The sequence below is a fragment of the Streptomyces sp. SAI-135 genome (assembly GCF_029893805.1).
GTDB lineage: Bacteria > Actinomycetota > Actinomycetes > Streptomycetales > Streptomycetaceae > Streptomyces.
The window spans coordinates 4,966,412-5,876,680 of sequence record NZ_JARXYP010000002.1 but is presented as its reverse complement, the minus strand read 5'-3'; the positions used below and the strand labels follow the sequence as shown (position 1 = coordinate 5,876,680).

The 910,269-nt window shown below is 70.9% G+C and carries 830 protein-coding genes, 6 tRNA genes, 3 rRNA genes, 14 pseudogenes and 3 riboswitches (2 of these 856 only partly in view); of the genes and pseudogenes, 304 read left to right on the top strand and 549 right to left on the bottom strand.

Features of this window, described 5'->3' with window-relative positions; genetic code table 11:
• Window positions 1-204, top strand: partial view of a SpoIIE family protein phosphatase gene (locus M2163_RS31270; RefSeq protein ID WP_280849551.1) — the 3' end only. The gene continues 1,923 nt to the left of window position 1, outside the view; 204 of the gene's 2,127 nt are visible here — the last part of the coding sequence; the start codon falls outside the window, past its left edge; the stop codon is at window positions 202-204.
• A gap of 53 nt (window positions 205-257) precedes the next feature.
• Here M2163_RS31270 and M2163_RS31265 read toward each other — a convergent pair whose 3' ends face one another.
• On the bottom strand, window positions 258-2,603 hold the full coding sequence (locus tag M2163_RS31265) for a transglycosylase domain-containing protein (protein WP_280849552.1): 2,346 nt from the start codon (window positions 2,601-2,603) through the stop codon (window positions 258-260).
• Between the two features lie 250 nt (window positions 2,604-2,853).
• Between M2163_RS31265 and M2163_RS31260 the strand changes: the two genes are divergently transcribed.
• From M2163_RS31260 to M2163_RS31240, 5 genes are all read left to right on the top strand, one after another.
• Window positions 2,854-3,756 (top strand): SPFH domain-containing protein, encoded by a 903-nt coding sequence (locus tag M2163_RS31260; RefSeq protein ID WP_280849553.1) that lies wholly within the window; start codon window positions 2,854-2,856, stop codon window positions 3,754-3,756.
• Window positions 3,753-4,025, top strand: a complete 273-nt coding sequence (locus M2163_RS31255; RefSeq protein ID WP_280895649.1) for a hypothetical protein — start codon at window positions 3,753-3,755, stop codon at window positions 4,023-4,025. The genes M2163_RS31260 and M2163_RS31255 overlap by 4 nt, the downstream gene beginning before the upstream one ends.
• 117 nt (window positions 4,026-4,142) lie before the next feature.
• Window positions 4,143-4,664 (top strand): PadR family transcriptional regulator, encoded by a 522-nt coding sequence (locus M2163_RS31250; protein ID WP_280849555.1) that lies wholly within the window; start codon window positions 4,143-4,145, stop codon window positions 4,662-4,664.
• Window positions 4,661-5,347 (top strand): ABC transporter ATP-binding protein, encoded by a 687-nt coding sequence (locus M2163_RS31245; protein WP_280895648.1) that lies wholly within the window; start codon window positions 4,661-4,663, stop codon window positions 5,345-5,347. The genes M2163_RS31250 and M2163_RS31245 overlap by 4 nt, the downstream gene beginning before the upstream one ends.
• Window positions 5,344-7,680 carry an FtsX-like permease family protein gene (locus M2163_RS31240; RefSeq protein WP_280895647.1) on the top strand — a complete coding sequence of 779 codons (2,337 nt, stop codon included), beginning with the start codon at window positions 5,344-5,346 and terminating at the stop codon, window positions 7,678-7,680. Before M2163_RS31245 ends, M2163_RS31240 begins: the two co-directional genes overlap by 4 nt.
• Window positions 7,681-7,701: 21 nt before the next feature.
• On the opposite strand, the gene M2163_RS31235 is transcribed toward M2163_RS31240, so the two are convergent.
• The 9 genes from M2163_RS31235 to M2163_RS31195 form a co-directional block, all read right to left on the bottom strand.
• Window positions 7,702-8,130, bottom strand: a complete 429-nt coding sequence (locus tag M2163_RS31235; protein ID WP_280849558.1) for a hypothetical protein — start codon at window positions 8,128-8,130, stop codon at window positions 7,702-7,704.
• A 4-nt stretch (window positions 8,131-8,134) separates the two neighbouring features.
• Window positions 8,135-8,533 (bottom strand): roadblock/LC7 domain-containing protein, encoded by a 399-nt coding sequence (locus M2163_RS31230; protein WP_280849559.1) that lies wholly within the window; start codon window positions 8,531-8,533, stop codon window positions 8,135-8,137.
• Between the two features lie 42 nt (window positions 8,534-8,575).
• On the bottom strand, window positions 8,576-9,418 hold the full coding sequence (locus M2163_RS31225; protein ID WP_280849560.1) for a MarR family transcriptional regulator: 843 nt from the start codon (window positions 9,416-9,418) through the stop codon (window positions 8,576-8,578).
• Between the two features lie 130 nt (window positions 9,419-9,548).
• Complete coding sequence (locus M2163_RS31220) at window positions 9,549-10,895, bottom strand: AI-2E family transporter (RefSeq protein WP_280895646.1); 1,347 nt, start codon at window positions 10,893-10,895, stop codon at window positions 9,549-9,551.
• Window positions 10,896-11,021: 126 nt separating this feature from the next.
• Window positions 11,022-11,723, bottom strand: a complete 702-nt coding sequence (locus M2163_RS31215; RefSeq protein WP_280849562.1) for a transglycosylase SLT domain-containing protein — start codon at window positions 11,721-11,723, stop codon at window positions 11,022-11,024.
• A gap of 383 nt (window positions 11,724-12,106) precedes the next feature.
• Window positions 12,107-13,432, bottom strand: a complete 1,326-nt coding sequence (locus tag M2163_RS31210; RefSeq protein ID WP_280849563.1) for a PhoH family protein — start codon at window positions 13,430-13,432, stop codon at window positions 12,107-12,109.
• Between the two features lie 325 nt (window positions 13,433-13,757).
• Window positions 13,758-14,531, bottom strand: coding sequence for an isoprenyl transferase (locus tag M2163_RS31205; protein ID WP_280849564.1), 774 nt, complete (start codon window positions 14,529-14,531; stop codon window positions 13,758-13,760).
• 736 nt (window positions 14,532-15,267) lie between these two features.
• Window positions 15,268-16,056, bottom strand: a complete 789-nt coding sequence (locus M2163_RS31200) for a methyltransferase domain-containing protein (RefSeq protein ID WP_280895645.1) — start codon at window positions 16,054-16,056, stop codon at window positions 15,268-15,270.
• Between the two features lie 93 nt (window positions 16,057-16,149).
• Window positions 16,150-16,716 carry a dihydrofolate reductase family protein gene (locus tag M2163_RS31195; protein ID WP_280895644.1) on the bottom strand — a complete coding sequence of 189 codons (567 nt, stop codon included), beginning with the start codon at window positions 16,714-16,716 and terminating at the stop codon, window positions 16,150-16,152.
• Between the two features lie 98 nt (window positions 16,717-16,814).
• Here M2163_RS31195 and M2163_RS31190 point away from each other — a divergent pair, with 98 nt between their 5' ends.
• Complete coding sequence (locus M2163_RS31190) at window positions 16,815-17,177, top strand: DUF192 domain-containing protein (protein ID WP_280895643.1); 363 nt, start codon at window positions 16,815-16,817, stop codon at window positions 17,175-17,177.
• Between the two features lie 100 nt (window positions 17,178-17,277).
• Here M2163_RS31190 and M2163_RS31185 read toward each other — a convergent pair whose 3' ends face one another.
• The 17 genes and pseudogenes from M2163_RS31185 to M2163_RS31105 all read right to left on the bottom strand — a co-directional run bounded on the left by M2163_RS31185 (window position 17,278) and on the right by M2163_RS31105 (window position 32,418).
• Complete coding sequence (locus M2163_RS31185; protein ID WP_280895642.1) at window positions 17,278-17,907, bottom strand: hypothetical protein; 630 nt, start codon at window positions 17,905-17,907, stop codon at window positions 17,278-17,280.
• On the bottom strand, window positions 17,907-20,144 hold the full coding sequence (locus tag M2163_RS31180; protein WP_280895641.1) for a hypothetical protein: 2,238 nt from the start codon (window positions 20,142-20,144) through the stop codon (window positions 17,907-17,909). Before M2163_RS31180 ends, M2163_RS31185 begins: the two co-directional genes overlap by 1 nt.
• A gap of 62 nt (window positions 20,145-20,206) precedes the next feature.
• Window positions 20,207-20,545, bottom strand: coding sequence for a hypothetical protein (locus M2163_RS31175; RefSeq protein WP_280895640.1), 339 nt, complete (start codon window positions 20,543-20,545; stop codon window positions 20,207-20,209).
• A gap of 90 nt (window positions 20,546-20,635) precedes the next feature.
• Window positions 20,636-21,267: pseudogene (locus tag M2163_RS31170) on the bottom strand (OmpA family protein).
• A gap of 8 nt (window positions 21,268-21,275) precedes the next feature.
• Entirely contained in the window at window positions 21,276-21,857 is a 582-nt protein-coding gene (locus tag M2163_RS31165; RefSeq protein WP_280895639.1) for a hypothetical protein, read from the bottom strand.
• 36 nt (window positions 21,858-21,893) lie between these two features.
• Window positions 21,894-22,499, bottom strand: coding sequence for a pilus assembly protein TadG-related protein (locus M2163_RS31160; RefSeq protein WP_280897347.1), 606 nt, complete (start codon window positions 22,497-22,499; stop codon window positions 21,894-21,896).
• Window positions 22,496-22,657, bottom strand: coding sequence for a hypothetical protein (locus tag M2163_RS31155; protein ID WP_280897346.1), 162 nt, complete (start codon window positions 22,655-22,657; stop codon window positions 22,496-22,498). Before M2163_RS31155 ends, M2163_RS31160 begins: the two co-directional genes overlap by 4 nt.
• Window positions 22,658-22,769: 112 nt before the next feature.
• Window positions 22,770-23,564 (bottom strand): response regulator transcription factor, encoded by a 795-nt coding sequence (locus M2163_RS31150; RefSeq protein WP_280895638.1) that lies wholly within the window; start codon window positions 23,562-23,564, stop codon window positions 22,770-22,772.
• A gap of 32 nt (window positions 23,565-23,596) precedes the next feature.
• Complete coding sequence (locus tag M2163_RS31145; RefSeq protein ID WP_280897345.1) at window positions 23,597-24,790, bottom strand: histidine kinase; 1,194 nt, start codon at window positions 24,788-24,790, stop codon at window positions 23,597-23,599.
• 212 nt (window positions 24,791-25,002) lie between these two features.
• Window positions 25,003-25,890: a DUF5936 domain-containing protein gene (locus M2163_RS31140; protein ID WP_280897344.1), complete on the bottom strand. Its 888-nt coding sequence runs from the start codon at window positions 25,888-25,890 to the stop codon at window positions 25,003-25,005.
• 16 nt (window positions 25,891-25,906) lie between these two features.
• Window positions 25,907-26,851 (bottom strand): type II secretion system F family protein, encoded by a 945-nt coding sequence (locus M2163_RS31135; protein ID WP_280849577.1) that lies wholly within the window; start codon window positions 26,849-26,851, stop codon window positions 25,907-25,909.
• 11 nt (window positions 26,852-26,862) lie between these two features.
• Window positions 26,863-28,200, bottom strand: a complete 1,338-nt coding sequence (locus M2163_RS31130) for a CpaF family protein (protein WP_280849578.1) — start codon at window positions 28,198-28,200, stop codon at window positions 26,863-26,865.
• Between the two features lie 12 nt (window positions 28,201-28,212).
• Window positions 28,213-28,566, bottom strand: coding sequence for a TadE/TadG family type IV pilus assembly protein (locus M2163_RS31125; protein ID WP_280895637.1), 354 nt, complete (start codon window positions 28,564-28,566; stop codon window positions 28,213-28,215).
• A 1-nt stretch (window position 28,567) separates the two neighbouring features.
• Window positions 28,568-28,966: a TadE/TadG family type IV pilus assembly protein gene (locus tag M2163_RS31120; RefSeq protein WP_348540981.1), complete on the bottom strand. Its 399-nt coding sequence runs from the start codon at window positions 28,964-28,966 to the stop codon at window positions 28,568-28,570.
• A gap of 506 nt (window positions 28,967-29,472) precedes the next feature.
• Window positions 29,473-30,723, bottom strand: coding sequence for a P-loop NTPase (locus tag M2163_RS31115; protein ID WP_280849581.1), 1,251 nt, complete (start codon window positions 30,721-30,723; stop codon window positions 29,473-29,475).
• Between the two features lie 9 nt (window positions 30,724-30,732).
• Entirely contained in the window at window positions 30,733-31,440 is a 708-nt protein-coding gene (cpaB, locus tag M2163_RS31110) for a Flp pilus assembly protein CpaB (protein ID WP_280849582.1), read from the bottom strand.
• Window positions 31,441-31,506: 66 nt separating this feature from the next.
• Window positions 31,507-32,418: a hypothetical protein gene (locus M2163_RS31105; RefSeq protein ID WP_280895636.1), complete on the bottom strand. Its 912-nt coding sequence runs from the start codon at window positions 32,416-32,418 to the stop codon at window positions 31,507-31,509.
• Between the two features lie 256 nt (window positions 32,419-32,674).
• Between M2163_RS31105 and M2163_RS31100 the strand changes: the two genes are divergently transcribed.
• Complete coding sequence (locus M2163_RS31100) at window positions 32,675-34,354, top strand: glycoside hydrolase family 18 protein (protein WP_280895635.1); 1,680 nt, start codon at window positions 32,675-32,677, stop codon at window positions 34,352-34,354.
• 19 nt (window positions 34,355-34,373) lie between these two features.
• On the opposite strand, the gene M2163_RS31095 is transcribed toward M2163_RS31100, so the two are convergent.
• Both M2163_RS31095 and M2163_RS31090 read right to left on the bottom strand, forming a co-directional pair.
• On the bottom strand, window positions 34,374-34,775 hold the full coding sequence (locus tag M2163_RS31095) for a hypothetical protein (RefSeq protein WP_280849585.1): 402 nt from the start codon (window positions 34,773-34,775) through the stop codon (window positions 34,374-34,376).
• 73 nt (window positions 34,776-34,848) lie between these two features.
• Window positions 34,849-36,165 carry an Nramp family divalent metal transporter gene (locus M2163_RS31090; protein ID WP_280849586.1) on the bottom strand — a complete coding sequence of 439 codons (1,317 nt, stop codon included), beginning with the start codon at window positions 36,163-36,165 and terminating at the stop codon, window positions 34,849-34,851.
• A gap of 220 nt (window positions 36,166-36,385) precedes the next feature.
• Here M2163_RS31090 and M2163_RS31085 point away from each other — a divergent pair, with 220 nt between their 5' ends.
• Window positions 36,386-37,720 (top strand): M14 family metallopeptidase, encoded by a 1,335-nt coding sequence (locus M2163_RS31085; protein WP_280849587.1) that lies wholly within the window; start codon window positions 36,386-36,388, stop codon window positions 37,718-37,720.
• Between the two features lie 22 nt (window positions 37,721-37,742).
• On the opposite strand, the gene M2163_RS31080 is transcribed toward M2163_RS31085, so the two are convergent.
• The 5 genes from M2163_RS31080 to M2163_RS31060 form a co-directional block, all read right to left on the bottom strand.
• Complete coding sequence (locus tag M2163_RS31080; RefSeq protein ID WP_280895634.1) at window positions 37,743-38,222, bottom strand: hypothetical protein; 480 nt, start codon at window positions 38,220-38,222, stop codon at window positions 37,743-37,745.
• 64 nt (window positions 38,223-38,286) lie between these two features.
• Complete coding sequence (locus M2163_RS31075) at window positions 38,287-39,759, bottom strand: gluconate:H+ symporter (RefSeq protein WP_280849590.1); 1,473 nt, start codon at window positions 39,757-39,759, stop codon at window positions 38,287-38,289.
• A 105-nt stretch (window positions 39,760-39,864) separates the two neighbouring features.
• Window positions 39,865-40,275 carry a RidA family protein gene (locus tag M2163_RS31070; RefSeq protein WP_280895633.1) on the bottom strand — a complete coding sequence of 137 codons (411 nt, stop codon included), beginning with the start codon at window positions 40,273-40,275 and terminating at the stop codon, window positions 39,865-39,867.
• Window positions 40,272-41,033, bottom strand: coding sequence for an IclR family transcriptional regulator (locus M2163_RS31065; RefSeq protein ID WP_280849591.1), 762 nt, complete (start codon window positions 41,031-41,033; stop codon window positions 40,272-40,274). The genes M2163_RS31070 and M2163_RS31065 overlap by 4 nt, the downstream gene beginning before the upstream one ends.
• Window positions 41,030-42,160, bottom strand: a complete 1,131-nt coding sequence (locus tag M2163_RS31060; RefSeq protein WP_280849592.1) for a sugar kinase — start codon at window positions 42,158-42,160, stop codon at window positions 41,030-41,032. The genes M2163_RS31065 and M2163_RS31060 overlap by 4 nt, the downstream gene beginning before the upstream one ends.
• 111 nt (window positions 42,161-42,271) lie before the next feature.
• Between M2163_RS31060 and M2163_RS31055 the strand changes: the two genes are divergently transcribed.
• A complete protein-coding gene (locus M2163_RS31055) occupies window positions 42,272-43,546 on the top strand; it encodes an amino acid deaminase (RefSeq protein ID WP_280895632.1) in 1,275 nt (424 codons plus the stop codon).
• A gap of 20 nt (window positions 43,547-43,566) precedes the next feature.
• The gene (locus tag M2163_RS31050; protein ID WP_280895631.1) at window positions 43,567-45,171 is read left to right on the top strand and encodes a D-aminoacylase; all 1,605 of its coding nucleotides are present in this window, start codon (window positions 43,567-43,569) and stop codon (window positions 45,169-45,171) included.
• Window positions 45,172-45,247: 76 nt separating this feature from the next.
• Here the strand turns inward: M2163_RS31050 and M2163_RS31045 are convergent, their stop codons facing one another.
• Together M2163_RS31045 and M2163_RS31040 are read right to left on the bottom strand one after the other, a co-directional pair.
• Window positions 45,248-46,180, bottom strand: coding sequence for a serine protease (locus M2163_RS31045; protein WP_280895630.1), 933 nt, complete (start codon window positions 46,178-46,180; stop codon window positions 45,248-45,250).
• A 202-nt stretch (window positions 46,181-46,382) separates the two neighbouring features.
• A complete protein-coding gene (locus tag M2163_RS31040) occupies window positions 46,383-47,054 on the bottom strand; it encodes a hypothetical protein (protein WP_280895629.1) in 672 nt (223 codons plus the stop codon).
• 126 nt (window positions 47,055-47,180) lie between these two features.
• Here M2163_RS31040 and M2163_RS31035 point away from each other — a divergent pair, with 126 nt between their 5' ends.
• The 6 genes from M2163_RS31035 (at window position 47,181) to M2163_RS31010 (ending at window position 53,690) form a co-directional block, all read left to right on the top strand.
• A complete protein-coding gene (locus M2163_RS31035; RefSeq protein ID WP_280895627.1) occupies window positions 47,181-48,392 on the top strand; it encodes a pyridoxal phosphate-dependent aminotransferase in 1,212 nt (403 codons plus the stop codon).
• Between the two features lie 89 nt (window positions 48,393-48,481).
• On the top strand, window positions 48,482-48,913 hold the full coding sequence (locus tag M2163_RS31030) for a hypothetical protein (RefSeq protein WP_280895626.1): 432 nt from the start codon (window positions 48,482-48,484) through the stop codon (window positions 48,911-48,913).
• A 385-nt stretch (window positions 48,914-49,298) separates the two neighbouring features.
• Window positions 49,299-50,363, top strand: coding sequence for a hypothetical protein (locus M2163_RS31025; protein ID WP_280895625.1), 1,065 nt, complete (start codon window positions 49,299-49,301; stop codon window positions 50,361-50,363).
• Between the two features lie 24 nt (window positions 50,364-50,387).
• Window positions 50,388-51,554: a toxic anion resistance protein gene (locus tag M2163_RS31020; RefSeq protein WP_280897343.1), complete on the top strand. Its 1,167-nt coding sequence runs from the start codon at window positions 50,388-50,390 to the stop codon at window positions 51,552-51,554.
• On the top strand, window positions 51,551-53,107 hold the full coding sequence (locus M2163_RS31015) for a VWA domain-containing protein (protein WP_280895624.1): 1,557 nt from the start codon (window positions 51,551-51,553) through the stop codon (window positions 53,105-53,107). Before M2163_RS31020 ends, M2163_RS31015 begins: the two co-directional genes overlap by 4 nt.
• The gene (locus M2163_RS31010) at window positions 53,094-53,690 is read left to right on the top strand and encodes a hypothetical protein (protein ID WP_280895623.1); all 597 of its coding nucleotides are present in this window, start codon (window positions 53,094-53,096) and stop codon (window positions 53,688-53,690) included. The genes M2163_RS31015 and M2163_RS31010 overlap by 14 nt, the downstream gene beginning before the upstream one ends.
• A gap of 380 nt (window positions 53,691-54,070) precedes the next feature.
• On the opposite strand, the gene M2163_RS31005 is transcribed toward M2163_RS31010, so the two are convergent.
• Window positions 54,071-55,894, bottom strand: coding sequence for a phosphoenolpyruvate carboxykinase (GTP) (locus tag M2163_RS31005; protein ID WP_280895622.1), 1,824 nt, complete (start codon window positions 55,892-55,894; stop codon window positions 54,071-54,073).
• A gap of 339 nt (window positions 55,895-56,233) precedes the next feature.
• On the opposite strand from M2163_RS31005, the gene M2163_RS31000 reads away from it, so the two are divergent.
• The 4 genes and pseudogenes from M2163_RS31000 (at window position 56,234) to M2163_RS30985 (ending at window position 60,038) form a co-directional block, all read left to right on the top strand.
• Window positions 56,234-56,947 carry a hemolysin III family protein gene (locus tag M2163_RS31000; protein ID WP_280849602.1) on the top strand — a complete coding sequence of 238 codons (714 nt, stop codon included), beginning with the start codon at window positions 56,234-56,236 and terminating at the stop codon, window positions 56,945-56,947.
• 103 nt (window positions 56,948-57,050) lie between these two features.
• On the top strand, window positions 57,051-58,589 hold the full coding sequence (locus M2163_RS30995) for an MFS transporter (protein WP_280895621.1): 1,539 nt from the start codon (window positions 57,051-57,053) through the stop codon (window positions 58,587-58,589).
• Window positions 58,590-58,600: 11 nt separating this feature from the next.
• Window positions 58,601-59,227, top strand: coding sequence for a TetR family transcriptional regulator (locus M2163_RS30990; protein ID WP_280849604.1), 627 nt, complete (start codon window positions 58,601-58,603; stop codon window positions 59,225-59,227).
• A gap of 33 nt (window positions 59,228-59,260) precedes the next feature.
• Window positions 59,261-60,038: pseudogene (locus M2163_RS30985) on the top strand (Mut7-C RNAse domain-containing protein).
• On the opposite strand, the gene M2163_RS30980 reads toward M2163_RS30985, so the two are convergent.
• Window positions 60,035-62,065: a thioredoxin domain-containing protein gene (locus M2163_RS30980; protein WP_280895620.1), complete on the bottom strand. Its 2,031-nt coding sequence runs from the start codon at window positions 62,063-62,065 to the stop codon at window positions 60,035-60,037. The pseudogene M2163_RS30985 and the gene M2163_RS30980 sit on opposite strands and share 4 nt — an antisense overlap.
• A 169-nt stretch (window positions 62,066-62,234) precedes the next feature.
• Here M2163_RS30980 and M2163_RS30975 point away from each other — a divergent pair, with 169 nt between their 5' ends.
• Window positions 62,235-65,438 carry a tetratricopeptide repeat protein gene (locus M2163_RS30975; protein WP_280849607.1) on the top strand — a complete coding sequence of 1,068 codons (3,204 nt, stop codon included), beginning with the start codon at window positions 62,235-62,237 and terminating at the stop codon, window positions 65,436-65,438.
• 1,025 nt (window positions 65,439-66,463) lie between these two features.
• On the opposite strand, the gene M2163_RS30970 is transcribed toward M2163_RS30975, so the two are convergent.
• The gene (locus tag M2163_RS30970; protein ID WP_280849608.1) at window positions 66,464-66,721 is read right to left on the bottom strand and encodes a hypothetical protein; all 258 of its coding nucleotides are present in this window, start codon (window positions 66,719-66,721) and stop codon (window positions 66,464-66,466) included.
• Window positions 66,714-67,574, bottom strand: a complete 861-nt coding sequence (gene mca / locus M2163_RS30965) for a mycothiol conjugate amidase Mca (RefSeq protein ID WP_280854103.1) — start codon at window positions 67,572-67,574, stop codon at window positions 66,714-66,716. The genes M2163_RS30970 and mca overlap by 8 nt, the downstream gene beginning before the upstream one ends.
• A gap of 135 nt (window positions 67,575-67,709) precedes the next feature.
• On the opposite strand from mca, the gene M2163_RS30960 reads away from it, so the two are divergent.
• Together M2163_RS30960 and greA are read left to right on the top strand one after the other, a co-directional pair.
• Window positions 67,710-68,108 (top strand): DUF4307 domain-containing protein, encoded by a 399-nt coding sequence (locus M2163_RS30960; RefSeq protein ID WP_280895619.1) that lies wholly within the window; start codon window positions 67,710-67,712, stop codon window positions 68,106-68,108.
• A 166-nt stretch (window positions 68,109-68,274) separates the two neighbouring features.
• Window positions 68,275-68,775, top strand: a complete 501-nt coding sequence (gene greA / locus M2163_RS30955) for a transcription elongation factor GreA (protein ID WP_125192933.1) — start codon at window positions 68,275-68,277, stop codon at window positions 68,773-68,775.
• Between the two features lie 60 nt (window positions 68,776-68,835).
• Here the strand turns inward: greA and M2163_RS30950 are convergent, their stop codons facing one another.
• The 3 genes from M2163_RS30950 to ilvA all read right to left on the bottom strand — a co-directional run bounded on the left by M2163_RS30950 (window position 68,836) and on the right by ilvA (window position 72,064).
• Complete coding sequence (locus tag M2163_RS30950; RefSeq protein WP_280849610.1) at window positions 68,836-69,681, bottom strand: ABC transporter permease; 846 nt, start codon at window positions 69,679-69,681, stop codon at window positions 68,836-68,838.
• Window positions 69,678-70,718 carry an ATP-binding cassette domain-containing protein gene (locus tag M2163_RS30945; RefSeq protein ID WP_280849611.1) on the bottom strand — a complete coding sequence of 347 codons (1,041 nt, stop codon included), beginning with the start codon at window positions 70,716-70,718 and terminating at the stop codon, window positions 69,678-69,680. The genes M2163_RS30950 and M2163_RS30945 overlap by 4 nt, the downstream gene beginning before the upstream one ends.
• 116 nt (window positions 70,719-70,834) lie before the next feature.
• The gene (gene ilvA / locus M2163_RS30940; RefSeq protein WP_280849612.1) at window positions 70,835-72,064 is read right to left on the bottom strand and encodes a threonine ammonia-lyase; all 1,230 of its coding nucleotides are present in this window, start codon (window positions 72,062-72,064) and stop codon (window positions 70,835-70,837) included.
• A 163-nt stretch (window positions 72,065-72,227) separates the two neighbouring features.
• Between ilvA and M2163_RS30935 the strand changes: the two genes are divergently transcribed.
• The 3 genes from M2163_RS30935 to M2163_RS30925 all read left to right on the top strand — a co-directional run bounded on the left by M2163_RS30935 (window position 72,228) and on the right by M2163_RS30925 (window position 73,644).
• Window positions 72,228-72,731 (top strand): MarR family transcriptional regulator, encoded by a 504-nt coding sequence (locus M2163_RS30935; protein WP_280854104.1) that lies wholly within the window; start codon window positions 72,228-72,230, stop codon window positions 72,729-72,731.
• A 132-nt stretch (window positions 72,732-72,863) separates the two neighbouring features.
• A complete protein-coding gene (locus tag M2163_RS30930; protein WP_280895618.1) occupies window positions 72,864-73,367 on the top strand; it encodes a sigma factor-like helix-turn-helix DNA-binding protein in 504 nt (167 codons plus the stop codon).
• Between the two features lie 28 nt (window positions 73,368-73,395).
• Window positions 73,396-73,644 (top strand): hypothetical protein, encoded by a 249-nt coding sequence (locus M2163_RS30925; protein ID WP_280849614.1) that lies wholly within the window; start codon window positions 73,396-73,398, stop codon window positions 73,642-73,644.
• A gap of 12 nt (window positions 73,645-73,656) precedes the next feature.
• Here the strand turns inward: M2163_RS30925 and M2163_RS30920 are convergent, their stop codons facing one another.
• Window positions 73,657-74,814 (bottom strand): cystathionine gamma-synthase, encoded by a 1,158-nt coding sequence (locus M2163_RS30920; RefSeq protein ID WP_280849615.1) that lies wholly within the window; start codon window positions 74,812-74,814, stop codon window positions 73,657-73,659.
• A gap of 161 nt (window positions 74,815-74,975) precedes the next feature.
• Here M2163_RS30920 and M2163_RS30915 point away from each other — a divergent pair, with 161 nt between their 5' ends.
• The 3 genes from M2163_RS30915 (at window position 74,976) to M2163_RS30905 (ending at window position 77,523) form a co-directional block, all read left to right on the top strand.
• A complete protein-coding gene (locus tag M2163_RS30915) occupies window positions 74,976-76,094 on the top strand; it encodes a hypothetical protein (RefSeq protein ID WP_280849616.1) in 1,119 nt (372 codons plus the stop codon).
• A 108-nt stretch (window positions 76,095-76,202) separates the two neighbouring features.
• On the top strand, window positions 76,203-76,868 hold the full coding sequence (msrA, locus tag M2163_RS30910; protein WP_280895617.1) for a peptide-methionine (S)-S-oxide reductase MsrA: 666 nt from the start codon (window positions 76,203-76,205) through the stop codon (window positions 76,866-76,868).
• 61 nt (window positions 76,869-76,929) lie between these two features.
• On the top strand, window positions 76,930-77,523 hold the full coding sequence (locus M2163_RS30905; RefSeq protein ID WP_280849618.1) for a hypothetical protein: 594 nt from the start codon (window positions 76,930-76,932) through the stop codon (window positions 77,521-77,523).
• 22 nt (window positions 77,524-77,545) lie between these two features.
• On the opposite strand, the gene msrA (M2163_RS30900) is transcribed toward M2163_RS30905, so the two are convergent.
• Window positions 77,546-78,058 (bottom strand): peptide-methionine (S)-S-oxide reductase MsrA, encoded by a 513-nt coding sequence (msrA, locus tag M2163_RS30900; protein ID WP_280849619.1) that lies wholly within the window; start codon window positions 78,056-78,058, stop codon window positions 77,546-77,548.
• 176 nt (window positions 78,059-78,234) lie between these two features.
• On the opposite strand from msrA (M2163_RS30900), the gene M2163_RS30895 reads away from it, so the two are divergent.
• Window positions 78,235-79,338 carry an AI-2E family transporter gene (locus M2163_RS30895; RefSeq protein WP_280897342.1) on the top strand — a complete coding sequence of 368 codons (1,104 nt, stop codon included), beginning with the start codon at window positions 78,235-78,237 and terminating at the stop codon, window positions 79,336-79,338.
• A 117-nt stretch (window positions 79,339-79,455) separates the two neighbouring features.
• Window positions 79,456-80,376, top strand: coding sequence for a DUF5829 family protein (locus M2163_RS30890; protein WP_280895616.1), 921 nt, complete (start codon window positions 79,456-79,458; stop codon window positions 80,374-80,376).
• 54 nt (window positions 80,377-80,430) lie between these two features.
• Here M2163_RS30890 and M2163_RS30885 read toward each other — a convergent pair whose 3' ends face one another.
• Together M2163_RS30885 and M2163_RS30880 are read right to left on the bottom strand one after the other, a co-directional pair.
• Window positions 80,431-80,814: a VOC family protein gene (locus M2163_RS30885; protein WP_280849621.1), complete on the bottom strand. Its 384-nt coding sequence runs from the start codon at window positions 80,812-80,814 to the stop codon at window positions 80,431-80,433.
• Window positions 80,815-80,909: 95 nt separating this feature from the next.
• On the bottom strand, window positions 80,910-81,950 hold the full coding sequence (locus tag M2163_RS30880; protein WP_280895614.1) for an NAD(P)-dependent alcohol dehydrogenase: 1,041 nt from the start codon (window positions 81,948-81,950) through the stop codon (window positions 80,910-80,912).
• Window positions 81,951-82,129: 179 nt separating this feature from the next.
• Here M2163_RS30880 and M2163_RS30875 point away from each other — a divergent pair, with 179 nt between their 5' ends.
• Window positions 82,130-83,032, top strand: coding sequence for a helix-turn-helix transcriptional regulator (locus tag M2163_RS30875; RefSeq protein WP_280849622.1), 903 nt, complete (start codon window positions 82,130-82,132; stop codon window positions 83,030-83,032).
• Window positions 83,033-83,044: 12 nt separating this feature from the next.
• Here M2163_RS30875 and M2163_RS30870 read toward each other — a convergent pair whose 3' ends face one another.
• From M2163_RS30870 to M2163_RS30845, 6 genes are all read right to left on the bottom strand, one after another.
• Entirely contained in the window at window positions 83,045-83,815 is a 771-nt protein-coding gene (locus M2163_RS30870) for an antibiotic biosynthesis monooxygenase (RefSeq protein WP_280849623.1), read from the bottom strand.
• 96 nt (window positions 83,816-83,911) lie between these two features.
• Complete coding sequence (locus tag M2163_RS30865; RefSeq protein ID WP_280854106.1) at window positions 83,912-87,235, bottom strand: S8 family peptidase; 3,324 nt, start codon at window positions 87,233-87,235, stop codon at window positions 83,912-83,914.
• Between the two features lie 205 nt (window positions 87,236-87,440).
• The gene (locus M2163_RS30860) at window positions 87,441-88,124 is read right to left on the bottom strand and encodes an ABC transporter ATP-binding protein (protein ID WP_280849624.1); all 684 of its coding nucleotides are present in this window, start codon (window positions 88,122-88,124) and stop codon (window positions 87,441-87,443) included.
• Window positions 88,125-88,344: 220 nt separating this feature from the next.
• Entirely contained in the window at window positions 88,345-89,808 is a 1,464-nt protein-coding gene (locus tag M2163_RS30855; protein ID WP_280895612.1) for an ABC transporter permease, read from the bottom strand.
• Window positions 89,809-89,951: 143 nt separating this feature from the next.
• On the bottom strand, window positions 89,952-91,217 hold the full coding sequence (locus M2163_RS30850; RefSeq protein WP_280849626.1) for an Ig-like domain-containing protein: 1,266 nt from the start codon (window positions 91,215-91,217) through the stop codon (window positions 89,952-89,954).
• Window positions 91,218-91,420: 203 nt separating this feature from the next.
• The gene (locus M2163_RS30845; RefSeq protein ID WP_280849628.1) at window positions 91,421-91,765 is read right to left on the bottom strand and encodes a hypothetical protein; all 345 of its coding nucleotides are present in this window, start codon (window positions 91,763-91,765) and stop codon (window positions 91,421-91,423) included.
• 109 nt (window positions 91,766-91,874) lie between these two features.
• On the opposite strand from M2163_RS30845, the gene M2163_RS30840 reads away from it, so the two are divergent.
• A complete protein-coding gene (locus M2163_RS30840) occupies window positions 91,875-92,177 on the top strand; it encodes a hypothetical protein (protein WP_280849629.1) in 303 nt (100 codons plus the stop codon).
• A 42-nt stretch (window positions 92,178-92,219) separates the two neighbouring features.
• Window positions 92,220-93,014, top strand: coding sequence for a hypothetical protein (locus M2163_RS30835; protein WP_280895611.1), 795 nt, complete (start codon window positions 92,220-92,222; stop codon window positions 93,012-93,014).
• Between the two features lie 48 nt (window positions 93,015-93,062).
• On the opposite strand, the gene hutH is transcribed toward M2163_RS30835, so the two are convergent.
• The 3 genes from hutH to M2163_RS30820 form a co-directional block, all read right to left on the bottom strand.
• On the bottom strand, window positions 93,063-94,601 hold the full coding sequence (gene hutH, locus M2163_RS30830; RefSeq protein WP_280854107.1) for a histidine ammonia-lyase: 1,539 nt from the start codon (window positions 94,599-94,601) through the stop codon (window positions 93,063-93,065).
• 91 nt (window positions 94,602-94,692) lie between these two features.
• Window positions 94,693-95,841: a GGDEF domain-containing protein gene (locus tag M2163_RS30825; RefSeq protein WP_280849631.1), complete on the bottom strand. Its 1,149-nt coding sequence runs from the start codon at window positions 95,839-95,841 to the stop codon at window positions 94,693-94,695.
• Between the two features lie 517 nt (window positions 95,842-96,358).
• Window positions 96,359-97,156: an enoyl-CoA hydratase-related protein gene (locus M2163_RS30820; protein ID WP_280895609.1), complete on the bottom strand. Its 798-nt coding sequence runs from the start codon at window positions 97,154-97,156 to the stop codon at window positions 96,359-96,361.
• Window positions 97,157-97,356: 200 nt separating this feature from the next.
• Here M2163_RS30820 and M2163_RS30815 point away from each other — a divergent pair, with 200 nt between their 5' ends.
• Window positions 97,357-98,010 (top strand): hypothetical protein, encoded by a 654-nt coding sequence (locus M2163_RS30815; protein WP_280895608.1) that lies wholly within the window; start codon window positions 97,357-97,359, stop codon window positions 98,008-98,010.
• Here the strand turns inward: M2163_RS30815 and M2163_RS30810 are convergent.
• Both M2163_RS30810 and M2163_RS30805 read right to left on the bottom strand, forming a co-directional pair.
• Complete coding sequence (locus M2163_RS30810) at window positions 98,007-99,101, bottom strand: adenylate/guanylate cyclase domain-containing protein (protein WP_280895607.1); 1,095 nt, start codon at window positions 99,099-99,101, stop codon at window positions 98,007-98,009. The two genes, M2163_RS30815 and M2163_RS30810, sit on opposite strands and share 4 nt — an antisense overlap.
• Before the next feature lie 189 nt (window positions 99,102-99,290).
• A complete protein-coding gene (locus M2163_RS30805) occupies window positions 99,291-100,154 on the bottom strand; it encodes a biotin--[acetyl-CoA-carboxylase] ligase (protein ID WP_280849635.1) in 864 nt (287 codons plus the stop codon).
• Between the two features lie 110 nt (window positions 100,155-100,264).
• Between M2163_RS30805 and M2163_RS30800 the strand changes: the two genes are divergently transcribed.
• The 4 genes from M2163_RS30800 to M2163_RS30785 are packed head-to-tail and all read left to right on the top strand — an operon-like array spanning window position 100,265 to window position 102,960.
• Window positions 100,265-101,860: an acyl-CoA carboxylase subunit beta gene (locus tag M2163_RS30800; protein ID WP_280895606.1), complete on the top strand. Its 1,596-nt coding sequence runs from the start codon at window positions 100,265-100,267 to the stop codon at window positions 101,858-101,860.
• A gap of 17 nt (window positions 101,861-101,877) precedes the next feature.
• Window positions 101,878-102,087, top strand: coding sequence for an acyl-CoA carboxylase epsilon subunit (locus tag M2163_RS30795; RefSeq protein ID WP_280849637.1), 210 nt, complete (start codon window positions 101,878-101,880; stop codon window positions 102,085-102,087).
• 54 nt (window positions 102,088-102,141) lie between these two features.
• A complete protein-coding gene (locus tag M2163_RS30790; RefSeq protein ID WP_280854326.1) occupies window positions 102,142-102,321 on the top strand; it encodes a hypothetical protein in 180 nt (59 codons plus the stop codon).
• Between the two features lie 18 nt (window positions 102,322-102,339).
• Window positions 102,340-102,960, top strand: coding sequence for a nucleoside triphosphate pyrophosphatase (locus M2163_RS30785; protein ID WP_280895605.1), 621 nt, complete (start codon window positions 102,340-102,342; stop codon window positions 102,958-102,960).
• A 120-nt stretch (window positions 102,961-103,080) separates the two neighbouring features.
• On the opposite strand, the gene M2163_RS30780 is transcribed toward M2163_RS30785, so the two are convergent.
• Window positions 103,081-103,587 (bottom strand): hypothetical protein, encoded by a 507-nt coding sequence (locus M2163_RS30780; RefSeq protein WP_280895604.1) that lies wholly within the window; start codon window positions 103,585-103,587, stop codon window positions 103,081-103,083.
• 378 nt (window positions 103,588-103,965) lie between these two features.
• Here M2163_RS30780 and M2163_RS30775 point away from each other — a divergent pair, with 378 nt between their 5' ends.
• Window positions 103,966-105,738 (top strand): biotin carboxylase N-terminal domain-containing protein, encoded by a 1,773-nt coding sequence (locus M2163_RS30775; protein WP_280895603.1) that lies wholly within the window; start codon window positions 103,966-103,968, stop codon window positions 105,736-105,738.
• A gap of 222 nt (window positions 105,739-105,960) precedes the next feature.
• On the opposite strand, the gene M2163_RS30770 is transcribed toward M2163_RS30775, so the two are convergent.
• From M2163_RS30770 to M2163_RS30760, 3 genes are all read right to left on the bottom strand, one after another.
• Complete coding sequence (locus M2163_RS30770; protein ID WP_280895602.1) at window positions 105,961-106,104, bottom strand: hypothetical protein; 144 nt, start codon at window positions 106,102-106,104, stop codon at window positions 105,961-105,963.
• A 254-nt stretch (window positions 106,105-106,358) separates the two neighbouring features.
• Window positions 106,359-107,327, bottom strand: a complete 969-nt coding sequence (locus M2163_RS30765; protein ID WP_280849641.1) for a DeoR/GlpR family DNA-binding transcription regulator — start codon at window positions 107,325-107,327, stop codon at window positions 106,359-106,361.
• A gap of 166 nt (window positions 107,328-107,493) precedes the next feature.
• Complete coding sequence (locus M2163_RS30760; RefSeq protein ID WP_031047688.1) at window positions 107,494-108,942, bottom strand: NAD(P)H-quinone dehydrogenase; 1,449 nt, start codon at window positions 108,940-108,942, stop codon at window positions 107,494-107,496.
• A 96-nt stretch (window positions 108,943-109,038) separates the two neighbouring features.
• Here M2163_RS30760 and M2163_RS30755 point away from each other — a divergent pair, with 96 nt between their 5' ends.
• The 3 genes from M2163_RS30755 (at window position 109,039) to M2163_RS30745 (ending at window position 112,363) form a co-directional block, all read left to right on the top strand.
• Window positions 109,039-109,476 (top strand): gamma-glutamylcyclotransferase, encoded by a 438-nt coding sequence (locus M2163_RS30755; protein WP_053850908.1) that lies wholly within the window; start codon window positions 109,039-109,041, stop codon window positions 109,474-109,476.
• 103 nt (window positions 109,477-109,579) lie between these two features.
• A complete protein-coding gene (locus M2163_RS30750; protein WP_280895599.1) occupies window positions 109,580-110,404 on the top strand; it encodes a purine-nucleoside phosphorylase in 825 nt (274 codons plus the stop codon).
• Between the two features lie 327 nt (window positions 110,405-110,731).
• On the top strand, window positions 110,732-112,363 hold the full coding sequence (locus tag M2163_RS30745) for a phospho-sugar mutase (RefSeq protein ID WP_280849645.1): 1,632 nt from the start codon (window positions 110,732-110,734) through the stop codon (window positions 112,361-112,363).
• Window positions 112,364-112,476: 113 nt separating this feature from the next.
• Here the strand turns inward: M2163_RS30745 and M2163_RS30740 are convergent, their stop codons facing one another.
• On the bottom strand, window positions 112,477-113,148 hold the full coding sequence (locus M2163_RS30740) for a PH domain-containing protein (RefSeq protein ID WP_280849647.1): 672 nt from the start codon (window positions 113,146-113,148) through the stop codon (window positions 112,477-112,479).
• Window positions 113,149-113,258: 110 nt separating this feature from the next.
• On the opposite strand from M2163_RS30740, the gene deoC reads away from it, so the two are divergent.
• The 3 genes from deoC to M2163_RS30725 are packed head-to-tail and all read left to right on the top strand — an operon-like array spanning window position 113,259 to window position 116,546.
• Complete coding sequence (gene deoC, locus M2163_RS30735; protein WP_280897341.1) at window positions 113,259-114,218, top strand: deoxyribose-phosphate aldolase; 960 nt, start codon at window positions 113,259-113,261, stop codon at window positions 114,216-114,218.
• A 5-nt stretch (window positions 114,219-114,223) separates the two neighbouring features.
• Window positions 114,224-115,666, top strand: a complete 1,443-nt coding sequence (locus M2163_RS30730; RefSeq protein WP_280895598.1) for an aldehyde dehydrogenase family protein — start codon at window positions 114,224-114,226, stop codon at window positions 115,664-115,666.
• Window positions 115,659-116,546 (top strand): aldehyde dehydrogenase family protein, encoded by an 888-nt coding sequence (locus M2163_RS30725; protein ID WP_280895597.1) that lies wholly within the window; start codon window positions 115,659-115,661, stop codon window positions 116,544-116,546. The genes M2163_RS30730 and M2163_RS30725 overlap by 8 nt, the downstream gene beginning before the upstream one ends.
• A gap of 84 nt (window positions 116,547-116,630) precedes the next feature.
• On the opposite strand, the gene M2163_RS30720 is transcribed toward M2163_RS30725, so the two are convergent.
• Window positions 116,631-117,026, bottom strand: coding sequence for a hypothetical protein (locus M2163_RS30720; protein ID WP_280849650.1), 396 nt, complete (start codon window positions 117,024-117,026; stop codon window positions 116,631-116,633).
• Between the two features lie 105 nt (window positions 117,027-117,131).
• On the opposite strand from M2163_RS30720, the gene M2163_RS30715 reads away from it, so the two are divergent.
• Window positions 117,132-117,791, top strand: a complete 660-nt coding sequence (locus M2163_RS30715; RefSeq protein ID WP_280849651.1) for a uridine kinase — start codon at window positions 117,132-117,134, stop codon at window positions 117,789-117,791.
• A 60-nt stretch (window positions 117,792-117,851) separates the two neighbouring features.
• Window positions 117,852-118,109: a hypothetical protein gene (locus tag M2163_RS30710; protein ID WP_280849652.1), complete on the top strand. Its 258-nt coding sequence runs from the start codon at window positions 117,852-117,854 to the stop codon at window positions 118,107-118,109.
• Between the two features lie 149 nt (window positions 118,110-118,258).
• Here the strand turns inward: M2163_RS30710 and M2163_RS30705 are convergent, their stop codons facing one another.
• Window positions 118,259-118,996, bottom strand: coding sequence for a SigE family RNA polymerase sigma factor (locus M2163_RS30705; RefSeq protein ID WP_280849653.1), 738 nt, complete (start codon window positions 118,994-118,996; stop codon window positions 118,259-118,261).
• 228 nt (window positions 118,997-119,224) lie between these two features.
• Here M2163_RS30705 and afsQ1 point away from each other — a divergent pair, with 228 nt between their 5' ends.
• The 5 genes from afsQ1 (at window position 119,225) to M2163_RS30680 (ending at window position 123,065) form a co-directional block, all read left to right on the top strand.
• Window positions 119,225-119,902, top strand: a complete 678-nt coding sequence (gene afsQ1, locus M2163_RS30700; RefSeq protein WP_053851936.1) for a two-component system response regulator AfsQ1 — start codon at window positions 119,225-119,227, stop codon at window positions 119,900-119,902.
• On the top strand, window positions 119,899-121,476 hold the full coding sequence (locus tag M2163_RS30695; RefSeq protein WP_280849654.1) for a HAMP domain-containing sensor histidine kinase: 1,578 nt from the start codon (window positions 119,899-119,901) through the stop codon (window positions 121,474-121,476). Before afsQ1 ends, M2163_RS30695 begins: the two co-directional genes overlap by 4 nt.
• Before the next feature lie 53 nt (window positions 121,477-121,529).
• Window positions 121,530-122,126 (top strand): hypothetical protein, encoded by a 597-nt coding sequence (locus tag M2163_RS30690; RefSeq protein WP_280895595.1) that lies wholly within the window; start codon window positions 121,530-121,532, stop codon window positions 122,124-122,126.
• Between the two features lie 93 nt (window positions 122,127-122,219).
• Window positions 122,220-122,771, top strand: a complete 552-nt coding sequence (locus tag M2163_RS30685) for a VanZ family protein (RefSeq protein WP_280895594.1) — start codon at window positions 122,220-122,222, stop codon at window positions 122,769-122,771.
• Between the two features lie 93 nt (window positions 122,772-122,864).
• Window positions 122,865-123,065, top strand: a complete 201-nt coding sequence (locus M2163_RS30680) for a PspC domain-containing protein (RefSeq protein ID WP_280895593.1) — start codon at window positions 122,865-122,867, stop codon at window positions 123,063-123,065.
• 78 nt (window positions 123,066-123,143) lie between these two features.
• Here M2163_RS30680 and M2163_RS30675 read toward each other — a convergent pair whose 3' ends face one another.
• Together M2163_RS30675 and M2163_RS30670 are read right to left on the bottom strand one after the other, a co-directional pair.
• Complete coding sequence (locus M2163_RS30675; RefSeq protein ID WP_280849658.1) at window positions 123,144-123,500, bottom strand: ATP-binding protein; 357 nt, start codon at window positions 123,498-123,500, stop codon at window positions 123,144-123,146.
• Between the two features lie 137 nt (window positions 123,501-123,637).
• Window positions 123,638-124,801: an adenosine deaminase gene (locus M2163_RS30670; protein WP_280895592.1), complete on the bottom strand. Its 1,164-nt coding sequence runs from the start codon at window positions 124,799-124,801 to the stop codon at window positions 123,638-123,640.
• A 113-nt stretch (window positions 124,802-124,914) separates the two neighbouring features.
• On the opposite strand from M2163_RS30670, the gene M2163_RS30665 reads away from it, so the two are divergent.
• A complete protein-coding gene (locus M2163_RS30665) occupies window positions 124,915-125,670 on the top strand; it encodes an alpha/beta hydrolase (RefSeq protein ID WP_280849660.1) in 756 nt (251 codons plus the stop codon).
• 1 nt (window position 125,671) lies between these two features.
• On the opposite strand, the gene M2163_RS30660 is transcribed toward M2163_RS30665, so the two are convergent.
• On the bottom strand, window positions 125,672-126,622 hold the full coding sequence (locus M2163_RS30660; RefSeq protein ID WP_280895591.1) for a LysR family transcriptional regulator: 951 nt from the start codon (window positions 126,620-126,622) through the stop codon (window positions 125,672-125,674).
• 63 nt (window positions 126,623-126,685) lie between these two features.
• Between M2163_RS30660 and M2163_RS30655 the strand changes: the two genes are divergently transcribed.
• Together M2163_RS30655 and M2163_RS30650 are read left to right on the top strand one after the other, a co-directional pair.
• Complete coding sequence (locus M2163_RS30655) at window positions 126,686-127,954, top strand: MFS transporter (protein WP_280895589.1); 1,269 nt, start codon at window positions 126,686-126,688, stop codon at window positions 127,952-127,954.
• A 306-nt stretch (window positions 127,955-128,260) separates the two neighbouring features.
• Window positions 128,261-129,274 (top strand): sigma-70 family RNA polymerase sigma factor, encoded by a 1,014-nt coding sequence (locus tag M2163_RS30650; RefSeq protein WP_280849663.1) that lies wholly within the window; start codon window positions 128,261-128,263, stop codon window positions 129,272-129,274.
• Here M2163_RS30650 and M2163_RS30645 read toward each other — a convergent pair.
• Window positions 129,158-129,544, bottom strand: coding sequence for an STAS domain-containing protein (locus tag M2163_RS30645; protein ID WP_280895588.1), 387 nt, complete (start codon window positions 129,542-129,544; stop codon window positions 129,158-129,160). The genes M2163_RS30650 and M2163_RS30645 overlap by 117 nt on opposite strands.
• A 144-nt stretch (window positions 129,545-129,688) precedes the next feature.
• On the opposite strand from M2163_RS30645, the gene M2163_RS30640 reads away from it, so the two are divergent.
• Window positions 129,689-130,612 (top strand): AEC family transporter, encoded by a 924-nt coding sequence (locus M2163_RS30640; protein ID WP_280895587.1) that lies wholly within the window; start codon window positions 129,689-129,691, stop codon window positions 130,610-130,612.
• Between the two features lies 1 nt (window position 130,613).
• On the opposite strand, the gene M2163_RS30635 is transcribed toward M2163_RS30640, so the two are convergent.
• The 9 genes from M2163_RS30635 to M2163_RS30595 form a co-directional block, all read right to left on the bottom strand.
• Window positions 130,614-131,204 carry a Uma2 family endonuclease gene (locus M2163_RS30635; protein WP_280895585.1) on the bottom strand — a complete coding sequence of 197 codons (591 nt, stop codon included), beginning with the start codon at window positions 131,202-131,204 and terminating at the stop codon, window positions 130,614-130,616.
• 72 nt (window positions 131,205-131,276) lie between these two features.
• The gene (locus M2163_RS30630) at window positions 131,277-132,560 is read right to left on the bottom strand and encodes a thymidine phosphorylase (RefSeq protein ID WP_280849667.1); all 1,284 of its coding nucleotides are present in this window, start codon (window positions 132,558-132,560) and stop codon (window positions 131,277-131,279) included.
• A 20-nt stretch (window positions 132,561-132,580) separates the two neighbouring features.
• Complete coding sequence (locus M2163_RS30625; RefSeq protein WP_280849668.1) at window positions 132,581-132,973, bottom strand: cytidine deaminase; 393 nt, start codon at window positions 132,971-132,973, stop codon at window positions 132,581-132,583.
• The gene (locus M2163_RS30620; protein ID WP_280849669.1) at window positions 132,970-134,253 is read right to left on the bottom strand and encodes an ABC transporter permease; all 1,284 of its coding nucleotides are present in this window, start codon (window positions 134,251-134,253) and stop codon (window positions 132,970-132,972) included. The genes M2163_RS30625 and M2163_RS30620 overlap by 4 nt, the downstream gene beginning before the upstream one ends.
• The gene (locus M2163_RS30615) at window positions 134,253-135,380 is read right to left on the bottom strand and encodes an ABC transporter permease (RefSeq protein ID WP_280849670.1); all 1,128 of its coding nucleotides are present in this window, start codon (window positions 135,378-135,380) and stop codon (window positions 134,253-134,255) included. Before M2163_RS30615 ends, M2163_RS30620 begins: the two co-directional genes overlap by 1 nt.
• Window positions 135,377-136,984 (bottom strand): ABC transporter ATP-binding protein, encoded by a 1,608-nt coding sequence (locus M2163_RS30610; RefSeq protein WP_280897340.1) that lies wholly within the window; start codon window positions 136,982-136,984, stop codon window positions 135,377-135,379. The genes M2163_RS30615 and M2163_RS30610 overlap by 4 nt, the downstream gene beginning before the upstream one ends.
• Window positions 136,985-137,185: 201 nt before the next feature.
• Window positions 137,186-138,241: a BMP family ABC transporter substrate-binding protein gene (locus M2163_RS30605; RefSeq protein ID WP_280895584.1), complete on the bottom strand. Its 1,056-nt coding sequence runs from the start codon at window positions 138,239-138,241 to the stop codon at window positions 137,186-137,188.
• A gap of 288 nt (window positions 138,242-138,529) precedes the next feature.
• Window positions 138,530-139,750: a M20 family metallopeptidase gene (locus tag M2163_RS30600; protein WP_280854110.1), complete on the bottom strand. Its 1,221-nt coding sequence runs from the start codon at window positions 139,748-139,750 to the stop codon at window positions 138,530-138,532.
• 420 nt (window positions 139,751-140,170) lie between these two features.
• Complete coding sequence (locus tag M2163_RS30595; protein ID WP_280895583.1) at window positions 140,171-140,572, bottom strand: ATP-binding protein; 402 nt, start codon at window positions 140,570-140,572, stop codon at window positions 140,171-140,173.
• 214 nt (window positions 140,573-140,786) lie between these two features.
• On the opposite strand from M2163_RS30595, the gene M2163_RS30590 reads away from it, so the two are divergent.
• The 4 genes from M2163_RS30590 to M2163_RS30575 all read left to right on the top strand — a co-directional run bounded on the left by M2163_RS30590 (window position 140,787) and on the right by M2163_RS30575 (window position 144,089).
• Window positions 140,787-141,638 carry a helix-turn-helix transcriptional regulator gene (locus M2163_RS30590; protein WP_280895581.1) on the top strand — a complete coding sequence of 284 codons (852 nt, stop codon included), beginning with the start codon at window positions 140,787-140,789 and terminating at the stop codon, window positions 141,636-141,638.
• Between the two features lie 6 nt (window positions 141,639-141,644).
• Window positions 141,645-141,845 carry a DUF397 domain-containing protein gene (locus M2163_RS30585; protein ID WP_280895580.1) on the top strand — a complete coding sequence of 67 codons (201 nt, stop codon included), beginning with the start codon at window positions 141,645-141,647 and terminating at the stop codon, window positions 141,843-141,845.
• A 53-nt stretch (window positions 141,846-141,898) separates the two neighbouring features.
• Window positions 141,899-142,558 carry a class I SAM-dependent methyltransferase gene (locus tag M2163_RS30580; protein ID WP_280895579.1) on the top strand — a complete coding sequence of 220 codons (660 nt, stop codon included), beginning with the start codon at window positions 141,899-141,901 and terminating at the stop codon, window positions 142,556-142,558.
• A 91-nt stretch (window positions 142,559-142,649) separates the two neighbouring features.
• Window positions 142,650-144,089 (top strand): DUF234 domain-containing protein, encoded by a 1,440-nt coding sequence (locus M2163_RS30575; RefSeq protein ID WP_280895578.1) that lies wholly within the window; start codon window positions 142,650-142,652, stop codon window positions 144,087-144,089.
• A gap of 78 nt (window positions 144,090-144,167) precedes the next feature.
• Here the strand turns inward: M2163_RS30575 and M2163_RS30570 are convergent, their stop codons facing one another.
• The 8 genes from M2163_RS30570 to M2163_RS30535 form a co-directional block, all read right to left on the bottom strand.
• Window positions 144,168-144,548 (bottom strand): hypothetical protein, encoded by a 381-nt coding sequence (locus M2163_RS30570; protein ID WP_280849677.1) that lies wholly within the window; start codon window positions 144,546-144,548, stop codon window positions 144,168-144,170.
• A gap of 43 nt (window positions 144,549-144,591) precedes the next feature.
• Window positions 144,592-149,331: a putative T7SS-secreted protein gene (locus M2163_RS30565; protein WP_280895577.1), complete on the bottom strand. Its 4,740-nt coding sequence runs from the start codon at window positions 149,329-149,331 to the stop codon at window positions 144,592-144,594.
• Complete coding sequence (locus M2163_RS30560; protein WP_280895576.1) at window positions 149,331-149,927, bottom strand: hypothetical protein; 597 nt, start codon at window positions 149,925-149,927, stop codon at window positions 149,331-149,333. The genes M2163_RS30565 and M2163_RS30560 overlap by 1 nt, the downstream gene beginning before the upstream one ends.
• Window positions 149,924-150,280, bottom strand: a complete 357-nt coding sequence (locus M2163_RS30555) for an SseB family protein (RefSeq protein WP_280849679.1) — start codon at window positions 150,278-150,280, stop codon at window positions 149,924-149,926. The genes M2163_RS30560 and M2163_RS30555 overlap by 4 nt, the downstream gene beginning before the upstream one ends.
• Window positions 150,281-150,369: 89 nt before the next feature.
• Window positions 150,370-151,443 (bottom strand): hypothetical protein, encoded by a 1,074-nt coding sequence (locus M2163_RS30550; protein ID WP_280849680.1) that lies wholly within the window; start codon window positions 151,441-151,443, stop codon window positions 150,370-150,372.
• Between the two features lie 104 nt (window positions 151,444-151,547).
• Complete coding sequence (locus tag M2163_RS30545; RefSeq protein ID WP_053851978.1) at window positions 151,548-152,486, bottom strand: N-acetylneuraminate synthase family protein; 939 nt, start codon at window positions 152,484-152,486, stop codon at window positions 151,548-151,550.
• A 15-nt stretch (window positions 152,487-152,501) separates the two neighbouring features.
• Window positions 152,502-153,752, bottom strand: a complete 1,251-nt coding sequence (locus tag M2163_RS30540) for an N-acylneuraminate cytidylyltransferase (protein ID WP_280849681.1) — start codon at window positions 153,750-153,752, stop codon at window positions 152,502-152,504.
• A 23-nt stretch (window positions 153,753-153,775) separates the two neighbouring features.
• Window positions 153,776-155,119, bottom strand: a complete 1,344-nt coding sequence (locus M2163_RS30535) for a DUF6716 putative glycosyltransferase (RefSeq protein WP_280895575.1) — start codon at window positions 155,117-155,119, stop codon at window positions 153,776-153,778.
• Window positions 155,120-155,317: 198 nt separating this feature from the next.
• On the opposite strand from M2163_RS30535, the gene M2163_RS30530 reads away from it, so the two are divergent.
• From M2163_RS30530 to M2163_RS30505, 6 genes are all read left to right on the top strand, one after another.
• The gene (locus M2163_RS30530) at window positions 155,318-156,304 is read left to right on the top strand and encodes a glycosyltransferase family 2 protein (RefSeq protein ID WP_280849683.1); all 987 of its coding nucleotides are present in this window, start codon (window positions 155,318-155,320) and stop codon (window positions 156,302-156,304) included.
• Window positions 156,304-157,659, top strand: a complete 1,356-nt coding sequence (locus M2163_RS30525) for an alpha-2,8-polysialyltransferase family protein (RefSeq protein WP_280895574.1) — start codon at window positions 156,304-156,306, stop codon at window positions 157,657-157,659. Before M2163_RS30530 ends, M2163_RS30525 begins: the two co-directional genes overlap by 1 nt.
• Before the next feature lie 133 nt (window positions 157,660-157,792).
• On the top strand, window positions 157,793-158,635 hold the full coding sequence (locus tag M2163_RS30520) for an FkbM family methyltransferase (protein WP_280849685.1): 843 nt from the start codon (window positions 157,793-157,795) through the stop codon (window positions 158,633-158,635).
• A gap of 102 nt (window positions 158,636-158,737) precedes the next feature.
• Entirely contained in the window at window positions 158,738-159,760 is a 1,023-nt protein-coding gene (locus M2163_RS30515; protein ID WP_280895573.1) for a glycosyltransferase family 2 protein, read from the top strand.
• Window positions 159,750-160,169, top strand: coding sequence for a GtrA family protein (locus M2163_RS30510; protein WP_280849687.1), 420 nt, complete (start codon window positions 159,750-159,752; stop codon window positions 160,167-160,169). The genes M2163_RS30515 and M2163_RS30510 overlap by 11 nt, the downstream gene beginning before the upstream one ends.
• Window positions 160,166-161,437 carry an NAD(P)/FAD-dependent oxidoreductase gene (locus tag M2163_RS30505; protein ID WP_280895572.1) on the top strand — a complete coding sequence of 424 codons (1,272 nt, stop codon included), beginning with the start codon at window positions 160,166-160,168 and terminating at the stop codon, window positions 161,435-161,437. The genes M2163_RS30510 and M2163_RS30505 overlap by 4 nt, the downstream gene beginning before the upstream one ends.
• Here M2163_RS30505 and M2163_RS30500 read toward each other — a convergent pair.
• The 3 genes from M2163_RS30500 to M2163_RS30490 are packed head-to-tail and all read right to left on the bottom strand — an operon-like array spanning window position 161,427 to window position 166,919.
• Window positions 161,427-163,118, bottom strand: a complete 1,692-nt coding sequence (locus M2163_RS30500) for a hypothetical protein (protein WP_280849689.1) — start codon at window positions 163,116-163,118, stop codon at window positions 161,427-161,429. The genes M2163_RS30505 and M2163_RS30500 overlap by 11 nt on opposite strands.
• A gap of 7 nt (window positions 163,119-163,125) precedes the next feature.
• The gene (locus M2163_RS30495; RefSeq protein WP_280849690.1) at window positions 163,126-165,459 is read right to left on the bottom strand and encodes a glycosyltransferase; all 2,334 of its coding nucleotides are present in this window, start codon (window positions 165,457-165,459) and stop codon (window positions 163,126-163,128) included.
• A complete protein-coding gene (locus M2163_RS30490; RefSeq protein WP_280849691.1) occupies window positions 165,456-166,919 on the bottom strand; it encodes a glycosyltransferase family 29 protein in 1,464 nt (487 codons plus the stop codon). Before M2163_RS30490 ends, M2163_RS30495 begins: the two co-directional genes overlap by 4 nt.
• Window positions 166,920-167,159: 240 nt before the next feature.
• On the opposite strand from M2163_RS30490, the gene M2163_RS30485 reads away from it, so the two are divergent.
• Entirely contained in the window at window positions 167,160-168,275 is a 1,116-nt protein-coding gene (locus tag M2163_RS30485; protein ID WP_280854112.1) for an acyltransferase, read from the top strand.
• Between the two features lie 12 nt (window positions 168,276-168,287).
• Here M2163_RS30485 and M2163_RS30480 read toward each other — a convergent pair whose 3' ends face one another.
• Window positions 168,288-168,935: a TetR/AcrR family transcriptional regulator gene (locus M2163_RS30480; protein WP_280895571.1), complete on the bottom strand. Its 648-nt coding sequence runs from the start codon at window positions 168,933-168,935 to the stop codon at window positions 168,288-168,290.
• Between the two features lie 69 nt (window positions 168,936-169,004).
• On the opposite strand from M2163_RS30480, the gene M2163_RS30475 reads away from it, so the two are divergent.
• Window positions 169,005-170,402, top strand: coding sequence for an FAD-dependent oxidoreductase (locus M2163_RS30475; protein ID WP_280895570.1), 1,398 nt, complete (start codon window positions 169,005-169,007; stop codon window positions 170,400-170,402).
• On the opposite strand, the pseudogene leuE reads toward M2163_RS30475, so the two are convergent.
• Window positions 170,392-171,046 (bottom strand): annotated as a pseudogene (gene leuE / locus M2163_RS30470) (leucine efflux protein LeuE). The gene M2163_RS30475 and the pseudogene leuE overlap by 11 nt on opposite strands.
• A gap of 17 nt (window positions 171,047-171,063) precedes the next feature.
• The gene (locus M2163_RS30465) at window positions 171,064-172,644 is read right to left on the bottom strand and encodes a methylmalonyl-CoA mutase family protein (protein WP_280895569.1); all 1,581 of its coding nucleotides are present in this window, start codon (window positions 172,642-172,644) and stop codon (window positions 171,064-171,066) included.
• A gap of 122 nt (window positions 172,645-172,766) precedes the next feature.
• Here M2163_RS30465 and M2163_RS30460 point away from each other — a divergent pair, with 122 nt between their 5' ends.
• Window positions 172,767-173,588, top strand: a complete 822-nt coding sequence (locus M2163_RS30460; RefSeq protein WP_280895568.1) for a L,D-transpeptidase family protein — start codon at window positions 172,767-172,769, stop codon at window positions 173,586-173,588.
• A gap of 256 nt (window positions 173,589-173,844) precedes the next feature.
• Here M2163_RS30460 and M2163_RS30455 read toward each other — a convergent pair whose 3' ends face one another.
• From M2163_RS30455 to M2163_RS30440, 4 genes are all read right to left on the bottom strand, one after another.
• The gene (locus M2163_RS30455; protein WP_280895567.1) at window positions 173,845-174,945 is read right to left on the bottom strand and encodes a hypothetical protein; all 1,101 of its coding nucleotides are present in this window, start codon (window positions 174,943-174,945) and stop codon (window positions 173,845-173,847) included.
• Complete coding sequence (locus tag M2163_RS30450) at window positions 174,945-175,607, bottom strand: RNA polymerase sigma factor (RefSeq protein ID WP_280849698.1); 663 nt, start codon at window positions 175,605-175,607, stop codon at window positions 174,945-174,947. The genes M2163_RS30455 and M2163_RS30450 overlap by 1 nt, the downstream gene beginning before the upstream one ends.
• A gap of 323 nt (window positions 175,608-175,930) precedes the next feature.
• Window positions 175,931-176,761, bottom strand: a complete 831-nt coding sequence (locus M2163_RS30445) for a hypothetical protein (protein WP_280895566.1) — start codon at window positions 176,759-176,761, stop codon at window positions 175,931-175,933.
• A 3-nt stretch (window positions 176,762-176,764) separates the two neighbouring features.
• Complete coding sequence (locus tag M2163_RS30440; RefSeq protein ID WP_280895565.1) at window positions 176,765-177,382, bottom strand: RNA polymerase sigma factor; 618 nt, start codon at window positions 177,380-177,382, stop codon at window positions 176,765-176,767.
• A 289-nt stretch (window positions 177,383-177,671) separates the two neighbouring features.
• Between M2163_RS30440 and M2163_RS30435 the strand changes: the two genes are divergently transcribed.
• A complete protein-coding gene (locus M2163_RS30435; protein ID WP_280895564.1) occupies window positions 177,672-179,789 on the top strand; it encodes a peptidoglycan recognition protein in 2,118 nt (705 codons plus the stop codon).
• A gap of 78 nt (window positions 179,790-179,867) precedes the next feature.
• Here M2163_RS30435 and M2163_RS30430 read toward each other — a convergent pair whose 3' ends face one another.
• Window positions 179,868-180,296 (bottom strand): hypothetical protein, encoded by a 429-nt coding sequence (locus M2163_RS30430; RefSeq protein WP_280897339.1) that lies wholly within the window; start codon window positions 180,294-180,296, stop codon window positions 179,868-179,870.
• 188 nt (window positions 180,297-180,484) lie between these two features.
• Here M2163_RS30430 and M2163_RS30425 point away from each other — a divergent pair, with 188 nt between their 5' ends.
• Window positions 180,485-180,946: a DUF1877 domain-containing protein gene (locus tag M2163_RS30425; protein ID WP_280849702.1), complete on the top strand. Its 462-nt coding sequence runs from the start codon at window positions 180,485-180,487 to the stop codon at window positions 180,944-180,946.
• Window positions 180,947-181,014: 68 nt separating this feature from the next.
• On the opposite strand, the gene M2163_RS30420 is transcribed toward M2163_RS30425, so the two are convergent.
• The 4 genes from M2163_RS30420 to M2163_RS30405 all read right to left on the bottom strand — a co-directional run bounded on the left by M2163_RS30420 (window position 181,015) and on the right by M2163_RS30405 (window position 184,847).
• Entirely contained in the window at window positions 181,015-181,620 is a 606-nt protein-coding gene (locus M2163_RS30420; protein ID WP_280895563.1) for a hypothetical protein, read from the bottom strand.
• A 76-nt stretch (window positions 181,621-181,696) separates the two neighbouring features.
• Window positions 181,697-182,200 (bottom strand): hypothetical protein, encoded by a 504-nt coding sequence (locus M2163_RS30415; RefSeq protein WP_280849704.1) that lies wholly within the window; start codon window positions 182,198-182,200, stop codon window positions 181,697-181,699.
• Window positions 182,201-182,285: 85 nt separating this feature from the next.
• On the bottom strand, window positions 182,286-183,050 hold the full coding sequence (locus M2163_RS30410; RefSeq protein WP_280849705.1) for a DUF4328 domain-containing protein: 765 nt from the start codon (window positions 183,048-183,050) through the stop codon (window positions 182,286-182,288).
• Between the two features lie 138 nt (window positions 183,051-183,188).
• The gene (locus M2163_RS30405) at window positions 183,189-184,847 is read right to left on the bottom strand and encodes a family 20 glycosylhydrolase (protein WP_280895562.1); all 1,659 of its coding nucleotides are present in this window, start codon (window positions 184,845-184,847) and stop codon (window positions 183,189-183,191) included.
• Between the two features lie 155 nt (window positions 184,848-185,002).
• On the opposite strand from M2163_RS30405, the gene M2163_RS30400 reads away from it, so the two are divergent.
• The 7 genes from M2163_RS30400 to M2163_RS30370 all read left to right on the top strand — a co-directional run bounded on the left by M2163_RS30400 (window position 185,003) and on the right by M2163_RS30370 (window position 190,259).
• Window positions 185,003-185,539 (top strand): 2-oxo-4-hydroxy-4-carboxy-5-ureidoimidazoline decarboxylase, encoded by a 537-nt coding sequence (locus tag M2163_RS30400; RefSeq protein WP_280849707.1) that lies wholly within the window; start codon window positions 185,003-185,005, stop codon window positions 185,537-185,539.
• Between the two features lie 189 nt (window positions 185,540-185,728).
• Window positions 185,729-186,109, top strand: a complete 381-nt coding sequence (gene sdhC, locus M2163_RS30395; protein ID WP_007384241.1) for a succinate dehydrogenase, cytochrome b556 subunit — start codon at window positions 185,729-185,731, stop codon at window positions 186,107-186,109.
• 5 nt (window positions 186,110-186,114) lie between these two features.
• Window positions 186,115-186,597, top strand: coding sequence for a succinate dehydrogenase hydrophobic membrane anchor subunit (locus M2163_RS30390; protein WP_037718879.1), 483 nt, complete (start codon window positions 186,115-186,117; stop codon window positions 186,595-186,597).
• A gap of 22 nt (window positions 186,598-186,619) precedes the next feature.
• Window positions 186,620-188,374 (top strand): succinate dehydrogenase flavoprotein subunit, encoded by a 1,755-nt coding sequence (gene sdhA, locus M2163_RS30385; protein ID WP_280849708.1) that lies wholly within the window; start codon window positions 186,620-186,622, stop codon window positions 188,372-188,374.
• A complete protein-coding gene (locus M2163_RS30380; RefSeq protein WP_280849709.1) occupies window positions 188,374-189,153 on the top strand; it encodes a succinate dehydrogenase iron-sulfur subunit in 780 nt (259 codons plus the stop codon). The genes sdhA and M2163_RS30380 overlap by 1 nt, the downstream gene beginning before the upstream one ends.
• Before the next feature lie 175 nt (window positions 189,154-189,328).
• Window positions 189,329-189,958 (top strand): hypothetical protein, encoded by a 630-nt coding sequence (locus tag M2163_RS30375; protein ID WP_280849710.1) that lies wholly within the window; start codon window positions 189,329-189,331, stop codon window positions 189,956-189,958.
• On the top strand, window positions 189,951-190,259 hold the full coding sequence (locus tag M2163_RS30370; RefSeq protein WP_280849711.1) for a hypothetical protein: 309 nt from the start codon (window positions 189,951-189,953) through the stop codon (window positions 190,257-190,259). Before M2163_RS30375 ends, M2163_RS30370 begins: the two co-directional genes overlap by 8 nt.
• A gap of 3 nt (window positions 190,260-190,262) precedes the next feature.
• Here M2163_RS30370 and M2163_RS30365 read toward each other — a convergent pair whose 3' ends face one another.
• The gene (locus M2163_RS30365) at window positions 190,263-191,195 is read right to left on the bottom strand and encodes a hypothetical protein (RefSeq protein WP_280849712.1); all 933 of its coding nucleotides are present in this window, start codon (window positions 191,193-191,195) and stop codon (window positions 190,263-190,265) included.
• Window positions 191,196-191,274: 79 nt separating this feature from the next.
• A complete protein-coding gene (locus tag M2163_RS30360; protein WP_280849713.1) occupies window positions 191,275-191,916 on the bottom strand; it encodes a Uma2 family endonuclease in 642 nt (213 codons plus the stop codon).
• 104 nt (window positions 191,917-192,020) lie between these two features.
• On the opposite strand from M2163_RS30360, the gene M2163_RS30355 reads away from it, so the two are divergent.
• Window positions 192,021-192,335 (top strand): hypothetical protein, encoded by a 315-nt coding sequence (locus tag M2163_RS30355; protein ID WP_280854327.1) that lies wholly within the window; start codon window positions 192,021-192,023, stop codon window positions 192,333-192,335.
• Window positions 192,336-192,356: 21 nt separating this feature from the next.
• Here the strand turns inward: M2163_RS30355 and M2163_RS30350 are convergent, their stop codons facing one another.
• The 4 genes from M2163_RS30350 to M2163_RS30335 all read right to left on the bottom strand — a co-directional run bounded on the left by M2163_RS30350 (window position 192,357) and on the right by M2163_RS30335 (window position 196,237).
• Complete coding sequence (locus tag M2163_RS30350) at window positions 192,357-194,819, bottom strand: DUF4132 domain-containing protein (protein WP_280895561.1); 2,463 nt, start codon at window positions 194,817-194,819, stop codon at window positions 192,357-192,359.
• A 2-nt stretch (window positions 194,820-194,821) separates the two neighbouring features.
• Window positions 194,822-195,214 (bottom strand): hypothetical protein, encoded by a 393-nt coding sequence (locus M2163_RS30345; RefSeq protein ID WP_280895560.1) that lies wholly within the window; start codon window positions 195,212-195,214, stop codon window positions 194,822-194,824.
• Between the two features lie 50 nt (window positions 195,215-195,264).
• On the bottom strand, window positions 195,265-195,645 hold the full coding sequence (locus M2163_RS30340; protein ID WP_280895559.1) for a DUF2752 domain-containing protein: 381 nt from the start codon (window positions 195,643-195,645) through the stop codon (window positions 195,265-195,267).
• Between the two features lie 136 nt (window positions 195,646-195,781).
• A complete protein-coding gene (locus M2163_RS30335) occupies window positions 195,782-196,237 on the bottom strand; it encodes a TM2 domain-containing protein (protein ID WP_280895558.1) in 456 nt (151 codons plus the stop codon).
• 128 nt (window positions 196,238-196,365) lie between these two features.
• Here M2163_RS30335 and M2163_RS30330 point away from each other — a divergent pair, with 128 nt between their 5' ends.
• The 4 genes from M2163_RS30330 to M2163_RS30315 all read left to right on the top strand — a co-directional run bounded on the left by M2163_RS30330 (window position 196,366) and on the right by M2163_RS30315 (window position 198,567).
• On the top strand, window positions 196,366-196,776 hold the full coding sequence (locus M2163_RS30330; RefSeq protein ID WP_280895557.1) for a VOC family protein: 411 nt from the start codon (window positions 196,366-196,368) through the stop codon (window positions 196,774-196,776).
• Between the two features lie 116 nt (window positions 196,777-196,892).
• Entirely contained in the window at window positions 196,893-197,288 is a 396-nt protein-coding gene (locus M2163_RS30325; RefSeq protein WP_053853181.1) for a hypothetical protein, read from the top strand.
• Window positions 197,285-197,818, top strand: a complete 534-nt coding sequence (locus tag M2163_RS30320; RefSeq protein WP_280895556.1) for a DCC1-like thiol-disulfide oxidoreductase family protein — start codon at window positions 197,285-197,287, stop codon at window positions 197,816-197,818. Before M2163_RS30325 ends, M2163_RS30320 begins: the two co-directional genes overlap by 4 nt.
• Window positions 197,819-197,829: 11 nt before the next feature.
• The gene (locus M2163_RS30315; RefSeq protein WP_280849720.1) at window positions 197,830-198,567 is read left to right on the top strand and encodes a TetR family transcriptional regulator; all 738 of its coding nucleotides are present in this window, start codon (window positions 197,830-197,832) and stop codon (window positions 198,565-198,567) included.
• A 5-nt stretch (window positions 198,568-198,572) separates the two neighbouring features.
• On the opposite strand, the gene M2163_RS30310 is transcribed toward M2163_RS30315, so the two are convergent.
• Window positions 198,573-200,993, bottom strand: coding sequence for an MMPL family transporter (locus tag M2163_RS30310; protein WP_280897338.1), 2,421 nt, complete (start codon window positions 200,991-200,993; stop codon window positions 198,573-198,575).
• Window positions 200,994-201,159: 166 nt separating this feature from the next.
• On the opposite strand from M2163_RS30310, the gene M2163_RS30305 reads away from it, so the two are divergent.
• Window positions 201,160-201,861, top strand: coding sequence for a response regulator transcription factor (locus M2163_RS30305; protein WP_280895555.1), 702 nt, complete (start codon window positions 201,160-201,162; stop codon window positions 201,859-201,861).
• Window positions 201,858-203,312: a HAMP domain-containing sensor histidine kinase gene (locus M2163_RS30300; RefSeq protein ID WP_280895554.1), complete on the top strand. Its 1,455-nt coding sequence runs from the start codon at window positions 201,858-201,860 to the stop codon at window positions 203,310-203,312. Before M2163_RS30305 ends, M2163_RS30300 begins: the two co-directional genes overlap by 4 nt.
• An 18-nt stretch (window positions 203,313-203,330) precedes the next feature.
• Here the strand turns inward: M2163_RS30300 and M2163_RS30295 are convergent, their stop codons facing one another.
• The 4 genes from M2163_RS30295 to M2163_RS30280 form a co-directional block, all read right to left on the bottom strand.
• Complete coding sequence (locus tag M2163_RS30295) at window positions 203,331-203,729, bottom strand: ATP-binding protein (protein ID WP_280849723.1); 399 nt, start codon at window positions 203,727-203,729, stop codon at window positions 203,331-203,333.
• 121 nt (window positions 203,730-203,850) lie between these two features.
• Window positions 203,851-205,407: an ABC transporter substrate-binding protein gene (locus M2163_RS30290; RefSeq protein ID WP_280895553.1), complete on the bottom strand. Its 1,557-nt coding sequence runs from the start codon at window positions 205,405-205,407 to the stop codon at window positions 203,851-203,853.
• Window positions 205,408-205,591: 184 nt separating this feature from the next.
• Window positions 205,592-207,007 carry a metallophosphoesterase gene (locus M2163_RS30285; protein WP_280895552.1) on the bottom strand — a complete coding sequence of 472 codons (1,416 nt, stop codon included), beginning with the start codon at window positions 207,005-207,007 and terminating at the stop codon, window positions 205,592-205,594.
• A gap of 6 nt (window positions 207,008-207,013) precedes the next feature.
• Complete coding sequence (locus M2163_RS30280; RefSeq protein ID WP_007384221.1) at window positions 207,014-207,274, bottom strand: hypothetical protein; 261 nt, start codon at window positions 207,272-207,274, stop codon at window positions 207,014-207,016.
• A 91-nt stretch (window positions 207,275-207,365) separates the two neighbouring features.
• On the opposite strand from M2163_RS30280, the gene M2163_RS30275 reads away from it, so the two are divergent.
• On the top strand, window positions 207,366-208,661 hold the full coding sequence (locus M2163_RS30275; RefSeq protein ID WP_348541274.1) for a D-alanyl-D-alanine carboxypeptidase: 1,296 nt from the start codon (window positions 207,366-207,368) through the stop codon (window positions 208,659-208,661).
• Here M2163_RS30275 and M2163_RS30270 read toward each other — a convergent pair.
• A complete protein-coding gene (locus M2163_RS30270; RefSeq protein ID WP_280895550.1) occupies window positions 208,606-209,517 on the bottom strand; it encodes a YihY/virulence factor BrkB family protein in 912 nt (303 codons plus the stop codon). The genes M2163_RS30275 and M2163_RS30270 overlap by 56 nt on opposite strands.
• 213 nt (window positions 209,518-209,730) lie before the next feature.
• Here M2163_RS30270 and M2163_RS30265 point away from each other — a divergent pair, with 213 nt between their 5' ends.
• Together M2163_RS30265 and M2163_RS30260 are read left to right on the top strand one after the other, a co-directional pair.
• Window positions 209,731-211,128: an FAD-binding oxidoreductase gene (locus M2163_RS30265; protein WP_280895549.1), complete on the top strand. Its 1,398-nt coding sequence runs from the start codon at window positions 209,731-209,733 to the stop codon at window positions 211,126-211,128.
• Window positions 211,129-211,227: 99 nt separating this feature from the next.
• Entirely contained in the window at window positions 211,228-211,983 is a 756-nt protein-coding gene (locus M2163_RS30260; RefSeq protein WP_280849728.1) for a decaprenylphospho-beta-D-erythro-pentofuranosid-2-ulose 2-reductase, read from the top strand.
• 112 nt (window positions 211,984-212,095) lie between these two features.
• On the opposite strand, the gene M2163_RS30255 is transcribed toward M2163_RS30260, so the two are convergent.
• Both M2163_RS30255 and trpS (M2163_RS30250) read right to left on the bottom strand, forming a co-directional pair.
• Window positions 212,096-212,680, bottom strand: a complete 585-nt coding sequence (locus tag M2163_RS30255) for a 2'-5' RNA ligase family protein (protein ID WP_280849730.1) — start codon at window positions 212,678-212,680, stop codon at window positions 212,096-212,098.
• A 186-nt stretch (window positions 212,681-212,866) separates the two neighbouring features.
• Window positions 212,867-213,880 carry a tryptophan--tRNA ligase gene (trpS, locus tag M2163_RS30250; protein ID WP_280895548.1) on the bottom strand — a complete coding sequence of 338 codons (1,014 nt, stop codon included), beginning with the start codon at window positions 213,878-213,880 and terminating at the stop codon, window positions 212,867-212,869.
• Window positions 213,881-214,022: 142 nt separating this feature from the next.
• On the opposite strand from trpS (M2163_RS30250), the gene M2163_RS30245 reads away from it, so the two are divergent.
• The 4 genes from M2163_RS30245 to M2163_RS30230 all read left to right on the top strand — a co-directional run bounded on the left by M2163_RS30245 (window position 214,023) and on the right by M2163_RS30230 (window position 217,116).
• Complete coding sequence (locus tag M2163_RS30245) at window positions 214,023-214,583, top strand: sigma-70 family RNA polymerase sigma factor (protein WP_280849731.1); 561 nt, start codon at window positions 214,023-214,025, stop codon at window positions 214,581-214,583.
• Window positions 214,576-215,475, top strand: a complete 900-nt coding sequence (locus tag M2163_RS30240) for a hypothetical protein (RefSeq protein ID WP_280895547.1) — start codon at window positions 214,576-214,578, stop codon at window positions 215,473-215,475. Before M2163_RS30245 ends, M2163_RS30240 begins: the two co-directional genes overlap by 8 nt.
• A 170-nt stretch (window positions 215,476-215,645) precedes the next feature.
• Window positions 215,646-216,317, top strand: coding sequence for a hypothetical protein (locus M2163_RS30235; protein ID WP_280895546.1), 672 nt, complete (start codon window positions 215,646-215,648; stop codon window positions 216,315-216,317).
• A 226-nt stretch (window positions 216,318-216,543) separates the two neighbouring features.
• The gene (locus M2163_RS30230) at window positions 216,544-217,116 is read left to right on the top strand and encodes a hypothetical protein (protein ID WP_280897337.1); all 573 of its coding nucleotides are present in this window, start codon (window positions 216,544-216,546) and stop codon (window positions 217,114-217,116) included.
• A 38-nt stretch (window positions 217,117-217,154) separates the two neighbouring features.
• Here the strand turns inward: M2163_RS30230 and M2163_RS30225 are convergent, their stop codons facing one another.
• The 4 genes from M2163_RS30225 to M2163_RS30210 form a co-directional block, all read right to left on the bottom strand.
• Complete coding sequence (locus M2163_RS30225) at window positions 217,155-218,606, bottom strand: glycine hydroxymethyltransferase (RefSeq protein ID WP_280849735.1); 1,452 nt, start codon at window positions 218,604-218,606, stop codon at window positions 217,155-217,157.
• 41 nt (window positions 218,607-218,647) lie between these two features.
• Window positions 218,648-218,737: riboswitch (ZMP/ZTP riboswitch) on the bottom strand.
• A 111-nt stretch (window positions 218,738-218,848) separates the two neighbouring features.
• Entirely contained in the window at window positions 218,849-219,700 is an 852-nt protein-coding gene (locus M2163_RS30220) for an LLM class flavin-dependent oxidoreductase (RefSeq protein WP_280895545.1), read from the bottom strand.
• Window positions 219,701-220,145: 445 nt separating this feature from the next.
• Entirely contained in the window at window positions 220,146-221,330 is a 1,185-nt protein-coding gene (locus M2163_RS30215; protein ID WP_280849737.1) for a glutathionylspermidine synthase family protein, read from the bottom strand.
• A gap of 17 nt (window positions 221,331-221,347) precedes the next feature.
• On the bottom strand, window positions 221,348-221,737 hold the full coding sequence (locus M2163_RS30210; RefSeq protein ID WP_280849738.1) for a hypothetical protein: 390 nt from the start codon (window positions 221,735-221,737) through the stop codon (window positions 221,348-221,350).
• Between the two features lie 137 nt (window positions 221,738-221,874).
• Here M2163_RS30210 and M2163_RS30205 point away from each other — a divergent pair, with 137 nt between their 5' ends.
• A complete protein-coding gene (locus tag M2163_RS30205) occupies window positions 221,875-222,732 on the top strand; it encodes a hypothetical protein (protein WP_280849739.1) in 858 nt (285 codons plus the stop codon).
• 79 nt (window positions 222,733-222,811) lie between these two features.
• Here M2163_RS30205 and M2163_RS30200 read toward each other — a convergent pair whose 3' ends face one another.
• A complete protein-coding gene (locus M2163_RS30200; RefSeq protein WP_280895544.1) occupies window positions 222,812-224,200 on the bottom strand; it encodes a PLP-dependent aminotransferase family protein in 1,389 nt (462 codons plus the stop codon).
• 46 nt (window positions 224,201-224,246) lie between these two features.
• Between M2163_RS30200 and M2163_RS30195 the strand changes: the two genes are divergently transcribed.
• The 3 genes from M2163_RS30195 to M2163_RS30185 are packed head-to-tail and all read left to right on the top strand — an operon-like array spanning window position 224,247 to window position 225,900.
• A complete protein-coding gene (locus M2163_RS30195; RefSeq protein WP_280849741.1) occupies window positions 224,247-224,738 on the top strand; it encodes a carboxymuconolactone decarboxylase family protein in 492 nt (163 codons plus the stop codon).
• Window positions 224,735-225,178, top strand: coding sequence for a carboxymuconolactone decarboxylase family protein (locus M2163_RS30190; protein WP_280895543.1), 444 nt, complete (start codon window positions 224,735-224,737; stop codon window positions 225,176-225,178). The genes M2163_RS30195 and M2163_RS30190 overlap by 4 nt, the downstream gene beginning before the upstream one ends.
• On the top strand, window positions 225,175-225,900 hold the full coding sequence (locus M2163_RS30185; protein ID WP_280849743.1) for an isocitrate lyase/phosphoenolpyruvate mutase family protein: 726 nt from the start codon (window positions 225,175-225,177) through the stop codon (window positions 225,898-225,900). The genes M2163_RS30190 and M2163_RS30185 overlap by 4 nt, the downstream gene beginning before the upstream one ends.
• Here M2163_RS30185 and M2163_RS30180 read toward each other — a convergent pair whose 3' ends face one another.
• The 8 genes from M2163_RS30180 to M2163_RS30145 form a co-directional block, all read right to left on the bottom strand.
• The gene (locus M2163_RS30180) at window positions 225,901-226,851 is read right to left on the bottom strand and encodes an ABC transporter substrate-binding protein (protein WP_280849744.1); all 951 of its coding nucleotides are present in this window, start codon (window positions 226,849-226,851) and stop codon (window positions 225,901-225,903) included.
• A gap of 1 nt (window position 226,852) precedes the next feature.
• The gene (locus M2163_RS30175) at window positions 226,853-228,790 is read right to left on the bottom strand and encodes an ABC transporter permease subunit (RefSeq protein ID WP_280895542.1); all 1,938 of its coding nucleotides are present in this window, start codon (window positions 228,788-228,790) and stop codon (window positions 226,853-226,855) included.
• Window positions 228,790-229,896, bottom strand: coding sequence for a glycine betaine/L-proline ABC transporter ATP-binding protein (locus M2163_RS30170; RefSeq protein WP_280895541.1), 1,107 nt, complete (start codon window positions 229,894-229,896; stop codon window positions 228,790-228,792). Before M2163_RS30170 ends, M2163_RS30175 begins: the two co-directional genes overlap by 1 nt.
• Window positions 229,896-231,425, bottom strand: coding sequence for a GMC oxidoreductase (locus M2163_RS30165; protein WP_280895540.1), 1,530 nt, complete (start codon window positions 231,423-231,425; stop codon window positions 229,896-229,898). The genes M2163_RS30170 and M2163_RS30165 overlap by 1 nt, the downstream gene beginning before the upstream one ends.
• A 49-nt stretch (window positions 231,426-231,474) precedes the next feature.
• Window positions 231,475-233,001: an aldehyde dehydrogenase family protein gene (locus M2163_RS30160; protein ID WP_280849749.1), complete on the bottom strand. Its 1,527-nt coding sequence runs from the start codon at window positions 232,999-233,001 to the stop codon at window positions 231,475-231,477.
• 187 nt (window positions 233,002-233,188) lie between these two features.
• Complete coding sequence (locus M2163_RS30155; protein ID WP_280849750.1) at window positions 233,189-234,400, bottom strand: hypothetical protein; 1,212 nt, start codon at window positions 234,398-234,400, stop codon at window positions 233,189-233,191.
• Between the two features lie 96 nt (window positions 234,401-234,496).
• Window positions 234,497-234,853, bottom strand: a complete 357-nt coding sequence (locus tag M2163_RS30150; RefSeq protein WP_280849751.1) for a hypothetical protein — start codon at window positions 234,851-234,853, stop codon at window positions 234,497-234,499.
• The gene (locus M2163_RS30145) at window positions 234,840-236,618 is read right to left on the bottom strand and encodes a hypothetical protein (RefSeq protein WP_280849752.1); all 1,779 of its coding nucleotides are present in this window, start codon (window positions 236,616-236,618) and stop codon (window positions 234,840-234,842) included. Before M2163_RS30145 ends, M2163_RS30150 begins: the two co-directional genes overlap by 14 nt.
• A gap of 158 nt (window positions 236,619-236,776) precedes the next feature.
• On the opposite strand from M2163_RS30145, the gene M2163_RS30140 reads away from it, so the two are divergent.
• Window positions 236,777-237,673: a bifunctional helix-turn-helix transcriptional regulator/GNAT family N-acetyltransferase gene (locus M2163_RS30140; RefSeq protein ID WP_280895539.1), complete on the top strand. Its 897-nt coding sequence runs from the start codon at window positions 236,777-236,779 to the stop codon at window positions 237,671-237,673.
• A gap of 370 nt (window positions 237,674-238,043) precedes the next feature.
• Here M2163_RS30140 and M2163_RS30135 read toward each other — a convergent pair whose 3' ends face one another.
• The 6 genes from M2163_RS30135 to M2163_RS30110 all read right to left on the bottom strand — a co-directional run bounded on the left by M2163_RS30135 (window position 238,044) and on the right by M2163_RS30110 (window position 244,131).
• Window positions 238,044-238,907: a hypothetical protein gene (locus tag M2163_RS30135; protein WP_280895538.1), complete on the bottom strand. Its 864-nt coding sequence runs from the start codon at window positions 238,905-238,907 to the stop codon at window positions 238,044-238,046.
• 127 nt (window positions 238,908-239,034) lie between these two features.
• Window positions 239,035-240,024 carry a malate dehydrogenase gene (locus M2163_RS30130; RefSeq protein WP_280895537.1) on the bottom strand — a complete coding sequence of 330 codons (990 nt, stop codon included), beginning with the start codon at window positions 240,022-240,024 and terminating at the stop codon, window positions 239,035-239,037.
• 321 nt (window positions 240,025-240,345) lie between these two features.
• A complete protein-coding gene (locus tag M2163_RS30125; protein ID WP_280849756.1) occupies window positions 240,346-241,545 on the bottom strand; it encodes an XRE family transcriptional regulator in 1,200 nt (399 codons plus the stop codon).
• Window positions 241,546-241,779: 234 nt separating this feature from the next.
• Window positions 241,780-242,253, bottom strand: a complete 474-nt coding sequence (locus tag M2163_RS30120; RefSeq protein ID WP_280895536.1) for a helix-turn-helix transcriptional regulator — start codon at window positions 242,251-242,253, stop codon at window positions 241,780-241,782.
• Window positions 242,254-242,489: 236 nt separating this feature from the next.
• The gene (locus tag M2163_RS30115) at window positions 242,490-242,993 is read right to left on the bottom strand and encodes a DUF3017 domain-containing protein (RefSeq protein ID WP_280897336.1); all 504 of its coding nucleotides are present in this window, start codon (window positions 242,991-242,993) and stop codon (window positions 242,490-242,492) included.
• Between the two features lie 283 nt (window positions 242,994-243,276).
• Entirely contained in the window at window positions 243,277-244,131 is an 855-nt protein-coding gene (locus M2163_RS30110; RefSeq protein ID WP_280849758.1) for a bifunctional methylenetetrahydrofolate dehydrogenase/methenyltetrahydrofolate cyclohydrolase, read from the bottom strand.
• A 239-nt stretch (window positions 244,132-244,370) separates the two neighbouring features.
• On the opposite strand from M2163_RS30110, the gene M2163_RS30105 reads away from it, so the two are divergent.
• Both M2163_RS30105 and M2163_RS30100 read left to right on the top strand, forming a co-directional pair.
• On the top strand, window positions 244,371-245,033 hold the full coding sequence (locus M2163_RS30105; protein ID WP_280849759.1) for an RDD family protein: 663 nt from the start codon (window positions 244,371-244,373) through the stop codon (window positions 245,031-245,033).
• A 217-nt stretch (window positions 245,034-245,250) separates the two neighbouring features.
• On the top strand, window positions 245,251-246,930 hold the full coding sequence (locus M2163_RS30100) for a protein kinase (RefSeq protein WP_280895535.1): 1,680 nt from the start codon (window positions 245,251-245,253) through the stop codon (window positions 246,928-246,930).
• Between the two features lie 22 nt (window positions 246,931-246,952).
• On the opposite strand, the gene purH is transcribed toward M2163_RS30100, so the two are convergent.
• Window positions 246,953-248,518: a bifunctional phosphoribosylaminoimidazolecarboxamide formyltransferase/IMP cyclohydrolase gene (gene purH / locus M2163_RS30095; RefSeq protein WP_280895534.1), complete on the bottom strand. Its 1,566-nt coding sequence runs from the start codon at window positions 248,516-248,518 to the stop codon at window positions 246,953-246,955.
• A complete protein-coding gene (gene purN, locus M2163_RS30090) occupies window positions 248,515-249,162 on the bottom strand; it encodes a phosphoribosylglycinamide formyltransferase (protein WP_280849762.1) in 648 nt (215 codons plus the stop codon). The genes purH and purN overlap by 4 nt, the downstream gene beginning before the upstream one ends.
• Before the next feature lie 254 nt (window positions 249,163-249,416).
• Between purN and M2163_RS30085 the strand changes: the two genes are divergently transcribed.
• Window positions 249,417-250,214 (top strand): hypothetical protein, encoded by a 798-nt coding sequence (locus tag M2163_RS30085; protein WP_280849763.1) that lies wholly within the window; start codon window positions 249,417-249,419, stop codon window positions 250,212-250,214.
• A 26-nt stretch (window positions 250,215-250,240) separates the two neighbouring features.
• Here the strand turns inward: M2163_RS30085 and M2163_RS30080 are convergent, their stop codons facing one another.
• Entirely contained in the window at window positions 250,241-251,905 is a 1,665-nt protein-coding gene (locus M2163_RS30080; RefSeq protein WP_280895533.1) for a DUF6350 family protein, read from the bottom strand.
• A 96-nt stretch (window positions 251,906-252,001) separates the two neighbouring features.
• On the opposite strand from M2163_RS30080, the gene M2163_RS30075 reads away from it, so the two are divergent.
• The gene (locus M2163_RS30075) at window positions 252,002-252,886 is read left to right on the top strand and encodes an RNA polymerase subunit sigma-70 (RefSeq protein WP_280849765.1); all 885 of its coding nucleotides are present in this window, start codon (window positions 252,002-252,004) and stop codon (window positions 252,884-252,886) included.
• A gap of 214 nt (window positions 252,887-253,100) precedes the next feature.
• On the opposite strand, the gene sucD is transcribed toward M2163_RS30075, so the two are convergent.
• From sucD to M2163_RS30040, 7 genes are all read right to left on the bottom strand, one after another.
• A complete protein-coding gene (gene sucD / locus M2163_RS30070; RefSeq protein ID WP_280849766.1) occupies window positions 253,101-253,985 on the bottom strand; it encodes a succinate--CoA ligase subunit alpha in 885 nt (294 codons plus the stop codon).
• A gap of 21 nt (window positions 253,986-254,006) precedes the next feature.
• Complete coding sequence (gene sucC / locus M2163_RS30065) at window positions 254,007-255,185, bottom strand: ADP-forming succinate--CoA ligase subunit beta (protein ID WP_280849767.1); 1,179 nt, start codon at window positions 255,183-255,185, stop codon at window positions 254,007-254,009.
• 539 nt (window positions 255,186-255,724) lie between these two features.
• Window positions 255,725-257,263: a hypothetical protein gene (locus tag M2163_RS30060; RefSeq protein WP_280895532.1), complete on the bottom strand. Its 1,539-nt coding sequence runs from the start codon at window positions 257,261-257,263 to the stop codon at window positions 255,725-255,727.
• 173 nt (window positions 257,264-257,436) lie between these two features.
• Window positions 257,437-258,426: a hypothetical protein gene (locus M2163_RS30055; protein ID WP_280895531.1), complete on the bottom strand. Its 990-nt coding sequence runs from the start codon at window positions 258,424-258,426 to the stop codon at window positions 257,437-257,439.
• Between the two features lie 229 nt (window positions 258,427-258,655).
• Complete coding sequence (locus M2163_RS30050) at window positions 258,656-259,786, bottom strand: VWA domain-containing protein (protein ID WP_280854117.1); 1,131 nt, start codon at window positions 259,784-259,786, stop codon at window positions 258,656-258,658.
• A gap of 331 nt (window positions 259,787-260,117) precedes the next feature.
• On the bottom strand, window positions 260,118-262,766 hold the full coding sequence (locus tag M2163_RS30045; RefSeq protein ID WP_280897335.1) for a DUF5682 family protein: 2,649 nt from the start codon (window positions 262,764-262,766) through the stop codon (window positions 260,118-260,120).
• 615 nt (window positions 262,767-263,381) lie between these two features.
• On the bottom strand, window positions 263,382-264,512 hold the full coding sequence (locus tag M2163_RS30040; protein WP_280849770.1) for an AAA family ATPase: 1,131 nt from the start codon (window positions 264,510-264,512) through the stop codon (window positions 263,382-263,384).
• Window positions 264,513-264,669: 157 nt separating this feature from the next.
• On the opposite strand from M2163_RS30040, the gene M2163_RS30035 reads away from it, so the two are divergent.
• Entirely contained in the window at window positions 264,670-266,025 is a 1,356-nt protein-coding gene (locus M2163_RS30035; protein WP_280849771.1) for an SWIM zinc finger family protein, read from the top strand.
• A 41-nt stretch (window positions 266,026-266,066) separates the two neighbouring features.
• A pseudogene (locus tag M2163_RS30030) lies at window positions 266,067-267,672 on the top strand (DUF5691 domain-containing protein).
• 250 nt (window positions 267,673-267,922) lie between these two features.
• Here M2163_RS30030 and M2163_RS30025 read toward each other — a convergent pair.
• Window positions 267,923-268,339, bottom strand: coding sequence for a cobalamin B12-binding domain-containing protein (locus M2163_RS30025; RefSeq protein WP_280849773.1), 417 nt, complete (start codon window positions 268,337-268,339; stop codon window positions 267,923-267,925).
• A gap of 561 nt (window positions 268,340-268,900) precedes the next feature.
• Between M2163_RS30025 and M2163_RS30020 the strand changes: the two genes are divergently transcribed.
• Both M2163_RS30020 and M2163_RS30015 read left to right on the top strand, forming a co-directional pair.
• Window positions 268,901-269,770 (top strand): alpha/beta fold hydrolase, encoded by an 870-nt coding sequence (locus M2163_RS30020; RefSeq protein WP_280849774.1) that lies wholly within the window; start codon window positions 268,901-268,903, stop codon window positions 269,768-269,770.
• A 303-nt stretch (window positions 269,771-270,073) separates the two neighbouring features.
• Entirely contained in the window at window positions 270,074-271,639 is a 1,566-nt protein-coding gene (locus M2163_RS30015; protein WP_280854119.1) for a M23 family metallopeptidase, read from the top strand.
• Window positions 271,640-271,703: 64 nt separating this feature from the next.
• Here the strand turns inward: M2163_RS30015 and pcrA are convergent, their stop codons facing one another.
• Window positions 271,704-274,187, bottom strand: a complete 2,484-nt coding sequence (pcrA, locus tag M2163_RS30010) for a DNA helicase PcrA (RefSeq protein ID WP_280895530.1) — start codon at window positions 274,185-274,187, stop codon at window positions 271,704-271,706.
• A 321-nt stretch (window positions 274,188-274,508) separates the two neighbouring features.
• Window positions 274,509-274,678: riboswitch (cyclic di-AMP (ydaO/yuaA leader) on the top strand.
• Between the two features lie 8 nt (window positions 274,679-274,686).
• Between pcrA and M2163_RS30005 the strand changes: the two genes are divergently transcribed.
• Both M2163_RS30005 and M2163_RS30000 read left to right on the top strand, forming a co-directional pair.
• Complete coding sequence (locus M2163_RS30005) at window positions 274,687-275,832, top strand: NlpC/P60 family protein (RefSeq protein ID WP_280895529.1); 1,146 nt, start codon at window positions 274,687-274,689, stop codon at window positions 275,830-275,832.
• A gap of 123 nt (window positions 275,833-275,955) precedes the next feature.
• The gene (locus M2163_RS30000) at window positions 275,956-276,939 is read left to right on the top strand and encodes a tellurite resistance/C4-dicarboxylate transporter family protein (RefSeq protein ID WP_280895528.1); all 984 of its coding nucleotides are present in this window, start codon (window positions 275,956-275,958) and stop codon (window positions 276,937-276,939) included.
• On the opposite strand, the gene M2163_RS29995 is transcribed toward M2163_RS30000, so the two are convergent.
• Window positions 276,917-277,270, bottom strand: a complete 354-nt coding sequence (locus M2163_RS29995) for a hypothetical protein (protein ID WP_280849777.1) — start codon at window positions 277,268-277,270, stop codon at window positions 276,917-276,919. The genes M2163_RS30000 and M2163_RS29995 overlap by 23 nt on opposite strands.
• Before the next feature lie 456 nt (window positions 277,271-277,726).
• Between M2163_RS29995 and M2163_RS29990 the strand changes: the two genes are divergently transcribed.
• Entirely contained in the window at window positions 277,727-278,788 is a 1,062-nt protein-coding gene (locus M2163_RS29990) for an NlpC/P60 family protein (protein ID WP_280895527.1), read from the top strand.
• 17 nt (window positions 278,789-278,805) lie between these two features.
• Here M2163_RS29990 and M2163_RS29985 read toward each other — a convergent pair whose 3' ends face one another.
• Together M2163_RS29985 and M2163_RS29980 are read right to left on the bottom strand one after the other, a co-directional pair.
• Window positions 278,806-279,540, bottom strand: coding sequence for a response regulator transcription factor (locus M2163_RS29985; RefSeq protein ID WP_280849779.1), 735 nt, complete (start codon window positions 279,538-279,540; stop codon window positions 278,806-278,808).
• Window positions 279,537-280,829 carry an ATP-binding protein gene (locus M2163_RS29980; protein WP_280849780.1) on the bottom strand — a complete coding sequence of 431 codons (1,293 nt, stop codon included), beginning with the start codon at window positions 280,827-280,829 and terminating at the stop codon, window positions 279,537-279,539. The genes M2163_RS29985 and M2163_RS29980 overlap by 4 nt, the downstream gene beginning before the upstream one ends.
• A 178-nt stretch (window positions 280,830-281,007) precedes the next feature.
• Here M2163_RS29980 and M2163_RS29975 point away from each other — a divergent pair, with 178 nt between their 5' ends.
• Window positions 281,008-282,528: a PspC domain-containing protein gene (locus M2163_RS29975; RefSeq protein ID WP_280895526.1), complete on the top strand. Its 1,521-nt coding sequence runs from the start codon at window positions 281,008-281,010 to the stop codon at window positions 282,526-282,528.
• A complete protein-coding gene (locus M2163_RS29970; RefSeq protein ID WP_280849782.1) occupies window positions 282,515-282,787 on the top strand; it encodes a hypothetical protein in 273 nt (90 codons plus the stop codon). The genes M2163_RS29975 and M2163_RS29970 overlap by 14 nt, the downstream gene beginning before the upstream one ends.
• 109 nt (window positions 282,788-282,896) lie before the next feature.
• Here M2163_RS29970 and M2163_RS29965 read toward each other — a convergent pair whose 3' ends face one another.
• On the bottom strand, window positions 282,897-283,427 hold the full coding sequence (locus tag M2163_RS29965; RefSeq protein WP_280849783.1) for a DoxX family protein: 531 nt from the start codon (window positions 283,425-283,427) through the stop codon (window positions 282,897-282,899).
• Between the two features lie 119 nt (window positions 283,428-283,546).
• A complete protein-coding gene (locus M2163_RS29960) occupies window positions 283,547-284,836 on the bottom strand; it encodes a hypothetical protein (protein ID WP_280849784.1) in 1,290 nt (429 codons plus the stop codon).
• 209 nt (window positions 284,837-285,045) lie between these two features.
• Here M2163_RS29960 and M2163_RS29955 point away from each other — a divergent pair, with 209 nt between their 5' ends.
• Entirely contained in the window at window positions 285,046-285,945 is a 900-nt protein-coding gene (locus tag M2163_RS29955) for a DUF4429 domain-containing protein (protein WP_280849785.1), read from the top strand.
• A gap of 18 nt (window positions 285,946-285,963) precedes the next feature.
• Here the strand turns inward: M2163_RS29955 and M2163_RS29950 are convergent, their stop codons facing one another.
• Window positions 285,964-286,770, bottom strand: coding sequence for a class II aldolase/adducin family protein (locus M2163_RS29950; protein WP_280849786.1), 807 nt, complete (start codon window positions 286,768-286,770; stop codon window positions 285,964-285,966).
• A gap of 139 nt (window positions 286,771-286,909) precedes the next feature.
• Between M2163_RS29950 and M2163_RS29945 the strand changes: the two genes are divergently transcribed.
• Window positions 286,910-287,377: a pyridoxamine 5'-phosphate oxidase family protein gene (locus M2163_RS29945; RefSeq protein WP_280849787.1), complete on the top strand. Its 468-nt coding sequence runs from the start codon at window positions 286,910-286,912 to the stop codon at window positions 287,375-287,377.
• An 18-nt stretch (window positions 287,378-287,395) separates the two neighbouring features.
• Here the strand turns inward: M2163_RS29945 and guaA are convergent, their stop codons facing one another.
• Entirely contained in the window at window positions 287,396-288,973 is a 1,578-nt protein-coding gene (gene guaA / locus M2163_RS29940; protein WP_007384156.1) for a glutamine-hydrolyzing GMP synthase, read from the bottom strand.
• 277 nt (window positions 288,974-289,250) lie between these two features.
• Here guaA and M2163_RS29935 point away from each other — a divergent pair, with 277 nt between their 5' ends.
• Complete coding sequence (locus M2163_RS29935; RefSeq protein ID WP_280895525.1) at window positions 289,251-289,574, top strand: chorismate mutase; 324 nt, start codon at window positions 289,251-289,253, stop codon at window positions 289,572-289,574.
• A gap of 543 nt (window positions 289,575-290,117) precedes the next feature.
• On the opposite strand, the gene M2163_RS29930 is transcribed toward M2163_RS29935, so the two are convergent.
• The gene (locus M2163_RS29930; RefSeq protein ID WP_280895524.1) at window positions 290,118-291,224 is read right to left on the bottom strand and encodes a hypothetical protein; all 1,107 of its coding nucleotides are present in this window, start codon (window positions 291,222-291,224) and stop codon (window positions 290,118-290,120) included.
• Window positions 291,225-291,437: 213 nt separating this feature from the next.
• Here M2163_RS29930 and M2163_RS29925 point away from each other — a divergent pair, with 213 nt between their 5' ends.
• Window positions 291,438-292,463 carry an LPXTG cell wall anchor domain-containing protein gene (locus M2163_RS29925; protein WP_280849791.1) on the top strand — a complete coding sequence of 342 codons (1,026 nt, stop codon included), beginning with the start codon at window positions 291,438-291,440 and terminating at the stop codon, window positions 292,461-292,463.
• A 95-nt stretch (window positions 292,464-292,558) separates the two neighbouring features.
• Here M2163_RS29925 and M2163_RS29920 read toward each other — a convergent pair whose 3' ends face one another.
• The 10 genes from M2163_RS29920 to M2163_RS29875 all read right to left on the bottom strand — a co-directional run bounded on the left by M2163_RS29920 (window position 292,559) and on the right by M2163_RS29875 (window position 309,161).
• Complete coding sequence (locus M2163_RS29920; RefSeq protein WP_280895523.1) at window positions 292,559-294,337, bottom strand: GMC family oxidoreductase; 1,779 nt, start codon at window positions 294,335-294,337, stop codon at window positions 292,559-292,561.
• Between the two features lie 30 nt (window positions 294,338-294,367).
• Window positions 294,368-295,981: a succinic semialdehyde dehydrogenase gene (locus M2163_RS29915; RefSeq protein WP_280849792.1), complete on the bottom strand. Its 1,614-nt coding sequence runs from the start codon at window positions 295,979-295,981 to the stop codon at window positions 294,368-294,370.
• 126 nt (window positions 295,982-296,107) lie between these two features.
• Complete coding sequence (locus tag M2163_RS29910) at window positions 296,108-297,034, bottom strand: serine/threonine-protein kinase (protein ID WP_280895522.1); 927 nt, start codon at window positions 297,032-297,034, stop codon at window positions 296,108-296,110.
• A 46-nt stretch (window positions 297,035-297,080) separates the two neighbouring features.
• A complete protein-coding gene (locus tag M2163_RS29905; protein ID WP_280895521.1) occupies window positions 297,081-298,034 on the bottom strand; it encodes a DUF3710 domain-containing protein in 954 nt (317 codons plus the stop codon).
• Window positions 298,027-298,653 carry a hypothetical protein gene (locus tag M2163_RS29900; RefSeq protein ID WP_280895520.1) on the bottom strand — a complete coding sequence of 209 codons (627 nt, stop codon included), beginning with the start codon at window positions 298,651-298,653 and terminating at the stop codon, window positions 298,027-298,029. Before M2163_RS29900 ends, M2163_RS29905 begins: the two co-directional genes overlap by 8 nt.
• Before the next feature lie 92 nt (window positions 298,654-298,745).
• Complete coding sequence (locus M2163_RS29895; protein ID WP_280895519.1) at window positions 298,746-300,317, bottom strand: serine/threonine-protein kinase; 1,572 nt, start codon at window positions 300,315-300,317, stop codon at window positions 298,746-298,748.
• A gap of 75 nt (window positions 300,318-300,392) precedes the next feature.
• Window positions 300,393-302,006: a serine/threonine-protein kinase gene (locus M2163_RS29890; protein ID WP_280895518.1), complete on the bottom strand. Its 1,614-nt coding sequence runs from the start codon at window positions 302,004-302,006 to the stop codon at window positions 300,393-300,395.
• A 58-nt stretch (window positions 302,007-302,064) separates the two neighbouring features.
• A complete protein-coding gene (locus M2163_RS29885) occupies window positions 302,065-303,837 on the bottom strand; it encodes a serine/threonine-protein kinase (RefSeq protein ID WP_280897334.1) in 1,773 nt (590 codons plus the stop codon).
• 152 nt (window positions 303,838-303,989) lie between these two features.
• Entirely contained in the window at window positions 303,990-306,800 is a 2,811-nt protein-coding gene (locus M2163_RS29880) for a protein kinase (protein WP_280849798.1), read from the bottom strand.
• A 174-nt stretch (window positions 306,801-306,974) separates the two neighbouring features.
• Window positions 306,975-309,161, bottom strand: a complete 2,187-nt coding sequence (locus M2163_RS29875) for a serine/threonine-protein kinase (RefSeq protein ID WP_280895517.1) — start codon at window positions 309,159-309,161, stop codon at window positions 306,975-306,977.
• A gap of 631 nt (window positions 309,162-309,792) precedes the next feature.
• Here M2163_RS29875 and M2163_RS29870 point away from each other — a divergent pair.
• Window positions 309,793-310,845 carry a serine hydrolase domain-containing protein gene (locus M2163_RS29870; protein ID WP_280895516.1) on the top strand — a complete coding sequence of 351 codons (1,053 nt, stop codon included), beginning with the start codon at window positions 309,793-309,795 and terminating at the stop codon, window positions 310,843-310,845.
• Between the two features lie 84 nt (window positions 310,846-310,929).
• Here the strand turns inward: M2163_RS29870 and M2163_RS29865 are convergent, their stop codons facing one another.
• Entirely contained in the window at window positions 310,930-312,636 is a 1,707-nt protein-coding gene (locus M2163_RS29865; RefSeq protein ID WP_280849801.1) for a glycerol-3-phosphate dehydrogenase/oxidase, read from the bottom strand.
• 312 nt (window positions 312,637-312,948) lie between these two features.
• Here M2163_RS29865 and M2163_RS29860 point away from each other — a divergent pair, with 312 nt between their 5' ends.
• Window positions 312,949-314,154 (top strand): nucleotide sugar dehydrogenase, encoded by a 1,206-nt coding sequence (locus tag M2163_RS29860; protein WP_280849802.1) that lies wholly within the window; start codon window positions 312,949-312,951, stop codon window positions 314,152-314,154.
• Between the two features lie 230 nt (window positions 314,155-314,384).
• Here the strand turns inward: M2163_RS29860 and M2163_RS29855 are convergent, their stop codons facing one another.
• The 4 genes from M2163_RS29855 to M2163_RS29840 form a co-directional block, all read right to left on the bottom strand.
• The gene (locus M2163_RS29855; RefSeq protein WP_280849803.1) at window positions 314,385-315,509 is read right to left on the bottom strand and encodes a GuaB3 family IMP dehydrogenase-related protein; all 1,125 of its coding nucleotides are present in this window, start codon (window positions 315,507-315,509) and stop codon (window positions 314,385-314,387) included.
• A 118-nt stretch (window positions 315,510-315,627) separates the two neighbouring features.
• Complete coding sequence (guaB, locus tag M2163_RS29850) at window positions 315,628-317,130, bottom strand: IMP dehydrogenase (protein WP_280849804.1); 1,503 nt, start codon at window positions 317,128-317,130, stop codon at window positions 315,628-315,630.
• Between the two features lie 175 nt (window positions 317,131-317,305).
• Window positions 317,306-317,893 (bottom strand): sigma-70 family RNA polymerase sigma factor, encoded by a 588-nt coding sequence (locus M2163_RS29845; RefSeq protein WP_007384137.1) that lies wholly within the window; start codon window positions 317,891-317,893, stop codon window positions 317,306-317,308.
• A gap of 284 nt (window positions 317,894-318,177) precedes the next feature.
• Window positions 318,178-318,789, bottom strand: a complete 612-nt coding sequence (locus M2163_RS29840) for a response regulator transcription factor (RefSeq protein ID WP_003948568.1) — start codon at window positions 318,787-318,789, stop codon at window positions 318,178-318,180.
• A gap of 381 nt (window positions 318,790-319,170) precedes the next feature.
• Between M2163_RS29840 and M2163_RS29835 the strand changes: the two genes are divergently transcribed.
• Window positions 319,171-319,497 (top strand): WhiB family transcriptional regulator, encoded by a 327-nt coding sequence (locus tag M2163_RS29835; protein ID WP_007384136.1) that lies wholly within the window; start codon window positions 319,171-319,173, stop codon window positions 319,495-319,497.
• A 59-nt stretch (window positions 319,498-319,556) separates the two neighbouring features.
• Here the strand turns inward: M2163_RS29835 and M2163_RS29830 are convergent, their stop codons facing one another.
• On the bottom strand, window positions 319,557-320,453 hold the full coding sequence (locus M2163_RS29830; RefSeq protein ID WP_280895515.1) for a LysR family transcriptional regulator: 897 nt from the start codon (window positions 320,451-320,453) through the stop codon (window positions 319,557-319,559).
• A gap of 80 nt (window positions 320,454-320,533) precedes the next feature.
• Here M2163_RS29830 and M2163_RS29825 point away from each other — a divergent pair, with 80 nt between their 5' ends.
• The 3 genes from M2163_RS29825 (at window position 320,534) to M2163_RS29815 (ending at window position 322,781) form a co-directional block, all read left to right on the top strand.
• The gene (locus M2163_RS29825) at window positions 320,534-321,202 is read left to right on the top strand and encodes an MOSC domain-containing protein (protein WP_280895514.1); all 669 of its coding nucleotides are present in this window, start codon (window positions 320,534-320,536) and stop codon (window positions 321,200-321,202) included.
• 50 nt (window positions 321,203-321,252) lie between these two features.
• Window positions 321,253-322,026, top strand: a complete 774-nt coding sequence (locus M2163_RS29820; protein WP_280849807.1) for an SDR family oxidoreductase — start codon at window positions 321,253-321,255, stop codon at window positions 322,024-322,026.
• Window positions 322,027-322,091: 65 nt separating this feature from the next.
• Window positions 322,092-322,781, top strand: a complete 690-nt coding sequence (locus M2163_RS29815; protein WP_280849808.1) for an ester cyclase — start codon at window positions 322,092-322,094, stop codon at window positions 322,779-322,781.
• A 91-nt stretch (window positions 322,782-322,872) separates the two neighbouring features.
• Here the strand turns inward: M2163_RS29815 and groL are convergent, their stop codons facing one another.
• The 4 genes from groL to M2163_RS29795 all read right to left on the bottom strand — a co-directional run bounded on the left by groL (window position 322,873) and on the right by M2163_RS29795 (window position 326,865).
• Window positions 322,873-324,498, bottom strand: a complete 1,626-nt coding sequence (groL, locus tag M2163_RS29810) for a chaperonin GroEL (protein ID WP_280849809.1) — start codon at window positions 324,496-324,498, stop codon at window positions 322,873-322,875.
• Between the two features lie 112 nt (window positions 324,499-324,610).
• Complete coding sequence (gene groES, locus M2163_RS29805) at window positions 324,611-324,919, bottom strand: co-chaperone GroES (protein WP_028807844.1); 309 nt, start codon at window positions 324,917-324,919, stop codon at window positions 324,611-324,613.
• Between the two features lie 228 nt (window positions 324,920-325,147).
• Entirely contained in the window at window positions 325,148-325,933 is a 786-nt protein-coding gene (locus tag M2163_RS29800; RefSeq protein ID WP_280849810.1) for a polysaccharide deacetylase family protein, read from the bottom strand.
• Entirely contained in the window at window positions 325,930-326,865 is a 936-nt protein-coding gene (locus M2163_RS29795) for a polysaccharide deacetylase family protein (protein ID WP_280895513.1), read from the bottom strand. Before M2163_RS29795 ends, M2163_RS29800 begins: the two co-directional genes overlap by 4 nt.
• Window positions 326,866-326,956: 91 nt before the next feature.
• Here M2163_RS29795 and M2163_RS29790 point away from each other — a divergent pair, with 91 nt between their 5' ends.
• Window positions 326,957-328,150, top strand: coding sequence for a methyltransferase domain-containing protein (locus M2163_RS29790; protein ID WP_280895512.1), 1,194 nt, complete (start codon window positions 326,957-326,959; stop codon window positions 328,148-328,150).
• On the opposite strand, the gene M2163_RS29785 is transcribed toward M2163_RS29790, so the two are convergent.
• From M2163_RS29785 to M2163_RS29760, 6 genes and pseudogenes are all read right to left on the bottom strand, one after another.
• Window positions 328,128-330,176 (bottom strand): cell wall-binding repeat-containing protein, encoded by a 2,049-nt coding sequence (locus M2163_RS29785; protein WP_280895511.1) that lies wholly within the window; start codon window positions 330,174-330,176, stop codon window positions 328,128-328,130. The two genes, M2163_RS29790 and M2163_RS29785, sit on opposite strands and share 23 nt — an antisense overlap.
• A gap of 114 nt (window positions 330,177-330,290) precedes the next feature.
• A pseudogene (locus M2163_RS29780) lies at window positions 330,291-331,501 on the bottom strand (RNA polymerase sigma factor).
• A gap of 119 nt (window positions 331,502-331,620) precedes the next feature.
• On the bottom strand, window positions 331,621-331,977 hold the full coding sequence (locus M2163_RS29775; protein ID WP_280849815.1) for a YciI family protein: 357 nt from the start codon (window positions 331,975-331,977) through the stop codon (window positions 331,621-331,623).
• A 137-nt stretch (window positions 331,978-332,114) separates the two neighbouring features.
• On the bottom strand, window positions 332,115-333,530 hold the full coding sequence (locus M2163_RS29770; protein ID WP_280895510.1) for an FG-GAP-like repeat-containing protein: 1,416 nt from the start codon (window positions 333,528-333,530) through the stop codon (window positions 332,115-332,117).
• 106 nt (window positions 333,531-333,636) lie between these two features.
• A pseudogene (locus M2163_RS29765) lies at window positions 333,637-334,627 on the bottom strand (LCP family protein).
• A gap of 232 nt (window positions 334,628-334,859) precedes the next feature.
• Window positions 334,860-335,936 carry a LacI family DNA-binding transcriptional regulator gene (locus M2163_RS29760; RefSeq protein WP_280895509.1) on the bottom strand — a complete coding sequence of 359 codons (1,077 nt, stop codon included), beginning with the start codon at window positions 335,934-335,936 and terminating at the stop codon, window positions 334,860-334,862.
• Window positions 335,937-336,067: 131 nt separating this feature from the next.
• On the opposite strand from M2163_RS29760, the gene M2163_RS29755 reads away from it, so the two are divergent.
• Window positions 336,068-338,371 carry a glycoside hydrolase family 3 N-terminal domain-containing protein gene (locus M2163_RS29755; RefSeq protein ID WP_280895508.1) on the top strand — a complete coding sequence of 768 codons (2,304 nt, stop codon included), beginning with the start codon at window positions 336,068-336,070 and terminating at the stop codon, window positions 338,369-338,371.
• Between the two features lie 409 nt (window positions 338,372-338,780).
• On the opposite strand, the gene M2163_RS29750 is transcribed toward M2163_RS29755, so the two are convergent.
• The 4 genes from M2163_RS29750 to tsaB are packed head-to-tail and all read right to left on the bottom strand — an operon-like array spanning window position 338,781 to window position 341,293.
• Entirely contained in the window at window positions 338,781-339,038 is a 258-nt protein-coding gene (locus M2163_RS29750) for a hypothetical protein (RefSeq protein WP_280895507.1), read from the bottom strand.
• Window positions 339,035-340,120: a tRNA (adenosine(37)-N6)-threonylcarbamoyltransferase complex transferase subunit TsaD gene (gene tsaD, locus M2163_RS29745; protein WP_280849820.1), complete on the bottom strand. Its 1,086-nt coding sequence runs from the start codon at window positions 340,118-340,120 to the stop codon at window positions 339,035-339,037. Before tsaD ends, M2163_RS29750 begins: the two co-directional genes overlap by 4 nt.
• Window positions 340,113-340,643 (bottom strand): ribosomal protein S18-alanine N-acetyltransferase, encoded by a 531-nt coding sequence (gene rimI / locus M2163_RS29740; protein WP_280849821.1) that lies wholly within the window; start codon window positions 340,641-340,643, stop codon window positions 340,113-340,115. The genes tsaD and rimI overlap by 8 nt, the downstream gene beginning before the upstream one ends.
• A complete protein-coding gene (gene tsaB, locus M2163_RS29735) occupies window positions 340,640-341,293 on the bottom strand; it encodes a tRNA (adenosine(37)-N6)-threonylcarbamoyltransferase complex dimerization subunit type 1 TsaB (protein WP_280895506.1) in 654 nt (217 codons plus the stop codon). Before tsaB ends, rimI begins: the two co-directional genes overlap by 4 nt.
• A gap of 181 nt (window positions 341,294-341,474) precedes the next feature.
• Here tsaB and M2163_RS29730 point away from each other — a divergent pair, with 181 nt between their 5' ends.
• Entirely contained in the window at window positions 341,475-342,020 is a 546-nt protein-coding gene (locus M2163_RS29730) for a hypothetical protein (protein WP_280849823.1), read from the top strand.
• A 6-nt stretch (window positions 342,021-342,026) separates the two neighbouring features.
• Here M2163_RS29730 and M2163_RS29725 read toward each other — a convergent pair whose 3' ends face one another.
• The 6 genes from M2163_RS29725 to M2163_RS29700 all read right to left on the bottom strand — a co-directional run bounded on the left by M2163_RS29725 (window position 342,027) and on the right by M2163_RS29700 (window position 347,574).
• Window positions 342,027-342,200: a hypothetical protein gene (locus M2163_RS29725; RefSeq protein ID WP_280849824.1), complete on the bottom strand. Its 174-nt coding sequence runs from the start codon at window positions 342,198-342,200 to the stop codon at window positions 342,027-342,029.
• Between the two features lie 148 nt (window positions 342,201-342,348).
• Entirely contained in the window at window positions 342,349-342,855 is a 507-nt protein-coding gene (tsaE, locus tag M2163_RS29720) for a tRNA (adenosine(37)-N6)-threonylcarbamoyltransferase complex ATPase subunit type 1 TsaE (protein WP_280849825.1), read from the bottom strand.
• Window positions 342,827-344,080, bottom strand: coding sequence for an alpha/beta hydrolase (locus M2163_RS29715; RefSeq protein ID WP_280849827.1), 1,254 nt, complete (start codon window positions 344,078-344,080; stop codon window positions 342,827-342,829). The genes tsaE and M2163_RS29715 overlap by 29 nt, the downstream gene beginning before the upstream one ends.
• Window positions 344,081-344,152: 72 nt before the next feature.
• On the bottom strand, window positions 344,153-345,322 hold the full coding sequence (gene alr / locus M2163_RS29710) for an alanine racemase (protein WP_280849828.1): 1,170 nt from the start codon (window positions 345,320-345,322) through the stop codon (window positions 344,153-344,155).
• Between the two features lie 86 nt (window positions 345,323-345,408).
• Complete coding sequence (locus M2163_RS29705) at window positions 345,409-346,032, bottom strand: M23 family metallopeptidase (protein WP_280895505.1); 624 nt, start codon at window positions 346,030-346,032, stop codon at window positions 345,409-345,411.
• 102 nt (window positions 346,033-346,134) lie between these two features.
• Window positions 346,135-347,574 (bottom strand): NAD(P)H-hydrate dehydratase, encoded by a 1,440-nt coding sequence (locus M2163_RS29700; RefSeq protein ID WP_280895504.1) that lies wholly within the window; start codon window positions 347,572-347,574, stop codon window positions 346,135-346,137.
• Window positions 347,575-347,956: 382 nt separating this feature from the next.
• On the opposite strand from M2163_RS29700, the gene M2163_RS29695 reads away from it, so the two are divergent.
• The gene (locus tag M2163_RS29695; protein ID WP_280895503.1) at window positions 347,957-348,241 is read left to right on the top strand and encodes a hypothetical protein; all 285 of its coding nucleotides are present in this window, start codon (window positions 347,957-347,959) and stop codon (window positions 348,239-348,241) included.
• A 43-nt stretch (window positions 348,242-348,284) separates the two neighbouring features.
• On the opposite strand, the gene M2163_RS29690 is transcribed toward M2163_RS29695, so the two are convergent.
• Window positions 348,285-348,656, bottom strand: coding sequence for a holo-ACP synthase (locus tag M2163_RS29690; protein WP_280849832.1), 372 nt, complete (start codon window positions 348,654-348,656; stop codon window positions 348,285-348,287).
• Between the two features lie 67 nt (window positions 348,657-348,723).
• The gene (locus tag M2163_RS29685) at window positions 348,724-349,131 is read right to left on the bottom strand and encodes an ATP-binding protein (RefSeq protein WP_280849833.1); all 408 of its coding nucleotides are present in this window, start codon (window positions 349,129-349,131) and stop codon (window positions 348,724-348,726) included.
• 203 nt (window positions 349,132-349,334) lie between these two features.
• On the opposite strand from M2163_RS29685, the gene M2163_RS29680 reads away from it, so the two are divergent.
• The 3 genes from M2163_RS29680 to M2163_RS29670 all read left to right on the top strand — a co-directional run bounded on the left by M2163_RS29680 (window position 349,335) and on the right by M2163_RS29670 (window position 350,702).
• Window positions 349,335-350,171 carry a helix-turn-helix transcriptional regulator gene (locus tag M2163_RS29680; protein WP_280849834.1) on the top strand — a complete coding sequence of 279 codons (837 nt, stop codon included), beginning with the start codon at window positions 349,335-349,337 and terminating at the stop codon, window positions 350,169-350,171.
• Window positions 350,168-350,389: a DUF397 domain-containing protein gene (locus M2163_RS29675; protein ID WP_280895502.1), complete on the top strand. Its 222-nt coding sequence runs from the start codon at window positions 350,168-350,170 to the stop codon at window positions 350,387-350,389. Before M2163_RS29680 ends, M2163_RS29675 begins: the two co-directional genes overlap by 4 nt.
• Before the next feature lie 97 nt (window positions 350,390-350,486).
• Window positions 350,487-350,702 carry a DUF397 domain-containing protein gene (locus M2163_RS29670; RefSeq protein WP_280895501.1) on the top strand — a complete coding sequence of 72 codons (216 nt, stop codon included), beginning with the start codon at window positions 350,487-350,489 and terminating at the stop codon, window positions 350,700-350,702.
• Here the strand turns inward: M2163_RS29670 and glmS are convergent.
• Window positions 350,663-352,510, bottom strand: coding sequence for a glutamine--fructose-6-phosphate transaminase (isomerizing) (gene glmS / locus M2163_RS29665; protein ID WP_280895500.1), 1,848 nt, complete (start codon window positions 352,508-352,510; stop codon window positions 350,663-350,665). The two genes, M2163_RS29670 and glmS, sit on opposite strands and share 40 nt — an antisense overlap.
• 128 nt (window positions 352,511-352,638) lie before the next feature.
• Here glmS and M2163_RS29660 point away from each other — a divergent pair, with 128 nt between their 5' ends.
• The 3 genes from M2163_RS29660 (at window position 352,639) to M2163_RS29650 (ending at window position 355,567) form a co-directional block, all read left to right on the top strand.
• Window positions 352,639-353,571 carry a CbrC family protein gene (locus M2163_RS29660; RefSeq protein WP_280895499.1) on the top strand — a complete coding sequence of 311 codons (933 nt, stop codon included), beginning with the start codon at window positions 352,639-352,641 and terminating at the stop codon, window positions 353,569-353,571.
• A gap of 80 nt (window positions 353,572-353,651) precedes the next feature.
• Window positions 353,652-354,620 (top strand): type I pantothenate kinase, encoded by a 969-nt coding sequence (gene coaA, locus M2163_RS29655; RefSeq protein WP_179200376.1) that lies wholly within the window; start codon window positions 353,652-353,654, stop codon window positions 354,618-354,620.
• A 26-nt stretch (window positions 354,621-354,646) separates the two neighbouring features.
• Window positions 354,647-355,567 (top strand): DUF389 domain-containing protein, encoded by a 921-nt coding sequence (locus M2163_RS29650; RefSeq protein WP_280895498.1) that lies wholly within the window; start codon window positions 354,647-354,649, stop codon window positions 355,565-355,567.
• Window positions 355,568-355,672: 105 nt separating this feature from the next.
• Here the strand turns inward: M2163_RS29650 and glmM are convergent, their stop codons facing one another.
• The 3 genes from glmM to rplM form a co-directional block, all read right to left on the bottom strand.
• Entirely contained in the window at window positions 355,673-357,031 is a 1,359-nt protein-coding gene (glmM, locus tag M2163_RS29645) for a phosphoglucosamine mutase (protein WP_280849840.1), read from the bottom strand.
• 154 nt (window positions 357,032-357,185) lie between these two features.
• A complete protein-coding gene (rpsI, locus tag M2163_RS29640; RefSeq protein WP_123762524.1) occupies window positions 357,186-357,707 on the bottom strand; it encodes a 30S ribosomal protein S9 in 522 nt (173 codons plus the stop codon).
• Window positions 357,708-357,749: 42 nt separating this feature from the next.
• A complete protein-coding gene (gene rplM, locus M2163_RS29635; RefSeq protein ID WP_280849841.1) occupies window positions 357,750-358,193 on the bottom strand; it encodes a 50S ribosomal protein L13 in 444 nt (147 codons plus the stop codon).
• Between the two features lie 325 nt (window positions 358,194-358,518).
• Here rplM and M2163_RS29630 point away from each other — a divergent pair, with 325 nt between their 5' ends.
• Window positions 358,519-359,409: a hypothetical protein gene (locus M2163_RS29630; RefSeq protein WP_280895497.1), complete on the top strand. Its 891-nt coding sequence runs from the start codon at window positions 358,519-358,521 to the stop codon at window positions 359,407-359,409.
• A gap of 51 nt (window positions 359,410-359,460) precedes the next feature.
• On the opposite strand, the gene M2163_RS29625 is transcribed toward M2163_RS29630, so the two are convergent.
• The 40 genes from M2163_RS29625 to M2163_RS29430 form a co-directional block, all read right to left on the bottom strand.
• The gene (locus M2163_RS29625) at window positions 359,461-359,988 is read right to left on the bottom strand and encodes a GtrA family protein (RefSeq protein WP_280895495.1); all 528 of its coding nucleotides are present in this window, start codon (window positions 359,986-359,988) and stop codon (window positions 359,461-359,463) included.
• A gap of 8 nt (window positions 359,989-359,996) precedes the next feature.
• Window positions 359,997-360,755: a polyprenol monophosphomannose synthase gene (locus tag M2163_RS29620; protein WP_280849844.1), complete on the bottom strand. Its 759-nt coding sequence runs from the start codon at window positions 360,753-360,755 to the stop codon at window positions 359,997-359,999.
• A 66-nt stretch (window positions 360,756-360,821) separates the two neighbouring features.
• Window positions 360,822-362,630, bottom strand: coding sequence for a glycosyltransferase family 39 protein (locus M2163_RS29615; RefSeq protein WP_280895494.1), 1,809 nt, complete (start codon window positions 362,628-362,630; stop codon window positions 360,822-360,824).
• Window positions 362,627-364,510, bottom strand: a complete 1,884-nt coding sequence (locus tag M2163_RS29610) for a glycosyltransferase family 39 protein (protein ID WP_280849846.1) — start codon at window positions 364,508-364,510, stop codon at window positions 362,627-362,629. The genes M2163_RS29615 and M2163_RS29610 overlap by 4 nt, the downstream gene beginning before the upstream one ends.
• Window positions 364,507-365,556, bottom strand: a complete 1,050-nt coding sequence (locus M2163_RS29605) for a glycosyl hydrolase (RefSeq protein WP_280849847.1) — start codon at window positions 365,554-365,556, stop codon at window positions 364,507-364,509. The genes M2163_RS29610 and M2163_RS29605 overlap by 4 nt, the downstream gene beginning before the upstream one ends.
• The gene (locus M2163_RS29600; protein ID WP_280895493.1) at window positions 365,553-367,145 is read right to left on the bottom strand and encodes a glycosyltransferase family 2 protein; all 1,593 of its coding nucleotides are present in this window, start codon (window positions 367,143-367,145) and stop codon (window positions 365,553-365,555) included. Before M2163_RS29600 ends, M2163_RS29605 begins: the two co-directional genes overlap by 4 nt.
• Window positions 367,146-367,326: 181 nt before the next feature.
• Window positions 367,327-368,181 carry a tRNA pseudouridine(38-40) synthase TruA gene (gene truA / locus M2163_RS29595; RefSeq protein ID WP_280849848.1) on the bottom strand — a complete coding sequence of 285 codons (855 nt, stop codon included), beginning with the start codon at window positions 368,179-368,181 and terminating at the stop codon, window positions 367,327-367,329.
• Window positions 368,182-368,245: 64 nt separating this feature from the next.
• Complete coding sequence (locus M2163_RS29590; RefSeq protein ID WP_280895492.1) at window positions 368,246-369,667, bottom strand: hypothetical protein; 1,422 nt, start codon at window positions 369,665-369,667, stop codon at window positions 368,246-368,248.
• A 153-nt stretch (window positions 369,668-369,820) separates the two neighbouring features.
• Window positions 369,821-370,330: a 50S ribosomal protein L17 gene (gene rplQ / locus M2163_RS29585; RefSeq protein ID WP_280849850.1), complete on the bottom strand. Its 510-nt coding sequence runs from the start codon at window positions 370,328-370,330 to the stop codon at window positions 369,821-369,823.
• Window positions 370,331-370,491: 161 nt separating this feature from the next.
• Window positions 370,492-371,514, bottom strand: a complete 1,023-nt coding sequence (locus M2163_RS29580) for a DNA-directed RNA polymerase subunit alpha (protein WP_003966937.1) — start codon at window positions 371,512-371,514, stop codon at window positions 370,492-370,494.
• 144 nt (window positions 371,515-371,658) lie between these two features.
• Window positions 371,659-372,063, bottom strand: a complete 405-nt coding sequence (gene rpsK, locus M2163_RS29575) for a 30S ribosomal protein S11 (RefSeq protein ID WP_003956432.1) — start codon at window positions 372,061-372,063, stop codon at window positions 371,659-371,661.
• A 70-nt stretch (window positions 372,064-372,133) separates the two neighbouring features.
• Complete coding sequence (gene rpsM / locus M2163_RS29570; protein ID WP_125188937.1) at window positions 372,134-372,514, bottom strand: 30S ribosomal protein S13; 381 nt, start codon at window positions 372,512-372,514, stop codon at window positions 372,134-372,136.
• A 187-nt stretch (window positions 372,515-372,701) separates the two neighbouring features.
• Window positions 372,702-372,815 (bottom strand): 50S ribosomal protein L36, encoded by a 114-nt coding sequence (gene rpmJ, locus M2163_RS29565; RefSeq protein WP_003998809.1) that lies wholly within the window; start codon window positions 372,813-372,815, stop codon window positions 372,702-372,704.
• Window positions 372,816-372,844: 29 nt separating this feature from the next.
• Window positions 372,845-373,066: a translation initiation factor IF-1 gene (gene infA, locus M2163_RS29560; RefSeq protein WP_003948620.1), complete on the bottom strand. Its 222-nt coding sequence runs from the start codon at window positions 373,064-373,066 to the stop codon at window positions 372,845-372,847.
• Between the two features lie 209 nt (window positions 373,067-373,275).
• Complete coding sequence (map, locus tag M2163_RS29555) at window positions 373,276-374,112, bottom strand: type I methionyl aminopeptidase (protein ID WP_280849851.1); 837 nt, start codon at window positions 374,110-374,112, stop codon at window positions 373,276-373,278.
• 114 nt (window positions 374,113-374,226) lie between these two features.
• Window positions 374,227-374,889, bottom strand: a complete 663-nt coding sequence (locus M2163_RS29550; protein WP_280849852.1) for an adenylate kinase — start codon at window positions 374,887-374,889, stop codon at window positions 374,227-374,229.
• Window positions 374,889-376,163 (bottom strand): preprotein translocase subunit SecY, encoded by a 1,275-nt coding sequence (gene secY, locus M2163_RS29545; RefSeq protein WP_280897333.1) that lies wholly within the window; start codon window positions 376,161-376,163, stop codon window positions 374,889-374,891. Before secY ends, M2163_RS29550 begins: the two co-directional genes overlap by 1 nt.
• 217 nt (window positions 376,164-376,380) lie before the next feature.
• Window positions 376,381-376,836: a 50S ribosomal protein L15 gene (gene rplO / locus M2163_RS29540; RefSeq protein ID WP_003974249.1), complete on the bottom strand. Its 456-nt coding sequence runs from the start codon at window positions 376,834-376,836 to the stop codon at window positions 376,381-376,383.
• A 2-nt stretch (window positions 376,837-376,838) separates the two neighbouring features.
• Window positions 376,839-377,021 carry a 50S ribosomal protein L30 gene (gene rpmD, locus M2163_RS29535; RefSeq protein ID WP_005481207.1) on the bottom strand — a complete coding sequence of 61 codons (183 nt, stop codon included), beginning with the start codon at window positions 377,019-377,021 and terminating at the stop codon, window positions 376,839-376,841.
• Window positions 377,021-377,629: a 30S ribosomal protein S5 gene (gene rpsE / locus M2163_RS29530; RefSeq protein WP_030671799.1), complete on the bottom strand. Its 609-nt coding sequence runs from the start codon at window positions 377,627-377,629 to the stop codon at window positions 377,021-377,023. The genes rpmD and rpsE overlap by 1 nt, the downstream gene beginning before the upstream one ends.
• Before the next feature lie 36 nt (window positions 377,630-377,665).
• The gene (gene rplR, locus M2163_RS29525) at window positions 377,666-378,049 is read right to left on the bottom strand and encodes a 50S ribosomal protein L18 (RefSeq protein ID WP_030317315.1); all 384 of its coding nucleotides are present in this window, start codon (window positions 378,047-378,049) and stop codon (window positions 377,666-377,668) included.
• 3 nt (window positions 378,050-378,052) lie between these two features.
• Window positions 378,053-378,592: a 50S ribosomal protein L6 gene (gene rplF, locus M2163_RS29520; protein ID WP_053846786.1), complete on the bottom strand. Its 540-nt coding sequence runs from the start codon at window positions 378,590-378,592 to the stop codon at window positions 378,053-378,055.
• Between the two features lie 24 nt (window positions 378,593-378,616).
• The gene (gene rpsH / locus M2163_RS29515; RefSeq protein ID WP_007384075.1) at window positions 378,617-379,015 is read right to left on the bottom strand and encodes a 30S ribosomal protein S8; all 399 of its coding nucleotides are present in this window, start codon (window positions 379,013-379,015) and stop codon (window positions 378,617-378,619) included.
• A 210-nt stretch (window positions 379,016-379,225) separates the two neighbouring features.
• Window positions 379,226-379,411 (bottom strand): type Z 30S ribosomal protein S14, encoded by a 186-nt coding sequence (locus tag M2163_RS29510; protein WP_003948630.1) that lies wholly within the window; start codon window positions 379,409-379,411, stop codon window positions 379,226-379,228.
• 5 nt (window positions 379,412-379,416) lie between these two features.
• Window positions 379,417-379,974: a 50S ribosomal protein L5 gene (rplE, locus tag M2163_RS29505; RefSeq protein WP_020135807.1), complete on the bottom strand. Its 558-nt coding sequence runs from the start codon at window positions 379,972-379,974 to the stop codon at window positions 379,417-379,419.
• Window positions 379,974-380,297: a 50S ribosomal protein L24 gene (gene rplX / locus M2163_RS29500; RefSeq protein WP_003992365.1), complete on the bottom strand. Its 324-nt coding sequence runs from the start codon at window positions 380,295-380,297 to the stop codon at window positions 379,974-379,976. Before rplX ends, rplE begins: the two co-directional genes overlap by 1 nt.
• Window positions 380,298-380,299: 2 nt before the next feature.
• Window positions 380,300-380,668, bottom strand: coding sequence for a 50S ribosomal protein L14 (rplN, locus tag M2163_RS29495; protein ID WP_003998823.1), 369 nt, complete (start codon window positions 380,666-380,668; stop codon window positions 380,300-380,302).
• Between the two features lie 96 nt (window positions 380,669-380,764).
• Complete coding sequence (gene rpsQ, locus M2163_RS29490; protein ID WP_007384073.1) at window positions 380,765-381,052, bottom strand: 30S ribosomal protein S17; 288 nt, start codon at window positions 381,050-381,052, stop codon at window positions 380,765-380,767.
• Window positions 381,052-381,276, bottom strand: a complete 225-nt coding sequence (rpmC, locus tag M2163_RS29485) for a 50S ribosomal protein L29 (RefSeq protein ID WP_010036720.1) — start codon at window positions 381,274-381,276, stop codon at window positions 381,052-381,054. The genes rpsQ and rpmC overlap by 1 nt, the downstream gene beginning before the upstream one ends.
• On the bottom strand, window positions 381,276-381,695 hold the full coding sequence (gene rplP / locus M2163_RS29480; RefSeq protein WP_004927269.1) for a 50S ribosomal protein L16: 420 nt from the start codon (window positions 381,693-381,695) through the stop codon (window positions 381,276-381,278). Before rplP ends, rpmC begins: the two co-directional genes overlap by 1 nt.
• A gap of 5 nt (window positions 381,696-381,700) precedes the next feature.
• Entirely contained in the window at window positions 381,701-382,522 is an 822-nt protein-coding gene (gene rpsC / locus M2163_RS29475; protein ID WP_280895491.1) for a 30S ribosomal protein S3, read from the bottom strand.
• The gene (gene rplV / locus M2163_RS29470) at window positions 382,522-382,869 is read right to left on the bottom strand and encodes a 50S ribosomal protein L22 (RefSeq protein ID WP_003974262.1); all 348 of its coding nucleotides are present in this window, start codon (window positions 382,867-382,869) and stop codon (window positions 382,522-382,524) included. The genes rpsC and rplV overlap by 1 nt, the downstream gene beginning before the upstream one ends.
• A gap of 44 nt (window positions 382,870-382,913) precedes the next feature.
• Window positions 382,914-383,195 carry a 30S ribosomal protein S19 gene (rpsS, locus tag M2163_RS29465; RefSeq protein WP_007384069.1) on the bottom strand — a complete coding sequence of 94 codons (282 nt, stop codon included), beginning with the start codon at window positions 383,193-383,195 and terminating at the stop codon, window positions 382,914-382,916.
• 12 nt (window positions 383,196-383,207) lie between these two features.
• Window positions 383,208-384,044, bottom strand: a complete 837-nt coding sequence (gene rplB / locus M2163_RS29460) for a 50S ribosomal protein L2 (protein ID WP_007384068.1) — start codon at window positions 384,042-384,044, stop codon at window positions 383,208-383,210.
• Window positions 384,045-384,082: 38 nt separating this feature from the next.
• Window positions 384,083-384,502 carry a 50S ribosomal protein L23 gene (gene rplW, locus M2163_RS29455; protein WP_053846787.1) on the bottom strand — a complete coding sequence of 140 codons (420 nt, stop codon included), beginning with the start codon at window positions 384,500-384,502 and terminating at the stop codon, window positions 384,083-384,085.
• Window positions 384,502-385,158, bottom strand: a complete 657-nt coding sequence (gene rplD / locus M2163_RS29450; RefSeq protein WP_053846788.1) for a 50S ribosomal protein L4 — start codon at window positions 385,156-385,158, stop codon at window positions 384,502-384,504. The genes rplW and rplD overlap by 1 nt, the downstream gene beginning before the upstream one ends.
• Window positions 385,159-385,162: 4 nt before the next feature.
• Window positions 385,163-385,807, bottom strand: a complete 645-nt coding sequence (gene rplC / locus M2163_RS29445; protein WP_020135811.1) for a 50S ribosomal protein L3 — start codon at window positions 385,805-385,807, stop codon at window positions 385,163-385,165.
• Window positions 385,808-385,824: 17 nt separating this feature from the next.
• Window positions 385,825-386,133: a 30S ribosomal protein S10 gene (rpsJ, locus tag M2163_RS29440; protein WP_003948644.1), complete on the bottom strand. Its 309-nt coding sequence runs from the start codon at window positions 386,131-386,133 to the stop codon at window positions 385,825-385,827.
• Between the two features lie 1,071 nt (window positions 386,134-387,204).
• Entirely contained in the window at window positions 387,205-387,690 is a 486-nt protein-coding gene (locus M2163_RS29435) for a hypothetical protein (protein WP_280849854.1), read from the bottom strand.
• A gap of 31 nt (window positions 387,691-387,721) precedes the next feature.
• Window positions 387,722-395,212: a ricin-type beta-trefoil lectin domain protein gene (locus M2163_RS29430; protein WP_280849855.1), complete on the bottom strand. Its 7,491-nt coding sequence runs from the start codon at window positions 395,210-395,212 to the stop codon at window positions 387,722-387,724.
• Window positions 395,213-395,655: 443 nt separating this feature from the next.
• Here M2163_RS29430 and M2163_RS29425 point away from each other — a divergent pair, with 443 nt between their 5' ends.
• The 3 genes from M2163_RS29425 (at window position 395,656) to M2163_RS29415 (ending at window position 400,795) form a co-directional block, all read left to right on the top strand.
• Window positions 395,656-399,189, top strand: a complete 3,534-nt coding sequence (locus M2163_RS29425) for a hypothetical protein (RefSeq protein WP_280895490.1) — start codon at window positions 395,656-395,658, stop codon at window positions 399,187-399,189.
• A 341-nt stretch (window positions 399,190-399,530) separates the two neighbouring features.
• Window positions 399,531-400,472 carry a helix-turn-helix domain-containing protein gene (locus tag M2163_RS29420; RefSeq protein ID WP_280895489.1) on the top strand — a complete coding sequence of 314 codons (942 nt, stop codon included), beginning with the start codon at window positions 399,531-399,533 and terminating at the stop codon, window positions 400,470-400,472.
• Window positions 400,469-400,795: a hypothetical protein gene (locus M2163_RS29415; protein ID WP_280895488.1), complete on the top strand. Its 327-nt coding sequence runs from the start codon at window positions 400,469-400,471 to the stop codon at window positions 400,793-400,795. Before M2163_RS29420 ends, M2163_RS29415 begins: the two co-directional genes overlap by 4 nt.
• 42 nt (window positions 400,796-400,837) lie before the next feature.
• On the opposite strand, the gene M2163_RS29410 is transcribed toward M2163_RS29415, so the two are convergent.
• From M2163_RS29410 to M2163_RS29400, 3 genes are all read right to left on the bottom strand, one after another.
• Window positions 400,838-401,665, bottom strand: a complete 828-nt coding sequence (locus M2163_RS29410) for a hypothetical protein (protein ID WP_280895487.1) — start codon at window positions 401,663-401,665, stop codon at window positions 400,838-400,840.
• 71 nt (window positions 401,666-401,736) lie between these two features.
• Complete coding sequence (locus M2163_RS29405; RefSeq protein ID WP_280895486.1) at window positions 401,737-402,042, bottom strand: hypothetical protein; 306 nt, start codon at window positions 402,040-402,042, stop codon at window positions 401,737-401,739.
• Window positions 402,043-402,123: 81 nt separating this feature from the next.
• Window positions 402,124-403,323 carry an acyltransferase gene (locus tag M2163_RS29400; RefSeq protein ID WP_280895485.1) on the bottom strand — a complete coding sequence of 400 codons (1,200 nt, stop codon included), beginning with the start codon at window positions 403,321-403,323 and terminating at the stop codon, window positions 402,124-402,126.
• A gap of 221 nt (window positions 403,324-403,544) precedes the next feature.
• Between M2163_RS29400 and M2163_RS29395 the strand changes: the two genes are divergently transcribed.
• Complete coding sequence (locus M2163_RS29395) at window positions 403,545-404,012, top strand: hypothetical protein (RefSeq protein WP_280849862.1); 468 nt, start codon at window positions 403,545-403,547, stop codon at window positions 404,010-404,012.
• Window positions 404,013-404,152: 140 nt separating this feature from the next.
• Here M2163_RS29395 and tuf read toward each other — a convergent pair whose 3' ends face one another.
• From tuf to M2163_RS29315, 16 genes are all read right to left on the bottom strand, one after another.
• Entirely contained in the window at window positions 404,153-405,346 is a 1,194-nt protein-coding gene (tuf, locus tag M2163_RS29390) for an elongation factor Tu (RefSeq protein WP_007384061.1), read from the bottom strand.
• A 154-nt stretch (window positions 405,347-405,500) separates the two neighbouring features.
• The gene (fusA, locus tag M2163_RS29385) at window positions 405,501-407,627 is read right to left on the bottom strand and encodes an elongation factor G (protein WP_280849863.1); all 2,127 of its coding nucleotides are present in this window, start codon (window positions 407,625-407,627) and stop codon (window positions 405,501-405,503) included.
• A 39-nt stretch (window positions 407,628-407,666) separates the two neighbouring features.
• Window positions 407,667-408,137, bottom strand: coding sequence for a 30S ribosomal protein S7 (rpsG, locus tag M2163_RS29380; protein ID WP_007384059.1), 471 nt, complete (start codon window positions 408,135-408,137; stop codon window positions 407,667-407,669).
• 2 nt (window positions 408,138-408,139) lie between these two features.
• A complete protein-coding gene (gene rpsL, locus M2163_RS29375) occupies window positions 408,140-408,511 on the bottom strand; it encodes a 30S ribosomal protein S12 (protein ID WP_003948652.1) in 372 nt (123 codons plus the stop codon).
• Between the two features lie 323 nt (window positions 408,512-408,834).
• Complete coding sequence (locus M2163_RS29370) at window positions 408,835-409,299, bottom strand: DUF1707 and DUF4190 domain-containing protein (protein ID WP_280895484.1); 465 nt, start codon at window positions 409,297-409,299, stop codon at window positions 408,835-408,837.
• A 333-nt stretch (window positions 409,300-409,632) separates the two neighbouring features.
• Window positions 409,633-413,532 (bottom strand): DNA-directed RNA polymerase subunit beta', encoded by a 3,900-nt coding sequence (locus tag M2163_RS29365; protein WP_280849869.1) that lies wholly within the window; start codon window positions 413,530-413,532, stop codon window positions 409,633-409,635.
• A gap of 100 nt (window positions 413,533-413,632) precedes the next feature.
• Window positions 413,633-417,118, bottom strand: coding sequence for a DNA-directed RNA polymerase subunit beta (gene rpoB, locus M2163_RS29360; protein ID WP_053846800.1), 3,486 nt, complete (start codon window positions 417,116-417,118; stop codon window positions 413,633-413,635).
• A gap of 559 nt (window positions 417,119-417,677) precedes the next feature.
• Window positions 417,678-418,061 carry a 50S ribosomal protein L7/L12 gene (rplL, locus tag M2163_RS29355; RefSeq protein WP_053846801.1) on the bottom strand — a complete coding sequence of 128 codons (384 nt, stop codon included), beginning with the start codon at window positions 418,059-418,061 and terminating at the stop codon, window positions 417,678-417,680.
• 115 nt (window positions 418,062-418,176) lie between these two features.
• Window positions 418,177-418,707 (bottom strand): 50S ribosomal protein L10, encoded by a 531-nt coding sequence (gene rplJ / locus M2163_RS29350; protein WP_007384048.1) that lies wholly within the window; start codon window positions 418,705-418,707, stop codon window positions 418,177-418,179.
• Between the two features lie 286 nt (window positions 418,708-418,993).
• The gene (locus tag M2163_RS29345) at window positions 418,994-419,848 is read right to left on the bottom strand and encodes an LppX_LprAFG lipoprotein (protein WP_280849870.1); all 855 of its coding nucleotides are present in this window, start codon (window positions 419,846-419,848) and stop codon (window positions 418,994-418,996) included.
• Window positions 419,849-419,938: 90 nt separating this feature from the next.
• Window positions 419,939-420,781, bottom strand: a complete 843-nt coding sequence (locus M2163_RS29340) for a hypothetical protein (RefSeq protein WP_280895483.1) — start codon at window positions 420,779-420,781, stop codon at window positions 419,939-419,941.
• A gap of 113 nt (window positions 420,782-420,894) precedes the next feature.
• A complete protein-coding gene (gene rplA / locus M2163_RS29335) occupies window positions 420,895-421,620 on the bottom strand; it encodes a 50S ribosomal protein L1 (RefSeq protein WP_053846804.1) in 726 nt (241 codons plus the stop codon).
• Between the two features lie 88 nt (window positions 421,621-421,708).
• Complete coding sequence (rplK, locus tag M2163_RS29330) at window positions 421,709-422,143, bottom strand: 50S ribosomal protein L11 (RefSeq protein WP_030317334.1); 435 nt, start codon at window positions 422,141-422,143, stop codon at window positions 421,709-421,711.
• A 166-nt stretch (window positions 422,144-422,309) separates the two neighbouring features.
• Window positions 422,310-423,158: a transcription termination/antitermination protein NusG gene (gene nusG / locus M2163_RS29325; RefSeq protein WP_280849872.1), complete on the bottom strand. Its 849-nt coding sequence runs from the start codon at window positions 423,156-423,158 to the stop codon at window positions 422,310-422,312.
• 80 nt (window positions 423,159-423,238) lie between these two features.
• The gene (gene secE, locus M2163_RS29320; protein ID WP_280849873.1) at window positions 423,239-423,526 is read right to left on the bottom strand and encodes a preprotein translocase subunit SecE; all 288 of its coding nucleotides are present in this window, start codon (window positions 423,524-423,526) and stop codon (window positions 423,239-423,241) included.
• Between the two features lie 108 nt (window positions 423,527-423,634).
• Window positions 423,635-423,707: transfer RNA gene (locus M2163_RS29315), tRNA-Trp, on the bottom strand.
• Window positions 423,708-423,955: 248 nt separating this feature from the next.
• Between M2163_RS29315 and M2163_RS29310 the strand changes: the two genes are divergently transcribed.
• Window positions 423,956-425,182 (top strand): pyridoxal phosphate-dependent aminotransferase, encoded by a 1,227-nt coding sequence (locus M2163_RS29310; RefSeq protein WP_280849874.1) that lies wholly within the window; start codon window positions 423,956-423,958, stop codon window positions 425,180-425,182.
• A gap of 113 nt (window positions 425,183-425,295) precedes the next feature.
• The gene (locus tag M2163_RS29305; protein WP_280849875.1) at window positions 425,296-426,336 is read left to right on the top strand and encodes an adenosine deaminase; all 1,041 of its coding nucleotides are present in this window, start codon (window positions 425,296-425,298) and stop codon (window positions 426,334-426,336) included.
• Between the two features lie 39 nt (window positions 426,337-426,375).
• Here M2163_RS29305 and M2163_RS29300 read toward each other — a convergent pair whose 3' ends face one another.
• From M2163_RS29300 to M2163_RS29265, 8 genes are all read right to left on the bottom strand, one after another.
• Entirely contained in the window at window positions 426,376-427,431 is a 1,056-nt protein-coding gene (locus tag M2163_RS29300) for a UDP-N-acetylmuramate dehydrogenase (RefSeq protein ID WP_280895482.1), read from the bottom strand.
• Window positions 427,432-427,976: 545 nt separating this feature from the next.
• On the bottom strand, window positions 427,977-429,431 hold the full coding sequence (locus M2163_RS29295) for a DHA2 family efflux MFS transporter permease subunit (RefSeq protein WP_280895481.1): 1,455 nt from the start codon (window positions 429,429-429,431) through the stop codon (window positions 427,977-427,979).
• Between the two features lie 93 nt (window positions 429,432-429,524).
• Window positions 429,525-430,094 (bottom strand): TetR/AcrR family transcriptional regulator, encoded by a 570-nt coding sequence (locus M2163_RS29290; RefSeq protein WP_280849878.1) that lies wholly within the window; start codon window positions 430,092-430,094, stop codon window positions 429,525-429,527.
• A 113-nt stretch (window positions 430,095-430,207) separates the two neighbouring features.
• A complete protein-coding gene (locus M2163_RS29285) occupies window positions 430,208-430,636 on the bottom strand; it encodes a MaoC family dehydratase (RefSeq protein ID WP_280849879.1) in 429 nt (142 codons plus the stop codon).
• Window positions 430,637-430,644: 8 nt separating this feature from the next.
• Window positions 430,645-431,097 (bottom strand): MaoC family dehydratase N-terminal domain-containing protein, encoded by a 453-nt coding sequence (locus M2163_RS29280; RefSeq protein WP_280849880.1) that lies wholly within the window; start codon window positions 431,095-431,097, stop codon window positions 430,645-430,647.
• A 113-nt stretch (window positions 431,098-431,210) separates the two neighbouring features.
• The gene (gene rpmG, locus M2163_RS29275; RefSeq protein WP_003948671.1) at window positions 431,211-431,375 is read right to left on the bottom strand and encodes a 50S ribosomal protein L33; all 165 of its coding nucleotides are present in this window, start codon (window positions 431,373-431,375) and stop codon (window positions 431,211-431,213) included.
• An 88-nt stretch (window positions 431,376-431,463) separates the two neighbouring features.
• Window positions 431,464-431,536: transfer RNA gene (locus M2163_RS29270), tRNA-Met, on the bottom strand.
• 46 nt (window positions 431,537-431,582) lie between these two features.
• Window positions 431,583-431,655, bottom strand: a tRNA-Thr gene (locus tag M2163_RS29265).
• A 255-nt stretch (window positions 431,656-431,910) separates the two neighbouring features.
• On the opposite strand from M2163_RS29265, the gene M2163_RS29260 reads away from it, so the two are divergent.
• Together M2163_RS29260 and M2163_RS29255 are read left to right on the top strand one after the other, a co-directional pair.
• A complete protein-coding gene (locus M2163_RS29260) occupies window positions 431,911-433,194 on the top strand; it encodes an amidohydrolase family protein (protein WP_280849881.1) in 1,284 nt (427 codons plus the stop codon).
• Between the two features lie 84 nt (window positions 433,195-433,278).
• Window positions 433,279-433,935, top strand: a complete 657-nt coding sequence (locus tag M2163_RS29255; RefSeq protein ID WP_280895480.1) for an NAD(P)H-binding protein — start codon at window positions 433,279-433,281, stop codon at window positions 433,933-433,935.
• Between the two features lie 191 nt (window positions 433,936-434,126).
• On the opposite strand, the gene M2163_RS29250 is transcribed toward M2163_RS29255, so the two are convergent.
• Both M2163_RS29250 and M2163_RS29245 read right to left on the bottom strand, forming a co-directional pair.
• Window positions 434,127-434,339 (bottom strand): hypothetical protein, encoded by a 213-nt coding sequence (locus M2163_RS29250; protein WP_280895479.1) that lies wholly within the window; start codon window positions 434,337-434,339, stop codon window positions 434,127-434,129.
• A gap of 255 nt (window positions 434,340-434,594) precedes the next feature.
• Window positions 434,595-434,676, bottom strand: a tRNA-Tyr gene (locus M2163_RS29245).
• 235 nt (window positions 434,677-434,911) lie between these two features.
• On the opposite strand from M2163_RS29245, the gene M2163_RS29240 reads away from it, so the two are divergent.
• Window positions 434,912-435,400, top strand: coding sequence for a YajQ family cyclic di-GMP-binding protein (locus M2163_RS29240; RefSeq protein ID WP_007384029.1), 489 nt, complete (start codon window positions 434,912-434,914; stop codon window positions 435,398-435,400).
• 93 nt (window positions 435,401-435,493) lie between these two features.
• Here the strand turns inward: M2163_RS29240 and M2163_RS29235 are convergent, their stop codons facing one another.
• Entirely contained in the window at window positions 435,494-435,760 is a 267-nt protein-coding gene (locus M2163_RS29235) for a GlsB/YeaQ/YmgE family stress response membrane protein (protein WP_037720616.1), read from the bottom strand.
• A 199-nt stretch (window positions 435,761-435,959) separates the two neighbouring features.
• On the opposite strand from M2163_RS29235, the gene M2163_RS29230 reads away from it, so the two are divergent.
• A complete protein-coding gene (locus M2163_RS29230; protein WP_280895478.1) occupies window positions 435,960-437,204 on the top strand; it encodes an APC family permease in 1,245 nt (414 codons plus the stop codon).
• Between the two features lie 27 nt (window positions 437,205-437,231).
• On the opposite strand, the gene M2163_RS29225 is transcribed toward M2163_RS29230, so the two are convergent.
• The 13 genes from M2163_RS29225 to M2163_RS29165 all read right to left on the bottom strand — a co-directional run bounded on the left by M2163_RS29225 (window position 437,232) and on the right by M2163_RS29165 (window position 450,210).
• Entirely contained in the window at window positions 437,232-437,801 is a 570-nt protein-coding gene (locus M2163_RS29225; RefSeq protein ID WP_280849886.1) for an SMI1/KNR4 family protein, read from the bottom strand.
• 109 nt (window positions 437,802-437,910) lie between these two features.
• Window positions 437,911-438,303 (bottom strand): YccF domain-containing protein, encoded by a 393-nt coding sequence (locus M2163_RS29220; protein ID WP_280849887.1) that lies wholly within the window; start codon window positions 438,301-438,303, stop codon window positions 437,911-437,913.
• Window positions 438,300-439,163 carry a zinc metalloprotease HtpX gene (gene htpX / locus M2163_RS29215; RefSeq protein ID WP_280849888.1) on the bottom strand — a complete coding sequence of 288 codons (864 nt, stop codon included), beginning with the start codon at window positions 439,161-439,163 and terminating at the stop codon, window positions 438,300-438,302. The genes M2163_RS29220 and htpX overlap by 4 nt, the downstream gene beginning before the upstream one ends.
• 213 nt (window positions 439,164-439,376) lie before the next feature.
• Window positions 439,377-440,939 (bottom strand): NADH-quinone oxidoreductase subunit N, encoded by a 1,563-nt coding sequence (locus tag M2163_RS29210; protein ID WP_280895477.1) that lies wholly within the window; start codon window positions 440,937-440,939, stop codon window positions 439,377-439,379.
• The gene (locus tag M2163_RS29205) at window positions 440,936-442,510 is read right to left on the bottom strand and encodes an NADH-quinone oxidoreductase subunit M (protein WP_280895476.1); all 1,575 of its coding nucleotides are present in this window, start codon (window positions 442,508-442,510) and stop codon (window positions 440,936-440,938) included. Before M2163_RS29205 ends, M2163_RS29210 begins: the two co-directional genes overlap by 4 nt.
• 6 nt (window positions 442,511-442,516) lie before the next feature.
• The gene (locus M2163_RS29200; protein ID WP_280895475.1) at window positions 442,517-444,511 is read right to left on the bottom strand and encodes an NADH-quinone oxidoreductase subunit L; all 1,995 of its coding nucleotides are present in this window, start codon (window positions 444,509-444,511) and stop codon (window positions 442,517-442,519) included.
• The gene (gene nuoK, locus M2163_RS29195) at window positions 444,508-444,924 is read right to left on the bottom strand and encodes an NADH-quinone oxidoreductase subunit NuoK (RefSeq protein WP_280895474.1); all 417 of its coding nucleotides are present in this window, start codon (window positions 444,922-444,924) and stop codon (window positions 444,508-444,510) included. The genes M2163_RS29200 and nuoK (M2163_RS29195) overlap by 4 nt, the downstream gene beginning before the upstream one ends.
• A complete protein-coding gene (locus M2163_RS29190) occupies window positions 444,924-445,688 on the bottom strand; it encodes an NADH-quinone oxidoreductase subunit J (RefSeq protein WP_280895473.1) in 765 nt (254 codons plus the stop codon). The genes nuoK (M2163_RS29195) and M2163_RS29190 overlap by 1 nt, the downstream gene beginning before the upstream one ends.
• Window positions 445,685-446,257, bottom strand: coding sequence for an NADH-quinone oxidoreductase subunit I (locus M2163_RS29185; RefSeq protein WP_280849894.1), 573 nt, complete (start codon window positions 446,255-446,257; stop codon window positions 445,685-445,687). Before M2163_RS29185 ends, M2163_RS29190 begins: the two co-directional genes overlap by 4 nt.
• Before the next feature lie 2 nt (window positions 446,258-446,259).
• A complete protein-coding gene (locus M2163_RS29180) occupies window positions 446,260-447,228 on the bottom strand; it encodes a complex I subunit 1 family protein (protein WP_280849895.1) in 969 nt (322 codons plus the stop codon).
• Window positions 447,225-449,153, bottom strand: coding sequence for an NADH-quinone oxidoreductase subunit C (locus M2163_RS29175; RefSeq protein ID WP_280895472.1), 1,929 nt, complete (start codon window positions 449,151-449,153; stop codon window positions 447,225-447,227). The genes M2163_RS29180 and M2163_RS29175 overlap by 4 nt, the downstream gene beginning before the upstream one ends.
• Complete coding sequence (locus M2163_RS29170) at window positions 449,150-449,788, bottom strand: NADH-quinone oxidoreductase subunit B (protein WP_280895471.1); 639 nt, start codon at window positions 449,786-449,788, stop codon at window positions 449,150-449,152. The genes M2163_RS29175 and M2163_RS29170 overlap by 4 nt, the downstream gene beginning before the upstream one ends.
• Window positions 449,779-450,210, bottom strand: a complete 432-nt coding sequence (locus M2163_RS29165; protein WP_280849898.1) for an NADH-quinone oxidoreductase subunit A — start codon at window positions 450,208-450,210, stop codon at window positions 449,779-449,781. Before M2163_RS29165 ends, M2163_RS29170 begins: the two co-directional genes overlap by 10 nt.
• A 230-nt stretch (window positions 450,211-450,440) precedes the next feature.
• Between M2163_RS29165 and M2163_RS29160 the strand changes: the two genes are divergently transcribed.
• The 5 genes from M2163_RS29160 (at window position 450,441) to M2163_RS29140 (ending at window position 457,386) form a co-directional block, all read left to right on the top strand.
• Window positions 450,441-451,664, top strand: coding sequence for a sensor histidine kinase (locus tag M2163_RS29160; protein ID WP_280895470.1), 1,224 nt, complete (start codon window positions 450,441-450,443; stop codon window positions 451,662-451,664).
• 125 nt (window positions 451,665-451,789) lie between these two features.
• The gene (locus M2163_RS29155; RefSeq protein WP_280895469.1) at window positions 451,790-453,133 is read left to right on the top strand and encodes a sensor histidine kinase; all 1,344 of its coding nucleotides are present in this window, start codon (window positions 451,790-451,792) and stop codon (window positions 453,131-453,133) included.
• A 314-nt stretch (window positions 453,134-453,447) separates the two neighbouring features.
• Window positions 453,448-454,152 (top strand): response regulator transcription factor, encoded by a 705-nt coding sequence (locus M2163_RS29150; protein WP_280849901.1) that lies wholly within the window; start codon window positions 453,448-453,450, stop codon window positions 454,150-454,152.
• A 233-nt stretch (window positions 454,153-454,385) separates the two neighbouring features.
• Window positions 454,386-456,314 (top strand): 2-oxoacid:acceptor oxidoreductase subunit alpha, encoded by a 1,929-nt coding sequence (locus M2163_RS29145; protein ID WP_280895468.1) that lies wholly within the window; start codon window positions 454,386-454,388, stop codon window positions 456,312-456,314.
• Window positions 456,307-457,386 carry a 2-oxoacid:ferredoxin oxidoreductase subunit beta gene (locus M2163_RS29140; protein ID WP_280849903.1) on the top strand — a complete coding sequence of 360 codons (1,080 nt, stop codon included), beginning with the start codon at window positions 456,307-456,309 and terminating at the stop codon, window positions 457,384-457,386. The genes M2163_RS29145 and M2163_RS29140 overlap by 8 nt, the downstream gene beginning before the upstream one ends.
• 55 nt (window positions 457,387-457,441) lie before the next feature.
• On the opposite strand, the gene M2163_RS29135 is transcribed toward M2163_RS29140, so the two are convergent.
• From M2163_RS29135 to M2163_RS29125, 3 genes are all read right to left on the bottom strand, one after another.
• Window positions 457,442-457,699, bottom strand: coding sequence for a hypothetical protein (locus tag M2163_RS29135; protein WP_280849904.1), 258 nt, complete (start codon window positions 457,697-457,699; stop codon window positions 457,442-457,444).
• A 25-nt stretch (window positions 457,700-457,724) separates the two neighbouring features.
• A complete protein-coding gene (locus M2163_RS29130) occupies window positions 457,725-458,222 on the bottom strand; it encodes a DUF6082 family protein (protein WP_280849905.1) in 498 nt (165 codons plus the stop codon).
• Between the two features lie 62 nt (window positions 458,223-458,284).
• On the bottom strand, window positions 458,285-458,680 hold the full coding sequence (locus tag M2163_RS29125; RefSeq protein ID WP_280849906.1) for a helix-turn-helix domain-containing protein: 396 nt from the start codon (window positions 458,678-458,680) through the stop codon (window positions 458,285-458,287).
• A gap of 91 nt (window positions 458,681-458,771) precedes the next feature.
• Between M2163_RS29125 and M2163_RS29120 the strand changes: the two genes are divergently transcribed.
• The 4 genes from M2163_RS29120 to M2163_RS29105 all read left to right on the top strand — a co-directional run bounded on the left by M2163_RS29120 (window position 458,772) and on the right by M2163_RS29105 (window position 462,397).
• Window positions 458,772-459,626 (top strand): SDR family oxidoreductase, encoded by an 855-nt coding sequence (locus M2163_RS29120; protein ID WP_280895467.1) that lies wholly within the window; start codon window positions 458,772-458,774, stop codon window positions 459,624-459,626.
• 184 nt (window positions 459,627-459,810) lie between these two features.
• Window positions 459,811-460,758 carry an EamA family transporter RarD gene (gene rarD, locus M2163_RS29115; protein ID WP_280854121.1) on the top strand — a complete coding sequence of 316 codons (948 nt, stop codon included), beginning with the start codon at window positions 459,811-459,813 and terminating at the stop codon, window positions 460,756-460,758.
• Between the two features lie 68 nt (window positions 460,759-460,826).
• Window positions 460,827-461,294 carry a VOC family protein gene (locus M2163_RS29110; RefSeq protein WP_280895466.1) on the top strand — a complete coding sequence of 156 codons (468 nt, stop codon included), beginning with the start codon at window positions 460,827-460,829 and terminating at the stop codon, window positions 461,292-461,294.
• Between the two features lie 152 nt (window positions 461,295-461,446).
• Window positions 461,447-462,397: a M28 family metallopeptidase gene (locus tag M2163_RS29105; RefSeq protein WP_280895465.1), complete on the top strand. Its 951-nt coding sequence runs from the start codon at window positions 461,447-461,449 to the stop codon at window positions 462,395-462,397.
• 23 nt (window positions 462,398-462,420) lie between these two features.
• On the opposite strand, the gene M2163_RS29100 is transcribed toward M2163_RS29105, so the two are convergent.
• Entirely contained in the window at window positions 462,421-463,770 is a 1,350-nt protein-coding gene (locus tag M2163_RS29100; protein WP_280895464.1) for a hypothetical protein, read from the bottom strand.
• Window positions 463,771-463,932: 162 nt separating this feature from the next.
• On the opposite strand from M2163_RS29100, the gene M2163_RS29095 reads away from it, so the two are divergent.
• From M2163_RS29095 to M2163_RS29085, 3 genes are all read left to right on the top strand, one after another.
• Complete coding sequence (locus tag M2163_RS29095) at window positions 463,933-464,391, top strand: DUF6668 family protein (RefSeq protein WP_280895463.1); 459 nt, start codon at window positions 463,933-463,935, stop codon at window positions 464,389-464,391.
• Complete coding sequence (locus M2163_RS29090) at window positions 464,388-465,674, top strand: amidase (protein ID WP_280895462.1); 1,287 nt, start codon at window positions 464,388-464,390, stop codon at window positions 465,672-465,674. The genes M2163_RS29095 and M2163_RS29090 overlap by 4 nt, the downstream gene beginning before the upstream one ends.
• Window positions 465,675-465,756: 82 nt before the next feature.
• A complete protein-coding gene (locus M2163_RS29085; protein WP_280849913.1) occupies window positions 465,757-466,347 on the top strand; it encodes an NAD(P)H-dependent oxidoreductase in 591 nt (196 codons plus the stop codon).
• On the opposite strand, the gene M2163_RS29080 is transcribed toward M2163_RS29085, so the two are convergent.
• The 4 genes from M2163_RS29080 to M2163_RS29065 all read right to left on the bottom strand — a co-directional run bounded on the left by M2163_RS29080 (window position 466,337) and on the right by M2163_RS29065 (window position 471,377).
• Window positions 466,337-467,251, bottom strand: coding sequence for an ABC transporter permease (locus tag M2163_RS29080; RefSeq protein ID WP_280895461.1), 915 nt, complete (start codon window positions 467,249-467,251; stop codon window positions 466,337-466,339). The two genes, M2163_RS29085 and M2163_RS29080, sit on opposite strands and share 11 nt — an antisense overlap.
• Window positions 467,238-468,242 (bottom strand): ABC transporter ATP-binding protein, encoded by a 1,005-nt coding sequence (locus M2163_RS29075; RefSeq protein ID WP_280849914.1) that lies wholly within the window; start codon window positions 468,240-468,242, stop codon window positions 467,238-467,240. Before M2163_RS29075 ends, M2163_RS29080 begins: the two co-directional genes overlap by 14 nt.
• Window positions 468,243-468,274: 32 nt before the next feature.
• Window positions 468,275-469,513 (bottom strand): sigma-E factor regulatory protein RseB domain-containing protein, encoded by a 1,239-nt coding sequence (locus tag M2163_RS29070; protein WP_280895460.1) that lies wholly within the window; start codon window positions 469,511-469,513, stop codon window positions 468,275-468,277.
• An 853-nt stretch (window positions 469,514-470,366) separates the two neighbouring features.
• A complete protein-coding gene (locus M2163_RS29065; protein ID WP_280849916.1) occupies window positions 470,367-471,377 on the bottom strand; it encodes a polyprenyl synthetase family protein in 1,011 nt (336 codons plus the stop codon).
• A gap of 299 nt (window positions 471,378-471,676) precedes the next feature.
• Between M2163_RS29065 and M2163_RS29060 the strand changes: the two are divergent.
• Together M2163_RS29060 and M2163_RS29055 are read left to right on the top strand one after the other, a co-directional pair.
• Window positions 471,677-472,215: pseudogene (locus tag M2163_RS29060) on the top strand (CocE/NonD family hydrolase); the annotation flags it as partial.
• 323 nt (window positions 472,216-472,538) lie between these two features.
• A riboswitch (cyclic di-AMP (ydaO/yuaA leader) is annotated at window positions 472,539-472,739 on the top strand.
• Window positions 472,740-472,744: 5 nt separating this feature from the next.
• Window positions 472,745-473,227, top strand: a complete 483-nt coding sequence (locus tag M2163_RS29055; RefSeq protein ID WP_280849917.1) for a transglycosylase SLT domain-containing protein — start codon at window positions 472,745-472,747, stop codon at window positions 473,225-473,227.
• Window positions 473,228-473,230: 3 nt separating this feature from the next.
• Here M2163_RS29055 and M2163_RS29050 read toward each other — a convergent pair whose 3' ends face one another.
• From M2163_RS29050 to M2163_RS29030, 5 genes are all read right to left on the bottom strand, one after another.
• Window positions 473,231-474,043: an HAD family hydrolase gene (locus M2163_RS29050; RefSeq protein ID WP_280849918.1), complete on the bottom strand. Its 813-nt coding sequence runs from the start codon at window positions 474,041-474,043 to the stop codon at window positions 473,231-473,233.
• A 163-nt stretch (window positions 474,044-474,206) separates the two neighbouring features.
• Window positions 474,207-475,235: a LacI family DNA-binding transcriptional regulator gene (locus M2163_RS29045; protein ID WP_280849920.1), complete on the bottom strand. Its 1,029-nt coding sequence runs from the start codon at window positions 475,233-475,235 to the stop codon at window positions 474,207-474,209.
• Window positions 475,236-475,276: 41 nt separating this feature from the next.
• On the bottom strand, window positions 475,277-476,143 hold the full coding sequence (locus M2163_RS29040) for a carbohydrate ABC transporter permease (protein ID WP_280895459.1): 867 nt from the start codon (window positions 476,141-476,143) through the stop codon (window positions 475,277-475,279).
• Entirely contained in the window at window positions 476,140-477,138 is a 999-nt protein-coding gene (locus M2163_RS29035; RefSeq protein WP_280849922.1) for a sugar ABC transporter permease, read from the bottom strand. The genes M2163_RS29040 and M2163_RS29035 overlap by 4 nt, the downstream gene beginning before the upstream one ends.
• On the bottom strand, window positions 477,135-478,472 hold the full coding sequence (locus M2163_RS29030) for a sugar ABC transporter substrate-binding protein (protein ID WP_280895458.1): 1,338 nt from the start codon (window positions 478,470-478,472) through the stop codon (window positions 477,135-477,137). The genes M2163_RS29035 and M2163_RS29030 overlap by 4 nt, the downstream gene beginning before the upstream one ends.
• 380 nt (window positions 478,473-478,852) lie before the next feature.
• On the opposite strand from M2163_RS29030, the gene M2163_RS29025 reads away from it, so the two are divergent.
• A complete protein-coding gene (locus M2163_RS29025) occupies window positions 478,853-479,992 on the top strand; it encodes an arabinogalactan endo-1,4-beta-galactosidase (RefSeq protein WP_280895457.1) in 1,140 nt (379 codons plus the stop codon).
• A gap of 329 nt (window positions 479,993-480,321) precedes the next feature.
• Here the strand turns inward: M2163_RS29025 and M2163_RS29020 are convergent, their stop codons facing one another.
• Both M2163_RS29020 and M2163_RS29015 read right to left on the bottom strand, forming a co-directional pair.
• Entirely contained in the window at window positions 480,322-481,524 is a 1,203-nt protein-coding gene (locus tag M2163_RS29020; protein ID WP_280895456.1) for an FAD-dependent oxidoreductase, read from the bottom strand.
• Between the two features lie 50 nt (window positions 481,525-481,574).
• Entirely contained in the window at window positions 481,575-482,834 is a 1,260-nt protein-coding gene (locus M2163_RS29015; protein ID WP_280895455.1) for an ATP-grasp domain-containing protein, read from the bottom strand.
• Window positions 482,835-483,186: 352 nt separating this feature from the next.
• Here M2163_RS29015 and fahA point away from each other — a divergent pair, with 352 nt between their 5' ends.
• The gene (fahA, locus tag M2163_RS29010) at window positions 483,187-484,422 is read left to right on the top strand and encodes a fumarylacetoacetase (protein ID WP_280895454.1); all 1,236 of its coding nucleotides are present in this window, start codon (window positions 483,187-483,189) and stop codon (window positions 484,420-484,422) included.
• A 153-nt stretch (window positions 484,423-484,575) separates the two neighbouring features.
• A complete protein-coding gene (locus M2163_RS29005; protein ID WP_280849928.1) occupies window positions 484,576-485,517 on the top strand; it encodes a M56 family metallopeptidase in 942 nt (313 codons plus the stop codon).
• Window positions 485,518-485,591: 74 nt separating this feature from the next.
• Here M2163_RS29005 and recQ read toward each other — a convergent pair whose 3' ends face one another.
• Window positions 485,592-487,595, bottom strand: a complete 2,004-nt coding sequence (gene recQ, locus M2163_RS29000; RefSeq protein WP_280897332.1) for a DNA helicase RecQ — start codon at window positions 487,593-487,595, stop codon at window positions 485,592-485,594.
• 256 nt (window positions 487,596-487,851) lie between these two features.
• Between recQ and M2163_RS28995 the strand changes: the two genes are divergently transcribed.
• Complete coding sequence (locus tag M2163_RS28995) at window positions 487,852-488,460, top strand: hypothetical protein (protein WP_280849929.1); 609 nt, start codon at window positions 487,852-487,854, stop codon at window positions 488,458-488,460.
• Window positions 488,461-488,534: 74 nt separating this feature from the next.
• Here the strand turns inward: M2163_RS28995 and nuoN are convergent.
• The 14 genes and pseudogenes from nuoN to M2163_RS28925 all read right to left on the bottom strand — a co-directional run bounded on the left by nuoN (window position 488,535) and on the right by M2163_RS28925 (window position 504,592).
• Window positions 488,535-490,185: pseudogene (gene nuoN, locus M2163_RS28990) on the bottom strand (NADH-quinone oxidoreductase subunit NuoN).
• Window positions 490,182-491,753, bottom strand: coding sequence for an NADH-quinone oxidoreductase subunit M (locus M2163_RS28985; RefSeq protein WP_280895453.1), 1,572 nt, complete (start codon window positions 491,751-491,753; stop codon window positions 490,182-490,184). The pseudogene nuoN and the gene M2163_RS28985 overlap by 4 nt, the downstream one beginning before the upstream one ends.
• Window positions 491,754-491,758: 5 nt before the next feature.
• The gene (gene nuoL / locus M2163_RS28980; protein WP_280895452.1) at window positions 491,759-493,723 is read right to left on the bottom strand and encodes an NADH-quinone oxidoreductase subunit L; all 1,965 of its coding nucleotides are present in this window, start codon (window positions 493,721-493,723) and stop codon (window positions 491,759-491,761) included.
• A 14-nt stretch (window positions 493,724-493,737) separates the two neighbouring features.
• Window positions 493,738-494,037 carry an NADH-quinone oxidoreductase subunit NuoK gene (nuoK, locus tag M2163_RS28975; protein ID WP_003974374.1) on the bottom strand — a complete coding sequence of 100 codons (300 nt, stop codon included), beginning with the start codon at window positions 494,035-494,037 and terminating at the stop codon, window positions 493,738-493,740.
• Window positions 494,034-494,876, bottom strand: coding sequence for an NADH-quinone oxidoreductase subunit J (locus M2163_RS28970; protein WP_280849933.1), 843 nt, complete (start codon window positions 494,874-494,876; stop codon window positions 494,034-494,036). The genes nuoK (M2163_RS28975) and M2163_RS28970 overlap by 4 nt, the downstream gene beginning before the upstream one ends.
• Complete coding sequence (gene nuoI / locus M2163_RS28965; protein WP_280849934.1) at window positions 494,873-495,523, bottom strand: NADH-quinone oxidoreductase subunit NuoI; 651 nt, start codon at window positions 495,521-495,523, stop codon at window positions 494,873-494,875. The genes M2163_RS28970 and nuoI overlap by 4 nt, the downstream gene beginning before the upstream one ends.
• On the bottom strand, window positions 495,516-496,892 hold the full coding sequence (nuoH, locus tag M2163_RS28960) for an NADH-quinone oxidoreductase subunit NuoH (RefSeq protein ID WP_280895451.1): 1,377 nt from the start codon (window positions 496,890-496,892) through the stop codon (window positions 495,516-495,518). Before nuoH ends, nuoI begins: the two co-directional genes overlap by 8 nt.
• Entirely contained in the window at window positions 496,889-499,393 is a 2,505-nt protein-coding gene (locus tag M2163_RS28955) for an NADH-quinone oxidoreductase subunit G (protein WP_280849936.1), read from the bottom strand. The genes nuoH and M2163_RS28955 overlap by 4 nt, the downstream gene beginning before the upstream one ends.
• Window positions 499,390-500,739, bottom strand: coding sequence for an NADH-quinone oxidoreductase subunit NuoF (gene nuoF / locus M2163_RS28950; RefSeq protein WP_280849937.1), 1,350 nt, complete (start codon window positions 500,737-500,739; stop codon window positions 499,390-499,392). The genes M2163_RS28955 and nuoF overlap by 4 nt, the downstream gene beginning before the upstream one ends.
• Window positions 500,736-501,596, bottom strand: a complete 861-nt coding sequence (gene nuoE, locus M2163_RS28945) for an NADH-quinone oxidoreductase subunit NuoE (RefSeq protein ID WP_280849938.1) — start codon at window positions 501,594-501,596, stop codon at window positions 500,736-500,738. The genes nuoF and nuoE overlap by 4 nt, the downstream gene beginning before the upstream one ends.
• A complete protein-coding gene (locus M2163_RS28940; protein ID WP_280849939.1) occupies window positions 501,593-502,915 on the bottom strand; it encodes an NADH-quinone oxidoreductase subunit D in 1,323 nt (440 codons plus the stop codon). Before M2163_RS28940 ends, nuoE begins: the two co-directional genes overlap by 4 nt.
• The gene (locus M2163_RS28935) at window positions 502,912-503,667 is read right to left on the bottom strand and encodes an NADH-quinone oxidoreductase subunit C (RefSeq protein ID WP_280849940.1); all 756 of its coding nucleotides are present in this window, start codon (window positions 503,665-503,667) and stop codon (window positions 502,912-502,914) included. The genes M2163_RS28940 and M2163_RS28935 overlap by 4 nt, the downstream gene beginning before the upstream one ends.
• Window positions 503,664-504,218 carry an NADH-quinone oxidoreductase subunit B gene (locus M2163_RS28930; RefSeq protein ID WP_007383964.1) on the bottom strand — a complete coding sequence of 185 codons (555 nt, stop codon included), beginning with the start codon at window positions 504,216-504,218 and terminating at the stop codon, window positions 503,664-503,666. Before M2163_RS28930 ends, M2163_RS28935 begins: the two co-directional genes overlap by 4 nt.
• 14 nt (window positions 504,219-504,232) lie before the next feature.
• The gene (locus M2163_RS28925) at window positions 504,233-504,592 is read right to left on the bottom strand and encodes an NADH-quinone oxidoreductase subunit A (RefSeq protein WP_007383963.1); all 360 of its coding nucleotides are present in this window, start codon (window positions 504,590-504,592) and stop codon (window positions 504,233-504,235) included.
• A 735-nt stretch (window positions 504,593-505,327) separates the two neighbouring features.
• Between M2163_RS28925 and M2163_RS28920 the strand changes: the two genes are divergently transcribed.
• Together M2163_RS28920 and def are read left to right on the top strand one after the other, a co-directional pair.
• Window positions 505,328-506,134 carry a C40 family peptidase gene (locus M2163_RS28920; RefSeq protein ID WP_280849941.1) on the top strand — a complete coding sequence of 269 codons (807 nt, stop codon included), beginning with the start codon at window positions 505,328-505,330 and terminating at the stop codon, window positions 506,132-506,134.
• A gap of 135 nt (window positions 506,135-506,269) precedes the next feature.
• The gene (gene def, locus M2163_RS28915; RefSeq protein ID WP_280895450.1) at window positions 506,270-506,917 is read left to right on the top strand and encodes a peptide deformylase; all 648 of its coding nucleotides are present in this window, start codon (window positions 506,270-506,272) and stop codon (window positions 506,915-506,917) included.
• A gap of 105 nt (window positions 506,918-507,022) precedes the next feature.
• Here the strand turns inward: def and M2163_RS28910 are convergent, their stop codons facing one another.
• The gene (locus M2163_RS28910) at window positions 507,023-508,309 is read right to left on the bottom strand and encodes a geranylgeranyl reductase family protein (protein ID WP_280849943.1); all 1,287 of its coding nucleotides are present in this window, start codon (window positions 508,307-508,309) and stop codon (window positions 507,023-507,025) included.
• A 121-nt stretch (window positions 508,310-508,430) separates the two neighbouring features.
• Here M2163_RS28910 and M2163_RS28905 point away from each other — a divergent pair, with 121 nt between their 5' ends.
• Both M2163_RS28905 and M2163_RS28900 read left to right on the top strand, forming a co-directional pair.
• Window positions 508,431-508,955, top strand: coding sequence for a GNAT family N-acetyltransferase (locus M2163_RS28905; protein WP_280895449.1), 525 nt, complete (start codon window positions 508,431-508,433; stop codon window positions 508,953-508,955).
• A gap of 110 nt (window positions 508,956-509,065) precedes the next feature.
• Window positions 509,066-509,383, top strand: coding sequence for a PASTA domain-containing protein (locus M2163_RS28900; RefSeq protein ID WP_280849945.1), 318 nt, complete (start codon window positions 509,066-509,068; stop codon window positions 509,381-509,383).
• A gap of 18 nt (window positions 509,384-509,401) precedes the next feature.
• Here M2163_RS28900 and M2163_RS28895 read toward each other — a convergent pair whose 3' ends face one another.
• The 4 genes from M2163_RS28895 to M2163_RS28880 are packed head-to-tail and all read right to left on the bottom strand — an operon-like array spanning window position 509,402 to window position 513,921.
• Window positions 509,402-510,097 (bottom strand): demethylmenaquinone methyltransferase, encoded by a 696-nt coding sequence (locus M2163_RS28895; protein ID WP_280895448.1) that lies wholly within the window; start codon window positions 510,095-510,097, stop codon window positions 509,402-509,404.
• Window positions 510,094-511,359 carry an acyltransferase family protein gene (locus tag M2163_RS28890; protein WP_280895447.1) on the bottom strand — a complete coding sequence of 422 codons (1,266 nt, stop codon included), beginning with the start codon at window positions 511,357-511,359 and terminating at the stop codon, window positions 510,094-510,096. Before M2163_RS28890 ends, M2163_RS28895 begins: the two co-directional genes overlap by 4 nt.
• Window positions 511,360-513,603 carry a bifunctional polysaccharide deacetylase/glycosyltransferase family 2 protein gene (locus tag M2163_RS28885; RefSeq protein ID WP_280849948.1) on the bottom strand — a complete coding sequence of 748 codons (2,244 nt, stop codon included), beginning with the start codon at window positions 513,601-513,603 and terminating at the stop codon, window positions 511,360-511,362.
• 18 nt (window positions 513,604-513,621) lie between these two features.
• Window positions 513,622-513,921, bottom strand: a complete 300-nt coding sequence (locus M2163_RS28880) for a hypothetical protein (RefSeq protein WP_348540941.1) — start codon at window positions 513,919-513,921, stop codon at window positions 513,622-513,624.
• A gap of 274 nt (window positions 513,922-514,195) precedes the next feature.
• On the opposite strand from M2163_RS28880, the gene M2163_RS28875 reads away from it, so the two are divergent.
• The gene (locus M2163_RS28875; RefSeq protein ID WP_280849950.1) at window positions 514,196-515,206 is read left to right on the top strand and encodes a chitinase; all 1,011 of its coding nucleotides are present in this window, start codon (window positions 514,196-514,198) and stop codon (window positions 515,204-515,206) included.
• Between the two features lie 84 nt (window positions 515,207-515,290).
• On the opposite strand, the gene M2163_RS28870 is transcribed toward M2163_RS28875, so the two are convergent.
• From M2163_RS28870 to M2163_RS28850, 5 genes are all read right to left on the bottom strand, one after another.
• Window positions 515,291-515,839 carry a hypothetical protein gene (locus M2163_RS28870; protein ID WP_280895446.1) on the bottom strand — a complete coding sequence of 183 codons (549 nt, stop codon included), beginning with the start codon at window positions 515,837-515,839 and terminating at the stop codon, window positions 515,291-515,293.
• Window positions 515,840-515,846: 7 nt separating this feature from the next.
• Window positions 515,847-517,046 carry a cyclic dehypoxanthinyl futalosine synthase gene (gene mqnC / locus M2163_RS28865; RefSeq protein WP_280849952.1) on the bottom strand — a complete coding sequence of 400 codons (1,200 nt, stop codon included), beginning with the start codon at window positions 517,044-517,046 and terminating at the stop codon, window positions 515,847-515,849.
• Between the two features lie 71 nt (window positions 517,047-517,117).
• A complete protein-coding gene (locus M2163_RS28860; protein ID WP_280895445.1) occupies window positions 517,118-517,846 on the bottom strand; it encodes an A24 family peptidase in 729 nt (242 codons plus the stop codon).
• Window positions 517,843-519,663, bottom strand: coding sequence for a serine/threonine-protein kinase (locus M2163_RS28855; RefSeq protein ID WP_280895444.1), 1,821 nt, complete (start codon window positions 519,661-519,663; stop codon window positions 517,843-517,845). The genes M2163_RS28860 and M2163_RS28855 overlap by 4 nt, the downstream gene beginning before the upstream one ends.
• Window positions 519,664-519,704: 41 nt before the next feature.
• Window positions 519,705-520,553, bottom strand: coding sequence for a menaquinone biosynthesis protein (locus M2163_RS28850; RefSeq protein WP_280849956.1), 849 nt, complete (start codon window positions 520,551-520,553; stop codon window positions 519,705-519,707).
• Window positions 520,554-520,838: 285 nt separating this feature from the next.
• Between M2163_RS28850 and M2163_RS28845 the strand changes: the two genes are divergently transcribed.
• Entirely contained in the window at window positions 520,839-521,042 is a 204-nt protein-coding gene (locus M2163_RS28845) for a cold-shock protein (protein ID WP_003992177.1), read from the top strand.
• A 108-nt stretch (window positions 521,043-521,150) separates the two neighbouring features.
• On the opposite strand, the gene M2163_RS28840 is transcribed toward M2163_RS28845, so the two are convergent.
• On the bottom strand, window positions 521,151-521,702 hold the full coding sequence (locus M2163_RS28840) for an XRE family transcriptional regulator (protein ID WP_280849957.1): 552 nt from the start codon (window positions 521,700-521,702) through the stop codon (window positions 521,151-521,153).
• A 68-nt stretch (window positions 521,703-521,770) separates the two neighbouring features.
• On the opposite strand from M2163_RS28840, the gene M2163_RS28835 reads away from it, so the two are divergent.
• From M2163_RS28835 to M2163_RS28825, 3 genes are read left to right on the top strand one after another with little or no spacing between them, the layout of a single operon-like run.
• Window positions 521,771-522,439, top strand: coding sequence for an AzlC family ABC transporter permease (locus M2163_RS28835; protein WP_280895443.1), 669 nt, complete (start codon window positions 521,771-521,773; stop codon window positions 522,437-522,439).
• Window positions 522,436-522,750: an AzlD domain-containing protein gene (locus M2163_RS28830; RefSeq protein ID WP_280895442.1), complete on the top strand. Its 315-nt coding sequence runs from the start codon at window positions 522,436-522,438 to the stop codon at window positions 522,748-522,750. The genes M2163_RS28835 and M2163_RS28830 overlap by 4 nt, the downstream gene beginning before the upstream one ends.
• Window positions 522,751-522,781: 31 nt before the next feature.
• The gene (locus tag M2163_RS28825; protein WP_280895441.1) at window positions 522,782-523,417 is read left to right on the top strand and encodes a class I SAM-dependent methyltransferase; all 636 of its coding nucleotides are present in this window, start codon (window positions 522,782-522,784) and stop codon (window positions 523,415-523,417) included.
• On the opposite strand, the gene kstD is transcribed toward M2163_RS28825, so the two are convergent.
• Both kstD and M2163_RS28815 read right to left on the bottom strand, forming a co-directional pair.
• Window positions 523,414-525,144: a 3-oxosteroid 1-dehydrogenase gene (kstD, locus tag M2163_RS28820; protein WP_280895440.1), complete on the bottom strand. Its 1,731-nt coding sequence runs from the start codon at window positions 525,142-525,144 to the stop codon at window positions 523,414-523,416. The two genes, M2163_RS28825 and kstD, sit on opposite strands and share 4 nt — an antisense overlap.
• Before the next feature lie 66 nt (window positions 525,145-525,210).
• Complete coding sequence (locus M2163_RS28815) at window positions 525,211-525,756, bottom strand: DUF6817 domain-containing protein (protein ID WP_280895439.1); 546 nt, start codon at window positions 525,754-525,756, stop codon at window positions 525,211-525,213.
• A 158-nt stretch (window positions 525,757-525,914) separates the two neighbouring features.
• On the opposite strand from M2163_RS28815, the gene M2163_RS28810 reads away from it, so the two are divergent.
• Window positions 525,915-526,805 (top strand): LysR family transcriptional regulator, encoded by an 891-nt coding sequence (locus M2163_RS28810; protein WP_280895438.1) that lies wholly within the window; start codon window positions 525,915-525,917, stop codon window positions 526,803-526,805.
• A gap of 20 nt (window positions 526,806-526,825) precedes the next feature.
• Here the strand turns inward: M2163_RS28810 and M2163_RS28805 are convergent, their stop codons facing one another.
• Window positions 526,826-527,242, bottom strand: a complete 417-nt coding sequence (locus M2163_RS28805) for an ATP-binding protein (protein WP_280895437.1) — start codon at window positions 527,240-527,242, stop codon at window positions 526,826-526,828.
• 69 nt (window positions 527,243-527,311) lie between these two features.
• Here M2163_RS28805 and M2163_RS28800 point away from each other — a divergent pair, with 69 nt between their 5' ends.
• Both M2163_RS28800 and M2163_RS28795 read left to right on the top strand, forming a co-directional pair.
• The gene (locus tag M2163_RS28800; RefSeq protein WP_280895436.1) at window positions 527,312-528,214 is read left to right on the top strand and encodes a helix-turn-helix transcriptional regulator; all 903 of its coding nucleotides are present in this window, start codon (window positions 527,312-527,314) and stop codon (window positions 528,212-528,214) included.
• Window positions 528,211-528,405 carry a DUF397 domain-containing protein gene (locus tag M2163_RS28795; protein ID WP_280895435.1) on the top strand — a complete coding sequence of 65 codons (195 nt, stop codon included), beginning with the start codon at window positions 528,211-528,213 and terminating at the stop codon, window positions 528,403-528,405. Before M2163_RS28800 ends, M2163_RS28795 begins: the two co-directional genes overlap by 4 nt.
• On the opposite strand, the gene M2163_RS28790 is transcribed toward M2163_RS28795, so the two are convergent.
• Complete coding sequence (locus tag M2163_RS28790) at window positions 528,393-530,309, bottom strand: AMP-dependent synthetase/ligase (protein ID WP_280849968.1); 1,917 nt, start codon at window positions 530,307-530,309, stop codon at window positions 528,393-528,395. The genes M2163_RS28795 and M2163_RS28790 overlap by 13 nt on opposite strands.
• 221 nt (window positions 530,310-530,530) lie before the next feature.
• The gene (locus M2163_RS28785) at window positions 530,531-531,817 is read right to left on the bottom strand and encodes an acetyl-CoA C-acetyltransferase (RefSeq protein ID WP_280895434.1); all 1,287 of its coding nucleotides are present in this window, start codon (window positions 531,815-531,817) and stop codon (window positions 530,531-530,533) included.
• Window positions 531,818-531,905: 88 nt separating this feature from the next.
• On the opposite strand from M2163_RS28785, the gene M2163_RS28780 reads away from it, so the two are divergent.
• Window positions 531,906-533,186, top strand: coding sequence for a 3-oxoacyl-ACP reductase (locus M2163_RS28780; RefSeq protein ID WP_280895433.1), 1,281 nt, complete (start codon window positions 531,906-531,908; stop codon window positions 533,184-533,186).
• Window positions 533,187-533,191: 5 nt separating this feature from the next.
• Window positions 533,192-534,352, top strand: a complete 1,161-nt coding sequence (locus M2163_RS28775; protein WP_280895432.1) for a MaoC/PaaZ C-terminal domain-containing protein — start codon at window positions 533,192-533,194, stop codon at window positions 534,350-534,352.
• On the opposite strand, the gene M2163_RS28770 is transcribed toward M2163_RS28775, so the two are convergent.
• From M2163_RS28770 to M2163_RS28740, 7 genes are all read right to left on the bottom strand, one after another.
• Window positions 534,345-535,019 (bottom strand): TetR/AcrR family transcriptional regulator, encoded by a 675-nt coding sequence (locus M2163_RS28770; RefSeq protein ID WP_280849970.1) that lies wholly within the window; start codon window positions 535,017-535,019, stop codon window positions 534,345-534,347. The genes M2163_RS28775 and M2163_RS28770 overlap by 8 nt on opposite strands.
• A gap of 46 nt (window positions 535,020-535,065) precedes the next feature.
• Window positions 535,066-535,377 (bottom strand): DUF4229 domain-containing protein, encoded by a 312-nt coding sequence (locus M2163_RS28765; protein ID WP_280849971.1) that lies wholly within the window; start codon window positions 535,375-535,377, stop codon window positions 535,066-535,068.
• 75 nt (window positions 535,378-535,452) lie between these two features.
• On the bottom strand, window positions 535,453-535,977 hold the full coding sequence (locus M2163_RS28760; RefSeq protein WP_280849972.1) for a GNAT family N-acetyltransferase: 525 nt from the start codon (window positions 535,975-535,977) through the stop codon (window positions 535,453-535,455).
• A 16-nt stretch (window positions 535,978-535,993) separates the two neighbouring features.
• Entirely contained in the window at window positions 535,994-536,641 is a 648-nt protein-coding gene (locus M2163_RS28755; protein WP_280849973.1) for a UdgX family uracil-DNA binding protein, read from the bottom strand.
• A 76-nt stretch (window positions 536,642-536,717) separates the two neighbouring features.
• Complete coding sequence (mqnE, locus tag M2163_RS28750; protein WP_280849974.1) at window positions 536,718-537,881, bottom strand: aminofutalosine synthase MqnE; 1,164 nt, start codon at window positions 537,879-537,881, stop codon at window positions 536,718-536,720.
• Window positions 537,882-537,930: 49 nt separating this feature from the next.
• Window positions 537,931-538,386, bottom strand: coding sequence for an Lrp/AsnC family transcriptional regulator (locus M2163_RS28745; protein ID WP_037720768.1), 456 nt, complete (start codon window positions 538,384-538,386; stop codon window positions 537,931-537,933).
• 67 nt (window positions 538,387-538,453) lie between these two features.
• Window positions 538,454-539,137, bottom strand: coding sequence for a UbiX family flavin prenyltransferase (locus M2163_RS28740; protein WP_280849975.1), 684 nt, complete (start codon window positions 539,135-539,137; stop codon window positions 538,454-538,456).
• A 79-nt stretch (window positions 539,138-539,216) separates the two neighbouring features.
• On the opposite strand from M2163_RS28740, the gene M2163_RS28735 reads away from it, so the two are divergent.
• The gene (locus tag M2163_RS28735) at window positions 539,217-539,819 is read left to right on the top strand and encodes a rhomboid family intramembrane serine protease (protein WP_280849976.1); all 603 of its coding nucleotides are present in this window, start codon (window positions 539,217-539,219) and stop codon (window positions 539,817-539,819) included.
• A 139-nt stretch (window positions 539,820-539,958) separates the two neighbouring features.
• Here the strand turns inward: M2163_RS28735 and mqnP are convergent, their stop codons facing one another.
• From mqnP to M2163_RS28720, 3 genes are read right to left on the bottom strand one after another with little or no spacing between them, the layout of a single operon-like run.
• Window positions 539,959-540,882: a menaquinone biosynthesis prenyltransferase MqnP gene (mqnP, locus tag M2163_RS28730; protein ID WP_280849977.1), complete on the bottom strand. Its 924-nt coding sequence runs from the start codon at window positions 540,880-540,882 to the stop codon at window positions 539,959-539,961.
• Window positions 540,879-541,349, bottom strand: a complete 471-nt coding sequence (locus tag M2163_RS28725) for a hypothetical protein (RefSeq protein WP_280895431.1) — start codon at window positions 541,347-541,349, stop codon at window positions 540,879-540,881. The genes mqnP and M2163_RS28725 overlap by 4 nt, the downstream gene beginning before the upstream one ends.
• Window positions 541,346-542,803, bottom strand: coding sequence for a menaquinone biosynthesis decarboxylase (locus M2163_RS28720; RefSeq protein ID WP_280895430.1), 1,458 nt, complete (start codon window positions 542,801-542,803; stop codon window positions 541,346-541,348). The genes M2163_RS28725 and M2163_RS28720 overlap by 4 nt, the downstream gene beginning before the upstream one ends.
• An 87-nt stretch (window positions 542,804-542,890) precedes the next feature.
• Between M2163_RS28720 and M2163_RS28715 the strand changes: the two genes are divergently transcribed.
• A complete protein-coding gene (locus tag M2163_RS28715; RefSeq protein ID WP_280849981.1) occupies window positions 542,891-543,280 on the top strand; it encodes a PLD nuclease N-terminal domain-containing protein in 390 nt (129 codons plus the stop codon).
• Between the two features lie 81 nt (window positions 543,281-543,361).
• The gene (locus tag M2163_RS28710) at window positions 543,362-544,753 is read left to right on the top strand and encodes a cytosine permease (protein ID WP_280895429.1); all 1,392 of its coding nucleotides are present in this window, start codon (window positions 543,362-543,364) and stop codon (window positions 544,751-544,753) included.
• Between the two features lie 6 nt (window positions 544,754-544,759).
• Here M2163_RS28710 and M2163_RS28705 read toward each other — a convergent pair whose 3' ends face one another.
• Together M2163_RS28705 and M2163_RS28700 are read right to left on the bottom strand one after the other, a co-directional pair.
• Window positions 544,760-545,734: a 2-oxoglutarate and iron-dependent oxygenase domain-containing protein gene (locus M2163_RS28705; RefSeq protein ID WP_280849983.1), complete on the bottom strand. Its 975-nt coding sequence runs from the start codon at window positions 545,732-545,734 to the stop codon at window positions 544,760-544,762.
• Window positions 545,727-546,176, bottom strand: a complete 450-nt coding sequence (locus M2163_RS28700) for a nucleoside deaminase (protein WP_280895428.1) — start codon at window positions 546,174-546,176, stop codon at window positions 545,727-545,729. The genes M2163_RS28705 and M2163_RS28700 overlap by 8 nt, the downstream gene beginning before the upstream one ends.
• A 93-nt stretch (window positions 546,177-546,269) precedes the next feature.
• On the opposite strand from M2163_RS28700, the gene M2163_RS28695 reads away from it, so the two are divergent.
• On the top strand, window positions 546,270-547,529 hold the full coding sequence (locus M2163_RS28695) for a PucR family transcriptional regulator (RefSeq protein WP_280849985.1): 1,260 nt from the start codon (window positions 546,270-546,272) through the stop codon (window positions 547,527-547,529).
• On the opposite strand, the gene M2163_RS28690 is transcribed toward M2163_RS28695, so the two are convergent.
• Window positions 547,526-548,449, bottom strand: coding sequence for a transglutaminase-like domain-containing protein (locus tag M2163_RS28690; protein ID WP_280895427.1), 924 nt, complete (start codon window positions 548,447-548,449; stop codon window positions 547,526-547,528). The two genes, M2163_RS28695 and M2163_RS28690, sit on opposite strands and share 4 nt — an antisense overlap.
• A gap of 202 nt (window positions 548,450-548,651) precedes the next feature.
• On the opposite strand from M2163_RS28690, the gene M2163_RS28685 reads away from it, so the two are divergent.
• Both M2163_RS28685 and M2163_RS28680 read left to right on the top strand, forming a co-directional pair.
• On the top strand, window positions 548,652-550,745 hold the full coding sequence (locus M2163_RS28685; protein WP_280897331.1) for a hypothetical protein: 2,094 nt from the start codon (window positions 548,652-548,654) through the stop codon (window positions 550,743-550,745).
• Window positions 550,745-552,308 (top strand): annotated as a pseudogene (locus tag M2163_RS28680) (hypothetical protein). The gene M2163_RS28685 and the pseudogene M2163_RS28680 overlap by 1 nt, the downstream one beginning before the upstream one ends.
• Before the next feature lie 22 nt (window positions 552,309-552,330).
• Here M2163_RS28680 and M2163_RS28675 read toward each other — a convergent pair.
• The 8 genes from M2163_RS28675 to hemL all read right to left on the bottom strand — a co-directional run bounded on the left by M2163_RS28675 (window position 552,331) and on the right by hemL (window position 560,484).
• Window positions 552,331-552,735, bottom strand: a complete 405-nt coding sequence (locus tag M2163_RS28675) for a hypothetical protein (protein WP_280849988.1) — start codon at window positions 552,733-552,735, stop codon at window positions 552,331-552,333.
• Between the two features lie 39 nt (window positions 552,736-552,774).
• Entirely contained in the window at window positions 552,775-553,875 is a 1,101-nt protein-coding gene (gene ccsB / locus M2163_RS28670) for a c-type cytochrome biogenesis protein CcsB (RefSeq protein WP_280849989.1), read from the bottom strand.
• The gene (locus M2163_RS28665) at window positions 553,872-555,566 is read right to left on the bottom strand and encodes a cytochrome c biogenesis protein ResB (RefSeq protein ID WP_280895426.1); all 1,695 of its coding nucleotides are present in this window, start codon (window positions 555,564-555,566) and stop codon (window positions 553,872-553,874) included. The genes ccsB and M2163_RS28665 overlap by 4 nt, the downstream gene beginning before the upstream one ends.
• A 3-nt stretch (window positions 555,567-555,569) precedes the next feature.
• On the bottom strand, window positions 555,570-556,343 hold the full coding sequence (locus tag M2163_RS28660) for a cytochrome c biogenesis protein CcdA (protein ID WP_280849991.1): 774 nt from the start codon (window positions 556,341-556,343) through the stop codon (window positions 555,570-555,572).
• A gap of 1 nt (window position 556,344) precedes the next feature.
• The gene (locus tag M2163_RS28655; RefSeq protein WP_280849992.1) at window positions 556,345-556,953 is read right to left on the bottom strand and encodes a TlpA disulfide reductase family protein; all 609 of its coding nucleotides are present in this window, start codon (window positions 556,951-556,953) and stop codon (window positions 556,345-556,347) included.
• A gap of 66 nt (window positions 556,954-557,019) precedes the next feature.
• Entirely contained in the window at window positions 557,020-558,291 is a 1,272-nt protein-coding gene (locus M2163_RS28650) for a hypothetical protein (protein WP_280895425.1), read from the bottom strand.
• A 187-nt stretch (window positions 558,292-558,478) separates the two neighbouring features.
• Entirely contained in the window at window positions 558,479-559,168 is a 690-nt protein-coding gene (locus M2163_RS28645; RefSeq protein ID WP_280895424.1) for a histidine phosphatase family protein, read from the bottom strand.
• Window positions 559,165-560,484: a glutamate-1-semialdehyde 2,1-aminomutase gene (gene hemL, locus M2163_RS28640; protein WP_280849995.1), complete on the bottom strand. Its 1,320-nt coding sequence runs from the start codon at window positions 560,482-560,484 to the stop codon at window positions 559,165-559,167. The genes M2163_RS28645 and hemL overlap by 4 nt, the downstream gene beginning before the upstream one ends.
• Window positions 560,485-560,787: 303 nt before the next feature.
• Here hemL and M2163_RS28635 point away from each other — a divergent pair, with 303 nt between their 5' ends.
• The 3 genes from M2163_RS28635 (at window position 560,788) to M2163_RS28625 (ending at window position 563,745) form a co-directional block, all read left to right on the top strand.
• Complete coding sequence (locus M2163_RS28635; protein ID WP_280849996.1) at window positions 560,788-561,435, top strand: hypothetical protein; 648 nt, start codon at window positions 560,788-560,790, stop codon at window positions 561,433-561,435.
• A gap of 169 nt (window positions 561,436-561,604) precedes the next feature.
• Entirely contained in the window at window positions 561,605-562,297 is a 693-nt protein-coding gene (locus tag M2163_RS28630; protein WP_280895423.1) for a response regulator transcription factor, read from the top strand.
• A complete protein-coding gene (locus M2163_RS28625; RefSeq protein ID WP_280895422.1) occupies window positions 562,294-563,745 on the top strand; it encodes an ATP-binding protein in 1,452 nt (483 codons plus the stop codon). Before M2163_RS28630 ends, M2163_RS28625 begins: the two co-directional genes overlap by 4 nt.
• 374 nt (window positions 563,746-564,119) lie before the next feature.
• On the opposite strand, the gene M2163_RS28620 is transcribed toward M2163_RS28625, so the two are convergent.
• The 5 genes from M2163_RS28620 to M2163_RS28600 all read right to left on the bottom strand — a co-directional run bounded on the left by M2163_RS28620 (window position 564,120) and on the right by M2163_RS28600 (window position 570,986).
• Window positions 564,120-566,279, bottom strand: coding sequence for an MMPL family transporter (locus M2163_RS28620; protein ID WP_280895421.1), 2,160 nt, complete (start codon window positions 566,277-566,279; stop codon window positions 564,120-564,122).
• A 160-nt stretch (window positions 566,280-566,439) separates the two neighbouring features.
• Window positions 566,440-567,798, bottom strand: a complete 1,359-nt coding sequence (locus M2163_RS28615; RefSeq protein WP_280850000.1) for a GH1 family beta-glucosidase — start codon at window positions 567,796-567,798, stop codon at window positions 566,440-566,442.
• Between the two features lie 20 nt (window positions 567,799-567,818).
• Window positions 567,819-568,658, bottom strand: coding sequence for a carbohydrate ABC transporter permease (locus tag M2163_RS28610; protein ID WP_280854124.1), 840 nt, complete (start codon window positions 568,656-568,658; stop codon window positions 567,819-567,821).
• Window positions 568,659-568,671: 13 nt separating this feature from the next.
• Window positions 568,672-569,664, bottom strand: a complete 993-nt coding sequence (locus M2163_RS28605) for a sugar ABC transporter permease (protein ID WP_280850002.1) — start codon at window positions 569,662-569,664, stop codon at window positions 568,672-568,674.
• A 5-nt stretch (window positions 569,665-569,669) separates the two neighbouring features.
• Window positions 569,670-570,986, bottom strand: coding sequence for a sugar ABC transporter substrate-binding protein (locus M2163_RS28600; RefSeq protein WP_280850003.1), 1,317 nt, complete (start codon window positions 570,984-570,986; stop codon window positions 569,670-569,672).
• 157 nt (window positions 570,987-571,143) lie between these two features.
• Between M2163_RS28600 and M2163_RS28595 the strand changes: the two genes are divergently transcribed.
• Window positions 571,144-572,403: an ROK family transcriptional regulator gene (locus M2163_RS28595; RefSeq protein ID WP_280895420.1), complete on the top strand. Its 1,260-nt coding sequence runs from the start codon at window positions 571,144-571,146 to the stop codon at window positions 572,401-572,403.
• 15 nt (window positions 572,404-572,418) lie between these two features.
• On the opposite strand, the gene M2163_RS28590 is transcribed toward M2163_RS28595, so the two are convergent.
• Window positions 572,419-572,712 (bottom strand): antibiotic biosynthesis monooxygenase family protein, encoded by a 294-nt coding sequence (locus tag M2163_RS28590; protein WP_280850005.1) that lies wholly within the window; start codon window positions 572,710-572,712, stop codon window positions 572,419-572,421.
• Window positions 572,713-572,726: 14 nt separating this feature from the next.
• On the bottom strand, window positions 572,727-575,288 hold the full coding sequence (locus M2163_RS28585; RefSeq protein WP_280895419.1) for a GH32 C-terminal domain-containing protein: 2,562 nt from the start codon (window positions 575,286-575,288) through the stop codon (window positions 572,727-572,729).
• A gap of 344 nt (window positions 575,289-575,632) precedes the next feature.
• Between M2163_RS28585 and M2163_RS28580 the strand changes: the two genes are divergently transcribed.
• From M2163_RS28580 to M2163_RS28550, 7 genes are all read left to right on the top strand, one after another.
• Complete coding sequence (locus M2163_RS28580) at window positions 575,633-576,649, top strand: sugar ABC transporter substrate-binding protein (RefSeq protein WP_280850007.1); 1,017 nt, start codon at window positions 575,633-575,635, stop codon at window positions 576,647-576,649.
• A 131-nt stretch (window positions 576,650-576,780) separates the two neighbouring features.
• Window positions 576,781-577,794, top strand: a complete 1,014-nt coding sequence (locus M2163_RS28575) for an ABC transporter permease (protein ID WP_280895418.1) — start codon at window positions 576,781-576,783, stop codon at window positions 577,792-577,794.
• Window positions 577,791-578,627, top strand: coding sequence for an ATP-binding cassette domain-containing protein (locus tag M2163_RS28570; protein ID WP_280895417.1), 837 nt, complete (start codon window positions 577,791-577,793; stop codon window positions 578,625-578,627). Before M2163_RS28575 ends, M2163_RS28570 begins: the two co-directional genes overlap by 4 nt.
• Before the next feature lie 76 nt (window positions 578,628-578,703).
• Window positions 578,704-579,735: a LacI family DNA-binding transcriptional regulator gene (locus M2163_RS28565; RefSeq protein ID WP_280895416.1), complete on the top strand. Its 1,032-nt coding sequence runs from the start codon at window positions 578,704-578,706 to the stop codon at window positions 579,733-579,735.
• A 325-nt stretch (window positions 579,736-580,060) separates the two neighbouring features.
• Complete coding sequence (locus tag M2163_RS28560; protein WP_280895415.1) at window positions 580,061-581,404, top strand: MFS transporter; 1,344 nt, start codon at window positions 580,061-580,063, stop codon at window positions 581,402-581,404.
• On the top strand, window positions 581,401-582,771 hold the full coding sequence (locus tag M2163_RS28555; protein ID WP_280895414.1) for a prolyl oligopeptidase family serine peptidase: 1,371 nt from the start codon (window positions 581,401-581,403) through the stop codon (window positions 582,769-582,771). The genes M2163_RS28560 and M2163_RS28555 overlap by 4 nt, the downstream gene beginning before the upstream one ends.
• A 52-nt stretch (window positions 582,772-582,823) precedes the next feature.
• A complete protein-coding gene (locus M2163_RS28550) occupies window positions 582,824-583,684 on the top strand; it encodes a PaaX family transcriptional regulator C-terminal domain-containing protein (protein WP_280850012.1) in 861 nt (286 codons plus the stop codon).
• 360 nt (window positions 583,685-584,044) lie between these two features.
• Here M2163_RS28550 and M2163_RS28545 read toward each other — a convergent pair whose 3' ends face one another.
• From M2163_RS28545 to M2163_RS28525, 5 genes are all read right to left on the bottom strand, one after another.
• Window positions 584,045-585,460 (bottom strand): HAMP domain-containing sensor histidine kinase, encoded by a 1,416-nt coding sequence (locus M2163_RS28545; protein WP_280850013.1) that lies wholly within the window; start codon window positions 585,458-585,460, stop codon window positions 584,045-584,047.
• Complete coding sequence (locus M2163_RS28540) at window positions 585,461-586,189, bottom strand: response regulator transcription factor (RefSeq protein WP_280895413.1); 729 nt, start codon at window positions 586,187-586,189, stop codon at window positions 585,461-585,463.
• 74 nt (window positions 586,190-586,263) lie between these two features.
• On the bottom strand, window positions 586,264-586,869 hold the full coding sequence (locus tag M2163_RS28535; protein ID WP_280850014.1) for an FMN reductase: 606 nt from the start codon (window positions 586,867-586,869) through the stop codon (window positions 586,264-586,266).
• Complete coding sequence (locus M2163_RS28530) at window positions 586,866-587,957, bottom strand: LLM class flavin-dependent oxidoreductase (protein ID WP_280850015.1); 1,092 nt, start codon at window positions 587,955-587,957, stop codon at window positions 586,866-586,868. Before M2163_RS28530 ends, M2163_RS28535 begins: the two co-directional genes overlap by 4 nt.
• Window positions 587,958-588,330: 373 nt before the next feature.
• Window positions 588,331-588,921: a TIGR03086 family metal-binding protein gene (locus M2163_RS28525; protein ID WP_280850016.1), complete on the bottom strand. Its 591-nt coding sequence runs from the start codon at window positions 588,919-588,921 to the stop codon at window positions 588,331-588,333.
• Between the two features lie 76 nt (window positions 588,922-588,997).
• On the opposite strand from M2163_RS28525, the gene M2163_RS28520 reads away from it, so the two are divergent.
• Entirely contained in the window at window positions 588,998-589,813 is an 816-nt protein-coding gene (locus M2163_RS28520) for a helix-turn-helix domain-containing protein (RefSeq protein WP_280895412.1), read from the top strand.
• 25 nt (window positions 589,814-589,838) lie between these two features.
• On the opposite strand, the gene M2163_RS28515 is transcribed toward M2163_RS28520, so the two are convergent.
• On the bottom strand, window positions 589,839-590,297 hold the full coding sequence (locus M2163_RS28515) for a hypothetical protein (RefSeq protein ID WP_280850018.1): 459 nt from the start codon (window positions 590,295-590,297) through the stop codon (window positions 589,839-589,841).
• Between the two features lie 121 nt (window positions 590,298-590,418).
• Between M2163_RS28515 and M2163_RS28510 the strand changes: the two genes are divergently transcribed.
• From M2163_RS28510 to M2163_RS28495, 4 genes are all read left to right on the top strand, one after another.
• Entirely contained in the window at window positions 590,419-590,751 is a 333-nt protein-coding gene (locus M2163_RS28510) for a YnfA family protein (protein WP_280895411.1), read from the top strand.
• A 153-nt stretch (window positions 590,752-590,904) separates the two neighbouring features.
• Window positions 590,905-591,681, top strand: coding sequence for an SDR family NAD(P)-dependent oxidoreductase (locus M2163_RS28505; protein ID WP_280850020.1), 777 nt, complete (start codon window positions 590,905-590,907; stop codon window positions 591,679-591,681).
• Window positions 591,678-591,803, top strand: a complete 126-nt coding sequence (locus M2163_RS28500) for a hypothetical protein (protein ID WP_280850021.1) — start codon at window positions 591,678-591,680, stop codon at window positions 591,801-591,803. The genes M2163_RS28505 and M2163_RS28500 overlap by 4 nt, the downstream gene beginning before the upstream one ends.
• 190 nt (window positions 591,804-591,993) lie before the next feature.
• Window positions 591,994-592,794 carry an LAGLIDADG family homing endonuclease gene (locus M2163_RS28495; RefSeq protein WP_280895410.1) on the top strand — a complete coding sequence of 267 codons (801 nt, stop codon included), beginning with the start codon at window positions 591,994-591,996 and terminating at the stop codon, window positions 592,792-592,794.
• Window positions 592,795-592,838: 44 nt separating this feature from the next.
• On the opposite strand, the gene M2163_RS28490 is transcribed toward M2163_RS28495, so the two are convergent.
• Window positions 592,839-594,032 (bottom strand): RtcB family protein, encoded by a 1,194-nt coding sequence (locus M2163_RS28490; RefSeq protein WP_280895409.1) that lies wholly within the window; start codon window positions 594,030-594,032, stop codon window positions 592,839-592,841.
• A 205-nt stretch (window positions 594,033-594,237) separates the two neighbouring features.
• Between M2163_RS28490 and M2163_RS28485 the strand changes: the two genes are divergently transcribed.
• The 3 genes from M2163_RS28485 to M2163_RS28475 all read left to right on the top strand — a co-directional run bounded on the left by M2163_RS28485 (window position 594,238) and on the right by M2163_RS28475 (window position 597,492).
• Window positions 594,238-595,050 (top strand): DUF3558 domain-containing protein, encoded by an 813-nt coding sequence (locus tag M2163_RS28485; protein ID WP_280850023.1) that lies wholly within the window; start codon window positions 594,238-594,240, stop codon window positions 595,048-595,050.
• Between the two features lie 253 nt (window positions 595,051-595,303).
• Entirely contained in the window at window positions 595,304-596,122 is an 819-nt protein-coding gene (locus tag M2163_RS28480) for a DUF3558 family protein (protein WP_280895408.1), read from the top strand.
• 104 nt (window positions 596,123-596,226) lie between these two features.
• Window positions 596,227-597,492, top strand: coding sequence for a DUF2637 domain-containing protein (locus M2163_RS28475; protein WP_280895407.1), 1,266 nt, complete (start codon window positions 596,227-596,229; stop codon window positions 597,490-597,492).
• A 51-nt stretch (window positions 597,493-597,543) separates the two neighbouring features.
• On the opposite strand, the gene lysS is transcribed toward M2163_RS28475, so the two are convergent.
• A complete protein-coding gene (gene lysS, locus M2163_RS28470; RefSeq protein WP_280850026.1) occupies window positions 597,544-599,289 on the bottom strand; it encodes a lysine--tRNA ligase in 1,746 nt (581 codons plus the stop codon).
• A 198-nt stretch (window positions 599,290-599,487) separates the two neighbouring features.
• On the opposite strand from lysS, the gene argS reads away from it, so the two are divergent.
• The gene (gene argS / locus M2163_RS28465; RefSeq protein WP_280895406.1) at window positions 599,488-601,242 is read left to right on the top strand and encodes an arginine--tRNA ligase; all 1,755 of its coding nucleotides are present in this window, start codon (window positions 599,488-599,490) and stop codon (window positions 601,240-601,242) included.
• A gap of 29 nt (window positions 601,243-601,271) precedes the next feature.
• Here the strand turns inward: argS and M2163_RS28460 are convergent, their stop codons facing one another.
• On the bottom strand, window positions 601,272-601,673 hold the full coding sequence (locus tag M2163_RS28460; RefSeq protein ID WP_280850028.1) for an ATP-binding protein: 402 nt from the start codon (window positions 601,671-601,673) through the stop codon (window positions 601,272-601,274).
• Between the two features lie 113 nt (window positions 601,674-601,786).
• On the opposite strand from M2163_RS28460, the gene M2163_RS28455 reads away from it, so the two are divergent.
• Genes M2163_RS28455 through M2163_RS28440 form a run of 4 tightly spaced genes read left to right on the top strand, consistent with a single transcriptional unit; the run spans window position 601,787 to window position 604,163 of the window.
• On the top strand, window positions 601,787-602,602 hold the full coding sequence (locus M2163_RS28455; protein WP_280895405.1) for a helix-turn-helix transcriptional regulator: 816 nt from the start codon (window positions 601,787-601,789) through the stop codon (window positions 602,600-602,602).
• Complete coding sequence (locus tag M2163_RS28450) at window positions 602,599-602,778, top strand: DUF397 domain-containing protein (RefSeq protein ID WP_280895404.1); 180 nt, start codon at window positions 602,599-602,601, stop codon at window positions 602,776-602,778. The genes M2163_RS28455 and M2163_RS28450 overlap by 4 nt, the downstream gene beginning before the upstream one ends.
• A 36-nt stretch (window positions 602,779-602,814) precedes the next feature.
• On the top strand, window positions 602,815-603,639 hold the full coding sequence (locus M2163_RS28445; protein WP_280895403.1) for a DUF4253 domain-containing protein: 825 nt from the start codon (window positions 602,815-602,817) through the stop codon (window positions 603,637-603,639).
• A 20-nt stretch (window positions 603,640-603,659) separates the two neighbouring features.
• Window positions 603,660-604,163, top strand: a complete 504-nt coding sequence (locus tag M2163_RS28440; protein ID WP_280895402.1) for a hypothetical protein — start codon at window positions 603,660-603,662, stop codon at window positions 604,161-604,163.
• Here the strand turns inward: M2163_RS28440 and M2163_RS28435 are convergent.
• Both M2163_RS28435 and M2163_RS28430 read right to left on the bottom strand, forming a co-directional pair.
• Window positions 604,160-605,356 (bottom strand): PLP-dependent aminotransferase family protein, encoded by a 1,197-nt coding sequence (locus tag M2163_RS28435; RefSeq protein ID WP_280895401.1) that lies wholly within the window; start codon window positions 605,354-605,356, stop codon window positions 604,160-604,162. The genes M2163_RS28440 and M2163_RS28435 overlap by 4 nt on opposite strands.
• A gap of 103 nt (window positions 605,357-605,459) precedes the next feature.
• Window positions 605,460-606,362, bottom strand: coding sequence for an SAM-dependent methyltransferase (locus M2163_RS28430; protein ID WP_280895400.1), 903 nt, complete (start codon window positions 606,360-606,362; stop codon window positions 605,460-605,462).
• Window positions 606,363-606,596: 234 nt separating this feature from the next.
• On the opposite strand from M2163_RS28430, the gene M2163_RS28425 reads away from it, so the two are divergent.
• Window positions 606,597-606,761, top strand: coding sequence for a hypothetical protein (locus M2163_RS28425; protein ID WP_280850035.1), 165 nt, complete (start codon window positions 606,597-606,599; stop codon window positions 606,759-606,761).
• A 29-nt stretch (window positions 606,762-606,790) separates the two neighbouring features.
• On the opposite strand, the gene M2163_RS28420 is transcribed toward M2163_RS28425, so the two are convergent.
• Window positions 606,791-607,150, bottom strand: coding sequence for a DUF805 domain-containing protein (locus M2163_RS28420; protein WP_280850036.1), 360 nt, complete (start codon window positions 607,148-607,150; stop codon window positions 606,791-606,793).
• Between the two features lie 292 nt (window positions 607,151-607,442).
• Window positions 607,443-608,435 carry a porphobilinogen synthase gene (gene hemB / locus M2163_RS28415; protein ID WP_280895399.1) on the bottom strand — a complete coding sequence of 331 codons (993 nt, stop codon included), beginning with the start codon at window positions 608,433-608,435 and terminating at the stop codon, window positions 607,443-607,445.
• A gap of 510 nt (window positions 608,436-608,945) precedes the next feature.
• Here hemB and M2163_RS28410 point away from each other — a divergent pair.
• On the top strand, window positions 608,946-610,325 hold the full coding sequence (locus M2163_RS28410) for an FAD-binding oxidoreductase (protein ID WP_280850038.1): 1,380 nt from the start codon (window positions 608,946-608,948) through the stop codon (window positions 610,323-610,325).
• A gap of 19 nt (window positions 610,326-610,344) precedes the next feature.
• On the opposite strand, the gene M2163_RS28405 is transcribed toward M2163_RS28410, so the two are convergent.
• The 5 genes from M2163_RS28405 to M2163_RS28385 all read right to left on the bottom strand — a co-directional run bounded on the left by M2163_RS28405 (window position 610,345) and on the right by M2163_RS28385 (window position 615,997).
• Window positions 610,345-612,051: a bifunctional uroporphyrinogen-III C-methyltransferase/uroporphyrinogen-III synthase gene (locus M2163_RS28405; protein ID WP_037720885.1), complete on the bottom strand. Its 1,707-nt coding sequence runs from the start codon at window positions 612,049-612,051 to the stop codon at window positions 610,345-610,347.
• The gene (hemC, locus tag M2163_RS28400; protein WP_280850040.1) at window positions 612,048-613,007 is read right to left on the bottom strand and encodes a hydroxymethylbilane synthase; all 960 of its coding nucleotides are present in this window, start codon (window positions 613,005-613,007) and stop codon (window positions 612,048-612,050) included. Before hemC ends, M2163_RS28405 begins: the two co-directional genes overlap by 4 nt.
• Entirely contained in the window at window positions 613,004-614,707 is a 1,704-nt protein-coding gene (locus tag M2163_RS28395; protein WP_280895398.1) for a glutamyl-tRNA reductase, read from the bottom strand. Before M2163_RS28395 ends, hemC begins: the two co-directional genes overlap by 4 nt.
• Entirely contained in the window at window positions 614,704-615,474 is a 771-nt protein-coding gene (locus M2163_RS28390) for a redox-sensing transcriptional repressor Rex (RefSeq protein ID WP_280850042.1), read from the bottom strand. Before M2163_RS28390 ends, M2163_RS28395 begins: the two co-directional genes overlap by 4 nt.
• A 235-nt stretch (window positions 615,475-615,709) precedes the next feature.
• Window positions 615,710-615,997: a glutaredoxin family protein gene (locus M2163_RS28385; protein ID WP_280850043.1), complete on the bottom strand. Its 288-nt coding sequence runs from the start codon at window positions 615,995-615,997 to the stop codon at window positions 615,710-615,712.
• A gap of 117 nt (window positions 615,998-616,114) precedes the next feature.
• Here M2163_RS28385 and M2163_RS28380 point away from each other — a divergent pair, with 117 nt between their 5' ends.
• The 3 genes from M2163_RS28380 (at window position 616,115) to M2163_RS28370 (ending at window position 619,580) form a co-directional block, all read left to right on the top strand.
• On the top strand, window positions 616,115-617,041 hold the full coding sequence (locus tag M2163_RS28380) for an HAD-IB family hydrolase (protein ID WP_280850044.1): 927 nt from the start codon (window positions 616,115-616,117) through the stop codon (window positions 617,039-617,041).
• Between the two features lie 314 nt (window positions 617,042-617,355).
• On the top strand, window positions 617,356-618,129 hold the full coding sequence (locus M2163_RS28375; RefSeq protein WP_020120729.1) for an ECF subfamily RNA polymerase sigma factor, BldN family: 774 nt from the start codon (window positions 617,356-617,358) through the stop codon (window positions 618,127-618,129).
• 233 nt (window positions 618,130-618,362) lie between these two features.
• The gene (locus tag M2163_RS28370; protein ID WP_280895397.1) at window positions 618,363-619,580 is read left to right on the top strand and encodes a DUF5667 domain-containing protein; all 1,218 of its coding nucleotides are present in this window, start codon (window positions 618,363-618,365) and stop codon (window positions 619,578-619,580) included.
• A gap of 69 nt (window positions 619,581-619,649) precedes the next feature.
• Here M2163_RS28370 and M2163_RS28365 read toward each other — a convergent pair whose 3' ends face one another.
• The 12 genes from M2163_RS28365 to M2163_RS28310 form a co-directional block, all read right to left on the bottom strand.
• Complete coding sequence (locus M2163_RS28365) at window positions 619,650-620,702, bottom strand: lysophospholipid acyltransferase family protein (RefSeq protein WP_280895396.1); 1,053 nt, start codon at window positions 620,700-620,702, stop codon at window positions 619,650-619,652.
• A 14-nt stretch (window positions 620,703-620,716) separates the two neighbouring features.
• A complete protein-coding gene (locus M2163_RS28360; protein ID WP_280850047.1) occupies window positions 620,717-621,778 on the bottom strand; it encodes an NAD-dependent epimerase/dehydratase family protein in 1,062 nt (353 codons plus the stop codon).
• A gap of 227 nt (window positions 621,779-622,005) precedes the next feature.
• The gene (locus M2163_RS28355; RefSeq protein ID WP_003948845.1) at window positions 622,006-622,104 is read right to left on the bottom strand and encodes an AURKAIP1/COX24 domain-containing protein; all 99 of its coding nucleotides are present in this window, start codon (window positions 622,102-622,104) and stop codon (window positions 622,006-622,008) included.
• A 177-nt stretch (window positions 622,105-622,281) separates the two neighbouring features.
• Window positions 622,282-622,491 (bottom strand): helix-turn-helix domain-containing protein, encoded by a 210-nt coding sequence (locus tag M2163_RS28350; protein ID WP_016437488.1) that lies wholly within the window; start codon window positions 622,489-622,491, stop codon window positions 622,282-622,284.
• A 129-nt stretch (window positions 622,492-622,620) separates the two neighbouring features.
• Window positions 622,621-623,436 (bottom strand): phosphatase, encoded by an 816-nt coding sequence (locus tag M2163_RS28345; protein WP_280895395.1) that lies wholly within the window; start codon window positions 623,434-623,436, stop codon window positions 622,621-622,623.
• Window positions 623,437-623,570: 134 nt separating this feature from the next.
• Window positions 623,571-624,743 carry an acetoin utilization protein AcuC gene (locus tag M2163_RS28340; protein WP_280895394.1) on the bottom strand — a complete coding sequence of 391 codons (1,173 nt, stop codon included), beginning with the start codon at window positions 624,741-624,743 and terminating at the stop codon, window positions 623,571-623,573.
• Window positions 624,694-625,914: an MFS transporter gene (locus tag M2163_RS28335; protein ID WP_280850050.1), complete on the bottom strand. Its 1,221-nt coding sequence runs from the start codon at window positions 625,912-625,914 to the stop codon at window positions 624,694-624,696. Before M2163_RS28335 ends, M2163_RS28340 begins: the two co-directional genes overlap by 50 nt.
• 66 nt (window positions 625,915-625,980) lie before the next feature.
• Window positions 625,981-626,664, bottom strand: coding sequence for a VC0807 family protein (locus M2163_RS28330; RefSeq protein WP_280895393.1), 684 nt, complete (start codon window positions 626,662-626,664; stop codon window positions 625,981-625,983).
• A 69-nt stretch (window positions 626,665-626,733) separates the two neighbouring features.
• Complete coding sequence (locus M2163_RS28325) at window positions 626,734-627,378, bottom strand: HAD family hydrolase (protein ID WP_280850052.1); 645 nt, start codon at window positions 627,376-627,378, stop codon at window positions 626,734-626,736.
• A gap of 61 nt (window positions 627,379-627,439) precedes the next feature.
• Window positions 627,440-627,556: ribosomal RNA gene (gene rrf, locus M2163_RS28320) — 5S ribosomal RNA — on the bottom strand.
• Window positions 627,557-627,625: 69 nt separating this feature from the next.
• A 23S ribosomal RNA gene (locus M2163_RS28315) occupies window positions 627,626-630,746 on the bottom strand.
• 281 nt (window positions 630,747-631,027) lie between these two features.
• A 16S ribosomal RNA gene (locus M2163_RS28310) occupies window positions 631,028-632,553 on the bottom strand.
• The 16S, 23S and 5S rRNA genes sit together here, the layout of an rRNA operon.
• Before the next feature lie 837 nt (window positions 632,554-633,390).
• Between M2163_RS28310 and trpS (M2163_RS28305) the strand changes: the two genes are divergently transcribed.
• On the top strand, window positions 633,391-634,500 hold the full coding sequence (gene trpS, locus M2163_RS28305; RefSeq protein ID WP_280895392.1) for a tryptophan--tRNA ligase: 1,110 nt from the start codon (window positions 633,391-633,393) through the stop codon (window positions 634,498-634,500).
• Window positions 634,501-634,565: 65 nt separating this feature from the next.
• On the opposite strand, the gene proC is transcribed toward trpS (M2163_RS28305), so the two are convergent.
• The 6 genes from proC to M2163_RS28275 all read right to left on the bottom strand — a co-directional run bounded on the left by proC (window position 634,566) and on the right by M2163_RS28275 (window position 638,894).
• Window positions 634,566-635,378 (bottom strand): pyrroline-5-carboxylate reductase, encoded by an 813-nt coding sequence (proC, locus tag M2163_RS28300; protein ID WP_280850054.1) that lies wholly within the window; start codon window positions 635,376-635,378, stop codon window positions 634,566-634,568.
• Window positions 635,379-635,463: 85 nt separating this feature from the next.
• A complete protein-coding gene (locus tag M2163_RS28295; protein WP_280850055.1) occupies window positions 635,464-636,255 on the bottom strand; it encodes an ABC transporter permease in 792 nt (263 codons plus the stop codon).
• Window positions 636,252-637,067, bottom strand: coding sequence for an ABC transporter ATP-binding protein (locus M2163_RS28290; RefSeq protein WP_280850056.1), 816 nt, complete (start codon window positions 637,065-637,067; stop codon window positions 636,252-636,254). The genes M2163_RS28295 and M2163_RS28290 overlap by 4 nt, the downstream gene beginning before the upstream one ends.
• 79 nt (window positions 637,068-637,146) lie before the next feature.
• Complete coding sequence (locus M2163_RS28285) at window positions 637,147-637,926, bottom strand: class I SAM-dependent methyltransferase (RefSeq protein WP_280850057.1); 780 nt, start codon at window positions 637,924-637,926, stop codon at window positions 637,147-637,149.
• Window positions 637,927-638,013: 87 nt separating this feature from the next.
• Window positions 638,014-638,523: an EamA/RhaT family transporter gene (locus tag M2163_RS28280; protein ID WP_280895391.1), complete on the bottom strand. Its 510-nt coding sequence runs from the start codon at window positions 638,521-638,523 to the stop codon at window positions 638,014-638,016.
• Window positions 638,524-638,573: 50 nt separating this feature from the next.
• Window positions 638,574-638,894 (bottom strand): SH3 domain-containing protein, encoded by a 321-nt coding sequence (locus M2163_RS28275; protein WP_280895390.1) that lies wholly within the window; start codon window positions 638,892-638,894, stop codon window positions 638,574-638,576.
• 182 nt (window positions 638,895-639,076) lie between these two features.
• On the opposite strand from M2163_RS28275, the gene M2163_RS28270 reads away from it, so the two are divergent.
• Entirely contained in the window at window positions 639,077-641,170 is a 2,094-nt protein-coding gene (locus tag M2163_RS28270) for a serine/threonine-protein kinase (RefSeq protein ID WP_280895389.1), read from the top strand.
• A gap of 54 nt (window positions 641,171-641,224) precedes the next feature.
• Here M2163_RS28270 and ilvD read toward each other — a convergent pair whose 3' ends face one another.
• The 4 genes from ilvD to M2163_RS28250 form a co-directional block, all read right to left on the bottom strand.
• A complete protein-coding gene (ilvD, locus tag M2163_RS28265) occupies window positions 641,225-643,078 on the bottom strand; it encodes a dihydroxy-acid dehydratase (protein ID WP_280895388.1) in 1,854 nt (617 codons plus the stop codon).
• A 136-nt stretch (window positions 643,079-643,214) separates the two neighbouring features.
• Window positions 643,215-643,826 carry a TetR family transcriptional regulator gene (locus tag M2163_RS28260; protein WP_280850062.1) on the bottom strand — a complete coding sequence of 204 codons (612 nt, stop codon included), beginning with the start codon at window positions 643,824-643,826 and terminating at the stop codon, window positions 643,215-643,217.
• Window positions 643,827-644,325: 499 nt separating this feature from the next.
• Window positions 644,326-645,150 (bottom strand): sugar phosphate isomerase/epimerase, encoded by an 825-nt coding sequence (locus M2163_RS28255; RefSeq protein ID WP_280850063.1) that lies wholly within the window; start codon window positions 645,148-645,150, stop codon window positions 644,326-644,328.
• Between the two features lie 116 nt (window positions 645,151-645,266).
• Complete coding sequence (locus M2163_RS28250; protein ID WP_280895387.1) at window positions 645,267-646,208, bottom strand: Ppx/GppA phosphatase family protein; 942 nt, start codon at window positions 646,206-646,208, stop codon at window positions 645,267-645,269.
• Window positions 646,209-646,372: 164 nt separating this feature from the next.
• Here M2163_RS28250 and M2163_RS28245 point away from each other — a divergent pair, with 164 nt between their 5' ends.
• Window positions 646,373-647,137 (top strand): hypothetical protein, encoded by a 765-nt coding sequence (locus M2163_RS28245; protein WP_280854126.1) that lies wholly within the window; start codon window positions 646,373-646,375, stop codon window positions 647,135-647,137.
• A 67-nt stretch (window positions 647,138-647,204) separates the two neighbouring features.
• Here M2163_RS28245 and M2163_RS28240 read toward each other — a convergent pair whose 3' ends face one another.
• The gene (locus M2163_RS28240; RefSeq protein WP_280895386.1) at window positions 647,205-648,878 is read right to left on the bottom strand and encodes a hypothetical protein; all 1,674 of its coding nucleotides are present in this window, start codon (window positions 648,876-648,878) and stop codon (window positions 647,205-647,207) included.
• A 231-nt stretch (window positions 648,879-649,109) separates the two neighbouring features.
• Here M2163_RS28240 and radA point away from each other — a divergent pair, with 231 nt between their 5' ends.
• Together radA and disA are read left to right on the top strand one after the other, a co-directional pair.
• Window positions 649,110-650,519 (top strand): DNA repair protein RadA, encoded by a 1,410-nt coding sequence (gene radA / locus M2163_RS28235; RefSeq protein WP_280850066.1) that lies wholly within the window; start codon window positions 649,110-649,112, stop codon window positions 650,517-650,519.
• Between the two features lie 81 nt (window positions 650,520-650,600).
• A complete protein-coding gene (gene disA / locus M2163_RS28230) occupies window positions 650,601-651,725 on the top strand; it encodes a DNA integrity scanning diadenylate cyclase DisA (protein WP_037717494.1) in 1,125 nt (374 codons plus the stop codon).
• Window positions 651,726-651,820: 95 nt separating this feature from the next.
• Here disA and M2163_RS28225 read toward each other — a convergent pair whose 3' ends face one another.
• Window positions 651,821-652,693 carry a hypothetical protein gene (locus M2163_RS28225; RefSeq protein ID WP_280895385.1) on the bottom strand — a complete coding sequence of 291 codons (873 nt, stop codon included), beginning with the start codon at window positions 652,691-652,693 and terminating at the stop codon, window positions 651,821-651,823.
• A 441-nt stretch (window positions 652,694-653,134) separates the two neighbouring features.
• On the opposite strand from M2163_RS28225, the gene M2163_RS28220 reads away from it, so the two are divergent.
• The 5 genes from M2163_RS28220 (at window position 653,135) to cseC (ending at window position 657,629) form a co-directional block, all read left to right on the top strand.
• A complete protein-coding gene (locus tag M2163_RS28220) occupies window positions 653,135-654,070 on the top strand; it encodes an A/G-specific adenine glycosylase (RefSeq protein WP_280895384.1) in 936 nt (311 codons plus the stop codon).
• A gap of 235 nt (window positions 654,071-654,305) precedes the next feature.
• Window positions 654,306-654,848, top strand: coding sequence for a SigE family RNA polymerase sigma factor (locus M2163_RS28215; RefSeq protein ID WP_020122536.1), 543 nt, complete (start codon window positions 654,306-654,308; stop codon window positions 654,846-654,848).
• Window positions 654,833-655,507, top strand: coding sequence for a hypothetical protein (locus tag M2163_RS28210; RefSeq protein WP_280850069.1), 675 nt, complete (start codon window positions 654,833-654,835; stop codon window positions 655,505-655,507). Before M2163_RS28215 ends, M2163_RS28210 begins: the two co-directional genes overlap by 16 nt.
• A gap of 66 nt (window positions 655,508-655,573) precedes the next feature.
• Complete coding sequence (gene cseB, locus M2163_RS28205) at window positions 655,574-656,278, top strand: two-component system response regulator CseB (RefSeq protein WP_280895383.1); 705 nt, start codon at window positions 655,574-655,576, stop codon at window positions 656,276-656,278.
• Window positions 656,279-656,294: 16 nt separating this feature from the next.
• On the top strand, window positions 656,295-657,629 hold the full coding sequence (gene cseC, locus M2163_RS28200; RefSeq protein ID WP_280850071.1) for a two-component system sensor histidine kinase CseC: 1,335 nt from the start codon (window positions 656,295-656,297) through the stop codon (window positions 657,627-657,629).
• Window positions 657,630-657,994: 365 nt separating this feature from the next.
• Here cseC and M2163_RS28195 read toward each other — a convergent pair whose 3' ends face one another.
• The 3 genes from M2163_RS28195 to M2163_RS28185 all read right to left on the bottom strand — a co-directional run bounded on the left by M2163_RS28195 (window position 657,995) and on the right by M2163_RS28185 (window position 660,594).
• Window positions 657,995-658,429, bottom strand: a complete 435-nt coding sequence (locus M2163_RS28195; protein WP_280895382.1) for a VOC family protein — start codon at window positions 658,427-658,429, stop codon at window positions 657,995-657,997.
• Window positions 658,426-658,920, bottom strand: coding sequence for a helix-turn-helix transcriptional regulator (locus tag M2163_RS28190; RefSeq protein WP_280895381.1), 495 nt, complete (start codon window positions 658,918-658,920; stop codon window positions 658,426-658,428). Before M2163_RS28190 ends, M2163_RS28195 begins: the two co-directional genes overlap by 4 nt.
• A gap of 108 nt (window positions 658,921-659,028) precedes the next feature.
• Window positions 659,029-660,594: an MDR family MFS transporter gene (locus tag M2163_RS28185; RefSeq protein ID WP_280895380.1), complete on the bottom strand. Its 1,566-nt coding sequence runs from the start codon at window positions 660,592-660,594 to the stop codon at window positions 659,029-659,031.
• 142 nt (window positions 660,595-660,736) lie between these two features.
• On the opposite strand from M2163_RS28185, the gene M2163_RS28180 reads away from it, so the two are divergent.
• Window positions 660,737-661,333, top strand: a complete 597-nt coding sequence (locus M2163_RS28180; protein ID WP_280850075.1) for a TetR/AcrR family transcriptional regulator — start codon at window positions 660,737-660,739, stop codon at window positions 661,331-661,333.
• A 6-nt stretch (window positions 661,334-661,339) separates the two neighbouring features.
• Here M2163_RS28180 and M2163_RS28175 read toward each other — a convergent pair whose 3' ends face one another.
• Complete coding sequence (locus tag M2163_RS28175; RefSeq protein ID WP_280850076.1) at window positions 661,340-661,888, bottom strand: M23 family metallopeptidase; 549 nt, start codon at window positions 661,886-661,888, stop codon at window positions 661,340-661,342.
• Between the two features lie 380 nt (window positions 661,889-662,268).
• On the opposite strand from M2163_RS28175, the gene M2163_RS28170 reads away from it, so the two are divergent.
• The gene (locus M2163_RS28170) at window positions 662,269-662,904 is read left to right on the top strand and encodes an HAD family acid phosphatase (RefSeq protein ID WP_280850077.1); all 636 of its coding nucleotides are present in this window, start codon (window positions 662,269-662,271) and stop codon (window positions 662,902-662,904) included.
• Between the two features lie 89 nt (window positions 662,905-662,993).
• Here the strand turns inward: M2163_RS28170 and M2163_RS28165 are convergent, their stop codons facing one another.
• On the bottom strand, window positions 662,994-665,519 hold the full coding sequence (locus M2163_RS28165) for an ATP-dependent Clp protease ATP-binding subunit (RefSeq protein ID WP_280850078.1): 2,526 nt from the start codon (window positions 665,517-665,519) through the stop codon (window positions 662,994-662,996).
• A 430-nt stretch (window positions 665,520-665,949) separates the two neighbouring features.
• Here M2163_RS28165 and M2163_RS28160 point away from each other — a divergent pair.
• A pseudogene (locus M2163_RS28160) lies at window positions 665,950-666,441 on the top strand (SCO3374 family protein); the annotation flags it as partial.
• Between the two features lie 778 nt (window positions 666,442-667,219).
• On the opposite strand, the gene M2163_RS28155 reads toward M2163_RS28160, so the two are convergent.
• The 10 genes from M2163_RS28155 to M2163_RS28110 all read right to left on the bottom strand — a co-directional run bounded on the left by M2163_RS28155 (window position 667,220) and on the right by M2163_RS28110 (window position 675,335).
• Entirely contained in the window at window positions 667,220-667,555 is a 336-nt protein-coding gene (locus M2163_RS28155) for an Lsr2 family protein (RefSeq protein WP_280850079.1), read from the bottom strand.
• A gap of 221 nt (window positions 667,556-667,776) precedes the next feature.
• Window positions 667,777-668,325, bottom strand: a complete 549-nt coding sequence (locus M2163_RS28150) for an amino-acid N-acetyltransferase (RefSeq protein WP_020122548.1) — start codon at window positions 668,323-668,325, stop codon at window positions 667,777-667,779.
• 9 nt (window positions 668,326-668,334) lie between these two features.
• A complete protein-coding gene (locus M2163_RS28145) occupies window positions 668,335-668,727 on the bottom strand; it encodes a BlaI/MecI/CopY family transcriptional regulator (RefSeq protein WP_348540943.1) in 393 nt (130 codons plus the stop codon).
• Between the two features lie 149 nt (window positions 668,728-668,876).
• Window positions 668,877-669,041: a hypothetical protein gene (locus tag M2163_RS28140; protein ID WP_037717523.1), complete on the bottom strand. Its 165-nt coding sequence runs from the start codon at window positions 669,039-669,041 to the stop codon at window positions 668,877-668,879.
• Between the two features lie 58 nt (window positions 669,042-669,099).
• On the bottom strand, window positions 669,100-669,780 hold the full coding sequence (locus M2163_RS28135; protein WP_280897330.1) for a hypothetical protein: 681 nt from the start codon (window positions 669,778-669,780) through the stop codon (window positions 669,100-669,102).
• A 129-nt stretch (window positions 669,781-669,909) separates the two neighbouring features.
• Complete coding sequence (locus M2163_RS28130) at window positions 669,910-670,707, bottom strand: type III pantothenate kinase (RefSeq protein WP_280850082.1); 798 nt, start codon at window positions 670,705-670,707, stop codon at window positions 669,910-669,912.
• A gap of 5 nt (window positions 670,708-670,712) precedes the next feature.
• Window positions 670,713-671,699: a carboxylating nicotinate-nucleotide diphosphorylase gene (nadC, locus tag M2163_RS28125; protein WP_280895379.1), complete on the bottom strand. Its 987-nt coding sequence runs from the start codon at window positions 671,697-671,699 to the stop codon at window positions 670,713-670,715.
• A gap of 5 nt (window positions 671,700-671,704) precedes the next feature.
• Entirely contained in the window at window positions 671,705-673,420 is a 1,716-nt protein-coding gene (locus tag M2163_RS28120; RefSeq protein ID WP_280895378.1) for an L-aspartate oxidase, read from the bottom strand.
• The gene (gene panC, locus M2163_RS28115; RefSeq protein WP_280895377.1) at window positions 673,417-674,409 is read right to left on the bottom strand and encodes a pantoate--beta-alanine ligase; all 993 of its coding nucleotides are present in this window, start codon (window positions 674,407-674,409) and stop codon (window positions 673,417-673,419) included. The genes M2163_RS28120 and panC overlap by 4 nt, the downstream gene beginning before the upstream one ends.
• Window positions 674,406-675,335, bottom strand: coding sequence for a DUF2520 domain-containing protein (locus M2163_RS28110; RefSeq protein WP_280850086.1), 930 nt, complete (start codon window positions 675,333-675,335; stop codon window positions 674,406-674,408). Before M2163_RS28110 ends, panC begins: the two co-directional genes overlap by 4 nt.
• A gap of 170 nt (window positions 675,336-675,505) precedes the next feature.
• On the opposite strand from M2163_RS28110, the gene M2163_RS28105 reads away from it, so the two are divergent.
• Window positions 675,506-676,744, top strand: a complete 1,239-nt coding sequence (locus tag M2163_RS28105; protein ID WP_280895376.1) for a beta-eliminating lyase-related protein — start codon at window positions 675,506-675,508, stop codon at window positions 676,742-676,744.
• A gap of 52 nt (window positions 676,745-676,796) precedes the next feature.
• Here M2163_RS28105 and M2163_RS28100 read toward each other — a convergent pair whose 3' ends face one another.
• Window positions 676,797-677,012 (bottom strand): hypothetical protein, encoded by a 216-nt coding sequence (locus M2163_RS28100; RefSeq protein WP_280895375.1) that lies wholly within the window; start codon window positions 677,010-677,012, stop codon window positions 676,797-676,799.
• Window positions 677,013-677,111: 99 nt separating this feature from the next.
• Here M2163_RS28100 and M2163_RS28095 point away from each other — a divergent pair, with 99 nt between their 5' ends.
• Window positions 677,112-678,218, top strand: a complete 1,107-nt coding sequence (locus tag M2163_RS28095; RefSeq protein ID WP_280895374.1) for a DUF5937 family protein — start codon at window positions 677,112-677,114, stop codon at window positions 678,216-678,218.
• A gap of 46 nt (window positions 678,219-678,264) precedes the next feature.
• On the opposite strand, the gene M2163_RS28090 is transcribed toward M2163_RS28095, so the two are convergent.
• Together M2163_RS28090 and M2163_RS28085 are read right to left on the bottom strand one after the other, a co-directional pair.
• Window positions 678,265-678,936 (bottom strand): response regulator transcription factor, encoded by a 672-nt coding sequence (locus M2163_RS28090; protein ID WP_280850090.1) that lies wholly within the window; start codon window positions 678,934-678,936, stop codon window positions 678,265-678,267.
• An 82-nt stretch (window positions 678,937-679,018) separates the two neighbouring features.
• The gene (locus tag M2163_RS28085) at window positions 679,019-680,221 is read right to left on the bottom strand and encodes a sensor histidine kinase (protein ID WP_280850091.1); all 1,203 of its coding nucleotides are present in this window, start codon (window positions 680,219-680,221) and stop codon (window positions 679,019-679,021) included.
• Window positions 680,222-680,339: 118 nt separating this feature from the next.
• Between M2163_RS28085 and M2163_RS28080 the strand changes: the two genes are divergently transcribed.
• Window positions 680,340-681,386 (top strand): SAM-dependent methyltransferase, encoded by a 1,047-nt coding sequence (locus M2163_RS28080; protein WP_280895373.1) that lies wholly within the window; start codon window positions 680,340-680,342, stop codon window positions 681,384-681,386.
• On the opposite strand, the gene M2163_RS28075 is transcribed toward M2163_RS28080, so the two are convergent.
• Window positions 681,351-682,502 (bottom strand): NADH-quinone oxidoreductase subunit D, encoded by a 1,152-nt coding sequence (locus tag M2163_RS28075; RefSeq protein WP_280850093.1) that lies wholly within the window; start codon window positions 682,500-682,502, stop codon window positions 681,351-681,353. The genes M2163_RS28080 and M2163_RS28075 overlap by 36 nt on opposite strands.
• Window positions 682,503-682,533: 31 nt before the next feature.
• On the opposite strand from M2163_RS28075, the gene M2163_RS28070 reads away from it, so the two are divergent.
• Window positions 682,534-683,037 (top strand): PH domain-containing protein, encoded by a 504-nt coding sequence (locus M2163_RS28070; protein WP_280895372.1) that lies wholly within the window; start codon window positions 682,534-682,536, stop codon window positions 683,035-683,037.
• Complete coding sequence (locus M2163_RS28065) at window positions 683,034-684,377, top strand: PH domain-containing protein (protein WP_280895371.1); 1,344 nt, start codon at window positions 683,034-683,036, stop codon at window positions 684,375-684,377. Before M2163_RS28070 ends, M2163_RS28065 begins: the two co-directional genes overlap by 4 nt.
• A 30-nt stretch (window positions 684,378-684,407) precedes the next feature.
• On the opposite strand, the gene M2163_RS28060 is transcribed toward M2163_RS28065, so the two are convergent.
• Both M2163_RS28060 and M2163_RS28055 read right to left on the bottom strand, forming a co-directional pair.
• Window positions 684,408-685,763: a hypothetical protein gene (locus M2163_RS28060; protein ID WP_280895370.1), complete on the bottom strand. Its 1,356-nt coding sequence runs from the start codon at window positions 685,761-685,763 to the stop codon at window positions 684,408-684,410.
• A 133-nt stretch (window positions 685,764-685,896) separates the two neighbouring features.
• Window positions 685,897-687,045, bottom strand: a complete 1,149-nt coding sequence (locus M2163_RS28055) for an alpha/beta hydrolase-fold protein (RefSeq protein WP_280850097.1) — start codon at window positions 687,043-687,045, stop codon at window positions 685,897-685,899.
• 174 nt (window positions 687,046-687,219) lie between these two features.
• Here M2163_RS28055 and M2163_RS28050 point away from each other — a divergent pair, with 174 nt between their 5' ends.
• The 6 genes from M2163_RS28050 (at window position 687,220) to M2163_RS28025 (ending at window position 692,317) form a co-directional block, all read left to right on the top strand.
• Window positions 687,220-689,031, top strand: a complete 1,812-nt coding sequence (locus tag M2163_RS28050) for a phosphatidylglycerol lysyltransferase domain-containing protein (protein ID WP_280850098.1) — start codon at window positions 687,220-687,222, stop codon at window positions 689,029-689,031.
• 110 nt (window positions 689,032-689,141) lie between these two features.
• Window positions 689,142-690,047 (top strand): dihydropteroate synthase, encoded by a 906-nt coding sequence (gene folP, locus M2163_RS28045; protein WP_280895369.1) that lies wholly within the window; start codon window positions 689,142-689,144, stop codon window positions 690,045-690,047.
• On the top strand, window positions 690,044-690,547 hold the full coding sequence (locus tag M2163_RS28040; RefSeq protein ID WP_280850100.1) for a nuclear transport factor 2 family protein: 504 nt from the start codon (window positions 690,044-690,046) through the stop codon (window positions 690,545-690,547). Before folP ends, M2163_RS28040 begins: the two co-directional genes overlap by 4 nt.
• 239 nt (window positions 690,548-690,786) lie before the next feature.
• Window positions 690,787-691,155, top strand: a complete 369-nt coding sequence (gene folB, locus M2163_RS28035; protein ID WP_078959732.1) for a dihydroneopterin aldolase — start codon at window positions 690,787-690,789, stop codon at window positions 691,153-691,155.
• Entirely contained in the window at window positions 691,152-691,763 is a 612-nt protein-coding gene (gene folK / locus M2163_RS28030; protein ID WP_280850101.1) for a 2-amino-4-hydroxy-6-hydroxymethyldihydropteridine diphosphokinase, read from the top strand. Before folB ends, folK begins: the two co-directional genes overlap by 4 nt.
• A 68-nt stretch (window positions 691,764-691,831) precedes the next feature.
• Window positions 691,832-692,317 (top strand): DUF3180 domain-containing protein, encoded by a 486-nt coding sequence (locus tag M2163_RS28025; protein ID WP_280850102.1) that lies wholly within the window; start codon window positions 691,832-691,834, stop codon window positions 692,315-692,317.
• Window positions 692,318-692,342: 25 nt separating this feature from the next.
• Here the strand turns inward: M2163_RS28025 and folE are convergent, their stop codons facing one another.
• The 6 genes from folE to dacB all read right to left on the bottom strand — a co-directional run bounded on the left by folE (window position 692,343) and on the right by dacB (window position 699,961).
• Complete coding sequence (folE, locus tag M2163_RS28020) at window positions 692,343-692,948, bottom strand: GTP cyclohydrolase I FolE (protein ID WP_280895368.1); 606 nt, start codon at window positions 692,946-692,948, stop codon at window positions 692,343-692,345.
• Window positions 692,949-693,069: 121 nt separating this feature from the next.
• The gene (gene ftsH, locus M2163_RS28015; RefSeq protein ID WP_280850105.1) at window positions 693,070-695,103 is read right to left on the bottom strand and encodes an ATP-dependent zinc metalloprotease FtsH; all 2,034 of its coding nucleotides are present in this window, start codon (window positions 695,101-695,103) and stop codon (window positions 693,070-693,072) included.
• 184 nt (window positions 695,104-695,287) lie between these two features.
• Window positions 695,288-695,848, bottom strand: coding sequence for a hypoxanthine phosphoribosyltransferase (gene hpt / locus M2163_RS28010; RefSeq protein ID WP_020122574.1), 561 nt, complete (start codon window positions 695,846-695,848; stop codon window positions 695,288-695,290).
• 52 nt (window positions 695,849-695,900) lie between these two features.
• Window positions 695,901-696,926 carry a tRNA lysidine(34) synthetase TilS gene (gene tilS, locus M2163_RS28005; protein WP_280895367.1) on the bottom strand — a complete coding sequence of 342 codons (1,026 nt, stop codon included), beginning with the start codon at window positions 696,924-696,926 and terminating at the stop codon, window positions 695,901-695,903.
• Window positions 696,927-697,120: 194 nt separating this feature from the next.
• Window positions 697,121-698,257 carry a zinc-dependent metalloprotease gene (locus M2163_RS28000; protein ID WP_280850107.1) on the bottom strand — a complete coding sequence of 379 codons (1,137 nt, stop codon included), beginning with the start codon at window positions 698,255-698,257 and terminating at the stop codon, window positions 697,121-697,123.
• 66 nt (window positions 698,258-698,323) lie between these two features.
• Window positions 698,324-699,961, bottom strand: coding sequence for a D-alanyl-D-alanine carboxypeptidase/D-alanyl-D-alanine-endopeptidase (gene dacB / locus M2163_RS27995; protein ID WP_280895366.1), 1,638 nt, complete (start codon window positions 699,959-699,961; stop codon window positions 698,324-698,326).
• Between the two features lie 79 nt (window positions 699,962-700,040).
• Here dacB and M2163_RS27990 point away from each other — a divergent pair, with 79 nt between their 5' ends.
• Window positions 700,041-700,532 (top strand): inorganic diphosphatase, encoded by a 492-nt coding sequence (locus M2163_RS27990; protein WP_007383738.1) that lies wholly within the window; start codon window positions 700,041-700,043, stop codon window positions 700,530-700,532.
• 101 nt (window positions 700,533-700,633) lie between these two features.
• On the top strand, window positions 700,634-702,301 hold the full coding sequence (locus M2163_RS27985) for a threonine/serine exporter family protein (protein WP_280895365.1): 1,668 nt from the start codon (window positions 700,634-700,636) through the stop codon (window positions 702,299-702,301).
• A gap of 18 nt (window positions 702,302-702,319) precedes the next feature.
• Here the strand turns inward: M2163_RS27985 and M2163_RS27980 are convergent, their stop codons facing one another.
• Window positions 702,320-703,213: a VTT domain-containing protein gene (locus M2163_RS27980; RefSeq protein ID WP_280895364.1), complete on the bottom strand. Its 894-nt coding sequence runs from the start codon at window positions 703,211-703,213 to the stop codon at window positions 702,320-702,322.
• Between the two features lie 133 nt (window positions 703,214-703,346).
• Here M2163_RS27980 and M2163_RS27975 point away from each other — a divergent pair, with 133 nt between their 5' ends.
• A complete protein-coding gene (locus M2163_RS27975) occupies window positions 703,347-703,712 on the top strand; it encodes a YbjQ family protein (protein ID WP_280850111.1) in 366 nt (121 codons plus the stop codon).
• 7 nt (window positions 703,713-703,719) lie between these two features.
• Here the strand turns inward: M2163_RS27975 and M2163_RS27970 are convergent, their stop codons facing one another.
• A complete protein-coding gene (locus M2163_RS27970; protein WP_280850112.1) occupies window positions 703,720-704,490 on the bottom strand; it encodes a MerR family transcriptional regulator in 771 nt (256 codons plus the stop codon).
• A 232-nt stretch (window positions 704,491-704,722) separates the two neighbouring features.
• On the opposite strand from M2163_RS27970, the pseudogene M2163_RS27965 reads away from it, so the two are divergent.
• A pseudogene (locus M2163_RS27965) lies at window positions 704,723-704,992 on the top strand (ion channel protein); the annotation flags it as partial.
• Between the two features lie 86 nt (window positions 704,993-705,078).
• The gene (locus tag M2163_RS27960) at window positions 705,079-706,485 is read left to right on the top strand and encodes a glutamate decarboxylase (RefSeq protein WP_280850113.1); all 1,407 of its coding nucleotides are present in this window, start codon (window positions 705,079-705,081) and stop codon (window positions 706,483-706,485) included.
• A 449-nt stretch (window positions 706,486-706,934) separates the two neighbouring features.
• Here the strand turns inward: M2163_RS27960 and M2163_RS27955 are convergent, their stop codons facing one another.
• The 6 genes from M2163_RS27955 to M2163_RS27930 all read right to left on the bottom strand — a co-directional run bounded on the left by M2163_RS27955 (window position 706,935) and on the right by M2163_RS27930 (window position 712,441).
• Window positions 706,935-707,696: an ABC transporter permease gene (locus tag M2163_RS27955; RefSeq protein ID WP_280895363.1), complete on the bottom strand. Its 762-nt coding sequence runs from the start codon at window positions 707,694-707,696 to the stop codon at window positions 706,935-706,937.
• Window positions 707,693-708,646, bottom strand: a complete 954-nt coding sequence (locus M2163_RS27950; RefSeq protein WP_280895362.1) for an ATP-binding cassette domain-containing protein — start codon at window positions 708,644-708,646, stop codon at window positions 707,693-707,695. The genes M2163_RS27955 and M2163_RS27950 overlap by 4 nt, the downstream gene beginning before the upstream one ends.
• A gap of 85 nt (window positions 708,647-708,731) precedes the next feature.
• The gene (locus M2163_RS27945) at window positions 708,732-709,373 is read right to left on the bottom strand and encodes a PadR family transcriptional regulator (RefSeq protein WP_280850116.1); all 642 of its coding nucleotides are present in this window, start codon (window positions 709,371-709,373) and stop codon (window positions 708,732-708,734) included.
• A gap of 21 nt (window positions 709,374-709,394) precedes the next feature.
• On the bottom strand, window positions 709,395-709,931 hold the full coding sequence (locus tag M2163_RS27940; protein ID WP_280895361.1) for a DinB family protein: 537 nt from the start codon (window positions 709,929-709,931) through the stop codon (window positions 709,395-709,397).
• A 112-nt stretch (window positions 709,932-710,043) separates the two neighbouring features.
• Window positions 710,044-711,504 (bottom strand): aldehyde dehydrogenase family protein, encoded by a 1,461-nt coding sequence (locus M2163_RS27935; RefSeq protein ID WP_280895360.1) that lies wholly within the window; start codon window positions 711,502-711,504, stop codon window positions 710,044-710,046.
• 112 nt (window positions 711,505-711,616) lie between these two features.
• Complete coding sequence (locus M2163_RS27930) at window positions 711,617-712,441, bottom strand: helix-turn-helix transcriptional regulator (RefSeq protein ID WP_280854128.1); 825 nt, start codon at window positions 712,439-712,441, stop codon at window positions 711,617-711,619.
• Between the two features lie 365 nt (window positions 712,442-712,806).
• Here M2163_RS27930 and M2163_RS27925 point away from each other — a divergent pair, with 365 nt between their 5' ends.
• Window positions 712,807-713,304 (top strand): ATP-binding protein, encoded by a 498-nt coding sequence (locus M2163_RS27925; protein ID WP_280850119.1) that lies wholly within the window; start codon window positions 712,807-712,809, stop codon window positions 713,302-713,304.
• Between the two features lie 89 nt (window positions 713,305-713,393).
• Here M2163_RS27925 and M2163_RS27920 read toward each other — a convergent pair whose 3' ends face one another.
• From M2163_RS27920 to rpmG (M2163_RS27885), 8 genes are all read right to left on the bottom strand, one after another.
• Window positions 713,394-713,636: a DUF397 domain-containing protein gene (locus tag M2163_RS27920; RefSeq protein ID WP_031042736.1), complete on the bottom strand. Its 243-nt coding sequence runs from the start codon at window positions 713,634-713,636 to the stop codon at window positions 713,394-713,396.
• Between the two features lie 148 nt (window positions 713,637-713,784).
• A complete protein-coding gene (locus tag M2163_RS27915) occupies window positions 713,785-714,246 on the bottom strand; it encodes an SRPBCC domain-containing protein (protein WP_280850120.1) in 462 nt (153 codons plus the stop codon).
• Window positions 714,243-714,611, bottom strand: a complete 369-nt coding sequence (locus tag M2163_RS27910; protein ID WP_280850121.1) for a metalloregulator ArsR/SmtB family transcription factor — start codon at window positions 714,609-714,611, stop codon at window positions 714,243-714,245. The genes M2163_RS27915 and M2163_RS27910 overlap by 4 nt, the downstream gene beginning before the upstream one ends.
• Before the next feature lie 10 nt (window positions 714,612-714,621).
• The gene (locus M2163_RS27905) at window positions 714,622-714,993 is read right to left on the bottom strand and encodes a VOC family protein (RefSeq protein WP_280895359.1); all 372 of its coding nucleotides are present in this window, start codon (window positions 714,991-714,993) and stop codon (window positions 714,622-714,624) included.
• A 64-nt stretch (window positions 714,994-715,057) separates the two neighbouring features.
• Window positions 715,058-715,303: a 30S ribosomal protein S18 gene (gene rpsR / locus M2163_RS27900; RefSeq protein WP_280850123.1), complete on the bottom strand. Its 246-nt coding sequence runs from the start codon at window positions 715,301-715,303 to the stop codon at window positions 715,058-715,060.
• The gene (locus M2163_RS27895) at window positions 715,303-716,481 is read right to left on the bottom strand and encodes a GTP-binding protein (RefSeq protein ID WP_280850124.1); all 1,179 of its coding nucleotides are present in this window, start codon (window positions 716,479-716,481) and stop codon (window positions 715,303-715,305) included. The genes rpsR and M2163_RS27895 overlap by 1 nt, the downstream gene beginning before the upstream one ends.
• Complete coding sequence (locus M2163_RS27890; protein ID WP_280850125.1) at window positions 716,481-716,729, bottom strand: type B 50S ribosomal protein L31; 249 nt, start codon at window positions 716,727-716,729, stop codon at window positions 716,481-716,483. The genes M2163_RS27895 and M2163_RS27890 overlap by 1 nt, the downstream gene beginning before the upstream one ends.
• Window positions 716,730-716,731: 2 nt before the next feature.
• Window positions 716,732-716,896, bottom strand: a complete 165-nt coding sequence (gene rpmG, locus M2163_RS27885) for a 50S ribosomal protein L33 (RefSeq protein ID WP_015658813.1) — start codon at window positions 716,894-716,896, stop codon at window positions 716,732-716,734.
• A gap of 62 nt (window positions 716,897-716,958) precedes the next feature.
• Here rpmG (M2163_RS27885) and rpmB point away from each other — a divergent pair, with 62 nt between their 5' ends.
• The 4 genes from rpmB (at window position 716,959) to M2163_RS27865 (ending at window position 718,970) form a co-directional block, all read left to right on the top strand.
• Window positions 716,959-717,195 (top strand): 50S ribosomal protein L28, encoded by a 237-nt coding sequence (gene rpmB, locus M2163_RS27880; protein ID WP_280895358.1) that lies wholly within the window; start codon window positions 716,959-716,961, stop codon window positions 717,193-717,195.
• The gene (gene rpsN, locus M2163_RS27875) at window positions 717,195-717,500 is read left to right on the top strand and encodes a 30S ribosomal protein S14 (RefSeq protein WP_280850128.1); all 306 of its coding nucleotides are present in this window, start codon (window positions 717,195-717,197) and stop codon (window positions 717,498-717,500) included. The genes rpmB and rpsN overlap by 1 nt, the downstream gene beginning before the upstream one ends.
• A gap of 67 nt (window positions 717,501-717,567) precedes the next feature.
• Window positions 717,568-718,077: a hypothetical protein gene (locus M2163_RS27870; RefSeq protein WP_280895357.1), complete on the top strand. Its 510-nt coding sequence runs from the start codon at window positions 717,568-717,570 to the stop codon at window positions 718,075-718,077.
• Window positions 718,078-718,430: 353 nt separating this feature from the next.
• Entirely contained in the window at window positions 718,431-718,970 is a 540-nt protein-coding gene (locus M2163_RS27865; RefSeq protein WP_280895356.1) for a DUF4232 domain-containing protein, read from the top strand.
• On the opposite strand, the gene M2163_RS27860 is transcribed toward M2163_RS27865, so the two are convergent.
• Window positions 718,951-720,006: a DUF2786 domain-containing protein gene (locus M2163_RS27860; protein ID WP_280897329.1), complete on the bottom strand. Its 1,056-nt coding sequence runs from the start codon at window positions 720,004-720,006 to the stop codon at window positions 718,951-718,953. The genes M2163_RS27865 and M2163_RS27860 overlap by 20 nt on opposite strands.
• A gap of 228 nt (window positions 720,007-720,234) precedes the next feature.
• Between M2163_RS27860 and M2163_RS27855 the strand changes: the two genes are divergently transcribed.
• The 3 genes from M2163_RS27855 to M2163_RS27845 all read left to right on the top strand — a co-directional run bounded on the left by M2163_RS27855 (window position 720,235) and on the right by M2163_RS27845 (window position 723,431).
• Complete coding sequence (locus tag M2163_RS27855) at window positions 720,235-720,867, top strand: LysE family translocator (protein ID WP_280895355.1); 633 nt, start codon at window positions 720,235-720,237, stop codon at window positions 720,865-720,867.
• A 49-nt stretch (window positions 720,868-720,916) separates the two neighbouring features.
• Complete coding sequence (locus M2163_RS27850; RefSeq protein ID WP_280850131.1) at window positions 720,917-721,666, top strand: Clp protease N-terminal domain-containing protein; 750 nt, start codon at window positions 720,917-720,919, stop codon at window positions 721,664-721,666.
• A 73-nt stretch (window positions 721,667-721,739) separates the two neighbouring features.
• Window positions 721,740-723,431: a bifunctional 3'-5' exonuclease/DNA polymerase gene (locus tag M2163_RS27845; protein ID WP_280895354.1), complete on the top strand. Its 1,692-nt coding sequence runs from the start codon at window positions 721,740-721,742 to the stop codon at window positions 723,429-723,431.
• Here M2163_RS27845 and M2163_RS27840 read toward each other — a convergent pair whose 3' ends face one another.
• The 7 genes from M2163_RS27840 to M2163_RS27810 form a co-directional block, all read right to left on the bottom strand.
• Window positions 723,432-726,680, bottom strand: a complete 3,249-nt coding sequence (locus M2163_RS27840) for a BTAD domain-containing putative transcriptional regulator (RefSeq protein ID WP_280895353.1) — start codon at window positions 726,678-726,680, stop codon at window positions 723,432-723,434.
• 371 nt (window positions 726,681-727,051) lie between these two features.
• The gene (locus tag M2163_RS27835) at window positions 727,052-727,945 is read right to left on the bottom strand and encodes a glycosyltransferase (protein WP_280895352.1); all 894 of its coding nucleotides are present in this window, start codon (window positions 727,943-727,945) and stop codon (window positions 727,052-727,054) included.
• Between the two features lie 424 nt (window positions 727,946-728,369).
• Entirely contained in the window at window positions 728,370-728,792 is a 423-nt protein-coding gene (locus M2163_RS27830) for a DUF3052 domain-containing protein (RefSeq protein ID WP_280850135.1), read from the bottom strand.
• A gap of 103 nt (window positions 728,793-728,895) precedes the next feature.
• Window positions 728,896-729,090, bottom strand: coding sequence for a hypothetical protein (locus M2163_RS27825; protein ID WP_280850136.1), 195 nt, complete (start codon window positions 729,088-729,090; stop codon window positions 728,896-728,898).
• Window positions 729,091-729,244: 154 nt separating this feature from the next.
• A complete protein-coding gene (locus M2163_RS27820) occupies window positions 729,245-729,547 on the bottom strand; it encodes a hypothetical protein (protein ID WP_280850137.1) in 303 nt (100 codons plus the stop codon).
• 322 nt (window positions 729,548-729,869) lie between these two features.
• Window positions 729,870-731,039 carry a glycosyltransferase family 4 protein gene (locus M2163_RS27815; RefSeq protein WP_280895351.1) on the bottom strand — a complete coding sequence of 390 codons (1,170 nt, stop codon included), beginning with the start codon at window positions 731,037-731,039 and terminating at the stop codon, window positions 729,870-729,872.
• 76 nt (window positions 731,040-731,115) lie between these two features.
• Window positions 731,116-733,326: a glycogen debranching N-terminal domain-containing protein gene (locus M2163_RS27810; protein WP_280895350.1), complete on the bottom strand. Its 2,211-nt coding sequence runs from the start codon at window positions 733,324-733,326 to the stop codon at window positions 731,116-731,118.
• Between the two features lie 958 nt (window positions 733,327-734,284).
• Between M2163_RS27810 and fxsT the strand changes: the two genes are divergently transcribed.
• The 5 genes from fxsT (at window position 734,285) to M2163_RS27785 (ending at window position 740,921) form a co-directional block, all read left to right on the top strand.
• The gene (gene fxsT / locus M2163_RS27805; RefSeq protein WP_280895349.1) at window positions 734,285-737,311 is read left to right on the top strand and encodes an FxSxx-COOH system tetratricopeptide repeat protein; all 3,027 of its coding nucleotides are present in this window, start codon (window positions 734,285-734,287) and stop codon (window positions 737,309-737,311) included.
• Window positions 737,312-737,397: 86 nt separating this feature from the next.
• On the top strand, window positions 737,398-737,826 hold the full coding sequence (locus M2163_RS27800) for an alpha-L-rhamnosidase C-terminal domain-containing protein (RefSeq protein ID WP_280895348.1): 429 nt from the start codon (window positions 737,398-737,400) through the stop codon (window positions 737,824-737,826).
• Between the two features lie 411 nt (window positions 737,827-738,237).
• Window positions 738,238-739,785, top strand: coding sequence for a hypothetical protein (locus tag M2163_RS27795; RefSeq protein ID WP_280895347.1), 1,548 nt, complete (start codon window positions 738,238-738,240; stop codon window positions 739,783-739,785).
• A gap of 106 nt (window positions 739,786-739,891) precedes the next feature.
• Window positions 739,892-740,353, top strand: coding sequence for a GntR family transcriptional regulator (locus M2163_RS27790; protein ID WP_280895346.1), 462 nt, complete (start codon window positions 739,892-739,894; stop codon window positions 740,351-740,353).
• 13 nt (window positions 740,354-740,366) lie between these two features.
• Entirely contained in the window at window positions 740,367-740,921 is a 555-nt protein-coding gene (locus M2163_RS27785; protein ID WP_280897328.1) for an HD domain-containing protein, read from the top strand.
• Here M2163_RS27785 and M2163_RS27780 read toward each other — a convergent pair.
• Both M2163_RS27780 and M2163_RS27775 read right to left on the bottom strand, forming a co-directional pair.
• The gene (locus M2163_RS27780; RefSeq protein ID WP_280895345.1) at window positions 740,909-741,382 is read right to left on the bottom strand and encodes an NUDIX domain-containing protein; all 474 of its coding nucleotides are present in this window, start codon (window positions 741,380-741,382) and stop codon (window positions 740,909-740,911) included. The two genes, M2163_RS27785 and M2163_RS27780, sit on opposite strands and share 13 nt — an antisense overlap.
• A gap of 3 nt (window positions 741,383-741,385) precedes the next feature.
• Window positions 741,386-742,141 (bottom strand): helix-turn-helix transcriptional regulator, encoded by a 756-nt coding sequence (locus M2163_RS27775; RefSeq protein WP_280895344.1) that lies wholly within the window; start codon window positions 742,139-742,141, stop codon window positions 741,386-741,388.
• Between the two features lie 513 nt (window positions 742,142-742,654).
• Here M2163_RS27775 and M2163_RS27770 point away from each other — a divergent pair.
• From M2163_RS27770 to M2163_RS27735, 8 genes are all read left to right on the top strand, one after another.
• Complete coding sequence (locus tag M2163_RS27770; RefSeq protein WP_280895343.1) at window positions 742,655-742,918, top strand: DUF6284 family protein; 264 nt, start codon at window positions 742,655-742,657, stop codon at window positions 742,916-742,918.
• Entirely contained in the window at window positions 742,915-743,928 is a 1,014-nt protein-coding gene (locus tag M2163_RS27765) for a DUF2637 domain-containing protein (RefSeq protein WP_280895342.1), read from the top strand. The genes M2163_RS27770 and M2163_RS27765 overlap by 4 nt, the downstream gene beginning before the upstream one ends.
• A complete protein-coding gene (locus M2163_RS27760) occupies window positions 743,925-745,007 on the top strand; it encodes a phosphoadenosine phosphosulfate reductase family protein (RefSeq protein WP_280895341.1) in 1,083 nt (360 codons plus the stop codon). The genes M2163_RS27765 and M2163_RS27760 overlap by 4 nt, the downstream gene beginning before the upstream one ends.
• A gap of 76 nt (window positions 745,008-745,083) precedes the next feature.
• Complete coding sequence (locus M2163_RS27755) at window positions 745,084-745,440, top strand: ParB/Srx family N-terminal domain-containing protein (RefSeq protein WP_280895340.1); 357 nt, start codon at window positions 745,084-745,086, stop codon at window positions 745,438-745,440.
• Window positions 745,441-745,500: 60 nt separating this feature from the next.
• A complete protein-coding gene (locus M2163_RS27750) occupies window positions 745,501-745,986 on the top strand; it encodes a hypothetical protein (protein ID WP_280895339.1) in 486 nt (161 codons plus the stop codon).
• A 16-nt stretch (window positions 745,987-746,002) separates the two neighbouring features.
• Entirely contained in the window at window positions 746,003-746,602 is a 600-nt protein-coding gene (gene traA / locus M2163_RS27745) for a plasmid transfer protein TraA (protein WP_280895338.1), read from the top strand.
• A gap of 13 nt (window positions 746,603-746,615) precedes the next feature.
• Window positions 746,616-748,667 (top strand): plasmid transfer protein TraB, encoded by a 2,052-nt coding sequence (gene traB, locus M2163_RS27740; RefSeq protein ID WP_280895337.1) that lies wholly within the window; start codon window positions 746,616-746,618, stop codon window positions 748,665-748,667.
• A 168-nt stretch (window positions 748,668-748,835) separates the two neighbouring features.
• Complete coding sequence (locus M2163_RS27735; protein WP_280895336.1) at window positions 748,836-749,288, top strand: hypothetical protein; 453 nt, start codon at window positions 748,836-748,838, stop codon at window positions 749,286-749,288.
• Between the two features lie 4 nt (window positions 749,289-749,292).
• Here M2163_RS27735 and M2163_RS27730 read toward each other — a convergent pair whose 3' ends face one another.
• Window positions 749,293-750,315, bottom strand: a complete 1,023-nt coding sequence (locus tag M2163_RS27730) for a hypothetical protein (protein WP_280895335.1) — start codon at window positions 750,313-750,315, stop codon at window positions 749,293-749,295.
• Between the two features lie 207 nt (window positions 750,316-750,522).
• Here M2163_RS27730 and M2163_RS27725 point away from each other — a divergent pair, with 207 nt between their 5' ends.
• From M2163_RS27725 to M2163_RS27705, 5 genes are all read left to right on the top strand, one after another.
• The gene (locus tag M2163_RS27725) at window positions 750,523-751,350 is read left to right on the top strand and encodes a bifunctional DNA primase/polymerase (RefSeq protein WP_280895334.1); all 828 of its coding nucleotides are present in this window, start codon (window positions 750,523-750,525) and stop codon (window positions 751,348-751,350) included.
• Between the two features lie 2 nt (window positions 751,351-751,352).
• The gene (locus tag M2163_RS27720; RefSeq protein ID WP_280895333.1) at window positions 751,353-752,834 is read left to right on the top strand and encodes an ATP-binding protein; all 1,482 of its coding nucleotides are present in this window, start codon (window positions 751,353-751,355) and stop codon (window positions 752,832-752,834) included.
• A 498-nt stretch (window positions 752,835-753,332) separates the two neighbouring features.
• Entirely contained in the window at window positions 753,333-753,533 is a 201-nt protein-coding gene (locus M2163_RS27715) for a helix-turn-helix domain-containing protein (protein ID WP_280895332.1), read from the top strand.
• A 65-nt stretch (window positions 753,534-753,598) separates the two neighbouring features.
• Entirely contained in the window at window positions 753,599-754,972 is a 1,374-nt protein-coding gene (locus tag M2163_RS27710) for a site-specific integrase (protein WP_280895331.1), read from the top strand.
• A 138-nt stretch (window positions 754,973-755,110) separates the two neighbouring features.
• A complete protein-coding gene (locus M2163_RS27705; protein ID WP_280895330.1) occupies window positions 755,111-756,289 on the top strand; it encodes a hypothetical protein in 1,179 nt (392 codons plus the stop codon).
• Between the two features lie 215 nt (window positions 756,290-756,504).
• Here M2163_RS27705 and M2163_RS27700 read toward each other — a convergent pair.
• From M2163_RS27700 to bldG, 12 genes and pseudogenes are all read right to left on the bottom strand, one after another.
• Window positions 756,505-756,578, bottom strand: a tRNA-Thr gene (locus M2163_RS27700).
• Window positions 756,579-756,685: 107 nt separating this feature from the next.
• Window positions 756,686-758,317: an alpha/beta hydrolase gene (locus M2163_RS27695; RefSeq protein WP_280895329.1), complete on the bottom strand. Its 1,632-nt coding sequence runs from the start codon at window positions 758,315-758,317 to the stop codon at window positions 756,686-756,688.
• 103 nt (window positions 758,318-758,420) lie between these two features.
• Complete coding sequence (locus M2163_RS27690) at window positions 758,421-759,626, bottom strand: DNA polymerase III subunit delta' (protein WP_280850142.1); 1,206 nt, start codon at window positions 759,624-759,626, stop codon at window positions 758,421-758,423.
• Window positions 759,627-759,824: 198 nt separating this feature from the next.
• Window positions 759,825-763,016: a dTMP kinase gene (gene tmk, locus M2163_RS27685; protein ID WP_280895328.1), complete on the bottom strand. Its 3,192-nt coding sequence runs from the start codon at window positions 763,014-763,016 to the stop codon at window positions 759,825-759,827.
• A 124-nt stretch (window positions 763,017-763,140) separates the two neighbouring features.
• Window positions 763,141-765,969: a type I DNA topoisomerase gene (gene topA, locus M2163_RS27680; RefSeq protein ID WP_280895327.1), complete on the bottom strand. Its 2,829-nt coding sequence runs from the start codon at window positions 765,967-765,969 to the stop codon at window positions 763,141-763,143.
• Between the two features lie 259 nt (window positions 765,970-766,228).
• Window positions 766,229-766,426 carry a hypothetical protein gene (locus tag M2163_RS27675; RefSeq protein WP_280895326.1) on the bottom strand — a complete coding sequence of 66 codons (198 nt, stop codon included), beginning with the start codon at window positions 766,424-766,426 and terminating at the stop codon, window positions 766,229-766,231.
• Between the two features lie 265 nt (window positions 766,427-766,691).
• Window positions 766,692-768,803, bottom strand: coding sequence for a serine/threonine-protein kinase (locus M2163_RS27670; protein WP_280895325.1), 2,112 nt, complete (start codon window positions 768,801-768,803; stop codon window positions 766,692-766,694).
• Window positions 768,804-768,981: 178 nt separating this feature from the next.
• Window positions 768,982-770,510: pseudogene (locus M2163_RS27665) on the bottom strand (class I SAM-dependent methyltransferase).
• Between the two features lie 70 nt (window positions 770,511-770,580).
• Complete coding sequence (locus tag M2163_RS27660; protein ID WP_280850150.1) at window positions 770,581-771,198, bottom strand: small secreted protein; 618 nt, start codon at window positions 771,196-771,198, stop codon at window positions 770,581-770,583.
• A 196-nt stretch (window positions 771,199-771,394) separates the two neighbouring features.
• Window positions 771,395-773,803: a sodium-translocating pyrophosphatase gene (locus M2163_RS27655; RefSeq protein WP_280895324.1), complete on the bottom strand. Its 2,409-nt coding sequence runs from the start codon at window positions 773,801-773,803 to the stop codon at window positions 771,395-771,397.
• A gap of 266 nt (window positions 773,804-774,069) precedes the next feature.
• Window positions 774,070-774,507 carry an ATP-binding protein gene (locus tag M2163_RS27650; protein WP_280895323.1) on the bottom strand — a complete coding sequence of 146 codons (438 nt, stop codon included), beginning with the start codon at window positions 774,505-774,507 and terminating at the stop codon, window positions 774,070-774,072.
• A gap of 118 nt (window positions 774,508-774,625) precedes the next feature.
• Window positions 774,626-774,967 (bottom strand): anti-sigma factor antagonist BldG, encoded by a 342-nt coding sequence (bldG, locus tag M2163_RS27645; protein ID WP_006132569.1) that lies wholly within the window; start codon window positions 774,965-774,967, stop codon window positions 774,626-774,628.
• A gap of 80 nt (window positions 774,968-775,047) precedes the next feature.
• Between bldG and M2163_RS27640 the strand changes: the two genes are divergently transcribed.
• A complete protein-coding gene (locus tag M2163_RS27640; protein ID WP_280895322.1) occupies window positions 775,048-777,657 on the top strand; it encodes a DEAD/DEAH box helicase in 2,610 nt (869 codons plus the stop codon).
• Here M2163_RS27640 and M2163_RS27635 read toward each other — a convergent pair.
• The 7 genes and pseudogenes from M2163_RS27635 to ssd form a co-directional block, all read right to left on the bottom strand.
• Window positions 777,623-778,003: pseudogene (locus tag M2163_RS27635) on the bottom strand (Rv3654c family TadE-like protein); the annotation flags it as partial. The gene M2163_RS27640 and the pseudogene M2163_RS27635 overlap by 35 nt on opposite strands.
• Before the next feature lie 116 nt (window positions 778,004-778,119).
• Window positions 778,120-778,491: a TadE family type IV pilus minor pilin gene (locus tag M2163_RS27630; protein WP_280895321.1), complete on the bottom strand. Its 372-nt coding sequence runs from the start codon at window positions 778,489-778,491 to the stop codon at window positions 778,120-778,122.
• Window positions 778,478-778,699 carry a DUF4244 domain-containing protein gene (locus M2163_RS27625; protein WP_280850155.1) on the bottom strand — a complete coding sequence of 74 codons (222 nt, stop codon included), beginning with the start codon at window positions 778,697-778,699 and terminating at the stop codon, window positions 778,478-778,480. The genes M2163_RS27630 and M2163_RS27625 overlap by 14 nt, the downstream gene beginning before the upstream one ends.
• A 122-nt stretch (window positions 778,700-778,821) precedes the next feature.
• Window positions 778,822-779,610 carry a type II secretion system F family protein gene (locus M2163_RS27620; RefSeq protein WP_280895320.1) on the bottom strand — a complete coding sequence of 263 codons (789 nt, stop codon included), beginning with the start codon at window positions 779,608-779,610 and terminating at the stop codon, window positions 778,822-778,824.
• Entirely contained in the window at window positions 779,607-780,536 is a 930-nt protein-coding gene (locus M2163_RS27615; protein ID WP_280895319.1) for a type II secretion system F family protein, read from the bottom strand. Before M2163_RS27615 ends, M2163_RS27620 begins: the two co-directional genes overlap by 4 nt.
• A gap of 155 nt (window positions 780,537-780,691) precedes the next feature.
• Entirely contained in the window at window positions 780,692-781,855 is a 1,164-nt protein-coding gene (locus tag M2163_RS27610; RefSeq protein WP_280897327.1) for a TadA family conjugal transfer-associated ATPase, read from the bottom strand.
• A gap of 188 nt (window positions 781,856-782,043) precedes the next feature.
• A complete protein-coding gene (ssd, locus tag M2163_RS27605; protein WP_280850158.1) occupies window positions 782,044-783,168 on the bottom strand; it encodes a septum site-determining protein Ssd in 1,125 nt (374 codons plus the stop codon).
• Between the two features lie 596 nt (window positions 783,169-783,764).
• Between ssd and M2163_RS27600 the strand changes: the two genes are divergently transcribed.
• Window positions 783,765-784,610: an HAD family hydrolase gene (locus M2163_RS27600; RefSeq protein WP_280850159.1), complete on the top strand. Its 846-nt coding sequence runs from the start codon at window positions 783,765-783,767 to the stop codon at window positions 784,608-784,610.
• A 336-nt stretch (window positions 784,611-784,946) separates the two neighbouring features.
• Here M2163_RS27600 and M2163_RS27595 read toward each other — a convergent pair whose 3' ends face one another.
• Entirely contained in the window at window positions 784,947-785,771 is an 825-nt protein-coding gene (locus tag M2163_RS27595; RefSeq protein ID WP_280895318.1) for an oxidoreductase, read from the bottom strand.
• 101 nt (window positions 785,772-785,872) lie between these two features.
• On the opposite strand from M2163_RS27595, the gene M2163_RS27590 reads away from it, so the two are divergent.
• Window positions 785,873-786,859, top strand: a complete 987-nt coding sequence (locus M2163_RS27590; RefSeq protein WP_280895317.1) for an ATP-binding protein — start codon at window positions 785,873-785,875, stop codon at window positions 786,857-786,859.
• Between the two features lie 34 nt (window positions 786,860-786,893).
• On the opposite strand, the gene M2163_RS27585 is transcribed toward M2163_RS27590, so the two are convergent.
• A complete protein-coding gene (locus M2163_RS27585; protein ID WP_280850162.1) occupies window positions 786,894-788,171 on the bottom strand; it encodes a hypothetical protein in 1,278 nt (425 codons plus the stop codon).
• A gap of 298 nt (window positions 788,172-788,469) precedes the next feature.
• Here M2163_RS27585 and M2163_RS27580 point away from each other — a divergent pair, with 298 nt between their 5' ends.
• The 6 genes from M2163_RS27580 (at window position 788,470) to M2163_RS27555 (ending at window position 796,676) form a co-directional block, all read left to right on the top strand.
• Window positions 788,470-790,878 (top strand): SulP family inorganic anion transporter, encoded by a 2,409-nt coding sequence (locus M2163_RS27580; protein WP_280895316.1) that lies wholly within the window; start codon window positions 788,470-788,472, stop codon window positions 790,876-790,878.
• A gap of 438 nt (window positions 790,879-791,316) precedes the next feature.
• A complete protein-coding gene (gene acs, locus M2163_RS27575; RefSeq protein WP_280850164.1) occupies window positions 791,317-793,275 on the top strand; it encodes an acetate--CoA ligase in 1,959 nt (652 codons plus the stop codon).
• Between the two features lie 148 nt (window positions 793,276-793,423).
• Window positions 793,424-794,842: a Na+/H+ antiporter NhaA gene (nhaA, locus tag M2163_RS27570; protein ID WP_280850165.1), complete on the top strand. Its 1,419-nt coding sequence runs from the start codon at window positions 793,424-793,426 to the stop codon at window positions 794,840-794,842.
• Between the two features lie 76 nt (window positions 794,843-794,918).
• A complete protein-coding gene (locus M2163_RS27565; RefSeq protein ID WP_280850166.1) occupies window positions 794,919-795,425 on the top strand; it encodes a phage holin family protein in 507 nt (168 codons plus the stop codon).
• Window positions 795,422-796,363: an alpha/beta hydrolase gene (locus M2163_RS27560; RefSeq protein WP_280895315.1), complete on the top strand. Its 942-nt coding sequence runs from the start codon at window positions 795,422-795,424 to the stop codon at window positions 796,361-796,363. The genes M2163_RS27565 and M2163_RS27560 overlap by 4 nt, the downstream gene beginning before the upstream one ends.
• Window positions 796,364-796,490: 127 nt before the next feature.
• A complete protein-coding gene (locus M2163_RS27555) occupies window positions 796,491-796,676 on the top strand; it encodes a hypothetical protein (RefSeq protein ID WP_280850168.1) in 186 nt (61 codons plus the stop codon).
• A gap of 22 nt (window positions 796,677-796,698) precedes the next feature.
• Here M2163_RS27555 and M2163_RS27550 read toward each other — a convergent pair whose 3' ends face one another.
• The 3 genes from M2163_RS27550 to nth form a co-directional block, all read right to left on the bottom strand.
• Window positions 796,699-797,898, bottom strand: coding sequence for a MarP family serine protease (locus M2163_RS27550; protein WP_280850169.1), 1,200 nt, complete (start codon window positions 797,896-797,898; stop codon window positions 796,699-796,701).
• 94 nt (window positions 797,899-797,992) lie between these two features.
• Entirely contained in the window at window positions 797,993-798,682 is a 690-nt protein-coding gene (locus tag M2163_RS27545; protein WP_280897326.1) for a CoA pyrophosphatase, read from the bottom strand.
• An 886-nt stretch (window positions 798,683-799,568) separates the two neighbouring features.
• On the bottom strand, window positions 799,569-800,519 hold the full coding sequence (nth, locus tag M2163_RS27540) for an endonuclease III (protein WP_280895314.1): 951 nt from the start codon (window positions 800,517-800,519) through the stop codon (window positions 799,569-799,571).
• A 336-nt stretch (window positions 800,520-800,855) separates the two neighbouring features.
• Here nth and M2163_RS27535 point away from each other — a divergent pair, with 336 nt between their 5' ends.
• Entirely contained in the window at window positions 800,856-801,530 is a 675-nt protein-coding gene (locus tag M2163_RS27535) for a Crp/Fnr family transcriptional regulator (RefSeq protein ID WP_007383667.1), read from the top strand.
• A gap of 254 nt (window positions 801,531-801,784) precedes the next feature.
• A complete protein-coding gene (locus tag M2163_RS27530) occupies window positions 801,785-802,609 on the top strand; it encodes a nucleotidyltransferase domain-containing protein (protein ID WP_280895313.1) in 825 nt (274 codons plus the stop codon).
• On the opposite strand, the gene M2163_RS27525 is transcribed toward M2163_RS27530, so the two are convergent.
• The 4 genes from M2163_RS27525 to M2163_RS27510 form a co-directional block, all read right to left on the bottom strand.
• Window positions 802,602-803,432: an MBL fold metallo-hydrolase gene (locus tag M2163_RS27525; RefSeq protein WP_280895312.1), complete on the bottom strand. Its 831-nt coding sequence runs from the start codon at window positions 803,430-803,432 to the stop codon at window positions 802,602-802,604. The two genes, M2163_RS27530 and M2163_RS27525, sit on opposite strands and share 8 nt — an antisense overlap.
• Window positions 803,429-804,298 (bottom strand): NUDIX hydrolase, encoded by an 870-nt coding sequence (locus tag M2163_RS27520; protein ID WP_280895311.1) that lies wholly within the window; start codon window positions 804,296-804,298, stop codon window positions 803,429-803,431. The genes M2163_RS27525 and M2163_RS27520 overlap by 4 nt, the downstream gene beginning before the upstream one ends.
• 375 nt (window positions 804,299-804,673) lie before the next feature.
• Window positions 804,674-805,144, bottom strand: coding sequence for a RidA family protein (locus tag M2163_RS27515; RefSeq protein WP_280850174.1), 471 nt, complete (start codon window positions 805,142-805,144; stop codon window positions 804,674-804,676).
• A complete protein-coding gene (locus M2163_RS27510; protein WP_007383662.1) occupies window positions 805,141-805,305 on the bottom strand; it encodes a DUF4177 domain-containing protein in 165 nt (54 codons plus the stop codon). Before M2163_RS27510 ends, M2163_RS27515 begins: the two co-directional genes overlap by 4 nt.
• A 95-nt stretch (window positions 805,306-805,400) precedes the next feature.
• Here M2163_RS27510 and M2163_RS27505 point away from each other — a divergent pair, with 95 nt between their 5' ends.
• The gene (locus tag M2163_RS27505; protein WP_280895310.1) at window positions 805,401-806,378 is read left to right on the top strand and encodes an ArsA-related P-loop ATPase; all 978 of its coding nucleotides are present in this window, start codon (window positions 805,401-805,403) and stop codon (window positions 806,376-806,378) included.
• Complete coding sequence (locus M2163_RS27500; RefSeq protein ID WP_280895309.1) at window positions 806,375-807,772, top strand: ArsA family ATPase; 1,398 nt, start codon at window positions 806,375-806,377, stop codon at window positions 807,770-807,772. Before M2163_RS27505 ends, M2163_RS27500 begins: the two co-directional genes overlap by 4 nt.
• A gap of 173 nt (window positions 807,773-807,945) precedes the next feature.
• Here the strand turns inward: M2163_RS27500 and wblA are convergent, their stop codons facing one another.
• Window positions 807,946-808,284: a transcriptional regulator WblA gene (wblA, locus tag M2163_RS27495; RefSeq protein WP_030324083.1), complete on the bottom strand. Its 339-nt coding sequence runs from the start codon at window positions 808,282-808,284 to the stop codon at window positions 807,946-807,948.
• 507 nt (window positions 808,285-808,791) lie between these two features.
• On the opposite strand from wblA, the gene M2163_RS27490 reads away from it, so the two are divergent.
• Window positions 808,792-811,059, top strand: a complete 2,268-nt coding sequence (locus M2163_RS27490) for a transglycosylase domain-containing protein (RefSeq protein ID WP_280895308.1) — start codon at window positions 808,792-808,794, stop codon at window positions 811,057-811,059.
• Window positions 811,060-811,143: 84 nt separating this feature from the next.
• Here the strand turns inward: M2163_RS27490 and M2163_RS27485 are convergent, their stop codons facing one another.
• On the bottom strand, window positions 811,144-811,608 hold the full coding sequence (locus M2163_RS27485; protein ID WP_280895307.1) for a GatB/YqeY domain-containing protein: 465 nt from the start codon (window positions 811,606-811,608) through the stop codon (window positions 811,144-811,146).
• 100 nt (window positions 811,609-811,708) lie between these two features.
• On the opposite strand from M2163_RS27485, the gene M2163_RS27480 reads away from it, so the two are divergent.
• The 4 genes from M2163_RS27480 (at window position 811,709) to M2163_RS27465 (ending at window position 814,443) form a co-directional block, all read left to right on the top strand.
• On the top strand, window positions 811,709-812,635 hold the full coding sequence (locus tag M2163_RS27480) for a metallophosphoesterase (protein ID WP_280895306.1): 927 nt from the start codon (window positions 811,709-811,711) through the stop codon (window positions 812,633-812,635).
• Window positions 812,636-812,715: 80 nt separating this feature from the next.
• The gene (locus tag M2163_RS27475; protein ID WP_280895305.1) at window positions 812,716-813,501 is read left to right on the top strand and encodes a Pr6Pr family membrane protein; all 786 of its coding nucleotides are present in this window, start codon (window positions 812,716-812,718) and stop codon (window positions 813,499-813,501) included.
• Window positions 813,502-813,535: 34 nt separating this feature from the next.
• Window positions 813,536-813,609 (top strand) — tRNA-Pro (locus M2163_RS27470).
• A 378-nt stretch (window positions 813,610-813,987) separates the two neighbouring features.
• Complete coding sequence (locus M2163_RS27465; RefSeq protein ID WP_280895304.1) at window positions 813,988-814,443, top strand: AQJ64_40280 family protein; 456 nt, start codon at window positions 813,988-813,990, stop codon at window positions 814,441-814,443.
• Between the two features lie 120 nt (window positions 814,444-814,563).
• Here the strand turns inward: M2163_RS27465 and M2163_RS27460 are convergent, their stop codons facing one another.
• The 27 genes from M2163_RS27460 to M2163_RS27330 form a co-directional block, all read right to left on the bottom strand.
• Window positions 814,564-815,097: a Pycsar system effector family protein gene (locus M2163_RS27460; RefSeq protein WP_280895303.1), complete on the bottom strand. Its 534-nt coding sequence runs from the start codon at window positions 815,095-815,097 to the stop codon at window positions 814,564-814,566.
• A gap of 71 nt (window positions 815,098-815,168) precedes the next feature.
• On the bottom strand, window positions 815,169-816,536 hold the full coding sequence (locus M2163_RS27455) for a DUF4407 domain-containing protein (RefSeq protein WP_280895302.1): 1,368 nt from the start codon (window positions 816,534-816,536) through the stop codon (window positions 815,169-815,171).
• Window positions 816,529-817,602 (bottom strand): hypothetical protein, encoded by a 1,074-nt coding sequence (locus tag M2163_RS27450; protein ID WP_280895301.1) that lies wholly within the window; start codon window positions 817,600-817,602, stop codon window positions 816,529-816,531. The genes M2163_RS27455 and M2163_RS27450 overlap by 8 nt, the downstream gene beginning before the upstream one ends.
• Entirely contained in the window at window positions 817,599-819,260 is a 1,662-nt protein-coding gene (locus M2163_RS27445) for a hypothetical protein (protein ID WP_280895300.1), read from the bottom strand. Before M2163_RS27445 ends, M2163_RS27450 begins: the two co-directional genes overlap by 4 nt.
• Window positions 819,261-819,874: 614 nt before the next feature.
• Window positions 819,875-820,645 carry a hypothetical protein gene (locus M2163_RS27440; RefSeq protein WP_280895299.1) on the bottom strand — a complete coding sequence of 257 codons (771 nt, stop codon included), beginning with the start codon at window positions 820,643-820,645 and terminating at the stop codon, window positions 819,875-819,877.
• A gap of 135 nt (window positions 820,646-820,780) precedes the next feature.
• The gene (locus tag M2163_RS27435; RefSeq protein ID WP_280850187.1) at window positions 820,781-821,488 is read right to left on the bottom strand and encodes a Crp/Fnr family transcriptional regulator; all 708 of its coding nucleotides are present in this window, start codon (window positions 821,486-821,488) and stop codon (window positions 820,781-820,783) included.
• A 204-nt stretch (window positions 821,489-821,692) separates the two neighbouring features.
• Window positions 821,693-822,679 carry a ScbA/BarX family gamma-butyrolactone biosynthesis protein gene (locus M2163_RS27430; RefSeq protein WP_280895298.1) on the bottom strand — a complete coding sequence of 329 codons (987 nt, stop codon included), beginning with the start codon at window positions 822,677-822,679 and terminating at the stop codon, window positions 821,693-821,695.
• A 320-nt stretch (window positions 822,680-822,999) separates the two neighbouring features.
• The gene (locus tag M2163_RS27425) at window positions 823,000-823,476 is read right to left on the bottom strand and encodes a flavin reductase family protein (RefSeq protein WP_280850189.1); all 477 of its coding nucleotides are present in this window, start codon (window positions 823,474-823,476) and stop codon (window positions 823,000-823,002) included.
• Window positions 823,477-824,119: 643 nt separating this feature from the next.
• On the bottom strand, window positions 824,120-825,229 hold the full coding sequence (locus tag M2163_RS27420) for an LLM class flavin-dependent oxidoreductase (RefSeq protein WP_280895297.1): 1,110 nt from the start codon (window positions 825,227-825,229) through the stop codon (window positions 824,120-824,122).
• Window positions 825,230-825,292: 63 nt separating this feature from the next.
• Window positions 825,293-826,567 carry an ATP-grasp domain-containing protein gene (locus M2163_RS27415; RefSeq protein WP_280850191.1) on the bottom strand — a complete coding sequence of 425 codons (1,275 nt, stop codon included), beginning with the start codon at window positions 826,565-826,567 and terminating at the stop codon, window positions 825,293-825,295.
• A complete protein-coding gene (locus tag M2163_RS27410) occupies window positions 826,564-827,952 on the bottom strand; it encodes a PLP-dependent aminotransferase family protein (RefSeq protein WP_280850192.1) in 1,389 nt (462 codons plus the stop codon). The genes M2163_RS27415 and M2163_RS27410 overlap by 4 nt, the downstream gene beginning before the upstream one ends.
• Window positions 827,953-828,007: 55 nt before the next feature.
• Window positions 828,008-828,310: a YciI family protein gene (locus M2163_RS27405; RefSeq protein WP_280895296.1), complete on the bottom strand. Its 303-nt coding sequence runs from the start codon at window positions 828,308-828,310 to the stop codon at window positions 828,008-828,010.
• 53 nt (window positions 828,311-828,363) lie between these two features.
• Window positions 828,364-829,119 (bottom strand): SDR family NAD(P)-dependent oxidoreductase, encoded by a 756-nt coding sequence (locus tag M2163_RS27400; RefSeq protein ID WP_280895295.1) that lies wholly within the window; start codon window positions 829,117-829,119, stop codon window positions 828,364-828,366.
• A gap of 23 nt (window positions 829,120-829,142) precedes the next feature.
• Window positions 829,143-830,396, bottom strand: a complete 1,254-nt coding sequence (locus M2163_RS27395; protein ID WP_280895294.1) for an MFS transporter — start codon at window positions 830,394-830,396, stop codon at window positions 829,143-829,145.
• The gene (locus M2163_RS27390) at window positions 830,396-831,871 is read right to left on the bottom strand and encodes a transposase (protein ID WP_280895293.1); all 1,476 of its coding nucleotides are present in this window, start codon (window positions 831,869-831,871) and stop codon (window positions 830,396-830,398) included. Before M2163_RS27390 ends, M2163_RS27395 begins: the two co-directional genes overlap by 1 nt.
• Window positions 831,872-832,026: 155 nt before the next feature.
• Entirely contained in the window at window positions 832,027-833,280 is a 1,254-nt protein-coding gene (locus M2163_RS27385) for a hypothetical protein (RefSeq protein WP_280895292.1), read from the bottom strand.
• A complete protein-coding gene (locus M2163_RS27380; protein ID WP_280850199.1) occupies window positions 833,277-834,113 on the bottom strand; it encodes an FAH family protein in 837 nt (278 codons plus the stop codon). The genes M2163_RS27385 and M2163_RS27380 overlap by 4 nt, the downstream gene beginning before the upstream one ends.
• 35 nt (window positions 834,114-834,148) lie before the next feature.
• Window positions 834,149-835,294 carry an enolase C-terminal domain-like protein gene (locus M2163_RS27375; protein WP_280895291.1) on the bottom strand — a complete coding sequence of 382 codons (1,146 nt, stop codon included), beginning with the start codon at window positions 835,292-835,294 and terminating at the stop codon, window positions 834,149-834,151.
• Window positions 835,284-836,165, bottom strand: a complete 882-nt coding sequence (locus M2163_RS27370) for an alpha/beta fold hydrolase (protein WP_280850201.1) — start codon at window positions 836,163-836,165, stop codon at window positions 835,284-835,286. The genes M2163_RS27375 and M2163_RS27370 overlap by 11 nt, the downstream gene beginning before the upstream one ends.
• A 36-nt stretch (window positions 836,166-836,201) precedes the next feature.
• Window positions 836,202-837,890 carry a GH3 auxin-responsive promoter family protein gene (locus M2163_RS27365; RefSeq protein ID WP_280895290.1) on the bottom strand — a complete coding sequence of 563 codons (1,689 nt, stop codon included), beginning with the start codon at window positions 837,888-837,890 and terminating at the stop codon, window positions 836,202-836,204.
• A 127-nt stretch (window positions 837,891-838,017) separates the two neighbouring features.
• Window positions 838,018-838,221: a hypothetical protein gene (locus tag M2163_RS27360; protein WP_280850202.1), complete on the bottom strand. Its 204-nt coding sequence runs from the start codon at window positions 838,219-838,221 to the stop codon at window positions 838,018-838,020.
• Window positions 838,218-838,901: a hypothetical protein gene (locus M2163_RS27355; RefSeq protein WP_280895289.1), complete on the bottom strand. Its 684-nt coding sequence runs from the start codon at window positions 838,899-838,901 to the stop codon at window positions 838,218-838,220. The genes M2163_RS27360 and M2163_RS27355 overlap by 4 nt, the downstream gene beginning before the upstream one ends.
• A gap of 272 nt (window positions 838,902-839,173) precedes the next feature.
• Window positions 839,174-839,980 carry a carbon-nitrogen family hydrolase gene (locus M2163_RS27350; RefSeq protein ID WP_280850204.1) on the bottom strand — a complete coding sequence of 269 codons (807 nt, stop codon included), beginning with the start codon at window positions 839,978-839,980 and terminating at the stop codon, window positions 839,174-839,176.
• Window positions 839,981-840,026: 46 nt separating this feature from the next.
• Entirely contained in the window at window positions 840,027-840,788 is a 762-nt protein-coding gene (locus M2163_RS27345; RefSeq protein WP_280850205.1) for an SDR family oxidoreductase, read from the bottom strand.
• A 46-nt stretch (window positions 840,789-840,834) separates the two neighbouring features.
• Complete coding sequence (locus M2163_RS27340; RefSeq protein WP_280895288.1) at window positions 840,835-841,515, bottom strand: TetR family transcriptional regulator; 681 nt, start codon at window positions 841,513-841,515, stop codon at window positions 840,835-840,837.
• A gap of 314 nt (window positions 841,516-841,829) precedes the next feature.
• On the bottom strand, window positions 841,830-842,780 hold the full coding sequence (locus M2163_RS27335; protein WP_280895287.1) for an NAD-dependent epimerase/dehydratase family protein: 951 nt from the start codon (window positions 842,778-842,780) through the stop codon (window positions 841,830-841,832).
• Complete coding sequence (locus tag M2163_RS27330; protein ID WP_280850208.1) at window positions 842,777-843,439, bottom strand: ScbR family autoregulator-binding transcription factor; 663 nt, start codon at window positions 843,437-843,439, stop codon at window positions 842,777-842,779. The genes M2163_RS27335 and M2163_RS27330 overlap by 4 nt, the downstream gene beginning before the upstream one ends.
• Window positions 843,440-843,578: 139 nt before the next feature.
• Between M2163_RS27330 and M2163_RS27325 the strand changes: the two genes are divergently transcribed.
• Window positions 843,579-844,484, top strand: a complete 906-nt coding sequence (locus M2163_RS27325) for an AfsA-related hotdog domain-containing protein (RefSeq protein ID WP_280895286.1) — start codon at window positions 843,579-843,581, stop codon at window positions 844,482-844,484.
• A gap of 691 nt (window positions 844,485-845,175) precedes the next feature.
• Here the strand turns inward: M2163_RS27325 and M2163_RS27320 are convergent.
• On the bottom strand, window positions 845,176-846,084 hold the full coding sequence (locus M2163_RS27320) for a LysR family transcriptional regulator (RefSeq protein ID WP_280850210.1): 909 nt from the start codon (window positions 846,082-846,084) through the stop codon (window positions 845,176-845,178).
• A gap of 132 nt (window positions 846,085-846,216) precedes the next feature.
• On the opposite strand from M2163_RS27320, the gene M2163_RS27315 reads away from it, so the two are divergent.
• Both M2163_RS27315 and M2163_RS27310 read left to right on the top strand, forming a co-directional pair.
• A complete protein-coding gene (locus tag M2163_RS27315; protein ID WP_280850211.1) occupies window positions 846,217-847,221 on the top strand; it encodes a DMT family transporter in 1,005 nt (334 codons plus the stop codon).
• An 88-nt stretch (window positions 847,222-847,309) separates the two neighbouring features.
• On the top strand, window positions 847,310-847,540 hold the full coding sequence (locus M2163_RS27310; RefSeq protein ID WP_280854132.1) for a hypothetical protein: 231 nt from the start codon (window positions 847,310-847,312) through the stop codon (window positions 847,538-847,540).
• Here M2163_RS27310 and mgtA read toward each other — a convergent pair.
• Together mgtA and M2163_RS27300 are read right to left on the bottom strand one after the other, a co-directional pair.
• Complete coding sequence (gene mgtA / locus M2163_RS27305) at window positions 847,486-850,047, bottom strand: magnesium-translocating P-type ATPase (RefSeq protein ID WP_280897325.1); 2,562 nt, start codon at window positions 850,045-850,047, stop codon at window positions 847,486-847,488. The genes M2163_RS27310 and mgtA overlap by 55 nt on opposite strands.
• A gap of 265 nt (window positions 850,048-850,312) precedes the next feature.
• Window positions 850,313-850,672, bottom strand: a complete 360-nt coding sequence (locus M2163_RS27300) for a metalloregulator ArsR/SmtB family transcription factor (protein WP_280850213.1) — start codon at window positions 850,670-850,672, stop codon at window positions 850,313-850,315.
• A gap of 356 nt (window positions 850,673-851,028) precedes the next feature.
• On the opposite strand from M2163_RS27300, the gene M2163_RS27295 reads away from it, so the two are divergent.
• Entirely contained in the window at window positions 851,029-854,979 is a 3,951-nt protein-coding gene (locus M2163_RS27295) for an AAA family ATPase (RefSeq protein ID WP_280895285.1), read from the top strand.
• A gap of 189 nt (window positions 854,980-855,168) precedes the next feature.
• On the opposite strand, the gene M2163_RS27290 is transcribed toward M2163_RS27295, so the two are convergent.
• From M2163_RS27290 to M2163_RS27280, 3 genes are all read right to left on the bottom strand, one after another.
• A complete protein-coding gene (locus tag M2163_RS27290) occupies window positions 855,169-856,410 on the bottom strand; it encodes an amidohydrolase family protein (protein ID WP_280850214.1) in 1,242 nt (413 codons plus the stop codon).
• 110 nt (window positions 856,411-856,520) lie between these two features.
• Complete coding sequence (locus M2163_RS27285; RefSeq protein WP_280895284.1) at window positions 856,521-857,231, bottom strand: TIGR03943 family protein; 711 nt, start codon at window positions 857,229-857,231, stop codon at window positions 856,521-856,523.
• A complete protein-coding gene (locus M2163_RS27280; protein ID WP_280895283.1) occupies window positions 857,228-858,253 on the bottom strand; it encodes a permease in 1,026 nt (341 codons plus the stop codon). The genes M2163_RS27285 and M2163_RS27280 overlap by 4 nt, the downstream gene beginning before the upstream one ends.
• Before the next feature lie 242 nt (window positions 858,254-858,495).
• Between M2163_RS27280 and M2163_RS27275 the strand changes: the two genes are divergently transcribed.
• Complete coding sequence (locus M2163_RS27275; protein WP_280897324.1) at window positions 858,496-860,352, top strand: NAD-binding protein; 1,857 nt, start codon at window positions 858,496-858,498, stop codon at window positions 860,350-860,352.
• A gap of 76 nt (window positions 860,353-860,428) precedes the next feature.
• Here M2163_RS27275 and M2163_RS27270 read toward each other — a convergent pair whose 3' ends face one another.
• Entirely contained in the window at window positions 860,429-862,243 is a 1,815-nt protein-coding gene (locus M2163_RS27270) for a prolyl oligopeptidase family serine peptidase (RefSeq protein ID WP_280850217.1), read from the bottom strand.
• Between the two features lie 149 nt (window positions 862,244-862,392).
• Here M2163_RS27270 and M2163_RS27265 point away from each other — a divergent pair, with 149 nt between their 5' ends.
• A complete protein-coding gene (locus tag M2163_RS27265; protein ID WP_280895282.1) occupies window positions 862,393-862,767 on the top strand; it encodes a nuclear transport factor 2 family protein in 375 nt (124 codons plus the stop codon).
• A 43-nt stretch (window positions 862,768-862,810) separates the two neighbouring features.
• Complete coding sequence (locus M2163_RS27260) at window positions 862,811-863,617, top strand: SURF1 family protein (RefSeq protein ID WP_280850219.1); 807 nt, start codon at window positions 862,811-862,813, stop codon at window positions 863,615-863,617.
• A gap of 30 nt (window positions 863,618-863,647) precedes the next feature.
• On the opposite strand, the gene M2163_RS27255 is transcribed toward M2163_RS27260, so the two are convergent.
• The 4 genes from M2163_RS27255 to M2163_RS27240 form a co-directional block, all read right to left on the bottom strand.
• On the bottom strand, window positions 863,648-864,676 hold the full coding sequence (locus tag M2163_RS27255; RefSeq protein WP_280850220.1) for a hypothetical protein: 1,029 nt from the start codon (window positions 864,674-864,676) through the stop codon (window positions 863,648-863,650).
• Window positions 864,677-864,807: 131 nt separating this feature from the next.
• Entirely contained in the window at window positions 864,808-865,473 is a 666-nt protein-coding gene (locus M2163_RS27250) for a SigE family RNA polymerase sigma factor (protein WP_280850222.1), read from the bottom strand.
• Window positions 865,474-865,847: 374 nt separating this feature from the next.
• Window positions 865,848-866,900 carry an aspartate-semialdehyde dehydrogenase gene (locus tag M2163_RS27245; RefSeq protein WP_280850223.1) on the bottom strand — a complete coding sequence of 351 codons (1,053 nt, stop codon included), beginning with the start codon at window positions 866,898-866,900 and terminating at the stop codon, window positions 865,848-865,850.
• The gene (locus M2163_RS27240; protein ID WP_125195096.1) at window positions 866,897-868,174 is read right to left on the bottom strand and encodes an aspartate kinase; all 1,278 of its coding nucleotides are present in this window, start codon (window positions 868,172-868,174) and stop codon (window positions 866,897-866,899) included. The genes M2163_RS27245 and M2163_RS27240 overlap by 4 nt, the downstream gene beginning before the upstream one ends.
• Window positions 868,175-868,516: 342 nt before the next feature.
• On the opposite strand from M2163_RS27240, the gene M2163_RS27235 reads away from it, so the two are divergent.
• The gene (locus tag M2163_RS27235) at window positions 868,517-869,242 is read left to right on the top strand and encodes a sulfite exporter TauE/SafE family protein (RefSeq protein WP_280895281.1); all 726 of its coding nucleotides are present in this window, start codon (window positions 868,517-868,519) and stop codon (window positions 869,240-869,242) included.
• A gap of 75 nt (window positions 869,243-869,317) precedes the next feature.
• Here the strand turns inward: M2163_RS27235 and M2163_RS27230 are convergent, their stop codons facing one another.
• The 4 genes from M2163_RS27230 to M2163_RS27215 all read right to left on the bottom strand — a co-directional run bounded on the left by M2163_RS27230 (window position 869,318) and on the right by M2163_RS27215 (window position 871,535).
• Window positions 869,318-869,734: an SsgA family sporulation/cell division regulator gene (locus M2163_RS27230; RefSeq protein WP_280895280.1), complete on the bottom strand. Its 417-nt coding sequence runs from the start codon at window positions 869,732-869,734 to the stop codon at window positions 869,318-869,320.
• A gap of 126 nt (window positions 869,735-869,860) precedes the next feature.
• Window positions 869,861-870,520: a DUF5063 domain-containing protein gene (locus M2163_RS27225; protein ID WP_280850226.1), complete on the bottom strand. Its 660-nt coding sequence runs from the start codon at window positions 870,518-870,520 to the stop codon at window positions 869,861-869,863.
• The gene (gene recR, locus M2163_RS27220; RefSeq protein WP_280895279.1) at window positions 870,513-871,112 is read right to left on the bottom strand and encodes a recombination mediator RecR; all 600 of its coding nucleotides are present in this window, start codon (window positions 871,110-871,112) and stop codon (window positions 870,513-870,515) included. The genes M2163_RS27225 and recR overlap by 8 nt, the downstream gene beginning before the upstream one ends.
• Window positions 871,113-871,190: 78 nt before the next feature.
• Window positions 871,191-871,535, bottom strand: coding sequence for a YbaB/EbfC family nucleoid-associated protein (locus tag M2163_RS27215; protein ID WP_059209072.1), 345 nt, complete (start codon window positions 871,533-871,535; stop codon window positions 871,191-871,193).
• A gap of 253 nt (window positions 871,536-871,788) precedes the next feature.
• On the opposite strand from M2163_RS27215, the gene M2163_RS27210 reads away from it, so the two are divergent.
• Window positions 871,789-872,514, top strand: a complete 726-nt coding sequence (locus M2163_RS27210) for an SLATT domain-containing protein (protein ID WP_280850227.1) — start codon at window positions 871,789-871,791, stop codon at window positions 872,512-872,514.
• A 31-nt stretch (window positions 872,515-872,545) separates the two neighbouring features.
• Here the strand turns inward: M2163_RS27210 and M2163_RS27205 are convergent, their stop codons facing one another.
• Both M2163_RS27205 and M2163_RS27200 read right to left on the bottom strand, forming a co-directional pair.
• Window positions 872,546-874,108 carry a substrate-binding domain-containing protein gene (locus tag M2163_RS27205; RefSeq protein WP_280897323.1) on the bottom strand — a complete coding sequence of 521 codons (1,563 nt, stop codon included), beginning with the start codon at window positions 874,106-874,108 and terminating at the stop codon, window positions 872,546-872,548.
• 132 nt (window positions 874,109-874,240) lie between these two features.
• Entirely contained in the window at window positions 874,241-874,495 is a 255-nt protein-coding gene (locus M2163_RS27200; protein ID WP_280895278.1) for a hypothetical protein, read from the bottom strand.
• Between the two features lie 718 nt (window positions 874,496-875,213).
• Between M2163_RS27200 and M2163_RS46650 the strand changes: the two genes are divergently transcribed.
• A complete protein-coding gene (locus tag M2163_RS46650; protein ID WP_348542160.1) occupies window positions 875,214-875,630 on the top strand; it encodes a DUF397 domain-containing protein in 417 nt (138 codons plus the stop codon).
• Here the strand turns inward: M2163_RS46650 and M2163_RS27190 are convergent.
• The gene (locus tag M2163_RS27190) at window positions 875,600-876,817 is read right to left on the bottom strand and encodes a helix-turn-helix transcriptional regulator (protein WP_280895276.1); all 1,218 of its coding nucleotides are present in this window, start codon (window positions 876,815-876,817) and stop codon (window positions 875,600-875,602) included. The genes M2163_RS46650 and M2163_RS27190 overlap by 31 nt on opposite strands.
• 14 nt (window positions 876,818-876,831) lie before the next feature.
• Here M2163_RS27190 and M2163_RS27185 point away from each other — a divergent pair, with 14 nt between their 5' ends.
• From M2163_RS27185 to M2163_RS27175, 3 genes are all read left to right on the top strand, one after another.
• Window positions 876,832-878,187, top strand: coding sequence for an aspartate aminotransferase family protein (locus M2163_RS27185; RefSeq protein ID WP_280895275.1), 1,356 nt, complete (start codon window positions 876,832-876,834; stop codon window positions 878,185-878,187).
• A gap of 92 nt (window positions 878,188-878,279) precedes the next feature.
• A complete protein-coding gene (locus M2163_RS27180) occupies window positions 878,280-878,981 on the top strand; it encodes a GntR family transcriptional regulator (RefSeq protein WP_280850232.1) in 702 nt (233 codons plus the stop codon).
• Window positions 878,982-879,101: 120 nt separating this feature from the next.
• Entirely contained in the window at window positions 879,102-879,752 is a 651-nt protein-coding gene (locus M2163_RS27175) for a hypothetical protein (protein ID WP_280850233.1), read from the top strand.
• A 43-nt stretch (window positions 879,753-879,795) separates the two neighbouring features.
• On the opposite strand, the gene M2163_RS27170 is transcribed toward M2163_RS27175, so the two are convergent.
• The gene (locus tag M2163_RS27170; protein ID WP_280854134.1) at window positions 879,796-880,089 is read right to left on the bottom strand and encodes a hypothetical protein; all 294 of its coding nucleotides are present in this window, start codon (window positions 880,087-880,089) and stop codon (window positions 879,796-879,798) included.
• A gap of 304 nt (window positions 880,090-880,393) precedes the next feature.
• On the opposite strand from M2163_RS27170, the gene M2163_RS27165 reads away from it, so the two are divergent.
• Genes M2163_RS27165 through M2163_RS27155 form a run of 3 tightly spaced genes read left to right on the top strand, consistent with a single transcriptional unit; the run spans window position 880,394 to window position 881,625 of the window.
• On the top strand, window positions 880,394-880,759 hold the full coding sequence (locus M2163_RS27165; protein WP_280850234.1) for a hypothetical protein: 366 nt from the start codon (window positions 880,394-880,396) through the stop codon (window positions 880,757-880,759).
• Window positions 880,760-880,765: 6 nt separating this feature from the next.
• Window positions 880,766-881,257: a hypothetical protein gene (locus tag M2163_RS27160; RefSeq protein WP_280895274.1), complete on the top strand. Its 492-nt coding sequence runs from the start codon at window positions 880,766-880,768 to the stop codon at window positions 881,255-881,257.
• The gene (locus M2163_RS27155) at window positions 881,254-881,625 is read left to right on the top strand and encodes a peptidase inhibitor family I36 protein (RefSeq protein WP_280850236.1); all 372 of its coding nucleotides are present in this window, start codon (window positions 881,254-881,256) and stop codon (window positions 881,623-881,625) included. Before M2163_RS27160 ends, M2163_RS27155 begins: the two co-directional genes overlap by 4 nt.
• 53 nt (window positions 881,626-881,678) lie before the next feature.
• Here M2163_RS27155 and M2163_RS27150 read toward each other — a convergent pair.
• The 3 genes and pseudogenes from M2163_RS27150 to M2163_RS27140 all read right to left on the bottom strand — a co-directional run.
• Window positions 881,679-882,092 (bottom strand): annotated as a pseudogene (locus M2163_RS27150) (HupE/UreJ family protein); the annotation flags it as partial.
• Window positions 882,093-882,310: 218 nt separating this feature from the next.
• On the bottom strand, window positions 882,311-882,406 hold the full coding sequence (locus M2163_RS27145) for a twin-arginine translocation signal domain-containing protein (protein WP_280895273.1): 96 nt from the start codon (window positions 882,404-882,406) through the stop codon (window positions 882,311-882,313).
• 135 nt (window positions 882,407-882,541) lie between these two features.
• Window positions 882,542-883,825, bottom strand: a complete 1,284-nt coding sequence (locus tag M2163_RS27140; protein WP_280850237.1) for an adenylosuccinate synthase — start codon at window positions 883,823-883,825, stop codon at window positions 882,542-882,544.
• Window positions 883,826-884,013: 188 nt separating this feature from the next.
• Here M2163_RS27140 and M2163_RS27135 point away from each other — a divergent pair, with 188 nt between their 5' ends.
• Together M2163_RS27135 and M2163_RS27130 are read left to right on the top strand one after the other, a co-directional pair.
• Window positions 884,014-884,865: a diacylglycerol kinase gene (locus M2163_RS27135; protein WP_280895272.1), complete on the top strand. Its 852-nt coding sequence runs from the start codon at window positions 884,014-884,016 to the stop codon at window positions 884,863-884,865.
• A gap of 108 nt (window positions 884,866-884,973) precedes the next feature.
• Complete coding sequence (locus M2163_RS27130) at window positions 884,974-886,482, top strand: APC family permease (protein WP_280895271.1); 1,509 nt, start codon at window positions 884,974-884,976, stop codon at window positions 886,480-886,482.
• A gap of 18 nt (window positions 886,483-886,500) precedes the next feature.
• On the opposite strand, the gene M2163_RS27125 is transcribed toward M2163_RS27130, so the two are convergent.
• A complete protein-coding gene (locus M2163_RS27125) occupies window positions 886,501-886,995 on the bottom strand; it encodes a MarR family transcriptional regulator (RefSeq protein WP_280895270.1) in 495 nt (164 codons plus the stop codon).
• A 73-nt stretch (window positions 886,996-887,068) separates the two neighbouring features.
• Between M2163_RS27125 and M2163_RS27120 the strand changes: the two genes are divergently transcribed.
• The 3 genes from M2163_RS27120 to M2163_RS27110 are packed head-to-tail and all read left to right on the top strand — an operon-like array spanning window position 887,069 to window position 889,838.
• Window positions 887,069-887,983, top strand: coding sequence for an ABC transporter ATP-binding protein (locus M2163_RS27120; protein ID WP_280850241.1), 915 nt, complete (start codon window positions 887,069-887,071; stop codon window positions 887,981-887,983).
• The gene (locus M2163_RS27115; protein WP_280895269.1) at window positions 887,980-889,548 is read left to right on the top strand and encodes an ABC transporter permease; all 1,569 of its coding nucleotides are present in this window, start codon (window positions 887,980-887,982) and stop codon (window positions 889,546-889,548) included. The genes M2163_RS27120 and M2163_RS27115 overlap by 4 nt, the downstream gene beginning before the upstream one ends.
• Window positions 889,549-889,580: 32 nt before the next feature.
• Window positions 889,581-889,838 (top strand): hypothetical protein, encoded by a 258-nt coding sequence (locus M2163_RS27110; protein WP_280850242.1) that lies wholly within the window; start codon window positions 889,581-889,583, stop codon window positions 889,836-889,838.
• 11 nt (window positions 889,839-889,849) lie between these two features.
• Here M2163_RS27110 and M2163_RS27105 read toward each other — a convergent pair whose 3' ends face one another.
• The 20 genes from M2163_RS27105 to M2163_RS27010 all read right to left on the bottom strand — a co-directional run.
• Entirely contained in the window at window positions 889,850-890,248 is a 399-nt protein-coding gene (locus tag M2163_RS27105; RefSeq protein ID WP_280895268.1) for a Uma2 family endonuclease, read from the bottom strand.
• Window positions 890,249-890,335: 87 nt separating this feature from the next.
• Window positions 890,336-891,541: a cytochrome P450 gene (locus M2163_RS27100; RefSeq protein ID WP_280895267.1), complete on the bottom strand. Its 1,206-nt coding sequence runs from the start codon at window positions 891,539-891,541 to the stop codon at window positions 890,336-890,338.
• 67 nt (window positions 891,542-891,608) lie between these two features.
• Window positions 891,609-892,274, bottom strand: coding sequence for a response regulator transcription factor (locus M2163_RS27095; protein WP_280850245.1), 666 nt, complete (start codon window positions 892,272-892,274; stop codon window positions 891,609-891,611).
• A complete protein-coding gene (locus tag M2163_RS27090) occupies window positions 892,271-893,647 on the bottom strand; it encodes a histidine kinase (protein WP_280895266.1) in 1,377 nt (458 codons plus the stop codon). The genes M2163_RS27095 and M2163_RS27090 overlap by 4 nt, the downstream gene beginning before the upstream one ends.
• Window positions 893,648-893,746: 99 nt before the next feature.
• Entirely contained in the window at window positions 893,747-894,430 is a 684-nt protein-coding gene (locus tag M2163_RS27085) for a response regulator transcription factor (protein WP_280850247.1), read from the bottom strand.
• Entirely contained in the window at window positions 894,427-895,779 is a 1,353-nt protein-coding gene (locus tag M2163_RS27080) for a histidine kinase (protein ID WP_280850248.1), read from the bottom strand. Before M2163_RS27080 ends, M2163_RS27085 begins: the two co-directional genes overlap by 4 nt.
• Before the next feature lie 10 nt (window positions 895,780-895,789).
• Entirely contained in the window at window positions 895,790-896,989 is a 1,200-nt protein-coding gene (locus tag M2163_RS27075; RefSeq protein WP_280897322.1) for an acyltransferase, read from the bottom strand.
• 34 nt (window positions 896,990-897,023) lie between these two features.
• The gene (locus tag M2163_RS27070; RefSeq protein WP_280897321.1) at window positions 897,024-898,028 is read right to left on the bottom strand and encodes an alpha/beta hydrolase; all 1,005 of its coding nucleotides are present in this window, start codon (window positions 898,026-898,028) and stop codon (window positions 897,024-897,026) included.
• A gap of 384 nt (window positions 898,029-898,412) precedes the next feature.
• Window positions 898,413-899,342 carry an alpha/beta hydrolase gene (locus M2163_RS27065; RefSeq protein ID WP_280895265.1) on the bottom strand — a complete coding sequence of 310 codons (930 nt, stop codon included), beginning with the start codon at window positions 899,340-899,342 and terminating at the stop codon, window positions 898,413-898,415.
• Between the two features lie 157 nt (window positions 899,343-899,499).
• Complete coding sequence (kynU, locus tag M2163_RS27060) at window positions 899,500-900,693, bottom strand: kynureninase (protein ID WP_280895264.1); 1,194 nt, start codon at window positions 900,691-900,693, stop codon at window positions 899,500-899,502.
• Window positions 900,686-901,528, bottom strand: a complete 843-nt coding sequence (locus M2163_RS27055) for a tryptophan 2,3-dioxygenase family protein (RefSeq protein ID WP_280850252.1) — start codon at window positions 901,526-901,528, stop codon at window positions 900,686-900,688. Before M2163_RS27055 ends, kynU begins: the two co-directional genes overlap by 8 nt.
• Window positions 901,529-901,676: 148 nt before the next feature.
• Window positions 901,677-902,090: a DUF3151 domain-containing protein gene (locus M2163_RS27050; protein ID WP_280850253.1), complete on the bottom strand. Its 414-nt coding sequence runs from the start codon at window positions 902,088-902,090 to the stop codon at window positions 901,677-901,679.
• Window positions 902,091-902,258: 168 nt separating this feature from the next.
• Window positions 902,259-903,764, bottom strand: coding sequence for an MFS transporter (locus M2163_RS27045; protein ID WP_280850254.1), 1,506 nt, complete (start codon window positions 903,762-903,764; stop codon window positions 902,259-902,261).
• A 59-nt stretch (window positions 903,765-903,823) separates the two neighbouring features.
• Window positions 903,824-904,855 carry a class II fructose-bisphosphate aldolase gene (gene fbaA / locus M2163_RS27040; protein WP_280850255.1) on the bottom strand — a complete coding sequence of 344 codons (1,032 nt, stop codon included), beginning with the start codon at window positions 904,853-904,855 and terminating at the stop codon, window positions 903,824-903,826.
• 128 nt (window positions 904,856-904,983) lie between these two features.
• Complete coding sequence (gene pyrE, locus M2163_RS27035) at window positions 904,984-905,532, bottom strand: orotate phosphoribosyltransferase (RefSeq protein WP_280850256.1); 549 nt, start codon at window positions 905,530-905,532, stop codon at window positions 904,984-904,986.
• 10 nt (window positions 905,533-905,542) lie between these two features.
• Entirely contained in the window at window positions 905,543-906,334 is a 792-nt protein-coding gene (locus M2163_RS27030) for an aldose 1-epimerase (RefSeq protein WP_280895263.1), read from the bottom strand.
• Window positions 906,335-906,358: 24 nt separating this feature from the next.
• On the bottom strand, window positions 906,359-907,288 hold the full coding sequence (locus M2163_RS27025; RefSeq protein WP_280895262.1) for an SRPBCC domain-containing protein: 930 nt from the start codon (window positions 907,286-907,288) through the stop codon (window positions 906,359-906,361).
• Between the two features lie 82 nt (window positions 907,289-907,370).
• A complete protein-coding gene (locus M2163_RS27020; RefSeq protein ID WP_280895261.1) occupies window positions 907,371-909,008 on the bottom strand; it encodes a polyamine aminopropyltransferase in 1,638 nt (545 codons plus the stop codon).
• Window positions 909,009-909,096: 88 nt separating this feature from the next.
• Window positions 909,097-909,621: a DUF2617 family protein gene (locus M2163_RS27015; protein ID WP_280850260.1), complete on the bottom strand. Its 525-nt coding sequence runs from the start codon at window positions 909,619-909,621 to the stop codon at window positions 909,097-909,099.
• A 402-nt stretch (window positions 909,622-910,023) separates the two neighbouring features.
• Window positions 910,024-910,269, bottom strand: partial view of a hypothetical protein gene (locus M2163_RS27010; RefSeq protein WP_280895260.1) — the 3' portion only. It continues 60 nt past the right edge of the window; the window shows 246 of its 306 coding nt (coding positions 61-306); the start codon falls outside the window, past its right edge — the gene reads right to left on this strand; the stop codon is at window positions 910,024-910,026.

Sequence of the window (910,269 nt, the reverse complement as noted above, 5' to 3'; positions counted from 1 at the left end):
CCGGTCACGCTCCGGCTGCTGCGCACCGACGTCCTGCGGTGCGAGGTCGGGGACGACGTGCCGCAGCTGCCGCGTCTGCGGCAGGCCCGGGCCACCGACGAGGGCGGCCGCGGGCTCTACCTCGTCAACCGGCTCGCCCGCCGGTGGGGCGCCACCCGGCTGAGCACCGGCAAGGTGGTCTGGTTCGAGCTCAACAGGGGCTAGGAGAACGAGAGAGGGGGCGCCCGGTGGTCACCGGGCGCCCCCTCTCTCGTTCGCTACTGCTCGGCGTTCGGATCGAACGGGTTCAGTGGTGAGGTCGAGGTCTCGACCGGAGTGCTCTGCTCACCGGTCGGCGCGCTCTGCGACGGCGACTGTGACGGAGTTTCCGACGGAGTCTCGGACGGCGTCTCGGAGGGAGTTTCCGACGGAGTCTGCGAAGGTGTCTCCGAGGGCGTCTCGGACGGCGTCGCCGAGGGCGTCGGCGTCCACGTCGGCTGGACCGCGGCGCCCTGGTCGGTGTCCAGGTCGAACTTGGTGTTCTCGGCCGCGACACCGAAGGTGTACGCCGCCCAGATCTGCGCCGGGAACCCACCACCGTTGACGCGGTCCAGGCCGGCGGTCTTGTACAGCTTGGTCTGGGCACCGGTCTTGGCGTCCTCGCCGAACAGGCCGACCGAGGTGACCAGGTCAGGGGTGTAGCCGGTGAACCAGGCCGAGAGGTTGTCGTCGGAGGTACCGGTCTTGCCGGCGACCTTGCGGCCGTCGCGGGCCGGGTTCTCCGCCACGGACACCTTCGCCGTACCGTCGGCGACCACGCCGGTCAGCACCGAGGTCACCGTGTCGGCGGCCTCACGGCTGATCACCTGCTCGCCGACCGGGTCGGGCAGCTGGACCTCGGTGCCGCCCTGCTCGGCCGACTTGATGATGCTCGGCGTGACCTGCTTGCCGTGGTTGTCGAGGGTGGCGTAGACGCCGGCCATCTGGAGCGGGCTCGCGCCCATGGTGCCCAGGGTGTAGGCGGGCAGCGCCCTCAGCTTGCCGGTGTCCATGCCGAGCTTGGTGGCGGTCTCCAGCACCTTGTCCATGCCGACGTCGACGCCCATCTGCGCGAAGACGGAGTTGATGGACTTGTTCATCGCCGTCTGGACGGTGACCTGCTTGCCGTAGTCCTGGTCGTCCTCGTTCTCGGGGGCGAAGCCGACCTTGTCGCCGTTGCTGTCCAGGACCTGGCGCTTGCTGGTGCCGTCGTAGACGGTGTTCGCGCCGATCGGCTTGCCGCTCGCGGTCTCGGAGTTGTTCTCCAGGGCGGCGGCGAGGATCACCGGCTTGAACGTCGACGCGGGCTGGTAGTCGGTGCGGTTGGCGTTGCTGATGTAGTGCTTGGTGTAGTCCTGGCCGCCGTACAGGGCGACGATCTTCCCGGTTTTCGGATCGACCGAGACGGCGCCGGCCTGGACGTTCTTGTCCACCGAGCGCTTCTTCGGGTCCAGCTTGCTGATCAGCTGGGTCTTGACGGACTTCTCCAGCGCGGACTGCTTCTTCTTGTCGATGTTCAGGGTGATGGTCCACCCCGAGTTCTCGACCCGGGCCTCCGCCTCGTCCTGGGTGATGCCCTGCGTCTTGACCAGCTGCTTCTCCAGCTGCTGGTTGGCGAGCTTGACCAGGTAGCCCTTCTGGCCCTCGAGACCCGGGGCGGCCTTGGGCTCCTTGGGGACCGGGAACGTCATGTCGTCGCGGTCGCTCTTGCTCAGCCAGCCCTGCTCGACCATGTTGTCCAGGACGTAGTTCCAGCGGGCCTGCACGAGCTTCTTGCCGGTGGGGCTGGCGACCGCCCAGTCGTACTGGCTCGGGGCCTGGAGGAGCGCGGCGAGGTACGCGCCCTGCTCGACGCTGAGCTTCTTGGCGTCGACGCGGTAGTAGTCCTGGGCGGCGGCCTGGATGCCGTAGGCGCCGCGGCCGTAGTAGCTGGTGTTGATGTAGCCCGCGAGGATCTTGTCCTTGGACGTCGTGCGGTCCACCTTCAACGAGATGACCAGTTCCCGCAGCTTGCGCGTGACGGTCTGGTCCTGGTCGAGGTAGTAGTTCTTGACGTACTGCTGGGTGATCGTGGAGCCACCCTGCTTGCCCTTGCCGGACAGGGTGTTGATGAGGCCGCGGGCGGTGCCCTTGAGGTCGACGCCGGAGTCCGTGTAGAAGGTCTTGTTCTCCGCCGCCACGAAGGTGCGCTGGACCTCCTTGGGCACCTCGGAGAGGTCCACGATCTCCCGGTTGGTGTCGCCGACGCGGGCCATGACCGAGCCGTCGCTGTACTCGTAGATGTTGCTCTGCTTCTGCGCGGCCGCGTTGCCCTTCGGCACGTCGATCATCATGTACATCACGATGAAGGCGCCGATGCCGAGCAGGCAGAAGCCGAAGAACGCGCCGAGGATCTTCTTCCAGGTGAAGAACCGGCGTATGCCGCTCTTACCCTTCTTCGCGCTCTTCTTGCCGCGCGCCGCCTGGCGCGCTGCGGCCCGGCCGCCCGGCGCGATGCCCTCGCTCGGCGTCCCGGACGAGCGCGTGGGCGGCGCCGCGCGGCGGCCACCGCGCTGACGTGCTCTTCTCTCTTCCGCTCGTCCCATGGGTCGACTCGCTCCGCTTCCTCATCGGCGGCCACAAGGGTTCGTGGCTCAGGTCAGCTCAGAAAGCTAACACCGGTCTATATGACACAGGGCCCTCGATCCGGCCTCGGGAGGGCGTGAGAATCAGCACCCGCCTCCTCGGAACCAGACCTCCGAGGGGGCGTCAAGGTTGCCGCGACCGGGTAAAGTGTTATCACTTAGATAGGTCAGCGCTAGCTGCCTACACGCTTTCGAGAGATGGGGGACCCCTATGGCCATGGACGAATCGGTGCCCGACATGCCCGCCCCGCGCGTGCGGGAGTTCGCCGCGCACAGCATCGGCGGCGCGCTGGCCCTGCTGCTGGGCCTGGCCGGGCTGCTGCTCGCCGTCTTCCTGTTCGCCGCGAGCGGCGAGAGCCCCGGGTTCACCGTCGGCGGGGTCCTCGTGCTGATCGCCGCGCTCATCTCGCTGCGCGGTTTGAACACGGTCGCGCCGGGCGAGGCCCGGGTCGTCCAGCTCTTCGGGCGCTACAAGGGCACCATCCGCCAGGACGGCCTGCGCTGGGTGAACCCCTTCACCTCCCGCACCAAGGTCTCCACCCGGGTCCGCAACCACGAGACCGCCGTCCTCAAGGTCAACGACGCCTACGGCAACCCGATCGAGCTCGCCGCGGTCGTGGTGTGGAAGGTCGAGGACACCGCGCAGGCCACCTTCGAGGTGGACAACTTCGTGAAGTTCGTCGCCACCCAGACCGAGACCGCGGTACGGCACATCGCCATCGAGTACCCGTACGACGCCCACGAGGAGGACGGGCTCTCCCTGCGCGGCAACGCCGACGAGATCACCCAGAAACTCGCCACCGAACTGCACGCGCGCGTGGAGTCGGCCGGCGTGCAGATCATCGAGTCCCGCTTCACGCACCTCGCCTACGCGCCCGAGATCGCCTCGGCGATGCTCCAGCGGCAGCAGGCCGGCGCGGTCGTGGCGGCCCGGCGGCAGATCGTGGAGGGCGCGGTCGGCATGGTCGAGGAGGCGCTCGCCCGGATCACCGAGCGGGACATCGTGGAGCTGGACGAGGAGCGCAAGGCGGCGATGGTGTCCAACCTGATGGTGGTGCTGTGCGGCGACCGCGCCCCGCAGCCGGTCCTCAACACCGGGACGCTCTACCAGTGACGGCACCTGCTGAGGGGGGCTCCCCCGAGCGGCGGCCTCAGCAGCGCAAGCAGGTGCTGCTGAGGCTCGATCCGCTGGTGTACGAGGCGCTGGCGCGGTGGGCCGGGGACGAGCTGCGGTCGGCGAACGCACAGATCGAGTTCCTGTTGCGCAGGGCCCTGAAGGAGGCCGGCCGGCTGCCCGGCGACACCGGACCGCTGCCGCGCCGGGGGCGGCCGCCCAAGGACGCGGGGGACAGGGAGGACACCAAGGGCACCGGGGACGCGTAGAGCGGGCGTAGCAGAACCGTGACAATCGGCCCCCACCTGCGGCTGCTCACGGCCTGACACCCAGCTACACACTCCGCGTATACATGCGGGGTATACACCGCATGTACAGTCCTCTCCATGTCCATCGGTCACACCCTTCTAGGGCTCCTGGAGTCCGGGCCCCGCCACGGCTACGACCTCAAGCGGGCCTTCGACGAGAAGTTCGGTCACGACCGGCCGCTGCACTACGGCCAGGTCTACTCGACGATGTCGCGGCTGCTGAAGAACGGGCTCGTCGAAGTCGACGGGATCGAGCCCGGCGGCGGCCCCGAGCGCAAGCGCTACGCCATCACGGACGCCGGGATCACCGACGTGCAGCGGTGGCTCGCGACGCCGGAGAAGCCGGAGCCGTACCTCCAGTCCACGCTGTACACCAAGGTCGTCCTCGCGCTGCTCACGCACCGGGACGCCGGCGACATCCTGGACAACCAGCGCTCCGAGCACCTGCGGATGATGCGCATCCTCACCGACCGAAAGCGCAGGGGCGACCTCGCCGACCAGCTGATCTGCGACCACGCCCTGTTCCATCTGGAAGCCGACCTGCGCTGGCTGGAGCTGACCGCCGCGCGTCTCGACAAGCTCGCGGAGGTGGTCAAGTGACCCCGGCCGGTTCCCTTCTCGTCGCCGACGAACTGCGCAAGACCTACGGTCCGACCGTCGCCCTCGACGGCGCCCACTTCTCCATCCACCCCGGCGAGGTCGTCGCCGTCATGGGCCCCTCCGGCTCCGGCAAGTCGACCCTGCTGCACTGTCTCGCGGGGATCGTCCCGCCCGACTCCGGCTCGATCACGTACAACGGCCGGGAGATGGCCACGATGAACGACGCCGAACGCAGCGCCCTGCGCCGCTCCGAGTTCGGGTTCGTCTTCCAGTTCGGGCAGCTCGTCCCCGAGCTGACCTGCGTGGAGAACGTGGCGCTGCCGCTGCGGCTGAACGGCACCTCCCGCAAGGAGGCCGAGAAGACGGCCCTGGGCTGGATGGAACGCCTGGAGGTCGAGGACCTGAGGAAGAAGCGGCCCGGTGAGGTCTCCGGCGGCCAGGGGCAGCGCGTGGCCGTGGCCCGATCCCTGGTGACCGGCCCGCGTGTGCTGTTCGCCGACGAGCCGACCGGCGCCCTCGACTCCCTCAACGGCGAGCGGGTCATGGAGCTGCTCACCGAGGCGGCCCGGTCCACCAACGCGGCCGTCGTCCTCGTCACGCACGAGGCACGGGTGGCCGCCTACTCCGACCGCGAGATCGTCGTACGGGACGGGAAGTCCCGGGACATGGAGCGGGTCGTATGAGCCTCAGGCAGTGGTCGCGGGACCTCGCCATGGGGGTCCGGTTCGCCTTCGCGGGCGGACGCGAGGGGTGGGTCCGGGCGCTGCTGACCGCGGTCGGGGTCGGCCTTGGGGTGGCGTTGCTGCTGCTGACCACCGCCCTGCCGAACGCGCTCGCGGTACGGCACGAGCGGGGCGACGCCCGCGCGGACATCACCTACGGCGAGCCGAAGGTGAAGAAGGGCGACAACAGCCTGCTGTCGGCGGGCGTGTCGACCACCTTCCGGGACAGGGACGTCCGCGGCCGGGAGGTGGAGCCCGAGGGCCCGCGCGCCCCGCTGCCGCCGGGGGTCGAGAAGTTCCCGGCGGCCGGCGAGATGGTCGTCTCCCCCGCGCTGAAGAGCCTGCTGGAGTCGGACGACGGCAAGCTCCTGCGGGAGCGGCTGCCGGACCGGATCGTCGGCACGATCGGCGAGAGCGGACTGATCGGCTCGCACGAACTCGCCTTCTACCGGGGCGCCGAAGGACTCGCCGCCCAGGGCGTCGACGGCGCCCGGGTCACCCGGATCGACCACTACGGGAACCCGCACCCGACCGAGTCGCAGTCCGACCCGGTGCTGGTGCTGCTGGTCCTGGTCGTCCTCGTGGTGCTGCTGATGCCGGTCGCCGTGTTCATCACCGCGGCCGTCCGCTTCGGCGGCGAGCGGCGCGACCGGCGGCTCGCGGCCCTCAGGCTGGTGGGCGCCGACGGCCGCTCGACCCGGCGGATCGCCGCCGGCGAGGCGTTGGCCGGCGCGGTCCTCGGACTCGTCCTCGGAGCCGGCTTCTTCCTGATCGGCCGTGAGGTCGCGGGCTCCGTCGAGGTGTTCGGGCAGAGCGTGTTCCCCAGCTATCTCAATCCCTCGCCGCTGCTGGCCCTGCTGGTCGCCGTCGCGGTACCCGCCGCGGCCGTGCTGGTGACGCTCCTCGCCCTGCGGGGCGTGGTGATCGAACCGCTCGGCGTGGTGCGTACGGCGAAGCCCGCGCGGCGCCGGCTGTGGTGGCGGCTGCTGCTGCCGCTGGCCGGACTCGGGATGCTCTACCCGATGGTCGGGCAGGGCCGCGACGGCGGCGACTTCAACCAGTACCTCGTCACCGGCGGTGTCATCCTGCTGCTGGTCGGCGTGACCGCGCTGCTGCCGTGGATCGTCGAGACCGTCGTGGCCCGGCTGGGCGCGGGCGCGGTGTCCTGGCAACTTGCCGTGCGCAGGCTCCAGTTGAGCAGCGGCACGGCGGCCAGGATGGTCAACGGCATCGCGGTCGCGGTGGCCGGGGCGATCGCCCTGCAGATGCTCTTCGCGGGCACCGACAGCGCCTACGCGCAGAGCACCGGCTACGACGTCTCGCGTGCGCAGATGCAGGTGCAGGTCCCGGAGGGGGGCGAGCTCGCCGACGCCGCGAAGGCACTCGCCGCGACCAAGGGCGTCGAGCAGGCGTACGCCTTCCAGGAGGGGTACGTGGCCGACGGGCGCGGCGACGAGGCACGCTGGACGAGGGCGACGGTCGCCGACTGCACGTCCCTGCGCGAGGTGGCCGCGCTGCCCTCCTGCCGTGACGGCGACACCTTCGCCGTACAGGGCGGCGACTCCGACGGCGAGGCAGGGTCCGCGCCCGTCGAGGCCGGGCGCACCTTCTACTTCGAGACCTCCGAGGACGCGGAGAAGAGCAAGCTGGTCGCCTGGACCGTACCGAAGGGCGTCAAGCAGGCCCGGTCCGTCGCGGACCCGACGGGCTACAAGCGCGGGGGCGTCCTGATCACCCCTAGCGCGCTGGGCTCGACCGCCGTACCGGGCGTGCTCGGACAGGTCTACCTCCGGCTCGACGAGTCGGTGCCGGACGCGCGGGAGTACGTGCGCAACACGGCGGCTCGCATCAACCCCCTCGAAGAGCCGACGACCTGGGTGTCCGTCGAGCGCAACGACCGCTACGAGTCCATCCGCACCGGCCTGTTCGTGGGCGCCGCCTGTGTCCTCGCGCTGATCGGGGCGAGCCTGCTGGTCTCCCAGCTGGAGCAGTTGCGTGAGCGCAGGAAGCTGCTGTCGGCGCTGGTCGCCTTCGGCACCCGGCGGCGCACCCTGAGCCTGTCGGTGCTGTGGCAGACGGCGATCCCGATCTCGCTCGGGCTGCTGCTGGCCTCGGTGGTGGGGCTGACGCTGGGCGCGGTCCTGCTGAGGATGACGGGCACCGCGGTCCGGGTGGACTGGCCGAGCGTGCTGTCGATGACCGGCGTGGGCGCGGGGGTCGTCCTCGTGGTGACGCTGCTGAGCCTGCCGCCGCTGCTGCGGCTGATGCGGCCGGACGGGCTGCGGACGGAGTAGCCGCCCGCAGCCGGGCGTCCCTCAGAGGCTGTACTCCTTCACCACCCGCCGGACCTGGGCGAACAGCATGCCGACGTTGACCGACTTGCGGCACACCACGACGGCCACGACGTCCTGCTGTTCGACCAGCCGTACGAACAGGTGCGTGAGGTTCTCGCTGTTGACCAGGATCTCCTGGAAGAAGTGGTTGTCACTGCTGATCCCGCGACGCTCCTTGAAGACGTCCTCGATCATCACGACGGTACGGCCCTGGAACAGGTCGAGGGTCGCACCCGCCAGGAGGTCCAGGACCTCCGGCGGGTGGTTCTCGACGGTCTCGTACGACAGCAGCATGCCGGTGGACATGTCGACCACGCCGGAGGCCACGCAGTCGGGGGCTTCGGTACGAAGGGACTTGACCAGGCCCATCACCTGGTCGGAGAAACCTGTGGCCATGCGCTTCGTCGCCATCCCTTCAGACTCCCTCTGATGCTTTCTCGGACGCCTTGTCGGTGAGGATCGAGCCGATCCGGTTCAGGGTCGGCTGGGTCGCCCGGTGCAGGTGGTCCACGTCCATGCCCTCGTCGCCGAGCACGACCATCAGGGCGGTCTCGCCGACGGCGTAGAAGGCGGCGCAGCCGTGGCTGCCGTACGTCACCGTCCGGCGCAGCGCGCCGCGGGCGGTCGCCCCGGCGGTGCGCCGGGCGAGGCCGAGGCCGGCCGCGGCGAGCGCGGCGAGGCCCTCCGGGTCGATCGAGTCGGCGGTGTCGGCCGCGATGAGCAGCCCGTCCGCGGCGGCCACCGCGGTGTCCGTGATTCCCGTGACCTGTTCGCGCAGTCCGCGCATTTCGAGCGCCAGGGCTTTGTGATCCATAAAAGCGACTCCCCTATTCCTGTTCACGTCTGATCGGCTTTTTCACTGGGGCGTTCCGTTTCTGAGCCGGAAGAAGTTGCCGGGTTTTCGGCGGGGCAGATCGGTTCTCACCGGGGACGAGGGCTGCTCCACGGGCGGTGGCCTGCGGGGCCGCAGCTCGTCGCCGTCGGGCAGCGAACGGACCGCCAGGGGCGCGGGCGGTCCCGCGCACACCAGGAGCCCTTCGTCGAGCATGCGGGCGACCTCGACGGTGACGGTGTAGACCCCGCGCCCGACGCGGAAGGCGAGGTCGCGTGAGGTGCTGCGGCCGTCGGCCTGCCTGAGCAGCTCGTGTCGCAGGGTCCCGGATCCGCCGTCCGTGCCGGAGCGCACCGGGCGTTCCCGGTCGGGATGCACGGGGTACGGCAGGGCGGCGAGGGCGGTGAGTCTGCGCAGCGCCTCCTGAAGCAGCCGCAGGGGCGGCTCACCCAGCGGGACCTGCGCGAACGGCTCGGCGGTGGCCCGGCGTTCGCACTCCTCCACCCGGCCGGCGGCCATCGCGAAGGCGGCGTCGTGCAGGGCCAGCGCGCACACCACCCTGAGCTGCGCGGCGCCCGCGTAGCCGTGGGCGATGAGCGCGGTGGCCGGCCAGCGCGAGCCGCCGGACTCCCGCACCAGTTCGGCCCACTGCTCGCCGCTGACCCGGCCCGAGCGCAGCAGCAGTGCCTCGGGGCCCGGGGCGCCGGGCGACTCCACCGCGACGACCCGGCCGTCCCCGAAGTGGAAGGTGCCGCCGGGTGTCCCGGTGATCCGCAGCTCCCCGGTGAAGCCGTCACGGCCGCACTCGGCCAGGGCCTGTGCCAGGAGTTCGTGGCCCGACATCACACCCCCCGCCGTCTCGCACATACGCCTGACGCGTAGCGCTGAGGAGGGAAGGTGTATCAGTCCGGACGCATATTCCGGGGGCGGCTTTCCTACCTGCCCCTAGTTGACGGAAGTTGAGTCTGCGGACTGCTCAAAACACTGTGTTCGGCGCTCATTTGACCGAATTCGAGGCAGGTTTTTCAGCGTCCGTGGGCGGTTCGGACCCGCCCTCTTCCTCCGTGGTCACGACCTCGTCCTCGGCCTCGGCCGGCGCCGACTGCTCCTCGGCGTACGCCTTGAGGTAGCTGACCACCGTGTTCGTCACCGCCACGAGCGGTACGGCCACCACGGCGCCGCCGATGCCGGCGACCATGCCGCCGGTCGCGACGGTGAGGACGACCGCGAGCGGGTGGACGCGCACCGCGCGGCCGAGGATGAACGGCTGGAGGATGTGGCCCTCGATCTGCTGGACGGCCAGGACCACCGCGAGGGTCATCACCGCCGTGAAGACGCCCTGCGTGACGAGCGCGACGAGGACCGCCAGCGCGCCGGAGGCGACCGCGCCGACGAGCGGGATGAACGAGAACAGGAAGATGAAGACGGCCAGCGGGACGGCCATGGGAACGTCGAGGAAGTAGATCCCGATGCCGATGAACACGGCGTCGATGAGGGCCACCAGGACCGTGCCGCGCACATAGGCGGTCAGGGTGCGCCAGGCGCGCGGTCCGGCGCCGGCCACGGCGGGGCGGGCGGCGGCGGGGACCAGCTTCAGCGTCCAGCCCCAGATGCGGCGGCCGTCGTAGAGCAGGAAGAGGGTGGAGAAGAAGGTCAGCAGGATGCCGGTGAGCGCCTCCACGACGACCTGGACGCCTTCCAGGCCCGCCGAGGTGATCTGGTCGGTGTTGGCGCCGACCGCCTCCCGCAGGTTCTTGGCGATCTGGTTGATCTGCTTGTCGGTGACGTGGAAGGGGCTCTTCAGCAGCCAGTTGCGCAGATCGTCGATGCCGCTCTGGATCTGGTCGGAGAGGTCGTCGATGTTCTCCATGACCTGCCAGGTCACGAACCAGCCCATCAGCCCGATGATGACGAAGCCGAGGATCGCGGTGAGGGCCGTGGCGGGACCGCGCGGGACGCCGTGCCGCATGAGGCGGGCCACCGTCGGCTGGAGCAGCGCGGTGATGAGCAGGGCGACGACGAAGGCGAAGACGACGAGCTGCACCGAGCTGATGATTCGCATCAGCACCCAGACGGTGCCCGCGAGGACCAGGAGCCGCCAGCCGGCCTCGGCGGCGACCCGTACGCCCCACGGCACGGCCTGGGCCGGGTCGGGGCGCGGGACCAGCACGACGGGTGGCCGGGAGACCGCCTTGGCCGCTTTCTCGGGCCTGCGGGCGGGCTGCTCGGCCGCGTCGGCCTCGGCCTCCTCGCGGGCCACCTCCGCGCGGCGCTCGTCCAACCGCTCACCCACATCGGTCAGCCGGGCACCGAGCCGACCGATCCACCCTGGCACTCGCGACATGATCCGTCCTCTTCCCCCGTCTCTCCTCACCACTCCCCCCTGGAGTCGTCCGGACCGACCGTACATGGCGAAAGCCCCTCCCCCTAGGACGGGGAGGGGCTTCGCGAGGTTGAGAGCCGGGCGCGCTCAGTACCAGTGGTTGGCCTGCCAGAACGACCAGGCCTCGCAGGGGCTGCCGTACCGGCTGTCCATGTAGTTGAGGCCCCACTTGATCTGGGTGGCCGGGTTGGTCTGCCAGTCGGCGCCGACCGACGACATCTTGGAGCCCGGCAGCGCCTGGAAGAGACCGTAGGCGCCGGAGGAGGCGTTGACGGCCCGGTAGTTCCAGCTGGACTCGTGGTCCACGATGTTGCTGAAGCACTGGAACTGCCCGCTCGGCACCATCGAGGCAGCCATCGCCTGGATCTGCGCGACGGTGTACGAGCTCTGCACCGGGAAGCTGGAGGCGCTCCTGCTGGCCTTCTCCTTGGCCTCGGCGCGTTCCTTGGCTTCCTTGGCCGCCTGCTCGGCGGCCTCCTTCTTCTCGATCGCGGACTTGGCGGCGGCCTTGCGGGCCGACTCCTCCGCGATCTTCTTGGCGCTCGCGTCCGCGGCGATGGCCTGGGTGTCGGCCTGCTGCGTGAGGGACGCGGTCTGCACCTGAGCCTGCTCACCCGCGGGGATGTCCGCCAGGAGCGTCGTGCCTGCTGCCGTCGCCTCGGCGTCGTTCGGCTGCGCGACACTGCCGGAGGCTACTCCGACAACGCTTCCGACAGCGGTGACCGCGGTGGCGGAGGCCACTGCGAATCCCCGGACCGAAATCGGGCTCACACGGTTTCCTTCCAGCATCGCCCGCTTCGGTGACCCTGGCGGACGCAATCGTGCCCCTAGACACTGGCCTCCCAACTAACGGGGTCACGGGAGGCGCGGGCCCGGTGGGCAACTCCCTTGCGAGGAGCGCCGCATGGTGCGCGGGCGGCATACGACGGACGTTATGGAGTTGATCGTGGTGCTGCTGTGGTGCCGTACCGCTGGGGGTACAGGTGTGCCGTATGCGGGGCCTGACAGAACCGAGACTCTGCCGTAACCGGACGCCGGGTGGCAATTCTGAGTTGCGTGTGAAAGCTCACATCCCGTTTGACCCCAGGGATTTCGAGAAACCTCGACACGCGAAGGCGCCGCCCGGCTAGGCTCTTGGCCTTTCCGGACGGCGCCAACGGGCGTGTACTACCTCAGATTTGGCCGTCCTCCAGCATTTCGGTCACAAGCGCCGCGATCTGGGACCTCTCGGACCTCGTCAGGGTCACATGCGCGAAGAGCGGGTGCCCCTTCAGCTTCTCCACCACGGCGACGACACCGTCGTAGCGACCGACGCGGAGATTGTCCCTCTGTGCCACGTCATGGGTGAGAACCACCCGTGAATTCGCGCCGATTCGGGACAGAACGGTGAGAAGCACATTCCGTTCCAGGGACTGCGCCTCGTCCACGATCACGAAGGCGTCGTGGAGCGAGCGGCCGCGGATGTGGGTGAGCGGCAGAACCTCCAGCATCCCGCGCGCGGTGACCTCCTCGATGACCTCGCGGCTGGTGACCGCGGACAGCGTGTCGAAGACCGCCTGCGCCCAGGGGCTCATCTTCTCGGCCTCGGAGCCCGGCAGATAGCCGAGTTCCTGCCCGCCCACCGCGTACAGCGGGCGGAAGACCATGACCTTCTGGTGCTGACGGCGCTCCAGGACCGCCTCCAGGCCCGCGCACAGCGCCAGCGCCGACTTGCCGGTGCCGGCCCGGCCGCCCATGGACACGATCCCGATGTCCGGGTCGAGGAGCATGTCCAGCGCGATGCGCTGCTCCGCGCTGCGGCCCTTGATGCCGAACGCCTCCCGGTCTCCGCGCACGAGACGGATGTTGCCGTCGGGCGCGACCCGGCCGAGCGCCTTGCCGCGCTCGGAGTGGAGGGTCAGCCCCGTGTGCACGGGCAGCTCGGAGGCCTCGGGGACGTAGACGTGCCCTTCCTCGAAGAGGATGTCCACCTGCTCGCCGGGCAGGGTCAGTTCGGACATTCCGGTCCAGCCGGAGGAGTCCGTGATGGCGAGCTCGGCGCGGTACTCCTCGGCGAGGAGACCGACCGAGGACGCCTTGATCCTGAGCGGGAGGTCCTTCGACACCACAGTGACGTCGAACCCCTCGGCCTGCAGATTGCGGGCGACCGCGAGGATGCGGGAGTCGTTGTCCCCCAGGCGGTAGCCGCTCGGCAGCACGCTGGGGTCCGAGTGATTGAGCTCGACACGGACGGTCCCGCCCAGCTCCCCGATCGGAATGGGGGCGTCGAGACGGCCGTACCGCACCCGGAACTCGTCGAGCAGGCGCAGGGCCTGCCGGGCGAAGTAGCCGAGTTCGGGATGGTGCCTTTTCGCCTCCAGCTCCGTGACCACGACGATGGGGAGCACGACCTCGTGCTCGTCGAAGCGGCTCAGGGCGTTCGGGTCGGCCAGCAGGACGCTGGTGTCGAGAACATAGGTGCGCCGGTCAGGCATACGGCGCTTTGTGCTGGTCACCACGGAAGGACGTACCCCCTCGGATGAGGTCGGGGAGCGACGGAGTGGAGCTGGACCGGTCGACGGCCCGTTTGCACGGGCCGGGGACCGGCCCTCCACTGCTTCTTCCGTGCCGCAACCGCACGGTAAGGCTGGTGCAAAGGGCCTCCCGGGCGGACGGCCCCGTGCCGCCCGCTGAGATCCGACACCCGTGGTTCGGGCATCGACCTGACTGGCTTATGCCCTCGAACACCCGCCGCCATGCCGACGCATATGACGGCGCGCTGGTGAACTCCAGGTTGCTTCCGCCCCAGAACGGGGTGGTCGAGCCCCTTCCGTGCGCCGCCCGTCAGCCGCCGTAGCGCCGGTGACGGGCCGCGTAGTCGCGCAGCGCACGCAGGAAGTCGACCTTCCGGAAGGCCGGCCAGAAGACCTCGCAGAAGTAGTACTCCGAGTGGGCGGTCTGCCAGAGCATGAATCCGGACAGCCGCTGCTCACCGCTGGTACGGATCACGAGGTCGGGGTCGGGCTGGTCGCCGGTGTAGAGGTGGCGGCCGATCATGTCGATGTCGACGGCCTCGGCGAGCTCCTCCATCGAGGTGCCCTTCTCGTGCGCGTCGAGCAGCATGGACCGTACGGCGTCGGCGATCTCCTGGCGGCCGCCGTAGCCGATGGCGACGTTGACGAGTATTCCGTCGACGTGGGCGGTGGACTCCTCCGCCTCCTTCAGCGCCGTCTGCATCGGGGAGGGCAGCAGGTCCGGGGTACCGACGTGGTGGACACGCCAGCGGCCGTCGGCGGCGAGGGTGCGCACGACGTCCTCGATGATGCCGAGGAGGGGGCCGAGCTCCTCCGGCGGGCGGTTGAAGTTGTCCGTCGACAGCAGCCAGAGGGTGACGACCTCGACGTCCGTCTCGGTGCACCAGCCGAGGAACTCCTCGATCTTCTCCGCGCCGGCGCGGTGGCCGTCGACAGGGCTGGAACCGGCGGCCTTCGCCCAGCGCCGGCTGCCGTCCACGATGACACCGATGTGCTTGGGCACCTGGGCGTGGTCCAGGTGGCCCTCCACCCGGCGTGCGTAGAGCCTGACGAGCAGGCCGCGCAGCTTGTCGCGCAGGTTCACGTGAAAGTCAGCCCCTTTGAGATGGCGGTCCCCGCGGCTAGAGCGTACCGGGGGCCGCCGGGCGCCAACTGCACGGGGCCTTCCGGCGCATGGGCGAGGACGGGTCGTGGGACCCCGCTCGCGCCGTGCGGCGGAGCGCCTGCCGCTGCGGGCCCCGCACCGTGGCGGGTACCCCGACCGCCCCGGTCATGCGCCTCCGGCGGGCACCGTGGGCGAGCACTCCCCCTGCGACTCCCCTGCGACTCCCCTGCGGCTCCCCCTGTGCACCTCTGGGCACAAAAAACGGGCCGGTCCGTGGGGGGGAGACGGACCGGCCCGAGGGGGGGTTTCCACCATAACCCTTCGTGAGGGATGGTGCGTGCATCGGCGTGCCACAACTACTCTCCGGAGTCGGGCGGCGACGGCGCGGTGGACGGCCGAAGCCCTGTTCATGGGGGTTTCATGGCCGAATCGCGGCGGAATCATGGGGGCGTGGGACATCGCCCGCGTGGGTGAATCCGGGTCGGAACGTTTCTTTGACGCCGGGAAGTGGGCGCGGCACCGCGCAGCCCCCTCCTCTGCGCGGTGCCACCGCGCAGCTTTGCTGGCGCGAATCGCCTCGCCTTGAATTTACGTCAGCCGGGGTCCGGATGCGAGCCGCCTGGGATAACGATGTGGAAACCCCGTGAAGACCATGGATATGCGGGGTGGATCGACCCTCCATGCCCCTATTGTCCGCTTTCAAGTCTTCTGCGCGTCAGGCGAGCGGCTTTCGGGCCTCGAAGAGATGGCGGGTGCTGTGGGCGACGAAGGGGCCCTCGGCCTCGATCCGCTCGTGCAGGGACCGCAGTCGGGGCTCGTACTCCGCCACGGTGAAGCCCGGGACCATCCACACCACCTTGCGCAGGAAGTGGACGACGGCGGCGATGTCGTGGAACTCGATCCGCAGCCGCTCGGCGCGCAGGTCGACGATCTCCAGTCCGGCGGCCTCCGCGGCGGCGCGTTCGCGGTCGGGATGGCGGTCCGAGCTCTGCTCGGCGGGCTGCGGGCCGAGGAAGTGCTCGACGAGTTCGTAGACGCTGCGCGGGCCGACGTGCTGGGCGAAGTACGTCCCGCCGGGTTGCAGCACCCGCACGACCTCCGCCCATGGGGGGCTGACCGGGTGCCGGCTGCTGACCAGGTCGAAGGTGGCGTCCGCGAACGGCAGCGGCGCGTCCTCCGGCGCGGCGACGACCACGACGCCGCGCGGGCGCAGCAGGGCGGTGGCCTTGGCGACGTTCGGCGGCCAGCCCTCGGTGGCCGCGGCGAGCACGGGCGTCTTGACCCCCTGCCCGAGGGCGAAGTCCATCACCTCGCCGCCGCCGGTCTGGATGTCGAGCGACGCGGCGGCCCCGGCCAGTCGTCCGGCCAGTGAGCGCGCGTAACCCCACGAGGGCCGCGCCTCGGTGGCCCGCCCCTCGAACCAGGAGAAGTCCCACCCCTCGGTGGGCACGGCGGCGCCCTCGGCCACGAGGTCCTCGAAGGTGCGGGTCTGTCGGGAGGTCATGGGGTTGATCGTGGCAGGGGGGCGGGGGCGGGCGCCGCTGATTTTCGGGGCCGTGCGCTTGCGGGCCGTACGTTTCCGGCCGGTTGCCGCCTTCTACGAGGCCGGCTCGTACCGCAGCAGTACGACGCCGTTGCCGAAGGTGTGCGACTCGACGAGCCGGAGGGAGGTCAGCGTGTCGGAGCGCGGGAAGAGGGGCTTGCCTCCGCCGACGAGGGCGGGGTGGACGTAGACCCGCAGCTCGTCGACGAGGCCGTACCGCAGGAAGGTCGCCCCCAAGTCGGCCCCGCCCAGGGCCAGATCACCGCCCGGCTGCTGCTTCAGCGCCCGCACCTCTTCCGGTACGACCTCGCGGACGAGGGTGGAGTTCCAGTCGACGTGTGTGAGGGTCCTGCTGTAGACGACCTTGGGGAGGTCCCGCCAGATCGGGGCGAACTCCTTGACGGAGGCGGGCGCCTCGGGGTCGGCGTCGGCGGTGGGCCAGTAGTCGGCCATCAGTTCGTAGACGCGGCGGCCGTGGAGCAGTCCGCCCATGCTGCCGACCGTGGCGTTCATGTGCGCGTGCAGTTCGTCGTCGACCCGGTGCCAGCTGATGTCGTCGGGGTCGGGGCCCTCGATGTAGCCGTCGAGGGACATGGACATCATCAGGACGATTTTCCGCATCGGACACCTGACCTGGGCGCGGGAGAGAGGATCGGCTTCCAAGGTACCGGGAGCGACGAGGACGGCGTGGGAACGCCAGGGCGGGAGATGGCTGCGGGATGGGGCGCTGGCTGGACGGGCGGGGCGAGTTGGTCGTGCACGGTGAGCGGGGCGGGGTCACCGTGCCCCTGGAGATAGCGAGCTCCTACCGGGCCCGGACGAGGGGACTGCTGGGACGGGACTCCGTGGACGGGGCCCTGCTCCTCTCCCCCGCGGGCAGTGTGCACACCTTCCGCATGCGCTTCCCCATCGACGTCGCCTACCTCGACCGCCACCTCCGCGTCATCGCGGTCCGCACGATGCGCCCGGGCCGCCTGGGCCTGCCCCGCCTGCGTTCCCGGCATGTGCTGGAGGCGGGGGCGGGGGTGATGGAGGGGTGGGGGGTGGGGGTGGGGGTTCGGGTGGAGATCGTGGTGGAGTGACGTCGTGTGAGACGTGCCGCCTCAGCCGAACGCGCTGACTGCGAGATCGGCCGACGGAGCCACCTCGGCGATCGGGCCGACGCGGTGCGGCCCTGCGCCGTCACTTCAGGGCAGGCAGCGCCCCTTCGGGTAGCGGATCCGTGGACTTGCACTGAGTCGGCAACGTGACCACCCGGGCCGCTTGTACGGCGATCTCGGCGAGGTCCGTACGATGAGCGCCCGTTTTCGAGACCGCCGGGCCCTGGGCCGAGACGTCGATGCTCAAGGCCATGCTCCGGCCTTGGGCGTCCCGGCGTGTGCAGGCGAGGTAGATCGCTGCGGCGTTGGGTGACGAAAGTGCTCGAGTCCCGGCCGTGAACGTCTTGAGTCCGGCCTTGGTGACGACCCCGTCCGCCAGAAGGCTCTTCTCCCATGTGTCGGCTGACATGGTGACGGTCTGGCTCTCGAGATGGAAGGCGTTCTCGCCGTCGACGGAGATACGGCAGGTCGAGTTCAGTTCGTCGGCGATGTCAGTGCTGCGTGAGGTGGCGGAGGAGGCGACGTTCCTTCCCTGCGGGAGGATGCGTTCGAACGCGGCCACCTGCATCTGGAAGTCGTCACCGGCACAGATGTCACGGCTGTCGAGGTGATCCCTTTCAGAGTCCGGGAACGCCCTCCCGACCAGGAAACCTCCGACGAGGCAACCAGCCACGACGACGGCGCTCGTTGCCACTACCACTACGGATTTCATCAGTCTCTGCTTTCCGCGCCCAGGTCACGACCGTATCCGGGCAGGTTGGCCTGGGCTTCGACGATTCCCGCCGTTGTCTCGGCGGCGATGATGCTGTTGAAGTTCTGGGTGTGCGAGGTCCCGTGGGCTTCGACCGCCGCCTGCACGGCGTCCTGGTTCACCTGCGCGGTGGAGTCCTTGACGTGCTGCCAGTCCTGACCGCTGCTGTAGACGACCTTGCCGGTGCTGTCCTGCTCCTTGCCGTCCACGATCTGGTTGATGATGTCGCCGCTGATGGTCGTGGCCGCACCACCCACAACGGCTCCCGTGGCAGGCGTGGCGATGAAGGACGTACCGACTCCGATACCGGTGCCCACCACGCCGGAGGCCCAGGCGCCGTTGCGTTCCAAGGCGTCGTTGTACTTCTTGTCGGCCTCGACGGCGTCCCCGATTTCCGTCTCCTGACGCCCGACGGCGATGGCTCCCTGGATCTCCCCCGACGAGTGCGCGATGTTCTTCAGGGCTTCGTCGGTGTCCGGCGCGTAGGCGTCCGGATGCTTGAGGTGGTAGTCGTACAGATTTGCCGCGTAGGCCGTCTGTCCGAGGTTGACCGCTGCGTATCCCTCGGGGTCCTTGCCGACCGTCATGAGGAACCGCGTCGCGTCCTGCTCGCCGAAGTTCGCCTGTGCCCCCTCCAGCGGGAAGAGAGCCAGTCCTTCTGCCGACTTGTCGCTGGCCATGGCCCTGCTGAAGTCCGGCATGTACTCGCCGCTCATCCGGCCGAGGCTGTCGTACATGCCGTCACGGGCCATCTCCGGGTCCTTGGAGACACCGTGGACGATCTTCTGCATGATCTCGGCCTGCTTGTCGGTGTGCGCAGGGAGGTCCTTCGGCGGCGCCTCGTCATAGGGATGGCCGGTCGTGGCCGCTTCCAGGGCATGGCCCAGCTGGTTGTAACCGCTGATGGGAGCCGGGATCCGTTCGCCGGTCTCCGGATCGAAGGCCGGCCACTCCTCGTCCTGGAACCACTTCCGATCGTCGGTGAGGTAGTCGAAGTACTCCTCGTTCCCGAAGATGTTCGTCGCGGCTTCAGGGCAGCGCCCGAGACCCTCCATGTAGCCGGTCATGGGGTCGGTGCTGCCTTCGTTGCTGCCGATGTAGTTCAGCTTGCCGACGCCGTTGTCACCGAACCAGTCGGACTCGACGTCCTTGCCGAACGACTTGTCGGTGGCGATGAGGGCCTTGCCGTAGTCCTCCATGAACCGGGGCTCGTACTTGCCGTTTCTCATCAGGCTGCTCATCACCTGGAAGCCGGCCGGATTGCTCGCGTCGTCGATGCCGAGCGGCTTCGGTCCGAGTCCGATGACCTCGTTCTTCCAGGCCTGCATTTCCTTGCTGTCGGACTGGGTGGCGGTCCCCAGGGTGCCGCCGAGGTCCTTCTGGAGTTCCTTCAGCAGCTCTTCCCGTTCCGGCCGTGCAGCGCCGTACTCTCCGGCCGGGTCGGCCATGTCTGCCCAGAACTCCAGGGTGCCTCGGCCGCCCAGGCCCGTGGCGAACTTCTCGGCGAACTCCTCGTCCCCCTGGTTGGCCCGCAGCAGTTCGTTGAGCTGCCTGAGCTCCTCGTCCGACATCTCCGAGCCCTTTTTCGCCAGTTCCAGGGCGCGAGAGGCGTCGGCTGCGTCAAGGGAGGTGACGACCTTGGAGTTGAAGTTGTCCGTATAACTCCCGAGATCACGGCGCAGGGCCCAACAGGCGGTCTCGTCGGCGTCGGCGGCCTGCCGGAGGACGGCTTCGATACGGCGTGCAAAGGAGTCGCAGGCCTGTTGCTGTTCGCGGATGAGCTCCTGACCGTCAGGGTCATGGCGGGCGCCGGCGTCCTGGGACAGGTCGTTGCGCGGGGTGACCACGCCGACGGCACTGACGTGCAGCTGCTGCTTCGGGGCCTCGACCGCTGCGAGGCGGTGGAGATCGTCCTTGGCCTTCTTCAGCTCGGCGTACAGGGTGGTGAGGACACCGGCGATGCCGTCCGCTTCCTTCTGCGCGTCCGCGAACTCCTGATGTGCGTCTCGTACGTCGTTGCCGGCCTTGGCCGCCGTCAGGGCGGGCTGGTGCCAGCCGGCCTGTTTGAAAGGCGCCGCGACCTCGTCGCCGTACGCGGTGTGCAGCCCCTTGAACTTGGTGGCCGTCTCCCGCCAACGGTCGGCGGCGGCCTTGAGGTTGCTCAGATTGAGATGGTACAGCTGCTCGTACGTCGGCATGGCTGCGGAGGGTCCCCGTGGTGTGGTGTGTGCGTCGGGCGATGGGCCGGTGTGTGCCAGGTTCAGCCGAAGGGCGACGGCTCACCCGAGAGGGCGCGCATCGTCTGCGTGTTCGCCGTCTCGGTGCTCTGGTAGAGCACGCCGGAACCGCCGCACTGGCGGGACAGGCCGTCACACTTGGACGCGAGTGCCGCGACCTGACTCGACCAGGTCTCCGCCAGACCGCTGAGCGCTCCCCCGAGACCTCCGTCCCAGTTGCCGCTGCCGAAGTCCTTGGACGCCGAACGCGTCTCGTCCACCGGGTGCGCGCCGGTCGTCCGTGTCCGGCCCGCCATGTCCTGCGCTCCGGCGCCCGCACGGTTCAGGGCCGCCGGATCCTCGATGTCCGTCCCGGTTGACACGCGTTACCCCCTGTTGGTGCCCGCACCTTGTCGGGCGGGAGAGAAAAATATCACCGGCACACTGAGCGGTCCTGTCCTGCACCACCCAGGTCAGCTCGCCCCCCGTGGGAACGACACCTCCACCCGGCGGTTCTTCTTGCGGCCCGCTTCTGTCGCGTTGGAGGCGATGGGGTAGTCCTCGGAGTAGCCGCGGACCTCGTAGGTGATGCCGGAGTCCTTCAACTCCTGGTCGAGGACGTCCTGTACGGCGTTGGCGCGCTGGCGGGAGAGGGTGCGGCCGTGGGCGTAGCTGCCGAGGTCGTCGGTGAAGCCGAAGACGCGGATCCGGGTGGCGTTCTGGTTCTTGATCTCCGCCGCGATCGCGGAGATGCGGGCCCTCGCCTCGCCGTTCAGCTTCGCGCTGTCCTTGCCGAACAGGACCTCTGCCTGGAGGGCGAACTTCACGTCCGCGTTGGTGTCCTCCCGGCGCTCGTCCCCGCTCTGGTCCTCCACGACCTGCTTGATGTCCAGGACCTTCGGTTCGGCGAGGGTGGCGCCTTCGGGGAGCTTGAGGTCCGGGTCGTTGGGGTCCACCTCGACGGGCGCGGTGGCGGAGGGTTCGGTGCCCGGGGGGACACTGGGCCCGTCGTCGGCCCGGGCCGGCGCGTGAGGGTCAGGGCCGCGGTGAGCGAGACGACCGTGAGGGCCAGGGCCAGGCGGGGTGGGGTTCGGGTGGCGGTCATGGGGGGCTTCATCCGGAGATCTGGATGGTGGCGGAGGCGAAGGTGGGGAGTTGGAAGGCCACCTCCGTCGTGCCTTGGGGTGGGGCCGGGAACTGCATGAACACGGCGATGTCCTCGCCCGCCTTGAGCGTCGAGAAGCCCGTGGTGGTCAGCGGGCGGCCGTCGGTGTCCCGGAGCACGTAGTACCGCTTCTTGCCCTTGGAGTCGACGAGGGTCGCCCCGCCCAACGATCGGCCGTTCCTGACGATCTCGGTCTCGTCACCCCGCACCGCCGCTGGAACGACGACGCTCTTGGCACTGTCGTTCTTCAGGTTTCCGTTCACGGTGACGAAGCCACCGGCGTCCCGCTCCGCGGAGGTGATCTGGAGCAGCAGTCCGTCCTGGCCCTTCAGTTCGGCCAGAGGCACGTCCGCCTGCCCCTCCTGGGTACTGGGCTTGGAGCCGTCTCCCTTGGAGGCGGAAGCCGAAGTCTCGGGCTTCTCGCCGTCGTTGCCGCCACCGCCGCAGCCGGCCACACCGACGGCCAGTCCGGCCGCGACCGTCAGCGTGACGATCCCCCTGCGGGCCCTCGCCGTGAACCGAATGCTCATCGCTCTGCTTCCTTCGTCAGTGGTGTCGTCAGCTTGTCAGTCCGCCAGGTGGACGTCGAAGAGGTCCTCGGGTTTCGGGAGATCCGTGAGGTCTTCCGGGTCCAGGGACCAGTCGACGCCGTCGTCGCATGTGAGCTTCGGCAGCACGGTCGGGCCGGCCCCCGCACCGGGCAGCTCGAACTCGCAGCGCGGCTCGATCACGGCGCGGGCGCGCTCGGTCGAATGCGCGCTTTCGGTGCCGGGGACGATGGAGTCACCGACGCTCTGATTGGTGGTGGCCTCGACTTCGTAGCCCGGATCTTCCCACTCCGGGTGTGCACCGCACTGCACGGTCGCGTCGTTCTGCGCGGCCAGCTGGGTCGCCCGGGCGCAGCCCTCGAAGAGAACGCCGTCACCGTTGAAGATGTCGCGCCACGTGGTGGGGTCGAGTATGTTCTCCACCCATTCGTCGGTGAGCTCGTCCCGGGTGTCCAGGGCTGCTGCCAGGGCTGCCGCGTCGGCCGCCGTCTGGGCACTGCTCCGGTTGGCCGCGGCCTGGCCGACCGCGAGGAAGGCGAACGCGAGAAGGAGCAGGCCCCCCACCACCGTGATGTAGATGGGGAATGCCTGCCCTGCGTCGCTGTGCGGGTAGAGGCGCGTCAGCCGCCGGTGACGTTGGCGATCTGCTCGGTGATCGCGTCGTAGATCGTGCTGCCGATGTCCGTCCCCGTAATGGCCAGCACGATCGCCACCACCACCGCGATGATGCCCAGGTACTCGACCGCGGTCTGACCCTTGTCGTCGTTGAACCGGTTGCTCATCGTGTGACCCTTCGGTGTCGCCGCCATCGACAACCGGAACGTAGACCCGCGGATCGTGTTCCGCGCAGGGCCCCTGGGCCCAAATCCGGGCCCAAGCTCGTGTCGGCACGGCTCACCCCACCCCTCGGCCCGGGCTCGGGGCCGTGCCCAGCCACTTCGCGGCGGCCTCGGAGCGGCTCGTGCTGTGGAGCTTGGCGAAGATGCGGTTGATGTGGTTCTTGACCGTCTTCTCGCTGATGAAGCAGGCGGCGGCGATCTGCTGGTTGGTCATGCCGGATGCGATGAGGTCCATGATCTCCGCCTCCCTCGCGCTGAGTTGGAAACGCGACCTGTCCAAGGACGACTGTCCCACAGATGGTTGCAGTTGCGAAAGTCCTTTGAGGGGGATTTGCTGCACGGAGGCGGGGAGATGGGGATTTACGTGTGCATTCGCATCGCGTAGTTGGGCAAGGAGGGCGCTCGCCGCCGTGGGTGTGAGGTGGGTGCGGCCCCGCGCGGTGTCCCGTACGGCCGCGGCGAGCTGGTCCGCCGTGAACTCGCCGTGGACGAGGTAGCCGTCGGCTCCCCGGCGCAGCGTCTCCTGGACCGTCTCCGGCTCTCCGCTGTACGTCAGCATCAGCACCGGGGCGATCGGGACGAGGTACGGGAGCGCGGAGATGCCGTCCACGCCCGGCATCCGGACGTCCAGCAGAACCACGTCCGGGCGGTGCCGGCGCGCGGCCTCGTACGCCTCGCGGCCGTCCGCCGCCTCCGCCACGACCGTGATGTCCGGGCGGCCCGAGAGAAGCGCGGTGAGGCCCGCTCGGACCACCGGGTTGTCGTCGGCGACGACGATCCGGACGGGGGTGGCCGGGGCCGTCGGGAACAGGGCGATCGGTGGGGTGGGGTGCTCGGGGTCGTCCGGCATGTCGCGGCCTCCTCTCGTGGGGTGGGGGGTGGTCATCGGTGCGGTTGCGGGGGTGACAGGGGGAGTTGGAGGAGTACCTCCGTGCCCTTGGCGTCCGGGCCCTCGCCGATGTGGAGTCGGGCGCCCACCGACTCGGCGCGTTCCACCATGCCGACCAGGCCGAAGTGGCCGGAGCGGCGCAGTTCGTCGAGGGTGGTGTCCGGCGGGAGTCCGCGGCCGTCGTCCTGGACGCTGATGCTGAGCAGTCGGTGGTCGGGGGTGATGTCCGCCGTGACGTCGACACGCGTGGCCCCGGCGTGCCGGTGGGCGTTCTCCATCGCCTCCTCGGTGATGGTGAGGAGTTGCCGCGCCACGGGAGGCGGGACGGGAAGGGCGGGGTGCGGGGGGTCGGGCGGCCGGTAGGTCGTGGGGAGCGTGGTGCGGGTGTTGAAGTTCCTTGTGCGGGACGCCAGTTCCTCGAGTACGTCCGTCACCGGGGACGGGTCCCCGCGCAGGTCCGTGAGGAGTTCACGGGACTCCGTCGCCGCCCTGCGGGCCGCCCGGGCCACGAGGTCGGCCTGCTGTCGGAGCAGCGCCGGGTCCGGGGCGGGGGCTGCCGCGGAAGCCGCCAGGCCCTCCGCCGCCAGCGCCACGCCGTGCAGGGTCTTCGCCACCGAGTCGTGCATCTCCCGTGCCAGGCGCGCCCGTTCCTCGCCGATCGCCTCCGTCACGGCCAGCCGGGCCTTCATCGCGGTGAGGGCCTGGGTCGCGGTGCCGAAGCGGAGCAGGAGGCCGCGCAGGGTGGAGCCGACCGCGCCCGTGATCACGCAGAAACCGGGGAGCAGAAGGAAGTCGGCGGGGGTCGTGTTCGGGTGCGGGAGGGCCGTCTGGGCCAGCAGGAGGATCAGGGACTGAAGGGACGCGAAGACCGCGGCGCCGCGCCAGCTGTAGGCGATGCCGGCGAGGAGGGGGGTGCAGACGCTGACGTAGGCGAGTGTGGTGTCGGGGCCCGCGGAGATCAGGAGGAGGCTGGCGAAGAGGGTGTCCGCGGCCAGCAGGGCGGGGTGGCGCAGCAGGAGGGGGCCGAAGCGTTCCCAGTCCCTGAAGAGGGCGTACGAGACCATGAAGGTGACGACCACCGCGGCGCCGACCAGGCGGGTCCCCAGGCCCGGGTTGGCGTTGAGGAGGGCGGCGGGGGCGGCCAGGGCGATCATCGCCAGGCGGAAGCCGAACACCTGGCGGCACATGGCCTGGAGGGCGTTGACCTGGAGGTCCAGCGCGGGTACGTCGGCGGGGCGCGCCGGGTCCCCGGCGGGGCGGGTGTCCGGTTCCGGCGCCGCCGGGTCCCCGGCAGGGCGGGTGTCCGGCTCCGGCGCCCCGCGTCCGTCCTCGGCCCTCGCCCGCGCCGGTGTCACCTGCCGGCGCCTTCCCGCATCCGTCATCGACATCGCCCGGCCCCCTACTTCCCCGTGATCGTGCCGAAGTCGGTGCCGGAGCCGAGGAGCAGGCCCGCGGCCAGGAGCAGCATGGTGGCCGGGACCATGAACGTGGTGATCATCATGGTGGCCTTGGGGACCGCGCGGGCGGCCTTGCGGCGGGCGTTCTGGGCGTCCGTGCGGCGCATGTCCTTGGCCAGGGAGACCAGGGTGTCCACGATGGGGGCGCCCAGTTCCTCGCCCTGCTGGAGCGCCGTCACGAACATCGCCACCTGTTCGGAGTCGTTGCGGCGGCGCAGTTCCGCGAAGGCCTGGCGGCGGCTCATGCCCAGGTCCATCTGGCGCAGGGTGATGCGCAGTTCGTCGGCCCAGGGGCCCTCGTACTTGGAGGCCACCCGGTCCAGGGCCTGGCGGAAGCCCAGGCCGGCGCTCACCACGACCGCCAGCACGTCCAGGAAGTCAGGGAGGGTGCGCTCGATGACGTCCTTCCTGACCCGGATCGCCGACCAGATGCCGACCTCCGTCCAGAACGCCCCGAAGGCCAGCAGGAGCAGGGCCACCAGGATCTGGCCGCGGAGGAGGAAGACCAGGAATCCCAGGGCGCCCAGGAAGCCGTAGACCGCCCGGCGGGCCGCGTAGCGGTTGATGGTCAGGCCGCCCGGGTTGCCCGCCAGGTCGATCTTGCGGCGGTACTTGGCGACCTGCTTGGGGCCCATCAGGCGCAGGACGGCGGGGGCGTAGCGCATGCCCATGCGGTCGATCAGGGAGTCGACGGCGCCGGTGCGGGTCGATCCGACCTCCAGCGCCAGCACCAGGTCGCTCGGCAGTTTCGCCTCGGCCCGGTACATGCGGATGCCGGCGAAGACGCCCCACACGCTCAGGGCCATCAGCAGGGCCAGTCCGATACCGATCACAGCCGCCCCCTCCTCAGACGTCAATCCGTGACATGCGGCGGATCAGTACGAAGCCCACCGCGTAGAGGGCGAAGGCGATGATCACCGCGCCCTGGCCGAGCGGTGAGCCCGTCATCCGCTCCAGCGCGCCGTCCTTGACGCCGTTCATCAGGAACAGCGAGCCGATGCCGAGGACCGGGACCGCGTACGACGTCATGCTCACCTGGGAGAGCTGGGTGCGGACCTCGCGCCGGGTCTCCTTGCGTTCCTCCAGCGTCTCGGTGAGGTTGCGCAGGGCGCTGACCACCTGGCCGCCCGCCCGGTTCGACAGCACCAGGGTCGTGACCAGGACCACCAGCTCCCGGGACGGCAGCCGCTTCGCCATCTCGTCGAGTGCGTCCTCCATGGCCACGCCGACCGCCAACTGGTTCGCCACGTTGGCCAGTTCCTCACCGGCCGGGGCCTCCAGCTCCTCCGCCGCCATGCCGATCGCGGTGCGCAGGGCGAGTCCGGCGTGGGTGGCGTTGGCCAGGATGCGGGCCAGTTCGGGGAGTTGGTTGATGAACTTCTCGATGCGCTTCTGGCGCTGCCAGTTGAGGAACTGCACCGCCGCCCAGACCCCCGCGAGGCCGGCCAGCGGCCCGAAGAAGGGGGCCAGGGTGGCCTGGCCGATCAGCCACAGGCCGCCGACGAGTCCGATCATCGCGGCGAAGAACTCGCCCGGGGTCACGTCGAGACCGGTCGCCGCCAGCCGCAGTTCCAGCTCCCGGCCGAGCCGGGTACGGCGCAGCCGGCGGTCCAGGTCGCGGAAGTGCCGGCGGCGGCCGGTGTACGGCACCTGGCCCGCGGCCGTCAGCCGGTCGACCAGGGCCGCCCGCTGTGCCCGTCCCCTGGCGTAGACGTGGACGCCCACGACGGCGAGGACGCACGTCAGCAGGGTGGCGCCGATGGTGAGGCCGACTAGGGTCTGGAGGTCCATGGGGGTGGGTCCTACCTGGCTTCTCGGAGGGCCAACTGGGCCGCGGACTGGGCCACCCCGAAGGCCTGGGGGGTGGGCTGGCTCGCCATGTAGAGGCGGTCGACGGTGCGGCGCGGGAGCGGGAAGTACGCGAACCGGCCGTAGATCCGGCCGTCCGCCGCCATGGGCTGGGCGTCGAAGCGGGCCACCGTCGCCAGGCGGTACGGCTCGCTGCCGTGGCTGTCGAGCAGGGCGATCTCGGTGATCCGGCGGGCGCCGTCGGCGAACCTGGTGAGCTGGATGATCACGTCGACCGCGCTGTTGATCTGGTCGTGCAGGGCCTCGAAGGGGATCTCCACCTCCGACATGGAGGCGAGGGTCTTCAACCGCATCAGCGCGTCCTCGGCGCTGTTGGCGTGGACCGTGGCGAGGGAGCCGTCGTGGCCCGTCGACATGGCCTGGAGCATGTCGAGGGACTCGCCGCCGCGGACCTCGCCGACCACGATCCGGTCGGGGCGCATGCGCAGTGAGTTGCGGACCAGGTCGCGGATGGTGACCCGGCCCTTGCCCTCCACGTTCGGCGGGCGGGACTCCAGGCGGACCACGTGCCGCTGCTGGAGCTGGAGTTCGGCGGAGTCCTCGATGGTGATGATCCGGTCGCCCTCCGGGATCAGTCCGGACAGGGCGTTGAGCAGGGTCGTCTTTCCGGTGCCCGTCGCGCCCGACACGATGATGTTGAAGCGTGCCTGCACCAGGCCCGCCAGCAGGTACAGCATGTTCTCGTCCAGCGAGCCGAAGCCGACCAGTTCCTGGAGCGTGTAGGAGCGGGGGAAACGGCGGATGGTGAGGATCGCGCCGGTCAGGGAGAGCGGCGGGATGATGACGTTGACGCGCTCGCCGGACGGCAGGCGCGCGTCGACCATCGGGTTGGTCTCGTCGACCCGCCGGTTGACCGTGGAGACGATGCGTTCGATGGTCTGCATCAGCTGGTCGTGGGAGGGGAAGCGCAGCGGCAACTGCTCGACGCGGCCGCCGCGTTCGACGAAGATCGAGTCCGGGCCGTTGACCATGATCTCGGTGATGGAGGCGTCCTCGAGCAGCGGTTCCAGGATGCCGAGACCGAGCGCCTCGTCGACCACCCGGCGGATGAGCTGCGAGCGTTCGACGGTCGACAGGACCGGGCCCTCGCGGCTGATGATGTGCCCGAGCACCCGCTCCAGGCGGGCCCGGCGCTCGGCCGCCGCCAGCGAGCTCATCTCGGCAAGGTCGATCTCCTCCAGGAGCTTGGCCCGGTAGGAGGAGACGAGGTGGCCGTCCTCGCCCCGGCTGCCGTTCTCCTCGGGGGTGTTGATGCGGGACCGCAGACTCATGGGGTACCTCGTTCAGTGGTCGAGCGGCATGGTGGCGGTCTTGACGGCGGGGTCGAAGTTCCAGCCGAAGACGATCGACGGGATCTGCACGGTGGCGGTGACGGTGACCGAGTCGCCGCCCCCGCCCTCGGTGCAGTCGACGGACAGCCAGTCGCTGATCGCGTTCACACAGCCGTCCTGCGCGCTCAGGCCCAGCGAGGCGGCCCGCGCCCCGGCCCTGGCCGCGGTGCCGGCCTGCTGGGCGGTGTAGGCGATGAGCCCGATCTGGACGCCGGCCATGGCGACGAGGATCAGGATGGGGATGAAGCCCAGGTATTCGAGGGCCACCTGGCCGCGGTCGCGAAGGCGCCTGTGGGAGTACGGCATCTCAGTCCTTGTCCTCCTCCACCGCGCCCGCGTGTCCGTCGACCTGGAAGGGGAAGGCGATCGCCCCCGGGAACAGGACGGGGACGTCGAGGTGGACGTCGGCCGTGACATAGCCGCCGCCGGTCGCGCAGTCCACCGTGCCGCTCCAGGCGCCGGGCAGCTTGTCCAGTCCCGCCTGTTCGCACGCGGCCTCCCGCTCCCCCGGCGCCGCCGCCGTCGCCGCCCGTACCGCCTCGTCCGCAGCATTCCCCGCGAGCGTGAAGGTGTACCCCAACAGCACGAACTGCCACAGCAACACCAGCGTGATCAGGATGAGCGGGGTCATCCCGAGGAACTCGACGGTGACCTGTCCGTCGTCCCCGCGGGACCGCCGAGACCCCGTCCGCCCGGCCCGCCCCACGGCGCCGCGGGACACGGCACGTGTGCCTGCGGGGAGCGTGCCCGCGGATAGCGCGCCAGCGGATAGTGCGCCTGCGGCGAGCACAGCCGCGGTGTTCATGCCCCCGGGAAGCGCGCCTGCGGTGCTCATCCGCCCGGGAAGCCGTCCCCTCGCACCCGGCCCTCCGGAGACCACGCCTCCGGCCTCGGTGGCGTCGGCCCGGGTGGTGCCAGCCCCGGTGGCGCCGACCGCGGTGGCGCCGACCGCCGAAACCCCGCCTCGCGGCTGTCCGCACCGGCCCACACCCGACCCGGCCGGCCGGCGCCCTTCGATCCGACGGCCCGGGTCGTCCGCAACCCGCCCCTCGATCCCACGGCCCGGGTCCGTAACGCACAACTCACGTCGACAACCCGGGGCGTCCGTGCAGCGCCCCTCGATCGGACGGCCCAGATCCGTAACGCACCCCTCGCACCGACAAGCCGCACGCCGACGCCCCCGATCCGCCGACCAGGCCCACGCCGCCGCGCTCACCTCCCCAGCTCCTTGCGTCGCCGGAAGGCCAACGCGCCGCGGTCCCGGCCGCCGTTGCGGTGGGAGTTGGACTCCGTGCCCTTGACCAGGCCGAGTTCGCCGGCGAGGGTCCACAGGGCCTGCTTGACCGTGCCCTTGGGGTCGAGTTCGTGGACCCGGCCCGCGTCCACCGCGCCCTGGAGCTCCTTGAAGTTCGCCGGGATCACGGTAGCCGCGACGCCCGTGCCGGTGATCTTCTGGATGAGCGCGGGCTGGATCTCCGTACCGCGGCTGTGGCGGTTGACGACGACGGTGGTCTCCTCGGCCTTGCGGACCTGGAGCCGGTCCCACATGCGCACGGCACGCTTGGCGCCGCGGACGGCGACCACGTCCGGGGTGGTGACGAGCAACGCCGTGTCGGCCATTTCCACGACCGCCGCGCCGGCCCCGCTGAGCTGGGCCCCGCAGTCCACGACGACGACCTCGTAGCGGGAGCGCAGGGCGCTGACGATCTGGCGGGCGGCGCGCTCGGTGACCTCCTCGCCGCGTTCGCCCTCGCCGGGGGCGAGCAGCAGCGCGAGGCCGGTGTCGTGGGAGAAGACGGCGTCGGCCAGGACGCGCGGGGAGATGTCGGTGATGGTGGCGAGGTCGACGACCGAGCGGCGGAACTGGACGTCCAGGTAGGAGGCGATGTCGCCGGTCTGCAGGTCCAGGTCGAGCAGGGCGGTGGTGCGCCCGGAGGCCTGGGCGGCGAGGGCGAGCTGGACGGCGGTGGTGGTGGCGCCGACCCCGCCCTTGGCCCCGCTGACGGTGACGACGGTGCCGCCGACGCCGGTGAACACGTCGGTGGCGGCGCCCAGGTGCCGTCGTACGCCCGTCGACCACTGGGCGACCGCGTGCACCCGGGTGGCGAGCTCCTCGTAGCCGAGCGGGAGGGAGATCAGGCCGCGGGCGCCGTAGTCCATGGCGGCCTGGAAGAGGCCGGGGCTGACGTCGGAGGTGACGAGGATGACGCCGACGGCCGGGAAGCGCAGGGCGACCTCGCGGATGAGTTCCAGGGCCGGGACGGGGCCGATGCGCTCATGGACGATCACGACTTCGGGCAGCTCGTCGATCGACTCCGACGCCAGTCGCGCGAGGGTGTCGATGAGCTGGGTGGAGTCGGTGACCGGGGCCACCGGCTCGGCGTCCGGGAGCTGGCTGAGCAGCGTGGTGAGGGAGCGGACCGCGTCCGCGTCGCCGACTGCCGGGAGGATCCTCGTGGGCATGGCGGCCTCTCACTTGTCCTTCGCGAGTTCGTACGTGCGCTCCTGCTCGGGCACGGTCCCGGTCTCGCCCGGGGCGACCAGCGCGAGCCGGACTCGCTTGGCGAACGACTCGGCGTAGGTGATGCGCTGGGCGTCGAGGGCGGAGAGCGCGAAGGTGATGGGGCGGGCCTCGGTGGCGGCGCGGGTGCGGTCGTCGGCGTCGGGCTGGAGCGGGGTGAGGTCGCCGACGTCCAGGACGCGCGCGTTCGTCACGATGATCTTGGACTGGTCGGGGTCACCCTCCTTCTGCCCCTCGAAGGTCGCGTAGACGTTGACCGCGGAGCCCGCCGTGATCTTGCCGGCGACACCGGTCGCCGCGTCGATCATGATGGCGATCTCCTGCTGTCCGGGCTGGAGCGCGGGCTGATCGACGATCATGTCGCTCTGGAGCAGCGAGCCCTTCTTCAGGGTCGTCACGGCGATCTTGTCGCGGATGGCGTCGAGGTCGGTGACCGCGTTCGCGGAGAGCCAGCGCTCGGGCATCTCGGTCTTCTCGAACTGCGCCGCGGTGAGCCGGGTGTAGGGCTCGATGTCCTTCTTGACCTCGTACGCCGTGACCTCGGGGCCGACCTTGGACTTCACGTCGTCGATGACGGAGAGCACGCCGGCGAAGGCCGCGAGGGCGCCCAGGACCGACAGGAGCAGGAGTATCACGCCGCGGCGCTGACGGGAGTTCATGAACCGTACAACCTCGTTGGGGGGCTCGGTCGAGCGGAATCGGGGACGGGGGCGATCCGGTACGGCTCACCCGGCGGGCAGTTGGTGCGGTCGCTGGTGCTGCGGTTGCTGATGCTGCGGCTGTTGCTGTGGGACGGGCGCCACGGGTGCGGTGGCCGAACAGAAGACGCACCGGTCTCCGATGACGTCGATACCGCACCAGTGACAGATGTTCTGCCGTACCGAGGTGACCAGTTGGTAAAGGACGGACAGGTCGGGCAGGAAGGTGCAGAACTCGATCAGCCTGCCGGTGCCCCACCACTCGGCGGACTCGGCGGGCAGCGGGGCCTCGCGCAGCCCCTGGATCCGCCAGGACTTGGCGAGCGTCCCGGAGACCCAGTCGGACTGGAGCTGGCCGCGGGCGACGAGCATCGAGGTGGCGAACTCCGGGCCCGCGAGGGCGGCGTCCGGGGCGATCCTGACGAGCTGGGGCTGGGGGTGGGCGAGCACGGCGAACTGACTGCCCGGAACCCAGGACTTGGCGTGCGACTTGAGCCCGACGGGGACCCGGTCGAGCTTGGCCACCGAGCCGAGGAGCGCGCCCGCGTGGAGGTAGTGGGTGAGCAGCCGGCCGGCCGAGGCGAGCACGCCGGGGCTGAGGTCGCAGGAGGCGAGCTGCCGCAACTGCCGGGCGAGGACGGCGAGTCCGAGCGGCGGCAGATCGGGCTGGAACAGGGCGATCCGGTCGCTCTCCAGGAGGGACCGCACGGTACGCAGCCGCTGGTCCACCGCCGGGGGCACGGCACGGGAGTACACGACGACCACATGGCCGTGCTGGTCGATCAACGCCTGGAGGAGGGCGAGCGAGTGGTCGAGCGGTTGCCGGTCGAGGCCGTCGAGCACGACGGCGGGCAGGGTCCGCTCGTCCTGCGCCGGCAGCGCCATGTCGGCGCCGGTCACTGCGATGGCAGTTGGCACGCGCAGCTCCCCGTATCCCATGCCCGAGGGTCCGACGGATCACTCCGGCGCACCCGGTCGACTTCACTGCGTGACTACCTGAGCACTGTAACCACGGCTCTGTGACCGGAGAACAGCGATTCTGTGACTTCCTGGCCGGTCTGACGGATCAAAAGGGGGCGATTACCGCCCAGATGGGGCGCACTTGCCACGTGCGCGAGCCGGAGAAAGGCAAGTTGCGCATCCATCCTCGACGCCCTTCTTGACAGCGGGATTGGTCTGGACCAACTCTCTTGTCATGCCCATACTCAGCAGAACACGGCTCTGGACGACGACCGCCGTCGCGGCCCTCGCCCTGGGGTTCGCGGGGCCGGCCGCCGCCGCGGACGTCAACAACGCGAAGAACGCCGGCTTCGAGTCCGGCCTGAGCAACTGGACCTGCTCGGCCAACAGCGGCACGACCGTCTCCTCCCCCGTGCACGGCGGCTCGGCCGCACTGAAGGCGACGCCGGCCGGACAGGACAACGCCAAGTGCGTCCAGACGGTGGCCGTGAAGCCGAACTCGACGTACACGCTGAGCGCCTGGGTGCAGGGCGGGTACGCCTACCTCGGCGCGACCGGCACCGGCACGACGGACGTGTCGACCTGGACCCCGGACTCCGCCTCCTGGAAGCAGCTGACGACCACCTTCACCGCGGGCTCCTCGACGACCTCGGTGACGGTGTACACGCACGGCTGGTACGGACAGGCGGCCTACTTCGCCGACGACGTGTCCGTCCACGGCCCGGACGGGGGCGGTGGCGGCGACCCGGCACCGACGGTCCCCGGGGCGCCGGGCGGCCTGACGGTGTCCGGTACGTCCTCCTCCTCGGTCTCCCTGGCCTGGAACGCGGTGTCGGGGGCCACGGGCTACAACGTCTACCGGGACGGCACGAAGGTCACCGCGGTGACCGGGGCCTCGGCGACGGTGACCGGGCTCGCCGCCTCGACGACGTACTCCTTCCAGGTCACGGCGACGAACTCGGCTGGCGAGTCGGGCAGGTCCGGGACCGTGACGGCGAAGACGGCCGCCTCGGGCGGCGGCGGGGGCACGGTGCCGCGGCACGCCGTCACCGGGTACTGGCAGAACTTCAACAACGGGGCGACGGTCCAGAAGCTGTCGGCCGTGCAGTCGCAGTACGACATCATCGCGGTGGCGTTCGCGGACGCGACGACGACTCCCGGTGCCGTGACCTTCAACCTCGACTCGGCCGGGCTCGGCGGGTACACGGTGGACCAGTTCAAGGCGGACATCAGGGCGAAGCAGGCCGCGGGCAAGAAGGTCATCGTCTCCGTGGGCGGCCAGAACGGCACGGTCGCGGTCAACGACACGGCCTCGGCGGCGAACTTCGCGAACTCGGTGTACGCGCTGATGCAGACGTACGGCTTCGACGGTGTCGACATCGACCTGGAGAACGGGCTCAACGCGACCTACATGTCGCAGGCGCTGCGCTCGCTCGCCGCGAAGGCCGGCAGTTCGCTGGTGCTCACGATGGCACCGCAGACGATCGACATGCAGTCGACGTCCAACGCGTACTTCCAGACCGCGCTGAACGTGAAGGACATCCTCACCGTCGTCAACATGCAGTACTACAACAGCGGTTCGATGCTGGGGTGCGACGGCAAGGTCTACTCCCAGGGTTCGGTGGACTTCCTGACCGCCCTGGCCTGCATCCAGCTGGAGGGCGGACTGTCACCGTCCCAGGTCGGACTGGGCCTGCCGGCGTCGACCAGCGGGGCGGGCAGCGGTTACGTCTCCCCGACCGTGGTGAACAACGCGCTCGACTGCCTCACCAGGGGCACGGGCTGCGGTTCCTTCAAGCCCTCCAGGACCTACCCCGACCTCCGCGGCGCCATGACCTGGTCGACGAACTGGGACGCGGCGGCGGGCAACGCGTGGTCCAACACGGTGGGACCGCACGTGCACGCCCTGCCGTAGCGAGACCGGCCGCCTGCTTCTAGACCAGCGGCCGGTAGTACCCGAGCACCGGGGCCAGTTGGGCGAACCACTCGCCCAGCCGGTCCCGGTTCTTCGCGTCGACCACGCACTCGTAGAAGCGGCCGTCGAGGTGGATGACGGCCATCATGAGGGTCTTGCCGTTGGGGCCGGCCTTGTAGTGGACGCTGCGGATCTCGTGCCAGGGGAACTCGGCGGAGTGGCCGTGGTCCTCGAAGGCGACGCCCGCGGAGTCGACGACGACGGAGTTGTGGCGGTCCACCGCCATGAACTCCGGTCCCTCGGCAACCGGTGGGGACGGTGGCCGCCCGGTGAACGCCGACGGCGGCGGGGGCGGGCCGAAGCCCGCGGGGGCCGTACCCGGTGGGGGCTGGTGGCCGTAGGGCGGTGGCTGGGTGGTCATCGTGGTGGGCCCCTGGGTGGTGGTGTCGTACGGAGCCGAGGATAACCACCGGGTCACCGGCCCGCCCGGGGCGTCAGAAGAACTCCGACCACGGCTGGTCCCAGATCTGCTTCACGCACAGGACCAGGAACAGCAGGCCCGCGATCGCCAGCATGGCGTTGCTGAGGGGGCCGTTGCGCCACTGCCGGGGCGTGCGGGAGGTGTTCAGCAGCCACATCAGCGTGCCGGCCAGGAAGGGGAGGAAGGCGGCGCCGAGGACGCCGTAGATGATCACCAGGCGGAAGGGCTGGCCCTGGAAGAGCAGGACCATCGGCGGGAAGGTCAGCCAGAGCAGGTACACGCGGAAGGGCCAGGAGCGCTCGCGCGAGCCGGAGGCGACCTCCTGGCCCGAGGCGGCCGCCTGTCCGCGGCCGCGGTAGCGCGCCACGAAGTCCGCGAACATCAGGCTCACGCCGTGCCAGACGCCGATCAGCGAGGTGAACGAGGTGGCGAAGAACCCGATCAGGAAGAACTTGGCGGTGGCCGAGCCGTACTCGTCCTCCAGGATGTCGCTGAGCTGGATGAGCCCCTTGTCGCCGCTCGCGATCGCGACGTTTGCACTGTGCAGCAGTTCCGCGCCGACGAAGAGCATGGCGACGACGAAGATGCCGGTGGTGATGTAGGCGACCCGGTTGTCGAGCCGCATCACCTTCATCCAGCCGGTGTCGGTCCAGCCCTTGGCGTTGACCCAGTAGCCGTACGCGGCGAGTGTGATGGTGCCGCCCACGCCGCCGATCAGGCCCAGGGTGTTGAGGATGGAGTCCTTCTCGTCGGGCAGCACGGGCAGCAGGCCCGCGAAGGCGTCGCCCAGGTTCGGGGTGACCCGGATCGCCAGGTACACCGTCACCACGAACATGACGCCCACCAGGAGCGTCATGACCTTCTCGAAGACCGCGTACTTGTTGAACCAGACGAAGACCAGGCCGACAAGACCGCAGGCGATGGCCCACCATTCGAGGTCCATCACGTCCGGGAACAGCGCCTGGAGCGGCAGCGCGCTCGACGACATCGCCGCCGCGCCGTACACGAAGCCCCAGATCACCACGTAGACGGCGAAGAACCAGGTGGTCCAGCGGCCCAGGCTCGCCCAGCCGTCGAACAGGGTGCTGCCGGTGGACAGGTGCCAGCGGCCCGCCGCCTCCGCCAGGGAGATCTTGACGAGGCAGCCGATCACCGCGGCCCACAGCAGGGTGTAGCCGAAGTTGCTGCCCGCGATGAGCGTGGCGACCAGGTCACCGGCGCCCACGCCGGTCGCGGCCACGACGATCCCCGGGCCGATGTAGCGCCAACTGGACCTGCGCGGTACGGAGTTCGCCTCACCGGTCACTGTGTTGTCCGTGGTGTCCGCCATGAAGGTCAAGAAACCCCAAAGATCGCCGCCCGGCAAGAGGGCGTGCGGTGAAGGAAGTCGGCACGGTTTCACGCCATCACACCCTGGTCCACTCTTGACCTGGTCATGCCATAAGTGGACGATGTGCCGCACACCCGCACCGGCAGCACGTCGCTGAGACACCCCGCTCCACTCCCCCACTTCCGGAGATCCCGGAACCCTGGAGAACACAGGAGACTTCATGCGACTTCGCACACGCGGTTCCGGCGTCCTCGGCGCCAGACGCTCCGCCGCCCTCGCCGCCGTTCTTGCCCTCGCCCTCGCCGCCCCGCTCTCCGCGAACGCAGACAGCGCCCCGAAGCGGGCACCGGGCAGCGAGGACGTACGCCAGTACGAGATCCACCAGCAGACAACCCCCGTGACCCGTACGGCGATCCAGCAGACCGGAGTGACGGTCGACGAGGCGGACGAGGAGACCGTCGTGGTCTCCGGCCGCGCGGACCAGATCAGGAAGCTGCGCGGTCTCGGCTACGAGGTGACAGCCCTCGGCGCCGCCCCGGACCGGGCCGCGGAGGACGAGGCCCGGCTCTTCGACTTCCCCTCGGCCGACTCTCGCTACCACAACTACGCCGAGATGAACGCCGAGATCGACCAGCGTCTCGCCGCCTACCCGAACATCATGAGCAAGCGGGTCATCGGCACGTCGTACCAGGGCCGGGACATCGTCGCCATCAAGATCAGCGACAACGTGGCGACCGACGAGGCCGAGCCCGAGGTGCTGTTCACCCACCACCAGCACGCCCGCGAGCACCTCACCGTCGAGATGGCCCTGTACCTGCTGCGCGAACTCGGCGCGGGCTACGGGAGCGACTCACGGGTGACGAACATGGTGAACAACCGCGAGATCTGGATCGTCCCCGACCTCAACCCGGACGGCGGCGAGTACGACATCGCCTCCGGCTCCTACCGCTCCTGGCGCAAGAACCGGCAGCCCAACTCCGGTTCGTCGGCGGTCGGTACGGACCTCAACCGCAACTGGGCCTACCGCTGGGGCTGCTGCGGCGGCTCGTCCGGGTCCACGTCCTCCGAGACCTACCGGGGTACGGCCGCCGAGTCGGCGCCCGAGGTCAAGGTGGTCGCCAACTTCGTGCGCAGCCGGGTCGTCGGCGGCGTGCAGCAGATCAAGACCAACATCGACTTCCACACGTACAGCGAACTGGTGCTGTGGCCCTACGGGTACACCTACTCCGACACGGCGACCGGGATGACCGCGGACGACAACGCCGTGTTCAAGGCGGTCGGGCAGAAGATGGCCGCGAGCAACGGCTACACGCCGGAGCAGGCGAGCGACCTGTACATCACCGACGGGTCGATCGACGACTACCTCTGGGGCACGCACAAGATCTTCTCGTACACCTTCGAGATGTACCCGTCGTCGAGTTCCGGCGGCGGCTTCTACCCGCCCGACGAGGTCATCGAGCGGGAGACGTCACGCAACCGGGACGCGGTGCTGCAACTGCTGGAGAACTCGGACTGCATGTACCGGTCCATCGGGAAGCAGGCGCAGTACTGCTAGGGGTCCGTGGGTACCCGCGCCCCTAGTCGGATTCCGCCGACTCCTCTTCGAAGTACTCGTCCATCACCGCGTCCAACTGCTCGTCCCACTTGGCGAAGTCGGATCGTGAGGCCGCCTCGATCTCGATCGGGTACCAGCGGCGGTCCGGGGTGTGGACCGTGACGGTGTACCGCTTGCCGAACCGGGGCGTCTCCGTCTCGACCGCGCCGATCTCGTCCCAGCGGAACTCGCAGGACTGGTCGTCGAGGGCGAGGCGGACGCCCCGGTGGTCGGCGACGATCCGCGCGCGGCGGTCGGAGGCCTCGAAGACGGGCCCGTCGAAGGTCTCCTCCTCGACGGGCTCTTCGGCAGACTCCTCGACGACCTCCTCCGAAGTCACCTCCGCGTCCTCCGGGACGGACTCCGCCTCGCCGGACACGGGTGAGGTGAGCCCGGGGATGTAGGCCGGGTCGAATCCGGCGCCTTCCAGGGGCTGGCTGCTCGAACCTATGCGCTGCTCCACAGCGGGCAGTATGGTCGACGATCCTGTGCCCGGCACAGTCGGCCCCTACATCGTTATCGGACGCCTACACGAAGACGCTCAGTACGGCCGCCACCGCGAACCCGGCCACCGACAGCACCGTCTCCAGCACGGTCCACGTCTTCAACGTGTCGCGTTCGCTGATGCCGAAGTACTTGGCGACCATCCAGAAGCCGCCGTCGTTGACGTGCGAGGCGAAGATGGAGCCGGCCGAGATGGCCATGATGACGAGGGCGACGAAGGCCTGGGAGTGGTGGCCCTCCGACAGGAGCGGCGCCACGATGCCCGCGGTGGTCACGATCGCGACGGTCGCCGAGCCCTGGGCGACCCGCAGGACCACCGAGATCAGGTACGACAGCACGAGCACCGGCAGGCCGACGTCGTTGAAGGTGTCCGAGAGCGCCTGGGCGACCCCGCTGGCCTTCAGGACCGCGCCGAAGACACCGCCCGCGCCGACGACGAGCAGGATGTTGCCGACCGGCTTGAGGGACGCCGTCGACACCGTCTCCAGCGACCTGCGGGACCAGCCGCGGCGGATGCCGAGCAGGTAGTAGGCGAGGACCAGGGCGATCGTCAGCGCCACGAAGGGGCTGCCGAAGAACTCGATGACCGAGCGGCCCGTGGAGGGGTCGAACGCGATCGAGGAGAACGTGGCGGCGAGGATCAGGACGAGGGGCGTACCGATGATGCCGAGGACCGTGCCGAGGGACACGGGGTCCTCCCGCGGTACGACTCCCTGCGCGCGCTGCTCCTCGATCACGGCCTGCCTGGCCTCCGCGGCCGCCTCCACCATGTCCTGCGGTACGGCGACGAAGATGCGCCGGCCGACCCACGCGGAGAACGCCCACGCGGCCAGCACCGCCGGGATGCCGCAGACGATGCCCATCAGGATGACCCAGCCGAGGTCCACGTGGAGCAGGCCGGCGGCCGCGACCGGGCCCGGGTGCGGCGGCAGGAAGGCGTGGGTCATCGACAGGCCCGCCAGCAGCGGCAGGCAGTAGAGCAGGATCGACTTGCCGCTGCGCTTGGCCGCCGCGTACACGATGGGCGCGAGCACGAAGATGCCGACGTCGAAGAAGACCGGGATGCCGAAGACGAGGCCGGTGAGGCCCATGGCGAGGGGCGCCCGCTTCTCCCCGAAGAGGTTCAGCAGCCGGGACGCCAACACCTCGGCGCCGCCGCTGACTTCGAGGATCGCCCCGAGCATGGTGCCCAGGCCGATGATGATCGCGACATGGCCGAGGATGCCTCCCATCCCGGACTCGATGGTGGACACGGCGTCCGACCGCTGGACGGTGCCGAAGAGTTCGGTGACCGAGAGGCCCGCGAGCAGGCCGACGGCTATGGAGACGCCGAGCAGGGCGACGAAGGGCTGGAGTCTGACCTTGATGATCAGGAAGAGCAGCAGGGCGATACCGAGGGCGGCGACCGTGAGGAGGCCCGCGGTGCCGTCGACGAGGAGGAGCAGGCCACCGGTGTGCGGAGGTGTCTCGGTGGTCGCGGCGAGCGGTAGGGACATGGGGGTCCTCTGCGTAAGTCCATGGAGCTTTCGGGCAGGGGGGATCGCGGCACGGCACCGCGAGAGGTGCCGTGCCGTGTGCGGCGTGCGGGAGTCGGGGGTGCGTCAGCCGAGGACGGCGAGCGCGTCGATCTCGATGAGCAGGCCCGCGGGCAGACCGACGTAGACCGTCGTGCGCGCGGCGGGAGGCTGGGTGAGGCCCTGCTCCTCGAAGTAGGTGTTGTAGATCGAGTTCATCTCGGCGAAGTGGTCGACGTCCGTCAGATAGACGCGGATCATCATCACGTCGTCCCAGGAGGCGCCGCCCTCCTCCAGGATCGCCTTGACGTTGGCGAGGGTCTGGAGGGTCTGCTCGCGCAGGGTGGGCCCGGCGGGCGTGGGCGGCTTGCCCTCCTCGGCCGGCAGGAAGCCGACCTGGCCGGCGACCTGGAGGATGTTGCCCTTGCGCACCCCGTGGGAGAACTTCGCGGGCGGAGTGGTGTGGGTGCTCGGGGTGAGCGCGGTCTTGTCCGTCATACGGGGTCCTTAGCTGTTGTTCTGCCGGAGTACTCGCCGCTGATGGCGTCGGCCGTACGGCGGACCTGCGGGAGGAGGGTGAGGAGTTCCTCGGCGGTGACGACGACGTTCGGCGCGGAGACCGACATCGCGGCGACGACCCTGCCGTCGGCGCCGCGGACGGGGGCCGCGACGCAGTTGATGGACTCCTCGTGGCCACCGAGGTCGGTGGCCCAGCCCTGTTCGCGCACGCGCTCCAGCTCCTTGAGGAAGGCAGGGGCGTTGGGTGTCGAACGGGCCGTGTACAGGGGGTAGTCGAGCTTGTCCGCGAGGGCGTGCCGCTCGGCCTCGGGCAGATCGGCGAGCAGCAGCTTGGCGACAGCGGCGACGGTGATGGCGACCGGTTTGCCGATCCGCGAGTACATCCGCACCGGGTAGCGGCTCTCGACCTTGTCGATGTAGAGCACTTCGTCCTCCTCGTACACGGCGAGGTGGACGGTGTGGCCGCACTGCTCGTTCAGCCGTACGAGGTGGGGGTGGGCGATCTCGCGGATGTCGAGGTTCTCCATGGCCTCCTGGGCGAGCGCGATGAGGCGGGCGCCCAGGCGGTAGCGCTGGTCGGACTGCCGGTAGACCATGCCGTGTTCGTGGAGCGTGCGGAGGAGTCGCAGCGCGGTGGACTTGTGGACGCCGAGGCGGTCGGCGACCTGTCCGAGGTCGGCGGGGCCCTCGGCGAGCAGCGGCAGGATGCTGAGTGCTCGGTCGACGGTCTGGCTCATGGGGTGCGTACCTCCTCCGGGGCCCTGTCGGCTTGCGTCCAGCCGGGGCCGAGTCGAAGTGTCCCCCACGTGTCGTCGTCGAGGGCGGCGAGGCGGTCGGCGTGTGCGCGGGCGGGGGGTACGGCGAGGTCGCCGGGGACGGTGAGCGCGGCGGCGGCCCAGAGGTGGCCGTGTCTCAGCCGGTCCTTCACAGGGAGGCCGCGAAGGGTCGCGGAGAGGAACCCGGCGGCGAAGGCGTCACCGGCACCGGTGGTGGCGACGACGTCGACGGAGAGGGCGGGAACGAAGGTGACGTGAGCTTCGGCTGGTCGGGAGTGGGTGTCGCCCGTCGCAGCCGAAGTGGCGTGCGTGGACCCACCTGGGGGCGCGGGGAACTGCGCGACCAGCCCACCACCACCCGCCGCCGAAACGAATGCCGTAGCCCCCCGTCCTCCTTGCTTCACCACCAGCACCCCGGGCTCGGGCAGCACCCGACGAACAGCCGCCGGACCCCCCGTGACCCCCCACGCCTCCTCCGCCTCGTCCTCCCCGACGAACACGATGTCGGCCCCCCGCGCCAGCTCCAGCAGCACCCGTGGACCCTCCGCGTCCCGCCACAGCCCGGCCCGGTGATTGACGTCGAAGGACACGAGCGGACGTCCCGGCGCGGGAGTCATCAGCTCACGCACCAGCTCCAGGCACCCGGAGGACAACGCGGCGGTGATCCCCGACAGGTGCAGCACCCGCCCCGCCCGTACCGCCGACAGGTCCACGTCGGCCACGGACATGGCGGAAGCGGCGGACCCCGCCCGGTAGTAGGCGACCTCGTGCCCGTCCGAGCCCCGGTCCCCCGCCGTACGGAAGTACACCCCCGTGGGCCGCGAAGCGTCACGGCCGACCGCCGAGACATCGACCCCGTACCCCGCGATCGTCTCGACCAGGTGATCCCCGAACCCGTCCGCCCCGACCCGGCTGACCCATCGGACAGCGAACCCGGCGGCCGCCAGCCCGCAGGCCACGTTCGACTCCGCCCCGCCGATCGCCCGGTCGAAGGACGGCACGTCGGCGAGCCGTCCCGGCCGGGTGGGCAGGAACGTGACCATGGACTCGCCGAGCGCGACGACGTCCACGGCGTCGGGGGCATTCACGATGGTCGTAGCTCCTTCATTGACCCGGCGTTGGCGTGGATGTTAGACAGCAGTCAGCGATATACGCAATGCACGTTGCACATACTGCAACGCACCCTTCAGGGAGGCCCCGTGTCCGGTTCCGAAGCGCTCGCCCGCCTCACGGAGGACCGCGTCGACCACCGCTTCAAGGGCCTCCCCCCGGACGCGGACGGCCTGACCGTCGCCGAGCTCACCGCCCAGCGCCGCAACCTCTTCACCGACGGCTTCACGACCCCCGTGCTCGCCCTGTCGGCCGAGCGCCTGGAGCACAACCTGGCGCTCATGGAGTCGTACGCCACCCGCCACGGCCTCGCCTTCGCCCCGCACGGCAAGACGACCATGGCCCCCCAGCTCTTCCAGCGGCAGCTCGAGCGCGGCGCCTGGGGCATCACCCTGGCCGTGCCCCACCAGGTGCGGGTCGCGCGGGCGTACGGCGTCCAGCGGGTCTTCCTCGCCAACGAACTGGTGGACCCGGCGGCCCTGAGGTGGATCGCCGGCGAGCTGGCGGACGACGAGGACTTCCGCTTCGTCTGCTACGTCGACTCCGTGCGCGGGGTCGAGCTGATGGACGCGGCCCTGCGGGGGAGCGCCCGCCCCGTGGACGTCGTCGTCGAACTCGCCGCCGGTGCGGGCGCCCGCACCGGTGTCCGCACGGAGGCGGAGTGCGCGGCCGTCGCCGACGCGGTCGCGGCCACCGGGACACTGCGGCTCGTCGGGGTCGCCGGGTACGAGGGCGAGGTCCCCGGCGCGGACCCGGAGCGCGTGCACGCCTGGCTGCGCCGGCTCGTCGCCCTGGCCGCCGACTTCGACAAGGCGGGACGGTTCGCGGCGGAGGGGCTCGACGAGATCGTGGTCAGCGCCGGCGGCAGCGCCTGGTTCGACGCGGTCGCCGACGTCTTCGCCGAGATCCCCGAACTCTCCCGCCCGGTCCTGAAGTTGCTCCGCTCGGGCGCCTACGTCTCGCACGACGACGGCCACTACCGCAAGGTGACCCCCTTCAACCGGATCCCCGAGGAGGGCGCCCTGGAGCCCGCGTTCCGGCTGTGGACGCAGATCGTCTCGCGCCCCTCCCCCGGCCAGGCCTTCGCCAACGCGGGCAAGCGGGACGCGGCCCACGACCTCGACCTCCCCTTCGCGCAGGTGGTGCGGCGGGGCGGCACCGAGCGCCCGGCCACCGGCATCGAGGTGACCGCGCTCTCCGACCAGCACGCCTGGCTGGCCACCGCCCCCGACGCCGACCTGGAGGTCGGCGACTGGCTGGGCCTCGGCCTCTCCCACCCGTGCACGTCCTTCGACAAGTGGCAGCTGATCCCGGTGACGCAGGCCGACGGCACGGTCGTCGAATACGTCCGCACGTTCTTCTGAGACGCGAAGGGAGCCCGGAGATGGAAGAGCTCGTCATCAGGGACGCGGACGTCGTCGACGGCAGCGGCGCCCCCTCCTACCGCGCCGACGTGGTCGTGGACGGCGGCCGGATCGTGTCGATCGTCAAGGAGGCGGCCGACGCGGGCTGCCAGCGCCCCAAGGCCCGCAGGGAGCTGGACGCCGAGGGTCTCGTCCTCTCCCCCGGCTTCATCGACATGCACGCCCACAGCGACCTGGCCCTGCTGCGCGACCCCGACCACAGCGCCAAGGCCGCGCAGGGGGTCACGCTCGAAGTCCTGGGCCAGGACGGGCTGTCGTACGCCCCGGTCGACGACCGCACCCTGGAGGAGGTCCGCCGGGCCATCTCCGGATGGAACGGCCACGGCGACGACATCGACTTCGACTGGCGCACGGTCGGCGAGTACCTGGACCGCCTGGACCGGGGCATCGCCGTCAACGCGGCCTATCTGATCCCCCAGGGCGCGGTCCGCGCGCTCGTCGTCGGCTGGGAGGACCGCGAGGCGACCCCCGAAGAGCTGGACCGTATGCGCCGGTTGATCGCGGAAGGCATGGAACAGGGCGCGGTGGGGATGTCGTCCGGACTGACCTACACCCCCGGCATGTACGCCGAGGACGCCGAACTCACCGAGCTGTGCCGGGTGGTGGCCCGGTACGGCGGCTACTACTGCCCCCACCACCGCTCGTACGGAGCGGGGGCCCTGGAGGCCTACGCGGAGATGGTCGCCCTGACCCGGGAGGCCGGCTGCTCACTCCATCTCGCCCACGCCACCATGAACTTCGGCGTGAACGAGGGCCGGGCGCCGGAACTGCTGGCCCTCCTGGACGAGGCCCTGGCGTCGGGCGCGGACATCAGCCTGGACACCTACCCCTACACCCCGGGGTGCACCACGCTCGTGTCGCTGCTGCCCAGCTGGGCGAGCGAGGGCGGTCCCGAGGAGATCCTCAAGCGGCTCGCGGACGACGAGACCTCGGAGCGCATCCGCCACCACCTCGAAGTAACCGGCTCGGACGGCTGCCACGGGGTGCCGATGGAGTGGGACACGATCGAGATCGCGGGGGTCACGGATCCCGCGCTGTCGCAGTACGTGGGCCGCCGTCTGGACGGCTGGGCGACCGCCCGTCACCTGCTCCTCACCGACCGGCTGGCTCCCTCGATCCTCCAGCACGTCGGCCATGAGGAGAACGTCCGCACGATCATGCGGCACCGGGTCCACACCGGCGGCTCCGACGGCATCCTTCAGGGCGCCAAGCCGCACCCCCGGGCCTACGGCACGTTCCCGCAGTATCTCGGCACGTACGTGAGGCAGTTGGGCGTGCTGTCCCTGGAGGAGTGCGTCGCCCACCTCACCTCCCGCCCGGCGTCCCGCCTCCGCCTGCCGGACCGCGGCCTGGTCAAGGAGGGCCACCGGGCCGACCTGGTCCTCTTCGACCCGGAGACAGTGGCCCCGGGCTCGACCTTCGAGAACCCCCGCCAACTGCCGACGGGTATCCCACATGTCCTGATCGACGGCAAGTTCGTGATCGAGGACGGCGAACGCACGGAGGTCCTGGCGGGCAGGGCGGTCCGTCGCAGTCCCATGCAACGGAACACCCGACTCCCTTAGGGGCGCGGGGAACTGCGCGACAAGCCACAACGGACCCGCACCCGCCGCACAACCCCTCGTGGCACCCCTGTAGGCGCTACGGCTTAGGCAACGTGCACGCGCTCGCGTTCAGGTTCAGCTGATTCCCCGTGGTGAAGCAGGCGGGGATGTTGTAGATCTCCTGGGCGTAGTTGATGCCCTCGCGGACGGTGACGTTGCCGTTGGCGTCGACCTCGCACGGGTTGTTCTCCGTGCACCGCTCACCGTCCTCGTTGCCGGTGTTGTTGACGGCGACGACCTTGCCGGTGGCCTGGTCGATCACCGGCGAGCCCGAGGTGCCGCCGATGGTCTGGCAGGCGGAGGTGTAACGGACCGAGTCCTTCCAGGTCCAGTCGCCCTCCTTCAGGCGGTACACGAACCCGTCGATGTTGCAGCTGTAGAGCCGCTTCCAGTACCCGGAGGCCACGGTGATGGCGGTCCCGGCGGTCGGGTGCGTGTCCTGCACCGTGAGCGCGGAGATCCCGTACGAGTTCTTGATCGACGCGTACGTGCTGGTGAGCTGGTAGATCGACACGTCCGTGTCGGTCATCGTGCCGTAGGCGAGCTTGCTGGCGCGCAGCGTGGCGACCCGGGTGCCGGAGGAGTTGAGCAGTCCGAAGCTGCGGCTGGACGCCTGGTTGGTGAGCACCTCGCCCGGCGCGGGGAAGCCGGTGGTGAGGCAGTGCCCGTTGCTGAGGACCAGCGCCGGGTCGGTGTCCAGGGAGTTCGGGAACCGGATGACCGAACCCGAGCAGTTGCTGAGCGAGACGGTCCCGGCGAGGGTCACGGCCTTGAGGCCGGGCGACTGTGACGTGACCTGGGACAGGGCGGCGGTGGCGGACGTGACCACGTCGTGGACCGTGGAGACGGGGGTGTCCGTGTCGATGCTCTTGCCGACGCCGGAGGCGGCGGGTTCGGCGGCGACCGCGGGTGCCGCGCCCATCCCGGCAAGTGCCAGGGCGCTGAGCGCTGCGACGAGAGGCTTTCTCATGTGGGGGTCCCCTCTTGCGACTTGGGCGACCGGAAATCTTCCGGCCGCCCGTGAGTTTGTCATGAACATTGTGAAGAAGGGTGGTCGCTGGGGCAAGAAGTTGTGCCGAGCCCGCGCCTCTCGACGGGCGACACCTCCACATCCGGGACGGCACGAACCCGCCCGCCTGCCGTCCGCGAGCTCAACTTACCCACCGGAGGGGCTACTTGGGCCTCTTCGTGCCGCCCTGTCCGCGCCCCTTGCCGTCGGAGTTGCCCGGAGCGCCGGCGGTGGTCGTGGCGTCGCCCGCCGAGGGATCGGCCGAGGTGTCCGAGGAGGCCGTGGCCGACGGGGTCCCGCTCGTCCCCGCCTGCCCGGACGCGTCCCCGGAGGCGCTCGCACCGGATGCGCCGGACGCGCCGGACGCGCCGGAGCCGGACGCCGGCTCACCGGAGGCCGTCGAACCCGGGGCCGCCGGACCGGTGGAGGAGTCCGGGTCCGTGGCGCCGCCCGTCCCCGCGGAGGCCGAGGGCGCACCGCTCCCCGGGGCGCGCTCGGAGTCGGAGGAGGAGCCGAACAGGGACACTCCCGCGATCAGAGCCGCCGCCCCGACCGCTCCGACGGCCACGACCACCCGGCGCGAGCGCCGGCCGTCCCGGTCGCGGGCGGCCCGCCGACGGGCCGCCCGGCCGACGGGATCCGGCCCGCTCGGTTCCGGGTCGGCGTATTCCGGCCGGGCGGGCTCGACCGCGGGGAGCTCGGCCGTCGTGTCGTACGCCGTCTGCCAGCCGTGCGCGGCCGCGGGGTCCGGGTACTCGTCGTACGCCGGGGTCGCCGCTGGCTGCGGCTGGTAGACCTTCGGTGCCCCGGACTCGTATTCGACTGGCCTCGACATGGCGATGGATTCTAGGGACGGATGAGGCGGCTGGGACAGCTACCGGCGATAACAGTCCAAACCGACGCGTCTCACGTGGCGGAAAACACGACCCGATGAGCGTTACCGGGCCGTAAGCTCCCAGACATGCAGGTGATCCAGTCGACCAAGCTCGCCAATGTCTGTTACGAGATCCGGGGCCCGGTTCTCGAGGAGGCGATGCGCCTGGAGGCGGCCGGGCACCGCATCCTCAAGCTGAACACGGGCAACCCCGCCGCCTTCGGGTTCGAGGCGCCGCCGGAGATCCTGGAGGACGTCCTCCGCAACGTCTCGACGGCCCACGGCTACGGCGACGCCAAGGGGCTGCTCGCCGCGCGCCGGGCCGTCGTCATGCACAACCAGACCATCGGCATCGAGACCGACGTCGAACACGTCTTCATCGGCAACGGCGTCTCCGAGCTGATCGTGATGGCCATGCAGGGCCTGCTCGACGACGGCGACGAGGTCCTCGTACCGGCCCCCGACTACCCGCTGTGGACGGCCGCGGTCTCGCTCTCCGGCGGCACCGCCGTCCACTACCGCTGCGACGAGCAGTCCGACTGGATGCCCGACCTCGCGGACGTGGAGCGCAAGGTCACCGACCGCACCAAGGCGCTCGTCATCATCAACCCCAACAACCCCACGGGCGCGGTCTACGACGAGACCATGATCAAGGGGCTGACCGACATCGCCCGCCGGCACAACCTGCTGGTCTGCTCGGACGAGATCTACGACAAGATCCTCTACGACGGCGCCACGCACACCCCGACGGCCTCGATCGCCCCGGACCTGCTCACCCTCACCTTCAACGGCATGTCGAAGGCGTACCGGGTGGCGGGCTACCGGGTGGGCTGGATGTCGATCTCCGGCCCGCGCGCGCACGCCGACTCCTACATCGAGGGCCTGACCGTCCTGGCCAACATGCGCCTGTGCGCGAACATGCCGGGACAGCACGGCGTGGTCGCCGCGCTCAGCGGACGGCAGTCGATCAACGACCTCGTGCTGCCGGGCGGGCGGCTCGTCGAGCAGCGGGACGTGGCGTACGAGCTGCTGACGCAGATCCCCGGGGTGAGCTGCGTGAAGCCGAAGGGGGCGCTGTACCTCTTCCCGCGTCTCGACCCCAAGGTCTTCAAGATCAAGGACGACCGGCGGATGGTCCTGGACCTGCTGCGCCAGGAGAAGATCATGGTCGTCCAGGGCTCCGGCTTCAACTGGCCCGAGCCGGATCACTTCCGGGTGGTGACCCTGCCGACGGTCGGTGATCTGCGGGACGCCGTGGGGAGGATCGGCAACTTCCTGGACGGGTACGGCCAGCCGTAAACCTCGTCGGCACCCGATCTTTTTGGTTCGCTCAACTTTAGACGGAATCTAAGCTAGGATGGTTTCCTGACTGCACAGGAGGCCATCCCATGTACGAACCGATCCGCACCAAGTCGGTCCACTCCACGATGGCCGACGCCCCCACCGACTTCCCCCACCGCTCCCGTGAGGAGGAGCTGGACATCCAGCTCGCGGGCCATCTCGCCGCACTGCTCGCCGTCACGGACGAGCTGCGTGCGCTGGCCCCGTCCGCCGATCTGGACACCGCGGCCGAGCGGCTCGCCGAACAGGTGGCCCGGCTGCGCGGCGGAGGCGTACCGGCCCGTGCGTCCCTGACCTCCCTCGACCCGAACCCCCGCGCCGGCGACCTGCACCGGCGCGCCCACGCGGTGGCGGGCCGCGCGCTGCTCGTGGCGGCGTCCCGGGCGGACACGGCGGCGGCGATCCTGGCGGCGGAGCGGATGGACGCGCACAGCGCGGCTCTGGCTCTGGCCGACCCCCGGGAACTCGCCGCCCACTGAGCCGTACGGCTCCTCTGATCGGCCCCGGTCCGCGCGCATCCGCAGCGACGTGCGGACCGGGTGCCATGCACTGCGTTGGCTTGGGCCGGGCGCCTGCTCGCCGTGGTGTTCGCGTTGTCCGGCGGGTGCGGGTTCGTTGTGGCTTGGCGCGCAGTTCCCCGCGCCCCTCAGGGCGTTGCCGTGCCGGGGCCGGTACACCCCCCGTTCATCCTCCGGGGCGCCTGAGCGTCGTGGGGATCTTGTTCGGTTGGCGGGTGCGGGTTCGTCGTGGCTTGTCGCGCAGTTCCCCGCGCCCCTGAGGGCGTTGCAGTGCCGGGGCCGGTACGTCACCCCCCGTTCATCCTCCCCGCCGGGGAATGTTGGGTTCCGGGAGCACCCTGCCCATGTGAGACGAATCGTAGGGATCGTCCTCGCGGTTCTGCTGGTCGGCGGTGTGGTGGCAGCCGTCGTGGCGGGTCGCAGCAGTGAGGACAAGGGCACGGCAACGAAGACCGTGCAGGGAGTGATCGGGTCGGAGAAGGCGGAGTTCTTCTCGGATCCCGACGTGGTGAAGGCCCTTGCCGCCAAGGGCTGGACCGTGAAGGCCGAGACCTCCGGGTCCTGGGCCATGGAGGGGCTGGACCTGGGCGGGTACGACTTCGCCTTCCCGTCCAGCCAGGCGCCGGCCGCCGAACTCGCCTCGAAGTACGAGGTGCGGGGGACCCTCCCGCGCCCCTTCTACTCGCCGCTGGTCGTCGTGGCGCACAAGAGCGCCGCCCAGGTCCTCGCGGGCAACGGCCTGGCCACCCTGGACGCCGAGCACCGCGGCACCCTCAAGATGGCCGCCTACCTGGACGCCGCCCGCGCGGACCGCACCTGGCAGCAGCTCAGGGGCGCGGGGAAGTACGGGGAGCTGACCGGCACCCTCTACCTCTCCAGCACCGACCCGGAGACCTCGAACTCCGGCGCCCTGTACCTCGCCGCCGCCTCGTATGTGGCGAACGGCGGCAAGGTCGTCGCGAGCGGCCGCGAGATCACCCGGACGACTCCCCTGCTGCACAAGCTCGTCAGTGTGCAGGGCGCCCAGCAGTCCAGCACGGACGCGGCCTTCCGGGACTTCGTCAGCGGCGCCGGCAATCCGCTGGTCCTGGTCTACGAGTCCCAGGTCGCCTCCCTCCTCGCGGACGGGCAGCACCCCGACGACCTGGTCGTCCTCTACCCGGACACCACCGTCAACAGCGACCACACGGTCGTACCGCTGACCGAGAACGGCCTGGCGCTCGCCGGACTGCTCGCCACCGACCCGCGGCTGCGGGCGCTGGAGGTCCGGCACGGGTTCCGGCCCCAGGGCGAGGCCACCGGGTTCGCCTCGGCGGCCACCTATCTCAAGCAGGAACTGACCGGCGTCCGCCAGGCGCCCGTGCCCACCTCCGCGGTGCTGCACGAGCTGGCGCGACGGGCGCGCGGATAACGGGGGACACCACTGATGACAGCCATGAACGACAACGACACCTTCACGCTCACTCCGCCCGAGCCGGTGGCCGCCGTGCCCCGTGAGAAGGCCGGCGGGCTCGTCCCCGTCGACGACGCGGTCCGTACCGACATGGCCCGCAAGGCCTCCGCGTACGTCGAGTCACTGGCCGTGCTCGACGCCCGCTCGCCCGAGTTCGCGGGCAAGGTCGGGGAGATCACCGCGCTCGGTGCCGGGGAGATGCGCAGCGCCGCCGCGCAGTCCAACCGGATGCTGGAGCGGACCGTGCGCAGCCTGCCGGACAGTGGCGGGGACGCCCCGTCGCAGGTGGCCGGATCACTCGTCGAACTGCGGCGCGTGGTCGAGGACCTGGACCCGAGGGACCTGCCCGCCGCCAGGGGCCGCAAGTTCCTGTCCCGGCTCCCCGGGGGCAACCGGCTGCGCGACCACGTCGCCAAGTACGCCACCGCACAGGGCACGTTGAACAGGATCGTCGGATCGCTTCGGGGCGGTCAGGACGAACTGAGGCGGGACAACGCGGCGTTGCAGACCGAGCGGGTCCGGCTGTGGGAGACCATGGGCAAGCTCCAGGAGTACGTCGTGCTGACCGAGGCCCTGGGTACGGCCGTCGAAGAGCACATCTCGGCCGTGGGGGACCCCGAGGCGGCCGACTCGCTCCGTGCCGACGTGCTCTTCCCGGTCCGGCAGAAGCACCAGGACCTGCTGACCCAGCTCGCCGTCTGCGCGCAGGGCTACCTCGCCATGGACGTCGTACGGCGCAACAACGAGGAGCTGATCAAGGGCGTCGACCGGGCGGCCACGACCACCGTGTCGGCCCTGCGGATCTCCGTGATGCTGGCCTCCGCGCTCGACCACCAGAAGAAGGTCGTCGAGCAGGTCAACGCCCTGCGCGGGACGACCGAGGACCTGATCCGGGGCAACGCCGAGATGCTCGCGACCCAGAGCGGGGAGATCCAGCGCATCGCGGCCGACCCCGCGGTCGGCGCCGAGACCCTGCGCTCCGCGTTCCAGCAGATCTACCGGACCCTCGACGCGATCGACACGTACAAGGTCCAGGCGACCGAGGCGATGGCCGCGACCGTCGAGTCCCTGACCGCCGAACTCCAGCACGCGAGCGGGTACCTGGAGCGGAGCCGGTCCCAGGGCGCCCTGGAAGGGGGCCTCGGATGAGACGACGCGCACTGGCCGGCTGCCTGGCGGCACTCGGTCTGCTCACCGCCTGTACCCCGCAGGACGACGGGATCGGCGGCGTCTCGACGCCCGGCGTCCCCGGCCCCGCCGAGCCCGGCACCCTGCGCGTCCTCTCCTCCAGCGAGCTCGGTGACATGGCCCCGGTCCTCGCCCAGGTCGAGAAGGACACCGGCGTCAAGGTGAAGCTGAACCCCATCGGCACGCTGGACGCCGTGGAGATGCTGGCCGAGGGCCGCACCGACGGCCGGTACGACGCCCTGTGGCTGTCCTCGAACGACTACCTCCGGCTGCGCCCCGACGCGGCGCGGAAGGTGGTCTCCGAGACCCCCGTGATGTCGAGCCCGGTGGCGATCGGCGTACGGTCCGCGACGGTGAAGGCCCTCGGCTGGAGGCCCGCCGACGTCACCTGGTCCCAGGTCGAACAGGCCGTCCAGGAGGGGAGGCTGACGTACGGCATGACCGATCCGGCCCGCTCCCACTCCGGCTTCGCCACCCTGGTCTCGGTCGCCTCGGCCCTCTCCGGCGCCCAGTCGGCGCTCACCGACGCGGACGTCACCGAGGCCACGCCCCGGCTGAAGGAGTTCTTCACGGGCCAGAAGCTGACCTCGGGGTCCTCGGGCTGGCTGGCCGCGGCCTACGACCGGCGCGGTGACGTCGACGCCCTGCTCAACTACGAGTCCGTCCTCAAGGGCGTCCCGGGCCTGACCGTGATCCGCCCCCGCGACGGTGTGATCACCGCCGACTACCCGCTCACCTCGCTCCGGTCCACGAACACGCGGACCCGCGAGGACGTCCGCCGGGTGACGGAGGACCTGCGCACCGAGAGGATCCAGCGGCTGATCACCGAGCGCACCCACCGCCGCCCGGTGGTGGCCTCGGTCCCGCCGGCGAGCGGTCTGGACACCACCCGCCGCCGCGAACTCCCCTTCCCCGGCAGCCGTTCCGTCGCCGACGGCCTGCTCGACTCCTACGAGAACGAACTGCGCCGCCCGTCGAGGACCGTGTACGTGCTGGACACCTCGGGCTCGATGGAGGGCGAGCGCCTGGACCGCCTCAAGACGGCCCTCACCGACCTCACCGGCGACTTCCGCGAACGCGAGGAGGTCACGCTGATGCCGTTCGGCTCGCGGGTGAAGAGCGTACGGACGCACGTGGTCGAGCCGGCGGACCCGCACACCGGCCTGGACGCCATCCGCGAGGACACCTCGGCGCTCTCCGCCGACGGCGACACCGCGATCTACACCTCGCTGGAGAAGGCGTACGACCATCTCGGCGCCGGGCGGGACACGTTCACGTCGATCGTGCTGATGACGGACGGCGAGAACACGGCCGGGGCGAAGGCGAAGGACTTCGACGCCTTCTACGCCCGGCTCGGCAGCCAGGCCCGGGAGATCCCCGTCTTCCCCATCCTCTTCGGCGACTCCGACCGCTCCGAGCTGGCCCACATCGCCGACCTGACCGGCGGCCGCCTCTTCGACGCCCGGCAGGGCTCGCTGGACGGTGCCTTCGAGGAGATCCGTGGCTATCAGTAGGTATCTGGAGTCCCGCAAGAACATCGCGGGCAGCGTCTGCGGGCTGGCCGGACTGGTGCTGACCTTCGCGGGGGTGGCGGGCCCGTACTGGCCCGTGGTCGTGGCCGGCCTCTACGGGGCGGGCGCGCTCGTCGCCCCGCCGGAGCGGGTCGCACTGCCGGACTTCCCGGCCCCGTCGGCCCAACTGGACGAGGTGCGGGCCGACTTCGAGAAGCTGCGGGCCTTTCTGACCGACATCGACCTGTCGGTCACGGCGGCGGCCCGGCTGCGTGAGCTGACGGATCTCCTGTCGGCGCTGCTGGACCGCACCTGGTCCGCACAGCTCCTGGCCCACGATCCGGAGGGCGTGCACGCGCTGTCCCGGATCGTGCGCCGGGACCTGCCGGAGGCGGTGGACAGCTTCGCCCGGACCCGCTGGTGGACGAGGATGACCCCGGGCGCCCAGTCCCCGGAACTCCATCTGGAGCAGCAGCTGGGCCTGATGAAGAAGGACGCGGAGCACCTGGCGGCGGCCCTGCGGGACACGGAGGCCAGAAGGCAGGAGACCCACACCCGCTACCTGGAGGAACGGTCGGAGCGCTAGGGAGCCGCGGGAACGGCAACGGCACGGCTGGCAGGATTCTGAAAACGGCCGGATCCGGAAAGCGGCGAAGTCCAGCAAACGGCCGCATCAGGAACAGGGCGGGCCCGAAGGCGGCGAGGCCCGCAGCCCAGCGCGACCACCGTCGATCCACCAAAACGGCGACCTCACGAACGCGGCCGGACCAGGAACACGGCGGAGCCGGGACGCGGCGAGGGCCCACCCGCACCGGCTTCCCGTCGGGGCGGACGGGAAAGGTGCGGGCGGGCCCACAGCCGCACACGCCGTTGTGTGCGGCCTCGCCGTACTGAAACCGCGGCCGGCCGTGACGATACTGCTGGTCAGGGCACGATCGGAGCCGGCCGCGGCGTCTTCGGGGGACGTCAGCCCAGGCGCTGCACCAGCGCCCGGTACTCGTCCCACAGCTCCTTCGGGGTGTGGTCGCCGAAGGTGTTGAGGTGCTCGGGGATCAGGGACGCCTCCTCCCGCCACACCTCCTTGTCGACGGTCAGCAGGAACTCCAGGTCGGAGTCGGCCAGTTCGAGGCCCTTGGTGTCGAGGGCGTCCTTGGTCGGCAGGATGCCGATCGGCGTCTCGACGCCCTCGGCCCTGCCTTCGAGTCGCTCCACGATCCACTTCAGGACACGGCTGTTCTCGCCGAACCCGGGCCAGACGAACTTGCCCTCGTCGTTCTTGCGGAACCAGTTGACGTAGTAGATCTTCGGCAGCTTCGACTGGTCCTTGTCCTTGGCCACGTCGACCCAGTGCCCCATGTAGTCGCCCATGTTGTAGCCGCAGAACGGCAGCATGGCGAAGGGGTCGCGGCGCAGCTCGCCGACCTTGCCCTCGGCGGCGGCGGTCTTCTCGGAGGCCACGTTGGCGCCGAGGAAGACGCCGTGGTTCCAGTCGAAGGACTCCGTCACCAGCGGGACCGCGGAGGCGCGCCGGCCGCCGAAGAGGATCGCCGAGATCGGCACGCCCTTGGGGTCCTCCCACTCGGGCGCGATGATCGGGCACTGCGCGGCGGGCACGGTGAAGCGGGCGTTGGGGTGGGCGGCCGGGACGTCGGACTCCGGCGTCCAGTCGTTGCCCTTCCAGTCGGTGAGGTGGGCCGGGGTCTCCTCCGTCATGCCCTCCCACCAGATGTCGTTGTCGTCGGTGAGGGCGACGTTGGTGAAGACGGAGTTGCCCCACAGCGTCTTCATCGCGTTGGCGTTGGTGTGCTCACCGGTGCCGGGCGCGACGCCGAAGAAGCCGGCCTCGGGGTTGATCGCGTAGAGGCGGCCGTCCTCGCCGAACCGCATCCAGGCGATGTCGTCGCCGATGGTCTCGACGGTCCAGCCGGAGATCGTGGGCTCCAGCATGGCGAGGTTGGTCTTGCCGCAGGCGGACGGGAAGGCGGCGGCGACGTACTTCGACTCGCCCTGCGGCGGGGTGAGCTTGAGGATGAGCATGTGCTCGGCGAGCCAGCCCTCGTCGCGGGCCATGACCGACGCGATGCGCAGGGCGTAGCACTTCTTGCCGAGCAGGGCGTTGCCGCCGTAGCCGGAGCCGTAGGACCAGATCTCGCGGGACTCCGGGAAGTGCGAGATGTACTTGGTGGAGTTGCACGGCCAGGGCACGTCCTCCTGGCCCTCCTCCAGCGGCGCCCCGAGGGTGTGGACGGCCTTGACGAAGAAGCCGTCGGAGCCGAGCTCGTCGAGGACGGGCTGTCCCATGCGGGTCATGGTGCGCATGGAAACCGCGACGTAGGCGGAGTCGGTGATCTCGACGCCGATCGCGGAGAGGTCGGAGCCGAGCGGGCCCATGCAGAAGGGGACGACGTACATCGTCCGGCCCTTCATCGAGCCGCGGAAGATGCCCTTCTCCCCGGCGAAGATGTCCCGCATCTCCCCCGGTGCCTTCCAGTGGTTGGTCGGCCCCGCGTCCTCCTCCTTCTCCGAGCAGATGAAGGTGCGGTCCTCGACGCGCGCGACGTCGGTCGGGTCGGAGGCCGCGTAGTAGGAGTTGGGCCGCTTGATGGGGTCGAGCTTCTTGAAGGTGCCCTTCGCGACGAGCTCCTCGCACAGGCGCTCGTACTCCGCTTCGGATCCGTCACACCAGACCACGCTGTCCGGCTGGGTCAGTTCGGCGATCTCGTTCACCCACGAGATCAGTTCCTTGTGCTGGGTGGGGATGACGGGGGGAGCCGCGATGTCGCGCGCCACGATTGCTCCTAGATGAGGGATTTTTTGTTTGGAGGCCCCGTGGGGGCTGCGACCCGGATGCATCTCGCGCTCTTTCGGTGGTGACCTTGGCGCTCATCCGGTGTCGACCGCACTCATTTGATCATCCGACTGAAGCGCCCATCTGTCCAGAGGGCATCACAGGTGAGCGGAGTGAGGATCGCCACGCTTTCTCTGTACACAGCGCGTTTATTTGCGTGCACGTAGCGTTCGGACAACCGTTTCTTTACTGGTCAACTCCCGTGAGAGGATGGCCACTCTCGGCCGGTGCGCCTGCTGTACTCATGCGTAACTTACGGCCCCGTAGGTACGATGCCGGGCATGACGCCGCCCGCCCACGACGCCGAAGCACCGTCTCTGCCGCACCAGATCAAGCAGCACGCCCAGCAGCTCGCCGAGCCGATCAAGCCGAAACTGCGCGGCTGGCTGCACCTCGGCATGTTCCCGGCCGCACTGGTCGCCGGACTGGTACTGACCGCCCTCGCCGACTCCACCAGAGGCCGGATCGCCTGCGGCATCTACGCCCTGACCGCCTGCCTGCTGTTCGGCGTCAGCGCGCTGTACCACCGGGGCACCTGGACCCCCCGCATGGACGGCGTCCTGCGCCGACTGGATCACGCCAACATCTTCCTGATCATCGCGGGCACCTACACCCCGCTGACCATGCTGCTCCTGCCGGGCAGCAAGGGGCGGTGGCTGCTGTGGGGGATCTGGGGCGCCGCACTGGCCGGCATCCTCTTCCGGGTCTTCTGGGTCGGCGCCCCGCGCTGGCTCTACACCCCCTGCTACATCGCGATGGGCTGGGCCGCGGTCTTCTTCCTGCCCGACTTCATGCGCGCCGGCGGGGTCGCGGTCCTGATCCTGGTCATCGTCGGCGGCCTGCTCTACAGCGCGGGCGGGGTGATCTACGGCCTCAAGCGGCCCAACCCGTCACCTCGGTACTTCGGCTTCCACGAGGTGTTCCACTCCCTCACCCTGGCCGCCTTCGTCGTCCACTACATCGGCATCTCCCTGGTGGCCTACCAGCACACGTAGACCATCTCCGCACCTTCCAGGGCCACGGCTTCCGAGCCGTGGCCCTTTTTTGCATGCCTCCACCGATTGACAGTCCATAGCTTTTGAGAGTTACTCTCATTTTATGGAAACCCTCACTCCGGACCCCCGTCGCTGGTGGGCCCTGGCCGCCCTCGTCGCGAGCATGCTGACGCTCGGCTTCGACCTGACGATCCTCAATGTGGCGCTGCCGACCATGGCCGCCGACCTCGACGCCGGGACCGGCGCGCAGCAGTGGATGGCGGACGCCTACGTCGTCGTCTTCGCGGCCCTGATGCTCCCCGCCGGACTGCTCGGCGACCGCTTCGGACGACGCCGGATGCTGATCACCGGGCTCACGGTCTTCCTCGCCGGGTCACTCCTCGGCGCACTGGCCGGCGATGTGAACGCGGTGATCGCCGCCCGCGCGGTGATGGGCGTCGGCGGCGCCCTCGTCACCCCGCTCGCGCTCTCCGTACTGCCCACGCTCTTCGCCCCCGACGAGCGCACCAAGGCCGTCGGCATCGTCTCCGCCGCCTCCGCGCTCGGCCTGCCGCTGGGCCCGATCATCGGCGGCTGGCTGCTCAACCACTTCTGGTGGGGCTCGGTCTTCCTGGTCAACGTCCCGATGGCCGCCATCGGCATCGCCGCCTGCGTCTTCCTGCTCCCCGAGACCCGCGACCCCTCCTCCCCCAGGGTCGAGGCCCTCTCCACCGCGCTCACCGTCACCGGCCTCGGCACCCTGGTCTACGCGATCATCGAGGCACCCACCCGCGGCTGGGGCGACCCCCTGGTGCTCGGCATGCTCGCCGGATCCGCCGTCCTGATCACCGCGCTGGTGCTGCGCGAACGCAGGGTCCGGCGCCCCATGCTCGACATGACCCTGCTCACCCACCGCAGCTTCCTCCTCAACACCGTCGCCGCGACCCTGGTGAACTTCATCCTGTCCGGCCTGCTGTTCGTGCTGCCGCCCTTCCTCCAGGCCGTCCTCGGCCACGACGCCCTCGGCACCGGCGTCCGGCTGCTGCCGATGATGGGCGGACTCCTCGTCGCCTCCCGCCTCGCCCCGAAGGTCGTCGCCCGCTTCGGCCCACGCGCCACGGTCAGCGCGGGCCTGGTGGTGCTGGCCTTCGCCGGGCTCCTCGGCAGCCGCACCACCGTCGACTCCGGCTACGGATTCGTCGCCCTGTGGCTCGCCCTCACCGGCTTCGGCTTCGGCCTCTCCCTCATCCCCGCCATGAACGGCGGCCTGAGCGCCCTGCCCCGCGACCGCGCCGGCAGCGGCTCCGGACTCCTGATGACCATGCGCCAGGTCGGCGGCGCAATCGGCATCGCCCTGCTCGGCAGCCTGCTCGCCGGCACCTTCCGCGACCGCCTCGACGTCACCGGACTGTCCGCACAGGCCGCCGACACCGCCGGGGAGTCCGTGGTCGCCGCACACCTGGTCGCCCGGCGCACCGGCTCCGCCGACCTGCTGGCCTCCGCGAACGCCTCGTACGTCCACGGCATGGGCGTCGTCCTGCTGGTCTGCGGCATCGCGGCCCTCGTCGCCGCACTCCTCGCGGCCGCGTTCCTGCCGGGCACACCCCGCCCGACCCAGACCCCCACGGACCCGGACATGGCTGCCGAGGAGGCCCATGCCTGAGAATGGCACCCATGACGCCCGTACACTCCTCACCCCCCGCTGACGTCTCCCAGCTGGGACTTCGCGAGCGGAAGAAGATCAAGACCCGGACGGCGATCCGCGACGCCACGTACGCCCTGATCGAGGAACAGGGCTACGAGGCCACCACGGTCGAGCAGATCGCCGAACGCGCCGAGGTGTCGCCGTCCACGGTCTTCCGCTACTTCCCCACGAAGGAGGACATCGTCCTCACCGACGAGTACGACCCCGTCATGCTGGAAGAGCTCCGCTCCCGGCCGCTGGACGAACCGTGGATGGAGTCCGTACGGCACATCCTGCACCGCGCCCTCGCCGTCTCCGCCGTGGACCACGAGGTCACCCGCCTGCGCGCCCACCTGATGATCCAGGTGCCCGCGGTACGCGCCCGCATGATGGAGAGCATGTCCGTCACCGGCCGGCTCCTCGCCAGTGCCATCGCGGAACGCACCGGCCGGGACACCGACGACCTGGAGGTACGGGTCCAGACGATGTCCCTCATCGGCGGCCTCACCGAGGTCTACCAGTACTGGGCGGAGAACGGCATGCAGGACGACCTGCACGGCCTCACCGACCGCGCCCTGCACGTCCTGGAACACGGGCTCCCCCCGAAAAAGCCCTGAGACCACCGCCCGCCCGCATGCCATCCTGACCTGGTGAGCGCACCAGAGTTCCACGTCGAATTCGCCCCGGAGCTGGCCCTGTTCGTCCCGCAGGGCCGCCGCCACGGAGCCACCGCCGTCACCACCGACGGCACCTCCTCCCTCGGCCATGTCGTGGAGTCCCTCGGCGTCCCGCTCACCGAGGTCGGCACCCTGCGCGTCGACGGCCGCGAGGTCCCGCGGTCGTACGTCCCCTCCACGGGCGACACCGTGGACGTCCTCCCGGTCGCCCGCCCCCAGCAGGTCCCCGGCGCCCCGCTGCGCTTCCTCCTCGACGTCCACCTCGGCACCCTCGCCCGCCGGCTGCGCCTGCTCGGCGTGGACACCGCCTACGAGTCGACGGACATCGGCGACCCGGCCCTCGCCACCCGCTCGGCCACCGAGAAACGGGTCATGCTCAGCCGCGACCGGGGCCTGCTGCACCCGCCGGGAACTGTGGGCGGGCGCGTTCGTGTACAGCACCGACCCGGAAGCCCAGCTCCGCGACACCCTGGACCGCTTCCGCCCCCGGTTGCAGCCCTGGTCCCGCTGCACAGCGTGCAACGGCCTGCTGAAGGAGGCCACCAAGGAGGAGGTGGCGGACCGGCTGGAGGGCGGCACGGAGCGGTCGTACGACGTCTTCGCGCAATGCCAGGAGTGCGGCCGGGCGTACTGGAAGGGCGCCCACCACGAGAAGCTGGAGGCGATCGTGGCGAACGCCTTGGCCCAGTTCGCGCCCTTCAGGGGCGCGGGGAACCACGCGACCGGCGACGACGGCGCGGCAGACGCCTAACCGCCCAGCGCCACCCGCAACGCATCCGCGTCAGTCGTCGGCGCGTCACACGTGAAGTGCCGGCAGACGTACGCGGTGGCTTCCCCATGGACGAGGACCCGGTCGGCGAGCAGCGGGAGTTCACCGCTGTCCGGGGTCCCCACGGCGACCACGGCACCCGGCGCGGTCCCCAGAAGTGCCGTACGGTGCAGGGCTTTTGTCGCCGGGTCGGTCAGGGAGGGACCCACCACCGCGACCTCCTTCGGCCCGTCGAGCCGCGCCTCCGCCACCGCGAGCCCCCACCCGACGAACCGCGGCACCCGCGGCCCGAGCGCCTTCACCACCCCGAGCGCCTTCTCCGCGGCCTCGCGGTGAGGCTCGGACCCGGTCTGCGCGGCGTAGGACAACAACGCCCCCGCCGCCGCCGTCCACCCCGACGGCACCGCGTTGTCGGTCGGGTCCTGCGGCCGCCGGATCAGCCGCTCGGCATCGGCAGCGGTGTCGAACAGCGCCCCTTCCGGCCCCGTGAACCGCGACAGCACCTGGTCGAGCAGGAACCCGGCGAAGTCGAGCCAGACCCCCTCCCCCGTCACGGACGCCAGCGCGAGGAACCCCTCGGCCACATCGGCGTAGTCCTCCAGCACACCGGCGTTGGCACCCACCTGACCGTCCTTGCTGGTACGGGACAGCCGGGCCTGCTCGTCCAGATGCAGCCGTACGAGAAGATCGGCGGCCCCCAGCGCGGCGTCCACCAGGTCGGGACGCTCGAAGTACGCCCCGGTCTCGGCGAGCGCGGCGATCGCGAGACCGTTCCACGCGGCGACGACCTTGTCGTCCCGGCCGGGAGCGGGCCGCTCCGCGCGAGCGTCGAACAGCCGCCGCCTGATCGACTCGACCTTCTCCGCGTCGAACACCGTCTCCTGCTGCGGCAGTTGCAGCACGGACTGCCCGTGCTCGAAGGTGCCCTCCTCGGTGACCCCGAAGTACCGCGCGGCGAGCTCGGCGTCCTGCTCCCCCAGCACCTCACGCAACTGCTCCGGCGTCCACACGTAGTACGCGCCCTCGACGTGCCTGCCGGTCCCGTCGTCGCTGTCGGCGTCCAGCGCGGAGGCGAACCCGCCCTCTGCGGTACGCAGTTCACGCACCATGAAGTCGGCGGTGTCGAGCGCGACCTGCCGAGCGAGCTCGGACCCGGTGGCACGCCAGAGGTGGGCGTAGACCCGGCACAACAGCGCGTTGTCGTAGAGCATCTTCTCGAAGTGCGGCACGATCCAGTCCCGGTCCACGGAGTAGCGGGCGAAACCGCCGCCGAGCTGGTCGTGGATGCCACCACGCGCCATCCGCTCGCAGGTGTCCTGCGCCATCTGGAGGGCACCCTCGGCACCGGTGCGGGCGTGGTGGCGCAGCAGGAACTCCACCACCATGGACGGCGGGAACTTCGGCGCCCCGCCGAACCCGCCGCGCTGCGCGTCGTACTCCCGCGTCAACCCGAGCAGGGCCGCGGCGAGCTGCTCCTCACCGGGCGCCTGCGAGTCCCCGTACGAGATCTCCCGCCCGGCGAGATCCCGCACGATCTTCCCGGCGACCTCGGCGACCTCGTCCCGCCGTTCGCTCCAGGCGGCCCGCACCCCTTCCAGTACCTGCCGGAAGGAGGGCATGCCCTGCCGGGGCGAGGGCGGGAAGTAGGTACCGAAGTAGAAGGGCTCGGCGTCCGGGGTGAGGAACACGGTCATGGGCCAGCCACCCTGCCCGGTGGCAGCCTGCACGGCCTCCATGTAGACGGCGTCGACATCGGGGCGTTCCTCGCGGTCGACCTTGACGCTCACGAAGTGCTCGTTGAGGAAGTCGGCGGTGGCCCGGTCCTCGAACGACTCGTGGGCCATCACATGACACCAGTGACAGCTCGAATACCCGACGCTCAGCAGGACGGGTTTGTTCGTCTTCCGCGCCTCCTCGAAGGCCTCGGCCGACCAGGGCCACCAGTCGACGGGGTTGTCCGCGTGCTGGAGGAGGTAGGGGGACGTCTCGTGGGCCAGTCGGTTCGGCATGGAGTCCATCCTGCCGCAGTACCCCTCGGGTGGGGCGTCAGACGTGTCCCGGACGCTGACGTCGGTGAACGCGCCCCGATCACGCCGGGAGCGTTCGCCCTCTCGCCCCGATGCCCCGTCCGCAGCACACTTGACCAAGAAAGCCGTTGCCGCCGGAGGGGGACGTGACATGCGGGACAGCCATCGGGCGGAAGCCGAACGGCTGTTGGGGCGGGCCGTGGAGGAGGAGGTGCGGCGGTCGGGCGGACGGGTCGACGGCGCCGTACTGCTCGCGCGGGCCCGTGGATCACTGGACGCGATGGCGCAGACGGCCGCCGAGGAGTACGAGGCCTACACGCGGGCGCTGGACGAGGCGCAGGCCGGGCAGCTCACCTTCCGGCAGCGGTACGCGAAGGAGGCGTCGGGCACTCCCCTGCTGGTGGCCGCGGTCGCCGCCCTTGCCGCCGCCGTCGCCGACCTGGCGCTCGGCACCGGCACGGGCACCGCGCTGGGCGCGGGCGTGGTCGTGGGGGTCGTGGGCGCGGCGGCGACCGTCGTGAAGGTGGCCGGCTCGCATCTGCCGGCCGCGCACCACCGGGCGGGCGCCATCGGTCAGCCCGGCGGCCCGGAGCAGCTGCGGCTCCAGTGGCTGACGGCTCTGGAAGTACGGGGGATCCGGCCCTTCCTCGACCAGCAGCGGGTGCTGAGCGCGTCGACCGGCCCGAAGAAGGCGGGCCCGCGACTGCGGGGCACGGACAAGAGCGCGGCGGCCCGCGGAAGGAGCGTGCTGGAGCAGTCGTTCGGCCAACTCCCCGAGCAGACGGGTGAGTTCGCGGGCCGGCGCACGGAGATGGGCCGTATCAGGCAGTGGGTGCAGGCCGCGCGGGCGACCACCGAGACCCGGCCCACCGTGGTCGTCCTGCACGGACCGCCCGGCAGCGGCCGTACGGCCCTGGCCGTGCGGGCGGCGCACGACCTCAGGGACTACTTCCGCGGGGCCTGCGTCGTGGACCTGCGCGGGGACAACCCGGAGGAGTCCCCGCTCTCCACCCGGGACGCGCTGCTGCATCTGCTGAACCGCCTCGGCGCGCCCCGCGAACAGCTCCTGTTCCGTGAGCGTTCCTCCCCCGACCAGCAGGTCAAACGGCTGAGCGAGCTGTACCACCAGCATCTGACCGGTCTGCCGGTGACGATCGTGCTGGACGACGCCTCGGATCCCGAGCAGGTCCGCACACTCGTGCCCGAGCGTTCCGACAGTCTGATCCTGGTCACCGCGCGCGAGCCGCTCGGCCTGCCCGCGGACCTCGCCGCCCATGTGCACGAACTCGCGGTCGACGCCCTGGACGCGGCGGGCGCCGAGGAGCTCCTGGACGCGGCCGCGCAGTCCGCCACCGGCCCCTACGACGCCCAGTCCGCCGACCGGATCAGGGAACTGTGCGGCGGGCTGCCCCTGGCCCTGCGCATCGCGGGTTCGTCCCTCGGCCCCCGCTCCCCGCGCCAACTCGCCTCGGATCTCGGCGCGTACGGCCCGGTCGCGCCCGTCGAGCGTGCCCTGTGGCTGCGCTACACCGACCAGTCCGAGCAGGCCCGCCGGCTGCTGCGCCGGCTCGCGCTGGCCGGCCGGGCCTCGCTCGGTGCCGCCGCGGCCGCCGCGCTGCTGGCCACCGACGAGACGGAGGCGATCCGGCATCTGACGGCACTGGCCCGGGCGGGCCTGATCGACCACGTCCGCGGCAGCCGCTACCGCGTCCATGACGTGGTCCGCGCCTTCGCCCAGGCCAGGCTGGCGGACGAGGAGGAGCCGGCCGAGCGCACGGCCGCGCAGGAGCGCCTCATCGTCAACTACGCCGACCTCGCCGACTCGGTGCTGCGCCTGGTCGACGGCAACATGTCGACCCGCTCGGACCGCTTCAGCCCGCACGGCTTCACCTCCCTCGACGAGGCGCTGCGCTGGCTGGACGACGAGTCGAGCTTCATCACGGCGGCGCTGCGGCACGCGGAGGGCGTCAACCAGGGGGCGGTCCTCAACCTCCTGGGCGCGCTGTGCGACTACTGCCTGCTGCGCGGCGATCTCTACCGCCTCGGGGAGATCAGCGAGCTGGCGCAGGCGGTGGACCAGGGGCTGCTGGTCCGCTCGGTGCAGTGGCGCACCGGTATCGCCGCCCGTCAGCTCGGTGAGCTGGACAAGGCGCGCACGACGCTGACCTCGGTGGTCGACCTGTACATGGAGGCGAACCACGATGCGGGTGCCGCGCGCGCCCTGTGCTCGCTGGGCATCACCCTGCACCACCAGGGCCAGCTGACGGAGGCGGCGGCGAAGCTCCAGGAGGCGCTGGCCCTCCAGTCGCCTCCCGAACTGGCCACGGACCGGGCCTGGACCATGCACGCGCTGGCGGCCGTCGAGCGTGACCGCGGGCGGGTGGCGGAGTCCCTGGACCTGCTCACCCGTTCCCTGGTCCTGCACCGGGCCGGCGAGTCCGTGCACGGCGAGGCCTGGGCGCACTTCCAGCTCGGCCAGCTCGCCCTGCGCATGGGTGAGGTGCCGCGTGCGGAGTCGGAGCTCAGGACGGCCCTCGACCTGTACGGCCGCACCCGTGACGCGCGCGGCGAGGCGTGGGCGATGACGCAGCTGGCGCGGGCGCGGCTGGTGGCCGGAGACCCGTCGGCGGCGGTGGACGGTCTGCGCCAGGCGGCCTCCCGGCACCGCGACAACGAGGACGCGCGCGGTGAGGCGTGGACGGTGTACTACCTGGGCCAGGCACTGGAGGAGACCGGCAACCTGGACCTCGCGGTCCGCGAGCTGGAGCGTTCCCGCACGATGTTCTCCCGGATGCGGGACGTCTACGGTCTGGCCTGCGCCCGGCACCACTCGGCCCGCGTCACCCGCGACCAACGGGCCGCGCAGACCGGCTCGTTGCGCAACTCGGGTTTCGCCCGGCAGCTCCTGGTCGACGCCCGTGCCGACTTCCAGCGCATCGGCGTCGCCCACGGCGAGGCGTGGACCTGCCTCGAACTGGCGGTGGTGGACGCGGGCAACGGCCGTACCCCGCAGGCCCTCGCGCTGTGCGACGAGGCGGCGGCCCTGTTCGCCTCCTACGGTGACCGGCGGGGCGAGGACTGGGCCCGCTTCCTGCGCTGCACCCTGCTGCCGTACGCGGCACCCGGCGGCGTGGAGATCGGCGCGGCGGTGGCCCAGGAGGAGCTGGCGGAACTGGCCCGCCGGGAGCACGGGGCCCGCGACGCGAAGCTGGACGATTACGTGGGCGCGTACGGGCTGCTGCTGGAACGCGGGGTGAACCTGGACGCGGGCTGGCAGGCCTGGCGCCTGGGCATGGTCCCCAACCGGCACGCCCGTGAGGTGATGGGCGTGGGGGTGGCTTCGGCGCGGGGGTGACGGGGACACGGGTTCACCTGCCCGGCACGGGGACAGGGACACGGGCCCACCTGCCGACACGGGGACAGGAACACGGGCCCACCTGCCCGGTGCGGGCACGGGAACTCAGGCCCACCCGCCCGGCACGGGCACGGGAACTCAGGCCCACCCGCCCGGCACGGGCACGGGAACTCAGGCCCACCCGCCCGGCACGGGCACGGGAACTCAGGCCCACCCGCCCGGCACGGGCACGGGAACTCAGGCCCACCCGCCCGGCACGGGCACGGGAACTCAGGCCCACCCGCCCGGCACGGGCACGGGAACTCAGGCCCACCCGCCCGGCACGGGCACGGGAACTCAGGCCCACCCGCCCGGCACGGGCACGGGAACTCAGGCCCACCCGCCCGGCACGGGAAGTGATCGGCGGCTGGCTGCGGCCAGGACACACTCCGCCCCCCGCTGAGTGCGCCGCGGTCACTGACCGGCGGCGGCCCGGCGCTTGCGGTGCTCGGGAGGTCGGCCGGGACCGGGCCACGGTCTCGTCCACTGTGCGCGGACCGTCCCGAGCGGCTGCCGTCACCGGCCGACGCCGTTGACACGGGCGGTGCCGACGATCGGGACACCGTCCTACCCCCGGCGTGCGGAGTCGTCGCGTGCGCTGCGGTCACCGCTGAAACGGCGGAGGCACAGGCGGTCCGGTCCCCGTGACCGGGACACCCACTCCGGCGACGGTCTCTCCCGCTGCGCGCGGAGTCAGTCTGCGGCTGCCGTCACCGGCCGACGGCGAGGGCTTCGCCATGGGCAGAGGCACGCCCACATACCCGGCGCCCGCGCGGCGGCGGAGTCATGCCGCGTGGTTGTCACACCGGCACGGCCCCGGCACGGGACGCGGCACGCCCCCGCATCACAGGGCCACGACGATTCCGGCGCTCCGGACACCGGCCCGGAGTGCGCACCGTGCTACCGCCTTCGGGGGTCACCCCGTGAACCGCCGACCGGCCGAGATCGGGAGGGAGACCTCCCTCCCGTCACGGCCGCCGCGTGGCTCAGCCCTTGGCCGGTGAGGCCTTGCCGGAGGAGTTTTCCGCGGTTCCCTTGCCGGAGGTCTCGTCCGGGGACTCCTTGAAGTCGACCTTGTTCATGTGCCTGCTCATGGACTTCATCAGGGCCCACACCGCCAGGGCCATCGCCGCGAAGACGATGAAGCCGAGGACGCCGGGGGTGACCTTGTCCTCGTCGACCTCCTTGGCGAAGGTCACGAGGTGCGTCATTGCCAGGCTTGCGCTTGCGCTCATGTCAGGCATTGTCGCGGATGCCCGCAAACAGGTCGTCCTCGGGGAGGGAGGTATCGACGAGGGACTTCGCGAGCTCGTACTCCTCCGTCGGCCAGACCTCCTTCTGGATCTCCAGCGGGACCTTGAACCAGCCGCCGTCGGGGTCGATCTGCGTGGCGTGCGCGATCAGGGCCTTGTCGCGGATCTCGAAGAAGTCGGCGCACGGGATGTGCGTGGTCAGGGTGCGGTCCCGCATCGGCGACTCGTCCCAGCGCTTGAGCCAGTCCCCGTACGGCGACTCCAGGCCGCGCTCGAGCAGCGCGTTGTGCAGCGCCTCGGTGCGGGGGCGGTTGAAGCCCTGGTTGTAGTACAGCTTCTGCGGCTGGTGGGCCGGGCCGTACTCGGGCTCCGGGAACTTCTCGGTGTCCGCCGCGCCCTCGAACGCCACCATCGAGATCTTGTGGGTCATGATGTGGTCGGGGTGCGGGTAGCCGCCGTTCTCGTCGTAGGTGGTGATCACCTGCGGACGGAAGGCGCGGATCTGCTTCACCAGCTCGCCGGCCGCCTTGTCGACGTCCTCCAGGGCGAAGCAGCCCTCGGGCAGCGGCGGCAGCGGGTCGCCCTCGGGCAGGCCGGAGTCGACGAACCCGAGCCACTCCTGCTTGACGCCGAGGATCTCCCGGGCCTCGTCCATCTCCTTCTTGCGCACCTCGTGGATGTGCTCCTCGATGTACGTGTCGCCCTGAAGCTTGGGATTGAGGATGGAGCCGCGCTCCCCTCCCGTGCAGGTCACGACCAGCACGTCCACCCCCTCGGACACGTACTTCGCCATGGTGGCCGCGCCCTTGCTCGACTCGTCGTCGGGGTGGGCGTGCACGGCCATCAGTCGCAGCTGGTCAGTCAAGACTCAATCCTCGTAGGTCGGCGCCCCCGGTGTCTTCGGGCGCGAACGGCGGCTTCTATAGTGACCGAATCGGGGGACGATTAATTCCGCGGCCTGGTTTCCAGGGAGACGATCATGAGCACGGCGAGCACACGGCTGCCCGAGGGCCGTTACGGCCGTTCCTCGGACGAGCGCGCCGATCACAAGCTCAAGATCGCCGGTGCCGTGCTCGGAGCCCTCCTGCTCGCACTGGTCGGTTACTTCGCCTATCACTACGTCGGCCAGAGCAAGATCAGCGGCGAGGTGATCGCCTTCGACGCGACGGACTCCGCGGTCAAGGTCCATCTGGAGGTCCGCAAGGACTCCGGCACCTCCGGTTACTGCACGGTCCGCTCCCAGGCGGCGGACGGCTCCGAGGTGGGCCGGGCCGACTTCCGCTTCGGCGGTGACGCCACCCGCATCGACAAGGTCGTCACGCTCCGTACGACGGCCCGGGGCACCACGGCCGAGCTGCTGGGCTGTCACGCCGACTGACGTCACTCGCGTTCTCCACGCTGACCTGCGTCGACGTATTTCTGATGGCTTATGTCCTCCCCCTTCGGTCCCTGAATTGTTAGGCTCGTGGTTTCGCCCATCCGTGAAGGAACATTCTTCTGGGTAGGGCGATGCTTTGTATTCCCAGTACCTACGAGGAGCACCTGTGACCCAGACCAGCGAAGACGTCACCTGGCTGACCCAGGAGGCGTACACCAAGCTCAAGGAAGAGCTGGCGTACCTGTCTGGTCCCGCGCGCGAGGAAGTCACCGCGAAGATCGCGGCAGCGCGCGAGGAGGGCGACCTGCGCGAGAACGGCGGGTACCACGCGGCCAAGGAAGAGCAGGGCAAGCAGGAGCTCCGCATCCGCCAGCTGACCCAGCTTCTGGAGAAGGCCAAGGTCGGCGAGGCTCCGGCGTCCGCGGACGGCGCGGTGGCGCCCGGCATGGTCGTGACGATCGCCTTCGACGGTGACGAGGACGACACGATGACCTTCCTGCTCGCCTCGCGCGAGTACGCGAGCGCGGACGTGGAGACCTACTCGCCGCAGTCCCCGCTCGGCTCCGGCGTGATCGGCCACAAGGTCGGCGAGGAGGCGGAGTACGAGCTTCCGAACGGCAAGAAGGCCTCCGTGACCATCCTCAAGGCCGAGCCCTACAACGGCTGACCCGGGCCGACCGTCCGTATGTGGCGGGCCCCCGGCGCCCTCGCGGTGCCGGGGGCTCCGTCATGCGGTGGCCGAGCGGTACTTGCGGACCGCCAGGGTTCTGAACACGACGACGATCAGGACCGAGTAGATCAGCGAGGCCCAGACCGGGTGCTGCATGGGCCATGCGTCCGAGGGGGACACCCCGGGGTTGCCGAACAGCTTGCGGCAGGCCTGGACCGTGGCGCTGAACGGGTTCCAGTCGGCGACGTGCTGAAGCCAGGGGGTCATACGGCTGGAGTCCACGAACGCGTTGGAGATGAAGGTCACCGGGAAGAGCCAGATCAGTCCTCCCGAGGTGGCCGCCTCCGGCGTCCGCACGGAGAGGCCGATCAGGGCACCGACCCAGGTGAACGCGTACCCGAGCAGGAGCAGCAGGCCGAAGGCGCCGAGGACCTCACCGATGCTGGTGTGGGTGCGCCAGCCGACCAGCAGGGCGACCATGGCCAGCACGAACAGGGTCAGGGCAGTCTGCACCAGGTCGGCGAGTGTCCGTCCGGTGAGCACCGCCCCGCGGGCCATGGGCAGTGAGCGGAAGCGGTCGATGAGCCCCTTGTGCATGTCGTCGGCGATCCCGGCACCGGCGCCCGCGGTGGCGAAGGTGACGGTCTGCGCGAAGATGCCGGCCATCAGGAACTCGCGGTAGACGGAGGAGTCCGTGGTGCCCCCGATGTTCATGGAGCCGCCGAAGACATAGCTGAACAGCACCACGAACATGATCGGCTGGATGAGCCCGAAGATCACCATCTCCGGGATCCTGGACATCCTGATCAGGTTGCGCTTGGCGACGACCAGCGAGTCCCGGACGGACTGGCCGAGGGGGTTGCCGGGAGCCGCGACGCGCGCGGTGTCGGTGACGGCGCTCACTTGGCGTCCTCCTTGTTGTCCGTCGTCCTGACGGTCTTCTTGTCCGTCCGCTTGTCCGCCTTGGTGCCGGTCTGCTGGTCCGTGTCCTCGGGCTTGACCTCGGCCACATGGCCGGTCAGGGACAGGAAGACGTCGTCGAGGGTGGGCCGGCGCAGTCCGATGTCGTCTATCTCGATGCCCCGGGTGTCGAGCTCGCGGATGACCTCGGCGAGCAGCTTGGCGCCGCCGGTGACGGGCACGGTGAGCTTGCGCATGTGGTCCTCGACCGTGGTGTCGCCCTTGCCGAAGCCGCGCAGGATCTCCGAGGCGGCCTGGATGTGCTCGCGCTCGTGCACGACGACCTCGACCCGCTCGCCGCCGGTGCGGGCCTTGAGCTGGTCGGAGGTGCCGGTGGCGATGACACGGCCGTGGTCGACGACGGCGATGTCGTGGGCGAGGTGGTCGGCCTCCTCCAGGTACTGGGTGGTCAGCAGCAGGGTCGTGCCCCCGGAGACCAGCTGCTTGATGACCTCCCACAGCAGTTGGCGATTGCGGGGGTCGAGGCCGGTCGTCGGCTCGTCCATGAACATCACGGGCGGTGAGACCACCAGGGCCGCCGCCAGGTCCAGGCGGCGGCGCATACCGCCGGAGTAGGTCTTGGTGGGGCGGTCGGCCGCGTCCGCGAGGTCGAACTGCTCCAGCAGTTCGGTCGCGCGGGCCTTCGCGTGCCTGGCCTTCATCTGGTAGAGCTGGCCGACCATCTGGAGGTTCTCGCGGCCGGTGAGGTATTCGTCGACCGCCGCGAACTGGCCGGAGAGTCCGATGGAGCGGCGCACGGCGTCGGGGTGCTTGAGGACGTCGATGCCGGCGACGACCGCCGAGCCGCGGTCCGGTTTGAGCAGGGTGGTCAGACAGCGGACGGTCGTCGTCTTGCCCGCGCCGTTCGGCCCGAGGAGGCCCAGGACGGTGCCTTCCGGGACATCGAGGTCGACGCCGTCCAGTGCTTTCACGTCTCCGAAGGTCTTGACCAGGCCTTCGGCATAGATGGCGCCTGGCATATGAGTCTCCACGTCGTCGGGGATTCTTTCGAAAGTGTGGCGCGACACACACCATAACGCGATGTATCGCGTCTCTCAATGGACTTTCCCGAACGAGTGAACCCAGCCCTGTTACCTCAGTCGATGACCGTGTATCCGGCCTCACGCAGGGCGCGGCCGACCTCGGCGCAGTGCTCGGGCCCCTTCGTCTCCAGGTGCAGCTCGACCTCCGCCTCCGCGAGCCCGAGCCGTGGATCGGTCCGGACGTGGCTCACGTCCAGGACATTAGCGTCGGCCACTGACAACACCCCGAGAAGTGTCGCGAGAGCGCCGGGCCGGTCCGTCAGCCGCAGCCGGACGGCGAGGTAGCGGCCCTGCGCGGACATGCCGTGCCGCAGGACGCGCTGGAGCAGCACCGGGTCGACGTTGCCGCCGGACAGCACCGCGACGACCGGCCCCTCGAAGGATCCGGGGTCGCTCAGCAGAGCGGCGACCGGGCTCGCCCCTGCGGGCTCGACGACCAGCTTGGCCCGCTCCAGACAGAGCAGCAGCGCTGCGGACAGCTCGTCCTCGGTCACCGTGCGGACCTCGTCCACGAGGGCGCCCACGATGCCGAACGGCACGTCCCCGGGCCGCCCCACCTTCATGCCGTCGGCCATCGTCGCCGGGTTCTCGATCGACACCGGGTGTCCCGCCGCCAGCGAGGGCGGATACGCGGCCGCGCCCGCCGCCTGCACGCCCACGATCCGCACGTCGGGCCTCAGCGCCTTCACGGCGATCGCGACCCCGGCCGCGAGGCCGCCGCCGCCGATCCCGAGGACGATCGTGCGCACCTCCGGGCACTGCTCCAGGATCTCCAGGCCGACCGTGCCCTGGCCCGCGATGACGTCGGGGTGGTCGAAGGGGTGGATGAACACCGCGCCCGTCTCGGCCGCGTACTCCTGCGCGGCGGCCAGGGTCTCGTCGACCACCTGGCCGTGCAGCCGCACCTCGGCGCCGTAGTGCCTGGTGGCGCTGATCTTCGGCAGCGGGGCGCCCTTGGGCATGAACACCGTGGAGCGCACGCCGAGCAGGGTGGACGCCAGCGCGACGCCCTGCGCGTGGTTCCCGGCACTCGCGGCCACGACACCCGCGGCCCGCTCCTCGGGCAGCAGCCCCGCGATCCGTACGTAGGCGCCCCGGAGCTTGAAGGAACCCGTGCGCTGGAGGTTCTCGCACTTGAAGTGCACCGGCGCGCCCACCAGCCGGCTCAGATGGCGGCTGCCCTCCATCGCGGTCGTCCGCGCCACGCCCGACAGCATCTTCTGCGCGCCGCGCACGTCGTCGAGCGTCACCGGCGGCACGGGGTGGGCCTTGCGGTAGTTCATGACTCAAGTCTCGCAGTTCACACGCGCGCGCTCGCGCTGTGACCAACGTCCGAGACGGGTTTGCGCAGCGCCGGTACGGCCTGCCTCCCGGCCGCGTACTCTGTCCCCCAATCCAGCTCCCCCTTCATGAAGTGAGCCTCCGGCCATGCCCACAACACCTGAAATGTCGATGGACATGACGACCGTCGGTGACACCGGTCTCCTCGACACCCTGCAGCACGAGGTGGCGGTCTTCGCCCGTCGTGCCGAACAGACCCGGCTCGGCGGGGTGGGGCAGGTGCGCAACTCCATGGACCGCGCCGCGTACCTGCTGCTCAACCGGCTCGACAAGGAAGGTCCGATGGGCGTCAAGGCGCTCGCGGCGAGCATGGGCATCGACTCGTCGACGGTCACCCGGCAGGTGGCACCGCTCGTCGACACCGGCCTGGTCAAGCGCACCTCGCACCCCGAGGACGGACGCGCGGTGGTCCTCCAGCTGTCCCCGCGCGGGCAGTCCCGGCTGGAGGAAGTGCGCTCCTCCCGGCGTCAGTTGATGGCCGAGCTGACACACGACTGGGCGCCTGAGGAGCGCGAGGCGTTCTGCACGCTCCTCACGCGCTTCAACACCGCGCTCTCCACCCGCATGGCCGCCCAGGGCGTTCCCGGCCCGGAGGCACAGTCCTCCTAGCCACGCGCACGCGCGGGTACCGCCCCGCCTCTTGACCGGACGGCCGCGCCGGGCCTCATATGAGACCGGGTCCTCTGGGTCCTCGTGGTCGTACGAAGCCGTCGTACGGCCGTCCGCAGGCGGGGAGGTGCGGTGCGGCAACGGCAGACGTCCCAGGGCACGCGCCGGTCCCGGGAGTTCGAGGCGTTCGTCGCGGGCGCGGCGGGGCGACTGCTGCACGCCGCGACGCTCCTGACGGCGGAGTCCCCGGAAGACAACCCGCGCGCGCGGCGCCTGCTGACGCTGGCGCTGGCCCACACGTACGCGTGCTGGGACCGGCTGCGCGGCGAGGACCCCTACGACCGGGCCCGCCAGTACCTCGCCCTGCGCTTCGCCCACGGGGCGTGGCGCCGTCACGGCGTGCTGCTCGGCGGCCGCACGCACCCCGACAGCCCGCTGTCCCGGCTCACCCCTCAGGAGCGCCTGATCGTGGTGCTGCGCCTGTACGAGGGCGTGGCCGAGCAGCAGACGGCGGCCCTGCTCGGCCTGCCTGCGGAACGCGTCCACACGATCTGCGACCGGGCGACGGCGACCCTGCTGCACCCGACGCGTGGGTCCGCACCGGCGGTGGTGGGGGCGAAGGCGGTGGCGTCATGAGGCGGACGGCCCGTCCCGGGAGGTGCGCGTGAACCGGACCCAGCGCGAGGCGGCCGTGCGGCAGCTCATGGAGCGGGCCACGCCGCAGGTGCCGGCCGATCTGTACGGCGACGTCGTGCGGCGGGGGTCACGCATGCTGCGGCGCAGGTCCGCGGCGCGCCGGTTCATGTGGCTGCTGCTGTTCGCCGCGAGTGTGGCGTTCGTGGTGTGGGCGCTGACCGCGCGCCCCTGGGTGGAGCCGCCGTCCACGACGACTCCACCGATGACGGGCTGGTGAGCCCGGCCGTACCTACTTGGCCAGCGCCTGCTGGAGGTCCTCCAGCAGGTCGTCGACGTTCTCGATGCCCACGGACAGGCGTACGAGGTCGGCGGGGACCTCCAGCGCCGAGCCCGCCACGGACGCGTGCGTCATCCGGCCGGGGTGCTCGATCAGCGACTCGACGCCGCCCAGGGACTCCCCGAGCGTGAAGATCCTGGCGCGGTTGCAGACCTCGACGGCCGCCTCCTCGCCGCCTTCCACCCGGAAGGAGACCATGCCGCCGAAGGCGCGCATCTGCTTGGCGGCGACCTCGTGGCCGGGGTGTTCCGTAAGGCCCGGGTAGAGCACCTGCGTCACGCGCGCGTGGCGGGTCAGCATGTCGGCGATCCTGGTGGCGTTCTCGCTGTGCCGGTCCATGCGCACCGACAGCGTCTTTGCGCCGCGCAGCACCAGCCAGGAGTCGAAGGGCCCCGCGACCGCGCCCATCGCGTTCTGGTGGTACGCCAGCTCCTCGCCGAGCGTCTCGTCGGCGGTGACCAGGGCGCCGCCCACGACGTCGGAGTGGCCGCCCATGTACTTGGTCAGGGAGTGCACGACGACATCGGCGCCGAGCGACAGGGGCTGCTGGAGGTAAGGCGTCGCGAAGGTGTTGTCGACGACGAGCCTTGCGCCCGCGTCCCGGGAGACCTGGGCGACGGCGGCGATGTCGGTGATGCCGAGCAGCGGGTTGGAGGGGGTCTCCACCCACACCGCCTTGGTCTTCGGGGTGATCGCGGCCCGGACGGCGGCCGGGTCGCTGGTGTCGGCGACCGACCACTCGACGCCCCAGCGGGCGACGACCTTCGCGAAGAGACGGAACGTGCCGCCGTACGCGTCGTTGGGGATCACCACGTGGTCGCCGGGGCTGAGGAGCGTGCGCAACAGGCAGTCCTCGGCCGCCAGTCCGGACGCGAACGCGAGGCCCCGGCGGCCGCCTTCGAGGGCGGCGAGGTTCTCCTCCAGGGCCGTGCGGGTCGGATTGGCGCTGCGGCTGTACTCGTAGCCGCCGCGCAGACCGCCCACGCCGTCCTGCTTGTAGGTCGAGACCTGGTAGATCGGCGGGACCACCGCGCCGGTGAGGGGGTCCGCGGTGTTGCCCGCGTGGATCGCGAGGGTCTCGAAGTGCTGACTGATGTGCCTGTCGCTCATGGGCTCCGAGGGTAGTCCGCCGCGGGGGCCGATGCCGGACGACGGGCTCCCGGCGCCCGTAGCGCAGGGTTTTCCCCAGGTGTGAGGGGCGGTCCGGGGAGTTTTCCACAGGGCGCGGACCGGGTTGGGCAATTGTCGGCGGCGTCTGGAACTCTTGAGGCATGGAGATTCTCTGGGTCCTGATGGCGGCGGTCCTGCTGGGCTTCGTCCTGCTTCCGTTCCTGCGGCGCGGGCGGGGCGGGATCGAGCAGGTCCCGGCCGGCCACCCGGACGCCGCGGACCCGGCGGACTACGGCTTCGTCCGGCAGGAGGAGCTGGACATCCGCATGCCCGGCCCCGACCAGGATCTGCTGGACGTCCTGGACCTGGTGCAGCGCACGCAGGACTACAGGGCCGCCGGCCAACTCCTGGCGGGCACCGAGCGGGAGGGCGAGCTGCGCTGGCAGCGCGTGCAGGCCTTCGCCGGGGCCGCCTCGCTGGAGTTGCAGCAGCGGCCGGGCGGGGTCAGCGACACGCCGGGCGGGCAGTGGCTGCGGGTGTGGCGGGCCGAGCAGCCCAAGGACGCAGGCGGCGCGGCCGTGCACGCGGAGTTCCTGGTCCAGCAGGCGTGGCGGACGTCGACCCCCGGCACCGACGAGTTCCGGATCATCATGGAGGAGGCGAGGGCGGCCTGCGGCGAGGCGGCACTGCTGGCTCCCGGCGATCCGGTCCCGTACATCGTCGAGCTCTCCGTGGCACGCGGACTGGCCTATGAGCAGGCGGAGTTCGAGCAGCTCTGGCTGAAGATCCTCGACCGTGCGCCGGACCACATGGGGGCGCATCTGGCCGCCCTGCACTACTGGTGCGAGAAGTGGCACGGCTCGCGGGAGCTGGCGTACGGCTTCGCGGAGGCCGCGGCCGCCCGGGCCCCACGGGGGTCGTTGCTCGCCGCGATGCCGTTGTTCGCGGTCTTCGAGCACCTGCCCGAGGTCAACCTGGTCAGCGGTTTCTACCGGAGCGAGGTCGTGACCAAGGCGATCCACGGCGCGCTGCACGCGGTCCACTCGGCCCGCGCCGACGACCCGATGCTGGCCCATGTCCGGCACCTGCTGGTCTTCTTCCTGGTGCGCGGCGAGCGCTGGGCGGAGGCCATGAACCAGCTCGTGCACATCGACGGTCATGTCGGCGCCCTGCCGTGGACACTGTCCGCCGACCCGGCCGCGGAGTTCGCGATCTACCGGGCGCTGGCGGTGGCGGGCTACGAGGCGAACGGCGGCAGCCCGGCGACGCTGACGCAGTGACGTGACCGCGCGGCTCGTACCGGTCGACGCCCGGGGGCTGCCGGAATGCGGGCCGGTGCGCAACCGTTGTCCTCGCTGCCGCCCCGCACGAACGAAGGAGCCCGCGTCATGCTGTTCGGCCGTACGCCCGTCCTGCCCACCCCCGAACAGGCGCTGAAGGGCCGCTCCGAGCCCGCGTTCACGGTTCCCGAGCGGCACACCGTCCTCGGCACCCCGCTGCTCGGTCCCTACCCCGAGGGGTACGGGATCGCGGACTTCGCCCTGGGCTGCTTCTGGGGCGCCGAACGCAAGTTCTGGCAGCTCCCGGCGGGCATCTGGACGACCCTGGTCGGCTACCAGGGCGGCCACACCGAGAACCCCATGTACGAGGAGGTCTGCTCGGGTCTCACCGGCCACACCGAGGTGGTCCGCGTGGTCTTCGACCCCGCCCTCATCTCGTACGAGCGCCTCCTGAAGACCTTCTGGGAGTCCCACGACCCCACCCAGGGCTTCCGCCAGGGCAACGACGTGGGCACCCAGTACCGCTCGGCGATCCACACCCACACCCCCGAGCAGGCAGCAGCGGCCGAGGCCTCCCGCGCCGCGTACCAACGCGTCCTGACAGCCTCGGGCCACCGCACGATCACCACCGAGATCCTGCCCGCGGAGGGCCGCCCCTTCTACCCGGCGGAGGGCTACCACCAGCAATACCTCGACAAGAACCCGGCGGGTTACTGCGGAATCGGCGGGACCGGGGTCTCCTGCCCGGTCGGCGTGGGCGAGGCCGGCGGCTGATGTCATCCGCTCAGGGCCGGCCGCCGCCCGCGGGGCGCCGTCGGGGAGGGATCATGGCGGGATGACGGAACTCTCCCCCTACCAGCGGGACCTGCGCGACCGGCTGGCGGCGGTCCCCGTGTTGCCCGCGCCCGCTCCCTGGCGACCGGTGTTCGAGTCCTGTGCCGCGGTCGGGGGGCTGCTGGGGATCGGGTTCGCGACGCATCCGGACAGTGGTCACGACCTGGTGATGGTCGTCTCGACCGCCGGTCACGGACTCTTCGACGCCGTCACCGGCGAGAGGATCGCGCGGGACCGCGAGCCCGATCCGGAGAGCAGCACGCCGGACGCGGCCGCGGATCTGACCTGCCCGGGCCTCGGGCCGGTCGCCGGCAGCAGGGTGCACATCGCCGGGCTGTTCGGCGGCGGACTGCACGCGACCACCGCCGACGGCTGGCACGTGCAGGTCGTCTCGCCGGTCTGGCCGAACGACCGTGTCCTGCTCTCCCGTGGCAGCGGCATGCCCCACCGCGATCCGCACGGTGAGCGGTGGTGGCACGTGTTCCACTCCCACTACTCCGAGCTCCGGGCCGTCGGCTTCTCCCCCTCCGGACGTACGCTCGCCGTGGCGACCAGCAGCGATGTGACCCTATGGGCGCGTCCGGAGGGTGCCTGACGGAACCGGGACGGGGCGGCCGTCAGCCGTCCGCGCGGGCCGGCAGCCGCCAGCCGGGGCGGGGGAAGTGGCAGGTGTAGCCGTCCGGGTAACGCTGGAGGTAGTCCTGGTGCTCGGGCTCGGCCTCCCAGAAGGGGCCGACCGGCTCCACCTCGGTGACGACCTTGCCCGGCCACAGTCCGGAGGCGTCCACGTCCGCGATGGTGTCCTCGGCGATCCGCTTCTGCTCGTCGTCGACGTAGTAGATCGCCGAACGGTAGCTGAGGCCGATGTCGTTGCCCTGGCGGTTCTTGGTGCTCGGGTCGTGGATCTGGAAGAAGAACTCCAGGAGCGTGCGGTAGTCGGTCTGCTCGGGGTCGAAGAGGATCTCGATGGCCTCCGCGTGCGTGCCGTGGTTGCGGTAGGTCGCGTTCGGCACGTCACCCCCGGTGTAGCCGACCCGGGTCGCCGTCACGCCCGGAAGCCGGCGGATCAGCTCCTCCATTCCCCAGAAGCATCCGCCCGCCAGCACAGCCCTCTGTGTCTGCGCAGCCATCGCTGTCCTCCCATATCTGCTCGCGCGGGTCGGCCGACCGGCACACCGCCGGTGTCCCCCGGCCCGCTCCCCCCTCAACGCGCGAGGGCGCCGGGCGATTCCACGGCCGACCGATGAGGCAGCCATGGTGCCTGTGTGACGTGGTTACCCATAAGGTGCCCCCCGTGACTGCCAAGCTGAGTTCCACGAGAGCCCGCGCAGCGCTGCGCACGTCGGCGCGGGTCTCCGCAGAGTTGCTGCTCATATTGCTGCTGCTCGCGGTGGCCCTGTGGCTGCTGGGCCGCACGTGGTCCGTGGTCTGGCCGCTGGTGATCGGTCTGCTGCTGACCACGCTGACCTGGCCGCCGACCCGCTTCCTGCTGCGCCGCGGGTGGAGTCCCGCTCTCGCCGCGTCGACGGTGACCGTGTTGTCCCTGCTGGTCGCCGCGGGTGTCGTGGCACTGATCGCGGTGCCGGTGGCGTCCCAGTCCGGCGACCTGACCGACGGGGTGGTCGACGGGGTCCAGAAGGTGCGCGAGTGGGCCGCCGGACCGCCGTTGAACATCGGTGACGCCCAGATCGACAAGGCCTTCGACACCGCGGTCTCCCGCGCACAGGACGGTCTCGGCAGCATGGTCGGCGCGGTCGTCACCGGAGTGAGCACCGTGGTGAACGGCCTGGTCACCGCCGTCCTGGCCGTGTTCCTGATGTTCTTCTTCCTCAAGGACGGCCCGCGTTTCCTGCCGTGGCTCGCCCGCCAGCTGCCCGGCCGGCTCGCCACCGACGTCCCGACCGTGGCCGCGCGCGGCTGGGACACCCTGGGCTCCTTCGTGCGGTCCCAGGCGGCCGTCGGCCTCATCGACGCCGTTCTCATCGGCCTCGGTCTGTGGATCCTGGGAGTACCGCTGGTGCTCCCACTGGCGGTGCTGACCTTCGTCTCCGCGTTCGTGCCGATCATCGGCGCCTTCTTCGCCGGCTTCGTCGCGGTGCTCATCGCCCTGGTCTCCAACGGCCTGATGGACGCGCTGATCGTGCTGGCCATCATCGTCGTGGTGCAGCAACTCGAGGGCAACGTGTTCCAGCCCATGATCCAGAGCCGGGGACTCGGCCTCCACGCGGCGGTGATCCTGCTGGCGGTGACGTTGGGCGGCAGTCTCGCCGGAATCGTGGGCAGTCTGCTCGCGGTACCGGTCGCCGCGCTGATCGCGGTGATCTGGGGGTACGTACGCGAGCAGCTCCAGGAGCCTCCCCAGGACCCTGGCGCCGACGAGCCGGAGAGCGGCGTCGCCGCCCCGTCCTGACGGGCGGCACCTCGTTGGACCCCGGGTGTCAATCATTTCGACCCCGTTGAAAAGGAACGGCGGCCGCGGCAGCCCCGCCCTACGATCGCCCGCATGATGATTCCGCGGAGATTACGGATGATCGTCGTGCTCGTCGTGGCCCTGGCCACGGCGCTCGGGGGTGCTGTGGGGACGGCGCAGGCCGAAGAGGGCCGGGCCCCGTCCGAGCGGCAGTTGTTGTTCTACAACCACTCCTACGGGGTTCTGGACCGGGAGACCGCCGACGCGATCGAGCATTCCGACTACTTGAGGGACTTCGCCAACTTCCTGGTCCGCACCACCACCGGTGCCGGCGGACAGACCTGGACCGGCCGCTACCTGATGGGCCGCGAGACCTATCTCGAACTGTTCGGGGTCGGTGACATCGCCGGCCCGGACGGCACCCTCGGCTCCGCCGGGCTGGGGCTGTCCACCGAACGCGACGGTGACCTGGCGACGGTCACCGAACGGCTGAGGAGCGAGGGGGTCGCCGACCCCGTCGAGTTCCTGCAGACCCGGGACTTCGGCGACGGGGTGCCCGTGCCGTGGTTCGACGCCATCCTCACCGCCACCGAGTACGACGCCTTCGGCGCCTGGGCGATGGAGTACCGGCCCGAGTACTTCGCCGATCCCCGCAGCAACACCGAGCCGGCCGGTTTCCCCGGTGACGTCGGCCGGGAGCGGGTGCTGTCCGACGACTACCGCACCCATCTGATGCGTGACGTGACCTCCGTCCGCATCGCGGTCACCGAGGGCGACCTGGCCGACACCGTGCCGCTGCTGCGGGCCAGCGGATTCGCCGTCAAGAGCGTGACGGGCGGGGGCGTGGTCGCACAGGGCGGGGGCACCACGATCCGGTTCGACGTCGTTGCGCGTGAGCAGGCGGGTCTGCGGCGGGTCGAGATGTCCCTCAACCGGCCCGTGCAGGACCGGCACGTGGAGCAGATCGGTCACTCGACCCTGACGGTCGGCCCCGGCAGCCGGGCCGTGTGGACGTTCGCGGCCAACGGCACCCGGTAGGCGTACACCGGCACACGCAGGCAGCGGGGGCCTCCGTCAAGGGACCAGGAGACCTCAGCCCCCGCTGCCGTACGGGCGCGTGAGGATCTCCAGGCGGTGGCCGTCCGGGTCGTCGAAGTACACGCCGCGGCCGCCGTCGTTGTGGTTGATCTCGCCGGGGCGGTGGTGGAAGGGGTCCGCCCAGTACGTCAGCCCCGCCTGCCGCACTCGGGCGAAGATCGTGTCGAAGTCGTCCTCGGAGACGAGGAACGCGTAGTGCTGCGGCGTGATCGCGTCGGTCGTGTCCATGTAGTCGAGGGTCACGCCGTTGGGGATCTCGACCGGGACGAAGGGGCCGTACTGCGGGCTCACCGTCAGTCCCAGGAGATCGGCCAGGAAACGGGCCGAGGCGTGCTTGTCGTGTGCGGTGACGATGGTGTGGTTGAGCCGAACTGTCATCGCTGCCTCCTCGTTTCGACCGTACTCCGTGGCGTACGGCGAAGGGCCCCGGCGGGAGACCGGGGCCCTTCGTCGGTGCCGGGGTGGGGCAGAGGTCAGATCGTGGCCGTGTCGATCACGAAGCGGTAGCGGACGTCGCTGTTGACGACCCGCTCGTACGCCTCGTTGATCTCCGACGCGGCGATCAGCTCGATCTCGGCGCCGATGCCGTGCTGGGCGCAGAAGTCCAGCATCTCCTGGGTCTCGGCGATGCCGCCGATCGCCGAACCGGCGAGCGTCTTGCTGCCGCCGATGAGAGAGAACAGGTTCAGGGAGATCGGCTCCTCGGGGGCGCCGACGTTCACCAGGGCGCCGCCGGCCTTGAGCAGACCGAGGTAGGCGCCGAAGTCCAGCGGGGCCGAGACGGTGGAGAGGATGAGGTCGAAGGAACCGGCCAGCTCCTTGAACGTGGTCTCGTCGCTGGTCGCGTAGTAGTGGTCGGCGCCCAGCTTGAGGCCGTCGTCCTTCTTGCGCAGGGACTGGGACAGGACGGTGACCTCGGCGCCCAGCGCGTGCGCGATCTTGACGCCCATGTGGCCGAGCCCGCCCAGGCCGATCACGGCGACCTTCTTGCCCGGGGCGGCGCCCCAGCGCTTGAGCGGGGAGTACGTGGTGATGCCGGCGCACAGCAGCGGCGCGGCCTCGTCGAGGGCCAGGCCCTCGGGGATGCGGACGACGAAGTTCTCGTCGACGACGACCTTCTCGGAGTAGCCGCCGTAGGTGGGCTCGCCGTCCTTGCCGACCGAGTTGTACGTGCCGACGTTGCCGCCGGTGCAGTGCTGCTCCAGGCCGGCCTTGCAGTTGTCGCACTCACGGCAGGAGTCGACGAGACAGCCGACGCCCACCCGGTCGCCGACCTTGTACTTGGTGACGCCGGGGCCGACCTCGGAGACGATGCCCGCGATCTCGTGGCCCGGGACCATCGGGAAGATGGCCTCGCCCCAGCCCTCACGGGCCTGGTGGATGTCGGAGTGGCAGATGCCGGCGAACTTGATGTCGATCAGGACGTCATGCTCGCGGACCGCCCGGCGCTCGATGGTGGTGCGCTCCAGGGGAGCCTTCGCGGCGGGGGCGGCGTATGCGGCGACAGTGGTCATGCCCGGGTTCTCCTAGCGAGGGGGTCCGTGCCCGGCTGCCTTCTGTCCATCCGTCCGGGCACGATCCCCAGAGTGCCCCGCGGATCGTGATCCACCCAGGCCACCGCTTTGCGTACGTCCACTGGTCCTACTACTGGCGGGGACAGGATCGTGGACGTACGACCGTGAATACTTGACGTATGGACGACATGGCCGAGGAACTGCCCGGAAGCGGCTCACTGGACCGGCGTGCCGAGCTCAGCGAGTTCCTGCGCACCCGGCGGGCCCGGCTGAAGCCGGAGGACGTGGGACTGCCGGACTTCGGGCGGCACCGCAGGGTACCGGGGCTGCGCCGCGAGGAGCTGGCCCAGCTCGCGGGCGTCTCCGTGGCCTACTACACGCGTCTGGAGCAGGGCAACGGGCGGAACGTCTCGACGGAGGTCCTGGGCTCCATCGCCCGCGCGCTGCGGCTGACCGACGCCGAGCACGCGCACCTCACGCACCTGGCGAAGCCCAAGCAGCACAAGAAGAAGCCGGCCGCGCGGACCGAGCAGGTGCGCAGATCGATCCGGCACCTGCTGGACTCGATGGACGTGCCGGCGTACGTGTCGGGGCGGCGCTCGGACATCCTCGCCTGGAACCGGATGGCGGCGGCGGTCTTCGGCGACTGGTCGGAGCTGCCGGTGCAGGACCGCAACTGGGCCCGGCTGGTGTTCCTGCGGCCGGAGTACCGCGAGCTGTTCGTGCCGTGGGAGCAGAAGGCGACGGACATGGTCAGCTATCTGCGCATGGACGCGGGCTGCCATCCGGACGACCCTCGGCTGTCCGCGCTGGTGGGTGAACTGTCCGTCAAGAGCGAGGAGTTCAGGCGGCTGTGGGCCACGCACGACGTCAAGGAGAAGAACTTCGGCGTCAAGCAGCTCCGCCACCCGCTGGTCGGTGATCTGACCCTGCACTTCGATTCGTTCCCCCTGTCCGACGGCACCGAGCAGGCCCTGATCACGTACCACGCGGAACCGGGCACCCCGTCCGCCGACGCGCTCAGGCTGCTGGCGAGCTGGGGCGCGGACGCGACCCGGGCGGGTGAGTCCGCGCGCCCCTGACCCGGCGCCCGCTCAGCCCTGGTACGGCGGTGCCGCCCCCCAGTTCCACTTCGGCACCGGCTGCTCGGCGGGCGGCTTGGCGTCCGGTCCCGAGAAGTGGACCGCGAGCCGGGTGCCCCACTCCACGTAGGCGAGGAACGCCGAGCGGAACTCCGCGTCGGTGGGCAGGCCGGCCTCGTCGGCGGCGTCCTGGATGAGGTTCACCCAGCGGCGGCGCTGCGGCTCGGTGATGCCGCGGCCGAGGTGCTTGGCGACCATGTGGCCGTGGCCGCCCTGGGTCTCCGAGTAGGCGGACGGCCCGCCGAAGACCTCCGCGAGCCACAGGGCGACGTGCTCGGCGTGGTCGGGGGCCAGGCCCGCGAACACCGGGGCGAGCAGGTCGTCGGCCAGGACCTTCTCGTAGAACACCGTGGTGAGCCGCCCGAAGGCCTCCGCGCCGCCCGCCCAGGCGAACAGGGTGGGTACGGCGGCGCCCCGCCCGCGGACCGCGGTGGGCTTGTAGTGCCGCATCTCCTCGATGTTCTCGACGTACGGCCGGATCTCGGCGAGGAAGTCCGGGAACAGCTCCGACTTGCGGAAGCCCTCCAGGTGGTCCTCGGTGGAGGTCCAGGTGATCCGCAGGACGTAGTGCTCGAAGTCCTCCTCGCACCGCGCCAGTTCGTAGTCGACGCACTGCGGGGCCGCGGCCAGCTGGGTCGAGGCGTGGGTGTAGGCGGACAGGAACTCCGCCGAGCGGTCTTCCGGGATGCGGTAGCGGATGTACTCGACGGTCTCTGTGGTCATACGGCCACTCAAACACGGGCGGCCGCCGTAGGCACAGCGCGAAGGCCCGCCGGAAGCAGTGCTTCCGACGGGCCCTCGGCTAACGCTTCCTGCGGATCACTTCGCGTAGTACGCGTTGTAGATCGAGATCGTCGACTTGTTGCCCTTCTTGTCGGCGATCTTGGCGTGGAAGGAGATGGCCTTCCCCTTCGCCGGGTTCTTCACGGTGATCTTGCCGCCCGAGACCGTGACCTTCTTCCAGGTCTGGCCGTAGTCGTACGACACGTACACCGCGAGGGACTTCAGGTTGGAGCCCTTGGCGGAGCCCTCGACGGTCACCGGGATCTTGACCGTCTTGCCGGCCTCGACCCTGCTGTCCAGGCCCGTGGCCGCGTGGAAGCGGGCCGTGGAGGCTGGCAGCTTGGTGAGGTCGCCCGTCTTCTTGGAGGCGAACGTCCAGCTGGCGTCGATCCGGGTGGAGGCCGCCGCGACCTTGACGCTGCGCTTGACCGAGGTCGTCAGCTTGTAGTTGGCCTGGCCGGCCGGGACCTTGAAGGTCTTCTCGCCAAACAGCGGGTCGTCGTTCGAGCCGACCTGGACGCCGTTCTTGTACAGCGTGGTCTTCACCGAGGTGAACGCCGAGGAACCGGCGTGGGCATTGCCGTCCGCGAACAGCGGCAGGGAGCCGAAGATCTCGTTGCCGTCACGGTAGAGACCGAAGTCGGCGTTGAGGTGCGGACCGAAGACCGCGGTGTTGAAGGTCTTCGCGTAGGACTTGCCGCCCTGGAAGGACTGCGCGGCACCGAGCGTGTAGTACGCCTCGCCGAGCGGGAAGCCGTCCTGGTCCACACCGGCGGACTGCTCGAAGTCCATCTCCCACTTGACCCCGCTGAGGGTGGACAGGTGCAGGGTGCGGGTGCTGGGCAGGGTCTGCTGGATGCCGATCGAGGAGGCGGAGAAGGAGCCGGGCAGCCAGCCCACGGCGTTGATCGAGCCCTTCTTGCCGCTCGCCGCCGCGCCCAGGCCGACCTTCACCTTGGCCAGCTCGCTCGCCTTGTAGTGCTTGGTGTAACCGGTGGCGAACTGCTTGACCTTGCCGCCTGCCACGGTGTCGTACTGCTCGGTGGCGCCCTTGCTCCAGTGGCCGTCGAACTGCTGGCTGAGCGAGCCGTCGGTCACCTGCGGACCGAAGTGCGCGGTGCGGAAGCCCGCGTACGAGTCCAGGAACCAGCCGTAGCCGTAGCCGCCGTTGGCCGTGTCGACCTGGAAGCCGGGCGAGGCGAACTCCGACTTGGCTGCCGTGTCCGGCACGGTGATGTCGACCGGCTTGGCCTTGCGCGCGTCCAGCGTGATCGTCGTGTTCTTGGTGACGTTCAGCTTCGGCTGGACCAGCCAGTCGGCGCCCTTGGTGGCGTCCTCCGGGTCCACGAAGTACGCGGAGTTGAGGATGTAGCCGCCCTTGGGCACGCGGACGGTGACCGAGCCGTCCTCCTCGTACGGGCTGAAGCCCTTGCCGTTGGCGAGGCCGGAGATGCCGGTCAGGTCCGCGCTGTAGTTCTTGGCGGGCTTGCCGTCACGGTCCAGGACGTTCAGCGTGACGTCGTACGACTCGACCTCCCGCTGCACGGCCGCCGCCGTGCGGACGGTCTGGCCGCCGCCCGTCGCGGTGACGTACGCCGAGTAGGCGCCGTCGAGCGTGCCGCCCAGCTTGGTGTTGACGGTGAGGTCGACGGAGGCCGTGCCGCCGTTCGCCGGGACCGTCACCGTGGTGGCGCCCAGCTTGAAGAAGCCGGCCGGAGCGGCCTGTCCCTTCGGGTCGGTGGCCGTCGACGACAGCTTCAGCGTGACGTCCTTCGTACCGAGGTTGCGGTACGTCACCTTCTTGGTGTCCGGCTTGTCGTCGGTGTGCGGCCACTGCTGCGTGCCGAAGCTCACCGAGACCGGGTCGGCGATCACGGTCTGCGCGATGGCCTTGTCGACCTGGATACGGCCCGAACCCTGCTGGAACGGGGTGTACTTGCCGCCCTTGGTGGAGCCCGTCAGGGCGCCCTTCAGTTCGGCGTAGCCCCAGTCCGGGTGCTCCTGCTTGAGGATCGCCGCCGCGCCCGCGACATGCGGGGTCGCCATCGACGTGCCGGAGATGGTGAGGTAGCCGGCCGGCTTCTCGCCGACCTCCTTGGCGATGAGGCTGCCGGGGGCGGCGGCCGCGGTGATGTCCACGCCGGGCGCGGTCACATCGGGCTTGATCTGCCCGTCGAGACCGGGGCCGGTGCTGGAGAAGGACGCCAGCTTGTCCTTGTCGTCGACCGCGCCGACGGTCAGGGCGGAGGCCGCGCTGCCCGGGGAGCCGATGGTCTGGTCGCCGAAGTCGCCCTCGTTGCCGGCGGCGATGGCGAACAGGATGCCCTTGGTCTGGGAGAGCTTGTTGACCTCGGCTTCCAGCGGGTCGATCTCCGGGGTGTCGCCACCGCCCAGGCTGAGGTTGACGACGTCGGCGCCCTGCTCGGCCGCCCACTCCATGCCGGCCAGGATCTCGGAGTCCTCGCCGTAGCCGTCGTCGCTGAGCACCTTGCCGTTGAGGAGCTTGGCTCCCGGGGCCACACCCTTGTACTTGCCGCCGGACTTCGCGCCGGTGCCGGCCGCGATGGAGGCGACGTGGGTGCCGTGGCCGAACTTGTCGGTCGCGTCGGCGGAGGTGGAGAAGTTCTTGGCCGCGATCACCTGGTCCTTGAGGTCCGGGTGGGTCGCGTCGATCCCGGTGTCCAGGACGGCGATCTTGACGCCCTTGCCGTCGTAGCCCTTGGCCCAGGCGGTCGGCGCGCCGATCTGCGGCACGGACTTGTCGAGGCTGGCCTTGCGGACGCCGTCGAGCCAGACGTGCGCGATGCCGGAGGCGGCCTTGTCGCCGTTGGTGACCGCGTCCCACAGCTCGGGCGCGTCCTCCTTCGGCGTCTGCACCGCGTCGGCGTTCAGGGAGGTGAGGGAGTGGCGGAGGGTGCCCGCGTCCCGGACGTCCTCCTTGGTGGCGCTCGCCGCGCCCTTGTAGCCGACGATCACCTTCAGTCCCTTGCTCTGGGACTTGCGGGTGGCGGCCCTGTTGAGCTCGGTGACGTCGAACAGCCGCTGGTCGAGCTTGCCGCTCGACACCAGACGGAGCACGTCGGACGGCAGCACGTAGGTGTGGCCGTCGGCCTTGCGGAGCTGAACGGGTATGTGTTCCCGGCCCTTGGCGGGCTCCAGGCCCACGACGCGGCCCTTCGCGTCCACGACGACGCGGTCACCGGTGATCAGGGTGATGCGGTGCTTGGGCGCGAGCTGCGCCTTGTTCGACTGCGAGACGTTCGCCGTCTGCTGCGCGTCCGCCGACGCCGGGCTGGTCATGCCCGCCGCGAGCGCTACCGCGGCCGCCGTGGCGATCGTGGCCGCGCATGCCTTCTTCACTTGTCTGCGCAAGTTTCCCCCTTGCAGAAGAACCGGGTGAATTCCCCGTTCACCCGGGCGGGGGGAGACTCGCACGCCTATGCGTGCACCCCCCGGTTCTCGAAGTATGCCGAGGGGTGATCACGACCTCAAGGGACAGCTGCCCGGCAGCAAAGTTCTGTTACAAGACCGCCGGGTTCAGCGGGAGTTGAGCCTGCTCGCCCGTTCAGGAGGCGGCGTTCTCCTTCACCGTGATCCGGCCCTTGCGGATCGTGGCGAGACGGGGGGCCTTCTTCGCGATGGCGGAGTCGTGGGTGACCATGATGAAGGTCAGCCCCAGCTCCTTCCACATGCGTTCGAGTACGTCCATGATCTCGTCGCGCATCGACTCGTCGAGGTTGCCGGTGGGTTCGTCGGCCAGGAGTACCTTCGGCTCCTTGACCAGGGCACGGGCGATGGCGACGCGCTGCTGCTGGCCGCCGGACAGCTCGGAGGGCAGATGCCGCAGGCGCTCCCCGAGCCCTACGGAGGTGAGTGCCTCGGCGGCCCGCTCCCGCCGCTCCTTCCCCTTCACACCGAGGGGTACGAGGGCGGTCTCGACGTTCTCCTGGGCGGTGAGGGTGGGGATGAGGTTGAAGGACTGGAAGACGAAGCCGATGTTCTCGCTGCGGACCCTGGTCAGCCTGGCCTCCGACAGTTTCGCCAGGTCGGTGCCGTCCAGGACGATCTCGCCCTCCGTGGGCTTGTCCAGTCCGCCGAGCATCTGGAGGAGGGTGGACTTGCCGCCGCCGGTGGGGCCCTGGATGACGAGGCGGTCCCCGTCGGCGATGGTGAGGTCCACACCGGCGAGCGCGTCGACGGTGTCCTTGCCTCGGGAGTAGCGCTTGGTGACGCTTCTGAGTTCGTACATGGTGACTCCTGGAGGGTGGGGTTCGGGGTGGTGCGGATCGTCGTCGGCCGCGGTGCGGTGGGGGCTGGTCGCGCAGTTCCCCGCGCCCCCAGGTGGGCACAGCCGGGCCTGCCGTGCCTGCACCCACTCAGGGGCGCGGGGAACTGCGCGACCAGCCACGGCGTCGCCGCACCCGCGGGACCACAAGGCGAGGCACGTCCGTGGGCGCGGCGGACGCCCGCTACTCGACGCGGCGCAACGCGTCCGCCGGCCGCAGGCGCGACGCCCGCCAGCCGCCGAAGGCGCCCGCGATGAGACCGCCGGCCACCGCCAGGCCGACCGCGACCGCCACCGTCGTGAGGCTGACCGGGGCGGTCAGGGCGACATCCAGCGTCTTGGCGGCGACCTGGCGACCGGGGCCGCCGAAGCCGCCCCCACCACCGGGACCACCCGCGCCGCCTCCCCCGCCGCCCAACTGCGCCTGCAACGTGGGGCTGACGGCCGTCACGACGTACGCGCCCGCGAGACCGATCGCGATGCCCAGGGCCCCGCCCAGCAGCCCGTTGACCATCGCCTCACCGACGACCTGCCGGGTCACCCGCCCCGACTTCCAGCCCAGCGCCTTGAGCGTGCCGAACTCCCTTACCCGGCGCGAGACCGCGGACGAGGTGAGCAGACCGGCGACGAGGAACGCGGCGACGAGCACGGCGATCGACAGCCACTTGCCGACGTTCGTGGCGAGCGAGGACGCCGTCGACAGCGACCCCGACACGGTGTCCGCGAGATCCGCCGAGGTCGTCACCGTCGTACCCGAGATGTTCTTCTGGATCGTCGACTTGACGGCGTCGATCTTCTGGGAGTCGGTCGCCTTCACGTAGATCGTGGTGACCTTGTTCTTCGAGTCGCTGAGGGTCTGCGCCTGGGTGAGCGGGACGTAGACGTTGGCGGCCGCGTCCCCGCTGTCCGCGGTGGCGACGCCGATCACCTCGTACTTGACGCTCTTGATGGTGACGGTGGAACCGACCTTGAGCTTCTTCTCCTTGGCGTACGCGGAGTCGACCACGGCGACCTTGGCGTTCGTCTCGGTGGACCGGAACGTACGGCCGCTGGTGATCTTGGAGGAGGTCAGCGGGCCGAGGGCGGCCTTGGTGACGTCGGTGCCGAAGACGGAGTAGTTGTCGACGTCGAAGTCGGCGCCCCCGCCCTGCACTTCCCCCTGCGGCTGGCCGGTGCCACCGCCGTCGCGGCCGAAGCCGCCCGCACCGCCGCCGTTGCCGTTCTGCTGGAACTCGCCGCGGGTGAACTGGCCGTCGATCTTGATGACCTGGAGGCTCAGCCCACCGACCGCGTCCGACACGCCGGTCTGCCGGCCGACCTTGTCGACCGTGGCGGAGGACAGGGTCTGGAAGCCCTGGACCATCACCCGGTCGCTGCTCTGCTCCGCGTCGGAGCCGCTGTCCTGCGCGTCGAACCGGAAGCGCGGCCGGTCCGAGGAACTGGCCTGCGGCTGGGCGGCCTTGGTGACCGTCATGTCGGTGCCGAGCCCGTACAGCGACTGGAGGACCTTGTCCTGGGCCTTCCCCATGCCGGACGACACGGAACTGACCACGATGACCAGCGCGATCCCGAGCGCGAGCCCGGAGGCGACGACGAGGGCCGCCTTTCTGCGGCGGCGCAGTTCGCGCCTCAGGTAGGTGAAGAACATGGCCGCAAGCTAGGTACGGCGCGTGATGACTCCATAAGGCGCATATAAGAGCTGCATGAGAAGGCTGTGATCAGCCCCGGAAACACCGATGCCGCCCCTGAGGGCGGCATCGGAAAGCTGTGAACGGGCCCTGGGGCCGGGGATCAGACCGCCGAGCCCGCCTTCCAGTCCGCCCAGCTCAGGTTCCAGCCGTTGAGGCCGTTGTCCGGGGCCACCGTCTTGTCGCCGGTGTTCTGCACGACCACCACGTCACCGACGATCGAGTTGGTGTACATCCAGTAACCCGCGGTGCCGGTGTCGTTGGCGCCCTTGGTGTCGGACAGGCCCACGCAGCCGTGGCTGGTGTTCACGGAGCCGAAGATGGACTTCGCGCCCCAGTAGTTGCCGTGCAGGAAGGTGCCGGAGTTGGTGAGCCGGATGGCGTGCGGCACGTCCTTGATGTCGTACTCGCCCTTGCCGTCGTCGTCGGTGAAGCCCACGGTCGCGCCGTTCATGCGCGTCTCCTTGAACTTCTCGGACATCACCATGATGCCTTCGTACGTCTTGTTCTCCGGCGAACCGGCCGAGATCGGGATGGTCTTGATCGTCGCGCCGTTGTGCGTGACCTTCATCTGCTTGGTCTTGGCGTCGACGTACGAGACCTGGTTGCGGCCGATCTTGAAGGTGACCGTCTTCTGCTGAACGCCGTAGACACCGGAGGCGCCCTCGACACCGTCGAGCGCGAGCTTCAGCGTGACGGTGGAGTTCTCCTTCCAGTAGTCCTCGGGGCGGAAGTCGATGCGGTTGGCGTTGAACCAGTGACCGACGACCTCCTGACCGCTGCTGGAGGAGACGGTGATGCCCTTCTGGACGGCCGCCTTGTTGGTGATCGCCTTGTCGAAGTTGATCGACACGGGCATGCCCACGCCGACGGTCGAGCCGTCCTCCGGCGTGAAGTTGCCTATGAAGCTGTTGGCCGGGGAGACCGTCGTGAACGAGGCGTTCTCGTGGGCGACGAGCCCGTCGGCGTCCTTGGCCTCCGCGGCGACCTTGTAGGTCGTGGAGCGCTCCAGCTGGCCGTCCGGCTTCCAGCTGGTCTTGTCCGCGGACAGTTCGCCGGCCACCTTCGTGCCGTCGGTGGTCGTCATCGTCACGTCGGTGAGCGTGCCCTTGCTCACGGTGACGGCGGCGGAGTTGTTGATGGAGGCGTTGTCCGTGCCGTCCTTGGGCGTGATCTTGATCTCGGCCTGGGAGCTCTTCTTGGCCGCCGCCTCGTCGGCCTTGGCCTGTGAGGTGTCGCCACCGCCGCTCTTCGAGGACGAGTCGTCGCCACCGGAACAGGCCGAGAGCACCAGCACCCCGCCGAGCAGAGCGGACGCGACCGTCAGGCCCCTGCGCCGCTTACTGACCGTCATCACACGCTTCTCCATCGTTGCCGAATCCCAGAAACCCCGAGAGTCCCCGTCAAAACCTAAACGCTACGACCGGTTCGTCCCGTTCCACCTTGCGAGGAGGTGTGGGGCACACCACGTCCGCTGTGGCGGCAGGTGTGTCTGTCGGTCCGTGCGACCCCTGAGACGACGAAACCCCGGACGGCGGTTGCCGCCCGAGGTCACGATTTTCCCGAGCGTGCTCAGCCGACGACCTCTTCTTCGTCGTCCTCCTCCACATCATCCTCGTCGAGGTCCCAGTCCGGCGAATCAGGGTCGTAGTCGATGCGCTCGCTGCTCCAGGAGGCCTGGGCCAGTTCGACCCCCGCCACCTCCCCCACCAGGTCGAACGGGTCCACGAGATACGCGAGGGCCTCCGCAGTGTCTTCCGTCACAGCGCTCTCGGCGTGCGCCCGCTCCTCGCCCGGCATGTCCGGATCCTCCGCGATCCGCGCCAGCGCGGCCCGGGTCACGGCGTCCTGGTCGTCGACCTCGACGACGAGTTCCACCCGAAGCCGTACAAAACGTGATGTCTCTTCAGTGCTCATGCCCGGAGCGTAAAGCCCGTGCCTCCCGTGACTTTCCCGTGACCCGCGCCTTTCACTAACATCGCCCCACACGGCCAATTCGCCAGCACCACAAGGGGATCGATATTCCGTGTCATCCGTTCGTCGTCCGTTGCTGACCGCCACCGCCGCGGGGACCCTGCTGGGTGCCCTGTGGTTCGTCCCGTCCGCCAACGCGACCCAGGACACCCCGGCGAGAACAGCGCCGTCCGCGCAGGTCACGACGCAGGCGCGGGTCACGACCGCGAGTGCCGGGACGTCCACGGACGGCGCCCGGCTCGCCGACACCGGCAGCTTCGACACCACGCCGTACGTCGTCGGCGGCACCCTCTTCCTCACGCTGGGTGCGGGCTTCGTCGTCTATTCGGTACGCCGGGAACGACTGGGCTTTTAAACGGGCTTGACGATTTCTTGGCGAGACCTTCATAGTCCGCCCATGAAGAGATCATCGAGGGCGCGCACAGGCGCCGCGGCGACCGTGAGCGTGCTGTCGCTCGCCCTCGTCACCGGGTGCGGCGGGGGTTCGGGGGCCGACTCCGGGAAGGCTGCCGCCTCGCCGAGCACGGGCACGGGCACGAGCGCCGCCACGGCCCCGGCCGCGAAGGCCCGCAGCGCGGCCGAACTGGAGAAGCTGCTCCTCGCCAAGGGAGATGTCGCCGGGTACGACGTCGACCCGGGCGACGACACCCTGCCGAAGGGCAAGAGCGCCGTGAAGGCCGACAGGTCCGCGTGCGCGCCGCTCGCCTACGCGATATCCGGCCTTCCGCCGGCCGACACCGAGGCGAGCGCGAACAACACCGTCACCTCGCAGACGTCCACGCCGTCCCCCGGGGCCCTCGACGAGGCCTCTGTCGAGGGCGCCTTCGACATCGACATGACCATCGTGGGCCTGTCCTCCTACGAGGGCGACGGCGCGGAGAAGGCGGTCGAGGCGGTCTCCGACGGGATAGCCGCCTGCTCCGGCGGGTTCGGCATCGCGGCCGAGGGCGAGAACCTCAAGATCACCAAGGTCGCCGCGGGCAAGGCCTCCGGCAAGGGCGACCAGTCGGTGGCCTTCGCCGTGAGCTCCGACATGGACGGCGAGGGCACGGCCGGCTTCACCGTCGACGTGGTCCGCGTCGGCAGCACCGTCTCCACGTACTACACGGTCGACTTCGCCTCGCTGGGCAGCGGCAAGGCGGCCACCGTACCGGCCGCCGTGCTCGACGCCCAGGTGGCCAAGCTCACGTGACGCCGAGGGCCCCCGCCGCGGTCGTACGGCGGCGGCCCTTCGCGCTGTCTACCGCAGGGGGCCGGTGACGGCCTCCACCGCCGACACCAGACGCCCCTCGCGCACGAACGCCTCGGCCGCGGCGAGGTCCGGCGCCAGGAACCGGTCGGGCCCGGGCCCCTCGACACCCGCCTTGCGTACGGCGGTGATGGCGGCCTGCGTCGCCGGCGCCGGGTTCAGGCCCTCGCGCAGTTCGACGGCGCGTGAGGCGGCGTAGAGCTCGACGGCGAGCACGCGGGCGAGGTTGCCGACGGCGGTGCGCAGCTTGCGCGCGGCCGACCACCCCATCGAGACGTGGTCCTCCTGCATCGCGGACGAGGGGATCGAGTCCGCGGAGGCGGGGACGGCCAGCCGCTTCAACTCGCTGACCAGTGCTGCCTGGGTGTACTGGGCGATCATCAGCCCGGAGTCGACGCCGGCGTCGTCGGCGAGGAACGGCGGCAGCCCGTGGGACCGGTTCTTGTCGAGCAGCCGGTCCGTGCGCCGCTCGGCGATCGACGCGAGGTCGGCGACGGCGATGGCGAGGAAGTCGAGGACGTAAGCGACCGGCGCGCCGTGGAAGTTGCCGTTGGACTCGACGCGCCCGTCCGGAAGCACCACGGGGTTGTCGACCGCGGAGGCCAACTCCCGCTCCGCCACCAGCCGGGCGTGGGCCAGCGTGTCCCGCCCGGCCCCGGCGACCTGCGGCGCGCAGCGCACGGAGTAGGCGTCCTGGACCCGGGGCGCGTCGTCCTGATGATGCCCCGTGAGCTCCGAACCCTCCAGCACGGCCAGCATGTTGGCGGCGGAGTCCCCCTGCCCCGGATGCGGCCGGATGGCGTGCAGCTCGGGAGCGAGCACCTTGTCGGTGCCGAGCAGCGCCTCCAGGCTCAACGCGGCGGTGATGTCGGCGGACTTGTAGAGCATGTCCAGGTCGGCGAGTGCCATGACCAGCATCCCGAGCATGCCATCGGTGCCGTTGAGAAGGGCGAGGCCCTCCTTCTCGCGCAGTGCGACGGGCGCGATCCCGTGCTCGGCGAGCAGCTCCCCGGCGGGCCGCACGACCCCGTCCGGGCCCTCGGCGTCCCCCTCCCCCATGAGCGTGAGGGCGCAGTGGGACAGCGGCGCGAGGTCTCCGGAGCAGCCGAGCGAACCGTACTCGTGGACGACCGGGGTGATCCCGGCGTTGAGCACGTCGGCCATGGTCTGCGCGACCTCCGGCCGCACTCCGGTGTGTCCCGAGCAGACGGTCTTGAGCCTCAGGAACATCAGAGCCCGTACGACCTCCCGTTCGACGCGCGGTCCCATTCCGGCGGCGTGCGAGCGGACGATGTTGCGCTGCAACTGGGCCCGGAGCTCCTGGCTGATGTGCCGGGTCGCGAGGGCGCCGAAGCCGGTGCTGACGCCGTAGACGGGTTCGGGCTTGGCCGCGAGGGCGTCCACGATCGCGCGGGCCGCGGCGAGGGCGGCGACCGCCTCCTCGGAGAGCTCGACACGGGCACCGTCCCGCGCCACGGCGAGGACGTCGGACGCGGTGACCCCGGACGTCCCCACCACCACAGTGTGCATATCCATATTCAGGAGCGTACGCACTGAATTCCAGGATGTCACTAGTGGGCAGGGGTTACGCCCCTTACAAGGGCCGACGGCGCCTGACCCCTCAGGGCCTGCGCCCCCGGAAGGTCCGCCGCTCGGGGGTCTGCCCGGAGGGCGCCGCGTCGGCCAGCCGTACGACGGGGTCGTCGGGGCCGCCGCGCCCCGCGACGACGGGCCGTTCGGCACGCTCGGCCTTGGCCCGGTACTGCGCGGCGTCGGCCAGCCGGAAGAGCCGCCGGGCCGAGCGGACGGGCCCGATGGGGTCCGCGGTGGAGGCGACCCCGCAGGCCACCCCTTCCCCCAGCTCCAACTCCGCGGCCCTCCTGCACAGTTCACCGGCGGCCCTGACCACGTCGTCGGCGGGGGGACCGACGGCCAGCAGACAGAACTCGTCCCCTCCGAGCCGCGCGGCCAGGGCCCCCGGCAGCATGGCCCCGCACAGCGACAGCACCGACCCGAAACGTTCCAGCAGCCGGTCGCCCACGGCGTGCCCACGGGTGTCGTTGACCCGCTTCAGCCCGTTGAGATCGCACACCACGAGGCTGACGACGACCCCGTCCCGCTTGTGCCGGTCGACGGCCTCGTCGAGCCGCGCGTCCACGGCACGGCGGTTGGCGAGCCCGGTCAGCGCGTCCGTGAACGCCAGCCGTCTCGCCTCCTCCAGCCGTTCCGCCTGGGCGATTCCGGCGGCGACGACGGCGGCCAGTACGGTGGCGAAGTCGGCGTCCTCCCGTCCGAAGACGGGGGCACCGGTGGGCCGGGCGACATACAGCTCGCCCCAGGCCCGCCCGTTCAGCACGATCGGGGCGACCACGCAGCTGCCCCGGCCCCTCCTGCGGAGCGCGGCGACTCGCTGGTGCACATAGCCGGGCCGTCCCCCGGCCGCCGGGCCCTCCGCCGTCTCCACCCACGCGTTGGGCTCACCGCCCCCGGCCCACCGCTCGTGCAGGAACTCGGTGATCTCCGGGAACTGGTGCACGGGGTAGGCCTCGTTCTCGGGGAACTCCTCCTCGCCCGCGGCCCGGTCCCCCACGTTCACCAGCACCCTGAGCCGTCCCAGCTCCCGCTCCCACACGGACAACGCGGCGAAGCTCCCGCCGAGGGCGCGGCAGGCCCCGGCGGCGGCGGCCCGCCACGCCTCCCGCGAGCCGTGGGCCGCCGCCATGCCCTGAGCCAACGCGACGACCGCGGCCAGCCGGATGTCCTCACCCATCAGTCCAGGTTAGGGAGGATTGGGGGGTATGCGGCGATGTGGTTGGTCCGTTCGAGAAACAGACACCGGGGCGGGTTCGGTTGCCGGGCGGCTGACGGTGCGTGCGGGCTGATCGCGCAGTTCCCCGCGCCCCCGCTGCGCTGGGCTTGGGCCGGGCGCCCACCAGAGTGCCGGGAACGGCCGCCGGGCGGCTGACAGTGCGTGCGGGCTGGTCGCGCAGTTCCCCGCGCCCCCGCTGCGCTGGGCTTGGGCCGGGCGCCTACCAGAGTGCCGGGAACGGCCGCCGGGCGGCTGACAGTGCGTGCGGGCTGATCGCGCAGTTCCCCGCGCCCCTGGGGTGGACGGGTGGACGCTCGTGCAGACGTGCAGGCCACCACCGGGCCGCAAGAGGCCGCCGCAGGCATTCAGGGGCGCGGGGAACTGCGCAAAACGCCCGCCCCCACTCACCCGCACCCGCCCGACGACCGCACCCGCACCCGCACCCGCACCCGCACCCGCACCCGAAGAACAATGGCGGCTACAGGCCAGGCCACCGAGGCGCTCGGTGTTCGTTGAAGGCCGCCACGCCCTCCGCGCGGTCCCCGGAGAACGCCACCGTCCGCCACGCCGCGTCCTCCACCTCCAGCCCGGACCGCAGGTCCAGCCCCTGCCCGAGCCGCAGCGCACGCTTGGCCGCCCGCAGCCCCACGGGCGAGTTCCCGGCCACCCGCCCGGCCAGGGCCAGCGCCTCCGCCCGGTCCTCCCCGGGCTCCACCAGCTGGTCCACGAGCCCCAGCCGATGCGCCTCCTCCGCCTCGACCCGCCGCGCCGTGAAGATCAGCTCGGCGGCCCGGGCCGCACCCACCCGCCGCGGCAGCAGCTGCGTCCCGCCGCCCCCGGGGATCACTCCCACCGACACCTCCGGCAACCCCACCACCGCCGTACGGTCGGCCACGATCAGGTCGCACGACAGGGCCAGCTCGAAGCCCCCGCCCAGCGCGAACCCGTGCACCGCGGCGATCGCCGGCACGGGCAGCTCCAGCACCCCCGTGTACGCCCCCCGGCTCACCGGCCGCTGCCGCAGCAGATCGGCGTCGCTGAGGGAGTTCCGCTCCTTCAGGTCGGCCCCCACGCAGAAGGCCCGCTCATGCGTGGAGGTCACCACGACAACCCGCACCGCCTGGTCACCCCCCAGTGCGGAACAGGCGGCGGCGATCGACCGGGCCATCTCCGAGGAGACCGCGTTCATCGCCTTGGGCCGGTCCAGAACCAACTCGGCAACCCCCTCCTCATGCCGCCTCACCAGCACGAACTCCCCGAACCGCTCCTCACCCATGACACCCTCCCGGTTAACGTGGGTTAACAAGACCGCTCCGATCATCGCAGCCCCGCCCCCACCGCGAAAGGTTCCCGCCGACCCACCCGACACCCCGTTCGAGTGACATCCCGCCCAACTCCCCTCCGACCGCCCACGACAGCGCATAACGTGCGCCCGGCCACGGCGCACAGGGGGCGCGGGCACCCAGGGGAGGAAGCATGACGGCGACGATGACGACGACAGGCATCGCGGAGGACAACGGCACCCGCCTGTTCGGACCGCGCGGCCGCCACCGCAAGCCCCGCCCCCGCAAGGTCCTGCTCGCGGCGGGCGGCCTCGCCCTGGCCGCCGGCGCCCTGAGTCTCGTCCGGCTGACCCCCGACGCGGGGGTGGGCGGCTTCGGCGCGACCGAGGCGGACCCCCAGGCCGCCCCGGGCACGGACACGGACGCGGACATCGACAGCGGCTCCACAACGGACCGGGCGACGAACGCGGCGGCGACCGTGGGCTCCGTCCCGCAGGCGAGCCCCACGTCGACCACGGCGATGGGCGGGATCTCCACGACCCCCACTCCAGGCACCTCGCCGGCCCCGGCAGGGTCCGCGACCGCCGTACCCCTGCCCCTGGCGGCGGCTCCCACCACGATCCCGGAGGCGCTGAACACCCACGCACCGGCACCGGCCCCCACGGCGAGCACCGCGCCCCGGCAGTCCCGGGCACCCCACTCACCGGCGACGACCGCCGCCCCGCAACCGGCCCGGACCACGCCCCCGCCGGCGACCGCCCCCACCCCCCGGCCCAGCCACTCGACCCGGCCCGCGCCGGGCCTGTGCGTGCCGGTCATCGGGCTGTGCGTGCAGCAGGGCGGCTAGGCGGGGGGCATGTCCCTGCGGGTCAGCAGCCAGGGCTCGACGACGCCGAGTCCGCGGACCGGCCGCTGCCACATCGGCTGGAGCGCGAAGCGGTACGTCGGCGGCTCCTCGCCCTCCTTCTCGGCGGTGGCCGCGGCCTCGGCCGCCTCGGCCTCCGAGGCGGGCGCCTCGCCGTGGCGGATCAGCTCCTCGGCGAACGCGCTGTCGACGAGGACGGCGTCGCGGGGAGCTATCGAGGTCAGCCGGGAGGCGAGGTTCACCGTCGTGCCGAAGACATCGCCCATACGGGTGGTCACCGTGCCGAAGGCGATGCCGACGCGCAGCTCGGGCATGGTCTCGTCGTTGGCCATGGTCTCGATGAGCCGCAGCGCGATCTCGGCGGCCACGGCGGCGTCGTCGGCCGCGTACAGCACCTCGTCGCCGAGGGTCTTGATGAGCCGACCGCCCCGCGCGGCCACCAGGTCCGCGGCTGTGGTCTCGAAGGCCTCGACGAGTTCGCCGAGCTCCTCCTCCTCCATCCGGCGGGTCAGCCGCGTGAACCCGACGAGGTCGGCGAAGCCCACGCACAGCCGCCGGTCGACCATCTCCTCGTCGTCGGCGGCCTGCACGACCCGGCCCGCCGAGGCGGCGAGCTGGCGGCGCCAGACGTAGACGAGGAACTCCTCCAGCTCGGGCAGGAGCAGTTCGATGATCGGGTACGTCACCTCGGTGCGGGTCATGCCCGGCTCCGGGGGCTCGGTCAGGCCCTCCAGGAAGGAGTCGATCTGCCACTCGGCGAGCCGGGCGGTGGTCTGCCCGGTGGACCGCGCCACCTGTACGGCCATGGCCTCGCTCAGCAGCCCCGCCTCGACGAGACCGGCGAGCCGGCGCAGCGCGAGGACGTCCGCCTCGGTGAACGCCTTGGCCTGGCCGACGTCGGCGAAGCCCATCGCCCGCCAGAAGCGGGTGGCCAGCTCCATGGAGACGCCGGCGGTGCGGGCCGCCTGAAAGGGGGTGTAGCGCCGCTCGGCGCCGAGGATGAGCTGTTCGAGACGCACGGCGAGCGGGTGCGGGATCGCGTCCGCGCCGGAGCCCGTGTCGTCTGCGGTCACGCCTGCTGCCCTTCCGATCTGTCACGGTCAGGTATCGACCGGCCTCAACTGTACGGCAGGTGTGCGGTAGCTCACTCCCGAGGAGGGGTGACTGATGCATGCCGGTCGCGTGCGGGCGGTACGCGACCGGTCGCGCCCCGCGACGGAGTCGCTGTTGTCACGGCCCCGCGCCCCGGACGGCAGATCCCCTCACGCCGGTCGCAGATGCACGATGTCTCCGGCGCCCACCGGCTCCTGTACCCCTTCCTCCGTCGCGATCACCAGGCGGCCGTCGCCGTCCACCGCCACCGCCTCACCGACCAGGGAGCGGTCCCCGGGCAGCTCGGCCCGTACCCGTCTCCCCAGCGTCGCGCACCCCGCCGCATACGTCTCCTGCAAACCGCTCACCGTCGGGTCCCCCGCCGCCGCCCGCCACCGCTCGTACCACTCCTCGAGGGAGCGCAGGACGGCCCGCAGCAGGGGGTCCCGGTCCGTGCTCACCGCTCCGGCCAGCGCCAGGGAACCCGCGGTGGGGACGGGCAGCTCGTCCTCCCTGAGGGTGACGTTGATGCCGACGCCCATGACGACGCCGTCCTCGCCCGCCCGTTCGGCGAGGATCCCGCCGGCCTTGCGTTCCTCGCCGCCCACGGTCACCAGGAGGTCGTTGGGCCACTTGAGGGCCGTGTCCACACCCGCGGAGCGCGACAGGCCGGTCGCCACCGCGACCCCGGTGAGCAGCGGGAGCCAGCCCCAGCGCGCCACCGGCACGTCGGCCGGGGTCAGCAGGACGGAGAAGAAGAGTCCCGAGCGGGGCGGCGCGGACCACTGGCGGTCCAGCCGGCCCCGGCCCGCCGTCTGTTCCTCGGCGACGAGGACCGCGCCCTCGGCCGCCTTGCCCGCGACGGTGCGGGCGACCAGGTCGGAGTTGGTGGAGCCGGTGCCGGCCACCACCTCGATCCCGGACCACAGCCCGCCCTCCCGCACCAGCCCGCGGCGCAGCGCGGCGGCGTTGAGGGGCGGCCGGTCGAGGTCCGACCAACGGCTGTCGTCTCCTGAAACATCTCGCGGCGTCATGCAAGCCACCCTAGGTGTGTGAAACGCCGCACTGCTGATTCGTAGGGGCGCCACTACTCTACGGATGAGTAACCGTCCCCCCTTTTGAGCAGGCAGGGAGCCAGATCCCGATGTCCGAGCCGGAAGAGATCGACATCCACACCACCGCGGGCAAGCTCGCGGATCTGCAGCGCCGCATCCAGGAGGCGACGCACGCCGGCTCCGAACGTGCCGTCGAGAAGCAGCACGCCAAGGGCAAGTTGACGGCCCGTGAGCGCATCGACCTGCTCCTCGACGAAGGCTCATTCGTGGAGTTGGACGAGTTCGCCCGTCACCGCTCCACCAACTTCGGGCTCGAGAAGAACCGCCCGTACGGCGACGGCGTCGTCACCGGGTACGGCACCGTCGACGGCCGCCCCGTCGCCGTGTTCTCCCAGGACTTCACCGTGTTCGGCGGCGCCCTGGGCGAGGTCTACGGGCAGAAGATCGTCAAGGTGATGGACTTCGCGCTGAAGACCGGCTGCCCGGTCATCGGCATCAACGACTCCGGCGGCGCCCGCATCCAGGAGGGCGTGGCCTCGCTGGGCGCGTACGGCGAGATCTTCCGCCGCAACACCCACGCGAGCGGTGTCATCCCGCAGATCAGCCTGGTCGTCGGCCCCTGTGCGGGCGGCGCGGTGTACTCCCCGGCGATCACCGACTTCACGGTCATGGTCGACCAGACCTCGCACATGTTCATCACCGGGCCCGACGTCATCAAAACGGTCACCGGCGAGGACGTCGGCTTCGAGGAGCTGGGCGGCGCCCGCACCCACAACTCGGTGTCCGGCGTGGCCCACCACATGGCCGGGGACGAGAAGGACGCCGTCGAGTACGTCAAGCAGCTGCTGTCGTACCTGCCGTCCAACAACCTGTCCGAGCCGCCGGTCTACCCGGAGGAGGCGGACCTCACGGTCACCGACGAGGACCGCGAGCTGGACACCCTCGTCCCGGACAGCGCGAACCAGCCGTACGACATGCACACGGTGATCGAACACATCTTGGACGACGCCGAGTTCTTCGAGACGCAGCCGCTGTTCGCGCCGAACATCCTCACCGGCTACGGCCGCGTGGAGGGCCACCCGGTCGGCATCGTCGCCAACCAGCCGATGCAGTTCGCGGGGTGCCTCGACATCACGGCGAGCGAGAAGGCGGCCCGCTTCGTCCGCACCTGCGACGCCTTCAACATCCCGGTGATCACCTTCGTGGACGTGCCGGGCTTCCTGCCGGGCGTCGACCAGGAGCACGACGGCATCATCCGCCGCGGCGCCAAGCTCATCTACGCCTACGCCGAGGCCACGGTCCCGCTCATCACCGTCATCACCCGCAAGGCCTTCGGCGGCGCCTACGACGTCATGGGCTCCAAGCACCTCGGCGCGGACATCAACCTCGCCTGGCCGACCGCCCAGATCGCCGTCATGGGCGCCCAGGGCGCGGTCAACATCCTGCACCGCCGCACGATCGCGGAGGCCGAGGCGAACGGGGAGGACCTGGACGCGGTGCGCGCCCGGCTGATCCAGGAGTACGAGGACGCCCTCCTCAACCCCTACATCGCGGCCGAGCGCGGTTACATCGACTCCGTGATCATGCCCTCGGACACCCGCCGCCATGTGGTCAGGGGTCTGCGCCAGCTGCGCACCAAGCGCGAGTCCCTGCCTCCGAAGAAGCACGGCAACATCCCCCTCTAGCCCTGCCGGGAGCCGTCATGAACATCAAGGTCGTACGGGGAAACCCGACCCCGGAGGAGCTCGCCGCCGCCCTGGCGGTGGTCCGGGCCCGCGCCGCGGCGGCGACGGACACGCCGTCCGGCGCGGAGGAGCGCAAGGCCGCGTGGTCCGACCCGTCGAGAATCGCGACCCACCGCCTGCCCCAGCCGGGTCCGACGTCCTGGGCCCGTTCCTACTGGCCTGGGTGAGGCTTCCCGGGAGCGCGGGGAACCGCGCACAGAGGGACAGAGAAGGGCGCCGACTTGAGTACCCGTACTCAGGCGCCCGCCTCCGTCAAGCCCCACGCTGGTGGCATGCTGTGGTCCGACCCCGAGAACGAACCGCCGAAGGAACTGCGCGACATGCAGGACATGCTTCGGCGACTCAGCATCTTCCTGGCCCTGGCCATGGTGCTCGCGATGATCGTGATCGGGCTGCGCTGATCGGACTACGCTGACCGCATGACCGATCAGCCGCGCCGCCGACTCGTGCTCGCCTCCCAGTCCCCCGCCCGGCTGGGCCTGCTGCGACAGGCCGGCCTCACTCCCGAGGTGCTCGTGAGCGGGGTCGACGAGGACGCCGTCACCGCCCCCACCCCCGCCGAACTGGCCCTCGCCCTCGCCGAGGCCAAGGCCTCCGTGGTGGCCGCGAAGCCCGAGGTCAAGGGTGCGCTGGTGATCGGCTGCGACTCGGTGCTCGACCTGGACGGCGAGGCCCTCGGCAAGCCGGCCGACGCCGAGGAGGCGACGGCCCGCTGGAAGTCCATGCGCGGCCGCGCGGGCACCCTGCAGACCGGCCACTGCGTCTACGACACGACGAGCGGCCGGTACGTCTCGGCGGTCGCCTCCACCGTCGTCCGCTTCGGCGAGCCGACCGACGAGGAGATCGCCGCGTACGTCGCCTCCGGCGAACCCCTCTACGTCGCCGGGGCGTTCACCCTGGACGGCCGCTCGGCCCCGTTCATCGAGGGCATCGACGGCGACCACGGCAACGTGATCGGCCTCAGCCTGCCCCTGCTGCGCCGCCTGCTGGCCGACCTGGGCGTAGGCATCACAGAGCTCTGGACCCCGACGAAGGCGTAACCGCCCCAGGCCCCCCTCGCCCACGCTCACGCTCACAGCACAGAGGCGACCGCCCCCGGCCACCGTGAGCACGACACACAGGCGATCGACCTCAGCTGTCGACCCGAACAGGCTCCGGTGTCACGGAGTTGTGGGGGCCGGTGGAGGGGTGAGGGGGGTGCTGTCGGAATCCTGGGGGGCCTCCGGGTGCTCGGCGCTCTCGGAGCCGCCCGGTCCCTCCCTGTCGTGCGGTTCCGCCGCGACCGGCCCGGGCCGTCGGTCGTAGGTGACCAGCAGCAGCACGATCAGCCCGAGCATCACGATCATGAAGAGGAACTGGGGCCGGCCGATCAGCGCCCAGGCGACCGCGCCCAGCAGGCCGTGCACCACGGCGGCGCTGATCAGCAGGACACGCCCGAGCCCGGCGGGCTGCCGGTCGCGCACCGCCACCAGCAGGGCGACCAGCGCGCACAGCGCGAAGTAGAGACCGAAGACGATCCCGCCGATCTTCGAGGACATCGACATCGCGTCCGGGTCCAGACCCGCCAGTGACATGTTCTGCGCGTCGACGAGATTGCCCATGATCCAGTTGAGCATCGCCACGCCGAGAGCCTCGACGAAGAGGACGACCGCAACGACCCACGCCACCGGCCTGCGTATCACCGGGCCCCACCCACTTTCGAGCCATGCTGTTGTCACCCGACGTACGTTCAATACAGCGCGAACGCTACTAACGGGTAAACCGCGGGACAAGGGTCCGGCCGCGGGCAAAGAATCATTGGGCCATTCGTAGGGACTCGACAAAGAATCGGAGTGGTCCGCAGCACGCTCTCACAGAGACCTTGACCACAGAGGACGGCTAGGGTTTCCGGGAGGAGTCCTGCGTACCGCGGTGCGACAAGGGATTTCGCGGGTCGTGGAAGCTCGCATCACGCTCCGTGTGGGGAAGCTCACCACAGGGGACGGGTCGAAGAGCCGTGTCGGCAGTCCCTAAACTCGGCTTGTTTCAAGGAGGGAGCCTCAATCGTGCGCAAGGTGCTCATCGCCAACCGTGGCGAAATCGCTGTCCGCGTTGCCCGGGCCTGCCGGGATGCCGGTATCGCGAGCGTGGCCGTGTACGCCGACCCGGACCGGGACGCTCTGCATGTCCGCGCCGCGGATGAGGCGTTCGCCCTGGGCGGTGACACCCCGGCCACCAGCTATCTGGACATCGAGAAGGTCCTGGGCGCCGCGCGCGAGTCGGGCGCGGACGCCATCCACCCCGGCTACGGCTTCCTGTCCGAGAACGCCGAGTTCGCGCAGGCGGTCCTGGACGCGGGCCTCATCTGGATCGGCCCGCCCCCGCAGGCCATCCGCGACCTGGGCGACAAGGTCGCCGCGCGGCACATCGCCCAGCGCGCCGGCGCCCCGCTGGTCGCCGGCACCGCCGACCCGGTCTCCGGCGCCGACGAGGTCGTGGCCTTCGCCGAGGAGCACGGCCTGCCCATCGCCATCAAGGCCGCCTTCGGCGGTGGCGGCCGCGGTCTGAAGGTCGCCCGCACCCTCGAAGAGGTCCCGGAGCTCTACGACTCCGCGGTCCGCGAGGCCGTGGCCGCGTTCGGGCGCGGCGAGTGCTTCGTCGAGCGCTACCTGGACCGCCCCCGGCACGTGGAGACCCAGTGCCTGGCCGACAAGCACGGCAACGTGGTCGTCGTCTCCACCCGTGACTGCTCCCTCCAGCGCCGCCACCAGAAGCTGGTCGAGGAGGCGCCCGCGCCGTTCCTGTCCGACGAGCAGGTCGCCGAGCTGTACCGCGCCTCCAAGGCCATCCTGAAGGAGGCCCACTACGAGGGTGCCGGCACCTGCGAGTTCCTGGTCGGCCAGGACGGCACGATCTCCTTCCTGGAGGTCAACACCCGCCTCCAGGTCGAGCACCCGGTCACCGAGGAGGTCGCCGGCATCGACCTGGTGCGCGAGATGTTCCGCATCGCCGACGGCGAGGAACTGGGCTACGGCGACCCCGAACTGCGCGGCCACTCCTTCGAGTTCCGCATCAACGGCGAGGACCCGGGCCGTAACTTCCTCCCGGCCCCCGGCACGGTCACCAAGTTCGAGGCCCCCTCCGGTCCGGGTGTGCGCCTGGACGCCGGCGTCGAGGCCGGCAGCGTCATCGGCCCCGCCTGGGACTCCCTCCTCGCGAAGCTGATCGTCACCGGCGCCACCCGTGAGCAGGCCCTCCAGCGCGCGGCCCGCGCCCTGGAGGAGTTCCAGGTCGAGGGCATGGCCACCGCCATCCCCTTCCACCGCGTGGTGGTCAAGGACCCGGCGTTCGCCCCTGAGCTGACCGGCTCCAGCGACCCGTTCACGGTCCACACCCGCTGGATCGAGACCGAGTTCGTCAACGACATCAAGCCCTTCGCGGCCCCGGCCGACACCGAGGCCGAGGACGACGCGGACCGCGAGACGATCGTCGTCGAGGTGGGTGGCAAGCGCCTGGAGGTCTCCCTGCCCTCCTCGCTGGGCATGTCGCTGGCCCGCACCGGCCTCGCCGCGGGCGCCAAGCCCAAGCGCCGTGCGGCCAAGAAGTCCGGCCCCGTCGCCTCCGGTGACACCCTCGCCTCCCCGATGCAGGGCACGATCGTCAAGATCGCCGTCGAGGAGGGCCAGGAGGTCAAGGAGGGCGACCTCGTCGTCGTACTCGAGGCGATGAAGATGGAGCAGCCGCTCAACGCGCACCGGTCCGGCACCATCAAGGGCCTGACGGCGGAGGTCGGCGCGTCGATCACCTCGGGCGCGGCGATCTGCGAGATCAAGGACTGAGCGCACCTCGTACGCCCTGTGCCGCCACGGCATCCCGAAGCGCCCCGCGGACCGGAGCAGTCGGTCCGCGGGGCGCCTCGTTCTCCCCGTCCCCCGAGACGGTGGTCCTACGGGGTCCGCGCCCAGCCGGTGCCTCGGCGGACGAGGGCGAGACCGGCCATGGCGAAGCCGACGGCCACCAGGACGGACGACAGCGCGGTCAGAGGCGCGAATGCCGATCACCTATCCGGCGACGTCGAGCGGAATGGACAGGATCAGCAGCCAGGCGGCCCGGGCGGGGACCACGCGGCCGCGCGGCAGGGCGACGCCGAGCAGGATCGCGCCGACGACGTGGGCGGCGACGAAGCAGAGAAGCGGGCCGTTCACCACGGCCCCGCCGGAACAGCCCCGCGCCCGCACAAGCCCCGCACCTTCGGCCGAACCCACGCCTGGGAATGGCACAGCAGTTCCGCCCTCACGTACCGGCCGGCCCGGCCCCGGCCCATGCACGCCCGCACCTCGCACAGGAGCCACCCGCAGCCCGGCCTCCCCCGCTCCACTCCCCGGAGCCCCCGGTAGCCCCCGAGGCGTCCGAGCCCCCTCAGCCCCCAGCCCCCGAAGACATCACCCCGTCGAAAGCCTCAGCGTCGGCGCAGGTCGGCCACTCGGGCTCGGTCCGTGCCCGGGGTCGGGGTCGGATCGCCCAGGGCTGTGGCCGTGCGGAGGGAAGGGCCCGTCGAGGGGAGCTGGCTGCGGCGGGGGCCCGGCACGGGCACGTCCCGGCGCTGTTGCTGTCGCGCCGGGACCTGATCACCCCCCGGCGCTCCCGACGCGCCGGCCACGGCGATCTGCACCCCCTGGTCGGCGAGCGCCTGGAGTTCCGTGCCGGCCCGGTCGTCGTGGGCCGGGGGCTCGTCGGTGACCAGGCGGGTGATGAGGTCCGTCGGCACGGTCTGGAACATGGTGTCGGTGCCGAGCTTGGTGTGGTCGGCGAGGACCACGACCTCCGCGGCGGCCTGCACCAGCGCACGGTCCACGGACGCGGACAGCATGTTGGACGTGGAGAGCCCGCGCTCCGCGGTGAGCCCGCTCCCGGAGAGGAAGGCCCGCGAGACCCGGAGTCCCTGGAGCGACTGCTCCGCCCCCGAGCCCACCAGGGCGTAGTTGGAACCGCGCAGGGTGCCGCCGGTCATCACGACCTCCACCCGGTTGGCATGGGCGAGCGCCTGGGCCACCAGGAGGGAATTGGTCACGACGGTCAGCCCGGGAACCCGGGCGAGCCGGCGTGCCAGCTCCTGTGTGGTGGTGCCCGCCCCCACCACAATGGCCTCGCCCTCTTCGACGAGACCAGCGGCGAGATCGGCGATGGCCGTCTTCTCGGCGGTCGCGAGATGCGATTTCTGCGGAAAGCCGGACTCCCGCGTGAACCCGCCCGGCAATACCGCACCGCCATGCCGGCGGTCGAGGAGTCCTTCTGCCTCCAGCGCGCGCACGTCCCGCCGTACGGTCACTTCGGAGGTCTGGACGACGCGGGCGAGCTCACGGAGCGACACGGCTCCATTGGCTCGCACCATTTCGAGGATCAATTGGCGACGTTCTGCAGCGAACACGAAACTGACAGTAACCCCAACGACCGTCTGGTTTCAGCAGTTTGCGCCGAATTGCAGAAGTTGTTCGCACAGTAGGACGGGAAGTGGTATAGGGCCTAATCCCCCCGCCTATGCCGCACGAATGGTCGACAACTCCCTGTGCCCAGGCAGGAATCGCTTTCGGCCGTCAGGCCCCGCCGGTCTCCTTGCGCGTGTGCAACTGGCGTGCCACCTCGGCGATCGACCCCGAAAGAGAGGGGTAAACGGTGAAGGCGTTCGCGATCTGTTCGACCGTCAGATTGTTGTCGACCGCGATCGAGATGGGGTGGATCAGTTCCGAGGCGCGCGGCGCCACGACGACACCGCCGACGACGATCCCGGTGCCCGGCCGACAGAAGATCTTGACGAAGCCGTCGCGGATGCCCTGCATCTTGGCGCGCGGGTTGCGCAGCAGCGGGAGCTTCACCACCCGGGCGTCGATCTTGCCGCCGTCCACGTCCGACTGCGAATAGCCGACGGTGGCGATCTCGGGGTCGGTGAAGACGTTGGACGAGACCGTCTTGAGGTTCAGCGGGGCCACCGCGTCGCCGAGGAAGTGGTACATCGCGATGCGCCCCTGCATGGCGGCCACGGAGGCCAGCGCGAAGACCCCGGTCACGTCACCGGCGGCGTACACGCCGGGAGCCGTCGTGCGGGACACCTTGTCGGTCCAGATGTGCCCGGACTCGCGCAGTTTGACGCCCGCTTCCTCCAGCCCCATCCCGGCGCTGTTCGGAATGGCGCCGACGGCCATCAGGCAGTGCGACCCGGTGATGACCCGCCCGTCCGCGAGCGTGACCTCGACCCGGTCCCCGACCCGCTTGGCGGACTGGGCCCGGGAACGCGCCATGACGTTCATGCCGCGCCGGCGGAAGACGTCCTCCAGTACGGCGGCCGCGTCCGGGTCCTCCCCGGGCAGCACCCGGTCCCGGGACGACACGAGCGTCACCTTGGAGCCGAGCGCCTGGTAGGCACCGGCGAACTCGGCACCGGTGACACCGGACCCGACCACGATGAGCTCTTCCGGCAGCTCGGTGAGGTCGTAGACCTGGGTCCAGTTGAGGATGCGCTCGCCGTCGGGCTGGGCGTCGGGAAGCTCACGGGGATGACCGCCGGTGGCGATCAGCACGGCGTCCGCGACGAGCGTCTCCTCGCTCCCGTCGGCGGCCCGTACGACGACCTTCCTCGATCCGTCGAGGGCCTGCATGCCCTCCAGACGGCCGCGCCCGCGCAGCACCCGGGCGCCGGCCCGCGTCACCGACGCGGTGATGTCGTGCGACTGGGCGAGGGCGAGCCGCTTCACACGGCGGTTGACCTTGCCCAGGTCGACGCCGACCACTCGCGCGGCCTGCTCCAGCGGCGGGGTGTCGTCGGCGACGATGATGCCGAGCTCTTCGTACGACGAATCGAAGGTCGTCATGACCTCTGCCGTAGCGATAAGGGTCTTCGACGGCACGCAGTCGGTCAGCACCGACGCCCCGCCCAGACCGTCGCAGTCGACGACGGTCACCTCCGCGCCGAGCTGGGCGGCCACCAGGGCCGCCTCGTATCCGCCGGGTCCGCCACCGATGATCACGATCCGAGTCACGTACTCCATTGTCCCGCACGAGCCGGGGTGCCACGGCCTGGGGGGCGCCCCGAGACGCCACTGTTACGGGAGAGACACCGGGGAAGGCTGCCGTACCCTCGACCCATGTCGCTCTACGCCGCCTACGCCGGCAACCTCGACGCGCGGCTGATGACCCGCCGTGCCCCGCACTCGCCGATGCGCGCCACGGGGTGGCTCAACGGGTGGCGGCTGACCTTCGGGGGCGAGCACATGGGCTGGGAGGGCGCCCTCGCGACGATCGTCGAGGACCCCCTGTCCCAGGTGTTCGTGGCGCTCTACGAGATCGCCCCCGCCGACGACGAGTCGATGGACCGCTGGGAGGGCGTGGGCCTGGACATCTACCGCCGCACACGCATGCGGGTCCACACCCTGGAGGGTGAGGAACAGGCCTGGACGTACGTCCTGAACGGCTACGAGGGCGGTCTGCCCTCCGCCCGCTACCTGGGCGAGATCGCGGACGCGGCGGAATCGGCGGGCGCGCCCCACGACTACGTCATGGAGCTCCGCAAGCGCCCCTGCTGAGCGAGGCCGGACCGCGATTGGTTGGAAACGACAAGACAACGATCGCCATCCCGTCAGCTCTGTCATCTACGCGCGTAGGCACGAACCGGCTACCCTCGTCCGCGTGAACGCATCTCTTCTTCCGGACGACATCCAGGGCGACCCGCACGCCGCCGCCGACGCCGCCGCCGCGCGCCTGCGCGAACTGACCGGCGCCGAGACCCACGACGTCGCCCTCGTGATGGGCTCCGGCTGGGCACCGGCCGTGGACGCCCTCGGCGCCCCCGACGCCGAGTTCGCCGTCACCGAGCTGCCCGGTTTCCCGCCGCCGGCGGTGGAGGGACACGGCGGCAAGATCCGCTCGTACCGGATCGGTGCCAAGCGGGCCCTGGTCTTCCTCGGCCGCACCCACTACTACGAGGGCCGGGGCGTGGCCGCCGTGGCCCACGGCGTGCGCACCGCGGTCGCGGCCGGCTGCAAGACGATCGTCCTCACCAACGGCTGCGGCGGCCTGCGCGAGGGCATGCGCCCCGGCCAGCCGGTCCTGATCAGCGACCACATCAACCTCACGGCGACCTCCCCGATCATCGGCGCGAACTTCGTCGACCTGACCGACCTGTACTCCCCCCGCCTGCGCGCCCTGTGCAAGGAGATCGACCCCACGCTGGAGGAGGGCGTCTACGCCCAGTTCCCCGGCCCGCACTACGAGACCCCGGCCGAGATCCGCATGGCCCGTGTCATCGGCGCGGACCTGGTGGGCATGTCGACGGTCCTCGAGGCGATCGCCGCGCGCGAGGCGGGTGCGGAGGTCCTGGGCATCTCCCTGGTGACGAACCTCGCCGCGGGGATGACGGGCGAGCCCCTGAACCACGAGGAGGTTCTCCAGGCGGGCCGTGACTCGGCGACGCGGATGGGCGCACTGCTGGCGCAGGTGCTCGGCCGCATCTGAAAGACCGCCCAGGGATGTGCCGGGTCGGGTCGTCGGGCGGGTACAGGTGCGTCGTGGCCGGTCGCGCAGTTCCCCGCGCCCCTGGGGAGGTGCAGTCACCCGAGCCACGAGGGACCGTCGGCCAGCTCACCCGCCGGTGGGGAGGCGGGTGCAGGCCGGCGGGGGCTGGTCGCGCCGTTCCCCGCGCCCCTGGGTGGGACATGTGGACGCTCGGCCCCACCGGACCGCGACGGGCCGCCGCAGGCATGCAGGGGCGCGGGGAACTGCGCAGAACGCCCGCCCCCACCGAACCCGCAGACCGACCGACAACGAGAGGCTGACCGAACCGTGCGAGACGACCTCACCGCCCGGGCCACGACCTGGCTCGCCGAGGACCCCGACCCGGACACCCGCGACGAGCTCGCGCGGCTCATCGAGGCCGGAGACGTCACCGAACTCACCGCCCGCTTCAGCGGCACGCTCCAGTTCGGCACCGCAGGTCTCCGCGGCGAACTCGGCGCGGGCCCCATGCGCATGAACCGCGCGGTCGTCATCCGGGCCGCCGCCGGCCTCGCCGCGTACCTCAAGAAGCACGGCAGCACCGACGGTCTCGTGGTCATCGGCTACGACGCCCGCCACAAGTCCGAGGACTTCGCGAAGGACACCGCGGCCGTGATGACCGGCGCCGGCCTGAAGGCGGCCGTCCTTCCCCGCCCCCTGCCCACCCCGGTCCTCGCGTACGCCATAAGGCACCTCGGCGCCGTGGCCGGGGTGGAGGTCACCGCCAGCCACAACCCGCCCCGCGACAACGGCTACAAGGTCTACCTCGGCGACGGCTCCCAGATCGTCCCGCCCGCCGACGCGGAGATCGCCGCGGAGATCGCCGCGATCGCCTCCCTGCACGACGTGCCGCGCCCCGACGCCGGCTGGCAGACCCTCGACGACAGCGTCCTGGACGCCTACCTCGCCCGCACGGACGCCGTACTCGCCGAGAACTCCGCCCGCACCGCCCGCACCGTCTACACGGCGATGCACGGAGTCGGCAAGGACACCCTCCTCGCCGCGTTCGCACGGGCCGGCTTCCCCGCCCCGGAGCTCGTCGCCGAGCAGGCCGAGCCCGACCCGGAGTTCCCCACCGTCGCCTTCCCCAACCCGGAGGAGCCCGGCGCCATGGACCTCGCCTTCGCGAAGGCGAGGGAGACGGACCCGGACCTGATCATCGCGAACGACCCGGACGCGGACCGCTGCGCGGTGGCCGTGAAGGACGACGGCTCCTGGCGCATGCTCAGGGGCGACGAGGTCGGTTCGCTGCTCGCCGCCCACCTGGTGGCCCGCGGAGCGCGCGGCACCTTCGCCGAGTCGATCGTCTCCTCCTCCCTCCTCGGCCGGATCGCCGAGAAGGCGGGCCTGCCCTACGAGGAGACCCTCACCGGCTTCAAGTGGATCGCCCGCGTGGAGGGGCTGCGCTACGGCTACGAGGAGGCCCTCGGCTACTGCGTGGACCCCGAGGGCGTACGGGACAAGGACGGCATCACCGCGGCCCTCCTCATCACGGAGCTCGCCTCCGAGCTGAAGGAGCAGAACCGCACGCTGCCCGACCTCCTCGACGACCTCGCCGTGACGCACGGCCTGCACGCCACGGACCAGCTCTCCGTCCGCGTGGAGGACCTGTCGGTCATCGCCCGGGCGATGAAGCAGCTCCGCGAACACCCGCCGACCGAGCTCGCGGGCCTCGCGATCACCAGGGCCGAGGACCTCACGCAGGGCACGGACAGGCTCCCGCCCACCGACGGCCTTCGCTACACGCTGGACGGCGCCCGGGTCGTCGTCCGCCCGAGCGGCACCGAGCCCAAGCTGAAGTGCTACCTGGAGGTGGTCGTCCCGGTGGCCACCCACGCCGGCCTCCCGGCGGCCCGCACCAAGGCGACCGAACTGCTGACCGCGATCAAGCGCGACCTGTCGGCGGCGGCGGGCATCTGATCCCGGGGCCGGTCCGCCGCTGAGCCCGCCCGGAACGGCCGTCGCTGAGCAGTCAGCGGCGGCCGCCGCCCGCCCGGCTCATCCCACGGCTCCGCACGGCACCCCGGAAGCCGTCACCCCACAGCCGCGAGGATCGCCAGCAGCACCGCCCCGGCCACCGCCGGCCCCACGATCTCGTAGGCCCACCGCACCGAGACCTCGCCCTGGGAGCCCTTCGCCTTCCCCCGGGCCTCCAGCAGCTCGCGCAGTTCGTCCATGATCTTGTCGGTCTCGGCCCGGGTCGGCCCCTCCGGGACGGGCGTACGACCGCCGAGGCCGTCCGCCTGCATCCCGCCGCCGAACAGGCCGAGGCCCCTGGTGGAGCCGCGGGCGTCGGAGGGCCGGGCCGCCTGCCGGGCCGTCTGGCGCGCCGCCTTCTTGCGGCCGCGCAGGGAGACCGGGATCGACCACAGCTGGTACTTGGTGCCGGACTTGACGAACACCTCGTTGGAGTAGCCGGAGCGGAACATCTCGACCTGGCCCCACGGCACGACGATCACGCGGAAGGGGTTGCGGATGCGCAGCCGGTCGTCGTTCGCGAAGACGGCGGGCCGCAGGGTGAAGGCGATCACCAGCGGCACGAGGAGGATCAGAACGGCGAGGGCCAGCCAGGGCGTGTCGCCGGATCCGGAGAAGACGGCGTCGATGCCGAGCCAGCCGATGATGACGAGGAGCAGGAACCCGCCGATCAGCGCCATGGGTGAGCGGTAGATGCGGTCCCTGGACTCGGGGGGTGCGGTCGTCATGAGGCCGATCCTAAGCGCCGTCCGGCTCCCTGCCCGTGTGCGGGTGCCCTCAGAACCCGGTCTCCGGGGTGTACAGCCGCTACGCGCGTAGATATGCTCGTCTGGTGACCATGCCCACCACTGCATCAGCCGCACACCCGCTCACGGACGTGACCGCGTCCGACAGCACGCTGCGCCGGTTCCTTCACGGGCTGCCCGGCGTGGACGCGGTCGGCCTGGAGGCGCGTGCCGCCTCCCTCGGTACGCGTTCCATCAAGACCACCGCGAAGGCGTACGCCATCGACCTCGCCATCTCGATGGTCGACCTGACGACGCTGGAAGGCGCGGACACCCCGGGCAAGGTCCGGGCGCTCGGCGCCAAGGCGGTCCGCCCCGACCCGACCGACCGGACGACCCCCGCCACGGCGGCGGTCTGCGTCTATCCCGACATGGTGGCCGTCGCCAAGGAGGCCGTCGCCGGTTCCGGCGTGAAGGTCGCCTCGGTCGCCACCGCGTTCCCGGCCGGCCGCGCCGCCCTGGACGTGAAGCTGGCCGACGTGCGCGACGCCGTGGCCGCCGGTGCCGACGAGGTCGACATGGTCATCGACCGCGGCGCGTTCCTCGCGGGCAAGTACCTGAAGGTGTACGACGAGATCGTGGCCGTGCGCGAGGTCTGCGGCACGGCCGCCCGGCTCAAGGTCATCTTCGAGACCGGCGAGCTGTCGACGTACGACAACATCCGCCGGGCGAGCTGGCTCGGCATGCTGGCCGGGGCGGACTTCATCAAGACGTCCACCGGCAAGGTCGCGGTCAACGCCACCCCGGCGAACACCCTGCTGATGCTGGAGGCGGTGCGCGACTTCCGTGCGCAGACCGGCGTCCAGGTGGGTGTGAAGCCGGCCGGCGGCATCCGTACGACCAAGGACGCGATCAAGTTTCTCGTCCTGGTCAACGAGACCGTCGGCGAGGACTGGCTGGACAACCACTGGTTCCGCTTCGGCGCCTCCTCGCTCCTGAACGACCTGCTGATGCAGCGTCAGAAGCTGGCCACCGGCCGCTACTCCGGCCCCGACTACGTGACGGTGGACTGATCACCATGGCATCTGCATCCGCATTCGAGTACGCACCGGCGCCGGAATCCCGTTCGGTCGTCGACATCGCCCCCTCCTACGGCCTGTTCATCGACGGCGAGTTCGTGGAGGCGGCGGACGGCAAGGTCTTCAAGACCGTCTCCCCGTCCACCGAGGAGGTCCTGTCCGAGGTCGCCCAGGCGGGCGGGGCGGACGTGGACCGCGCGGTCGCGGCCGCCCGCAGGGCCTTCGAGAAGTGGTCGGCGCTGCCCGGCTCCGAGCGCGCCAAGTACCTGTTCCGGATCGCCCGGATCATCCAGGAGCGCAGCCGCGAGCTCGCCGTCCTGGAGACCCTGGACAACGGCAAGCCGATCAAGGAGACCCGCGACGCCGACCTCCCGCTGGTCGCCGCGCACTTCTTCTACTACGCGGGCTGGGCGGACAAGCTGGAGCACGCGGGCTTCGGCAGCGCTCCCCGGCCCCTCGGCGTGGCCGGCCAGGTCATCCCGTGGAACTTCCCGCTGCTGATGCTGGCGTGGAAGATCGCGCCCGCGCTCGCCACCGGCAACACGGTCGTGCTCAAGCCCGCCGAGACGACCCCCCTGTCCGCGCTCTTCTTCGCGGACGTCTGCCGCCAGGCCGGCCTGCCCAGGGGTGTCGTCAACATCCTTCCGGGCTACGGCGACACGGGCGCCGCGCTCGTCGCGCACCCGGACGTGAACAAGGTGGCCTTCACCGGCTCCACCGCCGTCGGCAAGGAGATCGCGCGCACGGTCGCCGGCACCCGCAAGAAGCTCACCCTCGAACTGGGCGGCAAGGGCGCCAACATCGTCTTCGACGACGCCCCGATCGACCAGGCCGTCGAGGGGATCGTCAACGGCATCTTCTTCAACCAGGGCCAGGTCTGCTGCGCGGGCTCCCGGCTGCTGGTCCAGGAGTCGATCCAGGACGAGCTGCTGGACTCGCTCAAGCGCCGGCTGTCCACCCTGCGCCTCGGTGACCCGCTCGACAAGAACACCGACATCGGCGCGATCAACTCCGCCGAACAGCTCGCGCGGATCACCTCGCTCGTCGACAAGGGCACCGCCGAGGGTGCCGAGCCCTGGTCCCCGGAGTGCGAACTGCCCTCCTCCGGCTACTGGTTCGCCCCGACGCTCTTCACGAACGTCACCCAGGCGCACACCATCGCCCGCGACGAGATCTTCGGCCCGGTGCTGTCGGTCCTCACCTTCCGCACCCCGGACGAGGCGGTCGCCAAGGCGAACAACACGCAGTACGGCCTGTCGGCGGGCATCTGGACGGAGAAGGGCTCGCGGATCCTGGCCGTGGCCAACAAGCTCCGGGCCGGGGTCGTCTGGTCCAACACGTTCAACAAGTTCGACCCGACCTCGCCGTTCGGCGGGTACAAGGAGTCGGGCTTCGGCCGCGAGGGCGGCCGCCACGGCCTGGAGGCGTACCTCGATGTCTGACCGACTTTCCGTGCTCAAGACCTACAAGCTGTACGTCGGCGGGAAGTTCCCGCGTTCCGAGAGCGGCCGGGTGTACGAGGTGACGGACTCCAAGGGCAAGTGGCTGGCGAACGCACCGCAGTCGAGCCGCAAGGACGCCCGTGACGCGGTCGTGGCCGCGCGCAAGGCGTTCGGCGGCTGGGCCGGCGCGACGGCGTACAACCGCGGCCAGGTCCTCTACCGCGTGGCGGAGATGCTGGAGGGCCGCAGGGCGCAGTTCGTCCACGAGGTGGCCGACGCCGAGGGCCTGTCGAAGTCGAAGGCGGCCGAGCAGGTCGAGGCCACGATCGACCGCTGGGTCTGGTACGCGGGCTGGACCGACAAGATCGCCCAGGTGGTCGGCGGCGGCAACCCGGTCGCGGGCCCGTACTTCAACCTGTCGTCCCCCGAGCCGACGGGCGTGGTGGCCGTGCTGGCCCCCCAGGAGTCGTCGTTCCTGGGCCTGGTGAGCGTCGTCGCCCCGGTGATCGCCACGGGCAACACCGCGGTCGTGGTGGCGAGCGAGAGGTCCCCGCTCCCGGCGCTGTCCCTGGGCGAGGTCCTGGCCACCTCGGACGTCCCGGGCGGCGTGGTCAACGTCCTCTCGGGCCGTACGGCGGAGATCGCGACCCCGCTCGCCTCCCACCAGGACGTCAACGCGATCGATCTGGCGGGCGCGGACGAGGTCCTCGCGAAGGAGCTGGAGATCGCGGCGGCGGACAACCTGAAGCGGGTCCTGCGTCCACAGCCTGTGGACGACTGGACGGCGACGCCGGGCATCGACCGGTTGACGGCGTTCCTGGAGACGAAGACCGTGTGGCACCCGACGGGGTCGCTCGGCGCGTCCGGCTCGGCGTACTGACACCGGGCCGCGACACCACGGAGCCGCGCCTTCCCTCCGTCCGGGGAAGGCGCGGCTCCGTGCCGAAGGGGCCGCGGGTCCGGCTCAGTTGCCGGTCAGGCCCGTGACCAGACCCACCACCGGCATGCTCCCGATCGACTGGGCCTGCGCGACCGGCCCGGTCACCGCCTGGGAGGTCAGCGGCTGGAAATCCGCCAGTTGGGTCCCCAGCCCGTTGTCCAGCGGGTCCACGCCCGTGCCCGCCAGCGGGTTCGGCTTGAGGCCGGCGACCGGGCCGGTGACGTAGCCGACCGTGCCGGTGAGGGAGCGCAGGCCGGCCTGGGGGTCGATGTTGCCGAGCGAGGTGGGCCGGGTGTGCAGCACGTCGACGAGCGGCTCGGAGTCCGCGGCGGCCGCCCCGGCGCCTGCGCCGAGAGCGACACCCGCGGCGGCGAGAGCGGTGAGCGTGCGCTGGGCGGTCGGGTTCGCGTGTCGGGCCATCGTTTCTGCCACCTTTTCCGTGCACTGGGTAAGCGTGTCGACACGAAGGGTAGTTGACGTGTGACGCGCGCTTCAAAGCCAACCCGCGGGGTCGATGAACAGCAGGTGAATGCCCCACACTGGTGTCCCGTGAGTTCCCAACCGCCCATACCGACGCGAGTCGTGCTGCTCTGCGGCCCCTCCGGCTCCGGCAAGTCCCTTCTCTCGGCCCGTTCCGGTCTTCCGGTCCTCAGGCTCGACGACTTCTACAAGGAGGGCGACGACCCGACGCTGCCGCTGGTGGCGGGGAGCTCCGACATCGACTGGGACCACCCCGACTCGTGGGACGCGGACACCGCGGTGGCCGCGATCGTCGATCTGTGCCGCACCGGGCGCACGAAGATCCCGGTCTACGACCTCTCGCTGAGCGCCCGCACCGGCGAGGAGGCCGTCGAGATGGGCCGGACCCCGCTGTTCATCGCGGAGGGCATCTTCGCCGCCGAGATCGTCACCCGCTGCCGGGAACTCGGTGTGCTGGCGGACGCGCTGTGTCTGAGCCGGGGGCCGGTGCGCACGTTCCGGCGCCGGTTCCTGCGGGATCTGCGCGAGGGCCGCAAGTCCGTGCCGTTCCTGCTGCGGCGCGGCTGGCGGCTGATGCGCCGGGAACGCTCGATCGTCGCCCGCCAGACCGCGCTGGGCGCCCACCCGTGCGACAAGGACGAGGCGCTCGGCCGCCTCGCCGCCGCGGCGGCGGGCCGCAGACCGGCGGCGACACCGGCGGCCTGAACGCGAACGGCTCCTTCTCCGTCGTAGGACCGGAAAACGGTCACTGCGGGAAGGGAAACGATGCCGACGGCACGGCTGGTCATGACGGTGGCGACGCTGATGGTGGTTCTCGGCTGCTCGTCGGGCGGCGAGGCCGCGGGCTCCTGCGCGGGGGTGGTGACGTACGAGGACCGCGACTATCTGCCCACCCCGGGCGACGACGAGGTCGCCGTCGCCGAGGGCACGACCGGCGCGTACCTCGTCGAGGGCAGGGATCCCGCCGAGGCCATCGCCGTCGGTGACACGCCCTCCGGGGCGAGGCTGATGGAGATCCGCTGAGCACACACGAAAGCGGGACTGGACGGACCCCCCGGCCCTCCAGTCCCGCTTCTCGGTGCTCCCCCGTGATCCCCGTCGGTCCCCCCCCACGGGTACCGGCCCCCCAGCCGGTACCCCTGGTCCCCCGTTCCCTTGCTTTCCCCCCACCCTCAGGCGACGAGCTCCCCGAAGGCGTTCTCCTCGTCACGGCCGAAGCTGAGGACCTCGTCCTCGCGCAGGCGGCGCAGGGACCGCCAGATGCTGGACTTCACCGTGCCGACACTGATGTCGAGGATCTCCGCGATCTCCGGGTCGGTGCGGCCCTCGTAGTAACGCAGGACCAGCATCGTGCGCTGGAGTTCGGGGAGCCGGGCGAGCGCCTGCCACAGGACCGCGCGCAGTTCGGTGCCGCGCATCGCGTCCGTGTCGCCGGGCGTCTCCGGCAGTTCCTCGGTCGGGTATTCGTTCAGCTTGCGGCGGCGCCACGCGCTGATGTGCAGGTTCGTCATGGTGCGGCGGAGGTAGCCCCCGACCGCGGCCTTGTCACTGATCCGGTCCCACGCCTTGTACGTCGAGAACAGCGCGCTCTGCAGCAGGTCCTCGGCCTCGAAGCGGTCCCCGGTCAGGTGGTAGGCGGTGGCGTACAGGGAGGCGCGGCGCTCCTGGACGTAGGCGGTGAACTCCGCCTCCGACAGCGAACGACGCTCCCCCGAGCCCTCCCTGTACGACGATCCCCCGTGCGATTCCCCCGTGATGGTGTCAACCACCGACATGTACCCGGTGTGCTGACGCCCGGTGCCGCGAGCGCACCCCCGCCCGCTCACGGCACCGGACTTGTCGGAACCCCGGGTCACGTCGTGCAGCCGCGTGACCACTGCGCTGGTGCTGATGCCGTGCAGCGTGTTCATCTCGCGCCCCCCGTCGTGGACTTCCGGTGTTCGGTCTCTCGGGCGGTGCTGCCTTGCCCGTGCCGAAAAGATTGCCCTGTCACCTTCATGGCCGTGTCCGCCGACTGTCACAGACCTGTCACAGGGGCCCCTCCCAGGAATTGCACAGCGGACCCACGGACGAGTGCCGTACGGACTGCCGGGTCCCACAGGTCGTACCGCACCCCCTCCATGGGCCAGAATGAGCCCGTGCCTTCCCTGTTGCTGATCGAGGACGACGACGCCATCCGTACGGCCCTGGAGCTGAGCCTCACGCGCCAGGGCCACCGGGTCGCCACCGCTGCCACCGGTGAGGACGGCCTCAAACTGCTGCGTGAGCAGCGGCCGGACCTGATCGTGCTGGACGTGATGCTGCCCGGCATCGACGGGTTCGAGGTGTGCCGGCGCATCCGGCGCACCGACCAGCTGCCGATCATCCTGCTGACCGCGCGCAACGACGACATCGACGTGGTGGTCGGCCTGGAGTCCGGTGCCGACGACTACGTCGTCAAGCCGGTGCAGGGCCGCGTCCTGGACGCCCGGATCCGGGCCGTGCTGCGGCGCGGGGAGCGGGAGTCGAACGACTCGGCGTCCTTCGGCTCGCTCGTCATCGACCGCGCGGCCATGACCGTGACGAAGAACGGCGAGGACCTCCAGCTCACCCCGACCGAGCTCAGGCTGCTCCTGGAGCTGAGCCGGCGGCCGGGCCAGGCGCTGTCCCGCCAGCAGTTGCTGCGGCTGGTGTGGGAGCACGACTACCTCGGTGACTCGCGCCTGGTCGACGCCTGTGTGCAGCGGCTGCGCGCCAAGGTCGAGGACGTGCCCTCGTCCCCGACGCTCATCCGTACCGTGCGGGGTGTGGGCTACCGGCTGGACACGCCTCAGTGACCGAAGCGCAAGGGGGGCTCCGCGGCTGGTTCGCGGCGCGCAAGGGTGTGTGGTCACGGCTGCGCTTCACCAGTCTGCGGCTGCGTCTCGTCGTCGTCTTCGGCCTGGTGGCGCTGACCGCCGCCGTCTCGGCGTCCGGGATCGCCTACTGGCTCAATCGCGAGGCGGTGCTCACCCGCGCCCAGGACGCGGTGCTGCGGGACTTCCAGCAGGAGATGCAGAACCGCGCGGGCGCCCTGCCCGAGGACCCCACGCAGGACGAACTCCAGCAGGCCGCGGGGCAGATGGCGGGCAGCAGCCAGCGCTTCAGCGTGCTGCTGGTGGCCTCCGACGCCGACGGCAGGACGGTGTACGGCAACTCGGGCGCCCTGGACGGCTTCACGCTCCAGGACGTGCCCGTGTCGCTGCGCGAGGCGGTGAACGAGAAGCAGGAGGTCGACTCCGCCAACGAGTACGCCTACCACCTGTACTGGCAGCGGACCGTCGACCACGACACCCCGTATCTGGTCGCCGGCACGCGCGTGATCGGCGGCGGCCCGACCGGGTACATGCTCAAGTCCCTGGAGCCCGAGGCCAAGGACCTCAACTCCCTGGCCTGGTCGCTGGGGATCGCCACCGGGCTCGCCCTGATCGGCTCCGCGCTGCTCGCGCAGGCCGCCGCGACGACCGTACTGAAGCCGGTGCACCGGCTGGGGGTCGCCGCCCGGCGGCTCGGCGAGGGACGTCTTGACACCCGGCTCAGGGTGTCGGGCACCGACGAACTCGCGGATCTGTCACGGACGTTCAACTACGCGGCCGAGGCACTGGAGAAGCGGGTCGAGGACATGGCCGCACGTGACGACGCCTCCCGGCGGTTCGTGGCGGACATGAGCCATGAACTGCGCACTCCGCTCACCGCGATCACCGCGGTGACGGAGATCCTGGAGGAGGAGCTGGAGGCCGAGTCCGGCTCGATGGACCCGATGATCGAGCCGGCCGTGCGGCTGGTGGTCAGCGAGACCCGCCGGCTCAACGACCTGGTCGAGAACCTGATGGAGGTCACCCGCTTCGACGCGGGCACCGCCCGGCTGGTCCTCGACGACGTCGACGTGGCCGACCAGATCACCGCGTGCATCGACGCGCGGGCGTGGCTGGACGCGGTGGAGCTGGACGCCGAGCGCGGCATCCACGCCCGCCTCGACCCGCGGCGCCTGGACGTGATCCTGGCCAACCTGATCGGCAACGCCCTCAAGCACGGCGGCTCCCCGGTGCGGGTGGCCGTGCGCGCGGCGGACGACGAGGTGGTCATCGGGGTCCGCGACCACGGCCCCGGCATCCCCGAGGACGTCCTGCCCCATGTCTTCGACCGCTTCTACAAGGCCAGCGCCTCCCGCCCCCGCTCCGAGGGCAGCGGCCTCGGCCTGTCGATCGCCCTGGAGAACGCCCACATCCACGGCGGCGGGATCACCGCGGCGAACTCCCCCGACGGCGGTGCCGTCTTCACCCTGCGGCTGCCCCGGGACGCCTCGGCGCTCGCGGAGCAGCTCACGGAGGCCACGAAGGACGACGACGGGGCGAAGAAGGGGGAGGCGTGAGGCACCCGCGACGACGTACGGACGGGGCGGGGGCGCCGCGTTCCGGGCGGAGGATGCCGCGCCTGCTGGCGCTGCCCCTGCTGGGTCTGCTGGTCGCCGGCTGCGGGATCCGGCCCACCGAGGTGCCCACCGACTTCGGCCCCGCGCCCTCACGGGTGCGGTGTTCGCTGTCCGAGCCGGACGCCTCGGAGCAGGCTTCGCACGGGCTGGCCGTGCAGGTGTTCCTGTTGTGCGGGGCCTCGCTGGTGGCCGTCGACCGGAGCCTCAGGGTCCCGGGCGGGACCGCCGACTCCGAGCGGCGGGTGCTGGTCGCGCAGGGGCTTCTCGACCAGCTCGCCGAGACACCGTCGGCGGCCGAGCGGGAGGCCGGGTACCAGACGTACGTGCGCGGCGGCATGACGGTCGGGGGGCCGCGGCCCAGGGACCCCGAGGACACGCTCCGGCTGAGCACCGCGCCCACCGAGCTGTCCGCCTACGCCCTCGCCCAGGCGGTGTGCACCCTGTCCGACTCGGCCGCGGCCGAGGGCGACGGTTCCGTGATCCTCGGCGGCCCCACGGCCGCACCGCCGCGCCGCTACGACTGCACGGACGAGGTCCGTTCCCAGCCGGGCAGCCACCAGCCGCCGTCGACCGAGGTGACGGGCGGCTGACGCGGGGGCGGCCGGCACGTGTGGCGCAGGCCTCACCCAGGTACCTCGGGGGGTTCCGGAACCGATCGTGCCGAGCGGGGCGTCTAGGGGATCGTGCAGCGTCAAGGCTTCGACGGCGGCAATGCCGCCCTTCGCGTCCGTGTGGCAGGAGGTGCCCTCCTCGTCGCACACCTCGCGTTCGTCGCCTGGTTCACGCTGCGCCCGCTGGACGTGCCCTGGGTCGTCCCCGCCAACCTGCACCCGTTCGCCGGCATCCGCGCCGACCTCGCCCTCGGCGGGCAGGAGGCGGCGCGCCGGATCGGTGAGGGCCTCGCGCTCCTGGCCCCGCTCGGCTTACTGCTCCCGATGGTGCACGGCCGCCTGTGGGCCTCCCCGCTCGGCTCCCTGATCCGCACCTGTGCCGCGGGCGCGCTGATCTCCCTGGGCATAGAGCTGCTCCAGACCGGCGTGCCCGGCCAGGTCGTCGACATCGACTCGCTGTTCCTGAACACCGCGGGCGTCGCGCTCGTCCACCTCGCGATCGTGCCGGCGGTGCGCCACTCGCTGCGCCGCAGGAACAAGCGCGGCCGGCCCGCCGCCGTCCGCCAGGAGGAGCCGGCTCAGGGTCGGACCCCGACGATTCCCAGGGTCGGGATCGCACCGTAGAGCGACGCTTTGTGCTGTTCGTCTCCGTAGCGTTGAAGACAGCTGGAAAGGGTCACTCGGACCCGGACCGTCGACGCTCACGAAGGAGCCGCAATGTCCCGCCTCGCCCGCCCCACCAACGGCCGCATGATCGGCGGAGTGTGTGCCGCGCTGGCACGGCGCTTCGGCACCTCCGCGACCACGATGCGCGTGATCTTCCTGGTGTCCTGTCTGCTGCCGGGCCCGCAGTTCCTGCTCTACATCGCGCTGTGGATCCTGCTCCCCTCGGAGGAGAAGACGCAGACCGCCTGGTGACCTCCGCACGTACGCCGGTGGGGCGCACCCCGTGATCCCGGGGTGCGCCCCACCGGCGCGTGCGGGGAGCGGCGGGTCTCAGCCGAGCGGCAGGCCGTTGAGGCCGGTGCCGCTGCCCGGGATGACCTTGCCGATCGGCAGGCCGCCGAGGAGACCGGCGACGGGGCCGGTCGGGCCGTCCGCGAGGACCTTCTCGACGGCGGGCTGCGCGGCCGACAGGCCGGTGCCCACGGCCGGCTGGGCCTGCGCCAGCGCCTCACCGGCGCCGGGCAGCGCCTTGGTGACGTTCTCGGTGGGGAGCCCCTGGGAGACGGAGCCGAGCGCCTGAGTGGCGTCCGGGACCGCCGGAGCGGCGTTCGCGGCACCCGCGCCGGCGGCGGCGAAGGCGGCACCGAGGGCGGCGACACCGAGGGTCTTGGCAGCAGACTGCTTCATGAAATGCGTCCTCGAAATGGGGTTGCGGGATGTCAGCGGTCCATGACCGTAAACACGGGAGCCCACCCGCTGCAAACATCGAAATGCGGACGGATTGTGAACACCCGCCCGCATTCCGCACCCGAGGTTTTCCCCGGTCAGCCCTCTTCGTCCACAGAACCGCTGGTGGAGGCGGTCTGCTGGAACAGCCATTCGGACTTCAGCTCGGAATATCCGGGCTTGATGACGTCATTGATCATCGCGAGTCGTTCATCGAAAGGAATGAACGCTGATTTCATCGCATTGACGGAGAACCACTGCATGTCGTCGAGCGAATAACCGAACGCCTCGACAAGGTGCTCGAATTCCCGGCTCATGCTGGTGCCGGACATCAGCCGGTTGTCGGTGTTCACGGTGGCCCGGAAGTGCAGGCGCCGCAGCAGCCCGATCGGGTGCTCGGCGTACGAGGACGCGGCCCCGGTCTGGAGGTTGGAACTGGGGCACAGCTCCAGCGGGATCCGCTTGTCCCGGACGTAGGAGGCGAGCCGTCCGAGCTTGACGGTGCCGTCCTCGTGGACCTGGATGTCGTCGATGATGCGCACACCGTGCCCGAGCCGGTCGGCGCCGCACCACTGGAGGGCCTGCCAGATGGACGGCAGCCCGAAGGCCTCGCCGGCATGGATGGTGAAGTGGTTGTTCTCGCGCTTGAGGTACTCGAAGGCGTCGAGGTGCCGGGTGGGCGGGTAGCCGGCCTCCGCGCCCGCGATGTCGAACCCGACGACACCCAGGTCGCGGTAGCGGTTGGCGAGTTCGGCGATCTCCAGGGCACGGGCCGCGTGCCGCATGGCGGTGAGCAGGGCGCCGACGCGGATGCGGCGGCCGTCGGCCCTGGCCCTGCGCTCGCCCTCCCGGAAGCCCTCGTTGACGGCCTCGACGACCTCTTCGAGGGTCAGCCCCTTCTCCAGGTGCTGCTCGGGGGCGTAGCGCACCTCGGCGTAGACGACACCGTCCGCGGCGAGGTCCTCGGCGCACTCGGCGGCCACCCGCACCAGCGCCTCACGGGTCTGCATCACGCCCACGGTATGAGAGAAGGTCTCCAAGTACCGCTCCAGCGAACCGGAGTCGGCGGCCTCGCGGAACCAGTGGCCCAGCCGGTCCGCGTCATGCTCGGGGAGTGCGGAGTACCCGCTCTCCCGGGCGAGGTCGACGACCGTACCGGGGCGCAGCCCGCCGTCGAGGTGGTCGTGCAGCAGAACCTTGGGTGCCCGGCGGATCTGGTCCGGGCTCGGGGACTTCCCCATCCGGTCAATCTGGCTCGTCATCTTCGCACTGTAACTCCTACGCGCGTAGAGAGCCCGCTGTACGAATCCGCCGATACGTAACGGTGACCGCCCCGCCCCGTGTCGTACACCCGGGCTTCTGACACTGTTCTGTCATGGCACAGCAAGCGACGCCGGTGCGCAGCGCCCGACTGGGCAGGACCCTCGGCCCGGAGCCGGCGGCGGTGAGCGGGGTGGTGCTGCTCCTCCCGGGCGGCGACGAGACCTCTCTGCGCAGACCCGCCTCGATGCGACTCCCCTCCGCCGTAAGGGCGTTGGGACGACGACTCGCCCGCGCCGGGCACGCCGAGGGGCTCGCGGCCCATCTGGTGCACTACCGCTACCGCGGCTGGAACGGCAGCGAGGCGCATCCCGCGCACGACGCGACCTGGGCCGCCGACGAGGTCGTACGGCGCTACGGCGACGTCCCCGTGTCCCTGGTCGGCGTCGGCATGGGCGGGCGGGCCGCACTGCGCGCGGGCGGGCACGAGGCCGTCAACTCCGTGGTCGCGGTTGCCCCCTGGCTGCCGGAGGAGGATGTGGCGGCCGCCTCCGAACCGGTCAAGCAGCTCGTGGGGCGGCGGGTGCTGATCGTGCACGGGACCAACGACCAGCGGGTCGACCCCGAGTTGTCGTTCCGTCTCGCGTCCCGGGCGAAGAAGGCGAACCGGGAGGTGTGCCGGTTCGAGGTGCACTCCGACGGTCACGGACTGCACCAGTACCGGGCCGAAGTACAGGCCCTGGCCGAGGACTTCGTCCTGGGGGCGCTGTTCGGGCGGGTGCTGTCCCGGCCGGTCCAGGACGCGCTGGCCGCACCTCCGCCGCTGGGACTGCGGATGCCGCTCGCCTCGGGGTTCGGGCGCCGGCGTTAGGTCACGGCAGCAGGTTCCCCCTCCTCGACAGCAGGAACTTCTTGAAGGCGGCCACCGGCGGGGTGTCCGGGTGGCCGTCGAGCCAGGCGACACCGATCTCGCGGGCCGCCCGTGGTGCGGTGACCGTCAGTTCCGCCACTCCCGGGCGGGGGAAGGCGGGCGGAGGCAGCAGCGCCACGCCCAGGCCCGCCGCCACCAGGCCGCGCAGCGTCTCGGCCTCCTCCCCCTCGAAGGCGATCCTCGGCTTGAATCCGGCCTCCTGGCACAGGTCGTCGGTGATGCGGCGCAGGCCGTAGCCGGGTTCCAGGGTGACGAAGGACTCCTCGGCGGCCTCCGCGAGGCGCACCCGCCTGCGGGCCGCGAGGGGGTGGTCGGCGGGGACCACGAGCCGCAGCTTCTGTTCGTCCAGGCGGCGGGCGACGAGGTCGGGGGCGTCCGGGACCGGGGAGGTCAGGCACAGGTCCAGCTCGCCCGCGCGCAGCCGCTCGATCATCGCCTCGCCGTAGTTCTGGACCAGGCTGAACCGGACGCGGGGGTGGTCGGCGCGAAAGGCCCGGATGAGTCCGGGGACCGTCTCGGAGCCCATGGTGTGCAGGAAGCCGAACGCGACCTTGCCGGTGGCCGGGTCGGCGTCGGCACGGACCTCGTCGGCGGCCCGCCGGATCTCGGCGAGGGCACGTTCGACGGAGCCGAGGAAGGTGCGGCCCGCGGGGGTGAGGGAGACCGTGCGGCCGATGCGGGCGAACAGGTCGACGCCGAGGTCCTGTTCGAGGCGGACCATGGCCCGGGAGAGCGTCGACTGGGGTACGTCCATCTCCTGGGCGGCGCGGGTGACGTGCTCGGTGCGGGCCACGCCGGCGAAGTACGCCAGCCGCGGGGCCAGCACCATCACCATGTCTTCTGTGTCACTGGACGGTGACAGGCGCGGCTGTGACCTCTGCTGATGCTCCATGGGAACGATTATGGCGAATCCATGCATTGGACGGATGAGCGCGGGCGTACGTAGCTTCGAGGCATGCCTGCCAGTACCGGGGCGTCCACCCGTGTGGGCGCCGTCTCCCCCGCCCCAGCCGCCGTCGACTCCCGTCTGACCCCGGGCGGCCCCGGCTACCGCCGGATGAGCTTCGCCCTCTTCCTCGCCGGTGTCGCGACCTTCGCGCTGCTGTACTCCACCCAGGCCCTGCTCCCGCTGATCTCGGGCGAGTTCGGGGTCGCGGCGAGCGAGGCGAGCTGGACGGTGGCGGCGGCGACCGGCGGTCTGGCGCTGTTCGTGCTGCCGATGAGCGCCCTCTCCGAGCGCTTCGGCCGCCGTACGGTCATGACGGGCTCGCTGGCGGTCGCGGTGACGGTCGGTCTGCTGGTCCCCTTCGCGCCCTCGCTGACCGCGCTGGTCGCACTGCGGGCGGTGCAGGGTGCGGCCCTGGCGGGACTGCCGGCCTCCGCCACGGCGTATCTCGCCGAGGAGGTCCGTCCCAAGGCGCTGGTCACGGCGATCGGCCTGTTCGTCGCGGGCAACAGCGTCGGCGGGATGAGCGGCCGGGTCATCACGGGCTGGGTGGCCCAGGAGTGGGGCTGGCGGGTGGCCGTCGGGGTGATCGGCGCGATCGCGGTGGCCTGCGCGGTGGCGTTCCGGCTGCTGCTCCCGGCGCCGCGGCACTTCAAGGCGGGCTCGCTGAAGCCGGCCGTCCTGCTGGGCACGGTCCGCGCGCACCTCTCCGACCCCCTCCTGCGCCGCCTGTACGCCATCGGCGCGCTGTTCATGACGGTCTTCGGCGGCGTGTACACGGTGATCGGCTACCGGCTGACCGAGGCGCCCTTCTCGCTCCCCCAGGGCATCGTCGGCTCGATCTTCCTGGTCTACCTGGTGGGCACGGTGTCCGCGTCGACGGCGGGCCGGCTGGTCGGCCGCCTGGGCCGCCGGGGCGCGCTGTACGCGGCGGGCGGTACGACGGCGACCGGCCTGCTGCTCTCCCTCTCCGGCTCCCTGGGGCTGGTCCTCCTGGGCCTGGTCCTGATCACCGGCGGCTTCTTCGCGGGCCACGCGGTGGCGTCCTCGGCGGTCAGCAAGACGGCCACCCACGGCCGCGCCCAGGCGTCGGCCCTGTACCAGTCCGCCTACTACATCGGCTCCAGCGCGGGCAGCACGGTAGGCGCCCTCGCCTTCCACGCGGGCGGCTGGGCCGGAACGGTCGGGGTCGGACTGCTGGCGGTGCTCGGCGTGGTCACCCTCACCGTCCTCGGAACGCGTGCGGCCCGGGCCCAGCAGCGGCTCGCGACGGCCTGAGCCGCACGTTCAGCTTCCCCCTGACCGGGGTCGGCCGGTCAGGGGGATTGCTTCGCCCCTTCGACCCGTTCCTCAAAGGCCGGAGGGACTGATTTCAGCCCGTCCGGCGTTTGAGGACGAGGCCCTTGGGCCGATGGGGGGTCTGGGGGCGCGGCCTCCAGGGAGGGACGGGTAGGGGCGGCGGGGGCGAAAGACGCCTGACCTGCACGTTCATGCACTCGGGACGCCATTGTCAGACCCCTGCGGTAGTTTCCGAGTACTGGGCGCAAAGGCGCGACACAGCACGGCCACAGGGGTGGGTGGACGATGACGGACAGTACGGCGACGACAGACCTCGACATCAGGCTCGAGAAGCACCGCACGGAGCTGACGGGATACTGCTACCGCATGCTCGGTTCCTCCTTCGAGGCCGAGGACGCGGTGCAGGACACGATGGTGCGCGCCTGGCGCAGCTACGACAAGTTCGAGGGCCGCTCCAGCCTCCGCTCCTGGCTGTACCGCATCGCGACCAACGTCTGTCTGGACATGCTGACGGCGGGCAACAAGCGCGCCCGCCCCATGGACCTCACCGAGTCGACGCCCCTCGCCCAGGCCGCCCTCTCCCCCCGCCCCGACCACACCTGGCTGGAGCCGATGCCGGACAACCGCATCCTGCCGACCGTCGAGGACCCGGCCGAGGCGGCGGTCGCCAAGGAGACCGTGCGGCTCGCCTTCATGGCCGCCCTCCAGCAACTGCCCCCCAAGCAGCGCGCGGTGCTGATCCTGCGCGAGGTGCTGGCCTGGAAGGCGAGCGAGGTCGCCGAACTGCTCGACACCTCGGTCGCCTCGGTCAACAGCGCCCTCCAGCGGGCCCGCGCCACGCTCGCCGAGCGGGAGGAGCACGGCGCCGACGCGGCCGTGTCCGACCCGCTCGACGAGGAGCAGCAGAAGCTCCTGGACCGCTATGTGAAGGCGTTCGAGGGGTACGACATGACGGCCCTGACGGCCCTCCTCCACGAGGACGCCATCATGACGATGCCGCCGTTCGACCTGTGGCTGACCGGCCACGACGACATCACGGGCTTCATGACGACCCTGGGCTCGGCCTGCGAGGGCTCCCGCCTGATGCCGGTCCAGGTCAACGGCCTGCCGGGCTTCGCCCAGTACAAGCCGGACCCGGACAAGGGCGGCTACACCCCGTGGGCGGTCCAGGTGCTGGAGATCTCAGACGGCCGGCTCACCGGGTTCCACTTCTTCCTCGACACCCAGCGCTGGTTCCCCCTGTTCGGCCTGCCCCTCCACCTCGAAGCGGAGGCCGACGAGGTCAAGGAGGGCGTGTAGCCCGGGGTCGGGGTCGCGCAGCCTGATCCGGCCCCCGGCGCGCCGGGCCGCGAGCTGGAGCCGGGCGAGCAGGTCGACGGTGCCGAGCCCCGGCGGCCCGAGCCCGGCGACATCGCACACCACGACCCCGGCGCGGGTCGTCCGCAACAGGGCCCGGACCTCGTCGCTCAGCCCCGCCACCTCGTCCCGGGTGAGGGGGCCGGCCAGCACGAGTACAGCGGGTGTCATGGCGTCCACGATCGGTAGACCCGGCGGGCGGGCACAACTCATCGGCCTCGGCGTGAGGACGGCTGCCTCGGCGCGGGAAGGATCACGTTGACCCGGGTGCCTCCTCCCCCCGAGGGTTACCTGTATGCGCCACCCATCAGCACCTCCCTGGATACGCCACGCCCTCCTCGCCCTTGAGGAGCGCCCGTGCAGGGAGTGCTGACCGGCTTCGCGGTGATCGCGGTGGTCATCGGCGTCGGCTATCTCATCGGTCTGCGCGGATATTTGGGCGCCCAGGGCCGGGAGGTCCTGACGAAGCTCGCCTTCCATGTCGCCTCGCCCGCCCTGCTGTTCACCACGCTGGCGCGCGCCGACCTGTCGGTGGTCTTCTCCAGCCGCCTGCTGGTGACCGCGCTCAGCACGGCCGCGGCGGCGGGCGTCTTCGTGGCGGCGGGCGTCGTACGGGGCTGGGGGCTGGGCCGTACGACGATCGGCGCGCTGTGCTCGTCGTACGTCAATTCCGGCAACCTCGGCATCCCGATCGCGGTGTACGTCCTGGGCGATGCCTCGCTGGTGGCGCCGGTGCTGCTGTTCCAGCTGGTCGGGGTGACCCCGGTCGCGCTGACGGTGCTGGACCTGGCGTCGGGTGCGGGCGGGAAGAGCCCGCTGTGGCTACGGCTGCTCACGCCCCTGCGCAACCCGATCGCGGTCGGTTCACTGGCCGGGGTCGCGGTCTCGGCGTCCGGCCTGAAGGTCCCCGCCCCCGTCATGGACCCCCTGACCCTGATCGGCGGCATGTCGGTCCCCGCGGTCCTGCTCGCCTTCGGTATCTCCCTGTGCGGCAGTACGTTGCCGGGGCGGGGCCCGGACCGGCAGCTCGTCCTGCTCTCGGTCGTACTCAAGTCGGTGGGGCAGCCCGCGGCGGCCTGGGCACTGGCGGCCGGCGTCTTCGGCCTTCACGGCGCCCAACTCCTCGACGTGGTGGTCACCTCGTCCCTCCCGGCCGCGCAGAACCTGTACACCTACGCCTCCACCTACGGCGTGGGCGAGCGCCTGGCCCGCGACTCGATCCTGGTGTCGACGGTGGTGTCGGTGCCGGTGCTGGTCGTCGTGGCGACGCTGTTGGGGTGACTTACGTCTCGGGAAACTCACCGGTGTCGATGACGAGTTCGAAGGGCGCGGGGATGGTGAGGAGTTCACCGAACTTGGCGACGGCCAGCGGTCGGTAGACGTCTCCCTGGGGCTCTCCGTAGAGGGTCGCAGTGGGACCTTCTGGGGCCCAGCGGTCGACGAGGAGGTAGAGGGGGATGCCGGCGGAGGCGTACGCGGCCGGCTTGCTCACACGGTCGTGGCGGGCGGTGGCCCGGGAGGCGACCTCCACGACGAGCTCGGCCCGACCGGCGTCGACGAAGCCCTGGTCGGTCCCGGGCAACCGGCCCCGGGGCACCACGGCGACATCGGGGACGTAGAGACCGAGGCGGGGCGGCACCGCGAGGGCCAAGCGCTGGTAGACGCCCCAGTCCTCCGGGATCACCTCGCAGAGGCGCCGGTGCAGGGGTTCGACCGTGCCGTGATGCGCCTGGGCGGAGTAAGGCGTCACGGCGATCAGCCCGTCGATGATCTCCACGCGGCAGCCTCGGGGAACGTCCGACTGGCCCCAGACCCACACCAGTTCGTCCCACTCGCTGTCGGTCATGATGTAGTCGCCGTCGAGCACGTCCATGGAGTCAGCCAACATGCAGAACGGGACCGGCGCGCTGCCGCACCGATCCCGTTCACTCGAAAGAACTCCCGCTCAGGCGATGCGCTCCAGCACCACCGGCGACGCCGTGAAGTCCGTGCCCGGGGCCCCGATGTCGTAGGAACCCTCGACCGACTGCAACGCGTACTCGAAGCGGTCCGGGGTGTCCGTGTGGAGGGTCAGGAGGGGCTGGCCCTCGGTGACCGTGTCGCCGGGCTTGGCGTGCATCTCCACGCCCGCGCCCGCCTGCACCGGGTCCTCCTTGCGGGCCCGGCCCGCGCCGAGGCGCCAGGCGGCGACGCCGATGCCGTAGGCGTCGAGGCGGGTCAGGACGCCCGAGGACGGCGCCTTGACGACGTGCTGCTCGCGCGCCACCGGCAGTTCCGCGTCCGGGTCGCCGCCCTGGGCCGCGATCATCCGCCGCCACACGTCCATCGCGGAGCCGTCGGCCAGCGCCTTCGCCGGGTCGGCGTCGCGGATGCCCGCCGCCGCCAGCATCTCGTGGGCCAGCGCGACGGTGAGCTCCACGACGTCCGCGGGGCCGCCGCCCGCCAGGACCTCCACCGACTCGCGGACTTCGAGGGCGTTGCCCGCCGTGAGGCCCAGCGGGGTCGACATGTCCGTCAGGAGCGCGACCGTCTTCACTCCGTGGTCCGTGCCCAGGCCCACCATGGTGGACGCCAGCTCGCGCGCGTCCTCGATGGTCTTCATGAAGGCACCGGTGCCGACCTTGACGTCGAGCACGAGCGACCCCGTGCCCTCCGCGATCTTCTTCGACATGATCGAGGAGGCGATCAGCGGGATCGCCTCGACCGTGCCGGTGACGTCACGCAGGGCGTAGAGCTTCTTGTCGGCCGGGGCCAGGCCGTCGCCCGCCGCACAGATCACCGCGCCGGTGGTGTCGAGGACGTGCAGCATCTCCTCGTTCGACAGCAGCGCGCGCCAGCCCGGGATCGACTCCAGCTTGTCGAGCGTGCCGCCGGTGTGGCCGAGGCCGCGGCCCGAGAGCTGGGGCACGGCCGCGCCGCAGGCCGCCACCAGGGGCGCCAGCGGCAGCGTGATCTTGTCGCCGACACCGCCGGTGGAGTGCTTGTCGGCCGTCGGGCGGGACAGGGACGCGAAGTCCATGCGCTCGCCCGACGCGATCATCGCCGCCGTCCAGCGGGCGATCTCGCGCCGGTTCATGCCGTTGAGCAGGATGGCCATCGCGAGCGCGGACATCTGCTCGTCGGCGACCTCCCCGCGGGTGTACGCGTCGATGACCCAGTCGATCTGCTCGTCGCTGAGTTCGCCGCGGTCCCGCTTGGTGCGGATGACGGAGATGACGTCCATGGCCATGCAGGCTTTCCTTCCGGGAATTACTTGGTGAGGTGCTCAGGGCCGAAGGCCTGCGGGAGCATCTCGGACAGCGGCAGGATCCCCGCCGGGGTCTCCAGGAGGAGATCGGCGCCGCCGAACTCGTAGAGCAGCTGGCGGCAGCGGCCGCAGGGGACGAGGATCTCGCCCTCGCCGTCCACGCAGGTGAAGTGCGTGAGGCGGCCGCCCCCGGTGTTCTGCAGCTCCGAGACCAGACCGCACTCGGCGCACAGGCCGAGGCCGTAGGAGGCGTTCTCGACGTTGCAGCCGGTGATCGTGCGGCCGTCGTCGACCAGGGCGGCGACGCCGACCGGGTAGCCGGAGTACGGGGCGTACGCCCGGGACATGGCGTCCCGGGCCGCTTCCCTGAGCGCGCCCCAGTCGACGCCCGTCACTTGCCCTGGCCCTTCCGGTAGCGCATGCCGTCCGCCTTGGGCATCCGCAGCCGCTGCGCGGACAGCGACAGCACCAGCAGGGTGACGACGTACGGGGTGGCGCCCACGAAGTCGCTCGGGACCTCGTCGGTGACCAGGTACCAGACCAGCACGCCCGCGGCCACCAGGAGGCTGATGCCGCCCTGCCAGTGCGCCTTCTTGTACAGCTTCCAGCCGGCCATCGCCAGCAGCAGCACGAACAGCAGGAGCAGCAGCGCGTGGACGGTCTCGCCGCCGTTGCGCAGCTGGAGCGCGTCGGAGTATCCGAACAGGCCCGCGCCCATGGCGAGGCCGCCGGGACGCCAGTTGCCGAAGATCATCGCGGCGAGACCGATGTAACCGCGGCCGCCGGTCTGGCCTTCGAGGTAGCTGTGCGAGGTGACCAGCGCCAGGAAGGCGCCGCCGAGACCGGCGAGACCGCCGGAGACGGCCACGGCCATGTACTTGTACTTGTAGACGTTGACGCCGAGGGACTCGGCGGCGATCGGGTTCTCACCGCAGGAGCGCAGCCGCAGACCGAACGGGGTGCGCCACAGCAGCCACCAGCTGCCGACGAACAGCGCGATCGCGAGGACCGTCACCACGGACAGGTCGGTGACCAGGCCGCCGAGGATGCCGGCGATGTCGGAGATCAGGAACCAGTGGTGGTTCTCGATGGAGTGCAGCCCGCTGGAAAGGCCCGGGACGTCGAAGTTGGGCAGCGAGTCCACCGGCGGGGACTGCTTGGGGTTGCCGCCCTCGTCGGCCGCCTTGCCGTCGACGAAGAACAGCTTGGCGAGGTACTGGGTGGTGCCCAGCGCGAGGAGGTTGATCGCGACACCGGAGACGATGTGGTCGACGCCGAAGGTGACGGTCGCGACCGCGTGCAGCAGACCGCCGACGACGCCGAAGCCGACACCGCACAGCAGGCCGAGCCAGGGGCTGGACTGCCAGCCGATCCAGCCGGCGCCGAAGGTGCCGAGGATCATCATGCCCTCGAGGCCGATGTTGACCACGCCGGAGCGCTCGGACCACAGACCGGCGAGACCGGCGAGGCCGATCGGCACGGCGAGGCTGAGGGCCGCGGAGACCTGGCCTTCGGAGGTGAGCTGGTTGGAGCCGGAGATGACGCGGACCGCGGCGACGAGCAGCAGCGCGCCGGCGACGATCATGAGGATCTGGCCGAGCGAGCGGCCCGACCGGGTGGCGGTGTCCGCCTTGGGCGCCGCGGGGGGCGGCGTGTCGGTCATCGTGGCAGTCATCACGCCACCTCCTGCTTCTGGGTCGGGGCTGCGGCCTGGGCGGCGAGCTCGGCGCCGACCCGCTGCTGCTGGCGCTTGAGTCCGTAACGGCGTACGACCTCGTAGGCGATGACGACGCACAGGACGATGACGCCCTGGATCACGCCGAGGATCTCCTTGTCGTAGCCCTCGAACTCCAGGTGGTTGGTGGTGCGCTCCAGGAAGCCCCACAGCAGGGCGCCGAGCGCGATGCCGACCGGGTTGTTGCGGCCGAGCAGGGCGATGGCGATACCGGTGAAGCCGATGCCGACGGGGAAGTCGTTGCTGAACTGGTGGCTGTCGTTGAGCAGGGTCGGCATGCCGATCAGGCCGGCGATGGCGCCGGAGATGAGCATGCTGGTGGCGACCATCTTCTTCACCGAGACACCGCTCGCGGAGGCGGCGGACTCGGACTGGCCGACGGTGCGCAGGTCGAAGCCGAACCGGGTGCGGCCGAGCACGAACCAGTACGCGATGCCGACGATCACGGCGATGACGATGAAGCCCCACAGCTCGCCCGCGGCGCCGGTGTCGATCTGGAAGAAGTACGACGACTCCGGCAGCGGCTTGGTGGAGACGACCGTGCCGCCGGCCTGGAGCTCGGCGAGCTTCCCGGGCTGGAGCAGGTAGGCGATGATCGCGGTGGCGATCGAGTTCAGCATGATCGTGGAGATGACCTCGCTGACCCCGCGGGTCACCTTGAGGACGCCCGCGATGCCCGCCCACACGGCACCCGTGCCCATGGCGCACAGGATGATCAGCGGGATGGAGATCCAGCCCGGCGTGGTCAGCGCGCCACCGAGGACGGCCGCGAAGAACGCGGCGATGCGGTACTGGCCGTCGACGCCGATGTTGAACAGGTTCATCCGGAAGCCGATGGCCACCGAGACGCCCGCCAGGTAGTACGTCGTCGCCTTGTTGAGGATGTAGACCTGGCTGTCGCTGGCGGAGCCGTAGGTCAGCATGTCGCTGAAGGCGGCGCCCGGGTTCTTGCCGGTGGCGAGGATCACCAGGGTGGTGACGACGAGCGCGGCGACGACCGCGAGCAGCGGGGCCGCGATGCCGAGGAGCAGCCGCTCCTTGTCGATGCGTTGGGTCAGCTTGTTCATCGGGCGTCGTCCTCGTCGTCCTCGGCGGAGACCGCTGCGGTGTCCTCTGCGGAGTCCTCTGTGGAGCCGTCTGTAGAGCCGTCTGTGGAGCCCTCTGCGTGCTCCAGGTGGCCGGTGGCCGCACCGGTCATGGCGGAGCCCAGCTCCTCGGGGGTGATGGTGGCGGGGTCGGCGTCGGCGACCAGTCGGCCGCGGTACATCACCCGCAGGGTGTCGGACAGGCCGATGAGCTCGTCCAGGTCGGCGGAGATCAGCAGCACGGCCAGGCCCTCGCGGCGGGCCTCGCGGATGTGGTCCCAGATCGCGGCCTGCGCGCCGACGTCCACACCGCGGGTGGGGTGGGCGGCGATGAGCAGCTTGGGCGCGTGGCTCATCTCGCGGCCGACGATCAGCTTCTGCTGGTTGCCGCCGGACAGCGAGGCGGCGGTGACGTCGATACCGGGGGTGCGGACGTCGTACGCCTGGATGATGCGGTCGGTATCGCTGCGGGCCGCCTTGATGTCGAGGAGCTGGCCGCGGGAGTTGGGCTTCTCGGTGACATGGCCGAGGATGCGGTTCTCCCACAGCGGCGCTTCGAGGAGCAGGCCGTGGCGGTGGCGGTCCTCGGGGATGTAGCCGACGCCGGCCTCGCGGCGCTGGCGGGTGGGGACGTGGGAGATGTCGGTGCCGTCGAGGGCGATCGTGCCGGTGTTCAGGGCTCGGATGCCCATGATGGCCTCGACCAGCTCGGACTGGCCGTTGCCCTCCACGCCGGCGATGCCGAGGACCTCGCCCTTGTGGATGGTGAAGGAGATGTCGTCGAGGATGATCCGCTCGACGCCGTCGAGGTCGGTCTGGGCCAGGCGCAGGCCGTCCAGCTTCAGCAGCGGGACGTCCGTGACCGTGGACTCCTCGGTCTCCGGGGTGGGCAGTTCACTGCCGACCATCAGCTCGGCGAGCTGCTTGGTCGTGGTGCCGGCCGGCTTCACGGTGCCGACGGTGGTGCCGCGGCGGATGACGGTGATCTCGTCGGCCACCGACAGGACTTCGCCGAGCTTGTGGGAGATGAAGATGACGGTGAGGCCCTCGGCCTTGAGCTCGCGCAGGTTGGCGAAGAGGGCGTCGACCTCCTGCGGCACGAGGACGGCGGTGGGCTCGTCGAGGATCAGGGTCTTGGCGCCGCGGTAGAGGACCTTGAGGATCTCCACGCGCTGGCGGTCGGCGACGCCGAGCTCCTCGAGGAGGACGTCGGGGCGGATGTTCAGGCTGTACGCGTCGGAGATCTCCCGGATCTTCGCGCGGGCCTTGCCGCCGATGCCGTACAGCTTCTCCGCGCCCAGGACGACGTTCTCCAGGACGGTGAGGTTGTCGGCGAGCATGAAGTGCTGGTGGACCATGCCGATGCCGCGGGCGATGGCGTCGGCGGGGGTGTGGAAGGTGACCGTCTCGCCGTTCACCGTGATGGTGCCCTCGTCCGGCTGCTGCATGCCGTAGAGGATCTTCATCAGGGTGGACTTGCCGGCACCGTTCTCACCGCACAGGGCGTGCACGGTGCCCGTGCGGACGGTGATGTCGATGTCCTTGTTGGCGACGACGCCGGGGAATCGCTTGGTGATGCCGCGCAGTTCGACGGCAGCGGGAGGGCTGGACGCGTTGATGGCGCACTCTCCTCGGGGAAAAGGGGCTGCGTAGGGGAGGGCAGGCGTCGGCGACGCTAGCGCGGCAACTCCATGCTACACGCGTAGAGTTGACACATTGTTATGGCTCGACGAGGGGGTCTGTCGAGGCCCCCTCGTCGAGCCCGGGTCCCGGCGGGAACCGTCAGGTCAGCTGGTCTTGACCGTGATGGTGCCGTCGACGATCTTCTTCTTCGCCTCGTCCAGCTTGGGCTGGATGTCGTCGATGAAGCCACCGCTGGTGGACAGGGCGACACCGCCCTTGGCGAGCGAGTAGAGCTGGTTGCCGGTCAGCGGCTTGCCCTCGTGGACGGACTTGATGAAGTCGTAGACGCCGACGTCGACGTTCTTGACCATCGAGGTCAGGATCGAGTTCTTGAACTTGGACAGACCCGGGATGTTGTACTGGTCCGAGTCCACGCCGATGGCCCAGGCGCCCTTGACGCCGGAGATGGCCTCGATCGAGCCGTTGCCGGAGGAGCCGGCCGCGGCGTAGATCACGTCGGCGCCGTTGTCGAGCATGCCGGACGCGGCTTCCTTGCCCTTGGCGGGGTCGGCGAAACCGGAGAAGTCCGAGCCGTGGGTCAGGTACTGGACGTCGACCTTGACCTTGGGGTTGGTGTCCTTGACGCCCTGGGCGTAGCCCGCCTCGAACTTCTTGATCAGCGGGGTGTCCACGCCGCCGATGAAGCCGACGTGGTCCTTCTTGGTCTTCAGCGCCGCGGCGACACCGGCCAGGTAGGAACCCTGCTCCTCGGTGAACGTGATGCTGTCGACGTTCTTGGCCTTCGCGACCGCGTCGATGAGACCGAAGCTGACCTTCGGGTACTTGGCGGCGACCTTGTCGACCGAGGTGGCGTAGGAGAAGCCGACGGCCACGATCGGGTTGTAGCCGGCGTCCGCCAGGTCGGTCAGGCGCTGCTCACGGTCGGCCTCGGTGTCGGAGCTCTTGGCGGTCAGCTCCTTGAGGGAGCCGCCGAACTCGTTCTTGGCCTTGTCGGCACCGCGCGCGGCGGAGTCGTTGAAGGAGCGGTCACCACGGCCGCCGACGTCGTAGGCGAGACCGATCTTGATGCCCTTGCCGCCGTCCGCGGACGAGGAGGACGAGCTGTCGCTCTCGGAGGAGGTGCTGCCACACGCGGTGGCAGTCAGTGCGAGTGCTGCGGTCGCGATACACGCAGCGGAAAGCTTGGCTACCCGGCGCACGGGAGGCTCCTTCACCTGACCTGAGCGCCTCGTCGGCGCTTCATGTGAGCACCTTGCCAGTGCTCGGGCCTGTACGCCCCTGCGGCGTTGGCTTCGCGGCATCGTAACGCGCGTAGATGTCGGAAACAGACCTCTTCCGAAGCCGTTATCGATTCGAGGCAAACAGCGTCTGAACTGAGGGTCTGCGGGCCTGGCACACCAGGATTGCGAAGAGCGCACGATTGGCTTACGACCATGTTGCGCCGGTCGGCGGAACGGCCCTCACGGGGCCGTTCCGTCACGCTCGGATCACTGCGCGGCGTCGAGCAGGGCCGCCGCCGTGAACATCTCCACACCTACGGTGATGGCGGACTCGTCGGCGTCGAAGTCGCCCTGGTGGAGGTCGCGCACGGTCCGCTCCCCCGGCGTGCGCACCCCGAGGCGGGCCATGGCACCGGGCACCTGCTGGAGGTACCAGGAGAAGTCCTCGCCGCCGAGACTCTGCTCGGTGTCCTCGACGGAGTCGGCGCCGCGCCGGGCGGTCATCGCCTGGCGGAGCAGCTCGGTGACGTCGGCGTCGTTGACGACCGGCGGGACGCCCCGCACGTAGTTGATCTCGGACTTGGCCCCGTGCAGATTGGCGACCTCGTCGATCGCGGCCACGACCACGTCCGGAGCCTGCCGCCAGGTGTCCAGGTCCAGGCAGCGCACGGTCCCGGAGAGCTCGGCGTGCTGCGGGATGACATTCGGGGCGTGACCGGACTCGATCCGTCCCCACGTCACGGCGAGCCCGGCACGGGTGTCGACGCGCCGGCCGACGATCGCGGGCACGTCGGTGACCACGCGGGCGGCGGCGGTGACAAGGTCGGTGGTGAGGTGCGGCCGGGCGGTGTGTCCGCCGGGCCCGTCGAGCGCGATCTCCAGCCGGTCGCAGGCGGAGGTGATGGGGCCGGTCCGCAACCCGATCCTCCCGGCGTCGACCCGCGGGTCGCAGTGCACGGCGAGCATCTTGCCGACCCCCTCCAGCACCCCGCAGTCGATGGCGTCGGCGGCGCCGCCGGGCAGCACCTCCTCCGCGGGCTGGAACACCAGCCGCACGGGCCGCGGCAGCAGCCCGCGCTGGTGGAGGTCGGCGAGGACGAGCCCGGCTCCCAGCACCACGGCGGTGTGCACGTCGTGCCCGCAGGCGTGCGCCCGGTCCGGCACGGTCGAGCGGTACGAGCACTCGGTCTTCGTGTCCGGGATGGGCAGGCCGTCGATGTCGGCGCGCAGGGCGAGCATGGGCCGCTCGCCGTCCCACTCCCCGATGTCACACACGAGCCCGGTCCCGACGGCGAGCACCCGGGGCTTCAGCCCAGCCCGCTCCAGCCGCTCCTTGATCGCCGCGGTGGTCCGGAACTCCTGGTTGCCGAGCTCCGGGTGCATGTGCAGGTCGCGCCGGAAGTGGACGAGCTCGGCGTGCAGCGCGTCGCTCAGCACGCCGGGAAGCACGGCTTCCCCGGGCAGTTCGACCTCGGACTCCAGTGACATCAGTTGCTTCACCCTCTAAAGGGTAGGACGCCGGGGCGACCAACCGACCCGCGATCAACAAAACTTCAACCCGCCGCGGGAAGAAAATTTGGCCGCTCGACGCATGGATGTGATGTGAGGTGGGTAAGAACCCCCTTTCCCACACATACCACGCCGGGCTTGCACCCGGCGGTTCTGTTCATCTGTCGAAACGGCGGGGGACGGGGGCGGGAGCGGGGCCGGACGGGGCTGTGCCGCTGCTGAAGCGGCGGATTCGTGATGTCGGCCACGGGGGCCACGGGAGAGATCGACTCGGCCGGGCGTGACGCGGGCGTGACGCAGCGCGTGGCACGGGGCCGATCGAGGTCATCCCACCCGCCGTGCACGCGAGAAGCGACCGCCCCCCCCCCCCCCCCCCCCCCCCCCCCCCCACGGCCAGGCCTAGGCAGCGCCCAGCTCGCACCACACGAGCTTCCCCCGGTTGCCGTGCCTGGCCAACGGCTGCCACCCCCACAGATCAGCACAGGCCGCGACCAGGGTCATCCCCCTCCCCTCTTCCTCCATCAGCCCCACCTCACCGGGCGGCTCCGGGGGCCCGGGGTCGGCATCCCACGCCCCGATCCGCAACACCCCCGCCACCCACCGCACCCGCAGCGCGGCTGGCCCCTCGGTATGCCGTACGGCATTGGAGACCAACTCCGCCGCGAGGAGCTCCGCGGTGTCGACGAGGCGGATCAGGCCGTGCATGGTCAGGATGAGCCGGAGGGTGCGGCGGGCGACGGTGACGGCTCGGGGGTCGTTGGGGATGTAGAGGGTGTACTCCCAGGGTTCGTTTTCAGGCATGCGTCAGCTCCAGTTGCGTAGGAGGAGTCGGGCGGTGGCAGTGCCGCAGCCGTCGCAGCAGAACGGAGCGGTGCGCTTCCGGTATCCCGGCGTGCCGCAGAGTGTGCGTCGCGTCACCGACGGTAGACATTAGATTTAAGAAACGGCAAGCTGGTCGCGTAATCTGACCCCGAACGAGTCCTGCGCGCAGGCGGGTTGAACTGAAGGGCGGTCGATGGGGACCAAGCGCGAACCCACAGCGCGTCAGATGCGCCTGGCGATCGAGTTGCGCAGGCTCCGGGAGGGAGCAGGTCTCAGCGCCCGCGAGGCGGCGGCGCTGCTCGGGGTGAACTCCGTCCAGATCAGCCAGATCGAGTCGGGCGTCTCAGGAGTCAGCGAGAAGCGCCTGCGTCGCCTGGCCGCCCACTATTCCTGTTCGGACAGCGAGTTGATCGACGCCTTGGTGGTCATGGCGACCGACCGGACCCGCGGCTGGTGGGAGGAGTACCGGGGACAACTGCCCACGCCGTTCCTTGATCTGGCCGAGCTGGAGCATCACGCCATCTCCCTGCGGGAGGCCCAGTTCCTGTACGTCCCCGGTCCCCTCCAGACGGAGGAGTACGCCCGTGCCGTGTACGCCTACCGGGTTCCCGCACTCCCGCCCGAGGAGCTGGAGTTGCGAGTCCAGCACCGGATGCGGCGAAAAGTGACCCTCGAAGGCCCCGCCTCCAAGCCGTACGAAGCCGTCATCCACGAGGCGGCGCTGCGCATCATGGTCAGCGACCGTTCTGCCTCACGGGCCCAACTCGTCTCCGTCCTTCAGTTCTCCGAAGCGCCCCACATCACCGTGCGGGTCATCCCCTTCACCCTGGAGCACTTCGCCGGTGCCGCGAGTGCCATGACGTACGCGGAAGGACCCACACCCAGGCTGGACACCGTCGTACGGGACGGACCTCACGGCGCGTCCTTCATCGACGCCGAAGCCCAACTCGGATCGTTTCGAACGCTCTTCCGTAAAGTGGAGGCCGTGTCACTGGACCCCGAGCGGTCCCGTGACTTCATCCACCGGCTGGCGAAAGAGCTGTGAGGAACCATGGACACCCCCGGCAACTGGCGGAAGTCGTCCTACTCGGGCCCTGGCGACGGTGACTCCTGCGTCGAGATCGCGAACTCCCCCACCCGCATAGCCATACGCGACTCAAAGACCCTGGACGGCGCCACCCTCACCTTCCCCACCGAAGCTTTCGCACCGTTCCTCGCAGCGCTGAAGTCACCGCCCCTCACCCCTCGATGACCGTCAGGGAAACTCCACCCGCCGCCCCGTGACGCCCCACTAGGGTGCAGCCCGTGAACGCCGAGACCCCCGACTTCATACGGGCCACCCGCACCGCGTACGACACGATCGCCGAGCCCTACACCGAGCAGTTCTCCGACTGGGCCGGCATCCCGACGCTGGACAGAGCCCAGATCACCGGCTTCGCGGAGTTGGTGAAGGAGCAGAACGCCGGCCCGGTGGCGGACATCGGCAGCGGCCCGGGCCACGTGACCGCAGCGCTCCACGCCCTCGGCATCCGGGTCTTCGGCGTTGACGTCTCCCCCAGGATGGCCGAACTGGCCCGCAAGGCCCACCCGGGCCTCCGCTTCCACGTGGGCTCGATGACGTCGCTGGACCTGCCGTCGGAAACCCTGGGCGGCATCACGGCCCTCTACTCGATCATCCACGTCCCGGACGACCACCTCCCGCAGGCATTCGCCGAGTTCCACCGCGTCCTCGCCCCCGGCGCCCACGCCCTGATCGGTTTCCAGTACGAGCCCGGCGGCACCCACATGCACCTCGACGAACGCTTCGGCCACAAGATCTCCCTGGACTACTACCTCCGCACCCCGGAGACGGTGACCGAGCCCCTGACCAAGGCGGGACTCCAGGTGATCCTCCGAGTCCTCAGGGAGCCGCTCGGCGAGGAGAAGCTGTCCCGGGCCTATCTGCTGGCCAGGAAGCCTGCGTAGGACGCCACCGAGTGCAACGGAAAGGTCGCTCAAGGTAAAGTAAGATTCAATCTACGTAAGAACGGATCTACCTTGACGCGGAGGTCGCTTCGTGAAGTTCCGCGGTCGTGCCACAGACCTCGCACACCTGAACGAGCAGCTCACGTCGATGGTGGAAGGCAGTGGGGCCACCAGGGGCCGGGCCGTGATCATGACGGGTCGGCGCCGGGTGGGAAAGTCTCGGCTGGTTCAGGAGTTCTGCGACCGCTCGGGCCTGCCGTACGTGGTCTTCCAAGCCACCCGCGGTCGTAACCCGATGACGGAGCGTGCCGATTTTGCCGCTGCCCTGGCGCAGTCCCCACTGCCGGGGGCGGAGCTGGTAGCCGGTCTCCAGGCTCAGGACTGGAACCAGGCACTACGCTCCCTCGCGCTGGCGGTCGCCGATGACTCACCCAGCATCGCCGTCATCGACGAGGTGCCCTGGCTGGTCGAGCAGGATCAGGAATTCGAGGGCGCTCTCCAGACCGTCTGGGACCGTCATCTGTCGTCCAAGCCGGTGCTGCTCCTGCTCGTCGGCAGCGACGTGTCGGTGATGGAGTCGTTGCAGTCTTACGGACGCCCCTTCTTCGGCCGGGCGACGAAGATGACCGTCCAGCCACTGAACCTGGCCGACGTACAGGCCATGACAGAGCTGAACGCGGCAGACGCCGTGGATGCACAACTGATCACGGGGGGATTCCCGGAGATCGTGCAGTCGTGGCGTCCGGGCATGAGCCGTACCGAATTCCTCCGGGCCGCCGTCACCAACCCGCTCTCACCTCTGCTGGTGGCCGGTGAGCTGTCCCTCTTGGGCGAGTTCCCCGAGGCCTCGCACTCGCGGGCCGTACTGGAAGCGGTAGGCAGTGGTGAGCGGACCTTCGGCGCGATCGCCGCCCAGGCCGGTGGTGGCGGGGCGCTGCCGTCCGGGACGCTTTCCCCGCTGCTGACCACCCTGCAGGACAAGCGGGTTCTGACGGCCGACCTTCCACTGTCCGTCAAAGCGGACAGCAAGAACAAGCGCTATCGGATCGCTGACCCGTACCTGCGCTTCTGGCTGGCGTTCCTGCAGCGCGCGATCCCGCTGATCGAGCGCGGACGTGGCGATGTGGCGCTGGAACGCATCGAACGGTCCTGGTCCACCTGGCGTGGCCGGGCGGTCGAGCCACTGATCCGCGAGTCGTTGCTTCGCCTGCTTCCCGACGACGAATGGCCCGAGACCGAGGCCGTCGGCGGCTGGTGGAACCGACAGAACAACCCCGAGATCGACCTCATCGGGGCGGACCGCGAACCGGTGGCCCGACAGGTGCACTTCGTCGGATCGATCAAGTGGCTCGAGAACCAGCCTTTTGGCCACCACGATTACGACGCCCTCGTCCGGGACATGCTCGCCGTCCCCGGCACCGATCCCGACACCCCGCGCGTCGTGGTCTCACGCTGCGGAGTGATCGACGGTCTGCCTCTGACCGCGCATTGGGGACCGGAAGATCTCGTACGGGCCTGGCAACCCCGGTAGCCGGGCCGATGAGTTTCCGGCTAAAGGGGTAAACGCACCTTTGTATCGTGGGATGCGTCGACACGCTCCGAAGCTGAATTAGGTCAGACCCTCCGGGACTGAGACCTCTCGAAAACGCTGGACGATCAGCTCCAAGTCCGACTGCGATTCCAGACAGAACTCTCGATCCTGAACGTTGATCGAGTGAACGACGTTCTCAAACGCAGGATTTTCGAGCCCTCGAGCTTCAATCAGGATGCGAGACGGCAGGAGGACCCAGTTCCTTCTGGATGTGTCCAGCGTCCACTCGACCCGGGTGTGCACCTCGTGCATCACGCCGTCGAGAAACTCCGCGACCTTGTCACGGGGCGACTTGTATCGCCATCCCATGTACGGGACCTGGGGGTATCCGTACACGGGGTGAATCTCCGCAGGCAAGGAAAACCATGCAAGGTCTCCGAATCTACCGAGCGCCTGCATCGCCCCTACGCTTCGAGCCGACATGAGGACAGCCTTTCATGGGTCACCAGAGAGGGCCGGAGTATCCACCGTTTTGGACAAAAAGCTTCTTCCCTGGGTTCAACAGTCGGATCGCCCGCTCATAGTCCCCGTACGGAATTGGGTTTGAACTCATGGCCGGGTCATACACATATCGACCATCCGTGTAGACGTCATGATATCGATACTCCGTCACCAAGTTCCCCGAACTCTCGGGGATCTTGATTACCGGATCGTTCTTTATTGTGAAGTTGATTATCTTACCCTGCCCTCCGGTCTCCCGAAGGATGCGCTCAGCAATTTCCGAACAGTCGATGTTTCCACCGGTCGGCGCCGACCGCATGGCGTCGACAGCCGTGGCGTCGGGAGGGAAGTTCGGATTTGGCTCTCTGAAGTCGAAGATCCCTCGGCCTTCGCTGCGACCGCAATCCGGGGCAAGCCCCAGTGAATCCGATCGCGTATACGGGTTGGTGACGTAGGCGGCAGGATTCGGGGACGGGATGAGTCCGAGCGGGTCCGAGGCGGTGTAGCGGCCACTTTCAGGATCGTAGTGGCGGAAGAAGTTGTAATGCAGGCCCGTTTCCGGGTCGAAATACTGCCCCGGAAAGCGGAGTGGGGTGTACGCGGTGCTGTCCGAAGCCCAGGCTGTCGTGCCCCACAACGTGCTGCGCGTGCGCCACGCTATGTCTCCGGCCTCGTCGATGAGTTCTGTGGGGGTGCCGACCAGGTCCGTGACGGTGGCGAAGAAGCGGGAGTCGATCTCGTGTTGTGGGGCGTCGGCTGCGGTGATGCGTTCCGTCTGAGTGAGCGGGTGCAGGCCCTGGTGGTCCCAGGTCAGGGTTACCGGGTTGGGGGCGGACGCAGACCTCGTCGTCTGTTCGCAGAGCGTTGTGCCGTCCCAGGTGAAGTCCACCTGTTCCTGGACCGATTCGCCGTCCGGGGACAGGCGTTGCTTCGCGATGCGGCGGCCCAGCGGGTCGTAGCGGTAGCGCCAGCGGGTGCCGTCCGGCGTGGTCACCGACGTCAGGCGGTCCTCCGCGTCCCACTCGTAGCGCCACGTGTCCGGCTTGCGGGACAGGCGGGTTTTCCGGCGGAGGGTGATGCGGCCCGCTTCGTCGTGTTCGTAGCGGACGGAGCCGGCTCGGGTGATGCGGGTGCCCACGTACTCCCGCAGCCCGATCGATTCGCTGCCTGGGTGCTCCGTCGGCCAGGAGGCCGAAGTCTGGTTGCCCGCCTCGTCGTACGCGTACGTCTCCGTCCAGTTCGCCGCGTGGACCGCCGTCACTCGGCCCGCCGCGTCCAGGGAGAACTCGCGTGTGCCGTTCAGGTCGTCGTCGATGGATGTCAGGTTGCCGTCGGGGCGGTACGTGTACGCGCGGTGCTGGAGGCGGTTGCCGGTCGGGCCGGTCACGTCCTGTTCGGTCAGGCGGCCCACGAGGTCGAAGGACTGGGTCAGAGTCACCGAATCGGCTATGCGGCGCGCCAGTTCACGGCCCGCCTCGTCGTGCGTGAAGGTGAGGGTGCGGCCCGATGCCACCATGCCGGTGCGGTTGCCCGACGCGTCGTACGACCACGTCGTCGTCGCGGCGGTGGGCGTGGTGCGGCTGGTGCGGCGGCCCAGCACGTCGTAGGTGAAGGCGAGTGTGCGGCCGTTCACCGTCTCCGACAGCACGCGGCCGACTGCGTCCCGTTCCCACGCCACCGTCGCGTCCGGGCCCGTCGCCTCCGTGAGGGCGCCCGACGGGTCGTAGGCGTACGTCGTGACCGCCCCGGCCGCCTCCTTGCGGATCACCTGGCCCAGCAGGTCACGGGAGAAGGTGATCCGGTCGCCGGATGCCGACACGCTGGCGACCAGTTGGCCGGTCGGGTCGTGCTCGTACGTCAGCGTTCGGTCGTCGAAGTCCGTCTCCGCGACCAGGCGGCCTGCCGGGTCGTACTCGTAACTCCACGTCAGGCCCCGTGGGTTCACCACCCTCGTCAGGCGCAGCTCCGTGTCGTGCTCGAACTCGTAGCGCACTCCGTCCGGGCCCGTGCGGGCCGCCAGCAGGTCGAAGTGGGTGTACTCGTAGCGGGACACCGCGCCCGACGCGTCCGTGTGGGCTACGCAGTTGCCCTCTCCGTCGTACGTCCAGGACTCCGTCGTGCCGTCCGCGGCCGTACGGCGGGACAGGCGGCCCTCCACCGTCCATTCCAGGGCCGTCACCGCGCCCGTGGGGTCGGTGATCCGCACCGGGCGGCCGAAGGCGTCACGTGAGCAGCGGGTGACCGCGCCCAGCGGGTCGGTGATCTCCAGGGGGAGGCCCGCCGCATCGCAGCGCACCCGCGTCACGTTCCCGAGGGCGTCGGTGACGGACTCCAGGTGGCCCCGGTCGTCGTACGTGAAGCGGGTCGTCGCCCCCGACGCGTCGGTCACCGCCGTGCGGTTGCCGTACTCGTCGAACTGCTGCACCACACCCCTGCCACCAGGTCCGGTGACCGTGACCGGCAGGCCCTGCGCGTTGTACGCGATGCTCGTGTAGCGGCCGTCCGGGCGGACCGCGAGGACCGTGCGGCCCGCCGCGTCGTAGGCGTAGCTCACCGTGCGGCCCACGGGGTCGGTGACCGTGAGGGGGCGGTGGGCCCGGTCGTGGGTGGTGCGGGTCGTGGCGCCGTCGGGGGTGGTCACCGCCGTCACCTGTAGGTCGCCGTTGATCTCGTACAGCGTGCTGTGGCCCAGGGAGTCGACGGCTGTGACGGTCCGCCCGCCGGTCGTCGGGTCCGGGGTGCCGTAGGTGTAGGTGCAGGCGAGGTGGCCTTCCTCGCCGCCCTGGGAGACGCAGCGGTCCTCGGCGTCGTAGGCGTAGTGGTACGAGGAGTTGTTGGTGTCCGTCCAGGCGGTGACGCGGCCGAGGGTGTCGTTGGTGAAGCGGGTCGGCAGGCCGGAGGACTTCGTCACCGTCGACAGGTGGCCCTCGGCGTCGTAGCCGAAGCGGACCAGTTCGACGTCCTCGCCGGAGGCCAGGCGCAGGGCCGTGATGCGGTTCCCCGACCGCTCGATCCGCAGGTCGTAGCCGGCCGAGTGGACGATCCGCGTCGGGGCGCCCTCGTCGTCGTACTCGAAGGTCAGCCACTGGCTGCCCGAGCGGTCGATGACCTGGGAGAGCAGGGCGATGCCGTCGCCGTCGCCGCCCGGGCCCGCGAAGTCCCAGACGCGGCCTGTGACGGGGTCGGTGACCGTGTAGTCGCCGTACTCGTCGACCGTCAGCGGATGGTTCTCGCCCGCCAGCGGCAGGACCGGCACACCGGGAGCCGGGTGCGGATACGCCAGCAACGAACCGTCCTCGCGGACGAGGACGACCCCCTCGGCGTCGATCTCCAGGCGCTGGTCGGCCGTCGACGTCCAGCACGGGCCGAACCAGCGGCCCGCCCGGTACGAGGACTCGAACTGGCGGGTGAAGACCAGGGGCAGCCGCGCGGGGAGTGTCACGTCCGTCTGGGGGAGGGACATGCGGCCGGTGGCCATGTCGATCGGGTCGCCGCCGAAGAGCTTGCACTTCAGTTCCCTGGCGACGTCCATGAGGCCCCGCCGGGTGGCGCCGCGTGCTGCTCCCGTCGCCGCGTCCTTGGCCGCCCCCCGCAGCGCGTCCTTCAGCGCGGCCCGGCCCGCGCCCCCCGCGCCCTTCCCGCCGATCAGGTTCGACGCCAGATACCCCATCGCGTCCCCGGGGTCGCTCGACCACCCCGTTCCCAGCAGCGACATCGGCAGCCGTTCGGGGTGGGCCACCGTGCCCACCAGGCCCGCCAGCAGCAGCTGGGAGTTCTTCGACCACTCGCCGGGGTGGGTGAGGTTGTACGGGTCCAGGGGGTTGACCGTGCGGGCCAGTTTCAGGACGTCCGTGCCGCCGCGCAGGAGGCCGCCCAGCACGTGGACTGAGTTGAGCTGGGTGCCGACGAACAGGTCGGCCGCGCCGGCGCCCAGGCGGTCGGTGAACTCCGGTTTCGGCGGCGCCGACTCCAGTGCTGCGGCCACCCTGCGGCGAGCCTCGTCGGCGGCGTCCCCGCGCTGGCGGCGGGCCTCGGCCAGGATGTCGTACGCCTCCTCCCGTCCCGCCGTGCCCGGATCGACGTACTCTCCCGGGTCGGTCGGCTTCACCCCCGGGTCCTGGCCCGCCAGTGCCTTCGCGTTGTACTGCTCCGCCGCCTGCGTGTAGGCCTTCGCCTCGGCGTCGTACGCCTCTCGCGCCCGGTCGCTGCGCTCCTGCGCCGCCCGGTACGCCTCGATCGCCGCCCGCGCCCGCCCCTGCGCCCAGGCCACCGTGTCCGCGTACGCCTCCAGCGCCCCCGCCGCCGCCCTGCACGCGTCCGCCGCCGTCAGCCACTGCTTGGGCTGGACGTCGAACTTCGCGCGGAACTCGTCCGCGGCCCTGCCCCGCCACTCGCCCGGGTCCAGTGAGCGCATGCCCTGGCCGACGTTCTCGAAGGCCGACGCGAACTTCCGCAGGTGGCCCGCCCGTTCGCGGAGTGCTCCCGAGCTGCCGTGGATCAGTTCCTTCGGGTCCTCGGTCTCGCCCAGCGCGCGTTCCGCCACCGTGCCGCCGAGGCGGTTGTTGACGCCCTCGCCGAAGTCGCGGACCTTCTCGGCCGCCCCGTCCGCGCCCACGTCCGACAGCAGGCCGGCCGCCTTGCCGGTGCCCCAGTCGACCGCCTCGCCGACTCCCTTGTTCAGGCCGTCCGCCGCGCTCTCCAGCCCGTCGCCGAAGTCGTCGACCAGATCCCCGAAGCCCATCAGCCCTCACTCTCCGAGGAGTCCGCGGAAGGAGGCCCGCTCCACTGCCAGTCCGTGCGCGGATCGAGGAACGCGTCCGGGGTCACCGTCGAGGTGGAGACGTCCTCCGCCGCCTGCGACCAGGCCGCCTCCACCTCGTCCTGACCGGACGTGAAGGACTCCGCGCTGTAGTCCGCGTGCGCCACCTGTGCGACCGGGTTGTCCTTCAGCGTCTCCGACCAGGAACGTTCCTTCACCTCGTCGGGAGTCAGATACGGATTGCCCGTGCCAGCCGTCCACACCGACTTCAAGGTGTCCGACACGTACTGTTCCTGCTCGTGGTAGAGACCCGCCGACAGTCCCAGGCGGCCCGCGAACTCGTTCGCGTCCTGCATCAGGGAGCGGACTCCCCAGCCCCAGCGGTCGCAGAAGTCGGCGAACACCTGCTGGAGGCCGTCGTCGCCCGCTTCCAGGCCGGTCATGGACAGGTCGTCGAAGCCGCGGCCCAGGTTCGCCTCGATGTCGAAGCCGAACTCCTTCAGCTCCGCCATCGCCTGGTCGATACCGCGAGTGATCCGTTCCATCGCCGCCGGATCGACCTGGTAGCCGTCGCTCACGTCACCGGCTCCCCCGCGTCCACGGCCACGGCGTCCGGCACGATCCCCGTCACCGGCGGGAGCACGAAGCCCGTCGGGCTGCCCGCGTCCACCGCGATCCCCGCCGGGCCGTCCACGGACGGCACCACCCGGTCCAGCAGCCGCGCCCCGTACACCGGCACCCAGTCGGGCACGGCCTCACCGCGCGACTCGGCGAATCGTTCCAGTGCCGCGCGTTCCGTGAACGCAAACAGCCAGCGAATACCGCCCGCCTCCGCCGACAGCAGCGAGCCGTCGACCACCGGCACCAGGACCTCCCTGCGCCGGAACTCGCCGATCTCCGCCCGTCGTTGCCGCAACGCCTCGGCACGCACGCCGGCCGCCCCCCGTCGTAGACCTCATCGAACGTCGCACAAGTGAACGTTGATGCTAGACGATTGAGCTGGGAGCCGCCCTCGGAGTTTCAGACAGCCGGTATCGCCGACACCGCGGACAGCCGATGCACGTCCCGTGCCGTCCCCGTGACCCCCGACAGGAAGCCCTGGGCCCGGGGGGACGCGGTCTCCGTGAGCCAGTCCGGGTCGATGTCGCACACGGCCACGCGGACCTCCGTGCCGGCCAGGGCCAGGGGCAGGGTGTGGACGACCGTCGAGGGGAAGCTGAGGATCGTACGGCCGATCGGGCCGCGGCGGGCGATGAGTTCCAGCGGGAGGTCGGGGCGGACGATCTCCAGTCCCGTCTCCACGGCCAGCCGGTGGAGCTTCTCCGTCGACTCGCGGCGGTGGGCGAAGTAGCGCGTGGCGCCATGGGACTTGGCCAGGCGGGTCACGGCCTCCAGGTAGCGGTCGGCGTCCACCACGCCCGTCTCGACGAGGGACGTGCCGACCATGTCGGCGCCCTTCGTGATGCGCGGCGGGCCGAAGCGGGCCCGGGTCCAGGCGAAGGAGTTCACCGAGACCGTCACTCCCGCCGGTGTCTCCTCCATCGGCATCGACGAGAAGATCTCGACGCCGCGGCCCTCCCCCGGCGTCAGGCGTTTGCGGGCCGCCGCCGAGACCGGGGCGAAGGCGAGGTCGCGGGGGCTGGGGCGGCCGCCCTTGCGGTGCCAGCGCACCAGGCGTTCGCCGCGGGCCAGTTGGGACACGAACTCCATCGTCGCCGTGCCGTCGTCGACGACGACCAGGTCGGGGGCTTTGGTGATGGTCAGCAGCAGCTGTACGTACCGGGAGAACGGGTCGCCCAGGACGATCCGGTCCGCTCTGCGGAGCATGCCCGCCAGGCCGCCGATGGTCTGGAAGGGGGCCGCGGCGCCGCCCCTCGCCTCCTCCCAGCGGACCTCGTGGCCCTCCTCGCGGGCGAGTTCCGCCATCCGGCGCAGTTGGCCGCGGGTCATGGGGTCGGTCGGGGACAGCACGACGAGGGTGAGTTCCGCGCCGGGTGCGTGCGCGTGCGCCCACTCCAGCACGTTCAGGAGCTGGACCGGGCTCTCGACGAACGCGAGAGTGTGGGGGCCGGTGTTCCCGGCGCGGGGGCTCATCGACGTACGACCGTCCCGTCGTAGGGCGCTCCTGAGGGGCGCGTAAGCGGAAGACGCGCCGGGTCCTCGGACGGACGACGTCCGAGGACCCGGTACCTGGTGACTCAGACCGAGACCGGCTCGCCCGCGGCCGCGGCGATCTCCGCCTCGGCGACGACGCCCGTGACGCGGCGCAGCTTCTTCATGGGGCCGAGCTCGGAGTCGTAGACCTTCTTGACGCCGTCGCCGAGGGAGGCCTCGATGGTGCGGATGTCGCGGACCAGGCGCTGAAGGCCCTGCGGCTCCACCGACGCGGCCTGGTCGGAGCCCCACATGGCGCGGTCCAGGGTGATGTGGCGCTCGACGAACACCGCGCCCAGCGCCACGGCGGCCAGCGTGGTCTGCAGGCCCGTCTCGTGGCCGGAGTAGCCGATCGGGACGTTCGGGTACTCCTCCTGGAGCGTGTTGATCACGCGCAGGTTGAGCTCCTCGGCCTTCGCGGGGTACGTCGAAGTGGCGTGGCAGAGAAGGATGTTGTCCGAGCCGAGGACCTCGACCGCGTGGCGGATCTGCTTCGGCGTCGACATGCCGGAGGAGAGGATGACCGTACGGCCCGTGGCGCGCAGGGCGCGCAGGAGCTCGTCGTCGGTGAGGGAGGCGGAGGCCACCTTGTGGGCGGGGACGTCGAACTTCTCCAGGAAGGCGACGGCCTCGGTGTCCCACGGGGAGGCGAACCAGGCGATCCCCTTCTCCTTGCAGTACTCGTCGATCTGGCGGTACTCGTCCTCGCCGAACTCCACGCGGTGGCGGTAGTCGATGTAGGTCATCCGGCCCCAGGGGGTGTCGCGCTCGATGTCCCACTGGTCGCGCGGGGTGCAGATCTCGGGGGTGCGCTTTTGGAACTTCACGGCGTCGCAGCCGGCCTCGGCGGCCACGTCGATGAGCTTGAAGGCGTTCTCCAGCTCGCCGTTGTGGTTGATGCCGATCTCGCCGCAGATGTAGACGGGCTGGCCGGGTCCTGCGACGCGCTCGGTGCCGAAGGTGCGCAGACGGGAGTTGCTCATGGCGGGGAGGTGTCCTTACTTGTCGAGGGAGTCGAGAGAGGGGCCGAGGATCCAGCTGGCGATCTCTCGGATCGCGCCGTCGCCACCGGGGACGGTGGTGACCGCACGGGCGGCGCCGCGTACCACGTCGTGGGCGCTCGCGACCGCCACGGGCCAGCCCACGAGGGCGAAGCACGGGAGGTCGTTGACGTCGTTGCCGACGTAGAGCACGCGCTCGGGCGCGATGCCCTGCTCCTCGCACCACTGCTTCAGCGCGAGGTCCTTCCGGTCGATGCCGTGCAGCACGGGGATCTTCAGCTTCCGTGCGCGGGCGGCGACGACCGGGTTCTGCTCCGTGGAGAGGATCAGCATCTTCAGGCCCGACTTGCGCAGGGCGGCGATGCCGAGTCCGTCGCCGCGGTGCACGGAGACGAACTCCTTTCCATCGGCGTCGATCAGCACCCGGTCGTCGGTCTGGGTGCCGTCGAAGTCCAGGACGACCGCGTCCACGTCCTCGAAGGAGGGCAGCGAACCGGGGCGGTCCGCGTCGAAGAGGGGGGCCAGCGCGCGGGCGCGGGCCAGTTCGTGGTGGTCGTCGATCTCCAGCACGCGCGCCGGGTCGGTGCGGACCAGTTCGGTGCGGCCGAAGAAGCGGTGCTGGTGCTTGCGGAAGCCGGCCGCGTCCATCGCGTAGGCGGCGCCGGTCTCCAGGAGGTCCTGGGGGCGGTCCTGGCGGCGGGGGCGGTAGGACTTGTCGTGGTTGACGCCGTAGCCGCCGCCGGTGGCCGCGGCGGCCTCCGTGACGGTACCGGCGGCCGTCTCGTCGTCGGCGTCGCGCCAGATGAATCCGTGGAAGGGGGCCACGGTCACGGCGGTGTCGGCGTCGTTCTCGACGATCGCGGCGGCGACCCCGTCGATGTCCTCGCGGACCAGGAACGGGCTGGTGCACTGCACGAAGACGACGACGTCGACAGCGGCGCCGTGCAGGGCCTCGTGGGCGTCCACGGCGTGCAGGACGGCGGATTCCGAGGTGGCGGTGTCGCCGGCGATGGCGGCGGGCCGCAGCACGACCTCGGCGCCCGCCGCACGCGCGGCGGCGGCGATGGCCTGGTCGTCGGTGGAGACCACGACGTCCGTCACCAGCCGGGCGGCACGGCACTCGCGCACGGCACGGGCCACCAGCGGCACGCCTCCGACGGGGGCGAGGTTCTTCGCGGGCACGCCCTTGGAGCCGCCGCGCGCGGGGATCACCGCGAGCACCCGGCGCACGGTGTGCGGGTGGGACATGGGGTCTTCTCCTTGATACGGGGTCACAGCTCCCCCATCCGCCGGATCACGGGCGCCACGCGCTGCACGCCGTGCCGGTAGGCGCCCCGGGCCGCGCGGCGCACGATCTGCCGGACCGGGCCCGGCTCCCTGTCGTGGGCGGGGGCGCCGGGCAGCGGTGTGCCGTCGGGGCCGAGGTGGTGGCGGGCGAGGATGCCGGGGAGGTAGCCGGGGGCGGTGACGGGTGTGTAGTACGGGGTCAGCGGGGGCCGTTCGGGAGCGGCCAGCAGCTTGGCGATGCGCTCGCGGGCCGCGTCGAAGGCGTGCGCGTACGAGCCGTCGGCGACCACCCCCTGCCGGGCGACCCACTCCTCGTCGGGCAACGGCCGTTGTCCGGCGTCCAGTTGGTCCCAGGAGGCGAGGCAGCCGGAGCCCACGAAGTGGTGGTTGCCGAGGACCTCGCGGATGCCCAGGTCGGTCAGGACGGCCGTGGGGATGCGCCGGTGCAGCGACTCCAGGGCCGCGGTGGAGCTGATGGTGACCAGCAGGTCGGTCCGGTCCAGGACCTCGCCCATGTTGCCGTACACCAGGCGGAAGTTGGCCGGCGGATCGAGCCGCTGGATCAGCTTCTGGTACGGCAGCTCCTCGATGTGCGTGGTGTGTTCACCCGGCCTGGAGCGCAGCTTGAGCAGCACCTCGCGCTCGGGGTGCAGCCGGGCGTGCCGGATGAGGCGGTCCAGCAGGTACACCCGGTCCCGGCGGTTGTCCGGCACCGAGGGCTGGACCGCGAACACCACGGTGTACGGGTCGTGTTCCCCTTCGTAGGCCGCACCGCCGAGGAACGGCAGCGCCACCTCCGTGACCGACGAGGCGTCCGCGCCCACACCCTCGTACACCGCGCGGAAACGCTCGGCGTCCTGGCGGGAGTTGGCGAGGACCAGATCGGCTCCGTGCCGCAGGAGCAGGCCGTCGGCGAGCTTCTCGTAGACGACCCCGACATAACCGGTGACGACGACGGGCCGCTTCTCCAGGCCCTCCCAGACCCGTGCCAGGCCGTGCAGCATGGCCTGGACACCGCCGCCGACCAGGGCCAGCACGACGATGTCGTACGACGTCCCGTCCATGGCGTGCAGGAACTCGACGGCGGTGACCTCCCGCAGGGAGTCCGCGCGCACGCCGACCTCTTCGAGCTGACGTGCGGTGGGCGTGGCCCGGCCGCGCAGCAGGTATCCGTCCAGCGCGAGGCCGACTTGCGCCCCGTCGCGGGGTCCGGCTTCCATGGACGGGCCCGGGGCGATGCGGTCGGCGGTCAGCGCACCCCATTTCCAGCGGGTGTCGGAGTCCGCGAGGACGGCGATTCGAAGGGACTTCGTTGTACTTGGCGGCACGACGACGACGCTAGGAAGCAATTCCTAGGTCCCGCCCAACCGCGAATCAACGAAAAGTTAACAACAGCCCACCGAGAGCCGAACTGGCCCGCCGAGGACCGGGAAGTACACGGGATGCACCGTTCCGACACATCGAGTTCACCCGCAGTCCCCTTGCCGGAAAGTTCCGCTGCCGGACCGGGACCTAACGTTTCGCGGGTGCCAAAGCTCTCCGTCATCGTGCCGTTCTACAACGTGCAGCAATACGCGCCGGACACCCTCCGAAGTCTTCGCATGAATGCGCGGAGAGATTTCGAGTTCGTGCTGGTGAACGACAAATCCAAGGACGAAACTCCAGCGATTCTCGACCGCGCGGCCGAGCAGCTCTCGGACGTCGCCCAGGTGCAGGTCCTCCACCACGAGACGAACGGAGGGCTCGCCACCGCGCGCAACACCGGCCTGGACGCGGCGCGCGGCGAGTATCTGACCTTCCTGGACGGCGACGACTGGCTCGCGCCGGGCTACCTCCCGGAACTGCTCGCCGCCATCGAGGAGTTGGGCTGCGACTTCGTCCGCACCGACCATGTGCAGACCGTCGCCCGCGCCCGGACCGTGCACCGGGTCCCGATCGGGCGGCGGGGCGAGGTGATGAACCCGCGGGAGGCGATCCTGCCCGCCGACCGCTCGACCTCCGTGGACTACGCGTACGCGTGGGCCGGTGCCTACCACCGCCGACTGCTCGACCGGGGTCTGCTGCACTTCACCGACGGGCTGCGCACGGCCGAGGACCGGCCGTGGATCTGGAAGCTGCACCGCGAGGCCGGGTCGTTCGCCGTGGTGAGCCTGCTGGGCGTGTTCTACCGGCGCGGGGTGGCCTCCTCCCTCACCCAGATCGGCGACGCCCGCCAGCTCGACTTCATCCGCGCCTTCGACCAGGTCGTCGAGGAGACGGCGGCGGACCGGGACGCCGACCGGCTGCTGCCGAAGGCGGTGCGCACCTACTGTGCGATCATCGCCCACCATCTCTCCGACGAGTCCAAGTGGGAGCCGGCCGTGGCCAAGCAGCTGCGGGCCATGAGCGCGGCGGCCATAAGGCGGATGCCGCAGGACATGCTCGGTGACGTGCTCGACACCATGGACCTGCGTCGCTCCGCCAAACTGCGGCGGCTGCGGCGACGGGCCACCACTGCGAAGGCGGCCGCGTGATGTCCACGACCAGTTCCCGCACAAGCCCGGGTACGACCCAGATCTTCTGCGCCTCGACGCTGTACGGCGCGGTCACGCTGGCCGCCGCGATCGACTCCGACCTCTTCGAGGAGCCCGAGCGCCGGGTGCTGCTGGTGTTCAACAACACGGCGACCCCGGAGACCTCGGTGCCGCTGGACGAGATGCCGGGCTTCGCGCCGCTGCGCGACCACTTCGACGAGGTGCTCTCCTGGAACGAGGCGATCCGCCCCTTCCACCCCGGCTCCTGGACGCCCCGCCCCGACGACATCCCCCTGTTCGAGCGCTATCTGCGGCTGCTGTGGGGCCTCGGCGAGGACCGGGTCGAACTGGTCCTGGAGTCCATCCAGGTCGCCCCCGCCCTCACCGTCGCCCAGATCTTCACCGGCGCCCCCGTCGACGTCTACGCCGACGGACTGATGAGCTACGGCCCCACCCGCAACAAGCTCGACCCGCTGGTCGGCACCCGGGTGCGCCGCCTGCTCCACCTGGACCTGGTCGCGGGGCTCACCCCGCTGCTGCTGACCGAGTTCGACGTGCCGCCGGTGGTGGTGCCGACGTCCGCCTTCCTGAAGGCGATGGGTGAACTGACCGCCGCCGTCGAGGAGTTGCCGCCGCTGCCGGACAACGCGGCGCTGCTGCTCGGCCAGTACCTCTCCGCACTGGACATCCTGACCCCCGCGGAGGAGGAGGACCTGCACGTACGGATGCTGAAGGGCGCGGTCGCCCAGGGGCACCGCTCGGTCGTCTTCAAGCCGCACCCCAGCGCGCCGGCCCGCTTCAGCCGCGTCCTGGAGGCCGAGGCGGAGCGGCTCGGGGTGGACCTGACCGTCCTGGACACCCCGGTGCTCGCCGAGGTGCTGTTCGAGAAGGCCCGGCCCGCACTGGTCGTCGGCTGCTTCTCCACCGCCCTGTTCACGGCATCCGGCCTCTACGACCTGCCCGCCGCCCGCATCGGCACCGAGCTGCTCCTCGATCGGCTGACGCCGTACCAGAACAGCAACCGGGTGCCGGTGGTGCTGGCCGACGCGGTGCTGCCGGACCTGGAGGGCCGGGCAGGGCAGGAGGCCGTCCCCGCCGACATGCTCAACGCCCTGATCACGGCGCTCGGCTTCACGCTGCAACCGCAGATCCATCCGTCGCTGCGTCCGGCCGCGGAACGCTATCTCTCCCAGCACTTCGGCCCGCGCACCCGCCGCTATTTCCGCAAGAAGCGCCTGACGGCGCTGGGACTGCCGGGCGGGATCCCGGAGCGCCTGACCTTCCTGCCGCGCAGTTCCACCGCGCGCCGCGTGGTGCGGCGGGCGCGGGCGCTGAAGAAGGCTGTGAAACGCTAGGCGGAACACTGGGTGAACCACGGGAAGCCCGTGCGCGACCCTTCGGGAAAGGCCAGGTCATACGCTTGTGACCTGGCCTTTCGCGCTTTGTGGGACCTGTGACAAGGCCGTGGTGCGCCCCTACGATCGCGGGATGCGTATCCCCCAGCTCGAAGAAGCCAACGCCCGCATGCTGGCGCACGCACCATCTGTCCGGCCCGTCGCCACCAGTGACATCATCCGCACCCACCGGAAGAAATTCCCCTATCGCGGCTATGTGGAGATCGACTCCCCTTATTGCCCGCCTTTCGTGATGTTCTGCGTGAATGACGACGCGGTCGGCCTGGACACGCTGTGGAACGGCCGGTTCGGCTACGAGCCCGGCAGCCTCGCCACCTGGTCCCGGCTCGCCGCGAGGAGCACGACGATCGCCGATGTCGGGGCGCACGTCGGCTACTTCTCGATGATCGCCGCCCTCGCCAACCCGAAGGCGAAGGTGCACTCCTTCGAGCCGGTGGACCAGATCCACGCCCGGCTCTCGGTGAACGTGCGGTCCAACTCCGCCCAGAACGTGAGGCTGTACCAGGCGGGCGTGTCCGGCGAGGCGGGCTGGGCCGAGATCAGCGTCCGCTTCGCGGGCAACCTCCTGTCCACGGGCTCGACCCTGGAGGGCGGTGCAGCCGACGCCGAGCAGAAGCGGATCCGGCTGGTCCGCCTCGACGAGGTGTTCGCCGAGACCAGGCTGGACCTGATGAAGATCGACGTCGAGGGCCATGAGCTGTCGGTCCTGCGGGGCGCCCGCCAGGTCCTCAAGCGCGACCGGCCGACGGTGCTGCTCGAAGCGCTACGGGACGCGGACATGCAGGATCTCCTCGCCGAGTTCGATCCGCTCGGCTACGACTGCCACTGGGTCACCGAGCACGACGGCACGCTCGTCCCGTGGTACGCGCCCCGGCCGCACAGGACGCGGAACCTCCTGTTCACGCCGCACGACTGACACTTCGGCCGGCCGGGGGCGAAGGGGAAGCGAAAGGGGGCGGACGGCTTCCGGCCACAGCCAGTTCGACGGACGTTCACAGACCTTCCATAGCTTCTCCGAATGCCCCAGCAGGACATTCGACCGCGAATACCCGACGTCGTCCCGGCAGAGCTGACGCAGCCGGGACCGGAGCCCGTTCGCCGCTCCCTCGTCTCGTACGTCCTCCCGGTCTACAACGAGGAAGACGGCATCACGGCGTTCCACACCGAGCTGACCACGGCACTCGGTGAACGCCCGGAGTTCGACTACGAGTTGGTGTACGTCAACGACGGCTCCGGCGACGGCTCGCTGGCGATCCTGAAGGACCTCGCCAAGAACGACGAGCGGGTCCGGGTCGTCGACTTCGCCCGCAACTTCGGGCACCAGATCGCCATCACCGCCGGTCTCGACGTGGCCCGGGGCGACGCGGTGATCGTGATGGACACCGATCTGCAGGACCCGCCGCGGGTCAGCCTGGAGCTGGTGGACGCCTGGCGGGAGGGCGCCGAGATCGTGCACGCCCGTCGGCGCTCCCGGCAGGACACCGCGTTCAAGCGGGCCACCGCCCACCTCTACTACCGGGTCCTGCGGTCCTCCACCGACGTGGACATCCCGCTGGACACCGGGGACTTCCGCCTCCTTGACCGGCGGGTGGCGGACGAGCTGCGCAAGTACCGCGAGCGCAGCCGGTTCGTCCGCGGGATCGTCGCCTCGATGGGCTACCGGCAGACCGAGGTGGCCTTCGACCGCGACGAACGCTTCGCGGGCGAGACGAAGTACCCGCTGCGCAAGATGGCCCGTCTCGCGGTCGACGGCATGACCAGCTTCTCCACCGCCCCGCTGAAGATGATCACCCGGCTCGGCTTCGTGGTGCTCGCGCTGTCGCTGCTCGGCATCGTCTACGCGCTCGCGATGAAGTTCTTCCGCCCCGACATCACCGTCTCCGGCTGGACGATGATGATGTGCGTCGTGCTGTTCCTGGGCGGCACGCAGATGCTGTCGCTGGGCGTCATCGGCGCGTACGTGGGGCGCATCTACAGCGAGGCGCAGGGCCGGCCGCTGTATCTGGTGCGCGAGGTCATCGGCGGCGACGGTGAGCGCTGACACCACGGCGCCCGGGACCACGGCCGCTCCGGCCCGGCGGCTGACCCGGCAGCTGCTCAGCTACACCCTGATCGGCGGCAGCGGGGTCGCCCTCGACCTCGTCGCCTTCCTGCTGCTGCACAACGCGGCCGGGATGGACGAGCAGTTCGCCAACGCGATCAGCACCACCCTCGGCATCGCCAACAACTTCGTGCTGAACGCACGGTTCACCTTCGAGCGCCGCGACCGCCTGGTCGTGCGCTTCCTGCGGTTCTACGCCGTCGGCCTGACCGGCATCGTCCTGACGAACCTGCTCTTCCTCGCCTTCACCGACGGCCTGGGGATCGACGCCAACCTGATCAAGGCGGCCTCGCTGCCCCTGGTCCTGGCGCTCCAGTTCGTGCTCAACAGAAAGTGGAGCTTCGCATGAACCTCGGCATCATCGGCGCGGGCGCCACCGGCCTCACCGCCGCCTGGGACGCCGTACGCGCCGGGCACCAGGTCACCCTGCTGGAGGCGGCCCGTGAACTCGGCGGCCTGGCCGCGTCGTTGGAGGTCGGCGGGGTTCCGCTGGAGCGCTACTACCACCACATCTTCCGCAGCGACAAGGCGATGATCGCGCTCATCGAGGAGCTGGGGCTGGGTGACGCCCTGCGCTTCCACCGGCCGACCACGGGCATCTACCGCGGCGGCAAGCTCATCGACTTCACCACGCCCCTCGACATGCTGCGTTTCCCGGAGTTCGGCCCGCTCGACGCCGTGCGCTTCGCCGGGTCCTCGGCGGTGCTGAAGGCGGTCCGCAACGGCGGCGACCGCTACAACGACCTCACCGCGCTGGCCTGGCTGCGCAAGTGGGCCGGGAAGAAGGCCACCGCCGCGATCTGGGAGCCGCTGCTGCGCGGCAAGTTCGGTGACCGTGCCGAACAGGTGTCGATGGCGTGGCTGTGGGCGCGGATCCACTGCCGGACGTTCGAACTCGGCTATGTGGACGGCGGGTTCGAGCGGGTGTACGCGGCTCTCAGGGACGGGATCGAGGAGCGCGGCGGGAAGGTGGAGTTCGGCAAGGCGGTCGAGTCGATCCGGCAGGACGGGGCCGACGAGGCCGTCGTGACCTGCGCGGACGGGTCGTCGTACGCGTTCGACCGGCTGATCGTCACCACCCCGCAGCCGGCCTTCGCGAAGGCGGCCGGGCTGCCCGACGACAGTGCGGTGTGGAAGAACCAGTACCTGGGCGCCACCTGCTTCGTCCTGGAGCTGGACCGCAGTGTGATCCCGTACTACTGGCTCAACATCAACGAGCCGGACTTCCCGTTCCTCGCGGTGGTCGAGCACACCAGGATGATCGACCCGTCCGTCTACGGCGGCCGGCACATCCTCTACGTCGGCAACTACGTGGAGCGCGAGGACCGGCGGTTCACCACGGACCCGGGTCAGCTGCTCGACGAGTTCGTGCCGTATCTGAAGCGGATCAACCCGGCCTTCGACAGGTCCTGGATCCAGACCTGGCACTTCTCGAAGGCCGGGTTCGCCCAGCCGGTGGTGACGCCGGAGTACCGTGCGCTGATCCCGGCCCATGAGACGCCCATGAGCCGGGTCACGCTGGCCACGATGGCGCAGATCTACCCGCAGGACCGGGGGCAGAGCTACTCGGTGGCGATGGCCCGCGAGGTCACCGCCGCGCTCGGGCTCAACGCCTGACGCACAGCACCAGCCGCTCGCCCGGATTCCCGGGCGGGCAGTCGTACACGGCGGTGACCCGGTGCCACAGTTCCGGGTCGACGTGGCCCGGCTGGAACCAGGGCCGCTCCAGCACCGCGTACGGGGCCGGGTCGTGGTCGACGCAGTCGGCGTTCTCCCGGAACGACTTCAGCTCGGCCACGTCCGGCAGATAGCGGGTGCGCTGGAGGAACGTGGCGATCGGGTACCGGCACTGCGCCGGGTGGTCGAGGTCGTACGCCGTCTCGCCGAAGGCCAGGTACAGCACCGGGGCGCCGGGGGGCAGTTCGGCGGCGATCCGGTCGACCTCCTCGGCCGTGCGCCGCTGCTGCTCCAGGTACCCGGAGCCGGTGACGGTGACCTTGCCGCGCAGCACCAGGTGCGGGGAGCCGGGCCAGATGCTCGCGGCCAGCAGGACGAGGCCGGACAGGGCGACCAGGACGGCCGACCGGTTCCGCAGCCGCTTCTCCAGCAGGACGTCCACCGCGGCGGCGAGCAGGGCGACCAGCCCGGCCGCCCAGACCTCCCAGGGCCGCTGGAACCTGCCGGGCAGCTGGGCGTACACCACGGGCAGGACGCCGTACAGCAGGGACACGGCCCCGAAGCACCACGGCGGGGACCTGCGCGCCCCGCCCACCGCGACACCCCACACGACCGCCGCCACCACCGGCATCTGTGCGCCGTGGTACAGGAACCAGTTGCCCTGCACGACCACGACCGCCTGCGCGGCGAGACCTATGAGCGCGGCGATCACGAGGAGTTCGGTGCGGCGCAGCCTGCCCCGGACCCGCATCAGGACGAGCAGCAGGGCACCCGGCGCGAGCAGCAGCACCGGGCTGGTGACCGCGCGGTCGGCCAGGAAGTCCACCGTGCGTTCGAGGATGAAGTGCGGGCGGATGCCGGTCCGGCTGAGCGCCGACTGGTTGATCTGCGGCATGTCCTCGGTCCACTGCCACTCGCGGGTGCCCGCGAGGACGCTCAGACCGAACAGCGCCAGTGCGGCCGGGACGCCGACCGCGGCGATGCGTACCGCCCGGCCCCGGTCTACCGCGTAGACGAGGAGCACGCCGATCGCGGCGGTCGCGGCGGTGGAGTACTTCATCATCACCGCGAGGCCGAGGGGGAGCGCGGCGAGCAGGGCCGCGGGCCAGGGCCGCCGCGGGCCGAGGGCGGCGGCGACGGCGAACACCGTGAGGACGACGGCCGTCCACTCCGGCTGGAGGAAGTCGTTGCGGGGGGCGAGGGCCAGGGCGAGCCCGGTGGCGCCGGCCGTCAGCGCGGCCTCGCGGGGCGTGGTCCGGCGCAGCAGGGCCGCGTACAGGGCGTAGGCCGCGGCGGCGGCGAGCAGGACGCCCGCCGTGTTCATCACCGTCTCGCGTACCGCCGTGCCTCCGAAGAAGGCGAGGCGGTCGAGGAGGGCGACGAACCACCGGTAGAAGAACGGGCGGTGGGTGAAGACCTCCGAGGGGGAATAGCCGGCGGCCCGGCCGGTGCGCAGGGCGGCCAGGACGTAGTGGAGGTCGCCGGTGAGACCGCGGGTGAGCACGGTGTACACCACGGCGGCCGCGGACGGCACGGCGACCGCCGCCCACCTCAGGGGTGAGCGGCGGTCGCCGGGCGCGGTGGGCCGTACGGAGGTGTCGCCGGCCAGGGTCGTCGTCATGGTGTGCTCAGCCGCCCAGGAGGACCCGCAGGTCGGCCGCGTTGGCCTCGGTGACCTTCCACAGCTCCTGCTGGCGGCCGTGGACGTCGGCGACCGTCCGGTCGTGGTCGGCGAGGAGTTCCCTCGACCGCTCCACCAGGCGGTCGGCGAGGTGCCGGTCGTGGACCGAGACGCCCCACTCGGGCCGCTCGATGTCCCGCAGGAAGTACGCCATCTTCGGGTGCGAGATGAGGCTGATGATCGGGGTGCCGCAGCCGAAGGGGATCATGCCCGCGTGGCCGCGCATGCCGATGACCAGCTTGGTGCGGGCGTAGAGGTCGAGGATCTCCTTGTTCTCGAAGTCGTACATCGGGATGACGGGCATCGAGATGCCGTGCTCGCGCCGCAGGTCGAAGACGATCTTCTCGTCGTCCAGGGAGTGCGCCACGCACTGCACCTCGGCCAGCTCGCCCAGTTCCCGGACCGCCTTCGCCATCTGGGCCAGGAAGTAGCCGTAGTCGTGGCCGAAGCGCAGGCCGGCACGGTCGTAGGCGGCGTTGATCAGGATCGTGTCGTCGCGCTTGCCGGGGTCCTGCCAGCCGGGGACCAACTGGCGGGTGACCGTGGTCGGGCAGGGCTGGAAGCGGATCTTGTCGTGCAGGTGGGCCGGGACCATGGCCCGCACCTTCTCGATGGAGCCGTGGTTGCGCAGCCCGAAGAACGCGGACCGCTCGACGAGCAGCCGGAGCGAGTCGCGGAAGCGGTTCGCCCGGTAGGACTGGCCGTCGAAGGCGTTGAAGCCGACCGCGAAGACCGCGATGGGCACGTCGATGCGCTTCAGGAGCTCGTCCGGGACGTTCCACTGCCAGGCGCTGTTGCCGTTGGGCATGGTGTCCGGGATGAACAGGCCGCCGCCGCCGATGACCAGGCCGCGGCGGCGGTTGACGCGCTGGAGGGCGCCCTCGTCGAAGAGGCGGTGGGCGTGCACCGAGTGCCAGCGGCGGGAGGTGGTGTCGGGGCCGAAGGCGGAGCGGACGCTCTCGGGCAGGAGCTTGTCGCCCGCGTTGCCCTGCCGGTCCATGTAGAAGGCGACATGCGCCAACTGGTCCTCGGGGGCGCCCAGTTCCTGGGGCGGCACGGCGGCCGCGCGCTGCGCCCACAGCCGGCTGGAGCGGTGGGTGGGGTCGACGGACATGCCGGCCGTGGCGTACCGCAGGGCCTCGGCGTTGTCGCCGTGCACCCAGGCGATCTGGGCGAGGCGGGCGTAGGCGGTGGCGGCCCGGTTGGGGGCGGCCGAGGCCAGCAGGAGCTGGGTCCTTGCCTCGTCGTAGCGGGAGACGCTCATCAGGGCGTGGCCGAGGACCTCGTGCGGCCAGGCCTCGTCGAGCGGGATGCGGACGCTGCCGAGGATGTCGACGGCGTCCTGGTAGTCGCCGGTGGAGATGTGGGCGGCGGCCACCTTGCGGGCGGTCTCGACGTCCCCGGTGCGCGCCACGTGCGGGGTGCCGTAGTGCACGATCAGGTCGTGGTGCAGCCCGCCCTGCTGCTCCATGTAGGCGGCCTGGAACTCGGCGTCGGACAGCTCGAACTCGCGCCAGCGCTCCTCGGCCCGGCTGTACCCCGCCTCGCCGCCCTGCCAGGGCTTGTGGCGGCCGGTGAAGTGCAGGATCGCGGTGTCGTCGGGGACCGGCAGGTCGCCCGAGAGCCGCCGCTTGACGAAGTTGTAGCGGGCGTCGAGGCGCACGAAGTCGCCGTCCAGGACGGCGTTGAGGATGCCCTGGTCGTGCTTGTCGAGCTCGTAGTCGCCGGAGCGGCCGCACTGGTCGAGCTTCGCGCAGAAGGCGTCGCTCAGGTACTCGCGCTGGATGACCAGCAGACCGGAGTTGAGCTTGTGCTGCCCGTAGAAGAACTGCGGGACGGCCGCGAGTCCCTCGCGCAGCCGCAGGAGTTCACCGAGGTCGCCGAGCACCACCATGTCGGTGTCGAGGGTGATGATGGTGTCGTACTCGCGGATCCTGAAGACGTCCAGGATGAAGTACGCCTTGCGGACCAGGTAGTTGTCCTGGTCGCCCTTCTTGTACGAGTCGTAGTGGTCGGCGTCGACCCGCTTGAGGACGATCCTCGGGTGCAGCGCGCGGATCCGGGCGATCGAGCCGGGCTTCAGGTCGTCGTAGAGGACGACGAAGTCCTCGCACACGCCCGGGTTGGACAGCGCGAGACTGCGCAGCAGGGTGAGGAATCCGGGCAGGTAGTTCTCGTCGACGAAACTGGCGAAGGCGATCTTCCGCTTGCCGGTGAGCGCGTGCGCGTCGGTCACCGGGGCCAGGGGGGCGGCGGTCCCGGTAAGGGTGTTCGTGGTCATCGCAGGGATATCCTCATGTCGGTCACGCTCTGGGCCCGCTCCATGACCCATGCCTTCTCGCTGGTGTATTCGTGCACGGAGGTGATGGCGAGCTTCATCGCTTCCTGGACCCGGTAGGCGCCGCTCTCGTAGAAGTCGAAGCCGATCAGGTCGAGCTTCGGGCTCACGTCGAGGAAGTCCAGCAGCCACAGCATGTTGAAGCCCGAGGTCGGGATGCCGGACCAGACGTCGGTGCCGACCTTGCCGATGTTGCGCAGGGGCCAGCGCAGCGACTCGTCGCCGAGGTAGGTCTGGGCGCCGGGCACCAGGCGGTTGCGCAGCGAGTACTTCCAGTCGCCGGAGACGCCGCCGAAGACCAGGCGGGTGGTGACCTGCTGGTCCCAGTTGAAGCCGTGCTTGTGGATCGTGACGTGGATGTCGGTCCTGGCGCCGGTGTGCCTCGGGTCGATCCGGTACGAGTTGAAGCGGACGACGAGGTCGTACGCGTCGATCTCGGCGCCCATGGAACTCGCGCCCACCCGACCGGAGTTGGCGATCAGGCAGATCGACTTGCCAGCGATCTGGTTGCGGAACTCGCCGAGGGTGATCCACTGCACGCCGCCGACGGTGGGGTCGGCGACGGGGCCGCGCATGCGGTTGCGGCGCTGTTCGGCGTAGAGCTCGACGGCCCGGGTGAACGCCGGGCCGTCGGTGTCCTCGGTGGAGCGCAGGTCGAGGTACTGGCTGAGCAGTTCCTGCCGCTCCTGCACCGGGGCGTTCTCGTCGTACAGCGCGAGGAGCGCTCCCACCAGCCTCGGCTCGGCCTCGGTCCAGTCGCCGACGGCGTGCGCGGCCAGCCCCTCGGCCCACACGTCGGTGGCGGGGCGGCCGGCGAAGGCGCGGGCGCCGGGTACCTGGTGCTTGAGGAGTTCCAGGAGTTCGCGCTCCTTCTCGCCCGCGATGCGCAGGCCGGCGATCCGGGCGCGGACGCCGAAACCGTCGTCGTCGGTGAGGCTCAGGTACTTCTCGTACGCCTCCAGTGCCTCGGCCTCCTCGCCCAGGGCCTCCAGGAGCCGGGCGCGCAGCCGCCAGCCGGCGCGGGAGTTCCTGCGCTGGGCGAGGACGGTGTCGCTGATGACGAGGGCGAGGTTCAGCTCGTCGTCGTAGCCGCACTCCAGGGCCTTGTTGCCGACGGCCAGCAGGGCGTCGAGGAGTTCGGCCGGGATGTTCGACGAGGGGGTCGCGGCGCCCTTGACGGCCCGCTTCAGCAGGGCGGTGGCACCGGAGGGAGCGGGGGTCGCCGGGGTGGCCGTGGCGGTGGTGCCCCAGACGACGAGCAGCTTGCGCAGCTGTTCGCCGAGCTCGACACGGCGGCGGTCGATGCTGCCGACCACCTTGCCGCTGTGCGCCGCGCAGGCGCGCAGGCAGTCGTCCAGCTCCCCTCCACGCGCGCGTGCACGCCTCTTCTGGACCGTCGTCATGGCACTCCTGTTGTTTTCTTGCCGAAGCAAAGGCAAGTTCATGGGTTTACTGCGAGGTGGGGGGATTCTGGGCGAACTTAGAAAGCCAAAACGACATTCAGGTGAACTCACCGGGACCAGAAGGCCAATCGTTGGTCCGGTGCGTAAGACATCGCCGTGATTCGGACTAACGTGCTGGGGCGCATCCACAGGAGTGACTTAGGCTCTTCAGAGCTTGCGAAGGGGATTTCCGTGACCAGCATGACCGTCCGGCCGGCACCCGACCTGCCCCGGCGGCCGGAAGGGCAACTGCCCCCACCGCGCCCGCGCGAGACCCGGCTGCGGGCCCTGGACGGACTGCGGCTGGTGGCCGCGCTGATGGTGGCCGCGTACCACTACGGCGGCCGCGGCGGCGAAATCACCCAGTCCTGGGGAAGCTCGGCCCAGCGCCAGTTCCCGACGCTGCACACCTATTTCTCCTACGGCTGCCTCGGCGTCCAGGTCTTTTTCGTGATCAGCGGATTCGTGATCTGCATGAGCGGCTGGGGCCGGCCCCTGAAATCGTTCTTCGCCTCCCGGGCGTCCCGGCTGCTGCCCGCCTATTGGGTGGCCGTGCTGCTGGTCACGGCGGTGTTCGCGTTGCCGGCGGTCGCCTACAAGGCGCTCTCGCCCAGCGACGTCCTGGTGAACATGACGATGCTTCAGATGCCGCTGGGCGTCGACCGCGTGCTCGGCGTCTGCTGGACGCTGTGGGCGGAGGTCCGCTTCTACGCGCTGTTCGCGCTGTGCGTGGTCCTGCCCGGGGCCTCCCGGCGCCGGGTGATCATGTTCTGCGCCGGCTGGACGCTGGCGGCGGTCCTCACCCAGGCCGCGCACCAGCCGCTGCTCGACGTGGTGTTCATGCCCGAGTACGCCTCCTTCTTCATCGGCGGTGTCGGCCTCTACCTGGTCCACCTCGACCGGCGGGACGTGTACGCCTGGGGCATCGTGGCGGTCAGCTTCCTGATCGGGCAGCACTACGCGGTCAAGTCCCTGTGGAACGTGTCCGATCCGAACGCCTTCGCCCACCGCACCTCGCTGGGCATCGTGCTGGTCGTCGCCTTCGGGTTCGTCGCGGTCGCGGCGATCGCGCTGGGCTGGCTGCGGTGGGCCGACTGGCGCTGGCTGACGGTGGCCGGGGCGCTGACGTACCCCTTCTACCTGGTGCACGAGCACCTGGGCTGGGTGGTCGTCCGCGCCCTGCACCGCCATCTGGGCCTTCCGGCGTCGGTGACCTTCGCGCTGACGATCGCCTCGATGCTGGCGCTGGCCTGGCTCCTGAACCGGCTCGTCGAGAAGCCGCTGACCCCACGACTGCGCGCGGCGCTCCAGCGCTGACCCCGGCCGCGGTCACACCCCGTAGCGCGCCTCGATCCCCGCTATGAGCAACGCCAGGCCCTCCTCGTAGTGCCGGTCGAAGTCCTGGAACATCTCCGCGCCCGCCGCCGCCGACAGCGGGAAGTCGGCCATCAGGCGGGCGCGTTCCGTCACGTCGAAGCCTTCCCGGCGTTCGCCGGGCAGCGGCTCCACGCCCTGTTCCTCGGTGACGAAGCCGAGGGTGTAGTGGTACGACGTCGACGTGGTCCGGACCGCCTGGGCGAGGGTGAAGCCGGCGGCCGTGAAGAGGGTGAGGGTGTCCTCCATCTGCTCGACGTGGACCAGGCCCGTGAAGCGTGAGCCGCTGTAGACCTTGGCGCCGTCGCGGTAGCCGAGCAGGGCGGCGCGCAGGCCGCGGTTGGACTTGAGGAGCCGCTCGCGCCAGGTGTCGGACGGGTCGAGCGCGGTACCGGCGAGCATCCGCCGGAACATCTGCGTCGCCATCTCGTCGAGCAGCGCCTGCTTGTCCTTGAAGTGCCAGTACAGGGCCGGGGCCTTGACGTCGAGTTCCTTGGCGATGGCCCGCAGGGTGAGGCCGTCGAGGCCCACCTCGTTCAGGAGCTTCAGGGCGGTGTCGGCGACCCGCGCGCGGTCCAGGGGCGGACGTTTCTCGGTACTCACGCTTGACAGCTTAACAGCGTTAAGGGCACGCTTGCGACCGACGGCACTTAACGGCGTTAAGGAGATGCCATGAACACGGACGTACTGATCGTCGGCGCCGGCCCCACCGGACTCGCCCTCGGTGTCGACCTCGCCCGGCGGGGGGTGGACGCACTGGTCGTGGAGAAGGCGGACCGGCTGTTCCCCGGCTCGCGCGGCAAGGGCCTCCAGCCGCGCACCATGGAGGTCTTCGACGACCTCGGCGTGCTCGACGCGATCCTCGCGGTCGGCGGGACCTACCCGGTCGGCATGGTCTGGCAGGACGGCGAGCGGGTCGGTGAGCACCACATGTTCGAGCCGGCCGAACCCACGGAGGACTCGCCCTACAACGCCCCCTGGATGGTGCCGCAGTGGCGCACCCAGGAGGTGCTGTTCGCACGGCTGCGAGAGCTCGGCGGGCAGGTGGCCTTCGGCCGGGAGGCCGTGGGGTTCGAGCAGGACGCCGACGGGGTGACCGTGCGCTTCGCGGCGGACGCGGACGTCCACGCCCGGTACGTCGTCGCCGCCGACGGCGGCCGCTCGGTGGTGCGCCGGACCCTCGGCATCGGCATGACGGGCGAGACGGTCGACCCCAACCCGCTGCTCGTCGCGGACGCCCGCATCACCGGCCTCGACCGCGACAACTGGCACATCTTCCCGCCGCGCGGCGAGGCCGGCTACCTCTCGATCTGCCCGCTCGCCGGCACGGAGGACTTCCAGATCGTGGCCCAGTTCCCGGAGGGCACCCGGGTGGACCTGTCCCCCGACGCCGTCCGCGAGGTCGTCGCGGCCCGCTCCCACCTCGCCCCCGAGTCGGTGACCGAGGTCCGCTGGGCCTCCGACTTCCGGCCCCGCGCGGCCCTCGCGGACCGCTTCCGCTCCGGCCGGGTCTTCCTCGCCGGTGACGCGGCCCACATCCACTCCCCCGCGGGCGGACAGGGCCTGAACACGAGCGTCCAGGACGCCTACAACCTGGGCTGGAAGCTCGGAGCGGTCCTGCGCGGCGGTGCCCCGGCCGGCCTCCTGGACACCTACGAGGAGGAGCGCCGCCCCATCGCCGCGCAGATGCTCGGCCTCTCGACGGGCGTGCACCGGGGAGAGGTCCGCCGGGGCGAGGCCACCCGCCAACTCGGCCTGGGCTACCGGGACTCCTCCCTCACGCAGGAGACGCGCACGGCACCCGACGGACTGCGGGCGGGCGACCGCGCCCCCGACGGGAAGCTGGCGGGCGTACGGCTCTTCGACGCCTTCCGTGGCCCGCACTGGACACTGCTGGCGATCGGTGTCGAGGCACCGGAGCTGCCGGAGGCGGTGCGGGTGGTCACCGGTGACGAGCAGCCCTCGTACGGCAAGGGACTGTTCCTGGTGCGTCCGGACGGCTATGTGGGCTGGGCGGGTGAGGACGCCTCGAAGCTGGTGGCCTACGCCGGCCGGGGGTTCACGCGCTAGCGAGCGTCAGCTTCACGGCGAACCCGAGGAACAGCGCCCCCGCCGCCGACGTCGCCCCGGCGGCGAGCCGTCGCCGCCGCCGGAACGCGGCCGCCAGCCTGGTCCCGCCGAAGATCAGCGCGGTCAGGTACAGGAAGCTGGCCGCCTGCGCGAACGCCCCGAGGACGACGAAGGACAGCGCGGGGTACGCGTACCCGGGATCCACGAACTGCACGAAGAAGGCGACGAAGAACAGGATCGCCTTGGGGTTGAACAGGCTGATCACGAGGGCCCTGCGGTACGGCCCGCTCACCCGGGCCGGTGTCGGCGGCCGCCTCCGCCTCGGCCACGGGCGACCGCCGCGACCGCCAGGTGTCCCACGCGGCCCGCAGCATCCCCACCGCGAGCCAGGTCAGGTACCCGGCCCCCGCGTACTTCACGATCCCGAACAGCACGGCGTTGGCCTGGAGCAGTGAGGCGACCCCGGCGGCGGACAGGGTCATCAGCACGGCGTCCCCGCACCACACCCCGGCCGCGGCGGTGTACCCGGCCCGCACACCCCGCCGCGCGGCGACGGAGACGACGTAGAGCGAGTTGGGGCCGGGCAGCAGGACGATCAGGACGAGGCCTGCCAGATAGGTGGGGAGGTCGATGACACCGAACATGCTGACGAGTGTCGCATTCAGAACGCGTCCGACGGGACGTAGGTCCCCCACACCTCGCGCAGCGCGTTGCACACCTCGCCCACCGTCGCCCGGGCCCTCAGCGCGTCCTTCATCGGGTGGAGGACGTTGTCCTCGCCCTCCGCCGCCTTCTTCAGGGCGGCGAGGGCCGAGTCGACGGCGGACCGCTCGCGTTCGGCGCGCAGCCGGGCCAGCCGCTCCGCCTGCCGGGCCTCGATGGCCGGGTCGACGCGGAGGGGTTCGTACGGCTCCTCCTCGTCGAGCCGGAAGCGGTTGACGCCCACGACCACCCGCTGGCCGGAGTCCGTCTCCTGGGCGATGCGGTAGGCGTTGCGCTCGATCTCGTTCTTCTGGAAGCCGTGCTCGATGGCGGCGACCGCGCCGCCGAGATCCTCGACCTTCCGCATCAGCTCCAGCGCGGCCGCCTCGACGTCGTCGGTCATCGACTCGACGACGTACGAGCCGGCGAACGGGTCGACCGTCGCGGTCACGTCGGTCTCGTACGCCAGCACCTGCTGGGTGCGCAGGGCGAGCCGTGCCGACTTGTCGGTGGGCAGCGCGATGGCCTCGTCGAAGGAGTTGGTGTGCAGCGACTGGGTGCCGCCGAGGACCGCGGCCAGGCCCTGGACGGCGACCCGGACCAGGTTGACCTCCGGCTGCTGGGCCGTCAGCTGCACGCCGGCCGTCTGCGTGTGGAAGCGGAGCATCAGCGACTTCGGGTTGCGCGCGCCGAACTCCTCCCGCATCACCCGGGCCCAGATCCGCCGGGCCGCGCGGAACTTGGCGACCTCCTCCAGGATCGTCGTCCGCGCGACGAAGAAGAACGACAGGCGGGGGGCGAAGTCGTCGACGTCCATGCCGGCCGCGACCGCCGCGCGCACGTACTCGATGCCGTCGGCGAGCGTGAAGGCGATCTCCTGTGCGGGCGAGGCACCCGCCTCCGCCATGTGGTAGCCGGAGATCGAGATCGTGTTCCACCGGGGGATCTCGGTCCTGCAGTACCTGAAGATGTCCGCGGTCAGCCGCAGCGAGGGCTTGGGCGGGAAGATGTACGTCCCGCGCGCGATGTACTCCTTCAGCACGTCGTTCTGGATGGTGCCGGTCAGCCGGTCGGCGCTCACCCCCTGCTCCTCGGCGACCAGTTGGTACAGCAGGAGCAGCAGTGCGGCCGGTGCGTTGATCGTCATCGACGTGGACACCTGGTCCAGCGGGATCCCGTCGAACAGCACGCGCATGTCGTCGACCGAGTCGATCGCCACACCGACCTTGCCGACCTCGCCGTGGGCGATCGGGGCGTCGGAGTCGTGGCCCATCTGGGTGGGCAGGTCGAAGGCGACCGACAGGCCCGTCGTGCCGTGGGCGATCAGCTGCCGGTAGCGGGCGTTGGACTCGGTCGCCGTGCCGAAACCGGCGTACTGGCGCATGGTCCAGGGGCGGCCGGTGTACATCGACGGGTACACGCCCCGCGTGAAGGGGTACCCGCCCGGCTCGCCGAGCTTCTCCTCGGGGTCCCAGCCCCGGAGGGCGCCGGGGCCGTAGACGGGTTCGATGGGCAGTCCGGACTCCGACTCACGCGTCATGCCCACCACCGTATTGCGGTCCCGGGCGAAGCGCCGCCGGGTCGTTCGCAACCGGCCGTCCGGGGGGAGACATCTCAGGGATGCCGGTGAGACGACAGGGGGTCCGGATGCGTAGTACGGGCATGGGGAGATCGTTCGCCGCGCTGCTGGTCCTGGTGACGGCCTGCGGCTGCACGGTGCAGACCGCCGACGGGGACGGGGACGGCAAGCGGCGTCTGCCGGTGCGGATCGAGGTCCCGGACCACAGCACGCCGCCGGCGGACGACGACCCGAAGCCCTCTGCGACGACCCCGTCGGCCCCGGCCGCTGCGCCCACCGTCCTGTGGTCGCGGGGCGACACCGGCCGGGACGTACGGGAGGTGCAGGCCCGGCTGCGTCAGGTGGCCTGGCTCTACGACGGCCCCACGGGCTCGTACGACGATCTCACCGAGCGGGCGGTGAAGGGGTTCCAGGGAAAGCGCGGGCTGCCCAGGACGGGGAAGACCGACACGGTCACCTGGAAGCGGCTGAAGGCCATGACCCATGAGCCGGGCAAGTGGGAGCTGTATCTGATGGGCGGCCAGCCGGCCGACGCGCCCGACGCGCGCTGTCTGACCGGACGGGTGCTGTGCATCAGCAAGACCAGCCGCACGCTGCGCTGGATGATCGACGGACGGACGCTCACGACCGTGCCGGTCCGCTTCGGCTCGGTGGGCACCCCCACCCGTGAGGGCGTGTTCAGCGTCTACTGGAAGTCACGCCACCATGTGTCGACGCTCTACGACTCCCCGATGCCGTACGCCATGTTCTTCAGCGGCGGCCAGGCGGTGCACTACTCGGCCGACTTCGCCGCCCGCGGATACGCGGGCGGCTCCCACGGCTGCGTCAACGTCCGCGACGAGGCGGCGATCGCGGACCTGTTCGCCCAGGTGCGGAACGGCGACAAGGTCGTCGTGCACTGGTGAGTTCCGCGGGTTCCGCGGGTTCCGTGGGTTCCGCGACTTCCGCGAGGAGTGAGGGGCGCGGACGGGACCGGGGGAACGTGTCCCGCCCGCGCCAGGTGCACGAGCCGTAGGTACGGGGGGAACCCCGGCTCTGTGCGACGGCCGATGACCAGTCGGCTCACTCAGTACTGCGCCGCAGACCCCGAAAACGTCACACCCACCGCGACAGACATCACGGTGGGCGGGAAAAGCGCAGGTCGGCGAGGTGCCGCAGCGGTCAAAGCGCGCTGTACGACGGGCTCGGGCGGGGGTCGGGTGACATCGTTGCCCGGGGTGTGGCGAGCGGGGCGGCGGAGGTGGTGCCGCCGTCGGGGGCGTGGTGGTTCTTGCGGGGGGACGTGAACTGGTTGCCGTTCCCGCCCTTCCCGCCGTGGCTGCCCTTCCCGCCGTGGCCGCCATTCCCGCCGTGGCCGCCGTTCCCGCCCCGGCCGTGCCCGCCGCCGCTCTTGTCGCTGTCCTCGTGGTCGCCGCTGTCGTCGCCCTTGCCGTCGCCCTTGTGGTCGTCGGGGGCGGACCTGACGTCACCGCTCTGGGGGTCGGCGCCGGCCAGCACTCCCTTGCAGTACTTCCACACCTGCGAGGAACCGCCCGCCGCACCCTCCAGGGCGCGCTTGCGGACCGGGTCGAGCTTCTTGCCCGCGCGCACGTCCCGGCAGGCCGAGGCGGCTCCGTTCCAGTCGCCGCGAGGCCGTACGCCCGGCCCTTCGGAGCCCTTGCCGGGCGTCGCGCCGGTGCCGCCGCGTGCCGTGTCCCGGGAGCCGCTCCCACTGGACGGGGAGCCCCCGGGCGAGGGCACGGCCTGCGGGGCCGGGGTCGACGGCGAGACGAGCGGGTGGTCCGGGGTGGTGGCGGCCGACACCGACGCCGCGGGTTCCGGTTCGCCGTTCCCGAAGTGCGGCAGGACTCCGATTCCGGCCGCGGCGGCCACCCCGCCCACCATCCCGACGGTCAGCACGGCGGCCAGCGCGAGGTGCGCGGGACGCCGCCGACGGGGACGCCCGGCCCCCGCCTCCGGGGCGCCGATGCGCACCAGACCGGCGTCGGCGGAACCGGCCGCGCCCCGGTGCCGGCCCCGCACGGGCGGGCTCACCCAGTCGTCCGCACGCTCCGCGCGCACCTTGCGGAACGCGGCCAGCGCGGCCTCCTCACCGGGCAGTCCGCCGCTGGTCGGAGCGGGTTCGACGGTCAGCGCGTCCAGCGTTTTCGCCAGCCGCTCGGCCTGGTCACGGGCGGCCTCGTCGACAGCTTCCAGTGACTCGCCGCGCAGCAGCCGCTCCGCGGTCTCGAGGTCCAGCCACCTGTAGCTCTCGTCGGCCATCACATGTCCTTCTGCGTCCGCGGACGCGTATGCGTCACACTCGCGGACGTCACCGCACGGTTCTGCGGTTCTCGCTGCGGCGGCAGGGCGTCGAGCACACCGGCCGATTCCGGATCCTCGCCGAGGAGCTCGGCGAGCCGTTTCAGACCCCGGTGCGCGGCCGTCCGTACCGCGCCGGGCCGCTTGCCGAGGGTCTGGGCGGCGGTCTTGGCGTCAAGGCCGACCACCACCCGCAGCACCACGGCCTCGGCCTGGTCCTGGGGCAGCCGGGCGATGAGCGAGAGCGTGGTGTCGGTGGCCAGCGCCTCGATGGCCTCGCCCGCGGTGTCCGACTCGGCGGGCTTCCCGGTCAGCTCGGTCTCGTCACCGCCGATGGCGGGGCGGCGGCCGCGCATCCGGATGTGGTCGAGGGCGCGGTTGCGGGCTATCCGCGCCGCCCAGCCGCGGAACCGGTCCGCGTCCCCCTCGAAACGGTCCAGGTCACGGGCTATCTGGAGCCAGGCCTCGGAGGCCACGTCCTCGGCGTCCGGATCACCGACCAGCGTCCGGACGTATCCGAGCAGCCGCGGGTGCACCGCGCGGTACACAGTCCGGAACGCGGTCTCGTCCCCGTCCTGTGCCGCAAGCACCGCGGCAGTCAACTCCGCGTCGTCCCCCAGCACCCGTGAATCCTCAATACGTGGTCGCGATCGATGGTCGCCGCTTCGAGCCGTCGAGGGGTTGTGGTGATCGTTCGAGAGTCGCGTTGATCATTCAACTTCCGCGCCCGGCGCGAAAGGCACGTTACGACCTGAAACCGCTGCTCGTCCATGTCCGTACAAAATGCAACGAGCTCGTGATCCGGAGGCGGTCCTGCGGGGTGTGACAGAAACCGCACTCATGACGCTGAAGGAAGTACGGGCCGCCGCGCGGCCCGTGCCGCGCGACGGCCGGGGCCTCTCCTGTGGGGGGTGGCGGCCCCGGCCGTTGCCTCGGCCGCCCCGGGTCACTGTTTCCCGGACTTGTTCCCGCCCGCGTTCGACTGGCCGCTCGTGCCCTGCCGGCTCCCGGACTGCGCGCCGCCCGCGTCCCCGGCGTTGCCCCCGCTGTTCGCGTTCCCTCCGCCGTTCGCGTTGCCCGCGCCGTTCTCGCCCGCAGCACCCTTCGCGTCGGCCGCGTCCGTCAACGCGGTGCAGTAGGCGCTCACGGCGCCCTCGCCGCCGGCCGCCGTCACCAGCCGCTGGAACGCCGTGGCGTCCAGCGCTTCGCCGCGGCCCCGGAGCTTCTCGTACGCACGGCAGTGCGCGAGCGTGTCCTTCGCGGTGGACGGGCGCTCGGCGGGGACGGACGCGGACGGCCGCGCGCCCCCGGGCGACCCGGCCGACGTGCCCGCCGAGACGCTCGGGCGCACGTCCCTGCCGCCCACCGCGCCCTGGTCAGGACCGCCGCCCACCGAGCCGATGGCCGCGTAGGCGACCCCGCCGAGGGTCAGGCTGCCGAGCAGGACACAGAGCGTCGCCTTCAGTGAGCGCGCCCGGCGCCGCTCGCGGGGGCGCCAGTCGTCCCGCCGCCGCGTCCGCGCCCGGTGCGTCCCCGCGTCGCGCGCCGCCCGGAACGCGGCCACGGCGCGCCGCTCCGCCTCGTCCTCGGCCTTCCCCCCGCGCAGGGCCGCGGCGAGCAGCGCCTCCAGGGGGCTGTCGTCGTACCGGGACTCAGGGCCGTACGACTGCTCCCGGCCGCGCACGGTCTCCTCCGGGCGCGCACGCCGGCGGCCGGGGGCCTCGCCGTTCCGCTCGTCACCCATGCCGTGTCCGTCCCTGTCCGAGGTGGTGCTCACCTGTCATGTCGACTCCCCCAGCGTCCGGGGGCTGTCATCCGTCACACTCTCGACGCCCAGTTGGCGCGCCAGCCGCTTCAGCCCCCGGTACGCCGCGGTGCGCACCGCGCCGGGCCGCTTGCCGAGGACCCGGGCGGCGGCGGGGCCGTCCAGTCCGACCACCACCCGCAGCAGCACCGCCTCGGCCTGGTCCCGCGGCAGCCCCCGGACCAGGTCAAGGGCGTACTCGGTGGAGAGGGACTCCAGCGCCTGGTCGTGTGTGCTGTACGGGCCGGGCAGGTCCAGCATGTCCTGCTCCAGCGCCGCCGACCGGGGCCGCACCTTCTGCCGGCGCAGATGGTCCAGGGCCCGGTGCCGGGCGATGGTCGCGGTCCAGCCCCGGAAGCCCGGCCCGTCCCCCCTGAACCGGCCCAGGTCCCGGGCGATCTCCAGCCACGCGTCCGACGCCACGTCCTCCGCGTCCTCCCCGACCAGCCCGCGCAGATACCCGAGCAGTCCGGGCTGCACCAGCCGGTAGGCGACCGCGAAGGCGGCCTCGTCGCCTTCCTGGGCCCGTGCCACGGCCGCGCCCAGTTCCCCGTCGTACGCCTGCACGCGGCGGGGTTCCCCTCCCTGGCCCAAGAACTTTCCCGTCCGTACCGGTTCGTGGCGATTCCGCACCGTCCGGCACGGTCGCCCTTGCCCATGTCCCCCACGGTCAACAGCGCCGGACCTCACAGAAGTGTCACAGCAGGTCGGACATTCAGGGCACCCCGCCTCGAACTCCTGTGACGCCTGGCAGTGTTCGTACGCTGTACGAGTGCCACCTGTGAGACAGGTGGTGTTTCTGTGACCGAATTCAAGGTCTGTGACCGATTTCAGGGGTGGGGTAGTGAGTCGTCGTAATAGCCGTGCGTACAGACCGCTGAGCATGAAGCGGCGGGCGTGGCTGACGCTCGGTGCGGTGGTTCTGGGAGGCGGCGGCATCGCGACCTACGCCGTCGCCAGTCCGTCGGCCGACACCGCGGGGGATCCGCAGTCCGAGCGGCCGGTGAAGGTCTACAACCTCGCGCTGAAGGCTCCCGAGACCGGCGAGCGCGAGCTGCCGCGCACCGAGACCAAGCAGTTCTCGCTGCTCGGCATCTCCTGGACGGGGGCGACCAAGCGGCTCGACGGCAAGGCGCAGGTGCGCACCCGCAGCGTCGACACCGGCGCGTGGACGTCCTGGCAGGACCTGGAGACGGACGCGGACCCGGTGGAGGACGCCGACGAGCGGGCCGGGGCACGCGGCGCGTCCGAACCGCTGTGGGTGGGCCCCTCGGACGGTGTCGAGGTCCAGGTCGTCCACGAGGACGGCACCACCAGCGCCGGACTGCCCTCGGGTCTCAAGGTCAACCTGGTCGACCCGGGCGTGACCGCCGCCGAGGCGGCCGGCGCCACGACCGAGCCGGCGGCCTACACGGAGGACGTGACCCCGAGCCCCTCGCCCACCACCACGCCCACCGCCCCGGCGTCCACGGTTCCCGAGCCGCCGATCGTCTCGCGCGCCGACTGGGGCGCCGACGAGTCGCTGAGCCCCGACCCGTCGGAGTACAACGCGGATGTGAAGGCCGTCTTCGTCCATCACACGACCGGGTCGAACGACTACACCTGCGCCGAATCGGCGTCGGTCGTGCGGGCCATCTACGCGTACCACACCGCCCCGGCCCCCAGCGGCAACGGCTGGAACGACCTCGGCTACAACTTCCTGGTCGACAAGTGCGGCACGATCTTCGAGGGCCGCAAGGGCGGCGTCGACCAGCCGGTCCTGGGCGCCCACACCTACGGGTGGAACCGTGAGTCCACCGGCATCGCCGTCATCGGCGAGTACACCTCGGCGGGCGCCTCGAACGCCGCCCTCGCCTCGGTCGCCCGCATCGCGGCCTGGAAGCTCGGCCAGTACGGCGCCGACCCCGGCACGACGGTCCAGCTGAAGGCCGGTGCCACCCAGAAGAACCTCGCCGGTACGAGCTTCACCGCGGGCAGCCTCTACACCTTCAACCGGATCTCCGGCCACCGTGACGGCTACGCCACCGAGTGCCCCGGCACTTCCCTCTACGGCCAGCTGCCGACCATCCGCGCCTGGGCGGCCGGCCCGGTGCAGGGCCTGAAGGTCACCTCGCTGACCGGCGCGACCCTGTCCGGCTCGACGTACTACACCAAGGGCGCGATCACCGTGAAGTGGTCGACGACCACGCCGGGCTCGCTGATCTCGAAGTTCGAGGTGCTGGTCGACGGCACGGTCGTCACGACCGCCGCGGGCACGGCCACCTCGGCGAGCACGACCCTGGCCGCGGGCACCCACAAGGTCGCCGTGCGGGCGGTGCACCAGTCCGGCAAGACCGCTCCCGCGACGACCGCGCTGACCGTCGTCGCCGACACCACCGCGCCGACCTTCTCCACCACCCCGAAGATCACCCTGCGCACCGGCACGGTCAACACCACCGCCGTCCCGGTCACCCTCGGCTGGAAGGCCGCCGACAACGCGGCCCTGAAGCAGGTGAGCCTGCTCTCCCCGACGACGGCCACCTTCGGCCCGACCACCACCAGCTCCAGCCGCACCGCCAAGTCCGGTACCGCGAGCACCTGGTCGATGAAGGCGTACGACGTCGCGGGCAACACCCGCACCTCGTCGCCCTCCTACACGCCGATGATCCTTCAGGAGACCTCGGCGACGAAGTCCGGCAGCTGGACCTCCCGTTCGTCGACCAGCTACCTCGGCGGCAAGTCGTACTCCAGCGGTTCCAAGGGCGCGAGCCTGACCTGGACGTTCACCGGCCGGTCCGCCGCCTGGGTGGTCTCGCGGGCGTCCACCTCCGGGCAGGCGTACGTGTACGTGGACGGCACCAAGGTCGCGACCGTGGACCTGAAGTCCTCGACCACGAAGTACCGCGACGCGATCTGGACCAAGTCCTGGTCCGGCAGCGCCAAGCACACCGTCAAGATCGTGGTGGTCGGCACCAGCGGCCGCCCGACGATCACGACGGACGGCCTGGTCTACATCAAGTAGCCCTCCGCAGCGCCGCGTCCACCGGCACGGGCGTCCGCTCCCCCCGCATCGCGGGGAGGGCGGGCGCCCGTTGTGCGTTCAGCGCCGCCCGGCACCCGTCGCGTCGCGGCACAGCAGCCGCAGCGAGCCGTCACCGGCGAAGCAGCGGCGGGCCTCGTCCACCGGGTCCCACAGCCGTCCGTCGGGCGTACGGACCCAGTGCTCGCCGCCGCTCGTCCACCACTCGGCACCGGCCTGGCGGACGACGACCTCACCGGCGTAGGCGCCGAGCCCGCGCAGCACGGTCTCCACGGCGGCGTACGGCGCTCCCTCCCGCCGGATCTCCTCGATCAGGCGGTCGACGCGCCACAGGCTCTGCGCCGAGTAGTCGAGCCGGACGCGGGCGCCCTCGCGCAGGGCCGACACGGCGTCGGCGGCCCACCGCACGGGTTTGGCCGCGGCGGCGGGGCGGCTGGTCCGGCGGGTGGTCGCCCCGGCCGTCGCAGGGGCAGTTGCATGAGCCGTCACATCAGTGGTCACAAGGGAGAGAGCGTTCGGGCGGGGCGTTTCGTCACCCGCCTCGGGGCACCTCGGCGGGACCGGTGCAGGACCGACGCACCTTCGCCGCAACCCTCCCCGGACGGTCACAGGACCCTCTCGGCAGCGCGGTTGACGCCGGAGTGACGATTCCCTCCTCCGGTGCGCTCCTGTCTTCGATGAGCGACTACTTCCACCTCCGCGCGGTGCCGCCCTCGGCCCTGCGCAACAGCGCCAACTGGATGCAACGGCTGTTCGAGGACGACTGGGACGCCGTACGCGAACGCATCGGACGACACCGGGAGGAGGTGCTGGACAAGTCCTACCTGGACCACGAACTCCTCTACGAGGGCGCCGAGGTGGTTCTCGGGGGCCTCCCGGTCTACCCGGGCGACCACGACAAGCCCCCGTTCCTGGTCCTGACCGCGGCCCGGGCGAACCGCGTCTCGTCGTACCTGGGCTCGGCGGACTTCGAGTCCCTGTGGCGGGTCGCCCGCGAGGAACTGCTGCCGAGACACGGCGGGGCGGCCGCGGAACAGGAGGCGCGGGGGGTGTTCGCGGCGGCGCACCGGGACCTGACGGCGTTCTACGGGCAGACGGCGCAGTACGGGGACGCGGTGGTCAAGTGGCTCATCCAGTGAGCCGCTACGCCACTGCATCACTGGGCCCACCGCACCACTGAGCCGCTACGGCACTGAACCGCCGCTCCTCACCCCTGCCGGCGGCTCCTGCGGGACACCACCGCGCGCAGCACCCGGCGGCCCTCCGTCGAGACCTCCAGGGCCGGGCGCAGACCCGCCGTCCCGTGGCCGGCGACAAGCTCCAGGACGGTGATCTGGCGGCGCAGTTCGGCGGCGACGAGGGGGGACATGCCCTCCGTACGGCCCTCGCGGCGGGCGTCGACCGAGTCGCCGGTGTCCTTCAGGGGGTCGAGCAGCCGGTGGATCTGGAGCGCGGCGACCGAACAGGCGTCGGCCCACACCCGCACTCCGGCGGCGGACCGCTCCGTCGGCGCGGCGGCGAGCATGCGGCGGGCCAGCAGCACGGCCTCGTCCTCACCCGAACCCGAACCCGAGTCCGAGTCCGAACCGGAACCAGCTCCCCCGAACTCCCCGTCCCCGCCCAGCTTCCCCCGCACCTGCTCCAGCCGTTCGCCCCACTCCTCGGCCCCGGCGTCGTCCGCGAGGCCGGCCCACAGGGGCCGGAGAACCTCGTCGTCGCCACCGAGCAGCGGTACGCACCGATCCAAACAAGCCAACCCGCTGGCGGCCAGTCCGCGTTCGTCGGCCTGGCCGATCAGCTCCACCAGACTCATCCACGCCTCCCTCGCCGAGCGGTGTTCCCTAACGGAACCCGCACTTCCCCTTACTGCGCGCGACGGCCCGGGAGTGTCACAGGGGCACCACACCGAGCCGGTCGAGCATACGGAAGAAGAGGTTTTCGGCCAATGGGTCGGGTTCGGAGTTCAGTACGTCGAGCAGCGGCTCCTCGGCCACCTCGTGCCCGGCCTCCCCGGCCCAGGCGACGGCCCGCGCGGCCGCGTCCCGGGGTTCGAGGAAGTAGTCGTCCACGGTCAGCCCTTCCTCGCCGCCCCCGATGTACGTGGCCATGGCGGCGCGGGCCAGACAGGTCGTCCAGGCCCCGCTCTCCGGTCCCGCCGCCTCCACCGCCACCGACGCGCTGTCCATGACGTATCCGAAGAGCGCGGGCGAACCGGTCTCCAGGGCGAGGGCGTTCATGTTCCCGACGTCGCCCTCGCTGCTCGCGTACTCCCAGACCTGCCATCCGCCGGGCGCCGACTCGCGCAGGACCATGCCCTCGGCGCCGGCCAGCGCGTCCAGCCCGGCGAGCGGCCGCTCCGCGCGGCCGACGACGAAGTAACCCCAGTAGCCCATCCCGGTCCCCCCGGCTGCTCGGTACGGTTCGGGCCCGAATACACCACATTCGTACGGCAGTTCGCAGCAGGACGGACCAAATCCGTCACACGGCGGCGGGTACCGCCGGTCCCCGGCGGGCCTTCTCGTCCTGCATCCGGGTCAGTCGCAGCACGAGCGCGGCGGCGACCAGCGCGGCGACCAGGTCGACGCCGTCGGCGAACATCATCTGCGCCATCGCGTCGTGGATCTCCTGCGGGGAGTCGGCCTCCCCGGCCATGCCGGCCAGGAACCGCCCGACCACGTTCGTCAGGAGCCACAGCGTCCACCAGACGTTGACCAGCGCGTGCCCCTCGCGCTGGCCCTCCGGGCTGCTCGCGTCCCAGACGTCCAGCACGACCCGGCGCGGGTACCAGACACTCACGAACGGCACGACCCAGCCCGCGATGACCCAGCCGCGCGCCTTGCGGTGCCCGTCCGGGGCGAACACCTCGGCGTTGACCCGTACCCGCCAGAGCCAGATCACGAAGACGACGGCGCAGGCCAGCAGCACGGCGGCCTGCGCGGAGGCGGCCACGGCGGTGAGCGTGTCCGCCAGGTCGGCCCGGTCCAGGACGGCGTCCCCGAACGCGCCCCCGGCGAGGTCGCCCGTGACGTCGTACTCCAGGAAGTCCGCCCCGACGGCGAACGCGTCGACGGCCGCGGTCACCGCGAGCAGCACCGCGGTGGCGCGTCCGAGCCCGACCGGCGAGCGCAGCCAGGCTTTCGGGGCACCGGCCGGCGGGGCCTGGAACGCGGGCGCCGCGGCGCACTGACTGCACAGGACGCCGTCCGGTGCCGCTTCGAAGTGGTGGCAGCGCGTGCAGAGCATGGTGAGGTCCCCCCGATGACGGGGAGAACTCCGGTGGATGATCAGCAGACCGCGCGGAGTTCTCCCCGAAGCCTCACGCGCAGCATGCGGAACATACGGTTCGGCGGCCCCGTACGTCCACAGGGAATCCCCTGTTCCTCAGCTCAGCCGGTCCGCCAGCTCCTTGAAGCGCGTCCAGGTCAGGGCGGGCTGTCGCGGGTCCCACAGCTTCTGCGCGGTCGCCCGCAGCGGCATCCGGATGCCCGCGGCGACCTGGGCCTGCGTCTGCGCGTTCGGGAAGTCGCCCCACACCGCGAACGACCCGCCGAGGATCTGGTCGTCGTACTTCGAGGGGACGGCCGTGGTGCCGCGCAGGACCCGGGGGGTCCACTCCTCGTAGATCCGCTGCCCCGTCGGGTAGTAGAACTGGTTGGGCTGCCCGAGGACGTAGTAGAGCAGCTTGTCGTTGTAGTTGATGACCTTGCGGCCCGTGCTCAGGTACTCCACGGGCTGCCGGGCGCCGATCTCCTTGCCGGTCCAGTACCCGGCCTGGATGTCCTTGCCCGGCTGGACGGACGTGCCCCGGAAGAAGCCGTCGTTCCACGCGCGCGGGGTCTTGCCGTGGGCGCGGACGGTGCGGGCGCGGTCGTTGAGCCAGCCCGTGGTCAGGTCGGCGACGGTGCCGCCGGAGCCGTAGGCCTTCCGGGCGGCGGCGGCGAGCTGGGGGTAGGTCGTCGCCGGACTGGACACCATCAGCGCGCGGTACTCGTCGCCACCGAGATGCCAGTCGGCACCGGGGAACAGCTCGGCGTACTCGTTCAGCAGGTCGTCCACGATTTCGGCGGCCGCGGGCTTGGAGATGTCCACGGCTCCCTGCGGCGCGTTGCCCGCCGCACTGCGCAACTGGAGCTCGGGGTGCGCGGCGATGACCGCGCCCAGGTGACCGGGCGAGTCGATCTCCGGCACGACGGTGATGTGCCGCTGCGCCGCGAGCGCGATGATCTTCCTGACCTGCGCCTTCGTCAGATACGTGCGGGACACGATCTCGGGGTGCGTGTCGGACTGGATCCGGAAGCCCTGGTCGTCGGAGAAGTGGAGCCCGAGCTCGTTGTACTTCAGATCACCGAGCTCGCGCACCCGGTCCTCGATCCACCCGGCCGTGAACGGCTTGCGCGCGATGTCCAGCATCAGCCCGCGCACCGGCTTGGCGGGCTCGTCGCGCACGACGCCCTCCGGTGCCGTACCGCCGCCGTGCACCTCCTGCTTGAGCGTGCGGGTCCCGTAGAACACGCCCGCGTCGTCCGGCGCGCTGATGGCGACCCGCCCGCCGCGCACGGTCATGCGGTACGACTCCGGGTCCGCGCCCTCGTCGTCGTTGAGCGTGAGCCGTACGTCCCCGGCGCGTACGTCGTCCTTCTGCCCGGCGTACCTCAGCCCCAGCTCACCGGCGAGCAGGCGCCCCTCGTCGGCCAGGTCGGCGTCGTTCACGACCACGCGCAGGCCGGAGGCGGGACGCCAGCCGGGGCCGCGCGCCGGGGTGTGGGCGCGCACGGCGGGGATGGTGCGGGGAGTGGTGGACAGAGGGTAGGACCGGGTGGGGCTGGGGGCCGGACTCGGGGCCTTCGAGGGCCCTGGGGAGCCCTCCGCCCGGCCGCCCGCGGGTGACTGGGCCCGGGACTCGGAACTGGCCGATCCCGCCGGGTCGCCGTCGCCGCCCGCCCACAGCCCGAGACCCACTCCGGCCGCCACGGTGACGGCGACCGCCCCCGCGATCAGCCCCCGTGCCTGCTTCTCCGGTCGTTTCCTGTGCTGGCTCACATCGTCAACCTAGGGCCTCAAGAGCGGGGGCCGTGTCCACCACACGTTCCGAAACTCTCCCGTGCGGGTGAAATTCGGGCATCCGTCGGACAGGTCATGTCCACTCTCGATAACGTTGAGTCACACCGCTCACAGCTTCCCCTGTCGAAACACACGTGACGCCCACACATACTCCCGGCCGAGTGGCCATACCGTCCCTGCCCACGGTCCTGGACGCCTTCAACATCGCCCCCGCCGCCGAGGCCCGGGGCCTCCTCCTGGACTGCCTGCGCAGCCTCCGCTGGGCCGAGCGCATCGCGGCGCACCGCCCCTACCCGACCGTGGAGGCGCTCCTCGCGGCCTCGGACGAGGCGGCGTACGACCTGACCGTGTCGGATCTCTCCGAGGCCCTCGCGGCCGAGACCCTGCCGGTCCTGCCGGACGGGGCCTACTCGGCGGCGCAGATGGCCCTGAACGCGGCCCACGCGGCCTACGAGTCCCGCTTCGGGCACGCCTTCGTCATCTGCCTGGACGGCCTGCCCGCCGACGAGGTCCTGGACCATGTGCTGGCGGGCATCCGGTCACGATTGACAAACGATCCGGAGGAAGAGCGGGTGGTGGCGGCAGAGGAACTCCGCCGCATGGCGAGGGGGCGCCTGGTGTCCTCCCTCAGGGGCGCCACCGGCCATCACGAGCCCGCACCCGGCGCATAACGGACACCCCACCGCATTAGCCGCCCGGTTCCCCCATCTGCGTGCCACTTTGATCACACAGATAGGCCCGGCGTAAGCGTTCCGACAACACGTCGCTACGATGCTGGGGGCCGGTGGACCGTACCCGGCCGGGCCCGACCGACAGCACAAGCCGGCAGGCCCCGATACCCCGCTCCCGGAGGGACTTCCGTGCCGGCTGGAACGCTGTACCGCGGCCGGGAAGGAATGTGGTCCTGGGTGGCTCATCGAGTCACCGGCGTCCTCATCTTCTTCTTCCTGTTCGTTCACGTGCTGGACACCGCTCTCGTCCGTGTCTCACCCGAGGACTACGACAAGGTCGTAGCCACGTACAAGACCCCGCTCGTCGCGTGCCTGGAGTACGGCCTGGTGGCCGCCATCCTCTTCCACGCGCTCAACGGCCTGCGCGTCATCGCCGTCGACTTCTGGTCGAAGGGCCCGCGCTACCAGAAGCAGATGCTCTGGTCCGTCGTGGGCCTGTGGGTCGTGCTCATGATCGGGGCGATCTACCCCGTCCTCGGCCACGCCGCTCGTGAACTGTTCGGGAGCTGATACCGATGGCGACCACTGAAACCACCGCTTCCGGAATCGGCCCCGTCGAGGGCGACTCCGGCTACGGCGTCGACAACCCGGCGCCCCTGATCGAGGCCCCGCGCAAGCGCACCAAGAAGACCCCCCGCTCGACCCGCGGCAACTTCGAGATGGCCGCGTGGCTCTTCATGCGCCTGTCGGGTGTCGTGCTGGTCGTCCTGGTCATCGGCCACCTGCTGATCCAGCTGGTGCTGGACGGCGGCGTCTCGAAGATCGGCTTCGCCTTCGTGGCCGGCCGCTGGGCGTCCCCGTTCTGGCAGGTCTGGGACCTGATGATGCTGTGGCTGGCGATGCTGCACGGCGCCAACGGCCTGCGCACGATCATCAACGACTACGCGGAGCGCCCGAACACCCGGCTGTGGCTCAAGGGCCTGCTCTACACCGCCACGGTGTTCACCATCCTGCTGGGCACGCTGGTGATCTTCACCTTCGACCCGAACATCCGCTAGGCACGGGGCTGAGGAATTCCTGATGAAGATCCACAAGTACGACACCGTCATCGTCGGCGCGGGCGGCGCCGGCATGCGCGCCGCGATCGAGTCGACGAAGCGCAGCCGTACCGCCGTGCTGACCAAGCTCTACCCCACCCGCTCCCACACGGGTGCCGCGCAGGGCGGCATGGCCGCGGCGCTGGCCAACGTGGAGGAGGACAACTGGGAGTGGCACACCTTCGACACGGTCAAGGGCGGTGACTACCTGGTCGACCAGGACGCCGCCGAGATCCTGGCGAAGGAGGCCATCGACTCGGTCCTCGACCTGGAGAAGATGGGCCTGCCGTTCAACCGCACGCCCAACGGCACGATCGACCAGCGCCGGTTCGGCGGGCACTCCCGCAACCACGGCGAGGCCCCGGTCCGCCGGTCCTGCTACGCGGCCGACCGCACCGGCCACATGATCCTCCAGACGCTGTACCAGAACTGCGTCAAGGAGGGCGTGGAGTTCTTCAACGAGTTCTACGTCCTGGACCAGCTGATCACCGAGGTCGACGGCGTCAAGAAGTCGGCCGGTGTCGTGGCGTACGAGCTGGCGACCGGCGAGATCCACGTCTTCCAGGCGAAGGCCGTGATCTACGCGTCCGGCGGCTGCGGCAAGTTCTTCAAGGTGACGTCGAACGCGCACACCCTGACCGGTGACGGCCAGGCGGCCGTGTACCGTCGCGGGCTGCCGCTGGAGGACATGGAGTTCTTCCAGTTCCACCCGACCGGCATCTGGCGCATGGGCATCCTGCTGACGGAGGGCGCCCGCGGTGAGGGCGGCATCCTCCGCAACAAGGACGGCGAGCGCTTCATGGAGAAGTACGCGCCGGTCATGAAGGACCTCGCCTCGCGAGACGTGGTGTCCCGCTCCATCTACACGGAGATCCGTGAGGGCCGCGGCTGCGGTCCCGAGGGCGACCACGTCTACCTCGACCTCACGCACCTGCCGCCGGAGCAGCTGGACGCCAAGCTGCCGGACATCACCGAGTTCGCGCGCACCTACCTGGGCATCGAGCCGTACACGGACCCGATCCCGATCCAGCCCACCGCGCACTACGCGATGGGCGGCATCCCGACCAACGTCGAGGGTGAGGTCCTGGCGGACAACACGACGGTCGTCCCGGGCCTGTACGCGGCCGGCGAGGTCGCCTGCGTCTCGGTGCACGGAGCGAACCGTCTGGGCACGAACTCGCTGCTGGACATCAACGTGTTCGGCAAGCGGGCGGGCATCGCCGCCGCCGAGTACTCCCAGAAGGCCGACTTCGTCGAGCTGCCGGAGAACCCGGCGGAGCTCGTCGTCGCGCAGGTCGAGCGCCTGCGGAACGCGACCGGCACCGAGCGCGTGTCGGTGCTGCGGCGCGAGCTGCAGGAGACCATGGACGCGAACGTCATGGTGTTCCGCACCGAGCAGACCATCAAGACGGCGGTCGAGAAGATCGCGGAACTGCGCGAGCGCTACCTGAACGTCTCGATCCAGGACAAGGGCAAGCGGTTCAACACCGACCTCCTGGAGGCCATCGAGCTCGGCAACCTCCTCGACCTCGCCGAGGTCATGGCGGTGTCGGCGCTGGCCCGCAAGGAGTCCCGCGGCGGTCACTACCGCGAGGACTACCCGAACCGCGACGACGTCAACTTCATGCGCCACACCATGGCGTACCGCGAGGTGGGCGACGACGGCACCGAGACCGTCCGCCTGGACTACAAGCCGGTCGTCCAGACCCGCTACCAGCCGATGGAGCGTAAGTACTGATGGCAACCCCCGTTCTGGACAAGGCGGACGCGGCCGGCCAGCCCGAGCCCGGCTTCGCCGACTCCCCGTACATCACGGTCACCTTCCGCATCCGCCGCTTCAACTCGGAGGTCTCGGCGGAGGCGACCTGGGAAGACTTCCAGCTGGAGATCGACCCGAAGGAACGTGTCCTCGACGCGCTGCACAAGATCAAGTGGGACCTGGACGGCACGCTGACCTTCCGCCGCTCCTGCGCCCACGGCATCTGCGGCTCGGACGCGATGCGGATCAACGGCAAGAACCGTCTGGCCTGCAAGACGCTGATCAAGGACATCAACCCGTCGAAGCCGATCACGGTCGAGCCCATCAAGGGCCTGACGGTCCTCAAGGACCTCGTGGTCGACATGGAGCCGTTCTTCCAGGCGTACCGCGACGTGATGCCCTTCCTGATCACGAAGGACACGAACGAGCCGACCCGGGAACGCCTCCAGTCGGCCGAGGACCGCGAGCGCTTCGACGACACCACGAAGTGCATCCTGTGCGCGGCCTGCACGTCCTCCTGCCCGGTCTTCTGGAACGACGGCCAGTACTTCGGTCCGGCGGCCATCGTCAACGCCCACCGCTTCATCTTCGACTCGCGTGACGAGGCGGGCGAGCAGCGCCTGGAGATCCTCAACGACCGCGACGGCGTGTGGCGCTGCCGCACGACCTTCAACTGCACGGACGCCTGCCCGCGCGGCATCGAGGTCACGAAGGCGATCCAGGAAGTGAAGAGGGCGCTGATCACTCGGCGGTTCTGACCCTCACACCACGACTGGTCCAGAGGCCCCGTTCCCCCACCGCACCAGGTGGAGGAACGGGGCCTCTGGTTCACGTACGCCCTGTTTCCGACCTGACAGGTATCTGCCACACTGCGAATTCGGCGATTCGACCGATCTGTCATGGTTGTTCCCTGGGGGGCGAGTGAGCACTCAAGTGGCGAAAAGCGACGAGCGCGACGAACACGTGTTGTGGCCCAAGCCGCTGGGGCTCATACGGGCAACCGAGACAGCCCTGTTCATCGCGGCGCCTCTGCTGTCCGCCGGCGCGCTTTCCCTCATCGGTGTGGTCTGCGCCGACGCCGAGAGGATCAGGCTGGCGGGACCCACGCTTCTGTTGCTCGTGGCAGCGGTGATCGCGCTCATGCTGAGCATCCAACTCGGCTATCACGCCCGACAGTGGATCTACTCCTACGAGGAGATCCAGAACTGGACGGGACGACATGAACCCCATCCGGCCGATCTGGAGCTCCAGAGGCAGGACTGCCGGAAGGGCGAGGAGAAGCTGGCGCGCGCCGGAATCGCTTACAACACTGGCACTTTGCTCCTTGCCTGCGGTGTCGCCGCCGTGCTCGTCCCCACCGGCACGGGAGTGCTCTCCGTGTGGCGTTGGCTCGCCGTCTGTCTCGTCAGCGCAGCAGCCGTCGGCGAGGCGGTCTGGACGGTCCATGACCATCGCAACTGGTTCTCCCGGCTGTTGCGGCCCAGAGAGATACCGCGCCTGTTCAGGCGCAGGGAGATCGACCCCGACCGGTCCCACGCGGAATTGGAGAGTCAGGATGTATGACGTCGTCCTTCCCGGTGTTCCCACCGAGCTGATCCAGTGCCCGCTGTGCCGGAAGCGTCCTCTGCAGCGGGCGCGCTACGGCACCAACGAGCCCCGCCACTGGCAGAAGACGCTGGACGAACGGAACCCGGAGACCATCAACGCCTACCTCGTCCAGGACCGGTCCCGCTTCCAGCACGGCGACTACAACGACGGTCCCTGCCCGGTCCGGATCCTGCCCGGCCCGGCCCTCATACGGATCGCGGGAGTCGATGCCAGGGCCAGGGCGGAGGAATTGATGCGCATTCTCGGCCTTGTGTGATCCTCACGGTGCCTCACCGGCACCGCGCCGGGATTCCGGCCCGTTGTCGGGGTGGGCATACGGCAGGTCGGAGCGCTCTCCGTGAATGAGGAGATCGGAGACGTCGCCGAACGCGTCCTCCTCGCCCTCTCGTGTCGGCAATGGATAGTGCAGCGCCTCCAACAGATCGAACCGATGCAGGTCGTACACGACGTGCATCAGGCCCGAGTACGCCTGGGCCGCCGTCACCGCTCCCTTGTAGGCGACGAAGGCGAGCGTCAGACCTGCCGCACACCACCACCAGTCGGCGGACTCGTCGTACAGAGCCACGGCGCCCGTAGCAGTGAGGGCCAGGAACGACCAGCACAGATTCACCGACCGGTCGAGCGAATCCCGGGTCGAGCGCAGGACGTCGGCCATGCGGTCCGAGACCTGGAAATAGATCCGGGGCCATGAGGCCAGCGTCGCCAGACCGTAGCGCTCCCCCGCACTCAGCTCGCCCCGCCGGAGGGCATTGCCCAGCGCTGTGGGCAGGAGGACATCAGCGGGCGGCTGAGCGGCGAGCCGACGACGTGCGTCGGCTCGCATCCGGAACTCAGCGTCCTTCTCCGCAGTCCTGTCCGCCCGTCGTCTCAACGCCTCCCAGCGCCTGCGCTGCACCTGGACGAGAATCTCGGCGAGGCCCGCTGTGGCCGTCCAGCGGTCCCAGTAGCCTTCCAGGACACGCACGGCGCGGACCTGGAACGGCTGGAGCAGCAGACCGAGCAGTGCGGCGCAGACGGTGACCGTCGCCGCCAGTCCGAGCGCGGCGACCGGTCCCGCCGGCGGCACGGCACGCCAGTCGCTGCGACCCGAGAAGCTTCCCGCCCGCACCAGCGCGAGCACCCCCGCGACGAACAGCGCGCACGGCGCAAAGTGCACCGACAGCACCCGTCGCACGTAGCTCGCCCTCCCCATACGCCCCTTGAGCGCTGTTCAGTATGGGGCGCAGGGTCGGGCGGAGCAGCGGGAGGGGCACTCTGCACGGTCCTTCGGCTCAGCGCTCGTGTGGTTCTCCCGCCACACGTCCAGGACGCTTGTCGACCGCCGTCAGATCGATGTCGATGTCGAAGGGGACGGAGACCTTGAGCCGCTCGTGGAAGATGCCGGTGAGGCCGTAGGACTGCGTGGCCGGGTCGAGTTCGTAGACGTAGACGACGGGGAGGCCCTTGTTCTCGTCCTGTTCCACTCGCCAGAAGTGCGGTACGCCGGCTGCCGCGTACTTACGAGGTTTGACCTCGCGGTCCCGCTCGCGGGAATCCGGAGAGACCACCTCCACGGCGAGGACGAGGTCGTCGGGCTCGTACCAGGTCTGGTTCGGCCCGGTCACCGCGTCCACCGGGAAGACGACGAGGTCCGGCTCAGGACGGTTCTTCGCATCCAGTCTGACCGTCATCTCACGGTCCACGTCCAGGTGATCGGGCGCTTGCCGGAGCAGAGCGTTGTCCAGCAGACGCATCGTCCGGGTGTGGAATCGGGTCTGCGGACTCATGAAGACGAGACTCCCGTCGAGCAACTCCGTGTGCGGGGGCAGGCCCGGAATCCGGTCGAGGTCGTCCGCGGTCCAACCTTCGGCAGGGGGGATCGGCCAGTGGTACGGCGTCTCGTCGTCCATGCCGTTGCCGGATGCGGCGCTCATCACTGCTCCCATACGACGGAGTCTCGCGAGTCGCTTCAGCGTATCCAGCGGAAACGACGGCCGCCTCACCGCAACGAGTGATCGAAGGCGGAGATCCGGCCACCGTGGATCCCCTGATCAGGACACTCAGGTCGGAGGGCCCCGGCGCGCCGGACTGGGCGCACTGGGCCATCGCCGAGGCGCCGGGAGCCGACGCGCCCACGTTGGTACGGCCGCCCGGGGGCCGGTACGCGCTGACCGACGGGAACGCGAGTGTGACCCATTTCGGGCTACGGCGTCGGCTCCTGCTGGAAGGGCCGCCGGCGCCCGCCTCGGTGACGGCGGACGCCGGTCCCTCCGAGCCGGTCACCGGTGAGCTGGCGGACGCGCGCGGGACGCTGGCCCCGGAGGTCGTCAGGGACGGATACGGCGGCCTCTGACGGTTCCCCGGGCCCGGCCGGTCACAGCTGGCTCAGGATCGTCGGGTCCGTGATCTTGGTGTCGTCGGCCAGCATCATCGCCTTGCTGAGGACGACCGCGAGCATGCGGTCGCCCTCGTAGGGGAGGTAACCGGTCTGCGGGGTGGACGGGTTGGACTTCGGGACGATGCAGAGGTACTGGTCGTTCGGGGTGCGCAGGATGTTGCCCGAGCCGAGGTGGATCTTGTACGTGTGGCGGTCGCCCTTGACGTGGAGGAAGCGGCCCTCCAGGGTGCACCGGTCGGCTATCGCGAGCCTCGGGATCAGGCGGTCCAGGAGGAGTCGGCGGGTCTCGGCGCTCTGGTTGAGCTCTCCGAAGCCGTACGACGTCCAGTACTCCTGGAAACGGCCGCCGGGGCCGCCGTCCTGCCAGGTGGGGTCGTTGCCGATGCTGGCCACGCCGACGAACAGGTCCACGTCGCGCAGGACTTCGGAGAGGACCAGGGGCGGGATGTCGGACAGCGGCAGGGGGTCCACCGGGTCCGCTCCGTCGCGCAGCCACATGTGGTACGCGCCGCCCGCGCAGTGGGCCGAGTTCTCCGGGGCGTCGATCGGGTAGAAGCGGACCTGGTCGGTGCGCAGGCGCAGGAAGGTGCCGGAGTCGGTGATGTCCGAGAAGTCCTCGCCGCCCTCGCCCTCGATCCAGAACTCGGCACGCAGGCCCCAGCGCGGAAGGTCGCGGGTGGGCGGGGGAAGCTCGTCGTCCACGGCCAGCCGCAGTCTGTTGGTCCAGCCCCGCGCCGCGGCCAGGGAGTGGAACTGGTGCTGGCGCAGGATGTGCGCCGCGAAGCGGTTGGAGTAGGTGCCGGTGGCGCGCTCGGCGTCGGTGAGCAGGTAGACCTCGCGGTGGGCCTGCTTGAACGGCTGGGTGACTCCGTGGCGCTCCAGCCAGTCGCGCCAGGCGACGATCTCGGCGGGGTCGTGGTCCACCGGGTGCCAGAGGCGGACCTCCGTGCCCCCGCTGACCGGGGTGTCCGTGAGCGTGCGCAGGGCGCCGTCGGCGTAGCAGGCCGTGGTGCCGTCCACCGTCCACAGGAGGCGGCGGGCCAGGGTGCCGACCAGCGGGTGGTCCAGGTAGCGCTCGCGCCAGGTGGCGTAGGACCAGGTGCGGTCGGCGAGGAACTGGCGGTCCAGGCGCTCGCTCTGGGCCGAGAGCATCTTGTCGATGTCCTTGGCGGCCGCCTTGAGCTCCTTCAACTCCTCCGCGTGGTCCCGTCGTACGGCCGCGGGCACGGTCCTCACCGGCCTGCCGCTCGCGTTGTGCCAGGTCAGCACGGCTTTGGTGCCGAGGATCGCGAGGACGGCGGTGGCCTCCCCGAGCCGGTGCTCCGCGCGGCCGACCTCGGTCAGACCGTACGCCGGTACGGCCAGCTCCTCGATCTCCTCGCGGCTGAGGCCGAGGGCGACGGCACGGGCCTCCAGGGCCGCGTCGAGCAGTTTGGCGGTGTTCTTGTACGTCACTCTGGTGGCCAGCCGGGCCAGTTCGGCGAGGGCCGCCTCGCTGTCGATGCGGGCGAGGGCGTTGACCCCGGCGTTGGCGACCTTCGGGTTGCGGGGGCCGAGTCCTGCGACCTTCTTGAGGGATGTCTCGACCAGGGCGCCGAGGGCGCGGGCGGTGTCGGGGTGCGGCGGGAGGAGGGAGAGCAGCCAGGCGAGGCCGCGCAGGGCGTTCGCGTTGTAGGGGTCGTAGGCGCTGTTGACGTCCGGTTCGTAGCGGCCGCGTTCCAGCTCGAAGGTGCGGGGGCGGCCGACGAGGGCGAGCCAGCGGATCACCGCCTCGCGGACCCGGTCGGGGCCGAGGGCGCCGGCCAGCTCCAGGGCCTGCTTGTCCCACTTGGCCGAGGGCTTGGCCGCGGTGGCGGTCGTCATGTGGGCCAGGAGCCGCCGCCAGTCGGCGTCGGTCTCGCGCAGGGCTTCCTCGGCCCACTCCTCGCCGACGTTGAGGGGCGGCTCGGTCAGCTTCTTGGCCGTCCTCGGCAGGTCCTCGTTGTGGTAGGCGTGCAGGACGGCCCGGCGGACGGTGGCGACGACGGCGGGCGCGACCGGGCGGCCCGCGGCCAGCTCGGCCTCGATGAGGTTCTCGTAGCGGGCGCCGTACCAGAAGGAGTGCTGCCGGGAGATCGTGTCGAGCAGGGCCAGGCGCTCCGCCGTCAGACGGTCGTGGGGCGGCAGGTCGCGGGAGACGATGCCCAGCAGGACCAGCGCGTTCTGCCGGGCGGTCGGGCCCGCCTGCTGCGAGTGGTACTGCGCCACGAGCCCGTCGGCGATCCTCGACCGTGCCTCGGGCGGCAGTTCGTGCAGCCGGGCCAGGACGCCCTCCCACAGACCGGTCCAGTTGCCGTTGTTGACGGACGCGGCCTTGAGCAGGTCGGCGGCGAGCTCCTCCAGCTCGTCGTCGGCGACGCGGCGGCCGATCAGGTCCTTGTACTTCTGGATCTGGCCCATGGTCAGCCACCCACCAGCGGGACGAGCTTCAGGAACGTCACCTCGGTGCCGAGAACGAGGTCGATCTCCTCGTCGAGCTCGGTGACCTGGCGGTCGCCGACCAGCACCAGGAAGCCGTTGCCCGTGAAGGCGCGGAGCGCCAGCTCGGTCTGGGTCTCGGGATCCATACGGCGGGGCGTGCGCAACGCGTAGCCGTTCACCACGCGTTCGGCGTCCTCGGGCTGGACCAGGCCCTGGAAGACGGCGGGAGTGCGCGCGTTGTACTCGGCGACCTCCTGGAAGACCCGGCGGCGGATCAACTCGCGCACGGCGAGCCGCTCCTCGGCGATCTCCAGACCCCAGCCGTCGCTGCGGCTCCCGCTTGTCGTCTCGTCGACGAACATCACGATTCCCATGCCCAAGACAGTACGAGCCGGCACTGACAACGGGTCCCGGACCGACGGGGCTAGGCGATGTTGCGGGCCACGGTCCAGGCCACGGCGAGCGCGAGGACGGCCACCTGCGCCCGGGGGCTCAGCGTGGGGCGCCGGCGCCGGCCGCGCAGACCCGCCCACGCCCAGCGGCCCAGCAGGACGAGGGCGTACGGCAAGGCGAGCAACAGGACCCGGTTGTCCAGCCAGGCCTCGGTGAGGTGGCCGTGCATCAGGTCGTACACCATGCGGGTGCCGCCGCAGGCCGGGCAGAGCAGGCCGGTGAGCATGCGGAACGGGCACTGCGGCAGGAGGTGTCCCGGCTCGTGCGGGTCGGTGCGGTAGAGGTAGGCGGCACCGGCGGCTCCCGCGGCGAGGACCGCCGCGGGAGCCGTCGCGGGGTGGCGGAGCGGCAATCGGCGCGGAAGGGGTCGGCGCAGAAGGGATCGGCGGAGAGGGAAGCGCCGCGGGGGCGGTGGGGGCTCGGCCCCCGGCGTCCCGGGCGGCAGCTCCGGCTCCGGCCTTCCGGGCCGGGGTCCAGCCCCCCGCGCCCTAGCTGCGGAGGATCCGGCCGTGTTCATCGGTGTGGTCGTTCCCGGTGAGCAGGAGGATCCCGTCGATCAGCGACCAGACGCCGAGGCCGCCGCAGGTGAAGAGCTGGGCGAGCCCCATCCCCACGTTGCCCAGGTAGAAGCGTCCGACGCCGAAGCCGCCGAGGGTGAGCTGGAGGATGCCCGCGATGATCTTCGACTTGTCGGAGTAAGGCCGTCCGTACGGGTCGTAGCCGTAGGGGGCGTTGGGGTCGCCGGTGTACGTCCCGGGGGGCGGGTAGTAGCCCGGCGGCGGGAACCCGGGAGGCGGGTAGCCCTGCTGCTGATAGCCCTGCTGCTGGTGGCCGGGGGGCGGGTAGCCCGGCGGCGGGTAACCCGGCTGAGGCCCCGGCTGCTGATGTCCAGGCGGCGGGCCCTGCTCGGGGTCCTGCTGTTCGTGACCCTGCTGTTCGCTCAAGGGGGACTGCTCCTGGGGACCGAAGCGGGGGGACCCGCGTGAAAAGACGACAATGAGCCCGGTCATCATGCCCGACGGACACCGCGTCGCAGAAGCCCGTTCCGGCACCCCCGGCTTAATCTGACGACATGTCAGATGACGAGTCGTACGAACTGCTCGGTTTCGACAACGTGCTGCTGCCCGTGGGGAACCTCGCCGAGGCCGTCTCCTTCTACGAGCGCGCGGGCTTCACGGTCGGCTTCCGGCTCGACGAGGCCGGCATCGCCCTGCTGAAGGTCGGCGGCGAGACGCCCGGGATCCTGCTCCGGCAGGAGGAGGGGCTGGGGCACCGGCCGCCCCCGTGGCCGGCCACGCGCGTGTGGCTGGAGGTGCCGGACGCCAGGACCGCTGCCCGAAGGCTGCGCGCGGCCGGCGTCGAACTGCTCGACGAGCCCTTCTCCGTGGCCACCGGCTGGACCGCGGAGGTCGCCGACCCCTGGGGGAACGTCCTCGGGTTCACGGACTACACCAAGCGTCCGGAGCTGGCCCGGCGCGCCTGAGGCCGGCACGCACGCGCGTGACGCAGACCTCCCCACCCCCCAGTTGAACACGTTCAAAAGTAGGGCTAGAGTCTCTCCCGTCAGCGTTTTGAACGCGTTCAAGAAGGGGGAGGCGCATGGACCGCACGGTCGTCGCCTACGTCATCTACCTGGTCGTCAGCATCGCCCTGACCGTCTGGGTCGCCCGCACGCTCAGCAGGAACGGACGGATCTTCCTCGCCGACGTGCTGCGCGGCAACGAGAAGCTCGCCGAGGCCGTCAACCACCTCCTGGTGGTCGGCTTCTACCTCGTGAACCTCGGGTTCGTCGCGCTGTACCTCAGCGGCGACGGCACGATCGAGGACACCCGCGGCATCTTCGAGGCCCTGTCCACCAAGCTGGGCGTGGTGCTGCTGGTGCTCGGCGTGATGCACCTGGCCAACGTGTACGTCCTCAACCGGATCCGCAGGCGGGGGGCCATGGAGCGGGAACAGGTGCCGCCGGTCGCACCGCAGGACTGGGTCCGGGCATGACGGCGAACGCCACCGCGGCGGACCGGGCGGACCGGGCGGACCGGACCCCGGTCCGCCGGCTCACCGTCCTCTACGACGCCGAGTGCTCGCTCTGCACCTTCCTGCGCGACTGGCTCGTACGGCAGCCGCAGCTGGTGCCGCTGGAACTGGTGCCTGCGGCCTCGGAGGAGGCCCGGCGGCGGTTCCCCGGGCTGGACCACCGGGCCACTCTCGACGAGATCACCGTGGTCGGCGACTCCGGACAGGTCTACCGCTCCGCGGCCGCCTGGATCGTCACGCTGTGGGCGCTGCGCGAGCACAGGGGACTCGCGCATCGTCTCAGCACACCGTCGGGCGCGCGGTTCGCCAGGGGGGCCGTGCTCGCCGCGGCGAAGTGGCGCGGGGCGCAGTGGGGCGGCGGGACGCGTCCCGGGGGCGCGGGGTGGGGCGGGCAGGTGTACCGGCGGACGGACGGGTGGTCGTACGACCCTCATCTGGGCTGGACCCGCACTCCACCGGGGTGCGACGACGGCACCTGCGCCACTGGCTAGGCTCTCTTGTTGTGCCCGCCAAGAACGAAGGCCCCGAAGAGGGCTCCGCGCCGTCCACCAAGTCCGAACAGACTCGCGCGCTGATCCTGGAGACGGCCATGCGGCTGTTCCAGGAGCGGGGGTACGACAAGACCACCATGCGGGCCATCGCCCAGGAGGCCGGCGTCTCCGTGGGCAACGCGTACTACTACTTCGCCGGCAAGGAACACCTGATCCAGGGCTTCTACGACCGGATCGCCGCCGAGCACCAGGTGGCGGTCCGGGAGGTGCTGGCCCGCGAGAGCGACCTGGAGGCACGGCTCGCGGGCGTGCTGAAGGTCTGGCTGGACATCGCGCAGCCCTACCACGAGTTCGCGGTGCAGTTCTTCAAGAACGCCGCCGACCCCGACAGCCCGCTCAGTCCCTTCTCGCCCGAGTCGGAGCACGCGCGCGTGGAGGCGATCGCCGTCCACCGGGAGGTGCTGCGGGGGGCGACGAAGACGAAGGTGCCCGAGGAACTGCGGGACATCCTGCCCGAGTTGATGTGGCTGTCCCAGATGGGACTCGTCCTGTACTGGATCTTCGACCGCACGGAGGGCCGTGAGCGCAGTTACCGGCTCGCGGAGCGCGGTGCCCGGCTCACCGCGAGGGGCGTGTCGCTGGCCCGCTTCCGGGTGCTCAGGCCGCTCGTGCGGGAGGTGCACGAGCTGTTCACGGACTTCCTGCCGGGAATGACCAAGGTGATCCCGGACCCCGGCAGGAAGCCCTAGTCACCTCAGTTGACGGCGTCGACCTCGCCCTCGGCCAGTTCGACGTCGTACACCAGCGGTCCCTCCCCCACGACGACGTGCCGCGCGCGCGAGCCGTGCGTGGGGGCCGTGGCCGCCAGCAGGTACGTCCCCGGCTCCGGGACCGAGACGATGTACGAGCCGTCGGCCAGTGACTCCACCCGGTCCAGCTGACGCCCCCCGCCCGTCAGCAGCGTGACGGCGGCGCCCGCCACGGGCTCCCCCTCCGGCGTACGGACGAAGCCGTGGACGGCCGACGCCGGGCCACCGTCCGTGCGGGTCTCGGCCGCAGGTGCCGCTGCCACTGCCTCCTCCTTCGGCTCCACCGCCAGGTGCGGCAGCCGCTTCTCCAGCCCCTTGGGCAGCCACCAGTTGGAGTCGCCGAGCAGATGCATCGCGGCCGGCACCAGGGCGGTGCGCAGGATGAACGCGTCCAGGGCGACCGCCGCGGCGAGTCCGACGCCCGCCATGGCGGCGCCCGAGTCGCCGCTGAGGACGAACGCCATGAACACGCAGACCATGATCAGGGCGGCGGAGTTGATGACCCGGCTGGTCTCGGCGAGGCCGACGCGCACCGCGCGCGCGTTGTCGCGTGTGTGCACCCACTCCTCGTGCATGCGGCTCACCAGGAAGACCTGGTAGTCCATCGAGAGCCCGAACAGCAGGGACAGCATGATGACCGGCAGGAAGGCGTTGATCGGGCCCTCCTTGCCGAGACCCAGCAGCTCCAGTCCCCAGCCCCACTGGAAGATCGCGACCAGGACGCCGAAGGACGCCGCGGCGGCGATCAGGTTCATCAGGGCGGCCGTCAGCGGCACCACCAGCGACCGGAAGGCGACCAGCAGGAGCAGGAAGCCGAGTCCGATGATCGTCGCGATGAACAGCGGCAGACGGTCGCCGGTGACGGCCGAGAAGTCCTTCGAAACGGCCGTCACCCCTCCGACGTGCGCCTTCACCCCGGCCGAGGGGATTACGTCGTCCCGCAGCCGGTCGATGAGCCGGTCCGTCTCCACGGACTGCGGTGAGGTCGTCGGCACGACCTGGATGACGGTGACCCCCCGGGCGGGCGGCAGCGCGGCGACCCGCGCGACGCCGGGCGTGTCCTCGAGCCCCTTGACCAGGGCACTCGTCTCACCGCCCTCGGTGACCACCTGGAGCGGTCCGTTGAAGCCCGGTCCGAAGCCCTCGGCGAGCAGGTCGTACGCCTGCCTGGTGGTCGTCGAGGCGTCGTCGTTGCCCTGGTCGGTGGCGCCGAGGCGCAGCGACAGCACCGGAACGGCCAGCACGGCCATGAAGACCAGGGCGAGCGCGGCGGTCCTGCGCGGGCGCTTCTCGACGACCGTCGACCAGCGGGCGGCGAGACCCGAGGCGCCCTCGGGCTCGGGTCCCTCAGCGGCCAGCCTGCGCCGCTGGCGGCGGCTGAGCACCCGCGGGCCGAGGAGGCCCAGGAGGGCCGGCAGAAGGGTTGTTGCGGCCAGGACGCTCAGCACCACAGTCAGCGAGGTGCCGATCACGACGCCGTCCAGGAAGCGCAGTCGCGTCACCAGCATGCCGGCGAGCGCGATGCAGACCGTACCGCCCGCGAACAGTACCGCCCGGCCCGAGGTGTTGAGGGCGGTGACCGCCGCCTCCTCGGGGTCCAGGCCCCGCTGGATGCCCTTGCGGTGCCGGGTGACGATGAACAGCGCGTAGTCGATGCCGACGCCGAGGCCGATCAGGGAGGCCAGCAGCGGGGCGATGTCGGGGACGTCGGTGGTGTGGCTGAGCAGTTGGGTGGCGAACAGGCCCGTGCCCACGCCGAAGACGGCGATCGCGATCGGCAGCGTCATGGCGAAGAACGAGCCGAACGCCAGGAACAGCACGACCGCCGCCGCGATGATGCCGACCGCCTCCGACAGGCCCTGCGGCGGCTCCTGCACACGCTGGATCGCCTGACCGCCCAGGTCCACCTGGAGGCCGGTCCGCTCGGCCTTCTGCGCGGTGTCGACGACGTCCTGGACGAGTTCCTTGGGCACCTCGTTCGCCCGCTTGACGAAGGTCACCTGGGCGTACGCGATCGTGCCGTCCCGGCTGATCTGCGCGGCTCCCCGGGCGTCGTAGGGACTGGTCACCGCCCCGACGCCCGGCATCTTCGCCATGTCGTCCAGCGCGGGCCGGATCCGGTCCTGCACCGCCTGGTCCCGCACCGAGCCCTCGTCGACCTTCCAGACCACCGTGTCGGTGTCCCCGGAGGTGTTCGGGAAGGCCTTCTCCATCAGGTCGTACGCGCTCTTGGAGTCCGTGTCGGGGAGGGAGAACACGTTCGCGTAGTTCGTGCCCGCCGTCGAGGCCGAGAAGCCCAGCCCGAACAACGCCCCCACCCACAGCAACAGGACCACCAGCCGGTGCCGATAGCACCAGCGTGCCAATACCGCCACGCTCCACACTCCCCAATCGGTCTTCGGTCGGTCCCCCAGGTCCTCGCAACAGGATTGGCGGCGGCACGCGCGCGTGGACACGCGAACCCCATGACTCTCAAGGAACTCCAAAGGGCGAACCGGCCCGACTGTCAGTGGCCAGGCCGATACTGGGGGCATGGCTGGGGGAGAGACGAGAAGTCCGGGGACCGTGCTGGTGGTGGAGGACGAGGAGAGCATCGCCGACGTCCTCGCCATCGCCCTGCGCTACCACCGGTTCGAGGTGATGGTCGCGGGCTCCGTCCGCGAGGCGCTCGCGCTCACCGACCGCACCCGCCCGGACGCGGCCCTGCTCGACGTCATGCTGCCCGACGGCGACGGCCGCGCCCTCGGCCGTGAGCTGCGCGAGCGGCGGCCCGACCTGGCCCTGGTCTTCCTCACCGCGCGGGACTCCCCCGCCGAGATCGTCGGCGCCCTCGGCTTCGGCGACGACTACATCACCAAGCCGTTCAACATCGACGAGGTCGTCGCCAGGATCACCGCCGTCCTGCGCCGCACCCGCCCCGCCGACGTCCTGCCGCAGCGCCCGCCCCTGCGCTACGGCGACCTGGAGCTGGACGAGACGACGTACTCGGTGCACCGCGACGGCCGCACGGTCCAGCTCACCCCCACCGAGTACGCGCTGCTGCGCTTCCTGGTGCGCAACGGCGGCCGGATCGTCCCCAAGGAACAACTCCTGCGCCACGTCTGGCAGTACGAGCACACCCCGCCCGAGTCGACCGTCGTCGAGACCTACATCAGCTATCTGCGGCGCAAGCTGGACGCCCTGGGACCGCCGGTGATCACCACCAGGCGGGGCGTCGGATACGGGCTCGCATGAGGCTGCGCCCGCCGCGTCGCCGACCGGGCATCCGCTCGCTGCGCGGCAAGCTGACCCTGGCCAATGTGGCGCTGCTCGCGATCGGCATCGTCGCGGCGACCGCCGTGAGTGTGATGGGCATGCGGTACTACCTGCTCGACCAGATCGACAGCGAGCTCATCAAGACCCGCGACTCCCTGGGCGGTTCGCAGCTCACCCTGCGCGAGATCGACTCGCTGAGCATGCTGAGCTTCGTCCGTGACCGGCTCATGCCCGCGCACCAGGACGAGGAGCGCTCGGCGGAGACCGTCTTCACGGCCGTCGACGCCCGGGGCGAACCGATCGGGATCCTCGGCTTCGAACCGAGCGAGTCCCAGCGGGACCTGGCCGAGGCCGCGGGCGACCCGCGCGCGCTCGCCGCCGACTCCGAGCCGCACGACGTCACCATGGACGGCTCCGCCTACCGCGCCACCGCCGCCCGGCTCGGCGACGGCTCGTACGCGCTGCTCGCCGCCCCCACCGACGTCCTGCACCAGGGCGTCGCCAAGGCCGTCAAGCTCGACCTCGCGATCGGCAGCCTGCTGCTCGCCCTGCTGGCCTGTCTGACGATGTTCAGCGTCCGGCGCCGGATGCGGCCGCTGGAGGACATGGTGGAGACCTCGTCGGCCATCGCCGAGGGCGATCTGACCCGCCGCATCCCCTCCAGCTGCGAGGCCACCCTGGAGGTCGAGCAGCTGCGGGTCGCCCTGAACTCCATGCTCCACCAGGTCGAGTCGGCGTACCGTACGCGCGAGCGCAGCGCGGCCCAGCTGCGCAGCTTCGTCGCCGACGCCTCGCACGAGCTGCGCACCCCGCTGTCCGCGATACGCGGCTACCTCCAGCTGTACGACAAGGGCATGCTCTCGGACCCGGACGAGCGGAAGCGGGCCTGGACCCGGGTCCTGGCGGAGACCGACCGGATGGGACGGCTCGTCGACGAGCTGCTCACCCTCGCCCGCCTGGACCAGCAGCCCGAACTGCGCTTCAGGAACGTCGACCTGAGCCGGCTGGTGCGGGACGCGGCCGAGGACCTGCGCGTGCAGCAGCCCGAGCGGCCCGTCGAGGTCGCCGCCGAGGGCGCCCTGCTGGTGCGGGCCGACGAGTCGGGGCTCAGACAGGTCCTGGGCAACCTGGTGGGCAACGTGCGTACGCACACGCCCGCCGAGGTGCCGGTGCGGCTCGGGCTGGAGCGCGAGGACGGGGTCGTACGGCTGTGTGTCGCGGACAAGGGGCCGGGGCTCGGTGAGGAGGACGCGGCGCGTGTCTTCGACCGGTTCTTCCGGGTCGGCGGCGGCGCCGGCAGCGGCCTCGGCCTGGCGATCGTGCAGGGGGTGGTCCGCGCCCACGGTGGCGAGGTGGCGGTGCGCACGGCGCCGGGCGAGGGGCTGGCGGTGACGGTCACCCTGCCGGTACGGGCGTGCGCGAAGCAGTGACGCCACGCCCGCGACCGCTCACCCGGCCGGCACCAGGGCCCATACGGTCTTGCCGTGCGGGCCGCGGCTCCACACGCCCCACGCGGCGGCGACGTTCTCCACCAGGTGCAGCCCGCGGCCGGTCTCGTCGGACTGGCCCACCACCCGCAGCCGGGGCTCAAGCCGGCCCTCGTCGGAGACCTCTATGAGACAGGAGCCGTCCGCGAGGGCTGTCACCGCGACCTCGAACTCCCGCTCCAGGAGCGGCCCGTGGCGCACGACGTTGGTGGCCAGCTCCGACACCAGCAGGACGGCGTCGGCCAGCGCCGGATCATCCGGACCGTGCCCCCAGTCGGCCAGATGGTCCCGGACCCGGCGCCGGGCGAGGCCGACGGAAGCCGGATGCCGGGGCAACCGGAAGGAGTTGCGTCTCAGCACGATTGCTCCTCACCCCGCGCACACCTCCGTCACATGGTGCTGTGTCGAGTGGCTGCCCCGCGTCACGCGGGCGAATGTCCGTTCCACGAAAACGCGTGGGACACGGCGTGATGGCTTCGGGTCAGAGCCAGTTGAGGCGCCAGAGCCTGAAGACCCCGGTGCCGTCCGAGAGGTATTGGCCGCCGCCGACGTCCTCGCTGGTCACGACGTACTCCTTGGCCTGCCACAGGGGGATGACCGGGACATCGCGGGCGACCGACGCCTGGACGTCGCGGAAGTCCCGCTCGGCCTCGCCGCGGTCGGCGAAGCGCTGGCTGTCCTGAATCAGACGGTCGACCTCGTGGCTGCTGTAGCCGGTGTTCATGGTGCCGTCGGTGCCGACCAGTGGGGAGCCGTAGGTGTCCGGGTCGGGGTAGTCGGCCACCCAGCCGACCGCGTAGGCGTCCAGCTTCCCGGTGGCCCAGCGCTTTTGGAAGTCGGTCCACTCGTAGCCCTTGAGCGTCACCTTGAACAGGCCGCTCGCCTCCAGCTGCTTCTTGATCTCCTTGGCCTCCGCGGCGGCGGAACCGCTGGTCAGGCCGTAGCCGTAGGTGAAGCTGACCGGCGTGCTCACACCGGCCTCCGCGAGCAGGGCGCGGGCCTTCTTGACGTTCGGCTCCGAGTACTCGTCGAAGAACGACGTGGTGTGGCCGGTGATGCCGGCCGGGATCAGCGAGTAGAGCGGGTCGACGGTCCCCTCGTACACCGAGGCCGCCAGCTGCTCGCGGTTGATCAGCCAGGCCATGGCCTGACGCACCTTGACCTCGTGCAGCGGCTTGCCCGCGCGGGTGTTGAGGTAGAGGTTGCGGACCTCGGAGCTGTCGGCCTCCGAGACCCGCTGGCCGGGGTCGCTCGGGTTGAGCCCGGCGAGGACGTCCGGCGGCAGCTGGCGGTAGGCGACGTCGAGCTGCTTGGCCTTCCAGGCGTCGGCCAGCTTGTTCGAGTCGCCGTAGTAGTCGAGTTCGACCGGGCGGCCGGTGCTCTTGATCTCGCCCTTGTAGTCGCCGTTGGGCGCGAGGACCGCCTTCTTCCCCTTGGTGTACGACGTCAGCTCGTACGGGCCGGTGCCGTCGACGCCGTTGTCGGTGCGCAGGGCGGCGGCGGGGTACTTGGTGCTGTCGACGATGGCGCCGGCGCCCGTGGCCACCTTGAACGGGAAGGTCGCGTCGGGCGAGGAGAGCCGGAAGGTGACCGTGCGGCCACTGGCGCCGACCGACGCCAGGGTGTCCAGCAGCGTGGCCGGCCCGACATCGGAGTTGATCTTCTTGACCCGGTCGAAGGAGTACTTGACGTCCTTGGCGGTCATCTCGCGGCCGCTCGGGAACTTCAGCCCCTCGCGCAGCACACAGCGGTACGTGCGCAGATCACTGCCCACGAAGCCGCAGCTCTCGGCCGCGTCCGGGACGGGTGTGACACTGCCCGGCTCGAAGGCCAGCAGTGACTGGAAAACATTGTTGAACAGCGCCCACGAACCGGCGTCGTAGGCACCGGCCGGATCGAGTGCGGTGACCTCGTCGGTCGTCCCCACCCTGATCGCCCTGCCCGACCCCCCGTCGGACGGAAGCAACTGCCAGCCGCCCACTCCCACGACCCCCAGAACGAGCAGCGTCGCGAGAATCCGCATGCGAACCGAACGCATCGGTTTGCCCTCCCCTGACCCCTTGGGGTCCCCATGCACGTGCCACCCCCTAGTGGCGCGGATCACCTAATCACAGGTGTTTCACCTCGGGGAAGAGGGATTTGTCGAGTTGGGGAAGACGTTACCGCGAGCAGTTTCGGCCATGTTTCACAGCGCTCTCACAGCTTGCGAGAGCGTCGGGCGGTCAGGCCCGCTTCGACGCCAGTTCGATCACCGTGATGTCCGACGGGGCTCCCACGCGCGTGGGCGGGCCCCAGGCGCCGGCGCCGCGGCTGACGTACAGCTGTGTGTCGCCGTAGCGCTCCAGGCCGGCGACCGTCGGGTTCGCCGCCTCGGCGAGGAGGTTGCCCGGCCAGAGCTGCCCGCCGTGGGTGTGGCCGGAGAGCTGGAGGTCGACGCCGTGGTCGACCGCGTCGTGGATCTGGACCGGCTGGTGGGCGAGGAGCACGCACGCGCGTGCCGGGTCCCGGTCGCCGAGGGCCTTGGCGAAGTCGGGGCCCTGGCCCTCGCTCTCGCCGGCGATGTCGTTGACGCCGGCGAGGTCGAACCAGGCCAGTTCCGTGCGGTCGTTCTCCAGCGGGCGCAGACCGAGCCGCCGTACCTCCTCGACCCACTGCTCGGCACCGGAGAAGTACTCGTGGTTGCCGGTGACGAAGAACGAGCCGTGCCGTGCCTCCAGCCCGGCCAGGGGCGCGGCCGCCGGACCGAGGTTCTGCACGCTGCCGTCGACCAGGTCGCCGACGACCGCGATCAGGTCGGGCCGGGTGGAATTGATGGTGTCGACGACCTTCTGGGCGAAACCACGGCCCAGCACCGGGCTCAGGTGGATGTCGCTGACCACCGCGATCCGGTAGCCGTGCGCCGCGCGCGGGAGCTTCGCCAGCGGCACGGTGACCCGCTTGACCCGGGGCCCGCGCAGGACGCCGTAGGTGCCGTATCCGACGGTTCCCACGGCGGCCGCGGCGGCGGCTCCGGCGACGACCCGGGAGACGAAGAGACGGCGGGAGGGCGCGGCGACGAGGGCGGAGACGCCGGATTCCCGCGGCTCCCCGGACGCCGTCTTGCCCCGCTGCGGCTCCCGACACCGCTCGGACGCCGATCCGCCCTCGCGCGGCTCCTCGGACGCCCATCCGCCCTGTCGCGGCTCCTCGGACGCCGTTGCGCCCTGCTGCGGCTTCCGCGGCTCCCCGGGCCCCGATCCGCCGCCTACCGGCTTCTCGGCCGGCACTCCCGCCGGCACCCGCTCCGGATGCGCCACGGCGGTCACAGCCGGTTCGGCGCCCCGGTCCCGGCGTTCGAGGAGACGTCGCAGCACGGGTCGTACGAGCTCTCCCGCCACGACCGCCAGCAGCAGGTACATCGACAGCGCCAGCCACAGGAAGCCGGGCCACGCGAGCACGCGCTGGAGCCAGAAGGGGGCGCCGGTGCGCTCGGCGACCAGGGCGGCGATCGCCAGGATCCAGCCACCCCCGATGAGCACCGCGCCCACGCGGCGGGTCCGGCCGGGGCCGCCGGTGGTGTCCCGGAACAGGCGACGCCACAGGTACCAGTTGGCCGTCACCAGGACGGTCAGGGCGAGCAGTGCGAAGAGGATGACCACGGTCTGCTAACTCTCCGGGGTCGGCTGTGAGTTCCGGCGCAGTGCGCGCACCCCACGCAACCCGATGAGCCCGACGACCGTCCCCAATACGAAGGAGACGACGGCCAGCAGCAGGTGCACCCAGAAGTACCCCGTCGGGTCGCCCGCGTCGTCGAACGCGAGCCCGCTGGCGTCCTTGACGAGGTTCTTGACGAAAGTGATCCAGATGATCCAGCTCCACACCCCGAAGGCGAGCAGGAACCAGGAGACGGGGCGGCTGAGCTTCATGGGTCCAGTATCGCGGGCCACCGTCCGGTCCGGCGGCCGGGGTGGGCAGGGCGCTGGGAGTTCGCCGTCCGCGGCATGTACGTTCCTGAGCGTGTCCGCACCCCTGAAGAAGACCGCCGGGCGATCCCTGCTGGTCACCTCCGCCGCCCTGTCCTCCCTCGCGCTGACCGCGCCGGTCGCCCTGGCGGCCCCCGGTCCCACGCCCAGCGCGTCCCCGAGCGCCACTCCCCCGGCGCGCATGTCGACCGTGGGCGGCACACGGCTCGGCCAGGCGGGCACCCAGGTCAATCTCGCGAGCGGGGTGCCGGTGCTGCCCAAGGACATCACCGCGCGGTCCTGGATCGTCACCGACGCCGAGTCCGGTGATGTGCTCGCCTCGCACAACGCGCACTGGCGGCTGCCCCCGGCGAGCACCATGAAGATGCTCTTCGCGGACACCCTGCTGCCGAAGTTCGCCAAGACCGAGAAGCACAAGGTCGTCCCCACCGACCTCGCGGGCATGGGCGCCGGCTCCAGCCTGGTCGGGATAAAGGAGGGCGAGACGTACACGGTGCACGATCTGTGGCTCGGCGTCTTCCTTCGCTCCGGCAACGACGCGGTGCACGTCCTGTCGGCGATGAACAAGGGCGTCGCCAAGACCGTCGCGGAGATGAACGAGCACGCCGAGGAGCTCCAGGCCCTCGACACGCACGTGGTCAGCCCCGACGGCTACGACGCTCCCGGTCAGGTCTCCTCCGCCTACGACCTGACCCTGTTCGCCCGCTCAGGGCTGCAGAAGAAGGACTTCCGCGAGTACTGCTCGACGGTCACCGCGAAGTTCCCGGGCGAGACGAAGAAGAACAAGAAGGGCAAGACCGTCCGCAAGCCCTTCGAGATCCAGAACACCAACCGGCTGCTGAGCGGCGACTACGACATCTCGCAGTACCAGGGCATCGCAGGTGTGAAGAACGGCAACACCACCAACGCGGGCGCCACCTTCACCGGGGTCGCCGAGCGCAATGGCAGGGTGCTGCTCGTCACCGTCATGAACCCGTCCAAGGAAGGGCACAACGAGGTCTACAAGGAGACCGCGAAGCTCTTCGACTGGGGCTTCAAGGCGGCCGGCAAGGTCGAGCCGGTGGGCGAGCTGGTGCCGCCGAAGGGCGCGGCGCAGCCGGGGACCTCCGGACAGGCGGGGGGCGGCTCCGGCGGCTCCGGCCAGTCCGGGGGCCCCGGGGCCTCGGACCAGCCCGTGGCGTCCGCCACGGCCGACGGCGGCTCCCGCGGCATGGAGACCGCCTTCGCGATCGCCGGCGGCCTGCTCGTGCTTCTCGCGGGCGCCGCGTACCTCGTCAACCGCCGGTGGCCGCTGCCGGATCTGGTACGTCGTCGCTCGCCCCGTCCGTGAGCTCCCGCTCCTTGCTCCCCGTCGCCGTCCACGCGGCGCAGAACAGCACCAGTTTCGCCGTGAAGTTGATCCACAGCAGCAGGGCGACGGGGACGCCGAACGCGCCGTACATGCTCTTCGTCGCCACGCCCTGCATGTAGCCGCTCAGCAGCAGCTTCAGCAGCTCGAAGCCGACCGCGCCGGTCAGCGCGGCGACGAACAGGCGGCGGCGTCCCGGCTCGACCCCGGGCAGCAGGGTCAGGACGTACAGCAGGAGCAGGAAGTCGGCGAGTACGGCGATGACGAACGCGGCGGCCTGCAGCAGGGCCCGGCCCGCGCCGCCCTCCTGGAGGCCGAGCTGCCCGCCGATCCAGTCGACCAGCGCGGAGGCGACGGTGGAGATGGCGAGCGTGACCAGGACGGCGCCGCCGAGCCCGACCAGGATGCCCAGGTCCTTGCCCTTGCGCAGGATCACGTTCTCGTCCTCGTCGGGCAGCTCCCACACCGCGCGCAGACACTCGCGCGTCGAGCCGGCCCAGCCGATGCCCGTGAAGAGCAGGGCGGCCGCGGCGATGAGGCCGACGGTGCCGGCGTTCTGCACCAGGTCGTCGATGTTCAGCTGGTCGGAGATGCCGGGCACCTGGTCGGCGATCTTGTCCTGCAGGTCGTTCTGCTGCTGGGTGCTGAGCGTGACGGCGGCGATGGCGGCGGCCACCGTGAGCAGCGGGAACAGCGCGACGAAGCTGGTGAACGTCATCGCGGCGGCCAGCCGGGTCCACTTCACCCGGTCCAGCCGTTCGTACGACCGCCACGCGTGCGTGGCCGTCAGGCGCACCCAGAGCGGCCCGACGACGGGGAGTCTCTTCAGCCAGTCCATGATCGGATCTTGCCCTCCGCGCGGAAGACCGATGTGTGAGTACCCCCGAAAACGCCTGACGGCGGCATGTGTCGGGCCAGGGCGATGACGGTGGGCGAGCTGCCGTGGACCGAGTACCGGCCATATGGAGTGACATCCCACTAATCACCCGTCTCGCGGAGTCGTCGAGGTTTACGAACGAATTACCGCAATAGCGGCGATACGGTCACCGGCATGTCTGCCGACACCGTTCCCGTCACGGGATGGGGCCGCACCGCTCCCACCGCGGCCCGTCCGATCCGCCTGCGGAGCTACGAGGAGGCCGTGGCCGCCGTCCGGGGCAGCGGGGCCCGCGGCGGCATCCCGAGAGGCCTTGGGCGGGCCTGTGGGGACGCGGCGCAGAACGCCGGCGGCGCGGTCTTCGACGTGACCGCGCTGAACCGTGTGCACGCGATCGACGCCGAGGGCGGCACCGTGCTGTGCGACGCCGGCGTCTCCCTGCACCGGATCATGGAGGTGCTGCTGCCGCTCGGCTGGTTCGTGCCGGTGGCGCCCGGCACCCGCTACGTCACGGTCGGCGGCGCGATCGGCGCGGACGTCCACGGCAGGAACCACCCCGTGTCCGGCTCCTTCTCCCGCCATGTGCTGTCCTTCGAACTCCTCACCGCCGACGGCGGGATCCGCACCGTGCGCCGGGGCACGCCCCTGTTCGACGCGACCACCGGAGGCATGGGCCTGACCGGGATGATCCTCACCGCGACGGTCCAGCTCCAGCCGGTCGAGACCTCGCTGATGTCGGTCGCCACAGAACGCACGCGGGACCTGGACGACCTGATGGCCCGTCTGACGACCGGGGACCGCGGTCACCGCTACTCGGTCGCCTGGATCGACCTGCTGGCCCGCGGGGCCGCCACCGGACGGGCGGTGCTGACCCGGGGCGACCACGCGCCGCTGGAGGCCCTGGAGGCGCCGGGGCTGCTCTCCGGCGGCCCACGCGCGCGCAGGGACCCGCTCGCCTTTCGGCCCCCGCGCCTCCCGGCACCGCTCGCCTTGCTGCCTGCCTTCCTTCCCGCCTTGCTGCCCGAGGGGCTCGTCAACCGCACGACCGTGGGGCTGTTCAACGAGCTCCGGTACCGGAGGGCGTCACGCGCGCGTACCGGCCGGCTGCAGAGGATCAACGCCTTCTTCCATCCCCTGGACGGCGTGCCCCACTGGAACCGGATCTACGGCCGCGGCGGCCTGGTGCGCTACCAGTTCGTCGTCGGACTCGGCCAGGAGGAGACCCTGCGCCGGATCGTGCGGCGGCTCTCCGGACAGCGCTGCCCGTCCGCTCTCGCCGTCCTCCAGCGGTTCGGCGACGCCGACCCCGGCTGGCTCTCCTTCCCGGCCCCCGGCTGGACCCTGGCCCTGGATGTCCCGGCCGCCCTGCCGGGCCTGGGCGCCCTCCTCGACGCGCTGGACGAGGAGGTGGCCGCGGCCGGCGGGCGGGTCTGCCTCGCCGAGGACTCCCGGCTGCGGCCGGAGCTGCTCGCCGCGATGTACCCGCGCCTCGATGCCTTCCGTGCGCTGCGTGCGGAGCTGGATCCGCGCGGGGTGTTCACCTCCGACCTGTCCCGCCGCCTCACCCTCTGAGCCCCCTGAGCCCTCTGAGGACTTTGAGCCCCCTGAGCCCTCTGAGGACTTTGAGCCCCCTGCCCCACCCCGGCCCTCCGCCCTCCCAAGGAGCTGCTCGTGAAGGACGCCTTCGGCATTCCCCAGTCCCTGCTCGTCCTCGGCGGTACGTCCGAGATCGCACTGGCCACCGTCCGCCGCCTCGTCGTCCGGCGCACCCGCACGGTGTGGCTGGCGGGGCGCCCCTCCCCCGGCCTGGAGGCGGCCGCAGCGGAACTGCGCACCCTGGGGGCCGAGGTTCACACCGTCGCCTTCGACGCGCTGGAGCCCGAGTCGCACGAGGCGGTGCTGGGCAAGGTCTTCGCCGAGGGCGACGTCGACATGGTGCTGCTCGCCTTCGGGATCCTCGGCGATCAGGCCCACGACGAGCGCGAGCCGGTGGCCGCGGTGCGGGTGGCACAGACCAACTACACGGGCGCCGTCTCGGCCGGCCTGGTGTCCGCGCGCGCGTTGCAGGCCCAGGGGCACGGCTCGCTCGTCGTGCTCTCCTCCGTCGCCGGCGAGCGCGCCCGCCGCGCCGACTTCATCTACGGCTCCAGCAAGGCCGGGCTCGACGTCTTCACTCAAGGGCTGGGCGACGCCCTGCACGGGACGGGCGTGCACGTGATGGTCGTCCGGCCGGGGTTCGTGCGGTCGAGGATGACGGCCGGCCTGGAGGAGGCGCCCCTCGCGACCACTCCGGAGGCCGTCGCGACGGCGATCGAGCTGGGCCTGCGGCGCCGCTCCGAGACGGTGTGGGTGCCGGGAGCACTGCGGGTGGTGATGTCGGCGCTTCGGCATGTGCCGCGGGCGGTGTTCCGTCGGCTGCCGCTGTGACTCCGGGTGTGGCTGTTGTCACCTTAGGTATGGCCGTTGTGGGTGACAGGTATGGCCGTTGGGGCGGTAGGTATGGCTGTTGTGACGGGAGGTACGGCGGCTGTACCAGGAGTTACAGCTGGCTCGTGGGCAGGGAGCCGCGCTCCACATGACCCGCCTGAGGCGGCACGATCGAGCCTCCGAAGGTGAACTCGCGCAGCTTGCGCCACACCCCGTCGGCACCCTGTTCGTAGAGCGCGAAGCCGGTGCACGGCCACTCGGCCTCGAAGTCGGCGAGCTGCTCGAAGGCGCGGTCCATGGCCGCCTCCTCGATGCCGTGGGCCACCGTGACGTGCGGGTGGTAGGGGAACTGGAGTTCCCGTGCGACCGGCCCGGAGGCGTCACGGACCTGCTTCTGGAGCCAGGTGCAGGCCTCGGCGCCCTGGGCGACCTGGACGAACACGACGGGTGACAGCGGCCGGAAGGTGCCGGTGCCGGCCAGCTTCATCGGGAACGGCCGGCCCGCCGCGGCGACCTCGGTGAGGTGCGCCTCGATGGCGGGCAGCGCGGTGTCCGCGACCTCTGTGGGCGGCAGCAGGGTGACATGGGTGGGGATGCCGTGAGCCGCGGCGTCGCCGAAGCCCGCACGCCGCTCCTGGAGCAGGCTGCCGTGAGGCTCCGGGACCGCGATCGACACACCGATCGTTACGGTCCCCACGTCGTCTCCTGTTCGTCCCTGTCGTCCTGCCGGATTCGTTCCCAGCCGTCCGGCTATCGACTGTACGGCCACGGCTGTGCTGTGGGCAGGCGCAGGCATAGTGATGTGCAGCGCTCTGCCCGGTGGTGCTGGTGTGCGGTGGTACGCCCGGTGCCCGCCGCCGAGGCGGGCGGGCCGGGGCGGCGATCAGTGTTTGGCGGGCAGGAAGCCGACCTTCTCGTACGTCTGGGAGAGGGTCTCCGCGGCGACCGCGCGGGCCTTCTCCGCACCCTTGGCCAGGATCGAGTCCAGCGTCTCCGGGTCGTCCAGGTACTGCTGGGTCCGCTCCCGGAACGGTGTGACGAACTCGACGACGACCTCGGCGAGGTCCGTCTTGAGCGCGCCGTAGAGCTTGCCCTCGTACTGCTGCTCCAGCTCCGGCACGCTCGTGCCGGTCAGGGTCGAGTAGATGGTGAGCAGGTTGCTGACGCCCGGCTTGTTCTCGGCGTCGTAGCGGATGACGGTGTCCGTGTCGGTGACGGCGCTCTTGACCTTCTTGGCGGTGGCCTTCGGCTCGTCGAGGAGGTTGATGAGGCCCTTCGGCGTGGACGCCGACTTGCTCATCTTGATCGACGGGTCCTGGAGGTCGTAGATCTTCGCCGTCTCCTTGAGGATGTACGGCTTCGGGATCGTGAAGGTCTCGCCGAAGCGGCCGTTGAAGCGCGAGGCGAGGTCGCGGGTCAGCTCGACGTGCTGGCGCTGGTCCTCGCCCACCGGGACCTCGTTGGCCTGGTAGAGCAGGATGTCCGCGACCTGGAGGATCGGGTACGTGAACAGGCCGACGCTCGCGCTGTCGGCGCCCTGGCGGGCGGACTTGTCCTTGAACTGGGTCATGCGGGACGCCTCGCCGAAGCCGGTGAGGCAGTTCATGACCCAGGCGAGCTGGGCGTGCTCGGGGACGTGGCTCTGGACGAAGAGGGTGCAGCGCTCCGGGTCGAGTCCCGCGGCGAGGAGCTGGGCGGCGGCCAGACGGGTGTTGGCCGTGAGCTCCTTCGGGTCCTGCGGAACCGTGATCGCGTGCAGGTCGACGACCATGTAGAACGCGTCGTGCGACTCCTGCAGGGCCACCCACTGGCGGACGGCGCCGAGGTAGTTGCCGAGGTGGAACGAGCCTGCGGTGGGCTGGATTCCGGAGAGCACGCGGGGTCGATCAGAGGCCATGCCCACCATTCTCTCAGGTGCCGGGGACCGATCCGGAACCAGTCGGAAACAGATGTGCCACGGGTGGGAACCGATTCGGTCCGGGCGGTGTACCCATCGTGTGAGGACGCGGGAGGGGGGCCGCATCGTCGATGAGGCCGAGGTGATCGCACGCGTACGCGCCGGAGACCCGGAGGCGTACGCGGAGCTGGTGCGGGCCCATACGGGCCTGGCGCTGCGAGCGGCCACGGCGCTAGGGGCGGGTGCGGACGCGGAGGACGTGGTGCAGCAGGCCTTCGTCAAGGCGTACTGCTCGCTGGGCCGCTTCAAGGAGGGCTCGGCGTTCAAGCCGTGGTTCATGTCGATCGTGGCCAATGAGACGAGGAACACAGTGCGGACGGCGGCGCGCCAGCGCACGCTCGCCGGCCGGGAGGCGGCTTTCGTGGAGGCCGAGCCGCTGATACCGGAATCGGCGGACCCCGCGACGGCGGCCGTGGAGATAGAGCGCCGTGCCGCGCTGGAGGCCGCGCTGGGAAGGCTGAGCGAGGAGCACCGCCTGGTCGTCACCTACCGCTATCTGCTGGAGATGGACGAGTCCGAGACGGCCCAGGCCCTGGGCTGGCCCCGGGGGACGGTGAAGTCCCGGCTGAACCGCGCGCTGCGCAAACTCGGCAAGCTGCTGCCCGACTTCGAGCCCCGGGAAGGGGGTGATGAGCGTGAGTGAGCCCTACGGCGATGAGGGCACCGGCGAGGGTCCGCGGGAGCGTGGCTCCCGGTTGCCCGAGGAGCTGCGGGCACTCGGGCGTTCGCTGGACGCGCCGGGCTCGGCCGGGTCCGAGTCGATGGTCGAGCGGGTGCTGGAGCAGATACTCGCCGAGCGGCTGCCGGTTCCGGTGGCCCAGGGGCCGGGTCCCGGTGAGCGGTTGCGGGCGGTGCGGCGGTGGACGCGGGCACGGTGGCGTTCGCTGACCGCGACCCTGTGCGGGCTGCTGGCGGTCCTCGCGCTCACGCCTCCGGTGCGGGCGGCCGTCCTGGACTGGATCGACTTCGGCGGGGTCGAGGTGCGGTACGACCCGTCGGCGGTGCCCTCGCCGGGGGCCGAGGTGCCCGGATGCGGGCGCTCGGTGTCGCTCGCGCAGGCCGAGCGGCGGGCGGGATTCGAACCGCTGGTGCCGGAGGCGCTCGGCCCTGTGGGCACGGTGACGGTGTCGGCCGAGCCGCGGGGGCGGTTCGTGGTGAGCCTGTGCTGGCGCGAGGGCGGGCACACGGTCCGGCTGGACGAGTTCCTGGGGCGGCTCGACCCCGCATTCACCAAGACCTTGCGCGAACCGCCGGAGTGGATCGCGCTGGGCGGGCCCGTGGCCGACGGGGTGCAGGACCACGCCCTGTGGTTCCCGCGTCCGCATGTGCTCGGTCTGTGGCTGGTGGACGACGACGGTGACCGCTTCACCCGCACGGAGCGGACCGCCGGGCCGACCCTGCTGTGGATCCGGCGCGACGGCGGGGCGAGCGTGACGCTGCGGCTGGAGGGCGTGGCGTCGAAGGAGCGGGCGCTGAAGATCGCTGAGTCCCTGGGCGGGCCCATGAACGGTGGTGCCGGGAGTTCCCCGAAATAGTGCGCCCGGGGTGGGAACCCCGGCGGGCCGGGCGGTGTACCAGAAGTGACACGCGGCTCGGGGACGAGGCGCACGGGGATCGTCAGCTGGGGGTCGGCATGAAGAGGCGTGAGAGTGGCCGGATTGGCTGGAGGGGTCGAGGTCGGGAACTGGCCTCGGGTCTGGGGGCGTTGGCGGCGGCGCTGACTCTGACGGTGTGGGCGGCGTCCGCCGCGTCGGCGGGTGGGCCGACGAGTGTGCTGGTGGTCTCGCCCGAGAGCGGGGAGACGGCATCGCTGTACCACTCCGACGAGGAGTACGGAGAGTTGCAGCGGTTGCTCGGCTCTCCAGGCACGGGCACCCGCACCAAGCCGCCCGAGGCGAACCTCCTCGCCGCCCGTCAGATCAACGTCACCTGGATGGCGCACGACGTCTCACCGTGGCGCATCGACCAGGTCTTCCCTCTGGCCGACACGGACGAGGTGTGGATACACACGGCGGAGCACGTCCCGGAGTCGGTGAACGGGCACTGGCACCGCGCCAACGAGTCGCACCAACTACGTTCGCTGCTTGATGACTTGGGCGTGATGGGCGCGATCTCAGGCGAGGGGCATGCCATCTTCCCGGCACCGGAACAGGCGGCGGACGGTTCGGCGGAGGCAGCGCCCACGGGGACGGCAAAGACCTCGGCGTCCGCTGCTCCCCGCGCGACGGGGTACGACGGCACCGGGTGGTGGTGGTCGCTTCCCGGTCTGGCGGCAGGTGCCGTACTGGCCCTGACCTTGCGGCCCTTGGCACTGCGGAGGCGGTGGGAGCGCCCGCGCCGGGAGCCGGGGCCGCGGCAGGAGCTGCGTGATGTGTGACGAAGGGAGGTCTTCGCGAGCTTGAGACAGTGAGGCTTTGTTGATCGAGGGGGAGATGACCGTGCGGAACACACGCACAGCACCGTGGCTCGGAGGGCGCAGGGCGTTATCGGCACTCGTACCCGTGGCCGTGGCGGTGATGGCGCTCGGGGCGCCGACGGCCCGGGCGGCGGACGCGGGGGCACCTGCGGCGTGGGAGACGGGATTCGACGACCCCGACCTGGCGATGGTCGTCACCGGGGGCGCAGGCCGGACGGAGGCCGTGCGGTCCGACGAGCCGTACTTCACCCGCCTGTGGCGGCTGCTCCGACCGATGTACGCGGGCACGGAGCGGGTGTCGGACACCTGGCAGGAGGGCCGCTGTCCACCGGTGCGGATGACCGTGACGCGGGGGCTGACGGGTGTCGGCGGCCGGCCGCAGACGAACTCGGCACCCGGGAGCGAGGTTGCCGTGGAGCGACAGGACCAGCTCTTCCTGACCGGGGACGGCACTCCGTGGGTGCGTACGGATCCGGTGCCGGAGCGGCAGGACGACGACATCCGCCGGCACCGGGCGTCACGGGCCGCCTTCGATCAGCTGGACCGGGCGGGACTGTTGGGCGGCGCCGGGGAGGGCGGACTCCAGGACGGAGGCGGCGGTGAGGAGGGCGACGCGGACGGAGCCTGGTGGGCGGTGCCGGGGGTCGCCGTGGGGTTCGCGGCCGGGATGGGCGGCACGCGGCTGATACGCCGCGCGGCGGCCCGGCCGGGAGCCGGACCGCCGCGGGAGGAGCCACGACAGGAACTCATCGATCTCTAGGAGTCACTGTTCTTTGACAACTCAAGAGGGGACGCCGGTCAGCCGAGGTCGACCTCGGGGTACAGCGGGAAGCCGGCGACGAGGTCGGTGGCCCGGTGGGAGATCTCGTCGGCGACCTTCGGGTCCAGGATGTGCTGGGCCTTGGAGGGGGCGCCCTTGCTGGTGGTGCCGGGCTCCGTGGTGGTGAGGACACGGTCGATGAGACCGGCGACCTCGTCCATCTCGGCGGTGCCGAGACCACGGGTGGTCAGGGCGGGGGTGCCGATGCGGATGCCGGAGGTGTACCAGGCGCCGTTGGGGTCGGCCGGGATGGCGTTGCGGTTGGTGACGATGCCCGACTCGAGCAGGGCCGCCTCGGCCTGGCGGCCGGTGAGGCCGTAGGAGGAGGCCACGTCGATCAGGTTGAGGTGGTTGTCGGTGCCGCCGGTGACCAGGGTGGCGCCGCGGCGCATCAGGCCCTCGGCCAGGGCGCGGGAGTTGTCGACGATCCGCTGGGCGTAGTCCTGGAAGGAGGGCTGCCGGGCCTCGGCGAGGGCGACGGCCTTCGCGGCCATGACGTGCGGGAGCGGGCCGCCGAGGACCATCGGGCAGCCGCGGTCGACCTGGTCCTTGAGGGAGTCGTCGCACAGCACCATGCCGCCGCGCGGGCCGCGCAGGGACTTGTGGGTGGTGGTGGTGACGATCTGGGCGTGCGGGACCGGGTCGAAGTCGCCGGTGAGGACCTTGCCGGCGACGAGACCGGCGAAGTGGGCCATGTCGACCATGAGCGTGGCGCCGACCTCGTCGGCGATCTCGCGCATGATCCGGAAGTTCACCAGGCGCGGGTAGGCCGAGTAGCCGGCGACGATGATCATCGGCTTGAACTCACGGGCCGAGGCGCGCAGAGCCTCGTAGTCGACGAGGCCGGTGGCGGGGTCGGTGCCGTAGGAGCGCTGGTCGAACATCTTGCCGGAGATGTTCGGGCGGAAGCCGTGGGTGAGGTGGCCGCCGGCGTCCAGGGACATGCCGAGCATGCGCTGGTTGCCGAAGGCCTGGCGGAGCTCGGCCCAGTCGGCGTCGGAGAGGTCGTTGACCTGACGGACGCCGGCCTTCTGGAGCGCGGGGACCTCGACGCGCTGGGCGAGGACGGACCAGAAGGCGACGAGGTTGGCGTCGATGCCGGAGTGGGGCTGGACGTAGGCGTGGCGGGCGCCGAAGAGTTCCTTGGCGTGCTCGGCGGCCAGGGACTCGACGGTGTCGACGTTGCGGCAGCCGGCGTAGAAGCGGCGGCCGACGGTGCCCTCGGCGTACTTGTCGCTGAACCAGTTGCCCATCGCGAGGAGAGTGGCCGGGGAGGCGTAGTTCTCGGAGGCGATCAGCTTGAGCATCTCGCGCTGGTCGTGGACCTCCTGGCCGATGGCGTCGGCGACGCGCGGCTCTACGGCGCGGATCACGTCGAGGGCGGCGCGGAAGGCCGTGGACTCGGTGGACAGGGGCTGCTGCTCTGACATGGCGGCCTCCGGGCTGCGTGGCTTGAAGCGGTCACGGATCACGGTTCGGCCCAGGCGCACGGCACTTGGTCACTCACAGGCCGCTCCCCGATGGTCCGTCCCATCCCAGCGCGCCAGTCACGGCCTGCTGGCCAGCCTACCGGCCACGTCGGGAGGCACCTGTGCGGCGTCCACCATGCGAGCGACGGCTTCGAGGCCGGGCGGGGGGCTCCTGGCCTCGAAGCCGTGGCGTGCGCTGGACGTCAGAACAGCGCGTCGGCGAGGCGGTCGACCTGGTCCGGGTCCGAGGCCCAGCAGTAGAGCATCACCTCGTCGGCGCCGATGCCGAAGTAGGCGTCGGCCGTCTCACGGATCTGCCGCGGTGTGGTGAGCAGGCCGGCCTCCATGTACGCGACGTGGCCGCTGAAGGCGTAGTAGTCGCGGAGCGTGCGGCGGGCCCGGTCCACGGTGTCGTCCGGGCCGAGAGCGACGTTGGCCTGGGCGACCAGGCGGGGGTGGCCGGGGCGGTCGTGCTTCTGCCAGGCCGTTTCGGCGTCGCGGAACAGGTTGGACATGAAGGAGGGCGGCAGGGCGGCGCCGAGGAAGCCGTCGCCGAAGCGGCCGACGCGTTCGAGGGCGGCGGGGGCGAAGCCGCCGAACAGGACCTCGGGGCCATCGGGGGTGCTGGGAGCGGGGCCGATGGGGCCGACACCCTCTGCGTAGGGTTCGCCGGACCAGGCGCGGCGCAGCAGGGTCAGCTGTTCGTCGAGGCGGCGGCCACGGCGGTGGAGGTCGATGCCGGCGGCCAGGCAGTCGTCCTCGCGGCCTCCGACACCGATGCCGAGCGTGAAGCGGCCGCCGGAGAGGCGGTCCAGGGTCGCGGTCTGCTTGGCGAGCAGGGCGGTGTTGTGGAGGGGTGCGAGCAGCACCTCGGTCTGGACGCGGATGCGGGAGGTGGCACCGGCGAGGGTGGCCAGCGTGACGAGGGGCTCGGGGTTGTCGTAGACGAGGCGGTCGAGCAGGCCGAGGGTGCGGAAGGGGCTCGCGTCGGCGCGCCGGGCCCAGGTCAGCAGCTGGGCGGGGTCGTCGATGGGAAGGCCGAGGCCGATGTTCATGGAGGGTCCTCCGGAGGGCGTACGGGATCCGCCGGTCGGCCGGATCCGGTGCCGCCCCTCCGTGGCACCGCGCGCTGTGCGCGGGCCTGCTCCCGTTCTGCGGCGATGGTTCAAGAGAGCGTGTGCGTCAGAGTGCGGTGACGGTAACGCGGGCGGGTGGAGGGCGGCAACGCTTTTTCCGTCGGGCGCTCATAGGAAGTCACGGGGCCCGATCGTCCTGCCTGCTTCAGTCGGCGGCCGCCGGAGAGGCGGTCCGGGGCCGCGGTCTTCCCACACCACCGACGCACCCGGGGCCACGCCCCCGCCCACGCACCCGGGGCCAGGCCCCGCCGCCCACGCACCCGGGGCCAGGCCCCCCACGCCCCGAGGTCAGGCCCCCGCCCACACACCACAGGCCCGAACCCCGCCTAGCCTCGCCTGCTTCGCCTCGCCCCGCCCGCCCCGCTCAGAGGATCACGTGAGGCAAAAAGCGTGCGTACTCGTCGGTGATCAAGCCGGACGACTCCCGGATGCCCAGGCCCGCCGGCTCGTTCTCCACGACCCAGGCGCCGAGGACCACGTGGTTGCCGTCGAAGTCGGGGAGGGGGGCCAGTTCCTGGTAGCAGCAGGGCTCCTCACGGACCGGTGCATCGGTGCCGGGCTCGTGCACCGTCACTCCGGCGCCCTCGCGGCCGAGCAGCGGCTTGGCGACGTAGCCGGTCGTGGCGGCCAGGTGCCGGGGGCCGTCGAGGTAGGCGGGCAGGAGGTTCGGGTGGTCCGGGTACAGCTCCCAGAGGATCGCGAGGAGGGCCTTGTTGCTGAGCAGCATCTTCCAGGCGGGTTCGATCCACAGGGTGCTGCCAGTGCCGCCGCCGTTGTCGAGGGTGTCGAGGACGTGGGTGGCGAAGCGGTCCGTGGTGAGCCACTCCCAGGGGTAGAGCTTGAAGCAGCTGCGGATGAAGCGGAGTTGGTTGTCGACGAAGCGGCCGGAGAGGGGGTCCCAGCCGATCTCCTCCATCGAGATCCAGTCGGTGTCCAGGCCGGCCTGCTCTGCGGTCTCCTTGAGGTAGGCGACCGTCATGAGGTCCTCGCCGAGTTCGTCGGCACTGGAGTGCGCGAAGTAGAGCGGGCTGCCGGGCGGCAGGAGGGCGGCCTGTTTCTTCCAGGCGGCGACGAGGCGTTCGTGGAGGGAGTTCCACTGGTCGGCGCCGGGGAAGCGCTCCTCCATCCAGAACCACTGGGGCGAGGCGGCCTCCACGAGGGAGGTGGGGGTGTCGGCGTTGTACTCCAGCAGTTTGGCCGGGCCGTCGCCGTCGTGGCGGAGGTCGAAGCGGCCGTAGACGGAGGGGAGTTCGGCGCGCCGGTGCCAGGACTCGGCGACCGCCTCGGCCACCCGCGGGTCGGTGATGCCGAGGTCGGCGAAGCGGTGCGCGGTGACGATGTGGTCGGCGGCCGCCAGGCACATACGGTGGAGGTTCTCGACGGTCTCCTCCAGTGCCTCCACCTCGGGGAGCGTGAAGGAGTAGTAGGCGCTCTCGTCCCAGTAGGGGCGCAGGGAGTCGTCGGGGTGGCGGGTGAGCGGGTAGACGAGGCCCTGGGCCTCGACGGTCTGCTGCCAGCCGGGCCGGGGGGTGAGGGTGTGTCGGCGCATGATGCTCGGCTCCGCCGTCAGCCGCCGGAGCTTCCCTTGCCGACGCCGCCGCCGTCGCCGCTGCCTCCGCTCCCGAAGCCACCGCGGTCGACACCGCTGCCCCCGCTGCCGCTGCCGCCCGTGCTGCTCGACGAACTGCCGGAGCCCTTGCCGGACTTGGTGAAGGAGCCGTCCGAGACCCAGGAGCCCTTCTTCTTGCCGCCGTAGTAGTAGGAGCCGTTGACCGAGGTGCTGGACTTGCAGTTCTTGTCGGCGACGACCCGGTAGCCCTTGCCGAGGGTGTAGCTGTCGCGGTCGACACACCGCTTGTCGGGGTCGGAGGAGCAGGCGGTCAGGGCCATGGCGAGCAGTCCCACGCCGCCGAGTGCGACCGTGCCCGAGCGAAGTTGCCGGCGTGCGTCCGCCATGTTCGTGTCTCCCCCTTGGTCAGGCCGTGGGCCTGCTGTGTCGTGTGTCCGGCGGACAGCTTAGAGATCAGTAAGAGCTTGTCCGAAGGCGGCCCGCCTCCCCTCCCCTCCCCTAAGGTCACTTTGTGCTCTTTGGAATGGTGTGTGCTCTCGGTGCCTCGGTCTGCTTCGGCACGGCCACCGTGCTGCAGGCGATGGCGGCACGGGCGGCGGACGCGGGCGGTGGCGAGGGCTCGGCGTTCGCGGTGACGCTGTTCCTGAGGGCGGTGCGGCAGTGGCGGTATCTGGCGGGGCTCGCTCTGGACGGGGTGGGGTTCCTGTTGCAGATCGCCGCGTTGCGGTCGATCCCGATCTACGCGGTCGGCGCGGCGCTCGCGTCGAGTCTGGCGGTGACCGCGGTGGTGTCGGCGCGGCTGCTGCGGGTTCGGCTGCGCGGGGGCGAGTGGGCGGCGGTCGGGGTGGTGTGCGCCGGGATGGCACTGCTGGGGATCGCGTCCGGGACCGAGGGCGACCGCGGCGGTTCGGCGGCCCTGAAGTACGCGATGCTCGGGACGGCTCTCGCGGTGCTCGCACTCGCGCTGCTGGGCGGACGGCTGCCGGACCGGGGGCGGGCGTTGGCGCTCGGGCTGGGGGCAGGGTTCGGGTTCGGGGTGGTCGAGGTGGCGGTGCGGCTGATCGACTCGCTCGCCCCGTCGGCGCTGGTGGCCAATCCGGCGACGTATGCGCTCCTCGTCGGTGGTGGAGCGGCGTTCGTGTCGCTGACCTCGGCGCTGCAGCGGGGGTCGGTGACCACGGCGACCGCCGGGATGGTGATCGGGGAGACGATCGGGCCCGCGCTGGTGGGGGTGGTGTGGCTCGGGGACCGCACCCGGGAGGGGCTGGCGTGGGTGGCGGTGCTGGGTTTCGCGGTGGCCGTCGCGGGGGCGTTGGCGCTGGCCAGGTTCGGGGAGGCCCCGGCACATTCCGTTCCGCGATCCCCCGCACGAACTCAGTGAGAGTCGGTCAGTTGCTGCCGATACAGGTGGGCAGAGTGAGCCATACCGACCGTAAGGCGAACAGCGGCATCGCCCGGCGTTATTCGGGCAGCACCGCGCACAGTGCCTCCAGCGCTCCCGACCAGGCGTGGTCGGGCGGTGTGCCGTAGCCCACGACGAGCGCGTCGTGCCGCTCGACGACGGCCTCGGGGTGCTGGTAGCGGTGCAGCCCGTGGACCGCGAGGCCCTGCCAGGCCGCCGCCCGCAGCGCCGGCTGCTCGGTGCCCGGCGGGAGCCCCAGCACCACGTGCAGCCCGGCCGCGATCCCGGTGGCGTGCACCCGCGGGGCCCGCCGCGCGAGTTCGGCGACGAGGGCGTCGCGGCGGCGCCGGTAGCGCAGCCGGGCGGCGCGCACATGGCGGTCGTAGGCCCCGGAGGTCAGGAACTCGGCGAGGGTCAGCTGGTCGAGGGACCCGCAGGTGTCGATGCCGCCCTTGACCGCCAGGACCTCCTCCATGAGGCCGGGCGGCAGCACCAGCCAGCCCAGTCGCAGGCCGGGGGCCAGGGACTTGCTGGCCGTGCCCGCGTGGACGACGTGGTCGGGGTCCAGGCCCTGGAGGGCGCCGACGGGCTGGCGGTCGTAGCGGAACTCGCCGTCGTAGTCGTCCTCGACGACCAGTCCGCCGGTGCGGCGGGCCCACTCGACGACGGCCGCACGGCGGTCGCGGTGCAGGGTGCCGCCCATCGGGAACTGGTGGGCGGGGGTGAGCAGCACCGCGTCCTGGTCGGTCAACTCCCCCGGGTCCGTGCCGCGTTCGTCGAAGGGCAGCGGCACGGTCCGCAGGCCGGCGGCCGCGAGCAGGTTCCAGTGCACGTCGAGGCCGTACGACTCCACGGCGACCGTGCGGGCGCCCCGGGCCCGCAGCACCGCGCCGAGCAGGCGCAGGCCGTGCGAGAACCCGGCGCAGACCAGGATGCGGTCGGGGTCTGCGCGCACCCCGCGGGCGCGCGAGAGGTACTCGGCGAGGGCGGTGCGCAGTTCGACGCGGCCGCGGGGGTCGCCGTAGTCGAGGGCCTGGTAGGGGGCGGTGGCGAGGGCGCGGCGGGCCGCCTTGAGCCACTCGGCGCGCGGGAAGGAGGCGAGGTCGGGGGTGCCGGGGACGAGGTTGTGGGTGGGGCGCCCGGGTTCGCGGGGCCGGGGTGCGGCTCCGGCGGGCGGGACGACCGTGCGGTCCGAGACCCGCGTCGCCGAGCCCTGGCGGGCGGTGAGCCAGCCCTCGGCGACCAGGTCGGCGTAGGCGTCGGCGACGGTGTTGCGGGCGATGCCCAGGTCGGCGGCGAGCGCGCGGGAGGAGGGCAGCCGGGTGCCGGGGGCGAGGCGGCCGGTGCGGACGGCCTCGCGCAGGGCGTCGGTGAGGCCGCGCCGGACGCCGGGGCCGGTGGGGTCCAGATGCAGGTCCACGCCGAAAGGGGCCCAGGATTTCGCCATGGAAGTGGACCATACTCCTGGGCTGCCTGGCTCCTAGGGTCGAGGCATGACCACAGCGGAAACCCACGCTCCCGAACACACCCCACGACTCGCCTGGGCCCAGCACGCCCCCGAGGTCTACAAGGCGATGCTCCGCCTCGACACGGCCGCCCGGCGGGGCCTGGACCCCCGGCTGCTGGACCTGGTGAAGATCCGCGCCTCGCAGCTCAACCACTGCGCGTTCTGCCTCGACATGCACTCCAAGGACGCCCTCGCGGCCGGTGAGAGCGTCGAGCGGATCATCCAGCTGGGCGCGTGGGAGGAGTCGAAGCACTTCTACACGGAGAAGGAGGTCGCGGCCCTCGCACTGACCGACGCGGTCACCGTCCTCACCGACGGTTTTGTGCCGGACGAGGTGTACGAGCACGCGGCCAAGCACTTCGAGGAGGCCGAGCTGGCCCAGCTGATCGCCGCGATCACGGTGATCAACGCCTGGAACCGGTTCGGGGTGACCTGCCGCATGGTGCCGGGGCACTACGAGGCGGGCCGGCACCAGTGAGCCGTACGGACGTTCTCGACCCTCAGGTCGGCCGGGCCCTGTCCGCGCTCAGCGCCACCGCGAAACAGGGGCTCGGCGACCCGGCCCTCGCCGAACTGGTCGTCATCCGGGCCTCGCAGCTCAACCACTGCGCCTTCTGCCTGGACATGCATCTGGCCATCGCCCGCGAGCAGGGGGTGAGCGAGAAGCAGCTGGACCTGCTCGCCGCCTGGGAGGAGGCGGAGGGCGTCTTCGACGAGCGGGAGCGGGCCGCGCTCGCGCTGACGGAGGCGGTGACCGTCCTCACCGACGGTTTCGTGCCGGACGACGTGTACGACACCGCCGCGCGGCACTTCGACGAGGTCCGGCTCGCCCATCTCATCGGGCTGGTCGTCGCCATCAACAACTGGAACCGGGTGATGGTCGCCCGCCGCATCCCGCCCGGGGGGTACCGGCCGTGAGCAAGGTGGACGTCTTCCGCGCCCTGCACCGGGGCCGCCTCCCGGGCGATCCCCTCGTCCTGCCGGGCCCGTGGGACGCGGTCAGCGCCCGGGTGTGCGAGGAGGCCGGGTTCCCGGCACTGGCCACTCCGAGTGCCGCGATCGCCGCTTCCCTCGGCCACGAGGACGGGTCCACACCCGCCGACGAGATGTTCGCCGCGGTGGCGCGCATCGCGAAGGCGGTGGACATCCCCGTGTCGGCGGACGTGGAGAGCGGGTACGGGCTGGCGCCGAAGGAGCTGGTGGAGCGGCTGCTGGAGGCGGGGGCCGTCGGCTGCAATCTGGAGGACTCCGAGCACGGGGTCCTCAGGGATCCGCGCGAGCACGCCGACCGGCTCGCCGAGGTGCGGTACGCGGCCGGGGACCAGTTGTTCGTCAACGCCCGCGTGGACACCTTCTCCTGTGGTGACGGCGATCCCGAGCGGGCCATCGAGCGGGCCGCCCTGTACGTCGCCGCGGGTGCCGACTGCGTCTATCCGATCGGCGCCCCCGTGAAGGTGCTTCCGCTGCTGCGGTCCGGGATCCAGGGCCCGCTGAACGTGTTCGGGCGGCTGGACGGCGAGGGCCCCTCGCCCACCGAACTCGGTGAACTCGGGGCCACTCGTGTCACGTTCGGTCCCGGCCTCCAGCGCCGGGCCGCCCTGGCGCTGCGGGGGACGGCCGCAGAACTGCGGAAGCAGTGATCAGGACAGCCACGCCTGCCATGTGGACTCGTGGCTGTCCACCCACTTCTTCGCCGCCTCCTCCGGTGTCAGCTTCTGGTCGGCGATCATCAGGGAGACCTGGTTCTGGTCCTCGGTCGTCCACTTGAACTTCTTCAGGAACGCCGCCGCCTTGCCGCCGGACTTCGCGAAGTCCGTGTTCAGGTACTTCTGGAGCGGGGTGTGCGGATAGGCGCAGGCGACCTTCGCCGGGTCCGCGTCGCAGCCCTCCTTGTAGGCGGGCAGCTTCACCTCGGTCATCGGGACCTTCTCGAACAGCCACTGGGGGGCGTACCAGTAGGTCAGGAAGGGCTTCTTCTCCTTGGCGAACTGCCGGATCTGGGTGATCTGCGCGGCCTCCGAACCGGCGAACACCACCTGGTAGTCCAGGTCCAGGTTCTTCACCAGCGCCTTGTCGTTGGTGACGTAGGACGGGGAGCCGTCCATCAGCTGGCCCTTGCCGCCGCTCTCTGCCGTCCGCAGCTGCGAGGCGTACTTGTTGAGGTTCTTCCAGTCGGTGACGTCCGGGTGCTGCTTGGCGAAGTACGTCGGGACGTACCAGCCGATGTGCCCGGTGACGCCGAGTCCGCCGCCCGCGGTGATCGTCTTCTTGTCCTTGACGTACCGCTGCTCCTGCTCGGGGTGGCCCCAGTCCTCCAGGATGGCGTCGACCCGGCCCTGGCTGAGCGCGTCCCACGCGGGGACCTCGTCGACCTGGACGGTGTCGACGCGGTAGCCGAGCTTGTGCTCCAGGAGGTACTGGGCGACGGCCACGTTGGCCTGTGCGCCGACCCAGGACTGGACGGACAGGGTCACCGACTTGGCGCCCTGGGCGTTGGCGAAGGGCGAGGCCTGCTTGGTCATGTCGGCGGCACCGCAGCCGGTGAGCAGCAGCAGCAGCGCGCCACCCGCGGCGATCGTACGTACGCGCATGTCAGGCTCCCTTCCCCGGCCGGCGTTCCGTCGGCTGGGTGACCCGGTCGAGCATCAGGCCGAGGCAGACGATGGCGGCGCCCGCGACCAGGCCGGTCGCCAGGTCGCCCTGGGCCAGGCCGAACACGGTGTCGTAGCCGAGCGCGCCTCCGCCGACCAGACCGCCGATGACGACGACGGCGAGGACGAGGACCACGCCCTGGTTGACGGCGAGCAGCAGTGCGGGCCGGGCGAGCGGCAGTTGGACCTGCCGCAACTGCTGCCAGCTGGTCGCGCCGAGCGAGCGCGAGGACTCCATCGCGGCCAGGTCGACCTGGCGCAGGCCCTGCGTGGTGATGCGGACGACGGCGGGCAGCGCGTAGACGACGGCCGCCGCGGCGGCGGGCGCGCGGCCCACGCCGAACAGGGCGACGACCGGGATCAGGTACACGAACTGCGGCATGGTCTGGAAGACGTCCAGGACGGGTCGCAGCAGGCGTTCGACGCGGTCGCTGCGGGCCGCCGCGACGGCGGTCGCGAAGCCCAGGACCAGGGTGACGGCGACGGCCGCGAGGACCTGCGACAGGGTGTCCAGCGCGGGCGTCCACACGCCGAGGACGCCGATCGCGGCCATGGCGAGGACCGCGGTGAGCGCGGTGCGCCAGGTGCCGATCAGCCAGGCCAGGGTGGCGACGACGAGCAGCACGGACCACCAGGGCAGGCCCTGGAGGCCGTTACGGACCGGGTCGAGGACCCAGGTGGTGAAGTGGCCCGCCCAGTCGGCGGTGCCGCCGACGACGGGGACGCCGGAGTACAGGTGGGCCGTCATCCAGTCGACGGCCCGGTTGACGGGTTCGGCGATGTTCAGGGTCCAGGCGTCGGGCCAGTCGAGGCGGCCCAGCAGCCGTCCCGCGACCGCCACGACGACGGTCCCGGCGAGGGCGTACGCCCAGCCTGCGCGCCCCTGTCCCTCCGTGCCGTCGCCCGCCGCGCCGGTGACCCGGTCGAGGACGACGGCCAGCAGCACGATGGGGATGCCGGCCGCGAGGGCGGCGCCCACGTCGACGGAGGCCAGCGCCTGGTAGACGCGGTCACCGAGACCGGCGGCGCCGATCACGGAGGCGATGACGGCCATCGACAGGGCCATCATGATCGTCTGGTTGAGTCCGAGCATGAGTTCCTTGCGGGCCAGCGGGATGCGCGCGGTCAGCAGCCGCTGGCGGGCGGTGGTGCCGAGCGACTCGACCGCCTCCAGCACCTCCTTGTCGGCGCCCTGGAGGCCGAGCGCGGTGAGGCGGGCCATGGGCGGTGCGGCGTAGACGACGGTGGCGAGGACGGCGGCGGGTACGCCCATGCCGAAGACCAGGACGACCGGGAGGAGGTAGGCGTAGGCGGGCATGACCTGCATGGTGTCCAGGACCGGGCGCAGGACCTTGTCCATGCGGCGGGACAGTCCGGCGGCGAGCCCCAGCAGGACGCCGACGACGACCGAGGCGAGCACGGCGACGACCATCAGGGCGAGGGTCTGCATGGTGGGGACCCACATGCCGAGCAGACCGCAGGCCAGGAAGGCCGCGGTGGTGCCCAGGGCCAGCCGGACGCCGGCGACGCGCCAGGCCACGAGGGCGCCGAGCGCGGTGACACCGGCCCAGCCGGCGCCGAGCAGGACGAGGTAGACGGCGCGTACGGAGATCACGACCGCGTTGCTGACGTAACCGAAGCCGTAGAGGAACAGCGGGTGGCTGTCGCGGTTGTCGATGATCCAGTCGCTCGCGCTGCCGAGCGGCTTGGTGAGGTCGACGGTGAGGGCGGCGGGCCAACTGCCGCTGGCCCAGCGGGCGTTGGCCAGGGGGACCAGGATCGCGGCGGCGAGGGCGATGAGCAGGAGCTTGTGGACCGCGCGGTGCTTGAGCAGACCGGTGGGCAGGGCGCGGGGCGTGGACGCGGTGACGGTGGCCATCAGACCGCCTCCTTGCGGAGCTCCGTTCCGGAGGCTCCCCCGGGGAGCTCCGTTCCGGCGACCACACCGAGCAGGCGCTCGTGGTCGACGACGCCGAGGCAGCGTCCGTTCTCCACGACGCACGCCGGCCGGCCGCTGCCGGCGACGACCTTGATGGCGTCGGCGACGACGGCGTCGGGGGCGAGGGCGCCGGGGTGGGCCGGGCCCGCGCAGTCGCCCGGCTTCATGGCCCGGCGGACCGTCATGACCTGCTCGCGCGGCACGTCCCGGACGAACTCGCGGACGTAGCCGTCGGCCGGGGAGCCGACGATCTCCTCCGGGGTGCCGAGCTGGACGACCTTGCCGTCGCGCATCAGGGCGATCCGGTCGCCGAGCTTCAGCGCCTCGTTCAGGTCGTGGGTGATGAAGACCATCGTGCGGCCCTCCTCGCGGTGCAGGCGCACGACCTCCTCCTGCATGTCCCGCCGGATCAGCGGGTCGAGGGCGCTGAACGGCTCGTCGAAGAGGAGGACCTGCGGGTCCACCGCGAGGGCCCGCGCGAGACCGACGCGCTGCTGCTGGCCGCCGGAGAGCTGGGAGGGCTTGCGCTGCTCCATGCCCTCCAGGCCCACCTTGGCGACGACCTCGGCGGCCCGTGCCCGGCGCTCGGCCTTGCCGACGCCCTGGACCTCCAGGCCGTAGGCCACGTTGTCGAGGACCGTGCGGTGCGGGAGCAGGCCGAAGTGCTGGAAGACCATCGCGGCGCGGTGCCGGCGCAGTTCGCGCAGCCGGGACTTGTCCATCGCGCGGACGTCCTCGCCGTCGATGCAGATGGTGCCGGCCGTCGGCTCGATGAGCCGGGTCAGACAGCGCACCAGCGTGGACTTGCCGGAGCCGGACAGGCCCATGACGACGAAGACCTCGCCCTTGCGGACGTCGAAGCTCACGTCACGGACGGCGGCCGTGCAGCCGGTCTGCGCGCGCAGGTCGGCGGGGGCCAGGGCGGACAGCTCGGCGTCCTCGGGGACGCGCTCCGCCTTGGGGCCGAAGACCTTCCACAGCCCGTCGACGGAGAACACTGCGTTGTCCGTCGTCGGCGGCTTCTCCATGGTCGCGGTCGTACTCATCACGCACCACCTCCCAGCAGGTCCACGGCTTTCTCACCGACCATGAGCACCCCGATCATCGGGTTCACGGCGGTCATGGTCGGGAACACGGACGCGTCCGCGATGCGGATGCCGTCCAGACCGCGGATCCTCAACTCGGGATCCACCACGGCCAGTTCGTCGTCGGCGGCGCCCATGCGGCAGGTGCCCGCCGGGTGGTAGACGGTGTGCGCGACCTTGCGCGCGTACTCGCTGAGCTCCTCGTCACCGGTGATGTCCGGGCCGGGGCACACCTCGCGCTTGAGCCAGCCGGCGAGCGGTTCGGTCGCCGCGATCTCGCGGGCGATCCTGATCCCGTCGACGAGGGTGCGGCCGTCGTAGTCGTCCTCGTCGGTGAAGTAGCGGAAGTCGAGGGCCGGCTTGACCTCCGGGTCCGCGCTGGTCAGGTACAGGCGGCCGCGGCTCTTCGGCTTGGGGATGTTCGGGGTCATCGAGACGCCGTACGCCGGGCGTTCGTAGCCGAGGCGCTCCGGGTTGTCGGTGAAGGGGACCTGGTAGAAGTGGAACATCAGGTCAGGGCCCGGGTGTTCGGGGTCGCGGCGCACAAACAGGCCCGCGTCGGAGTCCATCGCGGAGTTCTCGGGGATCGGTCCGTTCGTCTCCCAGACGATGACCGACTCGGGGTGGTCGAGGAGGTTCTCGCCGACGCCCGGCAGGTCGAGGACGACCGGGATGCCGAGGGCTTCGAGGTCCTTGCGCGGGCCTATGCCGGAGTGCAGCAGCAGACGGGGCGAGTCGACGGCGCCCGCGCACAGGACGACCTCGCGGCGGGCCCTGATCAGGGTCTCCCGGCCGTCCTTGGAGCGCACGTGCACGCCCTGTGCCCGCGTGCCGTCCAGCTCCAGCTTGTACGCCCAGGTCTCCAGCAGGATGGTGAGGTTGGGCCGCTCGTCCATCACCGGGTGCAGATACGCCACCGACGCCGAGGAGCGCTTGTTGTTCTCGGGGTGGTAGGCCAGGTCGAAGAACCCGACGCCGTCGTCGAAGGGCTTCTTGTTGAAGCCCTCGACGCGCGGGACGTCGAGCGCCTTCTGCGCCGAGTCGACGAAGTCGCGGGCGATGGCGTTCCGGTCCTTCTCGTCGACCGGGACGATGTTGTTCTTCAGCCGGGCGTAGTACGCCTCCATGGGGACCGCGCCCCAGCCCTTGGCGCCGGCCTCCTCCCACTCGTCCCAGTCGGACGGCAGCGGCTTGAAGGCGATCAGGGTGTTGTGCGAGGAGCAGCCGCCGAGGACGCGGGCGCGGCTGTGCCGGATGTGGGAGTTGCCGCGCGGCTGTTCGGTGGTGGGGTAGTCGTAGTCGAGTTCGCCGCCGAGCAGGCCCATCCAGCGGCGCAGGGTGAGGACGTCGTCCCTGCCGACGTCACTGGGGCCGCCCTCGATGACGGCGACGGTGACGTCGGGGTTCTCGGTGAGGCGGGAGGCTATGACGGAACCTGCTGTTCCGCCGCCTATGACGACGTAGTCGTACTCCTGTTTGGACTCGGACATGGGGGTACTCCAGGGAAGTCTTGAGAGAGAGGGGAGGGAGCGAGTGGGTTCAGCCCGCGAACCAGCGGACCGGCTTCGGCGCGAGGTTCTGGTAGACGTGCTTGCTCTCGCGGTACTCGGCGAGGCCGGCGGGGCCGAGCTCGCGGCCCACCCCGCTCTTGCCGAAACCGCCCCACTCCGCCTGCGGGAGGTAGGGGTGGAAGTCGTTGATCCAGACGGTGCCGTGGCGCAGCCGGCCGGCGACCCGGCGGGCGCGTCCGGCGTCGGCGGTCCAGACGGCCCCCGCGAGGCCGTACTCGGTGTCGTTGGCGAGGGCGATCGCCTCGGCCTCGGTGCGGAAGGTCTCGACGGTGAGGACCGGGCCGAAGACCTCCTCCCGCACGACCCGCATCTCGCGGTGGCAGCGGTCAAGGACGGTCGGCTCGTAGAAGTAGCCGCTCTCCGGGCGCTCCGGGGCGGGCTTGGGGCGCTGGCCGCCGGAGCGCAGCACCGCACCCTCCTCCAGCGCGGAGGCGACGTAGGACTCGACCTTGGCGCGCTGCTGCTCGGAGACCAGCGGGCCGCACTCGACACCGTCCTCGGTGCCGCGGCCGAGGCGGATCTTCGAGGCACGGCGGGCGAGTTCGGCGACGAAGCGGTCGCGGACCGACTCCTCGACGATGAGGCGGCCGCCCGCGGAGCACACCTGGCCGCTGTGGATGAAGGCGGCGTTGAGGGCCTGGTCGACGGCGGTGTCGAAGCCCTCAGGGGTGGCGCAGGCGTCGGCGAAGACCACGTTGGGGTTCTTGCCGCCGAGTTCGAGGGCGACCTTCTTGACCGAGACGGCGGCCGCCTGCGCGACCTTGGTGCCGCTGACCAGGCCGCCGGTGAAGGAGACCAGGTCCACGTCGGGGTGCTCGGCGAGCCGGGCGCCGACGGTGTGGCCGGGGCCGGTCACGATGTTGGCGACCCCTTGCGGCAGCCCGGCCTCGACCAGCAGCTCGATGAGCGCGATGGTCGTCATCGGGGTGATCTCGCTCGGCTTGACCACGAAGGTGTTGCCGGCCGCGAGCGCCGGGGCGATCTTCCAACTGGCCTGGAGGAGCGGGTAGTTCCAGGGGGTGATCAGCGCGCACACGCCGACGGGTTCGTGGACGACGACACTGTGGACGTCGGTCGAGCCGGCGTCGACGACCCGGCCGGGCGACTCGCCGGCGACCAGGTCGGCGAAGTAGCGGAAGGCGTCGGCGACACAGTCGATGTCGACCCGGCCCTCCTCGACGGTCTTGCCCGCGTCCCGGCTCTCCAGCAGGCCGAGTTCTTCGCGGTCGCGTACGAGAAGATCGGCGACGCGGCGCAGCAGTGCGGCGCGTTCGGCGACGGGGGTGAGCGGCCAGGGGCCCTGTCCTGAGTCGAAGGCCCGGCGGGCGGCGTCGACCGCCAGGTCGGTGTCCTTCTCGTCACCCTCGGCGACCACGGCGAACGGCCGCGCGTCGGCGGGGTCGAGGATCTCGCGGGTGGCTCCGGAGACGGCTGCGCGCCATTCGCCGCCCGCGTGGATGGTGTGCGGCTCCCGCCGCGCGTGCTGTCCGGCCATGATCGGTGTTGCCTTCCGTTCCTGTTCGGTTCCCCTGTGTCACACGGGTGTCACTCACGGGGACCGTCGTCGCATGCCCCAGCGCCTCGATTGCATGCGCAATCGATGGCTGAAAGTGCGCTGGCTCACTGAAATTGCGGACAAACAGGATGAAAAGCACCACGTCGGGTGTGTGCCGGGCGCCGGTTCAGTCGATCGACGCCGGGTCGCAGGCGTAGGAGGCGCAGAAGCCGGAGAGAGCGGTGGTCAGCAGTTCCAGTTCGTCCTGGCCGCCGTCCTCCTCCAGGCCGTACGCGGCGACCGCGTAGATCAGGCCGTCCTGGGCGACGAACCGCTCGTCGTAGACGTGCCAGGGGCCGACGTCCGGTTCACCGCTGAGGGAGTCGGCCCGGTACTCCAGGCGTTCGCCGGTGAACCCGGCCTCCGCCACGGGCTGGAGGCCGAGCTGCTCGAAGCCGTCCGGCTTGGGGGTGTCGGAGGAGAGGTACAGCTCGAAGGACGCCTCCGGGGACTCCTCCGCGACCTGGTACACCTGGAGCCTTCGTTCGCCGTCCGCGCTGCGGTAGTTGACCACGTCGATGCCGTACTGGGACGCCTTGGTGGTGCGCGACCAGCCCAGCGGCCGTGCGATGCGGAAGCCCTCGGCGTCCTCGAACAGCTCGTATCCGGGCGGGAGTTCGGGCGTCGAGGCGAGCGGGGAGGGCGTGTCCCCGGTCGGCGAGGGGGTCGGTGAGTCGTCGGGGCCGCTCTGCTGCGAGACGGCTCCCGTGGGCGTGGGGCTCGCGTCGACGGCCTTGTCGTCCTCGTCCCCGCCGCCGACGACGAACGTCAGCACCAGGGCCACGGTGACACCGACGGCGGCGACCCCTGCGAGCGCGGACCACAGGACGCGGCGGTCCTTCCGGGCGGAGGGCTCGGCGACGGCCGTGCCGGCGGTCGACCAGGCCGCCCCCGACCACTCGGCCGACGGGACGCCACCGATCTGCTCGGCCGACGGCACGGATCCGTTACCGATCTGCTCGGCCGACGTGACGGATCCGCCACCGATCCGCTCGGCCGAGGACCAGCCGCCGCCCGGGGTGCCGGGCCCGTGCCAGGTACTGCCGTCACCGGCACCGGGCCAGCCGGCGGGAGGGGCCGGCGGAGGCGGGACGGAGGGCGCCGGCGGTTCCGCGGAGCCGGACCCCGCGGCCGTCCGTGCGTCCGGCTCCGCCCCGGCCGCCGGCGGCCAGACGGGCACGGTGGGCTCCGCGGAGGGCGTGGCGGTCCCGCCCGCCGACGGCATCGCGTCCGGCCGGGGCGGGGGCGGCGGAGTGACCGGACCGGTCGCGGACCCGCTCCCGTCCCCGTCCTCCCACCGCTGGGTCTCCTCGTTCCAGTACCGCACTCCCCCGCTCATGGCGTCCCCTTCCCACTCACCGCGTCCCCCCGTTCGCACCCGTGCCGTGCGGGCCGGCTCACCGCGCCCGCACAGACCGGCACCGTACCCCCGCGCTCACAACCCGAGCAGCCCGGCCACCGCTCCCGCCGACGCGACCAGGCCGACCAGCGCCTGCGAGTCGTCCAGCAGCGCCCGCAGGCGCTCCCGGCGGGTCGGCCCCGCCTGCCCCGTCGTGACGATCTCCTCCTCCGTCTCGGCCAGCGCGCTGTCCAGCGCGGCCGTCTCGTCGGTGGCCCGCAGCCGCGTGAGGTCCGCGCGCAGTTCCCGTACGGCGGTCAGGAGCGCCTCGGCCGTTTCGTCCCGCTGGGGCGCCGTGCCGTGGTGGCTCTCGGCGTGCGCGTGGCTGCCGATCGCGAAGGTGCTGCCGTGGACACCACCGCTGATGCTGACGCCTGGTTCATCCGTTGCCATTGCCGCTGGTTCCCTTCTGTGAGGCGGTCCCCGCGCCGCCGGTGGTGGAGAACGCGGACGCGTGCGGGCCCGCCGCGAACGTGCTGCCGTGGACACCGCCCTCGACATGCACGCCGTTGTTGATGTTCACGATCTTCTGGACGAACTCGCCGGTCTCGTAACCGGATTCGGCCAGCGCCGTGAGCACGCCGTGCGCGACCCGGTCCTGGACGCTCCTGAGGTAGCGGTAGGCGTCCATGTCCTGGAAGAGGGACCCCTCGTCCGCCGAACCGAGCTCGCGCACCGACAGCGCCGGGCCGTCGGGCAGCGCGCCCGCGTAGCCGCCGGTCATCAGCTTCCACGCGTAGGCCACGCCCCTGCCGAGGGTGGCGAGGGAGCGGGCCGCGGAGCCCGGCACCCGGGCCACCGCCCAGGCCGCCTTGCCGAGCACGTTGTTGTGCCGGTAGGTGTGCGCCGCGCGGTCGGCGTCCTTGAAGTCCTCGCGCACCGGCAGCAGGACGTGCGGGGCGATCTCCAGCATGAGCATCCGGCCCTGGGTGTGGACGCGCACGAAGACCGTGACGACCAGCTCCTCCTCCCAGCCGCCGACCCGGATGCGCAGGAAGTGCCGCCGCTTCTCGGCACCCTCCTCGACCGCGCGGGCCCGGTGGTCCTCGAAGGCCTGCGGGTGGTACGGCGCCTCCTCGCGGCGGCGCAGCCCCTCAGCGGGCAGGAACACGCACTCGTCGATCTCCAGCCAGCGCAGCCGGTCGCGGACCGTGTGCCCGGCGAACTCCGAGGGCAGCCTCAGCTGTTCGAGCAGCGGGCGGATCTTCTCCAGGACCGCCCGGTTGTTCAGCGGGAGCTGCTCCTTCCTGCTCTCGTCGGGCCGCAGCTCGACGGCGAGCACCCAGGTCTCGTAGGCGTACCCGGCACCGCAGAAGGGCCGCTTCTCGTGGTACATGACCAGCGGCGCGTGCTGCTCGGTCCGGATGCGGTCCTTGAGCCGCTGGAACCGCTGCCCCTCGGCGCGCTCGGCCGGGTCGCCGGCCGCGTCCGGGAAGCGCTGCGGGGAGAGTTCGGCGCCGACCGCCCTGGCGAACTGGCCGCGCTGGGCGGCCACGCACACCGCGATCAGCGCGAACACGACGATCACCAGCCAGGCCTGCAGCGGCCCGACCAGATCACCGACCCCGTCGAAGTCGGGGAAGAGCAGATCGGACAGGTCGGACGAGTCGCCGTAGGAGCCGTAGGAATCGCCGTAGCCGTAGGAGTCGCCGAAGGAGCCCGAGCCGCCGTACGACGAGTCGTCCTCGCCGCCGCCGAACGCGACCACGAGGGCCAGGACGAGGAACATCGCGAAGACCAGACGCCCCCACCAGCGCATGACGAAGGCGGGCAGGCGCCGGTACAGCGGCGGGTTCGCGCCCTTGCCCCGGACCCAGGAGGCGGCCGCGAGCAGCAGGCTGGGGCCGAGGAACACGAACAGCAGTCCGCCGGTCAGCGGCAGCCCGATCACCCACAGGCCCAGGATCAGGCCGGCCCACAGCAGCTCCTGGCGCCGGGCGCGCAGCGCGTGCGCGAGCACCCGGGCCGCGTCGAGGCCGAGCGAGGGCGCCACGATCCGCTGTTCGTTCAGGTGGAGCTGCTCGATGACCCGGTCCCGGTAACCGGAATCCAGGTAGGTGCCCGCGCACAGCAGCCGGGTCGCCTCGCTCGCGTGCGGCGGCGTGACCGGGCCCGGCGGTGCCGACTGCGGTTGCCGAGGCACAGATGTAGTGGTCACGCGACTCCCCCGATGCGTGCAAAGTCCTTGCGCATGTCACCTGTTGACAAACCATCAGCATAGAGGTGCCGGTGGGTCCGGGAAACCGGAATCCGGTACCCGCGGACGCCACCGTATTCCTGGACGCCACCGCATTCCTTTGACTACAGTCAAAGATTATGGATCCGGTGTCGACACAGCACGTGGCGGAGTTCCGCCGGTTCAACCGCTACTTCACCCGCCGCATCGGCGCCCTGGACGACCACTACCTCGGCCAGGACCGCCCGCTCGGCGAGGCGCGGCTGCTGTTCGAGATCGGCGACGGGGTCTCGCTGCGCGAGCTCAGGACCCGGCTCGGGCTGGACGCCGGATACCTGAGCCGGATGGCGAAGACCCTCCAGGCGCAGGGCCTGGTCCGGATCAGCGTCCACCCGGACGACAGCCGGCTGCGCAGGGTCGAGCTGACCCGCGCCGGACGGACCGAGCTCAAGGAGCAGAACCGCCGGGCCGACGCCCTCGCCGCCGGCCTGCTCGACGGACTCAGCCCGGCCCAGCGCGACCGGCTCACCGAGGCGATGAGCACCGCCCAGCGCCTGCTGCGCCTGGCCGGCATCACCGTGGCGCCGGTGGACGGCGCCGCCCCCGACGCCCGCGCCTGCCTCGACGCCTACGCCGCCGACATCGACGCCCGCTTCCCCGAGGGCTTCGACCCGTCCGACCTGGTGCGCCCCGAGGAGGTCTCCGGGGCCGCGGGCGCGTTCTTCGTGGCGTACGAGGAGGGGCGCCCGGTGGGCTGCGGTGCGCTGCGGCGGCTGGAACCGGGCGTCGGCGAGCTCCGCCATGTGTGGGTGCACCCGGACGCCCGCCGCCTGGGCCTGGCCCGCCGGATCCTCTCCGCCCTGGAGACGGAGGCAGCCGCCCGCGGCCTGACCGTGCTGCGGCTCGACACGCACGCGTCCCTCACCGAGGCGCAGACGATGTACCGGGCGTGCGGCTACACGGAGATCCCGCCGTACAGCGAGCACGCCTACGGCGACCACTGGTTCGAGAAGCGGCTGTCCGGCCCGGCGAACTGACCACCCGGCCTGCGGGATCCGGAGAATCGCGCACTATCGCGTCCGGTCGGGAACGAGTACTATCGCGTTCGGCTTGTCACCACGGTGACGGGCCAACCACCCCAGCCCGCGCCCCAGTTGAACCGAGGAGCCGCCGTGCCCTCCCTGCTGAACCCGGTCTTCGGCCTGCTGATGCTCCGCCAGGGGACCGGGGGCGACCCGCTCGCCGACTCCGAAGTCCGGCCCGGCCCCGCCCCGCGCACGTGTGCGCGTCGCGCGGCCACGAGCCGTCCGGCGCGGTCGGGTTGTACGTCCCGGGCGACACCGCAGCGGCGGCGGCACGCCGGGCCGCGGCGGGCCGGCCGATGCGGATCGGCGGGCGTCAGGGCGCTCAGCGGCACTCCGTGTCCGCCGGGCAGAAGGAGGCCAGCGCCCTGGTGAGCGGCTCGCGCACCAGGGCGGGCGTGAGCGAGGCGGGGCCGGCCGAGCGGATCGCGTACAGCGTCCCGTCGGCGGCCTGGAAGCGGTGGTCGACGACCCGGCGGGCACCGAGGTCCGCGTCGTCGTAGCGGTAGACGAGCTCGGCCCAGGTGGTGCCCGTGGCGCGGTCGAGGACCCGGTAGCCGGGCCGGCGCGCGAAGCCGTAGCCGGGGTCGTTCTCGGCCAGTTCGAGGGACTGGGCCGGGGTGTCCTCGGCGATCCGGAAGACCTGGAGCCGGCGGCCGTCGTCGGGGGCGTCGTAGACGACGACCGGGGCGGACCGGCCCTGCTTCTCGCTGCGGGTCCAGCCCCGGGGGACGTCGACGGAGTAGCCGACGGGGTCGTACACCCGGCGGTATCCCGCGGCCGTGGACGCGGAGGGCGACGGGGACGAGGAGGACGACGGGGCCGTGACGCTCGGCGCCGGTCCGGCGTCCGCGGGGGTGCCGGAGCCGAGGGAGGTGTCCCGCAGGAACCACCAGACACCGGCCCCCACCGAGACCCCGACCAGGACGGCCACCGCGAGGGCGACGAACACCCGGCGGACCCGATGGGGCGCGTGCGCGGGACCCGGAGCGGCCGGTGTCCAGAGCGGGACGGGCGAGGCCTGGGTGCCGGCCGTCGCCCAGGGCGGCGCGAAGGAGGTCTGCGTCTCCGCGGAGGCCCACGGCGGAGCGGTCCCCGCCTCCCCCGAGCTCCAGGCCGACCGGCCCCTCTCCTCGCTCGGCCCGTGTCCCGCTCCGGAACCCGAGCTGTAGCCGTTCCAGCCGTTCATGGCGAACCCCCCGTATCACCCCACCGGGTAAGACTTCGACCGTAGGGCGGAAAACGGCCACGGGCCCTGTTCCGGGGGGAACCGGAACAGGGCCCGTGCAGGCTCGTGACAGAGCTGTGGAGAAACCTCAGATGAGGCCGAGGGCGCGGACCGCCTCGCGCTCCTCCTCCAGCTCCTTGACGGAGGCGTCGATACGGGCGCGGGAGAACTCGTTGATGTCCAGGCCCTGGACGATCTCGTGGGAGCCGTCCTTCGTGGTGACCGGGAAGGAGGAGATGAGGCCCTGCGGGACGCCGTAGGAACCGTCCGACGGGATGCCCATGGAGGTCCAGTCGCCGTCCGCGGTGCCGTTGACCCAGGTGTGGACGTGGTCGATGGCGGCGTTGGCGGCCGAGGCGGCGGAGGACGCGCCACGGGCCTCGATGATCGCGGCACCGCGCTTGGCGACGGTCGGGATGAAGTCCTCGGCCAGCCACTTCTCGTCGTTGACGGTCTCGGCGGCGTTCTTGCCGGCGATGGTGGCGTGGAAGATGTCCGGGTACTGGGTGGCGGAGTGGTTGCCCCAGATGGTCAGCCGCTTGATGTCGGCGACCGTCGAACCCGTCTTCTTCGCGAGCTGGGTCAGCGCGCGGTTGTGGTCCAGGCGGGTCATCGCGGTGAAGCGCTCGGCCGGTACGTCCGGGGCGGCGGCCTGGGCGATCAGCGCGTTGGTGTTGGCCGGGTTACCGACCACCAGGATCTTCACGTCGTCCGCGGCGTGGTCGTTGATGGCCTTGCCCTGCGGCTTGAAGATGCCGCCGTTGGCCTCCAGGAGGTCGCCGCGCTCCATGCCCTTGGTGCGGGGGCGAGCGCCGACGAGCAGACCGACGTTGGTGCCGTCGAAGGCGACGTTCGGGTCGTCCGTGATGTCGATGCCCGCGAGCAGCGGGAAGGCGCAGTCGTCGAGCTCCATGGCGGTGCCCTCGGCGGCCTTGAGCGCGGGGGTGATCTCCAGGAGGCGGAGCTTGACCGGCACGTCCGCGCCGAGCAGCTGGCCGGAGGCGATGCGGAAGAGCAGGGCGTAACCGATCTGGCCGGCCGCGCCGGTGACGGTGACGTTCACGGGAGTGCGGGTCATGGCGTTCTCCGTATGACAGCTGGCGGTGGGGCGTCCCTGCCCCGGACGTTTGATCGATCTCTCGGCGTCAAGAGATCTCCAGCGGTCAGGCTATCGCGCATCCGGGGACCCGAACGTCCGGGTCCGTGTGGCCCACCCCACAAACGGCCGCCCCGACAGAAGAGGCGGCCGCCCGTCCGGGAGAGGGGGGACGGAAGCGGCCGCCGTATGGGGGTACCGGTGTCCGGACTCCCGTGGGGGTAGGTTTCGCGTGCCCAGGATTCAGCGGCCCATGCACACTCCTCGAAGATTCACCCGTGCACCCGTGCACCCGTCCACCCGTCAGTCGGTGCACCCCTGCTGTCCGGAAGCCAGGGTCACACACGCCTTCGCCTCGCCCGCGTCCTTCACGGCGACCATCGGCGTGTAGGCGATCGTGTCCCCGGCCTCGGTGATGCTGCCGCTCTGCTCGGCCGCCTTGCCCGCGCTCACCTCGACCTTGTCGCCCTGCCCGGCCTGGGTGACCCGCCCCCAGGCCGCCCCGCACGTCTTGCTGTAGCGCACCTCGAGGACGGTCGCCCCCACGGTCGCGGTCTTGGCGGTCGTCACCAGATTGCCGCTGCACCCCATGGCCTCGGCGTCCTTCCCGGTGCAACCCTGGCCACTGCACTTCACTCCGGCGGGCAGCGAGACGCTCGCGCTGGCGGACGGCGACGGCGACTTCCCGGTCTGGTTCTTCTCGTCCCCGCCCGGGTCGGTCAGGTAGAACACGGCGGCGACCACGACGAGCACCCCGACGACCCCCGCGAGGAACATCGTCAGCCGCCGCTTGCCCCCGCCGGAACCGCCGGAACCACCGGGACCACCGGGAACGCCGGAGCCACCGGACACCCCCTCACCCGGACGTGCGTCCTGCGGCGGGCCGTACGGCCCCGGCGCCCCCGGGGTACGTCCCGCACCGTCCGGCGAGACCGGTGCGGCCGGTGCGGCCGGTGCCGGGCGCCCCGGCGCCTGGGACGGCCCCTGGTACCCGGCCATGCCCCAGGAGTTGCCCCCCGAGGAGGCCCCGCGCCGCGCCTCGGCGCTGTCGTTCTCCGACGCCACCGGCTGGGGCGGCACCGTGGGGGCGACCCCCGCCGGTCCCGCGATCCCCGGCGTCGCCGTCGCGCTGCCGCTCTTGCGGGCCGTCTTGCTGCCCTTGGCGTTCGCGGGCGGGGCCCCGAACTCGCCGAGCGCGGCGCGCGCCTGGGAGATCCGGATGGCCTCCATGGTCATGTCGTGGCGCATCTCCGAACGGCTCCAGGCGCGTTCGGCGAGCTCCCACATCGTGGTCAGGTGAATGGGATTGGTGCCGGTGACCTCGGCCAGGGCGACGATCGCGCCCTTCGGCGCGAGCAGCCGACCGTTGAGATACCGGTCCCAGGACGTCTTGCTGTAACCCGTGCGGTCGGCGACGGCCGCGATGCTCAGGCCGCTGCGGTCCACGAGCCGCCGCAGCTGGCTCGCGAACTCCCTGACCTGCGGATCCAGTTCATCCGGCAAGGCCCTCCAACGAGGCATTGCTCCCCCTCTTTCCCCCCGGTCGGTGCTGGCTGTTCCCCGCTCTTCCCCGTGCCACAAGGATCTCAGCTCCCCGGGTGGGGGCGCACGGGAGCATCCGCAAGTTCGACACGTTAGTCGTGTCGTCGAACATCTCCATATCAAAGACGCAAACTTGTCGATACATCGTCACAGGCGGAACACACCGGAGATAACGGCCGCCACGGAGGTCCCGGATCACCCGGACGCAACGGCACCGGCCACCCCGAGCAGCAGGAGGAGGACGAGCAGCAGCGCGGCGGACAGCAGCAGGCGGTTCATGCCGCTCGTGCGCTCGGCGGGGGGCTCGTCCCACCACGGCAGCGTGGGGTCGTCCTCGTACCGTTCCCCGCTCGCGCTCTCCTCCTCGGCGGTCCGCGCGGGGGCCGCCGCCGGGCGGGGCCAGGCCTGGACCGCCAGTTCCCAGCGCACCCCGAGGCGTTCGGCGTCGGTGGTGTCGAGGCCCGCGATCCGGCACAGGGCGGCGACGGCCTGGCGGGGCGGGGGCTGGCCGGCGTTGAGATAGCGGTGCCAGGAGGACTTGCTGTACGCAGTGCGGGCGCCGAGCGCGACGAGGCTGAGCCCCGTGCGGTCCTTGAGCCGCCTGAGCTGCTCCACGAAGTGCCGCACCTCCGGTGGCAGATCGTCGGGCAGCGCCTGCCAGCCACTCATCGCGCACCTCCGTGGCGTCCTCACCTGCTTCCAGGCAAGTGACGACGTCAGGGGCCTGATCGGTTCCTGGCCGGGGGCCGGCTGTGGCAGGTCGCGCACACCGTGCCGGAACGGTCACCGCTGTGCCACAGCGGACTGACAGCCGTTGAACAGGGTGTTCGCGGCACGGGAGGCTGGGTGGTGACGGCGGTCCGTCCCTCGTCGGGGGTGGGGGCGGACCGCCGGCCCGCACGGGGTCAGCTGTTGCTGACCGTGAAGTGCAGGGTGTCCTTGAGGAAGGGGATCTCCAGCCAGGGGTTCGGCTGCACCATCATCGCCAGCAGGACGATCGCGGTGCCGAGCACGCCGTAGGTGGCGATGTCGGTGAAGCGGGAGCGCACGGCGAGCATGCCGACGTCCGGCAGCAGCCAGCGCAGCACGGCACCGGCGAGCAGGGCGTGACCGATGAACAGGGTGCCCCAGCGGAACTGGTCGAGGGCCGTCAGCAGCAGCCCGAGCCCCACCACCGCCAGCACGGAGAGCACCGGCCACTGCCGGGCGGGCGCCGGGGCGTCCCGCGGTGCGGCGCGGCCGCCGCCCTCGGGCCGCGCGGTGTCCCTGGTGAACAGCGGAAACCGCCGTGTCGCCCGCCGCGGCCGCCCGTCGACGTCGGGAGCGCTGATCGCGTCCCGTACGACCATCTCGGCCTCCGCGCCGGGCTCCGCCGCCTCCTCCGAAACACCGTCGGTGTCCCGGACCACGCCTGCTTCTCCCGTCCCGGCCTCCCGGCCCGCGCCCGGCGCGGACTTCCGCACCGACCCCGCCGACGCACCGGCCGCCTCAGCCCCGGCACCGTCGCGTCCGCGCGTCCCGCCGGACACCACGCCTGCCTCCTCCCGGCCCCGCTCACCGGACGACGGACCACCCCGCTCACCGGACGCGCGCTCCGCGCCCCCGGCCGACTCGCGAGCCCCGGCGCCGTCCTCGCCGGACCGGGAGGTCTCCGCCGCGGTCGTCGCTCCCCGCTGTCGGGGGTCCCGTGCCTCAGCCGACACTGCGCTCCGCCGCCTCGACCACGTTGACGAGCAGCTGGGCGCGGGTCATCGGGCCGACGCCGCCGGGGTTCGGGGAGATGAAGCCGGCGACCTCGGCGACACCGGGGTGGACGTCGCCGACGATCTTCCCCTCGGCGTTGCGCGAGACACCGACGTCGAGCACCGCGGCGCCCGGCTTCACGTCCTCGGGGCGGATCAGGTGGGCGGAACCCGCGGCGGCGACGATGATGTCCGCGCGCCTGAGGTGCGAGGACAGGTCACGGGTGCCGGTGTGGCACTGGGTCACCGTCGCGTTCTCGCTGCGCCGGGTCAGCAGCAGCGGCATCGGGCGGCCGATCGTCACGCCACGGCCGACGACCACCACCTCCGCGCCCTTGGTCTCGACGCCGTAGCGGCGCAGCAGGGTGAGGACGCCGTTGGGGGTGCAGGGCAGCGGCGCCGGCTCGTTGAGGACGAGGCGGCCGAGGTTCATCGGGTGCAGCCCGTCCGCGTCCTTGTCCGGGTCCATGAGCTCCAGGATGCGGTTCTCGTCGATGCCCTTGGGGAGCGGCAGCTGGACGATGTAACCGGTGCACGCCGGGTCGTCGTTCAGTTCGCGGACGACGGCCTCGATCTCCTCCTGGGTGGCCGTCTCGGGCAGTTCGCGCTGGATGGAGGCGATGCCGACCTCCGCGCAGTCGCGGTGCTTGCCGGCGACGTACTTCTGGCTGCCGGGGTCGCTCCCGACGAGGATCGTGCCGAGGCCGGGCGTGACGCCCTTCTCCTTCAGCGCCGCCACGCGGGCGGTCAGATCGGACTTGATCGCGGCTGCGGTGGCCTTGCCATCGAGAATCTGGGCGGTCATGACCCCATCCTCCCGGATGACCCGGCCCCGGTTCCAATCCGGGTTCCACCAGGGCCCCTGCCAAGATCGGCGAGGTTGCACTTGCACAACACATACCGAATGAGGCTGGACAACAACACACCTGCCTAGAACGATGTCTGGCGCAGTATCGCGGTTGGTGTTCGGGGGGCAGACCGCTCAACCATGACGTTCCTCCGCGCAGTCCGCATTGTCCCCAGCACGGCCAACGGAGGATCACCATGAGTTTCGGCTCGCCCAACAACCCTTACGAAAAGCCGCAGAACCCCCAGCAGCCGCCGCAGCAGCCCGGCTACGGCTACCCGCAGCAGCAGCCGCCCCAGCAGCCGGGCTACGGCTACCCGCAGCAGGCCCCCCAGGGCGTGCCGCCGCAGCAGGGCTACCCGCAGCAGCAGGGTTACCCGCAGCAGCCCGGTTACGGCTACCCGCAGGCGCCGCAGGTCCCGGCCTCCGCCTACGGCTACCCGCAGCAGCCGGGCTACGGCGCCCAGCCGCCCTACGCCAACTGGGGCCAGCGCTTCCTCGGCACCCTGGTGGACATGCTGGTCTTCGCGGTCCCGTACATCCTGGTCATCGTCGGTGCCAACGCCAAGACCGCGGCTCTGTCGCTGATCGGCGGCCTCGCGCTGCTCGGTCTCGCGATCTACCAGCTGATCATCGAGGGCAAGAACGGCCAGACGCTCGGCAAGAAGGCCCTCGGCATCCGCCTGGTCCGGGAGAGCGACGGTCAGCCCCTCGGTGTCGGCATGGCCTTCGTGCGCCGTCTCGCGCACTTCCTGGACAGCCTCGCGTGCTACCTCGGCTGGCTGTGGCCGGCCTGGGACGCCAAGCGCCAGACCTTCGCCGACAAGGTCTGCTCGTCCATCGTGATCCGGACGCACTGAGCACCGCCGCACCGCGAACGAGGGCGCGTCTGCACGTCGCCCTCCCACCACGTCTTCCCCGGGGCCGTGTCACACCGTGACACGGCCCCGGTGCGTCCGCCCTGGCGCGTTCGCCCCGTATCCCGGCACTGCCCGCCGACGGGGCGCTAGCCTCTCCTGAGTCAACTGGTGTGACGCCAGAGCACGTTGAGCGAAGAAGAGGCAGGTCGGGGGGACCGTGACAGACATATCGGCGGCCGAGGGGACCGCGCTGCGGCAGGCGGGCGCGGTCCCGCTGCTGCTCGCCGATCCCAGGCGCATCGGACCCTACGTCCCGCTCGGGCTGCTGGGCAGCGGTGGCATGGGCCGGGTCTATCTGGCCCGGCGCGCCGACGACGCCCCCGGCCTCGCCGCCGTGAAGGTGATCCGGCCCGAGTACGCCGAGGGCCCCGACTTCCGGCGGCGCTTCGAGCGGGAGGCCGCCGTGCACGGGCGGGTGCGCACCCCGCGCGCTCCGCACCTGCTGGGCACCGGGTTCGACGACGCGCTGCTGTGGATGGCCACCGAGTACCTGCCCGGCCTCAGCCTCGCCGAGGCCGTCCGCGAGTGCGGGCTGCCGGGCCCGGCCGGGGTGTGGCGGCTGGTGGCGGAGCTCGGGGAGGCCCTGTCGGCGCTGGCCGCCGCCGGGGTCGTGCACCGCGACCTCAAGCCCTCCAACGTGATCCTGTCCCCCCGGGGCGCGCACGTCATCGACTTCGGCATCTCCCGCGCGGCCGACAGCAGCGCGATCACCTCGACCGGCAACCGGGTCGGCACGGCCGCCTACATGGCGCCCGAGTATCTGCGCGAGGGCCGCTGCGACGCCGCCTCCGACGTCTTCTCCCTCGGCTGCACCATCGTCTACGCCGCGACGGGGCACGCCCCCTTCGGTGACGGGACCGGTGTGGACGTCATGCACCGGGTCGCCTTCGAGGCACCCGACACCGAGGTGATGGCCGAACTCGCCCGGGCGGACACGGCGTTGGCCGCCCTGCTGGCCGCCTGCCTGGCCAAGGACCCCGCCGGGCGCCCCGCCCCGCGGCAGCTGATCGACGCGGCCACGGCCGCCGGGCACGGCCGCGCCTCCGACTGGCACGCACCGCTGGCCGTCCGGCTCCGCGAGCGGCAGCAGGGGTGCGCGGTGCTGGAGAACGCGCCCGTCCGGCAGTCCCCCCACTTCCGCACCCCCCTGGAACCGGTGCTCGCGCCGGTTGCCGTGCCGGCCGCCGGGAGGGGCAGGCGGCACAGGTCCCTGCTGGCCGCCGTCGCGGGCCTCGCCGTCGGGGCCGTGGCCGTCGGCGCGTTCCTCCTCACCCGCCCCGGCGACACCCCGGCCGCCGCCGCCCCGAAGGGCTCCGGCAGCGTCACCGCCTCCGCCGCACCTGCCTCCTCAGGGCCTGGCACTTCCGTCTCGCCGTCCGTCACGGACAAGGGCGAGAAGAAGGACAGGAACAAGGACAGGGGCAAGGAGCAGCAGGCCGCCGCCGGGCAGAGCAGCCGCGGGCCGGAGAGCACGCCGTCCGCGACGGCCACCCCCGGCGGCAGCGCGGGCGGGGACGGGGGCGGCAGCAGCGAGGCGCCCGCCCCGACCGCCACCGTGACGAAGACGGCCGCGCCCCCGGCCACCCCTGCCTGGATCTCCGGCTGCACGTACTACTCGGGCACCGAACTCACCGACTACGGCGACACGGGCCAGCGGGTCGTGCAGGTGCAGTGCATGCTCACCAAGCGCGGCTACAGCGTGGGCGGTTCGGGCGTGGACGGCGAGTTCGGCAGGGACACCCAGGCGGCGGTCAAGCAGTTCCAGGGCGCCAAGGGGCTGGAGGTGGACGGCCAGGTGGGGCCCAACACGTGGGCGGCGCTGCGCAGTTCGTCGTAGCGCCGCCCAGGTCGGGGTCGGGTCAGTGGAAGAAGTGCCGCGTCCCCGTGAAGTACATCGTGACGCCGGCCTTCTTGGCGGCCTCGACGACGAGTTCGTCACGGACCGAGCCGCCCGGCTGGACGACCGCCTTCACACCGGCCTCCAGGAGGACCTCCAGGCCGTCCGGGAAGGGGAAGAAGGCGTCCGAGGCGGCGTACGAGCCCTGCGCGCGCTCGGCACCGGCCCGCTCGACGGCGAGCTTCGCGGAGTCGACCCGGTTGACCTGTCCCATGCCGACGCCGACCGAGGCGCCGTCCTTGGCGAGGAGGATCGCGTTGGACTTGACGGCCCGGCAGGCCCGCCAGGCGAACGCCAGCTCGGCCAGCTCGTCGGCGCTCAGCGCCTCGCCGGTCGCCAGGGTCCAGTTCGCCGGGTCGTCGCCCTCGGCCTGGAGGCGGTCGGTGACCTGGAGGAGCGCCCCGCCGTCGATGGGCTTGACCTCGGCGGGGTGCGCGGGCGCGGCCGGGGCCTTCAGGACGCGGATGTTCTTCTTCTTGGCGAGCGCCTCGAGGGCGCCGTCCTCGTAGTCGGGCGCGACGATGACCTCGGTGAAGATCTCGGCGACCTGCTCGGCCATCTCCTTGGAGACCGGACGGTTCACCGCGATCACGCCGCCGAACGCCGACAGCGGGTCGCACGCGTGGGCCTTGCGGTGCGCCTCGGCGACATCCGAACCGACCGCGATACCGCAGGGGTTGGCGTGCTTGATGATCGCGACGGCCGGCTCGGCGTGGTCGTACGCGGCACGGCGGGCGGCGTCCGTGTCCGTGTAGTTGTTGTACGACATCTCCTTGCCGTGCAGCTGCTCGGCCTCGGCGAGACCGACGCCCGTGCCGTCCACGTAGAGCGCGGCGGGCTGGTGCGGGTTCTCGCCGTAGCGCAGGGTGCTCTTGCGCTCCAGGGCGGCGGCGATGAACTCGGGGAACGGGGAGTCGTCCGCGGGGGCGTAGGCGCTGGCGAACCAGCTGGAGACCGCGATGTCGTACTCGGCGGTGTGCCGGAAGGCCTCGGCGGCGAGCCGCTTGCGGGTGGTGAGGTCGAAACCGCCGTCCTTGACCGCGGCCAGGACGTCGGCGTACCGCTCGGGGCTGGTGACGACGGCGACCGAGGGGTGGTTCTTGGCGGCGGCGCGCACCATGGAGGGTCCGCCGATGTCGATCTGCTCGACGCACTCGTCGGGGCTCGCGCCGGAGGCGACGGTCTCGCGGAACGGGTAGAGGTTCACGACGACGAGGTCGAAGGGCTCCACACCGAGCTCCGCGAGCTGCTCGCGGTGGCTGTCGAGGCGCAGGTCGGCGAGGATGCCGGCGTGCACGCGCGGGTGCAGGGTCTTGACGCGGCCGTCCAGGCACTCGGGGAAGCCGGTGAGCTCCTCGACCTTGGTGACGGGGACGCCGGTGGCGGAGATCCGGCCGGCGGTCGACCCGGTCGAGACGAGCTCCACGCCCGCCTCGTGCAGGCCGCGCGCGAGGTCTTCGAGGCCGGTCTTGTCGTAGACGCTGATGAGCGCCCTGCGAAGGGGCCGCTTGTTGCTCTCGGCGGTCACTGGATAACTACCTTTCGTCCCTCAATGCGATAGCCGTTGCGGGCGAGGCGCCCCACGACCTCGACGAGCAGCCTTCGCTCGACTTCCTTGATGCGCTCGTGCAGAGCGCTCTCGTCGTCCTCGTCCCGGATCTCCACCACGCCCTGGGCGATGATCGGTCCGGTGTCGACGCCGTCGTCGACGAAGTGGACGGTGCAGCCGGTGACCCTGGCTCCGTACGCGAGTGCGTCGCGCACTCCGTGGGCCCCCGGAAAACTGGGCAGCAGCGCGGGGTGGGTGTTCACGAACCGCCCGCCGAAGCGCGCGAGGAACTCCTTGCCCACGATCTTCATGAAGCCGGCGGACACCACGAGGTCGGGTTCGTGGGCGGAGACGGCCTCGGCGAGGGCGGCGTCCCACTCCTCGCGGGTCCCGAAGTCCTTGACCTTGCGGACGAAGGTGGGGATTCCGGCCCGCTCGGCCCGCGCGAGCCCCTCGATGTTCTCGCGGTCGGCCCCGACGGCCACGATCTCGGCGCCGTACTCCTCGGTGCCGGTCGCCGCGATGGCGTCCAGCAGCGCTTGGAGGTTCGTACCGGATCCGGAGACCAGCACGACCAGGCGCTTAACCGGCCTGGCCTGCTCGGCCACGGGCTTGGCGGCCACGGCGGGGCCCTTTCTCGGGGGAGCGTTTGTACGGTCGTACGAATGCTTCGAGCCCCGGGATACGGGGAAGTCTACGAAGCGGCCGAACGTCAGCAACGATACCGGCACATCCGAAGGCCCCCGCGGGACGGGGGCGTGGCCGGAAGGTAGCGTCTGCCAGGGGCCTCTCCGGGAACGCGGGCGGTGTGCGGTGCGTTCAGGAAATGACGGCCCTCGCCAGACGACTCGTACTCCTAGGGGAAGACGCTCACTTGATGCCGGACCGCAGCCTGCGACTCCTCACGCTCCCCCAGCAGTCGGTGCAGGGAGGGGAGCGCAGCGGCGTGCTGCTGCGGGAGCAGCCCGCCTCGCCGCCGGACGCGCCGTCCTCGGACAAGAAGGACGGCCAGGGCGGTGCGGCCGGGGAGGACAACCCCTTCGCCCCGCCGCCGGAGGGCACCCCCGACCGCCCGTGGCAGCCGCGCCGGCCCGAGGGCTCGGACGACGGCTCGGGCGAGGGCGACGGCCGGGGTGAGGGCGGTGGCCGCACCCCGTGGGGCGGTCAGTGGAGCGACCGCCAGCCGGGCCGCTCCGACGGCGGCTTCGGCCAGCGCCCGGGCGCGGCTCCCGGCGGCGGCCCGGACGGGCCGGGCAGCGCGGGGCCCAATCTGCGCTGGGACCCGACGGACCCCTCCCAGCGTCGCGCCCGCTACGCCCTGCTCTGCGGCATGTGGGCCTTCTTCTTCGTCCTCTTCGGCTGGCCGTACGTGAGTTTGATGCTGGGCGCGCTGGCCATGTACTGGGGCATCAGCGCCCTGCGCGCCAAGCCCCGCACCCCCGACCCCGACACCCCGGCTCCGCCCCAGTCCGCCCGCCCGCAGACCACCGCAGCGATCAGCGGCCTGGTCACGGCCTCGCTGGCCATCGTCTTCGTGGCGGCGAACTTCACCGCGCGGCTCGTCTACGACGACTACTACACCTGCACGAACGACGCCCTCACCAACCAGGCCCAGCAGGCCTGCGCGGACCTGCTCCCGAAGGAACTCCGGGGCGTGCTCAGCACGAACGGCTGACGCCGGGCCCCGGGCGGCTCCCGGTGTCAGTCGGTGGCCGGAGGCTTCTCGGCGGGCTCCTCCAGTGACCTGGACGCCTCCTTCAGCGCCGCCCAGCGCATCTCCAGGAGCGCGTCGTCGTACCAGGGCGTCGCAGAGGGCTCCGGCTGCGCCGCGGGCGCGGGGGGCGGCAGGTAGTCGTACGGCTCGAAAGCGTCGTCCTCGTCGTAGGCGGAGGCCTCGTCGTAGGGGGAGGCCTCCTGCGGGGCGGGGACCTCCACGGGCCCGGTCGCCGGCACTGCCGTCGGTCCGGTCACCGACCCGGCTGTCGGCCCTGTCGCCGCCCCGGCTGTCGTTCCGGCCGCCGGCTCCTGCGCCTTCTTGCGCCGGTGGAACCAGGACCCCGCCGACGAAAGCCGCGTCCACAGGCCGCCCCTCGTCCGTCCCCGCCAGGCCCGTACCGCCAGCGCCACGGGCAGCCCCGCCGCCGTGATCCACCCCAGCACCGCGGGTCCGACCTGCCACCACACCGGCCCGAACCGGGCCAGCACCCCCACCCCGAGCGGTCCGCCGGCCAGCGCGGTCAGCACGGCGACCGCCGCCGCGCACAGCACCGCCGCCCACAGCAGCGCACCCGCCGTCCGCCTGCGTGACCATCCGGCGTCCGCGGCTCTCCCCGCGCACCAGCCCACCAGCACCCCGGCCACCAACGGCACCACTCCGGCCGCCCAGTGCGCAGGTCCTCCGGCCCCCGCGTCCGGTACCGCCGCCAGCAGCGGAAACGGCGGCAGCAGCGAGGCCGGGTCCGACGACAGCGGGGCCACGACATGCCCCGCGCCGAGGACGAAGCCGGGTCCTGAGGCGTACCCGGCCGCCCACACGGCCGCGTTCGGCAGCAGGGCCAGACACAGCAGCAGGACGGCGAACCGTCCCGACCACCCCTCCGTCAGCTGGAAGAACGCCTCCCGCGTCGCGCCGCCGTGCGCCACCAGCGACACCGCGAGCACCACCGCCCCGCCCCCGACCAGCACGCACACCCCGGCCCCCGCGGCTCGTGCCGACGCGGCCAGCCGTGCCCGCGCCTCCACCCCGAGGACGAGCCGCCGTACCCCCGCGGGCAGCAGCACCAGCGCCCCGTCCAGGGCCTCGGCGGGGCGGCCGTACGCCGTCCACACGCCGGCAGCCGCCGCGCCCATGACGACGGCCGGCAGGCACACGCAGGTCCAGGTCCACGAGGGCCGCAGCGCCCCGCCGGACGCGTACAGCGCGACGGCGGCGCCGACGGCGAGGTATCCGAGCACGAGCCCCGTCCACGCCGTCCGCCCGGACGCCTGCGGCGGCTCCTCCTCCCCGGCGGCCAGGTCCCGCGCCGCCCGGTGCACCAGCCACAACGGCAGCGCGAGCAGCAGCAGCGGGGTGACGCCGACGGGCGCCGGGACTCCGGAGAGCGTGTCCGTCCGGATCAGCTCGGCCCCGTGGGCGAGCAGCCACAGGGCGGCGGCCACGTGCAGCGCGCCTCCCGGACCGCTGTCGGGGTAGGGCGAGCTGATCCACAGCACGGTCACGAGCACGGCGAACGAACCGAGCCCCAGTCCGGCGGCCACCGCACCGCCCAGCAGGGCGGCGGCCAGGCCGGGCGTCCGGTCGCGCAACCGGGTGAGCAGGGGCGACAACGACGTGCGGCGAGCGGTCAGCTGAATCACGACCGCCATGCTCCCAACGACACGCGCTTTCTCGTCGTAACAGGCGAAGCTCCGATGTGTCGCTCAATATACGACTATGTACTTTTCCGCACGAAGGGGCGCCCTGTGACGCAGGATCAGGTCGCGAAAGGGGCCGGCGCCACCGGCGAGCTGACAGCTCCTCAGCAGGAGCACGAGGAGCTCCCGGCCACCCCCCTGACACCCGCTCAGGCCTTCGACGCGCTGTACGCCTTCTGCGCGCCCGCCCTGGTCCGGCAGACCTATCTGCTCACCGGCCGCCGCGAACTCGCCCGCGAGTCGGTCGAACGGGCCTTCCAACTCGCCTGGCAGCGCTGGCCCGAGGTGGCGGTGGACCGGGATCCGGCGGGCCGGGTACGGATCATGGCGTACGAGTACGCCCTCTCCCCCTGGCACCGTTTCCGGCCCCGTTACCGCAGCCCCGAGGCGCCCGTCGCCGACCCGGCCGACCGCGCGCTGATGGACGTACTCCTGACCCTCCCGCCGTCGCAGCGGCGCACGCTCCTGCTCTACGACGGCGTGGGGCTCGACCTTCCGGAGACGGCGGCGGAGACGGAGGCGAGCACACCGGCGACGGCCTGCCGGCTGATGAACGCGCGGTCGGCGGTCGCGGACCGGCTGCCCGACCTGGCCGACCCGTCCGACCTGCACGAGCGCATGGTCTCGCTGGCCTCCAGGGAACGTCTGCGGGCCGCGCAGCCGCCCACGGTACGGACCGCGAGTGAGCGCCGGGCACGCTTTTGGACCCGGGCGGCGATCGCGTTCACGGTGGCCCTGATCGGCACGACGGCACTCACCCTGCGGACGGCTCCGACGCACTACGTGCCACCGGTGGCGCCGGGGGCGGAGATCCAGGGGGTGCCGGCGCGGGTGGGGCAGGGGCCGCTGTCGCAGGCGGAGGTGTCGCTGCGCAAGAAGCTGCGCTCGTCGATGGGGAACGGTCCGGAGAAGGTGGTGCCACTTGCTCGTTAGGGGTCGGCTGCGGGCCGGTGGGGGCTGGTCGCGCAGTTCCCCGCGCCCCTGAAAAGAGTGGGTTCACTTGAAGTCTTCTAGGGGCGCGGGGAACTGCGCGACCAGCCACGACATACCCGCAGCCGCCCGACAACCGGACCCGGCACCTCCTGACGCGTCGATGGGCCCGCCCCAACCCACGGAGCGAGCCCATCGACGTTCAGCCAGGTACCGCTCAGCCGGCGAGGATCTCCCGCGCCAGCTTCGCCGTCTCGGTCGGCGTCTTGCCGACCTTGACGCCGGCGGCCTCGAGGGCCTCCTTCTTCGCGGCGGCCGTGCCGGAGGAGCCGGAGACGATGGCGCCGGCGTGGCCCATGGTCTTGCCCTCGGGCGCGGTGAAGCCCGCGACGTAGCCGACGACCGGCTTGGTCACGTTCTCCTTGATGAAGGCCGCGGCCCGCTCCTCGGCGTCGCCGCCGATCTCACCGATCATGACGATGAGGTCGGTGTCGGGGTCGGCCTCGAACGCGGCGAGCGCGTCGATGTGCGTCGTACCGATGATCGGGTCGCCACCGATGCCGACGGCGGACGAGAAGCCGATGTCACGCAGCTCGTACATCATCTGGTACGTCAGCGTGCCGGACTTCGAGACCAGGCCGATACGGCCCGGCTTGGTGATGTCGCCCGGGATGATGCCGGCGTTGGACTGGCCCGGGGTGATGAGACCGGGGCAGTTCGGGCCGATGATCCGGGTCTTGTTGCCCTTCTCCACGGCGTAGGCGTAGAACGCGGCCGTGTCGTGCACCGCGATGCCCTCGGTGATGACGACCGCGAGCGGGATCTCGGCGTCGATGGCCTCGACGACGGCGGCCTTGGAGAAGGCCGGCGGTACGAAGAGGACGGACACGTTCGCGCCCGTCTTCTCCATCGCCTCGGCGACCGTGCCGAAGACCGGGATCTCGTTGCCGTCGATGTCGACGGAGGTGCCCGCCTTGCGGGGGTTCACGCCACCGACGATGTTCGTGCCGTCGGCCAGCATGAGCTTGGTGTGCTTCATGCCCGTGGCACCGGTCATGCCCTGGACGATGACCTTGGAGTCCTTGTCGAGGAAGATAGCCATGGCTTGTCTGTCCCTCTTCCCTTACTTCGCAGCCGCGAGCTCGGCGGCCTTGTCGGCCGCGCCGTCCATGGTGTCCACGCGCTGGACCAGCGGGTGGTTGGCGTCGGAGAGGATCTTGCGACCCAGCTCGGCGTTGTTGCCGTCCAGACGGACGACCAGCGGCTTGGTGACTTCCTCACCGCGGTCCGCGAGCAGCTGGAGCGCCTGCACGATGCCGTTGGCGACCTCGTCGCACGCGGTGATGCCGCCGAAGACGTTGACGAAGACGGACTTGACGTCCGGGTCGCCGAGGATGATCTCCAGGCCGTTCGCCATGACGGCGGCGGAGGCGCCACCGCCGATGTCGAGGAAGTTGGCGGGCTTGACGCCACCGTGCGCCTCACCGGCGTACGCGACGACGTCCAGGGTGCTCATGACGAGACCCGCGCCGTTGCCGATGATGCCGACCTCGCCGTCGAGCTTGACGTAGTTGAGGTTCTTGGCCTTGGCCGCGGCCTCCAGCGGGTTCGCGGAGTCCTTGTCCTGGAGGGCCTCGTGCTCCGGCTGACGGAACTCGGCGTTCTCGTCGAGGGAGACCTTGCCGTCGAGGGCGATGACCTCGCCGGAGGCGACCTTGGCCAGCGGGTTGACCTCGACCAGGAGGGCGTCCTCCTCGACGAAGGTCTTCCACAGCGTCACCAGGACGTTCGCGACCTTGTCGGCGACCTCGGCCGGGAACTTCGCGGCCTCGACGATCCGGCGCGCGACCTCGGGGGTCACGCCCTCGTTGGCGTCGATCGGTGTCTTGGCGACGGCCTCGGGGCGGGTCTCCGCCACCTCCTCGATCTCCATGCCGCCCTCGACGGACGCGATGGAGAGGAAGGTGCGGTTGGCACGGTCCAGGAGGAAGGAGACGTAGTACTCCTCCACGATCTCCGGGGCCGTCTCGGCGATCATCACCTTGTGGACCGTGTGGCCCTTGATGTCCATGCCGAGGATGTTGGTGGCGTGCTCCACGGCCTCGTCGGCGGAGGCGGCGAGCTTGACGCCACCCGCCTTGCCACGGCCGCCGACCTTCACCTGAGCCTTGACGACAGACTTGCCACCGAGGCGCTCGGTGGCTGCGCGGGCCGCCTCAGGCGTGTCGATGACTTCACCGGCCAGCACCGGTACATCGTGCTTGGCGAAGAGGTCCCTCGCCTGGTACTCGAACAGGTCCACGCGCTTCCGTCCCTATCAGTGATCTCGCGGTTCGTTGTCTGCGTGGGCGTGCCGCGAGGGCAACGTGACGTCCGACCGGTGTCTGTCACAAGGGAGGCGCACACGGTGTCCGAGCGCGCGGCATGTCCGTCTCGCAGGTTATCGCTGCTTGCCGGGGGCCCCTAAATCGAGGGTCACACCTGAGCGGTGATACCTGTCACATGATGCCGCCCTCACTGGCACGGCGTGCCGCGTGTGAGGTCGTGGGGCGACTTTCACGACCCCGTGAGCCGCATGATCCCCATGATCCACGTGATCTACGTGACCTCCATGACCTCCATGACCTCCATGATTCACATGGGTAGGGCCTCACCGGGATGGGGTTGTCCCGGTGAGGCCCCTGGTACGACCCCTTGTGCACGTTCTTCGAGGGGCCCGGGCGGTGGATCCCCACCCCAATGGGGATCCCTGCGCCCTGTCCGCGAGGTTCCGGCAGAACGAACCGACGGCTTTCGGCCGTCCGGGACCCGTCGCCTCACGGAGTCGTCGGTGGGGGACGGTCAGACGCGGTGGTCCTGCGCGTAACCCGGGGTGAGGGACACGGCCACACCCTGGACGCCGGTGACGGCGTGCCCGGCGAGCGGTCCCGTGCCGTCCTGGAGGGTCCCGGTCAGATCACCGGCGAAAGGACCGACCTGCGCGGCGACGGGGGCGACCTCGCCGACGACGCCGGTGGCGAAGGGTGCGACGTCACCCGTCACGCCGTACGCGAGCGTCGTGGCACTGTCGACGACCGGCTCGGCCGTACGGGTGACGGTGTCGACGACGGGCTGTACGGCCCCGGCGACACCGTGCGCGAAGGGCGGGACCTCGCCCGTCACGCCGTGGGCCAGGCCGGTGGCGTGGCCCGCCACTCCGTACGCGAGCGGCGCCACGTCCCCGACGACTCCGGCGGCGAAGGGCGTGACGTCCCGCGTGACGCCGTTCGCCAGGCCGGTCGCGTCCGTGACGGCCTGCCCGGCGACCGGCACCACACCGTGCACGGCGGTGTTCACCACCGGCGGCAGCACGGCGTCGGTGGTGTCGTGGGCGACCTGCCCGACCAGACCGGTGGCGTACGGCGGCACGTCGGCGGCAACCCCGTCGGCGACCGGGAGCACGCCGGCGACCGTGCCGGTGGTGTACCCGGCCACACCGTCCTGGATCTCCCCGACTCCGGCGACTGCGCCGCCGACGACCGGGGACACGTCCCCGACGACGCCGTACGCGAGTCCGGTCGCCGCGCCCACCGCGTGCCCCGCGGTCCGCGCGACGCCGTCCACGGCTCCTCCGGCGGTCGGGGTCACCTGGCCCACGGTCCGCCCGACGGTGGGCACGACTCCCTCGGCGACCGGCACGACACCGTCCACCGCGTGCCCGGCGACCGGCACCACACCGTCCACGGCGGCGGTCACGACGGGCGGCACGACCGCGGCCACCGTCTGGTCGGCGACGGGCGTGACGGGGCGGGGGACGGAGGAGACCCCCGAGATCCCCTGGAGCTTCGTCTGGGCGCCGGCCAGGGCGCGCTCCACCTCGGGGGCGAAGACGGAGAGGGGGCCGAAGAGGTAGTCGACGCCTTGCTCGGGGGTGGTGGGGATGGTGGGGGTGGTGGGGATGGTGGGTGCGGTCGGTGCGGTGAGTGTGCTGGGTGTGGTGGTTGCCGCGATCTCGGAGGCCTTGGCGGCGGCTGCCTGGGCGGCGTTGGCCTTCGCCTCGGCCTGTGCGGCGCGGGCCGCCTTCGCACCCTGGATGGCCGCGGCGCCCTTCACCTTGGCGGCCTTTGCGCGAGCGGCCTGGGACGTGGGTGCGGCGGTGACCTGTGAGGTGGTCACGCGCGAGTCCGCGGTACGGGCCTCGACGGGGGCGTCGGCGGCGGTGACGTCGGAGACCGCACCGTCGAGGGTGCCGGTGACCGTGCCGAGGGTGTCGGTCGTCGGGTCCGTCATGGAGAGGGAGGTGGCCGGGAGTTCGTCCGCGCTGGCGACGGCGGAGCCGAGTGCCCACGCACCGGTGACGCCGGCGGCTATGACGATGGAACGGCGGATGTTCTTGTTCATGAGTGCGTCAGATCCCTGGATCTTGGGTGCCTGGAGAGGCAGGGGGACATCCGGAGCCACAGGGCTCCAGGGGGGATCCGTCCGGAGATCTACGGGAGATCTGGGGGGTGTCCGAACGGCTGGGGCAGACCTGTTCCGCCCCCGCGCGGCAGGTCGGCGGGGGAAGGTCTGCCCTAGCCGGGGAAGACGGGGATGTCCCGGTGCCTGTCCCGGGTCCCGGCCCCTTCGACGCTCGCGGCGGCACCGGGCACGAGCCGCAGCGGCGCCCGGTGGCCGGGGGTGATGGCGTGCGCGTCGCCGTGCCGCGACGAGCCGTTGTCCACGGCCGACTTGCCGCCCAGGACTCCGCCCGGGTTGTCCGAGGGCGCCTGCTGCGCGGGCGCGTGGGCGGTGGACGTGGAATTCGTGCGGTGGGCGGGGCCTCGGACGGCACCGCCGGCCACGGTGGCGTGACCGGCGAACCGCGGCCCGTACACGGCACCGCCGTGCGCCGAGCCCTTGTCCCCGGCCGGGCTTTCCACCGTCTGCTCGCCCGACTGGGGCTGCTGCGGCGCCGAGGTGGCCGGTGCGGGCACGGGCAGGGTCTGGACCGGAGTCCCGGGCAGGCCCGGCACCGTGGGGGCACCCGGCACCGTCGGCAGGGTCGGCCACGACGGGGACTCGGGGAACGACGGCCACTCCGGGAGCGTGGGCTGCGCCGGTATCCCGACCGTCTCGGTCAACCCCGTGGTCACGGTCTCGACCAGGTTCCCGACCGGTGCGACCAGATCACCCACCGGCCGCACGACACCGTCGGTCACGGCGCCGATGACGTCCTCGGTCACCGGGCGGAGGACGGTGTCGTCGGACGGGTGGGTGACGGTGTCGACGTTGCCGGCTTCGGGGGCGACGGGATCGGGGGTGCCGTGCTTTGCCGGGTCCGGGTCCGGGTTCCTGTCCGCGTCGGTCCCTGTGGCCGTCGGCGCGGACGGGAGGTTCACCGACTGCCCCACCGTCGTACCCGGCAACTCCCCCGTGCCGTCCGCCGCCTGTGCCTGCTCCCCGCAGAGGAAGCCGAGCACGAACAACCCGCCGACCAGCAGCCCCACCTGCAGCGCGCGCCGCCCGACCGCCGCGCGCAGCACGCGCACAGCGACACCGGGAAAGGCTGCTGACCAGGTCAAGAGAGGGCTGGTCCTTCCGTGCGACAGAACGAAGCGAAAGGGAACGGAGGAAAACGGAACGAAGGCGAAAGGGAAACGGAGGGGAAGGGTGAAGACTGTGGAGAACCCGATCCTTGCACGGGGTGCCCGAGGTCGCGCAAGTCCCCTGTTACCGATGCGTAGTCATGTCCGATTTGCTGGGCGAACCGCAGGTAACAGGGTCGACAAATCTCCAACATGCGGACGTCGTTCACACCGGATCCGGTATCGGGAGCGGACGCTTCTCGATCGCCGCCGCCATCACCTCCGGGAACAGATCGGGAGTACAGGCGAACGCCGGTGCCCCCAGGGCGGCGAGCGCGGCCGCGTGCTCCCGGTCGTAGGCGGGCGCCCCCTCGTCCGACAGGGCGAGCAGGGTCACGAACTGCACCCCGGACGCCTTCATCGCCGCGACCCGCTTGAGCATCTCGTTGCGTATGCCTCCCTCGTAGAGGTCGCTGATCAGCACCATCACCGTCTCCGCGGGCCGGGTGATCTGCGACTGGCAGTACGCCAGCGCCCGGTTGATGTCCGTGCCGCCGCCGAGCTGCGTCCCGAAGAGCACGTCCACGGGGTCGTCGAGCTGGTCGGTGAGGTCGACGACCGCCGTGTCGAAGACGACGAGCCGTGTGTCGATCGACCGCATGGACGCCAGCACCGCACCGAACACGGACGCGTAGACGACGGACGCCGCCATCGACCCCGACTGGTCGATGCAGAGGACGACCTCCTTCTTCACCGAGCGGGAGGCCCGGCCGTAGCCGACGAGCCGCTCGGGCACGATCGTGCGGTACTCGGGCAGGTAGTGCTTGAGGTTGGCCGAGATCGTGCGGTTCCAGTCGATGTCGTGGTGGCGCGGCCTGTTGATCCGGGCGCTGCGGTCGAGGGCGCCGGTGAGCGTGGCGCGGGTGCGGGTGGCGAGCCGCTTCTCCAGATCCTCGACGACCTTGCGCACGACCGCCCTGGCCGTCTCCTTCGTCGTCTCCGGCATCGCCTTGTTGAGCGAGAGCAGCGTGCCGACCAGGTGCACGTCGGCCTCGACCGCCTCCAGCATCTCCGGTTCGAGCAGCAGGGTGGACAGCCCGAGCCGGTCGATGGCGTCCCTCTGCATGACCTGCACGACGGAGGACGGGAAGTACGTCCGGATGTCCCCCAGCCACCGCGCCACGGACGGTGCCGAGGCCCCGAGCCCCGCCGAACGCTCCTTCCCCGCCTGACCCTTCCCGTCCCCCCTGCCGTAGAGCGCGCTCAACGCCCCGTCCATCGCGGCATCCTGCGCACTGAGCGTGCACCCGGTCCCGTCAGCCGCCTCCCCACCCAGCACAAGCCGCCAACGCCGCAGGCGCTCGTCGTCGGGGGAAGGGAGGGTGGGGGAAGGGAGGGTGGGTGAAGGGGGTGTGGGTGAAGGGGGTGTGGGCGCAGGGGGTGTGGGTGAGGCAACCGGTTCCGTCGGCTCGTTCGGCACCTTCGGCTCCTTCGGCTCCTTCGGCTCGGTCGTCATGCCCGTCCCCCCGTCCTGAACCGGTCCCAGAGCGGAACCACGGTCATGCTCGTCACCGGGCCGTGCGTCACCCGCGACCCGGTCCCGTTCCCGGGTGCGACCCCACGCCCGTCCCCGGCAGGGGCCACTGTCCTGCCGGCCCCGCTCCCCGGTGTCCGAGCTACCTCGGCCGTCATCCCGCCACCCCCGCAAGGTCGTTGTCGTCGGCTTCCGCCAAGTCGTCGTCGTGGTCGTCGTCCAGGCCGAGCAGCAGCCGCACCACCGGCAGCACGGCGTCGGCCCGGTCGCTGTCGAGGCCGTCCCCGAAACCCGGTATCCCGGAACCGGCCCCCGCCGCGCTCCCCCGCTGTCCCGGACCCCGCCGGACCAGTTCGCCCAGGGTCCGGCGCACTCCCGGCTCGTACGCCGAGAACGTGCGCCGCAGCAACGGCAGCACATCGGTGAACGCCTCCGCCGACACCCCGGTCAGCCAGGCGTCGACGAGTCCGAGCAGCCGCTCGTCGTGCACGAGCAGCATCCCGCCGCCGGCCCCGCCCCCGACGAACCCCTCGATCCACGCGGCCGCATCCGCCGGCTCCGTCCCCGGCGACAGGACGAGCCCCATGAGCCGCGCCGCCTCGTCCTGCGCCAACTCCCCGTCGTCCAGCAGCAGTCGCACAGCCCGTCCCCTGATCACCCCGGGCACGGTGTCCCGCAGGGACAACACCTTGAGCACGGCCTGCCAGCGGCCACGAAGTCCCCGAGGCGCCGGTGCCGGCGCCTCCTCCGTGCCGGCCGGCCTCGGTGCAGTCGGCGTAACGGCACTCGGGTCGCCGCCGCCCTGCTCCGCAGTCGCCACCGTGTCCCCCGGTGCCGCTGCCTCGCCCAGCAGCCCCACCGCCCCGTGGACCGCGTCCACATGGCGCCGCATCTCCTCCGCCGCCTCCGCGTCCAGCGCGACACAGGCCGGGGGCAGGCCGACGAAGACCCGTTCGGCGAGGCCGGCGGCGACCTCCGTCAGGGCGCCGGTGTCGGTGCCGCGCACATCGCCGTAGCGCAGGGAACGGACCAGGGCCGGCAGTGCCTGGGCGAGATGGCCGACGTCCGCGTCCAGCGCGGCGCGGTCGGCGAGGATCTGCATCACCGTCGGCAGGGCGTCGGGGAGTTCGGCCAGCAGACAGCGCTCGGCGAGGGCGGTGACCTCGGAGAGCCCGGCCGCGGAGACGGCGTCCGCCTCCGCCCTGGCCGTCGCCGCGGCGAGCACCGTCGTCCCCCACACCCCCGCCTCGGCGACCCGCACCGACAACTCCGGCTCCCACCGCAGCCGCCACGTCTCCCGGAACGTGCCCGTGCTCCCCCGTGAGAGCGCCGGCTCGCCCCACGCCACGCCCAGGAGCCGCAGCCGGTGCAGCAGCCTGCTGCGCGCGGCGTCGTTCTCCTTGCGCAGGTCCAGCTCCAACTCCCGCTCCAGCGCCTCCGGTTTGAGCCGAAGCCGCCGCTGGATCCGGTCGAGGTCCCGCTGCAACGGCACCGCGGGCGCCGTCTGCGGCACCTCGCCCAGGACGTCCCCGACCACCAGCCGGTCGTGCACCAGCGCCAAGGGCACGTCCGAGCCCTCGCACATCACCGCCCGCACCGCGTCGGTCGTCTCGCTCAGGCCGGGCAGGGGGCGGCCGCGCATGGCCGCGAGTGTCTCGGCCAGTCGTACGGCCTCGATGACGTGCGCCGAGGACACGATCCGGTCCTCCTCGCGCAACAGCCCCGCCACCTTGGTGAGCCACCGCTCGACAGGCCGGTCCGGTGCGCCGAACAGGTGCCCGTACCAGCCGGGCGAGTCGATTCCCGCGCCGTAACCGCTGTGCCGCGACAGCCGGCGATGCGTCCACGGCACCCACGTCATGTCCGCCTTGACCTTGGGCAGCCCCTTCAACAGGGCCTTGTCGGCGGCGACCGTGCTCTTGCGCCGCAGCGCGGGCACGTGCCAGGCGCCGCACACCACGGCCACATCGTCCCCGAACTCCCGCTGTGCCGCCCGCACCTGGAGCCGCATGTACGCCTCCCGCACCAGGTCCCGGTCGTGTCCACCGGTGCCGTACGTCTCCCGCAGGACCCCCATCGCCTCTTCCAGCACGGTGAACGGCTCGAACACGTCCCCCTGCCCGGCACCCCGGTGCTCGACGACGTCCTCCCACCACCGCTCGGGATCGTCGTACCCGGCAGCCTCGGCAAGCACCCCGAGCGGATCCACCCGGACGGCCTCGTGAACGGCGGGCTCCCCGCCCGGAGCGGTGTCCCCGCCTGCGGGCACTGCGTCCGCTTCCCCCTGAGCGGAGCGTTCGCCGGACTGGCCGGTGCCACGTGTGTCCGGAGTCCCGCCGTCGCTCACACCCGACGGCCGGGTGTCCTGCGTGGCCGGTGCACCGGACCCGCTGGGCTCCGGCGGCCCCGGTAGCTGGGCGGCGGACTCGTCCCCCTGCTCCGTCGGCCCGTCGCGCCCCTCGTCTCTCCCCCAAGCCAACGTGTGCGTGGTCGGCAGGTCGATGAAACGGGCCGGGACCTCGTGCTCCAGCGCCCAGCGGATCGCCACCCACTCCGGGGAGAACTCGGCGAGCGGCCAGAACGCCGAACGTCCGGGCTCGTCCACGGCATGGGCGAGCAGCGCCACCGGCGGTCGCATGTCCTCCTCCGCGGCCAGCGGGATCAACACGTCGGCCTCGGGCGGCCCCTCGATCAGCACGACCCGGGGCCGGGCCGCCTCCAACGCGGCCCGCACGGCCCGCGCCGATCCGGGTCCGTGATGCCGCACCCCGAGCAGCAGCGGCCCGGACCCGGCGTCCCTCACTCCCGCTCGGACACCGCCGCGGGCCACACCCTCACCGTCATGAACACCCACGCCGACCACATCCCCGTCCCCGCCCTCGGGCCCCTTCACTTCAGCCGCCCCCTCGCCCCCGCCTTCGGGCCCCCTCACTCCAGCCGCCCCCTCGCCCCCGGCCTCCCCGGAGGCGCCGGCCACTCCGCCCTCCACCTCATCCACGCTCGTCACGCCGTCCGCTTCCCCTCCGGGGCCACTTGGAGTCGTCCTCGCCGCCCCGTCCGGTCCCGTTGCCGCCGCTCCACTCGACACCAGTCACGACCGTCCTCCTCGTCTCCGCCGTCGCCGCACGCTTCGACCGCCCTCGCCCAGCCCACGGGCGCCCCGGTCCGGTCCGGCGCCCCGTGCTCCCCCGGCCCACCGCCCGCACCCGTCGGCCCGCCCGGTCTCCACCCCGGGCCCGACCGACCTCGCGCCCCTACCGGCCTCCCCCGGGCCCCGCCCCCGGCCCCCGGCAGCCCGCCCGAACCCGACCGCCATCTCACCCCTGTCAGCCCGCCCGAACCGGCCGCCACCTCGCCCCCGCCCATCCGCGCGAACCGCAGGCCGTCACTCACGCACGCCCGCCCCCCTAGCCATCGCTCACGCGCTCACCTCCCGGCACGCCCGGTAGAAGTCCTTCCAGCCGTCCCGCTCGCGGACGACCGCCTCCAGGTACTCCTGCCAGATGACCCGGTCGGCGGCCGGATCGCGGACGACCGCGCCGAGGATGCCCGCGGCCACGTCCCCGGCGCGCAGGACGCCGTCACCGAAGTGGGCTGCCAGGGCGAGCCCGTTGGTGACGACGGAGATCGCCTCGGCCGTCGACAGCGTGCCGCTGGGTGACTTGAGCTTGGTGCGGCCGTCGGACGTCACCCCGTCGCGCAGCTCGCGGAAGACGGTCACGACACGGCGGATCTCGGCGATGCCGTCGGGTGCTTCCGGCAGGTCCAGCGAGCGGCCGATCTGGTCGACGCGGCGCGAGACGATGTCGACCTCGGCCTCCACGCTCTCCGGCAGCGGCAGCACGACCGTGTTGAAGCGGCGGCGCAGGGCGCTGGAAAGGTCGTTGACCCCGCGGTCGCGGTCGTTGGCCGTGGCGATGAGGTTGAAGCCGCGGACTGCCTGCACCTCCGAGCCCAGCTCCGGTATCGGCAGCGTCTTCTCGGACAGGATCGTGATGAGCGTGTCCTGCACGTCGGCCGGGATCCGGGTCAGCTCCTCCACCCGCGCCGTCATCCCCTCCGCCATGGCCCGCATCACCGGACTCGGCACGAGGGCGTCACGGCTCGGACCGTTGGCGAGGAGCTGTGCGTAGTTCCAGCCGTACCGGATCGCCTCCTCGGGCGTGCCCGCCGTGCCCTGCACGAGCAGCGTCGAGTCACCGCTGACCGCCGCGGCGAGGTGCTCGGAGACCCAGGTCTTGGCGGTGCCGGGCACGCCCAGCAGCAGGAGGGCGCGGTCGGTGGCGAGCGTGGTGACGGCGACCTCGACGAGGCGCCGCGGGCCCACATACTTCGGAGTGATCACCGTGCCGTCCGGCAGGGTGCCGCCGAGGAGGTAGGTGGCCACCGCCCACGGTGACAGCTTCCAGCGGGCCGGGCGCGGGCGGTCGTCCTGCGCGGCCAGCGCGGCGAGTTCACCGGCGAAGGCGTCCTCGGCATGCGGCCGCAACGCCTCCCCCTGCTCCCCCTGCTTCGGTCCCACGGTCGTCGGTTCAACGGACACAGACATGGCTGAGGCCCCCTCCAGCTCCGCCGGTTCGGATCTGTCACCAACCGTGCACCACGCCACTGACAATGCGATCCGACCTGCGGAAACGTGCTCGCGAGGGCCCGAGCAGCGGTCGGCCCGAGGCCGATTGTCAGTGGGGGGATCTACCTTCGATGGCATGACTCAGCAGGGGGTGCGCTGGACGGCGGATCAGGTGCTGGCACTGGCTCCTGACGCCGCCTCACGCAAAGCCGGAAGCAAACTCGGCGCGGCCGGGCCGTGGACCGAGGCGGGGAGTTCCGACGAGGGGACGGTGTGGGGGCTGTGCAAGGGCAGCGGCAGCAAGCCGTATCAGACGGTCATCGACATCGCGGACGCCGCGGGCCCGGCGTACAAGTGCAGTTGCCCGAGCCGCAAGTTCCCGTGCAAGCACGCGCTCGGACTGCTGCTGCTCTGGGCGGGCGGGGAGGGTGCGGTGCCGCCGGGCCCGGCGCCGGACTGGGCGGAGCAGTGGATGGAGGGGAGAAGGCAGCGGGCGCAGGAGAGGCGGGCGGCGGACGCGGGCGGTTCCTCCGCCGGGTCCGGTGATCCGGAGGCGGCGCGGCGCAGGGCGGAGCGCCGAGCCGTGCGGATCACCGCGGGGGCCACGGAGCTGGAGCAGCGGCTGGCGGATCTGCTGCGCGGCGGTCTGGCGGGGGCGGAGCAGGCGGGCTACGGCATGTGGGAGGAGACGGCCGCCCGCATGGTCGACGCCCAGGCTCCGGGACTCGCCGGCCGGGTGCGGGAGTTGGGGTCCATCCCGTCGTCCGGTCCGGGCTGGCCGGTGCGGCTGCTGGAGGAGTGCGCTCTCGTCCATCTCCTCGACCGGGGCTGGCTGCGCCGTGAGCGGCTGCCGGACGGCCTCGCGTCGACGGTCCGTTCCCGGATCGGCCTGCCGGCATCGGCGGACGGCCCTGCGATACGGGACCGCTGGCTGGTCCTGGCCCAGTACGACACGGCGGACGCCCGTCTGACGACCCGCCGGATCTGGCTGCACGGCACGGACTCGGGCCGCACCGCCCTGCTCCTTTCCTACGGCGCCGCCGGACGCGCCCCCGAACTGGCCCTGCCGGTGGGGCTGGAGCTGGAGGCGGAGGTGTCCGCCTATCCCGGTACCGGTCAGGTGCGGGCGGCACTCGGCGAGCGGTTCGCGCCGCCCGCGCCCTCGGTGACGCGCCCGCCGGGAGTGACGACCGACCAGGCGGCCGCCCGCTACGGCGAGGCACTGCGGGACGACCCGTGGCTCGACTCCGTGCCGGTGACCCTGGACCGGGTGATACCGGCCCCGGACGGGGACTCCTGGCAGCTGGCCGACGCCGAGGGCGACTCGGCCCTGCCGCTCACCGCCTCCGCCCGCTCACGCCCGGGTCTGTGGCGCCTGGTCGCGCTCTCGGGCGGGGCTCCGGTGAAGGTCTTCGGCGAGTGCGGTCACCGCGGCTTCACCCCGCTGACCGCATGGCCCGAGGGCCCGGGCGAGGCGGTGCAACTGTGCTGAACGGAACCGGCCCAGTAATCGACCGGACGGAAAGGAACCGCATGGACAGGACCTCCGCACCGGACGCCTGGGAGGAGCTCGTCACCTCGGCCCTGCTCGGCACCGCGCGCCGTACGCCGCCCGGGGTAGAGCCCGGGCCCGAGGCGCCAGTGGCGTTGCTGGACGCGGCGGCCGTGGAGACCGTACGGCGGCGGGCCGGGCTCAGGCCCACGCGCGCGGCACAGCGGCCGCAGCCGGCGCCGGAGGACCCGCGCCCGCCACTGCCCGCGGCGGCGGCCCGCCGGCTCGCGATGCTGCTCGCCGACCGGCCGGGCGCGGGTGGCGCCGGCCGCAGGGGGACGGCACCGGATCTGATGGAGCTGCTCCCGCAGTGGCTCGCGGCGGCGAACGACCGCGGTTATGCGGCGCCCCCGCAGCTGCTGCCCGCACTGCTGGACGCGGCCCGGGGGCGGACGGATCTGCGACCTGCGGCGCTGGCGTTCGCGGGCTCGCGTGCCACCTGGCTCGCCCGGCTGAACCCCGACTGGCGGTTCGCCCTGCGGGCGACCCCCGGCGGCGGAGCGGCGCTGCCGTCGCCGCAGGACACCGCGGGCATCCACCTCCTCTGGGAGGAGGGACTGTTCGCCGAGCGGGTGGCACTCCTGGCGGCGATACGTGCCCGGGAGCCCGCCGCCGCGCGGGAACTGCTCGCGAGGACGTGGGCGACCGAGCGGGCCGAGGACCGGCTGATGTTCCTCGACTCGCTGCGGACCGGGCTGGGCCCGGACGACGAGCCGTTCCTGGAGCAGGCGCTGGCCGACCGGAGCCGCAATGTGCGGGCCACGGCGGCGGAGTTGCTGTCCGCGCTGCCGGGGTCGGCGCTGGCCGCGCGGATGGCGGTCAGGGCCGGGGCGTGCGTGGCCCTCGACCACACCCGGGACACGCCGACGATCGTCGTCGAGGCGCCGCACGAGTGCGACTCGGGCATGGAGCGCGACGGCGTCGTGGCGAAGGCTCCGTCGGGGCGGGGGCAACGGTCGTGGTGGTTCGGGCAGTTGGTGGAGGCCGCGCCGTTGGGCGGGTGGCCGGGGCGGCTCGGCGGGCGCACGCCGGCGGAGATCGTGGCGCTGCCGGTGGCGGACGACTGGCGGAACGACCTGCACGCGGCCTGGTGCCGGGCCGGCCGTACGGCAGCGGGACGCCGGATGGGCCCGGGCGCTGCTCGGGACGCCCGCGGCGCCGGAGGCCGGGGGGCCTGGGGCGGTGTCGCTGGCGGAGCGGGCCAAGCTGCTGGACACGCTCGACTCCGCCGAGCGGGCCGAATGGGTCGCCGGGTTCATCGCGACGCACGGGTTGTCGGAGGCGTTTCAGCTGCTGGGGGTGTGCAGAGTGCCGTGGTCCGCGCCGCTCGGGCGGGCGGTGGTCGACGCGCTCAACATCGCCCGGGACGCGGGGAGCTATCCGTGGAGTTTCAGCGGGGTGATGGGGCTGGCGGAGCGGTGTCTCGATCCGGCCGAAGCCGGGCGCCTGGAGGGGCTGATGGCGGTGCCCGACGAGGGGGAGGACGCCAGTCCGGGGGCGGGCGGTTACTGGGCGGAGGCGTTCCAGCGCTTGGTGACGACCCTGCGGTTGCGGGCGGCGATGGCGGAGGAGTTGCGGGGCGCGTAGTCGGGTGCCGTGCACGAGCGGTCGGTGCGTGAGCAGTCGGTGCGTGAGCAGTCGGTGCCTGAACGTTCGGCGCGCAGGCGGTCGGTGCCCGCCCGCCACACTCACCGTGCCCGCCGCACCCGCCGTGCCCGCCGCCCGCCGACCGGGCGGGGCCCGCGCCCGGGCGCAGGAACCGCGTCACCGGCCCCCGCCCAGCCCGCACCCCGCACTGACCTCGACCCTCCAGGCACCAGACAGAGGCACCCCGCCCCTACGCCCCCGCAGGCTGCCGTACGTTCTCCCGGACCCAGTCCACGATCGACTGGGTCGTCGCCCCCGGCGTGAAGATCTCCGCGACCCCCTTCTCCTTCAGCGGGGGAATGTCCGCCTCGGGGATGATCCCGCCGCCGAACACCAGGATGTCCTCGGCCTCCCGCTCCCTGAGCAGGTCGATCACCGCGGCGAACAACGTGTTGTGGGCGCCGGAGAGGATGGAGAGCCCGATCGCGTCGGCGTCCTCCTGGATCGCCGTGTCGACGATCTGCTCGGGAGTCTGGTGGAGGCCGGTGTAGATGACCTCCATGCCCGCGTCACGCAGCGCCCTCGCGATCACCTTGGCGCCACGGTCATGACCGTCGAGCCCCGGCTTGGCCACCACCACGCGGATCGGACCGGCTGTCACACCCATCACTGCCTCCATGAACCGACTGCGTGCATTCCTACCGACTAGTACCGCACAGACCGGGAATGTGAACGAACGTTATCGCCGCCATCTCGCACCCATGCAGTTTCGCATCAGGCACCGAGGGGGAAATCACATGATGGGACCCGTTCGGGAGCCGCAACGAGGTCGCCGCACCGCCGCGCCGCAGACCGCGCGCACCGGTGGCGCGGCGCGCCGGCGACGGCACGAAGGGCACGTAGGACAGGTAAGGCACGACAGCGGGGAGCCTCGTCGCCACGCCGACAGGGCGGCTCGTCACGTCACCGGCGCACCACCAGCACCACGAGCACCATCGGCACCACCGATACGACCGGATCAAGCACCGGCATCGTCGGCGTCGCCCGCACCACCGGTTCCGTCAGTTCCGCCGGCCCGTCCGGCGACCCCGGAACCCAGCGCCGACCGCCGTACCCATCCCCCGCGCCCCACTCGCGCCACGCCGGCGTCGACGACCTTCGCCGCGACTCCCCATGAGCGCACACGGGGGACGGAGCCGTCCTCCCGTGTGCCGACAGGAGGTCGGCCATGAAGGTCACCAAGGCGGCGCTGCCCCTTCTCCCGCTCTGCCAGCGTCTGCTTCCCGGCAGGCTGGCGGGACTCTCCCTGGCTCTCCTGAAGGCGACCGCGCTCGAGATCGCGATCCTCGCGGGACATCTCCTCCTGTACCCGTCCGGCATCACCCAGGAGCGCCGCTTCCCCGTGTCCCCGCTCCCCGCGGCAGAGGACGGCGCCTCGCAGCTGCCGACCGAGGCCAAGCCGCCGGTGGTTCTCCTGCACGGCTTCATCGACAACCGCTCGGTCTTCGTCCTCCTGCGCCGCAGTCTCGCCCAGCACGGCAGGCAGCAGATCGAGTCGCTCAACTACTCCCCGCTGACCTGTGACATCCGGGCCGCGGCGGAGCTGCTGGGCCGCCACATAGAGGGAATCTGCGAGCGCACGGGCAGCGAGCGGGTCGATGTCGTCGGGCACAGCCTCGGCGGCCTGATCGCGCGGTACTACGTGCAGCGCCTCGGCGGCGACGCCCGGGTCCGCACGCTGGTGACGCTCGGCACCCCGCACTCCGGCACCCGGGTGGTGCCGCTGGCCAACGCACACCCGATCGTGCGCCAGATGCGCCCCGGCTCGGAGTTGCTCGAGGAGCTCACTCGGCCGGCCCCGGGCTGCCGTACGCACTTCGTCAGCTTCTGGAGCGACCTCGACCACCTGATGGACCCCCTGGAGACCGCCTGCATCGACCACGAGGACCTGCTGGCGGAGAACGTCCGGGTGAGCGGGATCGGACATCTCGCCCTGCCGGTGCATCCCGCCGTGGCGACCGGCATACGCCAGGTGCTCGACACCGCACGGCCCGGGGAGGAGACGGCCGGCCGCGCGGGCGGACTGACCGTGGCGTAACGGTCGTATCGGACCCCCGGCACCGCCCGGACGCAGGCGGCCGGGAGCTCGCCCCACAGGCCGCCGACAACGCGCGGAGAGCCCGGGAACCGCGTTCCGGCATCGAACAGACTTCGAACACAGAGCCAAGGTCGCGCCCGCAGTCCTCCGAAACACGGCCGAATGCCCGTTTCCTGCGCGCCCGAAACCAGTTGAAGATTGTCGCGCCCGCGTACCGCCGGGTACAGTCGCCGCACTGCTCTGGCAGCCCCTGTTGTCGAGGCGAAAGAGAAGTTGGTGAACGACCGTCACCCGTCGGGGACAATGACCACCCCGGCTCCGGCTTCCGACGCCGACTCGTCGCACTACGCGTCGTACGGCACCCAGGAAGCCCAGTACGGCGACTTCACCACGTACGGCGGCTACGACGCCACCGGTTTCAGCACCGCGGGTACCCCGGACGGCGGTGCGCACACCACCGGCACCTTCGAGACCGACCCGCTCTTCGGCAACATGCCGGGCGACGCGACCGGTTCGTACGACGCCTCGACGTGGACCACCGGCGGTCACCAGACCCTGAACTACGACATGTACGCGGCGCAGCACCACGCCGCCTACGACACCGGCGCGTACGACACCGCGCAGTGGGGCGCCGACCACCAGCAGCTCGCCGCGATCCCGCCGCAGGGCGGCAGCGTCGACCACTCCGGGCAGTGGGACGCGAGCTCCTGGCACCAGCCGGACGTGTCCGCGGTCCCGGCCGACCAGACCCAGCAGTGGGAATGGGGCACCCAGAGCTTCGACACCGGGGCGTACGACGCCACGCAGTGGAACTCCGACGGCACGGCGGCCGACCAGCAGCAGACGGCCACCTTCGAGCAGGCCAGGTACGACGAGAGCCAGGCGTACGACGAAACCCACGCCTACGACGAGAGCCACGCGTACGGCGAGGCGAATCCTTACGGCGACGCCTACGCGGAGCACACCTCGCACGACGGCGAGTTGCACGCCGACCCGGACACCTCCGCCACCACGGCCACCGGCGAGATGCCCGCCGTCCACGACGCCGAAGCCCCGCTCCTGGACGACCAGGAGGAGCCGCCTCAGGCGCCGGCGCCCGCCCCCGGCTCCCGCGTCGCCGCGCGCAACGCCAACCGCTCCCGCCGCCGTATGCCCGCCAAGCGCTCCGCGCTGCTGACGATCGCCGTGCCCTCGGCGTGCGTCATGGGGGTCGCCGGGATCGCCGCCGCCTCGGTCGGCACGTTGACCGGCGACGACAAGGACACCTCGACGACCCTCGCGGACACCAGCGCCGTCAAGCCGTCCGTCGCGAACAACAAGCTGGACACCCAGCTCGAGAGCCTCTCGGCCGGTGCCGACGACTTCGCCGACCGGGCCAGCCGTACGCAGGAACGCATCGACCTCAAGGCCCAGCAGGTGGCCGAGAAGAAGAAGGCGGCGGAGGAGGCGGCCCGCAAGGAGCGGCTGCGCCCGAAGTTCGCGCTTCCGGTCGCGCAGCGCGGGCTCAGCGCCTACTACGGCCAGTCCGGCGTCAACTGGATGTCCGTCCACACCGGCATCGACTTCCCGGTGTCGTACGGCACGACGGTGATGGCCGCGACCGACGGCACCGTGCGGACGCAGTGGAACAGCGCGTACGGCAACATGATGGTCGTGACGGCGAAGGACGGCACGGAGACGTGGTACTGCCACCTCTCCAGCTACCGCGTCGCCTCCGGTACGACGGTCAAGGCCGGCGACCCCATCGCCTACTCGGGCAACTCCGGGAACTCGACCGGACCCCACCTGCACTTCGAGGTGCACCCGGCGGGCGGTTCGGCGATAGACCCGCTGCCGTGGCTGCGCAGCCACGGGCTGGACCCGACGTAACCGCCGCTGCACAGCCACCGGCTGGACCCGACGTAACCCTCCCGGGCCCAGCCTCCGCCCGGAGCTACAGCTTCTCCACCGGCGCGTACCGCAGCAGCAGCCGCTTCGGCTTCGCCTCCCCGAAGTCGATCGTCGCCTCGGCGTTCGCGCCCGTGCCCTTCACCCCGACCACCGTGCCGAGACCGAACTGGTCGTGGGTGACCCGGTCGCCGACGGCCAGGGACACCACCGGCTTCTCGGAGGTCCTGCGCGTCGCGAAGCCGGACGCGCCCGACGCCGAGGAACGCGAACGGGACGACGACAGCGAGGCGGCGACCGCCGAGACCGGTCCCGCGGGAGCGGCGGACGCGCCCGTGCGCTTCCAGTCGACGTGCTGCGCCGGGATCTCCTCCAGGAAGCGGGAGGGCGGGTTGTACGACGGCTGCCCCCACGCGCTGCGCAGCGAGGACCGGGTCAGATACAGCCGCTCACGCGCGCGCGTGATGCCGACGTAGGCCAGCCGCCGCTCCTCCTCCAGCTCCTTGGTCTGGCCGAGGGCGCGCATGTGCGGGAAGACGCCGTCCTCCATGCCGGTGAGGAAGACGACCGGGAACTCCAGGCCCTTGGCGGTGTGCAGGGTCATCAGGGTGATGACGCCGGAGCCGTCCTCGTCCTCGTCGGGGATCTGGTCGGAGTCGGCGACGAGCGCGACCCGCTCCAGGAAGTCGGAGAGCGAACCCGGCTCCTCGCCCTCGCCGGACTCCTGCTCGAACTCCAGGGCCACGGCGGCGAGTTCCTGGAGGTTCTCGATGCGGGTCTCGTCCTGGGGGTCGGTGGATGCCTGCAACTCGGCGAGGTAGCCGGTCCGTTCGAGGACCGCCTCCAGCACGGTCGCGGGGCCCGCGCCGGACTCGACGATCGTACGGAGCTCCTCCATCAGGACGTTGAACCGCTTCACGGCGTTGGTGGAGCGCGCGGCCATGCCGTACGCCTCGTCGACGCGCTTGAGCGCCTGCGGGAAGCTGATCTTCTCGCGCTGGGACAGGGCGTCGATCATCGCCTCGGCACGGTCGCCGATGCCCCGCTTGGGGACGTTGAGGATCCGGCGCAGCGGCACGGAGTCCTCGGGGTTGGCGAGGACGCGCAGGTAGGCCAGGACGTCCCGGACCTCCTTGCGCTCGTAGAAGCGGACGCCGCCGACGACCTTGTAGGGCAGGCCGACGCGGATGAAGACCTCTTCGAAGACACGGGACTGCGCGTTGGTGCGGTAGAAGACGGCGACGTCTCCGGCCTTCGCCTCCCCCGCGTCCGTGAGGCGGTCTATCTCGTCGGCGACGAACTGCGCCTCGTCGTGCTCGGTGTCGGCGACGTAGCCGGTGATGCGCGCGCCCGCGCCCGCGTTGGTCCACAGGTTCTTGGGGCGGCGGGACTCGTTGCGCTCGATGACGGCGTTGGCGGCGGTGAGGATCGTCTGGGTGGAGCGGTAGTTCTGTTCCAGGAGGATCGTCGTCGCGTCGGGGTAGTCCTCCTCGAACTGGAGGATGTTGCGGATGGTCGCGCCGCGGAAGGCGTAGATCGACTGGTCGGCGTCACCGACGACACAGAGCTCGGCGGGCGGCAGGTCGTGCTCGCTCGGCGGTACGTCGACCGGGTGCTCCGAGGTGCCGACCAGCTCCCTGACCAGCGCGTACTGCGCGTGGTTGGTGTCCTGGTACTCGTCGACGAGGACATGCCGGAAGCGGCGGCGGTAGTGCTCGGAGACATCGGGGAACGCCCGGAGCAGATTGACCGTCGTCATGATCAGGTCGTCGAAGTCGAGGGCGTTCGCCTCGCGGAGGCGTGACTGGTACATGGCGTACGCCTGGGCGAGGGTCTTCTCGAAGCCGTCGCCGGCCTGGGCGGCGAAGTCCTCCTCGTCGATCAGCTCGTTCTTCAGGTTGCTGATCTTGGCGCTGAAGGACTTCGGCGGGTACCGCTTGGGGTCGAGGTCCAGGTCGCGGCAGACCAGGGCCATGAGCCGCTTGGAGTCGGCGGCGTCGTAGATCGAGAAGGACGAGGTGAACCCGAGCTTCTTCGACTCCCGGCGCAGGATCCGCACGCAGGCGCTGTGGAAGGTCATGACCCACATCGCGTTCGCGCGCGGGCCCACGAGCTGCTCGACGCGCTCCTTCATCTCGCCCGCGGCCTTGTTGGTGAAGGTGATCGCGAGGATCTGGCCGGGGTGGACCTGGCGCTCGCCGAGCAGGTGGGCGATGCGGTGGGTGAGCACCCGGGTCTTGCCGGAGCCGGCGCCGGCCACGATGAGCAGCGGGGTGCCGGAGTGCACGACGGCCGCGCGCTGGTTCTCGTTCAGCCCCTCCAGGAGCGCGGCCGGGTCCACCACGGGGCGCGGGGCGCCGTCGCGGTAGTAGGCGTCACGGTCCGGGGGCACGTCGAACTTCCCACCGAACAGGTCGTCCGGAACCTGCTCCGGTCCGTGCTCGTCCTCGGGCGGCGGCGGGGGCTCCTCCCCGTGCCCGCGAGGGGGCTGGAGGTCCGCCAGGAAGCTGTCGTCAAAGAGGCTGCTCATCGCTCTCCGAGTCTAGGGTGCCCCACTGACAGACCGCGCCGCCCCGGGAACATCCGCCCGTATCGGCAGCCGATGATCTTCCGCAGCGGGTGAGGATCCGGTGACGGACACAGCCGCGTCCGCCTCTCCCCGGCCCGGAGAGGGCCGAATCCGTCCAAGCCACGGCAGATCCTTTCGGATCACCCCACGCCGAGCCCCGGCCGGGACGAAGGTCACGAAAATGTATCGGGCATATCGAACATCAACCTTCACAGGGGCCACACCGGTTGGCTACCGTTCCGGGCAGGCCGTACGACCCCCTCCGGCGAACCTCGCCGGGCCGCACGGCCTCCGCCGAGTCCGCAGCGCCGCCGCGCGCCCGGAGCCGGGGACCCACCGAACCTGGGGTGAATCGGCCGCCTCCCGCGCAGGGGAGAGCCGTAGGGCAAACCTTCCGAAGCACCGCGCCCGAACCCGACAGCTAACCCGGTAGGCGGAGCACGGGAAGGAGTCGCCTCCCTTGGCGTCGCACCGCAAGTCGCGTCCCGTCGGTACGCGCGTCGCAGGCATACGGACCCCGGCCCTCGCGACGGCCGCCCTCACCTCCGTGGCCCTGCTCTCCCAGTCGGCGAACGCCGCACCGGCCGACGACCGGCCGAGTCTCGAAGAGGTCGAGAAGAAGGTCGACGCCCTCTACCGCCAGGCCGAGTCCGCGACCGACAACTACAACGCGGCCAAGGAGAAGACGGCAAAGCAGCGCAAGCAGGTCGACACGCTCCTCGAGGACGTCGCCCAGCGCACCCAGAAGCTCAACGAGGCCCGGGAGGAACTCGGTTCCTTCGCCGCGGCCCAGTACCGCACCGGCGCCGCCGCACCCGACACGGCGACCTTCCTGCTCGCCGACACCCCGCAGGACTACTTCGACCAGACGCAGCTGATGGGCCGCTTGACGAACCGTCAGAAGGGCGCGGTCGACGACTACGTCTCCGAGCAGTCCGCGACGATGAAGAAGCGCCAGGAGGCCTCCCAGAGCCTTCAGACGCTCACCGAGACGCAGAGCGACCTGAAGACGGCCAAGGCGACCGTCCAGAAGAAGCTCGCCGACGCGCGCGCACTGCTGTCGGAGCTGACCGCCCAGGAGAAGGCGCGTCTGGCGGCGATCGAGAAGCAGAAGCAGGAGGAGGCGGCCCGCAGGGCGGCGGAGCTGGCGCAGCAGCAGGCGGCGGCGGAGAAGGCCGCACAGCAGGCCGCGCAGGAGACCGCCGCCCCGCAGGAGAGCACGCCGACGGCGACCGACTCCTCGTACGCCACCAAGGCCGCCAAGGCCCTCGCCTTCGCCCGCGCGCAGATCGGCAAGCCGTACGTCTGGGGCGCCACCGGCCCCGACTCCTACGACTGCTCAGGGCTCACCCAGGCCGCCTGGAAGGCCGCCGGCGTCGACCTCCCGCGCGTCACCTACGACCAGGTCAACGCCGGCACCACGGTCTCCCTGTCCGACGCCCAGCCCGGTGACCTGGTCTTCTTCTACGACGACATCAGCCATGTCGGCCTCTACATCGGCAACGGCATGATGATCCACGCCCCCAAGCCGGGCGCGTACGTCCGCGAGGAGTCGATCTACTACGACGGCGAGTCGGCGATCCACAGCGTGGTGCGCCCCGCCTGAGTCCCCGCCCCCGGCCCTTCGGGCGCCGGGGGCCGTTCTCCGGAGCCCGCACTCGCGTGCATTTCGCCACGCGCGCGTGCGCGCCCAGCTCGCCCCGCGCGGAGAGGTTCCTAGCATCGGCACATGTCCGGTACCTCCCCGCACTCCCCCCTGCGCCTCTGGTGGACGCAGCGCCCGCCCGCGGCCGGGGCCGCCGTCATGGCGACCGGCATCATCTCGGTCGGGCTCCATCTCAGCGGTCACGAGACGCTGTCCCGGGTCACCCTGGTGCTCGCTTGCGCGGCCTGGCTCGGGCTGGCCGCCGAGTTCGTCTCACGACTGCTGCGGGAGCGCGCGCGATGGGTCGCCGACGCCGGGACACCGGGCGCCCTGACGGCCGTGGCCGCGACCACCGTCCTCGGTACCGGTCTGTCCGTGCTGGGCCGGCAGACCCTCGCCGAGGCCCTGCTGGCGCTGTCCGCGCTGCTGTGGCCGCCGCTGATCGTGCTCGTCGTGGGGCACTGGAAGCGGCGGATGCCCGGCGGGGTGTTCCTCTGCTGCGTGGCCACCCAGGGCCTCGCGGTCCTCGGCGCCACGCTCGCCGCGGCGGAGTCGGCGGCCTGGCTCGCGCACACGGCCCTCGTGCTGTTCTGGCTCGGCCTGGTCCTGTACGGCGTCGCGCTGTTCCACTTCGACCTGCGCCAGGTGCTCCGGGGGCCGGGCGACCAGTGGATCGCGGGCGGCGCGCTCGCCATCTCCGCGCTGGCCGGCTCGAAGCTCATCGCCGCCGACAGCGCACGCCTGTACCTGTGGAACGACGACGACCTCGGCGTCCTGCGCGCGGTGACCGTCGCCCTGCTGGTGCTCGACCTGGCCTGGTACGCCGTCCTGCTGGCGGCCGAGTGCGTACGGCCCCGCCTTCGCTACGACGTGCGCCGCTGGGCCACCGTGTTCCCCATGGGGATGACGGCGGCCGCGACCCTGTCCGTCGCCGCCGCCGTGGACATCCCGTGGCTGAGGACACCCGGCGAGGTACTGCTGTGGATCTCCGTGGCGGCCTGGCTGGCCGTCGCGGCGGGCGCGGTCGACTCCGCCCGTGCCGCCCTCAGGTCCACAGCACCGCGATGAAGACGTTGGCCGTGGTCAGCGCGCCGACCAGGCCGAACAGGCTCTTGTCCACCTTCTCGTCGTCCCGCTTCACGTAGACGAGTGCGAGGATCACGATCAGCAGCGCCAGCTTGACGCCGATCTTGATGTTGTTGACGTGCTGGTCGTCGGCCTGGTTGAGGCCGACCAGGATCATTCCGGTGACCAGCATCGTCGCGGCGCCGTGCAGCATCGCGGGCACGAACCGGGCGGTGCCCCGGCCCATCGCCTTCATCTGGGTGAGGAAGCCGCCGAGCAGCGAGGCGATGCCGATGATGTGCAGGCCGACGAAGAGATGGATGAGTACGTCCATGAGGCCGGAGCTTATGCAGCGGCCGCGGGGAGGTCCGCACCGGCCCCGGGAGTAGATCTTGCATATATGCGGCCCATAGCACTCCGCACCCGCCGCGCGTCCCGGAATCCCGACTTCGGTCAGCGCACCGCGCGAAGTCGACGGCGTCACCCCGGCAGCGCGGTCACCTTCGGTCACCCACCGGTCCCCTGGCGGCACTTCCGCACAACGCGTTACCTCCCGGACACGGTCAGGTTTAGCGTCCTCCACCAGGTGACCGGCTCCCCACCGCCGCCCGGGCCAGGGGCGGCAGTCGGCCACCACCGCCGAGAAGGTCCGGCGGCGGCCCGCTCCCCCTGTGCAGGCCGTCGCCGGACGCGCACACCGCCCCGGGCGGTCGTACGGCCGCTCCCCCCTGGCGTTCGTACGTCCCTGAGCCCCGGGGCGGGCGATCGTACGAAAGGACGTGCAGTCCACGTGGCAGCGCACCGCAAGCCCCGCAGGCGCTCGGCCGGCGGCCATACGGTCCGTACGGCAGCGACGATCGCCCTCGCGGGGGCCGCGACCGCGACGGGCTTCGACGGGATCGGACACGCCGAGCCGCAGCTCACACCGGAACAGGTCAAGGCGAAGGTGGACCGGCTGTACCAGGAGGCCGAGGAGGCCACCGAGAAGTACAACGGCGCGAAGGAGAGGGCGGACGCGGCCGAGACCCGGCTGGACGTCCTGCGGGACGAGGCGGCCCGCAGGACGGAGCAGCTCAACGAGGCACGGGACGCGCTGGGTTCGATCGCCGCGGCGCAGTACCGTGGCGGCGGACTCGACCCGGCGATGCAGCTCGCGCTGACCGACGACCCCGACCGGTACCTGGACAGCGCCGAGTTCGTCGAACGCGCCGGCACCCGCCAGGCCACCTCCGTGGCGACCGTACGCCGCCAGTTGCGGGAGATCGAGCAGCTGCGCGGGGCCGCGCACGTCGAGCTGGCCGCACTGAAGTCGCGCCAGGCGGAACTGAAGCGCCACAAGAAGACGATCACCGGCAAACTGGGCGCGGCCCGCCGGCTGATGTCCCAGCTGCCGGCCGAGGAACGAGCGGTGCCCGGGGGCGACGGCGAACGCGCCTCACGGGCCACGCCGGGCGCCCGCGAGGCACTGACGGCTCCGGGCGCCGCCACCACGGACGCCCCCAACTCCCGCGCCGCGGCCGCCATCTCCTACGCGTACAGCAAGCTCGGCAGCCCCTATGTCTGGGGCGCCACCGGCCCGGACGCCTTCGACTGCTCGGGCCTCGTCCAGGCCGCCTACCGCTCCGCGGGCATCTCCCTGCCCCGCACGACCTACGCCCAGATCGACGCCGGCCGGCGCGTCTCCCGCTCCGAACTCCTCCCCGGCGACCTGGTCTTCTTCTACTCGGGCATCAGCCACGTCGGCCTCTACATCGGCAACGGGCAGATGATCCACGCCCCGAACCCGTCGGCGCCGGTGCGGGTGGCACCCATCGACGAGATGCCGTTCGCGGGCGCGACGCGCGTGGTGTGAGCGTGAGCAGACCGCCCTCAGACCAGCCGGCGTGCCGTCGCCCACCGGGTCAGCTCATGACGGTTGGACAGCTGCAACTTCCGGAGCACCGCCGAGACATGGGACTCGACCGTCTTCACCGAGATGAACAGCTGTTTGGCGATCTCCTTGTAGGCGTAACCGCGGGCGATGAGCCTGAGCACCTCGCGCTCGCGCTGGGTGAGGCGGTCGAGGTCCTCGTCGACCGGCGGGGCGTCGGTGGAGGCGAAGGCGTCCAGGACGAAGCCGGCCAGCCGCGGCGAGAAGACGGCGTCGCCCTCCTGGACGCGGAAGACGGAGTTGACGAGGTCCGTGCCGGTGATCGTCTTGGTCACATAGCCGCGCGCACCGCCCCGGATCACTCCGATCACGTCCTCGGCCGCGTCCGAGACGGACAGCGCGAGGAAGCGGACGGGCTGCTCGGAGTCGGCCATCAACGGGGCGCACCGGCGCAGGACTTCGACCCCGCCACCACCCGGAAGATGGACGTCGAGGAGGACCACCTCGGGGCGGGTCGCGGTGATGACGGTGACGGCCTGCTCGACGTCCGCGGCCTCCCCGACGACCTCGACACCGGTCTCCTCGGTCCGGCCGATCTCGGCCTGGACGCCCGTACGGAACATGCGGTGGTCGTCGACGAGGACCACGCGCACGTGCCGCTCGCCCGCGACGCCGGCCGGCGTCGGCTCCACGGGGTCCGTGTTCGCCGTGTTCGCCTCGGTGGGGTCACTCATGACGTCTTCTCCGCCCTCTCCATCTCCAGCTCGACCTCCGTGCCGCCGTCCGGCACCGCGCGCAGCCGGGCCGTGCCGCCATGGCGCTCCATGCGGCCGATGATCGATTCTCTGACACCCATCCGGTCGGCGGGTATCGAGTCGAGGTCGAAGCCGGGGCCGCGGTCCCGGACGGACACGAAGACCGTCCTGCCCTCGACTTCGGCGTAGACCTGTACGGCGCCGCCCTCGCCACCGTACTTGGCGGCGTTGACCATCGCCTCACGCGCGGCCTGCATCTGCGCACTGGTTCTCTCGTCGAGCGGGCAGTCGCCGACGACCACCACCTCGATGGGGACGCCGTGCTTGTCCTCGACCTCGGCCGCGTTGCGCCGCACGGCGTCGGCGAGGTCGGTGGGTTCGTCGGCCTCGTCCTTGCCGGTGCCCTCCGGTTTGTACAGCCAGGTGCGCAGGTCGCGCTCCTGGGCGCGGGCGAGACGGCGGACCTCGTTCGGGTTCTCCGCGTTGCGCTGGATCAGGGTCAGGGTGTGCAGCACCGAGTCGTGGACGTGGGCCGCGACCTCCGCGCGCTCCTGGGCGCGGATGCGCATCAGGCGCTCCTCGGAGAGGTCCTGGGTCATGCGGACGAGATACGGACCCGCGAGGAGCGTTATCCCGACGAGGACCGCGAGGGCCGCCTGGAGGACGGAACCGAGGTGGGCGGCGGAGCCCTGGAGGACGAAGACCCCGGAGACGCCGGCGGTGACGAGGAGGACACCGCCCGCGGCACGCAGCAGTGTCAGGGTGCGCCGGCGGCGGCCGACCTCCATCCAGCGGGCCCTGCGGGCGTTGTCCGCCTGGCGCCAGACCAGGGCGACACCCGCGCCGACCAGGACGGCGGGCCACAGGTAGGCCTTGGCGCCGTTGCCGACGTTGACGTTGCCGACGAAGACCATCGCCACGACGACCATGAGGAGCAGGGCCACGATCTGGCCCTTGTCCGGGCGGCGGGCGACCAGTCTGCGGCGGCCGTCCGGTGAGGTCTCGGTGGTGACCAGGGCGGGGGGTTTCTGTCCGCCGACCCCGCCGACGCCGAGCGGCACGAAGAACCAGAACGCGGCATACAGCAACGCGCCGAGCCCGTCCGCCATGAACAGCCCGACGAAGACGAGCCGCACCCAGATCACGGGCAGCCCGAGATGCCCGGCGAGCCCCCGCGCCACACCACCCAGCCAGCGTCCGTCGCTGCTGCGGTAGAGCTTGCGCGGCGGCCGCGGTTCGACGAGGGGCGCTGCTGCGGCTTCCGGCATGCCATCGATGGTCACACGGCCGGAGTACGGGGGCATCAGGGTTGGCCCCCGAGACTCCCCTGATCTTCGGTCGGCGCGCCTTCCGAACGCTTCCCTCCCCGCTCTCAGGGCCGATATCAGGGTCCGGCCAGGGTCGTGACGACTCCCGTCGCGCCCTCCCGCCCGTCACCATGGACACATGACAGATCACCAGCACGCCGCGGGCGCCGGATCCGGCGGAGGCCCGGCCCCGGGCACCGGCCCCGGCGCGGGCGCGGGCACGCGGAAAGAAGGAGGCACAGCGGCGGACCCGCACACCGAGCCCACCGGGCACCGGACGACGACCGAGCCCCCCGGGCACCGCACGACGACCGACACCCCTCTCCCTCCCTCCGCCCCTCCCCTCGGCACCCCCGCGGACACCGCCCCCGGCCACGACGCGCCCCCCGCCCCCCTGCGCTTCCGGCGGGACCGGCGGCACAAGCTGCTCGCCGGGGTGTGCGCCGGGCTGGGGCGGCAGTGCGACATGGACCCGGTGATCTTCCGGATCACGCTCACCGTGCTCTCGGCGACCGGCGGCATCGGTCTCCTCTTCTACGGCTTCGCCTGGCTCTTCGTCCCGTACGAGGACGAGGAGGAGAACGAGGTGCGCAAGCTGCTCACCGGCCGGGTGGACGGCCAGGCCCTGACCGGCGTGCTCTTCGCCCTGGTCGGCTGCGGGGTGTTCCTCACCATGCTGGGCAACACCAGCGTGCTGACCTTCGCCGTGGTGCTCTCGCTGCTCCTGGCGGGCGCGGGGTACTGGTCGCGCAACCGCGGCACCCCCGACCCCGACCCGCTCGCCGCCCAGGCCGTCGCCGACGCGCCGCCGGAGGCCCAGGCCCCGCCGGTGCCGGCCTCCTACCCGTCCTGGTGGCGCGACCCCATAGTCAAGGACGGCACCCACGTCGGCGGCACCGGCTATCTGTGGGGTCCGAGCGACTCCCGCGACCGTGACATCGCCGCGGCCGTCAACATCGGCCGGGGCACCTCCTGGAACCGGCGCGAGGAGTTCGCCGCGGCCCGGTCCCGCCCGCCCAAACCCCGCGGCCCGCGCTGGATCGGCGGCTGGGTCTTCCTGCTCGCCCTGCTGGCGGGCGGCCTCGGCACCGGAGCGACCTGGGAGGACCACGCCCTGGGCACCAGCCTGCAGACCGGTCTGTCCTGCGCGCTGATCGTCCTGGGCCTGGGCATAGCAGTCAGCTCGTTCCTGGGCCGCACCGGAGCGGGCTCGGTCTTCCTGGCGATCATCACCGCGGGCCTGCTCGCCGCGTCGGCCGCCCTCCCGAGGGACATCACCACCGAGTGGGTCCGCACGAAGTGGGCGCCGGCCGCGACCCAGAACATCCGGCCCCAGTACGAACTGGGCACCGGGGTGGGCACCTTGGACCTGTCCCGGGTCGACTTCGGCAAGGGCGGGACGGTGAGCACCCACGTCGAGGTCGGGGTGGGCCGGCTGCTGGTGATCGTGCCGCCGGACGTGACGGTGAACGCGGTCGTCGACGTGGGAGTGGGCGACATCCAGTTGCCGGGCGACGACCCGCAGGACGTGGACGTGGCACCGGGCAAGCGCAAGGAGGTCACCCTGAAACCGGTTCCGGGCGCGGAGAAGACCGCCACCCTCGACCTTGATCTGCGGGTGGGCATCGGCCAGGCGGAGGTGAGCCGTGCTGCGTCATGAGTTCCGGCCGGGACAACTGGTCGCCGGCCTCTTCCTGACCGCCGCGGGCATCACCTACGCCGGTGACGCGGGCGGCGCCTGGGAGACGCCGTGGTTCGCGGTGATCCCCATGGTCGTCGGCGGCCTCTGCCTCGCGGGCGTCGTGGGCTTGCTGGCCCGGGCCGTACGCAGACACCGCGACACCCGCCGCACGAGTACACCACCGGAGGCCGACCAGCCCGACACTGCGCAGACGCAGGCGACGCACAGGACGCCTTAGCCGCCCCAGCCGCCCGTGCCCCAGTGATCACCGGCCGGGGGGAGCAGCCCGGCACCGGACCGCGGCAGCGCGGCCGCTCCCCCCGCCCGACGGCACCCGGTCGGCGGAGCTACCGGTAGCCTCCCGCCCGTTGCCTTCGTCGGGCGCGCAGGGCCGCGTCCACGGAGAACACCGAGGCACCCGCGAGGACGAGGGGCAGCCAGGCCATCAGGTAGGCGAGGTCGTTGCCGTAGTAGTACGGGTCCGAGGCCCAGCTCACGGTCAGCCACAGGCTGAGCGAGATCAGCGCACCGCCGAGCGCGGCCAGGCGGGCCAGGATGCCCAGCAGGGTGCCGATGCCGACGGCGAGTTCACCGAAGGCGATGGCGTAGCCGAAGCCGACGGGGTTCTTCAGGGACAGGTCGACCAGTGCGGGGATGGCCGAGGAGTCACGGACGCTGCGCATCATGTCGCCGATGGAGCCGGAACCGGAGCTTTTCATGAAGGCGCTGTCCGTCAGCTTGTCCAAGCCGGCGTAGACGAAGGTGACACCGAGGAAGATCCGCAGGGGCAGCAGGGCGTACTGGCCGATGCTGTCCCGCCAGGAGCGTTCGTCGTCGTCATAGGGGGTGTGCGTGTCCGTCCGAAAACCGTGAGTCATCGCTTCGAGCCGCCTCTCACCAGCGTGCCGAGCCCCTACCAGACGATACGCAGGAAGGGGTGGCGGTGCTCAATGCGATGCCGGGTTTCCGAGCGCGCAAGGACGCGGGCCGCCGTCCCTCAGTCCGTCACATCGATCGCGTACCGGTTGGTCTCCACCCCGGCGGCCGTCACCACCTGCACCTCCACCCGTCCCGGCTCCACGTCCGCCGGCACCGGCACGGTCAGCACCTCGTCCGTGGGGTTGCTGAACCCCCCGGCCACCGGCACCAACGGCACGTGCACGTTCACCGGACCGATCCGCACGACCATCCGGGACAGCCGGTCCGCCCGCTGCGCCCCCGGCGGCACGAAGCCGGCGCCGCGGATCTCGATGTCGTCCCCGGTGCGCACGGGCCCGTCCAGGTCACCCGCCTCGCGCGACCGCACCACGGAGAGGATCACCGGCCGGCCGCCCTCCGCGTACTTGCCCGCGACGTAGGTGGCCGCCGACACCAGCACCACCACCGCCAGTCCCCACGGCAGATCCGGCAGCTGATCCGGCCGCCGGGCCAGCCGTACCGCCGCGAACAGCAGGGCGACCGCGCCGATCACGACGTACTGGATGTCGGCGAAGGCGCCCCGCCCGGAGTCGTCGGTCAGCAGGTCGGAGGCGCGGGGCCGGTCCGCCCGCACCTTCTGCAGCCGCTGCCCGAGCACCCGCAGCCCGACCACCCGCCGCACCAGCACGGCGATGGCGCAGACCACGGCCAGGACGGTCACGACCCCGGCGCCCCGGGCCAGTTCGAGTCCGGAGATCAGCGCGTCCCGCTCACGGCTGTCGGAGGCCGCGGCCAGCCGGCCCGCCAGTACCAGCACCGCGTAGGCGACGAACAGCACCCATGCCACCGCGACGGCTCGCGAGGTGGACAGCCGGTTGTCCTCGCCGATGACCGGCGCGAGCACCCCGCCCCGGGCCCGGTGGAACCAGGAGGCCGCGGTCAGCGACCCCGCGACCACGAGCGCCGCGACCAGCCCCGCCGTACGCGCCGCGGTCCAGCCCGCGCCGATGGCCGTCAGCGCCTGGACGAGGAGCAGCACCACGACAGCGGCCCACACCGTGTACGCGGTACGGCGCCACAGCCGGGCGAGCCAGGCGGCGCCCTCGGCCCGTCCTCGCTCGGCCACGGCCTCCGCCGACTGGGTCAGTTCCTCGGAGACCCACTGCCGGGAGGCCGACGCGGAGTGCGCCACGGCCGCGGGCAGGCCCTGTCCGGCGGCGAACTCGTCCCGTTTCAGGAGGAACTCGGCCACCGCCCGCCGATGCCCGGCCCGCGCCCCGTGCGGACAGTCCCCGCAGGTGCAGCCACCCTCGTGCGCACCTCCGGGCACGCCCCCGGCCGCGCTCTGTCTCGCTTCCTGCACCGCCACGCCCGACGCCCGCCTTCCCATGACTCCCGGCCCTTCGGCCCCACGTGACCTCACGGCCGACCGGCCGCCCGACCCTCTGAAGAACCCCGAACAACTCCCCCGTGATGACAGCGAATTGTGCCCTACAGCACACCTCCCCCGTCCGGCAGGTCTGGTCAGCGCGGGTGAAGCGGGGCCCGCCGTGTTGACCCGGCTGCGAGAATTTCCGTATGGCCGAGATCATCCAGCGTGACGGGACCTGGGCCTTCGACGGCACGACGGTCAGGATCACGCCGGGACTGCACCGCTCCGTGCCGCTGTTCCGGCAGACGTACGGCGAGGTCGCCGTGCCCCTGGAGGCCATCGCGGGCGTGGCGTTCGAGCCGGAACGCAAGCGCGGGCGGCTGCGGATGCGGCTGCGCGAGGGCGCGGACCCCCTGCTGCACGCGACCGGCGGACGCCTGCCGGACCCGGCGGATCCGTACCGCCTGACCGTGGACGTCGACCGCGCCGGCGTCGCCGAGTACGTGGCCGAGGAGATCCGGCACGCCCTCCTCCTGGACCAGGTCCCGAAGGAGCCGACGAAGACGTATCTGCTGCCGGGCCCGCCGGTCCCGGTCTCGGTGCGCTCCTCCGACGGCACGGTCTCCTTCGACGGCACCCAGGTCCGCATCGACTGGGCCGACACCTCCGACCGCGTGAAGCGGGCGACCGGACCGCGGATCATCGACGTGGGCGACCTCGTCCAGGTCGAGTGGCTGCCCAACTCCGGTTACGAGGACGGTTTCATGCGGTTCGTGACCCGTGAGACGTCCTTCTCGAAGCTGCCGCCGGAGAAGGACCCCTACGCCCTCGACCTGTGGGGCAGCACCCGCCGTGATCTGCTGACGGCCCTCGTGGCGACGGCGGTCACGGCCCGGCTGCCGCACCCGTCCACCCGCGGGGACCTCGCGTACGGCGGGGACGGCGCCCGCCGCCCCGGCCTCACCGCGGCCGCCGTGCCCCCGCCCGCCGACCATCACGACGCGCTCCTGCGCAGACTGCGGGAGTTGGGCGAGCTGCATCGCGCCGGGGTGCTCACGGACGAGGAGTTCGCGATGACGAAGGCGGCCGTGCTCCGGGGATTCTGACGTCTTGGGAGCGCCGCCTCACGACAGCAGGTCGGGCTCGCTGCGGCTGATGTCCTGCCACATCGGCTGGTAGTTGATCCACGCCACCAGGTCCCCGCCCAGCTGCTCCCGGGTCGCCACCGCCGCCCGGTGGTCGATGAGCACCGGGCGGCCCGCCGCCTTGGCCAGCAGCTGCACCTGGCTGGAGCGTTCCATGGACAGGAACCACCAGGCCGCCGCGTCCACCGAGTCCCCGACGGTCAGCAGCCCGTGGTTGCGCAGCACCAGCGCCTTGCGGGACCCGAGCGCGGCGGCGATCCGGCGGCCCTCGTCGGCGTCGACGGCGACCCCGGTGTAGGCCTCGTACAGCGCGTGGTCCTCGTAGAAGGCGCAGCTCTCCTGGGTGAGGGGGTCGAGGAGCTCGCCGAGGGCGGACAGCGCCCGTCCGTGCACGGAGTGGCAGTGGGCGACGGCGACGACGTCGGGACGGGCGGCGTGCACCTGGGAGTGCACGGTGAAGGCCGCCTGGTTGACGTGGTAGCGGCCGTCGAGCACCTGCCCGTCGGAGTTGGCGAGGACGAGGTCGCTCACGGTGACGTGCTTGAACGGCATGCCGAAGGGGTTCACCCAGAAGCAGTCGGTGAACTCCGGGTCGCGTGCGGTGATGTGTCCGGACACCCCGTCCTCGAAGCCGAGCCGGCCGAAGATCCGCAGCGCGCCCACGAGCCGCTCCTTGCGGTGCCGGCGTTCCTCCTCGACGGAGTCGTGCATCGGCGGCATCGCGAACTGGAGCTTGTCGGTGGGCACCGGCATCGGCGGAGTGGGACCGAGGGGTGTCCCGTGCATGTGGTCCTCCAGCACTGGGTTGCTGTACGGGGCGGAAGTTACCTGCGGTGGACGCAAGAGAACAGGGGTGGTTTGTAAAGATGCGCACACGACAGATACCTGACAGAAGATGTCGGATATCGACGCAAGACTGACGGCCATGAACTGGGCTGACTTCTCCGCCGCCGAACCCGAGCTCGCCAGGACCGTCGAGCAGCGCTTCGGCGCCTTCACCCACCACGTCCTCGCCACGCTCCGCAAGGACGGCTCCCCGCGCACCAGCGGCCTGGAGGTCCGCTTCCTGCACGGCGAGCTCTGGCTCGGCATGATGCCGGACTCGCTCAAGGCCCTCGACCTGCTACGGGACTCCCGTTTCGCGCTCCAGGCCAACCCCGGCGAGGGCCAGACCCTGGGGGGCGGGGACGTCCGGATCAGCGGTCTCGCCACAGAGGTCACCGACGCCCGCGAAAAGGCCGCGTACAGCGAAGAGGTGGAACCGCCGGAGCCGTTCCACCTCTTCCGCACCGAGCTGACGGAGGTCGTGCGGACCTACGTCGAGGACGACACGTACCTGGTCGTCCAGGTCTGGAAGCCCGGAGAGCCGGTGCGCACTCTCAAGCGGACCTGACCTTCAAACAAGGGAGCCCTACTCCCACTCGATCGTGCCCGGCGGCTTCGACGTGACGTCGAGCACCACGCGGTTGACGTCGGCCACCTCGTTGGTGATCCGCGTCGAGATCTTCGCGAGGACGTCGTACGGCAGCCGCGACCAGTCGGCGGTCATGGCGTCCTCGGAGGAGACCGGGCGCAGCACGATCGGGTGGCCGTAGGTCCGGCCGTCGCCCTGGACACCGACCGAGCGGACGTCCGCGAGCAGGACCACCGGGCACTGCCAGATGTCCCGGTCGAGGCCGGCCGCGGTCAGCTCCTCGCGGGCGATGGCGTCGGCGTCGCGCAGCAGGTCCAGGCGCTCCTTGGTGACCTCGCCGACGATGCGGATGCCGAGGCCGGGGCCGGGGAAGGGCTGGCGCTGGACGATCTCGTCCGGGAGCCCGAGCTCCTGGCCGACCATCCGCACCTCGTCCTTGAACAGCTTGCGCAGCGGCTCGATCAGCTGGAACTCGAGGTCCTCGGGGAGGCCGCCCACGTTGTGGTGGGACTTGATGTTGGCGGTGCCGGTGCCGCCACCGGACTCGACCACGTCCGGGTAGAGGGTGCCCTGGACGAGGAACTCCACCGCCGGGCCCTCGTCCGCGATGATCTCGGCCTGGGCCTGCTCGAAGACCCGGATGAACTCACGGCCGATGATCTTCCTCTTCTCCTCGGGGTCGGAGACCCCCTTGAGCGCGGTCAGGAAGCGCTCCTCCGCGTCGACGACGACCAGCTTGACGCCGGTCGCGGCCACGAAGTCCTTCTCGACCTGCTCGGTCTCGCCCTTGCGCATCAGACCGTGGTCGACGTACACGCAGGTGAGCTGGTCGCCGATGGCGCGCGCGACCAGGGCGGCGGCGACCGCGGAGTCCACACCGCCGGACAGACCGCAGATCGCGCGCTTGTCACCCACGCGCGAGCGGATCTCGGCGACCTGCTCCTCGATCACGTTGCCGGTGGTCCAGTCCGGCTTGAGACCGGCGCCCCGGTACAGGAAGTGCTCCAGGACCTGCTGGCCGTGCGTGGAGTGCATGACCTCGGGGTGGTACTGGACGCCGTAGAGCTTCTTCTCGTCGTTCTCGAAGGCGGCGACCGGGACGACGTCCGTGGACGCGGTCACGGTGAAGCCCTCGGGGGCGGCGGAGCAGGCGTCGCCGTGGGACATCCACACCGACTGCTCGTCCGGGGTGCCCTCGAAGAGGGTGGAGCCGGACTTCGACACGTGCAGCGGCGTACGGCCGTACTCGCGGGCGCCGGTGTTGTCGACGGTGCCGCCGAGGGTGGTCGCCATCAGCTGGAAGCCGTAGCACATGCCGAAGACCGGGACGCCGGACTCGAACAGCTCGCGGTCCAGGCGCGGGGCGCCCTCCGCGTACACCGACGAGGGGCCGCCGGAGAGGATGATCGCCGCCGGGTTCTTGGCGAGCATCTCCGCGACCGGCATGGTGCTCGGCACGATCTCGCTGTAGACCCGGGCCTCGCGGACACGACGGGCGATGAGCTGGGCGTACTGCGCACCGAAGTCGACGACCAGGACGGTGTCGGGGGCGGCGGCGGGGTTCGCTGATGACACGGGTTGCCTTCCGGCGGTGAGCGAGGTGTGTGTGGTACCGAGTCTACCGGGACCGGCGGGGCCGGCTCGGGGGTGAGCCCGGTCTCAGGATGCGAACGGGCTTGGACACTCCCGCGGGGCCCTGCATACTGCTCCCATGCTCCCGCAGACGACCTACCTGTTTACCTATGGCACCCGGCCCGCCGGCTGCCATGGTCGTGCTGCTTGAGCAACTGACAAGCGACTTCCCAGGCGCCCCGGGCCGACAAGGTCCGGGGCGCCTGGTGTTTTCCGGACCTTGCCGCCCTGGGGCCGCCACCCCACCCAGGAGCCCCACATGACCACCACACCGGAAGCCACCGCTGCGCAGACCCCCGCGCCGGAAGCCGTCATCGCGGACGCCCGGGAGCGCATCGACGCTCTCGACGACCGGATCATCGGCCTGATCCAGGAACGGGTGGCCGTCTCGTCCGTCGTCCAGCAGACCCGGATCGCCTCCGGCGGCCGACGGGTCCATCTCGCGCGCGAGATGGAGATCCTCGGCCGCTACCGCGAGGCGCTCGGCAAGCCGGGCACCTCGCTCGCCATGACGCTCCTCGAACTGTGCCGGGGTCGTATCTGAGTTCGGGGCCCGCCTCACCCGTACGGCGCGTGACCGCCGGGCCGCCCGCGTCGTTGGTGGTGGTGTCCGTGCCAGCCAGGGGCGGGCCCGACAGAACCACGCGTGGCTCGCTGGAGCGATGAGGCGCACGGATCACGCCGTGCGCCGTGGGACCTCGCTCCAGGAAGTGACCGGACGGCAGGGGACAGCAGCCCGGTCACCCAAGAGAACGGCCGGCTCCGGGGACGCCCGGGGCCGGCCGGCGGGGACAAGTACCGGCACAAGGCTGGGTCAAACGGTTGCGGAGGCCGCGTCCATCCAGCACGATGCCTAGAAAGCCCCCAAGTCCCTCCGCAGACAACCACATTCGTTGTGCGTCACCGTACTGCCAAAGGTCCGGACCAGGCGGGCGTCCAGGTGGCACGGACACGGAGAGCAAGCGGCGCAACCCCCCGGCGCCGCTCCCAGGCACCGGCGCTGCCCTGACGTCGGTGCTGACGAAAGAAGGGCCCCGCGGCTCCGTCCCGCGGGGCCCTTCGCATGCCGGTGCGCCGGTTTCCTCGCTCAGACGCGGGAGACGGTTCCGCAGCCCTCGGCACGGTCGGGGTCGAGGGGCTTGCTGCGGTCGTACGGGTCGGTGGTCGGTCCGGTGGGGGCCGCTCCCGTGGGTTCGGAGGAGCTGAACGACGGGTGCAGGTAGCCGTCGTGGACATCGCAGGCCGAGTTGTTGATGTCCTGGTCCCAGTTCACGACGGTGAGCTTGCCCGGGGTGACCTGGTACCTGGCCGGGTCGGAGATCTCCACGTCGAGGATCCGGCGGACGATGGTGCGGGTGACCTCGGTGGAGCCGTTGGTCTGCACGACCGGGTAGACGAAGGTGTAGTCGGCGTGCACGGCCACGGAGGCGTGGTCGCCGGCCTTGAAGGTCATACGGCCGCGGGTCTTCACGACGTCGCCGACCAGCCGGACCTCCTCGGGGTCGAAGCGGCTGAACATCCACAGCGGGTCGTGGGTGTCGTCCGGCTCGCGCAGGCCGGTCTCCAGGAGCCCCCGGACGTCCTTCTGCAACGGGTCCAGCACGTCGAGCGCCGCCTTCGGCCGTTCGCCGCGCAGCGTCGCCGGGTCGAGGTTGGACTCGACGAGGAGCTTCCTGGTCAGCTCCAGCACCTGCTCGACCTTCGCCGCGGACCGGCCGCCGACGGCCTTCGCCTCCGGTACGGCGATCCCGGCGGCGCCGTCGGCCCAGCGCTTGGCGGGCGAGCCGGCGAACGGGTCGTCCAGGGTCGGGATCGCGGAGGCCTCGGCGGAGGGTGCGGCGGTCGGTGCCTGCGTCTCCTGCGGCAGCGGGGCGGGCTCGGCCGCCGCGGAGCTCTCCCCGCCGAAGGGGTCGCCCGGCACCAGCGAGGGCTTCACCGCCACGACGGCCACCACCACCGCGACGGCGACGCCGAGGACGCCCCACAGGCCCCGCCGGCTCCTCTTCTGCTGCCAGGCCGGCCCGGTGCGCCAGCCCTCCGGCAGTTCGCCGCGCGCTTCCTGTCGCCGCAGCCGCTCCGTCACCTCACGGGCCCGCGCGGAGGGCTCCTTGGGGGCGGAGCCCCGGATGTCCCGTTCGGTGTCACGGGCGAACCGTTCCCAGACGTCGTCCGGGATCTTGGGGTCTTCAGACACGTGGGTCAGTTCTAGGGCCTGGGAAAGCCCGTTCACAAGCTGAACTGACGTGTGACTCAGCCCACATAAGTTTTCTGTGAATGCCCGCACAACCTTTCCCCGGTGTCGTGGATCAAACCTCACGAATCACGGGCCCCACCCGCGCCCCACACGCGGAGGCCTCTCCTAGACGTGTGCCGCGCGAGTGCGGCACACCTGACTTCCGAGGTCTTCATGAAGCTTCGTCGTGCACTGGCCGCCGCGGCCGCGACCGCCGCGATAGCGCCGCTGGCTCTGTTCGCCGCGCCCAGCGCCTTCGCGGAGGAGTCCCCCACGCCGACCGCGGCCGAGAGCACGCCCGCCGGCGAGAACACCCCGACGGCCCCCGAGAGCACCACGGCGGCCCCGGAGACCACCCCGGCCGCCCCGGAGACCACGCCCGCCACGGGCGAGAGCTCCCCCGCCGCCGGCGAGACCAGCTCGACCCCCTCCGGCAGCCCCTCCACGAGCCCGTCCGGCTCCACCAGCGCCAGCCCCTCCCCGAGCACGAGCGACGAGCCCGTCGACCAGTGCGAGATCGACGAGGACGACGACCCGGTCTTCAACGACAGCGACGTGCTGCACAGCTCGCTGACCGGTCTGCCCGAGAGCATCGTGGCGGGCAGCGGCTGGACGAACTTCAAGTTCAACGTCAGCAACTCCGGCGACGAGACGATCAAGGACATCCAGCCCATCGTCGGTGTCGGGGCGGTCGACTGGGACTTCGAGAAGGACTACACCGACCTGGTCACCGTGCAGGTGAAGCAGGGCGGCTCGTGGGTCGACGTGGCCACGCAGTTCGGTGAGGGCGGCTCGTTCAACGCCTTCGACCTCAAGGCCGGCGACTCCCTCAGCTACCAGCTCCGCGTGAAGGTCGACCGTGAGGTCCCGAGCGCGATCGGCATCGCCATCGGTCTCGCCGAGTACTCGGACGACAAGGGCTGCTGGGTCTCGGCCGACGAGAACATGGGCATCTACTACTTCGAGGTCCTGCCGGCCGGCTCCGACGCCGGCAAGCCGGGTGACGCCAAGCCGCAGACCGGCGGCAAGAGCCCCATCTCCGACGTCAACGGCGTCGACGTGGACGGCCAGCTCGCCGAGACCGGTTCGAGCTCGGCCCTGCCGGTCCTCGGCCTCGTCGGCGGCTTCGCCGTCGTCGCCGGCACCGGTGTGGTCTTCGCGGTGAAGCGGCGCAAGGGCGCGGCCGGCGCCCACGCCTGAGCCGTAGCGCGCTGAGCACGGCTTGACGCAGGACAGGAGAAGGACCCGCACTCGGAGGGGGGTGCGGGTCCTTCTCTTTCGTGTTGCCGGGGGTCCTACGACTTCTTCGGCACCGCCGGCATCCCCAGGAACGGCAGCTTCAGCGCGCCGAAGGCCTCCGCCGGAACGGCCGGTGACTTGGGCTCGACGGCGGCGAGCCGGACGTACGCCTCGCCCTGTGCCGGACGCGGGTCCTCCTCGCCCTTGTTGGGCCAGTACGACATCGCCCGCTCGGCCTGCGCGGTGATCGTCAGCGACGGGTTCACGCCGAGGTTGGCGGAGACCGCCGCCCCGTCGACGACCGAGATCCCGGGGTGGCCGTAGAGCCGGTGGTACGGGTCGATGACGCCGGTGTCGCGGGAGGATCCGATGGGGCAGCCGCCGAGGAAGTGCGCGGTGAGCGGGGTGCCCATGAGCTCACCGACGTTCGAGCCGGCGAAGCCGTTGATGTCGGCGGCGATCGCGGAGGCGCCCTGCGAAGCGGCCTTGATCTGCTTGGGGTTGGGAGCCCCGTGCCCCTGCCGTGCGGTGAGCAGGCCCTTGCCGACGCCGTCCGGTTTCAGATACGTCGTCAGGGAGTTGTCCAGCGACTGCATGACCAGCCCGATGATGGTCCGCTCCGACCAGCGTCGGTTGGAGAGCGAACGCAGGACGAGGAGCGGGTGCTTCGCGGCGTTCGCCAGCCAGGCCATGGCCCTGGACGAGCCCTCGGCGTACGGCACCTGGAGGATGGACAGGCTGCCCATCGAGTTGGAGCCCTTGCCGTAGCGGACCGGCTCGATGTGGGTGTTCTCGTCCGGGTGGATGGACGAGGTGATGGCGACCCCCTGGGTGAAGTCCACCTTCGGCGCACCGGTCGCCCTGCGGTAGCGGCGGTTGTCGGTCTGGGCGCCCACCAGGGCCTCGGAGTTGGTGCGGGTGAGTTCACCCAACCGGTCCGAGATGTACGGCAGTTGGCCGCCCGCCTTCATGCGGTGCAGCAGGGTCTGGGTGCCGTAGGTGCCGGCGGCGATGACGACCCTGCGGGCCTTGAAGGTGCGGCCCTTCGCCTTGCGGCGGTCGTCGGTGGGGAGGGTCGCGATCGCGTAGCCGCCCTGCGAGTCGTCGGTGACCGACACGACGGTGGTGAGGGGGTGGACGACAGCACCCGCCTTCTCGGCGAGGTAGAGGTAGTTCTCGTTCAGGGTGTTCTTGGCGCCGTGCCGGCAGCCGGTCATGCACTCGCCGCACTCGATGCAGGCTTTGCGGGAAGGGCCCGCCCCGCCGAAGTAGGGGTCGTCGACCTGCTCGCCGGGGGCGGCTTTCCCCTTGCCCTCCGCGTCCTCGCCGTCGCCGAAGAAGACGCCGACCGGGGCCATGTGGAAGGTGTCGCCGACGCCCATCCGCTCCGCGGCCGCCTTCAGGTGGACGTCGGAGGGGGTCATCGTCGGGTTGAGGCGGACACCGAGCATGCGGCGGGCCTGGTCGTAGTACGGCTCCAGCTCCTCCTGCCAGTCCGTGATGTCACGCCACTGCGGGTCCTCGAAGAAGGGCTTCGGGGGGACGTAGAGGGTGTTGGCGTAGTTGAGGGAGCCGCCGCCGACGCCCGCTCCCGCGAGGACCATGACGTTGCCCAGGAGGTGGATGCGCTGGATGCCGTACATGCCGAGCTTCGGCGCCCAGAGGTAGTTCTTCAGGTCCCAGGAGTTCTTCGGGAGCGTCTCACGGGTGAAGCGGCGTCCGGCTTCCAGGACACCTACGCGGTAGCCCTTCTCGGTGAGGCGAAGGGCGGTGACGGAACCGCCGAAGCCTGATCCGACGACGATGACGTCGTAGTCGTAGGTGTCCTGTGGCACGTGCTCTCCTCGTCGAGAACCGGAGTGTTCCTACTTGAAACGCAGGGCCTTCATGAGCCGCAGGCTCCTGCTCATGAACTGGGCGTACTTCTCGTCGTCCATCCCCATCGACGGTGCCATCGGGAGCAGTCGCTGCTGGGCGATCGTCTGGGCCTCGGTGTACTTGAGGATGCCCTCGGAGCCGTGCCGGCGGCCGAGGCCGGAGTCCTTCATGCCGCCCATCGGGGACTGGACGCTGCCGTAGGCGGAGGCGTATCCCTCGTTGACGTTGACGGTGCCGGCGCGCACCCGGGAGGCGATCTCGCGGCCCCGCTTGCCGTCCTTCGTCCACACCGAGGAGTTCAGGCCGTACGGCGTGGAGTTGGCGAGCTCGACGGCCTCGTCCTCGGTCTTGAAGCGGTAGACCGAGACGACCGGGCCGAAGGTCTCCTCGGCGCAGACCGCCATCGGCTCGGTGACGCCGTCGAGGATGGTCGGCTCGAAGAAGTACGGGCCGATGTCCGGGCGGGCGACACCGCCGGCGACGACCTTGGCGCCCTTCTCGACGGCCTCCTCGACGTGCCGGGTGACCGTCTCCAGCTGCCGCTCCCCCACCAGCGAGCCCATGTCGGCGCCGTAGGCGAGGGACGTGCCGAGGCGCATGGCCCGGGTGCGGGCGGCGAAGCGCTCCAGGAAGGCGTCCGCTATGGACTCGTGGACGTACAACCGCTCGATGGAGATGCAGAGTTGGCCGGCGGAGGAGAAGCAGGCGCGCACGGCACCGGCGGCGGCCTTCTCGATGTCGGCGTCCTCCAGGACCAGCATGGCGTTCTTGCCGCCGAGTTCGAGGGACACGCCGACCAGCCGGGCCGCGGCGCCCTGGGCGACCTCGCGCCCGGTGCGGGTGGAGCCCGTGAAGGAGACGTAGTCGGCGTGCCGGACGACCTCGGGGCCGACGACGGGACCGTCACCGAGGACGATCTGGAAGACCTCGGCGGGCAGGCCGGCCTCGACCAGCAGGTCCCGCGCCCACAGGGCGGTCAGGCAGGTCTCGGTGTCCGGCTTCATGACGACGGCGTTGCCCGCGGCGAAGGCGGGGAGCGCGTCGCCGACGGACAGTTCGAGCGGGTAGTTCCAGGGGGCGATCTGGCCGACGACGCCGCGCGCGTGGCGCAGTTCGGTGACCTTGGTGAGGGTGGGCACGGCCCCGGTGTGCCGCTTCGGCCTCAGATAGGCGGGCGCCTTGCGGCCGTAGTGGCGGGCCGCGACCGCGACTGCCTGCACTTCCTCGTGTGCGTGCAGCCGGGCCTTGCCGGTCTCCAGCTGGATGAGGTCGAGGACTTCGGCCTGGCGCTCCAGGATCAGGTCGTGGAAGCGGAGCAGGACGGCCGCGCGCTGCCGTACGGGGGTCTGCTCCCACACCGCCTGCGCACGGCGGGCCGCCGCGAAGGCCTTCTCCACGTCCTCGGGGGTGGACTCGGGCAGGTCGGCCAGCTTCTCGCCGGTGAACGGCGTGTGGTTGGCGGTACGTCCGGACCCGGTCACCCCCTTGGTGAGCTGGGCGACCAGCTCCGGGGTGACCACGTCGGCCGCGGTACGGGCGCCCTCCGGGGCGGGGGCGAGGGGGTTCGTGCCGGTCTGGGCCGGGGCCTGCGCGTCCGTCATGAGCCGCAGGGTATTCCGCAGCGGGGGCTTTGGGTACCCGTCGGTAACGGAGCTCACGGCATACACACATCTTGCCAGTGATGACTGGCGAGGAATGTGCTGATCAGCGGGTTGGACGCGAGACGATCAGCCGCGCTCGGGTTTTTTCTGGAGCAGGAGTCCGAGGGCGGTCAGGGCGGTGAGGCGACGGGGTTCGGGCGGGTCCGGCGCGGGGGAGGCGGGTGCGGCGAGGTGCGGTGGGGTGACCGTGCCGGCGCCGGCAGCGGCCTCCAGCGGAGGGTGGGACTCACGCGTCGGCCGTGCCCACTCCGGCACACCCGCACCGGCGATCCCGGCGAGGACCGCGGCCACTTCCCCGGCCACCGGGCGCGCTGCGGGCTCGTGGGCGAGGAGCCCGTCCAGCAGCTCCTCCATGGCAGCGTCCGGCGCCTCCCCCACCGCGGCCCGGAGCACCGCGCCCAACGACCACAGATCGGAGGCGGGCCCGGCACCGGGCCCCGACGCGCACTCCGGTGCGAGGAACCCGGCGGAGGTCTCCCGGCCGCCGCCCCCGATCCCGAGGTCGGTCACGACGACCCGTCCGGTCCCCGCTTCCAGGAGCACGTTGGCCGGCTTGAGGTCGCGGTGCACGATGCCTGCCCCGTGGGCGGCGTGCAGGGCGCCGAGGACGGCGAGCCCGATCCCGGCGGCCTCGCCGCCGGGCAGCGGCCCCCGCGAGGCGAGCACCGAGCCCAACGACTCCCCCTCCACCAACTCCATGACGACCCAGGGCAGTTCGTCGTCGACGAGGACGTCATGGATGGCGACGGCGGCCGGATCGTCGACCCGCGCGGCGGCCCGGGCCTCGTGCGCGAGCCGCTGCACCGCCCGCCGCCGTTCCTCCTCCTCGGCCTCCTCGCCCGGCCGGAGTTCCTTGACGGCGACCTGCCGCCCCTCCCGCTCGTCGAGGGCCCGCCACACGGTGCCGTGGGGTCCGGACCCGATACGCCCGACAAGCCGGTAACGCCCGTCGAGCAGACGTCCGTCGGCCGAGTGTTCGCCGTCTTCACTCATGGCACATGAGTACCGTGCGCGTCATGCCCTTGTCTAAGCGGCGGGCTCAGGCGCCGGACTCCGGCAGGCGCAGCCGGATGACGGGGTCGTCGCCCCGGGGCTCCGCCGACATACGGACGACGGTCCCCTGAAAGGTGCTGTAGGGCCACTCCTCGGTGCTGTCGGGCTCCGCGCCGAAGCCTGTCACGAAGCCGCGCAGGATCCACCCCGGGCCGTCGTGGCCCAGCACCCGCGTGGTCTGACGGTCCTTGCCGGGAGGTCCCTGGACCCGTACGACGGCCTGGAGTTCGGGCCCCGCGGGGCCGACGCGTTCCTCCGCGGAGCCGCCCCAGCTGCGGATCGTACGGGCCAGGTCCTCACGGACGGTCGCCCATGAGGTGTCCCCGAGCGCACGGAACGCCTGGAGCTGAATCGCGGTGGCCCGGCCGCGGATGAGGGTGACACCGACGGGGGCGCCGTCCTTGCGCGACGGATTCAGCTCGATCTTCAGACCGGGCTCCGTCGGCACCAACAGGCCGCCCAGATCGATCAGTTCGACATCGCGGGGCCGACGGTCGTCGCTCTCGTCCCACGGTCCGACGGCAAGACAGCTCTCCTCCGCTGCCTCCAGCAGGGCGTCCACCGCTTCGTCGGACAGCGGCTCCTCGGCGATCACGGAGGCCAGCAGCTCCAGCAGCCGGTCGAGGGTGATCAGGTCCCGGCGGGAGGTCTCCGGGGCCGCGGCCGCGTCCCCCAGCAGGGTCCTGACCATCAGCCGCGCTTCCTCCTCGTCCAGTCCGCGCACCGGACGACCGAGGTCGTTCCGGCCGTCCTCCTCACGCAGTTTAAGGAGCATCTGAAGGGCGACCAGCAGCACGCGCCCCGCGGTCATCCGGTCCCAGACGTCGAACTCCGCACGCTCCGCGCTCTCCGTCGCGACGAACCCGTCGCGCCGGAACTGCGCGACCACGGCCCGTGCCGCGCTGCTCGCCTCACCCAGAGGTCGGTCGGCGTCAGGCATCGGTGCCCCCCGCTGCCAGGGACACCAGTTGGGTACGGCTGACCACTCCGGCGCACGTGTGGATCTCGTCGATCTCGCCCGCCAGATGGTCCGTGCCCCCGTCCCCGGTGCGCGTGCGGCCGATCTGGAGGTCGCCCGTCGGCGCCCAGCTGTCGACGCCCGCCACACTCGCGGTGTCGGCGGGGTATTCGTCACCCACGTACAGCCGCAGCTGGTCGGCCGCCTCGTCGTGAACCACCGCGAGGAAGTTGTCGCCGCCCGGGGGATTCTCGGGGAGACGGACATGCACGGCCGCCGAGAAGCCCGCGTCGGTCGGGGTGAGCGCGGTGGCCGTGGTGGCGTGGTCACCGTCGCCGTCGCCGTCGAGGAGCAGGTCGCCGTTGCCGAGCCACGCGTACCGGTACTCCACCACGTCCTCGGACGCGGAGTCGAGCACGAACGTGCGGTAACTGCCCACGCAGTCATGCCAGTTGCCGTCGTCCGGGTACTCCGTCGAGGTGACGACGGGAGCCTCGGGCGCCTCGACGTCCTCGGCCTCGGCCACACCCCCTGTGCCGCCGACGACGGGCAACGCGGCGGTTCCCACCGTCGCCGCACGCTTCCACACGTACTGTCGCACGATCCCTCCCCGGACCGGACCCCGTCGGCCCCAAGGAGAATGACCTTAACTGTGGCCGCTGACAACGCAATCGGCACGCGGCCGCCCCGCCCTCAGAGCCGGTCCACGCCCAGATTCGCCATGGCCGCCCGGGCCACCTCCCGCCCCCGCTCCGTGAAGTCCCCCTTGCCCGGATAACTGACCGTGAGCTTGTACATGTCGCCGGTGGAGGTGCGGTAGTAGAGGATCTGGACTTCGCGCGGCCGGGGGTTCTGGCTGTCCGTGGTGGTGTACGTGACCGTGTTCCCGGCGGCCTTCCTGCCCTGGTACGTCCTGTCCTCGGGCCGGGTCCTCGGCGCCTCGGGCATGCCGAGGTCGTAGTCGCCGCTCTCCTTGAACCTGCTGTCGTCGTCGTACATCTCGGCCGCCGCGGAGCCCGCGATGTTGTGTGCGGAGTCCTCGGCCCTCCGGTCCAGGCGCAGTCCGATCCAGATGCTGCCGCTGTAGTCGGAGTACGTGATCCAGTGGGCCTTGTCCGTCTTCCGGTCGGGCGTGGTGGGCTGGTAGTCCTCCGGCACCGCGAGGGTCGCGGCCACGTCCTTGGTGTGCTTCTTCGTCCAGCCGTCCGGCAGCGGCCCGGCGAAGGGGTCCGCGACCACCAGGTAGGCCGCCAGCGCGGCCGCGACGACCGCCGCGCCGAGCCCGAGCCACGCCTTGCGGCCCAGCCGGAGACCGCCGCCCACCGGCACCTCGACGGTCCGCACGATCTGGGTCGGCTCCGGGGCGGGCGGGTTGGCGGTGGCCTCCAGGAGCGCCCTGACCTGCGCCGCGTTCGGCCGCAGCGCGGGGTCCTTCTGGAGGAGGCCGTTGATGGCGTCGGCCAGGGGGCCCAGCGCCGGGGCCGGCGGGGCGGGCGTGGCGTTGAGGACGGACTGAAGAGTCGCGGGAGTGTTGCTGCGGCGGAACGGCGAGACGCCCTCGGTCGCCGCGTACAGGACGACACCGAGGGACCAGAGGTCGGAGGCGGGACCGGGACGCTGGCCCAGGACCCGCTCGGGGGCGATGAACTCGGGCGAGCCGACGAAGCCGCCGGTGTCGGTCAGACTGGTCTCGCCCTCGATCTGCGCGATGCCGAAGTCGGTGAGGACGACCCGGTCGTGGCGGCCGAGCAGGACGTTGTCCGGTTTCACATCCCTGTGCAGGATGCCCGCCGCGTGCGCGGCCTCCAGCGCGCCCAGCACCGCAAGGCCGATTCTCGCCGCTTCCCGCGCCCCGAGCGTGCCCTCCCGCAACACGTCGCCCAGCGAACGGCCCCGCACCAGCTCCATCACGATCCACGGCCGGCCGTCCACGACCGCCACGTCGTGCACGTTCACGACCCCGGGGTGGTCGAGCCGGGCCGCGGCGCGCGCCTCCCGCCGCATGCGCTCGAAGGCGTTGCCGCGTTCGCGTTCAGGAAGATGGTCAGGGACTCTGGGCTCCTTGACGGCCACCTCGCGGTCCACGGTCTCGTCCTTGGCACGCCACACCGTGCCCATGCCGCCGTGCCCGAGCTTGGCGAGCAGCCGGTAACGGCCCGCGATGAGCCGGCCCACTCCCGACTCCGGCTGAGGGGGCCTGGGAGGTTGCAGAACATAACTCGTCGTCTCGTCGGACTCATGGCCGACTCCCCCGCTGCTGCTCATGGGTTCATCCATATCGCGCCAGACCCGCGGGCATCCAGAGGTGACGCATTCCGGTCACACACCCGTGACGTACCTCTACGGCACCGTGAACGTGTCGACGGCCACGTCGAAGTGCTCCCTGGCCTCCCGTGCCTTCCCCACCGGCGCCGACACCCACACGTCGTACAGCCGTCCGTTCTCCTCCCAGCACATGTCATAGGTGTGCCGGGCGCCCTCCGCGGCGCTGAAGCCGTCCCAGGTGAACTCCCAGAGCGCGGCGGGGTGTCCGCGGTGCGTGAGCGAGGTGACCCGGCCGTCGCGGTAACCGGGGTTGGCCTCCGGGCCCTTGGCGGCCGCGCGCCGCATCACGCCCAGCGGGCCGCCGGGTTGGGGGTCGGTGACCTTGATTCCGAGGCGGAAGGTCTCCCCGGCCGACAGGTAGAAGACCCGCTCCCCCTGCGGCTCACGGGTGAACCCCTCGGGCACGGCTAGCGCGAACCCGGCGGGGTCCCGGACGGCGTGGTACCCGGAGGGGGCGGAGGGCAGGCTCGCGGAGGGGAGGGTCTCGGTGGGGGCGGGCCCCGTCGTCGCGCCGGATCCGCTCGCCGGCGTTCCGGGCGCTGAACCTCCCGTCGCCGAACCTCCCGTCGCCGCACCGCTCTCCGCCGTGCCGCCGTCCTGCCCGCCCCGGTCCGTCCACAGCACCGCCGCCGACGCCCCGGCCCCCACCAGGACCGCGGCCAGCAGCGCCGCCGTGAGCACGCTCCGCCTCGATCCCAAGGCCGCCGTCAGCCCACGGCTCCTCGCCCCCTGCGGCGCCGGGGACCGTCGTGGCTCGAGGTCCCGCCGGGTCGGCGGGTACGCCCGCTCGGGCGTGCGGCCCGTGTCCAGGAAGGCCCGCAGCATCCGCTCGGCCTCCACCGCGTCCAGCCGCCGTTCGGGATCCCGCTCCAGCAGGCCCCGTACGACCGGAAGGAGGGGCGCGGCCTGCGCGGGCGGCCGGATCTCGTCGATGACGACGGCGTGCAGGATGCCGCCCAACGAGTCGCGCCGGAACGGCGATTCGCCGCTCAGGGCCGTGCACAGCAGCGCGCCCAGCGACCACAGGTCGGCCTCCGGGCCGGTCCTGACACCCGACATGCGCTCGGGCGCGGTGTACTCGGGTGAGCCGACGAAGGAGCCGGTCTCGGTGAGGGTGGTGGCGCCCGCGACCTGGGCGATGCCGAAGTCGGTGAGGACGACCCGCCCGGTGCCGGACTCCACGAGGACGTTGGCGGGCTTGATGTCCCGGTGCAGTACCCCGGCCGCGTGGGCCGCGCGCAGGGCGCTCAGCAGGTCGGCGCCGATCCTGGCGGCCTCGGCGGCGTCGACCGGGCCGTGCGCGGAGATCCGGTCGGCGAGGGAGCCGCCGTCGATCAACTCCATGACGATGTAAGGCCGTTCGTCCTGCTCGACGACGTCGTGGACCACCATGATGTGCGGGTGGCTCAGCCGCGCGACCGCTCCGGCCTCCCGCAGGGTGCGGTCACGCTGGAGCCGGGCGTCCTCGGCGGAGAGCGTCTCGTCGAGGGGGATCTCCTTGACGGCGACCTGCCGGCCGAGCAGCTGGTCGGTCGCCCGCCACACCACGCCCATGCCGCCGCGCCCGATCCTCGCCTCCAGGCGGTAGCGGCCCGCGATCACACGGAAAGTGTCCCCCTCGGTCCCCATGCGCCCCATCATGCCGCAGCGGACGGATGCCCTCCGGGGCGGTGACCGGCCAACTCCGTCAGCTGTTCGGCTCGCTCCAGCCCTGGAGCACCGCCGTGAACTGCTTGCTGGTGGTCGGCCAGCTCTCCTCGGGCGCCGACATGTAGATCACGTACTCGACGCCGTCCCGGGACATGTACGTCTCCTCCACGGCCCGGCGCGGTCCGGGGAAGGCGATGTCCTTGGCCAGCGCGGTCCAGGTGTACTCCCAGCGGGAGCCCGGCCGGTCCCGGTAGGTGTTCCTGGCCATGCCGACGCGGTGGTAGTCCTTGAGGTCCTGGATCTGCCGTTCCAGGTCGCGCTGGTGCTCGTAGGGGTCGATGAAGTCCGGCGAGGTGTCGACGGCGATCCGGACGAAGTGCTTGCCCTCGTCCGGCGAGTAGTCGATCTGGGTCAGCCCGTCGGCGGGGGTGCCGAACACCGAGCGCTCCCAGCCTTTGGGCAGGTTGACGCTGAAGCCCACGGGGTCCTCGTAGCGCTCCCAGCCGGCCGGAACCCCGTCCGTGCCCGTGCTGGTGCTCGTGCTCGGCGACGGGCTGGGCGAAGGGCTCGACGAGGCCGAGGTGCCGCCCGTCTGCCGCCCCTCGTCCCACTTCTGCAACGCGACCGCGGTCCCGGCGCTGACGACCGCGGCGAGCGCGACCACGAGCGCGACGGAACGCAGCCGGCGGCGCCTGGGCGGAGCCGCCGGGGCCGTGCCGGTGTGGTGCGGGGGCCCGATGACGGTGGGGGCGGGGGCCTGGGCGTACGGGCCACCCGGGTGGTACGTCGGACCCGAACCCGCGGAGTACGACGGCCCCGTGGCCGAGGGATACGACGTACCGCCGACCGGGGTGCCCGTGGTCGGGGCGCCGAGCCCGCGGTGGGTCTCGCTGCGGAAACCGCTGTGGGGCCCGCCGGGGGAACCACTGTGCGCCCCCGGCTCGTGGTGGGAACCCCCGTACTGCGTGGGCACATACGCCTGGGCCGCGCTCGGCCGCCGTCCCTCCGCCGCCTCGGCGAGCATCTGCTCGGCCTCGGCCGCCTCGGGCCGCACGGCGGGGTCCTTGTGCAGCAGGGCGGCGATGACCGGCCCGAGCGGACCGGCGTTGCGCGGCTCGGCGGGTTCCTCGTCCACGACGGCCTGCATGGTGGTCAGCGGGGTCGTGCGGCGGAACGGCGACCGCCCCTCGACCGCCGTGTACAGCGTGGCCCCGAGCGCCCACAGGTCCGCGGACGGGCCGGGATCGGCGCCGCGGACGCGCTCGGGGGCGAGGTAGTCGACCGAGCCGACGACCTCTCCGGTGCGGGTGATGGTGGTGTCGCCCTCGATCTGGGCGATCCCGAAGTCGGTGAGCAGGACACGGCCGTCCCGCGCGAGAAGGACGTTGCCGGGTTTCACATCCCTGTGCAGGACCCCGGCGGAGTGCGCGGCCCGCAGGGCGCGCAGCACCCACATCCCGATCCGGGCCGCCTCACGCGCCTCGATCCGGCCGTCCTCCTTGACGGCGTCCGCCAGCGAGCGGCCCTCGACCAGCTCCATCACGATCCAGGGCCGGCCGTCGTGGTCGAGCACGTCGTGCACGGTGACGACGGCCGAGTGGTTGATCCGGGCGGCCGCGCGCGCCTCGGCACGGGTACGGGCGAGCAGGACGGCCTGGTCGCTCTCGGAAACGTAGAGCGCCGCGGTCAGCTCCTTGATCGCCACGGCCCGGTGCAGCACCTCGTCGTGGGCACGCCAGACCCGGCCCATGCCGCCCTTGCCTATCGGGTCGGCGAGCCGGTAGCGCCCCGCGAGGAGCAGGCCCTGCATCTGATTCACGTTTCCCCGCAATGCTCTTGACGCAGTCAGACTAAGGACCGGCCCGCGCCGAGGGGAACCAGGGGGGCGTCAAGGAGACCTCACTGTGACGGTTGTCGCTTCCGCGAAGTACGGGTGAACCCGCGCCGCCGCCACGGCGTCCGTCAGCCGGTCACCTGGTAGGTGGCCGACGCCTGCTCGTACAGCCGGGTCACCTCGTCGCGCTCCGCCTCGGGTCCGCGCACCTGCACGACGTGGTACTTCCCGCCCATCAGGATCGCGAGATTGCGCACGTACAGCTCGCGTCCGTCGTCGGCGGTCCAGGTGAACTGCCCCTCGGCCATGCTCCTGGTGCCCACCTGGATGGACTTCAGCCCGGTGGCGGTGGCCCAGCTGGAGTCGCGGTACGGCTGGAGCTCGGGCTCCTTCTCGCGCTGGTACACCATCGGATCGCCGCCGTTCGCGGCGGAGGTGTCCCGCCCGGGGACGACGATCAGCTCGAAGCCGCCGTGCGAATAGACCACCTGGCCGCGGCCGTTCCTCGGCGTGCGGTCCCAGCCGGCCGCCACGGCGACCTTGAAGCCCTCGGCGTCGGTGCGCAGGGTGAAGCCGTCGGCGACCTCGGGCCCGGCGGTCTGGGTCTCGGCGGCACCGCTGGACTGCGACGGCCCGGGAGTGGTCGGACTCGGGCCGGCCGACTCGGGTCCGGGCCCGCTGCCGGCCCCCGGGGACCGGTCCGGACCCGCCTGACTGGTGGAACCGGTCTCCTGCGCGGTGCCCTTGGCGTCGGAGCCCGCCTTCGGCATGAAGTACATGGCGTACGCGATCGCCGCGGCCATCACCAGCAGGATGAGCAGCAGCAGATTGCGGCCCAGGCGGCGCGGCGAGGGAGCGGCCTCCTCGCGGGCCCGCTTGTGCCGTCCGTGCGTCGCGGGCAGCCCGGCGCGCCGCCTGCGCACCAACTCACCCCGGCGCCGCACGATCGGCAGCCGGCTCGCGTCCACGGGCGGGGCGGCGACGACATGGACGCCGGCCTCCGGCTCGGGCGCGGACCGCACCAAGGAGCGCAGCCAGCCGCGCAGTTCCTCGAAGTCCAGCCGCTCGGTCGGGTCCTGCCGCAACAGCGACTCCACGACCGGCCTGAGCGGTCCGCACTCCTCCGCGAAGGCGGGCGGCTCGGCGCACACCAGCTGCACCAGCTCGGCCGTCGACTCCTCGGGGTAGGGCGCGTGCCCCTGGACGGCCCGGAACAACAGCGCGCCCAGCGCCCACAGATCGGTCGCGGGCCCGATGGGCGCGGCAAGCTGCCAGTTCTCGTGCACCGGTCCGGCCTGCTCCGGCGCCCATCGCTCGGTGACGGGCCCGACCACGGCCATCCGGGCCTGCCGCGCCCGCTCGGCGGCGAGCGCGGTGGTGGGGCCGCGGCGGGCGGGGGCGTCGCTCGGCGGCAGGTCCTCCCAGCGGCTGGGCGCGGGCACCCGGTCCACGGCGGGCACGGCGTCGGCGACGGGCCCCTCGCCCACGGTCCCCGCACCCCCGCCGCGCGGCACGGCACCGTGCCAGGGGGTGGGCCGCACTCCGTAGGGGTCCACCACCCGCCCAGGGGCCCCGGCCCCGGGCCCCTGCTCGACACCGCCCAGCGCCGGATACGGCGACTGCGCAAGGCCGTCGGCCGCCGGGTACGGCGACTGCGGCACACCGCTCCCCGACGGATACGGCGACAGCTCCACCCCGTCCGGCGCCGGGTACGGCGACTGCGGCCTGCCGTTGGTCTGTACGGCGGGGTCGGCGCCCCGCGTTCGCGCGGCGGGGTCGGCATCCGGTGCCGGGCGGGCTCCGGGCAGGGCGGCCCTGCCGTTCTGCGCCTCCTGGACGCGGGCCGCGGCCCGTGCGCCCGCGCGGTACGCGGCGATCGCCCCGGCCCGCGCCGCCCGGATGTCCGTACCGCCGTCGGGCTCCTGGCGGACGAGCTCGGCCGACGTGCCGGTGCCGTTCGCCGCCTCCACACCGGCGCTGGGCAGCCCACGGGACTCCCGCGCCTCGATCGCGGCCCGCCGGGCGGCCTCGGGATCCCCGCCGCCGAAGGTGACGGCACCGCCCGGGCCCGGCCCGGTGCTCCGGGCGCCCAGCCCGAAGGCCGCACCGGTACCGCCGTTCCCGAGACCCGTACGAGCACCGCCCGCTGCGCCGGTTGCCTCGGCACCACCGGTCCTCCCGCCCCCAGCGCCGACCGGACCCGCGGACTGCCCGGGCACCAGGTGCCCACCGGGAACTGCGCCTCCGCCGGCCCCACGGCCCGGGTCGTCCTCCGCCCCGGCCGCGAACTCCCCGCTGCCGGAGCCCCATTCCCCCGCCTCGGCCGGCACCGGGTCATAGCCGCACAGTGCCTCCTCGGCCGCGCCGACCGCGAGGCCGGTCAGCATGACCCGGCCGTCGTCGCAGACGAGGACCGTGCGGGCGGTGATGTTGCGGTGCACCCAGCCGTGGGCGTGCAGCACCCGCAGCGCCATGAGCACGTCGGAGGCGACCTCGGCAGCCCGGTACGGCGTCAGCGGCTTCTCGGCGAGCAGGGCCGCCAGCGGCCGCGCGGCCACCAACTCGCTGACCACCCACAGCGAACCGCCCTCGGCGAACACGTCGAAGACCTGGTCGAGGCGCGGATGGTCGGGGATCCGGGCGGCGGCCTGCGCGGCCTCCACGGCCCGTCGCACGGCGGGTTCGGTGGGCCGGCGCGCGCCCCGCCGCCCCGGGGTGCGCCGCGCACCCTCGGGGTCCCGGGCGGTGAACCCGTCGGGCAGTCCCTCCGCGTCGAGCACCTCCGCCTCGACGACCTCGGGCAACGGGACCTGCCTGACCAGGACTTCCTGCCCGCTGTAGGTGTCGAAGGCGCGGGTCTCGGTGAGTTCGTACTCGTCGGACGGAGGCAGCGGCAGGCGGTAGCGGTCGGCGAGCACCCGACCCGCATAGTCGTCCACGTTGCCTCCCCCGGCCGTCCGGTTGGTCAATTCCGTTCGCCTCGTGGCCCGTTCCCTGTCCGAACCTGGATGCGGACGGTCCACGAACACTCACGATACGTGCCGGAGGCAACCCGCAAAGAGGGGATTCCAGATCTCAGGGCCCAAACACATGACCGTTTACCGCACAGCGCTTCACGACTTCGGTTCGAAGGTGCGAGCAAGCGTCTGCCATGTGTCCTTGCGCAGCTCAGTGCCCCAGTTCGCGGCTTTCGCGGTGTACATCAAGGCATATCCGAGATGGTCGTTGACGACGAATCCACGGTCGATCGTCCGGTACTTCGTCCCACCGTCCACATAGGTGAACTCCCAGTCCGCCGCGTTCCAGCCCCGGTAGTCCACCTTCTCTATTCGGATCCTGGTGTACTGCGAGCGGCGCATGCCCTGTTCCTGGTTCTCCCAGTCCGCCACCGGGTCGCCCTTGGGAGTGCTGGTCCAGGCGACGAGCAGCTTCTGCCCGTCGGGCCCGGTGAACCGGTCGCCCGCGGAACTGCTGGTCTGGAACTTCCACCCCTTGGGCAGCCCGATCGAGTAGCCCTGACTCCCCTGGTGCGTCGAGGCCACCGAACCGTCGTCTGCGGAGCCCCCGCCACCGGAGGATCCTGCCGAACTCCGGCCGCTCTCCTCGGTACTCGGCGTGTTCGCGGACCCCGCGCCCGGTTCCGAGGAGGAGGAGGAGCCGCCGGTGGATCCGTCGGTGCGGGTGCCCCCGCTCTTGTCCTCCTTGGTGTCGGCACTGGAGCTCGCGCTCGCCGTCACCCCGGTGCCGCCGCCCTTGGCCCCGTCGCTGCCGTCGTCCCCGCCGAGGGTCAGCGCCAGCACGGTACCGATGGCCGCCAGCGCCACGACCACCGCGATGATCACCAGCGTCCGCCGCGGCACCACGTCGGTCAGCGGCGCCCGCGGCACCGGCCTCGGCGCCAGGTCCGGCGGCGGCGTCATCACGGGCCATCCCGAACTCCGCCCGCCCGAGGCGGCGTCGGTCTGCCGCGTCTTCCCGTCCCGGACCCCGGCCGCCCCTTTCATGGCCGATGTCGTGGCCGACGTCGAAGCCGCCGCGTCGGCCGCACCCTTCTCCCGAGACGGGGTGGACGCGGAGGACGCCGAGGACGCGGAGGACGCCGAGGAATCCGGAGAGTTCACAGCGGCCGCAGCAGCCGGGGAGGCCGAAGCAGCGTCGGCACCCTGGGCAGGCACCTTCCCGCCACCCGCACCCGAACCGGCACCCGCACCCGCACCAGACACGCCCGCACCCGCAGCACCCGAACCGGCCTTGCCGCTCCCGGACTTGCCGTTCCCCGACTTGGCGCGGGCCGCGGCCGCGGACGTCGCCGCCGCTCCCGCGGCCTTGCGCACGGAACGCAGCGCCCCGCGCAGCCGCTCCCCGCCTGCCCGCTCCGGCGGCTGCGCCGGCAACGGCACCACCCGGGTCGCGTCAGCCGCCGGCTCCGGCTCGGCCGCCTTCGGCTCGGGCGCGTGGAGTACCGCGGTGAGCATGGCCCGCGCGCGGCTGTCGTCGAGGCGCTGGGCGGGATCCTTGGCGAGCAGGCCGTAGATGACGTCCTTGAGCGGACCCGCGTTCTTCGGCTCCTCCAACGGCTCGGTCATCACCGCCGTGAGGGTCGCGATCGCGGACCCCTTGTCGTACGGCGGAGCGCCCTCCACCGCCGCGTACAGCAGCCCGCCGAGCGACCACAGGTCGGCAGCGGGGCCCGGCTTGTGCCCACGGGCCCGCTCCGGGGAGATGTAGGAAGGGGCCCCGACGAGCATGCCGGTGGAGGTGATGGACGGGTCGCCCTCGACCTGGGCGATGCCGAAGTCGGTGAGCACGACCCGGCCGTCCTCGGAGATCAGCACGTTGGAGGGTTTCACGTCCCGGTGCAGGATGCCCTCGCGGTGCGCGGACCTGAGCACGTCGAGGATCGCGAGACCGACCTCTGCCGCACGCTTGGGCTCCAGCAGCCCGTCCTCCCGGATGACCTCGGCGAGCGACTTGCCCTCGACGAGCTCCATCACGATCCACGGCCGGTCGTCCTCGTCGACCACGTCGTACACGGTCACCGCGCTGGTGTTGCGGATCCGCGCGATCGCCTTGGCCTCCCGCAGCGTGCGCGTGATCAGCCGGCGCTTCTCGTCCTCGTCGATGCTGGACGGGAACCGGAGTTCCTTGACGGCCACCGTCCTGCCCAGGGTCTCGTCCTCGGCGCGCCACACCGTGCCCATGCCTCCGCGGCCGAGCACTCCTCCCAGCCGGTACCGCCCGGCGAGGAGACGCTCGCTCTCGTCCTGCCGGGATGCTCCCGCCCGCTCCGCGTCCGACATGCGTCCCCTCATGAACCCGCCCTGACAGAGCCTCCATTGTCCCTCACCCGACAAGTGCCCGACGCCCAGGGTGCCCCTGACTCCGCCTCGCCCGCGCCACGGCCCGGCGAGGTCGGCGCACAGGTCCCGTCGGCCCACGGCCACCCTCAACACACAGTTCCCACCCGCTTACAGTTCCCTCACCCCCGAGGACACCGGCCTCTCTCACCCCCCTTCCGCACCCAGCCCCCGCGCCGCCCTCACACCCACCGCAGCCCGACCTGCGCGCCACGGCACACACCCCGCACGGACCGACCCCGTGAACGGCCCGAACGGACCGAACGGACCGAACGGCCCGACCACACGGGCAGCACGCAGAGACCGACCACATCGGCCCACGCCGGCTATGCGGACCGCACCGGCCATGCAGGCCAGGCCGACCGCGCAGACCAACGCCGTCGAGCACGAAGACCTCTCACCGGGCCGCCCCCCTCCCCCCTCCCCCCCTCCCCCTCCCCCCGGCCGACCCGCGATCCCACAGCCCGAGCACATGAACTGCCCTCACGACCCGGCCCCACCGACCACCCCCGGACCGCCTGACGATTCCGCTGCCCGACCGTGCATGATGGCCCCCGACAAGGGAGGATCCGCGATGCCGCCACTTCGGGCACTACTGGCCGTCCCGGTCTCCCTGCTCCTGATCGCCCTGGCCCCGGCAGCCTCCCCGGCCCCCGCCGTCCTCGCGCTCCCGCCCTCGAACGCGCTGCTCCCGCGGCTGGTCACGCAGGGCGGTGCCCCCGCCGCGGCGCTCCTGGCCCGGGAGCGGAGCGGGACCCGTTACGCCGAGGCGGGCCCGGGAATCGCCCGCGTCGACCACTTCCGCGCCGGCAGCATCACCAAGACCTTCATCGCGACGGTCGTCCTCCAACTGGCCGCGGAACACCGGCTGGAGCTGTCCGACACGGTGGAGCAGCACCTGCCCGGCCTGGTGCACGGAGCGGGCAACGACGGCCGCGCGCTGACCCTGCGCGCCCTGCTCACCCACACCAGCGGCCTGCACGACTTCACCACGGACACCCGGGGCCTGGTGCCCCTCACTCCGGTCCAGGCCGTCCGTATCGCTCTCACCCACCCCCCGGCCGACCGCGGCCGCTACTCCTACTCCAACACCAACTACGTCCTGCTCGGCATGGTGATCCGGCAGGTCACCGGCGACTCCTACGCCACCGAGGCCGAGCGGCGGATCATCGCCCCGCTGCGCCTGACGGCCACCTCCTTTCCCGGTTCGCGCACGTCCCTCCCCTCCCCGCACGGCCGCGCCTACACCACCGACGGGTCCGACATCACCGCGCTCGACCCGCGGGTGGCCGGAGCCGCGGGTGAGCTGGTGAGCACCCTCGCCGACCTGGACCGCTTCTACGCGGCACTGCTCGGCGGCCGGCTGCTGTCCCCGTACTGGCTGCACGAGATGACGGACACCCGCACCGCACACGGCCTGTACGGCATGGGGCTGTTCCCGGTGAAGCTGCCGTGCGGCACGACGGTGTGGGGGCACAACGGCCGCATCACCGGCAGCTACGTGCGCACCGCAGCCACGGTCGGCGGCCGTCGCGTCCTCACCTTCCGCGTGAACACGACGTCGGTCGCAGACCCCGACCTCGAAACGGCCCTGCTCGCCGCCGAGTTCTGCCCCCGCACCACGTAGAACGACCGGGTTCCGAACGGAGATCCCGTCCCACGACACTCGTTCGAGTGATGTGGGGCGACCGCCGAACCCGGTCCTGCCGGACTACAGCGGCACGATGTCCGGCGCCCCCAACCGCGCCGCGTCGGCGGTCAGGTCGTCCGGCTGCCGCTGCGACTCCCGCTCCGCCTCCACCCGCTTCTCGTAGTGCTCGACCTCGCGCTCGATGTGGTCCTTGTCCCAGCCCAGCACCGGCGCCATCAGCTCGGCGGCCTCGCGGGCGGAGCGCACGCCCCGGTCGAAGGTCTCGATGGAGATCCGGGTGCGCCGGGTCAGGACGTCGTCCAGGTGCCGCGCGCCCTCGTGCGAGGCGGCGTAGACGATCTCGGCGCGCAGATAGTCGTCGGCCGCCTGCATCGGCTCGCCCAGCGTGGCGTCCGCGGCGATGAGCTCGAGGACCTCCTCCGCAAGGCTGCCGTACCGATTCAGCAGGTGCTCGACCCGGGCGACATGAAGCCCGGTGCGCGCGGCGATGCGCGCCCGCGCGTTCCACAGCGCCCGGTAGCCCTCGGCGCCCAGCAGCGGTACGTCCTCCGTGACGCATGCGGCGACCCGGGTGTCCAGCCCGTGCACCGCCTCGTCCACGGCGTCCTTGGCCATCACCCGGTAGGTCGTGTACTTGCCGCCCGCCACGACGACGAGCCCCGGCACCGGGTGTGCGACGGTGTGCTCGCGGGAGAGCTTGCTGGTGGCGTCCGACTCACCGGCGAGCAGGGGCCTGAGGCCCGCGTACACCCCCTGCACGTCGTCCCGGGTCAGCGGCACCGCGAGCACCGAGTTCACGTGCTCCAGCAGGTAGTCGATGTCCGCGCTGGAGGCGGCCGGGTGGGCCTTGTCGAGGTCCCAGTCGGTGTCGGTGGTGCCGATGATCCAGTGCCGGCCCCAGGGGATGACGAACAGCACGGACTTCTCGGTGCGCAGGATCAGCCCGGTCGAGGAGTGGATGCGGTCCTTGGGCACGACGAGGTGGATGCCCTTGGAGGCGCGGACGTGGAACTGCCCCCGCTCGCCGACCATCGCCTGGGTGTCGTCGGTCCACACCCCGGTCGCGTTGACCACCTGCTTGGCGCGGATCTCGTACTCCCCGCCCGCCTCCACGTCCTGCACCCGGGCGCCGACCACCCGCTCGCCCTCCCGCAGGAACCCGGTCACCCGGGCGCGGTTGGCGGTCCTGGCGCCGTAGGCGGTCGCCGTGCGTACGAGCGTGGCCACGAAGCGGGCGTCGTCCATCTGGGCGTCGTAGTACTGAAGCGCCCCGACCAGCGCGTCCTTCTTCAAGGCAGGTGCGACACGCAGGGCGTGACGCTGGCTCAGGTGCCGGTGCCCGGGCAGTCCCCTGCCGTGCCCGCGGGCCATCGACATGGCGTCGTAGAGCGCGACGCCCGAGCCGGCGTACCAGCGCTCCCAGCCCTTGTGCTGCAAGGGGTACAGGAAGGGCACGGGTTTCACGAGATGGGGGGCGAGCCGCTCGAGGAGCAGTCCGCGCTCCTTCAACGCCTCGCGCACGAGCGCGAAGTCGAGCATCTCCAGATAGCGCAGGCCGCCGTGGATCAGCTTGCTGGAGCGGCTCGAGGTGCCCGACGCCCAGTCACGCGCCTCGACCAGCCCCACGGACAGGCCCCGGGTCACCGCGTCGAGGGCGGTGCCGGCACCGACCACGCCGGCTCCCACCACCAGGATGTCCAGTTCGCGCTCGGCCATTGCTGCGAGTGACTCGGCGCGCTGCGCCGGCCCCAGTGTCGCTGTCCTCACCACTGCTGCCTCCAGCTGTAGATCGCACCGGTCACCGTCCAGGGCCGGATCTTCCTTGAGGAGTGGCCCGGTCCGTATCCCCCATGCCCAAATTCTGACCGGCTTGCCCGACTTCAGCCACCAGTCGCCCTCAGCCTGTGGATAACTTTCACCGCCGCGTAGGCCAAAGCTCACAACCCCACAGGAAGACACACGGAATCAATCCCGTATTTCGGTCATATTTACTCCTAGTCTGACATTGCGCTCGCTCGTCCAGTCCACAGGGCTTGCGCACCTGTCCCGCTTCGGTTACTGGGAAGGACGGCCCACGCCATGCCCGCAGATCTCGCCGTGATCGGACTCGGTCCCTACGGACTGCCCCTGGCCCAGGCCGCTGTCGCCGCCGGCATCTCCACCCTCGGCTACCGCACCGGCCCCGAGGCCGGCTCCCTCAGCCCCGCCGAACTGCGCCGGATGCTCTCGGGGGGCTTCCGGACGGCAGCGGGACCGGCCGAACTCGGCCGCGTCCGCACGGCGGTCATCTGTGCGCCGACTCCGGCGGGCCCGGACGGCGGCCTGGACCTGAGCCAGGTGGAGGCGGCGGCCCGCACGTTGAGCACACACCTGCGCCCGCACACCACCGTCATCCTGGAGTCCCCCGTCCCGCCGGGCACCACCGAGGAATTCCTGCGCCCGCTGCTCGAGGAGGGCTCGGGCCTGCGCGCGGGCCGCGACTTCCACCTCGCGTACTCGCCCACCCGCGTGGACCCCGGCAACCGCGACTTCACGCCCGCCAACACCCCCAAGGTGATCGGTGGCCTCACGCCCGCGTGCACGGAGTCGGCGGCCGCCTTCTACTCGCGTCTCACCGACAAGGTGGTACGCGCGCGTGGCCCGCGCGAGGCGGAGACGGTCCAGCTCCTGGAGACCAACTTCCGGCACGTCAACATCGCCCTCGTCAACGAGATGGCCGTCGTCTGCCACGACCTCGGCGTCGACCTCTGGGACGTCATCCGCTGCGCGGAGACCAAGCCGTTCGGCTTCCAGGCGTTCCGCCCCGGCCCCGGCGTCGGCGGCCACGCGATCCCCCGCGACCTCAGCGGGGCCGGCCGCTCCCTGCGCATGGTCGAACTCGCCCGGCAGGTCAACGACCAGATGCCGCGCTACGTCGTCCAGCGCGCCGCGGCCCTCCTCAACGAGCACGGCAAGTCGGCCCGCGCCGCCCGCGTCCTGCTGCTCGGCGTCACCTACAAGCCCGACCTCGCCGACCAGCAGGCCACCCCGGCCCAGGAGGTCGCCGTACGCCTGATGGAACTCGGCGCCTGCGTCAGCTACCACGACCCCCACGTCCCGTCCTGGAGCGTCCTGGACCGCCCGGTCCCGCGCGCGGACTCCCTCTACGAGGCGGCGGCCGACGCGGACCTGACGATCCTGCTCCAGCAGCACCGCACGTACGACCTCCAGGGCCTGTCGGTGAAGGCCCAGCTGCTGCTGGACACGCGCGGGGCCACGCCCACGGGGGCGGCGCATCGGCTGTGAAGGGAGGCGCGGGTGCGGCGGGCTCCGGGCTGATGGCACGCGGGGCGCGACGCGGGTACCTCACAGAGAGAGGTCGGGCCGGTCACTCCGTGATCCGTCCACGAGCCTGCCGCAGTCCCCTCCACGGCCCCTGGGCTTCGTGGGGGCGACCGCTCGCCAGCCCAGGGCACACAACAGGCCGGCCACCCCACCCGGGATGACCGGCCCTCAAGCCGCCGTGAGCCCGGCCGCTACCGCTTGTGCTGCGAGTCCGCCACCGTGACCTCGACGCGCTGGAACTCCTTGAGCTCGCTGTAGCCGGTCGTGGCCATCGCCCGCCTCAGCGCACCGAAGAAGTTCATCGAGCCGTCCGGGATGTGCGACGGGCCGGTGAGGATCTCCTCGATGGTGCCGACGGTGCCGAGGTCGACCTTCTTGCCGCGCGGCAGCTCCTCGTTGACGGCCTCCATGCCCCAGTGGTGACCGCGACCGGGCCCGTCGGTGGCGCGGGCCAGCGGGGAGCCCATCATCACGGCGTCCGCGCCGCAGGCGATCGCCTTGGGGAGGTCGCCGGACCAGCCGACACCGCCGTCGGCGATCACGTGCACGTACCGGCCGCCGGACTCGTCCATGTAGTCACGGCGGGCCGCGGCGACATCGGCCACGGCGGTCGCCATGGGCACCTGGATGCCGAGCACGTTCCTGGTCGTGTGCGCCGCGCCGCCGCCGAAGCCGACCAGGACGCCGGCCGCGCCGGTGCGCATGAGGTGCAGGGCGGCCGTGTAGGTGGCGCAGCCGCCGACGATCACCGGGACGTCGAGCTCGTAGATGAACTGCTTCAGGTTCAGCGGCTCGTGCGAACCCGAGACGTGCTCCGCCGAGACCGTGGTCCCGCGGATGACGAAGATGTCCACACCCGCGTCCACGACGGCCTTGGAGAACTGCGCCGTGCGCTGCGGGGAGAGCGCGGCGGCCGTGATCACACCGGAGTCGCGCACCTCCTTGATGCGCGCGCCGATCAGCTCCTCCTTGATGGGGGCGGAGTAGATCTCCTGGAGCCGCCGGGTCGCCGTCTCGGAGTCCAGGCCGACGATCTCGTCGAGCAGCGGCTGCGGGTCCTCGTGCCGCGTCCACAGGCCTTCGAGGTTCAGCACGCCGAGGCCGCCGAGCTCGCCGATGCGGATCGCGGTGGCCGGGGAGACGACCGAGTCCATGGGGGCGGCCAGGAACGGCAGCTCGAAGCGGTAGGCGTCGATCTGCCAGGCGATCGAGACCTCCTTCGGGTCGCGCGTACGACGGCTGGGGACGACGGCGATGTCGTCGAAGGCGTACGCCCGGCGGCCGCGCTTGCCGCGCCCGATCTCGATCTCAGTCACGTGTGTGGCCTTTCCCTGATGCGTTGCAGCGCCTTCCAGTATCCCCGACGGGTACGACAAGGGCGGCCCCGGATGCTCCCGGAGCCGCCCTCACGCGCGCGTGGCTTTCAGCAAAGGCTCACTTACGGCTGTAGTTCGGCGCCTCGACCGTCATCTGGATGTCGTGCGGGTGCGACTCCTTCAGACCCGCCGAGGTGATCCGCACGAAACGGCCCTTGGACTCCATCTCGTCGATGGTGGCCGCGCCCACGTAGCCCATGGTCTGGCGCAGGCCGCCGACGAGCTGGTGCAGGACGCTGGAGAGCGGGCCGCGGTAGGGCACCTGGCCCTCGATGCCCTCGGGCACGAGCTTGTCGTCGGAGCCGACCTCGGCCTGGAAGTAGCGGTCCTTCGAGTACGACTTCGCCTGGCCGCGCGACTGCATGGCACCGAGCGAGCCCATGCCGCGGTACGACTTGAACTGCTTGCCGTTGATGAACTGGAGCTCGCCGGGCGACTCCTCGCAACCCGCCAGGAGCGAGCCCAGCATCACGGTGTCGGCGCCGGCGGCGAGCGCCTTGCCGATGTCGCCGGAGTACTGCAGGCCGCCGTCGCCGATCAGCGGGATGCCGGCCGGGCGGGCGGCGAGGGAGGCCTCGTAGATCGCGGTGACCTGCGGGACGCCGATGCCGGCGACGACACGGGTCGTACAGATGGAGCCCGGTCCGACGCCGACCTTGATGCCGTCGACACCGGCGTCGATGAGGGCCTGGGCGCCGTCACGCGTGGCGACGTTGCCGCCGATCACGTCGACGCCGACGCTCGACTTGATCTTCGACATCCAGCTCAGCGCGTTGCTGTTGTGGCCGTGCGAGGTGTCGACGACGAGGAAGTCCACCCCGGCCTCGGCGAGCGCCTGGGCCCGCTCCAGGGCCTCGGGGCTGGCGCCGACGGCGGCACCGACGAGGAGGCGGCCCTCGGCGTCCTTGGCGGCGTTGGGGTACTTCTCCGCCTTGACGAAGTCCTTGACGGTGATGAGGCCCTTGAGGACACCCGCCTCGTCGACCAGGGGGAGCTTCTCGATCTTGTGGCGGCGCAGCAGCTCCATGGCGTCGGTGCCGGAGATGCCGACCTGGCCGGTGACCAGCGGCATCGGCGTCATGACCTCGCGCACCTGGCGGCTGCGGTCCGACTCGAAGGCCATGTCACGGTTGGTGACGATGCCGAGGAGCTTGCCGGCCGGGTCGGTGACCGGAACGCCGCTGATGCGGAACTTGGCGCACAGCGCGTCGGCCTCGGCGAGGGTCGCCTCGGGGTGCACGGTGATGGGGTCGGTGACCATGCCGGACTCGGACCGCTTCACCAGGTCGACCTGGTTGACCTGGTCCTCGACGGAGAGGTTGCGGTGCAGCACGCCGACGCCGCCGAGGCGGGCCATCGCGATGGCCATGCGGGACTCGGTCACCTTGTCCATGGCGGCCGAGAGCAGCGGGATGTTGACCCGGACATTGCGGGAGATGCGGGACGAGGTGTCGACCGCGTTGGGGAGCACCTCGGACGCTCCCGGCAGCAGCAGCACGTCGTCGTAGGTCAGCCCGAGCGTCGCGAATTTGTCAGGCACTCCGTCGACGTTTGCAGTCATGACACCTTCCCCAATGGCCTTGATCGGTGCGGATGTCCATGCTAACGGGAAGCAAGGGTGGCAAATTCCACCGATTCCACGGTCCGGACCCGCTCCGGGCTTCGTATGTTCGTACGGAAGCGGCGCGCCGCCCGTTCAGGAGCGCGCCCTGTCCAGTGGGCCCCGCCTGCGCGCCCTACTGCTCGGCCAGCGCCCGCAGTCTGCTCAGCGCCCGGTGCTGCGCCACACGGACCGCGCCGGGTGACATTCCCAACATCTGACCCGTCTCCTCCGCCGTCAACCCCACGGCGATCCGCAGCAGCAGCAGCTCGCGCTGGTTCTCGGGGAGGTTGGCCAGCAGTTTCTTGGCCCACTCGGCATCACTGCTGAGCAGCGCCCGCTCCTCGGGGCCGAGCGAGTCGTCGGGCCGCTCGGGCATCTCGTCGGAGGGGACCGCCGTCGAACCGGGGTGCCGCATGGCCGCGCGCTGCAGGTCGGCGACCTTGTGGGCGGCGATGGCGAAGACGAACGCCTCGAAGGGGCGGCCGGTGTCCCGGTAGCGCGGCAGGGCGAGGAGGACGGCTACGCAGACCTCCTGCGCGAGGTCCTCAACGAAGTGCCGGGCGTCACCCGGAAGACGGGACAGCCGGGTGCGGCAGTAGCGCAGGGCCAGTGGGTGGACATGGGCGAGCAGGTCGTGCGTGGCCTGCTCGTCCCCTTCCACGGCACTGTGGACGAGCGCACCGATCGCCCCATGGGGATGAGCCGCCTCGTCGTCACGCATCGGTCCATGGTGCCCTGGCGTCGTTGGATCCGTGGCATCGCGCTGGTTGTTGTGCACCGAAGCGTTATGAGCAGGTGCGCCGGAACCCATACCCTGCGCCCTCCCCTTCCGCTCGACCGACTCGTCCCCGAGAGACTCCACAACTCAAGGATGCGGCATCCGCCGCGAAACAAGCAGCGGGGCGTCGAAGGGGCCGCCCGGCCGCGCCCCGTCAGGGGCGCGGAGACCCGCGCGACCAGCCACGACCGACCGCAGCCTTGCCACGACCTCACGCGAGGGAATGCTCAGCGCACCAGGCCCCAGCGGAAGCCGAGCGCGACCGCGTGCGCGCGGTCCGAGGCACCCAGCTTCTTGAACAGCCGGCGCGCGTGCGTCTTGACGGTGTCCTCGGACAGGAAGAGCTCGCGCCCGATCTCGGCGTTGGACCGGCCGTGGCTCATGCCTTCGAGCACCTGGATCTCACGCGCGGTGAGCGTGGGCGCCGCGCCCATCTCCGCGGACCGCAGCCGGCGCGGGGCGAGCCGCCAGGTCGGGTCGGCGAGCGCCTGGGTCACCGTGGCCCGCAACTCCGCGCGTGAGGCGTCCTTGTGGAGGTAGCCGCGCGCACCGGCGGCGACCGCGAGGGCGACCCCGTCGAGGTCCTCGGCGACCGTGAGCATGATGATCCGGGCCCCGGGGTCCGCGGACAGCAGCCGCCGCACGGTCTCGACGCCGCCCAGACCGGGCATGCGTACGTCCATCAGAATCAGGTCCGAACGGTCCGCGCCCCAGCGGCGGAGGACTTCCTCGCCGTTGGCCGCGGTCGTCACGCGCTCGACACCGGGCACGGTCGCGACCGCGCGGCGGAGCGCCTCTCGGGCAAGCGGGGAGTCGTCGCAGACGAGGACGGATGTCATGGCCGCCCTCCGCAGCTGATGCACGTCACCTTGAGCCTCCAGGCTGGTACGAAATCGTCACCTGTGCGGTCGACCGTCTCGGACGCCTGCCCGAGCACTTGTTGTTTCAACCGCCTCCGCACTCTCAACGACGGTCACCCGAAAGAGTTACGGGGCTGCACACTGTCTTCGGCACTCTACGTGAGGGCGCGGACACGGTGCAGACATGCACGGCGGACCCACAACGTTTCATCACAACCCATGCCCCATTCAGACCCTTTTCTTCCCATTTCCTGGTGTCTGAGGCTAGATTCGCAATGAGTCATATTTTCATCTCCTTAGATCGTAGATGTACGGTCGTGGACACCGTATCCGCCCGGAACCGCTACAAGGGGTCACGTAATGGCAGATTTCTCCCGCCTTCCCGGACCGAACGCGGACCTGTGGGACTGGCAGCTTCTGGCCGCCTGTCGCGGAGTGGACAGCTCGCTCTTCTTCCATCCGGAGGGCGAGCGCGGTGCGGCCCGGAGTGCTCGCGAGAACTCGGCCAAGGAGGTCTGCATGAGATGCCCGGTGCGCGCACAGTGTGCGGCGCACGCGCTCGCGGTGAGAGAGCCGTACGGCGTGTGGGGCGGGCTGACCGAGGACGAGCGCGAGGAGCTCATGGGGCGGGCGCGACACCGGCTGGTGTCGGCGTCATCCGTCGGGAGCGGCGCATCGAACAATTGAAGGAACGTTTCTCCTGGAAGGGCACGCGCGCGCGTGCCCTTCCCCGTGTCCGGCGTGGCCTAGCGCTCGGCCGCGCGCGCCAGTTGCTCCAGGGTCGCCGCCACCGCGGGCACCTGTGCCAGGTCGGGGAGGGTGAGCGCGACGATCTCCCGGCGGACCGCCGGCTCCAGCGTCACCGTGCGCGCGCCCCGGGGCCGTACGGACTCGACGGCGAGCTGGGGCAGGACGGCGACGCCGAGGCCGGCGCCCACCAGGCCGACCACCGCCGGGTAGTCGTCGGTCGCGAAGTCGATGCGGGGCGTGAAGCCGGCGCTCTCGCACACCTCGACCAACTGGCCGCGGCAGCGCGGGCATCCGGCGATCCACGACTCCTCGGCGAGCTCCCCGATGGCCACGGACCCCGCGCGCGCGAGCCGGTGCCGCTCCGGTACGAGGGCGACGAGCCGGTCGGTCAGCAGGGGGCGCACGACGAGGTCGTCCCACTCGTCGCCGCCCGCGGCCCCCTCGTACCGGAAGGCGAGCGCGATGTCGCAGTCGCCCTCCCTCAGCAGGGTGACGGACTGCGGGGGCTCGGCCTCCTCCAGGAAGACCCGGGTGCCGGGGTGGGCGGCGCGCAGGGCGGCGAGGGCGGTGGGGACGAGGGTGGAGCTGCCGCTGGGGAAGGAGACGAGCCGGACCCGCCCGGCCCGCAGCCCGGCGATGGCGGCGACCTCCTCCTCGGCGGCCGTGAGGCCCGCCAGGATGCCGGAGGCGTGCCGCACCAGGGCCTGGCCCGCCTGGGTCAGCCGCATCTCGCGTCCGGTGCGGACGAGCAGCGGCGTGCCCACGGACGCCTCCAGAGCCTTCATCTGCTGGCTGACGGCGGGCTGGGTGCAGCCCAGTTCGCGCCCCGCGGCGGAGAAGGAGCCGGTGGTGGCGACGGCACGCAGGACTCGGAGATGTCGGGCTTCGATCACCTCGCAAGGATAAGCCGCGCTTTGATGCGGCCCCGAATAATGCGTGGCACCTTTGGGCGGCCCTCCCCTACCGTGCCGCCATGAAGCTTCTGTCGGTGAATCTGGGCCGCGCGAAGGCCGTCACGTACACGGACAACCCGGAGGGCGTCACCGGTATCGACAAGCGGCCGGTCGAGGGACCGGTGAGGGTGGCCGCGCCCGGCCCCAAGGGCATCGGCGGCAGCGCGCTCGCCGGGGACGCGGTGTGCAAGAGGGAGCACCACGGCGGCGACGACCAGGCCGTGTACGCCATGGCGCGCGAGGACCTGGACGAGTGGGAGGCCGAGCTGGGCCGCACGCTGGCCAACGGCGCGTTCGGCGAGAACCTCACCACCCAGGGCATCGACGTCTCCGGCGCGCTGATCGGCGAACGCTGGCGGATCGGGCCCGAGGTGGTCCTCGAGGTCACCTGCGCGCGGATCCCGTGCGGCACCTTCCAGGGCCACATGGGTGAGCGGCGCTGGGTGAAGCGGTTCACGCAGAAGGGCGCGCCGGGGGCGTATCTGCGGGTGATACAGCCCGGTGAGATCCGTACCGGGGACCCGGTCGAGATCGTGCACCGGCCCGACCACGACGTGACGGTGGCCCTGGCGTTCCGGGCGATGACCACCGAACGGCCGCTCCAGCCAAGGCTGTTGGCGGCCGGTGAGGCGCTCCATCCGGAGCTGCGGAAGTGGGCGCTGGAGTATGTGGACAAGCACGGCGCCTGACGGGGTCCCGGCCGGCGGACGCTGTCGGTCCTGGTCATTAACCTTGCGCCATGACAACGGCATTGATTACGGGATCGACCGCGGGCATCGGTGCCGCGTTCGCACGACGGCTGGCGGCTGACGGGCACAACCTGGTGCTGGTGGCCCGCGACACCAAGCGGCTCCAGGACCAGGCGACCGAGCTCCACGACCGGCACGGCATCGAGGCCGAGGTCCTCACCGCCGACCTCGCCACGGACCCCGGCATCGAGGCGGTCGCCGCCCGGCTCGCCGACCGCAGGTCTCCTGTCGACCTCCTCGTCAACAACGCCGGCTTCGGCAACAAGGGCCGCTACCTCGACGTCTCCATGGCCGACGAGCTCAAGATGCTCAAGGTGCACTGCGAGGCCGTGCTGCGGCTGACGTCGGCGGCGACGGAGGCGATGCGGGAGCGCGGGCGCGGCGGTGTCGTGAACGTCGCGTCGGTGGCCGCGTTCGTGCCACGCGGTACGTACGGCGCCTCGAAGGCGTGGGTCGTGCAGTTCACGCAGGGCGCGGCGCGGGATCTGGCGGGCAGCGGGGTCCGGCTGATGGCCCTGTGCCCGGGGTTCGTGCGGACCGAGTTCCACCAGCGGGCCGGGATGGGCACGGACAACATCCCCGGCTGGATGTGGCTCGACGCGGACAAACTGGTCGCCGCGGCCCTCACCGACCTGTCCCACGGCAAGACCCTGTCGATCCCGGACCCGCGGTACAAGGTGCTCATGGGGCTCGTGAAGGTGGCGCCGCGGGGGCTGCTGGGCGGGATCACGTCGAGGACGGGGCGGAAGTACGGGCCGCAGTAGGGCCCGAAAAGGCGGACAATGGTGCTGTTCGAACCGGACCCAGGGGGGCCGGAGGCGATGTCGAGATGACCTTCGTACAGCTCATCGACTGCAGGACCAGCCGTTTCGACGAGATGGACCGGCTGATGGACACATGGGTCGAGCAGACCAAGGGGAAGCGGACCGCGACGCACGCGGTCGTCGGCAAGGACCGGTCCGACGCGTCGCACTTCGTCGAGATCGTGGAGTTCCCGTCGTACGAGGAGGCGATGCGGAACTCGGGGCTGCCGGAGACCGAGCGGATCTTCCAGGGGATGGTGGCGCTGTGTGACGAGATGCCGACCTTCACGGACCTGGACGTGGTGCGGGACGAGCAGCTGAACCCGGGGGTCGCGCGGGAGTTCTTCGAGCGGGCCGGACGGGACGGCACGGCGGAGCTGTTCGAGCGGTTCACCGACGACTACGTCGACCACGATCCCGCCAATCCCGGGGACCTGCGGCTGGCCGCTGCGCGCGAGGAGTACGAGGGGTGGCGGAAGGCCTTCACCTTCACCTTCCGGGTGGACGACCAGATTGCCCAGGACGACCGGGTGTGCACCCGCTGGACCTGGGCCGGCAAGCACACCGGCGAGTTCCTGGGCATCCCGGCGACCGAGCAGAACGTCACCATGACCGGGACCACCTGGCACCGGTTCCGGGACGGGCGGATCTGCGAGGGGTGGTGGCAGTACGACCGGGCGGGGCTGATGGAACAGCTGGGGGTGCTGGGTCAGTGACCGGTGTGGCCCCGCGAGGCCCGCGAAGGGGAAAGCCCCCGCCCTCTCTCCGTGGGGAGAGGGAGCGGGGGCTCCTTCATGAGCTGTGGGCTCAGTGGGCGTGGCCGTGGCTGTGACCACCGGCGGCCGGCTCCTCCTCTTCCTTCTTCTCGACGACCAGGGTCTCGGTCGTCAGGAGGAGGGAGGCGATGGAGGCGGCGTTCTCCAGGGCGGAGCGGGTGACCTTGACCGGGTCGATGACGCCGGCCTTGACCAGGTCGCCGTACTCGCCGGTCGCGGCGTTGAAGCCCTGGCCCTTGTCGAGCTCGGCGACCTTGGAGGTGATGACGTAGCCCTCCAGGCCGGCGTTCTCGGCGATCCAGCGCAGCGGCTCGACGACGGCCTTGCGGACGACGGCCACACCGGTGGCCTCGTCGCCGGTCTTGCCGAGGCCGCCCTCGAGCACCTTGGCGGCGTGGACCAGAGCGGAGCCACCACCGGAGACGATGCCCTCCTCGACCGCGGCGCGGGTCGCGGAGATGGCGTCCTCCAGACGGTGCTTCTTCTCCTTCAGCTCCACCTCGGTGGCGGCGCCGACCTTGATCACGCACACGCCGCCGGCCAGCTTCGCGAGGCGCTCCTGGAGCTTCTCGCGGTCCCAGTCGGAGTCGGTGTTCTCGATCTCGGCCTTGATCTGGGCGACCCGGCCCTGGACGGCGGCGGAGTCACCGGCGCCGTCGACGATCGTGGTGTCGTCCTTGGTGACCGTGACACGGCGGGCGGAGCCCAGCACGTCCAGGCCGACCTGGTCGAGCTTGAGGCCGACCTCCTCGGAGATGACCTCGGCGCCGGTCAGGGTCGCCATGTCCTGGAGCATCGCCTTGCGACGGTCGCCGAAGCCGGGGGCCTTGACGGCGACCGCGTTGAAGGTGCCGCGGATCTTGTTGACGACCAGGGTCGACAGGGCCTCGCCCTCGACGTCCTCGGCGATGATCAGCAGCGGCTTGGAGGCACCCGCCTGGATGACCTTCTCGAGCAGCGGCAGCAGGTCCTGGATCGAGGAGATCTTGCCCTGGTTGATCAGGATGTACGGGTCGTCGAGGACGGCCTCCATACGCTCCTGGTCGGAGACCATGTACGGCGACAGGTAGCCCTTGTCGAAGGCCATGCCCTCGGTGAAGTCCAGCTCCAGGCCGAAGGTGTTGGACTCCTCGACGGTGATGACACCGTCCTTGCCGACCTTGTCCATCGCCTCGGCGATGAGCTCGCCGACCTGCTGGTCCTGGGCGGACAGCGCGGCGACGGCGGCGATGTCGGACTTCTCGTCGATCGGGCGGGCGGTCGCGAGGAGGTCCTCGGACACGGCCGCGACGGCGGCGTCGATGCCCTTCTTCAGGGCGGCCGGGGAGGCACCCGCGGCGACGTTCTTCAGGCCCTCGCGCACCAGCGCCTGGGCGAGCACGGTGGCGGTGGTGGTGCCGTCACCCGCGATGTCGTTGGTCTTGGTCGCCACCTCCTTCACCAGCTGGGCGCCGAGGTTCTCGTACGGGTCCTCGACCTCGACCTCGCGGGCGATGGTGACGCCGTCGTTGGTGATGGTGGGAGCGCCGAACTTCTTGTCGATGACGACGTTGCGGCCCTTGGGGCCGATCGTCACCTTGACCGTGTCGGCAAGCTTGTTGACGCCGCGCTCGAGGGCGCGACGGGCGTCCTCGTCGAACTTCAGGATCTTCGCCATGGGAGCGTGAGCCCTCTCGGAAATCTAGGTGAAAAGAGACTGCGCCCCGGGCGCCCGGCTTGTTAGTGGTCGCGGGGGCCAGGGGCGCAGCTCGAAGAAATGCTGGGGTGAATTACTTCTCGATGATCGCGAGCACGTCGCGGGCCGAGAGGACGAGGTACTCCTCGCCGTTGTACTTCACCTCGGTGCCGCCGTACTTGCTGTACAGCACGATGTCGCCGGTCTGGACGTCGAGCGGCAGTCGCTCGCCGTTCTCGAAGCGGCCCGGGCCCACGGCCAGGACGACGCCCTCCTGGGGCTTCTCCTTGGCGGTGTCCGGGATGACCAGGCCAGAGGCGGTGGTCTGCTCGGCGTCGAGCGGCTGGACCACGATGCGGTCCTCGAGCGGCTTGATGGCAACCTTGGAGCTGGTGGTCGTCACGATCCGACCTCCCCCTTCGGAGATCTCACGGGGTTAACTGTCTGAGGTGGCGACCAGGTGGATCCGTCGTCGCGGGTGCCGGACCTGCCCGTCGCTGTGTTGGCACTCTCCAGGGGGGAGTGCCAGACCCGAGACTATGACCGCGATTAGCACTCGGTCAAGCGGAGTGCCAATCGCGTCTCCGGCGGGACCTCCGGCCGCGTCTCCGGCGGGGCCTCCGGAGCACCCCTACAGGTAGTCCTCCAGCCGCCCCACCGTCAGTCCCCGCCGCTCGATCTCCCGCAGCAGTCTCGTCGTACGTTCCGTCAGGGTCGGGCCCGTCGTCTCCGCCGAGGTCACCGAGACGATGTCCCCCGCCCTCAGGCCCCGCGTCTGCCCCTGCGCCGCCACGCTCCACAGCACCACCGCCGAGAGCCCGCAGTCGGCCGCGGCGCGCAGGGTCGTGCGGTCGTACGTCCCGTAGGGCGGCCGGAACAGCCGCGGCCGGATCCCGAAGCGGGACCGCACCTTCTCCTGCTGGCCGCAGATCTCGGCGCGCTGCCCGGCGTACGGCAGGCCGCGCAGGGCGGGGTGGTCGAGGGTGTGGTTCTGGATGCTCGCGCCGACCGACTGGAGGCGCGCGAAGTGGCCGTAGCCGGGGCCGACCACGCTGTCCGTGAGGAACATGCTGACGGGCAGCCGCAGTTCACGGACCAGGTCGACGAACCGCGGGTCCTTCTCGGCGCCGTCGTCGTAGGTGAGGAAGACGACCTTGTCGGAGGTCTCGACGCGCCGCACCACCGGCGGCCGGCCGTTCTGGCCCGCCGCCCTGCGTGCCGGCACCCGCGGGGGCGCCGGCAGCGGGGCCGTCAGACCCCAGTGGCGGTACGGTCGTCCGTCCGCCCTTGCCGGGCCGTACGACCCCACCCGCTGGGCGGCCTTCTTCCCCAGCCGTTCGATGGGGTCGACGGACTGGGCGCAGCCCGCGAGGAGTACGGCCGCCAGCCCCGCGGCGACCAGGATCCGCGGTCTCACAGGTAGTCCTCGAGGCGTGCGACGGCGTAGCCCTCGGCCGTGACCTTGTCCAGGAAGCGGCGGACCATGTCGGTCATCGTGCCCTTCCCGTCCGCGCGGCCCCGGAAGTGGCTGAGCACGATGTCGCCGGGGCGGATCCTGCGGTCCCACTCGCGGTACTCCCAGTGGTCGGCGAAGACCTCCTCGTTCCAGATCGGCGCGTACCTGATGCCGCAGGAGCGGGCCGCGCGCAGGGTGTCCTCGTTGTAGTTGCCGTAGGGCGGACGGAAGAGCGCCGGCCGCTTGCCGTACTGCTTCTCGATGACGTCCTGCATCCCGCAGATCTCGCGCTTCTGGCGGGCGTAGGACAGCCCGGGCAGGTAGGGGTGGTGGAGGGTGTGGTTGTCGAGGGCGACCCCCCTGTCCCGCATCTTCCGGAAGTAGCCGTAGTCGTCCTTGATGAGGTAGTCGCTGAGGAAGGCGGTGTACGGGATCCGCAGCTCGCTCGTCATCCGCAGGAACGCGGGGTCCTTCTCGGCGCCGTCGTCGACGGTGAGGAAGACGATCTTCTGGTCGGTGGGGATCGTGGTGAAGACCGGTGGCAGCCCCTTCTCCTCGTGGCCGTCGACCTCGAAGCCGTCGCGGGTGGTGATGCGGGGCTTGGTCACGGGTGCCGGCGGGGCCGTCAGCGGGACCCTCTTCAGCCCCCACCGCCTGGCGAGGGCACCGCGGGTCTGCTCGGCGCGGAGGCGGGCGGCCCGGATGAGGGTCTTGTCGGCCTGGAGCTCGGCGGCGGGGGCCGGGGGTGCCTGGAGGGGGCGCTGCCGCGGTACGTCGGTCGCGGCCGGGCGGGCGCAGCCGGAGGCCAGGGCGGCCGTGGCCAGGAGGACGAGTCCGCCGCGGATCGACACCCTCAACGCACCATTTTTATAGGTTTGTCCTACTGTTCCCATGGCGTCGGATCCTCGCAGGTCACGGCGGAGCGCCCGGGCCGACACCGCCGCCCGGCAGCGGACCGTCCACCGACTGGCCCACAATGACCCGGTGAACGACCTCGCCCCCCTCCTGACCCCCGAGGGCCGTGCCCTCCTCGACGACGTGCGCGGCACCGCCCCCGCCGACGAACTCGCCGTCGCCACCCGGCTGCGCCGCGAGCACCCGGCCGAACTGGTCTCGGCGGCGCTCGGCCAGGCGCGGCTGCGGCAGCGGGCGGAGGCGAAGTTCGGGGCCGAGGACGCGGGGCGGATGTTCTTCACGCCGAACGGGGTCGAGCAGTCGACGCGGGCGAGCGTGGCGACGTACCGGGCCCGCAGGCTGAAGGCGCTGGGCGTCACCTCCGTCGCGGACCTGTGCTGCGGGATCGGCGGTGACGCGATCGCGCTGGCCCGGGCCGGGATCCGGGTCCTCGCGGTGGACCGGGACCCGCTGACGGCGGCGACCGCCCGGGCGAACGCGGACGCGCTGGGACTCGCCGGCCTGATCGACGTACGGGAGGCGGACGTCACGGAGGTCGACACGGCTCCGTACGACGCCGTGTTCGTGGATCCGGCGCGACGGGGCGGGCGGGGCCGCATCTTCGACCCGGAGGCCTGCTCGCCGCCCCTGTCATGGGCGGTCCAGGCCGCCCTCAAGGCCCCGCACGCGGCGCTGAAGGTCGCGCCGGGCATCCCGCACGAGGCGGTTCCGGCCGAGGCCGAGGCGGAGTGGATCTCCGACGGCGGGGACGTGAAGGAGGCGGTGCTGTGGTTCGGCACCGCGCCGGGGGCGGTCCGGGCGACACTGCTGCCGGGACCGCGGACACTGCTCGGCCGGGAGCTGCCCGATCCCGAGGTCCGGTCCGTGGGGCGGTACCTGTACGAGCCCGACGGTGCTGTCATCCGGGCCCACCTGGTCGCCGAGGTCGCGCAGGAGGTCGAGGGCGGACTCGTCGACCCCACCATCGCCTACGTGACCTCGGACGCCCTGCACGCGACCGGGTACGCCACCGCCTACGAGATCACCGATCAACTCCCCTTCAACGTGAAGAAGCTGAAGGCGCTGCTGCGCGAGCGGGAGGTCGGGATCCTGACCGTGAAGAAGCGCGGGTCGGCCGTCGAGCCGGAGGAGCTGCGGCGCAAGGCGCTTCCCAAGCAGCATGGGCCGCACTCGGCGACCGTGTTCCTGACCCGGGTCGCGGGGGCGCCGACCATGCTGATCGGCGCCCCCGCGAGGGCCGTCACCGGTGCAGGACCGTCCTGAGCGCCTCCAGGTGCGGGTCGGCGCCGACCGGACCGGGCCGGGCCGCGGTGGCGGTCCCGCCGTCGCCGGCGCGCAGGGGCTGGCTGCTCATCCGGGTGCTCGCGGGCTCGTTGCCGTTGTAGTACGGCGTGTAGGCGACCTGGCCGCTGTTCGCCGCCATCGCGGCGCCCGCGGTGCCGAGCGCGCCGGCCGTGACCGAGCCCGTGCCGCCGAAGGCGATCGCGGTGTTGGTGCTCGCCGACTCGCGCAGCAGATAGCTCGAGACCTCCTTCGACAGGGCGGGGCGCGAGGTCCACAGCACGGGGCCGAAGACGTTCATCGCCGCGGCCGCGGAGAGACCGTCGCGCCAGGAGCCGGAGTAGGCGAGGGCGACGTTGGCCGGCGCGCTCCACCAGAACCTGGCGAGGTTCACCGCGAGGGACTCCTTCGTGCTACCCGTGATCGGGTAGTACGAGGACGAGGAGGGCCACCTGGAGAACGACGTGTGGGTCAGGGCGTACTTGGCGTCCGCGCCCACCGTGATGACCATGGTCTTGTTCGGGTTGAGGCCGTTGAGGTACGACTTCACCGACGAGGTCAGCTTCTTGCCGTTGGTCAGGACCAGGCCGCCCGCGCTGCTGGTGCCGTCGGCGCCGGCCGCGGCGGCCGCCGGGAGGGACGCGTAGGCGTCGGTGCCGGAGGCCAGGAAGACGTACTTCGGGGCGGTCGTGATCGTCTTGGCGACGGCGACCGAGGTCGCGAAGCGGTCCGCTCCGCTCAGCCGCTTGGGCGTGAAGCCGAGGGCCTTGACCTGGGAGGTGACGCTGCCGCCCAGGACGGACGTGCCCCCGAGGAGGTACACGTTCGCGCCGGGCTTGAGCACCCGCTTCAGCTCGGCCTTCACCGCCGAGGAGAGGCCGGTCTTCGGGGTCGGCAGGACCGGCCCCTGCTTCTTGCCGGCCAGGGCGGGCGCGGTGAGCGCGTACGAGGCGCTGTCCCGGTTGGTGAGCACCGCGGCCTTGGCGTCCATCAGGCCCGGCAGGTGCTGACCGACCTTGTTCCAGGTCCAGCGGGAGCCGGCGACCGTGGTGGTGTAGCTGTCGGAGCCCCAGACCCGGCCGGTGTTGTTCTTGCGCAGCGGCTGCCAGCTCGGGTTGCTGCCCTGCGGGGTGCCCGGGACCGCCGTGCGCGTGCCGGTGGCCAGGTCGACGTACTCGGTGCTCTGCACGTCGGCGCTGTCACCGGTGGTGTGCGCGTCGAAGAGGATGCGCTTGCCGGTCGGTGACCAGGACGGGTTGAGCGCGTAGCCCGGGCCGGTGGTGACCTGCTGGACGCCGGTGCCGTCGGCCTTCGCCGTGAAGATCTGGAGCTTGCCGTCGGCGTCCTTGCGGACGAAGGCCAGCTTGGTGCCGTCGGGCGAGAAGGCGGGCTGCTCGGCGTCGGTCAGGACCCGCTTGACCGTCTTCGTCGCCGGGTCGTAGACGTAGACGCCTGCGTTGTCGTAGCAGCCGACGTTGGTCCGGCGTTCGAAGGCGAGCTTGCCGGACGGGCTCGCCGTCGGGTCGGTGTCGCAGACGTTCGCGGGTTCCTGGGCCGACGTCAGCAGCGGGCGGGGCGCGTAGGAGCCGTCGGAGGGGCCGTAGACGAGCTGGCCGCCGGTGGAGAAGACCACGTACTGGCCGCCCCACCAGAAGGTCAGGTCCTCGTAGACGGCGCTGGAGCGCACGCCCTGCGCCGTGGGCAGGGTGAGCTTCGCGGCCCCGCTGGGGCGGATGCTGGTGATGTCCTGGCCGTAGGCGGTGACGAACCGGCTGCCGTCGGGGGCCCAGGCGCCGTCGGAGCCCGAGCCGGTGTTCGGGACCTGGCTCTTCGTCCCGGTGACCGGGTCGACGAGTACCGGGCCGTCGGTGAGGATCCGGCCCTCGGTGCCCGGCCAGGGCCCCGCGTCGTCGGCGGCGGCGCCGGGCGCTGCGGACAGGGTGCCCACCGCGGCGAGCGCCGCCGCGGTCGCGAGCGCCGCGGCACGGCGGCGCGTGAACAGTCTCAAGTTGTCGTCCCCCACAAATCTTTCACGGCCTCTCCACAGAGGCTGAGTCACTGTAGGACGCTCGTGGGACACGAGGGGAACGAATTTACTGACGGACAACCGTTCGACGATGAATTACTGACCGCACTCCCGCGCCCGGTCGAGGAGCAGCTCCCGCTCCCGTTCGTTGCGGGTCAGCGCGGCCGCCCGCTCGAACTCGGTCCGCGCCTCGGCCGTACGTCCGAGGCGGGCCAGCAGATCGCCGCGCACGCTCGGCAGCAAGTGGTAGTCGAGCAGGGCGGGTTCGCCGGTGAGCGCGTCGACGATCTCCAGGGCCGGGCCGGGGCCCTCGGCCATCGAGACCGCGACCGCGCGGTTGAGTTCGACCACCGGGGAGGGGGTACGGGCTGCGAGCAGGGCGTACAGGGTGGCGATGGCCTGCCAGTCGGTCTCCTCGTAGGAGTACGCGTGCGCGTGACAGGCGGCGATGCCGGCCTGGAGGACGTAGGGGCCGGGGGCGCCGACCGCGCGGTGGTCTCGGCGCGGGCCAGGGCCTTGATGCCGCGGGCGATGAGCATGCGGTTCCAGCGGCTGCGGTTCTGGTCCTTCAGGAGGACCGGTTCGCCGCGCGGGCCGGTGCGGGCGGCCGTGCGGGAGGCCTGGAACTCCAACAGGGAGGTGAGGCCGTGCACTTCGGGTTCCTTGGGCATCAGCGCGGACAGCACGCGGGCCAGCCGCAGGGCGTCCTCGCACAGGGACGGGCGCAGCCAGTCGTCGCCCGCGGTGGCCGCGTAGCCCTCGTTGAAGATCAGGTAGATGACGTCGAGGACCGAGCCGAGACGGGCCTCGCGGTCGGGGCCGTAGGGCACCTCGAAGGCGATGTTCCTGGTGGCGAGGGTCCTCTTGGCACGGACGATGCGCTGGGCGACCGTCGCCTCCGGGACGAGGAACGCGCGGGCGATCTCGGGCGTGCTCAGACCGCCGAGCAGACGCAGGGTGAGCGCGGTGCGGGCCTGGGCGGACAGCACCGGATGGCAGGTGGTGAAGACCAGCCGGAGCAGGTCGTCGTCGATGTCCTCGGGGTCGGACGGCTCCTCCGGCGGGGCGGTCTCCGACAGGTCCCGGCCGATCTCGGCCAGCTTGCGGGCGTAGTTCTCCCGGCGGCGGACCAGGTCCACGGCCTTGCGCCGCGCGATGGCCATGAGCCAGGCGCCGGGATTGTCGGGCACGCCGTCGCGCGGCCACTGCTCCAGCGCGGCGACGAGGGCGTCCTGGGCGAGCTCCTCGGCGATGCCGACGTCCCGCACGACCCGGGTGACGCCGGCGATGATGCGCGGCGACTCCATGCGGAAGACGGTCTCGACGGAGGATCGGGCGTCGGTGCGGGAGGGCTGTGAGGTGGTCACAGCCCCCCATTCGACACCTGTGCGGCCGAACAGCCAAGGAAGACGGTCCGGCCCCCGGCTCAGCCCTCCACGATCTCCCGCACCTCGCAGGTGACCGTCCAGTGCTCCTCGTGCACCTTCAGGAAGCGCTTGGTCCACTCGATCGCCTCGGCCATGTCCTTGGCCTGGACGATCGCGTACCCGCCGACGACCTCCTTGGCCTCGGTGAAGGGCCCGTCGGTCACCGACAGTTCGCCCTTCTCCCAGCGCACCCGGGCGCCCTGCGCGGTCGGCGTGAGCCCTGCGGTGTCCAGCAGCACCCCGGCCTTCGTCATCTCCTCGATCAGCTCACCCATGCGCTGCATCAGGGCGTCGCTGGGGCCCTCGGCGGGGGCGGTCTTCTCGTCGATCTGGACCATCGACAGGTAGCGCGGCATGGTGACTCCTCGGTCGCTGCGGGGCCGGTCCTTCCCGGCCTCTCACCAGTGCGTCGATCGGAAGGGCCCGGGATCGACAGACTCCGCGGATTTCTTCGGAGAATTTTTCCCGGGCCCTCCATCATGGGCCTGACCTGCTACGACAGCGATCCGCCGAACGACGCCCGCTCGATGGGCGCCCCGACCGCGCGGGGTCCGAAGGTGAAGGCCGCGTCCGTCACGATGCCCGTCGCACGCGCCCGCAGCGACCAGACCGCGCCTTCACCGCTGTTCCCGCCTTCGACCATGTTCTCGCGGGACGCCGCCGCCGCGAGGTCCGCCCAGCCGTTGCCGTCGATGTCGAGGACGCTGACCGCGTCACCGAAGTTGTCGCTGGCCTCCACGGCACCGGGGACGCCTTCGGTGTCCTGGGAGAAGCCCTGGGCGCCCGTGCCGGTCAGACCGGCGGGGCCGCCGTAGAGGACGTTGACCATGCCCGCCCCGTCCTTGTCGCCGAGCCTCTCGCCGGGCGCGCCCACGGCCACGTCGGCGTAGCCGTCGCCGTTGACGTCACCGGCGGACACCGCGTGGCCGAAGGCGTCCTCCTCCTCCTTGCCGCCGGGGACTCCCGCGGTGTCCTGGCTGTACGACTTCCAGGTCGACTCCGGCTTCAGACCGGAGGCCGAGCCGAGGGCCACGGTGACCGTGGAGTCGTTCGGCACGCCCCGGACGACGTCGTCGAAGCCGTCACCGTCGACATCGCCGAGGGCCACCTGGCCGCTGCCCTCGGGGGAGGCGGCGAAGGTGAAGGCGCCTCCGGAGGCACGGGCCAGGTACAGCTGGGAGCCGATGCCGCCGTCGCCGAGGTAGACGGTCAGCGCCAGGTCGTCGCGGCCGTCGCCGTTGACGTCCCCGGCGGCCGCGTACAGCACGTCGTAGGGCTTCACTGCGGTCGAGCCGAAGTCCTGGGTGGCGGCCGGCTTCCCGGCCCGGGAGATCGGGCCCCGCCACACGGTGGCCCGGGTGCCGAGCGGGTCGTCGCCCACGGCGCGGCCGCCGCGGAACAGCACCAGGTCCTGCTTGCCGTCGCCGTCGAAGTCGCCGGCCCGGGTGGTCGCGGCCGGCACGGGCACGCCGCCGGACAGACCGTTCTGGCCGCCCCAGACGACGACCGCGTCCCGGGTCGGGGATGCCTGCCCGATGATCAGGTCGGTGCGCCCGTCGCCGTCCAGGTCTCCCGTGGACAGCTGGAAGCCGAAGTTCTCGCCCGCGGCGGGATCGCCCGGGACACCGCTGGTGGAGCGGCTGATGGTGGTGCGGTGGTCCTTGGTCAGGCCCTGCGGGCCGCCGTACATGACGGTGACGTAGCCCGCCCCCTGCTTGCCGCCGACCGTGGCGGTCGGGGCGCCGACGGCGAGGTCCTTGTAGCCGTCGCCGTTGAAGTCGTCCTGGACGCTGTGCACGGACTCCGGTGCGGCCCCTGCGCTGCCCGCGAGGGCGGGGATCCCGCCGAGCGCGAGCACTCCGGCGATCAGCGGTACGGACCAGGCTTTGTGCGTACGCGAGTTGGACATCGGTGTTCCCCCTGGTTACTGCGGTGTGGTCACCGCAACAGACACCCCTGGACACTCGCTGGTTGCAGCAGTCGTCCGGTCTTTCGGTGAACACCCCGGCGAGAGCTCAGCGGAGCGACTCCCACAGCTCGCTCGCCGCGGGCTCCTTCGCCACCACCCGGTTGGGGTCCGAGGGCGCGGTCACGACCGGCATGGTCACCGTCCTCACCGCGTCGCTCGACAGGCCCTTCAGGCTCTCGCCGAGGCTCATCAGCTCGGTCAGGGAGTCGAGGCCGGTGTCGGTGGTGAGGCTGCCGGTGAGGGCGTCGGCGACGGAGTACAGCTTGGCCGGGTCGGTCAGGAGACCGGCCGAGGAGATCCGCTCCAGCAGGGCCTTCACCAGCTGCTGCTGAAGGCCGATGCGGCCCAGGTCGCTGCCGTCGCCTATGCCGTGCCGGGTGCGGGCGAGGGCGAGAGCCCGCTTGCCGTCCAGGTGGTGGGTGCCCGCCTTCAGGTGCAGGTGGCTGTCGTCGTCGTCGATGTCCTCGTCCGTGGTCACCGTGACCCCGCCGAGGGCGTCCACCAGCTTGGCGAAGCCCGAGAAGTCGATCTCGACGTAGTGGTCCATGCGGACGTCCGTGATCGACTCGACGGTCTTGACCGCGCACACCGGACCGCCCCACCGCGTAGGCGCTGTTGAACATCGCCCCGTACGAGACCGCCGTGGAGCCTCCGCTCTCCAGCGGGCAGGACGGGCGGGTGACGAGGGTGTCGCGCGGGATGCTGACGACGGTGGCCGCGGTGCGGCCGGCGTCGATGTGCACCACCATCGCGGTGTCGGACCGGGCCCCGGTGCTGCTGCCGCCCCCGAGTGCCTGGTTCTCCTCGCCGCTGCGCGAGTCGGAGCCCAGGACCAGGATGTTGACGGCCTCGGTGGGCAGCGGTGCCGCCGCGGAGGCCGACGGGGAGGGAGTCGCCCTGGCGGGGCGGTCGTCACCGAGCGCGCTGTTGATGTCGACGCTCTTGATGTTGCTGTTGAGGTGCCAGTACGCCCAGCCCGCCGCCGCGCATCCCGCGACCAGCGCCCCCGCGAGAGTGAGGCCGACGGCCCTGAGCACGCTGCGCCGCCGGCCCGTTCGTCTGCCCTCGTCGTCTCCGCTCACAGGCAGGAACGTAAGTCCGAATTATTACGAGGAACGCCTCCCGGACGGCTTTCTTCGGAAAATCTCAGACTTCTCATGCTGAGGTCACGACCGCGCGAGGACCTCCGAAAGTTTCGACCGGGCAACCGATTAACTTCGGAGGGGTGCGGGTGCACCTACCCAGCCGGTCATGGTCACCCACCCACCCTCAGGCGCCCCGTTCCAGCTCAGCGCAGCGCGCCGTGCTGCTGCGCACCACCAGGCTCGTCGCCAGCTCCACCCGGGTCGCCGCCGGGCTCCCGCCCTCCCGGCCCAGGTCGAGCACCAGCTTGGCGGCGGCCTCGGCCATCTCCGTCAGGGGCTGTCGTACGGTCGTCAGCGGCGGCCCCACCCAGGGCGCCACCGGAAGGTCGTCGAAGCCGACCACGCTGAGGTCCTCCGGGATGCGCAGCCCCAGCTCGCGGGCGGCCTCGTAGACGCCGAGCGCCTGGAGGTCGTTGCCCGCGAAGACGGCCGTGGGCCGGTCCGGGCGGCGCAGCAGCTCCAGTCCCTGGCGGTAGCCGGTCTCGTGGTGGAAGTCGCCGGCCACGATCAGCTCGGGGTCGACGGGCAGCCCCGCGGTCTCCAGGGCGGCCCGGTAGCCGTCGACCCGGGCACGGCTGCACATCATGCGGGAGGGTCCGCTGATCGCGCCGATCCTGCGGTGGCCCAGCTCGACCAGGTGCCGGGTCGCGGCGAGCCCGCCCTGCCAGTTGGTGGCGCCGATGGAGGGCACGTCGGCGCCCGGATCACCGGCGGGGTCCATCACGACGAACGGGATCGATCTGCTGGCCAGCAGCGCGCGCTGGGAGTCGTCGAGCCCGGACAGCACCAGCACCACCCCGTGGGGGCGGCGGGCGGCGACCTGGTCGGCCCAGGTGCGGCCGGGCGTGAGCCGTCCCGCGCTCTCGCTCAGCACCACGCTGAGCCCGGCGTCGCGGGCCACGTTCTCCACGCCCCGGATGACCTCCATCGCCCACGCGCTCTCCAGCTCGTGGAAGACCAGGTCGATCAGGGGCGAACGGCTCGCCTCGGCACGCCGGCGCCGGTAGCCGTGCGCGCGCAGCAGATCCTCGACGCGGGCGCGGGTCGCGGGCGCGACATCGGCCCTGCCGTTGAGGACCTTCGAAACTGTCGGCGCCGACACGCCGGCCTCACGGGCGATCTCGGCCAGGGTGGCCGTCTGCGGCGACCGTCCTGCCGTCGGGGAAGTCGTCCGGGTTTCAGCGGGCTCCGGGGGTGTCATGGCGGCGATCGTATCCCTGCGCGACCTCTTGACGAACCCTCCTGACGGCCCTAGGTTCCCAAAACATTCGGATTGGATATCGAAACATTCGCGAGGTTCGTCGACCGACAGTCGAGCCCGACAGGAGTTACATGACCACCGCGCCCTGGCGTGACCCCGCCCTGACCGCCTCCGACCGCGTCGACGACCTCCTCTCCCGGATGACCCTGGAGGAGAAGACCGCCCAGCTCTACGGCGTGTGGGTGGGCGCCAGCACCGACGGGGGCGGAGTCGCCCCCCTCCAGCGCGAGATGACCGCCGACTACGACTGGGACGAGCTGATCACCCGGGGCCTGGGCCAGCTCACCCGCCCGTTCGGCACCGCCCCCGTGGACCCGGCGCTGGGCGCGCAGGCACTGGCCCGCGCCCAGCGCCGTATCGCCGAGGCCGGCCGGTTCGGCATCCCGGCGCTGGCGCACGAGGAGTGCCTGGCCGGGTTCACCACCTGGCGGGCCACCGCCTACCCCGTCCCGCTCGCCTGGGGCGCGAGCTGGGACGCCGAGCTGGTCGAGGAGATGGCCGGCGCCATCGGCCGCGACCTGCGCGCGGTCGGCGTCCACCAGGGTCTGGCCCCCGTCCTGGACGTCGTCCGCGACCCGCGCTGGGGACGGGTCGAGGAGACGATCGGCGAGGACCCGTACCTGGTGGGCACGATCGGTGCCGCCTACGTCCGCGGTCTGGAGTCGGCCGGGATCGTCGCCACGCTCAAGCACTTCGCCGGGTACGCCTCCTCGGCCGGCGCCCGCAACCTCGCGCCCGTGCGGGCCGGCGTGCGCGAGTTCGCCGACATCACCCTGCCGCCCTTCGAGTTCGCCCTGCGCGAGGGCGGGGCCCGCTCGGTGATGGCCGCCTACACCGACACCGACGGCGTCCCGGCCTCCGCCGACCCCGGCCTGCTGACCGAACTGCTGCGCGAGCAGTGGGGGTTCACCGGCACGGTGGTCGCCGACTACTTCGGCGTCGGGTTCCTCCAGACCCAGCACCGGATCGCCGGCACCGAGGCGGGCGCGGCGCACGCGGCCCTCGCGGCGGGCCTCGACGTCGAACTGCCCACCCTCAAGTGCTACGGCACCCCCCTGATCGAGGCCGTGCGCGCGGGCGAGGTCCCCGAGTCGCTGATCGACCGGGCGGCCCGCCGGGTCCTGCTCCAGAAGTGCGAGCTGGGCCTCCTGGACGAGGACTGGGACCCGGAGCCCACCGGGCGGATCGACCTCGACTCGACGGCGAACCGCGCCCTGGCCCGGCGCCTCGCCGAGGAGTCCGTGGTCCTCCTCGACAACCCGGACGGCCTGCTGCCGCTGGCCCCGGACACCCGGATCGCGGTCGTCGGCCCGCGTGCCGCCGACGCCCTCGCCATGCTGGGCTGCTACTCCTTCCCCTCCCACGTCCTCACCCACCACCCCGACATCCCGATGGGCATCGAGATCCCCACGGTCCTTCAGGCGCTGCGCACCGAACTCCCCGACGCCAAGGTGACGTTCACCGAGGGCTGCGGGGTCGACGACCCGGACACGGCCGGCTTCGAGGAGGCGGTGGCCCGTACGGCCGAGGCGGACGTCTGCGTGGCGGTGCTCGGTGACCGGGCGGGCCTGTTCGGGCGGGGCACCTCGGGCGAGGGCTGCGATGTGACGGACCTTCGGCTGCCGGGAGTCCAGGCCGAGTTGCTGGACTCGCTGGTGGCGACCGGCGTCCCGGTCGTCCTGGTCCTCCTCACCGGCCGCCCCTACGCGCTGGGCCGCTGGGACGGCCGGCTCGGGGCGGTCGTCCAGGCCTTCTTCCCCGGGGAGGAGGGCGGTCCGGCGGTGGCGGGAGTGCTGTCGGGCCGGGTCGACCCCTCGGGCCGCCTCCCGGTGAGCGTGCCGCGGGTGCCCGGCGGCCAGCCCTGGACCTACCTCCAGCCGCCGCTCGGCCTCGCGGGCGAGGTCAGCAACCTGGACCCGACGCCGCTGTACGCCTTCGGGCACGGGCGCTCCTACACGGAGTTCGTGTGGGAGGACTTCACGGACGGGGCGCCGGCGGAGATCGGCACGGACGGCACGTACGACGTGTCGCTGACCGTGCGCAACGCGGGGGGCCGGGCGGGCGCCGAGGTCGTCCAGCTGTATCTGCACGACCCGGTGGCCTCGGTGACCCGCCCGGACGTCCGACTGATCGGCTACCAGCGGCTGGAGCTGGAGCCGGGCGCGTCCCGCCGGGTGACGTTCCGCTTCCACGCCGACCTGTCGGCCTTCACCGACCGCGAGGGCCGCCGGGTCGTCGAACCGGGCGATCTGGAGCTGCGGCTGTCGGCGTCGAGCGCGGAGGTCCGGCACACCGCGCGACTGCGTCTGACGGGCCCGGTACGGCAGTTGGGCCCGGACCGCCGCCTGCGCTGCGAGACGGAGGTGTCGCCCTGAGCCGGGAGCGGGCCGGGAGAGTCGCGGGGCCCGTCCGGACACCGGACTGAGCCCGGCGCACTCCTGGATCAGCCCACCGCACCGACTCCTCGAAGCCCTTGGTGAACACCGCCCCGGCATCGGGGAGTCCGGCGCGCAGCGCCCGAAGGCCGGGAGAATCGCCGCGCCCGTCCGGACACCGGACCGAGCCCGGCCCCTCCCGGCTCAGCCCACCCCACCGACTCCCCGAAGCCCTCGGCGAACACCGCCCCGGCATCGGGGAGTCCGGCACGCAACGCCCGAAGGCCGGGAGAATCACCGTGCCCACCCGAACACCGGACCGTTTCGGCTCAGCCCACCGCACCGACTCCTCGAAAGCCGGGAGAATCACCGCGCCCACCCGCACACCGCACCGAGCCGGCCCCCCGGCTCAGTCCGCCGCCACCGACTCGAAGCGCCACCGGTGCACCGCGCGGGCGACCAAGTCGCCGGCCGGTTCCGGGAGTTCGGGCAGGTCGGCGTCGTAGGCCGCGTCCCACCAGGTGATGACGAGGACGCGGTCCTGCGGCGCGCGGAGGGTCTCCCGGCGCAACGGCCGTACGGGAAGCTCCTGTCGGCGGGCCCAGGCGAGCAGCGCCTCGCCGCGGCCCGCGACCGCCCGGGCCTCCCACATCAGCGCGACCGTCACGAGTAGAGGTTCTCCTTGCTGACCTCGTGCACGTGGTCGTGGCCCGGCACGTGCGGGTCGGTCACCGGCAGGGAGGAGTCGGCGGAGAGGTCCCAGCTGGAGGCCGGGCGGTTGCGGGCCACCATCTCGGCGCCGAGGGCGGCGACCATCGCGCCGTTGTCGGTGCACAGCTTGGGGCGCGGGACCCGCAGGCGGATCCCGGCGGCCTCGCAGCGCTCCTGGGCCAGGGCCCGCAGCCGGGAGTTGGCGGCCACGCCGCCCCCGATCATCAGGTGGTCGACGCCCTCGTCCTTGCAGGCCCGCACGGCCTTGCGGGTCAGCACGTCCACCACCGCCTCCTGGAAGGAGGCCGCCACATCACGCACCGGCACCTCCTCGCCCGCGGCCCGCTTGGCCTCGATCCAGCGGGCGACGGCCGTCTTCAGGCCGGAGAAGGAGAAGTCGTACGCCGGGTCGCGCGGCCCGGTCAGTCCGCGCGGGAACGCGATCGCCGACGGGTCGCCCTCGCGCGCGTAGCGGTCGATGACCGGACCGCCCGGGAAGCCGAGGTTCAGCACGCGGGCGATCTTGTCGAAGGCCTCACCGGCCGCGTCGTCGATGGTCGCGCCCATCGGCCGGACGTCGGAGGTGATGTCGGACGACAGGAGCAGGGACGAGTGCCCGCCGGACACCAGCAGCGCCATCGTCGGCTCGGGCAGCGCCCCGTGCTCCAGCTGGTCGACGCAGATGTGGGAGGCGAGGTGGTTGACGCCGTAGAGGGGCTTGCCGAGGGCGTAGGCGTACGCCTTCGCCGCGGAGACCCCGACGAGGAGGGCACCGGCGAGTCCGGGACCGGCGGTGACGGCGATGCCGTCGAGGTCGCGGGCGCTCACCCCCGCCTCCTTCAGCGCACGGTCGATGGTGGGGACCATGGCCTCCAGGTGCGCCCGGCTCGCGACCTCCGGCACCACACCGCCGAACCGGGCGTGCTCGTCGACGCTGGAGGCGATCGCGTCGGCCAGCAGGGTGGTGCCCCGGACGATGCCGACGCCGGTCTCGTCACAGGAGGTCTCGATGCCCAGGACAAGCGGTTCGTCAGCCATTGATCTCGGTTCCTCGTACGGATGTTGAAGGGTCGGTCAGTCGCATGACCAGGGCGTCCACATTGCCCGGCTGGTAGTAGCCGCGCCGGAAGCCGATGGCCTCGAAGCCGAAGCGCTCGTAGAGCTTCTGGGCGCGGATGTTGTCGATCCGGCACTCCAGCATCACTTCGGCGCACTCGAAGGCGGTCGCGGCCCGCAGCAGCTCGGTCAGCAGCGTCGCCCCGAGTCCGGTGCCCCAGTGGTCGCGGGCGACGGCGATCGTCTGGACGTCGGCCCCCGCGGCGGAGTCGCTGTCGGATGCGGTACCGGCTGAGGCGAGCCCGGCGTACCCCACGATCCGCCGGCCCTCCTCGGCCACCACGTACCGCCGGGTGGCGTCGGGCCCCCGGGAGTGCGCGAGCTCGGACCAGAACATGCCCCGGGACCAGGCGTCCTCCGGGAAGAGGTCCTTCTCCAGCTCCAGGACGGGGTCGATGTCCCACCACCGCATCTCGCGCAGCACAGGAGTCTCGGGTGCGGTCACTTGGGGGTGACCACCTTGTAGTTCTTGGGGACCTGGGCGTCGGGCCGCCGCAGATACAGCGGGCGCGGAGCGGGCAGTTCCTCCCCGGCCGCGATCCGCTCGGCGGCGAGGGCGGCGAGCGCGGCGGCCGACACGTGCTCGGGCTCGCGGGCGTCGGGGAAGGTGTCCGGGTAGAGCAGCGCCCCGGCGCCGACCGCGGGCAGTCCCTGGACCCGCTCGGCGATGTCGGCGGGCCGGTCGACCGCGGGGTCGCTCACACGGGTGCGGGGGGCGGAGTAGGTGGCCCAGTAGACCTCCTTGCGCCGGGCGTCGGTCGCCACGACGAAGGGGCCCTCGATGCCGGACGCGTAGGCGAGTCCGTCCAGGGTGCACAGGCCGTGCACGGGGATGCCGAGCGCGAGCCCGAAGGTGTCGGCGGTCATGAGCCCGACGCGCAGCCCGGTGTAGGGCCCGGGTCCGATTCCCACGACGATCCCGGTGACCGCGTCCAGCTTCACCCCCGCGTCGGCGAGGACCCGGTCGACGGCCGGCAGCAACAGCTCCCCGTGCCGGCGCGCGTCCACCTGACGGAACGAGGCGACGACGTCCCGTCCGTCGTGCAGGGCGACGGTCACGGCGGGGGTGGCGGTATCCAGAGCGAGCAAGAGCACGCAAACAGCCTACGGCTCCGGGAGCACCTGGGTGGCCGCAGGCCGCCAGAGGCACCCGGGGGTGTATCTGCGGCACCCGGGTTTCCGCGGTTCGGGCGCGGCCGGGCGCGACGGCGCGGAACGTGCTCGGCGAGCTGCTACGGTCGCCACAAATCAGGACCAAGCACTCCAGAGGTGACCGGTGGCAACCAGCAACGCGGCGTTCGTGACCGCCCTCACCACGGCGGCCCTCGCGACGGTCGGCTTCCTCGCCTACCAGGCCGCCGCGACGGTCCCCGGCAGGGCCCACACCGGCAGCACCCCGGCGGCCGTCGCCTCGAAGGTCCCCCGCGATCAGCGGAACCCCGCCGCACTGCCGCCGGGCTCGGGCGCCGGCCGGCGTGTCGTGTACTCCCTGGACGACAACCGCGTCTGGCTGGTCGGCGCCGACGAGAGGGTCGCCCGTACCTTCGAGGTGGCCCCCGGCACCATCGACCCCGCCCCCGGCGTCTACGCGGTCACCTCCCGCTCCAACTCCGTGACCGGTACCGACGGCATCCCCATCGAGCACGTGGTCCGTTTCACCAGCGTCGACGGTGTGGCGATCGGCTTCAGCGCGGCCGTACGGGAGGCCGCAGCCGCCTCCGCGACCGCCGTGCCGACGGGCGGCATCCGGGAGTCACGCGAGGACGGCGAGGCGATGTGGGCCTTCGCGACGATCGGCGCGAGGGTCGCGGTGATCCACTGACCTCGCTCAGGCGGCCTGGGGGCGGTCGGCGCCGGCCGTCCGCGCCGTGCCCGGATCGGGCACCCGCGGTGGTGTGGAGACGGCCTCCGCCGCCGCGCAGGACGCGAGCAGATCGCGCATGGACACACCGCCGGCGAGCGCGTACGGCTGCGGCTGGGGCCGGTTCTCGGTGGCCGACATGGACGCCTCCTGGAGTTCGGGGGCGGCGTAGTTAGGTACACCTAACTACGAGCTGGGTACCATGTGACCACGCACCGGACATCCGATGCAATATCTTGCCGACATCTTGTCGACGGATTGTCGGAACGTGCACCGGAACGCGCGGTGGTCAGGCCGTGAGCACACCCAGGTCGGCCGACGCCCACCGCTCACCGACCGGGGTGAACGTCACGTGCCGCACCTCGTCGGCCGTGTCCCCGACCGCGCGGTGGATCCGCACCTGGAGCCGGTCGTCGGTCAGCTCCTCGACCTTGCCCTCGCCCCACTCCACGACGATCACCGACTCCGGCAGCGAGACGTCGAGGTCGAGGTCCTCCATCTCGTCGAGCCCGCCGCCCAGGCGGTACGCGTCCACGTGGACCAGCGGCGGTCCGTCCCCCAGGGACGGGTGCACCCGGGCGATCACGAAGGTCGGCGAGGTGACGGCCCCCCGCACCCCGAGCCCCTCACCGAGTCCGCGGGTCAGCGTCGTCTTGCCCGCGCCGAGCTCGCCGCTGAGCATCACGAGGTCCCCGGCGCGCAGCAGCTTGGCGAGCTTCAGGCCCAGCTCGCGCATCTGCTCGGGGGAGGTGACGGTCAGCTCGGTCTCAACCGGGTTGCGCGGTACTGCTTCCATAACCGCCAACGGTAGCCCCTGCGGGCACCGCACCCGCGCGGGTGAGGAGGTCGGCGAGGCGGTCGGTGACCACTTCCGGGTGTTCCAGCATGACCAGGTGCCCGGCGTCGGGGACGAGCACCAGTTCCGCCTCCGGCAGCAGGGAGGCGATGGCCTCGCTGTGCTCGCTGGGCGTGACCATGTCGCCGACCCCGGCGAGGACGAGCACCGGCTTGTCCGCGAAGTGGGCGAGGGCGGCGGTCTTGTCGTGGTTGTCGAACGCCGGGTAGTACTCGGCGACCACGTCGATGGGGGTGCCCTCGATCATCCGTTCGGCGAACCGGACGATGGCCGGGTCGACGTCCCGGGAGGCGAAGGAGTAGCGCTTGATGATCCCGGCGAACAGGTCGGCGGTGGCCCGGCGCCCCTTCTCCACCAGGTCGGCCCGCTGCCCCAGCGCCTTGAGGACGCCCGGCAGCACCCGCCGCACGGCGTTGACGCCGGCGACGGGCAACCCGAAGTTGACCTCGCCGAGCCGCCCGGACGACGTGCCGACCAGGGCCACCGCGACCACCCGGTCGCGGATCAGCTCGGGGTACTGGTCGGCCAGTGCCATGACGGTCATCCCGCCCATGGAGTGCCCGACGAGCACGATCGGCCCCTGCGGGACGGCCGCGTCGATGACGGCCTTCAGGTCCTGGCCGAGCTGGTCGATGTCGACCGGCACCCCGTCCTGCACCTGCCGCACCCCCCGCCCGGACCGGCCGTGGCTGCGCTGGTCCCAGTGCACGGTCCGTACGACGCCCCTGAGCGCCGCGCGCTGGAAGTGCCAGGAGTCCTGGCTGAGGCAGTAGCCGTGGCTGAAGACGACGGTGACCGGCGCGGGGGCCTTGCGCCCGAACAGCCTGCGGCGCCGCGGGGACAGCGCGGGACCCGCCTCCGGGTCGACGTCGTCGACCTCGTAGTACAGCTCGGTGCCGTCGTCGGCGTACGCCTTGCCGGGGGTGCCGCGCAGTGCGCCGTACGGGCCGGCCGCGTCGAGGGCGAGCCGCGCCTTCTGCCGCATGCCGCGCCCGACGGTGAGCCGCTCGATGGCCACGCCCGCCGCGGCCCCAGCGGCGACCACGCCTATCGCGGCCCCCGCGAGGCCGGTCGCCCGGCGCCAGCCGGCGCCCGCCCCCGCCGCGGAGGCGAGGGCCACCGAGGCGGCGGCGTCGACGACGGCCTCCGCACTGCTCTCGCTCACGTACCGCTCCTGTTCGCTGGGTCGGGTGAAACCGGTGTCGCGCGACGCGCTGTTCCGACGCGCAATGTGCGGTTACCCCGCTTGTTCCTCATTCACATGGACGCGGGGAACGCGCGTTCCGATGCGGGTCACGATTTCGTAAGCGATCGTGCCCGCGGCCTGCGCCCAGTCCTCCGCGGTGGGCTCGCCCCCGTCACCGGGGCCGAAGAGCACGACCCGGGTGCCGACGGGGGGCTCGTCGCCGCCGAGGTCCACCACGAACTGGTCCATGGCGACCCGCCCGGCGACCGTGCGCCACTTGCCGTCGACCAGCACCGGTCCGGCGCCGGAGGCGTGCCGCGGGACGCCGTCCGCGTAGCCGACGGGCACCAGGCCGAGGGTCGTCTCGCCGGGGGTGACGTAGTGGTGGCCGTAGCTGACGCCGTGGCCGCCGGGCACGCGCTTGACGAGCGCGAGCGACGCCGACAGCGTCATCACCGGGCGCAGGCCGAAGTCGGCGGGGACGCCCAGCTCGGGGCTGGGCGAGATGCCGTACACCGCGATGCCGGTCCGGACGAGGTCGAAGTGGCTCTCCGGGAGAGTGAGCGTGGCGGGCGAGTTGGCGATGTGCCGCACCTCGGGGCGCACGCCCTGACCCTCGGCGTACGCCAGCATCTCCCGGAAGAGGGCGAGCTGGGCGGCGATGGAGGGGTGCCCCGGCTCGTCGGCGCAGGCGAAGTGCGACCAGAGGCCGGTGACCGTCAGGAGTCCTTCGGACTGGGCGCGCAGGGCCTCGGCGACCAGCTCTGCCCAGTCCCCGCCCGGCTGGCAGCCGCCCCGTCCGAGTCCGGTGTCGGCCTTGAGCTGCACGCGCGCGGGGACGCCGGCCTCGCGGGCGGCCGCGACGAGCTCGCGCAGCGCCCACATCCCGCTGACGGACACGTCGAGGTCGGCCTCGATGGCCTCCCGCCAGGGGCCGCCGGGCGTCCACAGCCAGCACATGATCCGCCCCGGCAGCCCGGCCTTGCGCAGCGCCAGAGCCTCCTCCGGCGTGGCGGTGCCGAGCCAGCGCGCGCCCGCCTCGACCGCGGCGCGGGCACAGGGCACCGCGCCGTGGCCGTACGCGTCGGACTTGACCACGGCCATGACGGCGGCTCCCGACGCGCGGGCGCGCAGGGTCCGCACGTTGGCACGCAGCGCGGCCAGGTCGATCTCGGCGCGGGCGCGCAGCGGTGCGGTCGGGGCAGTTGCTGTCTCGTTCATGGCGCCCCCAGTGTCTCAGAGGCGACCGACACCGCCGATGAGCGCGTCCCTGGACGCACCCGCACGCGCGTGCCGCGAGGCGGGTGTCACAGGATCAGACCGTGCCGGGCCAGGTACTTCACCGGGTCGATGTCGGAGCCGTACGGGCGCCGGGCACGCACCTCGAAGTGCAGGTGCGGGCCGGTGGCGCGGCCGGTGGCGCCGCTGCTCCCGATCCGGGTGCCGGCCTTGACCTTGGCGCCGCGCGCGACCGAGATGCGCGACAGGTGGGCGTAGACGACGTAGCGGGAATCGCTCAGCTTGATGGTCACGGCCTTTCCGTACGACCCCGACCAGCTGGCCAGGACGACGACGCCGCTGCCCACCGCGTACACCGGGGTTCCCTTCGGCACCGCGAGATCCACTCCGGTGTGGTAACCGGCCAGCCAGTTTCCCCGCACTCCGTAGCGCATGGTCACCCTGGCCCGTTTCCGGATGGGGCGAGTCCACTTGGCCGGTGCGAGGGAACGGTCGCTGACCTCGACGTCCTCGACGGCCGCCAGCAGCTCCTCGAACTCCTCGTCGTAGTCGCTGCCGCAGTTGCCGCCGGGCTCTTCCTCTAATGGTTCCGGGTTGTCCCCGCGGAAACCGAGAACGGGACTCCCCAGAACGACTGCCGCTCCTCCCAGCAGTTCACGCCGGGTGGTGCCGCGTATATTTGGCTCATCCATGCGGCCAGCGAAACATCGCTCTTTCGGCTCCGCATATTCGACCGACGGGTATTGGTCCCATCAGGTACTAGTTCGCGCCCGTGCACCCGTCTGCCGGTGCGGTCAGGCATCCGTGACGTCCCGCCAGGCCGCCGGGACCGCCTCGGCCACGTCGTGGGCTCCCACCGGCGCCCCGTCCGCCGCGAACCGGCCGGCGAGGCCGTGCAGGTACGCGGCCGCGCTGCCGGCGTCCAGGGCGCTGAGCCCGGACGCGAGGAGGGACCCCGCGAGGCCGGACAGGACGTCCCCGCTGCCCGCGGTGGCCAGCCATGCCGTGCCGGTCGGGTTCACGCGTACGGCCCCGCCGCCCGCGTCGGCGACCAGCGTGGTCGAGCCCTTGAGCAGCACGGTCGCGCCGTAGCGCCCGGCGAGTTCCCGCGCCGAGGCCAGCCGGGCTCCCTCGACCTCCTCGCGCGGCACCCCGAGGAGCGCGGCGGCCTCCCCGGCGTGCGGGGTCATGAGGGTCGGCGCGGTACGCGCGCGTACGGCGTCCCGGTCGGCGAGCCGCAGCCCGTCCGCGTCGATGAGCACCGGCACGTCCGAGGCCAGCACCTCGCCCACGGCCGAGGCGTCGTCCCCGGCTCCCGGTCCGGCGACCCACGCCTGCACCCGTCCGGCCTTCTTCGGCCCCCGGTCGGAGACGAGCGTCTCGGGGAAGCGGGCGATCACGGCGTCCGCGGCGGGCCCGACGTACCGTACGGCCCCGGCGCCGCCCCGCAGCGCCCCGTACACGGCGAGCACGGCGGCGCCCGGGTACCGCGCGGAGCCGGCGGCGATCCCGACGACTCCTCGCCGGTACTTGTCGCTCTCCCCGGTCGGCACGGGCAACAGCCGCCGTACGTCTGCGTGTTGCAGCGCCTCCAGTTCGGCCGCGTCGGGCAGGACGGCCCCCAGCCCGATGTCGACGAGCCGCACCGACCCGGCGTACTCCCGCGCGGGATCGATCAGCAGCCCCGGCTTGTGCGTCCCGAACGTGACGGTCAGGTCGGCCCGTACGGCCGCTCCCCGCACCTCCCCCGTGTCGGCGTCGACGCCGCTCGGCAGGTCGACGGCGACGACGGCGGCCCGGGACCTGTCGGCCACCTCGGCCAGCCGGGCGGCGTCGGGCCGCAGGCCGCCCTTGCCGCCGATCCCCACGATCCCGTCGAGCAGCAGATCGGCCCCCTCGATCAGCCGCTCGGCACCCTCGACTCCCACGGCCCGCCCCCCGGCCCGCCGCAGCGCGGCCAGCCCCGCGGAGTGGGCGCGTCCGGGCGCGAGCAGTACGGCGGCCACTCCGGCGCCCCGCCGCGCCAGGCGCGCGCCCGCGTACAGGGCGTCCCCGCCGTTGTCGCCGCTTCCGACGAGCAGCACGACCCTGCGGCCGTACACCCGCCCCAGCAGGTCGGCACAGGCCGCGGCCAGCCCGGCCGCCGCCCGCTGCATCAGCGCGCCGTCCGGAAGCCGTGCCATCAACTCCCGCTCGGCGGCCCTGACCGTCTCCACGTTGTACGCAGTACGCATGGGATCGAGTCTCCCCCGTCGCGAGCGGAGATGAACAAGACAGGCCCTGCGCGCCGAGGGCTCAGGAACGATCAGTTCCGGACGACAACGATGACGTGACGGACACCTGAAAGCGCGTTCTCTACGGGATCAGGCGGAATAACACAGTCCGATGCGATCACTTCCGGCCAGATTCACTCCTGTTCCTCACTCGACACGTAAGCGCTCACCAGGCACCATCACGTACTTGTGGGCATATGCCCGGACCTGGGGCCGTCTCAGACGTCACGCCCGCCCCGGCCCACCCCTGTGCGGAACGCCCCCCAAACCGCACACTGAGGGCGTTTCGGCGAGCTCAGCCGCATCCGCGGCGGTCGCCCATTCCGTGGAGGAACATTCCGCGATGACCGATCCGGACAGACCCGCCGGACACTTCGCCCTGGCCGTCCGCTGGGCCGGACGCCTGCTGTGCTGGAGTCTTGCCGCCGCCTGGAGCGCGGCCTCGGTCGACCTCACCGTGTCGCCGCAGGCGGGTTGGTGGGACACCCTCTGGCCACTGCCCTGGTTCCTCACCTGCGCGTGTGCCGTCGCCTGGGCCGCACTGCGCGCTCGCGAGAAGGCGAGAGGCGGCGGCCACGACCCGCAGACCGAGATGGACGTCCGCGCGGATTGGGACCAGGCAGCCTGAGAGTCGGGACGGCGGTGCCGGAGGTTCCGGAGGTTGCCGGAGGTCACCCCTCCGCGATCACCACGGCCGAGGCGACCCCGGCGTCATGACTGAGCGACACGTGCCACGACCGCACCCCGAGCGCGGCCGCCCGTGCGGCGACGGTCCCGGTCACCCGCAGCCGGGGCTGCCCGCTGTCCTCCACGTACACCTCGGCATCGGTCCAGTGCAGCCCGGCCGGCGCCCCGAGCGCCTTGGCCAGGGCCTCCTTCGCGGCGAACCGGGCGGCCAGCGAGGCGACTCCGCGCCGCTCCCCGCTCGGCAGCATCAGCTCACTGTCCAGGAACAGCCGCCGGGCCATCCCCGGCGTACGCTCCAGCGACGCCGCGAACCGCTCGATCTCGGCGACGTCGATACCGACCCCGATGATGCTCATCCGGGCACTTTACGATCTCCCGTGGTTCCCGAGGGGAAGGTGGAGACCCGTTCCGCCCACCGACCGGTCAGCCCGCCGCCAGCTCGCACCACACGTACTTCCCCCGGTTGCCTTGTCTGGCCAACGGCTGCCACCCCCACAGGTCGGCACACGCCTTCACCAACGCCAGCCCCCTCCCCTCCTCCGCCTCTCGCAACAGGTCCACATCACCCGGCGGCTCGGGCGGTTCGGGGTCCGCGTCCCACGCGCCGATCCGCAGCACCCCGGCCGACCAGCGCACCCGCAGCGCGGCCGGCCCCTTCGTATGCCGTACGGCGTTCGAGACCAACTCCGCGGCGAGGAGCTCCGCGGTGTCCGTCAGACGGATCAGACCGTGCAGGGTGAGGATCAGGCGCAGGGTGCGGCGGGCGACGGTGACGGCTCGGAGGTCGTTCGGGATGTACAGGGTGTACTCCCAGGGATCGTTTTCGGGCATGCGGCAACTCCGTTTCGTCGGGCGGGGGTTTGTTGCGGTGGCAGTGCCGCCGAGGCCGTCCCACAGGACGGGGCGGTGCGCTTCCGCAACGTGTTCGCTACGTCACAGAAGGTAGGGCTTTCATGTAATACATAGCAAGCGGATCGCGTAATCTGCCCTCGAACGAGCCACGTCTGCGGGCATGTTGAACCGAGGAGCAATCGATGGTCCTGAGGCGCGAACCGACTGCGCGTCAAATGCGCCTGGGAGTGGAGCTGCGAAGGCTCCGCGAGGGTGCCGGGCTCACCACCATCGAGGCCGCGGCGCTGCTCGGGGCGAATCGCGTCCAGATCACCCAGATCGAATCCGGACTCGCAGGGGTGAGCGACGAGCGTCTGCGTCGCCTCGCATCGCACTACGACTGCACGGACCAGGAGTTCATCGACGCCTTGGTGGCGATGGCCACCGACCGGACACGCGGCTGGTGGGAGGAGTACCGGGGCCGGCTGCCCACCTCGTTCCTGGACCTCGCCGAGCTGGAGCACCACGCCGCCTTCCTGCACGAGGTGGCGATCCTGTACGTACCGGGACTGCTTCAGACGGAGGATTACGCCCGTGCCGTCTTCTCCGCCAGGGTTCCCGAACTCACCCAGGACGAGCTCGCGTTGCGTGTCCAGCACCGCATGAGGCGCCAGCAGATCACCCTCGCGTACACCTCGGTGATCCACGAGTCGGCCCTGCGGATCAGGGTCAGTGACCGTGCCGCCTCCAGGGCCCAGCTCCTCCGGCTCCTCGAACTCTCCGAGGCGGACGACATCACCGTTCGCGTCATCCCCTTCGACCTGGACGACTTCGCCTCAGCCGCGAGCACCATGTCGTACGCCGGCGGCCCCCTCCCCAAACTGGACACGGTGGTGCGTGACGTGCCCCATGGCCCCGCCTTCATCGACTCCGAGGCTCAACTCGCCGCCTTTCGAACGCGCTTCCGTAAAGTGGAAGCCGTATCACTCGACCCCGGACGGTCGCGCGACTTCATCAAGCGGCTGGCGAAAGAGCTGTGAGGCCCATGGAGAACTGGCGGAAGTCGACCTACTCGGGACCGGACGACGGCAACAACTGCGTCGAGATCGCCACCCACCCCACCCACATATCCATCCGCGACTCCAAGGCCCCGGCCGGCGCCACCCTCACCCTCCCGACCGAAGCCTTCGTCACCTTCCTCAACGAACTGAAGGAGCCTCACTCCACCGTGACCGACTTCGCCAGGTTCCTCGGCTGATCCACCTCGTTGCCCCGGGCGGTCGCCAGCTCGCACGCGAACACCTGCAACGGCACCGTCGCCACCAGCGGCTGGCCAAGGAACTGTGAGGCACCCCGTGACCGAGAACTGGCGGAAGTCGTCCTACTCCGGCGGCGGCGACGGCAACAACTGCGTCGAGATCGCCACCCACCCCACCCACATATCCATCCGCGACTCCAAGGCCCCGGCCGGCGCCACCCTCACCCTCCCGACCGAAGCCTTCGTCACCTTCCTCAACGAACTGAAGGCGCCTCACTCCACCGTGACCGACTTCGCCAAATTCCTCGGCTGATCCACCTCGTTGCCCCGGGCGGTCGCCAGCTCGCACGCGAACACCTGCAACGGCACCGTCGCCACCAGCGGCTGGAGCAGCGTCGGGGTGGCCGGGATCCAGATCAGATGGTCGGCGTACGGCACCACCGTGTCGTCCCCCTCCTCCGCGATGACGATCGTGCGCGCGCCCCGGGCCCGGATCTCCTGGATGTTGGACACGATCTTGTCGTGGATCACCGACCGCCCCCGGGGTGACGGTACGACCACGACCACGGGCAGGTCCTCCTCGATCAGCGCGATCGGCCCGTGCTTCAACTCGCCTGCCGCGAAGCCCTCGGCATGCATGTAGGCGAGTTCCTTGAGCTTCAGCGCACCCTCCAGCGCGACCGGGTAGCCGACATGACGGCCGAGGAACAGCACGGTGTCCTTGCCGGCCAGCGACCGGGCCAGAGCCCGCACGGGTTCCATCGTCTCCAGCACCCGCTCGACCTCGCCGGAGATGTGCGACAGGTCCCGGATCACGGCGGAGATCTCGTCGCCCCACTTGGTCCCGCGCACCTGCCCCAGGTACAGCGCCACGAGGTAACACGCCACGAGCTGCGTGAGGAACGCCTTCGTCGACGCGACGGCGACCTCGGGTCCTGCGTGCGTGTACAGCACCGCGTCCGACTCCCGGGGGATCGTCGAACCGTTGGTGTTGCAGATCGCCAGCACCTTGGAACCCTGCTCGCGGGCGTGCCGCAGCGCCATGAGGGTGTCCATGGTCTCCCCGGACTGGGAGATCGCGATCACCAGCGACCGCGGTCCCAGGATCGGGTCCCGGTAGCGGAACTCGCTCGCCAGCTCCACCTCGCAGGGGATCCGGGTCCAGTGCTCGATGGCGTACTTGGCGATCATCCCCGCGTGGAAGGCCGTACCGCACGCCACGATGACGACCTTGTCCACCTCCCGCAGTTCGGCGTCGGAGATGCGTACCTCGTCCAGCGTCAGGGAGCCGGCCGCGTCGATACGGCCGAGCAGGGTGTCGGCGACCGCCTTCGGCTGCTCGGCGATCTCCTTGAGCATGAAGTAGTCGTAGCCGCCCTTCTCGGCGGCGGAGGCGTCCCAGTCGATGCGGAAGGAGCGGACGTCGGCGGGCCGGCCGTCGAACCCGGTGACGGTCACGCCGTCGCGCCGCACCTCCACGACCTGGTCCTGACCGAGTTCGATCGCGGAACGGGTGTGGGCGATGAAGGCCGCCACGTCCGACGCCAGAAAGGCTTCTCCCTCCCCCACGCCCACCACGAGCGGCGAGTTCCGCCGGGCGCCGACCACGACATCCGGCTCGTCGGCGTGCACCGCGACCAGCGTGAACGCCCCCTCCAGCCGCCGGCACACCAGCCGCATGGCCTCCGCGAGGTCGGCCGTCGCCGAGAACTCCTCGGTGAGCAGGTGCGCGACGACCTCGGTGTCGGTCTCGGAGGCGAGCGCGTGCCCGCGCTCCTCCAGCTCGGCCCGCAGCGCGGCGAAGTTCTCGATGATCCCGTTGTGGACGACGGCGACCCGCCCGGCGTTGTCCAGGTGCGGATGCGCGTTGGCGTCCGTCGGACCGCCGTGGGTGGCCCACCGCGTGTGTCCGATACCGGTGACCCCGGTCGGCAACGGCCGGTCCACCAGCTCCTTCTCCAGATTGACCAGCTTCCCGGCCTTCTTCGCCGCCGCCAGCCCGCCGTCCGCGAGCACGGCGACGCCTGCCGAGTCGTACCCCCGGTACTCCAGCCGCTTCAGCCCGGCCATCACGACATCGAGCGCCGACTGCGACCCCACGTATCCCACGATTCCGCACATGCGCGGCAGCCTAGGGCGCGAGCGGCGCCGGATCACGGCACTTCGTGCCCGGATTCGGATATCGCCGCGCCGGAGCACACTGCGATCATGGGCGTCCGGCCCTGATCCCCACTGGTCGTAGGAGCCACGTGAGCTACAGCATGTACGTCTGGCGTTTCGTGGACGAGGAACCCGCCCCCATGGACGAATCCGCGATACGCGACACCCTCGGCCCCGTCACGGTGGGCGGCATGCCCCCCACCGGTCTGCCGGAGTCCTGGGACCTCGAAGCCGAGGACGGCGGTGGGTCGGAGGTCTACGGCGACGCCCTCGGGCTCACCTTCCACCGCTTCTCCCCCGGCCGGATCCTCGATCACGTGGCCGCGCTCGTGCGAAGAACCGGCGCGGGCGTCATGCCGCTCGACTGCCCGATGATCATCACGAGCGAGGCCGACCGCGGACACCTCCCGGAGAGCCTGCGCGCGGAAGCGCTCGTCGTGGCCCCCGGGGCCCTGACCGGCCGGACGATCCAGCTCGTGATCTCCCCGCAGCCGGAACCCCGCCGGCGCCCCGCCCTCCCCCCGTTCCCCTACCACCCCAGCCCCGTCGCCACCGGTTCCGTCACCGCCTCCGACGAGCCCTGCGTGTGCTGCGGACAGGAGAACGGCTGGGTCTACACCGGGCCCGTCCACGCCGCGGACGCTCCGGACGGCGGCATCTGCCCGTACTGCATCGCCTTCGGCAAGGCCGCCCAGCGCTACGACGCGACCTTCGCCGACGGCATCGAGGGGGACGTACCCGAAGACGTCGTGACGAAGATCCTCAGGCGCACACCGGGGTTCGTCGCCCGGCAGTCGCCGACCTGGCTCACGCACTGCGGCGACGGCGCCGAGTTCCTCGGTCGCGCCGGGGCGAAGGAGCTCGACGAGTACCCGGACGCCGTCGACCACCTCCGCCGGCAGTGGCCCCACGACGGCTTCGACGACTACCTCGGCTCCCTCGACAAGGACGACCAGCCCACCGCGTACCTCTTCCGCTGCCGGGTCTGCGCGACCCACCTCGCCTACGCGGACCCCACGTGACGGGCCCCGCGTGACGCACCCCACCCCCCACCCCGTTCAAACTCCGTTAACAATGGACTGTGATCTCTCCGGTCTCCCCGATGCCCCGGAGCGCCCACCGGCACAAGCCGGAGGCGACTCCCTACGTCGACCTCACCCGAGCGGAGTGGAGTGCGCTGCGCGACAAGACGCCGCTCCCCCTCACCGCCGACGAGGTCGAGAAGCTGCGCGGTCTCGGTGACGTCATCGACCTCGACGAGGTGCGGGACATCTACCTCCCGCTGTCCCGGCTGCTGAATCTCTACGTCGGCGCCACGGACGGCCTCCGAGGCGCCCTGAACACCTTCCTCGGCGAGCAGGGCTCCCAGTCCGGCACCCCGTTCGTCATAGGGGTCGCTGGATCGGTCGCCGTGGGCAAGTCGACCGTCGCCCGTCTCCTCCAGGCCCTGCTGTCCCGCTGGCCCGAGCACCCCCGCGTGGAGCTGGTCACCACCGACGGCTTCCTGCTGCCCACCCGGGAACTGGAGGCCCGCGGGCTCATGTCGCGCAAGGGCTTCCCGGAGTCGTACGACCGCCGCGCGCTGACCCGTTTCGTCGCCGACATCAAGGCGGGCAAGGACGAGGTCACCGCCCCCGTCTACTCCCACCTGATCTACGACATCGTCCCGGACCAGCGGCTCACGGTCCGCCGCCCGGACATCCTGATCGTCGAGGGCTTGAACGTCCTGCAACCCGCCCTCCCCGGCACCGACGGCCGCACCCGCGTCGGTCTCGCCGACTACTTCGACTTCAGCGTGTACGTCGACGCGAGCGCCGAGGACATCGAGCGCTGGTACCTCAGCCGGTTCAAGAAGCTCCGGCAGACCGCCTTCCAGAACCCCGACTCGTACTTCAGGAAGTACACCCAGGTCTCGGAGGAGGAGGCCCTCGACTACGCCCGCACCCTGTGGCGGACCATCAACAAGCCCAACCTGGTGGAGAACATCGCCCCCACCCGCGGCCGCGCCACCCTCGTCATCCGCAAGGGCCAGGACCACAAGGTGCGCAAGCTCAGCCTGCGCAAGCTGTAGTCGGCGGCGCCTGTTAGAAAGGCGTCATGCTGCATCTGCGCCTGATCTCGCCGTCCGACCAGACCGCCGACGTGGTGCGTCTGATCGAGGGGACGGTCGGCACCACCCATCTCGTCGTGCTGTCGGGCGCGGCCCGCAACCCGCAGGGGGACGTCGTCCTGTGCGACGTCGCCCGTGAGGCCGGCGACGAACTCCTCAGCGACCTCCAGGGGTTGGGCCTCGACGTCAACGGCTCCATCGCGGTCGAGAACATCGACCTGTCCCTGTCGAAACGCGCCGACAAGGCCGAGGCGGAGGCTCCCGGCGAGGGCGCGGACGCGGTCCTGTGGGAGCACATGACCGACGCCACCCACGAGGAGTCGACGCTCTCCGCCACCTACCTGGCCTTCATCACCCTGGCCACGATGATCGCGGCCTGCGGTGTGGTGCTGGACAACGCGGTGCTGATCGTGGGCGCGATGGCGGTGGGCCCGGAGTTCGGCCCACTCGCCGGGATCTCCACCTCGATAGTGCAGCGCGCCCCCCGCCTGGCGCTGCGCTCCCTGATCGCCCTGCTCGTCGGCTTCGCCGTGGCGATGGCCGTGACGGTGGGGTTCAGTCTCTTCATGGACGCGCTGAACCTGTTCAGCGAGGCCAAACTGGAGGGCGACCGTCCGCAGACCGGCTTCGTCTACGCCCCGGACGCCTTCTCCTTCATCGTCGCCGTCCTCGCGGGCGCCGCCGGCACCCTCTCCCTGACCTCGGCCAAGTCAGGTGCCCTGGTGGGCGTGGCCATCTCGGTCACCACGGTTCCGGCGGCCGCCAACGCGGCGGTGGCGCTCAGCTACGGCGACACCCGACAGACCTGGGGCTCGACGGAACAGCTCCTCCTGAACCTCATGGGCATCGTCCTGGCGGGCACGGTGACCCTGCTGCTCCAGAAGTGGGCCTGGCGGAAACGCCGTTAGGGGCGCGGGGCTGCGTCGATCTGCGGCTCCGCCGCGTGAGCGCGACCAGCCACAACGGGCCCGCAGCCCGCGACGCCCACCGATCCCCTGCCCCTGTCCGGCAACTCAGCCGAGCGCCGACTTCACCGCATCGGCCAGCCGCCCCGCCACCGACCGGGCCTGATCGATGTCCGCGGCCTCGACCATCACCCGCACCAACGGCTCCGTACCCGACGGCCGCAACAACACCCGTCCCGTCTCACCGAGTTCCCGCTCCGCCTCGGCGACGGCGGAAGCCAGTTCCGCGGACGTCGACACCCGCGCCCTGTCCACATCAGGCACGTTGATCAGAACCTGTGGCAACCGCTCCATCACCGCGGCCAGCTCCTTCAGCGACCGCCCGCTCTGCGCGACCCGAGCCGCCAGCATCAGCCCGGTCAGCGTCCCGTCCCCGGTGGTGGCGTGATCCAGGATGATGACGTGCCCGGACTGCTCACCGCCGAGGGCGAACCCGTGCTCCTTCATCTCCTCGAGCACGTACCGGTCGCCGACCGCGGTCTGGACGAGCCGCAGCCCCTCCCGCTCCAGCGCCAGCTTGAACCCGAGGTTGGACATGACGGTGGCCACCACGGTGTCGGACCGCAGCGCGCCCCGCTCCTTCATCGCCAGCGCGAGAACGGCCATGATCTGGTCGCCGTCCACCTCCTCGCCGGTGTGGTCGACGGCCAGGCACCGGTCCGCGTCGCCGTCGTGCGCGATGCCGAAGTCCGCGCCGTGCTCGACGACGGCGGCCTTCAGCAGGTCGAGGTGGGTGGAGCCGCAGCCGTCGTTGATGTTCAGCCCGTCCGGCTGGGCACCGATGGTGATCACCTCGGCGCCGGCCCGCGAGAACGCCTCCGGCGACACCCGGGCAGCGGCGCCGTGCGCCTCGTCGAGGACGATCCTCAGCCCGTCGAGCCGGTTCGGCAGTACGGCGATCAGGTGCGCCACGTACTTGTCGAAGCCCTCGGTGTAGTCACGGACCCGGCCGACACCGCCGCCGGTCGGCCGCTCCCAGGGCTCACCGTGCCGGTGCGCGTCGTAGATCGCCTCGATCCGGTCCTCCAGCTCGTCGTCGAGCTTGTGCCCGCCGCGGGCGAGGAACTTGACGCCGTTGTCCGGCATGGCGTTGTGGCTCGCGGAGAGCATGACGCCGAGGTCGGCGCCGAGCACGCCGGTCAGGTACGCCACCGCGGGCGTGGGCAGCACTCCGACGCGCAGGACGTCCACCCCGGCGCTCGCGAGGCCGGCGACCACGGCGGCCTCCAGGAACTCCCCGGACGCGCGCGGATCACGTCCGACCACCGCCGTCGGCCGGTGGCCCTGGAACGTACCCGCCTCGGCCAGCACGTGCGCCGCCGCGACCGACAGACCGAGCGCCATCTCGGCCGTCAGATCCGCGTTGGCGACACCGCGCACGCCGTCCGTGCCGAAGAGTCGTCCCACTTGTCCTCCTGAGAAAGCATCAGTAACGGAGATCATCCGATCACATGAGCCTTTGAGCGCCTTGTGCCGTTATACGCCTAAGGCTGTGATAAACGAACGCCCCGGCGGCACTGTGGCGTGCCGCCGGGGCGTTCGGACGTACAGGCAGCTGCGATTAACGCTTGCTGTACTGCGGAGCCTTGCGGGCCTTCTTGAGACCGGCCTTCTTGCGCTCGACCGCACGGTCGTCGCGACGGAGGAATCCGGCCTTCTTGAGGGCGCCGCGGTTGTTGTCCACGTCGGCCTCGTTCAGCGCGCGGGCGACACCGAGACGGAGCGCACCGGCCTGACCGGAGACACCGCCACCCGCGATGCGGGCGATGACGTCGTAGCGGCCCTCGAGCTCGAGCACCTTGAAGGGCTCGTTGACTTCCTGCTGGTGCACCTTGTTCGGGAAGTAGTCCTCGAGGGTGCGACCGTTGATCTTCCACTTGCCGGTGCCCGGGACGATCCGGACGCGGGCGATGGCGTTCTTGCGACGGCCCAGGCCGGCGGCCGGCTGCGGGTCGCCGAAGCGGGACGCGAGCGACTCCGAGGTGTACTCGCCCTCGACGGGGACCTCGGACTCGGTGGTGTAGCTGTCGATGTCGACGATCTCTTCGCCCTCGACGGGCGTCTCGACGGTGGTCTCGGCCACGATTCTCCTCAGATTCTGTTCAGTCTTAGGGGGTGGCCGGACTTACTGCGCGACCTGGGTGATCTCGAACGGCACCGGCTGCTGGGCAGCGTGCGGGTGCTGGTCGCCCGAGTAGACCTTCAGCTTCGAGAGCATCTGACGGCCCAGGGTGTTCTTGGGGAGCATGCCCTTGACGGCCTTCTCGATGGCCTTCTCGGGGTTCTTGTCGAGGAGCTCGTCGTAACGGACGGAGCGCAGACCACCCGGGTAGCCGGAGTGGCGGTACGCCATCTTCTGGGTCCGCTTGTTGCCGGACAGGTGCACCTTGTCGGCGTTGATGATGACGACGAAGTCACCGGTGTCGACGTGAGGGGCGTAGATCGGCTTGTGCTTGCCGCGCAGCAGGGAGGCGGCAGTGGTGGCGAGACGGCCCAGGACGACGTCCTGAGCGTCAATGACGTGCCACTGGCGAGTCACATCGCCGGGCTTGGGGCTGTACGTACGCACTTCGCAGCCTTCTTCTTCAGTGGATGGGTGCTGACACATGGCATCACTGAAGCGATCGTGCAGCTGGGGACGACAATGGCCGGGTCAGCCCCGTATGCCGCCCACTGGTAACTGCTCCAGGGAACCTAGGTAAAGGCCACTCGCGTGAATATGAGCAGGCCTATACACAACGAAGAAGCAGGATACCCGGGGTCCCACGGACGGGTCAAAACGAGTCCCCGCACCACACCCCCGCGGCCGAGATGTGCACCGGTGCCGGAAAGGTCCCGAGCCCAGTGTCCACAGGCCCGACGGCACCTCCCGCACCCCGTCTAAGATGCGCCCCATGAGCTTTGGGCAGCAGGGGGGACCCCCGTCTCAGTGGGATCCCTGGAAACCGCAGTCACAGCAGCCGTGGAGCAGCGGCGGGGGCGAGCAGACTCCGGACTGGGCGGCGCTCGCCGAGGCCTCCGAGATCCGCAACAAGCGGCGCCGGCTGTTCTTCATCGTCGGCGGCGCGCTGGCCACGGTCGGGATAGGCACCGCCGTGGCGATGGCCGTCGTGTCGGCGAACGGCAGCGACGACGAGGCGAACAAGCCGACGTCCTCGGTGCCGGCCGCGGAGATCCCGAGCGCGAGCGGGACCGCTCCGTCGTTCGCGCCGACCAGTGCCCCGCCGCCGCTGGACCCGAAGGACTTCATCGCCAGCAAGGCCAAGGACACGGCCCCGCTCAGCGCCCGGATCCTCTTCCCGGGCACCCAGCTGACCATGGGGTCGACCGTGTACAAGAAGGGCACGACCTCCGACACGAAGAACTGCGCCGCCACCGACGGCGTCCAGGCCAGCCTCGGCAAGATCCTCGCCGCCGACGGCTGCACCCAGTTCATGCGCGTCAGCTACACCAAGGACGGCGTGTCGGTGACCGTCGGTGTGGCCGTCTTCGACACGGAGGCCCAGGCGGCGAAGGCGAAGGGGCAGGTCAACACCAAGAAGGACATCGTCAAGTCGCTGTCCGGCGGTGCGGTCAAGCCCTTCTGCAACTCCGCGATCTGCCGCACGACCTCGAACTCCTACGGCCGCTACGCGTACTTCACCATCTCCGGCTTCGCCAGCGGCAAGAACGTCACGGAGAAGGACACCGCGGTCTTCAGCATCGGCGACAACCTGGCCGAGTTCACCTTCCGCCAGATCCACCGCCGCGGCGAGGCCCAGGCGTCGGCGGCCGCGAGCGAGTGACCCGGCGCGCCGAGGCGCGCCGGGTCCGGTTCGTTCAGCGCCCCTCGCGGTTCAGGACCGCTCCCAGGAGCCGCTCAGGGCGGGCTCGGGATACGGCACGACGGCATCCGGCACGTTGCCGGCCGCCCGCCGGCTCCCGGCCGTCCTGAAGACCCAGGTGCGGTAGGACCAGAAGCGGAACAGGGTCGCCACACCGATGCCGAGGAACTTGCTGACGTTGGTGGCGAGCGTGCCGTCGTAGCCGAGCCCGTAGGTCGTGGCGTAGAGGACGGAGTTCTCGATGACCAGGCCGATCGCGCTGAAGAGCAGGAAGAGGGTCAGCTCCTTCCTGCGGCTGTTGCGGTCCTCCTGGTCCCGGTTGCGGTACGCGAAGTAGCGCAGGCCGAGATAGTTGCTGAGGATCGCGACGACCGTGGCCAGGACGCTCGCCCGGACGGTCTGCCACTCGGTGACGGTCCTGACGAGGTTGAAGACCACGAGGTTGACCACGAAGCCGGACGCGCCGACCATGCCGAACTTCGCGATCTCGCGGTACAGCTTCCCGAACCTGGAGGGAAGCGCGTGACGTCCGCTGCTCACCGTCCCGCTCAGCCCCGTCGGTTGCGCAGCCGCAGCCGTACCGGCATCACGGCCGACTCGATCTGCGTCGAGAGGTTCATCTTGGAGACTCCCTCGGTGCGCTCCTCGAAGCGGATCGGGATCTCGACGGCGCTGTGTCCGGCCCGGACGGCCTTGAACTTCAGCTCGACCTGGAAGCTGTAGCCGGCGCTGTCCAGGGTCGCCAGGTCGATGTCCCGCAGGGTGGCCGCCGACCACAGGTTGAAGCCCGCGGTGATGTCCCGGATCTTGGTGCCGAGCACGGTCCGGGCGTAACGGTTGGCGAAGCGGGACAGCAGCACGCGGTGCTTGCCCCACTCCTCGTCCAGCGAGCCGCCCTCCACGTACCGGCTGCCCACGACCAGGCCGACGCCGGAGGCCAGGGCCGTGCCGAGCATGCGTGGGACCGCTTCCACGGGGTGGCTGCCATCGGCGTCCATCTGGACGACGTAGGCGGCGCCCTCGTCCAGCGCGGCGCTCATGCCGGCGACGTAGGCCCGCCCGAGCCCGTCCTTCTCGGTCCGGTGCAGCACGCTCATCCGGCGCCGCCCGTCCCAGTTGTACTTCTCGGCGAGCTCCTCGGCGATCCGTCCGGTACCATCCGGACTGGAGTCGTCCACTATCTTCAAGTGCAGCCCGTCGAGCGGCAGTTGCAGCACCGCCTCGGCCATTCTGGGCAAGTTGGCGGCTTCGTTGTACGTGGGCATCACCACGGTGACAGCCACGTCCGCCCCCAGGTCGTACGTCATCTCTTTCCCCTCCCCAATTGATCTGCCCCCCACCGGACGCGGGTCGTCCCGCGTCCGGAACCCAACTCAGGTGTGCACCTTGCGCTTGGCGGCGTCGTCCTTGTCCCCGGACGGGTCGTCCGTAGCCGCGCGTGTCCTTTCGAGGAGCACGAGCTGGAGGTATTCGAGCTTCGTGGTCCTCACGGCCTTGAAGCTCTTCTGGATCGCGGTCGCCGTCGTCTTCGGCATGCCGCTGAACGGCTGTCCGTCGAGCGTCGTCGACACGAGCCACAGTCGGTCGGCCTCCTCCAGGCACCGCGTGGCGTCCGGGCATTCGAGCGCGCCGAACGAACCCAGTTCCTGCGGAGTGCGGTACATCAGCGAGTCGCTCGGACGGCCGGCGTCGTCACGCAGTTCGTAGTCCATGGCCCGGCGCTCGGACATCACCCCGCTGAAGACGATGCCGTCGCCCTTCTTCTGCCCGGCCTCGATGAGCCGGGCGGCGCCGCGGAAATCGGGTTCGCCCAGGGCGTTCTGCCGGGTCTCACGGATGCCGGGCAGCGACTGGAAGGCGATCCCGGCCACCGCCGCCGCCACGAGCACCCAGCCGAGGCCCCGCCGGGCCGCCGCTCCCGTGCCGGCCTTCGCCCCGGCCACCGGCCCGGCGATCCGCACCACGGCGACGGCCGCGAGCAGGACCCAGGCGGGCGCGGTGTAGAGCAGGTAGCGCGGCAGGAAGAGGTGCAGCTGGTCGGCGGTGGCGTAGGTCGCCACGGGCGGCAGCACGATCCAGACGGCCAGCGGAAGGGCACGCCGTCCCGCGAAGAACAGCCCGAGCGCGCCGAGCGCCATGACCGGCACGGCCACCGCCCAGGACCCGAAGAGGTTCTTGGGGAACTCGAGCAGGTCCTTCAGCACCGGGTTGTTCCAGGCGATCTGTCCGCTCTGCCCCGAGCCGGAGACGGCCATCGGAATGACGAAGCACAGGCCCAGCGTGCAGGCCGCGGCATAGGCCCAGCCCACGATCTTGTCGCCGGCCCGCCGGGCGATGAGGATCATCACCAGATGTGCGCCGAGGACCGCCATCGAGGCCAGGTGGCTCCAGCCGATCAGCGGCACCGACAGCGTGTAGGCCACCCACACCTTGAACGACGGCTTGTCCAGCGCCCTGGCGAGCAGCAGTGTCGACAGCAGCACCGCGGCCACCGCGAAGGCGTACGGGCGGATCTCCTGCCCGTAGCGCGTGGTGACCGGCACGACGGCGAAGGCGAGCCCCGCGAGCAGTCCCACCTGGGTGGTGAACAGCCGCCGCCCGAGCAGGGCGAGCAGGCCCGCGGAGGCCGCCATGGCCACCGCTCCGGGGATGCGCAGCGCGGTCGGGGAGTCCCCGGCGACGGCGATCCACAGGTGCATGAGCACGTAGTACGGCGTGAACACGACGTCGATGGAGCGGATCAGCAGGCTCAGGTCGTGGAAGGACAGCGTGGCCGCCCACCAGGTGGCGTGCTCGTCGCGCCACAGCTGGCGGTCACCGATCCCGCGCAGGATCAGCGCGAAGGCGAGCGCCGTGGGCACCAGGAAGACCGCCGCGCCGGCGAGCCGCCCGCCCTTCGGGCCCTCGGTCGCCGGGTCGGCCGTCCCGTCCGTGGCGGGCTGCGGGTCGGCCGGCTGCGCAGCGGCGGGCTCCGGAGCGAACGCGTCCTGCCCGCCCGGATACCTGCCCGGGGCGGCGTACTGCCCCGGAGCGCCGTACCCGCCCGGGCCGGCGTAGGTGCCCTGCGCCGGGTCGGCGTACGTGCCCTGCCCGGAGTAGGCCCCCTGGCCCGCGTACGGATCGTGACCGCCCGGGGTGTCGGGGTATCCGCCACCGTAGGGAGCGGGGGCGTGGGAACTCATCGCTTCACCCAAATCCGGTAGGCGTGCTCTCCGCTGCTCGTGGTGTACGGGAACACGGCCGCCAGCCGGTAGTGGGAGTTGTTCTTCAACCCCTCCTTCACCGCTTCGTACGTCACCGGGCTGACATTGCCGTGCATCACGATCGCGTCGAACTTCCCGTCACGGACGGCCTGCCGGAACGCGTCGGGGCCGGTGTACTGCTTGCCGTCCTTGCCCTGGTAGTCCATGAAGTAGGAGTTCTGCCACTGCGTCCAGTTGGTCCTGTCCCGCAGGTAGTAGGCGGGGACCTCCTGCTCCTCGGCGAGGTAGGTGCCCTTCTTGTCGACCACCGTGCGCAGGTACGCGGTCATCTGCGTGGAGTCCGGGAAGCTGTACGCCCGCTGCGCCTGCACCATGCCGAACACGAGGGTGACGACGTACAGCAGGATCCCGAGCTGTGGATGGCGGAAGTGCGGGCCGACCAGGCGGGCCATGCCGAGGCCGGCCAGCGGCGCGGCGAAGAACAGTCCGAAGCCGACGTGCTTGTAGAGCGAGATCTCGGTGTGGAGGTGGATCTGGTAGGCGGGAGCGAGCAGCGCCGTGCCCGTCAGCAGCAGGCCGAGCGCGGCGCGCCGCCAGCGTCCCGAGGTCTCGCCGCCGATCCACGGCATCTCGCCCATCCGCGCGCGCAGCGCATAGGCGATCGTGCCGCCGAGCGCGGCCAGGAAGACCAGCCCGCCCCACTCCGCGCTGTGCTGGAGCATCGTCGCCGCCGTGTCCGTGCCCTTGGCACGGTTGGTGGTGGTGGAGCTGATGCCGCCCAGCGGTCCGGAGAACCAGTAGCCGATCCCGAGCAGGACCACGATGCCCGTCCCCAGCACCACGCCGCGGCCCAGGGCGCGGATGCCGCGGTGCCGGTGGGCGGTGATCACCGCGAGGACCACCAGGGTCGGGAGGTACAGACCGGAGGCGTACTTCACCCCGAAGGCCAGTGCGGCCGGCGGTGCCGCGAGCAGCACGGCCATCGCGTTCATCCGGTCGGTGCGCACCACCGCCCAGGCGGACAGCCCGAGCAGGAAGACGGCGGCGGCGTCGTAGGTGGCGAAGTTGCCGAGCACCATCGTCGACTGGAGCACCGAGAAGAGCGCGGCCGCGCCGAGGGCGGCACGCAGATTGAACAGCCGCCGGGTCAGCGCATACAGCAGCGTGGTGGCACCCAGCATGAACAGCAGGCTGACCACGCGCACACCGGCGAGGCCGAACTGGCTGTCCACGGCGCCGGCGAGCACCGGATACAGCTTGGGGTGCCCGGAGAAGTAGGCCGCGAAGTCCACCGGCAGTTTGGTGCCGTGCAGCAGGTTGGCCAGCTCGTAGTGGCCCGAGGCGATGTAGAGCGCCTCGTCCTGGAAGGCCGTCCCGCGCAGCCGCAGGGAGAGCCCCGCCTGCACGAGCAGGATGCACAGCAGCACCCCGCGCCCGAGCAGTTTGCTGCGCCGCGTGTCCACCGCCCACGACGACTCCGGCACGGGCGGCAGCGTGTAACCGGGCTTCCTCGGCTCGGGCTCCGCGGCCGCGGGGGCCACCGGTTCGGGCTCGACGGCGGTGTAGGAGGCGTACGGGTCGAAGGGCGCGAAGGTGTCGTACGCCTGCTGGTCGGTGTACTCGGACGTCCGGCCGCGGACGTCGAAGCGCCAGCTGCCGGTCTCGGTGAAGTAGCCGGGCTGGTAGTCGCCGGCCTGTTCCTGGTCCGGCGAGGGGGCCTGCTGCGCGTACTGCCTGAGGCTCTCCCGCTGCGCGTACCGCCGCCCGTCGTCGTCGATGTGCCCGTACTGCTGCCCGTACGCGTATTCGTCGTGCAGCTCGGAGTCGCCCGCCCAGGTGGGCGTGGTTCGATCGCTCATGGCTTCGTCACATCGAATCCGAAGTCCGGGCTCGCGGCCTGCTCCTTGAAGGTCTTCTCGGACAACGGACCGCTGTTGATGCGCCAGTCCGTCTCCTTGTCGAAGTTGAACCAGACGAACCCGATGACGTCGTCGCGCTCGGCGGTGCCCTGGAAGAGGGACTCGATGTCGGCGGGCTTGCGCTCACCGGCCTGTGCGGCGGTCTCCGCGATGATGAATGGTTTCTTCGTGAAGGTACGGACAGCGGTCATCGTCGGCCCGTACAGCGTCCGGTACGTGTTCGGCCCGGTGGCCCCGTAGTAGCCGATGACACCGACCCAGTCGACGTAGTCGTCGCCCGGCCAGTACGGCTTGAGCTTCACGTTCGGCATCGGGTGGGTGACGTTCGGGCTCCACACCCAGATGACCTGGGTGGCGCCCTCGTCGTCGAAGATGTCGTGGATGTGCTTGTAGGCGGCGGTGAACTGGGCGGCGGTGGCCTTCTTGGTCCCCCACGGGTACCAGAAGCCGTTCATCTCGTGCGCGAAGCTGATCGCCACGGGCAGGTTCAGTTCCGTGACGGACTGCGCGTACTCGCGGATGTACGCGTCCTCCTTGCCCGAGGCGATGTCCTTCAGGCTCGTCTCGAACGGCTCCCAGGCGATGAACGCCACCGCACCGTAGTCCCAGGAGTTCTGCACGAGCCGCTGCTCGTACTGGTCGCCCCAGGCGGAGTAGAACTCGATCAGGTTGGGCTTCTTGCCGGCCCGCCGAGCGAAGTCCTCGACGGAGGTCATCTTGGCGGGGGCGCCGTCTGCGGCCAGACCCAGGTACTTCTTCCGGGGCTCCAGCAGCGGCCGCACGTCGTACGGCGGCTCGGGCTTCGCCGACTCGGTGGCCGCGGCCGTGCCGGTGGCGCCCGGTTCCTCGCCCTGGCCGCGCTCGTACTGGGCGCGGCCCTCGTCGGAGAACGTGCTGCATCCGGCCAGCAGCGCACCGGCCAGCAGGACGGCGGCCAGCGCCCGTACGGGGCGCAGGGCTCGTACGTGGCGTTCGGAGAGACTCATGCGGTCGCTTCCTGCACTTCCTGGGCATGCGGCTGGACGAGGACACGGCCGACGACCATGGCGTAGAAGAGGCCGGCGGACAGCATCAGCGCGAAGTCCGGCGGATAGAGGGTGAGCATGCGCCAGGCCGCGACGAGGATCCAGGCCACGGCGGTGCCGCCGGTCCAGAAGATCATGCAGTTCCAGTAGCGGCGCATGCCGTTCTTCTTGGCGCCCGCCGAACCGGTGGGCTTCCAGCCCATCGGGCGGCCCCGCATCACGTCCCAGACGGCGAAGACGTGCGACCACCCGTACATGACACGGACGGCCCAGGCCTCCAGCCGGTACGGCGCCCGGTGCCAGAGCGGCAGCACCAGCGTGACGTACGCGACGCTCGGCAGCACCCAGAGGGTGGCCTCGGCCCGCATCAGGTCCGGGCGGAGGATCATCAGGCCGAGCGGGATGATCGGCGCGATGAACGTCGCGAGCGCGGTCTGGAGGTAGTAGAGGAAGCCCGAGACGTAGCAGAGCCGCGTCTTGAACTTGAGGTCCATCTCCCAGAACCGCTTGCTGGTGAGCAGCTCCAGCGAGCCCATGCACCAGCGGTACTGCTGGTTGTGGAACGCACCGGCCGTGTCCGGGCACACGCCGGCGGACAGCGCGACGGGCACGTAGCGCAGCTTCCAGCCCAGCGCCCGCAGATCGAAGCCGGTGTACATGTCCTCGGAGTGCTCGATCAGCGTGATGCCGCCGGTCTGCTCCAGGGCCGCGCGCCGGTAGATGGCGCACGAGCCGACGCAGATGGACCCGTCGTGGTCCTCACGGGAGGTCTGGACGGAGCGGTAGAACTGCTCCTGCACGGCGCCCGCGCCTCGCTCGATCCAGTTCTGCGCGTCGACGATGCGGAAGAACTGCGGCGACTGCACGATGGCGACCTTCTCGTCGTCGTCCATGTGCGGCAGCAGCTCGTCGAGCAGGTCGGCGCGCGGTGCGAAGTCGGCGTCCAGGATGAGGATGTGGTCGCCGTCGGTCTTCTCGAAGGCGTGGTTGAGGTTGCCGGCCTTCTTGAACCAGCCGCGGTTGGGCCGCACCACGTAGTGGAAGCCGAAGTCGGCGGCCATGGCCCCGACCTCGTCCTCGGCGGCGTCGTCGAGGACGTACGTCTTCACGACGCCCTGATAGCTGGCGGCCAGCCGGTTCACATGGACCCAGGTGTTGTGGAGCACTTCCAGGGGCTCACCGCACACCGGCAGGAAGATGTCCACGCTCGGGTACCTGGCGGGCTGCCAGGTGCGGACCAGGCGCTTGTGCTTCTTGACGTCGAAGTCCTTGCTGAGTCCGTCGAGGTACAGCGAGATCAGGTAGTCCGCGATGACGAACGCCAGCAGCGGCAGGGTCAGCCAGAACCACGGACTCGACGCCGTGAACAGGAGCTGGCTCACCGCGAGGCAGGCGAAGCTGATCAGTGAGCCCGCCGTCAGAACCCACAGGTGGCGGCGTGTGTAGGAGTACTTCTCGACGTCGTCCGGCGGCTGCGGCAAGAGCCCGTGGTTCTCCACGGGCCGCCTGCGCCGACGAGAGGGCGCGGAAGCGCCAACCACAGCAGTCATCAAACCCCCCAGGGCCGCCCGGCCCTGACTACCCCACCCGAATGTTCGGCCATCCCCATAAATCGAACTTCCGGCCGGACCGCGAAAGCATAACCGTCTTCTCGCTTTACGTCTCAACTTTCTTGTTAAGTGAGGGTTTCATCACGGGTCACAGGGGTACCAGAGACATTTCACAGTCGCGTCAGCAGTCGACCACGGGCAAGGACCGCCGGTTCCGTGCCTCCTTGTTCCGGGCCGCCAGCAACGCGTCGGCCGGGTACCCGACCTCCTCCAGCGTCAGCCCGTGCGGCCGTACGACATGCACGGCCGAGTCCCGTACGCCGGCGGCCAGCACCTTGCCCGGCCAGTCCGGCCCCCGGTGCCCGTCCCCCACGAACAAGAGCGCCCCGATCAGCGAGCGCACCATGTTGTGGCAGAAGGCGTCGGCCCGCACCGTGGCGGTGATGATCCCGTCCTCGTCCCGCACCAGGCTCAGCTCCTGGAGCGTGCGGATGGTCGTCGCGCCCTCACGCCGCTTGCAGTACGCGGCGAAGTCGTGCTCCCCCAGCAGCCGTGCCGCCGCCTCGTTCATGGCGTCGACGTCCAGCGGCCAGTCGTGCCACAGGACGTGCCCGCGCAGGAGCGGGTCGACGCCCCCGGGGTTGTCGGTGACGCGATAGGCGTACCGCCGCCAGATCGCGGAGAAGCGCGCGTTGAACCCGGCCGGTGCCTCCCGCAGCGACCACACCCGCACATCCTTGGACAGCCGGCCCGCCAGCCGCTTCAGCAGCTTCTCCCGGTGCTCCTCCCACAGCGCCTGGGGCAGGTCCACATGCGCCACCTGGCCCCGGGCGTGCACCCCGGCATCGGTGCGTCCGGCCACCGTCAGTTCGTACGTCACATCGCCCGACCGCGTCACCGTCCGCAGCGCGTCCTCGATCTCGCCCTGCACGGTCCGCCGTCCCCCGGCCTGCTTGGCCCACCCGGAGAAGTCGGTCCCGTCGTAGGAGAGGTCGAGGCGGACACGGACGTAACCGGGCTGTACTTCGTCGCTCACTCCCCGATCCTCTCAGGAACGCGAAACGGGCCCGCCCCGAGGGGCGGGCCCGCACTGCCGTCGATCAGAGCCGACCTCGCGGGTTCAGCACGATGTCGCCGGAGTCGTTCGCCGGGTTGCCCTCGTTCGGCATGGTGTACGTGAAGAACGCCCGGCCCGTGGCGTTCCGGATCACCTCGTCGACGCGGAGGCCGAAGGTGTAGGTCCGGGACGCGTCCTCCAGGATCGGCGTGTTGATGGAGCAGAGGTAGTCGCCCTCGGCACCCTCCCAGCCGGCGGCCCGGCAGCTCTCCGGAGCCGTGGTGACCGTGGTGCCCGGGGGAAGGTCGACCCAGAAGGAGATCGGCTCGCCGCCGGAGCGCAGCAGGGCCAGCCACGCGGGGCCGTGGTTGGCGAAGCCGACGTCCACCGACACCGTCTCGCCCTTGCGGGCCCGCAGCCGCTCACCGGTCAGGTCGAGGTCGAAGGTGTTCTTCGTCGGGAAGTCCATCTCCGCGAATCGGCTGTAGCCCGCCGGGTCGGCGTCGGGCAGCCGCACCAGTCCCAGCTCCGGCCCGGTCCCGGCCCGGTAGTCGCCTTCGGCCAGCAGGTCCGCCACCTGGTCGGCGGGCACCGCGCTGAAGGAGTAGGACATCACGTCGTAGAGGGCGAAACCGGCCGTCTCGACCGGGAAGGGAGCGCTGAGTCCGTAGGCCGCCTGGGCCGCGAACTCCTCGTCGAAGACGCACAGGGCCTTGGAGCTCCCGAACAGTTCGTCGGGGTCGCGCGGGTCGTACCAGCAGTTCCCGTAGGTGCTGGGGAAGGAAAGGCCCCGGCTGCCGTACATCCGCAGCACCACACCCTTGCCGCCCAGCCCGCCGACGTTGCGGAAGCTCAGCGGCGCCTGGAAGGTGTCGCCGGCCTTGAAGCCCTCGGGCTCGGCCAGTTGTTTCATCTGCAGCTCGGGGCCGCCGACCAGGACGTCCACCGTGTGCCCGGTGAAGGCCAGGCCCTCTCCCGCGGCCGTGACCTCGATGGTGCCGAAGTCGCCGGCGGCACTCTCGTCGGTCACGTCGAGTCGGATGCCGCCCAGTTCGTTGTAGTCCTCGCCGGCGTAGATTTCGTAGTCACTGCAGGTCGCGACCAGTCCGTCGACGGTGCAGCCCCGCCACCCGCCGAGGCGGGAGAAGTCGACGGCGGCGACACCGGCCAGGGAGCTCGCGTCCACCGTGACCGTGTAGTCGCCCTGATGGATCGGATAGATGACTCCGTTCTCGTCCGGCACCGGCTCGCCGGGCGCCCGCAGTCCGAGCTCGATCTGCGGCTCACCCGGCTCGCCCGGCTCACCGGGCTCCGGCTGCAGCGAGAGGTTCACGCTGTCGGGGCCGGTGACGGACACCGCCAGCGGCTCCTCCTCGGCACTGGCGGGAACGGCGAGTGCCGTACCGGCCAGGGCGGCCAGTGCGAACGCGGAGAGGGTGCGCCGCACTGCGGCGAGAGACGTCATGGGACCCCCGTAAGTCGGATATCGGGCGCACCGGAGCGGTGACGCCGTATGGATGACCCATGAGCCCGCTGTGAGGTTGCCCTGTGGTTTCCCCGTGACAACGCGAAACGGGCCCGCCCCCCAGGGGGCGAGCCCGTCACGTACGCGGAAGCGTCAGGCGTCCTTGGACTCCTCGGCGGCGTCCTCGGTCTCGGCGGCCTTGGTCGTGTCGACCTTGGTCTCCTCGGCAGCCGGAGCGGCCTCGGCGTCCTTGGCGGCACGCTTGGTGGCGGCCTCGGCCTCACCCGTCGCCTGCTGCGCGACCGTCAGCGCCTCGACCAGCTCGATGACAGCCATGGGCGCGTTGTCGCCACGGCGGTTACCGATCTTGGTGATGCGGGTGTAGCCACCGGGACGGTTCTCGTAGCGCGGGCCGATCTCGGTGAAGAGCGTGTGGACGACGCTCTTGTCCGTGATCACCTGGAGCACCTGACGGCGGTTGTGAAGGTCGCCCTTCTTGGCCTTGGTGACCAGACGCTCGGCGTACGGACGCAGCTTGCGCGCCTTCGCCTCGGTGGTGGTGATGCGGCCGTGCTCGAAGAGGCTCTTCGCGAGGTTCGCGAGCAGCAGCTTCTCGTGCGCGGCACTGCCGCCCAGACGGGCACCCTTGGTGGGCTTCGGCATGGTGTATCTCCTAGATGTCTGCCCCGGCCGTATCAGGTACCGAGGTCAGTATCCGAGCGAGCGGGTTTGCTCGTCGGAGACCCGCGCCCCAAGGGGGCGCGGGGAACTGCGCGACCAGCCACAACGGCCCCGCAGCCAAGGTCCGGCAGTCGGTCCCGAGCTCAGTACTGCTCGGTCTCGACGAACCCGGCGTCCGCGTCGTCGTCCGCGCCGAAGGCGTCCGCGGCGGCGGTCGGGTCGAATCCGGGCGGGCTGTCCTTGAGGGCCAGGCCCATGCCGGCCAGCTTCGCCTTGACCTCGTCGATGGACTTCGCACCGAAGTTGCGGATGTCCAGCAGGTCGGCCTCGGAGCGCGCCACGAGCTCACCCACGGAGTGGATGCCCTCACGCTTGAGGCAGTTGTAGGAGCGGACCGTGAGCTCCAGCTCCTCGATCGGCAGCGCCAGGTCGGCGGCCAGGGCGGCGTCCGTGGGGGACGGGCCCATGTCGATGCCCTCGGCGTCGATGTTCAGCTCGCGGGCGAGACCGAACAGCTCGACCAGGGTCTTGCCGGCGGAGGCCATGGCGTCACGGGGACGCATCGCCTGCTTGGTCTCGACGTCGACGATCAGCTTGTCGAAGTCGGTGCGCTGCTCGACACGGGTCGCCTCGACCTTGTACGTGACCTTGAGCACCGGGCTGTAGATGGAGTCGACCGGGATACGGCCGATCTCCTGGCCCACCTGCTTGTTCTGCACGGCGGAGACGTAACCGCGGCCACGCTCGACCGTGAGCTCCATCTCCAGCTTGCCCTTGCCGTTGAGCGTGGCGAGGACGAGGTCGGGGTTGTGCACCTCGACACCGGCCGGGGGCGCGATGTCGGCGGCGGTGACCAGACCCGGGCCCTGCTTGCGCAGGTACATCACGACCGGCTCGTCGTGCTCCGAGGAGACGACCAGCTGCTTGATGTTGAGGATCAGGTCGGTGACGTCCTCCTTGACACCCGGCACGGTGGTGAACTCGTGCAGGACGCCGTCGATGCGGATGGACGTGACCGCCGCACCCGGGATCGAGGAGAGGAGCGTACGACGCAGGGAGTTGCCGAGGGTGTAGCCGAAGCCCGGCTCCAGCGGCTCGATCACGAACCGGGAGCGGAATTCGTCGACGACCTCTTCGGTCAACGAGGGACGCTGAGCGATCAGCATGTGTGGATCAGATCCTTCTTTCGTGGACGCCCGCTATTTGACGCCCGACGGAACCGCCCCCGGCAAAAGGGACGGGTACTGCAAGGGTACGGGCGGCACGGCCCCGAAGAGCCGTACCGCCCGCAACCTCAAGACAACCGAGCCTCAGACGCGGCGGCGCTTGGGCGGACGGCAGCCGTTGTGCGGCGTGGGCGTGACGTCCTGGATCGAACCGACCTCGAGGCCGGTGGCCTGGAGGGAGCGGATCGCGGTCTCACGGCCGGAGCCGGGACCCTTGACGAACACGTCCACCTTGCGCATGCCGTGCTCCTGCGCGCGACGGGCGGCCGACTCGGCGGCCATCTGCGCGGCGAAGGGGGTGGACTTGCGCGAGCCCTTGAAGCCGACGTGGCCGGCGGAGGCCCAGGAGATCACGTTGCCCGAGGGGTCCGTGATCGAGACGATCGTGTTGTTGAACGTGCTCTTGATGTGGGCGTGCCCGTGAGCGACGTTCTTCTTTTCCTTGCGGCGCACCTTCTTGGCAGCGCCCTGACGACCCTTGGGGGGCATCTACAAACTCCTACGGGGAGGTGGTCGGTCCTACAGCGAAGACCGCTGATGAAGCGTGGTCCGCTGAGGACTACTTCTTGCCCGGCTTCTTCTTGCCGGCGATGGCGCGACGCGGGCCCTTGCGGGTACGAGCGTTCGTGCTGGTGCGCTGACCACGGACGGGCAGTCCACGGCGGTGGCGCAGACCCTGGTAGCAGCCGATCTCGACCTTGCGGCGGATGTCGGCCTGGATCTCGCGACGGAGGTCACCCTCGGTCTTGAGGTTGTTGTCGACGTACTCACGAATCGCGACGAGCTCCTCCTCGGAGAGGTCGCGAACGCGGGTGTTCGGGTTGACGCCGGTCTCGGCCAGCGTCTTCTGCGAAAGGGTCCGGCCGATGCCGAACACGTAGGTCAGGGCGACCTCCACGCGCTTTTCGCGCGGGATGTCAACACCGGAAACGCGTGCCACTTCAATGGCTCCTGGTGATCTTCGGAGGTCTTCCGCAGAACCGGCTCCCAGCCGCCGTACCAGGTACGAACTGGGTCCCCGGCCTCCGAACCGGGGGTGTCAGGCGGAGTACGCCTGGGTCCTGCGTATGAACATATTCAGCTTGCGTCGCGCGAATCCCTGCGAGAGCAGAGGGTTCGGTCGTGCGTCAGCCCTGGCGCTGCTTGTGGCGCGGGTTCTCGCAAATGACCATGACCCGACCGTGACGGCGGATCACCCTGCACTTGTCGCAGATCTTCTTGACGCTCGGCTTGACCTTCATGGGATCGAGGTTCTCCGAGTCAGAGGGATCTACTTGTACCGGTAGACGATCCGGCCACGCGTGAGGTCGTACGGAGACAGCTCCACCACGACCCGGTCGTCAGGGAGGATACGGATGTAGTGCATACGCATCTTGCCGCTGATGTGAGCCAGGACCTGGTGGCCGTTCTGGAGCTCGACCTTGAACATGGCGTTCGGAAGAGACTCGACGACAGTGCCCTCGATCTCGATGGCACCTTGCTTCTTGGCCACGCTTCGCCCTTCGAATCGACTACCTTGATCGACTCCCGCCAGCGCATGAAGACATGCGGGTGCACGAGAGCCGACGAGTCAGTCTACGTCAGCGCACCCAGAAAGACGAATCGAGAAAGGATGCCCCAGCCCGGAGATCCTTAAGCGCCCCCACGGGGGCGCGGGGAACTGCGCGACCGCCACGTACGGCCCGCGGACGGGCGATCGAGCTAGCCCAACGGATCCGGAGCCGCGACGATCCCGTGCTCCGCGAGCTTCGCCTTGCCCCCGTCGGGAGCCGTGAGCACCAGCGGACCTTCCTCCGTCAGGGCGACCGAGTGCTCCCAGTGGGACGACCACGTGCCGTCCGTCGTGATGACCGTCCAGTCGTCCGACAGGACCTCCGTCCTGGGCGTGCCCAGGGACACCATCGGCTCGATCGCCAGGCAGAACCCGGTGACCAGCTTCGGCCCCTTCCCCCGGCGCCGGTCGACGTAGTTCAGCAGGTGCGGGTCCATGTGCATCTCGGTGCCGATGCCGTGGCCGCCGTAGTCCTCGATGATCCCGTAGCGGCCGCCGCCCGGCTTCGGCTGGCGGCGGATGTACGTCTCGATGGCCCGGGAGACGTCGACGAGCCGGTTGCCCTGCTTCATCGCCGCGATGCCGGCCCACATGGACTCCTCGGTCACCCGCGAGAGCTCGATCAGCTCCGGAGCGTGGCCCGAGCCCACGAACGCGGTGTAGGCCGCGTCCCCGTGCCAGCCGTCGATGATCGCGCCGCAGTCGATGGAGATGATGTCGCCGTCCTTGAGGACGACCTCGTCGGACGGGATGCCGTGGACGACGACCTCGTTCACCGAGGTGCAGATCGTCGCCGGAAAGCCGCCGTAGCCCAGGAAGTTCGGCTTCGCGTCGTGCTCCGCGAGCACCTTGCGCGCGACCTGGTCGAGATCCCTGGTCGTGGCCCCGGGCACCGCGGCCTCTCGGGTCGCCGCGTGGATGGCGGCGACGACCAGCCCCGCCTCGCGCATCTTGGCGATCTGCTCGGGGGTCTTGATCTGCACCATGCGGCGGAAGCCTTTCGAGGGAAGAGGGACGGGCGCCTTCAACGATACGTGCACCCACACAGCAGCCGCGGCCCCCTCGGAAGGGAACCGCGGCTGACGTACGCGGAGGAACCGCTAGGCGGCGTCGTCCTCGTGCTGGAGCGCCTCCATGGCACGGCCGGTGACGTCCTCCACCTTGCCGAGCGCCGAGATCGTGACCACCAGGCCCTGGGCCTTGTAGTAGTCGATGATCGGCTCGGTCTGGGTGTGGTAGACCTCCAGGCGCTTGCGGACCGTCTCCTCGGAGTCGTCGTCGCGCTGGTACAGCTCGCCGCCGCAGACGTCACAGACGCCGTCCTGCTTCGGCGCCTTGTACGAGACGTGGAAGACGTGCGCCGAGTCGTTGCGGCAGATGCGGCGGCCGGCGATGCGCTTGACGACCTCCTCCTCGGGTACTTCGAGGTCCAGCACCGCGTCGAGCTTCATGCCCTCGGTCTGGAGCATCTCGTCGAGCGCCTCGGCCTGCGAGACGTTGCGCGGGAAGCCGTCGAGCAGGAAGCCGTTCACGGCGTCCGGCTGCTCCATGCGGTCCTTGGCCATCCCGATGGTGACCTCGTCCGGAACCAGGTTGCCCGCGTCCATGTAGGACTTCGCGAGCTTGCCGAGGTCCGTCTGCTGGCTGATGTTGGCGCGGAACAGGTCGCCCGTGGAGATGTGCGGAATCGACAGGTTCTTGGCCAGGAACGCGGCCTGCGTTCCCTTACCGGCGCCCGGCGGCCCGACGAGGACGATACGCATCAGCGGAGGAACCCTTCGTAATTGCGCTGCTGGAGCTGGCTCTCGATCTGCTTCACCGTCTCGAGACCGACACCCACGATGATCAGGATGCTGGTCCCGCCGAACGGGAAGTTCTGGCTTGCCCCGAAGCCGACCAACGCCATCGTTGGCACAAGAGCGATCAGACCCAAGTACAGCGAACCCGGCCAGGTGATCCGGTTGAGCACGTAGGAGAGGTACTCAGCGGTCGGTCGGCCAGCCCGGATGCCCGGGATGAAGCCACCATACTTCTTCATGTTGTCGGCGACTTCCTCGGGGTTGAAGGAGATCGCCACGTAGAAGAACGCGAAGAACACGATGAGCAAGAAGTACAGCGTGATGTAGATCGGGTGGTCGCCCTTGACGAGGTTGGCCTCGATCCAGGTCTTCCAGCCGGAGTTGCCGCTCGAGAACTGCGCGATCAGAGCCGGGATGTAGAGCAGCGACGACGCGAAGATGACCGGGATCACACCGGCCTGGTTGACCTTCAGCGGGATGTACGTCGACGTACCGCCGTAGGAACGGCGGCCGATCATGCGCTTCGCGTACTGCACGGGGATGCGGCGCTGGGCCTGCTCCACGAAGACCACCAGACCGACCATGACGAGGCCGACCGCGATGACGGTGCCGAACTCGATCCAGCCGTCGGCCAGGGTGCCCTGCTTCTTGATGGCCCACAGCGCGGAGGGGAAGGTGGCGGCGATCGAGATGAACATCAGGATCGACATGCCGTTGCCGATGCCGCGGTCGGTGATGAGCTCACCGAGCCACATGACGACGGCCGTACCGGCGGTCATCGTGACGACCATGACGATCGTGGTGAAGATCGCGCGGTCCGGCACGATGCTCGACGCGACCGTGCAGCCGGAGAAGAGGGCGCCGCTGCGGGCGGTGGCGACGAGGCCGGTGCCCTGGAGGATGGCGAGCGCCACCGTGAGGTAACGGGTGTACTGCGTGATCTTCGCCGTACCGGCCTGGCCCTCCTTCTTGAGGGCTTCCAGGCGCGGGATGACCACGGTGAGCAGCTGCAGAATGATGCTCGCCGTGATGTACGGCATGATGCCGAGCGCGAAGACCGTGATCTGCAGCAGCGCGCCGCCGCTGAACATGTTGACCAGACCGAAGAGTCCCTGGTTGCCGGACGCCTGGTCCACGCACTCCTGGACCGACTTGTAGTCGACGCCGGGGATCGGGATGTGGGTACCCACGCGGTACACCACGATGATGCCGAGCGTGAAGAGCAGCTTCTTGCGCAGGTCGGGCGTCTTGAACGCCCGGGCGCGAACGCGGTGAGCACGGTGCCTCCTGCGACCCCCGCGCTACTGCGTCAAGGGTGACGGTCTTGAGGTTCGACGAATATGTGGGAAAGCAGTGCAGGCCACCTTACCCGGGGCGCCGCCTGCCGTGGAACGACCAACCGGGGATACCTCGTTGTGAGGTATCCCCGGTGGGTACTGCTTCAGGTCATCGCGCTCAGACGAGCTCGGTGACCGTGCCGCCGGCGGCGGTGATCTTCTCCTTGGCGGAGCCGGAGACGGCGTCGACCGTCACCTGCAGCGCCACGGAGATCTCGCCCTGGCCGAGGACCTTGACGAGGCTGTTCTTGCGAACGGCACCCTTGGCCACCAGACCCTCGACGGTGACCTCGCCACCCTCGGGGTAGAGCGCGGCCAGCTTGTCGAGGTTCACGACCTGGAACTCGGTCTTGAACGGGTTCTTGAAGCCCTTCAGCTTCGGAAGACGCATGTGGAGGGGCATCTGGCCACCCTCGAAGCGCTCCGGAACCTGGTAACGGGCCTTCGTACCCTTGGTACCACGACCAGCCGTCTTACCCTTCGACGCCTCACCACGACCCACACGGGTCTTGGCGGTCTTGGCGCCCGGGGCGGGACGGAGGTTGTGGATCTTGAGCGGGTTGTTCTCCGCCATGATCAGTCGACCTCCTCGACCGTCACGAGGTGGCGGACGGTGTGCACCATTCCGCGGAACTCGGGGCGGTCCTCCTTGACGACCTGCGTGTTGATGCCCTTGAGACCAAGGGAGCGCAGGGTGTCACGGTGGTTCTGCTTGCTGCCGATGTACGACTTCGTCTGCGTGATCTTGAGCTGAGCCATTACGCAGCACCAGCCCCGGCACGCGCACGGAGCAGAGCCGCGGGAGCGACGTCCTCGAGGGGCAGACCGCGGCGGGCCGCGATCTCCTCGGGACGCTGCAGGCCCTTCAGGGCCTCCACGGTCGCGTGCACGATGTTGATCGCGTTCGACGAGCCGAGCGACTTCGACAGCACGTCGTGGATACCGGCGCACTCCAGGACGGCACGCACGGGACCACCGGCGATAACACCGGTACCCGGCGAAGCCGGCTTGAGGAGAACGACGCCGGCAGCCTTCTCACCCGTGATCGGGTGCGGGATGGTGCCCTGGATACGGGGGACCTTGAAGAAGTGCTTCTTGGCCTCCTCAACACCCTTGGCGATGGCGGCCGGCACCTCCTTGGCCTTGCCGTAACCGACACCCACGGTGCCGTCACCGTCGCCCACCACGACCAGCGCGGTGAAGCTGAAGCGACGACCACCCTTCACAACCTTGGCGACACGGTTGATCGCGACGACACGCTCAACGTAAGCAGTCTTCTCGGCGGCGGCTGCGCCACCGTCACGACCCTTACGGTCCCGCCGCTCGCCGCCACCGGCACCGCCACCGCGGCGCTGGGGTCCAGCCATTGGATTACCTCTCTCTTTCCGCTAGCTACGAGCGGCTCAGAACTTGAGCCCGGCTTCGCGGGCGGCGTCCGCCAGGGCGGCGATGCGCCCGGCGTACTGGTTGCCACCACGGTCGAATACGACGGCCTCGACACCGGCGGCCTTGGCGCGCTCGGCGACCAGGGCACCGACCTGCTTGGCCTGCGCGGACTTGTCGCCCTCGCCACCGCGGACCGTGGTGTCCAGGGTGGACGCCGACGCCAGGGTGTGACCCTTGATGTCGTCGATCACCTGGGCCACGATGTGGCGGTTCGAGCGGGTAACGACCAGACGGGGACGCTCCGCCGTACCGGAGATCCGCTTGCGGATCCGGATGTGACGGCGCTTGATCGCGGCGCGCTTGTAGGCGTCGCCCTTGAGGATCTTCTGTCCGTATGCCATGGCTTACTTACCCGCCTTTCCGACCTTGCGGCGGATGACTTCGCCCTCGTACTTGACGCCCTTGGCCTTGTACGGGTCGGGCTTGCGCAGCTTGCGGATGTTGGCCGCAACCTCGCCGACCTTCTGCTTGTCGATGCCCTCGACCGAGAACCGGGTGGGGGCCTCCACCTTGAAGGTGATGCCCTCGGGGGCCTCGACGGTGATCGGGTGGCTGTAGCCGAGAGCGAACTCGAGGTTCGAACCCTTGGCCGTCACGCGGTAACCGACACCGCTGATCTCGAGCTTCTTCACGTAACCCTGGGTCACGCCGGTGATCATGTTCGCCACCAGCGTGCGGGACAGGCCGTGCAGGGCCTTGTTCTGACGCTCGTCGTTGGGGCGGGTGACGTTGAGAACGCCGTCCTCACCCTTGGCGATGTCGATCGGCGCAGCGACGGTGTGGGTCAGTTCGCCCTTGGGGCCCTTGACCGAGACCGTACGGCCGTCGATGGTGACGTCCACGCCGGCGGGAACCGTGATGGGGAGCTTGCCAATACGCGACATAGCTGTTTCCTCCGTTCCCTTCCGCTACCAGACGTAGGCGAGGACTTCCCCACCCACGCCCTTCTTGCCGGCCTGCTTGTCGGTCAGGAGACCGTGCGACGTGGAGATGATCGCCACGCCGAGGCCACCGAGGACCTTGGGCAGGTTGGTGGACTTCGCGTACACCCGGAGACCGGGCTTGGAGATCCGCTTGATGCCCGCGATGGAGCGCTCACGGTTCGGGCCGAACTTCAGCTCGAGGACGAGGTTCTTGCCGACCTCGGCGTCCTCGACCTTCCAGCCCGTGATGAAGCCCTCCTGCTGGAGGATCTCCGCGATGTGAGACTTGATCTTGGACGCCGGCATCGTCACGGAGTCGTGGTACGCCGAGTTCGCGTTCCGCAGACGCGTAAGCATGTCTGCGATCGGATCAGTCATGGTCATGAATTGGCCTTCGGCCTCTCTCGCCGGGGTTTCCAGGTGCCCATCCCTCTCCTCGATCCGAGACGAGGCGGGTGCGGTGCGGTGGACCTACGGCGTAGTAAGTCGTACGGGCGTCAGGGCGCCCAACCCTCCCAGCCTAAGCCATGGAGGAGTGGGCCCCTGACCAAACCCTTTGCTTACCGAGAGCTTCAGGTAACCCCAACTAGGGGATTACCAGGAGCTCTTGGTCACGCCCGGCAGCTCGCCACGGTGAGCCATCTCACGAAGGCAGACGCGGCACAGGCCGAACTTGCGGTACACGGAGTGCGGACGGCCGCAGCGCTGGCAGCGGGTGTAGCCACGCACACCGAACTTGGGCTTGCGAGCAGCCTTGGCAATCAGAGCCTTCTTCGCCATCTCGCTCACGCCTCCTTGAACGGGAAGCCGAGGTGACGAAGGAGCGCGCGGCCCTCAGCGTCGTTGGTCGCCGTGGTCACCACGGTGATGTCCATGCCCCGGGTACGGTCGATCTTGTCCTGGTCGATCTCGTGGAACATGACCTGCTCCGTGAGACCGAAGGTGTAGTTGCCACGGCCGTCGAACTGCTTGGGGGACAGGCCGCGGAAGTCGCGGATGCGCGGCAGCGCGAGCGACAGGGTGCGGTCCAGGAACTCCCACATGCGGTCGCCACGGAGCGTGACGTGGGCACCGATCGGCTGGCCCTCACGCAGCTTGAACTGCGCGATGGACTTGCGGGCCTTGGTGACGGCCGGCTTCTGACCGGTGATCGTGGTGAGGTCGCGGATGGCGCCCTCGATCAGCTTGGAGTCGCGGGCGGCGTCGCCCACACCCATGTTGACCACGATCTTGACGAGGCCGGGGATCTGCATGACGTTCTCGTACTTGAACTCGTCACGCAGCTTGCCCGCGATCTCCTCGCGGTACTTCGTCTTGAGACGCGGAGTGGTGGTGGTAGCCATCAGATGTCCTCACCCGTCCGCTTGGCAACGCGGATCTTGTTGCCCTCGTCGTCGAAGCGGTAACCGACACGCGTGACGACCTTGTTGCCGTCCTTCTCAACGACCAGCTGGACGTTGGAGACGTGGATCGGCGCCTCGGTCGTGACGATGCCACCGGCCTGCGAACCGCGAGCGGTCGGGCCGGCCTTGGTGTGCTTCTTGACCCGGTTGACACCCTCGACCAGGACGCGGTCCTCGCGGGGGAAGGCCGCGATGACCTTGCCCTGCTTGCCCTTGTCCTTACCGGTGATGACCTGGACCAGGTCGCCCTTCTTGATCTTCATGCTTACAGCACCTCCGGCGCGAGCGAGATGATCTTCATGAACTTCTTCTCGCGCAGCTCACGGCCGACGGGGCCGAAGATACGGGTGCCGCGAGGGTCGCCGTCGTTCTTCAGAATGACGGCGGCGTTCTCGTCGAAGCGGATGTACGAGCCGTCCGGACGGCGGCGCTCCTTGACGGTGCGAACGATGACCGCCTTGACGACGTCACCCTTCTTCACGTTGCCACCGGGGATCGCGTCCTTGACGGTGGCGACGATGACGTCACCGATGCCCGCGTAGCGGCGACCGGAGCCACCGAGCACACGGATGCAAAGGATCTCCTTCGCACCAGTGTTGTCGGCGACACGCAGTCGCGACTCCTGCTGGATCACGTCTATCTCCTGTTTGTCTGCCGGTTCCCCGGGGGCCGTTCAGGAACGGCCCCCGGAGCCTGGCGGAACTGTCCTGCGGGATGATCCCCGCAGGAATTACTTGGCCTTCTCGAGGATCTCGACGACGCGCCAGCGCTTGGTCGCCGACAGCGGGCGGGTCTCCGCGAGGAGGACCCGGTCGCCGACGCCGGCAGCGTTCTGCTCGTCGTGCGCCTTGAGCTTGTTGGTACGGCGGATGACCTTGCCGTACAGCGCGTGCTTGACGCGGTCCTCGACGGCGACGACGACGGTCTTGTCCATCTTGTCGCTGACGACGAGACCCTCACGGGTCTTGCGGAAGCCGCGGGCCTCTGCAGTCTGCTCAGTCACGTTGCTCTCACTCATCAGGCGCTCTCCACCGTCTCGATGCCCAGCTCGCGCTCACGCATCAGGGTGTAGATCCGCGCGATGTCCTTACGGACGGCCTTGAGCCGACCGTGGTTCTCGAGCTGACCGGTCGCCGCCTGGAAGCGGAGGTTGAACAGCTCTTCCTTGGCCTCGCGGAGCTTGTTCAGCAGCTCCTCGTTGCCCAGTTCGCGCAGCTCGGACGCCTTGGTACCGGCCGACATCACGCTTCACCTGCCTCGCGCTTGACGATCCGGCACTTCATCGGCAGCTTGTGGGCTGCGCGAGTCAGCGCCTCACGGGCGATCTTCTCGTTGGGGTACGACAGCTCGAACATGACCCGGCCCGGGTGCACGTTCGCGATCCACCACTCCGGAGAACCCTTACCGGAACCCATGCGGGTCTCGGCAGGCTTCTTGGTGAGGGGACGGTCCGGATAGATGTTGATCCAGACCTTGCCGCCACGCTTGATGTGGCGGGTCATCGCGATACGGGCCGCCTCGATCTGGCGGTTGGTCACGTACGCCGGCGTGAGGGCCTGAATGCCGTACTCGCCGAACGCGACCGTCGTACCGCCCTTGGCCTGACCACGGCGCTTCGGGTGGTGCTGCTTGCGGTGCTTGACCCTACGGGGGATCAGCATGTCGGTCAGCCCTCCGTTCCGGTGCTCTCAGCCGGAGCGGCGGCGGGAGCCTCGGCCTTGGGGGCCTCGGCGCCGGCAGCCTGCTGCGGCTTGCGACCGCGCCGCTCGCCACCGCGGCCACCACGGGCCGGGCGGTCGGCACCACCGCGGGCCGGGCGGTTACCCGCACGGGCAGCGGCGTTCTCGGCGCGGACCTCGGCGATGTTCTTGACGTCGCCCTTGTAGATCCAGACCTTCACACCGATGCGGCCGAAGGTCGTCTTGGCCTCGAAGAAGCCGTAGTCCACGTTCGCGCGGAGCGTGTGCAGGGGCACGCGGCCCTCGCGGTAGAACTCCGAGCGGGACATCTCGGCGCCACCGAGGCGGCCACCGCACTGGATCTTGATGCCCTTGGCGCCGGCCTTCATCGCCGACTGCATGCTCTTACGCATGGCCCGACGGAAGGAGACGCGGGAGGAGAGCTGCTCGGCGACGGCCTGGGCAACCAGCTGAGCGTCGGTCTCGGGGTTCTTGACCTCGAGGATGTTCAGCTGGACCTGCTTGCCCGTGAGCTTCTCGAGGTCACCGCGGATGCGGTCGGCCTCGGCGCCACGGCGGCCGATGACGATGCCCGGACGCGCGGTGTGGATGTCCACGCGGACGCGGTCACGGGTGCGCTCGATCTCCACCTTCGAGATGCCGGCGCGCTCCATGCCGGACGTCATCATCCGACGGATGGCGACGTCTTCCTTGACGTAGTCCTTGTACAGCTTGTCGGCGTACCACCGGGACTTGAAGTCCGTGGTGACACCGAGCCGGAACCCATGCGGGTTAACCTTCTGGCCCATTACCGGGTTCCTTCCTTGCTGCTGACGACCACGGTGATGTGGCTGGTCCGCTTGCGGATCCGGTAGGCACGGCCCTGGGCGCGCGGACGGAACCGCTTCAGGGTCGGGCCCTCGTCGACGTACGCCTCGGAGATGAAGAGGCTGTCGGCGTCGGTGTGGTCGTAGTTGTGCGCGGCGTTGGCGATGGCGCTGTCGAGCACCTTGCCGACGGGCACTGAGGCGGCCTGCGGAGCGAATCGCAGGACCGCCTGAGCCTCCGTGGCGTCCATGCCACGGATAAGGTCCACCACGCGGCGGGCCTTCATGGGCGTAACGCGGATGTACCGCGCCTGGGCCCTGGCTTCCATGGTTGTCCCTCTCAGTTACTTACGTGTCTGAATGCGATCCGCGTTTAGCGGCGCTTCGACTTCCGGTCGTCCTTGACGTGACCCCGGAAGGTGCGCGTCGGCGAGAACTCGCCGAGCTTGTGGCCGACCATCGACTCGGTGACGAACACCGGGATGTGGGTCTTGCCGTTGTGCACCGCGATCGTGTGGCCGAGCATGGCCGGGACGATCATCGAGCGACGGGACCAGGTCTTGATGACGTTCTTGGAACCGGCTTCGTTCTGGGCGTCCACCTTCTTGATCAGGTGGTCGTCGACGAAGGGCCCCTTCTTGAGACTGCGCGGCATCTAAACCCGCTCCTAGCGCTTCTTGTTCGTCTTGCGGCGGCGGACGATGTACTTGTTCGAAGCCTTCTTCGGCGAACGAGTACGACCCTCCTTCTGACCCCAGGGGCTGACCGGGTGGCGACCACCGGAGGTCTTGCCCTCACCACCACCGTGGGGGTGGTCAACCGGGTTCATCGCCACACCGCGAACGGTCGGGCGGACGCCCAGCCAGCGCTTGCGGCCGGCCTTACCCCAGTTGATGTTGCTCTGCTCGGCGTTGCCGACCTCGCCGACCGTGGCGCGGCAGCGCTGGTCGACCAGGCGGATCTCACCGGAGGGCATGCGGAGGTGGGCCATCGTGCCCTCCTTCGCGAGCAGCTGCACGGAGGCACCGGCGGAGCGGGCGAACTTGGCGCCGCCACCGGGACGGAGCTCGATCGCGTGGATCGTGGTACCGACCGGGATGTTGCGGAGCGCCAGGTTGTTGCCCGGCTTGATGTCGGCCCCGGGACCGTTCTCGACGCGGTCACCCTGCTGCAGGTTGCGCGGGGCGAGGATGTAGCGCTTCTCGCCGTCGGCGTAGTGCAGCAGCGCGATGCGCGCGGTGCGGTTGGGGTCGTACTCGATGTGCGCGACCTTCGCCGGCACGCCGTCCTTGTCATGGCGACGGAAGTCGATGACACGGTAGGCGCGCTTGTGTCCGCCACCCTGGTGGCGAACGGTCACACGACCGGCGTTGTTACGGCCGCCCTTGCTGTGCAGCGGGCGGACCAGCGACTTCTCCGGCGTGGACCGCGTGACCTCGACGAAGTCGGCGACGCTGGAGCCACGACGGCCCGGCGTAGTCGGCTTGTACTTGCGGATTCCCATTTCTCAGTCCTCGTCCGATATCGGACGATCCGACCCGCTTACGCGGTCGGACCGCCGAAGATGTCGATACGGTCGCCCTCGGCAAGGGTCACGATCGCGCGCTTGCTGTCGGCACGCTTGCCGAAGCCGGTGCGGGTCCGCTTGCGCTTGCCCTGGCGGTTGATCGTGTTGACCCCGGTGACCTTGACCGAGAAGACCGCCTGGACGGCCTGCTTGATCTGGGTCTTGTTGGCGCCGGGGGCCACGATGAACGTGTACTTGCCCTCGTCGAGAAGCGCGTAGCTCTTCTCGGACACGACCGGCTTCAGCAGGACGTCACGGGGGTCCGTGAAGGCCTTGCTCGCCGGCGTGACGACGGTGTTCTTGCCCTCGGCGGCGTGGCGGCGCGCCTTGGCGACGCGCGCGGCCTTGGCGGCCTTCGCAGCCTTGGAGGCGATGCTCGGGTGACGCGTAGCCATCAGGCCTCGCTCCCTTCGGTGTCGTTGGCCTTCGGGCCGGACACGAAGGACTCGAAGGCGGCCTGGGTGAAGACCACGTCGTCCGAGACGAGAACGTCGTACGTGTTCAGCTGGCCCGGCTCCAGGATGTGGACCTGGGGCAGGTTGCGGGCGGACAGCCACGCGGCCTCGTCGGCACGGTCGACGACCAGGAGCAGGTTCTTGCGCTCCGAGATCTTGCCGAACAGCGACTTGGCGGCCTTCGTGGAGGGGGTCGCGCCCTCGACCACGCCGGAGACGACGTGGATGCGGTTGTGGCGGGCCCGGTCGGTGAGGGCGTGGCGCAGGGCCGCGGCCTTCATCTTCTTCGGGGTCCGCTGCGAGTAGTCACGCGGCACGGGGCCGTGGACGACGCCACCGCCGGCGAACTGCGGCGCACGGGTCGAACCCTGACGGGCGCGGCCGGTGCCCTTCTGGCGGTACGGCTTCTTGCCGCCACCACGGACCTCGCCACGCGTCTTGGTCTTGTGCGTGCCCTGGCGGGCAGCGGCCAGCTGCGCGACGACGACCTGGTGGATCAGCGGGATGCTGACCTTCTCGACGTCGAAGATCTCGGCCGGGAGCTCGACGGTCCCGGCGGTGTCGCCGGAGGGCGACAGAATGTCAATGGTGCTCATATCCTCAGGCCCCCTTGGCCGCGGTGCGGACCAGGACGAGGCCGCCGTTCGGACCAGGAACCGCACCCTTGATGAGGAGCAGGCCCTTCTCCGCGTCAACGGCGTGAACGGTCAGGTTCTGGGTGGTGACCCGCTCGTTGCCCATACGACCCGCCATGCGGAGGCCCTTGAACACGCGGCCCGGGGTGGCGCAGCCACCGATGGAACCGGGAGAGCGGTGCTTGCGCTGGGTGCCGTGACCGGCGCCGAGGCCCTTGAAGTTGTGACGCTTCATGACACCGGCGAAGCCCTTGCCCTTGCTCTTGCCGGTCACGTCGACCTTGATCCCGGCCTCGAACACCTCAGCGGTGATCTCCTGGCCGAGGGTGTACTCGGAGGCGTCCGCGGTGCGGATCTCGACGAGGTGGCGACGCGGGGTGACATCGGCCTTGGCGAAGTGGCCCTTGAGGGGCTTGTTCACCTTGCGCGGGTCGATCTCGCCGAACGCGATCTGGACGGACTCGTAGCCGTCGACGTCGTTCGTACGGACCTGGGTCACGACGTTGGGGCCGGCCTTGACGACGGTGACCGGAACAACACGGTTGTTCTCGTCCCACACCTGCGTCATGCCGAGCTTCTCGCCCAGGATGCCCTTGATCTGCTTAGCCATCGTTCAGATCACCGGCCTCAGAGCTTGATCTCGATGTCGACACCGGCCGGGAGGTCGAGTCGCATCAGAGAGTCAACGGTCTTGGGGGTCGGGTCGAGGATGTCGATCAGGCGCTTGTGCGTGCGCATCTCGAAGTGCTCGCGCGAGTCCTTGTACTTGTGCGGCGACTTGATGACGCAGTACACGTTCTTCTCAGTGGGCAGCGGCACCGGGCCCGCGACCGACGCACCAGTGCGCGTCACCGTCTCGACGATCTTCTTCGCCGAGGAGTCGATGACCTCGTGGTCGTAGGCCTTGAGCCGGATGCGGATCTTCTGTCCCGCCATGGCTACTCGTTAGTCCTGTCTCTCTACAGCTCTGGAACCCGGCGTTCCCTTGACTTCCTCCGACCCACGCGGTCGGGCGTGTCGCACTCTCGCTGACACAGATGTCCCTTGTCCGAACATCTTTTGCCTGAGAAAGAGGTTCACCGGGTGCCTGGCCGGTGCCGCACTGACACTTCCCGAAAGATTCCCGTACGTCCGCCCCAGCGCTGCCTTACGGCAGTTGGAACGACGAGTACTGTGGGACTCGCTTCCGGTCCTCCCGGCGGGAGGCGCGCAGCATCAACACTCGACCGAGCAACCCCGCTAGTCTGCCATACGGGGCACGGGCCTGGCCAATCGAGCGGGAGACAATACCCCGAGAGTGACGCAGGTCAAACACGGCTCGAACGTCCAGGCGTGACGGTCAGCACTCCAGGTCGCTCCGCGCTGGGCGTTACCGCGACCCCCGCTCTTGATCCACTGCAACTGGGAGTCGGTGCCCTGGATCACGTGTCCGCCAGCTGATGTTGGACGAAGACCTGTGACTCACAGAGAGTGAGCGCCTGCGGTACGGATGATTCCGTACCGCAGCTCAAGGATGCGGAGGCGCTTGAGCTCTCGGACCGGGCGGCCATGGCCACCACCGGCGAGCACCCTCAGCCGAAACGTCCGCGAACGTCAGCACCTTAATGCCACCCGCCGGCCCCGCGCGTCTCTCTCGGTCCATCGACATCACGTGAAGCTCCACGTTCCGCACCCGCGCCACCTCCAGCAAGTGTTCGAGCCGCCCCCCACGGCGCCGCCCGCCAACCGAGCGGACGCCGAACCGGCCGTTCCTCCGGCACGAAGCCGAGCTCGGGCGCCGGGCCCCGCTCGAAGTCCGCCCTGCGGGCCAGAGGGTCGTAGAGCTGAAGTTCGACCGCGTTCGCCTCCAACTCCCCCACGCTCGCGCCTTGTCCACGTCCCCCTTCGGCGCGAAGACGAGCCCCGCGCTCAGGCAGACGCCCAGGGCGGGGTTGTTCGCGCTGTTCAGGACGTCAGCGCCGCTGACGTTGCCGTCGGCGTGGACGCCAAGGCAGTCCCGCCATGCAGCTATCCGCGCGGCGTCAGGAGAACATTCCGAACGGCCTCATCAGAAAGCCATTCCTCCTCCTCATGGAACTCCACGAGTGCGCGCATGTCGCCTTGAATACTCGAATGAGATGCCCGGATGGTCTCGTTGAAGCTATTTACGGCAACGGAACCCGAACGCGCCAGAATCAAGAGAACGTTACCGCTGCCGTCCTTCGGAATCGAGACAAGCTCACTCGCCGCCAACGCCACGCCCTTCCCGAGGTCCACAGGAGGGAAGCGCGACAAGGCTGCGTGCGCCGCCTGGTATGCCCCATAATCCTCTTCCGCCCTCAGCGAGGAGACGATCGCGGCGACGCCTTCTGCTCCTTCTTTTCCGGTCACAGAATCGGCCAACTGAACGTACCGATTCCAGCGTCGCGCTGCCTCCTCTGGAGGCGTGAACTCATCATCGTCTTGCACAAGGTCACCGCACTCGACGATCTCAGTTTTCCAATCCGACGACATCCGACCCCTACTCCGTTTCCATACGGAACTACTAGCTCCGTCCCGCCGCCCACTTCCGCAGGGCCTTATTCGAGCTCAGACTCATCCACATCTCCACGATCGCCTCATCATACTTACTGCCGAAGCGGGCACGGATGTCGTCCACGTCCATCTGAATTGCACCACGGAAATCACCGGCGTCTATCAACTCCTTCTGCCTCATACGCCAAGCCTGCGACTCGAGGTACGAGCCAGTGCTATAGACCGCACGATGGTCATCGTATTCCATCCGGATCGAAGGACCGCTGTACTTGCTGAGAGGGCTAGTGGAGTTGGCGGGAACGTGATTGATCTCATTCCCCGCCCCGGCAGGCTGCAAATCACCATACCTGCCGCCGTTCTCGCCGCTGGTGCAATTGTGGACAAGTACCGGAATGGCTCCCGCCAGCACAAAGTACGTATGTGTGCTGGACACGGTCAGGTTGTTGACGGTTGCCGTTTGGGTCCACGCCTTGATCGCCGTGACCTGGACATACGTCCCCGCCGACGTCTGCAGCCAGTCCCCAGACCGCAGTTCGCTCGCCTTTGCCCAGCGGTGTTCCTTCGGGAGCCAGATCGGGTGGCCGGCGGTGGCGGTGATGGACTTGCCGTTGGACAGGGTCAGGCGGACCAGGTGCTTGGTGCCGTGGCCCTTGATGGTGGCCGTGATCGTCTGGGTGGTCAGAGCGCCCAGCACCGGATCCGTGGATTTCACCTTGTCGCCGGGGCGGAGGTCCTTGATGGCCTTGGACTTGCCGTTCGCCAGCAGTACCCGGGTGTTCGGCGTGAAGCTGTTGCACTTGCCGCCCGCCTCGACGGCGTCCTCCCCCGCGTCGGAAGCCCTGCCCGCGTCCTTCTCCGCCGTCTTCGCCGCCGACCGCTCAGTCGCCTTGGCGGCCGTCTTCTTCTCAACCGCCTTGGCCGCCTTCTCCTCGGCGGTCTTGACGACCTTCTTCTCCACGGCCTTCACCGCGGGGGCGGCCGACTCCTTGGCCGCGGTTTTCACGGCCGCCTGCTCCGTGCCCCGGATCAGCAGACTGCTGCTCAGGCCCATCTCGACCCTGACCGTCATCAGGGGTACCTCTCCCGTGCCCCGGGTGACGACGAGGATGCCGACCGTGGCCGAGGCCATTAGGCAGGCCCTGAGGGTGGGGTTGGTGTAGCAGTTCACGAAGTCCGCAGCGCCCGAGTACTCGTAGGTCGCGTGCGCGATGGCCTTCGTCCCTTGCCAGGCCTTGTGCCTGATCTGCGACCAGCTCCAGAACTGGCCGTTCGGGTCCTCCTTTGTCACTGGACTGTTGTCCGCGTACGCGTAGCCGCCCAGCTGCAGGAGATCGGAGAGGTCCATCACCGGGTCGATGGTCGTGAAGCGCCCCGTCACCGGGTCGTAGTCCCGCGCGCCCAGGTGGATCAGGCCCGTACTGGACTCGTCCGCGCCGCCGATGTACGTCCGCGAACCCGCCCAGGCGGCCGGACCGGCCTGGTCACCGCGCAGGTTGCCCCACGCGTCGTACGAACGGGACACGACCGCCATCCCGGACGCCAGCTTGATCTGGAGCGTGCCGGTGCCCTGGGTGTTGGTGATCTGTGCGGCCAGGGTCTGGGACGAGGTGGCGCTGGAGGTGTAGCGGACCACTGCGGGGGCGCCCGCCTGCGCGTAGGTGCGCACAGCCCTGGTGGAGGTGTTCGTCTGGGAGCCCCAGACCTCGGTCTCCCCCAGATACAGCGTGGTCCAGCCGCCGGTCGTCTTCGCGATCCGGTTGCCGTCCGCGTCGTACAGGTACGACGTGCTCGCGGAGAGGGCGAACTTCTGCGTCGACGCGCTTGCCGTGCACGTGGCCAGGGTCAGGTCCGTACCTGCCGTGGTTGCGGGGGCGTTGATGCAAAGCTTCGAGGCCGCGTTGTAGAACGTGCCGTCCGAGCGGAGGACGAAGGACTGAGCGGAAGCGTCCGGCACGCAGGTCTTGAGCGTGATCGCCGAGCCGGAGGCGGTGCCCGCCGCCGTCACGCACTTACCCAGCACGGTCAGCTTGCCGCCGTTCGCACTGAACCTCTGCGCGGGACTGCCGTTGCAGGTGTAGATCTGGATGACCGTGCCGTCGGCCGTTCCGGCGCCGGCGTCGTCCAGGCACAGGCCGCCCGGTCCGGTGACGGCTCCCTTGCCCGCGCCGAAGCCGGACACCGAGGTCAGCAGGCCTTCGCCGTCGTACACAAAGGACTGGGAGTCACCGTTGATCGTGCGGGTGGCGGTGCGGCCGGCGTCGTCGAAGGTGGCGGAGTTCGTCTCCGTCACCGTCTTGGTGCCGGAGTCGGCCGGGGTGACCGTCTTCTTGGTCCAGTCGGTCAGCGTGTTGGGCTGGCCCGTGTCGCCGTAGGCGTACGAAGTGCCGCCGTCCAGCGCCGCGTTGAGGGCTCCGGTCGAGGTGCGCTGGGTGCTGTGGTCGGTGACGGTGGTGCGGTTGCCGAGGTCGTCGTAGCGGTACGACTGCCAGTACGGGAGGGATCCGTAGGTCGCCGTGCCCGTCGCGATGGTCGAAGGGGACGGAGCGGTGCCCACTCCGCCCGATGCGATCGCCGACCCGTCGGTCGCCTTCCAGGTGGTGCCCGCCGAGTCCGTGCAGCTCTTCGCCGTGGCGCCGGTCCAGGCTTCGACGAGCTGGCCGCGGGCGTCGTAGGTGAAGCACTGGTTGTCCCAGGTGGTGGTCGCCCCGGAGGTCGACCCCGTTGCCACCAGGCTGGTGTTACCCGCCTGGTCGTAGGCGTAGGCGGTCTGGGACACCAGGCCGTTGGCCGTCTGGGTGGCGGCGTAGGAGTGGACGAGCAGGCCGGTGGGCTCGTCGTAGAGGGCGCTGGTCCACACCCGGTAGGGGTTCTGGCCGGTGGTCGTGCGGGTGATCTGGCCGTACGGGTTGTAGATCGCGCCCGTGGTGTACCAGTCCCAGCCGGAGGTGGAGACCGGCAGGTCCTGGGCGTTGTAACGGGTGATGATCTTCTCGGCGGTGGCCATGCCGCCGGGGGTGGCGGGGAGGGTGGCCGACTGCTGCTTGCCGGTGCGGGTGTAGGTGTACGACCAGTGGTAGGAGCCGGAGAGGTTGTTCGTGGTGCCGGTGATCGTCGGGATGGTGACCGTCTTGCCGGTCAGCTGGCCCTTCGGGGTGTAGCCGGTCGCCTCGGTGACGATGTCTCCGGCGGCGGAGCCGGGGGTGGTGTGGCGGACCGAGGTCGCCGGTCGGCCGATACCGTTGGTCGCCGTGTCGTACGTCCACTCCGCCGTCGGCAGGGTCGCCGAGCCCACCGTGAGGGAGGACTGGCGGCCCAGGGGGTCGTAGCCGTAGCGCAGGATCTTGCCGGTGGCGTCCTTGGTCTGGGTGACGCGGTCCTGGTCGTCGTACCAGGTCCGGCTAGTGCCGGAATCGGGGTCGGTGCTGGTCAGGACACGGTGGCGGGAGTCGTAGGTCCAGGACCAGAGGTGACCGGACGCGTCCTTGACCTGGGTGCGGTTGCCCAGGGCGTCGTACGTGGTCTCGGTGTACGTGCTCGCGGTGCGGGCGGCGTTGGTGTACGTGATCTGCTTGACCGCGCGGCCGATGGCGTCACCGATGGTCTTGGTGGCGGTCCCGCCGGCCGGTGGGACGACCAGGACCGATGCGTCGCTGTCGCTGTAGGTGGCAGTCGTGGTCGCGAACTCCGCGTTGTGGTGCAGGGTGACGGACTTCAGCGGACGGCCCAGGCCGTCGTACGTCGTCTTCGTCGAGTTCGGGATCGGCTGCTGGCTGGTCGGCAGGTGCCAGGTCTTCGCCGGCAGGCCCGTCGTGTAGTACCCGTTGTCGGTGCGGGCGGAGCTGCCGTGATCGTCGTAGCGGACCGAGGTGACGATGCGGCCAAGGCCGGTGGCGTCCGGTGACTGGGTCTGGACGGTGCGCATCATGCCGTCGTAGAAGGTGACCGAGTCGCTGTACGTGCCGTTGTCGCGCAGGCTGCTGGTGATGACCCTGGTCGGGGTCCTGGAGCCGAGCCCGTACGTGATCTTCGTGGTCGGCAGGGAGTCGTCGTCGCCGGGGAGCCAACCGGTGGTGAGGCGGCCGAGCAGGTCGTAGGCGTAGCGCGTGACGCTGCCGTTGGGGTCCTTGGTGGTCAGGGACAGACCGCGGGCCGGGTCGACCGTGGTGATCGTCGTCTGCTGCTTGTTGTTGGTGATGCTGGTGCCGGTGACGACGTAGTCGCTGCTGCCCGGGGTGAAAGTGGTCCCGGTCACCTGGGTGCCCAAGGTGACCTTGGTGGCGCGGCCGTAGTCGTCGTACGCGGTGGTGGAACTGGTGACGCTCGCGGTGCCGTCGCCGTTCAGGGCCTTCTGGCTGGTGGCGTCGCCGAGCGCGTTGTAGCCGGTGGTGGTGTCGGAGACGACCTGGGCCGTGGCCGCGGACGGGACGTCGTCGCAGTCGGTGGCTGTGGTCAGGACCCGCTGCGGCAGACCGTAGAGGTTCAGCGACTCCTTGTTGTCATACGTCGTGAGGGTGCAGGTGGTGTCGCCGACGACCGGGGTGGTGTCCCCGGGGGAGGTCAGGGTGACCGTCGAGACCTCGCTGAGCTTGGGGAGAGCGTCACCGTCTACGGCGGTGGTGGTGCGGGTACCGCGCCACTTGCCGTTGTAGGCGGTGAGGTCGTCCACGCGCTTCATGAAGCTGCGGCGGGCGACCAGGTCGCTGTCGCCGGTGCGGGCCCGCCGGGCCGTCTCGGTGCTCGCGCCCGGCAGGGTGATCACGCGGCTGTGCGCGGCGGCCGCGCTCTCCGCGGAGAGGTAGGTGACGGCTTCGGCGGCCTGGCCGGCGTATTCGGAGGCGTCGTCGGAGCTGAGTGTGGTGCCGGTGTCGTCCTTGAGGGTCTTCCCGGAGCCGCGCAGGTAGTACGTCGTCGATCGGGAGCGGGTAGCGGCGGCTCCGTCGGGATCGCCGACCTCGGTCGTGACGGAGGCGTAGCCGCGCCAGTCGCTGTGGGTGCGCTGCGAGGGCTTGGTGAACTCGGCGTCGCTCTTGGCCCAGTAGCCGCCGCCCCCGTACGAGTAGCTGGTGACCAGGTCGGGTGAGGCGAGCGCGGTCTGGGTGACGACCGTGTCCTGCTCGGTGACGCGGGCGACGGTGAACTTGTTGAACCAGGACAGCGGCGGGTTCTCGACGCTCTCGTCGGGTGACCAGTGCACCGGGTAGCAGGCGGCGGTGTTGTCGGCGATGTCGGTCTTGGCGGGGGCGTAGGTGCAGCCCTTGTTGTACGCGACGACCGTCTTCTTGCCGTTCTCGTCCGTGATCCCGGTGATGCGCGGATGGATGTAGGTCAGCTCGATGTCATCGCTGTTGTCGCGCACCCGGTTGGGCAGTGCGGTGCCGTCGAAGAGAACGGCCGGCAGGGTCTGGCCGGGCGCGTCGTCCGGGTCGGTGGTGTCGGTGTCGTAGGCGCCGTGCTGGATGCCGGACAGCCACAGACCCGGCGAGGTCTGGTACCACCCGCCGTTGAATGCCTGGTTGAGCGTCCACTCGTCGATCGGGCTGAGGGCGCTGGTGCCGTCCCGGTGGGCCCAGGTGACGACCTTCTCCAGTCGCTTGCGGGTCCAGAAGGACGGGAAGGTCGGGCACTGCTTGGAGGTGGCCGTCTTGCAGAGCAGGGTGCGCGGGGTGTCGTACCAGACGCGGTACTTCGCCGGGTCGTCGGAGGCGAAGTCGTCCGCGTCGCACCTGCCGCTGTTCGCGTTGAGGCAGCGCTCTTCGGTCCGGAACTCGACCTTGGCGGCCGGGACCGCGTCGAGGTGGTCCTTGTTCAGGCCGTACTCGATGCTGAGCGGGTAGGAGGCGCGGGCGTACCGGACCGCCGTCTTGTTCGCCTTGTTCTTGGCGTAGTAGTTGTACTCCTGCCGGTAGTTGACGACCATCGCGTTGCCGTGCAGGTCGACGACCTTGTCGAGCTGCCAGGCCCAGGCCTGGTCGCAGAAGGAGTCCTTGAAGGCGTCCGCGTGGCAGGGTTCCTTCGGGTCGTTGCCGAAGACGGGGACGGTCGAGACCGAGTCGGTGTCCGCGTGTCCGCCGCCGACCTTGTCGAGGCCGAAGTAGTACTTGGTGCCGTCGCGGGTGGTGGCGATCCAGTACTCGCCCTTGTCGTCAATACCGCCGCCGTCGCCGTTGTCGGCGCCGGTCTTCCGCTCCACCTTGGTGCCGTCGTCGGAGCGCGGGTGCCACTCTCCGGTGGTGTCGTCGCGGACCAGTTCGACGGTGGTGCCGCCGAGGGTCATCACCGCATTCCAGGATGCCCAGCAAAGGTCGCCGGTCTTCTTCGCCTTGCCTTTGTTGTTGGCGCTGTCACCGTCCTGGTCCTGGCCACAGCCGCGGTACGACCGCTCGATGTGCCCAGTCTCGTACGACCAGCCTTCGCCGATCCAGGAGGTCTGCGGATTGGCGGAGGCCGTCTTGCCGTCCACAGCCTGGGAGTTGTACGAGAAGGCGACAGTCGGCGTCGGGCCCGCGGAGACCGGCGGGGCGTCGATCGCGTACGTGTAGGAGAAGCCACCGGACGACGAGCCGGCCGCCCACGTGCCCGCCGAGGACAGCGGGGTGGCCCGGAAGGAACCGCCCCCTCCGTTGCCGGAGTCGCCCACACCCAGGACCCCGCCGGACCCGGCGGAGGCGGCAGCGCTGACCGCCTTCGCGGAGGTGCCGTGCCAGACGGCCGACTGGACGCTGCCCTGGGAGAGGGCCGCCGCCGCATCGGCCGTGGTGGTGCCGGTCGCGGTGTCTGCGGCCATCGGTGTGGAGAGGTCGAGGGTTGCCTCAACCTTGCTGGCACCCAGGTCGGTGGTCTCGTTGCCGTCCGCGTCCGTGGTGGTGGCGTCAGGCAGTTGGTCGGCCGAGTCGTCGAGGGGCTCGGGAGTGGCGCAGACCTCGTTGTCGGGCTGGGTGAGGAAGCACTCGGGATAGCGGACCAGTTGGAGACGGTCGGACCACTGAGCGCCGAAGTAGTTCTTGAAGTCGGTGGCGTCGATCTGGACCTTGGCGGGCGCCGGGGTGGTCTCGCTGGTGGTGATCTGCATCAGCAGGCCGTTCACGCCGGCCGCGGTGGTGTCGGCCTGGCTGAGGACGTTCACCGACCAGGTGCCCGTGGGCTGCTGAGCCGTGTCGTCGGAGGCCGCGCCGATCTTGACCGGGACCCCGCCGTCGACCTGGACGAGCCCGTCGGGGGCGGCGGCCAGCTTCTCCGGCGTGATGTCGGCGGTGCCGTCGGGACCGGCGGCCGGGATGGCGGTGCTGCCGTCCGGCGGGTCGGTGTCGTCCTGGGCCTGGTCGATGGCGTACTGCCGGGCGTAGCCGTCCGGGGACTGGTCGGCGCCGTCCACCGGGTCGATCGCCGGTACGTCCACCATGGCGGCGACGTCATCGGTCGGGGGAGGTTCGGCGACCGCCCGGCCGTCCAGTACGCCGATGGACAGGGCGAGCGACAGCAACAGGACACCGCCGGGCGCCATGACGCGGCGGATTCCCCGGTGCCAACGCGGACGTGATCGACCGAACACGAAAGGAACCCCCCGGTGGGCGCGGCCGGGCAGTCACCCCGGTCGGCGGTGCGGACGAAGCCGTAAGAAAAGTGTGAGGAAATCAAGAAGATGATCAGCCGGGATTATTGAGTACCTGTGCGCTTCCGCGCCAGAGTGTTCGACCTTGTGTGCGATTGATCACTGAAGGAAACATGACAAGAAGGTCCAACTCCGGTCAGATTGAAGGGAATTAAAGCTGGAATAAGGCACTCCAGCCCTCTTGTACGGCAACAGCCAGCCTCATGGCCCTTGTTCAGTCCCCTTCATCCCTCCATGATCTCCACACGTCCTCCGTGTGCCCCGGCACAGACCACCGGATCACCCGAGCGGGAGGGCCGTTCGCATGTCGCCACCGTCAGAGGGGAAACGGTCCGGTGTCCTCCGCTTCTTGGCCGGGCAGGCTGAGTCAACGTCATCTGCGCCTGTTCGCCGCCCTGTTGGCCCTGCTGCTGGCCTCGGCCACCGCCTGGGTGTTGCTTCCGGACCACGACACGGCCGACGGGGCAGCGGCGAAAGACCCGACCCAGCTTCACCCCCGCACGGAGCCCGAGGCCCGTGCCACGGCCAAGCGCACCGGCCACCCTGTCGAGGTGGTCACCGCCCGCACCGCGAAGACCACCACCTGGGCCAACCCGGACCGCACCCTGACCACCCGGATCCATGTCATGCCGGTGCGCACCAAGGTCGACGGCCAGTGGCGGGCCATCGATCCGACGCTGCGCCGCAGATCCGACGGGAACTGGGCGACGACGGCCACGACGACGCCGGTGGTCCTCTCTGGCGGGAGCAAGAAGAAGGCCGCGTCCTCTGGTGTCAGCCAGGCCGCCTACCTCCACCCGGCAGCGGACACCGACGACACCGCGAGCACTCTCGCCACCCTCACCACGGCAGGCCACACGATCAACCTCACCTGGCCGGGTCCACTCCCCGCACCTGAGGTAGAGAGCAACGAGGCGCTCTACCGCGAGGTGCTGCCGGGCGTGGACCTGGTGCTGGCCGCGACCGACGGCGGCTTCTCCGAGGTGCTCGTCGTCAAGTCCGCCGAGGCCGCGGCCAATCCCGCGCTCAAGACCATCTCCTACGGCCTGACCTCGCCGGACCTGACGATGAAGCTCGACTCCCGCAGCGGATCCGTCCACGCCTACGACGCCGAGGGCAACGACGTCGCGGCCACCCCGACCATGCTGATGTGGGACTCGGCGGGCAAGGACGCCACGACCGACAACCTGACCCATGGTGATGGTGGCCCGGATGACCCCGACCCGACGCCGACGGCAGACGAGGGCGAATCGGCCGGCCCGACATCGGAGGCCGAGGACGACTCCGACGCCGCCCGGCGCAGGGCGAGCGAGGACGAGCACGCCGACACCGACTTCGACGACACCACCCCCGAGCCCACAGCCACCACGGAGACCGACGGGGACACCGCGGCGTCCGCGCCCGCCTCCCCGCCCGCTTCCGAGCCCGACCCGGCGGTCACCCAGCCCGCAGGTGACGAGGAGGCCGTCGTGGTCCCCGAAACAACCGCCATCGACCGCGAGATCCCGGGTCTGACCGGCCCCCAGCCCGGCACCCACACCTCCCGTATCGACCCCTCGCTCGCCTCCGACGGCACCATCACCCTCACACCGGACCAGGACCTGCTGACCGGCGCGACCACGACGTACCCCGTCTTCATCGACCCCAGCACCAACACCGACGCGGGCAACTGGACGACCGCCTACAAGCGGGGTTCCTGGGCCACCGCCACCTTCTTCAACGGCCGCGGATTCAACAAGGGCACCAATGAGGCGCGCGTCGGCTACGAGTCCGACACCTTCGGCAGCAGCCGTTCCTTCTTCACGATGGAGTGGCCGGAGAAAGTGCGCACGACCTCCATCAAGGAGGCCACGCTCAACATGAAGGAGACGTACGCCTGGTCCTGCTCCAAGCGGGACGTCGAGGTGTGGCGGACCGGCGACATCGACAAGAAGACCAGTTGGTCCAATCAGCCCGGCTGGAGCGACCATCTGGACACCAGGTCGTATGCCAAGGGTTACAAGAAGAGCTGCGCGGCAGGGAACACCGTCTTCGACGTCAAGGACGCCGCCCAGTACGCGGCCGACCACAGCTTGAGCCACTGGACGCTGGGTCTGCAGGCGGGCGACGAGGACGACCAGTACGCGTGGAAGAAGTTCCAGGCCACGAACGACAACGCGGGCCCGAGCATCGACGTCACGTTCAACACCAGGCCGAACAAGCCGAGCAAGCTCAAGATGAGTCCGGGCAAGTGCACAACCAGCACGCCCTACGTCACCATCGGCGACAACGACCAGATCACCTTCTCCGCGGCCACCTCGGACCCGGACGGCAAGGACGATCTGAACATCATGCACCTCACCCTGAAGAACACGGGCACGGGCACGGTGTACAACCGGGAAGCGAGCGCCTCGGGCAAGAGCACGACCAGCGTGGTGTTCGACAACACCAACTCCAGCGGTTCCAGTGTGCTCAAGGACGGCACCTACTCCTGGAACGTGTACGTCAAGGACGACATGGGCAGCACCTCGTCCACCAGCTACACCTGCTACTTCAAGCTCGACACCGTGGCCCCGAAGACACCGAAGGTGAGTTCCGCGGACTTCGACGAGGCGGACGTCGACAACGACAGCGGCGAGGACCAGTGGTCCAAGGCCACGTTCGGACAGTCCGGCTGCATGCAGTTCTCCAACTGGGTGACGGACAGGGTCACTCAGTACGCCTACAGCTGGAACAGCACGACGTACGACAAGACCACCAAGATCAGTGACAACAACAGCTGCACCACCAAGTCGGGCGACGTGATCACCGGCAACGCCATCACATCGGTCGTCTCCGTCACCCCACCGCTGGCCGGCCCCGCCATCCTCTACGTCAAGGCCGTCGACGCGGCCGGCAACGAGTCGGTGACCCCCAACTCGTACAAGATCTTCGTAAGCCCGAAGGACCGCGACGAGACCGGCGGCGACATCACCGGTGACGACAAGCCGGACCTCCTGACCATCACCGAGAGCACGGACGACGACGGCGTCGTCCACGACGACCTGCGCGCCTACCCGTCCGGCACCAAGGGCGACCTGTTCATCGGCATGGATCCCTCCTACGGCAAGACCACCAAGAACACCGCCTACGCCGACGGCTGCACCCAGACGGTCAGCTGGAAGGGCGCCCTGATCACCCACCTCGGCGACTACTACCCGGGCGACGGACTCCAGGACCTGGTCGCCCGCATGGGCGACGGCACCCTGTACGTCTACCCCGGTGACGGCTACGGCGGCTTCAACACCTGCGCCCGCCTGCCGATCCTGTTGCCCACCAAGGGCACCGACGCCGGCGGCGCGAGTGTCGACGTCCCCGCGCCGTCCGCCTTCGACCAGATCCTCTCCGCCGGTGACGTCACCGGCGACGACCGCCCGGACCTGTTCGTCACCGCAGGCACCCAGTTCTGGGCCTTCACGGGCTACACCGGTGCGTCCTTCTCCGGGGCCCGGCTGCTCAACGACGGCACCGCCTGGCCGGGCCGTGATCTGGTCAACGTCTCCGACATCACCGGCGACGGCATCGCGGACCTGCTCTACCGGTCCACCAGCGGTCGCGCCCTGCTGCGCCAGGGCAAGGCCGATTCGACGGGCAACGGCCTGGACGTCCTCTCCCTCGCCACGGCCGCCGCCTCCTCGACCGGCACCGACAGCGAGTACGCCGCGAGCGGCTGGGCCCCGACCGACATGCCCCGCCTCCTCGGCATCCCCGACGTCACGGCTGACGGCGTCCCCGACGTCTGGGCCCACATGAGCGACGGCAGCGTGCGGCTGTACTCGGGCGGCAAGTCGGTGGTCGGTGGCTATACGACGGTGATCGGCAACTGGACGGGGAAGCTGGCGTTCGGCTGAGCCGTGGCGACAGACCTCAAAGTGGGGGCGATGACGCCAAACCGTCCTCGCCCCCACCGGAACGCGCCCCGCCACGTGCCGGTACTCCACCGCCCGGCGCCACGCGTGATCAAAGCCCTCAGGCGAAAACCGGGAAGAGAACCAACCCCACCCCACCCGACCGAGCCTCCACAGAACCCCTGGTCACCCGTACGAGTGGCGTTCCTCAACTCAGCTGGATTTGCTGGCGGTTCGCTGGCATATGCTCGCCGCGATCACCTCACCGCAGACATGCGACGGCCCCCGCCGGGACGGCAATCCCAGTGCGAGGGCCTGACCACCAAGGAAGTTAGGGCTTCCCGATGGACACCCAGAACCTTAGCGCGCTCCCGTGCTCCCAGCCGCTGAATCCGCGCGGCGTCACCCACATCAAGGTCCCGCACACGGCCAGGTTCACGGTCGTCGGCAACCACCTCGCCCAGCACCGCCAGCTCTCGCTCACCGCGATCGGACTCGCCCTGCACATCCAGTCGCTGCCGGACCAGGCCCGCATCGACATCAAGACCCTCGCCGACCGCTTCACCGAGGGCGAGACCCGTATCGCCGCCGCCCTGCGTGAGCTGAAGGCCCACGGCTATCTGGCCCAGGTGCGCAAACGGCTCCCCAACGGCCGGGTCGTCACGCACACGGTCTCGTACAACCAACCCCAGGCCCCGTACGTGGAGAACGGCCCCCCTCCCCCCGCGGCCAAGGTTCCACCCCGCCCGGCCTCCGGTGCCGTACCGCCGCCGTCACCGCCCACCGCAGCTGCGCCCGAGCCCACGACACCTGCCCCGCCGTCTCCCTCCCCCGCCTCTAAACCACCGCTCCCTCAACCCCAGACCCCCACCCCGGAGCTCCAGCGTGCCGCGACCGACCTCCTCGCCACGCTCCACCACGACGACCGCCGCCTGCTCCTCGCCGAGCGCGATGTCCGGCGGCTCGCCCCCGCCGTCGCCGCCTGGCTGGAACGCGGCGCTCGCCCCGAAGCCGTACGCCACTCACTGACCTCGAATCTCCCGCGCGACCCCGTACGCCACCCCGCGGCTCTGCTCGCCCACCGGCTCACCGAGTTCCTCCCGGCTCCGGCCCCGCCCGACGCGTCACCCGACGGCAAGCCCGCCCCTGTGCCCCCGATGGGCAACTGCGACGGCTGCGACCGGGGCCTTCGAACCTGGGAGAAGAACGCCCGCTGCCGCGACTGTCGTGAGGCGGGCCACGAAGGACATCACCCCTACCCGAAGCCCGGAGGCACACCCCCGTGAGCGAGCCCACGATCGCGCACACGCGGGAGCGCGCGCTGATGTACGCCGAGCTCCTCGACACCGCCGCCCGGCTCGACACCCTGCGGCGCCTGGAGGACCGGTCTGTCGACCCACACGTGACTGCCGCCATGCACGCGGTCCGATTCGCCGCCACCATCATGTGGCCGACCGCGCCTCACATGCCGCCACCCGGCTACCGCCAGGACAGCGAGGGGATCCTCGAACTCATCGCGCACTGGCGCGAGGCGGCACTCGAAATCGGCGAGTTCGCCCCAACGCCTCCCACACTGCGACTCGTCGGCGACACGGCACCGCCCGCGTAGCCGGCGCGGTCAAGCGCCGGCCACGCAGTCGAACCGGGCGCGTCAGCGCACGTCCACGTGGTCCCCGCCGCTCGTCGTGGCACCCGTCGTGTCGTTGCCGCCGTACGACCAGCGCCAGGTCCCGTCCTTCGACGCGGTGACCGTGGTCTTCAGGGCGCCGGTGCTGCTCGTCGTGACCTTCTTGACCGTGACGAAGGAGCTGGTGCCCGTCTCGCGGAACTGGAGGCTGACCGAACGGCCGCCATAGCCGCGGTACTTCTTCGTCGCCCAGTCCGCCCGGGTGAGCCTGCCGGTGACGGTGATCTTCTTGCCCTTGACCACCGGCTCCGGCGAGGCGTTCACGGTGACCTTCGCCGCCCGCTTGAGCCGGACGGTCAGGGACCGGGTCTCGTGCTCCTCGGCCACGAGGCTCCCGCTGGCCCGGAAGAGGCGCAGGGCCACAGCCGTCTTCCAGGTGGTGGCGTCGCCGTTGGAGTCGACGTGCTCCTGAGAGGGGTGGGGGTCGATGTAGAGGGACCCCTCGCACTCGGCCTTCCGGGCGCTCAGCTCGTAGCAGGTGTAGCTGCCCGGTCCGATGTAGTTGTCACCGGTGTCGGCCGCGTGCTCCAGACCTCCCCGGTAGATGAAGGGGAACGCGTCGTACCGGGACGGGTCGCTCGTGCTGTACCCGGGCGGCAGGGCGATCTTGAAGGTGAGGGGCGGCTCCACCACCTTCGAGGTGCCGACGACGATCGGCTTGCCCTTGTTGATCACGATGTCGGACACGGTGATCCCGGTGTCCTGGGCCTGGGCCGCCGGGGCGTTCAGGAGGGTGAGGGCCAGTGCCCCCACAAGCGCGGCCCCGGTGGCCGTACGTCTGCCAGTGGTCATTACCACCTCTTTCGTGGCGCGGGAAAGGAGCGGCAGACTATCCCATGACCTGATCATGACTTTCCCTCGGCCTACGGCCGGCCGACCAGGGCAACGAAGACGGCGTAGGCGAGCGGGACCGTGAAGGGTGCCGCTGCCGCGAGGCCCAGGCGGCGGGCGGAGTCGTGGCGCTCCCAGGGCGTCGCCCAGCTCGCCGCCACCAGGAACAGGGCCACGCCCAGGCCCGCCAGGAGCATCGGGAAGGCCACACCGTAGCTCGCGTCGAAGCGGTCGGCCCGGGCGTAGGCCACCAGGCACGCGGGGAGCGTGAGCAGGGTCGAGATCAGCGGGGCCGCCCAGGCCCCCTGTGCACGGTCGTCCAGTGAGTTGTCCGGCATGGCACCATCCCAGCGCCCGCCGCGCCCGTCCGCATGAGCGTTCGTACTCAGAACACACGGTCGCCGTGCGGAGTCACGGCGTCAGCCGCTCGCGTTCCGCAGCCGCGCGAACGACGTGTCCAGTCCCCGCTTCAGCAGCCGTGCCGTCGGCCGCTCCACGAACCGGTGCACCAGCCAGCTCAGCACCATGAAGCCGGCGATGACGGAGACGACCAGGAGACGGGCGTCCATCGTGTCGCGGAGCCGGTTGATCAGCGTCGTACCGGCCGCGTAGTGCATCAGGTACAGCGGATACGTGAGCGCGCCCGCCGTCACCAGCCACTTCCAGCGGACCCGGTCCGTGGCGCCGAGGGCGATGGCGACCATGGCCAGCAGGAAGACCGTGAAGATCAGAACACTCCCCCGCCACCCCGATACATGCTCGACCTCGTCGATCCGGATGCCGAGTTCGCGCTGGCCCATCAGCCAGGCCATCGCCAGGATGCCCCACAGCAGCAGATCCTGGCCGAAGCGGTGCATCAGGTAGAGGGACAGGCCCGCGATGAAGTACCAGGCGCCCTCCAGATTGGCGACCAGTTCGAGGAGCGGGAGTTTGGAGATCGGGGCCAGCATGGCCGCGGCGCCCCACACGCAGCAGAAGACGACGACCTTGCGGTAGGTCAGGCCGCTCCACACGACGACCAGGAAGAGGAGGTAGAAGCGCAGCTCCGACCAGAGGGTCCAGTAGACGCCGTCGACGTTCATGACGCCCGAACCCGACTGAAGCATCGTGAAGTTGAGGAGGACGTCACGGGTGCGCAGGCGGTCCCACACGCCCGGCAGGGCCACCAGGACGGCCGTGGTGAAGACGATGGCGAACCAGTACGCCGGGTACAGCCGGATCACCCGGGACGTGAAGAACTGCCGGGGGCTGCGGCCCCAGCAGGACATGCAGATCACGAAACCGCTGATCACGAAGAAGATCTCGACGCCGATCCAGCCGTAGGAGGCGAACCGGAAGACCGTCGGCATGATGTCGGAGACCGGGCGGTCCCAGATGCGGTTGCCGGGCTGGTCGACGCGGTTGGTGCCGGCGTAGTGGTGCACGGCGACCATCAGGGCGGCGAGGAGCCGGATGCCGTCGATGGCGTAGAGACGGCGGCCGGCACGGTCTCGTACGGCGGCGGACCGGGCGGGCCGTACCTGCGCGCTGGGCGCGGCGAGGGGCGGAAGCGGCTGTTGCAGGCCGCCGACGACCCGTCGCGGTATCGACCCTCTGCTCTCCGCGTCCTGCATCGACACCTGCGTGTCCGTCCGTCCTCGTGAGGGAATCCGGGCCGGGAGCGGCCACCGGACGCCTCAGGCTACGACCCTCACAACCACCCCACAGGGTCCAGACAGGAGCATTTCCCCCACCACTGCCGGGGAGTTGCCACAACGCTCGCCGCACCGCTCCGCAAAGTTCCCCGAGGCTTCACTTGACGCCTTGCCGCCACGCCACGTGCGCCCGGATGATCCCGGGCATGAGTGACACCGTCTACTCGGTCATCCCGACCGACCCCCACTGGCAGCCCGACCGCGATGCCGGCGACCGCGCCACAGCGCTCGTGACCCGCCTCGCCCCCGAGGCCGACAGCGGGTTCGACACCGAGATCGACGCCGACTGGTACGACACGGTCACCGCCGTCGACTGCGGCGAGAACCTGATGAAGATCGGCTGCCCGGCCTGCGGGGCGGCCATCGACCCCGAGTGGTACCGCGATCTGATCGAGGCCCACGCCGACGACGGGTTCGCCACCCTCGCCGTCATGGTCCCCTGCTGCGGGGCGGGAACCTCGCTGGACGCCCTGGACTACGACTGGCCCTGCGGGTTCGCCCGGTTCGAGATCGCCGTGTGGAACGCGGACCGGGGGCCGTTCGACGAACGGGAGCTGAGCGCGATCGGGGAGGTTCTCGGGCACCCCGTCCGGCAGATCCGCGCCCGCATCTGAGGCCGACAGGCGAAGCCCGCATCCGAGGCCGGACAGGCGAAGCCCACCTCTGACACCGGGCAGGCGAAAGGGCCCGTACGACCGAAGTCGTACGGGCCCCTTCAGAGACCTACGGGTCTCGGAGACCTGTCAGGTCAAGATCAGGCGGTGATCTTGGTGACCTGGCCGGCGCCGACCGTCCGGCCACCCTCACGGATGGCGAACTTCAGGCCCTCTTCCATGGCGACGGGCTGGATGAGCTCCACCTTCATCTCGGTGTTGTCACCCGGCATGACCATCTCGGTGCCCTCGGGGAGGGTCACGACGCCGGTCACGTCCGTCGTACGGAAGTAGAACTGCGGACGGTAGTTGTTGAAGAACGGCGTGTGGCGGCCACCCTCGTCCTTGGAGAGGATGTAGGCCTGGGCCTCGAACTGGGTGTGCGGCGTGACCGAACCCGGCTTGATGATGACCTGGCCGCGCTCGACGTCCTCGCGCTTGATGCCACGGAGGAGCAGACCGACGTTCTCACCGGCCTGGCCCTCGTCGAGCAGCTTGCGGAACATCTCGATGCCGGTGACCGTGGTGGTGGTCTTCTCGGTCTTGATGCCGATGATGTCGACGGTCTCGTTGACCTTGAGGACACCACGCTCGATACGACCGGTGACGACGGTGCCACGACCGGTGATCGTGAAGACGTCCTCGATCGGCATCAGGAACGGCTTGTCGACGTCACGCTCGGGCTGCGGGATCGCCTCGTCGACGGCGGCCATCAGGTCCAGGACCGACTGGCCCCACTCCTTGTCGCCCTCGAGAGCCTTGAGCGCCGAGACCTTGACGACGGGAACGTCGTCGCCCGGGAACTCGTACTCGGAGAGGAGCTCACGCACCTCGAGCTCGACGAGCTCCAGGATCTCCTCGTCGTCCACCATGTCGGCCTTGTTCAGGGCGACGACGATGTAGGGAACGCCGACCTGGCGGGCCAGGAGCACGTGCTCCTTGGTCTGCGGCATCGGGCCGTCGGTGGCGGCGACCACGAGGATGGCGCCGTCCATCTGCGCCGCACCCGTGATCATGTTCTTGATGTAGTCCGCGTGACCGGGGCAGTCGACGTGGGCGTAGTGACGCGTCTCGGTCTGGTACTCGACGTGCGCGATGGAGATGGTGATACCGCGCTGGCGCTCCTCGGGAGCCTTGTCGATCTGGTCGAAGGCCGAGGCCTCGTTCAGGTCCGGGTACGCGTCGTGCAGCACCTTGGTAATGGCGGCCGTAAGGGTCGTCTTACCGTGGTCGATGTGACCGATGGTGCCGATGTTGACGTGGGGCTTAGTCCGCTCGAACTTCGCCTTCGCCACGGGGTCCTCCTGTGGAGTGGTTCTGAACGCCTTGCTTCATCGGCGCCAGGTGATCTTTGCTGGAAAGCCTCGGCCCGGGGGCACTCCCCCACAATTGCGGGTGAATGCCCCTCCGGGCTCCGGAGTCAAGCCTAAAGCGTGCGAACGCGGTGCGTTACTCGCCCTTGGCCTTCGCGATGATCTCCTCGGCGACGTTCCGCGGAACCTCGGCGTAGGAGTCGAACTGCATCGAGTAGCTTGCGCGACCCGACGTCTTGCTGCGGAGGTCTCCGACGTAGCCGAACATCTCCGAGAGGGGCACGAGGCCCTTCACGACGCGGGCACCGGCCCGCTCCTCCATGGCCTGGATCTGACCACGGCGGGAGTTGATGTCGCCGATGACCTCACCCATGTAGTCCTCGGGCGTGGTGACCTCGACGGCCATCATCGGCTCGAGCAGCACGGGGGACGCCTTGCGCGCGGCCTCCTTGAAGGCCTGCGAGCCGGCGATCTTGAACGCGAGCTCGGAGGAGTCGACCTCGTGGTAGGCGCCGTCGAGAAGCGTGACGCGAACGCCCGTCATCTCGTACCCGGCGAGGATGCCGAACTGCATGGCCTCCTGCGCACCGGCGTCCACCGAAGGGATGTACTCCTTCGGGATACGGCCACCGGTCACCTTGTTCACGAACTCGTACGAGGCGTCGCCGCTCTCGATCGGCTCGATCGCGATCTGCACCTTGGCGAACTGGCCGGTACCACCAGTCTGCTTCTTGTGCGTGTAGTCGACGCGCTCGACGGCCTTGCGGATCGTCTCGCGGTACGCGACCTGCGGCTTGCCGACGTTGGCCTCGACCTTGAACTCACGGCGCATACGGTCGACCAGCACCTCGAGGTGCAGCTCGCCCATACCACCGATGATGGTCTGGCCGGTCTCCTCGTCCGAGTGGACCTGGAAGGAGGGGTCCTCCTCCGCGAGACGCTGGATGGCGACACCCAGCTTCTCCTGGTCACCCTTGGACTTGGGCTCGATGGCGACCTGGATGACCGGCGCCGGGAAGTCCATGGACTCCAGGATCACCGGCTGCTTGTCGTCGGACAGCGTCTCACCGGTGGTGGTCTGCTTCAGGCCCATGACGGCGACGATGTCGCCGGCGCCCACCGACTCGATCTCCTCACGCTTGTTCGCGTGCATGCGGTAGATCTTGCCGATGCGCTCCTTCTTGCCCTTGACGGAGTTCAGCACCGCGGTGCCGGACTCCAGGCGACCGGAGTAGATCCGGACGAAGGTGAGCTTGCCGAGGTGCGGGTCGCTCATGATCTTGAACGCCAGCGCGGACAGCGGCTCCTCGTCGGACGGCTTGCGCTTGACGACGACCTCGGGGTCCTTGACGTCGTGGCCCTCGATGGCCTCGACGTCGAGCGGGGTCGGCAGGTAGCGCACGACCGCGTCGAGCAGGGGCTGGACGCCCTTGTTCTTGAACGCGGTGCCACAGAACACCGGGGTGACCGTGGTGTCCTTCGACTTGCCGGACGCGATGGTGATACGACGGATCGCGGCGTACAGCTGCTCCACGGTGGGCTCCTCGCCCTCCAGGTACAGCTCCATGATCTCTTCGTCGTTCTCCGCGACGGCCTCGATGAGCTTGCCGCGGTACTCCTCGGCAGCCTCGGTGTGCGTGGCCGGGATGTCGACGGTGTCGTACATCTCACCCTTGGCCGCCTCGGCGGACCACACGAGCGCCTTCATGGTGACGAGGTCGACGACACCCTTGAAGTCGGCCTCGGCGCCGATCGGCAGCTGCATGACGAGCGGCTGGGCGCCCAGGCGGTCCGAGATCATGTCCACGCAGCGGTGGAACTCGGCGCCGGTACGGTCCAGCTTGTTGACGAAGCAGATGCGGGGCACGCCGTAACGGTCGGCCTGACGCCACACCGTCTCGGACTGCGGCTCCACGCCGGCAACGCCGTCGAACACCGTCACGGCACCGTCGAGAACGCGGAGCGAACGCTCCACCTCGACGGTGAAGTCGACGTGACCCGGGGTGTCGATGATGTTGATGGTGTGGTCGACGCCCTCGAGCGGCCAGTGACAGGTGGTGGCAGCAGAGGTGATCGTGATGCCACGCTCCTGCTCCTGCTCCATCCAGTCCATGGTGGCGGCGCCGTCGTGGACCTCACCGATCTTGTACGAAACGCCGGTGTAGAACAGGATCCGCTCGGTGGTGGTCGTCTTGCCCGCGTCGATGTGGGCCATGATCCCAATGTTGCGGACCCTGGCCAGGTCAAGCGAAGTGGTAGCCATAAGGCTTCAGTCTTCTCTCGGTCTCGATGGGGTCTGCGACTACCAGCGGTAGTGCGCGAAGGCCTTGTTGGACTCGGCCATCTTGTGCGTGTCCTCGCGCTTCTTGACGGCCGCACCGAGGCCGTTCGAGGCGTCGAGAAGCTCGTTGAGCAGACGCTCGGTCATGGTCTTCTCGCGACGGGCGCGGGAGTAACCGACCAGCCAGCGCAGCGCCAGCGTGTTGGCGCGGCCGGGCTTGACCTCGACCGGCACCTGGTAGGTGGCGCCACCGACACGGCGGGACTTGACCTCAAGGGTCGGCTTGATGTTCTCGAGCGCGCGCTTGAGGGTGATGACCGGGTCGTTGCTGGTCTTCTCGCGCAGGCCCTCCATGGCGCCGTACACGATGCGCTCGGCGGTGGAGCGCTTGCCGTTCAGCAGCACCTTGTTGATCAGGGAGGTGACAAGAGGAGAACCGTAGACCGGGTCGATGATGACCGGGCGCTTCGGGGCGGGGCCCTTACGAGGCATTCTTACTTCTCCTTCTTGGCGCCGTAGCGGCTGCGGGCCTGCTTGCGGTTCTTGACACCCTGGGTGTCGAGCGAACCGCGGATGATCTTGTAACGAACACCGGGCAGGTCCTTCACACGGCCGCCGCGCACGAGCACGATGGAGTGCTCCTGCAGGTTGTGTCCCTCACCCGGAATGTAAGCAGTGACCTCGATCCCGCTGGTCAGACGCACACGCGCGACCTTACGCAGGGCCGAGTTCGGCTTCTTCGGGGTGGTCGTGAACACACGCGTGCAGACGCCGCGACGCTGAGGGGAACCCTCGAGTGCGGGCGTCTTGTTCTTCTCGACCTTGTCCTGCCGGCCCTTGCGGACCAGCTGCTGGATCGTAGGCACTACTTCTCCGGTTTCTGTGTGCCGAATGGTGAAGCTAACCTGGAACGTCGCCGACCCACGCGGTCGGGTGTGTCGAATCCGGCGGACTCCCGCCGCAAGGCGAAAAGGGCGCAGATTACGGTGGCCGCTCAAGGCCCCCCTAGTGCGGTTCAAGGCACGCACGGGAGCCAGGGCACACCCCAGGCACAAGGTCTGAGCGTACCCAGCTCATTCGCTGCGGTCAAAACAGAAGGGCGACGGCACCCTCGCGGAGCGCGCGATGTCAAGCCCCTACGCCGTGGACGATCTTCGATTTCACACGGCGCACACGTGCGGGAAGCCGCTCACCCCGAGGCGAGACCCACCGCGACCAGCAGCGTCATCATGATGGACCAGGCCGCGATCGACAGCCAGCCGAACACAAGCCCGGTCAGCGCCAGCCCGTCACCGCTCTCCCCCGTCCGCTCGATCTCGGCCCGCGCCGTGTGTCCGAGGATCACCGCCGGGATCCCGGTGAACCCGAAGGTCGGCACGCACAGCAGCCCGCACACCGCCGCTCCGACCGCCTTCCCGTTGGCCCGCGGCCGCGGGGCGGGCAGAAAGGTCCGCGGTACGGCCGTGACGGGCGCCGGCTGCGGCACGGGGCCCAGCGGCAGGTCGGACACGAGCAGCGCCAGCTCCCCGACGGTCCGGGCCCGGTACGCCCGCTCCACCCGCTTGTCGAACTCACCCTTCTCCAGCCGCCCCTCCCCGTACCCGGCCCGCAACACGTCGACGGCCCGCTCCCGGTCGGCGTGGGAGGCGAGCATGGCGGCGCTACCGGGGTGGGAGGCAGGGTGGGAGGCGCCGGGCTGCGGAGTCCCGTATCCGGGCCAGGGGCGCGCGACAGGGGCGCCCGCGCCGGTCCAGGGCCTGGCGGCCGGAACGTCCGACGGAGCGTCCCTGCCCGGCTCTGACGGCCACTCGTCCCTGCCCTGCCACGATTGCCACGACGGTTGCGACACGGAGCACCCCCTGAGAGGTCGAATGCCTCCATGATGCTCCAACGCTCCGATATCGGGACAGGTTCCGCCCAGACCACCCCCGTCCACGCCGAAGGGCGGCCACCCCAAAGGGTGACCGCCCTTCAACAAGCGACCCGCTTACTGGTTGTACGGCCCGTAGTCGTAGTCCTCCAGCGGAACAGCCTGGCCGGAGCCCGTGCCGAACGGCGAGTAGTCGATGTCGTCGTAGCCGACGGCCGAGTACATCGCGGCCTTGGCCTCCTCGGTCGGCTCGACCCGGATGTTGCGGTAGCGGGACAGACCCGTACCGGCCGGGATGAGCTTACCGATGATGACGTTCTCCTTGAGGCCGATGAGGCTGTCGGACTTGGCGTTGATCGCCGCGTCCGTCAGGACTCGGGTCGTCTCCTGGAAGGAGGCGGCCGACAGCCAGGATTCCGTCGCCAGCGAGGCCTTGGTGATACCCATCAGCTGCGGACGACCGGAGGCCGGGTGACCGCCCTCCTGGACCACACGACGGTTCTCGGTCTCGAACTTCGAGCGCTCGACCAGCTCGCCGGGCAGCAGCTCGGCGTCACCGGACTCGATGATCGTCACGCGGCGCAGCATCTGCCGGATGATGATCTCGATGTGCTTGTCGTGGATCGACACACCCTGCGAGTTGTAGACCTTCTGGACCTCGCCGACCAGGTGGACCTGGACGGCACGCTGGCCCAGGATGCGCAGCACGTCGTGCGGGTTGGTGGCACCCACGGTGAGCTTCTGGCCCACCTCGACGTGCTCGCCCTCGCTGACCAGGAGTCGGGCGCGCTTCGAGATCGGGAACGCCGTCTCGTCGCTGCCGTCGTCCGGCGTGATGACGATCTTCTTGGTCTTCTCGGTCTCCTCGATCCGCACGCGGCCCTGGGCCTCGGAGATCGGGGCGACACCCTTCGGGGTACGGGCCTCGAAGAGCTCGACGACACGCGGCAGACCCTGGGTGATGTCGTCACCGGCCACACCACCGGTGTGGAAGGTACGCATCGTCAGCTGGGTACCGGGCTCACCGATGGACTGGGCGGCGATGATGCCGACCGCCTCACCGATGTCGACCAGCTTGCCGGTGGCCAGCGAGCGGCCGTAGCACATGGCGCAGGTGCCGACGGCGGACTCGCAGGTCAGGACCGAGCGGGTCTTGACCGTCTCGACACCGTGCTTGACCAGCTCGTCGATGAGCACGTCACCGAGGTCGGTACCGGCCGGGGCCAGCACCTTGCCGTCGACGACGATGTCCTCGGCGAGGCAGCGCGCGTACACGGAGGTCTCGACGTCGTCCGCCTTGCGCAGGACGCCGTCGGCGCCGCGCTCGGCGATCGCGAGCTTGAGGCCACGGTCGGTGCCGCAGTCCTCCTCGCGGATGATGACGTCCTGCGAGACGTCCACCAGACGACGGGTCAGGTAACCCGAGTCGGCGGTACGCAGGGCGGTGTCCGCGAGACCCTTACGGGCACCGTGCGTGGAGATGAAGTACTCCAGCACGGACAGGCCCTCACGGAAGGACGCCTTGATCGGACGCGGGATCGTCTCGTTCTTGGCGTTCGACACCAGACCACGCATACCGGCGATCTGCCGCATCTGCATCATGTTTCCTCGGGCACCCGAGTCAACCATCATGAAGATGGGGTTCGTCTTGGGGAAGTTCTCGTTCATCGCCTCGGCGACCTCGTTGGTCGCCTTGGTCCAGATCGCGATGAGCTCCTGAGTGCGCTCTTCCTTGGTGATCAGACCGCGCTCGTACTGCTTCTGGACCTTCTCGTCCTGCGCCTCGTAGCCCTTGACGATCTCCTTCTTCGCCTCGGGAACGACGACGTCGGAGATGGCCACGGTGACACCGGAACGGGTCGCCCAGTAGAAGCCGGCCGCCTTCAGGTTGTCGAGCGTCGCCGCCACGATGACCTTGGGGTAGCGCTCGGCCAGGTCGTTGACGATCTCGGAGAGCTGCTTCTTGCCCACCGAGTAGTCGACGAAGGGGTAGTCCTCGGGCAGCAGCTCGTTGAAGAGCGCGCGGCCCAGCGTGGTGCGCAGGCGGAACGAGTCCCCCTGCTGCCACTCCGGCTCGCCCTCCTCCTGCGCCGGCGGCGTCCAGCCCCGCGGCGGGATGGTGCCCACCGGGAAGCGGATGTCGATCGGCGACTGGAGCGCCAGCTCGCCGGCGTCGAACGCCATGATCGCCTCGGCCGTGGAGCCGAACGCACGGCCCTCGCCCTTGGTGTCACGCAGTTCGCCGTCGGTGGTGAGGAAGAACAGACCGAGGACCATGTCCTGGGTCGGCATCGTCACCGGACGGCCGTCGGCGGGCTTGAGGATGTTGTTCGAGGACAGCATCAGGATGCGGGCCTCGGCCTGCGCCTCCGCGGACAGCGGCAGGTGCACGGCCATCTGGTCACCGTCGAAGTCCGCGTTGAACGCGGTGCAGACGAGCGGGTGGATCTGGATGGCCTTGCCCTCGACCAGCTGCGGCTCGAAGGCCTGGATGCCGAGGCGGTGCAGGGTGGGAGCACGGTTCAGCAGAACCGGGTGCTCGGCGATGACCTCTTCGAGGACGTCGTACACGACCGTGCGGCCGCGCTCCACCATGCGCTTGGCGCTCTTGATGTTCTGCGCGTGGTTCAGGTCGACCAGGCGCTTCATCACGAACGGCTTGAACAGCTCCAGCGCCATCGCCTTCGGCAGACCGCACTGGTGCAGCTTCAGCTGCGGACCGACGACGATCACGGAACGCGCGGAGTAGTCCACACGCTTGCCGAGCAGGTTCTGACGGAAACGACCCTGCTTGCCCTTCAGCATGTCGCTGAGGGACTTCAGCGGGCGGTTACCGGGACCGGTGACCGGACGGCCGCGACGACCGTTGTCGAAGAGGGCGTCAACAGCCTCCTGAAGCATGCGCTTCTCGTTGTTGACGATGATCTCGGGCGCGCCGAGGTCGAGGAGCCTCTTCAGACGGTTGTTGCGGTTGATCACACGGCGGTACAGGTCGTTGAGGTCGGAGGTCGCGAAGCGGCCACCGTCCAGCTGCACCATCGGGCGAAGGTCCGGCGGGATGACCGGGACGCAGTCGAGGACCATGCCCTTGGGGCTGTTGGAGGTCTGCAGGAAGGCAGACACGACCTTCAGCCGCTTCAGCGCACGGGTCTTCTTCTGGCCCTTGCCGGTACGGATGATCTCGCGGAGGCGCTCGGCCTCCTCGTCCAGGTCGAAGGACTCCAGGCGCTTCTGCAGCGCCGCGGCACCCATCGAACCGTCGAAGTACGTGCCGAAGCGGTCCCGCAGCTCGCGGTAGAGCAGCTCGTCACCTTCGAGGTCCTGGACCTTGAGGTTCTTGAAGCGGGTCCACACCTCGTCGAGACGGTCGATCTCGCGCTGGGCGCGGTCGCGCAGCTGCTTCATCTCGCGCTCGGCACCCTCGCGCACCTTGCGGCGCACGTCGGCCTTGGCGCCCTCGGCCTCCAGCTCGGCCAGGTCGCTCTCCAGCTTCTTGGCGCGGGCCTCGAGGTCGGCGTCCCGGCGGTTCTCGACCTGCTGGCGCTCCACGGAGACGTGCGCCTCCAGGGAGGGCAGGTCACGCGTGCGGCGCTCCTCGTCGACGTACGTGATCATGTACGCCGCGAAGTAGATGACCTTCTCGAGGTCCTTGGGAGCCAGGTCGAGCAGGTAGCCCAGACGCGACGGGACGCCCTTGAAGTACCAGATGTGCGTGACGGGGGCGGCCAGTTCGATGTGGCCCATCCGCTCACGACGCACCTTGGCGCGAGTGACCTCGACGCCGCAGCGCTCGCAGATGATGCCCTTGAACCGGACACGCTTGTACTTGCCGCAGTAGCACTCCCAGTCCCGGGTCGGACCGAAGATCTTCTCGCAGAAGAGTCCGTCCTTCTCGGGCTTGAGGGTGCGGTAGTTGATGGTCTCGGGCTTCTTGACCTCGCCGTGGCTCCACTGACGGATGTCGTCAGCGGTGGCCAGACCGATCCGGAGCTCATCGAAGAAGTTGACGTCGAGCACTATGCGTCAATCCCTCTCAGGGTTGTAAGTCTTGGGGTCTGATACGGGGGTCCTGGGGCCGGCCGGAGGTTCCTCACCAGGTCCTCCGGCCGGACTCCCGTCAGACCTCTTCGACGCTGCTCGGCTCGCGCCGGGACAGGTCGATGCCGAGCTCCTCCGCCGCGCGGAAGACGTCCTCGTCGGTGTCACGCATTTCGATGGACATACCGTCGCTGGACAGCACCTCCACGTTCAGGCAGAGAGACTGCATCTCCTTGATGAGCACCTTGAAGGACTCGGGGATGCCGGGCTCGGGGATGTTCTCGCCCTTGACGATGGCCTCGTAGACCTTCACGCGGCCGGTGACGTCGTCGGACTTGATGGTCAGCAGCTCCTGGAGGGCGTAGGCGGCGCCGTATGCCTCCAGCGCCCACACCTCCATCTCACCGAAGCGCTGGCCACCGAACTGGGCCTTACCACCCAGCGGCTGCTGGGTGATCATCGAGTACGGACCGGTCGAGCGGGCGTGCAGCTTGTCGTCGACCAGGTGGTGCAGCTTGAGGATGTACATGTACCCGATCGAGATCGGGTCCGGGAACGGCTCACCGGAGCGGCCGTCGAACAGCCTCGCCTTGCCGGTCGGCTGCACCATGCGCTCGCCGTCCCGGTTCGGGATGGTGTGCTGGAGCAGACCGGCCAGCTCGTCCTCGCGGGCACCGTCGAAGACCGGGGTCGCGACGTTGGTGCCGGGGGCGACGGAGTCGGCGCCGATCGCCTGGAGGCGCTGCGCCCAGTCCTCGGCGAGGCCGGAGACGTCCCAGCCGCGGCTGGCGAGCCAGCCGAGGTGGATCTCCAGGACCTGTCCCGGGTTCATTCGGGACGGCACACCCAGCGGGTTGAGGATGATGTCGACCGGGGTCCCGTCCTCGAGGAACGGCATGTCCTCGATGGGCAGGATCTTGGAGATGACACCCTTGTTGCCGTGCCGGCCGGCGAGCTTGTCACCGTCGGTGATCTTGCGCTTCTGCGCCACGTACACGCGCACCAGCTGGTTCACACCGGGGGGAAGCTCGTCGCCCTCCTCGCGGTCGAAGACGCGGACGCCGATGACCTTGCCGGTCTCGCCGTGCGGCACCTTCAGCGAGGTGTCACGGACCTCACGGGCCTTCTCACCGAAGATCGCGCGCAGCAGGCGCTCCTCGGGCGTCAGCTCGGTCTCGCCCTTGGGCGTGACCTTGCCGACGAGGATGTCACCGGCGATGACCTCGGCACCGATGCGGATGATGCCGCGCTCGTCGAGGTCGGCGAGGACCTCCTCGGAGACGTTCGGGATGTCCCGGGTGATCTCCTCGGGGCCGAGCTTGGTGTCACGGGCGTCGACCTCGTGCTCCTCGATGTGGATCGAGGAGAGGACGTCGTCCTGCACGAGGCGCTGCGACAGGATGATCGCGTCCTCGTAGTTGTGACCCTCCCACGGCATGAACGCCACGAGCAGGTTCTTGCCCAGCGCCATCTCGCCGTTCTGGGTGGCCGGACCGTCGGCCAGGACCTGGCCCTCGATGATCCGGTCGCCCTCGTTGACGATGACCTTCTGGTTGACCGAGGTGCCCTGGTTGGAGCGGGCGAACTTGGCCAGGCGGTACGTGATGTACGTGCCGTCGTCGTTGGCGGTGGTGATGTAGTCCGCGGAGACCTCCTGGACCACACCCGCCTTCTCGGCCTTGACCACGTCGCCGGCGTCGACGGCGGAGCGGTACTCCATGCCGGTGCCGACGAGCGGGGACTCGCTCTTGATGAGCGGCACGGCCTGACGCATCATGTTCGCGCCCATGAGGGCACGGTTGGCGTCGTCGTGCTCGAGGAACGGGATCATGGCGGTCGCGACCGACACCATCTGGCGCGGCGAGACGTCCATGTAGTCGACGTCGTCCCCGGGGACGTAGTCGACCTCGCCGCCACGACGGCGGACCAGGACCCGGGCCTCCTCGAACCGCATGTCGTCGTTGAGCGTGGCGTTGGCCTGCGCGATGACGAAGCGGTCCTCCTCGTCGGCCGTCAGGTAGTCCACCTCGTCGGTGACCTGACCGTCGACGACCTTGCGGTACGGCGTCTCCACGAAACCGAACGCGTTGACGCGGCCGTAGGAGGCGAGCGAACCGATCAGACCGATGTTCGGGCCTTCGGGCGTCTCGATCGGGCACATGCGGCCGTAGTGGGACGGGTGCACGTCACGGACCTCGAAGCCGGCCCGCTCACGGGAGAGACCACCCGGGCCAAGAGCCGACAGACGGCGCTTGTGGGTGAGACCCGACAGCGGGTTGTTCTGGTCCATGAACTGCGACAGCTGGCTGGTGCCGAAGAACTCCTTGATGGAGGCGACGACCGGCCGGATGTTGATCAGGGTCTGCGGCGTGATCGCCTCGACGTCCTGGGTCGTCATGCGCTCGCGGACGACGCGCTCCATACGAGCCAGACCCGTGCGGACCTGGTTCTGGATGAGCTCGCCGACGCTGCGCAGACGACGGTTGCCGAAGTGGTCGATGTCGTCGGTCTCGACGACGATCGTGGTGCCGCTGTCACCCGTGGTCTCGGTCTCGCCCGCGTGCAGCTTCACCAGGTACTTGATCGTCGAGATGATGTCCTCGACGGTCAGGATGCCCGCGTCCAGCGGAGCGTCCGCACCCAGCTTCTTGTTGACCTTGTAGCGGCCGACCTTGGCGAGGTCGTAGCGCTTGGGGTTGAAGTAGAGGTTCTCCAGAAGGGTCTGGGCGGCCTCACGCGTGGGCGGCTCGCCCGGACGCAGCTTGCGGTAGATGTCGAGCAGCGCGTCGTCCTGGCCCTGGGTGTGGTCCTTCTCCAGGGTGGCGCGCATCGACTCGTACTCGCCGAACTCCTCGAGGATCTGCTCGGTGGTCCAGCCGAGAGCCTTCAGGAGGACGGTGACGGACTGCTTGCGCTTGCGGTCGATGCGGACACCGACCATGTCGCGCTTGTCGATCTCCATCTCCAGCCAGGCACCCCGGGACGGGATGATCTTGGCCGAGAAGATGTCCTTGTCGGACGTCTTGTCGATGGAGGAGTCGAAGTAGACACCCGGCGAGCGGACCAGCTGCGACACCACGACACGCTCGGTGCCGTTGATGACGAAGGTGCCCTTGTTGGTCATGAGCGGGAAGTCGCCCATGAAGACCGTCTGGGACTTGATCTCGCCGGTCTCGTTGTTGGTGAACTCCGCCGTCACGAAGAGCGGGGCGGCGTACGTGAAGTCGCGCTCCTTGCACTCGTCGATGCTGTTCTTCGGCGGTTCGAAGCGGTGGTCGCGGAACGTCAGCGACATCGACCCGGAGAAGTCCTCGATCGGGGAGATCTCCTCGAAGATCTCCTCCAGACCGGACTTGGTGGGGACGTCCTGACCGGACTCCAGAGCCTCCTCGACCCGACTCTGCCAGGCGGTGTTCCCGAGCAGCCAGTCAAAGCTCTCGGTCTGCAGCGCGAGCAGGTTGGGAACCTCGAGAGGCTCCTTGATCTTTGCAAAGGAGATGCGCAGCGGGGCGGTGCTGGCGCCGTTGTTCGTATTCGCGGTCGAGGCAGTGCGCGAGGCGGCCAAGAGGGGGTCCTTCCGAGGGCTCGGACTCACTACGCGCTCCCCGGGCCCTCCTCCGCGGCACAGAGGACAGGTCTCTCCGATTTGGCCAAAGGGCCAGGTCAGAGATGGTCCGGTCATCGATGCTGAGGCGAGGGCAGACCCCTGGTGACGGGCAGGGGACAGCTAACAGGCAGCGCAAAGGGTCAGTGTAGCCACTTGGCGCACTGATGTCCAGTCCCGCTTTTCTGCCCGGTCTTCAAAAACTCTCGCTGCCCTCAACGTCCTCGGCATGGTGCCCTCAACGCACGTTGATACTGCCCTCTTCGTCGCCGATCCATGCCTCGGATTCGGACCGTTCTGACGACGCGTCCTGAGAATTGCGCGCTGCGTGCGGTTCGTCAAGGCCCCCCTTCCCGAACCTGGGGTTCCGGGAGACACGACGAAGATCACCATACCCCTCGCCCACGAGGTGGCAAGGCAACCGTGACCGCGCCTCCAGGAACGCCGAAGAGCGACCACCCGGATGGATGATCGCTCTTCGGTGCTTGCGCGTTACAGGCCCAGCGGGACCTGTGCGGTGTTACTTGACCTCGACGGAGGCGCCGGCGCCCTTGAGGGACTCGGCGGCCTTCTCGGCGGCGTCCTTGGCGACCTTCTCGAGGACGGGCTTCGGGGCGCCGTCCACGAGGTCCTTGGCCTCCTTCAGACCCAGGGAGGTCAGCTCACGCACGACCTTGATGACCTGGATCTTCTTGTCGCCGGCACCGGTGAGGATGACGTCGAACTCGTCCTTCTCCTCCTCGGCCGGGGCGGCGGCGGCCGGACCGGCCGGGCCCGCGACGGCGACGGCCGCGGCGGCGGTGACGTCGAACTTCTCCTCGAAGGCCTTCACGAACTCGGAGAGCTCGATGAGGGTCATCTCCTCGAACTGCGCGAGCAGGTCTTCCTGGCTGAGCTTCGCCATGATGGGCGATCCTTCCACTAATTTCGGCAGGTGCCGGATGTATCGAAACGGCGGGCGTACTTACGGCCCGCTACGACCCGCGCCTCAGGCGGCACGGATCAATGCGCGAGCCGAGTTACTCGGCACCGCCCTGCTCGTCCTGCTTGGCGCGAAGCGCGTCCACGGTGCGGACGAGCTTCGACGGGAGCGCCTGGAAGACCTGAGCAGCCTGAGTCTGCTTGCCCTTGAAGGCGCCCGCCAGCTTGGCGAGCAGAACCTCGCGGGACTCGAGGTCCGCGAGCTTCTTGATCTCATCGGCGGACAGCGCCTTGCCGTCAAGGACACCGCCCTTGATGACGAGGTTCGGGTTGTCCTTGGCGAAGTCACGAAGACCCTTCGCCGACGTCACCGGGTCACCGGTGATGAAGGCAACCGCCGTCGGACCGTTGAACAGGTCGTCGAGCGTCGAGATCCCGGCCTCGTTGGCCGCGATCTTGGTCAGCGTGTTCTTCACCACGGCGTACTGGGCGTCTTCACCGAGCGAACGACGCAGCGTCTTGAGCTGCGCCACGGTGAGACCCCGGTACTCGGTCAGCACGGCGGCGTTCGAGCTGCGGAACTGCTCCGTCAGCTCGGCTACCGCGGCAGCCTTGTCGGGCCTTGCCATAGAGCGTCGGCCTCCTTCCGGGTGATGAGGACCGCTCAGAAGGGGCTGCACAAAACGAAACGCCCCGGCGCAGGCGCACGGGGCGTAGCTCGACCGCAATCACCTGCACAAGGCACGTGTCTCCGGGAGCACATCCACAGTCACCTGCGCGGGTCGTCCGCAGTCTTCAGCGGATCCTTCGGCCACCGCTCCCTCTTACGAGGACACGGCAACGACCAGCGGTCTTTGGCTTCTGTAGGAGCGTACGTGACCGGATCCCTGTCAAGCAAATCCGGTCCTGTGGCGCTCAGCTGTTCTGGAGTTCCTTCATCATCTCGGCCAGGTCGGCGGTCTCGCCCGCGGGCGGCGCCGTGACGGTCACCGGCTTGTTGTAGTCGAGGAAGGTGAAGGTCATGTCGAACTTGCCCTTGTCGGCGTCGCCCTGCATGCGGAACTGCTTGGCGTGGTCCTCGTCGTCGACCCACATGTCCATCGTGAACTTGTCCAGACCGAGCTTCTCGATCTGTTCCATGCTCTTCTCGCGCTGCTCACGGACCGTCTTGTCGGCGTCCTTGAAGGAGGCCTTGAGCTCGGCCAGCGTGACGTCGCCCGAGTAGTGGGTGGTCTCGACCCCGTCGACGGTCTCGGTGCCGACCTTCTTCACGTCCTTGGCGCCGTTGAGGAAGGAGGACATGGAGGCCGGGTTCTGGTCGGCCTGGCCGGCGCCGGACGCGGCCGCGCCGAGGTCACCGTCCTTGCCGAGCGAGGACAGGTCGAACTTCATCCACTTCTTGCCGTCCATCTCCTTGGCCATGTCGGCGTTGCCGCCGATGTACATGGCCTTGTCGACGAGGCGGATCTCCGCGGAGCCCTGGCCGGCCGCGGTCATCTTCATGCTCATCGCGATGTCGGGCTTGGTCCGCATGGCGGCCTCGGCGTTGACCTGCCCCTGGCCGGGCATCTCGCCCTTCATGCGGTAGTGGAAGGAGGTGATCTCCTCCGTGTTCTTCGCCGCCTTGGCGACAGCCGCCGCGGGCGTCATCTCGGGCGACTCGTCGCCTCCCTTGGAACAGCTCACCGCACCCGCGGCGAGGGCCACGGCGGCGAGGCCGGCGCCGATGGTCCGGCGGCGTACAGCGGAACGTCGTACAGAAGTAGCCATTGATTCCCCCCAAGGAACACATGGTCGATTCACAGCAAGACCGCGAGCTTATCCGAGCGGGACGTGAGTGGTCCGCGAATTCCCTGTGGCTCAGGTGGGGTTGGTGCTCGACTGTGACAGGAGGTTCTTGAAGTCCTCGGTGTCGGCGGCCGGCGGCCTGCGCACGGCGACCTTGACGCCGTAGTCGCTGTAGTGGGCGGTCTGGGTCACCGTGCCGTTCGCCGTGCTGGTCCTCTCGACCTTCTTGACCAGCAGGTCCTTGTCGTTGATCCAGATGTCGACGGTCTCGGCGGTGACGTCGGCGTCCTGGAGGCGCTGCCGGAGCTCGGTGTCGGTGACCTGCCCGACGGCCACGGTGCCGGAGTAGTGCGTGGTGCGCCGGCCGTGCACGGTCTCCCGGCCGAGCGCGCGCACGTCGTCGGAGTCCAGCAGCAGCCGCACCGACTGGTCGGGGGTGGTGGAGCGCATCTGGTCGGCGAGCTCGGCGCCGCCGCCGAGGGCCTTCAGGTCGTCGTAGGCGTACCTGAGCCAGTGCTTGCCGCCCGTCTTGGCGGCGAAGGTCTCCCCCATGCGCGCGTAGTAGGCGTCGGAGAGGTAGCGGGCCTCCATGGAGGTGACGCCGAGGCCGCGCATGGTCTCGGCCGCGGTGCCGCCGGTGTAGTCGATGACGAGGGAACCGCAGAGGCCGTCCCGCCAGCCGAGGACACCGTCCGCGGTGAGGGACAGCTGGGTGCCCATCACGGTGGTGGAGCTCACCCGGGCGCTGCGGGCCCGCTCGGTGGCGCGCTCAGCGGTGCGCAGGGCCGGGAGGGCGGCGGGCGCCGGGGTCGCGGGCGCCTCCTGCGCCGGCCGGTCGGCGGAGCCGGAGGACGTACAGGCGGCGAGTCCCGCCAGTGCGGCGGCCGTCGTGAGCCAGGCCGTCGTCCTCTTCATGCGTCCCCCTGGTGCAAGTGCCCTGCTCGCACGCTAACCCAGAGCACAGTCCCCGCACATGGGAACGGGCCCCGCACCTCGAAAGGTGCGGGGCCCGTGAACCTGCCGGTGTCTCAGACCGCGGCCGGGTCCTCCTCGACGAGGAGGTTGCGGGTGCGGTTGGAGTCGACCGGGATGCCGGGGCCCATCGTGGTGCTGATGGCGGCCTTCTTGATGTAGCGGCCCTTGGCGGCGGACGGCTTCAGACGGAGGATCTCCTCCAGGGCCGCGCCGTAGTTCTCCACCAGCTTGGTGTCGTCGAACGACGTCTTGCCGATGATGAAGTGCAGGTTCGAGTGCTTGTCGACGCGGAACTCGATCTTGCCGCCCTTGATGTCGGTGACAGCCTTGGTGACATCGGGGGTGACGGTGCCGGTCTTGGGGTTCGGCATGAGGCCACGGGGACCGAGCACGCGGCCGAGGCGGCCGACCTTGCCCATGAGGTCCGGGGTGGCGACGACGGCGTCGAAGTCCAGACGGCCCTTCGACACCTCGTCGATGAGCTCGTCGGCGCCGACGATGTCGGCGCCCGCGGCACGAGCGGCCTCGGCACGGTCACCGGTCGCGAAGACCAGGACCCGGGCGGTCTTACCGGTGCCGTGCGGGAGGTTCACGGTGCCACGGACCATCTGGTCGGCCTTGCGCGGGTCGACACCCAGACGGAAGGCGACCTCGACGGTGCCGTCGAACTTGGTCGTGGAGGTCTCCTTGGCGAGACGGACGGCCTCGAGCGGGGCGTACAGCTTCTCCCGGTCGATCTTCTCGTCCGCAGCGCGAAGGGCCTTGCTGCGCTTGCTCACAACTGCTCCTGTGTGTTCTGAAAGGAGTCGTGGTACGGGCCGAGCAGGCCCTGCCACTTCTGCTTGGGGTGTACGAGGGGGGTGGGGCTCAGCCCTCGACCGTGACGCCCATGGAACGCGCGGTACCGGCGATGATCTTCGCGGCGGCGTCCAGGTCGTTGGCGTTGAGGTCGGGGAGCTTGGTGGTGGCGATCTCGCGGACCTGCGCCTCGGTGATCTTGGCGACCTTGGTCTTGTGCGGCTCGCCGGAGCCCTTCTCGATGCCCGCGGCCTTGAGGATCATCTTCGCGGCCGGCGGCGTCTTGGTGATGAAGGTGAAGGAGCGGTCCTCGTAGACCGTGATCTCCACCGGGATCACCCAGCCACGCTGCGACTCGGTCGCGGCGTTGTAGGCCTTGCAGAACTCCATGATGTTCACGCCGTGCTGACCCAGCGCGGGGCCGACCGGCGGAGCCGGGTTGGCGGCACCGGCCTGGATCTGGAGCTTGATGAGCCCCGTGACCTTCTTCTTCTTGGGAGGCATAGCTCTCCGGGTCCTTTCGATTCGGGTCCTGCCTGCGCGCGGGGACCACCCGAACGCAGGCATACCGCACAACGATAACGGGTATAGATGCGCGGCCAAAAACCGAGCAGGTCAGACGAGCTGTGACAGCCCGCCTGACCTGGTCGGAAGCTCTGTCCGGAAGACGTCAGTTCTTCTGGATCTGGTCGAAGCTCAGCTCGACCGGGGTCTCGCGACCGAAGATCTCCACCAGACCCTTGACCTTCTTGGAGTCGGCGTTGATCTCGTTGATGGTCGCCTGGAGGGTGGCGAACGGGCCGTCGGTGACGGTGACCGAGTCGCCGACCTCGAAGTCCAGGACCTGGACCTCGACCTTGCGGGCCGGAGCCGGCTTGCCCTCGGCCTCGGCGGCCTCGCGGGCGGCCTTCTCCTCGGCCTCCGGGGCGAGCATCTTGACGATCTCGTCCAGGGTCAGCGGGTACGGGTCGTAGGCGTTGCCCACGAAGCCGGTGACGCCCGGGGTGTTGCGGACGACGCCCCAGGACTCGTTCGTCAGGTCCATGCGGACGAGAACGTAGCCGGGGAGCTTGTTCTGGCGGATCGTCTTGCGGTCGCCGTTCTTGATCTGGACGACCTCTTCCTGCGGCACCTCGGCCTGGAAGATGTAGTCCTCGACGTTCAGCGAGACGGCACGCTGCTCGAGGTTGGTCTTCACGCGGTTCTCGTAACCGGCGTAGGTGTGGATGACGTACCACTCGCCGGGCAGGGTCCGCAGTTCCTCGCGCAGGGCGGCGACGGGGTCGACCGGCTCGGCCGGCTCCTCCTCGGCGTCCGCCTCTTCCTCGTCCTCGACGGCCTCGACGTCGCCGCCGGACTCGTCCTCGACATGGAGGGCGGATTCCTCGGCGGGCTCGCCGGCCTCGGCGTCGGCAGCCTCGACCTCGTCCGGGTCCTCGTCCGCGCCCTCGACGATGTCGAGCTCGTCGTCGACAGACTCGTCGGGCTCGATGGCGTCGTTCAGGTTCTGGTCAGACACGGTGGCTGCTTCTTCCTGGATACATGGGGTGGAACACGCGAAAAGGGGCGCCGGTAACCTCGGCGCCCTTCGCTCTGTGCTCAGCCGAATACGTACTTGGTGGCGTGGTTGAGTCCATAGTCAATCACGGTCACCAGGCCGATCATGACGAGTACGAAGACGATCACCACGGTCGTGTACGTCGTCAGCTGGTTCCGCGACGGCCAGACGACCTTGCGGAGTTCTGCGACGATCTGCCGGTAGAAGGTCGCAAGACGCTTCAGCGGGCCCTTCTTGGCACGCTTGCCGCCCTTACGGGCCTTCTTCTTGGACTCCGGCACTTCGTCCTGGGCGCCAGGCGTGTCGATGGAGCCCACGGCATCCGCCATTCGTCCTCACCTGTTCCCGGGTCGTGGCCGTGCCGCGCCCGGTTGGAGCCGCACGGCGGTGCATTGCTGTACGTACATGCGCACACATCCTGGCGAAGGTGTGTGTAGCAGGGCCGGAGGGACTTGAACCCCCAACCGCCGGTTTTGGAGACCGGTGCTCTACCAATTGAGCTACGACCCTTTGTGTGTCCCCCAACGTACCGCATCCGACCGGGTGCTCGGTGTGCACCTGGCGGGGCGGCTGCTGAAGGCCAACGAGGTGAGAGTGTACGTGGTCCGCGGCCCCTCGTCGAACAGAAAGCCCCCGTAGGGGCTTTGGGGACGGAAGATCGCCCAGCGTGCGGGGCGGATCCGGACGGTTGTTCAGCTGTTGTTCAGTCTGTGAAACCAGTGTGCCGGGGAAGTTTCCGGTCTGGAACGATGGGCCCCATGAGCGCTGCAACCCCTCCCACCGAGCGCCGGGTCTCCGCCCGAGTCGGCGCGATCTCCGAGTCCGCCACCCTCGCCGTGGACGCCAAGGCCAAGGCCCTCAAGGCCGCGGGGCGGCCGGTGATCGGCTTCGGCGCCGGTGAGCCGGACTTCCCGACCCCGGACTACATCGTCCAGGCCGCGATCGAGGCCTGCTCGAACCCGAAGTACCACCGCTACACGCCGGCCGGCGGCCTGCCCGAGCTGAAGGCCGCGATCGCCGCGAAGACGCTGCGCGACTCCGGCTACGAGGTCGACCCGTCCCAGATCCTGGTGACCAACGGCGGCAAGCAGGCGATCTACGAGGCCTTCGCCGCCATCCTCGACCCGGGCGACGAGGTCATCGTCCCGGCGCCGTACTGGACCACCTACCCGGAGTCGATCCGGCTGGCCGGCGGTGTCCCGGTGGAGGTCGTCGCCGACGAGACGACCGGCTACCGGGTCTCCGTCGAGCAGCTGGAGGCGGCCCGCACCGAGAAGACGAAGGTCGTCCTCTTCGTCTCCCCCTCCAACCCCACCGGCGCCGTCTACAGCCAGGCCGACGCCGAGGCGATCGGCCGCTGGGCCGTCGAGCACGGCCTGTGGGTGCTGACCGACGAGATCTACGAGCACCTCGTCTACGGCGACGCGAAGTTCACCTCGCTGCCCGCGCTCCTGCCCGAGCTGCGCGACAAGTGCGTCGTGGTCAACGGTGTCGCGAAGACGTACGCCATGACCGGCTGGCGGGTGGGCTGGATCATCGGCCCGAAGGACGTCGTCAAGGCCGCGACCAACCTCCAGTCGCACGCCACCTCCAACGTGTCGAACGTCGCGCAGGTCGCCGCCCTCGCCGCGGTCTCCGGCAACCTCGACGCGGTGGCGGAGATGCGCACGGCCTTCGACCGCCGGCGCAAGACGATCGTCCGGATGCTGAACGAGATCGACGGCGTGCTCTGCCCCGAGCCCGAGGGCGCGTTCTACGCCTACCCGTCGGTCAAGGACCTGCTCGGCAAGGAGATCCGCGGCAAGCGCCCGCAGGACACCGTCGAGCTGGCCGCGCTGATCCTGGAGGAGGCCGAGGTCGCGGTGGTCCCGGGCGAGGCCTTCGGCACGCCGGGCTATCTGCGGCTGTCGTACGCCCTGGGTGACGAGGACCTCGTCGAGGGCGTCAGCCGGATCCAGAAGCTGCTCGCGGAGGCGCGCGACTGAGGTCGCCGTACCGGAAGCACCCCCTCCTGTGAGGGGGTGCTTTTTTGTGCGAGCAAGACCACTAAAGGGGAAAGTGGTACCGGGACGGCTGTGGCGTGCGGCAGGATCCTGGGATGGAGCGTGTACGTGATGTCTCTGAGCTGCCGAAAGCCCATCTGCATCTGCACTTCACCGGATCGATGCGGCCGGGGACGGTTCTGGAACTGGCCGACAAGTACGGCGTACGACTGCCCGAGGCGCTGGTCGACGCACTGACCAGCGGAGAACCGCCGAGGCTGCGGGCCACGGACGAACGGGGCTGGTTCCGGTTCCAGCGGCTGTACGACGCGGCGCGCTCGTGCCTCAGGGAGCCCGAGGACATCCGGCGGCTGGTGCGGGAGGCCGCGGAGGAGGACGTCCGCGACGGGTCGGGGTGGCTGGAGATCCAGGTCGACCCGACGTCGTACGCGCCCCGGCTGGGCGGGCTGATCCCGGCGCTGGAGATCATCCTGGACGCGGTGGAGACGACCTCTCGGGAGACCGGGCTCGGCATGCGGGTGCTGGTCGCCGCGAACCGGATGAAGCACCCCCTGGACGCCCGCACCCTGGCCCGGCTGGCGGTGCGGTACGCGGACCGGGGTGTGGTCGGCTTCGGGCTCTCCAACGACGAACGCCGGGGCATGGCACGGGACTTCGACCGGGCCTTCCACATCGCGCGCGAGGGCGGACTGCTGTCGGCGCCGCACGGCGGCGAGCTGGCCGGTCCGTCGTCGGTACGGGACTGCCTCGACGACCTGGACGCGCACCGCATCGGTCACGGGGTGCGCGCGGCCGACGACCCCCGGCTGCTGAAGCGGCTGGCGGACCGGCAAGTGACGTGTGAGGTGTGCCCGGCCTCGAACGTGGCCCTCGGGGTCTACGAGAAGCACGAGGACGTGCCGCTGCGGCGGCTCTTCGAGGCCGGTGTGCCGATGGCGCTGGGCGCCGACGACCCGCTGCTGTTCGGGTCCCGGCTGGCAGCGCAGTACGAGATCGCGCGGCGGTATCACGGCTTCTCGGACGCGGAACTGGCGGAGCTGGCCCGGCAGTCGGTACGGGCCTCGGCGGCGCCGGAGGACGTGAAGGCGAAGCTGTTGTCGGGGGTGGACGACTGGCTGAACCACCCGGTCGACTGAAGCGGGCCTGGAGCGTGGACGGGGAGCGGGCCTGGGCGGCTACAGGCTGACGCCCACCGTCACCGGCTCGTTGACCAGCGTGATGCCGAAAGTGTCGCGTACGCCCGCCACGACCTCCCGGGCCAGGGCGAGGAGGTCCTCGGTGGTGGCGTCGCCCCGGTTGGTGAGGGCGAGGGTGTGCTTGGTGGAGATGCGGGCGCGGCCGGTGCCGTAGCCCTTGGTGAACCCGGCCTTGTCGATGAGCCAGGCCGCGGAGGTCTTGGTGCGGCCGTCGCCCGCGGGGTACGCGGGGGGTTCGGCGTCCTCGCCGAGGTGCTGCTTCACGCGCGCGTGGAACTCGGCGAACTGGGCGGCCGTGAGGATCGGGTTGGTGAAGAAGGAGCCCGCCGACCAGGTGTCGTGGTCGGCGGGGTCCAGGACCATGCCCTTGCCGGCGCGCAGCCTCAGGACGGTCGCGCGGGCGTCGGCGAGGGGGACGCGGTCGCCGGTCTCCACGCCGAGAGTGCGGGCGGTCTCGGCGTACTTGATCGGCGCGGAGAGGCCGTCGGCGTCCTCCAGCTCGAAGTGGACGCGCAGCACGACGTAGCGGGCGGGGTCCTCCTTGAAGCGGCTGTGGCGGTAGGAGAAGGCGCAGTCGTCGTTGGTGAGGGTGACGGTCTCGCCGGTGCGGCGGTCGTAGGCGATGACCTCGGTGATGGTGGAGGACACCTCCTGGCCGTAGGCGCCGACGTTCTGGATGGGGGTCGCGCCCGCGGATCCGGGGATGCCGGCGAGGCACTCGATCCCGGCGAGACCGGCGTCCACGGTGCGTGCGACGGCGTCGGTCCAGACTTCGCCGGCGGCGAGTGCGAGGTGGGTGCCGGTGAGTTCGTAGCCCTTGGTGGCGATGACGAGTGCGGTGCCGTCGAAGCCCTTGTCGCCGATGACGAGGTTGGAGCCGCCGCCGATGAGGAGGAGCGGGGTGCCGGTCGCGTCGGCCTCGCGGACGACCTCGATCACCTCGGCGTCGGTCGTCGCGGTGACGAGGCGGGTGGCGGGGCCGCCGAGACGGAAGGTGGTCAGGGGGGCGAGGGGGGCGTCGTGTCGTTCCTGCACGCGGTACAGGGTACGGGTCCGGTGGGGGCGGGCGTTTTCGCGCAGTTCCCCGCGCCCCTGAATGCCTGCGGCGGCCCGTGACGGCTTCGGTGGGGGCGTGCGTAGCGCATACGGCCCGGTGGGTGGGTCGGTGCCGGGGTGGGGGGTATCCGTCCTCGGTCCGGCGGCTCGCCCCCTTGATCTGTCCTCGGTAACGGACGCCGGCCGCTGCGGGCGGACACCCCCCACCCCGTCCCCTTCGCGCCGTACGCGACTGACGGCCCATCGTGGCGCGCCGTCCGGCCAACGGCCCGTCGCGGCGCGGCGCGGCGAGGTGGCGAACGGTCCGTCGTGGCGCCGGTGACTGCAACTCCTCAGGGGCGCGGGGAACTGCGCGACCAGCCACGACGGACCCGCACCCGCCCCACAACCGGCGGGTGCGGTGGCCAACGATCCGACGTCACGCGGGCGACTGCACCCACCCAGGGGCGCGGGGAACTGCGCGACCAGCCCCCACCGACCCGCACTCGCCCCACAACCGAACCCGGCACCCCCGCAGGCCACCCTCAGCCGGCCAAAGTCTCCAGCACCAGCCCCTCTTCGGAGGACGGCTCCCCCGACACCCCCCGCTTCCGTGAGGGAATCGCCAGGGTCGCAACCCCCGCGAGCGCCACCACCGCCGCCCCGGTGACCAGCGCCGGCCGCAGCCCGTCCACGAAGGACTGCCCGCTCTCGTACCCGCCCTGCGAGGAGAAGATGGACGCCATGACGGCGATGCCCAGCGCCCCGCCCACCTCACGCAGCGCGTTGTTCGCCCCGGACGCGATGCCCTGTTCCCTGGGCAGCACGCTCGACATCACGAGGTTGGACGCGGGGGCGAAGAACAGCGCCATGCCGATGCCGCTGAGGACGAGACCGGGCAGCTGCGCGGAGTAGGACGCGTCGACCGTGACCACGGACGCCATGTACGCGAGACCCGCCGCCTGGAGGAAGAGCCCCGTGGCGACGACCGGGCGGCCCCCGATGCGGTCGGAGAGGATCCCCGCGATCGGCGCGACGAGCATCGGCATGCCGGTCCAGGGCAGCATCCGCAGGCCCGCCTCGGTGGGCGAGTAGCCGAGGACGCCCTGCATGTACTGGCTGAGCAGGAAGATCGAGCCGAACATGCCGAGGAACATGAGGAGGCTCGCCGCGTTGATGCCGGAGAAAGCACGGGAGCGGAACAGCCGCATCGGGAGCATGGGGTTCTTGGCCCGCGTGCTGTAGAGGACGAACGCGGCGAGCAGCGCGCTCCCCGTGAACAGGGCGAGCAGCACGACGGAGTCGGTCCAGCCGTCGGACGGGCCGCGGACCAGGCCGTAGACGATGCCGAAGAGACCGCCGCTGGCCAGCAGGGTGCCGGGGATGTCGAGGGGCGCTCCGGTGCCGTGGGACTCGGCGAGGCGCAGGCGGGCGAGAGGGAGGAGGGCGAGGCCGAGCGGGACGTTCAGCCAGAAGATCCACTGCCAGGAGATGTGTTCGGTGAGGCTGCCGCCGATCAGCGGCCCGGAGGCGACCGCGAGTCCGTTGACGGCGCCCCAGATGCCGTACGCCATCCCGCGCTTGGCGGCGGGCACGGCCGCCGTGAGGAGGGTGAGCGTCAGGGGCATCATGATCGCCGCGCCCACGCCCTGGACCGCGCGGGCGGCGATGAGGGAGTCGATGCCGGGGGCCAGGGCCGCGGCCGCCGACGCGCCGGTGAAGACCGTGAGGCCGGCCAGGAAGAGACGGCGACGGCCGAAGCGGTCGCCGAGTGCCGCGCCGGTCATCAGCAGGACGGCGAAGGTGAGCGTGTAGGCGCTGACCGTCCATTCGAGGTCGTGCAGCGCTCCGCCGAGGTCCTCGCGGATGGAGGGCAGGGCGGTGGTGACGACGAGGTTGTCCAGGGCCGCCATGAACCCGGCGACGCTGGTGATGACGAGGGCCCAGACGGCTCCCCCGCGCCGTGCGGTCGGTGTGGCCTGAGCTGTTTGCTGTGACATCGCTCCCCCAGTGGTTGCGACCGTTGATTAGTTATTGATTACTAAGTTCTTCGGGCATGAAGAGGCGCCGACGACGCCTCGTTGCGCGCGTCCTCAGTGCTCCGGTCGACCCTTGAGCTGCGCCGACGGGTACATGCCCTCCCAGACCCGGTGTTCGGGCGGGAAGCCCATCGCCACCAGGCAGTTGATGAGCATCCCGTACGCGAGGAAGGTCGTCGTCTCGCCGGGGTCGGCGCCGAGCGGCAGGTGGACGGTGTCCCACAGCCGCATCCAGCCGGCCCGCACCGCCTCGCCGAACTCGTGGTCGCCCTCCTGCTCGGCGGCCCCCACCGCGACGTACATCTGCATCTGCATCAGCAGCCACTCGGGCCGCTCCGCGATGACCCGCTTGTACGCCTCCGCCATGGCGTGCTCGGCCTCTTCGCCCCGCAGCCCCTCCGAGGCCTCCTGGAACGTGCGGATGGTGTCCTCCACGCAGCGCTGTGCCACCGCCAGGAAGATCGCCTTCTTCCCCGGGAAGAGCCGGAAGAGATACGGCTGCGAGACCCCGACCCGCTTGGCGATCGCCTCGGTCGAGGTGCCGTGGTAGCCGCCGCGGGCGAACTCGATCGTCGCTGCGCGGATGACGCTCTCGCGCCTCTCCTCTGCACTCATCCTGGACATGGAATGTAAGTTAGTACTCAATCACTAACTTGGCAAGAAGGGCTGTCACGGAGATGAGGTAAGGGGCGCCCGCAATGGAGGGCGCCCCTTACCTCGACAGCCGGAGCCGGCCCTCAGGCCAGCCGTACGACCGCCCGCGACATCCCGAGCACCTTCTGCCCGGCGCTGGTCGCCGTGAGGTCGACCCGGACCGTGTTGTCGTCGAGCTTGGCCGCGACCTTGGCGCTGACCTCGATCACGGCACCCTGGTCGTCGTTCGGAACCACGACGGGCTTGGTGAAGCGGACGCCGTACTCCACGACCGCGCCCGGGTCGCCGACCCAGTCGGTGACCACGCGGATCGCCTCGGCCATGGTGAACATGCCGTGCGCGATCACGTCCGGGAGGCCCACCTCCTTGGCGAACTTCTCGTTCCAGTGGATGGGGTTGAAGTCCCCGGAGGCGCCCGCGTACTGGACGAGGGTGGCGCGGGTCACGGGAAAGGTCCCGGCCGGCAGCTCGGTGCCGACCTCGACGTCGCCGTATGCGATCTTCGCCGTCATCTTCTTCCTCACGCCCCCTCGGCCGCGCGCGCGACGAGCTTGGTCCAGGCGGTCACGACGTGCTCGCCGGCCTCGTCGTGGACCTCGCCGCGGATGTCCAGGATGTCGTTGCCCGCCATGGACTTGATCGCCTCGATGGTGGAGGTGACGGTCAGACGGTCACCGGCGCGCACGGGGCGGACGTAGGAGAACTTCTGGTCGCCGTGCACCACGCGGCTGTAGTCCAGGCCGAGCTGCGGGTCCTGCACGACCTGTCCCGCGGCCTTGAAGGTGATCGAGAACACGAAGGTCGGCGGGGCGACCACGTCGGGGTGACCGAGCGCCTTGGCGGCCTCCGGGTCGGTGTACGCGGGGTTGGTGTCCCCCACCGCCTCGGCGAACTCGCGGATCTTCTCCCGGCCCACCTCATAGGGCTCGGTGGGCGGGTAGGTCCGCCCCACGAAGGACTGGTCGAGCGCCATGGGCCTCGGCACCTCCTGGTTGATCTGCACTGTCTTACTGACCGGTATCGGGGCTCTCAACGACGCGAGGCCGCCCCCGATCTCTCGGGGACGGCCTCGTGTACGAGCCTGATTTATCGCGTTTCGCGGTGCGCGGTGTGCGCGTTGCAACGCGGGCAGTGCTTCTTCATCTCAAGACGGTCCGGGTTGTTACGCCGGTTCTTCTTGGTGATGTAGTTCCGCTCCTTGCACTCCACGCAGGCCAGCGTGATCTTCGGGCGGACGTCGGTGGCAGCCACAGGAGTGCTCCTTGACGAACGGATGGGACGATTAACGCATAGAAGAGTAGCCGATCGAAGGACCGACCCCACAATCGGCTACTGTCTGTAGCGGTGACCGGACTTGAACCGGTGACACAGCGATTATGAGCCGCTTGCTCTACCGACTGAGCTACACCGCTGTGATGCGATCCGTTCCCGCCTCACGACGGGAACCTCACACACCAGAGCCCCAATACGGAATCGAACCGTAGACCTTCTCCTTACCATGGAGACGCTCTGCCGACTGAGCTATTGGGGCGAGCGATGAAGACATTACACGCTCCGCCGCCGTTCGCCCAAATCCGTTTCGCGGCGCCCCGGGTGCCTTGATCGGCACGGTTCCCCAAGGCCTCGGCAGCCCCTCCCGTACGGCGGACCACACCGGTACGACTATTGCGCTCCTCCCCGTCGCGGGCGCGCCGCCACCCTAGGCTCGACTCACTCTGCGTGATCTTGCGTCCCGTTGCGCGGTTCCGGCGGCTCCGGGCCCCGCAGCCCGAGCCTCTGGAGCGCGATGCCCGACAGCCAGCCGCAGCCGCCCCACTCCTCGTCCTCGTCGGGTGCCGCGTCGTCGGGCCGGTCCCCGGATGCCGGCCTCCTGTTGTGCGGGGCGCGCCTCACCGACGGCAGGACCGTGGACGTACGGCTGGGCGGCGGGCGCATCGAGGCGGTCGGCACCGCCGGGAGCCTGGCCGGGAGTCCGGCCGGGGGCGGCACGCGCGCGTGCGGTGCGCGCGTGGACCTCAGCGGCTACCTGCTCCTGCCGGCCCCGGCCGAGCCGCACGCCCACAGCGACACCGCGCTGTCCGCCGACGCCGAGGGGCCGGTCTCCCCCGATCCCCAGGACGTCCAGCGCCGGGCCACGGAGGCCGCTCTCCTCCAGCTCGGGCACGGGGCGACCGCGCTGCGGGCCCACGTGCGCGTGGGCGACGTGCAGGGGCTGGGCGCGCTGGCCGCCGTACTCCAGGCGCGGCGGTCGCTGCGCGGGCTCACCGAACTGACGGCCGTGGCGATGCCCCGGGTGCTGACCGGGGTGGCCGGGACGGAGGGGCTCGCCATGCTGCGGGACGCGCTCAAGATGGGCGCGTCGGTGGTGGGCGGCTGTCCGGATCTCGACCCCGATCCGACCGGCTACGCGGAGGCGGTCCTGGAGGTCGCTTCCGAGCACGGCTGCCCCGTCGACCTGCACACCGACGCCACCGACCCGGCCCGGCTCGCCCGCCTCGCCGCCATGGCCGGAGGACTGCGGCCCGGCGTGACCCTCGGCCCCTGCGCGGGCCTCGGCCGGCTCCCCGCGGAGGCGGTCTCCCGTACGGCCGACCAACTCGCGGCGGCCGGAGTCGCCGTGGTGTGCCTGCCCCAGGGCGGCTGCGCGGGCGTGGACGGGCGGGGCACGGCTCCGGTACGGCTGCTGCGGGCGGCCGGAGTCCGGCTGGCCGCCGGCAGCGGCGCGCTGCGGGACGCCTGCAACCCCGTGGGCCGCGGGGACCCGTTGGAGGCCGCCTACCTGCTCGCCTCCCGGTACGGGCTGCGGCCGGAGGACGCCTACGACGCGGTGAGCACGTCGGCGCGCGCCGTGCTCGGCCTGCCCGAGGTCCGCGTGGAGGCGGGTTTCCCCGCCGAGTTGCTCGCCGTGCGCGGCGACCGCCTGGACGGGGCGCTCTCCCTGGCGTACAGCCGGATCGTGGTGCACCGGGGGCGCGTGGTGGCACGGACGAGCGCGGTGCGCGAGTACTGCAACTCGGCGGCGGCCGCGGAGTCGGGGCTGCCCCGGCAGGGACGGGGCGGGGTGTCGTAGGGGAGGCGTCCGGGGTGGGTCACCGTGCCTCATGGTCCTCTTCCGACACGGCGTTCGCGGGCGTTCCGGCGTACGGTCGAAGGCATGCGCATTGTCATCGCTGGTGGTCATGGTCAGATCGCGTTGCGGCTGGAGCGGCTGCTCGCCGCGCGCGGGGACGAGGTCGCGGGGATCATCCGCCGCCCGGAACAGGGCGACGACCTGCGGGACGCCGGTGCCGAACCGGTCGTGCTGGACCTGGAGTCGGCCTCGGTCGAGGATGTGGCGGAGGCACTGCGGGGCGCGGACGCGGCGGTCTTCGCGGCGGGCGCGGGCCCCGGCAGCGGCGCGTCCCGCAAGGACACGGTGGACAAGGCCGCCGCGGTGCTGTTCGCGGACGCGGCGGTCCGGGCGGGCGTACGGCGCTTCCTGATCGTGTCCTCGATGGGCGCGGACCCGCGGCACGAGGGTGACGAGATCTTCGACGTGTACCTGCGTGCCAAGGGCGAGGCCGACGCGCATGTGCGTGGCCTGGACACCCTGGACTGGACGATCCTGCGCCCCGGCGCGCTCACGGACGACGCGGGCAAGGGCCTCGTCCGCCTGGAGGCGCACACCGGCCGCGGCCCGATCCCGCGCGACGACGTGGCGGCCGTCCTGGCGGAACTGCTGGACACACCCGCGACGGCCGGGCTGACGCTGGAGCTGGTGAGCGGTTCCACGCCGGTGTCGGTGGCGGTGAAGTCGGTGGCGGGCAACTGAGGATGCCCGCCGGGGGTGCCGCCCGAGGGCGCGCCGACCGCGCGGAAGGCTCCGCTGCGCCGGACGGCTGGCGGCTGGCGGCTGGCGGCTGCACGGAGGTGAGGCGGTACGGACGTAAGGCGATACGGACGTACTGGGCACGGCAGTTCACGGCGGGGTGTCCCCTCGCACGGCCGGAACCAGCCAGGGCGTTAGAACAAGGGCAACTGGCCCGGTACGACGGGGACCGCGTACCCGTCCAACGACGCCTGCGCCGCCCCGAGTTCCGCCTGTCTGCGGGACCCCGAACACGAGACGAGCCCGCCTCTCTCGCGCGCGCCCGGCGGGTCGTGCCGGGCGAAGCGGCCGGCGACGACGGCGATCTCGCGACGGCACTCGGGGCAGAGCCTGCGACGACTGGACATGCAGTCAGTGTGCCCCGCACGGTCGGGGTTTGTGCGTCCGGAGTGAGCGGTTGGGCCGACGGGGCGGAGCGGGACCGCTGCGGGGACCTGGGCCGGGGATGCGCGTCCCCTCAGAGCGGTGACGGCGTCCCCCGCACCACCGGTGAGACACATCACCCTGCGCCGACCGCGCGGCCCGGTACCGGAGCGCCCGAGCACGAAGAGACCCCCTCCGTTCCGCGTTTCCGCAGTTCGGAGGGGGTCTCTTTCTCAGCGTGGCGGCGCCAGGATTCGAACCTGGGAAGGCTGAGCCGGCAGATTTACAGTCTGCTCCCTTTGGCCGCTCGGGCACACCGCCGGGGTTGCTGCCCTTCGAACCGTCTTTCGGCGGTGCTCCGTGGCAACGACGTAAACAATACCCGATGCGGAGGGGTGCTTCGCCACCCGATTGATCTGCGCCCGGAGGGCATGGGGTGACTAGGCTTGGGCGGATGCGGCCCGGGTTCACGCCGGGCTCGGCGACCGCCCCCACACCCGCCGATACGCATCCGTACGCAGGCCGATACGCACCCCGATACAAGGAGCCACAGGACATGGCCGACTCCAGTTTCGACATCGTCTCGAAGGTCGAGCGGCAGGAGGTCGACAACGCCCTCAACCAGGCCGCCAAGGAGATCTCCCAGCGCTACGACTTCAAGGGCGTGGGTGCCTCGATCTCGTGGTCCGGTGACAAGATCCTGATGGAGGCGAACTCCGAGGACCGGGTCAACGCCGTCCTCGACGTCTTCCAGTCCAAGCTGATCAAGCGCGGGATCTCGCTGAAGGCGCTCGACGCGGGCGAGCCGCAGCTCTCCGGCAAGGAGTACAAGATCTTCGCGTCGATCGAGGAGGGCATCTCCCAGGACAACGCCAAGAAGGTCGCGAAGATCATCCGCGACGAGGGCCCGAAGGGCGTGAAGGCCCAGGTCCAGGGCGACGAGCTGCGGGTCAGCTCGAAGAGCCGTGACGACCTGCAGTCCGTCATCGCCCTGCTGAAGGGCAAGGACTTCGACTTCGCGATCCAGTTCGTGAACTACCGGTGAGCCGCTGATCGCGCCGGTCGGCATCGATCCGCGAGGAAGGGTGGGCACCTGGCCGGTGTCCACCCTTCTCGCCTGCCGGCTGCGGTCCGAAGGTCAGTCGCGCGAGTTGCCGAAGAGGAGTCGGTAGGCGATCAGGAGCACGAGGGAGCCACCGATCGCCGCGGCCCAGGTCGGTCCGTCGTAGAAGCTCTTGGAGACCGGGTGGTCCAGCCAACGGGCGGATATCCAGCCGCCGATGAACGCGCCCGCGACGCCGATCAGGGTGGTCCCGATCAGGCCGCCCGGGTCGCGGCCCGGCAGCAGGAGCTTGGCGATGGCTCCCGCCAGCAGTCCCAGGATGATCCAGCCGATGATGCTCATGCCCTGAACCTGCCCTTCCACGCTGTGCCCGCACTGTCCGGGAACTGTGATCTTCGTCCCGCGGACCGGGCGCACGCTCGCACTCCGGGTCGTGCGTCGTACCTGTGCGGTGTTCGTCGATCGGGTGTTCGTCTCGCGTTGATGAAGAGGACGTCGGGGCCCCGTTCCGTGGTTGCGCGGGATACGTAGAGTTCGGCGCATGACGCATTCCGGTGCCGAACTGCGGCGCACGCTGGGAGTAGGGGACGCCGTCGTCATCGGGCTCGGCTCCATGATCGGCGCGGGCATCTTCGCCGCTCTCGGGCCGGCAGCGCGCGCGGCCGGGTCCGGACTGCTGCTCGGACTCGCGGTCGCCGCCGTGGTCGCCTACTGCAACGCCACGTCCTCGGCGCGCCTGGCCGCCCTCTACCCGGCCTCCGGCGGCACCTATGTGTACGGCCGGGAGCGGCTCGGGCCGTTCTGGGGTTATCTCGCGGGCTGGTCGTTCGTGGTCGGGAAGACGGCCTCCTGTGCGGCGATGGCGCTGACGGTGGGTGCGTACGTCTGGCCGGGGCAGGCCCATGCCGTGGCGGTCGCGGCCGTGGTGGCGCTGACCGCGGTGAACTACGGCGGGATTCAGAAGTCCGCCTGGCTGACCCGGGCGATCGTGGCGGTGGTCCTCGCGGTCCTCGCTTCCGTGGTGGTCGTGTGTCTGGGGTCCGGGGCCTCGCAGGCCGGGCGGCTGGATTCCGGCGTGTCCGGCGGTGTGGGCGGGGTGCTGCAGGCGGCCGGCCTGCTGTTCTTCGCGTTCGCGGGGTACGCCCGTATCGCGACCCTCGGTGAGGAGGTACGGGATCCCGCGCGCACCATCCCCCGCGCGATCCCCCTGGCCCTGGGCATCACGCTGGTGGTGTACGCGGGTGTGGCGGTGGCCGTCCTTTCCGTGCTGGGCGCCGACGCCCTGGGCCGTGCGGACGCGCCGCTGACCGAGGCGGTGCGGGCGGCCGGGGTGCCCGGACTCGTGCCGGTGGTGCGGGTGGGTGCCGCCGTGGCCGCGCTCGGCTCGCTGCTCGCCCTGATTCTGGGCGTCTCCCGCACGACGCTGGCGATGGCCCGGGACCGGCATCTGCCGTACGCGCTCTCCGCCGTGCATCCCCGTTTCCAGGTGCCGCACCGGGCCGAGCTGGCCGTGGGTGCGGTGGTCGCGGTCCTCGCCGCCACGGTGGACGTACGGGGCGCGATCGGTTTCTCCTCCTTCGGTGTGCTCGCGTACTACGCGGTGGCCAACGCGTCGGCCTGGACGCTCGGTTCGGCTCCGGCGAGCCGTGTGGTGCCGGTGGTGGGACTGCTCGGGTGCGTGGTGCTGGCGTTCGCGCTGCCCGGGGTGTCGGTGGTCGTGGGCGCGGGGGTGCTGGCGGTCGGGGTGGTGGCGTACGGCGTACGGAAGCGGTGGGCGGGCCGGTAGGTCGGCGGGCCGGCGCCCGTAGGGTCGTCAGGTCGCGTGGGCCGGCGGTGCCGTGCGTATCGGGAACTCCGCCCAAGGGGCCATCTCCAGCTCCTCGTTCATCTCCTCGTACCAGCCCGTGCCGTCGACCCAGGCCTGCAGCCAGTCCGTGAGGGCGGGGGCGTCCACGAACCAGGAGTGGTCGCGGTCACCGGCGTTCGGCTCGAAGAGGAGGACGGTGGCTTCCGGGCTGTGGCAGTCCACGCACGCGTACATCGCGCAGCCCCAGTGGGATATCGGCAGGACGCCTTCCGGCCAGGGCCAGTCGGGGTCCTTGCGGGCGCTCCTGCGGTTGGCCAGGTACTGCACGACGGCTGCGGGCTCGCCGGCCGGGGCGCTGTCGAGCAGGGGCAACAGGCCGTACTCCGGGCCGAATCCGCCGTCGCCTATCCGCAGGTAGAGCTCGGCGAGCAGCGGGGACAGGCGGAAGCCCAGCGCGGCCTCGGCGCGGGCCAGGGTGGCCGGGTCCACCGGCTCGGGGAGGGAGGTCCAGCCCCACGGACGGGTGGTGCGGGCCTTGTCCGCCACCCGTGCCAGCAACTGCTCGCTCTCGGTCATGCATTCATGATGCAGGGCGGCACTGACAGCGGGGCAGACCTGTGGACAACCTTCGAGTTGTGGAAAACCCCGGCCCGGAGCGGTCGTCGAGCGCCCCCCGGACCGTCGGTCAGCGGGTCGCGAACGGCTCGTCCGTGGGGACGATCTCGCGGCCCAGGGGGAACAGGGACACGGGGATCAGCTTGAAGTTGGCGATGCCGAACGGGATGCCGATGATCGTGATGCACAGGACGAGGCCCGTGGCGATGTGGCCCAGGGCCAGCCACCAGCCGGCTAGGACCAGCCACAGGACGTTGCCGAGGCAGGAGGGGGCGCCCGCGTCGCGGCGCTCGACCGTGGTGTACCCGAAGGGCCACAGGGCGTAGACGCCGATGCGGAAGGCCGCTATGCCGAACGGGATGCCGATGATCGTGATGCAGAGCAGCACGCCCGCGGCCAGGTAGGCGAGGAACAGCCAGAACCCGCTCAGGACGAGCCAAATGACGTTCAGGATCGTTTTCACTGGGGGCGACCTGCCATCTTCTCGAGACGGGCGATGCGCTCCGCCATCGGCGGGTGCGTCGAGAACATCTTGGACAGTCCCTGGCCAGGGCGGAACGGGTTGGCGATCATCATGTGGCTCGCGGTCTCGATGCGCGGCTCGGGCGGCAACGGCAGTTGCTTGGTGCCCATTTCGAGCTTGCGCAGCGCGCCGGCGAGCGCGAGGGGGTCGCCGGTGAGCTGGGCGCCGGACGCGTCCGCCTCGTACTCCCTGGAGCGGCTGATGGCCAGCTGGATGAGGCTGGCCGCCAGCGGCCCGAGGATCATGATCATCAGCATGCCGAGGAGGCCGGGGCCGTCATCGTCGTCGGAGCGGCCGATCGGGATCAGCCAGGCGAAGTTGACCAGGAACATGATCACGGAGGCGAGGGCGCCGGCGACCGACGAGATCAGGATGTCGCGGTTGTAGACGTGGCTCAGCTCGTGGCCGATGACGCCGCGCAGTTCGCGCTCGTCCAGCATGCGCAGGATGCCGTCGGTGCAGCACACGGCGGCATTGCGCGGGTTGCGGCCGGTGGCGAACGCGTTGGGTGCCTCGGTCGGCGAGATGTACAGGCGCGGCATGGGCTGACGGGCCTGAGTGGAGAGTTCGCGGACCATGCGGTACAGCGCCGGTGCCTCGAACTCGCTCACCGGGCGGGCACGCATCGCGCGTAGAGCCAGCTTGTCGCTGTTCCAGTACGCGTACGCGTTGGTGCCCAGCGCGATCAGGACGGCCACGACCAGCCCCATGCGGCCGAAGAAGCTGCCGATGACGATGATGAGTGCGGACAGTCCCCCGAGGAGGACTGCGGTCCTGAGCCCGTTGTGCCGGCGGTGCACGGTACGCCCTCCAAGTGGTGCAGCAGGGGAACCCTTTGCTTGCTGGTCTCCGATGTCTTCCGATGCCACCGGTCCGTGATGTACGTCCAGTGGACCTTCCCGTCTTGCTCAACGCCAGGCGAGGGCCACTAGTTCCCTTGTGCGCACGGATGCCCAGGTGGGCCGTCCGGGTGACGGCCCGAAAGGGGCGGCTCGGGTGCGGGAAGGGCCGGGTCAGAAGAGTCCGGTGTCGGTGAAGCGCAGCACCAGTTGGGGTGCCCCCGAGAGGGCGAGGCCGAGGACACCGGTCAGGGCGAGCGCAACGGTGACAGGGGCGGGCACGCGGTGCGCGGCGGGTTCGCCCTCGGGAGCCCGGAACAGCAGCGTCGTCCACTGGAGGTAGTAGAACAGCGCGATCACGACGTTGACGGCCATGACCACGGCGAGCCAGCCCAGGCCCGCGTCCACGGCTGCCGAGAAGACGGTGACCTTGGCGAACAGGCCGATGATGCCCGGCGGCAGCCCTGCGAGGCAGAGCAGGAAGAAGGCCAGGAGGAGCGCGGCGATCGGGTTGCTCGCGTAGAGGCCGCGGTAGTCGGAGATGCGGTTGGCGGCCTTCGTACGGCCCACCAGCGCGGCCACCGCGAAGGCGCCGAGGTTCACGGCGGCGTACATGAGGGCGTAGGCGACGGTGGAGCCGACGGACCGCTCCGCGTCGTCGGAGTACGCGGCGGCGGCGATCGGCACGAGGAGGTAGCCGGCCTGGCCCACGGAGGACCAGGCGAGCAGCCGTACCGCGCTGTACGCGCGCGTGGCCTGCTGGCGGAGGGCGCCGACATTGCCGACGGTCATGGTGAGGGCGGCCAGCGCGACGAGCGCCGGGCCCCAGACGTCGGCGTAGGAGGGCAGCGCGACGACGGTGACGAGGATCAGACCGGAGAAGCCGACCGCCTTGCCGACGACCGACAAGTAGGCGGCGATCGGGAGAGGCGCGCCCGCGTAGGTGTCGGGCACCCAGAAGTGGAAGGGGACGGCGGCCGTCTTGAAGGCGAAGCCGACCAGGGTGAGGACGACGCCGGTCTGGGCGAGGGTGTGGAGCTGTCCGTCGACGTGCTGGATGCGTTCGGCGACCTGGGTGAGGTAGAGGGTGCCGGTGGAGGCGTACACGAAGCTGATGCCCATGAGGCTCACCGCGGTCGCGGTGACCGAGGACAGGAAGAACTTCAGGGCCGCCTCGGAGGACTTCCTGTCGCCGTGCCTGATGCCGACGAGGGCGAAGGCGGGCAGGGAGGCGACTTCCAGGGCGACGATCAGGGTCGCCAGGTCGCGGGAGGCCGGCAGGAGGGCGGCGCCGGCGGCCGAGGAGAGCAGCAGGAACCAGTACTCCCCTTCGGGGAGTCTCCTGTCGGCGTCCTTGAGGGTGGTGACCGACAGGAGGGCGGCCACCAGGGCGCCGCCGAGGACCAGGAACTGGATGACGAGGGTGAAGCGGTCGGCCGTGTAGCTGCAGACGCCGCCGTCCCCGGTCAGGCAGAACGTGCTGCGGTCGCCGTCGAGGAGGGGCAGCAGCAGGAGCACGGAGGCGGCCAGGCCCGCGACCGAGAACCACCCGAGCAGGGCCTTCTTCTGCTCACCGACGAACAGGTCGGCGACGAGGACGACGAGTCCGACGACCGCCGCGAGGGTCGGCGGGGCGATCGCGAGCCAGTCGACGGACTGGACGAGGTTCGCGGCCGTCGCGGTCAGCGGCTGCGCCGACGTGGCCAGTGGCTGGGCCGTGGCGGCGAGGGTGCTCATCGGTTGCCTCCTGCGAGGAGCTGCTGGACGGCCGGGTCGGTGAGCCCGAGCAGGGCCTTCGGCCACAGGCCCGCGACGACGGTGAGGACGACGAGCGGTGTCCAGGCCGCGAACTCGTACGTGTGGACGTCGGCGAGCCGGGGGGCGTCCTGGGGCGGGGCGCCCATGCAGACGCGGCGGACCACGACGAGCATGTACGCGGCCGTCAGGAGGGTGCCGAACGCGCCGATCGCCATGAAGGTGAGGAAGGCGGGACGGCTGAGGCCCTCAGCGGGCTCGAAGGCCCCGAAGAGGGCCAGCATCTCGCCCCAGAACCCGGCCAGGCCGGGCAGGCCGAGCGAGGCGACCGCTCCGAAGGCGAGCAGGCCGCCGAGACGGGGGGCCTTGCCGTACAGGGCGGCGCCGGTCTCCTCGGCCAGGGTGTCGAGGTCCGTGGTGCCGGTGCGGTCCTTCAGGGCGCCGACCAGGAAGAACAGCAGGCCGGTGATGAGGCCGTGGGCGATGTTGGCGAACAGGGCGCCGTTCACGCCGGTCGGGGTCATGGTGGCGATGCCGAGGAGGACGAAGCCCATGTGGCCGACGGAGGAGTACGCGATGAGCCGCTTGAGGTCGCCCTTCGCGCCCTGCTTGGCGAGGGCGAGGCAGGCCAGGGATCCGTAGATGATCCCGACCACCGCGAAGGCGGCGAGGTAGGGCGCGAAGTCCCGGAAGCCGTCGGGGGCGATCGGCAGCAGGATGCGGACGAACCCGTACGTACCCATCTTCAGCAGCACGCCGGCCAGCAGTACCGAGCCGACGGTCGGGGCGGCGGTGTGGGCGTCGGGCAGCCAGCTGTGCAGGGGCCACATCGGGGTCTTGACCGCGAGCCCCACACCGATCGCCAGAACGGCGATGACCTGCACGGATGTGGTCAGCGACCGGCCGTTGTCAGTGGCGAGTGCCACCATGTCGAATGTGCCCGCCTTGATCCCGATCAGGAGCAGGCCGAGCAGCATGACGACCGAGCCGAGCAGTGTGTAGAGGATGAAGCGCCAGGCGGCGGCCTGGCGGTCCGCGCCGCCCCAGCGGGCGATGAGGAAGTACATCGGGATGAGCACCGTCTCGAACGCGAGGAAGAACAGCAGCAGATCGAGGACGGCGAAGGTCGCGAGGGTGCCGGACTCCAGGACGAGCAGCAGGGCGACGAAGGCCTTCGGGGTGGGACCCGACGGCATCTTGAAGTAGGAGTAGAGCGCGCAGAGGAAGGTCAGCAGCGCGGTCAGGACCAGAAGGGGGAGGGAGATGCCGTCGATGCCGAGGTGGATGCGCACGTCGAGTGCGGGGATCCAGCTGATGTCGGTCGTGGCCTGCATCCTCGACGGATGGTCGTGGTCGAAGCCGAGCGCGAGGACGATCGCGGCGATGAGGATCACGCCGGTCACGGTCACGCCGTGCCGCAGTACGGCCTGGTCGGGCGACTTCCCCTTCAGCCCGGGCGGGGCGGGCAGCAGAGCCGTGACGGCGCCGAGGAGCGGGCCGACCACGACGAACGCCAGAAGGAACTGCATCACGGACTCGTTGATATCGATCACGCCTGCTCACGCTCCCGTGGCGACGAGGACGACGGCGACCGCGAGGACGACGGTGCCGGCGAGCAGCGCGCTCACATAGGTCTGGAGATTGCCGGTCTGGGCACGCCGTACGGCGACGCCGAGCCAGCGGGGCAGGGCTCCCGCACCGCGCACATAGGTCTCGACGACCTCACGGTCCAGGAACCGGACGAGGTCGGCTCCGGCCCGGACCGGGCGGACGAAGACGGCCGTGTACAGGGCGTCCAGGTGGAAGCCGACGGCCGCGTGGCGGTGCAGGGGCCCGAGCAGCAGCCGCCCGGGGTCCGCGGGGTCGGGCGCGTGTGCCACGTCTCCGTAGGCGGGCTCGTGGGTGGCGATGGCCTCGGCCTCGACCCGTCCGGCGTCGCCCTCGGGGTGGGCGGCGACCGCACCGAGCGGCACGCGGGCCGCGACCGCGTTGGTGTGCCGCCACGCCGCGTAGGTGACGATGCCGCCGATCAGGGCCACGCCCGTGCCGACGACGGACGTGGTGAGCGTCGGGGTGAGGTCACGGCCGTCGAACCAGTCGGGCAGCACGCGGTAGGCGAACGCGCCCAGGGCCAGGGAAGGGGCCGCGAGGACCCACAGGACCACGTTCATCGTCAGTGGCTGACGGCCGTGGTCAGGGGCCTCGGCGCCGCGTCCGTCGAAGGCCAGCAGCCACAGGCGGGTCGCGTACGCGGCGGTGAGCAGGGCCGTGAGGAGGCCGGCGACCAGGGTGATCCAGCCCGCGACACCGGGCGCGTGCTGGGTGTGGCCGGTGGCGACGTGCTCGGCGGCGCCCAGGACGGACTCCTTGGAGAAGAAGCCGCTGAAGGGCGGGATCGCGGCGAGCGCGAGGAGCGCCACGGTCATCGTCCAGAAGGCGTCCGGGACGCGGGCGCGCAGGTCCTTCATGCGGGACATGGCGGCCAGTGAGTTGGTGCCGGCGGCGTGGATGATCACGCCCGCCGCGAGGAACAGCAGCGCCTTGAAGGCGCCGTGGGACAGGAGGTGGAAGACGGCGGCACCGCGGTCGCCGACGGCGAGGGCGCCGGTCATGTAGCCGAGCTGGCCGATCGTCGAGTAGGCGAGGACGCGCTTGATGTCGTCCTGGGCGAGCGCGGCGAGACCGGAGCCGACCATCGTGACGGCGGCCATGACGGCGAGGACGACCATCGCGGCCCGGGACGACTCGAAGACCGGGAGGAGGCGGGCGATGAAGTAGACGCCAGCGGCGACCATCGTCGCGGCGTGGATCAGCGCGGAGACGGGGGTGGGGCCGGCCATGGCGTCGGGGAGCCAGGTGTGCAGCGGGAACTGCGCCGACTTGCCCGCCACGCCCGCGAGGAGGAGCAGGGCGATCAGGGTCGGATGGTCGAGTCCGCCGTGCACGACGGCGTCGAGGACCTTCGTGATCCGGAAGGACCCGGCGTCGGTGGCGAGCGCGAACAGGCCGATCAGGAAGGGGACGTCACCGAGCTTGGTCACCAGGAAGGCCTTGAGGGAGGCGGCGCGGGCCTCCGGGGTCTCCCAGTAGTGGCCGACCAGGAAGTACGAGCAGATGCCCATGATCTCCCAGCCCACAAGCAGCACGATCAGGTCGCCGGAGTAGACGACGAGCAGCATCGCGGAGGTGAAGAGGGAGACCAGAGCGGCGTACGAGGGGTAGCGCGGGTCGTCGCGCAGATAGCCCGTCGAGTAGATCTGCACACAGGTGGCGACTAGACCGACCAGGACGGCGACGAGCGCGGCGAAGCCGTCGATGTGCAGGGCGAGTTCGATCGGGACCGAGCCGGTCGGGGTGAGCTCGGTGGCGGCGTCCACCGCCTGGTCGCCGCCCTGGCGTACAGCGACCACCGCGGCCAGCGCGAGGGCGGCCAGGGGAGGCAGGACGGCGAGCGGGCGCACGAAGCCGGGGGCCGTGCGGCCCAGGAGCAGTCCGGCCGCGGCTCCCAGGAAGGGCAGGAGGGGGACGAGGACGGCGAGGGTGGTCGTGGTCACGCGGTGGCCTCAGCCTTCCCGGCCCGCCCGGATCGTGCGGCCTGCTCGGCCGGGCGGGCGTCGCTGTCGGAGTCGTCGCGGTGGTCGGGGTCGTGGCCCTCGGCCGTGTCGCGGAGTCTGTCGATGTCGGCGGTGCCGCGGTTGCGGTGGACGGCGAGGACGATCGCGAGGCCGATGCCGATCTCGGCGGCGGCGATGGCGATGGTGAACAGGGTGAGGGCCTGGCCGGAGTGCAGTGTCTCCTCGGCGGTCTTGCTGAGCCACACGTCGAAGGCGACCAGGTTGAGGTTGACGGCGTTGAGCAGCAGCTCGACCGACATCAGGACGAGGATCGCGTTGCGGCGGGCGAGGACACCGTAGAGACCGGTGCAGAAGAGGAGGGCGGAGAGTACGGCGGGATAGGCGAGATGCATCAGCGGGCGCCTTCCTGCTCGGGGGACTCGGGTGCCTTGGCCGACGCGGGTTCCTCGGCTGCCGCGGATGTCTCGGCTGCCGCGGTTGTCTCGGCCGACGTGCTGCCCTTGGCCGAGTTGGTTCCCGATACCGACTCATTTCGCCCGATCCGGTGATTACGGAAATCCGGGGCGGATGGGGAACCACCGGTCGCAGCTCGGGAGTTCACAGGGGGAGAGCTCGACTCCGCCTTCGCCTTGCGGGACAGGACGATCGCGCCGACCAGTGCCGCGAGGAGCAGGACGGAGAGGGCCTCGAAGGGGAGGACCCAGTTCTGGAAGAGGCTCGCGCCGGTGACCTCGGTGGAGCCGGCAGCGGCACCGTCCAGGTCGATCCAGGTGGCACGGAAGGCATCGACGACCACCCAGACCAGAGCGGCCGCCGCGGCGACGGCCACGCCGAGGGCGGCCCACCGGTTGCCGGAGTCCGCGTCCGGGGAGCGGCCGATGGGGGCCTTGGTGAGCATCAGACCGAAGAGAAGGAGGACGACGACGGAACCCACATAGATCAGGACCTGCACCCAGGCGATGAACTCGGCGGTGAGCAGGAGGTACTCGACGGCGAGGCCACCGAGGGCCACCACCAGCCACAGGGCGGCGTGCACCAGTTGCCTGGTGGTGACGGTGACGATCGCGGCGCCGAAGGTGACCAGGCCGACGAGGAGAAAGGCGATCTCGACGCCGGTCGGGGAGAGGAAGCCGTGCGCCTCCTGAGCGAGGGTCACGACTCGTCCCCCTGGGGATCGGCGGGCGCGGTCGGCTCCGCCGCCTGGGCCGCCGCCAGCTTCTCGGCGGTCTTGCGGGCGGTGGCGATCTCCTTCGGCTCCTCGGCACCGGGGTCGAGGGCCGGCGGGGCCGGGACAGTCCACATCCACTCCCGGAGCTTGTCCCGCTCGTGGGTGAGCTCGCGGATGTCGGTCTCGGCGTACTCGAACTCCGGGGACCAGAACAGGGCGTCGAAAGGACACACCTCGATGCAGATACCGCAGTACATGCAGAGGGAGAAGTCGATGGCGAAGCGGTCGAGGACGTTACGGCTGCGTTCGCGGCCACCGGGGGTCGCCGCAGGGACCGTCTCCTTGTGCGAGTCGATGTAGATGCACCAGTCGGGGCACTCACGGGCGCAGAGCATGCAGACCGTGCAGTTCTCCTCGAACAGGCCGATCACGCCGCGGGTGCGGGGCGGGAGGTCGGGCTGGGCGTCGGGGTACTGCTCGGTGACGGTCTTCTTCGTCATCGTGCGCAGGGTGACGGCCAGGCCCTTGGCCAGACCGGAGCCAGGAATGGGGGCCATGGTTACTGGATCACCACCTTGACGATGCCGGTGAGGGCGATCTGGGCGAGGGAGAGGGGGACGAGGAGGGTCCAGGAGAGTTTCTGGAGCTGGTCCTCACGCAGACGGGGGTAGGTCACGCGGAGCCAGATGACGACGAAGGCGAGCACGGCCGTCTTGAGGAGGGTCCAGACCCAGCCGAGACCGTCGGCGCCCCAGGGACCGTGCCAGCCGCCCAGGAAAAGGACGGTGGTCAGGCCGCACAGGACGACGATTCCGGCGTACTCGGCGAGGAGGAACAGGGCGAAGCGGAGGCCGGTGTACTCGGTGTAGGCGCCGAAGATGATCTCCGAGTCGGCGACCGGCATGTCGAAGGGGGGTCGCTGGAGTTCAGCGAGGCCGGCCACGAAGAAGACGATCGCGCCGACGATCTGCCAGGGCAGCCACCACCAGTGGAAGGCGTCGACGATGCCGGGGAGGGAGACGGTTCCGGCCGCCATCGCCACCGAGGCGGCGGTGAGGAGCATCGGGAGTTCGTACGCGAGCAGCTGGGCGGCGGTGCGCAGTCCGCCGAGGAGGGAGAACTTGTTGGCGGAGGCCCAGCCGGCCATGAGGGAGCCGAGGACACCCACGCCCATCACGGCGAGCACGAAGAACACGCCGGCGTCGACGACCTCGCCGACGGCGCCCTCGCCGGGGCCGATCGGGATGGCGAGGAGGACGAGGAGATAGGGCAGGAGGGCGACGGCGGGGGCGAGTTGGAAGACACGGCGGTCCGCGCCCGCGGGTACGACGTCTTCCTTCTGGGCGAACTTCACGCCGTCCGCGACGAGTTGGGCCCAGCCGTGGAAGCCGCCGGCGTACATGGGCCCCAGGCGGCCCTGCATGTGGGCCATCACCTTGTGCTCGGTCTGACCGATGATCAGGGGGAAGGTGAGGAAGACGACGAAGACGATCAGGAGTCGCAGGGCGACGTCGAGAGCGTCGTTCACTGCGGGCCTCCTGCGGGCTTGTCGGGACCGGGGTTGGTGCCGGTGTCGGTGTCGGGGTCGGGGTCTTCGGGGTGGGCGGAGGTCTGGGAGTCCTCAGGAGCCCCGTCCTCGCCGGAGGTCGTGGGCTTCTCGGAGACCGTCGGTTCCTCCCGGCGCTCGGGGCCTCGGCCGGCAGCGGGTTCGTCGCCGGTCGCGGTGTCTTCCGGGGCTGAGGGTTCCGGAGTGGTCGGCTCCTTGGAGGGTCCGCGCCCGCCGGGGGTTTCAGGGCGCTCGGCAGCCGCACTGTCCTCGGGTGGGGAAGGGCGCTCGGAGACTCCGGTGTCCTCGGTGGTGGGCGTCCGCTTCGGTTCCGGGTCGTCGAAGGCCGGGCGGGCGTGGTGCCACGGTGCGTCCGGGCTGCGAGGAGCCGCGGGGGGCTTCCGCGGTGCGGAGCTCGTTTCCGTGTCGTCGGTCGACGGCTCGGAGCCGGGTGGGGTGGCCCTCTGGCTCGCCGAACCGCCCGACGCGGTCCGTGCACGACGGGGGCCGGCCGGGGCACGGCCCGCTGCCGTTCCCGGGGGCTGAGCCGCGGGCGCGTCCGACGCCGGGGTCTGCGAGGCGGGTTCGGGCGTGTCCGACGCCGGGGTCTGCGACGCGGGCGCTGGCGCGTCCGGCGCCGGGGCCTCCGAGGCGGATGCCGGTGATCCCTTCGCCGAAGCGGCCGACGAGGATGTGGGTGAGGACGGGGACGTGGAAGAGCCGGTTGCCGGAGTCTCCGGATCGGGCATGCCGCTCGCCGGGGTCGCCGAACCAGGGTCCGCGCCGACACCGGCGTCAGTGCCCTCGGCCCTCGGTGCGGTCTGGCCGGCCGGACCCTGAGCGGCGGAGGGTGCACGCCGGGGCACATCGCTCTGCGGGGTGGCGGCGGCATCCTCCGTCGCCCCGGACGCGGTGCGGCTCGCCGAGCCCGCGTCTCCCGCACCCAGCCGACGTGGACCGGTCCCGGTGGCGCCCGAACTCCCGGATGCCCCGGAGACCTCCGCCTGACTCACCGACCCGTCCGCAGCCGAACGCGCCCGACGCGGACCCGCCCCCGCAGCGCCCGAACTCCCGGACCCCCCGGACCCCTCCGCCTGACTCACCGACCCCTCCGCAGCCGAACGCGCCCGACGCGGACCCGGGCCAGGACCAGGACCAGCAACCCCGGACGCACCCGTCACCGGCGCCGCACCCGTGCCCGCCGCCGCACCCGTCCCCGCCGCCTGGCTCGTCGAGCCCTCTGCTGCTGAGCGGGATCGGCGAATCGGGCGGTCGGCGGCGGATCGGGGCGGGCGTTCTGAGGGGGTGCGGGCCTGGCCGCGGGTGGGGGCCGGGGGGAGTTGGCCCTTGAGGGGGCCCCATTCGTTCGGGTCGGGGACTCCTGGAGGGAGCATCTGGCGGCGTTTGGGGCCACCGTGTTCGGACTCGCCCGGTTCCTTGGCGCCGGGCCAGGCCTTGGCGACGCGAGCGGCCAGGACGAAGTCCTTGCGGAGGGGGTGGCCCTCGAAGGTCTCCGGGAGGAGGAGGTGGGCGAGGGAGGGGTGACCCTCGAAGGTGACCCCGAACATTTCGTGGGTCTCGCGCTCGTGCCAGGCGGCGCCCGCGTAGAGGTCGACGGCGGTGGGCAGGGCCGGGGTCTCGTGGGGGACCGTCGTGCGCAGGAGCAGGCGTCGTACCGGGGAGAGGGCCGCCACGTGAGCCGCCACGCGGAAGCCGGTGCCGGGTTCGTCGACGGCGCTGAGCCAGTCGAAGTAGGTGCAGCCCAGTTCGTCGCGGGCGACACGCAGGGCGGTGAGCCAGCTCGTGGGCGGGACGTCGACCGTCAGGACCTCGTAGGACTCCTCGGCGGTGGCCTCGGGGCCGAAGAGTTCCTCGGCGGGGGCGGGCAGCCAGCCGACGGCGGTCACTGTGCGCCCCCCTCGCTCGGAGCGGGCGCCGGCGGCCTGACCAGGCCGCTCTGCAGCGCTGCCGCCGACGGGCGGGCGGCGGGTGTCCCGTACCGCTCCCCCAGCGACTCGCGCGCGATCTTCTCCTGGAGCTTCAGGATGCCCTGGAGCAGGGCTTCGGGGCGGGGCGGGCAGCCGGGGACGTAGACGTCGACGGGGATGATCTGGTCGACGCCCTTGGTGACGGAGTAGGAGTCCCAGTACGGGCCTCCGCAGTTGCTGCACGCGCCGAAGGAGATGACGTACTTCGGCTCCGGCATCTGTTCGTACAGGCGCTTCACCGCCGGTGCCATCTTGTCGGTGACCGTGCCGGAGACGACCATCAGGTCGGCCTGGCGCGGGCCCGGGGCGAAGGGGATGACGCCGAGGCGGATGAAGTCGTGACGGGCCATGGACGCGGCGATGAACTCGATGGCGCAGCAGGCGAGGCCGAAGTTGAAGACCCAGAGGGAGTACCGGCGGCCCCAGTTGAGGATCACCTTCATCGGCTCGGGGGCGAGACGGGCGAGGGCGCCCAGCCGTTTCGGCTCCGGGAGCAGCACGGCCTCAGCGGCCTCAGCGGGCACAGCGGGCTCAGTCGCAGGGTTCACGTCCATGCCAGGACACCCTTCTTGTACGCGTACAGCAACCCCACGGCGAGGAAGCCGAGGAAGATGAACATCTCGACGAGGGTCGTCGCGCCGTAGCCGGGGGCGGCGAAGACCGTGGCCCACGGGAACAGGAAGATCGAGTCGACGGCGAAGATGACGTAGAGGAAGGCGTAGACGTAGTAGCGGACCTGGGTGTGGGCCCAGCCCTCGCCGACGGGGTCGACTCCGCACTCGTACGTCAGCAGTTTCTCGGGGGTGGGGACCACGGGTCGCAGCAGCCGTCCGGCGCCGAAGGCGACCGCGACGAACAGCACACCGACGACGGCGAGCAGTCCGACGACCGAGTACGACTGGAAGTAGTCCGCCGCGACGACGGTCGGATCGACGACGGTTGCATCGACTGCATCGACGACGGTCGGTTCCGGCACGTCCGCCCCTCGCTCCCTTGTGAACACGCTGAGCCACGCTGAACAGGCTGAACAACTGACGACACTGTTCGACGATCTGTACGCACGGGAGTCTAGGCCCTGATAAAGGGACGGTAAGCAGCCCGTCACCCATCGAAAGCCGACCGGAAGTCCGAGGTGGGGTTTTCCCCAGCACGCCGCGGCGGTCCGCCTCATGGCGCGCGGCGGTCTCGCGCGGCACGCTAGCCCATATGACCGAACGCCACTCGTCCCTGAGCCGTGCCGTGACCACCGGCAGAGACGGCGGATCCGACGACGGCCGGCCGCCGCCGGCCCGTTTCGCCTTCGACGCACACACCTGGAAGGAGATCGCGCATCTCCTGGCGAACCTCCCGGTGTCGATCCTCGGCTTCACCTACGTCGTGACCGTGCTCTTCACCGGCTTCTGGCTGACCGTCACGGTGATCGGGCTTCCGCTGCTCGCGGCGGGTCTGCTGGGCGCGCGGCAGCTGGGCAAGCTGGAGCGGGCGCGGGCCCGGGCGCTGCTCGGGGTGCGGGTGGACGAGCCGAGCCCCCTGCCGTGGCGCGCCAAGAACGGCGGCAACGGCTTCTTCGCCCAGCTGTGGCTGGGGGTGAAGGACCCGGTGGGCTGGCGGACGGTGCTGTACGACTTCATCCGGCTGCCGTGGGGCGTGCTCACCTTCACGATCACGTTGACGTCGCTGTTCGTGCTGTGGCCGGTGCTGCCGTTCATCGCGCGGGGCCTCGCCAACGTCGACCGGGCGATGGTGCGCGGTCTGCTGTCGCCCTCCGACGAGCTGGAACGCCGTATCGCCGAACTGGAGTCGGACCGGGGGGTCGTGGTGGACACGGCCGCCGCCGATCTACGGCGTATCGAGCGCGATCTGCACGACGGGGCGCAGGCCCGGCTGGTCAACCTGGCCATGGGGCTCGGCCTGGCGAAGGAGAAGCTCCTGGAGGACCCGGAGTACGCGCAGGCGATGGTCGCGGAGGCGCACGGCGAGGTGAAGCTGGCGCTCCAGGAGCTGCGGGATCTGGCGCGGGGCATCCATCCGGCCGTCCTGACCGACCGCGGGCTCGATGCCGCCCTCTCGTCGGTCGCCTCGCGCTGCACGGTCCCGGTGAAGGTGACCGCCGACCTGGACGCGCGGCCGGTGCAGGCGATCGAGGGGATCGCCTACTTCACCGTCTCCGAGCTGCTCCAGAACATCAGCAAGCACAGCGGGGCCAGGTCGGCCTCGGTCGACGTGTGGCGGGCGGAGGACCGGCTGCTCATCCAGGTGTGGGACGACGGCCGCGGCGGCGCCCGGCTGGACGGCGGCACCGGTATGCGCGGACTCGCGGAGCGGCTCGACGCGGTCGACGGGCTGTTCGTCATCGACTCGCCGCCGGGCGGCCCGACGGTCGTCACGGCGGAGCTGCCCTGGCGGGACCGGGTCCCGGAGCGGCCGTAGAGGAAGGGGGTGGGGAAAACCCCCCTTCCAAGACGCCGACGGCCTCCATGGTCCGTTGAGCTGCGGCCCAGCAGGGTGGAGGTACGACACCACAGGCGCGGGACGAGAGAAGAAGGACGACGGCGATGGCCACGGACTACGGGTACGACAGTGGGCTCGGGTTCCCCGAGACGGTACGGCGGCACCGGGTGCCGGCCGGGCTGCGGGCGCCGTTCGAGGGACGGACCTGGCGGGAGTTCGGCTATGTGCTGCTGAGCCTGCCGATCAGCATCCTGATGTTCACCTACGCCATCACGATGATCTCGCTCGGCGCGGGCCTCCTCGTGACCTTCCTCGGCATCCCGGTCTTCGCGGCCGGTCTCGCCGGGTGCCGTGGGCTCGGGGCGCTGGAGCGGGCGCGGGCCCGGGGGCTGCTGGGTCTGGAGGTCGGCGATCCGGAACCGCTCAGGATGCGGAAGTCCGGGTTCATGGCGTGGATCGGGGCGGTCCTCAAGAGCGGGACGTCGTGGCGGACGCTGCTGTACTCCGTGGTGCACCTGCCGTGGGCGCTGTTCTCCTTCGTCGTCGCGGTGAACTTCTGGGTGTACGGCTGGGCGCTGCTGACGTATCCGCTGTGGTTCTGGGTCTTCCCGGCGTACGTCGGTCAGGACGGGCTCCAGCTCTACGGCGACCAGACCCACCACATCTACCTGGACAACCCCTTCGAGATCGGCGTGACCGCGCTGGTGGGGCTGTTGTTCACGCTGGCCACGCCGTGGATCGTGCGGGCGCTGACGACGGTGGACCGGGTGATGGTGCACGGGCTGCTGGGGCCGACCCGGCTGTCGGCGCGGGTGGTGGAGCTGGAGTCGGACCGGGGGATCGTGGTCGACACGGCCGCCGCCGACCTGCGTCGGATCGAGCGGGATCTGCATGACGGGGCCCAGGCCCGGCTGGTGGCTCTGGCCATGGATCTGGGGCTGGCGAAGGAGAAGCTCACGGAGGATCCGGCCGCGGCGGCGCGGATGGTGGACGAGGCGCACGGCGAGGTGAAGACGGCGCTCCAGGAGCTGCGGGATCTGGCGCGGGGCATCCATCCGGCGGTGCTGACCGACCGGGGGCTGGACGCGGCGCTGTCCGCGGTGGCGTCCCGGTGCACGGTGCCGGTGCAGGTGGAGGTGGATCTGCCGGCCCGGCCGGCGCCGGCGATCGAGGGGATCGCGTACTTCACGGTGTCGGAGCTGTTGCAGAACATCAGCAAGCACTCCCGGGCGACGTACGCGGCGGTCGACGTGTGGCGGGTGGAGAACCGGCTCATGCTCCAGGTCGTGGACAACGGGGTGGGCGGTGCCGACGTGTCCGCCGGGTCCGCGCTCGCGGGGCTGGCGGAACGACTCGACGCGGTGGACGGGATCCTGGTGGTGGACTCGCCGGTCGGGGGGCCGACCCGGGTGACGGCGGAGTTGCCCTGGCGGGGGGAGCGGGTGTGACGGGCGCCGAGGGAGGTGGCGGTGGGGGTTTTCGCCCCCGCCGCCCCTACCCGTCCCGTCCCGTCCCCAGGGGCTGCCGTCCCTTCGACCCCGCCCCTTCAGCCCTGCTCCTGGAGGCTGCGCCCCCAGACCCCCATCGGCCCTGAAGGGGCCTCGTCCTCAAACGCCGGACGGGCTGGAGTGCCCGGACCGGCGTCGTCCCGTGCTCTCGGTCCTCTCGGTCCTCTCGGGCCTTTGTTCGTATCCGGGGCCCTTAATCCCGTTGCCCGCACCCCTGCGCATGCGAATGCTGGAATGCTGGACATGTCCAGCGGATGGGCTGGCAGTGGGCTGGGGGGCCGAGAGTCGTGGAGGACAGGGTGCGGGTGGTCATCGCCGAGGATTCAGTGCTGCTGAGGGAGGGCCTGACCCGGTTGCTGACCGACCGCGGGCACGACGTCGTGGCCGGTGTGGGCGACGGGGAGGCACTGATCAAGACCATCGGTGAGCTGGACGCCCAGGGCGAGCTGCCCGACGTCGTGGTCGCCGATGTGCGGATGCCCCCGACCCACACGGACGAGGGCGTGCGAGCCGCCGTACAACTGCGCAAGGAACATCCCGGTCTCGGGGTACTCGTACTGTCGCAGTACGTCGAGGAGCGGTACGCCACCGAGCTGCTGGCCGGGTCCAGCCGCGGGGTGGGGTACCTGCTCAAGGACCGGGTCGCGGAGGTGCGTGAGTTCGTGGACGCGGTGGTACGGGTGGCCGAGGGCGGTACCGCTCTCGACCCGGAGGTGGTCGCTCAGCTGCTGGGACGCAGCCGCAAGCAGGACGTGCTCGCCCATCTCACGCCCCGGGAGCGCGAGGTCCTGGGACTGATGGCCGAGGGGCGCACCAACTCGGCGATCGCGCGGCAGCTCGTCGTGAGCGACGGGGCCGTGGAGAAGCACGTCAGCAACATCTTCCTGAAGCTCGGGCTGTCGCCGAGCGACGGGGACCACCGCAGGGTGCTGGCGGTGCTCACCTATCTGAACTCTTGAGCTTCTGACACCGTGTCAGGAAAAGGGAGAACCGCCGGAACACAGGGAGCGTCTTCAAGGAAAGCGCCGGGGGGCGTGCACATGGTGACAAGTCAGGGAGCCGAACCGTCTCAGAACCGCGTCCATCATGCGAATGGCCGAGGGAAGGCGACCCCTGCGGTCGTAGGGTTGATCCTGGGAAGGTCTGCGGGAAGGCCGCTCCCGAAACCCCGCCTCGAGGGAGGTCCAGTTCAGTGACCAGTCAGGTCAGCAGCCCAGCGGAGCAGGCCGACGAAGCCGTCGTGGGAGAGCAGCGCAAAGAGGCAGGCGTGAAGGACGTCCGCCGCCTCGACCGGGTGATCATTCGTTTCGCGGGCGACTCCGGTGACGGGATGCAGCTCACCGGGGACCGTTTCACCTCGGAGACGGCGTCCTTCGGCAACGACCTGTCCACCCTTCCCAACTTCCCCGCCGAGATCCGGGCCCCTGCCGGAACCCTGCCGGGTGTCTCCTCCTTCCAGCTCCACTTCGCCGACCACGACATCCTCACCCCGGGTGACGCGCCGAACGTGCTCGTGGCCATGAACCCGGCCGCCCTCAAGGCCAACATCGCCGACCTGCCGCGCGGTGCGGAGATCATCGTCAACACGGACGAGTTCACCAAACGGGCGATGCAGAAAGTGGGGTACGCGGCCTCGCCGCTGGAGGATGGATCGCTCGACGGGTACAGCCTTCATCCGGTCCCCCTGACCACGCTGACCGTCGAGGCCCTCAAGGAATTCGACCTCAGTCGCAAAGAGGCCGAGCGCAGCAAGAACATGTTCGCGCTCGGCCTCTTGTCGTGGATGTACCACCGGCCCACCGAGGGCACGGAGAAGTTCCTGCGGACGAAGTTCGCGAAGAAGCCGGAGATCGCCGAGGCGAACCTGGCGGCCTACCGGGCGGGCTGGAACTTCGGCGAGACCACCGAGGACTTCGCGGTCTCCTACGAGATCGCGCCGGCCACCAAGGCCTTCCCGGTCGGCACCTACCGCAACATCTCCGGGAACCTCGCGCTGTCCTACGGACTGGTCGCCGCGTCCCGCCAGGCGGACCTGCCGTTGTTCCTGGGCTCGTACCCCATCACCCCGGCCTCGGACATCCTGCACGAGCTGAGCAAGCACAAGAACTTCGGCGTACGGACCTTCCAGGCCGAGGACGAGATCGCGGGCATCGGCGCGGCGCTGGGCGCGGCCTTCGGCGGGTCCCTTGCCGTCACCACCACGAGTGGCCCCGGTGTGGCGCTGAAGTCGGAGACCATCGGGCTCGCGGTCTCCCTGGAGCTGCCGCTCCTGGTGATCGACATCCAGAGAGGCGGCCCGTCCACCGGTCTGCCGACCAAGACCGAGCAGGCGGATCTCCTCCAGGCGATGTTCGGGCGCAACGGCGAGGCGCCGGTGCCGATCGTGGCCCCCTGCACCCCGGCCGACTGCTTCGACGCGGCGCTGGAGGCGGCCCGGATCGCGCTGACCTACCGCACCCCGGTGATGCTGCTCTCGGACGGCTACCTGGCCAACGGCTCCGAGCCGTGGCGGATCCCGGAGCTGGACGAACTCCCGGACCTCACCGTGCAGTTCGCGCAGGGCCCCAACCACACCCTGGATGACGGCACCGAGGTCTTCTGGCCCTACAAGCGCGACCCGCAGACCCTCGCCCGACCCTGGGCGGTGCCCGGCACGCCCGGACTCGAACACCGCATCGGCGGCATCGAGAAGGAGGACGGGACCGGGAACATCTCCTACGCCCCGGCCAACCACGACTTCATGGTCCGTACCCGCCAGGCCAAGATCGACGGGATCGACGTACCGGATCTGGAAGTGGACGATCCGCACGAGGCGCGCACGCTGGTGCTGGGCTGGGGATCGACGTACGGGCCCATCACGGCGGCGGTACGGCGGCTGCGGACGGCCGGTGAGTCGATCGCGCAGGCGCATCTGCGCCACCTCAACCCCTTCCCGCGCAACCTGGGCGCGGTGCTGAAGGCGTACGACAAGGTCGTGATCCCCGAGATGAACCTCGGGCAGCTCGCCACGCTGGTGCGGGCGAAGTACCTGGTCGACGCGCACAGCTACAACCAGGTCAACGGCATGCCGTTCAAGGCGGAGCAGCTCGCCACGGCTCTGAAGGAGGCCATCGATGGCTGAGACGTCCACGGAAGGCACGGGCACGATCGAGGCACTCTCGCTGGTCCCCAAGGCCGAGGGCCGCCAGAGCATGAAGGACTTCAAGAGCGACCAGGAGGTCCGCTGGTGCCCCGGCTGCGGTGACTACGCGATCCTGGCGGCGGTCCAGGGCTTCATGCCGGAGCTGGGGCTGGCCAAGGAGAACATCGTCTTCGTCTCGGGCATCGGCTGCTCGTCCCGCTTCCCGTACTACATGAACACCTACGGCATGCACTCCATCCACGGCCGGGCGCCGGCGATCGCGACGGGCCTCGCCGCCTCGCGCCGGGACCTGTCGGTGTGGGTGGTGACGGGTGACGGTGACGCGCTGTCGATCGGCGGGAACCACCTGATCCACGCCCTGCGCCGGAACGTGAACCTCAAGATCCTGCTGTTCAACAACCGGATCTACGGGCTGACGAAGGGGCAGTACTCCCCCACCTCCGAGGTCGGCAAGATCACCAAGTCGACGCCGATGGGGTCGCTGGACGCGCCCTTCAACCCGGTGTCCCTGGCGATCGGCGCGGAGGCGTCCTTCGTGGCGCGCACGGTCGACTCGGACCGCAAACACCTGACGTCGGTGCTGCGGGAGGCCGCCGCCCACCCCGGTACGGCGCTGATCGAGATCTACCAGAACTGCAACATCTTCAACGACGGCGCCTTCGAGGCCCTCAAGGACAAGCAGCAGGCGGAGGAGGCGGTGATCCGCCTTGAGCACGGGCAGCCGATCCGCTTCGGCGCGGACCTGTCGAAGGGCGTGGTCCGGGATCCGGCCACGGGTGACCTGAAGGTGGTGCCGGTGACGCCGTCGAACGAGTCGCAGATCCTGGTCCACGACGCGCACTCGCCGTCCCCGACGACCGCCTTCGCCCTGTCCCGCCTGGCCGACCCGGACACGCTCCACCACACCCCGATCGGTGTCTTCCGCTCGGTGGACCGCCCGGTGTACGACACCCAGATGTCGGACCAGCTGGACGCGGCGATCGAACAGAACGGCAAGGGGGATCTGGGGGCGCTGCTGGCCGGGGGCGACACCTGGACGGTGGTCGGCTGACCGGCACACGGCACGTGAAGGGCCCGGAGGCGACTCGGCTTCCGGGCCCTTCCCGTTATGCGTCGGGGATGTCCCGCTTGGCGCGGAGGAGGGTGTCGCGGGTGATCACGACGATGCGCTCGTAGTCGGCACGGGCGGCGTCCGCCGGGAGCAGGGAGTCCAGCTCTTCGGTGCGGTCGGTGCCGATGACCGCGAAGCTTCCGTCGCTCAGCTCGAAGAGGTCGGGGCAGGTCTGGCCAGTGGCGCTGCCCCTGACACCCGGCGGGTCTCCGAGCCTCCTGGTGATCCGAGGTGACGAGAACTCATCGGCCAACTGCGCCTCCCTCTCCAGGGCCCGCTCAGTCGTCCGGGGCCACGACCCACCATTCTTCGAGGTCCTCAGGACGTTCGTCCATGATGGCGTCGACAGCTCTGCCGACCCGGGCCTCGAAGGACTCCGGGGCCAGGCAACTGCGCGCACCGGCCGTGCGTTCCCAGTACTCCGCGAAGTTCGGACTCCGGCGAAGAATCTTCAGGTCCCCGAGGAGCGCGCTCCGGTCGATGGATCCGATCTGGTGAGCCAGCAGAATCAGTCCGTACTGCGCGTTCGCGTTGAGCATCTGGCGACGTTTCTCATCAGACAGGTTGGCGTACTCGCCCGTGCTCAGCGAGTCCGCGAGGCCGGGGTCGTCGATCGCCCGGTCCAGGCGCTCGAGGAAGAAGCCCCGCAGCCGGATCAAGTTCGCCCGGTGCAGCTCTGTGGCGATCCTGTCGTATCCGTCCGCCATACGACCGAGCTGGTCGGCGACCTGCTGAAGCAGCTTCGGCGCCAGCTCCTCCTCATTCGGCACGGTCACGACGTCCCCCCATCGGTCGAACTCCAGCGTGCAAGCTCGAACCGATGGTGAAAAGGGAGCGCTCAGGCGCGAATTCTCTTCGCGTCGTACGCCTCGCGCGCCTCCTCGACCGCTCCCATGCGCCGTGCCGTCCACTCCGCCAGTCCCCGTACCTGTTCCGCTGCCTCGTGGCCCAGGTCGGTGAGGGAGTAGTCGACTCGGGGTGGGATCACCGGCTTGGCGTCTCGGTGGACCAGGCCGTCGCGTTCCAGGGTCTGGAGTGTCTGGGTCAGCATCTTCTCGCTCACCCGGCCGATCGCGCGGCGGAGTTCGCTGAAGCGGTGGGGGCGGTCCAGGAGGTGGAGCAGGACCAGGACGCCCCAGCGGCTCGTCACGTGTTCCAGGACCAGGCGGTGGGGGCACATCTGCTCGCCCGATGCCGCCGCCTCCAGAAGACCGCGCTCTGCACTTACCGTCATGCCAGTACCTTACTTCAAAGTGGGTACTTTCGCAGAGTTAGCGCCTCCTCTAGGGTTAGTGCCAACGCACCCCACAAGGAGATCCCACATCATGAGCATCGTCGTCACCGGAGCCACCGGACACCTCGGCCGTCACGTCGTCGAGCAGCTGCTCGAGAAGGTCCCCGCCGAGCAGGTCACCGCCGTCGTCCGTACCCCGGAGAAGGCCGCCGACTTCGCGGCGAAGGGCGTGAAGATAGCCGTCGCCGACTACAACTCCCCCGAGACCTTCGACAACGTCTTCGCGGCCGGCGACAAGGTGCTGCTGATCTCCGGCAACGAGTTCGACAAGGGCCGCCCCGCCCAGCACCAGGTCGTCATCGACGCCGCCAAGGCCGCGGGCGTGGCGCTGCTCGCGTACACCAGCGCCCCCGGCACCCTGACCGCCGCACTCGCCGACGACCACCGGGCCACCGAAGAGGCGCTGCTGGCCTCCGGTCTGCCCTGGTCGCTGCTGCGCAACAGCTGGTACAACGAGAACTACACCGAGAACCTCGCCCCCGCCCTGGAGCACGGCGCCGTCGTGCAGGCGGCGGGCGACGGCCGGATCTCCACCGCCTCGCGCGCCGACTACGCGGCCGCCGCCGTGGCCGTACTGACCGGCGAGGGCCACGAGAACTCCACCTACGAGCTCGGCGGCGACGAGCCCTGGAGCTTCGCCGAGTACGCGGCCGAGCTGAGCCGGCAGACCGGCAAGGAGATCGCCTACAACGCCGTCCCCGTGGACGCCTACGTCGAGATCCTGACCGGTGCCGGGCTGCCCGCCCCCTTCGCCCAGATCCTTGCCGGTGTCGACGCCTCCATCGAGAAGGGCGAGCTGGTCGTCACCACCGGTGACCTGGCCCGGCTGACCGGCCGCCCCGCCACCCCGATCGCCGAGTCCATCGCGGTCGCGCTCAAGGGCTGACCCCTCTCCGGCCCGCCGGGCAAGTCCCACCCCCGCCTGTCATGACCGTATGGCGATACGGGCATGACAGGCGGGGGTGCTCGGCGTTACCTTCGTGCGGGCGGGACCAGCGCGAGGAGGAGAGTCCGTGAAGTCGAGGGGCGAGCAGCACATAGGTCTGCTGAACGGCTTCGCCGCGTACGGGATGTGGGGGCTCGTGCCCCTGTTCTGGCCGCTGCTCAAGCCCGCCGGAGCCGCCGAGATCCTCGCCCACCGGATGGTGTGGTCGCTCGCCTTCGTGGCCGTCGCACTCGTCGTCGTACGGCGCTGGGCCTGGGCCGGTGAGCTGCTGCGGCAGCCGCGCAGACTGGCGCTGGTCACCGTGGCCGCCGCCGTCATCACCGTGAACTGGGGCGTCTACATCTGGGCCGTCAACAGCGGCCATGTGGTGGAGGCCTCGCTCGGGTACTTCATCAATCCCCTCGTCACCATCGCGATGGGCGTGCTGCTGCTCAAGGAGCGGCTGCGGCGGGTGCAGTGGCTGGCTGTCGGGATCGGCGCCGCCGCAGTGGTCGTCCTCACCGTCGGGTACGGGCGGCCGCCGTGGATCTCCCTCACGCTCGCCTTCTCCTTCGCCACGTACGGCCTGGTCAAGAAGAAGGTGAACCTCGGGGGCGTGGAGTCGCTGGCCGCCGAGACCGCGATCCAGTTCCTGCCCGCACTCGGCTATCTGCTGTGGCTGAGCGGCCGCGGTGACCTCAGCTTCGCCTCCGAGGGACCGGGGCACGCCGCGCTGCTCGCCTCCACGGGCATCGTCACCGCCCTCCCCCTGGTCTGCTTCGGCGCCGCGGCGATCCGGGTGCCGTTGTCCACACTGGGACTGCTGCAGTACCTGGCCCCGGTCTTCCAGTTCCTGCTCGGCGTCCTCTACTTCCACGAGGCCATGCCGCCCGAGCGCTGGGCCGGGTTCGCGCTGGTCTGGCTGGCGTTGACACTGCTCACCTGGGACGCCCTGCGCACCGCGCGGACGCTCAGGAGAGAGCTGACGAGGCCCCGCACCACCGTGACCCCGGGCGCGGCCGGCACCGTCCGGACGGCGGAGAGCCTGGCCTCGGGCCCGGAGCCGCTGGACTCGCCCGCCACGCGGCCGTAGCCCGGTTACGGCGAGGCGGAATCGGCTGAGGACAGGGCTCGGCCTAATTCGCCGCTATAAGTGGGTCCATGACGCAGACAACCCCCGCACCGGTGCACTGGAAGCTGGTCGTCGACGCCGCCGACCCGCATGCCCAGGCCGACTTCTGGGCCGCCGCCCTGCACTACGAGACCGAGGACAACGACGCCCTGATCCAGCGGCTGCTGGAACTCGGCGCGCTGCCGCGTGAGGCGGCCGTCGAGTGGCATGCCAGGCTGGCGTTCCGGGACCTGGTCGCCGTACGGCATCCGGACGATCCGTACGACAAGGACAGCGGCACCGGTCTGGGGCGGCGCCTGCTCTTCCAGCGCGTACCGGAGCCGAAGACGGTCAAGAACCGGCTCCATCTCGACCTGCACCCCGGCCAGGGTGCCCGGACGGCCGAGGTGGAGCGGCTGACGGGACTCGGGGCGAGGGTGCTGCGTGAGGTCAGTGAACCGTCGGGGGCGTGGGTGGTCATGGCGGATCCGGAAGGGAACGAGTTCTGCGTCCACTGACCGCGTCCGTATCGGTCCGGTCCGGTATACGAACTCCGCTGACCGGATTCCGCCCTTGACGGTAAGTCAACCTCAGCTTCACCATCCAGGCACCCAATCACTGTGGAACCCCTGTGAGTCCAGGGGTTCCCACGGAATTCGGAGCCCCCCACATGAAGCTCTCGGTTCCCGGACGCGTCACGGCCACCGCCGTCGTCGCCACCGTCTCCCTCCTGGCCGGCGGATCCATAGCCGGCGCGGCCCCCGCGGGACAGCCCGCGGTGGCCGCGGCCCCCGACATCCCGGTGGCCAACGTGAAGGCGCATCTGACCCAGCTCCAGTCCATCGCCACCGCCAACGGCGGCAACCGGGCCCACGGCCGCGCCGGTTACAAGGCCTCGCTCGACTATGTGAAGGCCAAGCTGGACGCCGCCGGATTCACCACGACGATCCAGCAGTTCACGTCCTCCGGCCGCACCGGCTACAACCTGATCGCCGACTGGCCGGGCGGCGACACCAACCAGGTGATCATGTCCGGCTCGCACCTCGACAGCGTCACGGCCGGCGCGGGCATCAACGACAACGGCTCCGGTTCTGCGGCCGTCCTGGAGACCGCGCTCGCGGTGTCCAGGGCCGGCCACCACCCCGCCAAGCACCTGAGATTCGCCTGGTGGGGCGCGGAGGAGCTGGGCCTGGTGGGCTCCCGCTACTACGTCAACCGCCTGTCCACCACGGACCGTTCGCGGATCAGCGGCTACCTGAACTTCGACATGATCGGCTCGCCGAACCCCGGCTACTTCGTCTACGACGACGACCCGGCCATCGAGAAGACCTTCAAGACGTACTACGCCGGCCTCGGCGTCCCGACCGAGATCGAGACCGAGGGCGACGGCCGTTCCGACCACGCGCCGTTCAAGAACGCGGGCGTGCCGGTGGGCGGGCTGTTCAGCGGGGCCGACTACGTCAAGACGGCGGCCCAGGCGGCCAAGTGGGGCGGCACCTCGGGGCTGGCCTTCGACCGCTGCTACCACTCGTCGTGCGACACCACGGCCAACATCAACGACACGGCCCTGGACCGCAACAGTGACGCGGTGGCGTACGCGGTGTGGGAGCTGTCGCAGTAACGGCCCCCACCCCTCCCCACCTGCTAACCGTCGGCGTTCCGGGCGCGTTCCGCGAGGCGGAGCATCCTGGCGCGGGCCGACTCCAGCTTGTCGGGGTCCTCGGCCGCCGGGCCCTCCCCGGCGGCCAGGTCCGTCCACAGGGTGAGCAGCTCGCGCCCGATGTCCAGGCCGCGCAGCGGATCCCGCACGGCCTTCCACGCGGTGGCCGCGCTCTGCACATTGCCGTAGGCCGCCTCGGCGTCCCCGGCGCGGTGGTGGATGTCGGCCAGATCGAGCGAGATCTCCGCGGCCTGGACCGGCTCACCGCCCAAGTAGGCGATGTAAGCGGCGAGTTCACGCACCCGCAGCACATCGGGATGTTCGGCGCCCAGAGTCTCGGACGCCTCGCCGACCACCCGCTCCGCCAACTCGGCGGCCAGGTCCGTCCGCCCTTCCCGCACGGCCTCGCTGATCCGGCCGACCGGCTCCGCGAGCACCTCGATCTCGTCGACCACCAGCCCCTCCCCCAGCACGGCCTCGGCCACGGCGTCGAACCCCCGCACAGGAGTCACCGTGGGACCGGGGTCCTCCAGGAGGGGCACCGGCTCGACGAGGGGGGCGGGGGGCCGGGGGGCGGGCGTGGCGGGCGGAAGCGGCTGGGGTGCGACCCCGGCGAAACCGGACCGCGGTGCGGCCGGTGCCGGCGGCAGGGGGCTGGACGTGTAGACGGGGTCGGTCGGCGGCAGGGGGCTGGACGTGTAGGCGGGGTCGGTCGCCGGCTGCGGGGCCGGGGCGGAGGACGGGATCGAGTCCATGACGGGCGGCGGACCGAACGCGCCCGTCGGGGGTACGGCCGTCCCGGGGGCCCGGGCCGGAGCCGGGCCGGTGGCCCCCGGATCCGGCAGCTGCCGCAGGAGCCGGGTCGGTGCCGGTTCGGCGTCCGTCGGCTGCGGTTCGGTGCCGGAGTCGTCGAGTTGCCGCAGGAGACGCGTGGGCCTTTCATCCGGGGCGGCGGGGGCCGCGGGCGGCCAGGGCTGCACCGCCGGCTCCCCGCCCGCGGCGGACGGCACCGGGCCGGCCCCCTGCTCGGCGGGCTCCGGCGAAGCCATCCGTACCGGCTCCGCGGTGAAGCGGCTGGCGCCGTCCGTCGCGACCTCCAGGGGGACCACGTAACCGATGCGGGCGTCGTGGATCGTGGCGTGAACGGCGTGGCCGCTGCTCAGGGCGAGGTGGTGGAGGTGGGTCAGGACGGTCTGGTGGAGTTCCTCGCCGGGCGGCGCGGTGACCGGCGTTCCGGCCACCGTCGCGGACTCACCCGTCAGGGGGACGCGGACGTCGATCGGGGCGGCCCCCCGCTGGTGGTCCCGCTTCTTGTCGCGGCTGAGTCGAGACATCTCATCCCTCACGGTCGTGCACGTACTGTCGAGTCTCTCCGCTCGCCCCCGGTTCTCACGTCACCGTGATGTCACAGGGCTGTTCCAGGAAAAGGGAGGCGGGTGGGATGGCAGCGTCCGGGGACGGGCAGGCGAACTGACGTGCGGCGAAAGGCGGAGAGCGTGCAGCAGGGGCCGGAGATCTGGATCCGCGGGCCGGTGGCCCCGACCGGGAGGCGGTTCGCGTGGGTGGGCACCCACGGCGGCGCCGGCGTCTCCACCCTGGCCGCCGTCTACGGCGGTCACGACAGCGGACGCGACTGGCCGGGCCCCGGCGCCCCCTCCTCCGTCCTGCTCGTCGCCCGTACGCACGCCGCGGGCCTGCTCGCCGCCCGCCGCACCCTGGAGCTCTTCCGGCGCGGGGAGCACCCGCCGGGCCTCGACCTCGACGCCGTGGTCCTCGTCGCGGACGCTCCGGGCCGGCTCCCGCGTCCGCTCGCCCAGCAGGTCAGGGAGATCGAGTCCACGGTCGACGTGTACCGCGTGCCCTGGGTCCCCGCGTGGCGCCTCGGCGACCTGGACGGAAAGCCGCCGCGCGCCACCGAACCCCTGGTCCGGCTCACCCGCGCCGCCGCCTCGTGACGGCAGCCGCCTCACCGTCCGCCCGCGACCTGGCCGCGGCGGTGCGTGCGCGCTCGCTGCGGGCCGTCGACGTCGTCGCGAGCGCCCTGGAGCGGATCCGGCGGGTGGATCCGGAGCTGTGCGCGTTCGCCGAGGTGTGGGAGGAGGAGGCGCTGCGGCGGGCCCGCGAGATCGACCTTCGCGTCGACGCGGGTGAGCGGCCGCCGCTGGCCGGGGTGCCGATCGGCGTGAAGGGGCGGCACGGGCTGCGGGGTGCGGCAGCGCTCCTCGCGGCCGGGTGCGTGCCCGTCGGCGCGACCTCCGTGCCGGGCCCCGGAACTCCCTGGCAGACGTGGGGACTCGGCGCCCACGGCCGTACCGTCAACCCCTGGCGCGCCGACCGCACCCCGGGCGGTTCCTCGGCGGGCTCCGCGGCCGCCGTGGCCGCGGGACTCGTCCCGATGGCGACGGGGAGCGACGGGGCGGGGTCGGTACGGATCCCGGCGGCCTGGTGCGGGGTGATCGGGCTCAAGACCACCAACGCCGGGCGCGGGGGCCGCGGCGCCGACGACGTCGACACCGGCGCTGGGCCCGGCACCGGCACCGGCACCGGCACCGGCGGTACGAGCGCCGACGCCGCTCCGAGCAACCCCGGCCTCACCGCTCCCGGCATCCTGGTCCGCCATGCCGGTGACGCGGTCGCCTACTGGCGCGCGGTGTCCGGCGGCGGGACCGGGAGCGCGAGGGGGACCGCAACCGGGAGCGGGACGGGGATCGCAACCGGGAGCGGCGGGAGCACCCGTCTGCCCGCCACCGCCCTCTGGTCCCCCGATCTCGGCTTCGCCGATCCCGACCCCGGCATCGTCCGGATCGCCAGCGCGGCGGCGGGGCGGCTGGCCGACGCCGGTGTCGTGCGGGCGGTCCGGCCCGGCACTCCGCTCCGCCTGCACGACCCCGCCGCCGCCTGGCTCGCCCTGCGCACCCCGGGCTCCGATCTGCGGGACTCCTACCGGGTCCGGGCGGCCAACGACCGTCTCCTGGAGGAGGCCTTCGCCGGCACCGATCTGCTGATCACGCCCACGACCCCCTGCCCGCCGCACGGTCACGAGGGCCCGGGCGACCGCTACTCCACCGCTCTCACCTGGGCGTTCAACCTCTCCGGGCACCCGGCGCTGAGCCTCCCGGCCGGTCTCGGCCCCGACGGCTGCCCGGTCGGACTCCAGCTGGTGGCCCGGCACGGCGGCGAGGCGCTGCTGCTGGAGGTGGCGCGGAGGGGCGCCGAGGCGGCGCGGGCACAGACCTGAGGGGCCCCCTGGACAGGTAATTGCGTACGCATATAATGCACGTGCGAGTATTTACCGTACGCCCACCAGCCGGGAGATCTCCATGACGCGCCGTTTCCTGTTCGTGCTCGGCAGCAGCCGCAGCGACGGCAACACCGAACTGCTGGCCCGCCGGGCCGCCGAGCAGCTGCCCCCGGACGTCGAGCAGCAGTGGATCGACCTCGCGGAGCATCCGCTGCCCGACTTCGAGGACCTCCGGCACGACACGGACCACGTGCGTCCGACGATCGGCCACACGGCACTGCTCTTCGACGCGACGCTCGCGGCGACGGACATCGTGATCGCCTCCCCGCTGTACTGGTACTCGGTCTCCGCGCACGTCAAGCGCTACCTGGACTACTGGTCGGGGTGGCTGCGCACGCCGGGCGTCGAGTTCAAGGCGACCATGGCGGGGCGCACGCTGTGGGGTGTCACCGCGCTGGCGCACGAGGAGTTCGAGGTCGCCGAGCCGCTGATCGGCACCCTCAACAACTCGGCCGCGTACATGGGGATGCGCTTCGGCGGGGTGCTCCTCGGCAACGGCAGCAAGCCCGGTGACGTCCTGCGGGACACCGACGCCCTCGCCCGGGCCAAGACCTTCTTCGACCAGGAGCCGCCGCTCGCGAAGTTCCCTTACGAGCAGGTCACGCCGTGACGTCCTTCGCCGTGAACCTCGCCCACGCCGCCGAGCCGAACACCGCCGCGTACAAGCCCTGGAGGCCGAGGTTCTTCACCAGGTCGTCCCAGTAGACCGGCTCCCGCATGAGGTCGGCGAAGGACAGCCAGTAGTGGGAGAAGAAGTACGGCTGGAGAGCGTGCAGTTGGGGTATCTGGTCGAGGATCTGGACCGTGATCAGCAGGCCCACCGTCGTGGCCATCGCCGCGATGCCGCTGTTCGTGAGCGTGGAGACGAACAGGCCGAGGGCCGCCACGCCGATCAGTGACGCGGCCACCACCAGGGCGATCAGCAGGGCCCTTCCGAGGCCTTCCGCGAAGGTGATCCGGGTCCCGGAGATCGTCGTCAGGTCGCCGAGCGGGAAGAGCAGGGCCCCCACGGTCAGCGCCGAGAGCGCGACCACCAGGGTGGCGACCAGGCAGAACGTCATCACCGTCGCGTACTTGGTCAGGAGCAGCCGGGTGCGGCCCGCCGGGGCGACCAGCAGATAGCGCAGGGTCCCGGCGTTGGCCTCCCCGGCGATCGCGTCGCCCGCGATGACGCCGATGGCCATCGGGAGGAAGAAGGGGAGGGTGGCGGCCAGGGCGGTGAAGACCAGGAAGAGGCCGTTGTTGGTGATCTGCGAGATGAACGCGGGGCCTTCTCCGCCACCGCCGCCCGCCGAGCCGCCGTCGCCGGTCTCGATCTTCACCGCGATGCCCACCAGGACCGGGACGGCCGCGAGTACGGCGAGGAGGGCGAGGGTGCGCCAGCGGCGGAAGGTGGTGTGCAGTTCGTTGCGGAAGAGGGTGCCGTAGAAGGTCGTACGGCGGCTTGCGGTGCGTGGGGGCTGGTCGCGCGGTTCTCCACGCCCCTGAGAGGCGCTCAACTCAGCCTGCGACATCGAAGCCCTCCCCGGTCAGCGCGACGAAAGCGTCCTCCAGGGAGGGCCGTTCGACGCCGAAACCCCGCACCCTGACCCCCGCCGCCACCAACGCCGCGTTGACCTCGGCCAGTTCGCCCTCCGGAGGGTCGGCGGTGACCCGGTCCTCGGCGATGACCACATCACCGACACCCTGTTCCTTCAGGATCCTCGCCGCGTCCGCCGGATCCGGTGTCGTCACCACCAGCCGCCCCCTCGCCCCCGCCGCCAGGTCCGCCACCCGGCCCTGGGTGATCAGCCGGCCCTGGGTCATCACCGCCGCGTGGGTGCAGACCTGTTCGATCTCGTCGAGGAGGTGGGAGGAGAGGAAGACCGTGGTGCCGTCGGAGGCCAGCTCCCGCACCAGGGAGCGGATCTCCCGCATGCCCTGGGGGTCGAGGCCGTTGGTCGGTTCGTCCAGGACCAGGAGGCTGCGGGGCTGAAGGAGGGCCGCGGCCAGGCCGAGGCGCTGCTTCATGCCCAGGGAGTACGCCTTCGCCTTCTTGCCGGCGGCGGCCGTGAGGCCCACCCGGTCCAGGGCCGCTCCCACGCGGGTGCGCCGGGTGCGCGGATCGGCGGTCGGGTCGGCGGCGTCGTAGCGGACGAGGTTGTCGCGGCCGGAGAGGAAGCCGTACAGGGCCGGGCCCTCGATGAGCGCGCCGACGTGCGGGAGGACGGCCCGGCCGGCGCGGGGCATGGGGCGGCCCAGGACGTGCGCCGAGCCGGAGGTCGGTTCGATGAGGCCCATCAGCATGCGGATGGTGGTGGTCTTGCCCGAGCCGTTCGGGCCGAGGAAGCCGAAGACGCTGCCCGCCGGGACGGTCAGGTCGAGACCGTCCACGGCGAGCTGGCCGCCGCGGTAGCGCTTGGTGAGGGCGCGGGTGCGGATGACGGCTCCGTCCCCGCCCGCGTCACCGCCCGCGCCGTCACCCGACCCCTCCGGGTCCGGTTCCGCGGCTGACGGCTGGTCCATCGGCTCCCTCGATTCGTCGTGCCCGCTCGGGACTACTTCGCCGCGTCGGCCGCCTTCACCAGCGCGTCCTTGGTGACCGCGCCGACGTAGACCTTGCCGTCCTCGGTGATCAGGGCGTTGATCAGGCGGGTCTTGAAGACGGTGCCCTCGCCGAACTTGCCGGAGACCTTGTCGCCGAGCGAGTCGAGGAAGCCGCCGACGTCACCGCCGACCTCGGAGCCGGACGGGACGCCCTGGCCGCCGGTGTCGAAGGTGGCGATGGAGTCCCAGCCGTCCCCGATGACGTTCATGCCGTCGGGGGCGCCCTTGCCGAGGTCCTCGGCCGAGCCCTTGCCGAAGTCCTTGGCGAGGTCCCCGGGCTCCTCGCCGTGCCCGGGTGCCTTCGATACGTCCCCCTCCTCGACCTTCGCGCCCTTCGGCGGGGTGAAGTCGAAGGTGGAGGCGGCCGGCCTGGCGAAGCTGACCTGGGTGAAGCCGGCGTCCACGACGGCCGCGCCGCCGCTCGCCGGGGTCAGCGTGAACTTCAGCGGCAGACCGGTCTTCGCGTCCACGGCCACGGTGATCTGGCCGACCGTCGAGCCCTCGTCCTTGGGCTTGACGACCAGGCGGTAGGCGTCCCGGCCCGCGACCTGCGCGGTGCCCTCGACGGTCACCGAGGTGGTCTCGTCGGCGGCCTCGAGGGCTTGTTCGGCCAGGTCCTTGGGCGTGGCCGGGAGCTCCTCGCGCTGCTTGCCGTCGCTCTCGGAGGCCGTGGTGTGGAAGACGGAGTTTGACTTGCTGTCGTAGCCCCAGACGTCCTTGCCGTTGTGGATGAGGCTGTACTCGGCCGCGTTCTCCAGCAGCGAGATCTTCTGCCTGTCCTCTCCGTCGGCCGCGACGCGCAGTGTGTGGGTGCCGGAGGCCAGTTCGGTGAGCTTGGTGGACGGGTCGGCGGACGAGCCGCCGCCCGATCCGGAGGGCCCGGCGGCGGAGCCGAGCGAGCTCTCCAGGCCGCCGAGGTCCGGCAGGCCGAGATCGGTGGTGATCTTCACGGTGCCGGACAGCTGCTGTACGTCCGACGCGGCGATCTTCTCGATGAGTTCCTGTGCGCTGATCTTCGGCAGGTCGGGGTCACCGGAGTCGGCGAGCGCCGGGACGAGCCCGATGGTCGCCGCCGCGACTCCCACCACCGTGGCCGGCACGACGTACCGCGCGGCCTTGCGCCGGCGCGCGGAACGCAGCTCTTCGGCGTCCGCGGCGGTCGCGCTGTCGTCGGATTCGTACGGTGCCATGTGTGCCTTACCTCCGTCGTCGGCGGCGGCTTCAACTCCCGTGCGTCCACCCTTAGCCGCCATTCTCACCCGAATCGGTGAGGAGTGGTGTTTTCCGTGGTGTCCATCTGACCAAATCGGCCATGAGCATGCGTCAGCCCTCGGGGCCAACTCCGTGTACACCTGCGGGATGACACAACAGTCCGGCGCCCCCTACGACCCGTAGGGGGCGCCCCTCCCCGGGTTCGGTCGTGGGAGCGGTGCGGCTGGGTGGGGGCGGGCGTCTCGCGCAGTTCCCCGCGCCCCTGAATACCTGCGCCGCCCCGCGCGGGCTGGCCCGGGTGCGTGGAGGCGGGCGCTTTGCGCAGTTCCCCGCGCCCCTGAATACCTGCGCGGGCGGGTGGGGGCGGGCGTTTTGCGCAGTTCCCCGCGCCCCTGAATGCCTGCGGCAGCCGACGCGGGCTCGGTGGGGGCTGGTGCGGACGGTCCTCGCGGCACCGGGCAGGGCACTCCCCACGGACGGTCCTCGAGACGCAGGCGACTGCAACCCCCCAGGGGCGCGGGGAACTGCGCGACCAGCCACAACGCACCCGCACCCGCCAGACCACCTACGCGGCACCCCCACAGGCACCCGCTTCCAGCCCGGCGCAGCTGCCCGCGGGGAACTGCGCGACCAGCCACAACGCACCCGCACCCGCCAGACCACCTACGCGGCACCCCCACAGGCACCCGCTTCCAGCCCGGCGCAGCTGCCCGCGGGGAACTGCGCGACCAGCCACAACGCACCCGCACCCGCCAGACCACCTACGCGGCACCCCCACAGGCGCCCGCTTCCAGCCCGGCGCAGCTGCCTGCGGGGCGGTGACGTACATCACTACCCGGCGCGGTGGACCACCGCGTCGCACAGTTCCATCAGTGCCGCCTTCGCGTCGCACTCCCGCAGCGGAGCCAGTGCCGCGCGTGCGTCCTCGGCGTAGCGCACGGTGTCCCGGCGGGCCTGCTCCAGCGCCGGGTGGGTGCGCAGGGCCGCCAGGGCCCGGGCGTGCCGCGCGTCGTCCGTGAGGTCGGAGTCGAGCAGCTCGCACAGGGCGATGTCCTCGGCCAGGCCCAGCCGGGCGGCGCGCTCCCGCAGCCGCAGGACCGGCATGGTCGGGATGCCCTCGCGCAGGTCCGTGCCCGGCGTCTTGCCGGACTCGTGGGAGTCGGAGGCGATGTCCAGGACGTCGTCGGCCAGCTGGAAGGCGACGCCGAGGCGCTCGCCGTACTGGGTCAGGACGTCCACGACCGTCTCGTCGGCACCGGACATCATCGCCCCGAAGCGGCACGAGACCGCGACCAGCGAGCCCGTCTTGCCGCCGAGCACGTCCAGGTAGTGCTCGACCGGGTCCCGGCCGTCCTGCGGTCCGGCCGTCTCCAGGATCTGGCCGGTGACCAGGCGCTCGAACGCCTCCGACTGGACCCGGACCGCCTCGGGCCCGAGGTCGGCCAGGATGTGCGAGGCGCGGGCGAACAGGAAGTCGCCCGTCAGGACGGCCACCGAGTTGCCCCAGCGGGTGTTGGCGCTGTCCACGCCCCGCCTGACCTCGGCCTCGTCCATGACGTCGTCGTGGTACAGCGTGGCGAGGTGGGTCAGCTCCACCACCACGGCCGACGGCACCACGCCGGGCGCATAGGGGTCGCCGAACTGCGCGGCGAGCATCACGAGCAGCGGCCGAAACCGCTTTCCGCCCGCCCTCACCAGATGCTGGGCGGCCTCCGTGATGAAGGGAACCTCGCTCTTGGTGGCCTCGAGCAGTCCCTCCTCGACAGCCGCCAATCCGGCCTGGACATCGGCTTCCAGAGCCTGGTCCCGCACGCTCAGCCCGAACGGCCCGACGACGGTCACGAGGGGTCTCCTGTCTGCTGGTGTCTTCTGGCGGTTACGAGGAATGTCGATAGGTCGCTGCCATCACTCAAGTCAGCGTATCCGGTCACCTTTGGATCACCGATAGCGCCCGCCCCGTCCATGCCAGGCGGTATCGGATCACGGCCGGTATGTTTTTGATCACCTGAAAAGGATGGATATCTATCCACTTGTACGGAAGTAGCCGTCCGTGTCCCGAACCGAAGCCGGGACCGAGGCCACCGCGCCCCGGCCGCGCCGCACCACACGCCCGGCGCACTGAGGCCGACGGGACCCCACCGATGCGCATCCGTACGCCCTTCCCCTGCGAGACCACCCACGCCGGCGTCCGTGTCCCGCCGGCGGACGGGACGCTCCTGTACGCACGCGTGTGGCGACCCCTCTCCGAAGAACCGGTACCCGCGATCCTCGAATACCTGCCGCATCGCCTCACCGACCGGCCCGCGCCCCGCGACCGGCAGCGCCCCCTGGTACGCAGGCCACGGCTACGAGTCCGTCCGCGTGGACGTGCGCGGGCACGGCAACAGCGGGGGCGTGCCCGGCGACGCGTGCTCGGCGACCGGACTCGCCGACGGGGCCGAGGGGGTCGAGTGGCCGGCGGCGCAGCCCTGGTGCGACGGCCGGGCCGGCATGTTCCGCATCTCCTGGGGCGGTCGTCACCGTCCGCGCCACCGACGGCCGTCATGACGACGACGGGCACCGCAGGGGAGGTTCCGTCCCGGCCGCGGACCTGCACGGGCGGGCGGCGAGGATGCTCGCCCGCGTCTGCCGCCCGCCGGACCCGCTCCATGTCGGCGACGCCCGGCGGGAGATGTCGCTCGCAGGCCCGCTCGGAGATGGCCCGTGACGGCACCGACTTCCACCCGACGTGGGTGAAGCGGATCCCACGGCCGGTCGGTTGAACATGAGTTGAGCCTTCTTGACCGTTTTACACCTCTTGCGCTCAGCTGTGACTTGACCCACTCGCGCGGCCGGAGCGACGGCTTTCCGGAATCTACCGATCCGCCTTTTCCCACGCGTGAGTTGAGACTTGGCGAACGCAAAGGATCAAGCGCCTCAAATACCCCTTACCAAGGTCAATAGGCACGCCATGTGAACTCGCCACTTGTTCCGGACATGTGCTCTCGCATACGTTCCCGGCCTGTCGGGCGGACGCCGAATCCTGCCACCGCCCGTACACCCACCGAGAACCACGGCAGGAGCGGGGGAACCAGGTAGGTCGCCGTAACGGTCGTCTTCGGACATACCGGTACGGCTTGGGGTGAAGTCATGCCTTTCGTGGGCGTGGCCGGGCAGCTCCCGCCCGAACCCGACAGCTCACCTCGCAGGCGACGGAGAGGAACTTCGCCATGCCCGCTGCCGCTCAGCACCGCCGTACCCGTACCAGCCGTCTCGCCCGCAAGCTCGCCGTCGCCGGTACCGGTGTCGCCGTCCTCGCGCTCCCGCTCATCGGCGCCACCAGCGCGTCCGCGGCCACCCCGGCCGTGCAGACCGCGACCACGCTCGGCTACTCCAACACCCTCGACGGCTGGATCCGGGCCTCCCTCGCCGTCATGGCGGAGCACGGCATTCCCGGCTCCTACGACGGCATCTACCGCAACGTCATCCGCGAGTCCTCCGGCAACCCCTACGCCATCAATCTCTGGGACTCCAACGCGGCCGCCGGGACGCCCTCCAAGGGCCTGCTCCAGGTGATCGACCCGACCTTCAACGCGTACCACGTGGCCAACACCTCGTGGGACCCGTACGACCCGGTGGCGAACATCACCGCGGCCTGCAACTACGCGGCCCAGCGGTACGGGTCCATCGACAACGTGTACGGCGCGTACTAGGAACTACGCCCGCGGGAAGAGCCCTTCGAGGACGACGGCGATGCCGTCGTCCTCGTTGGACAGGGTCACCTCGTCGGCCACGGCCTTGAGTTCGGGGTGGGCGTTCGCCATCGCCACACCGCGGGCCGCCCAGTCGAACATCGGGATGTCGTTGGGCATGTCCCCGAAGGCGATCGTCACCTCCGGGCCCAGACCCAGGTGTTCGGCGGCCAGCGCGAGGCCGGTGGCCTTGGTGATGCCGCATGGCTGGAGTTCGACGGTCCCGGGCCCCGACATGGTGACCGTCGCCAGCGAGCCCACCACCGAACGCGCCGTGACCGCCAACTCGTCGTCGGACAGGTAGGGGTGGCGCAGCAGCACCTTGCTGATCGGCTCGCACCACAGGTCGTCGCGCCGGGCCACCCGCACCGCGGGCAGCGTCGGGTGGGGCATCAGATAGCCCGGTTCGATGAGCGTGAGCCCGTCGACACCGTCCTGGTCCACGGCCGCGTACACCTGCCCGACCTCGGCCTCGATCTTGCCGAGCGCGGTCTCGGCCAGCTCCCGCTCCAGCGTCACCGACCAGAGCAGACGGTCCGCGCCGGCGTCGTACACCTGCGCGCCCTGTCCGCACACCGCGAGCCCCGTGCTGCCGAGGTCGTCGAGCAGGGGCCGCACTCTGGGCGCCGGGCGTCCCGTCACGACCAGATGCCGGGCCCCACCCGCGGCCACCCGGGCGAGCGCGGCCAACGACCGGTCGGAGAGGGTGTCGTCGGCCCGGAGCAGCGAACCGTCCAGGTCGGTGGCGATGAGTGAATATGCGGTGGAGGCGGCCATGATCAGAGAATACGGATGGTTGGCCCCTTCGACTCGACGCGAACCGGACGGCCGCTGCTTTCACATCCGTTGACCGGTGTTCCGCTTCCGGGGCGCGACGGTGACGCGGCGGTAGCTCGTGCCGGCGCGTCCCGGGCCCCGTCTGCGCGCTCCTCGCGGAGCGCTACGCCGAGTCGCGCACCACCAGTTCGGTCGGGAGGATCACTCCGGCCGTGTCCTCGCCGGCGATCTGGGCGAGGAGCATGCGGACCATCTCGGCGCTGATGCGGTCGAAGGGCTGGCGCATGGTGGTGAGGGCGGGGGCGACGGCGGTGGCCGCCGGTGAGTCGTCGAAGCCGCCGACAGCGATGTCGTCCGGGACCGAACGCCCGGCCTGCTGGAGGACGCCCACGACGCCCAGGGCCATGAGGTCGGAGGCGACGAACACCGCGTCCATGTCCGGGGCCTGGGCGAGCAGGCGGCGGGCGGCCCGTTCGCCGCCGCTGCGCCGGAAGTCGCCCTCGACGACGAGCGCCGGGTCGTACGGCAGGCCCGCCTCAGCGAGCACGTCCCGGTAGCCGGCCAGCCGGTCGGGGCCGCCCGGCATGTCCAGCGGCCCGGTGACCATGCCGACACGGCGCCGGCCGCCCGCGAGGAGGTGGCGGACCATGTCCTGCGCGCCCTCCCGGTCGGCGGCGGCCACGTAACTCACCTTGGTGCCCCGCCCGATCGGCTTGCCGCAGACCACCAACGGGATCCCGGCGTCGTGGAGTTCGGCCGCGACCGGGTCGCCGCTGTGGTTGGACAGCAGCAGCACGCCGTCGACGTGACCCGAGGTGATGTACCGGGTCAGCCGGCGCCGGTCGTCGTCGCTCTCGGCGAGCATCAGCAGCAGCGGGATGTCGTGCTGGGCGAGCCGCTCGGTGCAACCGCGCAGCAGGACGTTGAAGTTGGGGTCCTCGAAGAACTTCTCCTGCGGCTCGGTCAGCAGGAACGCCACCGAGTCCGAGCGGCCCGTACTGAGGCTGCGGGCGTGCCGGTTGACCACGTAACCAGTCTTCCTGATGGCGGCCTCGACCGACCGCCGGGCGGCGGGCGAGACGTAGTGGCCGCCGTTCAGGAAGCGGGAGACGGTGCCCCGCGAGACGCCCGCCTCCCGGGCCACGTCGTGGATGGTCGGTGGCTTGCGGCGTCCGTTCGCGCTGGTGGTCATGTTCCTCGTTCGGAGACGTTCGTGCGGGGGAGCCCGGGGCCTCAGGCCTTGACCGAGCCGCTCATCAGGTCCAGCGACCAGAACCGCTGGATCACCAGGAAGAGACCGATCAGCGGAAGGATCGCGAGCAGGCACCCGGTGATGACCAGGGTGTAGAGCGCGGGCTGCGAGGCGCCCTGGGCGAGCAGGGTGTACAGGCCGAGGGTGATCGGGAACTTCTCGTCGTCGGCGAGCATGACGAAGGGCAGCAGGAAGTTGTTCCAGATGCCGACGAACTGGAAGAGGAACACCGTGATCAGGCCCGGCATCATCATCGGTACGGCGATCCGCGAGAAGATCCGCCACTCGCTCGCGCCGTCCATGCGGGCCGCCTCCATGAGTTCGGCGGGCACGGACGCGGCCGCGTAGATGCGGACCAGGTAGACGCCGTACGGCGACAGGATCGACGGCAGCAGCATCGACCAGTAGGAGTCGGCCATGCCGAGCTTGGACAGCAGCAGGTACTGCGGTACGGCCAGCACGATGGACGGCACCAGGACGCCGGCCAGGATCATCTTGAAGACGGCCTCGCGGCCGCGGAAGCTGTAGCGGCCGAGGGCGTAGCCGCCGGCGGCGGAGACCGCGGCGGAGAGCAGGGCGCCGAGACCGGCGTAGAAGGCCGAGTTGGCCATCCACCGCCAGAAGATGCCGTCCCGGTAGGCGGTCAGGTCGCTCAGGTTCTGGAAGAAGCCGGTGCCGGGGGCGAAGGTGAAGGTGGAGAAGAGCTCCGACCGGTCCTTGGTCGCCGCGACGACCACCCAGGCGATGGGGATCAGGCAGTACAGCGCGCCGAGGAGCAGCACGATCGTGGGCACCCACGCGGTGCGGCGGCCGCTCTTGGGGCCGGCGGTGAGGGTGAGGGGGGTCATGCCCGGTCCTCCCGGGTGTAGCGGTCGGAGATGCGCAGCAGGGTGAAGGAGAGGACGAACGTGGCCAGGGCCAGGACGACCGCGGTGGCGGAGGCGCCGTAGATGTCGGACTGGAGGAAGGCCTTGTCGTAGATGGCCATCAGCGGGCTCCACGAGCTCGGCAGGCCGTTGGTGAGGGGCTTGAGGGCCATCGGCTCGGTGAAGACCTGGAGGGTGGCGATCACCGAGAAGAAGAAGGTGAGCACCAGCGAGGGCATCACGATCGGGATCTTGATCTTCAGGGCGATGCCCAGGTCGGTCGCGCCGTCGAGCCGGGCCGCCTCGTAGATGTCCGGCGGGATGGCCCTGAGCGCGGTGTAGATGACGATCATGTTGAAGCCGGTGCCGCCCCAGACCGCGATGTTCGCGAAGGAGAGGTAGAGGTTGCCGCCGTCGAACAGGTCGGGCTGCGGGAGGCCGAACTTGTCGAGCAGGTAGTAGAAGGGGCTGACGTCCGGCAGGTAGAGGAAGCCCCACATCAGGGCGGCGATGATGCCCGGCACCGCGTACGGCAGGAAGATCATCAGCCGGGCGAAGGGCGCGCTGCGGGCCTTCGGGGTGTCCAGCATCAGCGCGAAGAGCAGCGCGAGGCCCAGCATGGTCGGGATGACGATCAGGCCGTACCCGAAGGCGCGCAGGACGCTGTGGCCGAACTCTGAGTCCCCGAGGACGTCGGTGTAGTTGCCGAGGCCGTTCCAGACCTGCTGCCGGGCTCCCTTGCCGAGGCCGATGCCCTTGACCTGCACCTTGTGCAGGCTCAGCCAGATCGCGTACCCGATGGGCACGACGGTGAAGGCGGCGAAGAGGGTCAGGGTGGGCACCAGGAACCAGTACGGTGCGCTGCGGCCACGGCGGCGGGGGCGGCTGGGGCGGACGGACTGGGCGGCGGTGCCGGTGCCGTCCGCCAAGGGGCCGGCCTCGGTGAGGTCGGCGCCCTTGAGCGGAGCGCTGGTCATGCCTCGGTCACCTCGAAGCCCTGCTTCTTCATGTCGGCGAAGGTCTTCGACTGCACGGTGGCGAGCGCGGAGTCGAACTGGGTCTCCTTCTTCGCCTTGGCGGCCTTGCCGAAGGCGTCCTGGAAGGTGGTGTAGGCCGTGTTGACGTTCGGTCCCCAGGCCGCGGCGGCGGTGGTCGCGGCGACCTCACCGGCGGTGGTGTAGAAGTCCGCCTGGTTCGAGAAGAACTCCGGCGTGGTCAGGACGTCGCCGGACTGGCCCTTCGTGGCCGCCGGGTAGATCGCGACCTCCTTGACCAGGGCGGCCAGCGCCTCCGGGTCGGTGTTCAGCCAGGTGGCGAACTTGGCGGCGGCCTCGGCGTGCTGGGAGTCGGTGGAGACACCGGTGGAGGAACCGCCCCAGCTGCCGGTGACGTTCTCGCCGGACTTCCACTGCGGCAGCGGGGCCATGCGCCACTTGCCCTTGGTGTCGGGCGCGGAGGAGACCAGCACACCGGGCGCCCACACGGCGGAGACCCAGGCCAGGTGGGTGCCCTTGTTGAGGGCGTTGTTCCAGGCCGGGGTGTACATCGGCTGGTTGTCGATGACGCCCTCCTGCACCAGACCGCCCCAGAACTCGGCGACCTGCCGGGTGGCCGCGTCGTCGATGCCGACGGTCCACTTGCCGCCGGAGTCGACGGTCCACCACTTGCCGCCGGCCTGCTGGGAGAGGCCCGCGAACAGACCGGGGTCGTTGGCGGAGAAGGTGGTCAAGTAGGCCTCCGGCACAGCCTTCTTGGCCGCGCGGGCGGTCTCGGCGAACTCCGTCCACGTCTTCGGGACGGTCAGGCCGTGCTTCTTGAAGAGGTCCTCGCGGTAGTAGAACATCAGCGGCCCGGAGTCCTGCGGGATCGCGTAGAGGGCGTCCGTGCCGAGGGTGACCATGCCCCACAGGCCCTCGGCGAAGTCGGACTTGGTGTCACCGGCGTACTTGGAGATGTCGGCCAGGACGTCGTTGGAGACCAGGGTGGGCAGCGACTGGTACTCGACCTGGATGAGGTCGGGGGCGTTGCCCGCCTTCTTCGCGGTGATCAGCTTGGAGAGGATCTCCTGGCCGCTGGCCTGCTTGGAGACGGTGACCGTGATGTCCGGGTTCTTCTTGTTCCAGATCGCGGCGACCTTCTCCATGTTCGGCGCCCACGACCAGTAGGTCAGCTTGACGGGCCCGCTGCTCTCGCCGGAGTCCTTGTCGTCGGAACCGCCGCAGGCGGCGAGGGTGCTGGTGAGGCCGAGGGCTGCGGCCCCGGCAAGGATGCTGCGCCTGCTGATCTGGCGGCGGTTGGTCGACATCTTCATCTCCCCTGACTTGGAACCAGCCGGTCTCGAGACGTCCCGCGTTCGCGGCAACCGCCGTGGGGGGAGGTTCTGCGGACGTGACCGAGAGGCTGTGCGCGAGGGCCGCGCGGCTCTGTGATCGTGCACAGTAGAGAATTGTTTCCGCCCCTTGTCAATGGCGAGTGCGTGGGGTTACCTACTTGTTGCTCCCCAATGACAGGGGTGAGGGAAGCTGTGCACGATCACAGAAAATGAGGGTTTTCTCGATCGTCTGGCGTTTTCGCCGGCTCCCCTCACCCCGCTCCTCGGCGCTGCCCCGGCCCTGCTTCGGCCCTGCCCCGGCCGACCGGACCGGCGCCGCACCGGCGCCCCCGTGACCGTCCGCGAAAGGACCCCCTGACATGCGCAGACGCAGTGTTCTCACCGCCGCCGGAGCCGCCGCGTTGGCCGTTCCCGTGCTGGGGGCGGCGCCCGCGGTCGCCGCACCTTCCGCCGCCCGGCGGGGCTGTCTGGACATCAGGGGCGTGGACATCTCCTCGCTGCCGAAGAACGAGGACCACGGCGCGGTGTACCGCACCGCCGACGGCCACCGCGCGGACCCGATCCACCTGATCGCGCGGGCCGGTGTCACCCACGCCCGCCTGAAGGTGTGGGTGAACCCGGCCGACGGCTACAACACCAAGGCGCGCATCCTGCCGCTCGCCCGCCGCCTCAAGCGGGCCGGGGTCGGCATCTGGATCGACTTCCACTACTCCGACAGCTGGGCCGACCCCGCGCACCAGACCAAGCCGGCCGCCTGGGCGGGCCTGGACGTGGCGGGGCTTGCGAGGGCGGTGTACGACCACACGGCCGACGTCCTCGGCGCGCTGCAACGGCAGGGCACTCCGGCCCAACTGGTCCAGATCGGGAACGAGTTGAACGGCGGCCTGATCTGGCCCGAGGGCAACTGGGAGCACTTCGACAACATGACCGCCTTCCTCAAGGCCGGTCTGAGCGCGGCCCGCGACACCACCCCGCGCGTGCGCACGATCCTGCACCTGGCCAACGGCGGCGACAACGGGCTGTACCGCTGGTGGTTCGACAACGTGCTGTCGTACGGCGTCGACTTCGACATCATCGGGCTCTCGTACTACCCCTTCTGGCACGGCCCGCTCGCGGACGCGGCCGCCAACATGGCCGATGTCACCGCGCGTTACGGCAAGCCGTGCGTGATCGCCGAGACGGCGTACCCGTTCACGCTGGAGAGCGAGGACGACGTCAACGACATCATGAACAGCCCCTCGCAGCTCACCGACGGTTTCCCCGCCACGCCTTCGGGCCAGGCCGCGTGGCTGCGCCAGGTGGCCGACCTCGCCGCGGGCGTCCCGGACGGGAGGGGCCTCGGCTACTGCTACTGGGAGGGCCTGTGGACCTACCGCCCGGGCAGCGGCTGGGACCCGACGGCCCCGACCTCGGGCAACGCGTGGGAGAACCTGGCCCTGTTCGACTTCGAGGACCGGGCGCTGCCGGGGTTGGGGGTGTTGGGGCGGTATCGGGGGTGAGAGGGGGCGGGGGGCCGGGGTGTGCGTCGGGAGTGCCGGGGCCGGTGGCCTCGTGGCTGAGGATCGCCGTGGGCGGGGTGCGTCTCACGGGGCGCCGGGGCCTGTCGTTTCGTAGGTGAGGGGTCGCCGGGGAGGCGGGGTGCGTCTCCCCTCACCGCCGTACGCGGCTGACTGGACTCCTCAGGGGCGCGGGGAACTGCGCGACCAGCCCCCACCGGCCGCAGCCGCTTCACGACAGCCCGTGGCACCCCCGCACGCAAGGGCCCCGGCGGGCGCGCCGTGTCAGGCGGACCGGCAACCCGTCGCGGAACCTCCGCTCCCCGTCGGTCTCAGCCGTGAGCCGCCGCCAGGTGTCGGACGAGCCTCGGGGAGGCGAACTCCGTGCCGCACACGAAGCGCATCACCGGGCCGTAGGACGCCGCCGCCGGCAGGCCGGTGAAGTACAGGCCCGGTACCGAGGAGACATATCCCGCGCCGAGCCTCGGCGTGCCGCGGCTGACCGCCAGCGCGGTGCGCAGTCCGTGGCCGAGGAAGTCCATCGCGGCGAGGTCGACGCGGTAGCCGGTGGCCGCGATGACGTGGTCGGCGGATAGGCGGTCCAGCGCCTTGGTGTGGGAGAGGACCTCCAGCGTCGGACGGCCGTCGACCGTGTCCGCGTTGAGGATCCGGTCCACCTCGGTGACCTGGACCTTGTCCTCGAAGCGGTCGCGCAGCCACCACGCGCCGAGCGGGCCGAGGACCCGTCGCACCAGGTAGTGGCGGGCTGCGGCCGGGAGCCGCCGGTAGGGGTGCGGGCAGTAGGTCAGGGCCCACAGCGACCAGGCGCGCCCGAACGGCGACTCGGGCCGCAGCCTCGGCTGTTTCCACGGCGGCGCGCCGAAGTCCACGCTGCCGCGTCCGCGGGCGACCACCCTGACCTGGGCGCCCGCCTCCGCCGCGAGCGCGGCCGTCTCCAGCGCGGACTGCCCCGCCCCGACGACGATCAGCTCCTTGCCGGAGTAGCGGCCGAGGTCGTGGTGCTGGGAGCTGTGGGAGACGGGGCCGGTCGGCGCGGGCCCGTCGGGCACGGCGGCCGCCAGTTCCCGGGGCAGATGGGAGAGTCCCGACAGACCGGTGGCGACGACGACCGCCCGCGCGGTGAACGACTCCCCCGAGTCGAGCTTGAGCTGGAAGCCGCCCCGCTCGCTGCGGTCCACGGACACGACCCGCACCTGCTCCAGCCCGGGCACCAGCTTCTGCTGGAACCACCGGCCGTAGGCGATGAACGTCTCGACGGGGACGATGTCCTCGTCCGTCACCAGCCGACGGACGCCCGCCGCGTCGCAGTAGTCGACGAGGGTGTGCCCGCGCTGGGGCGCGTCGAGGTCGGAGGCGGCCGGGGTGGACTTGAGGAGCATGCCCGCGGGCATGTGCTCGCGCCAGCTGACCATGGGCTCGCCGAAGACGCGCACGGGGATGCCGCGCGCCCGCAGATGGGCCGCGGTCGACAGGCCGTAGGGCCCGGCGCCGATGACTGCTACCGGTTGGATCACGAAGTCCCTCCCCAGGACGTCACTTCGTCACTTCGTGCTGGTGCCGATGTTCACCTGGTCGTGCTGCCGCGCCGGTTGGTCCGCCAGAGCCGGTAGAGGTGCTTGGCACCGGGCCGCACGAACCTGCCGAGCATGGTGAGGAACGGCAGCGGGTCGTCCCCCGCGAACCAGGCCAGCTCGGTCCCGCTGGGCCGCGCCGGCGCGTGCGGGGTCGTATAGCCGCTGCGGCGGTAGGCGAGCAGCGCGGGCAGATCGATGTTCTCCACGACATAGCGGTGACCGGCCCGCTGCTCCCCTTCCGGGACGGCCCGGCCGGTCAGGTCCAGGTGCATGGCGCGGACGACGTCCACCCCCGCCTTGCTCTCGAAGAGCCGGAACTGGGCGCCCATGCGGGGGTTGAAGTCGAGCAGCTTGTACTGGCCGTCGCGCCGGTCGAAGCGCAGGTCGAGGTCGATGATGCCGGTGTAGCCGATCTGTTTGACGAATCGTGCGGCGAGGTCCGCGAGTTCCGGGTTGTCGACGACGTACGCGTGGGCCGTCATGCCCGCGTGCGGCGGCCAGGAGCGCACCTTGACCCCGGTGAACAGGGCCAGCGGCGCGGAGTTGCCGTCGAAGTAGGCGTGCACGATCCAGTCCTCGGCGCACTCCCGCGGCAGGTACTCCTGAAGGATCACCCCGGGCCGCTCGCCCCAGTCACGGGCGAGGGCGAGCAGCCCTTCACGGGTGGCGATGCGGGTGGTGCCGCCCACCGCGGGCCGCCGGCGCCGTACGAACGCCTCGCGGTTCTTGGCCACCACCGGGAAGCGGGCCTTCTCGGCGAAGGCCACGATGTCGTCGTACGACCGCGGGAAGGCGGCGTGCGGGCTGGCGATCCCGTGTTCCGCGCACAGTTCGTGCAGTCCCTGTTTGCTGGCCAGCCGGCGGGTGAGGCCGGGCTCCACACGCGGGAAGAGGAACCGGCCGAAGAGGTCGTTCTGGTGCTCGGCGATCAGGACCGCCGCCTCCTCGTCGGTCGGCACGAGGACGGCGGGGCGGCCGATGCGGCGCCCGATCCGGACCAGTCCCTCGACCAGCCGGCCCGGGTCCTCGGTGCCGGTCGTCGGCCAGACGAACGCGCGGGTGAGGTAGCGGGAGACGGCCGCGGGCGTGCAACGGTCCTCCGTGATGGCGTACATGGGCACGCCGAGGCGGCCCAGACTGCGGATCGCGCCGACCCCGCCGTGGTGCAGCGGGTAGTCGCCGAACTTGACGATCAGCGCCGGTACCTCGCGGTCGGCCTCGAACGGCACCCTGCTCGCGCTTCTGGCCACGGTCCCCCCACGCGTCCCCCCACGGACGCGAGCCCACGGACGCGAGCCCACGGTCGCGAGCCCGAGGACGCGATCCCACCCGTCCCGTCCGTGCCCGCCCGTGCCCGTCCGTGCCCGTCCGTGCTCGCAAAGGACGCTAAGCCGGAATGGAAGCCTCCGACCGTCCCTTAAGGGGACATTGCTAACTCTTTAGCCACATTGGCAGCTCTTCAGACACTCCCGTGACCGGCGTCCCGGACGTAACGTGTGGCGCGACCACCCGGACCGCCACGTGTGGCGCGACCACCCGGACCGCCACGTGTGCCGCGACCGCCAGGTCCGCCCGGCACGCGCGAGAGTGAGGCAGCACCCCATGCCCCCCTTCGATGTCCCCTACGACGTGCCCGAGGGCGACCCCTTCGGCCCGCACAACCTTCCGTACGGTGTCTTCTCGCCGTCGGGCTCGTCCGACCGGACCGTCGGCGTCCGGCTCGGCGACCACGTCCTCGACGCGGGCGCGGCCGCCGCCGCCCTCGGCTCCCCCTACGTCTCCCTGCTCGCCCGGCCCTCCCTGGACGCGCTCCTCGCCGCCGGCCGCACGGCCTGGTCGGACGTGCGGCGCGCGCTGACCGCGTGGGTGACGGTGCCGGCCCACCAGGAGGCGATCGCGGGCTTCTTCCACCCGCTGTCCTCGGTCGACCTGCACCTCCCCTTCGAGGTCGCGGACTACGTCGACTTCTACGCCTCGGAGAACCACGCGCGCAACGTCGGCCAGATCTTCCGCCCGGACGCCGCCGACTCCCTCACCCCCAACTGGAAGCACCTGCCGATCGGCTACCACGGCCGCGCGGGCACGGTGGTGGTCTCGGGCACGGACGTCGTACGGCCGTCGGGGCAGCGCAAGGCCCCCGCCGACGCGGCTCCCGTGTTCGGGCCGTCCGTGCGACTCGACATCGAGGCGGAGGTCGGCTTCGTGGTCGGGACGCCGTCCGCGCTCGGCCGGCCGGTGCCGCTCGGCGACTTCCGCGAGCACGTCTTCGGGCTGTGCCTGCTCAACGACTGGTCGGCACGGGACATCCAGGCCTGGGAGTACGTCCCCCTGGGCCCCTTCCTCGGCAAGTCGTTCGCCACCTCGGTGTCGGCGTGGATCACCCCGCTGGACGCGCTGGAGGAGGCGCGGGTGGCGCCGCCCTCGCGGACACACGAACTGCTGCCGTACCTGGACGACACCGCCTCCGACGTCGAACCGGGCGGCTACGACCTGCGGATCTCCGTCGCGATCAACGGCCATGTGGTCTCGGAGCCGCCCTTCTCCACCATGTACTGGACGGCGGCCCAGCAGCTGGCGCACATGACGGTCAACGGGGCCTCGCTCAGGACGGGCGACCTGTACGGCTCGGGCACGGTGAGCGGACCCTCCGCCGGCGAGCGCGGGTCGCTGCTGGAGCTGACCTGGAACGGCCGGGACGCGCTGGAACTCCCCGACGGGAAGCGGACGTTCCTGGAGGACGGGGACGTGGTGACGCTGTCGGCGTGGGCTCCTGGTCCGGACGGGGTCCGGGTGGGGCTGGGCGAAGTGGTGGGACGGGTGGTGCCCGGGGAGGTGTGAGGCATCCGGAGCCGTTCGAGTCCTGCCACGGGGGCTCCGGTCACGGCATACTGGCGGCGGGCGGTACGCGTGGGACGACGTGTCGACCGCCCCGCAGCGCTCACCGCACAGCCCCACCTCCCCTGTCTCCGATCAGGATCCGGAGCCCGTGGCATGACACTCTGCCTGCTCCTGCTGAGCACCGTCGCCGTGGCGGCCGCCGTGCCGGTGCCGCGCGCGCTCACCCGGGCCGCGTGGCCCGAACGGGAACCGGTGGTCGGGCTGTGGGTGTGGCAGTGCCTGGTCGCCACGGTGCTGCTGTGCTGTCTGACCGCGCTGGTGCTGGGCGCGGCGGCGGTCTTCCACACGGTCCGCGACCATGTGTTCGCCCCGGCGCCGCCGGCCGTGACCGCGGCCTACGACCTGTCGGCCGCCCCGGTCTGGGCGGTCGCCTCGACCCTGCTGCTGGCCGCCGGGGCCGCGTGGACCACGGCGATGCTGGCCCGTGAGCTGGTCGAGGCCCGCCGGCGCCGGGGCCTGGCCCGTGAGCATCTGCGGGAGCGCGCGCCGGATCTGCCGGCCGGCCTCGGGACGGCGACGCGCGGTCCGCTGCTGGTGCTGGAGGACGAGTACCCGGACGCGTGGTGGATGCCCGGGAATCCGCCGCAGCTCATCGTGACGACGGGCGCGCTGCACCGGCTGACCGACCACCAGCTGGACGCCGTCCTCACGCACGAGCGCGGTCACGCCCGGGCCCGCCACGACTGGCTGCTCCACCTCTCGACCGCGCTGGCCACGGGGTTCCCGCGGGTGCCGCTGTTCGCCCACTTCTGCGACCAGACACACCGGTTGGTGGAGCTGGCGGCGGACGACACGGCGTCACGGCGGTGCGGCCACCTGACGACGGCGCTGGCCCTCATCGAACTGAACCAGCACCGGGGCGTGCTCTCCTGCGCGTCCAGTCACCGGCTGCTCGGTGAGCGGGTGGACCGGTTGCTGGAGCCGCCGCCGCGGTTGCTGCGCAGGCAGCGGGCGCTGACGTCCGCGACGGCTGCGCTGGTGCCGTTGCTGCCGCTGCTGATCGTGTTCGGGCCGGGGTTGTCGGCTCTGGCGTAGCGGCGGCTCCAGGCCGAGCCGGCCACCGCTGTCCTGCCCGGACGACGTCCGTGCCTCCGGACGCCCGGCGGTCGCTATGTCCAGTCGTCCTCGGGCTCCGGGTCCGCGTCCATCTCCGGCCAGTGGTCGGCCCCGGGGTCCGCGTCATCGGTGCGGTCGGGTGTCCGCGTGGCCGGCCCGCCGTCCGCGAGACCGGCCAGCACTCCGATCACGCCCTCGCCGTAGGTCACCAGCTTCTTCTCGCCGACTCCGCTGACCCCGCCGAGCTGCTGCACCGAGGTCGGCCAGGCCGTCACGATCTCCCTGAGCGTGGCGTCGTGGAAGATGACGTACGCCGGGACGCCCTGTTCACGGGCCTGTTCGGCGCGCCAGGCCCGCAGTGCCTCGAACGCCGGCACCAGCGCCTCGGGCAGCTCGGCCACCGCGGCCTTGGCCTTGCCGCGCCCGGACGAGGAGCCCGTCGACCTGGCGGTCGCCGGTTTCTTCGGTTCCTTGCGCAGCGGCACCTCCCGCTCCCTGCGCAGCACCGCCCCGCTCGCCTCGGTCAGCACCAGCGTGCCGTAGTCCCCCTCGACCGCGAGCAGTCCCTGGGCCAGCAACTGCCGTACGACTCCTCGCCATTCGCCCTCGGAGAGCTCCTCCCCGATGCCGAACACGGACAGCTGGTCGTGGTCGAACTGGATGACCTTGCCGGTGCGCTTGCCGAGCAGGATGTCGACGATCTGCACGGCCCCGAACTTCTGCCCGCGCTCCCGCTGGAGCCGCACGATCGTCGACAGGACCTTCTGCGCGGCGACCGTGCCGTCCCAGGTCTCGGGCGGGGTGAGGCAGGTGTCGCAGTTGCCGCAGCCGGTGGGCTCCGGGTCCTGGCCGAAGTAGTTCAGGAGCTGCGCGCGCCGGCACTGCGCGGTCTCGCACAGCGCGAGCATGGAGTCCAGGTGGGCGGCCGCCCGGCGCCGGAAGGCCTCGTCGCCCTCGCTGGACTGGATCATCTTGCGCTGCTGGATGACGTCGTTGAGGCCGTAGGCCATCCACGCGGTGGACGCCAGTCCGTCGCGCCCGGCGCGGCCCGTCTCCTGGTAGTAGCCCTCGACCGACTTGGGCAGGTCGAGGTGGGCCACGAAGCGGACGTCCGGCTTGTCGATGCCCATGCCGAAGGCGATGGTCGCCACCACGACCAGGCCGTCCTCGCGAAGGAAGCGGGACTGGTGGGCGGCGCGGGTGCCCGCGTCCAGGCCGGCGTGGTACGGGACCGCCTCGATGCCGTTGCGGGAGAGGAACTCGGCGGTGGCCTCGACGGACTTGCGGGAGAGGCAGTACACGATGCCCGCGTCGCCCGGGTGCTCCTCGCGCAGGAAGGCGAGGAGCTGCTTCTTGGGGTCGGCCTTGGGGACGATCCGGTACTGGATGTTGGGCCGGTCGAAGCTCGCCACGAAGTGCCGGGCCGCCGGCATGTCCAGCCGCTGGGTGATCTCCTCGTGGGTGGCACGGGTGGCCGTCGCGGTGAGCGCGATCCGCGGGACGTCGGGCCAGCGCCGGCCGAGCACCGACAGCGTCAGGTAGTCGGGGCGGAAGTCGTGGCCCCACTGGGAGACGCAGTGCGCCTCGTCGATGGCGAAGACGGCGATCTTGCCCCGGGAGAGGAGGTCCTGCGTGGCGTCGAGGCGCAGCCGCTCCGGCGCGAGGTAGAGCAGGTCCAGCTCTCCGGCGAGGAACTCGGCCTCGACCACGCGGCGCTCGTCGAAGTCCTGCGTGGAGTTCATGAACCCGGCGCGCACGCCGAGCGCCCTGAGCGCGTCCACCTGGTCCTGCATGAGCGCGATGAGCGGTGAGACGACGATGCCCGTGCCGGGTCTGACGAGGGACGGAATCTGGTAGCACAGCGACTTGCCGCCGCCGGTGGGCATGAGGACGACGGCGTCCCCGCCGGCCACCACATGCTCGATGATCTCTTCCTGCTCGCCGCGGAAGGCGTCGTATCCGAAGACCCGGTGCAGCGTGGCCAGTGCCTCGCTGTCGCTCGCGTCCGGTGTCCCGGTGATCCCTGGCATCTCGCTGATACCGCCCATCCCGCCCATAGTCCCGTCCCCCGTACGTCGTCCCTCGACCACTGCCTCCACGATAGGGGCCGGGACCGACAGCGTCGGAGTTATCCACAGGCCGGTGAGGACGGCTCGGTGACGTTCCGTCGTCATTCGAACGGCGGATGTCACATGGCGCACTCGTTCGATGCGGGGACATGCTGCTGGGGCGGGCTGGGGAGGCCCGCTCCTCCGACGGACGGCGCCTCACCCGCGCGCCCCTCCCGCCTCAAGCGCCTCAAGGAGAACGACCATGGCCTCTCGGCCCCTGAAGGCAGTGCTCACCGTCGCGGCGGCAGCGGCCTTCTCACTGACCGCCGTGCCCGCGCAGGCAGCCGACCCGGACCCGTCCGTCTGGACGGAGCTGTCCCATACGTACGGGGCCACCGGCGCGTACGCCTACGAGCCGTACGCCGTCGCCGACGGTTTCGCCCCGACGCCCTGCACGCCCGGCACGGGCTACCGCTACGTCAACCAGGCGAACGTCGGGCAGACCGACGCGGCGAAGCCCGCGGCCCTCCTCTACGAGGACGGCCCGTACGGGCGCAGGCTCATCGGGGTGGAGTGGGTCGTGAAGGCGGAGTCGGGTGCCGCCGCGCCGGCGATGTTCGGTCAGACGTTCCAGCAGCCGGTCGATCTGCCGGAGGTGGGATCGAGCTACACGCTGCGGGCCTGGATCTACAAGACGAACCCCAGCGGTCTCTTCAGCGCCACGCACCCCGATGTGACGTGCTCGGCGGACTCGGGCGCGGATGCGGACGCGGACGCTGACTCGATCCCGGACCTGGACCTGGATCTGGACCTCGACGGCCTGATCCCGGACCTGGACGACCTGATCCCGGATCTGAACCTGGATGTGTGACCGCATACGGCGGGCCCCGGCTCCCTCGAAGGGAACCGGGGCCCGCCGTATGAACCGGGTCCGGCCAACTCCGGTCAGCGCACGAAGACTCCGGCCTGGTTCGCCAGGTCCAGGAAGTACTGCGGCGCGACACCGAGGACCAGCGTGACCGCGACGCCGACCGCGATCGCCGTCATCGTCAGCGGCGACGGCACGGCGACCGTCGGTCCCTCCGGGCGCGGCTCGCTGAAGAACATCAGCACGATCACCCGGATGTAGAAGAACGCGGCGATCGCCGACGAGATGACACCGACCACGACGAGCGGGGCCGCGCCGCCCTCCGCCGCCGCCTTGAACACGGCGAACTTCCCCGCGAAGCCGGAGGTCAGCGGGATACCGGCGAAGGCCAGCAGGAACACCGCGAACACGGCCGCCACCAGCGGCGAACGGCGGCCGAGACCGGCCCACTTGGACAGGTGCGTCGCCTCACCACCGGCGTCGCGGACCAGGGTGACCACCGCGAACGCGCCGATCGTCACGAACGAGTACGCGGCCAGGTAGAAGAGGACCGACGACACTCCGTCCGGCGTGGTGGCGATGACACCGGCGAGGATGAACCCGGCGTGCGCGATCGACGAGTACGCGAGGAGCCGCTTGATGTCGGTCTGGGTGATCGCGACGATGGCGCCGCCCAGCATGGTGACGATCGCGACGGCCCACATGACCGGCCGCCAGTCCCAGCGCAGGCCCGGGCAGGACGACGTAGAGGATCCTCAGCAGCGCGCCGAAGGCGGCCACCTTGGTCGCCGCCGCCATGAAGCCGGTGACCGGGGTCGGGGCGCCCTGGTAGACGTCCGGAGTCCACATGTGGAACGGCACCGCGCCCACCTTGAACAGCAGACCCATGACGATCATCGCGGCGCCGATCAGCAGCAGCGCGTCGTTGCCCATGGTGTCGGCGAGTGCCGGGTCCACCGTGCCGATGGTGCCGTCGACGACCTGCGCGACGGTGCCGTACGACACCGAGCCCGCGTAGCCGTAGAGCAGCGCGATGCCGAACAGGGTGAAGGCGGAGGCGAACGCACCGAGCAGGAAGTACTTGACCGCGGCCTCCTGCGACATGAGCCGCTTGCGGCGGGCCAGCGCGCACAGCAGGTACAGCGGGAGCGAGAAGACCTCCAGGGCCACGAACAGTGTCAGCAGGTCGTTGGCGGCCGGGAAGATCAGCATGCCGGCGACGGCGAAGAGCAGCAGCGGGAACACCTCGGTGGTGGTGAACCCGGCCTTGACGGCCGCCTTCTCACTGTCGCTGCCCGGAACCGAGGCGGCCTGCGCGGCGAACGAGTCGACGCGGTTGCCGTGGGTCTCGGGGTCCAGCCTGCGCTCGGCGAAGGTGAACAGGCCGACCAGGGCCGCCAGCAGGATCGTGCCCTGGAGGAACAGGGCAGGTCCGTCGACGGCGATCGCGCCCATGGCCGCGATGCCCGCCTTGGTGGTGGCGTATCCGTCGGCGGCCAGGGCGACGACCGCCGCGAAGGCGGCGCACAGGGCCACGACGGAGACGAACAGCTGGGCGTAGTAACGGGACTTGCGCGGGACGAAGGCCTCGACGAGGACTCCGATGATCGCCGCGCCCACGATGATCAGGGTGGGCGACAACTGCCCGTATTCGATCTTCGGCGCGTCGATCTTCGAGATCGGGTCGGCCGCGGTTGTCCACAGGCTGTGGACGGCTGTTGCGCTCACTTGGCCGCCTCCACCTCGGGCTTGGGGTCCTTCTTGTGTACGTCGGACATGGTCGACTTCACCGCCGGGTTCACGATGTCCGTGACGGGCTTCGGGTAGACGCCCAGGAAGATCAGCAGGACGACCAGCGGGGCGACGACCACCAGCTCACGCAGTCGCAGGTCGGGCATCGCGGAGACCTCCGGCTTCACCGGGCCCGTCATCGTCCGCTGGTAGAGGACGAGGGTGTAGAGCGCGGCGAGCACGATGCCGAAGGTGGCGATGATGCCGATCACCGGGTAGCGCGCGAAGGTGCCGACCAGGACCAGGAACTCACTGACGAAGGGCGCGAGCCCGGGCAGCGAGAGAGTCGCCAGACCGCCGATCAGGAAGGTGCCGGCGAGCACCGGGGCGACCTTCTGGACACCGCCGTAGTCGGCGATGAGCCGCGAGCCGCGCCGCGAGATCAGGAAGCCGGCCACCAGCATCAGCGCGGCCGTCGAGATCCCGTGGTTGACCATGTAGAGGGTCGCGCCGGACTGGCCCTGGCTGGTCATCGCGAAGATGCCCATGATGATGAAGCCGAAGTGGGAGATCGACGCGTACGCCACAAGGCGCTTGATGTCGCGCTGGCCGACCGCGAGCAGCGCCCCGTAGATGATGCTGATCACCGCGAGGACGAGGATCGCGGGTGTGGCCCACTTGCTGGCCTCCGGGAAGAGCTGGAGGCAGAAGCGGAGCATCGCGAAGGTGCCCACCTTGTCGACGACCGCGGTGATGAGGACGGCGACCGGGGCGGTGGCCTCCCCCATCGCGTTGGGCAGCCAGGTGTGCAGCGGCCACAGGGGCGCCTTCACCGCGAAGGCGAAGAAGAACCCGAGGAACAGCCAGCGTTCGGTGTTGGTCGCCATGTCGAGCGTGCCGTTGGCGCGCGCCTCGGCGATCTCCTGGAGGCTGAAGTTCCCGGCGACGACGTACAGGCCGATGACCGCGGCCAGCATGATCAGGCCGCCGACCAGGTTGTAGAGCAGGAACTTCACCGCGGCGTACGAGCGTTGGGCCGCCGCGTTCTCGTCCGAGCCGGCGTGGGCCCGGTCCCCGAAGCCGCCGATGAGGAAGTACATCGGGATCAGCATGGCTTCGAAGAAGATGTAGAACAGGAAGACGTCGGTGGCCTCGAAGGAGATGATCACCATCGCCTCGACGGCCAGGATCAGGGCGAAGAAGCCCTGCGTCGGCCGCCACCGCCTGCTTCCGGTCTCCAGCGGGTCGGCGTCGTGCCAGCCCGCCAGGACGATGAACGGGATCAGCAGGGCGGTCAGTGCGATGAGCGCGACCGCGATGCCGTCCACGCCCAGTTCGTAGCGGACCCCGAACTCCGCGATCCAGGCGTGCGATTCGGTGAGCTGGTAGCGGGCGCCGTCCGGGTCGAAGCGGACCAGGACGGTGATCGCGAGGGCGAGGGTGGCGAGCGAGACGAGCAGCGCCAGCCATTTGGCGGCGGTGCGCCGCGCGGCCGGCACGGCGGCCGTGGCGATGGCCCCGAGTGCCGGGAGCACCGCCGTCGCTGTCAGCAGAGGAAAGGACATCGGTATCAGACCGCCCTCATCAGCAGGGTCGCGGCGACGAGGATCGCCGCACCGCCGAACATCGAGACCGCGTACGACCGCGCGAAGCCGTTCTGCAGCTTGCGCATCCGGCCGGAGAGGCCGCCGACCGAGGCCGCCGTGCCGTTGACCACTCCGTCGACCAGGGTGTGGTCGACGTACACCAGGGACCGCGTGAGGTGCTCTCCGCCGCGGACCAGGACGACGTGGTTGAAGTCGTCCTGGAGCAGGTCGCGCCGGGCGGCCCGGGTGAGCAGCGACCCGCGCGGGGCGACGACCGGGACCGGGCGCCTGCCGTACTGGAGCCAGGCGATCGCGACGCCGATGACCATCACGGTGACCGTGGCCGCCGTGACCGTGGCCGCGCTGATCGGCGCGTCCCCGTGGCTGTGCCCGGTGACGGGCTCCAGCCAGTGCAGGAACCGGTCGCCGATGCTGAAGAAGCCGCCCGCGAAGACCGATCCGAAGGCCAGCACGATCATCGGGATCGTCATGGACCTGGGGGACTCGTGCGGGTGCGGCTCCGCGTGCTCGCCGTGGTGCTCGGCGGCGGGCTCGGCGCTCGGGGCCTCCGGGGAGCGGGTGGGCTGGTTCTTCCAGCGCTCCTCTCCGAAGAACGTCATCAGCATCACGCGCGTCATGTAGAAGGCGGTGATGGCCGCACCCAGCAGGGCGCAGGCGCCGAGGATCCAGCCCTCGGTGCCGCCCTTGGCGAAGGCCGCCTCGATGATCTTGTCCTTGGAGAAGAAGCCCGACAGGCCCGGGAAGCCGATGATGGCCAGGTAGCCGAGGCCGAACGTCACGAAGGTGATCGGCATGTACTTCCGGAGGCCGCCGTACTTCCGCATGTCGACCTCGTCGTTCATGCCGTGCATGACCGATCCGGCGCCGAGGAAGAGCCCGGCCTTGAAGAAGCCGTGGGTCACCAGGTGCATGATCGCGAAGACGTAGCCGATGGGGCCGAGGCCCGCGGCGAGGACCATGTAGCCGATCTGCGACATCGTCGAGCCGGCGAGGGCCTTCTTGATGTCGTCCTTCGCGCAACCGACGATCGCACCGAACAGGAGCGTGACCGCGCCGACGACGGTGACGACGAGCTGGGCGTCGGGCGCGAGGTTGAAGATGTTGGCGGAGCGGACGATCAGGTAGACGCCCGCGGTCACCATGGTCGCCGCGTGGATGAGGGCCGAGACGGGGGTCGGGCCCTCCATCGCGTCCCCGAGCCAGGACTGGAGCGGCACCTGGGCGGACTTGCCGCAGGCGGCGAGCAGCAGCATCAGGGCGATGCCGGTGAGCGTGGCCTCGGAGGCGCCGGTGACGAGTCCGGGCTCCTCGTGGCTGCCGAGGACCGGGCCGAAGGCGAAGGTGCCGAACGTCGTGAACATCAGCATGATCGCGATCGACAGGCCCATGTCGCCGACGCGGTTGACCAGGAATGCCTTCTTGGCCGCGGTGGCCGCGCTGGGCTTGTGCTGCCAGAAGCCGATCAGCAGGTAGGAGGCGAGGCCGACGCCCTCCCAGCCGACGTAGAGCAGCAGGTAGTTGTCGGCGAGGACGAGCAGCAGCATCGCCGCGAGGAACAGGTTCAGATAGCCGAAGAAGCGGCGGCGGCGCTCGTCGTGCTCCATGTAGCCGATGGAGTACAGGTGGATGAGCGAGCCGACGCCGGTGATCAGGAGCACGAACGTCATCGACAGCTGGTCGAGGCGGAAGGCGACGTCCGCCTGGAAGCCCTCGACCGGGATCCAGCTGAACAGGTGCTGGGTGAGCGTGCGGTGCTCGGCGTCCTTGCCGAGCAGGTCGGCGAAGAGGACGGCGCCGAACACGAAGGAAGCGCCGGCGAGGATGGTGCCGATCCAGTGACCGACGGCGTCCAGCCGCCGGCCGCCGGTGAGCAGGACCGCCGCTCCGAGCAGGGGCGCCGCGATCAGCAGCGCGATCAGGTTCTCCACGATTCAGCGACCCCTTACAGCTTCATCAGGCTGGCGTCGTCGACCGAGGCCGAGTGGCGGGAACGGAACAGCGACACGATGATCGCGAGCCCGACCACGACCTCCGCGGCGGCGACGACCATCGTGAAGAAGGCGATGATCTGGCCGTCGAGGTTGCCGTGCATCCGGGAGAAGGCGACGAACGCGAGGTTGCAGGCGTTGAGCATGAGCTCGATGCACATGAACACGACGATGGCGTTGCGCCGGATCAGCACGCCGGTGGCGCCGATCGTGAACAACAGGGCGGCGAGGTAGAGGTAGTTGACCGGGTTCACTTCGACGCCTCCTTCTTGAAGCCGGCCGGTTCGATCCCGGTCCGCTCCAGGCGTTCCTCGGCGCGCTGCTCCAGGGCCTTCAGGTCGTTCAGAGCCTCTGTCGAGACGTCCCTGATCTGGCCGCGGTCGCGCAGGGTCTTGCTGACCGTGAGCTCGGAGGGGGTGCCGTCGGGCAGCAGGCCCGCGATGTCCACCGCGTTGTGCCGGGCGTAGACGCCGGGGGCGGGCAGCGGCGGGACGTGCTTGCCCTCGCGGACGCGCTTCTCGGCCAGCTCGCGCTGGGTCAGGGCGCGCTCGGTGCGCTCGCGGTGGGTGAGCACCATGGCGCCGACGGCTGCCGTGATCAGCAGGGCGCCGGTGATCTCGAAGGCGAAGACGTACTTGGTGAAGATGAGCGTGGCGAGCCCTTCGACATTGCCCCCGGAGTTGGCCTGACCGAGGCCGTTGAACTGGTTGAGGGAGGCGTTGCCGATGCCCGCGAACAGCAGGATGCCGAAGCCGAGCCCGCACAGCAGGGCCAGCCAGCGCTGCCCCTTGATGGTCTCCTTCAGGGAGTCCGCCGCGGTCACGCCGACGAGCATCACCACGAACAGGAACAGCATCATGATCGCGCCGGTGTAGACGACGATCTGGACGACGCCGAGGAAGTAGGCGCCGTTGGCGAGGTAGAACACCGCCAGGATGATCATGGTGCCGGCGAGACAGAGCGCGCTGTGCACGGCCTTCCTCATGAAGACGGTGCACAGGGCGCCGATCACGGCGACGGTGCCGAGGACCCAGAACTGGAAGGCCTCGCCGGTGGAGGTGGCGGAGGCGGCGAGCTGAAGGGGCGCGGTCATCGGCCGATCACCTTCTCCGATGCCGGTTCGTCCTCACCGAAGGTGGAGTCGGCCTCCTGGACCACCTCGCCCTTGGATACCGCGACCTGGGGCACGGTGCCGGGCGCCGCCTCGGTGACCAGGCCCCGGTAGTAGTCCTGCTCGTCGGTGCCGGGGTAGATGGCGTGGGGCGAGTCGACCATGCCCTCTTCGAGGCCGGCGAGCAGCTGCTCCTTGGTGTAGATGAGGTTGGCGCGGCTGGAGTCGGCCAGCTCGAACTCGTTGGTCATCGTCAGCGCGCGCGTGGGGCACGCCTCGATGCACAGCCCGCACAGGATGCAGCGGGCGTAGTTGATCTGGTAGACGCGGCCGTACCGCTCGCCCGGCGAGTAGCGCTCCTCGTCGGTGTTGTCGGCGCCCTCCACGTAGATGGCGTCGGCGGGGCAGGCCCAGGCGCACAGCTCGCAGCCGACGCACTTCTCCAGGCCGTCCGGATGGCGGTTGAGCTGGTGCCGTCCGTGGAACCGCGGAGCGGTGGTCTTCTGCTGCTCCGGGTACTGCTCGGTCAGCCGCTTCTTGAACATGGCCTTGAAGGTCACGCCGAAGCCGGCGACGGGGTTCATGAAGCCGGGCTTCAACTGCTCGGTCTCCTTGGGCTCCTCAGCCATCGGACGCCTCCTTTCCATCCGTAGAACCACTCAGCGGTCCGTCACTGTGAGTATCGGGCCCGCCACTGACAATCAGCTCCCGCTCCTGGCGCGAGCGGCGCCTGGGCACCGGCGGCAACTCCTGTCCCGGCAGCGGCGGAACGGGGAACCCGCCCGCCATCGGGTCGAACCCGGCCGGCTGTTCGGCGGGCTGCGCGGCCGCCTTCGACTTCTCGCGGAACATGTCGGCGACGAAGGAGAGCAGCAGCAGGACCAGGACCGCGCCGCCGACGTAGAGGGCGATGTCGGCGAAGTCGTAGTTCTCGTTGCGCAGGGTCCGCACGGTCGCGACGAGCATCAGCCACACCACGGAGACCGGGATGAGGACCTTCCAGCCGAGCTTCATCAGCTGGTCGTAGCGGACGCGCGGGAGCGTGCCGCGCAGCCAGATGAAGAAAAACAGCAGCAGCTGCACCTTGATCACGAACCAGAGCAGCGGCCACCAGCCGTGGTTGGCGCCCTCCCAGAAGGTGCTGACGGGCCAGGGGGCCCGCCAGCCGCCGAGGAAGAGCGTGGTCGTCACGGCCGAGACCGTCACCATGTTCACGTACTCCGCGAGCATGAACAGCGCGAACTTGATCGACGAGTACTCGGTGTTGAAGCCGCCGACCAGGTCGCCCTCGGACTCCGGCATGTCGAAGGGGGCGCGGTTGGTCTCACCGACCATCGTGATGACGTAGATGATGAAGGAGACCGGCAGCAGGGCGATGTACCAGCGGTCCTGCTGGGCCTCGACGATCGCCGAGGTCGACATCGACCCGGAGTAGAGGAACACCGAGGCGAAGGCGGCGCCCATGGCGATCTCGTACGAGATCATCTGCGCGCAGGAGCGCAGACCGCCGAGGAGCGGGTACGTCGACCCGGAGCTCCAGCCCGCGAGGACGATGCCGTAGATGCCGACCGAGGCGACCGCGAGGATGTAGAGCATCGCGATCGGCAGGTCGGTGAGCTGCATCGCGGTGCGGTGGCCGAAGATCGAGACCTCGTTGCCGGACGGGCCGAAGGGGATCACCGCGATCGCCATGAAGGCCGGGATGGCCGCGACGATCGGCGCGAGGACGTAGACGACCTTGTCCGCGCGCTTGACGATGACGTCTTCCTTCAGCATCAGCTTCACGCCGTCGGCGAGCGACTGGAGCATGCCCCAGGGGCCGTGCCGGTTGGGGCCGATGCGCAGCTGCATCCAGGCGACGACCTTGCGCTCCCACACGATGGAGAACAGCACGGTCACCATCAGGAACGCGAAGCAGAAGACGGCCTTGACGACGACGAGCCACCAGGGGTCGGTGCCGAACACCGAGAGGTCTTCCGCGGCGAGGTACGGGCTCATGCCTCCACCTCCTGGGGAGCTTCGGCTGCGAGCGTCGCCGGGCCGATGTGGACGAGGGAGCCGGGCAGCACCCCGGCGTCGGAGGCGACGCCCCCGCCGGTGGAGTTCAGCGGGAGCCAGACCACGCGGTCGGGCATCTCGGTGATCTGCAGCGGCAGTTCGACGACTCCGGTCTTGCCGGTCACGGCGAGGAGGTCGCCTTCCTTGACGCCCACCTCGGCGGCCGTCGCGGCCGACACACGCGCGCGTGCCGCGTGCCGGGTCCCGGCGAGCGCCTCGTCCCCCTGCTGGAGCAGGCCCTGGTCGAGGAGCAGCCGGTGTCCAGCCAGCACGGCCTCACCGGCGGCGGGCCGCGGCAGCTGGGCCCCGGTCTCGAAGGGTTCGGTGCCGCGCGCTCCGTCCCAGGGGCCGAGCCGGTCGATCTCCGCGCGGACCGTGCGCAGGTCCGGCAGGCCCAGGTGCACGTCCATGGCGTCGGCGAGCATCTGGAGCACCCGTGCGTCGGTGGGCGCGAGGCGGCGGGTCATCTGGTCGGGCTTGAGAGCCGCCTCGAAGAAGCGCACCCTGCCCTCCCAGTTGAGGAAGGTGCCGGCCTTCTCGGCGACCGCGGCCACCGGCAGGACGACGTCCGCGTGCTCGGTGACCTCGCCGGGACGCAGTTCCAGCGACACCACGAACCCGACCTCCTGGAGCGCCTCACGCGCGCGTGCCGGGTCGGGCAGGTCGGCGATCTCGACGCCCGCGACCACCAGGGCCTGGAGTTCGCCGGAGACCGCGGCCTCGACGATCTGACCGGTGTCGCGGCCGTAGCGGTGCGGGAGTTCGGCCACACCCCAGACGGAGGCGACCTCCTCACGCGCGCGCGGGTCGGTGGCCGGGCGCCCGCCCGGCAGCAGCGACGGCAGCGCGCCCGCCTCGACGGCACCGCGCTCCCCGGCCCGCCGCGGGATCCACACGAGCTGCGCCCCGGTCGCGGAGGCGGCCCGTACGGCGGCGGTGAGGCCCCCGGCCACGGCGGCCAGCCGCTCGCCCACGACGATCACCGCGCCCTCGGTGCGCAGGGCCTCGGCGGCCCTGCTGCCGTCGTCCTCCAGGCCGACCCCGCCGGCGAGTGCGTCCAGCCACTCGGTCTCGGTGCCGGGGGCGGCGGGCAGCAGGGTGCCGCCCGCCTTCTCCAGTCCGCGGGTGGCGTGGGTGGCGAGGGAGAAGACCTTCTGGCCGTGCTTGCGCCAGGCCTTGCGCAGCCTCAGGAAGACGCCGGGCGCCTCCTCCTCGGCCTCGAACCCGACCAGCAGGACCGCCGGTGCCTTCTCCAGGGCGGAGTACGTGACGCCCGTACCGTCGAGGTCACGGCCGCGGCCCGCGACCCGCGCGGCCAGGAAGTCGGCCTCCTCACTGCTGTGCACGCGCGCGCGGAAGTCGATGTCGTTGGTGTCGAGCGCCACGCGCGCGAACTTGCTGTACGCGTAGGCGTCCTCGACGGTGAGGCGGCCGCCGGTGAGGACTCCGGTCCGGCCGCGCGAGGCGAGCAGCCCCTGGGCGGCGATCTGGAGCGCCTCCGGCCAGGACGCCGGAACCAGCTCGCCCTCGGGGTTGCGGACCAGCGGGTGCTCCAGCCGGTCCCGCTGCTGTGCGTAGCGGAAGGCGAAGCGCCCCTTGTCGCAGATCCACTCCTCGTTGACCTCGGGGTCGTTGGCCGCGAGCTTGCGCATGACCTTGCCGCGCCGGTGGTCGGTGCGGGTGGCGCAGCCGCCCGAGCAGTGCTCGCACACGCTCGGGGAGGACACCAGGTCGAAGGGGCGGGAGCGGAATCGGTACGCCGCCGAGGTGAGCGCGCCGACCGGGCAGATCTGGATGGTGTTGCCGGAGAAGTACGACTCGAAGGGGTCGCCCTCGCCAGTGCCGACCTGCTGGAGCGCGCCCCGCTCGATCAGCTCGATCATGGGGTCGCCCGCGACCTGGTTGGAGAAGCGGGTGCAGCGGGCGCACAGCACGCACCGCTCACGGTCGAGCAGCACCTGGGTGGAGATCGGGACGGGCTTCTCGTAGGTCCGCTTCTTGCCCTCGAAGCGGGACTCGGCCTGCCCGTGGGACATCGCCTGGTTCTGCAGCGGGCACTCGCCGCCCTTGTCGCAGACCGGGCAGTCCAGCGGGTGGTTGATGAGGAGGAGCTCCATCACACCGTGCTGGGCCTTCTCGGCGACCGGCGAGGTGAGGTGGGTCTTCACCACCATCCCGTCGGTGCAGGTGATGGTGCAGGAGGCCATCGGCTTGCGCTGGCCCTCGACCTCGACGATGCACTGGCGGCAGGCGCCGGCCGGGTCCAGGAGGGGGTGGTCGCAGAACCGGGGGATCTCGATGCCGAGCTGCTCGGCGGCCCGGATGACCAGGGTGCCCTTGGGCACGCTGATCTCGGCGCCGTCGATCGTCAGCGAGACGAGATCCTCCGGCGGGACCGCCGCCTCTCCCCCGCCTGAGGGAGCGTTGGTGGTCACAGTCATGCGTTCACCTCCGTGCGGTCGGCCCAGGCCGTCGACCTGGCCGGGTCGAAGGGGCAGCCGCGGCCCGTGATGTGCTGCTCGTACTCCTCGCGGAAGTACTTCAGCGAGGAGAAGATCGGCGAGGCGGCGCCGTCACCGAGGGCGCAGAAGGACTTGCCGTTGATGTTGTCGGCGATGTCGTTCAGCTTGTCGAGGTCGGACATGACGCCCTTGCCCGCCTCGATGTCGCGCAGCAACTGCACGAGCCAGTACGTGCCCTCGCGGCACGGGGTGCACTTGCCGCAGGACTCGTGGGCGTAGAACTCGGTCCAGCGGGTGACGGCACGGACCACGCAGGTCGTCTCGTCGAAGCACTGGAGCGCCTTGGTGCCGAGCATGGATCCGGCGGCGCCGACGCCCTCGTAGTCGAGGGGGACGTCGAGGTGCTCGTCGGTGAACATCGGCGTGGAGGAGCCGCCCGGCGTCCAGAACTTCAGCCGGTGCCCGGGCCGCATGCCGCCGCTCATCTCCAGGAGCTGGCGCAGCGTGATGCCGAGCGGGGCCTCGAACTGGCCGGGGTTGGCGACATGGCCGCTGAGCGAGTAGAGCGTGAAGCCGGGGGACTTCTCGCTGCCCATCGACCTGAACCAGTCCTTGCCCTTCTGGAGGATCGCGGGAACCGACGCGATCGACTCCACGTTGTTCACCACAGTGGGGCAGGCGTAGAGGCCCGCGACCGCGGGGAAGGGGGGACGGAGCCGCGGTTGGCCACGGCGGCCTTCGAGCGAGTCGAGCAGTGCGGTCTCCTCACCGCAGATGTACGCCCCGGCCCCGGCGTGCACGGTGATGTCGAGATCGAGGCCGCTGCCCAGGATGTTCTGTCCGAGGTAGCCGGCCGCGTAGGCCTCGCTCACGGCCGAGTGCAACCGCCGCAGCACGGGGACGACTTCACCGCGGAGATAGATGAAGGCGTGCGAGGACCTGATGGCGTAACACGCGATGATCATGCCCTCGATGAGGCTGTGCGGGTTCGCGAAGAGGAGCGGGATGTCCTTGCAGGTGCCCGGCTCCGACTCGTCGGCGTTGACCACCAGATAGTGCGGCTTTCCGTCTCCCTGCGGAATGAACTGCCACTTCATCCCGGTGGGGAATCCGGCGCCGCCGCGGCCGCGCAGACCGGAGTCCTTGACGTACGCGATCAGGTCGTCCGGTGACATCGCGAGCGCCTTGCGGAGTCCCTCGTACCCCTCGTGCCTCTTGTAGACGTCCAGCGTCCAGGACTTGTCCTCGTCCCAGAAGGCCGACAGCACGGGTGCGAGCAGCTTCTCGGGGCTGGTGTCTTTCAGTTCGGGTGCCAAGGTCATCACTCCCCCTCCTCGGCGGCGGGCCCGGCCGGATGGGCCGGGTCGGAGGCCGACGTGTCCTGTGGCGCGTCGTGTGAGCTCAGGTGCTCTGTCGGGGACGGCTCATGGACATCCCTGTCCTCAGGGGCGCCCTCGCGTGGATGGACCACGCGAGCCGGTCCGGTCTCTCCCTTGGCCAGGCGGAGACCCACCAGCGACGCGGGTCCGGCCGCGCCGCTCGCCTCGACGGCACCGGGCCGCTCGTCGGGGAAGCCGGCGAGGATCCGCGCGGTCTCCTTGAAGGTGCACATCGGCGCCCCGCGCGTGGGCTCGACCGGACGCCCCGCGCGCAGGTCGTCGACGAGGCGCTTGGCGGTGTCCGGGGTCTGGTTGTCGAAGAACTCCCAGTTGACCATCACGACCGGCGCGAAGTCGCAGGCCGCGTTGCACTCGATGTGCTCCAGGGTGACCTTGCCGTCGTCGGTGGTCTCGCCGTTGCCGACGCCCAGGTGCTCCTGGAGCTCGGAGAAGATCGCGTCGCCGCCCATGACCGCGCACAGCGTGTTGGTGCAGACCCCGACCTGGTAGTCACCGGAGGGCTTGCGCCGGTACATGGTGTAGAAGGTGGCCACCGCGGTGACCTCGGCCGTGGTCAGCCCCAGCACGTCCGCGCAGAACTGCATCCCGGTGCGCGTGACGTGCCCCTCCTCCGACTGCACGAGGTGCAGCAGCGGCAGGAGCGCCGAACGGGAGTCCGGGTAGCGGGCGATGATCTCGCGCGCGTCCGCCTCCAGCCGGGCTCGGACGTCGTCCGGGTAAGCGGGTGCGGGCAGTTCGGGCATGCCCAGGCTGACGCCCCGCTCGGAAGAACTGGTGGTCACCGGTCGACGCCTCCCATCACGGGGTCGATGGACGCGACAGCGACGATGACGTCGGCGACCTGGCCGCCCTCGCACATCGCCGCCATGGCCTGAAGGTTGGTGAAGGACGGGTCGCGGAAGTGGACCCGGAAGGGGCGGGTGCCGCCGTCGGACACGGCGTGCACCCCGAGTTCGCCCTTGGGCGACTCGACGGCCGCGTACGCCTGTCCCGGCGGGACGCGGAAGCCCTCGGTGACCAGCTTGAAGTGGTGGATCAGGGCCTCCATGGAGGTGCCCATGATCTTCTTGATGTGGTCGAGGGAGTTGCCGAGCCCGTCGGGTCCCAGGGCGAGCTGGGCGGGCCAGGCGATCTTCTTGTCGGCGACCATGACCGGTCCCGGCTGGAGCCGGTCCAGGCACTGCTCGACGATCCTGAGCGACTGGCGCATCTCCTCCAGGCGGATCAGGAAGCGCCCGTAGGAGTCGCAGGTGTCGGCGGTCGGCACGTCGAACTCGAAGGTGTCGTAGCCGCAGTAGGGCTGGGCCTTGCGCAGGTCGTGCGGCAGGCCGGTGGAGCGCAGGATGGGGCCGGTGGCGCCGAGGGCCATGCAGCCCGCCAGGTCCAGGTAGCCGACGTCCTGCATACGGGCCTTGAAGATGGGGTTCCCGGTGGCGAGCTTGTCGTACTCCGGGAGGTTCTTCTTCATCTTCTTCACGAACTCGCGGATGTGGTCCACCGCGCCGGGCGGCAGGTCCTGGGCGAGTCCGCCGGGGCGGATGTACGCGTGGTTCATCCGCAGGCCCGTGATGAGCTCGTAGATGTCGAGAATCATTTCACGATCACGGAATCCGTAGATCATGATCGTGGTGGCGCCGAGTTCCATGCCGCCGGTGGCGATGCACACCAGGTGCGAGGAGAGCCGGTTCAGCTCCATCAGGAGCACCCGGATCAGGGTGGCCCGGTCGGGGATCTGGTCCTCGATGCCGAGGAGCTTCTCGACGGCGAGGCAGTAGGCGGTCTCGTTGAAGAAGGACGTCAGGTAGTCCATGCGCGTCACGAACGTGGTGCCCTGCGTCCACGTGCGGAACTCGAGGTTCTTCTCGATGCCGGTGTGCAGGTAGCCGATGCCGCAGCGGGCCTCGGTGACCGTCTCGCCGTCGATCTCCAGGATCAGGCGGAGCACCCCGTGGGTGGAGGGGTGCTGGGGCCCCATGTTGACGACGATGCGCTCGTCGTCGGCCTTGGCCGCGCTCTGGACGACCTCGTCCCAGTCGCCACCGGTGACCGTGTAGACGGTGCCCTCGGTGGTCTCGCGCGGAGTTGCGTGCTGCGTGCTCATGAGTACGACCTCCGCTGGTCCGGAGCCGGGATCTGGGCGCCCTTGTACTCGACGGGGATGCCGCCGAGGGGGTAGTCCTTGCGCTGCGGATGGCCCTGCCAGTCGTCCGGCATCATGATCCGCGTCAGGGCCGGGTGGCCGTCGAAGACGATCCCGAAGAAGTCGTAGGTCTCGCGCTCGTGCCAGTCGTTGGTCGGGTACACCGACACCAGGGACGGCACGTGCGGGTCGGCGTCCGGGGCGCTGACCTCCAGGCGGATCAGCCGGTTGTGGGTGATCGAGCGCAGGTGGTAGACGGCGTGCAGCTCGCGGCCCTTGTCGTGGGGGTAGTGGACCCCGCTGACGCCGGTGCAGAGCTCGAAGCGCAGGGCCGGGTCGTCGCGCAGGGTCCGCGCGACCCGCAGCAGGTGCTCGCGCTCGACGTGGAAGGTGAGCTCGCCGCGGTCGACGACCGTCTTCTCGATCGCGTTGTCGGGGAGCAGTCCCTGCTCCTCCAGCGCGCCCTCCAGCTCGTCGGCGACCTCGTCGAACCAGCCGCCGTAGGGGCGGGCCGCCGGTCCCGGGAGGCGGACCGAGCGGACCAGGCCGCCGTAACCTGAGGTGTCGCCGCCGTTGTTGGCGCCGAACATGCCGCGCTGGACGCGGATCTCCTCACCGCCCTCGCCGCGCTGGCCGGGGAGGTTGGAGGCGCCGAGATCCTTCTCGGGGTTCACCCCGTTCGACGCGCCATGGGCACCGTTCGCGTCGCTCATCGCAGCAGCCCCTTCATCTCGATCGTGGGCAGGGCCTTGAGCGCCGCCTCCTCCGCCTCGCGGGCCGCCTCCTCGGCGTTCACGCCGAGCTTGGAGGACTGGATCTTCTGATGGAGCTTGAGAATCGCGTCCATCAGCATCTCCGGCCGTGGCGGGCAGCCGGGCAGATAGATGTCGACCGGGACGATGTGGTCGACGCCCTGCACGATCGCGTAGTTGTTGAACATGCCGCCCGAGGAGGCGCAGACCCCCATGGAGATGACCCACTTGGGGTTCGGCATCTGGTCGTAGACCTGCCGGAGCACCGGCGCCATCTTCTGGCTGACCCGGCCGGCGACGATCATGAGGTCCGCCTGGCGGGGTGAGCCGCGGAAGACCTCCATGCCGAAGCGGGCCAGGTCGTAGCGTCCGGCGCCCGTGGTCATCATCTCGATGGCACAGCAGGCCAGGCCGAAGGTGGCCGGGAAGACGGACGCCTTGCGCACCCAGCCCGCGGCCTGCTCGACGGTGGTCAGCAGGAAACCGCTCGGCAGCTTTTCTTCGAGTCCCATGAGTTAAAGGCCCCTCAGTCCCATTCCAGGCCGCCGCGCCGCCATACGTACGCGTACGCGACGAAGACGGTGAGCACGAAGAGCAGCATCTCCACGAGCCCGAAAACACCCAGGGCGTCGAAGGTGACGGCCCAGGGGTAGAGGAAGACGATCTCGATGTCGAAGACGATGAAGAGCATCGCCGTCAGGTAGTACTTGATGGGGAAGCGCCCGCCGCCGGCCGGCGTGGGGGTCGGCTCGATCCCGCATTCGTAGGCCTCGAGCTTGGCCCGGTTGTACCGCTTCGGACCGATCAGCGTGGCCATGACCACGGAGAAGATCGCAAAGCCTGCCCCGAGGGCTCCCAGTACGAGGATGGGCGCATAGGCGTTCACCGCTCCTCGCTCCTCTCAGTCGGCACTGACTGCTGGCGATGGCATCGGACTTCACACCCGACTCATACGTCCCTCCGACCTCCGTCCGGCCCGACGAAGATCGCGAACATGTGAAGCAGGTCACAAGCCCAACTGACCCGCATCTTATGCCCGCCGGTCTGTGATCTGCGACACGGGGTATTGCACAAGCTTTGTGATCTCCACCACCAGACGAAGGATCATGAAGTCGGATCAGCAGTGATCTTCACACGAGAAGCGTCCGAGTGATCACCAGAGGTGACATTTCCGCTAGTCGGCGCAGGTCGGAAGAGGCGTCTCCATATCAAGAGACTTCTCCTGCATGCAAATTGGTGCTGGACGCGACTGCTTGGTAGGGGGCCGCGTTCACACATCAGGGGGAGGTGCGAGGACGGGTGTGGACGCGTGCACACATTCACGAGCGCCGAACGCCTCCGGACGCAGCCGCCGCCGTAACCGTTGCGTGACCTCCGCCACACACATGAGAGATCAATAAGAACGGGGCTTGGCCATCCGGGCCAACCGATGGTAGCTGCGGGGCAATTCGGGCGTAACAGCGAAAGTCCATGATCACGGCCATGATCACGAGAGTCCGCAATGTCCGTTACGGCGTCAATAAAGGGCGGCATGCCGGGGATTCGGGCCGCCGATTGAACAACTGTGGCGCAGCCCACGTTTCTTGAAGGTATGGAGGAGCCCCTGATACCAGTTGGTCTCATGTCCCACACCGCTCACATACGCAGCCACCGGAAACCCCGCCGCAGCGCGACGACTTCGATCGCCGTGCGTGCCGGAGTCGCCGGTGGCGTGCTCAGCATGGCAGCGGCGGGCGCGTCGGCTTCGGCGTTCGCCGCCGAGTCGACGACGCAGACCCTCGAACTGCCCACCCTCTCGGCCGACCTGGGCAGCCAGGTCGCCGAGTCCGCCGACGCGATGCAGCAGGCGGCCGCCAACTACCAGCTCCAGGCCGAGCGTGACGCGGCCGCCGCAAAGGCCGCGAAGCAGGCCAAGGCGGACCTCGCGGAGGCCAAGAAGAAGGCGGAGGCCAAGAAGAAGGCCGAGGAGGCCCGCAGGGCCGCCGCGGAGGAGGCCGCCTCCCGCAGCTCCGAGCGGGCCACGCTGTCCGCCTCGGCGAGCGCCGGCGTCTCCACGAGCTCGTCCACGGCCACCGGTTCGGCCGCGGCTGTCATCGCCTTCGTGAAGGCCCAGGTCGGTGACGCCTACGTCTCCGGCGGCACCGGCCCCAACTCGTGGGACTGCTCGGGCCTCGTGCAGGCCGCGTTCAGCCAGATCGGCGTCGACCTGCCGCGCGTCTCGCAGGACCAGTCGACCGCGGGCACCCAGGTCTCGCTGAGCAACCTTCAGCCGGGCGACATCCTGTACTGGGGCGGCGCGGGCAGCGCGTACCACGTCGCCGTGTACGTCGGCGACGGCATGTTCGTCGGCGCGCAGAACCCCTCGACGGGCGTCGCCGAGAAGCCCCTGTCCTACGACCCGCCGACCGGAGCGGTGCGGGTGCTCTGACGGACACCGCAACAGCTCGACAGGGCCGCAACCGCTCGGGGGTTGCGGCCCTCTCGGTGCCCTGGCCGGGGTTGGATGGGTTCAGCGATCCGCATCCGCGATCGCACCCACCGCCACGGAACAGGAGACATCACCATGCCCAGTGTGTTCGTCCAGGGCAGGCCCACCGACACCTACCCGCCGCTCGCCCCCGAGGCCCGGCGCGGGCGGGTGCGGCGGATCACCGAGGTCGGCGAGGAAGTGCTGCACAAGCCGTGCCGGGACGTGACCGAGTTCGGGCCCGACCTCGCCGCGCTGATCGACGACATGTTCCTGACCATGTACATCGCGGAGGGGGCCGGCCTCGCGGCGAACCAGGTCGGCGTCGCCCTGCGCCTCTTCGTGTACGACTGCCCCGACGACGACGGAGTCCGGCATGTCGGACACGTCGTCAACCCGGTGCTGGACCCGCTCGATCCGGCCGGGCGCAGGCTGCTCGACGACGGCGAGGGGTGCCTGTCGGTGCCGGGCGCCGTCATGGACGTACCGCGTCCGGACCGGGCCGTGGTGCGCGGGTTCGACCGGGACGGGGAGCCGCTCGTGATCGAGGGGACCGGCTACTTCGCGCGGTGCCTGGCGCACGAGACCGACCATGTGAACGGGCACGTGTATCTGGACCGGCTGTCGAAGCGGGACCGCAGGCGGGCGCTCGGGCAGATGACGGACCGGCGGGAGGAGGTGTTCGCCCGCCGGACGGCCAACATCGAGGCGCTGCACGACCCTCGGGGCACGTTCAGCGCCTGAGGGAGTGGACCAGCGCCCACACCGACACCGCGACGAGGATGACGAACACGGGTAACGCGACCGCTGCGTCCATCCCTCCACGGTGCTCCGGTGCGGGGGCTCCCGTCACGCCTTCGGCGCCACCTTGCTCAGCCCGTTGATGATCCGGTCCATCGCGTCGCCGCCCGTGGGGTCGGTGAGGTTGGCGAGCATCTTGAGGGTGAACTTCATGAGCAGCGGGTGGGTCAGTCCGCGCTGGGCCGCGATCTTCATGACCTTCGGGTTGCCGATGAGCTTCACGAAGGCGCGGCCGAGCGTGTAGTAGCCGCCGTAGGTGTCCTTGAGGACCCGCGGGTAGCGCTGGAGGGCGATCTCCCGCTGGGCGGGCGTCGCGCGGGCGTGGGCCTGGACGATGACGTCGGCGGCGATCTGGCCGGACTCCATGGCGTAGGCGATGCCCTCGCCGTTGAAGGGGTTCACCATGCCGCCGGCGTCGCCGACCAGGAGCAGCCCCTTGGTGTAGTGCGGCTGGCGGTTGAAGGCCATCGGCAGGGCGGCGCCGCGGATCGGGCCGGTCATGTTCTCCGGCGTGTAGCCCCAGTCCTCCGGCATGGAGGCGCACCAGGCCTTCAGCACCTCGCGCCAGTCGAGCTCCTTGAAGGAGTCGGAGGTGTTCAGCACGCCGAGGCCGACGTTGGAGGTGCCGTCGCCCATGCCGAAGATCCAGCCGTAGCCGGGCAGCAGCCGGTCCTCGCCGGGGCCGCGGCGGTCCCACAGCTCCAGCCAGGACTCCAGGTAGTCGTCGTCGTGGCGGGGGCTCTCGAAGTACGTCCGTACGGCGACGCCCATCGGGCGGTCCTCGCGGCGGTGCAGGCCCATCGCGAGGGAGAGCCGGGTGGAGTTGCCGTCGGCGGCGACCACGAGGGGCGCGTGGAAGGTGACCTCGCGTTTGTCCTCGCCGAGTTTCGCGTGGACGCCCGTGATGCGGCCGGTGCGGTCGTCGACGATCGGGGCGCCGACGTTGCAGCGCTCGTAGAGCCGCGCCCCGGCCTTCTGGGCCTGGCGGGCGAGCTGCTCGTCGAAGTCGTCGCGCTTGCGGACGAGGCCGTAGTCGGGGAAGGAGGCCAGTTCCGGCCAGTCGAGCTGGAGGCGCACGCCGCCGCCGATGATCCTGAGGCCCTTGTTGCGCAGCCAGCCGGCCTCTTCGGAGATGTCGATGCCCATGGCCACGAGCTGCTTGGTGGCGCGCGGGGTGAGGCCGTCGCCGCAGACCTTCTCGCGCGGGAACTCGGTCTTCTCCAGGAGGAGCACGTCGAGTCCGGACTTGGCGAGGTGGTAGGCGGTCGTGGAGCCGGCCGGCCCCGCGCCGACGACGATGACATCGGCGGTGTTCTCGGACAGGGGCTCGGTCACGGCGGGATCTCCCCAGGCTCGGAATCAAGTTCGGAATCAACTTCTGAATCCGCGTGCCGACCGGCACTGGACATGGGCAGTCTATTCAGCAGAATTGATCACCCGGCTGAAGGGCTGCCCCATGGACCGAGCTCTGCCCGTAGTACGGCTGCGTGTCCCCACCGACGAGGACGCCGTCGCCTGGCACCGGGTCTTCGACGACCCGGACGTCATGGAGTTCCACGGCGGCAGGTCCGCGGAACTGTCCGTCTACGAGGAGCTCACCGCGCGGCAGCGCCGGCACGACGCCGAGCGGGGTTTCTGTCTGTGGACCATGGTCGCCGAGGACGGGCAGGTCATCGGTTTCACCGGAGCCCAGCCGTGGCCGCGGGACTGGGGGCCGACGGGCGAGATCGAGATCGGGTGGCGGCTCGGACGGGCCCACTGGGGCCGCGGGTACGCCACGGTGGCCGCGCGGATGACGCTGGAGCGGCTCAGGGCGGCGGGCGTCAGGGACGTGGTGGCGCTGGTCAGACCCGGCAACGAACGGTCGATCGCGGTCGCCAAGCGCCTCGGAATGGAACTCGCGGAGACCTACCCGCACCCCCTCCTCCAGGAAGAGGTGCTGTGCTTCCGCCTTGCCCTGGAGGAGAGTTACGCAGAGTAGCGGTCTGCTACGGAAAGCCACCCGGCCCTTCCGGCGGCGACCGGGCCGGAGTTACCCTTCCAGTACCGCTGGGGGTGACATCTGTGCACATACCACCCAAGACGCCCGAAGTGCGCGTACCGCGTCTGGTCGGACTCATGGCCGTCGACGCGCGCGAGACGGCCCAGGCGCAGGGCCTGTTCGTCAACGCGCCGGACCGCAAGGACTTCCACCAGGCCGTCGTCGACTATGTCGTACGCCAGTACCCGCAGCCCGGCGCCGAGGTGCCGCGGGACTCCGTGGTGTACGTGTGGTTCGACCTCGGCCCGGGTGAGGGCGGCGGGGGCATCCGCGAGCCCCGCATCCCCAGACCCCCGAGCGGAGGCCTCCAACGCGAACTGGACGAGCCTGGCGATCCGTACGTGGTCCGGTGCGTGACGGGACTCTGAGCCGGCGCGCCGAGCCGCTCAGCTCTCCTTGACGCCCCGGTGCAGGGCCACGATCCCGCCGGTCAGGTTCCGCCAGGCCACGTTCGACCAGCCCGCCTTCTGCAGGCGCTCGGCCAGGGCCGGCTGGTCGGGCCAGGCGCGGATGGACTCGGCGAGGTAGACGTACGCGTCGGGGTTGGAGGAGACCGCGCGGGCGACCGGCGGCAGGGCGCGCATCAGGTACTCGGTGTAGACCGTGCGGAAGGGCGCCCAGGTCGGGTGGGAGAACTCGCAGATCACGACCCGGCCGCCGGGCCGGGTCACCCGGTACATCTCGCGCAGGGCGGCGTCGGTGTCCTGGACGTTGCGCAGCCCGAAGGAGATGGTGACGGCGTCGAAGCTGTCGTCCCGGAAGGGCAGCCGGGTCGCGTCGCCCGCGGTGAACGGCAGCCAGGAGTGGTTCCGCTTGCCGACCCGCAGCATGCCGATCGAGAAGTCGCAGGGCACGACGTAGGCGCCGGTGCGGGCGAAGGGCAGCGACGAGGTGGCGGTGCCCGCCGCCAGGTCCAGGATCTTCTGGGCGGGGCGGGCGTCGACGGCCCTGGCGACCTCCTTGCGCCACACCCGGTCCTGGCCCAGCGACAGCACGTCGTTGGTCAGGTCGTACCGTTCCGCCACGTCGTCGAACATCGAGGCGACTTCGTGCGGCTGCTTGTTCAGGGAAGCGCGGGTCACGTCCCCATTCTTGCAGGCGGTCCGCCCGGGAGAAGCTGCGGCTTCTTCTTCCCGGCCACGTCCTCCACCCATCCGCACAGCAGCACGAACACCGCCACGAGGAGCCAGCCGATGCCGAACATGAACCACTGGCTCTCCAGGGGCAGCCACTTCTCGAAGGCGGGCACGTTCCAGAACTGGTCGATCAGCGGCACGGCGAGGATCAGCGCGATCTCGTGCCACAGGTAGATCGTCACCGCGCGGGAGTTGAAGACGGTGACGACCCGGTCCGTGCGCCGGAAGCGGGTCAGCCACGCGAAGTCGATCCGGAAGTACGACTTGGCCCACATCAGCAGCGTCACGTACCCGGCGGACCAGAAGGCCTGCGCGAGGGGGATGTCGTCGAGGTCGTACGACCCCGTCCCGGCCTGGTGGGTGAAGGCGTACCAGCCGCCGAACCCGATCGCGGCGAGCGAGAGCACGACCACGGCCGGGGGCTTGAGCCGGTCCAGGACCCGGTCCCGGTGGGCGAAGCCGAGGATCCAGCAGAACAGGAAGGTCGCGAGGTCGGTCAGCGCGCTGCCGAGGCGGTCGTCCGGGGGCTCCCACAGGAACTGGAAGACCACGATCGGGGCCAGGGAGGCCAGCAGGACCGGTACCGGGGCCGCCCGGAACACCTTCAGCAGCACCGGGGACAGCAGGACGAACCAGAGGTACGTGCGCAGGTACCAGAGGATTTCCCAGGCCTGCTCACCCCAGGCGTTGCCCGGCGGGTCGCCGAGCGGCACGACCCAGTAGACGATCTGCCAGCCCGGCATCCAGTCGTGGACCAGCATCGCGAGGACCACGAAGACGCCCCAGAACCAGAACGGCGGCAGCAGGCGGCGCAGCCGGCTCCTGATCACCTGGGCCGCCGGGCGCTCCAGGGACTTCGCCATCAGCGTCCCGGCCAGGCCGAACATGATGCCCATGGAGGGGAAGACCATGCCGGCCCAGGCCCACCCGAACGTGTGATAGGCGACGACCCGGATCAGAGCGAGGGCCCGGAGCGTGTCGAAGTAGCGGTCACGGCCGGAGGGCCGAGACGGAGGCTTCTCCTCCTCCGCCTCGGCGTCAGCGGGGGCTTCGAGAACCTCGTGGCCGACGTAGTCCTGGACGTACGGCTGTTGCGCATACCCCGAGTACCCGTACTCCTGCCCGTATCCCTGCTGGGGGTATCCCTGCTGGGGGTATCCCTGGTGGGGGAATCCCTGCTGGGGGTGTCCCTGGTGCTCCCAGCTCATCTAGCTCACCCCCGCCGGGGTGCCGACCTCGCCGGTCCGCTTCAGTTTCTGCCAGCGCAGGCGGCCGCCGGTGAGCGCGGTGATGCAGGAGTGGATGAGGACGAGGTACATCATCTGCCGGTAGGCGAGTTGCTGGAGCGGCATCATCAGCAGATACCGGTACTGCTCCTTGTCCAGCTTGAAGGCGTACGCGGCACACACGAGCTGGACGCCGAGGACCGCGAGCCACGCGTACAGCGCCGCCTGGAAGTCGACGAAGATCATCGAGTAGGCGGTGAACACGTCGATCAGCGGGGCGAAGACCGGCGTGAGGATCTGGAAGATCACCACCAGCGGCATCCCGACCCGGCCGAAGCGGCCCGAGGGCCCCTTGTCGGTGAGGGACCTGCGGTGCTTCCACAGCGCCTGCATGGTGCCGTACGACCACCGGTAGCGCTGCGACCAGAGCTGCTTGAGGGAGCCGGGCGCCTCGGTCCAGGCGCGGGCGTGCTCCTGGTAGACGACCCGCCAGCCCGCGCGGTGCATCGCGATGGTGATGTCGGTGTCCTCGGCGAGGGTGTCCTCGCTCATGCCGCCGACCTGGAGGACCGCCTCGCGGCGGAAGGCGCCGATCGCGCCCGGGATGGTGGGCATGCAGCGCAGCAGGTCGTACATCCGGCGGTCGAGGTTGAAGCCCATCACGTACTCGATGTGCTGCCAGGCCCCGATGACCGTGTTGCGGTTGCCGACCTTGGCGTTGCCGGCGACCGCGCCGACCTCCGGGTCCGCGAAGGGCTGCACCAGCTGCCGTACGGTGTCCGGTTCGAAGACGGTGTCGCCGTCCATCATCACGACGATGTCGTGACTGGCGCTGCGGACGCCGTTGTTGAGGGCGGCCGGCTTGCCCGCGTTCTCCTGGCGGATGACGCGGACGTTGGTCATGCCGAGCTTGTCGGCCGCGGCCCGGGCGATCTCCGAGGTCCCGTCGGAGGAGCCGTCGTCGACGACGATCACCTCGATCGGATGGGTGCTCTTCGCCAGCGACTCCAGGGTGTTGGCGATGCACTCCTTCTCGTTGTACGCCGGGACGATCACGGTCACCGGGCGGGTGACCGTGGGCCCCCAGCTGAAGCGGCGTTTGTTGCGCTGTCTGTAGTGGCGGCGGGCGAGGACCAGCATCATTCCGAACCGGCCCATGACGGCCACGCCGACGACCACCAGTCCGGCCGACAGCGTGGGCACGGTGTACTCGGCCACGGCGACGGCCACGACGAGCGCCTTGCCCTCGTAGAGGGTCGCCCCGGTGGCCTCGCGGTGCGCGGCCTGGAGGCGGTCGGCGCCGTTCAGCGCCCCGCCCGGGAGCTGTCCGCCCGCGGCGCCCGTGTTCTGGGCCTCGATGACCCCGCTGACGGTGGTGAAGGTGTAGCCCTTCGCCCGCATCTTCTCGATGTACTTCGGCAGCGCCTCGATCGTCTGCTCGCGGTCGCCACCGGCGTCGTGCATCAGCACGGAGGCGCCCGAGGTACCGGACGGCGTGGCCCACTTGACGATCTTCGAGACGCCCGGCTTCTTCCAGTCGTCGCTGTCGGTGTCGACGAAGACGCTGGTGTAGCCCTCCTCGCCGAGCTTCTTGTAGACGGGCCAGCTGTAGTTGTCGATCGCGTCCGTCTCCGAGGAGTACGGCGCCCGGAACAGCGTGGTCGTGATGCCGGCCGCGCCCGCGAGCGCGAGCTGCGTCTGGGTCATCTCGCGCCGGATGCGGGCGTCGCTCTGGTAGGAGAGGTCGACGTGGGTGAAGGTGTGGATGCCCACCTCGTTGCCCTGGTCGACCATGTCCTGCACGATCCCCGGGTAGCGCGAGACCATCGAGCCGACCACGAAGAAGGTCGCCGGGACGTCGTACTTCTCCAGGATCTCCAGGACCTGGGGCGTGTACGTCGGGTTCGGGCCGTCGTCGAAGGTGAGCGCGATCGTCTTGGACGGGACGGAGGTCGTCGTCGCCTGCCCGCCCCGGAAGCTGATGATCGGCCCGCCGTCGAGGATCTTCTCGGGGACCTTGCTGGAGCTGGCGCCGTCGCGCACCCGCTGGTCGCCGCCGACCTCGGCGCGCAGATAGCCGTCGAGCAGCATGACACTGGTCAGGCCGAGCAGGAGCAGCAGGGCGAGGATGACCCGCGGTTTCTGCAGCGCCGCGGCCTTGCCCGCCGCCCGCTCGATGCGGGAGGGGGCACGCCGGCGGCCGCGGGAGGGCGTCGTCGTGGTCATGTGGTGTGGCCGTTCCGGTCAGTTGGAGGCGACGGAGGCGGTCGCGGTCGGGGCGGCGCTCGGCGGAGCACCCGTGGCGTTGCCGGTGGGCAGCGCCGGCGGGGTGCCGATACCGCCCTGCGGCTGGAGGCCGCCGGGGCCGGAGTTCGAGGCACCGCCAGGGCCGCCGCCCGCGAAGGGCAGCAGCGTCGCGCTGGAGACGCCGATGCCCATGAAGGCCAGGCCCAGCACGACGGCGTAGCCGAGGGACAGGGCGCCGAGGAGAAGGCCGATCCGGCGCAGCAGCTTGGAGCGGCGTCCGGAGTTGTCAACGAACACGGGCCCCTCGGCGGACCCGTTACTGCCGCGTTTGCGGCGGCGACCGCGCGCGTCGGCACGGTTTTCGGTGGCAGGCTCGGAATGCATTCCCCAGACGTTAGGGAGTCTTTATGTGTCCACATTTGGCGTTCTTGTGAGGCGCATATGAGAAAGGTCTGACGCTTTCCGTTTCCTGAGAGATTCCACGAAAGCCTGTGAATTCGTCATGACGCTCAGGCCCGTGTGAGACATTCGCTCCTCAGAAAGCGACCTCACGAGAGCGGGTGCATGCGCAATGCGGAGTTTCCTGAAGCCGATGGCCGGGCTCAGTTGTCTGATCGCCCTGGCCACGGCAGGGTGTTCCTCCGGATCGGGCAGCACCTCGGACGCGAAGCCGCCGGACCGGAGCAGCGCGTCACCGTCGGCGGTCACCGGGTACGCCCCGTACGTCAGTGCCACCGGGGCCTCCGACAACGACTCCGCGGGTTCGCCCTCGGTCTACAACCTGGCGTTCGTCATCGCCGACGGCAGCGACTGCACGCCGTCCTGGAACGGCACGTCGGCCATCGGGGACGCGTCCGTCGCGTCCCGGATCAGCGCGCTCAAGGAGGACGGCGCCGAGGTGCGGGTCTCCTTCGGCGGGGCGTCCGGGAAGGAGCTGGCCGAGACCTGTTCCAGTGCGGCGAAGCTCGCGGCGGCGTACGGCTCGGCGCTGGACGCGGCCGGTTCCTCGCTCGCCGACTTCGACGTCGAGGGGGACGCGCTGACGGACTCGGACTCGGTGGATCTGCGGTCCGAGGCGATCGCGTTGCTCCAGGAGGAACGGACCGATCTCGCCGTCTCGTTCACGCTTCCCGTGATGCCGTCCGGGCTCGACGACGACAGCGTGGCTCTGCTGGAGTCCGCGAACAACAACGCGGTCCAGGTGTCGACGGTCAACATCATGACGATGAACTACGGGGAGTCGTACGACGGGGACATGGGGGATTACGCGATCACCTCCGCGAAGGCGGCGCAGGCGCAGTTGAAGTCGGTCTTCGGTACGTCGGACTCCACCGCGTGGCGGGCTCTCGCGCTCACCTCGATGATCGGGACGAATGATGTGGACGGGGAGACGTTCACGTTGTCCGACGCGGCGCAGGTGCGGGAGTTCGCGGAGTCGGAGGGGGTGGGGTGGGTGTCGATGTGGTCGACGTTCCGGGATCAGCAGTGTGCGTCGGGGGAGTCCGGTGAGGATGATCCGTTGACCAATTGCAGTGGGGTTTCTCAGAGTTCGGGGGCGTTTGGGGAGGCGCTGGGGGGTTGAGTTTTGAGTGCGGGGCCGGTGGGGGCTGGTCGCGCCCGCGCGGCGGAGCCGCACATCGATACAGCCCCGCGCCCCTAAAAATCCCTACCTGCGCCTGTGCAGCAAGCGGCCCCTGATCACCGTGGCCACGCATTCCGTTCCGGAGAAGATCGCGAACGTCGCGTCCGCGTCGGGGAGCAACGGGGGTGGGGCCGCCTCCGTGGACCCGTCCTGGATCGTCAGGCCCGACCTGTGCACGGCGTCGATCACCGTGGGGCGCTGCAAGGGGCCGATGACCGCCACCGTGCCCTGCGCCAACAACCGCTGTACGCCCCGCCTCGCGCTCGCGCCCCACCGTGCGTCCGTCATGGCCAGGGCCGACAGCGCCTCGCCCGTGAGGGGCTCGGCGCCCAGCTCCTCGCGTGGGTCCGGGTGGTAGGACCGCTCCAGGAGCTCCGGGCCGTGCGGGTGCAGCAGGCCGGGGGTGATGCGTCCCGGCCAGCGGCGCACCCGGGCCGTGGAGTGGGCGGCCACCAGGTCCTCGTAGGGCTCCACGGCGGCGATCCGGCGGCCCTCGACCAGTACCGCCCCGCCGGGCAACGGCGCTCTTCCGTCGCCCGGGACCACCAGGTCGGCCGTGTGGATCGTCAGCACCGCGGGCCTAGTTGGAGGCGAGGATCTTCAGCTCGGGGTGGGCCGTGCCGCCCTCGATCGCCGTGGAGGAGATGTGGGACATCACGCGCGCGTCGACCGGGTCGTTCGCCGGGTCGTCGTGGACGACGAGGTGTTCGTACGTCGTGGAGCGCTGGGCCGGGACCCGGCCCGCCGTGCGGATCATGTCGATCATTTCCTGGAGGTTGGAGCGGTGCCTGGCACCCGCCGCCGAGACGACGTTCTCCTCCAGCATGACCGAGCCGAGGTCGTCCGCGCCGTAGTGCAGCGTGAGCTGGCCCGCGTCCTGGCCGGTGGTCAGCCAGGAGCCCTGGATGTGGGCGATGTTGTCCATGAAGAGCCGGGAGATCGCGATCATCCGCAGGTACTCGAAGATCGTGGCCTGGGTACGGCCCTTCAGGTGGTTGTTCATCGGCTGGTAGAGGTACGGGATGAAGGCCCGGAAGCCGCCCGTGCGGTCCTGGACGTCACGGATCATGCGCAGGTGCTCGATGCGCTCGGCGTTGGTCTCGCCGGTGCCCATGAGCATGGTGGAGGTGGACTCCACGCCCAGCCGGTGCGCGGTCTCCATGATCTCCAGCCAGCGCTCGCCGGACTCCTTGAGCGGGGCGATGGCCTTGCGGGGGCGCTCGGGGAGCAGCTCCGCGCCGGCGCCGGCGAAGGAGTCGAGACCGGCCGCGTGGATGCGCTGGATCGCCTCCTCGACCGAGACCTTCGAGATCCTCGCCATGTGCTCGACCTCGGAGGCACCCAGCGAGTGGATGACCAGCTGGGGGAACTCCTTCTTGATGGCGGCGAAGTGCTTCTCGTAGTACTCCACGCCGTAGTCCGGGTGGTGGCCGCCCTGGAACATGATCTGCGTGCCGCCGAGCTCGACGGTCTCCGCGCACCGGCGCAGGATGTCGTCCAGGTCGCGGGTCCAGCCCTTGTCCTTGGCGGTGGGCGGGGCGTAGAACGCGCAGAACTTGCACGCCGTGACGCAGACGTTGGTGTAGTTGATGTTCCGCTCGATGATGTACGTCGCGATGTGCTCCGTGCCCGCGTACCGGCGGCGGCGCACGGCGTCCGCGGCCGAGCCCAGCGCGTGCAGCGGGGCGTCGCGGTAGAGGTCGAGCGCCTCCTCGGGAGTGATGCGCCCGCCCTCGGCGGCACGGTCGAGGACGGACTGAAGGTCGGCCTTCTCGGTCACCGGGGCGTGCCTTTCGTCAAGGATTCGGGCGGTCCGGGCCAGCCTACGCCAGCCCTGTGACAAGCCGGATGTCAGGCCGTGTACGCACCGATCAGCAGCCCCGCGTACGCCCCCGTGATCAGGAACGGTCCGAACGGGATCGCCGTCTTGCGCCCCGCCCGGCCCGCCAGGACCAGGACACCGCCGTACAGCGCGCCGAGCAGGAACCCGGCGAAGGTGCCAAGGAGCACGGTGTCCCAGCCGTACCAGCCCAGGACCGCTCCCGCCCCGAGCGCCAGCTTCACGTCGCCGAACCCCATGCCGCCGGGGTTGATCCGCCACAGCACCCAGTAGCCGACGCCGAGGGCGAGGGCGCCGGACAGGGCGTGGGACCAGGTGCCGGTGTGCTCCGGCAGGAAGGAGACCAGCCCGAGCAGCGCGAGCGCGGCCGCCGCGAGGGGCAGGGTGAGCGGGTCGGGCAGCCGTCGTACGCGCAGATCGACCACGGCGAGCAGGACGCCCACCGGGGTGAGCAGCAGCCAGACGGCGATCTCCGGGCGGGTGCCGGTGGCGGCGGCGAGACAGGCGCAGAGGAGGGCGGTGAGGGTGGCAAGGAGCAGGGCGCCGCGGCCGTACGACTGCCGGGTGCCGCAGTTCCGGCACCTCGCCCGTCCGAGCCAGCCGGCCATCGGGTGCCCCTCGGGGCAGGTCGAGCGCCACGCTTCCCCGGGCGGGACGGAGAAGCGGTAGGCCGCGCGGGGCAGCAGTGCGCCCGTCGCCGCTCCCCACAGCGCGGCCACGACGACGAGCAGCCCCGTCACCGCCCGACCTTCGACATCCGCGCCTCGGGGTATCCCTCGGCCTCGCTCTCCGAGGTGTACTTCAGGTCCTCGCCCACGGTGGTGAGGCGGACCGTGTGCGCGGCCGGGTTGCAGCCGGGGTGGTTGTCCTTGGCGCCGACGGCCGTGGTGACGAGCTCGGTGTCGGTGACCTTCTTCAGGGTGAGGACGTCGGTGCAGACCGCGCCGATCGCGTCGGTCTGCTGGAGGCGGCCCAACTCCTCGCCCACGCCCACCTTCTTGACGGTGATCCGGAAGGTCCCCATCGGCAGGCTTCCGCCGAGCCCCGTGCCCTGGCCCTCCCAGGTGCCGAGAAAGCGGGCGGGGACCGCGGCCGGTCCGCCAGTCGGCTCGCTCGACGACGACGGGGAGACAGAGGAGGAGAGGGACGGGGAGACGGAGGAGGACGCCGACGGCACGGAGGTCGGCGCCGAGGAGTACGCGTCGCTGCCGGGAGGGGAACCCGCCGAGTCGTCGTCGCCGCCTCGCCCCGGCAGCAGGTCGAACACGAACACCGACCCCACGGTCACGGCCGCCAGCGCGCCCGCGACGGCGAGCGCCACGGTGCAACTCAGCCGACGCCCGCGGCCGTTGTCGCCGGACGTGGACGTGGCCGCCACGGAGACGGAGAGCTTTCCGGGACCGGAGCGGCTGTCCGAGGGCACCACCGTCTCGTGCGGCACCGCGTCCCGGGGCTCCGGCAACACAGCGGGTCCGGAGGGAGTGCCCGTGGGAGCCGGTGGCGTGACCGGATATGCGGCGGGCCCGGTCGCGGGGGCCGGAGGTGCCCCCGGCGACACCGACGGCATCACTGGCGGCGGCCCGAACGCACCCACCGGATCAGCCGGCCCCCCGCCCACGGAAGGGCTGCTGAACCCCACCGGCCCGGACGGCCGCTCCGCCACCGCCTCCAGGTTCAGCAGCTCCACGGCGCTGCGCCCCACCTGCTCGACCAGGGCCCCCGGCAGCCACCCCGCCGCCACCAGCCGGGCCGCGCCCTGCGGGGCCAGCCGCCGGGCCACCTCGCCCGGAGCCGGCCGCTCCTGCGCCGACTTGACCAGGCAGGCCTCCACGACCTCCCGCAACTCACCGCTCAGTGAGCCGAGTTCGGGCTCCTCGTGGACGACCTTGTAGAGGAGCGAGGCCGAGGAGTCCCCGGGGAAGGGCGGTGTCCCCGTGGCCGCGTAGGCCAGGACCGCGCCCAGGGAGAAGACGTCCGCCGCGGCCGACACCCCCTTGCTGAGGATCTGCTCGGGCGCCATGTAACCGGGCGAGCCGATCGAGACCCCCGTCGACGTCAGGGACGCGGTGCCGTCGGTGGCGCGGGCGATGCCGAAGTCGATGAGGAGGGGGCCGTCGACGGTGAGCAGGACGTTGGAGGGCTTCACGTCCCGGTGGACGAGCCCGAGTTCGTGCACGGCGGCGAGCGCCTCGGCCAGTCCCGCGCCCAGGACCCGTACGGAGTGCTCGGGCAGCGGTCCGCCGTCCGTGACCGCCGAGGCCAGGGAAGGGCCCGCCGCGTACCCGGTGGCGACCCAGGGCACGGGCGCCTCCGGGTCGGCGTCGAGGACCGGCGCGGTCCAGGCCCCGCCCACTCTGCGCGCCGCGTCCACCTCGCGCCGGAATCTGGCGCGGAACTCCTCGTCGAGCGCGAAGTGCGGGTGCACGATCTTGACCGCGACCGTGCGCCCGCCGGCGCTGCGGCCGAGGTAGACCCGGCCCATGCCGCCGGAGCCCAGCCGGCCGAGCAGCCGGTAGGGGCCCACGGCGGTGGGCTCGTCGACGCCGAGCGGCTGCATCCTGCCTCCCCCGTAAGTCCCCCGTAAGGTCTGGATGCAGGTTACGGCTGAAGCAGTTCCACCTTCACGTCCCCGGGGAAACCCGTCGTGGGTCCCACGCGGCGGGCGAACTCCGTGACCGCCGCGAGCTGCGGGCCGCCGAAGCGGAAGTCCAGGGTGGTGAAGTACTTCTCCAGGACCTCCTCGTCGAAGTCCTCCCAGCGGGCCGCCTGCTCCGCGACCTTGCCGACCTCCTCCAGGGAGAGGTTGCGGGAGGCGAGGAACGCCTCGTGGACCTTGCGGGTGATGACCGGCTCGCGCTCCAGGTAGTCCCGGCGGGCGGCCCAGACGGCGAAGACGAACGGCAGCCCGGTCCACTCCTTCCAGAGCGAGCCGAGGTCGTGCACCTGGAGGCCGTACTTCGGCCCGTCCAGGAGGTTCGCCCGCAGCGCCGCGTCCCCGATGAGTACGGCCGCCTCCGCCTCCTGCATCATCAGGCTCAGGTCGGGCGGGCAGGTGTAGTAGTCGGGCCGGACGCCGTAGCGCTCGGCGAGGAGGAGCTGGGCGAGGCGTACGGAGGTGCGCGAGGTCGACCCGAGGGCCACCCTCGCTCCGTCGAGTTCGTCCAGCGGGACCTGCGAGACGATGACGCAGGACATGACCGGGCCGTCGCAGCCGACGGCGATGTCGGGGAAGGCGACCAGGTCGTCCGCGTTCTTGAGGAACTCGACCAGGGTGATGGGCCCGATGTCGAGATCTCCCTGCACCAGCTTCTCGCTGAGCTTCTCCGGGGTGTCCTTCGTGAGCTCGAAGTCGAGGAGCGTGCCCGTCCTCGCGAGCCCCCAGTACAGGGGCAGGCAGTTCAGGAACTGGATGTGGCCGACGCGCGGCCGGGTGCGAGAATTGTCCACATCGCGACACTAGACCCCTTGGGGTACGCTTCGGACTCCGGCCCCTGGGTCAACCCCTTTGCGATCTTCAAACATCCGGGTGACGTGATCTTGGCCTCTATTGCTTTCGGCTGCCCGCGTGCTAGGCTCGCCGCAAGTTGCAGTTTGGTTTCCCTTGCAGTACAGAGCCTGCGGAGCATGTAACCGCGGGCTCTAGTCGTTTTCAGAAGAATGCAGTTGTGCGGCACTGTTTTCACACTTGCAGGTTCTGGAGCAGGGCAACCCTTTTGGGCCCAAGGAGGGCTTATGGCTACCGGAACCGTGAAGTGGTTCAACGCCGAAAAGGGCTTTGGCTTCATCGCCCAGGAGGGCGGCGGCCCCGACGTCTTCGTCCACTACTCCGCGATCAACGCGAGCGGCTTCCGTTCGCTGGAGGAGAACCAGCAGGTCTCCTTCGACGTGACCCAGGGCCCGAAGGGCCCGCAGGCGGAGAACGTCACCCCCGTCTGAGCGATCCCGTCTCACAGGCGCTCCAGCCTCTGATCCGGACCTGAATGCAGTACCCAAGGAGCCCCGCGCCGCACGGCAGCGGGGCTCCTGCCTTGTCCGCCCGCGCTCTCACACGTGCTGCATGACGAGTACGAACGTCGTGCCGGGGTCGAGCGCCTCGTACGAATGGGCCACGTCTCCGCGGTACGTCATGTAGTCGCCGGAGCTCAGTTCGGCCTCCTCCCCCGCCGGGCCGGCCTTCACCCTCCCCGTGCTCACGATCAGGTGCTCCACGGTCCCCGGGATGTGCGGTTCCGATTCCCGTACGGCGCCCGGTTCGGCCCGCAGGTGGTAGATGTCCCGGCGCGCGCCGGGCGGGCTGGCGGCGAGCAGGGTGGCCGCGAAGTCGGCCCGCTCCGAGGCGACGGTCGGACCCTGCCCCGCCCTGACCACCCGCACCGACGACACCGGCGGCTCCACCAGCGTGCTGAACGGCACGCCGAGCGCCACCCCGAGCGCCCACAGCGTCTCCACGCTCGGGTTGCCGCTCGCCGCCTCCAGCTGGGACAGCGTGGACTTGGCGATTCCGGCGCGCTTGGCCAGCTCGGAGAGCGAGAGGCCGGCGCGCGTGCGTTCACGGCGGAGCGCGGCGGCGATCCAGTCCAGGGGGCGTTCGGGCATGCTGTTCGCTCCATCGGTACGATCGTTCGCCTTGACGAACACGGCTCCTACCGTCCACTGTAGTGAACATGCGTACGACAGAGCGAACGGCCCTGGTCCGTGACAGCGCGCTCGTCTGGCTCGCGAGCGGGGTCGTCGGCGTCTCCTTCGGCGCGATCGCCGTGACCGGCGGCCTGCCGGTGTGGGTGCCGGTGGTGATGTCCCTGCTCGTCTACGCGGGCTCCGCGCAGTTCAGCGCGGTGGGTGTCCTGCTGGCCGGCGGCGGCCCGATCGCCGCGGCGGCCACGGGACTGTTCCTGAACGCCCGTACGGTCGCCTACGGCCTGGCGGTGGCGGACATCCTCGGCCGGGGCCGGCTCGCCCGTCTCCTCGGCGCGCACCTGGTCACCGACGAGACCGTGGCCTTCGCGCTGGCCCAGCCGGATCCGGCGCGGCGCCGGGCTGCGTTCTGGGTCTCCGGGGTCGGCCTGTTCGCCGTGTGGAACCTCGGCGTCCTGGCCGGGGCCCTTGCCGGGGGCGCACTGGGCGACACCGGCACCTACGGGCTGGACGCCGCCTTCCCGGCCGTCCTCGTGGCCCTGGTGCTGCCCGTCCTGCGTGCGGATCCGGCCGTACGGCGTTCCGCGCTGCTCGGTGCCGGGCTGGCCCTGGCGGTCACCCCGGCCGTCCCGGCGGGGGTGCCGGTGCTGGTGGCACTGGCGGGACTGGTCCTGCACGGCCGAGGGAGGCCCGCGTGAACGCGACGGTCGCCATGATCCTGGCGCTGGCGGCCGGCACGTACGCCTTCCGGCTGGTCGGACCGGCGCTGCACGGCCGGGTGGAACTGCCACCCCGGGTCCAAGAACTGCTGACCGCGGGTGCCGTGGTCCTCCTGACGGCCCTGCTGGCGACGGGAGCCCTGACGGAGTCCGGCGGCTTCGCGGGCTGGGCCCGCCCGGCCGGAGTCCTGGCGGGGGCCGCGCTGGCGTGGCGCAGGGCGCCGTTCGTGGTGGTGGTCCTGGGCGCGGCGGCCACAACTGCCGTACTGCGGGCGGTCGGTGTCGCGTGAGTGTCAGTGGGGGCCGCTAGGGTCCCCGGCCATGACCGACACCGACTTCGTGACCGCCACCCGCACCTTCTACGACACCGTCGCCGAGGACTACGCCGAGCAGTTCCGGGACGTGCTCACCGTCAGTCCGCTGGACCGGGTCCTGCTGTCCGGGTTCGCCGAGCTGGTGGGGGACGGACGAGTCGCCGATCTGGGCTGCGGGCCCGGACGGATCACCGCTCACCTCGCCTCCCTCGGGCTGTCCGTCTTCGGGCTGGACCTCTCGGAGTCGATGCTGGCCATCGCCCGCCGGGAGAACCCGGGGCTGCGGTTCGAGCAGGGCTCGATGCTGGAGCTGGATCTTCCCGACGGGGCGCTCGCCGGTGCCGTGTCCTGGTACTCCTCCATCCACACCCCTGTGGACGAACTCCCGCGTCTGTTCGCCGAGTTCCACCGCGTCCTGGCGCCGGGCGGGCACCTCCTCGTCGCCTTCCAGGCCGGCGACAAGGACCGGCATCACGACCGACCGTGGGGGCGGCCGGTCGCGCTGACCTTCCTGCGGCGGCGGCCGGAGCAGATCGTCGGGTTGCTCCGCGCGGCCGGGTTCTCGCTCGTCTCGCAGACGGTGCGCGAGCCCGGCCCCGAGGAGGTGTCCCAGCAGGCGTTCCTGATCGCCCGCCGCCCCTAGAGCACCCCGGCGAGATCCCGGGCCGCGATGTAGCCGAAGGTCATCGCGGGGCCGATGGTCGAGCCCGCGCCCGCGTAGCTGTGGCCCATGACGGCCGCGCTGGCGTTCCCGGCGGCGTACAGGCCGGGGACGACCGAGCCGTCGGGCCGCAGGACGCGGGCGCGGGCGTCGGTCACCAAACCACCCTTGGTCCCCAGGTCTCCCGGGACGAGCCGGAAGGCGTAGTACGGGGGCAGCCAGAGCGGGGCCAGGCAGGAGTTCGGGAGGACGGACGGGTCCGTGTAGTAGTGGTCGTAGGCGCTGTCACCGCGGCCGAAGTCCGTGTCGTCCCCCTTCAAGGCGAGGGAGTTGAAGCGGTCTACGGTGGAGCGGAGAGCGCCGGCCGGCACGCCGATGGACGCGGCCAGGGCGTCGACCGTCCAGGCCTTGTGGGCGGCGCCCGAGCTGTACCAGTCGGCGGGCAGGACGAAGGTCGGCGCGAGGTCCCGGAAGAGGTACCGGTTGCGGTAGTTCTGGTCCACGATCAGCCAGGACGGGATGTCCGGGTCGGTCGGGTTCCGGTCGTACATGGTGTGGACGACGTCGCTGTAGGGGGCCGCCTCGTTGACGAACCGCCGTCCGGCCGCGTTGACGATGAGCCCGCCGGGCAGGGTGCGTTCGGCGAGGCAGAAGTACGGGTCGTCCGGGAGCGGGATGGCGGGCCCCCACCACGCGTCGTCCATCAGCGCGACAGCGGCACCGAGCCGCTGCCCCGCCCGGATGCCGTCCCCCGTGTTCTCCTTGGCGCCGACGGTCCACTCCGTGCCGATGGGCTGCCGCTGGTACTGGGCCCGCATCGCCGCGTTGTGCTCGAAGCCGCCGGAGCCGACGATCACGCCCCGGCGGGCCCGGAAGAGGCCGCCCGGGGTCACCGCCCCGGCGACGGTGCCGTTCTCGACGTAGAGCTCGGTGAGGGGGGTGCCCAGGCGGACGGGCACGCCTGCGTCCAGGAGCCCCTTCCTCAGCCCGGCGGCCAGCGACTGTCCCATGGTGAGCGGGGTCTGCCCGAGCAGCGCCGCCTTCGTGCCGCGCGCCAGGCACTCGGCGGCGACGGCGGCCCCCTTGACGCTCACCGCGGACAGGGCGAGCCACTTGTAGTCGGCGCTGAACACGACCAGCCCGGCGGGGACGTCGAGGTAGGGCGGGTTCAGGTGGGCGAGCTCGGCGCCGAGGAGTTTGCCGTCGAGCTGGTCGGGCTCGATGGAACGGCCGCCCGGCAGGCCGCCCGGTAGTTCGGGGTAGTAGTCGCTGTACCCCTCCATCCAGCGGAACCGCAGCGGGCTGTTGGCCATGACGAAGGAGATCATCGCCGGGCCGTGCGCGAGGAAGGCCCGCTGCCGGGCCGCGGGGACGTCGGGCCCCACGACGGCGGCGAGGTAGGCGGCCGCCTTGGCCGGGGTGTCCGGGACACCGGCCGCCAGGATGACGGGGTTGTTGGGAATCCAGATCCCGGCCCCCGAACGGGCGGCGGACCCGCCGAAGGTGGGCGCCTTCTCCAGGACCACGGCGGTGAGGCCCTGCTTCACGGCGGTGAGCGCGGCGGTCATGCCGGCGGCGCCGGAACCGATGACGACGACGTCGTACGTCCCGAGCGGTGGCAGGTCGGCGGCGCTCGCGCCCTGCTGCACCCCGGCGGCGACGGCCGCCCCGGCCCCGGCGGCCAGCAGGTGTCTTCGGGTCACGCTCATGGTCGGGTCCCCCCTGCGGTCGGTATGGACGAAGGGTCCGGAACGTCGCGCGGGGCTCTTGAGAAGTCAAGGGGTGTGCAGGACGGAAAGGGTGTCCCGCCAAGCGGGCCGGCTCAGGAGCGGCCGTAAGCGGGTGAGCAGGGCGAGGAGTTCGGGGCCCCAGCGTTCCCGGAAGGCCGGGTCCCGGCGGGCGAGGTCGAGTTCGTTGGCGGCGGTGAGCTCGGCGAAGTCCCGGCACAGGAGGGGCCCAGGGGCGTACGTCCGTCCGGTGAACCGGTCCCGGAAGCGGGGTTCCAGGAGGTGGGGGTAGGTCGCCGCGCGGTCGCAGCTCGCGTAGAAGTGCACGATCGCCTCGGCGTCCGGGCCGATCACGGAGGCGAGTTCGGTGCGCCGGCCGAGCGGGAGCAGGCCGGTGGGGAATCCGTCGGTGCCGTAGAAGGCGTGGCAGAGGCCGGCGATCTGGAGGTCGGGGCGGGCTTCCCAGAGGGCGAGTTGGATGCGGACGCGTTCGAGGTGGGCGAGGAGGGTGCCGCCGGGGTGGGGAGTGCGGTCGGCACCGAGCCGCCGCAACAGGGCTCTGGCGTGTTCCGTGGTGCTCGCCTGCATGGGCATCGAACTCCTCGGCGAAAGAGGTGGGTTGGGTCGGCACCCGCTCCGTCCCGGGTGTGGGAGCGGGTTGCCGCCCGGGCCCTGAGGAGATCGTCGTACGGGCCGCGCCCCCAGTCAATCCTAAGAATTTGTCACTGGATCCAAGTGCTAGCTTGGGGGCCATGACCCTCGACGACCTGCGTGTCTTCGTGGCCGTGTGCCGCGCCGGGAGCCTCAGTGCGGTGGCCCGTGAGCTGGACTGCACCCAGTCCGCGGTGAGCCAGCACGTGAAGAGGCTGGAGCGGGAGACGGGGGTCGGTCTGCTGGAGCGGCAGCCCCGGGGGGTCGTGCCCACACAGGCGGGGCGGGTGCTGGAGGCCGCCGCGGCGGAGGGCATCGCCGGGCTGGACCTCGCCCTGCGGCGGCTGCGGGAGCTGGTCGACGGGGAGAGCGGCTCGGTACGGGTGGCCACCGGCGCGACGACCGTACGGCACTTCATGGCGGACGCGGTCGTCGCCTTCCGACGGCAACACCCGCGCGTCAGCCTGGAGTTCAGGACCGAGAGCTCCAGCCGGGCCTGCTTCGACGCGCTGGCCGACAGCAGTCTCGACCTGGCGTGGATCACGCTCGGCGCACCGGTGCGGGGCATCGAGCAGCGGCCCGTGATGGAGCTGCCGTGGGTGCTGGCGGTACGGGCCGACGACCCCCTCGCCGAGCGCACGCACGTGGAGGCGGCCGACCTGTCCGGGCTGCGGCTGATCCGGCTCCCGCCGAACTCCACCTCCGCCGCCCATCTGGACGCGGCCTGCGCGGAGTCGGGTGTCCGGTTCAGCTTCGACACGAGCGTTGCCGACTGGGACACGGCCCTGCTGCTGGCCGAACTGGGGCTGGGACGGGCGGTGGTGCCCGCGCTGCCGGGCCTGCCCGTGCCCGGCGACCGGGGCGACCTGCGCCTGGTGCCCCTGCCCGCGCTGCGCCCGCTCTCCGTCGGCTGGGCGGTCCGCCGCTGGGACGCGCTGTCGCCGTCGGCGCGGGCGTTCGCGGACACGGTGGCGGACACCTGCCGGAGCTGATCCCGGACACGCGCCCGCGCTCACCCCAGCCCGATCTCGGCCCACACCGTCTTGCCGACGTCCCGCTCCATGACGCCCCAGGTGTCGGCGAGGAGGGTGACGAGGATCAGTCCCCGGCCGCGTTCGTCGTCCTCGCGGTGGGCGAAGCGGAGCCGCCGGTCGCCCCTCGGATCGCTCACCTCGACACGGAGCGTGTTCTCCGGAAGGAGCAGGAGGCGCAGCTCGAAGTCCCGTCCCGGTACCCGCCCGTGGGTCACCGCGTTGGCGGCGAGCTCCGCGACGAGGTGTTGCGCGGTGTCGTTCACCTCGGTGCCGTGGGGATGTCCCCACGTCTCCAACTGCGCGGCGGTGAGCCTGCGGGCCAGGCGGGCGCCTCGCGGGGTGGCACTCAGACGCTGGGTCAGTTCGTCGAGGGGGGTGGAGATTTCGGTGTTCACGTGACTGAGCGTGCTCGGTTGTCTCTACGCTGACCAGGGGCGACTCGGCGACGCCGGGTAACTGTACGGATGCGCAGCGTGTGGTGTACGTGCTGTCGGCTGAGAGGAGTGCGACGCGTGGGTGAGCGGAGGCCGGAGACGCCTGCGGAGGCGGACGGGACGGTGGGCTTGTTCGTCGCACTGGGCAAGATGGTGCGGCTGCTGCGGGAGCGGAAGGGGCTGACGCAGAAGGAGTTCGGGGAACTGGTGGGGTACGGCCCCGACGCGGTCTCGGCGATGGAGCGGGGCGTACGGACACTCCGGCCGGAGGTCTTGCTGAAGGCGGACGAACTGCTCGACGCGGGGGGCCTGTTGAAGGAGGTCGTCCCGGAGGTCGAGGAGGCGATGACCAAGTCCCGGACCCGGCATCCGGAGTGGTACCGCAGTTACGCGGGGCTGGAGGCGGAGGCCGTGTCGCTCTACGACTACAGCGTCATGGGCGTGCTGGGCCTGCTCCAGACGGAGGACTACGCGCGGGCCGTGTTCACGCAACGGCACCCACCGCTCGACGAGGAGACCATCGAGAAGCGTGTCGCCGACCGGCTCTCCCGCCAGCAGCTCTTCGAGAAATGGCCACCGCCGGAATGCAGCTTCGTCCTTGAACAGGCGGTACTGGAACGGCCGATCGGCGGCCCGTCGGTGCACGCGGGCCAGCTGCGACGGCTGTTGGACCTAGGGCGTATGCGGAACGTCCAGCTTCAGGTGATGCCAACCGCTCGGGCCGAACACCCCAGCCTTGGCGGCTCGTTCACGCTGCTCATCCCCAAGGGAAAGGAGCAGGTGGCGTACATGGAGATCCAGGGATACCCACGCCTCATCACCGGCCGAGAAGAGGTGCGCGTCCTTGCCGCTCGCTATGGGATCATCCGAGCTCAGGCCCTCAACCCGCACGAGTCCCTGGACTTGATCGAGAAGATGCTGGAAGAGCGATGACCATAGAGAAGTTGACCTGGTTCAAGTCGAGCTACAGCGACGGCGAGGGCGGCCAGTGCCTGGAAGTCGCCGTCACCCCGGACACCATCCACCTCCGCGACTCCAAGCGCACGGACCCCACCGCCCCTCACCTCACCCTCTCCCCCACGGCCTGGTCGGCCTTCGTCGCCCAGGCGGCTCAGCGCTCGTAGAGCCCCTCGATCTCCCCCGCGAAGTCCCGCATGACCGCCTCCCGGCGCAGCTTCATCGACGGGGTCAGATGGCCGGCCGCCTCGGTGAGGTCGGTCGGCAGGACGGTGAAACGGCGGATGGACTCGGGGCGGGAGACCATCTTGTTCGCCTCGTCCACCGCGCGTTGCAGGACCTGCCGCAACTCGTCGTCGTTCACGAGGAGTTCCGCGGGCACGGGGTGCTTGCCGTTCATCTGGCGCCAGTGGTTGACGCCGTCCATGTCGAGGCTGATCAGCGCCGAGATGTAGGGGCGGCGGTCACCGAGGACCATGCACTGCGAGATCAGGGGGTGGGAGCGGAGCCAGTTCTCCAGCGGGGCCGGGGCGACGTTCTTGCCGCCGGCCGTGATCAGGATCTCCTTCTTGCGGCCGGTGATGGTCAGATAGCCCTCGTCGTCCAGCTGTCCGATGTCACCGGTCGGGAACCAGCCGTCGGCGGAGGCGGGGGCCACGCCCTCGCCGTAGGGGTCCCAGTAGCCGCGGAACACCTGGCCGCCGCTCAGCAGGATCTCGCCGTCCGCCGCGATGCGGATCCTGGTGCCGGGCAGGGGCCAGCCCACCGTGCCCAGACGGGACTTGAGCGGGGGCGTCACCGTGGCCGCGCCCGTCGACTCGGTCAGTCCGTAGCCCTCGTAGATCTCCATGCCCGCGCCCGCGTAGAAGGCCGCGAGACGGCGGCCGAGCGGGGAGCCGCCGGAGATGATGTGCCGGATCCTGCCGCCCATGGCGTTGCGGATACGGCGGTACACCAGCGGGTCGTAGAAGGTGCGGGCCGCCCTCAGGGCCGCGCCCGGACCGGAGCCGGTGCCCGCGTTACGGGCCTCCACCGCCTCGCCGTAGCGCACGGCGACATTGGTCGCGCGGTCGAAGACGGTGACCCGGCCGCCGCTCTCCGCCTTGGCGCGCGCGTTGTTGAAGACCTTCTCCAGCATGTACGGGATCACGAGGAGGAAGGTCGGCTTGAAGCTGGCGAGGTCGGCCAGCAGGTCCTCGGCCTGGAGGCTCGGCGCGTGCCCGAGGCGGACCCGGGCGCGGACGCAGGCGATGGCGACCATGCGGCCGAAGACGTGCGAGATGGGCAGGAAGAGGAGGGTCGCGAGGTCCGCCTCCTGCGACTTCGACTTGAAGACGGGGTAGAGGAGTTCGACCGCGTTGTCGATCTCGGCGAGGAAGTTGCCGTGGCTGAGCACACAGCCCTTGGGGCGGCCGGTGGTGCCGGAGGTGTAGACGACGGTGGCGACCGTGCCCGGGCCCAGCATGCCCCGCCGTACGCCGATCTCCTGCTCGGGGACGGCCTGGCCGAGCTCGGCCAGACGGTCCACATGGCCCTTCTCCATGACCCACATGTGGCGCAGGTCCGGGAGGCGGCTGAGCTCGGGGCCGAGGGCGGCGGCCTGGGCGGCCGTCTCCGTGACCAGGGCGACCGCGCCGGAGTCCTGGAGGATGAACCGGGTCTGGAAGACGGAGGACGTGGGGTAGATGGGGACCGTCACCAGGCCCGCGGCCCAGGCGGCGAAGTCCAGGAGCGTCCACTCGTACGTCGTACGCGCCATGATCGCGACCCGGTCGCCCGGCATCAGGCCCTCGGAGATCAGCCCCTTGGCCACCGCCAGCACCTGCTGGGCGAACTCGGCCGCCGTGAGGTCGACCCAGCGGCCGTCCTCGGTGCGGCGGCTCATCACCCGCTGCTGCGGCGCCGCCTCCGCGTTGTCGAACGGCAGGTCGGCGAGCGAGCCATGGGTCACCGGCGGGACCAGCGGCGGCACGGACACCTCGCGGACCTCACCGTCCAGCCGCACGATCTCTGGTTCCACGAGCACGGGCGCGCCGTCGTAGTCGTGGCCGGACACGTACGAGAGGGACATGGTCAGCTCCTGGGACGTGCAGCTCGGTACCGCTCCGCTGCATGAGGTACGCAGGGGACGTACCGGGGCGTTCACCCGCGAGTGCGCCGGGAAGGGTTACCAGGGGTTAGGACGGTGATCCTAAGTGGCTCAAGTGATGGGTCTGTGCGGGTTCGTTGATGGTCCGGAGCCAGGACTGTGCAATCTCGACCGCAAGATGAGGCTTTGTCAGCTGTCGACCTCTACGGCCGCTCGAGAATCGCCGTGACGCCCTGGCCGCCCGCCGCGCACACCGAGATCAGCCCGCGGCCCGGGCCCTCCCGCTCGGCCAGCAGCTTCGCGAGGGTGGCCACGATCCGCGCACCGGTCGCCGCGAAGGGGTGCCCCGTGGCCAGGGAGGAGCCGGTGACGTTGAGCCGGGCCCGGTCCACCGGGGCCAGACCCCGCTTCTCCCAGGCCGCGAGGGTCGCGAGGACCTGGGAGGCGAAGGCCTCGTGGATCTCGATCAGGTCGAAGTCCTCGATGCCGAGCCCGGCCCGCTCCAGCATCCGGGGCACGGCGTGGGCGGGGGCCATGAGCAGCCCGTCCTCCCCCTGCGTCACATCCCCCCGCACGAAGTCCACGGCCGCCGTCCCGTAGGCCGTGAGGTACGCCAGGACCGGAAGGCCGCGCGCCTCGGCCCACTCCTCCGACGCCAGCAGCACGACCGCGGCGCCGTCCGTCAGCGGGGTGGAGTTCCCGGCCGTCATGGTGGGTTCGGGGCCCTTGAGGCCGAACACCGGCTTGAGCGCGGCGAGTTTCGCGGCCGTCGAGTCGGGACGGAGGTTCTGGTCGCGGGCCAGACCCCGGAAGGGGACCACCAGGTCGTCGAAGAAGCCGCGCTCGTAGGCCGCCGCGAGCCGCTGGTGGCTCGTCGCCGCCAGTTCGTCCTGGGCCTCGCGGCTCACGCCCCACGCGCGGGCGGTGACGGCGGCGTGCTCCCCCATCGACAGACCGGTGCGGGGCTCGGCGTTGCGCGGGATGTCGGGCACGAGGTGGGCGGGGCGGATACGGGCGAGCGCCTTGAGGCGGGCGCCGGCCGACCTCGCGCGCCGCGCCTCCAGCAGGATGCGGCGCAGGTCGTCGTTGACGCCGAGGGGTGCGTCGCTCGCGGTGTCCGCGCCGCCCGCGATCGCGGAGTCCGTCTGGCCGAGGGTGATCTTGTTGGCTGCGGCGACGACGGCCTGGAGCCCGGTGCCGCACGCCTGCTGGATGTCGTACGCCGGGGTGCGCGGGTCCAGCTTCGAGCCGAGGACCGTCTCGCGGGCGAGGTTGAAGTCCCGGGCGTGCTTGAGGACGGCTCCGGCGACGAACTCCCCCACGGCACCCGGCTCCTGGAGCCCGTGGCGCTCCACCAGGGCGTCGAGGGCGGCGGTGAGCATCTCCTGGTTCGAGGCGGTGGCGTACGGGCCGTCCGAGCGGGCGAAGGGGACGCGACTGCCCGCGACGATCGCCACGCGCCGGGCCACCGGCGGCTCCAGGGGGCTCATCTCCACCAGCTCCTCACCTCGTACATCGACTTACCTACGGTAACCTTACTCCAGAGTAAGGAATCTGCGACCGACCCGGGAGATGGACATGGCCGACCGCTATCTGAGCTTCACCGGTACCGCGCCGGGTCGGTTCCTCACCCGCCGCCTCGGGCTGCCGCAGCCGGCGGCGCTGCACCGCTGGTCACCGCAGACCCCGGGGTTCGAGGGCGGGGTGCTCCAGCTCACGGCGGGCAAGTCGGAGCTGTCCGGGCCGAAGTTCCCGGCCGCGTCGGACACCCCCGCCGCGGTCCTCCTCGACGCCACCGGGGTCCGGGACGTCGAGGGGCTCGCGGAGGTCCACGCGGCCCTGCACCCGGTCGTGCGCTCGGTCGCCGCGAGCGGACGGATCGTCGTCCTGGGCGCACCGCTCGATCCCGCCGACCACCACCAGGCCGCCGCCCAGCAGGCGTTGGAGGGATTCACGCGCTCCCTCGGCAAGGAGATCGGGCGGGGCAGGACGGTCAACCTCGTACGGCTGACCGACGCGTCCGCCGCCGAGTCGACCCTGCGCTTCCTGCTCTCCCCCAAGTCCGCGTACGTCAGCGGCCAGGTGATCGAGGTCGGGCAGCCGCAGGAGGCCGACTTCGACCGGGACCTGCCGCTCGCCGGGCGGACGGCCCTGGTGACGGGCGGGGCGCGGGGCATCGGCGCGGCGGTCGCCGAGACGCTGGCCAGGGACGGGGCGCGGGTGGTCGTACTCGATGTGCCGGGGGCGTCGGCGGACGCCGAGCAACTGGCCGGGCGGCTCGGGGGCAGTGCCCTCGCACTGGACATCACGGCTCCGGACGCGGGCGCGCGGATCGCCGAGGCGCTGCCGGACGGACTGGACGTGCTCGTCCACAACGCGGGCATCACCCGGGACCGGCGGCTGGTCAACATGCCCGCGGAGCGCTGGAGTTCGGTGCTCGACGTGAACCTGGCGAGTGTGCTGCGCACGACGGACGCGCTGCTGGAAACGGGCACGCTGCGACGGGGCGGGCGGATCGTCGCCACCGCGTCCATCGCGGGGCTCGCGGGCAACGCCGGGCAGACCAACTACGGCGCGAGCAAAGCCGGTGTCGTCGGGCTGGTGCGCTCCCTGGCGCCCCGGGCGCTGGCCGAGCACGGGGTCACGGTGAACGCCGTCGCCCCGGGATTCATCGAGACGAAGATGACGGCGGCGATCCCGCTGTTCATCCGGGAGGCGGGGCGGCGGATGAACTCCCTCGGACAGGGCGGCCTGCCCGTCGACGTGGCCGAGACGACGGCCTGGCTGGCTCACCCCGCCTCCGGTGCGGTGAACGGCCAGGTCGTACGGGTGTGCGGCCAGAGCCTGTTGGGAGCCTGACGGAGATGCACTCCAACAACACACGGGCCGAGCGGTCCCACGGCGGCCCGCGGACCGTCCTCACCCGGGTCCCCTCCCTCCTCCCCCTCCTGGCCGCGGGCGCCCTGCGCTCCCCCTTCAAGCGGCCCTCCGCCACCGCGGACTTCCCCCGGACCCGTCTCGTGCTGCCCCGGCTGCGGGTGGACCTCGCGCGACTGGCCGCCTACGAGCGGGTGTGCGGCTTCCCGACCGGGGAGGACGCGCTGCCGGTGACGTATCCGCATGTGCTGGGCTTCCCGCTGGCCATGAGCCTGATGAGCGGGCGGGACTTCCCGCTGCCGCTGCTCGGGCTGGTGCACACGTCGATCGAGATCACCCGCTACCGGGAGCTGACCGCGTCGGGCGAGTACGAACTCACCGTGCACGTGGACGGCCTGGCGCCGCACCGACGCGGCACGGAGGCCTCGGTCGTCACCGAGCTGCGGGTGGGCGAGGACGTCGTGTGGGAGTCGGTGAGCACCTATCTGGCACGACACCGCACGACGAAAGCCGGCGGGGAGCGGGCGCGGGGCCGGGATCAGGACCGGGTGCGGGGCCGGGACCAGGACCGGGACGGCCGGGGCCAGGACGGGGATCAGGACCCGGCGCAGGGCCGGGACCAGGGCCGGGACGGCCATGGCCAGGGCCGGGACCAGGACCCGGCGCAGAGCCGGGACCAGGGCCGGGATCGAGACCCGGCGCAGGGCCGGGACCAGGACCGGGACGGCCGAGGCCAGGGCCGGGATCAGGACCCGGCGCAGGGCCGGGGCCGGGGCTGGGATCAGGAGGAGCACGGGCCGCTGCCCGGGGTCGCCGAGTGGCGGCTGGCCGGGGACGTCGGGCGGCGTTACGCCGCCGCGTCCGGCGACCGCAACCCGATCCACCTGTACCCGCTCACGGCCCGCCTCTTCGGCTTCGAGCGGGCCATCGCGCACGGCATGTGGACGGCGGCCCGCTGTCTCGCGGCGCACGGCACCCCCCAGGCGGTGCTGGTGCGGGCCGAGTTCAGGGCGCCGGTGCTGCTGCCGGGGACGGTGACGTACGCGGCGGACGGCGAGCGGTTCGAGCTGTGCGACGGCGAGCGCGTGCACGTGACCGGCGGGGTGTACCCGCTGACCGGGCCCGGAGCGCCGGGCGCCCTCAGCTGACCTGGACCGGGACGCTCCCGGACGGCGTGTCCCTGAGGGTCCACGGCCGGCCCTCCATGAGGTTGCCGAGCCCGGCCCACGCGAAGTTCATCAGGGTCGCCGCGGACTGCCTCGCCGTCACGCCCGCGGTCGCGTTGGCCCAGGCGGCGAGGGACTCGGCGGCGCCGACGAGGGCCTCGGCGAGGCCGGCGACCTCGCGCTCGGGCAGGTCGGGGTCGCGGTGCGCCTCGCGGGCCGCGACCACGATCAGATGCGTCACGAACGCGACGATCTCCTCGCGCATCGCGGTGACCTCGGCGGCGAACGCCTCACCGTGGATCCGGGCCTGGAGATGCAGCACGGACCAGCCGTGCGGGTGCTGGGAGGTGTGCGTGAAGAACGCCAGCAGCCCGTCCCACAGCTGGCGGTCGGCGGGCAGATCGGTCCGCACCCCGGTCCGCACGGCCTCGGTGAGCGCGGCGGCCTCCCGGCGGATGCACGCGGTGAACAGGTCTTCCTTGGAGTTCAGGTACAGGTAGACCAAGGGCTTGGAGACACCGGCGAGTTCGGCGATCTCGTCCATCGAGGCGGCCATGTACCCGCGCTGCCCGAAGATCTCCACGGCGGCGTCCAGCATCTGCTGCTCCCGCACGGCACGCGGCATGCGCTTGCTCTTCACGACACCCATGCGCAAAGCCTACGGTCACCCGGGCACGGCGGCGGGGGCGTTGGGCTCAGGAGGTCTGCGGGGCCTGGCCCTTGGAGGGGGCGGTCTCGTCGGCGGCCTCGTCCTCCTGGCTGCGGTTCGCCTCCAGGTTGGCCTTCATCCGGTCGACCCGCTGGACGACCTGGATGGAGGCGCGGTCGCGCTCCTTGCGCAGCACCACGAAGCTGATGGGGGCCGACAGCAGCAGGGAGAGCAGGACGATCCACATGCCGTTGGAGTCGCCGAGGCCGCGCGGGGCGAGGCCGGAGTAGACGAGGCCCCAGACGACCACGAGGCAGCCCACGAAGATCCCGAGGCGCATCAGCGTGTAGCGGAGCATGTCAATCCACTCTTCCGGTTCAAAAACGGGGCACCGTCCAGTGAAGCACGCCGGGCGCCCGATCTTCGACGGGGGTCAGGTGAGGGGCAGCAGCATGATCACGTCGTCGCGGTCGTCACCGGGGGCGACCCGTATCGCTCCGGGGATCCGGCCGACCTCCTTGTAGCCGCAGGAGCCGTAGAAACGCTCCAGACCGAGGCCGCCGCGGCAGGTGAGCCGTATCGCCTCGACGTTCTCGAAGGTGCGGGCCGCGTCGGCCGCCGCCGCCAGGAGGTCGCGGCCGTAGCCCCTGCCCTGGTGGCGGGGGTGGACCATGACCGTGTACAGCCACACCCAGTGGGTCATGAGGCGGTGCGTGTTGAAGGTGAGGAAGCCGGTGGCGGCGACCTTGCCGTCCTCGTCGTGTCCCACGAGCAGCCGGCTGCGGCCGTCCGCCATCGCCGCGAAGTGCTTCACCAGCTCGGGGCGTACGGTCTCCCGCTCCACGGGCGGGACGAAACCGACGGCACCGCCGGCGTTGCTGACGTCCGTCCACAGGTCGAGGATGCCGTCCCGGAGGGCGGGAGTGACGGCCGGGTCGAGAGTAAACGTAAGGGACACCGCAGCATCGTAAGCCTTACGCCAACACGCGTGCCGCGACCTCCAGGTCCGCCACCAGTCCCCGGTACGCGGCCTCCCTGTCGTCGGCGCGCAGCACGGCCGAGGGGTGCACCGTCGGCACCAGCCGCTCCCGCCTGCCGTGGATCTCCTCCTCCAGCACGGACCCGCGCACCTGCGTGACACGGAAGGAGGAGCCGAGGAGGGCCTTGCCCGCGGTGGCCCCGAGGACGACGATCAGCTCCGGTTCGACGAGTGCCAGCTCCTTGGCGAGCCAGGGCCCGCAGGCCGTCATCTCCCTCAGCGTGGGCGCCTTGTGGATCCGCCGCTTGCGTGGCTCGGCCTGCGTGAACTTGAAGTGCTTCACGGCATTGGTGACATAGGCGTGCGCGGGATCGATCCCGGCCTCCGTGAGCGCCCGGTCCAGCAGCTTCCCTGCGGGCCCCACGAACGGCTTCCCCTGCCGGTCCTCCTGATCCCCGGGCTGCTCCCCCACGAGCATCACGCGCGCGTGGGGGTCGCCGACCCCGAAGACGACCTGAGTGGCATCGCGATGAAGCGGGCACCCACGACATGCACCGGCGGCCCGCCGCAGAGCGGGAAGGCCACCGCGCTCCGGGAGAAACGGTTCAGCGGTATACGCGTCCTCGGGCGCCTTCGAAGTCATGCGCCCCGGGTACCCACCTGAGGGGCGCGGGGAACTGCGCGACCAGCCCCCACGCACCCGCGGCCGACCGGCGACCTCACACCCGCATCGGCTGAGGAGACTCCCGGCGCCCCGCGTCCGGACCGTCGTACTCCCGGATGATCTCGTACCGCGTGTTCCGCTCCACCGGCCGGAAGCCCGCGTCCCGGATCAGGTCCAGCAGGTCCTCGCGGGTCAGCTTGTTCGGCGTGCCGTAGTTGTCGGCGTCGTGGGTGATCTTGTACTCGACCACCGAGCCGTCCATGTCGTCCGCGCCGTGCTGGAGGGCGAGCTGGGCGGTCTGGACGCCGTGCATGACCCAGAAGACCTTGACGTGCGGGACGTTGTCGAACAGCAGGCGGGAGACCGCGAAGGTCTTCAGGGCCTCCGCGCCCGTCGCCATCTGCGTCCGCGCCTGGAGGCGGTTCCTGACCTTGCCGTCCTTCACGTCCACGAAGTCGTGCTGGTAGCGCAGCGGGATGAAGACCTGGAAGCCGCCGGTCTCGTCCTGGAGCTCACGCAGGCGCAGCACGTGGTCGACGCGGTGGCGGGGCTCCTCGATGTGGCCGTACAGCATGGTGCTCGGGGTCTTCAGACCCTTCTCGTGGGCCAGGCGGTGGATCCGGGACCAGTCCTCCCAGTGGGTGCGGTGGTCCACGATGTGCTGGCGGACCTCCCAGTCGAAGATCTCCGCGCCACCGCCGGTGAGGGACTCCAGACCGGCGTCGATCAGCTCGTCGAGGATCTCGGAGGCCGACAGACCCGAGATCGTCTCGAAGTGGTGGATCTCCGTGGCGGTGAAGGCCTTCAGCGAGACGCCGGGCAGCGCCGCCTTCAGCTCGCGCAGCGACCGCGGGTAGTAGCGCCAGGGCAGGTTCGGGTGCAGGCCGTTGACGATGTGGAGCTCGGTGAGGTTCTCGCCCTCCATCGCCTTGGCGAGCTTGACCGCCTCCTCGATGCGCATCGTGTACGCGTCCTTCTCCCCCGGCTTGCGCTGGAAGGAGCAGTAGGCGCAGGACGCCGTGCACACGTTGGTCATGTTGAGGTGGCGGTTCACGTTGAAGTGGACCACGTCGCCGTTCTTCCGCGTCCGCACCTCGTGCGCGAGACCGCCGAGCCAGGCCAGGTCGTCCGACTCGTACAACGCGATGCCGTCCTCACGGGTCAGCCGCTCACCGGCCCTGACCTTCTCCTCCAGCTCGCGCTTGAGCCCGACGTCCATGGGGGTCACACCTTTCTCCGACGACTGCGACAACCGTACGTCCATGCCTCTACGCCTCTTCGGGCAGTTCCCCGACCCGGTTCTCCCACTTCGTGGAGAGCACGATCGTGGTACGGGTCCGGGAGACCCCCTCGGTCCCGGACAGCCGCCGGATGATCTTCTCCAGGCCGTCGACGTCGGGTGCCCGCACCTTCAGCATGTACGAGTCGTCGCCCGCGATGAACCAGCAGTCCTCGATCTCGGTGAGGTCCCTGAGCCGGCGTGCCACGTCCTCGTGGTCCACCGCGTCGGACAGCGAGATGCCGATCAGCGCGGTGACGCCGAGGCCGAGCGAGGCGGCGTCGACGGTGGCCCGGTAACCGGTGATGACACCGGCCGCCTCCAGCCGGTTGATGCGGTCGGTGACGCTGGGTCCCGACAGACCGACGAGGCGCCCCAGCTCCGCGTAGGAGGCCCGGCCGTTCTCCCTCAGGGCCTGGATGAGCTGCCTGTCCACCGCGTCCATGGGATCGAAGCCTTCCGCTGAAAAGTGCCTGAAGTGATGAGAGGTACTGCCCGTACTGCCACTTGCCCTACTGACCCGGTGTGCCGCCGCCCAGTTCGCCCCGCCAGCGCCGGTACAGGTCGTGTCCGACGCCCGCCGCGTCCAGCACCCGCCCGGCGACGAAGTCCACCAGGTCCTGGATGTGGGTGGCGCCCGCGTAGAAGCCCGGCGAGGCCGGGACCACGCTCGCGCCGGCGTCGTCGAGCGCGACGAGGTGCCGCAGGGTCTGGCCGTTCAGGGGGGTCTCCCGCACCGCCACGACCAGCGGCCGCCGCTCCTTCAGCGTGACGCTCGCGGCCCGCTGGAGCAGGTCCTTGGAGAGACCGAGGGCGACTCCGGCGACACAGGCGGTGGAGGCGGGGACGATCAGCATCCCCTTGCTCGGGTACGACCCCGAGGACGGCCCCGCGGCCAGGTCCCCGGGGTGCCAGTACCGCACGGCGTCGGTGTCGACGTCGAAGGCGGCCGGCTTGCCGTCGGCTCCCCGGGCCAGCCATTCCCGCAGGTCCTCGCGCCAGTGCGCGTCCCGGAACGAGATCCCCGTCTCGTCGAGGAGGGTGAGCCGCGAGGCACGGGAGACCACCAGGTCGACGCTCTCACCGGCGGCGAGCAGCGCACGCAGCACGGACGCGGCATACGGGGTGCCGGAGGCGCCGGACACCCCTACGATCCAAGGCGTACGCCGTGTCTCTCCTGGCTTGACTGGGTTCACACCCCCGAGCCTATCCGGCGCCACAGGGTGGGAACCGGCCAAGGGGGTCGGGGCGTTCCTCTCAGGGGAGGGGGTTGCCATGACGGGCAGGGAACTGGAGTGGTCGCGCGGTGACCGTGCGAGGGCCGCGGCCAAGCTGATGGTCGGCTGGGTCGCGCTGCTGTGGCTGCTCGAAGTGGTGGACGTGGCGAGCGGCCACGCCCTGGACGGCCTCGGCATCACGCCTCGCACCCCGTCCGAGCTGATCGACGTCGTCCCGGCCGCCTTCCTCCACTTCGGCTTCGCCCACGTGGCCGCGAACAGCGTCCCGCTGCTGGTCATGGGATTCCTCGCGGCCCTCGGCGGACTGCGCCGCTTCGCCGCCGTCTGCGCCCTGATCATCGTGGCCGACGGCCTGGGCGTCTGGCTCATAGCACCGGCCCACACCAACACGGCGGGGGCGTCGGGCCTGATCTTCGGCCTGTTCGGCTACCTGGTGGTGAGCGGCTTCGTGGAGCGCAGGCCGCTGGGCGTCCTGGTGGGCCTCCTCGTCGCGGCGGTCTGGGGCACGTCGATCCTGGTGGGCCTGGCACCGACCCAGTCGGGGGTCAGCTGGCAGGGGCATCTGCTGGGCCTGGTGGCGGGAGTGGCGACGGCGTTCCTGTTCAAGCGCCGGACCGGGGGCGGAGGGGTTCAGGTCTGAGGTATCGCCAACCATGTCCAGGCGATTTCGTTGGCGTCGTCGATCGGACGCCGAGGACCTGCACCCGCCCAGGGGCGCGGGGAACTGCGCGACAAGCCCCCACCGTCCCGCAGTCCGCGACGAACCCGCGGACCCGGGTTCAGACCGTCAAGCCCCGCACCAGGAGATCCAGCAGCGCACACACGAACAGGGCGATCCCGATGAAGCCGTTGACGCTGAAGAACGCCCGGTTCAGGCGTGACAGGTCGTGCGGCCGCACGATCGAGTGCTCGTACACGAACGCCCCGGCGACGATCATCAGGCCGACCCAGAAGAAGCCGCCCGCCTCCGTCGCGACGGCGTACCAGACCAGCAGCCCCATGGTCAGGGCGTGACAGACCCGGGCGCCCCAGATCGCCGCCGGGATGCCGAACCGCGCCGGTACGGACATGACACCGATCTCCCGGTCCGTCTCCACGTCCTGGCAGGCGTAGATGAGGTCGAACCCTCCGATCCAGATGCCGACCGCGAGGCCGAGGATCACCGCGTCCCAGGACCAGGAACCGGTGATCGCGAGCCAGCCGCCGATCGGACCCATCGCCTGGGCGAGACCGAGGATGGCCTGGGGGAAGTTCGTGAACCGCTTGCCGTACGGGTAGACCACCATCGGGATCACCGCGACGGGCGCCAGGGCCAGGCACAGCGGGTTCAGCAGCGCCGCCGAGCCGAGGAAGACCACGACCGCGACCAGCGCCCCGGTCCAGGCGTGCTTCACCGACATCGCCCCGGTGACCAACTCGCGCTGGGCGGTCCGGGGGTTCCGCGCGTCGATCTCGCGGTCGATGATCCGGTTGACCGCCATCGCGAAGGTGCGCAGGCCGACCATGCAGATCGTCACCAGGAGCAGCCGCCCCCAGTGGATGTTCCTGTCCCACTCGAACATCGCGGTGAGCGCGGCGATGTAGGCGAAGGGCAGCGCGAAGACCGAGTGCTCGATCATGACCAGCCGCAGGAAGCCCTTCACCTTCCCGGTCGGCTGCGGCGCCGGGCCCGGGCCCACGACCCCGTCGGCGGTGGTCATCATGCGAGGCTCCCGAGGAAGGCGTCGAGGTCGGTGAGGAGTGCGGCGGCGGACAGCGGGCCCGTCTCCACGGTCTGAGGTGTCCCGGTGTCGTCGGGCGGGGTGACGTGCGCGGTGAAGGCGTAGGCGTCCGGGCCGGACGGGCTGGCGTCCAGCCGCAGGGCCGCTCCGCCGTCGACCGTGAACGGACCGGACGCCGCGGTGAGTTCCGCGCGCAGCCGCTCCGCGAAGTCGGCGGGTTCCGCGTCGCGCACGCCGGGCAGCTCGAAGCCGTCGCCCTCGCCGCCGTGCTCGAAGAGGACCGCCCAGGTGTCACCGGGGCCGGCGAGCTCCTCGGGCGTGACGCCCGCCTGTTCGGCGGCCTGCCGGACGCCCGGGTCGGCCGGGTCCAGTTCGGGCCGCACGAGCGCCACGTAGTCGGTGTCGGTGCCGATGAACAGGGCAGGGCCGCCCGCCGCGATGGGGCTCACAGGCCGTACTCCTTCCACCGGCGGTCGACCTTCGCCGCCGTCTCGGGGTCGGACAGCACCATGTCGGGCCAGCCGCCGTCCCGGGTGTAGCCCTCCTCGGGCCACTTCTTCGTCGCGTCGATGCCCGCCTTGCCGCCCCAGAACTGCTGGTAGGAGGCGTGGTCGAGGTGATCGACCGGCCCCTCGACGACCGAGAGGTCACGGGAGTAGTCCGTGTTGCCCAGCGCCCGCCAGGCGACCTCGTGCAGATCGTGCACGTCGCAGTCGGCGTCGACGACCACGATCAGCTTGGTCAGCGACATCATGTGTGCCCCCCAGACCGCGTGCATCACCTTCTGCGCGTGCTTCGGGTACTTCTTGTCGATCGAGACGATCGCGCAGTTGTGGAAGCCGCCCGCCTCGGGCAGGTGGTAGTCCACGATGTCCGGGACGATGATCTTCAGCAGCGGGAGGAAGAAGCGTTCCGTCGCACGGCCCAGCGGACCGTCCTCGGTCGGGGGGCGGCCCACGACGATCGACTGGAGCAGCGGCCGCTTCCGCATCGTCACGCAGTCGATCGTCAGCGCCGGGAACGGCTCCTGCGGGGTGTAGAAGCCGGTGTGGTCGCCGAACGGACCCTCCGGCAGCATCTCGCCGGGCTCCAGCCAGCCCTCGATGACCACCTCGGCCTGCGCCGGGACCTGGAGCGGGACCGTCTTGCAGTCCACCATCTCGATCCGCTTGCCCGCGATGAACCCGGCGAAGAGGTACTCGTCGATGTCCCCGGGGAGCGGGGCCGTGGAGGCGTAGGTGACGGCGGGCGGGCAGCCGAAGGCGATCGCGACCGGGAGGCGCTCACCGCGCCGGGCGGCGACCTGGTAGTGGTTGCGGCTGTCCTTGTGGATCTGCCAGTGCATGCCGATCGTGCGCTTGTCGTGGCGCTGGAGGCGGTACAGACCGAGGTTGCGGATCCCGGTCTCCGGGTCCTTGGTGTGGGTCAGTCCCAGGTTGAAGAAGGACCCGCCGTCCTTGGGCCAGGTGAAGAGCGCGGGCAGCCGGTCGAGGTCCACGTCGTCGCCGGTGAGGACGACCTCCTGGACCGGGGCGTCTGCGGCCTTCACCTTCTTCGGCGGCACGTGGGTCATCGCGCCGAGCTTCCCGAAGGCCTCGCGCACCCCGACGAAGCCCTGCGGGAGCTCGGGGCGCAGCAGCCCGCCGATCTTGTCGGAGATGTCGCCGTACGACTTCAGGCCGAGGGCCTTGAGGAGCCGGCGGTCGGTCCCGAAGACGTTCATGGCGAGCGGCATGGCCGACCCGCGGACGTTCTCGAAGAGCAGTGCGGGGCCGCCCGCCTTCTGCACGCGGTCGACGATCTCCCCGACCTCCAGATACGGGTCGACCTCGGCCTTGATCCGCTTGAGGTCTCCCTCGCGTTCCAGTGCCCTGAGCAGGGAGCGAAGATCGTCGTAAGCCATGGGGTCCAGTATCCCCGAGCCGCTACCCTGACCCCGTCAGGGGCCCGTCACAGGCTCCACACAACGTTCCCTGGGGGGCCCAAGCACATGTTCCGGCTGCTGATGTACCTGATCCCGCTGGCGCTGACGATCTACGCGTTCATCGACTGCCTCAACACTCCCGAGGACGAGGCGAAGCACCTTCCCAAGATCGCCTGGGTCTTCATCATCCTGCTGTTCTGGATCGTCGGCCCGATCGCCTGGCTCGCCGCGGGCAAGCTGCGCACCCCGCCGGCGAACGGCCGCACCCCCTCCGAGTGGCACCGCAACCACCGCATGGAGTACGTCGCCCCGGACGACAACCCCGAGTTCCTGAACTCCCTCAAGGCCGAGAACAAGAAGGACGAGGCCCTGCTGAAGGACTGGGAGGCGGACCTGCGCCGCCGCGAGGAGGAGCTGAAGCGCCGGGAGGCCGGCGAGGAGCCGAAGGGCGACTGACAAGCTGTACGCCGGCGGGGGCCCCGGAGCGGACATCGCGCCCCTGGGCGGAGGCGGACGGGGCCCGGACACTTACCTCGCATGACGACAGCTCCCGCCGACTCCACCGGCACCCTCGCTCCCGCATACGGTGACAAGGTCATCGCCGTCGAGGCGGCGGGCTCGGAACCCATCCCCGAGTCCGAACGGCACGGCGGCCCGCTCCAGTTGCTGTGGACCTGGGCCTCTCCCAACATCGAGTTCGCCACGGTCTTCATCGGGGTGATCGCGGTCCTCTTCTTCGGCCTGAGCTTCTGGCAGGCCACGGCCGCCATCGTGCTCGGCACCGCGCTCGGCGCGCTCACCCAGGGTGTGCTGTCCCTGGACGGGCCCCGGTTCGGGGTGCCGCAGATGGTGATCGGCCGCCTCTCCTTCGGGTACCGCGGCAACATCCTGCCCGCCGCGGCCAACGGCCTGGTGGCGGGCGTCGGCTGGTTCGCGGTGAACAGCGTCAGCGCGGCCTTCGCGCTCAACACCCTCACCGGCCTGCGGCCGCTGCCGTCCCTCCTCCTGGTGGTGGCCGCCGAGATCCTGATCGGCTTCATCGGCCACAACTTCGTCCACGTCTTCGAGAAGTACGCCTTCCCCGCCCTCGCGGTGATCTTCCTGCTGGCCGGGGTGTGGACCTTCAAGGACGCCGACCTCGGCGGGGGCGGCACGGGCGGCGGCATCGGCGGTTTCCTGCTCGCGTTCAGCGCGGCCTGGGGATACGCGGCGGGCTGGAACCCGTACGCCTCGGACTACTCGCGCTATCTCCCCCGTACCGCGAACCGGTTCAGGACGGTCCTCCACCCGGCGCTCGGCCTGTTCCTGTCGGTCACCGTGGTGGCGGTGATCGGCGCGGCCTCGGCGACCATCGCGGCCCCGGAGGACGCCACCCCGACGGCCGCCTTCACCGGTCATCTCCCCGGCTGGCTGGGTGACCTGGTCCTGCTCGCGATCATCCTGGGCGCGGTCTCGGCCAACGCCCTGAACGTGTACTCCGGCGCGATCTCGATCGCCTCCTTCGGCCTGAACCTGCCCGCCTGGCTGAGCCGGAGCGTGCTGGTCGTGGTGTCCGGGGTGGCGGGCACGGCGGCGGCCTGGGCCTCGCTCTCCGACGCGGGGGCGGCCTACGAGGCGTTCCTGCTGGTGATCGCGTACTGGGTGGCGCCGTGGCTGGGCGTGGTCCTGGTGGAGCGGTGGTTGCGGGCGCGGGTGCCCCAGGAGCAGTCGGCGGCCCGCCTGACCGACCGCTCCTTCACCAACCGGCCCGGCCTCGCGGCCCTGCTGGTGGGCGTGGCCGTGTCCGTCCCCCTCTTCTCCAACCAGGAGGACTACGTCGGCTACGTGCCCGAGCACTGGCCGTCGTTCGGGGACATCACCCCCGTGGTCGGCTTCACGGTGAGCGCGCTGCTGTACGCGGCACTGCGGAGGCGGTTCCCGGCGCGGTGACGGCTCTCAGCCGACCGTGATCGAGTCCAGCTTGGCCCTCAGGTACACATGGGAGTCGACCGGTTCGTACGCCACTCGCCCGACCGGCGCCGGGACGGACTCGACGGTCGTGCCGGGGGTGCACTCGCCGAAGTAGACGAGGGACATCAGCTCCTCGGCGGGCGCGTCGGCCGGCGGCGGCAGCACCCGGTGGCGTCCGGAGCGCCAGCGGTCGCCGGTCCAACGGGCCATCAGATCACCGATGTTGATGGTGAAGGCGTCCGGGTCGAAGGGGGCGTCCTCCCAGCCGCCCGCGTCCGTGAACACCTGGAGCCCGCCCTTGCCTGCCTGCCGGTCGAGGATGGTCACGGTGCCGAAGTCGGTGTGCGGGCCGATGCGGAACTGACCCGGCTGCGGTTCCCCGACGACCTCGGTGCCCGGGTACCAGTTGATGTTGAAGCCGTACGTCGGGTGGTCCATGTGCCGGGAGAAGAAGTCGGGTTCGAGGCCGAGCGCCTCGCCGAGGAGGGTCAGCAGCCGCTTCTCCAGCTCGGCCATGCGCGCCAGGTACTCCTCGCACAGCTCCCGCAGCTCGGGCACCTCGGCGGGCCAGACGTTCGGCGCGTACCACTGAGCGTTGACGACCGGGTCCGCGAAGGGTTCGTGGGTGGCGAAGGTCAGCGACTCCTTCAGGTCGGGCGGGGTCTCGGTGCCCTCCGCGTAGCCGTTGGCCTCGGCGCCGGGGCCGAGCCAGCCGCGGCCGCCGACCTTCGCCTCGTACGCCTGCTTCGTCGGCGCGGGCAGCCGGAAGAAGGTCCGCGCCGCCTCCCGGATGCCCGTGCGCAGGGCCGGGTCGACACCGTGTCCGGTGACCAGGAAGAACCCGGCGGTCTGGAGGGCCTCGTCGAGGGTGCGGGCGACGGCGGCGCGGGACTCGGGGTCCCCGGAGAGCCAGGGGCGCAGGTCGATGGTCGGAATGCGGGGCTGCGGGGTGTCAGTCACCGATGTCCTCGTTCCACAGTGCCGGGTTCTTCTCGATGAAGTCGGTCATCATCCGGACGCACTCGGGATCGTCGAGCAGCACGATCTCCACGCCGTGCCCGGCCAGCCAGTCGTGGCCGCCGTGGAAGGTGGCGGCCTCGCCGACCACCACACGTGAGATGCCGAACTGGCGGACCAGGCCCGAGCAGTACCAGCACGGCGAGAGCGTGGTCACCATGGTCGTGCCACGGTACGAGCGCTGCCGTCCCGCCGCCCGGAAGGCGGCCGTCTCCGCGTGCATGGAGGGGTCGTCGTCCTGGACGCGCCGGTTGTGGCCACGTCCGAGGAGGGTGCCGTCGGCGCCGTAGAGCGCGGCCCCGATGGGGATGCCGCCCTCGGCGAGCCCGGCGCGGGCCTCCTCGACGGCGGTGGCGAGCCACCGGTGTGCCTGTGCCTGATCCATGTCTCTCACTCTCCTGTGGCCGAAACACGAGGGCAACGTGCGGAAAGTACTCTCCCGGCAGCCCACAGCCGGACGAACTGTCGGGAGGCGCGCATGCCCGCACTCACCCTTCGCGAGATCCTCGCCCTCGATCCCGTGCGCGCCGCCGAGCCCGAACTGCTGGCCGGGCACACCGCCCTGGACCGCCCGGTCCGCTGGGTGCATTCCAGCGAGGTCTACGAGGGGGCGAACTTCCTGGACGGCGGTGAGCTGCTGCTCACCAACGGATTCGGGCTGACCGACCCCGACGAGGAGACCCGCCGCCGTTACGTCCGTGAGCTGGCCGCCCGGGGCGTCGCCGGGCTCGCCGTGGAGGTGGGACGCTCCCTGCCGGTCATGCCCGCCGAGGTGGTCGACGAGGCCCGCCGCCGTGGGCTGCCGCTGCTGGCGATGCACCGGGTCGTGCCCTTCGTGCGGATCACGGAGGCCGCCAACCGGGCGATCGTGGCCCGCGGGCTGTCGGGCCGTGCGGTGGTACGGCCGTGGGGCGAGGACCATACGGCGGCCCTGCTCGCCGACCTCGCCGACCGGGCGGCGCTGAACCAGCCGGAGGTGGAGGCGCGGGCGGCGCTCGCGGGTTTCCACCCCGGCCCCGGCGCCCGTCTGATCGGGGTGTCCCTGCACGGCACGCGGGACGTGAGCACGGTCGACCGCGCGGTACGGCCGCTGGGCGGGGCGGGGGTGCTGCGGGCGGGGTTCCCGGGGGACGTCCTGGCCCTGCTGTCCCTCCCCGCGGCACGCGCCGGTGACCCCGTGAAGGCGGTCCAGGAGGCCTTCCGCGCGACGGCGGCCCCCGGACTCACGGTCGCCGTGGGGCACGCCGTGGCCGAGGGCGACGGCTGGCTGCGCTGGAGCGACACGCTGCGGGCGGCCCGTACGACACGGGAACTGGCACTGACCGTCCCCTCGGCCGAACCGGCCGCCCCCGACGGCCCGTTGGTGACCTCCTCCCGGGCTCTGGCGCTGGAGCGCGAGCTGACCCGGGGCGGGCTGGACGCCAACCGGGACCGTCTGGCGGCCCTGGTCCAGCACACCCTGGGCCCTCTCCTGACCTGGGACGCGGCCCACCCGAGCGACCTGGTGCGCACCCTGGAGGTCCATCTGCGCAACGGCTGCTCCCCGACCCGCACGGCCGCGCTGCTCCACATAGGCCGCCAGTCGCTGTACCAACGCCTCGAGCGCATCGAGTCGTTGCTGGGCCTGGAGGTGGACGACCCGGACCTGCTGGGCGAGCTGCTGACGGCGACCTGCGCGTACCGGGTGGTGCGCAGGACGCACACGGTCGCGCGCGGCGGGCTGCGGACGGTGGCCTAGCGGAGGGTGACCCGGCTCGGGCCGTTGAAGGGCGCGTGACACGTCACCGTCGCGGGCGTCCGCAGCCCGTCCTCCTCCGCGAACACCTTCCGCACGGCCTCGACCGACACCTCCCCGCTCACCACGGGCGCCACCCGGTCGTACAACTCCCGGGCGCGCGGCGGCAACGGTGTCCCCGGCTCCCCCTCGTCCTCGCCCCACACATCCCACAGCAGCGTCTCCACCTTGTTGAGCGCGGCGAGGTCGAGCCGGATGTTCCCGGCCACGAAGCGCTCGCCGAACAACGGCCCCTCCGTCGGCGGGTGCAGCCCGAAGGTCTCCTGGTCCGCCCCCTCCTCCCGGATGGCCCGCCAGGCCTCGCCGGCGACGAGGAACCGGGACCGGGGGACGTCCATGGGGTCGAAGTCCACGGGCCAGTGCGCGGTGATCTCCGGGTCCGCCAGCTGCGCGTCCGCCAGCAGCCAGCCCCGATCCTCGTCCCAGTACTCGGTGACCACGTGGTCGCCGTGGAAGCCGGTCGGCCCGAAATAGTCGGCGAACCCGGACCTCAGCCGGGCCGGGATGCCGGCATGGCGCAGGAGCGAGACGTGCAGCAGCGTGAAGTCGCGGCAGACCCCGACGAACCGGTCGCCGGGCTGGCGCCGCACGGTCAGCGGGGCGTCGTTCCGGTCCACGACGATGCGCAGGATGTCGTCGAGGTAGCGGGACTCGGCGTCGTTGTGGAGCCGGTCGGTCGGATGGGTGTGTCCGAAGAGGTCCCCTTCCAGGCGGTGGATCATCACATTCCGTGCCACGCGGGCCAGTTGCGCCGGATCGGCCGGCAACCCGGCGAAGAGTGCGCCGAGTTCGCCCGGATCGGAGAACGTGCTCTGCTCGGCGTAGAAGGACCGGGGCACGAGGGGCCTCCCGAGGGACGTCATCGACCGCGCGTTCGATCACGGGTCGGTGCACCCCACCGTGTCAAAATTCCCCCCGAAATGTCCAGAAGGCGGCCGGCGCGCGCAGGTCGCTCCTGACCGCTCCCGTGCCGAGATTTTCGTAACCCAACGGACATCACGCGATCTAGTCCGAACCAACTCCCCCTCCTTACCCTGGGATTGATACACAGCGCGCATGGGGGGAATGCGGGTGCACAGACGGCTGCACGGGCGCGGGGCGCTGTTCGACACGGATCCGGCAGGGCTCGCACCACGGCTCGTGGGACTGCGGCCGCACCAGCACCGGACCACCCCGGTGGAGCATCCGCAGGAGCTCCCCTTCGTCGTGCTCACCGGCGCCCGCGGAACGGGCAAGAGCGCCCTGCTCGCCGAGCTGCGGGAGGCGTACCAGGGGCACACCCCGGTCGCCCTGGTCGACTGCGAGGCGGCCGAGTTCGCGGCGCCTCCCGCGGGCCGGGACGCCGAGGCCTGGTCGCCCGTGTCACAGGCGCTGCTGGTGATCGCCGAGCAGCTCGCGCAGCCGGTGACCGGCGCCGGGCGGATCGCCTTCCCCCGGCTGATGTCGGGCCTGGTCGCGGTCGCCGCGGCCGGGTGGCGGGACGCCGATTCCGAGCGCATCCGGCGCGAGGTCGAGCGGATCCTGCTGCTCAACGAGAGCGGGTCGTGGATCACCGGGTTCGCCGGGCGCTGGGCCGGGCGGGTCGCCGCCAACGTCGCCGCCGCCGCGACCGGCACCGGGCCCCTGCTGTCCTCCGCCATCGAGGCGACCCTGGAGTCCATCTCCGACAGCTTCGTGCACCGCCGGCAGCAACGCGCCGCCACCTGGTGGCGGGACTACCCCAACGCGAGCCGCAACGCCCGGCGCGGACTCATGCTGCTGTCCGGTCACTTCAGGGCCGGCGGCACCTCCCGCGAACACGCCGAACGCCATCTCGTCCGCGCCCTGCTCGCCGACCTCACCGACGCCTACACCGGCGTACTGCCCCGGATGCAGCGCCTGGGCCGCCCCCTCGTCCTCGTCGACAACGCGCAGTGCGCGCCCGGACCCGGCCTCACCGACCCCGTCCTGCGCGACCGCTCCGAGGGCCTCGCGGACCAGGTCGTCTTCATCACCGCGCTGCGCGGCACCGGACGCCCCGCCCTGCGCAACGCCGTACGGCACACCCTCCCCGAGGTCGCCCGGCGCACCGACTGGAGGCCCGACCCCGCCTCGCCCTCCTCGCGGGCGCTGCTGGTCTCCCTGCCGCCGCTGACCGCCGACGACACCCTGCACATCGTCGACGAGCACCAGGTGCCGCCCCGACTCCCGCACGCGGTGCACCGGTTGACCGGGGGCAACCCGCTGGGCATCACCCTGCTGACCGAGTCCGCCGCGCAGAACGGCACCGCTTCCCTCGGCGAACTGCTCACCGCGGACGTACAGCTGCACGAGGAGCGCGACGGCAGGCCGACCTACGTGGAGCTCCTGGACCGGCTCGTGCCCACCGACCGGCTGGAGGAACTGACGGTGCTGGCCGCCGCCCACGACCACGACTCCGCCACCGCGCTGGCCGAGGCCCTGCTGCCCGACGACTTCGGCCCCGCCGACGTACGGGCCCTCCAGACCCGGCTCGTCGAGGAGGGGCTGCCCGAGGTGCCGGGCCGGTTCGTCGGCGACCCCTTCGTGCGGACGCTGCTGCTGCTCCGGCTGCACCACCGCTCCGCCGACCACGGGCGCTGGCGCGCGGCCCACGAGACGCTGATCGCGCACTACGCGCCCACCGACCCCGACGAGCACCACGCCCGCTACCGCCTGCACCACGAACTCGCCCTCGGCAGCACGGAGTCGGCCGTCGCCCACCTGCGCGACACCTTCACCGTCCTGGACACCCGCACCTGGCTGCGCACCCTGCGCTTCGTCGCCTCGGCGCCCTACTTCCACGCACACGACGCCGAGGGCCATGACTTCGCCGCCCGCGACGACCGGCGTGCGGCGATCGCCCTCGGCCACACCGACGCCGCCGAGCGAGTGCCGGACGACGTGGACCCCGGGCTGCACCTGCGGACACGACGGCTGCTGCACGCCGTGTGGCAGCTCACCGACCCGCTCGCGCTGCCCGACCCGAAGGTCTGCGACCGGTTGCGCTTCGAGCTGGAGCAGCTGTCCAACCTGCGCCCCGCGGGCAACGCGCTGCTGTGGCGGGCCTCCCGGGACTGGCCCGAGGACGCGCTCGCGGGGCGCCCGCTGCGGGTCCCCGACGGCACGGACGAGAGCGACGACGGCGAGGGGGAGGCGTGATGGCCGGCCGAGGCATCGGAACACGGCTGCGGGAGGGCGTCTGGGAGATCCCCCTGCGCCGGTACGTCGCCCTGCTGCTCACCCTCGTGGTGCTGGGCGCCCTGGGCTTCGTGATCCGCTCCCTCGCCCACGACGACCGCTCCTGCGCGGCCGGGGTGGTCAGACCGGAGGGCAGCGACGAGTGCGTGGGCGTCTCGGCGACCGGCTACGACTGGGGCCGGGCCCCGCTGCGGCCGGTCGTACGGGCGATCGACCGCGAGAACCGGTCCGTCAAGGGTCCGTACGTCACGGTGGCGCTCCTCGAACCCTTCACCGCGACCGACGCCGACAACCTCGGGGACGTGCTGCACGAGCTCCAGGGCGCGTACCTCGCGCAGTACCAGGCCAACCACCTGTCCAACGGGACCGTCCCCGCGATCCGGCTGGTGCTCGCCAACCCCGGGGGCCACCGGCGCCCACTGGGAGCACACCGTCGACCAGCTGGAGGGCATGACCGAGGGGAAGGACAGGCTGCGGGCGGTCGCCGGGGTCGGGCTGAGCACCGCCGAGAACAAGCGGGCCGTCGCCGCGCTCACCGCCCGCGGCATCGCCGTGATCGGCACCTCCATCACCGCCGACAACCTCGCCAACGGCCAGAACGGCAAGGACCCCTTCCCCGGGCTCGCCCGGGTCGCCCCAACCAACACCGACGAGGCCCGTGCGCTCACCTCCTTCGCCAAGGTCGCGGCCGACAAGGCGGTCCTGGTCCACGACCAGAAGGCGGACGACCCGCAGAACGGCGACCCCTACTCGCTGACCCTCCAGCGCTCCTTCGAGAAGCTGCTCAAGGGATCGCCGTACGCGCCCTGGTCGTTCAACCCGCCCGACGACCGCAGCCAGGAGGGCTCCACCGCCAACGACTTCGAGCAGATCACCCACCTGGTCTGCGACACGGACGCCGGCACCGACACCATCCTGTTCGCCGGACGCCACACCCAGCTGCGCCAGTTCATCAACGCGCTCGGCGAACGCGGCTGCCAGAAACGGAAGTTCACCCTGCTCACCGGTGACGAGGCGTCCTACCTCACCGGCGACAAGGACCTGGACCGCGACGCCCTGAACCGCAACCTCACCGTCCGCTACACCGCCCTCGCCCACCCGGACGCCTGGATCCAGTCGCCGCCCGCGACCGGGGGTTCGGCCGCCGACGCACAGGTCCTCCAGGAGCTGGTGCGCGAGGGCCGGGGCGACAAGGTCGGCCCCATCGGCGACGTCGACCTGGAGGACGGCCAGCTGATCATCGCCTACGACGCGATGCGGCTGACGTACCAGGGCATCCGCTTCGCCAAGGGCTCCAAGGACCTCCCCACCCTCGAAGAGGTCCGCAACGAGTGGCGGCTCGTCAAGGGCACCCAGCAGCGCGTCAACGGCGCGAGCGGCTGGATCTGCCTCGACAACCACGGCAACCCGTACGACAAGGCCGTACCGATCGTGGAACTGACCCCGCAGGGCACGGCCCGCTTCGTGCGGATCGCCTGGCCGGAGGGGAAGCCGCCCGCGAAGGAGTGCCTGCCGCCCTCATAGGGCGGGGGTCACAGGGCGGGGGTCACAGGGCGGGGCCCAGGGTTTCCAGCAGGTGCTCGAACCGGGCGCGCCACGCGGGCTCGGTCTCGCCGGGGCCCTCGTACTCGTGGGTGAAGCGCAGGACGGCCCCGTCGTCCCCGTCCCGCTCCAGATGGAACCGGACCCGGCCGCCCCGCTCCAGGGTGTACTCGGCGACCCGGTCCACGTCCCACGCGGTGACCTGCCCCGCCCCGAGGCCCGGCAGCGCGACCGCGCCCCCGAGCCGGGGTTCGAGCACCTCCACCCCGGTCCACCAGGCGGCGAGCCCCTCCGCGGTGGCCACCGCCGGCCAGACCCTCTCCATGGAGGCCGGCAGCCGCACCAGGAAGTGCAGGATGCGGGTGCTGCCGTGGGTCTGGCTGCTGCCGTGTTCGACGGAACCGGTCATGACACCAGGGTCGCGCGGAGCCCGGCGTTCCGCACGTGGTCAGACGCCGGCGTACGAGTGCTTTCCGGAGACGAAGATGTTGACGCCGTAGTAGTTGAACAGCCAGCAGCCGAAGGCGAGCATCGCCAGGTAGGCGGCCTTGCGGCCCTTCCAGCCGGCCGTGGCGCGGGCGTGCAGGTAGCCGGCGTAGGCGACCCAGGTGATGAACGACCAGGTCTCCTTGGGGTCCCAGCCCCAGTAGCGGCCCCACGCGTCGCCCGCCCAGATCGCGCCCGCGATGATCGTGAACGTCCACAGCGGGAAGACGGCCGCGTTGACGCGGTAGGCGAACTTGTCGAGGCTCGCGGAGGCCGGCAGCCGGTCGAGGACGGAGTTCGCGAACCGGCCGGGGGTGCCGCCGGTCGCGATCTTGTTCTCGTAGCTGTCCTTGAAGAGGTACAGGATCGTGGCGACCGCGCCGACGTAGAACACCGCGCCGCAGAAGATCGCGGTGGAGACGTGGATGTACAGCCAGTACGAGTGAAGGGCGGGAACCAACTGGTCGCTGGCGGTGTACAAGACGGTGACGGCGAGACCGAGATCGAGGAGGACCGTGGTGACCAGGAACAGCCCGAGCCAGCGCACGTTCTTCTTCAGGGCCAGCAGCCCCAGGTACACGGCGACGGCCACCGTGGAGAAGGTGATGTTGAACTCGTACATGTTGCCCCAGGGCGCCCGCTCCACCGAGGCCGCGCGGGCGATCACCCCGCAGAGCTCGACGAGGAAGGCGAGCACCGTCAGGGAGATGGCGATACGCCCGTAGAGGTCGCCCTGCTCGTCCCCGCCGTGCGCCCCGGGCCCGTCGGGCACGTCACGCGCCCCCGCCGCCGAGCGCACCACGACCTGCGGCCGCTCCAGTACGGCGGTGCTGCCGCCCTGGTTCACGGTGACGGCGGGCGCCTTGGCCTTGCCCTTCGTGTCGGCGGTGAGCGCGGCGGCGGTGCGGCCGACCTTGCTGCGGCTGCCGAAGAGCCACTCCGCGATGTACGCGAAGAAGGCCAGCGTGTAGACGGCCATCGAGGAGTAGATCAGCGTGTTGCTGATGTTGGCGAGGTGCTCGTTGGTGGCGGTGGCCAACTCGGTTGCGGCGGCGAGAGTCACTTCTCAGCCCCTTCGGAGGGTGCTTCTTGGGGTTCGGGGGTGGATTGCTCGGTGGTCGGCGTTCGGTCGTACAGGACTCCTGCCAGCTCGCCCAGTTCCTCCGGGAGCTTCGCCGACTCGCTGCGGCCGAGGCCGGCCATCTCCACGACCGTCATGCCGTCGTCGCCGCGCACCGCCCGCACCCAGACCCGGCGGCGCTGGAGGAACAGGGACGCGGCCAGGCCGAAGATCGCGGTGAGGGCGCCGCCGAGGGCCCAGCCACTGGCGGGCTGCTGGACGACCTGGAAGTTCGCCCACTGCTTGGTGCCCTCGTAGGTGACCGAGCCGGCGCCGTTCGGGAGCTGCATGGTCTGGCCGGGCCTCAGGTTCTTCCTGAGCTCCTGGCCCTTGGCGTCCTTGAAGTCCTTCACATGGGACTTGTCGAGCTGGTACACGCTCTGCGGGATGCCCGAGTCGACCCCGAGGTCACCGTGGTACGGCGTGAGGTTGAGCACCGGGTTGAGCAGCGCGGGGAAGGTCGAGGCCGTCTCGCTGCCCTGGGTGTAGGTCGGCAGGAAGAAGGCCGAGATGCCCAGCTGCTCGCTGACACCCTTGGCGTTGCGGTAGCCGTCGAGGACCTTGATCACACCGGTGGAGGTGACGTTGGAGTCCAGCGGCAGCAGGGCGACCGCGTCGTGGAAGACGACGTTGCCCTTGCCGTCCCGCACGGTGATGAGGGGGGCGTAGCCGTGGGCGGTGAGATAGACCTTGGCGTCGCCGATCTCCAGCGGCTCGTTGACCTTGACGAGGGTCTTGTGGTCCTTGCCGTAGGCGCCCTCGCTGTAGGTGATGGCCGCCTGGTAGAGGCGCGGGGTGCCCTTGTTGGGGCCGGAGGTCTCGTAGGTGCCGGTGAACTTGTCCAGGGTGAAGCTGAGCGGCACCAGGTCGCCGGTGTCGAAGAGGTTCCCGGACTTGAAGTCGTCGTACTGGGTGAGGGTGTTGGAGAAACCGTCGCCCTCGACGACCAGCTTGTTGCCCTCGGACTTGAAGAGCTGGCCCCAGGCGAAGGCGGTCAGCATCACGATCAGCGCGATGTGGAAGGCGAGGTTGCCCACCTCGCGGAGGTAGCCCTTCTCAGCGGCGACGTTGTCCCCGGCGAGGTGGGCGCGGAAGCGCCGCTTCTTCAGCAGGGTGAGCGCGGCCTCGCGGACCTGCTCGGGCTCGGCCTCGGTGCGCCAGGTGGTGTAGGCGGGCAGCCGGGTCAGCCGCTTGGGGGCGCCCGGCGGGCGGCTGCGCAGCTGCCCGACGAACTGCCAGGTGCGGGGCACGATGCAGCCGATGAGGGAGACGAACAGCAGGATGTAGATCGCCGAGAACCACACCGAGCTGTAGACGTGGAAGAGGCCGAGCTTGTCGTAGACGTCCCCGAGGGTGGGGTTCTTCTTGACGAAGTCGGCGACCTTGGTGGCGTCGGTCCCGGTCTGCGGGATGAGCGAGCCGGGGATCGCACCGAGCGCCACCAGCAGGAGCAGCAGCAGCGCGACCCGCATGGAGGTCAGCTGGCGCCAGAACCAGCGGGCCCAGCCGATCACCCCCAGCGACGGCAGGTTCGGCGTGGACTCGGCGGGCGCGGTGGACAGCTGGGAGCCGGCGGCGCCGAGGTCCTGGTCGCCGACGGAGGCGTCGGGGGTGTCGGGTGCGGTCTTGCTCATGGATCAGATCCCCACAGTGAAGCCGGCGGACCAGGACTGGACGTCCTGCACGAGGCGGTCCCACGCGCCGGTCAGCAGCAGCAGCCCGGTCACGATCATCATGGTGCCGCCGATGCGCATGACCCAGACGTAGTGGCGCTTGACCCAGCCGAAGGCGCCGAGCGCCTTGCGGAAGGCGACCGCGGCGAGCACGAAGGGCACCCCGAGGCCGAGGCAGTAGGCGACGGTCAGTATGGCACCGCGGCCCGCGCTGCCCTGCTGGGAGGACAGGGCGATCACCGAGGCGAGGGTCGGGCCGATGCAGGGGGTCCAGCCGATGCCGAACAGCGCGCCGAGCAGCGGGGCGCCGAGCAGGCCCATGGTGGGCTTGTTGTGGAAGCGGAACTCCCGCTGGGTCATCCAGGGCATCAGGCCCATGAAGAAGACGCCCATGAGGATCATGAGCACGCCCAGCACCTTGGACAGCACGCCCTGGTTCTCCTGGAGCGTCTGGCCGAAGTAGCCGAACAGCGCCCCGCTGGAGACGAACACCGCGGTGAAGCCGAGCACGAACAGCGAGGCGCCCGCGACCATCCGGCCGCGCCGGGCCTCGGCCAGATCGGTGCCGGTGACGCCGGTCACGTACGACAGATAGCCGGGGACCAGCGGCAGGACGCACGGGGAGAAGAAGGAGACGAGGCCGCCGAGGACCGCGATGGGCAGGGCGAGGAGCAGGGCGCCGTTCAGGACGGTGCCGTTGTAGCCCGTCTCGGCGGCGAGCGTGGCGACTGCGCTCACGTCACTTCTCCGCGAGGACCGGGTCGATCATCTTGCGGAGCTTGCCCTCGCTGAGCGCGGCCAGGGAGCGGGCGGCGATCTTCCCGTCCCGGTCTATGACGAGCGTGGAGGGCACGGCCTGCGGGTTGAGGGTGCCCTTGGAGAAGCGCAGCATCAGCTTGCCCGTCGGGTCGTACAGGCTGGGGAAGGTGATGCCCATGTCCTTCTCGAAGGCGCGGGCGTTCTGGACGCTGGTGTCGCGGGTGTTGACGCCGACGAACTGCACGCCCTTGCCCTTGAGCTGCTGGTAGACCGCTTCCAGGTTGGGTGCCTCGGCCCGGCACGGGGCGCACCAGGAGCCCCACATGTTCAGGACGACGACCTTGCCCTTGTAGTCGGCGACGTCGAGCTGTCCGCCGTCGACGGTCTTGCCGGACAGGTCGGGGACGGCGCCCCGGTCTCCCTGCTCGGCCGTCGAGATGCCGTCCGCGCCCATGACGAAGTTGGTGTCGCCGCCTCCGCCCGAGGTGCCGCCCGAACTGCACGCGGACAGGGTCAGCGCCGCGACTGCGGCACCCGCGGTGAGCAGGGCGGTGCGGACTCGGGAGCGGCTACGGCTGGCGGCACTCATGTGAAAAGTTTCGCATGCCCGTTCCGGGGATCTTGAGCACCCCCCTTGCGGGCGGAAACCCGCATTTCAGGCAGCGTTCGAGGAGGGTGTCGAGGGCGCCTTGAGGAACGTGTTCCAGCCACCCGCGGGCTCCTGGCCGACGTCGAGCGTGCGCAGCTTGGCGAGCACCTCCGGCTTCTGCACGTCCATCCAGTCGACGAACTGCCGGAAGGAGACCATGCGCACGTCGGCGCCCTTCTCCTTCTCCCGCGCGATGTGCTTGAAGGCCTGCTCGACGGCGTCCATGTAGATGCCGCCGTTCCAGTGCTCGAAGTGGTTGCCCACGAAGAAGGGGGCTCGGTTGGTCTCGTAGGCCCGCTGGAAGCCGGCGATGTAGGCCCCGGCGGACTGCTCACGCCAGGCCGGGTAGTTGTGGGCGGGCGCGTTGGTCGAGTTGATCGACTGGTTGGCGAGCATGTTGTAGTCCATGGACAGGACCTCGAAGCCGTGGCCGGGGAAGGGTATCTGCTGAAGCGGCAGGTCCCATATGCCGTTCTTCTTTTCGGGCCAGACCTGGCGGCCGCCGGGCGAGGAGGCGTCGTAGCGCCAGCCGAGCTCACGGGCGGTCGGCAGCAGGTTGTCCTGGCCGAGGAGGCAGGGGGTGCGGCCGCCGACGAGTTCCCTGTCGTAGTCGAAGGGCAGCGCGGGCAGGTCGGTCCAGCCGGTGTTGGTGCGCCACTCCTTGACGAAAGCTTTCGCCTGCTCGATCTCGCTCTTCCACTGCTGGGGCGTCCAGTTGCCGACGGTGCCGTAGCCGGAGCAGAAGTGACCGTTGAAGTGGGTGCCGATCTCGTGCCCCTCCAGCCAGGCCCGACGGATGTTCGTCAGGGTCGCCTTGACGTGCTCGTCGGTGAGGTAACCGATGTCGGAGGCGCCGCGGGGGTTGTTCGGGGGGTCGTAGAGCCGCTTCTTCGACTCGGGCAGCAGATACAGCCCGGAGAGGAAGAAGGTCATGTGCGCGTCGTGCTTCCTGGCGAGGTCGAGGAAGCGGGGGAAGAGGCCGTTGCCGACCTCGCCGGCGCCGTCCCAGGAGAAGACGACGAACTGCGGCGGGGTCTGACCGGGCTCCAGCGGCACCGGCTTGCCGGGCTGGTGGGGCTGCTTGCCGGTGAAGGAGGTGGAGCCGTCACCGATGGGGCGGGCGGTGGGGGTCGGCTTCTTGCCGGGCGTGGAGCCGGCCCCGTGGGTCACCCCGTCCGACCCGTCCGATCCGGTGAGGGTGCCGCACCCCGAGAGTCCGACGGCGGCCGCGGCGCCCGCGCCGAGCCCGAGTGCTCCCCTTCGGCTGACAGTGCGCATGTATCCCCGATTCGTCACGTTCTCTGGTGGTCACCCAGTCAGAGGACGTGAGGAGGGGGAAGGTTCCGGCGATATTTGCGGATTCGGTAACAGGAACGCGCCCCTCAAGGGGCGCGGGGAACTGCGCGACCAGCCACAACGGACCCGCAGCTCCCCACGGCCTTCTTGCTCGGTCTCCCGCGGAGCGCTACGCCCCGAACGCTTTGCTCTTGCCCTTGACCGGCTTGGCCCCGGCACGGAGATGCACCGGCACGAGATCGATCGCGGGCTCGCTGTACCCCACGGACACGATCCGGTCCCCCTGGTACGTGAAGGACGTGAGAGAGGCCAGCGTGCACTGCCGCTTGCGCGGGTCGTGCCACAGCCGCCGCTTCTCGACGTAGGACCGCACGATCCAGATCGGCAGCTGATGGCTCACCAGCACGGCCTCGTGCCCCCGCGCCCGGTCCCGCGCCGCGTCCAGCGCGCCCTTCATCCGGACGACCTGGTCGATGTACGGCTCGCCCCAGGACGGCTTGAAGGGGTTGACGAGGTGCTTCCAGTTCTCCGGGTTCTTCAGCGCGCCGTCACCGACGCCGAAGGTCTTGCCCTGAAAGACGTTCTCCGCCTCGATGAGCCGCTCGTCGGTCGCGAGGTCGAGGCCGTGCGCCTTGGCGATCGGCGTGGCGGTCTCCTGCGCCCGCTCCAGCGGGGAGGCGCAGACGTAGGTGACGTCCCGGGCGGCGAGGTGCTCGGCGACCCGGTCGGCCATCTGCCGGCCGAGCTCGGAGAGGTGGTAGCCCGCGAGACGGCCGTAGAGGACGCCGTCGGGGTTGGCGACCTCACCGTGCCGCATGAGGTGGACGACGGTGATGTCGCTGTTGCTGGGGGTGCTCATGCTGCCGTGGCCTCCGCCGCCGCTCGGGCCGCCGCCGGAAGGGCGTCGGCGATGCGCTGAACCGCCTGCTCGTCGTGGGCCGTGGAGACGAACCACGACTCGAAGGAGGACGGCGGCAGGTAGATGCCGTTCTCCAGGAGGGAGTGGAAGAACGCGGTGAACCGGAAGGACTCCTGCGCCTTGGCGTCCTCGTAGTCGCGCACCGGGCGGTCGGTGAAGAACACCGAGAACATGTTGGAGGCGTTCTGCACGGTGTGCGCGACGCCCTCCTTGCCGAGCGCCTCGGTCACCAGCGACTGGATCTGCGCGGAGACGGCGTCGACCTTGGTGTAGGCGGCGTCGTCGAGCAGCCGCAGCTGGGCGAGGCCGGCGGCGGTGGCGACGGGGTTACCGGAGAGGGTGCCGGCCTGGTAGACGGGCCCGGCGGGGGCGAGGTGGGCCATGACGTCGGCACGGCCACCGAAGGCGGCGGCCGGGAACCCGCCGCCCATGACCTTCCCGAAGGTCATGAGGTCGGGGCGGACCCCGTCGATGCCGTACCAGCCGGCGCGGCTGGTACGGAACCCGGTCATGACCTCGTCGGAGATGTACAGGGCGCCGTTCTGCGCGCAGGCGTCCTTGAGTCCCTGGTTGAAACCGGGCAGCGGCGGCACGACCCCCATGTTGCCGGGCGAGGCCTCGGTGATCACACAGGCGATCTCGCCGGGGTGGCGGTGGAACGCCTCGTGGACGGCTTCGAGGTCGTTGTACGGCAGCACGATCGTGTCGCCCGCCTGGGCACCGGTGACGCCGGGGGTGTCGGGCAGCGCGAAGGTGGCGACGCCCGAACCGGCGGAGGCGAGCAGCGAGTCGACATGGCCGTGGTAGCAGCCGGCGAACTTGATGACCTTGGTGCGCCGGGTGAAGCCGCGGGCCAGCCGGATCGCGGACATGGTGGCCTCGGTCCCGCTGGAGACGAGCCGCACCTGGTCGACCGGCTCGATCCGGGCGACGATCTCCTCGGCGAGCGCGACCTCTCCCTCGCCGGGGGTGCCGAAGGAGGTGCCCTTCGCCACCGCCTCCTGGACCGCGGCGATGACCTCGGGATGCGCGTGCCCGAGGATCATGGGGCCCCAGGAGCAGACGAGGTCGACGTACTCCCGCCCGTCGGCGTCGGTCAGGTAGGGCCCGGTGCCGGACACCATGAAGCGGGGGGTGCCGCCCACGGCACGGAAGGCACGGACCGGGGAGTTCACGCCGCCGGGCGTGACGGCGGACGCGCGGTCGAACAGGGCCTGCGAGACAGGCGCCTCGTATGAATAGGGCAATTCACTCATATCCTGCGACTACTCCGACCTTCTCCGGTTTGTTCGGCTTTCTCGGACTCCGTTGCCGGTGACTACCTCAGGGTAGGCCAGCCCTCGAAACCCCCCGGCGCTCCACGATCTGCGAAACTGGATGCAGATACACACAGCTCACGGAGACGATGGCACGGAGCCGTCTGTTCAGGGGCTGCGAAGATCCTGCGGACAGGTGTTTCAACGCACGTTTCGGCGAGCGGCCGTGGGGGAGGTCACTGACACGATGATCGGGTTGCGCGGCGGGGGCCACGCGTCCTAGAAAAGCAGTCGGGTGGAGATATGCATCGCGGTGGCGGACTGGGCGAGGGGACTGACGACCTGGGTCCTCGACGTGCCCGGCGGGGAAGGCACCGGCGCGAGGCGGAGGAAGCGACCGAGACACGTCAGGGACGCGGTGCTCCTGGCACCCCGGATGAGTCGGAACGCGACGAACGACGTATCGAACGTCGGATCGATCCGTTGAGGGCGGGAAGCAGGAATGGTGGTCGGGTGGGGGTGACGTACAAGTACTTCGGCGCGCCCGACGGCGCGACCGCGGCCCGGGTGCCGATCTCGATGCGCCCCGAGGAACTCGGCGGCGACGAGCTCGGCATGAACGGCATGTTCACCAAGATCAAGCCGGAGACCATGGCGGCCATGGTCCTCACCGGCATCGAGGGCGTCCCGCTGCACAAGGTCCCCCCGCTCGAACTGGTCGTCCTGCACCCCGACTACGCGGTGGTCAAGCTCCCCATGACGGTCGTGGACCCGCTGCGCGGCATAGGCGAGGAAGCGGTCGGCGCGGCGGCGTTCATCTGGTCGACGGTCCCGGACCGGGGCGGCCCCCGGGACGCGTTCAACGTCTACCAGCTGCTGCACGAGTGGCAGGACTTCAGCCACCGGTTGCACGAGGCGGGGCATCAGCCGTACTGCCTGGTGTGGCCGTGAGGTGAGACTTTCCGCGAGTTGGGCGAGGTCTTCGGGCCTCGCCCTTTCGGCGTCGGCAGCAGCCCGGACGTCGGCACCTGCGCGGTCCCCAGCGGCGCTCTAACACTGGTCTCAGGTCGGCCGGGGACAATGAGCCGCAAAAACATCGACGGGGAGGGGGCGGGCCGGCGTGCGGATCATGATCGCGGATGATGAAGCGGCCATCCGGGATTCGCTGGAGCGGGTGCTCCAGGTCGAGGGGTACGACACCAGCACCGTCGCCAACGGTCTCGCCGTGCTCGACGGGGTCGGTGGGGCCGGCGGTGACACGCTGGATCTGCTGATCCTCGACGTGATGATGCCCCGCCTCGGCGGGCTGGAGACGTGCCGGCGGTTGCGGGCCGCGGGCCGGGATCTGCCGGTGCTGATGCTGACCGCCCGCGACCAGGTCTCCGACCGGGTCGCGGGGCTGGACGCGGGCGCCGACGACTACCTGCCCAAGCCGTTCGCCACCGAGGAGTTGCTGGCCCGGGTGCGGGCCCTGCTGCGCCGGCGCGCGCCGGCCGACGAGGAGTCGCAGATCCTGTCGTTCGCCGACGTCCGGCTCGATCCCGACAGGTTCGAGGCGTGGCGGGGCGGGCGGTCGCTGCACCTGACCCGGACCGAGTTCTCCCTCCTGGAGGTCCTCGTGCGCAACGCGACCCGGGTCGTGACCCGCGACGCGCTGTTCGAGGCGATCTGGGGCTGGGGCATGAGCTCCACCGCCAACAACCTCCAGGTGTACGTGAGTTACCTGCGCCGCAAGATGGAGGCCGAGGGCGAGCCGCGGTTGATCTACACGCTGCGCGGCCTGGGTTACACGCTGCGGGAGACTCCCCCGTGAGCAGCCGCGCCGGCCGGGAACCGCGCCGGCTGACCCGATGGTGGCGCCGGCGGTCCCTGCGGACCAGGCTGACGGTGATCGCGGCGACGGCCATCGCGGTCAGCGTGTTCGTGGCCTTCCAGGTGGCCAGCGAACTACTGGGCCGGGAGCTGCAGGACAGCGCCAAGGATCAGCTGCGCGCCGATTCCCGCGTCCTGGCGACGGACGCGCAGCGCGCAGGTCCGGCTCAGGTCCGGCTTCCGCCGTATCCCGGATCCGGTCGGCTGGTGCGGGTCATCCTGCCCGACGGCTCGGTCCGGACGCCCGCCGGCCAACCCTCGCTCCCCCCGGTCAGCGAGCAGGCCGAGCGCGTGGCGCAGGGCGCGTCGGCCGACCTGATGGAGTCGAACGACAGCGACGAGGACGGCTACCTCGTCTACACGCTGCGGGCGGGCGACGGCGCGGTCCAGGTGGCCCAGGTCGCCGACGACAGCCCGATCAACCAGTTCGGGTTCGGCATGCTCCTGATCGGGCTGCTCTGCGTGGTCGGCGGCGCCCTTGTCGGGCGGACCGTGGCGCGGACCGGGCTGGCCCCGATCGACCGGCTGACCGCCGCCGCGGTACGTGTCGCGGACACCCGGGACCTCGACGCCGACATTCCGGACGAGGGCGGTGGGGAGATCCGGCGGCTGATCCGGTCGATCAACGACATGCTCGCCGCGCTCCGCGACTCCCGGCGGGCCCAGCGGCTACTCGCCGAGGACGCCGCCCACGAGCTCAAGACCCCGCTCACCAGCCTGCGCCTCAACGCCGAGCTGCTGATCCGGCTCGATCGGCGCGGCACCCTGGACAGCGCACTGCCGGCGGAGAGCCGGACCCGGCTGCTCAACGATCTCGGCGCCCAGGTGGCCGAGTTGAGCACCCTCGTCGCCGAGCTGACCGACCTGGCGCGCGGTGACGTCAGCGACGAGAGCACCGAGGTGCTCGACCTCGCCGACGTGGTGGTGGCCGCCGCGGCCCGGGCGCGTTCCCGCGTGCCCGACATCGAGATCGCGCTCGACGTGACCTCCGTGTGGGTGAGCGGGCGTCCCGCCGCGCTCGAGCGGGCGGTGCTCAACCTCATCGACAACGCGGGCAAGTGGTCCCCCGGGGACCAGCCGGTCCAGGTCCGGCTCCGGGCCGAGGGCACGTCGGCGGTGCTCGAGGTCGACGACGCCGGGCCGGGCATCGACGCCGCCGACGTACCGCGGGTGTTCGACCGGTTCTACCGCGCCGACAGCGCCCGGGCGTTGCCGGGATCCGGTCTGGGGCTGTCGATCGTGCAGCGGGTCGTCGACGCCCACGGCGGCCGGGCCGGCGTCGCCCGCTCCGCACGCGGTGGCGCGCTGCTCCGGATCGATCTCCCGGCCGCGCCTCCGCCCACCCCGATCGCCGGGCTCACCGCCGGGGAGGACACCCTGGGGTGCTGACCCGTCCCGGGCGGCGCGGCGCAGAACAAGGGACGGCGGCCTCGGGCACGGCCCCGCCCGGCTCACCGCCGGGGAGGACACTCCCGCACGCTGACCCGTCCCGGCGGCGCGGCACAGAAAAGGGGACGGCGGCCTCGGGCACGGCCCCGCCTGGCAGGACACCCCGGCATGCTGACCCGTCCCGGCGGCGCGGCGCAGAACAAGGGACGGCGGCGGCCCTTGGGCACGGCCCCACGCGGCTCACCGCCGGGCAGGACACCCCGGTGCGGTGCGCTGACCTCGGCCCCGGCGGGTGGCGCGGTGTCCGTCGGGCCCGGGAAAAGATCCGGGACGGGGCTGGGGCCCCGTCCCGGATCTCGTCCGTGCCGCCGCGCTCAGCGTTGCAGCGCGGCCTCCTCGTCGGCGACGAGCGGCTGTCGACCGCCCGGCAGCTCCGCCGCCGGACGGGACAGCCGGCTCGGCCACCACATCCGGCGGCCGATCAGCAAGGTGAGGGCGGGCACCAGGACCGACCGCACCAGCAGGGCGTCGAGCAGCACGCCGAAGGCCACCAGGAAACCGACCTCGATCAGCATCACCAGCGGAAGTGTGGCGAGGACCGCGAACGTCGCCGCCAGGACCAGGCCGGCCGAGGTGATGACGCCGCCGGTGGCGGAGAGGGCTTTGAGCATGCCCTCTGTGGTGCCGAGACGTACGGTCTCCTCCCGGGCCCGGCTGGCCAGGAAGATGTTGTAGTCGACACCGAGCGCCACCAGGAACAGGAACGCCAGCAGCGGCACCGAGTAGTCGATCCCCTTGAACCCGAGGATCGTGTCGAAGACGAAGACGCTGCCGCCGAAGGCCGCGGCGAAGGAGACGATCACCGTGGCCATCAGGACCAGCGGGGCCACGATCGCGCGCAGCAGCAGCCCGAGGACGATCAGGACGACGACGAGCACCAGCGGGATCACCAGCTTCTCGTCCCGCTCGGTGGTCACCTCGGTGTCCATGTTCTCCGCGCTCGGCCCGCCGACGATCGCCTCCGCCCCGCGCACCGCGTGCACGGCGGTGCGCACCCGCTTGATCGTGTCGTACTCCGCGGCGGTGTCCGGCGCGTCCTTCGGGAACACCGAGATGTTGGCCCAGCCCCCGCTGGTCTGCTCCGGGACGGCCAGGGCCACCCCGCGCGTGTCCTTGACGACGTCGAGCACCCGCTCCTGCTGCGCCGGCCGCGTGAAGACCGTCATCGGCTGGCCGCCGAGTTCCGGGAAGTGCTGGCGGAGAACGGCGAACCCGGTGACCGACTCCGGCGCGGACAGGAACTGGTCCTGCTCCCGCAGGGCGCCGGTGTTGCCCGCCAGCCCGAGGGCGAACACCCCGAGGACGCCGAGCGAGCCGAGCGTCGCCACCCACCGGCGGCGGCTGATGGCGGCGCCGAGCCGTCCCCACAGCCCCGGCTTCTCCTCCACGGCGGTGCTGAACCGGGGGACGGCCGGCCAGAAGATCCGCCTGCCGAGCACCACGAGCACCGCCGGGAACAGCGTCAGCATGGCCACCAGCGCGCACAGGATGCCGGCCGCACCGATCGGACCCAGCCCGCTGGTGCTGTTCAGGTCCGCGACGAGCAGGCAGAGCAGGCCGGCGACCACGGTGGCCGCGGACGCGACGACGGCCGGCGCCGCGCCGCGCAGCGCGTGGACCATCGCGACCCGGACGTTCTCGTGGTGGTGCAGTGCCTCCCGGTACCGGGCGATGAGCAGCAGCGCGTAGTCCGTGCCGACGCCGAACACCAGGATCGTCAGCAGCGCCGAGTTCTGGTCGTTGACCACGATGCCGAAGCCCTTGACGAGCAGGTAGACGGTGCCCATCGCGGTCAGTGCGGCCGCGCCCACGGCCAGCAGCGGGATGATCCACAGCACCGGGCTGCGGTAGGTGAGGATGAGCAGGAGCGTGACGACGACGATGGTGGTGAGGAGGACCTGCACGTCGATGCCGTCGAAGACGGCGTCCATGTCGCCGTCGATCGCGCCCGGGCCGGTCACGTCGAGTTCCAGACCGGAGGGACGGTCCTTCGCGGCGTCACGCAACGGGCCGACGATTTCCTCCGGTGCGCCGTAGGCCGTGCTCACGTCGAGGGTGAACATCATCGCCTTGCGGTCGCTGGAGGGGCTCAACGGTGAGCCCTCGTCGTCCTCGCCGTCCTCGCCGGCCGCCGCCGTCGCCTTCGGCGGGTACCGCTTGACCAGGGTGTCGTAGTGGCGCTCGACCGTCGCTCGGTCGGCGTCGGTCAAGCCTCCGGCGCGGTGGTACACGAAGACGAACGTGTTGTCGTCACCGCCGGGGAGACGGTCGTCCAGCACCGCCGCCTTGGTGGACTCGGCACCGGCCGGCAGGGTGTCCACGGCGCTGTCGGTGGTGACCGAGCTCAGCTTTCCGCTCAGCGGGACCATGCCCACCGCCAGCACCAGCCACAGGCCGATCACCAACCACGGCACCCACCGGCCCGCCAACCGGCCGGCCGGCACTTCCCCGGGCGGCGCTGCGTCGACTGCCATCACTAGCCTCCTGCATACGGTTCACATCGCTTGTCTGGATGCCGACTTCCTAACGAGCGAACCTGAGGCGACTGTTAATGCGGTGCTCAGACCGGTCGGCCGAGCCATGGCGAAAGGGCGGGGTCCCGGGACCCCGCCCTTCTTCTCCGTACAGGCGTGCTCAGGCCGCCCTGCGCCCCCTCTCCGCGTGGGCCCGGATGATGTCCGCGTACCGGTGTCCGGTGCCCTTGATCGTGCGTCGCTGCGTCTCGTAGTCGACGTGGACCAGGCCGAAGCGCTTGTCGTAGCCGTAGGCCCACTCGAAGTTGTCCAGCAGGGACCAGGCGAAGTAGCCGGCCAGGGGGGCGCCCTTGCGGGCGGCGGACGCGCAGGCGGCCAGGTGGTCGACCAGGTACTGCTGGCGTTCGGGGTCGTCGACCGTCCCGTCGGGGCGTACGACGTCGGGGTAGGCGGAGCCGTTCTCGGTGACGTAGATCTTGCGGGCGCCGTACTCGTGCGTGAGGCGGAGCAGGAGGGTCTCGATGCCGGACGCGTCGATCTCCCAGTCCATCCCGGTGCGCGGGACGCCGGGGCGGGCGACCTGACGGGCCCGGGGTGCCGGTCCGGTGGGGTCGTCGGCCACGGTGACCGGCATGTAGTAGTTGAGGCCGATCCAGTCCAGGGGGGTGGCGATCACCGAGAGGTCGCCGTCCCGCTCCGGGAGGTCGACGCCGTAGACCTCGCGCATGTCCGCCGGGAAGCCGCGGCCGTGGACCGGGTCGAGCCACCAGCGGTTGGTGTGGCCGTCCATGCGGCGGGCGGCGGCGAGGTCCTCGGGGCTGTCGGTGGCCGCGTGCACGGTGGAGAGGTTGGTGACGAGGCCGACCTGGGCGGAGGGGGAGGCGGCGCGGATCGCCTGCGCGGCCAGGCCGTGGCCGAGGAGCAGGTGGTAGGAGGCGCGGACGGCGGCCGTGAGGTCGGTCAGACCCGGGGCCATCTTCCCCTCCAGGTGGCCGATCCAGGCCGAGCACAGGGGTTCGTTGAGGGTGGTCCAGTGGTGGACCCGGTCCCCGAGCCGCTCGGCCACGACCGAGGCGTACGCGGCGAAGTGCTCGGCGGTCTCGCGTGCGGGCCAGCCGCCGCGGTCCTGGAGGACCTGGGGCAGGTCCCAGTGGTAGAGGGTGACGGACGGGGTGATGCCGGCGGCCAGCAGGGCGTCGATCAACTGGTCGTAGAAGGCGAGGCCCTTGGGGTTGACCGGGCCGTCGCCGCCGGGCAGCACGCGCGGCCAGGCGACGGACAGCCGGTAGGCGTTGGTGCCGAGCCGGCGCATGAGGCCGATGTCCTCGCGCCAGCGGTGGTAGTGGTCGCAGGCGACGTCACCGGTGTCGCCGCCGGCGACCTTGCCGGGGGTGTGCGAGAAGGTGTCCCAGATCGACGGCGAGCGGCCGTCCTCCGACACGGCTCCCTCGATCTGGTAGGCCGCCGTGGCCGTGCCCCACAGGAAGTCGTGCGGGAGTGCGGCGAGGTCGATGCTCACGAAAGTCCTTTCACGATCGGTCACTTGACGGCGCCCGCCGTCAGCCCGGCGACGAGATAGCGCTGGAGCAGCAGGAACCCGGCGACCACGGGGACGCTGACGACCAGCGAGGCGGCCATGATCTGGTTCCAGTACACGTTGTTGAGCGTGGAGTAGCCCTGGAGTCCGACGGCGAGGGTGCGGGTGGTGTCGTTGGTCATGACGGAGGCGAAGAGCACCTCGCCCCACGCCGTCATGAAGGCGTAGACGGCGACCGCGACGATCCCGGGGATCGCGGCCGGCACCACGACCCGGAAGAGCGCGCCGAACGGCCCGCAGCCGTCCACCAGCGCGGCCTCGTCCAGATCGCGCGGCACCGAGTCGAAGTACCCGATCAGCATCCAGATGGAGAACGGGAGGGAGAAGGTCAGGTACGTCAGGATCAGCCCGCCGCGCGAGCCGAACAGGGCGATGCCGGTGGCGTTGCCGATGTTGACGTAGATCAGGAAGAGGGGCAGCAGGAAGAGGATGCCCGGGAACATCTGCGTGGACAGCACGGTGACCGTGAAGACGCGCTTGCCGCGGAACTCGTAGCGGCTGACGGCGTACGCGGCGAACACCGCGATCACCACCGAGCAGACGGTCGCCGCGCCCGCCACCACCAGCGAGTTCACGAAGTAGCGCGCGAGCGGGATCGTGGACCAGATGTCGACGTACGGCCGGACGGTCACCTCGCTCGGCAGCCAGTGGAACTGGCCCGTGACGTCGGCGAGCGGCTTCAGCGAACTGGAGACCATGACGTACACCGGCAGCAGGACGAAGCCGGTGAGCAGGGTGAGGAAGATCCGCCGGGACCAGAAGAACGAACGCGGCGGTGCCATCGGCGAGTTGGTGCTAGCCATGGGCCGGCTTCCTTCCCCGGGAGGTCAGCAGGAGGTACACGCCCGTCACCACGAGCAGGAACAGCAGCAGGAGCACGGACATGGCGGAGCCGGTGCCGAAGTTCCAGGTGACGAAGGACGCCTGGTAGATGTGGACCGAGATGAGGTCCGCGGCCTCCGGGGCCGACTTGCCGAACAGAACGAACGGCGTGTTGAAGTCGTTGAACGTCCACAGGAACAGCACCAGCAGCAGTACCTGGTTGACGGGCCGCAGGGACGGCAGCGTGATCCGGCGGATCTGCTGCCACATCCCGGCGCCGTCCAGGGCGGCCGCCTCGTACAGCTCGCCGGGGATGTTCTGGAGTCCGGCCATCACGATGAGGAAGGCGAACGGCCAGCCCTTCCACACCGAGACGGTCAGCAGGGCCCAGAAGCTGTTGTCGCCGATGAGCCAGAAGGACGGCTTGTCGGTGAGGTGGAGCTGGTCGTGCAGGACGTGGTTCACCAGGCCGTTGTCGTGCTGGAACATGAACACCCAGGTGATGACGGCCGCGTAGACCGGCAGGGCGTACGGGATGAGGAACAGCGCCCGCAGCAGGCCCCGGCCGCGGAAGGTGTCCTGGAGGTAGACGGCCGCCGCCGTGCCGATCAGCCAGCACAGGCCGACCGACAGCAGCGTGAACGCCACGGTGACGAGGAACGAGTGCAGCAGCGCCTCGCCGACCGGGGCGTCGAAGTCCACCGACACCTTGTAGTTGTCGAGGCCGGACCAGGGCGCGGAGCCCCAGTCGCGGATGTAGAACTGGGTGAGCTCCTTGAAGCTCATCACGATGCCGATCACCATCGGCACCAGGTGGACCAGGAGTTCGAGGAGCAGGGCCGGCAGCAGGAGCAGGTACGGCAGCCCGATGCGGCGGATCCTTCCGGGGCGGCGGCGGGGATGCGGATGCGCCGCCCCGGAAGGGGTCTCGCCCACGGCGGCCTCTGCGGGCGCGGTGGTGGTCATCGTGCTCACTTCGTCGGCATCTGCTGCTGGGCCTTCTCCAGTGCCGCCTTCACCGACTCGGTGGTGACCGCGCGTCCGGCGGCCGCGTCGGCGAACAGGTCCTTGACGGCGGTTCCCACGGCCGTCTCGAACTGCGACTCGTCGGCGACCTGCGGCAGCGCGGCGGCGCTGGTGGCGAGGGTGTTCTTGAGGACCTCGTTGGGGCCCGAGCTGAAGGCGGAGTCCTCCTGCACGGTCTTCACCGGCGGGATGGAGCTGTAGGCGGTGTTGAGGATCTTCTGCTCGGCGTCGCTGGTCATGAACTTCACGAACTTCTTGGCGCCGTCGATGTTGTCGGTGTTCTTGAAGACGGCGAGGTTGATGCCCATGACGGCCGAGTTGACCTGGGTGCCGGCGCCCGGGGTGCCGGACTGCACGGGCACGGGCGCGATGCCGTACTTGTCCTCGCTCATGCCCTGGGACTTGAGGTTGGAGGAGGCGGACTGCCACAGCAGCATGGCCTGGTTGCCCTTGGCGAAGTCGCTGACCGACTGGTTCTGGGCGTACTCGGCGTCGCCGGTCGGGATGACCTTGTCCTTGGCCATGAGGTCGACGTACTGCTTGACCGCGGCCACCACGTTGTCGTTGGTGAAGTCGGGCTTGCCGTCGGCGGTGAAGAAGTCGCCGCCGTGCTGCTTGGCGAAGACGAAGACGTGGTGGATGTTCTCCGAGAGGTTCGCGCCCTCGGCGCCGAGCGCGGACTTGCCCTTGGCCTGGATCTTCTTGCCGTCGGCGACCAGTTCGGCCCAGGTGGCCGGGGGCTTGGTGATGCCGGCGTCGGCGAAGATCTGCTTGTTGTAGTAGAGGGCGTAGGCCATCGAGTACAGCGGGACCGCGGCCGGGTCCTTGCCCTCGGCGCCGGTGGAGCCGAGCGCGGAGTCGACGAAGCGGTCCTTGCCGCCGATCGCGGCGAAGTTCTTCGCGTCCCAGGGCAGCAGCGCGCCGGTGGCCTGGAGGGAGGCGCTCCAGGTGTTGCCGATGTTGAGGACGTCGGGGCCCTGCCCGGAGGTGGTCGCGGTGAGGATCCGGTTGAGCAGGTCGGACCAGGGGACGACCTCGACCTTGACCTTGATGCCGGTCTGCTTCTCGAACTTGTCGAGCTCGGGCTGGAGGACCTTCTTGTCGACCTCGATGCTGGCGCCCTGGTTGGAGGCCCAGTAGGTCAGGGTCTTCGGCGAGTCGTTGGACCCGCCGCCCGTCGACGAGCCGCCGCCACAGGCGGTCACGAGAGTCATGAGGGAAACGGTGACCGCACCGGCGGCCGCGGCTCGGGTTCTGCGCATGGCTCTGGCGTCCCTTCCAGGGAAACCCCGGTGCGTTCGCTTCTCGAACACCACCCCGGAGTTAATTTATGGCGTGATTTAAGACGCGAAGGAAAGTCGCGTCAAGAGTCGGCGCAGGGGTATCTTGCAGGTCGAGGCGGCGTCGGAAGGGAACCACATGGCGGGCCGGAACGGGCGGACGGTGCGTGACCTGCGACGCGGCAACCGGACCGCCGTACTGCAACGGTTGTATTTCGACGGCCCCATGAGCCGCTACGCGCTGGCCCCCGCCACCGGCCTGAGCGGCGGCTCGATCAGCAACGTGGTCGCCGAACTCGTCGCGGACGGTCTGGTCGAGGAGGCCGGCACCGTCGAGTCGGACGGCGGCCGCCCCCGCACCCTGCTGCGCGTCGCCCCCGCCGGCGGCCACATGATCGGCGTCGACGTCGGCGAGACCCGCGTCCGCGTCGAGCTCTTCGACCTCGCCCTCACCGAACTCGCCCGCACCGAACGGCCGCTGGAGCATCACGGCTACGACGTCGAGGCCGTCGTCGGCCACATCCGCGACGGCATCGCCGAGGTGCTCGCCGACGCCGGCATCGCCCCCGGACAGCTGCTGGGCGTGGGCATCGGCGTCCCCGGCATCGTGGCCCGCACGCCGGGGCAGGGCGCGGTGGTGCACGGCCAGACGATCGGCTGGGACGCCGTCCCGCTGGAGTCCCTGCTGCGTTCGACCTGTGAACTGCCCGACTCCGTCCCGTACTTCATCGACAACGGGGCCCGCACCCTCGGTCAGGCCGAGCTGTGGTTCGGGGCCGGCCGGGGCTCCCGCAACGCGGTCGTCGTCCTGTTCGGCTCGGGCATCGGCGCCTGTCTCGTCACCGAGGGGGTGGAGTACGGGCGCGCCCTGGAGTGGGGCCACATGACCGTGCGGGTCCGGGGACGCCGCTGCCGCTGCGGCGCCCTGGGCTGCCTGGAGGCGTACGCGGGCGCGGGGGCGCTCGTCGACCGCTGGCGTGAGGCGGGCGGGCACCCGCCAAAGGGCGCCGACGAGGAGACCGCGCTGGCCGCACTGCTGGCCGCCGCCCACCCCGAGGGGGACGCCGATGCCGACCCCACGGCCGTCGCCGTCCTGGAGGAGACGGCCGAGTACGTCGGCGCCGGCCTGTCCGACCTGGTCAACCTCTTCCAGCCCGAACGCATCCTCATCGGCGGCTGGGCGGGCCTCCAGCTCGGCCCCCGCCTGCTGCCTGCCCTCCGTCGCCACGCCGACGCGTACGCCCTGCGCCACCCCGCCGGGCACGTCTCCGTCGGCCTCGGCAGACTCGGCCCCGACGCGGTCACGGTCGGCGCGGCCAGCCTCCCCCTCACCGACTTCTTCGCCCAGGGCGGCCGCAGGCCCACCCCCGGCCGCGCCCACGAACGCGCGAACGGCTGAGCGGGCAGGCCCCCGTCAGACCACCGGGTCGAGGAACGTCAGCACGGAGGCGTCCTCCTCGATCAGCGGAGTGAGCGCGGCGTTGAACGGGCCGCCGTACGGGGCCTTCAGGTGGGCCTGGAAGGCGTCCTCGTCCCGGTAGACCTCGAAGATCCAGAAGGCACGCGGGTGGGACGCCTTGGTGTAGACGTCGAAGACGAGGTTGCCCTCCTCCGCGCGCACCTTGCCGGCGTACTCCACGATCATGCGCGCGACCTCGTCCTGCGCTCCCTCACGGGCGGTGAACTCGGCGAGCAGGGTCTTCTTCACGGTTCGTGTCCTTGTCAGTCGCGGTAGGAGCCGAGGTGCCAGACCCGGGCCCGGTCCAGTTTCACCGAGCCGTTCTCGGCGAAGACCCGCACTCCCTGGCTGTCGGGGTGGGGGAAGATCTGGTCGGTGATCACGGCTTCACCGTTGCCGCCGAAGACCTCGACGGAGGACCGGTCGACCAGGATCCGCAGCCTGACCCTGCCGTCGACGGCCTTGAGCGGAGCCCGCTGGACACCGGGGAAGGCGCTGCTGAAGTCCGTGGCGCCGGAGCGGGTCCGGTCGACGTACAGCTCCTGGGTCGTGGTGTCGTAGCCGATGACCGTCTCCTCTCCCCCGGCGCCGGTGCGCACCCGGAGGCCGAAGCGGTCGGCGTCCCGGAGGGAGAAGGCGGCCTCGATGTCGAGCTCCGTACCCTGCGCCTGCGGGCCGATCAGCGGCTGCGAGGTGCTGGTGACGGTGACGCCGGACGCCGTCGCCGCGTCCCCGACGCGCAGGGACGCCAGGCCGGCCACCGGTTCGCTGGTCAGCCGGACCCGGCCGTCCACGGTACGCAGCGCCATTCGGCGCGGAACGCTCTGCGCGCCGCGCCAGGGAGAGGTCGGGACGGAGCCGCCGTACTCCCAGTCGCTCATCCAGCCGATCATGTACCGCTCGTCGCCCGGCACGTTCTCCCAGGACACGGCCGCGTAGTAGTCCTTGCCGTAGTCGGCCCAGTCGGCACGCTGCACGACCGACCTGGCGGGAGCGGCCGCGGTGGTGAACCGGTCGGCCAGGATGTGGCCCCAGCCGCCGGTGTTGTTGTCGACGATCTGGATCCGCGCCTGTCGGCCCGCGTAGGGGCGCAGGTCGAAGGAGGCCCAGTCCAGGGTCTCGCTGTCGGAACCGGTGGCGCTGCGCACGACCTCACCGTCCACGAGCAGGTTGACGGAGGTCTCCCGGGAGACGGGCTCGGCCCGGGTGTCGGACAGCACGACGTGGTCGACGTTCAGGTGGCCCCAGCCGCCGGTGTTGTCGTCGACGATCCGGATCCGCGCCTTCTTCCCGGCGAGGTCGCGCACGTCCCACAAGGCCCAGTTCAGCGCCTCGGCGTCGCTTCCGGTGGCGCTGCGCACGACCTGGCCGTCGACGAGGAGCTCCATCGCGGTCGGGTGGTCCGAGCCGGCCGGGTGGTGGCCGCCGCCGATGAGGAAGTCGACGTAGTCCCGGTCGAGGGTGAACTCGGGCGAGGTGAGGGTGCCGGTGGTGGCGTCGCCGTTCAGGAAGGTGTTGACCAGGCCGCCGCCCAGCTGGCCGGTGACCTCCTGCTGGCCGGGCAGGGTGCCGGTGGCCGGTGCCGTGCCGAAGGCGTCGCCGGTCGCCGTCCAGCCGCCGTAGGTGCCGCCCTCGAAGTCGGCGAGGGCCGTCCCCTCGGGCGGGGCCCCGCGTTGCAGCACGGTCCCGTCCTGGTGCGGATGGTTGCCGCCGCCGACCTTGAAGTTCAGGTAGGGGGTCGCCACCGTGAAGGGCTCGGAGGTGAGGGTGCCGGTGGCGGAGTCCCCGCCGTGGAAGCTGTTGGCGAGGCCCTTGCCGTCGTATCCGGTGACAGCCGACTGTCCCTCCAGCGCGCCGGCCGCCGGGGCCTGGCCGAGGGCCGTCCCGGTGGTCGTCCACGGGTCGAGGCCGGTGCCCTCGAAGTCCTGGACCACCGTGCCGGCGGGCGGGGTGTAGGAGTCCTTGTCGTCGGCGGTGAACTTCTGGCCGTCGAAGTCGCCCACGAAGTACTGGGCGCCCGAACCACCGGTGATCCCACCGGGGTTGATGTTCACGACCAGGACCCACTTGATCTTCTTAGGATCCCCGTCGACCGCCAGCGGGAACAGGTCGGGGCACTCCCACACCCCGCCGGTCGCGCCCGCCGGGCCGAACTCGCTGAGCAGGTCCCAGTCCTTGAGGTTCCTGGACGAGTAGAACCGCACCTTGTGCTCGGCGGACAGCGACACCGTCATCAGCCAGCTCCTGGTGGGCGCGTACCACTGCACCTTCGGGTCGCGGAAGTCCTTGGAGCCGATGTCGAGGACCGGATTGCCCTGGTACTTGGTCCAGGTACGGCCGCGGTCGGTGCTGTAGGCGAGCGCCTGGGCCTGGGTGCCCGTGCTCTTGTCGAGGCTGGTGTAGACCGCCACCATCGCCGGGTCCTTCTTCGTGCCGAACCCGGTGGTGTTGTCCTTGTCGACGACCGCGCTGCCGGAGAACACCATCTCCCTGTCGTCGTGCGACAGGGCGAGCGGCAGCTCCTTCCAGTGCACGAGGTCCTTGCTGACCGCGTGCCCCCAGGACATGTCCCCCCAGGAGTTGCCGTTCGGGTTGTACTGGTAGAAGAGGTGGTACTCGCCCTTGTGGTACACGAGCCCGTTGGGGTCGTTCATCCAGTTCTGCTGCGGGGTGTAGTGGAACCGGGGGCGGTAGGCCTCGGTGTACGACGGGGTGTCGGCGGCGACGGCCCGCGGGGCGAGCGGGGTCGCGGACAGGGCGCAGACGGTCGCCGCAGCAGCGATCATCCGGGTGCGGGCATGCCAGGACACACGGCCAGTTCTCATGGGGTCTCCTGTGCTGGGGCACGTCCGTGCGGGGCACGGGAGCGCGGGGGCACGACTGAGCTGGGGCACGACGCCGTAAGCCGATGTCATCGTTGACTTGTGTCATCGCTGACATCGGACCGGCCCCGATGATGGCCGCCGTCCGTAGGCCCCGTCAACGGGCGGGCGGGAAACGGGCGGCCCCCGCCACCGTTGCGGACTTGTGACGCGCGTGGGGCATTGACGTTGCGAGGAGACGGGGTCATCATCCTCGGCAGTGTCAACGATGACATAAGTCAACGATGACATCCAGGGACGGCATGCTCCGATGCCGCCGCACGCCCGCAATCCCGCTGGAGTCGTTCATGTCTCGCACCCCTCGACTGCCTTCCTCCCTGCTCAGAGTGGCCGCCTGCGCCTCGGTCGGGGCCCTCGCCCTGACGGCCTGCGGTTCCGGCTCCGGATCGGACTCCGTCGGCGCCGGTTCGGGCGGCGTCAAGGTCGGACTGATCACCAAGACCGACACCAACCCGTTCTTCGTGAAGATGAAGGAGGGCGCGGAGAAGGCCGCCAAGAAGGAGGGCGTCCAGCTCATGACCGCGGCGGGCAAGTTCGACGGGGACAACGCCGGTCAGGTCACCGCCATCGAGAACATGGTGGCCGCCGGGGTGAAGGGCATCCTGATCACCCCGAGCGACTCCAAGGCGATCGTGCCCGCGATAGCCAAGGCCAAGGCCAAGGGCGTGCTGGTCATCGCCCTGGACACGCCGACCGAGCCGGAGAGCGCGGTCGACGCCCTGTTCGCCACCGACAACCTCAAGGCCGGCGAGCTGATCGGCGAGTACGCCAAGGCCGCCATGAAGGGCAAGACAGCCAAGATCGCCGCCCTCGACCTCGCGCCCGGCGTCTCCGTCGGCGTCCAGCGGCACAACGGGTTCCTCAAGGGCTTCGGTGCCGCCGAGAAGGACGTGGCGTGCGCCCAGGACACCGGCGGCGACCAGGCCAAGGGCCAGACCGCCATGGAGAACTGCCTCCAGAAGGAACCCGGCATCAACCTCGTCTACACGATCAACGAGCCGGCCGCGCTCGGCGCGTACACCGCGCTGAAGGCCAAGGGCCGTGAGAAGGACGTCCTGATCGTCTCCGTGGACGGCGGCTGCACCGGCACCCAGGCCGTCAAGGACGGCAAGATCGCGGCCACTTCGCAGCAGTACCCGCTGAAGATGGCCGCCGAGGGGGTCAACGCCGTCGTGACGTACGCGAAGGGCGGCAAGAAGGCGTCCGGTTACACCGACACCGGCGTCACCCTGATCACCGACAAGGCACAGACGGGCGTCGCCTCCAAGGACACCGCGTTCGGCCTGGAGAACTGCTGGGGCTGAGCCCCGCCCCGGGCTCCGTACGACCTCGCCCCGCCCTTGAGCGGGGCGGCCGGCCCCACTCCTCCCCGACCCGGGGACGGCCGCCCCCTTGTCCTCCCACCAGGACTTCTGTCTTCCGACAAGGACTTCGCATGACCGCCACGTCCACGCCTCCGAGCACCTCCTCGCCGTACGCCGAACTCAAAGCGCCGACCACGGCCCGCAGGCTGCTCACGGCACCGACCACGGGCCCGCTGGTCGCCCTTCTGCTCGCCTGTGTCTTCTTCGCCGTCTCGACCGACCAGTTCCTCACCGGCGGGAACTTCTCGCTGATCGTGCAGCAGGTCATGGTCGTCGGCACCCTCGCCATCGGCCAGACGCTGATCATCCTCACCGCGGGCATCGACCTGTCGTGCGGAGCGGTGATGGCGTTCGGCAGCATCGTCATCGCCAAGATGGCCGCCGAGGGCTCGCTGCCGCCGCTCCTCGCCATCGCGCTGGGACTGGCCGTCTGCGGCGGATTCGGCCTGCTGAACGGGCTGTTGGTGCAGAAGATCCCGCTGCCGCCGTTCATCGTCACGCTCGGCATACTCAACGTGGCGTTCGCGCTGACCCACATCTACTCCGAGGAGCAGACGGTCACCAACCTGCCCGGCCCGCTCACAGCGCTCGGGCAGACCTTCCCGATGGGCCACACCGACATCACCTACGGCTCCCTCGTCACCATCGGCCTGTTCCTGCTGCTCGCCTACGCGCTGAGCAGCACCGGCTGGGGCCGGCACGTCTACGCCCTGGGCAACAGCCAGGAGGCCGCGCGGCTCAACGGCATCCGCACCTCCCGGCTGACCATCGGCGTGTACACCGTCGCCGGTCTCCTCTACGGCGTCGCCGCCCTGCTGCTCATCTCCCGCACCGGAGTCGGCGACCCGCAGGCGGGCCAGACCGACAACCTCGACAGCATCACCGCCGTGGTCCTCGGCGGGACCAGCCTCTTCGGCGGCCGCGGCTCGGTGCTCGGCACCTTCATCGGCGTCCTCATCGTCGGCGTCTTCCGCAACGGGCTCCAGCTGATGGGCGTCGCCTCCATCTACCAGACCCTGATCACCGGTGTGCTGGTGATCCTCGCGGTGACCGTCGACCAGATCTCCCGGAAGAAGGCCCGATGAGCGCCCTCGCCTCCCCCACCCCCGTCCTCCAGGCCCGCGGTCTCGTCAAGCGCTACGGCCAGGTCACCGCCATCGACGGCGCCGACTTCGACCTGCTGCCCGGCGAAGTGCTCGCCGTCATCGGCGACAACGGCGCCGGCAAGACCAGCCTCATCAAGGCCCTCACCGGCGCGGTGACGCCCGACGCGGGCGAGATCCGCCTCAACGGCGAGCCCATCACCTTCTCCGGCCCGCAAAGTGCCCGCGCCCACGGCATCGAGACGGTCTATCAGGACCTCGCCGTGGCCGCCTCGATGGACATCGCCTCGAACGTGTTCCTCGGACGGGAACTGCGGCGCCCCGGTGTCCTCGGGAGCGTGTTCCGGATGCTCGACAAGAAGCGGATGCGGCAGGAGGCCGCCGAGCACATGGCCGACCTGAAGATCGGCCTGCGGTCGCTGACCCAGGCGGTCGAGACCCTGTCCGGCGGACAGCGGCAGGCCGTGGCGGTCGCCCGTTCCGTCGCCTGGGCCCGCAGTGTCGTCGTCATGGACGAACCCACCGCCGCGCTGGGTGTCAAGGAGTCAGGACAGGTCCTCGACCTCATCCGACGGGTCCGGGACAAGGGCATGCCGGTCGTCCTGATCAGCCACAACATGCCGCACGTCTTCGAGATCGCCGACCGGATCCACGTCCACCGGCTGGGCCGGCGAGCCGCCCTCATCAAGCCCTCCGACTACTCCATGGCGGAGGTCGTCGCCATCATGACGGGCGCCCTCACCGTGGACGAGGCCGGAGGTACTGTCGTAGCGGATTCCGAGGCCGCGAAGGCCGCGGGCGTCCAGGCCACCTGACCACAGCACTCGACACTCGACGGCGTCCGGCCGAGGCCGCGGCCGGAACCGACGAGCACAGGAGACGGTTTCCTCCATGGCAGCGAACCGCCGCCCGACCCTGGCCGACGTCGCCCGCGAAGTGGGCGTCAGCGCCAAGACGGTCTCCCGCGTACTCAACGAGGACGGACCCGCGTCGGCCGAGACCAGGGAACAGGTGCTCGCCGCCGTGGCCAAGCTGGGCTTCCAGCCGAACCTCATGGCGCGCAACATCCGCGTCGGCGGCCCCGACACCACCGTCGGTCTGGTCATCCCCGACCTGGGCAACCCGTTCTTCGGAGCGGTGGCCCGCAGCATCGAGGACACGGTCCGCGACCGCGGGCTGACCCTGCTCATGGGCTCGTCGGCGGACGAACCGGACCGTGAACGGGCCCTGACGGACAAGTTCCTGGCGCGCCGCGTCAGCATCCTGCTGGTCGTGCCGTCCGTCGGCGCCGACCACTCCCACCTCAAGACCCACCGTGCCACGGGGCTGCCCGTCGTCTTCCTCGACCGCCCCGGAGTGGGCCTGGCCGCCGACAGCGTGGTCAGCTCCAACCGCACCGGCGCCCACGACGGCGTCGCCCACCTGATCGCCCACGGCCACCGGCGCATCGGCTTCATCGGCGACCTGCCGGTCAAGCTCTACACCCGGCGTGAGCGACTGGCCGGGTACCGCGAGGCCCTCGACCGGGCCGGCCTGCCCCACGACCGTTCCCTGGTCACCAACGCCCATGACCAGCAAGGGGCTTCGGCCGCGACCGCCCGACTCCTCGCCCTGACCGATCCCCCCACCGCACTGTTCGCGGGCAACAACATCGTCGCCCTGGGCATAGTCGCCGAACTCGCCCGCAGCAGGCGCAAGGACGTCGCCGTCGTCTCCTTCGACGACGTCCCGCTCGCCGAGGCGCTCGAACCGGCCCTGACCGTCGTCGCCCAGGACCCCGAGGAGATCGGCAGGACAGCGGCGACCACGGCCCTGTCCCGCCTCGACGGCGACCGCACCCGGGCCCGGACCATCACCGTGCCGACCCGCCTGATCGTCCGCGGCTCGGGCGAGCGGCCGGCCCCGGCACTGCAGCGGGCCTGACCTGACGGCCGACGGACACGGCCGCGACCACCACCTGGCCCGCGCCGGGAAGCAGCAGTCACCCCGGCCGGTTCCGACCTGACGGCCGACCGGGCACGGGGTAAGCCGGAAGCCGGCCGAGGCCGGGGGGACGAACGTCGCCCAGGCCCGGACCCGCAGCGGTCGACGCAGCCCACCCCTGAGCCGACCTGACGCGGCAGCAGCCATCACCCCGGGCCCGCGCCCGGAAGTCAGCCGCCCCGAACCAATGTTGTGCACTTTATTGACGCCAGTCACCAGACAGCCTAATTTCGCGGTGTCCTTCCTCCGCTCAAGGGAGACCGCGATGTCCCCGTCCCCCACCGCATCCGACCGCACCCGCCAACTCCGCCGGGTCGCTCTGTCCGGCCTGCTCGGCACCGCCGTGGAGTTCTACGACTTCCTCGTCTACGGCACCGTCGCCGCGCTCGTCTTCGGCGAACTGTTCTTCCCCGGGGCAGACCCCGCCGTCGGCACGATCGCCGCGTTCGGCACCTTCGCCGCCGGATACGTGGCCCGCCCGATCGGCGGCATCGTCTTCGGGCACTTCGGCGACCGCCTCGGCCGCAAGAACATGCTGCTGCTCACCATGGGCCTGATGGGCGGCGCCAGCTTCCTCATCGGCCTGCTGCCCACCTACGACACCATCGGCGTCTGGGCGCCGGTCCTGCTGATCACCCTGCGGGTGCTCCAGGGCATCGCCATCGGCGGCGAGTGGGGCGGCGCGACCCTGATGGTCGTCGAGCACGCCGGCGAGAAGCGCCGCGGGCTGTGGTCCAGCTTCACCCAGATGGGAGCCCCGCTCGGCTCCCTGATCTCGGCCGCCGTCGTCGCGATGGTCTCCACCCTCCCCAAGGACCAGTTCGCCGCGTGGGGCTGGCGGGTGCCGTTCCTGCTGAGCGTCCTGCTGCTCGGCGTCGGCCTGTTCGTCCGCCTCAAGGTGGTCGAGAGCCCCCTGTTCGCCGAGGTGAGGAAGGACCGTGCGCAGTCCCGGCTGCCGATCCTCGACGTGCTCAAGCGCCCCCGCCCCGTCCTCCTGGCCTGCTGCGTGGGCATCGGCGCCTTCACCGCCCAGTCCCTGCTGACCAGTTACCTCATCGCGTACGCCACCGGCATCGGCTACCCCCGCCCGCAGGTGCTCACCGCGCTCACCGTCTCCGCCGCGGTCGCCCTGGTGGTCCTGCCCTGCGCGTCCGCCCTCTCCGACCGGATCGGCCGCCGCCCGGTCGTCCTCACCGGCGCGATCCTGTCCGCCGCCACCGCCTTCCCCGTCCTGGCGCTGGTCGACTCCAGGTCGTCGGGGGCGCTGATCCTGGCCGTCGTGATCGGCCACGGCATCTCCCAGTCGCTGATGTACGGCCCGCTGGGCGCCCTGTTCAGCGAGATGTTCGGCACCCGGGTCCGCTACACCGGCGCCTCCCTCGGCTACCAGGGCGCGACCCTGGTGGGCGCCGGCTTCTCCCCGATGATCGCCGGCAGCCTGGTCGCGAGCAGCGGCAACGGCACCCCCGTCGCCCTCCTGCTGTGCGGCGGCTCCCTGATCACCGCGCTGACGGTGTGGTTCGTCCGCGAGACCAGCCGTACGTCCCTCGGCGACGCCCCCGCCTCCGAACTCCCCGGCACCCCGCGCACCGAGGAGATCACCGCATGAGGCACGGCACCTCCATCGCCGCCACGGCGGCCCTCCTGCTCACCCTCACCAGCGCGCCCGCGGCCGGCGCCACCGACGCGGGCCCCACCCACGTGGACGGCCGGCTCCCCTCCGGCGCCACGTACCTGATGGACGTCCCCACCGCCTGGAACGGCACCGTCCTCCTCTTCAGCCACGGCTACACCTCCGGCCCCGCCAACCCGGCCCAGGACGCCCCGGACGAGGCCACCAAGTCCCTGCTCCTCCAAGGCGGTTACGCCCTCATCGGCTCCTCCTACGCCACCACCGGCTGGGCGGTCACCGACGCGGTCCCCGACCAGCTGGCCACCCTGAAGGCCTTCACCACCCGCTTCGGCCGGGCCTCCCGCACCCTCGCCTGGGGACGGTCGTACGGCGGACTGGTCACCACCGCCATCGCCGAGCGCCACCCGGAGCAGATCGACGGCTCGCTCTCCCTGTGCGGCCTGGTCCAGGGCGGCGTCGCCAACTGGAACAACACCCTCGACCCGGCGTTCGCCCTCAGGACGCTGCTGGGCTCCGACGTCCCGCTGGTGAACCTCGCCGGCCCCGAGGCCGCCACCGACGCGGCGAACACCCTCACCGCCACGGTCGACTCCGCCCAGTCGACGGCCGCGGGCCGGGCCCGTATCGCCCTGGCCGCCGCCCTGCACAACATCCCGGTCTGGAACGCGCCCACCCAGACCCGCCCCGCCGCCACCGACTGGGACGCCCAGCAGGCCAACCAGTACGAAGCCGTCAAGGGTTTGCTGAAGATCGCCGCCTTCAACCGGCGCCAGGAGGCCGAGACGCGCGCCGGCGGCAACATGTCCTGGAACACCGGCGTCGACTACGCCCGGCTGCTCGGCCGATCCTCCGTCCGCAAGGAGGTCACCGAGCTGTACCAGAAGGCGGGCCTGTCCCTGACCGCCGACCTCGCCGCCCTCGACCGGGCCCCGCGTGTCTCCGCGGACCCGGCCGCCGTCGCCTGGATGAGCGCCACCAGCAGCTTCACCGGCGAACTGAACAAGCCGCAGCTCTCCGTGCACACCATCGGCGACCCCCTGGTCCCCGTCCAGACGGAGAGCGCCCTGCGCCGCGCGGTCACCGCGGCCGGTTCCGGCCCCCTGCTGCGCCAGGCCTACGTCGACAACGCCGGCCACTGCACCTTCAGCCCCGCCGAACAACTCGCCGCCCTCCACGCCCTGGAGGACCGCCTGACCACCGGCAGGTGGCAGGGCACCGACCCGGCGTCCCTCAACTCCCGTGCCACCGCGGCCGACCCCACCACCCCCAGCCGTTACGTCCGGTACCACCCCACCCCCTACCTGCGCCCCTACGACCTTGCCCACCCCGCCGACCGCCGGTGACCTCGTACGACCGCCTGCCGCGCGGTCGGCGGGCGGCCGTACCCTTGCCCCCGTGGAGGACGACGACATCCTGGACCCCGCGGAGGGGCCGCAGCCGCGCCCGCAGTCGCTCATGCTCACCTTCTTCGGCAACCACGTCCTTGAGGAGGGAGACCTGGGCGTCTACTCGGGCAGCATCATCGACGTCCTGGGCCGCGTGGGAGTGGGCGAACAGGCCGTGCGCTCCACCCTCACGCGCATGGTCAACCGGGGCCTGCTCCAGCGGCAGCGCGAGGGCCGCAAGATGTTCTTCGGCCTGACCCCGCAGGCCACCCGCGTCCTGATCGACGGCCGCACCCGCATCTGGGACCAGGGTGCCGTCAACGACGACTGGGACGGCTCCTGGACCCTGCTCGGCTTCTCCCTGCCCGACTCCTGGAAACGCCAGCGGCACGACCTGCGCTCACGGCTGACCTGGTCCGGATTCGGCGCCCTGTACAGCGGCCTGTGGATCGCGCCGGGCCACGTGGACGTCTCCGCGGTGGTCACCGACCTCGGCCTCACCGCCCACGTCAAGATCTTCTACGCGCAGGCCGCCGAGGTCACCGACATCGAGCAGATGATCCGCGACACCTGGGACCTGGAGTCCATCGCCGCCCGCTACGTCACCTTCGACAAGCGCTGGAGCGCCCACCTGGGCAGCGGCGCCGACGACGACCCGATCGGCACCCGCCTGCGCCTGGTCAGCGACTGGCTCCGCACCATCCGCACCGACCCGAGACTCCCGGCCCGCCACCTGCCCCCGGGCTGGCCGGCCCGCACCGCCCAGGAAACCTTCCACCGTGTCGCACAACAGACCCACCCGGCCCTGGCGGCAGCCCGCACAGCACTGGAGACGACCCCTCTGCGAGGGTTGCCGGAACAGGTGATCTAGCGACTGCGGGTGCGTCGTGGCTGATCGCGCAGTTCCCCACGGCCAGCTGCGCTGGGCTGCAACCGGGCGCCTACGGGGGTGCGCTGTAGGTGATCCGGCGAGTGCGGACGCGTCGTGGCCGGTCGCGCAGTTCCCCGCGCCCCTGGGGAGTTGCCCTGCCCGGTACCACGAGAACCGCCCACACCAGCCCCCACCGATCCCGCACGGGCCGCCGCAGGCATCCAGGGGCGCGGGGAACTGCGCAAAACGCCCGCCCCCACGCACCCGCACCAGCCCGTGCCGGCCGCCGCAGGTATTCAGGGGCGCGGGGAACTGCGCGAAGCGCCCGCCCCCCCCGCCCGCACCCGCAGACGTCGCCCCCTACCCCCCGCCCCCCACCGTGAAGCCGATCACCGTGCCGCCCCCCTCGCGGGAGTACGCGAACGGCGCCCCCCCGTGCGACAGGGCCACCTCCCGCACGATCGACAGGCCCAGCCCCGACCCCGGCAGCGAGCGCGCGTCCGCCGCCCGGTAGAACCGGTCGAACACCCGCACGAGGTCGGCGTCCGCGATCCCGGGGCCCCGGTCCAGCACCTCCACCCGCACCGGCCCGGCCACCGTGAACCCCGACACCGAGATCTCGATCGGGCCGCCGCCGTCCCGGTCGAACTTCGCCGCGTTCTCGACCAGGTTCGACACGGCCCGCTGCAACATCCCCGGCCGCCCGTCCGTCACCGTCGCCCCGCTCGCGCGCACCACGATCTCCCGCCCGGTCCGCCGCCGGGCCAGCCCCGCCACCTCCTCGGCGACATCGGCGAGATCCACCCGCTGCGGCGGCTCGTTGTCCGCCTGGCCCGCCGCGAGGTCGACCAGCTCGTTGACCAGGTCGGTCAACTCCCGTGCCTCCTGCGTCAGATCGGCGACCAGCTCGTCGCGCGTGGCGGGCGGCAGCTCGTCGATCCGCCGCAGCAGCGAGATGTTCGTGCGCAACGACGTGAGCGGCGTCCGCAGCTCGTGCCCCGCGTCCTGCACCAGCCGCCGCTGGTCCTCCTCCGACTGCGCGAGCCGCCCCAGCATCCGGTCGAAGGCCCGCCCCAGCCGCCCCACCTCGTCGTGCCCGGTGACCGGCACCTCGATCCCGAGCCGCCGGGTCCGCGCCACGTCCTCCGCGGCGGACGTGAGGATCACCAGCCGCCGGGTGATCCGCCGGGCCAGCCACCACCCGAAGAGACCGGCGCCCACCACGACCGCCGCCATGAGCAGGAACGTCCGCTGCTGAAGCGCCCGCAGCAGGTCCTCGGTGTCACTGAACTCCTGGGCGACCTGCACGGCACCCCGCCCGCCGCCCAGCGAGACGGTGGCGATCCGGTACACGTCACTGCCGACCGAGACCTCCTTGTGCAGGACCATCCGCCCGGCCGTCCCCGCGGCCGCGATCCGCCGGTCCCCGGAGATCACCGGCAGCCCGGGCCGCCCGGGATCGGCGACCGCCCCGGTGGGCCCCAGCACCTGCACGTCCGTACGGGCGGGCCGCACCAGGTCGTGCCCCGGCGCCGAGGACGAGAAGTCCTCCGGCTCCATCCGCTGATGGCTCACCTCGTCCCGCAGGTCCCGCACCACCTGGTCGAACACGGACTCCTGGTCCACCCGCACCAGACGCGCGGCGGCGCTGTAGGACAGCACGCCGACGAGCACGGTCACCGCGGCCGTCACCGCGGCGAAGGACACCGCGAACGTGGTCCGCAGGGACAGCAGCCGGGGCCGCGGCCGGGCCAGCAGCCGAGCCAGCCGCCCCACTCAGTCCTCCCGGAGCACGTAACCCACGCCACGCACCGTGTGGATCAGCTGCGGCGCGCCGGGCTCGTCGAGCTTGCGGCGCAGGTAGCCGACGTAGACGGCGAGGTTCTTGGAGCCGGGCCCGAAGTCGTAGCCCCAGATGCGGTCGTAGATGGTCGAGTGGTCCAGCACGATGCCCGCGTTGCGCACGAGCAGCTCCAGCAGCTCGAACTCGGTGCGGGTCAGCTCCAGCTCGCGCGTCCCCCGCCAGGCCCGCCGCGCCTGGATGTCCATGCGCAGCCCGGCCGCCTCGATCCGCCCCTGGGGCAGCTCGGGCGCCGGAGCCTTCGTCACCGCGCCGGACGCCGGGGCCATCCCGTCGGGGCTGGTCCGCCGCAGCAGGGCCCGCAGCCGGGCGAAGACCTCCTCGACGTCGAACGGCTTGACCACGTAGTCGTCGGCGCCCGCGTCCAGGCCGGCGATCCGGTCCTGGGTCTCCACGAGCGCCGTCAGCATGAGGATCGGTGTGCGGTCGCCCTCGGCGCGCAGCACCCGGCAGACCTGGAGTCCGTCGATCCCGGGCATCATCACGTCGAGGACGAGCACGTCCGGCGGCGTCCTGTGGGCCTGTGCCAGCGCCTCGACCCCGTCGGCGACCGCGGTGACCTGGTAGCCCTCCAGGATCAGGGCGCGCTCCAGGGCGTGGCGGATGGCACGGTCGTCTTCGGCGAGCAGCACATTTTGGGGCACACCCTCAGTGTGCCGTGCCCGCCGAGTCGTACGACGTGATGAGCTGCTCACCGCGGGCCCTTCTTACTGCCCTCTCACCCCGTGGGACGCAACGCGGCGAGCTGCTCCTCGAAGGGCACCACCGCAGAGAACGCGTCGGCCGCGGTGCCGCGCGGCGCGCGTGCGACGGACAGTCCCGTCATCAGCGCGGCCAGTTCCCCGGCCGCCCGCTCGATCCGCCCGTCCAGTCCCTCGGCCCCCCAGTCCTCCGAGGCGGCGTACACGCCGGTGGGCACGACGACGGCCTTCAGGTACGCGAAGAGCGGCCGCAGGGCGTGCTCGAGGACCAGCGAGTGGCGAGCCGAGCCGCCGGTCGCCGCGATCAGCACCGGCTTGCCGGCCAGGGCCTCCGGGTCGAGGACGTCGAAGAACGACTTGAACAGTCCGCTGTACGAGGCGGAGAAGACGGGCGTGACGACGATCAGTCCGTCGGCCCCCGCCACCGCGTCCTGCGCGGCGGCCAGGGCCCGTCCCGGGAAGCCGTTGGTGAAGTTCTGCGCGATCTCCACGGCGAGTTCCCGCAACTCCACGACCTGCGTCTCCACCTCGGCCGTGCGTCCGACGGCCGCGGCCAGCCGGTCGCCGAGCAGACGGGTGGACGAGGGGACGCTCAGCCCCGCGGACACGACGACGAGCTTCATGCGACGACCTCCTTGTTCTGTGCGGCGGCCAGCAGGGACGCGTGGGTGGGAGCCTCCGGGACGTCCGCCGGGCGGCCCGCCGCGAACTCCTTGCGCAGCACCGGCACGACCTCCTCGCCCAGCAGGTCGATCTGCTCCAGGACGGTCTTCAGGGGCAGCCCTGCGTGGTCCACCAGGAAGAGCTGGCGCTGGTAGTCCCCGGCGTACTCGCGGAACTTCAGGGTCTTCTCGATGACCTGCTCCGGGGAGCCGACGGTCAGCGGGGTCTGGTCGGTGAAGTCCTCCAGGGAGGGCCCGTGCCCGTACACCGGCGCCACGTCGAAGTACGGCCGGAACTCACGGACCGCGTCCTGGGAGTTCTTCCGCATGAACACCTGTCCACCCAGCCCCACGATCGCCTGCTCGGGCGTGCCGTGCCCGTAGTGGGCGTACCGGCTCCGGTACAGCTCGACCATCCGCTTGGTGTGGTCGGCCGGCCAGAAGATGTTGTTGTGGAAGAACCCGTCGCCGTAGTAGGCGGCCTGCTCGGCGATCTCGGGAGACCGGATGGACCCGTGCCACACGAACGGCGCGACCCCGTCCAGCGGCCGGGGCGTGGAGGTGAAGCCCTGGAGCGGCGTCCGGAACTTCCCCTCCCAGTTCACGACGTCCTCGCGCCACAGCCGGCGCAGCAGGGCGTAGTTCTCGATGGCGAGGTTGATGCCCTCGCGGATGTCCTTGCCGAACCAGGGGTAGACCGGCCCGGTGTTGCCGCGGCCCATCATCAGGTCCACCCGGCCGTCGGCCAGGTGCTGGAGCATCGCGAAGTCCTCGGCGATCTTCACCGGGTCGTTCGTGGTGATCAGCGTGGTCGAGGTCGAGAGGATGAGCTTCTCGGTCTGCGCCGCGATGTACCCGAGCATGGTGGTCGGCGACGACGGCACGAACGGCGGGTTGTGGTGCTCACCGGTCGCGAAGACGTCGAGCCCGACCTCCTCGGCCTTCAGTGCGATCGCGACCATGGCCTTGATCCGCTCACGCTCCGTCGGCGTACGGCCGGTCGTCGGGTCCGGCGTGACATCGCCGACGCTGAAGATCCCGAACTGCATGGTCGCTCACCCTCCAGGTTGTTGACGGTTCAACTATAACCGCGTACCTGGCCCAACGACCCCCCACCCCCACCTATTCCCGCCCCCAGGGCCGCGAGGAACCGCGCGACCAGCCCCCACCACCCCGCACCCCAAAAACGCACCCCCGCCCCCACCCCCCCAGGGGCGCGGGGAACTGCGCGACAAGCCCCCACCGCCCCGCACCCAGAACACAACCCCCACCACCCCAGGGGCGCGGGGAACTGCGCGACAAGCCCCCACCACCCCGCAGCCAGAACACGACCCCCACCCCCCCAGGGGCGCGGGGAACTGCGCGACCGGCCCCCACCGGCCCGCAGCCGAAACCCGACCGAAACCCGACCCCCGCCCGGGGTCAGCGAGGCTCCCTCCCCGTCCCCGCCAGCAGCCGCTCGAAGTCCGACGCCCCCTCCGCCACCGCCACCGGCTCCCCGAACACCCCCATCTCCCTGGCCGTAGGAGCAAGTCGGGCCACCGCACCCGTCAGCTCCTCCGTGACCGCATCATCGGGCACCCCGTACTCCTGACCCGTCGCCCGCGCCAGATCCCACGCATGCACGGTCAGGTCGAGCAGCGCCATCGCGCCGACCAGCCGCGCCGGCATCTCCATCGCCCCGGTCGTCCCCTCCTCCGCACCGGGCGCGGACCAGGCCGCCACCAGCCGGTCCGCCTCCGCCGCGAACCGCTCCCGCCAGTCCGGCCCCTCGGCCACCCGGTCGGCAGCGACCTCGCCGAAGTCCGACGGCTCCTTCGCCGCCAGCCGCTGGAACTGCACGATCACCTGGAACAGATGATTGACCAGCTCCTTCACGTCGTACTGCGCACAGGGCGTGGCAGCCCCGAGCGCCGCGTCCGGAATCCCCCCAACCACCGGGACGGCCCGCTCCCGAGCCCTCCCCAGCAGCTCACCGATGCCGTACGTCTTCTTCGCCGCGTTCGTGTCCATGCCCCGACCGTACGAAGACCCCCGCCCGCCCTTCTTGAAGAAACGCGACGCCCCGCCCCGGACGTACGATCCCCTCATGGCCGCCCCCCGCCGCGACACCCGCGGGATCGTGGACCCGGCCGGGCTGCTGACCCGGGTGAGGTTCCGCCGCCACGAGCCCGCCGAGCCGCTGCGCCGGTACGTCGAGCAGTACTGGTTCATCGACTGGGACCTGCCCGAGCCCTACGTCTCCCACGTCGTCCCGCACCCGTCCGTCCACCTCACCTTCCAGCAGGACGAGGGGTCCCCCTACGCGGAGCTGACCGGAATCCCCGGCGGCCTCTACACCAGGAGGCTCAGCGGCCGGGGCCGGGTCTGCGGGGTGAAGTTCCGCCCCGGCGGCTTCCGGCCGTACGCCCCCGGGCACCCGGTGTCCCACTGGACGGGCCGGGTGCTGCCGGCCCGGGACGTGTTCCCGCGGGCCACCCCCGCCGCCGCCCGCTCCGTCGTGACCCCCGCCGACGACGAGGCCCGCGTCGCCGCACTCGACGCCTTCCTCCTCCCCCTCGCCCCGGCCGGCCCCGACCCGCAGGCCGACCTCGCCACCGCCCTCGTCGACCGCGTCCACGACGACCGCACCGTGCGCCGCGTCGACGACTTCGCCCACGCGGCGGGCCTCTCGGTACGCGCACTGCAACGGCTCTTCTCGGCGTACGTCGGTGTCAGTCCGAAGTGGGTCATCCTCCGCTACCGCATCCACGAGGCCCTGGAACTGGCCGGCACCCGCGGCGAGGCCGACTGGGCCGCCCTCGCCGCCGACCTCGGCTACGCCGACCAGGCCCACCTGGTCCGGGACTTCACGGCCACGGTCGGGACCCCGCCGACGGCGTACGCACAGGCGGCCGCCGTTTGAAACGCACCGGAACGCCCCCGCCGGATCAGAAGTAGTACTCGTCCCCGCTGTCCAGCACCAGCACCCGCTGCCGGTCGTTCTCCCGGTTCCGGTCCACCGTCCCCCCGTTCCACACCGTGTCGATCTCCAGCAGCACCTCCGACGGCGCCCCCCGCAACCGCGCCCGCAGCTCGACCCGCTCCCCCAGCCCGTCCGCCGCCAGCGCCCCCACCCGGCACAGCACCACCCGCTCCTCCGACCGCGCACACCCCGCCGGCAGGGTCTGCTCGTTCACGAGCGGCTCGGACCACCGCAGCCGTACGGTCGCGTCCGGCACGGCGGCCGGCCCGTGGTTGCGGGGCGTGAACCGCAGGTCCACCCGCCCGCCGGACAGGGACGCGGCCCCGTGATACGCCAGATCCGCCTCGGGCCCGCCGACGGCGACCGCCGTACCCCCGGCCACCAGGGCCACCACCACCGCACCCCACACCGCAAGCACCCGCATGCCACCCACTCCTCGCTCCAGCCGCCCGAACCCGCCGCGGTCGCAGGGATGTATCCCACGTACGGCGAACGGCAGGCGCCCTCCATCAGGTGACACAGGCCCGGCATGCCAGGCTGGCCCCATGCTCGTAGCCCGCTCCGCCGCCCTGTTCGCCGTGGCCGCCCTCTTCGAGATCGGCGGCGCCTGGCTGGTCTGGCAGGGCGTACGCGAACACCGCGGCTGGATGTGGACCGCGGGCGGCGTCCTCGCCCTCGGCGCCTACGGCTTCGTCGCCACCTTCCAGCCCGACGCCCACTTCGGCCGCATCCTCGCCGCGTACGGCGGCATCTTCGTGGCCGGCTCGATCCTGTGGGGCATGGCGGCCGACGGCTACCGCCCCGACCGCTGGGACATCACGGGCGCACTGATCTGCCTCACGGGCATGGCGGTGATCATGTACGCCCCGCGCGACTGACCGGCCGTCCGCGGTGAGCGCGCCGGCGAGCCGTGGGCCCAGGACAGCGGGACCACCCTCGTACCGGCCCGCGATCCGGACCGCCCGGAGCCTCGGACCACGGCCGCCCTATTCTGGCGGGAGCCCGTACCCGCGCCGCCCGAGGAGCAGCCCATGGCATCCGCCGCCCCGTCCCCCGCGTCCCGGATCGCCGTCGTCACCGGGGCCAGCAGCGGAATCGGCGCGGCGACCGCACGGCAGCTCGCCGCGGCCGGCTACCGCGTCGTCCTCACCGCCCGCCGCAAGGACCGCATCGAGGCGCTCGCGGAGGAGATCAACGCGGCCGGCCACCAGGCGACGGCCTACCAGTTGGACGTGACCGACCGTGCGGCCGTCGACGAGTTCGCGACGGCCTTCAAGACGATCGGTGTCCTCGTCAACAACGCCGGCGGAGCCCTCGGCGCCGACCCCGTCGCCACCGGCGACCCCGCCGACTGGCGCACGATGTACGAGACCAACGTCATCGGCACCCTGAACCTCACCCAGGCCCTGCTGCCCAAGCTCGACGCGAGCGGCGACGGCACGATCGTCGTCGTCTCCTCGACCGCCGGACACGGCACCTACGAGGGCGGCGGCGGCTATGTCGCCGCCAAGCACGGCGCCCACGTCCTCGCCGAGACCCTGCGCCTGGAGATCGTCGGCCGCCCGGTCCGCGTGATCGAGATCGCGCCCGGCATGGTCAAGACGGACGAGTTCGCCCTGACCCGCTTCGGCGGCGACGAGTCGAAGGCGTCCAAGGTCTACGAGGGCGTGGCGGAACCCCTCACCGCCGACGACGTCGCCGAGACCATCACCTGGGCCGTCACCCGCCCCAGCCACGTCAACGTCGACCTCCTGGTCCTGCGCCCCCGCGCCCAGGCCTCCAACACGAAGGTCCACCGCGAGCTGTGACCCCCGACCGGAAAGACCCCCACGACGAACGCCACATGTGGTGGTGGCTCGCCTACTTCCTCTTCGGCATCCACATCGTGGCGTTCGTCATGATCTACGCGGTGACCCACGCTCCCAAGTGAGCGCGGCAGATCACCCACAGGGATGAACCTCTTCGATCATCCGAACGCCCCCTGAACTGGCGATCTAGGCTCACGCCACAACACCAACAAGACGGCCCTCGGCAGGGACGGGCATCCCTGCCGAGGGCCTGACCGACAAGGAAGTAGAGGCTTCCCTGTGGCTGAATGCGAGCCTAACGCTCCCCAGTTCATGGACCTGACGGTCCCCGAGTACGCGTACATGTTCGGCTTCTTGCAGGCGGACGGACACCTACAGCAAGGAGCCGGTCAGAAAGGCAAGTTGACCGTCGAGCTCAGTGCCCGAGACGTCGATCTCCTGCGCAAGTTCCAGGAACTGACGCCGTACTACAGCAGCATCACCGAGCGCACCCGGTCCACGAACTTCGCCGAGGTCCACACCTCGGCCACCTGGACCCTGTGCTCCCTCGAAGCCAGAACCAAGCTCAATCAGCTCGGCCTGCCCTATGGACGCAAGTCACGGACGATCACTCCACCCGGCTTCGAGTTCCGTGCGCGTGACTACCTTCGCGGGATCGTCGACGCCGACGGCTCCGTGGGTTACACGGGCAAGGGTTTCCCCTTTGTATCCCTCACCACGGCCAGCACGGCTGTTGCCGCCTACCTGTGCTTCTACGCAGGGAAATTCACCGGATCAGAGCGCTCGCTCAAACGCAACGCACGAGACGGCATCTATAACATCCTGTACACAAACGAGAAGGCTCAGCGCTTCGCAGCTCACCTCTATTACGAGGGATGCCTGTCCCTGCCGCGCAAGCAAGCCGCGGCCGACTCCCTGGCCGCCTGGATCCGACCCTGCGGCATGAGGGTTGCTCCCGCACGCCGCCGGTGGACCGCTTCGGAAGACCGTGTGCTGCTCCGGCTGAACAACGACGCTGCCGCGGCCAGAGAACTCGGCCGCACTGAGAAGAGCTGTTACATCCGCCTCTGGCGACTACGGACCGGCCAGATTCCGCTGCCGGCCGACCGATAGCTGAACGTGCGAGGCCCACGTCCACTTGTCGTGGGCCTCGCACGTCAGCCCTTGACACAGATGAACTGCTTCAGCTTGGCCACGACCTGGACAAGATCGCGCTGCTGCTCCATCACCTGGTCGATGTTCTTGTAGGCACCCGGGATCTCGTCCACGACGCCGGAGTCCTTGCGGCACTCCACGCCCCGGGTCTGCTCCTCCAGATCCCGCACCGAGAAGCGCCTCTTGGCAGCGTTCCGGCTCATACGCCGACCCGCCCCGTGAGAGGCCGAGTTGAAGGCCTTCTCGTTTCCGAGACCCTTGACGATGTACGAGCTGGTGCCCATCGACCCGGGGATGATCCCGTACTCGCCGGAGCCTGCGCGGATCGCTCCCTTCCGAGTGACCAGCAGGTCCATGCCCTCATAGCGCTCCTCTGCCACATAGTTGTGGTGGCAGGAGATCTCCGTCTCGAAGGTCGGCTTCGCCTTCTTGAACTCCTTGCGGACCACGTCCTTCAGGAGCGCCATCATGATCGAGCGGTTGTGCTTCGCGTACTCCTGAGCCCAGTACAGATCATTTCGGTACGCCGCCATCTGCGGAGTATCCGAGACGAAGACTGCGAGATCACGATCGACCAGGCCCTGGTTGTGCGGGAGCTTCTGAGCCACGCCGATGTGATGCTCGGCAAGCTCCTTACCGATGTTCCGGGAACCGGAGTGCAGGGTGAGCCATACCGAACCCTCCGAATCAAGCGACAGCTCCAGGTGATGATTCCCCCCGCCAAGCGTCCCCATCTGCCTGGCCGCCCGCTCTCCCCGGAACTTGACCGCTTCCGCAACCCCGTCGAACCGCCCCCAGAACTCGTCCCACCCCGCAGTCGCCAGACCATGGAACCGCCCCGGCTCTACGGGACTGTCATGCACCCCCCGCCCCACCGGAATCGCCTGCTCGATCTTCGACCGCAGCCGGGACAGGTCACCCGGCAGGTCGTTCGCCGTCAGGGACGTCCTCACCGCCGACATGCCGCAGCCGATGTCCACACCGACCGCCGCAGGGCACACCGCACCCTGCATCGCGATGACCGACCCGACCGTCGCCCCCTTGCCGTAGTGGACGTCCGGCATGACGGCCAGGCCCTTGATCCACGGCAGGGTCGCGACGTTGCGCAGCTGCTGCAGGGCCACGTCCTCGACGGTCGCCGGGTCCGTCCACATCCGGATCGGGACCTTCGCGCCCGGCATCTCCACGTACGACATATCGTCCTCATTCCCCCGGAAACACAACAGAAGTCTCACAACGCAAAACCGGCGCCAAGGTCGACGTATGGGATGACGGACCGGCGTTCACGGCTCGGCGTGCGATACACATTGTCTGCAGGGGACGCCCCCGTGCGGCAAGCGAATAACCTGCGGGGACACTGTGATCCCCACGAGTCGCAGACTTTCCGAGAGGAGCCCCACCGTGCAGCGGAAGGCCTACGTTCCGGGCGTCGCCGCCCTCCTCGCGGCGCTGCTGGCCGGCTGCACCGGCAGCTCCGGCGGCGACGGCACGACGGACGACGCCAACCCCGGCGACGCCGGCACCGCCTCCGCCGTCGCCCAGCCCGGCAAGTACCGCACGCTCCCCGAACCGTGCGGTGTGGTCGGCCAGAGCACCCTGGACGCGCTGCTGCCCGGCATCCAGCAGATCACCGACGAGAACCAGCGCACGAAGGCCTACGAGGGCGACGCCACGCTCACCTACGACACGGACCGCAAGGTCGGCTGCCGTTGGAAGGTGGAGGCCACGGACGCCACCGAGTACCTGTCGGTCGACTTCGAGCGTGTGGTGTCGTACGACAACGCGGTCAGCGACGACAGCCAGGCGCAGCAGCTGTTCGCGCAGGCGCAGGAAAAGGCGGATCTGCCGGTGGCGGCGACGTCGGCGACCTCGGACGTGGAGGGGAGCGGCACCGCGAGCCCCACCGCCTCCCCGACGGCCACCCCCAGCGGTTCCGCGAGTCCGAGCGGTTCGGCCTCGGCCACGCCGTCCGATCTCCAGCCCCGCGTCCTGGACGATCTGGGCGACGAAGCGTTCCTGGACGACGCGTTGGGCGGCTCGGGTTCGACGGCCCAGCAGCGCAAGGTGACTGTGGCGTTCCGCACGTCCAACGTGATCGTGACCATCGAGTACGAGGAGCAGCCGACGACGATCGGCGTCACCCCGGACAGCAAGGAAATGCAGGACAACGCCCGGAAACTGGCCTCGCAGCTGGCCGGTTCACTGTCCGGCTGAGCGCTCTCCACACACCTCTCACCCGTGCGCACAAAGCCTTCGATGCCGGCCCGCACTCTCCGCTCACCGCGTACCGTGGCCCCTCGGACCCGATCCGACGGCAGGAACCACAAGCGTCATGAGTGAAGGAACCATGCAGCGACGAGCAGAGCGTGACCAGGGTGTTCTGGGGGCCCCTCCCACGCCTTTCGGGCAGTGGGGGAAAGCGAAGCGTCTTCACCGCGTCCTTGTCTGCGCGGCCGCAGTCCCGGTGATGCTGATCGCCGCCGGCTGCTCCTCCGACTCCGGCTCCGGTGGCGACAGCGCGAGCAACGGCTCGGACAGCGGCAAGGGCGCGGACAGCGGTGCGTCCGCCTCCGCGAGCGCGGCGCCCACGGTGCAGGCGGCGGCGTACAAGTCGCTTCCCGAGTCGTGCGGGGTGCTGTCCTCGAAGACGTTGAAGTCGCTTGTCCCGGAGGCCTCGAAGGCCGGCAAGAAGGGCACCTCGGAGGCGGGCACGCGCGGCAGCTGCTCCTGGAGCAGCCTCGACAACAACGGTGTGAAGGGTTCCCAGTTCCGCTGGCTGAACGTCTCGCTGCTGCGCTTCGAGTCGGACACCTCGCGCGGTACGGGCGAGGCGCAGGCGCAGAAGTACTACACGCAGCAGATCCAGGACGCCCAGTCGGTGGCCGGTGCGAAGAACGCCAAGTCGCAGGCGGTGTCCGGGACGGGTGACGCGGCGACGCTGGTGCGCTACGACCTGAAGAAGAAGGAAGGCGCCTTCAAGCAGCAGACGGTCGTCACGCGCGTGGAGAACGTCGTGGTCACCGTCGACTACAACGGCGCGGGTCTGGCCGGTGACAAGGCGCCGAGCTCGGACTCCCTGGCGAAGCTCGCGGAGCGGGCGGCCAAGGAGGCGGTGGCCGCGGTGTCGGCGGCGAACGGCGAGGGCGCGGCGAGCCCGGCCCCCTCGCAGTCCGCGTCGGGTTCGAAGGCCCCGTCGAAGTCGGCGTCCCCGTCCCCGTCCCCGTCCGCGTCGAAGTCGGCCTCGAAGTCGGCATCTCCGTCCAAGTCGGCCGCGAAGTCGGGCTGAAGCAGAACTGACGGGCCGTACCGGCCACCCGTGCGCAGCACACATGTGCCACTCTGTTGCGCGCAACAACACGCACAGGGAGGGGAGTACGGGTGGCCGCGCCCATGCAGCTGACTCGAATGCACCGCGTGCTCATCGGCGTGGTCGTGTTCGGCGCCGTGATCATCGCCGGCATCGGCTTCGCGGGGTCGTACGCGGCCGTCCGCGAACTCGCCATCCAGAAGGGCTTCGGGAACTTCAGCTATGTCTTCCCGATCGGCATCGACGCGGGTATCTGTGTCCTGCTGGCCCTCGACCTGCTCCTGACGTGGATCCGCATCCCGTTCCCGCTGCTGCGGCAGACGGCGTGGCTGCTGACGGCCGCCACGATCGCCTTCAACGGCGCGGCGGCCTGGCCGGACCCGCTGGGTGTCGGGATGCACGCCGTGATCCCGGTGCTGTTCGTGGTGGCGGTGGAGGCCGCCCGGCACGCGATCGGCCGTATCGCGGACATCACGGCGGACAAGCACATGGAGGGGGTCCGCCTCACCCGCTGGCTGCTCTCCCCGATCCCGACGTTCCTGCTGTGGCGCCGGATGAAGCTGTGGGAGCTGCGCTCCTACGAGCAGGTCATCAAGCTGGAGCAGGAACGTCTCGTCTACCGTGCCCGTCTGCACTCCCGCTTCGGCCGGGCCTGGCGCCGCAAGGCACCGGTGGAGTCCCTGATGCCGCTGCGGCTGGCGAGGTACGGGGTTCCGCTGGCGGAGACGGCCCCGGCGGGTCTGGCGGCGGCCGGCATCGAGCCGGTCCTGCTCCCGCCGGCGCCCCCGGTCGACGCGGCCCCCGTGGCCCCCGTGGCCCCCGTGGCCCAGCGAACGGCACCTCCCGGTGAGCAGCGCCTGCAACTGGACGGCACCCCCCAGCCGCAGCAGGCGGCGCCGGAACCCGAGCCCGATCTGAGCCCCTGGTTCGAGGCCCCTCAGCAGATCGAGTACCAGGGCGGCTACAACCCCAACTACGACCCCGCCGAGCAGTACGAGCGCTGGTACGAGGAGCAACTCGAGGCCGAGCAGTACGAGTTGCAGCAGATCCAGTACGAGGAGCCGCCCAGGGAGCCCTCGATGGAGGAGACGGGCAGCTTTCCGATCCCGGTGACCAACGGCCGTACCCGGGAGCTCGGTGAGGGCGGCGGTTCGCCGGAGCCGACGGAGGACGACTTCTACCAGGTCTTCAAGAAGTCGATAGACGGCAGCTATCCCTCCCCGGGTCAGCTCAGGGGGGACGTGGAGGCGACGTACGGCGTCACGCTCCCGCAGCGGGAGGCCGAGCGGATGGTCAAGCGGTTCACCAACCGCCACACCGCGGAACTCCAGGAAGACCACATCGCATGAGGAAGGGGCCCTCCGCACCGGAGGGCCCCTCTTCTTGGTCTTTCGGACCGTCTACTCCCCGAGCAGCGCCCGGACCCGCTCCTGTCCGACGGCCAGCAGCAGCGTGGGCAGCCGGGGCCCGGTGTCGCGGGAGACCAGGAGCCGGTACAGCAGGGCGAAGAACGTCCGCTGGGCGGTCTTGATCTCGGGCGGCAGCTCCTTGGGCGTGGCGTCCGCGGAGAACCCGGCCTGCACCTTGGGCACGCCGTACACGAGGTGGGTGAGCCCGTCGAGCGACCAGTGCGAGGCGAGCCCGTCGAGGAGGAGCCGCAGCGACTGCTGGGAGGCCTCGTCGAGGGACTTGAGCAGTTCGGCGTCGGGCTCGTCGCGCACGATGGTCCGCTGGTCGGCGGGTACCTGGGTGTTGATCCAGGCTTCGGCCCTGTCGTACCGGGGCCGGGCCTCGTCCAGCGTCGACAGCGGGTTGTCGGGGTCCAGTTCGCTGAGGATCCGCAGCGCCTGGTCCTCGTGCCCGGCGGTGATGTCGGCGACGGAGGCGAGCGTCCGGTAGGGCAGCACGCGCGCGGTCCTGGGCAGCTCCCCGGCGGCCGTGCGCACGGCACGGGAGTGGGCGGCGACATCGGCCGGCAGGGCGGACCCGTCGGCGACCTTGGCGTCCAGCTTGTCCCACTCGTCGTAGAGCCGCTGGATCTCCTGGTCGAAGGCGATCTTGAAGGACTGGTTGGGCCTGCGGCGGGCGTAGAGCCAGCGCAGGAGCTGCGGCTCCATGATCTTCAGCGCGTCGCCCGGCGTGGGCACCCCGCCCCGAGACGACGACATCTTCGCCATCCCGGAGATGCCGACGAAGGCGTACATCGGGCCGATGGGCTGCTTCCCGCCGAAGATCCCGACGATCTGCCCGCCGACCTGGAAGGAGGAGCCGGGGGACGAGTGGTCGACGCCGCTGGGTTCGAAGACGACACCCTCGTACGCCCACCGCATCGGCCAGTCGACCTTCCAGACCAGCTTGCCGCGGTTGAACTCGTTGAGCCGGACGGTCTCGGAGAACCCGCAGGCGTTGCAGGTGTACGACAGCTCGGTCGTGGCGTCGTCGTAGGAGGTGACGGTGGTGAGGTCCTTCTCGCAGTTGCCGCAGTAGGGCTTGTACGGGAAGTACCCGGCGGACCCGGAGGACCCGTCGTCCTCGGCGGCCGCGCCGGAGCCCTCGGCGGCCTCGACCTCGGCCTCGTCGAGAGGCTTCTGCTGCTTCTTCGCGGCGGCCGGGGCCTTCTTGGTCCGGTACTGGTCGAGGATCGCGTCGATGTCCCCGCGGTGCGCCATCGCGTGCAGGATCTGCTCGCGGTAGACGCCCGAGGTGTACTGCGCGGTCTGGCTGATCCCGTCGAACTCGACGCCGAGCTCGGCGAGCGCCTCGATCATGGCGGCCTTGAAGTGCTCGGCCCAGTTCGGGTGGGCGGAGCCGTGCGGTGCGGGCACGGAGGTCAGCGGCTTGCCGATGTGCTCGGCCCACGACTCGTCGACCCCGGGGACCCCGGCCGGCACCTTGCGGTACCGGTCGTAGTCGTCCCAGGAGATCAGGTGCCGCACCTGGTGGCCCCGGCGCCTGATCTCGTCGGCGACGAGGTGCGGGGTCATGACCTCGCGCAGGTTCCCGAGGTGGATCGGTCCCGAGGGGGACAGTCCGGAGGCGACGACGACCGGTTTGCCCGGGGCCCGACGCTCCGACTCCTCGATGACCTCATCCGCGAAACGGGAGACCCAGTCGGTGGTCTCAGCGCTCTGACCCACGATCGGCACGTCCTCTTTTACTGATGGCGTTGATGGACCTCCACATTCTCCCACCCCCGGAGTGATGGCGGCGAAGCCGCCTCTTTCCAGGGGCGCGGGGAACTGCGCGACAAGCCCCCACCGGCCCGCACCAAAAAAACCGCTTCCCACCCCATGGGATACTGACCGTGTCTATCTGATCCCCCGAGGAGAACGGCACCCTTTCCCATGGCCCCGGTCACGTCCCTCAGCGACGCCGTCAACCAGCAGCTCACCTCCGCGCTCTCCGCCACCCTGCCGGAGGCCGACGCGGAGCCCCTGCTGCGACGCAGCGACCGGGCCGACTTCCAGGCGAACGGCATCCTGGCGCTCGCCAAGAAGGCCAAGGCGAACCCGCGGGACCTGGCGACGCAGGTCGTCTCCCGGCTCGTGACGGGTGACGTGATCAAGGACGTCGAGGTCTCCGGCCCCGGCTTCCTGAACATCACGATCACCGACCGGGCGATCACAGAGAACCTCGCCGCCCGGTACGAGGACGGCGACCGTCTCGGCGTGCCCCTCAAGGACGAGCCCGGCATCACGGTCGTCGACTACGCCCAGCCGAACGTGGCGAAGGAGATGCACGTCGGCCACCTGCGTTCCGCGGTGATCGGTGACGCGCTGCGGGCGATGCTCGACTTCACGGGCGAGAAGACGATCGGCCGGCACCACATCGGCGACTGGGGCACGCAGTTCGGCATGCTCATCCAGTACCTGATGGAGCACCCCGGCGAGCTGGCCCCTGCCTCGGAGGTCGACGGCGAGCAGGCCATGTCGAACCTGAACCGGGTGTACAAGGCCTCCCGGGTGGTCTTCGACTCCGACGAGGAGTTCAAGGAGCGGGCGCGCAAGCGGGTCGTGGCCCTCCAGTCCGGCGACAAGGAGACGCTCGACCTCTGGCAGCAGTTCGTGGACGAGTCGAAGGTCTACTTCTACTCGGTCTTCGAGAAGCTGGACATGGAGATCCGCGACGAGGAGATCGTCGGCGAGTCGGCGTACAACGAGGGCATGCCCGAGACCGCCCGCCTCCTGGAGGAGAAGGGGGTGGCGGTCCGTTCCGAGGGCGCGCTGGTCGTCTTCTTCGACGAGATCCGCGGCAAGGACGACCAGCCGGTGCCGCTGATCGTGCAGAAGGCGGACGGCGGCTTCGGCTACGCGGCGAGCGACCTGACGGCGATCAGGAACCGGGTCACCGACCTGCACGCGACCTCGCTCCTCTACGTCGTGGACGTCCGCCAGTCCCTCCACTTCAAGATGGTCTTCGAGGCGGCCCGCCGCGCGGGCTGGCTGACCGACGACGTCACCGCGCACAACATGGGCTACGGCACGGTCCTCGGCGCGGACGGCAAGCCGTTCAAGACGCGTGAGGGCGAGACCGTCAAGCTGGAGGACCTGCTGGACGAGGCGGTCGAGCGGGCGGCGGAGGTCGTACGCGAGAAGGCCCAGGACCTCACCGAGGACGAGATCCAGGAGCGGGCGGCACAGGTGGGCATCGGCGCGGTGAAGTACGCCGACCTGTCCACGTCCCCCAACCGGGACTACAAGTTCGACCTGGACCAGATGGTCTCGCTGAACGGCGACACGTCCGTGTACCTCCAGTACGCGTACGCCCGTATCCAGTCGATCCTCCGCAAGGCGGGAGAGGTACGGCCGGCCGCCCACCCGGAGCTCGAACTGGCCGACGCCGAGCGGGCGTTGGGCCTGCACCTGGACACGTTCGGCAGCACGGTCTTCGAGGCGGCCGCGGAGTACGCCCCGCACAAGCTCGCCGCGTACCTCTACCAGCTGGCGTCCCTGTACACGTCGTTCTACGACAAGTGCCCGGTCCTCAAGGCCGACACCCCGGCCCAGGTCGAGAACCGCCTGTTCCTCTGCGACCTGACGGCCCGCACCCTCCACCAGGGCATGGCCCTGCTGGGCATCAGGACGCCGGAGCGTCTCTGACCGTCCCACAGGCGGTGTGGCCGCGAGTTCTACTGCAACGCGAACTCGCACCACACCGCCTTGCCCAACTCCCGTTCCCGGACTCCCCACTTGTCGCTCAGTGCGGAGACCAGCAACAGCCCCCGGCCGCCCTCGTCGCCGTCGTACACCACATGCGGCACCCCGGGTCCGCTGTCGTGCACCTCGACGACCAACGCGTGCACCTCGTGGCGCAGGAAAAGCCTCAACTGGCGTCCTGGCGGCACCCCGTGCAGCAGCGCGTTCGTCACCAGTTCGCTCACGCAGAGCAGTACGTCGTCCGCCCGCGAGGTCTCGGCGAGGCCCCAGCCGGTCAGGGTCTCGGCCGTGAAGCGCCTCGCGGCCTGCGCGGATCGGCGTTCCCGGCGGAAGAAGCGCTCACGCAGGAGCGGTAGTCGGATCGTCTCGTTCACGGGACGAGAGTTGCGGAGAGTGACTACCGTTGATCACTCGGTGAACCCGTACAGATTTTTTGTACGGCCTCGTACCCGGTGACGTACGCGTTCCGAGGGGGATGGAGACCGTCATGAGCGCCAGGAAACCGCCGCGGCCGAAGAACCTCACGTCCATGAAGATGCTGGGCAAACAACTCGGCACCGCGCGCCGCGCCGCGGGCCACACCCAGACCGCCCTCGCCGACCTCGTCCGCGTCGACGAGGAGACCATCGCGTCGATCGAGCAGGGCAGACGGACGCTGAAACCGGACCTGGCCGCGGTGCTGGACGAAGTCCTGGAGACGAAGGGGATGTTGGCGGCGGGGGTGGCCAACCTGCCGGACATCGACCAGTTCCCGATGTGGGCCGAGCTGTACATGGAGCATGAGCGGGAGGCCATCGCCCTCTCCTGGTACGACAACGCGGTCCTGCCCGGCCTGCTCCAGACCGACTCGTACGTCCGAGCCGTACTCCGCAACCGCGTTCCCGCGTATGACGAGAGCGAGATCGAGACGCGTACGGCGGCCCGTCTGGAACGTCAGGAGATCCTGCACCGCAGGAACCCGCCCACGCTGAGCTTCATCGTGTGGGAGCCGGTGCTGCACATGAGGATCAGCGGGCAGGAACAGCTGCACCATCTTCGGACGATCGCTGAACTGCCCTGTGTTTCCCTTCAGTTCTTGCCGCTGGACAGCCCCTTTCACGCAGGGCTGGACGGGCCCTTCACGCTCCTCGAAACACCGGACCACCAGCACCTCGCGTACACCGAGTCGCAGCGCGGCAGCCAGTGGGTTTCCGACGCGGATGAGGTATCCAGGCTGGCGCGCAAATATGCGATGCTGCGGACACAGGCCCTGACCACACAGGACTCCAGGGATCTGCTCGACCGCCTGCTAGGAGAGCAATGAGCGCCGAAGCACTTCACTGGTTCAAGTCGACGTACAGCGGCAGTGAAGGCGGCCAGTGTCTCGAAGTGGCCTTCTGCCCCGAAGCCATCCACATCCGCGACTCCAAGAACCCCGAGCCCACCCTCCAGGTAACCCCCGCCACCTGGACCGCCTTCACCACCGCTCTCCAACACTGACCGCCATTGTCAGTGGCGCCCCCTACAGTCACTGGCATGGCGACTCTTCCCAACCCGCTGCCCACCCTGGCGGCAGACCCGAGCGGTCGTTCCCTCGGGCTCGGACTCCCGCTCGGGAGACTGATCGACGCGACCGACGAGGGGCCCTGGCACGAGCCGTTGCTGTGGCATGCCGAGTACGCGGCGTCGTCCGGCGCCTGGGCCGCGCTGGGCGTCCCGGCGGCGCGAACCGGTCTGCTGCCGGTGCTGATAGAGGTCGGCGGTGCGCAAGGCGGGCCGGACGAGTGGGAGTTGATGCCCGGGGAGATGTCGTACCCCGGGGACCACGACCCCGAGGAACTGCTCGCGGAGTACTGGGCGTACGCGATCGAGGAGCCCGACGACCTCGCCGGGACGATCGCACCGTACGACGAGACGTGGCCCAGCGCGGCCCCGGGCCCAGAGTCCTTCCCCGCCGACCCCGACACCCGTGCCGCCGAGACCGCCGACGCGCTCCTCGACGAGGGATCGTGGTTCAAGGAGCCCCGCCTCGCCCTGGTCCCGGCCCGCCGCAGCGCGGACATCCCGGCGGCGATCGGCTGGACGGGTCCGATGAACTACGAGAACGACACGGCCCGTGTCTGTGCGATCCTCCGCGACTGGGAGGACCGCTTCGGCATACGCGTCATCGCGCTCACCTTCGACCAGCTGGTCCTGTCCGTCGCCGCCCCGCCCACGACGCAGGACGAGGCGGAGGCCGTCGCCGCCGAGCACTTCGCGTTCTGCCCGGACAACATCACCCAGGGCGATCACGAGACCCTGCGCGCGTACGCCGAACACGCGGTGCTGGGCCGACGCGTGTGGTCCTTCTGGTGGGACTAGGGCAACCCTTGGGAGATCCCGTGACCAGCAGCAAGCCGTCGTGGTCCGACCGGAGGCTGCCGGCGTTCCTCACCCGGTGGCGTACGGACTGGAAGGACGAGGGACTCACCCCGGCGAACTACCTCGACTTCGAGGGCGGCCTCAGGTTCGTGCTGGCCGCGGCCTGGCTGTTCTGTCCCGAGACGGTCGAGTACCGCGACGGTGTGTTCCTCAAGCAGCGGTTCAATCAGGGGAACGTCGACGACTGGTTCACGAAGTTGGGCGATGGCAGGGAACGTGTCGAAGCGGTCACCAACCAGGTCAAGTTGTGGGACACGTTCGTCAACACGCCCCTGACGGACGACGACCAGCTCGGCGAGGAACTGCCCCAACTCGCGCTGGCGGTGGGGGAATGCTGGCAGGGCGTCCTGTCCGCCCGGTACCCGGACCTGGAGATCACCGTCGAGGTGAGCGACGAGGAGGACGGCTCCTACGGTCCGACGGTGACCTTCTGGACCTCCCCGTCCGCCTCGCCCTTCGGCTAGCCCGACAGTCCCTCCCCGAGCCTGCGCAGCCCCTCCCCGATCTCCTGGGGCGTCTGCGTCACGAAGCAGAGCCGCAGGGTCGAGCGGTCGGGCTCACCGGCGTAGAAGGGCGCCCCCGGGACGTAGGCCACGTCCCGCCTCACGACCTGCGGCAGCAGCGCGGTGGTGTCGTACGACGACGGGAGTCGTGCCCACAGGAACATGCCGCCCTCGGGACGCGTCCAGGTGGAGCCCTCGGGCAGGGCGTCGGCCAGCCCCGCGAGCATGGCGTCCCGCCGCTCCCCGTAGACGCCCGCGACGCGCCGCACATGCGTGTCGAGGTCCCGGCCGGCGAGGTAGCGCGCCGCGGCGAGCTGGTTGACGGTCGGGGTGTGCAGGTCGGCGGCCTGCTTGGCGACCGCGCAGGCCCGGCGCAGTTCGCCGGGCGCCCGCAGCCAGCCCAGCCGCAGGCCCGGGGCCATGACCTTGGAGAATGACCCGAGCAGCACGGTCCGGTCGCGGGCCTCCTCGTGGGCAGCGATCCACGGCACCCGCTCGCCCTCGAAGCGGAGTTCGCCGTACGGGTCGTCCTCGACGATCCACAGCCCGCGCCGCGCGGCCACGGACGCGACGGCCTCCCGGCGTTCCGCGGACATGGTCCGGCCGGTCGGGTTCTGGAAGGTGGGCACGGTGTAGAGCAGCTTGGGCCGCTCCCGCGCGACGAGTTCCTCCAGTGCCACGGGGTCGGGCCCCTCGTCGTCCCCCGGCACGGCCACCACCCGGGCGCCCGCGAACCCGAAGGCCTGGAGAGCTGCCAGGTAGCAGGGGCTCTCGACGAGGACCGTGTCGCCGGGCTCGACGAGGGCGGTGGCGAGCAGTGACAGCGCCTGCTGGGACCCGGTGGTGACGAGGACGTCGTCGGCGTCGGTGGCGAGCCCGCGCACCGACATGCGCTCCGCGAGGGCCGCCCGCAGCACGGGTTCGCCCTCGGTGGTGGAGTACTGGAGCGCCCGCTGGGGCACCTCGTCGAGCACCGCCCGGTACGCCTCCGCGATCCCCTCGGCGTCGAAGAGTTCGGGCGCCGGCAGTCCGCCCGCGAAGTTGATGACCTCGGGGCGGGCGGTGACGGCGAGGATGTCCCGCACCGGCGACCCGCCGACCGACCGGGCCCGGGCGGCGAGCGGCGGCACGGAAGCGAACGTGGGCACCGTCATGGCACGGCTCCTTCGACTGCTGACTGCGACGACTGGTCCGCAGCCTAGGGAACCGAGTGCCGTCTACATGTACCTTTCCGCGATACGGACGCCGCGCGCTCGCTCACGCCTTGGTGCCGGTGGCCCCGTAGACGTTGATGTCGTCGTCCGTGACGTCGTTGATGTCGCGGTAGCGGATCTTCTCGATGTCGTCGAGGGACTCGAAGTCCTCCCCGTCGATGGCGGGCGGCGCGGGCGCGGGCCCGGGGTGCCACAGATGCGCGGGCACCACCCCGGGCTCGTCCAGCGACAGCCCCGGCACCTCGGTGAAGAACCGCTCGACCTGGGCCCTGGACCGGAACACGAAGGTGAACCCGCGCTCGGTGTAGGTCCGCTGGACCGCACGGGCGGGCTCCGGGTGCATCTCGTCGGTCAGGTGACTGAGCACGATCCGGCTTCCCGCGGGCAACGCCGCCACGAGCTCGCGGACGATCGGATAGGCCTCGTCGTCCTCGACGAAGTGCAGGATCGCGACCAGGCACAGCGCGATCGGCTGGTCGAAGTCCAGGGTCCTGGCGGCCTGTTCGAGGATCTGCGCGGGGCTCTTGAAGTCGGCGTCGATGTAGTCCGTGCGCCCCTCGGGCCCGCTGGTGAGCAGCGCGCGGGCATGCGCCAGCACCACCGGGTCGTTGTCGACGTAGACGACGCGCGCGTCGGGCCGGATCCGCTGGGCGATCTGATGGACGTTGTCCGCGGTGGGCAGCCCGGTGCCGATGTCGAGGTACTGCCGGATCCCGTCCCGCTCGGTCAGCCGCTCGACGGCCCGGCGCATGAAGTCGCGGTTGTGCCGTACGTCGAGGTAGCCGCGGGGGTTGGCGGCGAGCGCGGCGGCGGCCGCCTCGCGGTCGGCGGGGTAGTTGTCCTTGCCGCCGAGGAAGACGTCGTAGACGCGGGCCGGGTGTGCCCTGGTGGTGTCGATCCTCTTGGCCAGTTCGGCCGGGTCCTGGCTCAGCGCGTCACCGGACATGGGTGTCTCCCCTGGGAATGTGTCGGTCCCTCACGGACCACCACCGCGATGGTCAAGAACCTAACTCCCGGGGCGACTTGATGGTGCCCGATGCGCGGGAGACCCCGTCCCGCGTCCCGCCCGGGGGACTTGGGAAGCCTCATCAGTGCAGGTCAACGAGGCTTCCGGTACGAGGCCGTCCCGAATTCCCGGCCGGGGCTGGCGAACGCCCCGGCATCCCCGCAGCCTGATCCCATGCCCACCCGACCCCACACCCCCACCCTCCTCGCCCTGCTGGCCCTCCTCGCACTCCTCACCCTCACGGGCTGCAAGGACGGCCAGGGCGTACGCGACGAGGGCCCGGCCGCGGACAAGGCGGCGGTGCGCCCCGTGGAAAACCAGAAGGCCGCCCGGAGCTGACCGGGCGGCCTCTCAGCAGAGCTGCGTCATCACACGTGCGCGGGAGCGAAGCCCTTCGGGTTCGGGCCGAACTTGTTCTCGCCGGGCTCACCGTCGAGGCAGGTGAAGACGAGGAGGGTGATGCCGCCGACGAGCGGAACCAGACCGAACAGGACCCACCAGCCGCTGCGGCCGGTGTCGTGCAGGCGGCGCACGAGGACGGCGAGGCTGGGGAGCAGGATGGCGACGTAGAAGACGATCGGGATCCAGGCCTGCTTGGCCACGACGCCGATGACGGCCAGCACGATGTAGATGATCGTGACGAAGAGGGTGTACATCCAGTATTCCTTGCGGCGCGCGCGGCCGCTGAACACGGCGTACTTCTTCAGCACATCGAGGAAGTAGTTCATGGTGGTGTCCCCCAGGGATCGACGTTCGGACCATTCCGAATGGATCAGGCCAGGCGCAGAAGATATGGAGGATGTCGAGAACTCGTCAATTCGACGGATGTAAGCGGTTCATCAAGTCGCGGACCTGTCAGACTCCGACAAATCCACCACCCCCGAGGGCGGATTCCGGACAGACCGCCAGAAGATCACCGCGCCAAGCGGGGGCCGTTGTCCGGACGTTGGCCGGAACGAGCTCCGCCCGTATCCGGACCGAGCTCGAACCGTTGCCGTGACACGCCGCCAGGCCGCTTCGTCAGCCGAGCTTCTGCGCCACCTCGGTGGCCCAGTAGGTGAGGATGTTCTGCGCCCCGGCCCGCTTGATTCCGGTCAGTGTCTCCAGGATCGCGCGGTCCCGGTCGATCCAGCCCTTCTCGGCGGCGGCCTCGATCATCGAGTACTCACCGGAGATCTGATAGGCGGCCACCGGCACGTCCACGGCGTCGGCGACCCGCGCGAGGACGTCGAGGTAGGGCCCGGCCGGCTTGACCATCACCATGTCGGCGCCCTCCTCCAGGTCGAGGGCCAGCTCCCGCAGCGACTCGCGCGCGTTCGCGGGATCCTGCTGATAGGTCTTGCGGTCCCCCTGCAACGAGGAGGCGACGGCCTCGCGGAACGGCCCGTAGAACGCGGACGCGTACTTGGCCGTGTACGCGAGGATGGCGACGTCCTCCCGCCCGATCTGGTCGAGGGCATCCCGTACGACCCCGATCTGACCGTCCATCATCCCGCTGGGCCCCACGACATGGGCGCCCGCGTCGGCCTGCACCTGGGCCATCTCGGCGTACCGCTCGAGGGTGGCGTCGTTGTCGACCCGCCCCTCGGCGTCCAGCACCCCGCAGTGTCCGTGGTCCGTCGTCTCGTCGAGGCACAGGTCGGACATCACGAGCAGCTCGTCGCCGACCTCGGCCCGCACGTCCCGGATGGCCACCTGGAGGATTCCGTCGGGGTCGGTCCCCGGCGTCCCGACGGCGTCCTTCTTCGACTCCTCCGGCACCCCGAAGAGCATGATCCCGGAAACCCCGGCCGCCACGGCCTCCGCGGCCGCCTTCTTCAAGCTGTCCCGCGTGTGCTGCACGACCCCGGGCATCGCCGAGATCGGCACGGGCTCACTCGCCCCCTCCAGCACGAACGCCGGAAGGATGAAGTCAGCGGGGTGCAGCCGCGTCTCGGCCACCATGCGGCGCATGACGGGGTTGGTCCGCAGCCGCCGGGGCCGCGTGCCGGGAAAGGATCCGTACATCGTCATATCCCTACGCTACGCCCGCCCCGCACGCCCCTTTGCCGACGCGACGTCGGACGGACCGCCCACGGGAGTGCTTCACGGGGCGCCCACGAGAGTGCCTCGCAAAGTCGCCTGGCGGCCGCGGGCACGCGGTGGCCGGTCGCGCAGTTCCCCGCGCCCCTGACGCCTGCGGCGGCCTGTGCGGGTCCGTCGTGGTGGATGCGGTGGCACTGGATCGGTCGTGACGCGCCCCTCAGGGGCGCGGGGAACTGCGCACCCAGCCCCCACAAACAGCCCCTCACAGCACCGACCACCACAACCCCCCAGGGGCGCGGGGAACTGCGCGCCCAGCCCCCACAAACCCGCAGCCACCACCCCACCCGCACCACAAACAGCCCTTCCCGGCACCGGTCACCACACCTCCCAGGGGCGCGGGGAACTGCGCGCCCAGCCCCCACCGACCCGCAGCCACCCACCCCACATGCGCCCCCCACCCCCCGGGTCCAAGCTGAAAGGGCACGGCAGGAGGACCCCATGGCTACCACCCACCCCACCCTGAACGAGATCCACGGCCCCGTCATACGCCCCGGCGAACCCCACTACGCAGACGAGGTCACCGGCTTCAACCTGGCCGCCCTGCACACCCCCGACGTCGTCGTAGGAGCCACCCGCGCCGAGGACATCGTCGCCGCCCTGCGCTGGGCCTCGGCCACCCACACCCCCGTCACCGTCCAGGCCACCGGCCACGGCGCCAACTTCCCGATAGAGAACGGTCTGCTGATCAACACCGCCCGCATGACCGGCGTACGCGTGGACGAGGAAACCCGCACCGCGAGAATCGACGCGGGCGCGAAGTGGCGGGACGTCCTGGCCGCAGCCACCCCGCACGGCCTGGCCACCCTCAACGGCTCCTCCACCGACGCGGGCGTCGTCGGCTACGTCCTCGGCGGCGGACTGCCGGTCCTCGGCCGGACCTACGGCTACGCCGCCGACAAGGTCCGCTCCTTCGAGGTGGCCACCCCCGACGGCACCCTCCACCACACCGACCCCGACACGGAACCCGACCTCTTCTGGGCGCTGCGCGGCGGCAAGGGCAACGTGGGAGTGGTGACCTCCCTGGTCACCGAACTCCTCCCGCTGCCCCGCGTCCTCGGCGGCGGCGTCTACTGCGCGGGCGAGGACGCCGAGGCCCTGCTGACCACCTGGGCGGCCTGGACCCACGACGTCCCGCCGGAGATGAACAGCACCTTCAGCATCCTGCGCCTGCCGCCCTTCCCGGAGATCCCCGAACCCTTCCGGGGCGGCTTCTGGGCAAGGGTCTGCCTCGCCTGGACCGGCGACCCGTCAGCGGGCCAGGACCTCCTCGCCCCGCTCCGCGAGGCCGCGCCGGTCGTGATCGACACGGTGGAGGAGATGGACTACGCGGCGGTGGACCGCATCTACCTGGATCCCCAGGACCCGCTGCCGGCCCGCGAGTCCTGCACCCTGCTGCGCGAACTGACACCGCAGGCGGTCGACGCGTTCCTGGACCAGGTGGGCCCGGCGGCGGGCGCCGGCGACTTCCCGCTCCTGATGGTGGAGATCCGCCACATGGGCGCGGCGCTCTCCCGCCCCGCCACCGTCGCGGACGCGGTCTGCGCCCGGGACGCCGAGTACCTCCTGGAGGCGGTGGGCGTGCTGGCCGCACCGCCCATGGCCGAGGCGGTCGAACGCGCCACGACCGCCCTCCACACCGCGATGTCCGCGTACGGCACCGGCCGCACCATGGTCAACCTGCACGGCACCCCGGGCGACGAGACGGACCGCGCCCGGGCCTGGACCCCCGAGGTCTACGACCGGCTGCGCCGCACGAAGTCGACGTACGACCCGGAGAACCTCCTGCGCTACGGCCACACCGTGACCCCGGCCGCCTGAGGCACCGTGCGGAACGGGATCAGGTCGTCGACCGCCGCCGCCTCGCCCCCGGCCGCCGCTCGCTCGGCCGTGTCACCGGATCCCCGGCCTCGACCGCCGCCGCCCGCCGCTTCAGCCCGAAGTCGGCGAGGGCCTCGGCCAGCTTGTGCACCGACGGCTCGGGAGCCATGACGTCGACCCGGAGCCCGTGCTCCTCGGCGGTCTTGGCCGTGGCGGGACCGATGCAGGCGATCACGGTCACGTTGTGCGGCTTCCCGGCGATACCGACCAGGTTGCGGACGGTGGACGACGACGTGAAGAGCACGGCGTCGAACCCGCCCCCCTTGATCGCCTCCCGGGTCTCCGCGGGCGGCGGCGAGGCGCGCACGGTCCGGTAGGCGGTGACGTCGTCGACCTCCCACCCGAGCTCGATGAGCCCCGCGACCAGCGTCTCGGTGGCGATGTCGGCGCGCGGCAGGAACACCCGGTCGATCGGGTCGAAGACGGGGTCGTACGGCGGCCAGTCCTCAAGGAGCCCGGCGGCCGACTGCTCACCGCTCGGCACCAGGTCGGGCTTCACACCGAAGGCGATCAGCGCCTTGGCGGTCTGCTCACCCACCGCCGCGACCTTGATCCCGGCGAAGGCACGCGCGTCGAGCCCGTACTCCTCGAACTTCTCCCGTACGGCCTTGACGGCGTTGACCGAGGTGAACGCGATCCACTCGTAGCGCCCGGTCACGAGCCCCTTGACCGCACGCTCCATCTGCTGGGGCGTGCGCGGCGGCTCGACCGCGATCGTCGGCACCTCGTGCGGCACGGCCCCGTAGGACCTGAGCTGGTCGGAGAGCGAGGCCGCCTGCTCCTTCGTGCGCGGCACGAGAACCTTCCAGCCGAACAGCGGCTTGTTCTCGAACCACGACAGCTGGTCGCGCTGGGCTGCGGCGGAGCGCTCACCGACCACGGCTATCACCGGCCGGCCGCCCTCGGGCGAGGGCAGCACCTTGGCCTGCTTGAGCGTCTGGGCGATGGTGCCCAGGGTCGCCGTCCAGGTCCGCTGGCGCGTGGTCGTACCGGCGACGGTGACGGTCATCGGGGTGTCGGGCTTGCGCCCGGCCGCGACCAGCTCACCGGCGGCGGCGCCCACGGAGTCCAGGGTCGTCGACACGACCACGGTCCCGTCCGACACCCCCACCTCCGTCCAGCACCGGTCGGAGGCCGTGCGCGCGTCCACGAACCGCACGTCCGCGCCCTGTGCGTCCCGCAGCGGGACACCGGCGTACGCGGGCACGCCGACGGCCGCGGCCACACCGGGCACGACCTCGAACGGCACGCCCGCGCGGGCGCAGGCCAGCATCTCCTCGGCGGCGTACGCGTCGAGCCCGGGGTCCCCGGATACCGCACGCACGACCCGCCTGCCGCCCCGCGCGGCCTCCATGACAAGATGTGCCGCATCCCGTACAGCGGGGGCAGGAGCGGTTGTTGACGTGCCGTCAACGACTGTGAGTTGGGGCGCGCCCGTGCCCGGAACCGGAGCCGAAGGCGACTCCGTGTCCGTGTCCACGACGGCGACGCCCGACCGAGCGTGGACGCGCACGACGTCGAGCACCTCGTGCCCGGCGACGAGAACGTCCGCGTTCGTGAGCGCCTCGACGGCGCGCAGAGTCAGCAGTCCCGGATCTCCGGGTCCGGCACCGAGGAAGGTGACGTGCCCGTGTTCGGGACCGACGGGAAGGGTGGTGGGGCTCACTGTGCTCGCTCCCCCATCAGACCGGCCGCGCCCTGGGCGAGCATGTCGGCCGCGAGTTCGCGACCGAGCGCCGTTGCCTGGTCGTGCGACTCGGGCACGGGACCGGTGGTGGACAACTGCACCATGCGCGAGCCGTCGGTGGTGCCGACGACGCCCCGCAGGCGCATTTCCTTGACAATCTGCCCGTCGGCCAGCAGGTCGGCCAGCGCGCCCACAGGGGCGGAGCAGCCGGCCTCCAGGGCGGCGAGCAGTGACCGCTCGGCGGTCACGGCGACCCGCGTGAACGGGTCGTCGAGCTCGCCGAGCGCCGCGATCAGGTCCGCGTTGTCCGCGGTGCACTCGATCGCTAGTGCTCCCTGGCCGGGAGCGGGCAAAACCGTGTCGACCGAGAGGAAATCGGTCACTTCGTCGATACGGCCGATGCGCTGCAGCCCAGCGGCTGCCAGCACCACCGCATCCAGCTCACCTTCGCGCACGAACCGCACCCGGGTGTCGATGTTCCCCCGGATCGCAACCGTCTCGATATCAAGTCCGTGCGCGCGGGCGTACGCGTTCAGCTGCGCGGTGCGCCGGGGCGAACCGGTACCGATGCGGGCACCCCGGGGCAGGTCGGTGAGCTTCAGGGCGTCCCGGGCGACGATGACGTCCCGAGGGTCCTCGCGCTCGGGGAGCGCGGCCAGCGCCAGCTCGTCCGGCTGCCCGGTCGGCAGGTCCTTCAGCGAGTGCACCGCGAAGTCGACCTCGCCCTTGAGCAGCGCCTCGCGCAGCGCGGTCACGAACACACCCGTGCCGCCGATCTGCGCCAGTGCCTCCCTGGACACATCGCCGTACGTGGTGATCTCGACGAGCTCGACGGGCCGCCCGGTCACCTGGCTCACGGCGTCCGCCACCCGCCCGGACTGGGCCATGGCGAGTTTGCTCCGCCTGGTCCCGAGCCGTAGCGCCTTCGTCCTCATGACGAGCCTCGGTCTTTCTCATCGGTGGTGCTGTCCTCGGCGCGGGAGACGGCGGCCACCGTCTCGGGGTCGAGGTCGAACAGGGTCCGCAGCGCGTCCGCGTACCCGGCACCGCCGGGCTCGGCCGCGAGCTGCTTGACCCGTACGGTCGGCGCGTGCAGCAGCTTGTCGACCACGCGCCGCACGGTCTGCGTGATCTCCCCGCGCTGCTTGTCGTCCAGGCCGGGCAGCCGCCCGTCGAGCCGCGCGATCTCGTTCGCGACGACATCGGCGGCCATGGTCCGCAGCGCGACGACGGTGGGCGTGATGTGCGCGGCCCTCAGCGCCGCCCCGAAGGCGGCCACCTCGTCCGCGACGATACGGCGGACCTGGTCGACGTCGGCCGCCATGGGGGCGTCGGCCGAGGCCTCCGCGAGGGACTCGATGTCGACGAGCCGCACCCCGCCCAGCCGGTGGACGGCGGCGTCGATGTCCCGGGGCATGGCGAGGTCGAGCAGGAACAGGGAGGGGGTCGGCCGCGGGATCTCGGCGACGGGCTCGGGCCTGCGCCGCTCGGGCACCCGGCCGAGCGCGGCGGCGGTGGCGGCGAGCGCGGCGATGACGTCGGCCTCCCCGACGGGATCGACCGGGGCGACGGCCCCCTGCGGCCGGGGCGCGTTGTCCACCCAGGCGGCATGCTGCTCCAGCTCGGAAGCGGCCATCCCGGCGACGGCGGCTTCCCCGAGCACGGAGAACCCAGGAGTGGCCTGAAGGGGGGCCAGGTCCAGGGGACAGTTCTCTTCGGTTCCGTGTTCCGCGGGCAGTCGTGCCGCTTGGGCGGCTCCCGACCCAAAGCGGGACAGCCCCCCGCCGACGCCGGGCTGCGTGTCCAACCCCCGCCCGGCAGCAACAGCCTCAGCGGTCAGAACCAGCCCCGTGGCCCCCGTACAGGACACCACGACATCGGCACGTGTCAGCTCGTCCGACACCGAACCCATCGGTACCGCACGAGCAACCACGTCCCCACTCTCGTTGAGGATCTCCGCAAGCCGCTCGGCCCGCTCCGCGGTCCGGTTGGCGACCACGATCTCCGCCACCCCGACCCGCGCAAGCGTCGCCGCCGCCAGCGAGGACATCGACCCGGCCCCGATGACCAGCGCCTTCTTCCCGCGCGCCCAGTCGGACACCTCCGCGCCCAGGGCGAGCTGCTCCAGCCCGAAGGTCACCAGCGACTGCCCGGCCCGGTCGATCCCGGTCTCGGAGTGGGCCCGCTTCCCGACCCGCAGCGCCTGCTGGAACAGGTCGTTCAGCAACCGCCCCGCGGTGTGCAGCTCCTGCGCCCGGGCGAGGGAGTCCTTGATCTGCCCGAGGATCTGCCCCTCCCCGACGACCATGGAGTCGAGCCCGCAGGCCACGGAGAACAGGTGGTGGACGGCCCGGTCCTCGTAGTGCACATAGAGGTAGGGAGTGAGCTCGTCGAGCCCCACCCCGCTGTGCCGGGCGAGCAGCGTCGACAGCTCGGCGACACCCGCGTGGAACTTGTCCACGTCGGCGTACAGCTCGATCCGGTTGCAGGTCGCGAGCACCGCGGCCTCCGTGGCCGGCTCCGCCGCGACGGTGTCCTGGAGCAACTTCACCTGCGCATCGGCATGCAGCGCCGCCCGCTCCAGCACACTGACCGGAGCGCTGCGGTGGCTCAGCCCGACGACGAGAAGACTCATGCCGGCATCACGGCGGGTACGTCCCCGTCGGGCCCTTGGTCGGCGGAGGCGGAGCCGTCGCGGCCGGCGACGACCGGACCGGCGCCGTCGGAGGCGGCGGCCTCCTCGCCGGCCTTGCGCTGCTCGTGGAAGGCGAGGATCTGCAGCTCGATGGAGAGGTCGACCTTGCGCACGTCGACGCCGTCCGGCACGGACAGCACGGTCGGCGCGAAGTTCAGGATGGAGGTGACGCCGGCGGCCACGAGACGGTCGCAGACCGGCTGGGCGGCACCGGCGGGGGTGGCGATGACACCGATGGACACGCCGTTGTCCTCGACGATCTTTTCCAGGTCGTCCGAGTGCTGCACGGGAATGCCCGCGACGGGCTTTCCGGCCATCGCCGGATCGGCGTCGATCAGCGCGGCGACCCGGAAGCCGCGGGACGCGAACCCGCCGTAGTTGGCGAGAGCGGCGCCGAGGTTACCGATACCGACGATCACAACCGGCCAGTCCTGGGTCAGGCCGAGTTCACGGGAGATCTGGTAGACGAGATACTCGACGTCGTAGCCGACACCGCGCGTTCCGTAGGAACCCAGGTAGGAGAAGTCCTTGCGCAGCTTCGCGGAGTTGACCCCCGCGGCCGCGGCCAGTTCCTCGGAGGAGACCGTGGGTACCGAGCGCTCCGACAGTGCGGTCAGGGCGCGGAGGTACAGCGGAAGGCGGGCGACGGTGGCCTCGGGAATCCCTCGGCTACGGGTCGCCGGTCGGTGAGTTCGGCCAGTTGCCACGGTGCTCCTGCGGGTAGAGCGGGGCTGTGGGCGGTCACACGTCCCCGGACCGCCCCGTCGAAAGCAGGCTATGTCTTTGTGAACGCGTGCACAAAGATGGTGTCCGATTTGCCCGGCCAACGTGACCGGGGTCACGCGCGTCTCTCTCGGAGGCAAAACCGCACACTTCCCTCATCAATCCCGCCCCCAAGACCACTTCGCCATCGATCCTAAGCGACCGGGCGGACCGGGCGGACTAGTCCGTCAGGGCCTTGCGGAGGCGTTCCTCGTCCACCCGCCAGAAGGTGTGCTGCTCCCCGTCGACGAGCACGACCGGGATCTGTTCCCAGTACTGATCGTGGAGTTGAGGATCCTGGTCGATGTCCTTGTGCTCCCAGGGAACCCCCAGATCTCCACACACCTTCTCGATCACCGACTGTGCGTCATCGCACAGATGGCAACCGGGCTTGCGGATCAGGGTGACGAGCCGGTCCTCGGGGGCCTTGGCCTGCTTTCGGCGGAAGATGGGACTCATACAGGCCATTCTCCCGCGCGTCGGCGCCGGCCGCGGACGCCTCTTTAACGGCACAGTCTTGGAGTGTTCACACCCTCCAAACCTCTCGACTCCGGAACCACCGAACAAACTGGCTATGCTCACGCCATGGCCGCTCTCGGATGGCTCACTCCCCGTAGGCGCTCCGCCACGGCGCGAAGCGTGTTGGCAGGCGAGGCCTCGGCTGAGGCTGCGCGCAAGTCCTCCCAGGAGGTCGAGGAGACCCCTGGTTCGCAACCGGAGTCACAGTTCCCGGTCCTGGGCGACGACAAGGCCGCCGCGTTCTTCGACCTGGACAACACGGTGATGCAGGGCGCCGCCCTCTTCCACTTCGGCCGCGGCCTGTACAAGCGGAAGTTCTTCGAGACGCGTGACCTCGCCAGGTTCGCCTGGCAGCAGGCCTGGTTCCGCCTGGCCGGCGTCGAGGACCCCGAACACATGCAGGAGGCCCGCGACTCGGCGCTCTCCATCGTCAAGGGCCACCGCGTCGCCGAGCTCCAGTCGATCGGCGAGGAGATCTACGACGAGTACATGGCCGAGCGCATCTGGCCGGGCACCCGCGCGCTGGCGCAGGCCCACCTGGACGCGGGCCAGAAGGTGTGGCTGGTCACAGCGGCCCCGGTGGAGATCGCCCAGGTGATCGCCCGCCGCCTCGGCCTCACCGGTGCCCTGGGCACGGTCGCGGAGTCGGTGGACGGCGTCTACACGGGCAAGCTGGTCGGTGAGCCCCTGCACGGCCCCGCGAAGGCGGAGGCGGTCCGGGCCCTGGCGGCGGCCGAGGGTCTCGACCTGTCGCGCTGCGCGGCGTACAGCGACAGCCACAACGACATCCCGATGCTCTCGCTGGTGGGCCACCCCTACGCGATCAACCCGGACACCAAGCTCCGCAAGCACGCCCGACGGCTGGACTGGCGGCTGCGCGACTACCGCACGGGCCGCAAGGCGGCGAAGGTCGGCATCCCGGCGGCGGCCGGCGTGGGTGCGGTGGCGGGCGGCACGGCGGCGGCGATCGCCCTGCACAAACGCCGTCGGTAACCGGGCGAACGCACCAATCCACGGGTTTTATACGCGTAACTCCGTGTGCAGGCACATTGGCTGCACACGGCCACAACACGCCCCGTTCCCTGACAGATCGCGACCGTTTTCGATCAACAAACGGTCACTCTGTGGCACTTGAACGGCTCCCAATCGGTTACAGAAGCGACGTAATCGATGAATAGAGCAACTGGGTGTAGCAGTGCCTGCACTAAGCGTTATTCTCCTCAGACGCATTCGGGTACCCCTCCGTCGCTACGACGGGTGAACGGTCCCGCACTGCACGTGATGGAAGCTCTGCCTCTGGGAGTCCCGTGTACCCACACGTCGGGGTTGACGCCTCGGGCCTGGCTACGCTGCGCGCAACGGTCCTGGACCTGTTGCGCGGCTTCGTCCCCACCGCGTACGCCGTCCCCGCCCTCGCCGTAGCCGCGGCACCGATCGGCCCGTGCTACGCACTGGCCGACGGCTCCGCGGCCGTCGGCAGACGAGGGCGTTCGACCGGTGCCGCACCGGCCCGCCGTCCCGCCGCGGACAGCGACAGCGCCCGCATGATGGACCTGGTCGAACGCGCCCAGGCCGGCGAGGCCGACGCTTTCGGCCGCCTGTACGACCAGTACAGCGACACGGTGTACCGGTACATCTACTACCGGGTAGGAGGTAAGGCCACCGCCGAGGACCTGACGAGCGAGACGTTCCTGCGCGCGCTCAGAAGGATCGGCACGTTCACCTGGCAGGGCCGCGACTTCGGCGCCTGGCTGGTCACCATCGCGCGCAACCTCGTCGCCGACCACTTCAAGTCGAGCCGGTTCCGGCTCGAGGTCACCACCGGCGAGATGCTCGACGCCAACGAGGTCGAGCGCTCGCCCGAGGACTCCGTCCTGGAGTCCCTCTCCAACGCCGCGCTGCTGGACGCCGTCCGCCGGCTCAACCCGCAGCAGCAGGAGTGCGTGACCCTCCGTTTCCTCCAGGGCCTCTCGGTCGCCGAGACCGCCCGGGTCATGGGCAAGAACGAGGGCGCCATCAAGACCCTCCAGTACCGGGCCGTGCGCACCCTGGCCCGGCTCCTCCCGGACGACGCCCGCTGACCGCACACTCCGGGTGACCGCCAACTCGCTCTCGGTGAAAGTCCGTTGACTCCCCGATCCGATCATCCGCAGTCCGTAACCCAAGTGCCGCGCCACTCGTTGTGCGGGATGCAGGCTCCCTGTGGTCACCCCCTGGCCGACTCCGATCACCCGATCGTGTGCTTGTGCTCTGGGCGTGCAACCCTCAGGACCCCCTGGGGAGTCGACCGTCATGACGAGAGGAGGTGCCGCCAGTGATCGCGAACGTATCGGCGCACCGGCGGGCGAACGCCTTCGCCCAGGCCCTGGAGGAGCTGTCCGACCGGGAACCGGCGGCCGAGCAGTCCGAAGGACAGGCGTCGGCCGCCGCGGAACACCCTGACCCGGGCCGTCTCCTGGCCCTCGCGGAGTGTCTCGGCGAGCTGCCCAGACCTGAGCTGGACCCCGAGGTCAAGGTCGTCCAGCGAGCCCAGCTGGTGGCCGCGATGGAGGCCATGCTGCTGGAGGGCGACGGGGCGGAACCCGCGGTCCCCGAGCAGCGCTCCCATCGGGCCAAGGGCACCCACCGGGCGAGTCCGCTCGGGAAACTCCGACCGCGTTCCCGGCTCACCAAGGGCCTGGCCGCGGGCGGCCTGAGCGTCGGAGTCGCCGCCGGAGCCTTCGGCGGAGTGGCCGCGGCCAGCTCGGACGCGCTGCCCGGCGACTCGCTGTACGGCCTCAAGCGCGGCATCGAGGACTTCAAGCTCACCTATCTGTCCGACGGGGACGACGAGCGCGGTGTCGCCTACCTCGACCAGGCCTCCACCCGGCTGAACGAGGCCCGTCGGCTGATGGAGCGCGGCCGGGGCGGCCACCTCGACCACGAGTCCGTGGGCGAGATCCGCCGCGCCCTGTCCGGCATGCAGCACGACGCCTCCGAGGGGCACCGCCTGCTGCACGAGGCGTACCAGCGCGACCCGAACTCCCTGGGCCCCATCCAGGCCCTCGCCGGCTTCTCGCGCTCGCACCGCGAGGCGTGGGGCGCGCTCCGCGACCGGCTGCCCGTCCAGCTCGGCGACGTCAGCGAGCAGGTGTCCGAGGTCTTCGACGCCATAGACGAAGAGGTCGCCCCGCTCCAGTCCCTGCTCCCCGAGCCCCCGGCCCAGGGCGGCGGCACCGGAGGTCAGCGGCAGGGCGGCTCCGGTTCGGCGTCCTCGGACTCCTCGACCGGTTCCGGCCGCTCGACGGCCCCCGGCACCGGCGGCTCCACCGAGGACAACGGCGGCGGCAACCCCAGCAAGTCCGCCTCCTCCGGCAGCACGGACGACGGCCTGCTCGGCGGCGACACCGGCGGCCTCCTCGACCCGCCGAAGGACACCGGCACCACCACCCCGACGTCCCCGTCCCCCTCGGCCGACCCCGACGTCACCCTCCCACCCCTCCTCCCGGGCCTCCTCCCGGGCCTGGGCATCCAGGGCGAGGACGCCAACTAGCTCTTCCGGTACGACGGTGGGGGCGCCCTTCGCAGGAAGGGCGCCCCCACCGTCGTACAACAGACAACCTCAGAAGAACACCGACCTCCGCTGCACCAACAACTTGTAGAGCGTGTGCTGGATCTGTTCCCTCACCTGGTCCGTCAGGTTGAACATCAGCATCGGGTCCTCGGCGGCCTCCGGCGGGTAGCCGTCCGTGGGGATCGGCTCGCCGAACTGGATCGTCCACTTGGTGGGGAGGGGGACGGCGCCCAGCGGGCCCAGCCAGGGGAACGTCGGCGTCAGCGGGAAGTACGGGAAGCCCAGCAGACGCGCGAGGGTCTTCGCGTTGCCGATCATCGGGTAGATCTCCTCCGCGCCCACGATCGAGCACGGAATGATCGGGGTGCGCTGCCGCAGGGCCGTGGAGACGAACCCTCCCCGGCCGAAGCGCTGGAGCTTGTACCGCTCGCTGAAGGGCTTGCCGATGCCCTTGAAGCCCTCCGGCATCACACCGACCAGCTCGCCCTGCCCGAGCAGCCGTTCGGCGTCCTCCGCGCACGCCAGGGTGTGCCCGAGCTTGCGGGCGAGTTCGTTGACCACCGGCAGCATGAACACCAGGTCCGCCGCCAGCAGCCGCAGATGCCGGTTGGCGGGATGGTGGTCGTGGACGGCGACCTGCATCATCAGACCGTCCAGCGGCAGCGTCCCGGAGTGGTTGGCGACGATCAGCGCACCGCCCTCCGCCGGGATGTTCTCGACGCCCTTCACCTCGACCCGGAAGTACTTCTCGTACACCGGCCGCAGCAGGGACATGAGGACCTGGTCGGTGAGTTCCTCGTCGTAGCCGAAGTCGTCGACCTCGTAGTCCCCGGTGAGCCGGCGGCGCAGGAAGCTGAGGCCGCCGGCGATGCGGCGCTCCAGGCCGCCCTCGTCGTGCGCCTGCTGCGGCGACTCTTCCTCAGGGGTCACAGGAACATCATCCTGCGCGGAAGCCCCGCTGGGCAGGGGCTGGACCTCACGGACCAGCGCGGGCTCGGTGCCCTTGCGCCGGCTCCCCGCGCTCCGGCGCCGCGCCGGCCGCTGTACGGCGCCTGCGCGGGACCGGTCGTCGTCGAACGGAATGACCTTGGCGTCCGCCATCGTTGATGCGCTCCTCAGTTGGCGCTCTGCGTCGGGGGGTTGCCGCCACCCGCGAGGGGCAGCGCGGCGATCCGGTCGACGGCCCCCGCGAGGGCCTCCGGCGGCAGCAGCCCGGGGCCCTTGCTGCGCGCGAAGTCCGCGAAGGTCTCCGCCGTCGTGTACTTCGGCCGGAATCCGAGCGTCTCGCGCATCTGGACCGTCGACACGACCCGGCCGTGGGTGAGCAACCGGATCTGCTCGGGCGAGAAGTCCGTCATTCCCAGCGTACGCACCAGCGACCCCGCCCAGGTGACGGCCGGCAGCAGCAGGGGCACGGTGGGTCGGCCGAGCCGCCGGGAACACTGCGACAGCAGCAGGACCCCGTCGCCCGCGATGTTGAAGGTGCCGCTGTTGAGCGTGCCCCGCTCCGGTTCGTGCGAGGCGATCCTGAGCACCTCGATCACGTCGTCCTCGTGCACGAACTGCAGCCGCGGGTCGTACCCGAACACCGTCGGCAGCACCGGCAGCGCGAAGTACGAGGCGAGCGGGGTGTCGGCCGTCGGCCCCAGGATGTTGGCGAACCTGAGCACGCACACGGCCACGTCGGGCCGCCGCCGCGCGAAGCCCCGCACATATCCCTCGACCTCGACCGTGTCCTTGGCGAAGCCGCCGGAGGGCAGGGACTTGGGCGGGGTGGTCTCCGTGAACACGGCCGGATCGCGGGGCGCGGACCCGTACACGTTCGTACTGGACTTCACCACGAGCCGCTGCACGTTCGGCGACTTCTGACACGCCCCGAGCAGCTGCATGGTGCCGATGACGTTGGTCTCCTTGACCGTGGTCCGGCTCCCGCTGCCGAGCGCCATCGCCGTCACATCCAGGTGTACGACCGTGTCGGCGGCCGTCTCGGCCAGTACCCGGGCGATGCCGGGCTGCCTGATGTCCGCCTGGATGAAGTCGGCACCGCCCAGATGGTGCTCGGGTGACACCGCGTCCACGGCGATCACCCGGTCCACCTGCGGGTCACGCTGTATGCGCCGTACGAACCGGCCCCCGAGCTGTCGGGCCACTCCGGTGACGAGCACGACCTTTCCCAAGATCAGCGCCTTCCTTCCAGCCGTAGTCCAGCCTGGTACGGCCCTTGTACAGCCCCAGTCCTGTGCCGCGTTCCCCGTGTTCGGCCAACTTAGCGGTTCGATGTTGCGCTGTGATGACCGCCCGCTGCGCGAGGTGACGACATCCAGCCCATGGGCGTGTCCCGACACGCGTGTGGCCCCCCACCGATATCAGGTGGGGGGCCACAAACACGCTTACGCGGCGTCGCTTACTTCTTGTTGCGACGCTGGACGCGCGTGCGCTTGAGCAGCTTGCGGTGCTTCTTCTTGGCCATCCGCTTGCGCCGCTTCTTGATAACAGAGCCCACGACTACCCTCGCTCACTTCTCATCACTCGGTGCTGGGCGCCATGGGCCCATACGACCTACGAGGGGCTAGCCTACCCGTCCGAGCGCTGAGGTCGTAATCGAGGTGAACCGGGGAGATCCGGCAGGGGTCCACGAGTGCCCTGAGGCCCCTTGGAACCTCCCCGAGTCCGGTCGTCGTCAGGCCGTCTCCACCCCCACATAGCTCTCGCGGAGGTACTCGTGAACCGCGTTCTCGGGGACACGGAAGGACCGTCCCACCCTGATCGCGGGCAGATGACCGCTGTGCACCAGCCGGTACACGGTCATCTTCGACACTCGCATCACCGAGGCGACCTCCGCCACGGTAAGGAACTGAACCTCACTCAGAGGCCTCTGTTCAGCAGCCATGACACACCTGAACCTTCCGCACTCGACGGCCACCGGCTTCCCCTTCCGGTGACTCTTCGTCGCTGCGTGCTCACTCCCCAATGTAGGGGCGGGTGATGCAAGTGGGGAAGAGGTGCACCCATCGGCGGCCTACTGTGACAGACACGCTCGATTGAGTACGTAGCGGGTCAGCGGCCGGTAGTAATCAGACCGCACAGCGTCATCAAGTGGAACGACGACCGACACGACCCCCTCGGCCTCGCCCACAAAGAGCGCGGGGTCATCCGTATCCGCCGGCCCAATGGCCTCAAACCCCAGCTGACCTGCTCCGCAGACCCATCCGTGATCCCCGATCACGAGCTCGGGAAGCGGCCCTCCGCTCTCGGCCCCGGCCGCCAGAGCGGTGCGAACCGGGAGCGGTGAATGCGTGTGTGCGCCCGGCTCACCACCGGAGCTCTCGGCGTCCGGTGCCCGCACGAGCGCGACTCCCCGTACGTACTCAAGGTTGTACGTACGTAGACCGAACCGGGTCGTTATGTCGACACAGCGACCATGCGCAGGGGTGAGGACGGTACATCCCGCCGCCGAGAGGGCGTCCGCGAGGGCGACGTAGAACCCGAGCAGTCGGTGCGGATGGCCGGTGCCGAGAAGCACGGGCCCGCTGCGCTGGGCAACTGCCGCGAGCCGCTCCGCGAAGGCGTCGAGCGCCACGAGCGTCCGGTCAGGGTCGATCACATCCTGGCCAGTTGTACACCGCGGATCGCCCGAAACCCCACACCTGTCGGCCATGAGACCGAGCAGATCACGCTCATTCCATGACCCTTCAGGATCAATCCCGATCAGCACTCTGGGGTCCCGAGCCGCGAACAACCGATAACTCCGCAGACTCTCCTCCCGCGAGGTGGCCACGGCCCCGGCCAGACGGGCGGCCAGCAGATGGGCGCGCAGGGCACCGGTGCTCAACACGGGAGTGATGGTGGCGGATGAAGGGGTGAGGAGGAGAGGGGAACAGAGAAACACCGCACAGTCGGAGTAACCCAGGGGCGCGGGGAACTGCGCGACCAGCCACGACGCACCCGCACCCGGCGCTCCGCGACGCGTTACGCCAGCAACCCCCGCAGCGGAAACACCGCCCGCCGAGTGGCCAGCACCGCCTGATCCAGCCGATCCGCGGGGTCGTACCCCGCATCCCACTCCGCGTAGGACACCGGCCACCGCCCGTCCGTCATCCGCGCGGGCGCCAACTGCCGGGTCCGGGCGAAGACCTCCTGCCGCCATCCCTCGGGAATCACCGCCTCGGGCTCGATCTCCCGCCCGGCCGCGATCGCCACCAGATGCGTCCAGGACCGGGGCACGACATCCACCACGGCATATCCCCCGCCCCCGAGCGCGATCCACCGCCCCCCGGCGTACTCGTGCGCCAGCTCATGGCAGGCGACCTGCACCGCCCGCTGCGCGTCCAACGACACCGCGAGATGAGCGAGCGGATCCTCGAAATGCGTGTCGGCCCCGTGCTGCGTCACCAGCACATCCGGCCGGAAGTCGGCGATCAGCTCCGGCACCACGGCATGAAACGCCCGCAACCACCCCGCGTCCCCGGTCCCCGCCGGCAGCGCCACGTTCACCGCGCTGCCCTCGGCCGAGTCCGCCCCCGTCTCCTCCGGCCAGCCGGTCTGCGGGAACAGCGTCCGGGGATGCTCGTGCAGGGAGATCGTCAGCACCCGGGGATCCTCCCAGAAGGCCGCCTGGACCCCGTCCCCGTGATGCACGTCCACATCCACGTAGGCGACCCGCTCGGCCCCCAGCTCCAGCAGCCGCGCGATCGCCAGCGACGCGTCGTTGTAGATGCAGAACCCCGACGCGCCGCCCGGCATCGCGTGGTGCAGCCCGCCCGCGAAGTTCACCGCGTGCAGCGCCTCGCCGCGCCACACGGCCTCCGCCGCCCCCACCGACTGCCCGGCGATCAGCGCGGACACCTCGTGCATCCGCTCGAAGGCCGGATCGTCCATCGTCCCCAGCCCGTACGACTGGTCGGCCGCATCCGGGTCCACGGAGGCCGCCTTCACGGCCTCGACGTAGTCCTCCCGGTGCACGAGCCGCAAGGTCGACTCGCCCGCCGCCTTCGCGGCCACGACCTCCACGTCCCGGTCCAGCCCGAAGGCGTCCACCAGTCGCCGGGTCAGATCGAGCCGGACCGGATCCATCGGATGGTCCGGGCCGAAGTCATAGCCCGTTACTGCCTCGTCCCACATCAGCTGTGCGCGGCCGCTCATGCCCGCCACCGTATCGGTCCGGTTGAGCCGCGAACGACTTGGCGTACACCAGCGTCACCAGCACCAACACCATCGGCACGAGCATGGCCCCGCGATAGCTCCACGCGTCCCCCAGGGCCCCCACCAACGGCGAACCGACCAGAAACCCCACGTAGTTGAAGACATTCAGCCGGGCGACCGCCGCGTCCGACGCCCCCGGGAACAACCGCCCGGCCGCCGCGAAGGTCTGCGGCACCAGCACACACAGCCCCATCCCCAGCAGCGTGAACCCGAGCATCCCCACCCACGGCCCGGGCGCCACGGCCACCACCGCGAACCCCCCGGCCGCCACCAGCGCCCCGGCCCGTACGACCGCCACCGCCCCGAACCGCCGCACCCCGAAGTCCCCGACGGCCCGCCCCAGCAGGGTCGTCACCATGTAGACGTTGTACGGCACGGTCGCCAGCTGCTCACTGCTGCCGAGCACGTCCTGAAGGTACTTCGCACTCCAGTTGGAGACGGTGGAGTCCCCGATGTAGGCGAAGGTCATCACCAGACACAGCGGCAGCAGCAGTTTGAAGACGACCCCGTCCCCGCCCGGCCCCTTCTCCGTCACCTCCGCCACGACGGGGACATCCCCGTCGACGTACCACCGGCTGCCCACCAGACACAGCGGCACCAGCACCGCCACGACCGGCAGATAGGACACGAACAGCGCCAGGTGCCAGTGCGCCCCGACCCAGGCGAGCGAGGCCCCCACGATCCCGCCGAGACTGAACACCGCGTGGAAGCTCAGCATGATGCTGCGCCCGTACGACCGCTGCAGACTCACCCCGAGCATGTTCATGGACGCGTCGAGCATGCCGACGGCGAGCCCGAAGGCGGCGAGCGAGACGCCCAGTTCGAGGGTCGAGTCCCCGGCACCCACGCCGAGGAGCGCCAGGAGCACCACGGGTTGGGCGAACCGCAGCAGCCGGCTGGGCCGTATTCGCTTCACCAGGTGCTCGGTGGAGACGCTTCCGACCCCGGCGAGGATCGGCACAGCGGCCAGGAAGGCCGGCAGCAGCGCGTCGGAGACGCCGTACCGGTCCTGGATGGCGGGGATCCGCGTCACCAGCAGAGCGAAGGCGGCACCTTGCGCGAAGAAGCTGAACGCCAGCGAGGCCCTACCGCGCCGCAGCACATCTGTCATGGCGGCGAGCGTAGGGCCCCGGCGTACTCGTGGGTAGATCCAGCCAAAGATGAATTTCCCTCAGCTTTAGCGGGCGAGGGCGACCTCGGGCCGCGCGGGGACACAGGTCCTCGTCTCGGCGATCAGCATCCGGGCCATCGGGCCGGCCCCGATCGCCCCGCTGACCAGGAAGGCCACCGCCATCGACACGACCATGACCACGGACCCGAGCCACACCATCGTGTCCACCGGCAGCGTGTACGCCCCCACGACCCGCAGCACGCACTCCGTCAGCAGGACGACGCCCCACACCACGGAGAACCGCCGCTCGGCCCGCCGGAAGTCCGCCGACCCGCCCTGGAGCCGCGCCCAGGCGTCCTCCCGCTCGGCGATCCCCTTCACCAGCCAGGGCTTCATGCCGGCGGTCATCATCGGCTTCCCGAGGGCGACGGACACGAGGATGCCGATGCCGACCACACTGCTGACCCCGCTGTCCTTGGCGAGCATCAGCCGCGGATCACCGGCGACGAAGCTGAGCAGCAGCCCGACGACGTTGACCACCAGGATGAGGGCGGCCAGCCCGTTGACCGTCCGCTCCCTCACCACACTCCAGCCGGTCCGCACGGCAGGGACGACACTGCCGAGGCCCAACGCCGTCAACGTGCTCGTCCCGAGCCCGTCCTTGAACAGGTAGTACGCCCCGATCGGCACAGCCACGTCCACGATCAGAGGAGCCAGGTTCGCGCGCTTCGAGTTCGTCTTCGTCGTCATGCCCTCAGCTTCTCGTCCGGCGAGGGGCGGCCAGTAGAAACGATCGTCCGGACCTCGGCATGACAAATGTCAGACCAGCAGGTCCACCAACTCACCCATGTCGGAGAACAGCTGGGTGGCCCCGGCCAGCTTCGCGGCGGGCGTCATCGCGGTGAACCCGTACACGTCCATCCCCGCCGCGTTGGCGGCCTGCACCCCGAGCGGACTGTCCTCGACCACCACACACCGCGCCGGCTCGACCCCCATCCGCGCGGCGGCATGCAGAAACAGGTCCGGCGCGGGCTTCCCCCGCCCCACATCCTCCGAGCTGAAGATCCGCGCGTCCTCGAACCACCGGTCAAGCCCGGCCGCCCGATGCCCCACCCGGATCCGCGCATGACTCCCGGAGGACGCGACACAGTACGGCACCCCGTCCGCCGTCAGCTTCTCCAGTACGCCGGTGACGCCGGCCACGGCCTGCAACTCCCGCTCGAACGCGGCGAACACCCTCGCGTGGAAGACGTCGTCGAAGTCCGCCGGCAACCGCTGCCCGGTCCGCTCCAGGACGAGCTCATGGATCCGGTGCATGGCGGAACCCATGTAGTCCCGAATGGAGTCCTCGTAGGAGGTCGGATGCCCGAGCTCCGTCAGATAAGCGGCGAGGTGCCGATTGGAAATCGGCTCACTGTCGACGAGAACACCATCATTGTCGAAGATGACAAGGTCATAGCGCATGCCATCGACCCTAAACGCAGAAAACCCCCGTGCCAACGGCACGGGGGTTTTCTCAAAATTTGTTCGGCGGTGTCCTACTCTCCCACAGGGTCCCCCCTGCAGTACCATCGGCGCTGTAAGGCTTAGCTTCCGGGTTCGGAATGTAACCGGGCGTTTCCCTCACGCTATGACCACCGAAACACTATGAGATTAGACCGGAAAAGACACGGTCATTGCCTCAGAACTAACACAGTGGACGCGAGCAAATATGGACAAGCCCTCGGCCTATTAGTACCGGTCACCTCCACCCCTTACAGGGCTTCCAGATCCGGCCTATCAACCCAGTCGTCTACTGGGAGCCTTAACCCCTCAAAGGGGGTGGGAATACTCATCTCGAAGCAGGCTTCCCGCTTAGATGCTTTCAGCGGTTATCCCTCCCGAACGTAGCCAACCAGCCATGCCCTTGGCAGAACAACTGGCACACCAGAGGTTCGTCCGTCCCGGTCCTCTCGTACTAGGGACAGCCCTTCTCAATATTCCTACGCGCGCAGCGGATAGGGACCGAACTGTCTCACGACGTTCTAAACCCAGCTCGCGTACCGCTTTAATGGGCGAACAGCCCAACCCTTGGGACCGACTCCAGCCCCAGGATGCGACGAGCCGACATCGAGGTGCCAAACCATCCCGTCGATATGGACTCTTGGGGAAGATCAGCCTGTTATCCCCGGGGTACCTTTTATCCGTTGAGCGACGGCGCTTCCACAAGCCACCGCCGGATCACTAGTCCCGACTTTCGTCCCTGCTCGACCCGTCGGTCTCACAGTCAAGCTCCCTTGTGCACTTACACTCAACACCTGATTACCAACCAGGCTGAGGGAACCTTTGGGCGCCTCCGTTACTCTTTAGGAGGCAACCGCCCCAGTTAAACTACCCATCAGACACTGTCCCTGATCCGGATCACGGACCCAGGTTAGACATCCAGCACGACCAGACTGGTATTTCAACGACGACTCCACAACCACTGGCGTGGCTGCTTCAAAGTCTCCCAGCTATCCTACACAAGCCGAACCGAACACCAATATCAAACTGTAGTAAAGGTCCCGGGGTCTTTCCGTCCTGCTGCGCGAAACGAGCATCTTTACTCGTAGTGCAATTTCACCGGGCCTATGGTTGAGACAGTCGAGAAGTCGTTACGCCATTCGTGCAGGTCGGAACTTACCCGACAAGGAATTTCGCTACCTTAGGATGGTTATAGTTACCACCGCCGTTTACTGGCGCTTAAGTTCTCAGCTTCGCCACACCGAAATGTGACTAACCGGTCCCCTTAACGTTCCAGCACCGGGCAGGCGTCAGTCCGTATACATCGCCTTACGGCTTCGCACGGACCTGTGTTTTTAGTAAACAGTCGCTTCTCGCTGGTCTCTGCGGCCACCCCCAGCTCACCGAGTAAATCGGATCACCAGTGATGGCCCCCCTTCTCCCGAAGTTACGGGGGCATTTTGCCGAGTTCCTTAACCATAGTTCACCCGAACGCCTCGGTATTCTCTACCTGACCACCTGAGTCGGTTTAGGGTACGGGCCGCCATGAAACTCGCTAGAGGCTTTTCTCGACAGCATAGGATCATCCACTTCACCACAATCGGCTCGGCATCAGGTCTCAGCCTCATGTGCGACGGATTTGCCTATCGCACGGCCTACACCCTTACCCCGGGACAACCACCGCCCGGGATGGACTACCTTCCTGCGTCACCCCATCACTCACCTACTGCAAGTCTGGTCCGTCGGCTCCACCACTCCCCTTTGCCCGAAGGCTCCGGGGCGGCTTCACGGACTTAGCATCGCCTGGTTCGATGTTTGACGCTTCACAGCGGGTACCGGAATATCAACCGGTTATCCATCGACTACGCCTGTCGGCCTCGCCTTAGGTCCCGACTTACCCTGGGCAGATCAGCTTGACCCAGGAACCCTTAGTCAATCGGCGCACACGTTTCCCACGTGTGTATCGCTACTCATGCCTGCATTCTCACTCGTGAACCGTCCACCACTGCCTTCCGGCGCAGCTTCACCCGGCACACGACGCTCCCCTACCCATCACAGCCTCCGTTGGGAGTATTGCTGCAATGACACGACTTCGGCGGTACGCTTGAGCCCCGCTACATTGTCGGCGCGGAATCACTAGACCAGTGAGCTATTACGCACTCTTTCAAGGGTGGCTGCTTCTAAGCCAACCTCCTGGTTGTCTCTGCGACTCCACATCCTTTCCCACTTAGCGTACGCTTAGGGGCCTTAGTCGATGCTCTGGGCTGTTTCCCTCTCGACCATGGAGCTTATCCCCCACAGTCTCACTGCCGCGCTCTCACTTACCGGCATTCGGAGTTTGGCTAAGGTCAGTAACCCGGTAGGGCCCATCGCCTATCCAGTGCTCTACCTCCGGCAAGAAACACACGACGCTGCACCTAAATGCATTTCGGGGAGAACCAGCTATCACGGAGTTTGATTGGCCTTTCACCCCTAACCACAGGTCATCCCCCAGGTTTTCAACCCTGGTGGGTTCGGTCCTCCACGAAGTCTTACCTCCGCTTCAACCTGCCCATGGCTAGATCACTCCGCTTCGGGTCTTGAGCGTGCTACTGAATCGCCCTGTTCGGACTCGCTTTCGCTACGGCTACCCCACCCGGGTTAACCTCGCAACACACCGCAAACTCGCAGGCTCATTCTTCAAAAGGCACGCAGTCACGAGGCAAGCACAAGTGCTTGCCCGACGCTCCCACGGCTTGTAGGCACACGGTTTCAGGTACTATTTCACTCCGCTCCCGCGGTACTTTTCACCATTCCCTCACGGTACTATCCGCTATCGGTCACCAGGGAATATTTAGGCTTAGCGGGTGGTCCCGCCAGATTCACACGGGATTTCTCGGGCCCCGTGCTACTTGGGTGTCTCTCAAACGAGCCGCTGACGTTTCGACTACGGGGGTCTTACCCTCTACGCCGGACCTTTCGCATGTCCTTCGCCTACATCAACGGTTTCTGACTCGTCCTGTCGCCGGCAGACGACAGAAGAGAGATCCCACAACCCCGCATGCGCAACCCCTGCCGGGTCTCACACGCATACGGTTTGGCCTCATCCGGTTTCGCTCGCCACTACTCCCGGAATCACGGTTGTTTTCTCTTCCTGCGGGTACTGAGATGTTTCACTTCCCCGCGTTCCCTCCACATACCCTATGTGTTCAGGTATGGGTGACAGCCCATGACGACTGCCGGGTTTCCCCATTCGGAAACCCCCGGATCAAAGCCTGGTTGACGACTCCCCGGGGACTATCGTGGCCTCCCACGTCCTTCATCGGTTCCTGGTGCCAAGGCATCCACCGTGCGCCCTTAAAAACTTGGCCACAGATGCTCGCGTCCACTGTGCAGTTCTCAAACAACGACCAGCCACCCATCACCCCCAACCTGAGCTGGAGTTCACTGGGGCCGGCATCGAAGCACAACCTTGCGGCCGCTACTTCAGACACCCAACAGCGTGCCCGGCCCACTCGCCTCTCCACTCATCCGTTCCACGCCGAAGCAGTACTAGGAAGATGAAGACGATCAAGTGTGCCGAATAATCAACGTTCCACCCATGAGCTGACCGTGCAGAACATTTGCCTGCAATCAGTACTGTGCTCCTTAGAAAGGAGGTGATCCAGCCGCACCTTCCGGTACGGCTACCTTGTTACGACTTCGTCCCAATCGCCAGTCCCACCTTCGACAGCTCCCTCCCACAAGGGGTTGGGCCACCGGCTTCGGGTGTTACCGACTTTCGTGACGTGACGGGCGGTGTGTACAAGGCCCGGGAACGTATTCACCGCAGCAATGCTGATCTGCGATTACTAGCAACTCCGACTTCATGGGGTCGAGTTGCAGACCCCAATCCGAACTGAGACAGGCTTTTTGAGATTCGCTCCACCTCACGGTATCGCAGCTCATTGTACCTGCCATTGTAGCACGTGTGCAGCCCAAGACATAAGGGGCATGATGACTTGACGTCGTCCCCACCTTCCTCCGAGTTGACCCCGGCGGTCTCCTGTGAGTCCCCATCACCCCGAAGGGCATGCTGGCAACACAGGACAAGGGTTGCGCTCGTTGCGGGACTTAACCCAACATCTCACGACACGAGCTGACGACAGCCATGCACCACCTGTACACCGACCACAAGGGGGGCACTATCTCTAATGCTTTCCGGTGTATGTCAAGCCTTGGTAAGGTTCTTCGCGTTGCGTCGAATTAAGCCACATGCTCCGCTGCTTGTGCGGGCCCCCGTCAATTCCTTTGAGTTTTAGCCTTGCGGCCGTACTCCCCAGGCGGGGAACTTAATGCGTTAGCTGCGGCACCGACGACGTGGAATGTCGCCAACACCTAGTTCCCACCGTTTACGGCGTGGACTACCAGGGTATCTAATCCTGTTCGCTCCCCACGCTTTCGCTCCTCAGCGTCAGTAATGGCCCAGAGATCCGCCTTCGCCACCGGTGTTCCTCCTGATATCTGCGCATTTCACCGCTACACCAGGAATTCCGATCTCCCCTACCACACTCTAGCTAGCCCGTATCGAATGCAGACCCGGGGTTAAGCCCCGGGCTTTCACACCCGACGTGACAAGCCGCCTACGAGCTCTTTACGCCCAATAATTCCGGACAACGCTTGCGCCCTACGTATTACCGCGGCTGCTGGCACGTAGTTAGCCGGCGCTTCTTCTGCAGGTACCGTCACTTTCGCTTCTTCCCTGCTGAAAGAGGTTTACAACCCGAAGGCCGTCATCCCTCACGCGGCGTCGCTGCATCAGGCTTTCGCCCATTGTGCAATATTCCCCACTGCTGCCTCCCGTAGGAGTCTGGGCCGTGTCTCAGTCCCAGTGTGGCCGGTCGCCCTCTCAGGCCGGCTACCCGTCGTCGCCTTGGTGAGCCGTTACCTCACCAACAAGCTGATAGGCCGCGGGCTCATCCTTCACCGCCGGAGCTTTCAACCACCACGGATGCCCGTGGCAGTGGTATCCGGTATTAGACCCCGTTTCCAGGGCTTGTCCCAGAGTGAAGGGCAGATTGCCCACGTGTTACTCACCCGTTCGCCACTAATCCCCACCGAAGTGGTTCATCGTTCGACTTGCATGTGTTAAGCACGCCGCCAGCGTTCGTCCTGAGCCAGGATCAAACTCTCCGTGAATGTTTACCCGTAATCGGGTTTGCACATCACGAGAGCGGAACCGCCACCGGAATAGGGCGGCAGTTCTCAGCGTCCTCGCTGTGTTTTCTTCAAAGGAACCTCGCCCCAGCAGATGCTGGAGACGGGGTATCAACATATCTGGCGTTGATTTTTGGCACGCTGTTGAGTTCTCAAGGAACGGACGCTTCCTTTGTACTCACCCTCTCGGGCTTTCCTCCGGGCTTTTCCCTTCGGTCTTGCGTTTCCGACTCTATCAGACCGTTTCCGGTTCCGATTTCCTCGGTGCTTTCCAGGTTCCCGCTTCCGCGTTTCCCTTTCCGGCGGCTCCGACTCTATCAGATCCTTTCGGGCCTGATTCCCAGTCAGAGGGGCTTGCCTTCCCGGCTGTTGGGCCGTTCCGACGAGTCAGACTTTAGCGGATTCCCGGCTCCCGAGCTAATCGGGGGCCACCGTCCTTTCGAACGTGGATTCCTCATTTCGCGAATACGCACGCCAATGCAGCGACGGCAGACAGAGCGACTGTCGTCGTTTGTTGGCTGGTACCTGCGGAATGGCTGTCCGGGGACCGACCGGAGTCGGCGCTCACGTCGGACAACTCGGAGAACACTACGTACCGGGCTGGGGAGTGTCAACCCAGGTCCGGACGGGCCCCTGACGGCGTAGGCTGGCAGGCATGACAACGCGTACGTGCACCCAGCAGTGGTGGGCCGCCTGAAGGCGGCCGTCAGCACGTATGCACTCAACGGCCGCCGTCCCGGCGGCCGTTCGCGTATCTCCCTCCAGGACTCCTGAGGGTCGGCCGGCCGGGGACGGCGGTCTCGACCAGGAGGTGGAGAGATGACGCGGGTCTTCAGCGGGGTCAAGCCGACGGGGCATCTGACGCTGGGGAACTACCTGGGAGCCATGCGGCAGTGGGCCGCGGTCGACCAGCACCGGGCGGAGTCGCTGTTCTGCATCGTCGACCTGCACGCCCTGACCGTCGACCATGATCCGGCGCGGGTGCGTCGGCTGAGTCGGCAGGCGGCGACGCTGCTGCTCGCGTCGGGGCTGGATCCGGAGCTGTGCACGGTGTTCGTCCAGAGTCATGTGGACGAGCACGCGCGGCTGTCGTACGTGCTGGAGTGCGTGGCCACGGACGGCGAGATGCGGCGGATGATCCAGTACAAGGAGAAGGCCGCTCGGGAGCGGACTCGGGGCGGGAGTGTGCGGCTGTCGCTGCTGACGTATCCCGTGCTGATGGCGGCGGACATCTTGGCGTACGGGGCGGACGAGGTGCCCGTCGGGGACGATCAGGCTCAGCATGTGGAGCTGACGCGGGATCTGGCGGTGCGCTTCAACCAGCGGTACGGCTACACGTTCGTGGTGCCCCGGGCCACGGTGCCCAGTGTGGGTGCGCGGGTCATGAACCTTCAGGAGCCCTCGTCGAAGATGGGCAAGTCCGACGACTCCGGGCCGGGCATCGTCTATCTGCTCGACGAGCCCGATGTCGTACGGAAGAAGGTCATGCGCGCCGTGACCGACAGCGGGCGGGACGTCGTGTACGACCGGGAGGCCCGGCCGGGCCTGGCGAATCTGCTGGAGATCCTCGCGTCCTGCACGGGTGGGAACCCATCGGAGCTGAGCGGTGTATATGAGTCGTACGGCGCCTTGAAGAAGGACACCGCCGAGGCCGTGGTCGAGGTCTTGAGGCCCGTGCAGGAGAAACACAAGGAGTTGTGCGCGGATCCTGGCTATGTGGAGGGGGTGTTGCGGGATGGCGCGGAGAGGGCGCGGGCGATGGCCCGGCCGACCGTCGATGCCGCTTATCGCGCGATCGGGCTGCTTCCCGCCCCATCGGATACGGCTGCTTCGGATACCGCCGCTCCTGATACGGCTGCTCCGGATACGGCTGCTGTGGACAGCGGAGCGACGCTCGACAGCAGTGGCGTGCTGAAAGCTGCCCGGTAGGCACGGGGGCTCGCCGACGATGCCGTGGGAGCGGTGGCCGTGGCGGCGACCGCTCCCGGTGGGCGTCAGTCCTTCTTGCCCGAGGCCAGTGCGCGGCTGCGGTCGCGGGCGGCTTCGAGGGCGGCGATGAGGGCGGCGCGTACTCCGTGGTTCTCGAGTTCGCGGATGGCGTTGATGGTGGTGCCCGCGGGGGACGTGACGTTCTCGCGGAGCTTCACCGGGTGTTCGCCGCTGTCGCGGAGCATGGTGGCGGCGCCGATCGCGGACTGGACGATCAGGTCGTGGGCCTTGTCGCGGGGCAGGCCGAGCAGGATTCCGGCGTCAGTCATGGCTTCGACCAGGTAGAAGAAGTAGGCCGGTCCGGAGCCGGACAGGGCGGTGCAGGCGTCCTGCTGGGACTCGGGGACGCGGAGCGTCTTGCCGACGGCGCCGAAGATCTCCTCGGTGTGGGCGAGGTGGTCGGCGGTGGCGTGGGAGCCGGCGGAGATGACGGACATGGCCTCGTCGACCAGGGCCGGGGTGTTGGTCATGACGCGGACGACCGGGGTGCCCGTGGCGAGGCGCTCCTCGAAGAAGGAGGTGGGGATGCCGGCTGCGCCGCTGATGACCAGGCGGTCGGCCGGGACGTGCGGGGCGAGCTCGTCGAGGAGGGCGCCCATGTCCTGCGGTTTGACCGTGAGGATCAGGGTGTCGGCGGTCTTGGCGGCTTCCGGGTTGGTGACCGGGGTGACTCCGTAGCGGCTGCGGAGTTCCTCGGCTCGCTCGGGGCGGCGGGCGGTGACCAGGAGGTCGGCCGGGGCCCAGCCGGCGCGGATCATTCCGCTGAGCAGGGCTTCGCCGATCTTGCCGGTGCCGAGGACTGCGACTTTCTGGCTCATGCCGTTCAGTCTGGCACCGGGCCGGGGAGTGCAGGGCGGATGTCCGGTGGGCGGGACATGGGTGCGGTGGCTGTGCCGGGCCGGCCTAGGCGGTCCTGCGCCTCAGTGTCGCCGCCCCCAGTCCGAGGACCAGCAGTGCGCAGCCCGCCACGATCAGCACGTCACGGACGAAGGTCGCTGTCATGTCGGTGTGCCTGAGGACCTCGTTCATGCCGTCGACGGCGTAGGACATGGGCAGGACGTCGGAGATGGTCTCCAGGACCGGGTGCATGTTGTCGCGCGGGGTGAAGAGGCCGCAGAGGAGGAGCTGGGGGAAGATCACGGCCGGCATGAACTGGACGGCCTGGAACTCGGAGGCCGCGAAGGCGGAGACGAACAGGCCGAGAGCGGTGCCGAGCAGCGCGTCGAGCAGGGCGACGAGCAGCAGGAGCCAGGGGCTGCCGACGACGTCGAGGCCGAGGAACCAGACGGCGAGACCGGTGGCGAGGGCGGACTGGATGATCGCGAGGGTGCCGAAGGCGAGGGCGTAGCCGGCGATGAGGTCGCCCTTGCCGAGGGGCATCGCGAGGAGGCGTTCGAGGGTGCCGGAGGTGCGTTCGCGCAGGGTGGCGATGGAGGTGACGAGGAACATCGTGATCAGCGGGAAGATCCCGAGGAGGGAGGCGCCGATGCTGTCGAACGTGCGCGCGCTGCCGTCGAAGACGTAGCGCAGCAGGAACAGCATCAGACACGGGATGAGGATCATCATCGCGATGGTGCGCGGGTCGTGACGGAGCTGGCGCAGGACCCGGGCCGCGGTGGCGGTGGTGCGGGAGAGGTTGAGGGCGCTGGTGGGGGCGGGCGCGAGGTCCGGCGCGGGCGTGGTGGTCGTGGTCATCGCGTGTGCTCCTTGGTGCGGCTTGCCTCGACGGCCTGGTCGACGAGGTGGAGGAAGGCCTCCTCGACCGTGTCGGAGTGGGTGCGGGTGCGGAGGGCCTCGGGGGTGTCGTCGGCGAGGATCTCGCCTTCGCGCATGAGGAGGAGGCGGTGGCAGCGCTCGGCCTCGTCCATGACGTGGGAGGAGATGAGGAGGGTGGCGCCGCGGCGGGCGGCGATGTCGTGGAAGAGGTTCCAGAGGTCGCGGCGCAGGACGGGGTCGAGACCGACGGTGGGTTCGTCGAGGACGAGGAGTTCGGGGGCGCCGAGGAGGGCGACGGCGAGGGAGACGCGGCTGCGCTGGCCGCCGGAGAGGTTGCCCGCGAGGGAGTCGGCGTGGGAGGCGAGGTCCACGTCGTCGATGGCTCGGCTGACGTCGGAGTGGCGGCGGTCGGCTGCGGCGCGGCCGGGGGCGAGGATCGCCGCGAAGTAGTCGAGGTTCTGGCGGACGGTCAGGTCGTCGTAGACGGAGGGGGCTTGGGTGACGTAGCCGATGCGGGTGCGCAGGGTGGGGTGGCCGGCGGGGTGGCCGAGGACGTCGAGGGTGCCGGTGACCTTGGCCTGGGTGCCGACGATGGAGCGCATCAGGGTGGACTTGCCACAGCCGGAGGGGCCGAGGAGGCCGGTGATCTGGCCGCGTGGGACGTCGAAGGCGAGGCCGCGCAGGACGGTGCGGGGGCCTCGGACGACGGTGAGGCCGTCGGCGTGGACGGCGGGGGTGGCAGGTCCTTGGTCCGTGCTGTCGGCGGGTGGCCCGGACTCTTTATTCATCATGCGATGAATAATCCTCCGGGGCGCCGGAGCAGTCAAGCGTGCGGGCGCGGCGGCCCGGAGGGTGGGCCGCCGCGCGGGGTCAGGCGTTGCGGGCGACCAGCAGCTCGACGTCGTACGTCTCCTCGACGGTCCCGTCGGGGAACAGCTCCAGCAGGATCCGGCGCTCCTCGGTCAGGAAGGTGCCCGCGTGCTCCTCGCCCGCGACGAGGAACAGGGAGTGGCTGCCGATGTTGGCGAGGTGGGTGTCGACGGGCACCTGGCGGCTCCAGCGGACCACTCGGTGGGTGAAGTCGAGGCGGCCCGTGGGGTCGGCGAGGGCGGACCGGGCTCCGTTGCCGTTCACCTCGACGGCCGGATGGGCGCCGTAGTCCTTGAAGTGCTCGGCGACCCGGTCGACCTGGCCGGCGATCCAGTCGACGTCGAGGGCGTAGGTGTTCCACCACAGGGCCAGCGCACCGCCCGGTCGCAGGACGCGGCAGGCTTCCGGGACCGCGCGGGCGGGATCGGTCCAGTGCCAGGACTGGGCGTAGGTGAGGAGGTCGGCCGAGTCGGTGAGGAGGGGGAGGTCGTTGCCGTCGCCCCTGATGATCGGGATGCCGGGGTGAGTACGGCGGAACTGCTCGGCCATGCCGTCGCCGGGTTCGACCGCGACGACCTCGGCGCCCCGGGCGTGCAGCAGGGCGGTCGCTATGCCGGTACCGGCCCCGATGTCGGCGACCCGGGCGCCGGTGAGGGTGCGCCCGGCGAGTTCCTCGATCGCGTCGAGGAGGGCGGGAGGGTAGGAGGGGCGGTTGGCGGCGTACTGGGCGGCGGCGGCGTTGAAGGAGTGGGCGCGGGCGGTGTGGAAGGAGGCGGTCATGAGGCCATGGTGGCCGGATCGGGGGCAGGGGGCGGTGAGTTCTCGGTGAGAGACGCGGCGCGCTGCAGGGCCGGGGCCCGGGAGTTGTCAGCGGCGGCGCTTCTTCTTCGAGGGGTTGCCCGTGCGGCGGGCGCCGCGCTTCTCGTGCTCCCTGCGTGCGGCCTCGTACTCCTGCCGGTGCAGTTTCTCGCCCGGGGCCTCCGTGAGGGACCGGAAGAAGTACGCCAGGAGGGACCCGACGAACCCGATGGTCAGCAGGCCGCGGAGGGAGGCCTGGCGGGCCGGGTCGGGGCGGACGCCGAAGCCGCCCCAGGTGGTGCGGAAGGCCAGCGCGCTGCAGATCGCGAACATCGCCACGACGAGGACGGTCACGAAGCTGCCGGAGTCGGCGATCCGGATGCCCTCGTAGGCGAAGCGGAGGATCAGGCAGGAGGCGACGGCGGCTGCGAGGGAGCCCACGGCGACGCCGACGCGGCGGAGGGCGTAGCCGTCACGGTGGTCCACCCAGGTGGTGCCGAAGAAACGGATCGGCTCGGGGCGGGGTCCGCCGCCCGGGGAGCCCGCGGGGATGTCCTGGGTGCCGGATTCGTCGCTCACGGGACGATTATGGCTCCGGGACGGGCGCGGGCTCCCTTCGGGTGCCGGCGTCAGCCGCAGCGCGAGGCGACGTAGCCGTCGCTGCCGGTGAGCACATAGGCGTCCGAGACGAACTCGCCGTTGGCGATGTTGTCCCAGATGTTCGAGGTGCCGTACGGCCCGACCACCGAGGTCCCAGGCGTCTGGCAGTAGATGGCGACCCGCGCCCCCTCGGGCAGGACGCGGACGATGCCGTACTGGGTGCCTGGGCCGCGGCGGACGTTGAGGCGGTAGCCCGGTGCAACCGAGTAGTAGTGCACGCCTGTGGCGGCTGTCGTGGCGACGGCCTCGCTCTTGCCGCCCTCGACTTCTTCGACGCGGTCAACAGACATCGGATTTCCCCCCGTTCGGTCCCCATGACTGCCATGGGGACCCGTTGATTCCCCTGAATCACGCCATGAAACATATGTACGCAACTCGCACGCGGACACTAGCAAGCCGCCTCTGTCCCGTACGAGTCATCGCATAGGCTCCGTGTGTCGCGCGCGCCGACGATCAGCACGGGGGTGGTTCCATGGCGCCACAGGGCAACACCGGAACGGGCGCGGAAGCGGAACTTCCCGAGTACGCCGGTCACTACCGCCTGGACTCATGTCTCGGGTCCGGTGGGATGGGTGTCGTGCACGTCGCGCGCAGCACCTCGGGGATGAAGCTCGCGGTGAAGGTCGTACACACCGAGTTCGCCAAGGATCCCGAGTTCAGGGGGCGTTTCCGGCAGGAGGTGGCCGCGGCGCGGAAGGTGAGCGGGGCGTTCACCGCCTCCGTCGTCGACGCCGATCCCGATGCCGAGCGGCCCTGGATGGCCACCCTGTTCATCCCCGGCCCGACACTCTCCGACCATGTGAAGCGGAACGGGCCCATGCCGCCCGCGGAGTTGCGCAGGCTCATGGCCGGGCTCGCCGAGGCACTGCGCGACATCCATCGCGTCGGGGTGGTCCACCGGGACCTCAAGCCGAGCAACGTGCTGCTCGCGGACGACGGCCCCAAGGTCATCGACTTCGGCATTTCTCGGCCAAAGGACAGTGAACTTCGCACCGAGACGGGGAAGTTGATCGGGACGCCGCCGTTCATGGCGCCGGAGCAGTTCCGGCGGCCGAGGGAGGTCGGGCCCGCGGCCGACATCTTCGCCCTGGGTTCCGTGATGGTTCACGCGGCCACCGGGCGCGGGCCGTTCGACTCCGACAGTCCCTATGTCGTCGCCTACCAGGTGGTGCACGACGAGCCGGATCTGACCGGCGTCCCCGCGAATCTCGCACCGCTGATCACGCGGTGTCTCGCCAAGGAGCCCGAGGACAGGCCCACGCCGGACGAGTTGATGCGGGAGCTGCGGTCGGTCGCGGCCTCGTACGACACCCAGGCGTTCATACCGGCGCAGCGCACGGTCGACGTCCCGGTGCCCGAGCGGAAGGCCGAGGGTCCGGTACGGCGGCACGAGCGGGTCCTGCGCAGGGGCGTGCTGCTCGCCGCCGGTGCGCTTGTCCTCGTCGCGGGCGGGGTGCTCGCCTCGATCCAGCTGCTCGGCGACGGACAGCCCGCACCGAAGGACACGACGCCGCGGGCGGGGGCGTCCGCGTCCCGCGCGTGGGAGGCGAAGCCGGTGGCCGAGGGCACGGGCACACCCCAGTGCTCGTACGGGTCGGGAAAACTCCTCTGCGTCCGGGCGGGACTGGTCTACGCGGTCGACCCGGCCGACGGCAGCCTGCTGTGGCGGCATAAGGCCGGCACGACCCGCTGGAGCGTTCCGCCCGCACTGTCCGGCGGCGTGGTGCTGCCGTTGCCCGATTTCGGCAACCGTCTGGAGGCGCTCGATCCCGACACGGGCCGAACGCGCTGGCAGCGGAACGTGCCGACGTACGACGGCACGTGGTCGGCAGGCGGCATGCTGCTGGTCACCCGCGCGGACGGGACGGTGACCGGCGTGGACAGCGCGTCCGGCGACACCAAGTGGAGCAGGAAGGTACCCGGCCACGCCACGCCGGCGTTCTCCACGTTCGCCGGGGACCCGCTGCTGTACGTGACGAGCACCTCCGTCGACGAGTCGACGACCCGGGTCACCGCCGTGGACGCGGCCACGGGTGATGTGCGGTGGGACGAGCGCCTCGACGGCGCACTGACTCCGGTCGGCTCCGAGAGCGGATCCCTCTTCTTCCTCTCCGTCGACCAGGTCTTCGACTACGCCCGCGCCGTCGTCCGCTTCACCCCCGCGTCCGGAGCGACCCGGAAGGTGAGCTTGCCCGTGCCCCGGCAGGGCGCCGAAGCCGCCGTGCACGACGGTGTCGTCTATGTGCTGGCCGCCGGCGGGGCCATGGAGGCCGTCGACGTCGACACGGGTCGGCGGCTGTGGCACCTGGAGACGTCCGTGAGCCGAGGGTCCGTCCCGGTCCCGGACGGCCGTCACGTCTTCGTCGCGGCTTCGGACGGGCGACTGCTCGCGGTGGACGCGCGCAAGGGGACGCTCGCAGGGCAGACCCCGGCACGGCTCGGACCCGACGCGGGCGACGTGGTCGCCACGCTGCCCCGTCCCATCCTCGCCGGCCGGCACGTCTACGCCACCGCCCCCGACGGCACCGTCTTCGCCGTGGCCGCCCGTACGCCGTCCGACTGGTAGGGCACAAAGCAGAAGGGCCGCCCAGCAGGGGCGGCCCCAGGTCTGCCCTGGGCCTCAGCCCAGCTTCGACACGTCCCGCACCGCGCCCTTGTCGGCGCTGGTGGCCATCGCCGCGTAGGCCCGCAGCGCGGCCGAGACCTTGCGCTCGCGGTTCTTCGGGGCGTACACGCCACCCAGAGCCGCCTCGCGGCGGGCGAGCTCGGCGTCGTCGACCAGGAGCTCGATGGTGCGGCCCGGGATGTCGATGCGGATGCGGTCACCGTCCTCGACGAGGGCGATGGTGCCGCCCGCTGCCGCCTCCGGGGAGGCGTGGCCGATGGACAGGCCCGAGGTGCCACCGGAGAAACGGCCGTCGGTGACCAGGGCGCAGGCCTTGCCGAGGCCACGGCCCTTCAGGTACGAGGTCGGGTAGAGCATCTCCTGCATGCCGGGGCCGCCCTTGGGGCCCTCGTAGCGGATGACGACGACGTCGCCCTCCTTGACCTGCTGGGTGAGGATCTTCTGGACGGCCTCCTCCTGGGACTCGCAGACGACCGCGGGACCCTCGAACGTCCAGATCGACTCGTCGACGCCGGCCGTCTTCACGACACAGCCGTCGACCGCGAGGTTGCCCTTGAGGACCGCCAGGCCGCCGTCCTTGGAGTAGGCGTGCTCGACGCTGCGGATGCAGCCCTCGGCCGCGTCCTCGTCCAGGGACGCCCAGCGCTCGGACTGGGAGAAGGCCTCGGCGGAGCGGACGCAGCCGGGGGCCGCGTGCCACAGTTCCAGGGCCTTCGGGGACGGTGAGCCGCCGCGCACGTCCCAGGTCTTGAGCCAGTCCGCGAGGGAGGGGCTGTGAACCGAGTGCACGTCCTCGTTGAGCAGGCCGGCGCGGTGCAGTTCGCCGAGGAGGGCGGGGATGCCGCCGGCGCGGTGCACGTCCTCCATGTAGTACGTGCGGTTCTTCGCCACGTTGGGGGCGACCTTCGCGAGGCAGGGGACACGGCGGGAGACCGCGTCGATCTCGGCCAGGCCGAAGGGGACGCCCGCCTCCTGGGCGGCGGCCAGCAGGTGCAGGATCGTGTTGGTCGAGCCGCCCATGGCGATGTCGAGCGCCATGGCGTTCTCGAAGGCCGCGAAGGTGGCGACGTTGCGCGGCAGGACCGTCTCGTCGTCCTGCTCGTAGTAGCGGCGGGTGATGTCCATGACCGTGTCGGCCGCGTCGACGTAGAGCTGTTTGCGGGCCGTGTGGGTGGCGAGGGTCGAGCCGTTGCCGGGGAGCGAGAGGCCGATGGCCTCCGTCAGGCAGTTCATCGAGTTGGCCGTGAACATGCCGGAACAGCTGCCGCAGGTCGGGCAGGCGTTCTCCTCGATGCGGAGCATGTCCTCGTCGGAGATCTTCTCGTTCACCGCGTCGGACATCGCGTCGACCAGGTCGAGGGTGCGGACCGTGCCGTCGACGAGGGTCGCGCGGCCGGACTCCATCGGGCCGCCGGAGACGAAGACCGTGGGGATGTTGAGCCGCAGCGCGGCGTTCAGCATGCCCGGGGTGATCTTGTCGCAGTTGGAGATGCAGATCAGGGCGTCGGCGCAGTGGGCCTCGACCATGTACTCGACGGAGTCGGCGATCAGGTCGCGGGAGGGGAGGCTGTAGAGCATGCCCCCGTGGCCCATCGCGATGCCGTCGTCGACGGCGATGGTGTTGAACTCGCGCGGGATGCCGCCGGCCGCGACGATCGCCTCGGAGACGATCCGGCCGACCGGCTGGAGGTGGGTGTGGCCCGGCACGAACTCCGTGAAGGAGTTGGCGACCGCGATGATCGGCTTGCGGCCGATGTCCGCACCGGGTACACCGGAGGCGCGCATAAGGGCGCGGGCGCCCGCCATGTTGCGGCCGTGGGTGACTGTGCGGGACCTCAGCTCGGGCATCGTCGCTCGCTCCTTCAGAGACGGTCGTCAGAGACTTCAGAGACGGTCGTATGAGACTTCTGACTGCTAACGAGCGTACGCCGGTCATCCAGGGGTCGGGACAGGGTGTCCGGAATGCGGGACGCCCGTCTCGGAGTCAGGGCCCCGTCAGATGGTTCTGCACGACCGGGGCCACCCGCGCGATGATCTGCTCGATGTCCGTCGACGCCAGCGGCTCCACCTTGATCACGTACCGCAGCATGGCCGTTCCCACGAGCTGGGCCGCCGCGAGTTCGGCCCGCAGTTCCGCGTCCGGCAGGTCGAGCTGGTCGGCGATGCGGCGCAGCAGCTGGGAGGCGACGAGCCTGCGGAAAACGGTGGCGGCGGTCTCGTTGTTCACGGCGGAGCGGACGACCGCGAGGATCGGCAGGCGGGTCGCCGGGTTCTCCCAGACGCCGAAGATGAAGCGGGTCAGGCGCTCCCCTACGTCCTCCAGGGGGCCCTCCGCGAGTGCGTCGGGGGCGCTCAGGGCGGGGGCGGCGGCGACCTCCACGGCCGCCTCGAAGACCTGCTCCTTGGTGCCGAAGTAGTGGTGGACCAGAGCCGGGTCGACCCCGGCGGCCTTGGCGATCCCGCGCACGGACGTCTTCTCGTAGCCCCGCTCGGAGAACTCCTCCCGGGCCGCGACGAGGATCCGGTCCCGGGTACCGGCCGCGTCCGATTCCGTACGCCGCGGCCGGCCACGCTTCCGCGCGGTGACGTCACTCACGGGCGGGGGGCCTTCTGGGCTGCGGAGGTTCTTGGCGGCGGGGGGAGCTGGGGGGCCGGCCGGGTGCGCGGGGCGGGGAGCGGCTGGGAGGTTGCCCGCGCCCGGGTGCGCGGCGCCGGAGGCAGCTGGGAGGATGCCCGGGTGCGTGGCGCCGGAGGCAGCTCGAAGGTCGCCCGGGTGCACGGCGCCGGATACATCTGGAAGGTCGCCCGGGTACGCGGTACCGGGGTCCCCGGCACCGTCGGCATCCGCCGGGCCGCCCCGATCCCGTGCGGTCGGGGCACCTGCACAGCCGCTCGGCTCCCAGCCGGCCGAGGCACCCGCACGTCGGCTCGGATCCCCGGCACCGAGGTCCCCGGCGTTGTCGCTCCTCGCACGGCTGTCCGGATCCCCGGCGCCGCAGGCACCCGCACCGCTGCCTGGACTGCCGACACCCCGGGCGCCTGAACAGCCGCTCGGCTCCCCGTCGGCCGGGGCACCCGCACCTCCGCGTGGCCGTTCATCGTCGCGGCACCTTCACCGAGGAGGCCAGGTGGAGGCGGGTGAAGGCGAGGGCCTCGGCGAGGTCGGCCTCACGTTCGGCGCCGGACATCGCGCGGCGGGTGTTTACCTCGATGACGACATGGCCGTCGAAGCCGGTCAGCGCGAGGCGTTCGAGGAGCTCGGCGCAGGGCTGGCCGCCGCGGCCCGGCACGAGGTGCTCGTCCTTGGCGGAACCCTTGCCGTCGGCGAGGTGGACGTGGCCGAGACGGTCTCCCATCCGGTCGACCATCTGCATCGCGTCGGTCCGGGAGGTCGCCGCGTGGCTGAGGTCGATCGTGAAGTGCCGGTAGTCGTCCTTGGTGACGTCCCAGTCCGGGGCGTACGCGAGCATCTCGCGGTCGCGGTAGCGCCAGGGGTACATGTTCTCGACGGCGAACCGTACGTCCGTCTCGTTCGCCATGCGCCAGATCCCGCTGACGAAGTCACGGGCGTACTGGCGCTGCCAGCGGAACGGCGGGTGGACGACGACCGTGCTGGCGCCCAGCTTCTCGGCGGCCGCCCGGGCGCGCTGGAGCTTGACCCACGGGTCCGTGGACCACACCCGCTGTGTGATGAGCAGACAGGGCGCGTGCACGGCGAGTATGGGGATCCCGTGGTAGTCGGAGAGGCGGCGCAGGGCTTCGATGTCCTGGCTGACCGGGTCGGTCCACACCATGACCTCGACGCCGTCGTATCCGAGACGTGCGGCGATCTCGAAGGCCGTCGCCGTCGACTCCGGGTAGACGGAGGCCGTCGAGAGGGCGACCTTCGCATCCGGGATCCGTACGACTGGTTCTGCCACGTCGGTCAGCCTAAGGGGTTCGCGGGGGTGGGTGTGGGGCGCCTATTCGCCGTTGTGGTGTTTGCCACGGGGCGTGTGCGACTCCGCCGCGGTCGCTCGCGCAGCCCCCCGCGCCCCTAGAAGCCCTCCCCCGAACCCATGTGGTCGAGCCGGCGCAGGATCACGCCCTCCCTCAGCGCCCAGGGGCAGATGTCGACCGTCTCGACGCCGAACAGGTCCATCGCGCCCTCGGCCACCAAGGCGCCCGCCAGGAGCTGGTTCGCCCTGCCCTCCGAGACGCCCGGGAGTTCCGCCCGCTGGTCCGTCGTCATGCCGGCCAGCCTCGGGACCCAGGCCTCCAGGGACTCGCGCTTGAGTTCGCGCTGTACGTAGAGACCCTCGGCGGAGCGGGCCGCGCCGGCCAGCCGGGCCAGCTGCTTGAACGTCTTGGAGGTGGCGACCACGTGGTCCGGGGCGCCGAACCGGGCGAACTCGCCGACGGTACGGGCGATCTGGGCACGGACGTGGCGGCGCAGGGCCCTGATGGCGTCCGCGCTCGGGGGGTCCCCGGGGAGCCAGCCCGCGGTGAGGCGGCCCGCGCCGAGCGGCAGGGACACCGCCGCGTCCGGCTCCTCGTCGATGCCGTAGGCGATCTCCAGGGAGCCGCCGCCGATGTCGAGGACCAGGAGCTTGCCGGCCGACCAGCCGAACCAGCGGCGGGCCGCGAGGAAGGTGAGACGGGCCTCGTCGGCGCCGGTGAGGACCTGGAGCTCGACTCCGGTCTCGGCCTTCACGCGCGCGAGGACGTCGTCGGCGTTGCTGGCCTCGCGGACGGCGGAGGTGGCGAACGGGAGCAGGTCCTCGACGCCCTTGTCCTCGGCGGCCTGGAGCGCGTCCTTGACGACGGCGACCAGCTTCTCGACGCCCTTGGGACCGATCGCCCCGGCCTGGTCGAGGAGTTGCGCAAGGCGCAGTTCCGCCTTGTGCGAGTGCGCGGGCAGGGGGCGCGCGCCGGGGTGCGCGTCCACCACCAGCAGGTGCACCGTGTTCGATCCCACGTCGAGGACACCGAGTCTCATGGAGGGAACGCTACTGCCAGCTGGGCGTTCGGCTGTCTCCGGAGGGGCCTCGGGCGACTTACCCTGGACGCGTGCCAAAGACGAAAAAGGTGAAGGACGACAAAACGGCCGTATCTGCCGACGGTCCTTCGCGGGTGAAGCCGCCGAAGCAGTCGCGGAAGGCCATGAAGGCTCTGAAGGACGACGAGAAGGGGCTCGACTTCGCGCGCGCGTGGGTGGAGTTCCCGGATCCGGCGGACGACGAGCAGGTCTTCCGCTGCGATCTGACGTGGCTGACCTCTCGGTGGAACTGCATCTTCGGCAGCGGCTGCCAGGGCATCCAGGCGGGCCGGGCGGACGACGGGTGCTGCACGCTGGGTGCCCACTTCTCCGACGAGGAGGACGAGCAGCGGGTCGCCGAGCACGTGGCGCGACTCACTCCGGACATCTGGCAGCACCACGCCGAGGGCACCCGGGGCGGCTGGGTCTCGGAGGACGAGGACGGCGACCGGCAGACCCGGCCCTTCCAGGGCTCCTGCATCTTCCAGAACCGGCCCGGCTTCCCGGGCGGCCAGGGCTGCTCGCTGCACATCCTGGCGCTGCGGGAGGGCCGCGAGCCGCTGGAGACCAAGCCGGACGTCTGCTGGCAGCTTCCGGTACGGCGGACGTACGAGTGGATCGACCGGCCCGACGACACCCGCGTGCTCCAGGTGTCGATCGGCGAGTACGACCGGCGCGGCTGGGGTTCGGGCGGCCACGACCTGCACTGGTGGTGCACGTCGGCGACCTCGGCACACGGCGCCGGCGACCCGGTCTACGTCTCCTACCGCCCCGAGCTCATCGAGCTGATGGGCAAGGCGGGCTACGACCGCCTCGTCGAGCTGTGCGAGCAACGTCTGGCCTCCCGACTGCCCCTGCTGGCACCGCATCCGGCGGACCCGGCCGGCTGAGCGCCGGGGACCGGACGGCGCCGAGCGCGCCCACCCCCGGGGGTCCACCGCCTCACCTCCGCATCCGCTACGACGCGGACGGGCTCGGACCGTCGCTGCCCGTCGGCGACGGCGTGGGGCTCGCCGGGTCGGACGGGGAGGGGTCCGGCGGGGTCGGGGAGGGTGACGAGGTGGGCGGGTCGCTCGGAGGGGGATCCGAGGGGGCCGTGGGGGTGGGACTGGGCGGGGGTGTCGTCGGGTCGTCGCCGGGGCCGGACGGCGCGGGTGCCGTGCCGTAGCCCTCGATGGTGACGACGGCGCCGGCCGGCGCGATCGCCACGCGCGCGCTCCAGTGGCCGGACGGCTCGCGCAGATGGTCGACGTACACCTTGATCGTCAACGACTCGCCGGGTTTCAGGGTTCCCGAGGACTGGCTGAGGTAGAGCCAGGAGGCACCCGTGGTGGCCGACCAGCGGACCGGGGTGTCGCCGGTGGCGGTGAGGGTGATCAGCGTGGTGTCGCCGTCGTTGGCGGCGCGGACCTCCAGGTGCCCGGCGCCCTTCCGGCCGGCGCCGGCGACGCTCACGACCTCCACCGAGACGTCGGGCCGGCCGTCCTTGGCGAAGCGGTTGCCGGGCTTGGCGCTCGCGTTGCCCGCGTTCTGGTAGCCGCCGCTGGCCGCCACGCCGTCCAGGCTGTCGGGGCCGTGCGCCTCGCTGGCACTGGTGGAGTGGCCGTCGGCCCCTTCGCCGGGGCCGCCCCGGTAGGCGGCCCACAGGGCGAGCACGGGGGCGGCGACGACCGTGGCGACGACGGTCGTGGTGACGGCACGCGCGCGCAGGCGGTCGCGGCGGGCGGCCCGGTCCTTGGGGTCCATGGGGAAGCCGCGCCGGTCGAAGCGGGGCACGGCGGCGCCACGCGCGCGTGGGGGGTGCGCCGACGCCGTGGGCAGGGCCGCACGGGGCGCCTCCAGGACGGGCAGCTCGGCGGGCGTGGTCATGGCCCCGGGCCAGCGGCCGGGGATCGCGCGCTCGGCACTGCGGCGGCAGCGCGGGCAGTCGTCGACGTGGCGCACGAGTTCGCGGCGCAGGGCGGAGCTGAGCACGAACTGGCTGTCGCCGGTGAGCCGCGCCACGCCCGGACAGTCACCGGTCTCGACGACGGCGAGGGCCGCGCGCGTGCGCTCGACCTCGCAGGCGGCGGAGGCGAGCAGTTCGCGGGCGCCGGCGAGGTCCATGCCGAGGACGGCGGCGACCTCGTGGGCGGCGAGGTGGTGGCGCACGGCGAGTTCGAGCGCCTCGCGCTGCTCGGGGGTCGTTCCGGCCGCCTCCGGCCAGGCCAGCAGCGCGAGTTCGCGGCGCCGGGCCTCCAGGACGTCCTCGGCGACCGGGGGTTCGGCGGGCTGCCGGGCGGCTCCGTGACGGCCCGCCGCGTGCGTGGCCTGACGTTTCTGCTTGGCCTCGGCCAGCTTGCGCAGACAGGCCCAGCGGGCCAGCGCGTACAGCCACGCCCTGCGGTCGCCGGCCGCGTCAGGACCGCCGCGCTTGTCGGCGAGCACGACGACGTCACCGAGGGCGGCGGTCGCCGCGTCGTGGTCGCACAGCACCGACATGCAGTAGGTGAACAGGCCGTCCAGGTACGGCTCGTAGCGCGCGGGCGGCCGCTGTGCCGGCGTGCGCGCCGCACCGCGGTCGCGCTCCTGCCGTTGCGCCCGGTGCGCGCCGGTGGTGCGGGTCGAGGTCTGCGGACTGCTGCTCATCATCCGTGGACCGTAGGGGGCGGAAGATGGCCCCTTCCTGCGCCTTGAGCACTTTTACTCCGTACGGGTGAAACGATCCCTCAATAGGGGACAGGAACCCTCGATTCCATGGCTCGTTCCCGTCGTGACGTGGCCGATTCATGTGCCGGGGACAGGGGCGGCGCCGGCTGCCGGGGCGCGAGCCGTCCGGTGGGCGGCGGCCGCGTTGTCAGTGCCGGCGGTTACGGTTCGTGCATGGCCACCCGTACGAAGTCCGCCAAGGAGCGCCCGTCCTACCGCTGCACCGAGTGCGGCTGGCAGACGGCCAAGTGGCTCGGTCGCTGCCCCGAGTGCCAGGCCTGGGGGACGATCGAGGAGTACGGCGCGCCCGCGGTGCGTACGACCACACCCGGCCGCGTCACCACCTCCGCCGTGCCCATCGGCCAGGTCGACGGCCGCCAGGCCGCCGCCCGCTCCACCGGTGTGCCCGAGCTGGACCGGGTGCTCGGCGGCGGACTGGTGCCCGGCGCGGTGGTGCTCCTGGCGGGCGAGCCCGGCGTCGGCAAGTCCACCCTGCTGCTGGACGTGGCGGCCAAGTCGGCGAGCGACGAGCACCGCACGCTCTATGTGACCGGCGAGGAGTCCGCGAGCCAGGTCCGGCTGCGTGCCGACCGCATCGGCGCGATCGACGACCACCTGTATCTCGCCGCCGAGACCGACCTGTCCGCGGTGCTCGGACATCTGGACGCGGTGAAGCCGTCGCTGCTGATCCTCGACTCCGTGCAGACGGTGGCCTCCCCGGAGATCGACGGCGCCCCCGGCGGCATGGCCCAGGTGCGCGAGGTGGCCGGGGCACTGATCCGGGCCTCCAAGGAGCGCGGGATGTCCACCCTCCTGGTGGGCCATGTCACCAAGGACGGCGCGATCGCAGGGCCGCGTCTGCTGGAGCACCTCGTGGACGTGGTCCTGAGCTTCGAGGGCGACCGCCACGCGCGCCTCAGGCTCGTACGGGGCGTCAAGAACCGCTACGGCGCCACCGACGAGGTCGGCTGCTTCGAACTGCACGACGAGGGCATCACGGGCCTCGCCGACCCGAGCGGACTTTTCCTGACACGTCGTGACGAACCGGTCCCCGGCACCTGTCTCACCGTCACCCTGGAGGGCCGCCGCCCCCTGGTGGCCGAGGTCCAGGCGCTCACCGTCGACTCGCAGATCCCCTCGCCCCGCCGCACCACCTCGGGCCTGGAGACCTCCCGCGTCTCGATGATGCTCGCCGTCCTGGAGCAGCGCGGCCGGATCAGCGCGCTCGGCAAGCGCGACATCTACTCCGCGACGGTCGGCGGGGTAAAGCTTTCGGAACCTGCCGCGGACCTGGCGGTCGCCCTCGCCCTGGCGTCGGCGGCGAGTGACACCCCGCTGCCCAAGAACCTCGTTGCGATCGGCGAAGTGGGCCTCGCGGGCGAGGTCAGACGGGTCACGGGCGTCCAGCGCAGGCTCTCCGAGGCCCACCGTCTGGGCTTCACGCACGCGCTCGTCCCGGGCGATCCCGGCAAGATCCCGGCCGGCATGAAGGTGCTGGAAGTGGCGGACATAGGGGACGCCCTGAGGGTCCTTCCGCGCTCGCGTCGGCGAGAGGCCCCGCGGGACGCGGAGGACCGCCGGTAGACTTTGCCCTGGTCTCGCCCGTCCGTACGAACCGCATGTGCGACACGGGAGCGCCCAAGACCCCGCGACCGGAGGAGAGCAGTGGCAGCCAACGACCGGGCAGCAGCTCCCGGAAAGTCCGGTGGGAGTGCCGGTTCCGATGGCCTGATGCGCGCCTCCCTGAGCGCCGTGGCCCCCGGCACCGCCTTGCGCGACGGCCTCGAGCGGGTGCTGCGCGGCAACACCGGCGGACTCATCGTGCTCGGCTTCGACAAGACGGTGGAGACGATGTGCACGGGCGGTTTCGTCCTGGACGTCGAGTTCGCGGCCACGCGTCTGCGTGAGCTGTGCAAGCTGGACGGCGGCATCGTGCTCTCGTCCGACCTGTCGAAGATCCTGCGGGCGGGCGTGCAGTTCGTGCCCGACGCGACGATCCCGACGGAGGAGACGGGCACCCGGCACCGCACCGCGGACCGGGTGAGCAAGCAGGTCGGCTTCCCGGTGGTCTCGGTCTCCCAGTCGATGCGTCTCATCGCCCTGTACGTCGACGGCCAGCGCCGGGTCCTGGAGGACTCGGCGGCGATCCTGTCCCGCGCGAACCAGGCCCTGGCGACCCTGGAGCGCTACAAGCTCCGCCTCGACGAGGTCGCCGGGACCCTCTCCGCGCTGGAGATCGAGGACCTCGTGACGGTCCGGGACGTCTCAGCCGTGGCCCAGCGCCTGGAGATGGTCCGCCGCATCGCGACCGAGATCGCCGAGTACGTGGTCGAGCTCGGCACGGACGGACGCCTGCTCGCCCTCCAGCTCGACGAGTTGATCGCGGGCGTGGAGCCGGAACGCGAACTGGTGGTCCGGGACTACGTCCCCGAGCCCACCGCCAAGCGCTCCCGCACGGTCGACGAGGCGCTGTACGAACTGGACGCCCTGACCCACGCCGAGCTCCTCGAACTCCCCACCGTGGCCCGTGCCCTGGGCTACACCGGCTCCCCCGAGGCGATCGACTCGGGCGTCTCCCCCCGCGGTTTCCGCCTCCTGGCCAAGGTCCCCCGCCTGCCGGGCGCGATCATCGACCGCCTGGTGGAGCACTTCGGCGGCCTCCAGAAGCTCCTGGCGGCCAGCGTCGACGACCTCCAGACGGTGGACGGAGTCGGCGAGGCAAGGGCACGCAGCGTCCGCGAGGGCCTGTCGAGGCTGGCGGAGAGCTCGATCCTGGAACGGTACGTGTAGGGGCTTTTGGTTCTTCAGGGGCGCGGGGACGGCGCGACCAGCCCCCACGCCCCCGCGGCCGACAAACAGCCGGACGCGGCACCCCCTGGGTCGTCTCAGTCGTTCTCCAGCACGAACGAAGCCTGCACCGTGGAGTACCCGGGCGCCTTGACCTCCACCAGGTAGGTCCCGGCACCAGCCGATCCCGCCGGAGGCGTCGCGCACTGCGGAGCGCTCGGCTTGCGGTCCCACTTGACGGTGTACGTGATGCTGCTTCCGGCCGGAGCCCGGTAGACCAGGTGACCCGCGGTCCTGGGGCAGTCGGCGGACGACCAGTACGCGTCGTCCTCGCCGGCCTGCGTGATCGTCAACACCGCGTTCTTGGGCCCGAGATCGACCTTGCAGTCGCTGCCGGAGGAGTTCGTCGCGGTGAGCAGCAGCGTGGGCGTCTGGTCGGGGTCGTAGGCGTTCTTCAGGCTCCGTACGCTCAACTTCACCGCTCCCGCAGTGCAGTTGGGCAGCGAGGAGCCGGCCGGAAGGGTGTCGCTCTGTCCGACCCCGATGCCCGTACCGCCGCTCCCGGCGCCGCCCGCGGAACCGCCCGCCCCGGCGGAGCCGCCCGTGCCGCCCGCACCGCCGGCACCCGAGCCGCCCCCCGCGGCCGCGCCCGCGCCGGCCGCGGAACCGGAGCCCGATCCCGAACCCGATCCCGAACCCCCGCCGGTGTCCCCGCCGGTCGTCGACTCGTCGCGGCCGCCCGGGGCTTGGCTGATCGCGGGCCCGGAGCCGGAGGGCCCGGGGGTGATCGTCGAGGGGGAGGGATTCTTGTCGTTGGGCCCGTCCGCGCCGTTCTTGCCGCCCCCGCCGCCGGAGCTGACGATCCACGCGATCAGCAGCGCCAGCACGGCTAGGACGGACAGCATGACGGCCCTCCGTCGCCAGTAGATGGAGGAGGGAAGCGGCCCGACCGGATTGCGCAGAGATCCCACGGCGCAAACTGTACGAGAGATCGGCGAGTTCACCGCCCTCACCCGCCGCCGGGCGCCACAACTTTTCAGGATCATCATTCCGGGAACTGACACGTGCCGATCGCGGCGTGTGACCGTATCGGCCCACCGCCTACGGTCCGTGACCACGGACTTCGAGTGCGCCGGGATCCACCGGGACGGCACCGGCCGCGCGGATGGCACCCCCACGTGGGTACGGCACCGGGGCGGGAGGTGGACGGAGGCCTGACTCCGGCTCCTCGGCCCGTTGTTCGCCGACATCGACCGAGCGTTCACGATCGCGTCCCTTGCACCTCTGGCCATGGCCGCCGACCGACTCCGCTGCGAGCAGCTCGTGTTGCGGGCGGGATCGCCGGGTCCGGTGTTCCCCGGGGGTGGCGGTCCGCCCGCGCGGCCCCCCGGTCGTGGCAGGATCGGAAGGCCATGACTGCGCCCACGAAGACCCCGCACAGCAGCCCCGCCGACGGCACCACCGACGCTCCCCGCGGAGCGGGCCTGCACTCCCCTGTCATCGACTGGTTCGACGAGCACGCCCGGGATCTGCCGTGGCGGCGGCCCGAGGCCGGCCCGTGGGGGGTGATGGTCAGTGAGTTCATGCTTCAGCAGACGCCCGTGAGCCGGGTCCTGCCGGTCTACGAGCAGTGGCTCGCCCGGTGGCCGCGCCCCGCCGATCTGGCCGCGGAGGCGCCCGGTGAGGCCGTGCGCGCCTGGGGGCGGCTCGGGTATCCGCGCCGGGCCCTGCGGCTGCACGGCGCCGCCGTCGCCATAACGGAACGGCACGGCGGCGACGTACCCACGGACCACGCCCAACTGCTCGCCCTGCCCGGGATCGGCGAGTACACGGCGGCCGCCGTCGCCTCCTTCGCGTACGGGCAGCGGCACGCGGTGCTGGACACCAATGTGCGGCGGGTGTTCGCCCGCGCCGTCACCGGTGTGCAGTACCCGCCGAACGCCACCACCGCCGCCGAGCGCAGGCTCGCCCGCGCGCTGCTGCCCGAGGACGAGAGGACCGCCGCGCGCTGGGCCGCCGCCTCCATGGAGCTCGGCGCGCTCGTCTGCACCGCCAAGAACGAGGCGTGCCCGCGCTGCCCCATCGCCGCCCAGTGCGCCTGGCGGCTCGCGGGCAAGCCCGAGCACGACGGGCCGGCGCGGCGCGGACAGACGTACGCCGGTACCGACCGCCAGGTCCGCGGCAAGCTGCTCGCCGTGCTGCGGGAGGCCCACACGCCCGTCCCGCAGGCCGTGCTCGACGGGGTGTGGCACGAACCGGTGCAGCGGGCGCGGGCGTTGGACGGTCTGGTCGCGGACGGGCTCGTCGAACCCCTGCCGGGTGGTTTGTATCGGCTGCCGTTGACATAGCCCGTCACCAGCAAACCGGCAAATCGCCCCGAACCGGCGCGAAATCCCGCGCCGGTTTACCCCTTTTCGACTTCCGTTACACAACCGACGGACAGCCGAGTGCCAGCCGCGCGCTGCTCCGCACAGCCCCGTGACAACCGCTCCGTAGCTTCATTGCCATGCCGCACACCAGGCGGCAGCACACGTGATGAGAACCGGCAGGGACTGCCGGAACGGGGATCAGGAGGCGGTCGACATGGCGCAGGGCGAGGTGCTCGAGTTCGAGGAGTACGTCCGCACCCGGCAGGACGCGCTGCTGCGCAGCGCACGCCGTCTGGTCCCGGACCCGGTCGACGCGCAGGACCTGCTCCAGACGGCGCTCGTACGGACGTACGGCCGCTGGGAGACCATCGAGGACAAGCGGCTCGCGGACGCCTATCTGCGCCGGGTGATGATCAACACCCGCACGGAGTGGTGGCGGGCCCGCAAGCTGGAGGAAGTGCCGACCGAGCAGCTCCCGGACGCCTCGGTCGACGACTCCACCGAGCAGCACGCGGACCGCGCCCTGCTGATGGACGTCATGAAGGTGCTGGCCCCCAAGCAGCGCAGCGTCGTCGTGCTGCGACACTGGGAGCAGATGTCCACGGAGGAGACGGCCGCCGCCCTCGGCATGTCGGCCGGTACGGTCAAGAGCACGCTGCACCGGGCGCTCGCCCGGCTCCGCGAGGAGCTGGAGGCCCGCGACCTGGACGCACGCGCGCTGGAGCGTGAGGAGCGGGAGCGTTGCGCGGCGGCCTGACCGAACCCGGGCCCACCCGGCCGGACCTCGCTCCGGCCCGGGGGATCTTCCAGGCGGCGAGCACGGCGGTGGCCGTGCTCGCCGCCCTCGCCCTTTTCGTCTCCGCCTGCGCCACCGGCGGCACCGGCACCCGTGACGAGGGGCCGGCGCACGCGGTCGCGGGGACCGGCGCCTCGCCCTCGGTCCTGCCCTCCGCCCTCGCCTCCCCGCGCCTGGACCGCGAGCGCGCGGTCGCCCTCCTCAAGTCCGACCCCAAGGTCTCCGAGGCGGTCAAGCGCGACCTGGAGCCCTGCGGCACCGACCAGTACCCGGTCGACCTGTTCTACGGCGACCTGACCGGCGGCGCGGCCGACGACGTCGTCGTCAACGTCGTGACCTGCGCCGATCTGGTGGGCGTCGGCTCGTACGTGTACCGCGAGGAAGACGGTTCGTACCAGAATGTCTTCCAGACCGAGGAACCTCCCGTCTACGCCGAGATCGACCGCGGCGACCTGGTGGTGACCAAGCAGGTGTACGAGAAGGGCGACCCGGTGTCGGACCCGTCCGGCGAGAACGTGATCACGTACCGCTGGGTCTCGGGGAGGTTCGCCGCGGTGTACCGGACGCACAGCGACTACGGCAGCGTCGGCACGGAACCGTCGCCGGCACCCGACAGCTGAACCGATCGGGCCGCCCGGAACGATGTCCCAGTGACCGCCACGACCCCGAAGAGTGAGAGCACCCGGATGGCAGACCAGACCCATGTGCTGTTCGTCGAGGACGACGACGTCATCCGCGAGGCCACCCAACTCGCCCTGGAGCGGGACGGCTTCGCGGTCACCGCCATGCCCGACGGCCTGTCGGGCCTGGAGGCGTTCCGGGCGGACCGCCCCGACATCGCCCTCCTGGACGTCATGGTCCCGGGCCTCGACGGGGTCAGTCTGTGCCGTCGTATCCGCGACGAGTCCACCGTGCCGGTGATCATGCTGTCGGCGCGCGCCGACTCCATCGACGTGGTGCTCGGTCTGGAGGCCGGCGCCGACGACTACGTGACCAAGCCGTTCGACGGGGCGGTGCTGGTCGCCCGGATCCGGGCGGTGCTGCGCCGCTTCGGGCACGCGGGCGGGGCCGACCGGGGCGAGGGGGACGCGGACGCGGACACCGGGGGTGTGCTGACCTTCGGGGAGTTGGAGGTCGACACCGAGGGCATGGAGGTGCGCAAGGGCGGACAGCCGGTGGCGCTCACCCCGACCGAGATGCGGCTGCTGCTCGAGTTCTCCTCCGCGCCGGGCACGGTCCTGTCCCGGGACAAGCTCCTGGAGCGGGTGTGGGACTACGGCTGGGGCGGTGACACGCGGGTCGTCGACGTCCATGTGCAGCGGCTGCGGACGAAGATCGGCCAGGACCGGATCGAGACGGTCCGCGGCTTCGGCTACAAGTTGAAGGCCTGAGCAGGGGGGCCTGGACATGCGGGGGATCCTTCGGGGCCCGGTGTCGGAGCGCGTGGTGGTGCGCACCGGCCTGAGATGGAAGCTCAGCGCGGCCATCGCGCTGGTCGGCGCGCTCGTGGCGGTCGCGCTGAGCCTGGTCGTGCACAACGCGGCCCGCGTCTCGATGCTGGACAACGCGCGTGACCTCGCGGACGAGCGGATCCAGATCGCCCAGCGCAGCTACGAGCTGACGGGCAAGCCGAACTTCCCCAGCATCGCCGTCGACGACCGCCGTCTGCCCCCCGCGCTGCGCGAGAAGGTCGAGGAGGGCCGCCGGGCGACCTACGTCTCCGACCGGCCCGACGGGGGGCCGGACATCTGGGCCGCGGTCCCGGTCAAGGGCGGGCATGTGCTGTCGCTGCACACCGGGTTCACCGACCGCAGCACCGACATCCTCAACGACCTCGACCAGGCCCTGGTGATCGGCTCCATCGCGGTGGTCCTCGGCGGCAGCGCGCTCGGTGTGCTCATCGGCGGGCAGTTGTCCCGGCGGCTGCGGAAGGCGGCGACCGCCGCGAACCAGATGGCCAAGGGCGAAACGGATGTCCGGGTGCGGGACGCGATCGGCGGGGTCGTACGGGACGAGACCGACGATCTCGCGAGCGCCGTGGACGCCATGGCGGACGCGCTCCAGCAGCGGCTGGAGGCCGAGCGCCGGGTCACGGCGGACATCGCGCACGAGCTGCGGACCCCGGTGACGGGTCTGCTGACGGCGGCGGAACTGCTGCCTCCGGGGCGGCCCACGGAACTGGTCCTGGACCGGGCGAAGGCCATGCGCACCCTCGTCGAGGACGTCCTGGAGGTGGCCCGGCTCGACGGCGCCTCCGAGCGGGCCGAGCTCCAGGACATCCTGCTCGGTGAGTTCGTCGCCCGGCGAGTGGCGGCCAAGGGTCCGGGGATCGAGGTCCGCGTGGTGCACGAGTCGGAGGTCACGACCGATCCGCGCCGCCTGGAGCGGGTGCTGTTCAACCTCCTCGCCAACGCCGCCCGGCACGGCAAGCCGCCCATCCAGGTCACCGTCGAGGGCCGCGTCATCCGCGTCCGCGACCACGGCCCCGGCTTCCCCGAGGACCTCCTCGCCGACGGCCCGAGCCGCTTCCGCACGGGCAGCGCGGACCGCGCGGGGCACGGGCACGGCCTGGGGCTGACGATCGCGGCCGGTCAGGCGCGGGTGCTGGGGGCACGGCTGACCTTCCGCAACATCCGTCCGGCCGGGGCACCGGCGGGGGTCCCCGCGGAGGGCGCGGTGGCCGTGCTGTGGCTGCCGGAGCACGCGCCGACGGCGACCGGGAGCTACCCCCTGCTGCCGTGACCTCGGCTGCCCGCGGAAGCCGGGCGCGCGGGCCGGGGTCAGGATGCCGGCGGTCCGGAAGAAACTCAGGAGCGGTGGTTCGCTCCCCTGCCGGGGTACGGGATGACGTGCCGGGGTACGGGGTGACGCCCGTCGACGCCACGACCACGGGGCGCACGCGGTCGAACCCCGCCTCGGCGAGCCGCCCCCACCCGTCGACCCCGAAACCCCGCAGTCCGCAGTCCGCAGTCGGCGGCGCCTCTCCCGGTCCGCGAGCCGCCGCCCGACCTCGTCGTCCAGCACATGCGGCGGCGGATCGGCGTGGACGTGCGGGGGCCGCCACAGCGCGGTCCGGACCGTGTGGTCGGCCGCGGCCACGTCCCGCGTCAGCCGAAGTCCTTCGAGAAGTCCAGCTCCGCACTGCGCTGGGTCAGCGAGTACCAGTTGCCGTTGTCGTCGCGGAAGATCGCTTCGATGCCGTAGGGCCGCTCCTGGGGCTCCTGGATGAACTCGACCCCGCGTGCCCGGAACGTCTCGTAGTCCCCGCGGCAGTCGTCGGTGCGGAAGGCTCCCGCTCCCATCACGCCCTTGGCGACGAGCTTCTTCAGCGCCTCGGCGGACTCGGGGTCGAGCCCCGGGCCGTCCAGGCTCATCAGGGCCAGCTCGACGCCCTCCTGCTCCTTGGCGCCGACGGTGACCCATGTCATCTCGCCCATCGCGACCTCGCTGCGCACCTCGAAGTCCAGCTTCTCGGTGAAGAAGGCCTTGGTGCGCTGCTGGTCGAAGGTCCACACGGTGGTGATGCCCAGGCCCTGGATCATGGCTCCGCTCTCCTGTCGTCCGGGGGTTCCTCCCCGTCACCGTAGGCAGCGCCGGGGCCGGGGCGCTTCTTCGAAGTTGCGGTCCTTCCGGTGCTTCGCTCGGTGGGGAAGCCGCCGGCCCACAGCATGGCGTAGCAACCGGGGATCAGGGCGGCGCCGCGGCCCACGTGCCGGGCGCGGTACTCGCTCGGGGTGAGCCCGGTCCGTGTCTTGAAGCGGGCGGAGAAGGTGCCGAGGCTGCTGAAGCCGACCAGGTGGCAGATCTCGGTCACGCTCAGGTCGGCCCCGCGCAGCATCTCCTCGGCCCGCTCGATGCGCCGGTGCGTGAGGTACTGCCCGGGCGTCTCGCCGTACGCCTGCTTGAAGGCGCGCAGGAAGTGATACCGGGAGTACCCGGCGTGCGCGGCGACGGCGTACAGGTCGAGCCCCGGATCGGCCCAGTCCCGGTCCATGGCGTCCTTGGCGAGCCTGATCTGCCGCACTTTGTCCATGCGCCGATGGTGGCACGCGGCACTGACATCACCCTCGCGCGCACGAAGAAGGCCCCCCGGGGCGGACACCGTCCGGGGGGCCTTCGGCTCTTTCCGTGGAGAGTCGGGTCAGACCTCGACCAGCGGGGCCGGAGCCGCGTCGTCCGCCGCCTTCTGGGGTCCGGCTCCCTTCAGCGGCACCTCCTTGACGAACACCGCCGCCGCCAGCGAGAGCACGGCGACGATCGCGCCGAGCAGGAACGCCGAGTGCGTGCCCGCGGAGACCGCGTACTGGTACGCCTCGCGCACCGCCTCCGGCAGCTTCTCCAGGCTCTTCGCGTCGAGCTGCGCGGACTGCTCGGTCACCTTGGAGCCCAGCTCCCCGCCGCGCTCGGCCATGGTGTCCTGGACCCGGTGGTTGAACAGGGCGCCCATGATGGCCACGCCGAAGGAGGACCCGAGCGTACGGAAGAGGGTCGTGGAGGACGAGGCGACGCCCATGTCCTTCATCTCCACGCTGTTCTGGGCGACCAGCATGGTGATCTGCATCAGGCAGCCCATGCCGAGACCGACCACGGCCATGAAGACACCGGAGGTGAACCGCGAGGTCTCCGTGTCCATCGTCGACAGCAGGTACAGCCCGATCACCATCAGGACGCTGCCGAGCACCGGGAAGACGTAGTACCGGCCGCTGTTGGTGGTGATCCGGCCCGCGACCATCGAGGTCACCAGCATCGCGCCGAGCATCGGCAGGAGCAGCAGCCCGGAGTTGGTGGCGGAGGCGCCCTGCACGGACTGCTGGTACAGCGGCAGGAACAGGGTGGCGCCGAACATCACGAAGCCGGTGATGAAACCGATGATCGACATCAGCGTGAAGTTGCGGCTGCGGAAGATGTGCAGCGGTACGACCGGTTCGGCCGCCTTGGTCTGCCAGAACACGAACCCGACCAGCGCGGCGACACCGATGCCGATCAGCTCCATGATCCGCGCGGAGGTCCAGGCGTACTCCGTGCCGCCCCAGGTGGTCACCAGCACGATGGAGGTGATGCCGACGGTCAGCAGCGCGGCGCCCAGGTAGTCGATCCGGGCCTGCGCGCGCTTCTTCGGCAGGTGCAGCACCGCGCTGATCAGGCCGAGGGACACGACACCGAGCGGCAGGTTGATGTAGAAGGACCAGCGCCAGCCCCAGTTGTCGGTGATGGTGCCGCCGACCAGCGGGCCGCCGATCATCGCGAGCGCCATGACGCCGGCCATCATGCCCTGGTACTTGCCGCGCTCACGCGGCGGGATCAGGTCGCCGATGATCGCCATGACGCCGACCATCAGACCGCCGGCGCCGAGGCCCTGCACGGCCCGGAAGCCGATGAGCTGCCCCATGTCCTGGGCCATGCCGCTGAGCGCGGAGCCGACCAGGAAGAGCACGATCGAGCTCATGAAGACGCCCTTGCGGCCGTACATGTCGCCGAGCTTGCCCCACAGGGGGGTGGCGGCCGCGGTGGCCAGTGTGTAGGCCGTCACGACCCATGACAGGTGCTCGAGTCCGCCGAGCTCGCCGACGATCGTCGGCATCGCGGTGCCCACGATCATGTTGTCGAGCATCGCGAGCATCATGGTGATCATCAGCGCGAGCAGGACGACCCGCACGCTGCGCTGTTTCTTGTCCGGCGCCCTCTCGACCGTCTGTGTGTCCGCCATCGTTCCCACTCCCCTGAGGTCCTGCGGTACTGCCTCCGCCGGGTACTTACTTGCCGCCCGGCTAGTTGTCTACACTGGGGAAGGTAGACGCGTCACTAGCCGGGCGTCAAGTAAGTTTTGTGGAAAGCCGAGGAGCACGAGGATGGGCGGCACCATGGACGTCACCAAGCAGCAGCGCCGCGGCAACACGCGCCAGCGCATCCAGGACGTGGCCCTCGAACTCTTCGCGGAGCAGGGGTACGAGAAGACCTCTTTGCGGGAGATCGCCGAGCACCTGGATGTCACCAAGGCGGCCCTGTACTACCACTTCAAGACCAAGGAAGAGATCCTCGTCAGCATCTTCGACGATCTGACGCAGCCGATCCTGGACCTGATCGAGTGGGGCCGGAAGCAGCCCCACACCCTGGAGACGAAGCAGGAGATCGTACGGCGCTACAGCGAGACGCTGGCCGGTGCGACGCCCCTGTTCCGCTTCATGCAGGAGAACCAGGCGGCGGTCCGTGAACTGCGCGTCGGCGAGACCTTCAAGGAGCGCATGCAGGGGCTGCGCGAGATCATCGTCGACCCCGAGGCGGACCTGACCGACCAGGTCCGCTGCGTCAGCGCGATCTTCACCCTGCACGCCGGGATGTTCTTCCTCCAGGACATCGCCGGGGACCCGGAGTCCAAGCGCAAGGCGGTCCTGGAGGTCGCGACGGAGCTGGTCACCCGGGCGCACCGGGGCGGCGCGGACGCCTGACGCCGGTCAGACCTTGACGCCCTTGGCGCGCAGGAAGGCGACCGGGTCGACGGCCGAGCCGTAGTTCGCGGTCGTGCGGATCTCGAAGTGCAGGTGCGGGCCACTGGAGTTGCCGGTGTTGCCGGACAGGGCTATGCGCTGACCGGTCTTGACGACCTGGCCGACCTTGACATTGATCCGGGAGAGGTGGGCGTACTGCGAGTACGTCTTGTTGCCGTGCTTGATCACGATGGCGTTGCCGTAGGCGGCACCGTCACCGGCACCGCCCGGACCGGCCTTGACGACGGTCCCGCCGTGCGCGGCGACGACCTTCGTACCGCTCGGCACCGCGAAGTCCTGCCCGCTGTGGGTGGACTGCCACATGCCGCCGGCCTGCGCGTAGCTGGCGCTGAGCGTGTACTTCTTCACCGGGTCGACCCAGGTGGCCGAGGAGGACGCGGCGGAGGCGACTCCGGCCCCCAGTACGGCCGTCGCACCGACGGACGCGGCCACGACGGCCACACGGGTGCGCAGCAGGGACGTACGGGAAGAGCGGTGGGAGACGCGCTGGAACATTCGGAACCTCATGAAGCCGGGGACAGGAGAACCACCCGGCGCATGACGGCGGCCGGTTGGCGCATCCCTTGGTAACCCGGAGGGCTGAAAACGCCCAAACGGCTCATCTACGACGGAATGTAGTAACGAGGTAAGAACGGACGCCCGAGAAGTCCATTTCCCTCCCGAAATTATCCCTGAATGCCCCCACTATTCCGCCTAGTAATGGACAAATCACCTGTGCGGCAAGTCACCGGCGGCCCTCAAGGAAAAGCTCCGTCATGTGACGCACGTCTCTGGCGACTTACCGTCCAGTAACCCTACGGTTCCCCTCGCGCCACCCTCGCCCCCGAACATGCACCAGACAACGGCATACGGACGTGAGAGGACCCCCACGAATCATGAGAAGCAGACGCCCCTGGGCGCGCCGCACCGCCGTGACCACCGTCTCCGCAGCCGCACTCGTGGCCCTGGCGCTGCCCGCGGAGGCCGCGACGACCACCGCAGGCACCTCCACGACCACCGCCACGGCCGCCGCCGCAGCCGTCGACTACGCCACCTGGCAGGCCGACTGCCAGGCCGTGATGAACCAGGCCCTGCCCTACCTGAAGGCGCGTATCGCCGCCCCGGGGCCCGGCGAGAAGCAGGCGATCGTCCTCGACATCGACAACACCACGCTGGAGACGGACTTCGGCTTCAGCTACCCCTCCCCGGCCAACAAGCCCGTCCTGGAGGTCGCGAAGTACGCCCAGCAGCACGGCGTATCCCTGTTCTTCGTGACCGCCCGCCCCGGCATCATCGCCTCGGTGACCGACTACAACCTCAAGCACGTCGGCTACCAGGTGAACGGCCTCTACGTCCGCGGCTTCATCGACCTGTTCAAGGACGTCGCCGTCTACAAGACCGCCCAGCGCGTCGACATCGAGAACAAGGGCTACACGATCATCGCGAACATCGGCAACAGCGCCACCGACCTGTCAGGCGGCCACGCCGAGAAGACCTTCAAACTCCCGGACTACGACGGTCAGTTGTCCTGACGCACACGCAGTGGGCCGTATCCGCACATGCGAGAGGGGCCGGTGCCCGAAGGCACCGGCCCCTCTTGTCGGCCCTGCGGCCGTGAGGCTTACGCCTCCTTGCTCAGGTTCGGCCCGGCACCGCCGGCCGCCTGCTCGATCGGCGGGACGTCCGGCAGCGCCGACTTCTCCTCGCCGCGGAAGGTGAAGGTCTGGGCCTCGCCCTCGCCCTCGGTGTCGACGACCACGATGTGGCCGGGACGCAGCTCGCCGAAGAGGATCTTCTCCGACAGCGTGTCCTCGACCTCGCGCTGGATGGTGCGACGCAGCGGACGCGCACCCAGCACCGGGTCGTAACCCTTCCTGGACAGCAGCTCCTTGGCGGACTGGGAGAGCTCGATGCCCATGTCCCGGTCCTTGAGGCGCTCGTCCACCTTGCCCACCATCAGGTCGACGATCTTGAGGATGTCGTCCTGGGTCAGCTGCGGGAAGACGACCACGTCGTCGACGCGGTTGAGGAACTCGGGCCGGAAGTGCTGCTTGAGCTCGTCCGAGACCTTGTTCTTCATGCGCTCGTAGTTGGTCTTCTTGTCACCCGAGGCCGCGAAGCCCAGGTTGAAGCCCTTGGAGATGTCCCGGGTGCCGAGGTTGGTCGTCATGATGATGACCGTGTTCTTGAAGTCCACGACCCGGCCCTGGGAGTCGGTCAGACGACCGTCCTCCAGGATCTGCAGCAGCGAGTTGAAGATGTCCGGGTGGGCCTTCTCCACCTCGTCGAACAGGACGACGGAGAACGGCTTGCGGCGGACCTTCTCGGTCAGCTGGCCGCCCTCTTCGTAGCCCACGTAGCCGGGGGGCGAACCGAAGAGACGCGAGACCGTGTGCTTCTCGCTGAACTCCGACATGTCGAGGGAGATCAGCGCGTCCTCGTCACCGAAGAGGAACTCGGCGAGCGCCTTGGACAGTTCGGTCTTACCGACACCGGACGGGCCGGCGAAGATGAACGAACCACCGGGACGCTTCGGGTCCTTGAGGCCCGCACGCGTACGACGGATCGCCTTCGACAGCGCCTTGACGGCGTCGACCTGGCCGATGACCCGCTTGTGGAGCTCGTCCTCCATGCGCAGCAGACGCGAGGACTCCTCCTCGGTCAGCTTGAAGACCGGGATGCCGGTGGCGGTCGCGAGGACCTCGGCGATCAGCTCGCCGTCGACCTCGGCGACGACGTCCATGTCGCCGGCCTTCCACTCCTTCTCCCGCTTGGCCTTGGCGGCCAGGAGCTGCTTCTCCTTGTCGCGCAGGGAGGCGGCCTTCTCGAAGTCCTGCGAGTCGATCGCGGACTCCTTGTCGCGGCGGACGCCGGCGATCTTCTCGTCGAACTCGCGCAGGTCCGGCGGCGCGGTCATCCGGCGGATGCGCATCCGGGAACCGGCCTCGTCGATCAGGTCGATCGCCTTGTCCGGCAGGAAGCGGTCCGAGATGTACCGGTCGGCCAGGGTCGCGGCCTGCACGAGGGCCTCGTCCGTGATGGACACACGGTGGTGGGCCTCGTAGCGGTCGCGCAGACCCTTGAGGATCTCGATGGTGTGCGGGAGCGAGGGCTCGGCGACCTGGATGGGCTGGAAGCGGCGCTCGAGGGCCGCGTCCTTCTCCAGGTGCTTGCGGTACTCGTCCAGCGTGGTGGCACCGATGGTCTGGAGCTCACCGCGGGCCAGCATCGGCTTCAGGATCGAAGCCGCGTCGATGGCGCCCTCGGCGGCACCCGCACCGACCAGCGTGTGCAGCTCGTCGATGAACAGGATGATGTCGCCGCGGGTGCGGATCTCCTTGAGGACCTTCTTCAGGCGCTCCTCGAAGTCACCGCGGTAGCGGGAGCCGGCGACCAGCGCGCCGAGGTCCAGGGTGTAGAGGTGCTTGTCCTTGAGGGTCTCGGGCACCTCGCCCTTGACGATGGCCTGGGCGAGGCCCTCGACGACGGCGGTCTTGCCGACGCCGGGCTCACCGATCAGCACCGGGTTGTTCTTGGTACGGCGGGACAGCACCTGCATGACCCGCTCGATCTCCTTCTCGCGCCCGATGACCGGGTCGAGCTTGGACTCACGAGCGGCCTGGGTGAGGTTCCGGCCGAACTGGTCGAGGACCAGGGACGTCGAGGGGGTGCCCTCGGCAGGCCCGCCGGCGGTGGCGGTCTCCTTGCCCTGGTAACCGGAGAGCAGCTGGATGACCTGCTGCCGCACCCGGTTGAGATCTGCGCCCAGCTTGACCAGGACCTGGGCGGCGACGCCCTCGCCCTCACGGATCAGGCCGAGCAGGATGTGCTCCGTGCCGATGTAGTTGTGGCCCAGCTGAAGGGCCTCGCGGAGCGACAGCTCCAGGACCTTCTTGGCACGGGGGGTGAAGGGGATGTGCCCGGACGGGGCCTGCTGCCCCTGCCCGATGATCTCCTCCACCTGCTGGCGGACCGCCTCGAGCGAAATCCCGAGGCTCTCAAGGGCCTTGGCGGCGACACCCTCACCCTCGTGGATCAGGCCCAGGAGGATGTGCTCGGTGCCGATGTAGTTGTGGTTGAGCATCCGGGCTTCTTCCTGAGCCAGGACGACAACCCGCCGCGCGCGGTCGGTGAACCTCTCGAACATCGTTAATCGCTCCTCAGAGCGGTCAGGCAGTGGGGGGAACTTCCCCTCCCTGTCCTTCCGCAGCTTAGTCCCGCAAGCGGGGACCGCTCATTCCAACTGCCGACACCGTCGATGGCCTCCTGACCCCGAACGCCGACATCCTGTCCAACCCGATGGTGCGAGACGATGTTCCCGCAGGCCAGGCAGTTACCCCAGTCGCCAGTACGCCGATGGCGAACGTGAGACGGCCTTTCCTGCGTGTCGCCCCCTCCCACTAGGGATGTCTTACCCGCTCGGACCGACACTCCATGCCGTACGCCCCCCGTCCCTCCGCTACGGGCGAACAACCTTGTGCCACCCCGCACCCCCGCGCGCCCCCTTCACGGACACGCTTCGCACACGTCGACACACCCAGCGTAACTCTCGCGCCCTTCCGGCGGTTGCACTCGGCATGGTTGCCGCCCACCTCCCTCTCGCCACGGATCTCACGGCGCTCCCACTCCCCCGCCGGGCGCCCGACCGGGCGGTGTCCGGCGACGATCCGGTCCGCCGCTGGTACGAGAACGAACTGGGCTGGCCCACGGTGCCCGCGAGCACCCTTGAATCTCCCGTACGGCTGCGGCTGGGGGTGCGCTTCGACGTGCTGGACGTCCCGGCCGAGGCGGGTCGCGCGGCCCTGCGCCACCTCGCCGAGGGCTCCCCGGTGGCCCTGTGGGGCGACCGGCTGTTGCTTCTGGTCGCGGCAGGCAGCGCGGAGGAGCTGCCGGGAATCCTGGAGTGGCTGGAGTGGGGCCCGCTCCCCCTGGACCTACGAGCCCTCGGCACGGCCGACTCCATGCCGGCGCCACCGCCCCCGGGGCCGACGCCGGACGGGCACGCCCGGGAGGCCCGTGGTCCGGGCGGACCCGCGGGAGCGGCGTGGGGCCGGGCGCCGGACACGGGCGGCGGCCCGGCCGGGGTGGCGCAGGGACCGGACGAGCGCATGGTGTCGCCGTGGGTACCCACGCCGGGCGCAGGCGCCCTCTCCGGGGAGGCACAGGCGCCGGGCGAGCGCACGGGAGTGCCGTGGGGACAGGTGCCGGGCGCGGGCGGGCCGGCCGGAGACACACATGGGCGGAGCGGGCCTGGGCGAACGGCGTGGGGCCCGGGGCCGGGGACGGACGGTCTCTCCGGGGTGGCGCAGGGACCGGACGGGCACATGAGAACCGCGTGGGGCCGGGTGCCGGAGACGGACGGCCTAGGGGTGCCGGGTGCGGGCGGTCGCGCCCGAGAGGCTCAGAGTGCGGGTCGGCCTGCCGAAACGGCGTGGGGACAGGTGTCGCAGGCGGCCGGCCTCGCCGGGCCGGGCAGGAGCGGGCCGCATTGGCCGGTGCCGGGCGCGGCCGGGGTCATCGGAGCGGCACAGGGGCGGGTGCTGGCGCCGGCCGGATCCGCGGGGCGGTCACCGGCGTCGGGGACGGGCGGGCCCGTCGGGGCGTCCCTCCCCGGCGGGGGCCGTGCGGTTCCGGGCGCCCTGCAGGGGGCCGCCGTATGGCTGCGGCCCCCCGAGCCTGGGTGCGAGGTCGAGGCCTCGCTGCCGACGGTGTCGGCACTGGGGGGCGGTGGGGGCGCCCCCGATCTCGTACGCGTCGTGAACACGGTGGCCACGCAGTGCCACCGGCTGCGGCTGCGGCGCGCTCGGGCGTAAGCCTTCGCGGGCCCCGCCTTCGTGCACCCCGCGATCAGGCGTTGGCCTTCTCGTAAGCCTCGCGAATGCTCGCCGGAACACGGCCGCGGTCATTGACCTCGTAACCGTTCTCCTTCGCCCAGGCACGGATCTGAGCGGTGTCCTGGCTGCCACCGGAAGCGGCCCGCGGCTTTCCGCGTCCGCCCGAAGCACGGCCTCCGGTGCGGCGACCGCCCTTCACGTAGGGCTCGAGAAGGCCACGAAGCTTGTCCGCATTGGCGGTCGTGAGATCGATCTCGTACGTCTTGCCGTCCAACGCGAACGTGACGGTCTCGTCCGCCTCGCCGCCGTCGATGTCGTCGACAAGAAGGACCTGAACCTTCTGTGCCACCGGATTTCCTTTCATCCAATACTTGAGGGCCGGGGGCCTGCGGCGTCCGCCGTTTCGCCGTCCCCTGTTATATGCAGTACTGCAGTACGTCGGAAAGCAAACCGCTTTTGCTGGAAAAACACAAACCCCCGGGAGAGACCGACAGGGGCTCCCCGTCCGGAAACATGCGCGTTTCGGACATAGGGAACCTGGGCAGGGTCGAGCGCCGGAATCCTTGGCGATCACAGATGCAGAAGCATCCGGCTGTTGCCCAAGGTGTTCGGTTTCACTCGTTCGAGACCGAGGAACTCCGCGACGCCTTCGTCATAGGAACGCAGCAGCTCTGCGTAGACATCGGTGTCAACGGGCGTCTCGCCGATCTCGACGAAGCCGTGCTTGCCGAAGAAGTCCACTTCGAAGGTGAGACAGAAAACGCGGCGAACACCGAGCCAGCGGGCCGTCTGCAACAACTTCTCCAGCAACTGATGCCCGACCCCGGCACCCTTCAGCCCGGGCTTCACGGCGAGAGTGCGCACTTCCGCGAGGTCTTCCCACATGACATGCAGGGCACCGAAGCCGACCAGCTCGGCGTTGTCGTCGCGCTCGGCGACCCAGAACTCCTGGATGTCCTCGTAAAGCGTCACGGTCGCTTTGTCGAGCAGGATGCGGTCGCGGACGTAGGAGTCAAGGAGCCGACGGATGCCGGCGACATCGCTGGTACGGGCCCGCCGGACGGTGATGGCTTTTGCGGTGACTTCGGGGTTCTCTGCGGAGGGGCTCTTCGCGGACATGAGCGGACGCTATCGCCCGCCGTCCCGCGTTGTGGAGTCGGGGTTCTCCGCGGACGGCCCCTGGGCGATGCGTACGGCGTCCTGGAGTGCCAGTCGCTGTTCCTCGCTCATCATGCCGAAGAAGGCGACGAGAGCGGCGGCGGGGTTGTCGCTCTGGGACCAGGCGTCGTTCATCAGTGCGGCGGCGTAGGCGGCCCGGGTGGAGACCGCCTCATATCGATAGGCCCGGCCTTCCGCCTCACGGCGCACCCAGCCCTTCTGATGGAGATTGTCCAAAACGGTCATCACCGTGGTGTAGGCGATGGACCGTTCCTGCTGAAGGTCTTCCAGGACTTCTCGAACGGTGACCGGGCGGTTCCACTTCCACACCCGCGTCATGACCGCGTCTTCGAGTTCTCCCAATGGGCGAGGCACAGCTCAGCACAATAGTGGGAGATCCGGCTATCGGCGTGACGGACGTGCTCTTTCGACGCCAAACAGCAACAAAAAGGGCGTACGACTCCGAAAGCACGGTGGCTCGGAGAGTCGTACGCCGACGAGGGCGCGGCCGGTCAGTCGGCCTGCTTGGTCGCCTCCGCGCGCGCGAGCGCCGCGTCGACGGCCGCGTCCTCCTTGGCCTTGTTGGCCCCGCCCTGGGTCTTCACGATGACCCGGATCACACCGATGAAGAACACGGCCATGACGACCGGGGGCACGAGCGCGGAGACGTAGTCCATGCGTCCAGAGTAGCCAGCGGCACCGGGACGACCCGGTCGGGGTGCGGCCGTTTCGCCCTCAGCCCGCGGCCAGGCGCTGCGGTGGGTTCGCCGGGGGCTCGGCGGGCTTGCGGCGGGGGAAGACCTCGCCGGGGGTGGGGATGGGCCGGGCGGGCTTCGGGGCGGCGGGGGCGGGTTTCTCCGCGGGCTTGACCGGGGGCTTGGCCGGACGCTTCGCCGGCTCCTTGGCGTCCAGTTGCGCCGGACCGCCCCGCCCGGCGCCGGAAGGCCCCTCGTGCAGCCCTCCGGAACGGCCCCCCGGCAGCGCCAGGAGGCGCGTACGGGAGGGCGGGACCACGGGGGACGCGGGAGTGCGCCGGGCGCCCGTGGCGGCCGCCAGACGGGCCCTCACGTCCCGTTCGGCCAGCATCTGGCAGCGGATCAGCAGCGCCGCTGCGGCGGGGTTGCCGCACAGGGCCCGGAGCGCGGCGAGATCGTCGGGCTCGGGCCGGTACCCCGCACCCAGCGCCTCCTCCAGGAGCGTGAGGTAACCGGCGGCGGTGCCGGGCAGTGCGGCGCGGTACCGGGCGAGGTCGGCCACCAGGAAGGCGCGCAGCCGGGCACCCTCACGCACCGCCTCGTCGAGGGACTCGGCGAGACGGTGGCAGTCCTTGATGTCCTCGGCCGAGGCAGGGGCGGGGTGAAGGGCGAGGGCGAGAGCGCGGCGGAGCACACGCAGCTCCTCCACGCCGAACGCCATGCCGCCGCGGGATCCGTATGGCGTGGGCATGCGGCGACAGTACGCGCTAATCAGACAAATCAGGCACAGCAGACGGGTGTGGCGCGGCCGGGCCACCCCAATGCCCGCCAGGTGCGCCTGCCCGGCGGATCACATCCGCGACACGTTCCGCTCGTACACCAGCCTCAGCCCCACCAGCGTCAGCCAGGGCTCGTGCTCGTCGATCACCGACGACTCCCCGAGCACCATCGGCGCGAGCCCGCCCGTGGCGATCACCGTCACGTCGTCCGGGTCCTGCGCGAGCTCCCGGGCCATCCGGCTCACCACGCCGTCGACCTGTCCGGCGAAGCCGTACACGATCCCGGACTGCATCGCCTCGACCGTGTTCTTCCCGATCACGCTCCGCGGCCGGGCCACCTCGATCTTCCGCAGCTGCGCCCCCTTGACCCCGAGCGCCTCCACGGAGATCTCGATGCCGGGCGCGATGACCCCGCCGACGTACTCCCCCCGCGCGGACACCGCGTCGAACGTCGTCGCCGTGCCGAAGTCCACGACGATCGCGGGACCGCCGAACAGCTCGACGGCCGCCACCGCGTTGATGATCCGGTCCGCGCCGACCTCCTTGGGGTTGTCGGTGAGGATCGGCACCCCCGTCTTCACCCCGGGCTCGACCAGCACGGCCGGCACGTCGCCGTAGTAGCGCCGCGTCACCTCGCGCAGCTCGTGCAGCACGGACGGCACGGTGGCGCAGATCGCGATCCCGTCGATGCCGTCGCCCAGTTCGTCGCCGAGGAGCGGATGCATGCCCATCAGGCCCTGGAGCAGCACCGCCAGCTCGTCGGCGGTCCGGCGCGCGTCCGTGGAGATCCGCCAGTGCTCGACGATGTCCTCGCCGTCGAACAGCCCGAGGACGGTGTGCGTGTTGCCTACGTCGATCGTGAGGAGCATCGCGACTACTCCGCCTCGCGCAGGTCGAGGCCGATGTCGAGGATCGGCGAGGAGTGGGTGAGCGCCCCCACCGCGAGGTAGTCGACGCCGGTGTCGGCGTACGCGCGCGCGTTGGCCAGCGTCAGCCGGCCGGAGGCCTCCAGCGCGGCCCGCCCGTGCACCAGCGCGACCGCCTCCTCGCACTCGCCGGGCGTGAAGTTGTCCAGCAGGATCAGGTCGGCGCCCGCGTCCACGACCTCCCGCAGCTGGTGCAGGGTGTCGACCTCGACCTCGATCGGCACGTCCGGGAAGGCCTCACGGACGGCCTTGAAGGCCTGCGCGACGCCACCGGCGGCGACCACGTGGTTGTCCTTGACCAGTGCCGCGTCGGACAGCGACATCCGGTGGTTGACCCCGCCCCCGCAGCGCACCGCGAACTTCTCCAGCGACCTGAGCCCCGGAGTGGTCTTGCGGGTGTCCCGTACGCGCGCCTTGGTGCCCTCCAGCGCGTCCGTCCACGCGCGCGTGGCGGTCGCGATGCCGGAGAGCCGGCACAGCAGGTTGAGCGCGCTGCGCTCGGCGGTGAGCAGGTCACGCGTGCGCGTGGTGACCGACAGGAGCTTCTGTCCCGCCTCGACCCGGTCGCCGTCCTCGACGTGCCGCTCGACCTCGAACTCGTCCTCGCAGACCACCGAGACGACCGCCTCGGCGACCCTGAGGCCGGCCACGACGCCCGCCTCGCGCGCGACGAAGTCGGCGGTGGCGACGGCGTCCTCGGGGATGGTCGCGACGGTCGTCACGTCCACTCCGTGGTCGAGGTCCTCCTGGATGGCGACGTTGGCGATGTCCTCGACCTCCACGGGGTCGAGTCCGGCGTCGGCCAGGAGCTGCGCGAGCGCGGGGTCGAGCCCGCACTCCAGGTACGCCTCGTCGGGGCCGTCGGAGGCGGCGCCACAGGCGCAGCCGTCGCCGCAGCCGCCGGACGGGACGAGGGGAAGGTCGTCGGTGCTCACTGGTGTCACTGCTCCTGAGGGTGCTGCCGGGTCGGGGGGAAGTCTGCGGTATCGGTGGTGTGTACGGCGAGGGTCCGGTCCGGATTCAGCCGTACGACGATGTGGCGGCGCCATGCCGTGTCGTCCCGCTCGGGCCGGTCCTCGCGCCAGTGGCAGCCGCGCGTCTCCTCGCGCTGCAGGGCCGCGGCGACCAGAACACGGGCCACGCACAGCAGGTTGGTGGCCTCCCAGGTGTCGACGCCGGGCTCGGCCGTCTTGCCGTTCTCGTCGAGGGCGTCGCGGGCGTCGGCGTGCAGCCGGTGCAGGGCGTCCGCCGCGGCGGCCAGGGACGCGGCCGAGCGGAGCACGCCCGCGCCGCGCGTCATGGTGCGCTGGATCGCGAACCGGGCCTCGGGGGCGAGCAGCGGGTGGGCGGGCGTCTCGGGGTGCTCGACGGGCACCGGCACACGCGCGTGGAGGCCGTTCGCCTTCTGGACCGCCACGATGTCGGCCACGATGCGCTCGGCGTAGACCAGGCCCTCGAGGAGCGAGTTGGAGGCGAGCCGGTTCGCGCCGTGCACACCGGTGCAGGCGACCTCGCCGCACGCGTACAGGCCCGGGACGGTCGTACGGCCCCGGGGGTCGGTGCGCACGCCGCCGGAGGCGTAGTGGGCGGCCGGTGCGATCGGGATGGGCTCGGTGACCGGGTCGATGCCGTGGGCGCGGCAGGCGGCCAGGATGGTCGGGAAGCGGTGCTCCCACATCTCGGCGCCGAAGTGCCGGGCGTCGAGGAACATGTGCTCGGCGTCCTGCTCCTGCATGCGGCGCGTGATGCCCTTGGCGACGATGTCCCGGGGCGCCAGCTCGGCCAGTTCGTGCTGGCCGACCATGAAGCGCATGCCGTCGGCGTCGACCAGGTGGGCCCCCTCGCCGCGCACGGCCTCGGAGACGAGCGGCTGCTGTCCCTCGGCGTCCGGGCCGAGGAACAGCACGGTGGGGTGGAACTGCACGAACTCCAGGTCGCTGACCTCGGCGCCCGCGCGCAGGGCGAGCGCCACGCCGTCGCCCGTCGACACGGGCGGGTTGGTGGTCGCGGAGAACACCTGGCCCATGCCGCCGGTGGCGAGGACGACCGCGGGCGCGTGCACGGCGCCCACGCCGTCGTGCTGGCCCTCGCCCATGACGTGCAGGGTGACGCCGGCCGTCCGGCCGTCGGCGTCGGTGAGCAGGTCGAGCACGAGCGCGTTCTCGATGGTGCGCAGTCCCCGCGCGCGGACGGCCTCGACGAGCGCCCGGGAGATCTCCGCGCCGGTCGCGTCACCGCCCGCGTGGGCGATCCGGCGCCGGTGGTGGCCACCCTCGCGGGTGAGCTCCAGGTCGCCCGCCTCGGACTCGTCGAAGTGCGCGCCGGTCGCGATCAGCCGGCGCACGGCGTCGGGCCCCTCGGTGACCAGGATCCGCACGGCCTCCTCGTCGCACAGGCCCACGCCCGCGACCAGCGTGTCGTCCAGGTGCTGTTCGGGGGTGTCGCCCTCGCCGAGGGCCGCGGCGATGCCGCCCTGCGCCCAGCGGGTGGATCCGTCGTCGAGGCGGGCCTTGGTGACGACGACGGTCCTGAGGCCCTCGGCCTCGCAGCGCAGGGCCGCGGTGAGACCGGCCACCCCGGAGCCGACGACCACGACGTCCGCGTCGATGGACCACCCGGGCGCGGGTGCGTGCAGACGTATGCCTGTGCTGGTCACGAGGCGGCTCCGAAGGTCAGCGGGATGTTGTCGATCAGCCGGGTCGTCCCGACCCGGGCGGCGACGGCGAGGACGGCCTCGCCGGTGAAGTCGTCCTCGATCTCGGTGAAGTCGGACGGGTCGACGAGTGCGAGGTAGTCCAGGGCGAGCGGCGGGTCGAGGCGCCCGGCCTCGTCCAGGACCAGCCGGGCGGCCGCGCGGACCGCCGACGGGGCTCCCGGCAGGGCCTTGGCGACCGCGTGCGCGTCGGCGGCCGCGCGGGACTCGCCGAGGGCGCTCAGGGCCTCGGCACGCGCGTGCGTGGCGGGTACTTCGCGGGCCCGCGCGCGCAGCGCCTCCTGGGCCGCGTGCCGGTCGCGGCCGGCGAACAGCGCGCGGGACAGCGCGAGCGCGGTGCGCCGCTCCTTCGGGTCGAGGTAGCGGTTGCGGCTGGAGAGGGCCAGGCCGTCGTCCTCGCGGACGGTGGGCACGCCGACGATCTCGACGCCGAAGTTCAGGTCGCGCACCATCCGGCGGATCAGGGCGAGCTGCTGGGCGTCCTTCTGACCGTAGAGGGCGAGGTCGGGGCGGGTGAGGTGGAGCAGCTTGGCGACGACGGTGAGCATGCCGTCGAAGTGGCCCGGGCGCGAGGCGCCCTCCAGACGCTCCCCCATCGGGCCCGCGCTGATGCGCACCTGGGGCTCGCCGCCGGGGTAGACCTCGTCGACGGAGGGCGCGAAGACGGCGTCCGCGCCGGCGTCCTCGGCGATCTTGAGGTCGGCGTCCAGGGTGCGCGGGTAGCGGTCGAGGTCCTCGCCCGCGCCGAACTGGAGGGGGTTCACGAAGACGGTGACGACCACCTCGCCGTCCGCTCGGGCGATCTCGCGCGCGGTGCGGATCAGGGTGGCGTGGCCCTCGTGCAGGGCGCCCATGGTCATCACGACGGCCCGGCGGCCCATGCGCGTGCGTGCGTGCAGTTCGTCGGCGGTGCGCAGCAGGGTCGTGGTCATCGGGCATCTCCCTCGGCGCCGTTGGTCCCGGTGGCGAGTACCCCGAGGAGGTCCTCGGCGAGCTCGGGCTTGAGCAGGCCGTGGGCGAGCGCACGGTCGGCGGTGGCGCGGGCCATCGCGAGGTAGCCCGCCACGGTCTGCGGGGCGTGCTTGCGCAGTTCCGTGACGTGGGCGGCGACGGTGCCGGCGTCACCGCGCGCGACGGGTCCGGTGAGGGCCGCGTCGCCGGAGCGCAGGGCGTTGTCCAGGGCGGCGCCGAGCAGCGGGCCGAGCATCCGGTCGGGGGCCTCGACGCCGGCCGCGCGCAGCAGCTCCATGGCCTGGGCGACCAGCGTGACCAGGTGGTTGGCGCCGAGGGCGAGGGCCGCGTGGTACAGCGGGCGCTTCTCCTCCTCGATCCACTCGGGCTCGCCGCCCATCTCGATGACGAGGGCCTCGGCGGCCAGCCGCAGTTCCCCGGGCGCGGTGACGCCGAAGGAGCAGCCCGCGAGGCGCTGGACGTCCACGGGGGTGCCCGTGAAGGTCATCGCCGGGTGCAGGGCCAGCGGCAGCGCGCCCGCGCGCAGGGCGGGGTCCAGGACCTTCGCGCCGTAGCGCCCGGAGGTGTGCACGAGCAGCTGCCCCGGGCGGACCGCGCCGGTCTCGGCGAGGCCCTCGACGAGACCGGGCAGGGTGTCGTCGGGGACGGTCAGCAGCACCAGGTCGGCGCGCTGGAGGACGTCCGCGGGGGTGACGAGCGGGACGTCCGGGAGGAGCAGCGCCGCCCGCCGCCGGGAGGCGTCGGAGACTCCGGAGACGGCCACCGGGCGGTGCCCGGCGAGTTGGAGGGACGCAGCGAGCGCCGGTCCCACCCGGCCGGCGCCGACGACGCCGACGGTGAGCCGCGCGGGGCGGTCCTTGCTGTCTGGCTGTTGGGCTGTACTCACGCGTCGGCGGCCTTCCCGTTCCAGTCCGCATCTGGGTACCGGACGATTTCTCGTCATGTTAACGCGATCGGTTCCAGGGGCGTCCGGTTGTCCACAGGCTGTGGGTTTCCGTCGACCGTGCGTGCGGAAATGGGCATGCCCGGCCCCGGGGCGCACGAGATGATCCGCGCATGAGTGACGAAGAGGCGCGAGGGACCGGGCGGACGACGGACGAGGGACGCCCCGAGCAGGCCACGGACGGGGAGCGGGCGGAACAACTCACGGAGGAGGAACGGCTCCTGCGCCGCCGCGCACGGCGCGTGAGCGCCTACCGGAACGCGGAGCGCACTCTGGCCCGCCTGGGACTGCTCGCACCCCTGCGTGAGCGCCTGGCGCTGCTCGACGGGGCGGACACGCTCTACGACCTGGACGAGCCGGGCGACCTCTACGGCAACGGCGTCGTCGCGGCCCTGGAGGAGAAGGTGGCGGGTCTCCTCGGCAAGGAGGCCGCCGCCTTCTTCCCGACCGGCACGATGGCCCAGCAGGTGGCGTTGCGCTGCTGGGCGGGCCGCACCGGCAACCCCACCGTCGCCCTGCATCCCCTGGCCCACCCCGAGGTGCACGAACGCGACGCCTTCAGGGAGGTCTCCGGACTGCGCCCGGTCCATGTGACGGGCGAACCGCGACAGCCCACGGCCGAGGAGATACGCGGCTTCGAGGAGCCCTTCGGGGCGCTGATGCTGGAACTGCCGCTCAGGGACGCCGGTTTCGTGCTGCCCACCTGGGAGGAGCTCACCGAGGTCGTGGCGGCCGCGCGCGAGCGGGACGCGGTGGTGCACTTCGACGGGGCCCGCCTGTGGGAGACGACCGTCCACTTCGGCCGCCCCCTGGCCGAGATCGCGGACCTCGCGGACAGCGTCTACGTGTCGTTCTACAAGTCGCTCCAGGGCTTCGGCGGGGCCGCGCTGGCGGGCCCGACGAGCCTGATCGAGGAGGCGAGGACCTGGCGGCACCGCTACGGGGGCGCGGTCTTCCAGCAGTTCCCGACCGTTCTGTCGGCCCTCGCCGGACTGGAGCACGAACTGCCGAGGCTGCCCGAGTACGTCCACCACGCGCGCGTGGCGGCCGCCGCGCTGCGCGAGGGGTTCGCCCTGGCCGGGCTGCCGTGGGCGCGGGTCCACCCCGAGGTGCCGCACACCTTCGACTTCCAGGTCTGGCTGCCCTACGGCGTCGACGAGCTGTCCGAGGCGGCGATCCGGCAGTCGGAGGAGACGGGGACGGCCCTGTTCATCAACCCCTGGGACGCGAAGGGCCCGGGCCTGTCCCTGACCGAGGTGTACGTCCGTGCCGCCGCCCTGGAGTGGACGGCGGCGGACGTGCGGGCGGCGGCGGCCGACTTCGTCACCCGGCTGCGGGAGGTGGCCGGCTAGGCCGCGTGCCGGACGTCGTGCGGCAGGCGGGCAGGGACGACAGGGCCCGGGGTCAGCAGCCGGGGCGGGCCTGCCGGCGCAGCCACCGGCTCAGCACGTGCCGTAGCCGCTCCGGGGCGGGCCGTCCCGCCAGGACCGCCCGGAACCGCCGGTAGGCGCGCAGGTCGCGCACGGTCCGTACGTCGTGGGTGCCGGGCGCGGGCGGGACGGGGGTGCCGAGGTGCCGGGCGCGGTAGGTGTCGAGGAGGTGCTCCTGGGTGCTGCTCATGCCCCCAGGTTTGCGCCGTCTCAGCGGCCGCGTCGCGTCGATTGACGGCCCCCGTCAATCGAGGACGGCGTTGTCAGTGGCGGGGTGCACCATGAGGTCATGAGCGTGCACATCGACATCGCGGGGCTGCGGCCGGAGAGGGTCGCCGTCGTGCCCTCGCCCCTGGCCGAGCTCGGCATGGCGCTGCACGCGCTGGCCGAGCCGGGGCACCATCCGGGGCTCCAGGCCTGGGTGACGGGCGTGACCGCGCGGCTCGACCCGCACCTGGCCGACCGGATGTGCGAGGCGGACTTCCTGTGGCGGACGACGTTCTCGGACCTGTTCATGCCGTTCGCCGGCGTCGCGGGCCGCACCACGCTCCCCGGGTCCTGCATCGCCGAGGACCTCGACCTGCTCGACAAGCTGACGGACGAGCAGTTCGTGGACGCGGCACTGGAGTTCACCTGCGCGCTGCCGTACTGCTCGCACGGACCGAGTGTGCTCTCCGACAGCGCGCTGCACCGACGGGCCCTGGAGCTGGCCGCGTCGCGCGGGCCCCGGCAGGTGCGGTTCGCCGAGCGGTTGCTGGCCGACCCGCCGCGGATCCGGGCCTGGTTCCGGCAGTTCGTGGAGGACTGCGACGAGGCGTTCTTCGCGGACACCTGGTCGCGGCTGCGCCACCAGCTCGCGGCGGACGCCCGCCACAAGACGGACCTGCTGCGCCGCAAGGGTCTCGCGGAGGCGCTCACCGCGGTGTCGCCCGCGGTCACGCTCGACGAGGCGGCGGGCCGCATCACGGTCGACAAGCTGGGCACCGGGCACAGCGCCACGGCGGAGGGCGGTCTGCTGCTGATCCCGACCAGCCTGGGCTGGCCGCACCTGAGCGTCCTGCACCGGTACGGCTGGCAGCCCGCCCTGCACTATCCGGTCGGCTCCCCCGAGCTCACCGCCCCGCCCTCGGTCGAGCAGCTGGCCCTGCGGCTGACCGCGCTCTCCCATCCGGTCCGGATGCGCCTGTGCCGGCACCTGGCCCGCAGCGCCTACACCACCAGCGAGCTCGCCCAGGTGCACGGCATGACCGCGCCGGAGATATCCCGGCACCTGGGCGTCCTCAAGAAGGCGGGCCTGATCACCACCCGCCGCCGCGGCCGGTACGTCCTGCACCAGCTGGACGTCACCGTGGTGGCGCGGCTGGGCAGCGACTTCCTGGAAGGGATATTGCGGTAGCGCCCGGCACGGCCCGGGGCGTTGCGGGCCGGGGCCGGGCCGTGTCTCAGCCGTGCCCGCCCGCGCGCACCAGCCCCGTCTCGTAGGCGAGGACCACCACCTGCACCCGGTCCCTGAGGCCCAGCTTGGTCAGGATGCGGCCCACATGGGTCTTCACCGTCGCCTCGGACAGCACCAGCCGGGCCGCGATCTCGCCGTTGGACAGTCCCTGCGCGACCAGCACCATGACCTCGCGCTCACGGCCGGTGAGCCGCTCCAGCTCCGCGTGCTGGGGCTCCTTGCCGGTGGTGGGCAGCATGGGCGCGAAACGGTCGAGCAGGCGCCGGGTCGTCGAGGGGGCGACCACGGCGTCGCCGCTGTGCACCGAGCGGATCGCGGTGAGCAGCTCGCCGGGCGGCACGTCCTTGAGCATGAAGCCGGACGCGCCCGCCTTCAGCCCGGAGAAGGCGTACTCGTCCAGGTCGAAGGTGGTCAGGATCAGCACCTTCGGCGGGTCGGGCTCCGAGCAGATGCGGCGGGTGGTCTCCACCCCGTCGAGCTTCGGCATGCGGACGTCCATGAGGACCACGTCCACGGCGGTCGAGCGCAGCACCTGGAGGGCCTCCACCCCGTCCCCCGCCTCCGCGACGACCTCCATGTCCGGCTGGGCCGCCAGCACCATCCGGAACCCGGTGCGCAGCAGCACCTGGTCGTCGACGAGCATCACGCGGATCGTCATCGGGCCTCTTCCGTTTCCTCGGGGTCGTACAGCAGGTCGCCAGGGGGGCGTGACAGGTGTCAACAGGGGGCGTGCGTCGGTGTCAATGCGCTGGTTTGAGCGGCAGCAGCGCACTGATGCGGAATCCTCCGCCGGGGCGGGGGCCCGCGTCCAGGGTGCCGCCGACCATGCCGACCCGCTCCCGCATGCCGATCAGGCCGTGGCCGGCTCCGTCGGCGCCGCCCTCCTCGTACAGCTCGTGCGGGGCGCCCTTGCCGTCGTCCTCGACGAGCAGACCGAGGCCGTCGTCGAAGTAGACCAGGCGCACGCTCGCACCCGCGTTCGGGCCGCCGTGCTTGCGGGTGTTGGTGAGCGCCTCCTGCACGATGCGGTACGCGGTGAGCTCGACACCGCTGGGCAGCGGGCGCGGAGTGCCCTCGATCTTGAAGTCGACGGGGAGCCCGGAGCCGCGGCACTGCTCGACGAGGTCCTCGATCTGCTCGACGTCGGGCTGCGGAACGTACTCGCCGCCCTCCTGGTGCTCGCCGGTGCGCAGCACGCCCAGCAGGCGGCGCATCTCGGCGAGCGCCTGCCGGCCGGTGGAGGAGATGGTCTCCAGGGCCTTCTTGGCCTGGTCGGGCGCGGCGTCGAGGACGTAGGCGGCGCCGTCGGCCTGGACGACCATGACGGACACGTTGTGCGCGACGACGTCGTGCAGTTCGCGGGCGATCCGGGCGCGCTCGGCGGCGACGGCGACCTTCGCCTGGGCCTCGCGCTCCTTCTCCAGGCGGGCGTTGCGCTCCTCCAGCTGGGCGAAGTAGGCGCGGCGGGTGCGGATCGAGTCGCCGAGCACCCAGGCCAGGGCGAACGGCACCGTCTGGAAGATCATGATCGCGACGTTGCCGAGCGCGCCGGAGTTCTCGTTCGGCCAGCGCAGCTGCGCGACGGGGGCGGCGCACAGGCCGATCGTCAGCGCCAGCCGGGACGCCCAGCGGGTGCCCGTGGCGGCCACGGTGTACACGATCACCAGGAAGGCGAAGTCCGCGGACGTGGTCTCCACGTCCAGCACGACCTGCGCCGCGCCGAGCCCGATGGCGAGCAGCAGCATCCGCTCCGGCATGAGTCTGCGCAGCGCGATGACCAGGCACAGCAGCAGGACGATCGGGGCGATCGCCATCGGGGACCGGGTCCCCTGGGACTCCCCACGGGCGGTTTCGCTCGCGAGCGAGATCCCGAGCAGGATGACGGCCCAGAAGACGTCGACCCCTGTCGGGTGCCTGCGGAGGAAGTCATAGAGGCGCTGCACGTAACCCAGCGTAGGGAAGCGTGATGTGTGCAGGGGTCAACCGGAGGACCGATCCGTACCGCCCGCGCGTACTCCCCAAGGTGGAGGCCCCGTTGTCCGGTGCGCCTAGCCTGACGGCGTGACCAATGACACGACCGGCGGCTGGTCCGGCTGGCGGGCCGCCACCGAGGCCGCGCTCTACGGCCCGGACGGCTTCTACCGCAGGCCGGAGGGGCCGGCCGGACACTTCCGTACCTCCGTGCACGCCTCCCCGTTGTTCGCCGCGGCCGTGGCCCGGCTGCTGTGCCGCCTCGACGAGGAGCTGGGCCGGCCCGCGCGGCTCGACTTCGTCGACATGGCCGCGGGGCGGGGCGAGTTGGCCACGGGCGTCCTCGCCGCACTGCCCGCGGAGGTGGGCGCCCGCACGCGCGTGCACGCCGTGGAGATCGCCGGCCGCCCCGCCGGCCTCGATCACCGGATCGAGTGGCTGTCCGCACCGCCCGAGAACATCACCGGGCTGCTGTTCGCCAACGAGTGGCTGGACAACGTACCGGTGGAGATCGCCGAGACGGACGCCTCGGGCCTGCCGCGACGCGTTCTCGTACGACCCGACGGTCGCGAGCGTCTCGGGGAGCCGGTCGCCGGTGCGGAGGCCGACTGGCTGCGGCGGTGGTGGCCGCTGCCGGCCGAGGAAGGACTGCGGGCCGAGATCGGACTCCCCCGCGACGAGGCCTGGGCGGCGGCGGTCGCCACGGTCGGGCGGGGAATGGCGGTCGCCGTCGACTACGCGCACACCGCAGCCGCACGTCCCCCCTTCGGAACGCTCACCGGCTTCCGCGAGGGGCGCGAGAGCACACCCGTGCCGGACGGCTCCTGCGACCTCACGACCCATGTGGCGCTGGACGCGTGCGCACTGCCCGGAGGGCGTCTGCTGACCCAGCGCGACGCCCTGCGCGCCCTGGGCATCGCGGGCGCACGCCCCCCGCTCTCGCTGGCGTCCACACACCCCGCGGAGTACGTACGCGCCCTCGCGCGCGCCGGAGAGGCCGCCGAGCTCACCGCGGCGGGCGGACTCGGCGACTTCGGCTGGCTCCTCCAGCCCGTCGGCGTCGGCGGCCTGCTTGTCGACGGCCCAGACGGCCCAGACGGCCTACTTGTCGATGTCCCCGACGACGAAGAACAGTGACCCCAGGATCGCCACCATGTCCGCGACCAGCGTGCCCGGCAGCAGCTCCACCAGCGCCTGGATGTTGTTGTACGAGGCCGAGCGCAGCTTCAGCCGGTACGGGGTCTTCTCGCCCTTGCTGACGAGGTAGTAGCCGTTGATGCCGAGCGGGTTCTCGGTCCACGCGTACGTGTGCCCCTCGGGAGCCTTGAGGACCTTGGGCAGCCGCTGGTTGATCGGCCCGGGCGGGAGCTCGGCGAGCCGGTCCAGGCAGGCGTCGGCGAGGTCGAGGGCGTTGTGGGTCTGCTCCAGGAGGACCTCGAAGCGGGCCAGGCAGTCGCCCTCCTGCCGGGTGACCACCTTCAGGGTGTCCTGGAGCTGCCCGTAGGCGAGGTAGGGCTCGTCGCGGCGCAGGTCGAAGTCCACGCCCGAGGCGCGCGCGACGGGCCCGCTGACGCCGTAGGCGTGCACGGTCTCCGGCGCGAGGACGCCGACGTCCCGGGTGCGCCCCCGGAAGATCTCGTTGCCGAGGACCAGGTCGTCGAAGCGGTCCATGCGCGAGCGCACGGCGGAGACGGCGGCACGCGCACGCGTGGCCCAGCCGGCCGGCAGGTCCTCCTTGAGGCCGCCGACGCGGTTGAACATGTAGTGCATCCGGCCGCCGGAGACCTCCTCCATGACGTTCTGGAGGACCTCCCGCTCGCGGAACGCGTAGAAGACCGGAGTGATGCCGCCGAGCTCCAGCGGGTACGAGCCGAGGAACATCAGGTGGTTCAGCACCCGGTTGAGCTCGGCGAGCAGCGTGCGTGTCCACACCGCTCGCTCCGGGACCTCCATGCCGAGCATCCGCTCCACGCCGAGGACCACGCCCAGCTCGTTGGAGAAGGCCGACAGCCAGTCGTGACGGTTGGCGAGCATGATGATCTGGCGGTAGTCGCGCGCCTCGAAGAGCTTCTCCGCGCCCCGGTGCATGTAACCGATCACCGGCTCCGCGCTCATGATGCGCTCGCCGTCCAGGACCAGCCGCAGGCGCAGCACGCCATGGGTGGACGGGTGCTGCGGGCCGATGTTGAGCACCATGTCGGTGCTCTCCGCGGCGCCGCCGATGCCGACCGTGGTCTCCGTCGTAGGAGTCATGGACACAGTCTCTCCTACGTACGCTGGCCTCATGGAGACGGGGAGCGGGCAGGACACGGAGGTCGCGGGGGCCGAGCCGGTGTGGACCGGGCTGCCGCCGGGGCTGCTGCGGATGCGACGGCTGTTGCTGGTGGTGTGGCTGGGGCTGCTCGCGGTGGCCCTGGGGCTGTTGCTCGGGCTGCTGTGCGGGCCCCTCTGGGCGACGTTCGCGCTGCTGCCGCTCGCCCTGGCCGGCTGGGGCTGGGTGCTGCTCGGCCGCAACTGGCGCTCCTGGCGCTACGCCGAGCGCGCCGACGACCTGCTGATCAGCCGGGGCGTGCTGTGGCGCGAGGAGACCGTCGTGCCGTACGGCCGCATGCAGCTCGTGGAGGTCACCTCCGGGCCCGTGGAGCGGCACTTCGGGCTGGCCAGCGTCCAGCTGCACACCGCCGCCGCGGCGACCGACGCCACCATCCCGGGCCTCGACCCGGCCGAGGCGGAGCGGCTGCGCGACCGGCTCACCGAACTCGGCGAGGCCCGATCGGCGGGCCTGTGACCGCGCCGGGCGTCGACGACGCCGTACACGAGAAGCCGGAGAAGGAGGCCGTCACCGAGCGGCGGCTGCATCCCATAACGCCGCTCAGGCGGGCGTGGGCGCCGGTCGCCGTCGTCATCGGGTGGGCCGTGCACGACCCCGACCAGGCGCAGCGCCAGCTGACCCGGCTGACGACCACCACCCTGCTGATCGCGCTCGCCGTCGTCGTCCCGGCCGCCGCCCTGTACGGCTTTCTCACCTGGTGGTTCACCCACTTCGCGGTGACCGACACCGAACTGCGCATCCGCACCGGCCTGGTGTTCCGGCGCACCGCGCACATCCGGCTGGAGCGGATCCAGGCCGTCGACGTCACCCAGCCGCTCCTCGCGCGCGTGGCGGGTGTCGCCAAACTCCGGCTGGACGTCGTCGGCGCCGACAAGAAGGACGAGCTGGCCTTCCTCGGGGAGCGCGAGGCGCGGGCGTTGCGCGCGGAACTCCTCGCGCGCGCCGCCGGGTTCGCCCCCGAGACCGCGCACAAGGTCGGCGAGGCCCCCGCGCGCGAGCTGCTGCGCACGCCTCCGCGTGACCTCGCGCTCTCCCTCGTGCTGACGGGCGCCACCTGGGGCGCTCTCGTGGCCGCCCTCGTCGTGCCGCCGCTGCTGTGGTGGGCCACCCACAGCCTGTGGACGGTCCTCGCGACCGCCGTACCGCTGCTCGGCGCGGCGGGGGCGAGCAGCGTGGGCCGGTTCGTCACCGAGTACGACTGGACGGTGGGCGAGTCCCCGGACGGGCTGCGCATCGACCACGGTCTCCTGGACCGCACCCATGAGACGGTCCCGCCGGGGCGGGTGCAGACCGTGCGGATCGTGGAGCCGCTGCTGTGGCGGCGGCGCGGCTGGGTGCGGGTCGAGCTGGACGTGGCCGGGTCGTCCAACTCCGTGCTGGTGCCGGTCGCTCCGCGCGCGGCCGCCGAGGCGGTCGTCGCGCGCGTGCTGCCCGGCGTGGTCGTCCCGCCGCTGTCGGCCCTGTCACGGCCCCCGCGGCGGGCCGGGCGGTGCGTGCCCCTGTGGTGGCGCGGCCACGGACTCGCCGTCACCGACGCGGTGTTCGCCTCACGGCAGGGGCTGCTGCGCCGGAGCCTGGCGCTCGTCCCGCATGCGAAGGTCCAGAGCGTACGGCTCACCCAAGGGCCCTGGGAGCGGCTGTGGCGGCTCGCCGACGTACACGTGGACACGGGAGCGAACAAGACCGTCACGGCCCGTCTGAGGGACGCCCAGGAGGCCGCGGAGCTGCTCGGGGCACAGGCGGAGAGATCGCGGACGGGACGGAAAGGGGCACGGCCCGACCGCTGGATGGTCTGACCGTGCCCCTCGCGAGCAGCCGTGCGTCCGTCAGGAGACCGCGCTGCGCAGGCCTTCCAGGTTGATCTGTTCCGTCTCGTCGTGGGCCGTCAGGTCGATGACCTGGCCGACGCCCCGCGACTCCTCGTCGGCCGGCTTGAACTCCGCCTCCGCCTCGGCCTTGTGCAGGGCGAGTGCCTCCTGGCCGACGACATCGGCGAGGTCCTCGTTCTGCACGGCCTCCAGGGCGTCCCGGGAGGCACCCGCCTTCGTGCCGAAGAAGTCGAACCCGCCCTCGACCCGCGGGCGTCGTACCGGAGCCGTCGGCACGACCGCCACCGCGGTCGGCGCGATGAAGTGCCCGGCGGGCTGCTGCTGCGGTTGGGCGGCTCTCGCCGTGGTGGTGGCGGCCGCGTGCTCATGCCCGTCGACCGCCTCGGGCTTCCCCCGCGCCTCGTCCTCCTGCGCGGCCTCCGCCTCGGCACCGGCGCCGGCCGCGGCGGGACCGGCGTTCACCGGCTGCGCCCCCGGTTCGGCCGGGGAGCCCTCGCGGGCCGTCTTCGGGCCCCTGGCACCGGGCTGGGGTCCGCGCTGCGCGCCGCCCGGGCCCTGCGGGCCACCCGCCGAGTTCGCCTCGGAGCCGGAACCGACCTCGGCCTCCGCGGCCGTCTCGGCGTCCGTGTCCGTGTCCGCTTCGGCTGCCGTCCCGGACTCCTCGCCGGAGTCCGAGCGCGGGGTCGTTTCACCGTCGTCGTCGAGCCGCTTCAGCGCCGCGTTCGCCCGCAGGAACAGCCGGGAGCCCTCCGGGGAGAAGATCGCGGGCCGCTCCGGCGGCTGCTCCGAAGTCCGCGAGCCCGCAAGGTCCTTGGCCTCGGTCTCCTCCTCCGCCCCGGCGGTCGCCGCCACGCCCTCCGCGTCGGTCTGCTCCGCGGGAGGCAGCGCACGCGCCGGGGTGGCTTCTATCTCCAGCAGCCGGCGGCCCTCCAGGGCGCTCGCCCGCTCGGTCTCCGCCGTGGCGTACCGCCGCAGCAGGGCCGCGTGTTCGTTGCGCAGACCCGCCAGCTCCGCACGCTTGGCCCGCAGCCGCTGCTCCAGCTTGCCCCGGAGCTCCCGCGACTCCTCGAGGTCGGTCTCGAGTTCGGCGACCCGCTCCTCGTGCCGCCACTCGTCGCTCGCACGCGCGCGCGTGAGGTCGGCGACCTGCTTGCCCGCCTGCGCGTCCCAGCGGCGCATGACGGCCGCACCGACGACCGCGACCGCCGCGGCGAACGCGGCTATCACGCGCAGCACGGCCTGTTGCGAGAACACCCAGGGACCGAAGGCACAGACGAGGGAGACGCCTGCGATCGCCGACGGAGGCAGCAGCCTGTGCAAAGGCGGGGAATGGCGGTGACGTCCACGTGGCATGGCCAGAAACTTACCGCGCGTAGGCGAACCATGGTGCCCCGCCCCGTAAAAACACAGCCATCCCGCGACCCTCACACGACATCAGGAATCGGAGTCGGCGCCGAATTCGGCGTATTGATCACTCATCGCTCACTCACCGGTCACCCGTCGATCGCTGATCACCGGTGAGCAGCCCGCTCATCCACTCCAAGGTCGCCGGGATCTCCCGCCGCCAGGTGGTGAAGTTGTGCCCGCCGCTTTCGAGGATGATCGACGAGATCCGCGTCGTTTCCGTCGCCTTCACCCGCTCTATGAACTTCAGGGTGTCCTTGTAGTTCTTCTCGCCCACCTTGCTGCTGGTGACGAGCAGTGAGGTGTCCGGCGGGCTCAGGTGCTTGAGGCACCACCACAGGTTCGCGCGGTTGCGCAGCGCCTTGTCGCCCTGGAAGAGGTCGCCCGTGGTGGGGTCGACGGGTGCGTTGTAGTACGGGGACAGGCCCGCCCCGGCGACGTACACCTTGGGGTGGTGCATGGCGAGCTTCAGCGCGCAGTAGCCGCCCGTGGAGTCCCCGATGATTCCCCAGTTCCCCAGCTCCTTGCCCACCCTGTAGTGCTGGTTGATCGCTTTCGGAAGGTCCTTCGCGAAGAACGTCTCGGTCTGCGGACCGCCCGGAACGTCCGCGCACTCGGTGTCCCGCGGCGGAGCAACCGTCGGCCGCATCATCACGAGGATCATCGGCTGCATACGGCCGCTCTTGGTGAGTTCCAGAGCCGTGCGCGGATAGTGGAGTTTGTCCACCAGCGCCCGCGCGGTGCCCGGATAACCCGTGAGTACGACGGCGGCGGGGAAGGTACGCGTCCGATAGCGCTCCTGGAAATACTCCGGCGGAAGATAGACGTACGCGGGGCTGGCGATGTGAGACTTCGGGCCGACGATGTCGACCGTCTGGACCTGCCCGGCCGACGACGGCCGGGAGCCGCCCCTGCCGGGCACGTCCCCGATCTCCGTCACCGTCAGGGGCCCGCTCGACCGCCGGCCCAGGTTGTGGTCGACCACCACGCCCTGGTCGGTCTCCTGCCCGAACAGGTCGGCCCAGGAGGCGTAGAACCCGAAGGCCTGGTTGGCGGCGAGTCCCACCGTCACGAAGAGGGAGAGCTGCGTCGCGAGCAGCAGCCCGATACGGCCGCTGACGGGCCGCCAGCCACGGCGCGCCAGACGTGGCCACAGCCACACCGTGCCGGCGAAGAGCGCCACGGCGGCCAGGACCGCCGGCACCAGCGTGTTGTTGCTCGTGAGACCCATTGCTTGCTTTCGCTTTCCTCGGCCTTTGAAACGGCTTTGAGGAGGTGAGTGAACCTCTCCTCACGAGACACCGTCCTAGAGGGCGCAATGTCGCCGGATGCCCGAATCGGGGCTCCGGATCCAAAGTCACTCGCAGAACCACGGGATGCGATGTCTGTCAGGACAGATGAGGAAATGTCGGGCGGGGTTCCGATCCGATCAACACGGCTGCGGCGTGCACTGCACGGGCCGCGCCCCGAGGCCGTCCCCGTCCTCGTCTCCAGAGCCTGCACGCTCGTAGGCCTTCTGGACATCGCCGCCGGCGTCTTCCCACGCTTCCGGCACAGCCGTATGCACACCATGGCCGAGGTGCTGCCCGGCGCGCTCGGCCCGTTCGCGGCCGCGCTCTCGCTCAGCACCGGAGTGCTGTTGCTGCTGCTCGCCCACGGCCTCAGGCGCCACAAGCGCCGCGCCTGGCGGGCGGCCGTGGCACTGCTGCCGGCGGGCGCGCTGGCGCAGTTCACCTACCGCCACTCACTCGTGGGGGCGGCCATCTCGCTCGCCCTGCTCGCACCGCTGCTGCGCCACCGCGACCAGTTCAGGGCGCTGCCCGACCCACGCAGCCGCTGGCGCGCGCTCGCCAACTTCGTCCTCATGGGCGCCGGTTCCCTCGTCCTCGGGCTGATCATCGTCAGCGTCCACCCGAACCGCCTGGTGGGCGACCCGAGCCTCGCCGACCGCATCACCCACGTCCTGTACGGCCTCTTCGGCTTCGAGGGCCCCGTCGACTACCAGGGCGACACCTCGTGGACCGTCGGCGTCTCCCTGGGCGCCCTGGGCCTGCTCACCGCGATCACCACGATCTACCTCGCCTTCCGCCCCGAGCACCCCGCCGCCCACCTCACCGAGGAGGACGAGTCCCGCCTCAGGGCGCTGCTGGCCAAGCACGGCGGCCGCGACTCCCTCGGCCACTTCGCGCTGCGCCGCGACAAGGCCGTCGTCTTCTCCCCCAGCGGCAAGGCCGCCGTGACCTACCGCGTCGTCTCCGGCGTGATGCTCGCCAGCGGCGACCCCATCGGCGACGTCGAGGCCTGGCCGGGCGCCATCGAACGCTTCATGGACGAGGCCAAGGCCCATTCCTGGACGCCCGCCGTCATGGGCTGCTCGGAGACCGGCGGCGAGGTGTGGACCCGCGAGACCGGCCTGGACGCCCTCGAACTGGGCGACGAGGCGGTGGTGGACGTCGCGGATTTCTCGCTCGCCGGCCGCGCGATGCGCAACGTCCGCCAGATGGTCAAGCGCATCGAGCGGGCCGGTTACGAGACCCGGGTACGGCGCGTCCGTGACCTCGGGGCGACCGAGCTGGAGCGCATCCGGCAGGCCGCCGACGACTGGCGCGGCACCGACACCGAACGCGGCTTCTCGATGGCCCTGGGCCGCATCGGCGACCTCGCCGACGGCGACTGCCTCATCGCCACCGCCCACAAGGCCGACGACCAGCCCGGCCCGTACGGAGACCTCAAGGCGATCCTGCACTTCGTGCCGTGGGGCACCGACGGCGCTTCCCTCGACCTCATGCGCCGCGACCGCTCGGCCGACCCCGGCATGAACGAACTGCTGATCGTCGCCGCCCTCCAGGCGGCCCCCAGGTTCGGCATCACGCGCGTGTCGCTCAACTTCGCCATGTTCCGCTCCGCCCTCGCACGCGGCGAGAAGATCGGCGCAGGGCCGGTCCTGCGCGCCTGGCGGGGCCTGCTGGTCTTCCTGTCCCGCTGGTTCCAGATCGAGTCCCTGTACAAGTTCAACGCGAAGTTCCAGCCCCGCTGGGAGCCCCGCTTCGTCGTCTACCGGGCCTCCGGCGACCTCCCGCGCATCGGCTTCGCCGCCATGCAGGCCGAGGGCTTCGTCAACCTCGCCCTCCCGCTGCCACGCTTCCTGCGCCGCCGCTCGCACACCCCACGCGCGTGTGCCCACGCGGTCGCGGAGCGCGACGTCAGAGCGGCCTGACCGCTCGCTCCGGGACCGGCCCGGACGGAAGCCCCGCCCCTCCTCCAGCCCCGGGGCCTCCGTCCGGGCCACACGCTCCCGCCACTGCGGACGGGGCCTAGGCTGAACGCATGAGCAAGCACAGCGGACGCGGGCGCGTCGCCGGTCTTCCGGAATGGGACCGCTGCGCGGTCATGGGAGTCGTGAACGTCACCCCCGACTCCTTCTCCGACGGGGGCCGCTGGTTCGACACGACGACCGCCGTCAAGCACGGCCTGGCCCTCGTCGAGGAAGGCGCCGACCTCGTCGACGTCGGCGGCGAGTCCACCCGCCCCGGCGCCACCCGCGTCGACGAGGCCGAGGAACTGCGGCGCGTCGTCCCCGTCGTCCGCGGTCTCGCCTCCGAGGGCGTCACGGTATCCGTCGACACCATGCGCGCCTGTGTCGCCGAACAGGCCCTCGCCGCCGGCGCCCGTCTCGTCAACGACGTCAGCGGCGGCCTCGCCGACCCCGCGATGATCCCGGTCGTGGCCGACGCGGGCGCCCCCTTCGTCGTCATGCACTGGCGCGGCTTCCTGGAGGGCGGCAACGTCAGGGGCGTCTACGCCGACGTCGTCGCCGAGGTCGTCGACGAACTCCACGCGCGCGTGGACGCCGTCCTCGCGGGCGGCATCTCCCCCGACCGCGTGGTCGTCGACCCGGGCCTCGGTTTCTCCAAGGACGCCGAGCACGACCTGGTCCTCCTCGCCCACCTCGACCGCCTCCTCGGCCTCGGCCACCCCCTCCTCGTCGCCGCCTCCCGCAAACGCTTCCTCGGCCGCGTCCTCGCCGGCCCCGAGGGCGCACCGCCGCCCGCGCGCGAGCGCGACGCCGCCACGGCCGCCGTCTCCGCCCTCGCCGCGCACGCCGGCGCATGGGCCGTGCGCGTGCACGAGGTGCGCGCCACAGCCGACGCGGTACGGGTCGCCCGCGCCGTGGAAGGAGCGCGCACCGACGGCGCGCACACCGCGGACAGCGGCGCGGAAGGAGCCCGGTGAGCGCCCCCCACACCGACGTGGAGCAGGTGGAGGCCGCCAACACCGCCTTCTACGAGGCACTGGAGCGCGGCGACTTCGAGGAACTGTCCTCGCTCTGGCTCACCCCCGCCGACCTCGGCGTCGACGAGACCTACCACGACCCGGCCGACGTCGGCGTGGTCTCCTGCGTGCACCCCGGCTGGCCCGTGCTGACCGGACGCGGCGAGGTCCTGAGGTCGTACGCGCTGATCATGGCGAACACGGACTACATCCAGTTCTTCCTTACCGACGTGCACGTCTCCGTCACCGGCGACACCGCCCTGGTGACCTGCACGGAGAACATCCTCAGCGGCGGCCCGGCACCCGAGGGCGACGAGGAGCTCGGCCCGCTCGTCGGCCAGCTCGTGGTCGCCACGAACGTGTTCCGCCGCACCCCCGAGGGCTGGAAGCTGTGGTCCCACCACGCCTCCCCGGTCCTGGCCGAGAACGGCGAGGACGAGGACGGGGAAGCCACCTCCTGAACCCGGCCGTGAACCCGGCCGGACCAAGAAGTGGTTGGAATCACGAGCCCCCGGGTATGGGCGGCTACCAAGCCGTGAGCCACCGGGTTCCCCAGGGGAAACACACGGTGAAACCTCCTGGACCCGGCACCGGCCGCGCCCCCGTGGCCCGGTCCTGTCAGTGCTCGCAGGTAGATTCGTTCGAGGCCGGGGTACCGCCCGCACACGGTACGGACCGGCCGTCACCGACGATTGCAGGAGTGATTCGCGTGGATCGTGTCGCGCTGCGCGGCCTGAAGGCCCGCGGGCACCACGGTGTGTTCCCCGAGGAACGGCGGGAGGGCCAGACCTTCGTCGTGGACCTCGTCCTCGGTCTGGACACCCGGCCGGCCGCCGCCGACGACGACCTGACGAAGACCGTGCACTACGGCATCGTGGCGGAGGAGGTCGTGGCCGTCGTCGAGGGCGAACCCGTCGACCTCATCGAGACACTCGCCGAGCGCATCGCCCAGGCCTGTCTGAAGCACGAACGGGTAGAGGAGGTCGAGGTCAGGGTCCACAAACCCGAAGCACCGATCACCGTGCCCTTCGACGACGTGACCGTCACCATCACCCGGAGCCGAGTATGACCGCCTCCTTCGCCGCGGGTCACAGCGACCCGACCGTACAGCCGGTGCCCGCCTCCGTCGTGCAGCAGGTGGACGCCGCCGACACCACCCTCCACAACCCCAAGCGCGCCGTGCTCTCCCTCGGCTCCAACCTCGGCAACCGCCTGGAGACCCTCCAGGGCGCCGTCGACGCCCTGGAGGACACCCCCGGCGTCCGCGTCAAGGCCGTCTCCCCGGTCTACGAGACGGAGCCGTGGGGCGTGGACGCCGACAGCCAGCCGTCGTACTTCAACGCGGTCGTCGTACTGAAGACCACGCTCCCCCCGTCCTCCCTGCTGGAGCGGGCGCACGCGGTCGAGGAGGCCTTCAACCGGGTGCGGGACGAGCGCTGGGGCCCGCGCACCCTCGACGTCGACATCGTCACGTACGCCGAAGTGGTCTCCGACGATCCGGCCCTCACCCTGCCCCACCCCCGCGCCCACGAGCGGGCCTTCGTGCTCGTCCCCTGGCACGACGTGGAGCCCGAGGCCCAGCTGCCCGGACGCGGCCCGGTCGCCGCGCTCCTCGACACGGTCACGCGAAACGGCGTGGAACCCCGCAGGGACCTGGAACTCCGGCTGCCCGAATAGCCGTTAAGGTCAAGACGACCACAGTCCGTGGGACCGCCCAAGGACCTCGGGGGAGCTGAAGGGGCACCGTGAGAGAGCTGCGCATCAGGCTGCTGGCCGGCGTCTTCGTCGTGGCCGGGATCCTGTCCTGGGCGGGCGCCCGCCTGTGGAACTCGATCGGGACCCTGCCCAGCGTCCCGCTGGCCGCCCCCATCGTCCTCGCCCTGATCGCCGTGGTCCTCATGGCCACGGCGCTCTCCATCCGGGCCCGCCTCAAGGCCCAGCGCGAGCGCGTCCCCGAGGCGAAGGGCGTCGACCCCCTGATGGCGGCCCGCGCGGTCGTCTTCGGCCAGGCCAGCGCCCTGGTCGCCGCCCTCGTCTCCGGCATGTACGGCGGCACCGGCGTCTTCCTCCTGGAGTACCTCGACATCCCCGCCCGCCGCGACCAGGCCATCTACGCCGGCTTCTCGGTCCTCGCGGGCATCGCGGTGATAGCGGCGGCGATCTTCCTGGAGCGAGTCTGCAAACTCCCGGAGGACGACGACCCGAACACGGGGGCCGCGTCGACGGCGTGACGCCTCCTCGCCGGACAGGCGCGCGTCAGCGGGCCATGATGAGGCTCATCGCCTCGTTCCGCGTCGCCGCGTCCCGCAGCTGGCCGCGTACGGCCGAGGTGAGCGTCTTGGCGCCGGGCTTGCGGATCCCCCGCATCGACATGCACATGTGCTCGCACTCCACGACGACGATCACACCGCGCGGCTCCAGGATCTCCATCAGGGAGTCCGCGATCTGCGTGGTGAGTCGTTCCTGCACCTGCGGGCGACGGGCGTAGACGTCCACCAGCCGGGCGAGCTTCGACAGTCCCGTGATCTTGCCGCTGGTGGCCGGAATGTATCCGACGTGGGCGACGCCCCGGAACGGCACGAGATGGTGCTCACAGGTCGAGTACACCTCGATGTCCTTCACGAGCACCATCTCGTCGTGCCCCAGGTCGAACGTCGTGGTCAGCACATCCTCGGGCTTCTGCCACAGCCCCGCGAATATCTCCTTGTACGCCCGCGCCACCCGCCCCGGTGTCTCCCTGAGTCCCTCGCGGTCCGGGTCCTCGCCGACCGCGATCAGCAGTTCGCGGACGGCGTTCTCGGCTCGCTTCTCGTCGAACTCGCCGATGGGGCCCTCGCCGTCCAGCGTCACGGGGTCGGTCATCTGCTGCCTCTTCCTGGAAGTCCATCACGGCCGAAAACCGCCGCGCCCCCCAGGCTAAAACCTGGGGGGCGCGGCATCCATTCCGGGCCCGGTGAGCTCACCGGGGCGGGACGGGTGAGCGTCAGCTCTCGGGGCGCTCCTCGGGCACGGCCTCCGTGGCCTGCTCCGACGCGGTGGCCTTGGCGGTGGTGATCGCCGGGGTCGCGCCGTTGGCGCCGTTCGTCAGTGCGAGCTCCTTGGGGGAGAGCACCGGCGGACGGGTGGAGGGCGTACGCCGGGAGGAACCGGTCCAGGCCGGCCGCGGCGGACGCTTGACGATGGGGGCGAAGATCTCGGCGATCTGCTCCTTGCCCAGCGTCTCCTTCTCCAGCAGCTGGAGCACCAGGTTGTCGAGGACGTCGCGGTTCTCGACCAGGATCTCCCAGGCCTCGTTGTGCGCGTTCTCGATGAGCTTCTTGACCTCTTCGTCGACCAGCGCGGCGACCTCTTCCGAGTAGTCGCGCTGGTGAGCCATCTCACGTCCGAGGAACGGCTCGGTGTTGTCGCCGCCGAACTTGATGGCGCCGAGGCGCTCGGTCATGCCGTACTGGGTGACCATCGCGCGGGCCGTCGCCGTGGCCTTCTCGATGTCGTTCGCGGCGCCGGTGGTCGGGTCGTGGAAGACCAGTTCCTCGGCGGCGCGACCGCCCAGCATGTAGGCGAGCTGGTCGAGCATCTCGTTGCGGGTGGTCGAGTACTTGTCCTCGTCCGGCAGGACCATGGTGTAGCCCAGAGCACGGCCTCTCGAGAGGATCGTGATCTTGTGGACCGGGTCGGAGTTCGGGGAGGCCGCCGCGACCAGGGCGTGTCCGCCCTCGTGGTACGCGGTGATCTTCTTCTCCTTGTCCGACATGATCCGGGTCCGCTTCTGCGGGCCCGCCACCACACGGTCGATCGCCTCGTCCAGCATGGAGTTGTCGATCAGCTTCTTGTCGCTGCGGGCGGTGAGCAGGGCGGCCTCGTTGAGGACGTTGCTCAGGTCCGCGCCGGTGAAGCCCGGCGTGCGACGCGCGACGGCCGACAGGTCGACGTCGGGAGCGACCGGCTTGCCCTTCTGGTGGACCTTGAGGATCTCCAGACGGCCCTGCATGTCCGGGCGGTCGACCGCGATCTGGCGGTCGAAGCGGCCGGGGCGCAGGAGGGCCGGGTCGAGGATGTCGGGCCGGTTCGTCGCGGCGATGAGGATCACGCCGCCCTTGACGTCGAAGCCGTCCATCTCGACGAGCAGCTGGTTCAGCGTCTGCTCGCGCTCGTCGTGACCGCCGCCGAGGCCGGCGCCGCGGTGGCGGCCGACCGCGTCGATCTCGTCGACGAAGACGATCGCCGGGGCGTTCGCCTTGGCCTGTTCGAAGAGGTCACGGACTCGGGAGGCACCGACACCGACGAACATCTCGACGAAGTCGGAGCCGGAGATCGAGTAGAACGGCACGCCGGCCTCGCCCGCGACGGCGCGCGCGAGCAGGGTCTTGCCGGTGCCGGGGGGGCCGTACAGCAGTACGCCCTTGGGGATCTTGGCCCCGACCGCCTGGAACTTCGCCGGTTCCTGGAGGAACTCCTTGATCTCCTGGAGCTCCTCGACGGCCTCGTCCGAGCCGGCGACGTCCGAGAACGTCGTCTTCGGGGTGTCCTTGGTGATGAGCTTCGCCTTGGACTTCCCGAAGTTCATGACCCGGGAGCCGCCGCCCTGCATCTGATTCATCAGGAACAGGAAGACGACCACGATGAGGACGAAGGGGAGCAGGGAGAGCAGGATCCCGACGAAGGCGTTCTGCTTCGTCGGCGAGACGGTGTACCCGTCGGGGATCTGCTTGTCCTGGAATTTGGTCTGCAGCGTGTTGGCGATGGTCACGCCCTGGTCGCCGATGTAGCTCGCCTGGATCTTCGAGCTGCCCTCGACCTTTTCGCCGTCCTTGAGCTGCACCTTGATGGTGTTCTCGTCGCCGGTGGTCAGCTTGGCTTGTTCGACCTTGTTGTCATTGATCGCCTGGACGACCTGGCCGGTGTCCACCGTCTTGTAGCCGCCGGACGAGCCGACGACCTGCATCAACACGACCACGGCAAGGACGGCCAGCACGATCCACATGACCGGCCCACGGAAGTATCGCTTCACGTCCATCCATACGGAGCGGTGCCGCCCCGTCCCTCCTGCCATAGTGAGTTTGATAAGACAGTTCTTCTGACGGTACCCCAGCATTGTGGGCCGAAGCCGCACAGGAGGGCTTCACGAACCGTCTGCATGCTCCAACGGCGCGAAACCGGCTGGGGTTCCCGATCGTCTTACGGAGCTGGGGCCATCTGGCTCAGCCGCCGTAGACGTGGGGCGCGAGCGTACCGACGAACGGGAGGTTGCGGTACTTCTCGGCGTAGTCGAGACCGTAACCGACGACGAACTCGTTGGGGATGTCGAAGCCGACCCACTCGACGTCGATGGCGACCTTGGCGGCGTCCGGCTTGCGCAGCAGGGTGCACACCTTGAGCGACTCCGGCTCGCGCGAGCCGAGGTTGGACAGCAGCCAGGACAGGGTCAGGCCGGAGTCGATGATGTCCTCGACGATCAGGACGTGCCGGCCCTTGATGTCGGTGTCGAGGTCCTTGAGGATCCGCACCACGCCGGAGGACTGGGTGCCCGCGCCGTAGGACGACACGGCCATCCAGTCCATGGTGACGGGGGTGGACAGCGCCCGGGCGAGGTCGGCCATGACCATCACCGCGCCCTTGAGGACGCCGACGATCAGCAGGTCCTTGCCCGCGTACTCCGCGTCGATCTTCGCGGCGAGCTCCACGAGCTTCGCGTCGATCTCTTCCTTGGTGATGAGTACCTCTTTGAGGTCGGCACCCATGTCTTTCGCGTCCACCCGCATCACTTTCGGTCGTCCCACCAGCCACCCGTCGCCCTCCGGAGGGGGCGGGGGTTCAGCCTTGCCGAATCACCAGTCTGCCACCCTGCCGCTGGGCGACGACTTTGCCGGGGAGGTTGATGGCTCCCTGACCGCGCCAGCCGGTGATCAGCCGGTCGACTTCCTCGATGTGCCGGGCGAACAGCGAGCCGGCCGGGGCACCGGCCTCGATGGCCGCCTGGCGCAGGATGCGGCGGCGTACGGCGGGCGGCAGCGCGTAGAGCTTGGCGCACTCCAGGAGGCCCGCGGCGTCGCGTACGGAGGCCTCGGCCTGGCGGGCCCAGGCGTCGAGGGCGTCGGCGTCGTCGCGGGAGAGCTGGGCGGTGCGGGCGAGGGCCTCGACGACTCCTTTGCCGAGGGCCTTCTCCAGGGCGGGCAGGCCTTCGTGGCGCAGCCGGGAGCGCGTGTAGGCGGGGTCGGTGTTGTGCGGGTCGTCCCACACGGGCAGGGACTGGACCATGCAGGCCTTGCGGGCGGTCTGCCGGTCGAGTGCCAGGAAGGGGCGCCGGTAACGGCCGTCGGCCCCCGAGACCGCGGCCATGCCGGACAGGGAGCGGATGCCGGAGCCGCGGGCGAGGCCGAGCAGGACGGTTTCGGCCTGGTCGTCGCGGGTGTGGCCGAGCAGGACGGCGATCGCGCCGTGGCGTTCGGCCGCGGCGTCGAGGGCGGCGTAGCGGGCGTCGCGCGCGGCGGCCTCGGGTCCGCCTTCGCGGCCGACGGTCACCGCGGTGGACTCGACGGGGTCCAGGCCGAGTTCGCGCAGCCTGAGGACGACTTCCTCGGCGCGCAGGTCGGAGCCGGGCTGGAGGCCGTGGTCGACGGTGATGCCGCCGGCGCGCAGGCCGAGTTTGGGGGCCTCGAAGGCGAGGGCGGAGGCGAGGGCCATGGAGTCGGCGCCGCCGGAGCAGGCCACGAGGACGAGCGGCGCGGGCGGGCGCTCGTGCGGATGCTGCTCGGTGGAGGTGTGGTGGTCGGTGAGGAGGTCGTGGAGGACGCGGCGGACCGCCAGGCGTATCGCCGCGACCGCAGGATGGGGACCCATGTCCGGTTCCCTTCATGAAGTTTTCGGGGGGTGAGCCCCGAGGTTCGGTCACTCAGAGTGTGTAGATGGTGACAGAACCGGGGCGTTCCCCGAGCATTGCACGCCTACCCATGGCTCACGGTCCCTCGGACGGGTGATTGAAGGGGCGTTCGCCTGCCGTCGGCCGGATTCCTCTCACGACGTCCGTACGCGGTTCACGACTCGGCCTTGCGGTGCACCCGCGCGACCCAGTCCGCCGGTTTGGCGATCTCCGTCTTGGTCGGGAGGGTGTTGGGGGAGGTCCACACGCGGTTGAAGCCGTCCATGCCGACCTGGTCGACGACGGCCCGTACGAAGCGCTCGCCGTCACGGTACTGGCGGAGTTTGGCGTCGAGGCCGAGGAGCTTGCGCAGGGCCATGTCCAGGCGGGAGGCGCCCTTGGCCCGCCGCTGCTGGAACTTCTCGCGGATCTCGGCGACGCTCGGCACGACGGCCGGGCCCACTCCGTCCATGACGAAGTCGGCATGGCCCTCCAGGAGGGACATCACGGCGGTGAGGCGGCCGAGGATCTCCCGCTGGGCCGGCGTCTGCACGATCTCCACGAGCGAGCGCCCGCCGTTGTCGTCCTCCTCGCCCTCGGGCCGGCCGCCGGCCAGCGACTGGGCGGCCTCCCGGATGCGCTCCAGGACGGTCATGGGGTCGACTTCGGTCTCCCCCAGGAACGACTGGATTTCGCCCTCCAGGTGGTCGCGCAGCCAGGGCACGGCCGTGAACTGGGTGCGGTGCGTCTCCTCGTGCAGGCAGACCCACAGGCGGAAGTCGTGGGGCTGGACGTCGAGTTCGCGTTCCACGTGGACGATGTTGGGGGCGACGAGGAGGAGCCGTCCGCCGCCGTTCTCGCCGGCCGGGAGTTCGCGGGTGGCCGGGGCGAAGGTCTCGTACTGGCCGAGGACGCGGGAGGACAGGAACGACAGGAGCATGCCCAGTTCGACGCCGGTGACCTTGCCGCCGACGGCTCCGAGGACCGCGCCGCCGGGGGTGTTGCCGCGCCGCTCCTGCATCTTCTCCAGGAGGGGTTTGAGCAGCTCCCGGAACCCGGCGACGTTGGCCCGGACCCAGCCGGGGCGGTCGACGACGAGTACGGGAGTGTCGTGGACGCCCTCCGTGCCCAGGCGGGTGAAGCCCCGGACGTGTTCCTCGGAGGCCTTGGCGTGCCGGCGCAGTTCCGCGACGACGGCCCGGGCCTCGTCGCGGCTCACCTCCGGGCCCGGCCGTACGAGCCGGGTCGCGGTCGCCACCGCGAGGTTCCAGTCGACCATCTGAGAAGAAGCAGCACCACCGATGCTCGTCATGCGTCAACCGTACGTGAGCCCTCCCGCTTGGGGCAGGCCGCGCGGGAGGGCAACGCGGAGGGCGGGTCAGCCGCAGCCGCAGGCGGCCAGCGCGGAGGCGGTGCGGTCCAGCGCGCTCTGGGCGGCCTGCGGGTCGGTGGTGTCCGCGGTCAGGAACGCGAAGGCCAGCAGTCGGCCGTCCTGGTCGACGACCGTCCCGGCCAGGGTGTTGACCCCGGTCAGGGTGCCTGTCTTGGCCCGGACGACGCCTGCCGCGCCGTCGGTGTACCGGCTGGTCAGGGTGCCGGTGAAGCCGGCCACCGGGAGGCCGGTGAGGACGGGGCGCAGGTCGGGGTGGTCCGGGTCGCCGGCCTTCACCAGCAGGGAGGTCAGCAGGTTCGCGGTGAGCCGGTCGGCGCGGTCGAGTCCGCTGCCGTCGTGGAAGTCGGCGCCGGCGAGCGGGAGTCCGAGTTCGTCCAGCTGGTCGCGGATGGCGTCGCCGCCGCCCTCGAAGTCGGCGCGCTTCTTGTCCGCCACCGCGGTCCGGCGGGCGAGGGCCTCGGCGATGTCGTTGTCGCTGTTGGTCAGCATGCGTTCGACCAGGACGGACAGGGGCGGTGAGGAGACCTCGGCGAGGTCCTCGGCGCGGCCGGTGGCCTTGGAGGGGCCGGGGGCGGTGGTCTTGATGCCGTGGGACGCGAGGAACCGCGCGAAGGTGCGGGTCGCGTCGGCGGCAGGGTCGCTCACGCGGGCGGCGGGGCCGCTCGCGGAGTCGTCGGTGCGGCCCTCGTCCGCCATGAGGGCGCTGACGGGGGCGAGGTTGTCGTTGACCCCGATCGGGTGGATCTCGGGGCCCGCGTAGAGGGTCTTGTCGTAGGAGAGCGTGACGGTGGTGAGGTCGCGCTTCTTGAGGGCCGCGGCGGTCTTCGCCGCCAGCTCGCGCAGGCTCGCCCAGTTGTCGGCGTCCTTGCGGGCGGTGAGCGTGGGGTCGCCGCCGCCGACGAGGACGAGTTCCCTGGTGTCGGGTTCCAGGGCCGTGCGCGTGGTGAGGCGGTGGTCGGCGCCGAGGGCGGACAGGGCGGCGACGGCGGTGGCGATCTTCGTGGTGGAGGCGGGGGTCAGCGCGGTGGCGGCGCCCGCGCCGTAGAGCCGCTTGCCGCTGGCGACGTCCACGACGGCCGCCGTGTGGCGGGCGCCGAGGGCGGTGTCGCCGAGGAGCGGGCCGAGGACGGCGGCCAGGGCTTTCCCGGTGGGGGCGGACTTCACCGTGTTGGCGCCGGCGCCCAGTCCGGTGAGCACGGACGCGGCGCTCGGGGCGGGGCGCGGCGTGTCAGCCGTCGTACCCGAGTCGCCTTCGTGATCTGTGCCACCCGGTCGCTCCAGTGCGACCGCCCGGTCCCGCTCGGCCGTACGCTGACCCGAGGAGTCCCACGGACCGGCGGCGGTCACCACGGTGGCGGCCAGTGCCAGACCGGCGCCGGCGGCACCGGCGGTGTACTGCCAGGTCTTGACGGTCTTCGGCCTGCTCACGCCGGCAAGCCGTGTGACCTGCGGTTTCACGGCGTCGGCGGTCCGTGCGAGATACGGCCGTACGGCGCTTGTGGCCCGGGTCAGTCCTGGACGTACGGCGTCCGCGGCGCGTGCCAGACGCGGTCGTACGGCGTTCGCGACCCGCACCGCATGCGGTCTCGCGGCCCGCCAAGGCCTCAGTTCAGGCACGACCAACAGCCCCTTTCGCGATCACACACCTGCGTGAGGGACACTTAACCACCAGAACTATGTGTTGATCATGGAGGAGCCACCGGTGGAGTTCGACGTCACGATCGAGATCCCGAAGGGTTCGCGGAACAAGTACGAGGTGGACCACGAGACCGGTCGGATCCGCCTGGACCGTCGACTCTTCACCTCGACCGCCTACCCGACCGACTACGGCTTCGTCGAGAACACCCTCGGCGAGGACGGCGACCCGCTGGACGCGCTGGTCATTCTTGACGAGCCGACGTTCCCGGGCTGCCTCATCAAGTGCCGTGCGATCGGCATGTTCCGCATGACGGACGAGGCCGGCGGCGACGACAAGCTGCTGTGCGTCCCGGCGACGGACCCGCGGGTGGAGCACCTGCGTGACATCCACCACGTCTCCGAGTTCGACCGTCTGGAGATCCAGCACTTCTTCGAGGTCTACAAGGACCTGGAGCCCGGCAAGTCCGTCGAGGGCGCCGACTGGGTCGGCCGTGTGGACGCCGAGGCCGAGATCGAGCGGTCCTACAAGCGCTTCAAGGACCAGGGCGGCCACTGAGCCCCGGGTCACGGACGGGCCGTACGCGCACGCGTGCGGCCCGTTCGCATGCCCGCGCATACTGAGGCTTACGGAATGTGTCGTTCAGGGAGCGTTACGGAGTGACGGAGGCGGAGCACCGCAAGCCGCAGTCGGACGAGGCCAGGAGTTGCTACGACTCCGAGATCACGTCCGAGTTCGCCGTTCCCGACGGGCTCGCCGTGCCGAGAACCGTCGGCGGTGAGCCGGAGACCACGTCCGAGTTCGCGGTGCCGAAGGGACTGGAGGTTCCGCAGTCGTCGGCGGCGGAGCCGGAGGGGTCGGCGTTCAGCACACCGCGCACCTACAGCGCGAAGGACGCGCCGCCCGCGTTCACGCCGGCGACCGGCATCCCGGTGGTCAGTCTCACCAAGGACCTGCCCTGGCAGGACCGGATGCGCACGATGCTGCGGATGCCGGTGGCCGAGCGGCCCGCCCCGGAGCCGGTGCAGAAGTCCGAGGACGATGCAGGTCCGGCCGTCCCGCGCGTGCTCGACCTGACCCTGCGCATCGGCGAGCTGCTGCTGGCGGGCGGGGAGGGGGCCGAGGACGTGGAGGCGGCGATGTTCGCCGTGTGCCGGTCCTACGGCCTGGACCGCTGCGAGCCGAACGTCACCTTCACGCTGCTGTCGATCTCGTACCAGCCCTCGCTCGTCGAGGACCCCGTGACGGCCTCCAGGACGGTGCGGCGGCGCGGGACCGACTACACGCGCCTCGCGGCCGTTTTCCAGCTCGTGGACGACCTCAGCGACCCCGAGACGGCCATCTCCCTGGAGGAGGCCTACCGGCGGCTCGCGGAGATCCGCCGCAACCGGCACCCGTATCCGACCTGGGTGCTCACCTCGGCGAGCGGGCTGCTGGCGGGCGCGGCCTCCGTGCTGGTCGGCGGTGACCTGCTGGTGTTCGTGGCGGCCATGCTGGGCGCGATGCTGGGTGACCGGCTGGCGTGGCTGTGCGCGGGGCGCGGACTGCCGGAGTTCTACCAGTTCACTGTCGCCGCGATGCCGCCCGCCGCCATAGGGATCGCGCTGTCGCTGGCCCATGTGGACGTGAAGGCGTCCGCGGTCATCACCGGTGGGCTGTTCGCGCTGCTGCCCGGGCGGGCGCTGGTGGCGGGCGTCCAGGACGGCCTGACCGGCTTCTACATCACCGCGTCGGCCCGGCTCCTGGAGGTCATGTACTTCTTCGTGGGCATCGTCGTGGGCGTGCTGGTGATGCTCTACGTCGGGGTGCAGCTGGGGGCGCACCTCAATCCCGACGAGGCGCTGTCGACGCAGTCGCGGCCGCTGTGGCAGATCGGGGCCTCGATGCTGCTGTCGCTGACCTTCGCGGTGCTGCTCCAGCAGGAACGATCCACCGTGCTGGCCGTCACCCTGAACGGCGGCGTCGCGTGGTGCGTGTACGGGGCGATGCACTACACCGGCGAGTTCTCCCCGGTCGCCTCCACGGCCGTGGCGGCGGGCCTGGTGGGCCTGTTCGGGCAGTTGCTGTCCCGGTACCGGTTCGCCTCCGCGCTGCCGTACACGACCGCGGCCATCGGGCCCCTGCTGCCGGGTTCCGCCACGTACTTCGGGCTGTTGGCGATCGCCGGCAACCAGGTCGACGAGGGGCTCGTGTCCCTGTCGAAGGCGGCGGCCCTGGCCATGGCCATCGCCATCGGGGTGAACCTGGGGTCCGAGATCTCCCGGCTGTTCCTGAGGGTCGGCTCGGCCGGGAAGCGGCGGGCCGCCAAGAGGACGCGGGGGTTCTGACCCGCGTCCGAGGGGCGCTCAGTATCCCTGGTTGTTGTACGGGTTCTGCTGGTTCTGCTGCCCGTACTGCTGGTCCGGCCGGCCGTACTGCTGGTTGCCGTAGCCCTGCGGGTACTGCTGGGCGTAGGGCTGCTGTTGCTGCGGCTGCGGCTGCCGGCCGTAGTACTGGTCGTAGCCGTTGTGCTGCTGCTGGGGGGGCTGCTGGGCGTCGTCGGACGGGATGCGGCGGAGCTGGGTCGTCGCGTCGTCCATGGGCTGGTACGGCTGCTGGGGCGGGGTCTGCGCCGCGGCCTTCTTCTTCTTGGAGCGCTCGCGCAGGTACTCGACGATGATCGGGACCACCGAGACCAGGACGATCAGGACCAGAATCGCTTCGACGTTCTTCTTGATGACGTCGATCTGGCCGAGCCAGTAGCCGGCGAGGGTGACGCCGGTGCCCCAGGCCACGCCGCCGATGACGTTGTACGTCAGGAAGGTGCGGTACTTCATCCGGCCGGCGCCCGCCACGATGGGGGCGAAGGTCCGCACGATCGGCACGAAGCGGGCCAGGACGATGGCCTTGGGGCCGAACTTCTCCATGAACTCGTGGGCCTTGTCCAGGTTCTCCTGCTTGAAGAGCCTGGAGTTGGGGCGGCTGAACAGCCGTGGCCCGAAGAACTTGCCGATCATGTAGCCGACCTGGTCGCCGAGGACGGCGGCCGCCACGATGAGGGCGCACACCAGCCACAGGGGCTGGCTGATGAAGTTCCCCTCGGCCACGAAGAGACCCGCCGTGAACAGCAGGGAGTCACCCGGCAGGAACGCGAAGAGACCCGACTCGGCGAAGACGATCAGCAGGATTCCGGGGAGGCTGAAGGTCTCGATCAGGTAGTCGGGGCTGAGCCACTCGGGGCCGAGCGCGAGCGTGGTCACGGGATTGTGGCTCCTGCGTGTGGGGATCGGGCTGGGACTGGCTGCCCTCAAGTATCAACGCAGCCGCGGTGGCCCAGGTTCCATGGGGGTCCCCAGGATGCACTGTGCGCCGTCCGGGACAAAGCTGTGAGCCATGGGTATTGACGAATACGGCGGCGGCCAGGGGCCCCGGCCGGACGTGCTCGTGGTGACCACCAACGACGTACCCGGCCACCGGGTGCAGGAGGTGCTGGGTGAGGTCTTCGGGTTGACCGTGCGCTCCCGGCACCTCGGCAGCCAGATCGGAGCGGGGCTGAAGTCCATGGTCGGCGGCGAGCTCAAGGGGCTCACCAAGACGCTGGTGCAGACCCGCAACCAGGCCATGGAACGCCTCGTCGAGCAGGCACGCGCGCGTGGGGCGAACGCCGTGCTGATGTTCCGCTTCGACGTGACCGAGGCGGCGGACGTCGGCACGGAGGTGTGCGCCTACGGCACGGCGGTGGTCCTGACCCGGGAGTAGCCCCGGGTCAGGAGCCCTGGGCGGTGTGCCGGGCCGCGTTCGCCTTGATGGCGTCCCTGAGGTGCTCGGCGAGACCGGGGCGCATGGAGTCGTAGAACGCCTTGAAGCGCTCGTCCGACACGTACATCTCGCCCAGGCACTGGTGCATCTCGTACGGGCAGTCGTAGAACCAGCCGCAGATGTGCTGCCGGTGCTCCTCCGCCATGTCCATGGCCGCCGCGGAGTCCGGCGTGTCACCGGCGGCCATCAGGGCGCCGTAGCGCTCGCCCCAGTCGGCCGCCTCGGCCTGCATGCGCTTCCAGTCGTCCTTGGTGTAGCGCGCGGTCCGGCGCTGCGACTCGGCGTACGCCTCGGTGCCGCCCCAGCGCTGTTCCACCTCCTCGGCGTACTGCTCCGGGTCCTTGTCGCCGAAGACCTCGAAGCGTTCCTCCGGTGTCAGATCGATGCCCATCGTGCGTGCCTCCATGGCGTGCTCCACGGCCGCCGCCATCTTCTGGAGCTTCTCGATCCGTGCGGTCAGCAGCTCGTGCTGGCGGCGCAGGTGCGCGCGCGGGTCCGCGTCCGGGTCGTCCAGCAGCGCGGCGACCTCCTCGAGCGGGAAGCCGAGCTCGCGGTAGAACAGGATCTGCTGCAGCCGGTCGAGGTCCTCGTCGCCGTAGCGCCGGTGACCCGCGTGGCTGCGCTCGCCGGGCACGAGCAGGCCGATGTCGTCGTAGTGGTGCAGTGTGCGCACCGTCACACCGGCGAAGCCCGCGACCTGTCCCACGGAGTAGCTCACTTCGTCCGCTCCCTTCTCGGTACGCGCTCCACGGTGGCTCCTCACGTCGCGTGAGGTGCAAGCCAGGCACGGACACCTCCGGATGTCCCGTCCGTTATGTCCGCCTATCGTGAGCCCGTGGCCCAGGACACCGCGCAGCAGGCATCCGCCGCCCCGGCGACTCCGGTGCGCGCCCTGCTGCCGTTGATCCTCCCCGCCGTCGTCGTCGGGGTCGGCGCGAGCCTGCTGCTGGGGCGCGCTGTGGCACAGCGTCTTCGGGCCGCTGCCGGCGGCCGCGGCCGGCGCGCCGACGACCCCGCTGCCGGCCCGTCCCGGCTTCGGCCTGCGTCTGCCCGCGTTCGGTCAGCCCGGCTGGGGCGATCTGCCGGCGGTACTGGTGATCGCTTCGGCCGCCGCGCCGCCCGGCATGGCGGCCGTGCTGGCCTACCCGTACGTCCATGGCGCGTTCGCGCGGCTGCGGCACCCCGTGGTGGCGCTGCCGGTCGGCGGGCTCGTGCCGGGGCGGTGACGGGGCGGCCGCAGATGCAGTTGCGTGCGGACGGAACCCCCGTCCGCTGACCGACGTTGATCCCTTCAGGAGGCACGCCCATGCCACTGCACCAAGGGCCCGAGAAGCCCGACGAGCGCCCGATGTCCGTCAACCCCTTCTACGGCGAGGCCGATCCGGTCGGCGGGATGACCGAGGCCCCGCCCAGGCACCGGCTGCCCACCGCTCCCCTGCCGCCGTCGACCGCCTACCAGGTGGTGCACGACGAGCTGATGCTCGACGGCAACTCCCGGCTGAACCTCGCCACCTTCGTCACGACCTGGATGGAACCGCAGGCCGGGGTCCTGATGAGTGAGTGCCGGGACAAGAACATGATCGACAAGGACGAGTACCCGCGCACCGCCGAGCTGGAGCGGCGCTGTGTGGCGATGCTCGCCGACCTGTGGAACGCGCCGGACCCCTCGGCGGCGGTGGGCTGTTCGACGACGGGGTCCAGCGAGGCGTGCATGCTCGCGGGCATGGCGCTGAAGCGGCGCTGGGCGCAGCGGAACGCCGACCGGTACCCGGGTGCGCGGCCCAACCTGGTCATGGGGGTCAACGTCCAGGTGTGCTGGGAGAAGTTCTGCAACTTCTGGGAGGTGGAGGCCCGCCTGGTGCCCATGGAGGGCGACCGCTACCACCTCGACCCGCAGGCCGCGGCCGAGCTGTGCGACGAGAACACCATCGGGGTGGTGGGCATCCTCGGCTCCACCTTCGACGGCTCCTACGAGCCGATCGCGGACCTCTGCTCGGCCCTGGACGCCCTCCAGGAGCGCAGCGGCCTGGACATCCCGGTGCACGTCGACGGGGCGTCGGGGGCCATGGTGGCGCCCTTCCTCGACGAGGACCTGGTGTGGGACTTCCGGCTGCCGAGGGTGGCCTCGATCAACACCTCAGGGCACAAGTACGGGCTCGTGTACCCCGGTGTCGGCTGGGCGCTGTGGCGGGACAAGGAGTCGCTGCCCGAGGAGCTGGTGTTCCGTGTGAACTACCTGGGCGGCGACATGCCGACCTTCGCGCTGAACTTCTCCCGCCCCGGGGCGCAGGTCGTCGCGCAGTACTACACCTTCCTGCGGCTGGGCCGCGAGGGTTACCGGGCCGTGCAGCAGTCCACGCGGGACGTGGCCCGGCTCGTCGCGGACCGCGTGGAGGCGCTCGGCGACTTCCGGCTGCTGACCCGCGGCGACGAACTCCCGGTGTTCGCGTTCACGACGGCCCCGGACGTCACGGCGTACGACGTCTTCGACGTGTCCCGACGGCTGCGGGAGCGGGGCTGGCTGGTGCCGGCGTACACCTTCCCGCCGAACCGCGAGGACCTCTCGGTCCTGAGGGTGGTCTGCCGCAACGGCTTCTCGACCGACCTGGCCGACCTCTTCGTGGAGGACCTGGAACGCCTGCTGCCCGAACTGCGCCGCCAGCCGCACCCGTTCACCCGCGACAGGGGGGCGGCGACCGGCTTCCACCACTAGGACGGGATGGGGGGCACGGGCCGGAGGAAGGCGCCGGCCCACGTGGCCGCGGCCCGGCCGACCGTGTGGCGTCACGCGGGTCGGCCGCGCGCCGGGGATGCTCCGGGCGCCGTGTGCCCCCCATCACCGCCCGGCCCTGGCACCCGCACCCGATCGGGCGGACCGGCAGCAGTCGGGGTGGACGACGGACGGGCCGACCCGGGTGCCGCCGACGCCCGCCGAGCCACATGCCCCTGCCGACCGTGTGGCGGCACGCATGTCCACCTCGCCGGGGATGCTCCGGGCGCCGTCCGGCCGTGCACACCCGACCGGTCACCGCATCCCCACCCGCGGGTCGGACGACGGGCGGGCCGGTCCACCTCCCCCTCCGACGCCCGCCGAGCCACGAGGCCCCTGCCGTCCAGGCGGGGTGGGAGGGGCGCCTCTCGCCTCTGCGAAAGGCAGCCGTTCTAGCGGCTCAGGCGGGTGAACCTTCGAACCGCCAGGGGGAAGAAGACCGCCAGCAGGGCCAGCGGCCATGCCACCGCCGCCCAGACGTGGCCCGGTTCGCCGCCGGGGCCGCCCAGTTGGTCGCGGACCGCCGTCGCCGTCTGGGACATGGGGTTCCAGTCGACGACCGTGCCCAGCCAGCCGGGCATGGAGTCGGGGGTCGCGAACGCGTTGGACAGGAAGCCGACCGGCCAGACCAGGATCTGCACGGCCTGCACCATCTCCGGCTTCCCCGCGATCATCGCCAGATGGATGCCGATCCAGAGCATGGCGAAGCGGAACAGGAGCAGCAGGCCCACCGCGGCCAGGAGTCCGGTGGGACCCCCCTGGGCCCGCCAGCCGATCGCGTACCCGACACCGGTCATCGCCGCCAGGCTCAGCACGGACTGGAGCATGTCGGCGGCCGAACGTCCCACCAGGACGGCCCCGTTGGCCATCGGCATGGACCGGAAGCGGTCGATCACCCCCTTGTTGAGATCCTGCGTGACGGCAATCATGGTCGACTCCAGCCCGAACGCCATGGTCAGCGCGAGCATCCCCGGAACCAGGTAGTCGACGTAGTCCCCGTCGACACCGCGGCCGCCGCCGACGAGGTAGCCGAACATCAGCAGCAGCATCACGGGGAAGACGAGCCCGACCAGGACCCGCACCGGCTGCCGTGCCCAGTGGGCGAGTTCGCGCCGGGTCATGGTCCAGGAATCGGTCAGCGCGTACGTGCTCACACGGTCTCCTTCACTCGGTTCTCGTCACCGGTGAGGTGCAGGAACACCTCGTCCAGCGTGGGCCGGCGCAGGGCCACGTCCTCCGCCTCGATCCCGGCCGCCCCCAGGGCCCGTACGACCTCGGCGAGCGCCGCCATCCGGTCGGTGACCGGAGCGCTGAGCAGCCGGCGGTCGGCGTCCACCCGGACGCCCTCGGCGGGCACCGGCAACAGGGCGAGCGCCGCGCCCAGTTGGCCCGCGTCCCGCAGGACCACGTCGATGCGGTCGCCCCCGGTGCGTGCCTTCAGCTCGTCCGGCGTGCCGTCGGCGACGACCCGGCCCCGGTCGACCAGGGAGATCCGGTCGGCGAGCTGGTCGGCCTCCTCCAGGTACTGCGTGGTCAGCAGGACCGTCGTACCGCCGCCGACCAGGGAGCGGACCGCGGCCCAGACCTCGGCGCGGCCGCGCGGGTCGAGGCCGGTCGTGGGTTCGTCCAGGAACAGCACCTCCGGGTCGCGGACCAGGGAGGCGGCGAGGTCCAGGCGGCGCCGCATGCCGCCGCTGTAGGCGCGGACCGGCTTGCGTCCGGTGTCGGCGAGGCCGAAGCGCTCCAGGAGCTCGTCCGCACGCACGCGCGCGTGGCGGGCGCCCAGGTGGTACAGGCGGGCGAACATCTCCAGGTTCTGGCGGCCGCCGAGCTCCTCGTCGAGCGCCGCGTGCTGGCCGAGCAGGCCGATGCGCAGCCGTACGTCATAGGCGGCTCGCTCCACGTCGTGGCCCGCCACCTCGGCGCGGCCCTCGTCCGGGCGCAGCAGGGTGGACAGGACACGGACCAGGGTGGTCTTGCCCGCGCCGTTGGGGCCGAGGACGCCGTGGACGCTGCCGCGCGCGACCCTCAGGTCGAGCCCGTCCAGGGCGGCCTTGTCGCCGTACCGCTTCCGCAGGCCTTCCGCGACGATCACGTCGGTCATCGGGCACCCTCCCCAGGGATCAAGGTGTAGTCAAACTTGACTACACCTCCAAAGTAATGCCACCGATCGCACTCGTCAAACTTGATTAATCAGCGTCCCCGGGATGCGGCTCCCCGGTCGCGTACGGGTTCTCCTGGCCCTCGGCGAGGACGCCGACGAACGGGTCGCCCTCCCCCGCGAAGGTGTACGCCCCGTCCTCGATACGGGCGATGAGCCCGAGGGTCCACTCCGCCTCCGCGTCGGCCGTGTGGATCCAGAGGTTCATGATCTCGCCGATGTGCCCGAGCTGCTGCGGACCGTCCTCGGGCACGTAGTGCTCGGTGACGGCCGAGCGCCACTCCTCGATGCGCCGGACGCGCTCCTTGAGCAGCGCCACCGCCTCCGCCCGCGGCAGGTCGACCATGAACCCGATGGCCGCGGACTTGATGTCCGTCTTCTGGTCGTAGGAGGTCAGCGCCTCCCGCACCAGCCGCAGGAACTCCTCGGTGCCCTTGTCGGTGATCTCGTACTCGGTGCGCGGCGGGCCGCCGACCGTGGAGGGCGCGATCTCGTGCGCGTGCAGCAGCCCCTGCTTCGCCATCTGCTTCAGGGCGTGGTAGATCGAGCCGGGCTTGGCGTTGGACCACTCGTGCGCGCCCCAGTACTCCAGGTCGCTCCGCACCTGGTAGCCGTGGGCCCGCCCGTGCTGGCGCACCGCGCCGAGCACGAGGAGACGGATCGTTGACATGCGGTCCAGGTTATGGCTTCCTCACCGCGCGGCGAGTGCCACCAGCTCGAACGCGGTCTTCCCGTCCAGGGACTCGCGGATGATGTCGGCGTGGCCGGCGTGCCGGGCCGTCTCGCGGATCAGGTGCAGCAGCACCCAGCGCACGGAGACGCGGCCACCGGGCGGGAACCAGGGCTGGTCCGGGAGCGGGAAGGTGTCGTCGAGGCTCGGCACGGAGCGGGCGAACGCCTCCGTCCCGGCGGCCACCTCCTCCCAGTACGCCAGCTGCGACGCCACGGTCTCGGCGCCGACCAGGGCGAAGCACTCGTGCCAGTTCGACTCGTCCCGCCGCACGGTCGGTTCCGCACCCCTGGCCCGCGCGATCCAGCCCTGCTCGGTCTCGGCCACGTGCTTGACCAGGCCGGCCAGGGACAGCTCGCTCGCGCTCGGCTTCGCGCAGGCCTGCTCGTCGGTCAGCCCGAGCACTGCCCGGCGGATCCCGCCGCGCTGCTCCTCCAGGAAGGACAGAAGCGCTCCGCGCTCGTCGCCGTGCTCCTCGGCGGGAACGTGAGTGACCATGACAGCAGCCTTTCGTCGGGCTCGGGGGCCTTCCCCCCGGCACCGACGAAACTACGGGCCCTTCAGGACAGGTTCGGTCCTGAAGGGCCCGTGGTGGCCGTCGTGTGCGGGATCAGAACGGGAAGCGGCTCCGGCCGTGCTGGACCGAGATCCACTTGGTGGTGGTGAAGGAGTCCAGCATGGTGTCGCCGTTCAGGCGGCCGATGCCGGAGTGCTTCTCGCCGCCGAAGGGGACGATCGGCTCGTCGTGGACGGTGCCGTCGTTGACGTGCAACATGCCGGTGTCGATCTGCTTGGCGAAGGCGACACCGCGCTCGATGTCCGCGGTGTGGACGGCGCCGCTGAGGCCGTAGGGCGTGTCGTTGACCAGGCGGACGGCCTCCTCCTCGCCGTCGAAGGTGACGAGAAGGGCGACCGGGCCGAAGAGCTCCTGCTTGAGGAGGGGCGAGCGCGCGGGGAGGTCCGTGAGGACGGAGGGCTCGACCAGGTTGTCCGTCACGGAGCCATGGACCAGCGCGGTCGCACCGTCGGCGATCGCCTGCTCGACGGCGCTCGAAACGGCCTCCGCCTGCGAGGAGTTGATGACCGGGCCGATGACGGTGTCGGGGTCGCGCGGGTCGCCGGTCCGCAGGCTCTTCACCTTGGCGACGAACTTCTCGGTGAACTCCTCGGCGACCGTACGGTCGACCAGGACGCGGTTGGCCGCCATGCAGACCTGGCCCTGGTGGACGTACCGGCTGAAGACGGCCGCGTCGACCGCGTAGTCGATGTCGGCGTCGTCCAGGACCACCAGGGCGCTGTTGCCGCCCAGTTCGAGGACCGAGCGCTTGAAGTGGGCGGCGCAGACGGTGGCCACGTGGCGGCCGACCTTGTCGGAGCCGGTGAAGGAGATGACCTTCGGGACCGGGTGCTCCAGGAAGGCGTCGCCGATCTCGGCGATGTCGGTGATGACGACGTTGAGCAGACCGGCCGGCAGCCCCGCGTCCTCGAAGATCTTCGCGACCAGGGAGCCGCCGACGATCGGCGTGTTCTGGTGCGGCTTGAGGACCACGGCGTTGCCGAGGGCGAGCGCGGGGGCGACCGACTTGATGGACAGCAGGAAGGGGAAGTTGAAGGGGCTGATCACGCCCACGACACCGACCGGCACGCGATAGACGCGGTTCTCCTTGCCGTCCACCGGAGAGGGGATGATCCTGCCCTCGGGGCGCAGCGCCAGGTTGACCGCCTCGCGCAGGAACTCCTTGGCGAGGTGCAGCTCGAAGGCGGCCTTGAGGCGGGTGCCGCCGAGCTCCGCGATGATCGCCTCGGCGATCTCCCCCTCACGCTCCTCGATCAGCCTGAGCGCCTTCTCGAACACCGAGCGACGGGCGTAGGGGTTGGTCCCGGCCCACTTCTTCTGCGCACGGGCGGCGGCCCGGTAGGCGTCGTCGACCTCTTCGACCGTGGCTATGGTGATCGACGCCAACTTCTCGTTGTCGTACGGGTTGAAGTCGATGATGTCCCAGGAACCGGTACCCGGGCGCCACTCACCGTCGATGTACTGCTGGGCCAGGTCGGTGAAGTACGACGACATGTGATCCCCAAATCACTAGCAGACACACGATCAACGTCACGGTCTGATCACACGTCATCGTACTTGCGCGGCACGCCAGTTGGGCACGCTGAGCAATCTTATGGGGAGAACCCTAGGAGAGTTGGAGGAGACCTCGCAGCAGATCCCGGCTCTCGTCCGGGCCCGGGCTGTCCTGCTGGAGCTCCTTCATCGCCTTCTCGTACTGCGTCACGTCCTCGCGCTTGTCCAGGTAGAGCGCGCTGGTGAGCTGCTCCAGGTAGACGACGTCGGTGAGGTCGGACTCGGTGAAGCTGAGGATCGTGAAGGCGCCGCTCTCCCCGGAGTGGCCGCCGAAGCCGAACGGCATGACCTGGAGCCGTACGTTGGGGCGTTCGGAGACGTCGATCAGGTGCTGGAGCTGTCCGCGCATCACCTGGCGGTCGCCGTACGGGCGGCGCAGGGACGCCTCGTCGAGCACCACGTGGAACTCGGGCCCGTTGTCGTCGGCCAGGTACTTCTGCCGCTCCAGACGCAGCGCCACCCGCTTCTCGACGTCCGCCTCGCTCGCGCCCTTCATGCCGCGCCGCACCACTGCACGTGCATACGCCTCGGTCTGCAACAGGCCGTGGATGAACTGGACCTCGTAGACGCGGATGAGGGAGGCCGCGCCCTCCAGGCCCACATAGGTGGGGAACCAGCTCGGCAGGACGTCGGAGTAACTGTGCCACCACCCCGCGACGTTGGCCTCGCGGGCGAGGGAGAGGAGCGAGGCCCGCTCCTGCTCGTCCGTGATGCCGTACAGCGTCAACAGGTCTTCCACATCACGCGTCTTGAAGCTCACCCGGCCCAACTCCATCCGGCTGATCTTCGACTCGGACGCGCGGATCGAGTAGCCCGCCGCCTCGCGCGTGATGCCCCGTGCCTCACGCAGTCGCCTGAGTTGCGAGCCGAGCAGCATCCGCCGCACCACCGATCCGGGCTCTCCCGCGCTCACGTTCGCCAGCCTCCCCAACGTCTTCAGGGGCCGAAGTCTGCCACTAAAACACTTCGAGCAGTACTCGTCCGATTACAGATATGGAAAGAAGCTGAAGTTTCTGCACAGGGCCGAGACGGGCTATGGGGAGGAAGAGGCAAGAAACAGTGGAGAAGATGGCGGAAAAAATGGCCAACAAGCGGTACGGGTAGGGCCAATTCGGTCACGTGCACGTGCATCTGCACCTTGCATCTGCATCGCTCATCCGAAACCATGGTCCCGCGCAACCGCTGCATCGCAACGACCGCGAGTTCCCGGGAGTGCCTCGCATGGGGATGAATGGATCGACCATGCTCGAGCCGTTACGGCAGGGCCTTCCGCCGCTGGATCCCGCGGCCGTGTCCGACGCCGCCTCCTGTTCCCTGCCCGCCCGCTACGAGGCGGTGGGCGACGCACGGAGGTTCACCCGCAGAACGCTCGACCAGTGGGAACTGGGCGACCACTTCGACGACGTCTGCCTCGTCGTCTCCGAGCTGGTCACCAACGCGCTGCGGCACGCGATGCCGGCACCCGGCGTGCTCACCGGGGAGCAGGATCCGCCGGTGCGGCTGCACCTGATGCGGTGGACCGGGCGGCTGGTGTGCGCGGTGCGCGATCCCAGTCAGGACAGTCCGGTCGCGCGCGACTCCGAGGACTTCTCGGCGGAGTCGGGGCGCGGACTGTTCCTCGTCGACTCCTTCAGCGACAGCTGGGGCTGGCATCCGATGGCGGGGACGCTGGGCGGCAAGGTGGTCTGGGCGCTGTTCCGGCTGCAGCCGCACGCGGGCCCGGCCGCTTCCGCCGAGTGAGACACCGCGGCGTTTTTCGACGCCGCGGTTCTACGCGCGTTACTCCCCGCGCGATCCCCGTCGCCCCGGGTGACCCGGGGCGACGGGGATCAACCGGCGATCAGATGGTCGAACTCGCCGTCCTTGATGCCGAGGAGCATCGCCTCGATCTCCGCGCGCGTGTAGACGAGCGCGGGGCCGTCCGGGAAACGGGAGTTGCGAACCGCAACTCCCCCGTCCGGCAGGCGCGCGAACTCCACGCAGGAACCCTGCGAGTTGCTGTGTCTGCTCTTCTGCCAGGCCACCCCGCGCAGATCCGTGGCCGTCATGCCGTTGTACACGTCGAGGTCCACAGGTCGCTCCCCGGTGGTGCGGTGGCCTTGTGGCCAGTGATGCAGTAATCAACTGGTCCGGATCATAGCTCTGTTCACGTGCAGATGCATGAGCAGATGCACGTGCACGAGGGGTGTTCCCGCGGTTACAGATGTGACGTGTGAGGCACTACATACGTTCCAGCGTGTGCCCCAGTGCCCGCATCACATGCGTCCGCCAGCCCCCGTCCATGATCGTCCGGGCCATCAGCTGAGCGGGGTCGTCGGGATCAAATCCCTCGTGCTCTAGGAAGAGACGCGATCCGCGCCCTTCCTGTTCCACCTTCCATGTGAGGGTCCAGTCCGCGGAGTTGGCCGGATCGGCGTCGGTCCACCGGAGCCTGAGCATCCGCTGCGGCTCGAACGCGAGAACCTCCACCTCGACGGTGCCCGAGAAGTTCGCGTTGGGCCGCGGGACGGAGGTCAGGGTGTACCGGTGACCGACCTCGAGCCGGAACGCCTCCGACCCCTGCATCTGCCACTGCACGAGCAGCTCGGGCTCGGTGAGGGCACGCCAGACCTTGGCGGGCGGGTGCGGGAAGAACTGGTCGACGCGGATGACCGTCGGATCGTCGTCCGGTGCGCTGCTCATGTCACGTCATCATCGGGCATGCGGTCCAGGAGCGCGCCCAGGTCCTTGAGCCGGCCGCGCCAGTACCGCTCGTACGGGTGGAGCCAGTCCTGCACCTCGGCGAGCGGGGCGGCCTCCAGCCGGTAGATGCGCTGCCGGCCGGAGCGCTGCTCGGAGACGAGGCCGGCCTCGCGCAGCACCCGCAGATGCTCGGACAGGCTCGGGCGCCGCATGTCGAAGTGGTCGGCCAGGGCCTGGACGGGCTGGGGGCCGCCGTCGCGCAGCAGCCGCAGCACCTCGCGGCGCACGGCGCTCGCGAGGGCGGTGAAGACGCGGTCGGCGTCGGCCTCGGTGGTCCCGGCCCCGACGGGCCCCGGTGCGGTCATGCCGGCCTTCCTACTGGTGTGCCTCCGTCAGCAGCATCAGACCGTTGCCGTCGGGGTCCGTGAAGGAGGCCATGCGGCCCCACGGGAGCTCGTCGGGTCCCTGTACGGGAAGCCCGGCCTCCGTGAGCCGCGCACAGTCCGCGTCGACGTCGGTCGTGACCAACATGATCCCCCGGGCCGAGCCGGGCTCGAAGCCGCCCATGCCCGGGCCGGAGAGCGTGAAGACGGTCTGCGCGCCCTCGGGGGCCACCTGGAGCCAGCGGCCCTGGGGCAGGTCCCGGTCCGCGGTGACGGTCAGACCGAGGACCTCGGTGTAGAAGCGCAGGGCGCGGTCCTGGTCGGAGACGGGGAGGGTGACGAACGAGGCGTGTGTGATCGGCATGCACCGAGAATAGGTAGGAGATTCCCTACGCGTCAAGCGTAGGGAATCTCCTACCTATACGTCCTCACCTGCTGGAGTAGGGCAGCAGTGCCATCTCTCGGGCGTTCTTGACGGCGCGGGCGAGCTGGCGCTGCTGCTGGGCGGAGACGCGGGTGACGCGGCGGCTGCGGATCTTGCCGCGGTCGGAGATGAACTTCCGCAGCAGGTCGGTGTCCTTGTAGTCGATGTAGGTGATCCCGGCGGCGTCCAGCGGGTTGGGGCGGTTCTTGGCGGGCTTGCGGTCGTGCTTGCGGTCGGAGTTGCGAGGCATCAGACCTCCAGGAGGGTGTCGAAGGCGGGCGGGAGGCGCTTCCAGGCGTCGCGCCCGGCGGCGTACTCGGCGTCGGTCAGCAGGCAGGACTCCAGCAGCCGTTCGAGTCCGTCGCGGTCGAGGCCGGGCGAGGTGAAGACGAGGTGCTGGCAGCAGTCGCCGTGCTCGGGGTGCCAGTCCGTCGCGGCGGCCGCCCGGCGTACCGGCGGGACCATGTCCCAGGCGGCGTCGGGGAGCGACGCGAGCCACGGACCCGCGCTCTCCACGCACAGGGCGCCGCCGGCCGCGTCCCAGTGCAGCAGCACGTCCGGCTTGTCGGCGAGCCAGAACCGGCCGCGGCTGCGGGCGGCGGCGCAGGTGATGTCCTCCAGCGCCTCGTACAGCCGCTCCGGATGGAAGGGCCGGCGGCGGTGCCAGACGAGCGTGGCGACACCGTGCGCGTCGGCCTCGGCGGGCAGCAGGGCACAGGCGGGATGCTGGGCGGCCGCTGCGGACTCCACGTCGAATCCGGCGAGGGCGGCGCGGGCGAGGGGTGAGTGCGCAAAGTGCCGTGCCGGATGGCGGGTGCCCGCCCCGTCGGCCCGTTCGCCGCCCCGGATCGGGACCCGGTGGGCCGTCGGGTGGAGCTGGGTGAGCAGTTCGTGGTCCTCCTCGTCGGACTCCGGGGAGTCGAGGACGGCCAGGACGGGGGCGTACTCCAGTTGGCGGGCGAAGGTGTCGGCGACGGTGCGCTGGTCGGTGGCCGCTGCGGCGAGGCCGCGCTCGGCGAGGTCGTCGCCGTTGCCGAGGCAGGGAAGCACGAGTGCCGGGTCCACCGCTGTGATCACCCCGGTGACGGTGAGACCGGCGGCCGCGACCACCTCGGCCATCGCCTTGGGCTCGACGGAGTCCCACAGTTCGACCACCGCGAGGCGGAGGGTCCCGGCCGCGTCCAGGCGGCGCAGCTCCGGGACCAGGTCCTCCCGGAGCGCGCAGCAGGCGCAGTCGTTGACCAGCGGCGCCTCACCGGCGGACAGGACGCCGGTGGTGTCACGGATCGTCCGTACGACGGTGCCGGCCGCGGCTGTCGCCAGGTCGTGGTGGAGGACGACACTGCCCGGCACCTCGGCGAGGAGCTCCGCCACGGCCGCCTTGCGGGCGTCGGCGTGCAGCCCGCCGACGATCACGACGGAGAGCATCAGCCCTTCTTTCCGTACCGGCGCTCGAAGCGCTCCACCCGGCCCGCGGTGTCCAGGACCCGTGCGGTGCCGGTGTAGAAGGGGTGGCTGACGTTCGAGATCTCGACGTCCACGACGGGGTAGGTGTGGCCGTCCTCCCACTCGATCGTCTTCTCGCTCGTCATCGTCGAGCGGGTGAGGAAGGCGTGGTTCGCGGCGCGGTCCCGGAAGACGACGGGGCCGTAGGACGGGTGGATTCCGTCGCGCATGGTCAGCGCTCCTCTCGGAAGTCGACGTGGCGGCCGGCGACCGGGTCGTACTTCCGCAGGGTCATACGGTCCGGGTCGTTGCGGCGGTTCTTGCGGGTCACATAGGTGAAGCCGGTCCCGGCGGTGGACCGCAGCTTGATGACCGGGCGGAGTTCGTTGCGTGCCATGCTGCTATCTTACTGAAAATGAATTCCATTTACACAACTGCTCCGAGAGAGGTGCATCACCCGTGTCCGCCCACTGCATGCTGACCGGCGCCCGGCCCGGCTTCGGCAACCGCATCTCCCACTCCCACCGGCGCACCTCGCGCCGCTTCGACCCCAACATCCAGTCCAAGCGCTACTGGCTGCCGAGCGAGGGCCGTCACGTACGGCTGCGGCTGAGCGCGAAGGGGATCAGGACCGTCGACACGATCGGCGTCGAGGCGGCCGTCGCACGCATCCGGGCCCGGGGAGTGAAGGTCTGATGGCGAAGAAGAGCAAGATCGCGAAGAACGAGAAGCGCCAGGAGATCGTCGCGCGGTACGCGGCGCGGCGGGCCGAACTGAAGGAGATCATCCGCAGGCCGTCGTCCACGGACGCCGAACGGCTCGCGGCGCAGGAGGAGTTGCGACGACAGCCGCGGGACGCGAGCGCCACGCGCGTGCGCAACCGCGACCAGGTGGACGGGCGGCCGCGCGGCTACTTCCGGGCCTTCGGTCTGTCCCGGGTCGGCCTGCGCGAGCAGGCGCACGCGGGACATCTGCCGGGTGTCCGCAAATCGTCCTGGTAGCCCGCGCGGGCGGTGCTGGTAGCTTGCTGCGGTCATCCGGCCGACCGCTACAGCTTGGGAGCTTCCAGTGACTTCGGCGATCTTCTCGCGCACTGTGCCGGTTCGGCGGGCCGGGCTCGCGGCCGCGGGGCTGGTGGGCGCGCTCGTCCTGACCGCGTGCAGCGGCGGGGGCTCGGACGACGACGCGTCGCCCAGCGCCAGTGCGTCCGTGCCGCCGTCGGCCTCCGCCTCCCCCTCCTCCGCGGCTTCGGGCGGTACGTCGTCCTCGGCGTCCGGCGAGGTCGCGGGCAGCTGGCTGGCCACCACCGGCGGCAAGGCGGTGGCGCTCCTGGTCAACGGCGACCAGGCCGGGCTCTTCGCCACCGGCGGCACGGTGTGCAGCGGCAGCGCGAGCGCCACGGCCATCCGCCTCAAGTGCGCGGACGGCAACACCGACCGGGGCGAGGGGACGGTGGAGGCGGTGGGCAGGACCACGCTCAAGGTGAAGTGGTCCGGCAGCGTCGGCACCGAGACGTACACCCGGGCCGAGGGCGGCCGGCTGCCCAGCGGGCTGCCGACGGCGGAGTTGGGGTCGTAGCGGGGGGCTCGGGGACTCTGCGGCGGGCGTCGGGCCGTTGGGGGCGTCGGCGGGTGCAGTCGGGGCAGAGTCGTGGCATCGGTGGGCGTCGAGCCGTGGCCGAGCACTCGGCAGGCATCGGCCTCAGCCTGGATGATCGGTGGGCACCGGCCGCAGCCGACGACTACGGCGGACATCAGGCCGCAGCCGGGCACACGGTGGGTGTCGGCCGCAGCCGAGGGCGACGGCGGGGCGGGGGCGAGGGTGTCCGTCGGGGCGGCCGTAGCCGAGGGCGTCCGTGGGGGTGGGCAACCGGGGGCCCGCGGCATGCGTGATGATCCATGCACCGGATCGCTCACATCAGAGGACTTCACATGCGCGCCGCCCCCCTCGCCGTCACCGCCTTCGCCGCGGCCCTGCTCCTGACCGGCTGCTCCGGCGACAGCGACAGTTCCGGCGGTGACAAGAGCACCGCGAGCCCGAGCAACGGCACCACCTGTCGGATCGGTGCCATGGACGTCGAGGTCGGACCCGCCAGCGTGGCCCCGGCCACCGGGGACACCGGCAACATCCCCGTCACGTTCACCAACCAGAGCGCCGAGTGCACGCTGGACGGCTTCCCCGGCATCGACCTGAACGCCGCGGACTCGTCGGCGAGCCTCTCGCCCACGGAGGGCTCCACGCCCACGAAGCTGACCCTGGCCAAGGGCACGGCCGCCACCATCACCCTCACCTACACGCGCGGCGAGGCCGGTGCCGAGGCGAGCCTCGACGTGAAGACGCTGGAGATCGGCCTGCCGGGCGCGGACACCCGGAAGAGCTTCAAGTGGTCGTACGGGCCGGTCCAGGGCCAGGGCGGCAACGCCGGTGACCCGACCGCCTCCTTCACCGCCTTCACTCAGGCCGGCGACTGAGCCGGGGCCGGTTGCCGACCTGCGCCCGGTCGGCCGCCCGGGCACCCTCGGTCCAGCCCGCCTCGTCGCTGACCCCGCGCAGCCGGGTCGTGGTGGTCCGCGGGAACATCCGCTCCATGCGGTCGGTGACGGCGACCTCGCGGGAGGCGAGGACCGGGAGCAGGTCGGCGGTCACCGGGGTCTCGGCGGCCGTGCGCAGACGGTCGCCGACGCGGTGGGCGTAGGCGGCGAGGAAGGACTGCCGGAAGGTCTTGGTGCGCTTGCGGCCACCCGCCCGCTGGGCCGCCTCCGCCTTCGCCATCGCGGACTGCGCCTGCACGAGCAGTGAGGTGTACAGGAGCTCGACGGCCGCCAGGTCGCCCTCGAAGCCGACGACGGTGGAGAAGGCGAACGGTTCGTTCCACACCGCCCGGCAGTGGTTGGCCGTGGCGACCGCGTCGAGGAGCACCGCCTTCGCCTGCTCGTACGGCGGCTCGACCCCGATCCGGCAGGCACCGGGGGTGTCCTTCGCGGGCGCCCGGGCGTCCAGCAGCGCCTCGTCGACACTGTGCCGGGCCATCAGCTCCTGTGCCTTGGCGGTGAGCGCCTCCGCCTCCTCGGGGTAGCCGGTCGCCTCCGCCTTGGCGAGCAGGGCGCGGATCCGGCCGAGCACGCGGGCGTCGCCGCCGCGGTGCTCCCGCCGGGGCTCCTCCAGCGGCTCCAGCCCGGGCAGCCGCAGCAGCAGGCGGTACAGCTCCAGTACGGCGACGGCGTGCGTGAAGCGGTCGGGGCGGGGCGCGTTCTCGTCGGGCTCCTCCAGCTGGGCCAGCTGGGCGGCCCAGCGAGGACCGCGCGGGCGGTCGTCGGGGGCCTGGGCGCGGATCAGGGCCGAGGCGAGTCGCACGTGGGTGTCGTCCAGCTCGCGTCGCACGATCCGTACGACGTCGGCGGGCTGCCAGCCGCGCCGCCAGGCCTGTGCGACGAACTCGGCGCCGCGCCGGACCAGTTCGGCGTCCGTGGCGGGGTCGGCGGCGAGGAGGGAGGCACCGGTGTCCAGGGCGGTGTCGTCGTCGGCGTAGAGGGCGGCCCGGAAGGCGCGGTCGACGGTGCCGGGCGGGTCGCCGCCCTCGCCGCCACTCGCGCCCTTGCTCCTGCCGCTACCGCTGCCCTTGCCGCTGCCGCTGCCCTTGCCGCTGCCGTTGCCCTTGCTCCTGCTCACGGGGCGATCGTCTCACTCTCCGAAAACCGGTCGCCCACGCGCGCGTGCCGCTTCGAGCATGGCGGCATGGTGGACATGTCTCTCTACGCGGCCTTCCTCGTCGCCGCCTTCGCGCTCTGTGTCACCCCCGGACCCGACATGATGTTCATCGTGGCGATGGGCGGCCGGGGCGGGCCCGCCGCCGGGGTGATGGCCGCGTTCGGCGTGGCCTGCGCCATGCTCGTGCACACGGTCGCGGCGGCGCTCGGGCTGTCGGCGCTGTTCAACACCCTGCCGACGCTGTACCACGTGCTGCGCTGGGTGGGAGCGGCCTATCTGCTCTGGCTCGCGGTCAAGGCGTTCCGGGACCGGTCGGTTCCGGGACAGGGCGGGGACACCGCCGGCGGTGGGGCGGGGATGCGGCGGGCCTTCTGGCAAGGCGCCGTGACCAATCTGCTCAATCCCAAGGTGATCCTCTTCAATGTGGCGTTCCTGCCGCAGTTCGTGAACCCGTCGCTCGGTCATGTGCCGGGGCAGTTGCTGCTGCTCGGGACCACGCTGGTGGTCATGGGGTTCGTGTGGGACGGCGGTGTGGGGCTGCTCTCCGGGCGGCTCGGGGACGTGATCCGGCGCAGTGCGCGGGTCAACCGGTGGATGAACATCGTCTCGGGGACGGTGTTCACGGGGCTCGCGGTGCGGCTGGCGGCCTCGCCGAAGTAGAGGCAACCTTCGGTTGACACCTCCCCACTGTCAACCTAGGGTTGACAGCATGACGAACCCCGACATCACGTCATCCGTACGGCTCGACGACCTCATCACGGCCATCAAGAAGGTCCACGCCGAGCCACTCGACCAGCTCCAGGACGCGGTGATCGCCGCTGATCACCTCGGGGAGGTGGCGGACCATCTGATCGGCCACTTCGTGGACCAGGCCCGGCGTTCGGGCGCCTCCTGGACGGACATCGGCAAGAGCATGGGCGTCACCCGGCAGGCGGCACAGAAGCGGTTCGTGCCGAAGGAGTCGGCGGACCTGGCGGCCGACCAGGGCTTCAGCCGGTACACCACACGGGCCCGCAACGTGGTGATGGCGGCCCACAACGCGGCCGTCACCGCCCGCAGTGCCGAGGGCCGTCCCGAGCACCTGGTCCTCGGTCTGCTGGCCGAGCCGGAGGCCATCGCCGCGAAGGCGCTCGTCGCCCAGGGGGTCAGCCTCGACGCCGTCCGCCGGGCCGCGACGGACGCCCTCCCGCCGGCCGCCGAGGACGCCCCCGAGCTCGTGCCCTACGGCTCCGACGCGAAGAAGGTCCTGGAGCTCACCTTCCGCGAGGCCCTCAGGCTCGGCCACAACTACATCGGCACCGAACACATCCTGCTGGCCCTCCTGGAGTTCGAACACGGCACAGGCGTGCTGTCGGGCCTCGGCATCGCGAAGGACCCGGTGGAGGGGGTCATCACCAAGGAGCTGGAGGGGTACGTGCAGGCGCAGGGGGAGCAGACCGGAGAAGGCGCCCAGGGCTGAGGCGGCCACCGGGGGCGTGGCACCCTTTCGCCCGGAAGGTCCGTTGTCAGAGGCGGCTGGCACACTCGCAGATGTGAACGATCGGTGGGCTCTCGCACCAACCGAGGACGGTGGCGTGGAGGTGGCCCCCCTCGGGGGCGACGGGCTGCCCGTGGGACCGGTGCTCCGGGAGCGGGATCCGGCGCAGGCCGTGCGGCGGCGGCCGGAGGTGGCCCGGTGGGTGTGGCGGTCCACCGCCGAGGTCTATCCGCGCCTGCTCGCGGCGGGGGTGCGGGTGGAGCGGTGCTACGACATCGAGGACGCCGAGACCCTGCTGCTCGGTCACGAGGGCCGGCACGGGGAGCCGCGTTCGGCCGTCGCCGCCCTGGCCCGTCTGCGCGGCGGCCCCGTGCCCCCCGACCCGCCCCAGCGCGCCGCCGAACCGGGCGCGCAGTCCCCGCTGTTCGAGCCGCAGGGCGTCCACGTGCCGCTGACCGACCTCGTCGAGGTCTACGCCGACCAGCAGCGGCGGCACGACGCCACAGCGCACCCCGACCGGATGCGGCTGCTGACCGCCGCCGAGTCGGCGGGAATGCTGGTGGCCGCCGAGATGAACCGCGCCGGGCTGCCGTGGAGCGCCGAGACCCACCGCCAGGTGCTGCACGAACTGCTCGGCGAGCGGTACGCGGGCGGCGGTGAGCCCCGGCGCCTCGCCGAGCTGGCCGACGAGGTGTCCGCGGCCTTCGGGCGCCGGGTGCGGCCCGACCTGCCCGCCGATGTCGTCAAGGCCTTCGCGCAGGCCGGCATCAAGGTGCGGTCGACCAGGCGCTGGGAGATCGAGTCCCTCGACCATCCGGCCGTGAAGCCGCTGGTCGAGTACAAGAAGCTGTACCGCATCTGGGTCGCCCACGGCTGGACCTGGCTCCAGGACTGGGTGCGGGACGGGCGGTTCCGGCCCGAGTTCCTCGCGGGCGGGACCGTCACGGGCAGATGGGTCACCAACGGTGGGGGTGCCCTGCAGATCCCCAAGGTGATCCGGCGTGCCGTGGTCGCCGACCCCGGCTGGCGGCTCGTCGTGGCGGACGCCGACCAGATGGAACCGCGCGTCCTTGCGGCCATCTCCCGCGACCCGGGGCTCATGGAGGTCGCCGGACGGGAGAGCGACCTCTACCAGTCCGTCTCCGACCGGGCCTTCTCGGGGGACCGCGCCCAGGCCAAGCTCGCCGTGCTCGGCGCGGTCTACGGCCAGACCTCCGGCGACGGCCTGAAGAACCTCGCCGCGCTCAGACGCCGCTTCCCGAAGGCGGTGGCCTACGTCGACGAGGCGGCCCGCGCGGGCGAGGAGGGCCGGCTGGTGCGGACCTGGCTGGGGCGGACGTGCCCGCCCGCGGCCGGGGCAGGTGACGCGGAGGAGGCGGGCATCCCCCAGGACGACCCGGCCGGGCCGCCCGCTTCCGGCGAGGACGCCTGGGTGCCGGGGTACGCCTCCACCGACTCCCGCGCCCGCGGCCGCTTCGCCCGGAACTTCGTGGTGCAGGGCAGCGCCGCCGACTGGGCCCTGCTGCTGCTCGCCGCGCTGCGGCAGGCCTGCGCGGGGATGGCGGCCGAACTGGTCTTCTTCCAGCACGACGAGGTGATCGTGCACTGTCCCGAGGAGGAGGCAGACGCGGTCGTCGCGGCGATCAGGGAGGCGTCGGACCTGGCCGGGCGGCTGACGTTCGGTGAGACTCCGGTGCGGTTCCCGTTCACGACGGCGGTCGTGCGATGCTACGCGGACGCGAAGTGATCACCGTAGACCGGAGTCGTCGAGCAGGGCGATGAGCTCCTGGAGCACCGCCTTCTCGTCCGTGCCGTCCAGCGCGTCGAGAGCGGCCCGCCACTGCTCGTACGCCTCCTCGGTCCTGCCCCGCTCGCGCAGCAGGAGTCCGTGCTGGTGGCGGGCGAGGGCGCCGGTGTAGCGGTCGGCGCGGGCGTCCGCGCGGCGCAGCAGCTCCGCGCACTCGGCGGCGGCGCGTTCGGCGTGACCGATCAGGCGCAGGGCGCGGACCAGGCCGAGGCGGCTCTGCGACTCGCCGTGCCAGTCGCCGGGGCTGCCGAGGATGCGCAGGCTCTCCTCGAAGTGCGCCGTCGCCGCGGCCGGTTCGCCGAGGGTGAGATGGGCGTAGCCGATGTTGCAGTGCGCCGAGTGCCGGACGACGACGCTGCCGGTCTCCTCGCCGATGGCTAGCGAACGGCGGTGCTGTTCGATGGCGGCGCGCGGGTCGGTGTGTTCGTACAGGTTGCCCAGGTTGCTGTGGGTGACGGCCTCGCCGAACGGGTCGTTCAACTGCCGCGCGTAGGCGAGGCTCTGGCGCAGCGCCTGTCCCGACTCGGCGTACCGGCCCAGGCCTTCGAGCAGCAGGCCCCGGTTGTTGAGGCAGCGGCGGGTCCAGGAGTCCCTGCCCAGGCGCCGCCAGATCGCGAGAGCCCGGTCGTTGAGGGCGAGGGCCCGGCTGTGCCGGCCGGTCAGGAAGTGCAGGCCGGCCAGGTCGCCCAGGGCGCACGCCTCGGCCTCCTCGTCACCGAGCCGCCGCGCCACCGTGAGCGCGGCCCGGCCGAGGACCTCCGTCTCGGCGACCCGGCCGCTGCGCTGGAGGAAGGGCGAGAGCAGGCGCAGCAGGGTGGAGACATGGGCGGCGGTGCGTTCGTCGGGGGTGTCCGTGTGCTGTTCGGCCAGGGCGACGATGTTCTCCAGTTCCGACTCGCCCCAGGCGAAGGCCTTCTCGGAGGAGGGGAACGGCGGGATGGCCAGTACGTGCGCCGCGTGCTCCGGCGGCTGCGCGGCGGTCGGGCGGCGGCGGTCCTCCAGGTCGAGGCCGGGTTCGACGATCGCGGTGAGGGCGCGTTCGGCGACGGCCGCGTACCAGCGCAGGGCGGTGCGGGCGATGTCGGGGGCGTGCCCGGCGCACGCGAGTTCCCGCGCGAAGTCGCGGACCAGACCGTGCGGGGCGTAGCGGCCGTACGCCTTCTCCTCCAGGAGGGCCACGTCGACGAGACGGTCCAGGGCGTCCTCGGCGCGGCTCTCGTCGGTGCCGTCGGTGCCGAGGAGGCGGGCCACGAGGGGGACGCCGTAGGTGGGCAGGTCGAGGGCGCCGATACGGCACAGGGTGAGCGCGGCGTCGCGGTCGGAGCGGCGGCCGGAGGCGGCCAGGGCGTCGTGGGCGACGGCCAGGGAGCGGCGGACGGAGAGGTCGTCGTACTCCAGGTGCCGCAACCGGTCCTCGGTGGCGGCCAGTTGGTCGGCGAGGACGTCGGGGGTGAGGGCGTGCCGGGCGGCCAGGCGGGCGGCCACGACGCGCAGGGCCAGCGGGAGGCGGCCGGTGAGTTCGATGAGGGGGTGCGTGGCGTCGATGCGGGCGGCCTCATCGGGGGTGCCGACCGTGGGTGCGCCGGTGCCGGCAGGGGTACTGCCGACATCGGGAGCGTCGCCCGTGGCGCCGGGGGCCTCGCGGGCGTCGCGGCCCGACACAGCGCGCAGCAACTGCGCGCTCTCCTCGGCCGAGAGCGGGGAGAGCGGGAAGCGGTGGGCGTCGTCGAGGGCGGTCAGGGGGGAGCGGCTGGTGACGATCACCGCGCAGCCGCCGCCGGCCGGCAGCAGCGGGCGCACCTGAGCGGCGCTCGCGGCGTCGTCCAGGACCATCAGCGTGCGGGTGGGGGCGAGCAGCGAGCGCAGCAACGCGGCTGCCGCGTCCGGGTGTTCGGGGATGCTGCGCGGGTCGGCGCCGAGGTCGCGGAGCAGGGCGGTGAGGGCCTGGGCCGGGGTGAGGGGGGTCATGCCCGGGGTGGCGCCCTGGAGGTTGACGTAGAGCTGGCCGTCGGGGAAACGTTCCCGCAGCTCATGGGCGACATGCAGGGCGAGCGCGCTCTTGCCGACGCCGGCCATGCCGCTGACGACCCCGACGGCCGGACCGCCGTCGGGGGTGAGGGCACGGCGGAGACCCTCCCGGGTGACAACACGGCCGGTGAAGTGGCGCGGTGGTGGAGGGAGTTGGGCGGGACGGGGCAGAGGGAGGGGGTTCTCGGGGGCGGGGGGCGGCTGATCGGCGGCAGGGGACGGGGCGGGGAGGGCAGGGGATGACGGAGGGACTGCGGGCGGGCCATCTCCGCGCGTAGCACTTGCGGGGAGCGAACCTGCAACAGCCGTCCCTGTCACGCCAGTTGTGTCCGCCCTTGAACGTCCGGCCGGGGACGTCGGGTCCGTCGCGGTGTCGGCGTGGCCGCCCCCGTCTCCCCCGCGCAGCACCTCCACATGTGCCTCGCGGACCGCCGGTCCCGGTTCCACGCCGAGTTCCTCGATCAGGCGGGTGCGCAGATCGCGGTGGACGGCGAGGGCCTCTGCCTGGCGGCCGGTGCGGTGGAGGGCGAGCATCAGCTGGCGGTGGTACGACTCGCGGAGCGGGTGTTCGGCGGCCAGCGCGGAGAGTTCGGGGACGAGGGCGTCCGGGCGGGTGGCGGCGAGGGCGAGCTCGGCGTCGTAGTGCCACTCCAGGAGGAGCAGGCGGGCCTCCTCCAGGCGCTGGACCAGGGCGTATCCGGCGAGTTCGGAGGGGACCCCGCTCAGCGGTGCGCCCCGCCACAGCGCGAGCGCCGCCGCGCAGGCCCGGACGGTCTCGGGCCAGTCCCCCTCGGCGTGCGCCCTGCGCGCCCGGGTGGCGTGGCTCTCGAAGACCTGCACGTCGAGCTCGCCCGGCGCGACGCGCAGCAGGTAGCCGGGGGCGACCGCCTGCAGCCGTTCGGGATCGTCGAGCAGCCGGCGCAACCTGGAGACGTGGTTGTGGAGCGAGGCCTTCGCGGAGGCGGGCGGGGTGCTCCCCCACAGCGCCTCCTTGAGGGACTTGGTGGAGACGACCCGGCCCGCTTCCAGGAGCAGGGCGGCCAGCAGGATCCGCTGCTTGCGGCTGCCGACCACCCGCACACCGGCGCCGCCCCGGCCGTCGTACAGAACCGGCGGCCCGAGCAGTCCGAACCGCAGCCCCGACTGCGATCCGCGCCCCATCACGCCGCCCACTTCTGGCGGAAACCCGCCCTCTTCACAGCGGTTTCCCGCCAGCCGTCCGACGCCGGCGGCTGCCGGAATCCACTGTCGCTCCGCGGTTGCACACCGTCGGTCCCCCATCGCCGCCGTCGACTTCGCGCCAAGCGGCGGACAACAAAACGTAGATGCGTTGGCCACATGTTAGCGATTTGTTGGCGCAACCTGATGTGATCACAACATCGGATCTGGCCCGAGGGCGCGCGCGTACGACGCGCAACTCGGGGGAGTGTCGCCGTCGTGGCCGGATCCGTGGGACGCGAGAGGGTCCCGGTCGGTGGAGGTGAACGACCGGGACCCTCGTCCTGTCCACCCGGAGTCGTGACCCCGGGCCCTCAGATCACGGGCGGGCGTCCCAGCCGGGTGAGGTGCCACACCGTTCGCCAGCGCATCGGCCGCCGTTCGCCGGCCGGTTCCCGCAGGCCCTCGACGAACCCTCCGAACCAGGCGCGCAGCCCGCTCGACGAGCGGATCCGCAGCAGGGTGAGTGCCGTCCACACGCCGAGGTGGACGGGGATGAGCGGCAGGGGCAGCCGGCGGCGGACCAGCCAGACGCGGTTGCGGGCGTTGACCCGGTAGTAGACGGCGTGCCGGGCCGGTGAGGTGCGCGGGTGCTGGAGGAGCAGTTCGGGCGCGTACAGGATGCGCCAGCCGCGGTCCGCGGCCCGCCAAGCCAGGTCGATCTCCTCGTGGGCGAAGAAGAACTCGGCGGGCCAGTCCCCGGTCTCGGCGAGCATGGCCGTACGGAAGGCGTGCCCGCCGCCCAGGAACCCGGTGACATAGCCGCCGCGCATCGGGTCGGAGGCGCCGACGCGGGGCACGTGCCGCTGCTGGGTCTCGCCGCTCTCGTCGGCGATACGGAAGCCGACGATGCCGAGCCGCTCATCGGCCGCGAACAACTCCCGTACCCGGCGCAGCACATCGGCGTCCACGAGCAGGCCGTCGTCGTCCAGTTCGACCACGACGTCCACGTCCCCGAAGTCCCGCAGCCGGGCGAGCGCCACGTTCCGTCCGCCGGGGCAGCCGAGGTTCTCCTCGACGGCGAGGGTGGTGACCTCGCCGGGCAGGGAGAGCCGCTCGGCGAACTCGGGCAGCCGGCAGCCGTTGCCCACGATCACGATCCGGGCCGGGGCGATGTCCTGCTTCGCCACGGAGCGCAACAGGGCGTCGACCTCGTCGGGCCGGTTCCCCATCGTCACGACGGCCACGGCGATCCTCGGCGCGTCCATGTGCCCTCACCTCGTCCCCTGCGTCCTGGCGCCCTCGCGTCCTGGCGCCCTCGCGTCCTGGCGCCCTCGCGTCCTCGCGTCCTCGCGTCCCGACGGTTCCGGGCGGCGTTACGACGGGCGTCGACCGGCGCGATGCTAGCCGTTCACGGTAAGGACTTCTCCGGTATGGGAGAGGGTGGGGGCGGGGCAGGGGGGCAGTTCACCCGGAGGAGTCGGTCGTCGTCCGTCCGGCGTGAGCGGGCCCCGCGGGGTGGGGGCGGGTGGTGGCGGACAGGGGCGGGTGCGCGCCGGAGCGCGCGGTGGTGAGCAGGGGCGGGTGATGGCGAGCCGGAGCGGTGTGGTGACGAGCAGGGGCGGTGTGGTGGCGAGCAGGGGGCAGGTGGTGGTGGGCAGGTCGGCGCGCGGGCGTGGACACCTCCCCGTGTCATCCCCGCCGGTTCTCCTTCCGCCGCACGAACTTCAGGCCCGACCAGTCCTCCCCGAGCGCCGCGACCTTCACGTCGACGACACCGAGCGGCAGGAAGACCTCCCGCAGGGCGTTCTCCGTGATGTCGCTGACGTGTCCGGCGGCCCTGCGGGGCCAGGCGATCCACAGGGCGGCGTCGTCCGCGAGGCCGGCGACGAGGTCGTCCGCCTCGGCGGCGAGTCGCGCGTACTCGCGGTGGAAGGTCAGGGCGACATCCGCGCCGCGCGTGCCGCCGGCGGTGACCTCGCAGTCGTCGGGCAGACCGGGGATGTCCCACGCGTCGGGCGCGCCGTCGAGCCGTACCCGGTGGCCCGCCTTGATGCCGAGCTTCCTGGCGAGCGGCGTGGCGGAGTAGCCGCCCGCCGGTCCGGTTCCTGACATACGGCACCCTCCGCGCTGGTCCAGCCCCGTCCACCCCATCGTGATGGGCCCGGCGGAGGATGTCCGCGCGGACACGGCGTCACGGGGCGGGCGCCCGGACCGGCTACCGCACCACCCGCGCGAGCAGCGTGGCGAGGTCGGCGAGGAACTGGAGCCAGGGCCTCGCCTGCTCGGCCCGGCGCCCGAACCGTCTGCGCCAGCCGCCGGCCCGGACGTCGGCCCGGCGCTGGATCGTCCTGTCCCGCATGCGTCGTAAGGACCTGGTGCGGCTCGTTCCGATGCGCTTGCGTCGCCTCATGCCGGGACGTTAGCCGCGTCGTGAGGGGTGCCGCAGGGCGGCGGGCCGCCAAAGCGGGCGGGCGATTATTGGCGGTAACCGGTAAACAGGCGCCCGTGGCGCGGCCCTTGGGGTTCGCCCCCCTCGGACAGCGCCACAGCACGGAACCGGAAATCTAGCCGGGGAACGGCTTGCTGGTGTCCTCCTCGGCCTTGATGCACGCGTCGAGCTTCCTCTGCAGGGCGGTCGCGTCGCTGAGCGCCTTCCTGGCCGCCGCGTTCTCCCCCAGCTGCTTCAGCTTCGCGGCCTTGGTCTTGAGGCTCGCGATCTGCTGGCGCATCTGGGACTTGTTGCAGGTGGCGGACGCCTTGATCGACACCTCGCCGGCCGACGGGGCGGCCTGAGCGGGCACCGACGTGAGGAAGAGGCCTCCGACGATCGCCGCGGAGACGGCCAGGGCGGAAATGCGCTTGGTCATGAGTGGTTTCCCCCATATTGGGCTTGCGTTGGTCGAAGTTGATCTTAGGGCGCCGCGTTCTCGGATCAGCGGGTGACCTCGGCGAGGGCGGCTCCGTCGGCCCCTTGGGCCGGGTTGAGCTGATGGACCCGCCATCACCTCCACGCCCACGCAGCGGGCGTCGCCCGCCGGCCTTCGGTGCACCGGGCGACGCGGTGTTCGTCGGCTGGTGCGCGCGGGCGCTGCGTCGCGGCAACCGCGGCCCCTGGGACGACTCACGAGGCTGCGTCGCGAGCAACCAGCAGCCGTTGAGACGGCCCACTCACACCCGCGGGACGCGCACCTAGCCGCTCCGGGGCAGCCCCTCGACGCGGTCCTCCACGAACGCCGCGTACTGCGTGGACATCTTGTCGACGTAGGTGTGGAGGTTGAACTGCCGCTCCACGTGTCTGCGCCCCTGCTGCCCCAGCCTGCCGGAGAGCTCCGGGTCGAGGATGAGGCCGCGCACCCGCTCCCCGAGCTGATCGAGGTCCCCCGGCGTCACGACGTATCCCGTCCTGCCGTGGATGACGGCCTCCGGCAGACCGCCGGTCGCGGTGACCACCACGGGCCGTCCGGCGGACATGGCCTCCAGCGGCGCGAGGCCGAGCGGCTCAGGGTAGTCCGAGGGGTACACGACCACGTGGGACTGTGCGTACAGCCGCGGCATGAGCTCCTTGGGGGTGGGGACCAGGTCCACGTGGGGGCGCAGGCGCAGGTCGTCTATGAGCCGGTTGAGCCGCAGGAGGAAGCCCTGCTGTTCCTCGTGCCAGTCGACGACCTCGTGCGGGCTCGTCAGCACGAGGCGGACGGGCAGCCCCGTCCGGCGGAGCCTGCCGAGCATGCGGACGGCCAGCTCCGCGCCCTTGTCCGGGATGAGACGGGCGGGCAGCAGCACGGTGCTGGAGCCGTTGTGGCGCGGCGGCGGCAGATCACGGAACCGGCTGGTCGCGATCCCCAGATAGGTGCGCCGGGCACGGATGCCCAGATGGGTGCGGCAGGCGAACGCGAGGTAGTCCGACACCACGTAGTGGCCGTCCCACGACCGGCAGAACTGAGCCGTCCACGGGTCCTCGGGCCAGATGCTGTGGTAGGTGTGCAGCAACGGCGTGCCGGTGCGCTCCCGCAGCCGGCTCAGCGCCAGCGCCGGTACCGGCGAGAAGTGGTGCAGGTTGTGTCCGTGCACGAGCTGTATCCCCCGGCTGTCCACGGTCCGGGTGAGCCACTCCAACAGCTCGGCGGCCTGCCGCTGTTCGAGGGGCGTGAGCCGTCTCCTCGCCCCGCCGAGGGCGGTGCGGTGGTACTCGGCAAGCCGCAGCAGGGGGTGGGTGAGGATGTCGACCTGGTCGACCGCCTGGGGCCGCGTCTCACCGGTGAGCAGGGTCACCCGGTACCCGCGGCGCGCCAACAGGGCGGCGTAGTCGGCCAGATGTGACTCGACGCCTCCGACCGTAGGCGGAAAGGCCCAGTGCACGAGAGCTATGGAGCACCGCGTTTCTGTTGGCCCACCGCCTACCACGTATCTCCCTCTCGTCGGGGACCGCTGTGCGTCAGGTCGTGCGGGACCGGGATGCCTCGATGCGCCACTCCGTGCCGTCGACGCCGAGTACCTCCGCGCCGCCGTCGATGTCGACGCGCACGTCGACCGAGCGTTCACCGAGCCTCAATCCCCGAACAGCGTAGGGGGAATTCAGTCCCATGAGTGAGGGCGCGATCGGCCGTAGCGCCAGTCGGCGGCCCGGAACATCGACATCCGGTCGAAGCATCGCGGAGCAGAGCAGCGCCGCCGACGCGGCCGCCCAGGCCTGCGGCCTGCAGGAGGGCGGATACGGCGCCGGCCGCCCGAACCGGGACGACGGGTAGGCCGCGTACAGCTCGGGGAGCCGGTAGTCGAAGTGGGCGGCCGCGTCGAGCATGCCGCCCAGCAGTGTCGCGGCCTCCTCGACGAAACCGGTGACGGCGAGCCCGTGCACGGCAATGGCGGAGTCATGGGCCCAGACCGAACCACCGTGATAGCTGAACGGGTTGAATCCGGCCAGGTGCGCGGAGCGGGTGCGGATCCCCCAGGGGGTGCGCAGTTCGTCGGACATGAGTGTCTCGGCGACCCACCGGTGTTCCTTGTCGTCCTGGAGGATGCCGGAGTTCAGCAGGTGCCCCATGTTGGAGGCCGGGCCGGTCACCGGATGGCCGCCGCCGTCGACGGCGATGGCCGGATAGCGTCGGCAGTCCCGCCTCTCGACCCAGAAGAACTGGTGGAAGGCGGCACGCAGTCGCTCGGCCCGCTCCCGCCAGCGCGCGGCCTCCCCCTGATCTCCCCCGAGCGCGGTGAGGAGTTCGGCGTACCCCGCGGCGGCCTGATACGCGTATCCCTGGACCTCGCACAGGGCGATGGGCGGGTCGACCCGCCGCCCCTCGGCGTCCCGGATCGCGTCGGGCGAGTCCTTCCACCCCTGGTGGAGCAGCCCGTCCGCGCGACCCTTGCCGTAGCTGATCAGGTCATTGGCGTCCATCGCCTGCTCGACCCAGCCCATGGCGGCCCTCGCGTGGGGCAGCAGCGCGGCGACGTCCTCCCCGGCGAGGCCCCATTTCCACGCCTCGTGCAGGAGCACGACGAACAAGGGGGTCGCGTCCACCGAGGCGTAGTAACGGGCGGGCAGCACCATGCCGTCGCCGTGCCGGGTTTCCGCGGGGCGCAGCTCGTGCAGGATCCTGCCCGGTGCCTCGTCCGTGAATGTGTCGTGGCGGGTGCCCTGGCGCCTGGCGAGGGCCCAGAGCGTGCCGCGGGCCAGCCCGGTACCGAACGGAAGCATCATGCGGGCCGCCCAGATGCTGTCGCGGCCGAACAGGCCCAGGAACCAGGGGCATCCGGCGGCCAGGAACTGGTCCTCGCGCTCCTCGGCGGAACTGTTCCGCTCGGCGAGCCGCAGCGCCTCCAGGTCGGCCAGGGCCCGCGCCAGCAGCGCGGCCATGCGCTCGTGCCCGACCACCTCTGCACGCTGCCAGGGGGCGTCCTGTCGCGGCGGCACCGGATAACCCGCCACGGTCGTGGTCTTGCCGTGCACGAGCAGGTGTACGGACCACTCCTCGTCCGGCGCCAGCAGCAGCTCCCAACGGAACTCCACCTGACCGGGGCGGTCCGCGACCGGCGTGATCACCGGCGGGGTCCCGCCCCCGGCCGGCGTGTGCACCGGCCGGCCCCCTCCCCCTGCCGCCGCCACGGGCTCGGTCCGCAGCACGACCTCGCTGTTGTCGTGCGGGCTGTGCCACCGCACCGCGGGCACGACACCCTCCACCTGCTCGCAGGGGACGTCGTCGACGGGCAGGCCGGCCTTGATCGTGGCCACGTCGGCGAGATCGGTGCCGGCCACCACCGAGAGCGTGAACCGGGCCGTACGGCCGCTGACGTTCTGCACCAGCACGGCGTCACCCGACTCCCCCCGGTCCGGCCGCCGTACGGTCCGCTCGCGCGCGACCAGCAGCCAGGGGGCGGACGTCGGGTCCTCGGAGGACCGGCACACCGCCCTGAACAGCGCCTCCCGGGAGCCCTCCGGGCGGTGGGCGACATGCTCCGGTTCCTGGCCGTCGACGAGCAGCCTGAGCGTGTGCAGCAGCCTGCGGTCCTGGTCGTAGAAGCCGTCGACCCCGGTTCCCCGCAGCTGCCCGTCCTCCGAGGACATCGCGAACGACGGCGCGGCCAGGCAGATCACCGTGTCGTCCAGAAACGGCTGACGGCCCGTCTGAGGGGAGGCGGAGTCGTTCACTGAAGTACCTTTCCGAAGCGCCGCGAGGCCCACCGCGACCGTGCCGGCCCAGGCTGCGGGCGGTCGTCGCAGCCCCGCAAGCAGCGAGGGCGCTCCGGACAAATCACCCGAGAGGCAGCCGCTTGATGGGGAGTCACCTTAACGGCTGGGTGCCGCCGCAGCCATCATGCGAGGTCGGGCGAGCCAATGGCGCGCGAGGGGCGGAGCGACCGGGGGCAAGGGGGCGACCCCTGGCACATGAGCGTCGAGCAACCTGCGGCCAAGGGGGCGCCTCCTGGCGCGTGGGCGGCGGGCGAGAGGCCGACCGCCGGGCGCGTGAGCAGCGAGCAATCGGCCGGCCACCGCTGGCCGAGCAGCAAGCCACTGGCGCGTGAGCGGCGAGCGGTCGGCGGGCAAGTGGGCGGCCGAGTGGCGAGCGACCGGCAGGCAGGCAAATGGGTAGCCACCGGCGTGCGAGCGGCGGAGCGACCTGCGCGTGAGCGGCGGGTCAGCGGCGCGTGACCGGCGAGCCAGCGGCGGCTCAGTGGCAAGCGACCGGCGGGCAAGCGGGCAGCCATCGGCGCGTGAGCGGCGGGCGAGAGGCCGACCGCCGGGCGCGTGAGCGGCGGGCGAGAGGCCGACCGCCGGGCGCGTGAGCAGCGAGCAACCGGCCGGCCACCGCTGGCCGAGCAGCAAGCCACCAGCAGGCCAGCGCGGCTGAGCAGCAAGCCACCGGCGTGAGCGGCGAGAGGCCGGCGGGCGAGCGGCCGGCCACCGGCTGCAAGTGGTGGGCACGCGGCATCCGAGGGACGGGTCACCGGCGTCCGAGTAGCGGGTCGCCGCCGCCCGAGTAGGGGGCCACCTCCAGCCGAGTGACGGACCACCGGCGACCGAGTTGTGCAACGGGGGCGCCAAAAGCCGTTTCCCGCCCCATACTTGTTGCCTCACATGGGGGAACGGTGTCGGGCGGGGGGATCCCATGCGCCGTAACAGTCGGGGCAGGCGACGTCTGGACCAGGTGCTGGCCGTCGCGGGCGCGGCCGTGGCCGCGGGCGCCCTCGCCGGCGTCAAGTTCGTGGGCGGATGGGCGCAGTTCCTGGTGATCTGCCTGCTGGCCGCGGGCACCGGTCTCGGCGCCTACTCGGGGAACTCCCTGCGGGCCCGGGCCGCGGGCACTCCGCCGCAGGTGCTGATCAGCCATCCGCACGGCGACGAGCCCTGGGCGCACTGGCTGGCCTGGCGCCTCAGGCGCATCGGGTATCTCACCTCCACGCGGCCGTGGGCACCGGCGGAGCACCTGTTCCCGCCCCCGCCGGAGGTCGCTCCTGACCACGAACTGGTCATCGTGTCACGGGCGTTGGACGACGTGGACCACTCGGCCGAGCACACCCGCGTGGCCCGCGCTCGCGGCAGATCCGTCCTCGCCCTGGTGACCGCGCACCACGACCCACCGCTCACCCGGTGGGCCGGCTGCGAGGTGTTGACGCTGGCCGGCCGTACGGCCGACGACGCGGCGGCCACCATCGACGCGCGCCTGCACCAGGCCGGCGCGGTCCCCCTGCCGGAGTACACGGCCTCCCACGTCGTCGGCGAGGTCGAACCGCGTTACCCCGCCCTCGGCCCCCTCGTCACCAACTTCGACCGACGGGCGGTGTCGCACTTCGCCGCACGGCGCGAGGAACTGGCCCTGCTGCGCGCGGTCCTCGGCACGGTGAACGCCTCGGGCGGCGGCCGCACCTGCGCCATCCACGGCCTCAGCGGCATCGGCAAGACGCGGCTGGCACTGGAGTACGCCCGACGCTACGAGGATCTCTTCGACGTGATCTGGCGGGTGGAGGCCGCCCACGCCCCCACCGCCCGCGCGAGTCTGCTCGCCCTGGCGCACCGGCTCCAGGACCTGCGCGACCAGCAGACCGGGCCCCGGGCCCCGCACGAGGACCGCGATCCCGAGCAGACCCTCCAGCACCTGCTCTCCAACGAGTTACCCAGGATCAGAGCACTGTTGATCTACGACGGGGCGGAGGACGACGCGACCATCCGGCAGCTGCTGCCGGACACCGGGCACGGCGGCCAGGTCCTGATCACCTCCGTCAACCCCGTCTGGCAGCGCAGCGCCCCCCACCACCGCATCGCCCTGGAGGCGTTCACCGCCCAGGAGGCCGTGTCCTTCCTCCGCAACGAGAGCGGCATCGACGACGAGGCCGGACTCGCGAAGATCGTCGACCGGCTGGGCCGGCTGCCGCTCGCCCTGGAACCCGCGGCTGCCTCCCTGCGCGACGAGCCCGACATAGACGCCTACCTCCAGGCCCTGGACCTCCCCTCGCAGGACGCCCCGTCCGCCCGGCCGGAGACCAGTCCCAGCGGGGCCCCTGCCTGGATCCACTCCTTCCACCAGGCCGAGACGAGGGACGCGCTCGCGGGACTGCTGCTGCGGCTGTGCGCCTTCCTCGCGCCGCAGGGCATACCCAGCTACTTCTTCGAGGCCGACGGACAGCGCACCGACCTGCTGCCGAGGCCCCTCGCCGAGGGACTGGCACAGCCGCCGCGCGACCGCCGTATCAAGGACACGGCCAGGAACTCCTCGCTGCTCACCGGCGAGGCGAAGCTGGTGATGCACACCCAGGTGCAGGCCGTGATCCGCGAGGAGATGCCCCAGGAGGAACAGACCTTCCACGCGGCCGCGGCGGTGTGCCTGGTCAACGGCTGGTTCCCGGAGGACCCGGAGCGGGAGAGCACCTGGCCCCAGTGCGTCGAACTGCTCCCGCACGCCCGGGTGGTGCTCGACCACTGCGGACGGCTCGGAGTCGTCGACGAGAACACCTCGACGCTGTTGCAGAGCATGGGCGAGTACTTCCGTGTGCAGGGCGACCGCACCGAGGCGGAGCGGCTCCTGATGGACGCCCTGCGCCAGCGGGAGAACCTCTGGGGCCGCCAGAACTCGCTCGTCGCCAACACCCTGGTCTCCCTCAGCCGGCTCAAGGTGCTGAGCGCCGAGCTGCCCGAGGCGCGCAGCTTCGCCGAGGACGCCCTCAAGATACGGCTGCGCCTCGACGGCGACCGCGACCCCCGCACGCTGGAGAGCCGTATGCAGCTCGGGCGTGTCCTGCGTGAGCTCGGCGACTTCGACGGGGCGTCCGAGGCCGCGGACCAGACGCTGCTGCGCCTGCGGCGGCTGTCCGAGACCGACCCGGTGAAGATCGCCGACGGCCTGTGCGACCTGGGCCTCGTCCGCTGGCGGCAGGGGCGGCTCGGCGAGGCGCTGAAGCTGCACCGGGAGGCACTCCAACTGCTGGAGCGCGCCCCGGGGGACGGCGAGCCCGCGCGGCGCAACCGTACGGCGTTCGTCCACCAGGCGCTCGGGCTGGCCCTGTTGGACTCCGAGGACCTGGAGGGAGCCGAGCACCACCTCAGGAGCGCGCTGGAGGTCCTGGAGTGCGCCGGGTACGCGGTGAGCCATCCGATCGTGCTCTCCTCGTCCGTGCATCTGGGCGAGACGCTCAGGCAGCGGGCGGCGCGCTACCGGGGCCGGGACGACCGGCGCTCCCCCGCGCGCGAGCGCTCCTCGCCGGGGGAGCGGGAGGCCGAGCGTCTGCTCGCCGAGGCGAAACGGATCTTCGACCAGGTGCTGTCCGCCCCTCACATGGACGGTGACCGGGACCACCCGGACCGGGCCTGCGCCCTGGTCCGCTACTCCCACCTCCTGCACGACCAGGGCAACACCGAGGCGGCGTTGACGGAGGTCAAGAACGCCATCCGGATCTACACCGAGAAGTACGGCTCCCAGCACCCCTACGTGGCCGAGGCCCGCTACCGCCGGGCCCTGATCCGCAAGGGGAGCGCGAGCGGAGGCCGGCCGCCGCGCTGGCGCGAGGACCTGGTCACGGCCCGGGAGATCTATCTGCGGGTGCACCCTCAGGACCACCCGCTCATCCGGCGGATCGAGGAGGAGCTGGGGGACGATCCCGGCCCGGCGCCCGGCGGAAGTCCGGACGAACGTCATCCCTGAGTTTGCGTCACATCCCTCGTAGGGCGTTCTCACCGCTCCGTGGGATCGCGCCCGAGAGAGCGGACTGAATCTGGCTCTACGAGAACGTGGCCGGACTGCGCCCCGGAGACGCCGGCTACCGCACCTTCACGGTCCGCCCCGACGCCCGCACGGGCATGAACTGGGCCCGCACCTCGATCCGTACGGTGCGCGGCCCCGCGGCGGTGTCCTGGACCCGCGTCGACGACCGGCTGCGGCTGTCGATGCGGGTCCCGGGTCACTGCTCCGACGGGAGCGCGGCATCTGCGGACCGAATTGTGGTTCGTGGTGTTCCGGTACCGCACGAGGAGTGGGAGTTCGGCGGTGATGCCGTCGCGCGCGCATCCCAGGATCGAGCACAACGACAAACCCCAGGTCGCATTCCCGACCTGGGGTTTCGATGGAGCCGCCTTCGGGATTCGAACCCGAGACCTACGCATTACGAGTTGTCCGATCTTGGTCCGGGGGCGTCCGTAGTTGTAGGCGAAGCTGGCTAATCCCCTGCTCACAGGGCTTGCTGGACGCTCGGGGACGCCTGCGAACAACCGTGGAAACGGGTTCTGCTGAGACCGCAACTGAGACCCAGATACGAGCGCACTGTCTCCGGCGGAGTGCAGCCTTGCGCTTCTATGCCGCCCCTGCTAGGCGTCGCCACACCACTACGAGTGCCCGTTGGCACCCTTCGGCAGGGGCCTTTGGCAACTACCGAAGTCCTACTCAAGTCGCCGCGGGTGCGCTACCGTACGTGAATCATCACGCAGAGTACCGGGGACTTCTGCGAAGTTGAGGGGGCCACATGACTCAAAACAGGTCGCGTCGGCGTGGGGCCAATTTCAATTTGGGCGCCGAACAGGCAGAAAGCAGACAAGCGCTTACTGCATTCCGCCTTCTACGAATCAGACGACTACTTGACGATCTCCGATAAGGACGATCGCCGCTGCTTCATCATCGCAAGGACCGGTAGCGGAAAGTCGGCTGCACTTCAACAATTAGAAGAGGAATCTCCGGGTCATGTTGTAAGGGTGATTCCTGAAGACCTTTCCCTTCAGTACATCACCAATCTCGGCATCATGCGTTTCCTGGACGGACTCGAAGTCAGCCTCGACCCGCTCTTTATCGCACTATGGAAACACGTTCTACTCGTAGAACTCATCCGCCATCGCTATAAGGTGAACACCCCTGCGGCAAAGGCGAACTTCCTGGTGACATTGCGAGACAAGATCCGCAGAGATCCCGGCAAGAGGGCCGCTCTAGAATACTTGGAGGAGTTCCAGGACCGCTTTTGGGTTGAAGCCGATCAGAGAGTCCGGGAGGTTACAGAAAAGTTCGAAGAGCGCATCAATAAGGAGGCCAAGGGGAGGGTTACTCTGCCAGGATCGGCGGACGCGACCCTCGGAGCCACATCAGGAGACACCTTTTCCTCAGAAGTGCGCACAGAGCTGGCCGATCGATTTCAGCGTATCGTCAACGAAACTCAGATGGCCAGACTGAACAAGATGATCAATGTTCTCGATGAGGACATCTTGGATAGCCGTCAGAACTTCACCTATGTGGTAATCGATGACCTGGACAGGGACTGGGTTGACGATAAGCTGGCAAACGCCTTGATCCGGTGCCTTTTCCGGGCAGTGTTGGATTTGCAGCGCGTCAACAACCTCAAAGTCATCGTAGCGCTCCGCACCAACATCTTTGAGCATCTGGACTTTGGGCATCGTTCGGGCGGGCAAGAGGAGAAGTTTCGTGCGCTCGCACTTCGGATGCGCTGGACCGCAACAGAGCTCGAAGAGTTGGTTTCCGAAAGAATCCGGGTTGCCACCTCCGACTTCGACGTGAAATTGCGCTCTGCTTATGACATCCTACCTCGGACAAACACCACTCGCGGCGACGCGCTCGAATACATGCTGCAACGCACCCTGATGCGGCCGCGAGACATCATCGCCTTCTTCAATGAAGCATTAGCGCGATCCGGGCGGGCCGAACCTCTGACTTGGGATGAGATCAGGGGAGCCGAGGAGCCCTATTCACGTAAGCGTCTGCTAGCCCTACGCGACGAATGGAAGACTTCATACCCAGGGATTGATCGAATCTTCGAGGTGTTCGAGGGTGTCACTCTGCCAATGTCGGCAGACGAATTCACTCGGAGACTAGACGATGCGATCACACAAACTGCTGGGGATCCGGCCTTCGGCGGAACTGACTGGGTCTACGCACTCACGGCGAAAATGTGGACACATGCCGAAGGGAGCTGGTCAGACTGGTACGGACCTCTAGTCTCTCTGCTGTACAACATCGGCTTCATCGGCTGCAAGACTGGCAGTCGATCTGAATTCCGATTCGTCCAGGAGGATCCTGATTTTGCCGAGAGAGTGCGAAATCTGGAGTCCATCACAGACGTCACCATCCACCCCACGTTCCACATGGGCCTAGACACTCGCGCTGACTATTCAAGGCGTTAGTGGTTGGTCACGAGCGCGGCCGACCGCTGCGCCCTAGGTCCTCCCTTCGCTGTTGCCAGTCGTGGCAGTCTTAAGGTTGACGACGGCGATCGGAGAGGGAGTGCGAGTGTCGCAGGCGGCCAGCCCTCGGGGCACCTTCCTGAAGGTTGCCGACTCGATGAAAGACCTGATCGAGTCGCACCCAGAGATGACAGAACTGCCCTCCCTAGCTGACGTCATGACCGAACACGGCGTCTCGCGCGGCGTCGCCATCCGGGCGTACGCCGTGCTGCGACAGGAGGGCTTGGCCGAGCCCGTCCCAGGTGAGCGATGGCGGATCGTGCGATCAGGTGTGCGGGTCGACCAACGTCCGCTTCACCAGCGGATCGCAAGCATCATCACCACTGACGGATTGCGAGAAGGGGAAGCGTTTCCCAGCGCCGGCGCGCTGGCCGAACGGTTCGGTGTCTCACGGCCCACAGTGACCAAGGCGCTGGAGAAACTGGAAGCCGCTGGCGTGCTGGCGGGGGGCGGACAGGGCAAGGTGCGGACGATCCGCGCCGTGCCGGCGCGAGAGGAGCGTTCCTAACTTGCCGACGTTGATGGAGTGGGCCTATCCCCTGGCTGAGTCCCTGCTCGCCGAGCCGTTGCCACGACGCTGGCAGCACTGCTTGGGGGTCGCCCAGAGAGCACGTACGATCGCGCTCGTTCTCGACCAAGACGCGGACCTCTTGGAGGCCGCTGCCGTTCTGCACGACATCGGCTACGCACCGGACCTAGCCAAGACGGGCTTTCACCCACTGGACGGCGCGCGCTACCTGCGGGACATCGCCAGCGCCGACGAACGGGTGACGAATCTGGTGGCTCACCATTCCTGCTCGTGGCTTGAGGCAGAGGCGCGCGGGCTGCATGCGGAACTGGTCGGCGAGTTCCCCCGCGAGAGCGAGCACCTGAACGATGCGCTCTGCTACTGCGACATGAGCACCACTCCGGACGGCACTCCGACGAACCCCATCGATCGGATCAACGAGATCGCCGGGCGCTACGGGCCGGACAGCCTGATCGGCAAGTTCATCCGCCGGGCCGAACCGGCGATCCTTGACTGCACATGCCGCGTCCTTGAACGAGTCGCCGCCGCAAAGCGTCAGCCGATGTAGGGCGCCGTCCGCACCTGGTCCATCGCGTGCTCGATCCGGAGCCGCATCGTGGGGTGCACGTCCAACGCCTTCAGGTCCGCCGGGTCGACCCAGCGGACCTGAGTCGTCTCATTACTCGTACGGAGTTCACCGCCGACCGGCCGCGCGCGGAAGCAAATGCTGAACTGCTGGCGTACCTCGCCATCGTCGTACTGCATCACGTGACCCGGGTCAGTGTAGATGCCGGACATGTCTACGACTTCGGCCTTGACGCCCGTCTCTTCCCAGACCTCGCGGACCACGGTGTCACTGATGGACTCACCGACGTCGTGCCCGCCGCCGGGCAGAGCCCAACGGCCATTGTCCGACCTCTGGATCATCAGCACCTGTCCCGCATCGTTCTGCACGAACGCCACGACGGAGGGCACCACCGAGTTGGCCGGCGGGGCGTCGGGGTCGTGAAGGTAGTCGATGCGTCCCATGACTCATGCTCCCGTGATGTCGTGTTCGGTCACTGGCCTTGCGCCTTCCCAGGTCTGCTGCACGCTATTGGCGAAGGTGTCGAAGAGCCCGGCACCGGGGAGCCGCCGTAGGTGTAGGACCGGCGCCATGTAGGCACCGATGCCGTACACATGCGTGTTGACGAGCATCTCGTCATCCACACGGTAGATCGAGTTGTAGAGCACGGTGTCGTGCAGGCGGAACGCGATATCGGGGTGGCTGATGAACAGAGGGCTGTAGTTGACCAGGGCGTTGCGGATCTTGCCGTCCATGATGCGGTGGCCTTCGTCAATGCCGCGCTGGATGACGGCCTCACACGCGGGGTCGCCCATCAGGACGCGAATCGCGACGCTCTTCGATTTCGCTTCGAGGACCGAGAGGAAGCGTGGGTCTTCTGCAAGGCCGATGCCTGCGTAGACCAGGATGTCGATGCACTCCTTGGCACGCTCGCACATCTCCCGCCACAAGTCCGTCGGTACAACGTGGCGATGCGGGTAGACCGTCACGATCTCCGCTTTGCTCAGGTCGGCGGCGGACTCCTGCGTCCGGGGGTCGTCCCACAGCATCGTCACGTCAACACCGAGTGCTGCTGCTGTTGCGTACTGGTGGCGCCGGTACGGCACCTTCCCCTGGGTGACCCAGCGCTCGACGGTCTTAGGGATCACGCCGATCTGCTCCGCAAGATCCTGGATCGTCATGCCGCGTGCCAACAGAGCAGACCTTAACCGTTCGTTGGACATCGTCACTCCCGCACGGACTTCTAGGGACTTCTTGACGGTAGCTAGATGATTCAGCGCTGTCCACGGGCGGGGTGACCAACTCCCCTGACCTGGGGCGAATCTGATTGTGCGCCAAGAAGTACTAGCGAAACACATGACGTTCGGTCAGCACCCTTGACGGAACCCCATGCAGTACCTGTAAAACAGGTACTGCATGACAGCGGCCGGAGGAAAGCTCTGCAAGGAGTGAGTACGAAGTGAGCGCACGTTGGTTGAAAACTCAACAGAGTGCTGAGGGAAGCCCGCCCCACCTCCGAAGCAAGAGGGCGGGCGCGCATGGGTTCTGTCCTGTGCGCGGTAGAGCGCAATCCGACCTTTCCGCAGCTCGGCTGCGGCCGGTTGCCTCCGCCGCTCGTCTCGTACGAGCGGCGCTGAGGGGAGCCGGATCTACCGACTCCAACGGCGCGCGGCCCCGGTGCTGGAACACCGGGGCCGCTGTTCGGGCCGTTCACCTTCTGGGAGGACCACGACCCAATGGACCACATCGTCACTGTTCAGGGAGCTGTTACCGCGTTCGCCGACTTCATGGAGCCGACGGATGCGGAGCTGGACGCGATCGACCGCGAGATGCCCGTCATCCTCGCGGACATCGACCTGCTCGACGCGCACATCGCCACGCTCGACCGCACGCCGACCGATCTGGACGAGCGGCGTATCCGCCGGGCCCGCCGGCGGGCGCTGGCCGCGCGAGTGGAGCTGATCAACCACACGGTCACCGCCTCGGGGGTCGGGGCGTGAACGCTGTTCAGATCCGTTCAGCCGAACGGGCCCTGTCCATCGGCACGTGGCTGATCGTGGCGGGCGCGATGCTGTATTCGATCCTCACCGTCACCCCCCTCGCCGCCGCCCACACCCCCGACAAGTGGAAGTGGACCGCGCCGATCCTGCCGCTGGTGGTGGATGCCGCGGTGGTCATCGTGGTCCGCCTTGATGCGGTGCTGGCCCGGCTCGGAGGACACGGCGGTAAGTGGCCGATCGTGCTGCGCTGGATGACCGGCTGCATGACCCTCGCCCTCAACGTCGCCGACTCCGCGCTGCACAACGACCTGGTCGGCGTGGCCGTGCACGCGGTCGCCCCGCTCCTGCTCATCGTCACAGCGGAGACAGGGCTCGCCTACCGGCGCGCGATCGCCGCCGCCATGACCGACCTTGAGGCGCGGCAGCAGGCGCAGCGTGAGGCCCGCGAGCGGGCGATTGCTGAGCGGCGGGAGACGGCCGCGCGGTTGGCCCGTGAGGAGCGCGAGCACGCGGCCATGTTGGCGCGTGAACAGCGTGAACACGAAGCCCGCCTGATCCGCGAGCAAGCTGAGCGCGAGGAACGGGCCCGCCGCGAGGAACGCGCGCAGGCCGCGGCCCGCGAGCAGGCTGAGCGGGAGGCTCGTGAACGCGCTGAGCGCGAGCGTGAACAGCAGGCCCGGGATCGTGAACGCCGTGAACGGGAGGCCGCTGAGCGTGCCGAGCGGGAGCGGGCCGCGCGGACGGAGCGTGAACGCCGTGAACGGGCGGATCGTCAGGCCCGTGCCGAGCGTGAACGCGCCGCCCTGCTGGCCGCCGGGCCCGCTGTGGAGAAGCTCCCCGAGGAGCAGGCGCGGGCGATGGTGCAGGCCGCGTTCGAAGCTGAGCTTTCGGTGCGGTCCGCTGCCGAGCTGTGCGGCTGGTCCGTGGGATGGGTGTCCACCCGCTACCAGGAGTTCCGCGACGCCGGCCACCCCGCCCGGGACCACGAGCCGGTTGAGGTGGCGGCATGACCTCCCGCAATAAGCGGCGACAGCCGGTGGGGGACATGTTCCCCGGCATGGCCGACCGCATCACCGGCCGGCCACCGAAGGCGGAGGCTGAGCTGGAGGCTTTGACCTTGGATGAGGCGATCGCCCGCTCCTTCGGCATCCTCGATCGCGTCCTGGCCGCCTTCCCGGTCGTGACCACGATCGGGCTGTTCTCCGGCGGCAACGACTCCGTGGTGGTCAATCACCTCTTCCGGCATCGTGTGGATGCGATCGCGCACGTCAACACCGGGACCGGTATCCCCGAGACCACCCAGCACGTGCGTGACGTGGTTGCCGCCTGGGGTCTGCCCCTGCACGAACTGCACCCGAGGAACTCCTACCGGGATCTCGTGCTTGGCAAGGTCCTGTCCACTCGCGGTAAGAACATCGGCCGCCAGGTGTGGAAGGGCTTCCCCGGCCCGGCTGGACACTCAGTGATGTACCGCAGGCTCAAAGACGAGCCGTTACAGCGCCTGCGGGGGCAGATCATCGGCCGCCACGGGCGTACCCGCAACGTCGTCTACCTCGGTGGCATGCGCTGGGCCGAGACCGACCGGCGCTTTCGCAACGCAGAAGAGGTCGACCGCGAGGGCGCCCTGCTCTGGGTCTCCCCGATCGTGCACTGGACCAACGCCCACATGCGCGAATACCGCGATCGCCACCGCTGCACCCTCCCCCACCAGCACACCGACCACATGCTGTGCACCCCGAACGCCCTTCCGCTCAACGAGGTCACCGTGCACCTGCACATGTCCGGGGAGTGCCTATGCGGCGCGTTCGCCAAGCCCAATGAGCTCGAAGAGATCGAGTTCTTCTACCCCCACGCCACCAAGCCCCTGCGGGAGTTGCAGCGCGAGGCCGAAGCCGCGGGCCTGACCGCGTGCAAGTGGGGCCAGCGACCGCCCGGCAAGCGCACCCGTCGCCCGGCCGGGCGGTTGTGCGGCAAGTGCGAGGTCATCGAGGGGCAAGCCGATCTGCTCGCCGAATGGCGCGAGTCCGGCCTGATCACCCCCAGCCAGTTCGACACCTTCACCCGCACCGACGAACAGCGCGCCGCCTGAACACCCCGTCTAACCTGGGAGTTTCGCTGTGTCCAGCCTCGCTGTGAGTCGGGCCGGCGGGAAGTACCGCGGGCGGATGAGGACCGCATTCCTCAACGACCGGCAGATACGCCCCACCGACTTCCACCGATGGAGCCATGCGCGCCGGCAGTTCGCCCGGCCCGGCAAGGACCGGGCCAAGGTGGAAGAGCTCAAGGCGTCCATCCCCGAGCACGGCCTGCTGACGCCGATCATCTTGGGGGTCAGTGACCGGTACCCGGACGTGTACGTGTGCGACGGGCACCACCGGGCCGTGGCCCTACTCGAGCTGCACGTGGCCTGGTTCCCGTTCCACTGGTACTGGATCAAGGCATCCGGCGTCCGGATGGAACGCGAGCCCTTCCCCTACGACCTGCTCGCCCTGAACAGCGGCGCACCCTCCGCGCTTCTGTGAGCCGGCGCTTCGCGCATCGCACAGCACCTTCGACCACCCCTCCAACCTGGGAGTTTCGCTGTGTCCAGCCGTACCCGCACCCGCGCCGCGGGTGTCCACACCGTCCGTATCCCGCACCAGCGTGGGCGCCGCTCGCAACCGTTCCTGATCGTCGTCCCCGACCGGCCCTCGCTGACCCGCGAGGCGTTCGGGTTCCTCGGGCGGCTGCTGTGGACCTTCCGCGCCGCGCTCGCCCCCACCGCCCTCGCGCTGCTCGCGCTGGTCGTGACCGCGCTCCTGCACGTGCTGGGCTGGTGGTCGGCTCTGGTGCTCGCCCCGCTCGCCGTCGCGCCGGCGGTGTGGTTCGCCGTCTTGCAGCGCCGGCGCCCCGGCTACGGTTCCACGCTCGCGTGGCGCATCGCCCTGAGCGCGCTCGCCACCCTGATCGGGGCGTGGGCGGCGCTGGCCGCAGCCTTCGGCCCGTGGGCCGGCCCGCTCGGGCTGATCTGGCTGATCGCCCTGATCGTGGCGCAGTCCGCCTGGCTCATCGTCCGCCGCACCCACTAGCTGAGGAGACTGCCCGATGGCAGCTAATCGCAACGCCTCCGCCCGCCAGGTCGATGACTTCGCCCGGCGACAGGCGAGCCAGCCCTTCACCAACGCCCGGCGCGGTGCGAACCCGCAGAACAAGGGCGCCAAGTTCGCCAACGCGGGCGCCGCCGCCGGCGGATTCATCGGCGCGATGGGCGGCTCCTTCGTCCCCCCGATCAACGTCACCGTCAACAACAACAAGACCGCGGGCCGCGCCGGGGGTCGCCGCTCTCACGCCGAATCCCTCCTGCCTGCCCCGGAATTCGGTTCCCCGGCGCAGGTGCGGAACTACTGCAACACCCTGCGGGCCGCGGCCGTGACGCTCTCGATTGAGGTCGCCATGGGTGCCGAAATCCTCAAGGGCGTGCTGACCGCGGTCCCGGACCCGGAGGGGCGGACGTTCGGCTCCCGGGTGCGGGCTCGGAAGGTCTCCCGCAAGATGCAGCGCTCCGCGGATGCCCTGCGGGATGCCGCGAAGAACGCCGCGGCCTGCTACGCGACCTTTCAGCAGGAGTTCGAGGAAGAGATCAACCGGGTGCGTCACCGCGCCCGCAAGCCGCAACAGCCGGTCATGAACTGGGCTCAGCAGTAAGGAGGGTTGGGCCATGGCTCGACAGTGGACTGATCAGGACGGACGCAGCTACCCGCTCGCCGTCACCGGCATGAACGAGGGTTCGGGCGGCACGGTACGGGCGTACCTGATGAATCGGGCTAAGCCGCATCTGCCGCCGTGGCTCGGCTGGACCGGGACCGGGCTGGTCGGCGCGGTGGGCAACTGGCAGTGGGGCGACAGCCCGTGGGCCGGCGTCGGCCTCACCCTCGCCTCGGTCGCGCTGACCGGCGGAACCTGGTGGATGGGCAAGAGCACCAGCGAACAGCGGCGCCTGCACTCCGCCATCACCGTGGCCGCCGGTTCCGCCTGGGTGACCGCCGCCTGCCTGTCCGGACCGACCGCCGGCCCGATCGACGACCTGTTCCTGATGGGCGGCCCGGTCCTGGCGCTGTCCTGGAACATCCGCATGGCCCTGCGCCACACCCCCGACGCCACCGGCCCCGGGGGCGACAAGGGCCTGCTGGAGAAGATCGGACTCGCGCGGGCGCAGATCGGGGCAGCGAAGGTGGAACCCAACCGGGTCACCGCCCCCGTCGCGCTGGATGCCGGATCGCAGACCAACGACGACATGGCCAAAGCGCTGGGCAACCTCGCCTCCGCCCTGGACCTGCCGACCTCCGCGGTCCGCTACACCCCCAACCCCGACTCCAACCGCCGCGGCGAGCTGGTCATCGTGCCCGAGGACATGCTGTCCGAGGTCGTCGAGTGGCAGGGGCCCTCCAATCTCGGGGGTTCAATCGCTGAGCCGCTGGTCATCGGACGGTACGACGACGGCTCCCTGCTGGTGATGTGGCTGCCCGGTGACCCGGACGCGGGCCGCAACTCCACGCACGGCCTGATCGCCGGCCAGTCCGGCTCCGGAAAGGGCGATGCCGCGCTGAATCTGCTCACGGAGATCCTCTCCCGCAGGGACGTCATCGTGTGGTTCTCCGACCCCAAGGCGTTTCAGGACTTCGCCCCGCTGCGGGCGGGTCTGGACTGGGACGCCGAAGGCGGCAGCCAGACGGAAGTCATGGTGGCGGCCGTTGAGGCGGTCATCCCGGCCCGTACCCGCTGGTTGGGTGCCCACGGCTACCGCCAGTGGGTGCCCAAGGCTGCCGAGCAGCAAAACGACCCGGAGCACTCCTGCCGCACCGATGGCACAGCGTGCGGGTGCGCGGGGATGCCGTTCCTGGTGGCCTGGTTCGAGGAGGCCGCCAACACCCTGCGCAACCTCGGGGACGACGCGTTCACCGGCATCGCGCAGGAGGCCCGCTCCGCCGGCGTCTCGCTGATCGTGTCGCTTCAGCGTCCCTCCTACGACCAGATGTCCACCTCCACCCGCGCCTCCCTGCCGTCCGTGATCGCGCTGGGCTGCGACGCGCGTGATGAGGGATTCGCGCTGCCGGATGAGGTACTGGCACAGGGCGCGCACCCGGGGGCGTGGGGCAACCGGCGGCCCGGATACTGCTACGTCGTCTCCCCCGGCATCCCCGAGGACCGCTACGCCTCCCCAGGCCGCACCCGCCGCTTCACCAAGCGGGCCGTGCCCGTCATGGAGCTGCTGGCCACCTGGGCACAGCGCAACGGCGCCACCGCCGACCCCATCACCGCCGGCGCCGCCACCGCCGTTGCCGGCAACGCGTACACCGGCCGCACGGACGCCGGCACCGACCAGCAGGCAACGGCGCTGCGGGCCGTCACGGAGGAGGACGACATGGACCACGGTGGCCTGCTCGTGGACCCGGAAGACCAGCACATCGACCCCGAGGTTGACCTGCCCGAGCTGGAGGAGGGCGATGACGCCCCGATCTTCGGACAGGAAGCCGGCCGCAAGCCCTCCCCGGAGGAGGCCCGGGAGCTGTTCGCCCAAGCCCTGGAGGAGTTCGAGGAAGCCGGACAGATGATCGTGGGCCCGAAGGACTTCCTGGACTGGTGCGACCGCCACCACCTCTCCCGCTCCTGGGTGTCCAAACGGCTGAAGGAAGCGGCCATCGAGGGCCGCTTGGAGCAGACGAACACCACCGGTCGGTGGCGCATCGTCCCCGTCCTCACGGCCGCCTGACCCCCGTCACATGTGACGGGCCCGTCACACCCAAACCCCTAGGCAGGCGCGGGTGTGACGCGCCGGAACAGCGGCCCGTCACACCCCCGCACACCCGCCTGACACCCCTCCCGCGCACCCGCGTCACACTCCCTGGCGCGGGCCCGCGGGCTACCCGGAAGGATCACCGTGGCCCACTCCGAACGGCCCGCGGCCGTCGAAGTCCACCACCCCATCCCGATCACCATGCACGCGCCCGCCGCACCCCTCGTGCCCGTACAGCCGGGCCCGGCATCCGCGGTGCAGTCGATCGTGCTGCCCAACGGCCAGGTGGTCACCGGCTACCCCTTAGCCCCCGCGCCCGCCCCGGAACCCCTCGACGCGCGGCCGGCCATCTCCCGCACCGCGGTGAACATCGCCCTCGGGGGCATCGGGTTCGGCGCGGTGTGCGGGGGACTGGTCCTGCTCACCTCGTTCATCGCCGCACTGACCGCGTTCATCACCCAGCTCATCACCCTCGCCGCGGTCATCTTCGGCGGCTGGATCGCCGTACAGATCTTCGGCACGACCAGCCGGCACAGCGGCGGGACCACGGTCAACATCCGCAAAGCCGTGATCAAGCGCAGCCACTTCCACGGGTAGAGGCTCAGGCGGTGAGGGGAAAGCCTTCGAATCCCTCAGGCGTCCTCGTCACCAGAGCGATGTTCTCCGCCTTCAACAGCTCCTGCACGTCCTCGCTGGGCGCTTCCGGCAGCAGCACCGCGAGCCGCAAACCGGCCGGCACGTCCAAGTGCCGGCGGTAGTCCAAGAGCTGGCCGATCGCGAAGCGCACGGCGTTGCGACTCGCCTGCCCCTTGGCTTCGTACAGCACGTTGTCGGTGCTGTCGTACAAGTCCGGCACCAGGGCGCCCACTTCGCCCTTGACTGTGATCTGGAAGCTCTTGAAGACGTGGCCTACCGCCGTCAGGTGCTCCTCGAACGCGGTGACCAACTGGCCCTCACGGCGGACGACCTGCCGCTCACCAACCCGGATGGTGGCGGTGGTGCTCTCCGTGGAGTGCTTCTCCGTCTTCTTGTCCTTGACCCCGGTCTGCTTCGCCTTCTGCTTCGCGGGCGGAGCAGGCGCCTTCGGACTTGCCGGCAACTCGACCACACTGCTCACGCTGGCAGGCATCGCCATGTCTGCATCCGTCAGCGACCACTCCACCCCCGGCACGGGACGCAAGCGGAAGACGAACACCCTCCGCATCACCTTGTCTCCGCCCGGCGCATGGCGTTCCACGTAGGGAAGCACCGGGTCCACCAGGGCCGGCCCCACGAACCGGTGCCGCACACCCCCCTTGGCAGCGCCTTTCTTGCTGGCCGCGACGAAAAGCAGGACCCTGCGGCCATCGGTCACGCTGTCCAGCAGGGCTTTGTTCCCAGACGTCATCTGCTGATCCCCCGACATCCCTTCACCGGTGTAGAGGAACAGCGGGCCGTGTTCGTCGTCCTCGACCTGCCCGTCGAAGGTGTAGCCGTGCTTCGCCCCCGCCGCCGGGTCGGAGTAGATCAGCACCGTTTCGCCATTCGCCGGGGTCTGGATACCCCCCTGGATCGCTCCGCCGTAGATCGCCTTCACCTCAGCGCGCGTCGCGATCGTGCCTGGAACAAGGTCGTCAGTCGCCATGAGACGCAACCTATCCAGCCCCACTGACACAAGCCCTTGCCGGTACCCGCCGGCAAGCAGGGCGGCCCCCTCGTCTCGCCAAAGTCGCGGGGCCGCCCTGACCAACCAGTCCTCGACAGACCTGTTGGAGGTCTCCAGCATGACCCAACCCACTCGCATCCGGCGAGCCCTCGCCTTCCTCGCCTCCCGGACGCTGGAGGTCGCAGCGTGAGCAACCACCTGCACACGGCCCTCCAGCTCGCGGTCGAGGGGCTGCCCGTGCTGCCGCTGCGCAAGGGCAAGGTGCCCTTCGCCAACTGCCCCGCGTGCCTGTACACCTCGTGCGGTGGCCGGCCGAACATGAAGAACCCCGGCCCCTGCACTTGCCCCGCCCCCTGCCACGGCTGGGCCGCCGCTACAACCGACACCAGCGTCATCATCTCGCCGGCATGGGCGAGCGCATGGCAATGCGCCGCGGCCGTGGCCTACCACCCCGGCGGCGCCGGCCTGACGGTCGTGGACTGCGACAACGCCGACGCCATGGCGTGGGCCCGCGAGACCCTGCCCAAGACGCGGACCGTGCCCACGACCCGCGGCGAGCACTGGCTCTACCGCGGGACGATGCCGTCGGCCAACGGCGTGCGGCCCGGCGTGGACATCAAGTCCACCATGTCCTACGCCCGCTGGCTCGGGCCCGGCACCGGCACCCTGGCCGCGCTGCCCGACATCGTGCGCGCACTCACCGCAGCCAAGCCCCCGACCCCCGTACCCGTCAGGGTTCCCGCGCCGACCGGGGGCGGGGAATGCCGCCACCGCACCCCCGCCTACCTCGAACGCGGCATCGCCATGGCGGAACAGCGCATCACCGACGCCCGCAGCACGATCCACACCACCGTCTACCGCACCTTCCTGGCCGTGCTCTCAACGCACGGCCGGTGCGGTTGCCTCACCGAGGACCACATCGCCCGCCTGTTCACCGCCGCTCAGACCAAGGGCGAAACACCCCGACACTGCACGGACGCGTGGACCAACGCCCGCACCCGGTTGGGGCTTTGAGCATGGACGACGACGACAAGAACCCAGCACGGAAGGTCATCGCGGACTACGCCCAAGAGCGCTTTCGCTACTTCCGCACCGCGGACGGCACGGTCTACGCACAGCGCAACGGCCACCCCGTCGCCCGCCCCATCCGCTCCCAAGGCACCACCGGAAGCCACCGCCAAGAACTCATGGTCGGACTGTTCAAAGACGGACTAGGCACGTTCAACGGCACCGCGATGAAGGAGGCACTCGACTTGATCGAAGCACTCGCCCTCACCGAGCAGGTCCAGCCCGTCCACATCCGCGTCGCCCCCGGCCTGGACGGGGCCACCTGGCTGGACCTGGGTCGCACCGACGGCCAGTCCGTGCGCATCCACCCCACCGGCTGGGACATCCGCACCCCCAACCCGGCAGAGGTGTGCTGGCGGCGCACCCAACTGACCGGCGAACTCCCTTTGCCCGTCAAGGACACCAACGGCAAGGGCATCGACCTGCTGTTTCGGCTGTGCAACTTCGCCAACGCGGAGACGGAGTGCCTGGCCATGGCCTGGCTGATCGGCTGCCTGGAACCCTCCGTGCCCGTCCCCGCCCCCTTCCTCACCGGCCCCCAGGGCGCGGGCAAATCCACCGGCGGAAGGATGCTGATCCGGCTCATCGAGGGCATGACCGGAGACCTGCGCCGGGCCCCGAAGGACGAGGACAACCTGATCGCGGCCGTGGCCGCGGGATGGGTCACCGCGCTGGACAACCTCTCCCACATGACCCCGGACCTGTCGGATGCCATGTGCTGCATCGTCACCGGAGCCGAGTCCGTCAAGCGCGCCCTGTTCACCGACGGAGACGTCTTCCGCGCCCGCTACCGCCGCCCCCTACTCCTGACCGGCATCGACGTCGGCGTCATCCGCCCCGACCTCGCCGAACGCCTCCTCCCGCTCCGCCTCGAACGCCCGAAGGTGCGGCGCACCGAAGCGGAGCTGTGGACCGAGTACGCCGAAGCCCTGCCCGTCATGCTCGGCTCCCTACTGGACCTGACCGTCAAAGTCCGCGCCGCCACCGCCGAGACGCCAACCGACCTGCGCATGGCCGACTTCGCCCACCTGTGCGCACAGCTCGACGAGGCCATGGGCCTCGGAGCTCTGCCCGCCTACCGGGCCGGGCTGGACGACCTCAACGACGACGTCATCGAGGGCGACCTGCTCGCACAGACCGTGCTCCAGTACGCGGCCGGCATGCAGCCCGGGGCGCAGGAGCGGATGACGTCCGCGGAGTGGCTGCACCTGCTCACCCAGCTCTACAGCGGCGAGGACTGCCGCCCCGTGCCCAAGGGATGGCCGACCACTGGCAAGGTGCTCTCCGACCGCCTCAAGCGCCTTCAGCCCACCCTCGCCGCCCGCGGCCTGGTCGTGGACTGGGGACGCACCAAAACGGCCCGCTACATCGAGCTTGCCGAACCCGCACCGGCGCCGGCACCCGGGCCGCAGCAGGAAGCCGCGTTCTGAACATGCAGGTCACCCCGCAACGGCAAGAAGAGCACCCGCGGCGACGCGGCGATGGGTGCTCCTCTTGCTGTTCGGGGCGCAGCACCGCCCCAAGGACGTGCCGCGTAGCGGCTCCTTCTTCGCGTCCTGAGCCGCGCACAACAACAGACACCACCACCTCTCTTTTCCTAAGTAGGGGAACGCTGCGTCACCTGCGTCACCCACGCCGGAAAACGGCCCCTGACCAGCACAGAAGGCGGTGACGCAGAGCCCAACCGGCTGCGTCATCGTGCGTCACCTGCGTCACCCCCCGGTGACGCAGGTGACGCGGCGGTGACGCAGCCCCACCGCGCTCCGTCACCGATAACCGCAGGTCAGCGACCTGAATGACGCAGGTGACGCGGTGACGCAGAAATCCGAACCTCGGACAGGTGCAGGCTCCCGCCTGCCTTTCCCCCCACGGCACCAGCACCAATCGTCACGGAGCACCCCCGAGCGACCCCGAGGAGATACGCCCCGATGAGTACCGCCCTCGCCCCCGCCGATCAGTTGCTTTACACCCCCGAGGAGGCCGCCACGGTCCTTCGCTTCGGCCGCTCCACCGTCTACGAGCTCATGGCCGAAGGCGCCCTGAAATACGTCAAGCGAGGCCGCTCCCGCCGAATCCGCCGGAGCGACCTTGAGGCATTCGTGAACAGCCTCGAACCGATGCCCAACTGACCCACACGCACCTTGAGGCGGCCTCGGACCACAGGTTCGAGGCCGCCTCTCGCATGGAGGAGCACATGAGCCCCCGCAACGCGAACATGGAGTCGTCCATCTACGAGGGCAACGACGGCTGGTGGCACGGCCGCGTGACCATGGGCGTCAAGGACGACGGCAGCCCCGACCGCCGCCACCGCCGCGCCCGCACGGAATCCGAAGTGAAGCGCAAGGTCCGCGAGTTGGAGGCCCTGCGCGACAAGGGACGCGCACCCAAGGCCGGCCGCAAGCCGACCGTGGAGGGGTGGATGACCACCTACCTGACCGACATCGCATCCCTGAAGCTCAAGCCGCGCTCCCTGGACGACTACTGGTCCAAAACCAAGAACGACATCATCCCCGGCATCGGCAAGCACCGAATCGACAAGCTTCAGCCGGAACACCTTGAGCGGATGTACCGCGCGATGCTCGATGAAGGTCACGCCCCCTCGCACGTCCTCAAGGTGCACCGCATCCTCTCCCGCGCCCTGAAAATCGCTCACCGTCGTCGGCTCATCGTCGAGAACGTGGCCACTCTCGTGGACCCGCCCACAGTGGATGAGACCGAGGCGAACCCGTTCACGACGGACGAGGCACAGGCATTTCTGGAGGCCGCCGCCAAGCGACCCACCTTCATGCGGTGGTGCGTCGGCGTCGGCATGGGCTTCCGACAGGGCGAGACGCTGGGCCTGCGGTGGCCGTACGTCGACCTCGACAACGAGCTGTTCCACCCCCAGTGGCAGCTTCAGCGGCTCACGTGGCGCCACGGCTGCCAGGACCCCCACGCCTGCGGCGGGCGCCTCCACCGCTTCGATTCGTGCCCGACTGACTGCACGACGCACAAGAACTACAAGCGCGGGTGCCCCAAGCCGTGCCCCAAGGGCTGCACAAGGCACGCGAGCGTCTGCCCGGAACGCAAAGGCGGGGGCCTGGTCTTCACCCGCCCCAAGACCAAGAAGAGCAGGAACGCCGTGCCCATCCCGCCGCCGTTCATTTCCTACCTGCGCGAGCACAAGGCGCAGCAGGAGGCAATGCGCATCGCGGCCGGAGACGAGTGGCAGGAACACAAGCTGGTCTTCACCCGCCCGGACGGCCGGCCCCTCGACCCCCGCCAGGACTGGGAGGAATTCAAGGAACTGCTGAAAGAGGCTGGGATCGATGACCGCCGCCTCTACGACGGCAGCCGCCACACCGCCGGCACCATCCTGAACGAACTCGGGGTGGACATGCCCACGATCATGGAGATCCTCCGGCACACCCAGATCAGCCAGACCCGCCGGTACGTGAAAGGCAGATCCCACCTCTCCAAGGACGCCATGCGCCGCATGGGAGACGCCTTCATGCCCGGCAAGAAACCCCCAGCCGAGAATGCGGACACCCGCGCGGCGCGCGCTCGCCGTCGTCGCCGCATCCGCTGAACAAGAGGGCCTGTCCCAACTTCAGCACGCCCTGCCGTGCACGCACCGCGGCAGGGTCTGCAGTTAGGCCCCGCGACCACTGCGGTCCAGCGGAAATTGTCTCGGGATAGTCGGTGATGCGCTCTAAGATCGTTGGTCATGGTCGTATACAGGGACTGGAACCGGACGGATTCCTCGCCGAAACGGGCATCGGAGCCGGATGCCGAGTTTCTCGACAGAATCGCTGGCCCATTCTGGGATCAGGTTCGGGGCGTGATCAACGATTGGGTGTCACACTTCCCGGCCCAGGCTCAGTCCGGCTTGCGCAGTCGACTGCTGGACCGGAACTCCGATGCGAACGTTTTCTCAGCGCTGTGGGAGTTGTACCTGCACGAGATGCTGCTCGGTTCTGGATGCACCGTGCAGGTTGAGCACCAAGTAGGCACGAATGGCAAGAACCCCGACTTCCTGGTCACCCGCGGCGGAGATCAATTTGTCGTTGAGGCAATCTGGACGGCCCAGCGGCTGAGTGACACCTCGGGTACGTCGCTCCCACCTCAGCTGAGTGATGCCATCGATCGTGTGCCTAGTCCAAACTTCTTCCTGTCCTACACGCTCAACAGCGTCGGTCCCTCAACTCCCTCGCAGAGGCGTTTGAAGACTGAGCTGACACGATGGTTGGCGAGTTTGGACCCTGACCAAGTCATTGCCGGGTACGAACGCAAGATGCCGCTGCCTAGGCGCACCTGGCGGGAGGCGGGCTGGAGCATCACGTTCGAGGCGATCCCTCGCAGTCCCGGCAGGCGAGGCGATCCGACGAGTAGGACAATTGGCGTCCACGCCGCCACCTGGGTTGACGAATCGAATCTCGTGCTCGACGCAGTCAAGAGGAAGGGCGGGAAGTACGGGGACCTGGAACTGCCGTTCATTGTGGCTGTTGGGCATGCAGCCTTGTTCCCTGAAGATGAGGACACCGAGAACGCGCTTTACGGAACCTCAGTCGAGTACGTCCGTGCTGGCACATCAACCTTCGGCAGAAAGCTCAACGGCTATTGGACTGCCACGTACGATCATGACCACAGTCGGGTCAGCGGCGTGCTCCTCGTGGACAACCCGGCGCCCTGGACTTGGACAAAGAACGCCCCCGTCTTGTGGCAAAGCCCCGACTCCAAGTCGCTTCCGGCCCCCGTCCTCCCCACCTGGGCAACGGCACAACTGGGCGAGTTGCACGTCGTGCACCAACCGGCTGCTCACCCCATCCACACCGCACTCGGTCTGCCCAAAGACTGGCCGGCCGGAGACGCCTTCCCTCGACGTCACCACAGCGACTCAAGCTGAAGGCGTCGGCACCCTCTCCAGTTCCTGCGCCTGGCAGGAGTGACCACGCGCCACCGGTGCTACACGGGGGAAGCCTTCATGCCCAGCCAGGAACACCGAACTGAGACCAAGACTGAGACCATGGACAGTCGCGCGGCCAGCACACAGCGCCGTCGCCGCATCCAGCAAAAGCAAAAGCCCCAGGTCACGGCGAGTGAGTCCTGAGGCTTCCACAGAGCCGCCTTCGGGATTCGAACCCGAGACCTACGCATTACGAGTGCGTTGCTCTGGCCATCTGAGCTAAGGCGGCGCGCTGTCCGCACCATGGTGCGATCAGCAACGTCGGTAAGTCTACACAGTTTCCGGGGGTGCTCCGCACCAGCCCTCGGGGCACCCCCGGACGCTCCGCAGACCAGGCTATGAGCAGCGCTTTCGGGCCGCCGGAGGGGTGCCGCGGAGCAGGTACGCGTTGATCGCGGAGTCGATGCAGGCGCTGCCGCGGCCGTAGGCGGTGTGGCCGTCGCCCTCGTAGGTGAGCAGGCGGGCCGAGGTGAGCTGGGCGGCCAGGGCACGGGCCCAGCGGTAGGGGGTGGCCGGGTCGCGGGTGGTGCCGACCACGACGATCGGCCCGGCGCCCCGCGCCTCGATGCGGTGCGGCTCACCCGTGGGCCCGACCGGCCAGTACGCGCAGCTGAGGGAAGCCCAGGCCAGGCCTTCACCGAAGACCGGGGACGCCTTTTCGAACGCCGGGACGGCCTTCTCGACCTGCTCCGGGCGGTCGTACGCGGGCGGGAGGTCGAGGCAGTTCACCGCCGTGTTGGCGGCCATCAGGTTGCTGTAGCGGCCGTCGCCGTCCCGCTCGTAGTAGCTGTCGGCGAGGACCAGGAGACCGGCGCCGTCCCTCTCCCTCATCGCCGAGGTCAGCGCCTCCCGCAGCTGCGCCCAGGAGCTCTCGTCGTACATCGCCGCGATCACACCGGTCGTGGCGAGGGCCTCGCCGAGGGTGCGGCCGTCCGCGTCTCCGGTGGGGACCGGGTGCGCGTCGAGCTTCCGGAAGAACGCCTTGAGGTTCCGGCCGACCTCCGCGACCGGGGTGCCCTTCGCGCCGAGCGGGCAGTCCGGTTGCTGCACACAGTCCTTCGCGAACGACCGGAACGCCGTCTCGAAGCCCGCCGTCTGGTCGAGGTTCACCCGGCGCGCGGGCAGCGAGGGGTCCATCGCGCCGTCCAGCACCAGCCGCCCCGAGCGGCCGGGGAAGAGTCCCGCGTACGTCGCCCCGAGGAACGTCCCGTACGACGCCCCCACGTAGTTCAGCTTCCGGTCGCCCAGCGCCGCCCGCACGATGTCCATGTCCCGGGCCGCCTCGACGGTCGACACATGCCGCAGCAGCCTCGCCGAGTGCGCGCCGCACTCCTCCGCGAACTTCTTGTAGGCGTCGACGAGTTCCGTGACCTCGCGCGCGTCGTCGGGGGTGCTGTCCGTCCCCGTGTACGTGTCCATGTCCCGCCCGTCGAGGCATGCGACGGGCTCGCTGCGGGCGACTCCGCGCGGGTCCACCGCGACCACGTCGTAACGGGCCCGCACCTCGGCCGGGTAGCCGATCCCGGCGTACGCCTGGGCGTACCCGACCGCCGAACCGCCCGGTCCGCCCGGGTTCACGAACAGCGACCCGAGGCGCTCACCCGGCCCGGTGGCCTTCTTGCGGGTGACGGCGAGCCGGACGTCCCCGCCGGCCGGCTGGTCGTAGTCGAGCGGCGCACGCAGGGTGGCGCACTGGAAACCCGGCACCCCGCACTCGCGCCAGCGCGCCTTCTGCGCGTAGTACGGCGCGAGGGCGGCCGGTGTCGACCGCGGCAGGGCGCCGAGGGCCACGTCGGCGGCCGAGGTGGCCGAGGTCGTCGAGGCGCCCGCGGAGCAGGCGGAGACGAGCAGCGCGGCGACACCGAGGAGGATGCCACCGGCACGGGCCGTGCGTGCCGGTGCCGACGCCTGTGCCCGGCGAAGGGGAAGCCTGCGGCCGGTGCGGCGGGGATTACGCCTGATGTGCATCGGGCGAGCGTAACTCTCCGCACTGACGCGCATGCTCTGCGTGCGCAATGCGGCCCGTACGAGTGACCCGGTCAAACGCATGATCACCCGTCGCTCCCGGTCCTCAGCCCGCTCGGAGCGCCATCGTCATGGCCTCCACCGCGAGCAGCGGGGCCACATTGCGGTCGAGGGCGTCGCGGCAGGCACCGATCGCCTCGATTCGGCGGAGCGTGGTCTCCGGGGAGCTGCCGCGGGCGAGCCGCTCCAGGGCGTCCTCGGCGTCCGCGTTGGCGATCGCGACCCGGGAGCCGAGCTGGAGGGCGAGGACGTCCCGGTAGAACGCGGTGAGGTCGGTCAGGGCCAGGTCGAGGCTGTCGCGCTGGGTTCGGGTGCGGCGGCGCTTCTGCCGGTCCTCCAGGTCCTTCATCACGCCCGCCGTGCCGCGGGGCATGCGGCCGCCCTGGGAGGCGCCCATCGCCGCCTTCAGCTCCTCGGTCTCCTTGCCGTCCATCTCCTCGGCGAGCTGCTTGGCGTCGTCGGCCGCGGCGTCGACGAGCTCCTGCGCCGCCTTGAGACAGCCGCCGATGTCGTCGATCCGCAGGGGCAGTTTCAGCACGGCGGCACGGCGCTCACGGGCGGCCGGGTCGGTGGCGAGGCGGCGGGCCCGGTCGACATGGCCCTGGGTGGCACGGGCGGCGGCCAGCGCGGCGGCCGGCTCGACGCCCTCCCGGCGCACGAGCATGTCGGCGACGGCCTCCACGGAGGGAGTGCTCAGGTTCAGGTGGCGGCAGCGGGAGCGGATCGTCGGCAGGACGTCCTCGATGGACGGCGCGCACAGCAGCCAGACCGTGCGGGGGGCGGGCTCCTCCACGGCCTTGAGGACCGCGTTGGCCGATTTCTCGTTCAGCCGCTCGGCGTCCTCGACGAGGATGATCTGCCAGCGGCCGTTGGCCGGCGAGGTGAAGGACTTGCGGACGGTGTCCCGCATGTCGTCGGCGAGGATCTGGGTGCCGACGGCGGCCACGGAACTGACGTCGGCGTGGGTGCCGATGAGCGCCGTATGACACCCGTCGCAGAACCCGCAGCCGGGCGCTCCCCCCAGGGCCCGGTCCGGACTGACGCACTGAAGCGCGGCGGCGAAGGCCCGCGCCGCCTGGTTCCGGCCCGCCCCCGGGGGGCCGGTGAACAGCCAGGCGTGCGTCATCTTCGACGCCTCGGGCGGCGGGGCCTGGGTGGCGACGGCGGTGACCAGGGCGTCGGCGTCCCGAGCGGCGGCCGCGAGCTGCTCGCTCACCCTCTCCTGGCCGACCAGGTCGTCCCATACGGTCATGGGTCACGCCGCCCTTTCGTTGTGCTCAGTGCTCCGGGTCCATTGTGCGGGTGGGCACTGACAACGGGTCGACGGACGGCCGTCGGCCGCGGGCCGGTGGGCAGGTGGCTGCAGCTCGACGTGCCCTCGCCGCACCCACTCAGGGGCGCGGGGAACTGCGCGACCAGCCACAACGCACCCGCGCCCGCACAACGACCGCTACCGCCCCCGGCCCCGCCGTCCCCGATCGTCCCCGTACTCGTCGTCATGCGGCCCGAGCAACTCGTCCGCCAACGTCGGCAGATCGTCCAGCGGAGTCTCCTCGGCCCAGTCCGACCGGCCCCTGCGCCGAGGCGTCCCCTGCTCGTCGACCTGCGGCAGCTCCCGCGTGCGCTCCTCGTCCCGGAAGTACCCCCGCGGCACCCGGTCCGAGGGCCCCTCCCCCGGCGCCGGAGGCACGGGGGGCAGTACGGCCGTCTCCTCGGCCGAGCCCGGAGGCGCGACGGGCGGCAGCACCGCAGTCTCATCGGCGGCACCCGGCGGGACGGGCGGCAGCACCGCCGTCTCGTCCGCCGCACCCGGAGGAACCGGCGGCTGCGGAAGCTCGGCCGTCACCTCGGAGTCCGCCTCGCCGGACGCCCCGGAGGACTCCTCGTCGTCCTTCACCATGGACACGCGGGGCAGCACCGCCGTCTCGTCCACCGGACCGCCCGACGCGTTCGTCGGCGTCACCACGGGCGTGGGCACGGTCGCCGCGTCCATCCCCGGCGCGGGAGTGGCGGCCTGCCTGGGCCCCTCCTCCGCCGCCGCGGCCGCGGCCTCGGCGAGCCGCCGGGCCTCCTCCGCCCGCAGCAACGCCTCCTCGGCCTTGCGCTGCTTCTCCAGCCGCCGCTCCTCGGCCTCGGCACGCAGGCGCGCCTCCTCCTCGGCCCGCTTGCGGGCGGCCTCCTCCTGGGCCTTGCGCCGCGCCTCCTCCTCGGCGCGGGCCTTCTCCTCGGCCAGGAGCCGCGCCCGCTCCTCCTCGGCACGCCTGCGCGCTTCCTCGGCCCGCAGCCGGGCCTCCTCCGCCTGGCGTTCGGCCTCGCGGCGCTGGGCCTCCTCCAGCTCGCGCCGCTTGCGCTCCTCCTCCTCGGCCTTCAACCGGGCGAGCTGCTCCTGGCGCTCCCGCTCCAGGCGCTCCTCCTCGGCCTTGCGCGCGGCCTCCTCCTCGGTCCTGCGCCGCGCCTCCTCCTCGGCCTTGCGGCGGGCCTCCTCCTGCTCCCGGATCTCCTGCTCGGACAGCGGCAGCATCTGGTCCAGGCGGTGGCGTACGACGGTCGAGACGGCCTCGGGCTCCTGTCCCGCGTCCACGACCAGGTAGCGGCCGGGGTCGGCGGCGGCCAGCGTGAGGAATCCGGACCGCACGCGCGCGTGGAACTCCGCGGGCTCCGACTCCAGCCGGTCCGGCGCCTCGGTGAACCGCTCGCGGGCGATCTCCGGGGACACGTCCAGCAGGACCGTCAGATGCGGTACCAGTCCGTTCGTCGCCCAGCGGTTGATGCGGGCGATCTCCGTCGGGGACAGGTCGCGCCCGGCGCCCTGGTAGGCCACCGAGGAGTCGATGTACCGGTCGGAGATCACGACAGCGCCGCGCTCCAGCGCGGGACGGACGACGGTGTCCACGTGCTCCGCGCGGTCCGCCGCGTACAGCAGCGCCTCCGCGCGGTGCGAGAGCCCGGCGCTCGACACGTCCAGCAGGATCGACCGCAGCCGCTTGCCCACCGGGGTCGCCCCCGGCTCGCGCGTCACCACGACCTCGTGTCCCTTGGCCCTGATCCACTCGGCGAGCGCCTCGGCCTGGGTGGACTTCCCGGCGCCGTCACCGCCTTCCAGCGCGATGAAGAATCCGGTGCCGGCGGGCACGGTCACCGGGTCGTCGCCGCCGAGCAGCGCGTCCCGCAGGTCGTGCCTGAGCGGTACGCCGGACCGGTCGTCGACCTTGGCGAGCACCAGCGCGGCCACCGGCAGCAGCAGCGCGCCGACCAGCATCAGGGTGAACGCGGCGCCGCCGTGCGCGAACACGAACTTGCCGTTCTCCAGCCGGTGCGGGCCGATCGCCGCGGCCACCAGGGGTGCGACCAGCGCGCCGAACGCCACAGCGACCCGCACGACCGCGTGCAGATGCTCGGTGGTCCGGGCCCGCCGGTACTCCTCGGTCTCCTGGTCCAGCAGGGTGTGCCCGGTGTTGGCGGCCACGCCCGCACCGACACCGGCCAGCGCCTCGATCAGCAGCACGGTGGTGACGTCCGGGACGAGCCCGGCGGCCAGCAGGGCGACACCGGTGAAGGCGATCGCCAGCGCGAGCAGCCGGCGCCGCGAGAGCGAGACGAGCACCCTGGGGGCCGTACGGATGCCGATGACGACACCGCCGGTCAGCGCGAGCACCATCAGCCCGTACAGCACCGGGCCGCCGCCCAGGTCCTTGGCGTGCAGCACAGCGACGGCCACGGCGGCCGCGATCGCCCCTGCGATCGCGGCGCAGGCCGGCACCAGCAGCGGGATCGCGCCGGTACGGCCCTTGTCGACGCCGGTGCCCGTCTTGGGCCGGCGCAGCCCCTCCAGCGGCGAACGCGCGCGCGGGGTGCGGGTGTCGGGCAGTTCCAGGAAGGTCAGCAGGGACAGGGACGCGGCGAACAGTCCGGCCGCGACGTACGACGCGAGGGCCGCCTGGTGCTGGCCGAACCAGGCGATGCCGGAGCCCAGCAGGTTGTTGAGCAGGCCCGCGACGACGAGCGCGGCACCGGCGAGCGGGATCGCCACGAAGGTCGTCCGCAGCGACAGGCGGCGCAGCGCGTCCAGGTGGTCCGGCAGCGGTCGTACCGTGGCCCCCTCCGGCGGCGGGGCCGGCAGCAGGGCGGGTGCCGCGCTCTCACGGCACACGGTCCAGAAGCGCTCGGCGACGCCGGTCACGAAGACGGTCACCAGGAGCATCGCCAGGGCGTCGTCCGGCATCCAGTCGATCCACAGCGGCGCGACGATGAGCAGGGCAAGCCTGACCCCGTCCGCGCCGACCATGGTCCAGCGGCGGTCGAGCGGCCCCTCGTGCGAGGTGAGCGAGGTCAGCGGGCCGAGCAGGACGGCGCCGAAGAGCAGCGTCGCCAGGATGCGCGTACCGAAGACGGTCGCCACTGCGAACGCCGCGCCCCGGTAGCCGCCGCTGAACGAGCCCCCGGCGATCGCCGCCTGAAGGGCCAGCAGCACCAGCACCAGGAGTGCGAGGGTGTCGCCGATCCCGCCGACGAGCTGGGCGCTCCACAGGCGTTTGAGCTGGGGCCTGCGCAGCAGGGCGCGGACGGCGCGCTCGCGGGAGTCCGCGACCAGGGCGTCGTCGGGGGCCGGTTCAGGGGCCGTTGGCTGCTCCGCACGGGTCATGCGTTCAGCCTATCGGGAGCCACCGACAGCCCGGAGGGCCCGTCCTGACGTGCGCACGTCCCGACACCAAAGTGATGCCGGGACGTTCGCATTGCGAAGCCTTGGTGGAGGAACAGCGCCGGACCTAGTCCTCCGACGCCGCCTTCGAAGCCGCCGCCTTCTTCGCGGTGGCGGTCGTCTTCTTCGCCGTGGTCTTCTTCGCGGCCGTCGTGGTCTTCTTCGCCGCGGTCTTCTTGGCGGCCGTCGCCTTCTTGGCCGGGGCCTTCTTGGCGGGCGCCTTCTTCGCCGTCTTCTTGGCGGGCCCCTTGGCCCGCTTCTCGGCGAGCAGCTCGAAGCCGCGCTCGGGGGTGATCTCCTCGACGCTGTCGCCGGAGCGCAGGGTCGCGTTGGTCTCCCCGTCGGTCACATACGGGCCGAAGCGGCCGTCCTTGACCACGACCGGCTTCTCGCTGACCGGGTCGGTGCCGAGCTCCTTCAGCGGCGGCTTGGCGGCCGCGCGCCCGCGCTGCTTGGGCTGGGAGTAGATCTGCAGCGCCTCTTCGAGGGTGATCGTGAAGAGCTGCTCCTCCGTCTGGAGCGAGCGCGAGTCCGTGCCCTTCTTCAGGTACGGGCCGTAGCGGCCGTTCTGCGCGGTGATCTCCTGGCCCTCGGCGTCGACGCCGACGACCCGCGGCAGCGACATCAGCTTGAGGGCGTCCGCCAGCGTCACGGTGTCCAGGGACATCGACTTGAACAGCGAGGCCGTACGCGGCTTCACGGCGTTCTTGCCGGTCTTCGGGGTGCCCTCGGGGAGCACCTCGGTGACGTAGGGGCCGTAGCGGCCGTCGCGGGCGATGATCTGGTGGCCCGTCGCGGGGTCGGCGCCGAGCTCGAAGTCGCCGCTGGGCTTGGCCAGCAGCTCCTCCGCGAGTTCGACGGACAGCTCGTCCGGGGCGAGGTCCTCGGGCACGTCCGCCCGCTGGTGGCCCTCGGAGTCCTTCTCGCCGCGCTCGATGTACGGGCCGTAGCGGCCGACCCGCAGCACGATGCCGTTGCCCACCGGGAACGACGACACCTCGCGCGCGTCGATCGCGCCCAGGTCGGTCACCAGCTCCTTGAGGCCGCCGAGGTGGTCCCCGTCGCCGTTGCCGGCCTCGGCCGCGCCACCGATGCCGGTGCCCTCGCCGAAGTAGAACCGCTTCAGCCACGGCACGGACTGGGCCTCGCCACGGGCGATGCGGTCGAGGTCGTCCTCCATCCTGGCGGTGAAGTCGTAGTCGACGAGCCGCCCGAAGTGCTTCTCCAGGAGGTTGACCACGGCGAAGGACAGGAAGGACGGCACGAGTGCCGTGCCCTTCTTGAAGACGTAGCCGCGGTCGAGGATCGTGCCGATGATCGACGCGTACGTCGACGGGCGGCCGATCTCGCGCTCCTCGAGCTCCTTGACCAGGCTGGCCTCGGTGTAGCGGGCCGGGGGCTTGGTGGCGTGCCCGTCGACCGTGATCTCCTCGGCGGACAGCGGGGCGCCCTCACTGACCTGGGGCAGCCGGCGCTCGCGGTCGTCCAGCTCGGCGTTCGGGTCGTCGGCGCCCTCGACGTAGGCCTTGAGGAAGCCGTGGAAGGTGATCGTCTTGCCGGAGGCGCTGAACTCGACGTCCCGGCCGTCGGCGGCGGTGCCGCCGATCTTCACGGTGACGCTGTTGCCGGTCGCGTCCTTCATCTGCGAGGCGACGGTGCGCTTCCAGATCAGCTCGTAGAGCTTGAACTGGTCACCGGTCAGGCCGGTCTCGGCGGGCGTGCGGAAACGATCACCCGAGGGACGGATCGCCTCGTGCGCCTCCTGGGCGTTCTTGACCTTCCCGGCGTACGTCCGCGGGCTCGACGGCAGGTAGTCGGCGCCGTAGAGCTGGGTGACCTGGGCGCGGGCCGCGGCGACGGCGGTGTCGCTGAGGGTCGTGGAGTCCGTACGCATGTAGGTGATGAAGCCGTTCTCGTACAGCTTCTGGGCCACCTGCATGGTCGCCTTCGCGCCGAAGCCGAGCTTGCGCGAGGCCTCCTGCTGGAGGGTCGTCGTACGGAACGGGGCGTACGGCGAGCGGCGGTACGGCTTGGACTCGACCGAGCGGACCGCGAACCGCGTCTGCTCCAGGGCCGCGGCCAGCGCACGGGCGTTGGCCTCGTCCAGGTGCAGGGTGTTCGCGCTCTTGAGCTGCCCCAGGGAGTCGAAGTCGCGGCCCTGCGCGACCCGCCTGCCGTCGACGGTCTGAAGTCGGGCGACCAGCGACGACGGGTCCGAGGGATCTCCCGCGCGGCCGGTCGAGAAGGTGCCCGTCAGGTCCCAGTACTCGGCGGAACGGAACGCGATGCGCTCGCGCTCCCGCTCGACGACGAGCCGGGTGGCGACCGACTGGACACGGCCGGCCGACAGGCGCGGCATGACCTTCTTCCACAGGACCGGCGAGACCTCGTAGCCGTAGAGGCGGTCGAGGATGCGGCGGGTCTCCTGGGCGTCGACCAGCTTCTGGTTCAGCTCGCGCGGGTTGGCGACGGCGGCCTGGATCGCGGCCTTGGTGATCTCGTGGAAGACCATCCGCTTGACCGGGACCTTGGGCTTGAGGACCTCCTGGAGGTGCCAGGCGATGGCCTCGCCCTCGCGGTCCTCATCGGTGGCGAGGAAGAGCTCGTCGGAGTCCTTCAGCAGGTCCTTGAGCTTCTTGACCTGGGCCCGCTTGTCGGCGTTGACGACATAGATCGGCTCGAAGTCGTGCTCGACGTCCACGCCGAGGCGGCGCACCTCGCCGGTGTACTTCTCGGGCACCTCCGCGGCGCCGTTGGGGAGGTCGCGGATGTGCCCGACGCTCGCCTCGACGACGTATCCGGGGCCGAGATAGCCCTTGATCGTCTTCGCCTTGGCAGGCGACTCGACGATGACGAGTCGGCGGCCGCCCTGTGCGGTCTCGCTGGTCGGGGACAACTTCGCTCTTCTCTCCGGTCGACGCTGGGGTATCCCCAGGCCTTGGTTCCCGGGGTCGGGTCATACGGACGCTTGCGGAGTGTGACGGTACATCCCGCCCCCGTGTCAAACGGGAAAAGCCCGCAACGGCCACTCGAACGGTAACCCGACTACCGCCATTCCTGCCGCCCGGAGTACCCACCGGCCTTTTCGGGCTCATCCGGAGGGCGATCTCCTATTTACTGGTCGTCCCGCTCGCGACGACCTCTCATGTGCCGTCCTAGAGGCCGGTGAAGCACCATGCGCCGAGGGCCAGTGCAATGAGCCCGGCGAGCGTCGCGAGGGTCGCGGATGCGACGGGACTCACACCATGGGCGACGGGCTCGCGATGCCGGACCCGGGCCGCGGTCCACATCAGCAGCCCCCCGCCGAACAGGGCGAACACCATTCCCGCGAAGATCGCCGGTCCGCTCTCCATGGTCTCCCGTGCCCCTTTTCTCCCGGCCGCGCGTGCGCTTGCGATGGAGACTGGCACGCGCGGGCGGCGGACAGACGAACCCCGGGTGAACGCCGCGCCGACACGACCCCGCCCGGCCCTGCGCGAGTACGGGTCGTCGCCCCGCCCGGCCCGGACGCCCCCCGGATGCCGTCCGGATCGCGTCCGGTTCTCGCCCGCTTCCCACCGGGATCCCGTATGACTGCGACCGGGGCCACAGCGGATTCGGCGCGGAAACCGACCGGATTCAGACCGCTCCGGGCGGGGGTATCTTCCCGCTCGACTTCTTGTTGTCGGTCAGACTGACCGTGCACACGATCTTGGTGAATCCCTTCTTCCAGTCGTCCTCGTCCGCCACCCAGCCGTACACAAGACGCTCCCGGTCGGGCGCCCAGGCCGACTCGAATTCGTTGCCGCACAACTTGGTCGCGTTGTCGGTGCCCTTCTTGTGGCTCATTCCGGCCGGGGCCGCGACGGTGCCGATCACCTGGTCGGTGTGCGGTTTCGAACAGTCCGTGAGCGGAGCCTTGTAGCCGTCGTCGAGCTGCTGGTAGACCCAGCAGTCGCCGACGCTCATCTGACCGACCCACAGGTCCGTGCCCAGGTCCCGGAAGCGGCCCACCTCACCGCCTATCGCGGCGTGGCGGCCGAGCACGAGACAGGCCGTACCGCCGCCGGCCGCGCGGAAGCCCTGCTCGGTGGGCACGACGGCGTATCCGGCCGCGTCCGGCAGCGCCGCCACGACGGTCCGGCTCAGGCTCGCGCAGCGCTTCGCCCCGCGGGCCCTGGCGTCGGCGAAGTCGGTGGCCTTGTCGACCGCCACGACCTGGCCGTCCGGCCAGTCGTCCGCGCAGTCCACGACCCCGAGGTTCGGCGCCGACCTGAACGGCGTCCCCGACCACACCGCCTGCACGCAGTCCCCGGTCTCCAGGGGCGCGTCGAGCCCGACCACCTCGCCGTACGGCGGCACGGGCCCGGTCGGCGACGACTTTTGTGACGCACTCGCACCCGCACTCGTGCCCGGTGACGCCTTGGTCGCGGTGTCCTTCCTGCCGTCGTCCCCGGTGAGCGACACGACTCCCCACACTCCGCCCCCGACGGCGAGGAGCACGCCGACCACGAGGGCGACGAGCGCGAGGCGTCTCCGGGGCCGGCCCGGGCCGCCGTGTCCACCGGCCGCTCCGCTGCCGTACGACTGCGCGTACGGGTACGCCGGAGCCCCGCCCCTGTAGGGCGACCCGCTCGCATGCGGTGAACTCGTCTCCTGGGCATACGGGTTGCCCGGTTCCGGACCCTGTCCGGCGGCCGGCGACCACGCGCTGTACGGCGGTGCCGATCCGGGCGTCGACCCGGCGTCCACCGGAGTACGCCGAGTCGGTGTCCAGGGAGGACCCGGCGTACCGGCCGCCGGGCCCCAGCTCCCGGCCGACGGCCCGAACCCTCCCCCGACGGCCCCGTGCTCCGGCCCCGCCGCGCCCGCGCCCGCCGCCCCCTGCACGACCCGCTCCAGCTCCCGCTTCACCGCCTCCGGGGACAACCTGCGCACGGGGTCCTTGACCAGCAGCCCCAGCAGCACCGGCGTCAGTTCGCCGGCCCGCACGGGCGGGGTGGGGTCCTCGCTCAGCAGGGCGGTCAGCGTGGCGTACTCGCCGTGGCGGTCGAAGGGGCCGCGGCCCTCGACGGCGGCGTACAGCGTGGCGCCCAGGGAGAACAGGTCGGCGGCCGGGGTCGGCGGTTCGCCCCGGGCGCGCTCCGGGGCGAGATAGCCCGGGGTGCCGAGGATGCCGTCCGTCGCGGTGAGCCTGGGCTCGCCGGACTCCGGCCTCAGCGCGATGCCGTAGTCGCTGAGCAGGACGCGCGCGCAGGGGTCGCCCGAGGCGTCCGACGCCAGAAGGATGTTGGCCGGTTTCACATCCCTGTGGAGGATGCCGACGCGATGCCCGGCGGTGAGGGCGTCGAGGACGGCGAGGCCGACGCGGGCCGCCTGCCCGGGCGACAGCGGGCCGGAGCGTCGTACGAGGGCCTGGAGGTCGACCGCGTCGGGCACGTACTCCATGACGATCCACGGCAGGCCCTCATGGACCACCACGTCGTGCACCGTCGCCACATGCGGATGGCCGCGCAGCCGGGCCGCGTGCCGGGCCTCGCTGCGGGCCCGGGCGATGCTCCCCGCGACCGTCCCGCCCGCGGCGAGGGGCGCGTCCGGGAGGGCGATCTCCTTCAGCGCGACCTCGCAGGCCAGCTCCTCGTCGTACGCCAGCCACACGCGGCCCATGCCGCCCGCGCCGAGCGAGCGCAGCAGCCGGTACCGGCCGTTGATCGTCCTGCCTTCACCCTGATCCGGCGTATCCCCCGCCATCACGCCTCCCCCCGAGACCCGAGACAGCGCGCCTCCCCCGAGAACACGCACGGTTCGTCCCTAGAAGGTAGCTTCGCACGCCCCACTGACAGGAGGCCTTTTCGGGGCCAATCCCGCCAGATCGGGCACAGGAGTCACAGGGGTGAGGAGTCGCCTCAGAGGGCACGCCCCGCCGGATTCACGCCGGTTCCAGGAACCCCTGCTCCACCAGCATCCGGATCTGCGCGGGCGTACGGTCGCGCAGCAGGACCGGGTCCTCACCCATGAGCTGGGCGATCGCGTCGAGGATGCGGCCCGCGCTCAGCGAGCCGTCGCACACGCCGGCGAAGCCCGCGCCGACGGTGTCCACCTTCGTGGCCCGGCGCATCCCGCGGTGCTGGCGCAAGCACCACGTGCTCGGGGTCCTCCGCGCCGGGCAGCCCGACCTGTTCCTGGACGATCTCGGGCACGAGCCTGAAGTGGGCCTCCAGCAGGGCCGCGTCGTCGTGCGCGCGCAGGTAGTCGAGGCGCTCGAAGTGCGCCCGGACGGTGTCCCCGAGCGGCTGCTCGACCGGGTGCGGCCACTCCTCCACGGTGATCGAGGGCTCGGCGGAACCCGTCCTGCGCAGGGTGATCCAGCCGAAGCCCACGGCCCTCACCTTGCGCGCCTCGAACTCGTCCAGCCAGGCGTCGTAGCGCGCCTGGTACTCGGCCGGGTCGCCGCGGTGGTCACCGGCGTCCCTGAGCCACAGCTCGGCGTACTGCGTGACGTCCTGGACCTCGCGCTGCACGATCCACGCGTCGCACCCGCGCGGCACCCACGACCTGAGCCTGTCCTGCCACTCCTCCCCCGCGACGTGCTGCCAGTTGGCGAGGAACTGCGCGAACCCGCCCTCGTTCAGCAACATCCCCCGCCCCCTGAACGACCGAGCGGCACAGATCGTCCCCGCCCATCCCGCCGTCGCGGTACGTCAGCCGCGCACCGGGCGAGATCACGAAGGGCGGGTTCGACACGATGAGGTCGTACGTCTCACCCTGCTTGACGGGCTCGAACAGCGAGCCCTCCCGCAGATCGGCCGCCGGGACGCCGGACAGGGCCAGCGTGAGCGCGGTGATGTGCAGCGCGCGCGGGTTGAGGTCGGTCGCCGTCACGCGCGTGGCGTGCTGTGCGGCGTGCAGGGCCTGGATCCCGGAGCCGGTGCCGAGGTCGAGGGCGGAGCCGACGGGCGTGCGCACGGTGATGCCGGCGAGGGTCGTGGAGGCGCCGCCGACCCCGAGCACGACCCCCTCGTCACAGCTGCCGATGCCACCCGCACCGCCGACGGCACAGCCCAGGTCCGACACGATGAACCAGTCCTCGCCCCCGGGGCCGCCGTACGGCCGGACGTCCACCGTCGCGGCCAGCTCGTCCGTACCGGTGCGCACCAGCCAGCCGCCGGCCACGCACTCCTCGACGGGCAGCACGTCCGCCACGCGCGCGTGGGGCACCGGCTGCTGGAGGAGGAACAGGCGTACGAGCACCTCCAGCGGGGTGTCCCCGCGGGTCGCCCGGAGCGCGGGCACGGTCTCGCTGCGCGCGAGGGCCGCGTAGGCGGGGGCGCCGAGCAGTTCCAGCAGTCCGTCGGCGGTGAAGGAGGCCCCGAGCAGGGCGTCCCGCAGCCGCGCGGTGACATCGGGACGGCCGGGAGCGGGGGCGGCGGGCAGCGTGGGCAGACTGGAGGTACTCACGCCCCCATTGTGGCCCGCGCCCGCCGCGCGACACGCCTCATCGAGCCCACTCGTGCGGGACCCGCGGGGCTCAGCTGTCCGTCGCCGAGGCGGACGCGGCCGGCGACGTGGACGCCGCCTTGCAGCCCGACTGCTCGGACAGCGCCTTCTTGGTGTCGCCCGACTCCAGGTCCTTCAGGGCCGTGAGCGCGGTCTGACGCTGCGTCTCCACCTGCTTCATCTCGGCGGAGACGTCCTTGAGACCGGTCGCGAACTTCGCCTGGTCCTTGGTGTCGAGCTTGTCCACCTGTGTCTTCATGTCGGCGTACGACGCCGAGAGGGCCGTGAGCTGCCTGACGGCCTCCTGGAGCTTCTTCGCTCCGTCCTCGGCACCGGGAGGCGCCCCGGCGTTCTTGATGACCGTGGCGCGCGCCTTGTAGCCGTCGGACAGGTCCTGGAAGGCCTGGGAGTCGGCCTTCTGGAGCTCCGCCGGGGTGCTCTCGGTGTCCTCGGCCGCCTTGGTGATCGCGTCGTAGGCCGCCGTGATCTTCTTGTTCTGGGCCGGCACCAGGTCGCAGACCTTCTTGGCCCAGGCGTCGAGTTCCTTGTTGTCCTCGCTGCCACCGCATCCCGACAGCGCCAGTACCAGTACCGCACCGCCGGACAGTGCGGCCGCGAGCTTCTTGTTCACCGGATTGGTCCCTTCCATGGCCTCTCGGCCACCGGACGTTACACGGCACCGGCACCACGTCCACACGCCGGATGCCCTGAAAAGGACCATTTGTAAGCTTTTGCTCCCTGCGAGAGAAGGCTCACGGCCGAGCAGCGCGCACACGGAAGGCGGGCGGGCGGCGCACCAACGCGCGCCTCCCGCCCGCCCCTTGAGCTGGGCCTCGTGCCGGGACCTACGAAACCACCGCGGGGTCCGCCGACTTGGCCACCTTCTTCTCGTTGTCTTCGTCACCCACGGCGATGCCGCGCCGCTTGGAGACGTAGACCGCGCCGGCGATCACGAGGAACGCGAGCACGGCGATGAAGATCCGCACACCGACGCTCTTGTCGTCGCCGTAGCTGAACTTGATCACCGCCGGTGCGATCAGCAGCGCCACCAGGTTCATCACCTTCAGCAGCGGGTTGATCGCGGGGCCCGCGGTGTCCTTGAAGGGGTCGCCGACGGTGTCGCCGATCACGGTCGCGGCATGGGCCTCGCTGCCCTTGCCGCCGTGATGGCCGTCCTCGACGAGCTTCTTGGCGTTGTCCCAGGCACCGCCCGAGTTCGCCAGGAAGACCGCCATGAGGGTGCCCGCCCCGATCGCGCCCGCGAGGAACGCGCCGAGGGCGCCGACACCGAGGGTGAACCCGATGAAGATGGGCGCCGTCACGGCGAGCAGTCCGGGCGTGGCGAGCTCGCGCAGGGCGTCCCTGGTGCAGATGTCGACGACCTTGCCGTACTCCGGCTCCTCGGTGTAGTCCATGATCCCGGGGTGCTCGCGGAACTGCCGCCGCACCTCGTAGACCACGGAGCCCGCCGACCGCGACACCGCGTTGATCGCCAGCCCCGAGAAGAGGAAGACCACCGCCGCGCCGGCGATGAGGCCGACCAGGTTGTTGGGCTGCGAGATGTCCATCATCAGGCTCATCGGCGCACCGGCCCCGCTGAGCTTCTCTCCGACGTCCTGCGCGCCGGTCGTGATCGCGTCACGGTACGACCCGAAGAGCGCCGACGCCGCGAGGACCGCCGTGGCGATGGCGATGCCCTTGGTGATGGCCTTGGTGGTGTTGCCGACGGCGTCCAGGTTGGTGAGCACCTGCGCGCCCGCGCCCTCGACGTCGCCGGACATCTCGGCGATGCCCTGGGCGTTGTCGGAGACCGGCCCGAAGGTGTCCATGGCGACGATCACCCCGACCGTGGTGAGCAGGCCGGTGCCGGCCAGCGCCACCGCGAACAGCGCCAGCATGATCGACGTGCCGCCGAGCAGGAAGGCCCCGTAGACGCCGAGGCCGATCAGCAGGGCGGTGTAGACGGCCGATTCCAGGCCGACCGAGATACCGGCGAGGACGACGGTGGCGGGGCCCGTGAGCGAGGTCTTGCCGATGTCCCTGACCGGGCGGCGGTTGGTCTCGGTGAAGTAGCCGGTCAGCTGCTGGATGACAGCGGCGAGCAGGATCCCGATCGCCACGGCGACGAGGGCGAGGATCCGCGGGTCGCCGTCCTTGCCGCTGATCGCCGTGTCGGTGATGCCGTCGAGGTCGGCGTACTTCCCCGGCAGGTAGACGAAGACGGCCACCGCCACCAGCACGAGCGAGATCACCGCGGAGATGAAGAACCCGCGGTTGATCGCGGACATGCCGCTGCGGTCGGAGCGGCGCGGGGCGACCGCGAAGATACCGATCATCGCAGTGATCACGCCGATCGCCGGGACGAGCAGCGGGAAGGCGAGCCCGGAGTCGCCGAAGGCCGCCTTGCCGAGGATCAGCGCGGCGACCAGGGTCACGGCGTACGACTCGAAAAGGTCGGCCGCCATGCCCGCGCAGTCGCCGACGTTGTCGCCCACGTTGTCGGCGATGGTGGCGGCGTTGCGCGGGTCGTCCTCCGGGATGCCCTGCTCGACCTTGCCGACCAGGTCGGCGCCGACGTCGGCGGCCTTGGTGAAGATGCCGCCGCCGACCCTCATGAACATCGCGATGAGCGCCGCGCCGAGACCGAAGCCCTCCAGAACCTTCGGCGCGTCGGCCGCGTACACCAGCACCACACAGGAGGCGCCCAGCAGACCGAGCCCCACCGTGAACATGCCGACCACGCCGCCCGTTCGGAAAGCGATCTTCATGGCCTTGTGCGAGACGGCGGTGAGATCCTTTTCCGGCTCGCCTTCCGCCGGAGTGGCTTCTCGCGCCGCCGCGGCCACACGCACATTGCTGCGCACGGCGAGCCACATGCCGATATAGCCGGTGGCAGCCGAGAACGCGGCGCCGATCAGGAAGAACACGGATCGGCCTGCGCGCTGATTCCAGTCGTCCGCGGGCAGCAGCATGAGCAGGAAGAACACGACGACGGCGAATACGCCGAGCGTGCGCAGCTGGCGGGCCAGATAGGCGTTCGCGCCTTCCTGGACCGCTGCCGCGATCTTTTTCATGCTGTCGGTTCCCTCACCGGCCGCGAGCACCTGGCGCACCAGGACACCCGCCACCACGAGCGCCGCGAGGGCGACGACCGCGATGACCGCGATCAGCACCCGGTTGTCGTCGGTGAGCACCGCGGCCGCGAGGGTTGTTGTGGGCTGGTCCAACTGATCAGGGGTAGAAAGCCCCGCCATTCGTCCTCCTTGACGCTTGGGCTGAGCTCAAGATGTGGACGGATTGTAGGTACCACACCCTGATCAAAACAGGGCGCGGTAAACGGAATTAGCCTTTACGGAACCTGAAAGCAGTAATGCCCCGAAGGCATTGTGATCCATTTCCTTGATCGTGAATTGCTTCACGAAATCCGATGCACAGACCACTGTAGGCACAGAAATGGCCCCCTGACATGCCGAAGGGCCCTAACGGGTAGGGCCCTTCGGTGCAGAAAACGAGGTACCGGTCAGGGAAGCGTCGCGGCCGGCGGCGTGGTCGGCCAGGTCATACGGATCTGTCCGCCATGCTCCCCTGCGGTGACCTCGACGTCGTCGACGAGGCCGCTGATGACCGCGAGGCCCATCTCGTCATCCTCGGCCTCCACGTCGGGCTCCTCGCCCGAAGCGCCCGGCGCCCGGTCACCCGGGGCCGAACGCGGTGCCTCGTCGCCGACCTCGATGGAGAACTGCTTCTCCTCCTCGATCAGCAGCACCTTGACCGGCGCGCTGATGCCGCCGCTCTGGTGCAGTCCGACGGCGCGGGTGCAGGCCTCGCCGACGGCGAGCCTGACCTCGTCGAGGACGGCCTCGTCCACTCCGGCCCTGCGCGCCACCGCTGCCGCCACCAGTCGGGCGGTCCTGACGTGCTCGGGCAGCGCGCTGAAACGGAGTTCAACGGTGGCCATGCGTCCCCCTCGGAACTACGGGCGTGCTGTCGGGGGGCCGGGCTGCCGAAAGCCCGGCCCTCCTCCTTTGCTTCTGTCGACGTCCTTCTGCCGCCCCGGGCACGGGCCCGGGAACGGGTCAGTCGGTCGCCGCCACCGCTTCCTCGACCGAGGTGTGGATCGGGAACACCTTGGTGAGGCCGGTGATACGGAAGATCTTGAGAATGCGCTCCTGGTTGCAGACCAGGCGCAGCGAGCCCTCATGGGCACGCACCCGCTTGAGTCCGCCGACCAGTACGCCGAGCCCGGTGGAGTCGAGGAAGTCCACGCCCTCCATGTCGACGACAAGGTGGAAACTGCCGTCGTTCACCAGCTCGACCAGCTGCTCGCGCAGCTTGGGCGCGGTATATACGTCGATTTCGCCACCGACCCTGACGATCGTGCGATCGCCGACGGTCTCGGTCGACAGGGACAGGTCCACGGATCCTCCAGCACCTTGCTATCGAGCGGTCGCCCCTCGGGACACCTCGGCAGAGCCCCCGGGACGGTTCGCCAGCCGCGATGGCATTCAATCACTTACCGGCAGGCGTGCACGACGCCTTGGTCCCATTGTCCGTCACGCCAGTGACACACTCGGTGCCGATGGCCAAGAATCTCCGATCCGATCGACCCTCGACGGACGCCGGTCTCCGCCCCTCGCCGAGCACGGTCCTGGACCGGCTCGCCGCCGGGCCGAGCCGGGCTGCGCGCATCACTCATACGGAGCACTTGCCCCCACGTGCGGGTCGCCATGCCGTCTGGCCCGACCGGATCCGTTCGGAGGTCATCGCGGCCGTCCAGGCCTGCGGCATCGAGCACCCCTGGGCCCACCAGGCACGCGCGGCCGAGCACGCCCTGGACGGCGAGTCCGTCGTCGTCGCCACCGGCACCGCCTCCGGCAAGTCCCTGGCGTACCTCGTGCCGGTCCTGTCCACGCTCCTGGAGGGCTCCGAGGCCCCGAACGGCCGCGGCGCCACCACGCTCTACCTGGCACCCACTAAGGCCCTGGCAGCGGACCAGTGCCGCTCGGTGAAGGAACTTTCACAACCGCTGGGCCATTCGGTGCGCCCCGCGGTCTACGACGGCGACACGCCGTTCGAGGAACGCGAGTGGATCCGCCAGTACGCCAACTACGTGCTGACCAACCCGGACATGCTGCACCGCGGGATACTCCCCTCCCACTCCCGCTGGTCCTCCTTCCTGAAGGCGCTCAAGTACGTCGTCATCGACGAGTGCCACACCTACCGCGGCGTGTTCGGCTCCCATGTCGCCCAGGTGATGCGCCGCCTGCGCCGCCTCTGTGCCCGCTACGGCGCCTCCCCCGTGTTCCTGCTGGCCTCGGCGACCGCCGCCGAGCCGTCGGTCGCCGCCCGCCGCCTCACCGGCCTGCCGGTGGTCGAGGTGGCCGACGACGCCTCCCCGCGCGGCGAACTGGTGTTTGCCCTCTGGGAGCCCCCGCTCACCGAGATGCAGGGCGAGAAGGGCGCCCCGGTCCGCCGCACCGCCACGGCGGAGACGGCCGACCTCCTCACCGACCTCGCCGTGCAGGGCGTGCGCTCGGTCGCCTTCGTGCGCTCCCGGCGCGGCGCCGAGCTGATCTCGGTGATCGCCCAGGAGCGCCTCACCGAGGTCGACCGCTCCCTGGCCCGCCGTGTGGCGGCGTACCGCGGCGGCTACCTCCCGGAGGAGCGCCGCGCCCTGGAACAGGCCCTGCACTCGGGAGAGCTGCTGGGCCTTGCCGCCACCACCGCCCTCGAACTCGGCATCGACGTCTCGGGGCTGGACGCCGTCCTGATCTCCGGCTATCCCGGTACGCGCGCGTCCCTGTGGCAGCAGGCCGGCCGGGCCGGACGGGCGGGTCAGGGCGCCCTGGCGGTCCTGGTGGCCCGCGACGACCCCCTGGACACCTTCCTCGTCCACCATCCCGAGGCCCTCTTCGACCAGCCGGTGGAGTCCACGGTCCTCGATCCCGACAACCCGTACGTCCTCGCCCCGCACCTGTGCGCGGCGGCGGCGGAACTGCCCCTGGTCGACGAGGACCTGGAGCTGTTCGGGCCCTCGTCCACGGACCTGCTGCCGCAGCTGGAGTCGGCGAGGCTCCTGCGCCGCCGCACCAAGGCCTGGCACTGGACCCGCCGCGAGTCGGCCGCCGACCTGGCCGACATCCGCGGGGAGGGCGGCCGGCCCGTCCAGATCGTCGAGTCGGGCACGGGCCGACTCCTCGGCACGGTCGACGCGGGCTCCGCCCACACCGCCGTCCACGAGGGCGCGGTCCACCTCCACCAGGGCCGCACCTATCTCGTCCGCTCCCTGGACCTGGAGGACTCCGTCGCCCTGGTCGAGGAGGCGAACCCGTCCTACTCCACGGTCGCCCGCGACACCACGGCGATCTCCGTCCTGGAGACGGACGTCGAAGTCCCCTGGGGCCAGGGCAGGTTGTGCTACGGCTCCGTAGAGGTCACCAACCAGGTCGTCTCCTTCCTCCGCAGACGCCTCATCACCGGTGAGGTACTGGGCGAGACGAAACTCGACCTCCCTCCCCGTACGCTCCGCACACGCGCGGTGTGGTGGACGGTCACCGAGGACCAGCTCGACGAGGCCCGGATCAACCCGGAGATCCTCGGGGGCGCCCTGCACGCCGCCGAACACGCCTCGATCGGCCTCCTCCCCCTCTTCGCGACCTGCGACCGCTGGGACATCGGCGGGGTCTCCATCCCCCTCCACCCCGACACACTGCTCCCCACGGTCTTCGTCTACGACGGCCACCCGGGCGGCGCGGGCTTCGCGGAGCGCGCCTTCCACACCGCCCGCGCCTGGCTCACCGCCACCCGCGAGGCCATCGCCTCCTGCGAGTGCGACGCCGGCTGCCCGTCCTGCATCCAGTCCCCCAAGTGCGGCAACGGCAACGACCCCTTGCACAAGAGGGGGGCGGTACGGCTCCTCACGGAGCTGTTGCGGGAGGCGCCGGAGGAGGGGCTCCCGGCAGATCCGGGGCCCGGGCTCCAGGAGCAGCCGGATCCCCAGGAGGCACCGGCCACCGGCCCCCGGACAGCTTCGGCGCAGCCCCGTCGAGGGCCGGCGGAAGCGGGGCCTGCGACGGAACCGGCCCCGCAGGCCCCGCCCGCGCCCTGACCTCCGCCGTGAACGGCCCCCGTCCCGAGGCCGCTGTCACATCGGAGATCTCGCCGACCAGCGCGCACCGCACGAGCCGCACACCCTGCGCCAGGGCGACGTCCCCGGCCCTGGCGCAGGCCACTTGGGGACCGTCGGCCCAGTGGTCCGCCGCCGCGAGCGCAGCGAGATCCGCACCACCGGCCGCCCGATGCCGTACGACGACGGCCTGCCCGAGGGCCAGTACGGCCCCGAACACCACGCACAGCACGGCGATGGCACCGACACTCCAGATCGTCGCGGAACCCCGGTCCGAACGCCCGGTACCACCATGAGCACCGGCGAACCGGCCGCCGGCGACGCGCACGGCGGCGAACCACAGCCGAGTCACCCGAGCGGTGGCGAACCGCCCACCACCACTCCGCGAGAACCGTCCGACCACGAATCGCCTTCCGGCGCCCCCATGCTCACCGGCTCCCCCGCTCACCGTCGTCCCCCTACCCCCACCGTCGCCTCCACCAGCGCCACGGCCTCCTCCCGTACCTCGAAGGGCAGGCCGTGCAGCGCGGGTGGCTTCGCCACGACCACGACACGGACCCGGTCGCCCTCCCGGGCGACCGTGACCTCCGCGTCGCGCGGTGCCGTGTCCCGAGCCACCCGGACGACCGCCTCGGCGGGGTCCTCGCGGGCCGCCGCGCGGGCGCCCGTCCTGGCCGCGTCCACGCACTGGATCTGCGCGGCCACCACGAGCAGCCCCCACACCAGTGCCATCGCGAACATCACCAGCACGGGCAGCACCATGGCCGACTCCGCCGTCACGAACCCCTGGTCCGAGGCCCGTTCACGCCTTCGCATCGAGCGCCCGTTTCACGATGGCCTGGAGTTCCGCGCTGACGGCGCCACTCGTGACCACCTTGTAGAGGACCACCGCGAACGCCACCGCCGCGACGATCCCCATCGCGTACTCGGAGGTGACCATTCCCTCGTCCCCGCGCATCGTCCGCACCCGGCACACCGTCCTGCACACCAGGGCACGCATCCGCGCCCGAACCGCCTTATACATCTCAACCCCCGTAGGAATAGGTCTTGTTGATCGCTGCTTGAATGCTTCTGCTGTTCCTTGTCCGGCTGTTCACCGAACTGCCCAGCCACCTGCCCGCCCTCCCTCTCACCGACGGCCGCCGGTCATCGCCCACCCCCTCCCAGCACCCCTCCCGCGAGCCCGATCACGATCGGCAGCACGCCGACGGCGATGAACGCGGGCAGGAAACACAGCCCCACCGGCGCCGTGACCAGCACGGCGGCCTTCCGTGCCCGTGCCGTCGCGGCGCGCCCCCAGTCGGCGCGGGCGTCCGCGGCGAGCCCGGCGACCGGCCCGGCCGCGGGCAGTCCGGTCACATCGGCGCGTTCCAGCAGCCGGGCCAGCGCCCCGGCACCCGGTGTCGCGGCCAGCCTTCGCCAGGCCTCGCCCGGTTCGCCGCCGAGGCGCACCTCCGCCGCTCCACGCGCGAGTCCCTCGCCCACGGGGCCGCCCAGCGCCTCGCCCACGGCCTGCGCCGCGATCACGGGACCGGCGCCGGCCGCGATACAGGCGGCCAGGAGGTCGGCGGCGAGCGGCAGTTGCCGGGCCGCCTCGCGCGCGTCGGCCTCTTGGGCACTCACGCCGGCCGCCTGCCGTAGCCGCCACCGCCACAGCCCCGCCGCGACGACCAGTCCGACCGCGACACCGGCGACTCCGCCGACCAGCACCCACCCGGCACACCCGACGCCGAGCAGGGGCAGCCACCGCCGCGCGAACTCCCGCGCCTCGGACCGAGGATGCTCGGGGGCGACCTCCGCAGTGGCCAGCAGCTCTCCGAGCCGACGCCGCAGCCCGCGCTCACACCGCACCGCCGCGGCCCACCGGGCGAGCCAGGCGACCACCAGGACGGCCCCCAGAACCGCCCCCAGCCTGTGGACAACTTCCTCGCTCATGCCGCCTCGGCTCCCCGCACGATCCGCGCCGCCCACCACATTCCGACGCCCTCCAGGAGGCCGCCGGCCAGCAGACAGCCCAGCCCGGTCCCGGTGTGCAGCAGGACGTGCAGGGGATCGGCGCCGAGGGCCGCACCGAGGCCCAGGCCCAGCACCGGCAACGCGGCGAGCATCCAGGCCGTGGACCGCGCCCCTGCCAACTGGGCTCGCAGATCGGCCCGTTGGTCACGCTCGGCCCGCAACGCCGCTTCGAGCCGATCGAGCCCTGCCGCGAGCCCCGCGCCCTGGTCCACGGCCACCCGCCAGCACGCGGCGAGTCCTGACAGCCCCTCGGCACCGGGCCGCCGCGCCGCCGCCGCGAGCGCCCCCGGAACGTCCCCGCCGAAGCGGGCCGCCGCCAGCACAGCGGCCTGCGTCTCCCCGAGCCCGCCGCACTCCGGTGATTCGTGACGGGCCCCATCGAGGCCGCCCCGGCCGTCCGCCGGCCCCTCGACATCCCGCACGGCCCCCGCCAGCGCCTCCCCCGGCTGCCGTCCCGCACGCACCTCCCCGGCGACCAGCGCACACAGTGCGATCACCGCGGCTGCCCGCCGCTCACGCACCCGGCGTTCCTCCCGGATCAGCCGCATCCGCCGCAGCAACGGCACCCCGGCCGCCCCCGCGAGGACCGGCAGCACCGAGGCCCCCAGCACGGCGAGCACCAGCCCGGCGACCGCCGCCCACCACTCGAACCCCAGCCGCCCACGAACCCGCCGCAGCTCCGCCACCAGCCGTCGCCACTGCGGAGGCCCCACTCCCACGACCCCACCGCCGGCCAGCAGAACCCTCGCCCGCCGCATCCCGGCACGCCGTCCGCCCCACAGCCACACAGCCATCCCGAGGCACGCCACGGCCACTCCCGTCGACCCCACCGGCATCTCCCTCATCCCGATCACCACGTCCTCTCACCGTCCAAGCCCTCTCGTCGCCGCCCTGAGGCGTCCCACCGGCCCGGGCCGTCCGCCGACGTCATCCACCTCACCGTCCAAGCCCTTTCGTCACCGTCCCGAGGAGTCCTCCTCACCCGGGTCGTCCGCCGACGTCACCGCCCCAGTCCCGGCATCGCGTCCCCGAGCAGTTCCCGCAGCCGCTCCCACCCGCGCTCGTACGCGAACGCCTCCGCTGTCCACCGCAGCGCCGGCACCGTCCGCACCAGCCCGGAGGAGTCCCGCTCCAGCACCCGCACCTCGGCGATCCGCCGCCGCCCAGCCCAGTCGCGCACGAGATGCAGGACGACCGACAGCGCGGCCGCCAACTGGCTGTGCAGCGCGGCCCGGTCGAGCCCGGCGGCCGTACCCAGCGCCTCCAGACGGGCCGGTACGTCGGCCGCCGCGTTGGCGTGGACGGTCCCGCAGCCGCCCTCATGGCCCGTGTTCAACGCGGCCAGCAGATGCACCACCTCGGGCCCGCGCACCTCGCCCACGACGAGCCGGTCCGGCCGCATCCGCAGTGCCTGGCGGACCAGGTCCTCCAGCGTGACCAGCCCGGCGCCCTCCTGGTTGGCGGGTCTCGTCTCCAGCCGGACGACGTGCGGATGGTCCGGCCTGAGCTCCGCCGAGTCCTCCGCGAGCACGATCCGCTCACCCGGCCCGACCAGCCCAAGGAGGGCACTCAGCAGCGTCGTCTTGCCGGTGCCCGTCCCGCCGCTGATGAGGAACGACAGACGTGCGGCCAGCAGCGCCCGCAGCACCCGGTCCCCGCCCGGCGGAACCGTGCCGGCCGCGACCAGTTCGTCCAGCGTGAACGCGCGCGGCCGTACGACCCGCAGGGACAGACAGGCACAGCCGACGGCGACCGGAGGCAGTACCGCGTGCAGGCGGGTGCCGTCCGGCAGCCGGGCGTCGACCCAGGGCCGGGCGTCGTCGAGGCGCCGCCCCGCCACCGCGGCGAGCCGCTGCGCGAGCCGTCGTACTGCGGCCGCGTCGGGGAAGGAGACGCCGGTCAGTTCGAGTCCGCCGCCCCGGTCCACCCAGACCCGGTCCGGCGCCGACACGAGGACGTCCGTCACCGACGGGTCGGCGAGCAACGGCTCCAGCGGGCCACTGCCGACCAGTTCGGACCGCAACCGCTCGGCCGCGCCCAGCACTTCGGCGTCCCCGAGGACCCGTCCCTGCTCCCGCAGCGCCTGTGCCACCCGCGCGGGCGTGGGTTCGGCCCCGCTCTCGGCCAGCCACTGCCGTACGCCGTCCAGCAGCCCGGGAGCCATGTCCGCGCCGGCCGCCGAGGGCGCCGTGGCAACCGCCGACGGGGCGGTCCGCGCTCGTCCTGCGGTGCCGACCGGCACCTCACCGGACCGCCGTCGCTCGACGTGACCCGCCATCGGCTGCCCCGTCCGCCACGCCGCCGCGGGACCGGCCCCCGCGCCCTCGGCCGGTGCGAATCCTGAGAACCCACTCATGCCGTCCCCGTCCCCGTCCCCGTCTCCGCCAGCGCCCGCTCCCAGAACTCCTTGCAGAACCGCGCCAGCGGCCCCCGGACGGCCGCCCCCGGCGGTGATCCGCTCCCCTGTGGCCGCTGGAGGGCCGACTCGACCGGGACCTCGCCCACCAAGGGGAGGCCCAGCAGGCGGGCCACCTCGCGGTCGTCGAGGCCGGGGGCGTACGGGCCGCGTACCGCCACCCGCAGGTCGCGCAGGACCATGCCGACCGCCGAGGCCACCCGACCGGCCGCGGCGACGGCGCGCAGCTCGGCGGGGACCACGAGGATCCCGAGGTCGAGCTGGGCGAGCGCTTCGGCGACGCCGTCGTCGAGGCGGCGGGGCAGGTCGACGACGACGGTGCCGCCCCGGCGCCGGGCCGCGGCGAGCACCGCCCGTACCGCCTGGGCCGGGACGGCGATGCGGTCGCCGCGGTCCCAGCTGAGGACCCGCAGCGAGTGCAGCCGCGGCAGCGACTCCTCCAGGGCGCCGCCGCCGACCCGCCCGCGCGAGCCGGCGAACGCGGGCCAGCGCAGCCCCTCGGTGCTCTCGCCGCCGAGGAGTACGTCGAGTCCGCCGCCCAGCGGATCGGCGTCCACCAGAAGGGTGCGCAGGCCCTCACGCGCGGAGGTGACGGCAAGGGCGCACGCGAGCGTGGAGGCTCCGGCCCCGCCGCGGCCGCCGATGACGCCGACGGTGAGGGCGGGCCGGCCGACGCCCTCACTGACGTCGGCGATCCGGTCGACCAGCCACTGCTCGCCGTCGGGCAGCATCAGGACGTGGTCGGCGCCGATCTCGACGGCCCGCTTCCACACCCCTGAGTCGTCCTGGTCCCGGCCCACGAGCACCACTCCGCGCCTGCGGGCGGCGCCGCGCACCCGCCGTGCGGCGTCGTCGCCGACCAGGACGAGCGGGGCGGCCTCCCAGCTGCCTCTGGGCTGAGGCACCCCGTGGTGGACCTCGGCCGTCGCCCCGGCCGCCGCGCAGAGCCGCAGCAGGTCGTCGAGCAGGTCCTCGTCCTCCGTGACGATCAACGGCCGGCCCGGCCGCCCTCCGGCGGTGGGCTGTCCCTCGTGTGTGACGGCTGCGGTCACGGTTTCCATCCCCCTTCGCCGCGCCGCACGGGGCTCCCTCAAGGACCCGCCCGGCGCCACTCCCGCGCGGCCCCTTCGGCCCCGCGATTCCCAAACATGTGAAGAACCGGCAACCGGCCTCCATATGAACGGCCGATACGAACCGGCCAAACACACCCGGCAAACCGGAACCGGCCATGAAGTCGGCCGGAACGGGGCGTGTGGGAATCACGGTGCAGCGATCCCGGAAATCGTGTGGATCTTGGTGGAAAACTGTGGACAACCGGGCGCCTGTGAATATCGGCCTCACCCATACCGGTGAGCGTCCACCGCCCGCGCACGACTTCCGCAGAGCAGCGCTCCGGCCACGCACAGTGACGGATCATGGGCAGGCGATTGAGACGGCCGGAGCCGCCCAGGGAGCGGCCGCAGAGCCGCGTACGCAAAAGGAAAACCCACCCGGACATGCGACGACCCCCACCGGGGGGGAGAGTGGGGGTCGTCTCCACGGCCGACTCGGGGGGGGAGGAGCCGGACCGGGTTAGCACGGTCGCGAACGATCCGTGACTTCCATGGTGTACCCGAGAGCCCTCTCAGGCAAACCCACGCGCCTCACCTTACGCCGAATGGGCTGCGCCTATGCTCGGGGTGTGGAAAACCACTCCTTGCCCCGCACAGCGGCCTTCTTTGACCTGGACAAGACGGTCATTGCGAAGTCGAGCACGCTCACGTTCAGCAAGTCGTTCTACCAAGGCGGCCTGATCAACCGCAGGGCCGCCTTGCGGACCGCATATGCCCAGTTCGTCTTCCTCGTCGGCGGTATGGACCACGACCAGATGGAGCGCACCCGCGAGTACCTCTCCGCGCTCGTGCGCGGCTGGAACGTCCAGCAGGTCAAGGAGATCGTGGCCGAGACCCTCCACGACCTGATCGACCCGATCATCTACGACGAGGCCGCCTCCCTCATCGAGGAGCACCACACCGCCGGCCGGGACGTCGTCATCGTCTCCACGTCCGGTGCCGAGGTGGTGGAGCCGATCGGCGAACTCCTGGGCGCCGACCGGGTGGTGGCGACCCGCATGGTCGTCGGCGAGGACGGCTGCTTCACCGGCGAGGTGGAGTACTACGCGTACGGCCCGACGAAGGCCGAGGCCGTCAAGGAGCTGGCGGAGTCCGAGGGATACGACCTGGAGCGCTGCTACGCCTACAGCGACTCGGCGACCGACCTGCCGATGCTCCAGGCCGTGGGCCATCCACACGCGGTCAACCCGGACCGGTCGCTGCGTCGCGAGGCCCTCGCGCGCGGGTGGCCGATTCTCGATTTCCACCGGCCGGTCCGGCTCAAGCAGCGGCTGCCCGGTTTCGCCGTACCGCCCCGCCCGGCGCTCGTCGCGGTCGCCGCGATAGGAGCGGCGGCAGCGACGGCGGGCCTCGTCTGGTACGCGAACCGGCGGCGGTCGACGGTCGCCTGAGGCGATTCCGGCCACTTGACGCCCATTTGAGGATAAAAGTAAAGAACGGCGGCCAGGGCTTTCGCTCGCTGCGGTCCAGGAGTACAAAGGGGTTAACGGCCCGCGAGACCAAGGACATCCGAGAGGATCACCTTATAAACGCATTTGGCCCCACGGACCGAGCATGAACACCGGGCACCCACGCGACGTCGACCCGTCGATTACGGGCCAGCCGCACCAGGTGACGGGCAAAGTTCCCGACCTGATGGGCAACATATCGAGGACGCTTGGTAACTCGGTGGACATGCCAGCGGCGGTACGAGTCCTCGTACCGCCGCAACCCTGTTCCGGGCAGTTCTACGCCGCCCCGCGCTGGAGTGCCTCGCACACCGCCGTCGACTCGCGCGCACCCAGTTCGATCGCGCTGCCGCAGTGGGCGATCCAGGCGGCCATGCCCTCGGGGGTGCCGGAGACGTATCCGTCGAGCGCCGCCAGATAGGCCGCGCGGCCCAGTTCGGCGTGACCGACCTCCGCCGGGCACACCGACTTCGGGTCGAGGCCGCTGCCGACCAGGACGATCCGCGCGGCCGCGCGCGCGACCAGGCCGTTGTGGGAGACGAAGGGCCTGAGGGCGAGGAGTTCCCCCTGCACCACGGCGGCCGTGACCAGGGCGGGCGCGGAGCTGCCCGCGATGATCAGCTCGGACAGGCCCTCCAGCCGGCCGGAGACCTCGGCAGCGTCCGGCAGCGGCAGCTCGATAAGCGGCTCGTCGACCCTCTCACCGGCCTGACGCGGACGCCCGATCTCGTCCTCGTCGGTCGCCGCGGCGACCAGATGCAGCCGGGCCAGCACCCTGAGGGGCGACTGCCGCCAGATGGACAGCAACTGGCCGGCCTCGGCGGTCAGCCGCAGCGCCGCGCCCATGACCCGCGCCTCGTCGTCGACGCCGAAGTCGGAGCGCCGGCGCACCTCTTCGAGGGCCCAGTCCGCGCCGGACAGCGCGGCGGAGCCGCGGGCGCCGCGCAGGGCGGCCTCGGACGTGATCTCGTTGCTGCGGCGCCGCATGACACGGTGCCCGTAGACCCGGTCCACGGACTTGCGCACGGACTCCACGGAGTCGGCCACACCGGGCAGCGAGCCCAGGGCCGCGAGCGGATCGGCGTTCGCGCCTGTCGTACTCATGAGTACGACACTACGCAACCCAGCCGGGCACCCCTCGATGGAGTGGTCTTCTTCACGCACCCCCGACACATACAGCTATCACCCGACTACCCTTGGTGAACATGAAAATTGCTTTCGTCGGGAAGGGCGGCAGCGGCAAGACCACGCTGTCCTCCCTGTTCATCCGCCATCTCGCGGCCACCGGAGCGCCGGTGATCGCCGTCGACGCCGACATCAACCAGCATCTGGGGCCGGCGCTGGGCCTGGACGAGGCGGAGGCCGCCGCGCTGCCCGCCCTGGGCGAGCGACTGCCGCTGATCAAGGAGTACCTGCGCGGCACCAACCCGCGGATCACCTCCGCCACGGAAATGATCAAGACCACCCCGCCCGGCGAGGGCTCCCGGCTGCTGCGGGTGCGCGAGGACAACCCGGTCTACGACGCCTGCGCCCGGCCGGTGGAGCTCGACGGCGACATCGTCCGTCTGATGGTCACCGGCCCCTTCACGGACGCCGACCTGGGGGTCGCCTGCTACCACTCCAAGACGGGCACGGTGGAGCTCTGCCTGAACCACCTGGTGGACGGGCGGGGCGAGTACGTCGTGGTGGACATGACGGCGGGCTCGGACTCCTTCGCCTCCGGCATGTTCACCCGCTTCGACATCACGTTCCTCGTCGCCGAGCCGACCCGGAAGGGGGTCTCTGTCTATCGCCAGTACAAGGAGTACGCCCGCGACTTCGGCGTCGTCCTGAAGGTCGTCGGCAACAAGGTGCAGGGCCAGGACGATCTCGACTTCCTCCGCTCCGAGGTCGGGGACGACCTGCTGGTGACAGTCGGGCACTCCGACTGGGTGCGCGCCCTGGAGAAGGGCCGGCCGCCGCGGTTCGCGCTCCTGGAGGACGTCAACCGGCGCGCCCTGCACCGGATGCGGACCGCCGTCGACGCGACGTACGAGCTGCGCGACGCGGAGCGCTACACCCGGCAGATGGTGCACTTCCACCTGAAGAACGCCCAGTCCTGGGGCAACGAGCGCACGGGGGCCGACCTGGCGGCGCAGATCGACCCCTCGTTCGTCCTCGGCGAGAGCGCGGTGACGGCCGCGGGCGTATGACGGACCGCCACCGCCTCTCGGACCGCCCGGACCGTTACTGCCGCTTGGCCGCCGGTGCTCCGGGCACGCCCTTCGGGGCCGGAGCCGGTCGGCCCGACAGGAAGGCCGGCCAGCCCTGCTTGGGCGCCTCACCGACGCCGAGGGCACGCAGCTTCTCCAGCGTCTGCGGGTCCTGCGCGTCCAGCCAGTCGGCGAGCTGCCGGAAGGAGACACAGCGCACGTCAGGCTTGTTGCACACCTGCTCGACGGTCTCCTCCACGGCACGCATGTAGGTGCCGCCGTTCCAGGACTCGAAGTGGTTGCCGATGATCAGCGGCGCGCGGTTGCCGTCGTAGGCCCGGTGGAAGCCCTTGAGGAGGCCGTCGCGCATCTGGTCGCCCCAGAACTCGTGCTTGGCGGGGTCGCCCTGGGTCCTGGTGCCGGACTGGTTGACCATGAAGTTGTAGTCCATGGTGAGCTGCTCGTAGGAGTGTCCGGGGAAGGGCACGAGCTGCATGGACAGATCCCACAGGCCCTGCTTCTTCTTCGGCCACAGCTGCTCGTTGACCCCGCTGGTGTCGTAGCGGAAGCCCAGCTCGCGGGCGGCCGTCATGAAGTTCTTCCGGCCCTCCAGGCACGGGGTGCGGGCGCCGATGAGCTCCTTGTCGTAGTCGAAGGGCAGCGGGGAGGCCTTCGTCATCCCGGTGTTGGTCTTCCAGGACTTCACGAACTTCTTCGCCTGGGCGATCTCGTCCTTCCACTCCTCGACCGACCACTGGCCGACCCCGCCGCCGCTGCCGCAGAAGTGGCCGTTGAAGTGGGTGCCGATCTCGTTGCCCTCCAGCCACGCGAGGCGCAGCTGCTTGACGGTGTCGGCGATGCCCTGCTCGTCGTTGAAGCCGATGTCGGAGCGGCCCGGGGAGTGCTGCGGCGGCCGGTACTCGGCGCGCTTGTCCTCCGGCAGCATGTACACGCCGCTCAGGAAGTACGTCATCGTCGCGTGGTTCGCCTTGGCGACCTCGCGGAAGTGGGAGAACAGCTTCTGGCTGTCCTCACCGGCGCCGTCCCAGGAGAACACCACGAACTGCGGGGGCTTCTCGCCGGGCTTGAGGCGCTGGGCTCTCGGCAGGTGCGGCTGGGCTCCGGTGTAGGCGGTGGAGCCGTCGCCGATCAGGCGGAACACCCGCTTGGGGGGTGCCTGGAAGGGCTTGGCCTTCAGCGGGCCCGCGGCTCCCCCCTCGGCGTCTTCGGTACCGGTCGCGCAACCGGCGAGCGAGGCGGCGCAGACCGCGGCGACCACGGCTCCCGCGGCAATCCTGTGGGTGGCGGCCATGTTCCGCCCACCTTCTTCCTTCTCTCGGGGCAACGACAGCGCCGCCAAGTTCGCACGGGGCCCGAGAAGGAATTAGTACGACAAGCCGATGAAATTGCCACTTCACCCATTCAGGTGAGTCTTTACCCCATTTGCCCGGAAAGTCTATGCCTGTCCTTTACTCTGCATTACGATCCATTTACCGAGCGTTGATTCATCCCGCCGCTGCACGCCGTGACCCACGGCCGCGACCCGACCCCCGTCGTCGACGGGGGACCACCTGTTCCGCGACCGCGCTGCCCCGGAGGAGACGGGAAAAATGTCAGCCTGTGTTCCCACCCGAGCCACCGACCCGAGCGACTCGCACCACGCGAGGCGCATCCACCCCGCCCACAGCCCCCCGCCGACCCCACCCCGCCGCTTCCGGATCGCGGGCGCCGACGTGTCGGCCTCCATCGCGGTCTTCCTGATCGCCCTGCCCCTGTCCCTGGGCATCGCCCTCGCCACCGGAGCGCCGCTCCAGGCCGGTCTCGTGGCCGCCGCCGTCGGAGGGATCGTCGCCGGCCGGCTCGGCGGCTGCCCGCTCCAGGTCAGCGGTCCGGCGGCCGGACTCACCGTGGTCACCGCCGACCTGATCCACCGCTACGGCTGGCGGACGACCTGCGCCATCACCGTCCTCGCCGGAGTGGTCCAACTCGGCCTGGGCTGCCTCCGGGTGGCCCGCACCGCGCTCGCCGTCAGCCCCGCGATCGTGCACGGCATGCTCGCCGGTATCGGCGTCACCATCGCCGTCGCCCAGTTGCACATCGTCCTCGGCGGCACCCCGCAGAGTGCCGTCCTCGACAACCTGCGTGCCCTGCCCGCCCAGTTGGCGCGGCTCCAGCCCGCCTCGGTGTCGGTGAGCGCGCTGACCCTGGCGCTGCTCTTCCTCTGGCCACGCATCCCGGGCCGGGCGGGCCGGCTCCTGCGAAGGGTCCCGGCCGCGCTCGTGGCCGTGGCCGGCGCGACCACCGCCGCCTCCCTCGCCGGGCTGGCCGTACCGAAGGTCGATCTGCCCTCCTGGAGCAGCCATGCGCTGGCCGGGCTGCCCGAGGGTCCCGTGCTGGGGCTCGTCGCCGCCGTGCTGACCACCACGCTGGTGTGCAGCGTGCAGTCGCTGCTGGGCGCGGTGGCCGTGGACAAGCTGGCGGCAGGACGCCCCGACCTGATCGCAGCGAGCACCGGCCAGGGTCGCGGCGCCCGCGTCGGCCGCTGCGACCTGGACCGCGAACTGCTCGGACAGGGCGCCGCCAACATCGTCTCGGGCTCCCTCGGCGGACTGCCCGTCGCCGGTGTGGCGGTGCGCAGTTCCGCGAATGTCCAGGCGGGCGCCGTCAGCCGGAACTCCACCATGCTGCACGGCGTTCTCGTAGTGATCGCCGCGCTGCTGATGGTCCCGGTCCTCGAGTTCATCCCGCTCGCCTCGCTCGCCGCCCTGGTGATGTCCGTCGGCATCCAGATGGTGTCCCTGCACCACATCCGCACGGTGACCCGCCACCGAGAGGTCCTGGTCTACGCCGTCACCACCCTCGGCGTCGTCGTGTTCGGCGTCCTGGAGGGCGTGACGCTGGGCGTCGCCGTCGCCGTCGCCGTCGCGCTGCACCGCCTCACCCGCACCCGGATCACGCACTGCGAGAGAGAGGGAGTCCATCACGTACACGTGCGCGGGCAGTTGACCTTCCTCGCCGTGCCCCGGCTCAGCCGGGCCCTGCATCTCGTCCCACAGGGGGCGAGCGCGGTCGTGGAGCTGGACGGGTCGTTCATGGACCACGCGGCGTACGAAGCGCTGCAGGACTGGCAGAAGACGCACACCGCGCAGGGCGGTTCGGTCGAGCTGACCGGGCGCAGACCGGGGACGCGCATCGCCGAGCCCTCCGATGCGGGCCACTGCCGCTGCCGACCCTGGACGGCCTGGCGCAACCACCAGTGCGAGCGCCCGTACACCACGCAGGCCGCCGCAAACGCCGGTGCGTCGGGCGAGCCCGGCACCGCGCAGGCTCCGGATGCGTCCCGGGAATCGAGCGGGCGTGACCTGGCGCGTGGCATCAGCGCGTTCCAGCGCAACACCGCGCCGATCGTGCGGGGTGAGCTGGCCCGGCTGGCGCGCGAGGGCCAGCAGCCCGACCAGCTCTTCCTCACCTGCGCCGACTCACGCCTGGTCACCTCGATGATCACCTCCAGCGGCCCGGGCGACCTGTTCGTGGTGCGCAATGTGGGCAACCTCGTGCCCCTGCCCGGCGAGGAGAGCGGAGACGACTCGGTGGCGGCCGCGATCGAGTACGCGGTGGAGGTGCTGAAGGTGCGCTCCATCACGGTGTGCGGGCACTCCGGCTGCGGGGCCATGCAGGCGCTGCTCAACTCCGAGCCCGGCGGCGCCCAAACCCCCCTCAAGCGCTGGCTGCGGCACGGCCTGCCCAGCCTGGAGCGGATGGCCGACGCGGACCGGCCCCCCGCCGGGCTGGCCGGACGGGCGGCCGCCGACGCGGTCGAGCAGCTCTGTCTGACCAACGTGGTGCAGCAGTTGGAGCACCTGAGCGCCCATGGCTCGGTCGCCCGCGCCCTGCGGGAGGGGGCGCTGGAGCTGCACGGCATGTACTTCCACGTCGGCGAGGCCCAGGCGTATCTGCTCACCGGCGGGGGCGGGGGCGGGCTGTTCGAGCACGTGGAGGCCGCGGACCTGTCGGCGTGAGTCCTCGCGGGGTGCGGCCTCTCCAGGAGGGGCCGCACCCCTGAGCACGTCGGCCGGGTGCGGGGCGGTCGGCGACCACATGCCAAGGACACGGCCCGGCGGGTCCTCGACATGCCGGGGCATGCAATGTGTCACCGCGTCCGGGCCCCGACACGCCAGGTCACGAAAGACGTCACCGCGTCCGGACGACGCCGCCGGAACACCTCGAAGCGCCGCCGGACTCCTGCGGCGCTCCCCGCGTACTCGGGCAGGAGTGTGAAAGGCGTCATACGTGCTGAACTCCACCCGGTCGGCGTCCGTGGGTACGGATGACCCGGTCCGCCGGACTCGACGAGTCCACAGGTCTAAACCAATTTCCGGTCGACCCTTGTCATCACACCCCCGGTCTGATGAGCTGTGGCCTGGGACACAACGGACACCCTGGGAAAGGCAGATGCCGTGAGCAACGAAAGCCTGGCCAACCTGCTCAAGGAAGAGCGCAGGTTCGCACCCCCCGCCGACCTGGCCGCCAACGCCAACGTCACGGCGGAGGCGTATGAGCAGGCCAAGGCTGACCGGCTGGGTTTCTGGGCCGCGCAGGCCCGCCGGCTGAGCTGGGCCAAGGAGCCGACCGAGACACTGGACTGGTCGAACCCGCCGTTCGCCAAGTGGTTCCAGGACGGCGAGCTCAACGTGGCGTACAACTGCGTCGACCGGCATGTCGAGGCGGGCCACGGCGACCGGGTCGCGATCCACTTCGAGGGCGAGCCGGGCGACAGCCGCGCGATCACCTACGCCGAGCTCAAGGACGAGGTCTCCAGGGCCGCGAACGCCCTGCTGGAACTGGGCGTCCAGAAGGGCGACCGGGTCGCCGTCTACATGCCGATGATCCCCGAGACGGCGGTCGCGATGCTCGCGTGCGCGCGGATCGGCGCCGCGCACTCCGTGGTCTTCGGCGGCTTCTCGGCGGACGCCCTCGCCACCCGCATCCAGGACGCCGACGCCAAGGTCGTCATCACCTCCGACGGCGGCTACCGGCGCGGCAAGCCGTCCGCGCTCAAGCCGGCCGTCGACGAGGCGGTCGGCAAGGCCGGCAACGTCGAGCACGTGCTGGTCGTGCGCCGGACCGGCCAGGAGGTCGCCTGGGACGACAGCCGGGACGTGTGGTGGCACGAGATCGTCGAGCGGCAGTCGGCCGAGCACACCCCGGAGGCGTTCCACGCCGAGCAGCCGCTGTTCATCCTCTACACGTCCGGGACGACGGGTAAGCCCAAGGGCATCCTGCACACCTCCGGCGGCTACCTCACCCAGACCGCGTACACCCACCACGCCGTCTTCGACCTCAAGCCGGAGACCGACGTCTACTGGTGCACGGCCGACGTCGGCTGGGTGACCGGGCACTCGTACATCGTCTACGGCCCGCTCGCCAACGGCGCCACCCAGGTCATGTACGAGGGCACCCCGGACACCCCGCACCAGGGCCGCTTCTGGGAGATCATCCAGAAGTACGGGGTGACCATCCTGTACACGGCGCCGACCGCGATCCGTACGTTCATGAAGTGGGGCGACGAGATCCCCGCGAAGTTCGATCTCAGCAGCCTGCGGGTGCTGGGCTCGGTGGGTGAGCCGATCAACCCCGAGGCGTGGATCTGGTACCGCAAGCACATCGGCGCCGACCGCACGCCGATCGTGGACACCTGGTGGCAGACCGAGACCGGCGCGATGATGATCTCCCCGCTGCCCGGTGTCACCGCGACCAAGCCCGGTTCCGCGCAGACCCCGCTGCCCGGCATCTCCGCGACCGTCGTCGACGACGAAGCCAACGAGGTCCCGAACGGCGGAGGCGGCTACCTGGTCCTCACCGAGCCGTGGCCCTCGATGCTGCGCACCATCTGGGGCGACGACCAGCGCTTCCTCGACACGTACTGGTCGCGCTTCGAGGGCAGGTACTTCGCCGGTGACGGCGCGAAGAAGGACGACGACGGCGACATCTGGCTGCTGGGCCGCGTCGACGACGTCATGCTCGTCTCCGGGCACAACATCTCGACCACCGAGGTGGAGTCCGCCCTGGTCTCCCACCCCTCGGTCGCGGAGGCGGCCGTCGTCGGGGCCGCCGACGAGACGACCGGGCAGGCCATCGTGGCCTTCGTGATCCTGCGCGGCACGGCGAACGCCGAGGACGAGGGCCTCGTCAACGACCTGCGCAACCACGTCGGCGCCACCCTCGGCCCGATCGCCAAGCCCAAGCGGATCCTGCCGGTGGCCGAACTGCCCAAGACCCGCTCCGGCAAGATCATGCGCCGGCTGCTGCGGGACGTCGCCGAGAACCGCCAGCTCGGTGACGTCACCACGCTGACGGACTCCACGGTCATGGACCTCATCCAGGCCAAGCTGCCGGCCTCGCCCAGCGAGGACTGAGCGGGTTCCTGACCACGGGGGTGTCGGGCGCGAGCGCGCGCCCGGCACCCCTTTTAGGTAAACTAAACAAAAGAGCGTGACCCTCAAGGTGTGCCGGGAAGTCTGGTCGGCGAGCAGCACTGCCCTGTCCACCGACCGGAGGTCCCCGATGCCCGCGCCCACTCGTAAGGTCCTCGGACGCCTCTCCCTCCCCGAGCGCACCTATGTCGCGGACGCGCTGCGCACCGAGACGGTCGGCGGTGTGCTGCTGCTCGTCGCCGCCGTCGCCGCGCTGGTCTGGGCGAACGTCCCCGCGCTGCACGGCAGTTACGAGAGTGTCAGCCACTACCACCTGGGCCCCGCGGCCCTCGGCCTCGACCTGTCCGTCGCACACTGGGCCGCCGACGGGCTCCTCGCGGTCTTCTTCTTCGTGGCCGGCATCGAGCTCAAGCGCGAGCTGGTCGCCGGTGACCTGAAGGACCCGAAGGCGGCCGCGCTGCCCGTGGCCGCGGCCCTGTGCGGCATGGTCGTACCCGCGCTCGTCTACACGCTCACCAACATCACCGGCGACGGCTCCCTGTCCGGCTGGGCCGTGCCCACCGCCACCGACATCGCCTTCGCGCTCGCCGTCCTCGCCGTCATCGGCACCTGGCTGCCGAGCGCACTGCGGGCCTTCCTGCTCACCCTGGCCGTCGTCGACGACCTCTTCGCGATCCTGATCATCGCGGTCTTCTTCACCGCCGACATCGACTTCGCCGCGCTCGGCGGCGCGGTCGCCGGCCTCGCGGTCTTCTGGGTGCTGCTGCGCAAGGGCGTGCGCGGGTGGTACGTCTATGTCCCGCTCGCGCTGGTGATCTGGGCGCTGATGTACAACAGCGGCATCCACGCCACGATCGCGGGCGTCGCGATGGGGCTGATGCTGCGCTGCACCCGGCGCGATGACGAGGAGCACTCCCCCGGCGAGCACATCGAACATCTCGTACGACCGCTCTCGGCCGGCCTGGCCGTCCCGCTGTTCGCCCTGTTCAGCGCGGGTGTCTCCATCTCCGGCGGCGCACTGCGTGACGTCTTCACCACGCCGGAGACGCTCGGCGTGGTCCTCGGGCTCGTCCTCGGCAAGACGCTCGGCATCTTCGGCGGGACCTGGCTCACGGCCCGCTTCACCCGGGCCTCGCTCAGCGACGACCTCGAGTGGGCCGACGTCTTCGCGGTGGCCACCCTCGCCGGGATCGGCTTCACCGTGTCGCTGCTCATCGGGGAGCTCGCCTTCGACGGCGACGCGGCGCTGACCGACGAGGTCAAGGCGGCCGTACTCCTCGGCTCGCTCACCGCGGCGACCCTCGCGACCGTGCTGCTGAAGCTGCGCAACGCCAAGTACCGCAGGCTGTACGAGGCCGAGGAGCGCGACGAGGACCTCGACGGCATTCCGGACATCTACGAGGAGGACGACCCGGCGTACCACCTGCGGATGGCGGCGATCTACGAGGGCAAGGCCGCCGAGCACCGCCGGATCGCCGAGCGCAAGACCGCCGAGCGGCTTGCCGAAGTGGCGGGCGGGGCAGGCGAGGAGGACCACCGTCGGGCATGATCTGACGGGACGGTACAAAAGACACGGCCCATGAAGTGTCACGGCCCATACAGAGTCAGCGAAGAGGGAGACCGCGATGAGCGCACCCGACGGCAGCCCGGTCGGCGCCGAACGCAGCATCGGCCAGCTGTTCGCCTCGGCGACGACCGAGATGTCGGCCCTGGTGCACGACGAGATCGCGCTGGCGAAGGCGCAGCTCAAGCAGGACGTCAAGCGGGGCGCGGTGAGCGGCGGCGCGTTCAGCGTGGCCGGCGGGGTCCTGCTGTTCTCCCTGCCGATGCTCAACTTCGCGCTGGCGTACGGCATCCGGACCTGGAGCGACTGGAACCTCGCGGTCTGCTTCCTGCTGTCCTTCGCCGCCAACGTCCTGGTCGCGCTGGTCCTCGCGCTGATCGGCGTCGTCTTCGCGAAGAAGGCGCAGAAGAGCAAGGGCCCGCAGAAGGTCGCCGCCTCGATGAAGGAGACGGCCGGGGTGCTGCAGAACGCCAAGCCGCACCCGCGTCCCGGCAACGACAACAAGGTCCTGGAGGAGCGGGTCCGGGAGACCAAGGCCATCGAGGCTGTGGCACGCTCGTCGTCATGACCGACCCCGCCACCCCTTCGGCGCAGCAGCCCGCCTCTCTCGTACGGCCCGACGGTCCCTGGACGCACCGGGACGTGGCGGCCAACGGCGCGCGCTTCCACATCGCCGAGATGGGCGACGGACCGCTCGTGATGTTCCTGCACGGCTTCCCCCAGTTCTGGTGGACCTGGCGCCACCAGCTGGAGGCGCTCGCCGAGGCCGGCTTCCGGGCCGTGGCCATGGACCTGCGCGGCGTCGGCGGCAGCGACCGCACCCCGCGCGGCTACGACCCCGCCAACCTCGCCCTGGACGTCACCGGCGTGATCCGTTCGCTCGGCGAGCCGGACGCCGCGCTCGTCGGCCACGACCTGGGCGGCTACCTGGCGTGGACGGCGGCCGCGATGCGTCCCAAGCTGGTGCGCCGGCTCGCGGTCGCCTCGATGCCGCACCCCCGGCGCTGGCGCTCGGCGATGCTCTCGGACCTCAAGCAGACGCGCGCCGGCTCCTACATCTGGGGGTTCCAGCGGCCCTGGGTGCCGGAGCGGCAGCTCACCGCGGACGACGGCGCGCTGGTCGCCGAGCTGATCCGGGACTGGTCCGGCCCGCGGCTGCCGGACGACGAGGCGGTGGAGACGTACCGCGCGGCGATGTGCATCCCCTCGACGGCGCACTGCTCGATCGAGCCGTACCGCTGGATGGTGCGCTCCCTGGCCCGGCCCGACGGGATCCAGTTCAACCGGCGCATGAAGCGGCCCGTCCGCGTGCCGACCCTGCATCTGCACGGTTCGCTCGACCCGGTGATGCGGACCAGGAGCGCGGCGGGCTCCGGGGAGTACGTCGAAGCGCCCTACCGCTGGCGGCTGTTCGACGGCCTCGGACACTTCCCGCACGAGGAGGATCCGGTCGCCTTCTCCACCGAACTGATCAATTGGCTGAAGGACCCCGAACCCGATCGGTGACCGAAAGTTCGCGCCCGGTATCCGGACCTGAACACCTGTACTTCGAACGGCCACTTGCCCGGCGCATAGGCCAATTGGGGGGCGTGGGGGTGGTTATCGACCTTGGGGCGGGGGCAGACGTCCGGGTATGGGCTGGACGCACGACTACAGTGACGCAGCACGCAATCGACGCTCGGGGGCTGCCCTGAGCCCCCACCATCAGGGCGGTGCCCCGCAACTGCCGGGCGGCACGGACCTGAGGGTGGGCATTCCGCGCATCCTGCGCCGCCGGGCCCGCTGGGTCTCGGTACGCCTGCGTCACCCCCGCGGCTGACGCGCCGCTCCTCCGACACCCCTCACAGCGCGCAGCTGTCGCTGTCCACCTGCTGGTTCGCGGTGCGCCCCTTGGCGATGTCCTCCTGGATCTCGTCCGCGGTGAGCGCGTACCCGGTGTCGGCGTCGTCGAGCGACTTCGCGAACACCACGCCGTACACCTTGCCCTGCGGGGTGAGCAGCGGGCCGCCGGAGTTGCCCTGGCGGACGGTCGCGTAGAGGGAGTAGACGTCGCGGTTGACGGTGCCGCGGTGGTAGATGTCCGGTCCGTGGGCGTCGATGCGCCCGCGCACCCGCGCGGAGCGGACGTCGTACGAGCCGTTCTCCGGGAACCCCGCGACGATCGCGCTGTCCCCGCTGGCGGCGTCCTCGGACGTGAACTGCAGCGCTGGCGCGTCCAGATCGGGCACGTCCAGGACGGCGATGTCGCGCTCCCAGTCGTAGAGGACGACCGTGGCGTCGTACTTCCTGCCCTCGCCGCCTATCTGGACCGTGGGCTCGTCGACGCCGCCGACGACGTGCGCGTTGGTCATGACACGGCGGTCGCCGAAGACGAAGCCGGTGCCCTCCAGGACCTTGCCGCAGCTCGGCGCGGTGCCCATGACCTTGACGATGGAGCGCTGGGCGCGGAGGGCGACCGCGCTGTTCGCGAGCTTCGGGTCGGGCGGCTGGACCTCCTTGATCGGTTCGTCGGAGAACGGGCTGAAGACCTGCGGGAAGCCGTTGTCCGCGAGGACCGAGGTGAAGTCCTTGAACCAGGTGTCGGCGTCGGCGGGCAGCACCTCCTGCATGCCGAGGAGCACCTTGGAACCGCGGACCTCCTTGCCGACCGTGGGCATCGTGGTCTGCGCAAGCATGGCGCCGATCAGCCAGGCGACCAGGAGCATCGCGAGGACGTTGACGAGGGCGCCGCCGGTCGCGTCCAGGGCGCGGGCCGGGGACCATGTGATGTACCGGCGGAGTTTGTTGCCGAGGTGGGTGGTCAGGGCCTGGCCGATGGAGGCGCAGACGATGACGACGACCACGGCCACGACGGCGGCGACCGTGCCGACCTCCGCGTGGTCGGTCACCGCGTCCCAGATGACGGGGAGGGTGTAGACGGCGACGAGACCGCCGCCCAGGAAACCGATCACCGACAGGATGCCCACGACGAAGCCCTGGCGGTAGCCGACGATCGCGAACCACACGGCGGCGACCAGCAACAGGATGTCCAGCACGTTCACCGGTTCGAGCCTCGCCTCATCACTTCGCGTTCACCACAGGTCCGTCGGCCGGCCGGGGCTGTCCCCGGCAAGACACAGCACGGACGCCACCCTGTCATGCGCGCCAGTCGAGCGGGACCTGCTTCTCGCGGTCCCAGGGGCGCTCCCAGCCCGCGTAGTGCAGGATCCGGTCGATGATTCCGGCGGTGAAGCCCCAGACCAGGGCCGATTCGACCAGGAATGCCGGGCCTCGGTGTCCGCTGGGGTGGACGGTCGTCGCACGGTTGTCGGGGTCCGTGAGATCCGCCACGGGGACCGTGAAGACGCGGGCGGTCTCGTTGGGATCGACGACCCCGACCGGGGTGGGCTCGCGCCACCAGCCCAGCACCGGGGTCACCACGAAGCCGCTGACCGGGATGTACAGCTTGGGCAGCACGCCGAAGAGCTGGACGCCGGACGGGTCGAGGCCGGTCTCCTCCTCGGCCTCGCGCAGGGCGGCCCTGAGCGGCCCGTCGCCCTTCGGATCACCGTCCTCCGGGTCCAGCGCGCCCCCGGGGAACGACGGCTGCCCGGCGTGCGACCTCAGTGAACTCGCCCGCTCCATGAGGAGCAGCTCGGGGCCGCGCTCACCCTCGCCGAACAGGACCAACACGGCCGACTGGCGCCCGGCGCCGTCCGCCGGCGGCAGGAAGCGGCTGAGCTGGAGCGGCTCGATCGTCTCCACGGCGTGCACCACCGGGTCCAGCCAGCTCGGCAGCCCGTCCTTGCTGAGCGCCACGCCCTTCGTACGGCTCGCCCGTGTCATCGCCACCCCCGTCGTCCTGCACACCCCAACGCCTGACGATCCCTAGATCGTTCCACCCGTCCCTCATGCACACCGGGGGTACTCGACAGACCTGAGGTGCTCGGCACACCGGGGGTGCTCGACACACCGAGCGTGCTCGGCACACCGGTCCGGCTCGGCGCCACGCTCGGGCACGAGTCTCCGGACCGGCCCGGCGCCACGCCCAGGCCCGGGTCTCCGGCTCGGCCGATCTCTCCCGGACGGCCCGGCGCCACGGCCGGCCCCGGCTCTCCGGTCCGGCCCGAGGCCACGCTCAGGCCCGGCACACCGGTCCGGCCCGACGCCATGGCCGGGCCCGGGTCTCCGGCTCGGCCGATCTCTCCCGGACGGCCCGGCACCACGCCAAGACCCGGCTCTCCGGACCGGCCCGGCGCCACGCTCGGGCACGCGTCTCCAGCCCGGCCGAGCTCTCTCGGTCGGCTCGGCGCCACGCTCAGGCACGGCTCTCCGGACCGGCCCGGCGCCACGCTCGGGCACGGCTCTCCGGACCGGCCCGGCGCCACGCTCGGGCACGGCTCTCCGGCTCGGCCCAGCTCTCCCGGTCGGCCCGGCGCCACGGCAGGCCCCGGCTCTCCGACCCGGCCCGGCGCCACGCTCGGGCACGGCTCTCCGGCTCGGCCCAGCTCTCCCGGTCGGCCCGGCGCCACGCTCAGGCACGGCACACCGGTCCGGACCAGCTCTCTGGCCCGGCAGAGTTCTCCCGGTCGGCTCAGCGCGTCAATCGGGCGGAGCTTCTCGCCGTGGCCCGGTCGGCTTGGCCGGCGCCGCGGTGCCCCGGCCGAGTCCGGCTCTCGGGCCCAGCGGCAGCCCAGGCCGGCCCGGGCAACTGGTGCCGCCGTTCCTGCCCTCACCCGGTGGCCCCCAGCGGAGGCGCGGGCTTGCCGCCCGCGTCCAGGTAGGCCTGCGGGGGGTTGAGGCGCTGGCCCGGGAAGCCGCCCTTCTCGTACTTCAGGAGCTTTCGCGCCTTCTCCGGGTCCGTCTCGCCCTCGCCGTAGGCCGGGCAGAGCGGGGCGATGGGGCAGGCGCCGCAGGCGGGCTTGCGGGCGTGGCAGATGCGGCGGCCGTGCCAGATGACGTGGTGCGACAGGTCCGTCCAGTCGCTCTTCGGGAAGAGCGCGGAGACGGCGGCCTCGATCTTGTCGGGGTCGGTCTCCTCGGTCCACTGCCAGCGCCTGACCAGCCGCATGAAGTGCGTGTCGACGGTGATGCCGGGCCGCCCGAAGGCGTTGCCGAGGACGACGAAGGCGGTCTTGCGGCCCACACCGGGCAGCGTCACGAGGTCCTCGAGCCGCCCCGGGACCTCGCCGCCGAAGTTCTCCACGAGGGCCTTGGAGAGCCCTATCACCGACTTGGTCTTGGCCCGGAAGAACCCGGTAGGCCGGAGGATCTCCTCGACCTCCTCGGGGTTGGCCGCGGCCAGGTCCTCGGGGGTCGGGTACTTGGCGAACAGCGCCGGGGTCGTCTGATTGACCCTCAGGTCGGTGGTCTGCGCGGACAGGACCGTCGCCACGATCAGCTGGAAGGGGTTCTCGAAGTCCAACTCGGGGTGGGCGTACGGGAACACCTCCGCGAGCTCGCGGTTGATGCGCCGGGCGCGGCGGACCAGGGCGGTCCGCGACTCGTTCCTCGGCGGCTTCGCGGCGACCGTCCTCGTGGCCGAAGCCTTCTTGACCGGGGCCGTCGCCTTCTTCGGGGCGACCGTCGCCTCCTTCACGGCCGCCTTCCGTGCGGGAGCCGCCGCCTTTCGCACGGGAGCGGCCTTCTCGGCCGCCTTCTTCGCCGAAGCCCTCTTCTCCACCGGAGCCTTCCCTGCCGCTTTTGCCGTTTTCTTTCCGCCCCCGGCGTCCTGTTCGCCCACAGCGGAATCCCGACGCGCAACCACCCGCCCAGCCCCCTCGGCCTGTGCTCTCACCGGCGTTTTGGACACCCGGCCAGCCTAGGGCCCGGCACTGACATCCGCCCCGGACCCCGATGACCGGCCCCCAATTGGACCCCTGCCGCTTACCCCGGGACATGTGTGCGGCATCCTTGTGACAGATCACACTGTTTGGACCGTCCGGCAAAATGGGCACCGGGTTCCCCTGGTACCAAAGGGGAACAAGATCCCATGAGCAGGTCGACAAGGAGAGAACTCGTGGACGACGTTCTGCGGCGCAACCCGCTCTTCGCGGCACTCGACGACGAGCAGTCCGCGGAACTGCGCGCCTCCATGAGTGAGGTGACGCTCGCACGTGGGGACTCCCTGTTCCACGAAGGCGACCCGGGCGACCGGCTCTACGCGGTCACCGAGGGCAAGGTGAAGCTCCACCGCACCTCCCCCGACGGTCGCGAGAACATGCTGGCCGTGCTCGGCCCCGGCGAGCTCATCGGCGAGCTGTCGCTCTTCGACCCGGGCCCGCGCACCGCGACCGCCACCGCACTGACCGAGGTCAAGCTGCTCGGCCTCGGCCACGGTGACCTCCAGCCCTGGCTGAGCGCCCGCCCCGAGGTGGCCTCGGCGCTCCTGCGCGCCATCGCGCGGCGTCTGCGCAGGACCAACGACCAGATGTCCGACCTGGTCTTCTCGGACGTGCCGGGCCGTGTGGCCCGCGCGCTGCTCGACCTCTCCCGCCGCTTCGGCGTGCAGTCCGAGGAGGGCATCCACGTCGTCCACGACCTCACGCAGGAGGAGCTGGCCCAGCTGGTCGGCGCCTCCCGCGAGACGGTCAACAAGGCCCTCGCGGACTTCGCCCAGCGCGGCTGGCTGCGCCTGGAGGCCCGTGCGGTGATCCTCCTGGACGTCGAGAGGCTCGCCAAGCGCTCGCGCTGAGCACCGGTCGTCGTACGACGTCGAAGGGCCCTGCCGTACGGCGGGGCCCTTCTCGTGTCGCCGGATCGCCGGATCGCCGCACTGACCGACCTGACCGGTACCGGCGACGGATGATCGCCACAGCTCCCCGCTCCCGCGGCACTTCGCGCCGCCCACCCTTTCCCTACCCGGCGGTGACCACGTTCGGCCCCACACGGGCCGCCCAGGGCCGTAAATGAGCCGTCCCCGGGTCGGCCGCCGGGCAGAGTGATCCCATGGCCGCCGAAACAGTTCCTCCCCCCGCCCCCAAGGGACTCGACGCCCAGGGCTTCATCGAGCGCGAGGGCTCCCTCGGACGGATCCCGCAGCCCTTCCGCCCGGTCGTCGCCGCCGCCCGCGACCGGGTGCTCGACCTGTTCGGGCCGCGGCTGCACAGCGCCTACCTCTACGGCTCGGTCCCGCGCGGCACCGCGCGCGTGGGCCACAGCGACCTCGACCTCCTGCTGGCGTTGCGGGACGAGCCGACCGACGCGGACCGGGAGGGCGTACGGGAACTCGGGGAGGCGCTCGACAAGGAGTTCCCGCAGATCGACGGGGTCGGAACGCTGCTGTACAGCCGCGATCTCCTGCTGAGCGACCTGGAGCGCCACGACCTGGGCTGGTTCGTGGCCTGTCTGTGCACCCCGCTGCTCGGCGACGACCTGGCGGAGTACCTCCCCCGCTACCGCCCCGACTCCCTCCTGGCCCGCGAGACCAACGGCGACCTCGACCTCCTGCTCCCCCGCTGGCGGGAACGGATCGGGACGGCGGACTCGGACGGGGCCCGGACCCGCCTGGTGCGTTTCCTGTCCCGCCACCTGGTCCGCACCGCGTTCACCCTGGTCATGCCCCGCTGGAACGGCTGGACGAGCGACCTGGGCGAGATGGCGGAGGTCTTCGCCGCGTACTACCCCGAGCGCGCCGAGCAGCTGAGGGCGGCGGCCGCCCTCGGCCACGCCCCGACCGCCGACCCGGACGTGCTGCGCGCGTACGTCGACGATCTGGGCCCCTGGCTGGCGGACGAGTACACGCGCGTGCACGGCACGAAGACCCCTAGATGAGCCCGTGCTCCTCCAGGTACTCGAGCTGGGCCCGCACCGAGAGCTCGGCGGCGGGCCAGAGCGACCGGTCCACATCCGCGTACACGTGTTCGACCACGGCAGCGGGTGTCCGGTGTCCGTCCTCCACGGCCGTCTCGACCTGGGCGAGCCGATGGGCCCGGTGGGCGAGATAGAACTCCACGGCGCCCTGGGCGTCCTCCAGGACGGGCCCGTGGCCCGGCAGGACGGTGTGGACGCCGTCGTCGACCGTCAGGGACCTCAGCCGCCTCAGGGAGTCCAGATAGTCGCCCAGGCGGCCGTCGGGATGGGCCACGACGGTCGTGCCGCGCCCGAGGATGGTGTCACCGGTCACGACGGCCTGATCGGCCGGGAGATGGAAGCACAGCGAGTCGGCGGTGTGCCCGGGCGTCGGGACCACCCTCAGCTCCAGCCCGCCGACCCGCACCACGTCACCCGCGCCGAGCCCTTCGTCCCCCAGACGCAGCCCGGGGTCAAGGGCCCGCACCCTGGTACCGGTCAGGGCGGCGAAACGGGCGGCGCCTTCGGCGTGGTCGGGGTGGCCGTGGGTGAGCAGGGTGAGCGCGATCCGCTTGCCTGCGGTCGTGGCGGTGTCGACGACGGCCCGCAGATGTCCCTCGTCGAGCGGACCGGGATCGACCACGACCGCCAGTTCGGAGTCCGGCTCCGACAGGATCCAGGTGTTGGTGCCGTCCAGGGTCATCGCGGAGGCGTTGGGCGCGAGGACGTTGACGGCTCGCGCGGTGGCGGGGCCCGAGAGGACCCCGCCCCGCGGCTGGCCGGGGAGGGCTGCGGCGTCGGTCATGCGGAGGCTCCACCGGTCGGGATGTGTTTGGTGAACTCGTCGTGCCCCGGCCAGGACAGCACGATCTCGCCGTCCACCAGCCGGGCCTGCGCGAGCACAGGGGTCAGGTCACGGTCGGGCGCGGCGGCGAGCGCGTCGGCGGCGGTGCCGTAGGGGATGAGCTGCCGAAGGGTGGCGATGGTGGGCGGCATCATCAGCAGCTCGCCCTTGTCGTAGCCGTCCGCCGCGTCCTGGGGCCGGATCCACACCGTGCGGTCGGCCTCGGTGGAGGCGTTGCGGGTGCGCTGCCCCTCGGGAAGGGCGGCGACGAAGAACCAGGTGTCGTAGCGGCGGGGTTCGAACTCGGGTGTGATCCAGCGCGTCCAGGCCCCGAGGAGGTCCGACCTGAGCACGAGCCCCCGGCGCTCCAGGAACTCCGCGAAGGACAGCTCCCGGGCCACCAGGGCGGCCCGGTCCGCCTCCCACTCAGCACCCGTGGTGTCACCGACCACCGTCTCGGGCGTCGCACCGGCGAGCAGGACGCCGGCCTCCTCGTACGTCTCCCGCACGGCCGCGCAGACGATCGCCTGCGCCGTCGTCTCGTCCACCCCGAACCGAGCCGCCCACCACGCGCGCGTGGGGCCCGCCCAGTGGATCTGGTGCTCGTCGTCACGGGGGTCGACGCCGCCGCCGGGGTAGGCGTAGGCACCGCCGGCGAAGGCCATCGAGGCCCGCCTGCGCAGCATGTGCACGACGGTCCCGGCCGGGCCGTCCTTCAGCAGCATCACGGTGGCGGCGCGTCTGGGCACCGCCGGTACCAGCGTGCCGTCCGCGAGCGCGCGGATACGGTCCGGCCATTCCGCTGGGTACCACTGCCCGTTTGCCATGGCCGGAGGCTAACTCCTGGCGCGCGGATGTTCGAGACCAGGTTGCGTCCGGTTGCCGGGCGACCGCGGGTCCGTCGTGGCTGGTCGCGCAGTTCCCCGCGCCCCTGGGTGGGACATGTGGACGCTCGTGCAGACGCGGACGGCGGCAAGGGGACGGGGTGGGGGGTGTCCGCCCGCAGCGGCCGGCGTCCGGCACAGGGGACAGTAAAAGGGGCCGAGCCGCCGGACCGAGGACGGATACCCCCCACCCCGGCACCGACCCCACCACCGGACCGCACGCGCTACAGAAGCCCCCAGAGACCGCAACGGGCCGCCGCAGGCACTCAGGGGCGCGGGGAACTGCGCAAAACGCCCGCCCCCACCGGGCCGGCGGTGTCACGACGAGGCCAGTTCCACCTGAACCTCGACCTCGACCGGCGCGTCCAGCGGCAGCACAGCCACCCCCACCGCACTGCGCGCGTGCACGCCCGCCTCGCCAAGCACCTCGCCCAGCAACTCGCTCGCCCCGTTGATCACACCCGGCTGGCCCGTGAAGTCCGAGGCCGACGCCACGAACCCCACGACCTTCACCACGCGCGCGATCCGGTCCAGATCACCGGCCACGGACTTCACCGCGGCCAGCGCGTTCAGCGCGCACGTGCGGGCCAGCGCCTTCGCCTCCTCGGCCGTGACCTCCGCGCCCACCTTCCCGGTGACCGGAAGCTTGCCGTCGACCATGGGCAGCTGACCGGAGGTGTACACGTACACCCCCGACTGCACGGCCGGCTGGTATGCGGCCAGCGGCGGCACGACGTCCGGCAGCGTCAGCCCCAGCTCCGCGAGCCGCGCCTCGACCGCCCCGCTCACGCCGCCTTCTCCCGCTTCAGGTACGCCACCAGCTGCTCGGGGTTGTTCGGCCCGGGCACGACCTGCACGAGCTCCCACCCGTCCTCGCCCCAGGTGTCCAGGATCTGCTTCGTGGCGTGGACGAGCAGCGGCACGGTCGCGTATTCCCACTTCTTGGTCATGCGGCCGACTTTAGCCGCTGCTCACCCACAGCCCGCGCCCGCGTTATCCACAGCCTCCTGCTTAGGTTCGCCCTCGACTGGTTACGCTCGAATACGTGAGCAGGCTCCAGGTCGTCAGCGGCAAGGGCGGGACCGGAAAGACGACGGTCGCCGCAGCCCTCGCGCTGGCCCTCGCCACCGAGGGGAAGCGGACGCTTCTCGTCGAGGTGGAGGGTCGCCAGGGAATCGCGCAGCTCTTCGAAACGGAGGCGCTGCCCTACGAGGAGCGGAAGATCGCCGTCGCTCCGGGGGGCGGGGAGGTGTACGCACTGGCCATAGACCCCGAACTGGCCCTTCTGGACTACCTCCAGATGTTCTACAAACTCGGCGGAGCGGGACGCGCCCTGAAGAAGCTCGGCGCGATCGACTTCGCGACCACCATCGCGCCCGGCCTCAGGGACGTCCTCCTGACCGGCAAGGCGTGCGAGGCGGTCCGCCGCAAGGACAAGTCCGGCCGCTTCGTCTACGACTACGTCGTGATGGACGCGCCCCCCACCGGCCGCATCACCCGCTTCCTGAACGTCAACGACGAGGTCGCCGGACTCGCCAAGATCGGCCCGATACACAATCAGGCGCAGGCCGTGATGCGGGTGCTGAAGTCCAAGGAGACGGCCGTCCACCTGGTGACCCTCCTGGAGGAGATGCCCGTCCAGGAGACCGCGGACGGCATCGCCGAACTGCGGGCCGCCCACCTGCCCGTGGGCCGGATCGTCGTGAACATGGTGCGCCCGGAGGTGTTGGACGGCACCGACCTGGAACTCGTACGGACCACACAGCGTTCAGCGGTGGCGAAGGCGCTGTCCTCGGCCGGACTCGGCGGCGCCCGCCGCGGGGGCAACGCCGAGAAGCTGGTCGATCCGCTGATCCAGCAGGCCGAGGAGTACGCCGAGCGGTACGACCTGGAGCACGAACAGCGCTCCGTGCTCGGCGAGCTGGGGCTGCCGCTGCACGAACTGCCCTTGCTGACCGAGGGCATGGACCTGGCGGGTCTGTACGAACTGGCCACCGAGCTGCGGAAGCAGGGGATGTCATGAGCCCGGACGCCGACGCGCACGACCGGCACCACCGTCTTTCTCCCGCCCCCGTGCTCGATCTCGATCCCCTGATCGACGATCCGGGCACCCGCATCGTGGTGTGCTGCGGCTCCGGCGGTGTCGGCAAGACCACGACCGCGGCGGCCCTCGGCCTGCGCGCGGCCGAGCGGGGCCGCAAGGTCGTCGTCCTCACCATCGACCCGGCCCGCCGGCTCGCCCAGTCGATGGGCATCGACTCGCTGGACAACGTCCCGCGCCGGGTCAAGGGTCTCGACGACTCCGCGAGCGGTGAGCTGCACGCGATGATGCTCGACATGAAGCGCACCTTCGACGAGATCGTCGAGGCGCACGCGGACGCCGAGCGGGCGGCCGCGATCCTGAACAACCCGTTCTACCAGTCGCTCTCGGCGGGCTTCGCGGGCACGCAGGAGTACATGGCGATGGAGAAGCTCGGGCAGTTGCGGGCCCGGGACGAGTGGGACCTGATCGTCGTCGACACGCCTCCCTCGCGTTCCGCCCTCGACTTCCTAGACGCGCCGAAGCGGCTCGGCTCCTTCCTCGACGGCAGGCTCATCCGGCTGCTCACCGCCCCGGCCAAGCTGGGCGGACGGGCGGGGATGAAGTTCCTGAACGTCGGGATGTCGATGATGACCGGCACCCTCGGCAAGCTGCTGGGCGGTCAACTCCTCAAGGACGTCCAGACGTTCGTGGCCGCGATGGACACGACGTTCGGCGGGTTCCGCACGCGCGCGGACGCGACGTACAAGCTGCTTCAGGCACCCGGGACGGCGTTCCTGGTGGTCGCGGCCCCGGAGCGGGACGCGCTGCGCGAGGCCGCGTACTTCGTGGAGCGGCTGGCCGCGGAGCGCATGCCGCTCGCCGGTCTGGTGCTCAACCGCGTCCACGGCAGCGGCGCCGACCGGCTCTCGGCCGAGCGGGCGCTCGCCGCCGCGGAGAACCTGGAGGCCGCGGAAAATCTTGAAGAGCCTCGCATTGTCGATCAGGAGGGCGGGAAAGCTGGACTTCGTAACTCTCCCGACACGTACGGCAGTTCAGAATCTCCCGCTTCCGAGGCCCCGGCTCCTGACGAAGGCTCCCCCGCCGACCCGCAGAACCCGAGCTCGAAGCACACGGAGAAGGAGCGGCCGGCCCCAGGGGCTGACCGGTCCGTCGACCAGCTCACCGCGGGCCTGCTGAGGCTGCATGCGGATCGTATGCAGCTGCTCTCCCGTGAACAGCGCACGCGTGACCGCTTCACCGCGCTCCACCCCGAGGTGGCGGTGGCCGAAGTGGCCGCGCTGCCCGGGGATGTGCATGACCTCGCGGGGCTGCGGGACATCGGAAACCGGCTCGCGGCCGGGCGGCCGGAGCTGCCCGGGACCGCGACGGACTGACCGGGCTCCGAGCTCGGCGGCCCGAGGGGTACCACCGAGGTCCGAGGTCCGCAGGGCGTCCCCCGAAGGTCCGCAGAATGGCCCACGCCGGAGGTGATCCACCTCGGAGGTGACCCACCTCTGATCCGCCGTCGAGGGGTGTCCCTCGTCGTCGAGGGGTGTCCCCGTCCCGCTCAGCTCACCGCCGCGTAGTTCTCGTAGATCTCGTCGTCCTCGAGGGGCAGGATCCCGACCCCTCGCTCGTACTCGACGCGCGCCGTCTCCAGCAGCCTGCGCCACGACGTGACCGTCGGCCGCCGGCGCAGCAGGGCGCGGCGCTCGCGCTCTGTCATGCCTCCCCACACGCCGAACTCGACGCGGTTGTCCAGCGCGTCGGCGAGGCACTCCGTGCGCACCGGACATCCGGTGCACACCGCCTTCGCCCGGTTCTGCGCTGCTCCTTGAACGAACAGTTCATCCGGATCGGTAGTGCGGCAGGCCGCCTGCGCACTCCAGTCGACTACCCAGCCCATACCGGCGCCGTCCTCTCCCGAATCGAGGCTCCCCCACGGCGGCAGCGGCATATTCACCGCCGCCAGTTGAGGACGTTACGGAAGGCAGGCACAGCGCAACACCCCCTTCGGGCCCAATCTTGAATGGCCCGAACGGACTATGCGTAAGCGGCAGATCACCCGGGGGAGTGAGCCCGCGACATACGTGACTATCCCGGCATACCAGGACGCTTGTCTTGCGTCACAACGGGCACCTGATGACACACGAGGCGGATTCGGACACGCCCCCACCAAAAAAGTCGGGGAACTTCCGGAACGATTCGGGGTCGCCGGACGTATTGATACGTGGCCCTACTGCTGTGACAGTTGAGAGCAGCTTAGGCCAACGCCTGTGCGCGTGTCCGGCGAATGAGAAGGTAGGGCGCTTCTGTCGTCATGCCCGCTCCGACGCGGTCGAGCCCGCTTCCGTCGCCATGCCGTGACATGGGCTCCCCCTGAACGCTCATGAGTACGGATTAGGCTGCCCCTATGTCGAAGAAGCGCTCGGGCGGCGGTCTGTCGCCCACGCAGCAGGCCGCCAAGTTCCTCGGTGTCAGTGTCCTCGCGGGAGCGGTGATGGCCGGCATCGCGCTGCCCGCGGCCGGCGCACTGGGGCTCGCGGCCAAGGGGTCGGTGGAGAGTTTCGACGAGCTCCCGACCAACCTGAAGACCCCGCCGCTGAGCCAGCGCACCACCATCCTCGACAGCGAGGGCGGCACCATCGCCACGGTGTACTCGCGCGACCGCACGGTGGTCGACCTCAAGGACATCTCGCCGTACATGCAGAAGGCGATCGTCGCGATCGAGGACTCGCGCTTCTACCAGCACGGCGCGGTCGACCTGAAGGGCGTCCTGCGCGCGCTCAACAAGAACGCCCAGAGCGGCGGCGTCGCCCAGGGCGCCTCCACGCTCACCCAGCAGCTCGTGAAGAACGTCGCGGTGGAGGAGGCCGGTGACGACCCGACGAAGGTCGCCGAGGCCACCCAGCAGACCATCGGCCGCAAGATCCGCGAGCTGAAGTACGCGATCCAGCTCGAAGAGGAACTCGGCAAGAAGAAGATCCTCGAGAACTACCTGAACATCACGTTCTTCGGCCAGCAGGCCTACGGCGTCGAGGCCGCCTCCCAGCGTTACTTCTCCCGGCACGCCAAGGACCTCAACCTGGAGCAGTCGGCGCTGCTCGCGGGCATCGTCCAGTCCCCCAGCCGCTACGACCCCGTCAACGACGAGGCCGAGGCGACCAAGCGGCGCAACACCGTGCTCCAGCGCATGGCCGAGGTCGGTGACGTCTCGCAGGCGGAGGCCGACAAGGCCAAGGAGCAGCCGCTGGGCCTCAAGGTCAGCAAGCCGAAGAACGGCTGCATCACCGCGGTCAAGGGCGCCGGCTTCTTCTGCGACTACGTCCGCGAGGTCTTCCTGACCGACCCGGTCTTCGGCAAGACCAAGGAGGCGCGGGCCAAGGTCTGGAACCAGGGAGGCCTGACGATCCGGACCACCATGGACCCGCAGGCCCAGAAGTCGGTGCAGAACTCCATCAAGGAGCACGTCTACCAGGACGACGACGTGGCCACCGCGGCCACCATCGTCCAGCCCGGCACCGGCAAGATCCTGGCGATGGGCCAGTCGCGGCCGTACGGCATCAACGTCAAGAAGAACGAGACGACGATCAATCTCTCGGTCAACGGCTCCATGGGCGGCGGCGCGGGCTACCAGCCCGGTTCGACGTTCAAGCCGATCGTGGCCGCGGCCGCCATAGAGGGCGGTACTCCGGCGACGCAGATCTACCCCTCGCCGTACAAGATGGACTACCCGGCCCCGGTCCAGGCCTGCAACGGCAAGGTCTGGAACGAGAAGGGCGTCCCGGTCGAGAACGAGAACTCCTCCGAGACCGGCCCGTACGACATGAAGACCGCGACGGCGAAGTCGGTCAACACCTACTACGTGTCGTTGATCAGCGACATCGGCATCTGCCCGGTGACGGAGATGGCCGCGAAGATGGGCGTCCAGCGCGCCGACGGCCGCAAGATCCAGCAGGCCCCGTCGATCGCCCTGGGCACCCAGGAGATGTCCCCGCTGACCATGGCGAACGCGTACGCGACCTTCGCCTCGCGCGGGATGTACTGCACCCCGGTCGCCATCGAGTCGATCACCCAGCGGGCCGGCGAGAAGTCGAAGTCCCTCCAGGTCCCGAAGTCGACCTGCTCGCGGGCGATGTCGGAGAACACCGCGGACACCATCAACACGCTCCTGAAGGGCGTGGTCGAGGACGGCACGGGTTCCCAGGCGGGCCTCGGCCCCAGCCGTGACAGCGCGGGCAAGACGGGTACGACCGACGAGCGCTACGCGGCCTGGTTCGTGGGCTACACGCCGAACATGGCCGGCGCGGTCTGGGTCGGCGACCCCGCCCACAAGCGCCAGATGAAGAACATCACCATCGGCGGCGTCGGCTACGGCAAGGTCTTCGGTGGCGAGGTCCCCGGCCCGATCTGGCGCGACATGATGAGCGGCGCCCTGGAGGGCAAGGAAGCCCCGCAGTTCAACACCGTCTACATCCCGGACATGCCGAAGAAGGAGGACCCCGGCAAGGGCGACGACGACGGCGACAACGGCGACAACCGCGGGAACGACAACGGCGGCAACGACAACGGCGGGAACGACGGTGGCAACACCACCTTCCCGACGCCGAGCTTCTCCATCCCGGAGGGCTTCATCCAGGGCACGAACAACGGGAACGGCAACGGGGGTGGGCGCGGCTGACGTCCGCACCGCCCTGCACGAATGAGAGCCCGGCCCCGCGCATTCAGCGGGGCCGGGCTCTCGTACGCCTGTGGGATGCCGTACTCAGCCGGCCAGGTGCTTCTTGACCGCGGCGGCGACGCGGCCGCCCTCGGCGAGGCCCGCGACCTTCGGGTTCACGATCTTCATGACGGCGCCCATGGCCCGCGGCCCCTCGGCCCCGGCGGCCTTCGCCTCCGCGACGGCCTGGGCGACGACGTCGTTCAGCTCCTCGTCGCTGAGCTGCTTCGGCAGGTACTCGGCGAGCACCTCGCCCTCGGCCTTCTCCCGCTCGGCGGACTCGGCGCGACCACCCTGCGCGAAGGCGTCCGCGGCCTCACGGCGCTTCTTCGCCTCCTTGGCGATCACCTTGAGCACCTCGGCGTCGGAGAGCTCACGCTTCTCCTTGCCCGCGACCTCCTCGTTGGTGATCGCGGCGAGCGTCATGCGGAGCGTCGAGGAGCGCAGCTCGTCGCGCCCCTTGATCGCGGCGTTGAGGTCTTCCTGCAGCTTCGACTTGAGCGTGGTCATGGGATTGATTGTCGCAGGTGCGGGGTGAGGGGCGCCCGCGCATTTACCGGGCGGTGGGCGCCCGGTCGGGGAGGTCTTCGTGATCTGACACGATGGAGGCATGCGCGCGCGATACGGAGTTCCCCTGGGAATCGCGGCGGTTGGCGCCGCCGGTCTCGTCTACTCGGCTGGTTTCGAAGCCCGTTCCTTCCGGCTGCGACGAGTGACGGTCCCCGTCCTGCCGCCCGGCATGCGCCCCCTGCGGGTGCTCCAGGTCTCCGACATCCACATGGTCGGCGGCCAGCGCAAGAAGCAGCGCTGGCTGCGCTCACTGGCGGGCCTGCGCCCGGACTTCGTGATCAACACGGGCGACAACCTGTCGGACCCGGACGGCGTGCCCGAGGTCCTGGACGCGCTGGGCCCGCTGATGGAGTTCCCGGGCGCGTACGTCTTCGGCTCCAACGACTACTACGGCCCCAAGTTCCGCAACCCCGCCCGCTACCTGTTCGAGAAGGCCCAGGGCCGCCACGGCCTGAACGGCAACGCCCCGGCGGTAGGGGTCGTCCACAACCCGTGGGAGAACCTGCGGGACGGTTTCGACGCGGCGGGCTGGCAGAACCTCACGAACACACGGGGCACGCTGAAGATCGAGGGCGTGTCGGTGGAGCTGACCGGCCTGGACGACCCGCACATCAAGCGGGACCGCTACGCCGAGGTGGCCGGCGGCCCGTCCGGCGCGGCCGACTTCTCGATGGGCCTGGTGCACGCGCCGTACCTGCGCGCCCTGGACGCGTTCGCCGCCGACGGCTACCCGCTGATCCTGGCCGGTCACACCCACGGCGGCCAGATCTGCCTTCCCTTCTACGGCGCCTTCGTCACCAACTGCGATCTCGACACCGACCGCGTGAAGGGCCTGTCCCGGCACACGGCGGAGGGCAGGACGTCGTATCTGCACGTGTCGGCGGGCTGCGGCACGAGCCGCTACACGCCGGTTCGTTTCGCGTGCCCGCCCGAGGTGACGCTGTTGACGCTGGTGGGCCGGGAGTAGAGGGCGTTCACCCGCCCAGCTCGTCACCCGACCAGCTCGCCCACATCGCCCCTTTTGCCGGTTTTGCCTAACGTGAAGGCATGACCGCGCCGATACCGAAGGACCTCCCGGACCTCCCCGCCCTCCCGGGAATGCCCACCTTCCTGCCCTCGCCCGTCCCCGCCACGGCGGTGGTGGCTCCCGTACGCCACCCCGTGGCCGCCGCCTTCCGCGTGCTGGTGGCTCTGACGGCCGCGGGGGCCGTGACCGTCGAACTGCTCCTGAGCAGCGCGGTGCGCACCCTGAGCTATTTCTCGGTCCAGAGCATGATCCTGCTGGCGCTGGTGCTCCTGCCGTCGGCCCGCAGAGCGTGGACAGCCCGCCGCCCCGTGTCGTCCGCATGGACGGGTGCGGCCCTGCTCTACGTCGTGATCACGGCCCTGGTGCACCACGTACTGCTGGCGAACGCGTCGAGCCCCTTCCTCCTGACCGGAGAGGCGGCGCACCCGACCGGCTGGCACGCGGTGACCGCCCACCTCATGCACACGGCGATCCCCGCGGCGGCACTGGCGGACTGGCTCCTGCTGACGCCCCCCGGCCGCCTGCACCTGCGCCAGGCGGCGACCTGGCTGCTGTACCCCCTGGCGTACCTGCTGTTCTCCTTCCTCCGAGGCGAACTGATCCCCCCGGGCACACCGGGCCGCTACCTCTATCCCTTCCTGGACGTCGACCTCCACGGCTACAAGAACGTCCTCGGCAACGCCCTCCTCCTCGGCCTCTCCTTCTACGCTCTCGCGATCCTCCTGGTCGCCCTCGACCACGTCCGCCCGAACCCCATCCGCCACCGCGCCAAAACCGGATTTCGTCTCCAGCCACCGGTGGGCTAAAGTAAACGACGTCGCCGCGACGAGCAGCGACGATCGGGGTGTAGCGCAGCTTGGCAGCGCGCTTCGTTCGGGACGAAGAGGTCGTGGGTTCAAATCCCGCCACCCCGACAGCCGAAACACCAGATCAGGGCCAGGTACTCAAGCGAGTACCTGGCCCTGATCTGCGTTGCGGGTCTAACTGAGTGGATAAGGGCTCGGGTCGCGCTTGAGGATGCCGTCCATGACCACGGCGCCGGTCTGGATCAAGGGCCGGATCTGCTTCCGGTAGACCTCATCGGTGACCGCCGGAGCTGCGCGATCTCGTCTCCAGCACGGACGAGACCGCTCTCGTGCACGACGAGTGATTGTGGGACCGCTTGCCGGATTCGGTCAGCCGTCCAAGCTCAGGCCGGCGGTTGGAGGAGGCCGAGTGGTTCCAAAGCGGGGACGAGAACGTGATCATCGTCCAGGTCGTCGGTGAAGCAGGGGTGGAGTGATCTCAGGGGTGTGCTGGGGGACATCCCCGATGCGGCGGGCCACGACATCCGGTGGACTGGCACTCGCCTGCGCCTCTCGACCAGAAAGCAAAGCATGAATACGACAGTTGAATGGATCCGAGCCGACGAGCGACTCCCCTACGACGGTGCCGGCATCCTCGCAGCCGTGACCGGTCGCTATCCGGGCGAGCAGGAGGATGGCCCCGAGTCGCTCTCCGGGCAGGAGTTCTGGCTGGTACTCCCGATGTACTTCCGTCGCATCCATCCGGTGGAGGAAACCGGAGAGATCATCGAGAACTGCTTTTACGACTCCGACGGCGTGGTCCGCTTCCCCATCGGTGGGCCGACCTGCGAGGAAATGGTCACGCACTGGGCCGAAATGCCGAGCCTTCCCGGCATGGACGTACAGCGCGTCTACGGCAAGGACGTAGGACGTGCGCTTCGCGCCCTGCCCCCTTCCACGTGAAGCCAGAGCTCTCGGCCCGCCCTGGGACCAGGCGCTACGCCACAGTTGCCTCCGCTTTGCAGGCCGGTAACTGCGTGACAACGCCGACGAACAACGGCGGACAGGTACCCGCGCGGCGGGTCAAGTCGACGCTGCCGTCACTATGCCCAGCAGGGTCAGGGTGTAGAACGCCGTGGCCCAGGTCAGGGCATGGCGGATGCAGCGGTATTTGGTCCAGGCGATCCGGGAGAGGAACGCCAGTTGGTTCAGGTCGCGGGACATGGGGTCGGTGCGGGTGAGCGTGCGTTCCAGTTGGGCCGGGGACGTGGTCAGTCTCGCGTCGCCGAAGTAGTGGGTGCGGGACCGTCGGGGGTGGCCGAGTCGTGGGGTCACCGCCAGGCCCAGCAGGACCAGCGCCGGGGCACAGGCGGCGCAGCCCGCCCAGAGCAGGAGCTGGGGGACGATCGGGTACTGCCGCGGGGCGATCACGCCGCTGCCGATCGCGCCGAGGAGGGCGGTCAGGGTCGCGCCCAGGGACGCCAGCAGGAGGCCGGCCTTGTTGTCGGCCCTCACCAGTTCCTCGCGGGCCTCCAGGAGCAGGACCCTGGCCAGTTGTGCGCCACGGGTCGGGGTTGAGGTCGGGGTCGGGTTCGTGTCGCCTCCGGGTGTGGTCATGGCTCCCTCCGCCTTTCCGTCCGGGGTGGACGGCCACCCCGGTGTGCGGGGCGGCCGTCCGGCTGTCTGCGTCAGACGTTCGACGAGCGGCGGATCTCGTCCTCCAGGGCGTTCACCGCCTGCCGCACCCGGATGTTCATCGCCGCCGTGTGCTCCCGGAACGCCGCCTCCGACTCGGCACGGTGGCGGCGGACCTCCTGTTCGATGGCGTCCTGGGCGATCTCCAGGTTGGCCGCGGCCCGGCGCTCGGAGAGCCGGATCTCCTCGCTGTGGAGCTTGACCGCGCTGTTGCTCTCGCCGGTGAGCATCCGGTCGTACGCGGTCTCGCCGCTCAGGTACTTCACCAGGACGGGAAGCACGTCGAGGAAGACGAACAGCATGCGGACCAGCCAGATGCCCACGAACAACACCGGGTTCCCGCCGGCGAGTTCGTCAAGCGCCCGGATCCGTTCCAGGACACCGATCTCCTTCTGCTTGGCGCGTTCCTCCTCCAGCCGCCGCTCTATGCCCTCGGCCCGGGTCCGCAGGAAGGCACCGCGTGACGAGGTCAGGGCGGCCTCGATCGCCGAGATGCGGCTGTTCATGCCGGCGAGTCGCTTCTCGTTCTCACTGGTGCGGTGCGTGGTGCGGTAGTCGTGCGCCTTCTCGCGCAGGCGCAGGCATTCGGACGTCCGCTGGTACAGGCCGGTGGCGGCCATGCGGACCAGCCGGCGGCACTCGTCCCGTACTTCGGAGTCGATGCCCTCCAGCCTGGCGGTGTCCTGGTCCACCCGCTTCTGCAGGGTGGTGGCGTCCGAGCGCAGGGCGGCCAGTTCCTCGGCCCGTTCGCCGGGGGTCGCGCCGAAGGAGAGGACGTACGTCCTGTCGCAGCCCTGCGGGGAGGCCGTCCGCGTCGTGGAAGGTACGGGGTTGCAGCGGACCAGATTCGTCCGCAGCCGGTCGACGGCATCCGTGCGTTCGTCCGCGACATGTTCCTCGATGGCCGTCTGGAAGATGCGCAGCACCAGCGGCTCGGCGATCACCGCGCCGAGCATCAGGGCGATCACCAGACGGGTGAGGAGGGGCCCGACCCGGCGCCGGGCGTTCGGCTGCGGAGTGACCAGCCAGCGGTCCAGGTTGAGCACGAACAGCATCCAGATGACCGTCGGGAGCAGCGCCACGAGCGACACCCTGCCGAGTGCCTCGGTCGCGAAGTTCCACATGGAGAACGCCGCGATCACGGACGTGCCGAGCACCACGCCGCCGAGCGCCGTGTACTTGCTCCGCTCGTACCGGACCCTGGCCAGGAGCTCCTCGTCGACTCCGGTCAGGGTGCGCAGCCGGCGCCCGGCGTCGAGGTCGAAGGGCAGGCCGGGGAGTCGGGCGGGGGCCTCATCGCGTCCGCGCGGGCCGTTCGCCGGGTCCGTTGCCGGCGTCCGGTTCGTCGGGGAGTCAGTCAACGAGATCGTCCTCGTCCTTGACGTAACCGCCCTGCGGGTCGCCGGATCCGTCCCGGCCCGCCATCGTGCGGCCCGGGCGGTCCTGTCCCGACTCGACCATGCGGGGCGTCTCGGCGGCGGGGCCCACGCCGGGCGCGGCCTGCCCGCCCGTCTCCCGCAGGACCTGTTCCAGGACCTGGTGGTAGTCGACGTACTCGCTGCCGCTCATCTGCCGCAGCAGCGTCAGCAGCATGTCGCGGCGGATCTGCGCCTCAGCCGTCTCCCGTGTCTGCGCGTGCGCCCGCTCCGCGGTCTCGGCCGTGCGGCGGTGGGCCGTTTCCTCGGCGGTGATCCGGTGGATGCGGGCCGCCGCCTCGGTGAGGTCGATCTCCTTGCGGGCGATGCCGAAGGCGTCCACGTGGTCGGATCCCTGGGAGAGCAGTTCCGCGATCCGCAGCGCGTCCTGGGTCTCGAAGTCCTGCTGCCCGCGCTGGAGTTCCCAGGCGCGCCGCTCGTCCCGCAGTTTCTGCTCCCAGTTGCGCAGATCGTCCGAGGCGTGCACCTCGGCGCTGACGAACTCGACGGTCATGCCCGCGACGCGCGGCGGCACGATCGCGCTGTAGGCGGTCATCCGGTGGCCGACCTCGGTGCGCACCGCGTTGATCTCCTCCACGCGGTGCCCGGCGCTCACCCTCGGCAGGTCGCTGTCGCCCATCAGGTAGGCGCGCAGGGGGACGGTGACGTCGATGACGCCCTGCCGTGCGACGACGACCGGGTCGGTCACCTGGCAGGTGAAGGACGCCCGCAGCGTGAAGTTGTCCGCCTCGCTCAGCGAGGGCAGCGGACGGTCCACGTCGACCAGGCGCGCCCGGGTGTCCACCAGGCTGACCGACGAGGCGTCGAGCACGTCGGGGTGGGCCGGGTCGAAGACCATGCCCTCGGGGAACGTGCGGTAGTTCCCGCCGACCCGGAAGACGTGGACCGCGCCCGGGGGCAGCGGCGGCACGTCCTCGCGGCGGCGGCGCCGAGCCCACCAGGTGCCCTGGACCGTGGCCAGGATGTGCTCGGCTATGACCGGGTAGTTCACTTGCTTCGGCCTCCTCGGGCGGAAGGGAAGGGCGGGGTGGAGATGAAGGACGCCAGGGAGCGCCGGGACGCTGCCGGCACCCGGCCGCGCAGTGATCCGACGAGCACCTGCGCCAGCTGGTGGGTGCCGGGGACCGCGTAGTCGGGGTGGTTCAGGGCGATGGACAGGTGGCGGCACAACGCCGCCCACTGCTGCGCGGTCATGGCGTCGCGCATGGCTTCGCCGAGTTCGCGTACGGCGCCGGTCACGGACGGGTCGTCCCGCAGCTGCACCAGCGTCCGGCACAGCGCGCCGACCGCCCGGCTCCGATTGCTGCTGTGCAGGACGTCGGCCCACAGGGCGCCGAGATGACGGGCGCTGTGCGGGACGGTGCGCAGCAGGGCCGCGGTGACGGGTTCGCAGGCTTCGAGCCGGGCGGCTTCCAGCAGTTGGACGGCGGTCCGCAGCGCGATCGACCGCTCCCGGGTGCCCGGTGCCGTCCCGGCGATCACGGTCCGTACGAACCGGAGGGTGAACAGGACGCGTTCGGGGTCGTGTTCGGCGGTCTGGAGCAGCAGGACCAGGGAGCGCCGCGCCGAGAACGCGACGCGCTCACCGCGGTGGGTGAGGAACCACAGCCAGTTGAGTGTCTGGAGGCGGTAGAGCGAGCCCAGGCGGCCGGTCAGCGCCATGGCCGCCGTCACGGCCCGCCCGGGGCCGCTGTTGTCCAGCCAGCTCTGGACGATGTTCAGGGCCTGCGGGGCGAGGTGCTCGACGTCGCACATGAACCCGAGGGTCAGGGCGGCGGTCACCCGCTGACTGGTGATGCCCTCGGACCAGACCTTCAGCAGGTTCTCGTCGACCTCGACCAGCGCGTACCGGGCCAGGAGCGCGACACCCCGGGCCACCTCGGTGCGGGTCTCCAGGTCGCCCAGCAGGGCCAGTTCGCCCAGCCACCGGCGCAGCGGATACCAGAGTTCGTAGCCGTACAGGTCGTGCAGCTCCGCGATGACGAGTTCGCGGACGCGGGGCGAGGTGAAGACCAGGCGCCGCTCGCTGCGGCCGGCGTCCCGGCTCGGCGCGGGCCGGTGCTCGGTGGTCACGAGCCCCACCGCCCGGGCCCTCCACCGGGCTCGGGACTGGCCCGCCACCGCCGCGGTGAGCGGCGCCCCGGCCGAGCCGTCGGGTTCCGCGACCGGGGTCTCGCCGCTGCGCTCCCAGTCGCGCACGTGGGCGACGAGAGCGGCGCACTCCTTCTCGAACGTCCGCTCGGGGATGCCCTCCAGGAAGGCCAGGGCCGCGAGGGCGAGCAGGTCGTCCGCGGGCGGCCGCTCGGCGAACCACTGCCGGACCAGCTCGCGGTGCCGGTCCCGCAGGGTGTCCAGTGCCGTCGTCGGACCCTCCTCGGACAGGGCGAGGGCCGCGGCGACGACGTCCGCGGGCCGCCGCTGTTCGCCGACCCGCTCCAGCAGTTCCCTCTCGGTGTCGGGATCGAGGCGGACGTCGGGGAGCTTCCCCCGGCAGTGGTCGAACAGCTCGACGGGGTCCGGGGCCTGCCACGCCACGCAGTGGTCCCGCAGGGCCAGCCGGCGGCGGGCCGTGTCGCCCGCCGTGATCACCAGGTACGACCCCTTGCGGCGCAGTTCCTCGCTCAGCCGCCCGATCTCGTACGCCTGCACGGACTCGGGGTGCAGCTCGCCGACGTAGTCGAGGATGACGTAGCCCTGTCCCGGCTTGAGGTCCTGTGAAGCGGCCAGCTCGGCCAGGGCGTTGGCCGGTGACAGGCTGCGCGGCTTGGCGGCTTCGCCCCAGGACCTGCCTGAGCAGCGCGAGGGAGCCGGCGCCCCGGCCGCAGTTGTCCGGGCCGGTCAGCACCACGAGGGCGGCCTCGTTCAGGTGGCCGAGGGCCTCGTCGAAGCAGGGGCGCGGGGGGACGTAGAACCGCAGGGCGCGGTCCCTCTCCTCGGGCTCGATGGTGCCGGGCGCGAGGCCGGGGGACGACAGGGTGCCGAAGCCGAACGCAGCTCCGGAGGCGTCGACGACTCCGTAGAAGTTGTTGTTGACGAGCTGGTGGACGCGGCGCAGGTCGTCGTAGCCCCGGTCGTCCTCCGCCCGTTCCTCCTGCTCCTTGCGGCGTTCGGAAGCCGGGTCGGTTCCGAGGTCCGGAGCGGGGGCGTCCTGCTCGGCATCCGGTGGGCCGGCGGCCTCGCTGTCGTCCGGCGCGGGCGGTGCGACCTCCTCGTCCGGGGCGGGGACGGGTGGTACGGCCGGGCGGTCGGCCGGATCCGCGGTGTCAGCCACCGACGCTCCCGAAGCCGAACACGGCGCCCCGGGCATCCACGGCACCGGCGACGTTGGTGACGTTGATGCGGTCGCCGCGGTACGTGTTGCTGATCGCCGCCGCGCTGTCGGCCCCGCCCGCGGCGGCCGGTTCGCTCCGGTCCGCCGCGGGCTCCCCCGACGCCGGGGCCGCGGGCTTCCCCGTCTCCGCGGCCCCGGGCTCGTGCGAGGCGGTGGCCGGTGCGCCCCGCTCGGGCACCCGCAACCAGGCCGTGGCCTCGTACTCCTTCACCTGGACGGCGACGCGGGTGAAGTCCGCGGCGGTCAGGGTGGTGTGACCGCCCGCCACCGCGGACCGGAACACGTCGTCGGACAGCAGCAGCGCGAGGCCGGCGTCCGGGTGTGCGGCCAGGGCGTCGTAGAGCGCCCGTGCGTTGAGCAGACGTGCCGTGGCCACCACGGCCGTCCCCGCGAAGCCGTTGTCCGCCAGCTCCACCAGGCCCTGGTGGATGACAACCCGCAGCCGCATCCGGGCCTCGGGGACCCGCTGGGCGTTGTGAGCGCGCAGCTCGGCGACGAGATGGCGGACGTAGTCGTCGACCAGGCGCGGCTCGGTCCCGTCCAGGGGACGCACCGCGAGCTGCTCGTCGCCCTTGCGCTGGATCTGCCACTGTGCGCGGTCCAGGCCGGTGCCCCTGGCGGCCCGGTCGAGGAGCCGGGGCAGGTCGTGCTGGACCTCGGACTGCCCACGGTCGTTCCTGCCGCCGTAGGCCTCGGCGTCCACGGCTATGCATATGCAGGGATGGAACCCGGACCACTCAACCACCCGATCATTCCTCTCTGGGCAGGCGATGGGCAGACAGTGCCCAAGAAGCGCATGCCCGAGAGGCTAGGAGAGGGCGCGGGAAGTGATCCCGTATCAATACGGGTTGTCGGCCACGACTTTGGCGAATTCAAGGAGTTTCGGAACGTCACAGATGGTTATGTTGCGGTAACTGCGCTCCACCAGCCCCTTGGCCGTCAGCGCGGCCAGGCTCTTTTCGGCCGTGTTGAGAGCCAGGCCGGCCAGAGACGCGAGTTCCTTCTGGGTGAGTGTCACGCCCAGGGCGCAGCGCTTTCCGTCGCCGTCCGGCACGGGCTGGGCGTAGGCCTGGCTCAACTCGGCCAGGACCCGGGCCAGTCGGGTCAGCGAGTCGTAGGCCTGGAAGTCGATCCGGCGCCGGTTGGCCCAGCGCAGCCGGGCGCACAGCATGTGGAGGATGGCCCGCATGGCGTCCGGGTGCCGGGTGAGGAAGGTCTCCAGCGTCCGCATCTGGATGATCCGGGCGGTCACGTCACTGCACGCGACCACCGTGCCGGATCTGGGGCGTTCCTCGAAGGCCGCCATCTCACCCACCAGGTCACCCGCTATGCGGACGGCGAGCAGCATGTCGTAGCCGCTCTCGGCGCTGGCGACGACCTTCACCACACCCTTGGTGATCAACAGGATGTGCCGGCTCTCGTCGCCCTGCTGGAGCAGGGCGCGATGAGCCGGGTAGGTGATCGGAGTGCCCTGTTCCAGGAGTTCTTCGCGCGTCGCGTTCCGCAACCGGCCGAGAAAGGTGGACGGCGGCCACGCGTGATTCACCAGCACCCCCGACGTTTCACTCCGCGACGCACCGCGCCGCTCGAATGCCCGACCATGCTGCCGTCGAGGCGTGCGCCTGCGCAGGAGCGGGGCGGCATACGGCCTGAATTCTCGGTTCGTAGCGGGAATTGACCGAATGTGCGTTCTTTACAAGGGCAACCGGCCCCGGTGGTCGTGCTGGTCCGGGAAGGGCCGCAGCGGGGCTCAGTCGCAGATGCTCGCCACCACGAGGCTGTCGAAGGTGAGACGGTTCGACTGCCAGGCCGTGACCCGCAGGGCGGCGTCCTCGGTGGCGTCCTGGGTGGGCAGGCGGGTCGCGGAGATGTGGCAGGGGGTGGCCAGGGCCACCGGGTGGTGGAAGGCGCTGCGCAGTTCGACGGGGAGGACGCGGTAAGGGGCGCAGGCCGCCTGGACCGCCTGGCGGGCGGCCTCCAGGAGGACCATGCCGGGGACGTCGCCGGCCGGGTGGTCGAAGAGCACCGGGTGGCCGGGGTCGATCCGCAGGTCCCAGGTCAGGCCGCGGCGGCCGGCCGCCGGGCCGGGGACGCCGAGGACCACGTCGTGTGCGTCCAGGCGGCCGACGACGGCGGGCGGGACGGGGTCCGGCAGGGGCGGGTACCCGCCTCCCTCCCCTGCGGCGGGGTCGCGACGGTCCGAGATCCGCAGGGTCAGGCGCCCGGCACCGGCGAAGTCCGTTCCGCGCAGCAGGTCGGCCTGGAGGGTGAGTGCGGTCAGGGTGCCGCCGCTGCGCCGTACGTCCGTGGCCGTGAACTCCAGGCGCATCTCGGCGGGGCGGGCGCCGAGGAGCAGGGCGCCGGGCACCACCTCGAACTCCAGTTCGGCGATGGTGAAGTGGTGATCGGCCGGAACCCCGTAGTACGTCTGTCCGACCAGGACGGACGCCTGGCGCAGCGACTCCGCGGCGAGCAGGGGGTCGTACCAGGTGCCGGCCACGGGTGCGTAGAAGTGGTGGGCGCGTGGCCACTGCGCGCCCAGCCGGAACGTGTCGGGGCCCAGTCGCCGCCAGTCCGTGATCAGCACCTCGGCCACCGCGCTGCGGGCCACGAGGTGGCGCGGTGCGGTCCGGACGAAGTCCAGGTCCAGGTCGAGGTCGGCCGTTGTGCCGGGGTCCGGTGGCAGGGGAAGGGTGGGTGTGGGGTCGGTGGGCGACACGCGGGTTGCCTTTCTCATGGGCGTCGACGCGAGGGCACGGCGTACCGGTGCGGGGGCCGGGACCGGGCCGGACGAGACCGGGCGGGTCCTGCCGGACCGTGGGCGGCGGTGACCACGGTCCGGTGGCGCCGGGCGGCTACGAGCAGCGACGGGCGGTGTGAGGTGCGGCGGGCCGGCCGGATGCGGCGGGCCGGGTGGCGGGCCTGGCCCGGCCTGACCGGGGCGGGGTGGGTCGGGTGGGCCGAAGTGGGGGGATGCAGGGCCCGGTGGGACACAGGGCCTCGTGGGATACGGGCCGGTCGTGCGGCCCGACCCGCCCCGCCCCCGGTGAGCACTCCTCAGGCCGCCGCCAGCGCCGTGAAGCGGCCCGCGTGGAAGACCAGCGGTCCCGCCTGGTCCGTCAGGGCGCCCTCCAGGGCCTCGGCGATGACCAGTTCGTGGTCGCCCGCCCTGTGGAGCGTGCTGATACGGCAGTCCAGCCAGCCCAGTCCGTCGGCGGGGATGGGGTGCCCGGCCCGGGTCGTCGACCAACCGTCTCCGGCGAACCGGTCGGCGCCCTTGGTGCTGAACAGCTTGCACAGCTCCGCGTGCCCGTCGCCGAGGATCGTCACGGCGAAGTGTCCGGCCTCGCGGATGGCCGGCCAGGTGGAGGAGGTGTCCGCGGCGCACAGGGCGACCAGCGGCGGGGTCAGGGAGACGGAGGTGAAGGAGTTGACCGCCATGCCCTTGGGGCCGTCGGCGGTGTCGGCGGTCACCAACACCACTCCCGTGGTGAACCGGCCGAGTATGTCGCGGAACGAGCGTTGCTCCAGCATGAGTTCTTTCCGTTCGGACTGGACGCCCGACCGGGCCGGCGGACCGACCGGGCGTGGCGTGGCGTGGCCTGGCATGGGGGGCGGGGCGAGGTGGGGCGGGTGGGATGACTCGCGGGGTGTCGGGGGGTGGGTTCCGGGCGGGGTGGGTGCGTCGAGGCTCCCGGCGCGTCGCGTGTGCGGACGGGCAGGCGGGGCCAAGACGTGGGCGACGGGATCGCCAGGTCCACGGCCCCCTCCGGCCAGGGCTCCGAGCTCCGAGCTCCGAGGAACCTCACCGTGGACGGTCGGGTGGCGGCGGTGACCGGCGGGCTTCTGTCCGCAGCCGAGGCCTGCCGTGGGCGGCGGATCGCCAGGTCCACGGCCCCCTCGGCCTGCTTCCGGCCAGGGGCTCCGGGCCCGGCGGGGAGCCCATCCGTGGGCGGTCGACGATCGCAAGGTCCACCGCGTCCACCGCGTCCAGCGACCCGCACGGCCCCGCTCCGGGCCCGGGCCCGGACTCCCCCGGAACCCCGGGCCACCGGGCCCCAGGGCACCGGCCCGCGAGGTCCACAAGGCCCACGAGGTCCACGAGGCCCGCCGACCCACGTCCCGCATCCCCCGGCCCCCGACGCCCCCGTCCGCCCCCTCAACCCCCCAATCGCACCTACCCCTTGCGGCTGGCGATCGCGAAGTCGACCGCCTCCTGGGGCCGGGCGGCGGAGCCGGTGAGGCGCGGGGCGACGTAGCGGGCCAGCAGTTCCATGCTGCGGTTGGTCTTCTCCCACGAGGTCCAGTCGGCGACGTAGACGAGCAGCGTGCCGAAGCCGCCGGTGATCTCGTGCAGCCGCTCGATGCCGGCGACCACGTCGTCCACGGAGCCGACGAGCGCTCCCCCGGCCTCGACCCGGGCCTCCAGCGCCCGCTCCCGCGGCACGTCCGGGCTGAGCACCTCGCGTCCCGCCGCCTTGCCGAAGTACTCGAACAGCCAGCGGTCGTAGCCCTCGCGGACGTCCGCGTAGGCCTCCTCGCGGGTCTCGGCCACATGCACCGGCAGCGCGATGCGCCACTTGTCGCGGTCCAGGGTCTGCCCGTGCTCGGCGGCGGCCTCCTCCGCGTACTTCCACTGGTGCGCGAGGTTGATGTGCGCCGGCGCGCCCGGGGTCAGCAGGGCGAACGGCAGGGCGAAGGACGTCATGCTCAGCCCGTACTGGCCGATCAGGCGCGGGCTCGACTGCGAGGTGCCGGAGGTCGCCACGGCCACCTCGATGCCCTGCGGGGAGAACCGCGGGAGCTGGAGCTTGGCCTCGCGCAGGTCGAACCAGTCGGTCTGCTGGGTGATCCGCTCGTCGCCGTTGACGAGTTCCAGGACCGTCGGCAGCGCCTCCTCCAGACGGCGGCGCTGCACCGGCTGCTCCAGGCCGAACATCTTCGCGTCGAAGGGCACGCCGGGGCCGACGCCCAGGATGTACCGGCCGCGGGTCAGGTGGTCCAGGTGCACGGCCCGGCTGGCGACGTGGAAGGGGTGGTGCCCTGACAGGGGTACGACGCCGTGGGCCAGCTTGATCTGGCGGGTGCGCTGCGAGGCGGCGGCGATCAGGGTCTCGGGCGCCCCGACCAGGCCCCAGCCCAGCGTGTGGTGCTCACCGAACCACGCCTCGTCGAAGTTGAGGTCGTCGACGTACTCGACGAGGTCCAGGTTCCGGCGTATCGCCAGGTTCGGGTCCTGACCGGTCTCGTGGACGGGGGACAGGAACAGACCGATACGGCTGTGCACGATGAGCCTCCTGAGAGCGAGGAAAGAAAAGAGAGAGGGAGAGGGGGAAGCAGGGGCGGGGCGTCACGCGACGCGGTACACCGCGTCCTTCAGGGCGCGGACCTTCTCGTAGCCGGCCGTGAGGGTCGTCTCGTCCGGTGCCGTGAGGTAGACCCGCAGCGGAGTGGTCAGCAGGTCGACGGTGGGGCTGATCCGGGAGCCGGGCGCGAGTTTGACCGTCGCGGAGAAGACGCTCTCCAGGGCGCGGATCTCCGCCACCGCCGTCTCGTCGACGGACTCCACGATCCCGTCGAGCTCGGTCGGGGTGTTGTAGACGACGGCCGGCTGAAGCCTGGTGTACGTCCGGCCGCCGTAGCGGGCGCGGAACTCTTCGGGGCGGGTGTACGCCTGTGCGGTGAGCGCCGCCTGGTTGTGGCCCAGGCACACGTCGTGGAAGGGGGCGCTGATGTTGCCGTTGAGGCGGGTGCCGATCTCGACCAGGACGGGGCCCTCGTCGGTGACGATGACCTCGGCGTGGGCCGGTCCCCAGGCGACGTTGAGCGCGGCGAGGACCTCGTCGACGTAGGCGGTGAGCGCGGCGACGACCGGGTTGCCGTCCGGGTCGGCGAGCAGGTCGCGGTTGTAGATGTTCTTGCCGGACGGCAGCAGCGTCTTCTCGTACTCCCAGACCCCGCACACATAGCGCTCGCCGCCGCTGCTGACGGTGTCGACGATGTACTCGGTGCCCTTGAGGTAGGACTGCACGAGGATCTCGGTGTTGGCGACGCCGAACATGTTGGGGGCGTCGAGGACGTTGCGGGCGGCGGCGCGGACCTCGTCGGGGCCGGCGCAGACGACGACGCCGTCGGAGGCGGCCGAGCTGAGCGGCTTGACGACCACCGGGTAACTGCCGTGCTGCTGGGCCCAGTCGACGGCGGCCTGCGGGTCGTCGGTCTTGAACTGCCGTGCGCAGCGCACCCCGGCCCGCCGCAGGGTCTCGGTCATCTCGTACTTGTCCCGGCGGGCCGGGGACAGCGCCGAGCCGTTGGACGGGACGCCGACGGCCTCGCTCAGCCGGTCGGCGAGCGGCACGGACGACTCCTGGCCGGCGATCACGCACACCGGGTCGAGAGCGCGCAGGACGTCGACGAGTGCGGCCTCGTCGGTGGCGACGAGGGTGTCGTCGTACGCGGTGAGGTCCGGCGGGGCCATCGCCGGGATCAGCTCCGGGGTGCTCTGGACGTGGACGACGGCCGTGTCGTACGCGGCGAAGGCGGCCGGGTAGAAGTTGCCGGCGGAGTAGCCGTCGACGACGACGGCGACGCGGCGCGGGCCGCCCGTGGGGGACGCGGTGCTCATACGTGGACCTCCGATGCGGACACGAACTCGGACAGGGACGCGGGCTCCGCCGCCGGCACCGGCCCGGCCGCCGACTCCGCCCCGATGAACCCCGCCAGGCGGGCGATGCCCTCGCGGATCGCGGCCGGGGTGAGGTTGCTGAAGCCGAGGCGCAGGGCGCGTTCGCCGCCGCCCTCCAGGTGGAACATGCTCATCGGCGCCCAGCTGACCGCGTGGTCGCGCGCCGAGCGTTCCATGGCGGCCAGGTCGGCCTCGAAGGGCACCTCGACGACCAGGAAGAAGCCCCCGCGCGGGCGGTTCCAGCGCACCTGGTGCTCGGCGTACCGCTCGGGCGGGAAGTGCTCGGCGAGGGCGTCGAGGGTGGCGGTGAGCCGTTCCTGGTAGACGGCGGCGAGATCGCGGGTGGCGGAGCGCAGGTCGTGGTCGGCGTCGACGAGGATGCCGCCGATCGCCGCCTGGGACAGCGAGGACGAGCCGACCGTGAACATCGCCTTGGCCTTGGAGAGTTCCTGGGCGAGGGTGCGGCGCACGCCGTCCTCACCGACCACCTCGCGGTCGCCGACCAGATAGCCGAGGCGGGCGCCGGGGAACGCGGACTTGGCGAAGGAGCCCAGGTAGACGACGTCACCGCGGGTGTCCAGCGACTTCAGGGTCGGCAGCCGCTCCTCGTCGCTCGCGAACAACCCGTACGGGTTGTCCTCCAGGATGGTGAAGCCCTCCTCGGCGGCCAGCGCGAGCAGTCGCCTGCGCGCCTCCAGCGGAACGACCGTGCCCGAGGGGTTGGAGAAGTCGGGGACCAGGTAGAGCGCGGCGGGGCGCTTGCCCTCGGCCCGTACGGCCCGTACGGCGGCGGCCACGGCCTCGGGCTCCAGGCCGTCGGGGCCCTCGGTGATGCCCTTGACCGGGATGTCGAGCATGCGGGCGGCGCCCCGGATGCCGACGTACGCCGGGGACACGGACAGCAGCACGTCGTCGGGCGAGCGGAACAGCCCGCGCAGCGCGACGAGCGCGGCCTCCTGGAAGCCGTGCGTGATCATGATCGCCTCGGGCGCGACATCGATGTCCTCGTCCCGCGCGAGCATGCGGGCGACCTCTTCCTGGATGAACCCGTTGACGGGTCCGTACTGGAAGTGCAGCCGGGTGATGCGCTGTTCGGGCACGCCCCGCATGCGCAGGTGCCTGATGTACCGGTCGACGTAGTAGGAGAGCTTGGCGAGGTCGTGGGTGCCGTCGTGCGGTGCACCCGAGGAGAACGACAGGGCCTCGGGGAACCTCATCGCCGTCTCGCTGAGCAGGCGCATGGAGTCCATGTCCGGATCGACGATGCCGGCGTGCAGTTCTTCGCGGCGCAGGGCGGGGGCTTGCCGGACTGGCGTAGTGGACACGTCAGTTGGATCCTTCCGGGTTCACAGGCGGGGAGGAGGGGCGCGGATGCGGGGGTCAGGCCGCCGACGGCGCGGGCGCGGTGAGCCAGGTGCCCTTGCCGGGGGCCCACTGGCGGACGCGGACGTGGCAGACGATGCCGCCCTGGACGTAGGGCTCCGCGGCGAGGATCTCCTGGAGGCGCTCGCGGTCCTCGGCCTCGTAGACCAGCAGGCCGCCGTTGGTGTCCTGGAGCGGGCCGGCGAGCAGGAGTACGCCGTTGTCGGTGAGGGTGCGCAGGTAGTCGGTGTGGGCGCGGTGCAGGGGCTCCCGGCCCGCGCGGTCGACGTTGTACTCGAATTCGACGACGAACGTCGCCATGGGGGCCTCCTGGGGCGGGGTGGGGGACGGAGCCGGGATCACATGTGGCGAGCTCACATGTAGAGGCCGCCGTTGATGTCGATGACGGAACCGGTGGAGTAGCCGGCGCTCTCGGAGCAGAGGTGGAGCACGCTGCCGACGGCCTCGGCGACCGTGCCGTAACGCCCCATGGGCAGCCGGGACATGACGTCCTTCTTGGACTCCTCGGTACGGCGCTCGAAGGCGCCCGCCACCCGGTCGGTCGCGATCGGGCCGTGTGCGACGACGTTGGCCACCACTCCGGTGCCGGCCAGCTCATAGGCCATCTGCTTGGTCATGCCGATCACGGCGGCCTTGGCGCCGACGTACGCGGCGTTGTTGAAGTGGCTGTAGGTGCGGCCGCCCGCCGAGGCGAAGTTGACGATCCGGCCGTAGCCGTCGGCGGCCATGCGCGGGGCGCACACCTTGACCGCGATCCAGCTGCTGACCACGTTCTCCAGGTACGTCTGGTCGAAGTGGTCCCTGGTCAGGTCGGCGTAGCCGATGACGCGGGTGTCGCCGCCGACGCCGTTGACCAGGACCGAAGGGGCGAACCGGTCGACGATGTCGGTCAACTGGCGTTCCGCGGCCGGGATGTCGGTGATGTCGCCGACGACGGCCTCGACCTTGGTGATCCGGCCCAGTTCCTCGGCGAGCCGGTGCACGGCCGCCGCGTCGCGGTCGAACAGGACGAGGGTGTGGCCCTCTTCGGCCAGCCGGCGCGAGGCCTCCTTGAGGATGCCTCCGGCGGCGCCGATCAGCAGGGCGGTGCGGGGGGTGGGTGCGGACATGCCGGGTCACCTTGTCTCTCGGGTCAGCTGTTCTGCGGTGTCGAGGTCGTCACTTGTTCTGCGGTGTCGAGGTCGTCGGTCGGGGGAGCCGGCTCCTTGGCGAAGCCCGTGAGACGCGGCAGCAGCGCGAAGCCGAACGTCACCGCGCACCCGAGCCCGAGGACGGACAGCCACAGGGCCCCGTAGCCGTGGGCGTGGGCGAGGGCGAGACCGGCGGGGCTGCCGACGACGAACGCGGCGTTCCAGGCGAAGAAGTAGGAGCCCTGATAGGTGCCGCTGCGGCCGGCGGGCGCCCGGTCGGCGATGAAGGTCGCGGACATGGGGGCCCACAGCACCTCGCCGAGCGTCCACACGACGGTGGCGAGCGTGAAGGAGACCATGCCGTCGGCCAGGACGTTGGCGCCGAATCCGACGGCCATGAAGGCGGCGGCCAGGATCAGCGGGACGTGCGGTCGCAGCCCGCCGACGAGCCGGGGCACGAGCGGCAGCAGCAGGACGGACAGCACGGCGTTGACGGCGAGGACGAATCCGATGCCGCCGGCGGTCAGCCCGCTGTCCCGCATGTCCAGCGGGAGCGCGGAGTTGACCTGGAGGTAGATGCAGGCAAGCAGGAAGGTCAGCAGCAGGAAGGCGACCAGGACCGGGGTGCGGAAGGGCTCGGCGATTCCGCGCGCGGCCGATCCGAGGGCGGCCGCGACGCCACCGGGCCGGTCGTCGGTCCGGGCCGGCCGGGGGTCGACGGGCACCGCGAACACCAGGGCCGCGTACAGGAGGCTGGAGACCGCCCAGACGACGAAGAGGGCGCCGGGGCTCACTTCGAGCAGGAACCCGGAGAGCACGGGGCTGAGCGACATGCCGATGTTGAAGCCCACCAGGAAGAGGCTGTACGCCTTCGAGAACTGCTCCTGGGGCACGATCGCGGAGATCAGCCCGGCCCCGGCTGGGCGGTCGACGGCCGACAGGAAACCGGTGACCAACGACAGCGCGCACAGCGCGGCCACGTTGTCGGCGACGGCGAACAGCAGCGCCATCGCGGCGGTGAACGGCTGGGCCGCGACGATGGTGCGGCGGGGTCCGATCAGATCGGCGACCGCTCCTCCCACCAGCCCGGACAGCACCACTCCGGCTCCGAAGAGGCCGACGACGAGCGGGGTCGTGCCGGGTGCGACGAGACCGTTCTGCTCCAGGTAGAGGACGAGGAAGGCGGGGGCGAGCGTGCCGAGCCGGCTGACGGTCTGGCCGCACCACAGCAGCCAGAACGCCTTGGGGAGGGCCATCAGGAGCATCCCGTTCGTGTCGGTGTCGTCAGGGTCCGCGCCCGGCGCGGCGGCCGGCCGGGCTGGGGTCCGCGCGAGGCGCGGGCCGGGTGGGCGGGGGGCGGGCCGGTGCGGCCGAGGGTGCCGTAGGCGTAGGCGGCGGAGACCAGCGTCATGTGGTGGTGCCAGCCGGGGTAGGAGCGCCCCTCGAAGGCGCGCAGCCCGAAGTCGTCGGCCAGCCGCCGCATGGTGTCGGCCGCGCCGCTGTACAGCCGGGCCAGGGCCGGTGTCTCGCGGGCCGGCCGGTCCACGAGGTCGGTGAGCCAGAACCGGTCACCGCCGGACTCGTCGGGCCGGCGCTCCACGGTCAGCCGCAGGGCAAGGGGAACGCCGGGCACCCGGACCGCCACGACGGGCACCCCCGGGAACCTGTCCGGGAGCCGGGCGTCCTGGGCGGCGAGGAGATCCCGCACCCGCACTCCGCCACGGTCGGCCTGCCCGGGCAGAGCGCCGGCGACGGCCCGAAGGGGAGAAGCGGAGGGCACGAAGGGAACGGGGGGAACCTGGGGAACGGGGGTCACGGGGGACACGCCCTCACCGGCCCGCGCAGGCCCGGTTCCGCCGCCCCGCACGGCCTCGGCACCGGACGCACCGGCCCACCCGCCGGACCCGCCCGGTACGCCGGCCACCGCGGACACCGCGGACATGGCCCGTTCCGGCAGGACCACCAGGTCACCGGGTACGGCCACGACGAAGCGGCGCCCCCGGGCCGCGAGCCCGGCCGTCAGCGCCGCCGTGTCCGCGAACCCGACCAGGTCGGCGACGACCGGCAGGCCGTCCGGGCCGGTGCCCGCCGCGCCACCGGAGCGGGACGGGCCGACCCCGTCGACCAGGTCCAGCGCCTGGGCGGCGGCCGAGTCCTGGGTGCCGGCGGTGTCCTCGGGGACGCGGGCCCGGTCGCGCAGCCGCGGGTCCGCGGACCACGCTCCGGGCAGCAGCAGCCGCCAGTCGACGGGAACGGCCGCCCGGTCCGTGGCGAGGAACGCGCCGATGCCCACCTGGCAGTTGACGGTACGGCCCTCCTGCGGGACGAAGCGCCGGTGCACTCCGCAGGAGCTGTCACCGCGCTTGGGCAGCACCGCCGTGCCGAGGAGCAGGGCGCGGGGACCGGACCTGCGGACCACCCAGTCGGCCAGCCGGGCACGGACCGGCTCCCAGTCCCACGGGCTGGCGTTGACGAACTGGTGCAGGGCCTGGGCCGCCGTGGCCGAGTCCGACACGGAGGCCGCGAGCCGCCGTACCGTCTTGCGGCCCGGTGTCGTCAGCAGGCCCCGGGTGTAGACGCGGGCCCATCTGCGCTGGTCGGCGCGAGGCAGCCGCTCGAAGATCTCCGCGACGAAGGCGTCGAGGGCGTCGAAGGCGGGGTGGTCCGGGGAGCCGGCCCGGACCCGCGGTGCGGCAGGCCCGGGAGCCACCGTGGAAAACGCCCTCACCATGTCGCGTTCCCCTTTCTCTGGAGTGGACGGTCTCCGCCGGTTCGGAGCGCCCACCAAAAAAATAGAGAACGAACTCTTTGTTTTCAAGACGGAGGTCCCCCACCGAGTGCGACTTTGCCGAGTCCGCACCTGTGCACCGCCGTGACCTGCTGTTTTCACAAAGGTGCGAAGGCCGGCCGCAGCAGCGCCGCTTCGCTCAGCTCCCGCTCCGCCCTCGCCGTCCCGCGCTCACCGAGCTCCCGCGAGGAGAGGGCGACGGTCAGCGCGCCCTTGAAGGTGGACAGGTACAGCGAGCCCCCGGGCCCGCCGCCGGCCCCGCGGGCCGCGACGGTGCACAGCCCCGTGACCCGCGCGGCATGCGGTCCGAGCGCGGTGTCCACCGAGCCGGCGTCGACCACGCGCACCTCCGGTTCGCGGGCCCTAGTCTCCCGTTCGACCGCGTGGCGGATCCCGGTGTGCGGTCGCCGCTCCGGCCGCCAGGCCCGTCCGGCCGAGCACAGCACCGCCGCGTTCGCCCGCGCCCGGCCCAGCGTGTCCCCGGCCGCCCCGGCGTTCAGCCGGGCCCTCACCAGCCCCAGCACACATCCCGGTTCGGCGATCAACGTCCGCTCGGCGTACCGCCGGCGCAGGGACATCGCCGTGGCCACGGTGACCTCGGGCCGGCCGGTCTCGCGGGCGAGCGCGTCCGCCAGGACGGTCGTGAGGAACCCGCTCACCGTCACCCGCCCGGCCCGGCACCACTCGCGCAGCCGTCGGCTCTCGTACGGCGTCAGCGTGAGAGCCACGACTCCGGGCGCCAGGACACCGGGCGTACGGTCGTCACCGGGCCGGCTCCCGTCCCGGTGCGGTGCCTCGGTCCGGCCCGCTCGCGCCGCCCCGGGCCCGCACGCCCCGCACACACACCCGCCGCCGCCCTCGTAGGTGAGGTCGTCGGTGTCGGGCGGCAGCGCCTGCGCCGCGCGGTCGGCGGTGGCCGGGCCCGGGGTGTCGAACAGGGCGTCCAGCAGCGGCCGTACGAGCCGGCCGACGGAGTAGCCGTCGCAGATCGCGGGGTGCAGGGTGAGGCGGAAGCGTGTCGTCCCCGCCGGGCCGGGACCGGCCCGCAGCCGCCACAGCCGCTCCCCCGCCACCTCGTCGTCCGCCCCGGCCGGTGCCGTCAGCAGGGAGTGCGCGCCGGTCGGCACCCCCTGCCGGAAGCACAGCCCGCCGTCCGCGCCGGTGATCCGCAGCGACAGCAGCGGCAGCCGGGCGAGCCAGCCGCGCACCGCCCGCTCCACCCGCTCCGGTGAGAACGTGCCCCGCACGGTGAACGAGGTGGTGAGCCGCCCGCTCCCGCCCGTGAGGGCGTGGGTGTAGGCGAACGTGGCCTCCGTGCCGCTGAGTCCGCGCTCCCCCTCGCCCCCGCTCACGGGCCCTCACAGCGCACGGTGTTGGACAGGGTCACCCCGTGGCTCGCGAAGTCCAGGGTGACGCGGTCGCGGTCGGCCAGGCGGAAGCCGGCGTGGAAGCTGCTGCGGTCGGCGCCGAGGTAGACGTAGTGCACCCGGCCGGGGACGCTCAGGGCGTCGTACGAGAACAGCTCGGACATGATGTCGTCGAGGCCGTAGTGCAGGGCCTTGGTGCCGGTGGTGAACTCGCCCCGCCAGCACGGCTCGCCGTCCCGCTCGATCGTCACCTGCCCGGTGACGTGCCGCGGCGGCTCGTCGCGGAACAGCCAGGGCGCCACGGCCGCGTCGCAGAGCTTGGCGTAGGACAGGTGGCCGCGGTGGCGCCGGAAGCGGCCGATGTCGGTGAGGTCGTTGCCGAAGGTGTACCCGGTGTACCGGGGCCGGCCCGCCGCGTCGGTGACGTAGACGAGGACGACCTCCGCCTCCTCGGTCAGTGCGACGGACCCGACGGGTGCGCGCAGGTCCTGGCCGGGCAGTTTCAGCACGTCACCGAGGCCCTTGAGGAACCAGTTCGGCTGCGCCGGGGTGTCCGCGTCCACCTTGACGTTGTGGGTCTGCATGAAGCCGCCGACCATCGCGCCTCCGGGGTGGTCGGGCAGCAGCGGCGGCCGCAGGGTCACCTCCCCGGCGGGGACGGTCACCGCCTCGGCGTCGGCGGGGTCGTCGCCGGCGAGCAGCAGGTCGGCGAGGTTCCGGTCGCCGAGCGGCACGAGGCGCAGCGGCTCGCCCTCGACGGGCAGACCGAAGCCGATGTGACGGCGGCCCTGGTGATCGCATTCGAACAGTACGGTCATGGGAGTCCTTGCCTTTCGGGCATGAGGGGAAGCGGTCACAGGTCCCGTACCGCCCAGCGCTCGGCGTGCCCGGCGAGGACCATGCCCCAGCCGGTGCCGCCCGCGGGGCGAAGGGTGTTGGTGTCCCGGTCGACGGCCGGGGGCGGGGCGACGATCATCTGCGGGAAGAAGCGGTCGGACTGCCCGGCCTCGACGGTGAGCGCGTCCGGACGGGCGAAGGCCAGGGCGCGGCCCGCGTTGATGAGGGGGCCCACCTCGGCGACCTGGACCCCGAACTGGAAGCGGATCCCGTTCTCCCGGGCGTACGCGACGAGCGCGGCAGCCGGCAGCGGTCCCCCGTTCTTGGAGACGCGGATGTTGAAGGCGTCGCAGGACCCGGACTCGACCGCCCTGCGGGCGTCCCGGGCCGTGCACACCGACTCGTCCAGCATCACGCGCAGCCCGCCGTCCCGGCGCAGCGCGCGCAGCGCTTCCCAGGAGCCCTTGGGCAGGGGCTCCTCCACGTAGTCGGCGCCCGCCTCGCGCAGCCGGTGCGCGTGCCCGACCGCGTTCGCCGGCGTCCAGCTCATGTTGGCGTCGACCATCACCGGGACGTCGTCGCCGAGCTTGTCGCGGAGGGTGCGTACGGTCCTGGCGTCGTGCTCGACGTCGTCCGAGGCCTTGATCTTCACGAAGTGGAAGGGGCCGCGGGTGGCGAGGAACTCCTCGGTGTCCAGGCTGAGATCGAGCACCTGGGAGACGGGAAGGGTGGCAGGTGTCCCGGTTCCGGCGGCCGGACCGGGCGGCAGCAGGTCCTGCGCGCCCGCCCCGAGGCTGCGGCCCAGCCAGTCCAGGACCGCGGTCTCCAGCAGACAGAGCAGGTTGTTGCCCCCGTCGACACCGAAGACACGGGCGAAGCCGTCCCGGTGCAGCGACTCCAGCGTCTGCTCGGGCGGGTGTCCGGTGAGCCGGGCGAACAGGGCGCCGAGGTCCAGCTGTTCCAGCGCGCCGCGCACGCTCGCGGTGGTCTCGCCGGTGACGTACGAGCGCGGCGCGCACTCACCGAGGCCCGTCACTCCCCCGGCCGTCAGGCTCAGGACCAGGCTGTCGGAGGTGCGGCGGCGGGCGGCCGGATGGTCGAAGGGCGTCCGCATCGGCAGTTCGACGTGGTACAGCCGGGCCCGCCCGGCCTCAGACGCCACGGTTCACGCCCTGGAGCAGGGTGTACGTCGACGTCCAGTCGACCAGGTCGTCGCTGACGTCGGTGTAGAAGAGGTAGTGCCGGTCGGTGGGGAACCGCATGAGTGCGCCCCGCCCGGCCACCAGGTCCTGGAAGACGGACTGGGCGGCGTCGAGGTCCACGATCGGGTCGGTGATCCCGGAGACGAAGGTGGCCGCGGGCACCGGCGCGGTGGTGGGCCCGCCGGTCAGATAGCGCTGCTCCAGGTCGAGCAGCACGGCCCGCGAGCGGCGCGTCAACTGCCGTACGGCCAGGTCGTCGTGGTCGATGAAGTGCTGGTACTTGGCCTCGTCGGTGAAGTCGCCGGCCCGCAGGCCCGCGTCCCACAGCTGCTCGTCGCGGTTCGCCGCGATCGCCTGCCGGGTCTCCGCGTCGAGGGTGGCGTGCATCCGGCCGAGCCAGGAGGAGCAGAACACGGCGGCGTCGTACGAGGTGGTGAACCCCTCGTGGCACATCAGGGCCGCCATGAAGGAGCCGCCGAGGCAGTGTCCGAACAGGGACAGGGGCACGGTGTCGCCGATCATCTCCCGGACGAGCGCGGCGGCCTGCGCGTAGTCGTCGAGGACGGTGCCGGCGTCCGGTATCTCGCCGCGTGCGCCGGGGCTGATCCCGCTGCCGCGCCGGTCGAGGACGAAGAACGCGATGTCGTTGTCGGCGAAGCGCGGGCCCACTTCCCACAGCCACCCGGCGTGGCTCTGGAGTCCGTGGAAGTAGAAGACGGCTCCCTTGATCCGCTCGGGCCGCCAGACGTGCAGGGCGAGCCGGGTGTCTCCGCACGGTACGTCGATGATCTCGCGGCGGATGTTCTGCGGGGGCCTGATGGTCTCGATCACGGTCGAACTCCTGTTGCTCGAAGGGTGGTTGACTGCTCAGCCGACGATGGCGTCGACGAAGTCGACGTCCTGCTGGAAGGGCTTGTACTTGTACTGGGTGGCGTTGCCCCGCTGCCGCCGGGACTCGACGTACGCGGCGATCGCGCCCTGCGCCACGGTGCGCACCCGCAGTCCGGCGAGGCGGCCGCTGTCGCGTTTCGAGGCGTACTCGATGTTGATGACGGACAGCTCGCGGTCGATCGCGCCGGACAGTTCCCGGTCCAACTCCGCCGCGGGCTCCGGCACTTCGACGACGACCGTGTAGGAGGGCAGCTCGTCCCAGCGCGGTCCGCACATGTACAGCCCGGTCTCCAGGCCGCCGGCCGCGAGGCCCTGGCGGATGGCCTGGGTGACCTGGCCCTCGGTGATCTTCTCGCCGGTGAAGGAGTGGAAGACGCCGTCGCGGTGGGTGAAGTGGATCCAGGGCGTGCCGTCCACGATCCGGTCGACGCGGTAGATGTCCCCGGTCCACAGCCGGTACAGGCCGTTCCCCTGGGACATGATCAGGTGGTAGTCGCGGCCCGCCTCCACCTCGTCGTACAGCAGCGTCTCGACCTTCTCGCCGGCGTCCAGGAGCGCGCCCAGCGGTACGTCGGCGGGGACGAACTCGAAGTAGGCCTGGCTGACCGCGAGCGGCTGGCTCTCCAGCGTGTCGTCCACGGGGATGGTGGTGACGCCCTCGGTGCCGCAGCTCATGAACGGGAGCTTGGCGACGCCGGGCAGGACGGCGTCCAGGCGCGGCCGGTACAGCTCGGCGGAGGCCGACAGCCAGCAGCTGTACAGGGTCAGGGACGGCCAGACGTCGACCAGGCTGAAGTCGTCCTTCGCCAGCACGACGTCGAGGTGTGCGGCGGCCCGCTCGTCGGGATCGGTCCAGGGCCTGCCGTGCAGAGTTCCCTCGCGCAGGTCGCGCACCAGCTCGGCGCCGTGCTCCGCGATCAGGTCGCGCAAGGAGACCAGGGTGCTGGGGTTGATGGCCGAGATGTAGTGCAGGTCCTTGCCGACGAGGTTGCGCACCCGGTGGTACATCCGCCCGGCGTGGCTGGTGGGCGTGTCGGGGCCGAACCACGGGGACTCGTACCACGGCGGGTTCCAGTCCCGGCTGTTGAGCTGCGGGTGCCGGTTGCTGATGGCCTGGTGCTCGACCCCGTGCACGAAGTCGTAGACGTCCTCGCGGACCGTCTGGGTGTCCAGGGTGGCCCAGGGGTGCGCGAGGATCTCGGGGTGGAGCTCCAGGCAGGTGCCCCACATGGCCTTCATGGCGGGGATCCGGTACGTCAGCAGCCAGTGCAGCGTGTACGGGACCCGCTTGGGGGTGCCGGTCGTGCCGCTGGTCTTCAGCCAGCGCAGCACCGGGCTGCACGACAGGATGCCGCCCTTGGTGCGGGTCTCGCGGTCGATCTCCTCGACGAAGTCGTTGTAGCGCATGACCGGCAGGACCGACCGGAAGCGGGCCGGGTCGGCGGCGATCACGTCGTACCCCTTCTCCTTCCAGTGCAGTGAGGCGGCGCCGATGTCGATGAGGTCGTCGAGGACGCGGGCCTGGGCGCCGGCCGGGTCCTTCAGGTCGGCGAGCAGGTTCTGCCGGGCCCGCAGGCACTCGTCGACGAAGGGGTCACGCCGTGTCTGCCAGTGCTGCTGCCACGGGGACGTCTGCGGGAGCTGGGTGATCTGCGCTGTGTCCACTGCTGTCTCTCCTCGATGAACCGTGCCGACGGCCCGTTTTCGGGCATGGGTCGGCACCGCGCGGCGGTGGCCGGACGGTGGGGTGGTGGATGGATCAGGTGAGGTGCTGGTGCGGGAGGACCGCCGGTCAGGCGTCGTGCGCCGGTGCGGTCTCGCCGGCCACGAGCGCGGCCAGTTCGTTCAGGTCGTACAGGGCCTGGCGCCGCGTCCCGTAACGGGTGAGCTTGCCGCGGCGGGCCCACTGGCGGATCGTGCCCTCGCGGACGTCCAGGGCGAGCGCCGCCAGCGAGGTGGGGACGCGGGTGCCGCGGCCGGGGTGCGCGCTGTTCATGCCGTCTCCTCGGTCTCGGACATCGACTGACGTCGGTTCAGCAGGAGCCACTGGCGTGGCGTCAGGACGTGCCCGGCGCCGCACATCGGTCCGCGCAGCACCAGGTTCTCGCCGCCCCGCTCGGGCAGCGTCACCTCGGCCTCGCAGCCCGGTTCGACGCAGCGGCCGAGCGGGACGAGGTCGGGCCTGGGAGGTGCGACCACGAGCCGCAGGGCGGTGGCCACCCGGGCGATCTCGTCGGCCGCCTCTCCCGCGGCGGGGTGCGCGGCCAGCAGGCCCACATGCCGGCCGAGGAAGGCGGCCAGCGCGGGCACGGTCCGCTCCGGCGGCCGGCCGGTCCCCGTCTCGTCCAGCACCAGCCGCGCCCAGGAGGCCAGGCGTACGACGGCGTCGTGCCGGGCCTCCAGCGCCGTGTCGCTCACGGGCGGGGGGTCGGGGCGGTGACCGGTGACGCGGGCCAGGCCGCCCTGCCGGGCGGGGAGCACCAGGTGCTGCTCGCTCTCGCGGTGCAGCGCGGGCAGGGCGGCCAGATCGGCGGCCAGGGCGCGCCCGCACGGTCCGCACAGCCGGGCATCCGGTTCGGCGGGCCTGCGCCGCAGGGCACCGGAGCGGGCCGCGCGGCGACAGCGGTTCGACGCGCACTGCGCCGGGAGGGAGGGTCGGGAAGTCGGATCGGCCATGGTCGCCTCACCTTCGGGGAGCTCGGCAAAAACAGAAGGAACGGGAGGAACGGGAGAACCCGGGCAACAAAAAAGCGCCGCTCGATGGCGGCGCTACGGCAGTGCGAGTGTTCCTGGAAGAGGACAGACTGCCTCGCGAAAGAGTGTTACACGGCTGCTGCGACGGGCGCAAGGGGCTGCCGGAAGAGATGTGGAGCGGGAGAACGAGGACGGCAGGTGCCGTCCGCCCGGCAGCCGCGGGGCGGACGGCACCTGCCGTCGCGGGGCACACGTCAGCGGGGCACCGGCACACCGAGCACCCGGTCGCGCAGGACGGGGAACTCGGCCCGCGTCTTCGCGACGAGCGCCGGATCGAGGTCCACGACGAGCGTCTCCTCGCCCGGACCCGCCTCGGCCACCGTCTCGCCCCACGGGTCGACGACCACGCTGTGGCCGGCCTGTTCGACGCCGGCGTGCGTGCCGGCCGTACCGCAGGCGAGGACGTACGCCTGGGACTCCACGGCACGGGCGCGGGCCAGCAGCGACCAGTGGGCACGGCGTGCGGCGGGCCAGCCGGCCGGGACGAGGAGCAGTTCGGCGCCGGCGTCCACCAGCAGCCGGAACTGCTCGGGGAAACGCAGGTCGTAGCAGGTGGCGAGGCCCGCCGTCAGCCCTGCGGTGGCGTCCCCGTCCAGCACGGCCGTGACGGTCTCCTCGCCCCGGGCCAGCAGCGCGGCCTCGCCGCCGTCGAAGCCGAAGCGGTGGATCTTGCGGTACGTGCGGGACAGCCCGCCGTCGGGTCCGAACAGCAGGGAGGTGTTGTACAACTCGCCGGCCGGACCGCGTTCGATGATCGACCCGGCGTGCAGCCACACCTGTGCCGCCGCCGCGGCCGCGCCCATCTCCCGGGCGGTGGGGCCGTCCAGCGGCTCGGCGTGCTCGGCGAACGCGTCGAAGGCGAACGCCCCGACCGTCCACAGTTCCGGCAGCACCACCAGGTCGCTGGTGTGCTGCCGGCGGACGAGTTCGGACACGCGGGCCCGCCGCTCGTCGGCCGGTTCGTCGGGTCGTACGGCGATCTGGAGGACTGAGGCGCGCACGGGGTCTCCGTTTCGTGGTCGGTGGCTGTCGGGCACGGTGCGTGGGTCAGCGCAGGTGGGAAGCGCCGTTGACGTCGAGCACGGCACCGCTGCACCACTCGGCGCGGGCGCTGCTGAGCCAGGCCACCGCGGCCGCGACGTCCGAGGGCACGGCGATCCTGCCGAGCGGACTCTGGCTGCGCACCTCCTCCTCGACGGCTCCGACGAGCACAGGTTCGGTGAGGTCGGTGCGCACGAACCCGGGCGCCACGGCGGTCACCGCGATGCCGAGCGGTCCCAGCGACTGGGCGAGCGACTGGGTCAGCGCGTGCAGGGCGGCCTTGGTCGCTCCGTAGGCGGGGGCGTCGGGTTCGCCCCGGTAGGCGCCGCGCGAGCCGACGTTGACGATGCAGGCGCCCTGCGGTCCCTGGAGGCGGTGCCGCAGATGGTCGACCAGGCACCAGATCAGATCGGCCGGGCCCAGCAGGTTGACGTCGACCAGGCGCCGCCAGTCGGCCTGCCAGTCCTCGTAGGAGGTGGTGGCGACGGGCTGTTCGGCGTACACACCCGCGTTGTTGACGAGCACGTCGACCGTGCCGAGCCCGGCGACCGCGGCGTCGACGATCTCCCGGGCCGCGCCGGGGGCGCCGAGATCGCCGGTGACCAGGACGTGGCCGGTGCCGGGCAGGGTGTCGAGCACGTCCTGCGCGGCCGCGGAGTCGGCGCGGCAGTGCACGGCCACGCGGTGCCCGGCGGCGGCGAGTTCGGTCGCGACGGCGGCCCCGATGCCCCGGGAGCCACCGGTGACGAGCGCACAGCGTCGAGTCATGGATCGAGCCTTTTCGTGGAGGGACAGGGGATCATGGGGCGCGGGGTCAGGCCGGGTCGCGCAGGGGCGAGCGCGAGGCGGCCGCCGGACACTCGTCGGCGGCCGGCGGGGGCGAGCCGGTGGCGAGCGGTGAGCCGGTGGCGAGCGGTGAGCCGGTGGCGAGCGGTGAGCCGGTGACGAGCACCAGGGCCCACAGGCACTCCAGTTGGGCGAGCACCTCCTTGCCGGTGCGGCCCTCCCGCAGCGCCGCCTCGGCACCGGCCGTCAGGTAGACGGCCAGCAGCTCCAGTTCTTCCGGCCGGGGCCCGCAGCCGGGGCCCGGCGGTTCGGGGGCGAGGGCCACCAGGTCGCGCAGGACGGCCCGCCAGACGGTGTGCCAGCGGGAGGGCACGGCCCGCTCCTGGGTCAGCCGGGCCGCCGCGCGGACGGTGACCTCCTCGTCCAGCAGCCGGGCCACGACGAGGGTGAACTCCACGACCGGCAGGAGGGCGCCCATCGGGGTGAGCCGGGTCAGTGCCCCCCGGGTGATGGTCTCCGCCTCCTGGCAGACCGCGCTCGCCAGGTCCGCCTTGGCGCGGAAGTGGAAGGTGAGCGCGCCCATCGTCATCCCGCAGGCCCGGTGCACGGCGGACAGCGAGGTGCCGGCGTATCCGTGCCGGTCGAACTCGATGGCCGCCGCCGCGATCAGCGCCTGGCGGGTGCGCTCCGCTCTCACCTGCTTGACCATGGGCCTGACCTCGGTATTCATCACGGGAACTGACTCCACGGGCCGCCCGGACAGCGGTGCTGCGCGCCAGGTGCCGGAGGAGGGGGCCCGTCGTGGGCCTCCCGTCCGCTCGCGCCGCTGTGGATGACGGGAGGCCGCCGGCCCCGGTCCTGCGAACGTACCGCCGGTTCACTGCGCGGACACCTTCCGTGCCCGGCTCCGCGACGACTTGGCCAAGTTGGACGCGACTTCCCCGGTTTCCACCCGGCTTCCCCACAACTGCGCCGGTCCGCCCGGGACTTCGCCGGTGGTACGAGGCCGGTGCGGCGGTCCGGTCAGCCGACCGCGAGGTGGGCCCGGTACCAGGGCGCCGCACCGGCCAGCCGCTCCAGCGGACCGGGGCCCGCGGCGCATCCCGCGAGCCGCCAGACCTCCTCGCTCTCGTACCAGTGGTCGAGCGCCAGCAGGGCGAACTGGCGCTCGCTGATCCGGCCGGGCACCTCCCTCAGCCGTCGCAGGCACTGCTCCCAGGTCAAGTCGTCGGTGACCGACGGCAGTACGTCCAGTTCGGCGAGCCTCGCCAGGAGGTCGCCGCCGCGCACCGGCACCGGGTGCCCGGCGTGGAAGATCCCGGACGGCACGGCGTCCGGTGCCGTGGCCAGGGCCGTGATCAGCCGCGCCAGGTCCTCGACGGCGACGAGGGAGAGCTGTCCGCGCCCGCCGTCCCAGCGGGCGGGGACCCGCCGCAGCAGTTCGCGCAGTCCGGGCACCACCCAGCGGTCCCCGGCGCCGAGGACGAGACCGGGGCGGAGGACGACGGCGCCCGCGTCGAGCGCGATCCGCTCCGCGGCCAGCCGGGTCCGGCTGGCCGCGGACACGGGGGCGGGGGTGACACCGTCGACGGGGATGCCGCGGTGCGGGCCGGGCCCGTAGACCGCCGCCGTGGACAGGTGCACGATGCGCCGCACCCCGGCCCGCCGGGCCTCCCCGACGACGGCCCGGGTGCCGCCGATGTTGGTCCGCTCGCACTCGTGCTGCGTGCCGTCGACGCGGGCGGCGAGGTGGACGAGGACGTCCACCCCGTCCGCCGCCCCGTCGAGCGACGCGGGATCCGAGAGGTCCGCGGGCCGCCACTCCACGCCCGCCTGCTGCTCGGCCGGCGGGGTGCGGACGAGGGCCCGCACCTCCAGGTTCCGGCCGTCCGCCCGTTCGCGCAGCAGCCGGTTCAGCACCGCCCCGCCGACGAAGCCCGTGGCACCGGTCAGCAGCACCCGCAGCGGTCTCATGAAACGGTCTCCTCCGCCTCGTCCGCGTCCTGCGGCACCTCGGGGGCACCGCTGTTCTCCGGGAACTCCAGCGTGGCGACGACCTCCGGGGGCGCGAGGGCCGGCAGCAGGCAGCGCAGCATGCTCTCTATGCGTTCGGGCAGGTCGCCGCGGGCGCTGGAGAGCCGCGACATGATCTGCGTACCGGTGTACGCGGCGACGATCACCTGGGCGAACGCGGCCTCGTCGACCTCCGGGCGCAGCTGGCCCAGGTCACGGGCCTCGGCGAGGTGGGTGCGGAACTGCTCGGCCCACCAGTCGTAGATCGAGTAGTTGAGCAGGTTCACCTCGCTCTGCTCGACGGCGAGCCGGACGCCGGCGCGGAACAGGACGTTGGAGCGCATCTCCACGGCCAGGTACTGGCACACGTCGATGAGCTGCTGCAGGCCCTGCTTCCCGGTGGGCCACTTCAGCTCGGCGGCCTGTTCGACGATGACCGCCCGGGCCAGTTCCTCCTTCGACTTGAAGTGGAAGTACATGGCTCCGGTTGTGGTCTCGGCTCTGCGCAGGATCGCGTTGAGACCCGCTCCGTGGTAGCCGACCTGGTCGAACATCTCCGCGGCCGCGCGGATGAGCGCGGCCCGCGTCCGCTCCGCGCGCTCCTGCCGTTGTCGTGCCATCGGCAGACTCCTCGTACCTGTAGACAAACAAAAAGAACGACCTCTATTTTATTCACGTCGAGGCCGCCTTGTCACCGCCGGCGGCGTCGATTCACTTGCGCGTGCCCAATTCGGACGTCACCGCACCTGGGGGAACACCATGAGCATCGACCTTGCCCAGCACAGCCTCACGAGTCGTTTTGAGATGGTTTCGGCCGATCACACGCACAAGACGAACCAGGACGAGATGCTCCTGCGCAGCTGGCGGCGGACCGGCCCCGACACCTTCACGGTGACCGCCGCCTGGCCCGCCGAGCACCGGTTCTACGTCAGCCGCCTGGGCCTGTACGACCCGCTGCTGCTGAGCGAGACGGTGCGCCAGACGCTGCCGCTGCTCTCCCACGGCGCCTACCAGGTGCCGTTCGGGCATCAGCTGCTGTGGAAGGACTTCAGCTGGACGCTCGACCCGGCGGCCTCGCGGGCCGACGGCGGGCCGGCCGAGCTGGAGCTGCACATCAGCTGCCACGAGGTGACGTACCGGCGCGACCGCGCCTCCGCGATATCCCTGACGGTCGAGGTCGAACGAGGCGGGCAGACGCTGGCCACCGCCCGCACGCGCTTCACCATCCAGGACCGCACGGTCTACAACCGGTTGCGCGGAGCGTACGCCGACGCGGCCGCTGCCACCGCGCGCGCCGTACCGCTGCCGCCGCCGGCCGGTCTGTCGCCCTTCGGGCGGGACCGCTTCGAGGACGTCGTGCTCGCCGCGCGACCGACCGGGCCGACCGCTGGCAGCTCCGTGTCGACACCACGCACCCCGTGCTCTTCGACCACGTCGTGGACCACGCTCCGGGCATGCTCCTCCTGGAGGCCGCCCGCCAGGCGGCGCTGGCCGCCGCACACCCCCGGCCGATGGCCGTCACGGGCATGGACTCGGACTTCGTCAGATACGCCGAGATGGACGCCCCCTGCCTGCTGCACACCGAGCGCCTCGCGGACCCCTCCCAGGTCCGGGTCAGCGCCCACCAGCACGACCGCGAGATCTTCTCCAGCCACGTCACCCTGACCCCGGCACCGACCACCCCCCGAGCCCTGGCGGCCTGAGGGGCCCGCTCCACGGACACCCGCGAGCTCCGGGCCGGCTCACGCGGCCTGACCGGGGCGCGGGGAACCCGTACCGCGGCCCGGGTCGCACGGCGACCGGATCCCCAGGGCCCGAGCCACGGGTCAACGGACCGGGGCGGGGGCGCAAGCCGCCCGTACTGCCGCCCCGGCCGCCCTGCCGGGACCGGCGCCTCAGCAGATCGGCCTCGGCAGCAGGCCGGGGATCTTGTTGAGCCCCGGCCTGCTGACCGCCGGACCAGGACAAGGAAAGTCTCCAGGCCGAGCGCCGTGGCCGCCCGGGCGGATCCGCACCCCAGCCGGCGGGTGCTGCCCGACTGCCGGCCGGCACCGAGACCGAGCCACCGCACCCGTGCAGCACCCGGTCGACGGACCCCGGCCCGGCCCGGATCAGCCACCCCGTCGTACGTCCGGAAGATCCGCCCGAGCCTGACCCGCACCACGGCGTCCGGGCCAGGTGCCGGGCCGCCCGGGCGGATCCGCAAGCCAGTCGGCGGGGGCTGCCGCTGCCCGACTGCCGGCCGGCACCGAGACCGAGCCACCGCACCCGCGCAGCAGCAGTACGTCCGGGAGATTCGCCCGAGCCCCGCACCCCGCCCGCCTGACCCGCACCACGGCGTCCGGGCCGGCCGGGGTCAGTCCGCCGCTGGCTCGTCGGTGGCCGCTGCTTCTCGGAGGGCTGTCAGGAGACCGCGGAGGGCCGGCTGGTCGAGGGCGGTCTCGCGGGCGACCGCCGAGATCACGCGGACCGGTTCGGGGTTGCGGACCGGGCGGACGACGACGCCGGGGTGGCGGCCGCGCAGCCCCAGCCTCGGCATCAGCCCGACGCCGAGACCGGCCGCGACGAAGCCCTGCGCGGTGGCGTAGTCCTCGCTGCGGATGACGAAGTCGGGGCTGAACCCGGCCGCCGCGCAGGAGTCGATCACCGGTTCCAGGCAGGGGCCGGGCGGCTCGCTGCCGACCCACTGCTCCCCGGACAGCTCGTGCAGGTCGACGACCTCCCGGTCCGCGAGCGGGTGCCCCAGCGGCAGGACGGCGGCGTAGGGGTCGTCGAGCAGGTGGACCAGCCGGAAGCCCTCCCCCACCCGTCCCCGCGCCTGCACGACCACCGCCAGGTCGGCCCGGCCACGGGCCACTTCCTGGAACGGGTCCTCCGGGTCGGCGAGTTCGAGGTCGACCCGGACACCGGGGTGTTCCGCGCGGAGCCGGGCCAGGGCCGGGGCCACCAGCGTGGAGCCCGCCGTGGCGAAGTAGCGGACCGACAGGGTGCCGATGCGCCCGGCCCGCAGATCGGCGAGGGCGGTCTCCGCCTGGGCCACCGCCGAGCTGATCAGCGCCGCGTGCTCGGTGAGCAGCAGACCGGCCGGGGTGGGCCGCACCCCCCGCCCGACCCGTTCGAGCAGAGCGGTCCCCGCCTGCTTCTCCAGGGCCGCGACCTGCTGGCTGACGGCGGACGGCGTGTACCCGAGGTGGGCCGCGGCCGCGGTGACCGTCCCACTGGTGACCACCGCCCGCAGGACCTGGAGGCGCCTCACATCAAGCATGTAGCACAGCTTAACAGAGTAGGTAGAACCATTTGCTTGTCCTCACAGTTCGACTGGGGCATGGTCGAAGAGCGGATCGAAGAAGACGGAGATCCAGGAAGCCGGAGATCCAGGAAGACGGAGGGAAGCATCGTGAGCAACGGGACACGGAGTCTGCGGGGCGGAGTACGGGTGGCCGTGCTCGCCCTGCTGTGGGGCTCGACCTTCCTCTGGATCGAACTGGCGCTGCGCGGCCTCTCCCCGCTCCAGGTCACGTTCGTCCGCTGTCTTCTCGGCGCGCTCGTCCTCACCGCCGCCTGTTACGCCTCGGGCCGGCGCCTGCCCCGCGGCCGTACCGTCTGGCGGCACATCGTCGTCGCGGCCTTCTTCTGCAACGCGCTGCCCTTCGCCCTGTTCAGCCTCGGCCAGCAGACCGTCGACTCCGGCCTCGCGGGAGTCCTGAACGCCACGACCCCGCTGTGGTCGATCGCCCTCGGCCTGGCCCTGGGCTCCGAACGCGGACTGCGCCCGGTCCGCCTGGCGGGCCTCCTCCTCGGCTTCGCCGGCACGATCCTGATCCTCGCCCCCTGGCAGTCGGCGGGGGCCACCGGCTGGGGAGCCCTCGCCATCCTGGGCGCGGCCGCCAGCTACGCCGTCGCCTTCACCTACATGGGCCGCACCCTGGTGCGCAGGGGCACCCCCACCATCTCGCTCTCCGCCGCCCAGCTCGTCGCCGCGAGCGGCCTGACCGCCGTGGCGCTGCCGGTGGGCGGCCTGGAGTCGATCGACCCCGGCCCGGCGGTCGTGGCGGCGGCCCTGGTCCTCAGCGTCTTCTGCACCGCGATCACCTTCCACCTCACCTACCGGATCATCAACGACGAGGGCGCCACCAACGCCGCCGTGGTCGGCTACCTGCTGCCCGTCGTCTCCGTGCTGCTCGGTGCCGTGGTGCTGGGAGAGGGACTGAGCCTCCGGGTCGTGCTGGGCATGGCCGTGGTCCTGGCGGGTGTCGGAATGACCCGGCGCAAGGACGCGGCGGCCACGGCTCCGGCCCCGACCGGCGAGACGGAGGCGGGGGATCGTTCGGCGGATCCTTCAGTGGATCGTTCGGCGGACCCTTCGACCCCCCGGCGTCCGGCGCTGAAGACGGCCGGATGACCTCCGAAGACCCCCGGTTCTGATCGGCATCGGCCCCCCAGGACGATTGCGCAACCTCTAAACTGTCGGCGTGGACGCAGCGGAGACAGTGGAGACGGCCGATGTGACCGGATGGGAAGTCGCCGTCCTCGACGGCGGACCGGCCCACGGGATGCGGGTCAAGGTCGCCGACCGGCCCCGGGTCGTGCAGGTGTCGTACCCCTGCCGGGCGGAGGGCGCACCCTCCGGGGTGCGGGTGGACGGTGTCTACGTCTACCGGCTCGATCACGGGGTGACGGACGAACCCCTGCGGTACGGCTTCGACATCGCCTGCCCCTGAGAGCCGCTCCCCCGCGTCCTCGCCGCCAGCAGGCCCACGGCGTACAGGGCGAGGACGGCCGCGAGCAGTCCGTAGTACACGCCGGGCAGCGCGCTCAGGCCGAGGGCCGCTCCCGGCGGGGACACCGGCAGCAGCAGTCCGGTCGCGGCCAGCGCGGCGGCGGACCAGGTCACCGGGCCCGGCCGGCGGCGGGCCCGGCCCGTCGCGCCCACGGACAGCAGCACCATCACCACGGCCTGGGTCAGCAGGTTCTCCGTGAACCAGCCCGAGTGGAACAGCGCCCGGTCGTCGCCGGGGCCCCGCAGGGCGAAGGCCAGGACACCGAAGGTCGCCAGGTCGGCCACGGCGTTCAGGGCGCCGAACCCGACGATGAACCGGAGCAGCTCGCGGGGGTCGAGGACGCTCGGCCGGCGCAGGGCGGACGGGGCGGGACGGTCGTGGGCGAAGGCCAGCTGGGCCGCGTCGAAGCACAGGTTCTGGACGAGGACCTGGGCCGGGAGCATCGGCAGGAAGGGCAGGAGCAGGCCCGCGGAGAGCATCGCGATCACGTTGCCGAGGTTGGAGGAGAGCGTGATGCGCAGATACGTGGCGATGTTGCCGCCCGCGTGACGACCGGCGGCGACCGCGTGGTCGATCGCGGTGAGGTCCTTCCCGGCGAGGACGAGGTCCGCGTTCTCCCTGGTCACCCCGGCCGCCTCGCGCGGGGCGATGCCCACGTCGGCGGTGCGCAGGGCGGGCAGGTCGTTGACGCCGTCGCCGAGGAAGCCCACCGTGTGGCCGCCGGCCTGGAGCGCCCGGGTGATGCGGGTCTTGTCGTCGGGGGCGCAGCGGGCGAAGACGGTCGTACGGGCGGCGAGTTCGGTGAGCTCGGCGTCGGTGAGGGTGTCGAGGCGGTCGGCGGTGAGGACTCCGGCCACCGGCACCCCGAGGTCGCGGCAGGCGCGGACCGCGGTGCCCGGGTGGTCGCCGGTGAGGACCTTGACGGTGACGCCCCGTGCGGCGAGTCGGGCGAGCGCCTCGGCGGCGGTGGGGGCGAGGTCGTCCCGCAGGGTGACCAGGCCGCGGAAGGTGAGGCCGTGTTCGCGGGGGCGGTCGCCGGAGGGGCGTTCGGTGGCGGCGACGGCGAGGACGCGCAGCCCGTCCGCGGCCTGCGCGTCGGCCAGCTCGCGCAGCCGGGCACGCTCCTCCTCGGACAGCGCGCAGCGTCGCAGTACGGCCTCCACGGCCCCCTTGGTGATCAGGGTCTGGGTGCCGAGGCGGCCGGGGGTGCGGACGACCACGGTGGCCAGACGGCGGGCCGGGTCGAAGGGGAGGGCCGTGACGCCGTCGTACGCCGTGAGGGTGTCCTCGTCGGCCCCGGCGAGCAGGGCCTCGTCCAGGGCGTCGGGTGCCGGGAGGTCGGCGAGCTGGAGCGACCACCAGGCGGCGGCCGCCGCCCAGCGCAGTACCTCGGGGTCGTCGTGGCCGGCCGCGTCCAGGGCGCGGTGGACCACCGGGCGGTCCTGCGTGAGGGTGCCGGTCTTGTCCACGCACAGGACGTCCATGGCGCCGATGTCGTGCAGGGCGGGCAGCCGTCGCACGATGACGCCGTGGGTGCGGGCCAGGAGTCCGGCGCCGCGGGCGAGGCAGGTCGTGACGAGAACGGGCAGCATCTCCGGGGTCAGCCCGACGGCCACGGCGACGGCGAAGGGGAGGGTCTCCAGGCCGCGGCCGCGCAGGGCGGCGTTGGCCATGAGCACCAGGGGCGGGGTCAGCAGCGCGAACCGGATCAGGATCCAGGAGACGCCCTGGACGGAACGTTCGAAGGCGGTCGCCGGGGGTTTTCCGGTCCGGCGGTGCGCCGCGGCGAACCGGGTGCCGCCGCCGGTCGCGGTGACCACGGCGGTGGCGCTGCCGGAGGCGACGCTGCTGCCCTGGAAGCAGTGCCGGGGGTCCTGGAGGACACCCCGGTCCCCCGGGTCCGCCCCCGCCGCCTTCTCCACCGGCGCGGACTCTCCGGTGAGGGCGGCCTGGTGGACGGCGAGCCCGGCCGACCGCAGCAGTCGTACGTCCGCGGGGACCAGGTCGCCCGGACCCAGCCGTACGACATCGCCGGGGACGAGTTCTTCGACCGGGATCTCACGGGTGACGGGGGCCGCGTCCTCGTCGGCCCGGCGCTGGACCGTGACGGTGGTCGCCACCAGGCGGCGCAGTTCCGCCGTGGAGCGGTCGGCCCGGTGTTCGCCGGAGGCCCGCAGGACACAGCTCACGACGACCAGCAGAAGGATCACGGAGGCGGTGCCCCAGGCGAGGACGGCGGCCGACACCAGTCCCAGGCAGAGCAGCACCGCGGTGAAGGGGTCACGCAGACTCCGTACGAACAGGCGGGGCCAGGAGGGGTCCAGGGCATCCGGAACCGCGTTTGCGCCGACCCGCGCCAGCCGCGCCTCGGCCTGCCCCTCGGTCAACCCCCGCGGCCCGGCCCCGACCCCCCGCAAGACCTCGAAAAGCCCGGCGTCCGCCCCCACGGCCCGCTCACCCGCCCCTGCCCCACCACCCCCGCCGGGGCGGGTGACGAGCGGTTCGAGTGAGTCGCCGGGGACCGGGGTCCTCACTGCTGCCTCGTCGGGTACTGCGGGGGCTCGGTGACCAGCGGGCGCGGGCCCCGGCCCGTCCCCCGGTCCCGGTACGGGCATCACCCCGCCTACACCGGACGACGGCCCCCCCGACGCGCCCGACGCGGCGGGACCGGCAGTGGGGGCGCCGCCGTTCTCCCCCCGCGCCCCCGACCGCTCAGACACCGGCCTCGCGCAGTCGGGGCGGGGTCCCGGAGGGGGTCTCGCGGGCCGTCAGCTGGCCGACCATGACGCGGACCACGGTCACGATGTCGGGGTCGTCGACGTAGTAGACCTGCCGGCGGCCCTCGCGGCGGGAGCGCACGAGCCCGGCGAGCTTCAGCTTCGCGAGGTGCTGGCTGACCGCGGGCAGCGCACCGCCGACCCGGTCCGCGAGGTGGGTGACGTCGCTCTCGCCCTGGGACAGCGCCCACATGATGTGCAGCCGGGCGGAGGAGGCGAGGAGTCCGAACACGGCGGCCGCCTCGGCGAGCACCTCCGCCGACGGGTCCTGGAAACCGCCGACGACCTTCGCCACAGCCCTCTCCGTCCTCTCGGATCAACCGCCGGACCAAGTGTAGGGGCGGCCCGGTGATCGTCCCGCTTCGTCCGGTACCGGTCCCTCCCCTCGTGGGGACCGGTACCGGAGGAAGCGGGTGACCGTGGGCGGAATGTGGCCGAGAACGTACGGCGCGCTGGTTGGAACGCGGAGCGCTGAAGTGGTGGCCTGTCATGGCGTCGTCCGGTGCTGCGCCGCAGGGGCATGATCCTGCCAGCCAGGCGGCCGACAGAGGAGGTTCCGGTGTCGGAAGCAGTGCGTTACCGCAGGTCAGGCATATAAAGTGAGTTTTCCGGTCCGGATTCAACCGCGAGGGAAGTAAGGGGTGGAAGACCTTGAGCTCCGACTCAGGAGCACGCACGGCCTTCGCGGAGCGTCTCGCCCTGTTGTACAGAGAGGCAGGTAATCCGCCCCTCAAGCGCGTGTCCGAGGGCGTCGGCCGGCTCCAGCGTGTGGACGAGCGCGGACGCCCCGTCCGGGTCTCCGCTCAGCGCATCAGCGACTGGCGCCGGGCCCGGAACGTGCCCGCTCAGTTCACCGCCCTCGCGGCCGTACTGCACATCCTCATTCCCGAAGCCCGGCGGATCAGTCCCACCCCCGTCTCGGCCGGTCTGTACGACCTCGGCCAGTGGCAGCGGCTGTGGGAGCGCGCGCTGGCGCCGGACGAGGACGAAGGTCCCCAGCCCGAGCCGCCCGCCGGGGTCTGCCCGTACCGCGGCCTCGCCTCCTACCGGCAGGAGGACGCCCGCTGGTTCTTCGGCCGGGAACGCAGCACGGAGGCCCTCGTCAGGCTGCTCCGCTCGGCGGCCGGGACCGGCACCGGCGGTCTGGTGATGCTCGTGGGCGCCTCGGGCGCGGGCAAGTCCTCGCTGCTCAACGCGGGCCTGGTGACCGCCCTGGAGGAGGGCGCGCTCGGCGGCGCGGACCCCAGGGTCGTCCAGTTCGTGCCGGGCGCCGATCCGCTCACGGAGCTGACCGGCCGCATACCCGAGCTGAAAACTGTCCTGTCCGCCGCGAGGGCCGACGGACCGGACATCGACCGTCCCCCCGAATTCGCGCACGCCGTCCGGGAAGCGGTCGCCTCGTGGGCTCAGCACGAGGCCGCCACCGCCCGGCCCGTTGTGATCGTCGACCAGTTCGAGGAGGCGTTCACCCTCTGCGCGGACGACTCGGACAGACGCACGTTCGTCCAGGCGCTGCACGCCATGTGCACCCCCGCCGGCCCGGACACCCCCGCACCCGCCCTCGTCCTGCTGGGCATCCGCGCCGACTTCTACGAGCGCTGCCTGGACCACCCCGAGCTCGCCGACGCGCTCCAGCACCGGCACATGGTGCTCGGGCCGCTCACCGACACGGAACTGCGCGAGGCCGTGGCGGGCCCGGCAAGGGCCGTAGGCCTCGAGCTGGAGCCGGGGCTCGCGGAACTGATCGTGCGCGAGGTGAGCGCCGACGGTCCGCGCGGGGCGCACGACGCGGGCGTGCTGCCGTTGCTCTCGCACGCCCTGCTCGCGACCTGGCAGCGCCGCAAGGCGGGCCGGCTGACCCTGGCCGGCTACCGCGCGGCCGGCGGTATCCAGGGTGCGGTCGCGGCGACCGCCGAGCGGGCCTGGTCCGCTCTGGACCCGGCGGCCCGCACGGCGGCCCGGCTGCTCCTGCTGCGCCTGGTGCGGCTCGGCGAGGACACCCAGGCCACCCGCCGGCGCGGCACCCGGCGCCAGCTCGCCGCCGAGTCGACGGACCCGGACAAGACGGAGGAGTCCCTCGAGGCGCTGGTGCGGGCCCGTCTGGTGACGCTGGACGCGGAGAGCGTGGAGATCACCCACGAGGCCCTGCTGACGGCGTGGCCGCGCCTGCGCGAGTGGATCGACGAGGACCGCAGCGACCATCTGCTGCGCCAGCGCATCGAGGAGGACGGCCGCTTCTGGGAGGGCTCCAACCGCGACTCCTCGCTGCTGTACCGGGGATCGCGCCTCGAACAGGCCCGCGCCTGGGCCAAGTCGGCCGGGGACACCTATCTGACGCGCAGCGCGGTGGAGTTCCTCGCCGCCTCGGTCCGGCTGCGGCGGCGCTCGGTCCTGATCGCCCGGGGCGCGGTGGCGGCGCTGGTCGTCCTCGCGCTGGTGGCCGTCGGTTCGGCGGTGGTCGCCTGGCAGCAGCGCAACGACGCCGTGTTCGAGCAGGTCGTCGCGGAGGCGGACCGCGTCCAGTCCACGGACCCGTCGCTGTCCGCCCGCATCGACCTGGTCGCACACCGTCTGCGGCCCGACGACGAGGGCACCAACACCCGCCTGATCTCCATCGTCAACGCCCCGCTGGCCACCCCGCTCACCGGTCACACCGGTGCCGTGTACCTGACCTCGTTCAGCCCGGACGGAAAGCTCCTCGCCACCGCCGGCTACGACCGGACCGTCCGGCTGTGGGACGTCAGCGACCGCCGCCGGCCCAAGGCCCTGGGCGAACCCCTCGTGGGCGGCACGAGCTGGGTGAGCAGCGCGGTCTTCAGCCCGGACGGCCAGACCCTGGCCAGTGCCGGCGACGACGGGACGATCCGGCGCTGGGACCTCGCCGACCCACGTCACCCGAAACCGCTGGGCCCTCCCCTGACCGGCCACGACGGCACCATCTACCTGATCGCGTTCAGCCCGGACGGACGCACCCTGGCCTCCGCCGGCGAGGACCGCACCGTACGGCTGTGGAACACGAGCGGCACGCAGGAGCCGCCGGTCGTGCTGACCGGGGCCGGGGCCGCCGAGCGGTCCGTGGCGTGGAGCCCCGACGGGCACACGCTCGCCGCCGGCGGTGACGACAACACGGTGAGGCTGTGGAACACCGGCGATCCCCGGCACCCCCGGACGTACGACAGGGTGCTCAAGGGACACACCGGTCTGGTGCACTCGGTCGCCTTCAGCCCGGACGGGACCGAGCTGGCCAGCGGCAGCGCGGACGACACCGTCCGGCTGTGGGACGTGCGCGACCCCGCCGACCCGGGGCCGATCGGCTCGCCGCTCACCGGGCACACCGGTCCCGTCTGGTCCGTGGCCTTCAGCCCCGACGGGAGCAAGCTCGCCGCCGCCAGCGCGGACAGCACGGCGAGCCTGTGGAACGTGAGCGACCCGGCGTACCCCTCACAGGTCGGCGAGCCCCTCGCCGGGAGCAGCGGGGAGATGTACGCGCTGGGCTTCAGCCCCGACGGCCGTACGCTCGCGACCGGCAGCGGCGACAGCAAGGTGCGTCTGTGGTCGATCCCGGCGGGGGACCTGGTGGGCAGCAGCGGGGCGTTCCGGCGGGACGGCGACGTGCTCGCCACGGCCGGGCGGGACGGGCGGATCCGGCTGTGGAACGTGACGGACCCGGACCGGCCCGTGGCCTTGGGCAGGCCGTTCACCCCTGTGGTGCGCGACCCGTTCTCCCAGGTGCTGTTCTCCCCCGACGGCCGCACGCTCGCGGTGCTCACCACCGGCCGGGTCCAGCTGTGGAACGTCACCGACCTCGCCCACCCCGTCCCGCACGGTCCGGCGCTCGTCCTGCACTCCCGGTTCATGGGCCCCGACGCCCTGGCGTTCAGCCCGGACGGACGCACCCTGGCCACCGCCTACGACAGCCGCAGCCTCCAGCTGTGGGACGTCACCGACCCGGCCCACCCGGTCTCGCACGGCCCGATCGCCGGCCACCGGGGGTACATCGACAGCCTCGTCTTCAGCCCGGACGGCCGGACCCTGGCCAGCGGCAGCGCGGACGGCACGATCCGGCTGTGGAGGGTGACGGACCCGGCCCGTCCGGCCCTGCTCCGCAAGCCGCTCACCGGGCACACCGGACCCGTCAACGTGCTCGTCTTCAGTCCGGACGGGCACACCCTGGCCAGCGGCGGCGACGACGACACGGTCCGGCTGTGGGACGTGAGCGACCCCCGGCACGCCGAGCGGACGGGAGCGGCGCTCACCGGGCACAGCGAGGCGGTCGTGTCGCTGACCTACAGCCGCGACGGCGCCACGCTGGCCAGCGGCGGCCACGACAACACGGTCCGGCTCTGGGACGTGGCCGACCCGTCCGCGGCCGGCCCCATCGGACAGTCGATGAGTCCCAGCGCCAGGACCGGCAGCTTCCTCTCCTTCAGCCCCGGCCGGCGGATGCTCGGCGTCTCCAGCGGGGCGGACACCATCCGGCTGTGGGACCTGGACGTCGACAACGCCATCGACCGCGTCTGCGCCACTACTGCGAACGTTCTGACCCGCGAGACCTGGGAGGAGTACCTGCCGCGGCTCTCGTACGATCCTCCGTGCGACTGAAGCGCATTACGTGATCCCGATCACAACTTCTCCCCGCACCCGAGCAGTCCGCTCCCGCAGTTCCTGCGGCCTTGTTACTGTTGGCCACAGCCCGACCGCTGGTGCATCCCCCGTCGCCAGCGGTCGGGTCTTTTCGTCCACGACCGGCCAGGCCTGCGTGTGCGAACAGGAATTACCCCGGACGCCGCTCTACCGGTCGAGGTCGAGGTCGAGTTGCAGCATCCGGATCGCGTTCCCCCGCAGCAGCTTGTAGGTCACGTCCTCGGACAGCCCGGCCACGTGCTCCCACGCCACCTTCTTGGTGTGCGGCCAGGTCGAGTCCACGTGCGGGTAGTCGGTCTCGAAGGTCGCGTTGTCCACGCCGACGGTCTCGATGGCCTCGATGCCGTGCCGGTCGCGGAAGAAGCAGCAGAAGATCTGCCGGTAGTAGTACGTCGACGGCGGCTCCGGGATCAGGTCCTTGACCCCGCCCCAGGCCCGGTGCTCCTCCCACACGTCGTCGGCACGTTCCAGCGCGTACGGGATCCAGCCCATCTGGCCCTCGCTGTACGCCAGTTTGAGCCGCGGGAACTTCACCAGCACCCCGCTGAACAGGAAGTCCATCATCGAGGCCATGGCGTTGTTGAAGGACAGGGACGCCTGGACCGCGGGCGGGGCGTCGGGCGAGGCGGCCGGCATCTGCGAGCTGCTGCCGATGTGCATGTTGACCACCGTTCCGGTCTCCTCGCAGACCGCGAAGAACGGGTCCCAGTAGCCGGAGTGGATCGACGGCAGCCCCAGATAGGTCGGGATCTCGCTGAAGGTGACGGCCCGGACGCCCCGTTCGGCGTTGCGGCGGATCTCCGCGACCGCGAGCTCGACGTCCCACAGCGGGATCAGGCACAGCGGGATCAGCCGGCCCCCGCTGTCCCCGCACCACTCCTCGACCATCCAGTCGTTGTAGGCGCGCACACAGGCGAGCCCGACCTCCTTGTCCTTGGCCTCGGCGAAGGTCTGCCCGCAGAAGCGCGGGAAGGTGGGGAAGCACAGGGAGGCCTCGACATGGTTCATCTCCATGTCCGCCACGCGGGCCTTGGGATCCCAGCAGCCCCGCCGCATCTGCTCGCGGGTGATCCCGTCGAGGGTCATCTCGTCGCGCGAGAAGCCGACGGCCGCGATGATCCGCTTGTACGGGAAGAGCTCGCCCTCGTACTCCCACCAGTCGGTGAGCTGGCCCTCAGGATCAGTGGTGAACCGGTACTTCCCGCCGACGTACGCGAGGTCCCCGATGCCTGCGGTGAGCGGCTTCGGCCCCCGGTCGCGGTACTTCGCCGGGAGCCAGGTCTCGAAGAGGTGTGCGGGCTCGATCACGTGATCGTCCACGCTGATGACTTTGGGGATCTCCCTGATGCCCGGTCCCGTTCCGGTTCCGCTCTCGGTGGTGACGGCCATTGCCTGCCCCCTAGCCGGTATCTGATGGGTCGTCAGATCGAAGGCTAGGGGGAGGCACCGGCATCGGCAAGGGCCGGACGGGGGGCGTGCGGCGGCCGCGCGCCCGGACCTCAGTTGTTCCAGGTCTCGTCGTACGGATCGTGCGGCGTCGGGACCGGCTCTGCCTCCGTGACCACCAGGTACGGGATCGGGCCGCCGTTCACCGGGTCCTTGGTCCGCTTCGCCGTGTACGTGCCGGTGACCTGGAGCCAGCCGTCGGGTTTGAGGACCGGCGGGATCTGCCCGGTGAGGCCGACCTTGACCGGCTGGGCGTCCGCCGCGCAGCAGTTGAGGGCCATGCGGACCAGGTAGGGCGCGCCGGAGCGGTCCAGGGCGACGAACCCGGTGATGGTGATGCGCCGCCCGGCCAGGCCCTCGCCGTGCTCGTAGACCGCGCGGCCCGCGTAGTCGGCGAGACCGAGCCGCAGCGGCCCGCTCTGCGGGAGCCGCGCATAGCCGTACGACTGCTGCAGGGCCGTGCCCGTGCGCATCGCGCTGTAGGAGCCGAGGGCGGGCGGGGCGACGAGGATCAGGGCGAACAGGGGCAGGACGAGGAGCCAGGAGACCCGGGGTTCACGGTGGGCGTGCCCCTGCTCCCCGGGTCCGGCCCGCCACTCGTACCAGGCCGTCGCCAGCGCCGTCGCGATGAGGACGACACCGGCCGTCAGGACCAGCGGACGCAGGCCCGCCTTGACGTAACGGAGGTAGAGGTCGGTCAGGCCCGCGTGCAGGAGGGCCGCGCCGAGGACGAACAGGACCGCCGACTGTGCCTGCCGGTTCACAGCATCACCCACCCGGTCAGCACCGAGACCACGATCGCCAGGGCGAGGGTGGCGGGGGCGAAGCGCAGGGCGAAGGCCCGGCCGAAGGTGCCGGTCTGCATCGCGAACAGCTTGAGGTCGATCATCGGGCCGACGACCAGGAAGGTCAGCCGCGCCGTCAGCGAGAACTGGGTGAGCGAGGCGGCCACGAACGCGTCCGCCTCCGAGCAGATCGACAGCACCACGGCGAGCGCGGCGAGCGCCAGCACGGCGATCACCGGGTTCTCCGCCGCCGTACGCAGCCACGTCTGCGGGACGACGGCCTTCAGGGTCGCCGCCGCCATGGCGCCCACGACCAGGAAGCCGCCCGCGTGCGTCACGTCGTGCCGGACCGAGCCCCAGAAGGCGGCGCCCCTGCCCTGCCCCTCGTGGGCGTGCCGGGCCGGCGGTTTCAGCAGGTCGGTGCGGCCGAGGCGCAGCCACAGCCAGCCCATCGCGCACGCCACCAGCAGGCTCGCGACGAGCCGCGCCACGACCATCCCGGGATCGCGCGGGAAGGCCACCGCGGTCGCCGTCAGCACGATCGGGTTGATCGCCGGGGCGGAGAGCAGGAAGGCGAGGGCCGCCGCCGGGGTGACACCGCGCCGCACCAGCGCCCCCGCCACCGGCACGGACGCGCACTCGCAGCCCGGCAGCACCGCGCCCGCGGCCCCGGCCACGGGCACCGCGAGGGCGGGGTTCTTCGGCAGGGCGCGGGCGAAGAACGACGGCGGCACGAACACCGCGATCGCCGCCGACAGCAGCACCCCGAGCACGAGGAAGGGCAGCGCCTGGACGAGCACGGCGACGAACACCGTCATCCAGCTCTGCATCACCGGAGCGCCCAGCGCGCCCCGGATCGGCCCCTGGAGCAGCACCACCCCCAGCATCAGCAAGGTCAGCACGAGAGGAGAGTTCAGGCGCCGCTCGGCCGCGCCCGGCGGTGCCGGGCGCACGTCCTCGCCGGTGTCCCGCGTGGGCGGGGGTGCTTTGGTCACGGCCACGGCCGGGGTCCCTCCGGAGGTCGGGTGCTGGTTTCCCTCCCCGTGCGTACGGCGGAGAAGGTCCGATTGCTCAGTGTGCGCGGCGGTTTGGGGATTTCTTGGGGCAAGGGCTGCTCGAAGGGGCCGTGCAGGATTCCTCACCTGTCGTGCGTGGCACCATCCGTCCCGGTGAGGCAGTCTTCTCCCTCGTGGGGAGCGTTCCGAACCAGGGTCCCGGACTGCCGGGCGACACGGCCGCGCACATGGTGGTGTGCGGGGACGACGGGCTCGCGCACCGGCTGGCGGCCGAACTGACCGGGGTCTACGGCGAGCGGGTCACGCTCGTCGTACCGGCCTCCGAACGGTCCGTGCGGCCACCGGTGGTGGTGCGGGCCCGGTCCGCGTCCGCGCTGCTGGACCGGGTGGTCACCGCGGCGGCCGGACTGACCGGCAACGGTGGCGCCACCGCCACCGCGCCTGTCACCGCCTCCGGCGAACCTCCGGGCGGCATACGGCTGATGGAGGCCGCCGAGCCCGGCGAGAGCGCGCTCGCCGAGGCGGGCGTGGAACGCGCGGACGCGCTCGCGCTCGTGTACGACGACGACGAGACCAACATCCGCGCCGCCCTCACCGCCCGCCGCCTCAACCCCCGGCTGCGGCTCGTGCTGCGGCTCTACAACCGGCGCCTGGGCCAGCACATCGAGGAACTCCTCGACCAGGCCGCCGCGTTGGCGACCGGCGGCCCGGCCGACGGGACCGGCTTCGACGCCTCCACGACCGTGCTCTCCGACGCCGACACCGCCGCGCCCGCCCTGGCCGCCACCGCCCTCACCGGCACCAGCAAGGTCCTGCAGACCGGCGGACTGCTGCTGCGGGCGGTCGAACGGCCGCCGGCCGGACCCGGGGCGAGCGCCGATCCGGGTCTCGCCACGCTCGCCCTGCTCTCGCCGACCGACACCTCCGGGCCCGGCGGCGACCAGGGCCCGACGCTGCTGCCGGACGCGGCGGCGGTACGCGAGGGCGCCGGGCGCGCGACCGTCGTGCTGGAGCAGGTGTCGTACGCCGGGCCCGCGCTGCCCGACGGCCGGGGTGTGATGCCCTGGTTCGCCTCGCTGTTCTCCCGGCGGCTGCGGTGGTCGCTGGCCGGCATGGTGGCGTGCGTGGTCGCACTCGCCGTCGCCCTGTGGCTGGTGACCGGGATCCATCCGCTGCGCGCCTTCTACCTCACACTGCTCGACCTGTTCGCGATCGACGACCCCGCGATCGGCGAGTCCGTCGGACGCCAGATCCTCCAACTCCTGTCCGGGTTCGCCGGACTGCTGCTCCTTCCGGTGCTGCTCGCCGCGGTCCTTGAGGCCCTCGGCACCTTCCGCACCACGTCCTCCCTGCGCAAACCGCCCCGGGGCCTCGGCGGACACGTGGTGCTCCTCGGCCTCGGCAAGATCGGCACCCGGGTGCTGACCCGGCTGCGGGAGCTGAACATCCCCGTGGTGTGCGTCGAGTCCGATCCCGAGGCCCGCGGACTGGCCACCGCGCGGCGCCTGCGGGTGCCGGTGGTGCTCGGGGACGTGACCCAGGAAGGGGTCCTGGAGGCCGCCAAGATCCACCGCGCGCACGCACTGCTCGCGGTGACCAGCGTCGACACGACGAACCTGGAGGCGGTGCTGTACGCCCGGGCCGTGCGGCCGGACCTGCGGGTGGTGCTGCGGCTGTACGACGACGACTTCGCGACCGCGGTGTACCGCACCCTCAGGGCGGCCCATCCGGGTGCGTCCACGCGCAGCCGGAGCGTCTCCCACCTGGCGGCTCCCGCCTTCGCCGGGGCGATGATGGGACGCCAGATCCTGGGGGCCTTCCCGGTGGAGCGGCGGGTGCTGCTGTTCGCGGCGGTGGACGTCGGCGGGCATCCGCAACTGGAGGGCAGGACGGTGGGCCAGGCCTTTCGGGCGGGTTCCTGGCGGGTGCTGGCACGTGAGGAGTCCACGGACGCACCGGGACTGGTCTGGGACCTGCCGGACACCTATGTGCTGCAGAGCTCGGACCGGGTGGTGCTGGCGGCCACCCGGCGGGGGCTCGCCGAACTGCTGGGGCGCAGGGGACGGGACCGGGCGGGGGCATAGCCGTTCGTCGCGGGCTGCGGGTGCGTGGAGGCCGGCGCGCAGTCCCCACGCACCCACAGCCGGAAGTCCGCGCCCGCTACCCCAGATGCCGCTCCGCGAAGTCCAGCTCCAGCCTGACCTGCTTGATCCGCTCGTCCACCACCAGCGAACCGTGACCGGCGTCGTAGCGGTACACCTCGTGCACCGCGCCCCTCGACTCCAGCCGCTTCACGTAGTTGTCGATCTGGCGGATCGGGCACCGGGGGTCGTTGACCCCCGCCGAGATGTACACCGGCGCCTTGACCTGGTCCACGTACGTCAGGGGCGACGACGCCTCGAAGCGCTCCGGCACCTCCTCCGGCGTACCGCCCAGCAGGGTCCGGTCCATCGCCTTCAGCGCCTCCATCTCGTCGTGGTAGGCGGTGACGTAGTCGGCGACCGGTACCGCCGCGATACCGAGAGCCCAGGCGTCCGGCTGGGTGCCCAGGCCCAGCAGGGTGAGATAGCCGCCCCAGGAGCCGCCCGTGAGGATCAGACGGGCGGGGTCGGCGAGGCCGGAGCCGACCGCCCACTCCCTGACCGCCGCGATGTCCTCCAGCTCGATCAGACCGACCCGGTGCTTGAGCGCGTCGGTCCACTCGCGCCCGTAGCCCGTGGAACCGCGGTAGTTGACCCGGACGACCGCGTACCCGTGGTCCACCCAGGCCGCCGGGCCCGCCGCGAACGCGTCGCTGTCGTGCCAGGTCGGGCCGCCGTGGATGTCGAAGACCGTCGGCAGCGGTCCCGTCGCCCCCGCCGGCTTCTGCACCAGGGCGTGGATCCGGCCGCCCGGACCCTGCACCCACACGTCCTCCACCGGCACCGAACCGGGGGACTTCAGACCCGGCGGGTCCAGGACCACCTCGCCGGTCGTCGAGCGCACCGCCGAGGGCTCGGCGGCCGAGGACCACAGGTACTCCACGCTGCCGTCGGGGCGGGCCGTCGCCCCCGAGACCGAGCCGGGCGGGGTGGGGACCTTCTCCAGCTTGCCGCTCTCCAGGTCGTACCGGAACAGCTCGCTGCGGGCCTCGAAGCTGTGCGCGATGAGCAGACCCGTGCCGTCCGGGTACCACTCGGCACTCACGTCACCGGGCAGGTCCAGGGCGAGGTCGGTCTCCTCGCCCGTGGCCACGTCCCACACCAGCGGCTCCCAACGGCCCCGCCGCTGATGGCCGACGAGCAGCCGGGTGTCGCCGTCGACCGGGGCGAAGCCGAGGACCTCCAGGCCCAGCTCCCGGGTGCCGCCCTCGGTGTCGTCGAGCTCGGCGACCGCCCTGCCGTCCGGGCGCACCACGCGCAGCGCCGAGTGCATGGCGTCGCCGTGCTCGGTGTGCTCGACCGCGATCAGCGAGCCGTCGTGGGAGAGGTCGCCGACGCCCGCCGACTCACGGTGGCGGTAGAGCTCCACCGGGTCCTCGCCGGTGCGCACGAGGTGGACGGAGGTGCCCTCGTCGTCGGTCGAGCGGCCCACGACCGCAGTACGGCCGTCCCGGCCCAGGGCCAGGCCCGCCGGGTAGGACGGTTCCAGGCCCGGCGCGGCGAGCTCGTCCGGGCCGCCCTCGAAGGGCTGGCGGCGCCAGACGCCGAACTCGTCGCCGTCCTTGTCGTCGAACCACCAGATCCAGGCGCCGTCCGGGGAGAGCACGCCGTCCGTGGTGCCGTTGGGCCGGTCCGTGACCTGACGCTGGACGCCGGTGGCCCGGTCCCAGGCGTACAGCTCGTACGTCCCCGTGGCGTTGGACACGAACAGGGAGCGGTCGGGGGCGTCCTGCGCCCAGTCGGGCAGTGACACCCGGGGCGCCCTGAAGCGCTTCTCCCAGTCCGGCATCTCGTTGTTCCGCTCGGCCGCGGCGGACCCGTTGCTCTCAGTCATGACCCCATACTGCCTGCCCCCACAGACAATCCGCAGACGAGGTCCCCAGCCTGTGGACAACTTCCGCCGACCGCGCGCCCGGACCCCCGCGACCAGGCCCGGAATGCCGTCCCGGGCCGTTGTCAGTGGCGGGGTGCACACTCGTCCCCATGACCGATCTGCGCAAGACCGTGGAGAGCTTCTGGGCCTCGGCCGAGGCCCGCGACTGGACCGCGTTCGCGGACACCCTCGCCGAGGACGTCGTCTACACCCTGCCGCAGACCCGCGAGCGCGTCAGCGGGCGGGAGCGGTACGTCGAGTTCAACCGCGAGTACCCGGGCGACTGGCACCTGCGGATCGAGCGGATCGTCGCCGAGCCCGGCCAGGTCGTCACCTGGACGCACTTCACGGTGGGCCTGGAGGAGATGTACGGCATCTCGTTCTTCACCGGGGACGACAGCGGCCGCATCACCACCGTCACCGACTTCTGGCCGGAGCCGTACGAACCCCCGGCGGGCCGCGACCACCTCACCGAGCGGTACTGACCCCGCGCCCCGCCGCCCCCGGGCGGCCCCGTACCGTGGGGGTGTGTACCGGTTTCTGCTGACGCCCCGCTGGTTCGGCATCAATGTCTTCGTGCTGCTCGCCATCCCGTTCTGCCTGTACATGGGGTCCTGGCAGCTGAGCCGGTTCGAGGACCGGATGACGGAGAGCCGGGACGCGAAGCAGTCCGTCGTCACCGACGGGCGGGAGGCCGCGCGGCCGCTGGCCGAGCTGCTGCCGGTGGACAAGGCGACCTCCGGCAAGCAGGCCACCGTGACCGGCCGGTACGACAAGCAGCTGCTCGTTCCCGACCGGCAACTGGACGACCGCGAGGGCTACTACGTCCTGACGCTGCTGCGCACCGACGGCGGCAAGGCCCTGCCCGTGGTCCGGGGCTGGCTGCCGGGCACCCCCGACCCGGCCAAGGCACCGGCCCCGCCGAAGGGCGAGGTCACCGTCACCGGGGCGCTCCAGGCGTCGGAGACCCCCGGGGACAACGGCGTCAGCGCGCGGGGCGGGCTTCCGGCCGGGCAGACCGCGGCGATCAGCGCGGCCTCGCTGATCAACATCGTGCCCTACGAGGTCTACGACGCGTGGGTCACGCTCAACACCGGTGACTCCGGGATGAGGGCCGTGCCGGCGAGCGCGCCCTCCGGCAGCGGGCTGGACCTCAAGGCCTTCCAGAACCTCGGTTACACCGGTGAGTGGTTCGTCTTCGCGGGCTTCGTGGTCTTCATGTGGTTCCGGCTGGTGCGCCGCGAGGTGGAGTTCGTCCGGGACGCCGAGCTGGGGATCCTCCCGGACGACGACCAGCCGTCCCAGGGCCAGCCGCAGGAGAAGGCGACCGCCTGACGGCGCGGGCGACCGCCTGACGCCCCACGGTCACGACGAGGTGAGCACGCCCGTCCAGTACACGACCCCCGCGCACGCGTTGGACACGGCGGTGGACACCGACGGTCCGCCGCCCTCCGCCGTGTTCGTCACCAGGACGCTGCCGTCGGCCGTGCCGTCCTCCGTGACGAGCTGGGTGGAGGTGCCGGTGTCGCCGCCGGTGGAGGAACCCTCGCCCGCGGAGGTGTCCGGGGAGGCCGTGGGGTCGGGGCTGGGGTCGGTCGAGGGCTGCGAGGTGGGGCAGGTCTCGGACGGCACCCAGGCGAACTTCACGTCGTAGGAGGAACCCGGCTGGAGCAGCAGCTGGGAGACCTCCTGGGACGGGTCGGGCAGCCCGGCGGAGGCCGCGTCGCCGGACACGTGCCGGACCGCGCTGATCTTGCCGGGGTCGGCCGCGCCCTGCGCGGTCGGCGTCACGGTGCCGGGGCCGGTGACCGTGCAGGCGGCGGTGGAGCCGTTGGTGACGTGGAAGGTGCCGTAGACCGTCCCGGAGGCGTCGGGCACCGCGGTGCTCGCCGTGGGGGTGCCGAGCTGGGCCGCCGTGCAGACCGGGGCGCTCGTGGAGCTCGTGGCGGACGGGTCGGTGCCGCTGGTCGCGCCGGTGCTCGCGCCCGCCGACTTGCCCTTGTCCTCGCCCTTCGCCGTGCCCTTGTCCGTGTCCTCGGTCCTGCCCGAGGAGCCGCCGGAGGTGGACTCGCCACCGTCCTCGTGCTTGCCCTCGCCCGCGCCGCCCTGCATCTGCGAGGTGTGCCCGGCGTTGGAGGTGTTGGCATCGGTGCCGGTGGAGGAGACGTGCACGACGGCGGGGATCGCGGTGCCGAAGAAGAGGGCGGCGGCCGCCATGCCGACGACGGCCTGGCGCTTGCGCGCCCGTCGTGCGGGGACCGCCTTGCGCAGGTGGTCCAGGGTGCCGTCACGCGGCTCCATCTCCTGGACCGCCTGGTGCAGCATCCGTCGCAGTGCCAGCTCGTCCGAGTCGAACTCCCCCGTGGAGCTCAGATCTTCGGGGCCCTGATTCACAGTTCCGTTCCCAGCGTGCGATTGCTTGTGCTCTTGCCGCGCCGCCCGGGTCGGCTCGTGCTCGCCTTCCCCGGTCGGCTCATGCCACGCGTAAGGCTCGTGGCGCCGTCCCTCGGAATCACCCTCGCCGCTCACACCGGCTCCTCCATCGCGACCCGCAGAGCGGCGATCCCCCGCGAGCCGTACGCCTTCACGGAGCCCAGCGAGATGCCGAGGGTGTCGGCGACCTGGGCCTCGGTCATGTCCGCGAAGTAGCGCAGGACCAGGACCTCGCGCTGGCGGCGCTGGAGGCCCTTCATGGCCTTGATGAGCGAGTCGCGCTCCAGCTGGTCGTAGGCCCCCTCCTCGGCGCTCGCCATGTCGGGCATCGGCTTGGACAGCAGCTTGAGTCCGAGGATGCGCCGGCGCAGGGCCGAGCGGGAGAGGTTGACGACCGTCTGGCGCAGGTACGCGAGGGTCTTCTCCGGGTCCCGGACGCGTTTGCGTGCCGAGTGGACGCGGATGAAGGCCTCCTGGACGACGTCCTCGCAGGAGGCGGTGTCGTCGAGCAGGAGGGCGGCGAGACCCAGCAGGGAGCGGTAGTGCGCCCGGTAGGTCTCGGTGAGGTGGTCGACGGTGGTACCGGCTGCCGTCGTGTCCTCGGCGTGCTCGGCTCCGTCACGCTGACCGGGTATGCGGGCGCGCCGCGCTGCGGGCATGGGCGCGATCACCGGCATGCCACCGGGCGCCCCGGGCCTGCGGGGCCGGAGGACAGCCGCGCCGCTCGGCGCGGCAGGGAAGTCGAGTACCTGAGCCACGACAGTTGGACACGCTCGCCCCGGTGAGGGTTGTACGCGGCCGTCCCTCTTCTCTCAGGCAGCACAACTGACCGTGCGTCAAACGCGCTCATGCCTACCCGCTCTTCCCCTGTGTCCTCAATGGCCGGGGCGTCCCCACGCCCCGCATGCGCCCCCGCACCCCTGAAAGGGCGTTCGCAAAGACGCTCCCCGCCCTTCGCGCGGTTGCGGAGAGCGGGGAGGAAAATCTTCGGACGCCCAGGCGCCGGGATCAAGTGGTACGGACCATTAGTCGCGCCACATGTCGCCCACAGATCCTACAAAGGGTTCCGGCCATGGCCAGGACTTTTCCCGTAGGCACAACTGCGTACGACAGATCCGCCACGGCGGGGGTGTCAGCGGAACTCGGCCGCCACCAGCTCCGCGATCTGCGCGGTGTTGAGGGCGGCGCCCTTGCGCAGGTTGTCCCCGCAGACGAAGAGTTCGAGCGCGGTGGGGTCGTCCAGGGCCCGTCGGACCCGCCCGACCCAGGTGGGATCGGTGCCGACGACGTCGGCCGGTGTGGGGAACTCGCCGGCCGCCGGATCGTCGAAGAGGACGACCCCGGGGGCGGTCGCGAGGATCTCGCGCGCCTTGCGGACGGTCACCTCGCCCTCGAAACGGGCGTGGACGGTGAGGGAGTGCACGGTGACGACCGGGACCCGCACACAGGTCACGGCGACCGGCAGCGCGGGCAGGCCGAGGATCTTGCGGGACTCGTCCCGCACCTTCATCTCCTCCGAGGACCAGCCGTCCTCGCGCAGCGAACCGGCCCATGGCACGACGTTCAGCGCGACCGGCTCCGGGAACGGTCCGGTGTGGTCGCCGACGGCCCGCCGCACGTCACCGGGGTGGGTGCCGAGCTCGGTGCCGGCGACCAGGGAGAGCTGCCGGCGCAGGGTCTCCACGCCGGCCCGTCCGGCCCCGCTCACCGCCTGGTAGCTGGACACCACCAGCTCCCGCAGCCCGAACTCGGCGTGCAGCGCGCCCAGGGCCACGATCATGGACAGGGTCGTGCAGTTGGGGTTGGCGATGATCCCGCGCGGCCGCATCCGCACCGCGTGCGGGTTGACCTCGGGGACGACGAGGGGCACGTCGGGGTCCATCCGGAAGGCGCCCGAGTTGTCCACGACGACGGCACCGCGCGCGGCGGCGACCGGCGCCCACTGCGCGGCCACCTCGTCCGGTACGTCGAACATGGCGACGTCGACCCCGTCGAAGGCCTCCTCCGACAGGGCCACGACCTCGACCTGCTCCCCGCGCACGGCCAGCTTGCGGCCGGCCGAGCGGGGGGAGGCGATCAGTCGGATCTCGCCCCAGATGTCCGCGTGCTGGGACAGGATCTGGAGCATGACCGTGCCGACGGCTCCGGTCGCGCCTACGACCGCGAGCGTCGGCCTGGCAGTCATCGGCCGGTGCCGCCGTAGACGACCGCCTCATCGCTGTCGGAGTCGAGTCCGAAGGCGCTGTGCACGGCGCGCACGGCCTCGGCCACGTCGTCGGCGCGGGTGACGACCGAGATGCGGATCTCGGAGGTCGAGATCAGCTCGATGTTCACGCCCGCGTCGGACAGGGCGGTGAAGAAGTCGGCCGTGACGCCCGGGTTGGTCTTCATGCCCGCGCCGACCAGGGAGATCTTGCCGATCTGGTCGTCGTAGCGCAGCGAGTCGAAGCCGATGCCGGACTTGTTCTTCTCCAGGGCGTCGATGGCCTTGCGGCCCTCGGCCTTGGGGAGCGTGAAGGAGATGTCGGTCAGCCCGGTGGAGGCGGCGGAGACGTTCTGCACGATCATGTCGATGTTGATCTCGGCGTCCGCGATCGTACGGAAGATCACCGCGGCCTCACCCGGCTTGTCCGGCACGCCGACGACCGTGATCTTGGCCTCGGAGGTGTCGTGCGCGACACCGGAGATGATGGCCTGCTCCACCTTCTTGTCCCCTTGCTCGATCGGCTCACTGCTGACCCATGTGCCCTGGAGTCCGCTGAAGGACGACCGGACGTGGATCGGGATGTTGTAGCGGCGGGCGTACTCCACACAGCGGTGGAGCAGCACCTTCGAACCGGAGGCGGCGAGCTCCAGCATGTCCTCGAAGGAGATCCAGTCGATCTTCTTCGCCTTCTTGACCACCCGCGGGTCGGCGGTGAACACACCGTCGACATCGGTGTAGATCTCGCAGACCTCGGCGTCGAGGGCGGCCGCGAGCGCCACGGCGGTGGTGTCGGAGCCACCGCGCCCGAGCGTGGTGATGTCCTTCTTGTCCTGGCTGACGCCCTGGAAGCCGGCGACGATGGCGATGTTGCCCTTGTCCAGGGACTCCCGGATGCGGCCCGGCGTGACGTCGATGATCCGGGCTTTGTTGTGGACCGAGTCGGTGATGACGCCGGCCTGGCTGCCGGTGAAGGACTGGGCCTCGTGGCCCAGGTTTTTGATCGCCATGGCCAGCAGCGCCATGGAGATCCGCTCTCCGGCGGTCAGCAGCATGTCGAACTCACGCCCGGCAGGCATGGGAGATACCTGCTCGGCGAGATCGATCAGCTCGTCCGTCGTGTCGCCCATCGCGGAAACGACGACGACCACCTGGTGGCCGTTCTTCTTCGCTTCGACGATTCGCTTGGCGACGCGCTTGATGCCTTCGGCATCGGCTACGGAGGAGCCTCCGTACTTCTGCACGACAAGGCCCACGTGCGCTCCTCGCTCAGTCCGTGTGTGTCGGCTCAGTTTACCGAGCGCCCGAATTCCACCTCCGCGGTATCGCATCGTGAGATTCGCACGCCCAGGTCAGCGCATGCCCAAGAGCGCACCTCGGGAAAAGTGCACCGCGTCACACGGCCCTGCTCGGCCACCAGGGCCCCTACGACGTCGTCCTCCTCGCTCTCGGGCCACCCGACACCGACGGCCTGGACGTGTGCCATGCGCTGCGCGAGCAGATCATGGAGGCGGTCCGGGACGCGCACTGGTTCGGGCCGGGTAGGGACAGGACTCATACAAGTGACGTTCCGTACCTCTTGTAACGGTGAGGTGTGCATGACCGCGACGGCCGAGGTACTGCTGGCCGTGATCGTGCTGCTCGGCTCCTGCGTGCAGTGGCTCACCGGAATGGGCTTCGCCCTGGTCTCGGTGCCCGCGCTGGTGCTCCTTCTCGGCCCGGAGCAGGGGGTGATCCTCGCCAACTGCGCGGCCGGGGTGATCTGTCTGGTCGGACTTGCGGGCGGCCTGCGCCTGGTGCGCCCCCGGGCGATGCTCCCGTTCTGCCTGGCGGCGGCCTGCACGGTCCCGGCGGGCACCTGGGTCACCCACCGACTCCCGCGGCCCTGGCTCCTGTTGGTGATGGGCGCCCTGGTGACGGTGGCGGTGCTGCTCGTCATGCGCGGCGCACGGGCGGCGGCCCTGGGCGGCACCCGGGGTGCCGTCCTCGCGGGCGCGGCGGGCGGTTTCATGAACTCCGCGGCGGGGGTGGGCGGCCCGCCCTTCTCCCTCTACGCCGTCAACGCGGGCTGGACGGTACGGGAGTTCGTCCCCAACGCGATGTTCTACGGCGTCATCGTGAACGCCTTCTCGGTGGCGTCGAACGGGCTGCCCGGGCTGGGCCGGACCCAGTGGCTCCTGGTGTGCGCGGCGATGACCACGGGCGGCCTGACCGGCAGATGGCTCACCCCCCGCATCCCGGAGAACCGAGCCCGCCTGCTCGTCCTGCTCCTGGCCCTGACGGGCGGGATCACGGCCGTGGGCAAGGGGCTGTGGGAACTGTGAGCCCTCGCCCCCGGCACCGTGACGGCCCGGACACCTGACGGCCCCGGCACCGTGACGGCCCCGCCGCCGCACGGCTCACACCCGGCCCCCGAACAGCGTCACCAGTCCCTGGTCCAGTTCCGCACCCACGATCTCCTCGTCGGGGGCTACGACCGTGTAGGTGCGGGCCAGGAAGCGGGTGAGGTCCGCGGTGGTGAAGCTGAGGACGGCGGCGCCCTGCGCGGCGTGGAACTCCACGTACGTGTGGGCCGAACCGCCCGGACGGACACGGACGTTGCCGATGCCGGCCGGCGCCCGCAGCCCCTCGCCCAGCAGGACGCGGGCGAACGTCCACGTCGTGACCTCGCCGTCGACCGTGACATGGGGCGGGAAGTCGAGGTCCACGGCCAGCGGGTCGGCGGAGGTGTAGCGCAGGGTCACGGGGACGGCGATCTCCTGGTCCGCGGCTGTGATCAGGCGGGCGCCTGTCGGCTGCTGGAGGGTGACGTGCATGCGGGGCTCCCGGTGGGCGAGGGACACGGGCGGCCGGGTGTGGCCGTCGTGCAGTCAGACCACCCCGGATGCCCGCGCATTACGCCGTTCCGGAAGTCTTCCCGTATGACCCGCGTCACACAGGCGCTACTGCGGGGACCGCAGTCCCAGCGGCCCCGCGATCTCCTCCACCATCACCTTGCCCGCCTCGAACTCCAGCGTCTCGTCGCCGATCGCCTGGTCGGTGTCGAGACCGTCCAGTTCCTCCAGCGGCTGGTTCAGGCGCACGTGCGCCACCACCGACTGCAGGGCGCGCAGGGTCGCGGACGCCGTGGAGCCCCAGTTGGAGAAGTAGGAGAACTGCCACCACCACAGCGCCTCCGTGGTGCGGCCCGCCCGGTAGTGGGCCATGCCGTGGCGCAGGTCGGTGATGACGTCCGTCAGGTCGTCGGAGATACGGGCCGGGACCGGGGCCTTGCGGGGCTCGTAGGGGTCGAAGACCTCGGAGTAGACGTCGATCGGGTCCAGCAGCCGGGCCAGGTTCTCGCGGAGTTCGTCCACGTCGGCGTCCGGGCCCGTGTCGGGCTCGTAGCGCTCGTCGGGAACGATGTCCTCATGGGCGCCGAGGCGGCCGCCGGCCAGCAGGAGCTGGGAGACTTCCAGGAGCAGGAAGGGGACGGCCGAGTCGGGTTCGTCGCCCTTCGCCACCTCCATGACGGCCACCAGGAAGCTCTCGACCTGGTCGGCGATCTGGACCGCGAAGTCGTCCGGGTCCTGGGCAGTCGCGTGCAGTGTGGCGTCAGACATCTAGGAGTCGTCTCCCCTCGAAGGCGCGGCCGAGGGTCACCTCGTCCGCGTATTCCAGGTCGCCACCCACCGGGAGGCCGCTGGCCAGGCGGGTGACCTTGAGGCCCATGGGCTTGATCATGCGGGCGAGGTAGGTGGCCGTGGCCTCCCCCTCCAGGTTCGGGTCCGTGGCCAGGATCAGCTCGGTGACCGTACCGTCGGCCAGGCGGGCCAACAGTTCCCTTATGCGCAGATCATCGGGTCCTACACCCTCGATGGGGCTGATCGCGCCGCCGAGGACGTGGTACTTGCCACGGAACTCCCGGGTGCGCTCGATCGCGACCACGTCCTTCGGCTCCTCCACCACACAGATGACGGAGGGGTCGCGGCGGGCGTCGCGGCAGATGTTGCACAGCTCTTCCTGGGCGACATTGCCGCAGGTCGCACAGAAGCGGACCTTCGCCTTGACCTCCATCAGGCACTGCGCGAGCCGACGGACGTCCGTCGGCTCCGCCTGGAGGATGTGGAAGGCGATCCGCTGCGCGCTCTTGGGACCGACGCCGGGCAGCCGCCCCAGTTCGTCGATGAGGTCCTGGACCACGCCTTCGTACAACGGACTGCCGTCCTTCCTGGGTTCCTTGCGATACGTACGCTAGTTGGCCGACACCCGACTCCGGAAGACGGGCCCCTCCTAGAAGGGCAGCCCGGGGATCCCGCTGCCGCCGCCGAGGCCCTGCGCGAGCGGGCCGAGCTTCTGCTGCTGGAGCGTCTGGGCGTTCTCGTTGGCCGCCTGTACGGCCGCCACGATCAGGTCGGCGAGGGTCTCGGTGTCCTCCGGGTCCACCGCCTTGGGGTCGATCTTCAGCGCGCGCAGCTCTCCGGCGCCGGTGACGGTGGCCTTCACCAGACCCCCGCCCGCCTGGCCGTCGACCTCGGTCCTGGCGAGCTCCTCCTGCGCGTTCGCCAGGTCCTGCTGCATCTTCTGGGCCTGCTGGAGCAGCTGCTGCATGTTGGGCTGGCCACCACCGGGGATCACGATCAGCTCCTGTGTCGGTACGGCTGTGCGGGCGAGGTTTTTCCTCCCTGGCACGAGCCTACGTGGTCGGGACGGGCGTCGCCCCAGCACTCTTTCGAGTGAGTCGACGTGGAGTCCTATACCTGATCAAGGCCCTCTTCCGAGCGGAAAAGCGACCAAAGCACCCCCTTCGCCACCCATTGGGCGGTAGGAAGGATCCCCGCACATCAGCATCAGGCGTCACGCAGGGTGACCGATCAGTAGGGAGCGCCGGGTGGGTCAGCCGGAGATGCAGCCCGAGGGCCCGCCTCAGGACGGACGGGCCGATCTGGCCGGACGGACGTTTCCGCTCGGCGACTGGGGCGAGCCCGCCGTACGGCTGGACGAGCTGTACCGGTGGGTGGAGCACGGGGCGCTGCAGACGGCGTCCTGGTATCTCGCGGACCGGGTGGGGAAACGACGCTGCGCGCGGGCCCTGCGGGCCGGGGCCGCGGTGGGGGCGGTGACCGGGGCCGTGCTGCCGTTGCTGGGGCTGACGGGGGTGGTGGGCGCCGGGGCCGCGCCCTGGGGCTACCTCGCCCTGCTCCTCGCGGTGGCCTGTGTGGCCGTGGACCGCTTCTTCGGGGTGACCTCCGGCTGGATAAGGGACGTGGCCACCGCACAGGCCGTGCAGCGCCGCCTCCAGGCCCTCCAGTTCGACTGGGCCTCGGAGAGCGTGCGCGAGGTGCTCGGCCCCACGGAGGGCACGGCCGCCGAGGCCACCGAGCGCTGTCTGGGCGTGCTGCGCCGCTTCTCCGAGGACGTGACGGAGCTGATCCGGGTGGAGACCGCCGACTGGATCGTGGAGTTCCGCAACGGGTCCGCGCCGATGGGCATCCAGGGCGCGGTGACCTCCGGGGGCCGCCAGGACCCCGGAGGCGCACAGGGCCGCTTCCCGCTCCCCCCGGGGCCACCGGCCCGCCCGAACATGCCCCGCCAACGCCCGCCGGAGCCTCGGTGAGCCGGTCCGGGCCCGCTCCCGGCTCGGACCGTCAGCCGCACAGCCCCGCCGCCCGGCCGCACGGCAGGTGCCCCTGCCGCCGGATCACGTCCTGGCTCGTGCCTTCGTCGAGACAGGCGAGGAAGCCCGCGGCGAGGGACCCGGGGGCCGGGGGGCGATAGGTGTAGGCGTACTCGACCCCCCGATAGGGATATGAGTCCAGGTGGTCGACGGAGGCCGCCTCACCGTCCAGAGGCACCCGGCGCACGCCCTCGTGGCCGGTGGCCAGGGTGAGTTCGCTATAGCCGAGCGCACCCGGCTGGGCGGCCACCTTGTCCAGCACGTCGTGGGTGGAGGCGAGTTCGCAGCGGGTGACGGCAGGCCGGGCGGCCGCAGCCACCGCCTTGTCCCTGAGCGGGTCGCAGTCCAGGGACGTCGTGGGGGTCATCTCCCAGGCGCCCGCCAGCACTCGTTCCTGGAAGATCTGCCGGGTCCCCGAGTAGGCGTCCCGGCTGACCAGCACGACCGGCAGGCCGGGCAGCCGCGGGAGTCCGGCGGGGCGCGAGGCGTTCAGATCGCTCCAGCGTCCGACCTCGCCCCGGTACAGGCGCTCCACCTCGGCCCGGGTCAGTCCGCGCGCGCCGAGATCGATGCCGTCGTTGACGACGAGGGTGAAGACCGACAGGGCGATCCGCTCGCCGTGCAGGCCCAGCCGGTCGCCCATGGGGCCGTCCGAGAAGGCGATCACCGACCGCGCCTCCTTCGCCGAGCGGGCACCGGTGGCGGCGAGCCCGGCCACCCCGGCCTCGCTGCCGCGGGCCTCGACGGTGATCTCGGCGCCCTCGCAGTCCTTCTCGTACTCCTTCGCGAGCGTCTCGATCACCGGGGCGAAGGCCGTGGAGCCGGTCACCGTGAGGCTTCCCGTCTCGCAGCCGAGGGGCGGCGGGGTGTCGTCGCGGGCGACCACGATCGTGGCGAGGACCAGGACCGAGAGGGTGAGCAGCCCGGTAAAGATCCGTGCCGCCGGGCTGAGGACGGGCGGGATCTCGTCCGGGGTGGCGCTGCGGTTGGGGTGCACCTCGCCGTCCCGAATGCCGCCGATCATGCGGATCGGACGGCCCACGTCACCGCCGGACAGCAGCACGAGGAGCTTGTAGTGCTCGCCGCGGTTGAGGGGCACGCGCGGGATGCGCAGCCGGTTGTCCTCGTAGCCGAAGCCGCGTTCCGGGGTGAAGTGGTCCATCAGGTGGTCGGTGTCGATCGGCTGGGTGACCGAGACCCCGCGGACGGTCCGGTCGCTGAACACCGCGGTCAGGCCGTGCCGTTCGGGGCCCGTGTAGTCGTCCCGGTCGATGCCCTGCGAGCCGTCGTTCTCGATGCGGAGGAGGACGAGGGTGGCGTCCGACATGTCCGGGGCCTCGTCGAACAGCCCGAGTCTGACGTTGGCCCGGCCTCTTCGGACGTCGTCGCCGATCGGGTTGTCCATCTGCACGCGGTACCCGATGCGCTTCCTTCGAGGCACCCGGCGCTCGAACCAGACCATGACCCCGGACGCGACGATGCCGAGGACTGCGGTCCCCACCGCCACGAAGTTCTCCGCGCTCAGCCACTCCACTGTGGGTGCCCCCGCCACTCCCGCAGTTCACTTGTCCGGCCACCGTACGACTGTGCGAGCGGGCCCGGCGGGCCGACGGGGCGAAGTTCGCCGGGCGTTCAACCGGCGTACGCGGGAAGGGGGTTCGGGGTTTCAGGGTGAGGCCACGGGGGCTGTCGGTGCCGTGCCGGGGCCCTTGTCGTCCAGGACGGCGTAGACGGAACCGCCGGCGCCCAGGGCCACCACGAGCGCGACGGCGAGGAGCGCCAGCGTGACGGCACGGCTGCGGTCCCCGGCCCGCGGACCCGCCGACGGGTACGGCGTGATGTAGGTGCCGAGTACGGGACGCTCCCTGGCGTGGCCCCTCCCCTCCCCCTCCGCCGGACCGGCGGAGCCGTGCTCCTCCATCGCAGACCCTCCCCCGAGACCGCGCGCCGCCGTCCACGCGACTGAAGACCAGTGTCTACGCCGGTCGGCTGTCCGTCGAGATGTGTCAGCAGACAGCGGCATGCCGCCGCGAAGCGGCATACCGCCAATGAAGTGAGCTCAGGTAGATGAGGTATCCGCCGGCTCATGAAAACGGGCAGAGGTTCACACCGGAAGCCGGAAAGCCACTGTCGCCGCAGCGGCTACCACGGCTACCAGAAGGCACAGGCGTGCCGTCTTGGACCAACTCTGCATGGCTTCGGTGACGACCTTGCCCACTACTCGATACATTGCTTCACCCCCTTCCTCGTGAATGGATTCCGCGAGAGACAAGGGGAGACGCCCATCGACGAGTGGAGCGAAACGCCCTGTCAATCAAATTTTCACATAGGGGTCTTATTTTTCACCAGGGCGACAGGGGGCGCATTCCGTGAAATAAAGAGGAGTGAATCGCCCCGCCCCTCCGACAAATCGGAGGTTATCGGGACGATTCACTCGCGGGTCACAGTAGCCGCTGCGACCCTCACGCTGTCCGTCAACACGGGACAACGGATACCTCATGTCTCCAGTATCCGAGCTTAGAAGCGATCTGCCAAGTGTCAGATCGCCCATTTTCCAACGGCTGCCACGCGCTACGCCAGGCTACGGGGTTCATCGTGCGGGGATGCGATGGCGCACAGCTACCTGAGCAGGCGAGCATATGCAGGTGGCCAGCTGGCGCATGGCCATTGAGCCGGATGCCACTCCAAGGGAAGCAGTGGAGCTATCCCGACTTAGCCCTCTGGCCACGCCAGATGACATTGACAAGCCGACTGTGGTACCCATGGTGCCCGCTCTCTCGGCTGTCGGGGCCCAGGAGCCTTTTACCATGCCCAGATCAAAGTCCCGGAGATGCTCGATGAACGAACCTGTCGCCCCGCCAGCATTGTGGCGCAAAAGCAGTGCCAGCGAGACGGGGAATTGTGTCGAGGTCTTCCTAGGGGAAGATATTCTGGTACGCGATTCCAAGAACCGTAATGCATTCCGGTTGAGCTTTTCCCGGGGAAGTTGGACGGACTTTGTGAGCACGATCGACTCGACTTCGCTTCAGGGAGTGTCGAGCGTGTCCGGCGAGTGATTCTCCTCGGTCTGATCAGGAGGCGCGACCCCAGAGGAAGCGAGGACACCCGAGTCCCCCCAGGGGGCCTGCGCCGGGTCAGGCATCTCGACCGGCGAAACGGAGTGCCGCGCCAGGGCGGCATCAAGCAGTTGATCGGCAGCATCCCGCCTGGCCAGCTGCTCTATACCGAAGAATGACTCCAGATAGCGTGCAGGAGCATCGGAGTCAGCCCAGCCCTGCCCCTCGCGTATAACCGACTGGGTGTCCTGCTCCAGGTAGAGAACGAAGTCTTCCTCAGGATCCTCGAACTCGTAGAGCACGTACGCCGTCTTGTAGCGCTTGTGCAGACCGCCTTCGAACGGCAGGATCCTGAGGGTTATCTGGGGGTGGTCGGCGAGCGTTTTCAACCGTCTGATCTGCCGGCGCATCACGGAAGCCCCCGCAACCGACCGGGTGATCACACTTTCATCGATGATGAAGTGCATCTCCGGGCCGTCCGGCCGTAGCAGGCGCTCCTGCCGCTCAAGGCGTAACTCCACGAGCGCCTCTACTTCTGCGGCATCCATCACCCTTAATACTTCAAGGGCGTACTCTTCGGTCTGCAGCAGCCCGGGGACAAGCATAGGTTCGAAGCTTCGAATGATCGAGGCCGCGCCCTCGTATCCCAAGGACAGCAGAAACGCCGGATCCGCCTTGCCCCGGTACCGATCCCACCAGGGCCGTTCCTTGGCTGCCCGCGCCATGCCGATCAAGGTGTCCGACTCAGCCGTGTCGCCGACGCCGTAGTAGCTGATCAGCGCCCTCAGGTCGGTGATCGAGATACCGACCGTGCCTGTCTCGATGCGAATGATCTTGGACAGGGACCACTCCATCTCGTCCGCCACCTGCCGCTGAGTGAAGCCGGCGGACTCCCGTAATCGTCGCAGCCGGTCGCGGAGCTTGCGACGCTGCAGAGCAGGGTCTGTGAGCGGCAACTGCCACCCCCTGTCGTGTCCATGCGTGCCCAGAGCTGCGTCAAGGTACGGCCCTGCCAATTCGCAACCAGCGATGCGGCGACAGGCCGGGTGCACAACGGCCACCTGGAGTTCAGCATCGAGCAGAAAGACCGCCCCGACAAGCGCCGAACCCGGACGATGTCGACAGAGTGTCGCGTCACGCCCCGTCCGGCAGACAGGACGCCGATACCGCTTCCGTATCGCGGACATTTACGCTCGCTCGCATGACCCCTCAGCCACACCCCGAGGTCGGCGTCGCCGTGAAGGCCGCGGACCGTGCTCATGTGTTCCACTCCTGGTCCGCGCAGGAGCTCATCGACCCGCTCGCCGTCGCCGGTGCGGAGGGCTCGTACTTCTGGGACTACGACGGGAACCGCTACCTCGACTTCACCAGCGGGCTCGTCTACACCAACATCGGGTACCAGCACCCGAAGGTCGTCGCCGCGATACAGGAGCAGGCGGCGACGATGACGACCTTCGCGCCCGCCTTCGCCGTCGAGGCCCGGTCGGAGGCGGCCCGGCTGATCGCCGAGCGGACGCCCGGGGACCTGGACAAGATCTTCTTCACCAACGGCGGTGCCGACGCCGTGGAGCACGCCGTACGGATGGCCCGGCTGCACACCGGGCGGCCCAAGGTGCTGTCTGCGTACCGGTCGTACCACGGGGGTACGCAGCAGGCCGTCAACCTCACCGGCGACCCGCGGCGCTGGGCCTCCGACAGCGCCTCGGCCGGGGTCGTGCACTTCTGGGCGCCCTTCCTGTACCGGTCCCGCTTCTACGCCGAGACCGAGGAGCAGGAGACCGCGCGGGCGCTGGAGCACCTGGAGACGACCATCGTCTTCGAGGGGCCGGCCACCGTCGCCGCGATCGTCCTGGAGACCATCCCCGGCACCGCCGGGATCATGGTCCCGCCGCCCGGCTACCTGGCCGGGGTCCGCGAGCTCTGCGACAAGTACGGGATCGTCTTCGTCCTGGACGAGGTCATGGCCGGGTTCGGGCGGACCGGCGAGTGGTTCGCCGCCGACCTGTTCGGCGTCACGCCCGACCTGATGACCTTCGCCAAGGGCGTCAACAGCGGATACGTGCCGCTCGGCGGTGTCGCCGTCTCCGGGGCCGTCGCCGAGACCTTCGGCAAGCGGCCCTACCCCGGTGGGCTCACCTACTCGGGGCACCCCCTCGCCTGCGCGGCCGCCGTCGCGACCATCAACGTGATGGCGGAGGAGGGGGTCGTCGACAACGCCAGGCACCTCGGTGCGGCCGTCCTGGAGCCGGCCCTGCGGGAGCTCGCCGAGCGGCACCCGAGCGTCGGCGAGGTGCGGGGCGTGGGCATGTTCTGGGCCCTGGAGCTGGTGAAGAACAGGGAGACCCGCGAGCCGCTCGTGCCCTACAACGCGGCGGGTGAGGCGAACGCCCCCATGGCCGCGTTCGCCGCCGCCGCGAAGAAGCAGGGCATCTGGCCGTTCGTCAACATGAACCGGACGCATGTGGTGCCGCCGTGCAACGTCAGCGAGGCCGAGCTCAAGGAGGGCCTCGCGGCGCTGGACACCGCGCTCTGCGTGGCGGACGAGTACACGGAGTAAACCTCCGGGGGCATCGAACGCGTAAGGTGGCGTGCTCGTAGACATATGTACGAGCACGCCATCTGCACCTGCGCGAGGGAGGCGCCCCGACGATGCCCGGCAGCAGCGGCAACGGCGCCGTCACCCGCAGTACGCTGCGGCAGCAGATCGCGGACGCGCTGCGCGACGAGGTACTGGCCGGGCGGCTCCAGCCGGGGCAGGAGTTCACGGTGAAGGAGATCGCCGAGCAGTACGGCGTCTCCGCGACCCCGGTCCGCGAGGCGCTCGTGGACCTGTCCGCGCAGGGCCTCCTGGAGGCCGACCAGCACCGCGGCTTCCATGTCCACGAGTACTCCCTCGACGACCTGCGGAGCATGACCGAGGCCCGCAGCCTGGTCACGGACGGCATGTTCCAGGCGCTGGACGCCGGCCACCCCGTCCTCCAGCAGCTGGAGGAGCCCCGTACCGCCGCGGCCGTGGCGGGCGTACGGCGGCGCGGCGAGGAGGCCCAGCGGGCCGCCACCGCGGGCGACCTGACCGTACTGATCGGCTACGACCTGCGCTTCTGGCGCGAGCTCAGCGCGCTGTTCGGCAACCCCTACCTCGCCGACTTCCTGCACCGGCTGCGCGTGCAGACCTGGGTGTGCACGGTCCAGTACCTGCGCCGGATCACCGATCTGCGCGGCAGGCTGTGGTCCGGACACCCGTCGGTCGCCGACGCCCTGTACGCGCGGGACACCAGGACCGCCCGCGAGCTCCTCACCGCCTACAACGGCCACTATCTGACCCTCATCGAGGGCCTCACCGCCGACTGAGCGCGCGGGTCACGGGTACAACGTGCACTACCGGGAGCCGTCGGGGCGCCCCACCGACTACCCTGCCTTGACCACCGTACGAAGACATCCGCGCACCGCGAGTATCCGAGGAGTTGTCTTTTGGCCTGTGACCTGTGGCTGGTCCCGCTCGTCGACGTGTTGTGCCACACCCCGGACAACCCGTTCGCCGAGGAACTCGCGCAATACAACAAGGTGCTCGCCGAGGCGGGGCTGCCGCCGGTGCCGGTGTACCAGTACATGCCGGGACTGTCCGGCGAGGTCGCCCCGGTGGCCGGTTTCGACTACGACGCCCTGCACTTCCTGCGCCGCGCCTATCTGCTGCAGGTCTGCGGACTCCCGGTCACCCCCGTCGACGAACTGGGCGGTGACTACGAGCAGTTGCTGGAGATGTTCGAGGCGACGGCCCAGCAGTCGCATCTGGTCTGGCACTACGACCACGCGGGCGCGTACGTCCCCGTCGACTTCCCGCACCCGCTCGCCGACGACGAACTCCTCGCGGGCGGCGGGCCGTTGGGTTCCGCGCAGGCCCTGCTGCGGGAACTGGAGTTCGTGGCACCGGTGATCGGCATCGATCCGGCCAACCCGCCGGCGCCCCCCGAGCCGCCGCGTGCTCCCACGGAGCTGGAGGAGCCGGCCGTCCCCGCGCCGTACGACCCCAGTCCCTTCGCCCGCGAACGCCATGTCTGGCTGGGGCTGCACGCGGCGGCGACCCGGAGCCTCGCCCAGGGCTCGATGATCATCTTCAGCTGAGACGGAGCGGGGCGGGCGGGCGGGCGGGCGGGCGGGCGGGAACTCAACGGCCCAGCTGGGACAGCCCCTTCTGCACGTCGTCGTAGTTCATCACCGGGGTGTACGTGATCTTGGCGCCCAGGTGCATGAAGAACGGCTCACTGATCACCGGCATCAGTGAGCTGTCCTGCATGTCGAAGACCATGTAGGCGGTGCGCTGACCGTTCTCGGAGGTGAAGTAGGCCGCTTCGGGCTTGATCTGCTCCATCGACTGCTCGATCAGCTTCGGCAGGGTGCCGTGGCTGATGGCCTCGTTCGCCTTCTCTGTGTCCATGGACACCTTGAGCAGTACGCGCATCGCACTCACCTTCTCCGGATCGACACGCAGATGCACGATTCCAGAATATGCCTGGATGCGGCATTTCTCCCTGGAGCGCGTCGTCCGCCTCGGGACCGAGCCCGGCATGCGGTGGGCGACGGCCCTCGGCCGCGGCCGGTGCTCCTCGAACTGCGCGGCTGTCCAGTCCTGTTCGGACACGGCGCCCACCCCTCCCCGCCCCCCCATGAACACCCGCGACGCCCCCAGAAGCACCCACCGACGAAGATCCACTGAACGGGTGAATGCCCGCATACGCCCACAAAGGGCTGGGCATGCAGCGCGCATGCGCCCTGCCTTGATCACGTCCGTGCTGCTCGCCGCCCTCGTTCCCCTCGCCGCCCCGCCCGCGCACGCCGCCGCTGCCGTACCGCCGGGGCATGTCTACTTCTGGGCCGAGCCGGGGCAGACGGGGCCGGGCGGTGCCTGGGACTACGCGCCGCCGGGGTACAAAGAGGCGGCGCCCCGGGTGAAGCGGCACGCCTACTCCTTCGACTCGCACGCGCCGGTGACCGTGTACGCGATCAGCTTCCAGGGCGGCGGTGCCTGTGTGTACCGGGCGATCCGGCCGGACGACTACTCCGACAACTGGGGCTGGGCCACCAGGTTCGACGGGGTCAGCGACACCACCATGGGCTGCGCGGCCGGCTGACCGGCCATGCGTGCCCGTACGGCGACGGCCCTGACCGTCCTCATCCTCCTCGCCGGCTCCGCCTGCACGGACCGCCCGGCACCCCCGCCCGACGACGTCATCAAGGCCGCCACCCGCACCCTCACCGACGACTGCCTGACCCGGCGGGGCCTGGCCCCGACCTCGAGCCAACGGCGCGTGTCCGAGGCGCTGTTCGGCACCGGCAGGGCGGAGCTCTCGCTCCGGCTGCCCACCGGCTATGTCGTGCGCGCCCACACCGACGGCTGCCTCGCGGCCGCGCAACGGCGGCTCTACGGCAACCAGGACCGCTGGTTCCGTACGTCGGTCGTCGTGAACAACCTCGAGCCCGAGGCCGCCGGGACCGGCCGTCCGCTCTCCGAGGTCCGTGCGGCGCACCGCGCGGAGATCGCGGAGTGGCGGCGGCTGCGCGCCCGTGCCCTCGCCCAGGCGACCGCCCTGCTGGAGGGCGGCACCACCCACCCGAAGGGAAACCAGTGAAGCGCTTCATCGCCGTCCTGTCCGCCGGACTGCTCGCCACCGGAGCCGTCCTCGCCACCTCGGCCTCGGCCCAGGCGGCGGCCTGCGGCAGCGGGAACTTCTGCGCGTGGACGGACGCGAACTACCAGGGCCAGAAGATCGAGTGGACCGGCGACGACGGCTGGTGGGAGGGCAACATCGCCGACCAGGACTCCTCCTGGGCCAACCACGGCATCTCGGGCCCCGGCATCAAGGACTACGTCAAGGTCTACGCCTCCGCCCACCAGTCCGGCCCGATGACCATCTGTCTCGCCCCCGGCCAGGAGGCCGGCTACAACGGCGTGGCCAACGACCGCGGCGACTCCCACATCTGGGCCACCGGCTGCTGAACCGGCGGCGGGACAGGGGACTCCGGCCCACCGGCCGGAGTCCCCGCCCGTTCTCAGAGTGCCGGCAGCGGGTCGGCCGGAGGACGGCGGCGGATGAGCATGGCCCGGGCCGCAGAAGCCACCGCAGTCACCGCGAGGACGGCCAGCAGCAGCGTGGTGTGGGAGCCGGCGCTGTCGGCGGCCCGGGCGACCGGGTTGGCCAGTCCGAGGCGGTCGGCCAGCCAGCCGAGGGCCGCCATGCCGGTGAGCGCCGCCCCGGCCAGCCGCAGCGCGGGCTGGACCCTGAGGCGGGCCAGCACCAGCAGCGAGGGCAGGGCGAGGCACACCAGCAGGAGCTGAACCAGTTCGATGCCCAGGTTGAAGCCGAGCAGGCTGGTCACCAACTGGCCCGTCGACAGGTGCATCTCCGCCAGGACGAAGGAGAACGCCATGCCGTGGCCGAGCCCGAAGACCCCGGCCACGAGCGCTTCCCGGCCCGGGAAGAGGGGCGTTGTCGTAGATGTAGAGCCCGGCGATGTCCTTGATGGTGACGCTGCCGGCGGGGATGTCGGCGGTGTGGGAGAAGGGCGCGGCTACCGAGACGAGCGGGAGGGCGGCGTCGGCGGTGGAGAGCCCCGCCTTCACCGTGTCCGCGTCTTCGGGGCCTTCGGGGGCCTGCGTCCGGCGGCCTCGGCGGAGTTCGGCGCTACGGCCCCGCGGCGGCGACGGCCGCCCCAGTGACGGCCGTCTTCTTCACGAACTCCCGGCGGTCGAGGGGAGGAACGGGCATGGCGGGGCTCATGGGGCAAGGGACGGGAGAGAGGCCACTACACGCGTAGATGCTGGTCTCACACCCGTGCGCCCGGGAACCAGGAAAAGGCCATGGGCCGGTCAAGGAAGTCCTTGGCCGGCCCGATGACCGTCGAGCGAGAGGGATTTACAGGAACGAGTTGATCTCGATCGTCTCGTCCCGGCCCGGACCCACGCCGATCGCGGAGATCGGGGCGCCGGACATCTCCTCCAGCGCCTTCACGTAGTCCTGGGCGTTCTTCGGCAGGTCCGCGAAGGTCTTGGCCTTCGTGATGTCCTCGCTCCAGCCCGGCAGGTACTCGTAGACCGGCTTCGCGTGGTGGAAGTCCGTCTGGGAGTAGGGGAGTTCCTCGACCCGCTCGCCGTCGATCTCGTACGCGACACAGACCGGGATCTGCTCCCAGCCGGTGAGCACGTCGAGCTTGGTGAGGAAGAAGTCGGTGAGGCCGTTGACACGGGTCGCGTACCGGGCGATCACCGCGTCGAACCAGCCGCAGCGACGGTCACGGCCGGTGGTGACACCACGCTCACCGCCGATGCGGCGCAGCGCCTCGCCGTCCTCGTCGAACAGCTCGGTCGGGAACGGGCCGGACCCCACCCGGGTCGTGTACGCCTTGAGGATGCCGATGACCCGGCTGATCTTCGTCGGGCCCACGCCGGCGCCGGTGCAGGCGCCGCCCGCGGTCGGGTTCGAGGAGGTGACGAAGGGATACGTGCCGTGGTCGATGTCCAGGAGCGTGCCCTGGCCGCCCTCGAACAGGACGACCTTGTCCTGCTCCAGGGCCTGGTTGAGGACCAGGACCGTGTCGGCGACGTAGGGCTTGAGCTTGTCGGCGTAGCCCAGCAGCTCCTCGACGACCTGGCCGACCTCGATGGCCCGGCGGTTGAAGACCTTGGTCAGGAGCTGGTTCTTGCCGTCGAGGGCCGCCTCGACCTTCTGGGTCAGGATCGACTCGTCGTACAGGTCCTGGATCCGGATGCCCACGCGGTTGATCTTGTCCGCGTAGGTCGGTCCGATGCCGCGGCCCGTGGTGCCGATCTTGCGCTTTCCGAGGAAGCGTTCCGTCACCTTGTCCACGGTGACGTTGTACGGCGTGATGATGTGGGCGTTGCCGCTGATCAGGAGCTTGGAGGTGTCGACGCCGCGGTCGTTCAGTCCGTTCAGCTCGGAGAACAGGACCGACGGATCGACGACGACACCGTTGCCGATGACCGGGGTGCACCCCGGAGACAGGATTCCGGAAGGGAGGAGGTGGAGGGCGTACTTCTGATCGCCCACGACTACCGTGTGGCCGGCGTTGTTGCCGCCCTGGTAGCGCACCACATAGTCCACCGAGCCACCGAGCAGGTCGGTCGCCTTTCCCTTGCCTTCGTCACCCCACTGAGCACCGAGCAGCACAAGTGCGGGCACGCGCGTACACCCCTTCCGGGCGGGGCATGTCCAAGGTCGGGGGCGTACGCGTACGGTTCCTCCGTCGCGTGCACCACGGCCGTCGTCGGCCGCTGCCCGTCGGACCCGGATGCCCCGGAATAGACGAAGCCCCTGGCGCAATAGCGCAAGGGGCTCTTGCACAAAGATGCTACCCGAGGAAGCGAGGCATGGCCGAGGTGGCGACTTCCGCGACGTCCGATCAGCTGTTGGTGGTCATCGACCCGGTCGCCCGGCAGACGGACGGCGAGTCCGTACGGATCGTGAAAGACGTGCTCAGCGCGGGTGCGGCGACGAAGGTGTGTCTGCCGGACGGGCCCGAGGAGTTCGCCCGGGCACTGGCCCGGCGCGGCTCGCGGCGCCCGGTGGTGGTCGGGGACGACCGTGCGCTGATGCGGACGGTGGTGCTGCTGCACCGGCAGCGGGAGCTGGCCGGATGTGTGCTGTCGGTGGTGCCGGTGGGCCCTGCCCTGGGCATCGCCCACGCGCTGGGGGTGCCCTCGGGGGCGGTGGCGGCCGCGCGGGCGGTCCTGGAGGGCGCCGAGCGGCGTCTCGACATGCTGGTGGACGACAGCGACGGGGTGGTCCTCGGAGCCCTGCGGATCCCCGCGCCGGCCGCGCGGGAGGAGCCGCTGGACGCCGCGCGGCCCTGGCTGCGGACCTGCCAGTCCCTGGTGCGGACCCTGGTGCCGGCCCGTCCCGCCCGGGAGACCGCGCCCGCCCTGCCCGGGCCCTCGCGGCTGCGGGTGGAGGTGGACGGGGAGACCCTGGTGGACCTGGACCAGCCCCTGGAGGCGGTCACGGTGACCCCGGGCCTCGGCGGCGGCCTGGCCTCGGTGGAGGTGCGCCCGCTGTCGGTGGGGGCGGAGGCCTCTCCCCTGCTGGCCAGCGGCAGGACGGTGACCGTCACCGGGGCCGACTTCCGCTACCGGGCGGACGCGGGGGTGGCCGGGCCGGTGCGCAGGCGGACGTGGACGGTGCGGGAGGGCGCCGTGGGCCTCGTCCTGCCGTCCCGCTTCTAAAGGTATGGTTGACAAACATTTAACGCCCCGAGACCCTTGCTCGACTCATTCGGGCTGGAGAGTTCCGGTCCGGCACACCGTGCACGGGCAAGGGAGAGGGGCCGGCCGATGGCAGTGGACGAGGGAGTCGCCCCGGCGGCGAAAACGGACGGTGACGGCACGGTCCACCGGCTGAAGCCCAACGCCGTCGGCCTGCTGGGCGTGGTCTTCATGGCCGTGGCGACCGCCGCGCCGATCACCGCGATGACGGGCAACGTGCCCTTCATGGTCTCCGCGGGCAACGGCATCGGGGCCCCCGCGAGCTATCTCGTCGCAATGGTCGTCCTGGCAATCTTTTCCGTCGGTTTCACCTCGATGGCGAAGCACATCACCTCGACGGGAGCCTTCTACGGCTTCATCTCCTACGGCCTCGGCCGCACCGCGGGACTCGCCTCGGGGCTGCTCGCCACCTTCGCGTACGTCGTCTTCGAGCCGGCGCTCATCGGCATCTTCTCGACGTTCGCGACCCAGACGCTCGAGGACCAGACCGGGACGCACGTCCCCTGGTGGGCGTTCGCGGCCCTGATGCTCGCGGTCAACGCCACGGGCACCTGGTTCGGCGTCTCGGTCGCCGAGAAGCTGCTGGTCGTGCTGCTGGCCACCGAGGTGACGGTGCTCGCCGCGATGGCCGTCTCCGTCGCCCTGCACGGCGGCGGACCGGACGGCTTCAGCCTCGACCCGGTGAACCCGGTCAACGCCTTCCAGGGCACGTCCGCCGGTCTCGGCCTCTTCTTCGCCTTCTGGTCCTGGGTCGGCTTCGAGTCCACGGCGATGTACGGCGAGGAGTCCCGCAACCCGAAGAAGATCATCCCCAAGGCGACCATGATCTCCGTCCTCGGTGTCGGCGTCTTCTACGTCCTCGTCTCCTGGATGGCCGTCTCGGGCACCGGGGAGGCGAACGCCGTCAAGGTCGCCACCGACAACCCCCTCGCACTCTTCTTCGGCCCCACCGAGCGGTACGTCGGCCACTGGGCGGTCGACGTCATGCAGTGGCTGATGATCACCGGCTCGCTGGCCTGCGGCATGGCCTTCCACAACTGCGCCGCCCGCTACCTGTACGCGCTGGGCCGCGAGGGCGTCCTGCCCGCGCTGAAGAACACCGTCGGCCGCACCCACACCCGGCACGGCTCACCGCACATCGCGGGCCTGGTCCAGACGCTCGTGACCGCCGTGCTCCTGCTGGCGTTCTGGGCGGCCGGCAAGGACCCGTACACCGGCACCTACGTGCTGCTCGCGATCCTCGGCACCATGGCGATCCTGGTCGTGCAGGCGGTGTGCTCCTTCGCGGTGCTGGTGTACTTCCGCACGCACCACCCCGAGAGCCGCCACTGGTTCCGCACCCTGGTGGCCCCGCTCGTCGGCGGTGTGGCGATGCTGGCGGTGGTCGGCCTGCTGGTGTCCAACATGGGCGCGGCGGCCGGCCCGGAGTCCGGTTCGCTGGTGCTGAAGGCCACGCCGTGGCTGGTGGCGGCGGTCGCGGGGCTGGGCATCGGGTACGCGCAGTACCTGAAGCGGCGCTCCCCGGAGCGGTATCTGCTGCTGGGGCGGACCGTGCTGGAGGAGACGAAGGAACGCTAGGGCCCGGTCGGACAGACCTCAGGGGCCGAACAGCTTGGCGCGGTGGGCCTTCCAGCGCTCCATCATCTGCGCCACGTCCTTCTCGATGAACTCGAAGAACGCGAGGGTCTCGGCCAGCCGGTGTCCCGCCGGTGTCCCGGCGCCGAGGCTGGCCACCCCCTCGCGCAGGGCGTCCTCCCACCGCTTGATGATCGCCTCGCGGTTGGTGAGCGCGTGGTACCACTGGTCGGAGTGGACCCGGTAGCGCTCCCGCCGCGAGCCGGGCTCCCGCTCGCGCGACAGCATGTGCACCTGCGCCAGATAGCGCACGGCCCCGGAGACGGCCGCCGGACTGATCTGGAGCTGCTCGCTCAGTTCGGCGGAGGTCAGGGCACCGCTGTCGGACGCGAGCAGGGCCGAGAAGACCCGGGCCGGCATCCGCTGCAGCCCGGCCTCCACGAGCTGCGCCGCGAACCGCTCCACGAACCGTGAGACCGCTTCCGGGTCCCGCTCCACCGCCTTCGACTCCGTCATGGCACCAGCCTAACCGGGCTTCATACACTTCCTTAACTTCACAAATTTCTGAAGGAAGCGTACGTTCTGAAGCATGACGAAGGCCATCACCGTCTCCGGACTGCACAAGTCGTTCGGACGGACCCACGCGCTCGACGGACTCGACCTGGACGTCGAGGCCGGTGAGGTGCACGGCTTCCTCGGCCCCAACGGCGCCGGCAAGTCCACCGCCATCCGCGTCCTGCTCGGCCTGCTGCGCGCCGACTCCGGCGCCGCGCAGATCCTGGGCCGCGACCCGTGGGCGGACGCGGTCGAGGTGCACCGCCGGATCGCCTACGTCCCGGGTGACGTCACCCTGTGGCGCAACCTCTCCGGCGGCGAGGTCATCGACCTCTACGGCCGGCTGCGCGGCGGACTCGATCCCGCCAGGCGTGCCGAACTGATCGAGCGCTTCGAGCTGGACCCCACCAAGAAGGGCCGCACCTACTCGAAGGGCAACCGCCAGAAGGTCGCCCTGGTCGCCGCCTTCGCCTCGGACGTGGACCTGCTGATCCTGGACGAACCGACCTCGGGCCTGGACCCGCTGATGGAGGAGGTCTTCCAGCGCTGTGTGGAGGAGGAGCGCGAGCGCGGCCGTACGGTCCTGCTGTCCTCCCACATCCTCAGCGAGGTCGAGGAGCTGTGCGACCGGGTGAGCATCATCCGCAGGGGCCGCACGGTCGAGACCGGCTCGCTCGCCGACCTGCGCCACCTGACCCGCACCAGCGTCACGGCCGAACTCGCGGGCGCCCCCAACGGGTTGGCGCACCTTCCCGGGGTGCACGACCTGGACGTGCAGGGCCGCCGGGTCCGGCTCCAGGTCGACACCGACAAACTCGACGCCGTCCTGCGGTCGTTGACCGACTCGGGCGTGCGCTCGCTGACGTCGACACCGCCGACGCTGGAGGAACTGTTCCTGCGCCACTACCAGGCGGAGACGGCCGCGGCGGACGAGGAGGCGGCACGATGACCTCCCTCGTCGGCACCGGCGTACTGCTGCGCTTCAACCTGCGCCGCGACCGGGTGATGATCCCCGTGTGGGTGGCGGTGAACACCCTCATGGTGCTCTCCATGCCGAACACCCTGAAGGGCCTGTACGGCACCGCGGCCGAGCGTGCCGACCTGCTGCGCCAGGTCGCCACCAACTCCTCCTTCCGCGCGTTGATCGGCCCGGTCTTCGACGACTCCCTGGGCGCCCTCACCGCGTGGCGCGTCGGCGTCTTCGCGGGGGCGCTCGCAGCGGTCACCGCCCTCCTGGTCGTCGTACGGCACACCCGTGACGAGGAGGAGAGCGGCCGGCAGGAACTGATCTCCTCCGGTGTGGTGGGCAGGCGGGCTTCACTGACGGCGGCGCTGCTGGCGGCGGCCGTGGCGAGCGGGGTACTGGCCCTGCTGGTGACGGCGGGACTGGCGGGTCAGGGAGCCGAGGGCGCGCTCGCGTTCGGCCTGGGGCTCGGCGCCGTGGGCATGCTCTTCGCCACGACGGCCGCGATCGTCGCACAGCTGACGGAGAGCGCGCGGCTGACGCGGGGCCTGACGGCGGGAGTGCTGGGCGCCGCCTTCGTGCTGAGGGCGGCCGGGGACTCGGCGTCCACCGACGGGTCGTCCGTCCTGACCTGGCTGTCCCCGCTCGGCTGGCTGTCGCAGCTGCGTCCCTTCGCCGGCGAACGCTGGTGGGTGCTGCTGCTGTTCGCGGCGGCGGTGGCGGCCCAGGGCGCGCTGGCCTACGTCCTCGCGGGCCGCAGGGACGTGGGCATGAGCTTCGTGCCGACGCGCCCCGGACCCGCGTCCGGCCGCCTGGGCACGGCGGGCGCGCTGGCCTGGCGGCTCCAGCGGGGCGGGGTGCTCGGCTGGTCGATCGGTTTCTTCCTCGCCGGGGTGATCTACGGCGGTCTGACCGACGGTGTCGCCGACCTGGTGGGCGACAACGCCAAGGCCCGTGAGATCTTCGAGCGGATGGGCGGACAGTCCGGGCTCACGGACGCGTTCCTCGCCTCCATGACCGGCATGCTCGGCCTGGTGGCCACGCTGTTCGTCGTCGCCTCGGTGCTGCGGCTGCACGGCGAGGAGACCTCGATGCGGGCGGAACCGCTGCTGGCGAACGCGGTGGGCCGACTGCGGTGGGCCTCCGGTCACCTGGTCGTCGCCTTCGGCGGCTCGGCACTCGTCATGCTGCTCGCCGGACTCGGCTTCGCCGTCGGCTACGGCAAGCAGGTCGGGCCCGTCCTGGGCGCGTGCCTGGTCCAGGTCCCGGCGGTGTGGGTGGTCGGGGGGCTCACGGTCCTGCTGTACGGGCTCACCCCGCGCCTGGCCCCGCTGGCCTGGGGGGTCGCCGGGACGGTGCTGCTGATCGGCTGGGTCGGTCCGGCGCTGGACGTGCCGCGGACGGTGCTGGACCTCTCCCCCTTCGGCCACCTGCCGAAGCTGCCGGGTGCCCCGATGGAGTGGGCGCCGGTGCTGGTCCTGACCGCCCTGGCGGCGGCCCTCGTCACCGCGGGGCTGGCGGGCCTTCGGCGGCGCGACCTGACGACGTGAACCGCCGAGGGGCGTAACGCGTCCCTCGGGGCATGGGAAGATCCGGCACGGACACGATGACCTGCGGCGGCTGCGCGCTGTCGGCCCTGGGCGCGACGGCGGCCCCCCTGCTGTGGCTGTCCATGCCCCGCACCCGGCGCCACCTGGGCGGCGGCTTCGAGAACGAGGGCATGGACCTCACGGTCCTGCTCACGGAACTGCCGCTCGTGGTCCTCGGGGGAGCCTTCCTCCCTTTGCTCGTCCTGACAGTGTCGGCCAGGCTGCGAGGACGGTGCCGGAATGCGCGCTGAGCGACCGGCTGTCAGTCGACGTACTGCTTGAGCTTCTCGGTGTCGAGTTCGATACCGAGGGGCTCGGGGAGCAGAACTCCGGCCCCGAACGGCTCCTTGCGGCTGCTGCGGTACCCGACACCGGCGTCGGGATCTCCGTACAGCGTGACCGTGCAGGCGTCACGGTCGATCAGCATGTAGAGGGGAATGCCCGCCGCCCCATAGGCAACGGGCTTCTCCTGACGATCTCGCTGGTCGGTGTCGGAATTGTTGTGGTCCCCGTCGGCCACCTTCTTGACCCCGATCCGTCCGTTGATGAACTCGAACCTGACGGCGTCGTCGGTTTCCTTGGCCGCGAAGGCGGCGATCCTCTCGAACTCCTCCACCGACATCTGGGACGACTGCACTGCACGCTCTGCCATAACGGTCATGGTGCACCCCCTCTCAGGCTGTGGCCACTGTGGCGATCCCCGGGCAAACCGCGCGCCTGTTCGCCCTGTGGTCAGCCGAACGGGTGATCACCCCACCTCGACGGCGAGCCGCTCCAACCCCCGGATCACGAAGTTCGGTTTTCTCTGCGGCTCCGCCGCCAGGGTCAGCGTCGGGGCGCGCTCCAGCAGGGCCGTCATGGACGCGGCCAGTTCGATGCGGGCCAGGGGTGCGCCGATGCAGTAGTGGATGCCGGCGCTGAAGGAGATGTGCGGGTTGTCGGCGCGGGTGAGGTCGAGGCGCTCGGGGTCCCGGAAGACCTCGGGGTCGTGGTTGGCGGAGCCGAAGAGCAGGGCGATCTCGGCGCCCCTCGGGACGGTCGTCCCGTCGATCTCGATGTCGTCCAGCACCCAGCGTTCGAAGAGCTGGAGCGGGGTGTCGTAGCGCATGAGCTCCTCGACGGCCCGCGGGACGAGGGAGTGGTCGGCGCGGAGTGCGCGCAGCTCGCCGGGGTTGCGGAACAGCGCCCACCAGCCGTTGACCGTGGCGTTGACGGTGGCCTCGTGGCCCGCGTTGAGCAGCAGGACGCAGGTGGAGATCATCTCCTGCTCGGTGAGCCGGTCACCCTCGTCGTGCGCCGCGATGAGGCCCGAGATCAGGTCGTCCCCGGGCTCCTTGCGGCGCTCGGCGATCAGCTGCCGCAGATACTCCGAGAACTCCACGGAGGCCCGCACCGCCCGGTCCGCCACGTCCTGCGACGGGTTGAGCTCGTACATCCCGCAGATGTCCGCCGACCAGGGCCGCAGCGGGGCCCGGTCCGCCTCCGGGATGCCGAGCATCTCGGCGATCACGGCGACCGGGAGCGGTTCGGCGACATCGGTCAGCAGATCGCCGCCGCCCGCCGTGACCAGCCGGTCCACCAGCTCACCGGCCAGCTCGGTCACATACGGCCTGAGCTGCTCTACCGTGCGCGGTGTGAACGCCTTCGACACCAGGCGCCGGATCCGGGTGTGGTCCGGCGGCTCCAGGTCGAGCATCCCGTGGTCGTTGAGGGTGTGGAACGGCTCGTGCTCCGCCGGCGGAGCCGTGCGCCCGAAGTCCTCGTGCGTGAACCGGTGCTGGTAGGTCCGCCCGAGCCTGCGGTCCCTCAGCAGCGCGGACACGTCCGCGTGGTGCGGGACGAGCCACTGGTTCGTGGGCTCGAAGTACTGCACACGGCCCTTGGCGCGGAGCTCGGCGTAGGCGGGGTAGGGGTCGGCGAGGAACGCCGGGTCCCAGGGATCGAAGGCTGCCATGCGGGGACGCTAGCCCGGAAGCGCCCTTCTGACCAGGGGTGTTCTTCCGCAACCGGGTACGCCACCCCTACCCCGGCGTCACCAGCCGCGCCTCGTAGGCGAACACCGCCGCCTGGGTGCGGTCCCTGAGGCCCAGCTTCACCAGGATGCGGCTGACGTGGGTCTTGATCGTCGACTCGGCCACCATCAGGCGCTCGGCCATCTCCGAGTTCGACAGGCCCTGGGCGATGAGGACCAGTACTTCCGTCTCGCGGTCGGTGAGGTCGCCGTAGGCCGTGTGGGCGGAGGCCATCAGCCTCGGGGACTCGGAGAGCCGGGAGAACTCCGTGATCAGGCGTCGGGTGACCGACGGCGCCAGGAGTGCCTCGCCGGAGGCCACCACCCTTACCCCCTCGGCCAGTTGGCGGGCCGAGGCGTCCTTGAGGAGGAAGCCCGAGGCTCCCGCGCGCAGGGCCTGGTACACGTACTCGTCGAGATCGAAGGTCGTCAGCACCAGGACCTTCGCGGTGCCGTCGGCCGCGACGATCTCCCTGGTCGCCTCGATGCCGTTCAGCTCCGGCATCCGGATGTCCATCAGGACCACGTCGGGGGCGAGTTCCCGCACCCGGTCCACCGCCTCGCGGCCGTTGACGGCCTCGCCGACCACCTCGATGTCCGGCATCGCGTTCAGCAGTACCGAGAAACCCTCACGGACCATCATCTGGTCGTCCGCGACCAGGACCCGGATCGTCATGCCCCGGCCTCGTCCCTGAGCGGCACCGGCAGGAACACCGCCACCTCGTACCCGCCCTCGTCGGTGGCGCCCGCCGTCATCTCGCCGTCCAGCATGGAGACCCGCTCCCGCATGCCGGTGATGCCGTGGCCCGCTCCGGGCGAGGGCTTCAGCAGCGACAGCTCGGGCCGCGGGCCGTTGACCACGCGCAGGCCCAGGCCACCCAGGACGTATCCGATCTCCACCCGCGCGCTCGCCCCCGGGGCGTGGCGCAGGGTGTTGCTCAGGGCCTCCTGGACGATCCGGTACGCCGACAGCTCGACGCCCTGCGGGAGTTCGCGGACCGCCCCGGTGACCGCCTTGTCGACGCTCAGACCGGCTCCGCGCACATTGTCGAGGAGGGCGTCGAGGTCGGCGAGGGTGGGCTGCGGGGCGTCCGGCGCCTCGTAGTCCTCGGCACGGACCACGCCCAGGACCCGGCGCAGCTCGGTCAGGGCCGCCACCGCGTTCTCCCGGATGGTGGCGAACGCCTTCTCCAGCTCGGGGGGCGGGTTCTCCACCCGGTAGGGGGCCGCCTCCGCCTGGATGGCGACGACCGACATGTGGTGGGCGACCACGTCGTGCAGCTCGCGGGCGATGGTGGTGCGCTCCTCCAGGAGGGTGCGGCGGGAGCGCTCGTGGGCGGTCACCGTCTGCTGGGCGGTCACCGTCTGCTGGGCGTCCCGGCGTATGTGCCAGACGGTCACGGCGAGCAGGGACAGCGCGGAGACGAAGAGCATCTCCACGGTGTTGGAGCGGTAGTAGTGACCGGCGCCGAGGGCACCCTGCCACAGCACCCCGTAGGCCCCGGTCAGCAGCCACATCCAGGCCGCCGTACGCGGCCTGGTGCGTATCGCCACCACGGTGAGCACCACGAGGTGGCAGGCGAAGCCGCCCGGCAGCCACGGCCAGTCCTGCTGCCAGGAGTTGACGAAGGCCACCGGATAGGTGACCGCGGTCGCGGCCAGCGACAGCCAGAAGGCCATGACCGGCCGCACCATGGTCAGCAGGACCGGGGCCAGGGCGCACAGGCCGACGAAGAGGTTGGCGGTCGCACCGCGGCCGCTGTTCTCCGCCCCGATGAGCATCGCGAGCAGACCTGCCGCGGTGATCAGCGCGTGCGGCGTCCAGACCGCGTACTCCCGCAGGCGGCCGTGCAGCAGCCGGGGAAGGCCCCTGCCGACGGGGGTCGGAGGCAGGGGACGGTAGGCGAGGGCGTCACTGATCAGGTCGTGCCGCAGGCCGCGCAGGGCCTCCATGGCGGCTCTGAACTCCGGGCTGCGGAACTTGTACGCGTCGTTCCCGCCGCTGCCGCCGCGCGGCGGTGTCATGTGCGTCTCGGTCGTATCGGTCACGTTCAGAACGGTAGGCGGGGGCCGGGGTCCCCGTCGTCACCAGCGAGACGGGTCCTTCGGCGTCCCTCTCAGGTACTACGGGTACCGGAGGGCGGCCGGTCAGTAGCCCGCAGGTCGCACCAGCCCCGACTCGTACGCGAACACCGCCGCCTGCGTGCGGTCCCTGAGGCCCAGCTTCACCAGGATGCGGCCCACATGCGTCTTCACCGTCTGCTCGGCCACGACGAGCCGCTCCGCGATCTCGGCGTTCGACAGCCCCTGTGCGATCAGCGCCAGGACCTCCGTCTCGCGCTCGGTCAGCTCGCCGACCCGGCTCTTGAGCGGGCTGCGCGGCCGCTTGTCGAGACGGGAGAACTCGGCGATCAGGCGCCGGGTGATGCCGGGCGCGAGCAGCGCGTCCCCGGCCGCCACCACGCGCACGGCCTCGGCGAGCTGCTCCGCGGAGGCGTCCTTGAGCAGGAACCCGGAGGCGCCGGCCCGCAGCGCCTCGTAGACGTACTCGTCGAGGTCGAAGGTCGTCAGCACCAGGACCCTGATCTCCGGGCGTTCGCCGGTGATGCGGCGGGTGGCCTCGATGCCGCCCAGCTCGGGCATGCGGATGTCCATGAGGACGACGTCCGGGACGAGTTCGGCGACCTTGGCGACGGCGTCCAGGCCGTCGACCGCCTGCCCGATCACCTCGATGCCGGGCTGGGCGGCCAGCAGCACGCTGAAGCCCTGGCGGACCATCTGCTGGTCGTCGGCGATGAGTACGCGGATGTCTCCGCTCGTGCCGCTCGTCATGCGGTGCCGTCCTTGGAGTCGGTGAGCTGTTCGGGCACGGCCGGGGGTGCCGTCGGAAGATACGCGGCGACCTCGTAGCCGCCGTCGGGCCGGGGGCCGGCGCGCAGGGTGCCGCCGAGCATCGCGGCCCGCTCCCGCATGCCGAGCAGGCCGTGCCCGGCGCCCGGGGAGGACGGCACGCTGCGGGTGGGCCGTGAGTTGACGACCCGCACGTCCACGCCGTGCACGTAGTGGACGAGCGACACCGAGGCGGTCGCGCCGGGCGCGTGACGCAGGACGTTGCTCAGGGCCTCCTGCACGATCCGGTACGCCGAGAGGTCCACGCCCGGCGGCAGCGGCCGCCGGGCGCCTCGCACGTCGACCTCGACGGTCAGTCCGGCCGCCCGGGTGTTCTCCACCAGCGCGTCGAGCCGGTCGAGGGTGGGCTGCGGGGCGTGCGGGGCGGTGCCGGTGGCGGGGTCGGCGGGCTCCTCCGAGGTGCCGGGGTGCTCCGCGCGCAGTACGCCGAGGACCCGGCGCAGCTCGGTCAGGGCCTCCAGGGCGTTCTCCCGGATGCCGTCCAGGTTCTCCCGCAGTTCGGCGGAGGGGTTCTCCACGAGGTGCGGGGCGACCTGCGCCTGGATCGAGATGACGGACATGTGGTGCGCGACCACGTCGTGCAGTTCGCGGGCGATCCGGCTGCGCTCCTCCAGGAGGGTGCGGCGGGCGCGTTCCTCGGCGGTGAGCGTGGTCTGCTCGACGAGCGCCCTGCGGGCCTCGCGGCGGCCGCGCAGGGCCGCGCCGAGCACCACGGCGACGGTGAACAGGATCGCCGCGAGCACTCCGGTGGGCTGGAAGTCGGCCGCGCCCAGCACACCCTCGACGAGGTAGGTGAGAAGCAGGGTGACCGCCAGCGCCTCGACGGCGACACGGGCGGGCACCCGCAGGGCGAGGAGCAGCAGCACGGCCAGGTGCCCGATGAGTCCGGCCGCGTTCCAGGGCCAGGTGAAGCCGTGCGCGCCACCGGCCAGCAGATGTCGGCGGATCTCCAGGGCGCCGACCAGCATGGCCGCGGTCGAGAGCCACCACGCCGGCACCGGCCGCCACATCGCGAGCACCACGGCGGCGCCCTCTGCGAGACCGATCGCGAAGGCGAGGGAGGACCCCACCCCGCCGTTGTCCCCGAGCTGCGCCACGGCGCCGATCGAGACTCCGAGGGCGACCAGGCACAGCACGCCGTGCGGCAGCCAGCGCAGCCACACGGACGGGGGCAGTGGATCGACCCGCAGCGTGCACAGGTCCTCGCGCAGCACGTGCAGCCAGCGCCGTATGCGGCCGGTCACCAGCTGCCGGCCCCCCGTCTCCGTCACGCCGACCACCCTAGGCACGATGTGCCTGCCTCGTCGCCGCCGGACCGGTGCTGCGGTGGACCCGGACCACCCGCGAGGGACGGCCCCCGACCCGGCGCGGACCCTGCTCGAACGCGCGGAAGGCCGACCGGCACACCGCCAGGACGAGGACGAACACCGGCAGCCAGGCCAGCCGGGCGGCCACCCAGTCCAGTCCGTCGGGCACGGTGTGCAGCCCGGGGAGCGTACCGAGGGCGAGTCCGGAGGCCGTGGTGGCCATCAGCGCCGTCTGGTGCCACAGGAAGATCGTCATGGCGGAGAGGTTGACGAGGGCCACCGCCGCCCAGGCCAGGGGGTGCCGCATGCCCCCGCGCAGTCGGTCGCGCAGCAGCAGCGCCAGTCCGCACTGGGCCAGGCCGAAGGTGACCGCGGCCAGCGTCGGCGGGTTCAGGTTGGAGACGGGGGCGCCCGGCACCCCCACCATCGACGCCGGATACCCGGCCCACGCGACGAGTACCGCGGTCGCCGCCGCCCCGCCCCCGAGCAGGAGCCACCCCCCGCGCCGCCCCGCCGGCTCGCCCCGGGTCCAGGCCGCGCCCAGGGTGTAGGGGACGAGCCAGCCGGCCGCCAGGTTCACCCAGCCGAGCCAGTCGGGCCCGCCCAGGCCGAAGCGCACGAGGTCCACGTGCAGGACGACGGCCAGCGGCCACAGCGGGTGCAGCCGCAGCAGCAGCGGAGTCGCCGCCGTCAGGGCGCCGAAGACCAGCAGGAACCACATCGGGGACAGGGCCAGCCTGACCAGGGTGCGGACCGTCCCGTACGGGGCGCCCGTCAGCAGCAGGGCCGTCGCCGTGACCGTCCACAGGGCGAGGACGGCGGCCACCGGCTTGAACAGCCGCGACAGACGGGCTGCCAGCCACCGGCGGTACGTCGTCCCGCGCGCCCGGGCCGAGGTGTAGCCGCGGGTCGCCACATGGCCGCCGACCAGGAAGAACACGGCAAGGGTCTGGAACGCCCAGGAGATCGGGGCGAGCCAGGGCAGGTGCTGGAGCGGGCTCGCGGTGTGCAGGGTGCCTCCGTCGGCGACCAGGGCGGTCACCAGCCAGTGGCCGAGGACGACGCCGAGGATCGCGAGGGCACGCAGGGCGTCGACGGCACGGTCCCGCTGGGCAGGTGTCGCCGCGTCGATCCGCTCGGCGGCCCGGCGTATGCCGACCGTGCGACGGCTCATCGCGGCGCGCACGCCGCCCCGGATGGGGTGGGTCTCAGGCACGGGTCACCTCCGCGGTGTCTCCGAGGACGATCCGGGCGAGGTTGGCCAGGGAGACCGAGCCCGGTCTGAAGTAGTCGCTGTGGCCGCCCCTCCCGGCGGCGAAGACGTGCGCGCCGAAGGCCGGGGAGATCGGGTCGGTGCCGAATCCGACGGTGACGCCGAAGAGATCGGTCCGGACGTGGGGGACCTCGGCCACCCAGTCGTCCCGGCCCCTGGCCGCCCAGACCCGGGCCGGGGTGTGCAGGGCTGCGGCGGTGTCGCTGCCGGTGCCGGGGCTGCCGAGGAGGGCCAGGTCGTCGACGTCCAGGTGGGCTGCGGCCCTGGCACAGACGACCGTGCCGTAGGAATGGCAGACGAGGGAGACGGTGGTGGCGCTGCCGACGACGCCCCGCAGTTCGCCTGTGAACGCGCGCAGTCGGGGGGCCGCTTCCTCGGCCCGGTCCGTGGTCAGGACCGTGGTGCTGACGGTGTCCGGGGTGCGGTAGCCGAGCCAGGCGATCACCGCGGTCCGGGTGCCGTGCGGGGCGGTGGCGGTGAGCTGCCCGTGCAGGGCTGCCGCTGTCGCCCGGAAGCGGTCGTAGGTGTCCAGGGAGGTGTCGGAACCGGGGACCAGGACGGCCACGTGGTCGGCGCGGGCGAGATCGCCGAAGACCTCTGTCACCTCTCCGGGGCCGCGGCCGTCGAAGCGGAGCAGTCGGCGGGCGGGGGCGGCCAGCTCCCGGTCCGCGGCGGCGCGGTGTTCGTCGCCGTGGGCAGCGGCCGCGCGGGCGGCCTCGGCGGCGTTGGCGCGGTTGGCGGCGTAGATCCGGTCGAGGGTGGCGGCGCTGGGCTCCGGGAGCACGGCCGGGGGCGGGGACGGGATCGTGGGGCGGGCGGCCGCGGAGAGCGGGACCACCACCGCCGCGGTGATGAGGGCGGCGAGGAGCGCCCGGCGCCACCGATGAACGCGCCGGTGCGCGAGCTCCCCACGGTCGCCCGAGCCGCCGTGGGCATCCAGGCCGTCCTGGTCACCCAGGTCGCTCCGGCCGCCGACGCCACCCAGGTCGCTCCGGCCGCCGAGATCACCCAGGGCGCCCCGGGCATCCCGGTCACCCCGGCCGCCGAGGCCACCCACCCCGTACGGCCGTGCAACCCTGCGGCCCTCGCGCCAACCCCTCCCGCTCCCCCCGCTCCCCCCGCTCCCGCCGCTCCCGCCGCTCCCCACAGTCCCCGTCCCTCCCCGTTCGCCCGGCCATCGGGCTTGTCTGGAAGGGAAGTTACGGAGCCGAGTCCGTCGTCCGCGTCACGCCAGGGAGCTCTCTGGCGTCGTAGCTCTCAGGTATTACGGGTATCACCGGGGGCGGATCGGACCGCCGCGGCACTGCTCCGGCCGAGGCCGGTGTCACCACGCCAACTGCGCGATCTCCTCCGCCACCACCGCGCACGCGTCCGCCGCCGGGTCGATCAGGGGGAAGTGGCCGACGTCCTCCAGCAGGGTCAGGCCCACCACCTCGCCCGCCTTCGCCGCCGCGTCCGCGTACGCCTCGGCGACCGCCTGCGGGACGACCGTGTCCGTGCGGCCCTGGACGAGGGTGGTCGCGATGCCGGTGGGCAGCAGCAGGGCGGGGTCGGCGTACGCCACCCGCGTGGTGAACCCCTCCTCGCCGCCCAGGAGTTGACGCACCGCCCCACCGCACACGTCCAACTTGTCGGCGACCGTGAAGTCGGCGATCGGGGCGAGGGCGACGACCCCGCGCAGCGGCGCCGGCCGGTCGATGCGCCACGCGGCGTCGGACGGCAGGAGATGCCGGGCCGCCGCCCACAGTGCGAGATGGCCGCCCGCGGAGTGACCGGTGACCACCATGCGGCGCGGGTCGGCCTGCGGGAGGAACTCCCGCACGAGCCCGGGCAGCGCGTCCATCGCGGCGGCCACGTCGTCGAAGGTGTCCGGCCAGCGCCCGGCCACCGGCCCGGCGGCCACCGGCCCGGCGCCCCCCGCACCGCCCCCGGACCCGGCACTCTGCGCCGGAAGGGAGACCCCGCCCCGCCGGTACTCGACGTTGGCCACCGCGAACCCCCGCCGAGCCAGGAAGTCCGCGAACGGCGTCGCATGCCGCCGGTCGTACCGGGCCCGCCACGCCCCGCCGTGCAGGACGACGACCAGCGGCGCGAGACCGCCCCCGGGGGACACCGTCACGCGCGGGGCGTAGAAGTCGATCACCTGGTCGGGGTCGTCGCCGTACGCCGCGGTGGCGTCGGGATCGACCGCCGGGTGCGAGAAGGCCGACGCCTCCTCGGCCGCGGCACGGGCTTCTGGGGCGTCGTCCGGCATGCTCCAACCTCTCACCTGTGAAACGGATCTGACGGACCGTGGAGGCATCCTGGAGGGAGCTCGGCCGTTGGCCGGGACGGTATCAGGCTGGTGACGTGCACGGACACGGGGATGTCACGCTCGGTGAGGGCTGAACCGGAGGAACCGGGCCCCCCCGTCAGGCGAGCGTCTCCCCGAGCACCCGCGCCGCCCGCTCCACGTCCGCGAACCCGACGTACAACGGCGTGAAGCCGAACCGCAGCACGTCCGGGTGCCGGAAGTCGCCCACCACCCCCCGCTCGATGAGCCGTTTCATCACCTCACCGGCGTCGTCGCAGCGCAACGCGACCTGGCTGCCGCGTTCGGCATGGGCCACGGGGGTCACGCACTCGACGCGGCCCTCGTCCACGTAGGACGAGACGCACTCCAGGAAGAAGTCCGTCAGGGCGAGGGACTTGGCGCGCACCGCCTCGACCGACACCCCGTCCCAGACCTCCAGCGCCGCCTCCAGGGCGAGCATGGAGAGGATGTCGGGCGTGCCGACCCGGCCCCGCAGCGCGCCCTCGGCGGGGGCGTAGGACGGGCTCATGCCGAAGGGATCGGCGTGCGAGGTCCAGCCCGGCAGGGGGGAGTCGAAACGGTCCTGGTGCTCGCGGCGGACGTACAGGTACGCAGGCGCACCGGGTCCGCCGTTCAGGTACTTGTAGGTGCAGCCGACCGCGAGGTCCACGCCGTGCGCGTCGAGACCGACCGGCAGGGCGCCCGCGCTGTGGCACAGGTCCCACACCGCGACGGCGCCCGCCGCGTGCACGGTGGCCGTGAGCCCGGGCAGGTCGTGCAGGCGGCCGGTGCGGTAGTCGACGTGGTTGAGCAGGACGGCCGCCGTACGGCCGCTCAGCACGTCCGGCACCTGCGCCGGGGTCACCGCCCGCAGGGTGCAGCCGGTCATCCGGGCCGCGGACTCGGCGATGTAGCCGTCGGTGGGGAAGGTGGTCGCGTCCACGACCACCTCGTCCCGACCGGACTTGGGGCCGCCCGCGAGCCGTACCGCCCCCACCAGGGCCTTGAAGACATTGACGCTGGTCGAGTCGCCGACCACGATCTGTCCGGCCGCCGCCCCGACCAGCGGGGCGATCCGGTCGCCGATCCGCTCGGGCGCGGTCCACCAGCCGCTCTCGTCCCAGGACCGGATCCGCAGGGACCCCCACTGACGGCGTACGACGTCCTCGACGCGCCCCGGGACGGCGGCCGGGAGGGCGCCCAGCGAGTTGCCGTCCAGGTACACCACGTCGTCGAGGACGAACTGCGAACGCACACCCGCCAGTTCGTCGGCGCCGTCCAGCTTCTCTGCTCGCAGGGCAAGTTCAGACATGGGACCGCGCCGTCCACAGCTCGGGGAAGACGTTCTTGCGGGCGCGCTTCTCCAGCCAGGCCACTCCTGCGGAGCCGCCCGTGCCGGCCTTGGCGCCCATCGCGCGGCGGGTGGCGACGAGATGGTCGTTGCGCCAGCGCCACACCAGTTCGGCGACATCGGTCAACGCCTCGCCGAGACGGGCGAGTTCGGCGTCCTCGGGGCCGGAGTAGAGGGCGGTCCAGGCGGCCTCCACCTCCTCCGAGGGCTCGTAGCGGCGCGAGACGTCCCGCTCCAGGACGGAGGCCGGGATCGCGTGCCCGCGCCGCGCGAGCAGGCGCAGCACCTCGTCGTACAGGCTCGGCTCGTGCAGGGCCTTCTCCAGCTCGGCGTGGACGCGGGGCGCGCCCCGGTGCGGGACGAGCATGGACGCGGACTTGTCGCCGAGCAGGAACTCCATGCGGCGGTACATCGCCGACTGGAACCCGGAGCCCTCGCCGAGGGCCGAGCGGTAGGAGTTGAACTGCGCGGGCGTGAGCTGGCCGAGCGGCTTCCAGGAGGCGTTCAGCGCCTCCAGCTCACGGACGGACCGCTTCAGCGCGGCGACGGCCGTGGGCACGTCGTCGGAGCGCAGCGCGGCGGCCGCGGTCTCCCACTCGTGCACGATGACGGTGAACCACAGCTCCATGACCTGGGTCGTGACCAGGAAGACCATCTCTCCGGGATCGTCGGAGAGGGTGTGCTGGAGGTGGGTGAGCACGTCCGCCTTGACGTAGTCCTCGTACGGCGTCGTGCCTTGGAAGTCGAGATGCGGGGTCTCGGGCTCCTGCGCTTCCTGAGCCTCATGGGACGACATCGCTGTCTCCTGTTATTACTCCGGGTAGCGGTCCGCCCTGCCGTTACCGACACGGGGCCCCGGTCCCCGCCGGGCATCCTCTTCCATGGTCCCGGGAAATGGCAAGGCCCGCCTGGTCACACAGGCGGGCCGGACAAAACGGTGCCGCTCAGCCCAGCGTCTCGGCCGCCGTGAGCGAGGAGTCCTTCAGGAACTGCGAGCAGCGCTCGTACTCCTCCTGCTCGCCGATGGCGCCGGCGGCACGGGCGAGGGCGTGCAGGGCGCGCAGGAAGCCGCGGTTCGGCTCGTGCTCCCACGGGACCGGGCCGTGGCCCTTCCAGCCGTTGCGGCGCAGCGAGTCCAGGCCGCGGTGGTAGCCCGTACGGGCATAGGCGTACGACTCCACGACGCTGCCCCGCTCGAAGGCCTCGTCGGCCAGCTGGGCCCAGGCCAGCGAGGAGGTCGGGTACTTCGCGGCGACGTCCGCGGGGGCGGTCCCCTGAGCGAGCAGTTCACGGGGCTCGGGGTCATCGGGGAGGTGGGTCGGGGGCGGGCCCCCGAGAAGGTTCTCGTGAATGGACATGGGTCCAGTCTCCCTCGCGGAAGGCCGTGTTTCGTCTGCGGGTGCGCTGTGGCTGGTCGCGCGGTCCCCCGCGCCCCCCAGACAGGTGGGTACAGCTCGACCAGCCTGCACCGCACCCGCCCAGGGGCGCGGGGAACTGCGCGACCAGCCCCCACCGGCCTGGACGCACTACGACAGCCGCCCCCGAGCCCGCTCCCCCTCCAGCGGCGGCGCGAGAACCGCCCCGTGCGTGCGGCACTCCGGCCGACGGCACCCCGCCGGCAGCGACCGCACCGTCGCGAAAGCCACCGCCGACCCCACCACGAGCACCCCCGCACACACCACCATCGCCCGCCCGAAGGCGTCGTCGAAGGCGCCCGGCGAGCGATACGCCTCCTCCCCCATCCCCGCGACCAGCGGCAGCGCGGCCACCGCGATCAGGCCCGCCGCCCTGGCCGCCGCGTTGTTGATCCCGCTCGCCAGCCCCGCCCGGGAGGCGTCCACCGACCCCAGCACGGTCGCCGTCAGCGGTGCGACCAGGGTGACCATGCCGGTGCCGAGGACCAGCAGCGCGGGCAGGACGTCCGCCGGGTACGACGCCCCCGGCCCCACCCGCAGCATCAGCAGCATTCCCGCCGCGCACAGCAGCGGGCCCGCGGTGAGCGGGACGCGCGGGCCGATGCGGTCGGCCAGAGCGCCCGAGCGGGCCGAGAACAGCAGCATGAGGGCGGTCGTCGGCAGCAGGGCCGTACCCGCCTGGAGGGCCGACCAGCCGACCACCACCTGGAGCTGGAGCGCGGCCAGGAAGAAGAACCCGCCGAAGGCCGCGTAGACGCACAGGGTCACCAGATTGACGGCCGTGAACTGCCGGGACGCGAAGATCGAGAGCGGCATCATCGGGTCGGGACGGCGTTTCTCCACGAGCACGAAGGCCACCCCGGCGGCCACACCCGCGACCGCCGTGACGGCGACCAGGGCAGAACCCGAGCGGGCCTCGATCAGCGCGTACGTCACCAGCGCGAGCGCCAGCGCGCCGAGGACCGCGCCGAGCACGTCGAACCGACCGTGGTCGGCCCTGCCTCCCCCACTCTCGGCTCCGCTCGAGCGGGAGGTACCCCCAGCCGACTCCGGCACATGCCGTACCGCGATCGGCGCGCACAGCAGCGCGAGCGGGACGTTGAGCAGGAACACCCACCGCCAGCCCGGCCCGTCCACCAGCCAGCCGCCCACGAAGGGGCCGACGGCCGCCCCGATGCCGCCGAACCCGGACCACAGGCCGACGGCCCGGCCCCGGTCGTCGGGATGGAAGCTGGCCTGGATCAGGGCCAGGGAGCCGGGGGTGAGCAGGGCGCCGCCCACCCCCTGGAGGGCCCGGGCCGCGACGAGGACGCCGGCGTTGGGGGCCAGGCCGCACAGCAGGGAGGCGGCCGCGAACCACACCACCCCGACCACGAAGACCCTGCGGCGGCCGTACCGGTCCCCGAGGGAGCCGCCGAGCAGGATCAGCCCGGCCAGCGTCAGCATGTAGGCGTTGACCGTCCACTGCAGGGCGGCGAGGTCGGCGTCCAGGTCGCGGCCGATGCGCGGCAGGGCGACGTTGACGACGGTCGAGTCCAGCATCGCCATGCTGGAGCCGAGGACGGTGGTGAGCAGGATCCACTTGCCCTGCGGGGAGGACAGCCTGACGTCGGGCATGGGCCCAGATATACCGTGAGCCCGGCGCGATGGCACCGGGCTCACGGGAAACGCGGGAGTTACTTGATCCGGGTGCCCGCCGAGCGCAGGTTCTGCGTGGCTTCGACGACCCGGGCGGCCATCGACGCCTCGGCCAGCTTGCCCCAGGTGCGCGGGTCGTAGGTCTTCTTGGAGCCGACCTCGCCGTCGACCTTCAGGACGCCGTCGTAGTTGCGGAACATGTGGTCGGCGACCGGACGCGTGAAGGCGTACTGCGTGTCGGTGTCGATGTTCATCTTGACGACGCCGTTCTCCAGCGCGGTGCGGATCTCCTCCTCCGTGGAGCCGGAGCCGCCGTGGAAGACGAAGTCGAAGGGCTGGGACCCGGCCGGCTTGCCGTACTTGGCGGCGACGCCGTCGTTCAGCTCCTTCAGCAGGTCGGGGCGGAGCACGACGTTGCCCGGCTTGTACACGCCGTGGACGTTGCCGAAGGAGGCGGCCAGCAGGTAGCGCCCCTTCTCGCCGAGGCCGAGGGCCTCCGCCGTACGGATGGCGTCGTCGACGGTCGTGTACAGCGAGTCGTTGATCTCGTGCGAGACGCCGTCCTCCTCGCCGCCGGTCGGGGTGATCTCTACCTCGAGGATGATCTTGGCGGCGCGGGCGCGCTCCAGGAGCTCCTGGGCGATGGAGAGGTTGTCGGCGAGGGTCTCCGCCGAGCCGTCCCACATGTGGGACTGGAACAGCGGGTTGCCGCCGGCCTTCACGCGCTCCTCGGACACGGCGAGCAGCGGGCGTACGTACCCGTCGAGCTTGTCCTTGGGGCAGTGGTCGGTGTGCAGGGCGACGGTGACCGGGTACTTCTCGGCGACGATGTGCGCGAACTCGGCGAGGGCCACGGCACCCGTGACCATCTCCTTGCTGTACTGACCGCCCAGGAACTCGGCACCACCGGTCGAGATCTGGATGATGCCGTCGCTCTCGGCCTCCGCGAAGCCGCGCAGCGCAGCGTGCAGGGTCTGGGTCGAAGTCACGTTGATGGCCGGGTAGGCGAACTTGCCTGCCTTCGCCCGGTCGAGCATCTCGTTGTAGACCTCGGGGGTTGCGATGGGCATCTGTCCGCTCCTTGTGTCTGCGGGTTGGCGTGCTACGTGCTTACGGCCCTGACCTAGACCTTGTGTGGGGGTTCGACGTCATCGTCGGCCCCATCTTTCCAGACTCGGCCGGATGGTCCATCCCGTGGTCAGGCCAGTCCGAGCTCGTCCTTCGAGTACGCGAAGAGGTACGGCACGCCCGCGCCCTGCTCGATCTTCTCCGCGGCGCCCGTCGCGCGGTCCACGATCGTGGCGACCGCGACGACCTCCGCGCCCGCCTCGCGCACCGCCTCGACCGCGGTCAGCGGGGAGCCGCCGGTGGTGGAGGTGTCCTCGACGACCAGCACCCGGCGCCCGGCGATGTCGGGGCCCTCGACCCGGCGCTGCATGCCGTGCGCCTTGGCCGCCTTGCGGACCACGAAGGCGTCCAGGCGCTGCCCGCGTGCGGCGGCCGCGTGCAGCATGGCGCCGGCGACCGGGTCGGCGCCCATGGTCAGGCCGCCGACCGCGTCGAACTCCAGGTCCGCGGTCAGGTCCAGGAGCACCTGGCCGACCAGCGGGGCCGCCTCGCCGTCCAGGGTGACGCGGCGCAGGTCGACGTAGTAGTCGGCCTCCAGGCCCGAGGACAGGGTCACCTTGCCGTGCACCACGGCCTTGTCGAGAATCTGCTGCTTGAGGGCGGCGCGTGCGTCAGTCATGCCTGTCAGCTTAGAGGCGCCGCCAGCTCCAGGTCGTGGAGGCCTCCAGCGGCTCCAGGGGCGTGACCAGGCGCGGCAGCGTGTTGAGGCCGTTGGGCGGGCCGGTCTGCGGCTCCACGCAGACGGCGGCCTCCTGCTCGTCGTAGACCACGACCCATTCCTCGCGGCTGGCGACCTTCAGCTCCAGCTGTCCGGGCCAGGTGAGCGTGACGTCGACGCCGCCGGGTATGCCGAAGCAGTCGTCCCAGGGGCCGGGCTTCGGGTCGACGCGGTGGCCGGTGGGCAGGTGGTCGTCGCCGCGCTCCTCCTGCCAGGCGGCGGCGAAGTCGAGCCGGACGGGCTCGCCGCCGTCGAGGGTGCGGTTGAACCAGGGGTGCCAGCCGATCTGGGCCGGGAAGGAGGAGTCGTACGTCTCCACGGACATCGTGAGCGTCAGGGCGTCCGGGGTGAGCGCCGCGATCTGGGTGATGCGGCCCGGCCAGGGCCAGGGCTCGACGAGGTCGTACGTGAGGACCGCCTCGTCGGCGGCCGTGCGGGCGACGCTCCAGGCGCCGTCGCGGGCGGTGCCGTGGATGGCGTGCGGCGGGGCGTTGAGCGGCATCTGGTGGACTTCGGCCCCGTCACGGAAGCGCCCGTCCCGGATGCGGCCGCACCAGGGGACCATCGGGAAGCAGCCGAAGCGGTCGCCCTGGCGCAGCAGTTGGACGCCGCCGACCCGAAGTCCCCCGACCCGTCCGCCGTTTCCCGGCTGCAAGGTCACTTCCGCGTCGCCCGCGGTCAGTGTGATGTCTTCATGGCTCACGGGACGACACTACTGGGCGGCCGGTCAACGGCGTTTCCTCAGTGCCCTTCCGACCACGATCGCCGATGCCAGGGCCACCGCCGCGGCCGGGGCCGCCCAGCGCAGGGGCACGCCCGAGGTCGCCGTCTGGGGAGCGGGGACGGGGGCGTAGCGGCCCCTCGGGGGCGCGTGGTCGACCTCTTCCGCGCTGCGGCCGATCATCGTGCGGCGGGCGTGCGCCGCCTCGGCCGGGGGGCCGGTGGGTTCGGTGAGGTCCTCGACGAGGGGGGCGGGGGCCTCGTCCGGGAACGCCTCGGCCTCCCCGGGGGCCTCCCGAGTCTCGTCGGGGGGCTCGGCGGGCTCGGGGGTCTCCGCGGCTTCCGGCGTCCCGGGGGCCTCCCGACTCTCCTCGGCGATCTCGGAGGCCTCGGCAACTCCCGGCGCCCCGGAGGGCTCCGCGGCTTCCGGCGCCCCGGAGGGCTCCGCGGCTTCCGGCGTCCCGGAGGGCTCCGTGGCTTTCGGCGTCCCGGAGGGCTCCGTCGTCTCCGGCTCCTCCTTCGTCTCGCCCAGGGACTCCGCGAAACGGTTCAGCAGACGTACGACCGCGGCGCCCACCGCGTCCTGGGGGAGTTCCGTGACCCGCCCGTCCGCCGTGGCCGTGCCCTCGAAGACCAGGGTCGTGCCGCCGTCCGTGCCGCGCAGGCGGACGGTGAGGGCGAGCTTGACCGAACCGGTCCCCCGGGTCTCGGCGCCCTCGCCCTCGACGGCGTAGGAACCGTCGTCCCGGGCGGATACGCCTACCGCGCCCCGGTAGGTGATGGAGTGACTGCCGACCCGCACCTTCAGGCGCCCGGCGACGGGGTCCGCACCGGCGTCCTGCTGGAGCCCGGGAACCGCCCGGGCCACCCTGACGGGATCGCCCAGGGTCTCCCGCAGCCGCTCGACCGGAACCGGAACGAACACCTCATGCTCCATGTCTGCCGAGCCTACCCAGGGGTGACGGTCATGCACCCCGGTTGGGGGAAAGTGACAGCGCTCTTCCGCCCAGGGATGGGGATCAGTAGCGCGGATGCACCAACGTGGACGCGGCGAGGCCCTCGACCCGAGTCGCCCGCGCCGCCTTCCGCGCCGCTCGCAGGGACTCCGCCGTCAGAGTCGCCGGCCGGGGCCCGAGGGGGTCCAGGGCCAGGGCCGGCCGCCGTCCCCGCGACGCCAGCACGAAGCCCCAGTCGCGGGGAGCGCGGGACACGCCGGCCGTGGTGCGGCCGGAGTCGGCGCCGAAGCCGGGGCAGCCGACGCGGTACGGCGTGGTGCGCAGGCCCGCCGCGCGCAGGGTCGCCTCCACCGTCCAGAAGACCCGGCGGCGGGAGGAGACCGGCCCCGTGTGCACGACGAACCGGCCGCCGGGGGCGAGGACGCGGCGGACGAGGCCGTAGAACTCCTGCGAGTACAGCTTGGTGCTCGCGGTGACGCCGGGGTCGGGCAGGTCGGCGATCACCACGTCGTACGACGGCCCGGGCGCAGACGTCCGCAGCCCGCGGAAGGCGTCCGCCGTGCTGACGTGGACGCGCGCGTCGCCGTAGACGTGGCCGTTGAGCCGGGAGAGCGCCGGGTCGTGGCGGGCCAGGTCGACCACCGCGGGGTCGAGCGCCACGAGGTCGACCCGCCGCACCCCGGGGAACCTGAGCACCTCGCGGGCGGCGAGGCCGTCTCCGCCGCCGAGGACGAGCACGCGCGCGTGGGGGCCGTTCATCGCGGGGTGCACGAGGGCCTCGTGGTAGCGGTCCTCGTCACGGCCGCTGACCCTGAGGCGGCCGTCGACGTAGAGGTCGAGGGGGCGGCCGTCGGTGCCGCCGGTGAGGGCGATCTCCCGGACGCCGGTCTGCAGGGCCACCCGCACGTCCTTGCCGTAGACGGCCTCCCGCGCGGCCCGCTCGAAGTCGTCGGCGAGGGCGGTGGCGGTGGCGAGGACGCCGAGCACCGCGAGGTTGGCGACCAGCAGCAGCCAGCGGGCCCGGCGGGTCAGATCGCGTCGGAACAGGCCGAGGACCAGGGCTCCGCCTGCGACCGCGTTGACCGCGCCGGTGAGCATCGCGCCGGTCAACTGGCCCAGCAGGGGCAGCAGGAGGAAGGGGAAGGCCAGGCCGCCGACCAGGGCGCCGACGTAGTCCGCCGCGAACAGGTCGGCCACCGCGCCGCCCGCGTCCTGGCGGCGGATGCGCTGGATCAGCTCCATCAGCAGGGGGACCTCGGCGCCGATGAGCAGACCGATGGCGAGGGAGAAGGCGACCAGGAGCCAGCGCGGGCCGCTCGCCCACGGTCCGCCCCAGTCACCGGTCCACGCGAAGACGGCGTACAGCGTCATCGCGCTGCACCCGCCGACCAGTGCGAGCAGCGCCTCCAGGGCGCCGAAGGCCGCGGCCGCGAGTCGGCGCAGCCGCTTGGCGGCCAGTGAGCCGATGCCCATCGCGAAGACCATGACGGACAGCACGACGGAGGCCTGGGTGACCGAGTCGCCGGTCAAGTACGAGGCGAGGGCGACCAGTTCGAGCTCGTACACCAGTCCGCAGGCCGCGCAGACGAAGACGCAGGCCAGGACGAGGAACCGGCCGATGCCGGGGCGGACCGGGAGCCGCGCGGGCCCGGCCCAGGGCGGCAAAGCGCCGGGCGGGGCGGGGGCGTGCGGCTCGATCACGGTGCGACGTTACGTCACGGCTACGGCACGCTTCGTCACCCACACGTGTGGAACCGGAAGCGAACCGGGAGACACGGGTTTGCGGAGCTCAACCCGCCGTCCCCACCGGGACCCGGACGCCGACGCGGGTCCGCGTGGCCACCAACTGCCCGTCCTGCGGGTACGCGTGCCAGGTCCGCCAGTGCACCTGACCCTCGTGGAGCTGGGCCAGCAGGGCCGTGAAGGCGTGCGGGCTGCCGGGGAAGACCCCGGCGAGGCCGTGCGGATGGTCGGACACCAGGGCGAGCAACTCCTGTGCGCGTCCGGCGAACTGACCGGGTGACAGCGCCTCCACGCGCGCGGCGAACTCGTACTCCCAGTCCCCCACCCGCTTGGCCACGCCCAGCGGCAGCGGTGTGCTGCTGCCGGCGATGCACGCCACCGTCTCCGAACAGGTGCCGCGGTCCTCCTCCAGGAGCACTTGGTGCGATGCGCCGAGGAGTCTCAACTGAAGCTTCGCCCCGCCGATTTCGAGGTCGAGCGCGGCGAGGGCGGGCAGCGGCTCACGCCCCAGGGCCCAGGCTAGGTCGGCCGCGCGCGTGTCGGTGTACGAGGTGTTCAGGGTCGTGAGCATGGATCGGCTCCGCTAGCACGCAAAGAAAGGGTGGTGTGGGGTACCGGCGCATCCGGGCGACTGTGGGGGGATCGGCCCGGTCAGCCCAGTCGGGAGGTCAGGACGTGTCCGTAGGACGTCCGAGGGGCTGCGTTGGTGAGTTAGAGGGAATCATGAACGGTGATGCCGTCACAGCGTTTTTACCCAACTTCGTGGGGTTTCCATCCCTGCGTGGGCTCCCCAGCTCATCTGTTCAACCACGGCGCACGCCACGGCGGACGGCGCGTGCGCCGGAGCACCGGAGTGAAAAAGCGACAAGCGAGGGCGTGCGGCCCGACCCCAGGTCCGGACCCCACGCCCCCGCCTTCCCCCGCTCCCCCGTTTCCGGATGCGGTTCCCCCTGGCGGAGTCAGCTGCCCCGTGTCAGCTGCCTCCCCCGCATCCGCCCCCGCCGCCGCAGGACGACCCGCCACCACAGGACGACCCACCACCGCAGGAGTGCCCACCGGAGTTGCCGCCGCAGGAGTGCCCGCCGTGCCCTCCGTGATGTCCGCCGCCGGAGTCGGAACCGCTGTCACCGGCCCACCAGCTGCTGCTCGAACCTGAGGCGGAACCGCTGTACAGCCGCCGGTTGCGCCGACCGTGCCGCCGGCGTCCGGCGCGCCCGAT

What these genes read in the sequence shown, in the direction of transcription:
- M2163_RS29025 (WP_280895457.1), top strand. Translation starts at nt 478,853, where the DNA reads ATGCGCAGACGCAGTGTTCTCACCGCCGCCGGAGCCGCCGCGTTGGCC.
- M2163_RS28060 (WP_280895370.1), bottom strand. Translation starts at nt 685,763, where the DNA reads ATGCCACGTGGACGTCACCGCCATTCCCCGCCTTTGCACAGGCTGCTG.
- mqnE (WP_280849974.1), bottom strand. Translation starts at nt 537,881, where the DNA reads ATGGACGTCGGGCTCAAGCGCGAGCTGGAGGAGAAGGTCAGGGCCGGT.
- M2163_RS28130 (WP_280850082.1), bottom strand. Translation starts at nt 670,707, where the DNA reads ATGCTCCTCACGATCGACGTAGGCAACACGCACACCGTCCTCGGGCTG.
- M2163_RS30280 (WP_007384221.1), bottom strand. Translation starts at nt 207,274, where the DNA reads ATGAAGCTCAGCCGCCCCGTCTCCTGGTTCCTGCTCGCCTTCGGGGTG.
- M2163_RS31065 (WP_280849591.1), bottom strand. Translation starts at nt 41,033, where the DNA reads ATGAGCCAGACCGTCGACCGAGCACTCAGCATCCTGCCGCTGCTCGCC.
- M2163_RS31150 (WP_280895638.1), bottom strand. Translation starts at nt 23,564, where the DNA reads ATGCCGGACGACCCCGAGCACCCCACCCCACCGATCGCCCTGTTCCCG.
- M2163_RS27235 (WP_280895281.1), top strand. Translation starts at nt 868,517, where the DNA reads ATGACCGCGACGGCCGAGGTACTGCTGGCCGTGATCGTGCTGCTCGGC.
- M2163_RS27265 (WP_280895282.1), top strand. Translation starts at nt 862,393, where the DNA reads ATGACCGATCTGCGCAAGACCGTGGAGAGCTTCTGGGCCTCGGCCGAG.
- M2163_RS27120 (WP_280850241.1), top strand. Translation starts at nt 887,069, where the DNA reads ATGACGAAGGCCATCACCGTCTCCGGACTGCACAAGTCGTTCGGACGG.
- M2163_RS29435 (WP_280849854.1), bottom strand. Translation starts at nt 387,690, where the DNA reads ATGTCGTCGGATTGGAAAACTGAGATCGTCGAGTGCGGTGACCTTGTG.
- M2163_RS30195 (WP_280849741.1), top strand. Translation starts at nt 224,247, where the DNA reads ATGACCACAGCGGAAACCCACGCTCCCGAACACACCCCACGACTCGCC.
- rplJ (WP_007384048.1), bottom strand. Translation starts at nt 418,707, where the DNA reads ATGGCAAGGCCCGACAAGGCTGCCGCGGTAGCCGAGCTGACGGAGCAG.
- M2163_RS31030 (WP_280895626.1), top strand. Translation starts at nt 48,482, where the DNA reads ATGTACGAACCGATCCGCACCAAGTCGGTCCACTCCACGATGGCCGAC.
- pcrA (WP_280895530.1), bottom strand. Translation starts at nt 274,187, where the DNA reads ATGAGCAGCCTCTTTGACGACAGCTTCCTGGCGGACCTCCAGCCCCCT.
- M2163_RS27895 (WP_280850124.1), bottom strand. Translation starts at nt 716,481, where the DNA reads ATGCTCTCCGTCGTGATCGTCGGCGGGCTGCACGCCGACGCCCGCAAG.
- M2163_RS29590 (WP_280895492.1), bottom strand. Translation starts at nt 369,667, where the DNA reads ATGACGTCTCTCGCCGCAGTGCGGCGCACCCTCTCCGCGTTCGCACTG.
- M2163_RS29700 (WP_280895504.1), bottom strand. Translation starts at nt 347,574, where the DNA reads ATGCGTACTGCGTACAACGTGGAGACGGTCAGGGCCGCCGAGCGGGAG.
- M2163_RS31200 (WP_280895645.1), bottom strand. Translation starts at nt 16,056, where the DNA reads ATGACCTCCCGACAGACCCGCACCTTCGAGGACCTCGTGGCCGAGGGC.
- M2163_RS29430 (WP_280849855.1), bottom strand. Translation starts at nt 395,212, where the DNA reads ATGGCGCCCGGCGGTGTCCTGTTGCTGTCGCTCGCCCTGTCCATCGGC.
- hemB (WP_280895399.1), bottom strand. Translation starts at nt 608,435, where the DNA reads ATGACGATGTACGGATCCTTTCCCGGCACGCGGCCCCGGCGGCTGCGG.
- M2163_RS29160 (WP_280895470.1), top strand. Translation starts at nt 450,441, where the DNA reads ATGACCGAACGCCACTCGTCCCTGAGCCGTGCCGTGACCACCGGCAGA.
- M2163_RS30210 (WP_280849738.1), bottom strand. Translation starts at nt 221,737, where the DNA reads ATGGCGGACGCACGCCGGCAACTTCGCTCGGGCACGGTCGCACTCGGC.
- M2163_RS28420 (WP_280850036.1), bottom strand. Translation starts at nt 607,150, where the DNA reads ATGAACTACTTCCTCGATGTGCTGAAGAAGTACGCCGTGTTCAGCGGC.
- M2163_RS28700 (WP_280895428.1), bottom strand. Translation starts at nt 546,176, where the DNA reads ATGGATCAGGCACAGGCACACCGGTGGCTCGCCACCGCCGTCGAGGAG.
- M2163_RS27545 (WP_280897326.1), bottom strand. Translation starts at nt 798,682, where the DNA reads ATGACACGGGCGAGCCGTACGAAGGGCGTGGCGCTCAGCAAGGACGGG.
- M2163_RS28595 (WP_280895420.1), top strand. Translation starts at nt 571,144, where the DNA reads ATGGCGGGCCGGAACGGGCGGACGGTGCGTGACCTGCGACGCGGCAAC.
- M2163_RS27835 (WP_280895352.1), bottom strand. Translation starts at nt 727,945, where the DNA reads ATGGACGCGCCGAGGATCGCCGTGGCCGTCGTGACGATGGGGAACCGG.
- M2163_RS30620 (WP_280849669.1), bottom strand. Translation starts at nt 134,253, where the DNA reads ATGACTGCCACGATGACCGACACGCCGCCCCCCGCGGCGCCCAAGGCG.
- M2163_RS31125 (WP_280895637.1), bottom strand. Translation starts at nt 28,566, where the DNA reads ATGCCGTACTCCCACAGGCGCCTTCGCGACCGCGGCCAGGTGGCCCTC.
- M2163_RS30435 (WP_280895564.1), top strand. Translation starts at nt 177,672, where the DNA reads ATGAAGCGGCGGGCGTGGCTGACGCTCGGTGCGGTGGTTCTGGGAGGC.
- M2163_RS28510 (WP_280895411.1), top strand. Translation starts at nt 590,419, where the DNA reads ATGCTCGTAGCCCGCTCCGCCGCCCTGTTCGCCGTGGCCGCCCTCTTC.
- M2163_RS27660 (WP_280850150.1), bottom strand. Translation starts at nt 771,198, where the DNA reads ATGGAAGGGACCAATCCGGTGAACAAGAAGCTCGCGGCCGCACTGTCC.
- M2163_RS31100 (WP_280895635.1), top strand. Translation starts at nt 32,675, where the DNA reads ATGCCCATACTCAGCAGAACACGGCTCTGGACGACGACCGCCGTCGCG.
- M2163_RS30015 (WP_280854119.1), top strand. Translation starts at nt 270,074, where the DNA reads ATGACCACCCCGGCTCCGGCTTCCGACGCCGACTCGTCGCACTACGCG.
- M2163_RS29885 (WP_280897334.1), bottom strand. Translation starts at nt 303,837, where the DNA reads ATGCAGGGCCTGCTCCTCGCGGGGCGCTACCGGCTCGCCGACCCGATA.
- M2163_RS28525 (WP_280850016.1), bottom strand. Translation starts at nt 588,921, where the DNA reads ATGGACACGAACGCGGCGAAGAAGACGTACGGCATCGGTGAGCTGCTG.
- M2163_RS30020 (WP_280849774.1), top strand. Translation starts at nt 268,901, where the DNA reads ATGAAGGTCACCAAGGCGGCGCTGCCCCTTCTCCCGCTCTGCCAGCGT.
- M2163_RS30805 (WP_280849635.1), bottom strand. Translation starts at nt 100,154, where the DNA reads ATGACGCCGCGAGATGTTTCAGGAGACGACAGCCGTTGGTCGGACCTC.
- M2163_RS28605 (WP_280850002.1), bottom strand. Translation starts at nt 569,664, where the DNA reads ATGACCACCACCGCGCCCGCAGAGGCCGCCGTGGGCGAGACCCCTTCC.
- M2163_RS30545 (WP_053851978.1), bottom strand. Translation starts at nt 152,486, where the DNA reads ATGAGCAACTCCCGTCTGCGCACCTTCGGCACCGAGCGCGTCGCAGGA.
- rpsE (WP_030671799.1), bottom strand. Translation starts at nt 377,629, where the DNA reads ATGGCTGGACCCCAGCGCCGCGGTGGCGGTGCCGGTGGCGGCGAGCGG.
- M2163_RS30975 (WP_280849607.1), top strand. Translation starts at nt 62,235, where the DNA reads ATGCGGGACAGCCATCGGGCGGAAGCCGAACGGCTGTTGGGGCGGGCC.
- M2163_RS27245 (WP_280850223.1), bottom strand. Translation starts at nt 866,900, where the DNA reads ATGACTGCCAGGCCGACGCTCGCGGTCGTAGGCGCGACCGGAGCCGTC.
- M2163_RS27490 (WP_280895308.1), top strand. Translation starts at nt 808,792, where the DNA reads ATGTCGAAGAAGCGCTCGGGCGGCGGTCTGTCGCCCACGCAGCAGGCC.
- M2163_RS28445 (WP_280895403.1), top strand. Translation starts at nt 602,815, where the DNA reads ATGGCGACTCTTCCCAACCCGCTGCCCACCCTGGCGGCAGACCCGAGC.
- rpmC (WP_010036720.1), bottom strand. Translation starts at nt 381,276, where the DNA reads ATGTCGGCCGGTACCAAGGCGTCCGAGCTGCGCGAACTGGGCAACGAG.
- M2163_RS30345 (WP_280895560.1), bottom strand. Translation starts at nt 195,214, where the DNA reads ATGGGAATCGTGATGTTCGTCGACGAGACGACAAGCGGGAGCCGCAGC.
- M2163_RS31230 (WP_280849559.1), bottom strand. Translation starts at nt 8,533, where the DNA reads ATGGATCACAAAGCCCTGGCGCTCGAAATGCGCGGACTGCGCGAACAG.
- M2163_RS30980 (WP_280895620.1), bottom strand. Translation starts at nt 62,065, where the DNA reads ATGCCGAACCGACTGGCCCACGAGACGTCCCCCTACCTCCTCCAGCAC.
- M2163_RS29240 (WP_007384029.1), top strand. Translation starts at nt 434,912, where the DNA reads ATGGCCGACTCCAGTTTCGACATCGTCTCGAAGGTCGAGCGGCAGGAG.
- M2163_RS30585 (WP_280895580.1), top strand. Translation starts at nt 141,645, where the DNA reads ATGGACACCCCCGGCAACTGGCGGAAGTCGTCCTACTCGGGCCCTGGC.
- M2163_RS30425 (WP_280849702.1), top strand. Translation starts at nt 180,485, where the DNA reads ATGAGCGACTACTTCCACCTCCGCGCGGTGCCGCCCTCGGCCCTGCGC.
- M2163_RS27160 (WP_280895274.1), top strand. Translation starts at nt 880,766, where the DNA reads ATGCGTGCCCGTACGGCGACGGCCCTGACCGTCCTCATCCTCCTCGCC.
- guaB (WP_280849804.1), bottom strand. Translation starts at nt 317,130, where the DNA reads ATGACTGCAAACGTCGACGGAGTGCCTGACAAATTCGCGACGCTCGGG.
- M2163_RS27425 (WP_280850189.1), bottom strand. Translation starts at nt 823,476, where the DNA reads ATGCTGGAGCAACGCTCGTTCCGCGACATACTCGGCCGGTTCACCACG.
- M2163_RS28735 (WP_280849976.1), top strand. Translation starts at nt 539,217, where the DNA reads ATGACGGGCAGGGAACTGGAGTGGTCGCGCGGTGACCGTGCGAGGGCC.
- M2163_RS27530 (WP_280895313.1), top strand. Translation starts at nt 801,785, where the DNA reads ATGGCCGCCGAAACAGTTCCTCCCCCCGCCCCCAAGGGACTCGACGCC.
- M2163_RS29615 (WP_280895494.1), bottom strand. Translation starts at nt 362,630, where the DNA reads ATGAGTTCCCACGCCCCCGCTCCCTACGGTGGCGGATACCCCGACACC.
- M2163_RS27775 (WP_280895344.1), bottom strand. Translation starts at nt 742,141, where the DNA reads ATGTCCAACGAACGGTTAAGGTCTGCTCTGTTGGCACGCGGCATGACG.
- M2163_RS30705 (WP_280849653.1), bottom strand. Translation starts at nt 118,996, where the DNA reads ATGAACACGCTGCACGGCATCAGCACCAGCGCAGTGGTCACGCGGCTG.
- M2163_RS28365 (WP_280895396.1), bottom strand. Translation starts at nt 620,702, where the DNA reads ATGGCGGACGCCAAGGTCATTCCGTTCGACGACGACCGGTCCCGCGCA.
- M2163_RS30920 (WP_280849615.1), bottom strand. Translation starts at nt 74,814, where the DNA reads ATGAGCGACAGGCACATCAGTCAGCACTTCGAGACCCTCGCGATCCAC.
- M2163_RS31220 (WP_280895646.1), bottom strand. Translation starts at nt 10,895, where the DNA reads ATGTCGCGAGTGCCAGGGTGGATCGGTCGGCTCGGTGCCCGGCTGACC.
- M2163_RS27400 (WP_280895295.1), bottom strand. Translation starts at nt 829,119, where the DNA reads ATGTCCGCACCCACCCCCCGCACCGCCCTGCTGATCGGCGCCGCCGGA.
- M2163_RS27475 (WP_280895305.1), top strand. Translation starts at nt 812,716, where the DNA reads ATGACCGCGCCGATACCGAAGGACCTCCCGGACCTCCCCGCCCTCCCG.
- M2163_RS31185 (WP_280895642.1), bottom strand. Translation starts at nt 17,907, where the DNA reads ATGAAATCCGTAGTGGTAGTGGCAACGAGCGCCGTCGTCGTGGCTGGT.
- M2163_RS27820 (WP_280850137.1), bottom strand. Translation starts at nt 729,547, where the DNA reads ATGACCAAGCGCATTTCCGCCCTGGCCGTCTCCGCGGCGATCGTCGGA.
- M2163_RS28775 (WP_280895432.1), top strand. Translation starts at nt 533,192, where the DNA reads ATGCACTCCAACAACACACGGGCCGAGCGGTCCCACGGCGGCCCGCGG.
- M2163_RS27325 (WP_280895286.1), top strand. Translation starts at nt 843,579, where the DNA reads ATGAGCATCGACCTTGCCCAGCACAGCCTCACGAGTCGTTTTGAGATG.
- rpmG (WP_015658813.1), bottom strand. Translation starts at nt 716,896, where the DNA reads ATGGCACGCAACGAACTCCGCCCGGTCATCAAGCTGCGGTCCACCGCC.
- M2163_RS30150 (WP_280849751.1), bottom strand. Translation starts at nt 234,853, where the DNA reads ATGGCAACGGATGAACCAGGCGTCAGCATCAGCGGTGGTGTCCACGGC.
- M2163_RS27525 (WP_280895312.1), bottom strand. Translation starts at nt 803,432, where the DNA reads ATGACCGACGCCGCAGCCCTCCCCGGCCAGCCGCGGGGCGGGGTCCTC.
- M2163_RS28450 (WP_280895404.1), top strand. Translation starts at nt 602,599, where the DNA reads ATGAGCGCCGAAGCACTTCACTGGTTCAAGTCGACGTACAGCGGCAGT.
- M2163_RS28090 (WP_280850090.1), bottom strand. Translation starts at nt 678,936, where the DNA reads ATGACGATCCGCGTGATGCTCGTCGACGACCAGGTGCTGCTGCGCACC.
- M2163_RS28835 (WP_280895443.1), top strand. Translation starts at nt 521,771, where the DNA reads ATGCGTACGACAGAGCGAACGGCCCTGGTCCGTGACAGCGCGCTCGTC.
- M2163_RS28555 (WP_280895414.1), top strand. Translation starts at nt 581,401, where the DNA reads ATGAGGCACGGCACCTCCATCGCCGCCACGGCGGCCCTCCTGCTCACC.
- M2163_RS27850 (WP_280850131.1), top strand. Translation starts at nt 720,917, where the DNA reads ATGACGAACCCCGACATCACGTCATCCGTACGGCTCGACGACCTCATC.
- M2163_RS28800 (WP_280895436.1), top strand. Translation starts at nt 527,312, where the DNA reads ATGCGCAGCGTGTGGTGTACGTGCTGTCGGCTGAGAGGAGTGCGACGC.
- M2163_RS28105 (WP_280895376.1), top strand. Translation starts at nt 675,506, where the DNA reads ATGAGTGACGAAGAGGCGCGAGGGACCGGGCGGACGACGGACGAGGGA.
- rplL (WP_053846801.1), bottom strand. Translation starts at nt 418,061, where the DNA reads ATGGCGAAGCTCAGCCAGGAAGACCTGCTCGCGCAGTTCGAGGAGATG.
- M2163_RS28135 (WP_280897330.1), bottom strand. Translation starts at nt 669,780, where the DNA reads ATGGCGTTCGGCGTGGAGGAGCTGCGTGTGCTCCGCCGCGCTCTCGCC.
- M2163_RS30855 (WP_280895612.1), bottom strand. Translation starts at nt 89,808, where the DNA reads ATGTTCTTCACCTACCTGAGGCGCGAACTGCGCCGCCGCAGAAAGGCG.
- M2163_RS28385 (WP_280850043.1), bottom strand. Translation starts at nt 615,997, where the DNA reads ATGGCCTGTATGAGTCCCATCTTCCGCCGAAAGCAGGCCAAGGCCCCC.
- fxsT (WP_280895349.1), top strand. Translation starts at nt 734,285, where the DNA reads ATGCGCCGTAACAGTCGGGGCAGGCGACGTCTGGACCAGGTGCTGGCC.
- M2163_RS28185 (WP_280895380.1), bottom strand. Translation starts at nt 660,594, where the DNA reads ATGGCGGACACACAGACGGTCGAGAGGGCGCCGGACAAGAAACAGCGC.
- M2163_RS29120 (WP_280895467.1), top strand. Translation starts at nt 458,772, where the DNA reads ATGAGCATCGTCGTCACCGGAGCCACCGGACACCTCGGCCGTCACGTC.
- M2163_RS27560 (WP_280895315.1), top strand. Translation starts at nt 795,422, where the DNA reads ATGACCGACCCCGCCACCCCTTCGGCGCAGCAGCCCGCCTCTCTCGTA.
- M2163_RS31235 (WP_280849558.1), bottom strand. Translation starts at nt 8,130, where the DNA reads ATGGCGACGAAGCGCATGGCCACAGGTTTCTCCGACCAGGTGATGGGC.
- M2163_RS29870 (WP_280895516.1), top strand. Translation starts at nt 309,793, where the DNA reads ATGCCGCCACTTCGGGCACTACTGGCCGTCCCGGTCTCCCTGCTCCTG.
- M2163_RS30000 (WP_280895528.1), top strand. Translation starts at nt 275,956, where the DNA reads ATGTCCGGTACCTCCCCGCACTCCCCCCTGCGCCTCTGGTGGACGCAG.
- M2163_RS27960 (WP_280850113.1), top strand. Translation starts at nt 705,079, where the DNA reads ATGCCACTGCACCAAGGGCCCGAGAAGCCCGACGAGCGCCCGATGTCC.
- M2163_RS29055 (WP_280849917.1), top strand. Translation starts at nt 472,745, where the DNA reads ATGCCCGCTGCCGCTCAGCACCGCCGTACCCGTACCAGCCGTCTCGCC.
- M2163_RS30225 (WP_280849735.1), bottom strand. Translation starts at nt 218,606, where the DNA reads ATGTCAGAGCAGCAGCCCCTGTCCACCGAGTCCACGGCCTTCCGCGCC.
- rpsC (WP_280895491.1), bottom strand. Translation starts at nt 382,522, where the DNA reads ATGGGCCAGAAGGTTAACCCGCATGGGTTCCGGCTCGGTGTCACCACG.
- M2163_RS30720 (WP_280849650.1), bottom strand. Translation starts at nt 117,026, where the DNA reads ATGGCCCGACACGCGAACCCGACCGCCCAGCGCACGCTCACCGCTCTC.
- M2163_RS30795 (WP_280849637.1), top strand. Translation starts at nt 101,878, where the DNA reads ATGAACATCAAGGTCGTACGGGGAAACCCGACCCCGGAGGAGCTCGCC.
- M2163_RS30160 (WP_280849749.1), bottom strand. Translation starts at nt 233,001, where the DNA reads ATGGCCGGACAGCACGCGCGGCGGGAGCCGCACACCATCCACGCGGGC.
- M2163_RS27275 (WP_280897324.1), top strand. Translation starts at nt 858,496, where the DNA reads ATGGTGGTGTGCGGGGACGACGGGCTCGCGCACCGGCTGGCGGCCGAA.
- M2163_RS30365 (WP_280849712.1), bottom strand. Translation starts at nt 191,195, where the DNA reads ATGGGGAGGGCGAGCTACGTGCGACGGGTGCTGTCGGTGCACTTTGCG.
- M2163_RS27975 (WP_280850111.1), top strand. Translation starts at nt 703,347, where the DNA reads ATGGGTATTGACGAATACGGCGGCGGCCAGGGGCCCCGGCCGGACGTG.
- M2163_RS27050 (WP_280850253.1), bottom strand. Translation starts at nt 902,090, where the DNA reads ATGTCCATTCACGAGAACCTTCTCGGGGGCCCGCCCCCGACCCACCTC.
- rpsK (WP_003956432.1), bottom strand. Translation starts at nt 372,063, where the DNA reads ATGCCCCCCAAGGGTCGTCAGGGCGCTGCCAAGAAGGTGCGCCGCAAG.
- M2163_RS28490 (WP_280895409.1), bottom strand. Translation starts at nt 594,032, where the DNA reads ATGTCGTACGTGGAGATGCCGGGCGCGAAGGTCCCGATCCGGATGTGG.
- M2163_RS28000 (WP_280850107.1), bottom strand. Translation starts at nt 698,257, where the DNA reads ATGACGAGCATCGGTGGTGCTGCTTCTTCTCAGATGGTCGACTGGAAC.
- M2163_RS30325 (WP_053853181.1), top strand. Translation starts at nt 196,893, where the DNA reads ATGGACCGCACGGTCGTCGCCTACGTCATCTACCTGGTCGTCAGCATC.
- M2163_RS28195 (WP_280895382.1), bottom strand. Translation starts at nt 658,429, where the DNA reads ATGATCCAGGGCCTGGGCATCACCACCGTGTGGACCTTCGACCAGCAG.
- M2163_RS27710 (WP_280895331.1), top strand. Translation starts at nt 753,599, where the DNA reads ATGAGCCCCCGCAACGCGAACATGGAGTCGTCCATCTACGAGGGCAAC.
- hemC (WP_280850040.1), bottom strand. Translation starts at nt 613,007, where the DNA reads ATGAGGACGAAGGCGCTACGGCTCGGGACCAGGCGGAGCAAACTCGCC.
- M2163_RS29185 (WP_280849894.1), bottom strand. Translation starts at nt 446,257, where the DNA reads ATGGCCCCCATTCCTGGCTCCGGTCTGGCCAAGGGCCTGGCCGTCACC.
- M2163_RS28560 (WP_280895415.1), top strand. Translation starts at nt 580,061, where the DNA reads ATGTCCCCGTCCCCCACCGCATCCGACCGCACCCGCCAACTCCGCCGG.
- M2163_RS29110 (WP_280895466.1), top strand. Translation starts at nt 460,827, where the DNA reads ATGACGCAGACAACCCCCGCACCGGTGCACTGGAAGCTGGTCGTCGAC.
- M2163_RS31045 (WP_280895630.1), bottom strand. Translation starts at nt 46,180, where the DNA reads ATGAGAAAGCCTCTCGTCGCAGCGCTCAGCGCCCTGGCACTTGCCGGG.
- M2163_RS27025 (WP_280895262.1), bottom strand. Translation starts at nt 907,288, where the DNA reads ATGGAGCATGAGGTGTTCGTTCCGGTTCCGGTCGAGCGGCTGCGGGAG.
- sucD (WP_280849766.1), bottom strand. Translation starts at nt 253,985, where the DNA reads ATGGCTATCTTCCTCGACAAGGACTCCAAGGTCATCGTCCAGGGCATG.
- M2163_RS28690 (WP_280895427.1), bottom strand. Translation starts at nt 548,449, where the DNA reads ATGACGTCCCTCGGGAGGCCCCTCGTGCCCCGGTCCTTCTACGCCGAG.
- hemL (WP_280849995.1), bottom strand. Translation starts at nt 560,484, where the DNA reads ATGAGTGAATTGCCCTATTCATACGAGGCGCCTGTCTCGCAGGCCCTG.
- M2163_RS27555 (WP_280850168.1), top strand. Translation starts at nt 796,491, where the DNA reads ATGGGCTGGACGCACGACTACAGTGACGCAGCACGCAATCGACGCTCG.
- M2163_RS28295 (WP_280850055.1), bottom strand. Translation starts at nt 636,255, where the DNA reads ATGACCACGACCACCACGCCCGCGCCGGACCTCGCGCCCGCCCCCACC.
- M2163_RS29125 (WP_280849906.1), bottom strand. Translation starts at nt 458,680, where the DNA reads ATGACGGTAAGTGCAGAGCGCGGTCTTCTGGAGGCGGCGGCATCGGGC.
- M2163_RS29045 (WP_280849920.1), bottom strand. Translation starts at nt 475,235, where the DNA reads ATGACCACCAGCGCGAACGGACGCCGCAAGCCACCGACCATCCACGAC.
- M2163_RS30690 (WP_280895595.1), top strand. Translation starts at nt 121,530, where the DNA reads ATGCCGCGCCTGCTGGCGCTGCCCCTGCTGGGTCTGCTGGTCGCCGGC.
- M2163_RS28565 (WP_280895416.1), top strand. Translation starts at nt 578,704, where the DNA reads ATGGCAGCGAACCGCCGCCCGACCCTGGCCGACGTCGCCCGCGAAGTG.
- M2163_RS30670 (WP_280895592.1), bottom strand. Translation starts at nt 124,801, where the DNA reads ATGACGAGCCAGATTGACCGGATGGGGAAGTCCCCGAGCCCGGACCAG.
- M2163_RS29370 (WP_280895484.1), bottom strand. Translation starts at nt 409,299, where the DNA reads ATGCTCGCCTCCCACGCCGACCGGGAGCGGGCCGTCGACGTGTTGCGG.
- M2163_RS30155 (WP_280849750.1), bottom strand. Translation starts at nt 234,400, where the DNA reads ATGAGCGGGGGAGTGCGGTACTGGAACGAGGAGACCCAGCGGTGGGAG.
- M2163_RS30520 (WP_280849685.1), top strand. Translation starts at nt 157,793, where the DNA reads ATGCGTATCCCCCAGCTCGAAGAAGCCAACGCCCGCATGCTGGCGCAC.
- M2163_RS28795 (WP_280895435.1), top strand. Translation starts at nt 528,211, where the DNA reads ATGACCATAGAGAAGTTGACCTGGTTCAAGTCGAGCTACAGCGACGGC.
- rplB (WP_007384068.1), bottom strand. Translation starts at nt 384,044, where the DNA reads ATGGGAATCCGCAAGTACAAGCCGACTACGCCGGGCCGTCGTGGCTCC.
- M2163_RS28410 (WP_280850038.1), top strand. Translation starts at nt 608,946, where the DNA reads ATGGCTACCACCCACCCCACCCTGAACGAGATCCACGGCCCCGTCATA.
- M2163_RS29775 (WP_280849815.1), bottom strand. Translation starts at nt 331,977, where the DNA reads ATGCCGCGCTACCTGTCGATGGTCCAGATCGACGAGAAGACCGCCCCC.
- M2163_RS27585 (WP_280850162.1), bottom strand. Translation starts at nt 788,171, where the DNA reads ATGGCCGCCACCCACAGGATTGCCGCGGGAGCCGTGGTCGCCGCGGTC.
- M2163_RS27825 (WP_280850136.1), bottom strand. Translation starts at nt 729,090, where the DNA reads ATGAGGCGACGCAAGCGCATCGGAACGAGCCGCACCAGGTCCTTACGA.
- ilvA (WP_280849612.1), bottom strand. Translation starts at nt 72,064, where the DNA reads ATGAACTACCGCAAGGCCCACCCCGTGCCGCCGGTGACGCTCGACGAC.
- M2163_RS30650 (WP_280849663.1), top strand. Translation starts at nt 128,261, where the DNA reads ATGACGGACAGTACGGCGACGACAGACCTCGACATCAGGCTCGAGAAG.
- M2163_RS29255 (WP_280895480.1), top strand. Translation starts at nt 433,279, where the DNA reads ATGCGCATTGTCATCGCTGGTGGTCATGGTCAGATCGCGTTGCGGCTG.
- M2163_RS30875 (WP_280849622.1), top strand. Translation starts at nt 82,130, where the DNA reads ATGGACGACATGGCCGAGGAACTGCCCGGAAGCGGCTCACTGGACCGG.
- M2163_RS29760 (WP_280895509.1), bottom strand. Translation starts at nt 335,936, where the DNA reads ATGACACCCCCGGAGCCCGCTGAAACCCGGACGACTTCCCCGACGGCA.
- M2163_RS28920 (WP_280849941.1), top strand. Translation starts at nt 505,328, where the DNA reads ATGTCCCACACCGCTCACATACGCAGCCACCGGAAACCCCGCCGCAGC.
- M2163_RS27180 (WP_280850232.1), top strand. Translation starts at nt 878,280, where the DNA reads ATGCCCGGCAGCAGCGGCAACGGCGCCGTCACCCGCAGTACGCTGCGG.
- M2163_RS28325 (WP_280850052.1), bottom strand. Translation starts at nt 627,378, where the DNA reads ATGCGCTATGACCTTGTCATCTTCGACAATGATGGTGTTCTCGTCGAC.
- M2163_RS29550 (WP_280849852.1), bottom strand. Translation starts at nt 374,889, where the DNA reads ATGCGTATCGTCCTCGTCGGGCCGCCGGGCGCCGGTAAGGGAACGCAG.
- M2163_RS27930 (WP_280854128.1), bottom strand. Translation starts at nt 712,441, where the DNA reads ATGCTGCTCGGCTCGCAACTCAGGCGACTGCGTGAGGCACGGGGCATC.
- M2163_RS31195 (WP_280895644.1), bottom strand. Translation starts at nt 16,716, where the DNA reads ATGCGGAAAATCGTCCTGATGATGTCCATGTCCCTCGACGGCTACATC.
- M2163_RS28610 (WP_280854124.1), bottom strand. Translation starts at nt 568,658, where the DNA reads ATGGCACCGCCGCGTTCGTTCTTCTGGTCCCGGCGGATCTTCCTCACC.
- M2163_RS27910 (WP_280850121.1), bottom strand. Translation starts at nt 714,611, where the DNA reads ATGACCGCACCGGGGCCCGTCGGGGCCGGGACCACCGAGGCCGACGCC.
- M2163_RS28495 (WP_280895410.1), top strand. Translation starts at nt 591,994, where the DNA reads ATGGACCTGACGGTCCCCGAGTACGCGTACATGTTCGGCTTCTTGCAG.
- M2163_RS28480 (WP_280895408.1), top strand. Translation starts at nt 595,304, where the DNA reads ATGCTGATCGCCGCCGGCTGCTCCTCCGACTCCGGCTCCGGTGGCGAC.
- M2163_RS27270 (WP_280850217.1), bottom strand. Translation starts at nt 862,243, where the DNA reads ATGACTGAGAGCAACGGGTCCGCCGCGGCCGAGCGGAACAACGAGATG.
- M2163_RS28340 (WP_280895394.1), bottom strand. Translation starts at nt 624,743, where the DNA reads ATGAGCGGCCGCGCACAGCTGATGTGGGACGAGGCAGTAACGGGCTAT.
- M2163_RS27760 (WP_280895341.1), top strand. Translation starts at nt 743,925, where the DNA reads ATGACCTCCCGCAATAAGCGGCGACAGCCGGTGGGGGACATGTTCCCC.
- M2163_RS28425 (WP_280850035.1), top strand. Translation starts at nt 606,597, where the DNA reads ATGCCCACCCGACCCCACACCCCCACCCTCCTCGCCCTGCTGGCCCTC.
- M2163_RS28780 (WP_280895433.1), top strand. Translation starts at nt 531,906, where the DNA reads ATGGCCGACCGCTATCTGAGCTTCACCGGTACCGCGCCGGGTCGGTTC.
- cseC (WP_280850071.1), top strand. Translation starts at nt 656,295, where the DNA reads ATGCGGGGGATCCTTCGGGGCCCGGTGTCGGAGCGCGTGGTGGTGCGC.
- msrA (WP_280849619.1), bottom strand. Translation starts at nt 78,058, where the DNA reads ATGGCTGCGCAGACACAGAGGGCTGTGCTGGCGGGCGGATGCTTCTGG.
- M2163_RS29250 (WP_280895479.1), bottom strand. Translation starts at nt 434,339, where the DNA reads ATGTCCAGTCGTCGCAGGCTCTGCCCCGAGTGCCGTCGCGAGATCGCC.
- M2163_RS28810 (WP_280895438.1), top strand. Translation starts at nt 525,915, where the DNA reads ATGACCCTCGACGACCTGCGTGTCTTCGTGGCCGTGTGCCGCGCCGGG.
- M2163_RS27600 (WP_280850159.1), top strand. Translation starts at nt 783,765, where the DNA reads ATGGGCTGCGCCTATGCTCGGGGTGTGGAAAACCACTCCTTGCCCCGC.
- rplV (WP_003974262.1), bottom strand. Translation starts at nt 382,869, where the DNA reads ATGGAAGCCAGGGCCCAGGCGCGGTACATCCGCGTTACGCCCATGAAG.
- M2163_RS29835 (WP_007384136.1), top strand. Translation starts at nt 319,171, where the DNA reads ATGGCAGATTTCTCCCGCCTTCCCGGACCGAACGCGGACCTGTGGGAC.
- ilvD (WP_280895388.1), bottom strand. Translation starts at nt 643,078, where the DNA reads ATGCCCGAGCTGAGGTCCCGCACAGTCACCCACGGCCGCAACATGGCG.
- M2163_RS27015 (WP_280850260.1), bottom strand. Translation starts at nt 909,621, where the DNA reads ATGCTCACGACCCTGAACACCTCGTACACCGACACGCGCGCGGCCGAC.
- M2163_RS27590 (WP_280895317.1), top strand. Translation starts at nt 785,873, where the DNA reads ATGAAAATTGCTTTCGTCGGGAAGGGCGGCAGCGGCAAGACCACGCTG.
- M2163_RS27360 (WP_280850202.1), bottom strand. Translation starts at nt 838,221, where the DNA reads ATGAACAGCGCGCACCCCGGCCGCGGCACCCGCGTCCCCACCTCGCTG.
- M2163_RS29980 (WP_280849780.1), bottom strand. Translation starts at nt 280,829, where the DNA reads ATGCCGGAAGCCGCAGCAGCGCCCCTCGTCGAACCGCGGCCGCCGCGC.
- M2163_RS28635 (WP_280849996.1), top strand. Translation starts at nt 560,788, where the DNA reads ATGCATCGCGGTGGCGGACTGGGCGAGGGGACTGACGACCTGGGTCCT.
- rplE (WP_020135807.1), bottom strand. Translation starts at nt 379,974, where the DNA reads ATGGCTACCACCACCACTCCGCGTCTCAAGACGAAGTACCGCGAGGAG.
- M2163_RS27290 (WP_280850214.1), bottom strand. Translation starts at nt 856,410, where the DNA reads ATGGCCGTCACCACCGAGAGCGGAACCGGAACGGGACCGGGCATCAGG.
- M2163_RS27940 (WP_280895361.1), bottom strand. Translation starts at nt 709,931, where the DNA reads ATGGTCACTCACGTTCCCGCCGAGGAGCACGGCGACGAGCGCGGAGCG.
- deoC (WP_280897341.1), top strand. Translation starts at nt 113,259, where the DNA reads ATGCCCACCACTGCATCAGCCGCACACCCGCTCACGGACGTGACCGCG.
- M2163_RS30040 (WP_280849770.1), bottom strand. Translation starts at nt 264,512, where the DNA reads ATGTCTGTGTCCGTTGAACCGACGACCGTGGGACCGAAGCAGGGGGAG.
- fusA (WP_280849863.1), bottom strand. Translation starts at nt 407,627, where the DNA reads ATGGCTACCACTTCGCTTGACCTGGCCAGGGTCCGCAACATTGGGATC.
- M2163_RS29070 (WP_280895460.1), bottom strand. Translation starts at nt 469,513, where the DNA reads ATGGCACCGTACGAATCCGACGACAGCGCGACCGCCGCGGACGCCGAA.
- M2163_RS30175 (WP_280895542.1), bottom strand. Translation starts at nt 228,790, where the DNA reads ATGGCCACCGTCACCGCGTCCACGCCCCGCGCCCTGCCCACCGGTCTG.
- M2163_RS27935 (WP_280895360.1), bottom strand. Translation starts at nt 711,504, where the DNA reads ATGTCGTCGTACTTCACCGACCTGGCCCAGCAGTACATCGACGGTGAG.
- M2163_RS28955 (WP_280849936.1), bottom strand. Translation starts at nt 499,393, where the DNA reads ATGACTGTGACCACCAACGCTCCCTCAGGCGGGGGAGAGGCGGCGGTC.
- argS (WP_280895406.1), top strand. Translation starts at nt 599,488, where the DNA reads ATGGCCCCGGTCACGTCCCTCAGCGACGCCGTCAACCAGCAGCTCACC.
- tilS (WP_280895367.1), bottom strand. Translation starts at nt 696,926, where the DNA reads ATGGGTCCCCATCCTGCGGTCGCGGCGATACGCCTGGCGGTCCGCCGC.
- secE (WP_280849873.1), bottom strand. Translation starts at nt 423,526, where the DNA reads ATGGCGGATGCCGTGGGCTCCATCGACACGCCTGGCGCCCAGGACGAA.
- kstD (WP_280895440.1), bottom strand. Translation starts at nt 525,144, where the DNA reads ATGAGCGTGACCCGAAGACACCTGCTGGCCGCCGGGGCCGGGGCGGCC.
- M2163_RS27320 (WP_280850210.1), bottom strand. Translation starts at nt 846,084, where the DNA reads ATGCTTGATGTGAGGCGCCTCCAGGTCCTGCGGGCGGTGGTCACCAGT.
- M2163_RS27865 (WP_280895356.1), top strand. Translation starts at nt 718,431, where the DNA reads ATGCGCGCCGCCCCCCTCGCCGTCACCGCCTTCGCCGCGGCCCTGCTC.
- M2163_RS29890 (WP_280895518.1), bottom strand. Translation starts at nt 302,006, where the DNA reads ATGGGGACCGAGGGGGACACTTTCCGTGTGATCGCGGGCCGCTACCGC.
- M2163_RS29610 (WP_280849846.1), bottom strand. Translation starts at nt 364,510, where the DNA reads ATGAGCGATCGAACCACGCCCACCTGGGCGGGCGACTCCGAGCTGCAC.
- M2163_RS30630 (WP_280849667.1), bottom strand. Translation starts at nt 132,560, where the DNA reads ATGGCCATGGACGTCATCTCCGTCATCCGCACCAAGCGGGACCGCGGC.
- M2163_RS29955 (WP_280849785.1), top strand. Translation starts at nt 285,046, where the DNA reads ATGGCCGAGATCATCCAGCGTGACGGGACCTGGGCCTTCGACGGCACG.
- M2163_RS27655 (WP_280895324.1), bottom strand. Translation starts at nt 773,803, where the DNA reads ATGGCGGGGCTTTCTACCCCTGATCAGTTGGACCAGCCCACAACAACC.
- M2163_RS28275 (WP_280895390.1), bottom strand. Translation starts at nt 638,894, where the DNA reads ATGTCTGTTGACCGCGTCGAAGAAGTCGAGGGCGGCAAGAGCGAGGCC.
- M2163_RS29100 (WP_280895464.1), bottom strand. Translation starts at nt 463,770, where the DNA reads ATGTCTCGACTCAGCCGCGACAAGAAGCGGGACCACCAGCGGGGGGCC.
- M2163_RS28685 (WP_280897331.1), top strand. Translation starts at nt 548,652, where the DNA reads ATGCGGGTGCACAGACGGCTGCACGGGCGCGGGGCGCTGTTCGACACG.
- M2163_RS29310 (WP_280849874.1), top strand. Translation starts at nt 423,956, where the DNA reads ATGAGCGCTGCAACCCCTCCCACCGAGCGCCGGGTCTCCGCCCGAGTC.
- M2163_RS27640 (WP_280895322.1), top strand. Translation starts at nt 775,048, where the DNA reads ATGGCATTCAATCACTTACCGGCAGGCGTGCACGACGCCTTGGTCCCA.
- M2163_RS28530 (WP_280850015.1), bottom strand. Translation starts at nt 587,957, where the DNA reads ATGCAGTTCGGGATCTTCAGCGTCGGCGATGTCACGCCGGACCCGACG.
- M2163_RS29985 (WP_280849779.1), bottom strand. Translation starts at nt 279,540, where the DNA reads ATGAGTGACCCCACCGAGGCGAACACGGCGAACACGGACCCCGTGGAG.
- M2163_RS28645 (WP_280895424.1), bottom strand. Translation starts at nt 559,168, where the DNA reads ATGAGCACCCCCAGCAACAGCGACATCACCGTCGTCCACCTCATGCGG.
- M2163_RS30290 (WP_280895553.1), bottom strand. Translation starts at nt 205,407, where the DNA reads ATGCGTTCGGTTCGCATGCGGATTCTCGCGACGCTGCTCGTTCTGGGG.
- M2163_RS27690 (WP_280850142.1), bottom strand. Translation starts at nt 759,626, where the DNA reads ATGACCGTATGGGACGACCTGGTCGGCCAGGAGAGGGTGAGCGAGCAG.
- M2163_RS31155 (WP_280897346.1), bottom strand. Translation starts at nt 22,657, where the DNA reads ATGAGCAACCGGTTCAACGACGACAAGGGTCAGACCGCGGTCGAGTAC.
- M2163_RS27905 (WP_280895359.1), bottom strand. Translation starts at nt 714,993, where the DNA reads ATGCCGATCACACACGCCTCGTTCGTCACCCTCCCCGTCTCCGACCAG.
- M2163_RS31020 (WP_280897343.1), top strand. Translation starts at nt 50,388, where the DNA reads ATGAACGACAACGACACCTTCACGCTCACTCCGCCCGAGCCGGTGGCC.
- M2163_RS31050 (WP_280895631.1), top strand. Translation starts at nt 43,567, where the DNA reads ATGGAAGAGCTCGTCATCAGGGACGCGGACGTCGTCGACGGCAGCGGC.
- hpt (WP_020122574.1), bottom strand. Translation starts at nt 695,848, where the DNA reads ATGCGGGTGGACGCGAAAGACATGGGTGCCGACCTCAAAGAGGTACTC.
- M2163_RS28240 (WP_280895386.1), bottom strand. Translation starts at nt 648,878, where the DNA reads ATGATGAGCAGCAGTCCGCAGACCTCGACCCGCACCACCGGCGCGCAC.
- M2163_RS27405 (WP_280895296.1), bottom strand. Translation starts at nt 828,310, where the DNA reads ATGGCGACGTTCGTCGTCGAATTCGAGTACAACGTCGACCGCGCGGGC.
- def (WP_280895450.1), top strand. Translation starts at nt 506,270, where the DNA reads ATGCCCAGTGTGTTCGTCCAGGGCAGGCCCACCGACACCTACCCGCCG.
- M2163_RS29840 (WP_003948568.1), bottom strand. Translation starts at nt 318,789, where the DNA reads ATGACATCCGTCCTCGTCTGCGACGACTCCCCGCTTGCCCGAGAGGCG.
- rplD (WP_053846788.1), bottom strand. Translation starts at nt 385,158, where the DNA reads ATGAGCACCATTGACATTCTGTCGCCCTCCGGCGACACCGCCGGGACC.
- M2163_RS30165 (WP_280895540.1), bottom strand. Translation starts at nt 231,425, where the DNA reads ATGTCCGAGTCCAAACAGGAGTACGACTACGTCGTCATAGGCGGCGGA.
- M2163_RS29690 (WP_280849832.1), bottom strand. Translation starts at nt 348,656, where the DNA reads ATGAGCATCATCGGGGTCGGTATCGACGTCGCCGAGATCGAGCGGTTC.
- M2163_RS29875 (WP_280895517.1), bottom strand. Translation starts at nt 309,161, where the DNA reads ATGTCGGACGCGGAGCGGGCGGGAGCATCCCGGCAGGACGAGAGCGAG.
- M2163_RS30815 (WP_280895608.1), top strand. Translation starts at nt 97,357, where the DNA reads ATGACGGCGACGATGACGACGACAGGCATCGCGGAGGACAACGGCACC.
- M2163_RS27165 (WP_280850234.1), top strand. Translation starts at nt 880,394, where the DNA reads ATGCGCCCTGCCTTGATCACGTCCGTGCTGCTCGCCGCCCTCGTTCCC.
- M2163_RS31085 (WP_280849587.1), top strand. Translation starts at nt 36,386, where the DNA reads ATGCGACTTCGCACACGCGGTTCCGGCGTCCTCGGCGCCAGACGCTCC.
- M2163_RS27580 (WP_280895316.1), top strand. Translation starts at nt 788,470, where the DNA reads ATGTCAGCCTGTGTTCCCACCCGAGCCACCGACCCGAGCGACTCGCAC.
- M2163_RS30905 (WP_280849618.1), top strand. Translation starts at nt 76,930, where the DNA reads ATGACGGAACTCTCCCCCTACCAGCGGGACCTGCGCGACCGGCTGGCG.
- proC (WP_280850054.1), bottom strand. Translation starts at nt 635,378, where the DNA reads ATGAGCCAGAAAGTCGCAGTCCTCGGCACCGGCAAGATCGGCGAAGCC.
- rplF (WP_053846786.1), bottom strand. Translation starts at nt 378,592, where the DNA reads ATGTCGCGTATTGGCAAGCTCCCCATCACGGTTCCCGCCGGCGTGGAC.
- M2163_RS28380 (WP_280850044.1), top strand. Translation starts at nt 616,115, where the DNA reads ATGGCCGCTCTCGGATGGCTCACTCCCCGTAGGCGCTCCGCCACGGCG.
- M2163_RS27675 (WP_280895326.1), bottom strand. Translation starts at nt 766,426, where the DNA reads ATGGAGAGCGGACCGGCGATCTTCGCGGGAATGGTGTTCGCCCTGTTC.
- M2163_RS27225 (WP_280850226.1), bottom strand. Translation starts at nt 870,520, where the DNA reads ATGTCTGACGCCACACTGCACGCGACTGCCCAGGACCCGGACGACTTC.
- traB (WP_280895337.1), top strand. Translation starts at nt 746,616, where the DNA reads ATGGCTCGACAGTGGACTGATCAGGACGGACGCAGCTACCCGCTCGCC.
- wblA (WP_030324083.1), bottom strand. Translation starts at nt 808,284, where the DNA reads ATGGGCTGGGTAGTCGACTGGAGTGCGCAGGCGGCCTGCCGCACTACC.
- M2163_RS27780 (WP_280895345.1), bottom strand. Translation starts at nt 741,382, where the DNA reads ATGGGACGCATCGACTACCTTCACGACCCCGACGCCCCGCCGGCCAAC.
- M2163_RS31225 (WP_280849560.1), bottom strand. Translation starts at nt 9,418, where the DNA reads ATGTGCGAGACGGCGGGGGGTGTGATGTCGGGCCACGAACTCCTGGCA.
- M2163_RS27390 (WP_280895293.1), bottom strand. Translation starts at nt 831,871, where the DNA reads ATGGTGAGGGCGTTTTCCACGGTGGCTCCCGGGCCTGCCGCACCGCGG.
- M2163_RS27230 (WP_280895280.1), bottom strand. Translation starts at nt 869,734, where the DNA reads ATGCACGTCACCCTCCAGCAGCCGACAGGCGCCCGCCTGATCACAGCC.
- M2163_RS30490 (WP_280849691.1), bottom strand. Translation starts at nt 166,919, where the DNA reads ATGACGACGGTCCAGAAGAGGCGTGCACGCGCGCGTGGAGGGGAGCTG.
- M2163_RS28245 (WP_280854126.1), top strand. Translation starts at nt 646,373, where the DNA reads ATGAAGGCTCTGAAGGACGACGAGAAGGGGCTCGACTTCGCGCGCGCG.
- M2163_RS27915 (WP_280850120.1), bottom strand. Translation starts at nt 714,246, where the DNA reads ATGAGCAGCGCACCGGACGACGATCCGACGGTCATCCGCGTCGACCAG.
- M2163_RS31215 (WP_280849562.1), bottom strand. Translation starts at nt 11,723, where the DNA reads ATGCTGGAAGGAAACCGTGTGAGCCCGATTTCGGTCCGGGGATTCGCA.
- M2163_RS27125 (WP_280895270.1), bottom strand. Translation starts at nt 886,995, where the DNA reads ATGACGGAGTCGAAGGCGGTGGAGCGGGACCCGGAAGCGGTCTCACGG.
- M2163_RS29420 (WP_280895489.1), top strand. Translation starts at nt 399,531, where the DNA reads ATGGACACCCAGAACCTTAGCGCGCTCCCGTGCTCCCAGCCGCTGAAT.
- rpsR (WP_280850123.1), bottom strand. Translation starts at nt 715,303, where the DNA reads ATGCCTCGCAACTCCGACCGCAAGCACGACCGCAAGCCCGCCAAGAAC.
- M2163_RS28855 (WP_280895444.1), bottom strand. Translation starts at nt 519,663, where the DNA reads ATGCAGCCGCTCGGCGTCGACGAGCCCACCGCCGTGGGCCCCTACCGG.
- M2163_RS28050 (WP_280850098.1), top strand. Translation starts at nt 687,220, where the DNA reads ATGTCGGGCGGGGTTCCGATCCGATCAACACGGCTGCGGCGTGCACTG.
- M2163_RS27135 (WP_280895272.1), top strand. Translation starts at nt 884,014, where the DNA reads ATGGCCGAGGTGGCGACTTCCGCGACGTCCGATCAGCTGTTGGTGGTC.
- M2163_RS31015 (WP_280895624.1), top strand. Translation starts at nt 51,551, where the DNA reads ATGAGACGACGCGCACTGGCCGGCTGCCTGGCGGCACTCGGTCTGCTC.
- M2163_RS30215 (WP_280849737.1), bottom strand. Translation starts at nt 221,330, where the DNA reads ATGCGCCGACACACCCTCACCCCCCGGCCCGGCTGGCAGCAGACCGTC.
- M2163_RS28585 (WP_280895419.1), bottom strand. Translation starts at nt 575,288, where the DNA reads ATGAGAACTGGCCGTGTGTCCTGGCATGCCCGCACCCGGATGATCGCT.
- sdhA (WP_280849708.1), top strand. Translation starts at nt 186,620, where the DNA reads ATGAAGATCCACAAGTACGACACCGTCATCGTCGGCGCGGGCGGCGCC.
- M2163_RS30140 (WP_280895539.1), top strand. Translation starts at nt 236,777, where the DNA reads ATGGATCCGGTGTCGACACAGCACGTGGCGGAGTTCCGCCGGTTCAAC.
- M2163_RS27100 (WP_280895267.1), bottom strand. Translation starts at nt 891,541, where the DNA reads ATGGCAGCCTTCGATCCCTGGGACCCGGCGTTCCTCGCCGACCCCTAC.
- rpsJ (WP_003948644.1), bottom strand. Translation starts at nt 386,133, where the DNA reads ATGGCGGGACAGAAGATCCGCATCCGGCTCAAGGCCTACGACCACGAG.
- rpsQ (WP_007384073.1), bottom strand. Translation starts at nt 381,052, where the DNA reads ATGAGTGAGAGCAACGTGACTGAGCAGACTGCAGAGGCCCGCGGCTTC.
- M2163_RS31035 (WP_280895627.1), top strand. Translation starts at nt 47,181, where the DNA reads ATGCAGGTGATCCAGTCGACCAAGCTCGCCAATGTCTGTTACGAGATC.
- M2163_RS27925 (WP_280850119.1), top strand. Translation starts at nt 712,807, where the DNA reads ATGCTCGAGCCGTTACGGCAGGGCCTTCCGCCGCTGGATCCCGCGGCC.
- M2163_RS29285 (WP_280849879.1), bottom strand. Translation starts at nt 430,636, where the DNA reads ATGACGGCGAAGATCGCATACGGCGACGTCGAGGTCGGCACCGAGCTG.
- M2163_RS30080 (WP_280895533.1), bottom strand. Translation starts at nt 251,905, where the DNA reads ATGGCGGTCGTGATTCAGCTGACCGCTCGCCGCACGTCGTTGTCGCCC.
- M2163_RS29630 (WP_280895497.1), top strand. Translation starts at nt 358,519, where the DNA reads ATGAGCTTTGGGCAGCAGGGGGGACCCCCGTCTCAGTGGGATCCCTGG.
- M2163_RS28755 (WP_280849973.1), bottom strand. Translation starts at nt 536,641, where the DNA reads ATGACTTCGAAGGCGCCCGAGGACGCGTATACCGCTGAACCGTTTCTC.
- M2163_RS31240 (WP_280895647.1), top strand. Translation starts at nt 5,344, where the DNA reads ATGAGCCTCAGGCAGTGGTCGCGGGACCTCGCCATGGGGGTCCGGTTC.
- M2163_RS30380 (WP_280849709.1), top strand. Translation starts at nt 188,374, where the DNA reads ATGGCAACCCCCGTTCTGGACAAGGCGGACGCGGCCGGCCAGCCCGAG.
- M2163_RS30370 (WP_280849711.1), top strand. Translation starts at nt 189,951, where the DNA reads ATGTATGACGTCGTCCTTCCCGGTGTTCCCACCGAGCTGATCCAGTGC.
- M2163_RS29580 (WP_003966937.1), bottom strand. Translation starts at nt 371,514, where the DNA reads ATGCTGATCGCTCAGCGTCCCTCGTTGACCGAAGAGGTCGTCGACGAA.
- M2163_RS31250 (WP_280849555.1), top strand. Translation starts at nt 4,143, where the DNA reads ATGTCCATCGGTCACACCCTTCTAGGGCTCCTGGAGTCCGGGCCCCGC.
- cseB (WP_280895383.1), top strand. Translation starts at nt 655,574, where the DNA reads ATGGCAGACCAGACCCATGTGCTGTTCGTCGAGGACGACGACGTCATC.
- M2163_RS29825 (WP_280895514.1), top strand. Translation starts at nt 320,534, where the DNA reads ATGAAGCTTCTGTCGGTGAATCTGGGCCGCGCGAAGGCCGTCACGTAC.
- M2163_RS28720 (WP_280895430.1), bottom strand. Translation starts at nt 542,803, where the DNA reads ATGGCTTACGACGATCTTCGCTCCCTGCTCAGGGCACTGGAACGCGAG.
- M2163_RS29395 (WP_280849862.1), top strand. Translation starts at nt 403,545, where the DNA reads ATGAGTGACACCGTCTACTCGGTCATCCCGACCGACCCCCACTGGCAG.
- M2163_RS28655 (WP_280849992.1), bottom strand. Translation starts at nt 556,953, where the DNA reads ATGAGTGCCGCCAGCCGTAGCCGCTCCCGAGTCCGCACCGCCCTGCTC.
- M2163_RS27485 (WP_280895307.1), bottom strand. Translation starts at nt 811,608, where the DNA reads ATGACCACGCTCAAGTCGAAGCTGCAGGAAGACCTCAACGCCGCGATC.
- M2163_RS30645 (WP_280895588.1), bottom strand. Translation starts at nt 129,544, where the DNA reads ATGAGTTGTGCCCGCCCGCCGGGTCTACCGATCGTGGACGCCATGACA.
- M2163_RS30615 (WP_280849670.1), bottom strand. Translation starts at nt 135,380, where the DNA reads ATGAACAAGCTGACCCAACGCATCGACAAGGAGCGGCTGCTCCTCGGC.
- M2163_RS27145 (WP_280895273.1), bottom strand. Translation starts at nt 882,406, where the DNA reads ATGAGCCCCGCCATGCCCGTTCCTCCCCTCGACCGCCGGGAGTTCGTG.
- M2163_RS28075 (WP_280850093.1), bottom strand. Translation starts at nt 682,502, where the DNA reads ATGACTCCTACGACGGAGACCACGGTCGGCATCGGCGGCGCCGCGGAG.
- M2163_RS31040 (WP_280895629.1), bottom strand. Translation starts at nt 47,054, where the DNA reads ATGTCGAGGCCAGTCGAATACGAGTCCGGGGCACCGAAGGTCTACCAG.
- M2163_RS28570 (WP_280895417.1), top strand. Translation starts at nt 577,791, where the DNA reads ATGAGCGCCCTCGCCTCCCCCACCCCCGTCCTCCAGGCCCGCGGTCTC.
- M2163_RS28715 (WP_280849981.1), top strand. Translation starts at nt 542,891, where the DNA reads ATGTTCCGGCTGCTGATGTACCTGATCCCGCTGGCGCTGACGATCTAC.
- M2163_RS28845 (WP_003992177.1), top strand. Translation starts at nt 520,839, where the DNA reads ATGGCTACCGGAACCGTGAAGTGGTTCAACGCCGAAAAGGGCTTTGGC.
- M2163_RS28765 (WP_280849971.1), bottom strand. Translation starts at nt 535,377, where the DNA reads ATGCTCCGCTACACGCTGATGCGCCTCGGGATCTTCGTGGGCTGCCTC.
- M2163_RS29705 (WP_280895505.1), bottom strand. Translation starts at nt 346,032, where the DNA reads ATGGATGAGCCAAATATACGCGGCACCACCCGGCGTGAACTGCTGGGA.
- M2163_RS29600 (WP_280895493.1), bottom strand. Translation starts at nt 367,145, where the DNA reads ATGACTGCTGTGGTTGGCGCTTCCGCGCCCTCTCGTCGGCGCAGGCGG.
- M2163_RS28790 (WP_280849968.1), bottom strand. Translation starts at nt 530,309, where the DNA reads ATGTCCCTCTCGTACGTGTCCGGCCACGACTACGACGGCGCGCCCGTG.
- M2163_RS30270 (WP_280895550.1), bottom strand. Translation starts at nt 209,517, where the DNA reads ATGGACTGGCTGAAGAGACTCCCCGTCGTCGGGCCGCTCTGGGTGCGC.
- M2163_RS28580 (WP_280850007.1), top strand. Translation starts at nt 575,633, where the DNA reads ATGTCTCGCACCCCTCGACTGCCTTCCTCCCTGCTCAGAGTGGCCGCC.
- M2163_RS30945 (WP_280849611.1), bottom strand. Translation starts at nt 70,718, where the DNA reads ATGCCAGGCGCCATCTATGCCGAAGGCCTGGTCAAGACCTTCGGAGAC.
- folK (WP_280850101.1), top strand. Translation starts at nt 691,152, where the DNA reads ATGACCGCCTCCTTCGCCGCGGGTCACAGCGACCCGACCGTACAGCCG.
- M2163_RS30410 (WP_280849705.1), bottom strand. Translation starts at nt 183,050, where the DNA reads ATGCTCTGCACGCGCTGCCACCACTTCGAAGCGGCACCGGACGGCGTC.
- M2163_RS30915 (WP_280849616.1), top strand. Translation starts at nt 74,976, where the DNA reads ATGGAGATTCTCTGGGTCCTGATGGCGGCGGTCCTGCTGGGCTTCGTC.
- M2163_RS28840 (WP_280849957.1), bottom strand. Translation starts at nt 521,702, where the DNA reads ATGCCCGAACGCCCCCTGGACTGGATCGCCGCCGCGCTCCGCCGTGAA.
- M2163_RS28180 (WP_280850075.1), top strand. Translation starts at nt 660,737, where the DNA reads ATGGGCGGCACCATGGACGTCACCAAGCAGCAGCGCCGCGGCAACACG.
- msrA (WP_280895617.1), top strand. Translation starts at nt 76,203, where the DNA reads ATGCTGTTCGGCCGTACGCCCGTCCTGCCCACCCCCGAACAGGCGCTG.
- M2163_RS31165 (WP_280895639.1), bottom strand. Translation starts at nt 21,857, where the DNA reads ATGAGCATTCGGTTCACGGCGAGGGCCCGCAGGGGGATCGTCACGCTG.
- M2163_RS27460 (WP_280895303.1), bottom strand. Translation starts at nt 815,097, where the DNA reads ATGACCACACCCGGAGGCGACACGAACCCGACCCCGACCTCAACCCCG.
- M2163_RS29820 (WP_280849807.1), top strand. Translation starts at nt 321,253, where the DNA reads ATGACAACGGCATTGATTACGGGATCGACCGCGGGCATCGGTGCCGCG.
- M2163_RS28930 (WP_007383964.1), bottom strand. Translation starts at nt 504,218, where the DNA reads ATGGGACTCGAAGAAAAGCTGCCGAGCGGTTTCCTGCTGACCACCGTC.
- M2163_RS28620 (WP_280895421.1), bottom strand. Translation starts at nt 566,279, where the DNA reads ATGGCAGTCGACGCAGCGCCGCCCGGGGAAGTGCCGGCCGGCCGGTTG.
- M2163_RS30600 (WP_280854110.1), bottom strand. Translation starts at nt 139,750, where the DNA reads ATGTCACTGGAGTCCGAGGTCGAACTGCCCGGGGAAGCCGTGCTTCCC.
- mca (WP_280854103.1), bottom strand. Translation starts at nt 67,574, where the DNA reads ATGGCCGTGCACGCCCACCCCGACGACGAGTCGAGCAAGGGCGCGGCC.
- M2163_RS27705 (WP_280895330.1), top strand. Translation starts at nt 755,111, where the DNA reads ATGGTCGTATACAGGGACTGGAACCGGACGGATTCCTCGCCGAAACGG.
- M2163_RS27500 (WP_280895309.1), top strand. Translation starts at nt 806,375, where the DNA reads ATGAGCCCGGACGCCGACGCGCACGACCGGCACCACCGTCTTTCTCCC.
- M2163_RS28175 (WP_280850076.1), bottom strand. Translation starts at nt 661,888, where the DNA reads ATGTTCCAGCGCGTCTCCCACCGCTCTTCCCGTACGTCCCTGCTGCGC.
- M2163_RS30415 (WP_280849704.1), bottom strand. Translation starts at nt 182,200, where the DNA reads ATGGGCTACTGGGGTTACTTCGTCGTCGGCCGCGCGGAGCGGCCGCTC.
- M2163_RS29755 (WP_280895508.1), top strand. Translation starts at nt 336,068, where the DNA reads ATGACCACCGCGCCCTGGCGTGACCCCGCCCTGACCGCCTCCGACCGC.
- M2163_RS31145 (WP_280897345.1), bottom strand. Translation starts at nt 24,790, where the DNA reads ATGTGCCGCCAGGTGTTCGGCTTCCGCCTGGCGATGATCGCCCTGGCC.
- M2163_RS29260 (WP_280849881.1), top strand. Translation starts at nt 431,911, where the DNA reads ATGCCCGACAGCCAGCCGCAGCCGCCCCACTCCTCGTCCTCGTCGGGT.
- M2163_RS30730 (WP_280895598.1), top strand. Translation starts at nt 114,224, where the DNA reads ATGGCATCTGCATCCGCATTCGAGTACGCACCGGCGCCGGAATCCCGT.
- tmk (WP_280895328.1), bottom strand. Translation starts at nt 763,016, where the DNA reads ATGACCCGTGCGGAGCAGCCAACGGCCCCTGAACCGGCCCCCGACGAC.
- M2163_RS28055 (WP_280850097.1), bottom strand. Translation starts at nt 687,045, where the DNA reads ATGGGTCTCACGAGCAACAACACGCTGGTGCCGGCGGTCCTGGCCGCC.
- rplC (WP_020135811.1), bottom strand. Translation starts at nt 385,807, where the DNA reads ATGGCTAAGCAGATCAAGGGCATCCTGGGCGAGAAGCTCGGCATGACG.
- M2163_RS30465 (WP_280895569.1), bottom strand. Translation starts at nt 172,644, where the DNA reads ATGACGCGTGAGTCGGAGTCCGGACTGCCCATCGAACCCGTCTACGGC.
- M2163_RS27185 (WP_280895275.1), top strand. Translation starts at nt 876,832, where the DNA reads ATGACCCCTCAGCCACACCCCGAGGTCGGCGTCGCCGTGAAGGCCGCG.
- M2163_RS29910 (WP_280895522.1), bottom strand. Translation starts at nt 297,034, where the DNA reads ATGAGTGAAGACGGCGAACACTCGGCCGACGGACGTCTGCTCGACGGG.
- M2163_RS30110 (WP_280849758.1), bottom strand. Translation starts at nt 244,131, where the DNA reads ATGACCGCCCAGATTCTCGATGGCAAGGCCACCGCAGCCGCGATCAAG.
- M2163_RS30665 (WP_280849660.1), top strand. Translation starts at nt 124,915, where the DNA reads ATGGCACAGCAAGCGACGCCGGTGCGCAGCGCCCGACTGGGCAGGACC.
- M2163_RS30675 (WP_280849658.1), bottom strand. Translation starts at nt 123,500, where the DNA reads ATGAAGCAGTCTGCTGCCAAGACCCTCGGTGTCGCCGCCCTCGGTGCC.
- M2163_RS29225 (WP_280849886.1), bottom strand. Translation starts at nt 437,801, where the DNA reads ATGACCGAGAGCGAGCAGTTGCTGGCACGGGTGGCGGACAAGGCCCGC.
- M2163_RS27615 (WP_280895319.1), bottom strand. Translation starts at nt 780,536, where the DNA reads ATGAGGGAGATGCCGGTGGGGTCGACGGGAGTGGCCGTGGCGTGCCTC.
- M2163_RS28430 (WP_280895400.1), bottom strand. Translation starts at nt 606,362, where the DNA reads ATGTCCGGTGACGCGCTGAGCCAGGACCCGGCCGAACTGGCCAAGAGG.
- M2163_RS30525 (WP_280895574.1), top strand. Translation starts at nt 156,304, where the DNA reads ATGTCCACGACCAGTTCCCGCACAAGCCCGGGTACGACCCAGATCTTC.
- M2163_RS28140 (WP_037717523.1), bottom strand. Translation starts at nt 669,041, where the DNA reads ATGGACTACGTCTCCGCGCTCGTGCCCCCGGTCGTCATGGCCGTGTTC.
- M2163_RS29905 (WP_280895521.1), bottom strand. Translation starts at nt 298,034, where the DNA reads ATGCCTGACGCCGACCGACCTCTGGGTGAGGCGAGCAGCGCGGCACGG.
- M2163_RS29685 (WP_280849833.1), bottom strand. Translation starts at nt 349,131, where the DNA reads ATGCCCGAAAACGATCCCTGGGAGTACACCCTGTACATCCCGAACGAC.
- M2163_RS28330 (WP_280895393.1), bottom strand. Translation starts at nt 626,664, where the DNA reads ATGACGACGAAGACGAACTCGAAGCGCGCGAACCTGGCTCCTCTGATC.
- rpsG (WP_007384059.1), bottom strand. Translation starts at nt 408,137, where the DNA reads ATGCCTCGTAAGGGCCCCGCCCCGAAGCGCCCGGTCATCATCGACCCG.
- M2163_RS27695 (WP_280895329.1), bottom strand. Translation starts at nt 758,317, where the DNA reads ATGCACATCAGGCGTAATCCCCGCCGCACCGGCCGCAGGCTTCCCCTT.
- M2163_RS28650 (WP_280895425.1), bottom strand. Translation starts at nt 558,291, where the DNA reads ATGCGCACTGTCAGCCGAAGGGGAGCACTCGGGCTCGGCGCGGGCGCC.
- M2163_RS27115 (WP_280895269.1), top strand. Translation starts at nt 887,980, where the DNA reads ATGACCTCCCTCGTCGGCACCGGCGTACTGCTGCGCTTCAACCTGCGC.
- M2163_RS29235 (WP_037720616.1), bottom strand. Translation starts at nt 435,760, where the DNA reads ATGAGCATCATCGGCTGGATCATCCTGGGACTGCTGGCGGGAGCCATC.
- M2163_RS30655 (WP_280895589.1), top strand. Translation starts at nt 126,686, where the DNA reads ATGCCTGCCAGTACCGGGGCGTCCACCCGTGTGGGCGCCGTCTCCCCC.
- M2163_RS28710 (WP_280895429.1), top strand. Translation starts at nt 543,362, where the DNA reads ATGACGACAGCTCCCGCCGACTCCACCGGCACCCTCGCTCCCGCATAC.
- M2163_RS30755 (WP_053850908.1), top strand. Translation starts at nt 109,039, where the DNA reads ATGTCGCTCTACGCCGCCTACGCCGGCAACCTCGACGCGCGGCTGATG.
- M2163_RS30710 (WP_280849652.1), top strand. Translation starts at nt 117,852, where the DNA reads ATGCCGACGGCACGGCTGGTCATGACGGTGGCGACGCTGATGGTGGTT.
- M2163_RS28970 (WP_280849933.1), bottom strand. Translation starts at nt 494,876, where the DNA reads ATGACCGCGCCCCTTCAGCTCGCCGCCTCCGCCACCTCCACCGGCGAG.
- M2163_RS29510 (WP_003948630.1), bottom strand. Translation starts at nt 379,411, where the DNA reads ATGGCGAAGAAGGCTCTGATTGCCAAGGCTGCTCGCAAGCCCAAGTTC.
- M2163_RS28825 (WP_280895441.1), top strand. Translation starts at nt 522,782, where the DNA reads ATGACCGACACCGACTTCGTGACCGCCACCCGCACCTTCTACGACACC.
- M2163_RS30485 (WP_280854112.1), top strand. Translation starts at nt 167,160, where the DNA reads ATGACCGTCCGGCCGGCACCCGACCTGCCCCGGCGGCCGGAAGGGCAA.
- M2163_RS30265 (WP_280895549.1), top strand. Translation starts at nt 209,731, where the DNA reads ATGTCTGCCGACACCGTTCCCGTCACGGGATGGGGCCGCACCGCTCCC.
- M2163_RS29770 (WP_280895510.1), bottom strand. Translation starts at nt 333,530, where the DNA reads ATGTCCAACTCGCGTACGCACAAAGCCTGGTCCGTACCGCTGATCGCC.
- M2163_RS30740 (WP_280849647.1), bottom strand. Translation starts at nt 113,148, where the DNA reads ATGACGACCGCACCCCCCGAGTCCAGGGACCGCATCTACCGCTCACCC.
- M2163_RS28435 (WP_280895401.1), bottom strand. Translation starts at nt 605,356, where the DNA reads ATGACGGTGCCCACGTTCGCTTCCGTGCCGCCGCTCGCCGCCCGGGCC.
- M2163_RS29680 (WP_280849834.1), top strand. Translation starts at nt 349,335, where the DNA reads ATGGTCCTGAGGCGCGAACCGACTGCGCGTCAAATGCGCCTGGGAGTG.
- M2163_RS30845 (WP_280849628.1), bottom strand. Translation starts at nt 91,765, where the DNA reads ATGAGCACTGAAGAGACATCACGTTTTGTACGGCTTCGGGTGGAACTC.
- M2163_RS29230 (WP_280895478.1), top strand. Translation starts at nt 435,960, where the DNA reads ATGACGCATTCCGGTGCCGAACTGCGGCGCACGCTGGGAGTAGGGGAC.
- M2163_RS30785 (WP_280895605.1), top strand. Translation starts at nt 102,340, where the DNA reads ATGACCGATCAGCCGCGCCGCCGACTCGTGCTCGCCTCCCAGTCCCCC.
- M2163_RS29040 (WP_280895459.1), bottom strand. Translation starts at nt 476,143, where the DNA reads ATGACCCCCCTCACCCTCACCGCCGGCCCCAAGAGCGGCCGCCGCACC.
- M2163_RS28505 (WP_280850020.1), top strand. Translation starts at nt 590,905, where the DNA reads ATGGCATCCGCCGCCCCGTCCCCCGCGTCCCGGATCGCCGTCGTCACC.
- M2163_RS30960 (WP_280895619.1), top strand. Translation starts at nt 67,710, where the DNA reads ATGAGCACGGCGAGCACACGGCTGCCCGAGGGCCGTTACGGCCGTTCC.
- M2163_RS28165 (WP_280850078.1), bottom strand. Translation starts at nt 665,519, where the DNA reads ATGTTCGAGAGGTTCACCGACCGCGCGCGGCGGGTTGTCGTCCTGGCT.
- rplR (WP_030317315.1), bottom strand. Translation starts at nt 378,049, where the DNA reads ATGGCATACGGACAGAAGATCCTCAAGGGCGACGCCTACAAGCGCGCC.
- M2163_RS46650 (WP_348542160.1), top strand. Translation starts at nt 875,214, where the DNA reads ATGCAGGTGGCCAGCTGGCGCATGGCCATTGAGCCGGATGCCACTCCA.
- M2163_RS27840 (WP_280895353.1), bottom strand. Translation starts at nt 726,680, where the DNA reads ATGGGGCGCGGATCGCAGTCGGGGCTGCGGTTCGGACTGCTCGGGCCG.
- M2163_RS29030 (WP_280895458.1), bottom strand. Translation starts at nt 478,472, where the DNA reads ATGAAGATGTCGACCAACCGCCGCCAGATCAGCAGGCGCAGCATCCTT.
- M2163_RS29860 (WP_280849802.1), top strand. Translation starts at nt 312,949, where the DNA reads ATGCCCGCAGATCTCGCCGTGATCGGACTCGGTCCCTACGGACTGCCC.
- mqnP (WP_280849977.1), bottom strand. Translation starts at nt 540,882, where the DNA reads ATGATGACCACCGCCGACGGGGTCGTGGGCCCGGGCCCGGCGCCGCAG.
- M2163_RS27855 (WP_280895355.1), top strand. Translation starts at nt 720,235, where the DNA reads ATGGTGGACATGTCTCTCTACGCGGCCTTCCTCGTCGCCGCCTTCGCG.
- M2163_RS28905 (WP_280895449.1), top strand. Translation starts at nt 508,431, where the DNA reads ATGGACCGAGCTCTGCCCGTAGTACGGCTGCGTGTCCCCACCGACGAG.
- nuoI (WP_280849934.1), bottom strand. Translation starts at nt 495,523, where the DNA reads ATGGCTGAGGAGCCCAAGGAGACCGAGCAGTTGAAGCCCGGCTTCATG.
- rplK (WP_030317334.1), bottom strand. Translation starts at nt 422,143, where the DNA reads ATGCCTCCCAAGAAGAAGAAGGTCACGGGGCTCATCAAGCTCCAGATC.
- M2163_RS27595 (WP_280895318.1), bottom strand. Translation starts at nt 785,771, where the DNA reads ATGAGTACGACAGGCGCGAACGCCGATCCGCTCGCGGCCCTGGGCTCG.
- M2163_RS30120 (WP_280895536.1), bottom strand. Translation starts at nt 242,253, where the DNA reads ATGAGTGGCTGGCAGGCGCTGCCCGACGATCTGCCACCGGAGGTGCGG.
- M2163_RS29945 (WP_280849787.1), top strand. Translation starts at nt 286,910, where the DNA reads ATGAACTGGGCTGACTTCTCCGCCGCCGAACCCGAGCTCGCCAGGACC.
- M2163_RS30885 (WP_280849621.1), bottom strand. Translation starts at nt 80,814, where the DNA reads ATGACAGTTCGGCTCAACCACACCATCGTCACCGCACACGACAAGCAC.
- M2163_RS28220 (WP_280895384.1), top strand. Translation starts at nt 653,135, where the DNA reads ATGACTGCGCCCACGAAGACCCCGCACAGCAGCCCCGCCGACGGCACC.
- M2163_RS31135 (WP_280849577.1), bottom strand. Translation starts at nt 26,851, where the DNA reads ATGGACCTCCAGACCCTAGTCGGCCTCACCATCGGCGCCACCCTGCTG.
- M2163_RS30220 (WP_280895545.1), bottom strand. Translation starts at nt 219,700, where the DNA reads ATGAACATCGGCCTCGGCCTTCCCATCGACGACCCCGCCCAGCTGCTG.
- M2163_RS27480 (WP_280895306.1), top strand. Translation starts at nt 811,709, where the DNA reads ATGCGCGCGCGATACGGAGTTCCCCTGGGAATCGCGGCGGTTGGCGCC.
- M2163_RS27075 (WP_280897322.1), bottom strand. Translation starts at nt 896,989, where the DNA reads ATGAGCCGTCGCACGGTCGGCATACGCCGGGCCGCCGAGCGGATCGAC.
- M2163_RS29975 (WP_280895526.1), top strand. Translation starts at nt 281,008, where the DNA reads ATGACAGATCACCAGCACGCCGCGGGCGCCGGATCCGGCGGAGGCCCG.
- glmS (WP_280895500.1), bottom strand. Translation starts at nt 352,510, where the DNA reads ATGTGCGGAATCGTGGGATACGTGGGGTCGCAGTCGGCGCTCGATGTC.
- M2163_RS30635 (WP_280895585.1), bottom strand. Translation starts at nt 131,204, where the DNA reads ATGGACGTGCTCGACGGCGACTACATCATGACCGACAGCGAGTGGGAC.
- M2163_RS28475 (WP_280895407.1), top strand. Translation starts at nt 596,227, where the DNA reads ATGCAGCTGACTCGAATGCACCGCGTGCTCATCGGCGTGGTCGTGTTC.
- panC (WP_280895377.1), bottom strand. Translation starts at nt 674,409, where the DNA reads ATGACCACGACCCTGCTGCGCACCGCCGACGAACTGCACGCACGCACG.
- M2163_RS29005 (WP_280849928.1), top strand. Translation starts at nt 484,576, where the DNA reads ATGACACTCTGCCTGCTCCTGCTGAGCACCGTCGCCGTGGCGGCCGCC.
- fbaA (WP_280850255.1), bottom strand. Translation starts at nt 904,855, where the DNA reads ATGCCCATCGCAACCCCCGAGGTCTACAACGAGATGCTCGACCGGGCG.
- M2163_RS28095 (WP_280895374.1), top strand. Translation starts at nt 677,112, where the DNA reads ATGAGCGTGCACATCGACATCGCGGGGCTGCGGCCGGAGAGGGTCGCC.
- M2163_RS28785 (WP_280895434.1), bottom strand. Translation starts at nt 531,817, where the DNA reads ATGAGCCCCCTGGAGCCGCCGGTGGCCCGGCGCGTGGCGATCGTCGCG.
- M2163_RS30995 (WP_280895621.1), top strand. Translation starts at nt 57,051, where the DNA reads ATGGAAACCCTCACTCCGGACCCCCGTCGCTGGTGGGCCCTGGCCGCC.
- M2163_RS30970 (WP_280849608.1), bottom strand. Translation starts at nt 66,721, where the DNA reads ATGCCTGACATGAGCGCAAGCGCAAGCCTGGCAATGACGCACCTCGTG.
- M2163_RS30300 (WP_280895554.1), top strand. Translation starts at nt 201,858, where the DNA reads ATGAGGCTGCGCCCGCCGCGTCGCCGACCGGGCATCCGCTCGCTGCGC.
- M2163_RS29075 (WP_280849914.1), bottom strand. Translation starts at nt 468,242, where the DNA reads ATGGACCAGCCGTCAGCCGCGGAACCGGACCCGGAGGGGTCGGGTGAC.
- M2163_RS27335 (WP_280895287.1), bottom strand. Translation starts at nt 842,780, where the DNA reads ATGAGACCGCTGCGGGTGCTGCTGACCGGTGCCACGGGCTTCGTCGGC.
- M2163_RS30230 (WP_280897337.1), top strand. Translation starts at nt 216,544, where the DNA reads ATGGTCGTCACCGGGGGCGCAGGCCGGACGGAGGCCGTGCGGTCCGAC.
- M2163_RS29340 (WP_280895483.1), bottom strand. Translation starts at nt 420,781, where the DNA reads ATGAAGAGGACGACGGCCTGGCTCACGACGGCCGCCGCACTGGCGGGA.
- M2163_RS29280 (WP_280849880.1), bottom strand. Translation starts at nt 431,097, where the DNA reads ATGGCGCTCGACCAGTCCTTCGTGGGGCGGACCTACCCGCCCACCGAG.
- M2163_RS30360 (WP_280849713.1), bottom strand. Translation starts at nt 191,916, where the DNA reads ATGAGCGCCGCATCCGGCAACGGCATGGACGACGAGACGCCGTACCAC.
- M2163_RS28885 (WP_280849948.1), bottom strand. Translation starts at nt 513,603, where the DNA reads ATGACCACGACGACGCCCTCCCGCGGCCGCCGGCGTGCCCCCTCCCGC.
- M2163_RS29050 (WP_280849918.1), bottom strand. Translation starts at nt 474,043, where the DNA reads ATGGCCGCCTCCACCGCATATTCACTCATCGCCACCGACCTGGACGGT.
- M2163_RS27395 (WP_280895294.1), bottom strand. Translation starts at nt 830,396, where the DNA reads ATGGCCCTCCCCAAGGCGTTCTGGCTGCTGTGGTGCGGCCAGACCGTC.
- M2163_RS30935 (WP_280854104.1), top strand. Translation starts at nt 72,228, where the DNA reads ATGTCGATGGACATGACGACCGTCGGTGACACCGGTCTCCTCGACACC.
- M2163_RS29965 (WP_280849783.1), bottom strand. Translation starts at nt 283,427, where the DNA reads ATGACTCACGGTTTTCGGACGGACACGCACACCCCCTATGACGACGAC.
- M2163_RS27190 (WP_280895276.1), bottom strand. Translation starts at nt 876,817, where the DNA reads ATGTCCGCGATACGGAAGCGGTATCGGCGTCCTGTCTGCCGGACGGGG.
- trpS (WP_280895392.1), top strand. Translation starts at nt 633,391, where the DNA reads ATGACGCGGGTCTTCAGCGGGGTCAAGCCGACGGGGCATCTGACGCTG.
- M2163_RS28170 (WP_280850077.1), top strand. Translation starts at nt 662,269, where the DNA reads ATGAGAAGCAGACGCCCCTGGGCGCGCCGCACCGCCGTGACCACCGTC.
- M2163_RS30680 (WP_280895593.1), top strand. Translation starts at nt 122,865, where the DNA reads ATGTCCCGCCTCGCCCGCCCCACCAACGGCCGCATGATCGGCGGAGTG.
- M2163_RS30565 (WP_280895577.1), bottom strand. Translation starts at nt 149,331, where the DNA reads ATGGGCTTCGGGGATCTGGTCGACGACTTCGGCGACGGGCTGGAGAGC.
- M2163_RS28745 (WP_037720768.1), bottom strand. Translation starts at nt 538,386, where the DNA reads ATGGACGCGGTGGACAGGCAGCTCATCCAGGCCCTGAGGGAGAACGGC.
- rplO (WP_003974249.1), bottom strand. Translation starts at nt 376,836, where the DNA reads ATGGCGGAGAACAACCCGCTCAAGATCCACAACCTCCGTCCCGCCCCG.
- M2163_RS31075 (WP_280849590.1), bottom strand. Translation starts at nt 39,759, where the DNA reads ATGTCCCTACCGCTCGCCGCGACCACCGAGACACCTCCGCACACCGGT.
- M2163_RS28665 (WP_280895426.1), bottom strand. Translation starts at nt 555,566, where the DNA reads ATGAGCAAGACCGCACCCGACACCCCCGACGCCTCCGTCGGCGACCAG.
- M2163_RS27095 (WP_280850245.1), bottom strand. Translation starts at nt 892,274, where the DNA reads ATGACGATCCGGGTCCTGGTCGCGGACGACCAGATGATGGTCCGTGAG.
- M2163_RS30505 (WP_280895572.1), top strand. Translation starts at nt 160,166, where the DNA reads ATGAACCTCGGCATCATCGGCGCGGGCGCCACCGGCCTCACCGCCGCC.
- M2163_RS30890 (WP_280895616.1), top strand. Translation starts at nt 79,456, where the DNA reads ATGATCGTCGTGCTCGTCGTGGCCCTGGCCACGGCGCTCGGGGGTGCT.
- M2163_RS30570 (WP_280849677.1), bottom strand. Translation starts at nt 144,548, where the DNA reads ATGCAGGCGCTCGGTAGATTCGGAGACCTTGCATGGTTTTCCTTGCCT.
- M2163_RS27770 (WP_280895343.1), top strand. Translation starts at nt 742,655, where the DNA reads ATGGACCACATCGTCACTGTTCAGGGAGCTGTTACCGCGTTCGCCGAC.
- M2163_RS30760 (WP_031047688.1), bottom strand. Translation starts at nt 108,942, where the DNA reads ATGGAGTACGTGACTCGGATCGTGATCATCGGTGGCGGACCCGGCGGA.
- M2163_RS27625 (WP_280850155.1), bottom strand. Translation starts at nt 778,699, where the DNA reads ATGTATAAGGCGGTTCGGGCGCGGATGCGTGCCCTGGTGTGCAGGACG.
- M2163_RS31090 (WP_280849586.1), bottom strand. Translation starts at nt 36,165, where the DNA reads ATGGCGGACACCACGGACAACACAGTGACCGGTGAGGCGAACTCCGTA.
- M2163_RS27785 (WP_280897328.1), top strand. Translation starts at nt 740,367, where the DNA reads ATGGAGTGGGCCTATCCCCTGGCTGAGTCCCTGCTCGCCGAGCCGTTG.
- M2163_RS28535 (WP_280850014.1), bottom strand. Translation starts at nt 586,869, where the DNA reads ATGAAGCTCGTCGTCGTGTCCGCGGGGCTGAGCGTCCCCTCGTCCACC.
- M2163_RS29105 (WP_280895465.1), top strand. Translation starts at nt 461,447, where the DNA reads ATGAAGCTCTCGGTTCCCGGACGCGTCACGGCCACCGCCGTCGTCGCC.
- M2163_RS30330 (WP_280895557.1), top strand. Translation starts at nt 196,366, where the DNA reads ATGTCAGATGACGAGTCGTACGAACTGCTCGGTTTCGACAACGTGCTG.
- M2163_RS27520 (WP_280895311.1), bottom strand. Translation starts at nt 804,298, where the DNA reads ATGGCAAACGGGCAGTGGTACCCAGCGGAATGGCCGGACCGTATCCGC.
- M2163_RS30025 (WP_280849773.1), bottom strand. Translation starts at nt 268,339, where the DNA reads ATGGGTGTGACAGCCGGTCCGATCCGCGTGGTGGTGGCCAAGCCGGGG.
- fahA (WP_280895454.1), top strand. Translation starts at nt 483,187, where the DNA reads ATGCCCCCCTTCGATGTCCCCTACGACGTGCCCGAGGGCGACCCCTTC.
- M2163_RS28070 (WP_280895372.1), top strand. Translation starts at nt 682,534, where the DNA reads ATGGAGACGGGGAGCGGGCAGGACACGGAGGTCGCGGGGGCCGAGCCG.
- M2163_RS28150 (WP_020122548.1), bottom strand. Translation starts at nt 668,325, where the DNA reads ATGTCCGCGAAGAGCCCCTCCGCAGAGAACCCCGAAGTCACCGCAAAA.
- M2163_RS29150 (WP_280849901.1), top strand. Translation starts at nt 453,448, where the DNA reads ATGGGCTGGCAGTGGGCTGGGGGGCCGAGAGTCGTGGAGGACAGGGTG.
- M2163_RS27890 (WP_280850125.1), bottom strand. Translation starts at nt 716,729, where the DNA reads ATGCGCGACGGAATCCACCCGTCCTACGGCCCCGTCGTCTTCCGGGAC.
- M2163_RS30825 (WP_280849631.1), bottom strand. Translation starts at nt 95,841, where the DNA reads ATGGGTGAGGACATCCGGCTGGCCGCGGTCGTCGCGTTGGCTCAGGGC.
- M2163_RS27355 (WP_280895289.1), bottom strand. Translation starts at nt 838,901, where the DNA reads ATGGCCGATCCGACTTCCCGACCCTCCCTCCCGGCGCAGTGCGCGTCG.
- M2163_RS29080 (WP_280895461.1), bottom strand. Translation starts at nt 467,251, where the DNA reads ATGTCGCAGGCTGAGTTGAGCGCCTCTCAGGGGCGTGGAGAACCGCGC.
- M2163_RS30540 (WP_280849681.1), bottom strand. Translation starts at nt 153,752, where the DNA reads ATGTCCCACCCGCACACCGTGCGCCGGGTGCTCGCGGTGATCCCCGCG.
- M2163_RS27200 (WP_280895278.1), bottom strand. Translation starts at nt 874,495, where the DNA reads ATGGAGGAGCACGGCTCCGCCGGTCCGGCGGAGGGGGAGGGGAGGGGC.
- M2163_RS28190 (WP_280895381.1), bottom strand. Translation starts at nt 658,920, where the DNA reads ATGGACAAAGTGCGGCAGATCAGGCTCGCCAAGGACGCCATGGACCGG.
- M2163_RS30475 (WP_280895570.1), top strand. Translation starts at nt 169,005, where the DNA reads ATGAACACGGACGTACTGATCGTCGGCGCCGGCCCCACCGGACTCGCC.
- ftsH (WP_280850105.1), bottom strand. Translation starts at nt 695,103, where the DNA reads ATGGACGTGAAGCGATACTTCCGTGGGCCGGTCATGTGGATCGTGCTG.
- folP (WP_280895369.1), top strand. Translation starts at nt 689,142, where the DNA reads ATGAGCAAGCACAGCGGACGCGGGCGCGTCGCCGGTCTTCCGGAATGG.
- nuoH (WP_280895451.1), bottom strand. Translation starts at nt 496,892, where the DNA reads ATGAGCCCGTACCTCGCCGCGGAAGACCTCTCGGTGTTCGGCACCGAC.
- M2163_RS28290 (WP_280850056.1), bottom strand. Translation starts at nt 637,067, where the DNA reads ATGATGAATAAAGAGTCCGGGCCACCCGCCGACAGCACGGACCAAGGA.
- M2163_RS27415 (WP_280850191.1), bottom strand. Translation starts at nt 826,567, where the DNA reads ATGAGCACCGCGTCCCCCACGGGCGGCCCGCGCCGCGTCGCCGTCGTC.
- M2163_RS28995 (WP_280849929.1), top strand. Translation starts at nt 487,852, where the DNA reads ATGGCCTCTCGGCCCCTGAAGGCAGTGCTCACCGTCGCGGCGGCAGCG.
- M2163_RS27330 (WP_280850208.1), bottom strand. Translation starts at nt 843,439, where the DNA reads ATGGCACGACAACGGCAGGAGCGCGCGGAGCGGACGCGGGCCGCGCTC.
- M2163_RS29815 (WP_280849808.1), top strand. Translation starts at nt 322,092, where the DNA reads ATGACCTTCGTACAGCTCATCGACTGCAGGACCAGCCGTTTCGACGAG.
- M2163_RS30800 (WP_280895606.1), top strand. Translation starts at nt 100,265, where the DNA reads ATGTCCGAGCCGGAAGAGATCGACATCCACACCACCGCGGGCAAGCTC.
- M2163_RS31115 (WP_280849581.1), bottom strand. Translation starts at nt 30,723, where the DNA reads ATGCCCACGAGGATCCTCCCGGCAGTCGGCGACGCGGACGCGGTCCGC.
- groL (WP_280849809.1), bottom strand. Translation starts at nt 324,498, where the DNA reads ATGGCGAAGATCCTGAAGTTCGACGAGGACGCCCGTCGCGCCCTCGAG.
- M2163_RS28575 (WP_280895418.1), top strand. Translation starts at nt 576,781, where the DNA reads ATGACCGCCACGTCCACGCCTCCGAGCACCTCCTCGCCGTACGCCGAA.
- M2163_RS28600 (WP_280850003.1), bottom strand. Translation starts at nt 570,986, where the DNA reads ATGCGCAGAACCCGAGCCGCGGCCGCCGGTGCGGTCACCGTTTCCCTC.
- M2163_RS30460 (WP_280895568.1), top strand. Translation starts at nt 172,767, where the DNA reads ATGGGGAGATCGTTCGCCGCGCTGCTGGTCCTGGTGACGGCCTGCGGC.
- M2163_RS30420 (WP_280895563.1), bottom strand. Translation starts at nt 181,620, where the DNA reads ATGAGTCTGGTGGAGCTGATCGGCCAGGCCGACGAACGCGGACTGGCC.
- M2163_RS28350 (WP_016437488.1), bottom strand. Translation starts at nt 622,491, where the DNA reads ATGGCTGCTGAACAGAGGCCTCTGAGTGAGGTTCAGTTCCTTACCGTG.
- M2163_RS28985 (WP_280895453.1), bottom strand. Translation starts at nt 491,753, where the DNA reads ATGTCCTTTCCTCTGCTGACAGCGACGGCGGTGCTCCCGGCACTCGGG.
- M2163_RS31070 (WP_280895633.1), bottom strand. Translation starts at nt 40,275, where the DNA reads ATGACGGACAAGACCGCGCTCACCCCGAGCACCCACACCACTCCGCCC.
- ssd (WP_280850158.1), bottom strand. Translation starts at nt 783,168, where the DNA reads ATGGAAACCGTGACCGCAGCCGTCACACACGAGGGACAGCCCACCGCC.
- M2163_RS31260 (WP_280849553.1), top strand. Translation starts at nt 2,854, where the DNA reads ATGGCCATGGACGAATCGGTGCCCGACATGCCCGCCCCGCGCGTGCGG.
- M2163_RS28940 (WP_280849939.1), bottom strand. Translation starts at nt 502,915, where the DNA reads ATGAGCACGCAGCACGCAACTCCGCGCGAGACCACCGAGGGCACCGTC.
- cpaB (WP_280849582.1), bottom strand. Translation starts at nt 31,440, where the DNA reads ATGAACTCCCGTCAGCGCCGCGGCGTGATACTCCTGCTCCTGTCGGTC.
- M2163_RS30320 (WP_280895556.1), top strand. Translation starts at nt 197,285, where the DNA reads ATGACGGCGAACGCCACCGCGGCGGACCGGGCGGACCGGGCGGACCGG.
- M2163_RS28250 (WP_280895387.1), bottom strand. Translation starts at nt 646,208, where the DNA reads ATGAGACTCGGTGTCCTCGACGTGGGATCGAACACGGTGCACCTGCTG.
- M2163_RS27610 (WP_280897327.1), bottom strand. Translation starts at nt 781,855, where the DNA reads ATGGCTCCCGGGCTGCTGGACGGCGTACGGCAGTGGCTGGCCGAGAGC.
- rarD (WP_280854121.1), top strand. Translation starts at nt 459,811, where the DNA reads ATGTGGGGGCTCGTGCCCCTGTTCTGGCCGCTGCTCAAGCCCGCCGGA.
- rpsS (WP_007384069.1), bottom strand. Translation starts at nt 383,195, where the DNA reads ATGCCGCGCAGTCTCAAGAAGGGGCCCTTCGTCGACGACCACCTGATC.
- M2163_RS30515 (WP_280895573.1), top strand. Translation starts at nt 158,738, where the DNA reads ATGCCCCAGCAGGACATTCGACCGCGAATACCCGACGTCGTCCCGGCA.
- M2163_RS30850 (WP_280849626.1), bottom strand. Translation starts at nt 91,217, where the DNA reads ATGGAGAAGCGTGTGATGACGGTCAGTAAGCGGCGCAGGGGCCTGACG.
- M2163_RS27755 (WP_280895340.1), top strand. Translation starts at nt 745,084, where the DNA reads ATGAGGACCGCATTCCTCAACGACCGGCAGATACGCCCCACCGACTTC.
- M2163_RS27110 (WP_280850242.1), top strand. Translation starts at nt 889,581, where the DNA reads ATGGGAAGATCCGGCACGGACACGATGACCTGCGGCGGCTGCGCGCTG.
- M2163_RS28270 (WP_280895389.1), top strand. Translation starts at nt 639,077, where the DNA reads ATGGCGCCACAGGGCAACACCGGAACGGGCGCGGAAGCGGAACTTCCC.
- M2163_RS28675 (WP_280849988.1), bottom strand. Translation starts at nt 552,735, where the DNA reads ATGACCGGTTCCGTCGAACACGGCAGCAGCCAGACCCACGGCAGCACC.
- M2163_RS28455 (WP_280895405.1), top strand. Translation starts at nt 601,787, where the DNA reads ATGAGCGCCAGGAAACCGCCGCGGCCGAAGAACCTCACGTCCATGAAG.
- rplX (WP_003992365.1), bottom strand. Translation starts at nt 380,297, where the DNA reads ATGAAGATCAAGAAGGGCGACCTGGTCCAGGTCATCACCGGTAAGGAC.
- traA (WP_280895338.1), top strand. Translation starts at nt 746,003, where the DNA reads ATGGCAGCTAATCGCAACGCCTCCGCCCGCCAGGTCGATGACTTCGCC.
- recQ (WP_280897332.1), bottom strand. Translation starts at nt 487,595, where the DNA reads ATGGGCGGGATGGGCGGTATCAGCGAGATGCCAGGGATCACCGGGACA.
- M2163_RS29170 (WP_280895471.1), bottom strand. Translation starts at nt 449,788, where the DNA reads ATGGACGTGAACCCTGCGACTGAGCCCGCTGTGCCCGCTGAGGCCGCT.
- M2163_RS30350 (WP_280895561.1), bottom strand. Translation starts at nt 194,819, where the DNA reads ATGGGCCAGATCCAGAAGTACAAGGACCTGATCGGCCGCCGCGTCGCC.
- M2163_RS29085 (WP_280849913.1), top strand. Translation starts at nt 465,757, where the DNA reads ATGACGCGCCGTTTCCTGTTCGTGCTCGGCAGCAGCCGCAGCGACGGC.
- M2163_RS28335 (WP_280850050.1), bottom strand. Translation starts at nt 625,914, where the DNA reads ATGACAGATGTGCTGCGGCGCGGTAGGGCCTCGCTGGCGTTCAGCTTC.
- M2163_RS30035 (WP_280849771.1), top strand. Translation starts at nt 264,670, where the DNA reads ATGACTCAGCAGGGGGTGCGCTGGACGGCGGATCAGGTGCTGGCACTG.
- M2163_RS30820 (WP_280895609.1), bottom strand. Translation starts at nt 97,156, where the DNA reads ATGGGTGAGGAGCGGTTCGGGGAGTTCGTGCTGGTGAGGCGGCATGAG.
- rpmD (WP_005481207.1), bottom strand. Translation starts at nt 377,021, where the DNA reads ATGGCTCAGCTCAAGATCACGCAGACGAAGTCGTACATCGGCAGCAAG.
- M2163_RS31095 (WP_280849585.1), bottom strand. Translation starts at nt 34,775, where the DNA reads ATGACCACCCAGCCACCGCCCTACGGCCACCAGCCCCCACCGGGTACG.
- rpsH (WP_007384075.1), bottom strand. Translation starts at nt 379,015, where the DNA reads ATGACCATGACTGATCCGATCGCAGACATGCTTACGCGTCTGCGGAAC.
- M2163_RS30500 (WP_280849689.1), bottom strand. Translation starts at nt 163,118, where the DNA reads ATGACGACGACCCTGGCCGGCGACACCTCCGTACGGCCCACCGCGCCC.
- M2163_RS27380 (WP_280850199.1), bottom strand. Translation starts at nt 834,113, where the DNA reads ATGACCGTACTGTTCGAATGCGATCACCAGGGCCGCCGTCACATCGGC.
- hutH (WP_280854107.1), bottom strand. Translation starts at nt 94,601, where the DNA reads ATGCACACTGTGGTGGTGGGGACGTCCGGGGTCACCGCGTCCGACGTC.
- M2163_RS27430 (WP_280895298.1), bottom strand. Translation starts at nt 822,679, where the DNA reads ATGAGAAAGGCAACCCGCGTGTCGCCCACCGACCCCACACCCACCCTT.
- M2163_RS27620 (WP_280895320.1), bottom strand. Translation starts at nt 779,610, where the DNA reads ATGAGCGAGGAAGTTGTCCACAGGCTGGGGGCGGTTCTGGGGGCCGTC.
- M2163_RS30595 (WP_280895583.1), bottom strand. Translation starts at nt 140,572, where the DNA reads ATGCCTGAAAACGAACCCTGGGAGTACACCCTCTACATCCCCAACGAC.
- nhaA (WP_280850165.1), top strand. Translation starts at nt 793,424, where the DNA reads ATGCCCGCGCCCACTCGTAAGGTCCTCGGACGCCTCTCCCTCCCCGAG.
- rplQ (WP_280849850.1), bottom strand. Translation starts at nt 370,330, where the DNA reads ATGCCGAAGCCCACCAAGGGTGCCCGTCTGGGCGGCAGTGCCGCGCAC.
- M2163_RS29290 (WP_280849878.1), bottom strand. Translation starts at nt 430,094, where the DNA reads ATGTCCAGGATGAGTGCAGAGGAGAGGCGCGAGAGCGTCATCCGCGCA.
- M2163_RS30060 (WP_280895532.1), bottom strand. Translation starts at nt 257,263, where the DNA reads ATGAACAAGAACATCCGCCGTTCCATCGTCATAGCCGCCGGCGTCACC.
- M2163_RS28695 (WP_280849985.1), top strand. Translation starts at nt 546,270, where the DNA reads ATGCCCGCACTCACCCTTCGCGAGATCCTCGCCCTCGATCCCGTGCGC.
- M2163_RS28395 (WP_280895398.1), bottom strand. Translation starts at nt 614,707, where the DNA reads ATGAGTCTTCTCGTCGTCGGGCTGAGCCACCGCAGCGCTCCGGTCAGT.
- M2163_RS29410 (WP_280895487.1), bottom strand. Translation starts at nt 401,665, where the DNA reads ATGACCACTGGCAGACGTACGGCCACCGGGGCCGCGCTTGTGGGGGCA.
- M2163_RS29845 (WP_007384137.1), bottom strand. Translation starts at nt 317,893, where the DNA reads ATGCGTGACGACGAGGCGGCTCATCCCCATGGGGCGATCGGTGCGCTC.
- M2163_RS29950 (WP_280849786.1), bottom strand. Translation starts at nt 286,770, where the DNA reads ATGCACGGGACACCCCTCGGTCCCACTCCGCCGATGCCGGTGCCCACC.
- M2163_RS31180 (WP_280895641.1), bottom strand. Translation starts at nt 20,144, where the DNA reads ATGCCGACGTACGAGCAGCTGTACCATCTCAATCTGAGCAACCTCAAG.
- M2163_RS30880 (WP_280895614.1), bottom strand. Translation starts at nt 81,950, where the DNA reads ATGACCACTGTCGCCGCATACGCCGCCCCCGCCGCGAAGGCTCCCCTG.
- M2163_RS27650 (WP_280895323.1), bottom strand. Translation starts at nt 774,507, where the DNA reads ATGGCCACCGTTGAACTCCGTTTCAGCGCGCTGCCCGAGCACGTCAGG.
- M2163_RS30660 (WP_280895591.1), bottom strand. Translation starts at nt 126,622, where the DNA reads ATGGAGCATCAGCAGAGGTCACAGCCGCGCCTGTCACCGTCCAGTGAC.
- M2163_RS30180 (WP_280849744.1), bottom strand. Translation starts at nt 226,851, where the DNA reads ATGCGCGTACGTACGATCGCCGCGGGTGGCGCGCTGCTGCTGCTGCTC.
- M2163_RS29620 (WP_280849844.1), bottom strand. Translation starts at nt 360,755, where the DNA reads ATGACGTACGACCTGGGGGCGGACGTGGCTGTCACCGTGGTGATGCCC.
- M2163_RS30170 (WP_280895541.1), bottom strand. Translation starts at nt 229,896, where the DNA reads ATGAGTACGACCGCGACCATGGAGAAGCCGCCGACGACGGACAACGCA.
- M2163_RS27730 (WP_280895335.1), bottom strand. Translation starts at nt 750,315, where the DNA reads ATGGCGACTGACGACCTTGTTCCAGGCACGATCGCGACGCGCGCTGAG.
- M2163_RS31000 (WP_280849602.1), top strand. Translation starts at nt 56,234, where the DNA reads ATGACGCCGCCCGCCCACGACGCCGAAGCACCGTCTCTGCCGCACCAG.
- M2163_RS29795 (WP_280895513.1), bottom strand. Translation starts at nt 326,865, where the DNA reads ATGGGAACAGTAGGACAAACCTATAAAAATGGTGCGTTGAGGGTGTCG.
- M2163_RS28520 (WP_280895412.1), top strand. Translation starts at nt 588,998, where the DNA reads ATGGCCGCCCCCCGCCGCGACACCCGCGGGATCGTGGACCCGGCCGGG.
- M2163_RS30305 (WP_280895555.1), top strand. Translation starts at nt 201,160, where the DNA reads ATGGCTGGGGGAGAGACGAGAAGTCCGGGGACCGTGCTGGTGGTGGAG.
- M2163_RS31190 (WP_280895643.1), top strand. Translation starts at nt 16,815, where the DNA reads ATGGGGCGCTGGCTGGACGGGCGGGGCGAGTTGGTCGTGCACGGTGAG.
- nuoK (WP_280895474.1), bottom strand. Translation starts at nt 444,924, where the DNA reads ATGCATCTCGCCTATCCCGCCGTACTCTCCGCCCTCCTCTTCTGCACC.
- rpsN (WP_280850128.1), top strand. Translation starts at nt 717,195, where the DNA reads ATGGCGAAGAAGAGCAAGATCGCGAAGAACGAGAAGCGCCAGGAGATC.
- M2163_RS27630 (WP_280895321.1), bottom strand. Translation starts at nt 778,491, where the DNA reads ATGCGAAGGCGTGAACGGGCCTCGGACCAGGGGTTCGTGACGGCGGAG.
- rplP (WP_004927269.1), bottom strand. Translation starts at nt 381,695, where the DNA reads ATGCTGATCCCCCGTAGGGTCAAGCACCGCAAGCAGCACCACCCGAAG.
- M2163_RS31130 (WP_280849578.1), bottom strand. Translation starts at nt 28,200, where the DNA reads ATGAGTCTGCGGTCCCGCATCAACACCCCCGAGGAGAACGGCAGCCGG.
- M2163_RS30085 (WP_280849763.1), top strand. Translation starts at nt 249,417, where the DNA reads ATGCCGGACCGCAGCCTGCGACTCCTCACGCTCCCCCAGCAGTCGGTG.
- M2163_RS30130 (WP_280895537.1), bottom strand. Translation starts at nt 240,024, where the DNA reads ATGACCCGCACTCCCGTGAACGTCACCGTCACCGGCGCGGCCGGCCAG.
- M2163_RS29925 (WP_280849791.1), top strand. Translation starts at nt 291,438, where the DNA reads ATGAAGCTTCGTCGTGCACTGGCCGCCGCGGCCGCGACCGCCGCGATA.
- kynU (WP_280895264.1), bottom strand. Translation starts at nt 900,693, where the DNA reads ATGTCTGAACTTGCCCTGCGAGCAGAGAAGCTGGACGGCGCCGACGAA.
- M2163_RS27340 (WP_280895288.1), bottom strand. Translation starts at nt 841,515, where the DNA reads ATGGTCAAGCAGGTGAGAGCGGAGCGCACCCGCCAGGCGCTGATCGCG.
- M2163_RS27510 (WP_007383662.1), bottom strand. Translation starts at nt 805,305, where the DNA reads ATGACCAAGAAGTGGGAATACGCGACCGTGCCGCTGCTCGTCCACGCC.
- folE (WP_280895368.1), bottom strand. Translation starts at nt 692,948, where the DNA reads ATGACCGACCCCGTGACGCTGGACGGCGAGGGCCCCATCGGCGAGTTC.
- tsaD (WP_280849820.1), bottom strand. Translation starts at nt 340,120, where the DNA reads ATGGCTGACGAACCGCTTGTCCTGGGCATCGAGACCTCCTGTGACGAG.
- M2163_RS27830 (WP_280850135.1), bottom strand. Translation starts at nt 728,792, where the DNA reads ATGTCAGGAACCGGACCGGCGGGCGGCTACTCCGCCACGCCGCTCGCC.
- M2163_RS28890 (WP_280895447.1), bottom strand. Translation starts at nt 511,359, where the DNA reads ATGAGCTGGGAGCACCAGGGACACCCCCAGCAGGGATTCCCCCACCAG.
- trpS (WP_280895548.1), bottom strand. Translation starts at nt 213,880, where the DNA reads ATGGCCTCTGATCGACCCCGCGTGCTCTCCGGAATCCAGCCCACCGCA.
- M2163_RS27720 (WP_280895333.1), top strand. Translation starts at nt 751,353, where the DNA reads ATGGACGACGACGACAAGAACCCAGCACGGAAGGTCATCGCGGACTAC.
- M2163_RS27565 (WP_280850166.1), top strand. Translation starts at nt 794,919, where the DNA reads ATGAGCGCACCCGACGGCAGCCCGGTCGGCGCCGAACGCAGCATCGGC.
- M2163_RS28875 (WP_280849950.1), top strand. Translation starts at nt 514,196, where the DNA reads ATGCGGAGTTTCCTGAAGCCGATGGCCGGGCTCAGTTGTCTGATCGCC.
- M2163_RS30105 (WP_280849759.1), top strand. Translation starts at nt 244,371, where the DNA reads ATGAGTTTCGGCTCGCCCAACAACCCTTACGAAAAGCCGCAGAACCCC.
- M2163_RS28215 (WP_020122536.1), top strand. Translation starts at nt 654,306, where the DNA reads ATGGCGCAGGGCGAGGTGCTCGAGTTCGAGGAGTACGTCCGCACCCGG.
- M2163_RS29345 (WP_280849870.1), bottom strand. Translation starts at nt 419,848, where the DNA reads ATGGCTACTTCTGTACGACGTTCCGCTGTACGCCGCCGGACCATCGGC.
- M2163_RS27670 (WP_280895325.1), bottom strand. Translation starts at nt 768,803, where the DNA reads ATGGCGGGGGATACGCCGGATCAGGGTGAAGGCAGGACGATCAACGGC.
- M2163_RS28285 (WP_280850057.1), bottom strand. Translation starts at nt 637,926, where the DNA reads ATGACCGCCTCCTTCCACACCGCCCGCGCCCACTCCTTCAACGCCGCC.
- M2163_RS27950 (WP_280895362.1), bottom strand. Translation starts at nt 708,646, where the DNA reads ATGACCGACGTGATCGTCGCGGAAGGCCTGCGGAAGCGGTACGGCGAC.
- M2163_RS30550 (WP_280849680.1), bottom strand. Translation starts at nt 151,443, where the DNA reads ATGAGCCCCCGCGCCGGGAACACCGGCCCCCACACTCTCGCGTTCGTC.
- M2163_RS29725 (WP_280849824.1), bottom strand. Translation starts at nt 342,200, where the DNA reads ATGTCGGCCACCGAGAACCGGCCCCAGCCGCAGCCGTACGCGCTCGCC.
- M2163_RS29995 (WP_280849777.1), bottom strand. Translation starts at nt 277,270, where the DNA reads ATGGACGTACTCATCCATCTCTTCGTCGGCCTGCACATCATCGGCATC.
- M2163_RS27065 (WP_280895265.1), bottom strand. Translation starts at nt 899,342, where the DNA reads ATGCCGGACGACGCCCCAGAAGCCCGTGCCGCGGCCGAGGAGGCGTCG.
- M2163_RS27170 (WP_280854134.1), bottom strand. Translation starts at nt 880,089, where the DNA reads ATGCGCGTACTGCTCAAGGTGTCCATGGACACAGAGAAGGCGAACGAG.
- M2163_RS29155 (WP_280895469.1), top strand. Translation starts at nt 451,790, where the DNA reads ATGGCCACGGACTACGGGTACGACAGTGGGCTCGGGTTCCCCGAGACG.
- M2163_RS29650 (WP_280895498.1), top strand. Translation starts at nt 354,647, where the DNA reads ATGCTGCATCTGCGCCTGATCTCGCCGTCCGACCAGACCGCCGACGTG.
- M2163_RS27345 (WP_280850205.1), bottom strand. Translation starts at nt 840,788, where the DNA reads ATGACTCGACGCTGTGCGCTCGTCACCGGTGGCTCCCGGGGCATCGGG.
- M2163_RS31265 (WP_280849552.1), bottom strand. Translation starts at nt 2,603, where the DNA reads ATGGGACGAGCGGAAGAGAGAAGAGCACGTCAGCGCGGTGGCCGCCGC.
- M2163_RS29915 (WP_280849792.1), bottom strand. Translation starts at nt 295,981, where the DNA reads ATGACGGACGCGCAGGCCCCGGCCCAGACCGGCACGAACCCCCTCGCC.
- M2163_RS27085 (WP_280850247.1), bottom strand. Translation starts at nt 894,430, where the DNA reads ATGACGAGCGGCACGAGCGGAGACATCCGCGTACTCATCGCCGACGAC.
- M2163_RS29035 (WP_280849922.1), bottom strand. Translation starts at nt 477,138, where the DNA reads ATGACCAGCGCTCCGCTCAAGGGCGCCGACCTCACCGAGGCCGGCCCC.
- alr (WP_280849828.1), bottom strand. Translation starts at nt 345,322, where the DNA reads ATGAACGAGACAGCAACTGCCCCGACCGCACCGCTGCGCGCCCGCGCC.
- M2163_RS27715 (WP_280895332.1), top strand. Translation starts at nt 753,333, where the DNA reads ATGAGTACCGCCCTCGCCCCCGCCGATCAGTTGCTTTACACCCCCGAG.
- M2163_RS30590 (WP_280895581.1), top strand. Translation starts at nt 140,787, where the DNA reads ATGGGGACCAAGCGCGAACCCACAGCGCGTCAGATGCGCCTGGCGATC.
- M2163_RS30990 (WP_280849604.1), top strand. Translation starts at nt 58,601, where the DNA reads ATGACGCCCGTACACTCCTCACCCCCCGCTGACGTCTCCCAGCTGGGA.
- M2163_RS29140 (WP_280849903.1), top strand. Translation starts at nt 456,307, where the DNA reads ATGGCTGAGACGTCCACGGAAGGCACGGGCACGATCGAGGCACTCTCG.
- tsaE (WP_280849825.1), bottom strand. Translation starts at nt 342,855, where the DNA reads ATGGAAGCAGTACCGCGCAACCCGGTTGAGACCGAGCTGACCGTCACC.
- M2163_RS30455 (WP_280895567.1), bottom strand. Translation starts at nt 174,945, where the DNA reads ATGGCCGACGAGAGCTACAGGTGGCTGGACCTCGAGACCGCGGAGCGG.
- M2163_RS30870 (WP_280849623.1), bottom strand. Translation starts at nt 83,815, where the DNA reads ATGACCACAGAGACCGTCGAGTACATCCGCTACCGCATCCCGGAAGAC.
- M2163_RS30495 (WP_280849690.1), bottom strand. Translation starts at nt 165,459, where the DNA reads ATGACCACGAACACCCTTACCGGGACCGCCGCCCCCCTGGCCCCGGTG.
- M2163_RS31105 (WP_280895636.1), bottom strand. Translation starts at nt 32,418, where the DNA reads ATGGGATACGGGGAGCTGCGCGTGCCAACTGCCATCGCAGTGACCGGC.
- rplW (WP_053846787.1), bottom strand. Translation starts at nt 384,502, where the DNA reads ATGGCTACGCGTCACCCGAGCATCGCCTCCAAGGCTGCGAAGGCCGCC.
- M2163_RS29210 (WP_280895477.1), bottom strand. Translation starts at nt 440,939, where the DNA reads ATGAGCACCCTCGCCGCCACGGCCCAGCCACTGGCCACGTCGGCGCAG.
- M2163_RS28100 (WP_280895375.1), bottom strand. Translation starts at nt 677,012, where the DNA reads ATGAGCAGCACCCAGGAGCACCTCCTCGACACCTACCGCGCCCGGCAC.
- M2163_RS29305 (WP_280849875.1), top strand. Translation starts at nt 425,296, where the DNA reads ATGGAGCGTGTACGTGATGTCTCTGAGCTGCCGAAAGCCCATCTGCAT.
- M2163_RS29405 (WP_280895486.1), bottom strand. Translation starts at nt 402,042, where the DNA reads ATGCCGGACAACTCACTGGACGACCGTGCACAGGGGGCCTGGGCGGCC.
- M2163_RS27055 (WP_280850252.1), bottom strand. Translation starts at nt 901,528, where the DNA reads ATGTCGTCCCATGAGGCTCAGGAAGCGCAGGAGCCCGAGACCCCGCAT.
- M2163_RS30835 (WP_280895611.1), top strand. Translation starts at nt 92,220, where the DNA reads ATGAAGAGATCATCGAGGGCGCGCACAGGCGCCGCGGCGACCGTGAGC.
- M2163_RS29695 (WP_280895503.1), top strand. Translation starts at nt 347,957, where the DNA reads ATGACCGATCCGGACAGACCCGCCGGACACTTCGCCCTGGCCGTCCGC.
- M2163_RS28770 (WP_280849970.1), bottom strand. Translation starts at nt 535,019, where the DNA reads ATGGGTGTCGTGAAGAGCAAGCGCATGCCGCGTGCCGTGCGGGAGCAG.
- M2163_RS30390 (WP_037718879.1), top strand. Translation starts at nt 186,115, where the DNA reads ATGGCGACCACTGAAACCACCGCTTCCGGAATCGGCCCCGTCGAGGGC.
- M2163_RS27130 (WP_280895271.1), top strand. Translation starts at nt 884,974, where the DNA reads ATGGCAGTGGACGAGGGAGTCGCCCCGGCGGCGAAAACGGACGGTGAC.
- M2163_RS28935 (WP_280849940.1), bottom strand. Translation starts at nt 503,667, where the DNA reads ATGAGCGACGCGAACGGTGCCCATGGCGCGTCGAACGGGGTGAACCCC.
- map (WP_280849851.1), bottom strand. Translation starts at nt 374,112, where the DNA reads ATGGTGCAGATCAAGACCCCCGAGCAGATCGCCAAGATGCGCGAGGCG.
- pyrE (WP_280850256.1), bottom strand. Translation starts at nt 905,532, where the DNA reads ATGACTGACGCACGCGCCGCCCTCAAGCAGCAGATTCTCGACAAGGCC.
- M2163_RS29605 (WP_280849847.1), bottom strand. Translation starts at nt 365,556, where the DNA reads ATGAGTCTCTCCGAACGCCACGTACGAGCCCTGCGCCCCGTACGGGCG.
- rpmJ (WP_003998809.1), bottom strand. Translation starts at nt 372,815, where the DNA reads ATGAAGGTCAAGCCGAGCGTCAAGAAGATCTGCGACAAGTGCAGGGTG.
- M2163_RS30205 (WP_280849739.1), top strand. Translation starts at nt 221,875, where the DNA reads ATGGTGTGTGCTCTCGGTGCCTCGGTCTGCTTCGGCACGGCCACCGTG.
- M2163_RS27105 (WP_280895268.1), bottom strand. Translation starts at nt 890,248, where the DNA reads ATGACCGTTATGGCAGAGCGTGCAGTGCAGTCGTCCCAGATGTCGGTG.
- M2163_RS30860 (WP_280849624.1), bottom strand. Translation starts at nt 88,124, where the DNA reads ATGTACGAACTCAGAAGCGTCACCAAGCGCTACTCCCGAGGCAAGGAC.
- M2163_RS30725 (WP_280895597.1), top strand. Translation starts at nt 115,659, where the DNA reads ATGTCTGACCGACTTTCCGTGCTCAAGACCTACAAGCTGTACGTCGGC.
- M2163_RS29895 (WP_280895519.1), bottom strand. Translation starts at nt 300,317, where the DNA reads ATGAGCAGCAGCGGGGGAGTCGGCCATGAGTCCGACGAGACGACGAGT.
- coaA (WP_179200376.1), top strand. Translation starts at nt 353,652, where the DNA reads ATGCCCCGGAGCGCCCACCGGCACAAGCCGGAGGCGACTCCCTACGTC.
- M2163_RS30135 (WP_280895538.1), bottom strand. Translation starts at nt 238,907, where the DNA reads ATGAACGGCTGGAACGGCTACAGCTCGGGTTCCGGAGCGGGACACGGG.
- radA (WP_280850066.1), top strand. Translation starts at nt 649,110, where the DNA reads ATGGCCACCCGTACGAAGTCCGCCAAGGAGCGCCCGTCCTACCGCTGC.
- M2163_RS27045 (WP_280850254.1), bottom strand. Translation starts at nt 903,764, where the DNA reads ATGCCCGACGTCAGGCTGTCCTCCCCGCAGGGCAAGTGGATCCTGCTC.
- M2163_RS29295 (WP_280895481.1), bottom strand. Translation starts at nt 429,431, where the DNA reads ATGTCACAGCAAACAGCTCAGGCCACACCGACCGCACGGCGCGGGGGA.
- M2163_RS28815 (WP_280895439.1), bottom strand. Translation starts at nt 525,756, where the DNA reads ATGCCCATGCAGGCGAGCACCACGGAACACGCCAGAGCCCTGTTGCGG.
- M2163_RS28515 (WP_280850018.1), bottom strand. Translation starts at nt 590,297, where the DNA reads ATGCGGGTGCTTGCGGTGTGGGGTGCGGTGGTGGTGGCCCTGGTGGCC.
- M2163_RS27945 (WP_280850116.1), bottom strand. Translation starts at nt 709,373, where the DNA reads ATGTCAACGATCCGTCTCCTCGTGCTCGGCGCGGTGCGCCAGCACGGG.
- M2163_RS30200 (WP_280895544.1), bottom strand. Translation starts at nt 224,200, where the DNA reads ATGGCGAAATCCTGGGCCCCTTTCGGCGTGGACCTGCATCTGGACCCC.